Here is a 922,746-nt window from a genome sequence, read left to right as displayed (position 1 = left end):
GCCGCCCAGCAACTCTCGGCTCACGCCAACAGAGGCATTTCCCTGCTCGCTCAGCAACACGGCATGCGCCTGGTTTCGGGCAAGGGGCCGCTGGAAATCGAGTCCCACGGTGATTTGCTCAATTTGATCGCACAGCAGGACATCAGCGTGCAGTCGGTGCAGGGGCAAGTGCACCTGACCGCCAGGAACGGCATCACCCTGGGGTGTGGTGGCGGTTACCTGCGGATCCACCCGAGTGGCGCAATCGACATCCACAGCCCCGGCAAGTTGCTCCTCAAGGGGCAGCATGTGTGGGAGCAGCCTGCGGGCCAGAGCTTTGCGTTGCGTGAGTTGCCGCAGTCGGTGTGTGAGGACTGCCTCAAGAGAGCACGCGCAAAGGCCATCACCCTTTTGATGCGTGAAGGTTGATCAGGAGAGAGTGAAATGTCAGCACCTATCCCATGGCAGGACCAGGTCGAACACGTATGTGCCACCGCCGGTGTGCACTCTGTAGATCTGTTGTTTGATCAGGCTGCCTGGCACACCGACCTTATCGGGGCGCTGGAGCAAATAAGGCCAGCGATCCCCTGGTTTTCACTGTTCACGGGAACCCCCGAGGAACACATGCTGGACCAGGCCCCCCTATTGATGCGCCTGGACTTGACCCATTGGCGGCATAAAGCCTGGCTGGAGGAACTACTGACTCACGGCGCAGCCGACGCACGCGTGTTGGTGGTGATCTCGCCGCTGGCCTTTGAAACCCTGAGTCACGCGCTGCGAGCACTTTCGCAAATCCGCTGGGGCGGTAAAGCCGGACTGTTGCGTTACTACGACCCGCGCAGCTTTCCCTTATTGATGTCTTCGATTTTTACCGACCAACAACGCACTGAGTTTCGGCAACTGGCTTTTTTTTGGGGCTGGTTTGATCGCGATGAGCAAATGCAGTGGCTCAAGGGACATGCATTGGGTGGAAAGAGCGCCGTTCACGTTTCACCTTTTCTGGAATTGAGCGACGAACAGTTCGAGTTGATGGGGTGTATCAGCGATGCGCAGGAATTAATGAACAGCGGAGAGTTTTATCAAGCACTTGGAGGCCGGGAGCAGCGTTTTTCTTTGTTCTACTCATTAGCCTTGAAGGCCAGTCGGGAAAATTATTTTGGTGATTTTCATGAGTATGTAAGGAGCAGGTTATGAGGTTGAAGCGTTGCTTGCTTTGCTTGGGTTTTGTGGGGGGCGGCCTGGCGGCTTTAATGTTGTTGGGGTGTGCGTTTACCGAAAATAAGATGGTAGCCGGGAATATAGCCGCGATTAATCATGTTGAAGGTACTGCGATTAATTGGTTTTCGGTGAATGGCTATAGAGCGCACGGCGGAGGAGGGAGTTCGTGTTGCATTATTTTGCCGGTTAGGTGGCGGCCGGGGTTGAAGGTGGATGTTGAATGGGAAGTCGACTTGGATCCTTATGCTTATTCGAAGTGGCCGCCGTTGGGGAGTGATGGCTATAGAGCTGAACAAGTTAAGCATAAAGCCAAATATCGGCGTTACAGTGCTACGGTGGATCTTCCGGAATGGCCAGAAAGAAAATTATGTAGTCTGAATGTTCATTTTTTGACTTGTGAGCGAGTGGCGGTGACGACCTCGTGCTCGACATATGGCCAGCCTGATTATCCTGTCAAAGAGCCCAGGCATGCAAAGGAGCCAGTTGTATGTGCGAAGTGACGCGTTTCATGATTAATTTTTTTAGGGGGCAGAGTTTGTTTTTCTCGTTGCTGAGGTCGGTAGTGTGTTTTATTGGAAAGATAAGCGCGGTTTTGAAATGCCTGTGTGGGTTATTGGTTCTTACATTGTTGGGGTGTACGTTCGCTGAAAATAAAATGGTGGCCGGGAATATAGCAGCGATTAATCATGTTGAAGGTACTGCGATTAATTGGTTTTCGGTGAATGGCTATAGGGCGCACGGCGGAGGAGGGAGTTCGTGTTGCATCATTATGCCAGTTAAGTGGCGACCGGGGTTGAAGATGGATATTGAGTGGGAGGTTGATCCGAACAGCGATGTTGCTACGCCTCCGATAGGAACGAATGAGTTCAAAGCCTTTATGGTCAAGCATAAATCCAATTACCGACGTTACAGCGCAGTCGTTGATGTTCCGGAGTGGCCAGAAAGAAAATTGTGTAGTCTGAATGTTCATTTTTTGACTTGTAAGCGAGTGGAAGTGACGACCTCGTGCTGGGTGTACGGTCATCCAAGTTATCCCATCCAAGAACCACTTGATATGAAGGAGCCAGCTGTATGCCCCAATTAGAACATAACTCAAAGTATAACGTTTTTGGTCCGACTCATTAGTCTTGGCGGCCAGTCGAGAAAATTATATTGGTAATTTGAGTGAGTGTGTAAGGAGCAGGTTATGAGCCTGAAGAGATGCTTGCTTTGCTTTGGTTTTATGGGGGGCGGCCTGGCGACTTTAGTGTTGTTGGGGTGTGCGTTTACAGAAAATAAAATGGTGGCCGGGAATATAGCAGCGATCAATCATGTTGAAGGTACTGCGATTAATTGGTTTTCGGTGAATGGCTATAGAGCGCACGGCGGAGGAGGGAGTTCGTGTTGCATCATTATGCCAGTTAAGTGGCGGCCGGGGTTGGAAGTGGAGGTTGAGTGGGAGGTTGATCCTAATTCGTCCGCAGAAATGCCATCTGTTACGTCGAATAAGTTTCACGAGGTTTATGCAAGGCACGCTGAGAGCTACAGGGTTTATAGAGCTGTTGTTGCCATTCCGGAGTGGCCTGAAAAAAAATCTTGCAGTCTGAATGTTCATTTTTTGACCTGTAATCGCGTGGAGGTGACGACCTCGTGCTGGGTATATGGTCACCCAAGCTATCCGATCCAAGAACCACTTGATATGCAGGAGCCAGCTGTATGCCCGAATTAAAAAATAACTCAAAAGATAACGCTTTTGGTCCACCTGTTTTTCCTCTCGGTGGTCGATTGCCAACTGACGCGGTAAGGGTAAGCGAGAACTATAATAAGCAGATGGCTGAAGAGAGGTATTTTTGCCGGCAGCGCGATTCCCAAGGAAGAAGCCAACGTTTTGAATGTTGCCACAGCTTGCACGTAAGTTTGTTTTTCGATGGAACCAATAATAACGAAAATAACGACACTCAAAAGGATCACCCTAGCAATATTGCTAAACTTTTTCATGCATCGCTTCAAGGTCCAAAGGCCCAAAAGAGCGGCTATTACTCTTACTACATGCCCGGTGTTGGCACTCCATTTCCGGAAGTAGGCGAGTTGGATTACAGCGAGAAGGGGTTGAAGTACGCCACCGGTGGAGAGGATCGCATCAACTGGGCGTTGGTCTCCATCGCTGATGCGTTGCATTGGGCGTTGACCAGGAATCGATTGTTGCAGGATGACTGTGCAGAAGCGGTCACCAAAATGAGCACGTGGCCTACGCCCTTGATGAGTACCCTTGGCCCAAGCAATCGTCGCTCCGTAATGACCAGCCTGCTTGCCCCTTTGAAAGCCCGCGTGCCGGTAGCGCAGCCCAAGGTTCTGGGAATCAAACTCTTCGTATACGGTTTCTCCCGAGGCGCCGCAGAGGCCCGCACTTTTGTCTCTTGGCTAAGCCAGCTATTCGACACCCCAGAAGGCGCTGAGCGCCCCGAACAAAGCCTGATTGGTCTGCCAATCAGCGTCGAGTTTCTCGGCCTGCTGGATACCGTGGCCTCGGTCGGCATCGCTCACGCCGCGCCGTTTTTTGCAGGGCATATGGATTGGGCCGATAACACTCAGTTATTGCCCGACGCCCAACGTTTCCCTGATCTGGTCAAGTGCTGCCGCCATTTCGTCGCGGGATTCGAACAGCGCTCGTGTTTCCCGCTGGATTCGATACGCAATGAAGATGGCAAGTACCCAGCCAACACCATCGAAGTGGTCTACCCCGGTGTTCATTCCGATGTGGGGGGCGGCTACCCAAAAAATGATCAGGGCAAGGCACGCGGTGGTACCAATGAACTAGTTTCACAGATCGCCTTGCACGACCTGTATGCCGAAGCCTTCGCTGCGGGCGCACCGTTGCAGGTTCCGGAGCAGGCATTGCCTGAAAGCTTGCAGCGCAACGAGTCTTGGCGGAGGTTGGGGCCGGACACAAAAGAGGAGTTCGATATCAGCCCCCTCGTTATCGAACGCTTCAACGCCTGGCGCCAAACCCTCCCAGGCATCCCTTCCGACCCACCCACCGCCACTCCCCCCTGGTCCTACCAACCTATCCAGCTCACCACTACCGTCGAAGACACCCTGGCCGACCAACTGGGCTGGATCACTGGCTGGCGCATCGGCCGTTTTGCCAACGACAGCTACAAACACCAACCCTTTTTCACTCAAGCCCACGAGACCACGGCCTACGATGAGGGCCAGCAACGCGAACACTATGAAGCGTTGATAAGCGGTCTAAAAAAAGACCGTCAACAAGCCCCCGAGGCCGCCAAAAATTATCCCGGCCCGCCCATCTACGAACCGAAGATCGACCAGACCCAACTGAGTCAGGCCGCTGCCGAGTTCAAGGCCGACTACACCGGCAGCAAACGCGAACAAACCAGCTTGAAGGGCTACGTGCTGGACGTGGTGCTGCGCGACGCGATCTACCTGCTCAACGAAGATGACGAAGCCAAGGACCACGCCGCACTCAAGGCGGCGGGCGAGCGACGTTGCAAACAGTTGTTCCGGGATGACCGAGGTACGCCCAGTACGGAAGAAAATATGGCCCTGCTGGTCGCGCTGTTCGACGACCAAATCCACGATTCCCGCGCCTGGTTTATGCACGACGCATTGAAAACCCGTGAGCTGTGGGCCGGTTATTTTTTCTACCGCATGACCTATTTTGGCAATGAAAACAGCCGCGAGCTTTCCCCGGTGGTGGTGGCGGGGCGGATGCTGGGTGTGGCGATGGTGGTTGGGGCCACGGTGTATGGCATCAAGCGAAAAAATGCCCTGGGTGGCCTTGCCGCCGGTATCGGCGGCGCGACCATCGGTTATCAGGTCATCGACAAGGCCACGGGCCTGGTGGTGCCTTTCCTGCCGGGGGCCGAGCAAATCCTCAAGCCAACCGCGCACATCGGTTTGGTGGCCGCCGAGCTGAAAACTCAAATCGCCCAGGAGGATCTGGCCGAGCGCCTGGAACGCACCACTGCCATGTTGCGCGCGGCGGGCAGCTTGTTTGAGATCGACGGGGAGGTGGCCTGATGTTGCCTTTAGTGCGTGTCGGTGATCCTTTGCAGCCCTTTGGCGGCGAGGTGTTGCAAGGTCATTTCCTGGCCTTCGGCAAACCGGTGGCCTGCCTGGGCGACCCCGTCCGCTGTAAAAAGCACGGTTTGAACAAAATCAGTGAAGGCACTGCGGGTTCCACGATGGACGGCAAACCTGTGGCGCTGCACGGGCATCGGTGTGAGTGCGGCTGTCGTTTGGTGAGCACCCTTGCGACCTCATCGATGGGGGTGTCGCCATGACTCGGCCGCCGCTGTATCCGCAGGTTATTGCGCCGAGAGCACCCCATTGGCGAGGCTGGTGGCTGGCATTGCTGGTGCTCTTGAGCGTGCAGGCGGCAGCCCTGTTTGCGCTCTGGCCCGAAGGCCAGCCTCAGGTAGAACTGTGGTTATGGAGTGCAGTGCTGCCATTGAGTTGGGCGTTGGTATTGGCGCTGCGTGTATTGATTTGGCAGATCGCTCAGTTCCAGACGGATGTGTACCGCCGCACCCGTGATGGCGACCTGCAGCGCTGGTGGCGGCGGCGTGGTTTGGGGTTGCCGGTGCAACAGGTGTTGTTGCTCGGGCCGGTGGGCGACGAGCAGGCGCAGTACCGCGGGCTGATGGCCGCCACGCCCGTCCCGAAACCGTCGCTGATACCGGGGGCGACGCAGCCTGCGCTACGGTGTCGATTGTCACTGAGCAATCTCACCGAACGCGGCCCTGCCTTGGCCCGCCACCTTGCCCGGTTGACCCTTGCACTTCCTGAGTTATCTGCGCGCTGGCCAAGGTTGTGCGGCGTTGCCTGGGCGGGTGATACGGGCAGCGAGCGCGCGTTCACTCAACAGTTGGCCAAGGCCGGCGTGAGGCTGCCCGATACCCGCGTGCCATTGGCCGATCTGGCCGACCTCGATGCGCTGATTGAAGGCTTTTACCCGCGCTGCCAGGAGGCGGGGGATTGGTTCTTGTGTGCCGGCGTGGTGTCTTTGGAACGCGCCGAAGACCCTGAGCTGCCAGGCGAAGCGGGCTTTCTGTGGGTAGTGGATCGGCAAGCCAGGCAGCTGTTGCATCGGGGTGAGTATCTATTGAGCGAGGCGCATGAGTCGCCCGCTCAACTGTGCGCGCAGGTGCAATGTTATGCCGGCCTTGATGGGCCGCCACCCAGCTGTTTGGCATTGGATACAACCAGCCAGCTAACGTTTGCGCAGGGAGGCTGGTGCGCAGCCGAGCACCAACTGAGCATGCATTGGGGCCTGCTGGGGAACCTGGCGCCTTTCATCGGTATGTCGCTGGCGCTGTTGCAGGCGAAGGTGGCAGCTCAGCCCTGCGGCTGGTTGAGTCAGGACGCCGAGAAGCGACTGGCGATTGGAGTGGTGGTACCTCATGGCAATCATTAAGGGTGGACGTAAGGCCTCTTTGGTCGGCGTGGGGTTGGGTTATCTGGTGGTCGCGTGGTTGCTGGTCATGCTCGGCTGCTTGCTCTACGCATTGTGCAGCGACTATTTCGCTTGGCCAGCGCTGGCGCTCAAGGATCTGGCACTACGAGGCCTGTTCATCGGGCTCGCGCTTTGCTGGTTTTGCCCGCTGATTGTATTGGCTTGGGACCGTGTTGCGGTTGGCTGGGCAACGGGGTTGGTGGTGACAGTGGCTGAGCCCTGGGGTGCTTTTCCGAGTCCTGTCGAGCCTGAAGAAAAACCGTGGCTGGAGGCGCTACGCAAGTCTCTTCGCACACAGCACGGCTACTTCTGGCGCAGCAAAGTCCGCTTGTTTTTAGTGTTTGGCGAACCGGATCAGATCAGCGCTATCGCCCCTGGCTTGACACCACAGAACTGGCTGGAAGGGCAAGACACGGTGTTGTTATGGGGTGGCAGTGTCCATTCCGGGCTGGACGAGGCAGCCCTTGCACAGTGGCGCGAGTTGAGCCGCTGGCGTGCGCTGGATGCTGTGGTCTGGGCGCTGAGCAGTGAGCAAAGCCTCGATGATGTCGCAATGGGTGAGGGTGTTCGGCATTTTTGCGAACTGTCCCGTGGGCTGCGCTGGCAGATCCCTCTGCACCTGTGGCAAGTCTGCGCCAGCCAATGGCCGCAGGCCCAGCGCAGGGTCGAGCCGGTTGGCAGTGTGTTGCCGACGAAGCTGACCGTCGTCGCCCTGCAAGCGTGCTTGCAAGGCTTGATCGAGCCCCTGCGTCAGGCAGGTCTGGCACAGATGCATGATCAGACTACCCATGATTTCCTGCTCCGGCTGTCTCGCGATTTGCAGGCCGAAGGCATTACCCGTTGGCGCCAGGCGCTCGCGCCGTTGCTGGGCCAGTCCGCCCGTGGAGTACCTCTGCGTGGCGTGTGGTTCAGCCTGCCGGTGCAGCATGAGCAGACGGGCCATTATTGGCCGGCGGACCCCGCCTGGAACGGCGTACTGGCGGACAAGCCCGTACGGCGTCGAGTGGGCTGGAGCGCCGCTCGCGTGGGTTACGCCGTGACGGTGATGCTGATGCTGGTCTGGGCAATGGGCTTGTGGCTGTCCTTCGCCAGTAACCGCGCGCAGGTCGCTCAAGTACACGCGTCGCTCGCTGCGCTGCAGCAATCGGCTCAAGGCGACCAGCAATTTCAGGCCCTCAACGAGCTGACTCGCGTCCTCGCCCGGCTGGACTACCGCGCCGAGCACGGCACGCCGTGGTATCAACGTTTTGGCTTGAACCAGAACCAAGCCTTGCTTGAAGCCCTTTGGCCGCACTACGTCGAAAGCAATAACCGATTGATGCGCGACCCGGCGGTCGAGAATTTGCAACGCCAACTCGACACGTTGATCAACCTTGCACCGGACAGCACGGACCGCGCCCGCTACGCCCGTGTTGCCTACGATCAACTCAAGGCTTACCTGATGATGGCCCGCCCGGAAAAAACCGATTCTGTCTTCCTGGCCAAGACCTTGAGCGAGGCTGAGCCACTGCGCGCCGGTTTGTCACCCGGTATTTGGCAGAGCCTGTCGCCGACGCTTTGGCAGTTCTACAGCGTGCAGTTGGCTGTACATCCCGAGTGGCGCATCGCGGCTGACTGGCAGCGGGTCGCTCAGGTCCGGCAGGTCTTGCTAGGCCAGTTGGGTCGACGCAACGCCGAAGCCAGCCTGTACCAACAGGTGCTCGATGCCGCCGCCAATCATTCGCCGGACTTGAGCCTGCACCAGATGGTCGCCGATACCGATGCATTGGCACTGTTTTCCACCGACGCCAGGGTCGCGGGGGTGTTCACCCGCCAAGCCTGGGAGGGCCATGTGCGCCAGGCCATTGACGATATTGCCAGCGCCCGACGCGAGGAAATCGACTGGGTGCTCAGCGACAAGCCCATCGATGTTGATCCCGATCTGACGCCAGAAAAACTGCGCGAGCGTCTTACCGAGCGCTACTTCCAGGACTATGCCCGCGCGTGGCTGGACTTCCTCAACAGTCTGCGTTGGCAGCAATCCGAACGGATGGCCGATGTCATCGACCAATTGACGTTGATGAGCGATGTGCGCCAGTCGCCATTGATTGCACTGATGAGCACGGTGGCATACCAAGCGCATGCAAGTCACCGTGGCCGCACACTTGGAGACTCTCTGATCCAGTCGGCGCAACAGTTGATCGGCCGGGACGAGACGCCGGTGACCGACGGATTGACGCATGAGCCGAGCAGCCCCCTGGATGCCACTTTCGGTCCGCTGCTTTCACTGATGAGCAACGACGACGGTAATAAGCTCTCCTTGCATGCTTTTCTCACCCAAATCACCCGCGCTCGTCTGAAACTGCAGCAAGTCAGTCACGCCCCGGACCCGCAGGCCATGACCCAGACCCTGGCGCAAACGGTCTTCCAGGGAAAAAGTATCGATCTGACCGACACCCAGTCCTACGGCAGGCTGATTGCTGCCAGCCTGGGTGCGCAGTGGGCCGGGTTCGGCGAGGCGCTGTTCGTGCGTCCAATGGACCAAGCCTGGCAGCGGGTGCTGCAACCTTCAGCGGCGAGTCTTAACCGCCAGTGGCAACGCGCGATCGTGACGCCCTGGCACAGCGCGTTTGCCAGCCGCTACCCGTTTGCCGCCACAGGCAGTGACGCCTCGTTGCCGATGTTGGGACAAATGATTCGTGCTGACTCAGGGCGGATCGAGCAGTTCTTGCAGCATCAACTGAGCGGCGTGTTGCGCAAGGAGGGCAATCGCTGGGTGGTCGATCCGTTGCATAGCCAGGGCTTGCGTTTCAATCCGCAGTTTCTGTCAGCCATCAACCAGCTCAGCAACTTGGCGGACGTGCTCTACACCGACGGTGGCATGGGGCTGAGCTTCGAGCTCCAGGGCAAGGCGGTCAGAGACGTGGTGCAAACCACCTTTGTTCTCAATGGCGAAAAACACCACTACTTCAACCAAAAAGAACGTTGGCAGCGCTTCAACTGGCCAGGCCGTAGCGATTACCCCGGGGTGAGCCTGAGCTGGACCAGTGTGCATGCCGGCGAACGTCTGTTGGGTGATTACCAAGGCATCTGGGGGCTGATCCGTTTACTGGAAAAAGCCCGCGTCACGCCATTGGACGATGGCGACAGCCTCTATCGCATGGAGCTCAAGGCGCCTGACGGTATCTACCTGACTTGGCATCTGCGCACCGAACTGGATGCAGGGCCATTGGCACTGCTCAAGCTGCGCGGTTTCACGCTGCCTTCACAGATATTTCTGGCTGATGAGTCGTAGGCACAAAACGCGAGTGTGGAATGCAAACCCCTGTGGGAGCTGGCTTGCCTGCGATAGCGGTGGTTCAGTCGATACATGAGTTGACTGCCCCCCGCTATCGCGGGCAAGCCCGCTCCCACATTTGGATCGGTGTTCACATTGGATCAGTGGTGTTTGAGGTTCAGGCGCCAGGCAGCGTCAGTTGCGGATTGACGAAATCAAACGCCGCCAACTGAAACCCTTGCTCATCCACCTGCAACGCCCAGCCCTGTTTATCCCAGTCCCCCAGCACAATGCGCTTGGCCGCTTGCTCGCCAATCTGCAACTTGTGAATGGCGGGGCGGTGGGTGTGGCCGTGGACCAGGGTGCGTACGCCGAACTGCTGCATTACCCGTGGCACTTCCTCGGGGGTGACGTCGACAATGTCGTTGGCCTTCATGCGTGTCTGTGCACGGCTTTCACTGCGCAGCTTGCGCGCCAGTTTGTGGCGGGTGCGCAGGGGTAGGTGGCGCAGGATAAACAGCACGACCGGGTTACGCAGGATACGCCGCAGCTTCATATAGCCGACGTCGCGGGTGCAGAGGCTGTCGCCGTGCATCAACAGCACCGGCTCGCCATGGAGTTGCACGACACTCGGGTCCTTGAGCAAGGTGGCACCTGCAGCTTTGCAGAACGCCTTGCCGATCAGGAAGTCGCGGTTGCCATGCATGATGAAAATCGGGGTGCCGCTGTCGCTCAGCTCGCGCAGGGCTGCGCAAATCGAGCGCTGGAAAGGGGTCATCCCATCGTCGCCAATCCAGGCTTCAAAGAAGTCCCCCAGAATGTACAACGCCTGGGCGCCACGGGCGCGGCCGTGGAGTAAATCCAGAAACGCCCGGGTTATATCCGGGCGCTCCTCTTCCAGATGCAAATCTGAAATCAGCAATATCACCCAACGATCTCGGCTTTCTCGACGATCACGTCTTCTACCGGAACGTCCTGGTGACCGGCTTTGCCAGTGGTCTGTACGCCTTTGATCTTGTCAACGACGTCCTGGCCTTCGGTGACTTTACCGAATACCGCGTAACCCCAACCCTGCACGTTCTTGCCGCTGTGGTTCAGGAAGGCGTTGTCGGCCACGTTGATGAAGAACTGCGCGGAGGCCGAATGCGGCTCCATGGTGCGGGCCATGGCGACGGTGTACTTGTCGTTGGAAAGGCCGTTGTCCGCTTCGTTCTGGATGCTTGGGCGCTTGTCTTTCTTTTCTTTCATGCCTGGCTCGAAACCGCCGCCCTGGATCATGAAGTTGCCGATGACACGGTGGAAAACGGTGTTTTCGTAGTGGCCGGCGTTTACGTACTCGATGAAGTTGGCGACGGTGATCGGCGCTTTCTCGGCGTTCAGCTCGATGACGATGTCACCGTGGTTGGTGGTCAGTTTGACTTGAGTCATGGTCGTTTCTCTTTCAAGGAATTCGTAGGTACGGACGCCCGGGCGCCTTACCGGTTTGGCGAAACTTCGGCCAAGGCGCGCAGTTTAGCGTGCCCGGCAGGAATTTCGAGGTGGTTTTTTATCGCGTTCGTCATTAAAGCAGTAATTAAAGCAGCAGTTTTGGGTCGTGGCCTGTCAGTGTCTTGACCGCTTCGGCTATTATGAGCGCTTTGTTTTATCTGGCCTCAACCGGCCACGTACCTGTCTGTTCAAGGATCCTATGAGCAAGCCCACTGTCGACCCTACCTCGAATTCCAAGGCCGGACCTGCCGTCCCGGTCAATTTCCTGCGCCCGATCATCCAAGCGGACCTGGATTCGGGCAAGCACACGCAGATCGTCACCCGTTTCCCGCCTGAGCCAAACGGCTACCTGCACATCGGTCACGCCAAGTCGATCTGTGTGAACTTCGGCCTGGCCCAGGAATTCGGTGGCGTCACGCACCTGCGTTTCGACGACACCAACCCGGCCAAGGAAGACCAGGAATACATCGACGCCATTGAAAGCGACGTGAAGTGGCTGGGCTTCGAATGGTCCGGTGAAGTGCGCTATGCCTCGCAATACTTCGACCAGTTGCACGACTGGGCCGTCGAGCTGATCAAGGTCGGCAAGGCCTACGTCGACGACCTGAGCCCGGAACAGGCCAAGGAATACCGTGGCACCCTGACCGAGCCGGGCAAGAACAGCCCGTTCCGCGACCGTTCGGTGGAAGAGAACCTGGACTGGTTCGCACGCATGCGTGCCGGTGAGTTCCCGGACGGCGCCCGCGTGCTGCGTGCCAAGATCGACATGGCCTCGCCGAACATGAACCTGCGCGACCCGATCATGTACCGCATCCGCCACGCCCATCACCACCAGACCGGTGACAAGTGGTGCATCTACCCGAACTACGACTTCACCCACGGTCAGTCGGACGCCATCGAAGGCATCACCCATTCGATCTGCACCCTGGAGTTCGAAAGCCATCGCCCATTGTACGAGTGGTTCCTGGAGCACCTGCCGGTTCCTGCGCACCCGCGCCAGTACGAGTTCAGCCGCCTGAACCTGAACTACACCATCACCAGCAAGCGCAAGCTCAAGCAACTGGTCGATGAAAAGCACGTACACGGCTGGGACGACCCACGCATGTCGACGCTGTCGGGCTTCCGCCGCCGTGGCTACACGCCGGCTTCGATCCGCAATTTCTGCGACATGGTCGGCACCAACCGTTCCGACGGCGTGGTGGACTTCGGCATGCTCGAATTCAGCATTCGCCAGGACCTCGACGCGAACGCCCCACGCGCCATGTGCGTGCTGCGTCCGCTGAAAGTCGTGATCACCAACTACCCGCAAGACAAGGTCGACCACCTCGAACTGCCGCGCCACCCGCAGAAAGAAGAACTCGGCGTGCGCAAGCTGCCGTTCGCCCGTGAAATCTACATCGACCGCGATGACTTCATGGAAGAGCCGCCAAAAGGCTACAAGCGCCTGGAGCCGAATGGCGAAGTGCGCCTGCGTGGCAGCTACGTGATCCGTGCCGACGAAGCGATCAAGGACGCCGATGGCAACATCGTCGAACTGCGTTGCTCGTACGACCCGGAAACTCTGGGCAAGAACCCGGAAGGCCGCAAGGTCAAGGGCGTGATCCACTGGGTGCCGGCCGCCGCCAGCATCGAGTGCGAAGTGCGCCTGTACGATCGCCTGTTCCGTTCGCCGAACCCTGAAAAGGCGGAAGACAGCGCCAGTTTCCTCGACAACATCAACCCTGACTCCCTGCAAGTACTCACTGGTTGTCGTGCCGAACCCTCGTTGGGCGAAGCACAGCCGGAAGACCGTTTCCAGTTCGAGCGCGAAGGTTACTTCTGCGCGGATATCAAGGACTCGAAACCAGGCGCTCCGGTATTCAACCGTACCGTGACCTTGCGTGATTCGTGGGGCCAGTGATCAGGCAGGCCTGACCGGCTTTGCCTAGAGAGAAGGAATTGTCGTGCTAACGATCTACAACACACTCAGCAAGACCAAAGAAGTCTTCAAGCCGCTGGATGGCAACAAGGTGCGCATGTACGTGTGCGGCATGACCGTATACGACTACTGCCACATCGGCCACGGCCGCAGCATGGTGGCTTTCGACCTGGTCACCCGCTGGTTGCGTTTCAGCGGCTATGACTTGACGTACGTGCGCAACATCACCGACATCGACGACAAGATCATCAACCGTGCCAATGAAAACGGCGAGTCGTTCGACGCGCTGACCGAGCGCATGATTGCCGCGATGCACGAGGACGAGGCGCGCCTCAACATCCTCAAACCGGACATGGAGCCACGCGCCACGGACCACATCCCGGGCATGCACGCGATGATCCAGACCCTGATCGACAAGGGTTACGCCTACGCTCCGGGCAATGGCGACGTGTACTACCGCGTCGCCAAGTTCATGGGCTACGGCAAGCTGTCGCGCAAGAAAATCGAAGACCTGCGCATCGGCGCGCGTATCGAAGTGGATGAAGCCAAGCAAGACCCGCTCGACTTCGTGCTGTGGAAAGGCACCAAGCCGGGCGAGCCGAGCTGGGAGTCGCCATGGGGCGCCGGGCGGCCGGGCTGGCACATCGAATGCTCGGTGATGTCCACCTGCTGCCTGGGCGAGACGTTCGACATTCATGGCGGCGGCAGCGACCTCGAGTTCCCGCACCACGAAAACGAAATCGCCCAGAGCGAAGCCGCCACCGGCAAGACCTACGCCAATGCCTGGATGCATTGCGGCATGATTCGCATCAATGGCGAGAAGATGTCCAAGTCCTTGAACAACTTCTTCACCATCCGCGACGTGCTGGCAAAGTATCACCCGGAAGTGGTGCGTTACCTGCTGGTGTCGAGCCACTACCGCAGTGCGATCAACTACTCGGAAGACAACCTCAAGGACGCCAAGGGCGCGCTGGAGCGGTTCTACCACGCGTTGAAAGGCTTGCCGGTGGTTGCTCCGGCCGGTGGCGAAGCGTTCGTTGAGCGCTTCACCCAGGTGATGAACGACGACTTCGGCACCCCAGAAGCCTGCGCCGTGCTGTTCGAGATGGTGCGCGAGATCAACCGCCTGCGCGAGAGCGATCTCGACGCCGCCGCTGGCCTTGCCGCACGCCTGAAAGAACTGGCCAGCGTGCTGGGCGTGTTGCAGATGGAAGCCGATGACTTCCTCCAGGCCGGCGCCGAAGGGCGTGTGGATGCGGCTGAAGTCGATGCGCTGATCCAGGCGCGCCTGAACGCACGGGCCAACAAGGACTGGGCGGAATCCGACCGTATCCGTGACCAACTCACCGCCATGGGCGTGGTGTTGGAAGACGGCAAGGGTGGGACGACGTGGCGCTTGGCTGATCAGGCTTGATTGCTAAAGGCTGAATAAAAAACGCCCCGACTGGTTCGGGGCGTTTTTTTTTGCACATCGTTTTAACGGCTCACTCGATCCACTGTGGAAGCTGGCTTGTGTGGGAGCGGGCTTGCTCGCGAAAGCGGAGTGTCCGTCAACAAATCTGGCGACTGATACACCGTATTCGCGAGCAAGCCCGCTCCCACACAAGCCCGTTCCCACATTTATACTGTGTTCACTTGAGCGATCAGCGGCGGCTGCTGACTTCGGCAGGCACATCATCACCCGCCATGCGCTTACGGAACAGTGCCGTGCGCGCCAGCAGCAATGTGGTCACCGGCACCGTGATCGACAACAAAATCGGAATCAACCAGCCGTGCAACACCGGCCCGGACTTGAGTGCCGAAAAGTACACAATCGACGCCAATGCCACACACCACGCGCCCAACGTCGAAGCCAGCGCCGGCGGGTGCATGCGTTGAAAAAAGTCCTTCATGCGCAACAAGCCGATTGCGCCGATCAAGGCGAACACGCTGCTCGACACCAGCAGCACGGCCACGATCACTTCCACCCATAACGGCATCATTCAATCACCTCGCCACGCAGCAGGAATTTCGCCAGGGCAAACGAGCCCACGAAGCCAAACAGTGCAATCAACAGCGCCGCTTCAAAGTAGGTGTCACTGGCGTAACGAATGCCCAGCACCAGCATCATCAGCATCGCCAGCATGTACAGGTAGTCCAGCGCCAGGACCCGGTCCTGGGCCGAGGGGCCCTTGAACAGGCGCACCAGGGTCAGCACCATGGCCAGGGAAAACAGGAACAGGCTGAACAGGATCGCATTGGAGAGCAGGGCGCTCATTCGAAGATCTCCATCAGGGGCCGCTCGTAGGTGGATTTGAAGTGCTCGATAAACGCCGCTTCATCCTCCAGGTCGAACACGTGCAACAGCAGGATGCTGCGGTCCAGCGCCAGTTCCGACCAGATGGTGCCGGGCACCACGGTGGTGATCATCGACAGCGCGGCGAGGCCGTTGGCGTCGCGCAGGTCCAGGGGGATCTTGATAAAGCGCGAACGCGGTGGGCGTGTGCCGCAGGTCAGCACGCCCCAGGCCACTTGCAGGTTGGACGCGATCACGTCGCGGCCGACCACGAAGAACAGGCGGATGATCACCCCGGGGCGGCGGATGCGGATCGGCAACGGCCGCAGCGGCGCCATCAGCAACGGCGCGAGAACGCCCAACAACGCGCCGAGCAGCAGGTTGCCGGGGCTCACCGACAGGTTCAGCACCAGCCATAACAACCACAGAGCCAACGACAGCCACGGAGCAGGGAACAGGCGTTTCATGGCTGCACCTCCAGCGCGGCGCTCTTCGCTTCGGGGCTCGGCACCGGACGCGTGGCCATCACCGCCATCACGTAGTGCTCGGGGTTGTTCAGGCTCACGGCCGTGGCCTGGGTGTAGCGCATCAGCGGTTCGGCCTTGAAGGTCAACAGGATACTCAACCCGAGCAGGAAGAAGATCGGCACGCACTCATAGCGGCGCAGCAGCGGCGAGGGGCGCTCTTCCGGCGTCCAGAAGCGCTGGATGCCCAGGCGCGCGAACGCGATCAACGAGGCCAGGCCAGAGAGCACCAGCAGCACCACCAGGCCCCAGGCTGCCGGACGGATCGGCGCGTCGACGCTCACGCCCAGGCCCAGTGGATTGATCAGCGCGCTGAGCAAACTCAGCTTGCCGATAAACCCGGACAACGGCGGCATGCCGATGATCAGCAACGCGCAGGCGATAAAGCTCAAGCCGAGGAACGCCATGGTCCAGGGGATCACCTGGCCGACCACGGCTTGCTGTTCATCATCCAGGTTCACCCCCGGACGCGGATGCAGGGATTCCATGGCCTTGGGCAGCGCATCGATTTCCTCATCCAGCGGCAAGTCGTTGGCCGAACGCGAACGCTCGATCAACTCCGCCAGCAGGAACAGCGCACTCAACGCCAGGGTCGAGCTGACCAGATAAAACAGCGCGCCTGCTGTCAGGCTCGGCTGGGCGAAACCCACGGCCGACAGCAAGATCCCCGCCGACACCAGGATGCTCAAGCTGGCCATGCGCTCCAGCCGTTGTGCCGCGACCATCGCCAGCGCCGCGCCGATAATGGTTGCCATGCCGCCGTACACCAACCAGTCACCGCCAAACAGCGCCGACGCACCGGCCTGGCCGGAGAACAGCAGCGTCCACAAGCGCAGCACGGTGTATACGCCGACCTTGGTCATGATCGCAAACATCGCCGCCACCGGCGCACTCGCCGAGGAATAGGCAGGAGCCAGCCAGAAGTTCAGCGGCCACATGCCGGCCTTGGCCAGGAACGCGGTGGCGAGGATCGCCGCCCCCGCATGCAGCAGGCCACGATCCGCCTCCGGCACCAGCGGAATTTTCAGCGCCAGGTCGGCAAAGTTCAGCGTACCCGTGACACCGTAGATCATCGCCGCGCCAATCAGGAACAGCGACGAGGCCAGCAGGTTGATTGCGATGTAATGCAGCCCTGCCGACACCCGCGCACGGCCCGAGCCGTGCAGCATCAGGCCGTAGGATGCCGCCAGCAGCACCTCGAAGAACACGAACAGGTTGAACAGGTCGGCGGTGAGGAAGGCGCCGTACAGGCCCATCATCTGCACCTGGAACAAGGCGTGGAAACTGGTGCCGGCACGGTCCCAGCGGGCCATGGCGAACAGCAGCGCGCTCACGCCGATGATGCCGGTGAGTACCAGCATCAGCGCCGACAGTTGGTCCACCACCAGCACGATGCCGAATGGCACCTGCCAGTTGCCCGGCAGGTACACGCCAATCGAACCGGGGCCGCCTTTTTGCGTCCAGTACAGCAACAGCACCGCAATCCCCAGGCCCAGCACGCTGGAGAACAGGTTGATCTTGGCTTTCAGCGGCCGGCGTTTTTCGCCGAGCATCAACATCAGTGCAGCGGTGAGCAGCGGCAGCAGGATCGGGGCGATGATCAGTTGGTTGACCCAATTCATTCCTTGGGCTCCCGGCCGTCGACGTGGTCCGTGCCGGTCAGGCCCCGGGAGGCGAGCAGCACCACCAGGAACAACGCGGTCATGGCGAAGCTGATTACGATGGCCGTCAGCACCAGGGCCTGGGGCAGCGGATCGGTGTAGTTGAGCAGGTCTTGCGGCACGCCGTCCTTGATGATCGGCTCCTTGCCGATAAACAGGCTGCCCATGCTGAAGATGAACAGGTTGACCCCATACGACAGCAGGCACAGGCCCATCACCACCTGGAATGTCCGTGGCCGCAGGATCAGCCACACACCGGAGGCCGCGAGGACCCCGATGGCAATTGCGATGACTTCTTCCATCAGGCGGCTCCTTCCGTTGCGGCAACCACTTTGGCCTGGTTGCTTGGTTTGTGTGCGCGCACCGATTGGTGACCGAGGGCGGTGAGCATCAGCAGCGTCGAGCCGACCACCATGGCGTACACGCCGACGTCAAAGAACAGCGCGCTGGCCACATGAATGTCGCCCAGCAGCGGCAGGCTGAAATGCCAGGTGTGGGTGGTCAGGAACGGGTAGCCGACAAACAGCGCACCCAGCCCGGTCAGCGTCGCCGACAGCAGGCCGAAGCCCATCCAGCGCATCGGCCGCAGGCTCATCTGCGCCTCGACCCACTGCGTACCGGCGACCATGTATTGCAGGATGAACGCCACCGACATCACCAGCCCGGCGACAAACCCGCCGCCCGGTTGGTTGTGGCCGCGCATGAACAAGTAGAACGACACCACCAGCGCAATCGGCAGCAGCAGGCGCACCAGCACTGCGGGCACCATCATGAAGCCCAGCGCGGTGTCGCTGGCCTGGCGCGGGTTGACCAGGTCAGTGGCCACGTCCGGGGCCAACTGACGCTGTTGCGCGGGCAGTTGCATGCTCTCCTTGGACGGGCGGAAACGTCGCAGCAGCGCGTACACCGTCAGCGCCACGGCGCCGAGCACGGTGATTTCGCCGAGGGTGTCGAAGCCGCGGAAGTCCACCAGCATCACGTTGACCACATTGCTGCCGCCGCCTTCGGGCAGGGCGCGGCTGAGGTAGAACGAGGAAATATCGTTGGGCGTCTGGCGCGTCAGCATCGCGTAGGACAGCAACGCCATGCCGCCGCCTACCACGGTGGACAGCAGAAAGTCGCGCACCCGGCGAATCCGCGCCTTGCGCAGGCTGCCCGGCAGGGGCGAAACCTCTTCGATCCGTCGTGGCAACCAACGCAAGCCCAGCAGGATCAGCACGGTGGTCACCACTTCCACCACCAGTTGGGTCAAGGCCAGGTCCGGCGCGGAGAACCACACGAACGTGATGCAGGTCATCAGGCCGCACACGCTGACCATGGTCAGGGCTGCCAGCCGGTGATACTTGGCTTGCCACGCGGCGCCGACGGCGCAGGCAATCGCCAGCAGCCACAAGGTAACGAACACGATGGAACCGGGGATCTTCGGCCGGTCGCCCCAGCTGAGGCTGCTGTGCAGCATCGGGATGAGGCCTGCGACCACCGCCGCCAACACCAGCAGGAACAGCTGGGTTTGCAGGCGTTTGGTGCTGATGCGTTTTTCGATCTTGCGTGCACCGCGCATCATCACAACCAGGCAGCGCTCGAAGCCGCGCTTGCCGTTGAAGTAGCTGATGATCGGCGGGTAATCGAAGCGCCCGCGCTTGAGTTGCTTGCGCAGCAACAGGTAGAGCACCACGCCGCAGGACATCGCCACCAGGCTCATGATCATCGGCGCGTTCCAGCCGTGCCAGATCGCCAGGCTGTACTGCGGCAGCACGCCGCCCACCACGGGCAGTGCGGCGGCAGCGAGGATCGAGCCGACCATCTGCGCCGGGAAGATCCCTACCAGCAGGCAGGTGAACACCAGCAGTTCCACCGGCGCGCGCATCCAGCGCGGCGGTTCGTGTGGCGTATGGGGCAGGTTGGTGGCTGTCGGGCCGAAGAACACATCGACCGTGAAGCGCAGCGCGTAGGCCACGCTGAACGTACCGGCGATGGTGGCGATCACCGGCAGGGTGATTTCCACCCACTTGGTCGCCGAGATGAACACGGTTTCGGCGAAGAACATTTCTTTGGACAGAAAACCGTTAAGCAGCGGCACGCCCGCCATGGACGCACTGGCGACCATCGCCAGGGTCGCGGTAAACGGGATCAAACGCACCAGACCACTGAGTTTGCGAATGTCACGGGTGCCGCTTTCGTGGTCGATGATGCCCGCCGCCATGAACAGCGAAGCCTTGAAGGTGGCGTGGTTGAGAATGTGGAACACCGCAGCGACGGCGGCCAGCGGGCTGTTGAGGCCCAGCAGCAGGGTGATCAGCCCGAGGTGGCTGATGGTGGAATAGGCCAGCAGGCCCTTGAGATCGTTTTGAAACATCGCGCAGTACGCGCCGAGTAGCAGGGTGATCGCGCCGGCGCCGCCGACGATGTAGAACCATTCTTCGCTGCCGGACAGCGACGGCCACAGGCGGGCCAGCAAGAACACGCCGGCTTTCACCATCGTCGCCGAATGCAGGTAGGCCGACACCGGCGTGGGGGCCGCCATCGCGTGGGGTAGCCAGAAGTGGAAGGGGAACTGCGCGCTTTTGCTCAGCGCGCCGATCAGCACCAGGGCGAGCATGATCGGGTAGAGCGCGTGGGCGCGGATCTGCTCGCCCGCCGCCAGCACCTGGTCGAGGTCGTAGCTGCCGACGATATGCCCCAGCAGCATCACGCCTGCCAGCAGGCACAAACCGCCGGCGCCGGTGACCATCAACGCCATATAGGCACCGCGTCGCGCGTCGGCGCGGTGGTGCCAGTAGCCGATCAGCAGGAACGAGAACAGGCTGGTCAGTTCCCAGAAAAACACGATCTGGATCAGATTGCCGGAGATCACCAGCCCGAGCATCGCGCCCATGAAGGCCAGGAAAAACGCAAAGAAGCGTGGCACCGGATCGTCCGGCGACATGTAATAGCGCGCATACAGCGACACCAGCGTGCCGATGCCCAGTACCAGCATCGAGAACAGCCAGGCAAACCCGTCCATGCGCAACACGAAGTTCAAGCCCAGGCTGGGCAACCACATGAATTCTTCGCGGATCACGCCACCGTGGGCGATCTGGGGGTAGAGCAGGGCGACTTGAACGGTGCCGACCAGGGCCACCAGGCCGGCCAGTAGGGATTCGGTGTTACGTGCGTTATGCGGCAGCAAGGCTGCCAGACAGCTGCCAAGAAACGGCAGCAGCAGTAGAACTATCAGGGACATAGGCTTCTAATCTGCGGGAGTTTGGGATGCATCATACGTGCCGCTTTCTCGATCACCAAACGGCAACATGTGGCAGGATCCTACAAGGTAGGCCGAAAACTCCCAATACGCACTTATACGCAGCAACCAATGTTGGAATGCAATCCCCGTAGTGAGCGGGCTTGTCCCGCGCTGGGTGGCGAAGCCGCCCTAAACCCAGACAGCTCGGTTTGCTTGAAAGAATGCAGTGACTGGATTGGGGCCGCTTCGCCACCCAGCGCGGGACAAGCCCGCTCACTACAAAGGCGTGTTGATGGGGCTTAGCCCAGACGCTCCTGCTCCAAGTCACTCTCTAACTCGGCTGCCTTCTGCCCTTTGGTCTTCATCTCACTCACAATCACCGCCGCTACAATCAACGCCGCTCCTACCATCGCAATCGGTGGAAAACGCTCCCCGGCAATCCGTCCGACCACACCGGCCCACACCGGCTCCCCGGCATAAATCAGCGTGGCCCGCGTTGGCGAAACACTCTGCTGCGCCCAGTTCATCGCCACCTGGATCACCGCGCTGGTCAAGCCCAGGCCCACCGCGCTGAACAGCAGCAACCACGAGAACCCCGGCAAGGCCTCGCCCATCGGCACCACCATCATGAACGACAGCACCGAGGCCGTTGCCAGTTGCACCACCGTAACCCGGCGCACATCCACCTGCCCGGCATAGGCACCGATCAAAATGATTTCGGCGGCTATGGCTATTGCACCAATCAATGTGGCGATTTCGCCGGGGCTGAAGTTCAACGATGCGCCCGCAGGCCCCGTCAACAGCATCAAGCCGGTGAACGCCAGCATGATGCCAATGCTTGGCATCAACCCTGGGCGCCGGCCCAGCACCAGCCATTGCAGCAAGGGCACAAAGGGCACATACAGCGCGGTGATAAACGCCGACTGGCTACTGAGGATCGTCTGCAAGCCAATGGTCTGCAAACCGTAGCCAAACATGATCGCCACGCCGATAAACACCCCGGCCTTGAACTCGAACAAGGTCAGGTCACGCAAGGTCCGCAAGGAAAAGAAGCCCACCACAATCGCCGCGGCGGCAAAGCGCAGCCCCACGAAAAACATCGGGCCGCTGACGGTCATGGCGTGTTGCACCAGCAAGAAGGTGCCGCCCCAGATCATGGTGATGAACACCAGGATGCATTCGGCTTTGCTGAAACGGTTGAAACGCGAGGGGGATTTGGCGGTGGTCATGGCGGCTCGGTCTTGCAAGGGGAAGGCACGGACCGCACAATGCGCCGCACGCTGGGCAGTATACTGCGCACACCCACCCATTGAGCAATATAGTGCACAAAGAAAATCCGCAACGGGCCTCGGTCCTGCAGCACGTCAGCCAGAACGTTCGTCGCCTGCGCCACGCCGCCGACTTGAGCCAGACCGCGCTCTCGGAAAAGTCCGGAGTCAGCCGGCGCATGCTGGTGGCCATCGAAGCCGGCGAGAAGAATGTCAGCCTGTCCACGTTGGACCGGGTGGCCGAAGCCTTGGACGTGGCGTTCAGCGACCTGATCCAGGCCCCGGATGTGCGCGACCACAGCCGCATCAACGAGCTGGCCTGGGCCGGTGAGATCGACGGCAGCAAGGCGGTGTTGCTGGCCAAGGCCACCGCGCGGCGCGAAGTGGAACTGTGGGAGTGGCGCCTGGAGCCCGGCGACCGTTACTGCCCGGACCCCGACCTCGAAGGCTGGAGTGAGCAACTGTTTGTGTTCGAGGGCAGCCTGACCCTGGTCGTGGCTGGCGTAGAAAACCGCATCGGCGCCGGCGAGTTTTTCATGTTCGCCAGTCATCAGCAGCACACCTATCGCAATGACGGTGACGTCGCGGTGCGCTTTATCCGCAACGTGGTGATCTAACTGTTTGCCACGCAACAGTGGATGCACAGTTTGCTGGTTTGAAACGCGCTCCATCCCAGGACTTCCTCAGCAAGCCGCTGATTTTATTGGCGATTAAATTCAGGCACGACTCCTGCAATCACTCCGTTATCCCATCGGAGCCTGGAGTCGGCCCATGTCTGCCCACCCTTTACACCCTGCCCATATCATCCGCTCGGACGCGCAAGCCATCGAGATCGCCACGCGCCTGGCCGCCCGCTTTGCCGTCGAGGCCAGTGAGCGCGACCGTGAGCGTCGCCTGCCCGTCGCCGAGCTTGAAGAGTTTTCCGCCAGCGGTCTGTGGGGCATCACCATTCCCAAGGCCTACGGCGGTGCCGAGGTGTCTTATGTGACCGTGGCGGAGGTGATCAAGTTGATCTCCGCTGCCGACCCGTCCCTGGGGCAGATCCCGCAAAACCACTTGGGCGTGGTCGACATCCTGCTGCAAACCGCCAGCGAGGAACAAAAGTGTTACTACTTCGGCAAGGTCCTGGCCGGTTATCGCTTTGGCAATGCGTTCTCCGAAGCCAAAAGCAAAAACGCCGGCACCTTTGATACGCAAATCCGCTTCCATGGCGACAGCGCGCAAATCAATGGCGAAAAGTTCTACTGCACCGGCGCGCTGTTCGCCCACATCGTGCCCACCGTCGCCAATAACGAAAAGGGTCAGGCATTTATCGCCTTCGTCGAGCGTGATGCCCAGGGCCTGAACGTGATCGACAGCTGGGACGGCTTCGGTCAGCGCACCACCGCCAGCGGCGGCGTGACCCTCGATGGCGTCAGCGTACCCCTGTCTGCCGTCATCCCTGCGCACCAAGCGTTCGACCAGCCCACCGCCAACGGCCCGATCTCGCAGATCATCCAGGCGGCGGTCGACACCGGCATCGCCCTCGGAGCCCTTGAGCAAGCGAAAATCTTCGCCCGCCAGGCGCGCCCGTGGATCGACAGCCAGCAGGAGCACGGCTGGCAAGACCCGTTCACCATCGCCGCCATCGGTGACTTGGAATGGCGTGTGCACGGCACTGAAGCCATCCTCGCCAAGGCCGGCCGCGCCGTCGACCACGCCCTCGCCGAACCCAGCGAAGACAGCGTCGCCCACGCCTCGCTGGTCGTCGCCCAGGCCAAAGTGCTGTCCGCCGAAACCGCCTTGCTGGCCAGCAGCAAACTGTTCGAACTGGCCGGCACCCGCTCGGTCACTGGCAAGCACAACCTCGACCGCTTCTGGCGCAACGCCCGCACCCACACCCTGCACGACCCGGCCCGCTGGAAATACCACCTGATCGGCAACTTCGTGCTCAACGGCGTGAAACCCGCGCGCCACGCCTGGAACTGAGGAACTCACCCATGACCGCATTGAACCTTGCGCGCCAACTGCTGGACAGCACCCGCCGCCATGTCGAGAAAAGCGAAGACCCTTATGTGATCAGCCGCTTCGGCGACTTGCAGATCCGCGTGGACGTGGCTGCCGCCTTGCTGGAACGCGCCGAAACCCATCCCGGCCCGGTGGCTGCCACCGAAGCGCAGATCGCCGCCGCCGAAGCCTTGATCGCCGCGAGCAACGCCGAATTCGAACTCACCGGCCAACGCACCGCGCTGCCCTCGACCCTGGATGATCCGTTGCGCGCGAAGTACCAGATCGTCGGCAACTACCACCTCAACGGAGTGCTGTGATGTCCCGTGAAATCCGCTTGAATGCCTTCGACATGAACTGCGTCGGCCACCAGTCTCCCGGTTTGTGGGCGCACCCGCGTGACCGTTCGTGGCAGTACAAGGACCTGGAATACTGGACCGACCTGGCCAAGATCCTTGAGCGCGGCAAGTTCGACGGCCTGTTCATCGCCGACGTGCTGGGGATCTACGACGTGTACCAAGGCAACGGTGAAGCGGCGATCCGCCAGGCCACCCAAGTGCCGGTCAACGACCCGCTGTCGCTGATCGCGCCGATGGCCCTGGTCACTGAACACCTGGGGTTTGGCCTGACGGCCTCGCTGTCCTTTGAGCACCCGTATCCGTTTGCGCGGCGTCTCTCCACCCTCGATCACCTGACCAAGGGCCGTATCGGCTGGAACATCGTCACCTCCTACCTGGAAAGCGGCGCCAAGAACCTCGGCCAGAAAGCCCAGACCGAGCACGACGCCCGCTACGACTACGCCGAGGAATACCTGGAGGTTTGCTACAAACTCTGGGAAGGCAGTTGGGAGGAGGGTGCGGTGCTGCGCGACCGTGAACGCCGCATCTTCAGCGACCCGAGCAAAATCCACGAGATCCGCCACCTCGGCAAACACTTCCAGGTGCCCGGCATTCACCTGTGCGAGCCTTCGCCGCAGCGCACTCCGGTGCTCTACCAGGCCGGTGCTTCCAGTCGCGGCAAGCAGTTCGCCGCCGAACAGGCCGAATGCGTATTTGTCGCTGCGCCGTCCAAGGTGCTGCTGAAAAAGACCGTCGCCGACATCCGCCGCCGTGCCGCCGAGGCCGGGCGCGATCCGAAGAAGATCCTGATCTTCAACTTGCAGACGGTGATCGTCGGCGAGACGGACGCGAAGGCCAAGGCCAAGTTTGATGAGTACAAGTCCTACGTCAGCTACGAAGGCGCGATGGCGCTGATTTCCGGCTGGACCGGTATCGACTTCAGCCAGTTCAAGCCGGATGAGCCGCTCAAGCATGTGCACACCAATGCGATCCAGTCGGCGGTGGAAGCGTTTTCCACCGCTGATCCGAACAAGGTGTGGACACCCAATGAACTGGCCGACTGGGTTGGCATTGGTGGCTTTGGCCCGCTGTTTGTCGGCGGCCCGGAAACCGTGGCGGATCTGCTTCAGGAATGGGTGGACGAGACCGACGTGGACGGCTTCAACCTGGCCTACGCATTGACCCACGAGACCTTTATCGACGCCGTGGAGTTGCTGGTGCCGGAGTTGCAGAGGCGCGGTGTGTACAAGACCGAGTACGCCGAGGGCACGTTGCGCGAGAAGCTGTTTGGCGACGGGGCGCGATTGACGGCCGCTCATCCCGGTGCGGCGTATCGCACGTTAGGCCATGTTGAAGGGCGCGCCAGCAGGGCGTAATACATCGACTTGATAGTGAGGCTTGCTGACCGCCTAACGGCAAGCCTCTTGCTAGTGACGGATAACCTATTTTTGAATGTGCAAAACTCCATCACTTACGTTGATAGTGTCCGCGCCGTCGGAAGTAGTTCCTATAAAGTCGAAAGTACCGTCGAGTAATTTGTTGTTTGAGTCGGGTACAGAAGTAAGTTTCAATGTCCCGCTCACAGCCTGATAGGCTATGAATCTCTGATTCATGTCGTAAAAGAAGGATCTGACTTGCTGGCTGGTTGCGCTTATTGCATAAATGCCAGCGGTAAGGTTGTCGGCGATTCGTATGCTGAGGATGTGGGTGGAGGTATTGGGTCTATCTACATATTGACGTGACCAGGCCAGGATTGAAGAAGGCATATCGGAGTCGACTTCGTAGGTGTACTCGACCTCGGTGGATCGATAGTCCCAGTCAATCGCGCCGGTGATTATGGCCGACACCGAACCCTCATCATCGGTTTTTTGCTCTTCGCTATAACCCATTACATTCAGTGCGCCATTGGTTACACCAATGGCATGGGAACCGCTCTGTGCGTCAAAGTTGAAGTCTGCTGTGAACGATTGATTCTGCTCGTTGACGGTAACGGTTATTGAACCACTTTTCGCAAGATAGTTATGCCAGGTTCCAAATATGGACTTGACATAATAGGCGCTGGCATCGCCAGCAGAGTGGCCACCCAATAAATATTTTTTTTGGTTGACGTTGCCTTCCATCGGGATAGAGAACGTAAAGAGTTGGTGGGTGCCGGTGCCGTTTTCTGGTGCCTCTGCAATCACGGTCCATGTATTGAACGTGTCATTGGGGTAAAAGGTGAACCTATTGGCAGAAAAGGATGCGAAATCAGGATCGTTGTTAAGGGAGGCTGTGCAAGTTCCGATTGTGTCATTGGAATGGTTTTTTCTGAAGAGCGTCATACCGAATGTCCACTGTGTGAAAAAGGGAGGAGTAGGTTATCGGGGGCGATGGGGTTTTTATACTGTCAAAGGTGACAGGTTTAATCCGTGATTTGTTTAGAATAAATAGCAATTACGGAGGGCAATCAGTCATTGGCTAAAATGTTGCTCTCGCAACAGCGAACACACACTTTGTTCAATCCGCACCGAGCGCCGGGGCGATGATAGGTGAGAAACAGCAGGGTTTCGGCGGATGTGCCTGTAGGCACGACTCCTGCACTGCATCGATACACACCACTCTCAGCCAGCGGACCACCGCACGCTTAACCCTCTATAGGAATACTCCCTATGAGCGTGCATGAACTAAAACGCCCGCTGGCCGTGGAATGGCCCGCCGAACTGCTTGGCAACCTGCCCAAGGCCCTTGAACAACTGCACCACTGGGCGCAGATCACCCCGCTGCACACCGCCTTGCGTCACAAGCGCCAGGGCCAGTGGTATGCGTGGCGCTGGATCGACGCCTTGCGTGACGTTGAGCGCCTGGCCGATGGTTTGCGCCAGCAAGGCTTCAACGAGCAGTCGCGCTTGGTCTTGTGCGGTGCGTTTGAGCCGAACCTGTTGCTGCTGGCCCTGGCCGCCCAAGCCGTCGACGGGCAGGTGCTGACCTTGGCCGATGACCTGGAGGCGGAAGCGGTGCAGCACCAACTATGGCGTATCCGCCCCAGCCATTCTTATGTGCAAGGCCGTCAGCAACGGCACTGGGCGTGCGCCAACCCGCTGGATTTCGTCCAGTTGCTCGGCCCGGTCGACCCCGCGCAACACCTCGTGCGTTGGTGGCAACCGGCCGGCGAAACCGCCTTGTGGAGCGAAGAGGGCACCCACTGGCAGGGCGGCCTGGCGGTGCTGCTGGAGCAGTGGCTCAACACCGGCCACGGCTTGGCTTTCCCGGAAAGCCTGGCCTCGGCGCAGCGCGACCGCCGCGAAGTCGCGCCCACCGGCTTGCTGTTGTCTGCCGAACGCCTGCAGCACCTGGCTGCGGAAATCGAAAGCCGCCTCGCGCCCCACGGTACCTGGCGCCGACGCCTGTGCGAGTGGGCCATCGCCCACCCGCAAAGCGGCCTGCGCCGGCTGCTGAAAAACCGCGTGCGCAAGCTGCTCGGTTTCCAGCGCCTGGCCTACATCTGGCAACCCCTGAAAGCCACCGCTTCGCCTACGTGGCTGGCTGAATTCAAACGGGACATCGCATGAGCCAAACCATTCTCCAGGTACGCGACATCTCGCTGTCGTTCAAAGGGGTCAAGGCGATCAATGCCTTGTCCTTTGACGTGCAGCGCGGTGAGATCTGCGCGTTGATCGGGCCCAACGGCGCGGGCAAGAGTTCGTTGCTCAATGTGCTCAACGGCGTGTATCGCTTCGATGCCGGCGAGATCGTCTTCGAAGACCGGCACTTTCACCGCATCGACCCATTGGGTGCGGCGCGCCGCGGCATCGGCCGCACCTTTCAGAACAACGCGCTGTTCAAGAAAATGAGCGTGCTCGACAACATCCTCACCGGCCTCTCGCGGCATATGCGCAGCACGTTCATCGAGCAAGCCCTGGGCCTGCCCCGCGCACGCCGCGAGGCCGAAGCGTTCCGCCGGCGCGCCCAGGGCATGCTCGAATTTCTCGAACTGCAAGCCCACCGCGATGTGCTGGTGGGCAACCTGTCCTACGGCCTGCAAAAGCGCGTGGAGTTGGGCCGGGCGCTGATCGCCGGGCCCAGTCTGTTGCTGCTCGACGAACCCATGGCCGGCATGAACGCCGAGGAAAAACAGGAGATGGCACGTTTCGTCGCCGACGTTAACCGTGACCTGGGCACCACCGTGGTGTTGATCGAACACGACATCGGCGTGGTGATGGGCCTGTCCCACCACGTGGTGGTGCTCGACTACGGACGTAAGGTCGGCGACGGCACGCCCGCGCAAGTGCAAGCCAACCCCGAAGTGATCGCGGCCTACCTGGGAGCGGCGCACTGATGACGTTCTTCTTCGAAACCCTGCTCGGCGGCCTGCTCGCCGGCACCATGTACTCGCTGGTCGCCATCGGCTTTGTGCTGATCTACAAGGCCAGCGGCGTGTTCAACTTTGCCCAGGGCGCGATGCTGCTGTTCGCCGCGCTGACCTTCGTCAGCCTGCATGATCAGGGGGTGCCGTTTGCCCTGGCGTTGCTGCTCACGGTGATCGTGATGAGCCTCGGTGCGCTGCTGATCGAGCGCCTGGTGCTGCGGCCCTTGGTGAACCGTTCGCAGATCACCTTGTTCATGGCCACGCTCGGCCTCTCGTTCATCATCGAAGGCCTCGCCCAGGGCCTGATGGGCTCGCAGGTGCGCGCTCTGGATCTGGGCATCGACGATGTGCCGCTGTTCGTCGGCCCGCTGATGCTCAGCCAGTTTGACCTGATCGCGGCGGCGGTGGCGGTGGTGCTGGTGACGGTGTTGGCGCTGTTGTTCAACAAGACCCGCATCGGTGTGTCGTTGCGCGCGGTGGCGGATGACACCACGGCGGCGCTGTCCATCGGTATCAACCTCAACCGTATCTGGCAGATCGTCTGGGCCGTGGCCGGGGTGGTCGGGCTGGTCGCCGGGCTGTTGTGGGGCGCGCGCCAGGGCGTGCAGTTTTCGCTGTCGCTGGTGGTGCTCAAGGCCCTGCCGGTGCTGATCATCGGCGGCTTTACCTCGATTGGCGGGGCGATCGTCGGCGGGCTGATTGTCGGGGCCGCGGAGAACCTCGCCGAGGTGTATATCGGCCCGTTGATCGGCGGCGGCATCACGCCGTGGTTCGCCTACGTATTGGCCCTGGCCTTCCTGTATATCCGTCCCGCCGGCCTGTTCGGCGAGCGCGCCATCGAGCGAGTCTGAAACCATGTCGATTCCTGTTGCGCAACACTGCGCGCCGTTGGTGCTGATCCAGCGGCGCCTCCCTTGGGGCCTGATCGGCCTGTTGGCGCTGGCGTTCATCGTGGTGCCGTTGTGGGGCAATGACTACTGGCTGAACGCGATCCTGATTCCGTTCCTGGTGTTGTCGCTGGCCGGGCTTGGCCTGAACTTGCTGACTGGCTACACCGGGCAAACTTCGGTGGGCGCGGCGGGTTTCATGGCCGTCGGCGCGTTTGCCACCTATGGCTTTCTGCTGCGTCTGCCGGAGCTGGGCTTGCCGGTGGCGCTGCTGGGCGGTGGGATTATCAGCGCGCTGGTCGGGCTGTTGTTCGGCCTGCCCAGCGCGCGGATCAAGGGCTTCTATTTGATGGTCACCACCTTGGCCGCGCAGTTTTTCCTGGAGTGGCTGTTCGTCAAATTCCCCTGGTTCTACAACTACGGGTCCTCCGGGACCATCTCCGCGCCGAAGCTGGCGCTGTTCGGCCATGACCTCAACACGCCGCTGGGCCGCTATCTGCTGACGCTGGTGACGGTGGTGGTGTTGACCTGGACCGCGATCAACCTGGTGCGCAGCCAGGTCGGACGCAACTGGATGGCGATCCGCGACATGGACACCGCCGCCGCCGTGGTGGGCATCCCGGTGGTGCGCTACAAGCGCCTGGCGTTTGCCGTCAGTTCGTTCTACCTCGGCATCGCCGGTGCGCTGTGGGCCTTTGCCTACCTGGGCACGGCGAGCGCCAGCAGTTTCGACATCAATCGCTCATTCCAGATCCTGTTCATCATCATTATCGGCGGTATGGGCAGCATCGCCGGCAACTTTGTCGGTGCGGCCTTTATCAGTTTGCTGCCGATTTTCCTCAGTCATGCTGGGCAGGCGTTGTTCGGCGGCGCGGTGGATGCGGGGCAGTTGCAGAACCTGCAAAAAATCATCTTTGGCGTGTTGATCATCGTGTTCCTGATCAAGGAACCCGAGGGCTTGATTCGCTTGTTGCACAACCTGCGTGACCGTGTGCGGCAGTGGCCGCTGCGTTTCTAACTTCCCAAGAGAATCCTTCATGCGTGCATCCTTGAAACGTTCTTTCGCCGGTGCTGCCTTTGCACTGGCGGCATTGGCCGGTGCTGTGCCCCAGGCCGTGGCGTCGGCCGATCAGCAATTTATTCCCCTGGCGACCTATCGCGTCGGCGCCTATGCGTCCAGCGGCGTGCAGGTGTGGGCCGGAATGATCGACTATCTGCGCTATATCAACGAGGTCGAAGGCGGTATCAACGGCGTCAAGCTGGTGTGGCAAGAGTGCGAGACCGAGTGGACGGCGGAGAAAGGCATCGAGTGCTACGAGCGCTTCAAGAACGGCCTGGATGGCGCGCCGGTGGCGGTGTACCAGCCCAACGGCGCACCGGCGGCGTATGCCCTGAGCGAGCGTGCGGAAGTGGACAAGATCCCGCTGATCACCCTCGGATACGGGCGCACCGAGGCCACCGACGGCACGGTGTTCCCGTACAACTTCCCGGTGATGCTGACCTTCTACAGTGAGGCGTCGACGCTGGTGAACTACATTGCTCAGCGCGAGGGTGGGTTCGACAAACTCAAGGGCAAGAAGATCGCCACCGTCTACCACGACTCGGCCTATGGTCGCGAAACCCTCGGCCCGCTGAAGCTGCTCGCCGAGAAGTACGGCTTTGAAAATATCCAGATCCCGGTGGCCGACCCAGGCAACGAGCAATCGGCACAATGGCGCCAGGTGCGCCAGGCCAACCCGGACTGGGTGTTCCTGCGCACCTGGGGCGTATCCACCCCGGTGGCGGTGAAGACTGCCGCACGCTTCGGCTTTCCGGTCGACCACATCATCGGCGACATCTGGGCCAGTTCCAGCGAAGACGTGTTGCCCGCTGGCAGCTCAGCCAAAGGCTACCTGGCGCTGACGCCTTACCCGGCCGGTGCCGACTTCGAGATCCACAAACGCCTCAAGCACTACATCCTCGACAAGGGCCACAGCGACCTCAAGGACCTGAAAAACTTCGGCAGCGTCTACTACAACTCCGGCCTGGTGAATGCCGCCGTGGCGGTGGAAGCCATACGTACCGCCCAGGCCAAGTTCGGCAAGCGCCCGCTCAACGGCGAAGAAGGCCGCTGGGGCCTGGAGCACTTGAATATCGACGACGCTCGCCTCAAGGACATGGGCTACCTGGGCCTGATGCAAAACCTCAAGCTGTCGTGCCGTGACCACGAAGGCGGCGGTTCGGCGCGGGTACAGCAATGGGACGGCGCCAACTGGACGTTGGTCAGTGAATGGATCCCGGCCGACCGTGCACTGTTGCGGCCGTTGATCGACGAAAAATCCGCCGCCTTCGCCAAGGAAAAAGGCCTGACGCCGCGCACCTGCATCGGGGATGAATAAACCATGCACCAGCCCGCCGCTGCATCCGCCACCCCGTCGTTGCTGACGGTCAACGACATCGAAGTGATCTACGACGGTGCGATCCTGGCGGTGGCCGGGGTTTCGCTGCACGTGCCCAAGGGCGCCATCGTCGCCTTGCTCGGCGCCAATGGCGCAGGCAAGAGCACCACACTCAAGGCGATTTCCGGCCTGGTGCGCGCCGAGCGCGCCGAAGTCAGCCGGGGGGTGATTGAGTACGCCGGCGCCGACCTGGCCGGTGTCGACCCCAGCCAGCGCGTGCGCCAAGGCATGGTTCACGTCCTGGAGGGCCGCCATGTGTTCGGCCAACTGAGCGTGGAAGACAACCTGCGCAGCGGCGGCTTTGTGCGGCGCCTGAGTCGCCAGGACATGGAGCACGACCTGGAGCGTATCTACAGCTGGTTTCCCCGGCTCAAGACCAGGCGCCACACCCGCGCCGGGCTGACCTCCGGCGGCGAGCAGCAGATGGTCGCCATTGGCCGGGCGTTGATGACCCGTCCTACTTTGGTACTGCTCGACGAGCCGTCCATGGGTTTGGCGCCTATGATCGTGCAGGAGATTTTCGCGATCATCGCTCAGCTCAACCGCGAGCAGCAGGTGAGCTTCCTGATCGCCGAGCAGAACATCAACGTCGCGCTCACCTATGCGTCCCACGGTTACGTGCTGGATACTGGCCGCGTGGCCTTGAGTGGCAACGCGGCGCAGCTGCTGGCGCGGGGCGACTTGCACGACATTTATCTGGGTAAACAGTAAAGGCGAACAGGCATGACTGACTCCATCCGCAACGCCGATGTTTTGATCATCGGCGGCGGGCTAAGTGGCACGATGCTCGCGGTGCAACTACTGCGCCGGCCGGGCCAGCGGCGGATTCTGGTGATCGAACCGCGCGCCGAACTCGGCCGTGGCGAGGCCTACAGCGCAGTTGAGCTGGGCCACACGTTGAACGGCAACGCCGCACGCATGAGCGTCGACCCGGACAACGCCGATGACCTGACCCAATGGCTCACCGACTACATCGGTGCCGGTGGCTGGCCGCAGGCGCACCAGCAGCGCGTGCCGATCAGCGAATTGTTCCCACCGCGCGGGATCTTTGGCTTGTATGCGCAGCAGCGGTTGGCGCAGGCCCAGGCGTTGTCGGCGTCGACGGTCGAGCATGTGCGCGGCGAAGTGGTCGATGTGCAAGTGGATGAAGCGGCGACGTTGTTGACCCTGGATAACGGCCAGCAACTGCGCGGCGCCTTTGCGGTGCTGGCCACCGGAATGTTTCCGGCGGCGCGTACGCCGCAGACCGAGTCCAGCGGTTTGAACGCGGCGGCGGTTGACCCATGGGACGTGAGCAGCATGACCCAGATTGACCCGCAGGCCAGCGTGCTGATCATCGGCTCCGGGCTGACCATGGTCGACGCCGTGGTGTCCCTGGAACTGGCCGGGCATCGCGGGCCTATCGAGGTTTTTTCACGGCATGGGTTGTTGCCCCATGTGCGTCGGCAGCCGCCGGCCTGGGTGGACTTTCTCGCCGAAGACCCGAGCCTGCGCAGCCCTCGGCAACTGCTGCGCGAGGTGCGCCGCCAATGCCGGATCGCACAGGCCCAGGGCATCGATTGGCAAGCGCCGCTGGACACCGTGCGTGCGCATATCGGCCGGTTGTGGAGCCAGGCCAGTGAGCGGCAAAAGCGTCAGTTCGTGAGGCATGTGCGGCCGTGGTGGGAGAGTCATCACCACCGCTCACCGCCGTTGAGCGCGCAGTTGGTGGCGCGCTTGCATGAAGCGGGGCGCTTGCGTATTCAGGCGGCGTCGTACAAAGGCCTGGAGCCGTCGGTAGACGGCGTTTGCATTCGCGTGCGCTATCGCGGCGAGCAGGCAATCACTCGGGTTCGGGGGGCGGCGCTGATCAACTCCAGCGGCATCGAATATGACTGGCGCCGCGTAGCCCGGCCGCTGCCACAGCAATTGCTCAAGCGCGGCTTGATCCGGCCCGGGCCGCTGGCATTGGGGATTGCGGCAGATGCGGGTGGGGCGGTGGTGGACTCGCAAGGGCAAGTCAGCAGCCGTTTGTTCGCCATGGGCCCGCCGTTGCGGGGGCTGTGGTGGGAAAGCACGGCCGTCACCGACGTAGCACTCCAAGCCAAAGCCCTCGCCTCAAAACTGACCCCGACCTTGTAGTGAGCGGGCTTGCCCGCGCTGGGGGGCGAAGCCGCCCCAAATCCCGGCACCTCGGTCTTTCTGATACACCGCGGCGGACCGTTTTGGGGCGGCTTCGCCCCCCAGCGCGGGGCAAGCCCGCTCACTACAAGGTTATCTGGGGGTTTTGATAAAGCCGGGTTTTAGGCCGAAGACCTCGACCCCTTGCGCCGTCGCTTGCCCGGTCGTGACCTTGACCCGTTCCACCGGCTTGTCCAGCGCCTCCCGGTACTCCACTTCACCGCCAGCGAGCGCCTGCGCCGGCACCACGATCGCCTGTGCATTGTTGTAAGTGACAATGGTCAACCGCGCACTCATGCCCAATCGCACCCGCTGCAACTGCTGTGGCGTGAGCTTGGGAATCGACAGGCTCACCGCAAACTGCGCGCTGCCCTGGCTGTCACCGGCAATCGCCAAGCCGCTGACCACGCTGACCACGCCGTTGAGCCGTTCGCCATCAAACCCGTCGCCGAGCACCTCCACGGCCTGGCCTTGATGCAACCTGTTGATGTCCAATTCCGAGACCTTGGCGACGATCTTCAACCGCTCGATATTCGCCAGGCCAAACAACACCTGGCCCTGGTTGACCTTGCTGCCGGCCTGCACCGGCGCGTTGTTGCTGCCTGGCGTCGAGGTATTGCCGGGGGCGGGCACCACGATTCCGGAGAACGGCGCCTTGACCTCGCGGCCTGCCAGCAGCGTGCGCAGGGCGTCGTATTTGACCGTGGCATTGGTCAGTTCCATGTCGGCGATCTGGCGGTATTCGCCCTTGCCCTGGTCGATGGCCTGTTGCAGTTCGCTGCGGGCCGCGGCGAGATCGAGTTGTTGCTGGCGGGTCTGTTGCTTGAGGTCGTCCAGTTCGTTGCGCGGGATGATGCCGCGCTGGAACAGGTTTTCGCTTTCACTGAGTTTGCGTTGGGTGTTGCCCGCGTTCATTTCGGCGGTGCGCAGGCTGCGCCGCGCGCGGCTGACGGCAGGGCTGCTGTCCCAGTCCTGCATCTCCTGCACGGTGCGACGTGCCTTGAGTTGGGCAGCGAGGGCTTCGCGCAGTTGCACTTCGAGGGTCGCCGGGTCCATGCGCAGCAACACCTGGCCCGCGTCGACCCGCTGGCCTTGCTCCACCAGGTTCGCCTCGACATTGCCATCGAAGGGCGCGGTGAGGATGAGGGTGGTGTCGGGCTCGATCTTGCCCACCAGGCCGATCTGATGCACCAGCGGCTCGGGGTTCACCGCCAGCCATTGCTCGGTGGCGGTGGCCGGGCTTTCGGCGGTGCTGCGCCAGGTCAGCCCGGCGCCGACCAACAGCACGATCAACCCGGCGCCCAGCAGGCGTTTTTGATTAGTAGTCATTGAGGGCGATTTCCCAACTTTCCAGCGTCATGCCCAGGGTCAAGTCGAGCTGGGTCTGGGCGTTCAGATAAGCGATCAGCGCATTGAGCTGCGCGTTTTCGGCATTGCGCAAATCGGCCTCGAAACTCAGCACCTGGAAGTTGGTGGAGCGCCCGGCGCTGAGTTTTTCCCGTTCGATCTCGATCTTGCGCCGCGACAGCTCCACGGCGCGCTGGGAGATTTCATATTGGCGCCAGCGGGTGCCGAGGTCGCGCACCACATCGTTGACACTGCGCTCCAGGGCCTGGCGGGCGTCGGTGATGCGGATCTGCTGGTCTTCCACGTTCACCCGCGCGCGCACTTCGGCCTGGCGCGTGCTGATGTCGCCGATGGGGATCTGCACCTGCACCCCGGCGTAGCTGTCCCAGGTGCGGTTGTTGCGGCTGCCGGCGTCGTTGTTATAAGCGTCACGGATCTGGTTGGCGCCGGCGACCAGGTCCACTTGCCAGCGTCCGGAATCCTTGGCGATCACCAGGTTGAGGTCGGCCTGTTGGCTGCCGAGCAGGGCGGCTAGGTATTCCGGCTGCTGGTTTTGCGCGAGGTTGAAGGCCTGGCCCTTGTCGATCTGCATGGGGCTGGCCTCGAGGGCTTCTGTGGCGCGAATCGGCGTGGACAGGTCCAGGGCCAGTAGGCGCAGCAACGCCAGGCGGGTGGTGTCGAGCTGGTTCCGGGCTTCTTCGACGCCCAGTTGCTGGGTGGCGATGTCGGCTTCGGTCTGCACGATTTCGAACTCGGCCATGCGCCCGGCACTGATCAATGCTTTGTTCACTTCCAGCAGGGTGTCGGAGCGTTTGAGCGCATCTTGCACGATGCTCAGTTGTTCCTGGGCGCGCAGCAGTTCGCGGTAGGTGGCGATGATCTGGCTGATGGTCTGCGCCACGGTGGCCTTGAGGTTGAGGCGGTTGGCCTGTTCCGCCAGGCGCGACAGGCGCAGTGGGGCGGTGGTGGCGTCCCAGCCGGCCCCCCGCATCAGCGGCTGGATCAGCGCCAGGTCGAGGCCGTCGCTGCGGTAGCGGCCGGCGCGATTGGCGTTGTTCAGTTGCTGGGTCCAGGCCATGCTCAGGCGCGTGCCGTACTCGCCGAGCAGGCTGGTGGCCGGTGCCACGTTGGCGTTGCGTGCGTTGTCGGCCGAACCGCGGGTGCTGCGGTAGTAGCTGTTGAGGGTGAGCTTGGGGCTGAAGACGTCTTCGGCCACGCGCAGGTCGAACTTCTGCGCCACCCGTTGCAGGTACGCGCTGCGGATCGCCGGATTGTTGCGCAGGCCCAGGTACACCGCATCGCCCAGGGTCAGGGCGGTGACCTGGGCATTCAACGAGACGCTGCGCGCGCTGCTGGGCGCCGAAGGGTTGATCAGCACGTCGGCGGCCATGCACGGCAGGCTGATCAGGGCGACGACGGCGAGCCATTTATTCATCGCGCAAGGCCTCCACCGGCTGCAACCGCGAGGCCGAGACCGCCGGGTAGATACCAAAGAACAGACCCACCAACAACGTACTGCCGACCCCAAGGGGCAGGGCGGCGACGGCCAGGGCAAACTCCCAGCCGGACAGCCAGGCGTACAGCCACGCGGCGCCCATGCCCAGCACCGCGCCGCACAGCGCGCCGACGGCGGTGAGGGTCACGGCTTCGAGCAGGAACAGGTTGCGGATGTCACGCTGACGCGCGCCGAGGGCCATGCGGATGCCGATTTCGCGGCGGCGCTGCGACACGTTCATCAGCATCACGTTCATCACGCCGACCCCGCCGCCCACCAGGGAGATCGCCCCCAGCGCCAGTAGCAGGTAGGCGAAGGTGCGGCTTTGCCGGGTCATGCCGTCGATCATTTGCTGGGGCACGGTGATGTCCACGCTGTGTTCGCTGAGCTGGGGTTGCAGCGCGGCGCTGGCGGCTGCGGCCATGTGCTCCATGTCCTGGCCGGGTGCGGCACGGATCACCACGTTGTTGATCTGCGGGGTGGCGTAGATGCGGCGCATGCCTTCGGCCGGGATAAACAGCGATTCGCCGCCCTGCACCGGCATCAACATCGCGCGCGGTTGGCGGTGCAGGATGCCGACGATGAGGAACAGGTAGTCGTTGATGCGTACCCGATCTCCCAGTTGCAGCGGGTCGCCGGGGGCGCTCAGGGCCTGCACGAGTTGGTCGCCGATCACCGCGTAGGTTTCATTGGCATCGAATTCCGACAAAAAACGCCCCTCGGCCAGGCTCAAGCGCATCGCATCTGGCAGGCCCGGCGTGCTGCCGACGTAGTTGGCGTTGGCCGTACGCCCATGGAACACGACGGGCCCGCTGAACAGGCTGAGCGCGCCGATATGCGCGATGCCCGGCACGGCCTGGCGGACGGCGTCGAGGTCGAGGCGCGCACGCATGGTCACCGCGTTGCTGCCCTTGGGCGGGAACCCGGCGATCAGGGTGTCGGTGCCCATGTCCTTGAAGATCATCGCGGCATCCACCGCCGCGTTGTGGCCGATATTGATCAATGCCACCACCGACGAGCTGCCGATCACGATGCCGAGCAACGCCAGCACCGAGCGCTTGCCCAGGGTGCGCAGGCTGAGGAACGCTTCATGCAGCAGTTGGCTCAGGCTCTGCTCGACCCGCAGGCTCATGGGTGCGCGGCCTCTTGCACCACGCCGTTGCGCACCAGGATCTTGCGCTCCAGGCGTGCGGCGATCTGCGGGTCATGGGTGACGATGATCAGGGTGACGTGCTGCTCGCGGTTGAGGGCCAGGAGCAGGTCCATGATGTCCTGGGCGGTGCTGCTGTCGAGGTTGCCGGTGGGTTCGTCGGCGAGGATCACCGAGGGGTTGCCCACCAGCGCCCGGGCGATGGCGACCCGTTGGCGCTGGCCGCCGGAGAGGTCGGCGGGGCGGTGGTGAGCGCGGTCGGCCAGGCCGACCTGTTCAAGCATGCGCAGCGCCTGCGCCACCGATTCATGGCGGGACACGCCGCGATAACTCAGGGGCAGGGCGACGTTATCGAGGGCACTGAGGCGCGGCAGCAGGTTGAAACTCTGGAATACAAAACCGATCTGCTGGTTGCGGATCGCGGCCAGTTCATCGGGCGTGGCGTTGAAGATGTCGTGGCCAGCGAAGTGGTACCTGCCACAGTTGGGCAAGTCGAGCAGGCCGAGGATATTGAGCAGGGTGCTTTTGCCGGAACCGGAGGCGCCGAGAATACCGCAGCTGTCGCCACGGGCGATGGACAGGCACACATCATTGAGAATGGACAATGGCTGCCCGGCCAACTGGTAGCGTTTGCCGATGCCTTGCAGGGAGATCAAGCCTGGGTGCGCGGGGGTATCTGTCATCATGACTACGCCTTCAGTCTCGACGCTACCCCGTACTCCCGGTAAAGCCTTGTAACAAGATCGGGTGCTGCCGGGTAGGCGTCATGGACCGGTTTTATTTCTTGTTTTTAAAATATTCTTTGAATAGTAACCGCGTTCAATGCGCTTCGCCAGCCATGGATGTAGAGCGGTTTTACCCTTTGAAACGAAGTTCCCGCTGGCCGTTTCGAGCCCCCATCAACCCCTTTGACCAGCCTCCATGTCCCCGTTTTCAAAGGCTTTGGATAGCATGGTGGTGTGTCACTACTTGCTTTCGACGGGCGGCCCCGGTATAAAAAATCAAATTATTTTTTAAAACAATATTTCCGCCGTGGAACTCTTATGGTCGCGAAGAAACTCAGCGCTCCAAACGTTACCAAAACTCGATTGCTGGATGCGACTGAGGCCCTCTTTATCAAGTACGGATATGACGCGGTTTTGTTACGCCAGATTACCGAACGTGCCCAAGTCAACCTGGCCGCCGTGAACTATCACTTCGGGGACAAGGATTCCCTGATGAAAACCCTGTTGATGCAACGCCTGGAGCCGCTCAACGAGCAGCGCCTGGAGCTGCTGGCCCGCTGCGAGGCCGAATCCGACGGCCCCCTCGATTGCGACACCCTGCTCGGCGTGCTGTTCGCCCCGGCCATGGGCCTGGAACGCAGCGACCCAGCCAGTGGGGAAGGCCGTTCGTTCATCCGCTTCCTCGGTCGCGTGTACAGCGACACCTCGCCGTTTATCCAGGAATACCTCAAGGTGCATTACCAGCCGGTGTTCCAGCGTTTCTTCGAAGCCTTCGCCCTGGCCTTGCCGGACCTGCCGCGCAATGAACTGGGCGTACGCCTGCAATTTGCGCTCAAGGCGATTTCCGGAGTGATGGCCGGCACGGAACTGCGCCTGCTGATGAACTCCATGAGCCTGGGCCGCCCGGCGACGGATGCCGAGGTGATGGCCAAGTTGATCACGTTGGTGTCGGCGGCCATTCGTGTCCCGCAACAGAGCCCCGAGGCTGAAACCGCGTTGGCGCGGGTATTGGATACCCAGCGTGCGATTCGTGAACAGGCGGCGGCGCCGGTCGCCAAGGCTTCGCGTTAAAGCAGATCCGAGGCAAAAAAAAAGCCCGCTGGGGCGGCGGGCTTGATATGCAACATTTGTAACGGATGAGGCTTCACACTACGGCTGCAGATGTGAATAAATCGTGAAAAATATGTAGGGAAAGATGTGAACCCACTTGCAAAGCACAAATGTCACGCTCGCAAGATGACCACGCAATGCAGTACCACTCGTCGTGACTGTCAGTTCTGACAGGTAGACGCTAAGACTCTCCAGGAGTTTGATTTCCTTGTCTCGTGGCCTGAAAGGCCCGCGTTCAAGGAGTTCAATCATGTCTAAAGAACCAGCGGTGCAGTCGCACCTGCCTGTTTGTTGCCAGCCTTCCACGCACGTCAATGATCTTGAACCGCCGATTTTTTCCAACCCGGTACTAGGTGTAGTGGGGGCAGATATAGGCTTGGGCGCACGCCATCTTCAGCCCTATTTGCTTGTCACGCTCTCCCGATGGACCGGATTAAGCATCGGCGATACTTTTGAGATTTACGCGCAGAATAGTGTCATCCCACTGGCGTCGGACTTTGTCAGGTCCGGCGAGGAAACCAATAGCTTCTTCCGGCTTGTCATAGAAGAAGAACGGTTTCCGCTAGGCCTCACATTTCCGGTGTTTTCACGTGTGGTTCGAAATGGCCCCGGCACCCCTAGCACCTCGGACAATCTGACTGTTTTCGCCAAGGTGGAAAGGCCAGGTCTCGACGAGCAGCCTGGGCTGGGCTACCACGATAAACTGCAGTTGAGTTTGCCTGCTGACCTGGCAGGCCCTGGTGCAGTCTTGACGCCAGAGCGTGCGGCGCTAGGTGTGACGCTGACCATCGATTACCCCGGCAAACGTGTGCGCGATAAGGTGTATCTGTACTGGGACACAATCTTGAATTTGGTGATCTTTGAGCTCGATGATGAGCATGCTGAAGGCCTGAAACCGATTGAGGTGGAGGTCCCCCCTGCGATCATTGGTACCGGCAGCGGGCTGATATCTATCCGCTATCAGGTTTTTGATGAGGTTGAAAATCGCTCGGGGCATGTTGAACACTTTTCTCAAGCTGTGAACCTGCTAGCCGAGCTAGATCCGAGCCTGCTTGAGCGCGCGTACTTCCAAGTCAACTTTATGGACGCGACAACAGTCAACTATGACGAAGAGGCGGGAAGCAATTTCCGGGTCGAGGTTGTTACTCCTCGTCGGCTGCCAGATGGAAGCTTGACGCCTGCGGGCGCTCGTATCGTAGTGACGTTGAGCTGTACCCGCGCCGATAGTTCCACCTTTACAGTGGAATTGCCCGATGCCTTGGTTAATCCGGGCCGGTCCAGTTTTTTCAATGTAGATGAGGACATTATCAAACAGTTGGTCCAGGGCTCGATGAAGATTACCTGGCGGCTGGATTTCCCATTGGGAACATCAATAGCCACCTCCCAGTCGTTGACGGTCCTGATCTCCGGCACGATTGCGAATATGCCGGCGGTCAATGTGGTGCAAGCCCTGGGGGGCGTGGTAGACCCCAGCGAACCTTTCGTCACCGTTGAGTATCCCAACCCGTCCTTCACCCCCTACGACCCCGGTTACCTGGTCACCCTCTGTATGGAGGCTTACTTGCCGGGCGGGGGGATTGTCTCCTATGAAGTCAGCCACATCGCAGGCGATCCACCGCCGCCAACGCGTTTTCGCACGGTCTCTAACGCCATTTTTTCGCGGTTCATTGGGTTGGGCCCAGTGAGGGTTTTCTATAAGGTCGACGATGGCGTGGTCCGCCTGCTGGGGGCGGGCACGCAAACCGTTCGCGAGTCCGAATCGACGTTCGTGGAGTTCGGCCCTCGATTAGCTGAAATGCCACGGCCGGAAATCGATAGGGTCGATGATCAGGACAACTTGGACCCGCGTGACCTGTTTGGTCAGCTCGATATCACACTGCCCTATTTGAGGACCGCCCCCGGCGACCTCTTTCAATGGCGCCTGGTAGGAAGCGCCCCGACCGGCAGTACCAACGGTGAAATCCGTCTCAGCACAGCGACAGCGGGTAGACCTGTTCTATTTTCACTGGACAGGCACTACGCAGACGCCAATCTCGGCGGGACTATCCGCTTGAGTTATTCCCTGATTCCTGCGAATGGCTCGCGGCCGTTGCATTCTGAAGTGCTTGAAGTAACCGTTGGTAGCCCGATAGGCACGTTGCTCCGCCCAGAGGTACTGGAAGCGCAGAAAAACCCCGACAAGTTGCAAGCCGAGGCGGCACTAAACGGCGCGACAGTCCGGGTTACGACTCCGCAGATCCTGCCCTCTGATGAAATTAAAATGTGCTTTACAGGTGATGATGGCGTTGGGACCTATTGCGAAACCAAGCCTGGCAATACATTCAAAACTGTTGACTTTGATGTGCCGGCGGAAACGGTGGGGGCTAACATTCAGGCTGGCGGAAGGTTCATCACCGTGCAGTACTGGTTGATCCGCGGAGGGCGGGAAACACCGTCGCCGGCACTAAGTCTGGAACTGTTGCCACCGACGTTTCAGCAACCCGTCATCCAAGGGCATAGCGGCGATACGCTCAACACGGGTGCACTTGTTGGCACGGAACTGGTGATGGCAGGGCCCTGGCACTTTGCCCAAGAATTCCAACGGGTTTGGCTGGAGTATCACGGCAAAAATGCTGATGACACTGACTACGAGCGCGTGTTGTTGGATGGTGAACTTGTTGGCAGCGGCGGCGTGACGAGTGGCATTAGCACCCCGGCATTGGTGTCTGAATTGCGTACGCTCAAGAATGCTTCGGAACTGGAGTTACGTTGCTGGGTCAGCTTCAACCGCAGCGCAAACAAGACCGATGCATTGATGTTTCCAGTGCGCAAATACACCGTTCAGCATTTAACTTTCATTACGCCTACTCTGACCGTACACGACTCACGGGGCCAGCTGGCCAACAACGCTACTACCTACGACACTAGCGTGACGCTTAAGGGCAAAGCCACAGCCAACCAGCAAGTCCGGCTATATGAAAACAACGTTCAGCTGATCGATCGTCCGGTAAACGCGAGTGGGGACTGGAGCTATACGCGTACTCTTGCTCAGGTTCGCAGTTATGCATACAGGGCAGTGGGGTTATATGACACCCAGCCTTCGTCTGGCACCACGACCATTCAGCGGGGGGCTGCCCTCTCCATAAATACCGGAGCAGTTACACTGAACCAACGTATCTGGTTATGGAGAGATGACCCAAACTATGCACCTCACAGCGGTCCAGGTGTCTTTACGCGATCTGCCACTGGCGGCCGCACTCCTTACACCTACCGCTCAAACAATGAAGCGTGTGCGCGGGTGAATTCGCAGACGGGAGCAGTCAGCGTCCGTGGTAATGGAAGCGCGTACATCACGGTGACTGATGCTGATGGCAATGTACTGGGTTATACCGTTAGCGTAGGCGGTGTGAAGTACTTCATGGACTTTGGCGGTGGTGGTGGTTATCACGAGAGTGGCAGCCAGGCAAGTGGCCGAGGAGGGCGGTTGCCGAGCTTGGGTGAGCTTCGGGAGATCTATGATGTGTATGGTGGCGGGAGCTGGCGGGGGCAAGCTCACCAAGCGTTCTGGTCAACTGACAGTGCCGGCTTCTTGGCTCGTTACGGTAAGAACCTTTATAGCGGTGGTGAGATCAATGCGTCTGAACTGGGGAATTTGTTGACGTTGGTTATTTTCTGACAGGTGGTGAACCGGAGCAGATGCTTTTGTATCTGTTCCGGTTTTCGCTTGTTTAGATGCTCCACCGGATTGACGTTTTTGCTAGCCGCGCACGCATCGCATCGACATTGCTCAACAACTGCAACGTCAACAACTGATACCCATCCAGAGCACTATAGACCGGTGTATCCAGCACAGGCTCCGCTGCTGTGATGTTGCCGTGCCGCTCCAAGCGCTCCACCACCCCCGACTTCAACGCCCGCGCCATCCCCACCAACTGCACGCGAATCTGTCGATGTTCGGCCTTCAACATCACTTGCATCCGCGCCATCGCCTGTTCATCGCGAGGATCGGGACGCGTGTTGCCAAGAATCTCCAGGGTGCTGATGCACAGGCGCAGATGACGCTGGATAGCGTCCAATTCGGTCATGGAAATTTTGACTTCCTTGGACACCGAGGGCATCAGCGAGCGCAATTGCAGCATCGCCGCATTCAGGCGGTTAAGCAGTTTGAAATGCTCATCATCGGTGACCGACCGCCCGCTGATAATCCGGCTATAAATCTCGGCACAATCACGCAACGCACTGGCCAGGTTGTAGCGCCACGAATACACCGCATACAACGGCAGGGCGAACGAGAAGGCCAGGGCCAGCACGATGCCAATGAGGATGTCGACGGTGCGCCACAAGCCATCCGATATAGGGTTGTCGCCATGCCCGGCGACGATAAACACCGTGATCGCCGACAGCAGCGCGATGTACCCGCCCTTGCCGATGGCGTGATAGGAAAAGAACCCGCACACCACGGACATCAGCAAGTAGGTCAGCAGCGGCTGGCCCAGCCACGCCTGTTGCAGCACCAGCAGCAAGCCGACGCTGGCGCCGATCAAGGTGCCGTAGGCGCGCTCCACGGCTTTCTTGCCGATATTGCCGTGGTGCTGCAAGCCGCCGATCACGATGAGCATGGTCACCGACGCCCACTCGCCGTGGGGCAGGTTGATCCCGGTGGTCAGCAGGATCGTCGCCAGCAGGCCGATGGACACGCGCACGGCGTGGATCAGCTTGGCGTGGCGATAGCGGCGGTACGGGTCGAGCAGCGGGCGCAGCAGGCGCCGGGCGAAGAGGGGCAGGTTCATCGGTACTAAAATGGCCTCAATAGTCAGGACGCGTGCAGTCAACTGTGGGAGCTGGCTTACCTGCGATTGCATCACCCTGGTCTGACTGAAAGACCGAGGTGCCTGCATCGCAGGCAAGCCAGCTCCCACAAAAGCCAGCCCCACACAAGACTGGCCAGCGGTGTGTTTAGAAGATGTAGTCGGTCGTCAGGAAGCTGGAGTCACGGTTTTTCAGGATATCGCTGACCAATGCCTTGTTGCTCTCCTGGAACTTGGTCGCCACCAACGTACGGATCGAGAACACGCGCAAGGCGTCATGCACCGACAGCGTGCCCTCGGCCGAGTTCTTGCGCCCGTTGAACGGGAAGGTGTCCGGCCCGCGCTGGCACTGGGCGTTGATATTGATGCGGCCGACCTGGTTGGCGAAGGTGTCCACCAGCTTGCCGACGGCTTCGGGGTTGGTGCCGAAAATACTCAACTGCTGGCCGAAATCCGAGTCCAGCACGTAGTCGATCACGGTCTCCAGGTCGCGGTAAGGCACGATCGGCACCACAGGGCCGAACTGTTCTTCGTGGTATACGCGCATCTGCGGGTTCACCGGGTACAGCACCGCCGGGTAGAAGAACGAACCGCGGCTTTCGCCGCCATGGGCGTTCACCACCTGGGCGCCGTGTTGCGCGGCATCGGCCACCAGGCCGTTGAGGTAGTCGACCTTGCCGGCTTCCGGCAGCGGCGTCAGCGAAACACCGTCTTCCCACGGCATCCCGGGTTTGAGGGTGGTCAGCTTCTGGTTGAATTTCTCAATAAAGCTGGCGACTACGTCTTCATGTACAAAGAGGATTTTCAACGCGGTGCAACGCTGGCCGTTGAACGACAAGGAGCCGGTGACGGCCTCGCTCACTGCGTTGTCCAGGTCCACCTCGGGCAGCACGATGCCAGGGTTTTTCGCATCCAGGCCCAGCGCCGCGCGCAAGCGGTGGGGTTTTGGATGCAGCTTTTTCAGGTCGCTGGCAGCCTTGTTGGTGCCGATAAACGCAAAGATGTCGATCTTGCCGCTGGCCATCAGCGCGCTGACGGTCTCGCGGCCGCTGCCGTAGATCACGTTGATCACCCCGGCCGGGAAGCTGTCGCAGAACGCTTCGAGCAACGGGCGAATCAACAGCACGCCAAGCTTGGCCGGCTTGAACACCACGGTGTTGCCCATGATCAGCGCCGGGATCAGCGTGGTGAACGTCTCGTTGAGCGGATAATTGTAGGGGCCCATGCACAGTGCCACGCCCAGGGGGACGCGGCGGATCTGGCCGAGGGTGTCCTGCTCCAGCTCGAAGCGGCTGGAGCGGCGGTCGAGTTCCTTGAGGGCGTTGATGGTGTCGGTGATGTAGTCGCAGGTGCGGTCGAATTCTTTCTGCGAGTCCTTGAGGTTCTTGCCGATTTCCCACATCAGCAGCTTGACCACCACGTCGCGCTGCTCGCGCATGCGGTGCAAAAACGCTTCGACGTGCCTGATGCGCTCGACCACGCGCATCGTCGGCCATTCACCCTGGCCACGGTCGTAGGCGCGCACGGCGGCGTCGAGGGCGGTGAGGGCGGTGTCGGCGTCCAGCAACGGCGTGCTGCCGATATGCACGCGTTTTTCACCCAGTTGCACCGGGCTCTGCACCTGGGCGAGCGGCCCATTCCAGATCCGCAACTGGCCATCGACCAGATACTCGCGCTGTTCAATAGGCGCCGCCAGGCGGTATTGCTCGGGAATCTCGGCGGCGGAGGCGGGAAACAGCTGGGCGAGCAGGTTGCTGGTGGTCATGTCGCTACCCCTGGAATAGTTGCAAAACATGACTAGAGAGTCACCCATCAACAGGCTCTAAGGCAAGGCTTGTGCGCATTCTTGTACTCACGCTTGCGCGCGGCGGTTAAACTGCGCGCCTTATTTTGAAGGAGTTCACATGAGTCAGTACCAGCCGGGCATTCTTGCCGCACCGGTGCCTTTGCAGGCACGCCATCTGTTTTTTGCCGTGGCTTCCCTGGACGCTGTGCCCGCTGCGCTGGACGCACTGGTGCAGTTGACGGATTCGGCAGTGGTCGGTTTCGGTGAGCCGCTGGTGACTGCGCTCGGTGCGCAGATCGATGGCCTGCGTACGTTCCCGACCGTCAGCGGCCCGGGCGCGCATAACCCGTCCACCCAGCATGCGCTGTGGGTCTGGCTGCATGGCGTGGATCGCGGTGAACTGCTGTTGCGCAGCCGCGCGCTGGAAAAAGCCCTGGCCCCGGCGTTCAGTCTTGTGCAGTCGACCGAAGGCTTCCGCTACAAGACCGGTTTCGACCTCACCGACTACGAAGACGGCACCGAAAACCCCCACGACGACGCTGCCGTCGAGGCCGCCTTGACCGACAGCGGCGCCAGCTTCGCCGCAATCCAGCAATGGCAGCACGACCTCGATGGCTTCGCCGCGTTGCCGGCCCAGGAGCGCGACCACATCATCGGCCGCCGCCATGGCGACAACGAAGAACTCGACGACGCCCCGGAATCTGCCCACACCAAACGCACCGCCCAGGAAAGCTTCACCCCGGAAGCCTTTGTGGTCCGCCGCTCGATGCCTTGGGCCGAGAACGGCCAGGCAGGGTTGATGTTCCTTGCGTTCGGCCATTCGTTCGATGCGTTCGAAGCGCAACTGCGCCGCATGAGCGGCCTGGAAGACGGGATTGTCGATGGCCTGTATCGCATCAGTACGCCGTTGACCGGCGGATATTACTGGTGCCCGCCGATCAACGAAGGGCGTTTGGACCTGAGCGCGCTGGCGCGTTGAGCACGGCTTAACATGAAAATGCTGACAGCCCTGTAATCAGCCACTGAAAAAACTCCGCGCAGCCCTTACTCTAGACACCTTTGTCACCTGCGCGGATCGTTCATGTCTTCTGTTGCCGATGGGTTGCCCCTCAATAAACGCCTGCCTGCCGTGATTGCGATTTCCCTGGGGATCGGCATGGCGACCCTAGACACGGCCATCGTCAATACCGCGTTACCGACCTTGGCGGAAGGCATCGGCACGGATTCCGCGTCGGTGATCTGGGTGGTCAACGCCTACCAACTGGCGATCATCGCCACCGTGCTGCCGTTCGCGTCGCTGAGCGATGTGCTGGGGCACCGCCGGGTGTATCTCGGCGGCTTACTGCTGTTTATCGTCTCGTCACTGTTTTGCGGCCTGGCCGGTTCGCTGCAGACCCTGACCGCCGCGCGGGTGGTGCAGGGCCTGGGCGCCGCGGCGATCATGAGCGTGAATACCGCGTTGCTGCGGCATATCTACCCGTCCAACATGCTTGGCCGCGGCCTGGGCTATAACTCGCTGGTGGTGGGGCTGGCGTTTACCCTCGGGCCGACGGCGGCGTCGGCGATTTTGTCGGTCAGCACCTGGCACTGGCTGTACCTGATCAACGTGCCGCTGGGGGTGTTGGCCTTGGTCCTGGGCCTGCGTTCGTTGCCCACCTTGCCGATGACCGGGCACGCGTTCGACCGCCTCGCGGCGTTGTTGTGTGCTGGATTGTTCGCCCTGTTGGTGCTTGGCCTGGGCACGGCGGTGCATGGTGCCCAGGGGGCGTTGACGTTGGGGTTGATTGCGTTGGCGCTGGTCTGCGGTGTGTTACTGCTGCGGCGTCAGGCCGGGCATCCCGCGCCGATGCTGGCCCTGGATCTGTTCAAGCGGCCGCTGTTTGCCTTGTCGTCCCTGACGGCGATTTGCGCCTTCAGTGCCCAAGGCCTGGCCTTTGTGTCGTTGCCTTTCCTGCTGCAGGCGGTGTTGGGCCATAGCCAGGTGCAAACCGGTTTCCTGATGACGCCTTGGCCGGCAGTGGTCGCGGTGATGGCGCTGGTGGCCGGACGCTTGGCGGACCGGGTGTCACTGGGGCTGTTGTGCGGCATTGGCCTGTTGCTGCTCAGTGCCGGTATGGCCGCATTGGCCAGCCTGGGCGATGGGGCGTCGGCGTTCGATATTGGCTGGCGGATGGCGTTGTGTGGCGCCGGTTTTGGCTTCTTCCAGTCACCCAACCTCAAGGCCTTGATGACCAGTGCGCCGTTGGCCCGCAGCGGCGGCGCCAGTGGCATCGTGGCGATTTCACGCTTGCTTGGGCAGACATTGGGCGCGTCGTTGGTGGCATTGTGTTTTCACCTGTTCGTCGACAGCGGCCCGCAAGTCGCATTGTGGCTGGGCTGTGGCTTTGCCTTGGTGGGGGCGGTGGCCAGCGGCCTGCGTCTGTTGCCCTACGGAAAAAAGGCCGGGTAGGGCGTTGTAAAACACGCGTGTGGAAGGCTACCGTGGCGACCTGGATATTTCGGGATGTTTCAGTTTTATGACCAGCCTGGCCCAACGTACTGCTGACACGACCTCTCGCCGGGCTGCACTGACCCTCGCTTTCTGCCTGCCCAGTGACGTGCTGCTGTACTTGTTGCTGCCAATGGAATCCCAAGCGTTTGGCATTACCCTGGCCCAGGCCGGGGTGTTGCTGGCGGCCAATCGCCTGGTGCGGATTTTCGGTTACCGGCATGTGCTGAATTTCTACGCACGCAACGGCGACCGTCTGACTTGCATGATCGCCGCCGCTGCGGCGACGCTGTGCGCCCTGGGCAATTCAATGTTGTCGGGCTTCGCCGCCTTGTTGGGGCTGCGGCTGATCTGGGGCCTGTGTTTTGCCGCGCTGAACCTGTCGACCCAAGTACTCGCCACCTCAGAGCCAGCCGGTGCCGCACGCCGTGCCGGGCGCTCGCGGGCGGTGATCGCCCTGGGGCCCATGCTGGCGCTGCCACTGGGCGGTTGGCTGACGCTGTGGGCCGGTCCGCGGCCGATCTTCCTTATTCTTGCTGGCGCCTGCCTGGTGGGCCTGTGGATGGCGCGCGGCTTGCCCACTGCGGGCCATGATCTGCACAGCACCGGGCGCCGCTTCAAGTGGCCCGACAGTGTGGCGATGTGGTCGTTTATCGAAGGCGTGGCGTTGGATGGGTTGTTTATTTTCGGTCTGTCGATCCAAGCGCAGAAGATTCTCGGCGGCGACGCGGTACTGATCGCCGGTGGTTTGATGGCGCTGCGTTATCTTTCGGAAATGCTCCTGAGCCCGTTGGGCGGTCGCGCGGCACAGCGATTTGGCGCGACCTCGATGTTGCTGCTGTTTTCGTTCCTGAGTGCCTTGGCCCTGACGGCGTTTTCCAGCTACTGGGTGATTGCGGGCGCGGCCGCGGTGCTGGTGCTGCGTGCGCTGCAACTGCCGTTGGTGACCACCCTGGTGGCCGAGCGCAACCCGGGTTCGATGCGCGTCTCGGCGCTCGCGTCAAATGCCGTGTGGCGTGACATCGGCGCGGGCCTCGGACCGTTGCTGGCGGGTTTACTGCTGCCGGTAGCCTCGGCACCGCTGGTGTTTGGCCTGGCCGGCGCGGCGATTGCGCTGAGTGCGTTGTTTTGCTGGCGGGCGCGCTGACTCAGGCTGCCTTGACGTGGTCCAGCCAGGCCGGATCGAGACGGGTTTGTTCGGTATCCATCCCCAGTGCCTGCATCTTCGCCTTATGCGCCTCGATCTCGCCGATCAACTGCACTTGCGCGCTGGAGTTGGCATCCAGTGCATGCATTTGCGTCAGGCCCAGATGGTAGAAACGCAGCAGCTTGATTGCGCTGGGGTCATTCGCCTGCACGCGTTCCGTGACCTTGTGCATCACGTTGGTCACGCTCATCAGGCTGCGCTTGAGTTGCCAGCCATATACGGCCGGTGCAAGCCAGGTTTGGCTCCAGAAAGGACCGCGCACCAGTGCCAGGGTGATCAGTACGCCAGCAAATACGCCGCCGACGTTGAAGCGAAAGTTGTCGCCGCCGGGTTCGCCGAACAGCATCACCGCGAGGCTGGACAAGAGCATCGCCAGGGCCAGGAACAGCACCGCCACAATCAGTGTGCTGCGGCGGGTTTGGCGGCGGTAGGTGACGGGGTCGCAGGGTTTGAGCTCGAACATCCGGGTGCAGTCTCCAGTGGCGTAGGCGGGCATCTTCGCACACTGGATAGAAAGAGCCCCGCTTCAGCGGGGCTTTTACTTACTTGGGTGCGAGCCAAGTTACCTCGGTGATACCGAACTTTTCCGCCCAAGGGCGCGTGGTCTTCTTCACTTGTTCGTGTCCGACCCGGCCAATGCGGCTTACATGGGCGATGTCGGCATCCACCGCCGCCCAGTGCCAGGCCTCGGCGTTGTTCATCACTTCGGCGCGCACCACAAAGGACTTCGGTTGTCCGTGCAGCTGGTAATTGATCGTGTAGATTTTTGCGGTACTCATGTTGCCTCCCTGTGTTGTTATAAATGGATAGGGCGGCGTTCAAAAAGGTTCATTCAAAATGACAATCCGCACGTCGGCGCGGCATAGTGACGCCTCTGCCACGTGCCCAAGGAGTGCGCCATGTCCCACCTGAGTCATCGACAGTTGTACCTGCGACGCCTGGGCTATGACACTCCACCCGCGCCGACCCTGCAAACCCTGCGTGACCTGCAGTTGCGTCATGTGTGCACGTTTGCCTTTGAAAGCCTGTCGACCTTGCTGCGCCTGCCGGTGCCCATCGATCTGGCGAGTGTCGAGCAGAAGGTGTTGATCGATGGGCGGGGTGGTTATTGCTATGAGTTGAACCAGATGTTCCTGTTGCTGTTGCAGGAACTCGGTTTCGACGCACGCGGCATTACCGGCCGGGTGGTGATGGGCGGGCCGCCGGATGCGCGCACCGCACGCACCCATCGCTTGAGCCTGGTGACCGTGGACGGCGTGCGCTACATCACCGATGTCGGCTTTGGCGGCATGGTGCCCAGCAGCCCATTGCAGTTGGACAGCGAGGCCGTGCAGGCCACGGCGCACGAGCCGTATCGGCTGACGCACAATGCAGATGGCAGCTACACGTTATGGGCCGAAGTCGCGGGGCAATGGCGTGGTTTGTATGTGTTCGACCTGCAGGTGCAGGCGGACATCGACTACGAAATCGGCAACTGGTACGTGTCCACTCATCCGGGGTCGCCGTTCGTGGGCCAGTTGAAGGCAGCGCTGTTGGCCGTGGGCAAACGCTATACGCTGAACAACGGCCACTACGCGGTGCATTACCTGGATAGGTCGAGCGAAAAACAGGTGGTCGCCAGCGCTGATGAGTTGCTGACGTTGCTGCACGAGACCTTTGGCATTCGCTTGCCAGCGCATCCGCAACTTCGCCCGGTACTTGAGGGCCTGGTGTTGGCGGGTTGCTGAAAATATTGAAATAGAGCCTTCGCTGAACCGTTTTATCTCCAGATCCGAGCAAATCAATTCGAACCTTTTTCCTACATTCAGGCTCGAATCGGTTCCGGAATGATTTGTTCAAATGACAAGGAGATGTAAAACGATGTCCAGGCTATTCGGAACAATCCTCAAGAACACCTCGGTATTCGCGCTAGTCGCAGCGCCGGCCGTGGTGTTTGCCGCACCGTCCACAGCACCGATTTCCACTTTCGGCCTGCTGGGCAGCTATAACGATTTCAAGCTTGAAGGCGGCAGCCGCAGTGACAAGGACGACATGCCCGAAGCGGGCCTGTTCTATAACTTCGGCAACAAGCTCACCGCTGAATCCGGCTTCATCTACCAGGCCGGTGTCGAAGCCAAATACGGCAAAAAAAGCGACAACAAGCTCAAGGAAGGCCAGGCCGACCTCGATCTCGGCTGGCGTGCCGCGCTGGATGCGCGCAACTCGGTCGACGTGATTGTCGGTGGCGGCTACAGCTGGACCCGCTATGAGCTGGACTCCAATGACTACGACCTGGAACTGACCAGCAAATCGCCATTTGCCAAGGCCGCCCTGGGCTATAACCACCAGTTCAACGACATGACCTTGCGCGTTGAAGCCGGTGCCCGTCATACCCTCGACGGCCGCGCCAAGATCAAGGTGGATGGCCTTGGCAGCGATACCGTGGACCTCAAGGATCGCACCAACCCCTACGCGGAGGTCAGCCTGCTGATGAACCAGAAGGGCGACCTGCCGGTGGTTGCTGGCCTGTACTACACCCGTACCGAGTACAAGCTGGATGACGATTCGGAACTGGCGGATAACACCAGGCTCAAGCGTGATGAGTATGGAGTGAAGGTCGGTATCGCGTTCTAACGCCACACCGAGTCCCCCCTGTGGGAGCACCGACCTGTGTGGGAGGTTCGATGGTGGAGGGCAATATCTCCACCAACAGTGCCATCGCCTTCGCAGCCTCGCTAAAGCTCGACAGCTCTCACAGGGAATTACCTACTGCGCATCAACACCGACCAACTGTGGGAGCGGGCTTGCCCGCGAAAGCGTCAGATCAGTCGACGTATCTGTGACTGACACTGCGCATTCGCGGGCAAGCCCGCTCCCCTATTTTTGACCGCATTCGTCAGAACAATCCGTTCAAGTGTCGGAGGGCCGTGTGACGATTCGGGCACAGGAATGCCTGTTGGAATGCACTCACTGCTAAAAACGCAAAACGGCGCCCGAAGGCGCCGTTTTGTTTACCGCATCTTGCTAAGCGATCAAACGCCCAACACCGCGTGCTGCACCAGAGTGAGCAACGGTTGTGGGTACACGCCCAGGAAGAACGCGAGCAGGGCGATGGCCAGCAGCATCACGCCGCCTGCCTTCTGTTCCCAATGCAGCTCGGCATCCACGCGACGCAGGTTTGGCTCGATCAGGTACAGGGTGACCATCACGCGCAGGTAGTAGAACACGCCGATGGCGCTGCCCAGTACCAGCGAGGCAACCAACCACCACTGGTGGGCTTCAACGCCGGTGGCGACGATGTAGAACTTGCCGATGAAGCCTGCGGTCAGCGGGATACCGGCCAGGGACAGCATCATCACAGTGAGTACGGCGGTCAGGTACGGACGGCGCCAGAACAGGCCGCGGTATTCGTACAGGGCGTCGGCGTCACGGCCTTTGAACGGCGAGGACATCAGGGTGATCACGCCGAACGCACCAAGGCTGGTGATCACGTAGGTGACCAGATACACGCCCATGGCTTCCACGGCCAGGCCTTTGCTCGCCACCAGGGCGATCAGCAGGTAGCCGAAGTGTGCGATGGACGAGTAACCCAGCAGACGCTTGAGGTTGTTCTGGGTCAGTGCCAGCAGGTTACCGAACAGGATCGACGCGATGGCGATCACGGTCAGTACGTCGCTCAGGACGCCGGTGTTGGCGGCAGGGGAGATCTGGAACAGACGCACCATCACTGCAAACACGGCGACTTTCGACGCGGTAGCCAGGAACGCAGCCACCGGCGCCGGGGCGCCTTCGTACACGTCCGGGGTCCACAAGTGGAACGGCACCAGCGACAGCTTGAACGCCAGGCCGATCAGCATCATGGCCAGGCCCAGTTGGGCAATCGGCGCAGGCATGCTGGTGGTGGCCAGGGCATGACCGATACCGGTGAAGCTCAGGCTGCCGGCTTCGGCGTACAGCAGGGCCATACCAAACAACAGGAACGCGGAACCGGCGGCCGACAGCACCATGTACTTGATGCCGGCTTCCAGGGAACGCTTGTTGAAGAAGGCGTAGGCCACCAGGCCGTAGGTCGGGATCGACAGCAGTTCCAGGCCGATGAACAGGCCCGCCAGGTGCTGTGCGCTGACCAGCACGATGCCACCGGCCGCAGCCAGCAGGATCAGCAGGTACAGCTCTTCGCGGTTGCCTGGGTAGCCGGTGCCGCCTTCGCCGAGGTAGGCGTGGGCGAGGGTGACGCAGGCCAGTGTCGCCACCAGGATCAGTGCGATGTACAGCAGCGCGAAGTCATCGACCATCATCAGTGGCGTTACGGCCAGTGGCGCGACCTTGAGGGCCGGGATGATCGACAGCAGGGCCAGGTTCAGACCGGCACAGGACAGCAGGAACGTTTGCGAGTGATTGCGGCGCCAGGCGATGGCCAGCATCACCACCACGATGGTGAGGCTGGTAATCAGCAGCGGCGCAAGCGCGATAAAGTGTTGGATCGTGAATTCCATAGCGCTCTTACCGGGCCGAAGCGAGTTGAGAGAAGGCGGTGCCGAACCACTGCTGCACGCCATGCATCGTTGCGGCAGAAGTGTCCAGGAACGGTTGCGGGTACACGCCGATGTAGATCAGCAGTACCGCAAGGCCGAGCACCATGATCAGTTCGCGAGCATCCATCCCTTGCAGGACGGTGTCGGACTTGGCCGGGCCGAAGTAGGCGCGGTGGATCATGATCAACGAGTAGACCGAACCGAACACCAGGCCGGACGTTGCGATGGCGCTGATCCATGGCGTCTGCACGAAGGCCCCCATCAGGATCAGGAACTCGCCGATGAAGTTGCCGGTACCCGGCAAGCCCAGGGACGCGGCGGCGAAGAACAGGCTGATCGCCGGCAGGTAGGCGATGCGCGACCACACGCCACCCATTTCACGCATGTCACGGGTGTGCAGGCGCTCGTACAGCTGACCGCTCAGGATAAACAGTGCAGCGGCCGAGACACCGTGGGCCAGCATCTGGATCACCGCGCCTTGCAGCGCCAGTTGGCTGCCGGAGTAGATGCCGATCAGTACGAAACCCATGTGGGAAACGGACGAGAAGGCAATCAGGCGCTTGATGTCGGTTTGGGCGAAGGCCAGGAACGCACCGTAGAAGATCCCGATCAGACCCAGGGTCATGGCGATCGGCGCGAACTCGGCCGAGGCATTCGGGAACAGCGGCAGGGCGAAACGCAGCAGGCCGTAAGCGGCAGTCTTCAACAAGATACCGGCCAGGTCCACGGAACCCGCGGTCGGTGCCTGGGCGTGAGCGTCAGGCAACCAGGAGTGGAACGGCACCACCGGCAGCTTCACCGCGAAGGCGATGAAGAAGCCCAGCATCAGGATGTACTCGGTGGTCAGGGACATCTTGGTTTTCAACAGGTCGGCGTAGTTGAAGGTAATCACGCCGGTGTTGTTGAAGTTGACCAGTACCAGACCCAGGATCGCCACCAACATGATCAGGCCGGAAGCCTGGGTGAAGATGAAGAACTTGGTCGCCGCATAGATCCGGGTTTTCTTGCCGTCCGAAGAACTGTGACCCCAGAGCGCGATGAGGAAGTACATCGGCACCAGCATCATTTCCCAGAAGAAGAAGAACATGAACAGGTCGAGGGCGAGGAACACGCCAACCACACCGCCCAGGATCCACATCAGGTTCAGGTGGAAGAAGCCCACGTGACGCTGGATCTCTTTCCAGGAGCAGAGTACCGAAAGGATACCCAGCAGGCCGGTCAGCAGGATCATCAACAGCGACAGGCCGTCGAGGGCCAGGTGCACGTTGATGCCGAAGCGCTGGATCCACACGTGCTTGAATTCAAGCGCGAAGGTGGGATCGACGCCCGGTGCCGGAGCAAATGAATAGTCGCCATGGGCCCACAGCCAGAGGCCGAGAGCGAGTTCCAGGGACATGGTCAGCAACGCAATCCAGCGGGGGAGGGTGGCGCCGAAGCGTTCACCCATCCAGCAGAGCAGGCCGCCGATAAAGGGGATCAGGATTAGCCAGGGCAGAATCATGACAGGCTCGTTTCCTTTCGCAAGTTCGCAAAGTTGGCAGTGTTCATAATCAGACCGCTACCACGACGATGGCACCAATAACCAGCACAGCACCGGCAGCCATGGAAGCGGCATACCAACGCAGTTGACCGGTTTCGCTGCGGCTCAGGGCGGTGTGACCGGCCTTGGCGGCGCGCGGGATCAAACCGATGGTCTGGTCGAGCGGGTCTTTGCGCAGTACATGGCTGATGGCCAGGTAAGGCTTGACGAACAGTTTGTCGTAGATCCAGTCGAAGCCCCAGGCAGCGAACCACCAGGCGGACAGGAAGCGGCCAATGCCACTGTTGGCCACGGCCGTCACAAAGCGACGCTTGCCGAGGAACAACAGGGCTGCCAGCAGGATACCGGCGATGGCGATGGCGCCCGAGGCGATTTCCAGGCTGTGCTGGGCTTCGCCGCCGGCATGGCCGACGCTTTGCGGCAGTACACCGTGCAGGGGCGGGGTGATCATGGCGCCGACGAAGGTCGACAGCACGATCAGCACCGACAAAGGCAGCCAGTGGGAGATGCCGTGGCCTGCATGCGCTTCGGTCTTGGCTTCACCGTGGAAGGTGATGAAGATCAGGCGGAAGGTGTACAGCGAGGTCATGAACGCACCCACCAGGCCTGCGTACAGCAGGTTCTGGTTACCGCTGGCAAAGGCTTCCCAGAGGATTTCATCCTTGGAGTAGAAACCGGCGGTCACCAACGGCAGGGCGGCCAGGGCGGCACCACCGACGATGAAGCTGGCGTAGGCCAGTGGCAGTTTCTTCCACAGGCCGCCCATCTTGAAGATGTTCTGCTCGTGGTGGCAGGCAACGATCACCGCACCGGAAGCAAGGAACAGCAGGGCCTTGAAGAAAGCGTGGGTCATCAGGTGGAAGATCGCCGCGTCCCAGGCACCAACGCCCAGGGCCAGGAACATGTAGCCGATCTGGCTCATGGTCGAGTAGGCGAGGATCCGCTTGATGTCGGTCTGTACCAGCGCGGCGAAGCCGGCCAGTACCAGGGTCACGCCGCCAACGACGCCCACCAGGTGCAGGATGTCCGGCGCCAGGGTGAACAGGCCGTGGGTACGGGCGATCAGGTAGACACCGGCGGTGACCATGGTTGCGGCGTGGATCAGTGCGGAAACCGGGGTAGGACCGGCCATCGCATCCGCCAGCCAGGTTTGCAATGGCAGTTGCGCGGATTTACCCACGGCGCCGCCCAGCAGCATCAGGGTAGCGAGGGTGATCCAGAAGTCGCCGACCTGGAATTTCTGCGGCGCCAGTACCAGCAGTTCCTGGATGTTCAGCGTGCCCACCTGTTGGAACAGGATGAACAGGCCGATGGCCATGAACACGTCGCCAATACGGGTGACGATAAAGGCCTTGAGTGCCGCGTTGCCGTTGTTGCGGTTGCTGTAGTAGAAACCGATCAACAGGTACGAGCACAGGCCTACGCCTTCCCAGCCGAAGTACAGGAACAACAGGTTATCGCCCAGCACCAGGAACAGCATGCTGGCGATAAACAGGTTGGTGTACGAGAAGAAGCGCGAGTAGCCCGCTTCACCGCGCATGTACCAGGACGCGAACAGGTGGATCAGGAAGCCCACGCCGACGACCACGCCAAGCATGGTGATCGACAGGCCGTCGACGTAGAGGGCGAAGTTGGGCTTGAAGCCCTCCACCGACATCCACTGCCACAGCACCAGGGTGTAGTGACCGCCTTCCGGCGGCGCGACGTTGAATTGCCAGATGACATAGGCGGCGACGATCGCCGACAGGCCAATGGAACCCACGCCCACCAGGGCCGAGAGGTTTTCCGACCAGCGTCCGCGAGAGAACGACAGCAGCAGGAAACCGATCAGGGGAAATACGAAAGTCAGAAAGATCATGTTCATCCGCGCATCTCACTGGCAGCGTCGATATCAAGCGTGTGGAAGCGACGATACAGTTGCAGCAGGATCGCCAGGCCAATACTGGCCTCGGCGGCTGCCAGGCTGATCACCAGGATGAACATGACTTGTCCATCCGGCTGGCCCCAACGTGCGCCGGCAACGATGAAGGCCAGTGCCGCAGCGTTCATCATGATTTCCAGGCTCATCAACACGAACAGAATGTTACGGCGGACCATCAGGCCGACCAGGCCAAGGCAGAACAGGATGCCGGCGACCGCCAGACCATGCTCCAAAGGGATAGCAGGCATCGTCATTGCTCCTTGGCTTCGTTGCGGCCCAAGTGGAAGGCGGTGATGGCTGCAGCGAGCAGCAGCATCGAAGCCAGTTCGACCACCAGCAGGTATGGGCCGAACAGGCTGATGCCCACGGCCTTGGCGTCTACGGTGGTGTGGCCGATGGCCTGGCCGCTCTGGTGAGCGAACAGCACATACAGCAGTTCACCCAGCAGCAAGGCTGCCAGTACGACCGGGCCGAGCCAGATGCCGGGTTTGAGCCAGACGCGCTCCTGGGCGACCGAAGCCGGCCCGAGGTTGAGCATCATCACCACAAACACGAACAGCACCATGATGGCGCCAGCGTAGGCGATCACTTCCAGTACACCGGCGAACGGCGCGCCGAGGCTGAAGAAGGTCATGGCCACGGCGATCAACGAAATGATCAGGTAGAGCAGGGCGTGCACAGGATTGGTGTTGGTGATCACGCGAAGCGTGGACACCACTGCAATACCGGACGCGAAATAGAAAGCGAATTCCATCTTTCTTCCTTAAGGCAGCAAGCTCTTCACGTTGATCGGCTCGGCTTCGTTTTGTGCGGCGCCTTTCGGCTTACCGGCAACGGCCATACCTGCAACACGATAGAAGTTGTAATCAGGGTTTTTACCGGGACCAGAGATCAGAAGATCTTCTTTCTCGTACACCAGGTCCTGACGTTTGAACTCGGCCATCTCGAAATCCGGGGTCAGCTGGATTGCGGTGGTCGGGCAAGCTTCCTCGCAGAGGCCGCAGAAAATGCAGCGCGAGAAGTTGATGCGGAAGAAGTCCGGGTACCAGCGACCGTCTTCGGTTTCAGCTTTCTGCAGGGAGATGCAACCCACCGGGCACGCCACGGCGCACAGGTTGCAGGCTACGCAACGCTCTTCGCCATCGGGGTCGCGGGTCAGTACGATACGGCCGCGATAGCGCGGCGGCAGGTACACCGCTTCTTCCGGGTATTGCAGGGTGTCGCGTTTGCGAAAGCCGTGACCGAACACCATCACCAGGCTTCGCAACTGGGTACCGGTACCCTTAACGATGTCGCCAATATATTTGAACATGGGTCAAATCCTCACTGAACCGCGCCGGCGGGCGTGTTCAACAACACAACGGCAGCCGTCACCAGCAAATTGATCAGGGTCAGCGGCAGGCAGAAGCGCCAGCTGAAATCCATCACCTGGTCGTATCGTGGACGCGGAATGGAAGCGCGCAGCAGGATAAACAACATGATGAAGAACGCGGTCTTCAGGAAGAACCAGAAGAACGCCAACTGCGGCAGGATGCCGAACGGACCGTGCCAGCCGCCGAAGAACAGCGTGACCAGCAGGGCCGAGATCAAGATGATGCCGATGTACTCACCAACGAAGAACATGCCCCATTTCATGCCGGCGTATTCGATGTGGTAGCCGTCGGCCAGTTCCTGTTCCGCTTCCGGCTGGTCGAACGGGTGACGGTGAGTCACGGCGACGCCAGCGATGAAGAAGGTACAGAAGCCGAAGAACTGCGGAATGATGAACCACAGGTTCTGCGCCTGGTACTCGACGATGTCGCGCATGTTGAACGAGCCGACCTGCACCACGATGCCCATCAGCGCGAGGCCCATGAACACTTCGTAGGACACGGTCTGGGCCGAGGCCCGCAAGCTGCCCAGCAGGGCGAACTTGTTGTTGCTCGACCAACCGGCGAACAGCACCGCGTAGACCGACAAACCGGCCATGGCGAAGAAGAACAGCAAGCCGATGTTCAGGTCCGCCACGCCCCAGGTCGGGGTGATCGGGATGATCGCGAAGGCGATCAGCAAGGCGCTCATGGCCACCACCGGTGCCAGGGTGAAGATCACCTTGTCGGCAAAGGGCGGGGTCCAGTCTTCCTTGAAGAACATCTTCAGCATGTCGGCCGCGATCTGGAACATGCCGAACGGGCCAACGCGGTTCGGACCGTAACGGTCCTGCCACCAGCCCAGCAGGCGACGTTCGACGAAGCTGAGCAGGGCGCCCGCAACGACCACGGCCAACAGGATCACGATGGCCTTGACCACCGAGATGATCACGTCGATCACTTCAGGAGTGAACCAAGTCATTGCGCTGCCTCCTGCAGACCGTCAACGGTTTTGCCGAAGATCGCCGCTGGAATGCCGGCGATGCCTTTAGGCAGTGCAACCAGGCCAGCGCCCAGCTCTTCATTGATGCGCAGCGGCAGACGCAGGGTCTGGCCGGCCACGGTCAGGCTGAGCAGGGCACCGTCGTTGACGCCCAGGCGGTCGGCTTCGGACTTGGCCAGCGACACGTAGGCTTCAGGAATGCGACTTTGCACCGGCGCGGCTTTGGAAGAGTTCTCTTCGCTGCCGAACAGGTGGAAGAACGGCACAACCTGCCAGGTGCCCTGGGCCGGGTTGAACGGACGCGGGACGGCGGCGAACCAGTTCAGCGAATCACCGGTGCTTTCGATCAGGCGGGTGCCCGGGTCGCCAGCGCGGATATGACCACCGACTTCGTCCTGGAACTTGTTCCAGGCCTGCGGCGAGTTCCAGCCCGGCGACCAGGCGAATGGCACCTGCTGACGCGGTTCGGCCGACCCCGAGTAACCTTCCATGGAGAAGGCGAACGCGGTATCCGTGTCTTGCGGAGTACGCGGTTCGTGCACGCTGATGTTGGCGCGCATGGCGGTACGACCGGAGTAACGCAGCGGCTCACGGGCCAGTTTCATGCCCTTGATGCGGAACGCGGCGGACGGCGCGGCGTCGACGATGCGGGCCAGTTGCGGCGCGCTCGCGGCGGTGGCAGCGGTCACATGGTCGAGCTGGGTCCAGTCGATCGGCTGGTTCAGCAGGGTGGCGCGCAGGGCATGCAGCCAGCGCCAGCCTTCGTGAACCAGGATGCTGGCGTCCATGTACTTCGGATCGAACACCTGGAAGAAGCGCTGGGCACGGCCTTCCTGGCTGACCAGGGTACCGTCGCCTTCGGCGAAGGTGGCGGCTGGCAGCACCAGGTCGGCACGGTCGCTGGTGGCGGTCTTCTGGTGATCGGCGACGATCAGGACCTTGGCAGCGTCCAGTGCCGCGTCAACCTTGGCGGCATCGGTGCGGGTGTACAGGTCGTTTTCCAGCACCACGATGGCGTCGGCGTTGCCGTCGATCACCGCTTGCAGGCCGGCGTCCAGGGACTCGCCACCGAGCATGGCCAGGCCAAGGCTGTTGGCTTCCGGCACGACCAGGCTGATGGAACCGTTCTTGTCGCGCAGCTTCAAGGCCTTGGCGATGTTGGCGGCGGCTTCGATCAGCGCCTTGGAACCCAACGAGGTGCCGGCAATGATCAATGGACGCTTGGCGGCCAGCAGGGCGTCGGCGATACGCTGGGCCAGTGCGACGGCTTCGCTGTCCAGGCCTTCGACGGCAGGCGCACTGGCGTCGAGGGCGTGGGCCACGGCAAAACCGATGCGGGCCAGGTCGTCTGGTGCGGCGTGCACACATTCTTCGGCGATGTCGTCGAGCTTGGTTTCAGCCAGGCTGGCAATAAACAGCGGGTTCAGCGCGTGCTGGCCGATGTTTTTCACCGCCGCGTCGAGCCATGGCTGGACGCGCATGGCGTCGGCCATTTCTTCGGCCTTGCCCTTGACCGACTGACGCAGCGACAGGGCCACGCGGGCAGCGGTCTGGGTCAGGTCTTCGCCGAGCACGAAAATCGCGTCGTGGTCTTCGATGTCGCGCATGTTCGGGACTGGCAGCGGGCTGTCGTTCAGCACTTGCAGGACCAGGCGGATGCGCTCCAGCTCAGCGGCTTCGATACCGCTGTAGAAGTGCTCGGCACCGACCAGTTCGCGCAACGCGAAGTTGCTTTCGAGGCTGGCGCGGGGCGAACCGATACCGACGATATTGCGGCCGCGCAGCAGGTCGGCGGCTTTATCCAGCGCTTCGTCCAGGCTCAGCTTGCCGCCGTTGGCCAGCAGTGGCTGGCGTGGGCGGTCTTCGCGGTTGACGTAGCCATAGCCGAAACGGCCACGGTCGCACAGGAAGTACTGGTTGACCGAACCGTTGAAGCGGTTTTCGATCCGACGCAGTTCGCCGTAGCGCTCGCCCGGGGAGATGTTGCAACCGCTGGAGCAGCCATGGCAGATGCTCGGGGCGAACTGCATGTCCCACTTACGGTTGTAGCGCTCGGAGTGAGTCTTGTCGGTGAATACACCGGTCGGGCAGACCTCGGTGAGGTTGCCGGAGAACTCGCTTTCGAGCACGCCATCTTCAACGCGACCGAAGTACACGTTGTCGTGGGCGCCGAACACGCCGAGGTCGGTGCCGCCGGCGTAGTCTTTATAGAAGCGCACGCAACGATAGCAGGCGATGCAGCGGTTCATTTCGTGGGAAATGAACGGGCCGAGGTCCTGGTTCTGGTGGGTACGCTTGGTGAAGCGATAACGGCGCTCGTTGTGGCCGGTCATCACTGTCATGTCTTGCAGGTGGCAGTGACCGCCTTCCTCACAGACCGGGCAGTCGTGGGGGTGGTTGGTCATCAGCCATTCGACGACACTGGCGCGGAACGCCTTGGATTCCTCATCATCGATGGAAATCCAGGTGTTGTCGGTGGCTGGGGTCATGCAGGACATGACGATACGACCACGGGTGTCGTTTTCGTCGGTGTATTGCTTGACCGCGCACTGGCGACAGGCACCGACGCTACCAAGTGCGGGGTGCCAGCAGAAATACGGAATATCGAGGCCGAGTGACAGACACGCCTGTAACAGGTTGTCTGCCCCATCGACTTCGAGCGCTTTGCCGTCTACGTGGATAGTGGCCATGGTTCAAAGTTCTTCGTTGGCCCGTTGTCAGCGGGCGTGGCTAATGGAATCTTGTTATTCATGTGCATCTACACAGCCATCAAGGCGTCAGCACATGAGAAAGCGAAGGGCACGGACCCTTCGCTTTTTAAGCGTTACGCGCCGACTACGATCGGCTTCGCCAGAGGCGGGACGGCGGCGCTGGTAGGCGCGATACCGGCTTCGAACTCCGAGCGGAAGTATTTGATTGCGCTGCCCAATGGCTCTACGGCGCCCGGTGCGTGAGCACAGAAGGTCTTGCCCGGGCCGAGGAAACCGACCAGACCCAGCAGGGTCTCGATGTCACCCTCGCGGCCTTCGCCTTTTTCCAGGGCCATCAGCAGCTTGACGCTCCACGGCAGGCCATCGCGGCATGGGGTGCAGAAGCCGCAGGATTCACGGGCAAAGAACTGCTCCATGTTGCGCAGCAGCGAGACCATGTTAACGGTGTTGTCCACCGCCATCGCCAGGCCCGTACCCATCCGGGTGCCGACCTTGCCGATGCCGCCGGCATACATCTGGGCGTCGAGGTGCTCGGGCAGCAGGAAACCGGTGCCGGCGCCGCCTGGTTGCCAGGCTTTCAAGGTGTAGCCGTCGCGCATGCCGCCGGCGTAGTCCTCGAACAGCTCGCGTGCGGTCACGCCGAACGGCAGTTCCCACAGGCCAGGGTTCTTGACCTTGCCGGAGAAGCCCATGAGCTTGGTGCCCATGTCTTCGCTGCCTTCGCGGGCCAACGATTTGTACCAGTCCACGCCGTCGGCGATGATCGCCGGCACGTTGCACAGGGTTTCTACGTTGTTCACACAGGTCGGCTTGCCCCACACGCCTACGGCGGCAGGGAAGGGCGGCTTGGAGCGCGGGTTGGCGCGGCGGCCTTCGAGGGAGTTGATCAGTGCGGTCTCTTCACCGCAGATGTAACGCCCGGCGCCGGTGTGCACGAACAGTTCGAAGTCAAAGCCCGAACCGAGGATATTCTTGCCCAGCAGGCCCGCGGCCTTGGCTTCTTCCACGGCACGGTTGAGGTGCTTGGCGGCGGTGGTGTACTCGCCACGCAGGAAGATATAGCCGCGGTAGGTTTTCAGTGCGCGGGCACTGATCAGCATGCCTTCGATCAGCAGATGGGGCAGTTGCTCCATCAGCATGCGGTCTTTCCAGGTGTTCGGCTCCATTTCATCCGCGTTGCACAGCAGGTAGCGGATGTTGATGGATTCGTCCTTGGGCATCAGGCCCCACTTAACCCCCGTGGGGAAGCCTGCACCGCCGCGACCTTTGAGGCCGGCGTCCTTCACGGTCTGGACAATGTCGTCCTGGGCCATGTCGGCGAAGGCTTTGCGCGCCGCCGCGTAACCGTTCTTGGCCTGGTACTCGTCGAGCCATACCGGCTCGGCATCGTCACGCAGGCGCCAGGTCAGCGGGTGGGTTTCAGGCGAACGCTTGATCAGGTTGGCCGGGCCGAAAGATGTCAGGGTCATGGGTAGCCCTCGAGCAATTGGGTCACGCCAGCTGCCTGTACGTCACCGAATGTGTCGTCGTCGATCATCAACGCCGGCGCCTTGTCGCAGTTGCCCAGGCAGCACACCGGCAGCAGGGTGAAGCGCCCGTCTGCAGTGGTCTGGCCGAGGCCGATGCCGAGTTTGGTCTGGATCGCGTCGACCACCGATTCGTGGCCGCCGATGTAGCAGACCATGCTGTCGCACACGCGAATGATGTGGCGGCCCACTGGCTGGCGGAAGATCTGGCTGTAGAACGTAGCCACGCCTTCAACGTCGCTGGCAGGGATGCCGAGGATCTCGCCGATGGCGTAGAGGGCGCCGTCCGGCACCCAGCCACGTTCCTTCTGGACGATCTTCAAGGCTTCGATCGACGCCGCGCGCGGGTCTTCGTAGTGATGCAGCTCGTGCTCGATGGCCGAGCGCTCGGTTTCACTCAGGGTGAAACGGTCTGTCTGGATAAGCGTGCTGTTCATGCTTAGCGGTCCACGTCGGCCATAACGAAATCGATACTACCCAGGTACGCAATCAAGTCCGCGACCATCTCGCCTTTGATCACCGAAGGGATCTGCTGCAAGTGGGCAAAGCTTGGGGTACGGATCCGGGTGCGGTAGCTCATGGTGCCGCCATCGCTCGTCAGGTAATAACTGTTGATACCCTTGGTCGCTTCGATCATCTGGAAGGATTCATTGGCCGGCATGACCGGACCCCACGAAACCTGCAGGAAGTGCGTGATCAGGGTTTCGATGTGCTGCAGCGTGCGCTCTTTCGGCGGCGGCGTGGTCAGCGGGTGATCCGCCTTGTACGGACCTGCCGGCATGTTGCGCATGCACTGCTCGATGATCTTCAGGCTCTGGCGCATTTCTTCGACGCGCACGATGCAACGGTCGTAGGCGTCGCCATTGGCTGCCAGCGGTACTTCGAACTCGAAGTTCTCGTAGCCGGAGTACGGGCGGGCTTTACGCACGTCGAAATCACAGCCGGTGGAACGCAGGCCAGCACCAGTGACACCCCACTCCAGGGCCTCCTTGGTGTTGTACTGGGCGACGCCGATGGTACGGCCCTTGAGAATACTGTTGTCCAGCGCGGCCTTTTGGTACTCGTCCAGACGCTTTGGCATCCAGTCGATGAACTCTTTAACCAGGCGTTCCCAGCCGTTCGGCAGGTCGTGGGCCACGCCACCGATGCGATACCAGGCCGGGTGCAGGCGGAAACCGGTGATGGCTTCGATGACCTTGTAGGCGCGCTGACGGTCGGTGAAGGTGAAGAACACCGGGGTCATGGCGCCGACGTCCTGGATGTAGGTACCCAGGAACAGCAGGTGGCTGGTGATCCGGAAGAACTCGGCCATCATGATGCGGATGGTGTCGACGCGGTCTGGCACCTTGATGCCGGCCAGTTTCTCGACCGAGAGCACATACGGCAGGTTGTTCATCACGCCGCCGAGGTAGTCGATACGGTCGGTGTACGGGATGAAGCTGTGCCACGACTGACGTTCGGCCATCTTCTCGGCACCACGGTGGTGGTAGCCGATGTCTGGTACGCAGTCGACGATTTCTTCGCCGTCCAGTTGCAGGATGATACGGAAGGCACCGTGGGCCGAAGGGTGGTTCGGGCCCAGGTTGAGGAACATATAGTCCTCGTTGGTGCCGGAGCGTTTCATGCCCCAGTCTTCCGGACGGAAGCGCGCGGCCTCTTCTTCAAGCTGTTGCTTGGCGAGGTTGAGACTGAACGGATCGAATTCGGTGGCGCGGGCAGGGAAGTCCTTGCGCAGCGGGTGACCTTCCCACGTTGGCGGCATCATGATGCGCGTCAGGTGCGGGTGGCCGGGGAAGTCGATACCGAACATGTCCCAGACTTCACGCTCGTACCAGCTGGCATTCGGCCAGATACCGGTTACGGTCGGGACGCTCAGGTCGCTTTCGGACAGCGCGACCTTGATCATCACGTCGCTGTTACGCTCCAGCGACATCAAGTGGTAGAACACGGTGAAATCGGCGCCGCTCGGCAGCCCTTGACGCTTGGTGCGCAGACGTTCGTCCACGCCATGCAGGTCATAGAGCATGACGTACGGCTTGGGCAGGTTACGCAGGAAGGTCAGGACTTCGACGAGCTTGGCGCGCGCCACCCACAGCACCGGCATGCCGGTACGTGTGGCCTGGGCGGTGAAGGCGTCAGGGCCGAAACGGTTATTGAGTTCGACGACCACATCCTGGTCGTCTGCCTTATAAGGCGGGATGTACAGAGCGCTGCCTGTAGTCATGGTTTTTTTATCGCTTTCGGTCAACGTAAAGAATGAAGCCAGGGTATCGTTCTATAAAAGAAGCGGTGCTGGATCAGACTTCGTCAGGGCTGCGCAGGTTGGTGACTGCGATTCGCTGTTCGCGGCGCTGTTCCTTTTGCGAAGGCATCTCGGCGCGATACACGCCTTGATCTCCGACAACCCAGGACAGTGGGCGACGTTCCTTGCCTATCGATTCCTGCAACAGCATCAAGCCTTGCAAGAACGCTTCAGGGCGAGGCGGGCAGCCAGGCACGTAGACATCCACGGGCAGGAACTTGTCCACCCCTTGGACTACGGAGTAGATGTCGTACATGCCACCGGAGTTGGCGCACGAACCCATGGAGATCACCCACTTGGGTTCAAGCATTTGCTCGTAGAGGCGCTGGATGATCGGCGCCATCTTGATGAAGCAGGTGCCGGCGATAACCATGAAATCCGCCTGGCGCGGTGATGCCCGGATAACCTCGGCGCCGAAGCGCGCGATGTCATGGGGAGCCGTGAAGGCGGTGGTCATCTCTACGTAGCAGCACGAAAGACCGAAGTTGTACGGCCACAGGGAGTTCTTACGCCCCCAGTTGACCGCGCCACTCAGCACGTCTTCCAGCTTGCCCATGTAGATGTTTTTGTGGACTTGATCTTCTAACGGATCGGAGACGGTTTCCCGTTCGCCGATGGGGTACTGATCGTTAGGAGCATCCGGGTCGATCCTGGTGAGATTGTATTGCATCGCCAAAGCCTCATTGTTTCAGCTTCGCTTGCCGCTTACGACGAGCTTCCGGAGCCCAATCAAGGGCGCCCACTCGGAATAGGTAGACAAGGCCTGCCAACAGAATTGCTATGAAAACGAGAGCTTCGACGAATCCGGTCCAGCCGCTTTCGCGGACGGACACAGACCAGGCAAAGAGAAAGAGGGCTTCGATATCGAAGATCACGAACAGCATCGCGACCAGATAGAATTTGGCTGAGAGCCGCAAGCGGGCGCCACCTGTAGGCAGCATGCCGGACTCGAACGGTTCATTCTTGCTGCGGCCCCAGGCTTTTGACCCGAGGAGGCTGGAGACGCCGAGCATGAAGGCGCAGAGGCCGACAACACCGAGGAGGAAAATGGCAAAGCCCCAGTTGTGGGCCATGAGTCCTGTCGCTTCGGTCATGCTGGAAATCCTTAACAGAGAGCAAAGGTCTCTGAGCTCGAAAAAGTAACGATGCAGTGACGATATGTCGCACTGCAATCAATCGCGGTGATTTTATGGCTAAACACCGGGCAAGTAAAATTCCTATGGCGAAATTATTCGATGGAATAAGGACATAGTGCACCTCGATGGGGCTGTAGCCCTTGTGTAGCGGGCATTAGCGGGCATTTTATCAAATGTGTTTTGTTTAGCCTGTAACGAAGTTTTTATGCGCCAAATGATAATGAATATTGTTTGCGTGGGGTTTAAGCGAATGTTTCTCGTGCGGCGCGGAAAGTTAGCGTTACTTGCTTGATTGTCGCTTAGTTGTCGGCGGGGATCTTTTAACCGTTTTTTCGCGCGCAAATACCGCTCTGGATCAATGTTTTGCCGAAAATCTCCGGGCTGAATGCATTTCCCTTGTGGGGGCGGGCTTGCCCGCGATGGCAGTGTGTCAGCAAATGAATGCGGTGGCTGGTGTACTGCCCTCGCAGGCAAGCCAGCTCCCACATTTTGATCTGTGTTGTGTCAGTCGGATTTTCAGCTGTGCAAAAAAACGCCCCGAACAGGTCGGGGCGTGATCTTTGTGCGGCACTGCGGTTAGGTCTTCCTTGGGGCTGCAGTGGCCGTGTAGGCGGTGCTTAGTGGAACTGCTCTTCTTCGGTCGAGCCGGTCAGTGCGGTCACGGACGAGGTGCCGCCCTGGATCACGGTGGTCATGTCGTCGAAGTAGCCGGTGCCCACTTCCTGCTGGTGCGCCACGAAAGTGTAACCCTTGGCGGCGTCAGCGAATTCCTGCTCCTGCAGCTTCACGTAGGCAGTCATGTCGTTGCGGGCGTAGTCATGCGCCAGGTTGAACATGCTGTGCCACATGTTGTGGATGCCGGCCAGGGTGATGAACTGGTGCTTGTAGCCCATGGCGGACAGTTCGCGCTGGAACTTGGCGATGGTCGCGTCGTCCAGGTTCTTCTTCCAGTTGAAAGAAGGCGAGCAGTTGTAGGACAGCAGTTGGTCCGGGTATTCCTTCTTGATCGCTTCAGCGAAGCGACGGGCTTCGTCCAGGTCCGGCTTGGCGGTTTCGCACCAGATCAGGTCGGCATACGGGGCGTAGGCCAGGCCACGGGCAATGGCTTGGTCCAGGCCGGCGCGGACTTTGTAGAAGCCTTCCTGGGTACGTTCGCCAGTGACGAACGGCTTGTCGTACGGGTCGCAATCCGAGGTCAGCAAGTCAGCCGCGTTGGCGTCGGTACGCGCCAGGATGATGGTTGGCGTGCCGGCAACGTCAGCCGCCAGACGGGCAGCAGTCAGTTTCTGTACGGCTTCCTGGGTTGGGACCAGTACCTTGCCGCCCATGTGGCCGCATTTCTTCACCGAAGCCAGTTGGTCTTCGAAGTGCACGCCGGCAGCGCCAGCCTCGATCATGCTCTTCATCAGCTCGTAGGCGTTCAGTACGCCGCCGAAGCCGGCTTCTGCGTCAGCCACGATAGGTGCGAAGTAGTCGATGTAGCCTGCGTCGCCCGGGTTCTTGCCGGCTTTCCACTGGATCTGGTCGGCACGACGGAACGAGTTGTTGATGCGCTTGACCACGGTTGGAACCGAGTCCACCGGGTACAGCGATTGGTCGGGGTACATGGATTCAGCGGAGTTGTTGTCCGCTGCCACTTGCCAGCCGGACAGGTAGATCGCCTGGATACCGGCTTTTACCTGTTGGACTGCCTGGCCGCCAGTAAGGGCGCCCATGCAGTTGACGAAATCTTTGTCGGGACGGAAGGAAGGCTTGGCCCCTTGGGTGACCAGGTTCCACAGCTTCTCGGCGCCGAGTTTTGCAAAGGTGTGCTCAGGTTGAACCGAGCCACGCAGGCGGACGACGTCAGCAGCGGAATAAGCGCGGGTCACGCCTTTCCAGCGTGGGTTTTCAGCCCAGTCTTTTTCGAGGGCTGCAATTTGCTGTTCGCGTGTCAGTGCCATGGGAGTAAACCTCGTCGCGTCTTGTTTAGAAGATCCGTTTTCCAGCCGTGCATTCAATGCATGGGCAGGGCTGCTCGCTGACCAGAAGCCTAGGCGGTCATGTCGGGTCTGGCGGGGGAATGCGACGGGATGAACGATAGACTCAAGGAGGAGTTGAGCAGGTAGAGGCGAACTGCGGGCGGTCTTCGGGCGTCGTGGGCCTTTGTACGATCCATCAGTGTATTGCCGGGTTACCTGGTTGGCTTCCGTCCCTCGGGACAACTTCGTTCCAGTCGCAACCTCGTCAAACACACCTTGTGGGCGGTACAGACACGAATCGGCTCGGGTGGGTAGCTTGGAGCGCGATCCGAAGGCCCTTGCCAGGGCCCCTGATTAGCGGGAGCGAGGCCATCATGCCCATGCTTTTTTGGATCGTCAAATGTTTTGTAGTGCTATTTTTCAAGCACTACATCTTTAGTCTAAGACGACTCATCAGTCAGTTTTTGGTGCTTCAGTTCAGGGTGTCGACCTTGACCCGCAAAGTCAGGTCATCGCGGCCCTGAGTAGAGTAGGTGCGGGTTGTGGAGGATTTGTCGGCCTGGGTCTCGCGGTTGATGCCGGCCAGGGTGATCCACTCACCCAGGCGCCCGCTGACAGTTGTGTCGGTACTTTGTACGTTCACTACATCGGGACGTTCCTGGCTCATGCGGTCACGGTTGGTACTGATCGCCAGGTGCACGGTCTCGCCGGTGACGCTGGCGGTCACGTAGAAGCCCTGGGTTACGTTGCGGTATTGGGTCTGGTTTTGCGGGCGGCCGTAGGCATCCGGCTGGGTTGTGGTCAGCGGAACGCTCTGGCCGACCTGGATCAGTGCGGGTACACCTTCGCTGGCTTGGATCTGCTGCACGCCGCCTTCACGGCTGGCGGTGCCGTAGCTGATGATGCGGGTCTGGTTGTCGCCGCTCTGCTGGTTGTTCTCGTTGGTGTCGACAGTGATCAGTAGGCGCTTGGCCGGGGTGTCGAGCTGCGAGAGCAGGGCGCGCAGGTCCTGGATCTTGGCGGGGTCTGCCTTGACGATCAGTTGGTTACCGTAGGCGCTCACGGTGCCGTCCTTGCCAATGAAATTCTGCGCCACTGGCAGCAGGTCGGCGCTGGTACGGTTGCTCGGGTTGACGACTTCGGTGTCGGCCATGGCCGTGACGCTGGCGGTCAGGAGCAGGGCGGTGAGCAGGGTGCGTAGGGACATGTCCGTTATCTCTGCGAGTCATTTAGGCTGGATAGTGCCAGTTTGTCGGCTGGATGGGGTGCTTGTTGAATCGTAGACGGCAAAATGCCCTGGCAGTGCAGGGCATTTGTAGTGCGGCTGATATCGCTTTCGCGAGCAAGCCAGCTCCCACATTTTGACCGCATTCCAAGGGAAGGCCTCGGTCAAATGTGGGGGCTGGCTTGCCTGCGATGCAGGCGGCGCGGTCTGGAGTCAGCCCTCGCGCACCATATCCACATGCGGAATCCCGACTTCAAGAAACTCGTCACTGACGATCTTGAAGCCCAGCCGCTCGTAAAACGGCGCCGCATACACCTGCGCACTGAGGAACTGCTTGGTCTGGCCACGTTTCTCGGCTTCGCCGATCACCGCTTCCATCAGCTTGTCGCCGACTTTCAGCCCGCGCCAGTCCTTGAGTACCGAGACGCGGCCAATCTCGCCGCTGGGCAGCAGGCGAGCGGTGCCAATCGGAAAGTCGCCTTCAAATGCGAGGAAATGCACCGCATCAGCGTCGTCCGCGTCCCATTCCAGCTCAGGTGGAACCGATTGCTCAGCGATAAATACCGCTTCACGAATGCGCCGTATCTCAGCGATGTCCTTTTGCCAGTCCGCGACACTTACGTGAATCTTATTCATCGGCAAACCCCAGGCTCCCTTGCTTGACCAGTTCGCACAGCAGATCGCGGCCGTCTTCGTCGGCCAGCCATGGGCCGAGGTTCTCGGCGTGCAGGGCGTCGGCGGAGCACACCAGTTTCAGCAGCTCGCGCAGTTTGCCCGGCAGGTAACGGCTCTGGCCGCTAGCGAACAGCAGTACATCGTCGTCCACTTCCGACCAAGCCATGCGCGCGCTCGGGTTGCGCACCAGGATCGCACCGTCTTGCAGGGCGCTGATGAAGTCTTCTTCACCCAGTTCCTCACCGGCAACCAGTTCAGGGTAGCGCGGTTCGGTCATGAACTGGCCGAACCAGGTCAGCAGCATGCGCTCATCGCTCATGTGCTCGGCCAGCAGGCTTTTCAGGCGGTCGAGGGCGTCGCTCTGGATCTGGTGCGGATCGCTGACCGGCTGGGCGTCGGCGTCGGTGTAGCGCTCTTCGTCGGTCAGGTATTGGGCGAGGAAGTCGGTGAAGTGGGTCAGCACTTCGGCGGCACTTGGTGCGCGGAAGCCGACCGAGTAGGTCATGCAGTCATCTTCGGCGATGCCGAAGTGCGCCAGGCGCGGTGGCAGGTAGAGCATATCGCCCGGTTCCAGTACCCACTCGGCGCTTTCTTCGAATTCGGCGAGGATGCGCAGGTCGGCGTGCTGCAGCAGCGGGCTTTCGGAGCTGCACATCTGGCCGATCTTCCAGTTGCGCTTGCCCTGGGCTTGCAGCAGGAACACGTCGTAGTTGTCGAAGTGCGGGCCGACGCTGCCACCCGGCGCGGCGAAGCTGATCATCACGTCGTCGATGCGCCAGCTTGGCAGGAAACGGAACTGCTCCAGCAACTCGGCGACTTCCGGTACGAACTGGTCAACCGCTTGCACCAGCAGGGTCCACTCGCGCTCGGGCAGGGCGCTGAAGGCATCTTCGGCGAACGGGCCGCGACGCAGCTCCCACGGACGCTCGCCGTGTTCGATCACCAGGCGCGACTCGACTTCTTCTTCAAGGGCCAGGCCGGCCAGTTCGTCGGCGTCGATCGGGCTTTCGAAATCAGGAATGGCCTGGCGGATCAGCAGCGGTTTTTTCTGCCAGTAGTCGCGCAGGAATTCCCGTGCCGTGATGCCGCCCAGAAGTTGAAGAGGGATGTCAGGATTCATGTGTAACCTATTGAAATAAAGCACTTTTCAGACTGGAATAAAAACGCCCGGCGCGGCCGGGCGTCTCAAAGGGTCTTGCGATGATCAGATGCGCTTGGCTTGCTCTACAGCGTTGCCGATGTAGTTGGCCGGGGTGAGCAGTTTCAGCTCGGCCTTGGCGGCGGCTGGCATGTCCAGGCCGTCGATGAAAGTTTGCAGCGCTTCAGGGCTGATGCCCTTGCCACGCGTCAACTCTTTCAGCTTCTCGTACGGGTTTTCGATGTTGTAACGGCGCATCACGGTCTGGATCGGCTCGGCCAGCACTTCCCAGCAGGCATCCAGGTCAGCGGCGATTTTCTGCTCGTTGAGTTCCAGTTTGCTGATGCCTTTGAGGCTGGCTTCGTACGCGATCACGCTGTGAGCGAAGCCCACACCGAGGTTGCGCAGTACGGTGGAGTCGGTCAGGTCGCGCTGCCAGCGGGAGATCGGCAACTTGCTGGCCAGGTGCTGGAACAGGGCGTTGGCGATGCCGAGGTTGCCTTCGGAGTTTTCGAAGTCGATCGGGTTGACCTTGTGCGGCATGGTCGACGAACCGATTTCACCGGCAATGGTGCGCTGCTTGAAGTAACCCAGGGAAATGTAGCCCCAGATGTCGCGATCGAAGTCGATCAGGATGGTGTTGAAGCGCGCGATCGCGTCGAACAGCTCGGCAATGTAGTCGTGCGGTTCGATCTGCGTGGTGTACGGGTTGAAACCCAGGCCCAGCTCATCTTCGATGAAGGCGCGGGCGTTGGCTTCCCAGTCGATCTCCGGGTAGGCCGAGAGGTGGGCGTTGTAGTTGCCCACGGCGCCGTTGATCTTGCCCAGCAACGGCACGGCTGCGACCTGAGCGATCTGACGCTCCAGGCGGTACACCACGTTGGCCAGTTCTTTACCCAGGGTCGTCGGCGAAGCCGGCTGGCCGTGGGTGCGCGACAGCATCGGCACGTCGGCGAAGCGGATCGCCAGCTCACGGATGGCATTGGCGGTCTGGCGCATCAGCGGCAGCATCACGTCATCACGGCCCTCGCGCAGCATCAGTGCGTGGGACAGGTTGTTGATGTCCTCGCTGGTGCAGGCAAAGTGGATGAACTCGCTGACCTGGGCCAGCTCTGGCAGCTTGGCCGCTTGCTCTTTGAGCAGGTATTCGATGGCTTTTACGTCGTGGTTGGTGGTGCGCTCGATCTCTTTTACACGCTCGGCGTGCTCCAGGGAGAAGTTTTCCGCCAGGGTGTTCAATACAGCGTTGGCTTCGGCGGAGAACGCCGGCACTTCGCTGATGGCAGGGTGAGCGGCCAGGCGCTGGAGCCAGCGCACTTCAACCAGGACACGAGCACGGATCAAGCCGTATTCGCTGAAAATAGGGCGCAGGGCCTGGGTTTTGCCGGCGTAGCGGCCGTCAACAGGGGAAACCGCAGTGAGCGAAGAGAGCTGCATGGGGTGTTCTCGGACAGTCGGGCAACGAAATGGGGCGCGTATCATACATGAAAAAATTCGCCGGTCCGTCGCCAACTGACCGGCGTATTACGCGTAACGGCTTGAAAAACGCTTGTTGCTGCGACTTATTCGTTGCGCATCAACGGGTAAAGCTCTTTGAGCAATTTGCGACGGCTGATGACCAACTGCCAACGATGACCGCCCAACTGGCGCCACAGCCGCGCCGAACGAATACCGGCCAGGAGCAGGGCGCGGATTTTCGAGGCGTTGTTCGGTTGTTGCAGGTTGCGCATGTCGCCGTGCACCTGGATCCGCTGGCGCAAGGTGCTCAAGGTGTCCTGGTACAGCGCACCACAGGCCGCGATCACGTTTTCGTGGGCGGGGCCGAAGTGTTCCACCTGGGACTGTATTTGCGGCAGGCGCTTGCCGATGATCTCCAGCATATCCTCGCGCTTGGCCAGTTGACGCTCCAGCCCGAGCATCGACAGGGCGTAGCGCAACGGTTCGCGCTGCAGGGTGCTGGGGTCGCGTTCCAGGGCGCCGATCAGCGCGCGATAACCTTCGCGCAGTGCCAGGTCGTCGCCACCGTAGACTTCCAGGGTGTCCTTGGGGTCGCGGATCAGCAGGCTGCCGAGCATGCAGGTCAGGCCGGCCTCGGTGACCTGGCCGGTCTTGGCGATCTTGTCCACCAATACAGCGGCGAGGAAAACCCCGCCCAGTGCCGTCAATTGCTCCTGGGTCGGGCTCATGCCTTTTGGCTCCAGGCTTCGGCGATTTCAATCACGCCGCCGCCCAGGCAGATTTCGCCGTCATAGAACACCACGGATTGGCCCGGAGTGACCGCACGCTGTGGGTCATCGAAGGTTGCGCGGTAGCCTGTAGCGGTTTTTTCCAGGGTGCATGCCTGGTCGCTCTGGCGATAGCGCACTTTGGCGGTCAGGCGGCGTGGGGTGCTCAGGTCGATCGGGTTGACCCAGTAGATTTCCGAAGCGAGCAGGGCGCCGGAGAACAGCAATGGATGTTCATTGCCCTGGCCCACGATCAGCTCGTTGTGCTCCAGGTCTTTGATCAGCACGTACCACGGCTCTTCGCCGGCGTCTTTCAGGCCGCCGATGCCCAGGCCCTGGCGCTGGCCGATGGTGTGGTACATCAGGCCGTGGTGGCGGCCGATCACTTCACCGTCGGTGGTTTTGATTTCGCCAGGTTGTGCTGGCAGGTATTGCTTGAGGAAGTCGCTGAAGCGGCGCTCGCCGATAAAGCAGATCCCGGTGGAATCCTTCTTCTTGGCGGTGGCCAGGCCGTGTTGCTCGGCGATCTTGCGCACTTCGGGCTTTTCCAGCTCACCCACCGGGAACAGGGTCTTGGCGATCTGTTCGCCGCCGACGGCGTGCAGGAAGTAGCTCTGGTCCTTGTTTGGGTCCAGGCCCTTGAGCAGTTCGGTGCGGCCGTCGACATCGCGGCGGCGCACGTAGTGGCCAGTGGCAATCAGGTCGGCGCCAAGCATCATGGCGTAGTCGAGGAACGCCTTGAACTTGATTTCGCGGTTGCACAGGATGTCCGGGTTCGGCGTGCGACCGGCCTTGTATTCGGCCAGGAAGTGCTCGAACACGTTGTCCCAGTACTCGGCGGCGAAGTTGGCGGTGTGCAGCTTGATGCCGATCTTGTCGCACACGGCCTGGGCGTCCGCCAGGTCGTCCATGGCGGTGCAATATTCCGTTCCATCGTCTTCTTCCCAGTTCTTCATGAACAGGCCTTCCACCTCATAACCCTGCTCCATGAGCAGAACGGCGGAAACGGAAGAATCCACGCCGCCGGACATGCCGACGATGACGCGCTTCTTTTGTGTGTCAGAAGGGGCTGGATCACGCATAGGGTTTCAACGGGTGTCTTGAAAAAGGACGCGATTCTATCAGGCTCGGGCCTTCAAGGCTAAAGAGAAGGGCGGATCAATTCGAGACTGTGATGCTGGCCGGCCAGATAATCATCAATACAGCGGATGATCAGCTCGCTGCGCCAGTCGTCACGCACGGCCAGCAGTTCCTCACGGCTCAGCCAGCGGGCACGCAGGATGCCTTCGTCGAGTGGGTAGTCGGGGTGGTGTTTGAGTGCCTTGGCGATGAAGCAAACCCGCTGATAGGTCACGCCGTTGCTCGGCGCGGTGTACAGGTAGATGCCGACGATGCCGGTGGCTTCGACGTCCCACCCGGTTTCTTCGAGGGTTTCGCGCACAGCGGCTTCGGTGAGGGTTTCGTGCGGGTCGAGATGGCCGGCGGGTTGGTTGAGCACGGCGCGGCCGTTTTTGAGTTCTTCGACCATAAGAAAGCGGCCGTTGTCTTCGACGATGGTGGCGACGGTGATGTGGGGTTGCCAGGTCATGGAATGCCTCGATTTGAATGTGCGACGCGGTCTACCGGCAGGATCGTAGTCAATGTGGGAGTGGGCAAGTGCGATCGGCGCACCGCCGCTCCCGCATGTGGATCGGGTTTCCTCAGGGGGGGCATAAGCAATCTGCATGACACGCCCGACATTTTATGATTTTACCCCGATGTGCCAGCGGCGCAGTTTACCTCTCCAGAACCTTCACTGGAGAAATCTCATGAATCCGATTGCCCACAAAAGCTACGAAGTGCGCCTTACATCGCCGTTGCCGATTGCCTTCATCCTGTTGTGGAGTTCCGGTTATATCGGTGGTGCGTTCGGTGTGCGCTATGGCGAGCCCTTCACCATGACGTTCTACCGATTTGCCCTGGCTGCCTTGGTTTTCCTGGGCGTGGCGCTCGCGATCAAGGCCGAGTGGCCTAGGCGGCTTACACCCTACCTTCACGCGGCTGCCGTGGGGTTGCTCTTGCAGGCTCTGCAGTTTGGCGGCCTCTACACCGGGATAAGTCAGGGCGTCCCGGCTGGGCAAGCTGCGCTGATTGTTGGGCTGATGCCGGTATTTGTGGTGATAGGCGCCTATTTCTGTTTAGGCGAGCAATTGAGTTGGCGCGACTTGCCAGGCTCGATCCTGGGCGTAGGCGGCGTGGCTATTGTGGTAGGCAGCAGTTTTTTTGGTACCGAGGCGTCAATCGGCGGTTATGGCGCGGTAGGGCTGGCGCTGCTAGGCATCACCCTTGGCACGCTTTATCAGAAGCGTTTTCTCGGCGGCGTCAACCTGTGGGTGGGCTGTTTTGTTCAGATGGTCACCGCGTCGCTGGTCATGTTGCTGCTGGCCTATGCCACCGAGACCATGCAGGTGACGCAGTGGGGGCCCTTCGCTGCCTCTGTGGCGTGGATCACTGTAATGAACTCGGTCGGCGCGCTGACCCTGCTTTACCTGATGATTCGGCGGGGGGAGGCGAGTAAGGCGACTAACTTGTTTCATGTTATTCCGGCTGTCACTCAGATCATGGCGTCGTTGATGTTGGGTGAAGTACCGAGTGTGGTGGTGATTGTAGGTTTCATTGTGTCGGGGGTGGGAGTTTATTTGATGAATCATTCGAGAGCAAAGTAAGCGTCGAATATTGAAGGCTGCTTATCAGGAGAATGCTAATGTTTAAGCACGAAATAGCTGATGAGAAATTATATAGCGATGACATTTGCCGGTCTGGAGGTGGACTGCACGTTGACGATATTGATTATCTGAATTTTGAACCTTATGAAGTGGAAGGGCGCAAAGGGATTTCAATATTTTACCTTTATGATGCGCGGGATAATGCGCAAGGGCCAGTTGCCGCATTGGTCCGTTATGCTGTCGGAGCTTTAACGCCGAGACACAGGCATCAGGGATGGGAATTAGTGTTGGTGGTCGATGGTGAACTAGTCGATGACAGGGGGCGACATACTGCAGGTGCGCTGCAAATTTACCCGCCGGGCTCTACTCACCAACTTTCTTCTGCTACGGGTTGTACGTTTCTAGTCGTTTGGGAGCAACCCGTTCAGCCCGCTCCACCTCAGGATTCCGAGGCCGCAGCATGAAAGTTATCAGCGAACAGCAAGCGGCAGAATTGATTGAAGACGGATGGACAATCGTTCCGGGAGGGTTTGGAAGTTGCGGGCATCCTGATGGACTTACTCGAGCAATCAGTGAGCGTTTCAAGCGGGAGGGACGGCCTCGTGAGCTGGGTTTGCTATTCACTTCTGCCTCTGGAGATCTTGACAAAAGGGGGGTGGACGTTTTGGCCCAGAGTGGGCTGGTGGCCAAGGCAATTGGAGGGTTCTGGGGACTCGTGCCGCGATTGGGAAATATGGCGCGTTTAGGAGAGATAGAGGCGCATAACTGGCCGCAGGGGGTTATCAGCCAGCTATTCCGTGCAATCGCGGCGAAGAAGCCTGGTGTGATCTCAAATGTTGGCCTTAACACTTTCGTTGATCCTGATTATGAGGGGGCGTGCTTGAATAGCAGGGGCGCAGGCACACTGGTTCAGAAAATTATTATTAATGGAGAGTGGACGCTATTTTATCCTGCACTTAAGGTGGATTGCGCGTTACTAAGAGGGACATCTTGTGATCCTTCGGGCAATATTTCGATTGAACGGGAAGTGTCTAATAGTGATGTGCTTGCGCAGGCCATGGCAGTCAAGAACTCCGGTGGAATAGTGATTGTGCAGGTTGAAAGTTTGGTGGGACTACACGATATTGAACCGCAGCATGTAATAGTGCCTGGGTTGTTGGTGGATTATGTGACGGTGTCGCGCCCTCATGAACATCCTCAAACGTATGGCGTGGCAAGTAATTCAGCATTTACGCGTCCGGGAGTTCTCACGCCTAGTGAGAGGCCGATTTCGTGCGCGGAGAGAATTATTGCTAAAAGAGCTTTGCAGGAAATTCGACGTGAAAATGCGAGGATTATCAATCTTGGTATTGGTATACCGGTCGTCGTTGCTCAGGTGGCTGAAGAGTTAGGTTGTGCGGAGTCGATGAACTTTACTGTTGAATCCGGCGTTATAGGTGGTCGGCCAGCAACTGGATTGTCATTTGGGGCTAGCTATCGTCCGGTTAGTATCATTGAGCAGGCAGCTTTGTTTGATTTTTACGAAGGTGGTGGGATTGATGTGGCGTGCTTGGGTTTTGCCGAAATGGATAGTTTTGGCAATGTCAATGTGTCGCAGTTTGGTCGTAAGTTGCAAGGCGCGGGTGGCTTCATAAACATCTCACAGTCGGCGCGATGCATTGTATTTTGTGGGACTTTTACAGCTGCAGGGTTGGTTGTGAGTGTAAGTGAAGGGGAGGTTCATATAGTTCGGGAAGGTCGAGTAAATAAATTTGTTCGCCAGGTCTCGCAATTGACATTTAACGGTGGCTATTCTCAATTGTTGGGCCAACGAGTTATTTTTGTTACGGAGCGTGCAGTTTTTGCACTGAAAAATGGAGTGGTCTATTTGGAGGAGATCGCTCCGGGTATAAGTATCGAGCAGGATATTATCCCATTCATAGAGGGTGGTTTTGTCGTGTCTGGAAACTGCAGGCCTATGTCGGAGCACATATTTGTATTGTAAGTATGTTGTTTGAAGCTTTTAAAAAATAAGCATGTTTCATGCAGAAAAAATAGTGGGAGGTTGTTATGTCTGGCAGCGTAATCACGATAATTGGTGGTGGAGCCTCAAGTGTCTCTTTTATCTACGCGATTTTGAATGGTTTAGGGCGATATGGCTGCCATTCGGATGTGTCGATATTTTTGGTGGACAAACAATCTCAATGTGGTCGAGGGTTTGCCTACTCGGAAGACTGCTCCACAAATATTTTAAATACACGAGCGGAATTTATTTCGCCTTTTCCTGATCAGCCTGGACATTTTTACGGATGGTTGGTGGCTAATCGTGGGGTTTGGGAAGATGACTTCCCTGACATTGAACTGTGCCCACATGCATTTTTGCCTCGGCCCCTGTTCGGGTTATATCTTGCGCACATGATTCAATCTCTAGTCAAAAAAGCTGTAGAGCTCGGTTGTCAATTGATTCCAGTCCATGACGAGGTTGTAAATATAAGCTTCTCCCATGACGGAAGGGTCGTGGTTTCAACAAAAGGGAATCTATCGTTCCCCAGTGATCATGTGGTTTTGAGTTGTGGTAATGCACGCAGTCTCGAATACCAGCACCTGGAGGGTACGCAGGGTTTCTTCTCCAGTCCTTATCCTATAAAGCGCACAAGCCGGCTGATTCAAAAGCAGGCGAGTGTTGCAATTGTCGGTTCAAGATTGAGTGCGATCGATGCAGTTATAGGGCTGACTGCTAATGGCCATGAAGGGCCCATTACATTGCATTCCCGCACGGGAGCTCTGCCTAGTGTCAGGGGGAGTCAGGGGCGCTATCAACCCACGATATTGACGCCGGAAACAGTCAGGTCTTGTATTTCTCGATCTGGCGTAGTCCGACTTGACGACGTTATTCGTTGGATGACGCAAGAATTGGCCTTGGAGGGTAAGCGGATTGGCATGGCTGATTGGACTGCAATGTGTTCCCAGAGACCGGCAGCGGAATTTCTTGAGGCTGAAATAGCGGCTGCCCAACACCCTCGGTTTTGGCAATCCGTTCTCTACTCGACAAATGCTGTACTTGATTTGATTTGGCCTGCAATGCCGGATGAGGATAAGCATATATTTCTGGGTTACTCAAGCTGGTGGATGGCCTACCGTGTTTCTATTCCGATGGAGAATGCATTGAAAATTAGATCATTACTCGAGTCTGGGCAGCTATCAATTATAAAGGGTGGGCTTGAGGCGATTGAATACAATAAGCGGTTTTGCTTAAAGGTAGTTAATCGATCGCTTAAGAGTTGCCACAATTATGACTCCGTTGTACTGGCCACGGGTACTCCTCGGGATGCGAGTAAGTTTGATAACCCTTTGGTGCAGAATATTCTCCAGCGAGGAATTGGGTGCGTCGACCCATTTGGCGGAGTGAAGGTGTCTACTGAAACGGGTGGTTTGATAAATCATCTGGGGCATGTAGATGACAGAATCACTGTTTTGGGGGAGCTGACAAGCGGTGCGTTCTTTTTTACTAGTGCTTTAGAAATCAACGCTCGACATTCGACTATGCGTGCAGAGTCTGTTTTGGCGAGGTTGGCATTAACCTCCGGTATGTACTTTAATGCCTCTAAGGCTCGCCTATCAGCTTAGGATGACAGGAAAATCTCTAATTAAACATTTTGTTGCATGTTTTCATACGTAATTTTGCCCCTTACCTATCCGAATGGTCAGTGGTGGATGAAGTGTTGATTTGCCACAATCAGAATATTAATTTCGATAGGTGGCGTGTTATGAGAGTCAATCTTGATGTTCAGTCGTTGCGGAGCTTTATCAAAGTAGGTGAGACCAAAAGTTTTACGCGAGCGGCTGAAGCTCTAAGTTTGACTCAGCCTGCTATCAGTCAGCAGATTAAAAGGTTAGAGGATTTATTGGGTGTGGTGCTGTTTGCAAGGGAAAATCGACAGGTATTGCTGACATTGGAGGGAGAAAAGCTTTTGGGTTATGCCAAAGATATAGTCATTTGTAACGATAAAGTTGGCAGGCTGTTTGAGAGAGTTGAAAGAAGAGAAACGATCATAGTGGGTATGCCAGAGCATTTTTGTGAGAGGGTGCTCCCAAAGATTATTTCCAGCATGGCTACTCACTTTCCAACCATACAGATGGTGGTGAAGGTCGCTAGGTCTGGTTTGCTATTGGACGCGGTAAGTGAGGGTAGGATCGACCTATGTCTTGTGATAGATGAACTGGAAAAGATGCACGAGCGTCCTTGGCACACATTATCGGTCAGATGGTTTGCTGGCGATAGCGCTGACGTGGTCGATAAGCCACACGATGTCCCGCTCGCTTTGTTCAAGCCACCCTGTGGGTTTCGCAGTCTAGCGATCCGGAGTCTAGAGGAGTGCGGTATAAAATGGCATTGCGTTTACGAGTCGGAAGACTTGATGTCGCTGCGGTCTGCAGTGCAAGCAGGAGTTGGCATTACATTACTGCCTTTTGTCGCGCAGGTTTCGGGTTTAAGGAGTCTTGAAGGCATTTCCAGTTTGCCGGTACTGCCTCAATTTGCTGTGGTGTCTAAAGAGCGGGACGGTTGGAATCCTGTTTACAGGTGTGAGGTGCTTGAGTTGATTCGCTCCGTTTGGACTTCAGAGTACGTCAATGCTTCCCTGTGAATAAACTTGAATTCGCTGAAAACACAAACCCCGGCACCAGGCCGGGGTTTGTGATGTCACCTCACAACCTTACTTCAACTTGGCAATCGCCGCGTTGAGGGTGTTGCTTGGGCGCATGGCCTTGCTGGTCAGTTCCGGGCTCGGCGCGTAGTAGCCGCCGATGTCCACTGGCTTGCCCTGTACGGCGTTGAGCTCGGCAACGATGGTCGCTTCGTTCTCGGTCAGGGTCTTGGCCAGTTCGCCGAACTGCGCTTGCAGTGCGGTGTCTTCGGTCTGGGCTGCCAGGGCTTGAGCCCAGTACAGTGCCAGGTAGAAGTGGCTGCCGCGGTTGTCGATGTTGCCGACTTTGCGCGATGGCGACTTGTTGTTGTCGAGGAACTGGCCGGTAGCCTGGTCCAGGGTCTTGGACAGTACCAGGGCTTTCGGGTTGTTGTACGTCACACCCAAGTGCTCGAGGGAGGCCGCCAGGGCCAGGAACTCACCCAGGGAATCCCAGCGCAGGAAGTTTTCTTCCACCAGCTGTTGCACGTGTTTCGGGGCCGAGCCGCCGGCGCCGGTTTCGAACAGGCCACCACCGTTCATCAGTGGCACGATGGACAGCATCTTGGCGCTGGTGCCCAGTTCCATGATCGGGAACAGGTCGGTCAGGTAGTCGCGCAGCACGTTGCCGGTCACCGAGATGGTGTCCAGGCCCTTGCGGGTGCGTTCCAGGGTGAACTTCATCGCGTCGACCGGAGCCATGATGCGGATGTCCAGGCCTTCGGTGTTGTGGTCTTTCAGGTAAGCCTGGACTTTCTCGACCACGACGCCGTCGTGCGCGCGCTGTGGGTCCAGCCAGAATATCGCTGGGGTGGCGCTGGCGCGGGCGCGGTTGACGGCCAGTTTGACCCAGTCCTGGATCGGCGCGTCTTTGGTCTGGCACATGCGGAAGATGTCGCCGGCTTCGACTTTCTGTTCCATCAGCAGGTTGCCCTTGCTGTCGGTGACGCGGACTACGCCGTCGGCCTTGATCTGGAAGGTCTTGTCGTGGGAGCCGTACTCTTCGGCTTTCTTCGCCATCAGGCCAACGTTTGGCACGCTGCCCATGGTGGTCGGGTCGAAAGCGCCATGGGCCTTGCAGTCTTCGATGACGGCCTGGTAGATGGTGGCGTAGCAGCGATCCGGGATCACGGCCTTGGTGTCGTGCAGCTGGCCGTCGGTGCCCCACATTTTGCCGGAGTCACGGATCATGGCTGGCATCGAGGCGTCGACGATCACGTCGCTCGGCACGTGCAGGTTGGTGATGCCTTTGTCGGAGTTGACCATCGCCAGGGAAGGGCGAGCGGCATAGACCGCCTGGATGTCAGCTTCGATCTGCGCCTGCTGGTCGGCCGGCAGGGCCTTGATGCGAGCGTACAGGTCGCCGATGCCGTTGTTTAGGTTGAAGCCGATCTGTTCCAGCACGGTGGCGTGCTTGGCCAGGGCGTCTTTATAGAACTCGGCAACGATCTGGCCGAACATGATCGGGTCGGAGACCTTCATCATGGTGGCTTTGAGGTGGACCGACAGCAGCACGCCTTGTTTCTTGGCGTCTTCGATTTCAGCGGCGATGAACGAACGCAGTGCATTCTTGCTCAATACGGCGCTGTCGATGATTTCGCCGGCCTGTACCGAAGTCTTTTCCTTCAGGACAGTGGCGGTGCCGTCCTGGGCGATCAGCTCGATTTTGACAGCATCGGCGCCTTCGATCTGTACGGCTTTTTCGCTGCCGTAGAAGTCGCCACTGTTCATGTGGGCAACGTGCGACTTGGAGTCGGCAGCCCAGGCGCCCATTTTGTGCGGGTGCTTGCGTGCGTAGTTCTTGACCGACAGCGGGGCGCGGCGGTCGGAGTTGCCTTCGCGCAGTACCGGGTTCACGGCGCTGCCCTTGACCTTGTCGTAACGTGCGCGGGTTTCTTTTTCCGCGTCGGTGGTTACGGTTTCCGGGTAGTCCGGCAGGGCGTAGCCCTGGGCCTGCAGTTCCTTGATCGCGGCTTGCAGCTGCGGGGTCGAGGCGCTGATGTTAGGCAGCTTGATGATGTTGGCTTCAGGCGTAACGGCCAGGTCGCCCAGTTCGGCGAGGTGGTCCGGGATGGCCTTGGCGCCCAATTGCTCGGGGAAGCTTGCGAGGATGCGCGCGGCGAGGGAGATGTCGCGGGTTTCCACGGCAATATCAGCGGAAGCGGTGAAGGCCTCTACGATAGGCAGCAGTGAATAGGTGGCGAGGGCCGGGGCTTCGTCGGTGAAGGTGTAGATGATCTTCGAGCGGGTGGGCATATTCGGATTAACTCTCTTCTTTGCTGAAAGCGTGCGCAGAAACTCGAGATGCGCCGGGTGGAGCGCGTTCGTTCAAAGCCATCCATGAGCGAAATGTCGAGGTTTCTTCGCGGTGATGTTGGGTTGCATCAGTCGAGCGTCAAGCGGGTGGGCTATTGTAATAGTCCTGCTTTGTAGCGGAAGGCTGTGTTCTAGAGCGGTCCGCCGTCGTGACTCTTGGGTCAGCGGCGGCATTATACATAGGTCGCTATGCTTACGCCGAGCCTTCATACAAAAGGTGTGTCGTCCATTGGTCTAAAGGTCGCAGGTACCCCATTGCGCCCAAAGTCGTATGGCGTGCTCAAGATTGGCGAATTTGCCTTAGATTTCAGGCTTGTAGACGACAAAATGTGCTGTTTTCGACGCAAATGACCGTGGCGTGAGGTTTCAGTCGTCATGTATCTGGAGTAGGCTCGAACGCAGCCAGATGTTCAATCCAAAGATGGAGTTCAGCATGGGATACAAGAAGATTCAGGTTCCAGCCGTCGGCGACAAAATCACCGTCAATGCAGACCATTCTCTCAATGTTCCTAATAACCCGATCATCCCTTTTATCGAGGGTGATGGTATCGGCGTCGACATCAGCCCGGTGATGATCAAGGTGGTCGACGCAGCTGTTGAAAAGGCCTACGGCGGCAAGCGCAAGATCTCGTGGATGGAGGTTTATGCCGGCGAGAAGGCGACTCAAGTCTACGACCAGGACACCTGGCTGCCCCAGGAGACCCTGGATGCGGTCAAGGATTACGTGGTTTCCATTAAGGGGCCGTTGACCACGCCGGTCGGCGGTGGCATCCGTTCGCTGAACGTGGCCTTGCGCCAACAGCTCGACCTGTATGTGTGCCTGCGTCCGGTGCGCTGGTTCGAAGGCGTGCCGAGCCCGGTCAAGAAGCCGGGAGATGTGGACATGACCATCTTCCGCGAGAACTCCGAGGACATTTACGCCGGTATCGAGTGGAAGGCCGGGTCTGCGGAAGCGATCAAGGTCATCAAGTTCCTCAAGGAGGAAATGGGCGTTACCAAGATCCGTTTCGACCAGGATTGCGGGATCGGTGTGAAGCCGGTGTCCAAAGAGGGGACCAAGCGTCTGGCGCGTAAAGCGCTTCAGTATGTCGTGGATAACGACCGCGACTCCCTGACCATCGTGCATAAAGGCAACATCATGAAGTTCACCGAGGGGGCCTTCAAGGAGTGGGCCTATGAAGTGGCAGCTGAGGAGTTTGGTGCCACGCTGCTCGATGGCGGCCCGTGGATGCAGTTCAAGAATCCAAAGACTGGCAAGAATGTCGTGGTTAAAGATGCCATTGCTGACGCCATGCTTCAGCAGATCCTGCTGCGCCCGGCTGAGTACGATGTGATTGCCACGCTTAACCTGAACGGCGATTACTTGTCCGACGCCCTGGCGGCAGAGGTGGGCGGTATCGGTATTGCGCCGGGCGCCAACCTGTCCGATACCGTGGCGATGTTCGAAGCCACCCACGGCACCGCGCCCAAGTACGCGGGCAAGGATCAGGTCAACCCGGGGTCGCTGATCCTGTCGGCGGAAATGATGTTGCGCCACATGGGCTGGACGGAAGCGGCAGACCTGATCATCAAGGGGACCAATGGTGCGATTTCGGCCAAGACTGTGACCTATGATTTCGAGCGCTTGATGGAAGGGGCGAAGTTGGTGTCGTCGTCGGGCTTTGGCGATGCGTTGATTTCGCATATGTAAAAGACGGGCACACAAAAACGGCCATCCCGGTTTGAGTGGGATGGCCGTTTTTTTTACTGCAACCCCCAGGCTCAGTGGCGGTTAAGCCGTTAATTTCTTTTCTTTGTGAGCCGTGGTTGTTGCAGGTTTTGCAGGGGTGTCCGCCGTAACCGCAGAGATGTTTACGGCATGCAGCCCTTTAGGTCCTTGAATTATGTCAAAACTCACAGGTTGGCCGGCTTTCAGCGTTTTATAACCTTCCATGGTGATTGCTGAGTAATGGGCAAAAAGATCGTCACTCTTGCCCTCTTCGTTGACGAAGCCGTATCCCTTGGCATTGTTGAACCACTTGACCTTACCGCTTGCCATCTCCATATCCCTCTGCACCAGACTCCATCACTGGAGTATCATCCAGTTTATCCGTCCTAACCCGAATAAATAAGGTTGACTGCGCGGACCTTTTTTACCCACTGTGGGTTCTATTGGTTGTAACACCGATTTGCCGATAGTCAAGGCGACCAGTCGGTCAGAGTTGAAATTCTGACAGGTCGCCCCCACCACTGTATTTGAACCACTGACGAACCTTTCTTTCCATGCATGCAAACAGCCAGATTCGACTAACATTCAATCAGGATCGCCCGGATCAGGAACATGACGACGACGGTTCTGCAGGCATTGCTGTTCAGGAGGCCAAGCCTGCTCTACAGGCGCCGCCGATGTACAAGGTGGTTTTGTTCAATGATGACTACACACCGATGGATTTCGTCGTCGAAGTGCTCGAGGTGTTTTTTAACCTGAACCGCGAGTTGGCGACCAAGGTAATGCTGGCCGTTCATACAGAAGGACGGGCAGTATGTGGAGTGTTTACCCGCGACATCGCCGAGACAAAGGCCATGCAGGTCAACCAGTACGCCAGGGAAAGCCAGCATCCGCTACTCTGTGAAATCGAGAAGGACGGTTAACGCCGACCACTTGGGTATGAGGTGAAGCTATGTTAAACCGCGAGCTCGAAGTCACCCTCAATCTTGCCTTCAAGGAGGCTCGTTCGAAACGTCATGAATTCATGACCGTTGAACACCTGCTGCTGGCACTTTTGGATAACGAAGCTGCCGCCACCGTCTTGCGTGCGTGCGGCGCCAACCTCGACAAACTCAAGCATGACCTGCAGGAGTTTATCGACTCCACAACGCCACTTATTCCAGTCCACGATGAAGACCGTGAAACCCAGCCGACCCTGGGCTTCCAGCGGGTGCTTCAGCGTGCGGTTTTCCACGTGCAGAGCTCCGGTAAGCGTGAGGTCACGGGCGCCAATGTGCTTGTGGCGATCTTCAGCGAACAGGAAAGCCAGGCAGTGTTCCTGCTCAAGCAGCAGAGCGTTGCCCGTATTGATGTCGTCAACTACATCGCCCACGGTATCTCCAAGGTGCCTGGGCACGGCGATCATTCCGAGGGTGAGCAGGATATGCAGGACGACGAGGGCGGTGAGTCTTCTTCTTCGGGCAATCCACTGGATGCCTATGCCAGCAATCTCAACGAACTGGCGCGCCAGGGGCGGATCGATCCGCTGGTGGGGCGTGAGCTTGAAGTCGAGCGCGTAGCGCAGATCCTCGCGCGTCGTCGCAAGAACAATCCGTTGCTGGTGGGCGAGGCGGGCGTGGGTAAAACCGCGATTGCCGAGGGCCTGGCCAAGCGTATCGTCGATAACCAGGTGCCGGACCTGCTGGCCAATAGCGTCGTTTACTCCCTGGACCTGGGCGCATTGCTCGCCGGGACCAAGTACCGTGGCGATTTCGAGAAGCGTTTCAAGGCATTGCTCGGCGAACTGAAAAAACGCCCGCAAGCGATCCTGTTCATCGATGAGATCCACACCATCATTGGTGCCGGTGCGGCGTCGGGTGGCGTGATGGATGCTTCCAACCTGCTCAAGCCGCTGCTGTCCTCGGGTGATATCCGTTGCATCGGCTCGACCACCTTCCAGGAATTCCGCGGCATCTTCGAAAAAGATCGCGCCCTGGCGCGTCGCTTCCAGAAAGTCGACGTGTCCGAGCCTTCGGTTGAAGACACCATTGGCATCCTGCGCGGGCTCAAGGGGCGTTTCGAGGCGCACCACGGCATCGAATACACCGATGAGGCGCTGCGTGCGGCGGCCGAACTGGCGTCGCGCTACATCAACGATCGGCACATGCCGGACAAGGCTATCGATGTGATCGACGAGGCGGGTGCCTATCAGCGCCTGCAACCGGTCGAGAAGCGTGTGAAGCGCATTGATGTGGCTCAGGTTGAGGACATCGTCGCGAAAATCGCGCGTATTCCGCCTAAGCACGTCAACAGCTCCGACAAGGAGCTGCTGCGTAACCTGGAGCGCGACCTCAAGCTCACTGTGTTTGGCCAGGATGCTGCCATTGACGCGCTGTCCACGGCGATCAAGTTGTCCCGTGCGGGCCTCAAGTCGCCGGACAAGCCGGTTGGCTCGTTCCTGTTCGCCGGCCCTACCGGCGTCGGCAAGACCGAAGCGGCGCGGCAGTTGGCCAAGGCCATGGGGATCGAGCTGGTGCGTTTCGACATGTCCGAATACATGGAGCGTCACACCGTGTCGCGCTTGATCGGTGCACCTCCGGGTTATGTCGGGTTCGATCAGGGCGGCCTGCTGACCGAAGCGATCACTAAACAACCGCATTGCGTATTGCTGCTCGATGAAATCGAAAAGGCCCACCCGGAAGTCTTCAACCTGCTGTTGCAGGTCATGGACCACGGGACCCTGACCGACAACAACGGGCGCAAGGCGGATTTCCGCAACGTGATCGTGATCATGACCACCAACGCCGGTGCTGAAACGGCCGCGCGGGCTTCGATCGGCTTCAGCCATCAGGATCACTCTTCCGATGCGATGGAAGTGATCAAGAAGAGCTTCACGCCGGAGTTCCGCAACCGCCTGGACACCATTATCCAGTTTGGTCGCCTCAGTCACGAGGTCATCAAAAGCGTGGTGGACAAGTTCCTTACCGAGTTGCAGGCGCAGTTGGAAGACAAGCGCGTGCAGTTGGAAGTGACCGATGCGGCACGCAGTTGGCTGGCCGAAGGTGGCTACGACGCGGCAATGGGCGCACGCCCGATGGCGCGCCTGATCCAGGACAAGATCAAACGGCCGTTGGCCGAAGAGATCCTGTTCGGCGAACTGTCCGACCATGGCGGTGTGGTGCACATCGACTTGAAGGATGGCGAGCTGACCTTCGAGTTCGAAACCACGGCTGAAATGGCCTGATCGATAGCTGCAACAAAACGAAAAGGCGCCGAAAGGCGCCTTTTTGCTGTCTTGAAAACCATGAGGAGCAAATGTGGGGGCGGGCTTGCTCGCGAATGCGCAGTGTCAGTCAATAGATTCATTGGCTGATCCACCGCATTCGCGAGCAAGCCCGCTCCCACACAAAAACGCCCGGCATAACCGGGCGTTTTGTATTGACTTGCTTAGCGAGCGCGGTAAGTGATGCGCCCTTTGCTCAAGTCATAGGGCGTCAGCTCGACGCGCACTTTGTCACCGGTAAGAATACGAATGTAGTTCTTGCGCATCTTGCCGGAGATATGCGCGGTTACGACGTGCCCATTTTCCAACTCCACACGAAACATGGTGTTGGGCAGGGTGTCGACGACAGTGCCTTCCATTTCGAAGCTGTCTTCTTTCGACATGCAGTAAAGCCCTCGGTATCCAGTGAATGGCCCGGTGCAACTGCGCCAGGCAAAAGCGGCGTGCATTGTGCCCGAAAAAGGGTGTTTAAGCCAAGGGGTTCTAGTTAAGCGTGACCCATCTTTGATTAATCAGCAGTTCTATGGGGCGATATTGGGTCTTGTAGTTCATCTTTTTGCAGTTTTTGATCCAGTAACCGAGGTACATCGCCTCCAGTTCCAGGCGCAGGGCTTCGCCGATTTGCCACAGGATTGCAAAGCGCCCCAGGCTGCGGCGCTCTTCTGCCGGCTCGTAGAAGGTGTAGACCGCCGAGAGGCCGTTAGGCAGCAGGTCGGTCACGGCGACAGCCAGCAGCCGGCCGTCGAGGCGGAACTCGTAGAAACGCGAAAACGGCAGGTCGCGCACCAGGAACGTGGAAAACTGGTCGCGGCTGGGCGGAAACATGTCGCCGTCGGCATGGCGTTGTTCGATGTAGCGTTGGTAAAGATCAAAATACTCTTCACTGAAGCGCGGCTTGGTAGCTGTGACCGTCAGGTCGGCATTGCGCTTGAGGATGCGCTTCTGATTGCGATCCGGCAAAAACTGCCCCACAGGAATGCGTGCAGGTACGCAGGCATTGCAGTTCTGGCAATGGGGGCGGTACAGATGATCACCGCTGCGGCGAAACCCCATTTCCGAAAGGTCGGCGTACACGTGCACGTCCATCGGCTGGCTGGGGTCGAGGAACAGAGTGGTAGCCTGCTCGTCGGGCAGGTAGCTGCAAGAGTGGGCTTGAGTGGCATAGAACTTCAAGCGTGCCAGCTCGGTCATGATCAACCCTCGGGATAGCCTTTGAAACAAGTGTAAGCCACGTGCGCGAAAGTCGCCTAGGAAACCACCCAGGGTCCGCTGTTGGGTTGATCCAAGTGGTTGCGCAGGAAATCTGCGAACTCACTGCGCGGTATGGCGCGGGCGCCCAGGCTGTGCAGGTGATCGTTGGGCATCTGGCAGTCGATCAGTACAAAGCCCCAAGCCTGCAATTGCCGGGTAAGCGTGGCAAAGCCGAACTTCGATGCATTGTCGGCACGACTGAACATGGACTCGCCAAAGAACAGTTGCCCCATCGCCAGGCCGTACAGGCCGCCCACCAGTTCGCCAGCGTCCCACACCTCGACGGAGTGCGCGTAGCCGCGCCTGTGCAGCTCCAGGTAGGCGCTCTGGATGCCTTGGGTGATCCAGGTGCCATCGGCATAGGCGCGCGGCGCCGCGCAGGCCTGGATCACGGCGGCGAAGTCCTGGTCGAAGGTCACTGTGTAACGTTGTTGGCGCAGCAGTTTGCCCAGGCTGCGGGATACATGCAGCTCTTCAGGGAAAATCACCGTGCGCGGGTCCGGCGACCACCAGAGAATCGGCTGGCCATCCGAAAACCACGGAAAACAACCGTGCCGATAGGCCTGCACCAGCCGTTCGGCCGACAAGTCACCACCGGCGGCCAGCAGGCCATTGGGTTCGCGCATGGCCTTGGCCAATGGCGGGAAAGTCAGGGAATCACGTTGCAACCAGGTCAGCATGGCATCCAGGCTTATGGAAGGGGAGGGGAGTGGCAGGTATGACACCTGCCGCACGTGGCGGTGATTATTGTCGACGCAGCGCCTCAGGGCCAGCCCGAATCGGGTGGCGGTCGGGATTAGCGTGAGCAGGTGTGTCTGCAACTCTCTGCCGGGGATGTGGTCGTAATCGGGTCGGCGCCATGCAGGCCATTTGCCAAGCTTGCGCTGATTGGTAAAAACAACCCATAAGCCTTTGTCAGCAAAGACAATGCATGCTCAAATTGACCCTGATGTGACACTTCAATTGTCTATGCTGCTGGGGGAAGGGCAAGGGCGTGGCATCGGGGACACAAACCCGTACAATGCGGCCATTGTGGCGTTATCGCCGTTTCATCGCTCCATCACCCAGTGTTAAACGTAGAATCAACGACGTTCGTTCATTTTTCAGCTGCTCGGATTGGGCAGTAGTTGCAGTCATTCAATAGATGGACGCGCCAAAGGCGCAGGAAAAGACCCGTTTTGAAGAAATCCGCCGCAACACCCAAAGCAGCAGTCGTGCCGGCCTGGCGCCAGCACCTGCATTACCGCCTCAAGGAAGGCGCGCTGATCGCTATCGGCGCGCTGTGCCTGTTCCTGATGATGGCCTTGCTCACCTATGGCAAGGACGATCCGGGCTGGAGCCACAACAGCAAGATCGACGACGTGCAGAACTTCGGCGGACCTGCCGGCTCCTACAGCGCCGACATCCTGTTCATGGTGCTGGGTTACTTCGCGTATATCTTCCCATTGCTGCTGGCGATCAAGACCTGGCAGATCTTCCGCCAGCGCCACGAGCCGTGGCAGTGGAGCGGCTGGCTGTTCTCCTGGCGCCTGATCGGCCTGGTGTTCCTGGTGCTGTCCGGCGCGGCGCTGGCGCATATCCATTTCCATGCGCCTACCGGCCTGCCGGCGGGTGCGGGCGGGGCGCTGGGCGAAAGCCTCGGTGACCTGGCGCGCAAGACCCTGAATATCCAGGGCAGCACCCTGATGTTTATCGCACTGTTTCTGTTCGGCCTCACGGTGTTCACCGACCTGTCGTGGTTCAAGGTGATGGATGTGACCGGCAAGATCACCCTCGACCTGCTGGAGCTGTTCCAGGGCGCCGCCAATCGCTGGTGGGCTGCCCGGGTCGAGCGCAAGCGCATGGTGGCCCAGTTGCGTGAGGTGGACACACGCGTCAACGAAGTGGTGGCACCAAGCACGCCTGACCGCCGCGAGCAGGCCAAGGTCAAGGAGCGCCTGATCGAGCGCGAACAGGCCCTGAGCAAGCACATGTCGGACCGCGAGAAGCAGGTGCCGCCGGTGATCGCTCCAGTGCCGACCAAGGCCCCCGAGCCGAGCGCCCGTGTGCAGAAAGAGAAACAGGCGCCGCTGTTTGTCGACAGCGCCGTCGAAGGCACCTTGCCGCCGATCTCGATCCTCGACCCGGCCGAAAAGAAACAGCTCAACTATTCCCCGGAGTCGCTGGCTGCTGTCGGCCATCTGCTGGAAATCAAACTGAAGGAATTCGGCGTCGAAGTGACGGTGGATTCGATCCACCCCGGCCCCGTCATTACCCGTTACGAAATTCAGCCGGCCGCAGGCGTCAAGGTCAGCCGCATCTCCAACCTGGCGAAAGACCTGGCCCGTTCCCTGGCCGTGACCAGCGTCCGCGTGGTGGAGGTGATTCCCGGCAAGACCACCGTGGGTATCGAGATTCCCAACGAAGACCGCCAGATCGTGCGCTTCTCCGAAGTGCTGTCGACGCCGGAATACGACAACTTCAAGTCGCCGGTCACCCTGGCCCTGGGCCACGACATCGGCGGCAAGCCGGTGATCACCGACCTGGCGAAGATGCCGCACCTGCTGGTCGCCGGTACTACCGGCTCGGGTAAGTCGGTGGGTGTGAACGCGATGATCCTGTCGATCCTGTTCAAGTCCGGCCCGGATGACGCCAAGCTGATCATGATCGACCCGAAGATGTTGGAGTTGTCGATCTACGAGGGTATCCCGCACCTGCTGTGCCCGGTTGTCACCGACATGAAGGACGCCGCCAATGCCCTGCGCTGGAGCGTCGCCGAGATGGAGCGCCGCTACAAGCTGATGGCGAAGATGGGCGTGCGTAACCTGTCGGGCTTCAACGCCAAGGTCAAGGAAGCCCAGGACGCCGGCACTCCGCTGGCCGACCCGCTGTACAAGCGCGAAAGCATCCACGACGAAGCACCGCTGCTGACCAAGCTGCCGACCATCGTGGTGGTGGTCGACGAATTTGCCGACATGATGATGATCGTCGGCAAGAAAGTTGAAGAGCTCATCGCCCGTATCGCCCAGAAAGCCCGTGCGGCCGGTATTCACTTGATCCTTGCAACCCAGCGTCCGTCGGTGGATGTGATCACCGGTCTGATCAAGGCCAACATCCCGACGCGCATGGCGTTCCAGGTATCGAGCAAGATCGACTCGCGGACCATCATCGACCAGGGTGGCGCCGAACAACTGCTGGGCCACGGTGACATGCTCTACATGCCACCGGGCACCAGTCTGCCTATCCGTGTACACGGCGCCTTTGTCTCCGATGATGAAGTGCACCGTGTGGTGGAAGCCTGGAAACTGCGTGGCGCCCCGGAATACAACGACGACATCCTCAACGGCGTCGAAGAAGCCGGCAGCGGCTTCGAGAGCGGCGGCGGTGGCGGTGACGACGATGCGGAAACCGACGCCCTCTACGACGAAGCCGTGGCCTTTGTACTGGAAAGCCGCCGCGCCTCCATTTCTGCCGTGCAGCGTAAATTGAAAATCGGCTACAACCGCGCCGCCCGCATGATCGAAGCCATGGAAATGGCCGGCGTCGTGACCGCGATGAACACCAACGGCTCGCGTGAAATCATCGCCCCCGGGCAGATGCGCGACTGATCCCGCGCCGTGTGGCAGCACACGGCGCGCCCTGACTACTCAATGAGGACTCCCATGCGTCTTATCCGCATGCTGTTGTTGCCGGCACTGGCCCTGACTGCTGTTTCGGCGCACGCTGATCCGGCCTCGGTCGCCAGCCTGACCAACCTGTTGGACAAATCCAAGACCCTGACCGCGCGTTTCTCCCAACTGACCCTGGACGGCGGCGGCACCCAATTGCAGGAAACCGCTGGCGAAATGGCCGTGCAGCGTCCTGGCCTGTTTTTCTGGAAAACCGACGCGCCGAACGAGCAGACCATTGTCTCCGACGGCCAGAAAGTCACCCTGTGGGACCCGGACCTGGAGCAGGTAACCATCAAGAAGCTCGACCCGCGCCTGAACCAGACCCCGGCGCTGCTGTTGTCGGGCGATGTGTCTAAGATCAGCGACAGCTTCGAGATTACCTCCAAGCAGACCAGCAACGTGATCGAGTTCACCCTCAAGCCAAAATCCAAGGACACGCTGTTCGACAGCCTGCACCTGTCGTTCGGCAACGGCGTGATCAACAACATGCGCCTGATCGACAGCGTCGGCCAGCGCACCGACATCCTGTTCTCCGGGGTCAAGGCCAACGAGCCGGTCGCCGCATCCAAGTTCAAGTTCGACATCCCCAAGGGTGCCGACGTGATCCAGGAATAATCTGCCCAGAGGTTTCAAACGCTGCCCATGGACTTGTTTCGAAGTGACCCGATTGCTCAACCCCTGGCCGCGCGCTTGCGCTCGACCAACCTGGATGAGTACGTCGGCCAGGAACACCTGCTCGCTCGTGGCAAGCCCCTGCGCGAAGCCCTGGAGCAAGGTGCGCTGCATTCGATGATCTTCTGGGGCCCGCCAGGGGTGGGTAAGACCACCCTGGCGCGGTTGCTGGCGAAGGTCTCGGATGCGCATTTCGAAACGGTCTCGGCGGTACTCGCCGGGGTCAAGGAGATCCGCCAGGCCGTCGACGTCGCCAAACAGCAGGCCGGGCAATACGGCAAGCGCACCATCCTGTTCGTCGACGAAGTGCATCGCTTCAACAAGTCGCAGCAGGACGCGTTCCTGCCATATGTGGAAGACGGCACGCTGATCTTTATCGGCGCCACCACCGAGAACCCTTCATTCGAATTGAACAATGCCTTGCTGTCGCGGGCGCGGGTCTATGTGCTCAAGAGCCTGGACGAAGCGGCGATGCAAAAGCTGCTGCACCGTGCCTTGAGCGAAGACAAGGGCCTGGGCAAGCGCCGGCTGAGTCTCAGCGACGAAGGCTTCAAGATCCTGCTCACCGCCGCCGATGGTGATGGGCGCCGTTTCCTCAACCTGCTGGAAAACGCCTCCGACCTGGCCGAAGACGGCAGCGAGATTGGCGTCGACCTGCTGCAAAGCCTGCTCGGCGACACGCGCCGACGCTTCGATAAGGGCGGTGAAGCGTTCTACGACCAGATTTCCGCGCTGCACAAATCCGTACGCGGTTCCAACCCGGACGGTGCGCTGTACTGGTTCGCGCGCATGATCGACGGTGGTTGCGACCCGTTGTACCTCGCGCGTCGCGTAGTGCGCATGGCCAGTGAAGACATCGGCAACGCCGACCCGCGGGCGCTGAGCTTGTGTCTGGCGGCGTGGGAGGTGCAGGAGCGCCTCGGCAGCCCGGAAGGCGAGCTGGCGGTGGCCCAGGCCATCACCTACCTGGCCTGTGCGCCAAAAAGCAACGCGGTGTATATGGGCTTCAAGTCCGCCCTGCGCGCCGCTGCCGAATACGGCTCCCTGGAAGTGCCGCTGCACCTGCGCAACGCGCCGACCAAGCTGATGAAACAATTGGGCTACGGTGATGAATACCGCTACGCCCATGATGAGCCAGACGCCTATGCGGCCGGCGAAGATTACTTCCCCGACGCGCTTGAACCGCTGGCGCTCTATCAGCCGGTGCCCCGTGGCCTGGAGCTGAAGATCGGGGAAAAGCTCAATCACCTCGCCCAACTTGATCGACTCAGCCCCAAACAGCGGAGAAAGTAGTGCTCAAGACGATTCTTGCCGTGTCCGCAGCCGGCATCGCTGGTACATTATTGCGTTTCGCCACCAGCACCTGGGTCAGCGCCAACTGGCCGAAGCATTTTTATGCGGCGACCCTGGCGGTCAATCTGGTCGGCTGCTTGATTATCGGGCTGTTGTACGGCTGGTTCCTGTTGCGCCCGGAAGTACCGATTGAAATTCGCGCCGGCTTGATTGTCGGCTTTGTAGGCGGTCTGACGACCTTTTCATCCTTTTCACTGGATACGCTGCGCTTGCTGGAAAGCGGGCAGGCCCTGGTAGCGTTCGGTTACCTGGGTATCAGCGTGTTCGGCGGGCTGCTCGCCACCTGGGCCGGCCTGTCCTTGACCAAACTTTGATAAACGAGAGACCGACATGCTCGATTCCAAACTGTTACGTAGCAACCTTCAGGACGTAGCGGACCGCCTGGCATCCCGTGGCTTTGCCTTGGATGTTGCGCGCATCGAAGCGCTGGAAGAACAGCGCAAGACCGTCCAGACCCGCACCGAAGCACTGCAGGCTGAGCGTAATGCGCGTTCCAAATCCATCGGTCAGGCCAAACAACGCGGCGAAGACATTGCGCCGTTGATGGCGGACGTCGAGCGTATGGGCACTGAGCTGTCCGAGGGTAAAGTCGAGTTGGACAAGATCCAGACCGAACTGGACTCGATCCTGCTGGGCATCCCCAACATCCCGCATGAATCCGTGCCGGTGGGCGAAGACGAAGACGGCAACGTCGAAGTGCGCCGCTGGGGTACGCCAAAAGCCTTTGATTTCGAGATCAAGGACCACGTCGCCCTGGGCGAACTGACCGGCGGCCTGGACTTTGAAACCGCCGCCAAGATGTCCGGCGCGCGATTCTCGTTGCTGCGCGGCCCGGTGGCCCGTCTGCACCGCGCCCTGGCGCAGTTCATGATCAACCTGCACACCGCCGAGCACGGCTACGAAGAAGCCTACACGCCGTACCTGGTGCAGGCACCAGCGCTGATGGGCACCAGCCAGCTGCCGAAATTCGAAGAAGACCTGTTCAAGATCAGCCGCGAAGGCGAAGCCGACCTGTACCTGATCCCGACGGCGGAAGTGTCGCTGACCAACATCGTGTCCGGCGAGATCCTCGACGCCAAAGCGCTGCCATTGAAGTTCGTCGCCCACTCGCCGTGCTTTCGCAGCGAAGCCGGTGCATCGGGTCGCGACACCCGCGGCATGATCCGCCAGCACCAGTTCGACAAGGTCGAGATGGTGCAGATCGTCGAGCCGTCGACCTCGATGGAAGCCCTCGAAGGCCTGACTGCCAACGCCGAGCGCGTCCTGCAACTGCTGGAGCTGCCGTACCGTGTACTCGCGTTGTGCACCGGCGACATGGGGTTCAGCGCCGTGAAGACCTACGATCTCGAAGTGTGGGTGCCGAGCCAGGACAAGTACCGCGAGATCTCGTCGTGCTCCAACTGCGGCGATTTCCAGGCCCGCCGTATGCAGGCGCGTTTCCGCAACCCGGAAACCGGCAAGCCGGAGCTGGTGCACACCCTCAACGGTTCGGGCCTGGCGGTAGGCCGTACCCTGGTGGCCGTGTTGGAAAACTACCAGCAGGCAGACGGTTCCATCCGTGTACCCGAGGTGCTCAAGCCTTATATGGCGGGCGTTGAGGTCATCGGCTAAATGGAATTTCTGCCGCTGTTTCATAACCTGCGCGGCAGTCGTGTGTTGGTCGTCGGTGGCGGGGAGATTGCCTTGCGCAAATCCCGGCTGCTGGCCGACGCCGGTGCGTTGCTGCGGGTGGTTGCTCCCCAGATCGAAGACCAACTCCGCGAGTTGGTACTGGGCAGTGGCGGGGAACTGATTTTGCGCGGTTATCAGGAGGCCGACCTCGACGGTTGCACCCTGATCATCGCGGCAACGGACGACGAGCCACTGAATGCGCAAGTGTCCAGCGACGCCAAGCGCCGTTGCGTGCCGGTCAATGTGGTGGACGCGCCGGCCTTGTGCAGCGTGATCTTCCCGGCGATTGTCGACCGCTCGCCCTTGGTGATCGCGGTGTCCAGTGGCGGCGATGCGCCGGTACTGGCGCGGCTGATCCGGGCCAAGCTGGAAACCTGGATTCCGTCCACCTACGGCCAATTGGCCGGGTTGGCGGCGCGCTTTCGTGCCCAGGTCAAAGGTTTGTACCCGGATGTACAGCAACGTCGCGCGTTCTGGGAAGAGGTGTTCCAGGGCCCGATTGCCGATCGCCAATTGGCCGGGCAGGGTGCTGAAGCCGAGCGTTTGTTGGTGGAGAAAGTCAACGGCAAGCCGCCCCATGCGCCGGGTGAGGTTTACCTGGTGGGCGCCGGTCCTGGTGACCCGGACCTGTTGACCTTCCGCGCACTGCGCCTGATGCAGCAAGCCGATGTGGTGCTGTACGACCGCCTCGTCGCGCCAGCGATTCTCGAACTATGCCGCCGTGATGCCGAGCGCGTATACGTCGGCAAGCGTCGCGCCGACCACGCCGTGCCCCAGGACCAGATCAACCAGCAATTGGTGGACTTGGCCAAGCAAGGCAAGCGGGTGTTGCGCCTTAAAGGTGGCGATCCGTTCATCTTTGGCCGTGGTGGCGAAGAAATCGAAGAGTTGGCGGCCCACGGCATCCCGTTCCAAGTGGTACCGGGCATCACGGCGGCCAGCGGTTGCGCGGCGTATGCCGGGATTCCGCTGACTCACCGCGACTATGCGCAATCGGTACGCTTCATCACCGGGCATTTGAAGGACGGGACTTCGGACCTGCCCTGGCATGACCTGGTGGGGCCGTCGCAGACCCTGGTGTTCTACATGGGCTTGATCGGCTTGCCGATCATCTGCGAACAGCTGATCAAGCATGGACGCGCAGCCGATACCCCGGCGGCATTGATCCAGCAAGGCACAACGTCCAACCAGCGCGTGTTTACCGGCACCCTGGCCGACTTGCCGCGCATGGTGGCGGAGCATGAAGTGCATGCGCCGACACTGGTGATCGTCGGTGAAGTGGTGGTGTTGCGCGAGAAGCTCAAGTGGTTTGAAGGCGCCCAGTCCCAGGTCTGAAAACTAAAAGCATCGCGGGCAAGCCCGCTCCCACAGGGGATCGCATTCCATGTGGGAGCGGGCTTGCCCGCGATGAGGCCTTCAAGTTCAGCGAGCAGCCCGGATCAGCTCCAAACTGCGTTGCCCTTCAATTTCAAGCGATCATGCGGGGTATCAAATGCTTGCAACGGACCTTTGGGCACAATTCCCGTCGGATTGATCGTGCGGTGACTGGCGTAGTAATGCCCCTTGATATGCGCAAAATCCACCGTCTCGGCCACTCCCGGCCACTGATACAGCTCCCGCAGCCAGTTCGACAAGTTCGGATAATCCGCAATCCGCCGCAGATTGCATTTGAAGTGCCCGTAATACACCGCATCAAAACGGATCAGCGTAGTAAACAGGCGCACATCCGCTTCGGTCAGGAACTCGCCGGCCAGGTAGCGATGGTCGCTCAGGTGCTGCTCCAGATGATCCAATTCGGCAAACACATCATCAAACGCACTTTCGTATGCCTGCTGCGAAGTGGCAAAGCCTGCGCGATACACGCCGTTGTTCACGGCCGGGTAGATGCGTTCGTTCAGTGCGTCGATGCTCGGGCGTAGCGCCTCGGGGTAGAAGTCCAGGGTGTTGCCGGTCAGCCCATTGAACGCGCTGTTGAACATGCGGATGATTTCCGCCGATTCATTACTGACGATACGCTTGAGCTTCTTGTCCCACAGAACGGGCACCGTCACCCGGCCGGTGTAGTCGGCGGTATCGGCGGTGTAGCGCTGATGCATGAAGGCAAAACCGTCGAGGGCGTCGCCGCTGGAGCCGTGGGCCTTGTCGAAGGTCCAGCCGTTTTCCAGCATCAACCAGCTGACCACGGACACATCGATCAGGCTTTCCAGGCCCTTGAGCTTGCGCATGATCAGGGTGCGATGGGCCCAAGGGCAGGCGAGGGACACGTAGAGGTGGTAGCGACCGGCTTCGGCCTTGAATCCACCCTCGCCACTCGGGCCGGGCGAACCGTCGGCAGTCACCCAGTGGCGGCGCTGCGCCTGTTCACGCTGGAAAGCGCCATCTGCGCTACTTTCGTACCACTGGTCTTTCCAGCGTCCTTCGATCAGCAAACCCATGACTGGCTCCTCAACTAATAAGCGTTGGAGCCCAGTCTAAAGGGATGGGTTCGATTTAAAAGCGCAAAGACTGCGGGTGAATTATCGATTAAATCGATTTGTTCCGTGCGTCCCAGTATTGCTGGGCCAACACGAAAGCCTGCTCCCGCGAATGGCCAAGACCGCGCAAGGCCAGCGCCATGGTGGCGATCAGCGCCAGTTGCGGGTAGCTGTCCTCGACTTCACCGCGCCACAACGCTTTCAAATGCTCGGGCTCCAGGGTCGCCGGTTTGACGTGGCGTTGGGCGGAGAGGGCGGGCCACTCCTCGTCCCAGCTCTCGCCGCCGGTGGTGCCGTAGAGGTGGCTGGCGCTGTCGGGGTTGATCTCGATCTCGCCGCCGTCGCCCTTCACCACGATCACATTGTCGCCGAGCAGGCCGCTGGCATCGCGGTGCACGCCCTGGTAGCCGGGGTGGAAAATGCTTTGCAGGCCCAGGCGTGCATTCAGCGGGTTGAGCAGACGTGCCAGGGAGTGGATCGGCGAACGCAGGCCGAGGGTGTTGCGCAGGTCGATCATGCGTTGCAGTTGTGGCGCCCAGTCGCCCAGCGGGATAAATGCCAGGTTCCCGTGTTGGTAAGCGCTTTCGACCTGCTGCCAGTTGCGGCAAAGCGGGATCTGCAAGGTTGCCAGCAGTTGCTCGGTGTACAACCGGCCCTCGGTATGCGCGCCGCCGCCGTGCATGAGGATGCGTACGCCATTTTGCGCGAGGCACTTGGCCGCCAGCAGAAACCACGGCAGGTGGCGCTTCTTGCCGGCGTAGGTCGGCCAGTCCACGTCGACGTTCAGCGCCGGGGCGTTGAGGCGTTCGCGTACGGCTTCGGTGAAACCGGCGAGTTCTTCCGGGCTTTCTTCCTTGTGGCGCAGCAACATCAGGAACGCGCCGAGCTGGGTGTCTTCGACTTTTTCGTCGAGCAGCATGCCCATGGCTTCGCGGGCTTCCTCACGGGTGAGATTGCGCGCGCCGCGCTTGCCTTTGCCCAGGATGCGCACGAATGGCGCAAACGGATGTTCGGCGGGAGTTTCGAGGGTCAGCGGGGCAAAGTCGGTCATAAGCAATTCGTCGGCCTGGGCAGGCCCGCCAGCTTGGCGGCGAGTTTGGCGGGAGTGCCGTTGAACAGTTTGTTGAGGTGCAGGCTGTTGCCCTTTTCCGGGCCCAGCTTCAAGGCGGTGTACTTGATCAGCGGGCGCGTGGCCGGGGACAGTTGGAACTCGGCGTAGAAGCCGCGCAGCAGTTCGAGGACTTCCCAGTGGTCGGGCGTCAGATCGAGCGCTTCGGCGGCAGCCAGGGCGCTGGCGACTTCTGTGGACCAGTCGTTCAAGTCGACGAGGTAGCCGTCCTTGTCCAACTCATAGGTGCGTTCGCCTACGGTCAAGGTGTTCATAGCCAGCTGTTGACCTTGTCATAGACGATAGACAGTTGCACGAAGCCGGGATAGTCCACGCTGTCGGCCCAGTCGGGTAATGGCAGGTTGCGCGCCTGCATGTCTTCGGCCAGCACAAACACCCTCACACCCTTGGTGTGCAGGGCGGGGGCGTGCAGCCCGTAGGCGCCATCGCCGCACAGCAAGATCGCGTCCTCGGCGCCGCAGATGCGCAGGCAGCTGTCGAGGCGACTGTCGGAAAACGGCGAGTGAGACACCACATGTAAAGTCGACATCAGAGGGTAATCACCTGGTCGTAACGGTCAATCAATTGGGAAATAGCGTCGTTGCTCAATGGTTGTGCCTCGGTGGGCGGCGTCAGGCCACGCACAGCCATGCTGTGGCGGCAGACAAATACATCGTCGATACCGAACAGCCCCAAGGCCTGCAGGTTGGCACTGAGGTCCTTTTGTTGCACGGCCTTGGCGTTCTGGTGCGGTGCGAGCTGGAACACGCCGTCATCCATGAACAACAAACCGATGGGCAAATCGAACGCGCCACCGGCCAGCACGATATCCAGCGCTTCCCGTGCACTCGGGCCGGACCAAGGTGCCTGGCGGCTGATCACCAACAGGGATTTGGACATCTCACGGCCCTCCAAAGCAGATCAGGCGGTCGGCGGTTTGTGCGGCGTCGTGCAGTTGCCCCAGGCCAGACAACGCCCACGGTGCATCGAGGTTGACCGCGCTGCGCTGATAACGCGTGGCCTCCTCGGTGTTGAGCACCCCGCGACGCAGGGCGGCGGCGATGCATACCACGCCGTCAAGCTGGTGCTGGCTGACAAACTCACGCCATTGGCGGGCGATGTCCTGCTCATCCTGCGGGGTGACGATGTTATTGGACGCGCTGTACACGCCGTCCTGGTAGAAAAACAGCCGCACAATCTCATGCCCGCCGGCCAACGCCGCCTGGGCGAACAGCAAGGCGCGGCGCGAGGAGGGCGCGTGGGCCGCGGAAAACAGGGCTATCGCAAACTTCATGGCACACTCGGCAAGCAAACGTGGGCCAATGATAAAGCCGCCGCCAGGAAAAAGCCCGCCGTGATCAAAACGGTCACTGTTGCTGATCGTTCTGACGATTGCCCGTAGGACCAAGGCTGCCTAGTCTGTGGGCAATCGAAACGGAATTGGAGTGCCCATGTCAGGTCCCTTGGCGTCCCTCAAAGTGTTGGATTTCTCCACCTTGCTGCCTGGCCCGTTTGCATCCTTGATGCTCGCGGACATGGGCGCCGAAGTGCTGCGCATCGAATCGCCAACGCGCATGGACCTGCTGCGGGTGCTGCCGCCCCATGACCGGGGGACTTCGGCGAGCCACGCCTACCTCAATCGCAATAAGCGCAGCCTGGCCCTGGACCTCAAGCAAGCCGAGGCGCTGGAGATCGTGCGGGCGCTGGTCAAGGACTACGACATTGTTCTCGAACAGTTCCGCCCCGGGGTCATGGAGCGCCTGGGCCTGGGGTATGAAGCGCTGAAGGCGATCAACCCCCGGCTGATTTATGTGTCGATCACCGGCTACGGTCAAACCGGCCCCTACAAGGACCGCGCCGGGCACGACATCAACTACCTGGCGTTGTCCGGTGTGGCCAGCTACACCGGGCGCCAGGACAGTGGGCCGCTGCCGTTGGGCGTGCAGTTGGCGGATGTGGGCGGTGGCTCGTTGCATGCGGTGGTGGGGTTGCTCGCGGCAGTGATTGCGCGGCAGCAAAGCGGGGTGGGGCAATATCTGGACGTGAGCATGACCGATTGCTCCTTCAGCCTTAACGCCATGGCGGCAGCGGGCTACCTGGCGTGCGGGGTGGAGCCGGCGTGGGAAAACCACGTGCTCAACGGTGGCAGTTTCTACGATTACTATCGGACCCGGGATGGACGATGGATGTCGGTGGGCAGTCTGGAGCCGGCTTTCATGCAGTCGCTGTGTGCGGCGCTGGGACGGCCGGAGTTGGCGGCGCAAGGCTTGTCGCCGGAGCCGGAGCGGCAAAAAGTGCTCAAGCAGGCTTTGCAGGTTGAGTTTGAGAAACGCAGTTTTGAGGAGCTGTGCGCGTTATTTGCCGAGGTGGATGCCTGCGTCGAACCTGTGTTGAGTTTGAGTGAGGCGCTTGAGCATCCCCAGTTGAAGGCGCGGGAATTGTTGAGCCAGGTGCCCCGGGGCGATGGTTCGACCCAGCTGCAGTTGGCGTGTCCGTTGAAGTTCTCTGAGGGGTTGCCAGCGCCTCGGCATATTGGCGGGGCGGTGGGCGCGCACAGTGATGAAGTGTTGGCTGAATTGGGCTTCAGTAATCAGCGTATTGAGGCTTTGCGGCAGGCCAGGGTTATTGGTTGACTGATCCGGCGCCTTCGCGGGCAAGCCCGTTCCCACATTTGACCGGGTTGTCATGTCGATCACCGATCCAATGTGGGAGCTGGCTTGCCTGCGAAGAGGCCGTCACTCCACCCGGGTCTCTCCAGTAAACACCAAAGTCTGCCGACACCGCCGACACAAATACCGCCGCCCCTGAGCCACCAACCCATGGCGCTGCGACGAAAAGGGAAAGTCACTGTCCGCACACGGGCAACGGTAGATATACCGCGTCACCTGACGCCGCTTTACCGCATACGTATGGCAACGGTCCGGCGGCAGTTCGTACACCCCGCGCATGATCAATTGCCATTCTTCGCCATGGGGCTGAATGCGTTCGCCAAACAATTGGTGGGCAATCAGGTGCGCCACTTCATGGGCCACCGTCTGTTTCAGGAAATGCTGGCTGTTTTCACGGTACAGCTGGGGGTTGAAGCGCAGCAGGTTCTCGTGCAAATGCGCGACACCGGCCTTCTGGCCCCGCAGCTTGAGGCTGACCTGGGGGCGTTTGAAGCTTCGTTTGAAAAAGGATTCGGCTTGCAGGAAACAATCTTCGACGCGGGTATTGAGTTGCTCGGGCATGCTGTACCTATCTCCAGAGGCGCCCAGTATGCCGCAACGCCGAGTGTTTCCGAATGGTTCAGGCGCCGAATGGTCATGCATAACGCACAAAGCCACCTTGCGGTGGCCTTGCTCACGGTCTGAAACGCTCAATTGGTATAGATAGGCCCAACGCCCAAGCCCCAGACGATCACGGTAAACGCCATGATTGCCACCAGCACCACCAGGCCCACGGCCAGCACCGAGCTGGAAAACAGGAAGCCCTCGTCCGGATCGATGCTCATGAACGTCGGCAGCCCCACATACAGCAGGTACACCGTGTAGCAGATCGCCGCCGTGCCCACGACCATGCCCAGCCACATATGTGGGTACAGCGCCGCCAGCCCGCCGATAAACAGCGGTGTCGCGGTATAGGTGGCAAACGCGACGCAGCGCGACATGCTGGGGTTGGCGTCGTAGGTTCGGGCCATCCAATGGATGAAGGCGCCCATCACCGCCACGCCGGCGAGCATGGCCGCGTACGACATGATGGTCATCCACAGGGCGCTTTCCTGAGTCAACATCACGGGCGAGCGGTTGCCGATGACCCAGCCGACCTGGGTGGTGCCGATAAAGGCTGATACGGCGGGGATCGCCGCGAGAATCAGCGTGTGAGTGAGGTACATGTGGCCGATGCTTTCTTCTTTATCGCCACGGATTTCCCGCCATTCCTGGTCAGGATGGGTAAACAGCCCCACGACGTGATGGATCATGCCAGTCACTCCTGTTGTTATTACCATCGCCCCCCATCGGAGCGCCCACGGGCCAATTGGCCTGAAAGGTCTGGATATATACGTGCGACCTCAAGTCGCAGTATAGGAAGGGATGACCGGAATGACTGTAGGGCCTTTAGAGCAAATCGCGCTGTAAACATTGGCCCTAATCGCGGTGAAGTCTGTCGGGACTGCCATGGTCGGTGTGGGAGCAGGCAAGCCAGCCCCCACATTGGATCGGCGTCGCCCATTGAAGCATTTTTGCGTAAAATGCTGCGCTTTTCGTCACACACCTTTTGCGGATTCAAGCGCCATGGGCACTCTTACAGTCAACCAGAACAAACTGCAGAAACGCCTGCGTCGCCTGGCCGGTGAAGCGGTCGCCGATTTCAACATGATCGAGGACGGCGACAAGGTCATGGTCTGCCTCTCCGGCGGCAAAGACAGCTACACCATGCTCGACGTGCTGCTGCACCTGCAAAAGGTCGCGCCGATCAAGTTCGAGATCGTTGCCGTCAACATGGACCAGAAACAACCGGGCTTCCCCGAGCATGTGCTGCCGGCCTACCTCAAAGAGCTGGGTGTCGAGTATCACATCGTCGAAAAAGACACTTATTCGGTGGTCAAGGAATTGGTTCCGGAAGGCAAGACCACCTGCTCGCTGTGCTCGCGCCTGCGTCGGGGCACGCTCTACACCTTTGCCGATGAAATCGGTGCGACCAAAATGGCCCTGGGCCATCACCGCGACGACATCGTCGAGACCTTCTTCCTCAATATGTTCTTCAACGGTTCGCTCAAGGCCATGCCGCCCAAGCTGCGCGCGGATGACGGGCGCAACGTGGTGATTCGCCCGCTGGCGTATTGCAACGAGAAGGACATCCAGGCCTACTCCGACCTCAAGCAATTCCCGATCATCCCGTGCAACCTCTGCGGCTCCCAGGAAAACCTGCAACGCCAGGTGGTCAAGGAAATGCTGGTGGAGTGGGAGCGCAAGACACCGGGCCGCACCGAGAGCATCTTCCGCAGCCTGCAGAACGTGCAGCCGTCGCAGTTGGCCGACCGCAACCTGTTCGATTTCACCAGTCTCAAGATCGACGAAAGCGCCGCTTCGCGTTTCGTCAATATAGTGAACCTCTAAGCGACTTCAATGCTCTGACACACGGCGCTCGCGGGCGCCGTTTTCAATTCGAATCCCGGGAGAGGGCATGCGCGATTACAAGTGGCTGCACGAATACTGTCTGAACCGCTTCGGTTCGGCGGCCGAGCTGGAAGCCCACCTACCCGTACCGAATACTGCGGCGCAGTTGCGCCAGATCAGCGACGACCGCTACCTGTCGACCCTGGCCCTGCGGGTGTTCCGTGCGGGCTTGAAACACAGCGTGGTGGATGCCAAGTGGCCGGCGTTCGAGAAAGTGTTCTTCGGCTTCGACCCGGAAAAAGTTGTGCTGATGGGCGCCGAGCACCTGGAGCGGCTGATGCAGGACACCAGCATCATCCGCCACCTGGGCAAGCTCAAGAGTGTGCCGCGCAATGCGCAGATGATCCTGGACATCGCCCATGAACACGGCAGCTTCGGCGCGTTTATCGCCGATTGGCCGGTGACCGACATCGTTGGGCTGTGGAAGTACCTGAGCAAGCACGGCCACCAGTTGGGCGGGCTATCGGCACCGCGCTTTTTGCGCATGGTCGGCAAGGATACGTTCGTGCCGAGTTTTGACGTGGTGGCGGCGTTGAACGCACAGAAGATCGTCGACAAGGCACCCACCAGCCTGCGGGACCTGGCGACGGTGCAGGCGGCGTTCAACGAGTGGCATGCCGAGAGTGGGCGGCCGATGTGCCAGTTGTCGATGATGCTGGCTTACACCGTCAATCACTAGCCTGTAGTGAGCGGGCTTGCCCCGCGCCGGGGGGCGAAGCCGCCCCAAACGGTACACCGCGGTGTATCAGCAAGACCGCGGTGTCTGGATTTAGGGCGGCTTCGCCCCCCAGCGCGGGGCAAGCCCGCTCACTACAGGTCAAGGTGCGAGCTGTCGGTTGAGCTGATGCCGCCAGCGCACATATAGCAAGGCCGTACAAAACACCGCCAGGCTTGCCAGCATCTCCAGCACCCCGAACCACTGGCGGTTCGGGTCATACGCCGCCAGCGCGCCCTTGATGAAATACAGGTTCACCGCAAAGCACATCCACGAATGCCCGCGCGCACTGCCCAGCAGCATTCCCGGTGCGAGCAACAGCAGCGGCACCAGTTCGATCAGCAGGATCACCCACGGCCGTGCGCCGTGCAGGTCGGCGACGAACAGGTAATAGCCGCACAGCAACCCCACCAGCCCAAAGAACGCCAGCAGGCTCAACGCCCGTGCAACCTTGACCCGTGGCTCCAACCACGCCTGGGGCGGCAAGACCTTAGGCTTTCTGGCCACGGCCGCTCTCCAGCAATGTGGCGGTGTTCGCCAGGCGCAAGCCCAGGGCGCGGCACAGGGCGATCTCATGTTGATCAAGCAGGCGCTTGCCGTCCGGCCCGGCGTGGTGGCTGGCGCCGTAGGGCGTGCCGCCGCCTTGGGTGTCGAGCAATGCCTGTTCGCTGTAGGGCAAGCCGGTGATCAACATGCCGTGGTGCAGCAATGGCAGCAGCATCGACATCAACGTGGTTTCCTGGCCGCCGTGCAGGCTGGCGGTGGAAGTGAACACCCCGGCCGGTTTGCCGACGAGGGCGCCGGTCAGCCACAGGTTGCTGGTGCCATCGATGAAGTACTTGAGCGGCGCGGCCATGTTGCCGAAGCGGGTCGGGCTGCCCAGGGCCAGGCCCGAGCAGTGTTTCAGGTCGTCGAGGCTGGCATACAGCGCGCCTTCCTCCGGGATGCTCGGCGCCACGGCTTCGCACTCGGTGGAGATCGCCGGAACGGTGCGCAGGCGCGCTTCCATGCCGCCTTGCTCGATACCCCGGGCGATCTGCCGGGCCATTTCGCTGACCGAGCCGTTGCGGCTGTAATACAGCACCAGCACATACGGTGTGGTCACGGCAGGATCTCCAGCACGTTCTCTGGCGGGCGGCCGATGATGGCTTTGTCGGCGGTTTCCAGGATCGGCCGTTCCATCAACTTGGGGTGCGCGGCGATGGCGGCGATCAGTTGTGCTTCGCTGAGGCTGGCGTCGGCCAGGTTGAGGGTCTTGTATTCGTCTTCGCCGGTGCGCAGCAATTGGCGTGCGCTGAGGCCCAGCTTGGCGAGCAAGGCCTTCAGTTGCGCGGCGTCCAGCGGGGTTTCCAGGTAACGCACCACGGTCGGGGTGAGACCACGGGCTTCGAGCAGTTCAAGCGCACCGCGGGATTTCGAGCAGCGCGGGTTGTGATAAAGCGTCAGATCGGTCATGTGCGGGTCGCATCTTGCGTAAGGTGGCAGGTATTCTACCTGCGCAGCGTCCCGTCCTTAAACCGTAAGAGGCGATAGGTCGCAGCCAACGTTCATTTTTACGAAGGATTACCCCATGACAAGTCGACTGATCGGTGCATTGGCGATCATCACAACCCTGCTGCTCAGCGGCTGCGGTAATGACTACGGCGTTGACCAGTACGGCAAGAAAGTCGCGGCTGAACGCCTGGATAAACAATGGGTCGTGGTCAATTACTGGGCCGAATGGTGTGGCCCGTGCCGTACCGAGATCCCTGAACTGAACGCCCTGGCGGATCAGTTGAAAGGGCAGAACGTCGGGGTGTTCGGGGTCAACTTCGACAATGTGCAGGGTGAGGAGTTGAAGGCCGCCAGCGAGAAGCTGGGGATCAAGTTCACGGTGCTGGCGCAGAACCCGGAAGGGATCTTTGATATACCGCGCAGCGAGGCGCTGCCGGTAACCTACATCATTGATGACAAGGGCAAGGTGCGTGAACAGTTGATGGGGGAGCAAACGGCGGAAGGCGTGATTGCAAAGCTGAAGGCACTACGCGGTTAAAGCAACAACACCAAACCAATGTGGGAGCGGGCTTGCTCGCGAAAGCGGCGGATCAGACAACACATCTGTGACTGATCCACCGCTTTCGCGAGCAAGCCCGCTCCCACATTTTGACCTCGTTCAATCCTGAAATGGTTGCTGTCAGCCCTCTTCAAGCCACAGGCGAATCGGCTTGCCTTCTGCCGGCCAGAAACGCGTCTGCTCGATCGGCGAGATGTCCCAGCGCTGCACGCCTTGCAGGGCCTGGAAGAAGCGGTGTTCCTGCTCCATCAAGGCCTCTGCGCAGAGTTTGCGGGTGCTGCCGATCTGGCCGAAGCTGAGCTTGTCGCCCTCGAGGGTGTACGGCGCGAACCAATGGTTGCAGCCGCCGTTGCCATAGGCACGACCGTCCTCGCCGAGGGTGACCGTCAGGTGCGCGTAGTCCATCAGTGGCCGCTCACCGATCCATTCCACCACGTAGCTGTGATCCCGCTTGAGCTTGGCCGTATCAGCGGCGCAACCCGTGAGGGCCGCACCTGCGGCGGCGAGCAGAAGCAGGCCTTTCATTGTGCGGCCTGCTGGCATTTCGGGCAGCGGTGCTTGTCGCCCTGGCTGGCCCAGCCCAGCTCCTTGATGCGCGCGTTGGCGGCCGGTTGCAGCGGCTCTTTGCTCAGCTTGGTTTCCACCGCGAATTCAAACTCCAGCACGGTGTCGCAGCTGTCGCAGTTGACCTTCCAGGTGTGAATTTCCAATTCGCCGAATTTCGGCCCGTGGGCCATGGCGACCCATTGACCCGCCGGGCGGATGGAGTAGCGCGCGTCGCCTTCGACGGTGAGGCGCATCGACAGGGTTTTGCTGCCGCGCAGGGTGACGATCAGCACGTCGCCGTGCTTGATCGAACCACCGTTGCCGGTGATCTGGTAACGGCCCGGCACCAGGGCGCGGCATTCGATCAGGGTGTGTTGCGGGCTCAGCAAGCTGAAGCGGAAATCGTGTTCGGCCATGGATCCTCCAAATAGGCGCGGCATCCTATCACGGGTGCTGGCCCATCATGAGCCTGGTATGTGACCGCTGATCATCCTTCAACGAGGTTCTGCGTGCGGCCCTCGGCCCACGCGGCGATGTTGGCGAGGGTCGTGCATGCAATCGCCGACAGCGCCTCGCGGGTAAGAAACGCCTGGTGTGCGGTGATGATCACATTGGGGAAAGTCAACAGGCGCGCAAGTACGTCGTCTTGCAGGGGCAGGTCGGAGCGGTCCTCGAAGAACAATTGCGCCTCTTCCTCGTACACATCCAGCCCCAGGTAACCGAGCTGGCCATCCTTGAGCGCTTCGATCAGTGCTGGGGTGTCGACCAGGCCGCCGCGCCCGGTGTTGATCAGCATCGCGCCTGGCTGCATGTGCGCCAGGGAGTCGGCGTTGATCAGGTGTTTGCTGTCGGCCGTCAGCGGGCAATGCAGGCTGATGATCTGCGCTTGGGCCAGCAGTTCGGGCAGGCTCACGTAGCGGGCGCCGAGGGCCAGCACCTGCGGGTTGGGGTACGGATCGTAGGCGAGCAACTGGCAGCCGAAACCGGCCATGATCTTGGCGAACGTCGCACCGATCTGCCCGGTGCCGACCACTCCGACGGTCTTGCCGACCAGATCGAAGCCGGTCAGGCCGTGCAGGCTGAAATCGCCGTCACGGGTGCGGTTGTAGGCGCGGTGCAGGCGGCGGTTGAGGGCGAGGATCAGCGCCACCGCATGTTCGGCGACGGCGTGCGGCGAATAGGCGGGCACGCGCACGATAGTCAGGCCCAGGCGCTTGGCGGCGGCCAGGTCGACATGGTTGTAACCGGCCGAGCGCAGCGCGATCAGGCGGGTGCCGCCTTTGGCCAGGTGTTCCAGCACCGGGGCGCTGAGGTCATCGTTGATAAACGGGCAAACCACTTCGTGGTGTTCGGCCAGTGCCACGGTGTCGAGGTTGAGGCGGGCGGGTTGGAATTGCAGCTCCACGCCGGACGGTAGCGCCTCGCCGAGGAAGCTGTCGCGGTCGTAGGTCTGGCTGCTGAAAAGTATGACGCGCATAAAAAATGCTCCCTGCGATTAATCATTTGAAAACACATGACCCTTGTGGGAGCGGGCTCCCACATAAGGCGGTTTCCTGAAGCGTTGCTTCAGGCGCTGACCCGCGCTTCGCTCGCCAACCGCGCAATCGCCATGTCCAGTTCGTCCAAGGCATGCAAGGCCTTTGCATCGTCCTGTTTAAGCAAGGTCTCGGCTCGTTGGCAGGCGGCGCGCAGTTGCGGCACGCCGCAATAACGGGTGGCGCCGTGCAGGCGGTGGACGCGTTCGATCAGCGCGTTGTGGTCCTTGGCTTCGCGGGCCACGGTGATGGCCAGGCGGTCGGCTTCCAGTGAGGCCAGCAACATGGCCAGCATGTCGGCGGCCAGGTCGGTCTTGCCGGCGGCCAGGCGCAGGCCTTCTTCATGATCCAGCACCAGCAGCTTCACGGCTGGGGCGAGGCCGTCGGTGGCACGCTCCGGTACCTGGTTGCGCAGGGCCAGGCCGGTCCACTTGAGCACCACCTGGGCCAACTGCCGCTCGCTGATCGGTTTGGTCAGGTAGTCATCCATGCCGCTTTGCAGCAGGGCACGTTTTTCGTTGGCCATGGCGTGGGCGGTGAGGGCGACCACCGGCAGCGGCGTACCGTGGCGCTCGCTTTCCCACTGGCGAATCGCCTCGGTGCTCTGGCGTCCGTCCATGCCAGGCATCTGCACGTCCATCAGCACCAGGTCGAAGGTTTCCCGTTTGACCGCGTCAATGGCGGCGAACCCGCTTTCTACCGCTTGGACCTTGGCGCCCATGTCTTCCAGCAGGGTCTGCACCAGCAGCAGGTTGGCCGGGTTGTCGTCCACGCACAGCACCCGTGGCGCGCGGCTGGACAGCGGCTCGCCGGGCTCGCTGCGCGAGGGCCGCGGGCTGATCAGGTCGGCCAGGGCGCGGCGCAGTTTGCGGGTGCAGGCAGGCTTGGCCTGCAACTGGCTGTTGGGGTTGGGTACCGACTGGGTGAACAGCATCTGTTCGGTGGTCGGGCACAGCACCAGAACCTTGCAACCCAGGTGCTCAAGGTCCCACAGGTGCTGGTTGAGGCGCTCCGGTGGGATGTCATTGGCGGTGATGCCAAGCACGGCGAGGTCGATGGCCTGCTCGGTCTGATGGGCGCTGGTGATGCCGTTGGTCAGGCTTTCCAGGCTGTTGAACGGCGTGACTTCCAGGCCGCAGTCTTCCAGCTGATGCTGCAGGGCCTGGCGCGCCAGTTCGTGGTTCTCCAGCACCGCCACGCGGCGCCCGAGCAATGGCGCAGACGGCAGGTCTTCGAGGTCGTCGCGGGTTTTGGGCAGGTTCAGGCTGATCCAGAATTCCGAGCCTTCCCCAGGCGTGCTGTCGACACCGATTTCACCGCCCATCTGTTCAATCAAACGCTTGGAAATCACCAGGCCCAGGCCGGTGCCGCCCGGCTGGCGCGACAGCGAGTTATCGGCCTGGCTGAAGGCCTGGAACAACGCGCGCACATCCTGGCTGGACAGGCCGATGCCGGTGTCCTGCACGCTGATGCGCAGTTGCACGCTGTCTTCCTGTTCGTCTTCGATCATTGCCCGGGCGACGATGGTGCCTTCGCGAGTGAACTTGATCGCGTTGCTGATCAGGTTGGTCAGGATCTGTTTGAGGCGCAGCGGGTCGCCCACCAACGCCAGTGGGGTGTCGCGGTAGACCAGGCTGACCAGCTCCAACTGTTTGGCATGGGCCGCAGGGGCGAGGATGGTCAGGGTGTCCTGCAGCAGATCCCGCAGGTTGAAGGGCACGCTGTCGAGCACCAGTTTGCCGGCCTCGATCTTCGAGAAATCGAGGATTTCGTTGATGATGCCCAGCAGGTTGTCGGCGGATTTTTCGATGGTGCCCAGGTAGTCCAGCTGGCGCGGCGACAATTCGCTTTTTTGCAGCAGATGGGTGAAACCAAGGATGCCGTTGAGCGGAGTGCGGATTTCATGGCTCATGTTGGCCAGGAACTCGGACTTGATGCGGCTGGCCTCCAGGGCCTCCTTGCGCGCCAGGTCCAGCTCGATGTTCTGGATCTCGATGGTTTCCAGGTTCTGGCGCACGTCTTCGGTGGCCTGGTCAATGCTGTGCTGCAGTTCTTCCCTGGCGTTTTGCAGGGTTTCGGCCATGCGGTTGATGCCCGAGGCGAGCTGGTCCAACTCCTGGCTGCCCAGCGGCGGCAGGCGGGTTTCCAGGTTGCCGTCCTTGAGCTGGGCTACGGCTTGCTTGATCAGGCCAATCGGCGAGTTGATGGTGCGGCTGATGCGCAGGGCCAGGGCTGCGGTGCAGATCAGCCCGATGGCGATCAACAGCAGGCTGGCGAACAGGCTGCGATAGCCACGCAGCAACATGCCGTTGTGGGACAGTTCGACTTCGACCCAGCCCAGCAGGCGGTCGGCTTCGTCGGGGATCAACTCGCCCGCGAGGTTGCGATGACGGCCAAATACTGGCAGCAGGTAACGCGTTGCATCGTTGCCGGTGCGTTGCAGCAGGTGCGAACTGTTGCCGATGGGCGGCTGGTTGAGCATGGTCGGGCCGGCGTGGGCTTGGGGCGTGCGGTCCGGGCTGAGGAACGACACGGCGCGCACGTCCGGCTGCTCCAGTGACTGGGTGGCGATGCGCTCCAGCAGCTCGGTATTCTTCGCGCTCAGGGCCGGGGCGACCAGCGGCGCCAGTTGCTCGGCGATCATTTCGCCGCGTTGCAGCAATTGGGTCTGCAATTCCGACAGTTGCATCCAGGTGAAATAGCCCCCCAACAACAGGGCCATCAGACTGGTCGGTAATAAGGTCAGCAACAGTACGCGGCCTTTTATCCCCATTCTTCTAAGCACGCCACTCTCCTGCTACCACATTGTTATCGATAAACCACGCCAGCATCCGGGCCGCGCCACCTGCGCAGTGTAGCCATTTGCGCGGCGTCGGATCTTGCAAATTAATGATATGAGGCAATCTTCGGGCCATTGGGGGGGCGGATGGCGATTGCCTGCGGCGGGTTAATCTTGAATAATCGGCCATTGAGAATGACTTGCAGACGCTAATGAATCCCGCAGCAGTTGGCCTACCCAGTATCCTGACCATTGAAGATGACCCTGTGCTCGGCGCCTATGTCCACGAGCATTTGGGGCGCTGTGGTTTCCAGGTGACGTGGTGCCAGAACGGTCAGCAGGGCTTGCAAATGGCCCGTGACCAGGCGTTCGACGTGGTGCTGATGGATATTCTGCTGCCGGGGATGGATGGCTTGTCGATCCTCACGCATTTGCGCCAGAGCCACTCGATCCCGGTCATCCTGATGTCGGCCCTGGGCGCCGAGGCCGATCGTATCAGTGGCTTTCGCCTGGGGGCGGACGACTACCTGCCCAAGCCGTTCAGTATGGTCGAATTGCGCGTGCGCATCGAAGCCATCCTGCGCCGGGTGGCCCTCGACCGCCGCCCGTTGCCGAGCCTTTCACCGCCGCGCGACGATGCGCCCACCCTGCGTTTTGACGACGAGCTGTGCGACGTTCTCTATCAGGAGCAGTGGGCCGGGCTGACGCGCAGCGAATACCGCTTGTTGGAAACCCTGCACCGCAGCAGTGAAGAAGTCCTCAGTAAAGCCTTCCTTTATCAGCATGTGTTGCAGCGCGGCTATGCGCCCCATGATCGCAGCCTCGACATGCACATCAGCCAGATCCGCCGCAAGCTCAAGGCCGTTGGCTACGGCGAGCGCGAAGTACGCACGGTGTGGGGCAAGGGCTATGTGCTGAGCGGTGCCGATGACAGCCTTTGAACGTCCGTTGCAGCGGTTGCCGGGCAAGCACTCGCTATTCTGGAAACTGGCGTGCCTGTTGATCGCCTTCTGTTTGTTGATGATCTGGCTCAGTTGGTCCTGGGGTCGGTACATGGAGCAGAAGAACCAGTACCTGTCCGACGAAGCGAGGATCACCTTGAGTGGTTACGCGGTCGGTGCCGAACAGGCCTGGAACCGCGGTGGGCACGCCGGGGTTGATGCGTGGCTGCAGCAGATGGGCACGCGTGAGCGCACCTGGATCGGGGTGATTGGCAATGACTTGCAGTCCTTGAGCAGCTACCCGTTGAGCGACAAGGAAAGTCAACGCCTGACGTTCCTGCGTGGGCTGGACTGGCCGGTCAGCCGGCATGTGAAAGGCTTGCCGTGGTTGAAAATTCCCTTCCCGGTGAACCCGGAGGCGGGTTCGCTGGTGATCGAGTTGCCGCAACGTTTTATGCCGGGGCGCTACCAGGTGTTCTGGCGAGTGGTGACCAATGGGGTCATCCCCGGTTTATTCACGTTGCTGCTGTGCATCGGGCTCTATCGCCTGCTGATCATGCCCCTCAATCAACTGCGTGAGCAGGCCAATGCCTGGCGCGCCGACCAGTTGAATACACGGTTGTCCCAGGCGGCCATCAGTCGCCAGGATGAGCTGGGCGAATTGGGGCGTGCGTTTGATCACATGTCCGAACGCCTGCAGGGCACGGTGGTCTTGCAGCAACAACTGCTGCGGGACATGTCCCACGAACTGCGCACCCCGCTGAGCCGGCTGCGGGTGGCGTGCGACAGCGAACAGGATCTGACGCAGCTGCGTGAGCGCTTGAGCCGGGAGATCGACGCAATGCAGCGCCTGGTGGAGGACAGTCTGCAACTCGCCTGGCTGGATACCGAGCGTGCGCCGCTGCCCCGGGAAGACATTCAGGTGCAGGCGTTGTGGGACATGTTGCGTGAGAACGCCTGTTTTGAAAGTGATTGGCCGGCATCGCGCCTGCCGTGCCTGCTGGGCGCCGATTGCTGGGTGCGCGGCAACCTCAACGCGTTGGCCCAGGCCCTGGAGAATATCCTGCGCAATGCCATACGCCATTCGCCCGCCGAGGGTGCAGTCAGCCTGGATGGGCGGCGCGAGGGGGATTACTGGCACTTGTGGCTGGAGGATCAGGGCGGTGGTATCGATGAGCGCGATCTGGAGCGTATCTTTGCGCCGTTCACCCGCCTGGATGGCTCGCGGCCCGGCGACGGCGGCTTTGGCCTGGGCCTGAGCATCGCACGCAACGCCGTGCAGCGTCAGGACGGCAGCCTGTGGGCGCAAAACACCGGACAAGGCCTGCGCATTCACCTGCGCCTGCAGGCGCGCCAGGCCTCAAGCGCGACGTAGTCTGCGCTTCTTCCATTGGTGGGCCACCCACCAGCGCCAGTAGCCCATGGTCAGGCAATAGGCCAGCGCGCCCAACACCAACCCCAATACCACTGAACCCAGCAGGAACGGCTGCCACAGGGTGCTCAGCTGGCCGCTGATCCACTCCCAGGTCAGGTCGTCGGGCAGGCTGCGTGGCGGCACATTCATCAGCCAGGCGCCGGTCAAATAGGTGCAAAAGAACACCACCGGCATGGTGATCGGATTGGTCAGCCACACAAGGCTGACGGCGATGGGCATGTTGCCGCGCACCGTGATCGACAGGACCGCCGCCAACAACATCTGCAACGGAATCGGGATAAACGCCGCGAATAAACCCACGGCCATGGCCCGTGCCACCGAGTGCCGGTTGAGGTGCCAGAGGTTGGGGTCATGCAGCAACGTGCCGAGGAATCGTAAGGACTTGTGTTCCCTGATACTGCTGGGGTCGGGCATGTACCGTTTGAATAAGCGCCGAGGCATAAGGCTTCCAGGTCAGATCGAGGGGCAAGTATGCCCACATTCTATAAACAGAAAATTCAGACTTTGTGACAAAACATCAAAGGCAGTACCGGGCGCTCGGCTAAGACTGAATGGATCACTTGAAAGGGATGATCCATGAGAGCAGGGATGTTCGCGTTTGCACTGGGGTTGTTGACCCTGCGCTTTTTACCGGTGTTGCCGCCTGTCGGCCTGCTGCTGGCCATGCCAGTGGTGGCGTTGATGTTGTTGCCATTTCGCACCTATTGCCTGGCGTTCTTTCTATTCGGCTTGAGTTGGGCGTGCCTGAGTGCGCAGTGGGCGCTGGATGATCGCCTTAGGCCAGCACTGGATGGGCAGACACGCTGGCTGGAAGGGCGTGTCGTCGGGTTGCCGCAGCAGACTGGCAGCGGTGTACGGTTCGAGCTGGCCGACAGTCGCTCGCGCAATGCCCGGTTGCCCAAGCGTATCCAAGTGTCCTGGCACGCTGGGCCGGCGGTGCACAGCGGTGAACGCTGGCGCGTGGCGGTCACGCTCAAGCGGCCGGCGGGGTTGCTTAATTTTCATGGCTTTGACCGCGAGGCCTGGTTGCTTGCCCATCGTATTGGCGCCACGGGCTCGGTAAAGGATGGCATGCGCCTGTCGCCTGCGCGTAACGCTTGGCGCGACAGCGTGCGCCAACGCCTGTCGAGCGTGGATGCCCAGGGGCGCGAGGCTGGGTTGGCGGCGTTGGTGCTGGGGGACGGTTCGGCACTGGCGCCGCAGGATTGGCAGGTGTTGCAAGCCACCGGCACGGTGCACCTGCTGGTGATTTCCGGTCAACACATTGGTTTGCTCTCGGGGTTGATTTACGCGCTGGTCGCCGGGTTGGCGCGCTACGGCTATTGGCCGCGGGCCCTGCCTTGGCTGCCGTGGGCGTGTGGCTTGGCGTTTGCCGCTGCGCTGGGCTACGGCTTGCTGGCAGGGTTCGGTGTGCCCGTGCAGCGTGCCTGCGTGATGGTCGGGCTGGTGCTGCTGTGGCGCTTGCGGTTTCGCCATCTGGGTGCCTGGTGGCCGCTGCTGCTCGCGCTCAATGGGGTATTGGTGCTGGAGCCGTTGGCCAGTTTGCAGCCTGGATTCTGGTTGTCGTTCGCGGCCGTTGCCGTGTTGGTGCTGGCGTTCAGCGGGCGTTTGGGCGCTTGGAGTGTGTGGCAGGCGTGGACCCGTGCGCAGTGGCTGATTGCACTCGGTTTGTTTCCGGTATTGCTGGCGCTGGGGCTGCCGATCAGCCTGAGCGCGCCGTTGGCCAACCTGTTCGCGGTGCCTTGGATCAGCCTGGTGGTGTTGCCGTTGGCGCTGCTCGGGACTGCGCTCTTGCCGCTGCCATGGGTGGGCGAGCAACTATTGTGGCTGGCCGGTGCTGCGTTGGACGGACTGTTTCGCGGCCTCGCGTTGCTGGCGGAACAACTGCCGGCCTGGACTCCGGCCGAGGTGCCGCTGGGCTGCTGGCTGATCAGCCTGTCGGGCGCGGTGTTGTTGCTGTTGCCCAAGGGCGTGCCGTTGCGGCTGCTGGGCTGGCCGATGCTGTTGCTGGCGGTGTTTCCACCCAGGGAATCAGTGCCCCATGGGCAGGTCGAGGTGCTGCAGTTGGATGTCGGGCAGGGTCAGGCATTGATCCTGCGCACCCGTCGGCACACCCTGCTTTACGATGCGGGGCCGCGTTCGGGTGCGTCCGATCTGGGCGCCAGCGTGGTGTTGCCAGCGTTGAAAAAGCTCGGGGTAGGGCGGTTGGACATGCTGCTGCTGAGCCATGCCGACGTCGACCACGCCGGTGGTGCGGCCGCGGTTGCCCGTGGGTTGGCCATCCGCCGGGTAGTGGGCGGCGAGACCGAAAGGTTGCCGACATTCCTCGGGACCCAGCCATGCGTGAGCGGCGAGCGTTGGGAGTGGGACGGCGTGGCGTTTGAGTTGTGGCAATGGTCGGACGCGGTTGAAGGCAACGCGAAGTCCTGTGTGTTGCAGGTCCAGGCCAATGGCGAGCGCCTGTTGCTGACCGGCGATATTGACCGCGCCGCCGAGCGGGCCTTGCTTGAGTCACCCCTGGCGGTGGCGACCGACTGGCTGCAGGCACCCCACCATGGCAGTCGCAGTTCTTCGTCCTGGCCCTTTGTACAAAGGCTTTCGCCCCACTCGGTGTTGATCTCCCGCGGCCGTGGCAATGCGTTTGGCCATCCTCATCCGCAAGTGCTGGAGCGCTACCAGGCGCTGGGTAGCCGGATCTACGACAGCGCCGAGCAAGGGGCCGTGCGTCTGCGACTGGGCGCCTTCGCACCGCCGATTGTTGCGCGCAGTCAACGTCGTTTCTGGCGTGATGCATTACCCTTTGAGCCTAAGGTCGGCGAACCCCGCTGACGAACCGATATGGTAAAGTGGCGCACTTTTTCGAGGGGACATTCACTGTGTGGGAATTGGTCAAATCCGGTGGTTGGATGATGTTGCCGATCATCATGAGCTCCATCGCCGCACTCGGCATCGTCGCCGAACGCCTGTGGACCCTGCGCGCCAGTCGCGTCACCCCCGAACATCTGCTGGGGCAGGTGTGGGGCTGGATCAAGAACAAGCAGCTCGACAAGGAAAAACTCAAGGAACTGCGCGCCAACTCACCTCTAGGTGAAATCCTCGCCGCCGGCCTGGCCAATTCCAAGCATGGTCGCGAGATCATGAAGGAGTGCATCGAGGAGGCCGCCGCCCGGGTCATTCATGAGCTGGAGCGCTATATCAATGCCCTCGGCACCATTGCCGCCATGGCCCCGTTGCTCGGTTTGCTGGGCACCGTTCTGGGCATGATCGACATCTTCAGTTCGTTCATGGGCTCGGGCATGACCACCAACGCTGCCGTACTGGCCGGTGGTATTTCCAAGGCACTGATAACCACGGCCGCCGGCCTGATGGTCGGGATTCCTTCGGTGTTCTTCCACCGTTTCCTGCAACGGCGCATCGATGAATTGGTGGTGGGCATGGAGCAGGAGGCGATCAAGCTGGTGGAAGTGGTACAGGGCGACCGTGATGTGGATCTGGTCGAGGGTCGAGCGTGAAATTTCGCCGCAAGCAACGGGAAAACGTCGACATCAACCTCGCGTCGTTGATCGACGTAGTGTTTATCCTGCTGCTGTTTTTTGTCGTCACCACCACCTTCACCCGGCAGACCGAGCTGCGCGTCGATTTGCCCGAAGCGGTCAGCGGCTCGCCGGCAGAAGACCAGCAGGTCAAGCAACTGGACATCGCCATCAGTGCCGAGGGGGTGTTTTCGGTGAATAACCAGGTGCTGGAGAAAAACGACCTGGCCAGCCTGATGGATGCCTTGCAGCGAGAATCCGGCGGCGATACCAAGATGCCGCTGTCGATCAGTGCCGATGGCAAGACCCAGCATCAGGCGGTGATCACGGCGATGGACGCTGCTGGCAAGCTCGGTTTCAGCCATCTGCGCATGAGTACCGTCGAGGCGGCGAGCCAACCCTGATGGCCATGTCCGATCGTTTACTCAAGGCCTGGTATGAAGGGCACCCGGCGCTGTCGCTGTTGCGCCCGCTGGAGTCGCTGTATCGCCGCGTCGTGCAGGGCAAGCGCGCGCGCTTCCTGGCGGGCGAGGGCGAGATCTATCAATCGCCGGTGCCGGTGGTGGTGGTCGGCAATATCACGGTGGGCGGCACCGGCAAGACGCCGTTGATCCTGTGGTTGATCGAGCACTGCCGTCGCAGCGGGTTGCGTGTGGGGGTGGTCAGCCGGGGTTATGGCGCCAAGCCACCGCAGTTGCCGTGGCGGGTCGAGGCCAGTCACAGTGCTGCAGTGGCTGGCGATGAGCCACTGCTGATCGTGCAGCGTTGTGGCGTGCCGCTGATGATCGATCCCGACCGCAGCCGTGCAGTCAAGGCGCTGCTGGCCAGTGAAACCCTGGACTTGATCCTGTCCGATGACGGCCTGCAACACTATCGCCTGGCCCGCGACCTGGAACTGGTGCTGATCGACGCCGCGCGCGGCCTTGGCAACCGCCGCTGCCTGCCTGCCGGGCCGTTGCGCGAGCCGGTGGAGCGTCTTGAGAGCGTGGATGCGCTGCTCTATAACGGTGCCACCGCTGATCGCGAAGATGGCTTTGCCTTCCGTCTACAGCCCACGGCGTTGATCAACTTGAAGACCGGTGAGCGTCAATCGGTCGAGTATTTTTCGTCTGGCCAGCAGGTTCACGCGGTTGCCGGCATCGGCAACCCGCAACGTTTCTTCAACACGCTTGAATCGCTACACTGGCAGCCGATCCCCCATGCTTTTGCCGACCATGCGCCCTACAGCGCAGAAGTCTTGAATTTCACGCCATCATTGCCGCTGGTCATGACCGAGAAGGACGCGGTCAAGTGCCGCGCCTTTGCCCAGCCCGACTGGTGGTATCTTGCGGTGGATGCGGTGCCGTCGCCGGCGTTCGTCGCCTGGTTCGACACGCAACTGATGCGTCTGTTGCCCGCCCGTCTCTTGCCTTAAAACGCTTCTTTCCAGGAAACACTCATGGACACCAAACTGCTCGACATCCTCGCTTGCCCTATCTGCAAAGGCCCGCTCAAGCTCAGCGCCGACAAAACCGAGCTGATCAGCAAAGGCGCCGGCCTGGCTTTCCCGATCCGTGATGGCATTCCGGTCATGCTGGAAAGCGAAGCCCGTACCCTGACCTCCGATGAGCGCCTGGATAAATGACCACCGCCTTTACCGTTGTCATTCCTTCGCGCTTTGCCTCAACCCGCTTGCCGGGCAAACCGCTGCAACTGATCGGCAACAAGCCGATGATCCAGCTGGTGTGGGAGCAGGCCTGCAAGAGCAGCGCCGAGCGGGTCGTAGTGGCCACTGATGACCCACGCATCATCGAAGCCTGCCAAGGCTTCGGCGCCGAAGCAGTGCTGACCCGTGAAGACCACAACTCCGGCACCGACCGTTTGGCCGAAGTGGCCACGCAGCTGGGCCTGGCGCCCGATGCCATCGTGGTCAACGTACAAGGCGACGAGCCGCTGATCCCGCCAAGCGTCATCGACCAGGTGGCTGCCAACCTCGCTGCCCACGGCGAAGCACGCATGGCGACGCTGGCTGAGCCGATTGAAGACATCGCTACGCTGTTCAACCCGAACGTGGTGAAAGTGGTCAGCGACATCAACGGCCTGGCACTGACCTTCAGCCGCTCGACCTTGCCTTGGGCGCGCGACGCCTTCGCCAAGCATCCTGACGCGTTGCCGGAGGGTGTGCCGTATCGCCGCCACATCGGCATCTACGCCTACCGCGCCGGATTCCTGCATGACTTCGTCAGCTGGGGCCCCTGCTGGCTGGAAAACACCGAATCCCTGGAACAACTGCGTGCCTTGTGGCACGGCGTGCGCATCCACGTCGGCGACGCCCTGGAAGCGCCGCCCGCCGGTGTTGACACGCCGGAAGACCTTGAGCGCGTCCGTCGCCTGTTGGGGGCCTGATGGAAGTCCTGTTCGTCTGCCTGGGCAACATCTGCCGCTCGCCAACGGCCGAGGGCGTGTTGCGCCAGAAGTTGCGCGATGCGGGGCTGGCCGGGCAGGTTGAAGTCGCGTCCGCCGGCACTGGTGACTGGCATGTCGGCAACCCGCCGGACCAGCGCAGCCAGCGTGCGGCGCTAGCGCGCGGCTACGACCTGTCGGCACAGCGTGCGCAGCAGGTCGGTCGAGCCGACTTCGCGCGCTACGACCTGATCCTGGCCATGGATCACAGCAACCTGCGCAACCTCAAGGCGCTGCAGCCGGGGCAGGGCAAGGCAGAGCTGGACTTGTTCCTGCGCCGCTATGACGCTGAGGTCGACGAGGTGCCAGACCCATACTACGAAGGCGAACAAGGCTTTGAGCGGGTCCTTGACCTGATCGAGCAAGCCTGTGACCTATTGGTGATCGAAATTAAGGGGCGGTTATGACCTTGCACGTGCTTGCGCAGGTATCGCTCAAGCCCTTCAACAGCTTTGGCATCGATGTGCGCGCGCGACTGTTCGCCGAAGCCCGCAGTGACGCCGATGTTCGTGAGGCCCTGGCCTACGCCGCCGCGCAGGCGCTGCCACTGCTGGTGATTGGCGGCGGCAGCAATTTGCTGCTGACCCAGGACATACCAGCGCTGGTGTTGCGCATGGCCACCCAAGGTATTCGGGTGTTGCAGGACGATGGCCAGCAGGTGATCGTTGAAGCCGAAGCAGGCGAGGCCTGGCACCCCTTTGTGCTCTGGACCCTGGAGCAAGGCTTTTGTGGCCTGGAAAACCTCAGCCTGATCCCCGGCACCGTCGGTGCCGCGCCGATGCAGAATATCGGCGCCTATGGCGTAGAAATCAAAGACGTATTCGCCGGCCTGACCGCCCTGGATCGCCAAACCGGCGAACTGCGGGATTTCAGCCTGGAGGAATGCAACTTCGCCTATCGTGACAGCCTGTTCAAACACGAAGTCGGGCGCTGGCTGATCCTGCGCGTGCGTTTCGCCCTGAGCCGCGTCAGCCACCTGAAACTCGACTACGGCCCGGTGCAGCAGCGCCTGGCCGGGCAAGGGATCACCGAGGCGACACCGAGCGATGTGAGCCGCGCCATTTGCAGCATCCGCCGTGAAAAACTGCCAGACCCGGCAGAGCTGGGCAATGCTGGCAGCTTCTTCAAGAACCCGTTGGTCTCCCAAGCCCTTGCGGCTGAACTGCAAGCCTTATACCCCGATCTTGTGGCCTACCCGCAGGCAGATGGGCAGATGAAACTCGCTGCCGGTTGGCTGATCGACAAGGCTGGCTGGAAGGGCTTTCGGGATGGCGATGCGGGCGTGCACAAGCTGCAGGCGCTGGTGCTGGTCAACTATGGTGCCGCCACCGGGCACGATATTGCCGACCTGGCGCTACGTATCCAGCGCGACATTGCCGAACGCTTCAAGGTGGACCTGGAGATGGAGCCCAACCAGTACTGATCCCTTGAAAACAAGAAAGCCCCGCATCTTTCGATACGGGGCTTTTTTTGTGTCGGCTGAAATCAGTCGTCGCGGCTCATGATGCCGAAGATCTGCAACAGGCTGATAAACAGGTTGTAGATCGACACATACAGGCTGATGGTCGCCATGATGTAGTTACGCTCACCGCCGTGGATGATCGCACTGGTCTGGAACAGGATGCACACCGAGGAGAACAGCACAAAACCCGCGCTGATCGCCAACTGCAGGCCGCTGATCTGGAAGAACATCCCAGCTACCACCGCTGCCAGCAGCACGAAGAAGCCTGCGGTGATGAAACCGCCCAGGAAACTCATGTCCTTACGGGTGACCAGCACGTAGGCCGACAGGCCACCAAACACCAGCGCGGTCATGGCAAACGCCGAACTGACCACTTGCGCACCGCCGGCCATGCCGAGGTAGCGGTTAAGGATCGGGCCGAGGATAAAGCCCATGAAACCGGTCAAGGCAAACGCCGACACCAGGCCCCAGGCCGAATCGCGCAGTTTGTTGGTCAGGAAAAACAGACCATAGAAGCCGATCAGCACGACAAAAATGTTCGGATAACCAACACGCATCTGCTGCGCCACGAACGCCATCACGCCGCTGAATGCGAGGGTAAGGGCGAGCAAGCCGTACGTGTTGCGCAATACGCGGCTGACTTCAAGCTGCTCAGCCTGCGCATTGCCATTCACTGCGTAATTCTGTTCGCGCATGGCGACACTCCTTGAGTTTTGAAACGTTCAGTCGCAAAGATCATAACAGACGCTCTGTAACAAGCGATGGCGAGAGTTTGACAGTGTGTTTCATTCGGGTATTATGGCGCCCGCTGAGACGGGATGGTCTATTCTAATCCTGTGATGCAAAAGGGAAATTGGCAGAGTGGTTGAATGCACCGGTCTTGAAAACCGGCGAACGTTAATAGCGTTCCCAGGGTTCGAATCCCTGGTTTCCCGCCAAGATTCATACGAAAGCCCCGCAATGCGGGGCTTTTGTGTTTCTGGCATTCGGGAAGCGGGAGGCGTCTTTTCATAGGTATTCCATAACTATTGTGGAAGTGTCCCAGAACTTTCCTATTTTGATGGCTTCGCGGTCGCGCCGATCCTCCTGTAAACCCGCTTGGTAATTTCCTGTCCGCTGTGCCCCAGCAGCAGGTTCGCGTCGCCAATAATCAGCGTCATCGCCTCGCTCTGCTCAGTAATGCCAGACCACTCCATCAGATCGACCAAGGGCTAGCGTATTCCAAGTCTGACACGGCATCGATGATGCAAAGTGTCACTGCTTATTCTTCCTTAAAACAGTAGATCGGAGGCTGATCTTGGGGAGTGATTATGAAGGAAGGGAAATCGGTGATTGTTACCGTCTTGTATAGCCTTAGATCGCTTCCAGTAGGGGGGAGAGTACTGCGCATTTTGTTCGCCACAATGGACTCGCTGGCTGGATTTGAAGGGCTGAATGAGACAGTTAGGCTATCTGGGTCAATATCAACTAACTCACCGTCATCTTCCATGGTTGCTCGCGACTGGTAATTCACGGTCATTGTGGTGGTTGATGATCCCTGTGGGACAAACGTTACGCTCACATCAGTACGGGTCAGGTTCCCCGTTCTTTCTTCGATGTGCGCGCGAGTTTTCAGGAGCGTTGGCAATAAATTTTCCCCGTTTCCTTCAAGCCGCGTCTCACAGCTAACAACACTACCGGGCGGGTACGCGGCATTGAGCTTGAGCATTTCTTCCCGCGTTATAGCTTCGACATTCATCGAGCACAACACCGCAATACCGATACCCGTAGGTAGTAGAAAGCGTTTTGTAGATGTGATTCATGTCCCTATCCTTCGATGTTGAAGCTCCGGTGGTGCTTAAATCCAGAAAAAGGTAAGCGTCCCGCCAAGACACCTTGATTTTCGATATGGCACGCGAAGCAATGCCTGCTTCTTGATAGATGCTTAGTTGAAGGAATAAGTAATTATCGTGCCGGCAAAGCCGGTTCGGCGGGTCGTGCCGCATTCCGCACGACTGATCTCTCCCTCTCATTGTTTTCCAGAATGATCCCGAATAGGCCAGACAGCTCCTTTCGTCCCTTGGATGTCAATGCGAGTGCCCGACTATCAAGGTCTTGGATAACCCACTTGCGGCTTATGACCGTCTGTAGAAAAGCCGCTCCGAGTGCTCCGGCAAGATGAGGGCGCCGCATGCTCCAGTCCAAGCAGGAGCACGCGAAACGACGCCGCTGTGCCCTTACCTTTTCTATCTCGATACCGAGCCCGGTCATGGCTTTTTCGCCGCTTATCGTAAGCTGATACAACTCTCCGGAAACTGGCACGGTTAACCAGCCTGACTCCACGAAATGATCGTGCAGTTGTACAGCCAGTGTTCCTGCCATGTGGTCATAACAGGTACGCGCGAACTGCAGTCGGGTTGGGGTCGTGGACACATATCGTGTAGGTGCGTTTTGGCTGATCACCATGAGGGCCTCAATAGCCTGGGCCACTTGCGCGTCAGCCAGACTGTAGTAACGATGCCTGCCTTGCGTGTGCAACTTTACCAACCCGTCCTCTTTTAGTCTTGCCAAATGCGCGCTCGCCGTGGACGCACTGACGTCGGCGATGACGGCCATTTCGGTACTGGTACGGGCGTGGCCGTCCATCAGCGAACACAGCATTTTCGTCCTCGCTGGTTCGGCAATAGCGCCGGCTACCCGAGAAATCGCGGTGTCATTGCTTCGAGCGTCCATATTTCGTTCCTGAGCGAATCGTCACCATGAGGGATGCTCGATAGTAGCCGTTCTTTGTGAACAGGACTTACGCAATGACGCCTTTTGAAGCCGCTACCCATACTGATCCCTACGTTTATTACTCAGGTCTCAGGCGACAAAACGGCCTGCTATTCGATGCAGATCTTCGTTTATGGATTGCAAGTAGTGCCGAAGCTGTCGAAGCCATTCTGGGGCATCCAGACTGTCGGGTGCGTCCGCTAAACGAGCCGATACCTCCTGCCATTGCGCAAGGCGTGGCAGGAATGATTTTCGGTCGTTTGATGCGCATGAACGAAGGCCCACAGCACCTGTGCCCCAGGATGGTTATCGAACCTGCCTTGGCCTCTGTCCAAACAGATAGCATCGCAGACATCGTGTCACGTGTGGTCGAGACCCTCGATAACCCGGTCGACAACCTAGATGAGTTGATGTTCACGTTACCGGTTTCCGTTATTGCCGCTTTGATAGGCTTTCCATCCAGCCGGCTACAGGAAGTAGCGAGGCTGACGCGGGATTTCGTCGCCTGCCTGTCGCCGTTAAGCGACGAAATTCAACTCGGTGAAGCTGATTCCGGGGCCACCCGACTTAGTCAATTAGTCAGCGCGCTGCTGAGCAACGACGATGAAAGTAGCCGCTTCTTGAGCCATATCTGGAGTGGATGCGAAGCCACCGCCTGGAGAGATCATGATGAATTGATCGCTAACCTGATCGGCCTGTTGTCACAGACCTGCGAAGCCACCGCAGGCCTGATCGGCAATACCCTTGTAGCGCTCCATCGTAACCCTGATCTGATTAAAGACATGCTACCTACGCAGATGCTCGCTGCAGACTTGGTGGAAGAGGTAGCGCGCTACGACTCGCCCGTGCAAAACACCCGGCGATTCGTTGCTAAGCGATGCACTATCGTGGGCAGCGTCTTGGAGGCGGGCGATACCGTTCTAGTGTTACTCGCTTCAGCCAATAGGGATCCCTACGCGAACCCAGACCCCGATAGACTCTTGGTCAAACGAACGCAACGACGAACCTTCAGCTTCGGATCAGGACGACATGAATGTCCAGGCCAGCAACTTGCATTGACTATCGCCGCTGAGGCGATTTTGGCATGGCTGCATCGACAACCAGCCTCCTCTGCGCGTCCTTATCGGTGGAGTTATTTGCCCTCCCTTAATGGTCGCATACCTCATTTTTATCGTGATCGGGAAACTCAGCAATGAATCACCCCGTATTCTCTAGACACCTTGCAAGCTCATTGGACTGCCCCCGTTAGAGGCTCAGTTACCTCTGTAGGTAGAGAAACCATAGGGGCTGAGCAGTAATGGAATGTGGTAGTGCGCAACGGCACCGTCTACCTCAAAGATTACCGGTACCTCAGGGAAGAAACTTGGAATCTTATGCGCTTTGAACCACTCGCCTGTCTTGAAGGTTACACGGTAGATACCTTTCTCCAGAGCTTGACCTTCGGGGTATAGCCCGGGAATACGACCTTGTTCATTTGTCGAAGCGCTGTTGAGCATGTCCCAGTTCTTACCGTCTTGTTTTTCCAATGTGACATTGATACCAGGGGAGGGCAGGCCATCTTGTAAGTTGAGGACATGCACGCTCAGCGGGTTTCCTGCCGCTGATGCCAGTGACGATACGACACTCAATACAACGCCAGCGAAGAATGTTTTCAATCCAGTCATGATGATGTCCTTAGTTTTTGACGGTAGGTAAAATTTTGTTGATAGCGGCCAATGCGCAACCTTCATCGTTTGCTGCTCCGCCGGCACCGGCCACTCCGATTGCGCCAATGACTTGCCCTTCAAACAGCAACGGCACGCCGCCGCCTAGCAGCAATAGCTCATGCAGGGTGTTGAGGTTTTCCGCATCGGGGGTACTGCGAGCACGCTCTGCCAACAGTCGTGTGGGCGTCTTGGTCGATAGGGCGGTATAGGCTTTGCGTTGGGCGGCTAATGTATTGTGTGGGCCCACGTTATCGTCACGCTGCAAGGCGACTAGATTTGCGCCACTGTCGACAATTGCAGCAACACCTGTGCGGCCTTCGGCGTGACACGCTGCCAGCGCGGTATTTAGCAAATCATTGGCCATTGCCAATGAAACGTCGTTGCGCTGCACAACTTGACCCGGGGCTGCAACGGCGAGCGCAGAGCTCATTGCAAGTGAGCTGAGCAATAAAGCTGACAGGCGTATACGCATGCTTTTTTCCTTTGTTTTGTCTGGCTGAGTCATCGCCAGGCATGATGCCCCGTGCACACCGTCAGAATGATTGCCTCATGATTACCAAGATGTAATGTGCCAAAACGACCAAGCGCGCTAGCCTATGCTCCAATTCTGGAGGAAAAGATGCGTATCCTGGTCGTTGAAGATGAAGCGAAAACAGCGGATTACCTCCACAAAGCCCTGACTGAATCGGGCTACGTGGTGGAGGTCGCCTTAGATGGCCTGGAGGGCCAGTATCTGGCACAGGAAAGTGAGTTCGACTTGATCATCCTGGATGTCATGCTGCCGGGCCTGGACGGTTGGCAATTGCTTCAGATTATTCGACGCAAGTGGCAAACCCCGGTGCTTTTTCTAACTGCTAGGGACTCTGTGGAGGATCGGGTCAAGGGGCTTGAATCAGGGGCCGATGATTACCTGGTCAAACCCTTTTCCTATGCCGAGTTATTGGCACGCGTACGTACTCTCCTGCGCAGGGGGCCGCCCCGTGAGGTCGAACAGTTCCTGGTTGCAGACCTGAGCGTGGATCTGTTGAGCCGTAAGGTCACGCGCCAGGGTGAACGCCTGACCCTGACCAACAAGGAGTTTGCCCTGTTGCACCTGTTAGTCAGTAGGGAAGGAGAGGTGCTATCGCGTTCCTCGATTGCTTCGCAAATCTGGCAGATGAACTTTGACAGTGATACCAATGTGGTCGATGTTGCCATCCGACGACTGCGCGCCAAGGTTGACGATCCTTACCCATTAAAGTTGATACATACAGTGCGTGGCATCGGTTACATGCTTGAGGTGCAATCCTGAAACTGTTTGCGCGTAACCTGAGCTTGCGCCTGGCGCTCATGTTCGCGTTAGTCAGTGCGCTGCTGCTGGGGTCCATTGGTTTTTATCTTTATCAGTCGTTACAGCGAGAAATCGCTTGGCGCGATGACCAGGCCCTGCTTGGGCGCCTGGAGCGCATGCATGCGTTGATCAACGACAGTATCAGCGTCGAGCAACTCAGAAAGCGGCCCAAGCTATACGAAAATATGCTGGGCAATCGCGACAACTTGCTGTGGATCATCGATGACACAGGTCAGGTGCTGATCGAAATCAACCCCGTCGGCATGAGCTTGCCCGCGTTACCGGCTGTAGCCCAGGCTCAGTTGAGTGACGGTAACTCTTCGGTGGCAGTGCGCTTTGCCTGGCAGCATGTCATGCAAGGTGATCGCGGCTTGACCCTGATTGCTGGCAAGTTGTTGAGCGAGCGCGAGCAGATGCTGGGGGCTTACCGACTCAAGCTCTGGCTCGCGATGTCGGTCGGTGCGCTGCTGGCTTTTGTGCTCGGCGGGTGGGTAAGTCAGCGAGGTTTACGACCTGTGCGCTTACTGGCGAAGCGCGCTGCCGCAATTGATGTACACCATCTGCATCTGCGGCTGGATGAGTTCAACGAACTGAGTGAACTACAAGCACTCAGCCAAGCGCTTAACCAGATGCTTGCACGCCTCGAAGAGGGGTTCGCCCAGCTATCACGATTCTCGGAGGATCTCGCCCATGAGATGCGCACCCCGCTCACCAATCTGATGGGGCACACCCAGCAGGCCCTGAGGCATTGTCGTTCAATCGAAGACTATCAAAACTTGCTGGTTTCGAATCAGGAAGAGTATGAGCGTCTAGCGCGAATGGTCGATAGCATGCTGTTTCTCGCGCGCACCGAGCAATCGCATGCATGTGTCAGTGATGAGCTTATCAACCTGCACGACCTGGTGGAGCAACTGTGTGAGTATTTTGAAGGTGTTGCACAAGAACGTGATGTCGCGCTGATCAATCAGGCCCATGATCAACTGCATGCTGATCCTGCTTTGATCCGCAGAGCACTGGCCAACTTGCTGGCCAACGCACTGCGTTATGGCTCTCCTGCTACGCCGGTAACCATTAGCAGTATGGCTTTAGGGGACAGGATTGAAATTATCGTGCATAACCAAGGCCAGCCGATTTCAGCGCAGCATCTCCCTCGACTGTTTGAGCGCTTCTACCGGTGCGATCCGTCACGTAGTCAGCCGGACGACTCTGGTGGGCTAGGTTTAGCCATCGTTCGCTCAATTATGCAGTTGCATGGTGGTCGGGTCAGCGTAGACAGCAATTCATCCGGAACGAGCTTTCGTTTGGAGTTTCCTCCAATGGGCCCGTTAGCAAGCCAGGTTGAATCCAAGCGGATTATTTAGTGAGTCCTCCTGAACATGATCGACTGGACCTGTGTTTGCACATAACGTTGTGACGCTGTTGTGGATGACGTGAGCAGCGCCAGCAAGGTCAATTCATCCACTTGAAGATCCAGCGAACCGGCCAGGGCCAGTACCGCTTCACCGCTCTTTTGCGGTGCGGCGAGGCTTACCGATTGCCGTGACAGCCCGCCCGAGTTCGCGTTGATGTCAGTAAAACCGGATACCTCGACCCGCCCGGTAGGCGTCGTCAACGTGCCGCTGACACAACCTAAAGCATGCTGGCTTGACGCTCTAACGTGCAGTTTCAGGTTATATCCTTGCGCTGCCATCCAAGTGCCATTTAACCGGTTGTCGTGCTCCGAAGCCAAGGTGGGGGTGATAGGACGTAGTTCTATGGCCTCATCTGCAACCCGTCGATAGCTCAGTTTGTCCAGATACGCTCCTTGTTTAGCCAGATCGGGAAAATCTTCGGTGGCGATGAGCACGTGCGATAGATTGAGCCGATCCTCGCCTGCGATCCGATGGAGCTGTCCGCACAACCCCGACACCCAATGCCAGCTCGGGTCGGCCTGCTGCTCATCCAGCGAGTGCCAGTCTATAGCCAATGCCACAGGTAGCCCTTTTTCCCGTGAAGGACTTGTACTCGCTTGATAACCCGTCACTGCGTATCGGCCCGTTGAGCCCGTGGATGACTGATACGAACCGGTAATGACATTGCCGGTGACCGTCAACGTCATTGTCGAGCCGTAGTCATTTTTCCAGGTGCCAGCGGCGCAAAGCGGCGGCGCTGTATGGGCAGTCGCTAGGGGCGGGCGGAGCACCAGCTTTCCACTGACAAGCGTGCGCGGCTTTGCCTCAAAGCGCCGTGAAGATGAGCGGCTGATAATCTGGGGCCCCTGCGGGCGGTTAAACAGCCATATCCCAACCGGCGCGAGTGAGTAAGTGCCTGCTCGACATTGCACCACACGATACTCATAGACGGTGTAGCAATACTCCATCACCAGCGAACCCACCAGCACCAGGTCGGTCAGTCCCAGCGGCTCGAATTGAGGAAGTGTTTTACCCTTGTCTGGACCGTCCTCGATCAAAACGTTGTACAGGTCGGCACCCAGGGTGATTTCGCCATCGGCGAAGCCCAGGACGACCGTTGGACTGCCGCCCTGGGCAATACGCTCAAGGGTCTGGCGCATCAGCCGGTCATCCCCTTTGAATTGGGATGAGCCAGAGTCCAGCGCGAAGGTTACGTTCCTGGCCAAAACGTCGCCGCCTACGGTGTAGGACGTCAGCGGAGTCGACCAGATGTATTCCATACCACGCACTTTGCTGTAGAGCGACCACGGAAGAAACAGGTGCGGACCACGGGTTTTAGCCGCATCCACTGCCCCCATCTGGCACACGCCCCGACGCGAAGCAGGGTCCCAGTCGAAGGCAACGAAGGGTTGATGGGGATCGATTTTTCCAGCATTCATCAACGCCTGAAACACAAACGAGCTTTTCCCGTCGACATAGGCGCTGCTGCTGGGCAAGCCCATGCCGCCGTCCCAGTCCAATTGGCGAAACTGCGTTCCGGTGTAGTCTGCCGCCAGTAGAAGTTGAATGGGCAATGCGGTGTTATTCAGGGTCAATACATCCGAACCGGATTCTACCTGCATCGTGCCCCAGGGCCCGAAGCTGTAGGGCCGTTGCAGGCAATCCGTAAAGGTGAAGGTGCTGGACGCCTGATGGTCAAACCGGCCTGCGCTGAAGTGCTGGCATCGGTCGGGCGAACACAGGCTGGAGGTTATCCAGGTGATATTGGTTCCGGTGTCCATCGACACCTTCAGGGATTGCCCTGGTGTGCCTACCTGTACACGGGTGTACCAAGGTGTGGCGCCGTTGTTCTGAAAGGGACCGCGTTGCATGGTGAAGGTGAATCCGTCACTCCATTGTTGACTGTCCATAGTGAATTCCGTGTCTGCAATTTGATGGGGCATCCGGTTGGATGACCCGCTCGAGGTCTGGAGTTATTCAAACGCAGGGGGCAGGGCGTGGGCTGTCAGTCACGATGGATCACATATGCCTGAAAGCACGATGGGCATTGTGCTAATCCAACGCCTTGCCCTCGGTTTCAGGAATGAACAGTGCGAGCAACACGGTTACCAGCATGAAGGCATTGATAAAGGTGGTGGTCATATTGAAGGAGGCGCCGTAAGCCACCAGTGCGCCGATCAAAGACGGTGCCAGGATATTGGCCACGCGTTGCGCAAAAATCGCCCACCCGTAACCGATGGTACGCAATGGGGTCGGGTACAGCTCGGCGATCCAGGTGCCCCACACCCCCCATGCCCCCAGGCTGAAGAACGCTAGGGCGAAGTTGCTCAGGTACAGCATTTCAAGGCTTTGAGCGTTGGCAAAGCCGTAGCCAGCGAGCACCGAGGCACTGATGAAACCGATAATGACGTGTTTGCGGCCATAACGATGGGTGAGCCACGACGCCGCCATGTAGCCGGGGATCATGCACAGTGCCGACAGTGCAATAAAACCGTAGCTTTGCGGCAGGCTCAGCCCGCGTTGTTGCAACAGCGTCGGCAGCCAGGTCTGCAAGCCCCAGTAACCCCAGGAGAACGTAAAATTCACCAGGATCTGCAACGCACTGATCCTCAACAGCACCGGTGAAAACAGCTCCCGCTGGCGCCCTGACGTCGTTTGGTCCACTTGCAGCAGGCAATCTTCAGGCACTTGCACGGTACCTCGGCTTAATCGCGTGATGATCGCTCGGGCCTGCGCTTGGCGCTTGGCGTTGGCCAGCCAGTACGGCGACTCCGGCACCCAGAGCGCCACCACCAAAGCCCACAACCCACCCAGTGAACTCACCGCAATGATTGTGCGCCAACCATAGGGCATCAGCCATATGGTCGCCCCCAGTGCCAGTAGCATGCCGATTGGCCATCCCGAGGCCAGGTACACGGTTAGCGCGCCGCGATGGCGCACGGGCAATAGCTCCTGATAGTGAGCAAACGTCACCACCATCATGCCAACTGCGGCCACGCCCGAGAACAGCCGTAACGCGTAGAGCGAGGCGTAGTCGGGGGCAAACGCACTCGCCAACGAGATCACGCCGTAAATGGCCAGGCTCCAGACCACCGCGCCCTTGCGGCCGATACGTTCGGCGAGCTTGCCCCAGACTAACGAGCCCAACAGCATGCCGATGAACATGGCGCCGATCAGGTGGCCGACGGCAAGTGCATCCAGGGAAAAATCCTGGGCGATCAGCGGCGCGGTGTAGACGATGATCATCATCTCCCACGCCTCAATGGCGAACACAAAAAACAGCGCCAAGCAGCACTTGAGGTGCTCGCGGGTCAGGGGTACGTCTCTGAATACATCGCCCACTTGCCGAGTGGAGGTGTAGTTGGCTTGTGCGGGCATTGGCGTGACGTCGCTCATAGGGATTGCTCCAAGTAAGGGCTAGGCTTGCACACGGTTACCGATGGGCACCGGACCCTGAAACAGGCCAAAGGCTTTGATTTCGGCTTCCGGTGGAGGCTCGCAACTGCCGACACGGCTGGGGCTCCAGCCGAAGCGCTGCTTCATCCCCGCCATGGCTTCGGCCATCTTGAACGCGGCGACCACCGGGTCGATCACGGGTACGCCGACCTCACGCTGCACCTGTTCGAAGAAACCGAATTCGATGGTGCAGCCCAAAATGATCGCTTCCGCGCCATCTTCCTCGACCGCCAAAAACGCTTGTTCAATGATTCGGCGTCGGGTGAGGGCCGGGTCTTTTTGGAACTCATCGACGCCCATGCCCAGCGCGCGCATAGAGGCGAGTCGATCCGCCGAGCCGTAGCCGCGAACGCGCTCGCGCATTTGCTCCATCCATTTATCTCGCCCTACGATGATCGAATAACGGTTAGCCAGTTGGTCGGCGATCTGCAGGCTGGCCTGGCAGGGAGCAACCACCAGGCAGTTGCCGGAGATTTCCCGGGCATCCTCCAGGGCCGGATCGTAGAAGCAGCCGATCACCAGGGCATCGATGTTTTGCTGGGCGCAATCGCGGGCAATGCGTACCGTGCGCTCGTAGGTCATTGCCTCGTAGGCCCGGTACTCCAGGTGTGTCGGGCTGGGCTGCATATCGAACGACACCACTTCCAGGTGTGTCGAGGGGTGCTTGATGCCGTGCAGCAACTCGGCGATCGGTGCGTCGAACATCGAGCAACCAATCGGGTTGAGCCAGCGCACTGTCACCGGCACATCGTGTGGTGGGGGAGTGGGGGTTGGGGTTTGCATAAGTTATTTCCTCGGATAGGGGGCCAATTGGCGCTAGAAAAACTTCACCAGCGCCATGGTCAGCTCATTGGAATGGGGCAGGTTGGCGCTGTGGTAGTAGTCGAAATTCAGATTTGCAGACAGGTAGAGTCCCTGTTGGGAAAAGCCTGTGTAGGTCATCGACGGTCCGATTTTTCCAACCCGCGACTCGGCATAGTCCGAGGCTGTTCGATTGTTGATGTGGTAGACGTGATGCGCGCCCAGCCACAGGTCATCGGTGACGAGGTAGCCGGCGGCGACGTTGGCCAGCCATAGGCTGACACCGCCTTGCAAGCGCTTGGGATCGCCGCTGCCGAGATCTGTGGTGTTGCGGTTACGTGCGGCGTAATGGATGCCAACTGGGGTGAAGGTCGCGGCGAATTTTCCGACACGCAGGTAATTGGCGAGGCTGAAACTCAGCGCATAGCGGTTGGCAAAGGCACCGTAACCGGCAACTTCGTTGTTACCGTTGGGGAACTCGACCGTCAGCGTCGGGTTGGTCCAGAACGTGGTGTAGTCCTCTGAACCATAGGCGCTGGCGGGCTCGACCACGTTGTAGTAGTAGGCAAAGCCGAGATTGGGTGAGGCGATGCCCCAGGGGCTGACGTTTTTCGCGTCGTTGGTGCTGGCGTATCCGGGAACGGCGCCGACCCAGAACTGCAATTGGTCGCGGGTGGTGTCGGTAAAACCGGTCTCGGAAAAGTACGCAAGCACCGTATTGCCACCGGCACGTACATTGCCGTCGGTGTTGCGGTTGAAGACCGGGAAGGTTTCCAAAGCCCAGCGTCCCGGCAGCCCTGGTTGACCGAAGCCGATGAATTGTTCGGCTTGGGTTGAAGGGCTGCTGCCCAACACCAACGCCAGCGAGCACGCAGCGCCGAAGCGCGAGAGTGGAAGTTGCAACATGACGGTTCTCTCTTATTGTTGTAGGTCAACGCATGGAAAGCCGCCGCACGGCGGTGTATTGGGATCAGGGCATGACGCCGTACACGGCGCGGGCGGTTTGCGCGTCGAGGTAGCCATTCTTCAAGTCGTCGCGCACGGCCGCCGCGTCACGGGCTGCGGGTGCGCCGTAGCCACCGCCGGCCCCCGTGCGTACCCGCACCAGGTCGCCGGCATTGAGAGGGATGCTGCTGGCCATGGCGTAGCGTTCCGGCGGGTTGTCGCCGCGCAGCACTTCGACGTAATTGGGGGTGCCATCCTGGCCCTGTTGCAGGCCCCAGGGTGGAACGACCGAGCGGGTGTAACCACAGGTCAGAAAGCTGTCATCGGCCCGTACGCGATAGTCGATGCAGATGCCTCGCCCGCCGCGGAACTGGCCGTGCCCACCGGGTTCGTCATTCAGCGCCATGCGCTCGACATACAGGCCGTAACGGGCCTCACAGACTTCCACTGGACAGTTGTAGTTCTCGCCATGCAGGCCGCAATAAACGGCGTTGTTGCCGTCACGTCCGGGCTCGGCGCCCCAACCACCGATTTCCGGCTCCACCAGGGTAAACAGCCGACCGGTATCCGGATGCCGGCCGCCGATAACAGTGGCGCATACCGAAGAGAAATTGCCCGCCGGCAAGCGGTCGGGAAAATGCTGGGCCAGGCAGCGCAAGATCAGGTCGTGTACGCGAATCAGGTTTTCAAAGTAAAACCCCTCTGCGGCGGGCAGTTGCGCATCGAATAGTGAACCGGGGCGTGTCAGTACATTCAACGGCCGGAACGTGCCTCCATTGGTAATGCCTTGCGGGGCAGTCAGGGATTTGAACGCCATTTGGGCGGCAACCACCGCGCCATCCCGGCTGAGGTTAGTGGGCCCGGTGCATTGGTCGGGGTTGTCGCGCAGGTCCACGGTCATTGCACGGTCATGGATCTGCACCGACACCGAATACAGGCTGCCGTCGTCTTGCGGCTCCACCAGGGAAAGGTTGACATTGGGCAGTTCGGCCAGGGCTTTGCGCGATACCTTTTCGCCCAGGTCCATGAAGTCCTGCATCGCCAGCAAAAACAGGTCAGTACCGTATTTGGCGGTCAACTCACGCAGGTGCAAGGCCCCGCCGCGCACCGCCGCTACGCCAGCCCATAGATCGCCTTCCATGAAATCCGGCATGCGCGTGTTGGCCCACAGTATCTGCAGCACTGAGCGGATCGGTTGGCCACGGCTGATCAGCTTGACCGAGCACAGGCGCAGCCCTTCCTGAAAGATGTCGGTAGCCTCAGTGGACATCGACCCGGGGACCATGCCGCCGACATCGTTCCAGTGGGCGATATTCGCGGTCCAGGCCACGCGCCTGCCCTCGGCAAACACGGGCATGGCCAGCACCACATCGTTCAGGTGAGTGACTGCGCCACCGTGGGGGTCATTGCAGATGAACACATCGCCGTCTTCGATTTCCCCTGGGCGGGCATGTTGCAGCAAGATCTGTTTGACGGCCTTGTCCAGCACGCCTACGAAGGCCGGGATACCTGCGCCGGAGCTGGCAATCTCGCCATTGGCGTCGGTGATGCCGGTGCCCATGTCCAGCACTTCATAAATGACGGGGCTCATGGCAGCTTTGCGCATCGCTACGAACATTTCGTCAGCAATGGCTTGAAGCGAATTTTGGATAATGTCTCGGGTGAAGATGTCGAGCGTATGCATGGCGAGACTCCCGTCAGCCGTTGATCGTGATGTGCAGGTTGCCGAAGCGATCCACATGCACCCGGTTTTGTGGATGAACGACGACGGTGGTGCCGGCGTCTTCAATGATGGCGGGGCCGTGGAAACACATTTGGGGTTCCAGCAGGGCGTAGTCGTAGATGGCCGCGTTGTGGATGCCATCGGTTGCGTAGTCGACGACGCGGTGGCCCTTGCGTGCGGCCTCAAGCGTTCGCCCTGTCACTGCAAGCGATTCGGGAATCAGCTTGTCAATTTGCGCGATGGCGACCAGGTGGAAGCCGACGATCTCCACGGGAGCGTCCAGGCAGTAGGTGTAATGCTGTTCGTACAGGGTATGAAAACGATGCTCGATGTGTGCCCAGTCACGTTCGAGGTGTTCATCGGCGTCCAGCGGCACTTCGACCGAGTGTTCCTGGTTCTGGTAGCGCAGCTTGCAATTGACCTTCAATTCGACCCGCTCCGGGGGCACAGCCTCGGCGATGAACTGCTCGCGGGCCGAGGCCATCAGTTCGTTCAGGAACGCCTGGGTGTGCGCCTGTGCCTGTGGCTGGGTGGTGTCGACAAAACGATTGATAAACAGGTCGCGGCGTAAGTCCGACAGGGTCATGCCCCAGGCTGAAAACACCGAGGCGCCGCGCGGGACGATGACTTTTTTGACGCCCAGCTCTTGAGCCAAGGCGACCGCATGCAGCGCGCCACCGCCGCCAAAGGCCATCAGGGTCAGGTCCCGGGGATCGTGACCACGGCTAAGCGACACCAGCTTCAGGGCGTTGACCATGTTGTTATTGGCCAGGCGCACCACACCACGGGCAATTTCATCGGCAGGCAGATCCAAGCGTTCGCTGAGCAGGCTGAAGCCGTCCGCTACTGCTTGTAGGTCGGCTACCACTTCGCCGCCGCAGAAGTACGCCGGGTTGATCCGGCCGAGTGCCAGGTTGGCATCCGTGGTGGTGATGTCGGTGCCACCGTCACCGTACGCCGCCGGGCCGGGCAGAGCGCCCGCTGATTGCGGGCCGACATGCAGCTTGTCAAACCCGTCGACCCAGGCAATGGAGCCGCCGCCGTTGCCGATTTCCACCAAGTCCACCACGGGCACCATGATGGGGTAACCGGCATTGAGGCGGTCTCGTTCGATCCAGTAGTCCGTCTTGATCGCGACCTGGCCATCGCGGATTAGTGCGCATTTGGCCGTGGTGCCGCCGATGTCGAGCCCCAGCAAGTTGGGTTCGCCAATCAAGCGTCCCAACTCGGCGGCCGCCCAGAAACCACTGGCCGGCCCGGACTCGACCATGGTGATCGGGATGTCCCTGGCGTGGGCCACACTGTCAACGCCGCAATTGGACTGCATGATATACAGCGGCGCCTCGTAGCCTGCGCTGCGCAGACCCGCCTCCAGTTCATCGAGGTAGCGCGCCGCTATCGGTTGCACGTAGGCCGACAGCACGGTGGTGCTGGAGCGCTCGTACTCGCGCCATTCACGGGTGATCTGATGTGAAGCGACCACCGATACTTCAGGCCACAGCCGCTTCACTTCGGCCAATACCGCCTGCTCGTGGCTGGGGTTGGCGTAGGCATGCAGCAGGCAAATAGCAATGGCTTGCACGCCATCGGCGCGCAAGGCGTCGATGATGGCGGGCAGCTCATCGAGTATTACAGGCTCGCGCTCACGGCCGTCGGTGTGCAGGCGCTCGGTGATTTCCCAGCGTAGGTAGCGCGGCACAAACGGCGCAGGTTTGACCCATTTCAGGTTGAAATAGTCTGGGCGGTTGGCCCGGGCAATTTCCAGGATGTCGCGAAAGCCTCGGGTGGTGATCAGCGCGGTCTTGACCCCACGCCGTTCGGTAAGCGCGTTGATGACAACAGTGGTGCCGTGGGCGAGGAAGTCGACTTCCGAAAGCGTTACCCGTGCCTTTTTGATGACATTGAGAATGCCTTGGGCAAAGTTCGGTGGCGTGGTGTCCACCTTCGCCGTACGCAGAGTCTGCTGGCCGGTGACGGGATCACTTTCGAAGTACACAAGGTCAGTAAAGGTGCCGCCCACATCGGTGGCTACGCGTACGGTTTTTCGGCTTTTCTGCACGGTTCGTCTCCTGGATCGTGTCTTGGCGCAAGCAGGAGAAGGACGGCATGGCGCCCCTCATTGCTGATGGTCACGATGCTAGGCAGGGCGCTGGGCGGGGGGCCACAGATGGGGCGGGTAGGTCGCAGGCCGATAGGTGGCAAGACCTACCCGCCTGGGTGGGTTGGTGGCTTAGAAAGTGGTGTCGAGGTGCCCTTGGCGTATTGCAGCGCTGATTGCCGCGGTGCGGTTGTCCACGCCCAGCTTGGCGAACAGGTGTTTGAGGTGGAACTTTACCGTGTTCTCGGAGATGTCCAGGGCGAGGGCGATGGCCTTGTTGGATTGACCGCTGACAAGCAGCTCCAGTATCTGCGCTTCCTTGCCACTCAGGGCCATGTGCGCCGGCGTTGGGTGCGAGCGCCAGCCGCGCAGTCGCGTGATGGCTGTGGTCAGTAGTGTTGTGGGTTTGGGGTAGGCCTCCAGTGCCGGCAGCAGGCTGGGGCCGACTTCCAGCAACAGGCCGGGCAGGGCGTACTGCATGATCGGGGCAAGGGCCATGTCGAGTTCTTCTGCTTGGAGCTGCCGGCCGTTTTTCGCCGCGGCCAGGGCCATCAACCTCAAGCGCCAGGCGGGTAGACGCAGACCTTTGTTCTCCATCTCTTCAGCGGTTCGTTGAAGGTCGGTCCATGCGGCGCCCGAGTGACCGCTGAGCAACCGCAAGCGGCCCAATGCCAGGCTGGCAGCTTCCTGACTACGCCAGTCTTCGCGCTGACCTGCAATCTGTTCCAGATTGGCCTGCAGGAGCGCTTGGCGAGCGGCATGCAGTTGCCCACTCTGTACCTGGGCATCGATGCGCCAGGCCTGTACCAGACGCAATAGCCGTGGCCACTGGCGCGCGTGCGCCAGGTGGTCGGCATGGTCCAACTCCTGCAGTGCGGCATGTAACCCATGGCTGCGTAACCGCGAACGCCACGCTACCTCCGCCGTCATCGCAACCACATCGAGCCAGCCATCGGCGTGTTCCAATGCAGCCCAGCCGTCATCCAACCACGGCTGGATTTCGGACCAAGTACCTTGCCAATAGAGCTGGCGTGCCTTGAAGCAGCCGACCAGGGCCCGCAGCGAACTCTCCTGACCAAAATGGCCGTCGGCAAATGCCAGGGCCTCGTCCACCAATGTAGCGGCTTCGTTGATAGACCCTGATAACGCCAGGGCCTGGGCTTCATGGATCCGGCAGTAGTTTTCGCCACGCGGGCTGGCGATCACGCGCATTTTGACGTGAGCGTCCCTGATGGTGCGCAGGCTCGAAACCAACTCGCCGCGCGTCAGGTCCGCCAGTGCGTGCACGCACTCCAGCGTGGCTTGCGCGAGGGTCTGGTCAAGGGGATAGGGGCTGCTATGGAACGTCGTAACATCAGCATCAAGGCACTCAAAGCAGTCCTGGTAAGCATTCGCCAAGGTTTGGATAACATGAAAGTCTCGGGCCAGTCGTGCATCCCCGACCACCGTGCCACGGGCCAGGTGCAACAGCTGTGTGGACAATTTGTGATCGCCCAGCTTGGCGTGCAGGTAGGCTTGGAGCAGCAGGAGGTCCGGCTGGGTATTGCAGGTAACGGCGTCGAACTGACTCAACAAACCCTGGGCGTAACGAATGCCATGGTGCAGCACCAGTTCCCAGCCGCCTGCGCGGACCACCAGGTTCACCGCCAGTGGGATGTCCCCCGCCTTGAGCGCGTGATGAATGGCTTGGCTCCAGTCCTGTTGCTGCGCCAACCAATGTGCGGCGGCGCGGTGAATTGCCTGGGCTTGATGACTGTCGATACGCAAGCGCAGGAAGTCACGTAGCAATGCGTGATAGCGAAACCACTGGCGTTCGGGGTCCAGGGGAATCAGTAGCGTGTCGAGGTGCGATAGTTGCCTGAAGAGGTCTGCGCTGTCATGGCGGCCGCGCACCGCATCTGCCAAATCGGCATTGAACCGTTGCAGCAAAGAGGTCTGCAGCAGCAGTGATTGGCAGTCCGCGGACAGGCTGTTGAATACATGCGCGGTGAGGTAGTTCGCAACGTCCGTCACTCCCCCGGAGAACGCTGTCAAGCCATACACCGAGCCGTCAATGCTGGTACGCCAGAGGCGTGCCAATTGCACTGCCACGGCCCAACCCTCGGTCGCGATGTGTACGCGACATAGGTCGTTCTCATCCAATCCATTGCCTAGAATGCCACGCACCTCGTGCAAGGACAGGATCAACTCCCGGGCGCTGATCTCGTGTACCCAGCCTTTGGCTTTCCAGCGTGACAGCGGCCAGTCCGGACGGGTCCTGCTGGCGACCACCCAACGCAAGCCCGACGCGGCTTGCTCTGTTAATACACCTAGTATCGAACTCACTTCCGGGCTGGCGGCGAGGTGATAGTCATCCAAAAAAAGCGTGATCGCCCGATCTTCCTCGGCAAGCGCGCGCAGTAGCGCCTGGATCGTGCGTTGTGGTTGTACATCCAAGGCTTGCAAGGCTGCCAGGCGCGGCAAGTGCGCCAGCGCAACACCGGCATGGTCCAGCGAAAGGATCAGGTACGCGAGGAAGCGATTGGGGTCTGCGTCAGACTCGTCCAGTGACAACCAGGCCACTATTGCCTTGGGTGTCTGCTGCCGTATGGCTGCGTGCGATTGCATCAGCAGCGTGGTTTTACCGTAACCAGCGGGGGCCGTCAGCAGTGTCAATGGGACAAGGGCGTTCGTTTGCATGGAAGCCAGCAAGGCCTCACGCACAACTGAGGTGAGCATTGGCTGTGGAGGGGTGAGTTTACCGATCCAATACCAAGCATTGGATGAATGAGCGGGGGACTGTTGTTTCATGGTGAGGCGCACCGATGAAGAGCTGTTGGGGCCGTTTTAACAGCAAACTACGCGAGTTGTTGATTGACTGTGTTACCCGCAGTTTCTAAGTAAATCGCCCCGAATTCTCCAGACACTTTGCAGACTCGTGGTCGTGGACGCCCACCATCCCCGATCACTGACGACGGTGATGCTCGCAAATGTGGGAACCAGGCGCGATGCAATCAGGGTATATGCGCAGCTTGGTCCCACCGAAAATGTCCCACTAACTCTGTGGCTTTTCTGGCGAGCTTTTTCTCGTCATGTCTTTGTTTTTTTACTACTATCCTTCATCTGTGTACTCAAGGAAGAGGGGCTGAGCGCCTTGAGGCTGGTAGAAAATTTACACTCGATCATTGAGTGAGTTTTTACTTTTACCCAGAACCTAACGACTCAGCCAGCCGTAATTACTTTTTGGTGGAACCGATGGATAAAATGTGTGGCATCGTTGTAGTGGTAGGACTTGCCCTCTCGGGATGCGCTACGAAAACTCCAGAAAAACCTAAAGAAGTGACGCCGCCTCCTGCCGTAGTACAACAAGCACCACCTGAAGCCGCACCTTCGACACCCTATACTGTGCGATATGAGGCTGCACCCGCAACCAGTGCTGACGCGCAAGCCCACGCTTCTGCTGAGGCCGATCAGTCAGACTCTGAAACAAACTTGAACCAAAATCGCGCTGAGCAATGCCGTAAAGAGTTGGATGTTTTGAAGGTTTACAACAAAGCGTCTTACGCCAAATACGAAGCGGAATACCAAGGTATTGCGGCCAAGACTGCAAAATACATGGAAATCAAAGACTCGCTGGGTCCTGATTTGAACTACATGGTTATGCCGGCTTATCAATTTCAAATCCGTGAATTCTGCTTCCGGGTTAAGACCCGTCTGTCAGAGCTTGTGCTTCGCCAAGCCAAATAACGATTTGATGTTCGGGGGCGTCTTTTACCAGTCACGGAAGCACTAAAAAGGTTTCCATCTCTGATGAAATGTTCGCCTCACGGGAATCGCACGGTTAAGCGCCAATGACGCAGAGTGCCTTCGCTGCTGCCGAATTGGCGGGTAAATATAAGCGCCTGATCGGCTTCTTGGTCCAGAGAGGTCAGGCGGTTTCCCCCAATGCCGCTGGCATCGCCCATATCTGGAATCCGCTTGCGCGTTTTCGGGCGAATGTCGTGGGAACTGCACACCAGCGGGTGCTGGATGCGTATCTCCCCTGTCTCCTTTCTCTGGTTTTCGTAATTGTTTTGTCGCGTGTGTCGTCGAAGCGCAACCGGAGCAATGGTTGGGCAGTCGTTTAACCACAAACTACTTGAATGGAGAACACCGTGGGCTTACGGATAGAGCTGAATGACGCGCCGCAAGAGGTCGACTACCAGGCGATTCTGGCGCCATTGAAAGAATACAACCAAGCCCAAGCGGGCCTTATCGAAACTGAAAAGTTTGCGCTTTTAATCAAGGATGACGTGGGCGCCACTCAAGGTGGGCTATACGCGAGAATTTCTGGACAGTGGTTATTCGTTGAATTGCTGGTGGTGCCCGAAGCGGCGCGAGGGCAGGGTCTGGGCGCAAAATTGATGGCCAGGGCGGAAGCTCAGGCGCGTGAGAAAGGCTGCCAAGGTATCTGGCTGGACACATTCTCTTTCCAGGCTCCGGACTTTTACCGCCACTTGGGCTTCAGCCTATTTGGAGAACTTAAGGATTATCCCGTCGCTGGATACAACCGGTTTTTTATGCAGAAGCGATTTGATTGAATCGGCCCGGTTTTTCCAGGCAGGCTGAGACCTTCCGGGTGACGAGTGCATTGACAAAGGCCCCCCGTCATATCTTGATCTTTTGCAGGCGTTACTTCCGTTGCTTCTCAAAACGAATGTCCCCTTGCCCTAGATTCTTCACGGGCTGCCAGCCAAGGTTTCTATAGAATCCGCTCGCACGGCTTGCTTCAGCGGTTTCTAGCCATATCTTCTGATGGCGTTGAAACAGGAAAGACTCTGCTTTGTGCATCAGATTACGTCCCAACCCGTACCCTTCGAATTCCGGTAGGACGAAGACCGCGAATACGCAGCCATCTTCAATATCGACCATCGAAAAACCTACTGGAACACCACAGACCTGCGCGACCCAAGCGCACGGAGTCTCTGAAATTGCCTGACTTATGGCTTCAGGTGTTATCCCCATATCCGCTAACTGATCTTCAGATAAGTGATTTTCCTGAACGCTGGTTCGAATCTTGAAAATCGCATCGACATCGGCAAGTTTGGCAAGCCGGACTACTGCTTCCATGGCGTCTTCCTTTTTTCATCCGTGTAATGGAAAGTATCCTTACATATATCGGTGCTAGTGCAGCGAAAATGTCTACGCCGCACCCTTGGAGCCTGCTGGATGAACCGTCAACGTCCACCTGATCACTTCGCAACACCTCCCGCCGCACCAAGCACTGAAAGCACCGCCGCCCATCCGCCTGTTTGGCATAGCGGTCCGGACTTCTTGACCATTAGCAACACCGGTTCGGCCATTTTGGGCTTCTGCTGCGCGGTGCTTATGCTGTTGCCGGCCTTCTGCCTGGCGATACTGCTTTTTGTCGGGCTCGGTGCGATGCAGGACGTGCCATCCGGGGATGAGTCGAGTTTCACAACATCGTCGTTCATCCTGTTCCTGCTTGGTTTTGTCGTGCTTATGGGCTTGGTCTTTGCGTGGATATTTTCTGAGCCTAGCGTGGAGGCCTTCACGTTCGACGAAAACCAGCGACTGCTGACCCTCACGGTCACTCGGAGCGGACGTAAACCCACTCAATGGCGCGTGCCATTCAGCGACATTATTTACATCTGCCCCTATGTGGTCGCTGCGTTTGACCGCGATGGCCATTTTAGCGTGGTGTTTCAGGGACAAAAGAACAAGGTATTCGAGTTCCGGTTTGCGCAGGGCACTTCTCTGGAAAACATGGAGTTTCATGCGACGTGGTTGCGGGGAATCATCGGCGAACGGATGCACGAACTACTGAATCTGGACAAATGAGCAAAGCACATCCATCCAGTTACGGATTTTCCATTTCGGCTTTTCAAACGCCTCTAAGGTGATACGAACCTTGATAGGCGTGCGAAAGTGGATGGCGTAGTTAGCCGTGAACAATCCCCCTCGGTGATCTGCTGTAGGCTGGTCGCGCGTTCACGGAGGAAAACATGCGGATCTACATCACTGGCGCCTCGTGCGCAGGTGTCACCACCCTGGGCCAGAACCTTGCCACGCGGCTCGATGTGCAACACGTCGACGTCGATGACTTCTACTGGATGCCCACAAACCCGCCGTTTACGACCAAGCGACCCGCCGATGAACGTGTGTCATTGATTCAGCAAACACTCAGTTGCGAAGCTTGGCTGTTGACCGGTTCCTGCATGGGCTGGGGCGACGCCCTGATGGCTGCTGTCGACCTGATCGTGTTCGTGGTGACACCCACGCCCGTTCGTCTCGAACGCCTGGCGGCCCGTGAAAAACAGCGCTTTGGCGATCGGATCGCGCCCGGTGGCGACATGCACCAGATCCATGTGGCCTTTCGGGAGTGGGCTTCGCAGTATGACGATCCGGGCTTTTCAGGGCGCAACCGCGCGTGGCACGAGAGGTGGCTGTCGGAGCAAACGGCCCAGGTGTTGCGCATTGATGGAACGCGGGATGCGCAAAAGATGGCGGCGGATGTCATCCAGGCGCTGCCACGTTAGCCCGGAACCCACTGTCGAACACGCGGTCCGAACGACTGCGCCCCGCGATGGCATCGACCCTCTACCGTGAAGGATCACACCCGATGAAACGATTGACCGCCAGCCTCCTGCTCGCCGGCACCAGCCTGATTTGCGCTTCCAACACCTGGGCGTGGAGCAGCGACGGAGACAAGATCAAGTTGACCGAGGGCGAAATCGCGTTCTGTCGGACCTGGCAGAACGACGGCACTTTGGTGATGTACGCCAGGCAGAAGGGGGAACCCACGCCGACTTACCCTGATGACGCCTACTCTGAGCCCTCCGATGAGCAAAAAAAGATGCGAGCCTATTTCATTCGAGAGGCAAAAAATGTTCAGGTTGCCAACACCGAAAAAGAGCACGTGGCAGTTTCCGAAGCCTTCGGCGTCCAGATGCTGAATCGCTGCGTAGGCCTGGTCACCTCGCTTCCATCGAGCAAGGAACCGTAGGCCGCCATCCGCCGCTGATGGGCCAGCCGGCTCGCGGCGCTGCCGCACATTGCCTGATAAATCCCAGACAAAGAAAAGCCCGCGATGGGGGCACGGGCTAAAGGGATGTTCATTAGGAGCTGGATTAACCATAAGCCTCCGTCTGTGAAAACGGCGTGAAAGGAAAGCCTGCAATACGAGCTTTTTTGTAGGACTGTGCCTCGCTGGTCAGCTGGCGTACTGTGTCGGTTCATTTTTCCCACAGTGAAGGGTGTTATCCATGTCAGATGAAGTACGGCTTGTCGTGATTATCCAGACCCAACCGGGCCGCGGGCCGGACCAGTTGGCAGCGTTCGCGCAACTGGCGCCGCTGGTCAGGGCCGAGCAAGGCTGTATTCAATATGACCTGCACCCCGTCTCCGGCAACCCGGACAGTTTCGTGCTGATCGAGAAGTGGGCGTCCAAAGCTGCGCTCGAAGCCCACCACGCCACGCCCCATATGATCGCGGCGAGCCGGCACAATCCTACGTTCCGCGCCGGGCCTTCCACGGTCTTGTTGCTTGAGGCCGCTGTTTAAGCAAGCGCCTATCGCACTTTTTTGCATTTCCTCGCTCTATCTCTGACCCCACCACATAAACACTCCCTGTGGTCACAAGAGCGAGACCTGGTGCCGATAGTTCGTCTGTTTACTTCATGCAAGCGTCGCTGGACGCGTCAGCCTCTGCTACTGGCTGCCGCGTTCATGCTCTGTACTGTCGGTTGCAGCCAGCAGCAGGCGCGAGATGTGGCCAAGCAATTGAGCAACGGCAAGCCGGATGAGTTCTTTCAGACCAGCGTTGATCGCATGGCGACCCTGGGCATGCGCGCCAATCTGCAAAGTCTGTATTTGCTGATGAACAAACTTTACCTGCGCAACCCCAGCCAATGGCGGCAATCGGGATACCCGGATGCGGTGAGCGCGGCCCGGGAAATCCGCCTGGCGATCGAAAACCGTCGCCCGTTGCCAGCCCTTGGCGAGCGGCGCGACCTGGCGGCGTTGAGCTACTCCTTGAGCCCGGAGTTTCGCGGCGATCGTGTCGGTGCGTTTATCTATGCCATCGGCAGCATGATCGTTACCGCCCACGGCGGGCGCACCGAGTTTTACCTCACCGATTCAATCAACCCGCAATTCGTCAGCAACGCCGCACGCAACATCGAGAAAGCCACCTGGCTGCTCAGCCAGCGCCAGGATGCCAATGGCGTGTTGCTGCTGTTCTCCAACGAAATCTCGGAGGAGGGCAGCAACCTCAGTTTTGCCGTGGAGTTTGGCAAGGTCGTCGCGCGCCTCGACCTGTTGACCCAACTGCTGGATGAGCGCTACCGGCGGATCGGGGTCAACTATGCGCAGAGCTTGTTGCTGATGAATTTTCTGCCGGTACAGTGAGCCACATGCGTACGCCATAGCAGGGAAAAAGCATGGCGTTATCCTCGTCTTGCTTTACATCCTTGTGGCTAAAAATGTCCAATTGCCCCGTGATAGACGGTTTCAGCCGCCTAGCACCCCATCCGCTTTGCCCAAGAGGCCTCAATGCAGATCAACAGCGAGCGTGCAGCCACTGCATGCGGTTTGGTAGCGATTCTCCTGTGGAGTACCGCCGCCGGGCTTATCCGCAGCGTCAGTGAACTGTTCGGCCCATTGGGCGGTGCGGCGTTGATCTACACACTGGGAGCGGTGCTGCTGGTGATGTTCCTGGGACGGCCGCGGGTGCGCGCCACCTCCTGGTTCTACCTGATTGTGGGCAGTGCGCTGTTTGTGGCGTACGAATTGTGCCTGTCGCTGGCATTGGGTTACGCAAGCAATCACAACCAGGCGATTGAGCTGGGTGTGGTGAATTACCTGTGGCCATGCCTGACCGTACTGCTCGCCATCGTCATGAATGGGCAAAAGGCCCGTTGGCTGATCCTGCCTGGCACCGTGCTGGCGTTGTTCGGCATCGTGTGGGTGGTGAGCGGCGATGGCCTGGCCTTGGCCACCATCGTCGCCAATGTGAACAGCAACCCCCTGAGCTATAGCCTCGCGCTCGGCTGTGCAGTCACTTTTGCGCTTTACTGCAATGTCACCCGACGCTACGCCGGCGGGCAAAATCTGGTGATGCTGTTTTTCATCCTGGCCGCCAGTGTGCTCTGGTTGAAATACGCGCTGAGCAGCGAAGTGCTGCCGGCATTCACTTTCAATGGCAGCCTGCAACTGGGTGCGGCCGGTGTGGCCATGGCCGGCGGTTATGCGCTGTGGAACGTCGGAATACTGCGCGGCAACCTGACGTTGCTCTCCACTGCCTCGTACTCTGCGCCGGTGTTGTCTTCGGCATTTGCCGCTGTGTGGCTGGGTGCGCATCTCACTGCACAGTTCTGGCAAGGCGCAGTCCTGGTAACGCTGGGCTCACTGATGTGCTGGCAGGCAACGCGGGTGCGTTCAACGGCCTGAGCCAGTACGTTATTTCGCTTTCCAGTGTAGGAACGGGCCTAAGTGCACGGACGCTGCTTGAAACGCTCTCGGCTCGGCAATAGCCTCGGACTTTTCTTAAACATGAGTGGCTGCCTTGGGTAAGCAAAAAACGCGTTGGCCGACTGATCGCGAGATTCGCCTGCGATTTATCCTGTTTGCCGTCATCAATGCCGCGAGCGTTCAAGGCGTTTCTGCGGAGTTGTTATTGCCCGCGCACAAACTGCTGCGGGAGTCGCCGACAGAGGAGCAGTTGCATGACACCCTGGCCGAGATTTTGGCGACCGATGAAATGTACGGTTTGCGGTTTCCTCCCGGTTCAGAGGCCGATGAGCTGTTGCAGACGCTGAATCTCAGCCGCGGTTAGATCGATCCTTTCCTTCTGACAGGCCGCCATTGCTGATCGCTTGTACGCCACAGGTAAATACCCGGTTAATCAGGCGTGACTTGAGCGCGATCCTTGTCTTCCCATCTGGGCCCCGCCATTTTCGCCTCCCCGATTTCCAAGGACCCACCCCATGTTGCTGCGTCAACCTCCGCTCCTTTTCGCTGCCCTGACCTTTGGCTCACTGGTGCACGCCGAAGGTCTGCAACTGGCCCCGGTCGAAGTCACCAGCAGCGAAGCCAGCGCTGGCGAAATCGCCGAGGCCCAGCTCAAGAGCGTGCCGGGCGGCACCAACTACATCGACATGGACAGCGTGCAGCAGGGCAGGGTGAGCACCAACGAGGACGTGTTCAAGTACCAGGCCGGGGTTTACGCCAAGGCAGCGAACAACGAAGGGATCAAACTGTCGATCCGTGGCTCGGGCTTGAACCGCAGCCCCGGTGCCCATGGCTCGGGACTGTATGAAATGTTCGACGGCCTGCCGCTGACCGGCCCCGGCGGCACGCCCTATGAATTGAAAGACCCGTTGTGGCAAAGCCGCGTCGAAGTGCTGCGCGGCGCCAATGGTTTCGACCAGGGCGCCTTGGCCCTGGGGGGCGCGGTCAACTACGTGACCCGCACCGGCTACGATGCGCCCAAACTGCAACTGCGCTATGAAGTGGGCAGCAAAGGTTACGCCCAGCGCGAGATCAGCTCGGGCCAGGTGCTGGGGGATGCCGACTACTACATCAGCCTCACCGACTCCGAATCCGACGGCTACCAACGCCAGAGCGCAGCCACCGGCAAAGGCTTCGCCGCCAACTTCGGCTACCGCTTCAGCCCGGAATTGGAAACGCGTTTTTACATCCGTTACCGCGAAACCACCAACGATACCCCCGGCAAGTTGACGCGCGACCAGATCAGCCACGACCCCCGCGCCGCCAACAGCCTCAACGCCGCCCGTGACTCCAAGCGCCTGCAACCGGGCTCGACCTGGATCGCCAACAAGACCACCTTGCAGCTGGATGACAACTCCCGCGTCGAATTCGGCCTGGCCTACCACGATTACCCGATGGACCTGCGCGAAGGCACCATCCGCCTGAAAGTCGCCTACACCGACATCAGCAGCACCCTCAATTACATCCGCCAGGACACGCTGTTTGGGCACGACAGCAAGACCACCATCGGCCTGCGTACTACCCAGGCGATGCCCAATAACGGTGGCGCGGAATACGTGCGTATACCGGCCGGCAACACCGCAACCTATGCCCCCGGCACCAAGACCCGCGACTACAGCTACCTGGGCTCCGACACCGTACTGCACATCGGCAACGACCTGGAGCTGGTGCCGGACCTGTGGCTGACCACCGGCCTCGCGGCAATCTATACCCGCCGCGAAACCGAAGTCACTTACCCAGAGACCCACGCACCGCTGAGCCAGCACGATTGGGACTACGCACCACGGGTCGGCCTGCGTTACGACTTCACGCCGCAATTGCAGGTCTACGGCAACCTGAGCCGCTCGGTGGAGCCGCCGCATGCGTGGTCGATGATCTGGGGTTCCAACAAGTATTTTACGAGTGGACCGGCCAAAGGCATGGCCCGCGAAGGTGTCAGCCTGAAAAACCAGACCGCCACCACCCTGGAAGTCGGTGGGCGTGGTGAACACTGGTTCGGCCAGTGGGATCTGGCGCTGTACCGCTCCGAAGTGCGCCACGAACTGCTCACCGTCGAAACCCAGGCGCAGACTGCCACGACCAACGCCATCGTCGCCGAAAACAACGCCAGCCCGACCATCCACCAAGGCATCGAACTGAGCCTGCTCAGCCCGCTGTGGGACGGCGGCGGCAGTGGCAAGCTCGACCTGCGCCAGGCATATACCTTCAGCGACTTCCACTACCGCGACGATGAGCGCTTCGGCGACAACACCTTGCCGGGTATCCCCAGGCACTACTACCAGGGGCAGTTGCGCTACAGCCATCCGACCGGTTTCTACACCAGCTTCAACACCGAGCATTCGTCAAAAGTGGCAGTGGACTATGCCAATTCCTACACGGCTGCGTCCTACACCCTCTTGGGTGCAACCTTCGGTTACGACGCCCCCAAGCACGACTGGCAAGCCTGGGTTGACCTGCGCAACCTCACCAACCGTCGCTACGCCAATACCGTCACGCCGGGTTACGACGACAAGGGCGCAGACATGGCGCGTTCCACACCGGGCGATGGTCGCGGCATCTACACCGGCGTGTCCTGGAGCTGGCGCTGAGGCTGACAGACCGTCATCGCAGGCAAGCCAGCTCCCACAGGGGATTGGCAGTGCCTGGGCGATCTCCAGCCGAGCACTCACTATCCATCAACACCAATCACCTGTGGGAGCGGGCTTGCCCGCGAAAGCGGTCGTTCAGCCAACACCTCCACCAACAGTCTCACCGCCTTCGCAGCCTCGCTAAAGCTCGACAGCTCCCACAGGGGATTGGCGGTGTGAGGGCGATCTCCAGCCGAACACTCACTATCCATCAACACCAATCACCTGTGGGAGCGGGCTTGCCCGCGAAAGCGGTGGTTCAGCCAAAACCTCTACCGACAGTACCGCCGCCTTCGCAGCCTCGCTAAAGCTCGACAGCTCCCACAGGGGACTAGCAGTGCCTGGGCGATCTCCAGCCGAACACTCACTCCCCATCGACACCAATCACCTGTGGGAGCGGGCTTGCCCGCGAAAGCGGTGGTTCAGCCAACACCTCTACCAACAGTGCCGCCGCCTTCGCCGCCTCGCTAAAGCTCGACAGCTCCCACAGGGGATTGGCAGTGCCTGGGCGATCTCCAGCCGAACACTCACTCCCCATCAACACCAATCACCTGTGGGAGCGGGCTTGCCCGCGAAAGCGGTGGTTCAGCCAACACCTCTACCAACAGTGCCACCGCCTTCGCCGCCTCGCTAAAGCTCGACAGCTCCCACAGGGGATTGGCAGTGCCTGGGCGATCTCCAGCCGAACACTCACTCCCCATCAACACCAATCACCTGTGGGAGCGGGCTTGCCCGCGAAAGCGGTGGTTCAGCCAAAACCTCTATCAACAGTGCCACCGCTTTCGCAGCCTCGCTAGGGCTCGACAGCTCCCACAGGGGATTGGCAGTGTTCGGGCGATCTCCAGCCGAGCACTGACAGCCCGCCAACACCAATCACCTGTGGGAGCGGGCTTGCCCGCGAAAGCGGTGGTTCAGCCAAAACCTCTACCGACAGTACCGCCGCCTTCGCAGCCTCGCTAAAGCTCGACAGCTCCCACAGGGGATTGGCGGTGTGAGGGCGATCTCCAGCCGAACACTCACTATCCATCAACACCAATCACCTGTGGGAGCGGGCTTGCCCGCGAAAGCGGTCGTTCAGCCAACACCTCCACCAACAGTCTCACCGCCTTCGCAGCCTCGCTAAAGCTCGACAGCTCCCACAGGGGATTGGCAGTGCCTGGGCGATCTCCAGCCGAACACTCACTTCCCATCAACATCAATCAACTGTGGGCTTGCCCGCGATGACGGTCCGTCAGTCAACAGTGATAGGTGCTGCTCAGTGGTTCTTGCTCCTACCTCGTTTTACTGGCATTGTTTGCGCAATTGGTAATATTTCCCATTTGAGACTCTTTTGCGCATGCATGACATTCCGGCCACGCTGGACGGTTCAGCCCGTCAGCAGATCCTTGCGGCAATGTACAGCGAGCATCACGGCTGGTTGCACGGCTGGCTGCGCAAAAAGCTGGGTTGCTCGCAACACGCCGCCGACCTGGCTCACGATGCGTTTATCCGCGTCCTCATGCTCGCCGAACCGCAACATATCAAGGAGCCCCGGGCGTTCCTGGCGACCACGGCAGGGCGCTTGCTGATCGATAGTGCCCGTCGTCGCCGTATCGAAAAAGCCTACATGGAGGCCCTCGCCGTCCAGTGCGAAGACGCCGGCATGCCCGACCCAGCGGCGATCCATGTCGCGCTGCAAGCCCTGGAACGCATCGCCGAGATGCTCGCCGGCTTGCCCGCCAAGGCTCGCGAGGCCTTTCTGTTAAGTCGCCTCGACGGGCTCACCTACAGTGAAATCGCCACGCGCCTGGACGTTTCCTCCAGCACCGTCAAAAACTACATCTCCAGCGCCCTGGTGCACTGTTACCACAGCCTGCACGGGGCCGACCCGCTCTAATGAACTGCGAACACATCATCCAGCAAGCGGCGAATTGGCTGACACGCTTGCACGACGAAGACGTCAGCGACGCCGAGCGCCAGGCCTTCCGCGCATGGTGCGACGCCGACCCGCGCCACGCCGTCGCCATCGAGCGCATGCGCGGCCTGTGGGGCAGCCTCGACACCTTGCCGGCAAAGCCTGCGCGTCGCGCCCTCAACCGTGCGTTTGCGCCCCAACACCGGCGTGGCGCCCAGGCGGTCGGTTTGCTCGGCTTGGTGCTCTGCGCCTGGCTGGGCCTGCAACACCTGCCGGTGTGGATGGCTGACCAGCGCACCGGCATCGGCGAACGCCGGCAGATCGCCCTCGACGATGGCAGCCAACTGCAGCTCAACAGCAACTCGGCGGTGGACGTGAAATTTGACGGCCACCAGCGAGTGATCGAGTTGCTGCAAGGCGAACTCTGGGTCGATGTGGCCAAGGATGCGCAGCGACCGTTCGTAGTGCGCACCGACCAGGGCACGGCGACGGCACTGGGCACCCGTTATCTGGTCAAGCGTGCGGCCGACGGAACGACTGTGGTCACGGTGATCGAGTCCACCGTGGCCGTGCAGGGCGACAGCCGCGACAGCGTCAAGGTCATGGCCGGCCAGCGTTCGGTGCTTGACCACGGTCACGCGCAGCCTGCGCAAGCCACCGGCAATGCCGATGCGGACGCCTGGACCCGTGGCCTGCTCAAGGTCAATGACCAACCCCTCGGCGACGTCCTGCAAACCTTGGCCAGCTATCGCCACGGGATGCTGCGTTTCGATCCCGAGGCCCTGCGCAACCTGCGGGTGTCCGGGGTGTTCAAACTGGATGACACGACGGCGGCGCTCGCGGCACTGGCGGATAACCTGCCGATCCAGGTGGAGTACTTCACCGACCTGCTGGTGGTGGTCAAGCCGCGCTAGGGTTCGTTCTGGCGCAGGCGTTTGTACAGGGTGTTGCGGCTGACGCCGAGTTCCCGCGCAAGGTGGGAAATGTTCCCGCCGAGCGCCTTCAAGCGCTGGTTCAGGTCGATGTTGTCATCCAGAAACTCATTGGCGGGCAGCGGCGGCGTCACGTTCAGGTCGACAAAAAAATCATCCGGCAGGTGTTCCGCGCGAATCGGCTGCTCTTCGGCCATCGCCAGCGCGACCTGCAACACGCTGCTCACCTGGCGCAAATTCCCCGGCCACGGATGCTGCTCAAACAGTGCCAGCACCTCGGCGCTCAGCCCGGCCCATTGGGTCGGCTCGCGGTGTTGTTGCCACAGTTGCTGGAACAGCGCCTGCTTATCGGTGCGCTCGCGCAAGGGCGGCAACTCCAGGGTCAAGCCACCAATGCGGTAGTACAAATCCTCACGAAAACGCCCGGCCTGCACCCATTCGCGCAGGGCGCGGTTGGTGGCCGAGATAATGCGCAAATCCACCGGGAACAGCTCGCTACTACCGACTGGTTGCACACAACGTTCCTGCAACACCCTTAGTAAACGCGCCTGGGTCGGCAGCGGCATATCGCCGATCTCGTCAAGAAACAACGTGCCCTTGTCGGCCTTGCGGATCAGGCCAATGCTGCCTTTCTGATTGGCCCCGGTGAACGCGCCTTTTTCGTAGCCGAACAGTTCCGATTCCACCAGCTCAGCCGGAATGGCCGCACAGTTCACCGCGATAAACGCCTGCTGGCTGCGGGAACTGGCCTGGTGCAGGGCTTTGACGAACACCTCTTTGCCCACGCCGGTTTCGCCGTGGATCAGCAGCGGAATGTCCTTCTCCAGCAACCGCTCGGCCTGGCGTACGGCCTTCTCCACGCGCAGGTCGCCGAAGTGCAAGGTTTTCAGGCCAACCGCTGCCGGCTTTGGCGCTGCGGGTTGTGTGAATACTCGCGCCTGCACCGGCATCTGCTTGGGGCGTTTCAACAGGCACTGGAACCGATTGCGTCCCGCCGCCTGCAACGAAAACGGCAAGCCTTCCGGCTGGTTCAACAACTCCAGCAGCGACACCTTGAACAAACGGTCGATCATCACCCGCGACAAGCTGATGCCCAGCAGGTTGTCTGCACGGCGGTTGGCCGAGAGCACCTGGCCGCTGTCATCAAAGATCAGCAGGCCGGCCCATTGGCTGTCGAGGTTGTTCAGGCCCGTGTTGAAGGTCAGTTGGAAGTGTTCACCGCGAAACAGGTTGAGGATCAGCCGGTTTTCTACGGTCTGGCTCATCATCTTGACCATGCCCAAGGTGTGGGAGGGCGGCAGGTAGCTGTCGCTGGACACATCCAGCACCGCAATGATCTCGCGCTGCGCATCGAAAATCGGCGCCGCCGAACCGGTCATAAAGCGGTTGGCCTTGAGGAAGTGTTCGTCGTGCTCGATATGCACCGCCTGGGCACAGGCCAGCGCGGTGCCGATGGCATTGGTGCCGCTGGAACGCTCCTGCCAGCTGGCGCCAGGGTTGAAGCCGCGGGCCAGTTTCGGCTCGATGAACCGCTGGGTGCCCCACGAGGTCAGCACCTGGCCCTGGTTGTCGGCCAGCATGATCAGGCAGTTGGAATTGCTCAGGATGTTCTCGTAGTACGGCAACACTTCCTGGTGGGTGGTCTGCACCAGGGAATGTTGGCTTTCGAGCAGTTGGCTGATGCCTGCGGCGGGCAGTTGATCAAAGCAGGGGGCGCTTTGATGGTCCAGGCCGAATGCGCGGCAACGGCGCCAGGATTCCTGGATAAGGGTGTCGTGAGCCAAGGGTTCGGCCATGGTGTGACCTTCTTTTATTGTTATTTTTATACAGCCTTGCGCAGCCCGATGTGGGAGCGGGCTTGCCCGCGATAGCGGTGGGTCAGTCACTGAACAGGCAAGCTGATACACCGTCATCGCGGGCAAGCCCGCTCCCACATGTTGGCGGTGTCGATGGCCAAGAGAGTGTTGTTCAGAACTGTTCATTGTCAACCCCCGAACTGTTCAGTTGTTCAGTCGGATTGTTCACTCCCGAACATCCCGTTCAAGCCATTTCCTCATACATCAAGCACTTGCAGTTTTGGCACGAAACTCGCTCTGACGAATGGCCAGATTCATTCCAATAATAAAAAAGGTCGTGTCATGTCATTGACCCTGGAACATGTCTCCCGCGTCGTTGAAGGCCAAACCTGGATCGACGACGCCACCCTGCGTTTCGAAGCCGGTTCCTTCAACGTGTTGCTCGGCCGCACCCTGTCCGGCAAGACCAGCCTGATGCGCCTGATGGCCGGCCTGGACAAGCCCGACAGCGGCCGCATTCTGATGAACGGCGTGGATGTCACCCACAAGCCGGTGCGCCTGCGCAACGTATCGATGGTGTATCAGCAGTTCATCAACTACCCGACCATGACCGTGTTCGAAAACATCGCCTCGCCCTTGCGCCAGGCCGGGATGGCCAACGAGTTGATCCAGAGCAAGGTGCTGGAAACCGCCAAGATGCTGCGCATCGAGAAATTCCTGCAGCGCCACCCGCTGGAATTGTCCGGCGGCCAGCAGCAGCGCACGGCCATGGCCCGGGCCTTGGTGAAAGACGCCGAGTTGATCCTGTTCGATGAGCCGCTGGTGAACCTGGACTACAAACTGCGCGAAGAGCTGCGTCAGGAAATGCGCGAGCTGTTCAAGGCGCGCCATACCATCGCCATCTACGCCACCACCGAACCCAACGAAGCCCTGGCGCTGGGTGGCACCACCACCATCCTTCACGAAGGTCGGGTGATTCAGAGCGGCAAGGCCGCCGAGGTCTATCACCAACCCCAGAGCGTGCTGGCTGCCGAGCTGTTTTCCGAACCGCCGATCAACCTGATGCCGGGACGGATCAGCGGCAACGAAGTCAGCTTCGCGAATTTTGTGCACTTTCCGCTCAATGTCGATTTGCGCCCCATCGGTGAAGGCGAATTCCGTTTTGGCGTGCGTCCCAGCCATATCAGCCTGGTGCCGAGCAACGACGATGACCTGGAGCTGGCGGTGACTGTGGAAGTCGCCGAGATCAGCGGCTCGGAAACCTTTCTGCATGTGCGCAGCGAACATTTCCTACTGGTGCTGCACCTGCCGGGGGTGCATGAGTACGACGTCGACGCACCGATCCGCGTGTATATCCCCACCCATAAACTGTTTGTGTTCGATAGCCAGGGCCGCTTGGTCCAAGCTCCCGGGCGACGTGTTGCGAGGGTTGCCTGATGGCCGAGATCCATTTGCAGAACCTGGCGCACAGCTACAGCCCTACGCCGAGTGGTCCTGAGGACTACGCAATTAGGGAAATGAACCACGTCTGGGAGCAGGGCGGTGCCTACGCGTTGCTCGGGCCGTCGGGTTGCGGCAAGTCGACCTTGCTCAACATCATCTCCGGCCTGCTCAGCCCCTCCGAAGGCCAGGTGCTGTTCGACACCAAAGTGGTCAACGACCTCACCCCGGAAAAACGCAATATTGCCCAGGTGTTTCAGTTCCCGGTGGTGTACGACACCATGACCGTGTTCGACAACCTGGCGTTCCCACTGCGCAATCAGGGCATGGCCGAAGCGAAAATTCACAGCAAGGTGCAGGAAATTGCCGAAGTCCTCGACCTACAAAACCTGCTGACGAAAAAGGCGCGCAACCTCACCGCCGACGAAAAGCAGAAAGTCTCCATGGGCCGTGGCCTGGTGCGTGACGACGTGTCGGCGATCCTGTTCGATGAACCGTTGACGGTGATCGACCCGCACCTCAAGTGGAAGCTGCGGCGCAAGCTCAAGCAGATCCACGAGCAGTTCAATATCACCATGGTCTACGTGACCCACGACCAGTTGGAAGCCTCGACCTTTGCCGACAAGATCGCGGTGATGTACGGCGGGCAGATCGTGCAGTTCGGTACGCCGCGTGAACTGTTCGAGCGCCCCAGCCACACCTTTGTCGGCTATTTCATCGGCAGCCCTGGGATGAATCTGATCGAGGTGCAGGCCGAGGCGGGCGGGGTGCGTTTTGCTGGCACCCATCTGCCGTTGTCCGAGGCGCTTCAACAGCGCATCAGCGACACGCCTTACAAGAAACTCCAGGTCGGTATCCGCCCGGAATTTATCCACGTATGGGATGAGTACAACCCTGACGCCCTGCACGCCGATGTCACTCATCTGGAAGACCTCGGCACCTACAAGATCATCACCCTCAACCTCGACGGCGCGCTGTTGAAGGTCCGCCTGGCCGAAGACAAACCGGTGCCTGAAGGCCAAGCCTGCATTAGCTTCCCCGCGCAATGGCTGATGCTCTACGCCGACGATTACCTGCTGGAGGTGCAGCCATGAACAAGGTGCAGAACAACAAGGCCTGGTGGCTGGTGTTGCCGGTGTTCCTGCTGGTGGCGTTCAGTGCGGTGATCCCGATGATGACCGTGGTCAACTACTCGGTGCAGGACATCTTCGACCAATCCAGCCGCTACTTCGTCGGTGCCGATTGGTACAAGCAGGTGCTGCTCGACCCGCGGCTGCACGACTCACTGTTGCGCCAGTTCATCTACTCGGCCTGCGTGCTGTTGATCGAAATCCCTCTGGGTATCGCCATCGCCTTGACCATGCCGACCAAGGGCCGCTGGTCGTCACTGGTGCTGATCATCCTCGCGATTCCGTTGCTGATCCCATGGAATGTGGTGGGCACCATCTGGCAGATTTTCGGCCGCGCCGACATCGGTTTACTGGGTTACAGCCTCAACGCGCTGGGCATCAGCTACAACTACGCGGCCAACACGGCAGACGCCTGGGTCACTGTGCTGGTCATGGACGTATGGCACTGGACCTCGTTGGTGGCGCTGCTCTGCTACTCGGGGCTTCGGGCCATTCCGGATGTGTACTACCAGGCCGCACGGATCGATCGTGCATCCGCCTGGGCGGTGTTCCGACATATCCAGTTGCCGAAGATGAAAAGCGTGCTGTTGATCGCGGTGATGCTGCGCTTTATGGACAGCTTCATGATCTACACCGAGCCGTTCGTACTGACCGGCGGTGGACCGGGGAATGCCACTACCTTCCTCAGCCAGACGCTGACCCAGATGGCCGTAGGTCAATTCGACCTGGGGCCGGCGGCAGCGTTTTCCCTGGTGTACTTCCTGATCATCCTGTTGGTGTCCTGGCTGTTCTACACCGCCATGACCCACTCCGACGCCAACCGCTGAGGCCGCAGACATGAGCAAGCGCAAGGTTATCCCGCTGCTGATCTACATCCTGTTCCTGTTGGTGCCGATCTATTGGCTGCTGAACATGTCCTTCAAGAGCAACACCGAAATCCTCGGCGGGCTCACGCTGTTTCCGCAGGACTTCACCTTGGCCAACTACAAGGTGATCTTCACCGACCCGAGTTGGTACACCGGCTACCTCAATTCGCTGTACTACGTCAGCCTGAACACGGTGATTTCTCTTACGGTGGCACTACCGGCGGCCTACGCTTTTTCGCGCTATCGCTTCCTCGGCGACAAGCACCTGTTCTTTTGGCTGCTGACCAACCGTATGGCGCCGCCGGCGGTGTTTTTACTGCCGTTCTTCCAGCTGTATTCGTCGATCGGTTTGTTTGACACCCACATCGCCGTGGCACTGGCTCACTGTTTGTTCAACGTGCCGCTGGCGGTGTGGATTCTTGAGGGGTTCATGTCCGGCGTACCCAAGGAGATCGACGAAACCGCCTACATCGACGGCTACTCGTTTCCCAAGTTTTTCGTGAAGATCTTTATCCCGCTGATCGGCTCGGGCATCGGCGTGACGGCATTTTTCTGCTTTATGTTTTCCTGGGTCGAGCTACTGCTGGCGCGCACTCTGACCTCGGTCAACGCCAAGCCCATTGCGGCGGTGATGACCCGTACGGTCTCGGCATCGGGCATCGATTGGGGTGTACTGGCAGCGGCGGGGGTGTTGACCATCCTGCCCGGCATGCTGGTGATCTGGTTTGTTCGCAACCACGTGGCTAAGGGCTTTGCCCTGGGCCGGGTCTGAGGAGTCGATGATGGAATGGATGGCCTGGACCACCCCCACTGCACTGTTCTTCGGCGGCATTGCCCTGATTCTGGCGGGCATGACCACCTGGGAACTGCGTTCGCCGAGTATCCCCCGGCGCGGTTTTTTACCGATCAGCACCACCCGTGGTGATCGCCTGTTTATCGGTCTTCTCGGCAGCGCCTACCTGCATTTGCTGGTAATCGGCGTCACCGGCTGGAGCATCTGGGTGGCGACTGCGCTGTCCCTGGTGTGGCTGTTGAGCGTGATGCGTTGGGGCTAGTGCCCTTATGAATAAACAACCAGGAGGTCTCTATGTTCGATAAAAACAATAAGCTGCGACATAGCATTTCATTGGCCGCCGTCTTGGCCCTCAGCGGTTTGAGCGCTTCGGCCTGGGCCGATGCGTACGAAGATGCCGCGAAAAAATGGATCGGCAGCGAGTTCAAACCATCCACCCTCACGGCCGAGCAGCAGCTGGCGGAACTCAAGTGGTTTATCAAGGCGGCCGAACCGTTCCGTGGGATGAAGATCAACGTGGTGTCGGAAACCCTCACCACCCACGAGTACGAGTCCAAGGTCCTGGCCAAGGCCTTCAGTGAAATCACCGGGATCAAGCTGACCCACGACCTGCTGCAGGAAGGCGACGTGGTGGAGAAGCTGCAAACCCAGATGCAGTCCGACAAGAACATCTATGACGGCTGGGTCAACGATTCCGACTTGATCGGTACGCACTTTCGCTATGGCAAGACGGAATCCATCACCGATCTGATGGCCAACGAAGGCAAGGACTTCACTTCGCCGACGCTGGACCTGAAGGACTTTATCGGCCTGTCCTTCACCACCGCGCCGGACGGCAAGCTCTACCAACTGCCTGACCAGCAGTTCGCCAACCTATACTGGTTCCGCGCCGACTGGTTCGAACGTGCGGACCTCAAAGCCAAGTTCAAGGAAAAGTACGGTTATGACCTCGGCGTGCCGGTCAACTGGTCCGCCTACGAAGACATCGCCAAATTCTTCAGCGAAGACGTCAAGGAGATCGACGGCAAGCGCGTGTATGGGCACATGGACTACGGCAAGAAAGACCCGTCCCTGGGCTGGCGCTTCACCGATGCCTGGTTCTCCATGGCCGGTGGCGGCGACAAAGGCTTGCCCAACGGCCTGCCGGTGGACGAGTGGGGCATTCGCGTCGAGGACTGCCATCCGGTGGGCTCCAGTGTCACCCGTGGCGGCGACACCAACGGCCCGGCCGCCGTATTCGCCACGCAGAAATACGTGGATTGGATGAAGGCCTATGCGCCACCGGAAGCAGCGGGTATGACCTTCTCCGAATCCGGCCCGGTGCCGTCCCAGGGCAATATTGCCCAGCAGATCTTCTGGTACACCGCGTTTACCGCCGATATGGTCAAGCCGGGCCTGCCAGTGGTGAATGCCGACGGCACGCCGAAATGGCGCATGGCGCCGTCGCCGGTCGGGCCTTACTGGGAAGAAGGTATGAAGAAGGGCTATCAGGACGTAGGCTCCTGGACCTTCATGAAGTCCACTCCAGAGAAGCAAAAGCTTGCGGCCTGGCTCTACGCGCAGTTCGTGACCTCAAAAACCGTCTCGCTGAAGAAAACCATCGTCGGCCTGACGCCGATCCGAGAGTCCGACATCAACTCCCAGGCCATGACCGACCTGGCGCCGAAGCTGGGTGGCCTGGTGGAGTTCTACCGCAGTCCGGCTCGACTACAGTGGTCGCCAACCGGCACCAACGTGCCCGACTACCCGCGTCTGGCGCAGCTGTGGTGGAGCAACATCGCCGCCGCCGCCAGCGGCGAGAAGACCCCGCAACAGGCGCTGGATAACCTGGCCAAGGAGCAAGACGCAATCATGACGCGCCTGGAGCGTTCCAAGGTGCAAACGACGTGCGGCCCGAAAATGAACCCCGAGCGTGACGCGCAATACTGGTTCGACCAGCCGGGTGCACCGAAGCCGAAACTGGCCAACGAGAAACCCAAAGGCGAGACCGTGGCCTACGGCGACCTGCTCAAACAATGGGAGGCCGCCCGTAAGTAACAACTTGTAGTGAGCGGGCTCGCCCCGCGCTGGGGGGCGAAGCCGCCCCAAATCCAGGCGCCGCGGTGTATCAGAAAGACCGAGGTGTCTGGTTTTAGGGCGGCTTCGCCCCCCAGCGCGGGGCGAGCCCGCTCACTACAGATTTTGGTTGTTGGCGAGGGGCTGCGCCGCTGTCAGCGCATTCGCCAACCCCCTGCGACATTATTCAGGTTGTTCAGTCCTGCAACTGGATGTGCAACTCACCGTCCACTTCCTTGACCAGCTCGCTAGCCAAAAACAGCGGCACCAGACGCTTGTGCAATTGCGGCTCGACAAACTCCTTCACCGTCTCCAGTGCCAGTACGCCACTGAGTGGCAACTCAGCCTTGGTGTACGACAACCACGCCTTCTTCAACACCTGCAACACATCGCTGCCCGAGGTGGTGGCGAAGCGACGGTGGGTGGGTTTGCCGTCAAAGGTAAAGGTGTGCTGGAACGCATAGCCGCTTTCATCGCCCTGGCTGGCGGTGCAGCGGATGCAGGTGCACGGGCCGTCGCCGAACGCTGTGCGCAGGTAGCTGTTGAAGTCCACCACGGGTTTGAGTGACAGGCGCTTATCCACCTCGAACAGGTCCCCGGTCATTTTTTCGTCAGTGTTCAACGTGCATTTCCTCGCAGGTTCGGCGGTTTTTCAGAGCGCGGCACAATAGCAGCTAAATTCAGCTCTGGCTCAATTCAAGATGCGGATCTTCACACGGCTCAGGCGGCAACCAAGCTGCGCTTGATCCAGTCATACAAGTCATTGCCCTCGCTCGACAACTCACTGTTGGCCCGCCGACACAGGTAGTACTGGCGGCCATCATTCACTTCCAGTTCAAACAGCTTCACCAGCTCGCCACTGGCCACCAGCGGTGCCACCAGCGGCTCGCGCAGCAGTGCGCAGCCCAGGCCGGTGAGGGTGGCGGTCAGCGCCAGTTGGCCGTCTTCCAGCAACAACCCATTCAACGCCGTGGCATCCACCTCGGCGGCCTCGAACCATTGGCCCCAGGTGCCGCGCTCTTCGTCGTGCAGCAGCGGCAGTTCACTCAGCGCCGCGGGCGTGTCGATCGGCCCGTGTTGCGCCAGGAAGGCGCGGCTGCAATAGGGCGTGACCGCGCCAGAAATCAGCGGCTCACTGTGATAGCCCGGCCAGTGCCCGGTGCCGAAACGGATCGACAGGTCGGCCGCGTCACTCGGGTAGCTGCGGTGGTTGGCATAGGTCACGTTGATGTCCAGTGCCGGGTGGTCCTTCAGGAAACTCGCCAAACGCGGGATAAACAGGTTGATGCCAAACAGTGGGATCAGGCTGATGGTCACCTGGCGCGTGGCGCTTTTTTCGCGCACATGTTCGGTGGCACTGCGCAGCACCGCAAACGCCGAACGGATGGCGCGGTAGTACTCGCGGCCTTCGTCGGTAAGCACCAGGTTGCGGCCTTGACGCAATGTCAGCGGCTGCTGCAGGAAGTCTTCCAGCAAGTGCAGTTGATGGCTGATGGCCGAGGCGGAAACGTCCAGCGCGCGCGCGGCGGCATTCACCCCGCCATGACGGGCAAAGGCTTCGAACGTGCGCACGGCGCGCAGGGGAGGGTCATTGGCTAACTGTTCTGATTTATTCATGTGTTGAATTAAATACCAACTCAATCCACAAATAAAGAGCCATAAGCGCCGTATTTTCGGCATAAATAGCCTGTTTTAAGCTTGATATAACCATATGACTTTCTGTTATTTGATAAAAACAGAATAGATGCTTAGTGTGCCGCCCCTGTACGCACTGAGGTCGACGGTTTTCATGGATGGGTTTATCCAACAACTGCTCAATGGTTTGATGACGGGCAGTCTCTACGCGCTGGTGGCCCTGGGTTACACCATGGTCTACGGCATCTTGCGCATCATCAACTTTGCCCATGGCGATGTGTTGATGATCGGCGCGCTGGTGGGCCTGTCGGTAATCCGCTTGTTGCAGGCGACCTGGCCCGCTTTGCCGCCAGTGCTGGTGCTGCTCGGCGCCACTGTCGTCGCCATGGCGTTTTGCGCAGTTCTCGCGGTGGTGATCGAACGTGTCGCCTACCGTCGCTTGCGCCATGCCCCACGTCTGGCGCCGTTGATCAGCGGTATCGGTGTGTCGTTGCTGCTGCAAACCATCGCCATGCTGGTGTGGACCCGCAACCCGCAGATGTTCCCGCAACTGTTGCCGCTGGAGCCGATTGAAGTGTTGCCCGGCGCCTGCGCGCATCCGGCGATCACCAACGTCACGGCGCTGACGACGATTGCCATCGCCCTGTCAGTGATGGCCGCGCTGCTGGTGCTGGTGGAGCGCACGCGCTTCGGTCGCGCCATGCGCGCCGTGGCAGAGAACCCGCAAGTCGCCAGCCTGATGGGCATCAGCCCCAATCGCGTGATCGTCATCACCTTTGCCATCGGCGGCGCATTGGCAGCGCTCGCCGGGATCATGATGGCCAGCAACTACGGCAGCGCGCATTTCTACATGGGCTTCTTGCCGGGCATCAAGGCCTTCACCGCTGCGGTGCTGGGTGGCATCGGCAACCTCAAGGGCGCCATGCTGGGCGGCTTGCTGCTGGGGTTGATCGAAGCCCTCGGTACCGGCTATCTGGGCGCGGCCACCAACGGCGTGTTTGGCAGTAATTACCAGGATGTGTTCGCCTTCATCGTGTTGATCGCGGTGCTGGTATTGCGTCCTTCCGGGTTGTTGGGTGAACGTTTGGCGAGCCGCGCATGATCAACTCCCTGACCCCCAACCAGCGCGCGAGCCTCGGCCTGCTGCTGTTCGCCGTGGCCCTGGTGCTGGCGCCGTGGATCGTCGGCCACGCCGGCGGCAACACCTGGGTGCGCACCCTGGATTTTGCCCTGCTGTACATCATGCTCGCCCTCGGGTTGAACATCGTGGTCGGTTACGCCGGGCTGCTGGACATGGGCTTCATCGCGTTCTACGCGGTGGGCGCCTACCTCGCCGCGCTGCTCTCGTCGCCCCATCTGCTGCAACAGTTTCCCGCGCTGGCGGCGTGGTTGCCGGCGGGCATGCACACCTCGATCTGGCTGATCCTGCCGTTGGGCGCGTTGCTCGCCGCCGGGTGCGGCGTGGTATTGGGCGCGCCGACCTTGCGCCTGCGCGGCGACTACCTGGCCATCGTCACCCTGGGTTTCGGCGAAATCATCCGCATCCTGCTGCGCAACCTCGATCGCCCGGTAAACATCACCAATGGGCCCAAGGGCATCGCCCAGGTCGACCCGGTCAACCTGCTCGGCGTCAACCTGGGCCGCACCCAGGAACTGTTCGGCCTGCGCCTGCCTTCGGTGTATCTCTATTACTACCTGTTTGCGGCGCTGGTGCTGCTGATTCTGTTCGCCTGCATCCGCCTGGAGCATTCGCGCATCGGCCGCGCCTGGGTAGCGATCCGTGAAGACGAAGACGCGGCCCAGGCCATGGGCATCAACACCGTGCGCCTCAAACTGCTGGCGTTTGCGATTGGCGCCGCGTTTGGCGGGGTGAGCGGGGCGTTGTTTGCGTCGTTCCAGGGCTTTGTTTCGCCCGAGTCTTTCACCCTCAACGAGTCCATCGCCGTGCTGGCGATGGTGGTGCTGGGCGGCATGGGGCATATCCCGGGCGTGATTCTTGGCTGCGTACTGCTCGCCGCCTTGCCCGAAGCCTTGCGCGCCAGCATGGGGCCGCTGCAACAGGCGCTGTTCGGCCAGGTGCTGGTGGACCCGGAGATCATCCGCCAGCTGTTCTACGGCCTGGCGCTGATTCTCGCGATGCTGTACCGACCCGCCGGATTGTGGCCCAAAGGAGTGGCACGATGAACGCACCGCTGTTGCAGATCGACAAGGTCAACAAACACTTCGGCGGCGTGATGGCGCTGACCGACGTGAGCCTGAGTATCCAGCCCGGCGAGATCTACGGATTGATCGGCCCGAATGGCGCGGGCAAGACCACCTTTTTCAACGTGATGACGGGGCTGTATACCCCGGACTCCGGGCGCTTCCAGCTCGAAGGCCGGGAGTACCAGCCCACCAGTGTGCATCAGGTGGCCGAGGCCGGCATTGCGCGCACCTTTCAGAATATCCGCCTGTTCAATGCGATGAGCGCCCTGGAAAACGTCATGGTCGGTCGCCATGTGCGCACCCGCAATGGCTTGTGGGCGGCCTTGAGTCAGCACCGCAGCGCCCGCGACGAAGAGGCGCAAACACGCGCCCATGCTCATCGTTTGCTGGCCTATGTGGGCCTCGCCGGGTTTGCCAACTACCGCGCCGACAGCCTCAGCTACGGCCATCAACGACGCCTGGAAATCGCCCGCGCCCTGGCCACCGAACCACGCCTGTTGGCCCTGGATGAACCGGCGGCGGGCATGAACGCCAGTGAGAAAGTACAACTGCGAGGCCTGCTGGAAAAAATCCGCGACGACGGCCACACACTGCTGTTGATCGAACACGACGTGAAGCTGGTGATGGGCGTCTGCGACCGCATCAGCGTGCTCGATTATGGCCAGGTCATCGCCGTCGGACCGCCCGCTGAAGTCCGTCAGCACCCGGCGGTCATCCAGGCTTATCTCGGAGCCAGCGCCCATGTCTGAAGCCTTATTGAAAGTCGAGGGTTTGCAGGTGCGCTACGGCGCTATCGAAGCGGTCAAAGCCCTCGACCTGCATATCCACGAAGGCGAGCGCGTCACGCTGATCGGCGCCAATGGGGCGGGCAAAACCTCAAGCCTCAAGGCGTTGACCGGCCTGCTGCCGGCGGCAAAGGGCGAGATCCGCTTTGCCGGGCGATCGATCCTTGGCCAGGCGCCCGAGCAACTGCTGCGCCAAGGCATCGCCATGGTCCCGGAAGGGCGCGGGATTTTCGCGCGCATGAGCGTGCTGGAAAACCTCCAGGCCGGTGCCTTTCTGCGCCGCGATCACGCGCAAGTGCAGCGCGAAATACGCGAGCTGTTTGGGCACTTCCCGCGCCTGGAAGAACGCCTTCACCAATCTGCCGGCCTGCTGTCCGGCGGCGAGCAACAGATGCTCGCCCTGGCCCGTGCGCTGTTGTTGGTCCTCGATGAGCCGTCGATGGGCCTGGCACCGATCATGGTCGAGAAGATCTTCCAGGTGATCGACGACGTATGTCGCCAGGGCATGACCCTGTTGCTGGTCGAACAAAACGCGCGGCTGGCCCTGCAAGTCACCGACCGCGCCTACGTGATGGACACCGGCCGCATCAGCCTCAGCGGCCCGTCCCGGGATTTGCTCGAACACCCCGAGGTGCGCAGTGCGTACCTCGGCGAATAACCACACCTCCATGACGCTACCGGACGCCCGGCGTGTTCCGACCCGCCCGAAAAGAAGCAGGAACCCCAGATGAACACTTTGAACAAAACCGCATTGATCGGCCTGGCCCTGAGCAGCCTCGCCAGCGCCGTGGCCCAGGCCGACCAGACCGTGCTGATCGGCCTGGCAGGCCCACTCACCGGCCCGTCGGCCCGCATCGGCAAGGACCTGGAAAACGGCGCCAGACTGGCCATCGACCAGGCCAACGCCAAGCACCCGACAATCAACGGGGAGGCTGTGACCTTCAAGCTGGTCTCCGAAGATGACCAGTCCGACCCACGCACCGCCGTCACCGTGGCCCAGCGCCTGGTGGATGAAGGCGTGGTCGGCGTGGTCGGTCACTGGAACACCGGCACCAGCATCCCGGCGGCGCGGGTGTACCACGATGCCGGGATCGCCCAGGTGGCGCCGGTCGCGACCGGTCACGCGTACACCCAGCAGGGTTTTGATACCAGCTTTCGGATCATGGGCCATGACGATGACGGCGGTCAGGTCGCTGGCGACTATGCGCTGCACACGCTCAAGGCCAAGCGCATCGCCGTGATCGACGACCGCACTGCGTTCGGCCAGGGCCTGGCGGACCAGTTCGTCAAAGCCATCGAGGCCGGCGGCGGCAAAGTCGTCGGCCGCGAATACGTGGATGACAAGACCATCGACTTCAGCGCCGTGCTCACCAACATCCGCAGCCAGAATCCGGACCTGATCTTCTTCGGTGGCGTCGACTCCCAGGCTGCACCGCTGGCCCGTCGCATCAAGCAACTGGGGATCAAGGCGCCGTTGATGGGGGCCGGTGGCTTTGTCAGCCAGACCTTCCTGGAACTGGCGCAGAACGAAGGCGAGGGCGTGATTGCCTTGGAGCCGGGCCTGGCGATTGCGCAGATGCCCGGTGGCAAGGCGTTCGAGCAGGCCTACAAAGAGCGCTACAAGGCCAACATCGAACTGCATGCGCCGTTTGCCTACGACGGCGTTGGCGTGCTGGTGGCGGCTATCGAGAAAGCCGACTCGGTCGACCCGCAGAAATACCTGCCGGTGCTGCGCGCCATCAGCTACCCAGGCGTGACCGGCACCCTCGCGTTTGATGCCGAAGGCAACTTGAAAAAACCGTCGTTCACCGTGTACCAGGTCAAGGCCAACCAATGGCAGCCGGTCAGCGTGGCGGGCGGCCAGTAACCCACTGGGCGGGCACGAGCTTATTGTAGTGAGCGGGCTTGCCCGCGCTGGGTGGCGAAGCCGCCCCAAACCCAGGCACTGCGGTCTTCCTGATACACCGCGGCGGACCGTTTTGGGGCGGCCTCGCCCCCCAGCGCGGGGCAAGCCCGCTCACTACAGGTTTAGGTTTTTTGGAGGTGGACAATGAGCAAACTGGAAGGTGAACTGGGCATCCTCGCCCGGCGGCGGATCGAGGCCGAAATCATCAAGCCGATCTACGAGATCTTGAAGCGCGAGCAGGGCAAGGACTTTGCCGCCGCCGTGATCGGCGAAGCCGTGGGCAATGCGGCGATCCAGGCGGGCAAGCATTTTGCCGCGCTGGAACAGCAGGCTGACCTCAAGAGCTTCGTCGAGCTGCAAGTGCTCTGGGAAAAGGACGACGCGCTGAAAGTCGAGATCATCGCCAGCGACGCCGAGCGCTATGACTACGACGTCAAGCGCTGCCGCTACGCCGAGATGTACACCGAAATGGGCCTGGGCGAAATCGGCCACCTGTTGTCGTGCAACCGCGACGAGCTGTTTATCGTCGGCTACAACCCGGACATCGAACTGACCCGCACCCAGACCATCATGGGCGGCGATCACCGCTGCGACTTCCGCTACCGGGCCAAGCCCCATGAGTAACCTGGCGCGGGTGAACGGCAAGCGTCTGTGGGACTCGCTGATGGATATGGCGCAAATCGGCGCCACCGAAAAGGGCGGCGTCTCGCGCCTGGCGCTGACCGATGAAGACCGCCGCGGTCGCGACCTGTTCGTGCAGTGGTGCACGGCCGCCGGGTGCAGCATCCGTGTGGACGCCATGGGCAACATCTTCGCCCGCCGCGCCGGGCGCCAGGATCATCTGGCCCCAGTGCTGACCGGCTCCCATGGCGACTCGCAACCCTTCGGCGGCAAGTACGACGGCATCTACGGCGTGCTCGCCGGGCTGGAAGTGCTGCGAACCTTAAATGACCTGGGTATCGAGACCGAGCGGCCGATTGAAGTGGTCAACTGGACCAACGAAGAGGGCTCGCGTTTCGCCCCGGCCATGATTTCGTCCGGCGTTTACGCGGGCGTGTTTGACCTGGAATACGGCCTGTCCCGTGCCGACAAAAACGGCGTGAGCATCGGCCAGGCCTTGCAGCAGATCGGCTACGCCGGGCCCGAACCTGTAGGTGGCCAGGCGGTGCATGCGGCGTTTGAACTGCACATCGAACAAGGCCCGATCCTTGAAGCGCAAGGCATCACCATCGGCGTCGTCACCGGTGCCCAGGGCCAGCGTTGGTATGAAGTTGAGCTGAACGGCCGCAGCGCCCACGCCGGCACTACGCCGATGGACCATCGCCTGGACGCCTTGCTCGGCTTTGCCCGCGTGGTCGAGGCGGTCAACGGCTTGGGCCTGGAGCAGGGCGCTGAAGGGCGTGCCACGGTGGGCATGGCCAACATCTTCCCCAACTCGCGCAACGTGGTGCCGGGGCGGGTGTTTTTCAGCGTGGAATTCCGCCACCCGGATGAAGCGGTACTGGCGCGCCAGGATCAGCAGTTGCGTGATGCGGTGGCACAGATCGCCGATGGGATTGGTTTGCAGCACAGCGTGAAGCAAATTTTCCAATACGCACCGATTGCGTTTGATGCTGATTGCGTCGAAGTGGTGCGGGCATCGGCTGAGCGACTGGGGTACAGCCATCGGCCGATGATCTCCGGGGCCGGGCATGATGCCTGCTACCTGAACCAGGTGGCGCCGACGGCGATGATCTTTGTGCCTTGTGTGGATGGCTTGAGCCATAACGAAGCGGAGGAGATTTCGCCAGAGTGGTCGACGGCGGGAGCGGATGTGCTGCTCCAGGCCATCCTGGCCAAGTCCTCTATCTAGCGGGCCTACCTCAATCAAAATGTGGGAGCGGGCTTGCTCGCGAATGCGGTGGGTCAGTCAACATGTTTGGGTCTGATACACCGTCTTCGCGAGCAAGCCCGCTCCCACACAAGCCCGCTCCCAGACTGGGTCTCCTGTATCTGATGCGTCGAGGGTTTCAGCGGAAAAACTCGCCGGGCGTCGCATCAAACTGCTGGCGAAACGCATTGATAAACGCCGACGTCGACTCATACCCACACCCCAGCGCCACATCCGTGACCCGCTCGCCGCGTTCCAGGGCGGGCAGGGCGGTCAGCAAGCGCAGGCGCTGGCGCCAGGCGCGGAACGTCAGCCCGGTATCGCTCAGGAACAACCGGCTCAGGGTCTTTTCACTCACGGCCAACTTGCGGCTCCAGTCCCCCAGGGTGGTCTGCTGTTCCGGGTGCAGGTTCAGGCTGCGGTAGATCTGGCGCAAACGCGGGTCCAGTGGCAGCGGCAGCATCAAATCCACCTGCGGCGCTGCCGCCAGTTGGTCCAGCACCACCTGGGCCAGGCGCCCGTCCGGGCCGTCCTCGGCATATTCCACCGGCAGTTCGCTGAAGCTGCGGATCAATTCGCGCAGCAGGCTGCTGACCTCCAGCACATGGCAACGCGCATCCGCCCAGGCGGTGACGCGGCAGTCCAGGTAGAGGCTGCGCATTTCCGTGCGCGGCGAACTGAACACGCGGTGCGGCATGCCCGCCGGAATCCATACCGCGCGCTGCGGCGGGGCGACGAAGCGGCCGACGCTGGTCTGGATCTCCAGCACCCCGGCAATCGCATAGGACAACTGCACCCACGGGTGACTGTGGCGGCGGGTCAGCGCACGGTTGGGCAGCGATTCGGTGCGCCCGTACACCGGCCGCGGCAGGCTGGCGAGCCCGGGCACACTGCGGCGAACGGTTTTGTCCTGTCCTTTAGGCGGCATTTGTTGGCTCATTGGCGTTAGTCGGTAACAAGCCGTTACGTTAGAGTCGCCCAGACGCTCTTGGCAACCCCCGGAAGACCTACTTATGACTCGTCCGCGTTTTCTCCCTGACAACTTCACCCTGACCCTGATCGCCACGGTGATCCTCGCCTCATTGCTGCCCGCCAGCGGCCAGACCGCCGTGGCGTTTGGTTGGGTGACCAACCTGGCCATCGCGCTGCTGTTTTTCCTGCACGGCGCCAAGCTGTCGAACCAGGCGATCATTGCCGGGGCCGGGCATTGGCGCCTGCACTTGCTGGTGTTCAGCCTGACCTTTGTGCTGTTCCCGCTGCTGGGCCTGGCGCTCAAACCGCTGCTGTCGCCGCTGATCGGCAACGAGCTGTACATGGGCATGCTTTACCTCTGCGCGCTGCCGGCCACGGTGCAGTCGGCGATTGCCTTTACTTCCCTGGCGCGGGGCAATATCCCGGCTGCGATTTGCAGCGCGGCTGCGTCCAGCCTGTTTGGGATTTTCCTCACGCCGTTGCTGGTGACGCTGCTGCTCAATGTGCACGGCGAAGGCAGCAGCACCCTCGACGCCATTGTGAAAATCAGCGTGCAACTGCTGCTGCCGTTTATCGCCGGGCAGATCGCCCGCCGCTGGATTGGCGCGTGGGTGGGGCGCAACAAGGCCTGGCTGAAATTCGTCGATCAGGGTTCGATCCTGCTGGTGGTCTACGGCGCGTTCAGCGAAGCGGTCAATGAGGGGATCTGGCACCAGATCCCGCTGTGGGAACTCGGCGGCCTGGTGGTGGCGTGCTGCGTGTTGCTGGCCCTGGTGCTGGTGGCCTCGACGGTGCTGGCCAAGGCCTTTGGCTTCAACCAGGAAGACCGCATCACCATCTTGTTCTGCGGCTCGAAGAAAAGCCTGGCGACCGGGGTGCCGATGGCCCAGGTGTTGTTCGCCGGGGCGAGCATGGGCGTGCTGATCCTGCCGTTGATGCTGTTTCACCAGATCCAGCTGATGGTGTGTGCGGCGTTGGCGCAGCGCTATGCGAATCGGCCGGAGTCGATTCCGGAGTTGATGGGGCAGGTGGACCCGTAATTTTTCCTTCAGCTGCTGACGAGTAGCCTCAAGTAAATTCGGGGCCAGACGACATTCTTGTTAACAACCCAAGAAGGAATGTCGTCATGAACAACGTTATGCGTTTGTCAGTGCTCACCGGCTTTCTTGCAATGTGGACGGGGGTGAGCATGGCTGCACCCTCCGGTGTCATCCGGTTTTCCGGCAGTGTAGTCATGCCGGGTTGTGAGTCGGCTGCGGTGGGCGGCCGGACGCTGGAGTTGAGGGGCTGTCCGCAGGCCAGTCGCGGCAGCGGGTTTGATGTGCGTTCGGTCGGCAGCGTCAAGGCGCTGGGCAATGCGCCAGCCAACGTCAAGTTGGTGAGCGACAGCGGCGACGGGCGTTATTACGACCAACGGTATGAGCTGGTCGACGCCGCTGGAAAGCCGATTCAGTCCGGGCTCTACGTGGTCACCATGACCGCGCCATGACGAAATTGATGGATTTTTGATTAGGAACAGCGCCAACAGCCGGGCAAGAAACCTATAGAATGCCCGGCGGCGGCGCTTGTCCTGGGTGGCCGTCTGATCATCGTCCGAGTACCGCGCCCTTCAATGAGCCATTCAGCTGCAACTCCCCAAGCCAACTGGCAACCGGTCTTCGCCCTCGCGTTGGCCGCCTTTGTGTTCAACACCACCGAATTCGTGCCCGTCGGGTTGCTCAGCGCCATCGGCGCCAGCTTTGACATGCCGGTGTCCAGCGTCGGCCTGATGCTGACCATCTACGCATGGATCGTGTCGCTGACGTCGCTGCCGGTGATGCTGCTGACCCGCAACGTCGAACGGCGCAAGCTGCTGATCGTGCTGTTCGGCCTGTTTATCGCCAGTCATGTGCTGTCCAGCGTCGCCACCAGCTTTGGCTTGTTGATGGTCAGTCGCGTTGGCATCGCTTTGTCCCATGCATTGTTCTGGTCGATCACCGCGTCGCTCGCCGTGCGCCTGGCGCCGGAAGGCAAGCAGGTGCAGGCCCTCGGCCTGTTGGCCACCGGCACCTCCTTGGCCATGGTATTGGGGATTCCGCTGGGTCGCCTGCTCGGCGAAGCCATGGGCTGGCGCACCACTTTCCTGGTGATCGGCGCGTTCGCCGCGGCCCTGGTGTTCTGGCTGGCGCGCACCTTGCCGCTGTTGCCAAGCCAGAACTCCGGCTCGCTGCGCAGCCTGCCGCTGTTGTTCAAACGCCCCGCGCTGGTGGCGCTCTACGTGCTCACCGCGCTGACGGTGACCGCGCAATTCACCGCCTACAGCTACATCGAGCCCTTCGTCGAAGGCGTGGCCGGCATGAGCGGCAGTGCAGTGACCCTGATCCTGCTGGTCTTCGGTGGTGCGGGCATCATCGGCTCGCTGTTGTTCAGCCTGGTGCACCGCCTCAACCCGCACCTGTTCGTGGTCGGCGCAGTGTCCATCCTCGCTGTGTGCCTGGCGCTGATGCTGCCGTTGAGCGGTGCTGAATCCTACCTCGTCGGCCTGAGCATCTTCTGGGGCATGGCGATCATGGGCTTTGGCCTGGCGATGCAGTCCAAGGTCCTGGTCCTCGCACCGGACGCCACCGACGTGGCCATGGCGATGTTCTCCGGCATCTACAACATCGGCATCGGCGGCGGCGCCCTGATGGGCAGTTGGGTCGGTAGCCAGTTCGGCTTCGCCTGGATCGGCGCGGCGGGCGGGTTGTTGGCGGCGCTGGCGTTGGTTGGGTATTGCCTGGCGATTCGGCGGTTTGGGCAGGGTGTGCCACACGGCTAAAACCGGACAAGTCTTATAGGGCGCCTCAAGACCCATTGCTACCGTCACCCAGGACCGCCCACGTCCTGTGGTGGCGGCACGTGAACAGCAATGGAGTCGATTGTGCAAAAGCGTTTGACCGCAGAGTTTCTCGGTACTTTCTGGCTGACCTTTGGCGGCTGTGGCAGCGCCATCCTGGCGGCGGCCTTTCCGGAGTTGGGCATTGGATTTGTCGGCGTATCCCTGGCGTTCGGCCTCACGGTGCTGACCATGGCCTATGCGGTGGGCGGCATCTCGGGCGGGCACTTCAACCCGGCGGTGACGGTTGGCTTGTGGGCCGGTCGGCGGGTGGCTGGCGTTGACGTGTTGCCGTACCTCGCCGCGCAGGTCAGCGGTGCAATTTTTGCGGCAGCAGCGTTGTACCTGATTGCAAACGGGCAGCCGGACTTTGCAATAGGTGGTTTCGCCGCCAACGGCTACGGGCCCTTGAGTCCAGGCCAGTTCGATATGAAAGCCGCGCTGCTGGCCGAATTGATCGCCACGTTCTTCTTTGTGTTCATCATCATGCGCGTGACCGCTCCGGGCACTGTGCCTGGGTTTGCACCGATTGCGATTGGCTTGGCACTGACCCTGATTCACTTGGTGCTGATCCCGGTGACCAACACCTCGGTGAACCCGGCACGCAGCACCGGGCCGGCGCTGTTTGCGGGGGGTGAGTACATCGCGCAGTTATGGCTGTTCTGGCTGGCGCCGATGGTGGGCGGGGTGTTGGGTGCGGTGGCGGCGCGTAGGTTTGAGTAGTGAGCGGGCTTGCCCCGGTACAAACCGGGGACATCGTTTACATATCTAACCGGGGACATGGTTTACAGGTTAATACGCATGATCAGGAGGTAACTGATCATGCCCTGGAACCAACAGTCCCACCGCCTTCGCAGCCTCACTAAAGTTCGACAGCTCCCACAGGAGATTGGCAGTGTCAGGGCGACCTCCAGCCGAACACTGATAGCCCAGCACCGCCGATCACCTGTGGGAGCGGGCTTGCCCGCGAAAGCGCTGGTTCAGCCAACACCTCTACCAACAGTCCCACCGCCTTCGCAGCCTCACTAAAGTTCGACAGCTCCCACAGGAGATTAGCAGTGTCTGGGCGACCTCCAGCCGAACACTGATAGCCCAGCACCGCCGATCACCTGTGGGAGCGGGCTTGCCCGCGAAAGCGCTGGTTCAGCCCAACCTCTACCAACAGTCCCACCGCCTTCGCAGCCTCACTAAAGTTCGACAGCTCCCACAGGAGATTGGCAGTGTCTGGGCGACCTCCAGCCGAACACTGATAGCCCAGCACCGCCGATCACCTGTGGGAGCGGGCTTGCCCGCGAAAGCGCTGGTTCAGCCAACACCTCTACCAACAGTCCCACCGCCTTCGCAGCCTCACTAAAGTTCGACAGCTCCCACAGGAGATTGGCAGTGTCTGGGCGACCTCCAGCCGAACACTGATAGCCCAGCACCGCCGATCACCTGTGGGAGCGGGCTTGCCCGCGAAAGCGCTGGTTCAGCCAACACCTCTACCAACAGTCCCACCGCCTTCGCAGCCTCACTAAAGTTCGACAGCTCCCACAAGGACTGGCAGTGCCTGGGCCATCTCCCGCAAGCGCCTAATGCCCTTCACGTCCTAGCACACAAGCCCGCTCCACAGTTGACCCGGCTACGGCTTCCAGGTGTCGACATCCTTGGCATCCACGGATTTGGGCAGCAAGCCCGCCTTGAAGAACGCATCGGCAATCTTCTGCTGTTCACCCAACTGCTCGACCGTCACCGGCTGCACCAGGTAGCTGCGGTGCGCATTCGCCGCTTCCACCGTGGCGACATCCAGGTTGCCCCACAGCGGGCCGAGCACTTTTGCTGCGTCCTGCGGGTTGCTCTTCACCCATTTCCCGGCTTTTTCCAACTGCTCATACACCACCTTCAACACCTCGGGATGGGCCTTGGCGTACGGGGTGCCGGTCAGGTAGTAACGCTTGTAGCTGGCCAGCCCGCTGCCGTCCGTGAGGGTGCGGGTCGGCAGTTGGCGCTGCACGCCGGTGAGGAAGGGTTCCCAGGTGACCCAGGCATCCACCTTATTGTTCTCGAACGCGGCGCGGCCGTCGGCGGGGGACAGGTAGGCGGGCTCGATGTCGGCGAATGCCAACCCGGCCTTGGCCAGTGCAGCGATCAGCAAGTAGTGGGTACCGGCGGCCTTGGTCACCGCGATTTTCTTGCCTTTCAAATCGCTGAGCTGCTGGATCGGCGAGTCCTTGCGCACCACGATGGCCTGGGCCGAAGGCGAGGGCGCTTCCTGGGCGAAGTAGGTGAGTTTGGCCTGGGCCGCCTGGGCGAAGATCGGCACGGTGTCGGCGACGTCGGCGCTGATGTCGACGTTGCCCACATTCAACGCTTCGAGCAGCGGCAGGCCACTGGGGAACTCGTGCCAGGACACGTCAATGTGTTCGGCCTTGAGGGCTGTTTCCAAGGTGCCCTGGGTCTTCAACAGAGTGATCAGGGTGGACGACTTCTGATAACCGATACGCAGGGTCTCCTGGGCTTCGGCACTGATCGCAACGCAGAGGGCCAACAGCCCGAATGCAGCGGCGAGGGGGCGACGGATAGACATGGCAGGCTCGATCTTCAACGGAATGCGGCCAATCTTAAAGTTCTAAAAACTATTCGATAAATACTCTTTCGATCTTAGCTTAGGGCACTTTTTCCGCGATCCGACGAATCGGGCATAACCATAGAATTATAGGGTCCTTTCATAATCATTCGTCATTAATATAATCGAAAGCGATTTGTTTTCGAGCCCTGTGCAATTTTTGGCATATGGCTGCTGGCCTCTTTGAAGGGAAACTCTCCATGGCTGCACTCGACCATTTGACCCGTCGCCACTTGCTCGGCATGGCCGGCATCACCCTGGCCGGCCTGACGCTGCCGCACCTGGCTTTCGGTGCCGACGAACACGCCGGCCACCACCCGCCGCAGGAGCCCTCGGGCACTGGCGATTTCATCCGCCTCGACGCCCCGCGCAAACTCAAGCTGGCCGTCAACCTCAACGCCGTATGCCTGGCTCCGGTGGTGATCGCCCACGGGCAGGGCTTTTTCACCCGGCACAACCTGGACGTGGAATTGGTCAACTTCGGCAACTCCACCGAGGTGCTGCTGGAGGCCATCGCCACCGGCAAGGCCGATGCGGGCGTGGGCATGGCGCTGCGTTGGCTCAAGGCACTGGAGCAGGGCTTCGACGTCAAACTCACCGCCGGTACCCACGGCGGTTGCCTGCGTTTGCTCAGTGCCGCGAATGGCCGTATCAGCAAGCTGGAAGACCTCAAGGGCAAGGCCATTGGCGTCACCGACATGGCCAGCCCGGACCGCAATTTCTTCTCGATCCTGCTGAAAAAACACGGCGTTGACCCGGTGCGTGACGTGGAGTGGCGCCTGTACCCCGCCGACTTGCTCGGCACCGCCCTGGAGCGCGGCGAAGTGCAGGCGGTGAGCGGCAGCGACCCGTTCATGTATCGCCTGATCAAGTCCGGCGTGGCGCGGGAACTGTCCACCAACCTGGTGGAGGAATACGCCAACCTCAGTTGCTGCGTGGTCGGTGTCACCGGCAAGTTGGTGCGCGAAGACAAACGCGTGGTTGCGGCGCTGACCCAGGCGATCCTCGAAGCCCATGACTATAGCGTGCAACACCCGGAAGCGGTCGCCAAAGGCTTCCAGGCCCATGCGCTGAACACTTCGGTGGAAGAAGTGCAGGCGATCCTTCACGACCACACCCACGGCCACCACGCGGTGGGCGCGGCGTTGACCGAGGAAATCCTGACTTACGTCACCGACCTGAAAACCGTCGAAGTGATCAGCAAGAGTACTGACCCGGCGGAGTTTGCCAAGGAGATCACCGCCGATGTCTTCAGCTGACGCGACAACCCTCAACCCGCCGCTGACATTCAAGGCCTGGGGGCAGGGCGCCGCCGTGGTGGCGGCCTGGCTGGCCGTCGCGCTGTTGATCAGCTACTGGCCCAACGCGGTGCGCCATTGGCCGATGACCCAGGGCTTGGCGAATCTCTGCGTGGGTCTGGCGGTCTTGTTCGTTGTGCTGAGCCTGCTCGGTCTGCGTATCGCCAAACTGGGCCAGCGCCTGCGTACTGGCGCGCCGTGGCTGATCGCCTTGCCGGTGCTGCTGGGCATCTGGGAGCTGCTCACCGCCAAACTCGCGCTCCTTCCGGTGCCGTTTTTTGCACCACCCCAGGCCTTGCTCGCGGTGTACGTCGAAGACTACGCACGCCTGGCCGACAGCCTGCTCAACTCCGCGTTGCTGCTCGGTTCCGGCGTGGCGCTGGGGGCGATCAGCGGGTTTATCGCCGGTGTCGCCATCGGTTGGTCAACGCGTATTGGCTATTGGCTGCACCCGCTGCTGCGCATCCTTGGCCCGGTGCCGTCGACGGCGTTGTTGCCGCTGTGCTTTTTCATGTTTCCGAGCAGCTGGAGCGCGAGTGTGTTTCTGATCGCGCTGGCCACCTGGTTTCCGGTCACGGTGCTGACCTGGTCCGGTGTGGCCAGCGTGGACAAGGCCTATTACGACGTGGCACGCACCCTCGGCGCCAAGCAAGGCTTCCTGATTTTCAAAGTGGCGATTCCGGCGGCGCTGCCCCACGTATTCGTCGGTTTGTTCATGGGCTTGGGCGCCTCGTTTTCGACCCTGGTGGTGGCGGAAATGATGGGGGTCAAATCCGGCATCGGCTGGTATCTGCAATGGGCCCAAGGCTGGGCCGCTTACGCGAATATGTACGCCGCACTGTTGATCATGGCATTGGCCTGTTCGGGGTTGATCACCGGGTTGTTTCTGGTGCGTGACCGCTTGCTGGCCTGGCAGAAAGGAGCGATGAAATGGTAGCCCTGGCACACGCGGTATCGGCGTCGACGGGATTGGCGCTGCGCATCGACAACCTCAGCCACGGTTTTGCCCTGGACGGCGAGCATTTGCCGGTGTTGGAACGGGTGTCGCTGGACGTGGCGCCGGGGGAATTCGTCGCACTGCTCGGTCCTTCCGGCTGCGGCAAATCCACCCTGCTGCGCTTGGTCGCCGGGCTGGAACCGGCGGATTCCGGGCGCTTGCTCGCCGACGGCGTACCCATCACCGGGCCGGACCCGAGCCGCGTGGTGGTGTTCCAGGACCCGACCCTCTACCCCTGGCGCCGGGTGTGGGACAACGTTGCGCTGGGCCTGGAAGCCCAGGGTTTGCTCAAGACGCATTCGGCCAAGGTCGATGAGGCCCTGGACAAGGTCGGCCTGCGCCAGTTCGCCCGCGCCTATCCGCGCCAGTTGTCCGGCGGCATGGCGCAGCGCGTGGCGTTGGCCCGTGCGCTGGTCAATCAACCGCGCTTGCTGATCCTCGACGAACCGCTGGGCAAGCTGGACTCCCTGACGCGCATCACCATGCAAAAAGAGTTGATCGAGTTGTGGCAACGCCAGGGCTACACGGCGTTGCTGGTGACCCATGACGTGGAAGAAGCCTTGCTGCTGGCCAACCGCGTGATCGTATTCAGCGATCGCCCGGCAAAAATCCAGGCACAGTTGACCATCGAACGGCCGTACCCCCGGCATCGTGATGATCCGTATCTGGTCGACTTGCGGCGGCAGATCCTGGGCCTGCTCGGGTTGGGAGAAAACTGGTAGAAACCGACCCGAGACAGGCGGGGCCATGTAGTGAGCGGGCTTGCCCGCGCTGGGTGGCGAAGCCGCCCCAAACCCAGGCACCTCGACCTCCCTGAAACACCGCGTCGGTCGTGTTGGGGCGGCTTCGCCACCCAGCGCGGGGCAAGCCCGCTCACTACAGGTCGTGTTTTGAGGGGGGCAAATATCCGGGTTTATTCGGGGCGAAAAAAAACCGGCTGATCAGGCCGGTTTGGAGTACCCCGCGAACAGTGCGGGTTATACGTGGTTGCCCAGCAGACGATCCGCACCGCCTTCAGCCAGACCACGTTCCTGCAGACGATCTGCACCACCTTCAGCCAGACCACGTTCCTGCAGACGATCCGCACCGCCTTCAGCCAGACCACGTTCCTGCAGACGATCCGCACCGCCTTCGGCCAGACCACGTTCCTGCAGACGATCTGCACCGCCTTCAGCCAGGCCACGTTCCTGCAGGCGATCCGCACCACCTTCGGCGACACGATTTCCTTGCAGGCGATCCGCACCACCTTCGGCAACGCGGCTTTCAATCAAGCGGTCTGCACCGCCTTCAGCGACAACAGGATGAGCAAAAGCGTTTGCAGCGAGTACCGAGAAAGCGAGGCTAAGCAGGATTTGGCGTTTCATGATGGTGTGCTCCAGATGTTTAAGGTTGGGTGTTGCCGGGTATGGGTTTGATGTTACGCGTTGCATTTTTTAAGAGAACTTCATTGCGCTGATGGTGACTATCGACGCCAGCGATGGCCCGTTTCGAGGGGCCATCGCCGTGCCGGTCACGGCATGCGTGGCAGTTCCTGAGGGCGCAGGTCGAACACCAGCACCTCGGCGTCGTCGCCGTGGCTGAGGTGGATCTGCTGCTCATTGCGCACTCGCGCACCGTCACCTTCGGCAAAGCGCTGGCCGTTGATTTCAACGCTGCCACGGGCCACGTGGATGTAGGCGTAGCGGTCCGCGGCGAGGTCGAGGGTCGCGCTTTCGTCGCCGTTGAACAGCCCGGCATACACCCGTGCATCCTGGCGCACGTTCAGCGAACCGTCAGCGCCGTCCGGCGAGATGATCAACTGCAAGCGTCCGCGTTTCTGCGCTTCGCTGAAGTGCTCCTGCTGATAGCGCGGCTCGGCACCGACCACGTTCGGCACAATCCAGATTTGCAGGAAGTGCACGCCACGGGTCTGGCTGTGGTTGAACTCGCTGTGGGCCACGCCGCTGCCGGCGCTCATCAGTTGTACGTCGCCAGGACGGATCACCGAGCCGGTGCCGAGGGTGTCCTTGTGTTCCAGGGCGCCTTCGAGCACGTAGGAGAAAATCTCCATGTCGCGGTGCGGGTGCTGGCCGAAGCCTTTGCCGGCGGCGACGCGGTCATCGTTGATCACTAGCAGGTCGGAGAAACCCTGCTCGTTGGGGTTCCAGTAGTTGGCGAACGAGAAGGTGTGGAACGACTTCAACCAACCGTGATTGGCGGCGCCGCGTTCGGAAGCTTTGCGAAGGGTCAGCATGGTCTTGTCCTCAAGTGAGCGTTGGCTGCGAGATGCAGTGCGCTGGCGTTGAGAAGAAGGTTAATGGTTATCCGTATATTCATTAAGAAGCTGAAATTTGAATAACTGTCCCCTTGAGATTGACAATATAAGACGTGCCATAATGCCCGGCCCGTACCTTATTCGATGGATTTGCCGCCCCTATGAAAACCGTGGCCATGGCGCTGTTCCCGGACTTCCTGTTGCTCGACATGGCCGGGCCGCTCGAAGTGTTTTCGATTGCCAACCGCTACCTGCCAGTGGCCGAGCATTACCGCATCCTCACCGTCGGCACCGAGCCCGGCGCGCTACGTGCGTCCAATGGCGTGCTGGTGCAGCCCGATCTGTTGCTGGAACACGCCCACGACGCCTATGACCTGCTGCTGGTGCCCGGCGGCCCTGGTGCCTATAACGAATGCCATCCCGCGTTGCTGCCGTGGCTCAAGGCTAGCGCCCCCAAGGCGCGCCGCTTTGGTTCGATCTGCACCGGCGCGTTTGTGCTGGGGCATGCCGGGTTGCTCGACGGCCACCGCGTGACCACCCATTGGCACTACACCGAGCGGCTGATCCAGGGCTTTCCCAAGGCCATCGTCGAGACCGACCGCATTTACTTGCAGGACGGTCGCTTGATCACCTCGGGCGGCGTCACCGCCGGTATCGACCTGGCGCTGTCGGTGGTCGCCCAGGACCACGGCAAGCAGGTCGCGGTGGATGTGGCCAAGGTGCTGCTGGTGGTGATGAAACGCCAGGGCGGCCAAGCCCAGTTCAGCCCGATGACTGCGGCGGTAGCGCCCCAGGAAACGCCGATCACGCGGGTACAGAACCACGTGTTGGCGCATCTGGATCAGCCGTTCACCATCGATTCGATGGCCGATCTGGCGGGGATGAGTGCGCGCCACTTTGCCCGGGTATTTGCCAAGGACGTGCAAATGACGCCGATGGCATTTTTGCAGGGCGCGCGCATCGACCGGGCCCGCCACTTGCTCGAAACCACTGACCTGCCGCTCAAGACCGTGGCCTTCCATGCCGGCTTCGGCAGTGTGCGCTACATGCGTTCTCTGTTCAGCGAGAAACTCGGCCTCAACCCGACTCAGTACCGCCAGCAATTCAGTTAAGGACGGTATGGCCGTCTCGCGCACTCCAATGTCCGTGTGGCTCCCCGTGCCAGCATTGTCCTGTCACGGCGAGCTGGCAAGATAGCTCCACGCCCATAAAAAAGGATGCGCAAACGCCCAAGGCCGGGTGTTTCAGCGCTTTATCGAGATGAACAACGCGCCCACGGTGAGCTTTGGCCGCTACACCTTTCACCCGCAGCAACGGCTGGTCAGCAAGGCTGGCTTTCCGGTGCCGCTGGGCGGGCGGGCGCTGGACATCCTCGCGGTGCTGCTGGAGGTGCCGGGGCAGTTTGTCAGCAAGGACACCCTGATCGCCCGCGTCTGGCCCAGCAGCGTAGTGGAGGAAAACAACCTGCGCGTGCACATTGCCGCGCTGCGCCGTGCGTTTGATGGCCAGCCGTGCATCATCAACGACCCCCAGCGCGGCTACAGCTTTGTCGCGCCGGTGCAGGGCGCTGCTCAAGTCAGCCAGTCCCGGCACAACCTGGCAGTGCGCCTCAGCCCGCTGATTGGCCGCGATGAGCTGCTGGGCGTGTTGGCGCGGCGCCTGTGCGGGCAACGCCTGATGACCCTGACCGGTTGCGCCGGCGTGGGCAAGAGCAGCCTGGCGCTGGCCCTGGCCGAACGGATGCTGCCGCGTTACCGCGATGGTGTGTGGTGGGTGGACCTGGCGACCGTGCAAGCGCCCACCCAGATGCTGCACCATCTGGCCCAGGCGCTTGGCCTGGAACCCTGTGCCAGCACCCAGGCACTGTGCAAACCCTTGGCAACGCGCCAATTGTTGCTGGTGCTCGATGGTGCCGATTTGCTGCTGAGTGCCTGTCGCCATCTGGTGCGCGCCCTGGCGCAGCACGCGCCCCGGGTCAGCGTCTTGCTCAGCAGCCGCGAAGCTCTGCAATTGCCCGGTGAGTGGGTGCAGCGCGTGCCCCGGCTACCTCTGCCGGCGCCATGTGCGTGGGGCAGTGTCGAACAGGCGATGACGGCGCCGGCGGTGCAGCTGTTTGTCGCGCGGGTGCGGGCCGGCCAGCAGGGTTTTGAGTTGCGGCCCCAGGACCTGGCGCCGCTGCGCGAGATCTGCCGGCGCCTCGATGGCCTGCCATTGGCCCTGGAGTTGGCGGCCGCCCAGGTCGAAGCCCTCGGCATACAGGGCGTGCAAAGCCAATTGCGCAGTGGCTTGCAGGTGTTGACGCGCGGGCGCCGCACGGCGGTGGAGCGCCACCAGTCCTTCACGGCGGCTTTGGATTGGAGTTACGCACGCCTGAGCCTGCCGGAGCGCTGGCTGTTCCTGCAAATGGGCCTGTTCAAGATGGCCGTGAGCTTGCCCGTGTTGATCGAGCTGGTCGCGGGCACCGAACTGGAACATGCCGACCTGGCCTATCTGCTGGCACGGCTGGTCGGCACTTCGTTGCTGGCGCAGGAACCGGGCCCTGGGCCTGCACGTTATCGCCTGCTCAACAGCCTGCGCAGCTACGCCCTGGCGCAACTGCGCGACCCGCAGCAGGTGGCGCGTTTGCAAGCGGGCTACGGGCATTACCTGGGGCCGTTTTCAGGCCGGTCGTTTGTCCTGCAACTCGTCGAGCAGGCAGCGTACTCGGACTAGATCCGCGGTTCCAAAGCCTTCGCTGAACCGCCCGTAAACCGATTCCAGCAGGTCACGCGCCGCCTGCACGCGCCCCTGGCTTTGCCACAACCGCGCCAACGCCGTGGCACTGCGCAGCTCCCAGGCCAGGGCGCCTTGCTGGTGCGCCAGGCCGAGGGCTTCGAGCAGCAGGCTTTCGGCGGCGCGCTTGTCGTCGAGGCTTTCGGCACGTACTCGCAGGATCTCCGCGGTGCACCAGCCGGCCATGCCGTTGCTGGCGCGTTCGAATACTGCATCGCTCACCGCGATGGCGTTGAAGGTCAGCAGGATGTCCTCCACCAGCCCCAGGCCCTGCACGTCTGCCATCGGTAGCGTCCCGGCGTAGCAGCGTGCCCAGGTGTGGAACAGCTGTGCCGAGTGTTTCTGCGCCTGTTGCAGCAGCAAGTCCATCTGCTCGCGGGTGGCGTCGGTGTCACCGTTGTAGCGGGCGATCACCACCCCGGCCAGGGCCAGCGTGTAGCAGATCGAGGTGCCATGGTTGATCTGCAACGCCAATGCCAGCGCCTGATCGGCGGTACGTGCCGCGCGCTCCGGGAAACCGCGCAGCCACTGGATGCGTGCAAGGATCGTCAACGACGCCACGCTCTGGTCGTACTGCACGCCAAAGCCATGGGTAAAACGGTTGAGATGGCCGCTCTGGGCCATACGCTGGATCACCTGCTCGGCGTTGTGCAAGGCCAGCGCCTGGTTGCCGGCGAAGTGTTGCGCCAGCACCCGCAGGCGTTGTGCGCTGAGGTCCAGCAAGGGGTCGGCCTGGGGCCCCAGTTGGTCGAAGTGCAGGCTCTGCACCAAGGCTTCGCGATAGTTGCCGCAGCACAGGCTGACCGCCATCTGGCCCGACACGGCGCGCAACTGGCCGGCCAGGTCCTTGCCAGCTTCAGCCAGGCGCCTGGCGCAGGCGAATGCCTCGATGGTTTGCGGCGTGCCGCCCTGGGTGTGATAGGAAAAACTGCCCAGCGCCAGTTGCAACGCCATGCGCAAACGCTGGCTCGGTGTGGTCGATTGGCCCAGGCGCGCCAGGGCCTTGCCCACGTACAGGCCGTGTTCGCGCAGCAGCGACAGCTCTTGCCACAACGGCATCGCGCTGACGGTGAGACGAATCCCCAGCAAATGGGCGCCCTGGTCGCCGAGGCCCCAGTCGAGGGCGGCGCGGATGTCTTCGCGCAAGGGGGCGTAGCGGTCGAGCCAGGCCTGGGTCGCGATCAGTTCCCAATCGTCCTGCGCCTGCTCCATCAGCGCCAGGCAGCGCTCGGCATGGCGCTCGCGGGTGGTGTCGAGCTCGTTGGCGCCGCTGAGTTTTTCCAGGGCATAGGTGCGGGTGATGTCGTGCAGGCGATAGACCACCTCGTCATCGCCAGCCTCCACATTCAACAGCGACTTGGCGACCAATTGGGTGATGGAACCCAGCACTTCGAGCGGTGCGATACGCTCCCCGGCGATCACTGCCGCCGCGCTGGCCAGGCTGAAGCTACCGCGGAATACCGCGAGGCGGCGCAGGCAAATCTGCTCGCAACCCGTGAGCAGGTCGAAGCTCCAATCCAGGGTGGCGCGCAGGGTTTGTTGACGGGGCAGGGCGTTGCGGCGGCCACGGGTCAGCAGGCGGAAGTTGTCTTCCATCTGTACCCGCAAGCCTTGCAGGCCGAAGCGTTCGATCTGCGCAGCGACCAACTCGATGGCCAAGGGAATGCCATCCAGGCGCTGGCAAATATCAATCGCCAGCGGCAGTTCGGCTTCGCTCAATGCAAAGCTGTCCTGGTGGGACATGGCCCGCTCGATCAGCAGCTGCAAGGCCGGGTAGCCCAGGGCCTGGGCGCGGTTGCCGGTGGCGGGCGGGCAGGCCAGCGGTTCCAGGCGCTGCACCGATTCACCCTCGGCGCGCAACGCTTCACGGCTGGTGGCGATGATGTGCAGCTCGGGCGCGTGGCGCAGCAGGGTTTCGCTGATCAGCGCGATGTCGTCCAGCAGGTGTTCGCAGTTGTCGATCACCAGCAACAGTTGGCGCGATTGCAGGTTTCGAGCGAGGGACAGCAGCGGTTGCGCCTCGGTGAGCGTGAGGTCGAGCAGGGCGGCGAGGTTGGGCAGAATCATCGACGGCGTGCTCAGCGGCGCCAGGTCGAGCAGGCAAATGCCGTCGCGGTAATGCCCGATCAGCAACTCCGCAACCCGCAGCGCCACGGTGGTCTTGCCCATGCCGCCGGCGCCGGTCAGGGTGATGAAGCGTAGCACGGGCATCTGCTGCACCAGTGCGTCGATCAGGGCCTGGCGGCCGATCATCCGCGTGCGCCGCAGTGGCAGGTTATGGCACGGGCGCGGTGATGCACCCTCGGTGGGCAGGCTCATCGGTTCGATGCTCAGTGGTGCGACAAAACTGTAGCCGCGTTGGGCCACCGTCACGATATAGCGCTGCCCGGCCTGGCCATCGCCCAAGGCCTTACGCAGCGCCGCCATATGCACCCGCAGGTTGCCGTCCTCCACCACGCTTTTGGGCCACACGCGGGCCATCAATTCCTGCTTGCTCACCACATTGCCGGCCTGTTCCAGCAGGACCAGCAGGATATCCACCGCGCGCCGCCCCAGGCGCAACGGCCGGCCGCCTTCCAGCACCAGGCGCTGGCGCGGGTGGATGCGGTAAGGGCCGAACTGCACGGCCTGGTCGCTGAGGTCACTCATGGGCGGCCACGTTCCTGGAAAAGGGTCTGGCCAGCATATTCCAGGCGTGTGCAGACCACTAGGCCGCAATCACCTGTGGTTTGTGACGCGATTGGTGGTTTCGCCAGGTCATCGGGTTGACACCGACGCTGCGGGTAAACATATGGCAGAAATGCGCCTGGTCGCAGAACCCGCACTCCAGGCTAATCTGCGTCAGGCTCAAGTCGGAACCGGTGATCAGCTCCTTGGCCCGCTGGATGCGCTGCTGGCGGATCCATTCCTGGGGTGACAACCCGGTGCTGCACTTGAAGGCACGGGAGAAGTGGCTGCGCGACAGGGCGCAGGCCTGGGCCAGTTCGGCAATGGTCAGGCTTTCCCCAAGGTTGGCGAGGATCAGTTGCTTGGCAATCCGTTCGCGGCGCGAGCACAGGCCGCCGGTTGCAGATAAACGGGGAGCAAGTTGCTCGAGTCGGGCCATGACGAATATCCGTAGTCGATGGGAGCGTTCCCGGTGGATGGATGCAGTGTAGACCGACACATTCTTGGCGCCTGACCGCCCGGCTGACGAGTTAATCGTTGTTAATTTCGCCAGGTCCGGGCGTTGAAAAGACAGCACAGGCGTGCAATCCAGGCGGCGTTCTGCGTGCTTATCTGGCGGTTCGCCAATCGTGTGGATACCGCTATGAATCGCAACGACCTGCGTCGCGTCGACATGAACCTGCTGGTGATTTTCGAGGCGCTGATGTTCGAGAAGAACCTGACCCGGGTCGCCGAAAAACTGTTCATGGGCCAACCGGCGGTGAGTGCCGCCCTGGGCCGCCTGCGCGACCTGTTCGACGATCCGTTGCTGCTGCGCAACGGGCGGGGCATGGAGCCCACGCCACGTGCCGTGGCGATACTCAAGGAGTTGCAACCGGCCATGGACATCATCTCGGGCGCCGTCAGTCGCGCCAAGGACTTCGACCCTTCAACCAGCTGTGCGGTGTTTCGTATCGGCCTGTCCGACGACGCCGAGTTTGGCCTGTTCCCACCGTTGCTCAGCCAACTGCGTGAAGAGGCGCCCGGGATTGTCGTGGTGGTGCGCCGCGCGAACTACCTGCTGATGTCGGCGTTGCTGGCCAGTGGCGAGATTTCCGTGGGGGTCAGCTACACCACGGAATTACCGGCGAATGCCAAGCGCAAGAAACTGCGGGATATTCCGTGCAAGGTGCTGCGCGGGGACGACGGTGTCGAGCCGCTGACCCTGGATGAGTACTGTGCGCGGCCCCATGCAATGGTGTCGTTCTCCGGAGACCTGAGCGGCAACATTGATCTGGATTTGGCCCGGATCGGCCGGGCCCGCCGGGTGGTGCTGGCGGTGCCGCAGTTCAGTGGGCTGCGGGCGTTGTTGGCGGGTACGCAGATTATTGCGACAGTGCCGGATTATGCGGCGTGTGCGTTGACCGAAGGCACCCCCTTACGGGCGGAAGATCCGCCGTTTGCGATTGATGCCGCGGAGCTGTCGATGGTGTGGAGTGGGGTGCATGACAATGATCCGGCGGAGCGCTGGTTGCGTGGGCGGATTGCTGAGCATATGGCGCGGGCGCTTCAGGTTTGATCGCCGACCAACCCGCGCCAGAATTAAGCAAAATCCAGGACGTCCGAGTCGTTTTACTGACAGCCTCTTTGAGTAAAGGCTTTCTACTATGGAGGGACTTTTCCAGCGAAGGCAGTTAATCCTATGCGCATTGGCAACTTACCACTGTTTCCACAGATAGCACCTGAAACGTCTGTTCTCACACCAGGTTTATCATCGGCGAGTGTGCTGCATGAGCAGCGCAGTAGTCACAGTGAAGGACACCGCAAAAGCCCGCAGCTGGCAGCACATGCCGGCGCTGCGGAAACTACCGTGACGTCAAAGCTTGACAGGGTCAGTGAGCCAAAACTTCAAATAAAAAAACAGGCGACCGCGCCGAATGGACTATTCGGTGTGAGTTACAGTATTTATGCGCCTAGCCCTGGACTGAGCAATATCACGTTTCCAATAACTATCGATAAAGGCGCTCAACGCAAGAGCAGCAAGGATGGCGGGATCTATTACGCGATGCAGTTCGGCGTCAATAATGAAAAAGGTAATAAGCTGGGGACTGGCTACATTGGGATGCAGCCACGCGGTGACGGTAAGGCACTGGTGGTGTTTTCCGGATTTGGTCCGCATTTCAGCGCTCCCAAAGGTCGTTCCGAGGCGGATGGAGGACCAGGGGGCAGTAATAGCACATTGGTAGATTTCAAGTTTGGTCATAAATATAACCTGACAGTAGAGCGAGATCCCGATAACGCCAAGCGGCTAAAGGCCTATGTTCAGGATGTTACGGACCCCGATAAGCCTGGGCCCAGACAGCATGTGAAAGATATTGATGTCGATCAGAAAGTTGCATTGGCCGGCTCCAATGTTGGATTTGTTGAACACTATGGCGCGGGGATCGACCGAAGTTCACAGATTGCGCCGACAAGTGGCAGTTTTTTTGCTCCCTTTAGTACAGACGACAGAGGCCGTGTTAGAAACGGTTCAGTCAATAGCAGAGGCTTGTATGGCCGATTCTCGAATTCAATAACCGGCACCCAGGAGATTACAAAAAAGTTTGATAGGCGTACCCAAGTGAAATTTTCTCTTCAGGGGGTTGGCTATGAAAAGAAGGCCTGAAGTCTAGAACCTGAGGTGTTGTTATTGAGCCCCGCGAACAATCAAACGCGTGGGCGGATGGGCGAACACATGGCGCCGGTGCTTTAAGGTTTGGCGTGCATATCCGTTTGTTCGGTAACGGGTGTGTACCCAACCCACCCACCCCAAACAGCACATACATCCAATTCCCCATCCCCAATCCCCACCAAACTCCCCCCATCGCTCAACTCTCCAGGGGGGAATCAAACGTCATGGACCCTACACCCAAAACCAGCCCCGACGAAGTCGTCACACTGGTCGTCAAACACCTGGTCAAGCCAGGCCGCGAAACCGACTACGAAGCCTGGCTACGCCGCATCGTGCGCATTGCCGGCGAGCGCCCCGGCCACCTCGGTGTGGACGTCGTACGCAGCAAACAAAACAAGCTCGCGCTGTTCACCTGCGTCCTGCGCTACCGCTCCACCGATGCTCTGGAACAGTGGCTCGATTCCCCCGAACGCAAGACCCTGATCGCCGAAGCCGCCCCCATGCTGGCCGACGGCGACAACACCGAAATCGGTGCCGTCAACGAGTTCTGGTTCAACCCCGAAACCGAAAACGCCGCCAAGCCGCCGCGCTGGAAGCAAGCCGTGGTCACGCTGTGCGTGATCCTGCCGCTGACCCTGCTGGTACCGATCATCTGGGGCCCGGTGCTGCGCCTGCACCCGTTGCTCTCCAACTATGTGGTCGCCACGTTCCTGATCACCCTGACCATCGTGCTGCTGGTGGTCTACCTGCTGATGCCGGCGGCCACCCGCCTGTTCGCTCCCTGGCTTGAAGCCTCTGTAAAGGAAACCCTATGAACGCCGATCTGATTCTGTTCAATGGCCAGTTCCACACGGTGGACCGGGAAAACCCGCGCGCCACCGCCGTCGCCATCCACCAAGGGCGCTTTGTCGCCGTCGGTACCGATGCTCAAGCCATGGCGCTGCGCGGCAGCGGCACCCAGGTCATCGACCTCAAGGGCCGCACCGTGATCCCGGGCCTCAACGACTCGCACCTGCACCTGATCCGTGGTGGCTTGAACTACAACCTGGAGTTGCGTTGGGAAGGCGTGCCATCCCTGGCCGATGCATTGCGCATGCTCAAGGACCAGGCCGACCGCACCCCGACGCCACAGTGGGTGCGCGTGGTCGGTGGCTGGAACGAATTCCAGTTCGCCGAAAAACGCATGCCGACCCTGGACGAACTCAACCAGGCCGCGCCGGACACCCCGGTGTTTGTACTGCACCTCTACGACCGCGCCTTGCTCAACCGCGCCGCCCTGCGCGTGGCCGGCTACACCAAGGACACGCCGAACCCGCCGGGCGGCGAGATCGTGCGTGACAGCAACGGCAACCACACCGGCATGCTGGTGGCGCGCCCCAACGCGATGATCCTGTATTCGACTCTGGCCAAGGGCCCGAAACTGCCGCTGGAGTACCAGGTCAACTCGACCCGCCAGTTCATGCGTGAACTCAATCGCCTGGGCCTGACCAGCGCAATCGACGCCGGCGGTGGTTTCCAGAACTACCCGGACGACTACGCGGTAATCGAGCAGTTGGCCAAGGACGAACAGTTGACGGTGCGCATCGCCTACAACCTGTTCACCCAGAAGCCCAAGGAAGAGCTCGCCGACTTCAAGAACTGGACCGGCAGCGTGACCCTGCACCAGGGCGACGACTACCTGCGCCACAACGGCGCCGGCGAGATGCTGGTGTTCTCCGCCGCCGACTTCGAGGACTTCCTCGAACCACGCCCGGACCTGCCGTTGACCATGGAGCAGGAGCTGGAGCCGGTGGTCCGCCACCTGGTGGAGCAGCGCTGGCCGTTCCGCCTGCACGCTACCTATGACGAATCCATCTCGCGCATGCTCGACGTGTTCGAGAAGGTCAACCGCGACATCCCGTTCAACGGCTTGCCGTGGTTCTTCGACCACGCCGAAACCATCACGCCGAAAAACATCGAGCGCGTGCGCGCCCTTGGCGGTGGTATTGCGATCCAGGACCGCATGGCGTTCCAGGGCGAGTACTTCGTCGAGCGCTACGGCGCCAAGGCCGCCGAAGCCACGCCGCCGATCAAGCGCATGCTCGCCGAAGGCGTGCCGGTCGGCGCGGGCACCGATGCCACGCGCGTGTCGAGCTACAACCCGTGGACCTCGCTGTACTGGATGGTCAGCGGCCGCACCGTGGGCGGCCTGGAGCTGCACGCCGAAGGCCTGCCGCGCCTGACCGCGCTGGAGCTGTTCACCCATGGCAGCGCCTGGTTCTCGTCCGAGCAGGGCAAGAAGGGCCAGATCAAGGTCGGCCAGTTGGCGGACGTCGCCGCACTGTCGGCGGACTTTTTCAGCGTCGATGAAGAAGCCATCAAGTGGATCGAGTCGGTCCTCACCGTGGTCGGCGGCAAAGTGGTCTACGGCGCCGGCGACTTTGAAGATGTCGCACCGCCACGCGTGCCGGTGCTGCCGGACTGGTCGCCGGTGGTCAAGGTGCCGGGGCACTGGCGTCCGAGTTCGCCGTTGCAGGCCCAGGTTCACCAGTGCAGCGGCCCGTGCGGCGTGCATTCCCACAGCCATGAAAAGGCCCGGCTTTCCAGCGTGCCGGTCAGCGACTTCCAGGGTTTCTGGGGCGCGTTTGGCTGTTCCTGCTTTGCTTTCTGATTTCCCATCCCCCGTAAGGAGTTGAACCATGGCTAGCCCTCGTTTGAACAAAGATGACGCCGTTGTACTGTTGGTTGACCACCAGACTGGCCTGATCTCGCTGGTGCAGGATTTCTCGCCGAACGAATTCAAGAACAACGTCCTGGCCCTGGCCGATGTGGCGAAGTTCTTCAACCTGCCGACCATCCTCACCACCAGCTTTGAAAGCGGCCCCAACGGTCCGCTGGTGCCTGAGCTGAAAGAACTGTTCCCGGACGCGCCGTACATCGCCCGCCCTGGCCAGATCAACGCCTGGGACAACGAAGATTTCGTCAAGGCCGTGAAGGCGACCGGTCGCAAGCAGATCATCATTGCCGGTGTGGTGACCGATGTGTGCGTGGCGTTCCCGACCTTGTGCGCGCTGGAGGAAGGCTTTGAAGTGTTCGTGGTCACCGATGCATCGGGGACCTTCAACGAAACCGTGCAGCAGGCTGCCTGGGCACGCATGACCGCCGCCGGTGCACAACTGGTGAACTGGTTTGCGGTGGCGTGCGAGCTGCAACGTGACTGGCGCAACGACATGGAAGGCCTGGCCAACCTGCTGTCGCCGCGCATCCCCAACTACCGCAACCTGATGAACAGCTACTCGGCGTTTACTGCCAAGTAAGCGGTTCTGCATCACACCGTTGAACCCTGTGGGAGCCGGTTTTTTGTGGGAGCGGGCTTGCTCGCGAATGCGGCGTGTCAGTCAAAGATGTTCCAACTGACCCAGCGCTTTCGCGAGCAAGCCCGCTCCCACAGAAGCCAGCTCCCACATTTTGTTTTGTGGTATTGCGACTAACCGGTTATACAACCGCTTAAATGTCCACCGAGAAGCGACAATGAACCCCTTTGAAGACATGCGCCTGTTTTGCCAGGTCATGGAATCCGGCAGCTTCACCGCCGCCGCCGAACAGTTGGGCCTGTCCAAGCAGTTTGTCAGCCGCCGCCTGATCCAGCTCGAAGACCGCCTCGGCGTGCGTCTGCTCAACCGCTCCACCCGCCGCCTGGACGTTACGCCACTCGGCCAGAGTTACTACGAATCCGCCTTGCGCCTGCTCAGTGAAGTCGAGCAAGTGGAGCAGGGCATCGCCGGCCAGAACAGCGAGCCGCGCGGCACCATTCGCCTGAGCGCGCCGTTGTCGTTTGCCATGGCCCATCTGGGTTGCCTGTTGCCGTTGTTCTTGCAGCGCTATCCCGAGGTCGCGGTCGAGGTCGACCTCAGTGACCGTCCCGTGGACCTGATCGGCGAAGGCTACGATCTGGTGCTGCGCATCGGCACCCTGGAAGACTCAACCCTGATTGCCCGCCGCATCGCCGGCATCCCCCGGGTGTACTGCGCCAGCCCCGACTACCTGGCCCGGCGCGGCACCCCGCAAAAACCCGATGACCTCGCCGCGCATGACTGCCTGCCCTACGGCCATGGTCGCCAGGTGCAGTGGCGCTTCAAGGGCAAGCTGCAAGCGGTGAACGTGTGCGGGCGCATGCGCGTGAACAACGGCGACCTGTTGCGCGACACCGCGATTGCCGGGCTGGGCGTCACCTACCTGCCGACTTTTATCGTCGGCGAGGCGTTGAAGGACGGCCGCCTGGTGACGGTCCTCGACGAATTCGCCCCCGAAGACCTGACCCTGTCGGCGGTGTACCCGCAGCACCGGCAAAGTTCGCGCCCGGTGCAGGCGCTGGTGGAATTCCTGCGCGAGCGCCTGGCTAGCGGCTGTTGAACAGCTGGCGGATCAGGCTCGGTGTGCTGCCGGTCCAGCGCTTGAACGCGCGGCGAAAGTTCGCCGCGTCGTTGAAGTTCAAATACGCCGCCACTTCCTCATTGCTGTAGCCCTTGACCTGATACAGGTGCAACGCCACCTGCTTGCGCACGCGGTCGACCTGCTGCTGAAACCCGGTGTCGTGCTTGTGCAACTTGCGCTTGAGGGTCGCCGGGCTCATGGCGAAGGCCTGGGCCGCCTGCTCCAGGCTCGGCGCCTGGCGCACCTGGTCGCGCAGGTAATCGTGGAGGCAATCGAGAAAACTGCCGGCAAAACCCAACTGCTCGATCTGCTCGCGGGCTTGCTGGCGTGCCACTTGCCCAGCCGTGGCCGAGGCGCCCGGCCAGGCACGGGTCAGGTATTCACGGGGGATGCTCAGCATGTCCAGCGGGCGTTCGAAGCGGGTTTCTTCGCCCAGGTGCACCCAATACTGCTCGACGTAACGCGGCTCGGCATGGCTGACACTGCACGCCCACGGCAGGCGTTCGCCGCTGAGCCACTGACTCATGGCAACCAGCGAGGTCATGCTCGCTTCCAGCAGGAAACGCCAGTGTTCGCCGGCGCCGCAGCTGTCCAGCCAGTACAGGTAGGCGTGGTGCTCATCCAGTTCCAGTTGCAGGCTCACCAATGGGCTGAGCAGCACTTGCTGCTGGATCAGGATCTCGAGGGCCTGATGCAGGTTCTGCGCATGCCCCAAGGCGTGGCTGGCCGCGCCGTAATAGCCTGGCAGCAGGCGCTGGCCAAACAGGAAGCTGCTGTCGTCGGCGTCCAATAATTTGCGGCTGTTGCCGATCAGCGCAAAAAACTGCTGCGGACTCAGGCGCGCCGTACCGGCCAGGATGTCGTCGTGAAACAGCCCGGTGCCGCGTAGCAGGCGATGGCTGTCGATGTCCCGCGACAAAGCCAGGTCGATCAGTGTGGCGGGTTGGTAGTGCCCAGGGATGAAGCGGCTGTCGGCTTCATACCAGTCGGTTTTCACGACCATCTCAGGCGCTTTTCGCGAGGGGGTGTTTGGCGCGGGCGAGGGCCAGGTTCAGGCGCTTGAGCAAGTCCTGGGGCGCTTCGTCGAGGGCCATCACCACGGCCGTGGTCGCCGCCAGTTGCAGGCGTTCGCCTTGCTGGCGGGTCTTGTGGGCGAGGGCGCGTACGCTCTGTTGCAGTTCCAGTGCGAGCACCTGGGCCTGGCGTTCGCCGGTGTTTGGCAGCAGCACCACAAAACGATCACCGGCCAGGCGGCACAGCAAATCCTGGCGGCGCAGGTTCAGCAACAGTGCATGGCTGAGGGCCTGCAATACCGCGTCGCCTTCGGCATGGCCGTAGGCCTGGTTGATTGCGGCGAAGTTGTCCAGGTCCAGGGCCAGCAACGACAGCGGCTGTTGTTGCTCGCGGCTGTCTTGCAGGCTCTCGGCCAACTGGCGCTTGAGGTAGTCGGCACCGGCCAGTGGCGTGAGTTTGTCGAACAGCCGGTGCTCGCGGAACAGCCGCTCGCGCTTCTCCATCTGCGCGCTGATCGCCAGTTGCTCGCGGTGCCAGTGGTAGATGCCGATGGTCAGCAGGATCATGCCCACCGGCATCGGCCCGGATTCGAGCCAGTGGTCCCAGGTGATGCTGTCGGGCAGGCGGATGAACTCGTCGAGGCTGTCGATCCACCATGAGAAAAAGATGCACGACAGGCCCAGCGCCAGGTAGTTGGTCACGCGCCCGGCGGGGCGGCTTTTCAGCACCAGGCCAAGCCAGACCAGGGCGAGCAGGGCCGAGCCGCCCTCGCCGAAGATGTCCAGCCAGACCCATTCGCTGACGCTTTTCAACTCGCCGCAGGCCAGGTGCAGGAGCAGGCCGAGGTTGGCGGCGATCAGCAGCAGGGCGAGTTTCCAGCGGTGGGGTTTGAGTACGCAGAACATGGCCGCGAGTCCTTGGGCAACGAAGCGATGGGCGCCAGCACAGCAGATGGATGTGACGGTTGCATGACGGTGGGGGTGGGTCGAATCAGCTCACGGCTAAAACACAATTCACTGGCAAACACAGATCAAATGTGGCGCTGGCTGTGTGGGAGCGGGCTTGCTCGCGAAGGCGGTGGGTCAGTTAGAACAGCTTTGACTGACACACTGCATTCGCGAGCAAGCCCGCTCCCACACAAGCCCCACTTTTTGACCGAGGTCATTTCAGCTCATTTGTTCGCGTAAACCCGCTCAAAACCCCGGTTTACGGGGTTCACAGCCAACTCCTGTCACAGAACCGTCATCCCCCACCCCTAGCTTGCCCTCCCAGTTGCCAGGCCTCTTGCCTGGCGCCACAGGATTCTTGGGGAGGATTGCATGTACAAGCGCACCGGGCTCGTCAGCTTCACGCTTACCGCCTTGGCCCTGGCGATTGCCAGTGAGCGGCTCAATGCGGCCGAGGCGGCCACCACCGAGCACGTTGAAGTGGTCGGCCAGGCGGCGGCGATTGATTCGGCGTTGAAGGAGCAGCGCACTTCCGACAGCATCAAGAGCGTGGTGCACGCCGACGGCGTCGCCCAGTTGCCGGATGAAAACGTCGCCGAAGCCGTGCAGCGCCTGCCCGGTGTCAGCGTCGAGCGCGACCAGGGCGAAGGGCGCTTCGTCAGCGTGCGCGGCCTGGGCCCGGACCTCAACAGCGTGACCATCAACGGCACCCTGGTGCCAGCCCCGGAAAGCGCACGCCGCGCCGTGGCCCTGGATGTGCTGCCTTCGGAGCTGGTGCAATCGCTGTCGGTGATCAAGACCTTGACCCCGGACATGGACGCCAACTCCCTCGGCGGCACCGTCGACGTGCAAAGCCTCTCGGCCTTCGACCACAAGGGCCTGTTCTACACCGGTAGCAGCGAAGCCAGCTACGACAAGAACACCAGCCAGACCAGCCCGAAATTCTCCGGCGCGGCCAGCAATCGTTTCAGCCTTGGCGATGGCATCGAAAACTTCGGCGTGGCCGCCGCGCTGAGCTGGCAGAAGCGTGACTTCGGCTCGGACAACGTCGAGACCGGCGGCGCCTGGGACTTCACCGACGGCGCCAAACTCAACGAATTCGAACAGCGTGACTACGACATCAGCCGCGAGCGTGCCGGTGGTGGGCTGAACTTCGACTACAAGCCCGACGACCTCAGCAGTTATTACCTGCGCACCCTCTACAGCCGCTACAAGGACACCGAGACCCGCAACTCCACCAGCATCGAATTTGCCGACCCGCTGGCTGCCGGCGAACTGGGCGATGCCGAAGCCAAGCGCAAGTTGAAGAACCGCGAAGAGACTCAGGAAATCCAGTCCTACGTGTTTGGCGGCGAGCGCATGCTTGGCCTGTGGACCCTCAGCGGCCAGGCCGGTTACAGCCAGTCCAGCGAAGACAGCCCGGGGCATATCGCCGGTGCGACCTTCGACGGCGGCGACTTCGCCAATAGCGGCTTCTACGACAAGGACAAGCCACGGCCGATCATCGGCGCCGGTTTCTACGACGCCAGCAACTACACCCTCGACAAAGTCGACTGGGAAAAACAGAACACCAAGGACACCGAGAAAAACCTGCGCCTGGACCTGGCCCGCGACTACGACCTGAGCGGCTACGCCTCGCAGTTCAAGTTCGGCGGCAAAGTCAGCCGCCGCCACAAGACCAACGACCTGGAAGCCTGGGCCTACAAGAACTTCGATGACCTCGGTTTCAGCGACGAACAGCTCAACCTCACCCAGTTCCAGAAGGGCAATGTCGACTACCGCCTGGGCAACTACGGCCCCGGCATCAGCGCCAGTGGTATCAAGCAACTGCTCGGCGGCCTGAATGCGGCGGACTTTTATGACGAGACCGAATCGCGGGTCAACGACTTCACCATCCGCGAAGACATCAACGCCGGTTACCTGATGAACACTGTCGACATCGACGACTGGCGCTTCATCGCCGGCCTGCGCTACGAAGGCACCGAGTTCGACGCCAAAGGCACCGGCGCCACCGACGGCGTGTTCAGCGACAACCACACCCAGCGCCGCTACCACCACTGGCTGCCGGGCCTGCATGCGCGCTACCAGATCGACAAGAACACCCAGGTGCGCGCGGCCTGGACCAAATCCGTGGTGCGCCCGACCTTCGGCCAGCTGGCGCCGGGCTTTGTGATAGACGATGACGAAGCCACCTTCGGCAACCCGAATCTCAAGCCCCTGGAATCGAGCAACCTGGACCTGGGCATCGAGCACTTCATGGGGCGCGCCGGCACTGTCTCGGCGTTCGTGTTCTACAAGGACATCAAGAACTTCGTCTACAACACCGACCTGGCCGGTACCGGCGCCTGGACCAATTTTTCCGAGGCCCACACCTACGCCAATGGCGACAGTGCCAAGCTCTACGGCCTGGAACTGGCCTATTCGCAGAAGTTCGACTGGCTGCCGGCGCCGTGGAACGGCTTGCTGGTCGGCGCCAACACCACGTTCAGCCGCTCCAGCGCCGACATCGAGGGCTTCGACAGTGCCAGCGGCAGCAACCGCAAACGCAATATCAGCCTGCCGAACCAGTCGGACAGCGTCGGCAACCTGATGCTCGGTTGGGAAGACGACAAGCTCAGCCTGCGCCTGTCGGCCAACTACAAGTCGGCCTATCTGTACGAGCTGGCCTCGATCAACGACAAGGCCCACGACCTGCACGTGGATGCGCAGACCTTCGTCGATTTCAGCGCGCGCTACTCGCTGACCAAGAACCTGCAAGTGAGCTTCGAGGCGCAGAACCTGACGGATGAGTCGTACTTCGTCTACACCGGCCATCGCAGCTACAACGGCCAATACGAGGAGTACGGCCCGACCTACAAAGTCGGCCTGACCTTCACCCATTTCTAAGCACCAACACTGATCTAAATGTGGGAGCAGGCAAGCCAGCTCCCACAGTAGAACTCCATTGTTTTCAAAGGATTTACCCGTACATGAGAATTTCCAAGCTGTACCTGCTGATGACATTGGCGACCGCCGTGCCTGCAATGGCCGCCGACCTGGCGCTGACGCCCTGGGCGCCAGGCCTGAATGCCGAAGCAATCACGTTCCTGAGCGACACCCAGCGCCTCACCGCCAGCCCCCGTGACGGCTTGCAACTGGTCGACGCCAAAGGTGCCGAACTGGCCCGTTTCAAGGGCAATTTCAGCAGCCTCGATACCCGCACCGCCGGCTCCCAGACCCTGGTCGCCAGCCTCGACAATGATCGCCAGCAAGCCCTGCTGATCAACCTCGATGCGTCCGCGAAAACCTTCGGCAAACCGCTCTACCTGCCCACCCGCGACTACGCGGTGAATGGCCTGTGCCTCTACCGCGACTCCGCCGCCAACCTGTTTGTGTTCCTCGTCGGAGAGGAAGGCAAGGGCGAGCAATGGCTGGTCGGTCACGCTGCGACGCTGTTGAGCGAGCCGCAGCGTGTGCGCGGTTTGCCGCTGCCGCCGTCGGCGCAATTCTGCCAGGTGGACGACGGCGCCAATCGCCTGGTGGTGAACGAAGAAAACCTCGGCTGGTGGGCTTACCCGGCGCACCCGGAAGCGGATGTGAAACGCACGCCGGTGGCGGTGTTCGACAATCCCAAGCGCGAAGCCGGGGCCATGGCGCTGATACCGGGAGGTGTGGTCGCGCTTGATCCCAAGACGGCTCAACTGCATCTGTTCCAGCAAAGCGGTGAGCGCTGGGTGGAGCAATCGAGCCTGAACCTGCCAGGCCTCAAGGAACCGGAGCAACTGGCGGTGAGCGGCCAGCAACTGCTGGTGCGTGATGACGACACTGGCAAGCTCTATCAGGGCAAGCTCAATTGGCAGGCCAAGTCGGTGCCGGTCGAAGCGGTGATTCCAGAGGTCGCGGCCATGCGCCAGACCGATCCTGTCGGCCGTCAGGGCGATGCAGCGGATGATCCGGCGATCTGGATTCACCCCGAGCAGCCGGGCAAAAGCCGCGTGCTCGGCACCAACAAAAAGCAGGGCCTGCTGGCCTATGACCTGGACGGCAAGCTGTTGCAGGAACTGGCGGTCGGGCGCCTGAACAACGTCGACGTGCGCCCCAATTTCAAGTTGGGCACGCAGACCGTCGACCTCGCCGTCGCCAGCAACCGTGATCACAACAGCCTGAGCCTGTTCAGCATCGACCGCAGCAGCGGCGAGCTGCGCGAAGCCGGTGAAGTGCCGACGCCGCTCAAGGCGATCTACGGCATCTGCCTGTTTCAGCCCGCCAGTGGCGAGATCTATGCCATCGCCAACGACAAGGACGGCACCTTCCTGCAATACCGCCTGAGCGCCGCGGACGGCCGCGTGCACGGCGAGTTGGTGCGCCAGTTCAAGGTCGACAGCCAGCCCGAAGGCTGCGTGGCCGATGACCAGCGCCAGCGCCTGTTTATCGGTGAAGAAGACGTCGGCGTGTGGGCGGTGGATGCCCGCGCCGACCAGCCGGCCAAGCTCACCAGCGTGATCAAGGTGGGGCCGCAACTGCATGCGGACGTCGAGGGCCTGGCGTTGTACCAGAGCGATAAACGCGACTACCTGGTGATCTCCAGCCAGGGCAACGACAGCTACCTGGTGGTGGATGCCGAACCGCCGTTCGCCACCCACGGTGCGTTTCGCGTCGGCCTGAATGCCGATGCCGGCATCGACGGTGCTTCGCAGACCGATGGCCTGGAAGTCACTGCGATCAACCTCGGCGGGCCCTGGAGCCAGGGCATGCTGGTGGTGCAGGACGGGCGCAAGCGCATGCCCGAGCAGGCCCAGAACTTCAAGTTTGTGCCGTGGGCCGAGGTGACCCGCACGCTGAAATTGCCGTAACGCGTCATCACCCGGTCATCACTTTTTATTCGAATAGGAGTTCACCATGCACGCGACGATGGAACATATGACGATCTGGGGTTTGATCAGCGACGCCAGCCTGTTGGTCAAGGCGGTGATGATCACGCTGCTGCTGGCTTCCTTGCTCAGTTGGTACTTGATCATCCAGCGCGGCACTGTGCTGCGCCGCCTGGAGCGCCAGTTGCACGCTTTTGTGCAGCGCTTTCGCGCTGCGCCCGACTTGCAGCCGCTGTACCGCGACGCGGTGCAGGCGGGCGAGGGCGGCATTGCGCCGATCTTTATCGCCGGGATCGAGGAATACCAGCACCTGCACAGCCATGATCCGGCGGTGCTCGAAGGGGTGGAGCGGGCGTTGCAGGTGGCGATCACCGAGCAGGAAATCGAACTGGAAAAGGGCCTGCAATTTCTCGCGACCGTGGGCTCGGTCAGCCCTTACATCGGCTTGTTTGGCACCGTGTGGGGCATCATGAATTCGTTCATCGGTTTGTCCCAGGTGCAACAGGCCACGCTGTCCACGGTGGCGCCGGGCATCGCTGAAGCGTTGATCGCCACGGCTATCGGTCTGTTTGCGGCGATTCCGGCGGTGATCGCCTACAACCGCTTTGCGGCCCGTGGCCAGACCTTGCTCACCCGCTACTACGCCTTTGGCAACGAACTGCAAGTGCGCCTGCACCGCACCTTGCGCGGCACGCCGATCAACCTGGCCGTGGCCGCCTGAAAGAGGAGCAAGACGATGCTGACCAGGCCGCAACGCAAGCACGGGCCCAAGGCCGAGATGAACGTGGTGCCGTATATCGACGTGATGCTGGTGCTGCTGGTGATCTTCATGGTCACCGCGCCGATGCTGACCCAGGGCGTGAAGATCGAACTGCCCAAGGTCGCCGCCGAGGCGCTGGCCACCGACACGCGCCAGCAGATCCTGACGTTGTCGGTGAAAGCCGACGGTGGCTACTACTGGAACCTCGGTGGCGAACTGGACACCACGCACCAGACCGACAGCGCCGTGAGCCTGGATGAAATGGGCGCCAAGGTCATGCAGGTGGTGGCGGCGCGCAGTGACACCCAGGTGTACATCCGCGCCGACGATAACGCCGGCTACGGCCGCGTGGTCGCGGCCATGGCGGTGTTGCAGAAAGGCGGTGTGAGCAACCTGGGGCTGGTGACCGAGGCCCCGCAATGACGGCGATGATCATGCACAGTCCAACGCTGGCAAGGCTGCCCCGGGACACGGCGGGGTTTTGGCGCAACAGCTTGGCGGCGAGCATCGCGGTGGCGCTGCACGTCGGTGTGTTGGCCGCGCTGATGCTGGGCTGGTCCACGGAAAAACCGCTGGTGGAGGCACCACGGGTGATGCACACCCAGTTGGTGATGCTGCCACCGGCGCCCGCGCCGGTGCCTGAGCCAGTGGCCGTCGTACCCCCCGCGCCACCGGAGCCGGTTGCCGTGCCGGTACCGCCCAAACCCGTGGTCGATCCACGGATCCAGGCGCAAAAGCTGGAGAAAGCCGCCTTGGCCCGCAAGCGGGTCGAGGACCAGAAAATCGCGCAGCAGCAAGAGCGACTGGCGACCGAGCAGCGCAACCGCGAGTTGGAACAGCAGCGCCTGGACCAACAACGCCTGGCCGCCGAACGCGCCCGTCCTGCGGCCCCGGCGGCAGCCCCGGCGTTTGACAGCCGCCAATACCAGCCCTTGAGCAAGCAAGCTCCGGACTACCCGGAGCGCGCCCTGGACAAGAACATCGAAGGCGATTGCTCCGTGGAGTACACCGTCAACCCCCAGGGCCGCGTGGAAAATCCCCGGGTGCTCGACGGCTGCCATCCATTGTTCATGCGGCCTTCACTGGCGGCGGCGAACACCTTCCGCTACCAGCCGCGCATCGTTGAGGGCAAGGCGGTCGCCGTACCGGCGGTGCGCAACACCTTCCACTACCGCATCAAATAGGCGCCTCAGAGGTCGTAGCGCACTGACAGCAACACGGTGCGCGGGTCGTTGACCGAGTAGTAGCGCGCACCGCTGGACGGCACGTAGCCCACCGATTGCGGATAGGCGCGGTCCAGCAGGTTTTTCACCGCGAGGGTGGTGGTCCAGTGGCCGTCGCCGCTGATGTAGCGGGTGTTGGCGTTCCAGAAGGTTTGCTGCGGCACTTCCTGGATGTCGTCGTTCAGTGCGTTGGCCCAGGACTTGGTCTGGAACTGCGCATCCGTGCCCGCCAGCCACGTGCCCGGCAATCCGGCCGGGATTGTGTAGTTGAGACCGACGCTGGCGTTCCAGCGCGGCGAGAACACCAGGTGCTTGCCGTTGGCATCCACGCCTGCGCCGCTGGCGTTCTGGAAGTCGTCGTACTGGCTTTCCAGGTAGCCGAGGTTGGCGGTCAGTTGCAAGTCGCGGCTCAGGGCGGTGAGGGTCTCCAGCTCGACGCCGTAGGTGTGGGCCTGGCCGACGTTGGTGCGCAGGCTCACGCCCAGCGCCGGGTCGTAGGCGTTGGTCTGCAGGTCCTTGTAGTCGTTGTAGAACAACGCAACGTTGGCGCGCAGGCGCTGGTCGAAGAAGTCACCCTTCAAGCCGGTTTCCCAGGTGGTCACGTCTTCCGGCGAGAACGCCTGCTCGGCGGCGGCGCGGGTCGGTGCACGGTTGTCGTAGCCGCCGGCCTTGAAGCCCTTGGCGACGTAGGCGTACTGGTTCAGGTGCGGGGTCCAGGCGTATTCGAAGCCGAGTTTCGGGCTGGTGGACTGCCAGGACTTGCTCGACTCGGCGGCAAAGTTAGTGCCGGTGATCTGCCGGTCGGTGTTGATCGCGTAGTTGGTGAACTCGAAGTTCTTGTGCTCGCGAGTAAAGCGCAGGCCGGCGATCAGCGACAGTTGCGGGGTGATCTTGTAGGTGCCCTGGCCGTAGAGCGCATAGCTTTCAGTGTTGGTGGTGCTGTACTGGCCCTGTCCGATCACGCGGTTGCGTGGGATGGAATAGGTGAGGTTGTCGCGGTCGGCGTCGAAGCGCTCGCGGTACAGGTACAGGCCGGTGCTGAAGCTGAAGGCGTCGTAGTCGCCGTTGAGTTGGAACTCCTGGGTCGCGTAGTTCTGCTTGTAGAGGATCAGGTTGTTCTGGATCAGCGCGGCCTGGCCGGAGTTGTCGTAGTCCACCGGCTGGTTGAACGAGGACCAGGCGGTGACCGACTTGACGTTCAGGTGATCGTCGATCGCATAGAGGGCGCGTAACACCGAACTGCCCTGGTCGAGGCGGTTTTTCGGGTCGAGGCTGCTGTAGCTCTTGAACTTGTCGAAATGCCCGCTGGCATCGAAGGGCGAATAGCTGGTGGTGTCACCGCGATCAAAGGTGCCGGCCAGCGTCAGTTGCACATCCCACGGTGAATCCTCGGGCTTGTAGCGCAGCTTGCCGCGATAGGACTGGATGTCGACGTTGTTCACGTCCTTGCCCCGCGTCGGGTTTGACACGGTGCCGTCGCGGCTCAGGCGGATCGCCGAGAAGCTGGCGAACAGCGCGTTGTCCACCAGCGGGCCGCTGATCAGGACGCGGCCGTTCTGCGCGTTGTAGTTACCGGCGCCAAGTTCGACGAAACCACGGGTCTGCTGGTTCGGGTCGCGGGTGATCACGCGGATCGCCCCGGCGCTGCTGTTGCGTCCGTACAGTGTGCCCTGGGGGCCGCGCAGCACTTCGACGCGCTCGACATCGTTGAAGTCGAGCATCGAGGAAATGGCGCGGGGGATGTACAGGTCGTCGGCATACACCGCCACGGCGGCTTCCTGGATCGGGTCGGTTTCGCCGATGCCACGGATGCCATAGGTCTGCGCGCTGTAGGAGATCGACTGGCGACTGAGGGTCAGGTTCGGCACCTGGCCGGAGAGGTCGCGCACGCTGCGGATCTGTTTGTCGTCCAGGGTCTGCTCGTCGAATGCGGAAATCGCCAGCGGGGTTTTCTGCAGGTCTTCGCTGCGGTGTTCGGCGGTGACATTCACCACCGGCAGGGCGGTGTCATCGGCGTGGGCGTAGACGCCGAGCAAGGCGAGGGAAGCGGCGAGGGTGAGGCGGCTGGGCACACGGGCATGGCTCATGGTGATGTCCTGAGAAAGTGGGGTTGGCAAGGCCTCCACCTGGTCAGGGGTCGGTGCTGGCTGTAACAATATGGATATGAAAGGCGTTCGTAAAAGTCCGTTTTGTTATATGTTAATTATTAATAATATGCATGGTATTTGTTAGTTAGATGCTATTTTCTGATTATATTTCCGGCTCGCCCAATACCCAATGTGGGAGCGGGCTTGCTCGCGAATGCGGTGAATCAGTCAACCTATTCATTGACTGACACACTGCATTCGCGAGCAAGCCCGCTCCCACACAATCCCGCTCCCCCATTTATTGGGTGGTGTCAGGGTTTGGCGAGGTTGGCCAGCTCAGAACCGGCGACATAGCGCTCCAGATTCGCCAAGAACGTCTCCGCAATCTCATGGCGACTGTTGGTGGAAATCGCCGAGGTATGCGGCGACAACCTCACCCGCGGGTGCGTGTACAGCGGGTGCCCATCTGGCAACGGCTCGGGCTCGGTCACGTCCAGCGAGGCCAAGCCAACCTGGCCATTATCCAGCGCCTGCAGCAACGCCTCCTGATCCAGCAAGCCACCCCGCGCAATGTTGATCAGATGCAGCCCCGGCTTGGCGCTGGCGAGCACATCGCGGTTGATGAGGTTGCGCGTGGCCTCGGTCAATGGTGCGGCCACCACCAGGTGGTCGGCACGGGCGAACAGGTCGTGGATGTCCTTGGCGGCGTCCACGCCTGCGCTGAAGGGCGCCTGGCTCTGGCGCAACGCCACAACGTTGATCCCCAGGGCCTGGGCTTTCTGCGCCAGGCGCTCGCCAATCGCGCCAAAGCCGAGAATGCCCAGGGTGGTGCCCTTGAGCGGGCGCAGCGGGGTGAAGTTCCAGTGTGAGTCCTTCACCCAGATGTCCGGCAGGTGCTTGGACGCGGCAAAGATCGCGGCCAGGGCGAACTCGGCCAGGTTGTCGGCGGCACTGCCGCGCGAGGTGGTCACCGGCGGGCCGTTGAACAGCCAGTGCGGGTAGAAATCGATGCCCGACGACACCAGGTGCACCCACTGCGTGCCGTAGGGCCAGCCCGGTGGCGGGGTGTCCGGGGCGGTGTAGCCGCGTACGTTGATCGGCCGCGCCAGCAGGATATTCGCCTGGGATGGCAGGTCACTGGGGACGCCCACGGGCACACCGATGACTTTGGCCTCGGGGTGGATCGCAGCGAGGCGCTCGCGGATCACCTGGTTGAAATCTTCATCCAGCTGGCTGGCGATAATCACCTGAGTCATGTGCGCTCCTTTTGGCGTTGGGCGAAAGCGGCCTTGCCGGCGCCTTGCAATACGGCGTCGTCCTGCGGTGTGTGCACGCGGCTGCAGAGCACATCGCGGTAGTGGCGTTGCAGCGGGTTGTGACGCGACAGGCCTGGGTTGCCGGAGGCCTCGATGGCCAACTCGACGGCGCGAATCGCGTTGTTGGTCACCAGGTACTTCAACTGCGCGGCATTCGCGGCCGGGGTGTGGCCTTCGGCCGCGGCGTCGAGCAGGCTACGGTTGGCGAACAGCAGGGTGTCGATATGGCCGACGGTTTCCTGGAAGCGCGGCAGGGTCGACAGCGCCGCGCCGAGGTTGGACGGTTGGCGTTCTTCCAGCCAGTTCACCAGCCAGTCACGCGCCGCCTGGGCCACGGCGTCATAGACCGAGGACAGCAACACCGACATCCACAGGAACCCTTCGGCGTCCAGTTCCGGCGACGGCGCGCTCCACGGGCTGACACTGACGGCGTGGTCCAGCGGCACCAGCACGTTGTCGAGCACCACTTCGTGGCTGCACGTGGCGCGCATGCCGAGGTGGTCCCAGGTGTCGATGATGGTCACGCCGGGGCTGTCCTTGGGCACCAACCAGGTACCCACCAGCGGGTCGGCGTCATTGCTGCGGCCCCACACGCCGAACCAGCTCAGGCCGTGGCTGCCGGTGGAGTAGATCTTGCGCCCGCTGATGCGCCAGCCCTCGGCGGTGCGTACGGCGGTGGTCGCCGGCAAGCCGCCACGGGCCGGGGTGCCGAGGTCGGGTTCGACGCGCAGGGCATTGATCAACCCGCCGTTGCGCACGGCGTCTTCGGCGACTTGGGTGCGCAGGTGCGCGGGCCAGGTCTTGCTGTCTTGCAGGCGCGTGTGTTGCAGGTATTGCATCATCAGGATCAGTGCGGTGGAGGGTTCGCCCTTGGCGATCGCACTGATCGCCTTGCGTGCCTGGGGCAGGCTGGCCCCGCCGCCACCGAGGGATTTGGGCACGGTGAGGGCGACCAGGCCGTGTTCGTGCAGGCGTTTGAAATTGGCATGGGGGAAGGCGCCGCTTTCGTCGTAGAGCTGCGCGGTGCTGGCCAGTTCGGCGCTGAGGCGTTCGAGCAGGGCTTCGAAATTGGCGACTTCCACGGAGCGTAGTGACGGTTGGGTCATAGGAATGTACTCGGTCAGAAAATGTGGGAGCGGGCTTGCTCGCGAAAGCGGTGGGTCAGTTAACACATGCGTGACTGATGTACCGCTTTCGCGAGCAAGCCCGCTCCCACAGGAGAGTGTGGGCTCAGATGGCCAGTCGTACGGCTTGATGGCCCAGTAAACGCTCCACCACCTGCAACACCGGCTCGGCTTGCGTGCGTACCAACCAATCCGGACTCACCTGCACAAACGCCACCGTGCCATCCCTGGCAATCACTACGACCGTCGGCTGCGGCAATTCCCAGGTGCCGGTGCCAGTGGTTTCGCCGATGCTGTTGCCCTTGGCCAGCGCCGCGTTACGCGAGGCCTCGTCAAAGCTGTAGAGAATCCCCAGGCGCCGCGCGAGGTTGTTGTCTCGGTCACTGGCCACCAGCAATTGCAGGGCGTGGCGGGTCTTGATCTCCACCAGGCGCTCGGGCACTTGCGGGCTGACTGCCACCAGCGGCACGCCGAGCTCGCGCAGGCGTGGGTAGAGCTGGCGCTCGTAATAGGGCAGGGCGATGTTGCACGCCGGGCAGCCGGCAAAGCGGAAGAAGATCAGCACCGCGGGGCCGTCGGCCAGCAGCGACTCGCGGTTGAGTTCGCCGCCTTCGACATTGAGCAGGGTGAACGGGTCCAGCTCATCGCCGACCTGCACGTAGTCGTCGGGGCGTGCTTCAGCCACCAGGCGTTGGCGCTGGTCGATATTGATCTGCAGCGCTTGCGGCGCCCAGGTCGCGACCCGTTCGGCGTGCAGGTCCGCCAGCTGACGGTTGAGGGATTCGCTCATGCCAGCGCCTCCTGTTTTTCTTTCTCGTTGGCGACGCTGTAACGGTTGGCCGGTACGTCCAGGCCGAGGTTGTCGCGCAGGGTCTGGCCGCTGTATTCGCTACGGAACAGGCCGCGTTGCTGCAGTACCGGCACCACCAGTTCGGTGAAGTATTGCAGGCCGTCCGGCAGCACCGAGTTGACGATGAAGCCATCGCTGGCGCCGCGCTCGAACCAGGTCTGGATCGCATCGGCGACTTGCTCCGGGGTGCCGACAAAATCACGCTTGGGCCGCGAGAAACGCAGGGCCACTTCGCGCAGGCTCAGGCCTTCATCCCTGGCTAACTGCTTGATCCGGTCGGAACCGCCTTTTTGGCTGTTGGAGCCGAGGTCGCCCAGTTCCGGGAAGGGTTCGTCCAGTGGATATTTGCTGAAGTCGTGGTCGTTGAACGGGCGGCCGAGGGCGACGATGGCGTCCTCGACGGTGACCAGGTCCACGGCTTGCTGGTAGCGGCTTTCCACTTCGGCGGCATCGCGGCCGACAATCGGGCGGATGCCGGGCAGGATCGACAGGCTGTCGGGGTCGCGACCAAAACCCTTGGCGCGGCGCTTGAGGTCCTGGGAATACGCCAGGCCTTCCTCGATGCTCTCTACGTGGACAAAGATCGCATCGGCATTTTCAGCGGCAAAGTTGCGCCCGTCTTCAGACGTGCCTGCCTGGAAAATCACCGGCTGGCCCTGGCGCGAACGCGCAATGTTCAGCGGGCCCTTGACCGAGAAGAACTCGCCCTTGTGGTTCAGCGCGTGCAGCTTGCCCGGGGTGAAAAATTCGCCGCTGTGCTTGTTGTAGGCGAAGGCGTCGTCTTCCCACGAGTCCCACAGGCCCTTGACCGCGTTCACGTGTTCCTTGGCGATGCGGTAGCGCACGGCGTGGGGCGGATGCTCGGCCTTGCCGAAGTTGTCGGCGGTGCCGCTCAGCCACGAGGTCACTACGTTCCAGCCGGCACGGCCGCCGCTGATATGGTCCAGGGACGCGAACTGGCGCGCTACCTGGTAGGGCTCGGTGTAGCTGACGGTCACAGTGGCGACCAGGCCGATGTGGGTGGTGATCGCCGCGAGTGCCGAGAGGATGGTCAGCGGCTCGAAGCGGTTGAGGTAGTGCGGGCTGGACTTGGCGTGGATGTGCAGGCTGTCGGCGATGAACACGAAGTCGAACTTCGCGGCTTCGGCCAGTTCAGTCTGCTGCTTGTAGAAGCCGAAGTTGGTGCTGGCGTCCGGTTGGGCCTGCGGATGGCGCCATTCGCCCCAGCCGTGACCGACGCCGTGGACCATGGCTCCGAGTTTGAGTTGACGTGGCTTGCTCATGTTCTGCTCCTGTTGGCGCGATGCTTTTTATCAGCGCGATGCTTGGGAATTGGGGGCACGCTTGGCGTTAAAGCTCTTGTCGAAACCCTGCGACACGTCGATGTGTTTGGTCAGCAGGCCTTCTTTTTGATAGGTGTCGGCGGTCGCTTGCAGGCCGCTGATAACGCTGTCGTCAATCGCCACTGGGGTCAGGCGGGTGTCCTTGGCCACTTCCACATGCACTTGCAGCGGCAGGCCGGTGATCTTGGCTTGGGCGGCGGCGTATTCATTGGGGTGGGTGTTGGCCCAGGCGTAGGCACGGTCGAGGCGGGCGACAAAGTCGTCCAACTGCACACGCTTGTCGGCGATGGCCTGGCTGGTGGCTGCCAGGTACAGGTGGTTGCTCAGCAGCTGGTTGCCGCTGACCAGCACACGGGCCTGGCTTTGCGAGGTGACCACGGTGGTGTAGGGGTCCCAGGTCGACCAGGCATCAGCCGTGCCGTTGTCCAGTACCAGGCGTGATTCGCTGGGCAGCAGGAAAATGAACTGCACGTCCTTGGTGGTCAGGCCGGCCTCGGCCAGGGCCTTGATCGCCAGGTAGTGGCCGATGGAGCCGCGCCCGGTGACGATCTTCTTGCCCTTGAGGTCGGCGACGGTCTTGATCGGCGAGTCCTTGGGCACCAGCAGCGCGGTGGTGTTGCGCCCTTCGGCGTGGATGATGCTGACCACCTTGAGCGAGGCACCGGCACCGAGGGCAAACACGTAGGGCGCGTCACCAAGGGCACCAATATCCACGGCCCCCGCGTTCAAGGCTTCGCCCAGGGGCGAGGCGGACGGGAACTCCGACCACTGGATTTCGTAAGGCACATTCCTGGTTTCGCCGCTGGCTTCCAGCAGCGCCTTGATCGTCGATTTCTGATTGGCCACCCGCAGCGGTTGCAGGTCGGCGGCGCCGGCAGTGCCGAGCAGTCCAAGGGCGAGGGCGGTGCCCAGGAGCAGGCGTTTGAAAGGGGTGGTAAAGACCATGGGATGCAGGCTCCAGGCAGATCAAGAAAGGGTTCGGCTACCTCCGCCTGGAGAAGGGGTCGGTGAGTGGTTTAACGTTATGCCCATAAAAACCTGCTGTGAAGTTCTTTTTGGTTATATGTTAATTATCAAAATAATTCATTATTAATAGTTTGATTATTCTCTTATTGCATTTGGTGGTGTGGTTTTCCAGAGCTTTCCTACGAGCGACTCGGAAAGTCTCACCTGAGCAAGGGGCAAACTGCGTGATTTGATCCGGGGCTTTTCTGACAAGGATCGTTACGCATGACGGATACGCTGTGGGCCGCCCGCGAGGGCGATGAGCTGTTACACAGCCCCCTGCTGGCGGACGTGTTCGGTGGCGTGCTGGAGATCGCGGCGAACATAGCGGTGACCGCGCTGGCCACGGCGGCGGTGGTGGCCGCGACGGGGATTGCCGTGGCCACCGGCGGCTTGGGCTGTGTGGTGCTGGGGGCCGTGGTTGGTGTGGTGGTCGGGTTGGGCATGGGGGCGACCGGTGCAGGCCGTGGCCTTTCGCGAATATGTGAGTCTTTCGCCAGCGCACTCTTCCCACCCGTCATCGATGCATTCATCAGCAGCGGTTCGCCGGATGTGTTTATCAACGGCAAACCGGCAGCGCGGGCGGCCGGGAAAGTCGCCGCCGCCGTGGCAGAAGCGGGCAGTGAACCGACTTATCTGGATATCGCCGAAGGTTTTCTCTCTCAGCTCTGGCGTCCTACGGTCGCTGCGCCGGTGGCGGGCGCTGTGCCTTGTCCTGCCGATACCGTCGACTGCACTAAACACCCGCCCATGCCGGAGCAGTACCTCGCCGAAGGTTCCAGCAAGGTATTCATCAACGGCCAGCCCGCCGTGCGCAGTGGGGACAGAAGCACCTGCGAAGCCACGGTGGGCAAGGTGCAGATTTCGTCCAACGTGGTCATCGGCGGCGCGCCGGTGGTGGTGCGTGAGATTCGCAGCGGCAAGGCGCCGGGTGTAGGGCTGGCGGTAACGGCGTTGTTGGCATCGCGCGGTGGTGGGGCGAAGTTCTTCAGCACATTGCCCTGTATGACGGTGGGTGGGTTGGTGTCGTGGGGCACAGGGCAGGTGAGCAACGCGCTTGCGTCAGCAGTGCGCGGCTCGCCCAACCCGGTGCACTGCGCCACGGGGGCGAAGATTCTCGACGGTGACGACGACCTGGATTTTGCATTGCCTGGCCTGTTGCCGATCGTGTGGCAGCGGTACTACAGCAGCCGGGATGAACGCCGTAACGGGATATTCGGCGCCGGTTGGAGTGTGGCCTATGAGGTGTTCGTCGAGATAGGCCTACATCCCGAGGGGGGCGAACGGCTGATCTACACCGACGAGCAGGCTCGGCAGATCGACATGGGCGTGATCCCGCTAGGTGCTGCGGTGTTCAGCGCCGGCGAAGGCTTGAGCGTACGCCGCCATGCCAGCGGCCACCTGCTGATTGAGCGTGTCGACGGGCTGTATCGGCTGTTCGAACCCACACCGGACAACCCTGCGCATTTGCGCTTGGGCCAGTGGGGAGATCGCAATGACAACCGCGTTTTCCTCGACTATGACGATCAGGGCCGCCTGAGCCAGTTGCGCGATACCTTTGGCGTTGTGCGAATCGAGCTGAGCTACAGCCAGCAATGGCCCCGCCGTGTCGAACAGATCGAGCGCCTGTACCCCGATCACCGTCGTGAAACGCTCTCCAGCTATACCTACGATACGCACGGCGATCTTGCAGCCGTGCGCGATGCCGATGGGCATGTTCAGCGCCGCTTCGCCTATGACAGCGGCCAGCGCATGGTCGAACACCAACTGCCCACCGGCCTGCGCTGCTTTTACCAATGGGCCTGCGTGGACGACCGTGAATGGCGAGTGGTACGGCACTGGACCGATGAGGGCGACGATTATCAGTTTGACTACGACCTGCTAGTCGGGCTTACGCGGATTACCGATGGCTTGCAACGGGTCAGCACCCGCAAGTGGAACCCGCAGTACCAGATCACCGAATACACCGACAACCTGGGGCACACCTGGCAGTTCGATTGGAATGACGAGCGCCAGTTGTTGGGGGCTACCGATCCTCTGGGTGGCCAGTGGCGATTCGGCTACGACGAATCCGGCAACCTGTGCAACACACAAGATCCGCTGGGCCGTATTGAATCGACGGTGTGGCTGGAACACTGGTCGCTGCCATTGGTTGAAACCGATGCAGCCGGCCACAGCTGGCGGTATCGATACGATCAACGCGGCAATTGCGTCAGTGAAACCGACCCGCTGGGGCACGTTGTGCGCTATCGCCATGATGGAGTTGGGCAGGTCATCGAAATCATCGACGCCACGGGCAAGCGCAAAATCCAGCGCTGGAATGAAACCGGGCAGTTGATCGAGCAGGTCGATTGTTCGGGCTATGCCACAAGGTTCGAGTACGACCGTCGAGGTCATTTACAAACCCTTATCGATGCAGTCGGTGAACGCCAGCGTTATCAACACGACAGCCACGGCCGATTGCTGCAAATCGAACGGCCCTACGGTTACATTGAACATTACCTGCGCAACACCAGTGGTCAGTTGAGCGCCTACACCGATGCGGCGGGCCACACTACCCGCTACCAATATGATCGGCGCGGGCAGCTGGTGCGGCGCATTGATGCCCATGGCCGCCAGATCGAATATCGGCACGATGCCTACGGTCGATTGCAAACCCTGACCAACGAAAACGGCGAGCACTATCGCTTCGCCTGGGACCAGGGCGATCGACTCACGCAACAGCAAGACCTCGATGGCAGTGCACGGCGTTATGCCTATGACGCGCTGGATAACGTGGTCTCCGTCGAATACGTCCCGCGGGATGACGCATCTCCTACCGTGCATCGCCTGCAACGCGACGCTGTTGGGCGTATGCGGATCAAGGAGACTGACGAGGGCCGAACCGAATACACCTACGACGCGTTGGACCAACTCACCGACGTCACCACCACCGACCGGCAAGGCAATGCTCAAGCACTGGGTTTTGCCTATGACGCGCTAGGCCAACTGACGTGCGAGCAGAGTGCTACCGGCAAGCTGCAACACCACTATGATGAACTCGGCAACTTGAGCCAGACGCAACTGCCCGATGGCCGCTGGCTCAACCGCCTTTACTACGGCAGCGGCCACCTGCACCAGATCAACCTGGACGGCCAAGTCATCAGCGACTTCGAACGCGACCGCCTGCATCGCGAAGTCCTGCGTACCCAAGGCCGGCTCAGTACTCGCCACGCCTACGACCGCAGCGGTCGCCTGCGAACGCGCACGCGTCAGTCTCAACTGTCGGCCACTGTACAAACGCACTACGAATACGACCCAGCCGACAACCTGATCGGTCGCGTCGAACCCCATCGCAACCATCGCCAACTGCTGCACTACGACGCCACCGGCCGCATCCTCGCCAGTCAGGGCAGCGTGAGAGGCCAACACGAAACCTTCGCCTACGACGCCGCCGCCAACCTGCTCGACGGCACCGGACTTGTGCGGGATAACCGACTGCTAACCTACCAGGACAAGCACTACCGATACGACGGCTTCGGCCGGCTGCTCGAAAAACGCAGCCGGGCGCGGGGCGTGCAACGCTTTGCCTACGATGCCGAACACCGCCTGATCGAAGTGCACAACGACAACGGCAACGTGGTGCGCATGACCTACGACCCACTGGGCCGGCGCGTAGCCAAAACCGAACACGACAGCCGCGGTTATCTACTCGGCGAAACCCGCTTTGAGTGGAACGGCTTGCGCCTGCTCCAAGAGCATCGGCATGGCCAGACCAGCCTCTATCTTTACGAAGAACACAGCCACGCACCGCTGGCCCGGGTGGACGGTACGGGCGAGCAGCAGCGGGTGCGTTACTACCACAACGACCTGAATGGGCTACCTGAAGAGCTGACCGAAACCGACGGGGGAACCGTGTGGAAGGCGCAGTATCGGGTGTGGGGGAACACGCTTGAAGAGGTGCGTGAGGCGCACTTTCTTGAAGAGCAGAACCTGCGGTTCCAGGGGCAATACCTGGACCGGGAGATCGGGCTGCACTACAACACGTTTCGGTTTTATGATCCGGATGTGGGGCGGTTCACGACGCCGGATCCGGTTGGGTTGGTGGGGGGGATAAATCTTTATGTGTATGCTCCTAACCCGTTCGGATGGGTGGATCCAAAAGGCTGGAGCTGCGTCCATGCTGATTCTGCGAGGCGCTTAAAATATAAAAAAATCAACGAGCGGTCACACGGTCAACCCGTGTTTTTGAACAATAGGGCACCGATCAAGCTTAAGTACATAACGCCAGATGTAGATAAACATAATGGAGGGTACTGGAAAGCAGCTGACAGCGTTAGAAACCTGGGCTCCAAGAGAACCAGGTCCGGTACGTTTGACGAAAACCTGAATCGAATAGGCGACTAGAGGCATGAAATATTCTTATCGGATAACAAAGTATGGTCACCTGGGCAGCGAGCGCCCAGATGATGAGTGGACCAGCTTTTATGACATTGGAAAAACCGTCTCGGAGGAGGAGTATCTGGCTGTCGAAACCGACTATGTACAAACGATAATTGCCATCTCTCGCTGCTTGCGCGTTTCCTCGCTGACAGTGAGTGGTCTTGAATTGAATTCGGATTGTGAGCCCTACACTGAAGGGCAAGAAATTGAAGTGGATGGGCTGGCATCTGTTGTTGAAGCTGTTTTGAGAGAAAGAATTTGGTGCAAGCTGAAGTCGTCAATATGTGAATTTCATTTTGGCTATGACTATTACATGTACCTGGTCTCTGAAGTTGATGCAGCCTCTTGCTTCCCACATGAAAAAAGCAAATTGAATTTTGAGGTTTTTCAATCGCCTTATATCGATCAGCAGGTTTGAAATCAGCGTTATTGCTTCAAACCACTACCAACCTCCCGCGCCAACGCAAATATCCCATCCATCCGCCAATGCTCATTGCGATGAGCCGGGTCCTGCGCCCACTCATCCCACCCCGAATCCCGCCGATATTGGCCCAACAACCCCGCCGCGCGCACTGCCTGCGCATCGGGGTGACGCAGTTGTTCGGCGTCCGGGTCGACGTAGAGTGCGTCGCTGCGGCAATACAGCTCGCACATGAAGCAGGTCTGGCACGCCTGTTGGTCGGCGATCCGGGGTTTGCCCTGGGGGCTCAGCGCCAGCACGTTGGTGGGGCACACGGTGACGCATTGGCCGCAGCCGTTGCAGAGGTCGGAGTAGATCAGTTCAATCACCAATAATTACCTCATTCTGTAGTGAGCGGGCTTGCCCGCGCTGGGTGGCGAAGCCGCCCCGAATCCAGACGCCGCGGTGTATCAGCAAGGCCGAGGTGCCTGGGTTTGGGGCGGCTTCGCCACCCAGCGCGGGCAAGCCCGCTCACTACATGGGTTGTGTGGGGGTAGGGGGGATGGGGTCGAAACGTGTGTGCACCTGATCGACGCCGGATATGCGTAAGTGCGCGTCGTATAGGGCGCTTTGCTGCGGTGTGTCGCTACGCTGGTGCATGCCACGGCTTTCCTTGCGCTGCGCCGCTGCGGTGTAGCACCAGCGCGCCGTGGCGGCCATGGCGGCGGTTTCGCGGTCACGCAGGGGGTTGGTTGAGGGGGCGGTGGCGCGCACCTGATCCCAGATGTTGTCGAGTTCGCGCAGTGAACGGTCGAGTTGCGCGCCGCTGCGGAAGAGGTTTTTGTCCAGCGGGTGAACCTCGGCCTGGATGCGTTGAATCAACTGCGCGCTGCCGCCGGCAACGCCATCAAAGCCGCGCACTGCACCGTGATAAGCCGCGCGCTGCCTGGCCAGCCGCGCCGCTCCCCGCCCAGCCCACTGCCCCGTGGACAACGCCCACGCCGAGTTCTGCGCACCGCCCCCGGACGTCGCACCGGCAATCGGTTCACGGCTGGCCGCGTCGCCGGCGGCGAATACGCCGGGCACGCTGGTCTGGCAGTCGTCATTCAGCAAACGCAAACCGCCCACCCCACGGATGGTGCCCTCGGGGTGCAAGGTCACGGCAAACCGCTGTCGATACGGATCAACCCCGTGCCGATCAAACGGCAGCATCAGGTTGGGCTGGATACTCGGCAGTTGTGCACGAATATCCGCAGGCACCCGATTCAAGCGGCAATACACCGGGCCGTTGAGCAGCGCCCGGGCCAAATCCTCGGTAAAGCCGGGGCCGCCGCTGATTGCCAAGGGCCGATCCGCTGCGTCGAAGTAGTCGCCGAAGCTGTACACCATCGAACGGGTCATGCTGCTGCCCGCCGCCGCGATGCAGTAGTAGTTGGAAAACTCCATGCCCGACAGTTCGGCACCGGCTTCGGCGGCCATCAGGTAGCCGTCGCCGGTGTTGGTGTGGTTGCCCAGCAGACGCGAGAGGAACGCGCAGCCGCCGGTGGCCAGTACCACCGCGCCAGCGCGGATCAACCAGTCGCCACCGGCCTGGCGCCGCCAGCCACGGGCACCGACCACGCGGCCGTTGTCGTCGCGCAGCAGTTCCAGGGCCGGGTGGTGGTCGAGGATCGTCACGCCGCTGTCGAGTACCCGGCGACGCAGGCCGCGCAGGTACTCCGGGCCGCGCAGGCCACGGTATTGGGTTTCGCCCTGGTCGTTTTGCGCGAAGGCGTAGTAGTCGCGCAGGCCCGGCAGGCTGGTCCAGGTGGTGTCGATGGCGCGGGCCATCCAGCGTGCATCGGCCAGGCCGTAGGCGGTGGCCAGGCGTTTGTCGATGGCGGCTTCCCGCGCGCCCGGTGGCACCCACCAATGGCCGGGACCGGCCGTGGCGGTGACGCCGCTGGTGCCGCAGTAGCCCTTGTCCACCAGGATGACCTTGACCCCTTCGCGGGCCGCAGCGATGGCGGCCCAGGTGCCCGCCAAACCGCCTCCGACGATCACTACATCGCAGCTCAACTCAGTCATCTCAGCGGCCTCGGAAGTTGCACGCCAGGCGCGTGTAGTCATACGCACCGCCACAGCCGAACGGCGCGAACGGGCCGATTGGGCTCAGCTTGCGCCTGGAGAAGGGGCGGATGTGGGGCCGGCACCCGGTGTGGGTGCAGGTGGGGTTGATCAGATGACGAAAAAACCATGGGTGCCGTCGCGGGCCAGTTGGGCCACCAGGCCGAATTCCCAATCCAGGTAGGCCTGCATGGCTTCCTTGGGGTTGTCGGTGCCTTCGTACGGGCGGCGATAGCGGTCGATGCGCGGCGAGGCGAGGTGGCTTTCACCTTCTTCCAGCGGCAGTTGCGCATTGATCCAGGCAGCGGTGCCGCCTTCGAGCAGGAACACTTGCTTGCCGGTGATGGCTTCGACTTCTGCCACCGCCAGGCGCGCCAACTGGCTGCTGCCGCAGGTCAGCACGTAACGCTCGGCCACGGGCGCCTCTGCCAGGGCAGCGGGCAGTTGCGCGCGCAGGACCCACCAGGCGCCGGGGATGTGGCGTTTGACGTAATTGGCGCTGGCGGTGAAATCCAGCACCACGGTGTCGCCATGTGCCTGCCATTCGGCAAGGGTGTGCGGGCTGATCAACTCGGCTTGCGGCGGCGCCGGGACCGGTGCGACCCACGGCCCTTGCTCGCTGAAGTGCGCTGCTTGCAGGTCGTCCAGCACATGCACGTCCCAGCCCAGTTGCGCGAGCCAGGAGGCGGACATGTTGGCGCGCACACCGTCGTCATCCGCCAGCACGATCCGCGCCCCGCGCACGCTGGCGACGTGGTCGGTTTCCTGCACCAACTGGCCGCCCGGCGTGGAGCGTGCGCCTGGCAGGTGACCGGCTTCGAATTCTTCCGGGGTGCGCACATCGAACAGGTAGGTGGTGCGGTGCGCCTGTTGCTGCCAACTGTGCAGGTCAGCCAGCGTGGCGCGGCCGACCCGCGCCCTGTCGGCGACGCGGCGCGCATCGGCCGCGGCCACTTGGCGATGTTCTTCCGACGTTGGCGCGAAGCGGCGCGATTGGCCGTGGGCGAGTTTCTGCCCGGCCAGGGTCCAGCCGATGGTGCCGTTGCGCAGCGCCGACACCGGGTTGGCCACGCCGGCGTTGATCAGTGACTGCGTGCCGATGATGCTGCGAGTGCGTCCGGCGCAGTTGACGATGATGCGCGTGGCCGGGTCGGGCGCCAGTTCACGGGCGCGCAACACCAGTTCGGCACCGGGCACGCTGATGCCGGTGGGGATACTCATGGTCTGGTATTCGTCGAAGCGGCGGGCGTCGAGCACTACCACGTCGGCGTTGCTGTCGAGCAGCGCCTGCACTTCTTCGGCGGCCAGGGACGGCGTGTGACGCTGGCTTTCCACCAGTTCGCCAAAGGCCTTGCTTGGCACGTTGACGTCGATGAACAGCTCGCCGCCGGCCTCGCGCCAACCGTCCAGGCCGCCGTCGAGCAGGCTGACCCGGGTGTAGCCCAGGGCAACCAGGCGCTCGGCGGCGCGGGCAGCCAGGCCTTCGCCGTTGTCGTACACGGTGACCTGGGTGTCACGCCGCGGAATGCGCGAGTACACCTCCAGTTCCAGCTTGGACAGCGGAATATTCGCGGCAAACAACGGGTGGGATTCGGCGAAGGGCGCCTCTTCACGCACGTCGACCAGGGCGATTTCGTGATGGTCCAGCAGGGCCTGGCGGATCTGGGCGAAGTTCAGGGTCGATACGGTGCTCATAGGGCAGGGCTCTTTTCTTTGGACAAATCCCAGATGTTCGGGAGGAAGGCGTTGGAATAACCGGAGATAAACGGTTTCTCGCTGCCGTCGGGCTGATACACCGCACGGCGCACCGCGCCGATATTGGCGCCGTACACATGGATGCTGATGGACACCTGGTCGCTGTAGGCGTTGCTCACCTGGTGGATGTCACCGACCTTGGGCGACACCGCTTCAACCTGGCCGGGCACCAATTCAATCGGCTTGCCTTCGGCGACCAGGCTGCCGTCGGGCGCACGTGCGAAGCCTTGGGAAAACTCCGCGCCGCGCAACATACCGATCAGGCCCCACACCCGGTGGTCGTGAATCGGCGTGCTTTGGCCCGGCCCCCACACGAAACTGACGATGCTGAAGCGCTGGCGCGAATCGGCGTGCAGCAGAAATTGCTGGTAGCGCTCGGGGTTGGGTTGGGCGAATTCATCCGGCAGCCAGTCATCATGGCTGACCAGTTGCGCCAGTAGCTTGCCGCCACGGTGCAGCAGGTCGCCTTCGCGTGGATTGCCGTCGATCAGTTCCGCCAGGGCGCCTATAAAGGCTCTGAGTCTTTCGGGGTGCTTGGCCTGGGTCATGGCAATTCCATCAGTCGGTGTTGATAGAAGTTATCTAAGCATAATGTTTATAGTTAATATGCTATTTTTTAATGATTAGCTTATAGCTGAAGGTAATTTAGAACTGGGTTGACTAGGCTTAGACGTTATCGATCACAGCGTGGACTATCCAGATAGCGTTCCTGCAACTATGCTTCGCACACATCTTAATGACTGATCTCTATGTGCGGCCCAAATGAAAATTGACGATATAGACGCCTTTGTCGAAGTGATCCGTTGCCAGTCCATCAGCCATGCCGCCGAATCCTTGCAACTGACCCAGCCCGCCATCACCCGTCGCGTACAGAACTTCGAGCAAGCGCTGGGGGTGGAACTGTTCGACCGTAATACCAAGCCGCTCAAGCCAACGCTGATCGGCACCCGCGTGTATGAGCAGTGCCGGCTGATCCTGCGCGAGATGGATGCGCTGCGGGAACTGGTCGCCACCGACGCACCGCCCACCGGCCTGTTGCGCCTGGGTGTGCCGCAGACCATCGGCGACGTGGTGCTGCTGGATGCGCTCAAGCACCTGCGCACCGAATACGCCGACCTGCGCGCCCAGGTTGCCACCGGCTGGGGCAGCCAACTGGTCGGCAAGATCGAACGCGGCGAGCTGGATGCGGCGGCGGCGTTGTTCCCGGCAGGCAAGATCTTCCCCGACAACGTGGTCGGCGAGTCCATCGGCAAGATGGAGCTGGTGGTGGTGTGCGCCAAGGCGCAACTGCCAAAGAAACCCTGCAAGCTGGCGGATGTGTATCAGAACGGTTGGATCTTGAACCCGGATGGCTGCGGTTTTCGCGCCGGGTTGCAGCGCACCTTGTCCGACCAGGGGCTGGCGTTGCGGGTGAACCTGGAAACCTTTGGCACCGAGCTGCAATTGGGCCTGGTGGCGGATGGTCTGGGCCTGGGTTTGGTGCCGCGGCCGCTGCTGGAGCGTAGCGTCCATCGCGAGCAACTGGCGGTGATGCCGCTCAAGGATTTCAAGCCGGTGATGGATTTGTGGCTGATCTATCCGCACTTCCTGGGCAACTTGCAGGGGCCGGTGGATGCGTTTGGCAAGTTGGTCGCCGCTTCCCTGCACAAGATCCGCGACGCCGCATAACCCCAGTGAAAGCGGCTTATTGTGGGAGCGGGCTTGCTCGCTCCCACACAGGCCTGCTCCCACATTCGTTCTGTGTTGTTGCCTGATTTTTTATGAAAAAAAATAATAATTAGCTTAGATTAAAATGTGCTTTTTATTATTTTTATCCATCCCCTAGGCTTGCCTGGAAGTCCTTAAGGCCATCCAGGAAGTTTTGCCATGAGCAGCGTCACCTCGATTTCCAACGTTTCCAGCAATGTCCGCCAGCGTGTCACTCCACAAGAATGGGAAGTGCGCGTCAAACTGGCCGCCGCCTACCGCCTGGCGGCCTTGTACAAGTGGACCGATCACATTTACACCCACTTCTCCGCCCGTGTCCCCGGCCCGGACGAGCATTTCCTGATCAACGCCTTTGGCCTGTTGTTCGATGAAATCAACGCCTCCAACCTGGTCAAGGTCGACCTCGACGGCACTATTGTCGACGACCCGACCGGCCTGGGCATCAACTACGCCGGCTACGTGATCCACAGCGCGATCCATGGCGCACGCCACGACTTGCAAGCGGTGTTGCACACCCATACCCGCGACGGCATTGCCGTGTCGGCGCAGAAGGACGGGTTGCTGCCGATCTCCCAGCACTCCATCGGTTTCTCCGGCCGCGTGGCGTATCACGGGTATGAAGGCATTGCCCTGGACCTGGACGAGCGCGAGCGACTGGTGGCGGACCTGGGCGACAAGAGCGTGATGATCCTGCGCAACCACGGCTTGTTGACCGCCGGCATCAGCGTTGAGCATGCGTTCCAGCAGCTGCAGCAGTTGGAGCGTGCGTGCAATATCCAGGTCGCGGCACAGGCGGCGGGGAATGCGGAGTTGATCTTTCCGCCCAAGGAGGTGGTGGAAAAAGTCGAGCAGCAGGCCAAGGCGCACGCCAGCGGTGAAGGCCCGGGCGTAGCGCGGCATTGGAATGCACTGGTGCGGCAGTTGGAACGTACCGACACCGACTACAAAAACTGATTCTCGGCACGCAGCAGATCTAAAAATGTGGGAGCTGGCTTGCCTGCGATAGCATCAACTCGGTGCATCTGCACAACCGAGGTGTTTGCATCGCAGGCAAGCCAGCTCCCACATTGTTTTGCAGTGTTCTTGCTTATGCTACTTGCTGGGCCTGCTCGCGCTCGGCAATCAACTGGCGGGTGAGGGGGATCAGGCGCTTGCCGTAATCGATGGCATCGTTCAGTGGATCAAACCCGCGAATCAGGAACGTAGTGATGCCCAGGTCGTAGTAGTCCACCAAGGCTTCGGCGACTTGCTCGGCGGTGCCCACCAGCGCAGTGGAGTTGCCTTGGGCGCCAAGCAGCCCGGCAATCCCGGTCCACAAGCGCTTATCCAGCCGCGATCCCTGCGCCGCTGCTGCCAGCAAGCGGCGCGAGCCTTCGTTCGGCGGTTCACGGCGCACAAAACCATTTTTCTCGGCCAGTGCGGTGGCCTGTTGCAGGATGCTGTCAGCCCTCTCCCAGGCAAGCTCTTCGGTCTCGGCGAGGATCGGTCGCAACGACAGGCTGAAGCGAATCGTACGCCCGTGCTTGGCCGCTTCGGCGCGCACCTGGGTGACGATCTCGCGCACTTGTTCGTAGGTTTCACCCCACAGCGCATACACGTCGGCATGTTTGCCGGCGACGGCAATGGCGGCAGCGGACGAGCCGCCGAAGTACAGTGGGATATGCGGCTGTTGCGGCGACTTCACCGTGGAGTGCGCGCCTTCGACCTGGTAGTAGGTGCCTGCGAAATCAAACGGCTGCTCGCTGGTCCATTCCTGGCGCACCACGCTCAGGTATTCGTCGGTGCGTGCGTAACGTTCGTCCTTGCCGATATGGCTGCCATCGGCGCGCAGTTCGCGGTCGTCACCGCCGGTGATGATGTGCACGGCGGTGCGCCCGCCGTTGAACACGTCGAGGGTGGTGAACTGGCGTGCCGCCAACGTCGGTTGGGCGAAGCCGGGGCGGTGGGCGATGAGAAATTGCAGTTTCTCTGTGACGCTGGCGGCGTGGGAGGCAATCAGCGTGCTGTCCGGGCTGTTGGAGTGGAACGCCACCAGGGCGCGGTCGAAGCCGGCCTCTTCGTGGGCGCGGGCCACGGTCTCGACGTAATCCGGTTGCAGGGTCGGGCCGCTGCGCGGGTGGATCTCGGAAGCGTGGTGGCCGCCAATGTAGCCGATGAATTCAATGCTCATGGTCTGTCCTTCTATCGTGCGGGAGGGCACCTCCACCGGGCAGGGGGTCGGTTGTTCGCGTCCAAAGTAGGGGCAGGGGGCGGGGCTGTAAAATGCCGTTTGGTTCTAACCTAATTATTAAAATGTTGAATCATATTTTGTGACATGTATCAGTGTTTTGCATTTTTGGCGGGTCAGGTCATTTCTCCCAAGCTTTGGGCAGGTGGTAGAGATTGTGTGGGGCTTGCGCGCGCATTGCAGTATCCTCCGCGACCCGCTTATCAATGATTCCAAGACAGATGACAGGACAAGACATGCAGGTGATGCTTTCGTCGATTCTCGACGAAGTGCGCCCACTGATCGGCCTCGGTAAAGTCGCCGACTATATCCCCGCGCTGGCCGACGTGCCGGCCAATCAATTGGGGATCGCCGTGTACGGTAACGACGGTACGGCCTACTGTGCAGGTGACGCTGAAACACTGTTTTCGGTGCAGAGTATTTCCAAGGTATTCAGCCTGGTGCAGGCCATCGACCATGGTGGCGAAACCATCTGGGAGCGCCTGGGCCACGAGCCATCGGGGCAGCCGTTCAACTCGCTGGTGCAGCTGGAATTCGAACGTGGTCGGCCGCGCAATCCCTTTATCAACGCTGGTGCGTTGGTGATCTGCGACATCAACCAGTCGCGCTTCGCGGTGCCGATCCTGTCGATGCGCGATTTTGTCCGGCGGCTGTCGGGCAACCCGCAGATCCTGGTCAACAGCACTGTCGCCGAATCGGAAGCCCAGCACGGCGCACGCAATGCGGCCATGGCCTATCTGATGAAATCGTTCGGCAACTTCCACAACGATGTGGACGCAGTGCTGCACAGCTACTTCAACTATTGCGCGCTGCAAATGAGTTGCCTGGATCTGGCCAAGGCGTTCAGCTTCCTGGCCAACGAAGGCGTGAGCGCCCACAGCGGCGAACAGATCCTCACCGCGCGCCAGACCAAGCAGGTCAACTCGATCATGGCCACCAGCGGGCTGTATGACGAGGCGGGCAACTTTGCCTATCGCGTAGGCTTGCCCGGCAAGAGCGGCGTAGGCGGCGGGATCGTTGCGGTGGTGCCTGGGCAGTTTACGGTGTGCGTGTGGTCGCCGGAGTTGAACGCGGCGGGGAATTCGCTGGCGGGGATCAAGGCGTTGGAGTTGTTGAGCGAGCGGATTGGCTGGTCGGTGTTCTGACAGTTCGGGGATTTTCGGTCACTGCCGTAAATCCCCTTGAAGCTTAGGCTTTGCGCGGCTTCATAAACAGATCCAGCATCAAGAACAACGCCCCGACGGTGATCGCGATGTCGGCGAGGTTGAACACGCCGGTATGCGTCGGTCCCACATTCAGCACCATGTAGTCGACCACGTGGCCGTCACGGAAGACGCGGTCGATCAGGTTGGCGATACCGCCCAGGGCAATGGCGTAGAGCGGCAAGACCTTGCGCAACGGTTGGCTCCAGTTGGACAAGGACCAGCCCATCGCCCAGGCCACCACGATTGCCACGCCGACGATAAAGATCAGTTGTTTGACCTGAGGCGGCAGCGCCGCGCCCAGGCTCAGGAACGCGCCTGGATTCAGGCTCAGTTCCAGCGCCAGATTGACCGGGTTGGAGCCGAATTTGAAACTCTGGGTTTGCAGCGACACCAGGGCCAGCAGTTTGACCAGTTGGTCCACGGCAATAAAGGCGATGCCCGCGAGGAGGGCGAAGGTGCGGCCGCGCAGTAGGGATGACGTGCTCAAGCGGTAACTTCCTGTTCCGGGTCTGTGAGAGGGCGCCAGAAGATAGCCCAGGCGCTTTGTGGCGTCTATGTCCTGCCCGCACGGATCTCTCTTGCAAACGCGTTGTGTCGTGAGCGGGCGTTGTTGCAGTGCTCGAGAGCGCTGAGCCATTCAGCTCGTAACCTGGAATAACAGGCCCTGATATTTAAATGGGGGAGCTGGCTTGCCTGCGATGACAGTGTGTCAGCCAGCCTACCTTTAACTGACCCACCGCATTCGCGGGCAAGCCCGCTCCCACAGTGGATCGGTGTTGCTGGATAGTGAGTGTTCGGCTGAAGATCGCCCAGGCACTGCCAGCTCCCACATTTGATCTGATTAGTCATGAGGGCTGTGTTTTCCCCAAACAAAAAATGCGCCCCTGAAGGCGCATTTTTTGTTCGGTCCGCTATCGCCTGTCAGGCAATCGCATCCCATGCACGATCCCCGTGCTCGTCCTTGATCCGGGTCGGCAGGCCCATCACATCCAGCGCTTTCAGGAACGGCTCGGCCGGCAGTTCTTCAACGTTGGCCATGCGTTGCACGTCCCACTCGCCACGGGCTACCAGCAGCGCTGCGGCCACCGGCGGAACGCCTGCGGTGTAGGAGATGCCCTGGCTGTCGGTCTCGGCAAACGCTTCTTCGTGATCGGCTACGTTGTAGATGAACACTTCGCGTGCCTTGCCATCCTTGGTGCCCTTGACCAGGTCGCCGATGCAGGTCTTGCCGGTGTAGCCGGGCGCCAGCGAAGACGGGTCGGGCAGTACGGCCTTGACCAGTTTCAACGGCACGACTTCCAGGCCTTCGGCGGTGGTGACCGGTTTTTCGGAGAGCAGGCCGAGCTTGTTCAGCACGGTAAACACGTTGATGTAGTGTTCGCCGAAGCTCATCCAGAAACGCACGTTGGGCACGTCGAGGTTTTTCGACAGCGAGTGCACTTCATCGTGGCCGGTCAGGTACAGGTTCTGCGAACCGACAACCGGCAGGTCATCGGTGCGTTTGACTTCGAACATGGTGTTGCTGGTCCACTGGCTGTTCTGCCAGCTCCACACCTGTCCGGTGAATTCGCGGAAGTTGATTTCCGGGTCGAAATTGGTGGCGAAGTATTTGCCATGGGAGCCGGCATTGACGTCGAGAATGTCGATCGAATCAATGCGGTCGAAATGCTGTTGCTGCGCCAGCGCGGCATACGCGTTGACGACACCCGGGTCGAAGCCCACGCCAAGGATGGCGGTGATGTTCTTCTGTTTGCACTCTTCCAGGTGGTTCCATTCGTAGTTGCCGTACCACGGCGGGGTCTCGCAGACCTTGCCCGGCTCTTCGTGGATGGCGGTGTCGAGGTAAGCCACGCCCGTGTCGATGCAGGCCCGCAGGACCGACATGTTGAGGAACGAGGAACCGACGTTGATGACGATCTGCGATTCGGTCTCGCGGATCAGGGCCTTGGTCGCTTCCACGTCCAGGGCGTTCAGCGCGAAGGCTTTGATTTCGGCGGGTACTTTGAGGCTACCCTTGGCCTTGACGCTGTCGATGATGGCCTGGCATTTGGAGATGTTGCGCGACGCGATAGCAATACGACCGAGTTCGTCGTTGTGCTGCGCGCACTTGTGGGCCACCACCTTGGCGACACCTCCTGCACCAATGATAAGAACGTTCTTTTTCAATTGCTTTCTTTCTCCTATATCCGCCAGCTTACGAAAGGCTGGACAGGTAGTCGTCGTAACCAAATTCACGAACCACCTCGACTGTACCGTCGAGTTGTTTCACTACGATGGACGGCATTTTCAGGCCGTTGAACCAATTTTTCTTGACCATGGTGTAGCCCGCGGTGTCGATGAACGACAGCCGATCGCCGATGGCCAGCGGACGATCAAATTGATACTCGCCGAAGATGTCCCCGGCCAGGCAGGATTTGCCGCACACCATCACGGTGTGTTCGCCATCGCTCGGCGCCAGCTTGGCGTTGAGGCGATAGATCAGCAGGTCCAGCAGGTGGGCTTCGATGGAGCTGTCTACCACGGCGAGGTTCTTGCCGTTGTAGAGGGTGTCGAGCACGGTGACTTCCAGGGAGGCGCTGTTGGTGATCGCCGCTTCGCCGGGTTCCAGGTAGACCTGCACGCCGTACTTGGCGGAGAACGCTTTCAAGCGGGCGCAGAACGCGTCCACGTCATAGTCGTCGCCGGTGAAATGGATGCCGCCGCCGAGGCTGACCCACTCGACTTTGTGCAGCAGCGCGCCGAAGCGTTCTTCGATGGTGCCGAGCATTTTGTCGAATAGGCTGAAGTCGCCGTTCTCGCAGTTGTTGTGGAACATGAAGCCGGAGATCTGCTCGATCGCGCCTTCGATCTTCACCGGGTCCCATTCGCCCAGGCGGCTGAACGGACGCGCCGGGTCGGCCAGCAGGTAGTCGGAGCTGCTGACCTGGGGGTTCACGCGCAGGCCGCGGGTCTTGCCTGCGGAACGTTCGGCAAAGCGCTGCAACTGGCTGATGGAGTTGAAGATGATCTTGTCGCAGTTATCCAGCATCTCTTCAATTTCATCGTCAGCCCAGGCCACGCTGTAGGCGTGCGCTTCGCCTTCGAACTTCTGGCGGCCGAGCTTGAGCTCGTACAGCGACGACGACGTAGTGCCGTCCATGTATTGCTGCATCAGGTCGAACACCGACCAGGTGGCGAAGCACTTGAGCGCCAACAGGGCCTTGGCGCCGGACTGCTCGCGCACGTAAGCAATCTTCTGCATGTTGACCAGAAGCTTCTGTTTATCGATGAGGTAGTACGGCGTTTTGATCATTTTTGAGAGCCTGCGGCGGTGCCTGCCAAAAAAGGACACGCATTGTGCCCGCACTTGGGGCGAATCGGAAGGTTAGTGGGCGGAATTTGCTGCCCTTGGTTTACGAGCGTAGCGCAGGTGTATGACTGTCCGTGCAGCGACAGCGTTTTTGTAGTGAGCGGGCTTGCCCCGCGCCGGGTGGCGAAGCCGCCCCGAATCCGGGCACCTGGGTCTTCCTGCATCACCCGCCATTTTGAACGGTGTATGCCTGTTCCAGCCTGCAAACCCAATCTCCTGTGTGGAGCTGTCGAGCTTAGGCGAGGCTGCGAAAGCGGCGGCACGGCAGGCAGAGATGTCGCCTGATCCGCCGCCTTCGCAGGCAAGCCAGCTCCCACATTTTTTAACTGTGTACACCTGACACAGCCTGCAAACCCTATTCCCTGTGGGAGCTGTCGAGCTTAGGCGAGGCTGCGAAAGCGGCGGCACGGCAGGCAGAGATGTCGCCTGATCCGCCGCCTTCGCAAGCAAGCCAGCTCCCACATTTTTTAACTGTGTACACCTGACACGGCCTGCAAACCCTATTCCCTGTGGGAGCTGTCGAGCTTTGGCGAGGCTGCGAAAGCGGCGGCACGGCAGGCAGAGATGTCGCCTGATCCGCCGCCTTTGCAGGCAAGCCAGCTCCCACATTTTTTAACTGTGTACACCTGACACAGCCTGCAAACCCTATTCCCTGTGGGAGCTGTCGAGCCTTGGCGAGGCTGCGAAAGCGGCGGCACTGCTGGTAGAGATGTCGCCTGATCCACCTTTGATCTTCATTCAGCCCATGTCGCCTTCGATTCAACGCAGCTGTGCGCCTGTCTCAGCGGGCGCCGCGCCATGGCTTTTCTGGCATTTGCGGCAATGGCAGTGGGTGACGGCATCCATGTTGCTTTCGTTCCTGAAAGTTGCAGGCAAACACTATACCTGTGGCGAGGGAGCTTGCTCCCGTCGAGGGCGCACCACAAACGTTCAAGAATTCCCCGAACACGCCTCAGTAGACTCGCCAGACTTCTTCTACTACAGGTTTTCCATGGACATCTTCCTCTACGCCTTCAGCGTCATGTACAGCCCCGGCCCCGTGAATTTCATGGGCCTCAACGCCGGGCTCACCGGGCAGTTTCGCCGTTCCACCGGGTTTTTCATCGGTGTGGGGTGCGCGATGCTGCTGTTGTTTGTGCTGTTTGGCTACACCGGCGAGGCGATCATTTCCCAGGCCGCGTTGCCGTACATCTCGTTGATTGGCGGGGCGTACACGTTGTATCTCGCCTATCAGGTATTCACTGCGCGCACGGTCGTGGATGAAACGACTGCAACCGCACCCGTCAAAACCCTCACGTTCTGGAATGGCCTGGTGATCCAGTTGCTCAACCCCAAGGGCATCATGGCGGTGTTGCCGATCACCAGTGTGATGCTGCCGGCGGCGCACATCACCGGGGTGTCCATCGCGCTTGTGTCGGCGGTGCTGGCGGTTGGTGCGTTCGGCGCGCCGTGGGTTTATTCACTGCTGGGTGCAGTGCTCGGACGGCGGATCAATGGCTCGTCGGCGTTCACCGTGTTCAATCGCTGCATGGGCGTGGCACTGGCGGTGTGTGCGTATTTCATGTTCCACGCGTTCTATGTACACCTGATCTCAACATGAGTAGATCTTGTGATCATCTAGAATAATATGAGTTTGTCTCACTATCGCTGACTGTCGACAATGGCTGCCATAAATATCGACATTGGAGTTGTTAGTCATGGCAGTCGCTCATTCCCTGGGATTTCCGCGCATTGGACGCGATCGTGAACTGAAAAAAGCGCAGGAAGCGTTCTGGAAGGGTGAGCTCGATGAAGCTGGCTTGCGCGCCGTGGGCCGTGACCTGCGCAAAACCCACTGGGACCTGCAAAAACAGGCCGGTCTCGAATTGCTGCCCGCCGGGGATTTCGCCTGGTATGACCAGGTGCTGACCCACTCGCTGATGTTTGGCGTGATCCCCGAGCGCTTCCGCCCAGCCGATGGCAAAGCCACCTTGCACACCCTGTTCGGCATGGCCCGTGGCGTCAGCGACAGCTGCTGCGGCGGCGCCCACGCCCAGGAGATGACCAAGTGGTTCGACACCAACTACCACTACCTGGTGCCTGAATTCAGCGCTGACCAGCAGTTCCACCTGGGCTGGGATCAACTGTTCGAAGAGGTGCAGGAAGCCCGCGAGCTGGGCCACAACGTCAAGCCAGTCATCATCGGCCCGCTGACTTACCTGTGGCTGGGCAAGGCCAAGGGCGGCGACTTCGACAAGCTCGACCTGCTCGATCGCCTGCTGCCGCTGTATGGCCAGATCTTCCAGCGCCTCGCCGAATTGGGGGTTGAGTGGGTACAGATCGACGAACCGATCCTGGTGCTGGACCTGCCGCAGGACTGGAAAAACGCGTTTGAGCGTGCCTACAACCTGATCCAGCGCGACCCGCTGAAAAAGCTGGTGGCCACCTATTTTGGTGGGCTGGAAGAGAACCTCGGTTTGGCGGCGAACCTGCCGGTGGATGGTTTGCATATCGACCTGGTGCGGGCGCCGGAGCAGTACCCGACCATTCTCGACCGCCTGCCGGCTTACAAAGTGCTGTCCCTGGGCGTGGTCAACGGCCGTAACGTGTGGCGCTGCGACCTGGAAAAAGCCCTGGCGACGCTGCAGCACGCCCATGACAAGTTGGGTGACCGCCTGTGGGTGGCGCCATCCTGCTCGCTGCTGCACAGCCCGGTGGACCTGGGGCGTGAAGACCAGCTGGATGGGGAGCTGAAAAGCTGGCTGGCATTCGCCGTACAGAAATGCGCCGAAGTGGCGGTGCTGGCCCAGGCGGTCAATCAACCCGAGGCAGCGAATGTTGTCGCGGCCTTGGCACAAAGCCGTGCCGTGCAAGCCGCCCGCGCCGCGTCGCCGCGTATCCACAAGCCTGCGGTGCAAGCGCGGGTTGCGGCGATCACTGCCAGGGACAGCCAGCGCCAGTCGCCGTTTGCCCAGCGTATCGAGCAGCAGCGCGCGGGCCTGAACCTGCCACTGTTTCCGACCACCACCATCGGTTCGTTCCCGCAGACCGCGTCGATCCGCCTGGCGCGCCAGTCGTACAAGGCCGGCAAGTTGAGCGAAGCCGAATACGTCGAAGCCATGCACAGCGAGATCAAGCACGCCGTGGAAGTGCAGGAAAACCTCGGCCTGGACGTGCTGGTGCACGGTGAAGCCGAACGTAATGACATGGTTGAGTACTTCGCCGAGCAACTCGACGGCTATGTGTTCACCCGGTTCGGTTGGGTGCAGAGCTACGGTTCACGTTGCGTGAAACCGGCGGTGATTTTTGGTGACCTGAGCCGCCCGAAAGCCATGACCGTGGAGTGGATCCGCTACGCCCAAGGCCTCACCCACAAAGTGATGAAGGGCATGCTGACCGGCCCGGTGACCATGCTGATGTGGTCATTCCCCCGCGAAGACGTGAGCCGCGAAGTGCAGGCACGGCAATTGGCCCTGGCGATTCGTGACGAAGTGGTGGACCTGGAGGCGGCCGGCATCAAGATCGTGCAGATCGACGAAGCGGCGTTCCGTGAAGGTTTGCCGTTGCGCCAGGCGCAGTGGCAGCACTACCTGGACTGGGCCACCGAAGTATTCCGCCTGTGCGCCTCGGGTGTGCGCGACGAAACCCAGATCCACACCCACATGTGCTACAGCGAGTTCAACGATGTGATCGAGAGCATTGCGGCGATGGATGCCGATGTGATTACCATCGAAACGTCGCGCTCGGACATGGAGTTGCTGGAGGCGTTTGAAGCCTTCGCTTACCCGAACGAAATCGGTCCGGGCGTGTACGACATCCACTCGCCACGGGTGCCGGATGCGTCGGAGATGGCCAATTTGTTGCGCAAGGCGGCCAAGCGGATTCCGGCCGAGCGTTTGTGGGTGAACCCGGATTGCGGCTTGAAAACCCGTGGCTGGCCGGAGACCGAAGCGGCGTTGATTCACATGGTCACGGCCGCCCGCCAGCTGCGTGCTGAACTGGCCTGATTGCTGAGCAGTACACGGTTCAAAAAAATGTGGGAGCGGGCTTGCTCGCGAATGCAGTGTGTCAGTCAACGGATTCACTGGCTGATTCAGCGCATTCGCGAGCAAGCCCACTCCCACATTTGGCCTGCGTAGAGTCAGAGGTATTTGAGCCAGGCCAAGTCACGACGCCGTGCTTTGAGCCCCGCAAACCAACGCACGGGCGGATACAGCACCAACGGCAGCAACAGCGCTACCAGCCAAATTGCGCCCATACCGTCGACGCCGAAATAGCTGCCATGATTAAGGCCAAACAGCGCAATACAAGCCACATAGAACACTTTCAGCACATACAAATGCAGCAGATAAAAGAACATCGGCGCCGCGCCAAACGTGGCCAGTAGGCCGATCCAACGTGCGTGCCCGGCCCGTTCAAACGCCAGCAACAGCAGCAGACCGATGCCCAAGGTCAGCGCCAGGAACAGCAGCGAAGGCGGATATTTGGTCACGTTGAAAAAGCTCATCAACGTCTGCACGCCACTGTCATAGCTCTGCCAAGGCTTCTCCCCGTAACCATTGAACGCACGCAACAGCACAAAGCCGACCAACCCAGTCACGCCCGCCAACGCCAAATAGCGCTGACGCAGCAGCGGCGGTGAGCCGTTGGCGAACCACGGGCCGAGGCCGTAGCCCAAGGCAATCACGCCGATCCACGGCAGCACCGGGTAGGTGATGCGCAGGCGCAGGTTGTCGCCGACCTCGATCCAACTGCGCTCATGCAGGATCGCCCAACCGTTCTGCAGCATCGAGCCCGGCCCGAAGTGCAGGCCATCCAGCAGGTTGTGCCCGGCGATAATCCCAATCGCCACGGCGATCAACAGCGGCCGCGGCAACCACACCAAGGCGGCGAGGGCGAGCATGCTCACGCCAATTGCCCAGATGACTTGCAGGTAGATCACTGCTGGCGGCATCTGGAAGGTCCAGGCGAAGTTGACCAGGGTGAATTCCAGCACCACTAGAAACAGCCCGCGCTTGAACAGAAACGCCGACACATCGCGGCGGCCCTGGTATTTCTGGCCGTACAGCCACGCCGACAAGCCGGTGAGCAAGACAAACACCGGCGCACACAGGTGGGCGAGGGTGCGACTGATAAACAGGCTGGGTTCGGTGCTGTCGATGCTCATCGGGTCGCTGACTTGACGGTGCAGCAGGAAGGTTTCGCGCACGTGGTCCAGCAGCATGAACAGGATCACCAGGCCGCGCAGGGCGTCGATGGAAAGCAGGCGTTGGCGCAGGGGGACAGCGTCGGTCATGGGCAAGGGTCGCAGGGTAGAGGGGAAAGCGGGTGTTATTCTATAACATTAATCTGCCCGCTGTCGGTTTCTAACCTGTGGGAGCGAGCTTCGTCGTGCCTTGGATTCTGCTAAGGTCTGCCAAACCGCTTTCGCAGGCCTTCACCATGACCACCCCGAAAACCGTCATCGACTTCTGGCAACACGCCGGCCCCAAACGCTGGTTCGCCAAGGACGAGGCCTTCGACGCCAGCTTCCGCGACACCTTCCACAGCGCCCACCTGCAAGCCGCCCGCCGTGAGCTGGAAAGCTGGCTGGACTCGGCAGAGGGCGCCCTGGCCCTGCTGATCCTGCTCGACCAATACCCGCGCAATGCCTTTCGCGGCACTGCCCATATGTTCGCCACCGACCCGTTGGCGCGCTTGTATGCCGGGCGCATGGTCGAGGCCGGGTTGGACCAGTTGATCGAGCCTGCCTTGCGTGCGTTCTGCTACTTACCGTTTGAGCATTCGGAAGACCCGGTGGACCAGCAGCGTTCCCTGGTGCTCAACCAGGTGCTGGACGCCAACACCTACCACTGGGCCAAGGAACATGCCGAGATTATTCAGCGCTTCGGGCGGTTTCCTCATCGCAACAGGGTGTTGGCCCGCGTCAGCACTGAGCACGAGCAGGCCTTTTTGGACAAGGGCGGGTTCGCCGGATAGGTCCCAGCATTCCCGCCAGGAATGCCCCTATAAAAAGCTGCCATTGTCTTTCTTGCCAGCCATCTCGTAACGTGGGCTTTCACCCAAGGAGCCCTGTCATGAACTCACCCTCGTTGCGCCTGTACGTTGATGCCCAGTTCACCAGCCCCTACGCGATGTCGGTATTTGTCGCGCTGCGCGAGAAGGGCTTGGCGTTTGATACGCAGACCCTGGACTTGGACTCGGCGCAACAGCAGGCTGCGGATTTCACCCAATTGTCCCTGACTCAACGCGTGCCAACCCTGGTGGACGGTGACTTTGCCCTGTCGGAATCCTCGGCAATCACCGAGTATCTGGACGAGGCGTACCCCGCGACGGTGGTGTACCCCGTCGACCCCAAGCAGCGGGCGAGGGCGCGGCAGGTCCAGGCGTGGTTGCGCAGCGATTTGCTGCCCATCCGCCAGGAACGTTCGACGCTGGTGGTGTTCTACGGGCAAAAGATGCCGCCCTTGTCGCCTGCGGCCCAGGCTGCCGCGCAGAAGTTGATCAGTGCGGCACAGGCGCTGTTGGCGGGTAACCCGGACTTTCTGTTTGGCACGTGGTCGATTGCCGATGTGGACCTGGCCGTGATGCTCAATCGCCTGATTCTCAATGGCGACAGCGTGCCCGCCGAGTTGGTCGCCTATGCGCAACGCCAATGGCAGCGGCCGTCGGTACAAGCCTGGGTCAACCTGCAGCGGCCTGCGCTCTAGCGGTTTAAAGCCATTCCTGGGCCACGCGACGGTCCAGGTCTTCCCAGTCGGCCATGCCCAGTACCCGTGTGGTGTTCAAACCACGCAGGTAACCGCGCAATTGCTGGGCGCTGGCGCAACGTTGCTCGGCGTCGGCCGTTTCGTCCTGTAGTACCGTCTCATAGTCGACCAGGTAGTCGGCGATCCGCTCGCGAAACTCCGGCAGTACGGCATCGCGGATACGGTCGAAGGTTTTCTGGTGGGGCTTCATGGCGGGTCCTTATCTATTTTTATCTAGGCACTATTGGTTCAGATAATAGTCACCATCACGGATCGCAAGTTCTGTTTTTTCAGGAAAAGCGCAGAATTGTCCCATCGAAACGCTGTTCAAGGAAACGCGCGATGAGGACGATAATTCAGCTGGGTTTGATGCTGGTGATGCTGGGCTCGGTGGCCATGAACAACGCGGCCATCGCCGATGATTTGAATAGTAGCCATTTGCTACCTATCGACGCTAGCGTAGACTCCCTGCAACATGCGCAGTCGGTAGGGGTGTTGTTAAGCGACAATACCCGCGACAACCTCAGTTACCTTGAACGCTACCATGACATGGCCTTGAACGGCGCCAGGGATGCCCTCGACGAGCGTATCCGCCAGGCGTTCGTCAACAGTTCCGACCCGGAACTGGCTATCGACTGGTTGATAAACTCGCTGCAAGGCACCTTTTTGTCGGTCACCGTCTACGACAACCTGGATGCCCTGGTGCAGGCACACCCCGATGTGGTGGTGATGCTCGATACCCACAATCAACTGCTGACTCCGCGGAACGATCAGGTCGAGGCACGTTTTATCGCACGGTTCTACAACGCGAACCTGCAATACATCGCCAAGGCCGAAGGTGCTGTGCGTCGGCAAGTACCGTCGGTGTGGGTGCATGACAAGGCGGCGCCGGAAATTGCCGCGCAGATCGAACAGCAGCGGGATGTCCAGCAAGCGGCCTTGCAACGGTTTGATGCATCGCTCAAGGCGTTGGTCCAAGCCGGTTGATGTGAACTTTTTTGTTATTTTTTCAGGAATTTATATGCGTTATTTTTTCGCCCCGGCCCTGGCCTTTGCTTCACTGTGGCTGGCCGGTTGTGTGTCTGCCCCGAATGCGCCGACATTGACCCTGCTCACCGCCAAGACCCCTGAAGGCTATGCCCAGTGTGTGCTGCCAAAGCTTGAAAAACACGGCATCACCTCGACCGTCACGCAGAACTCGCGTCACGCCAAGGTGGTGTTGACCAGCAAGATTGCGGCGGATGATGTGCTGGAGGCCTACAAGACCCAGGACGGAACCAAGGTGTTCTTGTATGAGCGCAAGCCGTTGGCATCGACGCTGACGCCGTCGCGGTTGGAGTTGGTGGCGCAGGAGTGCAAGTAGTCTGCACAGCACCAATCCACTGTTGAGCTGGGTTTGTGTGGGAGCGGGCTCCCACATTTTTGATCTGTGTGTGACCTAGGGCTTGGCTTCGTTGCTGAACGCGTTGACCGTCTTGACCAAACCTAGCGCCGCCAACGCCACCAACTCCCCACCTTTCTCCACTGTCGCCAGCGCCGGGTCCGAGCCCATGCGTCCGTCGGGGAAACGTGCGCGGAAGTCCAGCGCTTCGCGGATCGGCCCGGTGTTGGCAATCTGCGGCGAGTACTCGGCGACCTTGATCGACTGCGGGTACGCCCACTGCGTCACTGCAATCTCCGATGGCGTGGCATGGCTGCCATGGCCGACCGGAAACTGCTTCTGGGCCAGGTCGTTGACGCCTTCCAGGTCCCACCAGTTGACCAGCTTCAGCGCAAACCCGGCCGGACGGCGGGCGAAGCTCGCTTCGGCATACAGCTCGGAAAACGCCGCCTCAATCGTGGCGATGTTGCCGCCGTGGCCGTTCAGGAACAGGATCTTGTCGAAACCATGCCCGGCCAGCGAGCGCACCCAATCGCCAATCGCAGCAATAAAGGTGGAAGGGCGCAGCGAGATGGTGCCGGGAAAGCCCAGGTGATGCTGGGCCATGCCGATATTGAAAGTCGGGCCGATCAGGATGTCGGCATTTTTCTGCGCCTCATGGGCGATGATTTCCGGGCACATCCAATCGGTGCCCAGCAGGCCGGTGGGGCCGTGCTGTTCGTTGGAGCCGATGGGGATCACCACCGTGCGGCTGCGTTCCAGGAACTGCCCGACTTCGATCCAGGTGGACGTATGTAGCAGCATGCGATGCTCTCTTTTATCGATGGGGACAGGCTATCCGCCACGGATTGTACGACTACTCGCCACCTGTTGGGGTTTGCAGTTGAGGTAGGTCGACGACTTCAGCCAGTGCTGGTCCGGATACCAGGAAAACATGAACTGCCCATCCTTGAGTTTGTCTACCACCTGGCGTGCCACCTGCGGGCGCACGGCGGGACAGCCCTGGCTGCGGCCGATACGGCCTTCGCGCTTGCTCCACAGGGGGCTGACGTAATCGGCCGCATGGATCACCAGCGCACGGTCGCGGGCCTGATCATTGAAGCCCGGTTCCAGGCCATCCATGCGCAACGAGTAGCCGTGGGTGCCCAGATAACTTTCCTGGGTGCGGAACAGGCCCAGGCTGGATTGATGGCTGCCCTCGCGATTGGAGAACTGCGTGGCGAAGTTTTCCCCGGACTTGGCGCCATGGGCCACCAGGTCGCGCAGCACCAGGGTCTTTTTGCGCAGGTCGAAGATCCATAGCCGACGTGCGGTCGAGGGCTGGGAGTAGTCGATCACGGCCAGGCGCTCGGAGCGTTCCTCGCCATTGTTGACCGCACATTGCATCGCGCTCAGGGCGCTTTTCAGTACAGTGGGATTGAGTTCTGGAGCCGAGCGCGCCAGGCTGCTATACAAGGAAGGAGGGTTGCCATTGGCGGCGAGTGCATAATTGCCCAACGCGGCCAGGCTCATGGTGATCAAACCCAGGCGGCACAAAAAAGTTAGCATCTACAGTACATCCCCCCACTGTGGATTGGAGTTAAGCCAATTGTTCAAAAAACACGCATGTTACTTGAGCATTTGCTTGCTCGTTGCACCACTGGTCGCGACAGCCGATGAGCTGGCGGCCGAACCTGTGCCAATTGTTTCACCCAGCCCGATTCAACAAGCCCTGGCGGCACTGCCCGGTGTTTGCCCCAGCCTCGCGCCGCAGATTGACGCCGCCGCGCTGGTGCGCCTGCAAGCGTTCTACCAGCAGCAAGGCGACGTACCGTTGTGGTCCGCCGAACAACGCCAAGCGCTGCACACCCAACTGTTGCTGCTCGCCGACGACGGCCTGGACCCCACCCACTATAGCCAACCCACGCCGGATGCCACGGCCAATGTGCTGTGCAGCGACATCGATGGCAGCCGCCATTACCTGCAAGCCTTGCAGGATTTGCACTACGGCCGCCTGCAACAATCGCGCTACGAACCGCTATGGCATGCCCAGCCGCCAACCCGCGACCCGAACACCGAAGTGCTGGCCTTTGCCGCCACCGGCCTGCGCGACATGGCCCAAGCCTTCGATCAGGCGCGGCCCAGCGCCGATTTGTACCGCAGCCTGCGCAACGCCTATTCCAGTGTGCGTCAGCAACCATTGCCGCACTGGGACGCGGTCGCCAGCGGTCCTTTATTGCGTCCCGGCATGGACGACCCCCGCGTGCCGGAACTGGCGCGGCGCCTGGTCAGTGGCGGCTACCTGGCCACCGCGCCCGCCGGCAAGCTGTACCGCGACGAACTGGTCAAGGCAGTCAAGGCCTTCCAGCTCAGCCACTCCCTGCAGGCTGACGGTGTGATCGGGGCCGGCACCGTGGCCGAGCTGAACATCAGCCCGGCAATTCGCCGCGAACAGCTGCGCATCAACCTCGAACGCTTCCGCTGGCTGGCCCAGGACCTGGAACCCGAGGGCGTGCTGGTCAACGTCGCCGCCGCGCAACTGAGCGTGTACCAAAGTGGCATCCCGGTGTGGCAAACCCGCCTGCAAGTCGGCCGCGCCGAGCGCCAGACGCCGTTGCTCAAGTCGCGCATCACCCGGCTGACCCTCAACCCCACGTGGACCATCCCGCCGACCATCATGCGCGAGGACAAACTCCCGGCCATCCGCCTCAACCCCGAGTACCTGCGCCAGCAAAACCTGCAAGTGCTCGACCCCGAAGGTCGTCCGCTGGCACCCGAACAGATCGACTGGGCGCGCCCCGGCAACATCCTGCTGCGCCAGGAAGCCGGCCCGCGCAACCCGCTGGGCAAGATCGTGATGCGCTTTCCCAACCCGTATTCGGTGTACCTGCACGACACGCCGAGCCAGCCGCTGTTCAGCAAGGGCCCACGGGCGTTCAGCTCGGGGTGTGTGCGCGTCGAACAGCCGCTGATGCTGCGTGACCTGCTGGTAAGCCCGGCCGAACGTGCGCGCACCGATGAACTGCTGGCCACTGGGGTGACCCACGAATTCCGCCTGGCCACGCCGGTGCCGGTGCTGTTGGGGTACTGGACGGTGGAAGTCGACCGCCAGGGTGGCTTGGTCTACGCGCCGGATATTTATGCGCGGGATCTGGTGCTGATGAAGGCCATGGGCACCACGCTCTGACCCACCCTGCAACTCATCTCCCGGCTCGAATAAGGACCGCCCATGCCCTTGCAGTTCGTAAAAATGCACGCCCACGGCGATGACTTCATCATCGTTGACCGCCGTGGGCGCGACGACCCGATCACCGCGCAAGTCGCACGCCGCCTGGGCAACCGCCATACCGGTATCGGTTTCAACCAGCTCGCCGTGGTGCTCGACTGCGATGATGCAGCGGCGCGGATCAAGTTCTGGAACCCCAACGGCACGCCGCTGCAGGCCTGCGGCAGCGCGACCCGTGGCGTGGCAGATCGCTTGATGCTGGAGGCGGGCAGCGATTCCATCGTGTTGCGCACCGACCGCGGTTTGCTGACGTGTGTGCGGCAGGCGGGGCGGCAAGTCTCGGTGAACATGGGCGAGCCATCGCTGGAGTGGGCCGCCGTGCCCTTGGCCGAGGCCCTGGATACGCTGAGGTTGCCCCTTGAGGGCGAGCCGGCGGCCTGCAGCATGGGCAACCCGCATTGCACGTTTTTTGTGGCGGATCTTGCCGCCGTCGATGTGGCCGCCGTAGGTGCTGCGTTGGAAATTCACCCGCTGTTTCCGGCCAAGACCAATGTGCATTTTGTGCAAGTGCTCGACCGTGGGCACATCCGCCTGCGCATCTGGGAGCGCGGCGGCGGTGTGCCATTGGGCTCCGGTTCGTGCTGTTGCGGGGCGGTGGTCAATGGCATCCGTCGTGGCTTGCTGGATGCCACGGTGCAGGTGCAGTGCGACGGCGGCACGGTGACCGTGCAGTGGGCGGGCGAGGGCGGTGTGGTGTTGACGGGGAGTGTGGAGCCGGTGATGCAGGGGACGGTGTTCAGTATTGGCTGAAGTCAGTCACCGGCAACATTGACGGGTCCACCCCCATCTCCCACAAAGCGCACACTGAACGTGGTGCCGCCGCCCTCAGTAGAGCTCACCGCCACATCCCCACCATGGACCCTGGCCAATTCCCGCACGATGTACAGGCCCAGGCCGACGCTGCGCACATCGCTGCCCTGGTCGGTGCCGCGGGTCATGGGCTCGAACAGCCCGGCCAGCAGGGTTGCGGGGATCACGGCGCCGTGGTTGTGTACCGCCACTTCACACTGCCCAGCCCCCAGCCGCGAGGTGATGCTGATCGGTTGTTGCAGGTCGCCATAGGCCACGCTGTTGGCCACCAGATTGCCGATGATCTGTTGCACGCGGTCGGCGTCGAGGCTGGCATCGCCGCTGCCAATGGTGTGATGCGCGAGGATCGCCTTGGGGAATGCCACGCGCAGTTCATCCACCGCCTGGCGGGTCACTGCGTGCAGGTCCAGCGGTGCGGCCTTGATGCTGATGCCGTGGCCGACCCGGGCCTGGGTGAAGTCCAGCAGGTCGGCGATCATGCGCTGGGCGCGTTCGGAGGACTGGCTGATGTGCCCCAGCAACTGGCGCTCCTTGGCGCTGCGTTCGCCACGGCTGAGGAAATCCGAAGCCATGCGGATCGCCGTGAGCGGGTTTTTCAGGTCATGGCTGACGATCGCCACCATCTGCTCGGCAAACAGCGCGCGCCGCTGGGCGATGGCGTATGCCTCGCCGAGTTCGGCCTGGGCTTGCTTGAGGGCAAGTTCCGTCGTGGTTTTTTCCTGCAACAGTGCTTCGGCCAGCTTGCGTGCGTTGAGCAGTTCGCGCTCGTACTTGTCGCGGTCGGTGGTGCCGAACAACGCCAGGTCGTACACCGCGCCGTCGGCTTGTTCACGCCGGGTGCCATTGAGCAGCACGGTGACCTTGTGCCCGTCGCGGTGCAGCATGTCCAGCTTCACTTCGGTGACACTGCCACGCAGGCGCAGCATTGGCGCCAGGTGGGTCTGGTGGAAGATCCGCCCGCCCATGGTCAGCAGGTCCTGGAAACGCCGCCCGCACAACTCCACGGCGCTGAACCCGAGCCATTCGCTGAACCGTGCGTTGGTGTGCAGGAGCGTGCCGTCCTCCGCCGTTGCGGCCAGGGCACAGGCGGCGTTGTCGAACAGCTTAGTCGGCATGGGCGACGGTCCAGGGTGCGAGGAAACTCTTCATCGCTGCCGCACACGCCTGCGGCGCGCTCATGTGTGGGCAATGGCCGACGTTGTCCACCAGGCAATAGGTGCTGTTGGGCAACACGCCGTGCAGGTATTCGCCGACGGCCACGGGGGCGATCAGGTCGTCGCTCGATTGCAGGATCAACACCGGGGTAGCCAGGCCGGCGATGTCCTTGCGGTTGTCGGACATAAACGTCACCCGCGCAAATTGCTTGGCGATCTCCGGTTCGGTGCGGCAGAAACTGTCGCGCAGGGCCTCGCTCAACGCGGGCTGTTCAGGCGCGCCCATGATCACTGGGGCCATGGCGCTGGACCAGCCGAGGTAGTTGCTGTCGAGGGTGTCGAGCAGGTCATCGATGTCGCTGCGCTTGAAACCACCGACATAGCCATCGGCATCGATGTAGCGCGGCGACGGGCCAATCATCACGTGGGCGGCGATGCGTCCGGGGGCCCGGCGGTCGGCGAGGGTGGCAATCATCGCGCTGACCGAGTGGCTCACCAGAATCACCGGGCCGACGGCAAAGGCGTCGATCAGCTCGTTCAAGTCGCGGGCATAGCCGTCCAGCGTGCTGTATTTGTGCTTGTCGAACGCGCTGAGGTCCGACAGGCCGGCGCCGACCAGGTCATACATCACCACGCGAAAGTGTTCGGTGAATGGCGGCGCCAAGTAGTGCCACATGGCCTGGTTGCAGCCAAAACCGTGGGAGAACACCAGGGTCGAGCGGCCGTTGCCCATCACACTGACGTTGTTGCGGAGGCGAAGGTTCATGGGCTTCCCGGTTATGGCGTTTTGCTATGGGTGGGTGGAGTTTAGATAGTCAACGGCGTGGGGTCACGTGTTATAGCCGCGATAAGGTAAAGTCGCGGCCTTCAGGAAGAAACTTCAGGTAACAAACATGATGCGGTGCGTGCGGCAAGCGGTCTTGGGTCTGTGGGTGCTGGTGTTGGCCAGTGTGTTTGTCACCGCCCAGGCTGACACTTCACCGATTGGGGTTGCCCTCGATCAGCGGGTCATCGACCTCACCAACACCCTGGATGCTGGCACCACCGCCCGTCTGAAGGCTCAACTCGCTGCCCTGGAGCAACGCAAAGGCGCGCAGGTGGCGGTGTTGCTGGTGCCCACCACCGGCGATGCGAGCATCGAGGACTACGCCAACCAACTGTTCCGCGCCTGGAAGCTGGGGCGCAAGGACATCAATGACGGCATCCTGCTGCTGGTGGCCAAGGATGATCGCAAGGTGCGCATCGAAGTGGGCTACGGCCTTGAAGGCGTCGTCACCGACTTGCTGAGCCATCGCATCATCGAAGAACACATCACCCCGGCGTTTCGCCAGGGCGATTTCGCGGGAGGTGTCGCCCAAGGCGTAGACGATCTGGTGCTGTTGGTGGATGGCGGTGACTTGCCGGCGGTGGCGGGGCTCGCGGTAGGGCCAGGGGCGATCGCGGTGTTGCTGGCATTTGTGCTCGGTGGCGGCGGCGGTGTACTGCTGGCAGCCGGCAAGCTGCGCTGGCGCAAGGCATTGGTGGCCGCAGTGACGATCACGCTGCTGCTTGCGGTGCTGGCTGGCGGCCGGGAGTGGGCGGTGTACCTGCTGATACTGCCGCTGACTTTGCTGATTGGCGGCGCCACGTTCGGCGCGTTGTGGCAGGCACGCACGGTGTTTTATTGCGTGCTGGGCCTGTTGGGCTACATCGCGATCCTGCTCGCGGCGAACCAATACACCGATGTGAACTTCCTGCACTGGCTGGCATTCCCGCTGCTGGGTCTGCTGGTGCTGGGCTTGTACCTGATCCTGTTCGTCATCATGAAAGACGCCTGGACGCGCAGCCGGGCAGGCTTCGTCGCACGGTTGCTGGCGGCCGTGGCGGTGTACGTGGCGGCGGGGTTGCTGATGGAGTTGGGGCGCAACGACTGGCTGTTTGCTTTCCCGATTGCCTCGTTTGCGGCGCTGTTTATCTTTGGCAAGACCGGTGGCGGCTCGGGGTCCAGCGGTGGCTCAAGCTCGGGCTCCAGTCGTTCAAGCTCCAGCTCCAGCAGCAGTTCGTCGGGTGGCGGTGGTTCGAGCGGTGGTGGGGGCGCTTCGGGGAGTTGGTGAAGCGCCCAGCTACAACGCCTTGCTCAGAAACACCCGGCTGCTGCCCTGGGGCTCGCACGGGATTTCACCAAAGCGCATCCAGCCGCGCTTCTCATAAAACCCCGGCGCCTGGAAGCTGATGGTGTACAGCACGGCACTGCGACAACCGCGGCGCCGCGCTTCATCTTCAAAAGCCTGCAACAATCGGCTGCCCAGGCCCGAACCGCGCAGGGGCTCGGGCAGGTGGAACAGGTCGAGAAAAGCCATGCCAAACGCGCTGCGACCAGTGATGCCACCGAGGGTTTGCCCGGTGTGTGGGTCTTTGATCAGCACCGTCAGCGGCCGTCGGTCGTGATAGCCAGTGGCGTGTTTGTTGAAGGCGGCAAGGCCATCGCCGATGATCTGTTGTGCCTGGAGATCAATCTGGTCGCCGATTTCGATCAGGGGTTGGGTCATGTCGAGGGGCCTGGTTTTTTGGTTTTGTTGTCTGTGGTCGGCTTGGGAGGGCTTATGGTGTCCGAGTTCTTTGGCATCCGGATGGCGTTGCTGCTTTGGGTCAGCACACAGTAGGCCGATTGTTGCGGCCAATCCTTGAGTGTCGTTTTGACCCGGCTGGTCGGGCACAGCAACAACACATCGCCGAAGGAAAACAACGGGAACGCGGACACTACAGGCTTGCCACGCAATATCTGCACGTCGCCCCAGGTGGCGCTCTCGAAATCTTCCCTGGCGTAGGTTTTCGTCAGCCAGTAGCGCGCTTCTACGGGGGCACGCACGTTCATCACCCCGGCTGCAGCGTAAACGATCGCTGCCGGGCTTCCCGGCGAAATTGCAATAATCATCCCCCCCGCCACAGCGACGGCCAACAGGCCCAGGGCCAGGCGCTTGAACAGGTCGGCCTTGCTGACGTAGAACACCACCACAGGCATCAACGTGACGCATGCGGCGAACATCGAGATATACATCAAGCGGCTCACCGCTTCGGGGGTGTCTTCCCCGGTATAGGCTTTCAGAATCAGGCTGGCGGGGAATACGGCAGAGAGCACGGTGCTGAACAGCAGCAATGACACCATCAGTACAAAGAAGCCGCGCAGCCGCCAGCTCCTGGGGTGGCCGGGGCTCGCCATGGTTGCACAGACATCGACGGCAAATCGGAAGGTGGTGGTTGCCAGCATTGCAATCAGGCTGAGCACAAGCCAAAGCGCAACATAGAGCACTTCCCATAGGGCGTTCCGTTCAGGTCCTTCGAAGCTATACCAGAGCATGGCAACGATGCCTGACAGCACAGGTACGCAGAGAATACCCACCAACTTGTGCTGCAGGGACGGGGAGTCATTGAAAAACGACACCGTGAGCCCGAACAGGACAGTGCTCGCCAACAGTGTCAGCAAGTACGCGCCCAGCATACCCATTACGCTGGCGAGCCAGGGGATCAGGGCTGACTTGGCCTCCAGCGCTGCGGCCAGCAGGTCCGGGCGGCCGATTGCCGATGCGTAGGTCGACAGGGTGTAAAACCCCAGCAGCGTACCCAGTCCCGCGAAGATAACGCTCAGGGGCGCCCAGAAATTCAGTATCCGCTTGAGATTCTTTTTTAACGCGTGTTGAAAGGTCAAGGGTGTTGTGTTGGGCACGAGGTGGTTCCTTCCGTGGATCGAATCGCGTTACCGGCTGCTGTGTCCGGGATTGGCGCTGAATTAGAGCTCCATGACCATCTCATGCCACGCCATCCCGCCATGGTCCGACGCGGACGGCTGCACATAGCGATAGCCCATGCGCGTGTACAACGCTACATGGCGGTCCTTGCACATCAAGTGAATGGTCTTTTTGCCCATGTCGCGCATGCGTTGCACAAACGCGGTCATCAACGTCGTGGAGTACCCTTTGCCCTGGTGTGCCGGGTCAACCACCACCGACATGATCACCACATTTGGCGCCTCGGCCGAATGCCCCACCAGTTCCTTGAACGCCTCGTCAGACATCACCACTTCATCGGCGCAGCCGCTATTGATGAAACCCACTACTTCGCCAGCGGCCTCCAAAATCAGAAAACCTTGTGGGTACAGCGCAATGCGCGTGGCGATTTTTTCCAGGGTCGCGGCTTCATCGCCTTCGTAGGCGCCGATTTCGATTTCAAAGCAGCGGGCGGCGTCGGCGGGCAGGGCATTGCGCAGGGTGAGGGCGGGCATGGGTGTTCCTGGGGACAAAGCGGAAGGCGACATTCTAGATAATTATCGTCCCCAGCTCCATTGCGGCGCCCTTGAAGGGGTTGCTTACTCCATTGGCGCGTAGTTCCTGACGCCGGCCTTACTCGGTTGTTCCTGGAATTCCTGCTGAAAATCGCTGATCCTCATCTGCAACGCTGGGCTGAATAAGAAGATTGAACACCTCGCATAGTAAAAACCCTCGATTTGACGTCCTAATTGGATGTTTCTCGTTGTGATGAACACCAAGTACCGGGTTCCATCCGCAAGAGGGGCGGGTGTGTCCAACTGTTAAGCCATGGAGGCTGAAATGCTGCAAATAAAACCCGCAACCCCGGAAGACGCCCAAGCGGCGTTCGACATTCGCCTGTTGGCCATTCGTAGCCAGTGCATCGGTGCGTATACGCGCGAGCAGATGATGTCCTGGACCCGTGGCAGCGCCGCTGACGGCTACAACGCGCTGATGGACAAAGCGTTTTACCTGGGGTGGGTGCAGGGCGAACCGGTCGTCACCGGGATGCTTGACCTGGAAAACAACGAAGTGGGAGCGCTATTTGTCCTGCCTGAATTCACCGGGCGTGGGTATGCCAAGGCCATGCTCGATCACCTGGAAAACCTGGCTCGGCAACTGGCGATTGACACGCTGGTGCTGGATGCGACGTTGAATGCCGCGAGCTTCTACCGGGCGCGCGGATACGTGGGGGATGAGCAGGCGGTTTACCATTCGCCGTCGGGGTTGGCGTTGGCGTGTATACCGATGACCAAGCGACTGGTGTGTTGAGCGAACGGTTTGTAGGAGCTGTCGAGCTTTAGCGAGGCTGCGAAGGCGGTTCTGTATGCCCCGAAAGCCTAGGATCTGTGTCTATCGACCGAGCCTTGCACTCGTTAGCCTTGCCCACGTTAACTGACGACCGAGCCTCCCCATGAACCTCACCGCCGTACCCTTTGGCACCACCGACTGGTCAACCCTCGACCCCGTCACCTACCCAGGCGAAACCGGCAGCGCCGTATGGCGCACCTGCCACTTCGGCACGACCCGCGTGCGCATGGTGGACTACACCCCCGGCTATCTGGCGGATCATTGGTGCAGGCGTGGCCATGTACTGTTGTGCCTGGAAGGCGAGTTGCACACGGAGTTGGAGGACGGCCGTCGATTCACACTGACGGCCGGGATGAGTTACCAGGTTGGCAACAACATGGAGGCGCACCGCTCTTTCACCGCCAGCGGCGCGAAGCTGTTTATTGTGGACTAGCGCTTAGTGCATCTTGCTGTGGTCCATCCCATCCAGGCCACGCGCCGGGGCGTGCACCTCCAGGGTCTGCTTTTCGCCCTTGGCGTTCTCCACGGTCAGGGTCAGCGGCACGTGGTCGCCTTCCTTGATCTGGCCGGTGAGGCCCATCAGCATCACGTGGTAGCCATTGGGGTCGAGGGTGACAGCCTTGCCGGCGGGCAGCGCCAGCGAGTCCACCGGGCCCATGTGCATCACGTCGTCCTTCATGCTCATCTCATGGATCTGCACGTCTTTGGCCACCGGCGAGGCAACGCTGAGCAGCTTGCTGTCGCTGTCGGCGGTGACGGTCATGAACGCGCCGCTCGACGGCTGGCCCGGCACGGTGGCGCGCACCCAGGCGTCGGTGACTTGCACCTGGGCACTGGCGTGTGCCGCGAGGGTCAGCAGGGTGAGGCCCAATGTCAGGCGCTTGAGGTGTTGAACGGCAGTCATTAGCAGACCTCCATGACGGTGAGCAGGTCTTCTGCGCACTCTTTAGCGGTAAGGGATGCCTGCAGGCCCAGGCGCAGGTTGCCACGGGTGTCGAAGACGAAACTGGTGGCGGTGTGGGACAGGGTGTAGGTGTCGCCGGCGGGGATCTTTTCATAAAAGATCCCGAATTCCTTGGCGGCCACGGCGATTTCTTCCGGGGTGCCGTAGAGCGCTTCGAAGCTGGGGTCGAAGGCCTTGACGTACTTGTCGAGGATCTCTGGGGTGTCGCGTTCGGGGTCGAGGGTGATGAACACCACTTGCATGATCTCACCGTCGCGGCCCATCAGCTTCTTGGCCTGGGCGGCGCGGGCCAGGGTGGTCGGGCACACGGCCGGGCACTGGGTGAAGCCGAAGAACACCACCGGCATCAGGCCACGGAACGAACTCAGGGTGACGGTCTCGCCGTCGGTGTTCTTGAGCTTGAAGGTACGGCCCATGATCTTGTCACTGAGGTCCTTGCCGTACTTGAAGTTCAGCTTGGGGCTGTAGTCACAGCCGCCCAGCAGGCTGCCCAGGCCCAACAGGCCCATGCCGGTCAGCACTTTGCGGCGGGTGAATAACGTACTCATCAACTGCGCATCCTGTGAATCGCCTGCATTGCTCTGGATCTACACATCAGGCTTTGAAAAGGAGTAAGGAGGAGGGCGCCAAGTCTACCAACCCCAGCCAGCCCGCGTAATGTGCGACGTTCTGCCACAGGGGCGCACCGTGCTTCATCTCGGTGCGCCTGTGGTGGTAGAGTCGCCGCCATGAAATTGCGCCCCTCCGACCGTTCGCTGATCGCCTGGACCCTGTACTTCTGCGTGCTGATGAACCTGTTCGTGTGCGGTTTGGGCCATGGGCAGATGATGGGCCTGGAGCTCAATGGCATTGGTGGGCAGTTCTGTTCGGTCGAAGGCAGCCAGCCGATTTCCGACAAAGGGTTGGGAAGCACGGCTTCCAGCAACATCTCGAACTACTTTGCCTGCCCGGTCTGCAACGCGTTGACCGTCGCGCTGGTATTCCTGATCGGTCTGGCCTGGCTGCTCGGCCTTGGGCAAACTCCGCGCCCGGCCCATGAGCGGCGCAACAAGGCGCCGCCACGCGACTCCTGGCCCTCGGCCAACCCCCGCGCATCCCCCGCATTCTGACGTGTGCCCTGGGCTGCCTGTGATCAGGCAGCGTTCTATCGTCACGACTGTGAGTGCGTTTCATGAATCACCTATTGCCTGCCGGCGCCAGCCGCCTGGTCAGCAAGGCGTCCCGGCGCCTGCGCATGGAGCCGGCGCTGCCCGACTACCCGAGCAATTCCCGTTGCTTCGTGCACCTCGATGCACGCCTGCTGCCCCATTGGCACACCTTGTTCGACATCTGCCCGGCGCTGCTCAAACTGGACCCGCCCGAGGGCCTGAACCTGTTTCGCAGCTTCATGACCTGGGCCTACCGCCACCGGCCCCCGCTGGACTGGACCTACCACCTGAACGTGTGCCGCTGGTTGCTGGCCTCGCCGTACCGCACGCAAATCGACGATGAACCCATCGAGGCGTTCATGGCCGCAGCGGCGGCCTGCTGGATCAATACCGATACCAGCGGGGCCCAGGGTGTGGTCGTGACCTGGCAAGGCGCGACGGTGTTCGATTGGAAGGATGCGCCCTCAGCCAGCGCCGAACACCAGGCGTTGCCCGGCACCGAATGGGACTTCGCCTGGTGCCCATTGAACGCCCGCGGCGAGTTCAGTCGCTGGCTGCCAGTGCCTTGAGATTGTTACGCAACTGGTAAAAGTGAATGACGGTTTTCATGGCTTTTTCCCACGCGGCCGAGCCTATACCGTGCGCGCTCCCGTTATATGCAGCACCACCCGCGCCACACAGAACAGGGCTGGGCTGCGACGGGATCGCCTCATTTACTTTACGGAGCCTTCATGAATCACAAGACTTGCCTGGCCCTCGCCGTTTCCCTGGGCGCCGCGCAGCAAGTTGCTGCGTCGGGTTTTATCGACGACAGCAAAGCCAGCCTCGATCTGCGCAACTTCTACTACAACCAGGACACCCGCAACGCCCGGGGCGCCTCGGACAAGGAATGGGGCCAGGCGTTCATGTTCAACTACAGGTCCGGCTTCACCGAGGGTACCGTCGGCTTCGGCCTGGATCTGCAGCAGATGCTCGGCCTGCGCCTGGATGCCTCCGGCCGCGCGGGCAAGGCCGGTGAGGACAACACCCCCGGCAGCGTCTTCCCGCTGGACGATGGCAAGGCCGCCCATGACTTCAGCAAGACCGGCGTCACCGGCAAGCTGCGCATCGCCCAGACCCAACTGAAAGTCGGCAACCTGCAACCCAAGTTGCCGGTACTGACCACCGAAGACGGCCGCCTGCTGCCCCAGACCTTCCGGGGTTACCAACTGGACTCCAAGGATTTCAAGGACGTCAGCCTGATCGCCGGCAAGCTTGAACAAGTGGTCGACCGTAACTCCAGCAACGGCCAGGGCCTGTCGATTGCCGGCGCCAACGACCCGATCAAGGGCAAGAGCAGCAACCAGTTCTACTATGGCGGCGTGGATTACACCGTCAGCAAGCAACTGCAATTGCAGTACTACTACGCCAACCTGGAGAACTTCTACCAGCAACACTTCCTCGGCCTGGTGCACAACTGGCAGTTGCCGGTGGGGCAATTCAAAAGCGACCTGCGCTACTTCTACAGCACCGCCGACGGCAAGAACGCCAGCGCGGCCGGGCGTGACGAGGGCTATGTCAGCGCCGGTTACTACGGGCCCGGCGTCAACACCGGCAAGGTCGACAACCGCCTGTGGAGCGCGCTGTTTACCTATGCCTTGAGCGGGCACTCGCTCAGCCTCGGTTACCAGAAGACCACCGGCGAAAGTGACTTCCCCCACATCAACCAGGGGCAAGGCCGCTCGCTCTACCTGATCACCAATTCGCAGTCGCTGAAATTTGTGAATGCCGGGGAACAAGCCACGGTCGGCAGCTATGCCTATGACTTCGCCAGCCTTGGCTTGCCGGGCCTGCGCTCCAGCGTGACGTATATCCACGGCAGCCATATCCGCACCAAAAGTCGCGACAACAGTGAGTGGGAACGCGACCTGCGCGTTGACTACGTGATCCCCACCGGCACCCTCAAGGGGCTGGGGTTTACCTGGCGCGGCGCGGTGCTGCGCGGCAACGACACGGCGGACAAGGACGAGACGCGCCTGATCGTCAGCTACAGCATCCCGCTGATGTAACGGCTTGACCGGCATCAAGGTGTGCCCGTCTCCAGCACGCGACACTGGAGGCCCGGCGCGACCTGCGAGGCCTCCATGCTCTACCTGTTGTTTCTCCTGGCCCATCTGTTCGCTGCGCTGATCTTTATCGGCACGGTGTTTTTCGAAGTGCTGATCCTGGCCCACCTGCATCGGCACTTGCCGTCGCGGGTGATGGTGCAGGTCGAACAAGGCGTCGGCCAGCGTGCCCGCAGGCTGATGCCGTGGGTGTTGCTGGTGCTGTTCGGCGCCGGTATCGGCATGGTCTGGCTGCGTTATCGGCCGCTGCTGGCCGCGCCACTGGCGACGTCATTCGGCACCTTGCTCAGCCTCAAACTGATACTCGCCACCAGCGTGCTGCTGCACTTTTTGCTGACGATGCTGCGCATGCGCCGTGGGCGTGTCAGTGCGCGGTATCTGCGCTTTATTCACCTGAGCCTGTTCGGGCATATGGTCGCGATTGTGCTGTTGGCCAAGGGCATGTTTTACCTCTCGTGGTAAAGCCCTTGATGCATATCAACGGGTGTCGTGTTGTCGCACCGGACAATGGCTCACCGCCCACGGACCCGGAGCCCCTCATGTGCAGCGTGATTTCCCTCGATGTGGTGCGTGCGCTACGCACCAGCCGCCAGTGGCAGCGCCCGCTGGCGTTGACCTTGCACTGGCCGCCCGGCCCGGCGAATGACGACTGCCGGCGCCGACTGATCCGGGAGATCGAATGGGTCGGCCGTCACCTTGACCATCGGCAACCCGTGGAGCATTTCCAGTGGCGCGGGGCGGCGGCGATTGCCGAGGTACAGGCCCTGATGCACGCCCTGCATGCGCGCTTCAATTTCTTCGAGCAAGACCGTGGCGACTACGCCATCGACCTCGACCCCCGGCACACTGATTGGGCGAGCGTGGGTTTGCTGCGTGAGCTGGGTTTCAACCACGTCTGCATCAGCGTGCCGGATGCCCGTGCCGCGGCCGAGCCCGCCCAGGCGTGCTACCGCAACCCGGCACCGATCCAGTCGTTGATCGATGCGGCACGCACCTTTGATTTCCGCTCGGTGAGTGTCGACCTGGGCTACGGCGCCGCCTGGCAGACCCTGGCCAGTTTCGACGCCAAGCTGGCCAGCCTGATCGCCCTGGAGCCGGACCGCCTGCAAGTGTTCGACTACGCTGATCCCCCTCGGCGCTATCGCGCGCAACCCACCCAGGCCCATAGCGGTGCGATGCGTCAACTGAGCTTCGAACGCCTGGCGGCGGCGGGTTACCACTACATCGGCCAGGGTCAGTTTGCCCGGGGCGACGACGATTTCACCCAGGCCCAGGAGCGCGGCAAACTGCGCCGAACCGGCGAAGGGTTCACCGTGCATGGTGACTGCGACCATATCAGCCTGGGCGACACACTCCTGTGGTGAGAGACCGGGCCTGTATTGAGCGGGCTTGCCCGCGCTGGGTGGCGAAGCCGCCCCAAACCAGGCACCGCGGTCTTTCTGATACACCGCGGTGTCTGGGTTTGGGGCGGCTTCGCCACCCAGCGCGGGGTAGTTCGGTGCTTCAGTGCGACGTACCTTCGGCAAACTCGATCTTGTTACCCACGTTGTACTTGCCCGACGGCTTGTTCATCGGCAGGCGCTTGATCTCCTCAAGCGTCTGGCTGTCGTACACGATCAGCGCGCCGTCGGTGGCCCAGATGCTCAGCAGCACGTAACGCCCGTCGCGGGTGAATTCCACATGGGCGGCGGTCTTGCCCGGCACCGGGCGCAGGGTATGGGCGATCTCCAGGGTCTGTTTGTCGATCAAGTGGATGGCATCGTTGTCCGGCCCGAAAAACACATCGCTCCATACATAGCGCGAGTTGACATGGCTGCGCATGAAGAAGCCCGGGCCGAGGGTGGGGATCTGCTTGATCGGCTTCCAGGTGGCGGGGTCGAGCACGCTGATTTGTCCCTGGCTGATATTCGGTGTGGCGAACACCCACTGGCCATTGCGCCGCCAATAGGTGCCCGAGCCCAGGTGAGGCATGCCGGCCAGTGGAATATCGGTGACCACGTCTCCCGAATCGAGGTCGATCACCTGGCCGCCACCGGCCTTGCGTGACGTGGCGAGCAACTGGCGGTAATCGGGGGTGAACGAGAAGTCATCCAGTACGTCGCGGGCCGCGATGCGCCGGGGTTCGAAGCTGGGTTGTGGGGCGGCATAGGACAGCTCCCAAACCTCGTTCACATCCTTGAGCGCCACCACAAAACTGTCACGCGGCGGTGCGGTGTACACGGCGCTGACCCGCGACCCGGTCGGCAGCAGCTTGACCAGCGACAGGTCACGCGCATCGAGCACCACCAGGTTGCCCGGCAGGTAGTTGCCCACCAGCACCCAGCGCCCGTCCTTGCTCACTGCCAGGTTGCGCGTGTTGAGTCCGGCGCGGATCTCGGCGATCAGCTTGAGGTTGTGCAGGTCATACAGGCTGATCCAGCCGTCCCGCGAGGCGAAGTACACGAAGCGTCCGTCCGGCGAGAACTTGGGCCCGCCGTGTACGGCAAAGTGGCTGGCAAAACGGTCCAGCACAGTGAAGCGATCGCCGTCGAGGATGTTGATGTGATGGTCGCCGGACTCCACCACCACAAACAGGTTGAGCGGGTCGGCGTGGTGTTGCGCGGTGGTTGGCAACTGCGTCAGGTCGGCCAGCAAGCGGTGGCTGTCGCGGATGTCCTGCACGCTCCAGGTTGCCGGTGTGGCGGGCGGTTGTTGCAGGAAGTCCGCCAGCCCGTCGATCTGCGCTGCGCTCAATTGGGCCCCGAAGGCGGCCATCTGGCTGGCGGGACGGCCTTGCGTGATGACCTTGCGCACCTCGTCCGGCTTGATCCGCCCTAGGCTTTCGGGGAGTAACGCCGGGCCGCTGGCGCCGATGCGATTGAGGCCGTGGCAGCTCTCGCAATACTGGTGGTAGTCCTCGGCCGGCGTACCGTGGGCGCCGCCGGCCCATAGCAATGGCAGCAACCACAGGCGCTTCACGACGCCACCGGGACGCGGGGCGCCGACAGGCTCGCGGGGTAGTGCAGGGCGGCGTCGGCAAACAGGTTCACCACCGCACCGATCACCGTCAGGGTCGGCACGCCGGGTTCGCAGTCGGCCGCCAGGGTCGGCAACTGGCGCAAGGTGCCACGGGCCACGTGCTGGTCGGCCCGCGCGCCATTGCTGATCAACGCTGCCGGGGTATCGCCCGGTAAACCGGCGGCCACCAGGTGTTCGGCGATCAGCGCCAGGTTCGACAGGCCCATGTAGAACACCAGGGTCTGGCTCGGCTCGGCGAGGCTGGCCCACGGCAGTTTCAAGGCGCCGTCGCGCTGCAAGTGCCCGGTGACGAAGCGGCAGGAGTTGACCAGGTCGCGGTGGGTCAATGGGATGCCCGCGTAGGCGCTGCACCCGGACGCGGCGGTAATGCCTGGCACCACCTGGCACGGGATGTCGCGCGCGAGCAGGTATTCCAGCTCCTCGGCGCCGCGCCCGAAGATAAACGGGTCGCCGCCCTTGAGGCGGACCACGCGCTGACCCTGTTCGGCCAACTCGGCGAGCAGGGCGTTGAGTTGATCCTGGGGCAGGCTGTGGTAACCGCTGGCCTTGCCCACGTAATGGCGGGCGCAAGTCAGGGGGATCAGGCTCAGCAGCTCGGCGCTGATCAGGCGGTCGAACACCACTGCGTCGGCCTGCATCAACAGGCTCCAGGCGCGCAGGGTCAACAGGCGCGGGTCGCCGGGGCCGGCGCCCACCAGCGCGACTTCGCCGGGGTGGAAGGGGCTGTGCAGGCTCGCGGGTATGGCAGTCGGAAGGTGCATGGGACGTCCTCTGTTCATCATCAGGCAGGCGCCCCCGGTTGTGTCACCGGGTGGCGCACGGGATCAGGCTGGGTGACTGCCGGGCGATCTCGGCATCGCTGAGATAGCACCCGGGGTCCGGGCCCCACAGGTCGCCATCGGCCCAGGCGCGGGTGCGCGTATTGCCGTTGCAGATTGGCAGCCAGCGGCAGTCGGTGCAGCGCCCGCCGATCTGGCGCGGGTGCTCGCGCAGGCGCAACAGCAACGGGTCGGGCTGCTCCAGCCAGAGGTGGCGAAAGGTGCGGTTGCGCACATTGCCCACCGAGTGCTGCCACCAGTAGGTGTCCGGGTGCACTTCGCCGGTGTTGTCGATATTCGCGATGCCGCTGCCCGACGCATTGCCGCCCCAGCCGTGCAGCAGGTGTTCCAGTTGCGGGTAATGCTCGGGCAGGTGGCGGTGCACCCATTGCAGCAACAGGATGGCGTCGGCGTCGTTGTTGCCGCTGACAAAGTCGCTGGCCACGCCGTGTTCGATGTCGTGCCAGGCCTGCTGGAAAATCAGCGTCATGGCGTCGCGGCTCATCTGGCGGTGTGCGTCCAGCTGGCGGCTGCGCTTGCCGCGCCCGCTGTAGTTGAGGTGCGACAGATAGAATTTCTGCACATCGTATTCACGCATCAGCTCCAGCAACTGCGGGAGTTGCGCGTGGTTGGCCTGGGTCAGCGTGGTGCGCAGGCCCACGCGAATCCCGGCCTCGCGGCACAGGCGAATGGCGTGCAGCGAACGCTGGAAACTGCCTTGCAGCTGGCGGAATGCGTCGTGGGTCGCTTCGAGGCCGTCGATGCTGATGCCCACATAGTCGTAGCGGGCATCGGCGATCTGCTGGATGTTCTGCTCGTCGATCAGCGTGCCGTTGGTGGACAGTGCAACGAAAAAACCTTTGTCCCGCGCATAGGCGCTGAGCTGGAACAGATCCTCGCGCAGCAGGGGCTCGCCGCCGGACAGGATCAACACGCGCACCCCGGCGGCGTGCAGGTCGTCGATCACCCGCAGTGCCGTGGCAGTGTCCAGCTCATCGCGAAATACGCTGTCGGCGCTGGTGGCGTAGCAGTGCTTGCAGGTGAGGTTGCAGCGCCGCAACAGGTTCCAGATCACCACCGGCGGGCGGTCGCTGCCTGGGGTAGAAGCGCGGGGCGGCGGGCATTGGCCGGCCAAGGTGCGCAGGTACTGACTGATTCGCAGCATGGGGCATTCCTTGTCAGTGCGAGGGGCTCAGGCGCAGGCCGGTTTTTTTCAGGATGCGGCTGCTTACCAGCATCTCGTCGGCACGGCAGGCATCGCCCAGCAGGTAGCGCAGGTGATCGCGGTAGCTGTCGATTTCTTCGCGGCTGCGCCCATGCACCATGGCGAACAGGTTGTACGGCCAATCCGGGCGGCGCGGGCGACGGTAGCAATGGCTGACGAAGGGCTGCGCGCCGAGCAGTTCGCCCAGGCGTGGCATCTGCGTGTCGACGACGTCCCACACGGTCATGCCGTTGTGCCGATAGCCGAGGCGGTAATGGTTGGGCACGGCGGCGATGCGGCGGATCGCGCCTTCGGCTTGCAGGCGCTTGAGCAGATCCAGGGTCGATTCGACGCTGATGCCCAATTGCTCGGCGAGCCATGCCCAGGGGTCTTCCACCAGCGGCAGGCCGCTTTGGGTCAGGGTGACCAGGCGCAGGGCCAGGGCGTTGTCAGACCGGGAAATACAGACCGACATGGTAGGTGTGCTCCTTCGGCAGGTTGAGCACCGTCAGCCCCGTCAGGGCTTCGATGCGGGACAGGGTCGCGGCCAGCTCCGTCGCGCTGGCGCAGGCCAGCACGAACCACATGTTCCACTGGTGTTCGCGGCGGTAGTTGTGGGCCACTTGCACCAGCGCGTTGAGTTGCGCGGCCACCGTCTCGAATCGCGCCTCGGGTACCGCCAGGGCGGCGAGGGTGAAGGCGCCGCCGAACTGCTCGATGTCGAACATCGGGCCGAAGCGCGTGAGCACGCCGTCCTCGAGCAGATCATGCAGGCGGTCGAGCACCTCGCAGGGCCGGCTCTGCAGCTCCTCGGCGACGTGTTGCCATGGCTGGCGCACCAGCGGCAGGCCCCGTTGCAGGCGGTTGATCAGGCGGCGGTCGAAGTCATCCATGGGCCCACACCTGCGACGGTGGCGGCGCAAAACGCCCGCCGCATTGTTTGTAGGCGCGGGTGCTGAACAGCAGGTGGTGGGGCAGGTCACTCAGTTGTTGCTGCTCCAGCACCGCCTGGATATGCGCCGCGACCTCTTCGCGCTCGCGGCCGTGCACCATGCAGAACAGGTTGTAGCGCCACAGCGGCAGGCGGCGCGGGCGTTGGTAGCACAGGTTGATACGCGGTGCGCGGCCCAGGCGGGCACCGATTTCATCCACCAGCGCGTCCGGGACATCGAGCACCAGCATGGCATTGGCGACAAAGCCCAGGGCACGGTGGTTGAGTACCAGGCCAACACGGCGGAACAGGCCTTGCTCCTGCCATTGCTGCATCTGTTGCAGCACCTGATCGTGATGGGCGCCGATGCGTTCGGCGAGGGCATCGTAGGGCCGTGGCACCACTGGCAAACCCCGTTCCAGGCATTGGCGCAGGTCGAGCATTTGTTCGTGGTTCAGGGGCGTGATCACGGGTGCGCTCCCAGGGAGAACCCGAGGTCGATGCGGTAGGCAGTGAGCATCGGCAAATCCAGGGGGCGCAGGCCGGTGTCTTTCTCCAGCTCGTCGAGGATCTGTTCCAAGTGCTGGCGGTGCGGCCCGGTGAGCACGAACCACAGGTTGTAATGGTGCTCGCGTGCGTAGTTGTGATTGACCTCCGGGTACTGGCTGACCCGATGGGCCACCTGTTCCAGCCGCTCAAGCGGCACCGCCAGGGCGGCCAGCGTGCTGGCGCCGGCGCGGGTGTGTTCGAACACCGGGCCGATGCGCGACAGCGCGCCGGCCAGTTCCAGGCGTTGCAGGCAGGCCATCACCTCGGCTTCGCGACAGCCCAGCACCTGGGCCATTTCCCGGTAGGGTTCGGCGCACAGCGGCATGCCGTGCTGGTAGCGTTCGATCAATTGCTGGCTGAGCAGGTCAAGGTCCATCTCAATACCCCATTTTTTGCGCACGGCTGCTGAAGAAAATTCCGCTGGGGCTCAAGGCCGGCAAGGTCTTGAGCAAGGTTAGGCGATACGGGTCCCAGACCTGCACCTGCTCACCGTCACGCACCGACAACCACAGTTGCTCGCCACGCCCGGTGAACTCCATGTGCAGCACACCGGGACCGGGGCGCAGGTCGGCAACGATCTGGTGGGTTTGGCTGTCAAGTACCTGCACGCGGTCGTTGTCCGGGTAGGCGAAGTTGACCCACAGCTGGCGCCCGTCCGGCCGCGCCGTCACGAAGATCGGCTGGCCGGCCACGGCGATGGCGGCGGTCTGCTGCCAGTTGCGTGCGTCCATCACCAGCACCTGGTGGCGACCCACGGCAGGCACGAAGGCCTGGTTGTCGGCCACGGCCCAGCCTTCGAGGTGGGGCATCTTGTACACCGGCAATTTGGCCTGGCCACGGCCGTAGTCGGCGAGCACGCGCTTGACGCCTTGTTCCGGGTGCCACAGGTCGAGTTGGGCCATGCCGTCCTCGCCGAACAGCCCGGCCATGTAGTAGCGGCCGTCGGCGGTGATCAGCGCGTCGTAGGGTTGCTCACCGATGTCTTTGAAGCGGCGGATGGTGGGCGCGGTGCCATGACTGAAATCCGCGCTCCAGATCTCGCCCGTGTCGAACAGGCTGAATACGAAGCGCTGGCCGGGCGCATCCACCAGGCCCACGACCCGTGAGCGCTTGCCGTCGGGCAACGGGGTGGCGGGGATGTCGGCGACCAGGGCCAGGGTCGCGGCGTCGAACACCTTGACCCCGCCGGGCTGGTAGTTGGACACGGCAATCAGGCGCCCATCCTGGCTGATCGCACCGCCGATGCTGTTGCCGCCCTGGAGGATGCGTTTGTCGATGCGCTGGCCCAGCAAGTCAACCTTGGTCAGCCCGCCGTCGCGGCCAAAGATGTAGGCATAGCGCTGGTCGCGGGAGAACACCACCGAGGCGTGGGACAGGTCGCCCAGGCCGTCGATGCGCGCCAGGGCGGTGATGCCGCTGGTTTCAATGATTTGCACACTGGCGCTGGCGCGTTCGATCACCAGGCCCAGGTCACCGCTGCCGCGCACTGCGGGCTGGGTGCAGGCGCCAAGCAACAGGCACAGGGACAAGCTCAACGGACGGATCATGGCGCGAGGCTTCCTCTCAAGAGACGGTCGACCAGCCAGGCGATTTCACTGGCGTTGAGCAGCGGCGCCCAACCGGGCATGGCGCGGGTAGGGCGGCCGTAGGCCACGGTGGCGATCAGGCTGTCGCGGCTTTTACCGGCCAAGGCCTGGGGCGTCAGCGGCGGGCCGAGGCCGCCAGTGAGGTACAGGCCGTGGCACGCGCCGCAGTCCTGGGTCAGCAGGTGTTCCAGGCGGCGTGCATCCACGGCAGCGCCGACGGGCAGGGGAATGAGTAGCAGCAGCGCCATGGCCGCACCGATCATCGAAACTTGCATGGCGCGCTCCTCGGGTTATTTCAAGGTCAGGATCCAGGTGGCCAACGTCTTCGCTTCGTCATCCGTCACCTGGTTCGGCGGCATCGGGATCGGCCCCCAGTTGCCCTGGGTGCCGTTCTTGATGTGGCTGGCAAGGGTGGTGGCCGCGTCTTTTACCGCCGCGTTCTTGGCGGCCACGTCCTTGAGCGCCGGCCCGACGACTTTGCTGTCGATGCTGTGGCACGCCGCGCACGGTTTGCTCTTGAACAGCGCCGGGCCGTCCTGGGCGAGGGCCGGTTGCAGGCCGGTAAACGCGGTGCTGGCGAGCAGTGCGAGGAGCATATTTTTCATGGCAGATTCCCTTGTTGATCAGGCTCAATAAATGTCGTGTTGGGTGTTGAACACGTTGAACTTGCCGGTGGGTGTGATCAGGCGCTTGTCCTTGATCACGTGTTTGAGCTTCAAGGTCTTGTCGTCGATCACCACCAGCGCCGATTCCTCGGTCTGGCCGTTCCACACCGAGAACCACACCTCGTCACCGGCCTTGTTGTATTCCGGTTGCACCACGCGCAACGCGCCTTGCTTGATCCCCGAGTACTCGGCAATCGGCAGCACGCTGTAGCCTTTGTCGAGGTTGTTGATGTCGAACACGGCGACCGACTGGCTCAGCTTGGCGTCGGGGTTGAGGGTGGTGTCGACATACAGGTGGTGGGAGTTGGGGTGGGTCTTGATAAACAGCGAACCACCACCCTGGCCGCTGAGCGATGCCACTTGTTTCCAGGCGTATTGCGCGTGCTTGACCGGGTCGGTGCCGATCACCGAAATCCCGCCGTCGCCCAAGTGACTGGTGGCCCACACCGGGCCGTATTGCGGGTGCACGAAGTTGGCGCCACGCCCGGGGTGTGGGGTCTTGCCGACGTCGACCAGGGCGGTGAGGGTGCGCTGCTTGGAGTCGATCACCGCGACCTTGTTCGAGTTGTTGGCCGCCGTGAGGAAGTAGCGGTGGGTACTGTCCCAACCGCCGTCATGCAGGAACGGCGCGGCGTCGATGGTGGTGATGGTGAGGTTCTTGATGTCCTGGTAATTGACCAGCATGACCTTGCCGGTTTCCTTGACGTTGACGATGAACTCCGGCCATTCGTGGGACGCAATGATTGCCGCCACCCGCGGTTCGGGGTGGTACTCCTGCTTGTCGACGGTCATGCCACGGGTCGAGACGATCTGCTTGGGCTCCAGGGTTTCGCCGTCCATGATGGTGAACTGCGGCGGCCAGTAGGAGCCGGCGATGGTGTACTTGTCCTCGAAACCCTTGAACTTGGAGGTCTCCACCGAACGCGCTTCGATGCCCACTTTGATCTCGGCGACCTTGGTCGGCTCGGCGGGCCACAGGTCGATCATGTCGATCTTGGCGTCGCGGCCGATCACCAGCAGGTAGCGGCCCGAGGCGGAGATGCGTGAGATGTGCACGGCGTAGCCGGTGTCGATCAGCTTGACGATCTGCTTGGTGTCGCCGTCGATCAGGGCGATCTTGCCGTCGTCGCGCAGGGTTACGGAGAACAGGTTTTCCAGGTTGAGTTTATTCAGCTGGTGCTTGGGCCGGTCTTCAGGTTTGACCAGGACTTTCCAGGTCTTGAGCGTCTCGGCCATGCCCCATTCCGGCGGGGTGGGCGCGGTGTGCTGGATAAAGCTGGCCATGCTGCTGATCTGCGCCTTGGTCAGCGCATTGGAGGTGCCCCAGTTCGGCATGCCGGCGGGGGAGCCGTAGGTGATCAACGCTTCGAGGTAGGCCTGGCCACGGGACTGGGTGATGTCTGGGGTCAGCGGTTTGCCAGTGGCGCCCTTGCGCAGCACACCGTGGCAACCGGCGCAGCGTTCGAAGTAAATCTGCTTGGAGGTGTCGAAGTCGGCCTGGCTCATGTCCGGCGCGCCGGCGGTTTTCACCACGGCAGGCATGACCGCGCCATGGGCGTTCAAGGGCAGGGCGAGGGCCAGTGCGCAGCTCAGGCTGGCGAGGCTCAAGGTGAAGGTGGTTCTGTTGCGAGTCAGCATTCCATTTACTCCTCAGGCGAGACCTTTGCGGTGCCGCGCAACGGGGTGCGGGCGCAGGTTCTTAGTGCCTGGCCAGACTATGGCGAGGTGTTGGAATGCTCGCTTGACGGCGATCAAGTTTGCTTTGGGTAGCGCTTGCCAGGTTGTCGCAGGCGCCCTTAGCGTGGCCGCAAATCAGCTGTGGACCTGTGTCATGAGCGAACCTTTCTACCAACCCGTCGACAATGAATGCCTGCTGTTCGAACATGCCTGGCGCCACCGCATGCCGGTGCTGATCAAAGGCCCGACCGGCTGCGGCAAAACCCGCTTTGTGCAGCACATGGCGCACCGCTTGCAGTTGCCGCTGTACACCGTGGCCTGTCACGACGATCTCAGCGCCGCCGACCTGGTCGGCCGCCACCTGATCGGTGCCCAAGGCACCTGGTGGCAGGACGGCCCGCTGACCCGTGCGGTGCGCGAAGGTGGCATCTGCTACCTCGATGAAGTGGTCGAGGCGCGCCAGGACACCACTGTGGTCCTGCACCCGGTGGCCGACGACCGCCGCGAGCTGTACCTGGAACGCACCGGCGAAGTGGTCAAGGCGCCGCCGTCGTTCATGCTGGTGGTGTCGTACAACCCCGGCTACCAGAACCTGCTCAAGGGTATGAAACCCAGCACCCGCCAGCGTTTCGTGGCGATGCGCTTCGACTATCCGGCGCCAGCCGATGAAGCGCGTATCGTCGCCCAGGAGGCCCAGGTGGACAGTGCGCTGGCCGCCGAAGTGGTGCGCCTGGGCCAGGCGTTGCGGCGTCTCGATCAACACGACTTGGAGGAAGTCGCCTCCACGCGCCTGCTGATCTTCACCGCCCGCCTCATCGCCGCCGGCATGCCACCGCGTGAAGCCTGCCTGGCCTGCCTGGCCCAGGCCTTGAGCGACGACCCGCATACCGTCGCGGCGCTGATGGACGTGGTGGACGTGCACTTTGCTTGAATCACGGCGCCTGCCGGGCGACTTGGCGATGTGGTTTTTCATCCTCGCCGAGTTGACGGTGTTTGCGATTTTGATCCTGACGTTTGCCGTGACGCAGCGCCTTGAACCCGAAGTGTTTGCCCTGGGCCGCAGCCAGCTGGACAGCTCCACCGGGCTGGCGATGACCGTGAGCCTGCTGACCGCCGGATTGTGCGCCGCGCTGGGGTTGCAGCAAGTGCGTGGGCAGCCATCGCGGCGCGGTGCCGGGTGGTTTTGTGCGGCGTTGTTGGCAGCGTTGATTTACGTGGGCATCAAGCTGGAGGAATACGCCCACCTGGCGGGGGTTGGGCTGGGCTTGGAATACAGCCGGTTTTTCACTTTGTACTGGGTATTGACGGGGTTTCATTTCCTGCATGTGCTGCTGGGCATGGTGATCCTCGGGTGGCTGGCGGTGGGATGCTGGCGGGGAAGGGTGGCGATAAGCGGGGTGGAGTCGGGCGTGTTGTATTGGCACATGGTCGACCTGGTGTGGGTGGTGTTGTTTCCGGTGGTGTATGTGATGGGGTGAAGGATCGATGAGCACGTCGCAGGGGTTGCTGGTGTGTTGGGCGGTGTTGGTGTCGCTGAGTGCCGGGACGGTGCTCACGGGCGCTGCAGGCGTGTGGTGGGCGGTGCTGCTGTTGGCGGTCTCGAAGGCGTGGCTGATTGCGGACGGGTTCATGGAATTGCGGCATGCGCCCTGGGGGTGGCGGCTGATGCTGTTGGGATGGGCCGTGGTGCTGGCGCTGCTTGTCGGCGCGATCTGCTGAGCGCGCCTTTGTAGTGAGCGGGCTTGCCCGCGCTGGGTGGCGAAGCCGCCCCAAACAGTCCGCGGTGGTGTTTCAGGAGGACCGAGGTGCCTGGATCTGGGGCGGCTTCGCCACCCAGCGCGGGGCAAGCCCGCTCACTACAGCGACCAGTGGCAGGTTGTGGTAGGCAATTACCTGGTCATTTGTAGTTCATTTCCGAAACATGAGTTACGCCCCAGACGCTGTCTTACTCCTTCTGCGGTGCTTTCTTATAGTCGTGCGCCACAGTCTTGGAGGTGCATGCGATGCAAGGACCCTACGCATTTATCAATGAACGACCGCAATCCTACCCATTGCTCAAACTCAGTTTGGCGCTTGATCCGCATAGCCAGGCAAAATTCGAGACTCTCAACCAACGTCTCCGCAATACCGTGGTGCTGCCTGGGCAACGGGTGATCATCGGAGATAGTCGCACGGCGTCGTGCACCACTGAAGCAGCCAAGCTTATGTCGAGGGTGGAAAGCTGGTGTTTGGGGTGGCTGGGGCGGCTCGTATGGGCTACCTGGGCGCATCGACAGCGGTAATCGCTTGTGCTGTGGTGTTCGGTATACCTACAGCGGGTACTGGAGCTCTGGCTTGTGCAATTGTCGGAGGTACGGCCGGTGGGCTATTAGGAGGTACACAGGGCAATAAGCTTGGAGAGCACGTGGGCACTTATCTCTATGAAAACTCCCGAAGTGAACGATGAGTCTTGAGTTCATAGGCATGGGCGCAGGAGTGGTCATGATACTTAGCCTTCCTCTGCTCTATTACAGTATGTTCACCAAGCTTGAAGCAGCAGAAGGTTACTTGCCTCACAGCGTATTCATAGTTTCCTGCAAGCACTTGTTTCGCAGCTTGCCTCTCGATGGGAAGCCTTTGCGGTTGAATCTGATGGCGTATGTGTTGGTGATGCCTAAAGTGTTCTACTGGCGAAGGCTCGTGGATCTTGATGAAGTTGCAAGCGTGCCGGGGCAATTGAAACGCTGGATCATCATCCCGTGTGCCATCACTCACCTCGCTGCGCTGACCATGACAGCAGCAGGATTGATGTTGACTTAAATGTGGGAGGGCCTGGCACCTCGGTCTCCCTGAAACACTGCAGCTAACCGTTTGGGGCGGCTTCGCCACCCGGCGCGGGGCAAGCTCGCTCACTACAAGCGCGTCAGTAGCAGGTTTATGGGGTGACTGAGTGTGGGAGGGCCAAGCTCCTCCACAATCCGCACTTCTTGATCGCCATCAATCACTTTTCACACCCCGCCTTCCTATCATGGCCCCCGCCAAGCCATGAGGAAGACGACCATGTCAGAGACCTTCACCAAGGGCATGGCCAGGAATATCTACTTCGGAGGAAGCGTGTTCTTCTTCCTGATTTTCCTGGCCCTGACCTACCACACCGAACAGACCTTTCCGACTCGCAGCAACGTCGACCAGCTCACCGAAGCGGTGGTGCGCGGCAAGGGCGTGTGGGAGCGCAACAACTGCGTCGGCTGCCACACCCTGTTGGGCGAGGGCGCGTACTTTGCGCCGGAGTTGGGCAATGTGTTCCAGCGCCGGGGCGGTGAAGAAGGGTTCAAGCCGTTCCTGCACGCCTGGATGAAGATGCAACCCCTGGGCGTGCCCGGGCGCCGGGCCATGCCGCAATTCAATCTCAGTGACCAGGAGGTGGGTGATCTGGCCGAGTTCCTCAAATGGAGCTCGAAGATCGACACCAATAACTGGCCACCGAACAAGGAGGGCTGAGCCATGCGCAGCGTCAATCCCTATCTGAAATTCCAATCCCAGGCCGTGGCCAAACCCTACTTTGTGTTTGCCCTGATGCTGTTTGTCGGCCAGGTGCTGTTCGGCCTGATCATGGGCCTGCAATACGTGGTGGGTGACTTCCTGTTCCCGCTGATTCCGTTCAACGTGGCACGGATGGTTCACACCAACCTGTTGATCGTATGGCTGCTGTTCGGCTTCATGGGCGCCGCCTATTACCTGGTGCCCGAGGAGGCGGACCGCGAGCTGCACAGTCCGAAACTGGCGATCCTGTTGTTCTGGGTGTTTGCCGTGGCCGGGGTGTTGACCATCCTTGGCTACCTGTTGGTGCCCTACGCGGCGCTGGCCAAGCTGACCCACAACGAACTGCTGCCAACCATGGGCCGTGAGTTCCTGGAGCAACCGACCATCACCAAGATGGGCATCGTCGTGGTATGCCTGGGCTTTCTCTACAACATCGGCATGACCCTGCTCAAGGGCCGCAAGACCACGGTCAGCATGGTGATGATGACCGGGCTGATCGGCCTGGCGGTGTTCTTCCTGTTCTCCTTCTACAACCCCGGCAACCTGGCGCGGGACAAGTTCTACTGGTGGTGGGTGGTGCACCTGTGGGTTGAAGGCGTGTGGGAATTGATCATGGGCTCGATGCTCGCGTTCGTGCTGATCAAGGTCACCGGCGTCGACCGTGAGGTGGTGGAAAAATGGCTGTACGTGATCATCGCCATGGCCTTGATCACCGGGATCATCGGCACCGGGCACCACTTCTTCTGGATCGGCGCGCCGCAGGTGTGGTTGTGGGTCGGTTCGATCTTCTCGGCACTGGAACCGCTGCCGTTCCTGGCGATGGTGATGTTCGCCTTCACCATGGTCAAACGCCGTCGGCGCCAGCACCCCAACCGTGCCGCAACGTTATGGGCCAAGGGCACCACGGTGACAGCGTTCTTCGGCGCCGGGGTCTGGGGGTTCCTGCACACCTTGGCCCCGGTCAACTTCTACACCCACGGCACCCAGCTCACCGCGGCCCACGGTCACCTGGCGTTCTTCGGCGCCTACGCCATGATCGTGATGACCCTGATCAGCTACGCCATGCCGCGCCTGCGTGGCCTCGGCGAAGCGCCGGATGCCCGCTCGCAGACCATCGAGGTCTGGGGCTTCTGGCTGATGGTGCTGTCGATGGTGATGATCACCCTGTTCCTCACCGCCGCCGGCGCCGTACAGGTGTGGCTGCAACGCTGGCCAGTGGACGGCGTGGCGCTGCCGTTCATGGCCACCACCGAACATCTGCACGGGTTGTTCTGGGCGCGGTTGGCCAGCGGCGTGGTGTTCCTGCTCGGACTGCTCTGCTACCTGTACAGCTTCCGGCAACGCCGCGCGGTGGCCGGTGAACCGGTGCCGATTGTGCATTGATCGTTAATCCCCAAGAGGGCGGCCCGGCTGATTCAGCGGGCCGTTTTACGTTTGGAGCAATGCCCATGGCTTTTACCCTGGAACTGGAAGAGTGGGTCGGCAGCGCCTGGCACCGCTTTATCACCCGTCGCGCCAGCGTGGATTTCCCTGCGGCGCAGGTCCACTTGAGCGACCGCCAACGCAGCCTGGCGCTGCTGTTTCGCGCCCTCGGCGGCGCCGGAGGCATCGCCCTGGAAGCCGCCGGCGAACGCGACCTGCTGCTGCGCCGTAACCTGTTGATGCGTATTGCCGGCACTTGCAAACAGGCACCGCTGGCGTCCTGCGACGGCAACCGTTTGCGCCTGCCGTCCCGCCTGGCGGTGTTCCCCCACGCCAGCCTCAACCTGGAGCTTTACCGCTGGTTGGCCCTGCTTGCCGCACAGTCCGGCCCGATGACCCACTGGGCGCGGGACAACCAGCGCTGGACCTGGCTGCTGCTGCAACGCTACCCCGCCATGGGCCCCAGCTACCGGCGCCTGGTGGATGCGCACATCGCCTTGCGCCCCGACCCCGCCAGCCTGCGCCCCGACGAAGCGGCTCTGGAAAAAGCCCTGCGCAAGGCCCTGCGCGAGCCCGGCAGTGTGCGCCATCTGCCACGCAGCGAGCGCGCGCCGTGGCCGTTGCCGTTGTGGTTGTACCCGCCGCTGCACCTCGACACGCCGCAAAGCGCCGACCTCGACGACAGCGGCGACGATCTGTCAGCAGCGCCCAGTGAACAACACGGCGCACCCAAGCGCGCCACGCGTCTGGATGACCAGAGCCACGACGGCGGCCTGCTGGTGGTACGCCTGGAGAACCTGTTCAGTTGGACCGAACACGTCGACCTCGACCGCTGGAGCGACGACAGCGACGACCCCGACGCCGCCCGCGTGGCCGAAGACCTCGACCAACTGAGCCTGTCACGCCAGCGTGTGCGCAAAAGTGGCGGGCTGAAACTGCACCTCGACCTGCCGCCCGCCGACGTTGATGACATCCCCCTCGGCGCAGGGATCAAGCTGCCGGAGTGGGACTACCGCCAGCAGCGCCTGCAAGACGCCTTCGTCAACCTGCAACTGATGCAGCTACGCGACGCGCCACCGCAACCTTTGCCAGTGCGCCTGCATGCCGAGGCCCGGCGCTTGCGCCGCCAGTTCCAGCACCTGCGCACCGACCGCCAATGGCAGCGCCAGCAACCCCAGGGCAGCGAAATCGACCTGCACGCCTGGCTGGATTTTCATGTGCAACGCCAGCACGGCGCCTGCGCCGAGCGCGGCTTGTTCATGGAGCAACGTCACAGCCACCGCGACCTTGCCTGCCTGCTGCTGGCCGACCTGTCGATGTCCACCGATGCGCACCTGAACGACAGCCAAAAGGTCATCGACGTGATTCGCGACAGCCTGCTGCTGTTCGGCGAAAGCCTGGCCGGCGCGGGGGACCGCTTTGCGCTGTACGGGTTTTCGTCCCTGCGTCGCCAGCAGGTGCGCATGCAGGTGCTCAAGTCCTTCCAGCAACCCTATGACGACCACACCCGCGGTGCGATCCAGGCGCTCAAGCCGGGTTACTACACGCGCATGGGCGCCGCGATCCGCCAGGCCACCCGGCTGCTGGGGGCCTGCCCACAGCGGCGCAAACTGTTGTTGCTGCTCACCGATGGCAAGCCCAACGACCTGGATCTGTACGAGGGCCGCTATGGCGTGGAAGACACCCGCCAGGCGGTGCTCGAAGCGCGGCGCCAGGGCTTGATCCCGTTCTGCATCACCATCGACAAGCAGGCCGGTGACTACCTGCCGTACATGTTCGGCGCGAACGGCTTCACCCTGATCCGCCAGCCACAGCAGTTGCCGCAGCGGCTACCGCAGCTGTACCGGCAGTTGACCGAGGGTCAGTAAATATCCCGGGGGAGCCAGAAGAACATCGCGATGCAAAACAGCGCCAGGCCCACGCAGAACCACTGAAAGCGGCTCAGCCGCAGGGCCTGTTTGCTGGCCTCGGACGCCGGCAGCGGCATGGCGCAGTGTGCGCAGGTGACGCGTGCTTCGGGGTTGCGCCGCTGGCAGTACAGGCAGGTCTTCACTCGAATTGCTCCAGGCGCGGGCGGTCGAGAATGGCGATATGACGACCGTCCTGGGTGATGATCTTTTCGTCGATCAAGCGCCGGATAATCCGCGAGAACGTCTCCGGCTGGATCGACAGGTGCCCGGCGATCAACTGCTTGGCCATGGGCAGTTCGAAGCGTGTTTCGGTGTTCTGCTGGCGCACCAGTTGTGTGAGCAGGTAGCGCACCACGCGGTGGGTGGCGTTCTTCAGCGACAGTGTCTCGATCTCGTTGACCCGCTGGTGCAGGCGCACGCACAACGTGCCGAGCAGGGCGAAGGTCAGGCGGCTGTTGCTGTGCAACAGGCGCATGTAGGTGGCGTTGGACAGCCGATACACCTGGCTCGGGCACACCGCTTCGGCGCACGCCACGTAGTTGGGCGTGTCCATCAGCATCATCGCTTCGGCGAACGTCTGGCGTTCGCCGATCACCTCGAACACCTTCTCCTGGCCGTCCGGGGTCAGGCGGTAGATTTTCACCGCGCCGGCAATCACAAAGTAAAACGCCTCGGCCGGTTCGCCCTGGCGGAACAGCGGCTCGCCCTTGTCGACATTGAGCAGTTGGCTGTTGCTCATCAGCTCAGTCAGTTGGGCCTCGTCCATGGGCTCGAACAGGTGGTGACTGCGCAGGATCTGGTGATGGACACGATGGAGCACCATCAATACCTCGGGACACAAAGGGGAAGGGGGGCTCAAGGTTAATCCGACTACCCTTGGCACAGCTTGATCTGCGACAAGGGCAAGACGCGCGCGCAGGCGCACCATCGGCACAGAAAATGAGTTGAGGAGCCGCAGCATGCAAGTTCTGGATCGGCGCAAGGCACTGTCGATTACCCCGTTGTTTCGCCTGGCCTTCCGGCCGTTCTTCCTCGGCGCGTGCCTGTTGGCGGCGTTGGCGGTTCCCCTGTGGCTGCTGGCCCTGGGAGGCATGACCGGCAACTGGCAACCGGCCGGCGGCTGGCTTGTCTGGCATCGGCATGAACTGCTGTTTGGCTTTGGCGTGGCGATCATCGCCGGGTTCCTGCTGACGGCGGTGCAGACCTGGACCGGCCGCCCGGGCCTCAGCGGTGCGCCCCTGGCGGCGCTGGCGGGTTTGTGGCTGGCGGCGCGCCTGGGCTGGTTGCTGGATATTCCATGGCCGCTGCTGGCGCTGCTGGAACTGAGCTTTCCGCTGGCGGTGGCCGGGGTGATGGGCTGGACGCTGTGGCAGGTACGCCAGCGGCGCAACTACCCGATTGTGCTGGTGCTGGTGCTGCTGGCCGTGGCGGATGGGTTGTCGCTGTATGACCTCGGCCTGCAACGCCAGGCGGTGCTCACCGGGCTATGGCTGGTGGCCGCGATGATGGGCTTGATCGGCGGCCGCGTGATCCCGTTTTTCACCCAGCGCGGCCTGGGCCGGGTCGAGGCGGTCAAGCCGTGGCCGTGGCTGGATCATCTGCTGCTGGGCGGCTCGATCCTGGCGGCGCTGTTCTATGCCAGCGGGCTGGCCCTGTCGCCGCGCCTTTGGCTGGGCGTGCTGTTTGCCGCACTTGGCGTGGGCCACCTGCTGCGCCTGGTGCGTTGGCACGCGCGCGGCCTGTGGCAGGTGCCACTGTTGTGGTCGCTGCACCTGGCGTACGCCTGGCTGGCGCTGGCCTGCCTGGGCATGGCGCTGTGGCATTTCGGCGCGCCGTTGAACCCCAGCCTGGCGGTGCATGCGCTGACGGTGGGGGCCATGGGGGGCTTGATCCTGGCGATGATCGCGCGGGTCAGCCTCGGCCACACTGGCCGCTCGCTGCAACCGCCAGGTGGGATGAGCCTGGCGTTTGCGCTGCTGAACCTGGCGTGTGTGTGCCGGGTGCTGCTGGTGCTGGTGTGGCCGGTGGCGGCGCTGTGGCTGGCGGGGGCGTGCTGGTGCGTCGGGTTGGGGCTGTACCTGTGGCGTTATGGCCCGATGCTCTGGCAGGCGCGGGTCGACGGGCATCCAGGGTAGGAGGCAGCTATGTATTCACTGTTGCTGATCGTACATCTGCTGGCGGCCATCGCGTTTATCGGCACGCTGTTTTTTGAACTGGTGATCTGGCACAGCGCCCGGGAAGAGTTGGCCTGGTCGGCGCAATTCACCTCGGACCAGGCGATCGCCCGGCGATCGCGGCGGGTGCTGCACGGGGTCGTAGTGGTGCTGTACGGCGCGGGCCTGGGCCTGGCGTGGCACTACTGGAGCGTGCCGTGGACCGCTCGTTTTACGCTGTTGTTCAGCCTGAAAGTCAGCCTGGCGCTGAGCATCATCGGGCACTACCTGCTGCTCGCGTACTGGCTGACCCATAAGCGCCTGAGTGCCAAGCGCGCACTGTGGATACGGCGCAGCATCCTGGGGCACATGGTGCTGATCGTGATCCTCGCCAAATCCCTGTGGTAACCCCTGCATCAACCGCCTTTGTAGTGAGCGGGCTTGCCCCGCGCTGGGTGGCGCAGCCGCCCCAAACCCAGGCACCTTGGTTTGTCTGAAACACCGCGGCGTCCTTGTTGGGGCGGCTTCGCCACCCGGCGCGGGGCAAGCCCGCGCACTACAGAGTGTTCAAGGCCAGGGTGCAGGAATGTGATGTTGTACACAGTTGCCATGCGGCGTCATGCCACGGCCAATTGTTGATCGCGGTCAAGGGATCATTCGGCGTCAGTTCCCACACTGTGGCGAACTTTCCGGAGGACCGCGTCATGCCCCTGTCCCTTGCGCAATTGCGCCGCAACTACACCCTTTATGGCCTGCGTGATGACTGCGAGCAGGACGACCCGCTGGAGCTGTTCGGCCAGTGGCTGGCCCAGGCGCGCAAGACGGAAGTGCCGCCCGCCGAGGCCAACAGCATGGCCCTGGCCACGGTCGACAGCAGCGGCCACGCCCATTGCCGCATCTTGTTGCTCAAGGGCTTCAGCGCCGAAGGGTTTTTCTTTTTCGGTCATTACCAGAGCGCCAAGGGCCAGGAACTGGCGAGCAACCCCCACGCCGCCATGACGTTTTTCTGGCCCGGCCTGGAGCGCCAGGTGCGCATCGAAGGCCCGGTGATGAAGGCCGACACCGAACTGTCCGACGACTATTTCGACGCCCGCCCGGCCGCCAGCCAACTGGGCTCCTGGGCCTCGCCGCAGAGCCAGCCATTGGCCCATCGCAGCGAGCTGGAAGGCCGCCTGCGTGAAGTCACCGAGCGTTTCGCCGGGCGCCAACCGCCACGGCCGGAGCAATGGGGCGGTTATTGCCTGCAACCGCAGCGCATCGAGTTCTGGCAGGGGCGTGCGGATCGTTTGCATGACCGCCTCGACTTCCGCCTGCACGACGGCCACTGGCAACGCACGCGCCTGGCCCCCTAACGGCATACCTCCTCCGAGGAATAGGCCCTGCGCCCATTGCGGCGCAGGCTGCAACCATCTTTTCAACGCCTGGAGCCTGGATCATGGCCCATCTGACCCAACGCAGTTTTGTCTCCCTGAATATCGCGGTGCTGACCATCAGCGACACCCGCACCTACGACACCGACACCTCCGGCGACACCCTGGTGGACCGCCTGCAAACCGCTGGCCACATGCTGATCGACCGCGGCATCGTGATGGATGACATCTACCAGATCCGCGCGCGCGTCTCGCAGTGGATCGCCGACCCCCAGGTGCAAGTGGTGCTGATGACCGGCGGCACCGGCTTCACCGCTCGAGATAACACGCCCCAGGCCGTGCTGCCGTTGCTGGACAAACAGGTCGACGGTTTTGGCGAGCTGTTTCGCCAGGTGTCCCTCGCCGAAATCGGCATGTCGACCCTGCAATCGCGTGCCCTGGCCGGTTTCAGCAACGGTGTGCTGGTGTGCTGCATGCCAGGTTCGCCGGGCGCGTGCCGCACCGCCTGGGACCAGATTCTCGTCGGTCAACTGGACAGCCGCACCGGCCCGTGCAATTTCGCGCCGCACCTCAAGCCACAACTCGACCAGGCGCTCGCGGCCTGTGAGGCACGCTCATGAACGTGTGTGACAGCGGCGACCTGCTGCCGGTAGAGGAGGCCATCGAACAGTTGCTGGCACAGGCGCCGCCGCCGCCTTCCACTGAAGTGATTGCCTTGGCCCAGGCCCTTGGGCGGGTCGTCGCCGACGAAGTGTTTTCACCCCTCGACCTGCCAAGCTGGGACAACAGCGCCATGGACGGCTACGCCCTGCGCGCGTTTGACGTGCCGGAGCAGGGTGGTTACCTCGAAGTGGCCGGGCGCATCGCTGCCGGGCACAGCAGCGACGTGCCGTTGCAGGCCGGGCAGGCGGTGCGCATCTTTACGGGTGCGCCGTTGCCGGCGGGCGCCGACAGCGTGGTGCCGCAGGAACGTTGCCGGGTGTATGGCCAGCGCATCTGGTGCCCACCCGTGCGCCTGGGCGAACACGTGCGCAAGCGCGGCGAAGAGCTGCAACGCGGGCAACGGGTGTTGAGCGCCGGCAAGCGCCTGCGTGCCCAGGAGATCGGCCTGCTGGCGGCGGCGGGCATCCCGCGGGTCAAGGTCTATCGGCCGCTGCGGGTGTGCCTGCTCAGCAGCGGTGATGAATTGCGCGAGCCGGGTGAGTCGCTCGCACCCGGGCAGATCTACAACAGCAACCGCCACCTCCTCGCGGCGTTGCTGCGCGGTTGGGGCGTGGACGTGCACGACTACGGCGTGATGGCCGACGCCCTGGCGGCCAGCCGCGATGCGCTGGTGCTGGCGTCTTCCGAATGCGACCTGCTGCTGACCACCGGCGGTGTGTCGGTGGGCGAGGAGGACCACCTCAAGCAGGCGATCCAGGCGCTCGGCAAGGTCGAGTTCTGGCGCCTGGCGATCCAGCCCGGCAAGCCCTTGGCGTTCGGCCAGGTCGCGGGCAAACCGTGGATCGGCCTGCCGGGCAACCCGACCGCCGCGCTGATCACCGCGTTGGTGGTGGTGCGCCCGTTCCTGCTGCGCGCCCAGGGGGCCGAGCGGGTGTTGCCGGTGCCGATCAACGTGGTGGCCGGGTTTGACTGGGCCAAGCCGAACAAGCGCCGCCAATACCTGCGTGCGCGCTTGAGCCCCGGCATCGATGGGCAATTGCGCGCCATCCTGCACCCGCAGCAAAGCTCGGCGATGCTCGCGCCCGCGTGTTGGGCCGACGGCCTGGTGATTGTCGAACGCGGACAGCAGGTGCCCAAGGGCGCGGCGGTGCCGTTCCTGTCCTTTGCCGATTTTCAATAAGGAGCCACCATGCAACTGGTCTGCCCGGCAGGCAACTTGCCTGCGCTGAAAGCCGCCGTGCGCCAAGGCGCCGATGCGGTGTACGTGGGGTTTCGCGATGACACCAATGCCCGGCATTTCGCCGGGCTGAACATGGACGACAAACAGTTCGACGCCGCCGTCGCCCATATCCGCCAGCACCAGCGCAAGCTCTACGTGGCGGTCAACACCTACCCGCAACCCAAGATCTGGCCGCGCTGGCAACGGGCGGTGGACCGCGCCGCCGATCATGGCATCGACGCGCTGATCGCCGCCGACCCCGGTGTGCTCGGCTACGCCGCCCAGCGTCATCCGCACCTGGCCTTGCACTTGTCGGTGCAGGGCTCGGCCACCCATGCGGCGGCGCTGAAGTTCTACGTTGAACGCTACGGTATCCGCCGTGCGGTGCTGCCGCGTGTGCTGTCCCTGGCCCAGGTCAAGCAGGTGGCGGCCAGCGCCACGGTGCCCATCGAAGTGTTCGGCTTTGGCAGCCTGTGCATCATGGCTGAAGGGCGCTGCCACTTGTCGTCCTACATCACCGGGGAATCGCCCAACCTGTGCGGTGTGTGCTCACCGGCCAAGGCCGTGCGCTGGAGCGATGACGCCGACGGCCTCAGTGCGCGCCTCAGCGAGGTGCTGATCGACCGCTACACGCCGGACGAACCCGCCGGCTATCCGACCCTGTGCAAAGGCCGTTTCCTGGTGGACGGCAAGCGCTTCCATGCGCTGGAAGAACCCACCAGCCTGGACACCCTCGACCTGCTGCCAGAGCTCACGGCCATCGGCGTGGAAGCAGTGAAGATCGAAGGCCGCCAACGCAGCCCGGCGTATGTCGAGCAAGTCACCCGCGTCTGGCGCGCCGCCCTCGACGCCCACCGCGCCAGCCCGGCCCACTTTGTGGTCAAGGACCAATGGCGGCAGGTGTTGGCGGGGCTTTCCGAAGGCAGCCAGACCACCCTGGGTGCTTACCATCGTGCATGGCAGTGAGGAACCACAGATGAAACTCAGCCTCGGACCGGTGCTGTTTTATTGGGACAAGGAGCACCTCGGGCGCTTCTATGCGGACATGGCCGACTTGCCCCTGGACGTGATTTACCTGGGCGAGACCGTGTGCTCCAAACGCCGCGCCCTGAACCTCGATCAATGGCTGGGCCTGGGGCGTGAATTGCAGGCGTGCAGTTCGGCGCAGATCGTGTTGTCGAGCCTTACCTTGATTGAAGCCGCCTCGGAACTGTCCAGCCTGCGTCGCCTGTGCGACAACGGCCAGTTGCTGGTGGAAGCCAACGACATGGGCGCGGTGCAGTTGCTGATGGAGCGCAAGCTGCCCTTCGTCGGCGGCCCGGCGCTCAACCTCTACAACGGCCACGCCCTGGTGCAATTGCTCGATGCCGGCATGCAACGCTGGGTGCCGCCGGTGGAATGCTCCCGCGGCTTGATCGCCGATGTGCTGGAGCAAGTACGTGAACTGGGGCGGCCGTTGCCCCAGGTCGAGATCTTCGCCTACGGTCATCTGCCCCTGGCCTACTCGGCGCGCTGCTTCACTGCCCGTGCGGAAAACCGGCCCAAGGACGACTGCCAGTTCTGCTGCATCAACTACCCGGACGGCATGGCCTTGACCAGCCAGGAAGGGCAGGCGTTGTTTACCTTGAACGGCATTCAGACGATGTCCGCCGACGTCACCAACCTGCTCGCCGACTACCCGGGGCTGGTCGCCTGCGGTGCCGATCTGCTGCGTCTGAGCCCCAGGGCCGAAGGCATGGCCGATGTGGTGCGTGCCTACGACCAGGTGCGCCAGGGCGCCACGCCGCCGTTGTTTGTCGACGGTTGCAACGGCTACTGGCATGGCCAGGCCGGCATGTTGCGGGTCGAGGAGGTGGGGCTATGTTGAATCGCAAACAATGGCTGCTCAAGGGCGCCGACCGTCTGTTGCCACTGCTGCGCCGCGTGCCGTTCCGGGTCCAGCGCCTGGCGTTGCAGCAAGGCCTCAACCGCTGCCTGGCCGAGCCCTTGCGCGACGGTGGCTTCGACCTGCTGCGCGGGCGCTGGATGTGCCTGCGCATCCCCGACCTGGGGTTGTGCTGGTACTTGACCCTGGCGCGGGATGGGTTGCGCATTGCCGACAAGGCCCAGGCCCAGGTGACCATCAGCGGCAACTGGCGTGAGTTTTTGTTATTGGCCAGTCGGCAGGAAGATCCGGATACGCTGTTTTTTCGCCGGCGGTTGGTGATTGAGGGGGATACGGAGTTGGGGTTGGGGTTGAAGAACCTGATCGATAGCCTGGACCCGGATGTATTGCCGCCGTGGCTATGGCGCAATTTGGAACGTGCTGGACGCGGCCTGGCAGCCTGACGTGTCTCAGGTTCCTACATAACGTTGCTTGGAACACCGGACCTGTGGCGAGGGAGCTTGCTCCCTCGGGGATCTCCAGTCGAGCACTGACAGCCCGCCAACACCGATCACCTGTGGGAGCGGGCTTGCCCGCGAAAGCGGTGGTTCAGCCAACACCTCTATCAACAGTGCCACCGCCTTCGCAGCCTCGCTAAAGCTCGACAGCTCCCACAGGGGACTAGCAGTGCCTGGGCGATCTCCAGCCGAACACTCACTCCCCATCAACACCAATCACCTGTGGGAGCGGGCTTGCCCGCGAAAGCGGTGGTTCAGCCAACACCTCCACCAGCAGTGCCACCGCCTTCGCAGCCTCGCTAGGGCTCGACAGCTCCCACAGGGGATTGGCAGTGCCTAGGCGATCTCCAGCCGAACACTCACTCCCCATCAACACCAATCACCTGTGGGAGCGGGCTTGCCCGCGAAAGCGGTGGCTCAGCCAACACCTCTACCAACAGTGCCGCCGCCTTCGCCGCCTCGCTAGGGCTCGACAGCTCCCACAGGGGATTGGCAGTGCCTAGGCGATCTCCAGCCGAACACTCACTCCCCATCAACACCAATCACCTGTGGGAGCGGGCTTGCCCGCGAAAGCGGCGGTTCAGCCAACACCTCTCTCAACAGTGCCACCGCTTTCGCAGCCTCGCTAGGGCTCGACAGCTCCCACAGGGGATTGGCAGTGTTCGGGCGATCTCCAGCCGAGCACTGATAGCCCGCCAACACCAATCACCTGTGGGAGCGGGCTTGCCCGCGAAAGCGGTGGCTCAGCCAACACCTCTACCAACAGTGCCACCGCCTTCGCAGCCTCGCTAAAGCTCGACAGCTCCCACAGGGGACTAGCAGTGCCTGGGCGATCTTCAGCCGAACACTCACTATCCATCAACACCGATCAACTGTGGGAGCGGGCTTGCCCGCGAAAGCGGCGGTTCAGCCAACACCTCTCTCAACAGTGCCACCGCTTTCGCAGCCTCGCTAGGGCTCGACAGCTCCCACAGGGGACTCGCAGTGCCTGGGCGATCTCCAGCCAAACACTCACTCCCCAGCAACACCAATCACCTGTGGGAGCGGGCTTGCCCGCGAAAGCGGTGGTTCAGCCAACACCTCCACCAACAGTGCCGCCGCCTTCGCAGCCTCGCTAGGGCTCGACAGCTCCCACAGGGGATTGGCAGTGTTCGGGCGATCTCCAGCCGAGCACTGATAGCCCGCCAACACCAATCACCTGTGGGAGCGGGCTTGCCCGCGAAAGCGGCGGTTCAGCCAACACCTCTCTCAACAGTGCCACCGCTTTCGCAGCCTCGCTAGGGCTCGACAGCTCCCACAGGGGATTGGCAGTGCCTAGGCGATCTCCAGCCGAACACTTACTCCCCATCAACACCAATCACCTGTGGGAGCGGGCTTGCCCGCGAAAGCGGTGGCTCAGCCAACACCTCTACCAACAGTGCCACCGCTTTCGCAGCCTCGCTAGGGCTCGACAGCTCCCACAGGGGATTGGCAGTGTTCGGGCGATCTCCAGCCGAGCACTGATAGCCCGCCAACACCGATCACCTGTGGGAGCGGGCTTGCCCGCGAAAGCGGTGGTTCAGCCAACACCTCCACCAACAGTGCTACCGCCTTCGCAGCCTCGCTAAAGCTCGACACAGGGGATTTCGGTTTCTTCCATTGGTTTCGGGTTGCGGTGATACGCCACACCTCGGAAAAAACCGGCTTGATTCTGGTCAAGGGCCACTGGCCATCCTCGCCTCTACCATCGGTCCCATCTTCAGCACGCCGCCGTAAGGGACCCCATGATCCGTTCCACGCACCTGACGCTTCACTGGCTGATCATGGCGGTGCTGCTGATGTTTTTGCCCAACGCTCAAGCCGAGCCCGCGCAGCAACGCATCGATCACACCTTCCCCCAACACGACGCAGTCTCGGCCGCCGAAGGCCCGTTCAAGGTGCGTACCATCAGCCAGGGCGGCCAGCCCGTCGGCTATGTGTTCCAGACCCTGGATGTGCTGAATATCCCGGCCTACTCGGGCAAACCGATCAACACCCAGGTGATCCTCGACACCGCCGGGATCATCCGCGATGCCTATGTGTTGGAGCACCACGAACCGATCCTGCTGATCGGCATCCCCGAGGCCAAGCTGCATGAGTTCACCGGCCACTATGCGGGTGTAGACGTGCGCCAACGGGTGGTGGTTGGCCGCTCCAGTGACCCCAAGGCGGTCACCGTGGACGCGATTGCCGGTGCGACGGTGACGGCCATGGTTGTCAATGAGGTGGTGATGCGCGCTGCCCATGAAGTCGCGGTGGCCCTCAAGCTGATCGACGGCAAGGCCGCCGCCAAGCAGAAAGCCGCGCTGATCCGCACTGATGAGTTCACCCCGGCGAGCTGGGCGCAGTTGAGCGGCAACGGTGCGATCCGCCGCCTGCACCTGACCCGTGGCCAGGTCGACGCGGCCTTCAAGGACACCGCTGCCGAAGCCAGCGGTGCCGCCGACGACACCTTCATCGATCTCTACGTGGCCGACATCAACCCGCCGAGCATCGGCCGCAACCTGCTGGGCGAGGCGCACTACACAGACCTGATGCAGCGCCTCAAACCCGGTGAGCAGGCGATTGCCGTGCTCGGGCGCGGGCTGTTTTCGTTCAAGGGCTCGGGCTATGTGCGCGGCGGGATTTTCGACCGGGTGCAGTTGCGCCAATTCGGCAATGTCATCAGCTTTCGCGACCTCGACCACCAGCGCATCGATGACGCCTACGCCGATGGCATGCCGGCGTTTGACGAGATGTCGGTGTTTATCGTGCGCCCGCAAGCGGCCTTCGACCCCGGTTCGCCGTGGACCCTGGAACTCTTGGTACGCCGCCAGACCGGCCCGGTCAGCGGCACCTTCAGCAGTTTCGAATTGCCTTACCAGATGCCCGAACAGTACCTGGAACGCCCGGCGCCCAGCGCCGAGGAGCAGGCGGCGATCGATGAAGCCAACCGCCCGCTGTGGCTGAGCATCTGGTATCAGAAGCAAACCCAGGTGCTGGTACTCGGCGCCGCGCTGGTACTGCTCACGGCGATTCTGTTCCTGCAAGACAGCCTGGCCCGCCGCCCACGCCTGTTGCATTGGCTGCGCCGGGGCTACCTGGTGTTTACCGTGGTTTTTATCGGTTGGTATGCGTTGGGGCAGTTGTCGGTGGTGAATGTGCTGACCTTTGTGCATGCGCTGTTCGAAGGGTTCCGCTGGGAGCTGTTCCTCACCGACCCGCTGATCTTCATGCTCTGGGTGTTCACCGCTGCGAGCATTCTGCTGTGGGGACGTGGCGTGTTCTGCGGCTGGCTGTGCCCGTTCGGCGCGTTGCAGGAATTGCTCAATGAAGCCGCGCGTTTGCTCAAGATCCGCCAGTTCGAATTGCCGTTCGCCGTGCATGAGCGGTTGTGGGCGATCAAGTACCTGATCCTGCTGGTGCTGTTCGGCATTTCCCTGCAGTCCATGGCCACCGCCGAGCGCTTCGCCGAAGTCGAACCGTTCAAGACCGCCATCACCCTGCATTTCGACCGCCAGTGGTGGTTCGTGCTCTACGCCGTGGCGCTGCTGGTGATCAATCTGTTCACCCGCAAAGTCTACTGCCGCTACGTCTGCCCACTGGGAGCGGCGCTGGCGATCCCGAGCAAGTTCCGCCTGTTCGACTGGCTCAAGCGTCGCGCCGAATGCGGCAACCCGTGCCAGCTGTGCGCCAAGGAATGCGAGATCCAGGCGATCCATCCCGACGGCCATATCAACCCCAACGAATGCCACTACTGCCTCGATTGCCAGATGACCTGGCACAACGATCACAAGTGCCCGCCGCTGATCAACAAGCGCAAGAAGCGCAACAAGGCGGCGCAGCAGATTCCCGTGGTGCAGATAAATCCCAACGCTTGAAGGAGCAACCCATGAACGACACAGACGAAAAGCACGACGGCCTGACCCGGCGCGGTTTCCTCGGCAGCGGTGCGGTGACCGGCGCGGTCTTGGCCGGGGCTTCGGCCCTTGGCGGCACGGTGTTTACCCGTGAATCCTTTGCGGCGGCGGCCAAGGACGCCAAGGCGAAAATCCATGTGGAACCGGGCCAGCTCGACGACTATTACGGCTTTTGGAGCGGCGGCCACCAGGGCGAAGTGCGCGTGCTCGGCATCCCGTCGATGCGCGAGCTGATGCGTATCCCGGTGTTCAATATCGACGCCGCCACCGGCTGGGGGCTGACCAACGAAAGCAAGCGCATCCTGGGGGAGGGCGCCAAGTACCCGAACGGCGATTGCCATCACCCGCACCTGTCCACCACCGACGGCAAGTACGACGGCAAATACCTGTTTATCAACGACAAGGCCAACACCCGGGTCGCACGCATCCGCCTGGACATCATGAAGTGCGACAAGATCCTCACCGTGCCCAATGCCCAGGCCATCCACGGCCTGCGCCTGCAAAAGGTACCGTACACCAAGTACGTGTTCTGCAACGCCGAGTTCATCATTCCGCACCCCAATGACGGCAAGAATTTCGACCTGCAGGATCGCAACAGCTTCACCATGTTCAACGCCATCGACGCCGAGAAAATGGAGATGGCCTTCCAGGTCATCGTCGACGGCAACCTCGACAACGCCGACATGGACTACACCGGCAAATACGCAGCCGCTACCTGCTACAACTCGGAAAAGGCCACTGACCTGGCCGGCATGATGCGCAACGAGCGCGACTGGGTGGTGGTGTTCAACATCCCGCGCATCGAGGCGGCGATCAAGGCCGGCAAGTTCATCAGCGTCGACGGCGCCAAGGTGCCGGTGGTGGATGGGCGCAAATCGCTGGACGGCAAGGACAGCGAATTCACCCGCTATATCCCGGTGCCGAAAAACCCCCATGGCTGCAACACCTCGCCGGACGGCAAGTACTTCATCGCCAACGGCAAGCTGTCGCCCACCTGCACCATCATCGCCATCGACAAGCTCGACGACCTGTTCAACGGCAAGATCAGCGACCCGCGCGGCGTGGTGGTGGGTGAGCCGGAACTGGGCCTGGGCCCGTTGCACACCACCTACGACGGGCGCGGCAACGCTTACACCACGTTGTTTATCGACAGCCAGGTGGTCAAGTGGGACATCGCCAAGGCGATCCGCGCCTACGGTGGCGAGAAGGTCGACTACATCAAGCAGAAACTCGACGTGCACTACCAGCCCGGTCACAACCACGCCTCGCTCACCGAAACCCGCGACGCCGATGGCCAGTGGCTGATGGTGCTGAGCAAGTTCTCCAAGGACCGCTTCCTGCCCACCGGCCCACTGCACCCGGAGAACGACCAGTTGATCGACATCTCCGGCGAGGAGATGAAACTGGTCCACGACGGCCCGGCCTTTGCCGAACCCCACGACTGCGTGATGGCGCGGCGTGACCAGATCAACCCGAAAAAGATCTGGGAGCGCAACGACCCGTTTTTCGCCGAGACCGTGGCACTGGCCAAAAAGGACGGCATCAACCTGGAAACCGACAGCAAGGTGATCCGCGACGGCAACAAGGTGCGCGTGTACATGACCTCCATGGCCCCGGCCTATGGGCTCTCGGAGTTCACGGTTAAGCAAGGCAATGAAGTCACGGTGACCATCACCAATATCGACATGATCGAGGACGTGACCCACGGTTTTGTGATGGTCAACCACGGCGTGAGCATGGAGATCAGCCCGCAGCAGACTTCGTCAATCACCTTTATCGCCGACAAGCCGGGGCTGCATTGGTACTACTGCAGCTGGTTCTGCCATGCACTGCATATGGAGATGGTGGGGCGCATGAAAGTCGAGCCTGCCTGAACGCAGAGCACCACCACTGGGCCAATCCAGGCGCGTGGCTTGTGTGGGAGCGGGCTTGCTCCCACACAAGCCTTGCTCCCACACCGGGTCGTCTTTCATTCATGGGGTATCGCCGTGGCTCGATCACTTCTCGTCTTGCTGGCGCTGGGATTGTTTTCGGCCCAGGCGGCCGCCGCTGTGCGGCCACTCACCGACTTGCCGCTGCAACCCGACGGCGAACAGCACTGGCGCCTGCCCGCCGGCGAATACCGTGGCTCGTTCAGCATCGACCAGCCGATGCAACTCACCTGCGCCCCCGACGCCATCTTCCAGGCCGAAGGACAGGGCAACGGCCTGATCATCAGCGCCCCTGACGTCAGCGTGCAGGGCTGCACTTTCCTCGACTGGGGCCGCGACCTCACCGCGATGAACGCCGCGGTCTTCATCCAGCCCCAGGCCCAGCGCACACAACTGCGCGGCAACTACCTGCAAGGTCCAGGCTTTGGCATCTGGGTCGACGGCACCGCCGACGTGAGCCTGATCGACAACCGCATCCAGGGCGACCCGCTGCTGCGTTCCCAGGACCGAGGCAACGGCATCCACTTGTACGCGGTGCACGGTGCTCGGGTCATTGGCAACCAGGTGCGCGAGGCCCGCGACGGTATCTACATCGACACCTCCAACGGCAACCTGCTGCAAGGCAACACCCTCGAAGACCTGCGTTACGGCATCCACTACATGTTCGCCAACGACAACCAGGTACTCGGCAACACCACCCGCCGCACCCGCACCGGCTATGCGCTGATGCAAAGCCGCAAGCTCACGGTGATCGGCAACCGCTCCGAGCAGGACCAGAACTACGGGATCCTGATGAACTACATCACCTATTCCACCTTGCAGGACAACCTCGTCAGCGACGTGCGCGACGGTTCCACCGGCGACAGCATGATCACCGGCGGCGAAGGCAAGGCGCTGTTTATCTATAACTCGCTGTTCAACCGCATCGAACACAACCGCTTCGAGCGCAGCGCCGTGGGCATTCACCTCACGGCCGGCTCGGAAGACAACCGCATCGCCGGCAACGCCTTTATCGGCAACCGCCGCCAGGTCAAGTACGTGGCCACACGCTTGCAGGAATGGTCGGCCGACGGCCGTGGCAATTTCTGGAGCGACTACCTGGGCTGGGACCGCAACGGCGATGGCCTCGGCGATGTGGTCTACGAGCCCAACGACAACGTCGACCGCCTGCTGTGGTTGTACCCCCAGGTGCGCCTGTTGATGAACAGTCCTGGCATCGAGCTGTTGCGTTGGGTGCAACGTGCATTTCCGGTGATGAAGTCGCCCGGGGTGATGGACAGCCACCCCTTGATGCAAGCCCCCAACCACAAGGAACCTGCATGATGAACGTCGTCGAGATCGAAGGCGTCACCCAGCGTTATGGGCGCACGGCGGTGCTGCACGATTTGAACCTGAGCCTGGCTCCCGGCGAAGTGCTGGGCCTGTTCGGGCATAACGGCGCGGGCAAGACCACCGCGATGAAACTGGTGCTGGGCTTATTGCAGCCCGGCGCAGGGCAGGTGCGGGTCTTCGGCCGCGCGCCGAGCGATCCCCGGGTACGGCGCATGCTCGGCTATCTGCCGGAAAACGTGACCTTCTATGCGCAGTTGAGCGGCCTCGAAACCTTGCGTCATTTCGCTCGGCTCAAGGGCGCGCCGCTGCATCAGGTCGACCGCCTGCTGCACGACGTCGGCCTGGGCGCAGCGGCCGAGCGGCGGGTCAAGACCTACTCCAAAGGCATGCGCCAGCGCCTTGGGCTGGCCCAGGCGCTGCTGGGTGAACCCCGCCTGTTGCTGCTCGACGAACCCACCGTCGGCCTTGATCCGGTCGCCACCCAGGACCTGTACGGTTTGCTCGACCGCCTGCGCGAGGGCGGTACCAGCATCATCCTGTGCTCCCACGTGTTGCCGGGCGTGGAGGCGCATATCAACCGCGCCGCGATCCTCACCCAAGGCCGTCTGCTCGCACTGGGCAGTCTCGCGCAATTGCGTGCCGAGGCCGGGTTGCCGACGCTGATCCGCAGCCGTGGCCTGCAACGCCCGGACATGTTGCAACAGCGCTGGAGCGCCGCCGGGCATGTCACCCAGACCTGGGGCCCAGGTGGCCTGCAAGTGGCGGCGCACGCGAACGACAAGATGGACCTGCTGCGCCAGTTGCTGGTGCTGGACAGCCCCAGCGACGTGGAGCTTTTGCCGCCGTCCCTGGAGGACATCTATCGCCACTACCTCAACAGCGGGGAGGTCGCCTTATGAACGCAGTCTGGAACCTGGCCCGCAAAGAGTTTGGCGACGGCCTGCGCAACCGCTGGTTGTTGGCGATCAGCCTGTTGTTCGCAGTATTGGCCATCGGTATCGCCTGGCTTGGCGCGGCCGCCGCCGGGCAATTGGGCTTCACGTCGATCCCGGCGACCATCGCCAGCCTGGCCAGCCTGGCGACTTTCCTGATGCCGCTGATCGCGTTGTTGCTGGCCTACGACGCCATTGTCGGCGAAGACGAAAGCGGCACCTTGTTGCTGCTGCTCACTTACCCGCTGGGACGCGGGCAGATCCTGTTGGGCAAGTTTGTCGGGCATGGGCTGATCCTGGCCCTGGCCACCGTGATCGGCTTTGGTTGCGCGATGTTCGCCATTGCGCTGTTGGTGGATGACGTTGAACTGGGCCTGCTGCTCTGGGCGTTCGGCCGCTTCATGCTGACCTCGACATTGCTGGGCTGGGGTTTTCTCGGCCTGGCCTACGCGCTGAGCAGCCTCTGCGCAGAAAAATCCACCGCCGCCGGCCTGGCGCTGGGCGTGTGGTTCTTCTTTGTACTGGTGTTCGACCTCGGTTTGCTCGCCTTGCTGGTGCTGAGCAAAGGTCAATTCAACCCTCAGGGCTTGCCGTGGTTGCTGCTGTTCAACCCCACCGATGTGTATCGGCTGATCAACCTCGCGGGCTTCGACACGGGGACTGCATCGGTCGGGGTCATGGCCCTGGGCAGCGACCTCGATGTGCCGGCGCCAGTGTTATGGGCATGCCTGCTGGCGTGGGTCGGCGTACCGCTGGCGCTGGCCTATGGCTTGTTCAAACGGCGCGCGACCTGAAGAATTCTTATGACGGCTGGAGTCACGTTTATGGGTGTAAAAACACGGGTAATGGCGGCGCTGTTGGCCGGCCTGGTGCTGGCGGCGTGCGACAAGGCGCCAGAGTCGAGCTTCACCGATGCACCGGTGGCGTTTCATCCCAATGATGAGTGTCATGTGTGCGGCATGGTCATCAGCGAATTCCCCGGGCCCAAGGGCCAGGTGGTGGAGCGCGACGGGGTGAAGAAGTTCTGCTCCACCGCCGAAATGCTCGGCTGGTGGTTGCAGCCGGAAAACCACCACGACACGGCCAAGCTGTATGTGCATGACATGGGGCGCAGCCACTGGGATGCACCGGACGACACGCAGCTGATCGATGCGCGCACGGCGTTTTATGTGATCGGCACCGGGCTCAAGGGCGCGATGGGGGTGGTGCTGGCGTCGTTCGCCGATGAGGCCAAGGCGCAAAAGGTCGCGGCGGATACGGGTGGGCGCGTGCTGCGGTTTGCCGAAATTGACCTGGCGCTGTTGCAGCAACCGGCAGGCATGGCCCACAGCGGGCACTGAGTCAGCCTGCCTGGTAGCCCATCAGCTGTTCTTCGCACAGGATCCGGATGGTGCGCCGCTGCACCTCGATCAAGCCACTTTCGACCAGCCGGTGCAGGATCCTTGAAAAGGTCTCCGGCTGGATCCCCAGCTTCGATGCCACCAGGCGCTTGGGCACTTGCAGCACCACCTCACCGCTGACGGCATTGCGCTCCTGGAACAGGAAATTGATCACTCGGCGACTGGCGTTGGCCAGGGTCAGGGTGTCGATGTCTTGCAAGCGCTGGTGCAGGTGGATGCTCATGCTGCCGAGGATCGCCAGGCAGATCTGCGGCTGGTCCTCCAGGGCACGGCGGTAGTGCTGGCCTTCGATGCTGACCAACACGCTGTCTTTAAGCGCGGTGGCGCTGACCGGGTAGGCCTTGGCTTGGGTGAACAGCAGCGCCTCGGCAAAGGTCTGGCCGGGTTGGATGACTTCCACCAGGTGCTCCTGGCCTTCGCCCGTGACGCGGTGCAGTTTGATCTGGCCGCTGACCAGCAGGAAGAAACGCTCGGCGGGGTCGCCCTGATGCACGAGCGGCGTGTGGCCGGGCAGGCGCTTGAGGTTGGCCAGGGTGCAGACGTCCTGGAAGGTTTTTTCCGGTAGCCGGCTGAACAGGTGGTGTCGGCGCAGGGTCAGTACGATTTGGGGGTGGGTGAGCATGGGTTGGGGCCTCCGCGGGTGATCAGGGTAGGGCGCCTTGGGGGAATGCGGCTATGCCTCTGAAGGAGTACCTCTGGGGCTTGAGTCCATATCCGTTGCTGCGGTCACCCTCTACCAACAGTGCCGCCGCCTTCGCAGCCTCGCTAAAGCTCGACAGCTCCCACAGGGGATTGGCGGTGTGAGAGGGATCTCCAGCCGAGCGCTGACATCCCAGCAACACAGCTCAAATGTGGGAGCGGGCTTGCCCGCGAAAGCGGTGGTTCAGCCAACATCTCCACCAGCAGTGCCGCCGCCTTCGCAGCCTCGCTAAAGCTCGACAGCTCCCACAGGGGATTGGCGGTGTGAGAGGGATCTCCAGCCGAACGCTGACATCCCAGCAACACAGCTCAAATGTGGGAGCGGGCTTGCCCGCGAAAGCGGTGGCTCAGCCAACACCTCTACCAACAGTGCCGCCGCCTTCGCAGCCTGCTAGGGCTCGACAGCTCCCACAGGGGATTGGCGGTGTGAGAGGGATCTCCAGCCGAGCGCTGACATCCCAGCAACACAGCTCAAATGTGGGAGCGGGCTTGCCCGCGAAAGCGGTGGTTCAGCCAACATCTCCACCAGCAGTGCCGCCGCCTTCGCAGCCTCGCTAAAGCTCGACAGCTCCCACAGGGGATTGGCGGTGTGAGAGGGATCTCCAGCCGAGCGCTGACATCCCAGCAATACAGCTCAAATGTGGGAGCGGGCTTGCCCGCGAAAGCGGTGGTTCAGCCAACATCTCCACCAGCAGTGCCGCCGCCTTCGCAGCCTCGCTAGGGCTCGACAGCTCCCACAGGGGATTGGCGGTGTGAGAGGGATCTCCAGCCGAGCGCTGACATCCCAGCAACACAGCTCAAATGTGGGAGCGGGCTTGCCCGCGAAAGCGGTGGTTCAGCCAACATCTCCACCAGCAGTGCCACCGCCTTCGCAGCCTCGCTAGGGCTCGACAGCTCCCACAGGGGATTGGCGGTGTGAGAGGGATCTCCAGCCGAGCGCTGACATCCCAGCAACACAGCTCAAATGTGGGAGCGGGCTTGCCCGCGAAAGCGGTGGTTCAGCCAACATCTCCACCAGCAGTGCCACCGCCTTCGCAGCCTCGCTAGGGCTCGACAGCTCCCACAGGGGATTGGCGGTGTGAGAGGGATCTCCAGCCGAGCGCTGACATCCCAGCAACACAGCTCAAATGTGGGAGCGGGCTTGCCCGCGAAAGCGGTGGCTCAGCCAACATCTCCACCAGCAGTGCCGCCGCCTTCGCAGCCTCGCTAGGGCTCGACAGCTCCCACAGGGGATTGGCGGTGTGAGAGGGATCTCCAGCCGAGCGCTGACATCCCAGCAATACAGCTCAAATGTGGGAGCGGGCTTGCCCGCGAAAGCGGTGGTTCAGCCAACATCTCCACCAGCAGTGCCACCGCCTTCGCAGCCTCGCTAAAGCTCGACAGCTCCCACAGGGGATTGGCAGTGCCTGGGTTCACCCCACCTGCCGCAAATGCTCCATCGCCCAAACCGCCGCCTCCACCCGCGACCTCAACCCCAGCTTGTGCAGCAGATTCTTCACATGCACCTTCACCGTCCCCTCGGTAATCCCCAACTTATGCCCGATTACCTTGTTGCTGTAGCCACTGGCAATCGTCCTCAGTACCTGCCGCTCGCGCTCAGTCAATTCCACCGCCGCGTGCGGCTGCGGCGAGCGCAGTGCCTGGGCCAGTACGCGGGTCAAGCCGGGGCTGATCACCAGGGCGCCATGCAGGGCGTCGCGGATGAATTCGACCACCAGCTCCGGTTCCATGTCCTTGAGCAGATAGCCATTGGCATCCAGGCGCAGGGCATCGCGGATGTCGTCTTCGGCGTCGGACACGGTAAACAGCAGCACCTTGCCCGCGTAGTCCATGGCGCGCAGGCGGCGCAGGGTTTCCAGGCCGTTCATGTGCGGCATGTTGTTGTCCAGCAGCACCAAGTCCGGTTGCAGTGCGTCGATCTGGTCGAGGGCTTCCTGGCCGTTGCCGGCTTCACCGACGACGCGCAGGTCGTCTTCCAGTTCGAGGATCTGGCGCATGCCGTGGCGCATCATCGGGTGGTCGTCGACCAGCAGGATACGGTGGCGAGTGGACGTGTTCATGGGGCGGTGCCTTGTAGAGAGTGGCCGAGAAATTCCGGCTGGAAACGCAGTTGCACCCGTGTGCCCTGGGGCTCGCGGGGCTGGATGTCGAGGTGGCCGTGCAGGCTGCGGGCGCGTTCGTCCATGATGGTCAGGCCGTGGTGTTCGCGGGTGTCGACGGCGCCGCAGAAACCCCGGCCATCGTCTTCGATGCTCAGGCTGACGGTCTCGCCGACCTGGCGCAGTTGCAGCCAGGCGTTCTGCGCATGGGCGTGCCGCAGGCAGTTGGACAGGGCTTCGCGGGTGATCTGCAACATATGGATCTGTTCGCTGGCTGAAAGCTGGAAGGCCAGCGCGTCCACATGCAGGTGCACCTGGAACTCGCCGCGTCGGGAGAACTCCTCGGCGGTGTCTTGCAGCTCTTGTACCAGCCCGGCGTCGTGGATTTGCAGGCGGAACGTGGTGAGCAATTCGCGCAACTGGCGATAGGCGTTGTTGAGCCCGTCACGCAGTTCGGCGGTGACGTTGGCCAGGGTCTCGACCGGTTCGCCACGGCGGATCAGGGTCTGCATGCGGCTGACTTGCAGCTTCATGTAGGACAGCGCCTGGGCCAGGGAGTCGTGCAGTTCGCGGGCGATGATGGTGCGCTCATCCAGTAGCAACAGGCGGTGGTCCTGCTCGCGCTGGCGCTTGAGGGACAACGAGGTGCCGATCAGGTTGGCCAAGGCCTGGATCAGTTGTTTCTCCCAATCCTGGGGCGCATGGCCGTCGAGGAAGTGTGCCTTGAGTTCGCCGAGTTCGGCGCCCTGGTTGCTGATGCTGAACACCTGCGGCGGCGCGACGTGGTGGCGTTCGCAGGTGGCGCAATCGCCGATCGCGCAGATGTTGCGGCTCTGTTCGCCGTGCAGGGCGAGCATCTGCTGCGCCGGGGCGAGGAAGTGGCCTTGCAGGCACAGCGACAGGCGCAGGCCCGGCAGGCGTTTCTGGAAGCGCCGGATCAGTTCGTCCAGGCCCTCGGCGTTGGCCAGCCGCGTGGCCAGGCTGCGGCTGCTCTGGTACAGCAGTTCGAGGGCGGCGTTGGCTTGTTGCAGGTTGAGGGTCTTGCGCTGCACCTGGCTTTCCAGGGTGCGGTGGGAGGCTTCGATGGTTTCGGCCATGGCGTTGAAGCTCAGGGCCAGTTGGCCGAGTTCGTCTTCGGAGCGGTGATTGACCCGGGTCTTGTAGTCGCCATCGCGAAAGCGCCGGGTCGCGTGCACCAGCTCCTGCAAGGGCGTGACTACGCCGTACTGCAATTCGTACAAGCCCAGCAGCAGAATGATCAAGGTGCTGAACAGCGCCAGCCCCTGGATCGCCTGTTGCCAGCCTTGCTTGTGCTCGCTCTGTTGCTGCAACAGCGCGACGAAGTGGTTCAGTTGCTCGACAAACGCCGGCGCACGCGCCTGGAACAGCGCCGCATCGCCGCCCATCACTGCCGGGCGCAGCTCCTCGTTCCAGCGTTGCTGGATCTGCTGGTAACTCTGCTGCAGTGCGCTGTTGGGGCCGTCTTCGAGCACCGCCTTGAGCGATTGGCTGTCGAGGCGCCGCTGCAGGCTCTGGCTGACCTCGGCGATCTCGTCCGGCCGCGCCCCGGCGGCGAGTTTCCAGCTGAGGTGGTAGGTCTCCATGCGCACTGAGCCGGCGGTGTTGACCGCCGCCGCATCGCCCTGGCTGAACCAGGCAATCAGCCCGGCGCTGAGGGAACTGGCAAGCGCCAGGATCGCAATCAGGATCACCGCCAGCCCGGCCCGGGCGGGCAGGGAGCTGCGCAGCCAGTCAAGCATGACGGCGGATCTGGAGGGGGCGGCAACGGGACATGGGCGCACCTGGAACGGGAAAGGGGGTCGAATGTGGCCTTCCCTGGCGCACTACCTCTAAAGAATTGCCGGCGAACCCTCCCACGGATAAAAGCCGGCACAAGAGAGCAATCCATTGATAAATAAAGGCTTTCTCTTGTTTTGCTGGCTACCTCCTTGGAGGTAGACGGGGTCAGCATAGCCCCATACCCACCCGGCCCACGTTGATCTGGGTCAAGTTCTGCGGGGGTGTCGCCCCTAACCTGCGCTCATGGAATCACTTTCTGGAGCGCATACCGTGACTCAACCCCGTATAAGACAAGGCCTGGTGCTGGGCATGAGCACCCTGGCCTTCACCGTCTGCTTTATGGTGTGGATGATGTTCGCCGTGCTCGGCGTGCCCATCAAGGAGCTGCTGCAACTCAACGAAACCCAGTTCGGCCTGCTGGCCGCCACGCCGGTGTTGACCGGTTCCCTGGTGCGCTTGCCGCTGGGACTGCTCACCGACCGCTTCGGCGGGCGCATCGTGTTCTTCCTGCTGATGCTCGCCTGCGTGCTGCCGCTGTACCTGATCACCTACGCCACCGCCTACTGGCAGTTCCTGGTGCTCGGCCTGTTTGTCGGCCTGGCCGGCGGCTCGTTTTCGGTGGGCATTGCGTACGTCGCCAAGTGGTTCGACAAAGACAACCAGGGCTTTGCCATGGGCGTGTTCGGTGCCGGCAACGCGGGAGCGGCGGTGACCAAGTTTCTCGCCCCGGCGCTGATCGCCCTCGGCACCTGGCACCTGGTGCCCAAGGTGTTCAGCGCAATCCTGTTTATCACCGCGCTGTTGTTCTGGTTCCTCACCAGCGAAAACAAGACCCACCGCAGCGCCGGTGGCGCGACCCTGCGCCAGCAGTTGCTGTGTCTGAAAGACCCGGCCGTGTGGCGCTACTGCCAGTACTACTCGATTGTGTTCGGTGGTTACGTCGCGCTGGCGCTGTGGGTGACCAAGTACTACGTGCAGGAATACGGCTTCAGCCTGCAAAGCGCGGCGCTGCTGGCCGCGTGTTTCTCCCTGCCCGGCGGTGTGCTGCGCGCAGTGGGCGGCTGGATGTCTGATCGCTGGGGCGCGCAAAGCGTGACCTGGTGGGTGCTGTGGGTGAGCTGGATCTGCCTGTTCCTGCTCAGCTACCCGCAGACCCAACTGCAAGTGATGACCGTCAATGGCCCCCTGGATTTCCATATCGGCCTCAGCCCCACCTTGTTCACCGTGCTGCTGTTTGTGATGGGCATCGCCTTCGCATTTGGCAAGGCCTCGGTCTTCAAGTACATCGCCAATGACTACCCGCAAAACATGGGCGCGGTGTCCGGCATCGTCGGCCTGGCCGGTGGCCTGGGCGGGTTTGTGCTGCCGATCATGTTTGGCGCCCTGGTGGACCTCACCGGCGTGCGCTCGTCCTGCTTCATGTTGATGTACGGCGTGGTCTGGGTATCCCTGACCTGGATGTACCTCAGCGAAATTCGCCAACAGCCGTTGCTCGGCAAACAAGCGCTCCAAGGAGAATGATCATGTCCATCGCGCAAAAGCCCGAATCGGGCCCGGTGATCCACGACTGGCGCCCCGAAGACCCGGCGTTCTGGGGCGCCAGCGGCAAGAAAACCGCGACCCGCAACCTGTGGATCTCGATCCCCGCGCTGTTGCTGGCGTTTGCGGTGTGGATGGTGTGGAGCACGGTGATCGTGCGCCTCAACGCCATCGGGTTCAGTTTCACCACCGACCAGCTGTTCTGGTTGGCGGCATTGCCGGGCCTGTCCGGTGCCACCTTGCGCGTGTTCTATTCGTTCATGGTGCCGATCTTCGGCGGGCGCCGCTGGACCGCCCTGAGCACCGCGTCCTTGCTGCTGCCGTCGCTGTGGATGGGCTTTGCGGTGCAAGACCCGGGCACGCCCTACAGCGTGTTTGTGCTGATCGCCTTGCTCTGTGGTTTTGGCGGCGGCAACTTCGCCTCCAGCATGTCCAACATCAGCTTTTTCTACCCCAAGGCCCAGCAGGGCACCGCCCTCGGCTTGAACGCTGGCCTGGGTAACCTGGGGGTGTCGGTGATGCAGTTCTGCGTGCCGCTGGTGATCACCTTCGCCGCATTCGGGGCACTCGGTGGCCAGCCGCAGACCCTGGCCGATGGCAGCCAACTATGGTTGCAGAACGCCGGTTTCATCTGGGTGCCGTTCATCCTCACCGTCACCGTGGCGGCGTGGTTCGGCATGAATGACCTGTCCAGCGCCCGTGCCTCGTTCAGCGACCAGGCGGTGATCTTCAAGCGCAAGCACAACTGGCTGATGTGCTGGTTGTACCTGGCGACCTTTGGTTCGTTCATCGGCTTCTCGGCGGCATTCCCGCTGCTGATCAAGACCTCCTTCCCGGACGTGGTCGCCCTCAAGTTCGCCTTTCTCGGCCCACTGGTGGGCGCGCTGGTACGCCCATTGGGCGGCTGGCTGGCAGACAAGTTGGGCGGGGCGCGGGTGACCCTGTGGAACTTCGTGCTGATGATCGTGATGGTGTTCGGCGTGCTGCACTTCCTGCCGCAGAACGGTGAGGCGGGCAGCTTCTACGGCTTTCTCGGCATGTTCATGCTGCTGTTTATCACCACCGGCATCGGCAACGGCTCCACCTTCCGCATGATCCCGGTGATCTTCCGCACCGTTCACGAGAAGGCCAGCGCCGGCAAACCCGCTGCGGTGCGTGAACAGGCCCTGAAGGATGCCGGCAAGGAGTCTGCTGCGGTGCTGGGGTTCAGCTCGGCCATGGGCGCGTTCGGCGCGTTCTTCATCCCCAAATCCTTCGGCTCGTCCATGGCCGCCACCGGCAGCCCGGCGATGGCCTTCTACATGTTTGTCGGTTTCTACCTGAGCTGCATCGTCGTGACCTGGTGGTGGTACGCCCGCAAAGGCTGCGCCACACCCTGCTGATCGACCACGAATTCGCGGGGCAACGCACCCCACGGCACGCCTGATGAGGAAAGCATCATGAGTCACTTACTGGATCAATTGCGGTTCTTCAACCGCAAGCAAGACGAGTTCTCCAACGGCCACGGCGAGACCCGCAAAGAGTCCCGCGACTGGGAAAACGTCTACCGTTCGCGCTGGCAGTACGACAAGATCGTGCGCTCCACCCACGGGGTGAACTGCACCGGTTCCTGCTCGTGGAAGATCTACGTGAAGAACGGCCTGATCACCTGGGAAACCCAGCAGACCGACTACCCGCGTACCCGCAACGACCTGCCCAACCACGAGCCCCGGGGTTGCCCGCGCGGCGCGAGCTACAGCTGGTACATCTACAGCGCCAACCGCCTCAAGTACCCGAAGATCCGCAAGCCGCTGCTCAAGCTGTGGCGTGAAGCGCGCCTGACCCTGGCGCCTGTGGAGGCCTGGGCGAGCATTGTCGAGGACAAGGCCAAGGCCGAATCGTACAAGAGCAAGCGCGGCATGGGCGGGTTTATCCGCTCCAACTGGGAGGAGGTGAACGAGATCATCGCCGCCTCCAACGTCTACACCATCAAGCAATATGGGCCGGACCGCATCGTCGGGTTCTCGCCGATCCCGGCCATGTCCATGGTCAGCTATGCGGCGGGCTCCCGTTACCTGTCGCTGCTGGGCGGCGTGTGCCTGAGTTTCTACGACTGGTACTGCGACCTGCCGCCCGCCTCGCCGATGGTGTGGGGCGAGCAGACCGACGTGCCGGAATCGGCCGACTGGTACAACTCCAACTACATCATCGCCTGGGGTTCCAACGTCCCGCAGACCCGTACCCCCGACGCGCACTTCTTCACCGAGGTGCGTTACAAGGGCACCAAGACCGTGGCCATCACCCCCGACTATTCGGAAGTGGCCAAGCTCACCGACCTGTGGCTCAACCCCAAGCAGGGCACCGACGCCGCGTTGGCCCAGGCCTTCAACCATGTGATCTTCAAGGAATTTCACCTGGACCACCCGAGCGCCTATTTCACCGACTACGCCAAGCGCTACACCGACCTGCCGGTGCTGGTGATGCTCAAGCCGGTGACCGGTTTCGCCCCCGGCGCCGGTTTCCAGCCGGACCGCTTCCTGCGCGCCTCGGACCTGATCGACAACCTCGGCCAGGACAACAACCCGGAATGGAAAACCATCGCCCTCGACGAGAGCGGCGCGCTGGTATCGCCACAAGGCTCTATCGGCTACCGCTGGGGCGAGAAGGGCAAGTGGAACATCCTCGCCAAAGAGGGCGGTGAAGGCCGCGCGATTGACCTGAAACTCAGCCTGATCGGTGGCGACGTCGCTGAAGTGGCCTTCCCGTATTTTGCCGGTGAAGCCCACGAGCACTTCCAGCACGTGGCCGGTGAGGCCGTGCAGTTCCGCCGCGTGCCGGTGCACAGCGTAGTGCTGGCCGATGGCAGCGTGGCCAAGGTTGCCAGTGTGTTCGACCTGTCCGCCGCCAACCTGGCCATCGACCGTGGCCTGGGCGGCAGCAACGTGGCCAGGGACTACGACGACGCCAGCGTGCCCGGCACCCCGGCCTGGCAGGAAGCGATCACCGGCGTCAGCCGCGAGAAGGCGATCCAGATCGCCCGCGAATTCGCCGACAACGCCGACAAGACCCGTGGACGCTCGATGATCATCGTCGGCGCGGCGATGAACCACTGGTACCACATGGACATGAACTACCGTGGCCTGATCAACATGCTCATGCTCTGCGGGTGCGTCGGTCAGAGCGGTGGCGGCTGGGCACACTACGTCGGCCAGGAAAAACTGCGCCCGCAATGCGGCTGGCTGCCCCTTGCCTTTGGCCTGGACTGGAACCGTCCGCCGCGCCAGATGAACGGCACCAGTTTCTTCTACGGCCACAGCTCGCAGTGGCGCCACGAAAAAATGAACATGCACGACGTGCTCTCGCCCCTGGCAGACAAGGCGCAGTTCCCCACCCACGCCCTGGATTACAACATCCGCGCCGAACGCGCCGGCTGGCTGCCCAGCGCGCCGCAACTCAACACCAACCCGCTGCACATCTGCCGTGATGCGGCGGCGGCGGGCATGGCGCCCAAGGACTACGTGGTCAAGGCCTGGCAGGACGGCACCTTGCGCTTCGCCTGCGAACAACCGGACAGCCCGGTGAACTTCCCGCGCAACATGTTCATCTGGCGTTCCAACCTGCTCGGTTCGTCGGGCAAGGGCCACGAGTACATGCTCAAGTACCTGCTGGGCACCAAGAACGGCGTGATGAACGAAGACATCGGTTTTGGCGGCGAGAGCAAGCCCACCGAAGCCGAATGGGTCGACGACGGTGCCATTGGCAAGCTGGATCTGGTGACCACCCTGGACTTCCGCATGTCGTCCACCTGCGTGTATTCCGACATCGTCCTGCCGACCGCCACCTGGTACGAAAAAGACGACATGAACACCTCGGACATGCACCCGTTCATCCACCCCTTGTCGGCGGCGATCGACCCGGCGTGGGAGTCGCGCTCCGACTGGGAAATCTACAAGGGCATCGCCAAGACGTTCTCGGCCATGGCGGTCGGGCACCTGGGTGTCGAGCAGGACCTGGTCACCGTGCCGCTGATGCATGACAGCGTTGGTGAACTGGCCCAGCCATTCGGCGGCACCGACTGGAAAAGCGCCGGTGTGGCGCCCGTGCCCGGCAAGAACGCGCCGAACATGGCGGTGGTGGAGCGTGACTACCCGAACATCTACAAGAAATTCACCTCCCTCGGCCCGTTGCTGGAAAAGCTCGGCAACGGCGGCAAGGGCATCAACTGGAATACCGATGACGAGGTCGAGTTCCTTGGTGAGCTGAATCATCACGAAGGCGAGGCGGGCATCAGCCAGGGGCGGCCGAAGATCGACACGGCCATTGATGCGGCCGAGGTCATTCTGTCCCTGGCCCCGGAAACCAATGGTCACGTGGCAGTCAAGGCGTGGGCGGCGCTGTCGGAATTCACCGGCATCGACCACAGCCACCTGGCATTGCCCAAGGCCCACGAGGCGATTCGCTTCCGCGACATCCAGGCGCAGCCGCGCAAGATCATTTCCAGCCCCACCTGGTCGGGCCTGGAAGACGATCACGTGAGCTACAACGCCGGTTACACCAACGTCCATGAAAACATCCCATGGCGCACCATCACCGGCCGCCAGCAGTTCTACCAGGACCACCCGTGGATGCAGGCCTTCGGCGAACAACTGATGAGCTACCGGCCGCCGGTCAACACCCGCACCATCGAAGGGGTGAAGGGCAAGCGCAGCAATGGCGAGCCGGAGATCGTGCTGAACTGGATCACCCCGCACCAGAAGTGGGGCATCCACAGCACCTACAGCGACAACCTGCTGATGCTCACCCTGAGCCGTGGCGGGCCGATTGTGTGGCTCTCGGAGATCGACGCGAAACGCGCCGGCATCGAGGACAACGACTGGATCGAATGCTTCAACGTCAATGGCGCACTGACCGCCCGCGCGGTGGTCAGCCAGCGCGTCAAGGAGGGCATGGTGATGATGTACCACGCCCAGGAACGCATCGTGAACGTGCCGGGCTCGGAAACCACCAAGACCCGTGGCGGCCACCACAACTCGGTGACCCGCGTGGTGCTCAAGCCGACCCACATGATCGGCGGCTATGCCCAGCAGGCCTACGGTTTCAACTATTACGGCACGGTCGGTTGCAACCGCGACGAGTTTGTCGTGGTGCGCAAGATGGCCAAGGTCGACTGGCTCGATGGCTCCCATGGCGATGACCTGCCACGCCCATTGCCGACTGACATCGAGGAGAACTGAGATGAAAATCCGCTCACAAATCGGCATGGTCCTCAACCTGGACAAATGCATCGGCTGCCACACCTGCTCGATCACCTGCAAAAACGTCTGGACCAGCCGCGAAGGCATGGAATACGCGTGGTTCAACAACGTCGAATCCAAGCCCGGCATCGGCTACCCCAAGGAGTGGGAAAACCAGGACAAGTGGAAGGGCGGCTGGCAGCGCAACGCCAACGGCACGATCAACCCGCGCATCGGCGGCAAGTTCCGCGTGCTCGCGAACATCTTTGCCAACCCTGACCTGCCGGGCCTGGACGACTACTACGAGCCGTTCGATTTTGACTACCAGCACCTGCACACTGCACCGCTGGGCGAACACCAACCCACTGCACGCCCACGTTCGGTGGTGTCGGGCAAGCGCATGCAGAAAATCGAGTGGGGGCCGAACTGGGAGGAAATCCTCGGTACCGAATTCGCCAAGCGTCGCAAGGACAAGAACTTCGACCAGATCCAGGCCGACATCTACGGTGAGTACGAAAACACCTTCATGATGTACCTGCCGCGCCTGTGCGAGCACTGCCTCAACCCGGCGTGCGCGGCGTCGTGCCCCAGCGGCGCGATCTACAAGCGCGAAGAAGACGGCATCGTGCTGATCGACCAGGAAAAATGCCGTGGCTGGCGCATGTGCATCAGCGGCTGCCCGTACAAGAAAATCTACTTCAACTGGAAGAGCGGCAAGTCCGAGAAGTGCATCTTCTGCTACCCGCGCATCGAGGCCGGCATGCCGACGGTGTGCGCCGAAACCTGCGTCGGTCGCATTCGCTACCTCGGCGTGTTGCTGTATGACGCCGACCGCATCAGCGAAGTGGCGAGCACCGCCAGCGAGCAGGACCTGTACGAGAAACAGCTGGAAATTTTCCTCGACCCCAACGACCCGGCGGTGATCCGTCAGGCCCTGGCCGATGGTGTGCCACAGTCGGTGATCGACTCGGCGCAGCGCTCGCCGGTGTACAAAATGGCCGTGGACTGGAAACTCGCGCTGCCGCTGCACCCCGAATACCGCACCTTGCCGATGGTCTGGTACGTGCCGCCACTTTCGCCCATCCAGAACGCAGCGGCCGCTGGCACCGTGGGCATGAACGGGGTGATCCCGGATGTCGACAGCCTGCGCATCCCCCTGCGCTACCTGGCCAATATGCTCACGGCGGGCGATGAAAAACCGGTCAAGCGCGCGCTGAAACGCTTGCTGGCGATGCGTGCGTTCAAACGTTCCCAGCAAGTCGACGGCGTGCAGGATCTGCAAGTGCTCGAAGACGTCGGCCTGACGGTGCCTCAGGTGGAGGAGATGTATCGCTACCTGGCCATCGCCAACTACGAGGACCGGTTTGTGGTGCCGAGTGCGCACCGCGAAGACGCCATGAGCGACGCGTTCGCCGAGCGTTCCGGTTGTGGTTTCAGCTTTGGCAGCGGCTGCAGCGGCAGTTCCGACACCAATATGTTCGGCGCCAAGAAGGCCAACCGCCGCGACGTGTTGAAAACCGTCCAGATCTGGGAGGACTGAGCCATGCGCATTCTTAAAGTGATTTCGCTGCTGCTGGACTATCCCACCGAGCGCCTGGTGAGCGGCCGCGATGAATTGGAGCAGGCGATCATCGAGTCGCGGGAAATCAGCCCCAAGCAACGCGGTGCGCTGTTCGAGCTGCTGGAACTGATCTGCGCCAACGACCTGATGGATGGCCAGGAACACTACGGCGCGCTGTTTGGCCGTGGGCGTTCGTTGTCGCTGCTGTTGTTCGAGCACGTGCATGGCGAGTCCCGCGACCGTGGCCAGGCCATGGTCGACATGATGGCCCAGTACGAGGCCGCCGGGTTTGCCATCGGCGTCAAGGAGCTGCCGGACTACATCCCGCTGTACCTGGAGTTCTTGTCGACCCGCGAAGACATCGAGGCCCGCGAGGGCCTGGCGGATGTGGCGCACCTGTTGGCCTTGCTCGGCGCACGTCTGGAGGAGCGCGAAAGCGCCTATGCCAGTTGCTTCCGTGCGTTGTTGCAGATCGCCGGCGCCGAGCCGCACCAGGCCGTGGCCGAGGTGCGTGCCCAGGTCGCCGCCGAGCCGCGTGACGACTCCCTCGAGGCCCTCGACAAGGTGTGGGAAGAGGAGGCCGTGGACTTCATGCAGGCCGAACAGCAGGACCGTTGCAGTGCGATGCCGAGCGCACCGGGCAAGGCCCGCGAGGAAAGTGCGGTGCCGTTGCACTGGGTGGATTTTCAGCAGCAAGGGCCGGCCGCCGTGCCGGCCGGGGAGGTGGGTAATGTCTAAGTGGAATTTGCTGGTATTCGGGATCTATCCCTATGTCGCCCTGGCGATCTGCCTGTTGGGCAGTTGGGCGCGGTTTGACCTGTCGCAGTACACCTGGAAGGCCGGTTCCAGCCAGATGCTGAGCAACCGTGGCATGCGTGTGGCGAGCAACCTGTTCCATGTCGGCGTGCTGTTTGTGCTGGCCGGGCATTTTGTCGGCCTACTCACCCCGGCGTCGGTGTATCACCACGTGATCAGCACCGAGCACAAGCAACTGCTGGCGATGGTCTCCGGTGGGTTTTTCGGCCTGCTGTGCCTGGTGGGCTTGTTGATGCTGGTCAAGCGGCGCCTAGGTGATCCACGGGTGCGGGCGACGTCGAGTGCGTCGGACATCCTGATCCTGCTGGTGCTGCTCGCGCAGTTGCTGCTGGGCTTGCTGACCATCGTCGCCTCCACTGGCCATATGGACGGCTCGGTGATGGTGATGCTCGCCGACTGGGCGCAGAACGTGGTGCTGCTGCGGCCGGTGGAAGCGGCGGCGTCGATTGCGCCGGTGTCGCTGATCTACAAGGCCCACGTGGCGCTGGGCCTGACCTTGTTCGTGCTGTTCCCGTTTACCCGCTTGGTGCACGTGGTCAGCGCACCGATCTGGTACCTGGGACGGCGTTATCAAATCGTACGGCAGAAGGCGTGAGGAGACGGTCATGACAACAGGATGCGGATGTGGCGGGGGTTGTGGGTCGTCGGCGCCAGCGCCGGAACCTCAAGTGGAGGTGGTGCCAGCGGCACCTGAATTGATCGCCAGCAGTGAACAGGAATGGCCGATCGTCAGCGTCAACGGTGTGCCCATCACGCCCGAGGCGATGGCCCTGGAGTTGCAATACCACCCGGCCGAGAGCCGTGAATCGGCGGTGTACCTGGCCGCCCGGGCGTTGGTGATCCGCGAGCTGTTGCAGCAGCGCATTGCCGAACTCGGCCTGGCCATGGACATCGGCCCCGGCGAGAACGAAGAGGAAGCGGCTACGCGTTTGCTGCTGGAGCGTGAAATCAGCGTGCCGCAGTGTGATGAAGCGACCTGCCTGCATTACTTCGAAAGCAATCGCGGGCGCTTCCACAGCGCGCCGTTGCTGGCGGTGCGGCACATCCTGCTCGAATGCGCGCCGGACGATGCCGAAGCGCGGCAGATGGCCCATGTACAGGCCGAAATCCTGCTGCTGAGCCTGACCCAGGAGCCTGGCAGTTTCGCCGAGTTGGCCCTCAAGTACTCGGCGTGCCCATCCAAGGCCCAGGGCGGTTCGTTGGGCCAGATCAGCAAGGGCCAGACCGTGCCGGAACTGGAGCGGCAACTGTTCACGCTGGCCCCGGGGCTGGCCGACAAACCCCTGGAAAGCCGCTACGGCTGGCACGTGATCAGCATCGACCAGCGCGTCGAAGGCCAGCCGTTGCCCTATGAAGCGGTGGCTGGCGCGATCCGCACCCAGTTGCAGCAGGGCGTGTGGCAGAAGGCGCTGGTGCAGTACCTGCAAACCCTGATTGGCGCGGCGGACATCCGTGGCCTCGCCTTGCAGGGCGCCGACTCGCCGTTGGTGCAGTGATATGAGCCTGGTGGATGGGCTCGGCCGTTCGATTGACTACCTGCGCCTGTCGGTGACCGACCGTTGTGATTTTCGCTGTGTGTACTGCATGGCGAAAACCATGACCTTTCTGCCACGCCAGCAGGTACTGAGCCTGGAAGAACTGCAACGCCTGGCCGCGCTGTTTGTGGGGCAGGGCGTGCGCAAGATCCGCCTCACCGGCGGTGAGCCGCTGATCCGTCCGGGCATTGTCGAGCTGTGTCGCAACATCGCTGCGCTGCCCGGTTTGCGCGAGCTGGTGATGACCAGCAACGGCTCGCAGTTGGTGCGGTTGGCGCGGCCGTTGGCGGCGGCGGGGGTCAAGCGCATGAATATCAGCCTTGACAGCCTTGATCCCGAGCGGTTTCGCGCGATCACGCGCAACGGTGATTTGCACCAGGTGCTGGGCGGCATCGAAGCGGCCAGCGCGGCGGGGTTCGAGCGGGTCAAGCTCAACTGCGTGGTGATGAAAGGGCGCAACTTCGACGAGGTGCCGGCGTTGGCGCGTTATGCGATCGAGCAGGGCATCGACATCAGCTTTATCGAGGAAATGCCCCTGGGCGATGTGGGCCGTTCGCGGGGCGAGACGTTTTGCCCCAGTGACGAGGTGCGCGCCGTGATCGCCCGGGACTATGAGCTGCTCGACAGCGCCGAGAGCAGCGGCGGCCCGGCGCGTTATGTGCGTCTGGCACGGCATCCGGGCACGCGCATCGGGTTTATCTCGCCGAACTCGCACAACTTTTGCGGCAGCTGCAACCGGGTACGCATGACGGTGGAGGGGCGTTTGTTGTTGTGCCTGGGGCAGGAGGATGCGTTGGATCTGCGTGGGTTGCTCAGGCGCTATCCACTGGACGATCAACCGCTGATCGAGGCGTTGCACAAGGCGTTGCGGGGTAAGCCGTTGCGCCATGATTTCACCGGGGCGGGGGAGGTGCAGGTGGTGCGATTTATGAATATGAGTGGGGGGTGATGAAGGGGGTCCGTATCCGTTGCTTCGGTAATGGCGGCCTGAGAGCCGGCCGGTATGTGCGGTTCAAAATTGTGGGAGCGGGTCTCCCTGTATCTGGTGGAACTGCCGCCATTACCGAAGGAATGGTTACGGGCACGATCTGAAAAAACTTGACCCCGATCAATGGCCGCCCAAACCAACCTCCGTAATATCACTGCATGTTGTGTCAAAAGAATCAAAATTATCTATATGTAGTGTCTGGAGCCTCCCAATGCAAACCGCTCTCACCCCGCTGGCCAGCACCCATCTCTACAAGCGCGACGGCACCCTGGCCCCCTTCGACGCCGAAAAAATCCGCCAAGCCCTGATCGCCGCCGGCAACGCCACCGCTGAGTACCAGGCCGCCGAAGTCGACGTGTTGCTGGGCGCGGTGCTGGCTCGGCTGCGGGGGATCGAACGGCTGGACGTGGAACAAATCCAGGACAGCGTCGAACGTGTATTGATGGACGCCGGTTACTTCCTGTCGATGCGCGCCTACATCGTCTACCGCGAGCAGCACGGCCGCTTGCGCCGCGATCGCAAGACCCTGGTGGAAGTCGCCACGTCGATGAACGAATACCTCGACCGTGAAGACTGGCGCGTGCAGGCGAATGCCAACCAGGGCTATTCCCTCGGTGGGCTGGTGCTGAATGTGGCGGGCAAGGTCACCGCCAATTACTGGCTGGATGAGGTCTACAGCGAGGCGATCGGCCGTGCGCATCGCGAGGCCGACCTGCATATCCATGACCTGGACATGCTCGCCGGTTATTGCGCCGGCTGGTCGCTGCGCTCGTTGTTGCATGAAGGCCTCAACGGCGTGCCGGGCCGGGTCGAGGCGGGGCCGCCGAAGCACTTGAGCAGCGCCCTGGGGCAGATGGTCAACTTCCTCGGCACCCTGCAAAACGAGTGGGCCGGGGCCCAGGCGTTCAGCTCGTTCGATACTTACCTGGCGCCCTATGTGCGCAAGGATCAGTTGAGCTACCCCGAAGTACGCCAGGCGTTGCAAGAGTTCATCTACAACCTCAACGTGCCGTCGCGCTGGGGCACCCAGACGCCATTTACCAACCTGACCTTCGACTGGGTGTGCCCTGAAGACCTGCGCGAGCAAGTTCCGGTGATCGGCGGTGAGGAAATGCCGTTCGCCTATGGCGACCTGCACGCCGAAATGGAGTTGATCAACCGTGCCTACATCGAAGTGATGCAGGCCGGGGACGCCAAGGGCCGGGTGTTCACCTTCCCGATTCCGACCTACAACATCACCCACGATTTCCCCTGGGACAGCCCCAACGCCGACCGCCTGTTCGAGATGACGGCGCGCTATGGCTTGCCGTATTTCCAGAACTTCCTCAATTCCGATATGCAACCCAATCAGGTGCGCTCGATGTGCTGCCGCCTGCAACTGGACGTGCGCGAATTGCTCAAGCGCGGCGGTGGCCTGTTCGGTTCGGCGGAGCAGACCGGCAGCCTCGGCGTGGTGACGATCAACTGCGCGCGCCTGGGCTATCTGTTCAAGGGCAATACCTCGGGCTTGTTGCAACGCCTGGACAACCTGATGGAACTGGCGATGGAAAGCCTGGAGGTCAAGCGCAAGGTGATCCAGCACCATATGGACGCCGGGCTCTACCCCTACACCAAGCGTTACCTGGGCACGCTGCGCAATCACTTCTCGACCATCGGCCTCAACGGCATGCACGAGATGCTGCGCAATTTCAGCGACGACGAGCAGGGCATGCACACCGCCCAGGGCCGCGAATTCGCGCTCAAGCTGCTTGACCACGTGCGCGCCACCTTGCTGCGGTTCCAGGAAGAAACCGGCCACCTCTACAACCTCGAAGCGACCCCGGCGGAAGGCACCACCTACCGTTTCGCCAAGGAAGACCGCAAGCGCTATCCGCAGATCCTGCAAGCGGGCAGCGCGGTCGCGCCGTACTACACCAACTCCTCGCAATTGCCGGTGGGCTTCACCCAGGACCCGTTCGAAGCCCTGGAGCTGCAAGACGAACTGCAATGCAAATACACCGGCGGCACCGTGTTGCACCTGTACATGGCCGAGCAGATTTCCTCGACCCAGGCCTGCAAGCAGTTGGTGCGCAAGGCGCTGGGGCGTTTCCGCCTGCCGTACCTGACGGTCACGCCGACGTTTTCGATCTGCCCGGTGCACGGCTACCTGGCGGGCGAACATGAGTTCTGCCCCAAGTGCGACGAGGTCCTGGCCGCGGCCCGATAAGCTTTTTTCAACCCCAAGGAGAGTCACTATGCAAGCAACCCAGCCACAACGTCAGCGCTGCGAAGTCTGGACCCGGGTGATGGGTTATCACCGGCCAGTCTCGGCGTTCAACCCCGGCAAGCAATCCGAGCACCAGGAGCGTGTGCACTTTACCGAAACGGCCGCTGCGGCCGGGCGCCAATGAGTCGAGCGCTACGGGTCGGGGGCCTGGTGCCCCTGACCACCCTCGACTACCCCGGCATGCTCGCCTGCGTGCTGTTCTGCCAGGGCTGTGCCTGGCGTTGTCGTTACTGCCACAACCCGGACCTGATCCCGCCGCGCGCCAGCACGGAGATTGATTGGCGCCGGGTGTTGCTGTTTCTGCAGCGCCGCCAGGACCTGCTCGACGCGGTGGTATTCAGCGGCGGCGAACCGACCTTGCAGGAAGGCTTGCCGGCGGCCATGGATGAAGTGCGCGCGCTGGGTTTTCGCATTGGTTTGCACAGCGCGGGGATCAAGCCGGCAGGCTTTGCCAATGCGTTGCGGCATGCCGATTGGGTCGGGTTTGACGTCAAGGCGCTGGCCGAGGACTGCCAGTCGGTGACCCAGGTCAAGGGCAGCGGCGCCGCCAATTGGCGCAGCCTCGACACCTTGCTCGCCAGTGGCGTGGATTACGAGTGCCGCACCACCGTGCATTGGCACTTGATCGATCCCGCACGCCTGCTGCTGCTGGCCCAGCGTTTGCAAGCCGCAGGTGTGCAGCGCTTTGCCGTGCAGATGGTGCGGACCGCCAGCATGCTCGATACGCAACTGCCGAGTTCGCCGCTGCAGGTGCGGTTACCGGAGTTGTGGGGGCGTATCCGCGAGTTGTTTCCCGCTTTTGTATTGCGAGGGTGACCAGCACCCTCAACCGGCTTTTTACAGATGCTGCCCATGGTGGGCAGGTGTTCATCAAGGAATGTTCAGAATGACGCAGTTAACCACGGCACAACGCATTGTCATCGGCTTCGCGATTGCGCCGCTGGCCCTGGTGGGCTTGGTGTTTTACGCCTTGCACGACCTGGCAACCCTCAAACAGCAGTCCGAGCAGATCGTGCAGCAGGACTGGCCGCGGATCGCACCGATCATGGTGATCGCCACGGGTGTGCGCGATAACGGGCGCAACACCCGCGACTTGCTGATCGACCAGGACAACCCGCAGGCCCAGGAGGCCATCGGCGCCACGCGCCAGCGCATCACCCAGGCGTTTGCCACCCTTGAACCGCTGCTCGACAGCGCCGAAGGCAAGGCCGCCTACGCCACCTTGAAAACCCATCGCGAGACTTACGTGGCCGCCTTCACCCAGGTGCAGGCGCTGATCAAGCAGGGCGCTCGCGAGCAGGGCCTGGCCCAGCTCAAGCAACAGGTGATGCCGGCCGAAGCGCAGGTATTCAAGAGCCTGGACGCGCTGATGGCGATGCAGGGGCGGTTGTTCGCCGAGCGCGAGCAGGCGGCGCAGACCCTGTATGACGAGGCGCGGCGCAACATGCTTGGTCTGTTCCTGCTGTGCCTGGCGCTGGTGGTCGCGGCGGCCGTGATCGTCACCCGCAGCGTTATTCGCCCATTGGGCGGCGAGCCGGATGAGGCGGCGCGGGTGTTGAGCCATATTGCCCAGGGCGACCTGACCATCGTCGTGCCGGTGGGCAATAGTGCCGAGGGCAGTGTGATGCGCAACCTGCACCAGATGCAGCAGAACCTTAACCAGATGGTGCGGCACATTGCAGCGTCGGTGGACGGCGTGGCCAGTTCCTCCGAAGAGTTGAGCGCGGTGAGCAGCCAGACCAGCAGCAGCTTGCAGTCCCAGGGCCAGGAGATCGAACAGGCGGCCACGGCGGTCAACGAGATGACGGCAGCGGTGGACGAAGTGGCGCGCAATGCGGTGAGCACCAGCGAGGCTTCGCGCCTGTCGGAGCAGACTGCCCAGCGTGGGCGGGCGCAGGTCCAGGAGACCGTGGCGTCGATCAACACCCTGGCCACCGGCGTGGTGGAAACCTCCGAGCGCATCCAGCAACTGGCCGGACGTGTGCAAGACATCAGCGGCGTGCTCGAAGTGATCCGCAGCATTGCCGACCAGACCAACCTGCTGGCCCTCAACGCCGCCATCGAAGCCGCCCGCGCCGGCGATGCCGGACGTGGCTTTGCGGTGGTGGCCGATGAGGTGCGCGCGCTGGCCCATCGCACCCAGGCCTCGACCCAGGAGATCGAGCAGATGATCGGCAACATCCGCGAAGACACCGAACATGCGGTGGCGGCGATGCACAGCAGCAGCGAACGGGTACAGGCGACGCTTGGCGTGGCACAACGCTCGGGCGAGGCGCTGGAGGAAATCACCCGGTCGATCTCGCAGATCAACGAGCGCAACCTGATGATCGCCAGTGCCACCGAGGAACAGGCGCTGGTGGCGCGGGAGGTGGATCGCAATCTGGTGGGTATTCGCAGCTTGTCGCAGCAGGTGCTGCAAGGGGCGTTGCACACCGAGACGGCAGGCCATGACCTGGCGGGGATGGCGAGTGCGCTGCACCAGACGGTGGCGCGCTTCAAGGTCTAGAGTGGGTTTGGAAAAGGTGGGAGGGGGCGTGCCTCCTCCCCGCATTGGGTTTGCCTAACTCAACTGGCCCAGCCCCAGAACTGCAGCCACCAGCCATAACCGATCAACCCGGTACTCATCAGCACACACAGCCACGCCCGCCCGCGAGGCAGGCCCTTGAGTTGTTGCCACGCCAACCACAGGCACCAGCCTATCGCCGCCAGCAATATCCCCGCCCGCAATGGTTGCACCCACGCCAGCACCCATCCTTCGTAGCGCAGCAATTTCACCGTGGTCGCCGACAATCCCAAAAACAATCCCGCACCACCCAAGGGCGTGAGGGTCAGGGCCAGGGGCCGAAACAGTGCGCGATCGCCCGCCAAATACGCGGCCAGGCGCAACAGCAGCCAGCCGCCGCCACCGAATAGCAGTGAACTGCCCGCCAGGTACAGCAGGATGCACAGACCATCCAGCCAACTGAAGCTGTCGTTGAGTTGCGGGTAGTGGGTGAGTAGCCACCAGGGTGCGTTGTCTTGCAGCGGCCATAGCCAATCGCGGCTGATCAAGCATTCGGCGAGGTATTGCTTGAGGGCGATGAACCAGGGGCTGACGGTCCATTGGAAGGCGCCCATGGCCAGGCCGATCACGCCGAACAGCAGCAGGCGTGCGTCCCAGGGGTTGGCCGGTTGGCGTGGGGCCTGGAGGATTTCCTGGTTGCTAGAGCGGGCGATCAGTTGCACGGCGCCGCGTTGGCCGCTGCAACGCCCGCAAGCGTGGCAATCGCTGGCGCCTTGCAGGCGACGAATGTCCAGGAGCGGCGCACAGTTGGGCAGTGGCAGGCGCGGTGCGGTGTTGGCTTTCCAACGTTGTTCATCCACCGCGAAGTGCACCGGCGCCAGGCGCGCGAGCAGGGCGAACACGCCGCTGACCGGGCACAGGTAGCGGCACCACACGCGCTTGCCGCGCACGAACAGCAAGCCGACCACCACGGCGGCCAGGGTCGAGCCGCCGAGGATCAACAGCGCGGCCTGGGCGTAGTCATACACGCTGATGAGTTGGCCGTAGACGGTGGTCAGGCAAAACCCCACGGTGGGCCAGCCGCCCCAGCGCAGCCAGCGCGGAATGCCGAGGCCGCGCCCGTGGGTGCTGGCCCATTCGCTCAGCGAACCTTCCGGGCACAGCACGCCGCACCACAGGCGCCCGAACAGCGCCATCGACAGCAACACGAACGGCCACCAGATCCCCCAGAACACGAACTGCGCCAGCAGCGTCAGGTTGCCCAGCACACGCGCCTGGCTGTCCGGCAGTGGCAGCAGCGCCGGCACCACCAGCAGGGCGGCGTACACCAGCACCACGGCCCATTGCACGGCACGGATCAACCGTGCGTGACGGCGCATGCCATCGCCCAACTGTTGCAGGCGGCTCATGCTACGCGCCGCGCCCGGCGCAGGCCGCCGCCCACCAGCAGCCAGTAGCCGAGCAGCACCAGCACAGTGATCAGGCTCGGCGCTGCGCGGTAGCCAGCGAAATCGGCGAGCAAGGCGCCCAGGCCGTGGCTGTCACTGAGCAAGGCGCTGCTGTCCCAACGGCTGTCGCCAAAGGCCGCATAGACCCAGTCGGGCATGTCCATGGCCAGCAGTTGCCCGCTGATACGGTCCACCGCTGCCACCAGCAAGGCTCCGCCGAGCAGCAACAGCAAGGCTTCGCTGAGGGCGAAAAATCCCGACCAGGAAATGAAGCGTCGGCTGCCGCGCAACAGCAGCACCGTGAGCCCGGCCAGCACCAGGCCGAGCACGCCGCCGATGGCGAACAACCCCAGCGCCTCGTCGTGCAGGCGCGCACCGGCACCATACAAAAACACCACGGTCTCACTGCCTTCGCGGCTGACCGCCAACAGCGCCAACAGCAGCACCCCCCAGCCGCCGTGACTGGCCAGGCGCCGGTCGGCTTCACTCACCAGGCGGTGTTTGAGGGTGGGCGCGTGGCGATGCATCCAGAACACCATCTGCACCATCAAGCCGCTGGCGATCAGTGTGAGCGCCGCTTGCAGCCATTCGCCCTCGGCGCCGCTCATGGTCTCGCCAGCCCACAGCATCAGCCCGGCCAAACCGGCGGAGCCGAGCAGCCCCAGCAGCACCCCGGCCCACAGGAAACGCGCCAGGCGCGAATGACCGGCCTGACGGCTGATCCAGGCTTGCAGGATGCCGATCACCAACAGCGCCTCGACGCTTTCGCGCCACACAATGAACATCGCTTGATTCATCAACGGCTCCTAGTCGGCGCGGATGCTGCCTTCGGGCAGATGGGGATTGAACTCGTCGAAGAACGGATACACACCGGGCTGGAGCGGGTGGATCACCACGAAGGTGATCACGCCGGGCGACAACACCTTCTCCACCCGCAATGGCGTGCTTTCAAATTCCGCCGGGCCCTGGCCGATATTCTTGAGCACGATCTTGAAGCGCTCGCCAGCCTTGACGGCCAGTTGTGGCGGGTTGAAGTGACCGTCCTGCAGGCTCAGTTCATACACCGGCAACGGCGCCGCCAACGCCGTGCCATTCAGCAGAACGCCGCCCAGCCACAGGGCACGGCGCATCAATAGCCGCCTTTTTTGCCGATGCCGGCATAGACGAATTCGTAATGCACTTCGCAGCGTTCGAACCACGGGGCGACCCCGGTTTCCTTGTCGGTATGCAGACCCAGGGAGTGGTGGCCGGACGGCGGCAGTACAGTGAAGGTGAGGGTGTATTTACCGGGGCCTTGCAGCTTGACGTTGTCACCGTAGTGCGGCCCGTCGTTGGCGACCATGGCGTGGAAGTCGCCGTTGATGGGCGTTTCGCTGCCGTGTTTTTTCAGGGTGAACGACAGGTTCAGGTAGGGCACGAAACTGCCTTCCTGAAAGCCTTGGGCATTGTCCGCGGTGGCGCGCACATCCGCTTCCAGGTGCACATCGGAATCGGCCGTGGCGCGCATCATGCCGGCGGGTGCCATCTCGATCGGTTGCAGGTACACCGCGCCGATTTCCAGCCCCGGGCAGTGTTGCGGTTCGCCGATGGGGTATTCCTTGGCGAGTGCCGCCGAGGTGCTCAGCAGCAGGACGATGGGCAGCAAAGAAGAGGTACGCATGGAGGCTTCCTGACGGGTGGGAGAGGGAGCCCGAGTCTAGGAAGGTCTGGCGTGAATAATAATGATTCTTGTCAAGTTTCGAGGATATTTCATGATTGCCGGGCTTGATGCCGGTCAAGGCCAGGTGAGTGCGATCCGGGTACGTTGCAGGGACAGCCAGCCGCCAGGGAACCCGATCATGGCCAAGCCTTTCCCGCTGCACCCCAAGCACCCCGAGCGTATCTGCTGGGGCTGTGACCGCTACTGCGCCGCGACCGACCTGGCCTGCGGCAACGGGGCCGATCGTACGATGCACCCGGCGGAGATGCTGGGTGATGACTGGTATGAACATGGCGACTGGGGCGTTGTGCCCGAGCCGCCAGTCACCGATGAGCCGTCAGTTGCCTGAGCAGGTTTGCGTGGTTAAGCCGCCATTGGCTTGCTGGACTGCAATTTCTTGTGTGCCGCTTTCATCGCTTCCATTTCGGCGCCCAACTCTTCAAGGCGCGCCTTGCCCAGCAGCTTTTTCGCCTGCGGGAACATCTCGGTTTCTTCTTCCTCGATGTGGTGCTCCAACAGCTCCTTGACCACTTTGACGCGTCCGGCGAATTCTGTGGTTGAAGGTTCGGTCTGTTTAAGGTCGGGCAATACCAGGGAGTCGACGGTGCGGTGCTCTTCCTTGGCCTCGTGATACATGATGTCCTGTTCCTTGCCACCGGCTTTCCTGAAAGCGGGGTAGAGGATTTCTTCCTCAAGTTTGGTATGCAAACTGATTTCCGCCTCCAGCTTGGCCAACAGTTCAGTGCGTTTTTTTACCCCGCGTTCAGTGGACTCACTCAATTGAGTCAACAGGGCCTTTACGCGTTCGTGGTCGGCTTTGAGCAGATCAATGGCATTCATGGGTGATACCTCACAGGAGAATCAGGGCGTGTCGAAATGCACGCCTCGTCCCCTACTGGAGTGCATCAGTCGTACCAACCTGAGCGTTTTTAAAATAGTTAGTTAATTCAAATGGATACGGGTCATGTGAAAGCCAGGCTGTCGTGCAGGTTGCATGGTTGGCCGCGTGGCACGTTGCATTCCACAACCCCCGGTTTTTTGTGCAAAGTTTTATGAACCCTGGCGGCCGTTGCTTGACCTAACGCACACGACCTAGGAGGTGAAGCATGGAAATTCAATACATCTGGATCGGTTTGGCAGTGATTCTGCTGCTGTTGGAATTGTGGGCAATCAATATCGTTTTGCGCAGCACAGGGGGCTGGGAGTCAAAAGGATTATGGTTGGTGATTCTGATTTTTGTGCCGCTGTTTGGGCTGATCGCCTGGGCGATGTTCGGGCCGAAACGCGAGATGCCACAACAGGGTAAAAATTGAACCAGGACCGTATAGAAAACAGGCGCCATTGCGGCGCCTGTTTTCGTTGTGCTATTCGACTTCCACTCGCAGCACTTGCAACCCCAACTGTTCATACGCCTCCACACTCGGCACATGCCACTCGGTGATCAGTGTGTGAATACGGCTGCACGGCGCCACCACAAAGGGCTCCACCGCGCCGAGCTTGTCGGCCATGGTCACCGCCACCACATGGGAGGCGCTATCGAGCAGGGCCTGTTTGACCGCCACTTCATCGAAATGCAGCGAGCTGATCCCGACCTGCGGGTGCAAGGCGCAGATGCCGGTAAAGAGCACGTCAGCCTTGACGCTCTGAATCAGGCGCACGGCTTCCTGGCCGCTGGTGGACAAGGTCGCCGGGTTGAGCTGGCCACCCGCGAGGATCACGTTGACCTGCGGATGGTCCGCCAGCGCGATGGCGATCATCGGCGACGGGGTCACGACGGTCAGGCGGATCGAGCGTGGCAGTGACTGCGCAATCTGCAATGTGGTGGAACCAGAGTCGAACAGCACGATCTGGCCGTCTTCCACCTGTTCTGCGGCCAGTTGCGCGAGCCGGCGCTTGGCCTGATTGGTCTCGCCGACGCGGGTGAAAAAGTCCTTGCCGGTGTCCTTGGGCCGGGGCAGTGCGCCGCCGTGCACCCGTTGCAGCAAGCCAGCGGCGGCGAGTTCGCCGAGGTCGCGGCGGATGGTGTCCTGGGACACGGCAAAGTGCTCTACCAATTCCGACGCGGTGACCTTGCCGTCGCGCTCCAGCAGTAACAGGATCTTCTGTTTGCGCAGGGAAGGCAGGTCGATGGCTTCATGGGTGTTGTGCATGTTTGTGCGCTTTTTTGCGGGTTTGTGCGAGATTAGTCGCCCGCCGTTGCAAACGCAATGGCTGGTTGCATAGCCGATGGGCGGTTACTCTCTGTGCTCAGTTCAGGGAGAGGTCACTCAGATGTCGTTGATCACCACCATCGAAGATTTACGCAAGCTGGCGCAAAAACGGGTCCCAAGGATGTTCTACGATTACGCCGATTCCGGCTCCTGGACTGAAAGTACTTATCGCGCCAACGAAAGCGATTTTGCCCACATCAAATTCCGCCAACGGGTGGCGCGCAACATCGATGAACGTTCGATCCGCGCGACCATGATTGGCCAGGACATGGCAATGCCCGTCGCCTTGGCGCCGACCGGCCTGGCGGGCATGCAACATGCCGATGGCGAGATCCTCACGGCCCGTGCGGCCGCTGCGTTTGGCCTGCGCTATACGTTGTCGACCATGAGCATCTGCTCCCTGGAAGACATCGCCGAACACGTCGGCCAGCCGTTCTGGTTCCAGTTGTACGTGATGCGTGACCGCAGTTTTATCGAGCAATTGATCGAACGCGCCAAGGCTGCCGGAGTGGACGCCCTGGTGTTGACCCTCGACCTGCAGATCCTCGGGCAGCGCCACAAGGATTTGATCAACGGCCTGTCGGCGCCGCCCAAGCTGACCCTGGCGAATATCCTCAACATGGCCACCAAGCCGCGTTGGGTGATGGGCATGCTCGGCACAAAACGCCGGGGCTTCGGCAATATCGTCGGGCATGTCAAAGGCGTGGCGGACATGAGCTCGTTGTCGTCGTGGACCGCCCAGCAATTCGATCCGCGCCTGAGCTGGGACGATGTGGAGTGGATCAAGAAGTGCTGGGGCGGCAAGCTGATCATCAAGGGCATCCTTGATGTGGAAGACGCGCGGCTGGCGGCCAACGCCGGTGCGGACGCGCTGGTGGTGAGCAATCACGGTGGCCGCCAGCTGGATGGCGCGCCGTCGAGCATCAGCCAATTGCCGGCGATTGTCGACGCGGTGGGTGAGCGCATCGAAGTGTGGCTCGATGGCGGTATCCGTTCCGGCCAGGACGTGCTCAAGGCGATGGCGCTGGGCGCAAAAGGCACCATGATCGGTCGCCCGCATTTGTACGGTTTGGGGGCGTTGGGCGAGGCGGGCGTGACCAAGGCGCTTGAGATCATCGCCCGTGAACTGGACGTATCGATGGCGCTGTGTGGCTATAACGATATACGCGATGTGAATCGCGAGATTTTGCTGCCGGGTACATTTCCCGAAAGCCTTTGCTCAGCAAAAAAATCGTAAAAAAGTAAAAAGAGTTGTCCACGAAAACCGTGGGTATCTCTGTGGATAACTTTGCAAGACCCCGGCGGGTATGGCGATTTAACCAAAGGTTAATATTTGATCAACTGTCGGCGCGGGCCAGTATGGCCAGGGTTGGCGCTTGACACGCAAGCGCGAACCCAGTGCCGAAAAGCCGTTTTATGAGTCGCCGTTGCGGCCTGTGGAGTGTGTCACCACCTGGGGTGGCATCTTCGCTTGCATCAATTTGTCCAACGCCTGGCCGTAACTGCGACCGGCCAGGCTCATGCTGTTGTTATGGCTGGCGCCGGGCACCAGCATCAAGCGCTTGGGTTCCTGGGCGGCCTTGAATAACTGCTCGCTGAAACGCGGCGGCACGTAGCGATCATCGAGGCCATGCACCACCAGCAGCGGCATGCGGATGTCGGCAATCTTGTCGATGGAATCGAATTTCTGCGACAGCAACCAGCGCACCGGCAACGACGTGTTCGCCACCGCCGTGGCCACATCTGCCAACGAAGTGAACGTGGACTCGATCACCAGTCCCCGTACCGGCAACGGCAGCTGCTTGCCCAACTCCGCCGCCAGGTCGATCGCCACCGCGCCACCGAGGGAGTGCCCGTAGATCAGGCGTTTGCTCGGGTCAGGTTGCAGGGTCTGGAAACGTTCCCAGGCGATGCGCGCATCTTCGTACACCGTGGTTTCCGACGGCAGCTCGCCGTGGCTCTGGCCGAAACCGCGATAGTCGATGGCCAGCACCGAATAGCCCAGCGCGTGCAATTGCTCGATGCGAAACAGCTGCCCGGTGAGGTTCCAGCGCACGCCGTGCAGGTAAAGGATGGCGGGTGCGTCCTTTTTGGCTGCCGGGTACCACCAGGCGTGGATGTTCTGTCCCGACTTGAAGCTGGCGGGCTTGAGCTCGAATTCCTGCACCGCCTTGGGCAAGCCGGTGTACCAACCGGCGGTGCCCGGTTCGATGCGAAACACCAGCTCGCGCTCTTTGTGTTGCAGCACGCTGCAACCCACCGGCAGGCCGATGATCAGCAACGCCATGCACAACAGGGAGAAACGACGCAGGCGTGGGCGCGACAGAAAACGTGACGACATGAAGGTTCCAGGGCGAAGGTGAAGCAGGGGTTTTAACAGATGGCCTGGGTAGGCAGGAATTAATTCGACCGCCGCGCACGGGTATTTCTTGCAAAGTGTTACCGCATTGAACAAAACGTGCAGAGATTGTTAGGGTGGGCCGCCGAACAGGAGAGCACACACATGGATTTCACAGGCAAAACCGCCATTGTCACCGGCGGCGCACGCGGGTTGGGACTCAATTACGCGCGGGCGCTAGCCCTGGGCGGTGCACGGGTGGTGATCAGCGACATCGGTGCCGACAGCGCGGGCGAAGGCAGTGATGCGACGGTTGTCCAGGCTGCGGCGCAAGCCTTGCAGGCGCAAGGCCTTGCCGTTATCGGCCATGGCGGTGACCTGTCCACGAACGAGGGTTGCCGGCAGTTGGTTGCGTACACCCTCGAGGCCTTCGGCCAACTCGACATCCTGATTCACAACGCCGGCTGGGTGGGTTACCAGAACATCGCCGACCTCGACGCCGCGTTCCTGCAACGTGCCATGGACATCAACCTCTATGCCCCGCTGTGGTTGTGCAAGCACGCCTGGCCGCATCTGCTGCGTTCCCCCGCGCCACGCATCATCCTCACCACCTCCGACCGCGCGATGTACGCGCAGTATGAGCAAACCGGCCTGGTGGCCTACAGCGCCGGCAAGATGGCACAACTGGGGATCATGAACGCGTTGAGTCATGAGGGCCTGGAGGGGGGCGTCAAAGTCAATGCGATCTCGCCGGTGGCCAAGACGCGCATGTGGGGGGTGACTGAAGAACCGGACGAACTCAAGCCGGAGTGGGTGACACCAGGGGTGTTATTCCTCGCCTCCACGCAGTGTGCAGACACCGGCTACATCCTGCGCGCCAGTAACGGCCAGTTCACCGCCACGCGTTTTACGGAAAACCCCGGAGTGGACTACCCGCGCAACCTGGCCCGGATCAAGGCGGGCAGCGCTGAAGAAGTTGCCGCGGCCTGGCCGCGTATCAAACAGGCTTAGACGCTTGCCACCAACTGAACCCGGTTGCGGCCCTGGGCCTTGGCCCGGTACAGCGCCTGGTCGGCCTGGGACAGCAGGTGCGAGAGCGTATGACCGGCTTTGTCAGTGGTGGCAATACCGATGCTCACGCTGAGGAACCCCGGTGCCAGCAGGTCCAACTGCGCAAAGGCCTGACGGATGCGCTCAGCGACGTCGAACGCGATAGCTTCATCAGTGTCGGCCAGCAGGCAGGCGAACTCTTCACCGCCGATACGCGCGAACACGTCGCTCTTGCGCAACATGGCCTGAGACACCTGGGCGAAGGCGATCAGCGCCCGGTCGCCCATGGGGTGGCCGAAGCTGTCGTTCAAGCGCTTGAAGTGGTCCAGATCACACAGTAACAGCGCCACGCTTTGCTGGCGCCTGTCGCTGTCCTCCAGCAGTTGTTCCCCCTTGAGCATAAACGCGCGGCGATTGCCGATGCCGGTCAATGCGTCACTGAAGGCCGCCGCCTTGAAGCGCAGTTCGGCACGCTCCTTGACCATCGCCAGCGTGACGTAGGCAATGCCAATGGCGTACAGCATGGACTCGAACAACATGAACGAGAAAAACGGTACGCCTTCACCGCCCGAGGTCTGGCCGCTTTTGATCGACAGGCCGGTGTCGGCGAAGGCGCGGATGACATAGAACCCGGTGTGCCACAGGGTCAGCACCAATGCCGGTGCGTAGGCCACTTCCAGGGTGTCGCGCTTGCGCCATAACTCCAGTGCCGACAACACGCCGTAACTGGCGGCCAGCAGCGAATACAGCGTGACCCGCGCCGACAACGAGCCATAGAACTGCGGCACCAGACACATCAGCATCCACAGGCCACAACCGGCGAAGATCCCCGGCACATTGGGCTTGCGCTGCACAAACGCACGCATGGCCGTCCAGTTCATCGCCGCGCTGAGCAGTAACACTACATTGCCGATGATCAACGCGACAAAGTCCATGCCCGCGCCGCGCACCACAACCAACCCGGTGCCCAGTGCCGCCAGCAACAGCATGCTCCCCAGATAACCCAGGGTCGGTTCGCGGCCACGGCTCCAGGCATGCACGGTGAGCAGGCCCATCAGGCAAAACACGAACACGGCCACCATCAATAGCGTCGGAATGTGCAGCATCATTTGCTTGAACCCGGAGAAAATCCCTAAGGAGCGCGATTGTATCTGCATGCAACCGGCTTGACGCTGGCCTCGCCATCGCGACATGCTCGCGTTCCTTTGAGCAAAGGCCTGACCATGGACAACAGCCCCGTTCGCATCACCGCCGAAGAGACCCTTTCGAAAAACTGGTACCTGCTTAAAAAATACACCTTCGACCTGCGCCGCCGCGACGGCAGCTGGCAAACCCAGAACCGCGAGGTCTACGACCGCGGCAATGGCGCGACCATCCTGCTGTACAACCGCGAGCAACGCACGGTGCTGCTGACCCGCCAGTTCCGCATGCCCACCTTCGTCAATGATTACCACGGCTACCTGATCGAAGCCGCCGCCGGATTACTGGACAACGCCAGCCCGGAAGAGCGTATTCGCCTGGAGGCGGAGGAAGAGACGGGCTATCGCGTCGGCCATGTGGAGAAGATCTATGCGGCGTTCATGAGCCCGGGGTCGGTGACGGAGCGGATTCACTTCTTTTTCGGTGAGTATCAACCGGCCGATCAAGTGGGGGCAGGCGGTGGATTGGAGGAGGAGGGCGAGGATATTGAGGTGCTGGAGTTGGGGTTTGAGCAGGCGCTGGGGATGGTGCAGAGTGGGGAGATTGTGGATGGGAAGACGATTATGTTGTTGCAGTGTTTAGAGTTGCGGATGTTGAAGGAGGGGTGGTGAAGCGGTGAGTTTTGGCTCCCACGGATTGTTTTGTTTAAGTAGTTCAATCGGTGGGAGTTAGTTTGTTCTCGAGGAAGGAATTCCTACTTTATTCTTGACGAATATTTTTGTGTTCTAAATATTTGTTGAAGATTTCGATTATGTGCTCAAGCCATAACCTCCCTGACTTCCACTGAGATGCATAGTGGTAGTAGCAGTACTGCTCATGCAGCAGGTTTTTTTGAAGGTCTAATTCATTTGCATGTGAATTTATCAGCTCTAAAATTTCTCCTTTTACGGTAATGATTGTTTCCCTAGGTGAGTCGTGCAGGAATGCGTTAACCGACTTCGTCGGCCGAGGAGTGTTCCTCTGCCCAGTCTTGGTTGAAGTACGCCCCCAGAAATTGCTGGAGTTCTGTCAGTGGCTTATTCATTGAACTATTGGGTATCCGGTCAGTAGTAGAAAACTTAGCAAAGGGCGGAAGTCAGCACCTTCAACTCACTGATGTTGAGCTTTTTTTCTCAATGGATAAGTTTCTAAGGCTGCATCAGTTTCTGTTTCTAAATATCTCATTGAGGAACACCCACTCGGGACCGGCTAACGGGTAATGGTAGTGAGCGAGCTTGCTCGCGCTGGGCTGCGAAGCAGCCCCAACAAGGACAGTCCGGACCGGGTTGAATAAACGCGTTGCCTGGGGGGGGGCGCTGCGCGGCCCGGCGCGAGCAAGCTCGCTCACTACAGGTTTGGCGGTGTTACCAGGTTGATGGGTCTTCTTGGCTGGCTTTTTGGAGGTCGTCTTTCCACAAGATTTGAGCGAGCACATAAATATCCAGCAAGAAATCCCTAGGACTTTCCAGTTCATACCATTCAGCTCTCGGCCATGAAGAAGCATCTTCTTCACTGATCTCAAACAGACTCTGAAAATCGTAACTTTCATCGCTCAGATTGCTTTCCAGTGCTTTTAGCAAAACGTATCTATGCCTGTAAGTAAGGTGGTTCAAGTTTAGCGCGTAGTTTTTTATGAGTACCTCTCTGTCCACTTTTTTATTCGGGTTGTATTTCTCTAACACCTTACCAAGGCTCTGCTCGCGGTCGTAAACATCAAATACTCCAATGAACCATTTCAGGTTGGGGTCAAACGGTTCGTTTAAAAATGGATCTCTCAACATTATTTTTTCTCGGCAGGAAAAGCAGTGAATGGCCTGGTGTTATCGTCTATATCAAACTTCACCTCGAACCAATTTAGGTTTTCATTGAGGTGCGGAGCCTGTGGGGTTTTTCTATTGGGTCTGTAGCCTCGGCCTGCTCCTGGCAACTCCAGTTTGAGTATGGGATTGTTGTTGTGGTCTTTCCCATTAAACGGATCTAACCCAAGTGGCTCGCGAGTTAAGGCTTTGTTCAAGGCGCTCAGTTGCAGTCGCCAACTGTGAAATTGAGAGCTTACATTCCCTCTGTCATGCGGCCTACGTAATCCTGTGCCTGGATCTGTTCCGTCGATTGCCCTCTGTTTCAATGCAGTGTCAGTAATTTCGGGGCTGTGCCTGTCGATAGTGTGCATGTCATATTGATTTTGAATAGATTCGACTCGTTTTTTTGCATTTTCTTCTGCTAGTTCAGTGATTCGAATCTGTCTTTCAGCCCGTGTCGGCTGTGGAAGCGAAGGGCTTCTGTCGTCAGCGCTTGCCTTTCTTTCAGGGTCGTTATGGCCTACGGTAGATTCACAACCTCCCGTGCCCGGACAGTTACTCAACCCTAACGGATCCACCCACCCCGTAGGATTGGGTACATACCGATACCCATTGATCCCACCCGCCAGCTTCACCGGGTCCGGCGTCAGATAACGCCCAATATCCGGATTGTAGTAGCGATGCCGGTTGTAGTGCAGCCCGCTTTCCGGGTCAAAATATTGGCCCTGGAAACGCAGCGGGTTATCGATTGTTCCGACGTCGAGACGGGTGATTTCGCCGTAGGCGCGGTAGTGCGCAGACCAGACGATTTCGCCGTCGGGGTTTGTCAGTTCCTGAGGTGTGCCGAGGTGGTCCAGTTGGTAGTGGTAGGGTTTGGTGTCGTTGGGACCGAAGCCTTCCAGCAGGGCCAGCGGGCGGAAGCTGTCCGGTTCGTAGAGGTAGCTGCGATGCCGTTCCGCGTGGTGTTCGGCGATCAGTTTGTCGCCTTGCCAGAAGAACTCCGTCGTCACGCCTTCAACGGTTTTGCTGATGCGTCGGCCAAACGGGTCGTAGCGGTAGTGGGATGTTTGGCCGTTGGGTTGAGTGGCGGCAACCAGCCGATGCTGACAGTCGTAGCGATACTCGGTGACAAGCTGCTGCCCCTTGCCGCGACGCTCACGGATCAGGTTGCCAAACGCGTCATAGTCGTAGTGCCGGTCCCCCTGGATCATCAACCGATTGCCCGCCACTACGTCCGGGCCGGTGCGGTTTTGCATGAGCAGGTTGCCGGCCGGGTCGTGTACGAAACGTTCCTGGTGGTCCTGGGAATGGTCGGCGCGGGTGAGGCGATTGAGTGGGTCGTAGCTGTAGTGGTGTTCGCCTTTGCGGGTGTCGAGGACGCGGTTCAGGTTGCCGGATTTGTCGTAGTCATACTGCCGCCGGTAGAGGTGGTTCTGCTGTTGGGTGACGGTGTGGGCATGCAGCCGCTGCTGGTCGTCGTAGTGGTAGTGACTTAGCAGTTGGCCTTGCTGGCGTTGACGTTCCTGGCCGGATTTGAACAGGTGTGAGGTGAGCGTTTGCCCATTCAAATCGACGGTTGAAAGGTGTCCCCCTTTGGCACGGTTGAACACCACCCGGTTGTTGTCCGGCAGGCGCAGGTGGTGCAAGTGGCCGCAGGCATCGTAGGCATAGCGCAAGGTGCCCCAGCCTTGGTGTTCGGCAGTGAGTCGGTTTTGTGCGTCGTACTCGTAGGCCAGTGCCCAATGCCCGTCGTCGACGCTAAGCAGGTTGCCTTGGGTGTCGTAGGCGTAATCCACAACACTGCCGTCGGGCAGGGTTTTTCGTACGAGGCGCCCGGCGAAGTCGCGCTCGTAGCGGGTGATTAGCTGGCTGCCGTCATCGCCGTGTTCGGTCTTTTCTTGCAGGTTGCCGTTGAGGTCGTAGGCATACGTCGTGCGCTGGCCGTCAAAGCCGATTTCCTGCTGGATCAGGCCGTTGGGGTAGTACTGCAACCCATAGGTTTCACCGGCTTCGTTTTCGATCTCGGTCAGCAGCAACCGGGTGTTGTCGTAGCGGTACTTGACCTGGCTGCCATCGGCGTTGATCCGCCGGCTGATCAGGTGCAGGCCATCCGCATATTCATAGCGGGTGACGTGCCCCAGTTCATCGCACTCGGCGGTGACTTTTCCGTAGGCGTTGTAGCTGTATTCGCGGGTGGCGCCGTCCGGCAGTACCACGCGAATCATCCGACCCACGCTGTCCCACTGATACCCGGTCAGCGCGCCATGTTCATCCTCGCGGGAGACCAGGCGGCCTACGTCGTCATAGCGATAGCGCTTGATGCCGCCATTCGGCAACTGTTCCTCAACCCGCTGCCCACGCTCGTTCCACACCAGCCGATGGCAACTGTTATCGGGATACCAAACCCCCGTCAGTTGCCCATGTTGGTTGTAGCTGTAGTCCGTGACATGGCCGTCAGGATCAGTCCGGCGGGTGACATCGCCCTGATCGTTACGCTCGTATTTCCATACCGCTTCGCCACGCCGGACTACCCGTACGAAGCCGTTGTCATGCTCGTAGGACGTCGGTTGATCATCCCCGGGAAACACCGCGACCAGGCGTCCGGCGTCGTCATATTGATAGGCCGTCACCGCGCCGAGCGGGTCTTGCTCGACTGTCAGGCGTCCTTTGTCGTCGTAGGATTTGTAGTGAGTTGCGCCCTCCGGATCGACCCGCTGCACCAGCCGTGCACGCCCGTCGTGGACGTAAACCTCCTGGCTGCCATCGGCGTTGAACAGCGTGACGCGGCCGTCGTCGTCCCAGGCATAGCGCGTGTCCATCTGGGAAAAGCTCGCCCAATGCCGGACACAGCGCGCCGCCTTGCCGGAACGTTCCCACGCCCAGAAGAAACTCGCCCCACCGGCCAGGCCACGTTCAACAATCACGTGGTTGTCGTCGTAGCGATACACCTCGCTTTCGCCTACGGCGTTGGTCGCCGAAACCAACCGACCGATGTCGTCATAGGTGTAGGAGACAACGCTGTACTCTGTCGCCCAAACGTAGGGGCCAGCGCCCTCGGCGCGCTGAATCTGGTAGTCCACCGCAACAATGCGGTGCGAGGCGTAGCGCAAAAGCAGCGAACGCCCGACACCGTTGTCCAGCCGCTCGATGCGCCCCAGCACATCCCGGCAAATGCGCAGCCGGTTGTCATACGCATCGCTGGTGGCTGTCAGCAAGCCGTCTTGAAAGTGGTAGAAACGTGAGGCCTGGGCCAGTACCAATTCACCAGGCAAATCACCCAAATAAATGGCCGCTTCGGCCAGGCTATTGGTGATCGCGGGCCGAGAGGCCGTCGGCAAGGGCAACAGCGTCGAGCGGTTTTCATGATCGGTCCACACCACCGAATCACCGGAAACCACCAGCCGGTGGGCCAGCGCATGACTCCAGCCAAACCCCAGCCCGCAGTCCATTTCCACGGCACTGGTGCGATACAGCCGCGTCCATTCGAACGACAACACCCCGTCCAGCACACCGTCGGTGAGGGTCAGCAACTCCTCCCCGGTGACCATCGACACCGGGCAGCCATGGGTCGCGGTTTTATCCGCAGCCGCAGCGGCATCGCCGTTGGGGTTCTTGCCCGCAGCGGGCACATCATCGACAGGTTCCTGTCGCACCAACGTCGTCTGCTGCCTGGACTTGCTCCGCACCGCCGTCACCGGGTTGGAAACCAGCTCGGTCCCGGCCTTCAACTGCGCACTCGGCACCCCCGAAATCGGCGTCGCGGGACTGCCCAGCAACACCGGTTTGGCTGCTTCGACATGCTCCGCCAGCCGAGACTTACCGAATTGCCCAGCCATGTGCTCCAACCACCTGCGCGCCCGCTGGGACTTGATACCGCCCAGCACCTTCGCGCTCATGCGCACCACCACGCCCATCCCGCCAGTCGCAAGGCACAGCACCAGATTGATCAGCACTTCGGCGCTGATCTCTCCCAGCAGCTCGTTCAGATACGGCGGGGGCAGCAGGCGCATCCAACTGACCAGCGCCGACAGATAAACAAACAGCAGCGGCTCGTCGCTCAACACCAGCAAACCCTTGGCGATGGCGTCGGTGCCGGCTTTCAGCAGCTGTTCGAACTGGAGGTCGGTCAGGTAATGCAACAGTTGTTCGGCGTGGGCCAGCGGGTCTGCCAGCCACTGGAACAGTTGCTTGAGGGTGTCCCAGAGTGAATACAGTGCCTCGCCAAACCCGCGTGCATAGGCCTCGTGCAGCGATAGGTAGCGCTGGAGGAAGTTGGCTTCGGAGTAGTCCTTCCACAGCGGTTTGAAGGTGGTCTTCCATTCGCTGCGCAGCCAGTCTTCCAGCGGCGCGATCACCGCCTGATACGAGGCGTACAGCGCCTTGAAATGTGCCGTGGATAGGTTGGGATAGAAGCTGACCTTGTAGCGCTGGTTGCGCTCGCATTCGCTGATTTCGAGGATGCCACTCGGGCCGATGGTTTTATGGAGGGGGTCACCTAGCGGGCGGCCATCTGAATCGATCCGCTGCACCTTCACCGGCGTGTTGCCGATGGGCACGAATCGCGCAGTCTGGAACATGTGCACCAGGGTCAACGTGCCATTGGCCGGGCAGGTTGCGGTGGTGCTGCTGGGGAGATTGGAGCGGCTGGCGGGTTCGACGAGTGCCACCTCGTTGCCGACTTTAAATACCTGTTCAACCTCCAACGCCGAAACACTGAAGGCGCTTTGCGTCCAGGCGTCATAGGTATTAAGGCAGCGGTTGAAGTCGCTGATAACCGCGTCGACGTCCCGCGATTTGGCATCCATGGCCGCCAGCACCAGATAGCCAATCGCCTGGCTGGTAGCGGAAATCACGACACGGCCCCCTTGATCAGGGCATCCAAAACAACATCCATCTGCAATCCCTCGCATGGTGAAAATCAGGCGAAGGACTTTGCAGAGGTTCTCAAAGCAGGGGAGTAGAGCTAATCCGGCGGTTGCGTGGGAGGTTTCGACAGGGCAGGTCTGATGCCACTCGACTGGCGGCTATTGTCAGAAATTTCTCACAGGAGTACAAATGTACTCCATGACGACTCTGACTCCCCGCCGCACCGCCATCCTGACCTTTATCCGCGACCGTATCGCGCAACAAGGCCAGCCCCCCAGCCTCGCCGAGATCGCCGAGGCCTTCGGTTTTGCCTCGCGCAGCGTGGCGCGCAAGCATGTGCTGGCGTTGACCGAGGCCGGTTTTATCGAGGTCAACCCGAACCAGGCGCGTGGTATTCGCTTGCTCAACCAACCGGCGCGCCCGGAGTGGCTGGATGTGCCGGTGCTCGGCCGGGTGGCCGCAGGCTTGCCCATCGGCGCCGATGCCGAAGTGCACAGCCGTCTGCAACTGGACCCAGCCACCTTCAGCAAAACCCCGGATTACCTGTTGCGGGTGCAGGGCGACTCGATGATCGAAGACGGCATCCTTGACGGCGATCTGGTCGGCGTACGCCGCAGTGCCGAGGCCTTGAACGGGCAGATTGTGGTGGCGCGCCTGGACGGCGAAGTGACCATCAAGCGTTTCGAACGCAGCGGCGACAGCGTGCGCCTGTTGCCGCGCAACCCCGCGTATCAACCGATCGTGGTGGGGCCCGACCGCGACCTGGCCATCGAAGGGGTGTTCTGCGGCCTGGTGAGGCAAGGCTGATGGGCGCCGTCGTTGCGCTGGACACGCTGTTCAATGGCGGCCGCGTGTGGAAAGGCCGGCCCGCCGCGCCACCGTCCAGCGTGCATCCCACCGGGCTGGCGGGGTTGGACGCGGTGTTGCCCAGCGGCGGTTGGCCGGAGGCGGCGTTGAGTGAAATCCTCATGGCCAAGGAGGGCGTCGGCGAGTTGCAGTTGGTGCTGCCGACCCTGGCACGCTTGTCAAAGGCCGGCGAGCGCATTGTGTTGGTGGCGCCGCCCTACACGCCGTATCCCCATGCCTGGCAGAACGCCGGGGTGGATCTGCGTTTGCTCTCGGTGATCCAGGCCGAGGAGCGCGACGCGCTGTGGGCAGTGGAGCAGTGTTTGCGTTCCGGCAGTTGCGGCGCGGTGTTGTGCTGGCCGCGCAAGGCCGATGACCGTGCGCTGCGGCGCTTGCAGGTGGCGGCGGAAACCGGGCAGACCCTGGCGTTCGCCTGGCGCTCCTTGAACGAGGCGATCAACTCATCGCCCGCCGCGTTGCGCCTGGCGGTTGAAGCGAAGCCCGCGCAAGTGCGGGTGCTCAAGTGCCGCGGCGGCCTGGCCCACCCGGCGCCGATTGCCCTGGCCGGGCACTGAGGTTGGCATGCGCTGGGTGTGTATTGTCTTTCCGCAATTGGCGCTGGACGGGGTGCAGCGTGCGCACCCCGAGCCGGACCAACCCCTGGCCCTGTTGGCCGGCACGCCGCAGCGGCGCGTGTTGCAAACCGTCAATGATGCGGCCCGAGCGTTGGGGCTGCGTCCTGGACAATCCCTGACCGCCGCCCATGCCCTGGTCCAGACGTTTGCCAGCGCCGAATACGACCCCGCCGAGATCGAACGCTGGCAGCAATTCCTGGCAGCCTGGGCCTATCGGTTCAGCTCCCAGGTCAGCCTGTATTACCCGCGGGCCTTGTTGTTTGAAATCGAGTCGAGCCTGGGCTTGTTCGGCCCGTGGCCGCAGTTCGAAGCGCGCTTGCGCCAGGAACTGACCGAGTTGGGTTTTCGCCACCGCATCGTCGCCGCGCCCAACCCGGCAGCGGCGCGGGTGCTGGCCAATCTCTACGATGGCCTGGCGGTGGCCGATGACCGCGCCTTGATGCAGGCCTTGGCGCCGCTGCCGATTGACCGCGCCGGCCTCGACCCGCAAGCGGCCACGGCCTTGTCGCGCATGGGCCTGCGCACCCTGGCCCAGGTGCAGGCGTTGCCCCGGCACACCTTGGCGCGGCGGTTTGATGCCAGCCTGCTCAAACACCTCGATGCCTTGACCGGGCAGCGCCCGCTGGCCCTGGCGTTCTATCAACCGCCGGATCAGTTCGATGTGCGCATCGAGTTGAATTTCGACGTGCAATCCCACCAGGCGCTGCTGTTCCCGTTGCGGCGCTTGACCGGCGATCTGTCCGCCTTCCTCTGTGGGCGCGACAGTGGCGTGCAGCGTTTCGACCTGCACCTGGAGCATGCCCAGACCCCCGACAGCGTGATCAAGGTCGGCCTGCTCAGTGCCGAACGTGAACCGGCGATGCTGTTCGAACTGGCGCGCGGCCGCCTGGAGCAAGTGCAGGTGACATCCCCGGTGCGCGGCTTTCGCCTGGTGGCCCAGGACCTGCCGGTGTTCGTGCCACAGCGCCAGGACCTGTTCGACGACCGCCCGCAACAGACCCTGCCGTGGGAGCAACTGCGCGAACGCCTGCGCGCCCGGCTAGGGGATGACGCGGTGCAGGGCCTGCGCTTTCACGCCGACCATCGCCCCGAATGCGCCTGGCAAGCGGCGGCCGACAGTCGCCCCAGCCCACCCCTGAACAACGTCCGGCGCCCCGGCTGGTTGCTGAGCGAACCGACCCTGCTGGCCGAGCCGGGCATCCAGATCCTCATGGGCCCGGAGCGCATCGAATCCGGCTGGTGGGACGGCGCCGACATCCGCCGCGACTACTACCTGATCCAGACCCGTGCCGGTCAACAAGGCTGGGCCTACCGCACCGTGGGCCAGCGCGATGGGCTGTGGCTGCAAGGCTGGTTTGCATGAGTTACGCCGAACTGCATTGTCTGTCCAATTTCAGTTTCCAGCGCGGCGCGTCTACGGCGCTGGAGTTGTTCGAACGCGCCAAACACCAAGGCTACAGCGCCCTGGCGATCACCGATGAATGCACCCTGGCGGGCATTGTGCGCGCCTGGCAGGCGGCCAAAGCGGTGCAGTTACCGCTGATTATCGGCAGCGAGATGCGCATCGAGAACGGCCCGAAACTGGTGCTGTTGGTGGAAAACCTCAGCGGTTACCAGCAGCTGTGCCGCTTGATCACGGTGGCCCGCCGGCGTGCCGAGAAGGGCCGCTACCGCCTGCTGCAAGAGGACTTCGACCAGCCGCTGCCCGGCCTGCTGGCACTGTGGATCGCCGAAGATCGCACCACCCAGGCCGAGATCCAATGGCTGCGCCGCACCTTCGCCGAACGCCTGTGGCTGGCGGTGCAGCTGCATTGCGGCCAGGACGATGCGCGCCTGCTGGAACAGCGCCTGCAACTGGCCGCCAGCCTGCAACTGCCTGCCGTGGCCTGTGGCGATGTGCACATGCATGCCCGTGGCCGCCGCGCCCTGCAAGACACCATGACCGCGATCCGCCATCACGTGCCGGTGGCCGAAGCCGGCACGCGCCTGCATCCCAATGGCGAACGGCATCTGCGCAGCCTCGACGCCCTGGCCGCGTTGTACCCGCAAGCCTTGCTCGACGAAACCGCAACCATCGCCCGGCGCTGTACCTTCGACCTCAGCCAGTTGCGCTACCACTACCCGCGCGAATTGGTGCCCGCAGGCCATGACGCCCGCTCCTGGCTGCGCGCCGTGACCGAAGAGGGCATCGCCCGGCGCTGGCCAGAGGGCGTGGATGCGAAGACCTTGCAGCAGATCAACAACGAGCTGGAGCTGATCAGCGAGCTGGGCTACGAAAGTTACTTCCTCACCGTGCACGACATCGTACGTTTTGCCCGCAGCCGTTCGATCCTGTGCCAGGGCCGGGGCTCGGCGGCCAACTCGGCGGTGTGTTTCGCCCTGGGGATCACCGAGATCAACCCGAGCCTGATGAATATGCTGTTCGAACGCTTTCTGTCCAGAGAGCGCAATGAGCCGCCGGACATCGACGTGGACTTCGAACACGAGCGCCGCGAAGAAGTGCTGCAGTACGTGTTCCAGCGCTATGGCCGTACCCGCGCGGCGCTGACGGCGGTGGTCAGCAGCTACCATGCCGCCGGCGCGGTGCGTGACGTGGCCAAGGCCCTGGGTTTGCCGCCGGATCAGATCAACGCCCTGGCTGACTGCTGCGGACGCTGGAGCGACGCTGCGCCGCCACTTGAGCGCCTGCGTGAAGGCGGCTTCGACCCCGACAGCCCGCTGCTGCGTCGGGTACTCACACTGACCCAGCAACTGATCGGCTTCCCCCGGCACCTGTCCCAGCACCCTGGCGGTTTTGTGATTTCCGAATACCCGCTGGACACCCTGGTGCCTGTGGAAAACGCGGCGATGGCCGAGCGCACCATCATTCAATGGGACAAGGACGACCTCGACGCGGTAGGCCTGCTCAAGGTGGATATTCTCGCCCTCGGCATGCTCAGCGCGATCCGCCGCTGCTTCGATCTGCTGCGCCGCCATCGTCACCTCGACCTGGCCTTGGCGACCATTCCCAAGGAAGACCCGGCGACCTACGCGATGATCAGCAAGGCCGACACCATCGGCGTGTTCCAGATCGAGTCGCGGGCGCAGATGTCGATGTTGCCCAGGCTCAAGCCCAAGACTTTTTATGACCTGGTGATCGAGGTGGCGATCGTGCGGCCGGGGCCGATCCAGGGTGGCATGGTGCATCCATACCTGCGGCGGCGGAACAGGGAGGAAGAGACCACCTATCCCTCGCCGCAATTGAAAGCGGTGCTGGAGCGGACCCTGGGCATCCCGCTGTTTCAGGAGCAAGTCATGCAGATCGCCATGGTCGCTGCCGATTACGGCCCCGGCGAGGCGGATCAGTTGCGCCGTTCCATGGCCGCCTGGAAACGCCACGGCGGCCTGGAGCCGCACCAGGAACGGCTGCGCACCGGCATGCTGAAAAACGGCTACAGCGAGGCGTTCGCCGCGCAGATATTCGAGCAGATCAAGGGCTTTGGCAGCTATGGCTTTCCGGAGTCCCACGCGGCCAGTTTCGCCTTGCTGACCTATGCCAGTTGCTGGCTCAAGTGCCATGAGCCGGCGGCCTTTGCCTGTGCGCTGATCAACAGCTGGCCCATGGGGTTCTACAGTCCGGACCAGATCCTGCAGGATGCGCGGCGACATCGGTTGCAGATCCGTCCGGTGGATGTGCAGGCCAGTGACTGGGATTGCAGCCTGGAACCTATCGAGGGCGCGCAGCCGGCGATTCGCATGGGCTTGCGCATGATCGCGGGGTTTCGCGAAGAGGAGGGGCGGCGCATCGAAGCGGCGCGTCAACGTCGCCCGTTCAACGATATTGCCGACCTGGACGAGCGCGCAGGCCTGGACGCCCGTGCCCAGGCGTTGCTGGCGGATGCCGGTGCCTTGCGCGCCTTGGCGGGCAACCGGCACACGGCGCGCTGGGCGGTGGCCGGGGTGCATAAGCAACTCGGGTTGTTTGCCGGCTTGCCCAGCCCGGATGAAGACGTGGTGGAACTGCCCGCGCCCACGGTGGGGGAAGACTTGCAGGCCGACTACGCCACCGTCGGCACTACCCTTGGCCCGCATCCGCTGGCGTTGCTGCGTGATGAATTGCGCAGACGGCGCTGCCGCAGCTCCAGGGAGCTGATGGCGGTGGAGCATGGGCGCAATGTCAGCGTCGCGGGTCTGGTGACCGGCCGTCAACGTCCAGGCACGGCGAGCGGGGTGACCTTCGTCACCCTGGAGGACGAGTTTGGCAACCTCAATGTGGTGGTCTGGCGCGACCTGGCCGAGCGCCAACGCCAGGCACTGGTGGGGTCGCGGCTGCTGAAAGTGGACGGACGCTGGGAAGCGGTGGGCGAGGTGCGGCACTTGATTGCCGGGCGGTTGACCGACCTGACACCGCTGCTGGAAGGGATTCACGTGCGCAGTCGGGATTTTCACTGAGACGAGTGGTAGGTGCGTTGTTTAACGCCTAACGTACATAGGTTGAAACCATCTAAGTTTGCTGCGCTCCAAAACTTGCCGATGTCTTCTTTGCGTACTGAGCCAACCGATGCAGTTTTTATCCAACCCCCATGGCTGTGAAGGCTGGGCCGGTGAAATGGCCCAGCGGATCCGTGCCTTCGATTGGTCGGCCACCGACCTGGGCCCCATCGACCGCTGGTCCACCAGCCTGGCCTGCAACGTACAGATGATGTTGGCGTCCCCCGTGCCGATGGTGATGCTGTGGGGGCGCCTGGGTTACATGATCTACAACGACAGCTATTCGCGGTTCGCCGGCGGTCGCCACCCGTACCTGCTAGGCACGCCGGTGGAGCTGGGCTGGCCGGAAGTCGCCGACTTCAACCGGCACGTGGTGGACACCTGCCTGGCGGGCGGCACCTTGTCGTTCAACAACAAGGACCTGGTGCTGCTGCGCAACGGTTTGCCGGAAACCGTGTGGCTGGATCTCTATTACAGCCCGGTCGCCGGCGACAACCAGCAACCGGCGGGCGTATTGGCGATTGTGGTGGAGACCACCGAACTGGTGCAGTCCGAGCGGGTGCGCCAGGAACTCACCCACAACCTCGAACAGCGCGTGGCCGCCGAAGTACAGGCGCGCTCCGCCGCCGAGGAGCAACTGCGCCAGTCGCAGAAGCTGGAAGCCATTGGCGGCCTTACGGGTGGCGTGGCCCATGACTTCAACAACCTGTTGCAAGTGATCGCCGGCAACCTGCACCTGCTGGCCCGCCATGAGCCGGACAACGCCCAGGTGCAGCGCCGTGTGGCGGCGGCGATTGCGGCGGTGGAACGCGGCGCCAAGCTGTCGGCGCAGCTGCTCGCGTTTGCCCGGCGTCAACCGCTGTCGCCAGCGGTGCACAACCCGCAACGCATTTATGCGGGCCTGGGTGAGTTGCTGCAACGGGCGCTGGGGGAAACCATTCATATCGACGTGCAAATGCCCCAGGACGCCTGGCTTATCAACGTCGATCGCAACCAGTTGGAGAACGCGCTGCTCAACCTGGCGATCAATGCCCGCGATGCGATGAAAGGCGAGGGTGTGATCCGCATCACAGGTGAAAACATCATCCTCAACCCCAGCGATTGTGCGGGCAAAAGCATCAAACCTGGGGAGTATGTGCGCCTGGCGGTCACCGACACCGGGGTGGGCATGTCGGCGCTGACCCTCAAGCGCGCGTTCGAGCCGTTCTTCACCACCAAGCGTGAAGGCCACGGCACCGGCCTGGGCCTGAGCATGGTGTTCGGGTTTGTGCGCCAGAGTGGCGGGCACGTGGAGATGTGGAGCGAGGAGGGCAAGGGCTCGGTGGTGCAGATGTATTTCCCCCACAGCCTGGAGCCGGAAAGCCTGGACGTGCACATCGATCAACTGCCCCACACCGGCGGGCAGGAAACCATCCTGGTGGTGGAGGACAATGAAGGCGTGCGCCTGACCGTGGTCGAATTGCTGCAGCAATCGGGCTACACCGTACTCACTGCCGAAGACGGCGACCGCGCCATGCAGGCCTTGCAAGGCGGTTTGCTGCCAGACCTGATTTTTACCGACGTGGTCATGCCTGGCCGCGTCAAAAGCACCGACCTGGCCGCCTGGGCCCGTGCACAACAACCCAGCGTGGCGGTACTGTTCACCTCCGGCCACACTCGCGACATTCTTTCCAGCAATCACTTGCTGAGCCCCGACATTCACCTGCTGAGCAAGCCCTACAGCCCCGAAGCCCTGACGCAACGGGTGCGCAGCGTGCTTACCGCGAGATAAGGTTGACCATGACTTCACAGCGCAACACCCCTCAATTCCACGGTTTCGTGCGGGTGCGTGGCGCCCGCGAACACAACCTGCGCAACGTCGACGTGGACATCCCGCGGGATGCCCTGGTGGTGTTCACCGGGGTGTCGGGCTCGGGTAAGTCGTCCCTGGCGTTTTCCACGGTGTATGCCGAGGCGCAGCGCCGCTACTTCGAATCGGTGGCGCCGTATGCGCGGCGGCTGATCGACCAGGTCGGCGTGCCGGATGTGGACTCCATCGAAGGCCTGCCGCCCGCCGTAGCCCTGCAACAACAGCGCGGTACGCCAAACGCGCGCTCGTCGGTGGGCAGCGTCACCACCTTGTCGAGCCTGATCCGCATGCTCTACTCCCGCGCCGGCAGTTATCCGCCGGGGCAGGCGATGCTGTATGCCGAGGATTTTTCGCCGAACCTGCCCCAAGGCGCCTGCCCGCAATGCCACGGCCTGGGGCGTGTGTATGAAGTGACCGAGGCGCTGATGGTGCCCGATCCGTCGCTGACCATCCGCCAGCGCGCGGTGGCGTCCTGGCCGTTGGCGTGGCAAGGCCAGAACCAGCGCGACATCCTCGTGACCCTGGGGTATGACGTGGACATCCCGTGGCGTGAGCTGCCGAAAAAGCAGCGCGACTGGATCCTGTTCACCGAAGAAACCCCCACCGTGCCGGTGTATGCAGGGCTCACCCCGGAGCAGACCCGCGAAGCGTTGCAGCGCAAGCTGGAGCCGAGTTACCAGGGCACCTTCAGCGGGGCGCGGCGTTACGTGCTGCACACCTTCACCCACAGCCAAAGCGCGCTGATGAAAAAGCGTGTGTCGCAGTTCATGCAGGGCAGCGCCTGCCCCTTATGCGAGGGCAAGCGGCTGACAAAGGCGGCGCTGTCGGTAAAGTTTGCCGGGGTGGACATTGGCGAGTTGTCGCAACTGTCCTTGACCCAGCTGGCCGAGCTGTTGCGGCCGGCGGCGGCGGGGCAGGACAGCATGCAACTGTCGGTGGAAAAGCGCCTGGCCGCCCAACGCATCGCCCAGGACCTGCTGGAGCGGGTCAGCACCTTGACCGAGCTGGGTTTGGGCTATTTGTCCCTGGAGCGCAGCACGCCGACGTTGTCGTCCGGCGAGTTGCAGCGCTTGCGGCTGGCGACGCAATTGGGCTCGCAGCTGTTTGGCGTGATCTATGTGCTCGACGAGCCGTCGGCGGGGCTGCACCCGGCGGATGGCGAGGCATTGTTCACCGCGCTCGCCCGCTTGAAGGCGGCGGGCAACTCGTTGTTTGTGGTCGAGCATGACCTGGAAACCATGCGCCGCGCCGACTGGCTGATCGATGTGGGCCCGGCGGCGGGCGAGCATGGCGGGCAAGTCCTGTACAGCGGGCCACCGGCCGGCCTGGCGCAGGTTGAAGCGTCACAGACCCGTGAATACCTGTTCGCGGAAAAAAGCGCCTTGCCACGGGTGCGTCGCGAGCCCAGCGGCTGGCTGAAACTGGAAGGCGTGACGCGCAACAATCTCCGCGCGCTGAGCGTGGACTTCCCGCTGGGCTGCTTTACTGCGGTTACCGGGATTTCCGGGTCGGGCAAGTCCAGCCTGGTCAGCCAGGCCCTGCTGGATCTGGTGGGCAGTGGCCTAGGGCGCAGCGTGGAAAGTGATGAAGAACAGAGCCTGGAAGACGCCGCCCCGCAAACCAGCGGTGGGCGCATCAGCGCCGGGCTGGAGCAGATCCGTCGCCTGGTGCAGGTGGACCAGAAACCCATTGGCCGCACCCCGCGTTCCAACCTTGCGACCTACACCGGCTTGTTCGATCAGGTGCGCAAACTGTTTGCCGCGACACCGGCGGCGAAAAAACGTGATTACGACGCCGGGCAATTCTCCTTCAACGTCGCCAAGGGCCGTTGCTCGAACTGCGAGGGTGAAGGGTTTGTCAGCGTGGAATTGCTGTTCATGCCCAGCGTCTACGCACCGTGCCCGACCTGCCATGGCGCGCGCTACAACCCCGAGACACTGGCCATCCAATGGCAAGGCCTGAATATCGCCCAGGTGCTGGGGTTGACGGTGGAACAGGCCGTTGACGTATTTGCCGAGCAACCGGGGGTACTGCGGTCGTTGCAGGTTTTGCGTGACATCGGTCTGGGTTACCTGCGCCTGGGACAGCCGGCGACTGAACTGTCCGGCGGCGAGGCGCAACGCATCAAGTTGGCCACCGAACTACAACGCAATGCCCGGGGCGCGACCCTGTACGTCCTGGACGAGCCCACCACCGGCCTGCATCCGCGGGACGTGGACCGCCTGCTCAGCCAACTCAATCAGCTGGTGGACGCGGGGCACAGCGTCGTGGTGGTGGAACATGAGATGCGTGTGGTGGCGCAAAGTGACTGGGTGATCGACATCGGGCCGGGGGCGGGAGATCTGGGGGGGAATGTGGTGGCGTGTGGCACGCCGCAGCAAGTGGCCAGAAGCAAAACCAGCCGCACCGCGCCGTTCTTGGCCCGGGAGCTGGCCTGAGCGTCAGCCTTCGCTAGCAAGCCCGCTCCCCCAAAAGTCCGCCCCAGAATTTTGAACAGTGTCGTGACCGCAAACATGACACCCCCCTTGCAATGGTCTAGCTTCAAGGGCGTAAGCCATTGATCAACATGCGGAGGTACGTCATGCCAGTGAAACACGACCTGTATCAGGACTTGGGTTGGAGCAAGGAAGCCGTTCATGAACGCAGGGCGGGCGACAAGCGTCTGGATGCGCTGCTCACTCAATACGAGGATGCCGACAAAGAGGTTCTGAAGGCGGAAGCGGCCAGTGCCAGCGATGAGGATGTGGAGAAGCTGAAGAAGAAACGGTTGTTGGTCAAGGATAGGATTGTGGAGCAGTTGGGCTGAATGAAGCCTCACGCCCTACAGAAGGGGCGGACATACTTGTTCAGATTGATCTTACGGACAGCAACCCTGTTGCTGCCTATGATGCCCGTCACCCACCCGGCTCTTGGGGCTCTGGGGGCGAATACGGCGTAAGGATTACGCTGGTGAGCCGGGCGGGTATCTTGTTTCAGGCGAGCAGCGCCTGAGTGCATTCCTCAATCGAGCGCTGCTGCGTCTCGCCATACAACTCCAACTCGTCAATCGTCCGGCGCCCCAACGCCTTCTCGAACTCCGCCTTGTTTGAATTGGCCGCGTAATGACTCTGCGCGGCATCCCCAAGGTTCGACTGAAAAATCCCCGCCGCGCTTACCGGCAGAAAGTCTTCGTACACCAACGGCTCCACTGTCACATGACCTGCCGCGATCAGTGCCTCCAGTGTGCGTGGTTGATCGGCTTGGCCACGGGCCGCCAGGCCGGCATCGGTGGCGAAGTAGCGAAAGTAGGCGAGACCCTGTTCACGCATGTGTGCGTGGTTGTCGGGGAAGGCCTGGAAGTGCTGTTCCATCAGTTGCATGTAGCGTGCGGCATTGCCCTCGTTGGGGAACGCGCCCAGTTCATCGCGTGCGGCATTCAATAACTGGTCATACAGCGCGCGGCCTTTGGGGGTCAGGGCTACGCCGCGTTGTTCGATTTCGCCGAAGCGGGCGCTGTGGCTGCCTCTGGCGTCGGTGAAGGCGATGGCTTCGTCGAGGGCCTTGAAGCTGGTCTGGCGCAGCAGGATCGGGCACTGGCGGCGTGGCGGGCCTTCGATCACAGCCTTGGGCGTGATGCCCTTGCCGGGCATGGCGGCCTGGACTTGGTCGATGTCCAGGGTGCGCGGGGTCAGGTGGTTGATGTGCGGGCCCTTGAACGCCACCACGTCGGCGATCAGGCGGTGCTGGTCGCTGAGTTGCTGGTACTGCGCGCGGGTGACAGTGGCGGTGTGATGCCAGCGGAAGGTTTCCAGGGCCTGGAGGATAAATTCCTCGGCATCCACGGCGTTGAGGCCGCCAGCCTTTTCCGCTTGTTCGATCAGCGCCAGGGCGCCAGGGGTGAAGATTGAGCGCTTGGCCAGGGCGGTTTCGGCGAAGGCGCGCAGCTCGGGGTTGTCGATCAGTTCCAGGCGCAGCAGCGAGGTGAACACGCGGAACGGGCTGGTTTGCAGCGCCTGCTCATGCACGGCGCGGAACGCGGTGGAATGCACCGGCACGCCGGCTGGGGTCAGGTCGTAGTAGCCCACCGGTTGCATGCCCATCACTGCAAACAGACGGCCGATGGTTGCCAGTTCGAAGGCGGTGCCCAGGCGGATGGCGCCGTGACGTTCCATGTCCAGGCGCTGGATTTCGCCGGTGCGTTGCAGTTGTTGCGCCAGGTCCGGCTGGGCCTCGAGCACGCGGGTGTTGGTCTCGGCCACCAGCGCCATCAGTGCGCCATACAGCGGAACTTCATCTCGGTACATGTCGGACATGGCCTTGGAAAAGCCCTTGCGGATCTCGTCGGGGCTGACATGTGCGGTGCTGGGCATAGAAAAATTCCTGATGACGATGGTGGTGGACGTAGCCGATGCCAGGATTTTGTTGGGCAGGGGGTGTGTGCGCAAACGAAGAATCTTCAGGACTTCATTCTGCAAATGAATGAGATGACGTGAATATGACAAAAAACCGCCAACGAAGAATTTCATTTTCCGACGGTTTTCCTAACTAATTCTTCACGGAATCGGCCCCATCCGGCATGAAAGAATCGTCACGTTCGCAGGGATGAAAACGCCGTTTCGCACATCACACACATAAAAAAATGTTCAGGGGCCGTCGTTAATGAAAATTTCTACACTGGCGTTATCCATCACCGCCGCCGTTCTTGCACAACAGGCTTGGGCAGATGATTTCGGGCTCGGTTCGCTGGGCACCGGCAACGGACACAGCGGTTTCCTTGAGGACAGCCATGCGTCCGTGAGTTCGCGGACCATGTACTACAGCGCCGATAACCGTTCGGGGACCAACAACGATCTGCGTGAAGCCGCCACCGCGCTGCGCTTTGACTACAAGTCCGGTTTCACCCAGGGCACCGTTGGTGTCGGTTTCGACGTGATGGCCTTTGGCGCCCTGCGTCTGGACGGTGGCGATGGCCATACGGCGGGCGCAGGCCTGGCGGGCAATGGCAACAGCTTCTTCCCGACCAAGAACAACGGCACCGAACCCGCCGATGCGTTTGGACGCGCGGCAGGCAATGTGAAGTTCCGCATTTCCCAGACCGAGTTGCATGTCGGTGGCGGCCTGGCGCCGGTGTTGCCGATCCTGGTGTCCAACGATAGCCGTGTGGCCCCGCAAACCTTTGACGGCGGCATCCTCACCTCCAGCGATATTCCCAACGTCACCTTCACCGGGGGTGAACTGAACCGCGTCGAAGGCCGCGCCTCCAGCAATTCCACAGGTTTGAGCGTGGCGGGTGGCCAGCGCGACAGCGACAGCTTCAAGTTCGGTGGGGTGGACTACAAGCCGTTTGGTTCCTCCGACAACGTCATCGCGAAAAACCTGACGCTGCAGTACTACTACGCCCAACTCCAAGACTTCTACAAACAGAACTACTTCGGCCTGGTCCACGTATTGCCGCTGGGCAATGACCAATCGTTCAAGACCGACCTGCGCTACTTCGACAGCAGCAGTGACGGCAAGAACGGCCAGAGTGGCTACCAGTTCAACAACAACGGTGGCTACGCCAAGCACGCCAACGAAGTGGACAACAAAACCTACAGTGCGGCCTTCACCTACCAACTGGGCGGCAGCAGCCTGATGCTTGGCCATATTGGCGTGGGCGACGACGGCGGCTTTGTGTGGGTGAACCAGGGCAGCCTGGCCGACCCGCATGCGCAGGGTGCTGGCGGCAGCGATTTCTACCTGTTCACCGACGCCGTGGTCGGCCAGTTCTCCCGTGCGGGCGAGCAGGTCAACTTTGGTCAGTACTCGTATGACTTCAAGGCCTACGTGCCCGGCCTGAAGGCTTCCGTGGCTTACCTGGATGGCCGGGACATCAAGTCCAAGGTGGCTGGTGGCCCTGACCAGAAAGAAAACGAAGCCGACTTCCGTCTGGACTACGTTGTGCAGGCCGGTCCTCTGAAAGGTTTCGGGACGACTTTGCGGACTGGCACCTACCACGGCAAGAACACTGGTACTGCCGATCAGGATCAAACCCGCCTGATCTTCAACTACACCTACGCGATCTTCTAAACCTTCATGTGCACACGGGTGTGGATGGGTCCTACACTGCTCCCTACCTTGTAGGCGCCGGAGGACCGCATGACGGCCACGCCCGTAACCCGAATAACCGACACCACCGAAGGCCAGCGCCTGGCGACTCAGGACGCCGAGCGCTGGCGCGAGTGGGGCCCGTATTTAAGCGAGCGCCAGTGGGGCACGGTACGCGAGGACTACAGCGCCGACGGCGACGCCTGGGCGTATTTCCCACACGAACATGCGCGCAGCCGCGCCTACCGTTGGGGCGAGGATGGCCTGGCCGGTTTCAGCGACAACGCGCAACGCTGGTGCCTGGGCCTGGCGCTGTGGAACGAGCGCGACGCGATCATCAAGGAACGTCTGTTCGGCCTGAACAACGCCGAGGGCAACCACGGCGAGGACGTCAAGGAACTGTACTTTTTCGTCGATGGCGTGCCGAGTCATGCCTACATGCGCATGCTGTATAAATACCCGCACGCGGCCTTTCCCTACGCCGACTTGATCGCCGAGAACGCCCGCCGTGGGCTGGGCGATGCCGAATACGAAATCCTCGACACCGGGGTGTTTGAAGACAACCGTTACTGCGATGTCAGCGTCGAGTACGCCAAGCATCAGCCCGACGATATTTTCATGCGCGTCACCGTGCACAACCGTTCGGATCAGCCGACCCGCTTGCAGGTATTGCCCCAGGTGTGGGCGCGCAACGACTGGAGCTGGACCTTTGATGCGCCAGTGCCGCGCCTGGTACTCGACGGCGAACAGGTGCTAGCGCGTCATCATGAGCTGCCGGATCGTTACCTCAGTGCCTGGGGCCAGGATGGGGTGGAGTGGTTGTTCTGTGAGAACGAGAGTAACCACCCACGTTTGGATGGGCTACCGGCGCCGGGGCCGTTCAAGGACGGGATCAACGATTATGTGGTGGGCGGCGTCCAATCGGCGATCCGGCGGGACAGCGGCACCAAGGTCGCTGCGCGGTTCGTCCTCGAATTGGCAGGCTTGCAAAGCACAACCCTCTACCTGCGTTTTGCGCCGGTGGCCGCGCCTGAGGTCAATGCGCGCAAGCTGTTTGAGCTGCGGCGCCAGGAGGCCGACGATTTCTACGCAGCCTTGCAACAGGGCATCGCGTCTGAGGATGCACGCAACGTACAGCGTCAGGCATTGGCCGGTTTGTTGTGGTCCAAGCAGCTGTATTATTTCGACGTCAACCAATGGCTCGACGGCGACCCAGCCCAGCCCGCGCCGCCGGCCGAGCGGTTGCATATCCGCAACAGCCATTGGCGGCACCTGTCCAACTTCGACATCCTGTCCATGCCCGACACCTGGGAGTACCCCTGGTATGCCTCCTGGGACCAGGGCTTCCAGGCGGTGGCGATTGCGCTGATTGATCCGGCCTACGCCAAGAGACAATTGTTGCTGCTGGTCAAAGACCGCTTCATGCACCCCAATGGCCAGTTGCCGGCGTATGAGTGGCGCTTCGACGACGCCAACCCACCGGTACATGCCTGGGCCAGTTGGCGCGTGTATCAGCAGGATAAGGCGCTGACCAGCGTAGGCGACATGGACTTCCTGGAGCGGATCTTCCACAAGCTGCTGTTGAATTTTTCCTGGTGGGTCAATCGCAAGGATGCCGAGGGGCGCAACCTGTTCCAGGGTGGTTTCCTCGGCTTGGACAACATTGCCTTGTTCGACCGCTCGGCCGCGCTGCCGCCGGGGTATCAGCTGGATCAGGCGGATGGCACGGCGTGGGTCGCGGCATATGCCCTTGACTTGATGCGCATGGCTCTGGAGCTGGCCAGGCGAAATGTGGTGTACGTCGACATCGCGGTGAAGTTTTTCGAGCACTTCCTGTATATCGCTGGCGCCATCAATCGCGTGGATGACAGCGCCGAAGGTCTGTGGGATGAGCAGGACCTGTTCTTCTACGATGTGCTGCGCCGCCCAGACGGCAACAATGAACCGGTGCGCCTGCGTTCGATAGTCGGGCTGATGCCGCTGTTTGCGGTGCTGGTGCTGGAGCAGCGCGAGCATGAAGGTCTGGAAGGGTTGCGCGAGCGTTTGTTGGGCTTTATGAAGCACCGCCCGGACCTGGCCAAATTGGTCTCGCGGTGGAACGAGCCGGGGCAGGGCAATCGCCTGTTGCTGGCACTGCTGCGCGGCGAACGTACCAAGGACCTGCTGCGGCGCATGCTGGATGAACGTGAGTTTTTGTCGGCGTTTGGTGTGCGCTCCCTGTCCAAGGCGTTTGCCGAGCAACCGCTGGCCCTGAAGATGAATGGCAACACCCTGTGTGCCAGCTACCAGCCTGGTGAATCCGATTCGCGGTTGTACGGCGGAAATTCCAACTGGCGCGGGCCGTTGTGGATGCCGGTGAATTACATGCTGATCGAATCGCTGCGGGAATTTCACCGCTACTACGCCGACAACTTCTCCGTGGAGTACCCCACGGGCAGTGGTTATCTGGCGTCGCTTGAGGACGTGGCTGACGGGCTCAGTGAGCGGCTGACGGGGTTGTTTCTACGCGATGAAAATGGCCTGCGGCCATCGATGGCGGGGTATGCGCAGTTGCAGGCGGACCCGGCGAGTTGTGACCTGGTGTTGTTCCATGAGTATTTCCATGGAGAGACAGGGCGCGGCCTGGGGGCGTCGCATCAGACGGGGTGGAGTGCGTTGGTGGCGTTGTTGCTGCAACCGAAAGCCTAAGGTCTGTGGTGGAGCAAAATGTGGGAGCGGGCTTGCTCGCGAAGGCGGTGTATCAGTCACAGATCGATCAACTGATAGTCCGCATTCGCGAGCAAGCCCGCTCCCACACAAGCCCGCCCGCACAGGGATTCAGGGTTGCCCGTGAATCAGGAAGGGAACAGCTCGCTCAACTTCATTGCCAGCATCATGTCGCCTTCGGTGCGCAGCTTGCCACCCATGAAGGCCTGCATGCCGTCGGTGGAACCGTCAACGATGCCTTCCAGGGTTTCGCTGTCCATGACCAGCGTTACTTGTGCGTCTGGGTTTTCGCCTTCCTGCAGTTCGCAGGTCTTGTCTTTGACGATCAGCGAGAAGTTCTTGGTGTCGTCGATGCGGAAACCGAATACCAGGTCCAGGCCGTCAGCGGCGCTTGGGTTGAATTTGGCTTTCATTGCTTCTACAGCTTTGGCTACGTCAGTCATGGTTTCGATCCTTTTATGGTGAGTCCAGTGACCTTGGGGTCACGGTTGGCCGCAGCTCATCGGAAGGTGATGAGTTGCGGCGCCTTCAACAGTTGCAAGTGGGAGTGGCTGTTGAAGGAAGCCAGGGCCACCTCGCGACCGCGGAATTTCAGCTGGTTGAGCGAGGTGTTAACAATTTGCCAGTTCAGTTCGAAGGCCTGGGCAGCGGGCATCCGGGTAATCAGGTGGAGCAGGGCGGTGATGGTGCCGCCGGAGGTGAACACGGCGATTTTCTGCGCGTTGTCCGCCGCTTCAAGAATGCGTTGCAGGCCCGCCTGGACCCGCTCGACAAACCCCAGCCAGCTTTCCAGGCCCGGCGGATCATAGGTGCCGGCCAGCCAGCGCTCGATGATCAGGGCGAAGATGCGCTGGAATTCGCTGCGGTTCTGCGCGGCATTGCGCAGGATCTCCAGGGCTTCGGGTTCGGTGGTGAGCAGGTCGGGGAGCAGGGCGCGGATGATCGCATCGGCGTCGAACTCGTTGAAGGCGCTGTCTACCTCCAAGGCCGGCACCGGCAGGCCGAGGGCGCTGTATTGATCGAACGCGGCGCTGGCGGTGTGCTGCTGGCGACGCAGGTCGCCGGCGATGCAGCGGTCGAACGTCAGGCCCAGTTCGGCCAGGTGGCGCCCGAGCACTTGCGCTTGTTCCACGCCGACGGGCGACAGGACGTCATAGTCGTCTGCACCGAAGGAGGCTTGGCCATGTCGAATCAGATAGATGCTGCCCACGTCCGTTTTCCCGGTACGTTGAAAGTCTGGCGAGGTTATGGGGATGCCTGCGAGCTGTCAATGGAAAAACATACGCTTGTTTTAAAAGCTCGTTGGAACGCTCCGTTGCTGGCGGTTTGATCACTGGCTCGAACGCGGTGCCGCCGGTATGCTTGGGCAATCCGCGCCTGGCGCACTGCACTTGTAAGGAGAAACATGGATTTCCTGGCCGAATACGCGAGCTTTCTGGCGAAGACCGTCACCCTGGTGGTCGCTATTCTGGTGGTACTGATCAGCTTCGCGGCATTGCGCAGCAAAGGTCGTCGCAAGTCCGCCGGCCAATTGCAGGTCAGCAAACTCAATGATTTCTACAAGGGCCTGCGTGAGCGCCTGGAATCAACCCTGCTCGACAAGGACCAGCTCAAGGCCCTGCGCAAGTCCGAAAGCAAAGCCGAAAAGAAGAACAGCAAGAAAAAGCCCGAGGCCAAGCCACGGGTGTTCGTGCTGGATTTCGACGGCGACATCAAGGCCTCGGCCACCGAGAGCCTGCGCCATGAAATCACCGCGTTGCTCAGCCTCGCCACGCCTAAGGACGAAGTGGTCCTGCGCCTGGAAAGCGGCGGCGGCATGGTGCACAGCTACGGCCTGGCCTCGTCGCAACTGGCGCGGATCCGCCAGGCGGGCGTGCCGTTGACCGTGTGCATCGACAAGGTTGCGGCCAGCGGCGGCTACATGATGGCGTGCATCGGCGAGAAAATTATCAGCGCCCCGTTTGCCATTCTCGGTTCGATTGGCGTGGTGGCGCAGTTGCCCAACGTCAACCGCCTGCTGAAAAAACACGACATCGACTTTGAAGTGCTGACCGCCGGCGAGTACAAGCGCACCCTCACGGTGTTTGGCGAAAACACCGAGAAGGGCCGCGAGAAGTTCCAGGAAGACCTGGACATCACCCATCAACTGTTCAAGAACTTCGTGTCGCGCTATCGCCCACAGTTGGCGATTGATGAAGTCGCGACCGGAGAGGTGTGGCTGGGTGTTGCAGCGCTGGACAAGCAACTGGTCGATGAGCTGCAAACCAGCGACGAATACCTGGCGACCAAGGCCAAGACCGCCGAGGTGTTCCACCTGCACTATGCCGAGCGCAAGAGCTTGCAGGAACGTGTCGGCCTGGCGGCCAGCGGTTCCGTGGACCGGGTGCTGCTGACCTGGTGGAACCGTCTGACCCAGCAGCGGTTCTGGTAACCCGCCCCCTCGGATCCAAGTGATCCCTTGTGGGAGCGGGCTTGTGTGGGAGCGGGCTTGCTCGCGAAGGCGGTGTACCAGTCACCGGATTTAGCGACTGACACTCCTCATTCGCGAGCAAGCCCGCTCACACACACGCCCGCTCCCAGATTGATCGGGTGTCGCATCAACATGCCCACCACCAGCGCCCCTAGCAACCCCAATAATCCTGCGACCCACAGCACCCCGCCAAACCCACCGACAAACGCCTGCCGGGCCAACGGTTGCACACTGGCGCGTGCTGGCTCCGGTAACAGCGCCATCGCCGCCGGCATATCGCCCGCCACCACCCGCGACGCTATGCCGGCCACTTGCGCCTGCCACTGCCCACCGATGCTCGTGCTCAACAACTGCTCGCTCTGACTATTGAGCAGCGCGCCATATACCCCAATGGCCAGCATGATCGCGCTGAAACGCATGGTGGTACTCATCCCCGAGGCCATCCCGGCGCGGTCGCGCGGCACGCAGGCCATGATGTTTTTCTGGGTGTCGCCATTGAGCAAACCCGCGCCGGCGCCAGTGATGGCAATCGCCAGGGCGAAGGGCAGGTAGCCCCCCACATTCACCGCCCAGGCGCTGAGCAGGTTGCCGCAGCCCACCAGGGTCAAACCGATGGCCATCATGGTCGCAGGCGCAAAGCGTCCGGCCAGGCGTGCGCCGATGCGTGGGCACACCAGCATAGTCAGGGCAAATGGCAGCATGCCCAGGCCCGAAGTGATTGCGGAGAAACCCAGGCCGTTCTGCAGGTAGAACGGCAGTAATGTCATCATCACCTGGGCACAACCGGCGTAGGCAAACATCCCCAGCAACGCGCCGATAAAGCGCGGATGACGAAACAGTTGCAAGTCCACCATCGGTCGCTGTTGCAAGCGTTCGACCAGCACAAACACGCCCAACAGCACTGCACCACCCAGCAGGCGTGCATAGGTCAGCGGACTGTCCCAACCTATGCGGTTCGCTTCGATCAGTCCCCAGATCAGGCACAACAGGCTGGCACTGAAGGCCAGGCTGCCCCACGGATCGAGCCGGGCCGATTGGGTATCGCGAGATTCCGGGATCGCGCGCAGCACCAGAGCCATCAGCGCCAGGCCCACAGGCAGGTTGAGGTAGAAAATCCAGCGCCAGCCCAGGTACTCGGTGATCAAGCCGCCCAGGGTCGGCGCGGTGGTCATCGCCACTCCCATGCACGCACCCCAGAACGCCCAGGCCTTGGCGCGCTCCACTTCATCGTGGAAGGTATGGCCGATGGACGCCAGGGCCGCGGTCAGCAACAGCGCGGCGCCGACGCCTTTGACAGCACGTGCGACATCCAGCAGCAACGCGGTCGGGGCGGCGCCACAGCCTAGGGAGGCGAGGATAAAAATACCCAGGCCCCAGACCAGCGAGCGTTTGCGCCCGAAACGGTCGGCGAGGCTGCCGGCCGGCAACAGCAGCGCGGCGAAGGCGAGCATGTAGGCGCTGACCACCCATTCGATGTCGGCGAAGTTGGCCACAAGGTCGCGGGCGATACTCGGCAGGCTCACGGCGACGATATTGGTGTCGAGCACAATCAGCGAGCAGACGCCGGAAGCGGTCAACAGGGTCAGGCGCGGGCTGACCGGGTTCATGATCCGATTACCTTGCAGGCAATGAGTGGTTTGAAGTGGATATGCATCGCAAAGGCTCTGTGCTGTTAGGATGGTCCCAGCTTATCGCCAGCACTTGGCGCCTTTGTTAGGCGCCAGGTACAACTTCATTACCTTTGAGCTAACCCTGCGATGGACATCCGCCATTTCCGCTATTTCCTGGCTGTTGCCCGGCACTGCAACTTCACCCGCGCCGCCGAACAACTGGGGATCGCGCCGCCGACCTTGAGTCGGCAGATCCAGGACATGGAAACCGCTCTGGGTACGCGCTTGTTTATCCGTCAACAGCGCGAGGTCAGCCTGACCGAAGCGGGCGCGGCCCTGATGCCGGAAGCCGAAGCTACCGTGCGCCAATTCGAGCTCGCTCAGCGTAAGGCCCAGCGAGCCGGGCGTGGTGAAATCGGCCATATCGAGTTGGGCTATGTGGCGTCCGCGGTGTATAGCGGGCTGTTGCAACGGCAGATGCAGGCGTTCGGCCAGGCATTTGCCGATGTCAGTGTGAATGTGCGCGAGTGCGCCATGGCTACGCTGCCGGGCGCGGTGGCGGATGGGCGCTATGACATCGGCTACGTTCGTTCGCCCATGACCCTGCCCGATGGCGTAGAAGCGGTGCGCCTGGACAGTGAAGGTTTTGTCCTCGCACTGCCCCAGGATTCCTGGCTGCTGGGCCTGAAGGCCATCGGTTGTGAACACCTGCAAAATGAAACCTTCATCTTGCCCGAGCAGATCAGCGGCACGCTGCATGTCGCGACCCAGGGCGGTTTTGCGCCACGCCTGGGCCCGCAGCCAGGTGGTTTGGTCGCGGTGTTGGCGCTGGTTTCGCTGGGGCAAGGGGTGGCGGTGGTGCCGTCATCGGTGGTGGGGCATGTGGCCTTGCCGAACGTGGTCTACCGGCCGATTCAAGGCAGTGAGGCGTCTTCGTGGTTGTCGCTGATCCACCGGCGCTTCGAAAAAGCCCCCGCCGTGGCGCGGTTTATCCAGTTGGCCAAGGCGGCCGGCCGGACATGATTACAGATCTTGTAATAGTTTTGCGCTGTAGGAAATTTGCTTTGCGGTTGTACGATTCAAGTCCTTTTCTTGTCGCAGGACTTGCATGAACACCCTCTCGGAGCCCCCCAGTCGTCTTTCCCCAAGACATCCGCTGCCGCCGTTTCCGCTCAAGCACCCCGTATTTCGACTGCTAGTCTTGTCCCGGTCCACTGACCGCGCATTGCCGTGTCCGGCATTCTGATAATCGAACAAAGAGACTCTATAAATGGAATGGTTAGCGGATCCAACGGCCTGGCTCGGCCTGTTGACTTTGATTGTGCTGGAACTGGTGCTGGGTATCGACAACCTGGTGTTTATCGCCATCCTGGCAGACAAACTGCCGCCGGAGCAGCGTGACCGTGCGCGGTTGATCGGTTTGTCCCTGGCGTTGCTGATGCGCCTGGGCTTGCTGGCAAGTATTTCGTGGTTGGTGACGCTTACCCAGCCGTTGTTCGAAGTGTTCGACAAGAGCTTCTCCGGTCGCGACCTGATCATGCTGTTTGGTGGTGTGTTCCTGTTGTTCAAGGCCACCATGGAATTGCATGAGCGCCTCGAAGGCCATGTGGCCCAGCGTACGGGCAATGTGGCCTACGCGATGTTCTGGCCGATAGTGGCGCAGATCGTGGTGCTCGACGCGGTGTTCTCCCTCGATGCGGTGATCACCGCCGTGGGCATGGTCGATGAGTTGGCAGTGATGATGATCGCGGTGATCATTTCCATCGGCCTGATGATCGTCGCGAGCAAGCCGTTGACCCGCTTCGTCAACGCGCACCCGACGGTGATCATGCTCTGCCTGGGCTTCTTGATGATGATCGGTTTCGCTCTGACCGCCGAAGGCCTGGGCTTCCATATTCCCAAGGGCTACTTGTATGCGGCCATCGGTTTTTCGATCCTGATCGAGGTGTTCAACCAGATTGCCCGTGCCCGCCGCAAGAAGTCGGCGCAAGGCGTGCTGCCGGTGCGTGAGCGCACCGCCCATGCGGTAATGCGTTTGCTGGGCGGTCGCAGCCTGGCGGTGGAAGAGGTCGGTGAAGAGGTGGCCGACTTGCTTGGTGAGCCCGATACCGCCCAGGGCCCGCTGTTTGATCGCCGCGAGCGCGTGATGATCAGCGGTGTGCTGCAATTGGCCGAGCGGCCGATTCGTACGCTGATGACGCCGCGCGCCAAGGTTGATTACATCGATCTGGCGGACGATGCAGAGACGATTCGCCTGAAACTGATGCATTCGTCCTACTCGCGTCTGCCGTTGATCCGCAACGGCGCGGTGGATGAACCGCTGGGTTTTGTGCACAAGAAGGAACTGCTCAAGGAATACCTGGCCGGCAACCAGCCGAACCTGGAACACCTGGCACGCCGGGCGATCAACCTGCTGGAGAGTTTTTCGATCCTCAACGCCCTGGAGCAGATGCGCCAGGAGTCCACCCACATCGCCTTCGTGATCAACGAGTTCGGTGACTTCATGGGCGTGTTGAGCATGACCGACATCCTTGAATCCATCGCCGGTGAATTGCCGGATGCCAGCGAAATCGAGGGGCCGGATATTGTCGAGGAGGGCGCCGGGTTCCGTGCCAATGGCGCAATGAACCTGAACCAACTGCGCCAGCGTACCGGCTTTCAGGCAGTGGCGACCGAGGATTACCAGACCCTCGCCGGCCTGGTGATGAGCCTGCTGGACCGCTTGCCAATGGTCGGCGACAGCCTGGCGTACGAAGGCTGGCGCCTGACCGTGGCCGCGGTCGAAGAGCGACGGGTCACTCAGGTGACGATGGTGCGTGAACCGTAAAGCAGTCCTTGCCTGCGTGTTTTGACACATACAGCGCCCGGTTGGCCTTGAACGGCACCGGGTTGAGGATGTCGCCATCCTTACCCGGGTTCGGTCGAGACTGCCTTGAGCCGCGTAGATGGCCATCAGGGGTGTGCAAGGACTAGCGGGCGTAGCGGGCGAACGTGTCTTCAACGAATTGGTCTTGACCTTCTGGGGCGCCTAAACCCTTGAATGCCTCTTTCAACTCTCCGTTGAGGTAGATCAACCAGGTCGGGGTGCCCTTTACCTCCGGGTGGCGAGGAGTGTTTTCACAGTCAAGCACCATGCTCACGACCTCGGGGTAGTTGGCGGCAACCCTTTCAAACAGCGGCACGGCCTGAGAACAAGCGGGGCAGCGGGCTGAAACAAACAGCAAAAATACTGGGCGTGAGCTGCTCAGTACCTGTCGGTAGTCCTCGGCATTGGCAATCGTCGCAGTGGCAAGTCCCATGACAGCCTTCCTCTTGCGCGGCGGTAGTTGTCGCCAACGCTAAATCGAGGATTGAGCAGCGTCTACTGTCAATCTTCACAGGTCCCGGTCACGCTCCAAGCGCTCGCGGGCCTTGCGCGCCTGGCTCGCGCATTTCTTGTATTCCAGATTGTCCCGCGAGGCCTGGGCCTGGCGATAGCCGTGGTGGTTCTGGCTGGTGTAGTTGGTGCTCAAGGTGTCCTTGAGCTTGCGCAGTTCTTCCTTGCAGTCGCGGCGATCGTTGCTGGCGCAGGCGCTGCCGGCCACCAGCAAGGAAAGCAAAACCAGGGTAAGACGAAACTTCATCAGGGCACGGTCCTTGTAGGCGGGCATGTGCAAAGGCTAGCCGAGCATGGGGATTTTTCCACGGTGCGCGCGCACCGCAACGGTGCGCGGTAACGCTGTTTTGGCGCGCCCGACTGGGGCCTGTCACCGCAGTGTGTGGCCTGGGGTAGCACGGCGGGCGCAGATGCTGGCGTATCGCCGTATTGCCCGCGACGATTTATCTGGCTGATTTATAAAGAATTTATTCCTCGCGTATTTTTCTATTTCGGCGTGTGGCACACTTTCTGCTGTCTATTCCGTTGTTACATACTAAGTTCCGGTATAGCGGAATACACAACTCCTGGAGTGCTTGTCATGCATCACCGACCTTCCGTATTCAAAGCGTGTGTTTTTCTCTTCGCCGCCTCGGCGTCCCTCGCAAGCCAAGTGCAGGCGGCGGACAGCAAGCTCGATGATGTGCTCAAGCGTGGGCACTTGATCGTGGGTACAGGCAGTACCAATGCGCCGTGGCACTTCCAGGGAGCGGATGGCAAGTTGCAGGGGTTTGATATCGACATCGGCCGCATCGTGGCCAAGGGGTTGTTCAACGACCCGAGCAAAGTCGAATTTGTGGTGCAGTCGTCCGACGCACGGATTCCCAACCTGCTGACCAACAAGGTCGACATGAGTTGCCAGTTCATCACCGTCACCGCCAGCCGCGCTCAGCAGGTCGCGTTTACCCTGCCGTACTACCGCGAAGGCGTCGGCCTGCTATTGCCGAACAACAGCAAGTACAAAGAGATTGAAGACCTGCAAGCCGCTGGCGACGGCGTTACCGTGGCGGTGCTGCAAAACGTCTACGCCGAAGAACTGGTGCATCAGGCCCTGCCAAAAGCCAAGGTCGACCAATACGACAGCGTCGACCTGATGTACCAGGCTGTGAACTCCGGCCGCGCCGATGCCGCCGCCACCGACCAGTCCTCGGTCAAATACCTGATGGTGCAGAACCCTGGCCGCTATCGCAGCCCGACCTACGCCTGGAGCCCGCAGACCTACGCGTGCGCGGTCAAGCGTGGCGACCAGGACTGGCTGAACTTCGTCAACACCGCCCTGCATGAAGCCATGACCGGTGTCGAGTTCCCCACCTACCAAGCCTCGTTCAAGCAGTGGTTCGGCGTCGATCTGCCATCGCCGGCGATTGGTTTTCCTGTCGAGTTCAAGTGATTCGTGACAACCGGGGCGCCGCGAACGGCGCCCCTATTAGGTATTGCTGACCATGAACTATCAGTTGAACTTTGCCGCCGTGTGGCGCGATTTCGACACTTTGCTGGCGGGGCTCGGCCTGGGCCTGCAGCTGGCACTGCTGTCGATCGCCATCGGTTGCGTGATCGGCCTGCTGATGGCGTTTGCCATGCTGTCCAAGCACCGCGCGTTGCGAATCTTCGCCTCGGTGTACGTGACAGTGGTGCGCAACACGCCGATCCTGGTGTTGATCCTGTTGATCTACTTTGCGCTGCCGTCGTTGGGCATCCGCCTCGACAAAATCCCGTCCTTCATCATCACGCTGTCGCTGTACGCCGGTGCCTACCTGACCGAAGTATTCCGTGCCGGGCTGTTGAATATTCCCAAGGGGTTGCGTGAAGCCGGCCTGGCCATCGGCCTGGGCGAGTGGCGCATCCGTGCCTACATCACCGTGCCGGTGATGCTGCGCAACGTGCTGCCGGCGCTGTCGAACAACTTTATTTCGCTGTTCAAGGACACCTCGCTGGCCGCTGCCATTGCGGTGCCGGAGCTGACCTATTACGCCCGCAAGATCAACGTCGAAAGCTACCGGGTGATTGAAACCTGGCTGGTCACGACGGCGCTCTACGTGGCTGCCTGTTACCTCATTGCCATGCTGCTCCGTTACTTGGAACAGCGTCTGGCGATCCGTCGTTAAGGAGGGTTCCCATGTACGAGTCCCCCAGCTGGTTGCATGAGTTGTGGATCGCCCGGGATACCCTGTGGGCGGGCTTTCAAGCCAGCGTGTATGTGTCGGCGCTGGCGATTATCTTCGGCACCCTGATCGGCATCGTCGCCGGGTTGATCCTGACCTACGGCAAGTTCTGGATGCGGGCGCCGTTTCGCCTGTATGTGGATCTGATCCGTGGCACGCCGGTGTTTGTGCTGGTGCTCGCGTGTTTCTACATGCTGCCGGCGCTCGGTTGGCAAATCAGCGCGTTCCAGGCCGGTGCGGTCGGGTTGACACTGTTTTGCGGTTCTCACGTCTCGGAGATCGTGCGCGGCGCGCTGCAAGCCATCCCCCGTGGGCAACTGGAGGCGGGCAAGGCGATTGGCCTGACATTCCAACAGTCCCTGGCCTACGTGCTGCTGCCACAGGCACTGCGGCAGATCCTGCCGACGTGGGTCAATTCCTCCACGGAAATCGTCAAGGCCTCGACTTTGCTTTCGGTCATCGGCGTGGCCGAGTTGCTGTTGAGTACCCAGCAAGTCATCGCGCGTACCTTCATGACCCTGGAGTTCTATCTGTTCGCCGGGTTTCTGTTCTTTGTCATCAACTACGCCATCGAGTTATTCGGGCGCTACATTGAAAAGCGGGTGGCCTTGCCATGAACCAACCTCAAACAGAGCAAGCACTGCTCAACATTCGCGGCCTGCGTAAACAGTACGGCGACGTGGAAGTACTCAAGGGCGTCGACCTGAGCATGCAGCGCGGCAACGTGGTCACGTTGATCGGCTCCAGCGGCTCGGGCAAGACCACGCTGCTGCGCTGTGTCAACCTGCTGGAAGAGTTCCAGGGCGGGCAGATCACGCTTGACGGCGAGTCCATCGGCTACAGCGAAATCGCCGGCAAGCGCGTGCGTCACCCTGAACGCGTGATCTCCCAGCACCGCGCAATGACCGGCATGGCGTTCCAGCAGTTCAACCTGTTCCCCCATTTGACCGCGTTGCAAAACGTCACCCTCGGCCTGCTCAAGGTCAAGAAGATGGGCAAGGACGAGGCCGTGGCATTGGCGGAAAAATGGCTCGACCGCGTAGGCTTGTTGGAGCGGCGCAACCATTTCCCCGGCCAGCTTTCCGGCGGCCAGCAACAGCGCGTGGCGATTGCCCGGGCGATTGCGATGAACCCCAGCCTGATGCTGTTCGATGAAGTCACCTCGGCCCTCGACCCGGAACTGGTGGGCGAAGTGCTCAGCGTGATCAAGGGCCTGGCGGAAGAGGGCATGACCATGTTGCTGGTCACCCACGAAATGCGCTTCGCCTATGAAGTGTCCGACAAGATCGTTTTCATGAACCAGGGCCGCATTGAAGAGCAGGGCTCGTCGAAGGACATCTTCGAGCGCCCGCAATCGCCGCGCCTGGCGGAATTTCTCAAGAACATTCGTTTTTAATCAGGAGGCTATTTTTATGAGCATTACTCGTTACGGCACCGGCAGCACTGCCGGCGGCGGCCAGCCACGTCCTTTCGCCCGTGCGGTGGAAGCGGACGGCTGGCTCTACGTCTCGGGCCAAGTGCCAGCGGTGGACGGTGAAATCATCAACGGTGGCATCGTCGAGCAAACCCGGCAGACCATGCGCAATGTGGTAGCGATCCTCGAAGAAGCCGGCTACGAGCTCAAAGACGTGGTCCGCGTTGGCGTATGGCTGGAAGACCCACGGGACTTCTGGAGTTTCAACAAGGTGTTCGGCGAATACTTCACCCCGGAACACGCACCGGCGCGCGCCTGTGTGCAGGCCAATATGATGGTCGATTGCAAGGTGGAGATCGATTGCGTGGCCTACAAGAAAAAAGGCTAAATGCAGCGATCTGAAGCCCCCCGCAGCGCCAATGTGGGAGCTGGCTTGCCTGCGATGACGGAGTGTCAGGCAACCCATGCCTGACTGACCCACCGCTTTCGCGGGCAAGCCCGCTCCCACAGGGGTTCACTGTGCAGCATTACTACTATGACCGGACCGAAAACTGCCATGACCGAAGACACCATCAAACGCCGCGCCAAAGGCCTGGACCGGGCGTTCGATATTCTCGATTTCCTCAAGGAAATCGGCCAGCCCCTGCGCCCGAATGATATTGCCAGCGGCATCGGCAGCCCCAAGTCCACGGTCTACGAACTGGTCGCCTCGCTGCTGGAACGACGCATTCTGGAGACGGTAGGCAAAGACGGTCACGTCTACCTTGGTCGCCAGCTGTATTTTCTCGGCCAGGCGCACCTGCGCCACTTCGACCTGACCCGCGAGGCCGACCACGCCTTGCAGGAAATCGTCAGCCAGACCCACGAAACCGCGCAGATGTGCCTGCTCAACGGGCGCAAATACACGGTGGCGCTGATGCGCGAGGGCGAGCGGCATTTCCGTATTTCTTCGGACATCGGCGAAAACGCGCCGATCCCCTGGACGGCCTCCGGGCGCCTGCTGCTGGGGCATCTGAGCGACCAGCAGATCATCGACCTGATCGACCAGGACGATTTCATCCTGCCGGACGGTGAGCGCTTGCCGCTGGAGACCTTCCTGGCACAGATCCGCCAGGCCACCCTCGATGGCTTCTTCTCCTTCGACAGCGTGGCCGACACCTTTACCCACTGTTTTGCCGCCCCGGTGCGGGACGCGCAAGGCATCAGCATTGCGACCCTGTGCATCGTCGCGCCAAGGGCCGATGCGCTGAAAAACTACAACGACTATCGCCGGGTGTTGATCGACAGCGCCAACAGCCTGGCCCGTCGCATCAACGAATAGGAGCATTTCATGTCTGCCATCAATGCCGTTGAAAAAGGCGCCGCCGCCGTCGGTGCCCATCTGGTCCGTGACGTCAGCCTGCCGGCCCTGGTGCTGCACCGCGACGCCCTGGAACACAACATCCGCTGGATGCAAACGTTCGTCAGCAACAGTGGCGCCGAGCTGGCGCCCCATGGCAAGACCAGCATGATGCCGGCGCTGTTCCAGCGCCAGATCGCCGCCGGTGCCTGGGGCATTACCCTGGCCAACGCTGTGCAGACCCGTGCCGCCTACGCCGGTGGCGTTCGCCGCGTATTGATGGCCAACCAACTGGTGGGTGCGCCGAACATGGCGTTGATCGCCGACCTGTTGGCGGACAAGGATTTCGATTTCCACTGCATGGTCGATCATCCAGACAACGTCGCCGACCTCGGGCTGTTCTTTGCCGCCCGTGGCCTGCGCCTCAATGTGATGATCGAATACGGCGTGGTCGGCGGCCGTTGCGGCTGCCGCAGCGAGCAGCAAGTGCGCGACCTGGCCAAGGCGATCCAGGCCCAGCCGGCCCTGGCGCTGACCGGTATCGAAGGTTATGAAGGGGTGATCCACGGCGAGCACGCTATCAGCGGTATCCGCGACTTTGCCGCGAGCCTGGTGCGCCTGGCGGTGGATTTGCAGAACAACGGTTCTTTCGACCTGGCCAAGCCGATCATCAGCGCATCGGGGTCGGCCTGGTACGACCTGATCGCCGAGTCGTTCGAAACACAAAACGCCGCCGGCCGCTTCCTCAGCGTGCTGCGTCCCGGCAGTTATGTGGCCCACGACCACGGTATCTACAAAGACGCGCAATGCTGCGTACTCGAGCGTCGCAGCGACCTCAACGAAGCCCTGCGCCCGGCGCTGGAAGTCTGGGCCCACGTGCAATCGCTGCCCGAGCCGGGCTTCGCGGTGGTTGCCCTGGGCAAGCGCGACGTGGCCTACGACGCCGGGTTGCCGGTGCCGCTCAAGCGCTACAAGGCCGGGATCGTGCCCGCCGAAGGCGAGGATGTGAGCGGGTGCAAGGTCACGGCGGTGATGGACCAGCATGCGTTCATGAGCGTGGCGCCGGGGGTTGAGTTGTGTATTGGTGACATTATTTCGTTCGGTACTTCGCACCCGTGCCTGACGTTTGACAAGTGGCAGGTGGGTTGCCTGGTGGATGAGCAGTTGCAGGTGGTCGAGAGCTTGCATACCTGTTTCTAGACCGAGTCGAGCCCTTCGCGAGCAAGCCCGCTGCCACAGTTGACGGTATTCACAAATAGAAATCTGTGAACCCAATCCAATGTGGGAGCGGGCTTGCTCGCGAAGAGGCCATCAGCCACACCCGAGACCCCATCATGACTGCTCACCCCCACATCGCCCTCATCGGCGAATGCATGATCGAACTGCAACACCGCGCCGACGGCAGCCTGCACCAGAGCTTCGGCGGCGACACCCTCAACACGGCGGTGTACCTGCGCCGCGAGCTGGGCAGCCTAGGCCGCGTCGATTACGTCACCGCCCTGGGCGATGACAGCTTCAGCGACGCCATGTGCCAGCAATGGCGCGACGAAGGCCTCGGCCTGGACATGGTCCAGCGCCTGCCGGGACGTTTGCCGGGGTTGTACTGCATCCAGACCGACGCCAGCGGCGAGCGCAAATTTCTTTACTGGCGCAACGAAGCCGCCGTGCGCGACTGCTTTACCACGCCTGCCGCCGCGCCGATCCTGGCGGCCTTGCCGGGCTACGACGTGGTGTATTTCAGCGGCATCACCCTGGCGGTGCTCGGCGAAGTCGGCCGCGAGCGCTTGTTGCAAGCCCTGGTCGAAACCCGCCGGCGCGGGGGCAAGGTGGTGTTTGACAACAACTACCGGCCGCGTTTATGGGCCAGCGTCGAAGCGGCGCGTGTGGCCTATCACAAGGTATTGGCCGAGGTGGATATGGCCTTGCTGACCGAAGATGACGAGCGCGGGTTGTTTGGTTATGCCAGCAGTGAGCAGGTGTTTGCGGCGTATCCGGGGATTGACGAAGTGGTGCTCAAGCGTGGCGCGCAGGAATGCCTGATCCGTTTCAAGGGCGAGCACTTTGCCGTGCCGGCGCTGAAGGTTGAGAAGGTGGTGGATACGACGGCGGCAGGGGACTCGTTCAGTGCGGCGTATCTGGCCAGTCGCTTGAAGGGCGGCTCGCCGGAGCAAGCGGCGGTGGCGGGGCATGGGTTGGCGAGTCGGGTGATTCAAGTACCAGGGGCGTTGATCCCTCGGTGAATGGCCGCCTGCGGCGGATCGCGGGCAAGCCCGGCTCCCACATTCGACCGCATTCCTTTAAACAAAACGCGGTCACCTGTGGGAGCTGGCTTGCCTGCGATAGCGGCCTCAAGCCAACCCTCAATCCCGGTAAAACACCTGCACCAGGTGATACCCAAACTTGCTCTTGACCGGCCCATGCACCACCCGCAGCGGCTTCTTGAAGATCACCGCATCAATCGCCCCGACCATCTGCCCCGGCCGGATCTCGCCCAAATCCCCACCGCGCTTGCCCGATGGGCAGGTGGAGTACTTCTTGGCCAGCACGTCAAAGGCTTCGCCCTTGGCAATGCGCTGTTTGAGTTGTTCGGCTTCTTCGCTGGTTTTCACCAGGATATGACGGGCTTGGGCTTTCATTGATCTCTACCAGGTACGTGCAACGGCGCGCGATTATGCCTGAACTCACTCGACGACGCTGATCATGCTGCGGATTTTCGTGGCCAGCAGGTCGATGGAAAACGGCTTGGCCACCATGTCCATGCCGTCCTCCAGGAAGCCTTGGCGCTCGGCGGCTTTTTCCGCGTAACCGGTCATGAACAACACGCGCAGGCCCGGGCGGTGCTGGCGGGCGATCTCGGCCAATTGCCGGCCGTTCATGCCCGGCAGGCCGACGTCGGTGACCAGCAGGTCCACGCGCAGATCCGATTCCAGCAGCGGCAAGGCGGTGCGTGCATCCGCCGCCTGATGCGCGGTGTAGCCCAATTCGCCGAGCACATTGACCACCAGCATGCGCACCGCCGGGTCATCTTCGACCACCACCACGGCTTCACCCGCCAGGGCCACCGGCGCTTCACCGACGCTGGCCGGCAGGCTGCTTTCCAGCGCGGTGCCATGCAGGCGCGGCAGGTACAGACGCACGCAGGTGCCCTGGCCCGGTTCGCTGTGGATGGTCACGTGCCCGCCGGACTGCTGGGCAAAGCCGTAGATCATCGACAGCCCAAGGCCGGTGCCCTGGCCGATGGGTTTGGTGGTGAAGAACGGGTCGAACGCCTTGGCGAGGATTTTCGGCGCCATGCCGGAGCCGTTGTCGCATACGCCGAGCATCACGTAGTCACCGGCTTTGACTGGTTCCAGGGTGGTGATGTCGGTGCCGTCGAGGTAGCTGTTGGCGGTTTCGATCAGCAGTTCACCGCCGTCGGGCATGGCGTCGCGGGCGTTGATCACCAAGTTGAGCAGAGCGTTTTCCAGCTGGCTGGCGTCGGTGTTCACCGGCCAGATGTCGTGGCCCAATTGCACCTTGAGGTTGATATGGGCGCCCTTGGTGCGGCGGAACAACTCTTCGAGGGACGCCACCAGCTGGTTCGGGTCGAGCGGGCGGCGGTCCAGGGATTGGCGCCGTGAGAAGGCCAGCAAACGGTGGGTGAGGGCGGCGGCGCGATGGGCGGAGGACACGGCGGCATCGGTAAAACGGCCGATGTCTTCACTGCGCCCGGCGGCGATGTAACGCTGCATCAGGTCCAGGCTGCCGATGATGCCGGTGAGCATATTGTTGAAATCGTGGGCAATGCCGCCGGTGAGCTGGCCGACCGCTTCCATCTTTTGCGCATGGCGCAGCGCATCTTCGGCGCGTTCGCGTTCGAACATTTCGTTTTGCAGGCGCTGGTTGGCCTCGGCCAATGCCTGGGTGCGCTGGGCCACGCGCTCTTCGAGGTTTTCGTTGAGGTGGCGCAGGGCTTCCTCGGTGAGTTTGCGTTCGGTCTCGTCGATCACAAAGATGTAGAAGCCGTTCACCGAGCCGTCGTTGCTGAAGCGCGGCAGGTACTTCATCAGCGCATGGCGCGGGCGCCCGTCGCGGTGTGGGGTGATGGTCAGGAAACTGCATGCCTTGCCGTTGAGCGCGGCGTTGATCTGGTCCTGGCGCCCGGCATACACCTCGTCGCCGAGCACTTCGCGGATGGTTTTGCCGTACAGCTCCTGGGGCGTCATGCCGTACCAGTCCAGGTACGCGCTGTTGTTCAGGCGAAAGCGTTGCTCGTGGTCGACATAGCCGATCAGCACCGGCATGGCGTTGATGATCAACTGCAGCTCGGTCTGGCTTTGGCGCAGGGCCTGTTCGGTGTGCTTGCGTTCGGTGAGGTCCAGGGCGGCGCCGAGAAAGCGCGCCGGGCGGCCCTGATGGTCCTTGTAGCAACGCCCGCGGGCGAACACCCAGCGCACGGTGCCGTCGGCTTGTTGCAGGCGGTATTCCTCGGCGTACTCGGTGCCGAAGGTGATGCAGTGCTTGATGCTGCGCGTCACCATGCCACGGTCTTCGGGATGCACGCCGTGCAGGTAGTCGCTGATCGGCAGCAGCTCGGCCGTATCCGGGTCGACGCCGTGCAGGTAGGCGAAGTGGGCGTCGGCAATAAAGCGGTCTTCGGCGATGTCCCAATCCCAGGTGCCGACGGCGTCCGTCGCTGCCAGCGCCAGTTGCAGGCGTTGCTCGGTGTTGTGCTGAGCCTTGCGGCGCTCGTTGGTTTCGATGGCGGTGACCAGGATGCCGGCCACGCTGCCACTTTCATCGCGGATCGGGCTGTAGGTCAGGTCCAGCCAGATTTCCATGTCGCGGTTGTTGCGTTGCAGGACGAAGGGCTGCTCGCTGAACGTGCGTACCTGGCCGCTGAGCACCGCGTCGTAGATCGGTGCGGTAAAGCTGTGCAATTCCGGCCAGGTCTGGTGCGCCGGCTGGCCGAGCGCCTGTGGGTGCTTGTTGCCTGCCAGGGCGGCGAAGCCGTCGTTGTACAGTTGGGTCAGTTGGCTGCCCCACAGCAGGAGCATCGGCATCGGCGAGTGGACGACAATATCCACCGCCGTACGCAGGCTTTGCGGCCAGTTTTTGGCTTCACCGAGAGGGCTTTGCGCCCAGTCCAGCCGTGCGATCAATGCGCCGGCTTCGCTGACGGTGGATGTTCCATTCATGAAAAAGCCCTGAGCGTAACGCTTTGAAATATGACAAACGCCGATTATCCCGTGACAAGGGAACGGCTGACTACCCCTCGAAAAATAGCATGCATTGGGGTTTTGTCTTCAAATGAGTGGCTCAGGGCTGAAACCTTTCATCTATCAAGCCAGCTCAGGCCGGTCGCGAAACTGCTCCAAGGCCTCGGGATTGGCCAGCGCATCGGTGTTTTTCACCGGCTCGCCGTGTACCACATTGCGCACTGCCAATTCGACGATCTTGCCGCTGATGGTGCGCGGGATGTCGGTGACGGCGAGGATCTTTGCCGGTACATGGCGTGGCGTGGTGTTGGCGCGGATGACGTGGCGGATCTGCTGCTCCAGCGCCTCATCCAGGGCGATGCCGTCGCCCAGGCGTACAAACAGCACCACCCGTACGTCATCCTGCCAACGTTGGCCGATGGCCAGGCTTTCCATGACTTGCGGGACTTTTTCCACCTGGCGATAGATCTCCGCCGTGCCGATTCGCACGCCGCCGGGGTTGAGCACGGCGTCAGAGCGCCCGTGGATCAGCAGGCTGCCGTTCGGGCGTTGCTCGGCGTAGTCGCCCTGGGCCCAGACGCCAGGGAACTGGCTGAAATACGAGGCGCGCAGCTTCGTCTGGTGCGGATCGTTCCACAAGCCGATGGGCATCGCCGGGAAGTGCCGGGTGCAGACCAACTCGCCTTTTTCACCGATCAACGGCTGGCCGCGGTCGTTCCACACTTCAATGGCCATCGCCAGGCTCTTGCACTGCATCTCGCCACGGCGCACCGGCAGCACCGGGTTGCCGATCACAAAGCAGGACACAATATCGGTGCCGCCAGACATGGACGACAGGCACAGCTCGCCCTTGATCTCGCGGTACACGTAGTCGTAGCTCTGCGGCGAGAGGGGCGAGCCGGTGGAGATCAAGCCTTTGAGGCTGCGCAAATCGTGATTCAAGCGCGGTTGCAGACCGGCCTTTTCCAGGGTGGCGAGAAACTTGGGGCTGGTGCCGAACACGCTGATCTGTTCGGCATCGATCAAGTCGAGCAAGCGCTCGGGCCCAGGGTGGAACGGCGAACCGTCATACAGCACCGCTGTGGCGCCGATGGCCAGTACCGACACCAGCCAGTTCCACATCATCCAGCCGCAGGTGGTGTAGTAGAACAGGCAATCCTCACGGCACAGATCGGCATGCAGGCCGTGTTCCTTGAGGTGCGTGAGCAGCACGCCGCCGGTGCCGTGGATGATGCACTTGGGCACCCCGGTGGTGCCGCTGGAATAAAGGATGTACAGCGGATGATCGAACGGCACCGCGACGAATTGCGGATCGCCGCCGGGTCGGTAGAAGTCGTCCCACAGGGCGACGTTGGCCGCGCTCCGGTAGTCCTCGACCCGCGCCTGGGGCTTGGCGTATGGCACCACGATCAGTTGCTCCAGGGACGGCAGGCGTTCGAGGATTTCATTGAGCTTGGCGCTTTGATCGATATCTTTGCCCGCATAGCGATAACCGGCGCAGCTGATCAGCACCTTGGGTTCGATCTGGCCGAAACGGTCGATTACACCCTGGGTGCCGAAATCCGGCGATGAGCATGACCAGATCGCGCCAAGGCTGGTGGTGGCAAGCATGCCCACCAGGGTTTGCCAGGTATTGGGCATGCACGCGGCCACGCGGTCGCCCTGGGTCACGCCGATGGCCCGCAGGCTTGTTTGCAGGCCCGCGACGTGTGCGGCCAGTTCGGCGTAGGTCAACTGCTCGCGCTGGCCGTCTTCGCTGATGGCGACCATGGCGGGGTGATCGTCGCGGCGGCGCAGCAGGTGCTCGGCAAAATTCAGGGTGGCGCCGGGGAACCATTGGGCGCTGGGCATGGCGCTTTGTTCAATCAGTACGGCGCTGGGCGGGCTGCGAAACTGCACGTCGAAAAAGCTGACGATGGCCTGCCAGAAGTCGGGGCGCTGGTCGATGCTCCACTGGTGCAGGGCGGGGTAGTCGTTGAGTTGCACGTTGTAGTGGGCGTTGATGTAGCGGCGGAACTGGTCCATGCGCGTATTGGCGATGCGTTCCGGGGAGGGTTGCCAGAGGATGTCGGACATTGCGAGATCTCTTGTTCTTGTTTGAGTCTGCCAGGCAACACAGGCCCAATGTGGGAGCGGGCTTGCTCGCGAAGGCGGAGTATCAGTCACAGATGCTTGGGCTGAACCACCGCCTTCGCGAGCAAGCCCGCTCCCACACAAGCCCTTGCCTACATTTGTATCTCCAGTGTTGTCCAGGTTTGCGTTTATTGGGCCAACCAGCCGCCATCGATGTTCCACGCCGCACCACGCACTTGGCTGCCGGCTTCGCTGCACAGGAACAGCACCAACTCACCCAACTGCGGCGGCGTCACAAATTCCAGCGACGGCTGCTTCTCTGCCAGCAAATCATGCTGCGCTTGCTGCGGGTCCACGCCCGTGGCGATGCGATCATCAATCTGCTTCTGTACCAGCGGCGTCAATACCCAGCCCGGGCAGATGGCGTTGCACGTCACATTGCTGGTCGCGGTCTCCAGGCCCACCACCTTGGTCAGGCCGATCACGCCGTGCTTGGCCGCCACATAGGCCGCCTTGCCCACCGAACCGACCTGGCCGTGTACCGAGGCGATGTTGACGATGCGCCCCCAGCCCTTGGCTTTCATGCCCGGCAGGCTCAAGCGCGTGCTGTGGAACACCGACGACAGGTTGATGGCGATGATCGAATCCCAGCGCTCGGTGGGGAAGTCTTCCACCGCCGCCACATGCTGGATGCCGGCGTTGTTGACCAGGATGTCGACGCCGCCGAACTCGCGCTCGGCGTAGGCGAGCATGTCGGCGATCTGCGCCGGGTCGCTGACGTCGGCCGGGTGATGCCCGACCTTACCGCCGAACGCCTGCACCTGGGCGATCACCGCGCTGGCGTCGCCGAAGCCGTTGAGGATCAGGTTGGCGCCGGCTTTGGCCAGGCTCAATGCGATGCCCAGGCCGATACCGCTGGTGGAACCGGTGACCAGGGCGGTCTTGCCGTTCAATGTCGTCATGAAAACCTCACACAATGCCAGTGGCGTAGAAAGTACCGATCACCACGAACACCGCGAGGGTCTTGATAATCGTAATGCCGAAAATGTCCTTGTAGGCTTCGCGGTGGGTCAGGCCGGTGACCGCCAGCAGCGTGATCACCGCGCCGTTGTGGGGCAGGGTGTCCATGCCGCCGCTGGCCATGGCGGCGACGCGGTGCAGCACTTCAAGGGGGATATTGGCCGCATGGGCTGCTGAAATAAAGCTCTCGGACATGGCCGCCAGCGCAATGCTCATGCCACCCGACGCGGACCCGGTGATACCGGCCAGTAGCGTCACGGTGATCGCTTCGTTGACCAGCGGGTTGGGAATGCCCTTGAGCCAGTCTGCCAGTACCAAAAAGCCCGGCAGCGAGGCAATCACCGCGCCGAAGCCGTATTCCGACGCGGTGTTCATCGCCGCCAGCAACGCGCCGCTGACCGCGCTTTTGCTGCCTTCGGCAAGCTTGCTTTTGATCGCGGAGAAGCCGAACACCAGCACCACGATAATCCCCACCAGCAACGCAGCCTGCACCGCCCAGATCGCAGTGAGCTTGGCGATCTCGGTGGTCACCGGCGCGCTCATGCCCGGCAGCGCGAGGCTGTGGGTCTTGCCGTACCACTGCGGGATCCAGTGGGTGAACAGCAGGTTCATCACCCCCACCAGGATCAGCGGCGACAGCGCGATCCACGGGTTGGGCAGCGCCAGGTTTTCAGCGGTTTCCGGCTCATTGCGCAACTCGGTGCCATACCCTTCACCGGCGCGCTGCGCCTTGTTGCGCTGGCGCGCGAGGTAGAGCATGCCGGCGCAGAACACGAAGACCGTGCCAATCAGGCCCAGCCACGGCGCAGCCCAGGCGGTGGTGTTGAAAAAGGTGCTGGGGATGATGTTCTGGATCTGTGGCGTGCCGGGCAGGGCGTCCATGGTGAACGAAAAGGCGCCGAGGGCGATGGTCGCCGGGATCAGGCGCTTGGGGATATTGCTTTGGCGGAACATCTCCGCGGCAAATGGGTACACCGCAAACACCACCACAAACAGCGACACACCGCCGTAGGTGAGCAGGGCGCAGACCAGCACGATCACCAGCATTGCCTGGCGGGTGCCGAGCAAGCGGATCGCGGCGGCCACAATCGAACGGGAAAAGCCCGACAGCTCGATCAGCTTGCCGAACACCGCACCGAGCAGGAACACCGGGAAATACAGTTTGATAAAGCCGACCATCTTCTCCATGAACACCCCGGTAAAGGCAGGCGCGACGGCGGACGGGTCGGTGAGCAGGACGGCGCCGAGGGCGGCGATGGGGGCAAACAGGATAACGCTATAGCCACGGTACGCAGCCAGCATCAGCAGCGCGAGGGCTGCCAGGGCGATGATTACACTCATGGAGTGTCTCCAGATCGAATTGTTATTTTTGTGGGTGTTGCGGTGGGGAGAAGCTATAGCGAGATGCGTGCCAAGATATTAAGTCGTTGAAATATAAGGATAAATTATTTCTTTCTGGTGGCTGCTGCGAGTATTGTCTCGAATTTGAGACGGGCGCGGAACAAATGTGGAAGCGGGCTTGCTCGCGAAGGCGCAGTATCAGTCACAGATGCGTCGGCTGCACCACCGCCTTCGCGGGCAAGCCCGCTTCCTCAGGCGGCTGTCTCGATAGGGAGAGTGCTGTCTCTGTTTTGAGACTAGGCGATGCCGAGGGCCAGCATCTTTTTGTACAGCGTCGAGCGGCCAAGCCCCAGCCGCTTGGCTGCCTCCACCACATTCCCGCCACAGGCCGCCAACGCCGCCGCAATGATCTGCCGGTCAAAGCGCTCCCGCGCCGCGCTGAAGCTTTCGCCCGCTACCGTCGCCACGGCAGTGCGTTGCACCGGGGTGAAGGTGCCGATGGCTGCGCGAATTTCCTCGGCGTTCAACACCAGGTCATCACTGAGCAACGCCGCCCGTTCCAGCACATTGCGCAGTTCGCGAATATTCCCCGGCCACGCATGTTGCGCCAGCAGCGCCAGGGCTTCGCGATCCAGTTCGTGCTGGCTGCGCAACTCCTCCAGAATCGCTTCGCTCAACGCTGGGATGTCCTCCAATCGTTCACGCAACGGCGGCACCTGGATCGGCAATACATTCAGGCGGTAATACAGGTCCGCACGAAACTCGCCACGCTTGATCGCTGCCTCCAGGTCCATGGACGTGGCGGCAATCACCCGTACATCGCTGTGCAGCATCTCGTTGGAGCCTACCGGCTCGAACTCCTTTTCCTGCAACACCCGCAGCAATTTGCTTTGCAGGGGCAGGGGCATATCGCCGATTTCGTCGAGGAACAAGGTGCCGCCCTGGGCAATCTGGAACTTGCCGGGACGGCCCTTGCGGTCGGCGCCGGTAAATGCCCCCGGCGCGGTGCCGAAGAACTCGGCCTCCAGCAGGTCGGCCGGAATCGCCGCGCTGTTGACGCTGACAAACGCCTTGTGTGCCCGCTTCGATGCGCCGTGAATCGCCTGGGCCAGCAGCTCCTTGCCGGTGCCGGTTTCGCCGAGCAGCAACACCGGCGACTCGGCACTGGCACTGCGCCGCGCACGGCGCTTGACTTCGAGGCTGGCGGCGCTGGTGCCGATAAAGTGCGCGAAGTTGTATTTGCTCTGTCGCGAACGCAGCAACGAGCGGGTCGAAGCCAGTTCCTGCTGCATGCTCAGGTAGCGTTCGATCAGCGGCGACAGGTTGCGCAGCTCATCAAACAGCGCAAAGCCAATCGCACCAATGACCGCGCCGGCATCGTTGTGGATCGGCAGGCGCATCACCACCAGCGGGCCTTTGGGCGTGTCCTGTATATCCAGCAGGATCGGCTGGTCATTGCGCACCACCTGGCGTAGCAGACTGTTGGAGATCACCTGTTCGCACGGCTGGCCGATGGCCTCGTCGGCGCTTTTCAAGCCGAAACGCTTGGCGTAGCGCTCGTTCATCCAGACGATATTCGCGTCGCGGTCGACAATCACCGTGCCTTCACTGGACTGCTCGATGATCTCGAACAGCGACTGGATGGCCAGGCCGCGCACCTGTTGGTAATCCTTGAGGCTTTCGTTGGTGTTCATGCTTATGTCGCCAACACAAAATGGGAGTGGGAGTGCGGTCCTGTGGGAGCAGGCAAGCCATCTCCCACAGGGGGATGGGGTTACAGGGGGATGTGCGCGGCGGCCAGCAGTTCCTGAGTGTAGGCGTGCTGGGGCGCTTCGAATACCTGCTGGCTTGCGCCGCGCTCCACGACCTTGCCGTCCTTGATCACGATCATGTCATGGGCCATCGCCCGCACCACCGCCAGGTCATGACTGATAAACAGGTAGGTCAGGCCGTACTTCTCCTGTAACTCACGCAACAGCGCTACCACCTGCTTCTGCACCGTGCGGTCGAGGGCCGAGGTCGGCTCATCCAGCAACATCAATGCGGGCTTGAGCACCAGGGCGCGGGCGATGGCGATCCGTTGACGTTGGCCGCCAGAGAATTCATGGGGGTAACGATGCCGGCTGGCAGGGTCGAGGCCGACGTCCTTGAGCACCTGGATCACCTGCGCGTCACGGTCTGCAACGCTGCACGGCGCATGCACTTCGAGGCCTTCGCTGATGATCTGCTGCACTGTCATGCGTGGGCTGAGGCTGCCGTAAGGGTCCTGGAACACCACCTGCATCTGCTTGCGCCACGGGCGCATCTGCTGATGATTGAGCGGGTCGAGGGCTTCGCCCTGGAAGCGGATGCTGCCGGTGGAGTCGAGCAAGCGCAGGATCGCCTGGCCCAGGGTGGATTTGCCCGAGCCCGATTCGCCGACAATCCCCAGAGTCTTGCCGCGCTGCACGCTGAGGCTGATGCCGTCCACCGCGCGCAGGTAGGTTTTGCGCTGGAACAGGCCGCCGCCGAGGGGGAATTGCACGGTCAGGTCGTCAACCTGTAACACGGTCTCGCGCTCCTCGCTGCACAGCGCTTCACCCGCCGGCTCGGCATCCAGCAGCAGGCGGCTGTAAGGGTGTTGCGGTGCGTTGAACAAGGTCTGGCAATCGGCCTGCTCGACGATCTCGCCGGCATGCATCACGCACACGCGCTGGGCAATGCTGCGCACCAGGTTGAGGTCGTGGCTGATCAGCAGCAACGACATGCCCAGGCGTTGTTGCAGGGACTTGAGCAGCAGCAGGATCTTGCGCTGCACCGTCACGTCCAGCGCGGTGGTGGGTTCGTCGGCGATCAGCAGTTCCGGCTCGCAGGCCAGGGCCATGGCAATGATGACCCGTTGGCGCTGGCCGCCGGAGAGTTGGTGCGGGTAGGTCTTGAGGCGTTCCCGAGGGTTCTGGATGCCCACCAGATCGAGCAATTCGAGGATGCGCGCCTGCGCCGCCTTGCCGCCCAGGCCCTTGTGCAACAGCAGGGTTTCGCCGATCTGTTTTTCAATGCTGTGCAGTGGGTTCAGGGACGTCATTGGCTCCTGGAAGATCATTGCAATGCGGTTGCCGCGCAGCTTTTGCAGAGTCGAGGCCGGCGCGCCCATCAGCTCCTGGCCGCGGTACTGAATGGAGCCTGTGGTTTGCGTGCCGGCTTCGGGTAGCAATTGCAGGATCGAGTGGGCCGTCACCGACTTGCCCGAGCCCGATTCGCCCACCAGTGCCAGGCACTCGCCGGGGCGTACGTCCAGACTCAGCTTGTTCACTACGGTCTGGCCGCTGAAGGCGACGCTGAGGTCGCGGATTTCGATCAGGTTCATCTGCAGTCACTCATGAACGGGGGTCGAAGGCATCACGTAATGCCTCGCCGATAAACACCAGCAGCGACAGGATCAGTGCCAGGGTGAAAAACGCCGTCAGGCCCAGCCACGGCGCTTGCAGGTTCTGCTTGCCCTGGGCGATCAATTCACCCAGCGAGGCGCTGCCGGCGGGCATGCCGAAGCCGAGGAAGTCCAGGGCGCTGAGGGTGGAAATCGCACCGGTCAGAATAAAAGGCAGGTAGCTCAAGGTTGCGGTCATGGCATTCGGCAGGATGTGTCGGCGAATGATCTTGGCGTCGCTCAGGCCCAGTGCGCGAGCGGCCTTGACGTACTCCAGGTTGCGTCCGCGCAGGAACTCGGCGCGTACCACGTCCACCAGGGCCAGCCAGGAAAACAGCGCCATGATCCCCAGCAACCACCAGAAATTCGGCTCGACAAAGCCCGACAGGATGATCAACAGATACAGCACCGGCAGCCCCGACCACACCTCCAGCACCCGCTGGCCGATCAGGTCGACCCAGCCGCCGTAGTAACCCTGCAACGCACCGGCGGCAATGCCGATGGCGGCACTGATCACGGTGAGCGCCAGGGCAAACAGGATCGAGACCCGCGCGCCAAAGATCACCCGCGCCAGCACATCCCGCGACTGGTCATCGGTGCCCAGCCAGTTCACGGCCGAAGGCGGGCTGGGGGCAGGGCGGGTCAGTTCGTAGTTGGGCGTATCGTCGCTGAACGGGACCGGCGGGAACAGCATCCAGCCGCCGTCCTGTTTGATCAGTTTTTGCACGTAGTCACTGCGGTAGTCGGCCTGGAACGGCAACTGGCCGCCGAACTGCTGCTCGGTGTAGCGCTTGAACACCGGGAAATACAGCTCGTTCTTGAAGCTCAGCACCAGGGGCTTGTCATTGGCGATCAACTCGCCGCCGAGGGTCAGGATAAACAGGCCGATAAACAGCCACAGCGACCACCAGCCACGCCGGTTTTTCTTGAACCGTTCGAAGCGTCGACGGGCCACGGGAGACAGGTTGAACATCAGGCGTTCCTCGCGGCGAAGTCGATACGCGGGTCGACCAGGGTGTAGCAGAGGTCACCAATGAGTTTTATCAAGAGGCCGAACAAGGTGAAGATAAACAGCGAGCCGAACACCACCGGATAATCCCGCGACACCGCCGCTTCGTAACTCATGCGCCCGAGGCCGTCGAGGGAGAAAATCACCTCGATCAGCAGCGAACCGGCAAAGAATACGCTGATAAACGCCTGGGGAATCCCCGAGATCACCAGCAACATGGCGTTGCGGAACACATGGCCGTACAGCACCCGCCGTTCGCTCAAGCCCTTGGCGCGCGCGGTGACCACGTATTGGCGCGTGATTTCATTGAGGAACGAGTTTTTGGTGAGGATGGTCAGGGTGGCGAAACCGCCGATCACCAGGGACGTGACCGGCAGCACCAGGTGCCAGAAGTAGTCGGCGATCTTGCCGACGGTGCTCAGTTCCTCGAAGTTTTCCGAGACCAACCCGCGCACCGGGAACCAGTTCAGCGAGGTGCCGCCGGCGAAGACCACGATCAAGAACATCGCAAACAGGAACGCTGGCATGGCGTAGCCGATGACGATGGCGGTGCTGCTCCACACATCAAAGCTGCTGCCATGGCGCACCGCCTTGCGAATCCCCAGGGGGATCGACACCAGGTAGGTGATCAGGGTGGCCCACAGGCCGAGGGAGATGGTGACGGGCATTTTCTCCAGGATCAGGTCGATCACTGTTTTGCCGCGAAAGAAGCTGTTGCCGAAATCCAGCTTGGCGTAGCTCGTCAGCATCAGCCACAGGCGTTCCGGTGCGGGCTTGTCGAAACCGTATTGTTTTTCGATGTCCTTGATCAGCTTCGGGTCCAGGCCGCGACTGGCCCGGGAGCCGCCGCTGATGCCGTCACCACCCGAGCCGCCGACCGCGCCGCCGCCGATGCCTTGCAGGTGGGCAATGGCTTGTTCCACCGGGCCGCCGGGGGCGGCCTGCACGATGACGAAGTTGACCAGCAGGATAATCACCAGCGTGGGGATGATCAGCAGCAGGCGCCGTACGATATAAGCAAGCATCAGTGGCGGCCTCCGCGTTTTTGCATCTGCTCGTTTGTCAGCGGTGTAGGGCTGATTTCCCACCAGCTTTCCAGGGCTTCATCGTTTTTCGCCTCGACGGCAGGGCGGCCGAAGCGGTTCCACCATGCGGCGGACGTGCCGGGCGGGTAGTAGTTGGGAATCCACAGGTAATTCCATTGCAGCACCCGGTCCAGGGCGTGGGCGTAGGTGAGCATCTGCGCCTGGGTGTCGGCCTTGACCAGGCCCTTGATCAAGGTATCGACCGCCGGGTCCTTGAGGACCATGTAGTTGTTGGCGCCGGGATCGAACGCGGCGTCTGAGCCGAAGTAGTTGTACAACTCCATCCCCGGCGAAGTAGTGACCGGGAAGCCGACCACGATCATGTCGTAGTCGCGCGCCATCATCCGGTTGACGTACTGCGAGGAGTCGATACGGCGGATATTCAAGGTGATGCCGATTTGCGCGAGGTTGCGTTTGTACGGCAGCAGCAGGCGCTCAAGGCCGTTCTGGGTGTTGAGGAAGGTGAACTCCAGCGGCTCGCCGTCGGCGTTGACCAGGCGGTCGCCGTCGGGTTTCCAGCCGGCTTCTTCCAGCAGGGCCAGGGCTTGCAGTTGTTTGTCGCGGATCATGCCGCTGCCGTCGGTGACCGGGGCCTTGAACACTTGCGTAAAGACTTCGTCGGGAATTTGCCCGCGCAAGGGTTCGAGGATCGCCAGTTCCTCTGGGGTCGGCGGTTGGCTGGCGGCCAGCGGGCTGTTGGAGAAGAAGCTCTGCTGGCGGATGTACATGTTGCGCATCATCTGCCGGTTGGCCCATTCGAAATCCCACAGCATCGCCAGGGCTTGGCGTACGCGGCGGTCCTTGAACATCGGTTTTTGCACATTGAACACGTAGCCCTGGGCCGGTTGCGGCATCTGCTTGGCCAAATGCGCGCGTTGCAGGCGACCGTCGTCGAGGGCCGGGCCGTTGTAGCCGATGGAATAGCCGGTGGCGGAAAACTCGCGGTTGAAGTCATAGGCGCCGCCGCGCAAGACCTGGCGCGCTACTTCGGTATCGCCGAAATATTCCAGGCTCAGGTGATCGAAGTTGTACAGGCCGCGGCTGACGGGCAGGTCCTTGCCCCACCAGTCGGGGTCACGGGTAAAGGTGATGGTGCTGCCGGAATCGATCTTGCTGACTTTATACGGGCCGCTGCCCAGTGGTGCCTCGTAGCCGCCGCCGTTGGCGAAGTCGCGGGTTTTCCACCAGTGCTCGGGCAGTACCGGCAGGGTCGCGAGGTCGAGGGGCAGGGTGCGGTTTTCATTGCTGGAGAAATCGAAGCGTACCTGGCGCTCACCTTCGACTTCGACGTGCTTGACGTCGGCGAACAGCGTGCGAAAGCCAAGGCGGCCTTGGGTCATCAGCAAGTTATAGGTGTAGCGCACGTCTTCGGCGGTGATGGGCGTGCCGTCGGCGAAACGCGCCTTGGGATTGAGGAAGAAGCGCAGCGACAGGCCGTCTTCGGCGCGCTCCATCTTCTCGGCAACCAGGCCATACACCGTGTAAGGCTCATCCAGGGAGCGCTGGGCCAGGGGCGAATAGAGCCAGCCGTCGACCTGGGACACACCGATGCCTTTGTCGATGTAGGGCAGCACATGGTCAAAGCGCCCGATCTCAATGGCCGAGCGCCGTAGGTTGCCGCCCTTGGGCGCATTGGGGTTGACGTAGTCAAAGTGGTGGAAGCCGGCGGGGTACTTGGCCGGCTCGCCATAGACCGTGAGGTACGGCAGCGGTGCCGCGATCACGGCGCTGCTGGCCAGCAGCAGGGCCAGGGTAGAGCTAAGCAGGGTAGAAAAAGCCAGTCGCATTATCAGCCTTGAACGCCGCGTATAGAAGAATAGGGATTTGTACGCTAACGGCGGCAGCGTCGCCAGTCATCACATGCACAACGGCCCACCAAAAGGCGGGCCGTTGTGTAGGGCATCAGCGCAGACCGGATCAGTCCTGGCGGCTGGTGACTTCCAGCAGGTGGTAGCCGAACTGGGTCTTCACCGGGCCTTGCACGGTGTTGACCGGGGCGCTGAAGACGACGGTGTCGAATTCCTTGACCATCTGGCCTGGGCCGAACGAACCCAGATTGCCGCCGTCGCGGCTGGATGGGCAGCTGGAATTGGCTTTGGCGATTTCTGCGAAATCAGCGCCGCCTTCGATTTGGGCCTTGAGTTCGTTGCACTTGTCTTCAGTGGAAACGAGGATGTGGCGGGCGGTGGCTTTGGCCATGGGGATTAACTCCTTGAATAAAAAGGGTGAGCCTACCGGATTCAGGCGGTTATTTCCCGGCAAAGTTCCGCTGGTGTTCCGACACGCCTGACCAACGCCCCATGCCACCCAACCGCGACCGCGCCATGTAGTGAGCGGGCTTGCCCCGCGCCGGGTGGCGAAGCCGCCCCAAATCCAGATACCTCGGTCTTGCTGACCCACCGCAGCGGACCGTTTGATGTGTCAGGGCAGCACGATGTAGTCGTTGTGCTGCACGATCGGCCGGTGTGGGGCTTGTTCAAGGTGAACATAGCGCCCATCCACCAGATCGATCGGCAGGCAGTCGTCTATATCCATCACGGCATCGGTATGCGCCTGGGCCCAGTGTCGCAGCATCTGCTGCTTGCCCAACGCTTTCGCCTCCCGCGCAGTGCGTGCCACAACCAGCACATACTGATGCGCCTCGCCAAACACGTTGGCTGCATAACCACCGAGGTTGATGAAATACAGGCGCGGGGCATCGGCCTGGGGGGCGAGGTGACTGAGTTGGACCTTCCAGCCATCCACGCCGTCTACCGCCATCCACGAATCGATGTGCACGCCCTTGGCGCTGCCAAACCAGGCGTCGCGCAGTTGCGGGTAGGTGGCTTGCAGCGTGTCCGCCACGGCGAACACCACATCGTGCACTTCAATCCGGGCCCGTGGGTGCTTGCCCCCGAGCATGACGACAAACAGCATTGCAGGTACTTCCTGGCGAGTTGGCAGGCGCCAACCATACTGCGATTGAACCCTTTTGTCCGGCCAATGCCACACTGTTTATCCGCGAACTCATCAGGAGGTTGTCATGCGTACCATTGATCTGGCCGGTGTTCCGGTCCCTGTTATCGGCCAGGGCACCTGGCGCATGGGCGAAGACCCCGGCCAGCGCCGCGCTGAAGTTGCCGCGTTGCAACTGGGGATCGACGAGGGCATGACCCTGATCGATACCGCTGAAATGTATGGCGAAGGCGGTGCCGAAGCAGTCGTCGGCGAAGCCATTCGCGGCAGGCGTGACCGGGTGTTCCTGGTCAGCAAGGTGTATCCGCACAACGCCAGCCACAAAGGTGTGCCGCGCGCCTGCGACGCCAGCCTGCAACGCATGGGCACGGACTACATCGATCTGTACTTGCTGCACTGGCGTGGTCAGTATCCCCTTGAAGAAACTGTAGAAGCCTTCGAGCGCCTGCGCGAAGCCGGCAAGATCGGCCGCTGGGGCGTGTCCAACTTCGATGTGGCAGATCTCCAGGAGCTCGCCGCCCCGGCATGCGCCACCAACCAGGTGCTCTACAACATCGAAGAGCGCGGCATCGAATTCGACCTGTTGCCCTGGTGGCAACAACACCATCTGCCGCTAATGGCTTATTGCCCGATTGCCCAGGGCGGCGCATTGCTGGACAGCAGCACACTCAAGCAGATCGCCCGACGCCATGACGTCACCCCAGCCCAGGTGTGCCTGGCCTGGGTGCTGCGCCAGGACGGTGTGATCGCGATCCCCAAGGCCGTTACTCCCGAGCACGTGCGGCTCAACGCCAGCGCCGCGCAACTGGTGCTGGATGAGCACGACCTGGACGCAATCGATCGGGTGTTTGGCGCACCCCAGCGCAAGCACCCGCTGGCGATGGTCTAGTCACGGCTGCCGTCCCTGGCGGCCGCGACCCGTGACGTCAGCCGGAGACTGGTGTGCGCCAGTCATCCGAGCCAGAGGTGCCGGCTACTTCGTGGGTCCAGACGATCTTGCGATAGGTGAAATACACGTCCTCCAGATGGGTGAAGTGCGCGTTGGCCGGGTCCTGGCAGTTCGGCATGCGCGACTGGATGTCGACGATGGTCGCGCCTTCCAACTCGATGGTGAAGTAGTGCTCCTGGGTGCCGGCCGACGAGGTGCGGAACCACTCCAGGCGACATTTGACCTCTTCGCCGCCAGTGAGCGCACTGAAGAGCAGCGGTGACGACTTGTCGAAAATCTTGCTGATCATCAGTGGTTTGTGCACGCGCTGGCCGGTCGGCTGGCCGGACTGTGGATCACGGGGAATGATCACCTGATGGGCGAACGCCTGGACCAGGATCTGATCTTCATGACCTTCCTGGTAAATGTTACCTACCGAGTCCTGGGTAAACGTGCCTGCCGTAATCAAACCTTGTTTGACACCGGTGATGGAGAGATACGCGGGTGTTGGCATGACGGGTTTCCTTGCCTGATGGTTGAGGTAGTTCCACCCGACAGACGGTGCCGGGTGGGCAGAGCTCTATAACAAGAAACGTGCCTGAAAGTGTGTGAGCCAATGAAATATGGCTGGCGCGGTAAGTTGCGGGTTTTCTTTTAGTCGGTGTGCGAAATTTAAGTCGGATTAGTTGCGCGTAAGTGCGCAATTAATTGCTCATATTGGCGTCTCTTGGATGTACTTGAAGTGCGCATGAATAACGCCTGGCTTACACGTTTGTGCTGCGCAAATTGCTGCGCAGGCCTTGATTTTTGAGGTGTGTAGGATATTCCTTAACTCTTGTTTGGTTGCTTGCTGAACGTTTTAGGCATGGCTAAGGTTTGCTGGCTTCGCGGCGATCGAGCGAAGTTAATGTGGCGCGCTACTTTGTGCGATAAGTGCAATTAGTTTGCCAGCCCTGCTTCTGACGGTCATGTATGGCGGCCCATGAACTATTCCGATAAGTGCCTCGACTATTACCTTGAACTTGCACGTTCACCTTGCTCGCAAACGAGTTTTGCCGGCAGTGACATGCGTTATTCAAGCGAATATGAAGCGCTGGAGTCAGAACTGGCCAAGTTGCAGTCGATGCACGGCACCCGCCAGCCGGACTGGCAGAAAGTCCGCGAGATCAGTGAGTGCCTGTTGCGCGAGCATTCAAAGGATGTGCGCGTCGCGGTGTGGCTGACCTGGGCGCTGCATGAGTGCGAATCCTTCCCGGGGTTGCTCGCCGGCCTTGGGCTGCTGCGCTATCTCTGCGAGCAGCATTGGGTCGAGGTGTTTCCCGCCAAGCCACGTACGCGTGCCGCCGCCTTTGCCTGGTTGGTATTGCGTCTTGAGCCGCTGTGTCTGCAAAACCTGCCACTGGCCCAGCAACGCCCGCTGTTTCAAGCGATCCTCGAACACCTGACGCGACTCGATGAACTCTGGGCCGGGCACTTGGGGGATGACGCACCGATGTTGCTGCCGTTGCGGCGGCAACTGTCGGAGCACCTGGAGCACGCCACACAAGGCACGCCGGCACCCGGTGCGGTGGCGGGGGTGATCGCCCAGCTCAAACAGGCCACCACCCAATTGCTCGCCCCCGAATCCACCATCGACAGTGAAAAAGACGCACACAAGCGCCTGCGCACGTTACAGGATCAGGCCCGACCCCTTTGCGCCTGGTGGTTGCGCCAGGACGCCACTGACTTGCGCGCCCTGCGCCTGAGCCGAGCCATGGCCTGGCTGACCCTGGTCGGCTACCCGGACGCCAATAGTGAGCGCATCACCAGCCTGCGCGGCCCGGCGCCGGACAAGCTCCAGCGCTACCAGGAGCGCTTCGCCCAAGGGCACTACGCCGATTTGTTGCTGGAACTGGAAGCCAGCCTGGCCACCGCGATGTTCTGGTTCGATGGCTTGCACATGGCCTGGCAGTGCCTCGCCGCGTTGCAGGCCGAGCTGGCGATGAGCGAGCTGGAGGCTGACTTTGCCCAGTTGCTCAAGCGCCTGCCGGACCTGCCCCAATTGCATTTTCACGACGGCACAGCCTTTGCCAGCCGCGCCACCCGTGACTGGATCTCGCTGCATATCGAACGTCACTTGCGCCAGCCCGCGCCGCCCAAAGTGCTCGTCGACGCCACGGCGCAACCGTGGGAAGCCGCGTTGCAGCAGGTCATGTCGATCCTGCGCAAGGACGGGCTCAAGGCCGCCGTCAGCCAACTCAACCAAGGTATGCAAGCCGCCACCAGCGAGCGTGAGCGCTTCCAGTGGCGCCTCGCCGTGGCCCGCTTGTGTGTGCTGGCGGGCAAGCACGAGTTGGCGAAGATCCAGCTCGAACAGCTCGATCAGGAACTGCAACACGCCGGGCTGGAACGCTGGGAACCGGCGTTGGCCCTGCAGGTTGCGCAATTGTTGTACCGCTGTTGCGACCTGTTGCCACAAAACCAGGCCGTGCGCGAATGCAAGGAAGACAGCCATCGCAGGCTGTGCCGTTTCGATCTCGAAGCGGTACTTGAATAGGCTTTCAAGCCACAGGAAAAGGAGAAACACCATGGCCAAAGAAGGTTCGGTTGCGCCCAAGGAACGCATCAATATCACGTTCAAGCCGGCGGTTGGCGGCGCCCAGGAAGAGGTTGAACTGCCGTTGAAGTTGCTGGTGCTGGGGGATTTCACCCGGCGCGAGGACCTGCGCAAGCTGGAAGACCGCAAACCCATCGGCATCGACAAGAACACCCTCGACGAGGTGCTCGCCAAGCAGGCCTTGAGCCTCACCCTCAGCGTGCCCAATCGCCTGCAAGACGACGCCGACGTCGATGAACTGGCGATCCAGTTGCGCATCAATGCGATGAAAGACTTCAACCCCGCCAACCTGGTCGAGCAGGTGCCCGAACTGCGCAAACTGATGGTCCTGCGCGAAGCGTTGATGGCGCTCAAGGGCCCGTTGGGCAACACCCCCAGTTTCCGCAAAGCCATTGAGCAGGCTCTGGCTGACGATGATTCCCGCGCTCGGGTATTGGCAGAGCTGGGATTGAACAGCGCCCACCCGTGACTCTTCAGTAAAAGGACACTGATGCATGACCACCCAAACACACCTCCAACCCCAGCCTCTGAGCAGCGACGCCAGCATTCTCGATCACATCATCGCACAGACACTGCTGAGCGCCGATGACGAGGCCTATGGCATTGCCAAGCGCGGTGTCGCGGCGTTTATCGAAGAACTGGTCAAGCCGCACAACAGCGGCGAGCCGGTGAAAAAACGCCTGGTCGACCGGATGATCACCGAGATCGACACCAAGCTCAGCCAGCAAATCGATGAGATCCTGCATCACCCCGAATTCCAGGCACTGGAATCGGCGTGGAAGGGCTTGCAGCTGTTGGTCGAGCGCACCGATTTTCGCGAAAACATCAAGATCGAGCTGTTGAATGTCGCCCGTCAGGATCTGCTCGACGACTTCGAGGACTCGCCGGAAATCACCCAGTCCGGCCTTTACAAACATATCTACAGTGCCGAATACGGCCAGTTTGGCGGCCAGCCCGTGGGCGCGATCATTGCCAATTACTACCTGTCACCCAGCGCTCCGGACGTCAAGCTCATGCAGTACGCCGCCAGCGTCGCCTGCATGGCCCACGCGCCCTTTATCGCTTCGGCGGGGCCGGGTTTCTTTGGCCTGGAAAGCTTTACCGGGCTGCCGGACCTGAAGGACCTCAAGGATCATTTCGAAGGCCCGCAGTTTGCCAAATGGCAGAGCTTTCGCCAGAGCGAGGACGCGCGCTACATAGGCCTCACCGTGCCGCGATTCCTGCTGCGCACGCCATACGATCCGCTGGAAAACCCGGTCAAGACCTTTGCCTATCAAGAAAACGTGGTCAACAGCCATGAGCACTACCTGTGGGGCAATACCGCCTACGCCTTTGCCACGCGCCTGACCGACAGTTTCGCGCGCTTTCGCTGGTGCCCGAACATCATCGGCCCGCAAAGCGGCGGGGCGGTAGAGGACCTGCCGCTGCATCATTTCCACAGCATGGGCGAAATCGAAACCAAGATTCCCACGGAAGTATTGGTGTCCGACCGTCGCGAATACGAGCTGGCCGAGGAGGGGTTCATCGCCCTGACCATGCGCAAGGGCAGTGACAACGCAGCGTTCTTTTCCGCCAGCTCGGTGCAAAAACCCAAGCACTTCGGCATCAGCGCCGAAGGCAAGGAAGCGGAGTTGAACTACCGCCTGGGTACGCAGTTGCCCTACATGATGGTGGTCAACCGCCTGGCCCATTACCTCAAGGTCTTGCAGCGCGAACAGCTGGGCTCCTGGAAGGAGCGCACGGACCTGGAGTTGGAGCTCAACAAGTGGATTCGCCAATACGTCGCCGACCAGGAGAACCCCAGCGCCGAAGTGCGTGGCCGGCGGCCGTTGCGGGCTGCGCGGATTGTGGTCAGTGATGTCGAGGGCGAACCCGGCTGGTATCGCGTCAACCTCAGCGTGCGCCCGCACTTCAAGTACATGGGGGCGGACTTCACTCTGTCCCTGGTCGGCAAGCTCGACAAAGCATGAGTGCCGGCCAAGGGGTGAACGATCACCGCAGCCTGTTCGAGCGTCTCGAGCAGCCGACGCCCAGCGGTGCATCACGGGTGACCTGCGTCGCCGCCCACCTGGGGAAAATGCTCAGTACCCGTACTGGCAGCGTGCAGACGCTGCCGGACTACGGCTTGCCCGATTTCAATGACATGCGTCGCAGTTTGCATGAGTCATTGAGCCAGTCGCGCCTGCAAATCGAGGGTTTTATCCAGGCCTACGAGCCTCGCCTGGCCAATGTCCAGGTCCGGTTGTTGCCCCGTGATCGCAACCCCCTGGCCCTGGCATTCGCGGTTGAAGCCTTGCTGACCGTCGATGGCATCACCCAGCCCGTCGCCTTCTGCGCGCGGCTGAGTGACGGTGGCCATGTCGAGGTGCTGCCCGATGGCATTTAACCGTTACTACCAAAGCGAACTCAGCGCCTTGCGCCAGCTTGGCCGACGTTTCTCCGAGCGCAACCCGGCCCTGGCGCCGTTTCTGGCGGATGCCGGGCAGGACCCGGATGTGGAGCGATTGCTCGAAGGCTTCGCGTTTCTCACCGGGCGCTTGCGCCAGAAGCTGGATGACGAGTTGCCCGAGCTGACTCACTCGTTGATGCATTTGTTGTGGCCCAACTACATGCGTCCGTTACCGGCGTTCAGCATCTTGCAGTTCGACCCGCTCAAGCGTGCCGGGCACGCCGTTCAGGTGGCCCGGGACACTGCCGTGGAGAGTGTGGGGGTGAATGGGCAGCGCTGTCGTTTTCGCACCTGCTACGCCACGCGGATCATGCCGCTGCAACTCGGTGCGCTGGATTACGTTGCCAGAGGCGAACGCGGGCTGATGAGCCTGCGCCTGGACATGTGCGCCCAGGGCAATTTCAGCGAGCTGGTATTCGACGCCCTGCGTCTGCACCTGGCCGGTGATCGCTACATTAGTCAGGGCTTGTATCTCAGCCTGCTGCGGCACCTGGATGGCATCGAGTTGGTGCTGCTGGATCAACATGGGAGCCCGGTCACGGACGCGGCCGTGTTGCGGCTGCGCCCGGACCATGTGCGCCCCGTAGGGTTTGCCGAAGATCAGGCGCTGATCCCTTATCCGCAGAATACCTTCCGTGGCTATCGCCATTTGCAGGAGTACTTCGCATTTCCCGAGAAGTACCTGTTTGTCGACATCGAGGGGCTGGAGGCGCTGCACACGCTGCCCGCCGCAGTGCTGAAACAGACTCGCAGTCTGGTATTGCGCTTTGACCTGCGGGCGCGCGGGGCGGTCCTGCAAGCGCCGACGCTGGACAATGTGAAGCTGTACTGCACGCCCATCGTCAACCTGTTCCAGCACGACGCGGTGCCGGTTCGACTGGACGCAAAGAGGGATGAATACCTGCTGTTGCCGGGTGAGTTCACCCAGGGCACCGCCAGTGTGTTTTCCGTGGACAGCGTCACCGGGTGGCGGCCAGGCGGCTTGGGTTACCAGGCCTACGTGCCGTTCGAATCGTTTGAACATGACGCTGATGACTGCGCAAAACCAGCAAGTTACACCGTGCGCCAACGGTCCTCGGCTCAGCATGGCGGGTTGGATACCTGGCTGGTGGTGAGGAGTGGGCGTGGGCATGAGCAGGAAACCCTGTCGGTTGAGCTGACGTGCACCAACCACAACCTGCCGCGGCAACTGCAAGTCGGCGAGATCAACAGGGCCTGCGAACAAACTCCGGAATTTATCGCGTTCCGCAATATCAGCGTACCGACCCAGAGCTTTGCTCCGCCCCTGGACCAGGACTTCCTGTGGAAGCTGATCAGCCACATGTCGCTCAACTACCTGTCGCTGACTGACATCAACGCACTGAAGGTCATCCTCGAAACCTACGACCTGCCGCGTTACCACGACCGCCAGGCACAGAAGGTCAGCCGTCGACGCCTGGACGCCTTGCGCTCCATCAGTCACTCCGCCGTCGACCGCTTGTATCGAGGCTTGCCCGTTCGCGGTCTGCGCGTCGACCTGGGCATCGACCCTCAGGGCTTTCTCGGCCAAGGCGAAGTGTTTGTATTCGCCTCGGTCCTCAATGAGTTTTTCGCGTTGTACGCCAGCCTCAATTCGTACCACGAACTTCGCGTCATCAGCACACAAGGAGATGTGTATCTATGGCCACCCCGGATGGGCCAGCAGCCCGTGCTTTAACCCCGCTGTCGCGCAGCATCCGCGAGTACTCGCTGTACCAGGCGGTGTTGCAGGTGATTGAGCATTTGCGTGAAGCCCATCCTTTGCTGGATGAGGACACGCTGTACGACCAGTTGGAATTTGTCGCCAACCCGGGCCTGGGATTTGCCGGGCACGACATTGACCGCGTGGAGTTTTTCACCGAGCACGGCCAGTTGCGCGCACGTCTGCGCCTGAATGTGCTCGGGCTGTTTGGCGCGGGCTCGCCACTGCCGGCGTTCTACGGCGATCAGGCCTACGCCGAGCAGGCGGGAGGCAACACCACGCGGGATTTTCTCAACCTGTTTCAACATCGCCTGCACCGGCTGTTGCTGCCGATCTGGCGCAAGTATCGCTACCAGGCTCGGTTTCGCAGTGGCGCCGGTGATGCCTTCTCCGAGCAGATGTTTGCCTTGGTGGGCTTGGGCGGTCCGGCGATCCGCGAAGCCGCGCCACTCGATTGCAAGCGATTGCTGCCGTATCTCGGGCTGTTGAGCCTGCGCGCGCATTCGGCGGCGTTGATCGAGACCGTGCTGCGGTACTACTTCAAGCACCACCGCTTGTTTATCGAGCAGTGGGTGGCGCGCAGCGTGCTGATCGCGCCGTGTCAGCTCACCCGGTTGGGCCAGGCCAATCATGGACTTGGCCTGGACTCGGTATTGGGCGAACGGGTTGCCGACCGTAGCGGCAAGTTCAGGGTGCATATCGTCGGGCTCGATTGGCAGCGCTTCCATGAGTTCCTGCCGTTCGGTGCGGGCTACCAGCCGCTGTGTGCGCTGGTGCGGCTGACCGTGCGCGACCCGTTGGCCTATGACCTGAGGCTGGGGCTGGCCGAGGGCGAAATCCGCGCGTTGCATATCGGCGAACGCAATGTGTGTCGTCTGGGCTGGACCACTTGGCTGGGGCACGAGCGCGCCGACGGCGTGGTCACGCTGGCCGGCAACCTTCATTAAGGATCAAGGGTGATGATGAATATCGACTTGCAACAACTTATCCAGACGTTGACCGCCCGCACGCGTGGCGACCTGGAGCGTGCCGCCGAGCGTTGTGTCAACCGCGGTGGCCGCGAAGTGCTGGTGGAAGACCTGCTGCTGGTGCTGCTGGAACATGCCGACGGGCTAGTCGGCAAGGCCCTGGCGGACGCCGGTGTGGCAGTGAGCGACCTGCATGCGCTGCTGCAACCCAAGAGCGAACAACATGCCACGCGCAATCCGGTCTTTGCCCCACCGTTGGTGCGCTGGTTGCAACAGGCGTCAATGCTTGCGCATGTGGAGCTCGGTCAGCACGAGGTGGATCACGGCGCACTGTTGCTGGCGCTGCTGCGTCATCCGCTGGAGCACGCGGGCAACGGCTATCAGCGGGTGTTGGCAGGTTTGGACGCCGAGCGTGTGCGCGATTTTGTCCTGAGCCACAGCAGCCCAGCCGGGCAGCCGGTGGTGGAGTCGATGTTGCAACGGTTTACCCATGACCTGACGCAGCAGGCCCGTGAAGGGCAAATCGACCCGGTGCTGTGTCGCGATGTTGAAATCCGCCAGTTGATCGACATCCTGATGCGTCGGCGCAAAAACAACCCGATCCTGGTGGGCGAGGCTGGCGTCGGTAAAACCGCCGTGGTGGAAGGGCTGGCCCTGCGCGTGGTCGCGACGCAGGTGCCGGAGCCGCTCAAGGACGTGCGCCTGCTGAGCCTGGACATGGGCTTGCTGCAAGCGGGCGCGAGCATCAAGGGTGAATTCGAGCGCCGTCTCAAGGGCGTGATCGACGAGGTGCACGCCTCGCCACGCCGGGTGATCTTGTTTGTCGACGAGGCGCATACCCTGGTGGGCGCGGGTGGCCAAGTGGGCGGCAATGATGCCGCCAACCTGCTCAAGCCCGCCCTGGCCCGTGGGGAGTTGCGCACCATCGCGGCCACTACCTGGTCGGAGTACAAGCGCTACATCGAAAAAGACCCGGCCCTGGCCCGGCGTTTCCAGCCGGTGCTGGTCGACGAGCCCAGTGTTACCCAGACGGTGTCGATCCTGCGCGGGTTGGTGCCGGCGTACGAGAGTAGCCACGGCGTGTATGTGCGGGATGATGCGGTGGTCGCCGCCGCACAGTTGAGCGCTCGTTACCTGGTGGGGCGCCAGTTGCCGGACAAGGCCGTGGATGTGCTCGACACTGCCTGCGCGCGGCTGCGCACCCAACTGGCGATGCCGCCCGAGGCGCTGCAGCGGCTGCACGCTGAGCGCGCCGAAGCCACGCGCCAGCAACTCGCGCTGACACGGGACGCACAGGCCGGGCTGCCCATCGATACGACGGCGCTGCAGGCGGTGAGCCAGCAACTGGAGAGCATCGATCAAGCCTGTCTCGCGTTGGCGCAAGACGTGCCGCCGCCACGTAAACCGCAGGTATGCCCGCGCCTGATCGCCGACGTCATCAGCGCCTGGACCGGCATTCCCGTCGAACAACTGGCCCTTGAACACAACGACAAGGTTCTGGGGTTTGCCGAGTTCCTGCGCGCCCGCATCCTCGGCCAGGAGCACGCCGTACAGGCGCTTGACCGCAGCCTGCGGGCCGTTGCGGCGGGGCTCAACAATGCCGACTCGCCCGTGGGCGTGTTCCTGCTGGTGGGGCCCAGTGGCGTGGGCAAGACGCAAACCGCATTGGCCTTGGCCGAGGCGTTGTATGGCGGTGAACGTTTTGTCACCACCCTCAATATGTCCGAGTACCAGGAGCGGCACTCGTTGTCCCGCTTGATCGGCGCACCGCCGGGCTACGTCGGCTACGGCGAGGGCGGCGTACTGACCGAGGCGGTGCGCCAGCGGCCTTACTCGGTGGTGCTGCTCGATGAGGTCGAGAAGGCCGATCCGGAGGTGTTGAACCTGTTTTATCAGGTGTTCGACAAGGGCCGCGCCAATGACGGCGAGGGCAGGGCGATTGATTTTCGCAACACCCTGATCCTGATGACCTCCAACCTTGGCAGCGCGCACATCAACGCACTGTGCGCCGACGGCCGGCGACCGGGGATCGAGGTGCTGCAAGCGCAGCTTCAACCGTTGCTGAGCGCCCATTTCAAACCGGCGCTGCTGGCGCGCATGCGCGTTGTGCCGTACTACCCGATAACCGGCGCAGTCTTGCATGACGTGGCCCGCCTCAAGCTCGAGCGTCTTGGCCAGCGTTTGCAGTTGCGCCAGCTGACCTTCACCTACACACCTGAACTGGTGGCGCACATGGCCGAGCGTTGCGTGCATAACGACAGCGGTGCGCGCTACATCGACGCGTGGATCGAGACCCGGTTGCTGCCGCAGATGGCCGATCGGCTGCTCGCGGCGATGTCCAGTGGCGAGTGCCTGGCGCACGTCCATGCGCGACTGGATGAGCACGGCGCGCCGCTCTGTGAGTTCAGCCAATGATGCCGACCTTATTCAGCCAATTGCCCGAACCCCTGGCCTACGCCGAAACCCTGCTGGGCTGGATCACCCGCCTGGGCCTGGAAAACGACGACCAGCGCCTTACGCGCCTGTGCGTGGACGCGGCGGCACAACTGAGCCAATGCGAACTCAGTCAGTTGTATGGTCTTGATGAGGCAAGCGGGCAACTGGCGCTGATTGCCCAGCATTTTGCCGAAGCGGTGGCGACGGGCAACAGCGATTGGCGGCACGAACAGTTGTTGCACGTCGTGCTCGACCAGCGTAGTGCCCTGTGCCTGGATGACTTGGGCGACAGCCCGTATGACGGTGCGTTTTTGCCGGCGACAGCAGCCCCTTGGCGCACGTTGATCGGTGTGCCGCTGTTCAACCGATGCCGGGCCACCGTGGGCGTATTGCTCTGCGCCAGCCAACGTAAAGCGGCGTTGCAGGGGCACGCGCCGGCGCTGGCGCACCTGGGCAGTTTTGCCCTCAATCAACGGGTGTTGTTGCGACGTCTGCACCCTCGCCACGCGGATTGCCTGCCGTTGCTCAACGTGCCACCCCCCAGCACCTATGGCCTGATCGGTGCCAGCGCGGCGATGGAGGAAACCTGCCGCTTGATCGGCAAGGTCCAGCACACCCCCTACACCGTATTGCTGCGTGGCGAGACCGGCACCGGCAAGGAGGTGGTAGCCCGCGCGATCCACGCCAGCGGTCCGCGCAGCGCCAAGGCCTTTGTGGTGCAGAACTGTGCCGCGTTTCCGGAAGGCTTGCTGGAAAGCGAGTTGTTCGGCTATCGCAAGGGCGCTTTCACGGGTGCCGAGCGCAACCATCCTGGGCTGTTTGACACGGCGCACGGCGGCACGCTGCTGTTGGACGAGATCGGTGACATGCCGTTGTCACTGCAAGCCAAGCTGCTGCGGGTACTGCAAGAGGGTGAGATTCGCCCACTCGGTGCCAGCGTCGCGCACAAGGTCGACGTGCGGATCATCGCCGCCACCCATCGCGACCTCGCGGCCATGGTCGCCCAGGGCAGTTTTCGCGAAGACCTGTACTACCGCCTGGCGCAGTTTCCTATCGAGTTGCCCGCGTTGCGCGCCCGTGACGGCGACGTGCTGTTGCTGGCACGGCACTTTGCCGAGCAGGCCTGCGCAGCGCTGGGCAAAGCTGCGGTGGCGTGGTCGAGTGCGGCGATTGATCAACTGTCGGCACACGGTTTTCCCGGCAACGTGCGTGAACTCAAGTGCCTGGTGGAACGCGCCGTGTTGTTGAGCGATGACGGGGTGATTTTGCCGGCGCACCTCGGATTGCCGACAGCTGCGTCGGCGGTGCTGGATGCGACGCTGCGCCAGCGCCTGGAGCGGGTCGAACGGGTCTTCCTGATCGATTGCCTGCACAAGAACCGCGGCAATCGCACCCGCACTGCACGTGAGCTGGGTGTCGCCCGGCGCACGCTGCTGTATCGCCTGGCGCGCCTGAATATCCCGTGCCGCGATGCCCAGGAGGAGCGCTGAGTGGCACGCGTTGATGACTTACTTTTTTTGCGGAGAGACCCCATGCCTGATCGTCCTTGGCGAGCCCTGGTGCTTGTCGTGTTGCTGCTCAGCGGCTGCAACGCCAATTACGTGTTTGATGACGCCGACTACCGCCCGTTGGGTGACTCCCAGCTCAGCCGTCGTGGCCAGTGAACGGCGGAGGTCTGGTATGCAATTAGTCTTGGAAGCCAGTGGCGACGGCCCTGGAGTGGCGCGCAAGGTATTCGACGGCGCAGGCGGCGTGATCGGCCGTGGCAATGGCTGTGACTGGGTGATCCCCGATTGCAGTCGTGTGCTCTCCGGTCAGCATGGGGTTGTCAGTTACCGGGATGGTCGGTATTTCCTCACCGACATCAGCAGCAACGGCATCGGGCTGGCGGGTAGCGTCGAGCGTTTGCGCAAGGGGCAGCCACACCTTATCAACGATGGCAACCTCTTCGAGTTCGGCCCGCTGGCAATCCGGGCTCGATTGGTGGAATCAAGGCCGCGCCAGGCTGAAGGCGGGCCGATTCCCGATGATGCGTTCCTGACGCACGGCCTGCAGCCGTTGATCGAGCCGCAGCTGGTCCCTGACTCTGCCTGGGTAGAGCGGGGCGCGCCGGAGTCGGACTATCTGGTGCCGCCGACGCTGGCCAAACCCGTACATGACGCACTCGTGCCGCAGCCGATTGCACCTGCGGACGATGGGTTGTTCTGGAGCCACTTTGCCCAGGCCCTGGGCATGCCTCTGGACAGCCTCGACACCCCTGGCCGCGAGGCATTGGCGATCAAGGTCGCAAGCTTGCTCAAGCACACCCTCGATGACGTGCAGCAGTGCGTGCGCACCTGCGAGGAACTCAAACGCGAATTGCGCCTGGGGACCGCCCACAGCCCCGGCATCAGCCACAACCCCTTGCACGACTGCCAGGGCGTCGAGGCGGCGTTGCAGGCGTTGCTGGGCGACGGCGCACTGGGTGAACTATCGGCGCAGCAATCCGTGGCCCAGGTGTTCCGTGACCTGCAGGCACATCAGGTGGCAATGCTCGCCGCGTGCCGCGCCGCTCTGCGGGGTGCACATCAGGCGTTCGCGCCGGACTACCTGCAACGCCGTCTCGAACACCAGGCCAAGCGCTCCAGGCTGCTCACTGACGGTGCGCGCTGGCGTGCCTATCAACGTTATTACCAGCAACTGCTCGACGCGCAGGCGCCGGGCGAACGTGAGCTTGGCCGGGATTTTTCCACGGCTTACCAGGAGCAATTGCGCCTGATCGCCACCTTGCATGCTGCCTACCCGGGATGATGTCCATGTATCGAATATGCCTCACAACCCTGTTGCTCACGCTGCTGACTGCGTGCAGCAGCCTGTCGCCGTTTTCGACACTGACCAAGCTGGACTTGAGCCTGGCCGCCGGCGAGCGGCTCAACCCCGACTTGCATGGGCGTCCCTCGCCCGTGGTGGTGCGCTTGCTGGAACTGCGCCAGCCGGTGGCCTTTGAAAACAGCGATTTTTTCAGTCTCTATGAACGTGCCGAGCAGATATTGCCCAAGGATTGGGTGAGCAGCGAGGAGCTCCAATTGCAGCCTGGCGAACACCTGGCCCTCAAGCTCAGCGTTGCACCGCAGAGTCGCTACGTGGGCGTGCTGGCCGCATATCGCGACCTCCCGCAAGTGCAGTGGCGCGTGGTGGTGCCCGTGGCCCCGCAACGGCGAACCCACGCAGCGCTGATCCTGGACGAACTGGGTGTGCGCCAGATCGGCGTGGAGGAACGCTGAGATGCAGGTGCATAACGTCATTTGGCAGGAAGGCATGCTCTTGCGCCCCCAGCACCTTCAACACAACGACCGTTACTACCAACAGCAGCTCAACCGGAGCCGTTTGCTCACGCCCGACGCCTGGGGCTTCTTGAGCCTTGAGCTGGACTTGCAGTACCTCAACCTGGGCAAGCTGGTCGTCAGCCAAGCCCGTGGTGTGTTGCCCGATGGCAGCCTGTTTGAACTTGACGGGGCGATGCCACCGTTGGTCTTGCAGGTCGCGGCCAACAGCGGCCCGCAAGGTGTTTACCTGGCGTTGCCGTTGGCCACCGGCAACCAGGTCGAAACCCGTAGGCCGGAGCAGGTCGACGTGCTGGCGCGCTATGTCAGTTGCGAGGTTCAGGCGCGCGACGCCAATGCGGGCGGCGAATCCGAGTGTCGGCTCGACTGCGCGCGCCCGGACCTGCGCCTGGTGGCGGGTGCACAGTTCGCCGATCCGTCGCTGGTGACACTCAAGGTGGCCGAGATCGTGGGTTGCACAAGCGAAGGCGGGGTGAGCCTGGACACCGATTTCACCCCGACCTTCATCCACCTGCCAGCCCGTGGCTACTGGGCGGCGTGTTTACAGGAGGTGATCAGCCTGTTGGCCAGCCGTGGTGATGCGCTGGCCGAGCGCATTCGTGGCAACGGTGCGGCCGCGGCGACACAGGTTGGCGATTTTTTGCTACTGCAACTGATCAATCGTACGGAGCCCGTGTTGCGCCATTACGCGAGCCAGCCTCAGGTGCGTCCGCACACGCTGTATCGCGAGTTGTTGGCGTTGCTTGGCGAATTGTCGTCCTTTGCCTGTGACAGCAAGCGTTGTGAATGGGACGTGCACTATCAGCACAGCGATCAGGGCGCGAGTTTTCGCGGCCTGATGGACGGCTTGCGCAGCGTGCTGTCGATGGTGCTGGAACAACAGGCCATCGAGTTGGAATTGCAGCAACGCCAGTACGGGGTGCTGGTATGCCCGGTCAGCGATCTGAAGCTGCTTGGCCGCGCGACCTTCATTTTGGCGGCCACCGCCGGATGCGACGGCGAAGCGCTGCGCAATCGCCTGCCAACGCACCTCAAGGTCGGGCCCGTCGAACGCATCCGCGAGCTGGTCAACCTGCATCTGGCGGGCATCCGGCTCCAGCCGCTGCCGGTGGCGCCGCGCCAGTTGCCGTTTCATGCCGGCAAGACGTATTTCATGCTCGAACTCACTGCCCGTGACATTGCGCAGCTGGAGCATTCGGGCGGCTTTGCCTTCCATGTCAGCGGCGAATTTGCCGAGCTGCAACTGAACTTCTGGGCCATCAGGAACTGAACACCATGGACAACACTTACCCGGCCGATGAGAAAACCATCCTGCTTGACCGCGACGGTCGCGGCCCCGCGCAGGCGGCATTGACGGACTACCCCTCACCGCCACGTTTTGAGCAGTTGGAAGACCGCATGATCTACGCCGCCCGTTTGCACGGCGCGCAAACCTTTGACCTGGGGCCCAACCCGCTGGTAGCGGGTGCCTGGGAGTTGCTGGTCGAGGCGGCTCAGCTCAAAGGTCGCGTCGGGCGTGAAAGCCTGGGCGCCCTTAACGAGCGGCTGTCGGCAGCGGTCAGCGGGTTTGAACGGCACGCGCAACATCACGGTGTGGAGAGCGCCCAGGTGGAGGCGGCCTGTTACGTCTTGTGCTGCGTCATCGATGAAAGCGTACTCACCGCGCAATGGGACAGTCGCGGCGAGTGGTCGAAGATGAGCCTGTTGAGCCGCTTTCACCACGAAACCTTTGGGGGCGAGAAGTTTTTCCAGATGCTGGAGCGCCTGTCCCGGGACCCGATCAAGAACGTCGCGCTGCTGGAGTTGATGTACCTGTGCCTGTCGATTGGTTTCGAGGGCAAATACCGCGTCATGGAGCGTGGTGTGTTGCAGCTTGAGGCCGTGCGTGACGGGCTGTACCGGCAGATCCGGCACGTGCGCGGTGATCCGCTGCCCATGCACGCGCCTGAGCCGGTGCACTGGCGCAACAGACGCTTGCGCATGCTTTCCATCCCGTGGCTGGGGGTGGGGCTGGTGGCCAGTCTGTTGGCTGTGTATCTGGGGTTTGCCTGGGTGCTGGGCAATGAACGTGTGGCGGCGCTGCAACCCTTTCATTCTGCGGCACCGCCGCCCCTATAACGCTGGGAGCAATCAATGAACGCATTCTTCAAGAGCGCGGGCAGCGTGCTGCGTCGGGTTTGGGTTTGGAGCCTGTTGCTGGTGCTGTTAAGCGCCGCGTTGGTGTGGTGGTTCGGACCTCTACTGGCGGTGGATGACTACCGCTTCTGGCAGGGCGTGTCGGCGCGCTGGGTGACGATCAGCAGTCTGTTGCTGTTATGGGGCATCGCCATGGTCTTGGTCGGTGGGCGCCGTGAAGCCCAGACCCATCGCCCGGAAAATCCGCACTCGGAACACCAGAACCCGGAGAACCAGGCCCGGCATGTCCGACAGCGAGTAGACGCTGAGCGGCGCCAGGTACGTGGGCGCTTCAAGGAGGTCGTGCAGGCGCTGAAAAGTGCAGGTTGCTATGGCGCCAAGCGTCAGCGCTGGCGCAATGAATTGCCCTGGTACGTGCTGCTTGGCGAGGAGGGCAGCGGCAAGACCCAGCTGTTGATGGCAAACGGGTTGCTGGCGCCGCTGGATCGCCTGGACGCCGCGCGCTCGGGCCGCACCCCATTCTGTGAAGGCTATTTTGCCGACCAGGCGGTGTTGCTCGATACGCCTGGTCGTTACCTGACCCAGCCTGATGCGGCGGTGGATGGCGCGGGGTGGTCGACCTTGCTGCACCTGCTCAGGGCCAGGTGCCGGGCCAGCCCGCTCAACGGCGTAGTGGTGACGTTATCGGTGGACAGCCTGCTCGCCGGCAACACCCATGACCTCGACGTGCTGGCGCGCCAGGTGTATTCCCGTGTGCAGGAGATCCGGCAGACGCTGCATGTGGATGTGCCCGTAACGTTGGTGTTGACCAAGGTCGACCGACTGCCGGGATTTGTCGAGTTCTTCGATGGGCCCACAGGTGACGTCGCAACACCTGTGTTTGGCCAAGCCCTGGCTGGGGGCACGCAAATGCCCGAGGTCCGCCAGGCCTTCGAGCGGTTGCTGCAACGCTTGAGTGGTGAGTTGATCCAGCGTTTGCACCAGGAGCGCAATGTCGAGCGGCGCGGCCTGATGCTGGACTTTCCCCTGCAGCTCGCCAGGCTTGGCGAACGCTTGTGCCACTTCATCGAATCGGCGTTTTGTGCCCATCGCTACCAGCGCATCCAGGGCCTGCGCGGTATGTATTTGACCAGCGCGGATGCCGCCCGGGGGCGCTTTGTCCCGGGGTTGTTCCGCCAAGTGATCGTGGCCGAGGCTGACTTTGCGCAGTTGCATAGCGACGAGCGCCAGCGCATTCGTTGGCGCCAGCTCGGCGCGGCCCTCGCCGCAACGGCGATACTCGCAGGCGCCACGGTGTTATGGACGCACAGTTATTCACTCAACCATCAGCGCCTGGAGCAGTTGGTTGCGCTGGCCCGACCTGCGCCGCCAACCCCACTGGAGACGGACAGCAGCCTGGTCGCCCTTGCCCGGTTGGACCGCCTGTTTGCGGCGACCCAGGTGTTCCCGGTAGAGGTGCGGAGGGTGGAACGTTTGGGCCTGTACCAGGGCAAGATGAGCGCGCCGGTATTGGACGATGCCTACGTACACGCCTTACGGCAGCAATTGCTGCCGCAAGTCATCGAGCTGTTGGGAACGCAGGTACGCGCCAGCCTGGGCGAACGCGAACAACTGCTGGACCACCTGCGTGCGTATCTGATGCTGACGCTGCACGAGCGTCGGGATTCGGTGTGGTTGGCCGAGCGTGTGGGCGCGGCCTGGGCGGTGCGGCATGCCGGTGAGGTCGCGGTGCAGCAGCGGTTGAACCAACATTTCGCGCGGCTGTTGGCGCAACCGTTCGCGGCGTCCCTCGATGACGCGCTGGTCGCTCAGGCCCGCCAGACACTGCGCGGCGAGTCACTGGCTGACGTGGTGTATCGGGTGTTGCGTGAACAGGCGCGCAGCCTGGAGCCGTTGCGCCTGGCTGAAGGACGCGGGCTGGTTGCCAGCGAGCCACCGATCCCGGGTTTTTACACCAAGCGTTTCCTGCAGTATTTCGAGGCGCAGGGCCCACGGTTGGTGAATGCGATTGCGCAGGACAACTGGGTGTTGGGCGAGGGCACCGACCTGAGCGCCGCCGATCTGCGCCGCCTGATGCTGGCGTTGGAGCAGCGCTATTTCAGTGAGTACGGCGATGTCTGGGGCAACGCGCTGGGCCAGGTGCGCCTGTCGGATACCGATGGCCTGCGCGAGGATGCCGAGCGGCTTGCACGCTTGACTTCGGCCCAGTCGCCCTTGGTGCAACTGCTGCAACAGGTGCGGGAAAATACGCGCCTGCTGCCGTCCAATGGCGGGCTGGACACCTTGAACCAGTTCGCCGGGCCGTTGCCGGCGGATTCCGCCCGGCGCACCTTGCAGCGGCGCTTCGAGCCGCTGCACCAATTGCTCGACGAACAACACAACCCCGGCGCCGAGTTGACCCAGGCCTTGCGCCAGCTTGACGAACTGCACCTGCAACTGGTTGCGCTGCACCGTGAAAGTTCGCCGGGGCAGGCGGCGTTTCAACGGGTCAAGCGGCGCATGGAAGGGCAGCCGGATGGGTTGGGCAATCTGCGTGATGTCGCCACGCGCCTGCCGCTGCCGCTTTCGGCGTGGGTTGAAGGCTTGGCGGATGACAGTTGGCGGCACTTGCTGGACGAAGCCTATGTGCACGTCAACCAGCGTTATCAAAGCGAGGTGTACGGTGTGTATGCCAAGGCGATCCGCCAGCGCTACCCTTTCAATGCGCATGCCTCCAGCGACGTCGCTCTCAGTGATTTTCAGGAGTTTTTCAAGCCCCAAGGCATCCTGGCGCGCTTTCATGAGACTTATCTGCGGCCCTTCGTCAGTGCCGATGGCGGGCGCTATCGCCTGCGTGGCCTGGACGGGCGCAGCCTGCCGCTGGCGCGCAGCCTGTTGCCGCAACTGAGCAAGGCGCAACTGATTCGGCGCAGCTTCTTCAACGAGGCCCAGGGCGACTTGCAGGTGCGATTCAGCTTGGCGCCCTACAGCCTGGACCAGGCTGCCAGTCGGGCGGTGTTGCGCATGGGTGATCGGCAGTTGGAATACCGTCACGGGCCTATCGTGGCGATGCACTTTGAGTGGCCTGTCGCGGCGCAAAACGGCCGCAGCAGCCTGGTCCTGGAACGGGGCGCAGAGCGGCCGCTGGGGTTGGAAAAAAATGCCGGTGCCTGGTCGTGGTTCCGCTTGCTCGAGTTGTTCCAGAGCGAGCCTGCGAGTGGTCGCGATGGGCAGTTGCTCAAGTCCGACCTGGCGGGTTTGCGCGCCACTTTCCTGCTTACCAGCCAGCGCACGCCAAGCCCATTCCCGCTGGGTGAATGGCGCACGTTCCGTTTGCCGGAGCAGCTATGACGCACGCGGCTTGGCACAGCGCCGGGCGTACGCAGCGTGGCAAGCAGCGAATGCGCAACGAGGATGCGTTTCTCGATTGCCCGCAGCAAGGCTGCTGGGCGGTGGCCGATGGCATGGGTGGGCATCAGGCCGGCGATATTGCCAGCCAGGCAGTCATCGACACTCTGGCCAGGTTGAACGAATGCGGCACGTTTGAGCAACGGATCGAGTCGATGCGCCGCTGCCTGCAACGGCTCGACCGGCAGTTGGGCGTGCAGCGCGCACACGGCCGGATGGGCAGCACGGTCGTCGCGTTGCTGCTGGAGGGCCGTCGCGCCGCCTGCGTGTGGGCGGGCGACAGCCGTTGTTACCTGTGGCGCGGGCAGTGTTTGTACCAGTTGTCGCGGGATCACTCCTGGCAGGAGCGCTTGATGATCGAGCAGCAGCTCAACCGCCAACAGGCCCAGGCGCATCCGGATGCGAGAGCCTTGACCCGTGCGGTGGGCGGGCGCGAGCCGTTGGCGCTGGAGGTCCTGGAACTTTGCACGCGTCCCGGTGATGTATTCCTACTCTGCAGCGATGGCTTGTACCAGGCGCTCAGTCACTGCGAACTGGGCAGTGCCATCGGCCACGGTTCGCCGCAACAGATGGTGGACCGTTTGTTCAGCCAAGTGTTGCGCGGGCCCGCCCGGGATGACCTGACGGCCGTTGTGGTGCAGGCATGAACGAGGCACGCCTGCTCGCCGGGCGGTATCAGTTGGAGCGGGAGCTGGGCCGCGGTGGCATGGGCGTCGTGTATCGCGCCCGCGATCTGTTGCACGAGCAATTTGGCGAGCCGTGTTCCCGTGTGGCGTTGAAGTTGCTGGGCGACTGTTTGACCCAGTCCAGCGATGCGCATGTGCTGTTGTACAGCGAGTTTGCGTTGACCCGCAGCCTGCGCCATGAGCGGATCGTCCGCGCGTTTTCGTTCGAGGTCGATACCGCCAGCCAGGTCGCGCTTTTTACCCTGGAGTTGCTGCACGGGATGACTTTGGACCGCCTGCTGTTGGAGCGTCCCGGCGGACTGCCCTGGCGGGAGTTGCAGCCCGTGGCGGTGCAATTGCTCGATGCGTTGGTTTACGCCCACGGGCAGGGCGTGCTGCACGGTGATTTGAAGCCGGGCAATGTGATGCTTGGCGAGGAGGGGGTTCGCTTGTTCGATTTCGGTCTGGGCCATGGCCAGAAACAGGGCTTGCCGAGTCTGAGCCGCAACCGTTTCCACGCATGGACCCCGGCGTACGCCGCACCGGAGTTACGCGACGGCGCTGTGCCGACTGCCGCTGCCGACCTGTATGGCGTGGCGTGCCTGTTGTACGAACTGGCGCAGGGCAGTCGCGCTACCGATATTCAAAACCGCCCCCGGCAATGGCCGAGGCAATGCTGGCCGGCGCTGAAGACCGCACTGACCGCCGACCCCGAGCGTCGCGCCATCACGGTCGCCGAATTGCGCAACGTGATCCGCCGCACGCCACATCATGGATGGCTGTAACCCGCGGTCTTGCTGAAACACCGCGGCGGCCCGTTTGGGGCGGCTTCGCCCCCCAGCGCGGGCAAGCCCGATCACTACAGGTCGAGTTGTCGGCGGCGGGAGTGTTTGCGCAGGCGCCGGTCATTCCAGTGCCTGATGGGTTTGAGCGTAAACAACAGCACGTACGCGACCAGGACGGTGGCCAAGTCCATCGAATCGTCGCCGAGTTGACCGGTAAATTGTTCCACCACGTCCTTGATCATCAACATCAATGAAACCCCACACAGCCACAGCAATACGTAGAGCAGTATCGGGCGCACGGTTCCTGATGGTTTTTCTGACATTTTGACCCTCTTTTCCCTGAAGCCGATTTCCTCGCAGATATTACCGATCGACCCGGGCTCAGGGACGCTCCCCAGTCAAAAATCCAATTAATGGTAGTGCTCAGGCTCATTACGGCGAGACCAAAGAAACGCGGTAATACCTGCCCTTGGATTGACTATAGCGGGCTTGAGCAGATTCGCCTGGAGGGCCATGGCAGGAGAGCGGGCGACAGGGGGTAAGGATGAATTGGTCGAATGAGTGGGGCGGGTGCAATAGGGCAATTCAAACGACAACTCAATAATTGGCGTTGCCGTGCTAAAAAACTTTCGCTCCCGGCCTAAGGACGTGTAGCGTTAGGCGGTATTTTCGACCCTGTTTTCCAGGGGCGTGGAGCGATGGACAGAGGGATGGGTCATGGCGCAAACGCTGTTCAAGCTGTTCTTCACCCAGCGTCTGGCCGCCTTGGCCAGCACCGAGTCATTGCGTGCTATCCGCGAGGGATTGTTGTGGATCCTGCCATGCCTGCTGGTATCGGCGGGGTTTCTGATCCTGTCCGAATGCGCCCGGGTACTGGGTTTCGATGCGCAGGTGGTGAGTTTACTGGCCGGGTTGCATAACCAGATCAGCTCGGTGATTCCGCTGCTGGTGGCTGCTTCCATTGGCTACATGCTGGCGATCCAGTACCGCTTGCCCCAGCTTCCCGTTGCGTTTCTGTGCCTGGCCCACGTGGTGATCGCGACTTTCATCCTGCGTGAGTACCCTCGGGCATCGGCCACGTTTGTGTTGTTTATCGCGATTGCTTCGCCCCTGATCAATGTGCCGGCAATTGCCTGGTTGCACCGTTTGCGCTGGACACGCCTGGTCAACGAGGACCTGGTGGGGCACAACCTGCGAGGCACCATCAATATGGTGGTGCCCGGTGCAATCACCGCGCTGGCCTTGGTGCTGGCGTTGTCGTTGCTTTTGCAGATTCCCTATGTCGCCCAGTTGCAGGGCCCGCAAGTGCTTGAAGCCCTGGATTCGCCCTACCGCAGCGGCTTGTTCGTGACGCTGATGAATTCGCTGCTGTGGTTTTTTGGCATCCACGGCGTGTACGCCATGCAACCGCTGTTCGATGTGCTCGACCAGGCCGTGGTGCTCAATGGCACGGCGTTGGCCGCCGGGGAGCCGATCAAGTATCTGCTCAACAGCGGACTGCTCGGCAGCTTCGCCTTTATCGGCGGTTCGGGCGGTGCGCTGTGCCTGTTGCTGGCGATCCTGCTGTTCTCCAAGAGCCAGTCCATGCGGTTGCTGGCGATTGCCAGTCTGCCGCTGTCACTGTTCAACGTCAGTGAGGTGCTGTTGTTTGGCTTGCCGATCATCCTCAACCCGCGCTTGTTCATTCCGTTCCTGGTGGTACCGGCCCTGAATGGGATGGTCGCGTTGACCGCAGTGCAACTGGGCTGGGTGATGCCGGCGGTGGCCAGCGTGCCGTTCACCTCGCCGGTGCTGCTCAACGCCTACCTCAGTACCCACGGTGATATGGCGGCCGTGGTCCTGCAAGTGCTGCTGCTGGGCCTGGGCACGCTGGTCTACGCCCCCTATGTGCGAGCGATCCATCGTCAGCCAGCCGAAGGCGGGACGGTGTACCTGCGTTCGATGGACATGACCTTTCGCGGCCTTGAAGAAAAGGGCCGCCTGCTCGAAGCCGACCCGGTGCTCGCATCCCACAAGGCCCTCGCACGCCAGGCCAGTGAGCTGAGCCGTATCCAGCAGATCAGCGACTACGAGTTCTACCTCGAGTACCAACCCCAAGTGTCGACCCTGACCGGCTTGTGCACCGGCTGCGAAGCCCTGATGCGCGCGCGTGACAGCCACGGCACGGTGCATTCGCCGTGGGAGTTCCTGCAGTGGCTGGCGCAGGCGCGCCTGATGCCGGACGTGGATGTGTGGGTGGCCTCCGAGGCGGTGCGCCAGTACCAGAAATGGCAGGCCCTGGGGTTTGCGTTACCGATGACGATCAATATTTCCAGCGCGACCCTGACCGACCCGGCCTACGGCAACCGCCTGGTGAAGATCCTCGCCCAGGCCCGGGGCCAGGTGTCGGTGGAAATCACCGAGGACGCCCTGGTCAGTGACATCCAGGCCACGCGCCAGACCATCCAGAAGCTGCAGGCCATCGGCGCCAAGGTGTATATCGATGATTTCGGTACCGGGTTTTCCGCTCTGAGCTACCTGCACCAGTTTCCGGTGGATTTCATCAAGATCGACCGCAGCTTCGTCGTTGCCCAACACGACCCCAAGGGTGCTCAAGTGTTGACCGGCATGTTGCGCTTCTGCGAGGCGTTGAACCTGGGGGTGGTCGTCGAAGGCGTTGAGACCGCCGAGCAGTTGGCGTTCTTGAATACCGGCAGCGAGCTGTTTATCCAGGGCTGGTATTTCAGCAAGGCGCTGCCGGGCGATCAGTTGCCGGGGTTTGTACGTGAGCGCGCCGCCCTGGCCGAGCCCTAGGTGGATGTGTAGGTACGCTCGATCTCTTCGATCAGTCCATCGATGCGTTCCAGACGGGCGCGGTTGTCGTGGTCCCAGGGGTGAAACCCTGGCCGGAAGTAATCCAGCCAAGGCCGCAGCATCCGTGGGAATACGCCTTTTGGCCCATACAGAAACTTCAGCATGCGCCAGAAGCCCTTCAGGTGCCCGCCGGCCTTGCGGTCGGCAATCAGCAGGCGCAGGTGAAAATCGAACACCACCAGCCAGAAGAACAGCGTGGTCGTCAGCATGGTCCCGGTGCGCAGCAGGTAGCGCTTGGGGCCGGGCTTGATTACGCGGGACCACACGTCGAAGGCCACGGCCTTGTGTTCGGTTTCTTCGAGGGCGTGCCAGTACCACATCTGTTGGTAACCCTTGAGTGAGTTGCCAAAACGCGACGGGTCACTGAGCAGGATCTCCGCGAGCATCGCGGTGTAGTGCTCAAGGGCGATGGTGATCGCCAGGTTGAATGACGGCGGGAAGTGTTTCTTCTGCCAGTCGAGGATGAACTTGAGGCGTCGGTCCAGGGTGTGCGCGGGCAGGCCGGCGGCTTGCAGCAGGTCGTTGTAGGCCACGTGTTCGCGGCTGTGCATGGCTTCCTGGCCGATAAAACCCTGGATCTGCTGTTTCAGCTCTGGATCGTCGATGCGCGAGCGGTAGTGGCGCACGCTGTCCATGAAAAACAGTTCGCCCTGGGGAAACAGCAGTGACAGCGCATTGAAAAAATGCGTGATGAACGGGCCTTGTTCATGCCAGTCCTTGATGTGTTCGGCGGGCAAGGCAAAGCGGATGTCGCGACGGATCGGCAGCATGGTGTGTGCTCCTGTTCAGAGACGGGGCTCGTCGTTGGTTTCCAGGACCGGCGTGCGCGGTTTGGGGGCCATGCGTTTGCTGGCGAACACCACCAGCGCTTGGTAGGCCGCCGGCAGGCAGCGGGCGAGCAGGTCGAGAAAGTAGGCGTCTCGGCCGATCAACACGCGGCGCTTATTGCGGCGTACGCCTTGCAGGATCACCTTGGCGGCCGTGTCGGCGTCGGTGATAAACAGCTTCTCGAAGTCGGCGCGGGCTTGTTGCTCGCTGTGAATCAGAAAGCCGGTCATGTTCGCGTCGATGCGGCTGCTGCGGCAGATGTCGGTGCGGATGCCGCCGGGGTGCACGCAGGTCGCCGAGACACCGCAGCGTTGCAGGTCGAGTTCCTGGCGCAGGGCTTCGGTAAAGCCGCGCACGGCGAACTTGGTGGCGTTGTAGCCGCTCATGCCCGGCTGGGCGAACAGGCCGAACACGCTCGAGGTGTTGATCACATGCCCATCGCCACTGGCTTTGAGGTACGGCAGGAATGCCTTGGTGCCGTGCACCACGCCCCAGAAATTGATGCCGACGATCCATTCCAGGTCGGTGTAGTCGACCCCTTCCACGGTGCTCGACAGCGCCACGCCGGCGTTGTTGAAGATCAGGTTGACCTGGCCGTGCCGGGCGAACGTGTCGCTGGCCCAGGCTTGCATGGCCTCGCGGTCGGACACATCCAGCACCTGCGTGGTGAGCGTGATCGGCGCCAGCGTCATGGTCTTGATGATTGCCTCGGTCTGCGCCAGGCCCTGGGCATTTTTGTCTGCCAGTGCCAGGTGGCAACCTTCCCGTGCCAACGCCAGGGCCAGCGCACGGCCCATGCCGGAGGCGGCGCCGGTGATTGCGGCCACGCGGCCGTTGAAAGATTTCATGACAGGCTCCCTTCGACGGTGGCGTGGGGCGCAGTGACGGCGGACGCCTGGATCGGCAGCAACTGGGCGACGTAGTCCTTGAGCGCGAAATGCCGGGTGACCTGTTTGAAGCGCCAGGTCGAAGCGGGCCACAGGGTGGTGTTCTTGCCGGTGCGCGGGTCGAGGTACCAGCTCTGGCAGCCGCCGGTGTTCCAGATGGTGCGCTTGAGCCGGTCTTGCAGTTGGCGGTTGTAGACCTCTTCCACGGCGGGCTTGACGTCGACGCTGGCGATGCGATGGCGCTGCATTTGCCGCAGGGCGTCGAGGATGTAAGTCACCTGGGCCTCGATCATCAGAATCATCGAGTTGTGCCCCAGGCCGGTGTTGGGGCCGACGATCAGGAACAGGTTCGGATAGCCTGGCACGGTGGTGCCTTTGTAGGCATGGGCGCCATCGCGCCAGGTGTCCAGCAGGTCGATGCCGCCACGGCCGATGATGCAGTCGCGCGGCAGTGGGTCGGTGGCCTGGAAACCGGTACCGAAGATCAGGCAATCGGCCGGGTGCTTGATGCCGTTGGCGGTGACTACGCCATCGGCTTCGATGCGCTGCACGGTGTCGGTGATCACCTCGACGTTGCTGCGGGACAGCGCCGGGTAGTAGTCATTCGAGATCAGCACGCGCTTGCAGCCGATGGTGTAGTCCGGCGTCAGGGTCTTGCGCAGGGAAGGGCGGGCCACTTGCCGGTGCAGGTGGCGCTGGGCGATTTTTTGCACCATGGTCATTAACCGTGGATGCAGGGCAAAGCCCACCACACGGCCTTCCAGCGCCCAATAGAAGGCGCCGCGGACCAGACGCTGGGTGAACGGCAGGTGCTTGAACAGCCAGCGTTCTAGCGATGAGATCGCCCGGTCCGGCTTGGGCATGATCCATGGCGGCGTGCGCTGGAACAGGTCCAGATGGGCAACCTGCGGCGCAATCTGTGGCACGAACTGGATGGCACTGGCGCCGGTGCCGATCACCGCGACGCGTTTGCCTTTGAGTGAGTAGTCGTGGTCCCACTGCTGGGAGTGGAAGCGTTTGCCCTTGAAACTCTCGAGCCCCGGGATCGCTGGCAGTGCCGGACGCGACAACCCGCCCATGCCCGACACCAGCACGCGCGCGCTGACCTGGCGGCCGTTGCTGAAGCGCAGTTGCCAGCGTTGTTGCGCCTCGTCGAACACGGCGCGCTCAAGGCCCATGCCAAAACGCAGGAACGGCGCCAGTTCATAACGCCGGGCGCATTGCTCCAGGTAGGCGCGGATCTCGGCTTGCGGCGCGAACTGCCGGGTCCAGTCCGGGTTGGGGGCAAAGGAAAACGAATACACGTGGGATTGCACGTCGCAGGCGCAACCGGGGTAGCTGTTGTCACGCCATGTGCCGCCGAGGGTGTCGGCTTGTTCGGCGATAAAGAAGTCGCGCCAGCCGGCTTCCTTGAGCTTGATGGCCATGCACAAGCCGGCAAAGCCGGAACCGATGATGGCGATGTCGATGACCTCGTCGTGGGCATTCATAGGCAGTCCTTCGTGGGCATCTGCGGTGCTCCTGTTTTTGTTTTGTCTTTTAGATAAAACACCATTGCAAAGGAAAATTGAATTATTTATTTTAAAAAAGATTTTAAATAATCTACCTGAAAATATCGCCTACGCTACGACCTTGTTCCTCAGGTGCGATCTGTCCGACGGACGCGCACGTTATGTAGAGAGTCTAGGTCCAGGGTGGACGGTGGCTGAGGCCTTGACCAATCCCGGTCGGGTCGCCAGCAGCAGGGAAGCAGAGGACCGAGCTATGGCTGTCGAGTGGGTTGTCGCTGCGGCTGTGTTGGCAGGGGGGAGTGCGCTGTTATGGCGATTCAGTGCGCGGATGACGCGGCGCATTGAAGCGGCGGTGCCGATTGATGGGCGCTTCGTCGAGGTCGATGGCGAGCGCTTTCATTATGTGGAGGAGGGCAAGGGCCCGCCGCTGGTCATGATTCACGGGCTGATGGGCAGCAGTCGTAACCTGACGTATGCCTTGTCCGCCCCGTTGCGTGAGCAGTTCCGGGTGATCAGCGTTGATCGACCAGGATCGGGGTATTCCACGCGGCATGCGGGTACCCCGGCCGACCTGCCGGGCCAGGCGCGGCAAATCGCCGGGTTCATCAAGGCGCTGGGTCTTGAACGACCATTGGTGCTGGGTCACTCCCTCGGCGGGGCGATTGCCCTGGCGTTGGCCCTCGATCATCCCCAGGCTGTGGGCGGGTTGGTACTGGTGGCGCCGTTGAGCCATCCGCAGCGGATGTTGCCGTTGGTATTCCTGTCGCTGGCCGTTCGTCCGGCGTGGCTGCGACGTTGGCTGTCACACACGTTGACCGTGCCCATCGGCCTGCTGACCCAAGGTTCAGTGGTCAGGGGCGTATTCGCACCGGACCCCGCGCCCGAGGATTTTGCCACCCGTGGCGGCGGCATGCTCGGCATGCGCCCCGCCAACTTCTACGCCGCCTCCACCGAGATCAATCGTGTCAACGATCACCTGCCAGGCATGGTCAAGCGCTACCCGCAACTGCGCCTGCCCATCGGCCTGATCTATGGCGCACGGGATCAGGTGTTGGACTTTCGCAAACATGGCCAGGCCCTGGCCGACAAGGTGCCGGGGCTGAAGCTGCAGTTGGTGGAAGGGCGCGGCCATATGCTGCCGATCACCGCCGCCGCGCGTGTGGTCGAGGTGGTGCAGCAGGTCGCCAAACGCGCCCGAGCGCCGCAAACCGCCACGGTTTTGCACCCGCCATTTGCCATGGCGAACAAATAAACGTGGCCCTCGTTGCGGGGTGGATCGGCGCAAATGCTTGCTCTAGAGACCTGACCAAACAGCTGAAAAACAGACTGTGCGGTCACGTAAAAAAGCCCTCGAAAAAGTAGTTGACGACCTATCGATTCCGCGTTATTTATTTAAAAAAATATTTCAATTTATATTTTGAAATGATTTTTGAAATGCCTAAGAGCGAATAAAAATGAAAAAAACGCCTTTTATCGCATGGTCAATTTCCTGGAGCATTCCACGCTCCACGAACCTGTTTCGGGTCTCCCTGTCGCGGAGGCTGCCATGAACCAGACCCTCGCAGCGCCAAGTGTATGGACCGACGGCAAGCGCCACCTGTGGTGGTTGGGCATCATGCCGCTGGCCACGCCGCTGTTGTCCGGCGCGCTTGCCATCAGTACGGGCATCCAGCAATTGTGGTGGGTCGGTGTGCTGGTGATCTTCGGCCTGATCCCACTGATCGACGGCCTGCTCGGCGAAGACGTCAGCAACCCGCCCGAATCCGCCGTCAGCCAGCTTGAATCCCAACGCTACTACCGCTGGATCGTCTACACCGGCGTGCTGTTCGTGATCTCATCGGTGGTGATCACCGGCTGGCTGGCCGCCGGCGGCATCGACTGGATCATTGGGGGCGGCCTGTTGCACGCCGTCGCCGATCTCGACCCCGCCAGCTGGCCGGCCCGCGCCGCCGCCTACATCACCGCGCGTACGCAGTTGCATGGCGAGCTGAGCTGGTTCACCTACCTGGGCATGGCCATGTCGACCGGCGCCGCCACCGGCATCGCCATCAACACCGCCCACGAACTGGGGCACAAACCCAATGCGTTGGAAGTGTTTCTCGCCAAGGTCACCCTGGCGCCGACCTTCTACGGACACTTCTACACCGAACACAACCGTGGCCATCACGTGCGCGTCGCCACCCCGGAAGACCCGGCCAGTTCACGCCTGGGGGAAAGCTTCTGGGCCTTCCTACCGCGCTCGGTGTGGTTCAGCGCCCGTTCGGCCTGGAACCTCGAGCGCGAACGCCTGCGCAAACTCGGCCTGCCGGCCTGGCACTGGCGCAACGGTGTGCTCAGCGCCTGGATGTACAGCGTGGTGTTGTGGGGCGCGATGATCGCCTGGTTGGGGGCAGCGGTGATTCCGTTCCTGCTGATCCAGGGCATCTACGGGTTCTCGCTGCTTGAAGTGGTCAACTATGTCGAACATTACGGCCTCAAGCGTCAGAAGTTGCCCAATGGTCGTTATGAACGTTGTTCGCCACGCCACTCCTGGAACAGTAATCGGATTGTCACCAATATCTTCCTGTTTCAACTGCAACGGCACTCCGACCACCATGCCAACCCCACTCGTAGTTATCAGTCGTTGCGCCACTTTGATGAATCACCGCAACTTCCTTATGGCTACGCGAGCATGATTGTATGGGCCTATGTTCCCTACTTGTGGCGACGCCGCATGGATCATCGGGTACTCAATCACTATGCCGGGGATATAACCCTGACCAATCTTCAGCCGTCGCAACGCTTGAAGTATCTGGAGAAGTACAGCGGCAGTGCCAAGCCGTTCTGATGTGAACTGATAGATCAACAGTGGACTCGGGATCTGTGTATCACGCAGGTTTTTATCGCCCGAATTACGCTGAACGTTAGTTGCAAGAAGTTTGTTTGACCCGAACAACAATAATTTCAAGGGAAGGACGTACACCATGCACACACCTGCCAGGTTCACCAGCCACCTCGTATTGGCCGCACTTGGGTTGATTGCCTATCAACAGGCCCAGGCCGCGCGCATCGAGCCCGCCGGCAGCGCCTTTACGGCCCAGGGCCCGATCAGCTTTTCCAAGGGCGCGCTGATCAGCGCCGACTGCACCATCAAGGTCGCTGGCAAAGTTGCGGCCGACGGCACTTCGGTGAATGTCGATAAAGTCGAGTTCGACGGCGGCCTCAAGTGCAGCCGCGTCGAAGCCATCAACTTGCCGTGGGTCTTGATCGCCAAAGACACCAAGAGTGGTTCCATGTCGAAGATCAGCGTGGATGTGCACGCCTTTGGCCTGGGCGGCAAGTGCGGGCCATCAACGGCCGATGGCACGTGGGATAACGCCACCGGCAAGTTGGAAGCCAGCAATGTACCGATTGGCGAAGACTGCAAGATCAAAACGGTATCGATCAAGATGCCGCCAAACTTCAAGGTTGTTGAATAAGCATCAGATGTTGTTGTGGTAATCGAATTGAGATTTGGCTGGAAAGGGAAGTTCTGCAGTTTCACCGTGACCTCTCGTTCATGGCCATTACCCCCTGGCGAAATGAATTCGCCATAACATGTGAGGAAAAACAATGAAAAGTTTGAAAACCCTCGTATCGTTGTCTGCTTTGGCTGTTTGCATGGGTGCTGCGTCGATGGCCAATGCCAGCACCATTACCCCTAACCCAACAGCGTTCACCACGCCGGGCGGTACGATTGCCGTGAGTTCGCCAGCGTCTCTTGGCATCCCTGTGAACTGCGGCATTGTTTTCACCGGCTCAGTTGCCGCTGGGGGGGCTTCAGCGTCGATCACCGGCGCCACTGTTACCGGCGGCGGCTTGTGTGGCGTTCCGGTTCTGCTGGGCCTGCCTTGGACACTGACGCCTGGCGCCGGTACGTCGGGCGTGTACACCGGCACGGTGTCTGGCGTTAACTTCAAGATCGTAAATGATTGCGCCACTGCCCCTGCCACGATCGATGTGAAGTTCGATAACGCGACCCATGCCCTGACCATCGGTACTGCGCAAACAGTCGGCAAGTGCAAGATCACCGCGCTCAATGTCACACCGTCTCCGCAATTCACGCTTAACCCTTAATGCAACTGGCTGATTTGACGTGGTGATCACACGTTGAAAAAAAGCAGGTGTCTTGCAAAAGGCACCTGCTGCTTCAGGCCATATCGGCGCAACCGATCATGGTTGAAAACAATAATAAGGAGTGGAGCATGAACAATAAGAAACAGCAGGCGCACGCATTCCTCGGTCTTGCGTTGTTGGGGGGCTTGATTGCGACTGCCGGCTCGGCACAGGCCGGTGGCTTCTCTACTCCGACCTTCGGGGCAGAAGGTTGGGGTCGGGCTTTTGGTGGTGGTTCGATGTTTAAGAATGACCCGTCATCGGCCTTTAACAACCCTGCCGCCATGGCGTTTATTGATCACAACATTGCGCAGTTCAATGTTGACTACGCACGCATCAATATCAAATACAAAGGCACGGCCAAGGACTATGCCGGCAACCCTACGTCATCCACGACCCTTGACCCCGATACCTTTGAGCCCGTTTCAGTGCCGCGCACCGGTGATGGTGGCCAAGGCGGTTTTACGGCCTGGCTGCCGACTGGGTTCATGGTCATGCCTATCGGTGATCGTTTCGCCTTTGGCCTGAGCCAAGTCGTGCCCATGGGCGCGCGTACCACCTGGGACAATGACTGGAAGGGCCGGGATTTCGCGGTTGACACACGGATCGAAACCGTTGGGTTGACCGGATCGCTGTCGTTCAAGGTCAATGATCAATTCTCTATCGGCGCTGGTGCAATTGTTCAGCACACCAAAGGTTTCGTCAGCCAGAACGTTGACTTGTATGCGGCGGCGGCGCTTGCGCCGAATTCGATTCCATTTCCGGCGGGCATTGGCTATTCGCTGATGCGCGTCAAAGTCGACAACACCTCGGTGGGTTGGTTTGCTGGCCTGGCCTGGAAACCAACACTGCAGGACACTGTCGGTTTGAACTACCACGCCAAGATCAAGAACAAGCTTGAGGGCAAATACAATATCTACGCCGATGAAGGGTCGACGGGGCTGATCGAGGGTGGGTTGCCGGGTCTTTTGTATCCTGGCCTGAACCTGCAAATGAACGGTAAAGCCTCGACGCAGTTGGATGTGCCTGCCAACGCTTCCATCGACTGGGTACACAGTTTCACCGGCAGCCTGGACCGCCTGACCCTCGGCGCCAGTGTCACTTGGACCCAATGGTCATCGTTCAAAAACCTGACGTTGAAGTCTGAGGGTTCGACCATCGTCGCCATCCCTTACAACTACAAGGATGCCTGGATGGTCTCCCTCGGTGGCGACTACAAACTCACCGACGACTTCACCTTGCGCGCCGGTGTGGCGACTGACCAGACACCGACCCGCAACTCCACCCGCGACCCGCGTATCCCGGACGGCGACCGGATCTTCACCTCCCTGGGCTTTGGCTACAAAGTCCGCGCCATCCCCGGCCTGGGCATCGACGGTTCCTACTCCCACCAGTTCGTGGAAAAGGCCAAGTTGAAAACCCACAACCAGGACCGTCTTGGCGGTGCATCGCTGGACGGTAAAGCCGACGCCTACGGCGATGTCGTCAGCCTGGGGGTGACCTACGAGTTCTGATCCCGCGTAACGTCCCGCAATACCGGTATGAGTGGGCAGTCAGCGCATCTTTCTGTCGTATTCCATGCCGGTCATGCATCGACGGGTCGCACGCGACCCGTTCCGATTTCCCACTCAATCAACGTATCTGGCTGACCCTGTTCAGTCGGTGATTTTTTCGCCCAAGCATTAAATAAAAATTTCAAAACAAAATTTGAATTTGTCTTTCCAAGTTTGTAGTGTGGCTTTACGCCGCAGGTCTGTAGGACCTGTCGCGTCACAGCCGTACCCTGAATCGAGTAGAGGTATCCCTATGGTTATCTGGTTATTGATGGGTTTCGCAGCCGCGATTGCTTTGGCGTATCGACAAGCTGCCGCCACCCTGTGGCTGGGCGCCGGCCTGCTCTGGCTGGCATTGGGCTACCTGTTCAACGTAGTGGCTGCTGTTGGCGTGACGGTCGCAGCGCTGCTGGTGCTGGCACCGGCTGCGCTGCTGAGTATCAAACCCTTGCGCCGCGTGTTGTTGACCAACAAGGCCCTCGGCCTGTTTCGTACAATCATGCCGGCAATGTCCGACACCGAGCGCGCGGCCATCGAGTCTGGCACGGTGTGGTGGGACGCCGAGCTGTTCAGCGGCAAGCCCGACTGGCAACGTCTGTTGCACGCCGCGCCAGCGCGCCTCAGCGCAGAAGAACAAGCCTTCCTCGACAACGAGGTGGAAACCCTCTGCGACATTGCCAATGACTGGGAAACCACCCAGGTCTGGCAGGACATGTCCCCCGAGGGCTGGCAGTACACCAAGGACGCCGGTTTCCTCGGCATGATCATCCCCAAGCAGTACGGCGGCAAAGGCTTCTCCCATTACGCGCATTCGCAGGTGGTGATGAAGCTGTCGACGCGCTGCTCGGCGGCGGCGATTTCGGTGATGGTGCCCAACTCCCTGGGCCCGGCCGAGCTGCTGCTGCATTACGGCACCGATGCCCAGCGCAACTACTACCTGCCGCGCCTGGCGCGGGGCGAAGACATCCCGTGTTTTGCCCTGACCAGCCCCTACGCGGGCTCCGATGCCGGGGCGATTCCGGATCTCGGCATCGTCTGCAAAGGCAGGCATGAGGGCCAGGAAGTCCTGGGTTTTCGCGTGACCTGGGACAAGCGCTACATCACCCTGGGCCCCATCGCTACCGTGCTCGGCCTGGCGTTCCGCGCCGAAGACCCGGACGGTTTGCTCGGCGCCGCCGGCTCCCTGGGCATCACATGTGCGTTGATTCCGACGTCCCATCCCGGCGTCAACAGCGGTCGGCGCCACTGGCCGCTGAACGCGGTATTCCAGAACGGCCCGACCACCGGCAAAGACGTTTTTATCCCACTGGAATGGGTAATCGGCGGCCGCGAGCAGATCGGCAATGGCTGGCGCATGTTGATGGAATGCCTGGCAGCAGGGCGCGCCATTTCCCTGCCGTCGGCCAACGTCGGCCTGGGCAAGGTGGCGGTGCGCGGCACCACGGCGTACGCGGCGATGCGCAAACAGTTCGGCCTGCCCATCGGTAAGTTCGAAGGCGTGCAGGCACCGTTGGCGCGCATGGCCGGGCACCTGTATGCCTGCGATGCGGTGCGCAAAGTGTCGGTGGCGTCCCTCGATGCGGGGGAGAAGCCCTCGGTGATCTCGGCCATCGCCAAGTACCACGTGACAGAGCGTGCGCGGATTATCGTCAACGACGGCATGGACATCGTCGCCGGCAAGGGTATCTGCATGGGGCCGAACAACTTCCTCGCCCGTGCCTACCAGCAAAGCCCGATTGCCATCACGGTAGAAGGCGCGAACATCATGACCCGCTGCCTGATCATCTATGGCCAGGGCCTGATCCGTTGCCATCCCTATGTGTTCCGCGAGATGGAAGCGGCGCGCAACCCTGACCGGCGCAAAGCCCTGGAAGAGTTCGACAGCGCAATGTTCGGCCATGTGAGCTTTGTGTTGGCCAACACCGTACGCGCGGCGGTGCATTCCCTGACGGGTGGGCGACTACTCTCCGCACCAGCCAAGTCCGACCCGGCGCTGGCGTCCTACTACCGCCAGGCCAATCGGCTGTCGGTGGTACTGGCGTTGGTCTCGGACATTTCCATGGGGGTGCTCGGCGGTGCGCTCAAGCGCAAGGAAAGTATCACCGGACGCCTGGGGGATATTCTGTCGCAGCTGTACATTTTGTCCTGCGTGCTCAAGCGCTTCGAGGACGACGGTCGGCCGCAGGCGGACCTGCCCCTGGTGCACTGGTCGGCCCAGGACGCCTTGCTGCGAGCGCATGAAGCGTTGGCCGAAGTGCTCGCCAACTACCCGTCGCAAGCGGCTGCGGCGGTGCTGCGCGGCTTGAGTTTTCCGTTCGGGATTCCATCGCGCAAACCGTCGGATCACCTGCTGGCCCAAGTGGCCGAGGTGGTGCAGACCCCCGGCGAAACCCGCGACCGTCTGCTGGCCAATTCCTACATCCCACGGCCGGAAATCGACAAGTTGGCGTATGGCGAACTGGGGTTCCGTTTATTGCCACAGGTGGAGTTGATCGACGCACGGCTCAAACCTGCGATCAAACAAGGCCTGATCGAACCCCTGCCGATTTCCGCCACGGCCTTCACCGCCTGGCGCGTCAAGGCGCGGGCGCTGGATTTGATCAGCGACGACGAAGACAGCTTGCTGGCGCGGTATGTGGAATACGCCGACCACGCGATCCAGGTCGACGACTTCCCGCAGGACTTCGGGCTGCTGGAAGCGTTGCAGCAGCGCAAGCAAGCGCTGGAACCGGCGACCAAGCGCCGTAGCAGCCAAGGCGAAAACGCCTCGGTGAATTAGCTGCAACGCGGCCAATGTGGGCGTCGGGCTTGCCGGCGCCCACAGGGGCCGGGTTTACAGGTCAAGACACTGTGAGTGGATCTTTCTATGAGTGACAGCTACTTATCTTTTGTTAACTCCCCCTGGGGCCGTCGCCTGGCCCAGGCCATCGGCTTGCCGCAGCCCTTGGCGCTGCAACGCCACCGCAGCGGCCAACCCGGCCTGGCCAACCCGGTGATCGTCGCCGGGGCAGGGCGCCTGACCGCACAAGTGCAACAGCTGTTCAGCGCCACCGACACGGTCACCGCCACCGCGGCGATCCTCACGGCGCCGTCCACCGGCAAGGTGCAGGGTGCGGTGTTTGATGCCAGCGACATCAGCGGCCTGCAACAACTCGATGAGCTCTATGTGTTTTTTCACGCCAACGCCAAGCGTCTCGGCCAGCACGGCCGTGTGGTGGTGCTCGGCACCGCGCCGGAACACTGTGCGGACTTGCCCCAGGCCATCGCCCAGCGTGCGCTGGAAGGTCTGGTGCGTTCGCTGGCCAAGGAACTGCGCCGCGCGATCACCGTGCAATTGCTCTATGTTGCGCCGGGCGCCGAAGACGCGCTGGACAGCAGCCTGCGCTTCTTCCTGTCGCGCCGTTCGGCCTACGTCTCGGGGCAAGTGGTGCGCCTGGAACCGCCGGTCGATGGCCACGTTGCCGTCAACTGGGACAAACCCTTCACCGGCCGTCGCGCACTGGTCACCGGCGCGTCCCGTGGCATCGGCCTGGCGATTGCCCAGGTGCTGGCCCGCGACGGTGCGCACGTGGTGTGTGTGGATGTGCCCCAGGCCCAGGAATCCCTGCAACAGGCGGCCGACAGCGTAGGCGGTTCAGCGTTGCCGTTGGACATCACCAGCGCCGACGCGGCCACCTTGTTGCACACCCATGTCAGCCAATACGGCGCCTTTGACGTGGTGGTGCACAACGCCGGCATCACTCGCGACAAAACCATCGCCAAAATGACCGAAGCCGCCTGGCGCAGTGTGCTGGCGGTCAACCTGGAAGCGCCGTTGCACCTGAGCAATGCGCTGCTGGACAACCAGGGCGTCAATCCTAGTGGGCGCATCGTGTGTGTATCGTCGATCTCCGGCATCGCTGGCAACCTCGGGCAGAGCAACTACGCCACCTCCAAGGCCGGGGTGATCGGCCTGGTGCAGGGCCTGGCGCCGCAAGCGGCGGCGCGTCAGGTCACGGTGAATGCGGTGGCACCGGGGTTTATCGAAACCCAGATGACCGCGAAGATCCCGCTGATGATCCGCGAGGCGGGACGACGCATGAATTCGTTGTCCCAGGGCGGCCAGCCGATAGATGTGGCCGAGACGATTGCCTGGCTGGCGCATCCGGCGTCCGGCGCGGTCAACGGCCAAGTCGTACGGGTGTGCGGGCAAAGCCTGCTGGGAGCTTGAGCCATGGACTACGTGACACAGATTATCGATCCACCGCCGTCGCGCAGCCAACTGCTGATGGATGGCCTGCGCGGCCTGCGTAAACCCAAACTCGATGGGCCGCCCGCGCTGCCCGTGGAACGTCTGGTGCGCTCGGCGGTGGCGTTGTCGGCTGCCGAGATTGGCGCCTATGGGCGTGCCTGCGGTTTTCGCCATGAGCAGGGCGTGCCGCTGTCGTTTCCCCATGTGTTGGCGTTCCCGCTGCACTTGATGCTGCTGACGCGGCCAAGTTTTCCGTACCCGGCCAGCGGCATGGTGCACTTGGCCAATCGCATCCGTCAGCACCGGCGCCTGCACGAGGGCCAGGCCTTGCGCCTGGAAGTGTTCTGCGCGCGCTGGGTCGCGCATCCCAAGGGCCAGGCGCTGAGCATCGCCACCCGTGCCTACAGTGAAGGCAGCCTGGTGTGGGAAAGCGACAGCCTGTACCTGCGCCGAGAGGTAAAAAATCCGGTCGGTGAGCCGTGGAATGATGGTTTGCCGTTGCAGGAAGAAGGCCTGCTGCGCACCCAGCGCTGGGTGTTGCCCGCCGACCTTGGCCGGCGTTTTGCCAGGGTGTCGGGGGATTTCAATCCGATCCACACCTCGGTGATCGGCGCGAAGCTCTTTGGCTTTCGGCGCGCCATTGCCCACGGCATGTGGACCCTCGGCCGCGCACTTGCAGCCCAGCAACCGCCAGGCGGGCTGGACCAGGCCGAGGCCCATTGCGACTTCAAGCTGCCGATTTTCCTGCCTGGCCAGGTCGCCCTGTGGAACCACCCCGCAAGCGGCCCGCGCCGTGAGTTTGAGGTGCGCAATTTTGCCGGTGATAAACCGCACATGCGCGGGCTCTTTGTCTGGAATGAGAACCGTCGATGACTGACTACAGCTTCAACCCGGCTCCGACTCGCCGTGTGGCGATTATCGGCGGCAACCGTATCCCGTTTGCTCGCTCCAACACCGTGTATGCCCACGACAGCAACCAGGGCCTGCTGGTGGCGGCGCTGCAAGGTCTGGTCGACCGCTATAACCTGCACGGCCAGCGTCTTGGCGAGTTTGCCGCCGGGGCCGTGATCAAGCATTCGCGGGATTTCAACCTGGCGCGGGAGTCGCTGCTGTCCACCACCTTGTCCCCGGACACACCGGCCTACGACGTGCAACAAGCCTGCGGCACTGGCCTGGAAGCGGCACTGCTGGTGGCGAATAAAATCGCCCTCGGCCAGATCGAAGTGGGTATCGCAGGCGGCGCGGACACCACCTCCGATGCGCCCATCGGCATCAACGAAGCCCTGCGCCACACCTTGCTCGCGGCCAATCGCGCCAAAGGCCTGGGCGACAAGGTGAAGAGCTTGCTCAAGGTGCGCCCGTCGATGTTTTTCAAACCATTGCTGCCGCGCAATGGCGAGCCGCGTACCGGGTTGTCCATGGGCGAGCACTGCGAGGAAATGGCCAAGCGCTGGCAGATCAAGCGCCTGGCCCAGGATGAGCTGACGCTGACCAGCCATCAACGCCTCGACGCCGCCTACCGGCGGGGCTTTTTCGATGACCTGATCAGCCCCCATCGTGGCCTGGCGCGGGACAACAACCTGCGTGCCGACACCAGCCTGGAGAAACTCGCCAGCCTGGGCCCGGCCTACGACCGCCAGAACGGTACGCTCACGGCGGGTAACTCCACGCCGTTGACCGATGGCGCCTCGGTGGTGCTGCTGGCCAGCGAGCAATGGGCTGCCGCCAATGGCTGGCCGGTGCTGGCGTATCTACGCACCGGCGAAACAGCGGCGGTGAATTTTGTCGACGGCACCGAGGGCCTGCTGATGGCCCCGGTCTACGCCGTGCCACGCATGCTCCAGCGTGAGGGCCTGAGCTTCAAGGACTTCGATTTCTTTGAAATCCACGAAGCCTTCGCCGCCCAGGTGCTGTGCACGCTCAAGGCCTGGGAAGACGCCGACTACTGCCGCGAACGCCTGGGCCTGGACGCGCCGCTGGGCGCCATCGACCGCGCCAAAATGAACGTCAACGGCGGCTCGCTGGGCTGTGGCCATCCGTTTGCCGCTACCGGCGGCCGGCAACTGGCGACGCTGGCCAAGACCATCCATGCGAACGGCGGCGGGCGCGGCCTGATTTCCATCTGCGCTGCAGGCGGGCTGGGCATTACCGCCATCGTCGAAAAGTAGCTCTATCAAAAACAACAACAAGGAGACTGCCATGAGCACTGTAAGCCTGGAACACACCGAACGGATCTGGCTGAACGCGTACCTGCCTGGCGTGCCGGCGGACATCGATGCCGGGATCGAGGATTACCCGTCGCTGCGCGAAGTGTTCCTGGAGCACCTGGAAAAATTCCGCGAGCGTGTGGCCTATGTGAGCATCGGCACCGAAATGACCTACGCCGACTGGCACATCCAGGGCATCGCGTTCGCCGCCTGGCTGCAAGGGCAGGGCGTGCAGAAAGGCGACCGCGTGGCGCTGATGATGCCCAACTGCTTGCAGTACCCGATCTGCCTGTTGGGTACGATTTTGGCTGGTGCGGTGGTAGTCAACGTCAACCCGCTGTACACCGCCCATGAACTCAAGCATCTGCTCAAGGACAGCGGTGCCGAGACGGTGGTGATCTTCGAGAACTTCGCCCACACCCTGGAAAAGGCCGTGGCTGGCAGCAGCGTCAAGCGCGTGGTGGTGGCAGCCATCGGTGACTTGCTCGGCACCTTCAAGGGGGCAGCGATGAACTTCATCCTGCGTCACGTGCAAAAGCAGGTGCCGCGGTTCAGTCTGCCGGGTGCGTTGCGCTTCAACCGGGTGCTCACGCAAGGGCGCGCGCTCAATCACTTCCCGGTGCCCATGGGCCTCGACGACCTGGCCTTCCTGCAATACACCGGCGGTACCACTGGCGATGCCAAGGGCGTGATGCTCAGCCACCGCAATATCATCGCCAACCTGCTGCAAGCCAAGGCCTGGGTCGGTGACCAACTGGACCAGGACAAACAGGAAACCAACGTCACCTTGTTGCCGCTGTATCACATCTTTTCGCTGACGGTGAATTGCCTGATGTTCATGTGCCTGGGCGGGCGCAACATCCTGATCGCCAACCCGCGTGATGTGAAGCGGGTGCAGATGATCCTGCGCAAGGAGCGCTTCAACGGCATTGCCGGGGTCAACACCTTGTTTAACGGTTTGCTGGAGAACAAGGAGTTCTGCGCGCGGGACTTTTCCGATTTGCGCATGGTGATTGCAGGTGGCATGGCCACTCACACCGCGGTGGCCAAGCGCTGGAAGGAGGTCACCGGGCTGCCGATTATCGAAGGCTACGGCCTGACCGAATGCTCGCCGGTGGTGAGTATCAGCCCGATCAACATTGCGCGCATGCGCGAGATGGACTTTACCGGCAGCATCGGCGTGCCGTTGCCGTCGACCTGGGTGCGCTTTATCCGCGAAGACGGTGAACTGGCCGACATCGGCGAGCAGGGCGAACTGCAAGTGCGTGGCCCGCAGGTGATGCAGGGCTACTGGAAGCGCCCGAAAGAGACGGCCGAGGTGCTGGATGCCGAGGGGTGGTTGTCGACCGGGGATATTGGCGTGATGGACGAACGCGGTTACATCCGCTTGGTGGACCGCAAGAAGGACATGATCCTGGTTTCGGGTTTCAACGTATATCCCAACGAGATCGAAGACGTGGTGGCGCTGCACCCGGGCGTCGCCGAAGTGGCAGCCGTGGGCGTCGAGGATGCGGTGACCGGGGAGAAGGTCAAGATCATCGTGGTGCGCAAGGACCCGAACCTGACGCAGGAACAGATTCTCGCCCATTGCCGGGAATACCTGACGGGGTACAAGGTGCCCAGGTACGTGGAGTTTCGGACTACCGAACTGCCTAAGACCACTGTCGGCAAGGTGCTGCGCAGGGCCTTACGCTGATAAACAGGCGGGGGACTCGATGATTGAGGCCGACACCTCTACCAACAGTGCCGCCGCCTTCGCAGCCTCGCTAAAGCTCGACAGCTCCCACAGGGGATTGGCGGTGCCCGGGGGATCTCCAGCCGAGCGCTGACAGCCCAGCAACACAGCTCAAATGTGGGAGCGGGCTTGCCCGCGAAAGCGGTGGTTCAGCCGAAACCTCTACCAACAGTGCCGCCGCCTTCGCAGCCTCGCTAAAGCTCGACAGCTCCCACAGGGGATTGGCGGTGCCCGGGGGATCTCCAGCCGAGCGCTGACAGCCCAGCAATACAGCTCAAATGTGGGAGCGGGCTTGCCCGCGAAAGCGGTGGTTCAGCCGAAACCTCTACCAACAGTGCCGCCGCCTTCGCAGCCTCGCTAAAGCTCGGCAGCTCCCACAGGGGATTGGCGGTGCCCGGGGGATCTCCAGCCGAGCGCTGACAGCCCAGCAACACAGCTCAAATGTGGGAGCGGGCTTGCCCGCGAAAGCGGTGGTTCAGCCGAAACCTCTACCAACAGTGCCGCCGCCTTCGCAGCCTCGCTAAAGCTCGACAGCTCCCACAGGGGATTGGCGGTGCCCGGGGGATCTCCAGCCGAACACTGACATTCCAGCAACACAGCTCAAATGTGGGAGCGGGCTTGCCCGCGAAAGCGGTGGTTCAGCCGAAACCTCTACCAACAGTACCGCCGCCTTCGCAGCCTCGCTAAAGCTCGGCAGCTCCCACAGGGGATTGGCGGTGTGAGGGGGATCTCCAGCCGAACACTGACAGCCCAGCAACACAGCTCAAATGTGGGAGCGGGCTTGCCCGCGAAAGCGGTGGTTCAGCCGAAACCTCTACCAACAGTACCGCCGCCTTCGCAGCCTCGCTAAAGCTCGACAGCTCCCACAGGGGATTGGCGGTGCCCGGGGGATCTCCAGCCGAACACTGACATTCCAGCAACACAGCTCAAATGTGGGAGCGGGCTTGCCCGCGAAAGCGGTGGTTCAGCCGAAACCTCTACCAACAGTGCCGCCGCCTTCGCAGCCTCGCTAAAGCTCGGCAGCTCCCACAGGGGATTGGCGGTGCCCGGGGGATCTCCAGCCGAACACTGACATTCCAGCAACACAGCTCAAATGTGGGAGCGGGCTTGCCCGCGAAAGCGGTGGTTCAGCCGAAACCTCTACCAACAGTGCCGCCGCCTTCGCAGCCTCGCTAAAGCTCGGCAGCTCCCACAGGGGATTGGCGGTGTGAGGGGGATCTCCAGCCGAACACTGACATTCCAGCAACACAGCTCAAATGTGGGAGCGGGCTTGCCCGCGAAAGCGGTGGTTCAGCCGAAACCTCTACCAACAGTACCGCCGCCTTCGCAGCCTCGCTAAAGCTCGGCAGCTCCCACAGGGGATTGGCGGTGCCCGGGGGATCTCCAGCCGAGCGCTGACAGCCCAGCAACACAGCTCAAATGTGGGAGCGGGCTTGCCCGCGAAAGCGGTGTGTCAGTCAGCTCATTCATTGGCTGACCCACCGCGTTCGCGAGCAAGCCCGTCCCCACATAAATCCACTGCAATGTTGGGGACTAGACGCTGCTCACTTTGACCCAGCGTTCTTCGCTGGCGGCCACGCGAATGGCTGTTGCCAGTTGCTCCACCGCCCATGCCGCCTCGAAGTCAGTGCCATCCGTACCTTGACCGGCCACGGCCATGATCAACTCCTGCACCTCCAGCGTTTTCAATTCGTTGTAACCCAACTGATGCCCCGCCGCCGGGCTGAATGCCGCGTAGCCGGGCAGGGCTGGCCCCGCGAGCAGGCGCTGGAAGCCGTCCTGGCCGACACGGCACAAACGCAGTTCATTAAGGCGCTCCTGGTCGAAGGCCAGCGTGCCTTTCGTCCCGCTGATCTCGAAGCTCAGGTGGTTCTTGTAGCCATGCTTGAGCCAACTGCTGCTCACCGTGCCGCGCGCGCCGTTGGCGAAGCGCAGCAGGGCATGCACCTGGTCGTCGACGGCGATGGTTTTCAGTTCGCTGCTGCCTTTGACCGCCGGTCGCTCGGTGTGCACGGTGTGGGTGTCGGCGCAGACGCTGGCCACGTCGCCCACCAAAAAGCGCGCCATCGACAGCAAATGGCTGCCCAGGTCGGCCAGGGCGCCGCCGGCATGTCCGACTTCGCAGCGCCATGACCAGGGCGAGGTCGGGTCGGCCATGAAGTCTTCGCTGAACTCACCCTGGAAGCTGATGATGTCGCCCAAATCGCCATTGGCAATCATCTGCCTGGCCAGCGTGATCATCGGGTTGTGCTGGTAGTTATAGCCGACCCGCGTCACCACCCCGGCGGTGCTGGCGGCGCGGCGCATGGCGTCGGCTTGCTCCAGGCTGACGGCCAGGGGTTTTTCGCAGTAAACCGCTTTGCCGGCGGCGATGGCGGCCATGGCCATGGGGTAGTGCAGGTGGTTGGGCGTGGTGATGGCCACGATGTCGACGTTGGGGTCATTGATCAACGCCTGCCAGTCACCGTGGGCCTGGGCGAATCCCCAGGCGTTGGCGCAGCGTTGGGCGCGCTCGGTGTCGGCGTCGGCCAGGGCGGCCAGTTTGAGAGTGACCGGCAGTTCGAATACCGCGCGGGCGTTGTTGAACGCCAAGGCATGGGCGCGACCCATGAAGCCTGTGCCGATCAAGCCGATTCCGAGTTCACGCATAGCCGTGGTCCTTTGCATTATTGTTTTCAGAGGCGCTATTAATGGAATAAAAATTCCTTAAACTCAATAGATGGAATAAAAATTCATTGCGTGTCGACAATCACTCCGGCGAATGCAGCTATATTCAGCTCGTGGCCAAATGCCGCCAGTTAACAAAACATAACGTAGCGCCGATTGTCAGACGATTCGAAAGCCCGATAGGATGGCCCCTGCTTCCTCCAGGCGCTCTAGATTGCAGGTTTCAAGGCCCCGGAAGGCAGGCGATAACAATAATAAATGGGAGAAAGGTCTATGAGTGAGCCTGTCATGGGTTGGGTTGTTTGCCGCCCACATGCCGCACGCAGGGTTGCGTTGCTGGCCACAGCGCTCTCGCTGTTTGGGGCCGTCGCGTTGCCGACGGCCGTCCAGGCCGCCAGCGATACCCCCGCCGCAGCGGTGTTTGCGATTGAATCCCCCAAGGCCGCCAAGGGCCTGATGATCGACGTGGTCCACGCCGGCAAGCGCCTGGTGGCGGTCGGTGATCGCGGGCACATCCTCTATTCCGACGACCAGGGCGCCACGTGGGCCCAGGCCAAGGTCCCCACCCGGCAATTGCTCACGGCGGTGTATTTCGTCGATGACAAGCAAGGTTGGGCGGTGGGCCATGATGCACAGATCCTCGCCACCGCCGACGGGGGCGCCACTTGGACCCAGCAATTTCAAGACCTCAAGCGCGAAGCCCCCTTGCTCGACGTGTGGTTCAACGACGCCAACCACGGCCTGGCCGTTGGCGCCTACGGCGCGCTGATCGAAACCACCGACGGCGGCAAGACCTGGAACGACGTCAGCGAGCGTCTCGACAACGAAGACCAGTTCCACCTCAACGCCATCGCCCATATCAAGGATGCCGGCCTGTTTATCGTCGGCGAGCAGGGCAGCATGTTCCGCTCCAGCGACGACGGCCAGACCTGGGAAAAGCTCCAAGGCCCCTACGAGGGCTCGTTGTTTGGCGTGATCGGCACCGCCCAGCCGCAGACCTTGCTGGCCTTTGGCTTGCGCGGCAACCTGTACCGCTCCACGGATTTTGGCAGCACCTGGGAGCAGGTCGAACTGAATGCCGCACGGGGCGCGCTGGAGTTCGGCTTGTCCGGCGCGACCTTGCTGGACGACGGCGCCATCGTGGTGGTCGGCAATGGTGGCAGCGTGGTCGTCAGCCATGACGACGGACTGACCTTCAGCGTCTTCAATCGCCCGGACCGGATTTCCCTCTCCTCGGTGACGGCGGCAGGCAATGGCAATTTGATCCTCGCGGGGCAGGGTGGCGTGCGTGTCGCCACCGTTGCCGGCGCAGAGCTCTCAAAATAATAAGAAGGCGGGGATTCAATGAGCAGTCATCACAACGATAAAGCGACCTTTCTTGAGCGTCTGATCTTCAACAACCGCCCGGCAGTCATCGTGATCTGCCTGCTGGTGAGTGTTTTCCTGTTCTGGCAGGCGACGTTGATTCGCCCGTCCACCAGCTTTGAAAAAATGATCCCCCTCAAGCACCCCTTCATCGAGAAGATGATGGAGCACCGCAACGACCTGGCGAACCTGGGCAACACGGTGCGGATTTCGGTGGAGGCCAAGGACGGCGACATTTTCACCAAGGAGTACATGGAGACCCTGCGGCAGATCAACGACGAGGTGTTCTACATCTCCGGCGTCGACCGTTCGGGCCTCAAGTCGCTGTGGAGCCCCAGCGTGCGCTGGACCGAAGTGACCGAAGAAGGCTTTGCCGGCGGTGAAGTGATCCCGCAAAGCTACAACGGCTCGGCGGAAAGTCTCGATCAACTGCGCAACAACGTGCTCAAGTCCGGCCAGGTCGGGCGGTTGGTGTCCAACGATTTCAAATCGAGCATCGTCGACATCCCGCTGCTGGAGTCCTACCCGGACCCGCAGGACCAGGGCAAGTTGCTGGCCCTGGACTACCGCAAGTTCTCCCATGAACTTGAAGACAAGATCCGTGACAAGTTCGAAGCGCAGAACCCCAACGTCAAGATCCACATCGTCGGCTTCGCCAAGAAGGTCGGCGACCTGATCGACGGCCTGGTGATGGTGGTGATGTTCTTCGGCATCGCGTTTGTCATCACCCTGATCCTGCTGTTGTGGTTCACCAACTGCCTGCGCAGCACCATCGCCGTGTTGAGCACCACGCTGGTGGCGGTGATCTGGCAATTGGGGCTGATGCACTTTTTCGGCTTCGGGCTGGACCCGTATTCGATGTTGGTGCCGTTCCTGATTTTTGCCATCGGTATTTCCCACGGCGTGCAGAAGATCAACGGCATCGCCCTGCAATCCAGCGAGGCCGACAACGCGCTGACGGCGGCGCGGCGCACGTTCCGCCAACTGTTCCTGCCGGGGATGATTGCGATCCTGGCGGATGCGGTGGGTTTCATTACGTTGTTGATCATCGACATCGGCGTGATCCGTGAGCTGGCCATCGGTGCCTCCATCGGCGTGGCGGTGATTGTGTTCACCAACCTGATCCTGCTGCCGGTGGCGATTTCCTACGTCGGCATCAGCAAGCGCGCCATCGCCAAGAGCAAGAAAGACGCGAACCGCGAGCATTCGTTCTGGCGCCTGCTGTCGAATTTTGCCAGCCCGAAAGTCGCGCCGATCTCCATCGCCCTGGCCCTGGTGGCCTTTGGCGGCGGCCTCTGGTACAGCCAGAACCTGAAGATCGGCGACCTCGATCAGGGCGCGCCGGAACTGCGTCCGGACTCGCGTTACAACAAAGACAACAACTTCATCATCAGCAACTACTCCACCAGCTCCGACGTGTTGGTGGTGATGGTCAAGACCAACGCCGAAGGCTGCTCGCGCTACGAAGCCATGGCGCCCATCGACCAGTTGATGTGGAAGATGCAGAACACCGAGGGCGTGCAGTCGGCGATCTCGCTGGTGACCGTGTCCAAGCAGATGATCAAGGGCATGAACGAGGGCAACCTGAAGTGGGAAACCCTGTCGCGTAACCCGGATGTGTTGAACAACTCCATCGCCCGGGCCGACGGCCTGTACAACAACAATTGCTCCCTGGCGCCGGTGCTGGTGTTCCTCAATGACCACAAGGCCGAGACCCTCGACCGGGCGGTGCATGCGGTGCAGGAGTTTGCCAAGGAGAACAACAGGGACGGCCTGGAATTCATCCTCGCCGCCGGTAACGCCGGGATCGAAGCGGCCACCAACGAGGTGATCAAGGAATCCGAGCTGACCATCCTGATCCTGGTGTACCTGTGCGTCGCGACCATGTGCATGATCACCTTCCGCTCCTGGGCGGCGACCCTGTGCATCGTGCTGCCGCTGGTGCTGACTTCGGTGCTGGGTAACGCGCTGATGGCGTTCATGGGCATTGGCGTCAAGGTCGCCACCTTGCCCGTGGTGGCGCTGGGCGTCGGGATCGGCGTGGACTACGGCATCTACATCTACAGTCGCCTGGAAAGCTTCCTGCGTGCGGGCCTGCCGTTGCAAGAGGCGTACTACCAGACGCTCAAGTCCACCGGTAAAGCCGTGCTGTTCACCGGCCTGTGCCTGGCGATCGGCGTGTGCACCTGGATCTTCTCGGCGATCAAGTTCCAGGCCGACATGGGCCTGATGCTGACCTTCATGTTGCTGTGGAACATGTTCGGTGCATTGTGGCTGCTGCCGGCACTGGCGCGGTTCCTGATCAAACCCGAGAAATTGGCGGGGCAGAAGGGCAACTCACTCTTCGCCCATTGATCGATTAGACCAATGCCGCAAGGCACGGCGGGGGAATTGACCTATCATGTGTCTTTTCCCCCGCAGTGACTTCACATCATGACCGACGCAACACCAAACCTGAGCAGCGCCCTGAACGACAGCGACATGCTGATCATCAACGGGCTGCACGCCTTCGAGTTCATCTTTGACCAGCATTTGCTGATCGAGAGCATGGACGGTCGGGACCTCAAGCGTTGGAAGTTCAGCCCCGAACAACTGGCCGCCGCCACCTTCGATGAAAGCCTGCAAAGCTGGTTGCTGATCAATGAAGAGGGTGAGCACCGCCTGGTTTGTTTGAGCGCGTTCACCGGCAACAATAACGACGAGGACGAAGCCGATGCTGATGCGTAAATTCTGGCCCCTGCTGATGGCGGGCAGTGTTGGCGCGATGTCGGTGCAGGCCGCACCGGCCGAGACCTATGAACTGTTGGTCGGCAGCTATACCGCCGGCACCAGCGAAGGCATCTACCGCCTGCAATTCGACAGCCGTACGGGCAAGTTCCAGGGCCAGCCGGTACTGGCGGCCAAGGCTGCCAACCCGTCGTGGCTGACCGTTTCCAAGGACCAGAAACATTTGTTTGTGGTCAATGAGAACGGCCCGGGTCAGAACGATCCGGTCGGTCGTGTGAGCAGTTACCGCATCGACCCACAAAGTCATCAACTGACCCTGATCAATCAGGTGCAGAGCCTGGGCAACGAGCCGACTCATTCCAGCGTGGCTGCTGACGGGCGTTATCTGTTCGTCGCCAACTATTCGGTATTGGAAGATCCGGGCGGTAGCCTGGCGATCCTGCCCGTGGACGCCGCCGGCAAGCTGTCGGCACCCGTGCAGTTGAGCGGGCACCCGGCCAGCCGTGTGAACCCTGAGCGCCAGGCCTCCAACCATGTGCATTCGGTGGTGTCGTCGCCGGATGGCAAGTACGTGTTTGTGCAGGACCTGGGAGCAGACAAGGTGTTTGCCTATCGTTACGACCCCAAGGCCAATCATGAACTGCCGTTGACTCCGGCCGAGCCCGCCTCGGTGCAGTTGCCGCCGGGCAGCGGTCCACGTCATCTGCTGTTCAGCGCCGATGGCAAGCATGCGTGGCTGACCACCGAGATGAGTGCCCAGGTCGCGGTGTTCGACTACCAGGATGGCAAGCTCAGCCAGACTCAGCTGGTGGACTTCGCTGCCGGGCAACCGGCTGCGGACAAGGCCGGTGCGGCACTGCATGCGTCCGCCGATGGCAAGTTCCTGTACGTGAGCAACCGTGGCACCGCCAATCAGTTGCTGGTGTTCGGCATTGACCCGGCGACCGCACACCTCACGGAACTGCAACGCCGTTCCGTCGAAGGCGATCATCCGCGCGAGTTCAGCCTGGACCCGAGCGGCAAGTTTCTGCTGATCGCCAACCAGAAAAGCAATGAAATTGTGGTGGTCGAGCGTGACCCCAAGACCGGCCTGCTGGGTAAAACCGTGCAGAAATTGCCGATAGATGCGCCCAGCGACCTCAAGTTCCTGGTGCGTCAATAAGCCACAGGCCCCGCACTGCGGGGCCTGAGCCTTTCTATTAATTCGAGTGATAACGGCTACTGTTTCAAAGCATTTCTAAGGTTCAACCCTCGGGCGTAAGTTGGGTTCCAAGGCCTTCCCGGCCACTCAAACCAAACGAACACAAGGGTAACCGACATGAACTTGAACCTCTTCTCCATCATCGCCGCTTCCGCCGTTTCCGCAACTGTGGCCCTGCCAGCGGCCGCCAGCGTGGAACTCACCGGCAAGAAATCCAGCACCAGCGCCTACACCCAGAAATACCTGCAACAGAGCGCCAACTTCTATGCCGCACTGGATCACAAGGCTCAGCACTGAATTCAAGATCATCTGAATCTAATGTGGGAGCTGGCTTGCCTGCGCCGCAGACACCTCGGTGAATCGGTTGTACCGAGTTGATGCTATCGCAGGCAAGCCAGCTCCCACAGTCGATCGTGTTGCTCTCAGGGTTTTGCCATCACTGCGACAAAGAGCGGTGAATCCAGAAACCGCTGTAGCCATACCTGCAACCGTTTATACGATGTACCGGCAAACCACACTCGGTCCACATGGGCAAACTGACGCACAAACGGCGCCAGTGCAGCATCCGCCAGGGTCAGGTGGTCTGCCAGCAGGTAATCCCGCTCGGCCAATAACCCCTCCAGCTTGTGCAAAAACACCTCGCCCTCGGCCCGATAGTGCTCCATTGACTGCTCCGGGTAGCGTTCGGCGTACTTGTAGCGGTTCAAGTGTTGTTTGAAGACCTGGTCATTCTCGGCAATCAACGCCAGCACCGCCGGGTCGCCGCCGAGCAGCCAATCCTGCGGATCGTTCTGCGCCAGCGCCCACTGCATGATTTCCAGGCTCTCTTCAATCACGCGGTCATCAACGCTCAACACTGGCACCGTGCCCTTGGGCGACAGCGCCAGCATCTCGGCTGGCTTGGCCTTCAGGCTGACCTCGACGATACGCACCGCCACGCCTGAGTAGCGCAACGCCAACCGCGCACGCATCGCGTACGGGCAGCGTCGGAACGAGTACAGCAGCACCTCGCTCACTTGACCTCCAGGGTGCTCAAGCCATTGCCCTGACGCTTGACCTGGATCTGCACCGGGATGCGCTCGTGCATTTCCTGCACGTGGGAGATCACTGCCACCTTACGCCCCTGGGCTTGCAAGCCGTCCAGCGCATCCATTGCCAATTGCAGGGATTCGGGGTCGAGGCTGCCAAAACCTTCGTCGATAAACAGCGATTCGATCCTCAACGTGCTCGACGCCATCGATGCCAGGCCCAACGCCAGCGCCAACGACACCAGGAACGTCTCGCCACCGGACAGCGAATGCACCGAGCGCAGTTCATCGCCCATTTCGGTGTCCAGTACCAACAGGCCGAGCATGCTGCCACCGCGCTTGAGGCGGTAGCGGCGCACCAGTTGGCGCAGTTGCACGTTGGCGTGGTGCACCAGCAGGTCGAGGTTGTAGGCCTGGGCGATCTTGCGGAATTTGTCGCCGTTGGCCGAGCCGATCAACGCTTCCAGACGGGCCCAGCGCTGCCATTCTTCATAGGCTTTGGCTGTGGTGAGCGCGAGGCTGTGATTGGCATCTTGGCGGCGCTGGTCTTCGGACTGGCGCGCACGCAGTTCGGCGAGGTGTTTTTCGCCGTCGGCCAATTGTTGGTTGAGCGCCACCAGGGTGCTGTCCAGTTGCTCGGCATCAAGGTTGCCGTTGTGCAAGGCCAGGTGCTCGGCCAGGCGCTGCTCGCGCTCTTGCAGCAGCACTTTGGCTTGTTCGACGGCTTTTTCACTGTGCTGCACCTGCTGGCGCAGCGCACTGACCTGCGCCTCATCGAAGGCCAGCAGGCGTGCGAGGCCGCTGTCATCCAGCTCGGGATGCAGGGCGCGCCATTCGCTGATGCGGCTGTCGAGCGTGTGCTGTTCGGTCAGCAGCGCCTGCTGGCGTTCCTGCTGGGCCTTGAGGTCGGCAGCCAACTGGATCAAGGCGTTGTGCAACTCGTGCAGTTGCGTGTTGGCGTCGGCTTCGCTTTGGCGTGACTGGGTCACGGCCTGTTCCAACTGCTGTTGCCAGTGTTCGGCGCTCGGATGCTCGCCCAACAAGGTGCTGAGCGTGTGCTGCGCGGCCTGATGCTGTGCGGTCACGTCGCGCAGTTGTTGCAGCAGTGCGTCGAGCTGTTGCTGGCGATGTTGCTGGTGGGTCTGTTCTTTCTCGATGGCGTGCTGGCGTTCTTGTTGTTCGGCCAGTTCATCTTTTTGCTGGCCCAACTGTTCAAGGCGCTGGCTGACCTGCTGGTCCAACTGCATGAAGGTCGCCGCCGGTTCGCTGCGCAAGCCTTCCAGTGTCTCGGTGGGCAACAGGCTGGCGAACCCATTGAGTTCTTCGTCGAGGCGTTCGCGGTCGCTGGACAGTTCGCGCTGCTGGTCCACCAGCAATTGGCGGGCTTGCTGGCTGGCGTCCTGGGCGGCTTGCAGTTGTTGCTGCAAGCGCCCGGCATTTTGTTGCAGGTTGAGCAGGGCGCCTTGGCGTTGTTCGTCCTGGCTGATGCTTTGTGTCAGTTGGCTGAGCTGCTGGGCCAGCCATGCGCTGCGCTTGGCCGCGTCCTGATTGAACAGCAGGGCTGACAGCGGGTGTGCGTCCAGGCTGGGCGCCAGGGCGCTTTGTTGCGCAGCGAGTTGTTCCTGCTGTTGCAGGAACTCTTTTTGCTGGGCGATCAGGCCGCCCACTTCACCCCGCAGTTCGGTGAGTTTTTCCTTGAGGGTGTCGACGGCTTTTTGCGCCGTGGCCTCTTCATTCTCGTCATGCCGACCGAGACTTTGCAGCAGCGCTTCGGGCTGGTGATACGGGTGTTCGTGGCTGCCGCACACCGGGCACGGTTGATCGTCCTGCAACTGCTCGCGCAGTTCCTCGACGCTGGCACTGCGCGCCAGGCGTTGGCGTTCCAGCAGCTGTTTGGTCACCGTCAGCGTCTGCTCGGCTACCGTCAACTCGGCCTTGGTTTGCAGGCCGGTCTGGTTCAGCTGTTCGCGTTGCTGCTGGGCGTCGGCAAGCTTTTGTGTCAGCGCGCCGGACTGTTGATCCAGTTGCTGCTGGCTGTCCCACAGGCGCGTGAGGTCTTCGAAGGCACGCTGTTGCTTGCGATTGTCTTGCAGCAGGCTGGCGAGCAGCTGGATTTGCTCGGCCACGGCGTGGGGTTCGGCGCCGGCCTCTTGGTACAACAGGTCCAGGGCTTCGCGTTGCTGGGTGAACCGTTCGGCGGCGGCAGTGGCGCGCTGTTCCAACTGCGGCAGTTCGGCCTGGCCCTTGTTCAGGCGATTGCCGATCAGCATCAACTGTTGCAGACGCTCACGGTAAACGGTCCAGGCATCGCCCAGCGGCGCGAGTGCGGCGCTGCGCTCCAGCCCGGCGGCGAGGCGTTGCAGGCGCTCAGTGACGGCGGCCTGCTTTTCCTGCAAGGCTTTGAGCAGGTTCTGGCCTTCGGTGCAGGCGCTTTGCTGTTGCTGTTTGTCGTCGTTGCGTTTGGCCAGGTCTTTGGCCAGGTGAGCGAGGGTGTTCTGTTCGGCGAAGGCCTGTTGCAGCAGCGGCCCTGCGTCGACTTGCTGTTTGACCGCGTCGGCCAATGCGGCCTGGGCGGCGGCTTGTTGCTGCTGGGCCTGGGCCTGCCGGGTAAGCAGCTCGGTCTGTTGGGTGTTGGACGCCTGAATCTGCGCGGCCAAAGGCGTCAGCATGCCGAGCAGCTCGGCTTGGCGTGTGAACTGGTGGCGCTGCGGTGCCAATTGTTCGAGGCGGCTCAGGTCCTGGCGTTGTTGGCCCTGGTTATCCCAGTCCGCTTGCGCGCGCTGGAGCTGTTCGGTGGCGTCGAGTTGGCGTTGTTGCCATTCACGCAGCTCCTTGAGCCAGGTGTGCTGCAACTCCAGCTGCTTTAGCTGGGCCTGCTGGACCTTGAGCTGTTGCTGGGCCTGGATGAACTGCTCGTCCAGCTCGGCGCGGGCTTCAGGGGCCAGGGGCACCACGCCGGTGGCCTGGTCTTGCAAGTGTTTGTGGGCGTCCTTGGCCTCCTTGGCCTTGTCGAACGCACGGCGGCCGAGGCGGGTGTACAGCGCGGTGTCGGTGAGTTTCTCCAGCAGCTCGCTGCGTTCGTTGTCGTTGGCCTTGAGGAACGCACTGAATTCGCTCTGGGCCAGCAATACGGCGCGGGTGAACTGTTCGAAGTTCAGGCCCAGGGCCAGTTCCAACTGGGTCTTGTATTCGGTTTTCTGGCTGGCCAGCAGTTGTTCGCTGTCCAGGTCGATCAGGCTCTGGCGGCTGTTCTGCAATTTGCCGCTGGCCTTGTCGCGGGCGCGGTTGGCTTCCCAGCGCGCACGGTAGCGACGGCCACTGACGCCGACAAAATCCACCTCGGCATAGCCGCCACCCGTGCCACGGCGCAGCAAGGTGCGCGGATCGCCGATGGAGATGTCGCTGTCGGCATCGGGCATCTTGGCCTGGCCGGTGTCGCCCAGCCGGGGCACTGCGCCGAACAGCGCCAGGCACAGTGCGTCGAGCAGGGTGCTTTTACCGGCGCCGGTGGGGCCGGTGATTGCAAACAACCCGGCGCTGGCCAGGGGTTCGGCGGTGAAGTCGATTTCAAACGGGCCGGCCAGGGAGGCCAGGTTTTTCAGGCGGATGGCGAGGATCTTCATGGCTGTTCATCCTCCTGTTGCACGTCCTGGAGCAGCACGGCGAAATCCTTCAAGGTCTGTTCATCCACTTCGCTGCCATAGCTGTCCTGCCAGGCGCGGCTGAACAGTTCCTGGGGGGTGAGCTGGTCGAGTTCTATCAGCCGCGCTTCGCCTTCCTCCTCCCGTGGGCCGGTGCCTGCGTACTCGGCGGCGATACGCACCAGGCGCACGGCCTTGCCTTGCAGAGCGGCTTCGATTTGCTGGCGCAGGTCGGGTTGGGGTTCGTCGAGGCGCACGCGCACTTCCAGCCAGGGGTGGTGCTGGGTTTCGGCGAGCAGGTCGACGTCGGGCAACTCGCTCAAGGCCGTGAGAATGTCGGCCAGGGGCGCGGCTTCCAGGCGTTGCAGGTTGACCGACCGCGGAATCAGCAACGGTTCGACGCTGACCAGTCGCTCGCCTTGGAACAACACGTCGAGAATCTGGTGCTTGTAGCCAATTTCGGAAAACGACAGTGGGATCGGCGAGCCGCTGTAGCGAATACGTTCTTCACCATTGACCTTTTGCGGCTTGTGCAAATGGCCGAGGGCAACATAAGCGACGCTTCTATCAAACAGCTTGGCCGGCAGCGCCTCGGCATTGCCGATGATCAAGCTGCGTTCGGAGTCTTCCGATACCGAGCCCCCAGCCATGTGCGCGTGGCTGATGGCAACCAGCGCCTGGCCTTTTTTACGCTTGGCGTTGGCGGCAGCGATGAGCGCCTCATGCACCTGGCCGATACCGCGCAGGTAATCGTCACCCAGGTGCGCGCCCGTGACTTCCGCGGGGCGCAAAAACGGCAACGCCAGGCACCAGCCGACAATCTTGCCTTTGGCATTCGGCAGGGGGATCAGCAGGCGTTCGGCATCCAGTTGGCCGTCATCCAGCCACAGCACGCGACCCAGGGCGTGGGTGCGCAAGCGGCGCATCAACGGCGCGGGCAGCTCGATACGCGAACCGGAGTCATGGTTGCCGGCGATCATCACGATGGTGAGGTCGGGGTTTTGTTCGTGGGCACTGATGATGAAATCGTACAGCTGCTCCTGGGCTTTGAGCGGCGGGTTGACCGTGTCGAAGATGTCGCCGGCGATCAACAGCACATCCGGGCGCTGGGCCTTTAATTGCTCGAGCAGCCATTTGAGGAAGCAGGCGTGCTCGAAGTCGCGCTCCTGGCCGTGCAGGTTTTGCCCAAGGTGCCAGTCGGAGGTGTGGAACAGACGCAAGGCAAACTCCCTGGAGAAGATGAAAAGGAGGGGAGTTTACCTGTAAAAGCACGCACGGTGCCGGTGGCTAGCCAAGATCCAATGTGGGAGGTGCTGGGGAGCGAGTGTTCGGCTGGAGATCGTCCAGGCACTGCCCATCCCCTGTGGGAGCTGTCGAGCTTTAGCGAGGCTGCGAAGACGGTGGCACTGTTGATAGAGGTGTTGGCTGAACCACCGCTTTCGCGGGCAAGCCCGCTCCCACAGGTGATTGGTGTTGCTGGGGAGCGAGTGTTCGACTGGAGATCGCCCAGGCATTGCCAATCCTCTGTGGGAGCTGTCGAGCTTTAGCGAGGCTGCGAAGGCGGTGGCACTGTTGATAGAGGTGTTGGCTGAACCATCGCTTTCGCGGGCAAGCCCGCTCCCACAGGTGATTGGTGTTGCTGGGCTGTCAGTGCTTGGCTGGAGATCGTTCAGGCACTGCCAATCCCCTGTGGGAGCTGTCGAGCTTTAGCGAGGCTGCGAAGGCGGTGGCACTGTTGATAGAGGTGTTGGCTGAACCACCGCTTTCGCGGGCAAGCCCGCTCCCACAGGTGATTGGGGTTGCTGGGCTGTCAGTGCTTGGCTGGAGATCGTCCAGGCACTGCCCATCCCCTGTGGGAGCTGTCGAGCTTTAGCGAGGCTGCGAAGGCGGTGGCATTGCTGGTAGAGGTGTTGGCTGAACCACCGCTTTCGCGGGCAAGCCCGCTCCCACAGGTGATTGGGGTTGCTGGGCTGTCAGTGCTTGGCTGGAGATCGTCCAGGCACTGCCCATCCCCTGTGGGAGCTGTCGAGCTTTAGCGAGGCTGCGAAGGCGGCGGCACTGCTGGTGGAGATGTTGGCTGAACCACCGCTTTCGCGGGCAAGCCCGCTCCCACAGGTGATTGGGGTTGCTGGGCTGTCAGTGCTTGGCTGGAGATCGTCCAGGCACTGCCCATCCCCTGTGGGAGCTGTCGAGCTTTAGCGAGGCTGCGAAGACGGTGGCACTGTTGATAGAGGTGTTGGCTGAACCACCGCTTTCGCGGGCAAGCCCGCTCCCACAGGTGATTGGGGTTGCTGGGCTGTCAGTGCTTGGCTGGAGATCGTCCAGGCACTGCCCATCCCCTGTGGGAGCTGTCGAGCTTTAGCGAGGCTGCGAAGGCGGTGGCATTGCTGGTAGAGGTGTTGGCTGAACCACCGCTTTCGCGGGCAAGCCCGCTCCCACAGGTGATTGGGGTTGCTGGGCTGTCAGTGCTTGGCTGGAGATCGCCCAGGCACTGCCAATCCCCTGTGGGAGCTGTCGAGCTTTAGCGAGGCTGCGAAGACGGTGGCACTGTTGATAGAGGTGTTGGCTGAACCACCGCTTTCGCGGGCAAGCCCGCTCCCACAGGTGATTGGTGTTGCTGGGCTGTCAGTGCTTGGCTGGAGATCGTTCAGGCACTGCCAATCCACTGTGGGAGCTGTCGAGCTTTAGCGAGGCTGCGAAGGCGGTGGCATTGCTGGTAGAGGTGTTGGCTGAACCACCGCTTTCGCGGGCAAGCCCGCTCCCACAGGTGATTGGGGTTGCTGGGCTGTCAGTGCTTGGCTGGAGATCGTCCAGGCACTGCCAATCCCCTGTGGGAGCTGTCGAGCTTTAGCGAGGCTGCGAAGACGGCGGGACTGTTGGTGGAGGGGTTGCCCTCAGCCATAGAATCTCCCACAGGTTGATTGTGTGGTCTCAGGCCGGCCCTGGTTATTTGGGGTAGAGCGGCGGCAAGCTGGTGGTGTCCGTCGCAGGGTCCAGCTCGCGTTCGGCCACGGGGATGGCCTTGACCGCGCGCCACAGTTCTTCGCCCAGCCAGTATTGGCCGCTTTCGCTGTAGAGCGCGCCGTTGAGGCCGTCGAGGGCGTCGGACAGTGGTACAAACCGGGCGGCCATCTCGGCCAGGGTTTCCGGTTGCTGGCGCGCCCAGGCGTCGAGGGCCTGGCGGGTGGCCTGGGGGTCGTTGGCCTGGGTGGCGCGCTTGAGGTCGTCGAGCAGCGTACGTGGGCTCGGGCCGGTTTGCGCGGCGCGCAGCACGGCGGGCTGGCGACGTGCGCGCCACCACAGGCCAAAGCCGAGCAGGGTGGTGCAGGCCAGGATCAGCGTGCTCAGTTGCCACAGCCACAAGCGACTGTCGTCCGGTGCGGTGATGATGGTCGGCGTGGCGGGGGTGTCCACCACCAGGCTTGGGTTGTTGGCCACTTGCAGGGTGCGCGCCGGCAGGCTGGTATGTTCAAGGTGGTCTTCGTGGGTGTTCCACCACACCACGTCTACCGCCGGCAGTTCCAACGGGCCGACGCGGTTGGGCACCAGGGCCTCGCGGTCTTCGCGGCTGCCGATCAGGCCGCGGTCGCTGGTCTGGTTGCCGAGCACCGGTTGGTCCGGGTAACGGCGCAGGCCGTTGATGTCGGTGCTGGGCAGCGCCGGCAGTTGCGCGCTGGAGAGGCCTTCGGCCCTGACGATGAGACTGCGGGTCAGGGAATCGCCAACCTGCACATGCTCAGGCTCGGGGTTCCAGCTTTCGCTCAGGGTCAGGCTGCGCGCGGGCAGCCAGGGCGCGTCGGCGGGGTAGAGTTCGGGCTTGGGCTTGACCGTCAATGGCAGCGGCGCCGAGCTGACGTGGATCAGCTTGCCGGGCTTGGTGCCTTGCAGGGTGTTTTCCTGGGGCGGGCGCGACTCCACCAGCGTCGCACTGAAGGTCTGCGCCGGAATGTCCAGCGTGCCGCTGTGCTGCGGGTAGATCGCGTAGCGGGTTTCGATCACGCCGTGGCGGATGCTGTTGATGACCTTTTCGTAGGTGCGCGACTCGCCCAGTTGCTCGACGCGGGCGTCGGCGATTTGCAATGGCGTGAGGCTGCTGTCGTCATACAGCGACACCGAGTGGTACACCCGCACCGTCAACAGCGCCTGGGCCTGGACGTACACCGTGGTTTGGTCGAGGTTGGCTTCGACGAACACCGGTGCCAGTTCGGCGCTGGTGTTCTGGCTGGCGGTCTCCACCACTTGCAGGCTGATGGGTTGGGTCGAGTATTCGCCCACTTGCAGCGGCGGGATGATCACCGTGCCGTTTTCCTTGGGCAGCAGGGTGATGATCCAGCGCGTGGTCGCGTGGTTGTCGCCGCCGAGGGTGGTGAGTTGGTTGAGCTGGCGCGTGCCGCTGACTTCGAACTGTGCCTCCAGCGGCGACAGGTCGGGCTTGCCGAACTGGGTGACGTCGCTCGATTCCACCGTCAGCTCGACCGTTTCCCCGGAGTTGAGGCGGCTGCGGTCGACGCTGGCGACCAGGTTCGCCGCCTGGGCGTGGCCTGCCGATAACGTGAGCAGAAGCAGTAGGGTGGTGCGGCGGCTCATCGAGTCTTGTCCTGATGTTGTTGCTGTTCGTACCAGAATTTGCGGCGCAGCAGTTCACCGGGGTTGTCCGGGATCTCCCGCAGCCATTGTTCCAGGGCCTGGCGGTGTTCTCCGTCAAGGCTGGCGTCGTTGGGGCGCAGCGGCGGGGTGGTGGTTTGTTCATCCCCCAGTTCGCTGCCCGGCACTTCGTTGCCGCCGGTGGGGGGGGTGGCCCCGGCCTGGGTCTCGCCGGTGCCGGCCTCGCCCTGGCCCTGGGACGTCTGCTCGTCACCTGTGGCATTTTGCCCGCTGGCACCCGGCTGCGCAGTTTGGCCGGGTTGGCGGGTTTCGTCATCCTGGTTTTCTGCCGGTTTCTCCGGCTCGGGCTCGGCCTGTTCCTGCATCAAGGCTTCCACCAGGGCTTTGTTTTTCAACGCCGGTTGCAGGTCGGGCTGGGCTTCCAGCGCCTGTTCATAGGCATCGATGGCGGCTTCCAGTGCGCCGGACTTGGCCAGGGCATTACCACGATTGTAGTGGGAGTAGGCGTCATTGCCTTCGGCGAAACGCTTGATGGCCTCGGCGTAGTTGCCCGCTTCATACAGCGCCACACCCTGCCATTGCGAGTCCTGGAAGTGCTCGGCGGCTTCGGCCGGACGCTTTTTCTTCAGCAGGTATTGGCCTTGCTGGTCGGGGCGCAGCCACAGGTCCTGTAATTCAAAGGCATAGCTGGGCTGGGGCGCGGTCAACAGCAGCAACGGCAGGCAGAACAGCCAGCCGCGGCGCCCGGCGCAGGCCGCCAGCAGCAACAGCGGCAGGAGCAGCCAGTAACCCTGGTCGGCCCAGGTGTCGAGGTGCAGGCGCTGGCCGTCGTCGCGCAGGGCCTGGGGCGGGTCGAGCACGCCGAGTTGGCGCAGGTCCTTGTCATCCAGGCGCGCGGCACGGTAGCGGCCGCCCATCTCACTGGCAAAGGCCTTGAGTGTGGGGCTGTCGAGACGTGGTACCAGAATCGCGCCTTGTTCGTCCTTGAGAAACTCGCCGCTTTCCTGGGTCACGGGCGTGCCTTCACGGCTGCCGATGCCGAGGATCGACAGGCTCGGGGTCTGGGCACCTTGCAGCAGCAGGCGAATGCCCTGGCGTTCCTGTTTGGACAGCGACGAGCCGATCAACAGCAGGCGTCCCTGGCCCAGCCCGCCTTGTTTGAGCAGGAACAGGGCTTTCTCGACCGCCAGGTCGGCGCGGTGGCCGGGCTCGGGCATGATCGAGGGGCGCAGCGCTTCCAGCAGGTTGCGGCTGGTGGCGAGGTCGTCCGACAGCGGCACCAGGGTGTGGGCGCTGCCGGCGTAGACGACGATGGCGGTCTGTGCGTCGGTGCGTGCCTGCAACAAATCGTAGAGCTTGCGCCGTGCCTGCTCCAGGCGGTTGGGCGGGCTGTCGGTGGCGAGCATTTCCGGAGTGAGTTCCAGCAATACCACCAACGGGTCGGATGGCTTCTGGCTGGACTGTTCAACCCGCTGCCAACTCGGGCCCAGCAACGCCAGCACGGCCAGCAGCCAGGCGATGCCGAGCACCACCCACGGCGCTTTGCTTTCGCGGCCGTTGCCGCCGCTGAGCAACACGGCATGGAAGGCCGGCGGCAAGATCATCTGCCAGCGCCCCGCGCGTTTTTGCCGGTGCCACAGTTGCCACAGCAGCCAGCCGAGCAACGGCAGCAGCAACAGCCACCAGGGGCGGAACCAGTGCGGCCACAGGTCGATCATCGACGCCTCCGTAAACGCAGGCGTTTGAGGCGTTGGCGCCATTCAGGGTGTTGTTGCAGGAAGCGGCCCTTGCTCGACAGTTTGTCGAACAGCCGTTGCAGCGCGTTGTTCGGCCAGCGTTCCTGGATCACCAGCAGCATGCTCAGCACCAGGGCCAGGCCGAGGGGCGCGCTGTACAGCGCCAGAGCCGGGCGGGCCTGGGTCGGTTGCTGTTCGACGGGTTCGAGTTTGTCGAGGGTCTGCTTGATGGCTTGCAGCTCTTCGCCATCGCGCGCGCGGAAATACTGGCCACCCGTGGCCTCGGCAATCGCTTTGAGCGCGGGCTCGTCAAGGTCCAGGCTCGGGTTGACGCCAAGGATACCCAGGGAACCGGTCTGCTCAGGGTCGGCACCGATGCCGATCGGGTAGATTTTCACCCCTTCTTCGGCGGCCAGGCGCGCGGCGGTCAGTGGGTCGATCTGCCCGGCGTTGTTGGCGCCGTCGGTGACCAGGATCAGCACGCGGCTTTGCGCCGGGCGTTGGCGCAGGCGCTTGAGGGCCAGGCCGATGGCGTCGCCAATCGCGGTGTTCTTGCCGGCGATGCCGATGCGTGCTTCATCCAGCCAGGTGCGTACGGTGCGGCGGTCGAAGGTCAGCGGCGCTTGCAGGTAGGCCTGGCTGCCGAACAGGATCAGGCCGACACGGTCGCCTTCGCGCGCCTCGAGGAAATCGCCGAGCAGGTGCTTGACCAGGCTCAGGCGACTGATGTCGTCGTCCTGCCAGTGCATGTCGGGGAAATCCATGGAGCCGGACACGTCTACCGCCACCAGCAAGTCGCGGCCACTGGCGGCAATCGGCAGCGGTTCGCCGAGCCATTCCGGGCGCGCGGCGGCACTGAGCAGCAACAGCCACAGGAAAACGAATGGTGCTTGCTGGCGCCAGCCCGGCAGGTTTGAGCGGGCGCGGCGGCGGGCGAGGCTTTCGAGGTCGTTGAGGTAGCTGACCTTCAAGGCCGGCTCACCGCTGTCGGCGACCGGCAGCACCAGGCGCATCAGCCAGGGTAATGGCAACAGGGCGAAGATCCACGGCCAGGCGAACTCAAACATGTTTGCGAATCCAGGTGTCGACGGCTTGGGTCAGGCCGGCGATGGCCTTGTCGTCGAGTTTGCATTCGGGCTTGTAGGCGCCTTCGACCAGCACCATCCAGCGCGTCAGGCCGGCGGCGGGGCAGCGGTTGTCGAGGAATGCCAGCCATTTGCGGCCGTTGAGGGTGTGGCTCTGGCTGTAGGGGTAGTCGTTGCGGCACAGGCGCTTGAGCAGACCGTTGAGTTGTTGCAGCCAGGCGCCGGCAGGGGCGCCGTCGTAGGGCTTGGGCATCAGCGCGAGTTCCGCCAGGGCGGCGATGCGCAGTGGGTCCAGTGGTTGTTCGGCGCGGGCCACCGGGCGTCGTGTCGGCAGGAAGCGGCGCAGTGACCACAGGCCCCAGCCGAGCAACGGGATGAGCAGCAGCAACAGCCACCAGCCCGGTGCCGGCGGCCAGAAACCGATGGCCGGAGGGGCGATCAGCGGTTGCAGTTGGTCAAGGCTGCTCATTGTTTTTTAACCGGGCGTTGCGGGTTGAGGTATTCGCGCAGTTGCTCGACCATTTCGCTCTGGGTGCTCAACGGCATCAGCAGCACCCGCAGTTTTTGCGCGAGCAGTTCCCAGCGTGCAATGCGCGCTTCGGCCTGGGCCTTGTAGGCCTGGCGCAGGTCGTAGTTGAGCGTGTCGAGTTCCAGCAGCGCGCCGCGTTGGGCGAAACGCAGCAGCCCGGCGGCGGGCAGGGCGTGGTCGAGCGGGTCGGAAATCGGCAGTAGCAGCAGGTCGCAATGGCGCGCCAAAAGGCTCAGCTGTTGCTCGGCGCCTTCGGTCAGGGCGCGCTCATCGCAGATCACGATCACCAGGCTGCCCGGGCGCAGTACTTCGCGGCCACGACGCAGGGCCATGCCGAGGGCGTCGGCTTCCGGGTGGCTTTCGGTGTTCAGGCTCTGGTTGACCCGCACCAGGCGGTTGAGCAGTTGCAGCAGGCTTTGCTTGCTGCGCCGCGGTTTGATTTCGTAGTGCTCGTTGTCACCGAATACCAACCCGCCGACACGGTCGTTGTGGCCCAGCGCCGCCCAGCCGATCAGGCTCGCCGCCTGGGCCGCGAGCACCGACTTGAACATCTGCCCCGAACCGAAAAACAGCCGGCAGCTTTGCTCGACCATGATGAAGATCGGCCGTTCGCGTTCTTCATGGAACAGCTTGGTGTGCGGCTCCTGGGTGCGTGCAGTCACGCGCCAGTCGATGGTGCGTACGTCATCGCCGGCCTGGTACACGCGCACCTGGTCGAAGTCGACACCGCGCCCGCGCAACTTGGAGTGATGCAGGCCGATCAGCGGGCTGCGCTGGCTCGGCGTGGAAAACAGCTGCACTTCGCGCACGCGATGGCGCATCTCGATCAATTCGCTGAGGGTGACGCGGATGCCATCGCCTGCGTTCATGGGGCTCAAGCGACGGCAACGACGTCGAGAATGCGTTGCACCACGCGGTCCTGGTCAATGCCGGCGGCTTCGGCTTCGAACGACAGAATGATGCGATGGCGCAGCACGTCGAACAGCACCGCCTGAATATCCTCCGGGCTGACAAAGTCGCGACCGGCCAGCCACGCATGGGCGCGGGCGCAGCGGTCGAGGGCAATGGAGCCCCGCGGGCTGGCGCCGTAGGCGATCCACTCGGCCATCTCCGGGTCGAACTTGGCCGGGGTGCGCGTGGCCATGACCAGTTGCACCAGGTATTCCTCCACCGCATCGGCCATGTACAGGCCGAGGATTTCCTTGCGGGCGGCGAAGATGGCTTGCTGGCTGACACGACGCTCGGGTTTGGTTTCGCCATTGAGCGCTTCGCCACGGGCCTGTTGCAGGATGCGCCGTTCCACGGTGGCGTCCGGGAAACCGATTTTCACATGCATCAGGAAGCGGTCGAGCTGGGCTTCGGGCAATGGGTAGGTGCCTTCCTGCTCGATGGGGTTTTGCGTGGCCATCACCAGGAACAGTGGCGACAGTTCGTAGGTGCTGCGCCCGACGCTGACCTGGCGCTCGGCCATGGCCTCAAGCAAGGCCGATTGCACCTTGGCCGGGGCCCGGTTGATTTCGTCCGCCAGCACCAGGTTGTGGAAGATCGGGCCTTGCTGGAACACGAAGCTGCCGGTTTCCGGGCGATAGATCTCGGTGCCGGTGATGTCGGCGGGCAACAGGTCGGGGGTGAACTGGATGCGATGGAACTGCGCCTCGATGCCTTCGGCCAACTCTTTGATGGCCTTGGTCTTGGCCAGCCCCGGCGCGCCTTCGACCAGCATGTGGCCGTCGGCGAGCAGGGCGATCAACAGACGATCGATGAGTTTTTCCTGGCCGAGAATCTGCGTAGAAAGAAAGGTTCGCAGCGCGAGCAGCGCTTCACGATGTTCCATCGATGACGGTTCCTGGAGAGGTGCGCCCTGGGCGTCATGACACGAGCGCCGGGCTGGGGCGTCTACTTTAATGCATCGAGGGGTGTGGCGACTAACGGCGTGACGGGTATTTTTGGCAAATCTTGTAGGATTTTTGTGTTGAAACACTGTGAATGTGGGAGCGGGCTTGCTCGCGAATGCGGTGGACCAGACAACACATCTGCAATTGACAGACCGCATTCGCGAGCAAGCCCGCTCCCACACAAGCTTCAACCTCATGTGACTCTGGGTGGACTTAGATTCGGATGAAGGTGCCGGTGCCTTTGAGGATGTTTTGCAGGGTTTCTTCGACTTCGGCCAGGTCCGCTGCGGCGGTGGCGTGGGTGATCTGCAATTGATCCTTGCCGCCCAGCGCGTCGGCATCGCCTGCTGCCAGTTCTACCAGCAGCGTGGTGTCGCCCAGGGTGACTTTAAGCCCGTCGAGCGTCGATGGCTCGTAGTCCCAGGTCAGTTCCACTTCGTCTTCATCCGGGTAGCGGGTGAGCATGAACATCTCGCCGTTCTTGCCGTGGCAGCAGAGCATGGCCATGTTGTCTTCTTCGTCGTCGCACGGGGTGACCATCAGGGCGTCGGTTTTAAGTTGCAGCATGGGGAATCCTGTCAGGGCTAGGGCGCAATGCCGGCGATTGTGCCATTGCGGCGAATTTTGTGCTGCATTCTATGTCTGGCCCAGTGCATGACCTTGCGGGCCGAATCGGTCATTTCTGGCACTCACAGGCGTGATAATAGTCGATTTTTTCGCCGCGAATTCCGGGTTGCCCAAGTTGCAACCCGCAGCCTGCTTACCGATGACCGAATATGTCGCAGCATCGCAAGCAGCTGTCTTCCTACACTCGTTAAGCTGCGCAACGGATGTGCACCTGCCAGGCGCCTGACCTGCCCGTCGTACCGTCACCCGGCAAGGTGTGTATCTTGTGAAAGTTGTATGTGACCCGGTGGTCTTGTCCAGCTTCACCCACCTGTCACGCCGAATTCGCTATGGTTAACCTGCGAACGGCGCTGACGGTCTCCCCGCAAGGGGACAACACGCGACGCTTTCATCAATAACAAGCCCAAGCGGAGTACCACAGATGGCGTTCTTCACCGCAGCCAGCAAGGCCGACTTCCAGCATCAACTGCAAGCGGCACTGGCGCAGCACATCAGTGAACAGGCACTGCCACAAGTGGCGCTGTTCGCTGAACAATTCTTCGGCATCATTTCCCTGGATGAACTGACCCAACGTCGCCTTTCCGACCTGGCCGGCTGCACCCTCTCTGCGTGGCGCCTGCTTGAGCGCTTTGACCACACCCAACCGCAAGTGCGTGTGTACAACCCCGATTACGAACGTCATGGCTGGCAATCGACCCACACTGCGGTCGAAGTGCTGCACCATGACCTGCCGTTTCTGGTGGACTCGGTCCGTACCGAGCTGAACCGCCGCGGCTACAGCATCCACACCCTGCAAACCACCGTGCTCAGCGTGCGCCGTGGCGCCAAGGGCGAGTTGCTGGAAATCCTGCCAAAAGGCACCCAGGGCGAAGGCATCCAGCAAGAATCGCTGATGTACCTGGAAATCGACCGTTGCGCCAATACCGCCGAACTGAGCGTGCTGAGCAAAGAGCTTGAGCAGGTGCTGGGCGAAGTGCGCGTGGCCGTGGCCGATTTCGAGCCGATGAAAGCCAAGGTACAGGACCTGCTGGCCGGTATCGACGCGAGCCAGTTCGCCATCGACGGCGAAGAAAAGGCCGAGATCAAGAACTTCCTGGAATGGCTGGTGGGCAACCACTTCACCTTCCTCGGCTATGAAGAGTTCGTGGTACGTGACGAGGCGGACGGCGGTCATATCGAATATGACGCCGATTCCTTCCTCGGTCTGACCAAGTTGCTGCGTGCCGGCCTCACCGCCGACGACCTGCGCATCGAAGACTACGCGGTGAACTACCTGCGCGAACCGACGGTACTGTCGTTCGCCAAGGCGGCCCACCCAAGCCGTGTGCACCGTCCGGCCTACCCGGACTATGTGTCGATCCGTGAGATCAGCGCCGACGGCAAGGTCATCAAGGAACACCGCTTCATGGGCCTCTACACCTCTTCGGTGTACGGCGAAAGCGTGCGCGTCATCCCGTACATCCGCCGCAAGGTCGCCGAAATCGAGCGCCGCTCGGGCTTCCAGGCCAAGGCGCACCTGGGCAAGGAGCTGGCGCAAGTCGTAGAAGTGCTGCCCCGTGACGACCTGTTTCAGACTCCGGTCGACGAGCTGTTCAGCACCGTGATGTCCATCGTGCAGATCCAGGAACGCAACAAGATCCGCGTGTTCCTGCGCAAAGACCCGTACGGTCGTTTCTGCTACTGCCTGGCCTACGTGCCGCGCGACATCTATTCCACCGAAGTGCGCCAGAAGATCCAACAAGTGCTGATGGATCGCCTGAAAGCATCGGATTGCGAGTTCTGGACCTTCTTCTCCGAATCCGTGCTGGCCCGTGTGCAACTGATTCTGCGTGTCGATCCGAAGAACCGCCTCGACATCGACCCGCTGCAACTGGAAAAAGAAGTGGTGCAGGCTTGCCGCAGCTGGCAGGACGACTACTCGAGCCTGGTGATCGAAAGCTTCGGCGAAGCCCAGGGCACCAACGTGCTGGCCGACTTCCCGAAAGGCTTCCCGGCTGGTTACCGCGAGCGTTTCGCTGCGCATTCGGCCGTGGTCGACATGCAGCATCTCAACAGCCTGACCGAAGCCAATCCGTTGGTGATGAGCTTCTATCAGCCGCTGGGCCAGGTCTCCGGCCAGCGCGAGCTGCATTGCAAGCTCTATCACGCCGACACCCCGCTGGCGCTGTCCGACGTACTGCCGATCCTGGAAAACCTCGGCCTGCGCGTGCTGGGCGAGTTCCCGTATCGCCTGCGTCATGCCAATGGCCGTGAGTTCTGGATCCATGACTTCGCGTTCATCGCCGCCGAAGGCGTGAACCTGGACATCCAGCAACTCAACGACACCCTGCAGGACGCGTTCGTGCACATCGTGCATGGCGACGCGGAGAACGATGCGTTCAACCGCCTGGTACTCACCGCCGGCCTGCCATGGCGCGACGTCGCGCTGCTGCGTGCCTACGCCCGTTACCTCAAGCAGATCCGCCTGGGCTTCGACCTCGGTTACATCGCCAGCACCCTGAACAACCACACCGACATCGCCCGCGAGTTGACCCGGTTGTTCAAGACCCGCTTCTACCTGGCGCGCAAACTCACCGCCGACGACCTGGAAGACAAGCAGCAACGCCTGGAGCAAGCGATTCTCAGCGCGCTGGACGACGTTCAGGTGCTCAACGAAGACCGCATCCTGCGTCGCTACCTGGACCTGATCAAAGCCACGCTGCGTACCAACTTCTACCAGACCGACGCCAACGGCCAGAACAAGTCGTACTTCAGCTTCAAGTTCGACCCGCGCGCGATTCCCGAGCTGCCAAAGCCGGTGCCGAAGTTTGAAATCTTCGTCTACTCGCCGCGTGTCGAAGGCGTGCACCTGCGCTTCGGCAACGTTGCCCGCGGCGGCCTGCGCTGGTCCGACCGTGAAGAAGACTTCCGTACCGAAGTGCTTGGCCTGGTAAAAGCCCAGCAAGTGAAGAACTCGGTCATCGTGCCGGTGGGTGCGAAGGGCGGCTTCCTGCCGCGTCGCCTGCCACTGGGCGGCAGCCGCGACGAGATCGCGGCCGAGGGCATCGCCTGCTACCGCATCTTCATTTCCGGTCTGTTGGACATCACCGACAACCTCAAGGATGGCGCCCTGGTGCCACCGGCCAACGTCGTGCGTCATGACGACGATGACCCGTACCTGGTGGTTGCCGCGGACAAGGGCACCGCGACCTTCTCCGACATCGCCAACGGCATCGCCATCGACTACGGCTTCTGGCTGGGCGATGCGTTCGCCTCCGGTGGTTCCGCCGGTTACGACCACAAGAAAATGGGCATCACCGCCAAGGGCGCGTGGGTCGGTGTGCAGCGTCACTTCCGTGAGCGCGGCATCAACGTGCAGGAAGACAGCATCACCGTGGTGGGCATCGGCGACATGGCCGGTGACGTATTCGGTAACGGCCTGTTGATGTCCGACAAGCTGCAACTGGTCGCAGCGTTCAACCACCTGCACATTTTCATCGATCCAAACCCGAACCCGGCCACCAGCTTTGTCGAGCGCCAGCGCATGTTCGAGCTGCCGCGTTCGGCCTGGACCGACTACGACACCAGCATCATGTCCGAAGGCGGCGGTATCTTCTCGCGCAGCGCGAAGAGCATTGCCATCTCGCCACAGATGAAAGAACGCTTCGACATCTCGGCCGACAAGCTGACTCCGACCGAACTGCTGAATGCCTTGCTCAAGGCGCCGGTGGACCTGTTGTGGAACGGCGGTATCGGCACCTACGTCAAGGCCAGCAGCGAAAGCCATGCCGATGTGGGCGACAAGGCCAACGACGCATTGCGCGTCAACGGCAACGAGCTGCGCTGCAAGGTGGTGGGCGAGGGCGGCAACCTCGGCATGACCCAGCTGGGTCGTGTGGAATTCGGCCTCAATGGCGGCGGTTCCAACACCGATTTCATCGACAACGCCGGTGGTGTGGACTGCTCCGACCACGAAGTGAACATCAAGATCCTGCTCAACGAAGTGGTGCAGGCCGGTGACATGACTGACAAGCAACGCAACCAGTTGCTGGCGAGCATGACCGACGAAGTCGGCAACCTGGTGTTGGGCAACAACTACAAGCAGACCCAGGCCCTGTCCCTGGCCGCGCGCCGTGCCTACGAGCGTGCTGCCGAGTACAAGCGCCTGATGAGCGACCTGGAAGGCCGTGGCAAGCTGGACCGCGCCATCGAGTACCTGCCGACCGAGGAGCAGCTCGTCGAGCGCGCGGCCAACGGCAAGGGCTTGACCCGCCCGGAGCTGTCGGTACTGATCTCGTACAGCAAGATCGACCTCAAGGAAGCGTTGCTCAAGTCCCAGGTGCCGGATGACGAGTACCTGACCCGTGACATGGAGACTGCGTTCCCGCCGAGCCTGGTGGCCAAGTTCGGCGAGGCCATGCGTCGTCACCGCCTCAAGCGCGAGATCGTCAGCACCCAGATCGCCAACGACCTGGTCAACCACATGGGCATCACCTTCGTTCAACGACTCAAAGAGTCGACCGGCATGAGCCCGGCGAACGTGGCCGGCGCTTATGTGATCGTGCGCGACATCTTCCACCTCCCGCACTGGTTCCGCCAGATTGAAGCCCTGGATCATCAGGTTTCCGCTGACGTGCAACTGGAGCTGATGGACGAGCTGATGCGTCTGGGGCGCCGCGCCACGCGCTGGTTCCTGCGCAGCCGTCGCAACGAACAGGACGCTGGTCGTGACACCGCGCACTTCGGTCCGCACCTGGCGGCGCTGGGCCTCAAGCTCGACGAACTGCTGGAAGGCCCGACCCGCGAAGGCTGGCAGACCCGCTACCAGGCTTACACCGAAGCTGGCGTGCCTGAGTTGTTGGCGCGCATGGTTGCAGGCACTACCCACCTGTACACCTTGCTGCCGATCATCGAAGCCGCCGACGTGACCGGGCATGACGCCGCCGAAGTGGCCAAGGCCTACTTCGCCGTTGGCAGCGCCCTGGACTTGCCGTGGTACCTGCAGCAGATCAGCGACTTGCCGGTGGCCAACAACTGGCAGGCCCAGGCCCGCGAAGCGTTCCGCGACGATGTGGACTGGCAGCAACGGGCGATCACCATTTCGGTACTGCAAATGGCCGACGCGCCACAAGACATGGAAGCCCGCGTGGCCCTGTGGCTTGAGCAGCACAAGGACATGGCAGAGCGTTGGGTGGCGATGATGGTGGAGATTCGTGCTGCCGTTGGCACGGACTACGCCATGTATGCAGTGGCCAACCGCGAGTTGCTGGACCTGGCGTTGAGTGGTCAGTCGGTGTTGTAACCGGCTTGATCTGACGCTGAAAACAAAAGCCCCCGTATCGCAAGATACGGGGGCTTTTTTACTTGAATTGGAATGCGATCACTGTGGGAGCTGGCTTGCCTGCGATAGCGGTGTATCAGTTGCAGATGTGTTGGCTGACCCTCCGCTATCGCAGGCAAGCCAGCTCCCACATTTTGATCTCCATTTGTCAGGGGGATCAGTGGTGTTTGAGTAATTTGGATTCCAGGTGATCCAGGTGCTGGGTCATCAGGCTCACGGCGGCGGCGGCGTCCCGTTGCTCCAGCGCATCCACAATCGCCACATGTTCTTGCCATGCACAGTAGGTGCAGGCTTTCGCTTCATATTGGGCAATGACCAACGATGTCAGCGGCACCAGGCTGTTGAGAAACTGCGCCAGCGGGGCATTACGCGCCATCGCCGCCAGTTGCAGATGAAACTCCCCGGACAAACGAATGGCCGGGCCACGTTGATCGCGCTCGATGCATTCGCGCTCGCGGGCGATCAGTTCGCGTAACTGGCGCACTTGTGTGGGTGTCGCATGCACGCAGGCCAGTTGCACCACGGTGATTTCCGTCAGGCGCCGGGCTTCGAGGATCTGCCGGGTTTGCTGCGCATCCGGTGCGGCCACCTGGGCACGCTGGTTGGGGCGCAGGATGATCACTTGTTGATGGGACAGTTTCGCCAGGACCCGACGAATCACGCTGCGGCTCACGCCAAAGGTCTCGCCCAGGCTCTCTTCGGTGAAACGGCTGGCCGGCGCGATGCGCTGTTCGAGGATGGCGTCGAACAGGCGCGGGTAGATGTCGTCCACCGAGGGCTTTTTACCGGCGATCAAGCGCAGGGCTGGGAAGATAGGGTCGCGTTGCAACGCATAAGCGGTCATGGCCGGTCTCCAAAAAATCAGCTGCCCAGATGGTCATCCGGGATGTTCAAGCGAATGCCCATGCGCAGGCCTTCCTGAAGGATGTGCCGACGCATTTCGGCACTGGCCAGGGCGCTGTTCTTGTTGCGGATGGCGCGCACCACGGCTTCGTTTTCGCGCAGGCGTTCGGCCAGGTGTTCCGGCGAGTTGCGCAGTACCTGCGCGCTTAGCTTGAGGGCGTTGCGGGTCTGCTGCACCACGTTCTGGAAGATCGGGTTGGAGGTCAGGGCGAACAGTTCTTCGTGAAAGCCGATATAGGCATTCATGCCGGCCTCGGCGTCTTCGGCGTCGAGGGCTTCGCGCATGTCCATCAGGGTCAGGCGCAGTTGGCCGACTTCCTTGCTGCTGATGGACTGGGCGACCAGGCCCACGACGAAGGGCTCCAGGGTGTAGCGCAGTTGCAGGATGTCTTCGAGGCTGGCGTCGGCCACCGCGTCGTTGGTCTGGGGTTCGCTGACATCGGTTTCGAGCACGACCACGCCCTTTCCGGGCATCGAGCGCACCAGGCCAAGGGTTTCCAGCACGATCACCGCTTCGCGCAGGCTCGGGCGGCTGATGCCCATCTGTTCCGCCAGTTCGCGTTGGCCGGGCAGCATTTCGCCCCGGCGCCACTGACCCCGCGCCAGGGCGGCGCGGAGTTTTTCTACCACTGAATTGACGACGGTTGAGGTGCTTATCACGTCTACCTCTCCTTTATGTTGCAAATACGGTAATGAATCCAGTGAAGATCTAGTGTGGGAGCTGGCTTGCCTGCGATAGCGGTGTGTCAGTCAAATAATTCTTTACTGATACACCGCTATCGCAGGCAAGCCAGCTCCCACATTGGTCTGTGTTGTCCTCAGGAATACCTCAGAACTCCTGATGCGCCGGCAGTACCGGCTTCTTGGCCTGGAAGGTATAACCGTGCTGGCCTTCGAGTACTTTATTGGCGCGCTGGATGTCGATGTCTTTTTCCCAGCGGGCGATGGCTACGGTAGCGACGCAGTTGCCGATCAGGTTGGTCAATGCGCGACCGATGCCCATGAACCAATCCACCGCCAGCACCAGCACCAAGCCCACCACCGGAATCGCCGGGATCGCCGTGAGTGTCGCCGCCAGGATCACCAGGGCCGAGCCCGGGATGCCGTGGGCGCCCTTGGAGGTGATCAGCGACACCAGCAGGATGGTCAGCAAGTCGGTCATCGACAGTGGCGTGCCGGTGGCGTTGGCGATAAACACGATGGCCAGGGTCAGGTAGATCGAGAAACCGTCGAGGTTGAACGAATACCCCGTCGGAATCACCAGGCCGACGGTCGAGCTGCCGATGCCCAGGTGCTCGAGTTTGCGCATGATCTGTGGCAGCACCGCGTCGGACGAAGCGGTACCCATCACGATCAGCAGTTCTTCGCGCAGGTACTTGAGCAGCGGCAACATACGCAGGCCGGACAGACGCATTACCAGGCCGAGGATCAGCCCGACGAAGGCGAAGCAGGTCAGGTAGAACAGGCCGACCAGGCTGCCCAGGTGTTGCAGCGAATCGAGGCCGTAGGTGCTGGTGGTGAAGGCGATCGCGCCAAATACACCGATTGGCGCCAGGCGCACGATCATGCCCATGATGCGGAAGATCACATGGCTCAGTTCGTTGATCAGGCGCGAGATGCCGGAAGCCGCCTCACCCACCAGGTTTAGCGCGCTGCCGAACAGCACCGAGAACAGCAGCACTTGCAGAACGTTGTTGTCGGCGAAGGCGCCGATTACCGAGTTGGGGATCAGGTCCATCAGGAACTGGCTGGTGCCTTTGATGTGCTGGCCTTTGTCGGCCAGTTCATTGAGGCCAGCGGAGGACAACTGCTCAAGGTGGATATTGGCGCCGGTGCCGATCCCGGTGCTGAAGGCCATGACCAGGCCGATCACCAGGGCGACGGTGGTGAGGATTTCAAAGTAGATCACCGACTTGAGGCCGATGCGCCCGACTTTCTTCAAGTCGCCTGCACCGGAAATGCCGCTGACCACCACGCAGAACACGATCAGGCCAATCAGCATTTTGATCAGCTTGATAAAGCCGTCACCCAGGGGTTTGAGTTGTGTGGAGAATTCGGGAAGGGCCAAGCCGCATATGACGCCGAGCATCAGGCCAATCACGACTTGCAGGAAAATCGAACGCGAGCACCATCTGAGCATGGGAGGGATCTCTATTCGGTGCCCTGGTGGTTCCAGGGCTTAATTGTTGTGGTCTTACCGGTAAGTCCAGTGCCGGGCCAGTCTACGCTGGGGTTTTTTGAAATCACAAGTAAAAATTCGCCGGTTGACCGGTCCCGGTCTGACCAGTTGGTCGGTGACGGTGATGCTTGAGCGGTTGGCGGGTGATAAAAATTTTCGCTTATCATCCGGTGCTTGGCACTTGAGGTAATGGATGGACAGACCAGGACTGACGACCGACGCCTGTGGGCAGACCTATTGCGCCTGGCGCACGTCCGCGCCGGAATACCCGCGTTACCACGATCACGAGTGGGGCGTGCCGGTGGCCGACGACACCCAGTTGTACGAGAAGATCTGCCTGGAAGGCTTTCAGGCGGGCATGGCGTGGATCACCATCCTGCGCAAGCGCGAGCAGTTCAGGGTGGCGTTCGAGGGCTTTGATTTTCGCAAGGTCGCCACGTATGGCGAGGCCGATATAGCGCGCTTGATGAACGATGCCGGGATTGTGCGTAATCGGGCGAAGATAGTGTCGACTATCAACAATGCACGGCGTGCCTGTGAGCTGGTGGATGAAACGGGTTCATTGGCAGCCTGGCTGTGGGCGTTCGAGCCCACTGCACAAGAGCGCCCGGCGGTGGTCGATCTGGCTTATTGGGCCGCCAACCCCACGTCCCCGGCCTCGGTGCGGTTGTCGAAGGCCTTGAAGAAGCGTGGCTGGACCTACGTCGGCCCGACCACGATGTATGCGCTGATGCAGGCGATGGGCATGGTCAACGATCACTTGGAAGGCTGCCACTGCCGGGCACAGATCGAAGACCTGCGCCGGCAGTTCAAGCGGCCCTGACGCCTGGGTTCAGGAGAGGAAGCCGCCGTCTACGTTCAGCGATACGCCGGTGGTGTAGCTGGACGCATCGCTCGCCAGGTACAGCACCGCGCCGGCCATTTCGCTTGGGTCGGCCACGCGTTTGAGCGGGATCTGCGCCAGTGCGGTTTTCAGGATCGCATCGTTTTTCACCAGCGCCGAGGCGAACTTGGTGTCGGTCAGCCCTGGCAGCAGGGCGTTGCAACGAATGCCAAACGCTGCGCATTCCTTGGCGAACACCTTGGTCATGTTGATCACGGCGGCCTTGGTCACCGAGTAGATGCCCTGGAACACCCCAGGGGAGATGCCGTTGATCGAGGCCACGTTGATGATGCTGCCGCCACCGTTCTCACGCATCAGCTTGCCGGCTTCCACCGACATGAAGAAGTAGCCGCGGATATTCACGTCGACAGTCTTCTGGAAGGCGCCGAGGTCGGTGTCCAGCACGTTGCAGAATTGCGGGTTGGTTGCGGCGTTGTTGACCAGGATGTCCAGGCGGCCGAACTGTTCGCGAATACCGGCGAACACCTGGGTAATCTGCTCCATTTCGCCGATATGGCAGGCAATCGCCGTGGCTTTGCCGCCGGCGGCGATGATCGCGTCCGCCACATGCTGGCAGCCGTCCAGCTTGCGACTGGAGACGATCACATGGGCGCCTTGCTGGGCCAGTAACTTGGCGATGGCCTCACCGATGCCACGGCTGGCGCCGGAAACGAAGGCGATCTTGCCGTCGAGGTCGAACAGGTTGGTCTTGGACATGGAGGTTCCTTAGAGGGCTGATTTACCGATCACGTTCAGGCTCATCTGCTCCAGCAGCTTGTTCATCTGGATGAACTGCGCGAAGCGTTTGTCCTGGGTCTGGCCATGGAAGAAGCGGTAGTAGATCTGCTGCACGATGCCGGCCAGGCGGAACAGGCCGTAGGTGTAGTAGAAGTCGAAATTGTCGATCTGGATGCCGGCACGTTCGGCGTAGTAGTCCACGAACTGGCGGCGGGTGAGCATGCCGGGGGCGTTGCTCGGCTGGCGGCGCATCAGTTGCACCGGGGCCGGGTCGGCGGCTTCGATCCAGTAGGCGAGGGTGTTGCCAAGGTCCATCAACGGGTCGCCGAGGGTGGTCAGCTCCCAGTCGAGCACACCGATGATCTGCATCGGGTTGTGTGCGTCGAGGATCACGTTGTCGAAGCGGTAGTCGTTGTGCACGATGCTGGACGTCGGGTGGTCGGCCGGCATCTTGTCGTCGAGCCACGCGCGCACTGCTTCCCAGCGCGGGGCGTCGGGGGTCAGGGCTTTTTCGTAGCGATCGCTCCAGCCGCGGATCTGCCGTGCCACGTAGCCTTCGGGCTTGCCCAGATCGGCCAGGCCGCATGCGGTGTAGTCGACTTGATGCAGTTCGACGAACTTGTCGATAAAGCTTTTGCACAAGGCTTCGGTCTTTGCCGCGTCCAGGCCCAGTTCGGCCGGCAGGTCGGAGCGCAGGATGATGCCGTTGACCCGCTCCATCACATAGAACTCGGCGCCGATCACCGACTCATCGGTGCAGTGCACGTAGGCTTTGGGGCAGTACGGAAAGCCGTCCTTGAGGCTGTTGAGAATGCGGTATTCCCGGCCCATGTCGTGGGCGGACTTGGCCTTGTGGCCAAAGGGCGGGCGGCGCAGGACAAATTCCTGGCCGGGGTACTCCAGCAGGTAAGTCAGGTTGGACGCGCCGCCAGGAAACTGGCTGATGGTGGGCGTGCCGCTCAGGCCGGGGATATGGGCCTTGAGGTAGGGATCGATCAGGCTGGCGTCAAGTTCTTCGCCTGCCCGGATCTGGGTCGATTGGTCGTTCAGCGCCATGCTTATCCCTTCTGCTTATTCTAAAGGCCTCGGACTATTTCCTAATCTAATGCGCACAACCGCCCAGCGACAAGGTCGGGGCGGTTTAATAGGTTAGCGTGTTGGAGGGTGATCAGCGTGCCTGATGGGTCACTTTGCAGGCGGGGGCAGCGCGACCGGCGTGAGCACCGGGCGACCGGCGAAAAACTCCACCAGGTTATCGGCTACGCGCTGCACCGTATCATGGGCGGCCTCCGGTGACAGGCCAGCGACATGGGAGGTGAGCACGGTGTTGCTCAGGCGCTTGAGGGCGTCGGGCACTTGGGGCTCGTCGTCGAACACGTCCAGGGCGGCACCGCCAATGCGCCGCTGCTCCAGGGCAGCCACCAGGTCGGCGGTGACCACCACGCTGCCGCGTCCGATGTTGACCAGGTAACCATTGGGGCCGAGGGCGTCGAGGGCGTGGCGATCGATCAAGTGGCGGGTGCCGTCGCCGCCGGGCGTGGCCAGGATCAGGAAGTCCGAGGTGCGCGCCAGTTCCACCGCGCTCGAACAGTAGGTGTAGTCCACATCATCGCGCGGCTGGCGGTTGTGGTAGCTGATTTCCATACCGAAGCCGAGGGCCGCGCGCTTGGCGATCTCCAGGCCCACCGCACCAAGCCCGAGTATGCCCAGCTGCTTGCCGCCCAGGGACGGCCGCATCACTTTGGGCCATTCATTGCGCCGCACGGCGGCGTCGGTCTGCGGAATGCCGCGCACCAGCGACAACAACAAGGCCATGGCGTGGTCGGCCACTGATGGCGCGTTGACCCCGGCGCCGTTGGTGACCACGATCCCGCGATTGCTGGCCGCTTGCAGGTCGACATGTTCATAGCCTGCGCCGATCACGCAAATGATTTCCAGCAGGGGCAGGGCGTCGATTTCCGCGGCGTACAAGCCCAGCGGACCACGGGTCAGCACGGCCTTGATCTGCGCGCCGTGGGTCTTGATGGCCTGGGCGCGTTCGGCGGGTGTGGGCGCCAGGATCACATGAAAGTCATTGCTTTCGATGATGGGCAGGTAGGCGTTGATGGTTTCAACCAGGACCAGAACTGTTGCGGTCATCGGAAGGCTCTTCCTGAAGGGTTTGAGAGGATGAGTATGCGGGATTTGTAGGGCGGGGCGTTTTACTGAGAAAGAAAATTTTCTTCTTGCGTAAGGCTGTTCTAACAGCTGGATATTGCGCAGAACACCCTCGATGGTGAACTGCGCAATAGGCCCCTGAGGGCCTCCGCGGGTTAGTGGGTCGCGTGGTCGCTTGAGCACCAGAGGTCCCTTGCGCTGATACGCTTCACAAACGCCCCGGCCAATGTCCCATTGTGATGCTCGATGATCGCTTCGGCCTTCAGCGCCGGAGTGTCCATGCAGGTGTGGCCATCCTCGGGCAATACCACCGAAAACCCCAGTTCAACCGCTACACGGCAAGTCGTGTCGATGCAAAACTGGGTTTTCATGCCCACAATCACCAGTTCGTCGACCTGGGCTGCGCGCAGTTGTCGGGCCAGGTCCGTGCCCAGAAAACAGCTTGGGCGGGTTTTGTTGAAGAGATGGTCGCGGTGTTCGTCCACCTCCAGGCCGTGCCATACCTGCCAAAGCGGGCTGCCCGCCGCAATCGGCGAACCTTCCGGGCCGGTGTGGCGCGCCACGAAGATCGGCTTGTTGGCGGCGCGGGCGCGCTTGATCAACTGGTTGATGGTGTCGAGCAGGCGTTCACGCTCGAAAGGTCTTTGCGGGCCATCGTATAGGCCGGCTTGCATATCGATGATCAACAGGGCGTCAGCCATGGTGTTGCTCCTTGTGATTGCCTGGTGGGCGGAGCAACAAAAAGGCCCCGTCCATTGCTGGCGGGGCCTTGGGTTGAATCTGTGGGGTATTTAGCTCGACCACCCACAGCCACCGCGCGACCCGCCGAAAGCGGTCGTGGTGGTGGTGCGGGTGAGGTGCAACGGCATAACGTTCATTGCCGGATCATGCTGGCGTGGGCGCTGGATTGTCAACAAATGTGTCTGGGTTGGGTGCGGCGTGTCGATATACCACGCCACCGTTCCTCAGCTAAGTCTTTGCTTATTCACAAGAATCCCGGACAATCGCGCCCCTTCTATGGTCGGGGCGCTGCCTGTCAGGTTTTTCTGACTCGTCCCGGCTGTGTAAATGCGGAGATCCGACCGGATGAATGATCAGGCCAATAGCGTTGACGAACGCTATGCATCGACACCTGCAACCCTCACAAGCTGGAGCCGCCAGGACACCACCTGGATGCTTGGCCTGTTCGGCACGGCCATTGGCGCCGGCACTTTGTTTCTGCCTATCAACGCTGGCCTGGGCGGCTTCTGGCCGTTGCTGATCCTGGCGCTGCTGGCGTTTCCGATGACGTTCTTTGCCCACCGTGGCCTGACCCGCTTCGTACTCTCCGGTCGTGATGGCTCCGACATCACCGACGTGGTGGAAGAACACTTCGGCATCAAGGCCGGTGCAGTGATCACGTTGCTGTACTTCTTTGCGATCTTCCCGATCCTGCTGATCTACAGCGTGGCGTTGACCAACACGGTCAGCAGCTTCATGGAGCACCAGTTGCACATCATGCCGCCGCCTCGGGCAATCCTGGCGTTTGTGCTGATCCTCGGCCTGCTGGCCGTGGTGCGTTGCGGCGAGCAGGTGATCGTCAAGGCCATGAGCCTGATGGTGTATCCGTTCATCGTCGCCTTGCTGTTCCTGGCGGTATACCTGGTCCCGCACTGGAACGGCGGCATCCTCAGCACCGCCAGCGTGGTGCCGGAACCATCGGCCTTGCTCAGTACCCTATGGCTGGCGATTCCGGTGATGGTTTTCTCATTCAACCACTCGCCGATCATCTCGGCCTTTGCGGTTGATCAGAAGCGTCAGTACGGCGCCCATGCCGATGAGCGCAGCTCGCAGATCCTGTCCCGCGCGCACCTGCTGATGGTAGCGATGGTGCTGTTCTTTGTGTTCAGCTGCGTGCTGACCCTGTCGCCGGCGCAGTTGGCCGAGGCGAAAGCGCAGAACCTGTCGATCCTGTCGTACCTGGCCAACCACTTCGACAACCCGACCATCGCGTTCGCCGCGCCATTGATTGCATTCGTGGCGATTGCCAAATCGTTCCTGGGCCACTACATCGGCGCCAGTGAAGGCCTCAAGGGCCTGGTGGTCAAGACGGGACGCCGCCCGGCACCGAAGACCCTGGACCGCATGACCGCCGCCTTCATGCTGGTGGTGTGCTGGATCGTGGCCACGCTCAACCCGAGCATTCTCGGCATGATCGAGACATTGGGTGGGCCGGTGATTGCTTCGATCCTGTTCCTGATGCCGATGTACGCGATCCGCAAAGTACCGGCCATGGCCAAGTACCGCGGGCAGGCGTCCAACGTGTTTGTCACGGCTGTTGGCCTGGTAGCGATTACGGCGCTGATCTACTCGCTGTTGTCCTGATAACCGGCGGCACCTGAAGAGGCCGATTCGCGCACACCGTGAATCGGCCTTTTTTGTGGCTGCGCAAAACCAGCACCCGGATCAACCCGGCGCCGGTTAATGAAGGCTAAGCTTGTCGGCTTATTGGTTTCTGATTTGGAGACCCCCAAGGTTGGCTCGATTGAATACTCAAACCCCTCCCGCTGTTGCGGCGTCTTCCAGGCGCATCCAGGACATCCTCGCCGGGCTCTCCATCGCCGGTTTGTTGCTGCCGGAGGCAGTGGCCTATTCGAGCATTGCCGCGCTCCCGCCCCAGGCGGGTGTGATTGCCTTGTTTGCCGGGCTGTTGTGCTACGGCTTGTTGGGCACCAGCCGCTTTGCGATTGTGTCGGCTACGTCGTCTTCGGCGGCGGTACTGGCCGCAGCGACCGCCAGCCTTGCCGGTGATGACCCGGCGTTGCGGCTTTCCCTGGCGTTTGGGCTGGTGTTGGTCACGGGTGGATTTTTCTTGCTGGCCGGGCTGCTCAAGCTGGGTGGCGTCACTTCGTTTATTGCCAAGCCGGTGTTGCGCGGTTTCGCGTTCGGCCTGGCGCTGACCATTATCCTCAAGCAGCTGGCAGCTGTGGTGGGCGTACACCTGAGCGACAACAACCTGATCCGCTTCCTGCCGCAATTACTCGAGCAGTGGCCAAGCTGGAACTGGCCGGCGGCGCTGGTCGCGGCCGTGGCCTTGTGCGTGTTGTGGCTGTGCGCGCGGATTCCGCGCCTGCCGGGCGGGTTGCTGGTGGTCGTGCTGGGAATTGCCGGCGGGCAACTCCTGGACCTACAGGCCCACGGTGTGGGGTTGATTGGCATGATCGACCTGCGCCTGGAACTGGGGCGCTTGCCGGTGCTGCCGTTCGCCGATTGGTTGCGCCTGGGGGAGTTGGCGTTTGCGTTAGTCATGATCCTTTATGCGGAGTCCTACGGCTCTATCAGCTCGTTCGCCCTTAAACATGGCGACCGCGTGTCATCCAATCGTGATTTGTTGGCGCTGGGAGCGGCCAACCTGGTGTCCGGGTTGTTTCATGGGATGCCCGTCGGCGCCGGGTATTCGGCAACCTCGGCGAATGAAGCCGCCGGTGCGGGTTCACGGCTGGCCGGCATCGTCGCGGCGCTGGTGGTGTTGGTGATTGTGTTGACGGTGCTGCCCTACGTCGCCCTGACACCGGAGCCGGTGCTCGCAGCCATTGTCATCTATGCGCTGGGGCATGGCTTGAGCGTGCAACCGCTGGGGCGCTATTTCATCTGGCGGCGTGACCGCCTGCTGGTGATCTGCGCGGTCGCGGCGGTGCTGGTGCTCGGCGTGCTGGATGGCTTGTTGCTGGCGGTGGCGATCAGCGTCGTGTTGATGCTGCGCCAGATGTCCTCCGCTGACATCCAGGTGCTTGGTCGCCTGGGCGATAGCCACGACTTTGTTGACCGTCAGCATCATGCCGACGCACGGGAGGTGCCGGGTGTGCTGATCGTGCGTCCCAGCGAGGCGCTGTTTTTCGCGAATACCGAACGCATCCTGGGCGCGGCCTTGCGCCTGATGCGCCAATCGCCAGTGCAAGCCGTGGTGCTGAGCCTGGAAGAATCGCCGAACCTGGATGGCACCAGCATTGAAGCGCTGGCCGCGTTTTTTGCGCAGGTGCGCGGGGAGGGTAAGCGCCTGGTGCTCGCGCGTGTACGGCACGACGCCCTTGAGGTGTTGCAGGCATTGCCTGAGGCAATGGCGCCGCAGGTGCTGCTCAGCGATTTGAGTGTGGATGGCGCGGTGCAACTGGCCAAATCCCGGGCATAAAAAAACGCCGCGTATCTTGCGATACGCGGCGTCTTCTACGTCAACACACCTTAGGCTTGAATCACCGGGATGTTGGCGCTTGCTGCGATTTTGCGGAACTCGGCGATCTGGTCGAAGTTCAGGTAGCGGTAAACGTCACTGGCCATGGTGTCCAGTTTCGCTGCGTAACCCATGTACTCTTCGACGGTCGGCAGGCGACCCAGGGTGGAGGCAACTGCCGCCAGCTCAGCCGACGCCAGGTAGACGTTCGCGCCATCACCCAGACGGTTCGGGAAGTTACGGGTCGAAGTCGACACAACAGTCGAGTTCGGCTCTACACGTGCCTGGTTACCCATGCACAGCGAGCAGCCCGGCATTTCCATGCGCGCGCCAGCTTTGCCGTAGATGCCGTAGTAGCCTTCTTCGGTCAGTTGGTGTGCGTCCATCTTGGTCGGCGGCGACAGCCACAGACGGGTTGGCAGCTGGCCCTTGACCTGTTCCAGCAGTTTACCGGCAGCGCGGAAGTGACCGATGTTGGTCATGCACGAACCGATGAACACTTCGTCGATCTTCTCACCGGCAACGCTCGACAGCAGACGGGCATCGTCCGGGTCGTTCGGTGCGCAGAGGATCGGCTCGTTGATTTCCGACAGGTCGATCTCGATGATTTCGGCGTATTCCGCGTCGGCATCGGCTTCCATCAGCTCAGGGTTCTTGACCCAGGCTTCCATCGCTTGGGCGCGACGTTCCAGGGTACGCGCATCGCCGTAACCTTCGCCGATCATCCAGCGCAGCAGGGTGATGTTGGAGTTCAGGTACTCGGTGACGGACTCTTTCGACAGCTTGATGGTGCAACCGGCAGCCGAACGTTCAGCCGAGGCGTCGGACAGCTCGAAAGCCTGTTCCAGCGTCAGGTCGTTCAGGCCTTCGATCTCCAGGATGCGGCCGGAGAAGGCGTTTTTCTTGCCTTTCTTCTCTACAGTCAGCAGACCCGATTGGATAGCGTAGTAAGGAATGGCATGAACCAGGTCACGCAGGGTGATGCCAGGTTTCATTTTGCCTTTGAAGCGCACCAGGATCGATTCCGGCATATCCAGTGGCATTACGCCAGTGGCTGCGGCAAACGCGACCAGGCCAGAACCGGCCGGGAACGAGATGCCCATCGGGAAACGGGTGTGGGAGTCACCACCAGTGCCGACGGTGTCCGGCAGCAGCATGCGGTTCAGCCAGCTGTGGATGATGCCGTCGCCTGGACGCAGCGATACGCCGCCACGGGTCATGATGAAGTCAGGCAGGGTGTGGTGGGTGGTCACGTCGATCGGCTTTGGATAGGCCGCGGTGTGGCAGAAGGACTGCATTACCAGATCGGTCGAGAAGCCCAGGCACGCCAGGTCTTTCAGTTCGTCACGGGTCATCGGACCGGTGGTGTCCTGGGAACCCACGGTGGTCATCTTCGGTTCGCAGTAGGTGCCAGGGCGAACGCCTTTGCCTGCTGGCAGGCCGCACGCCTTGCCGACCATTTTCTGGGCCAGGGTGAAACCCTTGCCGGTGTCGACAGGTGCTTCAGGCAGCTTGAACAGGTCGGTTGGGCCCAGGCCCAGCTCGGCGCGTGCCTTGTCGGTCAGGCCACGGCCGATGATCAGCGGGATACGGCCGCCGGCGCGGACTTCGTCCAACAGCACCGGGGTCTTCATTTCGAAGGTGGTGATGACTTCGTCGGTGCCGTGTTTGCAGACTTTGCCAGCATGTGGGTACAGGTCGATCACGTCGCCCATGTTCATGTTGGAAACGTCGAACTCGATTGGCAGTGCGCCAGCATCTTCCATGGTGTTGTAGAAGATTGGAGCGATCTTGCTGCCGAAGCAGAAGCCGCCGGCGCGCTTGTTCGGCACGTAAGGCACGTCGTCGCCGAAGAACCACAGTACGGAGTTGGTTGCCGACTTACGGGACGAACCCGTACCGACCACGTCACCGACGTAGGCGATCGGGAAGCCTTGGCCGCGCATTTCTTCGATCTGCTTCATCGGGCCGGTCTTGCCTTGCTCGTCCGGCACGATGCCTTCACGGGCCATTTTCAGCATGGCCAGGGCGTGCAGCGGGATGTCCGGGCGGGACCAGGCATCTGGAGCAGGGGACAGGTCGTCGGTGTTGGTTTCGCCGGTAACCTTGAATACGCGCAGGCTGATCTTGTCGGCCAGGGTAGGGCGGTTGCGGAACCATTCGCCGTCAGCCCAGGACTGGATCACGGCTTTGGCGTGTTCGTTGCCGTTACGGGCTTTTTCGGCCACGTCGTGGAACGCATCGAACATCAGCAGGGTGTGCTTGAGTTGGGCGGCTGCGACAGCTGCCAGCTCGGCATCGTCCAGCAGCTCGACCAGGGTCACGATGTTGTAGCCGCCTTGCATGGTGCCAAGCAGTTCAACAGCGCGCTTCTTGTCGATCAGGGGGGAAGTGACTTCGCCCTTGGCCAGGGCAGACAGGAAACCGGCCTTGACGTAGGCAGCTTCGTCAACACCTGGTGGGATGCGGTTGGTGATCAGGTCAACGAGGAATTCTTCTTCGCCAGCCGGAGGATTTTTCAGCAGCTCAACCAGGCCTGCGGTTTGTTCGGCGTTAAGCGGCTGGGGAACAATACCCAGGGCTGCACGCTCTTCGATATGTTTGCGGTAGGCTTCAAGCACAGTTATTACCCTCATCAGTGGTCCCACGGGACGCTCATCCAGAAATGAACGGCACGCATGCGCTCGGGGGCTTTTTGGGCCGCAAAGCCAGCGCTGCCGGCATTCCTCACAGAAGCTGCTTTCAAAGTTTTACGCCTGCAGAACGGAGCTGATGAGGGTTGGCGCTGGTGACTGACCTACCGGGTCAAACACCATCGCCAACACCGTTCTGAAGGAACGACTGTGCTCGTGACGCTTTGAAAACAGCTTCCAGCGGATTGTTGGCGCCTTACAAGGCCGGATGATTCTACGGCAAAAAAAAACTAAAGGTAAGTTGCCTCGCCAAGTTTGCAGGGTGATACAGGTTAGACAAAGGGCTAACATGGCGCATTGTTTCGCTGATTTGTGTGTCGTTGCCCATGTCCAACCAAGCCATCAAAACCCCCTGCGTAGGCCTGTGCTCCACGGTCTACGGCGATCTCGTGTGCCGTGGCTGCAAGCGCTTCCACCACGAAGTGATCCAGTGGAATGGCTATAACGAAGAAGAAAAGCGTGCGGTTTGGCTGCGCCTGGAGCAACTGCTGGTGCAGGTGATGGGCGGCAAGGTCGAGGTTTTCGACCCCAAGACCCTGCGCGTTCAACTGGAACAGCGCAAGATTCGCTTCGTACCGCACCAGTCGGAGTATTGCTGGGCGTACCAGTTGATTGCCCGGGGCGCACGGGTGATCTCCAATCTGGAGGCCTATGGCATGGTGCTGTTGCCGGAATTTCGCGACTGGGCCTTGCCGGATTTGCGCGATGCGATCGACCGGGAGTTTTTTATCCTGTCCGAAGCGCATTACCACCGGTATATCGCACCGGGGTTTCTGCGGGATGTGTTTGCTGACTGACAACACCCGACCCAATGTGAAATGGGCTTGTGTGGGAGCGGGCTCCCACAGTTTGATCCTCGTCGCCCTCAGGACTTAGCCGCCAGCTCTTCCAGGTGATCCATAAGGCTCGCAGGCTTGAGCACCAGCACATCACTTTCCAACTTGTCGAGCACGACCTCCGCCGTATTGCCGATTAACGCGCCGGAAATGCCGGTACGCGCCACCGTGCCGATGATGGTGACGACTGCATGGTACTTGTGCGCCGCAAAGGGAATCAGTACGTCGGCAGGGCCTTCCTCGATGTGCAGCCTTGAGTTGTCGATATCAAACTCGGCTTGGAATGCCCGGCACTGTTCGCGGTAGCGCGCCTCAATCGTTTCTTTGAGCTGGAACGTCGGGTCCGCCGCCGATAGCATCGGCGAAGGGTGGGCGCTGATCACATGCAGTTGGGCCTTGGCCAGGCTGGCGATGTCGAAGCCATGACCGACTATCTCGGCGTGCAGTTCACGGTGTTCGGCGTCGGTATTACCCACATCGATTGCCGCCAGGATCACACCTTCAGCCCACGGCGTAGACGTCTTGACCAACAACACCGCCGTCGGGCAATAACGCAACAGTTTCCAATCCGCCGGGGTCAGCAGAGCCTTTTTCAAGGGGCTGTCGGGAAAGTGCTGCTTGATCACCAGTCCACAGCCTTCGGCCTGCTGCACATCAATAATGGTTGCATGCAGGCTCTCGTTCCACGCCTGCTCGGTGGTCACGCTGTAGCCATCCTCCTGCAAGCCCGCCTTGAGCAGGCTCAGCAGCGCCGAATGCTCATGTTTCCTGTCGCACACCAGCAAATGCAAGTGCGCACCGGTGACCCCGGCGATCAACTTGGCGCGTTTGAGGGCCAGGCTTTCCGAATGTTCGGGCTCGATGAGCACCAGGATGCTGCGGATGGCTTGCATGGTCGGTAACTCCGGGAAGTGGTGGGCATGAGACAACTATAGTTGCTGCCCGGCGCACGTCATGTTGATGCACATCAAGGCCGGTGGCTGGTGGTCTGCGGCGTGGTCGGTATAATCGGCGCCCTTTTGTGATCCTTTGCCCGTGAGCCCGATGAACCTGCCCGAAATCCACGAATTCCTCGGTTGCCGCACTCCCGACGCCTGGGTCCAGGCCGCGCTGGCCGATCAGGAAACCCTGCTGATCGACCACAAGAACTGCGAATTCAAAGCTGCCAGCACCGCCCTGAGCCTGATGGCCAAGTACCACAGCCATGTCGACCTGATCAATATGATGTCGCGCCTGGCCCGCGAAGAGTTGGTGCACCACGAACAGGTCATGCGCCTGATGAAAAAGCGCAAGATCGAGCTGCGCCAGCTGCATGCCGGTCGCTACGCCTCGGCGTTGCGCAAAGTGGTGCGCAGTCATGAGCCGGTCAAACTGGTGGATACGCTGGTGGTCGGCGCCTTTATCGAAGCCCGCAGTTGCGAGCGTTTCGAAGCGCTGGTGCCGCATTTGGATGAAGACCTCGGCAAGTTCTACTTCGGCCTGCTGAAAAGCGAGGCGCGGCACTTCCAGGGCTATCTGAAATTGGCCTACCAATACGGCGACGCCAAGGACATCGCCCAAGTCATCGAGCGGGTGAGGGCGGCCGAGCAGGAACTGATCGAGTCACCCGACGTCGAGTTCCGCTTTCACAGCGGCGTGCCGGCCTGAGGCCACGACCACACCGATCAACACGGTGATCGCGGTCAGCAGCAGGATCACCGTTTGCGTACCCAGCGGCGCCGCCAGCAGTGCAACCGCCAACCCGGCCAGGGGTTGCGGCAGGTTGTTGAGCAAGGTAATCACCCCCACGGTTTTGCCAAAGTCCTGCACCGGAATCACCTTTTGCCGCACGCTGCGCATGTACACGCTGTACATCTTGTCGAAGCCGATCACCAGCAGGAACCCCAGCGAGTAAGCCCACAGATTGGGGCTGATCGCGGTGATCAGCGCGCCGGCGGCAATCAGTGCGTATGACAGGCCACCGAGGATTTTCAGCGACAGGGTGGCGCGCGCCAGGTAGAACAGAATCGCGATGGTCACCCCTGCGCCTGCGGCTTGCAGTACCGCATAGGCGTCCTTGTCGGCGGCGTAAAGCCCGGTGACCATTGCGGCTGACGTGGCCAGCGTGACCCCGATGATCAGGTTGACCCCCACCGTCAGCGCAATCAGGCGTTTGAGCCCGGCAAGCTGGCGGATATGCCCGAATGCAATCCGCAGTGGTTGCAGCCAAATATCACGATGCTGTTCAAAGACCGCCAGGTCGATCGAGCTGGAGCGCTGCCACACCCCCATGGCCACGTCCGCCAGCACAAACAACCCGGCAATCCCCAGTACCACCCAATGCCACGCCCACACTTCGAGCATCAGCGCTGCCACCAGCGGCCCGAGCACCAGTCCGCTCTGGTCGGCAATCTGCGAGTAGGAGAGGGTCTTGGCATAACTGTACTGCGCAAAGATATGCGGCATCAGCACTTCGCGGGCCATGATGCCCTGGGTGGTCAGCACCCCGCACACGGCCGAAAGCAACACCAGCCAATAGATGCCGTCGAACATCCCGTACAGCGCCACCGCAACGACGCACGTCAGCGCGCGATAGACCTGGCTGATATGCAGGATGCGCACCGGCGGGTACTTGTCGCACAACGCCCCGCACAGCGGAAACGCGAGGAAACGCGGCAACGACTCGACAAAAAACGCCAGCCCGGCCCAGGACACGCTCCCTGTGCTCTGAAACACTATCAAGGGCACGATAAACAGCAGAATCTGGTCGGCCAGGCGCGACAGGAACAGCGAAACGAAGAACGCCAGGTAATCCTTGCGCATACAACTCCCTGTAGATGGCGTTAAAAATTGCAGGCTATTTGTTAAAAAGTCTTAAAAGCATGAAGCTTCGTCGGCCGCTGCTGGCCAGTTGCTCAAGTTGCCCAGCTTGCCACCTATAATGCCCGCTCTTCAATCTGCGTCGCACACTGAGAACTTATGGAAAACCTGGGGCTGGGCAAGGTCTTGCTCGTTGAAGACGATGAGAAGCTGGCAGGGCTGATCGCGCATTTTTTGTCGCAGCATGGTTTCGAGGTGCGCGTGGTGCACCGGGGCGACGCGGCCTTGGCGGCCTTTCTCGATTTTCGCCCCAAGATCGTTGTCCTCGACCTGATGCTGCCCGGCCAGAGCGGCCTGCACGTGTGCCGCGAAATCCGCAATGTGTCCGACACGCCTATCGTGATCCTCACGGCCAAGGAGGACGACCTGGACCACATCCTCGGCCTGGAATCCGGCGCTGACGACTACGTGATCAAACCGATCAAACCGCCGGTACTGCTCGCCCGCTTGCGCGCGTTGCAACGTCGGCAGGCGCCGGAGCCCACCGTGCGTGGGGCCCTGTGTTTTGGCCGCTTGGCGATTGACCGTAGCTGCCGGGTGGTGCGCCTGGGAGACGAAAAGATCGAACTGACGACCATGGAGTTCGAACTGCTGTGGCTGTTGGCCAGCCACTCCGGCACCATCCTGTCCCGCGATGACATCCTCAACCGCATGCGCGGCATCGCGTTTGACGGCCTCAATCGCAGCGTCGACGTGTACATCAGCAAGCTGCGCGGCAAACTCAACGATAACCCTCGTGAACCGGTGTGCATCAAGACCATCTGGGGCAAGGGCTACCTGTTCAATCCGTTTGCCTGGGAGGTATGAATGCTGCGGCTTTATCTACGCCTTTACCTGATCCTTGCTCTGGGCCTGGCGGGGGCGATCTGGCTGGTCAACTACACCTTCGACGAGTGGCTGCCGGAGGCCAACGAAACCTACAACCGCGAGGCGTTGCGTGGACCGGCCTACGCCCTGGTCGAGCAGTTGCGGCCGTTGACGGGCGAAGCGCGGGCTGCCCGCCTCGCCGAGCTGCAACCCCATTACGGGTTGCATCTGAAACTGCTGTCGCGTGATTCCCTGAGGCTGAACGAGCGTGAGCAGCAACTGCTGGCGGACGGGCTGCTGGTCGTGCGTGGGCACTTTATGGAGTTCCTCGCCCGTATCGATGACGGCCCGCAATTGCTGGAAATCAAGCTGCCGGAAGAGCCCAAGTGGCTTTACCTGTGGGCTTATGGGCTCCTCGGCCTGTGCCTGGCCGTCGTGCTGTATTTCTGGGTGCGTCCCCATTGGCGTGATCTGGAGCATATCCGCCTGGCCGCACAGCGTTTTGGCGACAATGACCTGGCCTCGCGCATCCTGCTGCCACGCCGCTCCACCGTGCGCGAACTGGCCGGGCACTTCAACCAGATGGCTGAACGCATCGAGAGCCTGATCGCCAACCAGCGTGAACTGACCAACGCGGTTTCCCATGAATTGCGTACGCCGATTGCGCGCTTGTCGTTTGAACTCGATCAACTCAAGCAGCAGGTCGACCCGCGTCTGCGTAGCGAACTGATCGCCGACATGTACGCCGACCTCGGTGAGCTGGAGGAAATGGTCTCCGAGTTGCTGACCTACGCCAGCCTGGAGCGCGGCGCGACCCAGGTCACCCGGGAAAATATCGAGGCTCACAGCTGGCTCGACAGCGTGATCGGCAGCGTGGCCCTGGAGGCCGAGGCGGCAGGGGTCCGACTGACGTTGCGCAGTTGTGAGGTGGACACCATCCAGATCGAACCGCGCTTTATGGCGCGGGCGGTGATCAACCTGCTGCGCAATGCCATTCGTTATGCCGAGCGGCGTGTGGAGGTTTCGTTGGTTAAGTTTGGCAGCGGCTACGAAGTGCGGGTGTGTGACGACGGCCCCGGCGTGCCCGAGGATGGCCGGGCGAAAATCTTCCAGCCGTTTATGCGCCTGGATGCCAGCCGTGACCGCCGCACCGGCGGCTTCGGCCTGGGCCTGGCGCTGGTGCAGCGGGTGTCGCAGTGGCATGGCGGGCAGGTAGAAGTGCTGGATTCTCAGTGGGGCGGGGCGTCGTTTCGGATGACGTGGGCCTATGCCGAATGATCAGGCGCCGCGCTGAGCCCGGCGCTTCACACAGGTGTTGATGGGGGGCTGGATCAGAAGGTGTATTCCAGCGCACCTATGAGCGAGCTTTGCAGGCGCCGCTCGACGATAGGGCTTTTGCCCGCGTCCCCCGACAGGTACTGCATGTCCAGCAGCGTGCTGAATGTGGTGTGCTCGCTGACCGGCAAACTCCACGTCAGGTTCAGGCCACGGCTGAACAACCCGCCTTTGGCGTCATATGCCTGAAAACGGCTGCGGGCGGCTTGGCCGGGCGTCACGCCATACCATGTGCGCAGGTAATTGGCGTCGCCAAAGCGGCTGTTGAGGCTGGCATCGAGGCTGCCGTAGTCGCCGTCGTACAGGTTGGTGCCGATGCTCAACTCCAGCGAGGTGAAGGCTTTGGCGCTGTCTTTGTGGTCGTCGTCCTTGAGCGCATGTTCCAGGGTTGCCCCCACAATCGCTGCGCCGAGGTTATAGCTGGCGCTTACGCCCAATTGCGGGCGTGATTTGATTTCGCCCATGCCTTTGAGGCGGTCCGAGCCCAGGCGGCCGGTTTTGTTTTCATCTTTGCGTGAGGCACTGGCGCCGATATAGGCGCTGAAACTCAAGGCGTTGCCTTCGTAGCCCCAGCCCAGCCCTTTGTCGGTATCAAGGAAAATCCCCCATGGGCTGACGATCGCGCCGCCCAGCAGCGGCGTGGTGGTGCGCTCGTCGCTGCCGCTGTAGCGCGGCAGGTTGGCCACGCCGGCTTTCAATCGATAGTCCCAGTCGTCGGCCAAAACCTGATGGGCACCGGCCAACAGACACAGGGTGGAGATGGACAAACAGAGGTTTTTTGATCGCATCGTGCGAAGCATGTAGAGCACCCGATTGGAGGTTTGGAAGCTCGAATGCTAGGTCTGGAGGAGGGCGGGGGTCTTTGACAGCTTTGTCGGAAAACTGTCAAAGACTGTTAAGCGCGCAACACATCGCGGGCCGTGATGCTTGCTACTGATCCATCGCGCTCAAGATGCCATGGGCCGCCGTCACTCTGTCGGCAATCGGGTAGTTCTTGTTGGCCAGGATCACCACGCCTATATCCTTGCCAGGCACATACGCCACGTACGCTCCAAAGCCGCCGGTAGAGCCGGTTTTGTTGAACATGACGTTGCCCGGTTGTGTCTGCGCCGGTTGCAGCCAATGGGCTTTATTGGGTTGCAGCGCGATGAGCGTGGAGTTGCCGTCAAGCAATGCCTGCAACTTCACCGGGTAGGGGTAGTATTCCCAGCCCAGGCCTTGGGTCATGCCGTTGACGGTGTAGTAGCCGGTGTGTGTCGTGGCAATTGCCTGTTGCAGCGGCGCGCTCAGGGTTTGTGGGTGCATGTTCGCGAGGACAAAACGCGCCATGTCCTGGGTGCTGGACTTGACGCCGTAGGCCTCGCCGTCCAGTGCGCCGGGGCCGACCCGTACCGGGTTTTGCTGCTTGTCATAACCTTGGGCGTATTGTTCGGCCTTGTCGGCGGGCACAGTGATATAGGTGTGCTTGAGCCCCAATTGCGGCAGCAGGGTTTTCTCCATCGCCACATTGAAGGGTTGCCCCAGGCTTTGCGCGCTCAGGTAGCCGAACAGGCCGATGCTTGGGTTTGAGTAGACGCGTTGCACACCGGGGGCGTAGGTAGGTTTCCAGTGCTGGAAATAGCCGAGCATGGTCTTGGCACTGTCGGCAGCTTCCGGAAACTGCAAGGGCAAACCACCCGCCGAGTAGGTCGCCAGTTGCAACAGGCTGATGCGGTCGAAGGCGCTGCCTTGCAGGGCTGGCAGGTGCTGGCTGGCCTTGTCCGTCAGCTTGAGTGCGCCGGAGGCCTGGGCATAACCGCCCAGCGTGGCGGTGAAGGTTTTGCTGACGGAGCCAAGTTCGAACAGGGTGTCTTCGGTGACGGGGCGCTGGGTGGTCTTGGACATTACGCCGTAGTTAAAGTATTGCACCTGGCCATTTTTGATCGTGGCTACCGCCAGGCCGGCGATTCCGTGTTGCTGCATCAACGGCGCAACGTTGCTGTCCACAACCTGGCGCAGGTCGGTGGCGGCCATGCAGGTTCCAGATCCAACAATTGCGGCTGAAATAAGGCAATTTCTTACGTGATGGTTCATGTTGACTTGCTTCCATATCAAAGGTGCACTGCCAACCGAGGCCTGCGCAGGCGGATAAATCTAGGTAGATTTGCGCGCGTCGACAAACGATCATATCTCGCACCAGCCATTAGAATAACTAGGGTCAAGCATGTTGCGCTCCCATCTACCCCTCAATGCCCTGCGTGCATTCGAAGCCTCTGCACGGCATTTGAGCTTTACCCGCGCGGCCATCGAGCTGTGCGTTACCCAGGCGGCGGTAAGCCATCAGGTTAAAAGCCTGGAGGCACAGCTCAATGTCACCTTGTTCAAGCGCCTGCCACGGGGGCTGATGCTCACGAGCGAGGGCGAAACCTTGCTGCCGGTGGTGCGTGAATCGTTTGACCGGATTGCCCAGACCCTCAGTCGGTTCGAAGGCGGACATTACCGCGAAGTGCTGACGGTGGGCGCAGTCGGCACGTTTGCCGTGGGATGGCTACTGCCGCGCTTGCCCGAGTTTCACGCACGTTATCCATTTATCGACTTGCGGCTGTCGACCCACAACAACCGCGTCGACGTCGCCGCCGAAGGCTTGGATTACGCGATCCGCTTTGGCGCGGGTGCCTGGCATGGCACCGACGCAAGCCCCTTGTTTGAAGCGCCGCTGAGCGTGCTTTGCGTGCCGCACATCGCCGAGCAACTGCAAACCCCGGCCGACCTGCTCAAGTTCACCTTGCTGCGCTCTTATCGGGCGGATGAATGGACCCAGTGGTTTCAGGCCGCAGGTTTACCTGCCGACACTCTGGTGCCGCGCAGCATTGTGTTTGACTCATCCCTGGGGATGATGGAGGCGGCATTGCAGGGCGCGGGCGTGGCCCTGGCGCCGGCGATGATGTTTTCGCGGCAATTGGAAAATGATGTGATTCGCCAGCCATTCGACGTGGGCATCACCACCGGCAGTTACTGGCTGACCCGTCTGCAGTCGCGTGCCGAAACCTCGGCGATGCTGGCGTTCAAGGGCTGGTTGATGGCGGTAGCGGGGCGCGGCTGAAGGTTTACTCGCGAAACAAAATGAAACATTTGCGCCGGCCTAGCCTCTACCGTAGCCCCAGCCGAGTGCCTATATGAACAGTCCGCGTCCCTCCGCCCGCATGCCCCGCCTGATCCAACTGCGCAACCTGAAGATGGCGCGTTCCGCCCACGCCTATGTGCGCGGCAGCACCGTGCAGTTCTACGATTGGCTGCACAGCCTGCCTGGCCGCCGGTTGCCCCACGGTCCGGCGATCTGGATCTGCGGCGATTGCCATGCGGGCAACCTGGGGCCGACCGGCGACAGCAAGGGGCGCATCGATATGCACATCCGCGACCTCGACCAGGCCGTGATCGGCAACCCGGCCCACGACCTGGTGCGCCTGGCCCTGTCCCTGGCCACCGCGGCTCGTGGCTCTGATTTACCCGGCGTGACCACCGCACGCATGCTCGAAGAAATGATGGTGGGCTACGAACAGGCCTTCAAGGACAAACCGGATGAAGCGCCGCCGCGCCCGTCCCAGGTCAAGGCCGGCATGCGCAGTGCCGTGGAGCGTACCTGGAAGCACCTGGCACGTGAACGCATCGAGAATGTGCGGCCGAGCATTCCCCTGGGCAAGCACTTTTGGTCGTTGTCGCGGGCGGAAAAAAGCGCCTTGGCCGACGTTTGCGCATCGGACGACCTCCACCAGTTGGTCACGTCCCTCAAGGGGCGGCCCAAGGACGCCAAGGTCGAGTTGCTGGATTCGGCCTATTGGGTCAAGGGCTGCAGCTCCCTCGGCTTGCTGCGTTACGCGGCGTTGCTGGGGGTGGGAGACAAGGACGATCGCGAATACTGCCTGATCGACATCAAGCAGGCGGTGGGCGCTGCGGCACCCCGTGCCGCACGGGCGAAGATGCCACGGGACAATGGCCGCCGGGTCGTCGAGGGCGCTCGCCAGCTGTCCCCTGGCCTGGGTGAGCGCATGCTGGCGACGCGCTTTCTGGATCACGGTTTTTTCATCCGTGAATTGCTGCCGCAGGACATGAAGCTGGAGTTGGACGAACTCAGCGAGACCGACGCGATGCATGCCGCCGGGTATCTCGCCCGGGTTGTCGGTATCGCCCATGCCCGCCAGATGGGCCGGGACACGCGCAAGGCCTGGATGGCCACGCTGCAAGAAAACCGCTCCAGGCAGCTGGATGCGCCGTCCTGGTTATGGACCAGCGTGGTGCAACTGGTAGGCAGCCATGAGCAGGGCTACCTCAGCCATTGCCGTCGGTATGCGCTGGAGCACTGACCTGCAAATACCGAAAATCAAATGTGGGAGATCTATGGTCGAGGGCAACACTTCTACCAACAGTGCCGCCGCCTTCGCAGCCTCGCTAAGGCTCGACAGCTCCCACAGTGGATTGGCAGTGTCCGGGCGATCTCCAGCCGAGCGCTGACAGCCCAGCAGCACCGATCAACTGTGGGAGCGGGCTTGCTCCCGGATCTGGGTGGCCACTAGGCCAGGTATTTGCGGAACCAGCCCAGCGTCCGCTCCCACGCCAGATTCGCCGCCGCCTCGTCATAGCGTGGCGTCGAGTCGTTATGGAAACCATGGTTGGCGCCCTTGTAGATAAACGCCTCATACGTCGTGCCTGCTGCCTTCAACGCCTGTTCATACGCCGGCCAGCCCTCGTTGATCCGCGTATCCAGCTCACCGTAGTGCAGCATGATCGGCGCCTTGATGCGCGGCACGTCCTTGGCCTGCGGCTGGCGCCCGTAAAACGACACCGCCGCGCCCAACTCCGGGTAAGCCACCGCCGCCGCGTTGGTCACGCCGCCGCCGTAGCAGAAGCCGGTGATACCGACCTTGCCGGTGCTGCTGTCGTGGTGCATCAGCCATTCGATGGCGGCGAAAAAGTCGTTCATCAGCTTGGTCGGGTCGACGGTCTGTTGCAGGGCCACGCCTTTTTCATCGTTGCCGGGATAGCCGCCCACCGAGGTCAGGCCGTCGGGCGCCAGGGCGATAAAGCCAGCCTTGGCCAGGCGGCGGGCGACGTCTTCGATGTACGGGTTGAGGCCGCGGTTTTCGTGGACCACCACTACCGCTGGCAACTTTCCTGACGCCTTGGCCGGGCGCACGAGGTAGCCGCGCACGCTGCCGTTGCCGTTGGGCGACGGGTAGGTGATGTAGTCGGCGACGATGTCCGGGTCGGTGAATTTCACCTGTTCGGCCAGCGCGTAGTTGGGGCTCAGCGCGGCCAGCAGCGCCGAGGCGGTGAGCCCGCCGAAGGTGAACAGCGCGGCGCGGTCGAGAAACTCGCGGCGGTTGATCTTGCCGTGGGCGTAGCCGTCGTAGAGTTCCAGCAGTTCGGGGGCAAAGTCCTGCGCGGTGAGACGAGTCATCGGGGCCATCCTCGATTAGCGGTAGCAGTCAATGTAGACCACGTTTAATCGTCGCGGCCATGGGCGGCAGCGGCCAACTGCCCGGTGTCGACGCGCACGAACAATGAATCGCCAATGGCGGTCAGCACGTCACCGGCGTACACCTCGCAGACCACGCGGCTTTTGCGTCCGACGTCGCCCTCGACCCGGGCGCGCAAGGTCAGGGTGACACCCATGGGCGTTGGCTTGATGAACTTGATGCCGAGGTTGCCAGTGACGCACTCGATGCGCGGCAGGCTGCCGGGCTCGCGCTGTTCGGCGCGGTAGTGGTAAGCCATTGCGGTCCAGTTGGAGTGACAGTCCACCAGCATGGCGATCAGGCCACCGTAGACCAGGTCCGGCCAGCCACTGTATTTGGCTTCGGGCACATGCTCGGCGACCAGGTGGATGCCGTCGGCGTCCCAGCGGCTTTTGATGTGCAGGCCGTGGGGGTTGCTGGCGCCGCAGCCATAGCAGATACCTTCGGGGGCGGTGATGTCCTGGAGGGAAGCGGGGTGCATGCCAAGTCCTTTTTGTTATGGGGGCTACTCTGTTTAGCAGGACACGGGCAGGATGGGAACCCGATGGCCTTACTTCCCGCGGAGCGTGCATGAACCGTCGAATATCCCCAGTCGTGTTGCTGGCACTGGTGCTTGGTGTGTTTTCCAATGCCCGGGCCGTGGAATACCGTGATGTCAATCGCGCCGCCAGCCAGATCAGCTTTACCTTCCAGCAGTTCGGGCAGCGGGTGTATGGCACATTCAACGAGTTTGAAGGGACGCTGGCGTTCGATACCCAAGCGCCTGGGGCGGCGCACGCGTTGCTCAAGATCCAGCTCGCCAGCATCGACGCCGGCAGCGCAGATGCCAACGACGAACTGCAGCGTCCGTCATGGTTCGACACGGCGACGTACCCGGTGGCGGTCTACCAATCCAGCGGCGCCACGGCGCTGGGCAACAATCGCTTCAAGATCAGCGGCAACCTGACGCTCAAAGGGATTACACGGCCGGTGACGGTCGATGTGGTGCTCAAGGAGTTGGGCGGGATTGGCGTGTTCGACGGTGAATTCATCCTCAACCGTGCCGATTTCAAGATCGGCGAGGGTGAGTGGGCTGGCAACAGCGTGGTGTCCAACGACATCCACATCAAATTCAAGATGGTTTCACCGCAACGCTAGCGGGCAAACCTCTTTGCCCCGGCCACGCATCCGATCACCGCGACGGTGACCAGCACCATGCCCAGGCTGACCTGCTCATGCAGCAGGCCCGCCGCCAGTGCCAGGCCGAAGAACGGCTGCAGCAGTTGCAATTGGCCAACGGCGGCGATGCCACCCTGGGCCAGGCCGCGATACCAGAACACAAAGCCGATCAACATGCTGAACAACGCCACATAACCCAGGCTCAGCCACGCCGACAGGCTGATGCCGCGTACACTCGGCGGCGCCAGGATCACACTCAACGGCACCACCACCGGCAACGACACCACCAGCGCCCAGCAGATCACCTGCCAGCCTCCGAGGCTGCGCGACAACTTGGCGCCCTCGGCATACCCCAGGCCGCACACCAGCACCGCCAGCAACATCAGCAGGTCACCGGCCGGTGCAGCGCTGAGGCCCTGGGCGAATGCATAGCCCATCACCAGCGCGCTGCCGGCGATCGAGAACAACCAGAACACCGCACGCGGCCGTTCGCCACCGCGCAATACGCCAAACACGGCGGTAGCCAACGGCAGCAGGCCGATAAATACGATGGAGTGGGCGGAGGTCACGTATTGCAGTGCCAGTGCTGTCAGCAGCGGAAAACCGATCACCACGCCCAGCGCGACAATCAGCAACGGCCCCCACTGGTTGCGTGCGGGACGCTGTTCCTTGAACCACCCCAGCAACAGCAGCCCCAGCACCGCAGCGATGGTTGCGCGGAGCATGGTGAGGAACACCGGGTCGAACTCCATCACCGCCAAACGGGTGGCGGGCAACGAACCGCTGAAAATCACCACGCCGATAAAGCCGTTGATCCAGCCCTGGGTGCTGCTGTCCGGGGGGCTGAGGGAGAAAGTACGTTGCATGGGCAGGGGCCTGAAAAGAATGATTGCGTGCCGGTCATCCTAAAGTTGAAGATTAGGACAATCAAAAAATTGTCATGGATACATCCCGATGCCCCGCGCCCGCTACAAATCGCTGGTCGACACCTTTGCCCAAGCCATCCGCAGCGGCGACATGCCGCCCGGCACACGCTTGCCAACCCACCGCCAGTTGGCCGCCGAGCATGGCCTGGCGCTGGTCACCGCGAGCCGGGTGTATACCGAGCTGGAGGCCATGGGCCTGGTCAGCGGCGAAACCGGGCGCGGCACCTTTGTGCGCGAGATTTCGCTGCCGCCAGGGCAGGGCAGTGGGCAGATGAGTGTTGCCGCGGGGATGTTGGACCTGAACTTCAACTACCCGTCCTTGCCGGGCCAGGCAGACTTGTTGCGCACGGCGCTGCGCCAACTGGCGCTGTCCGGCGATCTGGAAGCGCTGCTGCGCTATCAACCCCATGCCGGCCGTGTGCATGAGCGCGCGGCGGCGGCGCGTCATCTGCTGAGTCGTGGGTTGGCGGTTGCCTCCGAGCAGGTGTTGCTGGTCAGTGGCGCCCAGCATGGCCTGGCGGTGACGATGATGGCGCTGCTCAAGCCGGGGGATGTGATCGCCGTCGATGCACTGACCTATTCGGGTTTCAAGGTGCTGGCCGAGACCTTGCACCTGGAGATCGTCGCAATCCCGGTCACGCCCACCGGCCCGGATCTGGAGTACCTGCACAGCCTCTGCCGCAAGCGCCCGGTGCGTGCGGTGTACAGCATGCCGACCCTGCACAACCCGCTCGGCTGGGTCATGGGCTTGGCGCTGCGAGAGCAGTTGGTAGCGATTGCTCGCCAGCACAACCTGATGATCATCGAGGACGCGGCCTACGCCTTTCTGGCCGAAGATGCACCACCACCGCTGGCGACATTGGCGCCGGAGCGCACGGTCTACGTGGCCGGGCTGTCGAAAAGTGTCGCGACGGGGCTGCGGGTGGGGTTTGTCGCGGCACCTGTGCCGTGGGTGAAGGCGGTGGAGCGCACGATCATGGCCACCACCTGGAACGTTCCGGGGGTGATGAGCGCCATTGCCGTGGGTTGGATCGAGGACGGCACCGTTGCCCAACTGGAAGCGCAAAAACGCGAGGATGCCCGGGCGCGTCAGGCCTTGGCGGCGCAAGTGCTGACGGGGCTGGAGTACCTCAGTCACCCGTCCTCGTATTTCTTGTGGTTGCCGCTACCGGAGGAGGCCCGCGCCGATCAGGTCGCCATGGCCTTGCAGCGCGAGAACGTCTCAGTCTCCACCGCGGAGCCGTTTGCGGTCGGTGCTCATGTGCCCCATGCGTTGCGCTTGGCGCTGGGCTCGGTAGCCATGCCGATGCTGCGCGAAGCGTTGGTCAAGGTGCGAGCGGTGGTGGCGTGGTGAGCCGGGGTTAGGCGGCTCGCCGGGGCGTTTCAGTACTTGTAGGCCTGACGTCCGATCAACAGCCATTTGCCATGCTGCTTCTGCCAAACCTGGAAGTTGTCGATGTCGGTGGGCACTTCGACGCCGCTGTTCACGGCCAACGCGTGAAAGTGGTTGCGCACCAGCGCCGTGTCCCCATCGAGGGTGATGGTCTGGTTTTGCATTTCCAGGGTCTTGAAGGCACTGGTATGGGTTTCCAGGTCGGCGATGAATTGCGCCTTGTTCTGCACTTTGCCGCTGGAGTGGCCGTAGGTGAGGGTGTCGGCGGTCAGCGCGTGGAGTTGCTTGAGGTCCAGGTGCAGCATGGCTTGGGTCAGTTGGTCGACCGCCTGGGCCACTTCCTTTTCTGCCGGGGCAGGGGCGGCAGCGACGTAGCCGCTGAACAGGCACAGAAAACCGATCAGTGCTTTGACGTTGGGCATGGGTGTTTCCTTATTGTTTTTGGGTGAATACGACACTTTAGTCGTCGTACAACATTGCAATAATCAGGGCGCCCAAGGAAAGGGAAATTTTGAAATATTCATAAAATATTAGCCATTTAGTGATCGTTGATCTTATGTGACGTCCTAACTCATTAGGAGGACCATGGGGTTTCTTTCTAGTGAAGTGGCACATCGCTATGCTGTTACCTCAACAACAAGACACCTGAGGGACAAAATGGATTTTGACTGGCACAGCGACCCCATCACTCGCGCCACCCCCGTGACTTCCCACTACAAAAACACCCAGAACGTCCGCCGCTTCATGCTGGAGCACTGCGGCCCGGGGTTTAAGTTTGATCGGCCATTCATGGCCTGGATTTGCGACGGTGCGGCCAAAACCCTGGGCGACGTAGTGGATGAGTGGCAACGCCGCCATCCAGACCAGGAGCCCGGGCAGTGATCGCCGAAGGCTTGGCGGTGCTGATCCACTACACCACTTATCTGACTCCCGGCGTGCTGCTGTTCGGTCTGTGGTTTGCGCTCACGCCCAAGGCAATGCCGGCGATGCGCATCCTGATTCTGCTGGCGGCGTTCGTGTTGATGCGCGACGTGATGACACCCTTGGGCCTGTGGACGCTGGGCAGTGGGGTGCAGATCGGGTTCACGGCGAATGCCTTTGTACTGGCGGTGCTGGGCGGGTTGTCGGTGCTGTTGATCCTGCTGCTCGCCTACATCGCCCCGGATCTGTGGCGGCTGGTGCGCTGGACGATCGGCAGCCCGCACGTTGGCTTGGCCGTCGGGCTGCTGGTCGGATGTTTGATCGGTGCACCGCTGCGGCTTTACCAAGGCATTGAGGCGTCTGCGTTTTACGGTTACTGGGTCTGGCTGCCGGCCATGGTGGTGCTGGCCTATGGCGCCAATGCCCTGGAAGAGGTGTTGTTTCGCGGGTTTTTGCAGGGTTATCTGGAACAACAGCTGACGCCATTGCGTGCGGCGTTGACCAGTGGCGTGGCGTTTGCGGCGTGCCATGCCTTCCTGGCGTTGAGCGTGACCCAGTTGGGTTGGCCGGTGTTGGTGTTTACCTTGATCGAAGGTGTGGCGTGTGGGTTGGTGCGCATGCGCTATGGCGTGTTGGCGGCGACGGTCACCCATGGGACGGCGATCTTGCTGGTGGCGGTGCCCTACATAGCCTGATGCGGCATACAGGCTCAAGACAATATGGAAAGGGGCCTGCTCCCACACAGGCCTGCGTTCATAAGGCTTGGCGCGTTCAGTCAGATTGCAGTGCAGGTGTACGCGGTGGAACCTGGCGTTTGTTGCCCATCGACTCGAACGCCGCGGCAAACCGCAGCAACGCGGAGTCATCATACGCACGCCCGGCAAACGTCAGCCCGACCGGCATGCCGATGTCTGCCATCACGCCCATTGGCACGGTGACCGTCGGTACGCCCAGGTGGCGGATCGCCAGGTTGCCGTTGGCCACCCAGACGCCGTTGCTCCAGGCAATATCTGCCGATGCTTCGTTCACGTCTGCGTCTGCCGGGCCTACATCGGCCACGGTGGGAAACAGCACGGCGTTGAGACCGAGGTTGTCCATCCAGTCTTCCAGGTCCAGCCGGCGGGTTTGTTCCAGGCCGCGCAGGCCGTCAGGGACAGTGCTGATCTCGTTCCATGGGGTGATGCCGCGTTCGGCCATGCGCACGTACTCGTCCATGCCGGCGGCGAGGTCGTCTTCGCGGTTCGGCAAGGTGCCAGGGTCATGGGGGAAGATCTTCGCCCCATCCACATCCGCCAGGCGGTTGAGGCTCGGGTCGGCGTTGGCGCGCAGGAAATCGTCGAAAGCCCATGCGGACAATTCCCACAACTCATCGTGGAGAAATTCCTTGGAGACCAGGCCACGGGTAAACACCGTTGGCGCGCCGGGGCGGTCGCCTTCGCAGTTGGACACCAGCGGGAAATCCACTTCGACCACTTCGGCGCCCGCCGCTTCCAGTGCTTGGCGTGCGGCTTGCCACAGCTCGATCACCGTCGCGCGGGTGTTGATCTTTTGCCCGGTCGGGCCGCCGATCCCAGGTTTTTCGCTGGTGCCGGCTTCCGGGTCGGCGTTGATGTACATGCGCGGCACGCCGAAGCGTTTACCGGCCAGGGACGCGCAATCCACCGCCAGTTCAGCGTAGGACGCCGGACGCACCGAGGCGACGCTGGGAATCGCCACCCAGGGTTGCAGGCGCCACAGGTCGCCACGGGTGTCGGGGTCTTCGGCGACGATCACGTCGAGCACTTCCAGCAGGTCGGCCATGGTGCGTGCGTAGGGCACGACCACATCCATGGTCGGTGTCAGTGGCCAGTTGCCACGTACCGAAATCAGTCCACGAGACGGGGTGTAGGCGCACAGGCCATTGTTGGACGCCGGGCCGCGCCCGCTGGACCAGGTTTCTTCCGCCATGCCGAACGCGGCAAAACTCGCCGCCGTTGCGGTGCCGGCGCCGTTGGAGGAGCCGGAGGCAAAGGGGGCGGTCAGGTAGTTGGCGTTGTAGGGGCTTTCCGCGCGGCCATACACACCGCGCTGCATGCCGCCGTTGGCCATTGGCGGCATATTGGTCTTGCCCAGGCAGATCGCCCCGCCGGCGCGCAGGCGCTCGATGGTGAACGCATCGCGCTGGGCGACGAGCTTGGCAAAGGCCGGGCTGCCGGATGCCGCAGTCAGGCCTTTGACCAGGTAGCTGTCTTTGGCGGTGTAAGGAATGCCATCCAGTGGCCCCAGGGTGGCGCCCTTGGCCCGACGTGCATCGGACGCCTCGGCTTCTGCAAGGGCTTGCGGGTTGCGCACGACCACGGCGTTCAGCGCGGTAGCGGTGTGCGGCCCGTCATAGGCCTCGATCCGCGCCAGGTAAGCCTGGACCAATTCAACGGCAGTGGTCTGGCCGGTTTCAAGCGCAGCGCGCAATTGGGCAATGGAGACTTCGGTTACTTGCATCACGTTTTTTCGCCGCCTTCACGTGGGGGTATCGCGGCAGTCTACGTACAGATATTTCACAAAACCAGCGCCGAATATTCTGCATAGGCGGCGCGCATTATCTGCCAGGTGTGGGCGTCGGCCGGAATCAGATGTTCGATACGCAGGGAGGTGAGTGTGATGTCCTGGGGCATGCCGAAGGTGGTGAAGGTTGACAGAAAGTTCAGCTCGCCCTGGGTTGAGCGGATACGGGTGAGTACCAGTGGCGGCAGTTCCTGGGGCGGCTCGGTGGGGCTTGGCGTCGGCAAACCGGCGAGCAATTGCGCCAGCGGCGGATTACCCAATGCCTCTCGGCTTGCGCGCTGCCAGGCCAGGGTGCGGATCTCGTCGGCATTGAGCAGGTGATCACCGAGGCCGCCGGGTTGCAACAGGGTGGTCAGCAGGTTCAAGCCATCGGCGGCGTCCGGCGCGATGCCGACCAGGCCAAACAACACCGCAGTACTGGCATTCGCCGCCAGCACTTGCCACTGGCTGTCGAGCAGAATCGCCGGGGCAGGATTGTTGGCGTGCAGCACATGGCTGACGGCGTCGCGAATTGCCGTCATGCCGGGTGCAGCGAGCGGGGTGGCGTTGTAGCGCGGGGCGAAGCCGGCGGCGAGGAACACGCGGTTGCACTGCTCCAGAGGGGTCTCCAATGCCGTCAACAGGTTATGCAAAGTCGCGGGGCTGGGTTTGGCGCGGCCGGTTTCGAGGCAACTGAGGTGGCGCTGGGAAACACCAGTGATCAAGGCCAGGTCGAGTTGGCTCAGCTTGGCCTGGCGGCGCAGTTGGCGCAGGTGTTCGCCGGCGGTAGAGGGGGTGTCCATGGCAGGTTCATGACCTCCGAGGTCATTGCGAGGGGCAGAACCTTATCACTAACGTGAGCCTTCATCACGTTGAGGAACAGACCATGCCAAGACCCTATTTCGCCCTGGCCGGCTTGCTCGGATTTACCTTGTATACGGGGTTCACGATGCTGACGGCCGAGCAGTCGCTGCTGGCGTTTGCAGCGCAGTTGCTGTCGCGACCGGACACGGCGCAGGTGGTCATCGACCTGTACCTGATGGCCGTGCTGGCGTGTGTGTGGATGTACCGGGATGCGCGCAGGCGAGGGCGGCCGCTGCGTTCGGTGCTGCCGTATTTTTTGCTGACGGCGGTGTTTGTGTCGTTGGGTCCGTTGCTTTACATCGTGGTGAAGGGGTTTAGGGATGAATGATCTTTTACCTGTCTATGCGGTATGCGTGTTGGTGCTGTGCCTGAAGATGTTCGCCATTTCCTGTTATCAGGGATATTTCCGCATACGCGCACGGGCGTTTACCAATCGTGAAGACGCGGCCTTTTTTAATCGCAGAGCGCAGCCTATGGAGTTGCCGCAAGTGGCCCGCGCGGCCAGGGCGTGGGCCAATGACCTGGAAAATATCCCGCTGTTTTTTGCGTTGGGCGGGTTGTGTGTCGCGCAGCAGAGTGGCAGCGCCGCGACCCTATGGTTGCTTGTGGCCTTTACCCTGGCGCGGGTGCTGCACACGGTGATGTATCTGATGGGCTGGCAACCCTGGCGCACGCTGGCCTATGGCGTGGGTGTGGTGTGCCTGTTCGGCCTCGGCGCCGGGATTATTGGTAGCGCCATCGATCAACGGTGGGTAGAGCTTTAGCGAGGCTGCGAAGGTGGCGGCAAGACCAATAGACAGGTTGCCGGTGCTGGCGTCTTCGCAGGCAAGCCAGCTCCCACCGTTGACCGTGTTCACCAATCAAGATGTGGGAGCGTTCGGGGTTATGGGTTGAGGAAGGCTTGGTAGTTGTCCTTGGTGATCTGCTGATAGGGGATGGTCAGTTCAGCGGTGTAGGGTTGCTTCTTGACCATCTTCACCGCCAGGTCAATCGAGCCCACTGCCTGACCCTTGTTGTCCTGGTACACCGTCACCAGCAGTTGCCCTTTTTTCACTGCGTCCAACCCGGCAGGGCCGCCGTCGCTGCCGGCCACCAGGATGTCCTTGCCCGGCTGCATGCCGGCCTGGCTGATGGCCATGGCCGCGCCTATCGCCATCTCGTCCGCGTTTGCCGCCACCGCGTCGATCTTGCGGCCGGATACGATCCAGTTGTTCATCAGGTCAATCGCTTTGTTGCGCTGCCACTCTGCGCTCTGTTCCTCGACGATCTTGATATTCGGGTACTCCTTGAGCACGCTCTTGACCCCCAGCGTACGGTTGTGGGTAGCGTTGTTGGACAGTAGCCCGAGCATGATCGCCAGGTTGCCCTTGCCGCCCATTTTCTCGGCCAGGTAGCGCATCTGGATCTCACCGGCCTTGACCTCATCGGAACCCACGTAACCCACGCCCGGCGGCAGTTGCGGCGCGTCCGGGCGGCGGTTGACGTAGACCAGCGGGGTCTTGGCCTGCTGGGCATTGGTGCTCATCTTGGCGGTGGCGGCGGTGTCCACCGGGTTGACGATGATGGCGTCCATGCCCTGGGCAGTGAAGTTCTGTACCTGATTGAGCTGGCGCACCACATCGCCCTGGGCGTCTTCGAATTGCAGGGTCACACCGGGCAATTCCTTGGCGTGGGCGGCCATGTAGTCGCGCATTTGGGCGAGGAACACATCGTCGACCTGGGCGATGCTCACGCCGATACGGATATCGGCCAGCGCCCAGGGCGTGACAGCCAGGGTAAACAGTGCCGCAAGGACTTGCTTCTTCATGGTTTTGCTCCGTTGTTATTGTTGTTGTTAAAACACGGGGGATTTACGCCTGGCGCTTGGCCCGCATCTGCGCCACGGCCGCTGCGAAGTCCGCTGGCGGCCAGCGTTCGCGCAACGCCTGCTGCATCAGTTGCTGCCCGGTTTGCGGGGCCAGGCCCTTCAGCGGCGGGTCGGTATCGAGGTTGGTGGGAAACGAATAGCCGTCGGCCGTGCAGGCGATCACCGCCTCGGCATCCAGGGCCGGGTTGGCCAGCAGGGCCGGATACACCGCCAGCATCATGCGGTCGCGGTCGAGGGCCTCCATGGGTTTGCCGAACGCCGAGGAGATTTGCAGCAGATTGGCCATGCGCTGGCGATCCGGCGTGCGGTTGGTGCCGGCCGCGTGGAACAGCGCCGGGTTGAAGAACAGCAGGTCGCCCTTGTCCAGCGGCAGTTGCACGGCGTGTTGCTGGAAGTAGTCGATAAAGTCCTCACGGCGCCACGCCAGGTAGCCCAAGGCGTATTGCTGGGAGAACGGCAGCAGTTGGGTCGGGCCGGTTTCCAGCGGCATGTCCGAATGGGCCACTGCACCTTGCAAGGTCAGGTACTGGGACAACACGTGCAAGGGCAGGGGGAAGCGCTCGACCACATCGTCGGTCTGGAACCCCAGGTGATAGTCACGGTGCGGTTGCTGCGCCTGGCCGCCGGGGTGCACCACATTGACTTGCGCCGTCACCTGGAAATTGGGCCCCAGCCACGCTTCGGCAATCAGCCCCAACAGCGGGTTGGCGTAGTACTCGACAAACGACTCGGGCGACTGCAGTGCGGCTTTCTGCAGTGAGTTCCAGATCCGCCCGTTGCTGCCGGCCTTGGCAAAGTGGTCGGCGGCCACGCCTTGGGCGGCTTCGTTGGCGAAGATTTTTTCGAATACCTGGCTGTGACGGTCGACCACTTCCAGGTCTTCGTAGGCGCGGCGCACGACCATCACGCCCGGGCCATCACGGAACAGTCGGTGCAGTTCATTCATGGCCGTCAGTCTGTCGCTGTTGCGCAGTGCACGTGCCTGATAGATCGGCACGTTGTCCAGCACGTGCTGGCACAGCGGGTACTCTTCAGCCGTGGCCCGTTGCGCGCAGATCCGGCTGAAGTCCGCCAGGCGCACGGCATTCGCGCTCACGAACGCTGACATCACACACCTCCCGGCAGGCTCAGGGCCTGGTGCGGTTGCGGGCTGCCGCCGTCGGTGCAGCCCACCACGCCTTGCTCCAGGTCGATCACCGCGCCGGTCATCATTCCCGATTCACTGGACAACAGAAACGCCACGCTGCGCGCCACTTCCTCGGGCTTGAGTAGACGCCCGAACGGCTGCGCGCTTTCGGCCTGCTGCAACCAGCCGTCCCTGGCGCCGTGGTACTGGCGCTGGATCTGATCTTCGTGGGGCGTGTCCATCCAGCCGATGTTCAAGCCGTTGACCCGGATACGGTTGCGCAACGCACTGAACGCGACGTTCTTGGTCAGGATCGCCAGCGCGCCCTTGGACGCCGCATAGGCGCTGAGGAACGACTGCCCACCATGCCCGGTGACGCTCTGGATATTCACCACGGCGCCTGCCACACCTTTGCTGATCATCAGCTTCAGCGCTTCCTGCATCAGGAAAAACGGCGCCCGCACATTCACCGCAAACAGCTTGTCGAACAGCTCCGGCGAGGTGTCGAGGATGGTGCCGCGATCTGACATGCCAGCGCAGTTGACCAAGCCGTGCAAGGTGCCGAAGTGGGTGTGTGCGGCAGCGATGATCGCCCGGCAATCCTCGATATTTTCCAGATCCGCCTCGACAAAAAACGCCTGGCAATCGAGTTGCGCCAGTTGCCGTACCTGTTCTTCGCCCTGGGTGCGACGGCGCCCGCAGATGATCAGCCCGGCGGCGCCACGTTGGGCCAAGGTATGTGCCACCGCCGCGCCGAGGCCCTGGGTGCTGCCGGTGACGACAAAGTATTGGCCGCTGAACGGCATGGCGAGATCGGCGTTGGGCATGGGGTTCTCCTGAGTTTTTGTTGTTGTGAGTCGCCCGGCTCGACGCCAGACGAAACTGAGACTAGCATTGCGAAACCTCAGAAATACCCAAATAAGACCTCAAAAATACCTCAGGCGAACCGCATGCTCGAACGCGCAAAACACTTTTCCATCAAGCAGCTCGCAACCCAGGCGGGGGTGAGCAACGCCACGGTCGACCGTGTGTTGCACCAGCGCGGCAGCGTGCATGCGCAAACCCGGCGGCGCATCGAACAGGCGCTGGAGGAATTGGAGTCCCAGGAGAAAAATGGTTTGGCGATGGGGCGTACGTTCCACGTCGACGTGATCATGCACACGCCCCAGCGCTTCAGCGCGGCGGTGCAGGCGGCGATCGTCGCGCAACTGGCCAGCCTCGCGCCGTTTCGGATTGCCCCGCGGTTTCACCTGTTCGAAGAGATCGCCCCCAAGGCCATGCACGATCAACTGCTGCGCTGCCTCGACACCGGCAGCCAGGGCGTGGTGCTCAAGGCGGCCGACGAGCCGGCGGTGAACCTGGCGGTCAAGCAACTGATCGCGGCGGGCATCCCGGTGGTGACCCTGGTGACCGACCTGCCGCAGAGCGAGCGCATCGGCTACGTCGGCATGGACAACCGCACCGCCGGGCAGACCGCCGCGTACCTGATGTCGCGCTGGCTGCCGGCGGTGCCCCAGGACGTCGCGGTGGTGATCGGCAGTGAGCTGTTCCGTGGCGAAGAAGAACGCGAAATGGGCTTTCGCGCCTGGCTGCGGGGGCGCTCGCCGCACTTGCGGGTGTTGGACGTCAGCGGTGGCTACGGGGTGTACGACCGCACGTTCGAGCGCGTGACCCGGGCGCTCAAACAGCACCCCGAACTCAAGGCGGTGTACAGCGTCGGCGGCGGCAATCGGGCGATTGTCGATGCGTTCGCCGCCCTTGGCCGTCCACTGGAGGTGTTTATCGGTCACGACCTCGACGAAGAAAACCGCCAGCTGCTGCGTGAAGAAAAAGTCGCCGCGATCATTGATCACAACTTGCAGATCGATGCGCGCAGCGTGTTCCTGCACATCCTGCAATTCCATCGGCTATGGAAGGCCGGGCCGATAGCGCCGTCACAGGTGCAGATCGTCACACCGTTCAATCTGCCGGACTGAATCTCCCCCAACAACAAAACCAGGAGTTTTCACCATGCTACGAATTGCCGTCCTCGGTGCCGGGCGCATCGCCAAGATCCACGCCGCCAACGTCGCCGCCCACCCCAATGCCACGCTGGTGCTGGTGGCCGACCCCTGGCGCGAAGGCGTCGACGCGCTGAGCACGCAACTGGGTTGCGAAGCCGCCTACGATTGCGCGGCTGTACTGCGTCGTGAAGACATCGACGCGGTGGTGATCGGTACGCCCACCGACACCCACATCGACCTGCTATTGGCGGCAGTCGCCGCAGGCAAGGCGGTGTTGTGCGAAAAACCCATCGATCTGGACATCGGCAAGGCACGCACGGCGGCCCAAGCGGTGGAACGCCAGGGCGGCAAGGTGATGCTTGGTTTCAACCGGCGCTTCGACCCCGACATGCTGCGCCTGCGTCAGGCCCTCGATGCCGGCCAGATCGGTGCGGTGCGCCAGGTCATCATCACCAGTCGCGACCCCGGCCTGGCCCCGCGTGATTACCTGGTCCATTCCGGCGGCATCCTGCGCGACATGACCATCCACGACTTCGACACCGCCCGCCATCTGCTCGGCGAAGAACCGGTGCAAGTCAGCGCCATCGCCAGCCGCCTGGTGGACCTCAGCCTTGCCGAGATCGACGACTACGACAGCGTGATGGTGTTGCTGCGCACCGCCTCGGGCAAGCAATGCCACATCAACTGCTGCCGCCAAGCGGTATACGGCTATGACCAGCGGGTCGAAGTGTCCGGCGCCAGCGGCGTGCTGCTCACCGACAACCATCGCCCCAGCACCCTGCGGCACTGGAGCGCCGCGCACACCGAAGCGCTGGAGCCGTTGCAGCATTTCTTCCTGGAACGGTATGCCGACGCCTATCGCAATGAGCTGACCCAGTTCATCGATGCGCTGAACGACGACCTGCCGTTGCCCACCAACATGCGCGACGGTTTGTATGCGTTGCACCTGGCGGATTGTGCGCTGGAGTCGGTGCGGACTGGGCGCAGCGTTGCGGTCAGCTACGACCTCTAGCTGCGGGCGCCGGTGCGATCCACCAACCGAATGCTGTCGCGTCCACCGCGCTTGGTTTCATAGAGCGCGGTGTCACCCTGTTCGATCAACTCCGTGAGGCTCGCGGGCGGTTGGTCGAACAGGTTGGCGCCGATGCTCAGGGTCACTGGAGTTGGGGTCGCAAAGGTTTGCGAAGTGAACTGAAAAAAATCCCCGCGCAGGCGGCTGCCGAGGTCGACGATCTGTTCGGTCGAGGCCGGGTGCAGCAGGATCACAAACTCATCACCGCCCAGGCGCGCGGCCAGTGCGCCACGGGGGATCACCGTGCGGATCATCTCGCTGAGGGCGATCAGCAGGCGGTCGCCGGCGATATGGCCATACAGGTCATTGACCGGCTTGAAGTTGTCGATGTCGATCAGCAGCAGTGCGCCAGGACGGGCCGGGGAGATCTGCGTCAACAGGCGCGGCGCGCGCAAATCCAGGGCGCGGCGGTTGTACAGGGCGGTGAGCGGGTCGCGGGCGGCGAGGCGGGCGATCTGTTGTTCGCGGCGGTAGCGTTCGGAGCCGGTCATCGACAGGGCGATCAGCATGATTGCCATCGCGCCCTCCACCAGGGAAATCTGGATGATCTCGCCCTTGAACGAGGCCAGGTCGATCAAGGTGCCCGGGATCAGCACCGACAACGCCTTGGCCACGTAGAACGAGCCGTGGAACAGCAGCACATAACGCAGTTGCACCGCGCCGATGCTCAAGGATTTGCCATGGGGCCGCAGCATGAAGCTCGCCCGCAGGGTCGGCGCTGCCACCAGCAAGGATTGCACTGCCAGCATGGCTTTGGACCACGGCAGGTCGCTCGGCAACATCAGCATCCCCAGCCAGATGAGCGGCATCAGTAGCCAGCGTCGTGACAGCCGCACCTGGGTGAAGCGCGCGACGCCAAGCAGGAACAGAAAATGCGCGATGACCAGCAAGCCATTGGCGAACCAGATGCCGATCATCAGCAAGCCGTTGGTGCGCAGCAGGGCCAGCGTGGAGCCGACGGTGATGGTGGCGAAACCGGCGCTCCAGAACAGCAGCGAAGGTTCGCGCACGCTGCGCCATTCAATCGCCAGGTACAGGGCGGCAGCGGCGGCAAGGGCCACGGTGAGGGCCAGAATTGTAGGAGGGTCGAGCGTCATGTCTTGCCGGGTCTGCCTGGTGTGCGTTTAAACCGGGATTGTAAGCGCACACGCAGGTTTTCAGAACACACTTCGTACTGGCATACGGCCAGGCGACGCGCGCCCGATCAGACGCCTTTGGTCGAGGGCAGCAAGATCGTCAGGATGCCCACCAGCGGCAGGAACGAACACAGCTTGTAGACATACTCGATGCCGTGGTTATCCGCGAGCAGACCGAGCAGCGCTGCGCCAATCCCACTGAAACCGAACATCAGGCCGAAGAAGATCCCGGCGATCATGCCTACGTTGCCCGGCACCAGTTCCTGGGCGAACACCACGATGGCCGAGAAGGCCGACGCGAGGACAAAGCCGATCACCACGCTGAGCACCGCGGTCCAGAACAGGTCGACGTAGGGCAGGGCGAGCGTGAACGGCGCGGCGCCGAGGATCGAGAACCAGATGACTTTTTTGCGGCCGATCTTGTCGCCAATCGGCCCGCCGGCAAACGTACCGACGGCAACGGCCCCCAGAAACAGGAACAGGTACATCTGCGAACTGGCGACCGACAGCTGGAACTTCTCGATCAGGTAGAAGGTGAAGTAGCTGGTAAGGCTGGACATGTAGAAGTACTTGGAAAACACCAGCACAGCCAGCACCACCAGGGCAAAGCTCACACGGCCCTTGGACAAGCCATGGGTGGCTTTACCGCCCTGCTTGAGCTTGAACAGATTGAGGTGGTGGCGATACCAGCGGCTCAGGCCGTACAGCACCAGGATCGCGAACACTGCAAACAGACCGAACCAGGCGATGTGGCCCTGGCCGTAGGGAATGATGATCGCCGCCGCGAGCAATGGGCCAAGGGCGCTGCCGGTGTTGCCGCCGACCTGGAAGGTCGATTGCGCCAGGCCGTAGCGCCCGCCGGAAGCCAGGCGGGCGACGCGCGAGGTCTCCGGATGGAAGGTCGAGGAGCCCACGCCGACCAGGCCGGCGGCGAGCAGGATCGCCGGGAACGTGCCGACAAACGCCAGCATCAGGATGCCGACCAAGGTGCACACCATGCCCGCCGGCAGCAGCCACGGCTTGGGGTGGCGGTCGGTGTGATAGCCGATCCACGGTTGCAGCAGCGAAGCGGTCAGTTGGAAGGTCAGGGTGATCAGGCCGACCTGGGCAAAGCTCAGGCCGTAGTTGGCCTTGAGCATCGGGTAGATCGACGGCAGCACGGCCTGGATCAGGTCATTGATCAAATGCGCCAGGGCGCAGGCGCCAAGGATGCGCATGACCAAGGGGCTGGTTTGGGACGTAGTGGGGGCAGCAGTGGGTGACGCGGTCAGGGTCGACATGCAGGCATTCCATACAGGGGGGGCGAGTACTTGAGCCCGCCACTTATTTCAAAATGATTCGGCGTTCATGCTAGATTTGCAAAAAATGCCTGTCTCGCGAAATTCGGGCAGTAATCATCGCAAAAAGGGCGAAATGATCAAATCACTGGATAAATTTCTGCAGGAGATCGACGAAGGCGACTGGGCGGTGATCAGTTCGGCCACCGATTATCCCGAAAACTGGGTGATCCCTGACCACAGCCACGAGAAGCACCAACTGCTCTATGCCATCGAAGGCGTGATGGTGGTGCACTCGGCGCAAAATCAGTGGACGGTGCCGTCCAATCGCGGCTTCTGGATGCCCTGCGGGCATGTGCATTCACTGCGTTGCGTGGGCCCGTTGAAAATGCGCAGCGTGTTTGTGCGCCCCAACGCGTTCCCGAACCTGCCCACCGAGACCAAGGCGGTGAGTGTATCGCCGTTGTTGAGCGAACTGATCAAGGCCTCGGTGAGCTTGAAGCCGCCGTATGCCGAGGATTCGCGCGACGCGCGGATCATGCACCTGATCCTTGACGAGCTTGCGCTGCTGCCGGCCTTGCCGCTCTCGCTGCCGCAACCGGCCGACCCGCGTATCCAGCAGATCTGCCAGGCATGGCAGGACGATCCGGGCGACGCCTCCACCGTGGCCGACTGGAGCGAGCGCCTGGACCTGGACCAGAAAACCATCCAGCGCCTGTTCCGCAAGGAAACCGCGATGACGTTCGGCCAATGGCGCCAGCAAGCGCGCTTGCTGCTGGCGCTGGAGCGCATTGCGGTGGGGGAGAAGATTATCGACGTGGCCCTGGAACTGGGCTATGAAAGCCCCAGCGCCTTTACCAGCATGTTCAAGAAACAGTTTGGCAAGACGCCGAGTCAGTTTTTCAGGTAGGGCTGGTCAGCGGACCAGCAACTGATTGAAGGTGTCCCGGTCCAGGGGCCGACTGAGGAAGTAACCCTGGCCTTCGTCGCATGCCACGGCCTTGAGCAAGTCCAGGTGTTCAGCGGTTTCTATGCCTTCGGCGGTCACGGTCAGGGACAGGGCACGGCCCAGGCCGACAATGGCCTGGATGATGGCTTTGTCATCGTCGCTGTCTTCGAGCCGGCTCAAGAAGCTGCGGTCGATCTTGAGCCCATCGAATGGAAATGCGCGCAAGTAACTCAGGGAGGAATAGCCTGTGCCAAAGTCATCCATAGCGATGCGTATTCCCAGTGCTTTGAGGGTGTGCATGATCGCCAGGGCGCCTTCGGCGTCTTCAAGCATGACGCCCTCAGTAATTTCCAGTTCCAGCCGCGACGGGTCGATACCGGAAGTGCCCAGCGCTTGACTGACACGCGCCACCATGTTCCCGCGCTTGAACTCAGAGGGAGAAAGGTTGACCGACACGAACAGGGGGGCCGGCCACTGGGCGGCACAGGCGCACGCCGTCTCCATTACCCAGTCGCTGAGCGACAGGATCAGCCCCGACTCTTCGGCAATCGGGATGAAGGTGTCCGGTGCAATCAGGCCGCGCACCGGGTGTTGCCAGCGCACCAGTGCTTCGGCCCCCACCATCTCGCCGTCAGCGATACGGTAGCGGGGCTGGAAGTGCAGGCGTAATTCTCCATGCTTGATCGCGAACCGTAAGTCGCTTTCCAGGCGGCGCCGCTCAATGATCCGTGCATTCATGTCCGAGGAATAGAAGCGCCAGGTATTGCGGCCGGCGGATTTGGCTTCGTACAGCGCGATGTCGGCATAGCGCAGCAGTTCGGCCGCGTCGCTGGCATCGTTGGGTGCCAGGGCGATGCCGATGCTGGCGCTGATGAACACCTCCTGCTCATCGATCCCGATGGCGCCCTCGATGGACGCAATCAGGCGTTGGCAGAGTTTTTCGACGTCATCCTGAGTGCCTGTATCAGTGAGGATCAGCACAAATTCGTCGCCGCCCACTCGAGCTACCAGGTCGCCATGGCGCACGCAGTCGACGAGACGGTTGGACACGACATTGAGCACGCGGTCGCCAGCTGCATGGCCGAGCAGGTCGTTGACTGGCTTGAAGCGATCAAGGTCCAGGGTGAGCATGACCAACGGCTGCGCCAGAGGCGACGCGGCCTGGAGCTTGCTGTTGAGGAAAGCTTGCAGACGTGTACGGTTGGGCAGCCCGGTGAGAGCGTCGTGCTGGGACAGGTACTCGATTCTGCGTCGCGCCTCGACTTCATCGGTGACATCGGTGGCCGTGCCGCGAAACCCGCCACAAGGCATTTCCCGGGCCGAGAGCCGGGTGCTACGCGCCTGACCTTGGGCATCGACGTAGCGGCACTGCACGCTCAGGTCTGGGCGTCTGCCGGGTGTGGCGAGCCATTGCGACAAGTGCCCGACGTCCGTGTCGAGCAGGTCGTTCATCGCTGCGCCCATCCAGGCCTGTCTGGCGAGACCGGTGACGCTTTCGAAACGTTCCGATAAGTAGGTGAAGTGCCAGGTGGCGTCAATTTCCCAAACCCAGTCGGAACTGGCCTCTACCACGTCGCGAAACCGTGCTTCGCTGGTGGCCAGGGCCGCCTGGCTGCTTTGCAATGAAGCGTGGCTGGCGTCAAGGGCCAGGGCGCTGGCAGTGGATCGACGCAGGATCATCCAGGTCATCGCGCACACCAGCAGTGCCGCCAGGCCCAGCAGGGGCAGGCCTACGCCCACCAACTTCAGACCGGGGCGCTCCGGCTCCCAGTACAGGCTGCCGGCGGCGCCGTTGTCGCCGAGGGGTAGCAGTGACTTGCCGATTTCTTCGGAGCTGGCGATGTGGAGGTTGGCGACGCCAAAGTCATCGCCGATAGCATCCAGTTTGGCGCTGTCCAGAATGTCGACGAAGATCAACACGGAGGGCCGCCTGCCGTCCGGCAATACCGTGGGGTCGGTGCCGGGGGTGATCGCGGCAGCCGCCACCAAGGCAGGGCTGCCGCGCACGTTGATAAAGCTCGTCACCGGGGTTTCGGAGGCGGCCCCGGCACGCGCCTGTTCAATAATGGGGTCAATGGATTGGCCAAGCCAACTGCTCAACTCCAGCGGCTGTAGTTTGCCCTCGACCACTGCGTACACCGTGCGATTCACGTCGTTGACGACAAAAAGCCCTTGAAAGCCGAAATCCTGGAACAGTGTCGGGCCGACATTTTCGCGCACGTAGGCCCAGTCGGTGTCCACTTGAACGTGCAGGTGTTTGTACGCGTCGCTCCAGAACGCATAGTCTTTGACGGTCAAACGCAAGGATTTGTCCAGGGACTGCATGGCCTTGCGAGCGTGAAAAGCGCTTTCAGCCTGTTCGGTGCGATCCATGTCGTAGGCGAGGTAGACCAACGAATAGACGACCGCTGCAAAGACACCCGCCAACAGGGCCATCAGCTTGAATAGTGATGTGCGAGTCAGTGATAGGCTGGTGCGATTGGACAGCGTGCGGACAATTGGTGCATGGGAGTTCGGCATTATTTCCCGCAGGACACTTCTGCAAGTCAGTTCGATAACAGGCTATCGGCGCCCTTGGCGAAATAATGAGGGGGAAGGGTAAACACGCTTCAGTCATCAGATGGATAAAAGCAGGCCTCTGCTCGGCCCAGCCTTGCCACGTCGGATAACGTGGCAAGGCTATTGGCGGCGCAGACTTGCTTCAATTTATGCGCGGATGCTGCTGCACCAAGTTTTTGCGTTTGGCTTCCAACTCGGCAATCTCGGCGTCGATGTCTTCGATCTTCTGCTCGATATTGTCGTGATGTTCCTGCAACAACTCCTTGGCCTCTTCCATGTCCGACGCCGCCGGTGCCGCGCCGCGCAGGGGTTTGTTGGCGGTTTCCTTCATGGTCAGGCCGGTGATCAGGCCGACCACCGCGAACACCATCAGGTAGTAGGCGGGCATGTACAGGTCGTTGGTGCTTTCCACCAGCCAGGCCACGGCCGTCGGGGTAAGACCGGCGATCAACACCGAGACATTGAAGGCGCTGGCCAGCGCGCTGTAGCGCAGGTGGGTGGGAAACATCGCGGGCAGCGTCGATGCCATCACACCGATGAAGAAGTTAAGCACCACCGCGAGGATCAGCAAGCCGGCGAAGATCAGGCCGATCTTGCCGCTGGTGATCAGCATGAACGCCGGGATCGACAGCACCAACAAGCCGATGCTGCCGGCAATGATGAAGGGCTTGCGGCCGATCTTGTCGCTGACAAAACCAATGAATGGCTGCACGAACAGCATGCCGACCATGATCGCGATGATGATCAGCACACCGCTGTTTTCTTTGTAGTGCAGGTTGTGGGACAGGTAGCTCGGCATGTATGTGAGCAGCATGTAGTAGGTCACGTTGGTTGCCGCGACAATACCGATGCAGGTCAGCAGGCTGCGCCAGTGCTTGGTCGCGACTTCCTTGAAGGAGACCTTGGGGCCGTGGCTCAAGCCTTCGCGGTCGCCTTGTTCGAGCTTGTCCATGTGCTGCTGGAACGCCGGGGTTTCTTCCAGGGCGTGGCGCAGGTACAGGCCGATGATGCCCAGGGGCAGGGCAAGGAAGAACGGCAGGCGCCAGCCCCATGATTCGAAATCGGCCTCGCCCAATACGCTGGAAATCAACACCACGACGCCCGCACCCAGCACGAAACCGGCGATGGAGCCGAAGTCCAGCCAACTGCCGAGGAAGCCGCGCTTGCGGTCCGGCGCGTACTCGGCGACGAAGATCGAGGCGCCGGTGTACTCACCGCCCACGGAAAAGCCCTGGGCCATTTTGCACAGCAGCAACAGGATCGGTGCCCAGATGCCAATCGAGGCGTATCCGGGGATCAGGCCGATGGCAAAGGTACTCAGGGACATGATCACGATGGTCGCGGCGAGGACTTTTTGCCGCCCGTATTTATCGCCCAGTGCACCAAAGAACAGGCCACCCAGGGGGCGGATCAGGAACGGCACGGAGAAGGTGCCCAGTGCGGCAATCATCTGCACGCTGGGGGACGCGTCGGGGAAGAACACTTTGCCGAGTACATAGGCAACAAACCCGTAGACGCCAAAGTCGAACCACTCCATGGCATTGCCCAGTGCGGCGGCGGTGATCGCCTTGCGCATCTTGGTGTCGTCGACAATGGTGATGTCTTTCAACCCGATGGGGTTGACGCTTTTCTTGCGAGATTTCATGGGCACCACTCTAAATCTGAACAGGGGAGGTGCCATCGTGGCGATGGCACCGCTCTGAAAGGTCAGATACAGGCGGATACGAAATAATTCACCACTAATTGCGTTTTTTTGCTGAGGCCTGCGTTTTTGTCGTGGTCGGGGGAATGTTGTCCTACGACTTGTTTTGGTTTGGCGTAGTGTTTCAGATTGACAGCCCCTAGATCGCCCGCTATAAAAGTCACAGTTGTACGACGACATATGACGTTACGTATGTCCTACCTAACAAAAATAAAAAAGTGATGCCATGAATTTGAACGAGCCCATCAACGCCCAGCGCGTTGGCCAAGCGGTAGGCAGCTATCGCTGGACCATCTGCGCGATGCTGTTCTTCGCCACCACCGTCAACTACCTCGACCGCCAGGTGCTCAGCCTCCTGGCGCCACAGCTGTCTACGCAATTTGGCTGGAGCAACACCGACTACGCGAACATTGCGGCGGTGTTCCAGTTTGTCTATGCCATCTCAATGCTGTTCGCCGGGCGTTTTGTCGACAAGATCGGCACCAAGGCCGCTTATATCGTCGCGATTGGCATCTGGTCTACCGGCGCGATCATGCATGCGTTTGCCGTGCCGATGGGCGAGGGCATCGCTGCGGTCAGTGGCGCGATTGGCCTGGCGGTGATCCCGGTGTCGATTGCCGGTTTCATGTTGTCCCGCGCGGTGCTGGCGGTTGGCGAGGCGGGTAACTTCCCGATTGCGATCAAGGCCACGGCCGAGTACTTCCCGAAGAAAGAGCGCTCATTTGCCACTGGCATTTTCAACTCCGGGGCCAACGTCGGCGCGATCCTGGCGCCAATCTGCGTGCCGCTGATCGCGGGGCTGTGGGGCTGGGAGGCGGCCTTTATCGTGATCGGTGCGTTGGGTTTTGTGTGGGTAGCGGTGTGGATCGCCTTCTACCAGCCGCCCGAGCAGCAAAAGCGCCTGTCGGCCGCAGAACTGGCGTATATCCGCAGCGACCAGACCGTGCAGCCCTTCACCCCGGCGCCAGCGGGTGCAGTAGAGAAAAAAGTCTCGTGGTTCAAACTGCTCACCTACCGTCAGACCTGGGCATTTGCCTTTGGCAAGTTCATGACTGACGGCGTGTGGTGGTTCTTCCTGTTCTGGCTGCCGACTTATCTGTCGGCGCAATACGGCATGAAAGGCGCTGACATCGTGATGCCGCTGGCCGTGCTCTACAGCATGACCATGGTCGGCAGCATCGGCGGCGGCTGGTTCCCAAGCTACTTTATGGCACGCGGCGACGCGCCGTATGACGGGCGCATGAAAGCCATGCTGGTGATCGCGCTGTTCCCGTTGGTGGTGTTGCTGGCACAGCCGTTGGGCTATATCAGCTTCTGGGTGCCGGTATTGCTGATCGGCGTGGGGGCGTCAGCGCACCAGGCGTGGTCCTGCAACATCTTCACCACCGTGTCCGACATGTTCCCGCAGAAAACCGTGGCCTCGGTGGTCGGTATCGGCGGCATGGCCGGTGGCCTGGGCGGCGTGGTGATGACCAAGGTCGGCGGCTGGGTGTTCGACTACTACAAGTCGATCAACGATATTCACACCGGCTACATGATCATGTTCGCGATCTGTGCGCTGGCGTACCTGGTGGCTTGGAGCGTGATGAAGACGCTGGTACCACGCCACAAGGAAATCACCGACCTTTAAGTGACGACTTCCCGCGCTGGCGGCAGCGCGGGAAGGCTTTACAGCTCACGGGTCCAGGTTTCGCTGATCAACGATTTGCCGAAACTCTCGGTGGGTTCTTCCTCGACCAACTCGAAGCCGGCTTTCTGATAGAGCTTGCGGGCATCGGTGAGGATGTTCACGGTCCACAGCAGCATGCTTTTGTAGCCGGCCTGCCGGGCAAAACGCAGGCACTCATCCACCAGGCGCTGGCCAATCCCCATGCCGCGCGCACTGGCATCCACATAGAGCATGCGCAGTTTGGCGGTGTTGTCGTCATGGCGCACCACGAACACCGAACCTACCACTTCGCCGTCTTTTTCCGCGATCCAGCAGCGCTCGCAGCTGCGGTCAAAGTTCCTCAAGTACTTGGCGACAATCTCCGCCACCAGCGCCTCGAACTCCCAATTCCAGCCGTACTCGTGGGCATACAGTGCCGATTGTTGTTGCACCACCAGCCCCATGTCGCCGGGTTGCGGGTCGCGCAGCAGGTAGCTCGGCGCGGTGCCTTGCAGCAGGGCCTGGATGCGTTTCATCGCGCCTGTCAGTTGCTGCTGTTGCCGTTCAGGCAGGGCCTGGAGCAGGGCGATCACTTCGTCCTGGGTCTGTTGTTCCAACGGCGTCAACACGCTGCGACCGAGGTCGCTGAGGTGCAGTTGCACCGCGCGGGCATCGGTGACAGAGCGGACTTTCTGGATCAGGCCTTTCTTTTCCAGCCCACTGATCAGCCGGCTCAGGTAACCCGCATCCAGGCTGAGCATCTGGCACAGGTCGGCGCTGGTCAGGTCGCCTCGGGACGACAACTCATACATCACGCGGATTTCGGTGAGTGAAAACTCGCTTTGCAGCAGATGCTCCTGCAGCACACCAATCTGGTGCGTGTAGAAACGGTTGAAGCCACGGATGATGCCGGCGCGTTCGACCAGAGGGGAAATAGACATGATGTTGTCCAGATGGTTGCCTTTAGCAATTATATTGTTGCCTTGAGCAAATATGTCAAACCCTTTGCTCGCGCAAAATCCACTGAACCTCCTGCGTAGACCAGCGCCTAACCCCGTATCATCCCGCCCTCAATTTCCGCCAGGCATTCCCATGACCCATCCCCGCATCGGCTTCGCATGCCAATACAAGCACCCTGAACGGTTGCTCTCGGCCAGTGCCATGAAGCTGATCGAAGGCCCGTTCAACCCGCGCACCACCACCTTGCGCTGGATGGACGGTGTGACACCGCAGGAGGCCCGCGCCAAGCTGGTCGAAGTGGTCACCCACAACCTTGCCGCGCAATTGCGCCTGCTCACTTACGTCGCCGGGCTGCCGCCGACCTTGCGCATGCTGCGTCTGAGCAGCGACCTGTTGCCGTTCTACAGTCACCCCAAGGTGGCGGCCGTGTACAAGGACCCGGCCATCGAACAGCAACTGGTCGAGGGGTTTGCCGCCATCGGCGAGCTGGCGCGGGCGTCGGACATCCGCCTGTCTTTCCATCCCGGCCAATACTGCGTGCTGGGCTCGGAGAATCCCGGCGTGGTGGAAAACAGCCTGGCCGAATTTGAATACCACGCCGATATGATCCGCATGATGGGCTACGGTCGACAATTCCAGGACCTCAAGTGCAACGTGCACATCGCCGGCCGCCTTGGGGTGGAAGGCACCCGCGCCGTCTGGACGCGCTTGTCGCAAGTGGCGCGCAACTGCATCACCTTCGAGAACGACGAGAAAACCTACGGGCTGGACCACTGCCTGCAAGTCGCCGACCTGGCGCCGGTGGTGCTGGATATTCATCACTGCTGGATCAACGAGAATGAGTACATCGATCCCCACTCGGAACGGGTGGCTCGCGTCATCGACAGCTGGCGCGGTGTGCGCCCGACCATGCACTACTCCCAGCCCCAGGAGAGCCTGCAGGAGCTCGGCTTTGACGCCGAACACAAGCTGGAGATGGATGCGCTGATGCAGGTGGTGTCCAAGCGCGACCTGTACGGCCACAGCGCGCAGATGTGGAACCGCTGGACCAACGACTACGCGCTGCAGTTTCTCGACCGTTTCGACATCATGCTCGAAGCCAAGGACAAGAACGTTGCGTCCCTGGCGTTCTACGAACATTGGCAGCGGCATACCGCCTGAGTTGCGGGGTATCACTGATGCCGGGCATGCTGGGTAAACCGACACAAGGAAACGTCCCCATGCCAACCCTGCATCTGCTCTGCGGCAAGATCGCCTCCGGCAAGTCCACCCTTGCCAACACCCTGGCCACTGCGCATGCCGCACTAGTGCTCAGCGAAGATCACTGGCTGGCGCAGCTGTACCCGGGTGAAATCCTGTCCATCGCGGATTACCTGCGCAGCGCCCAACGTATTCGTGGTGTGCTGGGGCCGCTGGTGGTCAACCTGCTGCAATCGGGCGTCAACGTGGTGCTGGATTTTCCGGCCAACACCCTGGCCAACCGCGAATGGCTGCGCGGCCTGGCGCAGACGGCCCAGGTGCCGCACTGCCTGCATTATCTCGAGCTGGATGACGCCACTTGCCGCGCCCGGCTGCATGCCCGAAATGCGCGGGGCGAGCATGACTTCGCGGCAACCGATGCCGAGTTCGACCTGATCACCCGTCACTTCAGTGTGCCGAGTGAGGAGGAGGGGTTGGTGATTGAGGTGCATCGCGCAAGAGGAGATCAGGAAGCACCCTTCTCTTAAAGTCGAATCTTCCGACATTAATCTGGGATAACAAAACTTTACTCTCTGGACTCTCACGCGTTCAGGAGTAAAGGGATGACTTCCAGCGTACTACCGAGCCCATTTTTCGATCACAGCCGGCACGTGCTGTGGGTTCGCAATGTCGGTGCCATGCTTGATGTGCTGGCCTTCGAAGGCGAAGAGCAGCTCAGCCAGCCGTTCAAGTACCGCATCGAATTCACCAGCCCCGACCTCGACCTCGCCGCCGACTCCATCCTCGGCCATCAAGCCAGTTTCAGCCTGCACGCCCCGCCACAAAAATTGCCGCTGCTGAGTCTGTCGCCCCCCAAAATCAAACCCCTGCGCACCCTGCACGGCGTCGTCACCGCCTTCGCGCGCCGGTCCGGCTCCAATGACCAGGCCACCTATGCAATCACCCTGCAACCGCGTCTGGCCCTGCTTGAACGTGGCCGACAGTTGCGTATCTACCAGCACCAATCCGTGCCCGAGATCGTCGAACACATCCTGCGCAGCCGCCACGCTTTCGAAGGCCAGGACTTCCTGTTCACCCTCAAGCGCGACTACCCCCGGCGCGAACAGGTCATGCAATACGGCGAAAGCGACCTGGCCTTTATCAGCCGGCTGCTCGCCGAAGTGGGCATCTGGTATCGCTTCACCAGCGACGAACGCCTGCGTCTAGAGGTCGTCGAGTTTTTCGATAGCCAGCGCGGTTACCAATTCGACGTCGAACTGCCATACCGCCCGCAATCCGGGCTCGGCAGCAGCGGGCAGGACGGCGTATGGGCGTTGCAATCGAGCCACCAGGTCGTCGAGCAACAGGTCAGCGTACGCGCCTACCACCACCGCGACGCCAGCGCCCACCTGAACGGCGGGATCGAGCAGAGCCGCGGCGGGGCCTACGGCGATGCCTACCACTACGCCGAACCCTACAGCGTCCTCGGCAACCGCCTCGATCAAGACGAAGACCTGCCATGCGAAAGCGGCTACTTCTACGCCCGCCTGCGCCACGAGCAGTACCTGAACCAGCAGACCCGCCTGAGCGGCCTCAGCAGCAGCGCCACCCTGGCGCCGGGCCAGGTCCTCAGGATCAGCGGCGGCGCACCCCAGGCATTCCAAACCGGCGCAGTCATCACCCGCCTGACCACCCAGGCCGCGCGCGACCGCAGCTTCGAAGCCGCCTTCGAGGCGATCCCCTATTCAGAAACCCTGTGCTTTCGCCCGGCCCCGCACGCCAAACCGCAAATCGCCGGCACCGTCCCGGCCCGCGTCACCAGCCCCCAGGCCCACGACCCTTACGGCCACATCGACATGGAAGGCCGCTACCGCGTCAACTTCCTGTTCGACCGCGACACCTGGAAACCCGGCGAAGAAAGCCTGTGGCTGCGCCTGGCCCGGCCCTACGCAGGCGACACCCACGGCCTGCACCTGCCACTGATCCCCGGTACCGAAGTGGCCATCGCCTTCGAACAAGGCGACCCGGACCGCCCCTACATCGCCCACGCCCTGCACGACAGCCAGCACGTCGACCACGTGACCCTGCGCAACTACAAACGCAACGTGCTACGCACACCGGCCAATAACAAACTGCGCATGGACGACACGCGGGGGCAGGAGCACATCAAGCTGAGCACGGAACACAGCGGCAAGAGCCAGTTGAACCTGGGGCATCTGGTGGATGCGCACAGGCAACAGCGCGGTGAAGGGTTCGAGTTGCGCACGGATGGGTGGGGCGCGATCCGGGGTGGGAAGGGGGTGTTTATCAGTGCGGATGAGCAGGCCAGGGCGCAGGGGCAGCAGCTTGAAATGGGCGCGGCGATGGCCCGCTTGGAGCAAGCGAATGAGCAGTTGGACGCGCTCTCCACTGACGCTCTGGCGGCGAATGCCGATCCGGCGGACGTGCAGGCGCAGTTGACTTTACTCAAGCAAGACCTGGAACGACTCAAGTCGTCCGTGCTTCTACTCAGCGCTCCCCAGGGCATTGCCCTGAGCAGCGGGGAGCACCTGCAACTGGCTGCGCAGGGCAACGTGATGATCAACGCCGGGGCTGAGGCGGATGTCAGTGTGGTCAAACGCTTGTTTATCGGTGTGGGGCAGGGCGTCAGTCTGTTTGTGCGCAAGTTGGGGATCAAGTTGATCGCCAACGCCGGCCCTGTGCGTATTCAGGCACAGAACGACACGTTGGAACTGATGGCGCGCAATGGCTTGGAAATCATCAGTGCTGAAGATGAAATCCGCATCGTCGCGAAAAAGAAAATCAGCCTGAATGCAGGTGGTAGTTACATCACCCTTGATCCAAGTTGCATCGAGTCCGGCACCCAAGGTAACCACAACATCAAATCGGCAAACTTTGATTACCTGGGCCCCGGCAGCCTGAAAGCCGCGCACCCGGAGTATCCGCGCAATCTCTACAGGCAACCGCTGCGCTTCACGGTAGCGCAAACCCCCAACACCGTCGGCAAGGGCTGGGCAGGCATGCCATACACCCTCTACGCCGACAACGCTGCGATCGAGCAGGGTGTGTTCGACAAGAGCGGGCATGTGCGCATCGATCATCAAGTCGTGACCCAGCACTACCGAATCGAAATGGCCAATGGCGTGAGCTACGAGATACCGGTGCCCAGTGAATATCGCAACGCCGAGCAAGCGGTGCTGGCCAATGGCGGTTTGCACAACCATCACCTGCTGCCTTGCAGTGAGCTGAGCCAGCCCACCTCGCATACCGAGCACCGCGCCAAATACGCTGCGGTGATCCGCACGTCCAACGACCAGGAAGGGAAAACCCCATGAATGACCTTTGCACCGTCGTGCCCGTGGCCCTGCAACACACCCAACAGGCAACCTGCACTGCGCCCTGGTACCTGCAGTGCACTGAGTATCACCCGGTCGAGGCCACCTACCAGCCGCTGATCAACGGTGAAGAAGCGTTCAAGGCCGTGCATTTGGCAATCGCCAACGCCACGAGAACCATCGATATCATTTGCTGGGGGTTCCAGCCGTCGATGTATTTCATTCGCGACGGCGAGAGCCCAAGTATCGGCGAACTGCTCATGGCAAAAGCAAGAGAAGGCGTTGAGGTCCGGATATTGGGTTGGGAGTCACCGTTTAATAGCGCTGGCGCAGCCGGCGAGGCCAATCTGCCTGGCAAAGGACCGTACCGGATCCAGGACCGGGCGCTGCAACCGGCCACGGATGATCAATATGCCTACGACCGGCAGTGGTTTTCCCGCTGTGCCTTTGCCGATCATCTGGCGCCTGCCATGCGCGTAGCGCGCAATGTGCCGGTGTTTGTCAGCCGTGGTTTCAGCCTGTTTGAACGCGCGGAAATCGCCCATCAAGCCAAATATAAAAGCCTCGACCCACAGCTCAGCGTCGGCACCCTGGGCGCGCTGGCAGTGGCTGTGACCCACCATCAAAAAACCGTACTGGTCGACTATGAACGGGCCGAGCATGCCGTCGGTTTTGTGATGGGGCACAACATGCTCGACGAGTACTGGGACACGGACGAGCATACGGCGCAGAACCGCGCCGAAGGCAGTAAACCTGCACCCAATCGCGGGCCGCGTGGTGATACACCGCGTCAGGATATTTCCAGCCAGGTCAGCGGGCCGATCCTTGAGCACTTGCACCACAACTTCGCGACCGCCTGGCGCAGGGAGACCGCTGAAGACCTGTTTGCCTTGCGCCAGGCAAAGCAGATCGGCCCCACACTGCAATGCACCCCCGGCGCGACGCGCCAACTGGCCCAGCTGGTGCGCACCCAGGCGCAAGACGGCAAGCGCGACATCGAAAAGCTTTACCTGAAAGCGGTCAACAACGCGACCCAGTTCATCTACATCGAGAACCAGTATTTCCGCTGGCCGCCCCTCGCCGAAGCGATCAGCAAGGCCGCCGCCGTCCAGACCCGCGCCGGACGCGATCCGGGGTTGCATGGCAGCCTGCACCTGTTCGTGATCACCAACGCCAGCGAAGATGGCGTAGGCCCTGGGGCCTTGAACACCTACCGCATGCTCGAAAGCCTTGGGCGCGGTGATGCCATCCCGCAGATCACCAAGCTGCAGCGCATCGAACAGGCCAAGGCCCACACGAGTGCACAGGCACCGACCTTGAGTGAACTGCTCGAACGCCGAGCATTGATCGCCTTGACGCGCCTGACCGATGCGCTGAGCGGCGGCGCAATCAGCGAAAAAGCCGAGGACGCGCAGCGCGACGCCAAACTGCGCAATGAGCTACGCGAAGCCGCGCTCGAACAACAGATCCAGGCCATCGAGAACAGCACACTGGCCCCGGAACCACGGCCGGGGCTGAAGGTGCATGTGTGTTCGCTGGTGGCCAAGGACTCGCCAGCGGGTAAGCCGTGGATGCCGGTGTATATCCATTCGAAGCTGATGATCGTTGACGACGTGTTCACCACCCACGGCTCGGCGAATATCAATACACGGAGTATGCAGGTGGATAGTGAACTGAATATTGCGCATGAGTGGGGGAGTGTGACGCAGGGGTTGAGGCGGCGGTTGTGGGGGCTGCATACGGATGGGCGGGGGGATCAGGATGATGCGGCGCAGGCGTTTGATGTATGGACAGGGCTCATCAAAGAAAACAAAGACCGCCAGGATAATAAGTACAACGGTATACCCGCTACGCCGCTCATCGGGTTTTATTACGAAGAAAGAACGCCTAAGGACCTCGACTAATGCGAATTCTCATATGGCTGACATCCCTCCTGCTGGTTGCCTGTGATAGCGGCTTAGCTCCTACTCGCCCTGCTCAGAGTGTTTCTATGAATCCACTGACCGAAATTAAAGCCAAGCTGGCCTTTACTTGCGTGCATGAGCAAATCTCTGCGCCAACTGCCCAGGTCGATGAACTGTTTCAATACGCTCGTTGGTTGCAGAAAAACAATTTACTCAAACAAGATGAGGCCGTAGATGCGGAGATTGAACGGCTGTACCGGATTGCCGCCGAGAATGGTCATTACAAGGCCAATATCAACCTGCAAAACGGCAGCATGCGCGGTCATTTCAAGCTCCGGAGTGATGAGCATTTGCGGCTGAGCCAGACATTGATCGATGGAGGCGTGGCGACGGGCTACTACTTTATTGGCATTTTTCTGAAAAACGGTTCAACCGGGCTGAAGCAGGATTCGGAAATGGCGTTGCGTTATTTCCGCAAAGCGGCTGATCAAGGTAGTGCTGAAGCTCAGTACTCTGTTGCACAAAGACTGGCACCGAGCGACGTTGCACCGGATATAGCCCGACAAATGCGCCGATGCGCGGCCGAACAGGGGCATCGCGAAGCGGCCTCTGACCTAGGTGTCAACCTTAAAGGGAAGGGACTGTTTCAAGAGGCACTTGAAGTTTTCCAACTAGGGGTGGCTGCTGGTGATGAAACCTCTGCCGGCTGGTTGAGACGGACTTTTCGCGGTCCTCCACTCACCGATACATTGTATTACCTCAATCAGGAGAAAGACCTCGAACGCTCCGAGCGCTACGAAAAGATCTGGCGGACTCTCGCCAACTACTCCTACGCCAACCCCAAAGTCCCCGAAATCAACGAAATCCTCCCCTTGCCCCCAGCCAAACTGCCCGCCTGGGACGGCAAACTTCAATGGTTGGAAGCTCACCTGGCCAACATTCCACCCCCCAAGCCCAGCGAAGCACTGATCACCCAACTGGCCAACGCCAAACTCCTCGATCCCGCCACCGGCCAGGGCCTTCCGGGTTCACCGGCATTCAGCCAATCCCATCTGTCCGCGCCCAACGGCTACAGCGGTCAAATTTGCCCATTGAGCGGCTATTGGGAGGTCGGTTTGCTCTCCTGGGGCGATTCGCTGAGAGATGGAAACGGCGCAAGGTATTTCAAGCAAGGCGATGTATTTCCGACGGTATGGATCGAACGCTATCAGTCCCGCCTGTGGCCGTTCTCCGACAAAGTCACGCAGCGTGAACAAGCGGTTGAGTGGTGCCTGCTTTCATGAAAAGAAAGCAGGTACCGCTCTCCCATTTGTGACCCTATGACTTGAACCGTCCCACCAACCCATTCAACTCATCCGACAGGTTCGACAACCGTCCCGAGTCATCCTGCGCGGAGTTCGCCAGGCTTTCCACCAACCGTGCCTCGTCGTAGATCTGCTGGATATGCCGGTTGATCTCTTCCGCCACGCTGTGCTGTTCCTCGGCTGCGGCGGAGATCTGCAGGTTCTGGTCGCGGATCTCGTTCACCGACAACTGGATGCCTTCAAAGCTGTCCCGCGCGCTTTCAATGGACGACACGCTGGCCCGTGACAGGTCGAGGCAACTGCCCATTTTCTGGGTGACTTCCTGGGTCTTGTTTTCCAGGGTACCGAGCAGGTGTTCGATCTCGCCGGTGGAGTCCGAGGTGCGTTTGGCCAAGGCCCGGACTTCGTCGGCCACTACGGCAAAACCACGGCCTTGATCGCCGGCGCGGGCGGCTTCGATGGCGGCGTTGAGCGCCAGCAGGTTGGTCTGCTCGGCAATCGCGCGGATGGTGCCGAGGATCTGGTTGATGCTGCGGCTACCGGCTTCCAGTTCGACCATGGCTTGTGACGATTCCGTGAGGCGGCGGCCGAGGCGGTTGACATTGTCGGTGGTCACTTCGATTTGCTGCTTGCCCTCGGCGACCCGGCGGTGGCCGTTCTCTGCCGACTCTGCCGCACCGCTGCACGAGCGCGCGACTTCGTTGGCGGTGGCGACCATCTCGTTGAAGGCGGTGGAGACCAACTCCACCGCCTCACGCTGGCGCCCGGCGGCTTCGTTCATGTTGTTGGCCACTTCACTGTTGACCCGCGAGGCGTTCTGCAAATTGGCCGAGGCCGCGCCGATGTGTTGGATCAACTGGCGGATCGCCGCGAGAAACTTGTTGAACCAGCCGGCCAGTTCGGCGGTTTCGTCCTTGCCCTGCACGTGCAGTTCGTGGCGCAAGTCGCCTTCGCCCTGGGCGATGGATTGCAAGCCGGTACTAACCTGGCCGATGGGTTTGACGATGACCTTGGAGAACGCCGCCGCGACCAACCCGAAGATCAGCACCAGCACCGCGACGATCGCACTGGTGAGATAGGTCATGCGCGTGGCTTCGGCCATCACTTCGTTGTATTCGATCAGGCCGACATAACGCCAGCCGAGGCCGGGGGAGGTCCAGATATTGGCCATGTAGCGCACGCCATTGATTACCACATCGGTCGAGCCCTGGGCGGTGTTCGCCAGCTGTGCGTAGGGTTCGCCGAGGTCTTTGAGCGGCTTGAAGTTGTGCGTATTGTCACGCGGGTCAACCAGCACCACGCCATCTTCGATCAACATCACATAGCCACTGGCGCCCAGTTTGATGCTCTTGACCAGCTCGGTGAGGTTCTTCAGCGAGACGCTGACCACGAACACGCCTTTGGGTTTGCCGGCGTTGTCCAGCAAGGCGCGCGCAGTGCCCACCAGGGCCACGTCGTCCTTGTCGTAGTAATACGCGGGGGTGCGCACGGTCTTGCCGGGGCTCGCCATCGCGGCCTTGTACCATGGGCGCGCGCGCGGGTCGTATTTGGCCAGTTGCGGGTCATCCGGCCATTTGGCGTAGGTGCCATCTTCGAGGCCGATGGACAGAATCGCAGCGGCGGGGTGGGTTGCACCATAACGCGCAAAGTGCTCGATGACCTCTTGTGCCGGCGCCGGCATCGGCTGGCTGGCGGCATTGGCGGGCTGGTAGTCCTTGAGCGTGTTCACGGAAGTGTATACAGGATCGGCGGACATTTGATCGACGTTCTGCGTCGTGCCATCGAAAAACTGGCGGATGTTGCCATCGATCTGGCGGATTTCACGGGTGCTGCCGTCGATAAACTGTTCGACTGCCTGGGTCCGCGTGTTCATGACGGAGATCACCGCGACCAGGCTGACCGGGATAAAAGCGACGGAAACGAAAGCAAGGACCAGCTTATTTTTTATTTTCATCGAGACAACCATCAGCGGGGAGGGCGGCCAAATCGTCGCTGCTGTGTGTGACGCGGCGATTTGCTATCACCGCTATGTCGGCGGGGGTGTCGAGAATCTTTAGGGATTTTTTGTGTACAACAGAAAATATGGATTGTCTGGTATCTGCTCTTGGTTCGCGGTGTAGGTGTGGGCCGATCCAGTGGCTGCCAGCCTTAACGACCTGGATGCTGAAGCCCGCGCCACCTATCTGCTGGACATGACCCGCCTCGGCAACTCTGAGCCGGAACTGCATTGCCATATCTTTCCGCGCTATGCCTCGGAACCGGATGACAAGCTGCGGATGCCTGCCTGGTGATACGCGAACTGCGCGAGGAGACCGGCGTTGTGCGCGATAGCGTTGGCGCCTGCGTGGCGGATCGGCGCTTTGCCTTGATGCTGCCCAGCGGCGAAACAGTGATGGCCATCGAACAGTATTTTGTCGTTCACGCGCACAGCAAGACGCTTTCCAAAGCCGAGTGGACCCTGGCAGAAACCCAGGTCATGGCCGACCACCATTGGTGGTCTGTCAACGAGCTGAAAACCGCTGCCGATACGGTTTGGCCTGAAGCGCTGATCCAGATGCTGCTAGACGCCGGTGTTTGACGCCCCTCAGCGCGTGTAGCCCGGCAACAACCGAAACGCCTCGGCGACGCGCGTTGGGTTGGGCAGTGCGAGCACACGTCGGTACAACTCCTGGTGGGCAGTGCACACCTGTGCGGGTGCGTGTTTGCTCGGGGACCGATAGCGCTCGTAGGTGCCGGGCTGGACGTGCGTGAACACACGGTTCAAGTCGGCCCGGGCCTGGGCGGTCGGAGCAATGTTCTGGTTGACCTCGGCGGCTGCTTTGACCAGTTCGCGCCGGCTGTCGCGTGCGTTTGTGAACAGCGCCTGCAAGACGTCTGGCATAGCGCCGTAACCCCCGGGGTAAACGCCTGTAAGGTAGAACGCGCAGGCCTGTTCACCGCCTTGCACCGCGGCGTCCACGAGCGACGCCTGGGCTTGCCAGAACCGCAACAGTTGCGGGGCCGGGGCCTTGCGCAGAGCGTCCTGGATCAGCCAAGTGTCGTGCTCGCGCGTGAGCTTATCGAACGCGCTGTAGGCTGTGGCCTCATCCAAGGCTTTTTGTGCCTTGGCCTTGTGCACTTCGTACTGCGCAGGCACCTCTTCGGCCAGCGTTCTGAACTGGAAAAACGTGCGCAAGTAGACATCCAGTTGCCCCGCTTCCCGTAGCCGCGCAAGGCGTGCATCGGTGAAGCCCCGGGCGTCTACGGTGGCCGACACGATGTGCTCACGCTTGAGTTCAGCGATGTCCGGAAACCACATGTCTTCGCGTGCGGTCGCCAGCACTTTATCGACGAATTGTCTGGACGCGCCGTGCTTAAGCAGTGCCTCGCGATACTGTGCGACGACTAGCGTTGATTGATTGTCCGAATCGAACAACGTCGCGGCGTGGAACCCCAGCTTGCCTTCCACGCCTAGCAACCGTTGTTTGCCCGACATGAACACCAGCGCGCAGGCACTCATGCATGCGCTGTTGGTGTAGGTGGTCAACGCCTTTTCTTCGATCAGCCGCGCGATGGCCCGGGCTTCGCCGAACAGGCCGCCCGGGCTGTCCAGCTGGAGCGTGGTGACAGCGGGGTGAGCGGCCAATGCCTGCTCGAAGGCAGAGAAACTGCCGGAGCCGATGCCGCCATTGAATTGGAGCTCAGTATCGCTGAGCGCAGTGATCCGGTAGGGCGGCATCGCGTTGGGGTTCATGGCCAGGCGCAGCGCAGACTTGAACGCCGGCACCACGTCGAGCACCGAGTAAACGGTCTGCACCGCCCCGACCACCACCAGCACGCGAACCACCATGACCCAGCGGTGTTTGCCACCGCGTTGGCGGTGATGCCTGGCCGAGCGCCAAACGCCAACGCCTTGCCAAACTGTGACGGCGAGCGCGATAAGCATGAACGGCACGCCTGCCAGCAGCAGGGTGGCGGGGCTTGGAGGGTCACGCACCAACAGCACGTACAACGGCGTCGTGGCGAGCAGGCACAGCAGGCTGATCAATACTTCATTGATCCAGAATGCGTGCGCCAGCGGGAACTCCCCTCGCCAGTGGCGAATAAAATAGTTGCGACGGGCTTTCGGTGTGGCGGCTTCTTCCATGATGCGTGATGGTCCTTGGCGGTGTGGCCGGTTGCAGCCGCGCAACATACCAGCCATTGCCGTTGGCAAAACAGCGATTTGTTCGAATACACTGCGCGCCCCCATTTGCAGCAAGGAAGCGCTGGATGCGTTCGCTCCTCAACGGTGTGCTCATCTCTCTGGCCCTGGCCACCCCGGTCATGGCCGAACCCCGCTCGTTTTCGGTCGATGAGCCCAGTGGTCACTATCTGGTCGAAGTCTTGTTTGCGCAGGTGCCGCAAGACCTTGAGGAATTGACCCGGGCACTGGTCACGATCCGTGACAAACACACCCTGGAAATCCTCCAGCAACTGCAAACCCCCGCCGCGCAGGTGCCGCTCAACGCAGACGGCAAAACCCTCGATTGGCGCCTGGTGGGCGAGTACGGCGTGTTGTACTTTGCCGATATCGACCGCGACGGCCGTATCGACCTGGCGATCCGCAACGGCAATGGCGCCGATGCAAATTTCCAGTCCAGCTATGACGTCTACCTGCAAGACCCGCAGAAGCCCCAGTGGGTGCTCAATCGCCCATTGACCGACCTGGCCAATGAATCCAGCGGCGGGATGTTTTCGGTCAACCCCAGGGACGGCGTGATCCATTCGCAAACCGATCGTGGCTGTTGCTGGACGCGCTCGTCGCAATGGCAAATGCGCGACGCAGAGCTGGTACGGCTGGGTTCCTACACCCAAGCAGAAGTGCCACCGACCGAGGACGGCGAAAACTCCAGCATGCCCAGCGGCTATATGCTGCGCACCACCGGCGAATGGAAGGACGGCCAATGGCAGGAAACCCCACGTCTGGAAGGGCCGGTTACCGAAGACCCGGAGATGCTCCACGGCACCCTCGACGGCAAGATCCCGGTGCAAATCTGGTATCAGCAGCAGGGCGCGGTGTTGATCGGCGAAGTGCGCTACAGCAAAAGTGGCAGCGGCAAGCCGATCAAGCTGGTGGGTGACCAGAGCGACTACGACGACAAACCCTTCACTTACCTGCATGAATATGCCGACGATGGGCGCCAGACCGGCATCTGGCGCATGACCCGGGAAAGTGTCGAACCCTACAACTTCTCCGGCACCTGGGTCAGCGGCGCCAAGGGTAATACCCCTGAACTGGCGATTCAGCTGGGGCGCTCAGACCGCGAGCCGGACCTGGACAAACTCGGCGACGTCCCGCGCGAGCAGCGCAGCGGCCATTACCAGATGCGAGACGACTTCCTCGGCCGCGATGGCGACCTGGACGTGAACGTGCTACCCGAACGTGACGCCGAGGGCAGGGAGGTCGCGGAATTCACCGTGACACTCAAAGACGCCAAGACCGGCAAGCAGATCCTCAGCGCACACCACCGCTTGCCGATGGAAACCGACAACCTGATCATCGTGCGTGAACCCCTGGCGCCCAAGGGCAACGGGCCATATCACATCCAACTGGTCAGGGACTTTGCGGTGATCAGCCACAACTCGGCGCCGGACAACATGGAGTACTTCACGGGGATGTATCGCAAGCAGCGCTCTGCACAGTGACGTGCAAGCCTGCCTGTTGCGCAAGCTCCAGGGTCGATTCGACGCTGTGCGCGTCGACGATAAACCCCACGTAGTCGTCATCGCCAGAATCCAGATGCAGGTAGCGCTTGCCGAACCCGGCCAGCCATTGGTCGAAGTTCTCCAGCACCTCCTGCATCGGCCGGGTGCCCGTGTGCTCATAGGTATAGGGCGCTTGCACGCCGCTCGCGGCCACCAGGTAGGGCGCGTGGTATTCGAATACGTCGAAGCCGCGCCAATCGACACCGAGCAGCGCCAGGTAAGCCAGTTTCTGGCCTCTTGAGCTGTCCAGTAGCCCATGGGTCAACGCGCTGGCGGGGTCCTGGTCGGCGGCATATTTACGCAGGACGCGGCGCACGAGCCGCGCGCTTTCTTCTTCCGGCGTACGGGCCAGCAGGGTTTGCGTGAACAGCTTGAGGGCCTGCTTCTGCGCGGCGTATTGCGGCGAACGCATCTCGCGCATGATCGCCGCATGGCTGGCGTCGGTTTCGTCGGGCGGTGGCATCGTGAAGCGCCCCCCGAACAAGCGAGCAAAAAATCCCATCACATTCCCTCGTTTTGATGCGAAGGTGGACGTTAGCGCAAGCGGAGGCGCCCTGTAAAAGGGCGCGTGAGAAGGGTGGGTCAGCGGTTGAAGCGTTCAACCAACGCGTATTGGGTAGCGGCGGTGTTGGTCAGTTCTTTGCTCAGGTCGGTGGACTGATGGGCCTGGATCGAGGTTTGGTCCGCCAGCCCGGCGATGGTGGTGATGTTGCGGCTGATTTCTTCGGCGACCGCGCTTTGTTCCTCGGTTGCGGCGGCGATCTGGGTGGTCATCTCGGTGATATGGGACACCGCTTCGCTGATGCCGACCAAGGCCTGGTCGGCTTCCAGTACCCATGCCACGCCTTCCTGGGCCTGGCGCTGGCCGTTTTCCATGCTGTGCACGGCGTTGTTGGACGACGCTTGCAACTGGGTGATCAGCGCGTGGATCTGGGTGGTCGACTGCGAGGTCCGCTGGGCCAGTTGCCGCACTTCGTCGGCGACCACCGCGAACCCTCGGCCTTGCTCGCCAGCGCGGGCGGCTTCGATGGCGGCGTTGAGGGCCAGCAGGTTGGTTTGATCGGCGATGCCTTTGATCACATCCACCACGCTGCCGATTTCGTCGCTGTCGCGGGCCAATTGCGCCACGGTCACGCCGGTTTCGCCGACCACCGCCGACAGGCGCTCGATGGCTTCGCGGGTATCGCGCGCCACCTCACGGCCGCGCCCGGTAAGGGCATTGGCTTGCTGGGTGGCATCGGCCGTACGCTGTACGTGGCTGGCGACTTCCTGAGTGGTGGCGGCCATCTGGTTGACGGCGGCGGAGACTTGTTCGGTTTCCACACGCTGGCGGTCCAGGCCCTGGGCGCTGGCGCTGGCCAACTGGTCGGATTGGCTGGCGAGGGCGCTGAGCTGTTCGGCGCTGTCCTGCAGGCGCGTGAGGCAGGTCTTGAGGCGCGCATCCTGGCTGAGGAACGCCGTTTCCAGGCGCCCTTGGGGGCCGCGTGCGTCGCTGTACATCTGCGCGATCAAGGCATCCGATGTCGACGGGTCAACCCCCTGCAACAGACCCAACGTGCTGCCCTGGCGCATGCGCGCGCAGAGCACGCCCACCGGCAAGGCGACGGCGACGGCCACGGCGATGGCGAGCGGTGCACTGAAGAACAGCCCCGCCACGCCGCCGATCACCGCGGTGGCCATATACGGCACGCTGCTCACTACGGCCGGCAGCCACGCATCCTGACGCGGCACGCCGGGCTTGCCTGCGCTGATGCGCCGGTACAGCGCCTGGGCGCGGCGGATTTCATCGGCACTGGGCTTGACCCGTACCGACTCGAAGCCGACGACCTTACTGCCGTCGAAGATCGGCGTGACGTAAGCGTTGACCCAATAGTGATCGCCGTTCTTTGAGCGGTTCTTGACGATGCCCATCCACGGCAGGCCCTGCTTGAGGGCGCTCCACATATGGGCAAAGACCGCAGGTGGGACATCGGGGTGACGCACGATATTTTGCGGTGCGCCGATCAGATCGGCCCGCTCGAAACCGCTGATGTCGACAAAGGCGTCGTTGCAGTAGGTGATCACACCTTGAACGTCGGTGGCGGAAATAAGTTTTTGCTGCGGTGCGAGTGAAATCTCACGCTGTGTAACAGGCTGGTTATTGCGCATTCCGACTACTCCATGGTTGCACTTAGCCAATCGGCCACAGCAGCAAAAAGATTAATGCACATTTGATATTTCGCCATCCGCTGGTCAAAAGCCTGAAACTTCTCGGTGAAAGACTTCATAATGGCGGCCATTTTTGTTTAGCCCGTTATTCTGGTGTGCCCGCATGGAAATCAAGGTCAACTTTCTCGACAACCTTCGACTTGAAGCCAAATTCGACGACTTCACGGTCATTGCCGACCAGCCCATCCGCTATAAAGGCGATGGCTCGGCGCCGGGGCCGTTCGATTACTTCCTGGCTTCGTCGGCGTTGTGTGCGGCGTACTTCGTGAAGTTGTATTGCGCAACCCGCAATATCCCCACGGACAATATCCGTTTGTCACAGAACAACATCGTTGACCCGGAGAACCGCTACAACCAGATCTTCAAGATCCAGGTCGAGTTGCCGGCGGATATTTCCGATAAAGACCGCCAAGGCATCTTGCGTTCCATCGACCGTTGCACGGTCAAAAAAGTGGTACAGGCCGGCCCTGAGTTCGTCATCGAAGAAGTCGAAAATCTCGATGCCGACGCCCAGGCCTTGCTGATGCCCCACTCGACGTCAGCGGCGGGCACCTACATCGCCGGCAAAGACCTGCCGCTGGAGCAGACCATCGCCAATATGTCCGGGATTCTGGCCGGGCTGGGCATGAAGATCGAGATCGCGTCGTGGCGCAATATCGTGCCCAACGTGTGGTCGCTGCATATCCGCGATGCCCACTCGCCGATGTGCTTTACCAACGGCAAGGGTGCCACCAAGGAAGGCGCACTGGCGTCGGCGTTGGGCGAGTTCATCGAACGGCTCAACTGCAACTTCTTCTATAACGACCAATTCTGGGGTGAAGAACTGGCCAACGCGCCGTTCGTGCATTACCCGGATGAGCGCTGGTTCCAGCCCGGGCCCAACGATGAGCTGCCGCCTGAGATCCTCGACGCCCACTGCCTCAAGGTCTACAACCGCGACGGCGAGTTGCGTGGCTCGCACCTGTTCGACACCAACTCGGGCAATGAAGCGCGCGGTATTGTTTCGCTGCCGTTTGTGCGCCAGTCCGACGGTGAGGTGGTGTACTTCCCATCCAACCTGATCGAAAACCTTTACCTGAGCAACGGCATGAGCGCGGGCAACACCTTGGCTGAAGCCCAGGTGCAGTGCCTGTCGGAGATTTTCGAGCGGGCGGTGAAGCGGGAAATCATCGAAGGCGAATTCGCCCTGCCGGATGTGCCGGCCGAGGTGTTGGCCAAGTACCCGGGGATTCTTGCCGGTATCCAGGGCCTGGAAGCCCAGGGCTTTCCGGTGCTGGTCAAGGACGCGTCCCTGGGCGGTGAATTCCCGGTGATGTGCGTGACCCTGATGAACCCGCGCACCGGCGGCGTGTTCGCTTCCTTCGGCGCCCACCCGAGCCTGGAAGTGGCGCTGGAACGCAGCCTCACCGAGCTGCTGCAAGGCCGCAGTTTTGAAGGCTTGAACGACCTGCCGGCGCCGACCTTCGAAGGCCAGGCGGTGACAGAGCCGAACAACTTCGTCGAGCACTTCATCGACTCCAGCGGTGTGGTGTCGTGGCGCTTCTTCAGCGCACAGTCGGACTACGAATTTGTCGAGTGGGACTTCACAGGTGAAGGCGCAGATTCCAACGCCGAGGAAGCCGCGACGCTGTTCGGCATTCTTGAAGGCATGGGCAAAGAGTCCTACATGGCGGTGTACGAACACCTCGGCGCAACCGCCTGCCGCATCCTGGTGCCGGACTACTCGGAAATCTACCCGGTGGACGACCTGATCTGGGACAACACCAACAAGGCGCTGTTTTTCCGCGCCGACATCCTCAACCTGCACAGCCTGGATGATGCCGAGCTCAACGCCCTGGTCGAGCGTCTTATCGAAAGCGAGCTGGACGACTACACCGATATCACCACCTTGATCGGCATCGAGTTCGACGACAACACGGCCTGGGGCCAGTTGACCATTCTGGAGTTGAAACTGCTGATCTTCCTCGCCTTGCAGCAGCACGAGGAAGCCAAGGAGTGCGTGGAGATGTTCCTGCAGTACAACGACAACACCGCCGATCGTGGCTTGTTCTACCAGGCGATGAATGCGGTGCTGGAGATGCAACTGGACGACGACCTGGAGTTGGCGGACTACGAAGCCAACTTCCGCCGCATGTTTGGCGATGAGCGGATGGATGCGGTGATTGGTTCGGTCAATGGCAGTGTGCGTTTCTACGGTTTGACGCCGACCAGCATGAAGCTCGAAGGCCTGGATCGCCATCAGCGTCTGATCGAAAGCTACAAGAAGTTGCACGCGGCGCGGGCCAACATCACCTCAAGCTGATCCCGACACGTGTAGGAGCTGGCTTTTCTGCGGGAGCTGGCTTGCCTGCGATAGCATCACTTCGGTTGACCTGATACACCGAGGTGCCTGCATCGCAGGCAAGCCAGCTCCCGCAACAAGCAGCTCCCACACAAGCCAGCTCCCAGGCAGGCCTTAGATGTGGGCCAAGGCTCGCGCCAGGTCCGCACGCAAATCCTCCACGTCCTCGACGCCCACCGACAGCCGCACCAACCCATCACCAATGCCCAATTGGGCCCGTGTGGCGGCGGGGATGCTGGCGTGGGTCATGATCGCCGGGTGTTCGATCAGGCTTTCCACGCCCCCCAGGCTTTCGGCCAGGGCGAAGATCTTCACGTTTTCCAGAAAGCGTGTGGCGCCAGCCAGGTCACTGTTCAAGTCCACTGAAATCATCCCGCCAAAGCCGCGCATCTGCCGACGTGCCAGTTCGTGCTGTGGGTGGGACGCGAGGCCTGGGTAGTAAACCCGAGAGACTTGCGGTTGCTGTTCCAGCCAGGTGGCCAACTCCAGTGCGTTGCTGCAATGACGCTCCATGCGCAGCGCCAGGGTTTTCACGCCGCGCAGGGTGAGAAAGGCGTCGAACGGGCCGGCGATGGCGCCCACCGAGTTCTGCAGGAAACCCAGGCGCTGCGCCAGTTCAGGGTTATCCCCGACAATCGCGATGCCGCCGATCACATCCGAATGGCCATTGAGGTACTTGGTGGTGGAATGCACCACCACATCAAAACCCAGTTCCAGCGGTCGCTGGACCCAGGGGCTGGCAAAGGTGTTGTCGGCCACGCAGAGAATCCCGCGCGCCCGGCAGATGCGCGCGATGGCGCCAAGGTCGGTGAGGCTCAGCAGCGGGTTACTCGGCGTTTCGACCCAGACCATGCGCGTGTCGTCCTGCAAGCTTGCTTCAAACGCCCGCACATCACTCAGGTCGACAAAGCTGAAACGGTGCCCGGCGCTGCGTTGGCGCACCTTGTCGAACAGCCGGAAGGTGCCGCCATACAGGTCATTGCCGGAGACCACGTGCGCGCCCGCATCCAGCAGTTCCAGCACCGTCGAGATCGCCGCCAGCCCCGAGGCGAACGCGAACGCCTGGGTGCCGCCCTCCAGGTCTGCCACGCAGCGTTCCAGAGCAAAGCGGGTCGGGTTGTGCGAGCGCCCGTAGTCGAAGCCTTTGTGCACACCGGGGCTGTCTTGCAGGTAGGTGGAGTTGGCGTAGATCGGCGGCATCAGCGCGCCGGTGGTCGGGTCGGGGGCTTGCCCGGCGTGGATGACACGGGTGGCGAACGCGCTTTTATCGGGCTGGCTCATGCAAGAGATCTCCGCAAATGGTTGAGCAGATCGACGCGGGTGATCAGGCCATGGAAGCCCGAGGCGTCGGCGATGATCGCGACCAGGCCGCGGTCCAGTTCTTCCTGGAGTTCGGCGAGGCTGGCGCTGGGAGGCAGGGTTTCGAGGGCTTCGGTCATGGCGCTGGCGACGACCATGTTGAAATCAGCCGCATCGTGGTGCAGGCCCAGCAGAATGTCGGACTCATCGATCACACCAACCAGTTGCTTGCCATCCACCAGCACCGGCAGTTGCGACACATCCGCCAGGCGCATGCGCTGGAAGGCCGTCAGCAGGGTGTCGTCGGGGCCTACGCTGATCACGCGGCCGTCTTCAAAGCGCCGGGCAATCACGTCGCGCAGGTCGCCGTAATGGGTGTAGTGCAGCAGCCCCGCATCCTTCATCCACTGGTCGTTGTAGACCTTCGACAGGTAGCGCGTGCCGGTGTCGCAGACAAAGCTGACCACACGCTTGGGCGAGGTCTGTTCGCGACAGTAACGCAGCGCGGCAGCGAATAGTGTGCCAGTGGATGAGCCGCCAAGGATGCCCTCGGCCTTGAGCAACTGGCGGGCGTGGTCGAAGCTCTCTTCATCGCTGATGGAGTAGGCGTGGCGCACGCTGGAGAGGTCGGCAATCGACGGGATGAAGTCTTCACCGATGCCTTCCACCGCCCACGACCCCGGCGGCTGCAGCGTGCCACTGCGGCTATATTCAGCCATCACCGAACCCACCGGATCGGCCAGCACCATCTCAAGCGCAGGTTGCACGCGCTGGAAAAAACGGCTCAGGCCGGTGAGGGTGCCGGCCGAGCCGACGCCCACCACAATTGCGTCGACGTCGTGCTGGGTTTGCGCCCAGATCTCCGGCGCGGTGCCTGTCTCGTGGGCCAGCGGGTTGGCCGGGTTGTTGAACTGGTCGGCGAAAAACGAATCCGGGATGTCCTGTGCCAGGCGCGCAGCGACATCCTGGTAATACTCGGGGTGGCCCTTGCCCACGTCGGAGCGGGTGATATGCACCTCGGCGCCCATGGCCTTGAGGTGCAGCACTTTTTCCGTGGACATCTTGTCGGGCACCACCAGCACCACGCGGTAGCCCTTGGCCCGGCCGACCAGCGCCAGGCCCAGGCCGGTATTGCCGGCGGTGGCTTCGATGATGGTGCCGCCGGGGCGCAGACGGCCGTCGCGCTCGGCGGCGTCGATCATGGCCAGGCCGATGCGGTCCTTGATCGAACCGCCGGGGTTTTGCGACTCCAGTTTGAGAAACAGTGTGCAGGGGCCGGTATCGAAACGGCTGACCCGAACCAGCGGCGTGTTGCCGATCAGTTCTAGCACGGCGGGGCGTGGGAGGCTGGGCATGGTGTCACCTGTTACGGGTTGACGTAGGTGGGACAACAAAGTGCAAAGCGTGCCTTGGACCATAGGCCGGGATCGCACCGGTCGCAACCGGGCGGCCCGCCGCATGTCTGTTTTTGGCGCATCAGCCGGGTAGCTTGCACACCTGCTGCAAGCGCCTGACCACCGCGTCGCTGGCCGCTTGCATCGGCGCGCGCAGCTCGCGGCTGATCAAGCCTTCCAGGGCCAGCGCAGCCTTGACCGGCGCCGGGTTCGGCTCGATAAACATCGTGTTGATCAGCGGCAGCAGTTGGAAGAAGGTCGCACGGGCTTCGGCCAACTGGTTATCCCGCACCTGTTGCCACAGCGCGACGAATTGCTCGGTGTGCACATGGGCCGACGCCGCAATCGCGCCGCTGGCGCCCAGGCACAGCGCGTTGAAGATGTGCAGGTCTTCGCCGCACAACACATCCACCTGACCGCTCGCCAGCAATGCCAGGGTATTGGCCAGGTTGCCGCCACAATCCTTGATCGCGACGATGCGCTCGTGCGCGACGATATTCAGCAACGTGGCTTGTTCGAAGGTCGCGCCGGTACGGTAGGGAATGTCGTACAAGATGATCGGCACACTGGACGCATCCGCCACCGTGCGGAAAAACGCCTCCAACCCTGCCTGGGATGGGCGGATATAACTGGGCGCCGGCACCAGCAAACCTGCGACCGGACGCTGGAGGATGGCCTGCTGGAACTGCAGCAATTCAATCTGATTGTTGCCCGACAACCCCATCACCACACGCTGCGCGGGCACCAACTGCAACACCGCATCCAGCACCGCCAATTGTTCCTGGCGGCTTAGCGCGGCGGCTTCGCCGGTGGTGGTGCACACCATGATCCCGGCCACATGCTTTGTCAGCAGATGGCTGACCAGGCGGCGCAGGCCGATAAAGTCGATGGCACCGTCCTGGAACGGCGTGACCACGGGAACCCAGATACCTTGAAACGCTGACATGCACTTTCTCCTGATGATTGACCGATCAAGTCACCGTCAGAAGGGCAGAGGCAATTGTGCAGAGGGGGGGAGACCGTCGCGCTCAATGTCCTGTCAGCTCATCTGACGGGACAGCGCGCCCCGGTCACATGAGCGACTGTTTCTTCGATTTGAGGGCGTGCGCCACGCAACCTTGCGCCTTGGCCACGGAGCCAATGACGGAAAGGTTAACCAGCGACTTAGCAGACATGAATTGTCACACCCTGAATGAGGCGCTCATCTTCAGGGGATGTGAACGAATGTGTCAAGCCCCGGCGACGGCGGCTTCAATCGCGGCAATGTCGATCTTGGTCATGCCCATCATCGCGTCAAAAGCGCGCTTGGTGGTGGCCGGGTTGGGGTGGGTGACCGCTGCGGTCAGTGCCCGTGGCGTGATCTGCCACGACAGCCCCCACTTGTCCTTGCACCAGCCACAAGCGCTGGCCTGGCCGCCGTTATCGATGATGGCGTGCCAGTAGCGATCTGTTTCGGCCTGGTCATCGGTGGCCACCTGAAACGAGAACGCTTCGCTGTGGGGGAAGGCCGGTCAGCCGTTGAGGCCCAGGCAGGGGATGCCCATGACGGTGAACTCGACGGTCAGCACATCGCCTTGCCTACCTGCCGGGTAGTCGCCGGGGGCGAGGTGTACCGCTTGCACGGCGCTGTCGGGGAAGGTCTTGGCGTAGAAGGTTGCGGCTTCCAGGGCGGTGCCGTTGTACCAGAGGCAGAGGAGTGGAGTCACAATTGTTGCCCGAGCAGCCCAAATGCCGTTAACCAGCCACACACTTATGGGGTTCTGGTATCAGTCCTATGCGATTCACCCGGTTTATCCATCAATGCGTGAGCAGGTAGTTTGCTCTCAAAGCAATCACGCACTGATTTTTCGGGAGACTCCGCACGATGAGATCCACACTGAAAACCCGTCTCATGGCCGCGATGATGGGCATGTCCGGCGCTGAACTCCAGGCGGCAGACTACAAGATGGCCTGTAGATAGCCGCCAACGTCTACACCCCGGCGAACTATGACGCGGCTAAGAAATGGCCTGGTACGGCGCAACGGCTACCAGGACTCCCAAGTCGCGACCATCCAGGAGCGCCTGCAACAAGCCTCGGCCGCCCGCGCCCAGGACGCCGGCGGTGGCGCAGTGGTGTACACCGGCGACGTCAAATTGACCGATGAACAAGTCCCCAAACTGCCGTATGACCTGTATCGCCAAGGCTTTGAGTAGTACGGCAAGACCCACGCGCACCCGAATTCAACCTTCAAGTACACCTTGAGCAGCCTGCTGGACCTGATGAGCTTCGACGCCACCGACCAGATCGGGTTGATCGACAAACCGCTGCTAATGATCGCAGGCAGCAAGGCCGACAGCCTTTACATGTCTGAGCAAGCCTTCGCCAAGGCCACCGGTACCCAGGACAAGCAGTTGTTCAAGATCGAGGGTGCCACACACATCGAGACCTATTGGGCGCCCGCTCGGCGTGGCATACGCATCGGGCGGGGCAGCGTTTGGTGGTGATGTCGGGCGTGGGGTTGACCCAGGAGTGGGGCAAACCTGCGCAGCGCATCCAGCACATTCAGAGGCGTGTGATATGGCTGCCCCTTGGCGAGAGGCAGCGCGCATTACTGCAAAGGCACATAAATATCGGTCTGCCATTGATCCTGCGGTGTCTCGGGGAAAATGCTCAGATACTCGAAGAACAGCGGATGGTCCCGCAGCTCCTCGCCGCTGGTAGGCAGCCAGTCGCGATAGATCGGATAGATCGATTCGCCGATATGATCCGGCGAGCCCACGTGACGCACCACCACGCAACGCCCGCCAGGGATAACCCGCTCGGTTACGCCGAACTCATTCGCGGCGACGGCCTCGTGAATCTCGCCGCAGATTGCAAACCGGAACTCTTCGGCCGGGGTCGTATCGGGGTTGCCGAACGGAATACCAAAGCTGCGACTGGAGGCCACCGGCGACTGCCTGCTCTGCATGCGCCATTCGATAAATTTACGCACGCTCTCTCCCACGAGCGCGGGCGCTCCGCGATGCTCCAAGGCTGCAACCCGGACTGCGCAAAACTCGACGATTCGTATCTGCATGATGATGTTCCTGGAAAAGTGAGGGATGGTGAACACCGCACTCCAGACCTGCCAATTCGGTTGTTTCCTGAAGGCACTCGGCGTCGTACCGAACGCGCGCCTGAACGCCCTGGAAAACGCTTCGGGGCTTTCGAAACCCGCACCGAACGCGGCGTCCAGCACCGAGTAGTCCGCGCCGGAAGACAAGCAATGCGCTGCGCGTCGTAGTCGCATCAGTTGCACATAACGCGAAACAGGCACGCCAACGAACGCGGTGAATTGTCGGTGGAAGTGAAACGCCGAAAAATTCGCGACCTGGCTTAACGTGTTCACCGACAAGTCACCTTCAAGATTGGCGTCGATGTAGGCGAGCACCAGGTCGAAGCGTTTTGTGTAGGCGGCGTTGCTCGGCAAGTCAGGCACTGGATGGAGGCTCCGGAAGATACGGTAGGCAGTAGAGTCGACGAGATCGGCGTGCCCGTGCCTAGCCGTGTTTGCTCAGCTTGCAATTGAATTGACGGATCGCTTACTCCGGAATTCCGCTCACCGTATGCACTACGCGCATTGCACAAGGAGGTCGCGCCCCTTGCGGTTCGACCTGCTCGCATTGCTTCAGCAACGGATAGGCATCGGCAAACTTCATGGCCGCCACCTGTTCGGGGTGCTGCTGCGAAACAAAACAGTGCTCGAACCGGAAGGCGGCATACACCTCGGGCAGCAAGGCCGGGTAGTCGTAAACCTCGTCGACGATACTCTTCAACATCTGGGACATCGGCCCGTTGACCGCAGGGGAAATCCTGGAGAGCAGCTCATCCTTGGCGACGCCCGCTTGCCTGGCCTCAATAGCTTGTTTCGACGCACCGATGGAGGCCTGCATTCCCTGCGGAAACGGACAATCAGACGCCGCCCATGCAGAGGCCGACGCCATGCAACTCAGAACAGTGAAAACAGCGGCCATCCTTGCCATGAATTTTCCTCGGTTGTCGCAAGCGTTGTCGAAATAGGCTGCGGATTTTAACGGATGTTGGTTGATGATGGGGTTCCGTTGAACGGGTTCGTTTTGGGCTGCGTTCTGGCTCTCATGGCGGGCGAGAATCGGCCAAAAGCGGACACCAACAGCGTCTACGAACGCCGGGGCGATTCACTCTCGGTTGAAAGCAGCCTGTCAATAACGGGGAAACTCCCTAAAACCGCATCCATCCGTCACATCCCACCTTCAGCCCCGGCCCAACCCGCCGATAACCCTACTATTCGCATGCCTATCCCTGCCCACCCTTGATCGAGTCGACCACATGAACCCACTTACCCTTCTAAAAAAAGCCCGGGCCGATCGTCAAGGCACCGCCACGCTCACCAGTACTGCCAACGACCTGGACGCCGCACTCACCGCCTTACGCATCACCCCCACCCTGATCACCGGCTTTATCTCGCCGCATCTGGACATCGACGTAATCGCCGCCAAGCTCAAACGCCGCTTCCCCCAATCCACCATCAGCCTCTGCACCACCTCCGGCGAACTCTGCAATGCGCCCAATTCGTTGTATTGCGCCACCGGCGATCGCTGGGATCGGATCGTGTTGCAGTTGTTCGACGACAGTCTGATCGCCTCGGCCGAGGTGGCGATGGTGCCGTTGGAGTGTGAGGACATTCGCGGTGGCGGTAAGCGGTTGGGAATGCAGGAGCGAATTGCCAAGTTGGTGTCCAATATCAAGCGAGTGCAGGTACGCACGTCGATTGATCATCGCGATACGTTGGCGTATGTGGTGTTCGACGGGTTGTCGGCGTCGGAGTCGTTTTTTATGGAGGCGCTTTATGAGTCGGGGCGGTTTCCGTGTTTGTTTGTAGGGGGATCGGCCGGGGGTAAGTCGGATTTCCAGAAGACGCTGATTCATGACGGTCAGCGCAGCTATCAGAACCATGCACAGATTGTGTTCCTGAAGACGGCGGCGCATGTGCGATTTGGGGTGTTCAAGAGCCAGAACTTTAAACCGGCGGATTTGACCTTCAGTGTGCTGACCGCGTCGGTTGAGGACCGCACGATTGACCAGGTGATCGACAGCAACGGCAATATCAAGAGCATGGTGCAAGCACTGTGTGATGCTTTCGGTTGCGCGCCCCAGGCGCTGGAGTCGAAGCTGGCGGACTATTCGTTTGCGATTCGGGTGGGCAGTGAGTTGTTTGTACGATCCATCGCGCGTATCGATTATGAGCAGCAGATCGTGCAGTTGTTTTGCGACGTGGCGCCGGGCGAGGAATTGGTGATGGTGCGGCGTACGCCTTTGCGTGAGGCCACGCGCCTGGACTATGAGCAGTTCCTGCGCGGCAAGGGTGGCCAGCCGGTGGCGGGGATTTTGAATGACTGCATTTTGCGCCGGCTGAACAACGGCGCCGAGCTGGGCAGCATGGCCGGCATTTTTGGTGATGTACCGTTGGCGGGTTTTTCGACCTTTGGGGAGATTTTGGGCTTGAACCTGAACCAGACGTTGACGGCGATTTTCTTCTTTCGGGTGGCCAAGGGTGCGAGTTTCAGTGATGAGTACGTGGACAATTTCATCGCCCATTACGGCGAGTTCAAGGCATTTTTCCTACGGCGCCAGGTGAAGAAGTTGGCGGGGTTGAACCATGTGGTGGTCAAGCAGATTACCGCGTTCAAGAACAATGACTTCAGCAATACCCTCAATACCCGTGGGCTGGACCGCAATATCCTGCCGGTGTTCGAAGGCTTGGCAGACTTAGGCATGGTGTTGGCCCATGCCGAGCGTCAGCAGGAGGACATCGCCGCGCAGCTCAAGCATTACTCGGGTGAGTTGCACGCGTCGATGGATGAACTGGTGGGTACGATCGACCAGCAGAACGCCGTGTCTGCCCAGGCCGGGACAACGGTGGAAGGGCTTTCCAGCCAGGCGGATGTGGCGGTAGAAGGTGCGCGCACGCTGGCCGGGTCGAGTTTGCGTATCCAGTCGATTGTGCAGGTGATCCAGCAGATCGCCGGGCAGACCAACCTGCTGGCGCTTAACGCCGCCATTGAAGCGGCGCGCGCGGGCGACCTGGGCCGGGGTTTTGCGGTGGTGGCGGATGAAGTGCGCAAACTGGCGGAAATCACCCGTAAGAATGCGGCGGAAATCGGCGTGGATATTGACCTGCTGTCCAGTGAGATCCAGCGCGTTGCCCAACAGATCGAAGACCAATCCACCGGCGTCGGCGCGTTGCGCGAAATGCTCGATGCACTGGAGGCGTCGAGCCGCGCGACCGAGGGTACGGCGCAACGCACTAAAACCATTGCGGATACGTTGACCGGGCTCACCCATGCCTAGGCGCAAGCCGAGTCGCCAGGGCTACAACGCTCATTGGCAAGTGACGCCCGATTAGCGCCCCATGAGTGGGTAGTGCTCGATGCGACACGGATGCGGGTGGCCGTCGCCCTTGCAAATCCCATCCAGATACCGGTAGTCAATCTGCACCGACTGGCCTTTTCGAGGCCATTGCCGACGTGGGAGGGTGTTCTGGTAATCGGTGGTTTCCGGGGTGAAGGTGACCGTCGAGCCTTGCTGGGGACATTGCGTGGTGGGGGAGGTCGGGGCGACCTTGAGGATCCGCCCCTGCAGCTGTGGGTAGGGTTGTTTCAAGACGTTGACGATCTGTACGTCCAGCCGGCAAATCTGCCAGCTCGCCGCGTGGACGGGGCTGCACAGGGTGGTGAGCGCAAGGGCCAGCGCTGCGTATGTTTTCATGGGCTAAATGTCCAGATCCTTGGAACAAGCAACCTGGCAAGGCCCTGAACTTCCGTCAGCTTCTGGCTGACTTAGTCTTTGGCGCCGGGTCAGTTGGGGAGTGGTAGCACTATGCCAATTACCCAGCGGCCAATACAAGTCTTATGAATTTGAGAGGGGGCCTATAGGGATATAGGTGTAAGCAATAAGCCAGAATGACTTTAGATATGCAGTCGCATGCTGTGAGCCTTGACTATCGGGCTGAACTAGAACCGCGCCGGCGGTCCGCTTCTGGCCGATGCTGTTGAAAAAGTCGGTTCTTCCAGACTGCCCGCATACTGATCGCTGAAAACGCCTTTTTTGCACGCAGCTACGCGAAATCTGAGCCCGGAGTACTCTGCTCAATGCAAAGATTTCAATCTCAAGTGCGTACTTTTCTACCGTGGAAACCACGGCCGACTTTTTCAACAGAATCGGCCGAAAGCCGCCCCTCAACACCGCGGCGTTTTCGTCCGGAAAAAAACGCCATTCATAAATGTCTGAAAGAGGGCGCGCAGGCACCCACCTCAAGGACGATACAACCCTGTCGCATCCCGCCAGTACAAGGTTTGCTCGAACTGAAAGCTAATGAGAAAGAGCGCCGAACACGACTGGAATATGGATTGAGCGAGTTTATCCAAATCTTCCATTGCCGATTCCCCCTCTGGTTCGGGCCCTTTGATTCTAATGGTGCAACGCACAGCGACAGGGAAGTCGATCCCCATTTTATGCTCGGCATAAATCGTTGGGTCATCGCGTACGCCATGGGTGCTCAATTTGAGTCCCGAGGTAAATTCAGCGTACAGCCCATTTTCTGAGACCTCGATTTCCAGAGCACCAGCCTGCGCAAGTGCTTTGCTCAGCGTCGAAATGGTGAGCGTACTGTCAGCTTCCAGGCACAGATCAAGACTCATGAATCGTTCCTCTTCCTTGGCAACACAAAGCGGTGGCCGGTCAACATGCAAATGTCCTTGTGCGCTCGCACCCAACTAGCCCGCTGGCGTATGCAGACGAACGTAGTAATTGTCGAACTCGCCGCTTTCGACGAACTGGAAACCGTGGCGGGTGTAAAAACGATTCGAGGCACTCTGTTTCAGCGCGCCGACTTTAATCGGTAGTGCAACGGCATCCGCTTCGTTGAATAGCTGGGCAAGTACCGCAGAGCCGATGCCCGACCCTTGTGCGTTGGGTCGCACATACAAGTGGTCGAGCAACCATTCGCTTGGACGCTGTCGGACCACTACAAAGCCGACCTTTTCTCCCGACACTTCGATATAGCGTGTGTCGCGGGCTTCAAAACTGCCAACAAACCGCTCGCGGGCACGCACCGGATCGAAGCGTCCGACCTGCTCCAGGCTGTCGCGCATGGCTTCAATTCGAATGGCAACGAGATCGTCCAGGTCGCTGTGTTGTGCAGGGACTAACAGGGCAGGGGGATTGGGGGTGATAGGCATAGTTGCACGCGAGGTTCCATCCTGGGGTGGCCAGTATAGGGGCTATTCAGAAACGCGTGCGTTGGGACTGCAATGGCTCCAACGCATGCGTTTCCGGGCGGGTAGCCGTAGGTCGGAGCGCGGTCAGAAGGTGTATTTGGCGGTGACGCCGAAGCTGCGCGGGTTGCCGTAGGTGTCGGTGGAACCCCAGGTCGGGCTGGTGGCAATGGCCGAATAGTAGGTGCGGTCGAAGATGTTGTTCACGTTCAGTTGCAGGTCCAGGTGCTTGTTGAGCTGGTAAGCGGCCATCACGTCGGCCACGGCGTAGCTGCCTTGTTCCAGGCGATAGGTGCTGCCGTTTGCGAGGGCGACATCGTTGTACATGCGGCTCTGCCAGTAGAGGTTGCCGCCGACCCGCAGTTTTTCCAGGGGGCCCTGGAAGCGGTAGGAGGTGGTCAGCTTGAACAGGCGTTCCGGGGTATCGGTGTCGAAGCGCTGGTTTTTGTTGCTGGCGCTGTCTTTGACGTAGTGCGCACGGGTGTAGGTAAAGCCGCCGCCGACTTGCCAGTTTTCGGTGAGGGCGCCTTGCAGTTCCAGGTCGATACCTTGGCTGCGTACCAGGCCGGAGGCTTCGGAGCAGCTCTGTTGCGGGCAGCCTGCCTGGGTCGCAGGATCGGTCGCACGGTTTTTCTGGTCGATCTGGAACACCGCCAGGCTGGCGTTCAGCGCACCGTTGAAGTACTCGCCCTTGATGCCCATCTCGTAGTTTTCACCAACGATGGGTTCCAGCACCTTACCGGAAAAATCCTTGTTGCTTTGCGGGGTGAAGATGTCGGTGTAGCTGGCGTAGACCGAGTGGTGGTCGTCGAGGTCGTAGATCACACCGGCATACCGCGTGAGGTTGCGGGTGACCTTGTAGTCGCCGTCGCCCTGGCGGTCGTCGTAGTCATACCAGTCGACGCGCGCGCCGAGGATCACCTTGAGTGGGTCGGCAAGGTTGAGGCGGGTGGTCAGGTAGACGCCGTCCTGGGTGGTGATGGCGTGGGTCTTGCCGTCGCGTACGAAGTCGGGCTTGGCGCCATTGAGCGGGTAGTTGGTGTCATACGGGCTGTATTCCTTGGAAGTGGCGTCGTAGATGCGCTTGCTGGTGCCGACCACCACTTCGTGAGTGCGGCCGAACGCTTCGACCGGGCCGCTGGCGAAGGTGTCGAAAGCGTATTGCTGGTCGTCCTGGTGCGATTGGTAGACGGTGCGTGCCAGGGTGGTCTGGTAGCGCGACTGATAGCTGCCGCTGAACACACCGTCGAGTTGCGAGGCGGAGCCGGCGACCTTGAGTTTCCAGCCGTTTTCGAAGCGCTGTTCGACGTCGCCGAATACGGTGTCGATGGTCAGTTTCTTGTTTTCCCAATCGGTGCCGGGGTTGGTGGAGCGGGGCAGGTTCAGGTGATGGCCGTCGGTACCGATGGGCAGGCCGCCCCAGAAGAGGTTGGTCTGGTCTTCCTGGCGCGACAGGCCGAGGGTCAGGGTGGTGTTTTCGCTCAGGTCGGCTTCGGTGATGCCGTAGAACAGACCGTGGTTGCTCTCTTCACCGTCGCGGAAGCTGTTGGCGTCGCGGTACGAACCGACCATACGCCCGCGCAAGGTGCCGCTGTCGTTCAGCGGGCCGGAGGCATCGAGTTCACCGCGATAATCATCCCAGCTGCCGGCGGCCCCGGTGATCGACACTTGCGGCGTGGCGGTGGGGCGCTTGCGCACGAAGTTGATCGCCGCCGACGGGTTGCCAGCGCCGGTGACCAGGCCGGTGGCGCCGCGAATCACTTCCACGCGGTCAAACATTGCCAGGTTGGGCTGCACACTGTTGCTGTAGCCGGAGTAGGCGCTGGGCAGGCCGTCGAACATCATGTTGTCGATGTCGAAGCCGCGCGAGCTGTAGGTCTGGCGGCCCGGGCCGCTGGCCTGGCTGAGGAACAGGCCGGGGGTGTTCTTGACCACGTCGTTGACGCTGGTCATGGCTTGGTCGTCCATGCGTTGGCGGGTAATGACGGTGCTGGCTTGCGGGGTTTCACGCGGGGTGAGCTTCAGCTTGGTGGCTGTGGCCATTTCGCCGGTGGTGTAGGACTGGGTGCCTTCGGTAGTTTCACCCAGTTGTTGCCCGGAGATTTCGGTGGCGCCGAGTTCCAGCGGTGCTGCGTGGGTGTCAGCGGCGGCCGCGAACGCGGCTTGAGGGCTGGCGATACAAATGGCCAGGGTCAGCAGGCAGGGTGAAAAACGGCCGCTGACGGAGGGTTGTATGGACATGCAGGTTGCTCTCCCCAAAATGCCGTCCCTGGCAAATAATAAAACGGTTGATAATTATTCGCATTAGGTTGGCAGCTTACGTCCTGTAATAAAAGCCTTAGCAGAGAGATAGTTAATAAAATTTTCACATTTGGCGGGGCACTGCGAACGTGCATTTCAAGCGGGGGGTATCGCAGCGGCGCACGTATCCGCTGCGATACAACACAGCACCTCAGAACGCCATTCTCAGTCCCAGCGTACCTTGCCGACCGTTGAAGGCATTGCTGTCCAGGTTGCGGTTGAAGCCCACTTCGCTGTACAGGCTGATGCCCGGCGCCACCGTGAGGTCGGCGCCGAGGCTGACGCCCATCGTAGTGGATTTCTGTTCGGTATCGATGTCGGTGACATCGGCAAAGGTCACCGTGTTTTTACCTCCACGGGTGTGCCAGATGTTGGCACGGGCATAGGGTTGCAATGGCATGCCACTGACCTGGTAATCACCGCGCAGACGTGCGCCGAGGCGGCTGGTGACGGTGGTGTCGGCTTTATACGCAACGTCGGAGATACCGTCGTTTTGGCTGTCCAGTTTGGTCTTGCCGATGATTAGTTGGGCCTGGGGTTCGACGACCCAGTTGGCTACCACCGGGAAAGACCAACCCACTTCCGCCGAAGCAGACACGTTATGCCCACGGGTTTTCATCTTCACGCCACGGTCCGACTCGTTGTGGCCGTCGAGGCGCGAGCCCATCAACACCAGGTCCAGATAAGCCCGGTTGGCGCCGATCAGTGTCCAATACACACCGAGGCTGTCGCTGCGCAGGGTGGTGCTGCCGGCGTCCTTGTCCTGCCAGCCGTCGTTGAAACCCTTGATGTCGCCCTTCAAACGGCTATGGCCGACGAAGAACCCGGCGTGGTGCACCTTGCCGTCGTCGGTGGCGAGGGTAAAGAGGTCGGTGCCCACATTAAACCCGGTTGTGGAGCTGTCCAACGTGGGGTTTACCGTGCCGGCGAAGCTTTGCCGGCTGCTGCTGCCGTAGACCCGGCCCCATCCCGTGTGAGGTAGGTCGGTCTGTTGCTGGTTCTGGTCACCCATGCGTTCGTGGTAAGTGCCAAGCATGCCCTGGACAATTTGCTGGGCGGCCGGAAACAGTGCGGCGTAGATCGATACTTCGGAGCGGTAGATTGGAATCGGGGTGATGACCGGGTTGGGCGGCAGCGGCGGTGTACCTGGCACCGGTTCCGGGAGCGGCGTGACGATCACCGGGTCCGGTGGTGGGATAACCGGTACCGTGGAGCGCAGGTAGTAGTTTTCTGCGGTGCCGTCGGTGACGCCACCCTTGAACAGATAGTAGTTAAATGCCCCTGCGGAAACGGAATGGGCCAGGCTAAAGGCACCGGCGCTACTGGTCGCACCGTTGGTGGCTTGCACTACCTGTATCCCGTCTTGCAACGAGCCTGCGCCCGCGCCGCCGAGGTTGGTGATGTCGATCTTGCTGGAGCCCTGGATCGTGCCTTTGCTGACCACCAGCTTGTCGCTGGCTGAGTTATCCGGCCCCAATACGGTCTGCAGGGCGAGCGTGCCGCCGGTCCCGATGTAATTGCCGTTGACGGTCAGGACGTCCGTGGCAGTGGTACTGCCGGTGGTCATGTCGATCATTCCGCGGTTAGTCAGGGTTGCCAACTGGTTGCTGTCAAATGCGCTGATGGCACCGGTGTTGACCAGCAGTCTGCTGCTGCCGTTGAGCGTCATGGCGCCGGTTCCCGTACCGGCATCGCCCAGTACAAAGGTGCCTCTAAGGGTGAAGGTGGCGTTGTTGTCCAGCGTCACCTGTTCCCAGTTGGTATAGCGTCCGGGAGTGGTGGCCTGGGTGTTGTCGAATGTCAGCGTGTCGGTGCCCGTACCGCCGTCAATCAGTGAGGTAGAAGACACAAGGGGTTCATTCAAGTTCTGTAGCAGCGCCGTATCGTTGTCGGGGCCGAGCAGAATGAAGCCGTTGATTTTGCCGCCACCGATCCAACTGAAACGATCGTTGCCGGTACTGGCGAGGATTTGCCCGTTGATGGTGCCGCCAGTGACGGTGATCGTGTCCACGCCACCGCTGGTGCTGACATTGCCGCCGATGTAGGCGGTGCCCGAGATCAAAATGGTGTCGTCATCAAAGCCGGTCACCAGGTTGTTGATGATGGTCCCGCCACTCATGTCGAACAGGTTCTTGTCGAGCTTCATGTCCACCCGACCGATCGTGCCGCCGGTCATCTTGGCATCATCACCGTCCTCGAACGCACGGGTAATCGTGCCGCCACTCATGGAAAACTTGTCGTGCCCGTCGCCCTGGGCCAATGAGTCAATCGTGCCGCCACTCATGGAGAAATCGTCAACGCCGGCCCCCTGGTTGATCGCGCCTGCCTGGCCACCGCTGACCTGCGCAACATCGGTCCCCGAGCCCTGGTTCACAGCCCCGGTGATCGTGCCCTTGTTCAAGCGAAAGATATTCGCGCCATCCCCCATGTTCACCGCGCCGTTGATCTGCGTGTCCGGTGCGTCCAGTTGCACCAGATCGTTGCCTGGGCCCAGGGTCACATTGCCATTGATCACGCTGTTGCCACTGGGGAACAACACTTGGTTGTCGCCGGTCGCTGCGTTGATGCCGGGGTCGGTGCCACTGGTACAGGTAAACACCTGGCCGGTGGCAGGGCTGCCGCTGACGACACAGGCGCCTTGGGACAGCAGCGGCCACGCCGCGAGGATCGCCGACGTGGCGAGGCCGAAGTACAGCGGGGGGCAAGTGCGTATACGCATAATCCGTCCTCATGAATGAGCAATGCGGCTCAAACCATGACAACGTGATGCGCGATATGGATCAGGGAATACGGGGTACCTGCTCAAAAACACCGGCCAATGCAAGGGGTTGGCATGGTTTTCTCGACTGCACCTCAACCTGTGCAGCGCTGTTGCCACCTTAGTAGCAGATTCCAGCGCCCGCCACTGTGAGAATTGACAGGTATAGACGAGTGCGTGCCTAGACAAACACGATCTCATACGGGTCGCGCATGCGTTCCAGCAACACTTGCGCAAGCATGGGCGCCAAGCCAATCTCGGGGTCGCCCACCAACTGGCTGGCGTAGGCGTGGGCAGCGTGCAGCTTGCGCGCCACGCTCCAGGTATCCAGGCGTACCTTGCGCGCCCGTTGCCAGGGGATCACAGACGCCTCCCGCGTTGGCCAGTGCCACGCCCAGATCGGTAGCTCGTACAGGCGCGCCCCCACCAGGTTGCATGCATGGGCGGTGGCGCGACCGACTGCATCATGGTCGTCGTTGCCGTCGTTGCGCCAAGTGGTGAAGACCACATCCCCCGGCTGCAGGTAGCGGGCAATGAACTGGCCCAACGGTTGCTCGCGGGCGGCCAGGGCGTTGTCGCAAAAGCCGCCGCGAATCCACTTCAGGCTATGCAATGGCATGCCCAGGCGGCGCAGCGCCTCGACGCTTTCCTGGGGCCGCACCACGCTCAGGCGGCTTGCCGGCCACACGCTGGAGCCGGGGTGGCTGGCGCTGCCGTCGGTCACAGAGATCAGTTGCAGCGGATGATCCAGGGTGCTCAGCAGTTGCAGCAGACCGCCGCAAGCCAGCACTTCATCGCCCGGATGCGGGGCGACCACCACCACGCGGGTGTCCCGTGGTACCAGCGAAGTCGGATTGATTACGGGGATTTGCGCCAGTTGCGGGGCGCTGTTCCAGATTTGCGCCGGGCCGCGGCGGCCGTCGCTTAAGGAGGCAGGCTTCATGGGTGTCACATCCTTGTCGATTGATGCGGGTCGTACCCCGTTGACGGGACGACACTCTTTTATTCACTCCAGGCTCCGCTGGCGTGACTGCACGGCACTCCAACCCTGGAGTGCCGGCAAGGCGACTTGAGCATAGTCAACGATTGGTCGCTTTTACATCTTGGGATGTCGTTTTTTTACCGACTTGGTGGCTGGGTCACACCTCCTCTTCGTATTGCAGCTCAAACAACAGCAGCGAACGCCCAGTGGCCGCGTACTCGTGATCGAACTCGAAGCGTTCCTGGCCGCGCACGGCGGTCTGGTTGGTGTCGACCATGCACGTCCAGAAGCCGCCTTCAGGCACCGGCGGCAGGCGGAAGTTGACCATGTCGTGGTGCGCATTCACCACCAGCAGCAAGGTGGCATCGGCACCTGGCCGACGAATGCCGGTTTCCTGGGCACGGCCGTCCATCAGCATGCCCAGGCAGCGGCCATGGCTGTCCTGCCACTGCTCGGTGGACATCTCATTGCCATCCGGCGCGAGCCAGGTGACGTCCTTGACGCCGATGTCTTCGTTGTAGTCGCCCACCAGGAAACGCCCACGGCGCAGGATCGGGTACGCCAGGCGCAGCTTGATCAGGCGTTTGACGAACTTGAGCAGGGCCTTGCCGTCTTCGTCCAGGTCCCAGTTGACCCAGCCGATTTCGCTGTCCTGGCAATAAGCGTTGTTGTTGCCATGTTGCGTACGCGCGAACTCGTCACCCGCGACGATCATCGGCGTGCCCTGGGCCAGCAGCAGCGTGGCGAAGAAGTTGCGCATCTGGCGCAGGCGCAGCTCGTTGATTTCCGGGTCGTCGGTGGGGCCTTCGACGCCGTGGTTCCAGGACAGGTTGTTGTTACTGCCGTCCTGATTGTTCTCGTCGTTGGCCTCGTTGTGTTTGTCGTTGTACGACACCAGGTCGTGCAGGGTGAAACCGTCGTGGGCGGTGATGAAGTTCACCGAGGCATAGGGCCGGCGGCCACGATGGTTGAACATCTCGCCGGAGGCGGTCATGCGTGCGGCGAAGTCGGCGAGTTGGCCGTCATCGCCTTTCCAGAAGGCGCGCACGGTGTCGCGGAAACGGTCGTTCCATTCCACCCAGCCCGGCGGGAAGTTGCCGACTTGATAACCGCCGGGGCCGCAATCCCAGGGTTCGGCGATAAGTTTGAGCTGGCGCAACACCGGGTCCTGGCGGCAGGCGACGAGGAAACTGTGGCGCTCGTCGAACCCCTCGCGGTAGCGCCCAAGGATCGTCGCCAGGTCGAAGCGGAAGCCGTCGACGTGCATCTCGTTGGCCCAGTAGCGCAGCGAGTCGGTGACCATTTGCAGCACGCACGGGTGGCTCAGGTCGAGGGTGTTGCCGGTGCCGGAGTCGTTGATATAGAAGCGCTTGTCATCCGGCATCAGGCGGTAGTACGAGGCGTTGTCGATACCGCGCATGGACAGGGTCGGGCCGCGCTCGTTGCCCTCGGCGGTGTGGTTGTAGACCACGTCGAGGATCACTTCGAGCTTCTGCTCGTGCAGGTGCGCGACCATTTCCTTGAACTCGGCGATCTTGCCGCTGGCCAGGTAACGCGGGTCGGGGGCAAAAAACGCGATGCTGTTGTAGCCCCAATAGTTGGTCATGCCTTTTTGCAGCAGGTGCTGGTCGTTGACGAACGCGTGCACTGGCAGCAGTTCGACGGAGGACACGCCGAGCTGGCGGATGTGCTTGAGCACATCATCTTCCATCAACCCCGCGCAGGTGCCACGCACGGATTCGCCGACGCTGGGGTGGCGCATGCTGATGCCGCGCAGGTGGGTTTCGTAGATGATCGTGCGGTCCCACGGCACCCGCACCGGCTGGTCGTTGCCCCAGGTGTGCGCCGGGTCGATGACCTTGCACTTGGGCACGAAGGGCGCGCTGTCGCGTTCGTCGAAACTGAGGTCGTCGTCCGGGTGGCCGATGGTGTAGCCGAACAGCGCCTCGGACCATTTGAGCGCCCCGACCAATTGCTTGGCATAAGGGTCGATCAGCAATTTGTGATGGTTGAAACGGTGACCGTTGGCCGGGTCATACGGGCCGTACACGCGGTAGCCGTAGATAAGCCCCGGGTGGGCGTCAGGCAGGTAGCCGTGGAAGGTTTCATCGGTGTATTCGGGCAGCTCGATGCGCTCCAGCTCCACCTCGCCGCTGTCGTCGAACAGGCACAGCTCGACCTTGGTCGCGTTGGCCGAGAACAGCGCAAAGTTGACGCCCAGACCGTCCCAGGTAGCGCCGAGGGGGAAGGGCAAACCTTCACGAATCCGCGACGGCTCGTTTTTAGGCGTCGATGGGGTGTTGTCGGGTTTGCTCATTGAGTTGCTCCTGCAGAATTTTTTCGGGACGAACGCGGCCGTGCTGACGGTGGTCAGGTGAGCATTGAATTCAGAGTGAAATGCGCCCCCTGTGGGAGCGGGCTTGCCCGCGAATGCCGAGTGTCAGTCAGTGCATCGATTGCTGACCCAGCGCCTTCGCGGGCAAGCCCGCTCCCACAGGGAAGTGCGCTTAACTGGCCGGTTTGCGCGGGGCCTTGGGTTTTTTCTCGGCGGGCGGCTTGGCGGCTGGCTTGGGCTTGGCCGCCGCTTTCGGTTTGGCTGCCGGCTTAGGCTTGCTCGGCGTCAAAGCTTCGGCTTCCGCCAGCTTGCGTGCCATCTCCCAATGGCGCGTGTCCTGGCCGTGGGGTTTGCCCTCCGACTCCCAGATCTGGTGTGCCAGTTCCCGTATGCGTTTGTCTTCAGTACTCATCGCAATGCTCCTCACAGAAAATGTTCAGCTCTCTTGATCATCAGGATTAATAAAGACGTTGACCGGGAAATCCCCCAGGGCAGTGCTCAGCGGCAGCTCCTTGTTTGGTGTGACTGCGCCTGTGTGGAAAAGTCCCTTCCATTTTTGTGTCGTGGCGGCGAACGGTAGTGTGACCCGTGTATCGCCCCAAACCTGCGCATTGATCTGGGGAAACACACCGTTTTCAAGCAGGCAATGGGACCAGCGTGGCACCACCACCACGAGGTATTTGCCCTGGTGTTCGCGGGCGAACGCGACAACGTGCGCGGCGTGTTTGCCCAGCACTTGCAGCGGCGTGTAGCGGCCACTGTGGAACAGTTCGGGGTAGGCCTTGCGCAGGGCCAAGGCCTGGGCGATCACCGCCTGTTTGATACGCCCGTCGCGCCAGTGGAACAACAGTTCGCCGATGTCCGGTGGGGAGCGCAACGCCTGTTGCCGGGCGTTGAAATCCACCGGGCGACGGTTGTCCGGGTCCACCAGGCTGAAGTCCCAGAACTCGGCGCCCTGGTACAGGTCCGGCACCCCCGGCACGGTGATGCGAAGCAAGGATTGCGCCAGCCCATTGATCGCGCCAGCCGGGGCGATGACCTGGGCGGCGTTGCCGATGGCGCTGCGCAAGGCGTGGCCTTCAGCGCTCAGCAGCAAGCGCGACAGGAAGGTTTCGACGCCGCGCTCGTAGGCCTCGTTGGGCGCGCTCCAACTGCTGTGCAACTTGGCTTCGCGCAAGGCTTTTTGTTGCCACTGCCAGAGGCGTTGTTGGTAACCCTCGAGGTCTGCACCGAGGTCCAGTGGCCAACTGCCCAGCAGCACTTGATAGAGGATCAGTTCATCGCCTGCGGCGGGGCTGGTGTCACTGCGCAACGGCGCGGCAAGGCTGCGCCAGTGTTCCACTTGCTCGGCAAACCACGGTGCGCATTCACTCAGCACCGCCAGGCGTGCGCGGCTGTCTTCGCCGCGCTTGTGGTCGTGGGTGGCGGTGGCCAGCAGGTTATCGGGGAAGCTCTGCAAGCGCTGCCGGTTGACGGCATGAAACTCGGCCAGCGGCGCACTGAAGTGCTCGGTGCTGAAGCCCACATCGTTGCGCGACAACAGCACCGCCGAACGATAGAACGCTGTGTCTTCCACCGCCTTGGCCGCCGCCGGCGAGGTCAGTTGCTGGAACCGTACGCAGGCATGCTTGAGGATCTTGCGCTCACGCCCCAGCGGGCGATCGCGCCAGGGTTGGCCGCCTAGCCAGTTGGCCAGGTGGTCAAGCACCGGCCAGTCGCCTTCGCCCAAGGTGCTGCGGGCGCCGTCCATGGCCTGCTGGAACACACGCTCATCGGCGGCACTGCGGCCGCGGGCGCTGATGTAGGTGCGGTACACCGGGAAATGCACGATCAATTCCTGCAAGGCACGGCGGATTGCGCCAAGGGTCAGGTCGCGGGTCATCACGTCGTCGCGGGCCACTTGCAGCAGGGCCTGGGCCACGCTTTCAAAGTCGCCGCCGAGGGAGCCGTTGAGGATTTGCTGGCGGGCCAGGCGCGCTTCCTCGATGAACGCCGACGGGCGCTCGCTGTGGCGCGTCCACAGCTCGGCCAGTGGGGCGAAGCCGTCCGGGTGATGTTGCAGCAACGACAGCTGGTTCATGAATTCGTAGCCGGTGGTGCCGTCCACCTGCCAGTCTTCACGCAGAGTTTCACCGTCGCCGAGGATCTTCTCGACAAAGATCGGCAAGTGCCGTCCGGGCGCCAACGAGTCCACGCGTCGGCGCAGCTTGCGGCAGTAGCCGCGTGGGTCGGCCAGGCCGTCGATATGGTCGATGCGCAGGCCGTCCACCAGGCCTTCGCTGATCAGTTCGAAGATCTTGCCGTGGGTGGCTTCGAACACCGCACTGCGTTCGACACGCAGGCCGCCGAGCTCGTTGACGTCGAAGAAGCGCCGCCAGTTGATGTCGTCCGCCGCCGTACGCCAGCTGGCCAGGCGGTAGGCTTGTTGTTCCAGCAGATGATGCAGGCGGTCGAAGTCGAACCTGGCCAACTGTTGCTCGATGGCGCGCAGGACCTGGTCCTCGCTGGCGCGTTCGGCCAGTAACTGTTTGAGCCGTGCGGCCTCGTGGTAGGCGTCGTCTTGATAGGCGAGGGCGCTGAAGCGCTCGGCCAGCGGCTGGAGCAACGGGTCGGTGCCGAGGATCGCGGGGTAATCCCGTGGGCAGATCGGGAAGTGGTGTTCGTAATGCGCGACGTAAAACGCGCCGTGGGCCGCATCAAATTGCAGGCTCACAGTGCCGCTCTGCAAAGCTTCGCCGTAATCGCTGCCGAGGAACGGCATGAGCAATTGGCCCTTGAGCAACGGGTCTGGCGAGTGCCACTGGATGTCGAAAAACTCGCTGTAGGGGCTCAAGCGCCCCCACTCCAGCAGGTCCAGCCACCAGGGGTTATCGGCGCCGCCGACGGCCATGTGGTTGGAGACAATATCGAGGATCAGCCCCATGTCGTGTTCGCGCAAAGCGGCCACCAGGCGCCGCAATGCCGCTTCACCGCCCAGCTCGGGATTGACACGCGTGGGGTCGACCACATCGTAGCCATGCATGGAGCCGGCGCGGGCGCTGAGCAGCGGCGAAGCATACAGATGACTGATTCCCAGCGCGGCGAAGTACGGCACCAGGGGCACCGCATCATCCAGGGTAAAGCCGCGATGAAATTGCAGGCGTTGGGTCGCGCGTAGCGGCAGTGTTTTCATCGGTCACGCTCGTAGGCCTGGTTGCGCGCCACGGCCAGCAGTTCCAGGCGGCGTGCGGCACCGGCGTTGTCGAGCAGGCTGGAGGCTTCGCCCGGCAAGCGTCGGCGCCAATTGGGGTGGGTGTCGATGGTGCCCGGCAGGTTGGCTTGCTCGTCCACGGCCAGGGCATCTTCCAGCGGCAGCAGCACCAGCGGCGCACGAGTGTGGCCCAGGTAACGCACGCTGGCGTCGATCATGTGGTCGGTTTCGTTGCGAATCTCATCGACGAAATTCTGCGGGTCCTGGCTCAAGGCCTGACGCAGCGCCTGGCGCTCGCGCAGGCGGTGTTCGCTCCATTGCTCGACAGTGGGCGCGTCGATCAGGCCGAGCTGGATATTCCACTCGATGTCGCGGCTGTGCCACCAGCCGTTGAGGGTTGGCAGGTCGTGGGTGCTGGTGGTGGCCAGGGCGTTGTCGGGCCAGTCGAGGATCGGCTTGAACTGGCCGTCGTGACCCTGTTCGAACAGCAGCACGCGCATGCCCAGGATCGAGCGGCCGATGAGTTTTTCGCGCAGGCCATCGGGCACGGTGCCGAGGTCTTCGCCGAGGACAATGGCTTGGTGGCGGTGGGATTCGAGGGCGAGCAAGCGCAGCAGGTCGTCCACCGGGTAATACAGGTAAGCGCCGTCCCGTGGCGAGGCATCCATGGGGATCACCCACAGGCGTTGCAGGCCCATCACATGGTCGATGCGCAAGCCGCCGGCGTGGGCGAAGTTGGCGCGCAGCATCTCGATGAAGGCGCGAAAGCCGTTGCGTTGCAGACCCTCCGGAGAAAACGCGGAAATCCCCCAGCCCTGGCCTGCACGATTGAGGATGTCCGGTGGTGCGCCGACGGTGAGGTCGGCGAGCAGTTCATCCTGACGGCTCCAGGCCTGGCTGCCACCGCCGTCGGCGCCCACGGCGAGGTCAGCGATCAGGCCGACGCCCATGCCACTGCCCCGCGCGGCTTGTTGTGCGCGTTCCAGGCAACGGGCGATCAGCCATTGGCTGAAGGCGAAATAACCGATCTCGCTGGCGTGCTCTGCGGCAAATTGTGCCAGTGCCGGGCTTTGTGGGTCGCGCCAATCCTGGGGCCAGTGGCGCCAGTCGAGATCCTCACCGGCTGCGGCGCGCGCGGCTTGTACGGCTTCGAAGCGGCAGTGGTTTTCGAGGGCTTCGCCGCCAGCCTGGCGGAAGCTGAGGAAGTCGGCGTGTTGCGGGTGATGGCCGTGGCGGAAGTCTTCATACAGCGCGCGCAGCAGGCGTTGCTTGGCTTTGGCTGCGCTGGGCCAGTCGATCAGGCTGTGTTGTTCCAGGTCGTGCAGTTCTTCCGTCAGGCCCAGGGCCTCGATGGCACTGCGCACTTCGCGTTCGCCGAGGATGCAGGCGGGCGAGGCGTACAGGCTGTTGAGGAACAAGCGGCTGGACGGCGAATACGGGCTGTAGCGCCCGGTGTCGGCGCTGAACATCGCGTGCATCGGGCTGATCGCCAAGGCATCGGCCCCGCGTTCGGCGGCCGCGCGCGCCAGGTGTTCCAGGGCCAGGGTGTCACCAAAGCCGCCGTCGCCCAAGCGACGCAGGGCATAGAGTTGGGCGCTGATGCCCCAGGCACGCGCGGGTTGGCTATGCACCGCTTCGGCCACGCTGTAGCAGTGGGTAGGCGCGACGGCGAGGGTGAAGGTCTGGCCAGCGATGTGCACGTGGTGATAGCCGAGGGCGATGACGCCGGGCAGTAGCGCATTGCCGTCGAGGCGCAGCTCCAGGGTGTCGCCGCCTTCAAGGCTGACCCGGCACAGGGTGTCGGGTTCGAAGTAATGCGCCAGGTTGAGGCTGTCGCCGCTGTCGACTGTCATCAAGGGCGGCAATTGCCTGTCCTGTTGGGCGTGCTCCAGTTGCAGCAGGCTGGCGTCGACCTCGGCGTCGCTGTCGGCGGGGTGGCCCAGGCCCTTGAGCACGGCGCGCAGGGCCTCGGGTTTGACGCGTTGTGGGCGGCCGTTGGCGTCGATCCAATCGACGGCCAGGCCCGCGCGGCTGGCGAGGATTTCCAGGTTCGCTTCGCTCAAGAGTGCTCTCCAACAGGGGATAGGGTGACGCGTGCGCTGTACGGCGGCAGTTGTGCGCCTTGGTCGGCAGGCGTTTCGAATAGCAGGTGTTCGGCGCGGTGATACGCGAGTGCGGTGGCGCTCAGATTGAGGTCGATCTGCAGCAGGCTGCCGTTGCCCAGGCGCCAACGTGCACTGACGGCGCCCTCGGCCAGCACCTGTGCGCCCAATGCGACGCTGCCGGGCAGGTGCGGCACCAGGTGGCGGTGGCGCAGGCTGAGCAACTGGCGATAGAGCCGGGCCTGGGGGTGGTCGGTGAAGGTCGGTGTCGAGTGTTCAAAGGTGCGCAGGGCGTTCGGGTCGGGAATGCGTTTGCGCAGCGCCGGTTCGTTGAATGCGGCGAAGTCGGCAAATTCATTGCGTCGGCCTTCGCGCACCGCTTCGGCCAGTTCGCCGTGGTGGTCGGTGAAAAACAGAAACGGTTCGCTGGCGTTGACTTCATCGCCCATAAACAGCAGCGGGATCATCGGTGACAGCAGCAGCAAAGTGGTTGCCGCCTGAAGTGCCTGGGGTGAGCAGAGTTGATGCAAGCGTTCACCGAGGGCGCGGTTGCCGATCTGGTCATGGTTCTGCAAGAACAGCACAAACGCGGTCGGCGGCAGATGGCCGCTGGGTTCGCCGCGTGTGTGGCCGTGGCGGGTGGTATCGCCCTGGTAGATGAAGCCTTCGCCCAGGCAGCGGGCGAGCTTGGCCGTGGTGTCGGTGGCGAAGTCACTGTAATAGGCGTCGGTCTCGCCGGTGAGCAACACGTGCAGGGCGTTGTGGCCGTCGTCATTCCACTGCGCGTCGAAATCGTGCTCGAGCAGGTTGGCCTGGTTGAATTCGTTCTCCAGCACCAACCACACGTGGCGGCCGGTATCGACTTGCTGGCGCACCCGTTGCGCCAGCTCCTTGAGGAACCCCGGGTTGTCGATGGCGTGCACGGCGTCCAGGCGCAGGCCGTCGAAGCGGTATTCAAGTAGCCACATCAGCGCGTTGTCGAGGAAGAAGTTGCGCACTTCACGGCGTTCGAAGTCGATGCCGGCGCCCCAAGGCGTGTGCACCTCTTCGCGAAAGAAACCCTGGGCGTATTGGCCCAAGTAATTGCCGTCGGGGCCGAAGTGGTTGTAGACCACGTCGAGGATCACCGCCAGGCCGTGTTCATGGGCGCTGTCGATCAGGTGCTTGAGCTGCTCGGGCGTGCCGTAGCTGGCGTGGGGCGCATAGGGCAAAACCCCGTCGTAGCCCCAGTTGCGTTCGCCGGGGAACTGCGCCAGTGGCATCAGCTCGATCGCAGTCACGCCCAGCTCGGCCAGGCGCGGCAGGTGTTGCTCTACGGCGGCGTAACCGCCCAACGCGCCGACATGCAGTTCATAGATCACCGCTTCGTGCCACGGACGGCCGTGCCACTGGCTGTGTCGCCATTGATAGGCGAGGGGGTCGACGACCCGGCTCCAGCCATGCACGTCCGTGGCCTGGGCCCGGGACGCCGGGTCGGGGACATCCTTTTCCCCATCGATATTGAAGCGGTAGCGCGTGCCTGCCGGGCAGGCTATTTCAGTTTCAAACCAGCCATCTGCCTGGGGCAGCATGGCGACGGACTTACCGTGTTCCAATTCAACGCTGACGTAATACGCGTCTGGCGCCCACAAGGCAAAACGCGTGTGTTGCGCGTCCAGCATGATTGCGCCGTGGGGCCAGGTTTCCAGAGTCCGTGACGGCATCTACAGAGACCTCCCATGTCTATTTATTGGCGGATTTCCCCAGGGCCTTGGCCACAAGCTGTTCGTACAGTTCGGCGTAGGGTTCCACCGCCTGGCACCAGTTGAAGGGTTGGGTCATGGCGCGCGAACGCATGGCATTGAGCAGGCCCGGGAAGGCGAAGACCCTGAACGCTCGGCTCAGGGCTTCGCGGTAACTTTCTACGCTGGATTCATTGAACAGGAAGCCGGTGACGCCATCTTCAATGGTGTCTGCGAGCCCGCCGGTGTTGCGCGCCACCGGCAGCGAGCCGAAACGTTGCGCGTACATCTGGCTCAGGCCGCACGGCTCATAGCGCGAGGGCATCAACAGGAAATCGCTGCCGGCAAACATGCGCCGGGCGTCGGTTTCGTTGAAGCCGATGCGCACGCCGACCTGGCCGGGAAAGCGCAGCGCCAGTTCGCGCATGGCCTGTTCTTCTTCCGGCTCGCCACGGCCGATGATCGCGATCTGGCCGCCGTTTTCGACGATAAAGCCGGCTACGGCTTCGGTGAGGTCCAGGCCTTTCTGGTAGACCAGGCGCGAGACCACTGCGAACAGCGGGCCTTTGGAGTCGTGCAGGCCGAACAGGCGGCGCACGTGGCCGGCGTTGATGGCCTTGCCGTCCCAGTCGCCAATATTGAAATTATGTTGCAGGTGCGTATCGGTGGAGGTTTCCCAACTTTCATCGATGCCGTTCGGGATGCCGCTGAGCAGGCCCTGCTGGGTCTTGCTGGCCAGGAAACCATCGAGGCCGCAGCCGAATTCGGGGGTGGTGATCTCCTGGGCGTACGTTGCGCTCACCGTGGTGATATGGCTGGAATACGCCATGCCAGCCTTGAGGAACGACATCTTGCCGTAGAACTCCATGCCTTCCTGTTGCAGGGCGTGGGGCGGAATGCCCAACTCCGGCGTGGAGGCCAGGCTGACCACGCCTTGATAGGCCAGGTTGTGGATGGTGAACAGCGTCGGCGTGCGTGACCCACGCCAGTGCATATAGGCCGGCGCCAGGCCAGCGGGCCAGTCGTGGGCGTGCACCAGGTCAGGGCACCAGTGGATCTGCGCAAGGTTGGCGGCCATGTCGGCGGCGGCCAGGCCGAGGCGGGCGAAGCGGATATGGTTGTCCGGCCAGTCGCGACCGTTGTTGGCGCCGTAGGGCGTGCCTTCACGTTCGTACAGTTCGGGGCAGATCAGCACATAGATGACCAGGCCGTCCTTGAGGTCCATGCGCCCGATCTTGCACGGCGGCAGCGCAGCGTGGCCGCCCAGCTCGCCGACGATATGAATCGGGTTATCGCTTTCCATCACCTGTGGGTACCCGGGGATCAACACGCGTACATCGTGCAGATGGGCCATGGCGCGGGGCAGGGCGGCGGACACGTCGCCGAGGCCGCCGGTCTTGACCAGGTCGGCGAATTCAGAGGTGACAAACAAGACTTTCTTGCGGTTGGGATTTTCGTTCACGACCTGCCGCACAGTGGTGGGCAGGTCGACCAATGATGGCCCCCCTACCGGCTGACTGACACGCTCTCCCTGAACAACTACAGCGGCATTGATCATAATTCACTCCCACATGTTGGTTGGCTAATGGCCCGCTGCCATCAGCTCCGATGACCGCTTCCTGCGGTCAGGCGCACAAGCACTGTACAAACTGGCAAGGCGTATGCCAGATGCACATTTGGCTCGAAAAGATTGGATGGACGGGCATTGGGGATGAACTCCACGTGCTCGCCTCACCTTAAAACTGGACCTACGGCAGAGTTGGAAAGTTTCGATTTTTTGCGGGGTTTTTGTTTTGAAACGGACCCATCGGTCATCAGTCTAGGACAGATCCCAGAGCCCGTAGGGTTTGTGAGGAATTTTTGTAGGACAAAAAACTTGTAACCCTATACCGCTTTGAAAGCATGCCCAGAAAGTACGCGGATAGGTGTTTGTAGTGAGCGGGCTTGCCCCGCGCTGGGGGGCGAAGCCGCCCCAAAATGGCCCGCCGCGGTGTATCAGGAAGACCGCAGTGTGCGGATTTGGGGCGGCTTCGCCCCCCAGCGCGGGGCAAGCCCGCTCACTACAAGTGCGTCAGGCGAGCCCGCGAATGGGCGTGCCGTTGGCCCACGCGAGGATGTTTTCGATCATCTGCTGATAGAACTGGCGGTAATTCTGCTCGCTCACATAACCCACGTGCGGAGTAGCCAATACATTGGGCAGGCGCCGGAACGCGTGGTCGTGCGGCAAGGGTTCCTCGGCGAACACATCCAGTGCCGCCCCGGCCAGACGCCCGCTTTCCAGCGCTTGCACCAGCGCGGTCTCATCCACGATCGGCCCGCGGGCAGTGTTCACCAGGCGCGCAGACGGTTTCATCCAGCCCAGCGCCTCGGCATCCACCAGGCCTCGGCTGCGCTCGCTGAGCACCAAGTGCACGCTGAGAATGTCGGACTGTTCGAACAGCGCCTGCTTGCTGACCCACGTCACCCCCGACTCGGCCGCGCGCTCCGGCGTGAGGTTTTCACTCCAGGCGATCACGCGCATGCCGAACACCTGGGCGAACTGGGCGACCTTTTGACCGATGCTGCCGAGCCCGAGAATCCCCAGGGTCTTGCCATGCAGGTCACCCCCCAGGCCAACCTGCCAGCCTCCGGCGCGCAGCGAGTTGGCTTCGGCCAGCAGGTTGCGGGTAGACGCCATGATCAATGCCCAGGTCAATTCCGGTGCTGCCTGTTTATAGCTGTCAGTACCACACACCTGAATCCCCAGTGCCTTGGCGGCGGGAATGTCGATGGCCGCGTTGCGCATGCCGCCGGTCACCAGCAGCTTGAGCCTGGGCAAGCCCTGGAGCAGGGCCTTGTCGAAGGTCGAGCGTTCGCGCATCACGCAAATGACCTCGAAGCCCTGCAAGCGCTGGATCATGGTGGCGGTGTCCGCCGGGTAATCGTGCAGGAAGTGCACCTGGCCGACGCTTGCAAGCGGCGACCAGTCCACCACGCCACTGGCCACGTTCTGCCAATCATCAATCACTGCGATCTGTACCGACATCAACGAGCGCCCCGAAAAAGGTTGGATTAAACGGCGTTTAATGTTGGCGAGAAATTAAACAGGGATTCACACCCAGTGCAAGGTCAGCGCGGCGAGCACGGCGTAGCGCAGGCTTTTGGCCACGGTCACCCACAGCAAGAAACGCCACAGGGGTTCGCGCATCACGCCGGCGACCAGGGTCAGCGGGTCCCCGATGACCGGCAGCCAACTGAGCAGCAGCGTCCAATGCCCCCAGCGCTGGTAATGCCGCCGGGCCTTGTCCAGTTGCCGGTCATTGACCGGAAACCAGCGTCGCCCCTTGAAGTGCTCCACCCAGCGCCCCAGCCACCAGTTCACCACTGAACCGAGCACGTTGCCGAGGGTGGCGACGCCCAGCAGCAGCCACAGGCTGTAATGCCCACTGAGCAGCAGGCCGACCAGCACCGCTTCCGATTGCAGGGGTAATAAGGTCGCGGCGCCAAACGCCGCGACGAACAGTCCCAGGTAACCCGCGATCATTGCGCCGGGTATTCAGCCACCACGACGTCCTTGCCATCACGGGTCAGACCGATCACTTCAAAGGCTTCGCTGCGACCCTCGACTTCCATGCCAGGCGAGCCCATGGGCATACCCGGTGCGGCGACGCCGAGCAGGTCGTCGCGTGTGCGCAAAGCCAGTACCTGCTCGGCGGGCACGTGGCCTTCGACGAACTTGCCGTCGATCACGGCGGTGTGGCACGAACCCAGGCGTGGGGCGACGCCGAGGCGTTGCTTGACCGCGCTCATGTCGGTTTCCACATGGTCATTGACCTTGAAACCGTTGCTTTCCAGGTGGCTGATCCACTTCTTGCAGCAGCCGCAATTGGCGTCGCGGTGCACGTCGATAGGGATCAGGTCGGCCGCCTGGGCCAGGGTGGTGGTGAACAGGGCCGAAAGCAGGGCCACGCGCAATGGGGTCTTCATGGGTTGTCATCCGGTTCCGAGCAGTAAGCCCGGCATTTTCCCTGCTTTTTGCAAGGGTACGCGGCGATAATGTTTCTAAATTATACAGAGGGTGGGTTTTCCAGTCGTTGCTTGAGCTGGTCCAGGGCAACGGACGACAGCTCGGTCATGCGTTCATGCAGGCTGGCCAGCTGCAACTCGGTCTCGTAGATCAGCACACGCTTGAACAGCGTGCCATCGTGGTGGGCCTGCAAGAAATAGTGAATCGAGCCGTCGACGGCCAGGGAGGTAAACACGGTCTTGAATTCGTCGGGGCGTCGGGCGATCTGCACGCGATAGCTCATAGGGACGCGGATGCCCAACAGGTCGATGAATTCGGTGAAGCGGGCGCCGACGGGGAGGGAACCGCAGGTGCCGGTCTCGGCGCCGAGGGAAGTGGGGTGCCATTCGTGCCAGCGGTCCGGTTGGGTCACGTAGTCGTAGACGGCCTCGGTCGGGGCCTGGATAAAGCGTTCCTGACTGATCCGCTCCAACCGGACCGACTGCTCGACAGCGCGCATGACACACCTCCTGTGTGGCGTGGCTAAACACCTTGAGCTGTCAGAATAGTCCGACTCCCGCGCTTTGCACGGGAGACCTTGGCGAGGTGATCAACGGACTTTGAAGCGACTCATCAGTGCAATAACCCGGCCATTGGCGTCGAGCAGGCTTTGGGTATTGGCTTCGGTGGCGTGACCACTTTGCACCAACTCTTCGACCATATGACGAATGTGCACCATGCTGCGGTTGATCTCCTCGGTCACTGCGCTTTGCTGCTCGGCGGCCGTGGCGATCTGGGTGCTGAGGTTGTTGATGTGGCTGACCGAGCCCGCCATTTCGTCCAGGCCGGTGTTCACCCGCGCCGTGGCGTCGGCGGCCGACTGGCAACTGGCCTGGGTGTTTTCCATGGCCGCGACGGACGTGCTGACCCCCGTGGTCAGGCGCACCAGCATCTCGTTGATCTGCGACGTGCTGGCCTGGGTCCGTGCCGCCAGTGCGCGCACTTCGTCGGCGACCACCGCGAACCCACGGCCTTGCTCGCCAGCCCGCGCCGCCTCGATGGCGGCGTTGAGCGCCAACAGGTTGGTCTGGCCGGCAATCGCGCCGATCACACCCAGGGTCTCGGTGATACGCGCGGCGTCCTGGCGCATGTTTTCCACGCTCTGGGTGGCACTGGAAACTTCGCCGATCAACGCGCTGACACTGTTGGACGCCTCACCCACCACCACACGGGAACGGTCGGCGTGTTCGTTGGCACGCTGGGTAAAGGCCGCGGTTTCGGCGGCGTTTTGCGCGACGGTGTCGGCGGTGGAACTCATTTCGGTGATGGCGGTGACGGTCTGGTCGGTCTCCGAGGCATGTCGCAGCAGGATCTGGTTGGTCTGCACCGAGGTCTGTTGCAATTGCTCCAGGCCCGAGGACATGGCGCCCGTGGCCTGGGTGACTTCGCCGATCATGTTTTGCAGGTAGACGATAAACCGGTTGACCGAGTGGCCGATGGCGCCCAGTTCGTCTTCGGCGCGGATGGTGATGCGTCGGGTCAGGTCGGCGTCGCCGGCAGACAATGCATCGATATTGCTTTTCAGCGTGGTCATGCGCTGCACCAATTGGCGGATCGCGTACACCGCGAGCAGCACCAGCAGCAACACCATAGGGATTTGCAGCAGGGCCAGGGTGCCCAGTACATCATCGCGCTGGGCAGTGATCAGCGAGGTGGGCAGGGCGGTGGCGAGGAACCACGGGGTGCCTTCAATCGGGCGCATGTAAAAGGTGCTGGCGACGCCGCCGTTGTCGAACTCACTGCGCTGCAAGGCTTGGTTGCGCTGAGCCAGGGCTTTGCTGACCTGGGCGGCGAAGGCCGACGTGCCAGTCAGCTCGCTGATGTTTTTCAACACCACCGGGCCGCTGATGCGCGAGCTGTTGCTGATGATCTTGCCGTCGCCTTCAACGATCAGCATTTGCCCACCGATGTCTTTTTCCTTGCTGGCCACCAACTCATTGAAGAAGCCCAGGGTCACATCGATGGTCGCCACGCCATAGGCGGCACCGTCGCGCTGGATCGCCATGGCACAGTTGGTGCGTGGCTCCTGGCTGGCGTCATCCTTGTAGGCCGCCGCCCAGGCGCACTGGCCGCGAGGTGAAGCGAGCCCGCCTTTGTACCAGCTCTGGTCGTAGTAATTGGGCGCCGGGTCGCTGTTCCAGAAGGTATTGACCGTCAGCTTGCCCGAAGCATCACGGTGCCAGAACGTACTGTGTTTGTTGCGCCCGGGGGTGCGCTGGTTGGGAAGTGGCCAAATGCCACCACCGAAGACTTTCAGCTCGCCGTACTGGTCGACCAGGCCAGGCAGGACCTTGTCGATGGCATCGCTGTCGAGCAGGGGAATGGTTTGGGTGATGCTGCGTTGTTGGGCCTGAACCTTGTTCAGCTCGCCCTGGATCTGTTCGGCGACTTCGCTGATGCGGTTGAGCACCACTTGTTCTTCGGTATGGCGAAGCGTGGGTGCGACCAGTTGGCCGATGCCGACGATGGTCAACACAAACAGCACCAGGACGAACAGCACCAGAAACACGGTATAGCGGGCTTGGATGGAGCGCAGTGGGGGCATGGGATCGTCCTTACGAAGCGTTTGTTATTCACGCGGCTTTATTAGAGCTTCGTCGGGCTATCGGCTTGGCGATCCAGAGCTTTAGGTACGTTCGTACAAGAAAGTTGGAGCGCCGCTTCTGGGCGCTCCGGGGTGTTCAGATGTTCAGCATCGCCATCACCGTTTCGGGATAACGCAGGCCGACTGTGGCATCGGCCGCAAACACCGCCTCTAGCGCCGCCAATTCACTCGGGCTGAGGCGCACCGACAGCGCCGCGACGTTCTCTTCAAGGTACTTGCGTCGCTTGGTCCCCGGGATGGGGATGATGTAGTCGCCCTGCGCCAACACCCAGGCCAGCGCCAGCTGCCCGGCGCTGACCCCCTTGTCCCGCGCCAGGGCCTGCACCTGTGTCACCAGTTGCAGGTTCTTCGCGAAATTCTCGCCTTGGAAGCGCGGGCTTTGGCGGCGATAGTCGTCGGCGTCGAAATCGTCCGGGCTTTGCAGTGCGCCGGTGAGAAAGCCGCGGCCCAACGGGCTGTAGGGCACAAACGCAACGCCCAGGCGCTGGCAGGCGGCGAGGCAGCCGTTGTCTTCCTGGTCGCGGCTCCACAGCGAATATTCGCTTTGCAGGGCGCTGATGGGGTGGACCTTGTGCGCCCGCTCCAGGGTGGCCGCCGACGCTTCGCTCAGGCCCAGGTAACGCACCTTGCCTTGCTTGACCAGTTCAGCCATGGCCCCGACGGTTTCTTCGATGGCCACTTCGGGGTCGATGCGGTGTTGGTAGTAGAGGTCGAGGGTCTCCACGCCGAGGCGGCGCAAGGTGCCATCGATGGCGTTGCGGATGTACTCGGGGCGCCCGTCGACACCGCGCAGCGTCGGGTTGGCCGGGTCGCGCACGATGCCGAACTTGCTGGCCAGGAACACCTGGTCGCGCTTGCCGACGATGGCTTTGCCGATCAGCGCTTCGTTGGTGTGCGGGCCGTACATGTCGGCGGTGTCGAGGAAGTTCACCCCCAGCTCCAGGGCGCGATGCAGGGTCGCGGTGGCCTCTGTGGTGTCGGTGCCGGGGGTGTAGAAATCGGTCATGCCCATGCAGCCGAGGCCGATGGCAGAGACGTGGGGGCCGTTTTTACCGAGTTGACGTGTGTGCATGTGTTAAACGCCTGGGGTGGGAAGGGCTCCATTGTTATCCTCGACAGAATTGGGATAAACCGGCTAAAACAGTTATCACTATTCGGATTATCTAAATAATCCTCAGCGAGGGGCCCAGGTTTGGACCGTTTTAATGCAATGCGCGTGTTTACCCGGATTGTCGAACTGGGCGGCTTCGCCAAGGCCGCAGACAGCCTGCAAATGCCGCGCGCTTCGGTGACGGTGCTGATCAAGCAATTGGAGGCGTATCTGGGGGTGCAACTGTTGCAACGCACCACGCGCCAGGTCAGCCCCACGCTGGACGGCGCTGCGTATTACCAGCGTTGCGTGCGTTTGCTGGCCGACCTGGAGGAGACCGAGGCGGTATTTTCCACCCGTCGGCAAGACCCACGCGGCACCTTGAACGTGGACATGCCGTCGGGCATTGGGCGCTGCATCGTGATTCCCGCGTTGCCGACGTTCACGGCGCGCTACCCGCGTATCGAACTGGAAATCGGCCTGAATGATCGCCCGGTGGATCTGATCCGTGAAGGTGTGGACTGTGTGCTGCGCGGTGGCCCGGCGCTGGATGAGTCGCTGGTGGCGCGGCCCTTGGTGATGCTCGAGCAGGTAACCCTGGCCAGCCCCGCTTATCTGGCGCGCATGGGCGTGCCCGAGTGCGTTGAAGATCTGATGCATCACCAGATGGTCGAGTACGTATCGAGCACCACTGGCAAGCGCTATGGCCTGGAATTTGAAGTGGGGACCGAGTTGCGCCCGATCAATCTGGCCAAGAGCGTCTCGGTCAACAGCGCCGACGGTTACTTTGCGGCATGTGAGGCCGGGTATGGCTTGATCCAGGCCCCGCATTACCATGCCCTGCGCCAGTTGGCCGAGGGGCGGCTGGTCGAGGTGTTACCCCGGTTGACGGTACCCGCAATGGCACTGACGGCGCTGTATCCGCCGCACCGCCAGCTGTCGCTGCGGGTACGCGTGTTTGTGGATTGGCTGGTGGAGCTATGCGCCACTCCAGGCCTTGGACTGAGGCGATGACTCCGGCGCCGCTGGCGGCTACACGAATATGCGCAAGTCGCCTGGATAGTCCTTGTGGCCCAACGGCTTGCTCGGGTCAGGGGCTGGAACCTTCGCGGCGTAGCCCATGCTTGGCATGGGTTTGACGTTATTGAACACGCCGATCGCCGTACTGCCCGTCATTTCGGCCAGCCCCGGCACCGCTTCGGATGTCTTCATGTGCGACATGCCTACCAGGGCCACCCATTTTTCGCCGTTGGACGTGGCTTCGATGGTTTTGGTCGCGTAATAGTTGAACTCTCGAAGCCGTTGTTCAGAGCCGAAGCCGGTCTGGGTGGGGCCGTAAAGTGCCTTAACATCCTTGTGCCGGGTGAGGTAATAGTGGTCGAGTGGCACGATCTCGATGCCGTTGGCCTCCAACTTGGCCTTGAGTTCCTTGAAGCTTGGCGATGTACGCGGCTTGCCTGTGCGTCCGAGCATACTGATACCGTCATCCTGAAGGCCGTCGGGAAAATTCGGCCGAGACAGCAGCCCTTCCATATACACGCGCTTGACGCCCTCTTTTTTCAACGTTTGCGCATTATCGAACAGCGTCTTGAAGCTGGCCATTTCGTGATGCAGTTCGCCCAGTACCACGCCGTTCGAGGTCTTGAGTGCTTGCGAGAGCAGCTCAGCCGGCGGTATCGGCTTGGTGACCATTGGAATAGGCGGGCGCGGGGGCATGTTGGTGCCGATCTTGGCGTAATGGTCAAACAGCTCCTCGACGAACTTTTTCATCGTTTCGAACTTGGTATCGGGCTTGAAGTGATCAGGTTCCAGCTTGCCTTTCATGGCGGTGGCATATTCCCCGACGGGTAACGGCTTCCTGGCACGCGGCGGGCGTTGGCTGAAGCTGTACGGCGTGACGCGGTGTTTGCGCGATGGGGGAGAGGCGACGGGCGACGGCGCCAGTGTGTACGAGGGCTGGAAGTCCTGGATCGGCCCGCCGTAGGGTTGGTTTTTTACTGGGTCATAGGCGTACCAGTTGTCGTTGCGGTGAATCGCGACGGTTTCAATGGTTCGGTCGGCCGACTTGAACGTGCCGATTGAGGCCGCGCCATGGGCCTGGCTGGCCTTGATCAAATCGTAACTGCCGTTTGCGCCTTTGAGTGTGCTCATGGTTTTTTCGGCCAATGCTCCGGTGGCATTGCCCAGCGCTTGCGCGCCCTTGAACAACTGCTTGCCGCTTTTACCGGTGATTCGTGCGGCACCTATCAGCAGGTCGCCCATGCCATCCAGCGGGTTGAGGGCGCCGATGGCCGCGGCCCCGATCACCTTCGCGCCCTTGATATATTTCGTACCGGCAGACACGGCGGCGGACCCCAACTTGCCTAACTTGCCCACAGTGCCCGCACCGGCGGTCAAGAAACTGAAGAGGTCCAGGCCCAGATCCAATGCGCCGTCGGCGATATTGCCCTGGGAAAAGTTGACGATCGCGGACCTGAACGGGATCAGGTTCAGAAAGAACTCGCGCGCGTTGTCTTGTGCCTGTAGTTGCCGCTCGTGGGGGGTTGTGCCCATCGCTTCCTGTTTGATTGCGGGGTTGTCGTAGTCAAGGTGCTCGACAAATGCATTGGCGATGAGGTGGCTGCGGGCGCTGGAAAAACTGTCAGGCAGTGCAGGTCCTGTCGAGGGGCGTTCAGCTTGCGCGACGTCACCGCCGGCTTTGGGTTTGAACTCGGTTTGCCGGATTCGCCGGTTGCCGTCTTGCCACGTCACCTCTTTCAAGTCGATGTAGTTGTCTTTGCGCGTGATCTTGAGGTTCTGGATGTCCAACTGGTAAATCGAGCGTTGGCCCTCTTGCTCGACCTTGAAACTCAGCACCAGGTTTTTGGCTGTCACCTTGTTGCCGTCGTAGGTGGACTCGTGGAAAAACCTGATGTTTCCCGTCTCCAGTCGCTTGCGGTCTTCCAGCGGCAGTTGTGAAATCAGGTGGCGTACCGTGGTGGCAATCGCACTTTTGCGCGTGTCGATGGCCTTGGTGAACTCGCTGTCGAACGCCTGGAACGAACTGCGTGCCGGGCTATTGTTGAACTTGTCGAGCGGGATGCGCTTATCGGAGGTCTTCCATTTGCCCAGGGGGCTTTGCCCCATAGCCACATCGAGCATTGAAAAATACAGGCCTACGGGCCGCCGGTTGGGGTCATAAAGTGGCTGTGGGCCATGCTTGTATGCTTCGTCCAGTTGCAGGAGCGGTTTTTCAAACAGTGCCGGGTCCATTTCGGGAAACGCTTGCTTCAGCTTTGCCAGCGCGACCCCTTTGCGCGTGGGGAGGTCGGTATTGATTGACTCACTGGCGGCCAGGCGCTGGTTTTGCTGGTCATCGAAGGCGGCCCTGACCCTCTCCAGTTGCTGCGGGGTGTAAACGCCATCGACTGATTTTTGCAACACGCCGCTGACTATTCCCCACTCGATCAAGTTCGCTTGCAGCGCATGCTCGGGGGCGGGCCCGGGAATTTGATCGGCGCGCTGCATGACCTGCGCGTAGGTCATCTTTGCCGACGCGCCAAGCGCTTCTTGCTCCACCTTTGCCACCGCCATGCAGAACGTGGCGTGGGCTTGGCTGCCGTATACGATCTGATCGGGGATGTCCTTGACCAGAAATGCCGGCGCAACGCGGCTGAGCAACAGGTGTGCGGCCAACGGTGCCGTGGCAGGGGTGGCTTTGCCGGTGGCAACGAGGTGGTTTTTCAGGCCTTCAAGCACGCTCGAGACCGGCTTGCCCCAGTGTTGCTCTTGTGCCCAGTCGAAACCGGCCACGCGGGTCCTGTCGGGCTGGCGGACAGACTCGCGATCGAGCCCCAGTTGGATAGCGCTCAGCACGTATTCGGACAGGCTGTCAGGGGTCGCAATACCCCCCAACTTTGTCTGGATCGCGAGGCCCAGCGCCTCGGCCCTTGGTGACTTGAGCAGTTTTTCGATCGCGTTGTGCGGGTCCTGCAGCTCCTGGCTGGAGAGCGGCGTCTGCTCCAGCAAGTAATCCAGCGCCCCTTTGCGTCGGTCGGCAAGGGGCAGGCCCGCAAGCCCGGCGCTGTTGCGGTCTATCGTGTCGCTGATCGCCTGTTGTTGGGCGGCATCCAGCGGCACGGGCCAGGACAGGCCGCCGCCGGCATTGCCTACCAAGGGGGCCAGCGCTTTTTGATCCAAACTGTCTCGCAGGGCAATGGCCTGCGCCAGACTGGTCGGGAGTTGGAAGCCCAGGCGGGTGATGACTTGCGCCACGCTGGGGTTGGAAAGCGGTTTGTCGGGATAGGACGAGTCGGGGGCAATCGGCATCGTCCAATTGTGCAACGCACTGGATATGGTTTGCGCGGAGGTTGAATCGGTCCACAGCAGCGCCACGCCACGGATGTGGTTGGCCAGTTGGCGCAGGTTCTCCTGGTCGGCGGCTGCGATTTTAAAGCCTTCTGCGGGCGGAATGTGGGTCGGTGTATCGGCGTGGCGGACGGGAGACTGTGCACGGTTCGGTTGGTGGGCTGACGCTGCGGCGTTCGTCATAACACCCGGACTGTACGGAGAGAGGGGAAAGAGGATCATGTGGATGACTCAATGGCGTAGTGCCCAAACATCCGTGGGATTGGAGTGTGTAGCTTCTTTCCGTGATGGGCTCTAGCTAGGTGAGTGCAGGAGGGAGGACGGTTCCGCGCAAACGGTCAGAAGGCGTTTCGAATGTTTGATGCGGGCGCGCAGGCTGAAGGGCTCTCAGGTGCATCAATCAGGCAGCCGATATGCCAAAGCCTGTCATCGCCTGTAACATGGTGTCCTGCTAACTGCGGCCTATGCCCGCGAGTGGGCATGTGTGGTGATACACCGCGGATACATTCTCAAGATTCAGGAACTGTCATGACTCAAAAGCAACGCTTGAAATATTCGATTCTGATTTCCCTGGTGGTGCTGGGGACGATGTTTGGCCTGTCCTACTTGCAGAACACTGGGGTGATCAGCGAGAAGACGTTCCAGTACATCGCGATCGGCGTGGCCGTCACCGTGGTGGTGATCAACGGCATCATGCGCCGCAAGGTCAAGCCCAACTTCTGAGTCAGGCGCGGCCTTCGAGTACTTTGGCAGCCTCTTCATGGAGGCTGTAGCTTTTGTCCGCATTGAGGGTGATCACGCCCTCGCTGCATAGGCGCTTGAGCACTTCACGCACGCTGAGAAAAGACAGCGGAATGCCCAACTCCAGCAAATGGCTGTGCACGCCGCGTACCCCGAGGGTGCGCTGGTTGTCGGCAGCGGTGAGCAGGGCGTCGATGACCTTCAGCCGGATCAGGCTGGTACGCAGGCCAAAATATTTGAGCAAGTGGCGGATACGCTGGTTGCCGTGCTGTTCGGGCGCCTTGCCGAACGCTTGGCCGCCGCGGCCGAACGAGGCATCGGCGGCGGGTGAATGTCCATCCGTGGGCAGTTGCGAGTTGTACATGCAATAAAACTCCTTATCAGAGCCTGATCAGGAAAATGAGCGCTCTTGGTTAATAAGACGAACGAGCGACAGAAATCATGAAGTTCCAGATGTAGAAATTTTGTCGGTATCGCTTTTGTCACACTACGGCCTTCTTCGATAAACCTCGTTGTCGCCTAAATTGTCCCGGGTTTTTTGCGTCCTTACGGTGGGGTAACTACCCCTTGCGAGGGTGTTCAATTTGACTGTGGAGTCGGCGTGATTATGTCCAACGGGTTGTCCAAGGTATGTGTGGCAGGGGTGTTGCTGGGGTTGAGCCTGGCGGCATCGGCACGGGAGGCGGTGACGCCGGCGTCGGCAGAGATCCGGCGTACCGGGTACGGCGTGCCCCATATCCGTGCCAATGATGAACGTGGCCTGGGCTACGGCATCGGTTATGCGTATGCCCAGGACAACCTGTGCCTGCTGGCCAACGAAGTGGTCACGGTGAACGGCGAGCGGTCACGCTTCTTCGGCCCGGACCAGGCGACGCTGGAGGAACGCAACAACCTGGCCAGCGATGTGTTTTTCACCTGGCTGAACACGCCAGAGGCCGTCGCGGCCTTCTGGAACGCACAAACCCCGCAGATCCGGCAGCGGGTCGAGGGGTACGTGGCGGGCTACAACCGTTATCTGAAAGAGCACGGTGCGCCGGCCCAGTGCCAGGCGGCGTGGGTGCGGGCGATCACCGCGCAAGACGTGGTGAAGCTCACCCGGCGTTTGCTGGTCGAAGGTGGGGTGGGGCAGTTTGCCGAAGCGTTGGCGGGTGCCACGCCGCCTGCCGTGACCGCCGGGATTCAGACCCGTGCCCTGGGCTTTGAGCGGGTCGCCGCCAATCAACAACGCTTTGCCCTGGACCGTGGCAGCAACGCGGTAGCGGTCGGCCGTGACCGTTCGTTCAATGGCCGCGGCATGTTGTTGGCCAACCCGCACTTTCCGTGGGTGGGTGGCATGCGTTTTTATGAGATGCACCTGACCATCCCCGGACAACTGGACGTGATGGGCGCAGCATTGCCCGGCCTGCCGTTGATCAATATCGGTTTCAACCAGCATCTGGCCTGGACCCATACGGTCGACACGTCCAAGCACTTCACCCTATATCGCCTGACCCTGGACCCCAAGGATTCGACGCGCTATTTGCTGGATGGCAAATCGGTCGCGCTGGATAAAACGACGGTAACCGTGCAGGCCAGGCAGGCCGATGGCAGCCTTAAAGCCGTGTCCCAGACGCTTTACAGTTCCCAGTTCGGCCCGGTGGTGCAATGGCCCGGCAAGCTTGATTGGGACCAGCACCACGCCTTTAGCCTGCGTGATGCCAACCTCGGCAATGATCGCGTGCTGCAACAGTGGTACGCGATGAACCGCGCCGCCAATCTCAAGGAACTGCAAACCTCGGTGCATACCCTGCAGGGTATCCCGTGGGTCAACACGGTGGCGGCGGACGACCAGGGTCAGAGCCTGTACATGAACCTGTCGGTAGTACCCAACGTCAGCCAGGCCAAGCTCGCCCAATGCAGCGATCCGCGTGCCGGCCTGCAACTGATCGTGCTCGACGGTGCCCACAGCGCCTGCGCCTGGGACATCGACCCGCGTGCAGCCCAGGCCGGGATCTTCGCCGCCGATCAACTGCCGCAACTGGAACGCAGCGACTATGTGCAGCACTCCAATGACTCGGCCTGGCTGGCCAACCCCAAGGCGCCGTTGAGCGGCTTTTCGCCAGTGATCAGCCAGGACCACATCGGCCTCGGCCCGCGTGCGCGTTTCGCCGTGCAACGCCTGCAATCGCTGGAGAGCAAGCCCATCGGCGTCGCTGACCTGCAACATATGGTGATGGACAATGAGGTGTACCTGGCCGGCCAGGTGATGCCCGACCTGATGGCATTTTGCGCCAAACACCTGGGCGCCGATGCCGTGGCCTTGCAGCCGCTGTGCACCAGCCTGAAAAACTGGGACCAGCACGCCAACCTCGACAGCGGCGTGGGCCTGGTGCACTTCATCAACCTGATGGAACACCTGCAGCAGATCCCCGACGCCTGGCGCGTCGCCTTTGACCCGACGCAGCCGTTGACCACGCCCCGCGGCGTGGCCATCGAGCGTGCACCCGTCGCCACGGCGCTGCGCGAAGCGATGCTGGCGTCCACCGCCGACGTGGCCAAGCTCGGTTTGACGGCCAACAGCCGCTGGGGCGATGTGCAAGTCAGCGGGCAGACCCCGATCCACGGCGGCCCCCAGGCGCTGGGCATCTACAACGCCATGCAAACCGTGCCGCGCGCCGATGGCAAACGGGAAGTGGTCAGTGGCAGCAGCTACCTGCAAATCGTCACCTTCGACGACACCGGCCCCCATGCCCAGGGCTTGCTCGCGTTCTCCCTGTCCAGCGACCCTGCATCCACGTACGCCAAGGACCAGACCCAGGCTTTCTCGCAGAAAAAACTCAGCCTACTGCCGTTCACCGACGCTCAGATCAAGGCCGACCCGCAGTACCGGCAACAACTGATCCAGGAGTAGGGCAGGCGCGCAACCCCTTGATAGCGCTACGAAATATTTTTGAAATCAAGGGGTTGCACGCTTTGGTAAATACGTACATAATGGCGCCCATCGAACGCAACGAAGCATTAAAAACTTCAATGTATTCAATGAGTTAGAGTAGAGGCAGGCTTCATTAGCCCACTCAAGTTTGCATGCGGTGAGTGCCAGTGTTCAGGGCATTGATCGTTTGAGGCCGAGTAGCAAAATGGTTATGCAGTGGATTGCAAATCCACCTACGCCGGTTCGATTCCGACCTCGGCCTCCACTCTTGAAAACCCCGTAGATTAGCGTCTACGGGGTTTTTTATTGCCTTGGATAAAGTTTTATCGCCGCAACATAGCCACCCCCGAACAGGGAGCCCTGAACCACCTGTATTCATTCAAATACAAACCCTACCAACGCGTTACACGATAGCCGTGACGCCCTCGACTTGCGGTTGTCATAACACTCGCGAAACAAATATTGCCAAGTGAGAGTGTTGTCATGAAGTTGAATTACCTGACCAAGGCCGCCGTCGTGGTCGCCTTGTTGTCCACGTTATCGGGTTGCTGGATGTTCATGCCACCACCAGGTGGTGGTGGTGGTGGTGGTGGTGGTGGGCACGGTCAAGGTGGTGGGCATGGTGGCCCAGGCTTTGGGGGTGGCGGTGGTCCGCGTTAAGTAGCCAGTCAAGGGAGCACGCTGTCATGGCTTGCTCCCTTTTTCAGGTGACCAAAGTGTATTCCCCGATCCACCCCCAGCTGTACGGGGCGGTCGGCGCTGCAAACCTCTACTGTCACAGGCCTGTCACCCCGCGCCTGGATGCTCTGTCATGTTCATGTCTACCAGCCTGCTGTCAGCCTTTGTGCTGTTCGCCTTTGTGTCTTCGATTACACCCGGTCCCAACAACACCATGTTGTTGGCGTCGGGGGTGAACTTCGGCTTTCGTCGCTCGATGCCCCATGCGCTGGGGATCAGTATTGGCTTCATGTTGCTGGTGATTGCGGTCGGCCTGGGGCTGGGGGAAGTGTTCAAGGTGTTGCCGTGGGCGTACACGTTGCTGCGCTATGTGGGCGCGGCGTACCTGTTGTACCTGGCGTGGAAGATTGCGACGTCCGGCGGCATGTCCGAGAGCAATGACGAGCACGGCAAACCTATGACTTTTCTCGGCGCCGCGGCGTTTCAGTGGGTCAATCCCAAGGCGTGGATCATGGCGCTGGGCGCGATCACCACCTACACGCCAGCGGAGGGCTATGTCACCAACGTGCTGGTGATTGCCCTGGTGTTTGCCGTGGTCAACCTGCCCAGTGTGTGCGTCTGGGTCGTCTGCGGCAGCGGGCTGCGCAATGTGTTGCGCGAGCCGCGCCTGTTGCGGGTGTTCAACGGGTCAATGGCCGGGCTGCTGGTGCTGTCGTTGTACCCGATGCTGTTTGCCAGCTGAGCGCATTAGACCGGCGATATAGTCGCCAACAGGCCGATGCCGATGGTCAGCACTAAAAAGCCGAACAGGAAAATTGCCATCTTGGTCATAAGGCCTCCGAAGGGAAGGGGGCGTCAGGAAGAGTCCTGCCGCGCTCGACAAGGGTGTCGGGAGTGGCGCCATTGTCTCTTCGCAGGCGCTTTCGATACAGAGGCAGATAGCAAAGAAAAAACCGTATCAGATGCACTTGCGAGCGCTCGGCCTCGGGTTTTGCGGGCAGGCGGTTTTCTCAAGATCAGGCATAAACCGGCTGTTTAAATCGTTGTATGTACCGCGCCGATTGCTGATCGGCCGCGCGCAGCCTATCCTGGCGTCCGCGCAGATCCTGGATCACTGGATGCCACGATTTCGCCGTTTTGGTGCGCCAATCCTCTAAGATGGCGCCCACTGCATCAACAATAAAAGTGGGCTAACCCTCGATGGAAAGACGCCAGTTCAGCGGTGGCATGAAAGGCAAGAACCTGCGCTACCTGAATGACCCCTCCCAACAGCCGTCGCCGGTCACCCGCGTCGGTTTTTTGCTGCTCGAACATTTTTCCCTGCCGGCCTTCACCCAGACCCTCGACACCCTGGTCACCGCCAACCTGCTGCGCCCCGACTTGTTTGCCTCACGCACCTTTGGCTGGGGCGACGGCGAAGTGATCAGCGACCTGGGCCTGGTGATCCGCCCGGATGCGCGCCTGGATGTGGCGGCGTTGCACGACCTGGAATTGTTGGTGATCTGCGGTGGTTTTCGCACCGAACTCAAGGCTGGCGAGGACTTCATCCACGTGTTGCGCACGGCTGCCGAACACGGGGTGGGTCTGGCGGGACTGTGGAATGGCTCGTGGTTCCTTGGCCGCGCGGGATTGCTGCAGGGCTATCACTGCGCCATCCACCCCGAGCACCGTCCCGCGTTGGCGGAAGTGTCGAAAGCGGCGCAGGTCACCAGCGAACCCTTTGTGATCGACCGCGACCGGCTCACCGCGTCCAGCCCTTCGGGGGCCTTCCACATGGCCCTGGACTGGATCAAAAGCCTGCACGGCAAAGCGCTGGTCGAAGGTATCGAGGACATCCTGGCGTTTGAAGAGTCACGCTACCGGCGCATCAAGCCGACTGAAAACATCAGCGTCAGCGCACCGTTGCGCGAGGTGGTCAAGCTGATGGACGCCAACCTCGAAGAGCCCCTGGAACTCGACCAGTTGGCGGTCTACGCCGGTCGTTCGCGACGCCAGCTGGAGCGCCTGTTCAAGGAACAACTGGGCACCACGCCGCAGCGCTACTACATGGAACTGCGCGTCACCGAGGCGCGGCGGTTGCTGCAGCACACGGAGTTGTCCCAGGTGGAAGTGTTGGTGGCGTGCGGGTTTGTATCGCCGAGCCACTTCAGCAAGTGCTACAGCTCCTACTTTGGCTACCGCCCGTCCAAGGAGAAGCGGCTGGTCAAGTAGAGCAGATGTTGCAGATTCCATGGTTGAAGGGAAATGTCTTTACCAACAGTACCGCCGCCTTCGCAGCCTCGCTAAAGCTCGACACCACAGAGGACCAGCAGTGTCTGGGCGATCTCCAGCCGAGCGCTGACAGCCCAGCAACACCAATCAACTGTGGGAGCGGGCTTGCCCACGAAAGCGATGCATCAGGTAATACATCCCCCTCAGAACCGCCCCAACCGGTAAGCCCCACACTGCGCTGAGTCACCTTTCCACAGCTTCACCATCCACTCCGCCGTCACCGCCGCCTGCGTCAGCCCCAAATGCTGATGCCCAAACGCAAGCAGCACTTTGCCCTCACACACCCGATCAATAATCGGTAGAGAATCCGGCAGCGAAGGCCGAAAACCCATCCACGGCGTGGCATCCGTCACGCTCAGAGGCTGGCGGAACAACCCGTCACTCAACCGATGCAACTGCCAGGCGCGCTGCATGTTCGCGGGGCGATCAAGCCCGGCGAATTCCACCGTGCCGGCCAGGCGCAAGCCGCCCGCCATCGGCGTCATGATGAATTTGCGTTCCAGCGAGGTGACCGCAAACGGCAGGCGCTGCGCTTCCTGGGGCAGCATCAGGTGATAGCCACGCTCGGTGTCCAGCGGGACGTGTTTTCCGGTCAAGGCCGCGGTCAGTTTGGCCGAATGCGCACCGCAGGCGATCAACACCTGGCGCGCCGTCAGCTTGCCCTGGTCGGTCAGCAGCGCGACGCCTGCGCCTTCAAGGCGGGCATCCATTACACGCTGCTGGAGAAACGTCACACCGCTGGCCTTGGCCGCCTCCACCAACTCGCACACCACCCGATAAGGGTCTACAAAGTGCCCGGTCGTCGGGAAAAACAAGCCGCCGCGTATACCCTCGCTCAACTGCGGCGCAGCCTCGCGTATGGCACTGCCGGTCCACGCCTGCACAGGTACGCCTTGCTGTTGCATACGCTGTTGCAGCGCGTCGAGGGCGGCTTGGGATTCGGCGCGTTCAAATACCAGCAACGAGCCATTTTCATGCAACAACCCTGGGCGTTCGATGCTCTGCAACAAACGCTGCCAGGCGCCCAGGCTGCCTTCGTTCAGCGCGCGGATGCCCGCCACGGTGCGCCGGTAGCTGGCCGGACGCAGGTTGAGCAGCAGGCGGATAAACCACGGCAGCGCGCGGGGCAGGTATTTCCAGTCCAGGCGCAGCGGGCCCATGGGGTCCAGCAGCATCGCGGGCAGGCGCTTGAGGATCGACACGTCGGCAATCGGGAAGACTTGCTCGGTCGCCAAGTGGCCGGCGTTGCCCCACGAGGCGCCCATGCCCGGGGCCTGCTGGTCGACCACCACCACACGCTGGCCCTGACGCGCCAGTTGCAGGGCACAGGCGACGCCGACGATACCGGCGCCGACCACTATGATGTCGGGTTCGGGCATGGCCTAGACCTCCCTCGAACCGTCGAGCAGGCGGCGCAACAGCAGCGGGTTGCCTGCCTGGAGCGCGCAGGGCAGCAACTCGTCGGGAAAATCCTGGTAGCACACCGGGCGCAGGAACCGCTGGATCGCCGCGGTGCCCACCGACGTGCTGCGCGAATCCGACGTGGCCGGGAAGGGCCCGCCGTGGACCATGGCGTCGCACACCTCCACGCCGGTCGGCCAGCCATTGACCAGCAGGCGCCCGGCCTTGCGTTCAAGTACCGGCAGCAGGGCCTTGGCACGTGCCAGGTCGGCCTCATCCAGGTGCAAGGTCGCGGTGAGCTGGCCTTCCAGGTGTTCGCTGACCTGGCGCACCTGCTCATCGTCGGCACACACCACCACCAGCGACGCCGCACCGAAGACTTCTGCCTGCAACTGCGCATTGCTCAAAAACTCGCTCGCCTGGGTCACAAACAGGTGCGCCTGGCCTTGGTTCGGCCCAGTCGCCCCCAGACCTCTGGCAACCACCTCGGCGTGTTCAGCCAGGGCGCCGACACCTGCCTCGTAAGCCTGGAAAATACCGGGCGTGAGCATGGTCTGCGCCGGGCATTGCGGGAGCAAGGCCCGCGCGGTGCTGACGAAGCGCTCCAGCGCCGGGCCCTGGACGGCCATCACCAGGCCGGGATTGGTACAAAACTGCCCGGCGCCCTGGGTCAGCGACGCCACAAACCCTTTGGCCAAGTTCTCTGCCCGTGCCTCAAGGGCCGCAGCAAACAGGTACACCGGGTTGATCGAACTCATCTCGGCATACACCGGAATCGGCTCGGGCCGCGCCTGGGCCGCCTGGGTCAGCGCCACGCCGCCGCTGCGCGAGCCGGTAAAACCCACCGCCTTGATACGTGGGTCGGTGACCAGCGCAATTCCCACTTCGCGCCCGGCCCCGTACAGCAACGAAAACACGCCCTCAGGCAAACCGCAGTCCTTGACCGCCTGGGCCACGGCACGCCCCACCAGCTCACTGGTGCCGGGGTGGGCGCCGTGGGCCTTGACGATCACCGGGCAACCGGCGGCCAATGCCGAGGCGGTATCGCCGCCCGCCACCGAAAAGGCCAAGGGGAAATTGCTCGCGCCAAACACCGCCACCGGGCCCAGCGCGATATGCCGCTGGCGCAGGTCCGGGCGCGGCAGGGGTTGGCGTTGCGGCTGGGCGCTATCGACCCGCACATCCAGCCATTCCCCGGCACGCACGGTGCGGGCGAAGGTACGCAGCTGCGCGCAAGTGCGCCCGCGTTCGCCGCTGATACGCGCTTGCGGCAGGCCGGTTTCGGCCATGGCGCGCTCGATCAAGGCATCGCCCAGCGCTTCGATTTGCGCGGCGATGGCTTCCAGAAAACGGGCGCGCGCCTCCAGTGAAGTTTCGCGATAACCATCAAAGGCGGCCCACGCCAACGCGCAGGCCTGGGCCACCTGTTCAGCATTGCCACCGGCATAGGCCGGTTCCAAGGGGGTGTCGGTGGCGGGGTTGATCGCCCGGATCGCATCGCGATTGCCGCAAAGGGAGTGCTGACCGATCAGCATCGTGCCCGTCAGAGTCATGGGGTCGTCCTGAAAAAAAGAGGGTTGGCCGCTGCGCAAAGCACAGCGGCGCACAAGGCTTCAGTTGAAGTTCTGCTCAGCCGACCAGTTGGCGTACCACTGGCGGAACAGTGCGTACTGGTTCTCGGCATAACGGCGCTGGGCGTCGCTCAACACGTCCGTCTCGTTGAAGTGCAGCGCGTAGCCCTGGTCACCGTTGAGCACCATCAGGTGCTTGTAGTACAGCACCAGGTCGCAACCTTCATCGAAGGATGACAACACCGCCAGTGCGGCCTCCAGCTCGCGGGCCAGGCGCCGGGCCTTGGCATCGCCCTTGGCCGCCTGTTTGCTCAGGGCCACCAGTTGCAGGACTTCGCGGGGCAGGGCGTTGCCAATGCCGGTGATGGCGCCGGTGGCGTTGCAGTTGACGAAACCATGCACCACCTGGGTGTCGACGCCGACCATCAAGGTCACGCTGTCATCCTGGGAGGTGATGTGTTCCGCCGCGTAGCGCAGGTCCGCGCCACCGCCGAACTCCTTGAAGCCGATCAGGTTCGGGTGTTCACGACGCAGTTCGAAGAACAGCTCGGCGCGGGTCGCAAAACCGTAGTACGGGCTGTTGTAGATCACTGCCGGCAGGTTGGGCGCGGCCTTGAGGATCGCCGAGAAGTGCGCTTTCTGCGCCGTGGCGGACGCGCCGCGGGACAACACACGCGGGATCACCATCAAGCCGTGGGCGCCGACCTTGGCCGCGTGGGCTGCATGGGCCACTGCCTCACGGCTGTTCACCGCACCTGTGCCGACGATGGTCGGCACGCCCGCGGCCACCAGGCGCGCCACGCCTTCCTGGCGCTCGGCCTCGGTCAGCAGCGGCCAATCGCCCATCGAGCCGCAATACACCACCGCGCTCATGCCAGCGTCGATCAGCTCACGGCCCTTGGCGACCAGCGCGTCGAAGTCCGGCTTGCGCGCAGCGGTGCACGGGGTCATCAGCGCGGGAATGCAGCCGGTGAAGATGTTGTCGCTCATTGTTCTAACTCCTTGGAACGTTCAAGTGGATGGGGCCTCAGATGCCCCAGGCGAAAGGGTCCTGCGCGTCGATCAGCAAGGTGCTGTCGGCGGTCATGTAGGCGCGGCCGGTGATGAATGGGCGCACGCGTTCGCCGTCCCATTCGTAGCGGCCTTCGAATTGGCTGCCGGTGATGCTCGCTTGCACCCAGGTTTCACCGGGTGCGAGTTTTCCATCGGCGGCCAGGCATGCCAGCTTGGCGCTGGTGCCGGTGCCGCAGGGCGAGCGGTCGTAAGCCTTGCCGGGGCACATCACGAAATTGCGGCTGTCGGCCGTGGCGTCATCGGCGAACAGTTCGATATGGTCGATCAGCGCCCCGTCGGCGCCGTGGATGCCCTGGTCTTCGAGGGCCTTGAGCATCGCCCAGGTGTAGTCGGTGAGGGCGTCGACGTTGTCCATCTGCAAGCGTTGGCCGTGTTCCGAGACCAGGAAGAACCAGTTGCCGCCCCAGGCGACGTCGCCCAGGACCCGGCCATGGCCCGGCACATCGACCGCCACCTGCTGACGATGCCGATACGCCGGTACGTTGCGCAGGGTGACGGCGCCGTCCGCGTGCAACGTGGCGGCGACCGGGCCGACCGGCGTGTCGATGGTGTGCACGCCGGGGGCGATGCGCCCCAGGTGATGCAACGACGCCACCAGCCCGATGGTGCCGTGGCCGCACATGCCCAGATAACCGGCGTTGTTGAAGAAGATCACACCACAGGTCGCGCCGGGTGTGACCGGCGCGCAATACAGCGCGCCGACCAGCACATCATTGCCGCGCGGTTCCAGCAGGCAGGCGCGACGCCATTGATCGTGCTCGCTGCGCAGGTTGTCCAACTGCGCGGCGATGGTGCTGCCGCTCAGGGCCGGGAAGCCGTCCATGATCAGGCGCGTGGGTTCGCCGCCGGTGTGGGAATCGATGACGTGCAAGCGCTTCATAAAAGCCTCCATTCAGTGAGTGGCCGGGGCCAGCGGGGTGGCGTAGTGAGCGTCGCCGACGGTTTCGCTTTCAGCGTCGTCGGACTCCAGGTGCACCAGATGCGCCGGTACGCCGGTCGCCGCGCCCCAGCAGTAAATGCCCAGGGCGCAGACGGCGACCACAACGGTGTCGAGGGGGTGACCGATGGCGCCGATGCCGCCAAAACTGCCGAGTTTGGAGAGCAGGATCATGGCCGCGTAAAAGCCGATCAGCCACGCGGAAGAACGCACTTGCTGCTTGAGATTGAGGTGCGCGGTCGGCACCCAGCGGGCGCACAGCAGGTACACCACGAACATCAGGATTTGCAGGCCCAGCAGCCAGGACACCGTGCTCCAGCCGGACCAGTACACAATCAACGCAGCGATGATGAACGACAGCGGGCCCAGCACTGCCATGCCCTTGACCCGGAACGGACGCGCCATATCGGGGGCATTGCGGCGCAGCGCGGCGACGGTCACCGGGGCGACGGCGTAGCTGAGGATCAGCGCGGCGGAGACCACATTGATCAACGCTTCCCAGGAGGGGAACGGCAGGGTCCAGAACACCGACAAGCCGAACGTCAGCCACAGCGCCGGGCGCGGGATGCCGGACTTTTCATCGATACGCGTGAAGATCTTGAAAAACGTGCCGGTCTGCGCCCAGCCGTAGACCACCCGCGGCGTGGCGTTCATGTAGATATTGCCGCAGCCGCTGGGGGAGATCACCGCGTCGGCCACCACCAGGTACGCCAGCCAACCGACACCCAGGGCCAGGGCGATGTCGCGGTACGGCAGGGCCAATTGCTTGCTGATCCCGGCCCAGCCATCGGCGAGCATCTCGGTAGGCACGCCGCCGAGGAACGCGGTTTGCAGCAGCACGTAGATCGCCGTCGACAGCAGCACCGAGAGAATCAACGCGATGGGAATCGTGCGTTGCGGGTTCTTCACTTCGCTGGCCACCGAGATGATCGGCGTCAGCCCCAGGTAAGCGAAAATCACCCCACCGGCCGACACGGCCATCTCGATACCCGACAGGCCAAACGGCGCGAAGCCATGCGTCTGGAAATTCGCCGGCTTGAAGAAGGTGAACAGCACGCCAATCACCAACAGCGGCACGATGAACTTGAATACGCTGACCAGGTTGTTGGCGATGGCGAAGGTCTTCACGCTGCGGTAATTGAGGATGAAAAACACGCACAGCAGGGCCAATTGCACCAACCAGCCGAGGGTGGTCGGGTCGCTGGAACCGGCTTTGGTCAGCTCGGGAAACCACGCCGCCGCATATTGACGCGAGGCGACCACTTCAATCGCCACCAGGCTGGAAAACGCGATCAGCGTGATAAAGCCCATCAGGTAGCCCAGCAACGGGCCGTGGGAATACACCGGGTAACGCACCACGCCACCGGCGCGGGGCAGGGCGGCGCCGAGTTCGCAGTACACAATGCCCAACAGCAGCACCGCGAAACCGCCGATCAGCCAGGAGATGATTCCGGCAGGACCGGCGATGGCCGACACGTGGCTGGCCGCAAACAACCAGCCGGAGCCGAAGATGGCCCCCAAGCCGATAAAGGTGAGATCCATCAGTGAAAGTTGCTTCTTGAACTTGCCTTGACCTGACATAGCGTCGCCTTCTTGTGAGTTATTGGATAGGCATGCAGTGGCCATAGCGTGAACTCACGAGGGGCGGCGCGATTGATGTTTTTTGCGTGCATGAATGACGAAATCGGCACAGTTGGCGTCGCTCGACAGCGCTCCAGGCATGGTGCAATCTGCTACGCGTCGAGGGGTTCACGAGGGGATAAACACAGATGATGCCGACCGCGTTTGCGACCCTTTGCCAAGGCAGTGAGGTGAATCGTCCCCACACCATCGAGCAGTTATTGGCCGGCATGGTGCAACTGTTGCCGATGCTGGATGTGATCCCCAATGCGGCGATTTTCATCAAGGACACCAGGGCCCGCTACGTGCTCGCCAACCGTACATTGGTGCAACGTTGCGGCCTCAAGCAGTTGCAACCGCTGCTCGGCAAGACCAGCGCCGAAGTGTTTCCCGCACAACTGGGGCCGGGCTACACCGAACAGGACCGGCGCGTGCTGGAGCAGGGATTTGTCCTCGAAGACCAGTTGGAACTGCACCTGTACGGCACTCGCGAACCGGGTTGGTGCCTGACCCACAAATGGCCGCTGTACAACCACGAGGGCGCGATCATCGGCCTTGGCGGTATCTCGGTGGACCTGCAATCGGCGAGTGAAACCCACCCGGCGTATCAGCGCCTGGCTGCGGTGGACGAATACATCCGCACGCACTTCAACCGCCGCGTAACCCTGGGTGAGCTGACTCAGATCGCCGGGATTTCCGTGGCGCAACTGGAGCGCTACTGCAAGCGCGTGTTCCACCTCACGCCCCGCCAGATGATCCAGAAAGTGCGCCTGGAACACGCCCACCGCTTGTTGCACACCGACCTGCCGATTACCGAGGTGGCCTTGCAGTGCGGCTACACCGACCACAGCGCGTTCACCCGCCAGTTCAAGGCATCCACCGGATTCACCCCACGGCAGTACCGCGACGGCTTGTAGTGAGCGGGCTTGCCCCGCGCTGGGTGGCGAAGCCGCCCCAAACCCAGGCACCTCGGTCTTTCTGATGCACCGAGTTGCCTGGATTTGGGGCGGCTTCGCCACCCAGCGCGGGGCAAGCCCGCTCACTACAGTGTGTTGACCGTGGGTATTGGTGTTGTTGACCGTGTGTATTGGCTACAGGCTGATCGCCGCGCGTGATTGCGCATCGCAACAACACCCGCCCGATTTCGAACTGCGCATCGCAATGCAACGATTGGCGCGCAGCCCCCTCATATGTCTACAAGCAACATTTCACCACGACAGGGACTGAGCTTATGACGGCGCCGGACAACGATCATGTGAACTGGCTGGTTGAACAGTCGATGCTGCACGCGGCACGCCAGCGTGCGCGGCTCTATTCCGGGCACGGGCGCCTGTGGCAACAGCCCTACGCACAAACCCGGCCACGGGATGCATCAGCGTTGTCGTCGGTGTGGTTCACCGCGTACCCGGCGTCGATCGTGACGCGCGAGGGCGGCACGGTGCTCGAGGCGCTGGGCGATGAAAGCCTGTGGCAGGCGCTGTCGAAGATCGGCATCCAGGGCATCCATAACGGCCCGCTGAAGATGTCCGGCGGCTTGAGCGGCACACGGCACACGCCGACCATCGACGGCAATTTCGATCGCATCAGTTTCCAGATCGACCCGCAACTGGGCAGCGAGGCGCAGTTGCAGGCGCTGACGCGCATGGCGGCTGCGCACAATGCGGTGATCATCGACGACGTGATCCCGTCCCACACCGGCAAAGGCGCCGACTTCCGCCTGGCCGAGATGGCCTACGAGGACTATCCCGGGCTGTACCACATGGTGGAGATCCGCGAAGAAGACTGGCCACTGCTGCCCGAGGTCGTCGACGGCCAGGATGCGCACAACCTCAGCCCGCTGCAGGTGGATGCACTCCGCGACAAGCACTACATCGTCGGCCAGTTGCAGCGGGTGATTTTCTTCGAGCCTGGGGTCAAGGAAACCGACTGGAGCGCCACGCCCGTGGTCATCGGCGTGGACGGCAAACCGCGCCGCTGGGTGTACCTGCATTACTTCAAGGCAGGCCAGCCGTCGTTGAACTGGCTGGACCCCAGTTTCGCCGCGCAGCAGATGATCATCGGCGACGCCTTGCATGCCATCGACGTAATGGGCGCGAAGATCCTGCGCCTCGACGCCAATGGTTTCCTTGGCGTGGAGCGCAAGGCCGACGGCACGGCCTGGTCGGAAAGCCATCCGCTGTCGATCACCGGCAACCAATTGCTCGGCGGCGCGATCCGCAAGGCCGGTGGTTTCAGTTTCCAGGAGCTGAACCTGACCGTGGACGACATTGCAGCGATGTCCCATGGCGGTGCGGACCTGTCCTACGATTTCATTACCCGGCCTGCCTACCAGCATGCCTTGCTGATGGGGGACACCGAGTTCCTGCGCCTGATGCTGCGCCAGATGCACAGCCTGGGCATCGACCCCGGTTCGTTGATCCATGCGCTGCAAAACCACGATGAACTGACCTTGGAACTGGTGCACTTCTGGACGTTGCATGCCCACGACAGTTTCGTTTACCAGGGCCAGACCTTTCCCGGCAACAGCTTGCGCGAACACATCCGCGAGCAGATGTATGAACGCCTGACGGGTGAACAGGCGCCGTACAACCTCAAGTTCGTCACCAATGGCGTGGCCTGCACCACGGCCAGCATCATCACGGCGGCGCTGGGGATTCGCGACTTGGCGGCGATCACGCCGCAGGATGTGGAGCAAATCCGTCAGATCCATCTGCTGCTGGTGATGTACAACGCCATGCAGCCGGGGGTGTTTGCCTTGTCCGGCTGGGATCTGGTGGGGGCGTTGCCGTTGCCGGCGGATGAGGTGGCGCATTTGATGGGCGATGGCGATACGCGCTGGATTCACCGTGGCGCCTACGACCTGGTGGACTTGAACCCCGCCGCCGAACAGTCGGCCGGGCACATGCCCCGTGCGCACAGCTTGTACGGCAGCCTGAACAGCCAATTGCAGGACCCTGAATCGTTTGCCTCGCAGTTGCAAAAAATCCTCGCGGTGCGCCGCGCGTACGACATTGCCGCGAGCCGCCAGATCCTGGTGCCGGATGTGCAGCACCCGGGGTTGCTGATCATGGTCCACGAACTGCCGGCGGGCAAAGGCACCCAGATCACCGCGCTCAACTTCAGCGCCACACCGCTAACCGAAACCCTGCGCCTGCCCGGCATTGCGCCAGGGCCGGTGGTGGACATTATCAATGAACGGGTCGAGGGGGATCTGACGCAGGAGGGTGAATTCACCATTACCCTGGATGCATACGAAGGCTTGGCCTTACGAATCGTCAGCACTACCCCCATGTAGTGAGCGGGCTTGCCCGCGCTGGGGGGCGCAGCCGCCCCAAACGGTACGCCGCGGTGCATCAGAAAGACCGAGGTGCCTGGATTTGGGGCGGCTGCGCCCCCCAGCGCGGGGCAAGTCCGCTCACTACAACAGGTCGCCCACACTCACACCTCTTCGCCCCCCGGCGCGGGCAAGCCCGCTCACTACGAGGTTTAGGGCCAGGGGGTTGGGGCGGGTTTGGGTTGTTTCCTGAAGTAGGCAGTGCGCAAGTAGCGCGCCAATCGCCAGATGCCGTAGGCAACCACCGCAGTCAACAGGCTACCGGCCACATAGCCAATCGTCAGGCCGATCTCGTACGAGCTCAGGTAGCCCCGGCGCCATAGCTGGATGGCATCCAGGATAGACCTGGGGGTTTGGACCCACACCAAGATGGATAAGCCATAAACCGGAATGGAGGCCAATAGACGTAGCCAGTAAACGGTCGTGCTCATCAGTGATTTCTTCCTTGGGGTGTGTAGCCGAACGCCGCATGTTAAGGCTTTTTTATGCCAAGTTCACCCCAGCGGCGCTGGCGTATTGTTCCCTGAGCGGCGTAGGGGCGGCTTACGCGTTGATCGGAATCGACAGTGTCGCCCGCAGGCCGCCTTCTGCTCGGTTAGCCAGCTCGATTCGCCCACCCAATCGGGTTGCGATGGTGTTGACGATGGTCAGCCCCAACCCCGCGCCCTTAGGGTTGCCCCGGTTGTAGAAGCGTTCGAACAACCGCGCCCGGTCCGCCTCATGGATACCTGGACCTTGATCGTCGACGCTCAAGTGGTAAAACCCGTCAGCCTGGGTCAGTTGCACAGTGATCACGCCATGTTCCGGGGAGAAGTTGGCAGCGTTGCTAATCAGGTTGTTCAGGGCGATATCGATGGCGATGGGATCGGAGAGGGTGTTGAAGGGGTGGTCGCTGACGTCAAAAGCCAGTTCCAGGTGCCTGCTCAGCAACCATGGCGTGAGCTGCACCAGGCTGTTGCGGACGGTTTCGCCGAGGTCGATGGGTTTGTAGGCGGGCGCGGTGGCCTGGGGTTCGAGTCGGGCCATGGTCAGCAATTGACTGACCAGGCGGCTGGTACGATCGACGCCGGCGATCAGAAATTCGAGTGACTCGTGGCGCTCCTGTTCGGTGCCGGCCTCCAGCAGGTTTTGCGCGTGAACCCGCAGTACCGCCAGGGGCGTGCGCATTTCGTGGGCGGCATCGGCAATGAAGCGCCGTTCACGCCCCAACACCTCCTGGATCTGCGCGAGCATGCGGTTGAGTGCGGTCTGCATCGGCTCCAGCTCGCTGGGCAGCGGCGTCAGTTGCAGCGGTTCAAGGGCGCCACTGTGCCGCGCGCGCAGGGTCGCGGCCATGTTGGCCAGGGGTTTGAGGCCCCAGCCGATGGCGAACCAGATCATTGTGGCAAGCACCAGGCTGCCGATCAGGTTCAGCCACAACGTATGGCGGACGATGCGACTGACCAGTTCCGCACGCACGTCATAGCGTTCGCCCGCCCAGATGCGCAAACCGTTCTGTTTATCCTCCAGGAGGAAGGACCGCCAGTGGTGCTTGTTCAGGTCTAGCGCATCACTGAAGCCGGGCTGGGCGGGTGGCGTGGAGAAGGAAGGTGCGCTGGCGGTGCGCACCAGGACTTCGCCTTGGGGGCTCCACACCTCAAAGGCGATCTTTCTTTCGTAGCGATGGCCATCACCCCGAGGCACGGCTTCAGCCAGCGCCGAGTTGAAGGCTTGATACAGGTTGGCGCGTTCCTGCCCGGCCAACGGCATGCGCATGACGCCTTGCAGCAGGCGCGCGTTCTGCGCCAATTGCGCGTCGTAGACCTCGGCGATTTCGTGGTTGCTGTCGTGCAGGCTGAAAAGGCTGAGCACTGCCAGGCCGGCAAGCATCAGGCCGATGACCAGGGTCAGGCTACGGCGGCGGATCGAGCTCATGGGCGCTCCTCCACCAGGTAGCCTACGCCGCGAATGGTACGGATCAGGTCGGCGCAAAATTTCTTGCGCAGGTGGTAGATGTGCACCTCCAGGGTGTTGCTTTCGGCTTCCTCGTTCCAGCCGTAGAGCAGCTGTGTCAGTTGATCGCGGGTCATGACCCGGCCCGGTGGCGACAGCAGCTCGTGCAGCAGTTGATACTCCTTGGGCGTGAGCACCACCGGCTGGCCGAGGTAGCTGACCTGCTGGGTGCCGGGGTTGAGGCTGATACCGGCGTGTTCGATCAGCATCTGCGCGCGCCCTGCACTGCGTCGCAGCAAGGCGCGCAGGCGGGCCTTGAGTTCGGCGAGGTCGAAGGGCTTGATCAGGTAGTCGTCGGCGCCGGCGTCCAGCCCTGCGATGCGGTCTTCGGTGGCATCACGGGCGGTGAGAATCAGCACCGGCAGGTTTGAACCGCTGTCACGCAGGCGGCGTAATACGTCGAGACCGTCCATGCGCGGCAGGCCGAGATCGAGTACCGCCAGGTCAAAGGTTTCACTGAGCAAGGCGTGCAGCGCGCTGGCGCCATCCTTGAGCCAGTCGACGGTATAGCCTTCGCGCCCCAGCGCCTGCTGAACGCCCTCGCCGAGGGCCACATCATCCTCGATCAGTAATAGACGCACACGGACTCCTTTGAGTCGGGATTGTTGTTCACGCCCACCGGCCATGGGCGTAACGCCGCTCCCAAGGGAGGCGGCGCGTGGAGTATCCGGGCCATTTCTTAACCAAGGCTGAAGGTAAAAAAAACCGACGTAACCGTCGATCTTCAGATTGTCTTAAGACTATCAGAGCAGGGTGGCAACCGACTCGAGACTGCCGAACGAATCGGCCGTCGCTTACGATCATCACGAGGCTATTATGACCCGCGACACCGCTGTCACCCGTTATGGAAAACTGTCGATCACTTTGCACTGGCTGATGCTGGTGTTGTTTGTCGGTGTCTATGCCTGCGTTGAAATCAAGGGCTTGCTGCCCCGAGGCAGCGAGGTGCGAAGCCTGTTCATGGGATTGCACGGGGTGTTTGGCGCGAGCATCTTCGTCTTGGTATGGGGTCGCCTGCTCGCACGCCTGTCGCCGCGCCCGCCGATCACGCCGACACCGCCGGCGTGGCAGACCGCACTCGCGCACCTGATGCACCTGGCCCTGTATATGTTGATGATCGTCACCCCGGTGCTGGCCTGGCTGATGCTCGCCGCCGGCGACAAAGCCTTTCCGTACTTCGGCTTTCATCTGCCGGCGCTGGTGGCGGTCGACCCCGACCTGGCCAAGCAGCTCAAGGGGTGGCACGAATGGCTTGGCAGTGCGGGTTATTGGCTGATCGGCCTGCACGCGGCGGCAGGGTTGCTGCATCACTATTGGGTGCGGGACAACACCCTGGACCGCATGCTGGGTGGGCGTGAGCGCTCTTAGTAGGGGCCTGGATGTTCAGTCCGACAGGGGTTGCGGTGAAACTACCCATACGCTGCACGGCATTTTGTACAACACCCGTTCCACCGTGCTGCCGATCAACTGGCTGATACCCCGGTGGCCAACCCGACCCATGACCACCATGTCGATGTCGTAGCTGGCGGCGTAGTTGCAGAGCACCTTGGCCGGGTTGCCCATGACCAGGTGCCGGCGTTCTTCTGGAATCCCGTTGCGTTCGGCCAGCGTGCGTAAAGCATCGGCCTGGGCATCCAACAGTGACTTGGCGGCACCTGAGGAGAAAAACGCCATGGCCTTATCGATGCCGAGTTCATTGGCGCTGCTCGATGACAGGTCATGGGCGTAGAGCACATCCAGCTCAGCATCGCAGGCGCTGGCCAGTTTCACCGCTTCGTGCAGGATTCTGTCGTTGAGGTCGGCGTATTGGCCGTCGCGGTGAAACGGGTCCACAGCGGCGAGGATCTTGCGCGGCAGGGCATGCTTGGCGTGGCTGACAAAATGCAGCGGCACCGGGCATTCGCGTAACAAGTGGATGTCCAGCGGCGTGAACATCAGGCGCGACATGAACGGCTCCGGGACCAAGGCCTTGATCAGCACCGCCATGGGCTGCTCCCTCAGATGAGTGAGAATTTCCTGCAGCGCTCGTTCCACCCAGACCACCTCGGTGGTGACGGGGATACCGATGTTGCGCAGTGGCCGTGCCTGGTCTTCCAACCATTGGCGATGACGTTCGACGTAGCCGATGCGCATCTGTTCCAGTGCCTGCTCGTTGACCATACCGGCTGTCGCCAGCCCGTCAAGGTAGTCGAAAGCCACAATATGCAGGGCCGCATCCGACGCCTTGGCGAGTGCCGCGGCCCGATCCAAGGCGGGGCTGTGTTCCATCAGCGGTGAGATGATCAGCATGAAACGCGGTTGTCCGGACATGGCGAAGCTCCCTTGGCAAGGTGTGTCGAGTCGATGCCAACAGGCTGCGCCTGGCGCGATCCGGGTGCTTGATCTTTGTCAAACAACGCATACCCGCATCCGGTGGCCTGACAGGTGGTCCACCCGGCGGTACGTCACGCTTTATTGATCATTATCAAACCCGGGCCACGCAGTCCGGTGCAGCCTGGGCCAAGCGTCGAACCCACCAGGAGAAGGTAATGGCCACTATGAAAGCGGCGATATTCGTCGAAAACAATCGCATCGTGCTCGAAGACAAGCCGATTCCGGAAGTCGGCCCGCTGGACGCATTGATTCGAATAACCACCACCACCATCTGCGGTACGGATGTGCATATCCTGCGAGGCGAATACCCGGTGGCCAAGGGCCTGACGGTGGGTCACGAGCCGGTGGGCATCATCGAGCGGCTGGGGTCCCAGGTGCGTGGGTTTGTGGAAGGGCAGCGCGTGATTGCCGGCGCCATCACCCCCAGCGGCCAGAGTTACGCCTGCCTGTGTGGCTGTGGTTCCCAGGATGGCCCGGATACTCGCCATGGTTTTCGGGCTATCGGCGGCTGGAAGTTCGGCAACACCATCGACGGCTGCCAGGCTGAATATGTGCTGGTGCCTGATGCGTTGGCCAACCTGTGCCCGATTCCCGACGGCCTGAGTGATGAACAGGTGCTTATGTGCCCGGACATCATGTCCACCGGCTTTTCCGGCGCCGAGCGCGGTGAAGTGAAGATCGGCGATACCGTAGCCGTATTTGCCCTGGGGCCGATTGGCTTGTGTGCAATTGCCGGTGCCCGGCTCAAAGGCGCCAGCACCATCATAGGTGTGGATGCCGTGGCCGAGCGCATGACGGTGGCGCGTGGATTGGGGGCTACCCATGTGGTCAACTTCAAGGACGGCGATGTGGTCGAACAGATCATGGCCCTGACCGACGGGCGCGGGGTGGATGTGTCGATCGAAGCGCTCGGTACCCAGGGCACCTTTGAATCGGCGTTGCGCGTGTTGCGTCCCGGTGGTCGCCTGTCGAGCCTGGGCGTGTATTCCAAAGACCTGCACATACCGCTCGATGCCTTTGCGGCAGGGCTGGGCGATTACAGCATCGTTACGACGCTGTGCCCTGGCGGCAAGGAACGTATGCGCCGCTTGATGGCCGTCGTGCGTAGCGGGTTGGTGGATCTGTCGCCGCTGGTCACTCACCGATTCCGTCTCGACGACATTGAAGCGGCCTACGACCTGTTTGCACACCAGCGGGACGGGGTCATGAAAGTTGCAATCACGCCGTGAACCGGGGGCGTGGCATCGACGTGCGGTTCACTCGATTGCGTCGTTGAGTGAGCCGCATCGGCTGTCAGCGCAGATGATGGCAGCCTGTGATCAGTTGTCTGAGCCCCTCCATATTCTGGATATTGACCTCGCGCCCGCTTATTTCCACCAGTCCCAGTTCACGCAGGTGAGCGATGCTCCGGCAGATGGTTTCGAGGCGCAGGCCCAGGTAGGAGCCGATGTCCTCCCGATACATTTTCAGCACAAAATGGCTGGACGAGTACCCGCGCATACTCAAGCGTTGCGACAGGTTCAGCAGAAAAGCGCCGAGGCGTTCATCTGAACTCATGTTGCCCAGCATCATCAGCACCTCGTGATCGCGAACGATTTCGCGGCTGAAGATCTTGTTCAGGTTTTGTTGCAGCGAAGGCAGGTCCCGCGCGAGTCGCTCCAGATGCCGGTAATGAATAGGGCAGACCTCACTGTCCTCCAAGGCAAAGGCATTTCCGGCGTGTGCACCACTGCTGATGGCATCCAGGCCGAGCATCTCGCCGCAAATCTGGAAGCCCGTGACCTGCTCGCGACCATCAACCGTGAGTACGGTGGTTTTGAAGGAGCCGATGCGCACTGCGTACAGCGCACTGAATGGATCGCTGGTGCGATACAGTGCATTGCCTTTTTTGACCTTGATGCGCTGCAAGATCATTTGGTCCAGGCGTTCGACCTCTTGCCCTGTAAGCCCGAGCGGCAGGCACAACTCCAGCACGCCGCAATTGGCGCAGGCCGCCTTGACGGAGCGGCGCTGATAGTTGACTTCAGACATGGCTGACCTTGCGCCCTCCCTGTAAAAGTCAGTTAAGAGTAGCGGCGCAAAAGTTTATACGTTCGTTTGGTTCAATTTAATTCAATAAAAAGCGACGAACGGTCCTCCGGTGATGACGTGAACCCTGTCATCAAAGAAAACCCCTGTCGTTATTCCGGCAGGGGCAAGTGGGCCAAGCCTCAGTCGGCCTTGATGGGTACGACCTTGTCCGCCTTCATGGCTTCGGGCTTCTTGGGCAACGAGATGTTCAGTACGCCATTGCTGAAGCTGGCTTCGATCTTCTCGGCATCCACGCCTTTGGGCAGGCTGAATACCCGTTCAAAGGCGCCGTAGTGACGCTCGCTGAGGTGGTAGCCTTTGTTTTTTTCAACCTTCTGCGCTTTCTTTTCCCCCTTAATGATCAGGTTGCCGTTGGACAGCTTGAGCTCGATGCTCTTCTGATCCATGCCGGGCAGTTCGGCGCTGATTTCAAAGCTTTTGTCCTTCTCGGTGATGTCCACGGCGGGCCGGCGCTGGCCGATCCGTTCGTGCCGCCACAGCGGTTCGAGATCAAACAAACCGCGACTGAAGGGCGACAGCCCTGAACCGCGATTGAAATCGTCAAACAGGTGATCGACCTGCTGCCGGAGTTTTTCAAAGGGCTGCCACAGGTCTGACGACAAGGGATGCTGATTCGACTTGGCCTCGGTCGGGATCGGCATTTTTTTCTCGGAATTGCTCATCTTGACGACTCCTCTTGGGTGAAGGGCAGGCGGCACATTCCCGGTACGCCAGGCCGCCCTGAAAAAAACACGGTGTGAGCGCGCTCCTCACAAGGTCAGTGCCCCCGTCCACAACATGCGGCCGGCAAAGGCCGCGGCGGCCCAGATGATGATCAACAGGCCCGTTTCGGCGCCGTTGAGGGGTTGGCCCTGACGGGCTTTCATGCTGGCCAGATAAATCAATGAGCCTGGCGCGTACAGCAAGGCACTGAGCAGCATGTATTTGGGGCCGGCGGCATACAGCAGCCACACGCAATACACCGTGGCTACCAAGGCAATGCCCGCGTCACGGGCTCGCAGACCAGGATGGCCCTCGTACGTCAGGCCTTGCCAGGCCAGTTTCAAGGCATAGAGGCCGCTGAACAGGTACGGCAGCAGAATCATTGAGGTCGCCAGGGAAATCAGCGCGAGATAGCTGGCGCTTGAGTAAAGCGTGAGCAACAGAAACAGCTGAATGCAGCCGTTGGTGATCCACAGCGCATGGCTGGGCACACCGTGCACGTTTTCCGTTGCCAGCATCCCAGGCATGACGTTCTCTTTGGCCGGCGTGAAGACCGACTCGGCGGCCAACAGCGTCCAGGCGAGCAGTGCACCTCCCACCGAGATGATCAAGCCGATGCTGATCAACACCGCGCCCCAAGGGCCGGTCGCAGCCTCAAGCACACCGGCCATGGATGGGTTCTTCAAGGTCGCCAGTTCGGGTTGCTTGAGGATGCCCAGTGACAACAGGGACACCGCAATCAACAGCAACAAGGTGATGACGAACCCGATCACGGTGGCACGCCCGACATTTTTGCGTTCGGCCGCACGCGCCGAGAAAACGTTGGCCCCTTCGATCCCGATGAACACCCAAACGGTCACCAGCATGGTGCTTTTGACTTGATCGAGGGTGCTGCCCAAATCAGGCGAGCCCCAGAAGCCGACGGCGAAGGTTTCACGCCGGAAGGCCACGATCACCAGGCCGATGAACAGCAACAAGGGCACGATTTTGGCCAGCGTCGTCAGTGCATTGGCGCGGGCCGCGGTGCGCATGCCTCGTAAAATCATCCAATGCAGCGACCACAGCAGTATCGAGGCGCCGGCAACGGCGGCGGCGTTATTGCCTTCGCCGAACATCGGGAAGAAGTAACTCAAGGCTGCAAACAGAATCACCAGGTAGCTGACGTTGCCGATCCAGGCACTGATCCAGTAGCCCCAGGCGGAATTGAACCCGAGGAACTCGCCCCCCAAGACCCGGGCGTAGGCGAATACGCCGTTGTCCAGCGCCGGCTGGCGGTTGGACAAGGTTTGATAAACCAACGCCAACGAAAGCATGCCGATGCCGGTGATCACCCAACCTATCAGGATCGCTCCGGCACCCGCATGGGCGGCCATGTTCTGCGGCAGGCTGAAAATGCCGCTGCCAATCATCGAACCGATCACGAGGGCCACCAGCAGGCTCAGGGAGAGCCGCCGGGAGTCGGCTCTTTGCAAACTGCCTGCGATGGGTTGCCCTGCGGGAGGAAGGGTTGAGTGGGTGTCTTGCAGGTGCGTAGTCATAGAAGCCTCCACGAAACGAGGGTTTCTACACTCACCGCGTAGGGTGGTGTGAATGCTGGCTCCAATGTCCCCGTGAACCCTCAGCCATCGTTTGATTTAAGTCAGAAAGTGTAAACACGCCGTGTTTTCGGGCCGCCGCGACGCACGTCGTCATCCAGGGCGTGAGGGTGTCCCACCCGGATTGTTGATCATGATCAACTCCCGGCAACGTCGCCCGGCGCAGTCTGGATCAGCGGGAGAGCCTTGCAGCAAACGTCTTGGGCGCCCTGAATATGGGCCAGACACGAGCATCAGCCGGAGGTGAATGTTGATAACCAGGACGCCGCGCAGACGGTTTTCGGCCAATGCCACGCCCGGCCCGACGCAACCGCCGGGGTTGCGCCGCCATGCATGAAACACCGGGGCTGGCGGGCGCCGCCGCGGCGCTGGGGATCGGGCTGTTGATCGGTCTTGAGCGTGAACGGCATAAAGGTCGGGGCGACAGCCGTGCCTGTGCCGGGTTGCGCACGTTTGCGATCACAGCTTTGCTGGGTTACGTGGCGATGCAGGTTGGCGGAGCGCTATTGCTGGGGATCATGGGCGGCTGCCTGGCATTGCTGGTCAGTGTGGCCTATTGGCGCAGCCTGGGCAGCGATCCGGGCGTGACCAGCGAAGTGGCCTTGCTCACTGTGTTGTTACTTGGCGCACTGTGCGGTACAGCACCGGAACAGGCGATTGCCATTGGCGTGGTGATGGCTGGGTTGCTGGCTTACCGAGAGAAACTCCATCACTTTGCCCGTAGCCAGTTGACCGAAGCCGAGATGCGCGACGGCCTGGTGTTGCTGATCGCTGCGCTGGTGGTGTTGCCGCTGACCCCTGATCGCTTCATCGGTCCCTACTCGGCGCTCAACTTGCGCACCCTGTGCACATTGACCGTGATGCTGATGGCGGTGGGGGCCATTGGCCATATCGCCGTGCGCACGTTGGGTGTTCGCTACGGCTATGTCGTCAGCGCCATCGCCTCCGGCTTTGCTTCCAGCACCATGACCATCGCGGCGATGGGGCACATTGCGCGCAAAGAGCCGGATAACCTCAAGGTATTGAGTGCGGCGGCCATTCTGTCGAATCTGGCCACGGTGGCCCAGGTTGCGCTGATCCTCGGCGCGGTCGATACCGCCTTGTTGCCGTACGTGTGGGGGCCGCTGCTGGCCGGGCTTGGCGTCACGCTGCTGTTCAGCGCTTGCCTGCTCTTCCCGAAAACCGCGGGTATCGCCAGCCGGCCGATCAAGGTCGGCGGTGCGTTCAACCTCAAACTTGCGCTGGCGGTCACGTTGACCATGGCCGGAATGACGTTTTTATCGTCACTGATGCTTGATCGTTTTGGTCAGGCGGGCGTGATGCTCACGGCCATCTTCAGCGGCTTCGCCGACGCCCATTCGTCCACGGCCTCGATTGCCTCGCTGGCCAAAGGCGGGCACCTGGCCTATAGCGCCGTTGCCCCGCCCGTGCTGTTGGCGGTCAGCAGCAATGCGCTGAGCAAATGCCTGTTGGCCTGGATCAGCGGTGGGCGACGCTTTGCCACGTATGTCATCCCCGGGCAGATTCTGCTGACCTCGGCCATGTGGGTCGCGCTGCTGGTGCATTGAACGATGATTTGCCCGATGACTGACAAAGATCAAGTGGGTCGTCGGGCGAGGGGATCAGCCTTGGAGTATTCCCAGCCATCGCTCAAGTGCCGAGGTGCACCATGTCACAGATACCGCGTTTACTCTTGATCGCCCCGTCAGCCATGACCCATACGCCGGCCTTCGAACGTGCAGCGGCGTTGGCGCAAGCCTTGCGACAACCCCTGCATATCGTGGCGTTTGATTATTTACAGGCGCTGGCGGTGGCCGACCTGTTCGCGCCCGAACAGATCGCCGCGGTCCGCGATGCGTATCTGGAAAAGCACCGCCACTGGCTTGAAGAACAGGCGAGCCGGATGCGCGAATACGGTGTCACGGTCACCAGCGAGGTGGTGTGGGTGCGCGATCCGTATGCGGAGATCCTGCACTTCATCAAGGAAATGCCGCTGACGATGATCATCAAGGATGCCCGCGAGGAGTCGGTGCTGAAACGGGTGTTCTACACCCCACTGGACTGGCAACTGTTGCGGGATTGCCCGGTCCCGGTGCACCTGGTGACCAACGCCCAGAACCCGCACCCCCGTCGTATCCTGGCGATCATTGATGTGTTGCGCAGCGAAGACCAGGACCTGGTATTCAACGATCAGATTCTCGCCGCCGCGTCGAAACTGGCCGAGGTCTGCAATGCTCAGGTTGAAGTGCTGCATGCGTACGACTGGACGGCTGCGTACACGATGGACATGGGCTTCGGCGCCTTACCCCTGGCCACCGGCATTTACGAAGCCGAGGGCGTGGCACAGCGTGAAGCGTTCGCGGCGATAGCCGAGCGCCATGGCGTTGCGGCCGACTGCCGTCACTTCATCGAGGGTGTGCCGGTGCCGGTCATTTGCCAATTCGTCGAACAACACCAAGTCGATGTAATTGTGGCGGGTACGGTGCAACACAAAGGGCTGAGCAAACTGTTGGGCACCACTGCCGAACAGCTCCTGCACCGTGCGCCTTGTAGCCTGTTGGCGATCAAGCCGGGCCGGGGGCTATAGCGGCCGCAGCCGGCGAGCGCCCCGACGCTCGTCGGGGCCAGACGTTACAAGCGTAGGCTGTGAATCACCTGGTGGGGGTCTGCAGGATCAGCGTGCCGCGCAAAGCCCAGCGCCTGGGCCAGGTCGCGCATGGGCGCATTGCTGGCGGCATCGACTGAATACATCCGGCGCATACCATTGTTGTGCGCCGCCTTGATCAGGTGCTTCATCAGCAACGTCCCCAACCCCAGATGCGTCCATTCATCCGCGACGGTCACGGCACACTCACATTCATGCTCGCCGGTGGCGGCATAGCGGCTTACACCGATCTCGATCAGTTGACCATTGTCATGCACCAACGCCACGTAGGCCATGCGCAGCCGGTTATCGGTGTCCATCAATTGATTAAGCAAGGTCCCGGACGGCTCGCTGATCTGCCCCAGAAAACGCATGTGCCGCGATTCGGGCGACAAGTGTTTGATGAAAGCGTATTCACGCTCCCGATCCTTTTCGCTCAAGGGCCTGATCAGCACGTGGCGGCCGTCCGTGAGCGCTTCAATCCAGTGTTGGCCGGTGCTCGTGGCATAGATCGTGGCGGCCCGTTCGTTGTGCTCTTTGACGCTAAGCATGAGTAAACCCTCTGTTCGGTTAAAACACGGGCGCGCACAGCACACCCTGCAGACGCTTCTTTTGTACGCCACCGGCGGGGCAAGAATCTGATCTGAATCAGAGATACGGCCTTCTTACGCCAAGTTCAGCCCAACAGGGCTGGCGTGATGATGGCAGTGCGGCGTATAAAGTTGCCCTGCAGGGCCCAGAAACAAATTGAAATATCCGCAGCAGCTCTTCCAGTCGCAACCGAGTACTCAGCATGATCGTCAATGTCGCCACTGTTCCAAGCGCAGTCCCTACCACGCCAGCGGCCACCAGTCCCGCGAGCGCAGACACGACTGCCGAGTCGTCGAGCAGCACCACCGCGACTACCGCCACCAGTGCCAGCAAACGCGCAACTGCTGCAGGTGGCGGGGCTTCCGGCAGTTCATCGACGCAAACGTCCGACACCGTCAAACAACTGAAAAAACAGATTGAACAGTTGCAAAAGCAACTTCAGGCCCAGCAGCAGGCGCTGCAAAAAGCCCAGTCCGCCAAGCTAAGTGAAGAGGCCAAGGCAGCTGCGGTTGCCGCGGCCCAGGTGCAGATTGCTGCGACGACGGCGGCATTGCAGACCGCTACCGCAGCGTTGTTGCAGGCAGTGACCGCTGAGGGTAGCGACACGTCGGGTACGTTGGTCAGTACCACCGCCTGAGGCTGGATTTCATCAGAGTGCTCGGCCCAGCGGTCTTAACGCACGCCGTAAAAGTGGTTCAGCACTAACAACTCAACCACCGCCACCATCGTGCAAACCACCAGGAAGCCCGGGGTGAACACCCGCTTGCGATTGGACGTGTAGCCGTCCGGCCAGATCGCCCCCGTGAAGCAGGTAAACAGGAGCACGCAGGCCAGGAGTGCATAGGTCCACGCCTTGCTCGATGTGCCTTGTTTTCGCCATTGTGTCATCCGGGGGCTCCGTCGCTCGGGGGGCGTAGCTTAACGCTTTCGGGGTAACAACAGCGGGTTATCGTCACCGGCTGCCTCGCAACCTAGACTTCGTGCACGTTCCCCACTCCTCAAATGAGCGCGCGTGCGTACGCGGGTCTGGAGCAAGGTCAAAAGTGGGACGTAAGGTTGATCACCTGGGAACAGACGCAACGGCAGAAGCGCGATGACCGGAGTTCTTGGCGGGAAGAGCAGTGTTGCGCAGGTAGCGTGCTGGAGAGGTGCCCAGGGTTTTACGAAACATGGAGATAAACGAGCTGACTGACTCGTAGCCGAGGGCTTCGGCCGTCCTCTGTACCGACAACCCCTCGGCCAGGCTTTGCAGCGCGACAATGATCTGCCACTGCTTGCGCCACTGGCCGAAGGTCAGGCCCGTTTCGCCTTTTACCAGGCGCGACAGCGAGCGTTCACTCATGGCCACATGGTGCGCCCAGCTCGCCATGGTGGCGCGGTTGGCTGGGTCTTGCGCCAGCGCCCGAGCGATTGTGCGAAGCGCGGTTGATGCCGGCAACGGCAGGTACAGCTGTTCGGTGGGGGCCAGCTCAAGCTCTTCCAGCAACACGTTGGCCAGCCGCGCAGTGCGCGAGTGTGGAGGGTAATTCTGGGCCTGGTCGCTGAGGTGGAGGATCAGCTCGAGGATCAGGGGCGACAGCGCCAGCGTACAGCAGTGGTCTGGCAGTAACGCAACGCCGGGCTCTACGAACAGAAAGCACACCTGCCCGTTGGCCGTCACACGGTTGCTGTGGGCCACGCCCCCTGGTATCCACACGCCAAAACCCGACGGGACCATCCACACGCCGTCCTCGCCCGTACACACAATGCCACCGCCATACGCCACGACCAGTTGCCCCTTGCGGTGCTTGTGTACCGCGGACTCACTGTCGTTGCGTTGTGTTTCCAGCCTCAGTGCGACGGCAGGTTGAACAAGCGTGTCGTACTCGAACTGATCGACGTGTAAAGGATGGATTTCGGCCATGGCATGCAATCGTGAGGTTGTCTGGATTTGATTATATTCTGGCAGTCTACTCAATATCGGCAGTGGTGGTAATTGCTTAGCATCATCAACAAGCCCCCTGTAGGAAGGGGAGATGCTACAGCCCCTTGAACCCGGTATTTGCCATGTTTAGCGAAGTCTCCATCGCCAACCTGTATTTCCCACCTTTGTTGATCTACCTGGGCGTGTCGGTCCTGGCCTACACGCTTATCGAGAACCTGACCCGCTGCTGGCTGGATTGGGCCTGGCACCCGGCACTGGCGCGTTTTTTTGTCTCGCTCATCGTCCTGTCGACGATGGTCGTCAATTGTTGAGTGGGGCAGGTCATGTCTATCGTCAAAATCCTCAAACCGGCGCTTACCCTGTTGCTTGGTTTGCTGGCCCTGGTGTTCTGCCTGCAACTATGGCGGGCGTACGTCCTGGCCCCGTGGACGCGTGACGGGAGGGTCAGTGCGCAGGTTATCCGTATCGCTCCCGAGGTGTCCGGCCAAGTCGATCGGTTGCCAGCCAGGGACAATCAATGGGTGGCAAAGGGCGATTTGCTCTATTGCATCGATGCGCGCGCTTATCAATTGGCCCTACAGCAGCGCACCGCGCAGTTTGCCGAGGCGCGCAGCGTGTTCGAGCAACGCAGCGCCCAACTCAAGCGGCGAGCCCAGTTGGCCGGGGCCATTGCCCAGGAAGAGATTGATAACGCCGCCCGCGACCTGGCCGTTGCCCGAGCGCGCCTGGACGCAGCTGCCCACCAGGTCGCCCAAGCGCAGCTCGACGTGGAGCGCACGACCATTCGTTCGCCGGTAGACGGCTACGTCACTCAACTGCGCCTGCAACCCGGTGACTACGCACAGGCTGGCATTACCAACCTGTTCGTCGTCGATGGCCATAGTTTCTGGGTCACGGCCTATTTTGAGGAGACCAAGCTGCCGGCCGTGCGGGTCGGCTCCCCGGTCTCCATCAAGCTGATGGGGTTTGCCCCACTATTGGAAGGGCACGTGGCAAGCATGGGCAGGGGGATCGCCGATGTTAATGAAGTGCGTAATGCCAACGGCTTGCCCGAGGTGAGCCCGACCTTCAGCTGGATTCGGTTGGCCCAGCGCGTACCCGTGCGCATTGAGTTGGATCAGGTGCCGGAGGGCGTGGAATTGGTGGCGGGCATGACCGCCAGTGTCGAAGTCAAGGAGTCGAACGCTGCGCCACGCTGGCGGCTCACCCAATGGCTGCAGGCGTTCCTGTGATGACGAACCGGCTGACACACCTTTTCGCGAGCATTGCGCGGCCCTCGGCGTCCGTCACGTTCTTCTACGTGTTGCGCAGTATCTTGGCTGCAGGTCTGGCGCTGTGGCTTGGCTTTGAACTGCATCTGGACGCCCCGTTCGCGGGCGCATCCACCGTGTTGTTGTTGCTACAGCCCATCCAGGGGGCGGTTCGTGGCAAGGGTGTCTACCGGATGCTGGGTACCCTGGTCGGCCTGGTCGCGGCGGTAGTGCTGACAGGCCTGTTCGCACAACAGATGCTGTTGTTCCTGCTCGGTATCGCTCTGTGGCTGGGCCTGTGCGTCAGTGCAATGACCGTTTTGCGCCATTATCAGGCCACGGCGGCGGTGGTGGCGGGCTATACCGTCTGCCTGGCGCTGGGCCCTGCAATCGTTGCGCCGCAACTGGGGTTTGAGCACATCATCACCCGTGGTACGGCGGTCGCATTGGGGGTGCTGAGCTTGAGCCTGGTGGTCACGCTGTTCAGTGCCAAGACCATGGAGGACAAGGTGCGCAGCGCGCTGGTCGGCATCTGTGCCCGCAGTGCCCGACTGCTCGCCTCTCGACTCACCGGCGAGCCTATCGCGGCGTTGACGGCACAACGTCACCAGCTCGCGATGGACATCGGCAAGGTGGACGATCAACTGGGACTCGCCCGTGGGGAGTCGGCGCTGATTCGCTCCCGGCAACTGGCGATTCAAGCAGGCCTGGCGCATTTGCAATCGGCGGTGCTGGACGTGCACCTGGACGATGCCGCCCGTGGCGTCGATCCCGTGCTGCTGGCGGACAATGCCAGCGCGCTACTGCAACTGAGTGAGCGCCTGGCGGGCAGCCGCTGCACCTTCCAGGTGGCGGCCGATACGGTAGGGCAACTGCGTCGCTTGGCGGATGAGCATGCAGACTCAACTCAAGGCTCGCGGTTGTTCAGCGAACGCTTGCACGAGCAATTGACAGATTTGACTGAGGCCTTGCTGAACTTCTCCAGCCTCGATCAGCGACGCCCGGCGCAGGTCCGCGCCGTGGGCTACCACCGCCATTACGCGGACGCGGCACGAAACGGCATCCGGGCCGTGCTCGCAACCCTGGCCACGGGGGCGGTCTGGTACTTCAGCGGCTGGAATCAAGGGCCGACGCTGCTGGCAGTCTTGGGCCCAGGTTGCACGCTGCTGGCCACGGCCGCGGCGCCGGCGCAGGGTATGGCCAGTTTTATACGTGGCACGCTCTACGCCATTGTGGCTGCCGCGCTGTGCAAGTTCCTGTTGATGCCACAGATCAACGGTTTCCCGCTGTTATTTATGCTGTTGGCGGCGTTCTGGTCGTTCGGGATCCATGCGACGAGCCAACCGCGTCACGCCTTGCAAGGCATCGCCTACCTGATCGGGTTCAACACCCTGGTGAGCACGGGTGCCATCGCCTCCTATGATTTCGCCGACTTTGCGAACCAGGCGCTGGCGTGGATTGTTGCAATGCTGATCTGCTTATTGGCGTTCCAGATCTTGCCCAGAGATCCGGTCAAACATATTCGGGCGTTGAAACGTTCACTGCATAAGCACACACGCCAGCTACTTCGTCTTGCAAGCACGATCGACCACGCTAAATGGCAGGCCAGGCAGCAATCTCGAATCGTCGCGTTGATCAATTTGCTCGGCGCCGATAACAGGCACGATTACCGGGCGGGCTACTTGTCCCTGCAATTGAGTAAGCAATTGCGCCGGTTACAGGCTAAGGCGAAGCGTGTTGAGCCGGGCTCGCCCGTCGCCCGTTGCGCACAAAGCGGCGCCCGGCGGATAGCTCGTTGGGCGGGTGACCCGGCGATCTGCGCGGCGCAGGCTCGCCGCACATCAAGGTCGATGAGAAGGCTTGGCGCGCACGCTTTAGCGACCTGTTACCACGACTTGGCCTGGCTGCTGGAGCAATACGCGCAGCTCGCGCGTTCCACGCCCTGAGTCATACACCCAGGCATGACCGCATGGCACCACACGGGCGCCGTAGGCTTCTGCGCGCCGACTATTTGGATTTCAACCAACCCAGGTGATACGTAATGAAAAAACTGACACTCGTAATGGCAACCGCGTGGATAGCCTGCGCGCCACTCTCGGCCTTGGCTTCTGACGGCGCGGAAGCACTGATGCGGTGGCATGAGGCATTCCATAAAGAACAACACCGGCAACAGACAGCTCCCCGGCAAGACGCTGCTTCCAAGCGCAACGACTCACCCACCCAGCCCATCGAGAAGCCTGGGCGTCGTTGAGCTGCTAGTTTCCGGTGCACCCCTGTCACGGCAGGGCGGCGACGGTTAGAGTGAATTCAGCGCCTTATGAGCTAGCGTTCATGCAAGCGTCTTTCTGATACTTCGCCGGATACCGCCCCTATGAGAGATTTGCCGCCCACCGCGACATTGCGTGCGTTCGAAGTTGCTACGCGCCACCCGACATTCACCGCAGCCGCGCAGGAACTGCATGTGACCCAGAGCGCCGTCAGCCACCAGCTCAAGCATCTTGAGGCGCTTTGGGGGCTGCAGTTGTTCGAACGTGGCAAGGCGTTACGCCTGACGGCCGCGGGGGCAACGCTGGCGCCCATCGTGCGCGAATTCTTCATCAGCCTGGAGGCGACTTTGGGCCACCTGCGCGAGCAAAAAGGCCGGGTTCGACTGCGCGTCAGCACCACCTATTCCTTCGCGCTCAAATGGCTGCTGCCACGCTTGCCGCTGCTCTCTCGCCAGCACCCCGAGCTGTTGGTCTCGCTGGATACCACGGACAAAATCATCCATTTCTCTCACGGCCAGGCGGATGTTGCGATCAGGCTCGGCAAGGGTGCTTACCCAGGTCTGTATTCGGAATTTTTGTTTGGAGAGCAGGTATTTCCTGTGGCCAGCCCTGAACTGCTGCGACGCGTCGGGACACCGCAGAGCCCTGCACAGTTGCTGGATTTTCCACTGCTGACGCGTGATGGTGCCGAGCTGGTACCTAAATGGGAGACGTGGTTTCAAGCCGTCGGGCTGGCCTATTTGCCGCTCAAGGAAAGCGTCAGATTTGGCGACACCAACATGACGGTCGAGGCGGCCTTGCTCGGCCAAGGCGTGGCGTTGGTGCGCAGCGGGCATGTCGAGAACGAAATCGCCGATGGCCGTTTGGTTCGGCTGTTCGACGTGCCGCTTCCATCGCCGCTTGCGTACTACTTCGTCTGCCCCAAGGGCATCGAATCGCAACCGCATGTCGCCAGCTTTCGCCAATGGCTAGTCAGCGAAGCGCTGAAAGTACAACGAGTGCAAGCGTAATGCATGAGTATCCGTTCATGCTGCAATGAGGATACTTCGCTTTTGTCTCGGAAACGGATTGCCTAGAGTGGCGCATGCCTATTCATATCGTCTTGCTGGTTCTTTTCGCCGCGCTCCTGCATGCAAGCTGGAATGCGCTGCTGCGCAGTGGTAACGATCGCCTGTGGTCCATGACGGTGATGTGCATTGCCATTGCAATAGTCTGTGCCGTCGCCGCCGCCTTCATGGTCCCACCGGCCATGGAAAGCTGGAGCTACGCGCTGCTTTCGGGGTTACTGCATGTGGGCTACAACTTGTTCCTCGTGCGCAGTTACCGAGTTGGCGACCTGGGGCAGATCTATCCGATTTCACGCGGATCGTCGCCGGTGCTGATTACCTTGGGGGCCGCGGTTTTTGCCGGAGAAAGCATCAGCCCTGGCGAGTTGCTCGGTGTGGCGCTGGTGTCAGGCGGGATTGTTTCGCTGGCCTTCAAAGGGCGCAGTCTGTCGGTTCCCAGCTTGCCCTATGCGCTGGGAACAGGCTGCTTCATTGCGGCCTACAGCGTTGTCGACGGCATAGGCGCCAGGCTATCCGGTGCACCGTTGTCCTACGCCGTGTGGATGTGCGCCCTGTGGGGCGTGCTGATGCCGGTGGTTTACATCGGTCTGCGTGGTCCGCGCAGCTTGTTCTCGGTTCGGCCAGGAATGCTTACCGCCATGGGCGGCGGACTGGTCTCTTTGCTTGCGTATGCAATGGTCATCTACGCCATGAACGAAGCGCCCCTGGGCGCGGTCTCCGCGTTGCGCGAAACCAGCGTGTTGTTTGCGTTGTTGATCGGTTATGTGTTCCTCGGCGAGACGCTTACAGCGCGCCGGATACTGGCGTGCGTCGTGATCGCCAGCGGTACCCTCATTATCGGCTGATACGGCCGACTGGCCAGGAGGTAGGTTCAATGATCAACGTCTCAAAGGCACCGCTGATTCTGATCACCGGAGGAAGTCGTGGCGTGGGGGCGGCCACCGCCCGGTTGGCTGCCGCACGCGGTTATGACGTCGCCATCAGCTACGTCGCCCACGAGGCCGCCGCGCTGGCAGTGGTTGCGGATGTCGAAGCACTGGGGCGCAGGGCGTTGGCGGTGCGCGCCGACAGTGCGGACCCGCAACAGGTGGCCGATTTGTTCGCAGCCATCGACCGCTCGTTCGGACGTATTGACGTACTGGTCAATAACGCCGGGATGCTGGCGCCTCAGTCACGCCTGGAAGGCCTTGGCTTCGAGCGGATGCAACGCATTTTTGCGGTCAATTCCATTGGGCCGATACTCTGTGCCCAGCAGGCGGTGAAGCGCATGTCTTACCGTCACAACGGCCCGGGCGGCGTGGTGATCAATGTCTCTTCGGCCTCGGCGCGTCTCGGCAGCCCTAATGAATACATCGACTATGCGGCCTCAAAGGGCGCCCTGGAGACGTTTACCATTGGGTTTGCAAAGGAGGTGGCTCGGGAAGGCATACGCGTCAACGGTATTCGCCCCGGGCATATTTACACCGACATGCATGCCAGTGGTGGCGAGCCGGGCCGGGTCGATCGGGTCAAGGACTCGATCCCCATGGGGCGGGGTGGCCAGCCGGAGGAAGTGGCACAGGCGATTCTATGGCTTGCCAGCGAGCAGGCATCATTCGTCACCGGCACATTTCTCGACGTGACGGGTGGTAAATAAGCCAGCGCCACGGATCAGCGACTGCGTGCGCTCGGCTTCAACGGGCAGTCGCCTACCTGACCTTGCGACTCAAGCCAGGTGTGTTGCCCGTAATGCGTTTGAAGGCGCGACTGAACGCGGCCTGGGAGGTGTAGCCCAAACGCTGCGCTACCTCTTCAATCGGCAGCCGTTCGAGGGTCAGCCACTGGCTTGCAAGGCGCATTCGCAGTTCGGTGACATAGCGCAGCGGGCTCATGCCGATCGTTACCTGGAAGCGGTCCGCGAAGACCGAGCGTGAGGTATTGCATTGCTCTGCCAACTGCGCAACGGTCCAGTCACGGCCCGGTTGCTGGTGCAGTGCAAGCAGGGCGCCGGCCAAGCGTGGATCGCGCAAGGCGGCGACCAAGCCAGAGGCATTCCCGCAGGCGCACTCCACCCAGCCGCGCACGACCATGGCCGCCACCACGTCGGCCAAGCGCGCGAGGATACCGGCGAAGCCGATACGTGCAGCGCTGACCTCGCGTTCCATGGTGGCCAGGATAGGCACCAGTCCGGGGTAACGCTGGCCGCCGGCATCGATCAACATCAGGCCCGGCATCAGCCGGCCAAGGCCGTGGAGACTGCCCAGTTCAAACTCCATGCAGCCACTGAACACAATAGTGCTCGGCGTGGGGCTGCCACCGGTTCCGGTATCCACCGCGCTGACGGCTTCGCCGAGGGGGGCGCCGTCTAGAAGGTCGATGTCTTGAACAGGCACGTGAGGATCGGAAAACAGTTGATGGGCCGCGCCATGGGAAATGAACACGGCGTTGCCCGCACCCAGCGCGTAGGTGGTTCCGTCCTCCATCCGCAGCACCGCATTGCCGACGGCCATGAAGTGGAACCAGGCATGCCCAGGTTTTTCAGCAAAGCCCAAACCGAAGGTGGGTCCCGCTTGAATACGCCGGTATTCGACGCCGCGCAGGCGCATGCCGCGTAACAGTTCGGTGATGAGGTCCGAGGAGAGCGCAAACTGATCTGTAGGCATTGTTCAGGTGTTTTGGTCAAAAAGTAGAGACTTTAGATCATAGATCATCCGGATTCCCGCGCCTAGACTGCGGATCGCCATGAAGATTGGGAGATCCGTGCAATGACTGACTGTGTGTGTAATTCCGTATCCGACCGCCATCCCGGCGTCGTCCCGGACGTGGAGCCTGCCACCCCCGCGTGGATGGCCGTGTTTTCGCTGGCAATGGGCGTGTTCGGATTACTGACCGCCGAGTACCTTCCGGCCAGCTTGTTGACGCTGATGGCGAACGACCTGGGAGTGTCCGAAGCGCTGGCGGGCCAAGCGGTCACAGTGACTGCGGTAGTGGCGCTGTTCGCGGGCTTATTGGTCCCGGGCCTGACCCGCGGCATCGACCGCCGTTGGGTGTTGCTGGGGTTTTCCACCTTGATGGTCGCCTCCAATCTGTTGGTCGCCGTTTCCTCCAGCTTCGCGGTGCTGTTGTTGATGCGTATCTTGCTGGGCATTGCCCTTGGCGGGTTCTGGAGCATGGCGGCGGCGGTCGCGATGCGCTTGGTACCGAGTGCGTTGTTGCCACGGGCGCTTTCGATCATTTTCAGCGGCATTGCCATCGGCACCGTCGTAGCAGTGCCGCTGGGCAGCTACCTGGGCGGGCTGTATGGCTGGCGCAGTGCATTCTTTGCGGCGGCAGCGGTCGGCATGGCCACTCTGGCGTTCCAGTCGTTCACTCTGCCGCGCCTGGCGCCGCGCCGGCCGGCACGTCTGCGCACCATCCTCGACGTGCTGCAGCGCCCGGGCATCGCCATGGGGATGTTCGGGTGTGTGCTGGTGCACAGCGGGCACTTCGCGATGTTCACCTATGTTCGGCCATTTCTTGAGGGGACGACCGGCATCGGTACGCAGGGGCTGTCGCTGATGCTGTTGGGGTTCGGTGTGGCGAATTTCGTTGGCACGCTGTTGGCCGGAAAGCTGCTGGAGCGCTACCCGCTGGCCACTCTGGTGTTGATGCCCGCGCTGGTCGGCGTTGCAGCACTGGCGTTGGTGCTGTTGCCGGCCTCGATTGCGGGGCAGGCAGTACTGCTGAGCATCTGGGGCTTGGCCTTTGGTGGTGTGCCGGTGGCGTGGTCGAACTGGGTTGCCAGTGCAGTCCCTGATCAGGCCGAAAGCGCCGGGGGCATGGTGGTGGCATCTGTGCAGTCGGCTATCGCAACCGGCGCCGCCGCTGGCGGTGCCGTGTTCAACCTCGGTGGCAGCGCAGGCGTATTCATCGCGGCGGCCGTGCTCATGCTGCTGGCCGCATTGCTGATTGCGCTGCGTGTCCGCGTCCCGGTTGCCCAGGGTTTAGGCCAGCCCAAGCCCGCGTTGCACCTTTGATCCGGTTTGCCAAACCGCGATCCCTTCCGTAACCAGGAGATACTCCATGAACAATACGACGTCTCACCAAGGACGCCTCAAATCGTTGCGCGCGGCAAGTATCGGCAATGCGCTGGAATGGTTTGACTGGACCCTGTACGCAACCTTTTCGGTGTACCTGGCAAGCAATCTGTTCGACAAGACCGATGCGCGCTCGGCGATGCTCGCGACCCTTGCTGTGTTTGCGGTTGGCTTTGTTGCCCGCCCGGTCGGCGGCTGGTTGTTTGGCCGGCTGAGCGACCGACTGGGGCGTCGGACTATCATGGTGATCACCATGCTGCTGCTTGCGATCAGCAGTCTGGGCATCGCGCTGATTCCCAGCTACCAGAGCATTGGCCTGTACGCCTCGGTCGCGCTGCTGTTTTTCCGCCTGATGCAGGGGCTCGCCCATGGTGGCGAGACCGGGGTGTCCTACACCTATGTCGCCGAAATCGCCCCGAGCAAGCACCGTGGCTTGTGGTCGAGTTCCGTCTATGTGGGCGTGACGCTAGGGGTCATGGCAGCGACGGCGGTGGCGGCGGCGCTGACCTGGCTGCTGGGCGCGCAGGCCATGGGTGAGTATGGCTGGCGGATCGGTTTTGCCATGGGGGGAGTGCTTGGTTTTTACGCACTGTTCTTGCGCCGCGGTGCGCAGGAATCTCATGTATTTGTAGCGCAGCAGGGGCAGGCGCGGCCGCCGCGCAAGCTGTCCACGGCGGAGATGCTGCGCGTTGCGCGTAACATCGTCATGCTGGCCGCGGCCGCCAATGTCACTTACTACGCCTGGGTCACGTTCGGCGCTTCGACCGCGATCGCCCAGGGTATGGACGCCACGGGTGCCTACATGGCCAGTCTTCTCGCGCAGGTCCTCTGTGTGTGCTGGTTGCCGGTCTGCGGAATGTTGTCTGATCGGGTAGGGCGCCGGCCTATGGTCATTGCCTGGGGCCTGGGCGTGATCCTGCTGACCTATCCCATCTCGATAATGGTGACCACTGAGCCCTACACGCTGTTTTTGGCCCAGGTTCTGGGGCTTGGCGCCTGGTCGCTGATCGCGGCGATTTTCCCTGCGGTGCTGTCCGAACAAGTGCCGACCCAGGCACGGGCGCAGGGCGTCGGCCTGGTGTCTTCGATCTCGGTGGCGATCTTTGGCGGCACTGCCCCCTATCTACATAACTATCTCAGCGGCGCCGACCTTGGCTACCTGTATGTCAGCTATGTCATTGGCTTGGGCGTTGTCACCGTAATGGCTGGGTTTCTTATCGAAGAAACGGCGGGCATTGACCTTGCGCATATCGGGGCGCCTGGCGCGCGAGTCCGCGTAAATGCATTGGCTGCTCGATCCGCAGAATCCGCCGAACCAAGGAGTATGACTCAATGAATTCAGCCGCCCCGCAAAACGCCGCTGCACGAGGTGAACGCCCGGGCGCCAACGTGACCGTCAGCCAGGCTTCGGGCCCACGTCAGGCCGCACGCGAGACCTGGGTGGAAGTGCCTTGCGAGTCGGGCCCGGCTGCCGCTTGGTGCTACTCGGACCGCCGTGCCTACAGCCCGGGTGATACGGTTTGCCTGTATCTGTCGTCGAACTGCGCGCAAGTGAGACTGCGGATTTATCGTGATGGAGCCGACACCTGTACGGTGCATACCACCGACAGCCTGGATGCTTGCTTCCACCCCATACCCGAACGTGCCTATGAGCATGGCTGCCAGTGGCCAGTCTTCATGCGATGGACAATCCCGGTGGAGGCCGAGCCGGGTGGCTATATGGTCGAAGTACGGGATGGCGCTGACAGCGTGCTGGGGCATCATCTGTTTATCGTCAAGGCGGTGCTCAAGCGCGCCGATGCCTTGGTGCTCGTTGCAGCCACATCGACCTGGGCCGCTTATAACGACTGGGGCGGTGCCAATCATTACTTTGGCCTCCACCCCGGCACGCCGCGTGGCCGCTCACCGTTACTCTCGGCACAACGGCCCTGGGCGCGCGGGCAGGTCTGGCTGCCGGAGGGTGCGCCCCGTTGCATCAACACGACCCGGCCCCGCAAGCCAGGCCCGGCGCGTTATGAGTTCATCGAATGGGCCGCTCTTAACGGCTATGCCAAGTACTACGCCTTGGCGGGTTGGGCTTCGTTCGAGAGGCCTTTTGTGGTCTGGGCCGAACAGCAGGGGTATAGGGTCCATATCCTGACCCAGGACGATTTGCATCACGACCCGCACGCGCTGGAGGGCTACGCCTGCGCCGTCTTTGCCGGGCACGACGAGTACTGGACGCGAGAAATGCGCGACCACGTCGACGCCTTTGTCGAGGAGGGCGGCAAGGTCGCGCGCTTCGCCGGCAATTTCATGTGGCAGATTCGCCTGGAGGAGGAGGGCCGGCGGCAGGTGGCCTACAAGTACGATGCCGGTGCACTCGATCCTGTGGCGGCTACCGAGCCTCATCGGCTAACGGGGGCCTGGGAAGATCCGAGGGTCAATCACCCCGGAGCATCGACGTTCGGGGTGAATGCTCTGCGTGGGATATACGCTAGCTTTGGCGCAATGGCACCGCGCAACCCGCGCGGATACACGGTCTTCAGGCCTCAGCACTGGGCGTTTATGGGAACAGGCCTCGGCTACGCGGACATGTTCGGAGACGAAGCCAACATCTTTGGCTATGAAGTCGATGGCCTCGAGTACACGTTCGTCGATGGCCTCCCAGAACCGCTCGGCACAGACGGTGCGCCTTGCCGATTGCAAATCCTCGCAATGGGCTGGGCGACCAATGCCGAGCATGGCCGCAGCGAAGATGCCTATTCATTCATGCTCGGCGATGGCGATGCCCGGTTTCGGGCTTCCATCCTGGCGCCTGACCTTAGTGACGCCAGCATCGCTTTACACAGCCGTGGGGCCGGTATGGTGGTGCACTTCCACAAAGGCCGAGGTGAGGTCTTTACCGCCGCCACGTGCGAATGGGTACATGGGCTCATACAAGCTGACACTTACACCGTGATGATCACTAAAAATGTGCTCGATCGTTTCTTGCTCACTCACCAGGAGGTGCGCTGAACGGGCCGGTGAATAACCGGTTGTTACCACACGAGGACCCCAAAGACTTCGTGAGTCAGTTCACCACCTTGTAGATAGACACTCAGGCGAACCAGAGGGGGGGCTATCATGGTTTCACCCACTGGCCGAGCCCGTCCATCACCGCCTGGCTCGGTGCGGTGGAAGTGGTACGCCAGGGTGTTGTAGTCGCTGCCGGCCGCTACGTTTATCAGCGCCACGTTTTCTAATGTGCCAAATCGTGTTGAAAGAGGGCTAACGTCAGTGGTTTTTCCCCTCTCTATTTTTGAACAGTGCCTTGAGATTGGAAGGGTCTAGGCAGTCAGGTGCTATCGTCTGCGACTGCTTGAAATAGGCCTGAACTTTCGGGTTCGCGAAATCGCCCTTGAGCGCTAACAGGTAATACCCGTCGGCGCGAAACTGTTCCAGGCTCAGAGAAACCGGCTTGAGGAAGTCCCTCATAGTGGTCAACGGTAGTTCGCGATTGGCTTCGGCTTTCAGTGAATCTTTGAAGCAGTACGAGCGTACTGCCGGCAGTGGATAATGGCCAGCGTACAGATCCGGCTGCTCTAGAGCACTGGCTAGCTGGGTATACTTGCGAAGAGACTCGGGGTCATCGAACTTGAATCGCAGGAATGCCTCGTCACAGTCGCGCAACACCATTATCGCTCCGGCAACCAAGCCTTGATCCGCGGCGTTCTGGTAAAGCGCGCAAGCCTCTACATGCATAGCCTTATAGCCACTTAAAAAGGTTGCCGCTTTAACCTCTTGCATATTCGCCAACATGAAAGTCGCTACACCGTGCCCTCCGGCGCTAGCTTTACGCAGCTCGTCCTCATAAGTCTCAAGCCCTTTGGTTGCCTCCTGTATTGACTGGCTCAGTGTGCCCTTGTCAATTTTTCCCTGCTGTTCTCTTTCAACCAGCTGATCGGCTCGTTGTTGTATGGCATCACCTAACAGCATTGCGTGTTCAAAGACAGCTTCGGTTTCGGGGCTTGGCACAGCCTGCACCTCAGCACACAGAGCGATGCTGAAAAGGAGGACTGAAAGACGAAGTTTCAAAGGCGGTTCTTCCGTGATTGCAGTTGTCTGAGTTTCCATTGCTGTAATGGATTCAATCAGAGTGGGGTAGTTCACGTGCTCGACCATTCAAGCAACCCGACTGGGAGACAATCGAACGAACCTACCTGGCCGGGATTTGCTCTGCAGAGCGCCTCGCGAGCGCCACTGCAGCGGTGATGGCCGCTCTGGCTTGAGGGCTGTTCTTCCAGCAGGTCGAGCCTAATGCCGCTGATGCTTGAGCCAGGATGTCACCAACATCTGATTTTCGGAGTTCTGCGAGCGATTCGATACCCATTTGCTCAAGCCGTGTAATGACGGTTGGTCCTACGCCTTTGAGCGCGAGCAAAGCGGTCCTTTCATCTGATGAAAACGGCATCGTAAATTCCTTTTTTGGCGATGAGTCCACGCAAGTGTGCCCGACGCTAGACGGTGCCTCAATAGCCCGGCGTGCGCGTTTTGAGAATCTTCAAGGAGGGCGTGTGAACAGACCAGTGCCGCCAGCATCCAGCCGATCAGGCAGCGATTCGCGCCGGCGGTTGGCAGAAAGCTCGGGACGCCGGGGAAGGGGAATTGCGGAGCAGCTTAAGAAATTGCGCAACAGAAACACTAAGGGCCTGCATGAAGTATCTCATGCAAGCCCTTGATATATATGGTGCCCGAACCCGGAATCGAACCGGGACGCCCTTACGAGCGGGGGATTTTAAGTCCGGCCATAAAGTGCTTTAAATCAATAGCTTATGGCTATTTCCGGTCCGCAATAGTTCTGCAATGGCTCGCTTGTAGCCCTTTGTTTTCAAGGGAGCCATTTTTATTGCGGAACGGATTTTCACTTGGTTGGGAGCACTTTCAGGCCCTTGCGACGCCGAATGTACTGCTCTGTCATCCCGACGGTCGTGTGGCCCAATTGGTCCCGAGCGTCACGAATGCTACCTGTCGATTCCTCTTTGTCCGTGGCAGCTTTAGCGCGAAGGTCGCGCATCTGAAACGCAGACTTTTCAATCCCGGCCTTCATCCTGGCCGCGTCAAATCTCCCCCTCAGCATGCTTGCTGTCATCGGCTGGCCGTTGTCCATTACAACGAGCCTGGTTGATCGAATCTTGTGCCCCTTCTTCCTTTCCAGTATGCGGTCGATCACGACCTTCAGCTCCCCAACAACCTCGATTCGTCGTTTCATGCTGGTCTTCCCCTGCGTGATCAGCAGTTGATCATCCAGCAAGTGGCGCTCATCCATCTTCAGGGTGTCGCCAATGCGTTGGGCGGTGAGGTAGAACAGATCCAATGCGTCTTTGAGCGGTTGATCGGCGTGCAGGTATACAGCCGCTAGCATTTCGTCCTCGACGTAGGTGTCCCGGCCGGTCTCCTTGTTCCCCTTGATGCCCGCGCATGGGTTGGCGAGCGACGTGTAGCCGCTCTGGCGGGCGAAGTTCCAGATCGCACTGAGCAGAGCCTTTTCCCGATTGGCGCGTACCTTCGCGGTTTTTGAGCGATAGCGCAGGTACTGAACCACGTGCTTTGGTTCGATTGCCTCCAATGGACCTGGCGGGTCGTTGAAAAAGATCAGGAGCTGCTTCAACTCTCGCGCGTTGTCCTTCTGTGTGGCCGGCGACTTCGTAGGCACCACCTCTTCCACGTACTTGTTTGCGACGTACTCGAAGGTCAGCGCCGCGGCGACCAGCGCATTCGCTGCCCGGCTCTTTTCGAGGCGCGCATACTCAACTATCGCGGCACCATAGTCGGAGCCAAGGGCGATTTCCTTCCTGGGCTTATCGCCTGCATCGTAGTAGTAATAAACCCTTCCCCCGGATCGCAGGCGCTTGCGCAGCCGGGGGATGCTGCCGGGGTTGGTGGGCCGTCGCGCCATTTACTGAATTCCCATCCGTGGTTGCCATTCGGTCTTTTCGGGTTGCCGATCTTTCTTTCCGGCCAGCAACGATGCCGAGATAACGCAGGGCCAGCCATTTCGCTTGATAGTGTGGCGGATGCCATTGCGGGACAGGACCAGAATCTGTCCTGCCTTTGTCTTGGCACCTGTGAGTTCGCAAACGTCTTCGTGCGACAGGAAGTGAATTCCGTCCATACCTACCTCCCGCCGCCCGTGGTGGGCCGCGCTGTCTTGATGATGTGGATGATGAAACCGAAGCTGATCAGCAGCCAGGTTATGAAGCCACCGAAGGCCGTGATGATGTCTTGCGTTTCGCCTGAACTCAGTAGTGCGGGAATGCCTACTACAAAGCCAACGACCGTGCCGAACAGATACAGGATGAAGCCCGCGAGGATCAGGGTGAGCTTTATTGCGAACATGGGATGTCCTTGCCCGCCGTTCACCGGCTGGCACGTAGGGGAATGGGTTAGGGGTAGTTTTTGCTGATGCGTGTTGCGATAGCGTCAAGCTTTTCGGCCATGCTCCACATGTGGTTGTTGTCACTGCGCGACAAGACAAGGGAGCGTTGAACATTCCGGCCCATGAGGATTGCGATAGCCAGTCGGATCATGGCTGCCTCGAATTTTCGCCGAATGAATCCGTCTCGCGGGATCATGGCCTTGGCCCCTTGTAGATGAACACGTAGGCGAACCAGAGGGTGGCGATCATGGCGTCACCCGCTTGAACTCGACCACCCATACCCACGGGTTGGCTTGCCAGTCGCCGCCGACGGATGACCAGAGCAGTTCGAACGATTTGCGCGGATCAGCGCTGTATGTCTCGATCCCCTCGACGTGCCACCAATCACCCAGTTCCGCGTGATCGGTGTAGAGCCTTACGCCCTCGGCCTTGGCTTGCTCTTCGCTGATGTCCTGCAACCGCTCGACGCGCACGTCGGTGATCTCCAGCAGGATGCGGCTGTCACGGCGGCGCATGTGGATGCTGGGCTTCCATGGGCCGCCGTAGTCGGTGCGGTTGTCGCACTCGCGGTAGACAACCCAGCTTTCGCCAGGAGCCTGGGCCACGCTGATCTCCGCCCAGGCTTCGCGCACCCACAGCCGGTCGCCGGGCTTGCCATACGGACAAGGTGCGTATTCTTCAAGCTCCTTGGCGCACTCAGCTTCGGTCGATCCAAATACGCAGAAGCCATAGCGCGGGTCTCGCTGGCCAATTGCGCTCCAGCGCTGACGATCGCCAACCGGAATGGCGGTGTCCTCGGTTGGGATTTGGAAGCCTTTCACTGCGCGCCGCGTGACCGTCTTCCGGCCTTCCAGGATGGCGCGCACCATCGGCGCCGAGAACAGGATGGGACGTTCTTTCGGTTGCGGTGAGATGGTCATCAATAGCCCTCCCAGTTCATGCTCTGGATGTATTCGTTCGGGATGGTCACGGCTGCGTCGGGTATTGCGCTTTCGACTTGGGTGTCACCGAAATATCCGATAGCTGCCTGAGCGCGCTCCATCGACAGCTGGGCGTGTCGCAACTGCCAGGACTTGCGGGCCTTGTAGGAGCGAAGTGCCAGCGCCTTGTCGGTATAGGCGAAGCGCTTACCCCAGCTGCCGCCGTCTTTCAGTACGCGCTTGCGGCGCTTTTTCACTGCATCAACGGTCCAGCTGTATTGCGGGCCCTTGATCAGGTCGCAGGTGTAGGTGTCGCCGATGTAGTAGCACTGCGCGGTTTCGCCGATCACGTGGTAGGTGATGCAGTGAACCTCAAGACCATCCGGGCCGATGGTGTCGATGTAGCGGAAGTGATCCGGCCCGGCTTTTTGAGTTTCTTCAGGCATGACTTCGTCCTTGCCGCTATAGCGGCTGGCTTTGAAGGGGGAGGGTTACTGTCAGGTAGCGCTTCGGACGCGCTATGATTCGGTTTTTAACGAAGCGAGGAACACGGATGTCTAGCTCGTTTCAGGCCTTCGGGTTTATCTTTCTTGCGTGTGGTGCGAGTCTTCTTCATCTATGGCTTATCTGCTGGGTGATGGTCAGCAGCATCGGCGGGTTGAAGAGAGCCATGTTACTGGCAGCACTTTTACTTGCTCCAATATCTGCTCTTACGGCCGGGCACGGCTGGTATGTAAAGCTTATCTTTCCAGAAGATATTGAGATCAGTTCGGACTAAGGGCTGCCCGCGTGCATGCAGATGTTCATTGCGTGTAAGGCGGAAAAGTTTAGGCCGGGCAGGCCGGTCATGGGGTCACTGAGGTATATGCGCTTCATGCTGCCTCCTTTTGCTCATCCGGCTTGCGGATCAAGCCCAGGCGCACGCCTTCATCGCGGACGATCAAGATGTCGTCGCCATAGCCCCATGGATTCTCGAAGCCGTTATCCATCAGCGGTTGGAAATACCCGTAGCGCATCATCTTCCCGTTGAGTACGAACGAACCGATAGATCCGACCAGGCTCTTCAGCGTGCCGCCGTGCGAGAAGCCCTCCCACGGACCTTCCCGCATAACGTTGATGCGCGCCCCTGTGTAGTCATCGAACAGCCAGACGATATTGCGCCGTCCGTTGAGAGCGAGGTATGCATCGTGCCGGGCCCCCTTGTTACGAAAGAAGCACCGGCCGCAGTTAGCGATCACCCTGAGGAATTCGTTCGCAGCGATGATCCGGTCCAGGCGCTGCTGGCCGATGGTTTTGTTTTCTGTAGGCATGGGGAGTCCTCGAAGCCTGTTCGTTGTAAGCTCAGACGTTATTTGATCGGAAAGGGGTGGTTATGGGGCGGGTGCTGGCAGCAATCGGGATTGTTCTAACGTTGGGTTACGCGCTTTTCGCTTGGTGGTTGGTCGGGGATAGAATCCAGACGCTTCGATGCATGGATTTAAACGAGGTCGGGGACTTTCTCGCCGGGGCCTTTGGACCCGTAGCCATTCTCTGGCTAGTCTTGGGTTTCTTTCAGCAGGGTATAGAGCTTCGACAAGGCACCGATGCGCTTAGGCTTCAAGCCAAAGAGCTTAGTAACTCTGTCGAGCAGCAGACTGAGCTTGTAGCAACGCAGAAGGCTAGCTTGGCTAACTACGAGCGTTCACTAGAGCCTTTGCTACAAATGAATGTTGTAGATGCAGGTATGGACGACGGTGGGTTCTATGTCAGTCTGAATATTGGTAATACTGGTGACTACTGTGATTGTGTTGAAATACAGCTGACCGCTTCTAACGGTGACAAGAGAGTCCGTGATATTGACCCTTTATTTAGCATGGGCTCTTGTATTGCCCGCTTTGGAGAGCTCCATGAGTGGGAGGGGTTTGAGGTGGTTGTTAAATACAAAACAAGAAGTGGTAGAGCTAATTTCCAGACTTTTACAGCTCAGCATTATCAGGATCAGAAGGGTGACAGTTACATTGTACGGAAGCAATCTCTTCCAACTTGAGATCCCTGCCGAACATGCCTATTTCTCAAGCTGCTAGCCGCTGGTAAAGCTTAATGATGTCGGCGGCGTTGGCTCGTACCAACGCCTCTGCTTCGTCGGGACAGACGCTGTTGCCGATGAGCCTGACCTGATTCGTCTTGTTGATCGGTAGCCACTGCTCGGCACCGGTTACTGGGTCAACAAACAGCCCACGGTCAATGATGTAGCCCTTATCGAAGCCCTGAGCGGCCTTCAGCTCCGGGGGTTGCAGCATGCGCAAAGTGATATCCACCAGCACGTAGCCATTGATCATTACCATGTCGGCAGGGTCTTTGAAGTGCTCAGGCAAATGCTCGTGCATGAACGCAGCGCAGCGCCGGGCGCCTTCCATTTGTTCGGGGGTGAGCGTGTCCGGCACCTGGACCACTTCCACCAGAGCTACGCGGTCTTTTGTCGGCAGGGTGTGCATTGGCTCGGTGAGCGAAACGCCACCCTTGTCGCACCCGTAGTACTTCACCAGGTAAGCGTTCACCAGCCGCTGGTTAGAGCCGGACTGGCAGATGGTGGAAATCGGTGAGTCAGCCGGGCGCCCATCACCCTTGTAGAATCCGCCGTTGGCTTGCTCGAAGAACGCCGCGACTACTCCGGGGTGGGTCAGGTGGCAGGCCGCCATCGCGAAGTGCCCGCCCTTGACCTGGGCGACCTGGGTGCGCAGCGGCTCCTGTGCATCGAAGTTGCGCTGTGACGATCCATTGGCGCACTCGGTGAGGAATGGTGCCGCTACAGGCTGCACCAGCGCGTGGTGGGTGCCGCCGGAGCTGATGGTCGATACCGCCTCATCGACGCTGTGGGTGCTGGTGTGGGCTGAGGAGGTGCCCCGCATTGGAACAATGAAAGGCTTGTCGTTGGTGATGACGTGCCGCCACATGCCCTTGGCCACCCGGCGGCGGGTGTTCAGTGCCATGTCCTTTGCGCGAAAGATGGTTTTGCCCAAGTTGCTCCAGTCGATGCACTCGGCGGCGGTGCGCCAAGGCTTCTGTTTTGCCGACGGCTTTTTGCGGTGGGTTGGCTCCGGCCAAACAATCGGAAGGCCATCGCTGCGAGCCGCCAGGTACAGGCGCTTGCGGATGGTCGGCGCGCCGGCGTTCGCCGCGATTCGCTCCCGCCACTCGACGTTGTAGCCCAGGCCGCGCACCAGCGCTTCCAGCGGCACGAACTCACCGATGGATTCCAGAACCTCCGGCATGTCCGGGTGATCCGCCGGTAGGCCGGTACTGAGCGCCGCGATGAACGACTTGAAGGTGCGCCCGCGCTCCGCCTTGATTGGCTGGCCATCCTCGTCGATTGGCCCCCAGTCGCAGAACTCTTCAACGTTCTCCAGGAACATCAGGCGGGGGCGTGTGGCGTGTGCCCAGCGAACGACAACCCACGCCAGGCCGCGTACGCCACGGTCACGCGGTGCGCCTCCCTTGGCCTTGCTGTGATGGCGGCAGTCGGGCGATGCCCAGAGGATGCCAACGGGCTGCCCGCCAGTGGCCAGCACCGGGTCGACCTCGAACACGTCCGCGACATAGTGCGCGGTCTTGGGGTGATTGGCGCGATGTACGGCCAGGGCGATGGGGTTGTGGTTCACCGCCACATCAGGCTCTCGATACGCGCGGGCAATGCCAGTGCTTGCACCACCGCCGCCGGCGAACAGGTCCACCACCAGCTCTTTCTGAAACGGCAGACCCATGCTTGCCTGGCCGTGGATGAATTGAGTGGCGCTATGTTTTGAGGGCATGAGTAGTCCTTGCTGGTCGGCTTGATTTAAAGATGAGCGGGCGGGGCGCGGCTACGCTGGATTAGGCTGCGTAATTCGCCTCGGGAATCCAGTCGGCAAATCCGACCTTTTCTACGCCGGTTTTGGGGTTGATGATCGGCTCGCCCTTGGCGTTGACCAGCACAGCCTTGGTCCTGATCTTCATGTCGCGACAGGTGATGCTGCGGCGTGCCATATCAATGAATTGCTGGGCGTACTGGGGGGCATCGAAGAACGGCGACAGGCGCACGCACTTTTTGCCCGCCATGATCTTTGCCACCTGAGCCTCCACCGCTGCCTCCCATTCAGGGATCGTCAGCTCGAAGCGCTTGCCGTCGACAACCTTGATTGTCCCGGTGGTCTCGCGAGCATCTTCGCGAGCCCAGTTTTCACTCATGCCAAACACTGCAAAAGTTGTCATGGCCTTACTCCAGGCTGTCGAGGGCTTTCTGAAGCAACTTGCTCACCGGCAGCTCTTCGTCCTCGTCGTGATTCATTGCGCGCTTGATGTAGGCGCATGCCTCTTCAGCGTTGTCGCGCAGCCGATCCAGCTCTTCATCGTTGTCATCTGCCTGGCTTTCAAGCAGGCGGATATCTTCGCGAAGGCTCTCGGTCTCGGCGCCAGGGTCAATGCATTGCTCGGTTAGGCGCCTGGTAAGTTCAGCCGCTGCGGCTGGCTCAAGCGCTGCATAGTGCAGGCACTCTTCGTCGCTCAAAGCACTTGCAGGGATGCTCATGGATTATCTCCAGTAAGGCGCCGCCACCATCGGGAGCGCGGCGCAGTGGTGGGCTTCAGGCGGTAGCGCGCTTGAGCTGTTCGGTCAGTTGCGTGGGCAGGCCGCGAAGCGTCAGAGTGCCGTCCCCCTCGTCAAACTTGATCTTGTCGCCCAGCAGGTGAGCCTCGAAGCTGATCGACATCCCTTCGGCTCGCCCGGTGAAGCGTCGGAATTTGTTGAGGGTCTTTTTGTCCGGCGGCAGGCTTTCGGAAATCCCGTAGTCCTTCGCCTTGATGAAGTCGTAGAAGCTCGTCGGCCGGTCTTCATCGATCAGGCTCGACAGTTCGTTGAGGGTGATCGGCTCGCCCAGCTTTGCCTGTGCCATGGAGTAGCTGACCAGCGTGTGAGTCTTTTCGCGGGCGGCATCTTCGACCATGTCCTCGCTTTCAACGAAGTCGCTGAACGCCTTCAGCAGCGAGCGCGTTTCGCTCGGCGCGTCGATCCCTTCCTGGCAGCCGATGAAGTCGCGGAAGTAGTCGTTGAGCTTCCGGCCCTGCTTGCCCTTCAGGTACGAGATGTACTGTTTCGACTGGCGGTCGGTCTGCCATTCGCTGATGTTGATGCGCGCGGCCAGGCGGACATGGTCCAGGTCCAGGCGTTTCACCGTCAGCAGGGCCAGTTCTTCGGTCATGGTCACCGCTTCGGTTTCCTGCACCAACGCGATCACCAGATAATCGGTCAGGCCTTGCTGGTAGTGGCAGAAGAGGGCGTGCCCACCGGTGGTGAGGTTCGATTCTTCCATCAGCTTGGTCAGGTGTTCGACGGCGATGGTGCTGAACGCCAGGAAGTCGGTGACGCCAGCCAGGTATTTGCCGAGCCAGCCACTGAATGGATGGGCGCCTGACTCGCTATGAAAGAACCCCCAGCCCTTGCCGGCGGTGGCGTTGTAGCTTTCGTTCAGCTGGCTCATCAGGTCGTCGCGGGCCGGACTGTCGACTTGCTCGGATGCGCCAAGGAACAGAACAGCCGGGCTGCCGTCGGGCTTCTTGTCGATCTTGTGGATGACGCTATGGCGTACAGGCATTTCGTTTACCTCAGGTAAGCGCCGCCCTCCGTATCCGGTGGTGGCAATTTGGTTTGGGTTGGGGTATTACGGGTGACCGGCATGGGCCGGAAGGTCGAAGACTTTTTGAGGTGACGCTTGGAAGCATGGATAGCAGGATTGATTGGTACGCTTGTTGGCGCAACGGGATCCGTGGCGGGCGTCTGGATTCAGAGTTACTTTCAAACTCGGCGCGAACGCCTGAAGCTTGTCATGGACATCGCCGTACAGGACCGTAACGATACAATTCGTTTGGCAAAAGAACTGGGCCAAGCCCAGGGCGCCATCGCACCGCTTGCGCTTTTTGCTCACTATCATGCCGAGCTTTTTCGACTGATTGAGAGTGGAGACCTAACCGAGAAAACCATGACAGATCTATATCGTTCTAACACCATCCTGGGAGGGATCATTAAAGATGTAGATCACAAGAGAAAGACCACGGGGCTATGAGCCCTGCAAGATTTCGTCGTCAGGCTCTGGCGGGTCGTCTGCGAGCGCCTTCAGCCCCGCCGCCCGAATGATCTGCGACACCTTTTCGGTAACCACTAAAGGGGTCCTAACTCAAGTGCCTGCCTGGCGGCGTTGAGCCTCAAGGTCCTATTCGCGAGTTACATCGACAGTTCTCTCAGCTTTCTTTCCGCTGCATGATCAAACTGGAGGAGAAGTGCTTCAGATTGCTCCTCATTGATGACGCCAGCGCAAGTCAGGCCGATTACAAAGCCATGAGCTTTCGCGCCGTATTTCACCGCCAGTATCATTGATCCAGCAGTTTCTATATCTCTGAGAATTTTTTCTGCAGGGCGCCGTGCTGCGACTGGCAAGTCGAAACATTCACTGGTCATCTTCTACTCCACACACGCGAACTTCTCAGGCTCTGGGCCTCACGGGGCTTTTTGCCCTCTATAAATCACGACTGCTGCAGTAAAGCGGGGTTCAAAATAACTAAATGATCCGCTTATGAGTTCCGGCTGGCGAAAAATATTCGTCGCCAGGGTCGTTGCGTAATTCTCGCAGACTTTCGCTATGAAAAGCTCGCGCCACGTTTTCGCTAATCATGATTTCGTGGCGCGGATAGCTCAAGAAGTCCGCAAGCTCTTCGTCGACCATCAAGTCCATCTTCATGATGGCGATCTGCAGGACCTCGCTAATGATCGGCGTCTTGCCTCTGGCGCAGATCCGTTCCATGGCTTGCTCGATGCCCGGCCTGACCTTGTGCCGCAATTCCTTCTCGGCGACTGCCAAGCGCTTCTGCGCAGCCTTGGCCGAACGCTCCTGTACTGATTTGGCCATGGCCTACCTCTTCTATTCCGCTGGCCGGCAGTGCGAGCCAGGTTTGACGTTTGCGTTGCTGAATGCGGGCTATGCGGCGCATGAATCGGTCTTCACCTGGCGCCAGGCGCCGACAGCCTCAAAGATCCGCGCGGCGTGTTCCTCGTCCAGCGACATCACTTCGGGAATGGCGATCCAGCCTGAAGCCACCATCTGGCTTTGATTCGCCTCGTCACGCAGCTTCTTGTAGCAATGCTCGATCACGTCTTCGAGGTGGTCGGAGAGGTAGACGCCATCGGGCGCAACCTCCACGGATTTGCTATAGCGGTCGCCTCGGGCGTCGATGCAAAGGGCGCTGAGGTAGATCGTCCATCGGTGAGGGATGCTGCAGACAGCCTGACCAATCTTCCCCGGTGCGATGTTCTTCATCGACTTGTAATTGATCATGCCCTGGCGGCCGCTGGGGTCGATGTTCACCACAGCGACGTGATTGGAGGCCAGTAGCGACCGGCAGGACCGGTCAATGCGGGCTTTGAGGTTGTGAGGTTTGCGCTTGCTCATAGTGCCTCCGCGAGTTTGCGCTGCGCGTTACGCTCAGCCCTTGTCAGAATTGGCTTGCGACGCTTGAGGATTGTTTCGGGATCGATCTTGGTCGAGCGCTTCGGCGGTGGCGGGTTGATCGCTGGGCTTTCGCCTTGGTAGATCGTTCCGCCAGCGGCCAGGAATAGCGCCGTACGTTCCGATATTGAATCGGCGTGTCGGCGCTGCTGCTCGACCAGGTTGAGATGGTTGCTGATCATGATCAGGCTCCTAAACGATGGGCTTGCGCCCGAGCTTTGTCTGCCACCTCGTCAACCATGCGATTCAGCTCCAAGTTGAACTGGACCAGCTCTTTGTGAAGGTTGGCGATGTAGTCTTCGTTGCGGTAAATCGTCTCGATGTAGAGCTGGCACTCTTCATCCTGGCGAGAATCGAAGGACAGGAAGTCCCACCACTTACGGCCCGTCACGAACATGCAGCCCTGGACTTGCGGCATGTGTTCCTCGGGCATGCCTTCAAGCCAGGTCCTGACGTGAATCGCCTCGCTGAAGGGGTTCTTCGATTCGATTCCGCCATCAATGTCTATCAGTCCGTCAGGGGAGCACCCAAGCCAGTCGTACTTTGGGTGAACGATGAAACCTGACTTGGTCACCACATTGCCGGTCAGCATCTCGTACGCGTCGTGGGATGGCTTTTCCTGCTCATGCCCCCACGCAAGCGACTTGCTGCTGACGCTGTGCTTGGCGCGCTTTGCCAAGCGCTCAAAACACAGCTCATGCATATAGGTGGTGCGGGCGCCTTGCGGAACCCGTTTACCGTTTTTGTCCGGCTTCCCCCAGGCCATCACATCCTTGAAGCGGCTGGCTGTCACGCGGCCAGATCGATCCGCATGCCACTTCTCTGTGCCCTGAAGCTCATTTCTCACTACGCGGCCTCCTCTGTGCGGGGCTGGTCGCTGTTGGAACCGGTCATGTCGGTGAAATCAGCATCGACGGTTGCAGCCATGCTCTTGAGTGCTTCGTGGCACGCCAGGCCGATCGCTGCACGCTGCTTCGGCTTGAGGCCTGCCCAGGCTGCCGCGTAGGCTTCGATGTCCTGGCGCTTCGCAACGGCCAGCAGATCCGCGAATACTCCGTCGATTTCAGGCGAGGGGGATTTCGGGCCGAATGACACGCCAGCAGTTGCGGCGGTGTTCGCGGCCTGTTTGGCGGGGGTGATGTCGATCTCGCCACCGTACGATTCTTCGAATTCGTCGGGGGTGTACACGCCAAGAATCACGTCGGGGCAGAAGAGGCGGGCCCATTTTTTGGTAACCAGGTACGCGATCTGCTGCTTGGGGTCTTCCGCCCAGAGCGTAGAGTTGCGGGTGCGGACCTGGGTCAGCAGAAGTTCCAGGGTGCGCGGCTCGTCTTCGCCCCGGAAGGTTGCCCAAACCTTGATGCCGAGTCCTTTTTCATCGTCAAAGCTCCAGGCCGGAACGCGGTACTTTTTGAACTCGCCAGTGTCCTCGTCCTTCTTGGATTTGCTGGTGACCTCACGCATCTTCCCGATGACGTTTTCCCAGGCTCCAAACCACTCGAAGTTCAAGCGACCCTTGACTGGTGCCTTGGCGGTGATCACCGCGTTGACGAGCTGCGCCTCATAGCTCAATGCGCCGCCGTTGACGATGAACGTCTTCTGCGCCACGGCAAAGGGGTTCATTTGCCACTGCATTGCTTGAAGCACCACCGCCATGCAATCGGCTTGGTTGCCTTTGAGATGCTTCGGGACGGTGGTCACTCCCTGCGACATCATCAGTGCGAGGTCGCTCATCGACCGCATGGTGCCTGGGTCGAGGATTAGCGCGGCCGCGTTGTGCGATGGATCGTGGTAGGTCGCGAGGCCGGTTTGTGCTTGGGGGGGTGTATCGGTCATAACGCTCTCCGTAGCCAGCATGGGGTATGCTGGCCGTCAGATGGAAAGGGTGGTTAGAAGTTGATGGCGCGAAGCCAGGCGCGAGCGGTATCGAGGTCCACGTCGAAGCCCAGGGCGACAACTTCGATGATGTCGTCAGCCTGCGGTGTGGCCGGGTCCGCATTGATGGCTTCAATCACGGGGGTATGTACGACAGCAGGTGCGACTTCCGCTTTCTCTTCGTTCACAGTGCCTGCGGCTGGCGCAGGGACTGCAGCTTGAGCGCGCAGGCGGGCCAGCTCCTCCTGGTCGCGTTGGTATTGTGCGTCGCGTTCACGCTGCTGGGCTCTTTGCTCTTCCAACTGCTCACGCTGCTGGCGTTGCTGCGCTTCCATATCGCGGCGTTGCTGGTCCAATTCGTCCTGCTGCTGCTTCAAGCGTTTACGGTCTTCTTCTGCGCGCTGATTGCGCAGCTCTTCGGCCTCGACGTCGGCCTTACGCTGCTTTTCGCGCAGTTCGTCCAGTTCTTTCTGCTGTTCCAGCAGCTTGGCAGCAGCTTCTTCCCGGTCAACAGCAGCCTTGTGCAGCGCTTCCAATTGCTCAATGGCGTTATCGCGAGCGATGGTGCCTTCGGCTTCAAATTCGCCATATTCCTCGGGCAGGATCACCGACTCTTTGACGCTCTGCAGAACGCTTGCGACATCGGCGGCGCTGCGGCTTGCATAGGCGGCAGCGACAGAGCTGAACCGGTTGATTTTCGCCCGGATGGCTTCGATGCGTTCTTGCTCCAGCCGCTCCCTTTCGGCTTTGGCATCGGCAACGCGCTTTTCTTCGGCTTTGATGGCTTCGTCGATTGGTTCTTCAAGTACCAGAACGCGTGCCTTCAGCGCCTCGCCGAACTCTTTCACCTGGTTGACACGCGCCTGGGCGTCTTTGACTTTTTGTTGATACGGGACGAGCGCTGTCTTGGTTGTATTCGCAAGGGCGTAGCGGACGTCGCGGATATCGACGCGAACCTCTTTGGCGTTTGCCAAGCCTTCGCTGGTCGAGCAATCAACGACCAGCTTTGCGTAGGTGGTCTCCAGGCGAACGATCTGTTCTTCGTGCGGCTGATATTCGGCGATGTCGGTGACGGCAACAGCAGGGACAACGGAATTGTTGGAATCTTCGGTTCTGCTCGTTTCGAGCGGTTCTTGTGCAACTGCTTGTTTGGTGTTTTTGGACATGACGATCCCTCGCTGCGCCAGGCGCAGCATTGAAGTAGTGGGGTTGAGTGCTGCCGTCAGGCGGCGGAAATGAGTGATGCGTTGTAGTCGTCGTAAATCTTGTCGATGCGCGCCCGGAAGTACCGATGCTCGTTGTCATCGATCACGCGAAGCATGAAGGCCAGGGTGACGCACGATGTTGCCGCCGAACTGGCGTTTGGTTTTCCGAGGTCGCGGATCATGTTTTCGATCTCGCCCTCGATCCAGCTGACGGCGTTTTGGTGGTCTCGTTGTGAGATGTTCATCCAACAGCTCCAGTAGGCGGGCAGATGACTTCCATCTGTGTCATGGCTAGGCCAATCCGCACCTTGAGGTTGGAGCGCTCTTTGATGCGTCGCGCTTCGCGCTCTGTCAAATCGACTGCCGTGTACTCGTGGAACAGATCGGCGTGCTGTTTCCTTCCGAAGTTCGGCAAGTCAAAGCGCCTTTCGGATTCCCTGGCCTGAGCGCTATCCGCGTAAATGCTGGACATGGCGGGACTCTAGGCGCCGGGCGAGGGCGCAGGCTTCGTTGTGGTTGCGGCGAAACCCTTTCACCTTGCCGGTGTTGGAGTCGACGACGTGGAAGAACTCATTCCCTGCCGGGATGACCCGATAGAGCGGTGAGGTTTTTGGAGCGCTGGAGCCGACCAGCCCAAGGCAAAGGGCTAGAGCCATGTTGCGGCGCTGGTTCATTGCGAGCGCTACATCGCAGTAAGCGTGCTGACTTTGGATCATGTTCGCCTCCAGGGGCGTGCTGTTCACCTGTATTCGTCAACACTCATTCCTCCCGCTTGTTGCCGATGGGCGCGGGGTGAGTGCTGACGGGTAGAGGCGGGGAAGGGTGTTTTCTGCATCGGGGTGTGATCTGCCCAGGAATCGAACCTGGAAGACTTACGCGTTCGGCTACCGGGCGCCCGTCGCCTTGCGCTGCATATCTGTGGCGATACCGGCCTTCATACCGTCGAACCGATCCACAAATCACACTCCGATGCAGCCTGGTGCTGGGGAGTACCAGGGCCTCGGGCAGTTAACGACAGGCTGTCGTTGGCGCTGGTTGTCAGGCTGCGGCCGGGATCACCACCAATGCGGTGTTGACCATCGTTCCGGCCTGCTTGAATGAGGCTTCTGGCAGGGTTTCGATACTGCCGCCGCGCTGCTCTACGATCCCGCGAAAGTCCCGGGTCAGAGCGTCATCGCGAAAGGTCACACCGGAAGGCATGATCGCCACCAGTCGGCCGCCGGGTTTGAGGAACTTCAGGGCGTGAACGACGTGGTGAATGTCGCTGCGCTTCTTGTCGAAAGGCGGGTTCATCAGCACGCGGTCATAGATGGGCTTCGGCTCGACCTGCAGGAAGTCGCAGGGTTCGGAAACTCCCGATAGTGGCAACTTCAGTTCGATCAGCGCTTTGTGGTTGTCCGGCAGTAGTTCGTGCATGTCGACCATGACGCCTACTGCTGCGGAGTTGGCGGCCACAGCAAGAGCGCCACGGCCCGCGCTTGGCTCCAGCACCATCATCCCGTCACCGATCATGGCGAGATCCGCAGCCTGTTTCGCAACGTGCGGCGGAGTAGGGAAGAAGCCAAAGTCCTGCGGAACGGTAACCTCACCGGTCATCAGGATGTTTTCGATTGCGTCGGCCGCGTCACCGGCAAACAGGTGCGCCTTTGCCTTGGTGTTCCACTTTCCACCGGCAGCCTTCAGCGTTTTGTCGAGACGCTGGTACAGGCTTTTGTCGAGTTGGCCGCCGGTGATGAACAGTTTGTTGTCTTCAGTGCGCGAGGTGCTGAGTAGCGCCATCACTTCGTTATCGACCTTCATGTGTGACTCCCGTTTGATTTCCCGTCAGGCCCTCTTGCGAAGGCCTGCCAGTGAAAGCTTCACTCCGGCACCCTGATCGGCTGCTGGTCGATGATCGTGATTGAGCCCCGATCAGTTATCGCGACCCTGGCCGTCAAGCCGGGATGCAGCTCTGCAAGCGTCGGGTGAGCCTTGAAGTCAGTGACTCGACCTGTGCGATCGCCAAGGCCGAGGTAGATCACGTCGCCTATTTCAATTTCACTGCCGCGCTTCGTTGGCATTTCCGTACCTCCGGTTGTCATCCCAAGCAGCCCTCGCGAGAAGGCTGCTCAGTGATGCTTTCCGCCGTGACCCGCTACTGGCGTCGGTCACCGGCTTGAATCAAATGTTCTTCCAGCCGCGGGCCTTTCGGCTTGTTCTCCCGCTGGATAACTGTTCTTGGCGCTTTACGCTGCACGCCCGGGTCAGTTGCCAACCCTCTGAACCGTTTAGGCCGGTTCATCGCTGCCTTTGAATCTGGGCCGGTGGTGATCCGGCAAGGGGGGTCGCTAAAGAACTTCGAGCCCTCGGCTCTGGCGATTCGCTTTGGCGTCTCGATGAATACAAATATAGGCATTCCCATATTTATCGTCAATGGGTATTCCCATATATTTTATGGGTGGCGATAAAAAGCCCGCTCACTGGCGGGCTCATTTAGTAATCGCAGTACTCGCGCCAGCCGATCCTTACGGCGCCATCATCCAAATGCTCGATCCTTATGCCGGCGGTGTCGCCGATGTCTTGGATGACCTGGTGCCAGGCTTCAGGGCTTTCGTCGTCGCGCCTTGATACCTCCACCAACTGAATCCTCTGGACCCGAGGGGAAGCGATCAAGCCTTGCAGGCGTCGGCCAACAAGCTCGTAGGAATTTCTTGGTTTTGATGCGGAGTAGGGTGTCTGGTTCATGCTTCGCTCCTTGCGATTACTGTGTGTAAGTACAGTATTTGCGTTGGCGTACATTGACAATAGCCCAGCGGTAAATTTATGCATAAGTGCATATATTGGCTGAGGGTTTTTTCCTACGGTCACAAAAAAGCCCGCTTAGCGGCGGGCTCGCAAACTCAATTCGTCAATCCGGCTCCCGGGCCTTCAACCTGGCCAGGCCCTGCTTGATATGCCCGGCGTTCTCTCCGATCGCCTCTAGGGCGCCGCGCACATTCTCGCCGATATTGGCATGGCCTTGGCTTTCGACGAGCAGCGTCAACTCCATCAGCGCAGCTTCTAGGGCGAGCTGGTTCTCATACATGCGTTCCAAGGTGTCTGTAAGGGAGTATTCGGGCGAAGGCATCGCTTGGTCTCCAGTAGATGGCATGGAAAGCATAGCCGCGGGCAAAAAAATGGCCCGCTTATGTGCGGGCCTAAAGGGAATTCTTCAAAGGAGTAGGGCGACTTTGCACTCCGTCCTGTAAATGCCAGGTGAAAAGGATGTCGCCGAAACGAAAGGTCTCGCATCGCGGCCTGCTTGAAGGCCGCTTTCAGAATGATGTAGCTATCGACTGGGCCAACTGCATGTCTGACATGAGCGGAGAAGGATCGGTCGAATGGTAGTATCTGGATGCCTGCTCAAACTCTGCGCCACGAATCTCGCCCTCTGAGCCAATGAATGCGAGGGCATCGTCTTTCGCCTTTATCATCATTGAGGGGCCGTAGACTGTGAATGCCGTTGTTCCGCCGAGGATCATCGTTGGGACCATGGTGGTGACGGTCAGTGTTCTTTCGACGGGATTCTCGACTTCAAACGCTATAGCGTCAGCACTGCTCATCACCATGACGGCGATCGCCAGGGTCTTCCATGAGTCCATTCTTCGATGCTTCCATTGCGATCAGAGGGCGCCACCATAGCAGAGCAGGGCGCTTGCCAGAAATAAGAAGCCCGGCGCTGGGCCGGACTTGGATTCATGCCGCCACAGTGGCTCTAGGGATCTTCGCATCAGGTACGGAGATACCTTCTTTGAAGAACATGACCTCGTCGCCTACATATCGCGCTTGAGCGGTGTAGTGCAGTCCATACGTCAGCGCCTCGTTCTGGCTATACATCTCGCAGATTTCTGGCGCGTTATCGTAGGAGACTACCCACGGCCTCTCAAAGTCAGGCGACTGCAGCAATTTAGCAATTTGAAGGTGATCTTCGTGCTTGTAGAAGTTTCGGTATAGGCCGCGCCCTTTAACGTAGTACGGCGGGTCAAGGTAGATCAGCGATTGTTCTGGCAGAAATTCTGCTGCGCGGCTCAGCAAAAGAAAGGCGTCCTCGCAATATACCGAAATCCGATCTGCATTCAGCGCGATTCGTTCAAGTCTGGCAGCAATCATCTCTTTGCTGAATCGAGCATCGAGTTTGTAGGCGCCAGTCTGAGCCTTCCCTCCGATGACTCCGCCCTTGAGGATGCCTGAGCGGTTGGTGCGGTTAACAAAAAGCGTTGCAAAACCCCTTTCCGCAAGGGATAGGTCAGGGTCTTGACCAAGCATCACGCAACGCCAGTGATGCCATTGCTCCATAGTGATTGGAGTGTCTCTGAGCAGTTTTAGGATCCCGTCCGGATCGGTAGTGGCGGCTGACCAAAAGGCGAATACAGCCGGATCGAGATCATTGATATGGATATGAGTTGCATGCCCGTCGAAAAGCAACTCAAGGGCAACACCGGCTCCGCCGGCAAACGGTTCGAGATAGTGTCCGTCCGCCAGGCCGTTAGCCCGCATTACCTCAGCAATGAAAGGCGCAAAGCGAGCCTTCCCTCCGGGGTAGCGTAAGGGGCTGTATAGCTTGTTGGAGTACATTTTCTATCTCATCCTTTGAGGCGTCTGAGCCTCAGTTTAACGGCGCGCAGTATACTTGGCCAGCCTCTATTTCGTCAGCATTGCGGTCCTGGTAGCGGCTAAAATCAGGTCGGTTTCGAATTTTTTGACCAGATCAGGATGCTCCACAAACCAAAGCTCAACTATTTTCCAGTCCTTGATTTTTTGTAACTTGGCTTTCATCCAGCTTTTTGACGAAATCCGATTTGTAATGTTTACATCGCCTTTAAGAAGGTGAGTGCCAATTTGATCGCGACTGATATTCATTTTTTCCAGCGCTGATCGAGCAGTAGGGTATTTTTCGTTGTCCTCCATTAGCTCTTGTAAAAACTCATAAATGGTCCTTTCCGGAGAAAAGCCATTTCCTGCCTTATCTGAGCCCCCTGGAAGCTTTACCACATTCTTTAAGCTTGCGTTTACTGCTGAGTCTGCGTCAACAACTATTAGCACGGTTTTAAAATATTTGTCGAAGTTCTGGAGGCCTTGCAGGTTGTTACAGCCAACACTTATCGGTATTGCCTTGAGCGTTCTTCCAGTCGCGGTATTAACTTGCCTCTTTAGTTTTTGAGTAAGAAGTAGGCCAAGCATAAAGTTTGCTTCTGCATCTTCCAGATAGACTTTAAGAGTTTTGTCGATTTTTGCAGCCTTTTCTGGGGGCTTGGGCGGGGTTAGCGACATATCATCTTTTATTTGTATGAAAGACATGTCTCGTGCAAAGCGAGGTGCTATGGAGTCGGTCAAATAAACCACGGAGTCAACTCTCGTTCCTCGTTCAGGGATTGGGTTGGTATCTGGATGGATTGCCTCTATCATGCATAAAGAGTGAGTTGTGCCTATTACTTGCAGTCGTAGTTTCTTTGCAATATTTTTAAGCCCATCTATAAGCGCTTTCTGTGCGTGAGGATGGAAGCCGGCATCTATCTCATCGATCACTAACAAACCGCCAGGATAATCTGGCCATTCTCTCTCCAAACGTCTGAAGGACGCCAAGGCGGTAGCTATGGCGCTCAAGCTATCTTGGCCCAGCGAAACACTTTTCGGGCTGTGAGGGTATTCGGGATGCTTTGCAATTTTGTTAGTGCCACGGATCGACTGGGTTGTGATCACGCCACTATTTTTTTGTTTTCGTCCTGTAACATTAATGATGTCTTGGATGAAATCCTCAATGAATTTTCCGTCATCCTCGGTGATAGTATTGTCGCGTGTGCTTTCAACTAATTCTGGATTGCTTTCTCCAATAGGGATCATTCGCGTCATACCTAGATAAATTGTAGGTAGTGGCATCTTTGATGCGACGCCGATCGAGACTTTTCCGGTTGGGTCTATATATTTTTTTGAAATTCTAGCCACGACTCGTGGTTCGATTCGGCTCGTGATGTTGTCACTATTTTTCACTTCGCGATGCGTGAAGCCGCATCTCATGGATATTTCATCGCCATTCACACGATAGTCTAGGTGTGGGCTGGCCAATTTATTTTCCTGTTTGTTTACAAGATATTCGCTCTCGTAGTCAATATGTACTATTTCATTGAGTACGCCGTTGAATAGCTTTCCCGTATAAGTCGGAGCAATGCCTAGTGTTCTCGCAGTTTTTACCGTTATACCGGAGCCGTTTGCAACTAACCCAAGTATTGTTGATTTTCCTATTCCGTTGTGTCCGGCTATTAGGGTTATTCTTTCAGCGAAATCTATAGAGATATTTTTTAGCTTGCGAAAGGCTGGCGTTTCTATTCTAAGACTAAGAAGGGACAAGCTTTGTTTGCTGTTGTTTGCCACTGCAGCTGCGGAGCTTTTTTTGCTCGTGCGACGATCCGTCATAGTCATCCCGTGATTATTCGGTACGTTTTAGATATTTGGATAAATTTCTGTGGTCAGGCGTAGAACAAGCGACGACCGACTCTCCCACCTCATCCATTCAAGCCATAGTAATGGCTCAGCGCTATCAGCTCAATCACCGCCACGATGGTGCAGAGCACAACGAAGCCAGGGCTGAAGACTCGCTTGCGATGAGATGAACTGCCGTCCGGCCAAATGCCGGCTTCGGTTGTGAAAACCAGCATGAGCGCCAGCAGAGCATAGGTCCACACCTTGCTCCAGAAGCTCTGCTCTCGCCATGAGCTCGACGGTTTTCCAAGTGCGGATGGCATCAGTAAAACTTCTGCAGCGCCTGCACAACCACGCCCACGATCCGGCAGCTCTCGTCCACCGCCTCAATTGGGTAGCTCGGGTTCAGCGGTTTTAAGAACAGCCGACCGCCATCGCTGACCAGCTTCTTAAAAGTGGCTTCGTTGCTGTCTGGGAGCTTGGCCACGACCAGCTTACCTGGGGCAACCTCGGCCTCGGTATCTACCAGGATCAGCGTGCCCTCAGTAATGCTCTGGCCGGCAGGCGCCGTCATCGAATCACCTTTAACTGTCAGCCAAAACGCCGGGCCTTTGGAGTCGTACTCCGAAAACTCGTAGGTGTCTGAAATTCCGGCCGGGTAGGGCTCTACGGCTTCTGCCCAGGCACCGGCGGCAACCCAGCTCACTACCGGGTAGCGGAATGATTTGGTGGGTTGCGCGGCGGGGGAGACGTTCGATTCGCCAGAGCCGGACGTCGACCCAGGCGCCAACATTGGCCCAATCTCGTCTGAGAGCCATTTGGCGCTCACCCCACATGCGTCGGCGATCTTCACGACGTGTGCGGTGGCTTTCGATTTTCCACGCTCAAGGTCAGAAATTGACGTCTGCGTGATACCAGCTTTCGCGGCCAATTCGCCCTGATTGAGCTTGGCGTGCCGGCGCGCTGCCTTTAAACGATCTTTGAATTCCATTCCGCGAGTATTACGGGTGCTCCCATATCCTTGCAAATCGGTATTCCCATAAACTACTATATGGGTATTCCCGTATGGAGGGGCAGCATGAAAACTATTTATAAGGACCTCGTTGCCTTCTTCGGCACTCAGGAGGTCACGGCTGAAAAGCTCAAGGTTGATCAAAGCACCGTTTCCGGTTGGGTTCGCGAGAAGCACGGCATGTCTCCAGTGGTTGCCAAGCGAGCGGAGGCGTTGACCGGGGGTGCCTTCAAAAAAGAATCCCTTTGTCCGTCGTTTCCATGGGCCGAGATGGCCGCCTAAGCGACATCCCTTTCCGCCGTTCCATTGAAGCCAGATTAGAAGAGAGCAGCCCCCATGCAAACGTCCAGTTCCAGACACACCTTACAAACCCGTGATCAGGTGCTGGTCGCCCATGCTCAAAACCAGATCGCGCGCACCAGCTTGAGCCAGGACGACTTCGCTCAGGCTTTGAGCCGCGAACTGCACCTGTCGATTCCTGATCGCGCCAAGGAGAAGGTCGTCCCTGATTTCAATTCGCCCGACCTGACCGGCGACGTGAGTGAGTTCGTGAAGGCGACCGGACGCTGGCTTAAGCGTGTTCAGCGCTGGCTATCTGGCGATCAGGAAATGCCGTCCTGGCTGGAAGAGTCTTGGGTCAATGCGCTTGAGCCTGAATACCGAGATCACTGCCTGAACGAGCTGGCGAGCCGCCACGGCCTGACCGGCGCCCGCCAGATGACCAGCGATCAATGCGCGAACAAGAGCTTCGGTGCACTGATCCGCGCCCTCGGCGACGTGATCGACACCGGCAGCGAAGTGTTTGACGACCAAGTGATGTGCGAGCAAGACCTGCCGCACTTGCCGGCCTTCGCCAAGCAGTGCCGCCAGGTTGAAGCAAAGGCGGGGGAGTTGGGGCGCAAGGCTGAACAGTTGATGAAGGACGCCCGGCCGAATTTGAAATCCATCGCCTGAATTCCAGGCACAAAAAAGCCGACGTACGAGGTCGGCTTTTTCTACAGCGGTAAACAACTGGAGCGAATCATGCACCAACACACCGAATCGATCAATACCCCCAACATTTCCGCGCCACGTTTTTCGCAATTTCAAAACGTGGCGCGGACTATGTCGTCACGCGAGATCGCTAGCGTAACCGGCAAGCGACACGATAACGTGCTGCGTGACATCGCAGCCATGCTCAAGGACTTGAAAGTCGATCTCCTCAGATTTGAGGACATCTACCTAGACGGTCGTAATCGTGAGCAAGTGCAGTATCTTCTTGATCGCGAGCATACCGACTGCCTACTGACAGGCTACAGCGCTCCGATGCGCATGAAGGTCATTCGACGCTGGCACGAACTGGAAGGGCAGGCCGCAGCTCGTCAAGCGGTGATCGCCAACGGCACGAAGGTCGTCGGCGAGCTCGCAATCCTGGAATGCTTCACACGCCTGCTGAAGCCTGCGCCATCCAGCCAAGTGATGATGCTCGCCCAGATCGCCACCAACAACGGCTTGGATGCCAAATTCCTCCCAGGCTATGCGGTGGACGCCGCCCCTGACGCAGCTGGCGGCTCATCGATGCCGACCAAGGCAATCACCGCCCTGATCAAAGATCACTCCATTGCCAGCACGCCACGCGCCTTCAATCTTGCACTTGAAGCCCACGGCTTCCTCAAGGTCCTGCAGCGCAAAAACTCCAAGCAGGAAATGGTCGACTTCTGGTCTGTGACCGAGAAGGGCATGGCCTACGGCAAGAACCTCACCAGCCCTCAATGCCCCCGCGAGACGCAGCCTCACTGGTACGTGGATCGCTTCCTTGAATTGGCCGCTAAGGTCGGGAAGGCCTGACATGCAATACACCGTCACGATTAATCAGGTTAAGGCGCTGGAGTGGGGGCTGAATTCTCAGCAGGCCCTGCTGTTCGCCTTCGTCTATGGCTGCCCGAGCTGGACCAAGCCAATCAAGACCGATGACGGGATCTTCTTCGCGTTGAGCAAGGCCAAGATCATCGAGGAGCTACCGCTACTCACCGATAAGCCCGACACCGCTTACCGCATGTTGAAGGCCCTGGAAGAGGCCGGCTTGATTGAGCTTTCCAGCACGTCGAACATCACGCTTTTCCGCCTGACCGAGAAAGCCGTCGAGTGGAACCAGAAGTTGGACGGGTCGGAAAAATATCCGACCCCACCAAACAACAAGGGTCGGAAAAAAATCCGATCTACCTCGGATAAATCTCCGATCAAGATCGGAAAAAAATCCGGGCAAGGGTCGGATAAATCTCCGACAAATCAGGATACCAATCATCAGGATACAAATCAGGACACCAGTCAGGACTTGCAGGACGCCACCGGCAAGCCGGCTCAGTCCCGCGCCTTGGCCCTGGTGGTGGATCGCACCGACACTCCACGGGTTGAGATCCCCGCCGACATGCCTGGCCCCAAAGACCAGACCTGCAAAACCTTCAAGGTCTGGGCGAACTACGCCATGGCCTACCGCAAGCGCTACAGCGCCTGGCCGGTGTGGAACGCCAAGGTCGGCGGCCAGCTGGGCCAACTGGTCGACCGCCTGGGCGCCGATGTCGCCCACCACGTCGCCGCCCACTTCCTGAAAACCAGCGACGCCGCTGTGCTGCGCAAGTGCCACAGCCTCAACGAGCTGCTGGCCAACGCCGAGAGCTATCACACCCAGTGGGTGACCGGTCAGCGCATCAACGGCACGACCGCCCGCCAGATGGAGCGGACGGAAGCGAACCACTCCGCAGCGGAGCAGGCCGCCCAGATGGTTCTGGCCAAACGCCAAGCAGGTGACCGCAATGAATACCTCTGAGATGAATGACCACCAGGTCGCCGGGCTGGCCGCCGCCATCTGCGCGACGGCCGAGGCCATGGGCCAAGAGATGAACCCAGGCACTGCCGCGATGATGGCTGAAGATCTCTGCGCGTATCCGGTGCCTGTCGTCAAAGCTGCGTTGAAGGCCTGCCGCTTCGAGGTGAAGGGCAAGCTGGCAATGGCTGACATCCTGCAACGCGTCCAGTCCTCCGACGGCCGTCCCGGCAAGGACGAGGCCTGGGCCATCGCCATGACTACCAACGACGAATTCGAAACCGTGGTGCTGACCGACGAGATTCAGTTAGCCCTGGCCGCCGCGAAACCTGTCCTCGATGTTGGCGACAAAATCGGCGCGCGCATGGCGTTCATCGACGCCTACCAGCGGTTTGTGGGCCAGGCCCGCGAAGATGCGAAACCGGTCAACTGGCATGTTTCCGTGGGCTTTGACGCCAGCCGCCGTATCCAGGCCGTCACCAAGGCCATGGATCTGAAGCGAATCCCCCGCGACCACGGCCAAAAGTACTTGGCTGACCTGAGTGTTGAACCGATTTCCGAAGACGGTCGCGCCATCGCTGGTTTGCTCACTGGTGCTGTTACCCGGCCAGAGCCGGCGCTGCGCCAGAAGCTTGAGCTGGTGAAGAACTCCATGCTGGAAATGCGCAAGGCAAGCGCCGAGCGGAAAACTGAGTTACGAATTGAAGCGGCCAACGAGTTGGCGGATCGCCGGGAGCTGCTGATCCAGCAGGCCCTGGAGCTTGAAGCGAAGAGGGCGGCGAAATGACAAAGCCAGCAAAACCCCGCCCAATGCCCGTGTACTTGGTGCTGCGCCGACTGGTCGATCCAGCCACCGGCAAGGAGGTCGCCGCATTCGTGCCGTCCTCCGATGCTGACCGATCGATTCTCCGCGAGCGTGAATTCAAGATGAACGCGAAGATCCGCGCCGACCTCAAGCAGCCGCGCAACCCAAGGTTCAATGGTTTGGTCCACGGCCTGGGCCGCGTGCTGAGCCAGAACATTGATCGGTTCTCAGGCAAGCAGTCCCATGACGCAATCAAGGCACTGCAACTGGAGTCGGGCGTGTACTGCGACCAGGAATTGTTCGACATTCCGGGTCTGGGCCAGCTCACCCGCAAGACACCCCGCAGCCTCTCCTACGACTCGATGGGAGAGGAGACATTCCAAGACTTCTGGCGCCAGTGCTGCGCGTACCTGGTGCTGCATGACTGGCCGATCCTTACCGAAGAGCGGCTGACCGAGATGGCTGAGTTCGAAGCGTTTAAGGAGGTTGCATGAGCCATAACTTCAAGCCGGGTGACCTGGCGCTGATCGTTGATCGTCGCGCACGAGAAGCGAACGTAGGAAGAACAGTTTCCTTGGTCAAATGCCTCGGGTCACCAGCCGTGTATTTTTGGGAAGGGGTTGAGTACCGCAATACGACTGGGAGCCAGATTTGGGTGATCGAGGTGGAAGGTGAGCCTCTGGAAGCGCGCCGCAAGGCCCACGTCATGCGCGGGCCAATTTGCGAATACAAGCTGATGCCTCTTCGCGGCGACTCCACCCCAGAGCAGCAGAAATTCAAGGAGGCTGTATGACTATCGAGCGGAAACAGCCCAAGCCAAAGAAGTGCCGCGTTGCTACTTGTAGGGCCTCATTCGTCCCGGCGCGGATCGGGCAGGCGGTGTGCAGTCCGGCGTGCGCCCTCGTTGACGGGCCGCGCCACGCGCCGAAATCCCGCAAGGCTCTTGCCGACATCGAGCGAGCCGAGATCAAGGTCCGCAGGGAGAAGCTGAAGAGCAGGGCGGAACACCTGCGCGAAGCCCAGACCGCCGTGAACGAGTACGTGCGCCTGCGTGACGCGCACCTGCCGTGCATCAGCTGCGACTCAATGCCGAACGACAACGACCTGATGACGGGTAGCCGCTGGGATGCTGGGCATTACCGATCCGTCGGCGCCTGCCCGGAACTGCGCTTCGAGCCGCTGAACATCCACCGCCAGTGTGTGAAGTGCAACCGCAACCTTTCCGGCAACGCAGTGGAGTACCGCATTCGCCTGGTCCAGCGCATCGGCGCCGACAAAGTGGCCTGGCTGGAGGGGCTGCACCCGGCCTGCAAGTACACCGTGGAAGAGATCAAGGCCATCAAGGCCAAATACCGGGCAATGACCAGAGAGCTGAAGAGGGCTGCAGCATGATCTATCGAGACGTTATTTCCGCAGTGATCCGTGCGTTGGCGTCCGAGACGATCAACAGCGCTGGAGGTTGCGATTACACGCCAAAGGTCCAAGCCAACAAGCTGAAGGGCGAGATCGTGGGTAAGGAGGCGGCCTTCCTCACTGATTGCTGGGTGTTTGGTCGGCTTCACTCTTGCCTTGCGCCGAAACATTGGATGGCCTTAAACGCATGCTACTCGACGCACATGGCCTCGAAGGTTGGAGCTATTGGGCTGATCGTTTCGCACGTGTCCTCGTCGGCGCCGCGCCTGTTTCTGACCAAGGCAGTCACAGCCTGGGCCTACCCACAACTTGGCGGCGCTGAGCGTGCGCCCGCCGGGAAGGTGTCGCTAGAGATTGATGATGATGCTCCCGCCTGGAGGAAGGCGGCGGTGGCGAAGGCTCAGAAGGCCATCAACGCCAAGCTGAAGCAGCGCCAGGAGGCTCCGTGCGAAGGGGTGATCATCCTGCCGGCCCACAACTACGACATGAACACCTGGGATATGGACGGCACACCGGAGCGCACCCGGCGGGACTGGCGCCGGAAGATCTTCAAGGGACTGGATAAGCTGGTCAATGAGGCACTTCTCGAAGCTGGCGAGATCCTGACCAAGGAGGGCGTCTTCTTCGATGACCAGGATGCCGCATGAGGGCCTTGACAGGGCCTGCCGGTTCGCCGATTATGTGCCCATCCTGTCATTCCTGCGCGTGTAGGACTGACTAAAAAGAACCCGGCCACCGAGCCGGGTTTTTTATTGCCCTAAGAAACCCACCGAAAGGAATGCCGAATGATGAAGCGAATGTCCGCTTACCTGGGCTTGGCGCTTGCTGCCTGCCTGTCCTGTTTCTCACTGTCGGCATTCGCCGAGCCAATCTCCAGCGCCTATCGCACTGCGTACTTGTCCGCGTACGGCCTGAGCGAGCCGCAAGGCGTTGCCATGCAGCGACTGGAACTGACCCTGGCAATGTGGCGATCGGGTAGCCAGTCGACCGATGAAGGTCTCGCTTCCAACCTGCGCGCATCCAGCAACCACTTCGTGATGGCTTCGGCCAAGCCTGCCCCTGATGGCGTCGGTCTGACCCCCTGCTGAATACGCCTGGAAGCAACAGAAAAAGCCCGGACATACGCGCCGGGCTTTTTTGTACCTCCGAGGAAAGCAGCTACCCAAGTGGATTCTTTCCCAGATGTAGCCAGTTTCACTGCAGCCAGGGCAGCCTCACGGAAGGCCTGGACGCTGATAAGCCGGTAGTGCAGCGCTACGGAAAAACACCGGCAGCCCACGCGCTCTGTTCACACCTGACTTCCAGAGTGGCGCGATACCAGATCAGCGAGATCGATGCATTTGGGCGTCGACGCTGGGAAGGTCTTTGGCTGGCAGCGTGGGAAGACACGCGCACCTATTCAGGGCCTCAGCATTCGCTGGGGCTTTTCTCGTTATGAGGCTCAGAAAATGTCCGGCACGATCCAATCCAGCAACTACGTGCCGGGCGTTTCCGGCTGGAAGCTCGACCACGTCAGCGGCGACTTCGAAATCAACAGCGCCCAGATCCAAGTCGGCACCCTGCCAAGCGATCCTCAGTTGATCACCGTAACGGCGGGCTCTTGGTCGCAATACGATCTGCCAGCCAACGCGCTGGAGCGCCTGTCGTTTATCGGAGCTGAGTTGGAGAAGGTCCCAGCAGAGTGCCGAGCAAGCGCTGAGTTCACGACCGAGGACATCTCATTTGATCGTGATGGTTCGGATGTGCGGACCTCGCTGACCTACGAGCGCCACGAAACTGCCGAAGAGGTAGCTGCGCGGCAGGCGAGGGCAAGAGTCGCTGGAACACGCATCACGCAAACGGGCGGGTTGACTACCATCTTTATCGATGGCGTCACTCGCTTTCGCTGTGGCGGCCTCACGAAGGCCGAGCAACCTCAGCCATTCGTAGTAGCGGATGGCCAGGTTTTTGTAGATCAGGCCTTCATCGATGACGGTTCGATCAAGAAGACCAAGATCGCTAATGATCAGCTCACCAATATGTGGTCGGTCCGGCTTGAGATTTCCCAGGCCGGTAAGTCTTACGCTGCGGGGTTCGGCATTGGCGTTGGTACAGCGTCTGACGTCAATCCAGACATCATCGTGAAGGCTTCCTACATGGAAATCCTGCCTGACGGCCTGGTGAAGATCACCCAGGCGCCCAAGTATTCGCGATAACCATTCCCTTCAAACATGCCCCACGGAGTCGAGCGCATGGAGTATTTACAGCGCCTGCTCGACAAGATCGACAGGTTCGAATTGTTGATTGCGGGCCTCGTTGGGGCGGTGATCGCCAGTTGGTGGCACAAGGACGACCTGAACGACTGGCGCGCCTGGATGATCTTTCTCATCACCGGCATGGCCTGCTCGATCTACCTGACGAGTATGGTCAGCACCTACCTGGGCGTGACCGAGCCAAAGATCGTCGCCGGCATCGGCTTCCTGCTGGGGGCCTTCGGCGGCTCGCTCTTGGCGGCCATCAATCGAGCCATTAAGTCCGCTGACCTCTGGGCGCTCATTCGCCAGCGGTTCGGGGGAGGCAATCCACCATGAATCTTGAACTGATCAACTCCATCGCCTGCGGACTTATCGCGCTGTGGGCTGCCTGGTGCGTACTAAGTGGGAAGGTGAGGGACGGCATCCTCGGGAAGCTGATCTACTCGACGATCGCCATCAGCGGTTTTGTCGTCATGGCGCGCAGCCAGAACATCTTCTTCGGCCCGAGCAGTGCTGGCCTGACGCTTCATGTGTCCCTGGCTCTGGCTGGCGCCCGGCACATCTTCATGGTCACGTACTGGCAGCGGGTGAAGGCCTGGCTGTGTCGGACACTGAGCTGCGAGCACTGCCTGCACTGTGACAAGGCTCCGGGTGGAGTAGAGCGCCGGGGCAAGTAATCCGCGCCACGTTTTCGAATGCGCCAAATCGTGGCGCGAGGTTTTGCAGATGAGCAACGTTACCCGCCTGCACCACGCGCTCCCTTTGAGTCCGGACATCATCAAGGCGCTGGGTGACCTGGATGTGTCTATCGCCAAGGCAATTGACGTCGCCAAAGCTGCCGGCCTTCCTCAGGGTATTGTCGTCGCCTCGCTCCACGGACATGCCCATGCGCAAACTCACCTCATGGTGACTTGACGCTGCGCAGTGGCATACTGCCTGCTCTCTAATGACAGGAGGTTAGTATGCAGTTCAAACCAGTAGCTCCGGGCACGATTGCTGCCCTTGGACGTGTTGTTGAAACCGCGAGTGAGATAAAGGGATATGCTGAGGCTCTCGTAGCAGGCCTTCGAGAATGCTTTGATGCACAGTCTCCGAAGTCGCGCTGGGGTGTGGATTTCAAAGTTGGGGCGGACAATGTTTCCGCAACTATTGAGTCGGTTTTTGGAAAGGCCCGGTCTAGCTTAATTGTTGAGATAGGCGACAAAGAGCTGTACGGGCGTTACGTCATTGAAAAAGAGACTCGGAATTCTGACGGTGTGATCGCATGGAAGCCTGTTTGGGCGATACGAGTCTCGAAAGATGGCGGTATTCATGATGGAGAAACTGGAGCGGAACTGTTTAGCGCATGGCGATCATTCGATCATGAACGTACAGGTGCAGTTCATCATCTCGCCGGTTCGATGTTCTATATGATTGGGAAGGCTGATAACTTTCCTGAATAACTGCATAGTTTTGACAAGACCTCGCCAAGTGCGAGGTTTTTTATTGGGTGACGTTTTTCATGACAACCAAGCAACCCGACTGGAAGGCAATCGAGCGCGCCTAACGGGCCGGGTTATGAGTCTGATGGCTTGAGAGGCCTATTTCTACTTCACGTATTTGACGGTTGCGCTAACCAGTAACTGATCGTTGACTGTGACTTTGCAAAAGCGTTTCGCAACGGTTTTGTTATCACTCGCGAGTGTGGGGGCGCATTGCAAGAACACTCTTTTACCCTTCCAGTCCTGAGCTACACCCGCAGTGGCTGCGCTAGCGTACTCTTTCATGAATTTCCGATTCCATGGCCCGAAATAGACTTCAGGTTCGCCGCCTCCGAAGAAACCGGATTCCTGCGTGGCGCAGAGCGTACCCTCCATCCTTTCTCCGTCGATGATATTTGCGTCGGTGTAGCAATTCATCAGGCCGTTCCAAACGTCTAGATCTACTGGCCCCCTGTTAACCCAGGTAGGGGCAGTAACGCATCCTGAGAGAGTTGCGACTGCGAGAGCGCTAAGGCAAATACATTTAATGCGAGACATTGAATTGAGCTTCCTTACTTTTTGAAGCCGCCACCAATACCGGTAACACTCCACAATTTCAAGTTCAAGGTAACCCATGGAAAGGCCATACCCTCCATCGTCACTTCTTGAGCTGTCCGAGCTTTCCGACTTAGGTATGCGCTTAACACCTGCACCTGAGGTGTGGGAATGGCTCCAGACCGAGGTCCTTGCCGACACCGGCACCATTCACAACGAAGACCATGCCCACCTACTGGATGCAGACATCCGGATCATGTGGGCGTCATCGAGCTTCGCCAAACAGGGCCGTACAGTACTGGGCCAGGCCGAACAGGTAGCGTTCCGCGCCGGTGGCTGGCAGAAAGCCCGGATGGAGCAACAGATGCGGGATTGGTTCGGCGATGTGCCGGCTTTCATCATCACCCTGGCAGCCGACTACTGCGCCCAGTGCAGTGACCTTGAGTTCTGCGCCCTGATCGAACACGAGCTGTATCACCTGGCTCATGCGACCGACAAGTACGGTCAACCAGCATTCACCCAAGACGGCGCACCGAAGATCAAGCTGCAGGGCCACGACGTCGAGGAGTTCGTCGGTGTCGTCCGCCGCTACGGTGCAAGCCCTGACGTTCAAGCGTTGGTGGATGCTGCAAACAGTCCTGCTGAGGTGGGGAAATTGAACATTGCGAGGGCCTGCGGAACCTGTCTGCTCAAGTTGGCCTGATGTAAGACAGGCGTGAGACGGAATCTAACTTATGGCAGCCCTGAAAAATGAGGTGAAGAGCTTCATCGTTCAGGCTTTAGCGTGCTTCGACACCCCAAGCCAGGTCTCACAAGCGGTGAAGCAAGAATTTGATGTAGATGTAACCCGCCAGCAGGTTGAGCAGCATGACCCGACAAAGCGCGCCGGCTCCCATCTGGCGCTCAAGTGGCAGACCCTCTTTCACGACACCCGTAAGCGGTTCCGCGAAGAGACAGCTGACATCCCGATCGCCAATCGTGCCTTCCGCCTTCGTGCCATGAACCGCTTCGTGGAGAGGGCCGAGTCGATGAAGAACATTGGTCTGGCTATGCAGATCCTGGAGCAGGCCGCGAAAGAAACCGGCGACATCTACGTCAATCGAGCGCGGAAGGAGGAGGCGGGCGACGAACCGGTAATTCCGACTCGGATTCAGGTCGACGTGGTTGATGCGAGGAAACCAAATGCCGAGCCTTAACGTTCCCCAGGCTCAATTCCTCACGCTGTCCCACAAGTTTCGCGCATTCGTCGCCGGGTTCGGCTCAGGCAAGACCTGGGTGGGATGCTCTGCACTGAGCAAGCACTTCATGGAGTGGCCTGGTGTCAACGCTGGCTACTTCGCGCCGACTTACCCGCAGATCCGGGACATCTTCTATCCGACCATGGATGAGGTGGCCTATGACTGGGGGCTGAAGACCAAGATCAACCAGGCGAACCATGAGGTTCACATCTACAGCGGCCGGCAGTATCGCGGCACAGTGATTTGCCGCTCGATGGAGAAGCCACAGACCATTGTGGGTTTCAAAATCGGGCAGGCCTTGGTCGACGAGCTGGACGTGATGAGCCTGCTGAAGGCTCAGCAGGCCTGGCGCAAGATCATCGCCCGGATGCGTTACAACCTGCCCGGGCTGAAGAACGGGGTGGACGTCACCACGACACCGGAAGGCTTCAAGTTCGTCTACCAGCAGTTCGTGAAACAACTGCGCGACAAGCCTGCGCTCAATGACATGTACGGCCTGGTGCAGGCCAGCACCTTCGACAATGAGCTGAACCTACCGGACGACTACATCTCATCCCTGATGGAGTCGTACCCGCCGCAATTGATTCAAGCCTATCTCCGTGGGCAGTTCGTCAACCTGACGTCTGGCACGATCTACACGGCCTACGACCGCAAGCTGAACGGGTGCTTCGACACCGTGCAGCCGGGCGAACCGCTGTTCATCGGCATGGACTTCAACGTCGGCAAGATGGCGGCGATCACCCATGTGAAGCGAGATCAGGGGTTGCCCAGGGCCGTGGACGAGTTGATCGACGGTTACGATACGCCCGACATGATCCGGCGCATCAAAGAACGCTACTGGCAGCACGACGGCAACGACTTCAAGAAGACCTGCGAAATCAGGATCTACCCGGACGCCTCGGGCGATTCGCGCAAGTCCGTGAACGCCAGCATCACCGACTTGGCCATGCTTAAGCAGGCCGGGTTCGCGGTTATCGCCCCAGCGGCGAACCCGCCGGTGAAGGACCGAATCAACGCAATGAACGCCGCCTTCTGCAATGCGCAGGGCGAGCGCCGCTACCGGATCAACCCGTTCACCTGCCCAACCTATGCCGATGGCCTGGAACAGCAGGTGTGGGGCACGAACGGGGAGCCAGACAAAACCGCCGGTATCGATCACGCGAACGACGCAGGCGGCTACTTTATCCATCGCGAGTACCCGATCGTTAAGCGGACTGCTTTCACCAACTCCTTGAGAATGTGACCCCCATGAGCAATGACCCAAGCAAAACGCTACCGGCAGTAGACGCCATGCGCGAAGACTGGGCTCTTGTTGACGCACTGATGGGCGGAACGAAGGCGATGCAGCTGGCGGGCAAGCTCTACTTGCCGAAGTGGCCAAAGGAAGATGACGACGCCTACAAGGAGCGCCTGTCGCTGTCCACGTTGCTCCCGGCGTTCAGCGAGACGGTCCAGAACATGAAGGGCAGGGTGTTCGCCGAGAACATTGTGCTTGGCGAGGATGTGCCTGACTCGATCAAGGCCTACGTGCAGAACTTCGACCGCCAGGGCAACAACCTGCAGGTCTGGGCTCAGCAGTTGTTCACGGTCGGGCTTTCCCATGGCCTTTGCCATGTGCTGGCTGATTACCCGAAAACGAAAGACGAGCAAGGCAACTCTGTTGTACGCACTGCTGCGGACGAAAAGGCCGCCGGCGTTCGCCCCTATGCGGTGATGATTAACCCTCAGCAGGTGATTGGCTGGCTCACCGAAGAAAAGGGCGGCGAATGCTCGTTGTCCCAATTCTGGTACGCCGAGGTGGTTGAGGAGCGTTCTGGCGAGTTCGGCGTGACCATCATTCCGCAGATCAGAGTGTTGATCCCTGGCGGCTGGCGGGTGTACCGCAAGACCGAAGACGACAAAGGGAAGAAGGAGTGGGCCAAGTTTGATGAGGGTACGAACACGCTCTCGGTCATTCCATTGGCTACGTACTACACCAAACGCACGGGCTTCATGACTGCGACGCCGCCGCTGCTGGAGTTGGCGCACCTCAACAAGAAGCACTGGCAGTCCCAAAGCGATCAGGACAACATCCTGCACGTCGCTCGGGTGCCGATGCTGATGATCTCCGGTATCGACGACGACGCTTTTGAACTCAAGGTCGGGACCAGTTCCGCTACCAAGCTGCCCACCGGCGGCGACATGAAGTGGGTGGAGCACACCGGCACCGCCATTGAGGCTGGCCGCAAGTCGCTGGAGGACCTTGAGGATCAGATGCGCATCGCGGGTGCCAAGCTGCTTCAGAAGGACAAGCAGTCCACGAAGACGGCGACCCAGGCTGAGGAAGAGGCGGCCCAGGAAATGAGCCCGCTGCAAACCATGGCCGGCCAGCTTGAGGACACGCTTGACCAGGTGCTTCAGTATTTCGCGCTCTGGAAGAGCGAGAAGGAAGGTGGCCACGTGAAGGTGAATGGCAACTTCGACGTGGACTTTGCGCCGGAAACGACTCTTCCACTGCTGCTCAACATGGCAACCCAAGGCCGGCTCTCCGACGAAACCCTGTTCAATGAGTACAAGCGCCGCGGCGTGGTCTCGGATGACATTGAGTGGGAGGTCGAGAAGCAGAAGATCGCCGACCAGGGGCCAGCGCTCGGAGCTCTCTAAATGGCAACGGTCAACGAGATCCTTCAGGACGAGCATATCGCTCACGCGGTATCGCTGGAGAAGTACAAGCTTGGCGTGGTGCGGCGCATCATTGCTCAGCTGAATCGGTCGGACGCCAGCCTGTCGGCTGCGTTGACTGAGGCACTGGAGAGCATGCCCGCCGAGTCCTTCACCGTGGAGCGTCTGGAACTGCTACTGGACGAGGTGAGGGCAGTAAACGCCCAAGCCTACGACCAGGTGTTCACTGCGCTCGAAGCTGACCTGCAGGAGCTTGCGGGCTACGAGGCCAACTGGCAGCAGACACTGTTTCAGCAGGCGCTGCCGGAGCCGGTGCTGGTGCGCTTTCCGCTGGTGAGCATCAGCTCTGAACAGGCCTATGCAGCGGCTATGTCCCGGCCGTTCCAGGGGCGCCTGTTGCGCGACTGGGGCAAGCAGGTGGGCGCCGAGCGCATGGTCAAGGTTCGCAACGCGATCCGATCCGGCTATCTGGAAGGCAGAACCACCGACCAGATCATTCGCAGCATTCGCGGCACCAGGGCGGCCGGCTATGCCGACGGCTTCCTTGAGCGGCCACGGAAGGACCTGGCAGCGGTCGTGCAGACTGCCGTTAGCCACACAGCGGCCACGGCACGCGAACAGTTCAACGTGGCAAACAGCGAGATCCTGAAGGCCGAAGACTGGCTCAGCACCTTGGACACGAAGACCTCCACCGATTGCATCATCCGGGACAAGCTTTCGTATGAGGTCGGCACGCACAAGCCGATAGGGCACAAGGTGCCGTGGCTGCAAGGCCCGGGGCGGATTCACTTCTGCTGTCGCAGCACTTCAACGCCGCGAACCAAATCATGGCGAGAGCTTGGCATTCCCATTGACGAGATGGCGCCAAGCCAACGGGCAAGCATGGATGGCCAGGTGCCAGGGGATACCACTTACGGGACTTGGCTTGAGCGACAGTCGGACGCCCGCAAGGCCCAAGTGCTTGGGCCGATGCGGTTCCAGCTCTACAAGGACGGCAAACGCCTTGAGGATTTCTACTCGCCAACCGGTGAGTGGCTGACCCTAGATGAGATCAAGGAGCATGACGCGCAGGCATTCGCTAAGATGGCTGCATGACCGACAAACCCAAGCTTCACCTCATTCAAGGCACGCCTGCCCCGGACACTCCCGCGGAGCAGGTGCGCAAGCGCGTTCGTGCGATGCCCAAGCCAGCAACGATGGTTCAATGCCATCGCTGTGGCGGGCGTGAGGTGATCGAAACGAAGATCGGTGTGCTGATGAAGAATGGCAAACCGACTGGCGGGACCAGGACGCTTCTTTGTGTAGGGTGCCTACTTCGCGGTGAGAGAGTTGTTATCTGCTGAGGTCATGTATACGACTCATCAGCTGCTCTACTGTTTGAACTTGCTTTGCTTGACTCAAACAGCCTTATACCCTCAAATGTTCGAGCCCAATCGATAGGCCATGCTCTAGGTGGATAACTCGATGGTGCAAGACCAGAAAACTAAAGTTCGTTTAGAGGGCATGAAAGTGTTAGAGAGCACTGGTAAATTCAAAGTTAAGTCCATTATTTTTGATAACGGCGAGTTTGCGATCGCTCGCGGTCATTGGGATGGTGGGATTCGTCTATCTACAGCTTGTAGATGGCATGAGAAAGACGGCATTGGCTATCCCCAAACGTTTGGAAAGCCTCAGTGGATGCTGCTTCCCGACCCAGGTGTTGAGATTGACGCTGAACAGGGCAATGACTCACCACTGGTTAAGCTTGCATTCGGTAAAATCGGCGAGCCATTTTACAGCCTGGAATTCATAGATTTGGCTTCCGGTGAAGGCGTTCATACTCTGACATCAAGAGCACCATTCGGGCCTGTTGCGGTAGGCGACTTTGTGAGTCTGCCTGGAGCGAAATTCCCTGATGAATTGACGTCAAAAAAAGGAAGGCTAGTAACTCGAATTCAGCACATCATCAATGAAGTAAATGGGATGGCATGGCACTCGACCAGAATAACTGTTGAGCCTCCAAACATTTAACTAAGCGCAATAAACGAGACCTCGGCAATGCCGGGGTTTTTTATTGGGCGCAATTCCGGATGGATAGCGCCGCACCGGGCCGGATGGCCCACCAAATGGGCGGATGCCCGGAGATGAACCGATGAAACTCAAACTCGACGAACAAGGCCATGTGGTTGTGCAGGATGGCAAGCCGGTCTACACGCATGACGATGGGAAGGACGTGGCGTTCGACGCGCCGTCGGCCGTATCCAAAATCACCGCGCTGAACGCCGAAGCCAAAGGGCACCGCGAAGCCAAAGAAACCGCCGAGGCTCGTGCCAAAGCATTCGAGGGCATCGAAGACCCTGAAAAAGCCCGCGCCGCACTGGCAACCGTCGCGAACCTCGACGCTGGACAGTTGGTCCAGGCCGGCAAGGTGGATGAGATCAAGCAAGCTGCCATCGCGGCCACTGAGGAGAAGTTCAAGGCCCAGGTGTCCACGCTCACAGAGCAGATCAAGACCGTTACCACGGAACGCGACACCACCACTGGCATTCTCTACCAGGAGAAGATCGGCGGCGCCTTCGGCCGCTCCAAGTTTGTCACCGACAAGATCGCCGTTCCGCCGGACATGCTGCAAAACACTTTCGGCAAGGCCTTCAAGGTCGAGGAAGGCAAGGTCGTGGCCTATGGCGACGATGGTAACAAGATCTACAGCCGCGCCCGCCCTGGTGAGCTGGCTGACTTCGATGAGGCGCTGGAAGCCCTGGTCGAACGCTACCCGTACCGCGACAACATCCTCAAGGGTTCCGGTGCCAGCGGCGGCGGGGCTACGAACAACGGCGGCAAGGGTGGCGACAAGAAGACCCTTCCGCGAGCCGCATTTGATGCGCTTGATCCTGCCGCCAAGGCTGATCACGCACGCAATGGCGGCTTGGTAACTGACTGACCAAAGCCGCCGGGGTTTGCCCGGCAAGTAATCAATGCCCGCCACTTAGCGGGCTTTTTTGTGGAGAAAGCCAAAATGGCGAACACCCTTAACGGCCTGGTGCCGGCTCTGTACGAAGCGCTCGATGTGATCTCCCGCGAGATGACTGGCTTCATCCCGGCGGTATCCCGTGACTCGTCCGTTGCCCGGGCGGCAATCGGCCAGGACGTGCTGGTGCCCATCACCAGCGAAGCGGCTGCGGCCGACAACACCCCAGGCGTGACCGCGCCGGACTCGGGCGACACCATCGTCGATAACGTCGCGGTGGCCATCACCAAGAGCAAGCACGTTCCGGTGCGCTGGAATGGTGAGCAGACCAAAGGCCTGCAGAACGCCGGCACGTTCTCGTCCATTCAGGCGGATCGCTTCTACCAGGCGATGCGCACCCTGGTGAACGAGGTGGAGAAGGATCTGTGGCTGGAGGCTTACCGCAACGCCTCCCGCGCCTACGGTACTGTTGGCACCACGCCATTTGGCACCGCGGCTGACCTGTCCGACTTCGCTGGCGTGCTGGGCATTCTGGAGCAGAACGGCGCCCCCACCAACGACCTGCAGTTGGTCCTGGGCCACTCGGCCATCGGCAACATGCGCGGCAAGCAATCCGGCCTGTTTAAGGTCAACGAGGCCGGCTCCAGCGACATGCTGCGCAACGGCATGACCGACCGCATCATGAACATGGCGATCCGCCATTCCCACCAGGTGGGCCGACACGTCAAAGGTACCGGCGCCGCGTACGTCACCAACGGCTCCACCGCTATCGGCGCGACCAACATTGCGCTGGCAACCGGTGCGGGTACGGTGCTGGCTGGCGACATCGCGACCTTCGCGGCTGATGGCGACAACAAGTACGTCGTCGGCACTGGCGTTGCGGCCCCGGGCACCATCACCCTGAATAAGCCCGGCTCGCAGATCGTCATCCCAACCGGCAACGCTCTGACGCTGGGCAACTCGTACACCGCGAACGTGGCATTTGCTCGCTCTGCCATCGTACTGGCCACCCGCGCCCCGGCAATGCCAGAGGGCGGCGACTCGGCGGACGACGTGATCACCATCACCGACCCGCTGACCGGTCTGTCCTTCGAGATCGCGGTCTACCGCCAGTTCCTGCAAACGGCCTACCACGTCCGTCTGGCCTGGGGCTGCCGCGCGATCAAGGATGAGCACATCAGCCTGCTGGTCGGCTAACTCAACCACAACGACAACCAGGGGCTTCGGCCCCCGCGTTGTTTCTGGAGAATGACAATGGCTGGACTGACGAAAGAGCAGAAGGCAGCAAAGGCGCTGCTGGCCAAGGCTATCGAACTCAGTGGTTTGAGCGCTGAAGCCTTCGAGGCCCTGAGCGAGCAGGAACGTGCCGACTGGAGCAAAAGCGCGCAGGACGCGATTGATCTGGCGGTGGCAGACGCCCAACGCCTCGCGGATGAAGCTGCAGCGGCGAAGCCGAAAGGTAAGCCAGCCGTGGAAGACGATGAACCGGATTACACCGGCCTGGTAAAGGTTGAGCAGGGCGGCGAAGAACTGCACGTTCACCCCTCCTGCCTGGAAGACCACAAGCGACTCGGCTGGAAAGAGGTCTGATATGGCTCTGGTGATCGAGAACGGCAAGGTGGTGCCAGGCGCCGATAGCTTCGCAACGGCCGCCGAACTGGTCATCTATGCCACGAACTTCGGCAAAACAATCCCCGTTGATGAGGTGGCGCAGGAGTCCCTGCTACGCCGCGCCGCCCTGCAAATGGATGCGATGCCATGGAAGGGCAAGGCTGTGAACCGTGATCAGGCGTTGGCCTGGCCCCGGGCCGAGGTCAAGCGTCAAGGCTGGGTGTTGCGTTTCGACGAGATCCCGCCGCAGATCAAGGCAGGCCAAATGGCCCTGGCCGCCGAGATCCATGCCGACGACCTGATCGCCCCCGAAACCAAAACGGGAGCGGTTATTTCCGAAACGGTTGGACCGATCAGCACCACGTTTGCTGTCGCCAGCAAGTCGTTGAGCAAGCCGGCGGCAACACGGCAGTCGTATGCTCAGTTCGCTGGGCTGCTGGAATCCTCAAGTCAGGTCAACCTGGTACGTAGCTGATGGCAGACATCTATGATCGGGCAAAAGCAAGTGCGGCAAGGATGCTCGCTCCGCGATCCAGAGGCGGCAAGGGGCTTGGGCTTTCGCTGATTCGGGTCATTACCGGCGAGTACGACCCAGAGGTCGGCGGGAGCCCAGTGCTCACGGAGCAATTCGACGGCTCAGGGCTTCGCCAGAACTATCGCCAACAAGACATCGACGGTTCGCTGATCAAGCAGGGCGACGTCAATATCCTGATTTCCCCGGTGTTGCTGGATGGCGCAGACACGCCCCCGCCGGTGACGCTGGACAAGATCGCGTTCGACGGCGACACCTACACGGTGCAGCACGTTGATCCATGGGATTACGCCGGCATCGCCGTCGGCTTCAGTGTGCAGGCCAGAAAATGAGCTTCAGTCTGGACATCAGGGAGTTCGCCGAAAAGACCAAGGGGAATATCGAGGAGATCGTTAAGAAGGTCTCGATTGACCTGCTGAGTTCTGTCGTCGATCGCTCCCCGGTGGGCAACCCTGAATTGTGGGCAGCGAACATAGAACACCGCGCAGCCAATACCCGTGCAGCAGATGACTATGACTTCAAGGTGGCAGCGCGCAATACCGTCATCAACCTCACCGACAGCAACTTCACCAAGTCCGGCAAGCTCAAGCGCAACGTGAAGTACGCCAAGCCCCTGACAAAGGCCGAGCGCGACCAGAACTTCAATGTGAATGGCTTGGTCGCCGGCAAGGGTTATGTCGGTGGGCGGTTCCGGGGTAACTGGCAGGTTTCGTTTGAGGTTGGCGCCACTGGCATGCTGGACCTTGTTGATCCAACGGGGTCCGCCGCCAAAGCCATTGGCAAAGGTGTTCTTGAGCATTACCAAATCGGCATCGGCAAAATCTGGATCATGAACAATCTCCCATACGGCCCGCGGCTTGAGTACGAAGGCTGGTCCAACCAGGCCCCGGCCGGAATGGTGCAGATCACCGTGACGGAGTTTCAGATGTACATCAACAAAGCTGTCTCGGAGCTTTCAAAATGAGCGACCGGATTATCCGAAGTCTGTTCGAAGCGCGCTTGAAGGCCTGGGCTGATGCGCGTGTACCCAAGCTGGTGATCGCATATGAGGGCTCGACCTTCACGCCGCCGACTGGCGGGGCTACCTACCTGAGGGCGTACCTGATGCCCGGCAATAGTGATAGCGAGGACCTGGCCGGCAAACACGTCTCCTATCGGGGCGTATTTCAGGTCAGCGTGGTCACAGCGGCCGGTTCGGGCACTGGCACCGCCGGCGCGATTGCCGAAGAGGTCGCTCAGTTGTACCCGAACAACCTGCCGCTGACGAAAGCTGACTTCACGGTTTACGTCCGCTCTCCCATGGCCACGGCCGCACCCATCCAAGGCGAGACTACGAGTACCTTGCCTCTGTCGTTTCAGTATCGAGCTGACACGTTCTAATCCGCCCGTTGGGCAACCCCCGAAACCCGCCTCTGTGCGGGTTTTGTCATTTCTGGAAAGAGGAAACACCCATGGCCGGCATCCAAATGCCCAACGGCGCCACCCTTGAGATTGCATCGACCTACGGCGTTGAAATCCCGTTCACTGCGCTGACCAATGCCAATCCGGCAATCGCAACTGCTGCAGCCCATGGCCTGGCCGAGGGCGATGTAATCGCCGTCAATTCCGGTTGGACTCGCCTCGACGGTCGCGGTGTCCGTGTGGGGGTAATTGCCAGCGGCACGTTCGCCCTGGCAGGCGTGAACACCACCAACACTCAGCAGTATCCAGCGGGCTCCGGTATCGGCTTTGTCCGCGAGGTGACTGCCTTCACCGAGATCTCGCAGGTCACCGAAATGAACTCGGCCGGTGGTGATCAGCAGTTCCTGACCTTTGGCTTCGTGGCCGACGACAACGACCGCCAGATGCCGACCACCAAGAACCCAATCACGCTGACTTACACCGTCGCTGACGATCCGTCCAAGCCCTATGTGGCTGTCTGCGAGGCAGCGGACGACGACAAGCAGCCTCGCTTGCTCCGCCTGAACCTCCCGGGTGGTAGCAGCATTATCTACAACGGTTACGTGTCGATCACCGCGACGCCGACCATGTCGCGTAACAACCTGATGACCCGTGTTATCAGCGTTGCCCTGACTGGCCTACCAACTCGCTACGCGGCCACGGTGTAACCCATGGCCAAGTTCAAGCTGATCCAAAAGCCCACCTTCAAGGCGACGGTGTTGATCCAGCGCGCCGGCTACAACGCGGAAAAGGTGGAGTTCGAGTTCAAGTACTTGGACCGAACCGCACTTGCTGAGCTCTACACCGGTTGGAACGAGCGCCACGACGAGCTGAGCAAGCAGGTCGGTGACATGGACCTCAAGGCGTTCACGGCCGCTCAGATCGCCTTGCAAGCCGACCAGTTGTTGGACGTGGTCGTCGGTTGGGACATCGAGGAAAAGTTCACGCCTGAAAACGTGCGCATCCTCGTCAACTCGATCAACTCGGCGCCCAAGGCGGTGCTGAACGCGTACGCCGAAGCCTTCAGCGAAGCCCGGCTGGGAAACTCCTAAGCGCCTCCCGCGCGCTGTATGAGCCCGGGCCGTCAGATGCAGACCTGATGGCCTTCGGTTTGTCGCGGCAGGACATACCCGACAAGGAAGTCGGCATCTGGCCCGACAACTGGGACGCCTTCAAGGTCTTCGAGGCCATGAGCACCCAGTGGCGCACAGGCGCGTGCGGCGCAACAGGCATGGACTACAGCGTTCTTTCCGGCGTGATTCGGATGTGCGGCGTGCCGATCAGCCAGCGACAAACCCTTTTCAGCGACTTCCGGCGGATGGAGGCTGAAGCCCTGCAGGTGATGGCGGAACAGAGAGAAACCAAATGAGCACGAACTTCGCCACCCTGGGCATTGCGGTTGAGTCGTCGCAGGCCGAAAAGGCTGCTGACGATCTGGATAAGCTGGTCGATTCGGCGGAAGGTGCCCAGAAGGCCATCGATGACCTCGGCAAAACCGGCGAAGGCTTGGCCAACACCGGCAAGAAGGTTTCCCAGGCCGAAGCGGATGTCGCTCAAAGCATCGACAAATCCACCGTCGCCAGGGATCGGCAGGCCGGGGCGAGCCGCAAGGCGGCCGACAGCGCAGTAGCGGAAATCAGCGTTATCAGCCAGCTCGACAAGGCGATGACGGGCAACATCGACAGCATTGAATCGCTGGTGCAGGCCGAGGGTTTGCTGGAGCGCGCTCGCAAAGGCGGCCTGGTCACGATCGAGGAACAAGCGAAGTACCAGGACCAACTGGGCAAGGCCTACGACAAGATCGAGAAGGCCGAAGCGAAGGAGCTGGCCCAGAAACAGAAACTGATCGAGGCGGAAAATCGTCAGATTGAGGCGCTGAAACGCACGGTCAATGGGATTGATCCGGTCACCGCCAAGCTGGCGAAGCTGGAAGCTCAGGAGAAAGCGCTCAACGACCTGCATAAGACCGGCCAGATTGACGCCGAGCGTTACAACGAGGCGCTGGCGAAGATCGGAAAGGATCGCGCTGGGCTGACTGAAGCCGCAGGCGCGTTCGACAAGCTCAAACTGGGCACCCGCCAGGCGCAAGAAAACGTGATGCAGCTCGTCAACGCCATCCAGGCGGGCGATCTGGGCAGCGGGGCGCGGGCCATTGCACAACTGGGGGCCGGCGCCGGCGAGTCGGCGAAGAGCCTTGCCGGGATGCTGATTCCGGCCGGCCTGCTGGTCGCTGTGATTGGCTCGCTCGGCTACGCCTACTTCGACGCGATGAAGCAGGCGCGCGAGTTCAACGCTGCAATCAATGGCGGCACGAACGGCGCCGGGCAGACCATTGCCAGCCTGAAGGACATGGCTGACGGTGCCGGTCGCGTTACCGGGAACTTGACCGGTGCGCGGGAGGCGGTTGTGTCGCTTGCGTCTGGCGCAGCCACCAGCGGAACGCAGATGCGCAATCTGGCTGAAGCTGCTGCGGCGGTCAGCGAGGTCACGGGGCAGGGCGCGGGCGAGTTGGCCAAGTCCTTTGCCAACGCAGGCGATACTGCGACGGAGGCCGCCGGAAAGATCAGCAGCCAGTATGGATTGCTCACTCTTGAGCAGTACCAGGTGATCAAGGGGCTGGATGATCAGGGCGAAAGCCAACGCGCTTTGGATGTTCTCAGCGAGGATCTGAACCAGGCTGCGCTGACGCGCTTGAAGTCCTACCGCGAATCGCTATCTGACGTCGAACGCGACTGGGACAACATCAAGACAGCCATCAAGGGCGCATATGCCGAGGTTCGGTCGGAGATATTTCCCGACCTGGCCAAGCAGATCGAGATCACTCAGCGCGTGCTGGATACGCGGAAGGGTGGTGGTGTAGCCGGCGCAATCTCCAATGGGCTCAGCTCACTCAACACCGCACTTGGCCTGGGCACCGGCGAACACGACGACTCGACTGAAGCGTTGGAAAAGAAGCTGGCGGGGCTTAAGTTACGTCTCGCCGCAAGCACCGCCCAGACGGCTGCAACTGGCGAGGCTACTGACGCCAATCAGAAGGCCATTGAGGCGCAGAAGGCGCTCGACGCGCAGCTCGACAACATCAACCCACTGAACAAGCGCAAGGCCGCGCAGGACAAGCTCAACCTTCAGTTCAAAACGTTGTACGAAAACGCTGAGAAAACGGGGCAGAAATCACCATTGCTTGATGGTGTCAGCTTCGATGGTGCCAAGTTCTCCGGCGGCGCTTACGACACCCTGTCGAAGGGCCTCCAAGACAAGAACAAAGACCCGAAGGCCGCCGGCAGTCAGGTCGATCTGACCGGCTTTAACGACGCCAAGAACAACCTGGCGGCCATCGCTGCCTACTACAAAAACTACCAGAAGGAACTGGAAGCGGCGCAGAAGGCGGGATTGATCTCCGAGGCCGACTACCTGGTGCGGCGCCAGGCCCTAATCGGCAACGAACGTGACCAGGTAACGGCCGCGTACGAGTCCGAGATTGCCGCGTTGGAGGCCGCCAAGGGCAAGAAGACCACCTCGGCCACGCAAAGCATCCAGTTGGACCAGAAGATCGCCGACGCACGTGCAGGGATGGTCAAGGCGCAGAAGGATGCCGACAGCCAGCTTGAAGTGTTGGCGACCAACGAGACCGGGCGACTCGCCAAGCAGGAGCGGGCGATCAGTTCGTACGTGCAGGCGCTGGGGCAGCAACAGCGGGCTCTGGAGTTGGCCGGGCAACGTGCCGTCCTGGGCGTTGGCCAGGGCGATCGCCAGAACGCGCTCAACGGGCAGTTGAACAGCCAGCAGGACCGGTTTGCTCAGCAGTCGCTGGAGTTGGCCAACCAGAAGTCGGATCCATCGCGCAACATGTCGGAGGAGGAGTTCAAGCGTAAGTCGCAGGCCCTCGCAGACGCGAACAAGGCCGCCACCGACCAGATCCGGCAGAACTATGCGGATGTGGAGAATGCCCAGGGCGATTGGACCAACGGTGCGACGGCAGCCTGGGCGAACTACCTGGATTCGGCGCAGGACGTGGCCGGCCAGACCAAGTCGTTGTTCGGCAACGCCTTCAGTTCCATGGAGGACGCGGTCGTCAACTTCGCCATGACCGGGAAGCTGTCGTTTGCTGACTTCACTAAGTCGATCCTGGCGGACATGGCACGCATTGCCACGCGCCAGGCCAGTTCGGCATTGCTGGGCAGCCTGGTCGGCGCAGCGGCGAGCTATTTGGGCGGCAGCGCTGCCGGCGGCGGCAATGGCATGGCGGCCGGGTCTGCCGGTGCTACGTCGTCGAACCTCGGAGCATCTCAAGCCGGTTACACCGGGATGTACGCTCAAGCTATGGGCGGTGCCTGGTCGGGCGGCGTGCAGATGTTCGCCGACGGCGGTGCCTTCACCAACTCTGTCGTGAGCAAGCCCACGGCGTTCGGTATGGCCAACGGCAAGACCGGCATCATGGGTGAGGCGGGCGAAGAGGCAATCATGCCGCTCACGCGAACCTCCAGCGGCAAGCTTGGCGTTATGGCCATGGGCGGTGGCGGGGCCGGTGGCACACAGATCAATGTCGAGGTGCACATCGATGGCGACGGTAACGCGTCGTCCTCTTCTGACGACCCTGGCTACGACCTGTTCGGCAAAGAGCTGGCGACGTTCGTCGAGCAGAAGTACCAGGAGCTGCGGACCAAGGACATGCGCCAGGGCGGCGTCATCAACAAAGCAATCAAGGGGCGCTGATGGCCATCGAACGATTCATCTGGGAGACGGAGAAGGGCGCGGAAGGGGATGTTGCCCAGCGCGTCCGCACCAAACAGTTCGGCGACGGGTACGAGCAGTCGGTCGAGGATGGCCTCAACAGCCAGTCACAGTCCTGGCCGCTCGTCTTCACTGGCGCCAAGCCTCGGGTGATGTTGATCAAGGCGTTCCTTGATCGGCACAAGGGGGCAAAGGCGTTCCTCTGGACGCCGCCCCTCGGGGAACTTGGCCTCTATAAGTGCAACGGATACAAACCCGTGCACCGCGGCGGCCAGGTCTACGCCATCAACGCCACTTTTCAGCAAACCTTTCACCCCTGAGATAACCGCCCATGGCACTGATCACGGACATCCAGAAACTGGAGCCCGGCGGCGAGATTCGCCTGTTTGAAATCGACGGGACCGAATACGGCGCCGACTATCTGCGCTTCCACGGGCACGCGATTCCGCACACGCCGGAAGAGCTGCTGGCCTACGAACACTCGGAAGAGGATCTGCCCGCCAAGTCCATCTGGTGGCAGGGCGAGGAATACGCGGCTTGGCCGGTGCAGATCGAGGGCATTTCCTCCAGCAGCGACGGCACCGCCTCACGCCCGACGTTCGCCGCTGGCAACGTCAACGGACGAGTCACGGCGCTGTGCCTGGCGTTCGAGGACATGCTCAAGTTTAAGCTGACGGTTCGCGAGACCCTGGTCCAGTACCTTGATGCGGCGAACTTTCCGGAGGGGAACCCAACGGCTGATCCGACCCAGGAGGCACTGGAAATTTGGTTCATCGACCAGAAGACCAGTGAGGACGGTGAGGCAGTGGTTTGGGAGCTGTCTTCCCCGGGCGAGATCGACAACCACGGGCTGCCAGGGCGGCAGATGACGACGTTTTGCCACTGGGCCATGACCAATGGCTACCGGGGACCGGATTGCGGTTACACCGGTGCGGCGATGTTCGATGACGAGGACAACGCCACGGATGATCCTTCGAAGGACCAGTGCAAGGGCTGCCTATCTTCCTGCAAGTTGCGGTTTGGCGAGAACAACGAACTGTCCTTCGGTGGGTTCCCCGCCGTTTCACTCATTGCCCGGAGCTGACCATGCGCAAGCACATTGTCGAGGCCATCCAGACGCACGCGGCGGCGGATTATCCGCGCGAGTGCTGCGGCCTGTTGTTGGCCGTCGGCCGAGCGCAGAAGTACTTCCCGTGCCGAAACATCGCCACGGAACCGAATGAAGAGTTTCGGCTTGATCCAGAGGACTACGCTGTGGCGGAAGACCTGGGCGAGGTGATCGGGATTGTTCATTCGCACCCGGACGCGACCAGCAGGCCGTCGCCGCACGACCTGGCTATGTGCGAGGCCACGGCTTTGCCCTGGCATATCCTGTCGTGGCCCGAAGGCGACCTGCGCACGATCACACCAACTGGCAGCACGCCGCTGCTCAAGCGCCCGTTTGTGCATGGCGCCTGGGACTGCTGGCAGGTTTGCGCTGACTGGTATCAGCGGGAGTGGGGGCTGGAGTTTGAAGCCTTCCAGCGCACTGATGGCTGGTGGGAGAGGGCGGAGAACGCCAGCTTGTACGAACAGCATTACGAGGCCGCCGGCTTTGTGCGGGTTGACCAGCCGCAGCGCGGCGACCTTGTCGTCATGCACGTCGGCCGGACGGTTCACCCGAATCATGCTGGGATTTATCTGGGCACTGATCCGGCGCTACCTGGCGAAGAGTCGGGCACGTTCGGCCCAGGGCCTTTTCTACTGCACCACCTTTACGGCAGGCCGTCCGAGATCATCGTCTACGGTGGGCCCTGGCACGACCGAACTCGCCTGATCCTCAGGCACAAAGATGCTCAAGCCAGTTTGCCCATGGAGTAAATGGAGAAGCCGCTCTCTGTAAGGTGAGTTACATGCACTGAGCCGCCGATGTAGACGCGATTTTTGGTCTTTCCGTCTTCCTGCAGCGATTGCGCACGCATTATCTCGGGTGCACACGCTGGGAACGAGCTCCAGTCTATCCCCGCTTTATCCATAAGCTCTGGCTTTAGTCCAAGGCCATAATCTAAAGCCTCGGATTTAAAGTCCGACCCGGAACGGTAAGCGAATCCATGGATTTTTCCAGAGTCGTCGGAAATCCCGAAGTGATAGATCGATGCAGATTGGTCCTTGAGGGCGGGGGCATATCGATTCAATTCGCTCCAGAGGGCCTGAAGCTCTTGGGGCGCATGAGTATCGACCGCGTCTACATCGAGGGCAAAACCTTGGTTATTCACAAGGCCGACCCAGCGGCTGAAAAGCAGGGCGGAGCCTGTCGCTGCAATGACCATGCGCATGTGGGGGATGGCGATAGCTTTACTCGCGTAGCCTGGGGGCGTATCGACGGAATAATGTAAAAGCGTATCCGTGGCCACAATCGCTTCGTTTTCATCCGTGTAGAACAGTAGGGACGACATGGGGCCTCCTGGCCAGCATTTGAGCGGGCAGAGGCTACTACCGCCCCCCAATCACGCGTTACTGGTATTCCATCCATGCTGGATGCCCGGACAGGTTCGCGTTACAGTCGCCACTTTCAGGATGAGAAATGATCATGCGGATTTACGGCACGTCGAACAATATCTGCCAGTCTTCATCTGGATCAAAAGAACCAGGCTTACAGTCGTCGTCGCACCACGAACCAAAGAAATCCTCTACGTGACCTTCAGACATCATATGGAGAATATTTGTTGGTCTTGGGTGTTTTCTAGCTAAATACCCGAGCCGATAGCAGTCCTCTTTATCGTGGAAATGTATGCTTTCCATTTCTACATCAGTGACTTTTGAAACTATTTCTTCTTGCAATTTGAAAGATTCTGTTACGTTTTTCTCTATCGATGCTTCAAGTAGTTCTGACTGCAGTTGGGCGATTTCGAGAAAAAAACGAGAATATTCGTATATGTCGAAGTCTGGTTTCGGAAAATTATCACCGCTGGATGGAGCTCTGTATGAGATCAACTCTCTAAATGCCTTGAGATGAAGAACTGCCCCCTTTACACTTACCGATAACTCTCGATTGAAATTCGCGATTTCGTCGCACGCAACATTAATTGTTTTTGAGTGAGTCATAAACAGGATCTCACCATCATTCCACATCACGTTTGGGCTACTGAATGCGATTGCACGAAGAGAGTGCATGACGGTATAGTAACTAAGATAAGACGTTACTGCGCGTAGGTTTTTTTCTTCAGCATATCTTAAGCTTTGAGCCATCACTGAAGCAGCCAACACCATTTTGGCCGAATAGTAAGCTCGTACCGTCCATTCAGAGTTTAGGTCGGCATTCCAGTTTTTAGTAAGCGAAGCAAATTGCTGCATTAATTTGTTTGCACGACTAGAAGTTTTTTTTTCTTCGCAAAACTTTGGTAGAGTTTGAAACTGGTACCACCAATCTCGGTCTGCGTATCGCATGCGAGTGCCTAGCTGTTTTCTGACCTGAATGTGAGTCATCCGCTGAACCTCAAAGATATATAAGGAGTCGTTACGCTACTAATTATCTGACACTATTTCCAGTGGCTGCATTTTGGCCAGATGCTGTCCTTGGAATAGCTCAGCCCCGCGCTGGGCTTTTTGCATCTGGCGGGTACGATTGGAGTGGCTGCTAGATTGCAAGCATTGGAGCGCATATCAAAACATGATCTAAAGTGGCGCTATCGTATTCGTCAGGTCCGGTGGACATAAAGATCTCCACTGACTCTCCTAGCCCTGCGAGAGTTTTTCTACTTTCTACAGAAATTTTCTCTCCCTGTGGGAGGAGCTTGACCAAGGCCTTATGGATAGCATCGATTGGCCATAAAGCTAAAACGCTGACTACGGCAACTCGCACGCGTATATACGCATCTGGGTGATCTGCTGGGCACTCCAGCGCGCTGTTCAGTTTCTTAGTCAGGTCATTCTGGCTAGGCGCCATATCAGGTCCTTATGATGTGGTGATGGATATTTCGAATATAGATGATGCGCGAAAAAAGCCCGGCTGGTTGGGCTAGTCTTCGACTGCTGCAAGCAGCTGCTGATCGAACATCTCGCTCAGCATTTTCTCATGCTTGGCCTGCGTGACGGAGTAGAACATTTTCCGGCCCAGGAGGATCCTCTTCATGCTCCGGGCGGACAAGAGGTGCTTGGCCTCGACTGAGATCTCTTCGGTCTCACCATCCCTGGTGTCAGACACCTCTAGGTGGTACTGCTCAATCGAGCCATCGTCTCGCTTGGTGTGACCTAGGCATTTGAAGGTGAGGGGTTGTGCCGGAGCGGCGGACTCCACCTGGCGGCGAGTTGTCATGCTTCCTCCGCGTCAGCCAAAAGCTGCGTTAAAAAGGAGAATTCAACGCAACAGACCTGGTCGATCTGCTCGCGCACATGCTGATGCGTGTCACTGTCATGCGTGGCGATCGTGAGGTAGTAGTTCTGACCTTCATGCTTGGCGAACACGATCCATTCACCGCTCAGGGCTTGTCGCTCCGCAAGCCTTTGCCAGTTACCACTAACGATATCCGCAGCCAGGGCCGGTACGTGATGCGGCTCAACAAAACGCTCTTCTTCTGCATTCTCGGCGTCTTGGATCATTTGCTTAAATAGCGGTATATCGAACCAGTTGAGCCCCTTCTGAATATTTTGTGCCATCGAGGCAAGCCCATCCTGCATGTAGTGCTTGTGCCACAAGCCTTTAAGGGGCGGGTGTTTATTTTGAATGGGCTTTTTAAACCGGCCGGGCTCACCCCGTTCGAGGAGTTCGATTTCGTGAATGATCTTGGCGGGGTTTTGGGTACCGGACAGAGCACCTCCTAGGAGGTTTGCGACGAGCAGAGCGCTGTAGCGCCCAGGCGCCGCTAGCTTGAGTCCGATGAGTTCAATAAATTTATGTATCTCTGCTTCGGAGATGTGCTGCTGTTCGATTGAGGGCATTTCGCATCCTTGCGCATGTATGACACCCGCTTACCGGGCCTAAGGTTTACCCGTAAGCAGACTCTAGGGTACTAAGCTCACCCATTGCCCAAACCCTATGGGCTTCGGACGAGTGCCCGTTGGTTTCGTCGAAGCCAAGCGCGGCAGCAGAGTGCCAGCGGACACCGATTGCTTTCTCTTTAGCGTAACTGTTGAGGCGCTCGTCATTGTCGAGGTCCTCGACCAAGCCGCGAATGGCAGAAAATAGCGATGCACGCTCAAAGATTGTTTTTGCGTTCTTGAGTTCGTCCACAAGCGCTCGGAGAGCTTCGATGCGGGCTTTGATATGGCTCATCGATCGCTCCAGTAAATGATAGTCACTTGGACGCGCGCGTCTTTAGTTTTATCGCCATCAAGTATTTTGATGGGGTGACTCGGGGGAGTGACGTTCACGGAGACGAGGTTTTCCTCTGTCACACCAAACTCTCCCGCGCGCTCATTGAACTCGCTGAGAATCTCTTGAACGCTAAGTCCGACGGTTTCTATAGACCTTAATTTCCGCATACAAATTTCCTTATCGATGGTGGATTCAGGCGGGAGGGAATGCTAGCGCTTTCGCTGGACACACTTGTCGAGAAGTGGGCCCGCGCCGCCATGCTTGGCTATGAAGTAGCCATGGGAATGCCCTTGGCGCCCCATGCCGGTTGTCATGGCCTCGACGGCCTCAAGTTTTTTGTTGTAGGTGCCCGGCCCTTCGTAGATCCGCCGAACATCCATGAGGAAATTCAAGTAGTCGTTGAAAGCCAGGTCAAGCTGCCCGATGTCAGACCCGGTATGGATGCTGTCGATGTTTCCATTCTGATCAAGAACGACAAACGTCCCGGCTGGGAAGTACAGGTCGCACTTCAGCTTTTCGATTCGTCGAAACTCTTTGTCGCCGTATTTGCAGAGGGTGCCTACCAGGCCGAGGTTCGCTAGGGTGTTGGCGGCAAAAGCTCTGGGGACGAAACATACTGTGACCGAAGAAAACGCGCTGTTGTTGTCGGGTTCTGGTATCGGCTCTTTGGGTGACATTGACGTTCCTTGTCGGACCAATCACTTCTTCGGGTAGCGCTTGCGGGGCTCTGGCCCCGTATTAGGTTTGGGTTTTGCGTTATCGGGCGGCAACGTTTTGAGCTCTGCGGGGCGATACTCATTAATCAGTTCTAGCAAACTCGCCATAAAGGAGTTTTCCTTTTCGGCTGCCGGACCGCCTGCAAATTTCACTGCGTCAGCCCCAGGCTCATATTTCCCAAGATTAAAGGCGTCTCCATCGATCTTAAATCGAGGGGAATCCTCAGCATCTTGCTGCTGAACCTCAAGACTTTGCTCCAGGCGCGCGATCAGCTCCGCGTTCACTGAGCGGCGATTCTTGTCAGCGGAAGCCTTCAACTGCTCATAAAGAGAGTAGGGGAGGCGGAATTGAGATCTATAAATTTCTTCCATGTCACTATCTTGTCACTGTGAAATATCGGCTGTATAGTGACTGCGTGTCACTAAGGAGGGGTTATGAGCGATCTAGCAAGAACGCAGGTTAGATTCCCTGGTGAGCTGATGGAGTGGTTGAAACAGCAGGCGCGCGAGCAGAACCGCTCGATGAACGCGCAACTGGTTGAGATTATTCAGCAAGCCAAGGGAAAAGCGAAAAATGAACAGACATGAAAAAGCCCCAAGCGCGCCAACGCTTGAGGCCTGTGAAGCAGAACGTCAATCTACTAGGAAAAACGTCATGAGCGATATTAGCACAGCCACATCCAATGTCATCCCCTTCAAGTTCGGCAAGCAACAGGTGCGGACCCTGCTGATTGATGATCAGCCGTGGTTCGTGGCGGCAGATGTGTCGTCCGCCCTGGAGTACCGTATTGCTGGTGACATGACTCGAAACTTGGACGAAGACGAAAAGGGTACGCAGATTGTGCGTACCCCTGGCGGCGACCAAGAAATGCTGGTCATAAACGAATCCGGCCTTTACTCGGCCATCCTGCGCAGCCGCAAGGCTGAAGCCAAGCGCTTCAAGAAGTGGGTGACTGCTGAAGTCCTTCCGGCGATTCGCAAGCAGGGCAGCTACCAAGACTCCAGCAATAGAATGAAGACGCTGATGGATGACCTGGTCGACATGACCGAGACGAATGCCCTGAAAGGCTTGGCGCGCCACAAAGTGGCACATCTTCCAGCATCCATTCAGCGCAGTGCTTCCGCGCGTATTTATTCAGCAGTGCACACGCGTTTCAACGTGCCGCGCCTTGAGCTGATCCCTGCAAGCCAGTTCGAGTCGGCGTGCAACTTCATCGCGGCCTACGCCGTCCTGGAAGGTGAGTTCATTCCGAAGGGGCAGGGCAAGTCCTTCGATATCCCCGACAAACTTGGAGAGTGTGAGCGATATCTCGTCAGCGCCGACCATCACGGCAATCGGCAGGTCACGCCCGTGCCAATGGGCGCGTTCGTTCTGACTCGACAGCAGTTCATTCAGTCAATGCTTGTGGACAGGGATATGTACGTCTCCACGGCGGAAATGTTCGAGTTTGTAGCGCTGGCGACCGAAAATCTGCGCTGCCGGTTCCTTTCACAGGCTGCCCGGAGGAGCGCGGCATGAACTTCACTCTGAAAGCTGGCGGTCGCGCCTTGATCCTGATGCCGGAGCGGCCAAATCTGGTCGGTCGCTCCGGCCAACTGATCCGCAATATCGAAGAAAACTGGCTGATGCTGGTCGAGGGTAAGCGCTATTCGGTCAGCGAGAAGAACCTGATGCCGCTGGACGGCTTCAATCCGAATGTGGTCGCTTCGATTGAATTGAGGAAAACAGCATGAGCATGGAGCTTGTCACTCTGAGAATTACCGGAACCTCGCCGCTGATGATGCACAGCGACAAGCTGGCCAACCCTTTGAATCCCGCAACAAAGGCTCACAAGGAATTGACTGGGAAGCGCAAGAAGACGGACGACGATCATCTTGCCATTGCTCGCTCTGAGTTTATCGCTGGTGCTTACCACGATGAAAAACTCGGATTCTTTGTGCCCGGTGCTAACTTCGATGCGACGTTCCTGGCTGGAGCGAAGCTTCAGAAGCTTGGCACGCAATGGAAGCGCGGCGCGGTCGTAATGACTGATAAGGCAAAACTGGAGTTCTCTGGGCCGGCAACTCCCGATTCTCTTTGGGAGGATCAGCGATTCGTTGATTGTCGCGGGGTTAAGGTTGGACAGGCGAAGATCATGCGTTACCGGCCAATCTTTCTTGAATGGGGCGTCGAGCTAGAAGTCGCAATAAACGCTGACGTGCTTAATATCGAGGAGGCCAAAAAAGCCATCACCGACTCAGGCCTGCTGATTGGTGTTTGCGAGTATCGGCCGCGCTTCGGTCGTTTCGAGGTGGAATATGTCTGAACTGAAAAAGCACCCAAGCTACAAGCATGCCGTGGACGACTTCCTCAAGGAATTCAAATACGGCGATCTGGTCGGGCATGAATGGCTGGAAGCTCGTTTCGGAATGCCTTCCATGACCGATTCGAAGTCGCTGACCATTGAGAAGTTTCGTGAGCGTCAGTTCGAATGGCTGGCGAACGTGGAGGCATTTAAGTCGGACTTGCTCAAGCATCATCAGGTCTGTCTTCAGTCAGTGCGCGGCCGTGGTTACCGCTGGGTGCCGCCTAATGAGCAGACAGAAGTTGCGGTAACTGAGTTGGGCCGGAATGTCAGGAAGGCGTTTCGCGGGAGCGGAGAAAAGCTGAGGAATCTGAGGATAACGGAGCTTACCGATGATCAGCGACGGGCAAACCTTGACGCTGTTGCAAAGTTTTCCGCGCTCCAGGGCATGACCCGAAAGGCTCTTGGTCAATAGCAGCGTAATGTCCTTTCCATGAGAGGGCATTGCGGTGCCAAGGCATCATGCGGCTCGGCATGGTTAGGTGCGTCGAGGCGAGGTCAGGTATGGCTAGGCTGGGTATGGGCTGACAACAGCGTAATACTCCTTCTTTGAGGGAGTATTGCGGTGTTAATACCATTGATTGAATTCAACCCGCATCTGCGGGCTTTCGTGTTGCTGTCTTGGTGGTGATAAAGTCTCGCCATATCTCAGCGAGGGAACGACATGAAAGTTTTTGTAGGGTGCTTTTTGCTTTTTGCTTTGGTCGGCTGCTCTAGCTCGACAATATCTGCCGACAAAGCCGATCCCGTGCCTTCCTCACGGCTTTATGCGTTCACCGCAAAGTCCGATGCTCAGCTCATTGTCACCCGAGATAGTGGAATGTTTGGATCTGGGTGCAATTACCGCTTCTATATCAATGGAGAGCTTGCAGCCGAATTCGCCTCGGGAGAGGTTGCTAGATTTGGCGTAAAGTCGGGCCGAGTAGTTCTGGGCGCTAAGCCGAGCGCAGCTTGCGGCGGAGGGATGATGGTTGAGCGCGATGTCGAAGTAAAAAGCGGAGAGGTTTTGAGAAGAAGGATATCTATGTCGCCAGGCGGCCCAGATATTTCAGCTACCGCCTATTGATCCCATAAAGCCCGCCAAAGCGGGTTTTTTTTCGCCTGGAGAAAAACATGTCAGCACTCGCAATCAATTATCAGCCCATGACTACCATTTTGCTTTATGGGCAACTTAGGCAATTCGGAAGATCTTTCAGGCTGGCGGTTAAGTCGCCAGCCGAGGCTATCAAGGCGTTATGCGTGCAGATCCCAGGCTTCGAGCGCTTCTTGTCGAGCGCTAAGTCTCGCGGTATTGAGTTTGCCGTGTTTCGAGGGTCAAAAAATCTGAAAGAAAAAGAGCTAGGTTTTGGCGGCTCTGGAGAGATCCGAATAGCGCCGGTAATTACGGGCCGTAAGCGCGCAGGGCTCATGCAGACCATATTGGGCGCAATATTGATTGTGGTTGGTTTCTTTGCTTTCGGTTCGACAACAACTACAGGCGCAGCGCTCGTAGCTGGCGGTATCGGAAGTGCTGCTGGAGGCGTAATTCAAATGCTCAGTCCGCAGGCGGCAGGCCTCAAGATGAGCGCCGCACCAGAAAATCAGCCTGGATATGCATTTGGCTCAGCGCGCAACACGACTGCATCGGGCAATCCCGTGCCGTTGTGTTACGGCAACCGGCGATGGGGTGGCGCAATCATCAGCGCCGCCATCTATTCCGAAGATAAAGCCTAGAAATAGAACGTTACACCCCACCGCCCTTGAGGCGGTTTTTTATTGCCTGGAGAAAAGCATGGGCGCAGCACGCAAGATTGATATCCACGGCGCCAAAGGTGGCGAGGATAAGCCAAAAACGCCAACGGAAGCCCCGGACAGTCTGCGCTCTGTTGCGCTGGCCAAAATGCTTATCGCGGTAGGTGAGGGGGAGTTTGACGGTACGCCTACAGCGCGGGATATCTTCTTGGACGACACTCCAATTCAAGACCCTCAAGGCAATATGAACTTCCCAAATGTGAAATGGGAGTGGCGCACCGGAGGTGTGGACCAAGCATCGATCGCCGGGATTCCATCAGTAGAAAACGAAACCACGATCAGCACCGAACTCCGCAGCGGCACACCATGGGTTCGGGCGATCACCAATACCCAGCTTTCGGCCGTGCGCGTGCGTTTTGCCTGGCCGGCGCTCCAGTCTGTTGATGCCAGCGGCAACATCAACGGTTACCGGATCGTGTACAAAGTTGAGCTGGCCACCGACGGCGGCGCCTACCAGCAGGTGCTTAGCGAAGCGGTCGACGGCAAGACCACCAGCCTTTACGAGCGCACCCGCCGTATCGATTTGCCCAGGGCCACCACCGGCTGGCTGATGCGTATTACCCGGGTGACCATCAACCAGAACAACAACAAAATTTCCGACACGATGCAGATCGCCGGCTTTACAGAGGTAATCGACGCCAAGATCCGATACCCGAACACCGCACTGCTCTACATCGAGTTTTCAGCTGAGCAGTTCAGAAACATTCCTGCCGTCACGGTTCGCTGCAACGGTCGCAAGATACAGGTGCCGAGCAACTACGACCCTGTGTCGCGCTCGTATACCGGTATTTGGGACGGCACCTTCAAACAGGCTTGGACCGACAACGCTGTTTGGATGACCTACGACATCACCACGGCCGACCGCTTCGGCCTGGGCCGGCGCATCAAACCGTGGATGGTCGACAAGTGGGAGCTCTATCGCATCTCCCAGTACTGCGACCAGATGGTGCCGAACGGGAAGGGCGGCCAGGAGCCGCGCTTCATCTGCAATCTCAACCTGCAGAGCAAGGCCGACGCCTGGTCACTGCTGCAAGACATCTCGACCATCTACCGTGGCATGACCTACTGGGCCCAGGGCCAGGTCTTCACACTGGCGGACATGCCGCGCGCCACCGACTTCGACTTCGCCTACACCCGTGCGAACGTGATCGACGGCAAGTTCACCTACTCCAGCGCCTCGGAGCGCACGCGCTACACCCGGGCGCTGATCAGCTACGACAACCCGGCCAACAACTACGATACCGACGTCACGGCGGTCACGGATCCAAAGTTGCAGCGACGCTACGGCGACAACCCGTTGGAGATCAGCGCCATCGGCTGCACCCGCGAGTCGGAGGCACAGCGCCGTGGTAAGTGGGCGCTGCTCACCAACTCCAAAGACCGCGCCGTCACCTTCAAGGTCGGTCTCGATGGGCGTATCCCGCTGCCCGGATACGTGATCCCGATTGCCGACGAACTGCTGGCGGGTCGGCCGGTGGGTGGGCGCATCTCGGCGGTGAACGGCAAGGTTATCACCCTGGACCGCGACACCCAGGCCAAGCCCGGCGACCGGCTGATCCTCAACCTGCCAGACGGCAAGTGCGAGGGCCGCACCGTGCAACTGGTCAGCGGCCGACAGGTCACCGTAACCCTGGCCTACTCCGTGCCGCCTGAGCGCGAACTGGTATGGGCGCTGGATGCTGACGACCTGGCGATTCCGCTTTATCGTGTGGTCAGCGTGGCCCGCCCAGAGGCCGGTGTGTTCGAGATCTCGGCCGTGCAGTACGACCCGAGCAAGTTCGACCACATCGACACCGGCGCCCGGCTGGAGGATCGGCCAATCAGCGTTGTGCCGATCACCGTGGTTCCCGCGCCGTCGAGCGTGGGCATCACCTCGAATTACTCCGTGGACCAAGGCCTGGCAATCAGCACCATGAACATCTCGTGGCCTGCCGTCCCTGGCGCGGTCGCGTACGACGTGGAGTGGCGTAAGGACAGCGGCAACTGGATCAAGCTGCAGCGCACCGGCTCGACGAGTGTCGACGTCACTGGCATCTACTCGGGCGCCTATCTGGCCCGAGTCCGCTCGGTGAGTGCCTTTGAAATCTCGTCGATCTGGAAAAGCTCCAACCTGACCAACCTGGAAGGCAAGGTCGGCCTTCCGCCGGCGGTGGCGCTTCTGTCCACCACCAGCGAACTGTTCGGCATCGGCATCCGCTGGGCTTTCCCGCCCGGCGCCGAGGACACTCAGCGCACCGAGCTGTGGTATGGCCCAGCCAATGACCTGTCGGCGGCTACCAAGCTTGCCGACTTGGCGTATCCCCAGGCGAATTACAGCATGCAGGCCCTGGCCGCCGGCGCGCAGTTCTTCTTCTGGGCGCGCCTGGTGGACCGCACCGGCAACGTCGGTCCGTTCTATCCGGTGGTCAATGGCGTGTTGGGGCAGGCCAGCTCAAGCGCCAGTCCAATCCTGGAGCTGATCGCCGGCCAGGTGGGCGAGTCAGAACTGGCCAAAGAGCTCCTTGACGAGATCGATCTGATTTCCGGGTCCGGCCCCGGTTCGGTCAATGATCGTTTGGAGCAGGCCAAGCAGGAGCTGGAGGCTCTGATCGACCAGGTAACGGACGCCCTTGTCTACGACCCGGCCAAGACCTACAGCGCTGGGCAGATTGTTCGCACCGGGCAGAACCTGTGGCAGGCGCTCAAGACGGTGCCGGTGGATACCCCGCCGCCCGCTGTCGAGTTCTGGTTCAACATGGGCACCATTGCCCAAACAACCCAGGCCATGGCGCTCCAGATCCAGCAGAACAAGACCTCTATCGAGGCTGTGGACGGCAAGGTCACGGCGAACGCTTCGGCGCTGCAATCGCTCCAGGCAAGCTGGCGCGAGGATGACGGGGAGGGTGATCTTGCCGGCGCCCTGCAAAACTGGGATGCCGCCGCGAAGTTTGCACAGCAGGTGAAGTTGCAGGCTTCCGATAACCTGGCAATGGTTGAACGCACTACGTCGCTGGATGCGGCGGTGGGGGCGAACAAAGCGGCATTGACCACGCTTGAGCAGGTGGTGGCCACCGACAAGCTGGCAACCACTGAGCGTATCGACCAGCTGAAAAGCAGCGTAGATACCAATACTGCTGCCGTGCAGACCGTCACGCAGTCACTTGCGGACACCAGCAACTCGGTTGCATCCCAGTCCACCACGCTCGAAGCCATCGCTGGCGGTGCTCGCGACGGCACTGATGAGGGAGATCTGGCCAGCGCAGTCAACGAGTGGAAAAACAAGGCGTCAATCCAAGTCACCGCCAGGGCTCAAGCCGACACCGACGGCAAGTTGTCCACGATGTGGGCGGTGAAGATGCAGATCAACGCCAACGGCCAGTACGTGGCGGCGGGGATCGGCCTGGGCATCGAGCAGAACGCCGACGGCTTGTTGCAAAGCCAGTTCCTGGTCAGCGCTGATCGATTTGCAGTGGTGAACACGCTTGCTGGTGGAGCAATCACCACGCCATTCGTGGTGCAGGGCGGTCAGGTCTTCATGAACTCGGCGTTCATCCAGGACGGCACGATCACCAACGCCAAAATCGGCAGCTACATTCAGTCGAACAACTATGTGGCGGGACAGAGTGGCTGGAAGCTGTTCTTCGACGGAACCTTCGAAATCAACAGTGCTTTCGGTGGGCAGGCGCGGCAGGTCATTAACAATGCCGGCGGCAAAGTGTTCGATGAAAACGGAGTGAAGCGGTATCAGTGGGGGGATCTTTCCGCATGACCTATGGAGTGAGAACTTGGGGGCCGACCGGCCTCCTTGAGCTGGATGAAAGCTCCTTTACTGTCAGGGTTATTCATTCCTCGATAGTTACAAGAGGGCCGCCGATTTCATCCGGCCCAAGGAATGTATATATAGCTATTCCTGGTGTCGAGCCAAGCACCCATTCAGCAATATGCATACCTTCCGGCGCTTACCCGAAGGACCCAAATGCACAGAATCCATATGCTGCTCAATTTGAGCCCCAAGTTGTTTCGGGTGGGGTTTATGTTTGGTTTGGTAATAGGTATTTCACCGACTCAGATATGGCTCTCGGCTCCCAAAGGCTGCTGGTTATGAGGTATAGGTAAATGTCCTATGGCATTGAGTTTAGGAACAGCAATGATGTGGTGACTCTTGATTCTGAATTTTCAAGATTGGTTGTTTTGCAGAGAGGAAGATACTCTGGCGGTGCTACTTTTTCACCACCAATCACCACCGATGAACCTCCGCTGGTTTTTGTAAGGCCCGATGCATCATCCACTTTTCAGTATGCAACTATCAGCGGGACGCCTGGGAACTGGACGGGATTCACCTTTATAGGGAATGTGCCGGGCAATTTTTTTGTCGCGGCATTTCAGTCGCGTGAAGTTTCCGGTTATGGTTTTCGGATCTGGGATGGACAGTCGAAACTTCTTTTTGATAGTGGCACGCCCTGCGCCCAATTCACTAGAACGATAACGCAATGGACGTATCTTGGCTCAAGCAACACCTCGCAAGGACAGACGAAAAGTAGTTGGACGGCTTATTCGCCCGTTGATACTGGTGACTATATGCTGATAAATAATATTGGTATGGATGTTTGTGGGTCTTCCTCGGGGTATGCAAAGCTATACTGTACTTGGGAGTATGAGAACAATCGAATTGTTCCCTTTATAGTTGGCGTATCAAACTCTGTGCATTTTTATATTCCAATATCTTTCGCCAAGCCAATGTCCTAAGTAAGGCAGCTTGTTGATGTTCAATATCCGCCAAGTGCGGTTTTTTATTGTCTGGAGAAAAACATGCCATGGTATAGAACCGGCACCGTTGCTGTAACTTTGAATTCCAATACTGTTACAGGCACCGGCACATCCTTTGTCGCCAACTGCCGAGTAGGTGATGCGTTTCTCGGCCCTGATGGCGGCTGGTACGAGGTCACCAACGTTGTCAGCAATACGGTGCTTTCGATCTCACCGAATTATCGTGGAGCAACGAACGCGGCGGGGGGCTACTCCCTCACGCCTGTGCAGGGTTACACCAAGGACCTGGCAGATCAGGCCCGGGCGATGATTCAGCAGTGGGGCAGTACTCTGGCTGGTCTGGGCTCGGTGTCCACCGAGAATGTTGTGCCCGTCACAAAGGGGGGTACTGGATCAACGACAGCTGCAGGCGCCGGCGCCGCGCTCGGCCTGAAAACTGGTGCATATGCTGATCTGGTCGGCATCGTGACGTCTGGCGCGATATTTGAAACAGGTACAAACGCAAACGGTACCTACATCCGATTCGCAGATGGCACGCAGATCTGCTTTGGATTGGTTACGCGCACCTGTGCTGTAACGAACGTAACCGGGTCGCTTTTCTACGGTTACGCGGCGACGATTACCTTCCCGTCTGCCTTTATCGCTGCACCGACATTTATGTGCCAGTCCTACAGTTCAGGGGTTCTAACATGGGACGGTAATGGTGGCAGTACGACAAGCCTTGGCGTGCCTATGATGCTTTCGTCTGCCTCCGTGGCCTCTCGCAATTTCAGCTGCAATTACTTGGCGATAGGTAAATGGAAATGATCATTAACCTGGTATCAACCCGTTCCGATGCGAGTCTGGAAATCTTCAAGCGCGGCGATTCGCTGACCATCAATGGTGTTGCTCTTGATTTCGGTCCCCTGCCGGACGGGGCAACGCTTCCTGCCGAAGCCGTGGATTGTGAATGGATCAACGACGCCGTCGAGCGTGTGAATGGGAACCTGATCGTAACGATCACCATGCCCGTCGGCCCGTGCGGAGGCCAGGCCTCATGGTACCCGGCCAGTATTACGAACCCGCCGGACGGGCGCGTTTCGCTCCCAACAGACTTTGATCAGAAACCAGCACTCCAGGAGATCGCGCAATGATCGACTTCAGCCAGGCAGTGACCGCCGAACAGAAGCGCGCTGTCGAATATCAGTCCTCCCTTGCAACCGCCCACTCTCAGCGCCGCGCAGCCTATCAGCAAGAGTCCGATCCACTGAGGCTTGAGATCGCCTACGACGCGCTTGTTCAAGGTGCTGTGCCGGACTTTTCCGCCTGGGTTGAGTTGGTGACGACAATCAAGGCGCGCTACCCGCTCCCGGCCCCGATTGAAGCTTGACGCTCAAACCGCATCCACACCCGCCATGAGCGGGTATTTTTTTGTCTGGAGAAAAGCATGCCGACCACCGAAACCCGTGGGGTACGCAACCGCAACCCCGGCAACATCGATTACAACCCCGTTAACCAATGGCAGGGCCAACTCAAGCCAGACCCCACCATCGAGAAGCGCTTCGCCCGGTTCGACACTGCCGAGAACGGTATCCGCGCCCTGGGCAAGTTGCTGCTGACATACCAGCGCAAGCACGGACTGAAGACGGTGAAGGCCATCATCAGCCGCTGGGCACCGGCGGTGGAGAACGATACCGCTGCCTACGTGCGCGCAGTGGAGGCGAACACCGGCACCCGGCCTGGGGCGGATGTCGACCTGACCCAGGCGCCGGTGATGGCTGGCTTCGTCAAGGCAATCATCCATCACGAGAACGCCGAGTATGCCTATCCCGACGCGGTGCTGGCTGAAGGCGTGCGGCGGGCGTTGGCATGACGCCCGGGCAGATCTTGGTCGCGATCCTGCTGGCGATGGTGATCAGCGCCGGCGGCACCTGGCAGGTGCAGGACTGGCGCTACGGCGAACAGTTGGCAGAGATCGAGCGGGACCATGCCGTCGCACTCAAAGGCGCCGGCGACGAGGCCAGGAAAGAAGAACAACGCCGCCAGGCGTCAGTGAACAAGGAGGCAAGCAATGCGCGAGAACAGAACAAGGCTGCAGCTGTGGATGCTGGCACCGCTGATGCTGCTGGTGACCGGCTGCATGTCGAAGCCACCCAGTTTGCCGCCACTGCCTGCGGCGATTCCGGAGCTGCCCAGCGAGGCGCGTCAGCCACCCGCGCCGCAATGGTGCTCTCCGACCTGCTCCAACGGGCTGACAAAAGAGCGGGAGAGTTGGCGGTCGCGTATGACCGCGCCAGAATAGCTGGACTTGCTTGTGAGCGAAGCTTTGATTCGATGCGTCAATAAGGGATTGTGTTCTCTCGGCAGGACGCCGTTGGAGGGGGGGGGGGCCGTGATTGCGTTAAGGGCTCGTCACGGCTGAGCCCAAGGCATTTCCCAATATGTATCAGGAAATTGTCCAGATCGTAGTTAGGGAAATAAACGAGAATACAAACCCGACAACCAGAGTAACTTGGGCCACTGTCACAGACGAAGAAACTAAATTTTCTCTGTAGAATCGCTTGATCTTAGAGTCGCTCACTCCGAGCTTTTTGAAGTACTCTGCCTCAGCTCTTAGCCCCGATAACACTAAAAAAAGCGATATTAACAGAGCGATTTTGAAAGAAATTATAAGCCCAACTGCATACATGCGACGTCCCTATTCTCTATCTATCATCCCCTTACACCATGAGGATTGTGTGGGTATGGTATCGCTATCTTTTGCTAAGTACAACGGCGTCTTTGTTGGTCGCTCCGTTGATTCTCTGACCCTTTGGCGCCTTCTCTATGGCGCTTGGTTATTTCCGCCGGCCTGCCTTGCCTGCGACAGCGGGGCGATTCTACAAGCGAACGCAGGATGTGTCAGGTTTGTGGGTTGGTGTTCGTCGGCAGGACGCCGATGGCAGGAATTGCGGAACAGCTTCAGAAATTGCGGAACAAAAACACTAAGGGCCTGCATGAAGTATCTCATGCAAGCCCTTGATATATATGGTGCCCGAACCCGGAATCGAACCGGGACGCCCTTACGAGCGGGGGATTTTAAGTCCCATGCGTCTACCAGTTTCGCCATTCGGGCGGTAGCGCGTTGCAGCAGGGTTGGGAATATATAGCCCCGGACGCTTCGGTGCAAGTTCGAATAGCAGGTTTGTTACACCCGAGAGGCCAGAAAAAACCTCGGTAGATCAGTGATCTACAAAGGATTTTTGGCGTGACTCCAAGGTCGCTCGATACGCGCGGGTAGGCCTGTTCAACCCTTGGGCATGGGGTTAATCTGCCACGCCCCCAATCATAAAAAGGAAGCAATGATGAGCGTCGAAACCCTGCCGCAAGAGGGCGGCTGTCGCTGTGGCCGCGTGCGTTTCAGCCTGGGCCTGGAACCGGTGATTACCATGGCGTGCCACTGCACCGGTTGCCAGAAAATGTCCTCCAGCGCGTTCTCCCTGAGTGCCTTGGTTCCCGCCAGCGGCTTCACCGTGACCCAGGGTTGCCCGGTCATTGGTGGGTTGCACGGGGTCGATCGCCACTACTTTTGCCCTCATTGCATGAGCTGGCTGTTTACGCGCCCCCATGGCATCGACGAGTTCGTCAACGTGCGCGCGACCTTGTTGGATAACACCCGTGGCTACGCGCCCTTCATGGAGACCTGGACCTGCGAAAAACTGGCCTGGGCAACGATCCCGGCCGTCGAAAGTTTTGCGCAATTGCCCGAGCCCCAGGACTTCCCGCGATTGTTGCAAGCCTACGCGGTGTTCAAGGCGCGCTGACGCTAGTCAATCAACGCCAACAGGTCGGTGTCGCCCACATCCACGCCGGCCTGGGACAGCAAGGTGGTGGCCTGGCCGCGATGGTGGGTCTGGTGATTGAAAAAGTGCAGCAGCAGGCTGAAGAAATCCTTGTCCGCTGCCACGCCGCGCATGTTGTGGTAATGCAGGCGGTGATCGAGATCGGGCTCACGCACGGTGTGCGCCCAATCGATGATCATCTGATCCAGCCAGCGACGTCGAGCAGTGAGTTCGCGCAGATCGGCAAAGGCCAGTTGTTTCAGGTCGCCTGGTGTGGCTACCCCGTCCAGCGCAGCCAAGGTTGTGTAGCGTGCGGGGTGCCGGGCAAAGCGCTTGAGCCACACCGTGTCGCCCAGGGCCAAGTGGTTGAGGGTGCCGAGGATTGAGCCGAAAAACGCCTGGCGATCCACGGCCAGCTGCGCAGCACTCAGTGTGCCAGCGGCATCGTAGAGCTTGCGGTTCATCCACTGGTTGTAGCGGGCCATCAGCGCGATGTGCTCGATCCGGTTCACGTGGGTTTTCTCCTGAAGGCGCGGTGGCGCCATCATAAGCTGTGCCCGCCCGGCGGTCATGGTGTTCCGGCAGGCGCGGGCTATGGTTGTTAGACGCCAACACTGCGCCCTCGGAGGGTGACACCATGAACACCAGCGATCTACTCGAACAACTGTTGCGCGCCGGGCAAGCGGGCGGAGCCTCCTCGGGCGGAGGCCTGGGCGGACTGCTCGGCGGCTTACTGAAAGGCACCCGCACCGGCAATGCCTCGGCCGGCGGCGGTCTGGGGGATTTGCTGGGTGGCCTGGGCGGCATGCTGGGCGGCGCTACGGCGCGTCCGGCACAGGGACGTGCCGGCGGGATGAATTACGCGGCGCTGGCATCCCTGGGCATGATGGCCTTCCAGGCGTATCAGGCGTGGCAAAGCCAGCAAGCGAGTAAACCGCAGGCAGCCTTCCAGACGGCCGACCAACTCGCCGGCCCTGAAGCTGAAGCCCACAGCCATGCGGTGTTGCGCGCGTTGATTGCGGCGGCCAAGGCCGATGGGCGCATCGATGAAAAGGAGCAGCAGATGATTTCCAATGAGCTGCGCCAGCATACGGACGACACGCAGCTGCAACAGTGGCTCGACACCGAAGTCGCCAAGCCCCTGGATGCGGCGGACTTTGCTGAATTTGCCGGCGACCCGGGAGTGGCCGCCGAGGTGTACCTGGCCAGTGTGATGCTGGTGGACGATCAGCAGGACGCCGAACGCAATTATCTGGATGACCTCGCGGCGCAGCTGCAACTCGACCCACAACTGCAACTGCACCTTGAGCGCCAGGCCAAAGCCTAGAAGCGCAACGTGGCGCCGGTGGTCAACCATTGGTCGCGCTCACCGATCAGACTGCGCCCGACCACCAGGTCCACATCGAGCAACTCGCCGAGGTGCACGCGCGGCCCGGCCTGCCAGGCCTGATCGCCGCCTTGCTGACCGTAGCGTTCGGCGATCAGCGTCAGCCACTGCGCCGTCTGGTACTCCACCCCCGTGCCCCAGGTCAGGCGGTGGTTTTGCTCACCGTCGTCGTAGGCATGTGTCCAGCCCGCGTTGAGGTTCAGGCGCAGCGCCTGCACGGGTTGCCAGGTCAGTGGCACGTTCAGGTCCGCGCCATCAAACGCGTGCCGACGGTCAAGGGCGAGGTGCGCCCCGGCCGATACGGCGATCTCCACGCTACTGCGCGACAGCACCTGCGCCTTGAGCTGCGGGTTGGCCTGAGTTTCACCGCCGGCCCGTGACAGCGCCGCGCCCCACTGCACTGACGGCAAGCCGCTGAAGGTGCAGGCGGGCGATAGGCTTTCACTGTGCGTGCTGCCGTCGTGGCGGTTGGCAGTGAACCAGGCGTCGACGTTGCATTCCCCCGGCGCATTGATCGCGCCATCGTCGACGACATAAGCCCCGCCGGCGGCATGGGCCTTGGACAGCAGCGCAATGATCAGCAGCAAGGCCAGGGTCAAACCGATGAAAATCAGGTTGCGTTGAAGCGCGCGGCGCTTTGCGGGCGGCAACAGCAACAAGCTGTGACGCACGTCACGAGCATGACGCGCGCGGTATTTGGCGAAGCCGTCCCGGCGCTTCGGGGTGTGTTTGTTGTGCATGATGCACCTCCCTTGAATTCAGCTTTCTACGGTCAGCACCGAAATGCCGCTGGCTTTGGCCTGGCACACCAGCTCCGAGGTGTCGTCACCACCCGGCAGGGCGATGACCACGTCGGGGCGGCTGTCGGTCAGCATGAAATGGTTGCGCTGGCGTTCCGCCTGCTTGCCGTGGCGCTGCCAGTTGGGCGGGTAGCGCACCACGTCGATGCCGAGTTCCCGCGCCCATTCCTCGACGTCACTGCCAAGAAATTGGTTGCCGCCGTGGATCAATACCTGCACCGGGTACAGGCGGTGGTAAGCGTCCAGCACTTGGCGGGACTTTCGGGTGTCGGCGTAATGACGACCTGCACAGATCAACACGCGCATATTCGAATCCTTGTGATGCACGGTGACGGCCGGGCGACCGCCACCGTTTGAACGGCGGGGATCAGTACCACTGCTTGAAGCGGCGGATGTAGATCGTTTTCATCAGTTGGGCCACGCAGCAGTAGCTGAGCAGGGTGCCCACCAGCCATGGGAAGTACGCCAGCGGCAGCGGTTGCAGGCCGACCAGGGTGCCCAGGGGCGAGAACGGTACGTAGATCCCCAGCGCGATCACCACGCAGGTCATCATCAACACCGGCCAGGCGGCGGTGCTTTGGAAGAACGGGATCTTGCGGGTGCGCAACATGTGCACCACCAGGGTTTGCGAGAGCAGGCCCTCGATAAACCAGCCGGACTGGAACAGGGTCTGCATTTCCACGCTGTTGGCGCTGAACACGTACCACATCAGGGCAAAGGTGGTGATGTCGAAGATCGACGAGGTCGGCCCGATCCAGATCATGAAGCGGCCGATGTTTTTCGCATCCCACTTGCGTGGCTTGGCCAGGTATTCCTTGTCCATCTTGTCCCACGGCAGGGCCAACTGGGAGATGTCGTACATCAGGTTTTGCAGGAGCAAATGGATCGCCAGCATTGGCATGAACGGGATAAATGCACTGGCCACCAGTACCGAGAACACGTTGCCGAAGTTGGAGCTGGCGGTCATGTTCAGGTACTTCATGATGTTGCCGAAGGTTTCGCGGCCCTTGAGCACGCCTTCTTCGAGCACCATCAGGCTCTTTTCCAACAGGATGATGTCGGCTGATTCCTTGGCGATGTCGGTACCGCTGTCCACCGAGATACCCACGTCGGCGTCGCGCAGTGCCGGTGCATCGTTGATGCCGTCACCGAGGAAACCCACGGTATGGCCGTTGGCTTGCAGGGCCTTGAGCACACGGGATTTCTGCAGCGGGGTCAGCTTGGCAAACACCGTGCGTTCTTCGACGCGGCGCAACAGGGTGGCGTCGTCCATCGCTTCGATTTCCGCGCCGAGCAGCGGCTGGCCAGGTTCAAGGCCGACCTGACGACAGATCTTGCTGGTGACCACGGCGTTGTCGCCGGTCAGCACTTTTACCGCTACGCCGATTTGTTGCAGCGCGGCAATCGCCGGGCCGGCGGTTTCCTTTGGTGGGTCAAGGAAGGTCAGGAAGCCCTGGATCACCAGGTTGCGCTCATCGGCGGTGGTGTATTGCTGGCGGGCCAACGCCTTGGGAATGTTGCGCGTGGCCACCACCAATACGCGGAAGCCGTCTTCGTTGTAGTCGTTTGCCAGCGCCAGCAATTCGGTGCGGCGGCGCTCATCCAGCGGTATGGCGTCACCGCCCTCCATGACGTGGGTGGAAATGCTCAACATCTCCTCAACCGCGCCCTTGCACACCAGCAACTGATCATCGGCGGCATCCTTGACCACAATGGACAGGCGACGGCGCACAAAATCGAACGGCAATTCATCGACCTTGCTGTAGGCAAACGGCACCTGAAACTTCGGGTTCTGCTCCGAGAACTGCACGACGGCCTGATCCATCAGGTTTTTCATGCCGCTTTGGTGATGGCTGTTGAGCCACGCCAGGGACAGCACCGCATCATCACGTTGACCGAAGGCGTTGACGTGGTGTTCGAGGATGATTTTGTCCTGGGTCAGGGTGCCGGTCTTGTCAGTGCACAGCACGTCCATCGACCCGAAGTTCTGGATCGCGTTGAGGCGCTTGACCACCACCTTGCGCTTGGCCATCGCCGTGGCGCCTTTGGCCAGGTTGGCGCTGACGATCATCGGCAGCATTTCCGGAGTGAGGCCCACGGCAACCGCCAGGGCGAACAGGAACGCATCGCCCCAGTCACCCTTGGAGAAGCCGTTGAGCAGGAACACGATCGGCACCATCACCAGCATGAAGCGGATCAGCAGCCAGCTGACGCTGTTGACCCCACGGTCGAACGCGGTCTGCACCCGTGAGCCGACAATCGCCTTGGCCAGGGAGCCAAAGTACGTGCGCGAGCCGGTGGCGACCACCACGGCGGTGGCGCGACCGCTGACCACGTTGGTGCCCATGAAGCAGATGTTCGGCAGGTCCAGCAGGTTGCCTTGGTCGGCGGCCAGGGGCGCGGCGGACTTTTGTGTGACGTCGCCGAGGGTGTCGTATTTTTCCACCGGCAAGGCTTCGCCGGTGAGGACCGCCTGGCTGATAAACAAGTCGCGGGACTCGATCAGGCGGATGTCGGCCGGAATCATGTCGCCGGCCGACAGCTGCACGATGTCGCCAGCCACCAGATCGCGCATCGGCACTTCGCGCAGGGTCGGTTGGGCGCCGACCTGTTCGCGGCGCAGTACGGTGGCGGTGGTGCGCACCATGGCTTTCAAGGCTTCGGCGGATTTCGCCGAGCGGTGCTCCTGCCAGAAACGCAGCAGGCTGCTGAGCATGACCATGGTCATGATAATGATGACTTTGGTCAGGTCGACCTCTTCACCGGCTTGCAACGGCAGCCAATAGTCGGTGACAAAGCTGATGCCGCCCAGGGTCAGTAGCACGTAGATGAACGGGTTGTTCAGTGCTTGCAGGAACTGGACGATGGCGTGTGGCGGCTTGTCATGGGCCACTTCGTTGTAGCCCTCGCGTTGCAGGCGCGCTTGGGCATCCAGTTCGGTCAGGCCGTCCCGGGTGGCGCGTACGTTGGCGAGTGTGGCCGACAGACCGTTGTGGGCTTCGCGGGCGGCGCGCATCGACAGTCTGGTGTCGGCGTCGCTGGTTTTTTTGTTGTGCAGTGGCGTGTTTTTTACGGCGCTCATTTGCTGTACTCCTGTCGCCAATTCTCGACAAAACATACCCGGTACTTACCTGCTGACAGGCGAGCGAAAGCATGCCGAGCCGCGGACTTCGCGATCGGTTTAAATAAAGTGTCTGGACAACGGTTGTTGCGGCGTTAATTAATTAGCACGCAGCGAGTTACAACTGGAATAGTTCATAAAGAACTCCAGGGTCATAATCAGTTAGTTGCTGTTTCCAGCGGGGTTAAGCGGCGCGTGCGTTCACGTAAAGACCCAGGCTGGAAACCTTCGGTCTCTGTGGATCTTGAGGGTCGGCGTGATCCCAGTGCTGCACCAGTTGGCCGCTGTGTGGGCAGATACGCCAATGCGCCAGCGGATGCGCCGGACGCACTTTGGGGGAGGGTGTGGCAAAGGCCGAGCGGCCCGCGGAAAAACCGCCAGGCGTGCGGCACAGCTTGGCGCGCAGGGCTGCGGCCAAGGTGCGAACATCATGTAAAACAAAGGCTTGGAAGGTCATAACACACCTCGGGACCGGACGGGCGACCGGCGAGGCAGTTACGGTGGAGCATCTAGCTCTAGCGCAGCTTACCGGACCGGGGAGGCGAGTCCTGTCATATTCTGGGTTTGGCGCCCGATGCCCGCAAACGCGGTGCTCGGACAGCGACTAGATACTGTGTCCATTGGCTTCTTTTGTGAGGTTTAAAAAAGGCCCCAGTTGCGGGCAGGGGCAATCTACTCAGGCAGTTACAAAATGTCAACGCATGATTAATTAAAATGCCCGGCGTTCAGAGTTCATTCAGACAAGAGGCACTTGGAAGTTAGTCGATATATAACTTCAAATGCCTTGTGCCGCGAGAATGGCCAAGTAGATCAACACCACGCCACAGGCGCCATAACTGACGCGCTGCCAAGTGGGCGATGCATTCTGGCGCAGCAGGTTCACCAGCGCGGCAATCAGGAAGCACGACAGCACTGAAGCCAGCATGAAGCCGGCAAAGAACATCAACGTCTGCCCGTGGCTCGGCGTCGCGCCGACAATGCCCGACAGCGCACTGCCCAAGGCGCCCCAATAGACGATGTTTTTCGGGTTGGCCAAGGAAATCGTCGCGCCGACGGCCAGTGCATTCTTCGCCGAACTGGCTGGCGCGCTGTCGGCGTCCGGCAAATTCCAGGCGTCGAGCAGGCTGCGCACGCCGAGCCAGGCCAGGTACAGCGCGCAGGCCACGGTCAGCGGCACGCGCACGGCGTCATGCTGGATCAGCAGTGCAATCCCCGTAAGGCCAATCACCGCCCATACCGCGTCGCCCACCAGCGATCCGATTTGTACCAGCAGCGCCGGGGTAAAACCTTGGAGCAAGCCACGACGCAGGGTCTCCGCCAGCACGGCACCGGGAGATAGGCAAAATACAAAACCAAAAACCAGCGCGTAAAAGAAGATCGTCAGCATGCCCGCGTCCTTTCAGGAAAGTGCGAGAGCATACGCTGCAGATTTCCGTTACAGCAATCCAATGCGCTCAAGTTCCGCCTTCAATTCGGCCTCGCCGAGGCGCGCAAAGGGCAGGGCGAAAAACGCCCGGCAGCGGCACTCGATGGTTTCCAGCGTGGCCTGGAAAGCGGCATTGAGCATGGCTTCGTCGCCTTGCACATCCGAAGGGTCTTCAAGCCCCCAATGGGCCTTGAGTGCTGGCCCGAAATACACCGGGCAGGCTTCACCGGCGGCCTTGTCGCAGACGGTGATCACCAGATCCGGCGGGCAGCCTTCAAACGCGTCATTGCCTTTGCTGTACAACCCCGCGGTGCGGATGCCGGCTGCTTCCAGCGTGCTCAAACTGCGCGGGAGCACCTGGCCCTTGGGGAAGCTGCCTGAACTGATGGCTTCGAAACCCTGCGGCGCCAAGTGGTTGAACACGGCTTCGGACAAGATGCTGCGGCAGCTGTTGGCGGTACACATGAACAGGACTTTCATTTCAGATACTCAAACGCAAGGCCAGGGCGGCAAGGGTGATCAACAGCACCGGCAAGGTCAGTACGATGCCGACCTTGAAGTAGTAGCCCCAGGTAATGGTGATGCCTTTACGCGCGAGGATATGCAGCCACAGCAACGTGGCCAGGCTGCCAATCGGGGTGATTTTCGGACCAAGGTCGCTGCCGATCACGTTGGCGTAGATCATCGCGTCCTTGACCACGCCCACGGCATGGCTGGACTCGATCGACAGTGCGCCGATCAATACCGTCGGCAGGTTGTTCATCGCCGAAGACAGCAACGCCGTCAGAACCCCGGTGCCCATCGCGGCGCCCCATACGCCGTAGGTGGCGAAGGTGTCGAGCCAGGTCGCGAGGTACGTGGTGAGGCCGGCGTTGCGCAAGCCGTAGACCACCAGATACATGCCCAGGGAAAAAACCACGATCTGCCACGGGGCTTCCTTGAGCACTTTGCGTGTGGAGATTTTATGACCCTTGGCAGCAATGACCAGCAGGAGCAGGGCGCAAGCGGCAGAAATCGCGCTGATGGGAATGCCCAGCGGCTCAAGGGCAAAACAGCCGACCAGCAGGATGCCCAGCACCCACCAGCCAGCGCGGAACGTGGCGCGGTCATGAATGGCATGGGCCGGTTCTTCGAGGTCGGCCGGGTCGTAGGCCTGCGGAATATCGCGGCGGAAAAACCACAACAATACGGCCAGGGTGGCAGCCACGCTGACGAAGTTCACCGGCACCATTACCGCTGCGTATTCGTTGAAGCCGATCTTGAAGTAATCCGCCGAGACGATATTCACCAGGTTCGACACCACCAACGGCAGGCTCGCAGTATCGGCGATAAACCCCGCGCCCATGACAAAGGCCAGGGTCGCCGCCGGCGAGAAACGCAGCGCCAGCAGCATCGACATGACAATAGGCGTGAGGATCAGCGCCGCACCGTCATTGGCAAACAGTGCCGAGACCAGCGCGCCGAGCAGCACCATATAGGCGAACAATCGTCGCCCGCGCCCACGTCCCCAGCGCGCCACATGTAACGCGGTCCAGGCGAAGAAGCCGGCCTCATCGAGCAGCAGGCTGATGATGATCAAGGCGACAAACGTGCCGGTGGCGTTCCAGATGATGTGCCACACCACCGGAATATCCCCCAGGCTGATCACGCCGCAGACAAGGGCCAGGATCGCGCCCATCGTCGCGCTCCAGCCGACCCCGAGGCCCTTGGGCTGCCAGATGACCAATACGATGGTGAAAATAAAGATGCCAATGGCGACAAGCATGAATAAAAACTCCGATGGCTCAGCAGCAACTGCTGGCCCGTTGTGGTCGTTCGCCCATTGCATCCAGACGCTGGGCGTCGGTCTGCAACCACGGCAGGTTGGCTTGCAAGGTGATCTCCAGCACTTGGGTGACCCAGTCGGGCAGTGCGGGATTGATGCGGTAGTAGATCCATTGACCCTGGCGACGATCCAGCATCAACCCGCAACTGCGCAATTGCGCCAGGTGACGAGAGATTTTCGGCTGGCTGTCATCCAAGGCATGGATCAGTTCGCACACGCAAAGTTCGCCTTCACGCAGGATCAATAACGTCATGCGTGCGCGGGTGGCATCGGCCAGGCATTTGAACAGCGTGGGAGGGGAGATGAGCTCGGACATGGCCTTGGCCCTATACATATGGAAATTCGAATATACGTATTTCCATATGTATCGGTCAAATCCGGTTACGATTGATATGGATCAACGCTCCTCAAATCAGCCACAAGTGTTTGAAATTAAAATGAAACACGAATGTCCTAAAGTGCCTGCCCATTGCTGATGAAGGAATCCCCCGCGTGACCCGTGCCACTCGCAACCTGCGCAAGACCCTCGATTCCGTCGCGGAAAATAACGAAACCGCGGCGTTCGACCTTATGCGCGCCGTCGAAAAACTCGGCGATGAGGTGCTGCGCCAGCGCTTGCTCAATACTATTCATCGCCTGAATCAAGACGCCCACGAGTTGCGCGAAGCGCGGGACTCGGTGGAACAGGTGTCTGTGCGGCTCGCCTGAGCAAGATCGTTCAAGACAAGCCCCTTGTTGCGCTGGCATGCTTGTCGACTGTCTGTCGATGAGCTGTTTCCATGCCTACCGCCTTGCCTCATTACGCCTTCGCACGCGGCGCAATCGCCGTCATTCCGTTGTCCCTGGCCTGTGCGCCGTGGGGGCTGCTGGCCGGCTCCATGGCCATCGATGCGCAATTCACCCCGCTGGAAGCTCAAGGGTTGTCGGCCATCGTGTTCGCCGGTGCCGCGCAGTTGGTGGCCATTGGCATGGTCAAGAGCGGCGCGAGCCTGATTTCCATCCTGCTGACCACTGTTCTGCTGACCTCCCAGCATCTGCTCTATGGCATGCACATGCGTCCCACGCTGTCGGCGCTCAACACGCGCTGGCGCATGAGCCTGGGCTTTTTGCTCACCGACGAATTCTTTGCCCTGGTCAGCCACTATGATCGCGAAACCTTCAACCGCTGGTACGCACTGGGGGTCGGCCTGACGTTCTACATCGTCTGGAATCTGTTCACCCTGGCCGGCATCGTGCTTGGCAAGAGCATTCCCGGCCTGGATCAACTGGGCCTGGAGTTTTCCATCGCCGCCACCTTTATCGCGCTGATCACCCCGGTGGTGCGCGATGTGCCGAGCGTGGTCTGCGTGGCCGTGGCGTTGCTGTTTTCGGTCTGGCTGAGCTTCCTGCACTGGGAGTCGGCGGTGGTGGTCTCCGGTGTACTGGGGATGAGCGCAGGCTATGCGTGCAAGCGATTGGGGGTAGGGCAGCAATGATCTTCATCATGATTGTGGCGATGGGCCTGGCAGTGTTTCTCAACCGCTATCTGTTTATCGAGCCGCGCCTGCCTGTGCGCCTTAACCGTGGCGCGCGGGAGTTTCTTGGGTTTGCGGTGCCGGGCATGCTCACGGCGATCTGCGGGCCGATCATTTTTCTCGCCGACCACCAACTCAACCTGAGCCCGGCCAACCCGTACTTGCTCGCGGGCATCAGCGCGGTGGCGTTGATGTACTGGACGCGCAACGTGTTGCTCACCGTGCTGCTGAGCATGGCGTTGTTCTATCTGTTGCGCTGGCTGCTCTGACGTCCAGGCGAAAAAAAGCCCGCGGGAGGGCGGGCAGAAGGGAGGCTTTAAAAAAATGAGCCCGGCCACTATAGATGGCGCGTTCTCCCTTCACAGTGAAACTAAATTCATCCCGCCGACAGCAAGGCAGCCCCGTGTGGGGCTGCCTTGTCATATCAGTTTTTGGCGTTGAGCTTGCGCAGTTCTTCATACGTGGCCGACTGGACGAACCAGAAGCCGGAGATGATGCACCACGTCAACGTACCGCCGACCAGGACCGCCAGGCCCGATAGAAAGCTCGCACTGAACATCGACACCAGGCCAATCAGCCAAACAAAGGCCAAGGCGATGTAGAGAACGGTGTTGTTGACGCTGATGACGAAATCTTTCATGACGCTTCCTTGTAGAGAATATCCCGTTGACCTCCTCAGTGAGATCAACCGCGGCATCATAATGCCATGTGCCAGACCGCGCCAGCTTTGGCCCCGCCGTCGCGCGCAAATGGTAGAGTCGCGTTTTTTCCTGGGGAGCAATGGCATGCACAAAGTGGTAATGGGCGCATTGGTACTGGCAGCGCTGGCCGGTTGCGCAGGTTCGAAGATGAAAGAGGCGCGCTCCGGTACGCCCTACAAAACCCTGGCTTCGGACAAAGCCACGTTGGTGGTTGCGCAGTGCATCCAGTTCGGCTGGCAGGATGAGAGCGTATTTGGCGTGGACGCCGGCGGCTTCAAGGAGCCGAACGGGGCGGGCGGTTTTACCGTGTACACCACCGGTGGCGACTACTTTGTCGACGTGCAAAGCGCGGGCGCGGGTGCCAGCGTCAAGTATTACGCCATTGAAGACAACATGCCTGCCAAGCGTCGCCTGGCAGCACTCGCGACTTGCCTGTAATCCATTGCCTTAGCGGATTTAGGAATTGCCCGGCGGGACAGCCGCCGGACATTGGCTTATCATTCCCCCCGCTCGTTCGGCGTGATGGCTCTTTACCAGTACACGGACGTCGAGGCCGAAGCGTCGGACGAGCATCTTTTTCCTCTAGCGGGGCATATAACCCAAATGCCAGCGCCGGGGAATCTTCAGCGACAATACCCCCAACGCCGCCGCCAATCCGCCGCTGACCAGCAGCGCCTTGAGGCCCATCTGCTGCTCCAGCACCGCCCCGATCACCGCGCCGACAAACATTCCAGTCCACGGAATCAGTTGCACACGCCAGCCATTGCGGCGTTCTCCCAGCAACCAGCGCCCCAGGCCGCGGCCAAAGCGCGACAGCGCACCCGTTACGTACGTCAGCCCCACCGGCAAACCATTGACCTCTTCGACCGCTGCATTGAGCATGCCCATCGCCAGGATTGCCGCCAGCAAGGCGGGTAGTGCATCGACCATCGGCAACCAGGCGCCAACGCACAACAAGGCAGCAATACACAGCAGCAGCGGCAGGGCATGCCGACGGCTGAAGCGGCTGACCACCACGCCCAACGCGTTGCCGATGACAAAGGTAGCGACGAGCAACAGCAAGCGTCCCGTCAAGCCCAGATCTCCCGCACTGATTGCCACCGCCAGACGCGTGGTGTTGCCGCTCATGAACGAAACAAAATCACCACTGGCCATAAAGCCAATCGCATCGGTCATGCCCGCCAACACCGAAAGGCTGGCCACCAGCATCATCCCGACCCGACCGCGCCAGCGCTGGCGGTGGGCAAGTGCAGCATTCACGTATGGCTTGGGGGACGAAGGCAGCATGGGGCCGGGCTCCTGGGTGAAATTATTCGGCCACTACGGTAGGACGCTTTGACACCCCGCGCAATGACCTCAGACACACTCCAGGCGCCAGCCCTCGTTTTCCCAGGTCAAGCAGTGCGTCGGCCGGATTGCACGCATGAACGCTTGATCGTGGGACGCCACCAACATTGCGCCGGTAAAACCGTGTAATGCCCGTTCAAACGCGAGTATCGACTCCAGATCCAAATGGTTGGTCGGCTCGTCCAACAGCAGCAACTGTGCCGGCGTTGCGCGCCATAAGGCAACCGCCATCGCCGCCTTTATGCGTTCGCCGCCACTGAGCTGCCCAAGCGGTTGAGTCACCCGCAAGGCGTCCAGTTGCAACAGCGCCAAACGGCTACGCAGTTCGGCTTCGGCCATCGGCGTGCCGAGTAGTTGGAGCTGCTCGATGACGGAGCGTTGATCGTCGAGTAACGCGAGGTGTTGATCAATATAGGCGCAGGGCACATGTACGCGGCAGACCCCACTGACCGCCCGCCATTGGCCCGCCAGCAGCGCGAGCAACGTGGACTTGCCGCAGCCGTTCGGCCCGCGCACGGCGACGCGAACGGCGCCCGCAAGATGAAGGTTGAGGCGGGTGTGCGGCAGCCACGGCAGTTGAACATCCACCAGGTCCAGCACCTGTCGCCGCTTGGGCACGGTCGAGGCGGGCAGCGCCAGCAAGGTCGGCGTTTCATCTTGCACCCGCTCGTAGGCCTGACGCACCTGGGCGTCGAGTTCGTGCTTGTGGACCGAGTGCGCGCTGCGCACAGTGCTGACGATTTCGCTGGCGGTACTTTTCCAGCGTGCCTTGGTGAAGCGGTCCACGTTAGCCGTTTCGGCTTGTTTGCGCGCGCGCGCGGCATGGCGTTGCAGGCTGTCATGCTCGGTTTGCAGGCGCCGTCTTTCGCGGCTGCGGGCCAGGCGGGCATGTTCCAGGGCTGCGGCCGCAGCCTGCTGTTCGGCGTCGCGTTGCAGGCGGTAGGCATCGTAGTTGCCGCCATAGACCTGGGCGCCAAGGGGTGAGAGTTCGATGATGCGCCCCAGGCTGTTGAGCAGTTGCCGGTCGTGGCTGACCACCACCAGGCCGCCGCGCCAACCCGCCAACTGTTGCAGCAGCCAGTCGCGGCCGCTGCTGTCGAGGTGGTTGGTGGGCTCATCGAGCACTAATAGTTGTGGGGCCGCCAGCAACGCGCCGATCAGCGCGACCCGTGCCAATTGGCCACCGCTGAGCTGAGCGGCCGGGCTTTGTGGCGCGAGGTGCGCCAACCCTGCGCTATCCAGCGCGCTGCGCAGGCGTTCGTGCAGGTCCCAGCGATCATCGATCAGCTCTAGATCATGCAGCTGCGCAGTGCCCTCGGCCATGCGTTCAAGTGCAGCCAAGGTCAGTGCTGTGTCTGTCAGATGGGCAATGGTGTCGCCTTGGGCGACATCCAGGCTTTGCGGCACGTAGGCCACGCTGGCCGTACGATTCAGTGTGCCAGTGGAGGGCTGCAGCCGCCCGGCAATCAATTTGGCGAGGATACTTTTGCCCCGTCCGTTGCGCCCGACGATGCCGGTCGGCGTGTGGTCGATGGACAGGGTCAGGTCTTGCAGCAATGTTTCGCCATTGGCGAACTGAAAGCACAGGTGTTGCAGGGAAACCAATGCGGGCAGGCGTTTGACGTCAGTCATCAGCACCTCCAGAAAAATGTCGAACAGGCCAACAAGCGCGCCGGGCGGCTTGTTGCAGATACATTTTGGAAGGCTTAGTTGTTCACGTCGGCGGTCGCCCTGGGAGTCAGAAGGGATGCAAAGCCTAACCCGGCTGGGCTTTTTTCGGCAAGTCTGCGGCTAGCTGCTCCAGAAACATCGCAAGCGCCACCTCTTCCGCCTTGAGCCCTTTGCGTACCCGCGGCTTGGGCAGCCTGGACAGTTCACCCAGGCTGAAATGCTCCAGCACAGCCGGGTGGATATAACATTTGCGGCACACCGCCGGGGTGTTGCCCAGTTGCTTGGCGACGTCCTTGACCGTCGCCACCACGTGGCGCTTGGCGTCGGATTCCGGCTGCCACTCCAACTCACGCAATACCGCGAGTGCCAGTGCGGTGCCGGCCCAGGTGCGGTAGTCCTTGGCGGTGAAGTCGGCGCCGGTGAGGCTGTGCAGGTACGCGTTCACATCCTGGGAGCTGACGGTATGGCGCTCGCCGTCTTCGTCCAGGTACTGGAACAGGTTCTGTCCCGGCAACTCCAGGCAGCGCTTGACCACCGTGGCCAGGCGCCGGTCCTTGACGCTGACCTGATGTTCGACGCCGCTTTTGCCACGGAACTGGAAGCGGATCTCGCTGCCCTTGATACCCACATGGCGGTTGCGCAAGGTCGTCAGTCCGTAGGATTTGTTGTCCCGTGCGTATTGGGTGTTGCCGACGCGAATCAGTGTGGCGTCGAGCAGCATCACCACCGTGGCCAGGACCTTTTCGCGGGTGAATCCCGGCGCGGCGATTTGCGCTTGCAGTTGCTTGCGCAGCTTGGGCAGGGCCTTGCCGAATGCCTGCAGGCGCGAATACTTGTCACTGTCGCGCACTTCGCGCCAGCGTGCGTGGTAGCGATACTGCTTGCGCCCGCGGGCATCCCGACCGGTGGCCTGGAGATGTCCACGCGGGTCGGCGCAGATCCATACGTCGGTATAGGCGGGCGGCACGGCCAGGGCGTTCAGGCGCTGGATCTCATCGGCGTCGCGGATGCGTACCCCGCGGGGATCGAAGTACTGGAACTTGCCCCGCAGCGTCTTGCGGCGGATGCCGGGCTGGGTGTCGTCGACGTAATGCAGGTCATGGGGGAGGTCGGTGTCAGGCATAGTGCGGTTCCTTGGCAACAATCAGGCCGGTATGCCTGATTGACCGCAGCCGTGTGCAGTCGTGCCAAAAGCTTGCTCAGGCGAGGACCGCCACCGCCTTGATCTGCGCCCACAGCGTCTGGCCGGGATGCAGTTGCAACTGGTCACGGGAAAAACGCGTGATGCGCGCCAGCAGCGGTGTGCCTGCGGCATCCAGGCGTACCAGCACGTGGGCGTTATTGTCGGCGCCGATTTCCTGGGTGACCGTCACTGGCAGGCGATTGAGGATGCTGCTGTGTTCTTCCGCCTGCAGGCTGAGGCTCACGTCACGCGCCTGCACCTTGATCCGCAGCGCCTTGCCCACCGCCAGCGGCGCATGGGCCACGCGCATGTGCAAGGCACTGGCGGGCAGTTGCAGGGTCAGCAGTTGGTAATGTGTGTCATAGGCGCTGACCGTGCCATTGATCACCACGCCGGCGTCGTCGCCCGAGGCCATGGGCAGATCGAGCCGTGCCAGGGTTTCACCGATGGGGCCACTGGCCAGGGCCTTGCCGTCACTGAGCAAGACAAGGTGATCGGCCAGGCGGGCGACTTCATCCTGGGCATGGCTGACGTACAGCACCGGGATGTCCAGCTCATCGTGCAGGCGTTCGAGATACGGCAGGATTTCGCCTTTGCGCTTGCTGTCGAGGGCCGCCAGGGGCTCATCCATCAACAACAACCGGGGGCTGGTGAGCAGGGCTCGGGCGATGCCGACGCGTTGGCGCTCGCCGCCGGACAAGTGCTGGGGGTGGCGCTCGAGCAAGTGGCCGATGCCCAGCAGTGCGGTGGCGTGGCCCATGTCTACGCGACGTTGCTGGCGTGCAATGCGCTTGAGGCCGAATTCCAGGTTGGCGCGCACCGACAAATGCGGGAACAGACTCGCCTCTTGAAACACATAACCCAGCGCGCGTTTGTGCGGCGGTACGAACAGGCCCTTGGCGCTGTCTTGCCAGACTTCATCGTTGATCTTCACAAAGCCGTGTTCGGCCCGTTCCAGCCCGGCGATGGCACGCAGGCAGGTGGTCTTGCCGGAGCCGGAATGCCCGAACAACGCCGTCACGCCACGACCGGGCAGTTGCAGGTTCACGTCGAGGGCAAAGCCCGAGTAGTTCAATTGCAGGCGTGCATCAATCATCGTGGTCAGCTCCAACCCATCTTGGTTTTACGGCTTGAGTAGAGCGCCAGCAACACGAGGAACGCGAACACCACCATGGAGCCCGCCAGCCAATGGGCCTGGGCATATTCCATGGCTTCGACATGGTCGTAGATCTGCACCGAGACCACGCGGGTCTTGTCCGGGATATTGCCACCGATCATCAGTACCACGCCGAACTCACCCACGGTGTGGGCAAAGCCGAGGATCGCAGCGGTGATAAAGCCGGGGCGAGCCAGGGGCAGGATTACGCTGAAGAAGGTGTCCCAAGGATTGGCGCGCAATGTCGCGGCGACTTCCAAGGGACGTGTGCCGATAGCGCAGAACGCGTTTTGCAGCGGTTGCACCACGAATGGCATGGAATAGATCACCGAGCCGATCACCAGCCCGGAGAAACTGAAAGTCAGGGTACCCAGGCCCAGCCATTGGGTGAACTGGCCGAAGTAACCGTTGGGGCCCATGGTCAACAGCAGGTAGAAACCGATGACCGTCGGTGGCAACACCAATGGCAAGGCGACGATTGCACCGATGGGGCCGCGCCACCAGGAACGGGTGCGCGACAGCCACAGGGCAATCGGAGTGCCGATGACCAGTAGGATCACTGTGGTCAGTGACGCCAGCTTGATGGTCAACCAGATGGCGGAAAAATCGGCACTCGTTAGCGGCATTTAGAGCTCGTAACCGTAGGACTTGATAACGGCCGCGGCCTTCGGCCCTTTCAGGTATTCAACCAAGGCCTTGGCAGCCACGCTGTCCTTGCCCTTGTTGAGGATAACCGCGTCCTGTTTGATCGGGTCATGCAGGGACGAAGGGACAATCCACGCCGAACCGCTGGTGACTTTGCCGTCTTTATAGATCTGCGACAAGGCCACGAAGCCCACTTCGGCATTCCCGGTGGAGACGAACTGATAGGCCTGGGTGATGTTCTGGCCTTCGACGAGCTTGTCCTTGACCTTGTCGGTCAGGCCTTCTTTGGCCAGCACTTGGGTCGCGGCCAGGCCGTATGGCGCAGCTTTCGGGTTGGCGATGGACAGGTGCTTGAATTCGTTCTTCTTCAAGACTTCACCCCTGGCGTCTACATAACCGTCTTTGGCCGACCACAGCGCCAGGGTGCCGATGGCGTAGGTGAAGCGCGAGCCTTTGACGGTGTCGCCTTCGGTTTCCAGTTTTTGCGGGGTGGTGTCATCGGCGGCAAGGAACACTTCGAATGGCGCGCCGTTCTTGATCTGGGTGTAGAACTGGCCGGTGGCGCCGTAGGCCGCGACCAGTTTGTGGCCGGTGTCTTTTTCGAAATCGGCGGCAATTGCCTGGATCGGTGCGGTGAAGTTGGCGGCGACGGCGACTTGCACTTCGTCGGCGTGGGCCGCACCAACGGTGAGGGCGGCGACCAACGCGGCCAGGCGTGAGACCCGAATCTTCATAGAGCAGCTCCTTAAAGGGTGTACGGCTTGTTATAGGGAGAAGGCTTTACCGCTATCTACGGGAATATATAGCGGTTGGCCATTGCCGGTACAGTGCCAAGTTGCCCCAGGTGTCAGTTCTTCTTGAGTTTGGCCAGGGTCTGTTCGGCCAATTGGCGCGTCAGGTCATAGGTGGACAGCTCTTTGCCCAGGCGCAACGCCTGGCCTGACCACAGGTTGCTGAAACCCGCTTCATCCTTGGCCTTGAGCGGCATCAGCGCGCCCCCGGACCTTGGAAAAGCCGGCGCCAGGATATTGATCGGGCCCAACTCGCGCATGACCCGGTTGAGGATGCCGCGTGCCGGCCGGCCGGTGAACAGGTTGGTCAGCGCGGTTTCACTTGCCTGGGCATGGCGCAGTGCATGGCGGTGGGCTGCGCTGACGCTGGCTTGGGGCGTAAATAGATACGCCGTTCCTACCTGCACGGCCGAAGCGCCCAAGGCGAACGCCGCCACAATCCCACGCGCGTCGGCAATACCTCCGGCGGCAATCACCGGTACATTCACGGCGTCGACGATCTGCGGCAGCAGCGCGAACAAACCGATTTGAGTGTTGAGGTCGTCGCTCAGGAACATCCCACGATGCCCGCCAGCTTCAATGCCCATGGCAATGATCGCGTCGCAGCCGTGTTGTTCCAGCCAGATTGCTTCTTCGACAGTCGTGGCCGATGACAGTACCTTCGCCCCGGTAGCTTTCACACGCTCCAGCAAGGCTTTTTCCGGCAGGCCGAAGTGGAAACTGACGACTTCGGGGCGGAACTCTTCAACCACTTGGCAGGCGGCGTCGTTGAACGGCGCACGATTGGATACCGGCGTAGGCGCCTCGAAGTCAGCGCCCAGTTCGCGGTAGTAGGGTTCCAGCAATGCTTTCCAGCGCTGATCGCCGGCTTCATCCGGTTCGGGCGGCTGGTGGCAGAAGAAGTTGACGTTGATCGGGCGCGTGCTGCCTTGGCGGATAGTGGTCAAGGCTTCACGCAGTTGCTCGATGCTCAGGGTTGCCGCCGGCAGCGAGCCGAGCGCGCCGGCCGCATTGGCGTCGATGACCATGGCAGCGGTCGTCGCCCCGGCCATCGGCGCTTGAATGATCGGCACTTCAATGCCCAGCAGGTCAAGAAGGCGGGTGTCTGGCCAGGTGCTCATGGGGTGCGTCTCCAGCTTTAGTAGGATTTTTCGCTGTTTTAGCAGGGCCCTTGGCGGTCGGCCAGTCTGTTTTATTCACTGGACGCAGGTACATTTTCGTGATGCTCAAGGCTGGCCTTCGCGCTCCAGCAAGCGCCGCTTGCGTTCCACCCCCCAGCGGTAACCCGATAGCTCGCCGTTGCTGCGCACAACGCGGTGACAGGGAATGGCCACCGCCAGGTTGTTTGCCCCACACGCCTGGGCCACCGCGCGGTACGACTTGGGCGCGCCGATACACTCGGCGATCTGCGCATAGCTGGCGGTGCTACCCAGCGGAATGTCCCGCAAGGCTTGCCATACCCGTTGCTGAAAGGCCGTGCCACGCAGGTCCAGCGGCAAGTCCAGGCCCAGGGCGGGGGTTTCGATAAAACCCACGACTTGCGCGATCAACTGTTCAAAGCCGCGGTCAGCGCCCACCAGTTCGGCCTTGGGGAACTGATCCTGTAGATCACGCACCAGCGCGTCCGGGTCATCGCCCAGCAGGATCGCGCAGACGCCACGGCGACTTTGTGCGACCAGAATCGCCCCCAACGAGCATTGGCCGACGGCAAACAACATTGCGCTGTTGGTACCGCCGGCCTTGTAGTCGCTGGGCGTCATGCCGAGCAGTTGGTCGGCAGATTCATAAAAGCGGCTGTTGGAGTTGAAGCCAGCGTCATACAGCGCATCTGTGACCGAATGCTGGCCCTTGAGCGCCTCGCGCACTTTGCGTGAGCGCCGGGCGTTGGCGTACGCCTTGGGCGTCAGGCCGGTGACGGCTTTGAACACGCGATGAAAATGGTAGGGGCTGAGCCCGGCGTGCGCGGCCAGCGTGCTGAGGCTGGGCGGGGCGTCGGCCTGCTCAATCTGGCGGCATGCCTCGGCCACCAGGTGCGCGTGGTGTTCCGCCAATTGGGTCTGATCGCCGGCCGCGCGTTTACTCGCGCGATAGCCTGCGGCCTCGGCTTGCGCCGGAGTGTCGAAGAACTGGATATTTTCCGGGCGTGGCAACCGCGAGGCGCTGCTGGGGCGGCAATACACACCGGTGGTTTTGACCGCATAGACGAACAGCGTATCGGCCTTGGGGTCGCGGGCGACGACGGCGGCCCAGCGCGGGTCTTGTTCGGTTTTCATGGCCTCTGCACTCTGAATGGGGATGCGCAGATTAAACGCAGCGCACCGGCCTGACACTCTGAAGCTTGCGCTCGAATTATCCTGCCGTGCGAAACGTCAGGTTGATGCGTTGCGGGCCCATGATCGGGTGCAGGCCTTCCTTGATTGGCATCACGCCGTGAAAACGCAGGCGGTCAACGCCGCCCCACACCACCACGTCACCATGAAACAGCGAAATTTTTTGCGTCTTGTCACTGCGTTCATGGCCACCAAACAGGAAAATCGCCGGCAAACCGAGGGACACCGATACCACGGGCGCGTCGAAGCGCCGCTCATTCTTGTCCTGGTGCAGGGACATTTTCGCACCCGCAACGTAGCGGTTGATCAGGCAGGCGTCGGGGCTGAAGTCGATGAAACCGGCATCTGCCGCGGCCAGCACGGCCAGTTCACGCAACTCATCGGGCATCGCTGGCCAAGGCTGCTGGCTGCGCGGGTCCAACGAGGTGTAGCGGTAGCCGTGGTGCGCGCTGGTCCAGCCTAGCGCACCACAACTGCTCAGTGCTGCCGACATGGTAAAGCCGCCAGGGGTCACCATTTGCCGAAACGGGGATTGCGCCAGAATGCCGCGTAGCGCGGGCAGAAGGCGATCGATCCAGGGCAGGGCATAGCCCCTTAGCACGTAGGACTCATCGCCGATTTGTTCACGCCCTGCGGGTTGTTGCAGGGCGTCATCGGCAAACAGGTCAGCAGTGGGGCCGGACATCGGCTTACAGCGCCTTGCTCACAGTGATGTCGGTAATTTCATCACTGGCATCGTGAATCTTGGCCAGGGCTTGCTTGGCTTCTTCCACGCTGTTGCTGTGCAGTTGGGCGAACTCGAAACGGCGCTCGCCGTTGAGTTTGTACTTGATGACGTATTTGGTGGTGGTCACTGCTTGTTTCCTGTGAAGGGCCCGGATCAGCTCAGTTTGGTGCTGGTACGACGGACGATACGGATCTTGTGGGACAGCGCTGGTTTGCGGGTCACGCTGATGGCGCGGCGGGTGACCACATCCAGCGTGATGTTCCAGAAACCGGTGCTCGGTGCGGTGATCTTGGCTGGGAACTTGTCGAACGCGCCGCCGTGGTAGGTGTGGCGGCCGCCATTCTTGAAGCTGCGGAAATTTGCGTCGCTCATCAGACGGATATTACAAGTCTGTGAGCATTCGATGACGACAATGTCTCCCTCATTGAGGTGCTCGCGCTGGTGGATGAATTTCATGGGGGGCGTCTCCAGAAGGACTTTTTCTGAAAAATCAGAACGATACGTAGGTTAAGATAGAGTTTATCAGCCCCAGCGCTTTTATTATCGGGCCGTTGTCGATGACATCGACAATTTAAAACAGTTATTTCTCGAGTTATCAGGGATAAATCCTACGTGGGCGGGAGAAAATTACCATCCCCGCTGTCGTAGGATCTTTATCGGAGGTTTTGTATGAAGTGGAGTGTGTTGGTTTTGGCCCTGGCGATAGGTGGCTGTGCTTCGGTTGCCGATATCAAGCAGACCCCGCCCACCCTTGCGGTCATTTCCGGCAAGAAGCCGCAGGAATATGCCGCTTGTGTGGTGCGCAAACTATCGACCACCCGTCGTCCGCCGCAGATCGAGCCGCACAAGGATGGTGTACGGGTGATCGTACCGCAGAAGTTTTCCGCCGACCCTTCCGCGATTTTTGAAATTGAAGAACGCTCCAGCGGCAGTAGCATCAAGCTCTACGAGAGCATGTCCAATGTGCCGATCCGTCCGGGTGATGTGAAAAAGGCTGGGGAAGATTGCATTTCTGGCTGATGCCGTTACGGAATATCCGATATGAAACGTGAACACGTCACCGCCCGTCACGCCGAGGGTCAGATCTCGGCCACCCATGTCATCCAGAATCCCGCTGACCTTGGCGAGTGGATCGTCTTCTTCAAGAAAAGCGGCGGGCGCAGTTTTTTTCTGGTGGACGAACACGATGAAGTCGAGTCCTTTGCCAGCCTCGATGACCTGACCGAAACCCTGCGCGGGCTAGGTATCAAGTTCGCCGAGATTCACCTGTAGCCTATTTGCACACCACCACGACGCTGCGGCTTTTATAGTTGCCGACGTCTTTGCCCAGGGTTTTGTCGTCTTCACTCAAGGCCGGCGTGCCCTCGGTGCCGACGATGCGGTAGCCGGTGCCGGCACACGAGGCGTCGGCCTTTTCGTAGCAACTGGCCCACGAGTTGGCCTCGCCCGAGCAATCGACGGTCAGGCCTTGCTCGCCGTTTTTCAGATAGACGTCAGAAGTGGTGGTGCACCCGGCGAGCGCCAGGACTGCAATCAGTGCCAGAAACTTGTTCATAGAGGCTCATCATTGAGGGTGTTGGAGGGGACGCTGACACAGTCGTGGGGCGTTGAGGCGAGATTATAGCGGACTGCCACCTGGCACGCAGTCACAGAATACACGCTGCGACTGCACGCCCTCGGCAAGCACCAGAATGATCGTGGCTCAACGTTTTGTGCGGCTCATGGCACGCCCATCACGAGTACGCCGCTACCGGAAATGGCCCCAGCGGCAGGCAGTGAACCCGCTCGGCGAACCAGCGTGAACGTCACATCGTCCCCTCCGACACTGTTGGTGATCTGCGTCAGGAATCTACCGTTGACTTGCACCGCTGATCCCGCCCGGATCAACGCTGTGCCGACGTCCGTATTGGTCATCCTCAGCAGCCGCGAATCAAACGAAGAGGGCGTACCTTTATAGGTAATGGTGATGGGGGAGGTAATCCCGCCGGCCGGGCATGAGTAGGTCAGTCTGCGATTGCTGCGGATCGGCGTGGTCAATGGGTCGGTGCCGATTTCCCTCTGGTTGACGGTGCCAAAGTTGATTTCGATCGGATTATTGTTGTTGATCGTGCAGGTTGATGGGGAAACGGTAAAGTTGTTGGCTGCGGTGTATGTGACAACCAGCAGTGTACTCGTAGTGTTGTAGTTGTTCGTCTGGCGCAAGCGTAATACCCCAAGGGTGTCCCCTATTCGAATGTCGATAGGGTTCGTCGGGTTGTTGCGGATCAAGATATAGGGCGTTACGTCGATTGGCACACCTATGCCGTTATTGAGCATTGATGCCAAGTACAATTCATAGGGGACTGGGGTGTTATAGTGCGTGCCATTTATTCGCAAGCCCGTACCTTGGCTGACAAATTTGGGGCCGGGTGTCCAAGGCGCGCCGGCCAGTGCCGAGGTTCTCCATAGGTCTAAAAATGTCGGAAATGGCTGGCCGGGCGTGAATCGGCACTCCAGCCTAGCCCCCTCAAGGAGCAGACGGGCACTGTCAGCGCTCACCCGGACGGTGACGGGGACCTGCAGGTTTAAAGTTCCGCCTGCGCCTACATGCTGCCAAGCGCCACTATTTACGCGGCAGTCTGCGGCGCTCACCGTCGTCGTAATGCCCGTCAAGATGAGGAGCGCAATGGCTCCGTATAGTCGTTTCATGTGTACTTCTCTTTTGCCCCTCTACCCGGGGTTCGCTCGGCGAGCACGCCGTCCGTTCTTTAAGGCCGACCGGGGAGAGATGAGGTTTATCTGAGGTCGTTACGGATAGTCCAGCGTGAACGTGGAGGTCACTGTGTACCTGCCGTGCCCGATGGTTTGGTCCTTGATTGCGTCCGGTTCGCCCTGCACGTAGGCTTTGAGCTCAATGACGTTACTGCCATTGTTCAACACCTGTTTGTCGCTGACGGTGTTCACGGGTAACGGCTTGTTATTCGGTGTCTCTATGCCGAGCCCGATGCCCGTGGCGCCGCTGCTACCATCCAGTGCGAACAGTCCGGGCAGGTTCCTGTTTTCTGTGCCGCCCAGCATGATGCTGACCGTGTCTCCAATCGAGGTATCACAGTTCTCCAGATGCACCTTGAACCCCTTACCTTGAGTGCGCGTATTGATGTAGAGGTGCTTGCTGGTCACATCCCAAAGTTCCAGCGTGATTGCTTCATCACCCGGACGAATCGTGCAAGCCTCTTCAACCAGGTTTCCCTTGAAACGCAGGTTGTCCGCGGCATTCCCCTTGGGTGTCAGCGCGAAGGCCAGCAGTAGGATCAGCCAGGCACATGTCCATCCTTTGTTTTCCCTTGCATGTCCCATGGACGGCTCCTATTGGTATTCAGCCAACAGCGTGGCCACCGCCGCAAAGCTTGCGGGGGCCAGCGTTGCGCCGGGTTGTTTGACGGGCACGACTTCCAATGTCGGCGGGGCCGACAGGACGATGTCCATGGGTGTGTTGAGTGGAAACGGCGCGTCATTCTGAAAGATCCGAATACCCAGCGCCGGCACGCTGGTTTGCACCGCCGCACCATCGAATGCCGTGGGGGTCCCGTTGACACTCAACTTCAGCATCCAGGGGAGGGTAGCCGCGCTGCAGTTGATGGTGTACGCGACTCCCTTGCGGTACTCCACTCCGTCTACGCGCTTTACGCCTACATCGCCAAAGTCGACTTCAATCGTGTTGCCTGCATCAATGGTGCAAGGCGGAGGCTCGTTCAAGGTTCCGCTGAACGTCAGGTTGGCCAACGCACTGCTGCACAGGCCGATGGAACACAAGGCGAGCAACGCTCGCTGCTGCCAGCATCTCATTGATCATTCCTCTTCATTGATAATCGACCACCAGGGTGGCGGTCGCATCAAATGCCCCTCCGGTCAGTTTGCTGCCCACACGCTTGACAGGCACCGCTTGCACCATTGGAAAGTTCGGATACGTGAAATTCACGGCAGTATTCAGCGGCCAGTCGCCGCCATTGACGAACAGTTTTACCCCCAGGTCTGCTTTGCGAGTGCTCAGCACGCGATTGTCAAACCCGGCCGCCGTGCCCTTGAGCTCCAGTTTCAGCGCGTTGCTGAACGGGGAGTCACAGGTGACGGTATAAGGCACATTTCGCCGGTAATTGACCCCATCCACCCGCGACGTCAGCAAGTCGTTGCCAAAAGGCACATCCAACGTAATACCGCCGTTAATCACACAGGGCGGAGGCGCGATGATGACTGCGCGGATAGCCAGGCTGGTTTCAGCCTGCACACCTGGGCTGGCGGCCCACTGCAGGCCACCTCCTATCAGAACGGCCCAAAGACCGGTTGTCTTCACTATCATTGTGGGCTTACTCATAATTGAGCCGGAAATCCACTACTGCCCGAAACGCCCCGCTGGATAAGGATGCTGAGGTGCGAGTGGCTTGAACATTCCAGGTCTGGGTATTGCTGCCCAGGGGCAAAAACAAGGGTTCGCCCCTGGAGCCCAGCTGTACATCGCGCCCCAAGGCGTCGGTCAGGTGCAAGCCCATTCCCGTGATGCCTTGTACCTTGACCAAGCGGGGGTCATCAGCATCGGCGGGTGCGTAAAACGCCACTGACACCACGGGTTGAAAGGCACTCCACACCAGGTTGCCCGTGCGTTCACTGCGGATGCCACCGGCTTTGCGTTGGCAATCGGCAAAGCGCAGTTGAAAGGCGACCGGGCTTGCCTGGTCACCAGGGCGTCGTAATTGGCTAGTCGAGATGGCCCCGAGATCGATCGTTTGATGCATCGATGTCATTTCCAGAATGCAGGGGGTTTCATGCATGGACCCGTTGATGTTCAGCAGGCCGCTCATGCCTTCAACATCATCATCCTGAGCGTGTGCCCTCCCAATAGAGGCCAGCAGCAGTGCACCCAGGATCTTCACGTTGTGCGACTTCATGACTTCCTCCGGCAACATGCGTTATTCATTGGGCGTTGCTGCTTGCGCGTCGACTTTGCACGTGTTGCCAGCACAGGTGAAAGCCATCAGTGGGCGACCGCCGTAATCGTTCACGTAGGCCAAATGCGGAGTTGTACCGAGCGACTTGGCCGTTGGCCCCAAGGTCATCGAACCTTTTGGGGGGATCATCAGCGGTTCAAAACCCGGTACGGTTTTGCCGTCCTTGGTGGTGCGCGCATCCACCAGGGTCACGTAATAAGGCGTTGGGTTGTTGACTTGGTAGCGTTCACCCTCACGGATCAGCGTGAGCTTTTCCTGCCAGGGGTTGGAGAGATCTTGCTGGCTGGGCGCAATAGCTTTCGGCCGGTAGAACAATTTGATCCGCGTCTGCAGCGCAATCTGCAGGGTGTTGGGTTTATCGCTGCGCGGCGGAATCTCTCTCAAGTTGAAGTAGTAGACCGTCTCTCGATCCTGCGGTAACGACTTGGCCGCCGGTAATGCCTGTACTTTCAACTGGCTCTGTTTTCCAGGTTCCAGGCGTTGAACCGGCGGTAGCACGATCAAGGGCGAAGTGATTTTTTTGCCTTCTTCATCCTCAATCCAGCCTTGAGCCAAATACGGTAGCTGGGTGTTGTTGTTGGTGATATTGACGCTGGTTGCTTCTTTGCCACCATCGAAAATCACTCGGGTACGGTCTAGGCCAACGGCGGCGTTGGCGTTATGACTCAAGGTCAGGGCCAACAGCGTGGTGAGGGGCGTATTCAGCCTCATGAGGATGTTTTCTCCGTATCGGCGCGCTGGCCGGTCAAGGTGGCGGGCTCAGGCGAGGAGGGGTCGGTGGCTACCATCCGGCAGCCCAGTTGCAGGGCATCGGTCAAACCATCAGCAGGCAGGACGTTGGGCAAGGTCAGGATGCAGCGTTCGGTGCCACCCCAACTGACGATCATGTGTTGACCGGCCTGGATGCCGCTCAGGTACACATTGCCGCCGTCATTCACAATGCCGGTATCCTGCTGTTTCGCGTTTTTCACCGTCGCGCCGAAGGGCGGTGAGCTGCCATCGGGCAGGCGCAGAACGGCCATGGCTTTTTCGCCGGCAATCACGGACAGGGACCGATAACCGATAGCACCTTCGGTGAGTGTCAGCTGCGTGACGGATTGGGTGGCTTCGATATTGCTCGGCAAGCTTTCCAGGTCGACACTGGCAGCTGTGCGCAGATAGCTGCCGACATCGGCAATCACCGCTTTACCGAACACATTGCTACGGGTCGGTGCGCCGTAACCGCGCACGGGCACATCGGCGACCCCACCCGTGTCAACCATCAGGCGGGTTCCGCCGGTGCTGTTGGTGCGATGCAGTGCTGCGCCATAGCGCGTGAGCGTGCCACCACCGCGAGCCGACACGCTGAGCGTGGAGTAACCGCCTTCCTGCCTGCTGGCGGCAAGGTCGATGTCAGCCTGGTCGCCGGTATGATTCAAATAACCACTGGCGCCTTTGTCGCTGGCACTGAGCTGGTAACTGTTGCGCTCATCAAGGCGATCGCTGTAGCGCGTGCCCAAGCCGTTCTTCCCTGCGGCTCTATTGGCGTCCATCGACAGTGTACCGGTGTGCCCAAACGGCAGGCTGACCGTCAGCGATACGCCGTTATCCCGATAGTTGTAATCCAGGGTTCGATACACGTTCAGGGAGGCGTTCATGTTTTTGACGGTTCCGATATTGAAATAGCGCGACGCCGACAAGTTCCAACGCTGCGTGGCGGGACGGCCCCAATAAGTTTGTTTGTTGTAGCTGGCGTACACGCTGGCCCCTAAATCACGAAACTGTTTATTGATGGTCGCGGTATACAGCGCCTTGCTATCACCGATAGGTCGCCAGCTCCTTAAGAGATCACCGTTGGCGTCACGCTCGGCAAGTTCGCCATTCAGGCCGTAATGACGAGCGTCCAGGTATTCACTCATACTCAGGTAGTTCTTCTCGGAAAAGCGGTAACCGGCAAACGTGATTTGGCTGTCGTATTCTTCGAAGTGTTTGGAGTATTGAAGTCGGTATGATTTACCCGAGAGCGTTTCACCCCACACCTCAGCGCGCGCTTGAGTGACGTCCAGCGAGAGCGCGCCGAAGGCCAGCAGGTCACGGCCTACCCCGACAGATAATGCGCGATAGTTGTTATCCGCGATGCCGCCGCCATACAGCGACCAGCCGTTGTTGATCCCCCAGGAAAACTCCCCCGTTCCAAAAAAGTCGCCATCGGCGCCATATTGGAGATTGGACGGTCGCCCCGTCGCCACTTTGTAACGAACGTGCCCAGGCCGCGTCAGGTAGGGCACGCCAGCCGTATCGAACTGGTAGCTATGTACCGAACCATCCTGCTCTTCCACCCTTACATCCAGCCTGCCAGTGACCGCGTCGTTGAGGTCTTGAATGCGAAATGGCCCCGCTGCGACCAGCGTTTCATAAAGCACGCGCCCTTGCTGGCTGATGGTGACCTTGGCGTTGGTCTTGGCCACCCCGACCACTTCCGGGGCATAGCCACGCAGGTTGGGCGGCAATTGGCTTTCGTCAGAATTGATCGCGGCCCCGGTGAAACGGAAGCTGTCAAACACGTCCGAATAAAGATAGTTTTCGCCCACTACCAACCGTGCTTGCAGTTGCGGTATTGCGCGGTAAGCGTAGTAACGGCTCCACTCCAACTGCTGCCCGCGCCCGGACGAGTCTTCGCGATCCTGGTCGACACGGCCTTGCCAGTCAGCCCTCAAGCGCCACGCCCCGGCATTGGCCCCGATCGTGCCGTTACCACTGATGTTGCTGCGCGCCCGGTCATTTCTCTGCTGGCCGGTTTGCGCCGTCATGTTGTAGTCAATCAGCAGCCCGGACACCCCTTCGTCCCAGCGTGAGGGCGGGTCCCAATTGGTCGCGTTATATTCAAGGTAGGCTTGAGGCAGGTTGATGCTCAGCGTGGAAGTGGCCAAGTCACCACTGACTGCCATCCCAGGCAGGCTCTGTATGTCCAGGCATTGTCCATCTTTCCACCACGTCAGTTTGGCGGTGCTGGACGCCTTCAAGCCCAACTGCGATACAAGACCTTGCGATAAACAAGCCAGGCTTCCTTTAGGGTCGTTATCGGGAGGGTAAAATGCCACCGAGTATTCAGATGTAGGCTGGTTATTTATTTGTATAACCATTGAATAAGTGCCCGGCAGAATAAAGCCACTGCGGGCAAAACGGGACAAGTCAATGTTGGAACGATCACTGAGATCAAGAACATCAGTGTTGAACTCGATATCTCCGGCACCCAACGCAGTTCCCGCCACAGAGAGTAAACCGCCGAAGAGTAAACTTGGGCGTAGTGCATTTATGACCTTCGACGCATTCAGCATGAAAGCAATCCATCAATGTTCAAAAGTATTCCAACTTGAACCGCACCGCAGCCGTGTGGGCGCCAGGCAAAACCTGCAGTCCGTTGCCGACCAGGCGAAGCGTGTAGTTCAGCGTCATGTCGCCTTCTTTCAACGGATGTGGAGGCATCCGCTCGCCTGGCACGCTCTCTTGACCCAAGGAATCCCAAATATGCAAGGCCACGCCTTGGGATAAGCCTGACGTGGCGAAGGAACGGCCGTCTCTGTCGCGGTCTCCGTCAAACGTCACGCGCATATGCTCCCAGTCAGGCAACGTTGCACCGGGGCGATTGGGATCAGGGCGAGTCAGTGAACAGTTGACCAAGCGCAGCTGGAAGGGGTGTGGCGCGCCCAGCGAATTTCTCAAGAGTCGGCCGATGGGTTCCGCAGGCATGTCAATCGTTTGATCGATACTGGACAATTCCAACCCGCAGGCAGAATCAACAACGTTTCCACCTAATGTGACGATCCCATCGCCTTGACCTTGTGCAAAGACAACAGGGCAGATGAACATCAGCAGTGAAGTGGCAATAGCGCGGTGTATGAATGTGTTCACCGTAATCTCCCGCCAAATACCCCCGCCACATACATATAAGTAGCGGGGGAAACACTTACTGGTAAGCCAGGGTGAAATTGGTGACTGCGGTGAAATCACCAGGGACGATGGCGCCCGTAGCTGCACCTTGTACATAGGCACCGAATTGCAACGTGTTATCACCAGCGACAATGGCCTGCGGGGTAGTTGGCTTGCCCAGTTCAATAACGTCGCCACCATGTGTCATCATGATGCCAATGTTGCCCGCTCCCCCGACTGTACCGATCGCTCCCGGCACTGCGGTTGATGGCGCAGCCGTGAACGTCGTGGTCACGGTGTTGTCGGTAAGGCCGGTCAAATCGCAGCCTTCAAGTTCGATCAACACAGGACGGGCATTGGATCTTCCACCATCTTGCAATTGGTGCTTGGCAATGGCACCCAAGTTCACGGATTGATCTACGGACTCAGGCTTGATAGAGCAGGCGCCGGAGTGAACAGAGCCGTAAAATGTAACGGTTCCATCCGCCGCTTGAGCAGTGGCGATCGAACCTGCGAGCAGACTGATTGCCAACAACGTAGTTCTCATTTCAATTTTCATTTGCAAAGACCCATCTATTAGTAAGTGTCATGAATAAATCCTTTCGCAGTTGCGGGCAGGACCTTCCAGGCTTGAAACAATGGTCAGCGCCATTGTCAAACGGGTGTTACTGCTTCGGGCCATCCCTCGGCATCAGTATGAAAAATTGCTTTTTTCAACTAATTGCATTGCCAGTTCTGGGTTTGTTCAAAGCACGGCAATTATTGGAGCTGCACTTGAAAAAGTAAGTCGCCCGATTCGCCTAATGGCGTGGCCTGAATATGTCGGAATGTGTAAGAGGGATGTGGCTATTTGCCAAAACTTAAAATCCATCTGTAGGATTTTTACTACATTGCAATTGGTGAGGGCGTTTTGTTTTTTTTCGTTGGCTGTAAGACTGGGATTACGGACTTGTGAAAACAATAATGGCTCATGCAGTTTTATCAAACTGACGCTAGGCCGTGAGTGATAAAATTCTTGGATTGTGAAAAATGAATGCGCACAAAAAAGCCCCGCTCAGCGGGGCTTTTTTGTGCAGGGCCTTGCAGCTTACTTGCCCTTCGGTCGCTTGCTGGACGCATGGCCCGCTTCATCCACAAACACTTCCGCTACCGCGATCGCTTGGCTTTCGGTGGCAAATGCGCCCGCGACGCTGTCGCCATGAAAGTTGATCAAGTGCCAGCCGTCCGCACGTTGGGTGATCAGGTAGCCGTTTACGCCTTTTGGTTCTGACATCTATCAATCTCGGGGGTATGGTTCAAGGGCCTAATGATAGCGCCAAATGTCGCGGGGCCGCGCATGTTATTGCCGGTCAGTGTCCAAGGGGCAAAAACGTGCTAAATAGGATGCAGGCCCAAGAAATACTGGGGCGCCAGCCGCTTTTTCACTGCTGGTGAGGGGGCTCTTTGTAAGATAAGTGGAACTTACGTCGGGATTTTTTCTCTATGATGACATCGCAACGCCAGCAGGACCCATTGTAAGGTGGCTGCGGCCTGATTAGACTGCGCCGAATTCCGTACGCACAGCCCTTTGTAAGGACTTATATGATCAAGAAATGCTTGTTCCCAGCAGCCGGTTACGGCACTCGCTTCCTGCCAGCGACCAAAGCCATGCCTAAAGAGATGCTGCCGGTGGTGAACAAGCCACTGATTCAGTACGGCGTCGAAGAGGCACTGGATGCCGGCCTGAACGAAATCTCCATCGTGACCGGTCGCGGCAAACGCGCACTGGAAGACCACTTCGACATCAGCTACGAGCTGGAAAACCAGATCAAAGGCACCGACAAGGAAAAATACCTGGTTGGTATCCGTAAGCTGCTGGATGAGTGCTCGTTCTCCTACACCCGTCAGACCCAGATGAAAGGCCTCGGCCACGCCATCCTGACCGGCCGCCCGCTGATCGGTGACGAACCGTTCGCCGTGGTCCTGGCGGATGACCTGTGCGTCAACCTGGAAGGTGATGGCGTGCTGACCCAGATGGTCAAGCTCTACCAGAAATACCGTTGCACTATCGTTGCCGTTCAAGAAGTTGATCCTCAAGAAACCAACAAGTACGGTGTAATTGCCGGCGACGACATTGGTGATGGCCTGATCCGCGTACGCGACATGGTTGAAAAACCAGCGCCGGAAGATGCCCCGTCGAACCTGGCGATCATCGGCCGTTACATCCTGACCCCGGATATCTTCAAGCTGATCGAAGAGACCGAGCCAGGTAAGGGCGGCGAAATCCAGATCACTGACGCCTTGCTCAAGCAAGCCAAAGACGGTTGCGTGATTGCCTACAAGTTCAAAGGTCGTCGTTTCGACTGCGGTGGTGCTGAAGGCTACATCGAAGCAACCAACTTCTGCTACGAGCACTTCTACAAGACTGGCAAGGCTTACTGATCCACGGTTGCCAAACCTGTTTCAAGAGAAAGCCACCTTAGGGTGGCTTTTTCGTTTTTCAGTCCCATGTAAGTCGGTATGCTGATTGCCTGCCGAGGAGAGTGAAATGGCCTACGATTTTGATCTGTATGTAATTGGTGCCGGTTCCGGCGGTGTTCGCGCTGCGCGTTTTGCTGCGGGGTTTGGCGCCAAAGTGGCCGTTGCGGAAAGCCGCTACCTGGGTGGCACCTGCGTAAACGTGGGCTGCGTGCCGAAAAAACTGTTGGTGTACGGCGCGCATTTTTCCGAGGACTTCGAGCAGGCCAGTGGTTTTGGCTGGTCGTTGGGCGAAGCAAATTTTGATTGGGCGACACTGATCGCGAATAAAGATCGCGAGATCAATCGCCTCAATGGCATCTACCGCAACCTGCTGGTCAACAGTGGCGTGACCTTGCATGAAGGGCATGCGCGACTGATTGATCCGCATCAGGTGGAAATAAATGGCGAGCGCTTCACCGCCAAGCACATCCTGATCGCCACGGGCGGCTGGCCGCAGATCCCGGAAATCCCGGGGCGCGAGCATGCCATTGGCTCCAATGAAGCGTTCTTCCTCAAAGAGCTGCCCAAGCGCGTGTTGGTCGTTGGCGGTGGTTATATCGCCGTTGAATTCGCGGGCATTTTCCACGGTCTGGGTGCGAAAACTTCGCTGCTGTATCGCGGCGACCTGTTCTTGCGCGGCTTTGACGGCGCAGTGCGTACGCACTTGAAGGAAGAACTGACCAAGCGCGGCCTGGATCTGCAGTTCAATGCCGACATCGAGCGCATCGACAAGCAAGCCGATGGCAGCCTAAAGGCCACCCTGAAAGACGGGCGCGTACTCGAAGCCGATTGCGTGTTCTATGCCACTGGTCGTCGCCCGATGCTGGACAACCTGGGCCTGGAAAACACCGGCGTCAAACTCGACAAGCGTGGCTTCGTCGAAGTGGATGACCTGTACCAGACCGCCGACCCTTCAATCCTGGCTATTGGCGATGTGATCGGCCGTGTGCAACTGACGCCGGTTGCCCTGGCTGAAGGCATGGCAGTCGCACGGCGCTTGTTCAAGCCGGAGCAGTACCGCGCGGTGGATTACGCAATGATTCCGACGGCAGTGTTCAGCCTGCCGAACATTGGCACCGTAGGGTTGACGGAAGAAGAGGCGAAGCAAAACGGCCACAAGGTGCAAGTCTTCGAAAGCCGCTTCCGGCCGATGAAATTGACCCTGACCGAGTGCCAGGAGAAAACCTTGATGAAACTGGTGGTCGACGCCGACACCGACAAGGTGCTGGGCTGCCATATGGTCGGCCCGGATGCCGGCGAGATCGTGCAAGGCTTGGCGATCGCGCTCAAGGCCGGCGCGACCAAGCGGCATTTCGATGAGACCATCGGCGTGCATCCTACGGCGGCGGAAGAATTCGTCACCATGCGCACGCCTGTGGCGGACTGATCAGGCGTTTGGCGTTGCTTCTGGGGTCGTTGCAACGGCTGCCGCCAGGCGCAATGCCTCGATACTCGCCTGGGCCTTGATAAGGTCCAGTTCCAGGGCCTTATTGGCGTGCTGGTATCCGGTCAGGGCCTCCTGGCGGGACTGGCTATCCAGCACGGCAACGCGCAGGCGCTCCTGAAGCAAGGTGCGCTCACTCTCTATCACGCTCACCTGATCGCTCAGTTTTAGTTGCTCGACCTGGTCTTTGCGCGCTTGCTCCTGCAGTGCCGTCAGTTCCTTTGTTATGACGCGCTGCTCAATCAACAGGCGCTCATTGTCCCGATGCAGTTGAGTGATTTCATCCTGGCGCACCATGGCGCTCTGCTGGGCCTGGCGCAATTCAGCCTGGACCTGTTGCAGTTGACCTTCATGGCGCCGCTGTTCCTGTTCGCGCTGATCCTTGACCGCATTGCGGTAATGCTCCAACGCATCGCGCGCGTGCAGGTGTTTGTCTTCCAGTGAGCGGATCTGCTCGTCCTTGTCGTTAATGCGCAACTCGTAATCGCTACACGCCTGGCTCAGGCCGGCATTGCGGGTCTGCTCGGTCTGCAGGCTGCTACTGGCGGTTTGCAGCGCGGCGCTTTCTTCGGCCAGGGCGGCGGCTTGGATGTCGAATTGTTGCTTGAGCTGGCTGTGGGCCTCTTCCAGTGCTTCCAGCTGGGCGAGCAGGGCGGTTTTCTGCTGCTCGAACTGGGCCTGGGCCAGGTCGATGGGCTCCTGGGCTTTTTCTTTCAGGCGCTGGGCCAGGCGTGCCACCAGTTCGCCCAGCTCATCGTCGATAGGGGCCTGGGTGATGGTCTGGCGGCTTTCGCTTTCGTCCAGCTCCTTCAGATAACGATGAATCGTGGTTTTCGAACCGGTATTGCCCATCTCGATGCGCACAGCGTCGATGCTGGGGTTCTCGCCGCGAGCCAGAATCGCCAAGCGTGCCGTTTGAACTACTGCCTTATTAATGCCGCCGCGCGCCATGGGGTCTCCGTCGATTTAGTACTGTGGTACGTAGTATGTAGATACATACCTTATCACGAATAAAAACCCGTTGAAATTCATCAATTAACAGATGGGATATTGGCGTATTATCCCGTGTCATCGACGTTTTAGCCGCGCGTACATACGCAAGCGGTACGAATAGGCTTCCCATGAGCGATCTGGACCGTTATCTAAATGCCGCCACCCGCGACAACACGCGGCGCAGCTATCGCGCAGCCATCGAGCATTTCGAAGTGAGCTGGGGCGGATTCCTGCCAGCCACCAGTGACAGCGTGGCGCGCTACCTGGTCGCGCATGCCGGTGTGCTGGCGATCAACACCTTGAAGCTGCGCCTCTCGGCATTGGCGCAGTGGCATACGAGCCAGGGCTTTCCTGACCCGACAAAAGCGCCGGTGGTTCGCAAGGTGCTCAAGGGGATTCGTGCCGTGCATCCGGCACAAGAGAAACAGGCCGAGCCACTGCAGCTAAAGCACCTGGAACAGGTGGTGGCGTCTCTGGCGACTCAAGCGCAAGCCGCCGCTCAAGACCACGATCAACCACGGCTGTTACGCGCCAAACGCGACACTGCGCTGATTCTGTTGGGCTTCTGGCGTGGCTTTCGCAGTGATGAACTCTGCCGCCTGGCGATCGAACACGTGCAGGCCACCCCCGGCGCCGGCATCAGCCTGTATCTGCCGCGCAGCAAAAGTGATCGGGACAACCTTGGCAAGACCTATCAGACCCCAGCGTTGCTGCGCCTATGCCCGGTGCAGGCCTACAGCGAGTGGCTCAGCGCTTCGGCGCTGGTGCGTGGCCCGGTTTTTCGCGGGATTGATCGCTGGGGCAACCTGAGCGAGGAGGGGTTGCACCCCAACAGCGTAATTCCATTGTTGCGCCAGGCGTTGGAGCGTGCGGGTATTGCAGCCGACGCGTACACCAGCCACTCATTGCGCCGTGGCTTTGCGACCTGGGCCCATCGCAGCGGCTGGGATTTGAAGTCGTTGATGAGTTACGTCGGCTGGAGCGACATGAAATCCGCCATGCGCTATGTTGAAGCGACACCCTTTCTCGGGATGACCCTGGCAACGCAGCCGCTGCTTTAAGATTTCTTCTATTAATACGGTTAGCTGATAGACAAAGCCAATCGCGAGCATCAGGTTTGCCAATGAGCCATCGGCCCAGAGACTGGGTAGGATTCACTTCATCAACTTCTTAACCCCTGACGGAGAGTCAACGATGCCTATCATCAACAGCCAAGTAAAACCGTTCAAAGCTACCGCATACAAAAACGGCAACTTCGTAGATGTGTCTGACGCTGACCTGAAAGGCAAATGGTCCGTCGTGTTCTTCTACCCAGCCGACTTCACCTTCGTTTGCCCAACCGAGCTGGAAGACCTGGCTGACAACTACGCCGAATTCCAGAAACTGGGCGTCGAAATCTACAGCGTTTCCACCGACACCCACTTTGCCCACGCTGCCTGGCACAACACCTCGCCAGCCATCGGCAAGATCCAGTACACCATGATCGGCGACCCGACCCTGACCATCTCCCGCAACTTCGACGTCCTGATCGAAGAGGCAGGCCTGGCTGACCGCGGTACTTTCGTGATCAACCCAGAAGGTCAGATCAAGATCGTTGAGCTGAACGACGGCGGTGTTGGCCGTGACGCTTCCGAGCTGTTGCGCAAAATCAAGGCTGCCCAGTATGTCGCTGCCCACCCGGGCGAAGTGTGCCCAGCCAAGTGGAAAGAAGGCGAGGCCACCCTGGCTCCGTCCCTGGACCTGGTCGGCAAGATCTAAGTCAATGAAGTATCCAGGGCGGGTATCCGCACCTTAAGTCAGCTGCAACCGCCCTCAAAAACGCCCGGGCGAGATTCGCTCGGGCGTTTTTTTTACCCAGAATTAAAGGAAATCGCCCGTATGTTGGACGCCAATCTTAAAGCTCAGTTGAAGTCATACCTGGAACGGGTCACCCAGCCGATTGAGATCGTCGCCTCCCTCGATGACGGCGCGAAATCCCAGGAAATGCTGGCCCTGTTGCAGGACGTTACCAGCCTCACCACGCTGATTACCCTGAAAACCGATGGCAATGATGCGCGCAAACCATCGTTTTCGATCAATCGTCCGGGTGCCGAAATCAGCCTGCGTTTTGCCGGCATCCCGATGGGCCATGAGTTCACTTCGCTGGTGCTGGCCCTGCTGCAAGTCGGTGGCCACCCGTCGAAGGCCAGTGTCGAGGTGATTGAACAGATCCGCGCCCTGAAAGGCGAGTTCAACTTCGAGACGTACTTCTCGCTGTCCTGCCAGAACTGCCCGGATGTGGTCCAGGCGCTGAACCTGATGGCCGTGCTCAACCCGAATATCCGCCACGTCGCCATCGACGGCGCGCTGTTCCAGGCAGAAGTGGATGAGCGCCAGATCATGGCGGTGCCAAGCGTTTACCTCAACGGTGTGAACTTCGGTCAGGGCCGCATGGGCCTGGAAGAAATCCTCGCCAAGCTCGATACCAGCGGCCTCGAAAAAGCCGCCGAGAAGATCAGCGCCAAAGACGCGTTTGATGTGCTCGTCGTGGGTGGCGGTCCGGCTGGTTCGTCCGCTGCGATCTACGCTGCGCGTAAAGGCATCCGCACGGGTGTCGCCGCCGAGCGGTTTGGTGGCCAAGTGCTGGACACCATGTCCATCGAGAACTTTATCTCGGTACAGGAAACCGAAGGGCCGAAACTGGCCAGTGCCCTTGAGGCGCATGTGCGCCAGTACGACGTGGACATCATGAACTTGCAGCGCGCCAGTGCCCTGATCCCGGCGAAGAACCCCGGTGAACTGCACGAAATCCGCTTCGAAAGCGGTGCGACCCTCAAGTCCAAGACCGTAATCCTGGCCACCGGCGCCCGTTGGCGTGAAATGGGTGTGCCGGGCGAGCAGGAATACAAAGCCAAGGGCGTGTGCTTCTGCCCGCACTGTGATGGTCCGCTGTTCAAGGGCAAACGCGTAGCGGTGATTGGCGGCGGTAACTCTGGCGTGGAAGCGGCCATCGACCTGGCCGGTATCGTCAGCCACGTAACCTTGCTGGAATTCGACAGCAAGCTGCGCGCCGACGCGGTGTTGCAACGCAAGCTGCACAGCCTGCCCAACGTGGATGTGATTACCAGCGCGCTGACCAGCGAGGTCAAAGGCGATGGCCAGAAAGTGACCGGCCTGGCCTACAAGGATCGCGACAGCGGCGAGTTCAAGACGGTCGATCTGGAAGGCATTTTCGTACAGATCGGTTTGCTGCCCAACACCGACTGGCTCAAAGGCACTGTCGAACTGTCGCCCCGTGGCGAGATCATCGTCGATGCCCGTGGCGAGACGTCACTGCCAGGGGTGTTCGCCGCCGGTGATGTAACGACTGTGCCGTACAAGCAGATCGTGATTGCCGTAGGCGAGGGCGCCAAGGCTTCCCTGAGTGCTTTTGATCACTTGATCCGCACGTCGTAAGTTGCCTGGCTGAAATGAAAAACCCCATGAGTGATCATGGGGTTTTTTGTTTACAGCGGTGCTGGCTGAATAATTTCGACCCAGTACGCATCCGGGTCCTTGATGAACGCCAGGCTCTTCATGCGGCCATCGCTCAGGCGTTTCTGGAAATCACAGCCCAGGGCCTCGAAACGTTCGCAGGCGGCAACAATATCCGGCACCGAGATGCAGATGTGGCCAAAGCCGCGCGGGTCGGTATTGCCGTTGTGGTAGGCGAAGTCAGCGTCGTTTTCGGTGCCGTGGTTGTGGGTCAGTTCCAGGATGCCCGGGATCGACTTCATCCACTGCGTGCGCTCAGCCGCGTCGGCTGGAATCTGGGACTTGTCCACCAGGGCCAGGAAGTACAGGCTGAATTCGGCTTCCGGGAAGTCACGCTTCTCAACCAGCGAGAAACCCAGGACGCGCGTATAGAAATCCAGCGACTTGGTGATGTCTTTGACCCGCAACATGGTGTGATTGAACACGAAGTTCGCGGTCGCGGTATCAGGTTGGGCGGTGACGCCCGGGAAGGTGTTCAGTTCGTGCAGGCTCATGGGCCCTCCAGAAAAAAATGGGGCAAACGCAACTCCTATAAGGAGCGGTTCCTTGGCTTGCGGCCGGCATCCGTGCAGCCGTGCCATGATACGCAAGCCCCGACCCCGGCGCCAAATTAAAAAGCCCACGCAGGCCTTGCGACCAGCAGGGGCGGGGCTCAAACTTTAACGCTTGGCCCTCTGGTGTTTTTTGCAATGATCGAATTACGTAAAGCGTTGTTGAGCGCTGTGTGTTTGCTGCTGGCCAGCCCCTTTGCATTGGCGACCGAGCCGCAAATCCATTGGCCCAGTGGTTGGCAAGTCGAGGAAGTCACACCCGACGGCGAAGCGCCCGTTCCTCCTCAGGCAGTGTCGCGCCAGCGCGCGATCAAGAATGATGAAAATGGCTTGACGCTGATGGTCATGGAATTGACCGGCACACCGATTGAAGAGGGGCACAGAGTTAATCTTGAGGGCGTATTGATGGAAATGCGTAAATCCATCCAGAAAGATTTCGCCCGCAGCGGCTATCAAAGCGTGTGCAGTAAGATGCACACGACGACCTTGAGCCGTCTCGACGCCCTGGAAACTACTTGTGTGATTACCGAGAATGGCCGGCGCGTGATTTCGCAAACATTGGTGGGCGCGATTGATGCGGATAAGGCGTATGTTTTTTCATACGCAGGCCAAGCCCAAGCGTACGACGCCAGTAAGGACGAAGTCAGTTCGGTACGTGACAGCTTGAAACTTTGAGCGCGATACACCGAACGCGTTTGAACAATATGAAATGTTAGTTAAGTTCGTTTTCGAACCCTGAAGCAAAAAAAGCCCCGCAAGTGCGGGGCTCTTTGTTAGTGCGTGTTGATCAGCCGCGAAGCCAGGAATCTACAGTGGCGGCGCCGTACTGTTCTTTCCAGGCTTTCAGGCCGCGGTGGTTACCGCCTTTGGTCTCGATCAGTTCGCCGGTGTGCGGGTTCTGGTAGACCTTGACCACACGTGCACGGCGCTGTTTCGGGGCGCTGGCGGTTGCAGCGCTGGCCTTGCCCGGGTTCGGGTCAAGGATGGAGATGATGTCGCGCAGGCCTTTGCCGTAGCTTTTCATCAGCGCTTGAAGCTTTTCTTCGAATTCGATTTCTTTCTTCAGGCCAGCGTCGTTCTTCAGCGACTCCAGCTGGGCCAGCTGCTCTTGAAGGGCTTTTTCTGCTGCGCGAAATTCGGCGAGTCTGGACAAAATCTGTACTCCAATAGTGTAGTTGGCGGATACAACTGCAGACAAAGCTATGAGCCAACGGCTTTAAGGTGACTTAAAGAAAGTGGCGCTTTTTGCGAGTTCTGCACAGGCATGAAAAATTGTAGTAGTTAATCCGCCACGAGTAAATCACGTCTTTTGTGTAAACAACATTATTTCAGCTTGTTAGTGGCCGGCTATTCAATGGCTGCCCAGCGATTTAATGAATTCATCACAGGGTAACGGCCGCCCGAACAGGTAACCTTGCAGGAAGTCCACACCTTGTGCCGCCAGGTATTCGCATTGCTCGACTGTTTCCACGCCTTCGGCAACGATGCCCAGGTCGAGCTTGCCGGACAGTTCTATGATGCTGTCGAGAATATGCCGCGAGAGCGCATCCGCACCGATCATGGCGACAAAGCTTTGATCAATCTTCAAGTAGTCGACATTGAAGTTGCGCAAGTAGCCCAAGCTGGAATGCCCAGTACCGAAGTCATCAATGGCGATCATCACCCCTAATCCATGCAGGGCGTCGAACAAGCGTCGGGTTGTATCGGTCGGCTTGATCAGCTCGCGTTCGGTCAATTCGAGCACCAGCGTGACCTGGCCAGGCGCGAAGGCGCCGAGGAATTCGCGACAGTCCTCAACCAGCGCCAGGTCTTCGCAATGGCGTGCGGTGATGTTCACGCCGATATGGAAGCCCGGGCTGAAGCGCTCGGCGTGCGGTGCCAACTGCGCGGCGGTCTGGCGCAGCAGGGCGCGGGTCATCGGCACGATCAGGCCTGAGTGCTCGGCCAGGGGAATGAACAAGTCCGGGCGCACCAGGCCTTCCTTCGGATGCTGCCAACGCATCAGCACTTCACAACCGGCCCACGCACGGGTATCGCCGCGCACCACGGGTTGGAAATACGGTATGAACTCGTTGGCGCCCAACGCCCGTTGCAGCTCATGGGTCGGCGCGCAGGAGCGCTTTTGCAGCCAATGCGCGAGGACGCCGGCCAGTATCCCGAAGAACACCAGCAGGCTGAACAACGCCGGGTAGCGGGCTTCCATGTAGCGCCACACTTCACCGGACGGCATGCCGGCCTCGACGCTGTAGTGATAGCGCGTGGAGGCCAAATGATGATGCGCCACGGCAAATTCCGGCAAGGCGCTGTCATGCACCTTGCCGCTGGCGTCCAGCCAGTTGGGCCCCACTTGCAGGACCAGCAGCGCGTAGCGGCTGATCAGGCGCAGGGCGTTGGTCAGGTGGTAGCCGTCAATCGAGGCAAACGCGGCTTTGTCGCCATCGACCAGGCGAAACACCAGGAGCGCCGTATCGGGGGTCACCGGGTTGCCGTTCATCAACCACAGATTGCCCTCAACGTAGTCATCCGGGTTCACCGGCGACGCGTACTCACCGCCAAACAGTGAGCTGCAATAGATGTTTCTCTGCCAGGACAGCGTCGTGGCACGCACAAACGGGCGGCGCGTGACTTGTTCACGCAACGCCAATTGCGCGGCGTTATCACAGGGCTGCCCGGCCAATGGAATCAGGGCCTGGGCGGCGAGGGCGGTGTTGTCGAGCATCAGGTCGAATTGACGCACCGCTTCAAGGGCGGTCTGAGCAGTACTCTGCTGTAGGGTGCGTTCGGCTTGCCAGTACAGAATGACCACGCCTAAAACCATCGGTAATAGCCCGCTGAGCACGGTGATCATAGAGCGGGTGGCGCGTTTTCGCGGGCCGTTGAGGGTCAGGGGCATGGAAGAAACGGCCTGTAGCAAGGTGGGAAAAGCGCCGAATGGCAATTCAGATTAAATCGATGATAGATGGCGCGGCGCAATTAAGCTCGCTGTACCTGGCCGTTCGGCCAGTAGGCGCCTACCCATAAATCCGTTGTGCTATTTGAATGAACGCCAGGGTCGCCGGGCTCGCCTGGCGTTGATCCAGCACCCCCAGGCCGATTTCGCGTACGACCGGTGGGGATAGGGCGCGCACGACATAACGCGGGTCCGGCGTTGGCGGCAATGAAGCCTCGGCCACCACGCTCAGGCCATCACCGCGACTGACCGCCTCCAGCGTACTGAGCAATTGCGCGCAGCGGTAGCGTACTTTGGGTGTCAGTCGCGCAGTGCTGAATAGCCGTGAAACCAACTCCAAGGAACCGGCCTCAGTCAGTATGAACGGGTCGTTGCACAGCGCCTTCAACGCCACGCTAGGCTGCGCAGTCAGCGGATGTGCCGCCGGCAGCAAGGCGACCATCTGGTCTTTGAACAACGCAAAGGTATCGAGGCGCTCCTGTTCGAGCACCACGAAACCCACATCGACACGCCGCTCGTCCAGCCATTGCAGCACCTGGCGGTCCGGCCCTTCATCCACGTGCACTTCAATCCCCGGATGTTCGTGGCGAAACTGCGTGAGGATGGGCGGCAGCAAGCGGTTGGACGCAGTGGGGCCGAAAGAGCCGATGCGCAACGTGCCACGTTTCATGCCGCGGGCATCGGAAGCTTCCTGTTGTAGGGTATTGGCCACGCCCAGCAGAGTGCGGGCGCGCATGACCAGTTGCTGGCCGATATCGCTGAGTTCGATCTGGGCCTGATGCCGCCGAAACAATTCGACGCCCAGTTCCTGCTCAAGGGCCTTGATGGCATGGGATACCGCCGATTGGCTGATACCCAGCCGATGCGCTGCGCTGGTGAAGCTGTGCAGCTCCGCCACCCGCGAAAAAATTTCCAGTTGCGTGAGTGTCATGAGTATTTACTCATTTTACGATGATCGGTCATTACCCGGAGGATACGCCAATATCCACCGTAAAGAGCCCCGTTGATGACTGACCGCCTGACCTACCTGAAGCTTTGCGCCGTGACCATGATCTGGGGCGCCACTTTCGTTGCCGGACGTTACCTGGCTACCGGCGTCGACCCGCTGCTGGCGGCGACCCTGCGGTTTATGTTGGCCAGCGCCGCGCTGCTGGGCTTCATGGGCGCTACCCGCGTGCGCCTGGTGCGGCCACGCGGTGGGCAACTGTTGCAGTTGGCCGTGCTGGGGTTCTTCGGGATTTTTTTCTACAACTTGTGTTTTTTCTACGGCCTGCACTACATCAATGCGTCGCGGGCATCCCTGATCGTTGCACTGAACCCGGCGGTTATCGGTCTGGCCGCGTGGCTGCTGTTCAAAGAACGCTTGGGCGCCGGCAAATGCCTGGGGATTGCCTTGTGCCTGGGCGGGGCGGGTGTGGTCATCATCAGCCGTAATCCACAGCTACTCATCAGCACCGACCAGGCCTGGCTGGGCGACGTGCTGGTGTTCGGCTGCGTGGTGGGGTGGGGCGTGTACTCCCTGTATTCACGAACCCTCAACCAAAGCCTGGGGCCGTTGCAAACAGTAACGTGGTCCATCCTGCTGGGTACCGCCATGCTCGCGACCGTCACGGCCGTCAGCGGCAAACTCACGCTGGCCGCGGTGGCCGCGATCCATCTGCCGCAATGGCTAAGCCTGCTGTACCTCGGCGTATTGGGCTCGGCACTGGCCTACATCGCCTGGTACGACGGTATCCGCCGCATCGGTGCAACCCGCGCCGGGGTCTTTATTGCACTCAACCCACTGACCGCGGTGATCTGCGGCGCACTACTGCTCGACGAGCAACTGACGTCGCCCATGCTGCTGGGCGGTGCAGTGATCCTGCTGGGCATCTACCTGTGCAACAAACCCCTTGCGCAGCCCAGGGCAATGGGGATTTGATAAGAGTACGGACAAATACTGTTACGCTGTGTAGAATCGATTTACGCATACAAGAATATGGACTTGCGCTCACGCAAGCCTCGGCCGTCAGAGACTGATGTAACCATGAAGCTACTCGGCTCCCCCCTCATCTTTGGTGACTTCCTCGCCCGCAGTGTGCGAGGCCTTTCCTGCGCGCCACCGTCAGACCTCATCCTTGCTCGCACCTAACTCGATGGTTAATGACAAGAAATGATGAGGCGCCAAATCATGGCAGATCTATACGAAAACCCAATGGGCCTGATGGGCTTTGAATTCATCGAATTCGCATCACCAACGCCGGGCGTCCTGGAGCCGATCTTCGAGATCATGGGCTTCAGCAAAGTGGCGACCCACCGTTCGAAGAACGTGCACCTGTATCGCCAGGGCGAAATCAACCTGATCCTCAACAACGAACCCCACAGCATCGCGTCCTACTTCGCGGCCGAACACGGCCCGTCGGTATGCGGCATGGCGTTTCGCGTCAAGGACTCGCAACAAGCCTATAACCGCGCCCTTGAGCTGGGCGCGCAGCCGATCCATATCGAGACCGGCCCGATGGAACTGAACCTGCCGGCCATCAAAGGCATCGGCGGTGCGCCGCTGTACCTGATCGATCGTTTCGGCGAAGGCAGCTCGATCTACGACATCGACTTCGTTTTCCTCGATGGCGTGGACCGCAACCCCCAAGGCGCCGGCCTCAAGGTCATCGACCACCTGACCCACAACGTCTACCGTGGGCGCATGGCCTATTGGGCGAACTTCTACGAAAAACTGTTCAATTTCCGCGAAGCGCGCTACTTCGACATCAAGGGCGAGTACACCGGCCTGACGTCCAAGGCCATGAGCGCCCCGGACGGCATGATCCGCATCCCGCTGAACGAGGAGTCCTCCAAGGGCGCCGGGCAGATCGAAGAGTTCCTGATGCAGTTCAACGGCGAGGGTATCCAGCACGTGGCATTCCTCACCGACGACCTGGTCAAGACCTGGGACAAGCTGAAGAATATCGGCATGCGCTTCATGACCGCACCGCCGGACACCTACTACGAAATGCTCGAAGGCCGCCTGCCGAACCACGGCGAGCCGGTAGACCAACTGCAAGCCCGTGGCATTCTGCTGGACGGTTCGTCCATCGAAGGCGACAAGCGCCTGCTGCTGCAGATCTTCTCGGAAACCCTGATGGGCCCGGTGTTCTTCGAGTTCATCCAGCGCAAGGGCGACGATGGATTCGGCGAAGGCAACTTCAAGGCATTGTTCGAGTCGATTGAGCGGGATCAGGTGCGTCGTGGCGTGTTGGCCACCGACTGACGTCCTCGAAAAATAAAAAACCCGGTATTCACCGGGTTTTTTCAGGCCTGTCATTCATGCCTTGCGCTGGCGTACCAGATGCTTGAAGCCCTCGTACACCAGCACCATCACCGCCAGCCAGATGGGGATATAGGTCAGCCATTCGCCGCCCTTGATCCCTTCACCCAGGATCAGCGCCACGCCCAGCAGTAGCACCGGTTCCACATAACTGAGCAGCCCGAACAAACTGAATGCCAGCAAGCGGCTGGCAATGATGTAACTCACCAGCGCTGATGCACTGATGACCCCGAGCATGGGAATCAACCCATACAACTTGGGGTGGCTGTCCATCACCGCAAAACCTTGCTCGCCGTGCTGCACGAACCACCATGCCACGGGCAGCATCAACGCCATATCCAGCCACAGCCCGCCCAAGTGGTCGGTGGTCAGGTACTTGCGCACGATGAAATAGACGGGGTAACCGATGATCACCACCAAGGTCGCCCAGGAAAAACCACCGGCCTGATACAGCTCGTTCAATACCCCGAGCCCGGCAAAAAGCACTGCGATCTGCTGCAGGCGCGACAAGCGCTCGCCGTACACCAGGCGTCCGGTCAGCACCATGGTCAGCGGCAACAGGAAATACCCCACCGATACATCCAGGCTGCGCCCATTGAGCGGCGCCCACATGAACAGCCACAACTGCACGCCCAGCAACGCCGAAGACAGCAGCACACCACCGATCAGCCGCGGCTTGTGTGCAAGCATCTGCAGCAATTCCCACACCCGTCGCCATTCGCCGCTGATGATCATGAACACCGTCATGCACGGCACGGTCAGCAGCATGCGCCAGCCGAAAATCTCCAGGCCGCTCAATGGCGTGAGCAGTGATGTGAAGTAATACATCACGGCAAACAACACCGAGGCCAACACCGATAACACCACACCTTTAGACACGCAGTCCTCGCGAAAACCGATTGAGACAAGAGAGGAGGGGATTATGGTGCTTTTGGCGTGAAAGAGGTGCGCTGTTTTGGGGCGTTTTCCAGGAAAATCTCCCGCCCGTCCAATCTGTCCCAAGGGCGCTCGCCACAGCAAGCGCCCTGGTCACCACAGTGCGGTTACGTCCGTGCGACTCGGCCCGACACAAAATGCCCGACATCATTGAACCCCGGCGTAGACGAATGCCCCGGCGTCACCAGCGAATCAATAAACGCCTCATCCGCTGCCGTGACCTTCACCTCCAGCGCCCCAATGTAGGCATCCCACTGTGCTTCGGTACGCGGTCCGACAATCGCCGAGCTCACCGCGGCGTTGTTCAACACCCACGCAATCGCAAATTCGACGATCCCCACGCCACGCCCCTGGGTGTATTGCTGGATCTGCTGGGCGATGCGCAGCGACTCCACGCGCCATTCGGTTTCGAGGATGCGCTTGTCCTGGCGCGCGGCGCGGCTGCCGGCTTCGGGCGTGACATCCGGCGCGTACTTGCCGCTGAGCACCCCCCGCGCCAGTGGGCTGTAAGGCACCACGCCCAAGCCATAGGCCGCCGCTGCCGTGAGTTGCTCGACCTCGGCCTGACGGTTGACGATGTTGTACAGCGGCTGGCTGATCACCGGCTTGTCGACACCCAGGCGCTCGGCCACCCGGATCACTTCGGCAATGCGCCAGCCACGGTAGTTGGACAGCCCCCAGTAACGGATCTTGCCCTGGCGGATCAGGTCGCCGATCGCCGAGATGGTCACTTCCAGCGGCGTGTCATGGTCTTCGCGGTGCAGGTAATAGATGTCCAGGTAGTCGGTATCGAGGCGGGTCAGGCTGGCTTCCAGGGCATTGAAGATGCGCTTGCGGCTCAGGCCGCTGCGGTTGGGCAGGCCATCGGTGGGGCCGATCGCGACTTTGGAGGCGACGATCCAATCGTCACGATGACGGGCGATGGCCTCGCCGACGATTTCCTCGGAGCGCCCACCGGTATAGACGTCAGCGGTGTCGATAAAATTGATGCCCTGGTCCCAGGCCTTGTCGATGATGCGCAGCGAGTCCTCGGTGTTGGTCTGCTCGCCAAACATCATGGTGCCCAGGGTCAAGGCACTGACCTTCAAGCCGGACTGGCCCAATGTGCGGTAGATCATGGATAGCTCCTTTCTGGCGGTGAAACGTGGGTTATGCAATACCAGACTCGCAGGCTCTGGAACAAGCCCCGCACGCGTTTCTTCATGTGCTCAGCAAGGCCTGGCAACGCTCCTGGAGAAATCGATGCAGCACCTTCACCCGCTCCGACACTTGCAGCCGATGTGGGCACATCAGGTTCAAGGGGGCGGGCTCTCCCTGCCAATCCTCGAACAGCGCCAGCAGCCGGCCAGCGCGAATATCGCCGATGACATCCAGCCTGGCCTTGTAGGCAATACCGTGCCCGGCCAATGCCCAGCGGCGTACGATTTCGCCGTCATCACTGAGGAAATCTCCGCTCACGTCGACGTCTTGCAGCTCGTTGGCGCGGCGAAAACGCCAGGTCTTGCTGATCTGGCCTTGGCGCATGTACCGCAGCGCGCTGTGCTGCGACAGCTCCAGGGGCGCCTGGGGCGTACCGTGGCGTGCAAGGTACGCGGGGCTGGCGACGGCGACGCGGCAATGCGCGGGGGCGATCGGCAGCGCCACCAGGCTGGAGTCCTGGGGCACGCCAAAGCGCAGGGCGATGTCGATGGTTTCGCGGAACAGGTCGGCATTGCTGTCGTTGAGCATCAGTTGCAGGCGGATATTGGGGTGTTGGGCCTTGAACTCATCCAGCCAACCGAGCACCACATTACGCCCGAAGTCCGATGGCGCGGCCACTTGCAGCAGGCCGCTCAGGCCTTGGTTTTGCTGCTTCAGCGCCTGCTCGCCCTCCGACAAGGCGGCCAGCGCCACGCGCACGCTGTCGAGGTAGCGCCGGCCTTCTTCGGTCAGGCGCATGCTGCGTGTAGAACGGGCCAGCAGACGAAAACCCAGGCGCGTCTCCAGGCGCTTGAGGGCGATGCTCGCGGCCGCAGGCGTCAGGTTCAGGCCTCGCGCAGCCGCCGAAAGGCTGCCGGTGTCGGCGGTGCGCACGAAGACTTCCAGATCAAGGATCGAGCTCATTTATAAAAATCCTTTAAAGATCTTGTCGTTTTACCGGGATTTTTCGCCGATTACCAAGCTGAGAAGATGAACGCTCACTTTCTCAACCAGGACAGTTCTTCATGACTTCTCCCCTGAACGGCAAAACCGTGATCGTCATTGGTGGCAGCAGCGGTATAGGCGCGGCCGTGGCCAAGGCCGCCGCCGCCCGAGGCGCCCACGTGGTATTGGCTGGCCGCCGCCTGACGTCGAGCGCCGAACACGGCCTGCGCAGCGAGCCGGTGGATGTCACCGACGCAGCCTCGCTACAGCGCCTGTTCGAAAGCGTCGGGCATTTTGATCACCTGGTCTACACCTCGGGACCGAACGTACGCGCCAAGGCCCTGACAGACACCGATCTGCACGAGGCCCAGGACAATTTCAACGTCAAACTCTGGGGCTCGTTGCGTGCGATCCAACTGGCGCTGCCATTCCTTGACGCGCACGGCAGCATCAGCCTGACTTCCGGGCAGTTGGGCCGCAAAGTGGTGCCGGGGCAGTTCATCAAGATCGGCATCAATGCCGCGACCGAGGCACTGGGCAAACAATTGGCCAAGGAGCTGGCGCCGCGTCGGGTCAATGTGATCAGCCCGGGGGTGATTGATACGCCCGCGTATGCAGGCTTGGCCGAAGAGCAGCGACTGGCGATGTTCGCCAAGGCGGGCAGCGCGTTGCCGGTTGGTCGGGTAGGGCAGGCGGAAGAAGTGGCGGCAGGTTACGTGCTGGCCATGGAAAACGGCTACATCACCGGCAGTGTCATCGACATCGACGGCGGCGGCCTGTTGTAACTGCGCAATAGGCCTTTGGGAGATGGCTTGTGTGGGAGCGGGCTTGCTCGCGAAAGCGGTGTATCAGTCAAAGGTGTATTCACTGACCCACCGCTTTCGTGATCAAGCCCACTCCCACACACGCCATCTCCTACATGGGCCGCGTTAAACCTTGAGGCTGCGGGTCATGCGCAGGGCCAGCACGCTACCGGCCACAATCACCGCCGCCAGCAGGTACAACGCCATGTCCGTCGACCCGGTGGCATCCTTCACAAAGCCGACGATATAGGGGCTGAGGAACCCGGCCATCTGTCCCATGGAGTTGATCAACGCCAAGCCACCTGCCGCCGCGCCTGCGCTGAGCATGGCGGTCGGTACTGGCCAGAACATCGGCAGGCCAGTGAGGGCGCCCATCGTTGCGATGGTCAGGCCAAGAATCGCAATGGCTGGCGTCGTGGCAAAGTTCACCGCAATCACCAGACCTATCGCCCCCATCAACATCGGCACCACCAGGTGCCAACGACGCTCCTTGCGCAAGTCGGCGGAGCGCCCCACCAGCAGCATGAAGACCGCCGCCAACAGATACGGGATTGCACTGAGCCAGCCGATTACCAGGTTATCGCTGAAGCCCAGGTTCTTGATGATCGACGGCAGCCAGAAGTTGATCGCGTAGACACCGCTCTGAATGCAGAAATAAATCAGGCCAAACGCCCAGATCGCCGGGTTCTTGAACACTTCGGCGAGGGAGTCGGAGGTGGTCTTGGGCTTATTGGCCAGGTCAGTCGCCTGATCGGCCTCCAGTACCGCACGCTCGTGGGGCTTGAGCCACTTGGCGTTGGCGAAACTGTCACTGAGCAGGAAGTAAGCCAGGCCACCAAGGATCACGGTCGGGATGCCTTGCAGCAGGAACATCCATTGCCAGCCGGCGAGGCCACCCTGGCCGGCGGCGAAGTGATTGAGGATCCAGCCGGAGAACGGGCTGCCCAGCAAGCCCGAGACCGGAATCGCCGACATGAACAGCGCCATGATCCGCCCACGTCGGAACGTCGGGAACCACTGCGAGAGATACAGCACCACCCCCGGAAAGAACCCGGCCTCGGCAGCCCCGGTAAACAGACGCAGGGTATAGAAGTGCGTCGGCGTGGTGACGAACAGCAGGCACGTAGACAAGGTGCCCCACACGATCATCATCAGCGCAATCCAGCGCCGCGGCCCGAACCTGGTCAGTGCCAGGTTGCTCGGCACGCCGCACAGCACGTAACCGATAAAGAAGATCCCGGCACCCAGGCCGTACACGGTTTCGCTGAACTTCAAGGCATCGAGCATCTGCAACTTGGCAAAGCCAACGTTTACCCGGTCGAGGTAATTGAACAGATAGCAGATGAAAATGAAGGGGATCAGGCGCAGGGTGATGCGCTTGTAGATGGCGTTTTTATCGTCATCGGTAGCCAGTGCGGCAGTGGCGCTCTGTGACATGGCAGTCTCTCTTTATTATGATTTTTCGCGATGCGAGGGTAACGTTGATCGCCTAAACAGTCTCGGTGACGTGACGGGGTACTGTCTTTGTGCTCGCGCACAGTGAACCTCCCTTTGCGCTGTGCCGGTGAACAACCCGCTTTTTCAGGAAAATAGCCCCATGTTCGAGCTGGATCATGACTTGGCGCAGGATATTGTCGATCGCACCATGGCCATCCTGCCCTACAACGTCAACGTCATGGACAGTCAGGGGCTGATTCTCGGCAGCGGCGAGCCGGAGCGCATCAATACTCGTCATGAAGGCGCGCAACTGGTGCTGGCCAATGGGCGTGTGGTGGAAATCGATGGGCAGACCGCCAAGCACCTCAAGGGCGTGCAGCCGGGGATCAACCTGCCGCTGCTGCATGACCAGCGCCTGATCGGCGTACTCGGCATCACCGGCGAACCGGAAGGCTTGCGCACTTACGCCGAGCTGGTGCGCATGACCGCTGAAATGCTGGTCAGCCATCGCCATCAGCAGGCCGAGCAACAATGGCGGCGCCAGCGTTGCGACGATCTGCTGGCGTTGCTGCTGGCCGAAACCGGCGACTCCCCTCGTCTGGTGGACGAAGCCCAGCAACTGGGGCTCAAACCGCAACTGGCACGCACGCCGTACCTGTTTGAACTGGGCCCGGGTCAATCGGCAGAAGCCTTGAATGCCTGGCTGACCTCGCGCTACCCCGACAGCTGGTGTGTCAGCTCGGCGCAGTTTTCCCTGCTCTGGTGCCGCCCGGCAGCCCTGCCGGTGGATAACCCACGGTTGCTGGAAAAGCTCGAAGGCCAGGGCTGGAACATCCTGCGCGTCGCCGTCGGCGGGCAAGCCGACGGTTTGCCCGGGCTGCGCCGTTGCTACCGCCGTGTCGGCGATTTGCTCGCCTATGGCCGCGATGTCCTGCCGCACACACGGCTGCTGACCCTCAACCGCTTTCGCCTGCCGGTCATGCTCTGGCGCCACCGCAACGATGATGCCCTCGACGAGTTGCTCAACCCCCTGCGCAAGGTGCTGGCCAAGGACGCCAACGGCCAATTGCAGGCAACCCTGCGCAGTTGGTGCGAGCACGACGGCCAGAGCCAGGCCTGCGCCGATGCCCTGGGCATCCATCGCAACAGTTTGCGTTACCGCATGGAGCGCATCGCCGAACTCAGTGGCGTCGACCCACTGACCCTGGACGGCATGCTCGCGCTCTACCTCGGTGTTCAGCTGTTGCCCCAGGCTTTGTCGGAATGAACAACAAAGCCCAGCCGTACTTGTGCATCGGACCGGCGTCATCGGCGCTGCCAACTGGCAGCATGGGCGTTATAAAAACCGGAGAAAGCCCATGAAGATCATCATCGCCCCCGACTCGTTCAAGGACAGCCTGAGTGCCGAAGGCGTCGCCCAGGCTATTGCCCAAGGCTTGGCCGACGTCTGGCCGGATGCGCAGTTGCTCCAGTGCCCAATGGCGGATGGGGGTGAAGGCACGGTGGAATCGGTACTCGCCGCCTGTAACGGCGAACTGCGCAGCCAAACAGTGCAAGGACCACTGCGCGGTACGGTTGACGCGCGTTGGGGCTGGCTGGCCGACAGCCACACGGCGATCATCGAAATGGCCGAAGCCAGCGGCCTGCAACGGGTACCACCGGGGCAGCGCGACGCCTGTTGCAGCACCACATTCGGCACCGGCGAACTGATTCGCGCCGCACTCGACCTGGGTGCACAGCGCATCATCCTGGCGATTGGCGGCAGCGCCACCAATGACGGTGGCGCCGGCGCGATGCAGGCGCTTGGCATGCAGTTGTTCGACGCCCAGGACCAGCCGTTGCCACCGGGTGGCCTGGCCTTGTCGCGCCTGGCGCGGATCAATCTCGAGCGGCTTGACCCACGCCTGGCCGAGGTGCGCTTTGAAATCGCTGCCGACGTCAATAACCCACTGTGTGGCCCTCATGGCGCCTCGACCATCTTTGGCCCGCAAAAAGGTGCCGATCCCACGCAAGTGCAACAACTGGATGCCGCACTCAGTCACTACGCCGACCACTGCGCCCAAGTCCTGCGCAAAGACGTACGCGACGAACCCGGCAGTGGTGCGGCCGGTGGCCTCGGTTTCGCCGCCAAAGCTTTCCTCGGCGCACAGTTTCGCGCCGGTGTGGAAGTCGTCGCCGACCTGGTCGGCCTCGACGCCGCCGTACGCGGTGCCGACCTGGTGATCACCGGCGAAGGCCGCTTCGACGCCCAGACCCTGCGCGGCAAAACTCCGTTTGGCGTGGCGCGTATCGCCCAGCGGCACAATGTGCCGGTGATCGTCATCGCGGGCACCCTTGGCGACGGTTATGCGCAAATGTATGCCCACGGTGTCGATGCCGCGTTCGCCTTGCCGTCCGGTCCGATGAGCCTGGAACAGGCGTGCAGCGAGGCACCACGGTTGTTGCGCGAACGGGCCGCGGATATTGCGCGGGTGTGGCGCACTGCCGCTCGACGCTGACGCAACGCCCCAGACATGGGACAATCCGCGCCTTTTCGACACGGAGAGTCCCCATGCTGCGCCGCTTACTTCCGGCCCTGTTGCTGGCCGCTATCACCCCTCAAGCCTTGGCTCAACCGCCTGTGGAAACCGTGCCATTGCTGCGGGAAATCAAGCAGTGGGTCATCGGTTGCGACAACCTGCGCAATTGCCACGCCCTCAGCGCGCCCAGCGGCGTCGACGAAGAGGACTACAGCTCGCTGACCTTGCATCTCTGGCATCAGGCCGGGCCTGAAGGCTATCTGCGTTTGCGCTTTGACCATCGCGGCCAGGCCGTGGACCTTTCCACCCTGCGGCTGGACGGTCAGCCGCTGGGGCCGGACCTGACCCGCGACTTGCACGTCGAGCTGGACGATCAGGGCGGCGATCCCGACATGCAGTCCTACGGCGTGATCGAAGAGCCCGCGGCGCGGCGTCTGTTGCAGCGTTTGCGCAATGGCCAGCGCTTGCAGTTGCCGGGTGAAGACGAGGCCCACGTATCGCTGAGCGGGCTGAGTGCAGCGTTGCTGTTGATGGATGCGGTACAAGGGCGGGTGGATAACGTCACCGCACTCGCACGGCCGGGCAAGGGGGCCGCGAGTGAAGTGCCGCCGCGCTTGCCGCCCCCCGTGCTGCGTAGGTTCCAAACCGCGCCACCGCTGAGCGCGACAGAACAAGCCGGGCTGGTCGCCGCCGCATTGCAGGCGGTCACGCCGGAGGAGGGTGAAGCCGAAGCCAACGTGGGCGCGCTGTCAGAGAAGGAAGCGATGACTGTCACGCGTTATGACTGCGCAGCCTACAACTGCGAGTTCGATGTCAGCCGCCGTGAACGACAAGCGCCCTACAAACAAACTCAGCTGAAACTGCAGCCATTGCCGCTGGACGCGGCGGAACTGCAAGGCTCGGTCGGCTACGACGAAAGCACCGGCACCCTCAGTTACTTCTACAAGCAGCGTGGGATCGGAGACTGCGGTGGCGGTGGCGTCTGGGTGTTTGACGGCAAGGCGTTCCAGCTCAGCGAGTTTCATGTGATGCCGCGCTGCACCGGCGTGGCTTATGGCGATTGGCCGTCGTTGTGGACGACTCAGCCGGCACCCTAGCCAGCGGGCGGGCGTGGCCTCTACACTGGGCGGCCACTTGTCTTTCAAAGGATGAAACACAATGCACACGCCTGAACCCCATATCGTCATCCAGCGTTTTACCGAGGCCCACCTGGAGGGCGTCGCCGCGCTCTATAACGAACCGGCCGTGTGCCGTCAGGTGCTGCAAATGCCTTTCCAATCGATTGAGGCGTGGCGCAACAAGCTGGAAATGGACAACGAGCGGCGCCTACAGCTGGTGGCGGTGCATGGCGGGGAAGTGATCGGCCAACTCGGCCTGGAACAACAACTGCGTGTGCGCCGCAGCCATGTCGGATCGTTCGGCATGGGTGTGGCCCCGGCCTGGCAGGGCAAGGGCGTGGGCTCGCGCCTGCTGGCGGCCGCGCTGGACGTGGCCGACAACTGGATGAACCTGCGCCGGGTAGAGCTGACGGTGTACGCCGACAACGAAGCCGCGCAGCAGTTGTACCGCAAGTTCGGTTTCGAGGTGGAAGGGCGCATGCGCGATTACGCCGTGCGTGACGGCGCGTTCGTCGACACCGTGAGCATGGCGCGCCTGCGCCAATCCGCCTAGTCCTGCAACGCGAACGCTACCGCAGCCTGCGCATGCAGCTCGGTGGTGTCCAACAGCGGCAACTTGCTGTGCTGCGGCTTGATCAGCAGGCCGATTTCCGTACATCCGAGAATGATCGCCTGGGCGCCGCGCGCGGCCAGGGACTCGATCACCCGTTGGTAGACCTGGCGCGAGGCTTCGCTGATCACGCCGACACACAACTCCTCGTAAATGATCCGGTGCACCGCTTGGCGCTCGTCCGCGTCGGGCACCAGCACGCTCAAACCGTGGTCGGCCAGGCGTGACTTGAGAAAGTCCTGTTCCATGGTGAACGCCGTGCCCAGCAAACCCACGGTCAAGGTGCCTGCTGCAACAGCGGCCAACCCCGCCGCATCGGCGATGTGCAGAAACGGAATCGACACTGCCGCCTCGATACGCGGCGCCACCAGATGCATGGTGTTGGTACACAGCACGACGCAGTCGGCCCCGCCGGCTTGCAGGCGCCGCGCAGCCTCTTCGAGGATCAGCGCGGCGTCGTCCCAACGCCCGGCGTGTTGTGCCTGCGCCACCGGGCCGAAATCCACGCTGTACATCAACAGTTGCGCCGAGCGCAGCGGGCCCAGTTGCTCACGCACCTGCTGGTTGATGAGGCGGTAGTATTCGGCGCTGGACTCCCAGCTCATGCCGCCGATAAGGCCGATGGTGCGCATGCGATGCTCCTGACAGGGGTAGTCGGCCCACCTTACCCATCGACCACGGATTAGTCATACGCAGTTGTCCACCAAATCGCCGGTGCAGTTTCACATGTCGAGGTTGATCCAGCCCGGTTTGGCATGTTCCGGTGCAACCGCGTTGACCTGTTTGCCGGTGGCCTGCTCCACCCGTTGTGCCACCTCGGGATCGTCGGCGAAGGGGAGCAGGCTGGCGTCATCCAGACTCTGCTCGGATTGCCCGCGCAAGCAGTACTCCACGGCGCCATACAGGCACATCAACAGCAACCAGCCCCACATCAGGCGATTCGCGCATCTAGCTGGGCCATGCGCACGTCGGCGCTGCGCACCGTCCGCCAGGTGTTGTAGGCCATCAGCAGCATGCCCGCCAGGAAAAACACGCCACCGGCGAAACGTACGACAAACCCCGGATGGCTGGCCTGCAAGGCTTCGACAAACGAGTAGGTGAGGGTGCCATCATCGTTCACCGCTCGCCACATCAGGCCCTGGGTAATACCGTTGACCCACATCGAGGCGATGTACAGCACCGTGCCGATGGTCGCCAGCCAGAAGTGCAGGTTGATCAGCGGCACACTGTGCATCTGTTCGCGGCCGAACACCTTGGGGACCATGTGGTACAGCGAGCCGAACGTGATCATTGCCACCCAACCGAGCGCGCCGGCGTGCACGTGGCCGATGGTCCAGTCGGTGTAGTGGGACAGAGCGTTGACGGTCTTGATCGCCATCATCGGGCCCTCGAACGTGGACATGCCGTAGAACGCCAGCGACAACACCAAAAAGCGCAGGATCGGGTCGGTGCGCAACTGATGCCAACCGCCGGACAAGGTCATCATGCCGTTGATCATCCCGCCCCAACTCGGCGCCAGCAGGATCAGCGACATTGCCATGCCCAGTGACTGCGCCCAGTCCGGCAGCGCGGTGTAGTGCAAATGGTGGGGCCCTGCCCAGATATACAGGGTGATCAATGCCCAGAAGTGCACGATGGACAGGCGATAGGAATACACCGGCCGCCCGACTTGTTTCGGCACGAAGTAGTACATCATCCCGAGGAAGCCCGTCGTCAGGAAAAACCCTACGGCGTTATGTCCGTACCACCACTGCACCATCGCATCGGTCGCCCCGGAATACACCGGGTAGGACTTGAACCAATCCACCGGGATCGCCAGGTGATTGACCACGTGCAACATGGCGATCACCAGGATAAACGCGCCGAAAAACCAGTTGCCCACGTAGATATGCCGGGTTTTGCGCCGTACCACGGTGGTGAAAAACACCACCGCGTAGGCTACCCACACCACCGCCATCCACACCGCACCGGAGAACTCGATTTCGGCGTACTCCTTGGTGGTGGTGTAGCCCAGCGGCAGGCTGACCAGCATGATCACGATGACCGACTGCCAACCCCAAAAGGTAAACGCGGCCAAGCGGTCGGAAAACAGCCGCACCTGGCAAGTGCGCTGCACCGCGTAATAGCTGGCGGCAAACTGTGCGCTGCCGGCGAAGCCAAAAATCACCAGGCTGGTGTGCAAGGGCCGCAGGCGGCCAAAGGTGGTCCAGGGCAGATCAAGGTTCATTTGCGGCCAGACCAGCTGCGAAGCGATCCACACGCCCATGGCCATGCCGACAACACCCCAGACGATGGTGGCAATGACGAATTGACGGACGACTTTATAGTTATAGGCCTGTCCGATTGTTGCTGTGCTCATGCTCAGTCCTCCCACGGTTCCAAGTGGCGGGCACTGTAGGAAGAGTGACAAAAACAAAACAGCCTCAGTAAAAGCTCATTAATGCGGATCAGTTTGTTTGCTATGAAAACAAGGCCACTGGCGGCGCTGATCCGCTATTTATCGCGGGACCTGCGCTTTTATCCCACTGCACCGCAATGGCCCCGGGCTTTAATCGTACGGTGTGTGACGGCATCTGCCATGATCAGCCCTCGCGACCTGGCTCACCCAAGGAGTTCCGCAATGGACGATGTACAGCAACTGGGCGAGATGCTTCGTCATTACGCCAACACCGAAGCGCACAAAAAACAGCAATTTGATGTGCAGTCGGCCCGTTGGGCGCAAAAGCTTGGCGAGTTGTTCGGGCAGATTGAGCAGTGGCTGGAGCCGGTCAAGACAGTCGGGTTGCTTGAAGTCCACCGAGAAGCTTATGTGGCGAGCGGCCCGAGCGTCCCGGTGGAGACCTCGACCTTCAAGACCGAGAAGTTGAACGTGCAGATCACCGGCAAGACCGTGGAGTTTGTACCGGATGTCATGGGTGCGGGCGGCTTGATCTCGGTGGCGGTAATGGGCCTGACGGCCGCGCGTCACGGCAGTGTCTCGCTGGTGTTGCCGGCGGATAAAAACGACTGGTTATGGAAGAAAACCAACGGCCTCAAAGACCCGGACACCTTTGGCTTTGATGCGAATTTCCTGGCCTCGCAGTTACAGGGCCTGATTCCACGTGAACGCAGCTGAGCCGGCTATTTCTCCAGAGTTGGCTATACCTACAGCTCGATGTTTCAGTGATGATCGCCAAGGAGTGCCGTGATGAAACCAAGACTAATGCTCAGCGCGCTGTGCGTTGCCTCCATCGCAATGGCAGGCTGCGCCAGCAAAATCACGCAACCGGATGAATATTCCGGGTTTCTTTCCGACTACAGCCAGCTCAAGGAGGCCAAGTCGCCGTCGGGCGCCGAAGTGATGCGCTGGGTCGATCCCAAGCTCGACCTGAGCCGCTACCACGCGGTGTTTATCGAGCCGACCCAGTTCTACCCCAAGCCCCAAGCCAGCGCAAAAATTCCCGACAGCACCCTCAATGGCATCAACGCCTACTACAACCAGGCGCTCAAGCGTGAACTGGAGAAATCCCTGCCGCTGGCCAAGGCCCCAGGCCCCGGGGTGGTCGTGGTACGCGCAGCGATAACCGCCGTCAGCAGCAAGACCGAAGCGCTCAAGCCTTACGAGTACATTCCGGTGGCGCTGGCCGTGGCGGCGGTGAGTACCGGCGCGGGTATCCGTGACCAGGAAACCACGTTGGGCACTGAGGCACAGTTTCTCGACGGGGCCAGCGGCAAGGTGCTTGCCCAAGTGGTGCGCAAAGGCACCGGCAAGCCGCTGGCCAACGACGCGCAGGTAATGAAGGCCGATGACGTCAAGAGTGTGATCGATGGCTGGGCATCAGACCTGCATCAGTCTTATCTAAAGCTGAAAAGACCCTAGAACGTGTTGCGCGCCTGGCGATTGTAGTAGCTGAGCAGGCTGTCATAGCGGCGGGCGACGACATAATAGTCGTCGCTCAGTTGCTGCGGCGACGCGTGATCAAGCCAATCGTTGAGCAACGCATGCATCGCCTCAAGGTAGGCGTCGACGCTCGGTTTGACGCTGTACCAGAGGTAGGCCGCGTCCTCGTCGCGGGCGGTGCGCGGGACACCTTTGGCGAAGCGTTCAGTGTTCTCGCCAGCCACCTGCACGGCGGCCGCCAGCGTCGCCAGCGCTTGGGGCGTGAGGCTGGCGTTGCGCATGCCCTGGTCGACCTGGTTGATTGCCTGGCGCGCTGTGATCATGTAATTGAGCACGTGCCAGTGCAGGTCTTCGCCGAAACGAGCTTTTAGCAGGGTCAGTTGCGCGGGTCGCAAGCGCTGTTCCTCGCGTTCCAGCGCGCGGCGCAGCTCGGCGGAGATCGACGTGTAGGCCGCGCCTTCTTTGAGCATGTTCTTCCTGAGCAGCGCCAACATGTTGTCGTTGAACAAGCGTTCGTAGGCCGCCGACTGTGGCTGGGACGACTTGGACGCGTAGATCAACCCGGTGATGGCATTCAGGCTCGGCACGAACCGCTCGGCTAGGCCGATCAAGCGGCTACCGGGTTGCTGGCTCTTGAGTTTGAGCGCGATGTTTTCACCGCAGACATCTTTCTGGATCACCCGCGCCTCGGGCTCGGTGGTATCGCCGAATTCGCTGCGGTTGTGCGGATAGCCGGCGGGGTACAGTGTTGACTGCCCATCGCTGAGGTTCGGGTTGGCGCGGCGGTAGTACACCAGTCGCGTATCGCGGTCGACGCGGTTGACGCAATCGATGAGCGGTGCCAGCGCGCTGGCCATTGCCGTGTCGGCGCCATCGCGCTGGTCCCACCACAACCCCACCAGTTGCACTTGCCTGGCGGCACCGGCGAGGCCAAACAGGCCCATGACCAGCGCAATGCCGAGGGCAATAAACCAATTGGAATTCATTGTGCAGCCTCCTGGCCATACCACTGCTCCTGCGTCGCAGGGGCCTGGCAGTGATCGGCGGTGCGCGGCATGCGGCTGCACAAACGCTCGGTCCACTGTTGCAGGCCTTGATTGCGAGTGACCAGGTAGTGGTTGTCGAGCACCTTCAAGCCGCCGTACAGCGCGATGCCGCCGACGACGCACAGCGCAATAGCGAGGTTGGTCTTGCGCGGGTTGCGCACGGACCACGGCGTGTGTTGGTTCATGAACGGCCGCTTGACTGCACCGATCAACGCCAGTGCCAGCACCAGGGTCAGGCTGGCGAGGGGGCCGAACCAGTAACCGAGGACGGCGACGAGCACCCCACCGGGCAGCAGATCACGAAGCGGCAGCAAGGGCAGGTGAGTGGGGCTGAGCCAGCGCGGCAGGCGCTGGCTCAGGCGCTCGTCCTGCAAGCGATATTGATGCGCCAGCGGCCGCCAGACCTGCCATGCCACACCCGCGCCTATTGCAAAGGCCAGCGACCACAACAGCCCTAGGCCGACAGTCGGGACGACGTTGCCGTGCAAGGTGTCGGCCTGCCCGAAGGTGCCGACCACACACGCCAACAGCAGCGCCACCAACCATGGCCAGGTGTCCAGGCTCTTGTCCCAACCTTGCCAGAAATACACGGTGCCACCGGGCATCGCTTCGGCCACGGCGACGTGTTCGGCGTAGATGTCCGCGCTGAGTGCCTGGCAAGCCTGCCAGTCGTCTTCATCCAAGCGCTGGGCAAATGCGCGACGCTGACCGAGTGTCATCGGTGCCAACAGCAAGCGGGCGGCGCGTTGCTGGGGGCTGTAGGGCGGCTGTTCGGCCAGTGCACGCTGCTGGGCCAGGAACAGCGGTGCCTGCTGGCGGCGCAGCAGCAACGCCCACTCATCGGCAGGGCAGCTGTGGTCCGCGCCACCGTGCCAGCCCTGGCCGACGCAGACCGCGTCAAACACCGCGCTCGACCAATAACGGTTGTTTGCCAGCAGCCTGGCCAGCCATTCGTTGAACCAGTCGGCGTGGGGGTATTTGCTCACCCACGTACGCTCGTTCCGTGCGGCATAGGCGGCGAGGAATGCCCCGTCGTGTTGTTGCTCAAGGGCCTCGTACAGAGGTTTTTGCAATGCGGTGCGTTGTTGGTATTCCAGGGTTTGCATCAATGCAACGGGCAGTTCCAGGCGCTGCCAGGCCGTCATCCAATTGAACGTTTCGAACGCCCACCGGGTGTCGGCGGCGTCGAGTTCGCCGTCGACACTGCGTTGCAACAGGTGAATTTCGAAGAGCAGCAGCGTGCCGTCGGCCATCGCGGCTTGATAGCGCTGGTCGAGGCTGATGCCCGTTTCCTCGACCAGCACCTCGGGGGCCTCGTCGTACGCTTGCGCACTCCACGCCAACGCCGCTTCGTAGGCTTCGCGCAAGCGCTGGAAGCCCTCGGGGTCGTCATCCGGACGGGTCTTTTTCAGTAACGCCGCGTATTGACGCTTGATTGCGCGGCTATCGGCGTCCGGGGTGAGGCCGAGGACATTCCAGCAAGTCATATGCAGTACAACTCCATAAACAGCAGGGTGTTACTTGAGCGGTGTCAGCGGCGGCAGTTTCCACTGACCGCTCCCTACCTCGGGCTTGGGCAGATAGATGCGCAGCACTGCGTAGAACGGCCCGGTCGGGGCGGGCAGCCAGTTGCTTTGCTCGGCTTTCGGCGGCTCGTGGTGCTGCAACGCCAGCGTCACGCCGCCATCGGCGTCAGGCTTGAGGTCTGCCAACATGCGTGAATTGATCACGTAGCGTTTCTTGTGGTTGGGCACCAGCTGCTTGGTCTTGGCGTCGTACATGGTCAGCGACCAGAACGCATCGGTCGGCGGCAGTTGGTCCTTGGCGAAGTGTACGGTGTAGCTGTGGCGCGCGCCGTTGGCCGGTTTGCCGTCACTGTCGAGGACGTACTTCAGGTGCGCGATTTCATCGCTGGAACTGCCGAAAAGCCCTTGGTCGGCGCCGGCGTAGCGGTAGAGGTAATTGTTCTTGAGGCGGTCGCGGCTACCGTAGAGATCGGCCCTGGTCACCTGGTTGGTGTCGAGCTTGTCCTTCTTGAAGGCGGCGAACTCGGCCCGGGCATCGCTGATTCCGTCCTCAAGGGCTTTACGCTGTTCTGCGCTCAACTGGTTGACCTTGAATGGCGCACCTGCGGCGATGCCGATCTTGGCGAAGCGGGCCAACAGGTCTTTTTCGCTGTCCTGGGGCGCAGCAAACGCCAGCATGAAGTTCAGGTAGCGGAACAGCTGCGGGCCTTCGGTCATGGTGGCCATGGGCTTGGGCCATTCGATCCTGGGCGCGGCGGCCGGGGCCGGCTGTTTCACGTAGCTGCTCAGGGGCTGTACTTTGTAGCCGCCCTGGATCTGCTTGACCTTGCCCAGGTCTTTTTCATCGAACAGCTGCGTGCGGTACAGGGCGTAGGCAATGTTGCTTTCGCTGTAGAGCACGCGGTCGATGTCCACCGGCTGCTGACCTTTCCAGCCTGGGCCTGCGACCATGTAGTGGCCGCCATTGTTGCCTGTGCTGCGGGTACCCAGGTAGGCGAAGTTCTGCGTATACAGGTCGATCAACTGCACCGAGTAGTAACGGTTGTCGTCGATCTTGGGCAGGGTCAGTACCTGGGGTTCCTTGCGCAGGTCCATCCAGACGAAGGAGTAGGGCGTGTCCACGTTGGGGGAGGCGACGGCGGAGTCCTTGGGGGTGAGCACCTGGGCGGAATTGGCGATGCGATTGAACGGCGCCTTGAAGTTGGCACCGCCTTTATCAACGGCCTGGGTGTAGAGCGTCTTGTACATCGCCACCACCGGGTAGCCGTACAGATAGGCTTCCTTGGCAATGGCGCGGGCTTCGGCGGGGCTGGCGGTGAAGTCGGCCAGGGCGCCGGTACTCATGAGTATCGAGAGGCTCGCCAACAGCAGGCGCGTCGGTTTTCCAATCATGTTGTTGCGTCCTTCCAGAGAGCTTATTTAGAGGGCGGGGAATCAGAGCGCCGAGTTTCCAATTTTATTGGCCCAACGTCACGTTAATCCCTGACCGGCCCATGCAAAAATGCCGCCCGGGCAGGCGGCACTCGTACGGCGTTGGCGTCAGGCGGTGCGCAGGATCGACTGGACCTTGTCACGTAACTGGTCGATGGAGAACGGCTTGCCGATCACCTGCATGCCAGGCGGTACATCAATGTTTTCCGCATAGCCGCTGGCAAACAGGATCGGCAGCGCGGGGCGTAGCTCACGTACCTTGGCCGCCAGTTGCTTGCCGTCCATGTCTGGCAGGCCGACGTCGGTCATCATCAGGTCGATCGGTTGATCCAGATTGTTGACCAACGCCAGCGCTTCTTCGGCATCCGCGGCCTCAAGCACACTGAACTCCAGTTCTTCGAGCACGTCGACGATCAGCATGCGCACGATGGCGTCATCTTCGACTACAAGGATGGTGGAGGCGAGCGGGGGCATAGTGAAAATTCCTGAAAAGTGAAGGTGCCGGTCTTGGTCAGTTGACAGACGATTCTCTAGTGAGTCGTATCAAGCCCGGCAAGTTCCCGAAACAGGCACGGCATTGTGCCGGTATCCCCAACGAATGTCCCGCCCGTCATATCGCCGTGCTAAACAAGCCATGCAGGCTGGTGATACTGCCCGTACTCTGCATCAACTCCAACTCGTTGAACTCGGCATATTTGTACTCAGGGCGGGCTCTGTCTGCGCCATAAGGCTGCATCAGCACATTCGAGCGGCCGCTGCTCAGCGCGCTGTCCAGGCCCTTCCTCATTGCCTCTTCAGTCGGGAACTTGACCAGGCCGAAGTTGGGGTCGTAGTAAAACCATTGCTTTGTGTTGTTCTGCATACTCATACCGGCCAGTACTACATGGCCACGATCGCGAATCAGCAGCTGTGTGGGTGCCGCTGCATTGGCCAAATCGTCAATGATCGTCTGATGGCCCGCCTGCGTTGGTGTTTGCAGACCATGAACGCGGTTTTCCAGGATGCCTTGGAAACGGGTCAGGTCCTGGCGAAATTTGATCGATTTGGGATTGTTCAGATCGGCAATCGAGGTAAAGAAATTCCCGATCAATATCTCTGACTTGTTATTTTCAATCGCCAGCGCCATTGCATTGGCGAGCACGGCGCATTCGCCCTCGGAGAGGACGTCTGCCTGGCTCAAATAAAAGCCTTGGGGCATGGGGATCAACGTTCCACCCGCCGCGCGTATTTCGTCACTGAATATCTTCGAGTTACTCAGGCTGATTTCGATGCGTTTCTTTTCTAAGGCCCTGAACAAAGTTCCCACCTGCTCAGGCGTTCGATGACTGTCGACAGCCAACTCTTTGAGTTGCTCCAGGTTCATGGATGGAAAATACCCTGGGATGTCGTCCGGCCTGCCTGAAGTGTATCCACGCAAATAAGACACCTCATCGATCGCCTTCGCCTGGCTGACGACCCTCTGAAATACCAATGGAAGATCCTGGGTGGGTGGGTTCGGGGCAACCACCGTGGCCAACCAATTGAGCAGATGACTATCAAGCGCCTTGACTGCACCGTCCTGCGCAACGGCAGTAGGCACAAAGCCCTGCAAGGCCCCCCCATAAGGCTGCATGTTGTCGACATCAAAGGCATGCCACTTGCCATCCTTGAGCACGGCGCCGGTTGCTACGCTTTGGCCGTCGACAGGGAGGGTGCCATATGCCGCCAAGGTGTGGTGTTTGCTGGCGGCTTTGAGCACGTCATAGCTGCCGGTTGCCCCCCGCAGCTCATTGATGCCTTGCAGCATTCTGGCGCCAATTCGCTTGAGACCGTTGCTGGCGAGCCGGGCGGTGCCCAGCGCCAAGTCACCCGCGCCACTGAGGGGGTTCAACGTGCTGATTGCGGCCGCACCGATGACTTTGCTGACCTTGTAGGCTTTGGTCGCCGTAGAGAGTGTCGAATTGCCAATCTTGACGGCCTTGCCGACTGTGCCTGCACCAGCGGTGAGAAAACCGAAAATATCCAAGGCCAGATCAAACGCACCATCGCCGAAATTGCCCTTTTGAAAGTTGACAATAGCCGAGCGAAAGGGGATCACGTCCAGCATGACATCGACGATGCTGGCAATCTTCCTATTGCGCAGGTCTTCGGTGGTAGAGCCTTTGGCGTGGTCTTTGATGTCTTGACTGTCTAGATCAAAATGTTTGACAAACGTGTCGGCAATCGCCTGGGTACGCGGCGAAGCAAAGCTGTCCGGGATAGCCTCCAACGACCTTGGCGCTGCGCGGGCCAAGAGGGTATCGCCGAACGTTTCGGTTTTGCTGACTCTACTGCCATCTCGCGTCTCGCGGACCTCTGCCTGCCAAGGCAAGGCATGGGTGATGCTGCCTTTGTCAAAGTCGATTGAGTACGCGGTGGTCTTGCCATTGCGCTTGACGCTGACCATCAGCGCCTTGTCGGTTGGAAGTGGGGTTTGATCAAAAAAATCGGTGCCTAACTGGTAGGCCTTGTTTTGAAAGAACCGGACTTCGCCATATTCGAAGTTCTGTCGGTCTTCCAGAGGGAGTTGAGCTATCAGGTGCTGGATGCTGGTGCCGACGGCTTTTTTCTTGTCTTCGATCCCCTTGGCAAATTCGGCTTCAAACGCGTCGAGGACCCTGAACCGTTTATTGGCGTTCAGCTCGGCCATCGGAAGCCGGCTGTCCTTCGAGCGAAAAACCAGGTTTTTGTTCTTCAGGCTCATCATGGCGACATCAAGCATCGAGTGCTCGCCGGCTAAAATAACGGTTTCTCTCGCAGGTGATCCGTTATCGGGAAAGTAACGTTGCAGCACCTTGATGGCTTTGACTTCGAATAACGCTTCTTTGCCGGGGAAGCGCCTGCTCAGCTCCGCCAGTGCCATCTCCCTGCGCGATGGCAACGCTTTATCCAAGGTTTCTGTGGCGCCACGCATCTGCGCAATACGGGCATTGAACGTATCGAACAATGTCTTCATATCTTCAGGGGTGTAGAGGTGATCGGCTTTCCTGGCCACCACGCCGTGGGCGTTGCCCCAGTTCAACAGGGCGGCTTTTTGTGCACTTTCGGTAACGGCTGGATTGGACTGCGCGGCCAATTCGGCTGCTTGCATAACTTGGAGAAAGGTCATGTTAGGGACCTTTCCGGGCGTCTGGGCGTCAACGGTTGTCGCTGCAACGTCCAGGTTGAGCCAGGCCGGGCTGCCGTAGGTGATGTTGCTGGGAATGTCTTTGATCAAGAATGCAGGCGCTCGGCTCGCCAGTAGCAGATGGGCATCGGCCGCCGCCGTGGCGAGGCTGGACCGGCCTTGAGCGACCAGATGCTGTTGCAAGCGCTCAACCACCACCGACGCAGGCTGACCGATATGCGCTTGGGCCGCCAGGTCGAAACCGGCCACTGTGTTCCGGTCAAGCGCTGTGGCTAGGTCCGGGTCTAGCTGAAGGTTGATGGCGGCGAGCAGGTAATCGGTATCGCTGCGTTCTGTTGCAATGCCTTGCATATGTTCCCGCAGCGCCTTTCCCATCAATTTGGCTGCTGGGCTGTTGAGCAGAGCGTCCAGCAGCTTGGCCGGACTGTTCAAGGTCTGCGGCGAGAGCGGTAGCTGATAGCGCAGGAACTCCAATATCCCCCCCGGTGTGCTCGCAACCGATGGTTGGGTTCCAAGGTGATGGGTATGACGTTGAGCGAACGCTGTCAGGCGCGCCTGCTCGTCGTTACTCAACGGTATTGGCCAGGACAGAGCGCCACTCAAGTCGCCCAGTTGATGGGGGTTAACCGTGTTCCTCGCCGAATTGGCGAGCGCTACCAAGGGGGGAGAAGTGACAGGTTGTGAATGCTGAGCGTTGGGCAACGCATCGGCGTCCGGGGGATCTTGCCCTTCGGTCACGGTGACGGGCGCGGAATAGAAACTGTCGTAAGCGCTGGAAATTCCGTACGGGAGCAAGCCTATTATCATTTGGGCGTACCTGCGAAGGGAGGAGAGGTGCCGGCGAGGCACACTTTTATCGGTTCGGCATGCCATGGGTTGCCCGAAATGAGGTGAGCGTTCCTGCAAGAGGACCGAAATTTCGTTTAAGACTGTGTGGCTACCCGTAAGCGCGTGGTAAGGCATTCGAGTAAAAACGACGGGCAAACATGGCCTCTCGCCCACCTTTGGGGCAAACTCCCGGTTTTTCCCCACTCGGCCAAGGCATGCCTATGACTCCCGCGACGTCTGTCGATGAAAAGAGCTTCCGTACTCTCCTGAGCCGAAATGTGGCACTGCCATTGGGTGTGGGCGTGCTCAGTGCGGTGTTTTTCGTGTGCTTGATTACCTATCTCTTGTCGGTAATCCAGTGGGTTGAACACACCGATCGGGTGATCAACAACCTCAATGAATCGTCAAAACTCACGGTTGACCTGGAAACCGGCATGCGCGGTTTCTTGATCACGGGTGACGAGCATTTCCTCGACCCCTATGAGGTCGCCAAGCCGCGCATCATTGCCGACTTGCGCAACTTGCAGGAACTGGTGGCGGACAACCCGCAGCAACTCGACCGCCTCAAGCGCCTCGAAGCCCTGCAAAGCGAGTGGAACAATTACGCTCAATCGATGATTGATATGCAGCGCCACTCCGGTGACTACCGCAGCGCGGTCAAGGCCGGTCGGGGCAAGCGCCTGACCGATGAGATCCGCAAGGAATACGACGACGCGGTGGCAATGGAGCAGCAGTTCCGGCTCTCGCGCAACGAACAAGTCACCCGCGCCACGGTGATCAGCGTCACGCTGTACCTGGCGTTCGTACTCGGCTTGAGCGGGTTTCTAGCCTACGTTGGCAGGAAGAATTTACTTTCCTTGTCAACCAGTTACGCCGCAAACCTCGCGTCTCAACAGAAGATCGCACGGCGTCTGGAGCAGCAAGCCTGGCTGCGTAACGGCCAGACCGAGCTGGCAGAGCAAGTGCTCGGCCAACTGACGCTGAACATGCTGGGCCGCAATATCCTGCAATTTTTTGCCCAATACATGGGCTCGGTTGTCGCCGCGCTGTATGTCCGCGAAGAACACGGCGGCCTCAAGCGTGTGGCCACCTATGGTTTTTCCCGCGAGCAGGAGCAACTGGAACAGGCGATCTACAGCGACGAAGGCATCGTTGGGCAAGCCGCCCAGCTTGATCGCCTGATTCGCTTGGATGATGTGCCGGTGGATTACTTCAAGGTCAGCTCCGGCCTGGGCGAAGGCCCGACCCGTAGCGTTCTGGTCATGCCCACCAGCGACGACGACCGTGTCAATGGCGTGGTCGAGCTGGGTTTCCTGCGCCCGCTGGAAGAACGTGACGTCGAGCTGCTGGAACTGATCGCCGGCAACATCGGTACGTCCATCGAAGCCGCACGTTATCGCCAACGTTTGCAGGAAGTGCTGGCCGAGACCCAGCAGCTCAACGAAGAGCTGCAAGTGCAGCAGGAAGAGCTCAAGACCGCCAACGAAGAGCTCGAAGAACAGTCGCGCATCCTCAAGGAGTCCCAGACCCACCTGGAAATCCAGCAGGCCGAGCTGGAACAGACCAACGAGCAACTGGCCGAGCAGACCCAGGTGCTTGCAGACCAGCGCGATGCGTTGGATCGCAAGAACGCCGAGTTGAGCCAGGCTCAACTCGAACTGGAAGACCGCGCCGACGAGTTGACGCGCTCGAGCAAGTACAAGTCCGAATTCCTCGCCAATATGTCCCACGAGCTGCGCACACCGCTGAACAGCTCGTTGATCCTGGCCAAACTGCTCGCGGAAAACCCGCAGGAAAACCTCAGCGCCGAGCAGGTCAAGTTCGCCGAATCGATCTATTCCGCCGGCAATGACCTGCTCAACCTGATCAACGACATCCTTGATATTTCCAAGGTCGAGGCCGGCAAACTGGAAGTGCGTCCGGAGACTTCCAGCGTCGCCCGCCTGGTCGACGGCCTGCGCGGCATGTTCGAGCCCCTGGCGGCGGACCGCAAGCTGGGCTTCCAGGTCGATATACAGGACGATGCCCCCGCGATGCTGTTCACCGACCGCCAGCGTCTGGAACAGATCCTCAAGAACCTGCTATCCAACGCGGTCAAGTTCACCGAACAGGGCGAGGTGAGCCTGTCGGTGTCCGGCGTGCCAGGAGAGGGCATCGCCTTTACCGTGCGCGATTCGGGGATCGGGATTGCGCCGGACCAACAGGAAAGCATCTTCGAAGCCTTCCGCCAGGCCGACGGCACCACCAACCGCCGTTACGGCGGCACCGGGCTGGGCCTGTCGATTTCCCGCGACCTGGCGACCCTACTCGGCGGCTACATCAGCGTCACCAGCGTGCCGGGCGAGGGCAGCGTGTTCACCCTGGTGCTGCCGGAGCAATATGTGGAGCGCGGGGAAGACGCCGCCCCCATCGAAGCTCCGCGCCAAGTCGTGGTAGTGCCGGCACCGGCACCGGCGCCGGTGAAGGTCTCGCCGCTGCCGGTGGCCGATGCCACATTGATCCCACGCTTCGCCGACGACCGTGACAAAGCGCCGTTCGCCACACGCTGCATCCTGGTGGTGGAAGACGAGCCGAACTTTGCGCGCATCCTGTTCGATCTGGCCCACGAGCTTGGTTATCAGTGCCTGGTGGCCCATGGTGCGGACGAGGGCTACAACCTCGCCGAAGAGTATCTGCCCGACGCAATCCTGCTGGACATGCGCCTGCCGGACCATTCCGGGCTCACCGTGCTGCAACGCCTCAAGGAACACGCCAACACACGCCACATCCCGGTGCACGTGATTTCCGTGGAAGACCGCGTCGAAGCCGCCATGCACATGGGGGCCATCGGCTACGCGGTCAAACCCACCACCCGCGAAGAGCTCAAGGACGTGTTTGCGCGCCTGGAAGCCAAGTTGACCCAGAAGGTCAAGCGCGTGCTGCTGGTGGAGGACGATGACCTGCAACGTGACAGCATTGCCCGCCTGATCGGCGACGATGACATCGAGATCACCGACGTCGGCTACGCCCAGGCCGCCCTCGACCTGCTGCGCACCAACGTCTACGACTGCATGATCATCGACCTCAAGCTGCCGGACATGCTTGGCAACGAACTGCTCAAGCGCATGGCCACCGAGGACATCTGCTCGTTCCCGCCGGTCATTGTCTATACCGGGCGCAACCTGACCCGCGATGAAGAGGCCGAACTGCGCAAGTATTCGCGCTCGATCATCATCAAGGGCGCCCGCTCGCCGGAGCGCCTGCTCGACGAAGTCACACTCTTTCTGCACAAAGTCGAATCCCAGTTGTCCCATGACCGTCAGAAGATGCTCAAGACCGCCCGCAGTCGCGACAAGGTCTTCGAGGGGCGCAAAATCCTGCTGGTGGATGACGATGTGCGCAACATCTTCGCCCTGACCAGCGCCCTGGAGCACAAAGGCGCGGTGGTGGTGATCGGGCGTAACGGCTACGAAGCCATCGACAAACTCAATGAAGTCGAGGACATCGACCTGGTGCTGATGGACGTGATGATGCCGGAGATGGACGGTTACGAGGCCACGGCCCTGATCCGCCAGGACCCGCGCTGGAAAAAGCTGCCGATCATTGCAGTAACGGCCAAGGCCATGAAGGACGATCAGGAGCGTTGCCTCGCGGCGGGTTCCAATGACTACCTGGCCAAGCCGATTGATCTGGACCGCCTGTTCTCATTGATCCGCGTCTGGCTACCGAAGATGGAACGCATTTAAGTGGAGCGAAGTTTTTTGGAAAAAAGCAGCGATATTGAGCTGCGCCTGCTGATCGAGGCGATTTACCTCAAGTACAGCTACGACTTTCGCGACTACTCCGGTGCGTCGGTAAAACGCCGTGTGGCCCACGCCCTGCGCCAGTTCGACTGCGCGACGATCTCCGCCTTGCAGGAGCGAGTGCTGCACGACCCGGCCGCGTTCATGCAGTTGCTGCAATTCCTGACGATCCCGGTGAGCGAGATGTTTCGCGACCCCTCGCACTTTCTGGCGATCCGCCAGGAAGTCGTGCCGCTGCTCAAGACCTACCCGTCGATCAAGATCTGGATCGCGGGCTGCAGCACGGGGGAGGAGGTGTACTCCATGGCCATTCTGCTGCGCGAGGAGGGTTTGCTCGAACGCACGATCATCTACGCCACGGACATCAACCCGGCGTCCCTGGACAAAGCCAAGCAGGGGATCTTCTCCCTGGAAAACGTGCGGGCCTACACCGCCAATTATCAGCAGGCCGGTGGGCAACGTTCATTTGCCGACTACTACACCGCGGCTTACGATTACGCGATCTTCGACAAGACATTGCGCGAGAACGTGACCTTCGCCGACCACAGCTTGGCAACCGATAGCGTATTCTCGGAAACTCAATTAATTTCGTGTCGTAACGTATTGATTTATTTCAATAAAAAATTGCAGGATCGTGCGTTTGGATTATTCCATGAGTCGCTGTGCCATCGCGGCTTCCTGGTGCTGGGCAGCAAAGAAACCCTGGATTTCTCCGCCTACAGCAAGCAATTCGAACCGCTGGTCAAGCAAGAACGGATCTACCGAAAATCATGAATGACGCAGCAGCCAACCCGATTCACGGGATTGAAGCCATCGTTGTCGGCGCTTCCGCCGGCGGCGTCGAGGCGTTGCTGGGTATTTTTGCTGAGCTGCCCACAGGCTTTGGCTTGCCGATCATTGCCGTACTGCACCTGCCGGACGAGCGCCGCAGCCAGTTGGCCGAAGTCTTTGCCCGACGCCTGCGCATCCCGGTGCGCGAAGCACGGGACAAGGAATTGATCGAGGCCGGTACGTTGTTTTTTGCCGGGCCTGGTTATCACCTGTCGGTAGAAAACGACCGCAGCCTGTCCCTGAGCCAGGAAGACCGCGTGCATCATTCCCGCCCGGCCATCGACTACCTGTTCGCCTCGGCCGCCGATGCCTATGGCGCCGGCCTGCTGGCGATCCTGCTGACCGGCGCCAACCAGGATGGCGCGCGCGGCCTGGCCCACGTCAAGCAATCGGGTGGTACCACCATCGTGCAGGACCCCAAGGAGGCACGCATTGCCGTGATGCCCCTGGCGGCCCTGGCGCTGCACGCACCTGACCACATTCTTACTTTGAGCCGCATCGGTTCATTGCTGGCTTCCCTGGAATATTCCCCATGTTAAGTACTGTCCAGGCCAAATTGCTGATCGTCGACGATCTGCCGGAAAACCTGCTGGCCCTTGAAGCGCTGATCAAGCGCGAGGATCGCCAGGTCTACAAGGCATTGAGCGCCGACGAGGCCTTGTCGCTGTTACTGGAACACGAGTTCGCCATGGCGATCCTCGATGTCCAGATGCCCGGCATGAACGGCTTCGAGCTCGCCGAGTTGATGCGCGGCACCGAAAAGACCAAAAACATCCCTATCGTGTTTGTCAGCGCTGCCGGGCGCGAGCTGAACTACGCGTTCAAGGGCTATGAAAGCGGGGCCGTCGACTTCCTGCACAAGCCGCTGGATATTCACGCGGTCAAGAGCAAGGTCAATGTGTTCGTCGACCTGTATCGCCAGAGCAAGGCGATGAAGCAGCAGGTCGAAGCCCTGGAACGCAGCCGCCGTGAGCAGGAGCTGCTGCTCACGCGCTTGCAGGCCACCCAGGCCGAGCTGGAGCAGGCCGTGCGCATGCGTGACGACTTCATGTCGATTGTCGCCCACGAAGTGCGCACGCCCCTCAACGGGCTGATCCTCGAAACCCAGCTGCGCAAGATGCACCTGGCCCGGGACAACGCCGCGGCGTTCACCCTGGACAAGATGCACGCCATGGTCGACCGCGATGAGCGCCAGATCCAGAGCTTGATCCGCCTGATCGAAGACATGCTCGACGTGTCGCGTATCCGCACCGGCAAGCTGTCGATCCGCCCGGCACGGTTTGACCTGACGCAACTGGTGCGCAATCTGGTCGAGAACTTCGCCCCACAAGTGGCGGCGGCCAACTCCTCGATGCACCTGGTCGCCGAGGCGCCGGTCGAGGGCCTGTGGGATGAGTTCCGCATCGAGCAGGTGGTCAGCAACCTGCTGACCAACGCGTTGCGCTACGGGGCCAAAAGCCCGGTGGATGTGCGCGTGTACAGCGAGCACGGCGAAGCGCGGGTGGAAGTACGTGACCGAGGCATCGGCATCAGTGCCGACAACCAGAAGCGGATTTTCCAGCAATTCGAGCGCGTCTCGGCCAGCCATGTCGCGGCGGGCCTGGGCCTGGGCTTGTTTATTTCCGAGCAGATCGTTGCGGCCCATGGCGGCACCATCGAGGTCGAGAGCCAGATAGGCGAGGGCGCCCTGTTCCGGGTGTGCCTGCCCCTCGAGGCGTCGGCATGAAATCAATCGTCACCTCGACGCAACCTTCTGCGTGACCCCATGGTCGTAACAGCAGCAATTGACCGGACAAAGGCTTCCCATGAGTGAAGATGCACAAGATGTTGTACTGATCGTCGAAGACGACGAATCGATTATGTTCGTGCTGGGCGAATATCTGGCCGGCCTCGGCTATCGAGTGTTGAAGGCGATCGATGGGGAGCAGGCGTTCGAGATCCTTGCGAGCAAACCACACCTGGACCTGATGGTGACTGACTATCGTCTGCCCGGCGGGATTTCCGGGGTGCAGATCGCCGAGCCGGCGATCAGGTTGCGCCCGGAATTGAAGGTCATCTTTATCAGCGGTTACCCGCAGGAAATTCTCGACTGCAACAGCCCGATTACGCGCAACGCACCGATCCTGGCCAAGCCGTTTGACCTGGATACCCTACACGAACACATCCAGCGCTTACTGGCGTGATGTATTTCTTCTGATACACCCGGTCATGCTTTCTCGCGACAGGTAGCGGAATCACGGCCTTAGTTCCCTTCACTCAGTTCAGACATTTGTGCCTTCAGCTTCTGAAGGCTCGATGCGCTTAACTGACGAAGGAAACTTGAATGGTTATCGCCAATTACCCCCCTGCTGCACGTTTCACGGTCCCGCCACGCCAGCCAGAGACCGCGCCTGCGCCCGTCGCCCAGCCGCAAGCGATGCCTGCATCGGAAAACGCCATCGCTTCGCGTGCCAAGCGCACCGTTGAGACTCCGGTTGGCACATCCTTGCAGGCCCAAGCTGAACGCGTAAGCTCCACAGCGGTTATCGCCCCAGACAGTAAAAACAAAGAGCATTTTACGCAGGCGGTGTATGCGGGCCTCAGAGAACAACTTGCGTTATACAAGGAACAGGTACGCCTGAACCCTCCGGGAATGGCGAAGGAGCAGTTGGCTCAACAGTCCAACGAGCGTATCGCCAATCTCCTCCAGATCTCCCTCATGAAGGTCGAGCCGGGCTCTGCTTACGCGCAGTTGAACACTCTTGAAGCTGGGGAAATGGTGAGTCTCAAGCGGTTTATTCAAGACCATGGCTGGAACCTGCCAACCAGCCTCGGCGAACTGCGTAACCTGGTGAGTTACGCACAGCGCCCCGCACTCCCCACGCAACCGTTTGGTAATTACGGCGGAGCGTTGTCCTGGTCGCAACCGTTGTCTCATGAACAGTTGCTTGGGGCCTACTACCACCCCGTGCAAACACTGGAGCTGCCCGATGAGGGTGGGCTGTTTGGCTTGCTGACATCGAAGTTGCAATTGAGCAGCGCCGAGGCCGGCGATCCAGCGCGCGTCATTAACGCCTTGCTCAACTCGCCGGCCGCCCAAGAGTTCGGGCGTGGGCTGCGTTCCAAGGCGGGCGCAGTTTCCACGCCCGGCAGCGATAACGATTGGCTCCTGGCGGGGCTGCAAGCCTCGCTCGACCGAGAGAGCGTCCTGGGGGCCGTGCAACCGCCACCGCGCAACCGGGTGGCCGGATTCGAACTGAACGATAGCCGCTCCTGGGGCAAATCGCCGTCAACGGTCGTTGCTGGATTGACTGAGCATCTCAAGACCCTCAATCGTGCCAGCGAAGCCATGGCGCCCACTGCGGCTCATCTGTTACTGGCCCGCAAGGCTCCACAGTTTCTGGTCCGGGATATGCCGCCAGGGATGGTGATCGGCTCCCATAGCTGGGTCAGCCTGTGTACGGCAGTCGCGCGTATCGAAGCTCAGGCGCCTGGCAGCGTAGCGACAATGACCTACGCCCAGGTCATGGCCTTTGACAATATTGAGCCGGTCACGCGAGTGGATCAAAGGGTTGCCCAGCATGCCCAGGACCTCGCAATCATTGACTGGGCCGTCTGCAGGGGGATTATTTCTGCCAGCCCCTCTGACAATTACTCCAGCCAGGAACTCTCGCGCATACGTGCGGCCTTCGATGAGCACGTAAGCGAGCTGACCACTGCTTCGGCTATCCAGCGTGCCGACATCCCGAGTCGTAAACAGATCGCACTGGATTGGCTAAAGGAACACTTTGGTGAAGGTACCGACTACGAAAAAAAATGCATTTATCAAGTGCCGCGCAACAACGATCTGCCTGGCCCCTATTCGATTGTGGACCTGGTTATTGAGGGCAGGCTGCTCGATACAACTCTAGTAATCCCTCCCAGAAACTCATTCCGAGCCGCCACCGCCCCTCGATACGTGGCTACCCGGTGGCAGTCGAATGATTCAGGCGTGCCGATAGCCAACATCGTCAATCAAGCGAAAACCATGACGCTGCCCAACTTCAACCAACAGTTCGAAGAGAAGGTCCAGGCGCATTTGGTCCAACTGCAAATAAGCCAGTTTTTCGCCCTTGTGCATCTGCTGACCAACCTGCCCTTGGAGGACCGTAAGTTCCTCGAATATGGCAAGGTCGAGGTCTATCGTGAGGAACTGATCCATCATCAATCAACATCCCCACCGTATTGGCGGCGCGGCCAGCCGGACGAGCTGAAACCTCTGCTGGTCCGTGCCGAGTACGAAGGCCAAGTGCACATTTACGAAGTCAATCCCAATCAACACAAGATCACTCGCCGGCCCGATCTTGAAAGTGATTTCGTGGTTGGTCATCGCGCCTTCCAATATCGGTACGAATTGCACCCCAGGCCGCTCGATGATGACAAGATCAAGGTAAAGGCTTACGCCGACATTCCGGCAGATCGACGTTATATAGAAAAAGTGTCGACCGAAGCCGAAGACGAGCAACGCTTTGCCCAGCGAGCGCCCACGGATGCAGTACCCCAGACATACAACAGCAGCCGGACCTTTCGTATCGCGCAACTGGTTCGGGACAATATGTACGATCAGGTGTCCGAGAAGATTGTCAGGGAAAGCAGAGGCTTGACGACGTTTGAAAGTGAAGTGCCGCCGATTAGAAAGATTCGTGAATTTCTGCTGAACCTGATCCCGCTTCGCTCGGCCATTGTCAACTTCAGCCGTGGCAATGTAGACGGAGGTATTCAGGACCTGTTCTTCGACACGCTTGGCTTTGCTCTCGCGGGCGCGTCCGCCGCTGGGCAGGCAGGGCGCGTGCTGAATGCCGCAGGCTCCACGACAGCCAAGGCCTGGAGTGTGGGGCGAATTGTCGGGCGCGGCGCAATTGGGGCGTTAAGCCCGATACCGGGTGTCGAAGATGCAGTGGCGGCCGCGGGCCGCTCAGGTTTAACCCGTGTCAAGGCGGCGTTGAATCAGGCCCGCGGCGCTGCGGGGCACTATGACGTGTTCAAGGCCAGTCGCAATTTCGACGCTGCGGCGACGGGCACTTACAAGATTAATGGGGCAGTTGCCGAGAGTACCGCCGTTTTGCACAACGGCAAGTGGTACGGCTACGACCCCATCTCGGGGCAACCCTTTGGGGCGGCACTGGATGACTTTACGCCTTCGCTACGGAGCAGTGACGAGCTCCTGGAAAACTGGCAAGGCGCCGCAGTACCGCTGTCCGAGCAATCCAAACGGATCCGGAAAGAATTCCAGGCGCTCAAAGAGAGGTTCAAGAGCGGGACTTCGAGTGCTGAATACAACAGCGGCTACACCCGTGGCGACCCTTTTTCCGTTAAGGGCTTTTCTTCCAAGTTGAACGCTGAGCAGGTCATGAAATTGGCAAGCACCGATGGACTGAGTGCGGCGCAGATTGGCGCCCTGGTCCGACAGCAGGAGCGCCTCGCCGTGCAGCATGCGTTCAGTGGCGTCAAGCAGGCTCAGTCGATCATCGAGGCGACGGGAGGGAACTTCATCCCTAATCCGCAGCGGTTTTACCTCAGTCAGGTCAGTTCGCTGTCGCAAGGCCAATGTGCTGCACTGGCAAAAATCATGGCCTCTGCGCTTGAGCAGGGTAAAGCTCAGACGCTGATTGAAAATATGTTCCTCGCGGCCGCGAAGCCTACTCATCCAGCGTCCATAACGTTTGCCAAAACGCTGCAAGACGTACAAAAACAGGTCACTACGCCGACAACGTTCCATGCTGGCAACAACGTGCGGCAGATATCACATCATGAATTGATCGGCGAGCTGAGCCGCGCCGAAACGTCCACCACCCTGATGATCGACTCCCCCGGCCACTCGATGATGGCGGGCGTAAAATTTGACGGCGAAGGCAAACAGTTCTTTTTTTATGATCCAAACCTGGGTCTCGTCACATTTCCTACCGAAAAATCCATGAGTGATGGCCTGCAAGCACTGTTTACCCAGAAAAAACCGGCGACCCCTTATCGGACCTACAGTACCAGCGGTGACAAGCTCGAATTCAGGGTCAGTACCCATGACGAAGGCTGGGCCAGCAAGGCGAGCGTGGATGAACAATCGACCAAGCAGTTGTACGAAACCCGTCTTGATACGTCCACGCCGAACATCGGCCAGCTGCCGGGCAGTACCACGCCAGCGGTGTCGGAGCGGATATACGTGCCGGTCACCGAATCAGCACACACCCTGGATGCCACCTCGACGTTGTACACACGAGGGATCAGTGATTGCACCGCCTTGGCAGTGATGAGCGATTTGAAGGACGGGATCTATCACAAACGTACGTTGATACATCTGCAAGGTGGCGTAGCCGACCCGTCAATGCTGCCGCTGTTGAAGCAATTGGATGCATCGTTGGCCAATGGCGGCAAAGTGATCTTCGTCGGCGGTGACAACGCGCGTAGCGCGCAGGGGCTGGCAAGCTCTCTGAAGCAAACCATCGCAGATCAACAGCCGCTGCTGGACATTATCAACAGGCAACCCCAGTCAACGGTAATCGTCACTGCTTCAGGTATTGATATAAAGCCGGACGGTACATTCGAACTGATCGAAGGCGGGCATCCGCCCCAAGTGTTGGACGCCGCCATGAAAAGAGAGGTCTTTGATCGAATCGATTAAGCGCATTGGAAGGCGCGGGGCCTGATCTGGCAGGCCCCGTTTTACCCTCTGATCATTTCCCGGACCTTCGCTGTCAACAAATCAAAGGTAAACGGCTTGGTGATCAGCTGCATGCCCGGATCAAGAAAACCTCCTCTCACCGCCGCATGCTCGGCATAACCGGTAATGAACAGCACTTTGAGCTCCGGTCGCAGCTGCCGACCGATCTCTGCCAACTGGCGCCCGTTCATCCCTGGCAAACCGACGTCGCTGATCAGCAGGTCAATACGCTGATCGGACTCAATGATCGGTACCGCTGTGGTAGCGTCGCCCGCTTCGACAAAGCCATAACCCAACTCCTTGAGCACGGCGCTGACCAGTACTCTCACAGCCGGGTCGTCCTCGACAATCAACACCGTCTCGCCCGCAACGGCCAGGGGCAGCAATGTCGGATCAGCCGTCTGGTTCGCGATGATTTCACCGACAAAACGCGGCAGGAACAAGCTGACGGTGGTGCCCTTGCCGACCACGCTATGGATCGTCACATGACCATGGGATTGGCGGGCAAACCCGTAGATCATCGACAGGCCCAGGCCTGTGCCTTGACCGATTGGCTTGGTGGTAAAGAACGGATCGAAGACCCGTCCTATCACGCTCTCGGGAATGCCACAGCCCGTGTCGCTGACGCTCAGTTCCACGTAGTCACCGGGCTTCAAGGTGCCGTAAGCGGCAGTGAACACGCTGTCGAGGTGGCGGTTGCTGGTTTCGACAGTGAGGTTGCCGCCATTGGGCATAGCGTCCCGTGCGTTGATCACCAGGTTGAGCAGGGCGCTCTCCAGTTGGTTGGGGTCGGCTTCGGCGGTCCATAGTGTATCGGTGAGGCTCATATCCAGGGCGATGCTTTCGTTGATGCTGCGTTGCAGCAACTCGCCCATGGCCGTGACCAAACGGTTGATTTCCACGGGCTTGGAATCCAGGGATTGGCGCCGCGAAAACGCTAATAGACGATGGGTCAGGCCAGCCGCGCGGTTGGCAGAAGTGACGCCCAAATCGATCAGGCTGTCCAGGTCGTCCAGCTTGCCCCGCGACACCCGCCGGCGCAGCAGCTCCAGGCTGCCGATGATGCCGGTGAGCATGTTGTTGAAGTCGTGGGCGATGCCGCCCGTCAGTTGGCCGACCGCTTCCATTTTCTGCGACTGGCGTAACGCATCTTCGTTGTGGCGCAGCTGCGCGGTGCGTTCTTCCACCTGCTGTTCGAGGGTTTCCAGGGTGCGTTGCAGGCGTGACTCGCTTTCGCTCAGGTCGACCAGGCGATCGCGGGCTTCATATTGCCGGCGGCGGCCGCGCAAGGCAGTACTCACCAGGCTGATCAGGGTCACCGGGTGAAACGGTCGCTCCAGGAACGTCACGTTGCCGAGCAAGCCGCTCAGTTGCCTGGTGCCGATTTGCTCTTTGCCGCCGTGGTGCGTCAGCAACACGATGGGCAAGTCCGACCAGGCCGGTTGCTGTTGCAGGTACTCCAACAATGGCTCCAACGCCACACCGCGCAGCGCTTCGGCGGCGATGATCAGCAGGCCGGCGCCTTGCTCCAGCGCCGCGCTCAGCGCGCCCAGGTCGCTGGCCACCATGCCGCCGTAGCCGGCTTCGTTGAGCATCATCAACGCCAACGAGCCGTCGCGGCCCATTGGCGCAAGGATGATTGCGCGCTCGGAGAGGGGTGACAGGCCCGGCACTACCCCAGGTCCTTTAGCAGTGGCGAACCGGCGCCCATGTACGTCGGAATGCCCCGCAGCACGCCCTGGAAGTTGTTCAGCGGTTCGCCCACGGTCATGCCGCGACTGCCGATGCGGTATTCGCGGATCGTGGATTCATGGGCGCCGGTGCGTTTTTTGATGATCGAGATGGCGCGGCGCACTTCACCGATGGCTTCGAAGTAGCGCAACAAAATCACGGTGTCGGCCAGGTAAGTGATGTCCACCGGCGCCTGCATGTCGCCCACCAGCCCGTGTTGCGCAACGGTCATGAAGGTCGCTGCGCCACGGCGGTTGAGGTACAGCAGCAGCTCGTGCATGTGCAGGATCAGCGCGTTCTCTTCCGGCATCGCGGCCTGGTAGCCGTTGATGCTGTCGATCACCACGGTCTTGATTCCGCTGTCGTCGACGGCGCGGCGCACCCGGTGGGAGAACTCGCCTGGGGACAGTTCGGCGGCGTCGACCTGTTCAATCAGCAGGTTGCCAGTGGCTTGCAGCGCTTGGAGGTCGATGCCCATGTTTTTCATGCGCTCGAACAACAACCCCAGTTCTTCATCGAAGATAAACAGTGCGGCTTTCTCGCCACGGGCCACCGCAGCGGCCGCGAAGATCATCGAGATCAGTGACTTGCCCGTACCCGCCGGGCCGAGGATCAGGCTGCTGGAGCCGGTCTCGATACCGCCGCCGAGCAACGAATCCAGCTCCTTGATGCCGCTGGTCAGGGTCTGGCGGTTGTAGCCGCCACGGTGTTCGGCCGCGACCAGGCGCGGGAACACATGCACGCCGTCCTGCAGGATGGTGAAGTCGTGGAAGCCGCCGCGGTATTTCTGCCCCCGGTACTTCACCACCCGTACCCGGCGCCGTTCCGCGCCGTAGTTGGGCGTCAGTTCTTCCAGGCGGATCACTCCGTGGGCGACGCTGTGCACGGTCTTGTCGAGGGATTCGGTGGTCAGGTCGTCCAGCAGTAGCACCGTGGCGTCATAGCGCACGAAGTAATGCTTGATCGCCAGGATCTGCCGGCGATAGCGCAGCGAGCTTTGCGCGAGCAGGCGGATCTCCGACAGGCTGTCGATGACCACGCGGGACGGCTTGACCCGTTCGACCACCTCGAAGATCTGCCGGGTGGCCTCGCCCAGCTCCAGGTCGGAGGAGTACAGCAGGCTTTGCTGGTGGTCGGCGTTGAGCAGGCTTTCGGGTGGAGTCAATTCGAAGATATTGATGTTGTCATCCAGGTCCCAACCGTGGGACTTGGCGCCCTGGCGCAACTCGCGCTCGGTTTCGGACAAGGTGATGTACAGAGACGTTTCGCCGTTTTTCGCACCGGCCTGCAAAAAATGCAGGGCGACGGTGGTTTTACCAGTGCCGGGTTCACCTTCCAGCAGGAACAGATGGCTACGCGAGAGCCCACCGCAAAGAATGTCGTCAAGACCTTCGATGCCGATGGCCGCCTTTTCACTGAACAGCTCGTTGGATGTAGACAAGAATTGCCCTCGGATCACATACAAATAGAGGAGCGCACCGCCTTGGGCGCGCCATATTTACTTGACCGTAGTGGCCTGTGACCGTTCAACGGATTCTGATATTTGTACAAGTTGCGTAGGTTTTTACAAGTTTTTGCAGTGCGGCTACAAGCCTTGCTGCAAGGCCGGATCGTCCGGGTTTTGTTGTTCGAGCTGGGCGAGCAACACCTGTACGTTCTGCAGTTGGCCGCTTTCCTTCCAATAGTTGACCAGCAGCACACGGGCCTTGCGATTGGCAGGGTGACGCTGGACGATTTCTTCCAACTGACGTTGCGCGGCTTCCAGTTCGTTCTGGGCGTGCAGGGTGGTGGCCAGGTCGTAGCGGTAATCCTGATTGTCCGGCTCCAGCTCTACCGCCTTGGACAGGCCGAGCAGGGCATAGGCACGCTCACCATGGTGCAGCAGCCACAGGCCGAGGGCGTGTTGCAGGTAGGCAGATTCCGGGTGCGCCGCCAGTTGCCGTGCCAGCAATTGGCGCGACTCTTCACTTTTGCCCTGTTTATCCAGCAATTCGATCTGTGCGACCACGGCTTGCAGGTTGTCGGGCTGCAAGCGCATGGCTTGCTCCAGGGCATTTTGCGCGTCCGGCAGCAGGGCGCTGTGGATGTACAGGCGCGCCAGTTGAATCCAGCCCTCGGCAGATTCGGGCTGAGCCTTGAGGTATTTGACGAATTCGTCCAGCACTTGCTGCAACGGGCCGAAGTACAGGCCCAGGGTGTCGGGCGACAGGCCGAGCAGGGCGTTGGCGGCGGCAAAGCGCACGCTTTGCTGCGGGTCGTCCAGCGCCGGGCCAAGCAGCAGTGTGCGCTGGCCGCTGGGCACCAGGCCGACGATGCTGTGGATCGCGGCCTCGCGTACCAGCGGGGAATCGCTGGCCAGGTCCTTGTCAGCCAGTTTCAAGGCTTGCGGACTGGGGTAATTGGGCAGTTCAGCGTGCAGCGCGGCACGCCGTTCAGGCGACAGATCCGGCCGCGCCAATTGCTGGTAAAGCACGCGGGCCGCGCCAGGCTCGCCGTTATGCGCCTGTTTAAGGGCTTTTGAATAACCATGGGCAATCGCCGGCGGCACGGCCACCTGGGTGGAGCGGGAGAAATACCAGGCGAGCAATACAAAAAACAGCAGGGCGCACAGGCCGACGATGGCGTAACGGCGTGACTTAGACATGCAGGCGTCCGAAAAGTATTACAAAGCCGTCAGCTTCGGTCAGACCAACGCGAGTGTCAAACCGGCATCAGGTCAGCACGTACTCCACAGGTTCCAGGGCGGGCGGCAAGTCGCTTTCGCCGAGGGCGGCGCGCAGTTCGCGCTCCAGGTTGCGCACGATGGCATTGCACGGCAGGTCGTTTTCGTCGAAGCCGAACGGGTCTTCGAGGTCATCGCCAATTTCGTCGAGGCCAAAGAAGGTGTAGCTGACGATGGCGGTGAACACTGGCGTCAACCAGCCCAGCGGCTCGGCCATGGCGAACGGCAGCAAAATGCAGAACAGGTAGATGGTGCGGTGCAGCAACAACGTGTAGGGGAAGGGCAGCGGCGTACTCTTGATCCGTTCGCACGACGCCTGCACCTGGCTCAGGCTGACCAGTCGGGTTTCCAGTTGGGTGTAGCGCCACTCGCTGATCACGCCTTGCTCGCACAGTCGGGAAAAGCGCGCGCCGAGTTGCTGCAGCACGTTGTCGGGCAGGTTCGGGTGCGCTGCGTCTACGCCGATCCAGGGCGTGATTGCCCGGGCTTCGTCTTCGTGGCGCAAACGCGCGATCAAACCATGGGCAAAACCGCACAAACCGCGCAACAGCCCGGTGCGCTCTGGCGAATCGCCGAGTACTTGGGTTTCACGGATCAGTGAGCGCACATCAATGATCATCTGCCCCAATTGCTTGCGACCTTCCCACCAGCGGTCGTAGCAGGCGTTGTTGCGAAAACTCATGAAGATCGACAACGACAACCCCAGCAAAGTGAAGGGTGTGGCGTTGACCTTGGAGAAATACGCCGGGTGCCACGTCTCGACCAGCACGATCACCGACGCGAGCAGCGTCACCAGCAGGCTGCGCAAGGCAATGCGCTTGGCAATCGAACCCTTGAGGGAGAACAGGATACCCAGCAAGTTGGGCTTGGGACGGACGATCATCGGCAGGGGGACTTCTCTGGTGGCGCAGGCCCTCAGGTTAGAAGCTTGCGCCAGGGCCGTCCAATCGCTTGGGCTGACCGGTCGATCAGCGCGATCGATGATTGGCCAAAGCAGTCAGCCAACTTGAAAGCTTTGACCATTGCTGCTGCAGCGCTCTGGAGCGACTATTTCCACGGTTTACGTCCTTAAAATAACAATGCAGAAGGATTTGAAGCGATGCGTGACTATTTGGCTGCCACCACCGGGTTTGACTACCAGCACACCGTTGACGCCGCACTCGCCGGCAACCTGCAAGGCCTCAATGCCTGCGTCGAATGTTGCGACCGCCACGCACTGCCGGGGCGCATCGCGTTGTTCTGGGAAGGCAAGGACGGGCGCAGCGCTACGTCGACCTTTACCGACTTGCAGGACCAGGCCGCACGCTTCGCCAACTTTTTGCTGGCCCAGGGCGTCAAGCGTGGCGACAAGGTGGCGGGGCTGTTGCCGCGCACAGCGGAACTGCTGGTGGTGGTGTTCGCGACGTGGCGCATCGGTGCGGTCTATCAACCTCTGTTCACTGCCTTTGGGCCCAAGGCCATCGAGCACCGCCTGAACAGCTCCGGCGCCGCCTTGGTGGTCACCGATGCGGTAAACCGGCCCAAGCTGACGGAAGTCGACGGCTGCCCGACCATCGTCACGGTCAGCGGCGCCAAGGGCGAAGGCCTGGTGCGCGGCGACTTCAGTTTCTGGGCCGAATTGCCCAACTACTCCAACGTGTGCGAACCGGTGTTACTGGGCGCGGACGATCCCTTCCTGCTGATGTTCACCTCCGGCACGACCGGCCCATCCAAAGCGTTGTCTGTGCCACTCAAGGCCATCGTGGCATTCAAGAGCTACACCCGCGACGCCGTGGACCTGCGCCCCGAAGACGCGTTCTGGAACGTCGCCGACCCGGGCTGGGCCTACGGCATCTATTTCGGCGTGACCGGGCCGCTGTCCATGGGCCACCCGATTACCTTCTACGATGGCCCCTTCACCCTGGAAAGCACCTGCCGGGTGATCAACAAATACGGGATCACCAACCTGACCGGCTCGCCCACCGCCTACCGCCTGTTGATCGCCGGCGGTGAGCAGTTCGCGCGCGCAATCAAGGGCAAGCTGCGCATCGTCAGCAGCGCCGGCGAGCCGCTCAACCCGGAAGTGATCCGCTGGTTTGCCGACCAGCTCGGCGTGACCATCCACGACCACTATGGCCAGACCGAACTGGGCATGGTGCTGTGCAATCACCATGGCCTGGAACACCCGGTGCATGTCGGCTCGGCCGGATTTGCCTCGCCGGGCCACCGTATCGTGGTGCTGGACGATGATTATCAGGAGTTGCCCGCCGGCCAGCCCGGCATCCTCGCCATCGACCGCGAACAGTCGCCGATGTGCTGGTTCGGCGGCTATGACGGCGTGAAGACCAAGGCGTTTGTCGGTAAGTACTACCTGAGCGGCGACACCGTGGAATTGAACCCCAATGGCAGCATCAGCTTTGTCGGGCGCAGTGACGACGTGATCACCACCTCCGGTTACCGCGTTGGCCCGTTTGATGTGGAAAGCGCGTTGGTCGAGCACCCGGCTGTGATCGAAGCCGCGGTGGTCGGCAAGCCGGACCCGGAGCGCACCGAACTGGTCAAGGCCTTCGTGGTGATCAACAGCCAATACCGCGCCACCCCGGAGCTCGCCGAAGAGCTGCGCCAGCATGTGCGCAAGCGCCTGGCCGCACATGCCTATCCACGGGAAATCGAATTTGTCAGCGACCTGCCCAAGACCCCGAGCGGCAAGTTGCAGCGTTTTATCTTGCGTAACCAGGAGATCGCCAAAGCGGCGGTTGCCTGATCCACTTTTAAGGACACGATGATGCAGATTGAAAACAAGGTATTCCTGATCAGCGGCGGTGCTTCGGGCCTTGGCGCGGCCACGGCCGAGATGCTGGTTGCCGCTGGCGCCAAAGTCATGCTGGTGGACCTCAATGCCGAGGCCGTCGCGGCCAAGGCCAAGCAACTGGGGGACAACGCCCGCGCCGCCGTGGCGGACATCAGCCAGGAAGCGGCCGCCGAGGCCGCGGTGCAGGCTGCCGTGACCGCGTTTGGTGGCTTGCACGGCCTGGTCAACTGCGCCGGTGTGGTGCGTGGCGAGAAAATTCTCGGCAAGAACGGCCCCCATGCCCTGGCCAGCTTTGCCCAGGTGATCAATGTCAACCTGATCGGCAGCTTCAACCTGTTGCGCCTGGCAGCAGCGGCCATCGCCGAGACCGAAGCGAATGCCGACGGCGAGCGCGGCGTGATCATCAACACCGCATCGGTGGCCGCGTTCGACGGGCAGATCGGCCAGGCGGCGTATTCTGCCTCCAAAGGCGCCATCGCCAGCCTGACGCTGCCCGCCGCCCGCGAACTGGCGCGCTTTGGCATCCGTGTGATGACCATCGCACCGGGCATCTTCGAAACGCCGATGATGGCCGGCATGACCCCGGAAGTACGCGACTCCCTGGCCGCTGGCGTGCCATTCCCGCCACGCCTGGGCAAACCGGCCGAATACGCCGCGTTGGTGCGGCACATCATTGAAAACAGCATGCTCAATGGCGAGGTGATCCGTCTCGACGGTGCCTTGCGCATGGCGGCCAAGTAAGGAGCGAATGACCATGACTGATCCCATCGTAATTGTCAGCGCCGTGCGCACGCCCATGGGCGGCTTCCAGGGCGAACTCAAGAACCTGACCGCGCCGCAATTGGGCGCGGCGGCAATTCGTGCGGCAGTTGAGCGCGCAGGCATTGCCAGTGACGCCGTAGATGAAGTGCTGTTCGGCTGCGTGCTCCCGGCGGGCCTCGGCCAGGCACCGGCACGCCAGGCGGCGTTGGGCGCAGGCCTGGACAAGTCGACGCGCTGCACCACCCTCAACAAGATGTGCGGCTCGGGCATGGAAGCGGCGATTCTCGCCCATGACTCGCTGCTGGCCGGCAGCATTGCGGTGGCGATCGCCGGGGGCATGGAAAGCATGTCCAACGCGCCGTACCTGCTCGATCGTGCGCGCAGCGGCTACCGCATGGGCCACGGCCGCGTGCTCGACCATATGTTCCTCGACGGCTTGGAAGACGCCTACGACAAGGGCCGCCTGATGGGCACGTTCGCCGAGGACTGTGCGATGCACAACGGTTTCAGCCGTGAAGCCCAGGACGCGTTCGCGATTGCCTCCCTGACCCGTGCGCAGGAAGCCATCGCCCATGGCAAATTTGCCGCCGAGATCGTCCCGGTGCAGGTTACCGTCGGCAAGGAACAAGTGACGGTGTTGCATGACGAACAACCACCGAAAGCCAAGCCTGACAAGATCGCCAGCCTGAAACCGGCGTTCCGTGAGGGGGGCACTGTGACGGCCGCCAACTCCAGCTCGATTTCCGATGGGGCGGCGGCGTTGCTGCTGATGCGCCAGTCCGAGGCCCAAAAACGCGGCTTGAAGCCGCTGGCGGTGATCCACGGCCACGCGGCGTTTGCCGATGAGCCAGGGCTGTTTCCGGTGGCACCAGTGGGAGCGATCCGTACGTTGATGAGCAAGACCGGCTGGAACCTGGCTGACGTCGATCTGTTCGAGATCAACGAAGCCTTCGCCGTGGTCAGCCTGGTGACCATGAGCAAGCTGGAAATCCCCCACGCCAAGGTCAATATCCATGGCGGCGCCTGCGCCCTGGGCCATCCGATTGGCGCGTCCGGTGCGCGCATCCTGGTGACGCTGCTGTCGGCGCTACGCCAGAACAACCTCAAGCGTGGCGTTGCCGCGATCTGCATCGGCGGTGGTGAAGCCACGGCCATGGCCGTCGAATGCCTGTATTAAGGACTCACCATGTTGCCAGATGACGAACAACTGCAAATCAGCGAAGCTGCCCGGCAATTTGCCCAGGAGCGCCTGAAACCCTTCGCCGCCGAATGGGACCGCGACCACCGTTTCCCCAAGGAAGCCATCGGTGAAATGGCCGAGCTGGGTTTTTTCGGCATGTTGGTGCCGGAGCAGTGGGGCGGTTGCGACACCGGCTACCTGGCCTACGCCATGGCCCTGGAAGAGATCGCCGCCGGCGACGGTGCCTGCTCGACCATCATGAGCGTGCACAACTCGGTCGGTTGCGTGCCGATCCTCAAGTTCGGCAACGATCAGCAGAAAGCGCAATTCCTCAAGCCCCTGGCCAGCGGTGCCATGCTCGGCGCGTTCGCGTTGACCGAACCCCAGGCCGGCTCCGATGCCAGCAGCCTGAAAACCCGTGCGCGCCTGGAAGGCGACCACTATGTACTGAACGGCTGCAAACAGTTCATCACCTCCGGGCAAAACGCCGGGATCGTGATTGTGTTTGCAGTCACCGACCCTGCGGCGGGCAAACGTGGCATCAGTGCGTTTATCGTGCCGACGGATTCGCCCGGCTACACCGTGGCGCGGGTCGAGGACAAGCTCGGCCAGCACGCGTCGGACACCTGCCAGATCCTGTTTGAAGACGTGAAGGTACCGGTCGCGAACCGTCTGGGCGAGGAGGGCGAGGGCTACAAGATCGCCCTGGCCAACCTGGAAGGCGGGCGCGTCGGCATCGCTTCGCAATCGGTGGGCATGGCCCGCGCGGCCTTTGAAGCGGCACGTGACTATGCGCGTGAGCGCGAAAGCTTCGGCAAGGCGCTGATCGAGCACCAGGCCGTGGCGTTTCGCCTGGCGGATATGGCCACGCAAATTGCGGTGGCCCGGCAAATGGTGCATTACGCCGCCGCCCTGCGTGACAGCGGCAAGCCCGCGCTGGTAGAAGCCTCGATGGCCAAGTTGTTCGCTTCGGAAATGGCCGAGAAAGTCTGCTCCGCCGCCTTGCAAACCCTCGGCGGTTACGGTTACCTGAGCGACTTTCCCCTGGAGCGGATCTACCGCGATGTGCGGGTCTGCCAGATCTACGAAGGCACCAGCGATATTCAACGCATGGTCATCTCACGCAATCTCTAAGGAGCCGCCACATGAGTTACGAAACCATTTTGCTTGACGTCCAGGGCCGCGTCGGGCTGATCACCCTCAATCGCCCCCAAGCCCTGAACGCGCTGAATGCACAACTGGTCAGCGAATTGAACCAGGCGCTCGATGGCCTGGAAGCCAACCCTGACATCGGCTGCATCGTGCTGACCGGCTCGAAAAAAGCCTTCGCCGCCGGCGCCGACATCAAGGAAATGGCCGAGCTGACCTACCCGCAGATCTATCTCGACGATTTGTTCAGCGACAGCGATCGCGTGGCCAACCGCCGCAAGCCGATCATCGCAGCGGTCAACGGCTTTGCCCTGGGCGGCGGCTGCGAGCTGGCGCTGATGTGCGACTTTATCCTGGCCGGCGATGGCGCCAAGTTCGGCCAGCCGGAAATCAACCTCGGTGTGCTGCCGGGCATGGGCGGTACCCAGCGCCTGACCCGCGCGGTGGGCAAGGCCAAGGCCATGGAAATGTGCCTGACCGGGCGTTTTATCGATGCGGTGGAAGCCGAGCGCTGCGGGATCGTGGCGCGGATCGTACCGGCTGATGAATTGCTGGAAGAGGCGCTGAAAGTCGCCACGCTGATTGCCGGCAAGTCGGTGCCGATCAGCATGATGGTCAAGGAAAGTGTGAACCGCGCGTTTGAAGTGAGCCTGTCCGAAGGCGTGCGCTTTGAGCGCCGGGTGTTCCATGCCGCGTTTGCGACCCAGGATCAGAAAGAAGGCATGGCCGCGTTCGTGGCCAAGCGTGCCCCGCAGTTCAAAGACAGGTAATTCGATCTCCCAACGGGTGGGAGCGGCTTATGTGGGAGCGGGCTTGCTCGCGAAAGCGGTGGATCAGTTGAAATACCTGTGACTGACACACCGCATTCGCGAGCAAGCCCGCTCCCACACTGTTTTGCAGTGTGTCAGTCAGAGTTGGTAGTGCCTGAGTTCACGGGCAATCACCATCCGCTGGATCTCGCTGGTCCCCTCGTAAATCTGCGTGATCCGCGCATCCCGGTAGTAACGCTCCACCGGGTAATCCTCCAGATACCCATACCCACCATGGATCTGCATCGCTGACGAGCAGACTTTCTCCGCCATTTCCGAAGCAAACAGCTTGGCCTGGGACGCTTCGGACAGGCATGGCTTGCCGGCACTGCGCAACCGTGCGGCGTGCAGGATCAGCAGGCGCGCGGCATTCAGGCGGGTTTGCATATCCGCCAGCAGGTTGGCCACGCTCTGGTGCTCGATGATCGCCTTGTCGAACTGCACACGATCCCGGGCATAAGCCAGCGCCGCTTCAAACGCCGCGCGGGCGATGCCCAGGGCCTGGGCGGCGATGCCGATGCGGCCACCTTCGAGGTTGGACAGGGCGATGGCCAGGCCTTTGCCGCGCTCGCCCAACAGGTTGGCCGCAGGTACCGTGCATTGGTTCAGGGTGACGGCGCAGGTGTCCGAGGCACGAATGCCCATCTTGTGTTCAGTGCGGTCGACCACAAAACCGGGGGTGTCGGTGGGTACCAGGAACGCCGAGATGCCCTTTTTGCCGAGGTCGGGATCGGTCACGGCAAACACGATGGCCAGCTTGGCGCGTTTGCCGTTGCTGACGAATTGCTTGGCACCACTGATCACCCACTGATCGTCACGCAGTTCGGCACGGGTGCGCAGGTTATGTGCTTCGGAACCGGCCTGGGGCTCGGTCAGGCAGAAGCAACCAATCGCCTGGCCGCTGGCGAGGTCGGCCAGCCAGGTTTGTTTCTGTTCAGCTGTGCCGTAGTTGAGGATCGGCCCGCAACCCACTGAATTATGGATACTCATCAGTGCACCAGTGGCGCCGTCACCGGCGGAAATCTCTTCGACAGCCAGGGCGTAAGCCACGTAATCCACATAGGTGCCCCCCCATTCCTCGGGGACCACCATGCCCAACAGGCCCAGCTCACCCATCTTGGCGACCAGTGCATCGTCGATCCAGCCGGCTTTTTCCCAGGCCTGGGCATGGGGGGCGATTTCACCCCGGGCGAAATCGCGAGCCATGTCGCGAATCATCACTTGTTCTTCTGTGTATTCAATGTCTTGCATGACTTATCTCGCAACTTGCTTGAAGTGTTGGAAGAAGCTATCGACGTGGCTGGCGTCCAATGCCTGAAGCGTCGGCGGGTTCCAGCGTGGGGCCTTGTCTTTATCGATGATCAACGCACGCACGCCTTCAATCAGGTCGCCGCGCTCAAACCATTGCCGGTCCAGGTGCAGCTCCAGGGCGAAGCACTGCTCCAGCGGCAGGCGCCGGCCACGGCGCAACATCTCGAGGGTCACGGCCATGGCCAGTGGCGAACGGGTTTGCATCAGGCCGACGGTGGCCAGCGCCCACTCATGGCTATCGGCTACGGTGACTTGCTGCAGTTGTTCGACGATGCTCGGGACGTCCGGCAAAGCGAAGAAGTGGTCGATGGCCGGGCGCAAGCGTGCCAGCGGGGCGTCGGGCAATTGCTGTACGCCGAGCTTGGCCAGTACGCCTTGCAGATCCTTGAGGGCTGACTCGTGCCACTGCAGGTGATCGAGCTTGTGATCCAGCTCGGTCAGCCTGGCACTGTCCAGGTACCAGTCCGCCAAACCACAGTACAACGCATCGGCGGCTCGAATCTGCACGCCGGTGACCCCCAGGTAAATCCCCAGCTCGCCGGGAATGCGTGGCAGGAAGTAGCTGCCGCCAACGTCCGGGAAGTAACCGATGGCCACTTCCGGCATCGCCAGGCGGCTGCGCTCGGTGACCACGCGCAGGTCGGCGCCTTGCACCAGGCCCATGCCGCCGCCCAGGACAAAGCCGTCCATCAGCGCGAGGACCGGTTTACGGTAGTGGTGAATAGCGAGGTCGAGGGCGTATTCCTCGACGAAGAAGTCTTCGTGCAAGGTATCGCCTTGCTTGAAGCTGTCATACAGGGAACGGATGTCACCGCCGGCGCAGAAGGCTTTGTCACCCGCTCCGCGCAGGACCACGGCGTAGACTGCGGGGTCATCCGCCCAGGCGTGCAACTGGTGGGTGAGGCTGCGGACCATGTCCAGGGTGATGGCATTCAACCCGGCGGGGCGGTTGAGGGTGAGGTGGCCGATATGGTTGCGGACTTCGACCAATACGTCTTGCGGATGAATTGCTGCGTGGCTTGCTTGCGATGAAACCTGAGCAGTCATCTCTAACTCCCTGCTTTTATTGTCTTTATCAAGATGTTCGCGGGCGAACCTTCTCACGATCCTACCAGTGCAAATTTGCCCAGTACAACGTGGAATCATGCAGGTCGTTGTTGCATTTATGCAGGTTCACGCACGGCCTGCGGGCTGCGCCTGAAAATATCCGGCCAGGGCCTCAACGCACAGCTGTATGGCTTTGCGCGCCGCGGCGTGCTGGGCCGGGTAATTGATAAACCCATGCTGCATGTCAGGGTAGTTAACGTGGCGCACCGCCGCACCGGCTTTTTTCAGGTGGTCTTCGTTACTGGTACAGCGGTGCCCAGACAGCGTGGTGAACAGCAGACAACTTCAAGTGCTGTAATGACTCCAGCCGCTGCCAGGTCAGGTGCAATACGCCGCTCGTCGCGCGAACGACGCCGCTCAGGCCACGCGACTGGCGAGCACATCGCCAATGCTACGGCGCCGCGCATGGCCTTCCGCCGCGTGGATCAGTTGTTCCAGCTCGGTCGGCTGCACATCGTAGAACTGCTCCATTTCCGCCAGGGCCAGCTTGAGGTCGGCAGCGGTGATTGCCGGGTCGGTCACCACGGGTGTGTTGCCCAGCACTGCGGCGGGTGGTGCCACTTGCCCCTTGGGGTAACGCATGCGGGTGGCATTGTTGTAGGCCAGTGCGCAGGCGAGCAGCGCTGCGGCGCCGAGCATGACCGGGGCCAGTTCCTGCCAGCCAAGGGCGATGGATGCTGGGTCCGCCAGTACCAGGGTCATCGCCAGCCCGCCGGCCGGTGGATGCAGGCAGCGCAGCCAGCAGATCAGGATGACGGTCATGCCCGCCGCCAGGCAGGCACTGCCCAACGTCCGGCCCAGTACCCGCGCGACCAACAAGGCGACCACCCCAGCGCACAGGTAACTGCCGATGATTGACCACGGTTGCGCCAGCGCGCCGGACGACACTGCAAACAGCAAGACCGCCGACGCGCCCAGGGGGCCGAGCAAATGCAGGGCGACATCCATACCGAATACTTGGCCACACACCCACACACTGAGCAGCGTGCCCAAGGCCATGCCGATGGCGGCACGACTCCATTCGGCGGGACGGGTATTGATGGCAGTGGGTAACCAGCGAGCGAGCATTAAAAAGGTCCTGAAACAGCGGGCAAAAAAAAAGGCCTGCCGGGCATTCCGGTTAAGCCTTTGGAAAGTTCCAACATTGGGGGAAGGAACGTACATAGTGTGCCGACCTGGATTGCGCCACGCCAATGCAGATTAATGCAGGTTAAATGCAAAAAAAATGAATTCAAGCGCTAGGGTGAACCGACGGTTGCGGGCTCGCGCTGCCGAGTATGCGTTTGGAATGCTCTTCGCTTAACAGCCGGCGTTGCAGGCTCTCGCGCACCCTGGGGTCGTTGGACAGCGGACCTTTCAGCGCGACGAGGGCATCACGCAGGCCCATCAGCCGGTCTAGGCTGGGCATCGGCACATAGCTGACATGGACCTGCTCACGCGCAGGCGTTGAGGGGGTATCGGGGAATGATTCAGTGGGCACGGCAGAGTCCTTTCATGGATGTAACGGCGATGTAGGTCGCGGGTTACAACGTCCTTGTCCTGTCCCCTTCAACCAAGGGGTAGTAAATAGTTACCGTAACTGGCAAGCGAGTTTACATTTTGAATTCAGGAGCGGGAAAGGGAAACGGCACCAGCCTTTACGCATAGCTGCGTAGGAGCTTTCGCGGGAATACCGGCCGAAGCCGGCAGGATCACGGTTGTAGGGGGTTGCTCAGGTGTAGCAGCACGTAGGGGTTCTTGTCGAATTCGCCGCTGACGGTCGGCGTGAGTGCGCGCAAGCGTGGCTCTTGCAAGCCTTCAAAATCCGCCGCACTCATCACCAGCCACGCCGGAGCCTGTAAAGGTGTGAGGTCGCTGCTCGACTGGGTGAACAGCGGCACCCGGTCGCAATCGAGGTTGACCATCAGCTTGATTGCCTTGGCGTCTTTCCCCAGCCCGTGCAGCACCACAGGTGCCGGGTCCTGGGAAATCCGCGCCTTGACCGCCAGGCTGAACGTACGCGTGTCGTACAGGCTGCGTTCCAGCGGTTCGACCACCACGATGTAGGTTGTCCATAACGCCAATACCGCGGCCAGTGCCGGACCGCCTGTGCGCAGGTGCGGTTTCAACCACGCCAGCAGCGCCAGGACCTGAAGCGCACCGAGCACGCCAAACATCACGCCCAGGTTGCCGACAGCATCCGGGTAACGGCGGCGTACCACTACCAAACCGACCACCAGCAGCGCCGGCAACACAGTCCAGAGGCCCAGTATCAGGCTGCGCAACAGCGCAAACAAACGCCCCTGGGTGACCTGGAACGGGTACGCCGCAATGATCGCCGCCATCGGCAACATCGGCAGCACATAACGGGCTTTTTTCGCCTGGGGAATCGACAGACCGAGCATCACCAGCAAACCCGCCGCCGCGCAATACAGCACCAGTCGTAACGCCGGGTCCGGTGTGCGTTTGCCGCCGACGGCCAGCGCCAGCAGTACCAGCAGCGCCACCGGGTAGGCCAGGGCGTAATTGCCCATGGAACTGGTGAAGTAATACAGCACGCCGCTGGAGCCTTCGCTGCCGTCCATGCGCCCCAGGAACTGCATGCGGATCACGTCCTGCATGAATACTTCGCCGCCACTGAGCTTGGCCAACAGCAACAGCAGGCCGACGCACGCCACCAGCAATGCCAGGGCCAATGGGCCAAAGCTGAACAACTGGCGCCATTGGCGGTTGAGCAGGTAGTAACTGCACAGCACGCCCGTGGGGATCACCAGGCCAATCGGCCCGCGGATCGAAAAACCGACAATCAGCAACAGATACACAAGGTGCAGGCGTTTGCCCGCGCCGAAGTGATCGTGGGCGTAGCCCAGGTAGAACACCGCCAGGGCCACGGCGGCGAGCATCTGGTCCAGGGACACGGCGCGGGTTTCGCTGATGAAGGTGCTGCTGAGCGCCAACATCGCCACGCTCAACAGGCCCCAGCGTGTGGAGTAGGGCGCCGTAAGGCGGTACACCAGGATCACAATCAGCGCCGAGGCGATGGCCGTCGGCAACCACGCGGTAAAGCTGGTGACCTGGCCCAAGGGCAGGGACAACAGCCAGGTCAACAACGTCGACGTGGCCAGGTAATCGGCGTACGGCTGGCCATAGGTCGTCGGGAAAAAGCTCGGCCCATGGCGCAGCATTTCCTGGGCAAATAGCACAAAGCGCGAGTCAAACCCGATGATCGCCTGGTGCCAGTTGCCGGCGATAAACAACAGCAGCGCCAACAGCCCAAGCACCAGGGACTGTCGGCGGATCAGGGCACTCATCAAGGGCGGTTGGGCTTTGTTCACGTATCAGGCTTCCACAACCTGCGGCACCCACTGTTGCTGGGGAATCGGCAATTGGCAGGAGTCGCCACGGCCGATCGGGAAGTATTGGAAGCCTTTGCGCGCAAGGCGCTCGCTGTCGTAGAGGTTACGGCCGTCGAAGATCACCGGGGTTTTCAGGCGCTGGAGGATCAAATCAAAGTCCGGCGCCTTGAATTGCTGCCATTCGGTGCAGACGATCAACGCGTCGGCGCCGCTGAGGGTGGACTCCGGTGTGCCCATTAGCATCAAGCGCGGGTCGTCGCCGTAGATGCGCTGGGTTTCCTGCATGGCTTCCGGGTCGAATGCACGCACGTTGGCACCGGCGGCCCACAGGGCTTCCATCAGCACACGGCTGGGCGCGTCCCGCATGTCGTCGGTGTTGGGTTTGAACGCCAGGCCCCAGATGGCAAAGGTCTTGCCCTTGAGGTTGCCTTTGAAGAATGCATTGACGCGTTCGAACAGCTTGCTCTTCTGGCGCTGGTTGATCGCTTCCACGGCTTCCAACAGGTCGCTGGAGCAATTGGCTTCCTTGGCGCTGTGGATCAGGGCACGCATGTCTTTGGGGAAGCACGAGCCGCCGTAGCCGCAGCCCGGGTAGATGAAGTGGTAGCCGATGCGCGAGTCGGCGCCGATGCCCAGGCGCACGGCTTCGATGTCGGCCCCCAGGTGTTCGGCCAGTTCGGCGATCTGGTTGATAAAGCTGATCTTGGTGGCCAGCATGCAGTTGGCGGCGTACTTGGTCAGCTCGGCGCTGCGCAGGTCCATGAAGATGATGCGGTCATGGTTGCGGTTGAACGGCGCGTACAGGTCGCGCATGACCTCGCGCACTTCTTCGCGCTCGCAGCCGATGACGATGCGGTCCGGGCGGCGGCAGTCGGCCACTGCCGAGCCTTCCTTGAGGAATTCCGGGTTGGAGACAATATCGAATTCCAGGTGCCGGCCAGCGAGGTGCAGGGCTTTCTCAATGTGCGCACGCAGGGTGTCGCCGGTGCCGACGGGCACAGTGGATTTTTCCACCAGGATCACTGGGTCGACACGGTGACGGGCCACGGCATCGCCCACCGACAGCACGTATTTCAAGTCCGCCGAGCCGTCTTCGTCCGAGGGCGTGCCCACGGCGATAAACAACACTTCGCCGTGTTCGACCGCGAGTTTTTCGTCATGGGTAAAGTGCAGCCGCCCGCTTTCCAGGTTTTCCTTGACCATCGCCGCCAGCCCCGGCTCAAAGATGGTCACATGGCCCTTTTGCAGCGACTCGACCTTGTTCTTGTCGACGTCCATGCAGATGACATCGTGACCGACTTCGGCCAATACGGTGGCCTGCACCAGACCGACGTAACCACTACCAAATACACTGATTTTCATGGGGCATTCCTGGAGCTTGCGGGGCTAGCACGGTGGGAGTTGATAACCAGAACTCCGAGGATGACCAGCGCCACCCCCAGGGTTTTTGAAAGCGAAAACTGTTCGTTGAACACCGGCAGGCTGGCCGCCAGCAGGTACACCAGGGCGTAGCTGATGCTCAGCAATGAATAGGCACGGCCCAAAGGCAGGTGCTTGAGCGCGCCGAGCCAGCAGAGCATCGACAGCGCATAGGCGAAGATCGCCAGGATCACCACGCCCAGGGCACCGAGATCGATCGGCGTGCTCAGCCACTCGTGGGGCAGCGGCAGGCGCGTCATGCTCCAGCGCATGCCCAACTGGGCCGCGCTGACCAGGCCGACGCTGGCCAAGGCCAGGGCAAAACCACGCACGCGGCTCATACCTGACGCCCCAGCAGCACAACACCGGCAATCACCAGCGCCACGCCGAACCAATGGCGGCCATCGATGGGTTCATGAAAGACAAAACGTGCCACCAGCGTGACCAGCACAAAGTTCAGGCTGAGCATCGGGTAGGCGATACCGACTTCCAGGCGCTGCAACACCAGCAACCACACCAGCAGGCCCAGGCCCAGGCACACCAATGCGGCCCACAGCCACGGCGAGCGAAGTTTCAGCGCCCAACCGTCCGGCAGGTCGCGCCAGCTTTCCACGGCGAATTTTTGCGAGACCTGGCCCATGCACGTGAGCAGGCAGGCGGTCAGTAACAGGAGCAGGGTGATCATGGAGCAACCTGCGGGAAGATCAGAATCACGATGTTGCCTTGTTCAAAGCGCTGGCCGTCGTCTGGCAGCAGTGCAACTTCGGCGATTTCGTCGTCACCTTTAACGCGCATCACCACGCCGACCGGACCTTGTTTGCGCGCATCGCTCATCCATGCCTGGACCTGCGTGGTGTCGACCTTGTGATGAGTCGCATCCGGGTAGGTGAGGCCGTATTTGACTTCGCCGACGGTGTTGTAGAGCGTCACGTCCGGCCGCGCCAGGCGCCAGGACAGGGCCGATGCTGCACCGAGGTCATTGCTCAGCAGTGCCGTGGCCGGCCGCAGGGCTTGCAGGTGATCGATGATGAATTGGTCCGGGGTCTTGTTGTAGACCACCGAATGGGGCAGTGCGGCGGGCACCAGTGCCACCAGCAACCAACTGCCGAGCACCGGTGCGGCCCACAGTTTCAGCGGGCGCGCTGCCTGCAACAGGTTGGCAATGATCCAGCCGAACAGGAACACGAACACCAGCACCAGGCTGAGGGTTTCCTGGCCCGGCTCGTACACCGGCTTTTTCAATTGGAACCACGTGAGTGCCAGCAACGCGACGATGCCCACCACCAGGTTCAACCAACCGTTGATGCGCAGTGCGCGGCTGCGGCCCTCGGCGAGTTTGTCGGCCAGGGTCGAGCCCATCAACAAGGCCAGCGGCAACAGGCACGGCATTATGTAGGAAGGCAGCTTGCCCTTGGCCAGGCTGAAGAACGCCAGAGGCATCAGTAGCCACAACAGCAGGAACGCGGTTTTCGGCAGGCGTTTTTGCAACCACGCCTGTTTCAGGGTGGATGGCAGCAGCGCAACCCACGGCAGCGAGAACGCCACCAGCAGCGGCAGGTAGTACCAGAACGGCTCGGCATGCTGGGCATCGTCACCGGCAAAGCGTTGGATATGCTCGTGCCAGAAGAAGAAGTTCCAGTAGTCAGGCTCTTGCAGGTGCACCGCCAACGCCCACGGCAGGCTGACCACAACCGCCACCGCCACGGCCACCAGGCCGTAGCCCAGCAGTTCACGCAAACGTTTCTGCCAGATGGCATAGGGCAGGGCGATCAGCACCGGTAGCAGCCAGGCCAGGAAGCCCTTGGTCATAAAGCCCATGCCACAGGCCAAACCCAACAGCGCCCAGGAGGCCAAGCGGCCATTGCGCGTGGTGCTGTCGAAGCAGAACCACAAGGCCACGCCGGTCAGGTTGACCCAGAAGGTGAACTGCGGATCGAGGTTGGCATAACCGCCGAGGGCCGCGACGCTGACAAAACTCATGTACAGCACGCTGCTGACCAGGCTTTTCTGCGGATCATTCCACAGCCGGCGCGACACCAGGTACACCAGCAGGATGCTCAGGCCGGTGCTCAACGCCGAGGCGAAACGCACGCCGAACAGGTTCTGCCCGAAGATCGCCTGGCCCAGCGCGATCATCCAGTAGCCCGCCGCCGGTTTTTCAAAGTAGCGGATGCCCATGAAGTGCGGCGATGCCCACTTGCCGGTCAGCAGCATTTCCTGGCTGATCTGGGCGTAGCGGGTTTCGTCCGGGATCCACAGGCCATGGGTAGCCAGCGGCAACAGGTAGAACACACCAAAGGCCAACAGCAATAGGGGCAATGCCAGACGCCGGATCATGCCTGCTGCACTCCGAGCCAACCCTCACGGCCGGGCAAGGCGCCACGCACCAGCTGTTGCTGGGGCAGGGTGGTCAGGTCCGCAGGCAACAAATCGCCCAGGGGTTTGAAGTCGATGCCGCGCTGCCCTGCCTGGGCGAGCAATTGGCGAAAATCGTTGGCCATCAGAATCCCTTCTACTTCTGCGTGGATCGTGTAGACGTTCAGCTTCGACTCGGCAAACCGGTCAAGGATGAACCCATTGAAATCCTTGGCAGCCACCACCGGCCCGACGACTTCGTCGAAGGTCGGCAGGTCTACCGGAATTTGTGGAGTGCCCGCGCTGCCATCGGCCAATGTCGGCCTGAACAGGCTGGTGCCCCGGCAATCGCTGTTGTAGCGAAAGTTGAAACCTTGCTTGGCTTGCACCACACGTTCATCGGCGCGCCAACCGGCGGCGGCGGAACAGTCGATGCGCTCACCGAGGATGTCGCTGAGGGTGTCGACGCCCCGGCGGATCTGCTCCACCAACTGCGCCTCGCTCCAGCGCCCGGTATTGGCCTGCCAGCCGTGGTGATCCCAGGCGTGCAGGCCGACTTCATGCCCGGCGGCCTTGGCCTGGCGCATCAAATGCCCCAGGTCGCGGCCAATCGGCTTGCCCGGCCAGGCGGTGCCGGCCAGCAAGATGTCCAGGCCATACAGGCCGACCGCATTGGAACGCAGCATTTTCCACAGGAACTGCGGGCGGATCAGGCGCCACAAGTGGCGCCCCATGTTGTCCGGCCCAACGCTGAAGAAGAACGTCGCCTTCACCCCCGCTTCATCCAGGGATTCGAGCAACCGCGGCACACCTTCACGGGTGCCACGGTAGGTGTCGACGTCAATGCGAAGACCTGCCTGCATCAGCGCTTGTCCGCGATTTCGAGCATCGCTTCCTTGAGGAAGAAGTCCAGGGTGTTGCCGATGGTTTCGCTCATCTCAACGGTTGGCTCCCAGTTCAGCAGGCGCTTGGCGTTTTCGATGCTTGGCTTGCGGTGCGCCACGTCCTGGTAGCCAGTGCCGTAGAACGCCTTGCTTTCCACGTCGCGGAAACCGGCGAACGGCGGGAAGTTGCCGCGCAGTGGGTGGGCTTCGAACTGGCGCAGCAGCTCTTCGCCCAGTTGACGGATGCTGGCTTCGTTTTCCGGGTTGCCGATGTTGATCACCTGGCCGTCGCACACGCCGTTGTCGTTGTCGATGATGCGTGCCAGTGCTTCGATGCCGTCGGCGATGTCAGTGAAGCAGCGTTTCTGCTCGCCACCGTCGAACAGACGGATTGGCGTGCCTTCCACCAGGTTGAGGATCAACTGGGTGATGGCGCGGGAGCTGCCGATACGGGCCGAGTCCAGGCGGTCGAGGCGTGGGCCCATCCAGTTGAATGGACGGAATAGGGTGAATTTCAGGCCCTTGTCGCCGTAGGCCCAGATCACGCGGTCCAGCAGTTGCTTGGAGACCGAGTAGATCCAGCGTTGCTTGTTGACCGGGCCGACCACCAGGTTGGAGGTGTCTTCGTCGAAGTACTGGTCCTGGCACATGCCGTAGACCTCGGAGGTCGACGGGAAGATCACGCGCTTGTTGTACTTGACGCAGTAGCGCACCAGCTTGAGGTTTTCCTCGAAGTCCAGTTCAAACACGCGCAGCGGGTTGCGGGTGTATTCGATTGGGGTGGCGATGGCCACCAGCGGCAGGACCACGTCGCATTTCTTGATGTGGTACTCGATCCACTCGGTGTGGATGCTGATGTCGCCTTCCACATAGTGGAAGTTCGGGTGGCTGCGCAGGCGCTCGATGGCGTCGGAGCCGATGTCCAGGCCGTAGATCTCGTAGCGATCGTCACGCAGCAGGCGCTCGGACAGGTGGTTACCGATGAAACCGTTCACACCCAGGATCAGTACCCGGGTACGACGTGGCTTGCGGCCGGATTCGGCGCCGCGCAGTACTGAGCCATCGACCAGGCCCAGTTCGTCGGCCAGGGATGGGCCGGCCAGGTACAGGCCGTTCTCGTTGCGCTGGCCGAACTTGACCACCAGGGAGTCTTCACCGCAGGCGATGCGCAGCGGGTTGACGCTGATCACGCGACCTGGGGCGAGGCCTTCATTGCCCTTGACCACCTCGGCCTGCCACACGATCAGCTTGTGCTCGCCCACGGCGCAGAAGGCGCCTGGGTAAGGTTGGGTCACGGCACGGACCAGGTTGAACAGTTGTTCAGCGGGTTTTTTCCAGTCCAGCTTGCCATCGGCGGCGGTGCGGCGGCCGAAGTAGGTAGCCTGGCTTTCGTCCTGGGCGGTTTCGCTCAGTTTGCCGGCGGCCAGTTGCGGCAAGGCGTCGCGCAGTAGGTTGGTGGCGGCATCACGCAGTTTGGCGTGCAGGCTCAGGCCGGTGTCGGTGCGCTCGATCAGCACTTTTTGCTGGGCCAGGATTGCGCCGGCATCGGCACGCTTGACCATGCGGTGCAGGGTCACGCCGGTTTCGGTTTCGCCGTTGACCAGGACCCAGTTGGCCGGTGCGCGGCCACGGTATTTCGGCAGCAGCGAGCCGTGCAGGTTGAACGCGCCTTTGCTGGCAGTGGCCAACAGCGGCTCGCTCAGCAGGTTGCGGTAATAGAAGGAGAAGATGTACTCCGGGTTCAGCTTGGCGATGCGCTCGATCCACAACGGGTGGTTAGCGTCTTCCGGTGCGTGTACCGGGATGCCGTTGCGGGCGCAGAGTTGGGCGACGGAACCGTAGAAATTGTTTTCCTTGGGATCATCGGCGTGGGTGAACACCGCCGTAATGTCGTAGCCGGCAGTCAGCAGGGCTTCAATACCTGCACAGCCAATATCGTGGTATGCGAAGACAACGGCTTTTGAATTCATGACGAAACCTGATCGGAAGGAGAAGTAGAAGTGGTATGGGAGGACACCAGGCCGTCAACGACGACGACGGGGGCCGGTGCTGCCGGGGTGTTGCGCAGCACTTTTTCGATAAAGAAGCGTGGGCGAGCGCGCACATCGCTGTACATGCGGCCCAGGTATTCACCCAAGAGCCCCATGCCGATGAACTGGCCACCGGTGAACATGAACAGCACCGCGAACAATACGAACATGCCATCGCCGGCCCATTGGGCGCCGAAGGCCAGGCGCAGCACGATCAACGCGAGGGCGAACAGCAGGCCGAGGCCGGCCAGGCTGAAACCGACGATCGACAGCAGGCGCAGCGGGGTGGTGGTCATGCAGGTCAGCAGGTCGAACATCAGGCTGATCAGGCGCATGGCGCTGTATTTGGATTCGCCGTGTTCACGCTCGGCGTGGTGCACCAGGATTTCCGTGGTGTGCCGGGCAAAGCCGTTGGCCAGGATCGGGATAAAGGTGCTGCGTTCACGGCAGGCGAGCATGGCGTCGACAATGGTGCGGCGGTAGGCGCGCAGCATGCAGCCGTAGTCGGTCATGGCCACGCCGGTAGAGCGCTGTACCGCGAGGTTGATCAGGCGCGACGGCCAGCGGCGGAAGGCCGAGTCCTGGCGATTGTTGCGCACGGTGGCAACCACGTCGTAACCCAGGGCGGCTTGCTCCACCAGGCGCGGGATCTCTTCAGGCGGGTTTTGCAGGTCGGCGTCGAGGGTGATCACCACCTCGCCCCGGCACTGCTCGAAACCGGCCATGATCGCCGCGTGCTGGCCGTAGTTGCGATTGAGGATTACCGCAACCACGTTGCTGCCATCTTCGGCAGCTGCGTCTTCGAGCATTTGGGCGGATTTGTCGCGACTACCGTCATCCACCAGGATGATTTCGTATTCGTAAGCCAGTTGCTTGCACGCAGCGGTCGTGCGACGCAGCAACTCAGGCAGGCTCTCTTGTTCGTTGTAGACCGGGATAACGATCGACACACAATGAATAGGGTAGGGTTTCAAAGATTCATGACCTCGGGGCTAGAGCAACTTGGAACGTGAAAACAGCAGTCATCAGTGGCGGGCAGCGCCGTGCCTGACTTGACACAAGGTGGAGTGGCGTATTCATTCGACTTTCCTGAGACGGTGTTGGATCTTCCATGGTGGCGATTTAAGTAAAGCTCACAAAACGCAAAGATAAAGGGTAATCAACAGGTTAGTCGGGGAAGTCGCGGTTCGCTCTCAAGTCCTGAAGCCAAGATTAAGCGCAAAAATGTGGTACGAATATGAAAGGCATATGAAAAACTCGTTTATTTGACAGGTAGACAGCCCGTGTTCAGCTAGAAGATCCACACATCGCGCCGAGCGCTCGCGTGCAGGGGCCCGGAACCGATTTTATTCAACAATCTTCTCTGCAATACCCCCCAAGTGCCGGTAAAGTAAGCGCTCTCTTGCCAGGGTAATCGGATGAATAGCGTGCAGCTTTTACGGCCAGTGTTGATGGGGTTGTTGATGACCGTGGCGTGTGTCACGACGGTGCGGGCTGATGCTGGGGTAGCGCTGACCAGCATTGAGCAACTGCCGGATGGGGTCGAAGTGCGCGGCAAGCAGATCGCCGCGTACATATGGGACGATCGCCAGGGCAAAAACCTGTTGGTACTCGCCGAGCAACTCAGCGAGCGCGACGACGATGGCACCCAATCGGCATTTGTCTATGCCGCGCAATATTTGCTCGATGGCAACCGGCCCAAGCGCGTGTGGATGCTCTACGACGATGTGCAGCATTGCGAATTCGACGCGGCGCTGCGCTTCGACCGGGATGCCACCAAGGTCACCGACCTGTCCGGTGATGGCATCACCCAGGCCACCGTGGGTTATTCGCGTACCTGCACCAGTGACGTGAGCCCCAATGAATTCAAGCTGATCATGCACGTGGGCAAATCCCAGAAATACCGCCTGCGCGGCGTCGACCGCTATGGCGCCAGTTGGTGGGACGAGGAGGCCGGCGCACTGCGCGGCATGCCGCTGCCCAAGGATTGCAGTGTGGCCGCCCAGCAGGCGCTGGTCAGCCAGTACAAGGAGCAGGGCACCGAATTGCCGCTGCCGGGTTGCTATAGCGAAGAAAAAGACTTCGCCAAGGCCCCCGAGGCGTACCTGACCTTCATGCGCCAACACTGGTTTGCCCTGATGCAGAAACAGGACACCGAATGGAACCAGACCCAAACCCAGACCCAGCCGCAAGATTCTGTCGAGGGTGACGACGTCGCGCCGTGACTTTGTGCGAGGGCCGTTGCTGGGTTAGACTCGGCCCCCGCCAATTCACTAAATACCTCGATTAAACAATGGCTTGTTCGAGGTATTTAATCCAAAGGCTGATCTATTTTGACTGAGTCCATTCGCAATCCTCTGACCCTCTACCTCACCCGCCTGGCCCCCTCCAGCCAACTGACCATGCGCTACGTGCTGCAGGACGCCGCCGACCGCCTGGGTTTCGAGGACATCAACCTCGAAGACATCGACTGGCACCTGCTGCAACCTGAACATGTGATCGCCCTGGTCGCCGCCTTGCGCGAGGACGGCTATGCGCCGAACACCTCTTCGCTGTACGTGAACGCAGTGCGCGGCGTGATGAATGAAGCCTGGCGCCTCAGCCTGATCAGCCAGGAACACCTGTTGCGCATGCGCACGGTCAAGGCCACGCCGGGTACGCGCCTGAGCCAGGGCCGCAACCTGCGGCGCACGCTGATCCGCGAGATGATGGACGTCTGCGCCGCCGACCCACGCCCCCAAGGGCTGCGCGATGCGGCGCTGATCGGGATTTTGTACGGTTCGGGCATGCGCAAGTCGGAGTCGGTCAACCTCGACCTGGCGCAGATCAACTTCGAAGAGCGCAGCTTGCGGGTGATCGGCAAGGGCAACAAGGAACTGATCAAGTACGCGCCGGCCTGGGCTTTTGCCAAATTGCAGGCGTGGCTGGATTTTCGGCGTGAACAGCTTAAAGAAGGCGAGAGCGACGACACGTTCCTGTTCAACCGCATCCGCCGGGGCAGCCACATCACCCGCGAACGCATCACCAAGCACGCGATCTACTACATTGCCCGCCAGCGCGGTGAGCAAGTCGGCGTGAAGATCATGCCCCATGATTTCCGCCGCTCATTTATCACGCGGGTGATCGAGGAGCATGACCTGTCGATTGCGCAGAAACTGGCGCACCACACCAATATCCAGACCACTGCCAGCTATGACGTGCGCGAGGACAACGAGCGGCGCCGGGCGGTGGATCGGTTTGATTTGTGATGGGCCTTGCCCGGGATCAGGAGGAGGGTGGGGCACTGCTCAAGTGAGCGGGCAAGCGGCGTAACGTCCACAGGGTCACCAGCAGCGCCGCGACGGCACACAGTGCAATGCCGATCAACATTGGCGCCGGCGCATGGTCAGCAAACACGCCGACCACGGTCATGGACACCGCTGCAGTGATCATCTGAATCGCCCCCAGCAGTGCAGAGGCAGAACCCGCCACCGCGCCGTGGTCCTCCAGGGACAAAACGCCCGCTGCCGGCAGCAACAGGCCGAGAAAACCGAAACCGATGAACAGTAGCGTCATCATCAACGGCAGGCTGTCGACCCACAGTGTGGTCACGGCCAGCGTGCCCAATACGCTTGCCACTGCCACCACTGACCAACGAATCACCGATGCGAGGCCAAAGCGCGCACTGAGGCGTGCGGTCAGTTGGCTCATGGCAAAGAACGACGCCGCATTCAGCGCAAAGCACAGGCTGAATTGGGTGGGGGTCAGGCCGAAGTATTCGATATACACGAACGGCGCGCTGCCGATGAATACAAAGAACGTGGCCAGGCCGAACCCGCTGACGACCGAAAGCCCGGTAAAGAGCGGATCACGCAGCAGCGCCCCGTAACTGCCAAACGCGTTGCCCAGGTTTTTGCCCAGGCGCCGTTCGGCGGGATGGGTTTCGGGCAACTGCACGACCGTCATCACCAGGCACGCCACGGCTACCGCGGCGAGCAGTGCAAACACTTCGCGCCAACTCCAGATCGAAATCACTACGCTGCCGGCCAGCGGTGCAAGAATCGGCGAAACACTCATCACCAGCATCAGCAAGGCCATCAGGCGTGCGGCTTCGTGGCCGGTGTACAGATCGCGCACAATCGCCCGGGGAATCACCATCCCTGCACAGGCGCCAAACGCCTGCAGCGCACGAAAGCCGATCAGCACTTCAATGCTCGGGGCCAGCGCACAACCGACACTGCCCACCGCAAAAATCACCAGCCCGGCGTAAATCGGCGGTTTGCGCCCGAATACATCACTGATCGGCCCATAGAACAGCTGGCACACGCCGATGATCATGAAGAACACGGTCAGGCTCATCTGCACCGCAGCCGGCGAGGCTTGCAGGCTGGCGCCGAGGGTGGGGAGCGCGGGCAGGTAGCTGTCGATGGCGAACGGGCCGACGGCGGTGATCAAGCCCAGGAGCAGGGCGAGGCGAGCAATACTTCGAGACATGGGCTATTCCAGCCAAGCAAGGGCCGGCCAGCTTAAGGTATCCGCGCAAATCCGCAAACTTAGGCTTCAATAACAAGCAATTGATGCCGATAACAGTTCAGGCGAAGCCCAATTGGCGGCCAGGCACGGGGATACCAGCATGACGATTAAACTACGCTTGATGCTGTTGATTGCGACAGGCTTGATTACCGCCTTGATCATGAGCCTGGCCAGCTACGTGGGTAACAGCCGGATGAGCAGCGCCGTGCAGGACAATGAGCAGAGCATGACGGTGCTGCGCAATCATATGGAAGCCGACATGATGCACGACGCGCTGCGGGCGGACGTGTTGTCGGCGATGTTGGTGGGGTTGGGCAAAAGCACCAGTACCGAGGCCGAGGTCAACAGCTCGCTGAAGGAACACGCCGAGCACTTTCGCCAGGTCCTGGCGGACAACCTCAAGCTGCCGCTGGATGATTCGCTCAGGGCCAGCCTGGAAAAAATCAAACCCAGCCTCGACACCTATATCAGTGCCGGCGAGCGCATCGTCACCTTGGCCCTAGCCAATCCGGAAGCGGCACGCGAGCAACTGGGCACCTTTAATAGCGCCTTCACTCAGCTTGAAGAGCAAATGGCAGGCCTGAGCGAACTGATCGAATCCAACACCCAACAAACCAGCGTCGGCACGCGGCAGACGATCAGCAACGCCAACTTGACCTTGGGCGCCGTGCTGATTGCCAGCCTGTTGTTGCTGTTGGCGCAAGGCCGCTGGGTCATGTTGAGCATTATGGAGCCGCTGCAGGCCGCCAGCCGCATTGCCGCCAGCATCGCCCGAGGCAACTTGAGCGAGCCGATTGTCGAACCGGCGCGCAAGGATGAAGCCAGCACATTGATCCGCAGCCTCGCCACCATGCAGCGCGACTTGCGCGGCATGATCGAAGTGGTGCGCAGCAACGCCCATGGCGTCAACGGCATGAGTGAAAAACTCAGCCACGGCTGCCATGAAGTGGCCGGCAGCAGCCAGCAACAAAGCGCGGCGGCCAGCACCATGGCGGCAGCGGCGAGTGAAATGACCGCCAGCATCGAGGAAATCACCCGGCACGCCGGTCGTGCGTTGAATATGGCGCATCAGGCCGAGTCCTTGGCCAAGGACGGCGGCCGGGTGATTCATCAAGTCGTCAGTGACATGGACGGCATCGCCCGCTCGGCGCAGCAATCGGCCCAGGTTATCCGTACGCTGGATAAGGAGTCCGAGGCGATTTTCAGCATTATCCAAGTGATCAAGGGCATCGCCGACCAAACCAATCTGCTGGCGTTGAATGCCGCGATCGAAGCAGCCCGCGCCGGCGAACAGGGACGGGGTTTCGCGGTGGTCGCCGATGAAGTGCGCAGCCTGGCAGGCCGCACCAGCACGTCCACCCAGGAAATTGCCAGCATGGTCGCACGCATCCAGCAAAACACCCGGGAAGCAGTGACCAGCATGGAGGAGGGCGTCGCACAGGTGGATAAAGGCATGGCGGTGACGGCGGAAGTCGAACGGGCCATCCGCGAGATTTTGCAGGCCACGTTGAGCACCACCGAGTTGGTCAACGACATCTCCCGCACCATCGGCGAACAAAGCCTGGCCAGCAATGAAATCGCCCATCAAGTGGAGATGATTGCGGGCATGTCGGAGAGTAATAGCCGAGTGATTGCCACGACTGCGTCGACGACGGATGAATTGTCATCGTTGGCGGGGGAGCTTTCGCAGTCGGTGGATCGTTTCAGATTGTAGGTTGATTATAACTAAACTAAATGACTATTTAGTTTAGTTATAACTTGTTTGAATAGCGTCAGGCGGGTTAGGGCGCCTTTTTGTCAGTATTGCCAAGGCTGAAAGGCGTTTATTCACGAAATAACCCACCACGCGTCAACGGCATAATTACCGGCCGGAGCCCCTGACATTTGAGGGGTAACCGATGCTTGCGGATTTACGCACTACAAAAGCGCCGAGCCCCAAACATTGCTATGTCGTTGAAAGGCCACGAAATTACAAATAAAGATTATTGCGTAGGGAAATTTTTCCGAACGCCCTTGAATTTTTGTCTTCTGTTCCTACCTAGGGTTTTACGTGATGCCGAATGAGGGTCACGTCTCAAATCACTTGGAGAAAACTCAGGAGATTTAGCAATGGCTACTACTCTTTCGTTGGCCCCACTTTTCCGCCATTCGGTCGGCTTTGACCGTTTCAATGACCTTTTCGAATCGGCGCTTCGCAGTGAGGCCGGAACTTCCTATCCTCCCCACAACGTCGAAAAGCACGGCGATGACCATTATCGAATTGTCATCGCGGTAGCAGGCCTTGCTGAGGCGGATTTAGACATCCAGGTTGAAAAAGGCGTTTTGACGGTCGCTGGTGATAAGCGAGAAAGCAACGAAGATGTCACCTACCTGCATCAAGGTATCGCTCAGCGGGCGTTCCGGCTGTCGTTCCGCTTGATGGATCACATTGAGGTGCAGGGTGCGAAGCTCGCCAACGGCTTGCTGAATATTGACTTGCTCAGAGTTGTACCGGAGGAGGCGAAGCCTAAGCGCATCATGATCGGAGCGGCTGAGTCTACTGACTCTAAGCCGGTCAGTGAGCAGTAAGGTGAACAATGAGGCGCTCTTCGGAGCGCCTTTTTTTTGAGTATCACTACATCAGTTATCACCTGATGCATCGATACAACTGGATTCGAGCGCACCAGTTCAACGACGGGCTGGGCCCGGCTCAGGCCGAGAAAAAACTTAACGTCGTGTCCGGGATTAGTTGACCACTGCACACAGTCCTTGAAGCGAGAAGAGTTGAGGGTTGAGAGGATTGCCATTGGCCAGAGAGTAACCCTTGGTTTGAGATTTGCAATCTGGCCTGTAACGCCCCTGTTGGGTGTGTATTATATTACGCATAATGTATATTATGTTAAACGACAGGTCATGTCATAGATGTTCATGAGCTGCCTAAGCCACTGATTCGACGAATTCGTTGTTGACGCCTAAAAGGTTCTCAGCACGCCTATGTCAGCATAAATGATCGCGAGCATGATTCCGCCGACCCGCGCGTCGAAGAGCCTGCGCTCAAAACACATGGGCGAACTGTAGGCATCTCCGCACAGTTGTATGAGGTCTACGAGCGCTATATCCAGAGCGAACGGCGCCCTTTGCGTAACGGAAAACCGATGAAATTGCTGTACCGCTATTTGTTCATCTCGAATCGTGGCCGCCCGCTGTCGATCCGCGCGTTGTCAAACGTCCTTGATCGGCTGTTTCTGACCATTGAGCTGGCTCAGCCGGGGTTGTTGCCTACACTTTCTGCACATGACTTTCGCCACACATTTGCAGACCGGTTTTTGGCTTACCTGGTCGAAAAGCGTGGGCATGACCTCGAGCGGGCCACGCCGGCAGTCATCAACCAATCTCCAGGGCGTTTATCTTTCCATCATGAACACTGAAGGTGTATGTCACTACCGCAGGACTGCCGGGAAAATTACCGGAGAGCCGCACGCTGATCACCGACTTTGCCTCATCCTCCTGACTGTCCACGGGTTCGGCCGTGTATTGGTACTTCGCTTTCGCTGCCGCTCTCCATGCGGTGATGGCATCAATACCCACGATGGTTTTTCCTTCATCCAGGACTGTCGCATCCTGCGTAAATACTGTGTTTAAGGTGCCGACGTCGGTGCCGGTCTCACTTGTAAAATAGGCTTCAATGGCTGGATGCCGACTAATACTCATCGAGTTATTCTCCTGATAGACAAGTGCTACTCATGATCAGCGCCTCAGCCAAACTCGACAAGAACGCACGAAAAAGTAAGTGACTACCAATGAGCCATAACAAGGTCTACACGCCTGATTCAGCTGCCGAAGATGTCAATGCCGTATTTGCACTACTGCGCGGCAGATGGAAACTGGTCATTTTGTTTCATCTCTTCGATGGCAAGGTTCAGCGCTTTTCAGATCTCGAACGTGTGGTCAGTGGCATATCTCAAAAAATGCTGGCTCAACAACTGCGGGGGCTGGAGCAAGATGGGCTGGTGATACGTACCGTCTACGACGAAAAACCACCTCGAGTGGACTACCGCCTGACGGCTTGGGGACAAAAGCTTTGTCCGGTGCTTGATGGCATGTTGAAGTGGGCCGAGGCCGACCACGAACAGGCATCACCCTCCTCCTCTCTTCCGGCCTAGGTGTTCGAGGGCCGGGCTCTGGTTACGACGGCGGTATAGCAAGGCGCCCGGTTGCGTGGCTGAACGCTAGGCGGTAGATCGCTCGGGCTTGAGCGCGCCTGGTGATTACGATCTACGCTAAGACACTGGCGCCTTTAGTCGCCAAGAATACCTTCGTGGAGCAAGCTGTCCCTGCTGGTGTCGTTGGTGTGGCTCATGCGAGATTTGGACGCAGTGAGTACATCCGAGTAACAGTCGCCTGCTGGTCATAAATCAGACAGATGGCACTTAGGTTGTCTAAAGTTGTGACGCACGGCGCAGATAACTCGTATGTCATCTCCACGCGCAACACAGTTCAAGGATCGAACTCATGACCCAGCGTCAATCCAGCCGCACTCCCCCTCTCGCTCATCCGCGTTTTCGCTGGTTCGCTTTGATCCCGGTGGTACCTGCCGTGATTTGGACACTGGTGCAATCAACCTCTGCGGCCAACCTGGCGGCTTGCGCGGTACTGGTGCTGATCGGCCTCGGTGCCTGCGCCTGGAGTGCGAGTTCGCAGCGTAACGCCGTGCAGCTAGGCATCGCGCAGGTGCAGGCGGCTCAGGCCGACGCGGGCGCGGCGCGCAACGGTATGGCCTCGCGGGCACAGCTAGATGAGGTGTTGCTGGGCGCCATGCCGATCTGGGCCAAGCAGGTGGAAAGCTCGCGCCATCAGACCGAAGAAGCGATTGTGAGCCTGGCTAACCGGTTTACCGGGATCGCCACGCGCTTGCAGGAAACGGTACACGCCTCGCAGCACGCTGCCGGAGAACTGGATGGGCACGCCGCAGATGGGCCGCTTGAGGCGTTGGCACGCAGCGACAGTGAACTGAGCCAGGTGATCAATTCGCTCAAGGCCACGCAAAGCAGCCGTGATCAAACCCTGGCCCAGGTCCGCAGCCTGACCGCCTACACCGGCGAACTGCGCACCATGGCCGCTGATGTGGCCGCGATTGCTGCACAAACCAACCTACTGGCCCTCAACGCAGCCATCGAGGCGGCGCGGGCCGGTGAGGCCGGTCGTGGCTTCGCGGTGGTGGCCGATGCGGTGCGCAGCCTGTCGAGCAAATCCAGTGAAACCGGTCAGCAGATGTCGGCCAAGGTCGACATCATCAATAACGCCATTACGCAATTGGTGCTCGCTGCGTCCAGCAACGCCGACCAGGACAGCCATTCGGTGGCCGAATCCGAAAACAGTATTCAAGTGGTGCTCGAGCGCTTCCAGAACATCACCGGGCGTCTGGCCGACTCCGCCGACCTGCTCAAGCAGGAGAGCTACGGCATCCGCGATGAGATGACCGAAGTGCTGGTCAACCTGCAATTCCAGGATCGGGTCAGCCAGATCCTCAGTCACGTGCGCGACAACATGCACGCTTTGCATGAGCACCTCCTGCAAGCCAGCCTGGCCCCCGACCAGGCGGTCGCCGTCGACGCCCGGCAGTGGCTGGCGCGCATGGAAGCCACCTATGCCACCGACGAGCAACGGCGCATCCACCATGGCGATGCGGCCGCGCAGCACAATTCTCAAGACATTACTTTCTTTTAGGAGTACCTCATGGCTAAGAATGTATTAGTGGTCGACGACTCCAGCAGTGTGCGGCAGGTGGTTGGTATTGCCTTGAAAAGTGCCGGTTACGACGTGATCGAAGCCTGCGACGGCCGGGATGCCCTGGGCAAGCTCACCGGGCAGAAGGTGCACCTGATCATCAGCGATGTGAACATGCCCCACATGGACGGCATCACCTTCATCAAGGAGGTCAAGAAGCTGGCCAATTACAAGTTCACGCCTATCATCATGCTGACCACTGAGTCCCAGGAGTCGAAGAAGGCCGAGGGCCAGGCCGCTGGCGCCAAGGCCTGGGTGGTCAAGCCGTTCCAGCCGGCGCAGATGCTGGCGGCGGTGTCCAAACTGATACTGCCCTGAACCCCGGCGCCAGGGAGGCTCCCATGCCGATCACCATCGACACCTTCGACGACACTGCCCGCGTGCGCATTGACGGTGAGCTGACGATTTACACCGTCGCGGAACTGGCAGGTGCGCTGCTGCCGCAGATCGGCGCGTCGCCACGCCTTGAGCTGGACCTGTCCCAGGTCACGGAAATGGATGGCGCTGGCTTGCAGTTGCTCGCGGTCATCCGGCGTGAGGCCGGCGTCAGCGGTACAGGCTTGAGCGTGACCGGCCAGAGCCAGGTGGTCATCCAGGCGCTCCAACTGTGTCGCAGTGAGGCCTCATAGTCAGCGCTTCCCACGTTTTTTGATCGACAAGGAAAGGTCCGGTGAGCATCAATCTCGATCAGGCACAGCAGACATTTATCGTTGAGGCACGCGAGCTGTTGCAGGACATGGAGCAATCCCTGCTGCAATTGGAAAGCGAGCCCGCCGACCAGGATGCCATTGGCGCGATTTTCCGCGCCGCCCACACCATCAAGGGTTCGGCGGGCCTATTCGGTCTGGCGTCGATCGTGGGGTTCACGCATATCGTCGAAAACGTGCTCGACCACCTGCGCGAAGGCAGTGTGGCGGTGGACGCCGCTTTGATCGCACTGCTGCTCAAGTGCGGTGACCACATGCTCGAATTGATCGAAGTGGTCGCCGACCGCGGTGAGACGCCGACGCCCGCCGCGCTGGAGCGCGGTGAGGCATTGCGCGAGGCACTGAGTGCCTATTCGCCGCTGCCAACCACCGCTGTCAGCGTCGACACCGCTGAGGTGGGCGACGACGCGGCGGTGGAAGTGCTTTGGCATATTGACCTGCGCTTCGGCGTGGATGTCTTCCGCAACGGCATGGACCCGTTGTCGTTCCTGCGTTACCTCGACACCCTGGGCACGCTGTTGCAGGTCACCACCTTGACTCAGCACATTCCGCCCGCCGCCAGCTGGGACCCGGAAAGCTGCTATCTGGGCTTCGAGATTGACCTGCGCTCGACGGCCAGCCACGCCACCCTCAAGGAGGTATTCGACTTTGTGCGTGATGACTGTGAAGTGCAGATCAGCGCCGTAGACGAAGCGCCTGAGGGCACGGCGGCCATCGCTCGCGACCTGGTCACCCAGGCCGAGCCCGCCTTGATGCCAGCAGCATCGCCGCGTCCGGCGCCCAGTGAGGTGAAGACCCGCGACGGCAATTACGTGCGCGTCAACGCCGACAAGCTCGACGAGTTGATCAATCTGGTCGGCGAGTTGGTGATCGCCAGCGCCGGCGCTAACCTGCTGGCCCGCTCCTCTAACAATGACCCGTTGCAAGAGGCGGCTTCGACGGTCTCGGGGCTGGTGGAAGAGATCCTCGATGGCGCCCTGCACTTGCGCATGATCCCCATCGGCGACACGTTCAACCGCTTCCGCCGCGTGGTGCGCGATATCAGCCAGGAACTGGGCAAGGACATCGAACTGATCATCAGCGGTGCGGAAACCGAACTGGACAAGACCGTGGTCGAGAAGATCGGCGACCCGCTGATGCATCTATTGCGCAATGCCATGGACCACGGTATCGAAAGCGCCGATGCGCGGCGTGCGGCCGGCAAGTCGGCGAAGGGCTATCTGAGCCTCAATGCCTACCATGACTCGGGGAGCATCGTCATTGAGATCGCCGACGACGGTGCCGGGCTCAACCGCGACCGCATCTTGCAGAAGGCCCAGGAACGCGGGCTGGTGGCCAGTGGTGCGCTGCTCACCGACCAGGAGATCTATAACCTGATCTTCGAAGCGGGTTTCTCCACCGCCGAGGCCGTGACCAACCTGTCCGGGCGCGGCGTCGGCATGGACGTGGTCAAGCGCAATATCACTTTGTTGCGCGGCACCGTCGACCTCGACAGCCGCCCCGGCAAGGGCACCGTGGTGCGCATTCGCTTGCCGCTGACCCTGGCGATCATCAATGGGTTCATGGTCGGCATCGACCAATCCACCTATGTGATTCCGCTGGACATGGTCCAGGAGTGTATCGAGCTGGATGAAGACCTGCGCCAGTCCAGCCGTGACACGGGATATCTGGACCTGCGTGGCGAAGTGTTGCCACTGGTGCACCTGCGCGATCACTTCAATCACGAAGGCCCGGTCGCCCGACGTCAGAATGTAGTGGTAGTGCGCAATGCCGAGCATAAGGCCGGGCTGGTGGTCGATGACCTGCTCGGCGAGTTCCAGACCGTGATCAAACCCCTGGGCAAGTTGTTCGGCGCACTGCGCGGCATCAGCGGCTCGACCATATTGGGCAGCGGCGCGGTGGCCTTGATTCTGGATGTACCGGTACTGCTCAACCAAATCGTACAACTGGAAGCCCGCACAACCCCGGCGCCTCAGTCGCCAACGGTCGTTGCCCGCTGACGCATTTGCAATTCCATGGAGGTTCCCCAATGAAATGGTTCTACGATCTTAAGATTTCCACCAAGTTGATCAGCTCGTTCCTGCTGGTCCTGGTGCTCACCGGGGCGATGGGCGGCTTCGCCATCCACCAGCTCGGTGAGGTCAACCATGCGGCCCAGGACATCAAGGGCAACTGGATGCCCTCCATGCGCGCAGCCGCCGGCATGCGTTTTTTTGCCGCCAACTACCGTTTGAAAGAAAACCGCCACATCGCTACCGAAATTCCCGAGGAAAAGGTCCAGGCCGAACACGAAGCCACCGAAGCGCGCCAGCAGTTCGAAACCCGCATGGGCACCTACGAGCAATTGCTGTCCAACGATGAAGACCGTCAACTCCTGACCAGCGTCAAAAGCGCTTGGGACGCCTACCTTGCAAGCAGCAAGCAGGTGCTTGAGTTTTCTCGCCAGAACCAGAACGCCCAGGCGAGCGGTTTGCTCAGGGGAGAATCCAGGGGGTATTTCGATGAGGTGACCGCTCGGCTGCAGAAAATGGTCGAGTTCAACGACGCCGGGGCGAGCGCCGCCGGCGACAAAGGCTCGGCGCTGTATGAAAGCGCACGTGTGTCAATCATCGCGGTACTGGTCGCGGCCCTGCTGATCGGCCTGGGCCTGGCGGTATTCATCGCACGGATCATTTCCCGCCCGTTGCGCCAGGCCGCGAGCGCTGCCGAGCAATTGGCTGAAGGCAACCTCAACGCACACATCGAGCCCGGTGGCAAAGATGAAACCGGCATGGTGCTCAACGCCATGCGCAACATGGTAGGCAAGCTGGCACATATCATCGGTGAAGTGCGCAATGCCGCCGATAACCTGGCCAGCGCCTCCGAGGAGGTCAGCGCCACCGCGCAATCGATGAGCCAGGCCACCAGTGAACAGGCCGCCAGCGTCGAGGAAACCAGTGCGTCGGTGGAGCAGATGAGCGCCAGCATCAACCAGAACACCGAAAACGCCAAGGTCACCGATGGCATGGCCAGCAAGGCCGCCAAGGAAGCCACCGAGGGCGGCGAATCGGTACAGCAGACGGTGGTGGCGATGAAGAAAATCGCCCAGCGCATCAGCATCATTGATGACATCGCCTACCAGACCAATCTCCTTGCACTCAATGCCGCCATCGAGGCCGCCCGGGCCGGCGAGCATGGCAAGGGTTTCGCAGTGGTCGCCGCCGAAGTGCGCAAGCTGGCTGAACGCAGCCAGGTAGCCGCCCAGGAAATCGGTGAGCTGTCCTCCAGCAGCGTGGACATGGCCGAGAAAGCCGGCAAGTTGCTCGACGAAATGGTGCCTTCCATCAACAAGACGTCCGACCTTGTGCAGGAAATCAGCGCCGCGTCCGAGGAACAGGCGGCCGGAGTCGCGCAGATCAACACAGCGATGACCCAGCTCAACCAGGTGACCCAGCAAAATGCCTCGAGCAGCGAGGAACTGGCGGCCACGGCCGAAGAAATGAGCAGCCAGGCCGAGCAACTGCAACAGGCCATGAGCTTCTTCGTGCTGGATTCGGCGCCCAAGGCCGCGGTTCAAAGCAGCAGCGTGGACAGCCCCGGCAGCAAGCCTAACCGCCAGCAGCCACAGCCCAAACCACAGGCACCGCGCAAGGCATTCGCCTACACCATGGCCAGTGCCCCGGACGAAGCGGATTTCACCCGCTTCTGATCGCACGATCAAGGTGGGCCTACTAGGGAGAGTGATATGGGCGCAGTAATGACGACTCGGCAGACCGCTGTGGCGGTAGATGAGGATGCGCAGTACCTGACCTTCATGCTTGGCGGCGAAATGTTTGCCATCGGCATTCTGGGGATCAAGGAAATTATCGAATACGGCAGCCTGACGGTGGTGCCGATGATGCCGGCTTTCGTGCGCGGGGTGATCAACCTGCGCGGCGCGGTGGTACCGGTGGTGGATTTATCCGCTCGGTTTGGGCGGGCCAACTCGGCGATCACCCGACGCTCCTGCGTGATCATCATCGAAGCGAGTACCGACGATGGCCAGCCCCAGGATATCGGGCTGCTGGTCGATACGGTGTCTGCGGTGCGGGAGATCCCGGTCACGCAGATCGAGCCGCCACCGAACTTCGGCGCGCGAATTCGTGCCGATTTCATCAGTGGCATGGCCAAAGTCGACGGCAAGTTCGTGATCGTGCTGGAGGTGAACAAGGTGTTGTCCATCGATGAGATGTCTAGCCTCGCCGAGGCCGGCCAGGCGCCGCCCCTCGACCTCGACCCGCGTTGAGGCCCCGACCATGCCAGACAACGCTTGCATCGATGATCGTGAATTCGGTCAGTTCCAGAGCTGGCTGTACCGCGCGGCCGGGATCAACCTTTCGCCAACCAAGAAAGCGTTGGTGGCCGGGCGCCTGTTCAAGCGCCTCAAGCACTATGAACTGCAGAGCTATAGTGAGTATTTCAAGCTGATCATGAATGACCAGCGCAAGGGCGAACTGCAGGTTGCGCTGGATTTATTGACCACCAACGAAACGTATTTTTTCCGCGAGCCCAAGCACTTCGAATTCCTGCGTCAGCAGGTACTGCCCCACGCCGCGCCGAGCAAAGTGTTTCGCGTGTGGAGCGCGGCCAGTTCCTCGGGCGAAGAGCCCTACAGCCTGGCGATGACCCTGGCCGAAAGCCTCGGCACCACGCCTTGGGAAGTGACCGGCTCGGACATCAGCACCCAAGTGCTGGCCAAGGCGCGCACGGGCCATTACTCCATGGAGCGCACCGAGACATTGCCCCAGCCGCTGCTGGCCAAGTATTGCCTCAAGGGCATTGGCCGCCAGGCGGGCACCTTCCTGATCGACAAGGCTTTGCGTAGCCGCGTCAATTTTGTCCAGGTCAACCTTAACGAGGCGTTGCCTGCCCTGGGGGAGTTCGAGGTGATCTTCCTACGCAACGTGATGATTTATTTCGATCAGCAGACCAAGCGCCAAGTGGTCGCACGCCTGCTGCCGCTGCTCAAACCCGGCGGTTATTTGATCATCAGTCACTCGGAAAGCCTCCACGGTGTCAATGACACCTTGAAGCTGGTGGCACCGTCGATTTACCGCAAGCCATGAAAAAGCCTATCGGTGCAGCCGAAGTAGTATTGGCACCTGGCCAGGTGTGTTTTTCGACGCGACCGACGCGCCTGCGGACCTTGCTCGGTTCCTGCGTGGCGATCACCTTTTGGCACCCGCAACGACTGATTGGCGGCATGTGCCACTTCATGCTGCCGGGGCGCTTGCGCAATCATCAGTGCCTGGACGGCAGATATGCCGACGAAGCTCTGGAACTGCTGCTGCGCCACGCCCAGGCGAATGGCACCCAGGCACTCGATTACCAAGTCAAGTTGTTCGGCGGCGGCGAGATGTTTCCCAACCTGCGGCGCCAACTGCCGGCGCAGAACGTGGCCAGCCAGAATATCCGCGCAGCGCTGGCCCTGGCCGAGCGCCATCACCTGCACCTGACGGCCCAGGACATGGGCAGTACCGGTTACCGCACGATCATGTTCGACCTATGGAACGGCAACGTCTGGGTTCGGCACCAACCAATGGGAACACTTCAAGAAGATGCCTACCAAAAAAATCAGTGTACTGCTGGTCGATGACTCGGCCGTGGTGCGCCAGGTACTGCAGGCGATTCTTAGCGATACGCCAGATATTCACGTGATGGGCGCTGCCTCCGACCCGATTTTTGCCATGGATAAACTCTCGCGGGAATGGCCGGACGTGATCGTGCTGGACGTAGAAATGCCGCGCATGGACGGCATCACGTTTCTCAAGAAAATCATGAGTGAGCGGCCTACGCCGGTGGTGATCTGTTCCTCGCTGACGCAGAAAGGCGCGGAAACCTCGCTGCAGGCGCTGTCGGCGGGCGCTGTGGAAATCATCACCAAGCCGAGTACGGGGTTGAAGAACTTCCTGATCGAATCGGCAGCCGAGTTGGTGGCCGCCATCCGTGCTGCCGCGAATTCCAACGTCAGGAACCTGGGCAGGCGCAGCGCCAGGCCGGCGCCATCAACGCCTCCGGCCAGCAAGCTCAGTGCGGATGCGATCCTGCCCGCCGGCAATGGCCATGCGATGGCTCAGACCACCGAGCGTATCGTCGCCATCGGCACCTCCACCGGCGGCACCCAAGCGCTGGAAGCGGTGCTGACCGCACTGCCGCGGGTGTGCCCAGGTATAGTGATCGTGCAGCACATGCCTGAGAAGTTCACCGCTTCGTTCGCCGAGCGTCTCAACAGCGTCTGCGAGCTCGAAGTGCGCGAGGCGCGCAACAACGACCGCATCCTGCCGGGCCTGGCCCTCATCGCGCCTGGCGGCAAGCACCTGATGGTCACCCGCAGTGGTGCCTATTATCACGCCCAGGTTATCGACGGACCGCTGGTTAACAGGCATCGCCCTTCGGTGGATGTGCTGTTTCGCTCGGTGGCCCGGTTTGCGGGCAGGAACGCCACCGGCATCATCATGACGGGCATGGGCGACGACGGCGCGCGCGGACTCAAAGAAATGCTCGACGCCGGCGCCGCGACAGTCGCCCAGGACGAAGCCAGTTGCGTGGTGTTCGGCATGCCCAAGGAAGCCATCAAACTCAACGCCGCTCAACGCATCATGGCACTGGAGGATATTCATCAAGCGATTTTGTATAAGTGAACGCGAGCCGCCCATGACATTGCCTGATTGGCCTCAGGTTACCGTTTGAAAGCTGCCATTCGTAGAATGTCTGAAGAGCCTCCTGTGGCCATCGATCGGCATCCCAACCATCATTTGACGTGGAGCGGCAACGTTTGGAATTAAGACAACTGCGCTATTTCGTAAAAATCCTCGAACACGGCAGCTTGGGACGCGCAGCCCTTGAACTGGACGTCGGCGTATCAGCCCTTAGCCAACAGATCGCGAAACTTGAAAGTGAGCTGTCAACCCGTCTCCTTAATCGCATCACTACGGGTGTCACGCCGACCAGCTCTGGTATGGCGTTCCTGCACCATGCCCAGCTGTGTTTGCGGCAAGCCGAAAATGCGATCCTGGCCGCTCACCGTGGGCGAATGAGTGGCTATGTCACCGTCGGAATGGCGCCCACGACTGCCACTGTGCTTGCCCTGCCATTGATCAACGCAATGCGAGAGCGCTACCCGGATATTCAATTGCACCTGGTCGAGATGCTGTCCGGGCATTTGGCCACGCAACTCAATGCTCGCCAGATCGACCTGGCCATTGTGTTTCAACTCGAAGGGGGCAAGCGCTGGAGCGTGACACCGCTGCTCGACGAAAAACTATTTGTCATCAGTTCACCGCACCTGCCCCATGCACCACAAGGAACGCGCATGCAACTGGCGGATCTGGGGCAACTTCCACTGGTGATGCCGAGCGCGCAACACGGTTTGCGTTCTACGCTGATGGTTGCGTTTGAACGTTCGGGGTTGGCGCCCAACATCATCATGGAAGTGGATGGTCTTGCCGTATTGATGAACGCCGTACGCGCAGGTCATGCTGCGACCATCCAGCCCGGTGCGGCAGCGGCGCTCAAAGGTGAGTCGGGACTTTCAGTGGTGGAAATATCCGATGCTCACGTAGGTCGACGAAACCTGTTGGCGACACTGCCGGATGATGAGCTTGCTCCCGCTGCGCTGGCGGCGCGGGTAGTTATTACGGATGTCGCTCGACAGTTGGTCGTTGATCAACAATGGCCGGGGGCGTCGTGGATCGAGGGCGTCGCCCCATGATCCCGGCGCCCTCCTCCTCTCGGCTGCCAATAATGGTGTGATCCGCAGCAAAGCCTTTATAAAAACTAAACACCTCGACTGATTTTGCGCCTTTCGGCAACACGCTGACCGCCCTACCTTCTCCCCCCTCGCGAGGAGCACTTCGTTCATGCCTCCTTGCGATTGAGGAGTGATGATGATCGACGTATTAGTAATTGGCGGCGGCAATGCCGCATTGTGTGCGGCGTTGATGGCGCGAGAGGCCGGCGCTAGCGTGCTGCTGCTGGAGGGCGCACCGAAAATCTGGCGCGGCGGCAACTCGCAACACACCCGAAACCTGCGATGCATGCACGAAGCACCGCAAGATGTATTGGTCGATGCCTATCCCGAAGAAGAATACTGGCAGGATCTGCTGAAGGTCACCGGCGGGATTACCAACGAAAAGCTTGCTCGTATTGTGATCCGCGCCTCGTCGAACTGCCGTGACTGGATGCGCTCCCACGGTGTGCATTTTCAGCCGTCGTTGTCCGGTGCTCTGCATGTTGCGCGTACCAATGCGTTTTTCATGGGCGGCGGCAAAGCCTTGGTCAACGCGTACTTCCGCAGCGCCGAGCGGCTGGGCGTGAAGATCCGCTACAACGCTCAAGTCACCGACATCGAGTTGAAGGACGGAGCATTCGTCGCAGCCCATCTCGGTGAGCGCGAGGTCGAGGGACAGCGTTTGCCTGCCGAGCGAATCCAGGCCAGGACCTGCGTTCTGGCGGCTGGCGGTTTCGAGTCGAACCGCGAGTGGCTGCGCGAGGCCTGGGGTCAGAACGAGCGCGGAGAATGGCCTTCTGACAACTTTCTGATTCGTGGGACGCGCTTCAATACCGGCGTGCTGCTTCAACGCATGCAGAACCTGGGCGCCGACTTTATCGGCGACCCAACCCAAGCACACATGGTGGCCATCGACGCGCGTGCGCCCCTGTATGACGGTGGTATCTGTACCCGTATCGATTGCGTATCGCTGGGCGTAGTGGTCAATCGCGACGGCGAACGCTTCTATGACGAAGGCGAGGATTTCTGGCCCAAGCGCTATGCCATCTGGGGCCGCTTGGTGGCGGGTCAACCCGGTCAACAGGCCTACTCAATCATCGATCAACAAGCCCTCGGCCGTTTCATGCCTCCGGTGTTTCCGGGCACTAAAGCCAACTCCCTGCAAGACCTGGCGCGCCAGTTGAAGCTTCCCGTGACGCAATTTGTCAAAACCATCGAGGCATACAACGCCGCCTGCCGCGTCGGCACGTTCGACCACACCGCGCTGGACAACTGCCACACCGAAGGTTTGACACCCGCCAAAACCCATTGGGCCCGCCCATTGGTAAAGCCCCCCTTCTGCGCCTACCCACTTAAGCCAGGCGTGACCTTCACCTATCTGGGGCTGGCTACCGACGATACCGCCGCCGTTCATTTCAACGGCAAGCCCAGCCCCAACCTGTTTGTCGCAGGAGAAATGATGGCGGGCAACGTATTGGGCAAGGGCTATACCGCCGGCATCGGCATGGCCATTGGTACCGCATTCGGTCGCATCGCCGGTGTGCAAGCCGCGGCTGCGGCCGGCTTCCTGACCCCTTCCTCCACGGAGCCCCAACATGCAGCTGTTTGACCCCAAGGCACCGGGCAATTTGATTCCCGTACTCAACCTTGACGAAAGCGAAGTTCAGCGACAAATGACCGTTTGCAACGCCTGCCGTTACTGCGAGGGCTTCTGCGCTGTATTCCCAGCCATGACAAGGCGTCTGGAGTTTTCTCAGGCGGATATCCACTACCTGGCGAACCTTTGCCATAACTGCGGTGCGTGCCTGCATGCCTGTCAGTACGCTGCCCCTCACGAATTCGAAATCAATGTGCCCAAGGCCATGGCCAAAGTCCGTCTCGACACTTATGCCGAGTACGCCTGGCCACAGGTGATGGGCAAGTTGTACCGGCGCAACGGGTTGGCTCTGGCGCTGGCATCCGGTGCAGGGCTGGCACTGTTCCTGTGCCTCACGTTGTTGGCGATGGGCAATCTGTTTACCGCAATGCCCGGGGGGAACTTCTACGGGATCTTCCCGCATAACACGCTGGCGCTGATGTTCGGTGCGGTCTTCGGTTTCGCGGTACTTGCCTTGACGATTGGCGTGCGGCGCTTCTGGCGCAACGTTTCACCGGCGGATGCGTCCCCGCAGGAAAAGACGGCCGCTGCACTGGAGGCCACAGCCAACGTCGCGCGCCTCAAATACCTGGACGGAGGTCATGGCGAGGGCTGCAATAACGCCGATGATCAGTTCACCCTGTGGCGGCGGCGTTTCCACCACTTCACCTTCTACGGCTTCATGCTGTGCTTCGCCGCCACCGGTGTCGCCACGCTTTACCATTTCCTGCTGGACTGGTCGGCCCCCTACCCCGTTCTGAGTTTGCCGGTGATGCTGGGCATCGCAGGTGGAGTTGGCCTGCTGATAGGCCCCGCAGGCCTGTTGTGGTTGAACCTGCGTCGCAATCCTGAGCACGGCGACGAAAACCAGAAGCCCATGGATCGTGGCTTTATCGCGCTGCTGTTTCTAGTCAGCGCCAGCGGCCTGGCACTCCTGGCGTTTCGCGAAAGCGCTGCCCTGGGCTTGATGCTGGCGATCCATCTCGGCCTGGTCATGGCGTTTTTCCTGACCATGCCCTACAGCAAATTCGCCCATGGCATTTTCCGCAGCGCCGCGCTGCTCAAGTACTCCATCGAAAAACGCCAACCCAACCCGATTAACGCCGCAAGCGATTGATCGCAGCACCACTCATTCCAAAAACAATATTGATCACCACGGTAGCCATGATGAAAACAACAACTCAAGACACTCGATCCAAAGGGTCGAAATTGGGCGCCATCCTGCGGGTCACGAGCGGCAATTTTCTCGAACAGTTCGACTTCTTCCTGTTCGGGTTCTATGCAACTTACATCTCGCAGACATTCTTTCCGACTACCAGCGAGTTCGCCTCGTTAATGATGACCTTCGCCGTATTCGGTTCGGGATTTCTGATGCGGCCGCTGGGCGCTATCGTGCTGGGCGCTTACATCGACAAGGTGGGCCGGCGCAAGGGGCTGATCGTGACGCTGTCGATCATGGCCGCGGGCACTGTCTTGATCGCCTTGGTTCCAGGCTACGCCAGCATAGGCATCGCAGCGCCGATATTGGTGTTGCTCGGGCGCCTGTTGCAGGGATTCTCCGCGGGTGCGGAAATGGGTGGTGTTTCCGTGTACCTGGCTGAAATTGCCACGCCCGGACGCCGGGGCTTCTTTACCAGTTGGCAGTCGGCCAGCCAACAAGTGGCCATCATTCTTGCGGCTGCGTTGGGCTATTCAATTAACGCCTCCATGGAGGCTGCCGACGTTGCCGCCTGGGGCTGGCGTATCCCATTCTTCATTGGTTGCCTGATTATCCCGTTCATCTTCATTATTCGCCGCTCGCTACAGGAAACCGATGCATTCAAAGCGCGCAGCCATCACCCAAGCGCCAGTGAAGTCTTTCGCTCGATGCGGGACAACTGGCGCACGGTACTGGCTGGTGGTCTGTTAGCGTCGATGACCACCACCACGTTCTATCTCATTACCGTCTATACCCCGACTTTCGGCCGGTCGGTACTCAACCTGAGTACCAGTGACAGTCTGGTGGTCACGCTCTTCGTCGGCCTGAGCAACTTCATCTGGCTGCCCATCGGCGGTACGATTTCTGATCGCATTGGCCGTCGCCCCTTGTTGCTGGCGGTCTCCTTGCTGTGCATCTTCACCGCCTATCCCGCCATGCATTGGCTGGCCGCGGCGGCAAGTTTCGAACGACTGCTCGCTGTGCTGCTGTACTTCTCTTTCTTCTTTGGCATTTACAACGGCGCGATGGTTGCGGCATTGACCGAGGTGATGCCTCAGAACGTACGAGTCGTAGGGTTTTCCCTGGCATTCAGTTTGGCGACGGCTGTGTTCGGCGGCTTTACCCCCGCCGTATCAACAATCCTGGTGCAGGTAACAGGTGACAAGGCGTCGCCCGCCTACTGGCTGATGTTTGCAGCGTTGTGCGGATTCACAGCGACAACGATCCTGTATCGCAGGCCAAAAGCACTGCCCGTCAACGCTTGATGAAAGCGAGGGCTGGGCGGAAATCAGGACGTTGCGCTGAATAAATATCTGGCCTTGGCCTGCATTGACTCGTCTACGTATCAATGCAGGCCAAGGCGCACCTATCCCGTCCAACGCCCTGCCCAACCATCGACCTGACTGGCGCCGTACAGCACGGCATCAGATTTTGAATTGTCCCAGCAAGCTTTGCAGACGATTACCGATCATATACAACTCATCGACTGTCTTGACCCCGAGCTGAGTCTGGCCGGCCACGCTGTCAATGGCGCGTGCGATCTGATGCACCCCGCGGTTGATCTCTTCAGCCACCGAGGTCTGCTCCTCTGCAGCGCTCGCGATTTGTGCGTTCATCGCATTGATAGTGGCGATCAGTTCAACCGTGTTACCCAGAAACTCCCCCGCCTGATCGGCCTGAGCATTAGCGCCTTGAGCGGCTTGCGTGGATTGGTGCATGGCACTGACTACGCCACCCGTGGTGCCCTTGAGACGCTCAACCATTGCCTGGATTTCCTCGGTACTGCGCTGAGTACGACTGGCCAGGGCTCGCACTTCATCAGCCACCACCGCAAACCCGCGCCCGGCAGCACCGGCACGGGCGGCTTCAATGGCCGCATTGAGTGCCAGAAGATTGGTCTGTTCAGCAATCGAGCGAATGACATCCAGCACGGTGACGATTGCGGTCACATCGTCTTGAAGACTCTTCATGGCGACACCGCTCTCATCAAGCTCCACGGCCAGTGCCTGAATTCGAGTCATGCTGCCATTGACTATTTGCCTGGCGTGGCGGGACTGTCTGTCGGTCTCGACGGCTGCATCTGCAGCACTTTGTGCACTGACCGACACTTCTTGTGCCGCCGATGACATCTCGTTTATCGCCGCAGCCACCTGGTCGGTTTCCTGGCGCTGCTGATCCATAGCGCGGTCGATTTGCCTGCTCTGCTCGGCCACATGGCTCACCGATCCATTCAAGTGCTCGCTCATGGCAACGATCTGGCTGACCAGGCTGTGAATCTTTTCGATAAACGCGTTGAACGAACCGGCAAGTTGTCCCAGCTCATCTCGACTGACACGCGGCAGACGCCGCGTCAGATCACCCTCACCCGCCGCGATTTCGTCAAGATGGGTTCGGATCAGGGTCAGGGGCCGCAAACTGCGCCTGACGAGCAGTAGCGTCAGAGCCCCAATAATGCCAATCAGTGCGGTAGCGGTGATGGCAATGCTGTACATCAAATTGCGTACCCGTAGATCAACGTCGGCCCGCACCTTGGCGACCTGAACCTCAATGCTGTCCAGGTTGATCGCGGTGACCACGATCATGTCCCACTTGGGCAAATAAAAGCTGTATGCGAGCTTCGGCACGACTTTATCGGTGTTGACCACTCCACCTGAATAGTTGACGAAGTGAGTGTCATTTTTTGCCGCTGCAACCATTTCACGGTTCAAGAAAATCCCGTTGATGTCCTTGCGGTCACTCATGTTAATGCCGACGCCTTCGCTGCTGTCACCGCGAAACAGGCGCACAACCTGGCTGTCATACCCGATGAAATAGCCGTCATCACCATACTTCACTTTCGACAAGCGGCTGATTGCCAAGGCCCGGCTGGAGGAATCCCCGGGAGCAGCTCGATCATAAAGCTCGGCTATAGAAGTGCGCGCAATGCTCGCGTAATCCTTGAGCCGTATGCGGCTCTCCTCAAGCAGTCGCTCGCGGGTCTGAGTGACTTCCTGCTCGGCCTGGGACTGCAAAGTGCCGCGGGCGCTCAAACCTAAAACCAGAGCAAACAACATCACGGGTAATAAGGTCAGCAACAGTATTTTGGTTTTGAACGACATCGTTTAAATCCTTTACCCAATCCTATGAAGCCGCCGCAGAAGAGGCGGCCTGCGACAATCGCAAGGCCGCGTTCAGGAGATCACCAGAGGGCGATGTCGTAGGTAAAGTAGATCCGGTTGCTGTCACGGCCACGGGAATAATCAGAGCGATAAACGTAGTTACGCAACCGCACACCCAGACCTTTGAAGGTGCCTTGTTGCACGACGTACGCCAGTTCGGCATCACGCTCCCACTCTTTTACCGCGGTGTTGGACTTACCGTCGTTACCACTCAGATACCGGGTGGAGAACGTCAGGCCCGGCACGCCGACGGCAGCAAAGTTATAGCCGTAGTTGAGCATCCAGGTTTTTTCATCCTCCTCGACGAACTTACCTATGCCGGCGTTGCTGAAGGAATAAATCGTTGCACCGCTGATAAAAGGCAATCCGGCATCACCCCTGAGGGTCTGGTAGCCGCCACCGAAGGTATGGCCGGAAATGGCGTAGGACAGTTGCCCGCTGAGCATGTCGTTGTCGATCTTGCCCCCGTAGGCAGAGCCCGTATCGATACTGTTGAAGTAGCGCAAATCACTGGTCAGCACGCCGCCGCCCAAGGGTAGATCGTGCTGGATACCTGCAAAATTCTGACGATAAAAGTTTTCCAGTTCGCCGTAGAAGTAACTCAAACGAACGCTTTTCCCCAACTTGTATTCAGCCCCGGCATAGCTGAAGTCCCCTGATTTATCTCCGCGATAACCGTCGGGCACGATCGGCATGCTGTCGGTGGAGTCACGCAGCTTGAATCGATCCAGGTAACCCCCGGTGAGAGTGAGGTTCTCGATGTCGACGCTACTGATCTGTGTGCCTTGATACGTTTGCGGCAATAGTCGCGCATCGTTGTAGATCAGCACTGGAGTCTTGGGTAACAAGGTGCCGTACTTGACCGTGGTTTTGGCCAGTCGGACCTTGGCAGTCATACCCAGGCTTGCGAATTCGTCAGCCGCGCGACCGTCATCATGGACGGGCAACAAGCCAGTGCCGCTGCGGCCACGGCCGGAATCGAGCTTGACCCCGAGCAGGCCAAGGGCATCCACCCCAAACCCGATGGTGCCGGGGGTAAACCCTGACTGGTAATCCAACAGAAATCCTTGGGCCCACTCGGTTCGCTCGCTCTTGGCCGTCCTTGCCGATTTCGCACTCAAGCCATGCTCGTCGCGGAAATTTTCATTGAAATAGACGTTGCGCAATTGCAGCTTGAGCTTGCTGTCATCGATAAATCCTTCTGCATTGACACTGGTCAGCGGCAACAAACCAAGAAGTGAAAACAGCGCCCGTCGGGTGTGCAAAGTGGTCATGGCAAACTACTCATTGTTGTTTTTAGAGTGCAGGACAGTGCGCGCCTCGCTCGCGAGGCGCGTCAGGAAAAAACAGGTGGTGTTGGCGGATTCAGGTGAAGAGACTGATCGCCCCGGTCAGCAGGGCTAGCGCGGTAATCACCAGGGAGGTGAGTACCGCCCATTTGACGGTGGCTCTCTGGAAGTCGCCGATGTCGCGATCAACCATCCCCACCAGCAACAGGGTTGAAGCTACCAACGGACTCATCAGGTGTACCGGCTGGCCGAGAATCGATGCGCGGGCGATCTCCACCGGGTCAATGCCATACGCCGCAGCGGCATTCGCCAGGATGGGCACCACGCCGAAGTAGTAAGCATCGTTGGACAGCACGAAGGTCAGCGGCATGCTGGTAATTGCCACTACCAGTGGGAACAGATGCCCCCAAGACGGCGGAATCCAGTCAACCAGGGTTTGCGCCAGAGAGTCGACCATCTTGGTGCCCGAAAAAATCCCGGCAAAGATACCGGCGGCAAATACCAGAAGTACGACGGTCATCGCGTTGCCCGAATGGGCAAGGATGCGCTCCTTCTGAATATCCAGTTGCGGATAGTTGATCATCAGCGCCAGTACGAACCCGATCAGGAACAGGATCGCGGAATGCATGATCCCCATCACCAGTGCGATCATCACCGCGATCACCAACAGCAGGTTGACGTAGGCCAGCTTCGGGCGCTTGTGCGGAGTGTCTTCAAGAATCGCCTTGATGTAGCAATCGCCGCCGCCGCTTTCCAATTGGATATTACCGATACGCTTGCGCTCGGCACGACCCAGCAGGAAGGCGGTGAAGACCACCCACATCGCACCGCCGATCATGGTCGGCAGCAAGGGCACGAAGTAGGCACCGGCATCCAGGCCCAGCGCCGCGATCGCCCGGGTCGCTGGCCCTCCCCAAGGGGTCATGCCACTCATGATGCTCAGAGAAAGCATGGCAATGGTCGCCAGAATCATTGGATTCATCCCGATACGTTTGTATAGGGGAAGCATTGCCGCACAGGTAATCATGTAGGTGGTGGTGCCATCACCGTCCAGGGCCACCACCAGCGACAGCAACGCTGTGCCAACAGCGATTTTCATCGGGTCGCCGTTGACGCGTTTGAGGATCTTGCGAATCAGCGGGTCAAACAGGCCGGCGTCGATCATCAAGCCAAAAAACAAGATCGCGAACAGCAGAAGCGCAGCCGAAGGCGCGACCATTTTCAAGCCATCGAGCATCATCTTGCCGGTAGTGCCACCGAAACCGCCAATGACGGCAAACACAATCGGCACCACTGTCAGGGCGACAATCGGCGACAACCGTTTGGTCATTATCAGGACGGTGAAGACCACCACCATGGCCAAGCCAAGTAATGCGAGCATAGGTAAGTTCTCTTGTTCTTATGAGTAGCGTGGCCGACGCACAGGCGTACGACCCCGTGCCCGCCAGATGGCCCGATCAACGGTACCTGGCGGGGGGTTGTTCTTGAGGTAATTAAAGGGTCTAGAGTCGGCCGCGGCCGGTTAGACGTGTTCCGTGACCCTCAGGCCATCCCAGTCCGCGTTCTGAACCTGGGTTGGGTTCACGGCGGGCGAAGGTTTACCGTCCAGCGTCCGCAGCAGTGTTTCGCGATCGCAGGCGTTCTCCGAGATGGACATCACGACGGTAGCCACGGCGTTGCTGGCCAGGCTGGTCAGCGCCCGGGCTTCCGACATGAAGCGGTCGATCCCGATCAGCAGGGCAAGGCCAGCCAGGGGAATGTCATGGATCACCGTCAGCGTCGACGCCAGTGCGACGAAACCGGCGCCGGTGACACCTGCTGCACCCTTCGAGGACAACAGCATGATGGCCAGCATGGTTACGGTCTGCATCAGGCTCAGTTCAATGTTGCAGGCCTGAGCAATGAATACCGCTGCCAGCGAGAGGTAGATCGCCGTGCCGTCGAGGTTGAACGAGTAACCCGTTGGCAGCACCAGCCCCACCACACCTTTTTTGCAACCCAGGGCCTGCAGCTTTTCCAACATTCGCGGCATCACCGGCTCGGTGGAGGAAGTCCCTAGCACCACCAGGAACTCTTCGCGCAAGTAGCGCAGCAACTTCCAGAGACTGAAGCCATTCGCCCGGCAAATGCTGCCCAGCACCACAAAGACGAAGAAGGCACAGGCGATGTACAACGTCATGATCAGCTTGGCCAGCGAACCCAACGAGGTAATACCGTACTGGCCCACAGTGAACGCCAAAGCGCCAAAGGCACCGATCGGAGCAACGCGCATCAGGTAGGAGAAGATCTTGAACACCATGTGCGAGGCGGATTCCAGTACATCCAGTACCGGCTTGCCACGCTCGCCTATGGCTGAAAGAGCAAAACCACACAGCACCGCAATGAACAACACCGGCAGCACTTCACCTTTATTGAAAGCACCGATGAAAGTATCGGGGATGATGTGCATGAAAAACTCGACCACTCCCAACTTCGCGGCGGAATCGGTGTACTGCGTCAGGCCCTTGGTGCTCAACTGGGTGGGATCAATGTTCATGCCCACACCGGGTTTGAACAGGTAGACCGCCACCAGGCCGATAATCAAACTGATCACGGTCAACGCCAGGAACAGCAACATGGTCTTGCTCAACAGACGACCGAGCGCACGTTTGTCGCTCATGCCGGCGATACCGGTGACGATGGTGCAGAACACCACCGGAGCGATCATCATCTTGATCAGCTTGATGAAGGCATCACCCAGCGGTTTCAAGGCAATGGCCTGTTGCGACCAGAAGTGCCCGACCAGCACGCCCAATAACACGGCGAAGAGAATCTGGAAGTAGAGCGATTTTACAACTTTCATGGCATCACCCATTTTTAGAATTGTGCTGATGCAAAGACGGCAATGACTAGGGGAAATTATCCGGCGAGTCGTTGGGAAGCCGTGGCGTAGACAAAACCGGAGAACAGCCTGCGCGATGTACGCACCACCGAGGCACGAATTGTCTCACCCTGAGCACCGGTGTAGGACAATACGACATCTATACCGCCGCTTGGATGTTCAATGCGTACTTGCTTCAAGCGCGGCTCGCTAGCCCCGCCGAGCAATTGTGCGACAACACTGCCTGGCGTGACACAAGCGGTGGCCAGGCCGATGGAGCCAGTGATCGCCAAGGCGCGGTGGCAGTTGTGTGGCATGAAGTAGCGCACCTGGATGGTGCCGCCAGCCTTGGCCGGAGACACCAGTACAGGCTTGGGAATCACTTTGTCACTGACATCACCCAGGCCCATCGCCAACCCGGCTTGCAGTCGCAAGGCTTCCAGACGGCGCAAGAACTCTTTGTCGGCATCCAACTCAGCAGGACTTTCATCACCGCGCTTACCCAGTTGGCCGGCTTCGATGATCATCATCGGCATTGCCATATCGATGCAGGTCATTGGAATGCCATCGATCAAATCCTGCGTTTGCCCAGTCGGGAAGAGTTTGCCGGTCTTGCTGCCCGCAGCATCCAGGAAGGTCAGTTGCACAGGAGCGGCAGTACCCGGCACACCATCGATGGCGGTGTCGCCTTCATAGCTGACCTGCCCATCGGGGGTCTGTACCTCGGCGTTCACAAAAGTCCCCGTGTTGAGGTTGCGAATACGCACGCGAGTCAGATCTTTGGAGGCTTTTACCAGCCCATGCTCAATGGCGAACGGGCCAACGGCGCACAGCATGTTGCCGCAATTGGGTGCGGTGTCGACTCGACGCTGGGAGACCATGACTTGCACAAACAAATAATCGACATCCGCCTCAGGATGCAGCGATGGGCTGACGATCGCCACCTTGCTGGTTTGTGGGCTACCACCACCGATGCCGTCAATTTCCAGCTCATGGCCAGAACCCATCAGGTTGAGCAGCAGCTCATCACGCTCGTCGATCGCAACAGGTAGATCCCAGGCGAGAAACACCGGGCCTTTGGAAGTACCACCGCGCATTAGCACACAGGGAATTCGTTGCATGAATACTGACTCTTGTTGATCAATCGGGGTAATTGTTGCCTTGTGAGCAAGAGTCGCAGGCTTTAAAATTTGTTTCCAATGCAAATATCAGCCTGATTATTGCGTTTGACGAATGATGATTTTAGGATGAACGGACTGAACAACACTCGTCTGCTGAGATAAAAAACGTGAATTATGAGCTGAACGACATCCGATCTTTCGTGAAAATCGCAGAACTTGGCAGCTTCCACGAAGCTGCCGATGCACTGCATCTCTCCCAGCCAGCCCTAAGTCGGAGAATGAAAAAGCTTGAAGAGGGTTTAGGAACAGCCCTCCTCGATCGCACGACAAGGAGGGTAAGTCTTACTAGCGTTGGGCGAGACTTCCTACCCAAGGCACGACGCTTACTGGATGACTTCGACGACTCGATCCTTAACATCCGGGAGCTGGCGGAGCGGCAGAGCGGCCGTGTAACCCTGGCCTGTATCCCAACCGCCGCTTTCTACTTCCTCCCGACGGTGATCCGCCTCTACAACGAGCGCTATCCACAAATCCGCATTCGCTTGCTCGATCTCAGTGCAAACGAAGGGCTGGAGGCTGTTCTGCGTGGCGAAGCCGACTTTGGCATCAACATGATGAGCGGCCAGCACCCCGACATAGAGTTCGTGCCATTGGTCAACGAGCCTTTTGTTTTAGCGTGTCGACGCGACCATGAGCTGGCTGAGCGCAGTGCAGTCACCTGGTCGGAACTCAGCAATTACCGCCTTATCGGGGTCGGTCGCCTGAGCGGCAACCGCATGCTGCTTGACCACGCTTTGTCGGGCTTGAGCTGGCGTCCACAGTGGTTCTATGAGGTGCAACACCTGTCTACATCGCTGGGTCTGGTAGAAGCTGGATTAGGCGTCTCGGCGATGCCGAGCCTGGCAATGCCTGCTGAGGATCATCCAACATTGGTGAGCGTCCCGTTGATAGAGCCCATCGTCAACCGATCGTTGGGACTGGTGTACCGAAGAGGCGCCTCACTCTCTCCGGCAGCGGAAAAATTCGTCTCGATACTGCTGGAACAGTGGGAGCAGTGACCTCTTTCTTCCCCTTAGCCTGGGTTGAGATAACCGCCGAGCGGCGTTGAGCTCTGCCGACTATGTGGACGACTGCAACCGAGTGAATGGGTTGGCCGCGAACCTCGGGTGGCGAATTTAGCCACAAAATCGGCAAGTCACTCACGACAGGAATAATAGGATGTTCGTACCGAAAGCGTTGGGCGGGATTGAAATCTATAGGGCGAGCAAACGTCATGAAGACCTTATCTTCCAACGAATCAAAAGAGGCGTATTCGAACAATTCGAACCAGGGATCTACACAGACAGGGCCGAAATAAAAAACATCGTAAATCACATGTTCGAACTGTATCGGAAAATCCTTGCCGAACACCTACCCATAATAAATTCCAGGGAGTTCGCTTCATTCTTAGTGCAGCAATATGAACGCTATGGACAAATTTCCAACAAATACAAACTCGGCCTGCTTCGTAAAGAGGAAGAAATATTTTGGCAGGACTACGCAGTGTCAGCCCGTAGAGGGATAAAATATCTACTTGAACTGATCTGCCTGGCAGACATGAAAGACAACGCTTCGAACCATAGTCTCCCTGAACAAAAAGACGCGATAGCTATGGTGTTTGTCGCCGCCGAAGAACTGGTCAGTCTTTATATGCGTAGCGACAACTATGTATATTTGATGGAGAGCGTCACACTCATCCTCGACCCTCTGGGAAAAACCTATTTTAATGTGCCTCAAGACGCCGATACAATTTTTGACCCGCGTGAGGCTTATCGTGATGAAGAACTCTATATTCCCAGTCCAGACTTTCTGTGCGATCACGCCGCGCACAGTGAGCTTACTGAAGAAAGTTTCATTCGCCACCTAGGGATTACGTATACAACAGCTTTAGGTATTTTTCAGTGGATCATCACTACCTATAGCGACGCCGAACATCCAGAGCGTATTTGTTTTTTCTATCGCGACGAAGTACTTGCGACAATTATTCAGACTTACGCGGTATCAGCAGAGCAGGCTCGATTATTTTTAGATGGGCTATCTCTCTCGCCTGAAAAAATGCGCGAGGAACGCAGAGAGCTATTTAGTCCGAAACAAGAGTATAGAGCCTATAAGCGTCCGTTTTTTTACTATTACCATAACGGCGACGAACTGATGTTCTTCTCTCAGCTTATGGCAGAAGAATGTTTAACATGTCTGGTCCGAGAATTCGCTTTCAAAAAAATCCCGACTGAATGGTACGCCAAACAGGTGGATGCAGAGTTGGCAGATGTTTCCTTAAAGTCGGGTCGCTGGTTTGAAAGCGTGGTGACAAGCAACTTCGAGCGCGTTGGACTGCGCGGCCTGTCATCCGTAAAAAACCTGCGCTTCAAACAGGGTCAAAAAATTGAAGTTCCAGCCGATGTCGGCGAAATCGATCATCTCGTTTTTTGCCCTGATCAACAATTACTCATCATTATTGAAGACAAACAAGTTATTCAGTCTACCGAGCCCAGAACGCACCGGGATGATCTCACAAAATTTATCACCAGCAAAAATAGTTACAGCGAGAAATTCTCCAAAAAGTACACATGGGCCACTGACAACCTCAACGATCTGGAAGCCTATTTTCAAGAGGTATTTGATCCCAGCATCCAGTTTGGTGCTATTTGCCGCGTAATGATAACGCGGTACCCAACATTCGTCGCAAATCAGATCAAAGACTTTACGTGTATCTCCCTCGTTGAGTTCATGAATATCTATTCTTCTTCGGGCAAACACTGGATATTCAATAAAAACGAAGTGGTAAAGCTGGCACCGCACAGTCTTGATCGCGATGAATCGCACTAATACGGTGCAATATGCCTACCCCGCATACCCCATTCTCAAACGTCATAATCCTCCCTTTTCCTACATGGTAATCTGCCACCTCTCTCATCGGCTTTGATCCCATGCAGTCAAAGGCCCCAACCAGGAAAGATCATGCCGAAAAAGTCTCACACCGCCCTGCGCCGTAATTTCCGTGAATTGCTTGCAACGCCTACCTGCGTAGAAACCGCTTCCGTCTTTGACCCGATGTCCGCGCGTATCGCCGCCGACCTGGGTTTTGAAGTGGGCATTCTGGGCGGCTCCGTCGCCTCGTTGCAGGTGCTCGCCGCCCCCGATTTTGCCTTGATCACCCTGAGTGAGTTTGTCGAACAGGCCACCCGCATCGGCCGCGTCGCCCAATTGCCGTTTATTGCCGATGCCGACCACGGCTACGGCAATGCCCTGAACGTGATGCGCACCGTCGAAGAACTTGAGCGTGCCGGTGTGGCCGCGTTGACCATTGAAGACACGCTGCTGCCCGCACAATTCGGGCGTAAATCCACGGATCTGATTTCCATCGACGAAGGTATCGGCAAGGTCCGCGCCGCGCTGGAAGCACGGGTCGATCCGGAACTGTCGATCATTGCGCGCACCAACGCCGGTGTATTGCCCACCGAAGCGGTGATAGAGCGCACCCTGGCCTATCAAAAAGCCGGTGCGGATGGGATTTGCATGGTCGGTGTCAGTGACTTCGAGCACCTGGAGAAGATCGCAGGAAACCTCACGGTACCGTTGATGCTGGTGACCTACGGCAACCCGAAACTCCATGACGCCCAACGTCTGGCCAGCCTCGGCGTTCGTGTGGTGGTTGCCGGTCACGGTGCATATTTCGCCGCGATCAAGGCCACCTACGACAGCCTGCGCGCCCAGCGCCAGTTGACTCACAGCACCTCGAACCTCAGCGCTACCGAACTGACGCACACCTACACGTTGCCCGAGAGTTACGTGGCGTGGGCGCAAGAGTTCATGGATGTAAAAGAGTAGTCCTTACCTGCCAGGTAAGCGGTGAATGCCCTCCTCCTGCCATGGGCTCACCGCCACCGTTGGCGGCGTCACGCCAGCGCCCCCCCTTCGCACCCCCGCCCTGAGCGCCCTGCTCACCAATGCTACTAACCGCAACTAAGCAGCCAACTAATAACTCGCGCGCACGAAAAAAATCCGCCGCAGAGTCTGCGGCGGCAACCAAAGGATTTTGTCGAAGCAGAGCGGCTAAGACAGTTCCACGCTACACCCGGTAGCCAATAAATACCGTGAAGTTTAATTAATCGAGTTTCATCCTTCCCCTGGCTGCAGGCCACGCAGACTCTGCTTAGAATCAGCTTCGGCAGCCACGTCGAAGACAATAAAAACGGTAATGCCTCACCTGAAAACATCTGCCAAAACAATGTTATGCGCTATCCAACAAGTGCGGTGTTTGCGCGCGCGTTCAATATTCTTGGGGATTAAGTAAATGTTTAAACACAGCAGTCTGCTGGCACTGGCGGTGTGCGCCAGTATCAGTCAAATGGCATTGGCCGAGTCGGTCAGCGACCAGGCCGAATCGAAAGGCTTTATCGACGGCAGCAGCATCACCGGGCTGTTGCGCAACTACTACATGGACCGCGACCGCGCGAGCGGCAAGGCCGACAATCGTGACTGGACCCAGGGTGCGATGCTCAACTATGCCTCGGGCTTCACCCAGGGCACCATCGGCTTCGGCGTCGATGCCTATGCCTACGGCGGGCTGAAACTCGACGCCACCCACAGCGACGCCGGCACTGGCAACTTGCCGACCGACCGCAACGGCGATCCAGAAAATGCCTACGGCTCAGTGGGCGCGGCGGTGAAGGTAAAAATCTCCAAGACCCAGCTCAAGTTCGGCGACATGCAGCCCACCGCCCCGGTCTTCGCTACCGGCGGCACCCGCCTGTTGCCGCAGACGGCTACCGGTTTCGACCTGACCAGCAGCGAAATCGCCGGCCTCGACCTGGAAGCCGGGCACTTCACCAGCACCAACAGCGGCATGACCAGCAACCACGAGCACGACATCTACGCGACCTACGCCAACATCGCCGCCAACAGTGCGAGCTTTGTCGGCGGCAAATACACCTTCAGCCCGTCACTGAGCGCGACGCTGTATGCCGGCGAACTGGAGGACATCTGGCGCCAGTACTACACCAACCTCAACTACGTGATTCCCTTGGGCCAGGACCAGTCATTGGCCCTGGACGGCAACCTGTACCGCACCCTCGACACCGGCAGCGCCAAGGCCGGGGCGATCAACAACACCACTTATTCGGTGGCGGCGGCCTATTCGTTCTGGCAGGCACACACGCTGACGTTGTCGTTCCAGAAAGTGCATGGCGATACGCCGTTTGACTACATCGGCACCGGCAACAACGGTGCGGGCGAAGGCGGCGATTCAGTGTTCCTCGCCAACTCAGTGCAGTGGGGCGATTTCAACGGGCCCGGCGAGCAGTCCTGGGGCATCCGTTATGACCTGAACATGGCCAGCTATGGCGTGCCTGGGCTGAGTTTCATGGGCCGTTACATCAACGGCTCGGACATCGACGGCAGCCACACACCGGCTCACAGCGCCTACGCCAACGACTATGGCTCGGACGGCGCGCATCACGAGACCGATGTGGAAGCCAAATACGTGATCCAGAGCGGCCCGGCGAAGAACCTGTCGCTACGGGTGCGTGATGCCATCGTGTCGTCGAACGCCGACCAGGGCGATGGCAAGTTGAACGAGCTGCGGCTGATTGTCGACTATCCGTTTACCTTGCTGTAGGCGACCACACTGAGCCGGCCGACAGGGCGCCGGCCGGCTCATGACCGTGCTACCCCACCCAGCCTACTGCGGTCTTGGGAATGACTTCCGACTCATCCAGCTTCGACGCAAACATGCTCACCGCTTGCACCGCATCGCTGGTGCTGGTGCGGATCTGCAGGATCACCGAACCGGCCTGATCGGCCAGGTTCACACCCCGTTGCGCGCCTTCCTGGGTGGCGTTCATGCTGGTCACCGCGTCACGCGTTTCCGAGAGGATCATGCCGATCATCTCGGCAATTTCCGCCGTCGAGCGGCTGGTGCGCCCGGCCAGTTGCCGGACCTCATCGGCCACCACCGCAAACCCGCGCCCCTGGTCGCCCGCGCGCGCCGCCTCGATCGCTGCGTTGAGCGCCAACAGGTTGGTCTGGTCGGCAATACCGCGAATGGTGTTGACGATGGCCGTGATCTGCTCGGAACGGTCGCCCAACTGCCCCACCAGTCGTGCCGATGCACCGATGTTGTCGGCGATGCGGCGCATCTCGCTGGCAGTTTCCTGGATTACCTGGGTGCCATGCTCGGCAAAGCGCTCGGTCTCGGAGGAGATGTGATAGGCCCGCGACGCGCCACGGGAATCTTCCTCGAATTTCTCTACCCGCTCGGTGATGTCGCTGGCGAACTTGACGATCTTGAGCAGTTTGCCATCGCCGTCATACACCGGGTTGTAGCTGGCCTCCAACCACGCGACGCGACCATGCTTGCCGATGCGCTTGAATTGCCCGGTGAAAAACTCACCGTTGTTCAGGCGTCGCCAGAAGTCACTGTACTCACTGCTGTTGACCAATGCGGGTTCGCAAAACATGCGGTGATGTTTGCCTTTGAGTTCGGCCAGGGAATAGCCCATGACGTGCAGGAAGTTTTCGTTGGCGTCGAGCACCTGACCATTCAAGTCGAACTCGATCACGGCCATGGCCCGGTCCAGCGCCGCGAGTTTGCTGCGGGTCGCCGCTTCCTGTTCGACTTTCTGCGTCACATCCAGCGCGTATTTGACCACTTTCAACACATGGCCTTGGGTATCCAGCACCGGGTTGTAGCTGGCCTCCAACCACACAGTTTTTCCGTTGGAAGCCACTCGTTTGAAGGTGCCCGACACGAACTTGCCAGCACGAAGGTCGTTCCAGAATTCCGTGTAAGCCGGGCTGCCGGTCAGTTCCGGCAAGCAGAAGTCGCGGTGGGACTTGCCCATCAATTGCGCGGCGCTGTAACCCAGGGTGTTCTGGAAAACTTCGTTGGCGCGCAAGACCTTGCCGGTCAGGTCGAATTCGACCACCGCCATGGAGCGCTCGAGCGCGGCGATCAGCCCCTTATATTCAGTGACGTCGGCCGTCCTGGCCGCCAGTTCTGTTTTTAAGACTTTATTGAACATGACGTACCCCTCGCTCAAGCGTGATTCTGTAGTGCCTGAGTCTAGTATCGGCGTAAAAAAAACGGACTTGACACGGAAAAAATATTTATTAATTGACGTCAATATTTACACGCTACGCATCGCCACCGTGACCCACCCTGCCCCTGTGTTTAAACTGGCGACCCTTTGACCTGAGCGGAGCCCCCATGGCCAACCACGACCTGCACTACACCCCCGACCCCGATGCAGATTCGATTTCCTCCGACGTGATCGGCTTCAACGGCATCCTGGTCTCCACCCAGATCCCCACCCGTGCCGACGGCAGCCTGGAGCTGGGCGACATCACCTTGCAGAGCGAATGCACCCTGCAAGCGCTGAAAGTCGCCCTGGAAAAGGCCGGCAGTTCCATGGACCGGGTCATGCACCTGACGATCTACTTGACGGATATGGCCGATCGCGCCGCGTTCAATGACGTCTACAAGCGCTTCTTCGCCAAGCCGTGGCCGGTGCGGGCAGCCGTTGGCGTGGCCGCGTTGGCCGTCGATGGCATGCGCGTCGAAGTCACCGCAATGGCCGCAAAAGCCTAAGCCAGGCGCAGCCAAAAAATGTGGGAGCGGGCTTGCTCGCGAATACGGTGTGTCAGTCAATAGATCTTTGACTGATCCAGCGCATTCGCGAGCAAGCCCGCTCCCACATTTGATTGGGTTTGCAATCCCAAGGCTCAGGAAACACCCGTCAGCCTTGTGGTAGGTGCCCCACCAGCGTTTCACAGCTACAATGCGCGCCTCAACCGTGACAAGCCTGACTAAAAAAACTATGTCCTTGCCCAAGCACCACCTTGAATTGCTCAGCCCTGCCCGCGATGTCGCCATCGCACGCGAGGCCATCCTGCACGGCGCCGACGCCATCTACATCGGCGGCCCAAGCTTTGGCGCCCGTCACAACGCGTGCAACGAGGTGAGCGATATCGCCTCACTGGTGGAATTCGCCCGCCGTTACCACGCCCGCGTCTTCACCACGATCAACACCATCTTGCATGACAACGAACTGGAACCCGCGCGCAAGCTGATCCATCAGCTCTACGACGCCGGCGTCGACGCGTTGATCGTGCAAGACCTGGGCGTGATGGAGCTGGATATTCCGCCCATCGAGCTGCACGCCAGCACCCAGACCGACATCCGCACCCTGGGCCGCGCCAAGTTTCTCGACCAGGCCGGTTTCTCGCAGTTGGTCCTCGCCCGCGAGCTGAACCTGCAGGAAATCCGCGCCATCGCCGATGAAACCGATGCCGCCATCGAGTTCTTCATCCACGGCGCCCTGTGCGTGGCGTTCTCCGGGCAGTGCAACATCTCCCACGCGCAGAACGGCCGCAGCGCCAACCGTGGTGACTGCTCCCAGGCCTGCCGCCTGCCGTACACCTTGAAAGACGACCAGGGCCGCGTCGTGGCCTTTGAAAAGCACCTGCTGTCGATGAAAGACAACAACCAGAGCGCCAACATCCGCGCGCTGGTCGAAGCGGGTGTGCGTTCGTTCAAGATCGAAGGCCGCTACAAGGACATGGGCTATGTGAAAAACATCACTGCCTATTACCGCCAGCGCCTCGATGAAGTGCTCGAAGACCGCCCGGACCTGGCCCGTGCGTCCAGCGGCCGTACTGCGCATTTCTTCCTGCCCGACCCGGAAAAAACCTTCCACCGGGGCAGCACCGACTATTTCGTCACCGACCGCAAGATCGACATCGGCGCCTTCGATACCCCGACCTTCACCGGCCTGCCGGTGGGTGTGGTGGAAAAAACCGGCAAGCGCGACTTGCAGGTGGTGACCCATGAGCCGCTGTCCAACGGCGACGGTCTCAATGTGCTGATCAAGCGTGAGGTCGTGGGTTTCCGCGCCAACATTGCCGAGCCCAAGGGCGAGTTCGAGGAAGACGGCGAGAAGCGTTACCGCTACCGCGTCGAGCCGAATGAAATGCCGGCCGGCCTGTATCAATTGCGCCCCAACCACCCGCTGAACCGCAACCTGGACCACAACTGGCAACAGGCACTGCTCAAGACTTCGTCCGAGCGCCGTATCGGCCTGACCTGGGCTGCACGCCTGCGTGAAGCGCAGTTGGAAGTCACCGCGACCAGCGAAGAAGGCATCAGCGCCAGCGTCACCCTGCCCGGCCCGTTCGGCGTGGCCAACAAGCCGGAACAGGCCCTGGACACCCTGCGCGACCTGCTCGGCCAACTGGGCACCACCGAATACCACGCCACCGACATCCAGCTGGATGCGCCGCAAGCGTTCTTCATCCCCAATTCGCAGCTCAAGGCCTTGCGCCGCGAAGTGATTGAAGCGCTGACCGCCGCCCGCGTTGCCGCGCACCCGCGTGGTGGGCGCAAAGCCGAAACCACCCCGCCGCCGGTGTACCCGGACGCGCACCTGTCGTTCCTGGCCAACGTCTACAACCAGAAAGCCCGCGACTTCTATCACCGTCACGGGGTGAAGTTGATCGATGCCGCCTTCGAAGCCCACGAAGAAACCGGCGAAGTGCCGGTGATGATCACCAAGCACTGCCTGCGTTTCTCGTTCAACCTGTGCCCGAAACAGGCCAAGGGCGTGACGGGCGTGAAGACCAAGGTCGCGCCCATGCAATTGATCCACGGCGACGAAGTGCTGACCCTCAAGTTCGACTGCAAACCCTGCGAGATGCACGTGGTGGGCAAGATCAAGGGGCATATCCTCGGTCTGCCGCAACCGGGCAGCGCAGTGGAGCATTTCAACCCGGACAACATTATTTTCCAGGGTACGCACTAACCCTCTGGGAGCGGGGCCACCACCAGCCCCGCTGCAACCCCGCCGCTGCCAGCAGAATCGCCGCCACTCCCAGCCATTGCAGCCAACCCAGGCGATGCCCGAAGGCGATCCAGTCGACCAAGATCGCCGCAATCGGGTAGATGAACGACAGTGCGCCGGTCAACGCGGTCGGCAGTTTCTGGATCGCACCGTACAGCAATACATACATCACACACGTGTGCACCACGCCCAGCGTCGCCAACGCCGCCCAGGCGGTGGGCGCTACCGGCAGGTTGCTCCACGTCACCAGTGGCGCCAGCAACAATGCGCCGGTGGTGACCTGGATCAACGCCATCAAATGCGCTGGCACTTGCTTCAAGCGCTTGATGATCAAGGCGGCAATCGCATACAAAAACGCCGCGCCAGAGGCCAACGCAATCCCCGCCAGATAGTCCCCGCCACCGGCTTGCTGCTCGCCATGGGCAGTGACAATCGCCAACATCCCAAGGAACGCTACGCTCAGCCACGCGAGCTTCTGCGCAGTGATCTTCTCCCCAAGCAACAGCGCCGCCAACAGCACCAACATGAACGGCTGCACGTTGTACACCGCCGTACTGATGGCAATAGACGCGCGGGAATAGGATTCGAACAACAGCAACCAATTGCCGACGATCGCCACGCCGCTGAGCATCGCCAGCCCGAGCCTGGCCCACGTCAGCAGCGACAGGCGCAGGTAGCCGAGCACGGCACAGACCAGCAAGAGTGTCAGCGCACCGATGACACAGCGCCAGAACACCACTTCGATCACCGACACGCCCGACACCAGTACAAACCAACCAATGGTGCCCGAGATGAGCATGGCGGCGACCATTTCCCACGAACCGCGACGGATGGATGTGTCCATGTTTGCTGCTCCTCAAATGAGGCTCAATTATGGCAATCTGCTGGGTAACGGCTCCAGCGCCTAAAAAAGGCCAAAGCCCTGGATCACCTTTACTAATTAGGCAGAAACCATGATCGATACCATCGACCAGCAACTGATCGCCGCCTTGATGGACGACTCACGCCTGTCCCTCAAGGCGCTGGCAGGCATCACCGGGCTGTCGTCGCCCAGCGTCGGCGAGCGCTTGCGGCGCTTGGAAGAACGCGGTGTTCTGACCCACTACACGGTGGACATCGACGCCAAACACTTCGGCTACCTGCTGCAAGCCATCGTGCGCATCCGTCCCCTGCCCGGCAAATTGCAGGAAGTCGAACGCCAGATCCAGGCGATTCCCGAGTTCACCGAGTGCGACAAGGTCACGGGCGACGACTGCTTCATCGCACGCCTGCATGTGCGCACCATGGAACAACTGGACAGCCTGCTCGACCGGCTCAACGTGTATGCCGAGACCAACACCGCCATCGTCAAGAAAACCCCGGTCAAACGCCGCTTGCCGCCGCTTGATAGGTAACGCTGCTTTCCCCGCGCTCGAAATGTACTGCGCAGGCCTGTAGTGAGCGGGCTTGCCCGCGCCGGGTGGCGAAGCCGCCCCAAACCCAGACACCTCGGTCTTCCTGACCCACCGCAGCGTACCGTTTGGGGCGGCTTCGCCCCCCCCAGCGCGGGCAAGCCCGCTCACTACAAGCCGTGCAGTGTCTTGGCCGCCTCCAATAAACCTTTGAACTTGCGATAGCGCGCCTCCAGCAGCGGCTGTTGCCCGACATCCGGCTGGTAACGCGCCTTGACCGGCATCCCCGCCTGCAGCAACCCGGCGCCCTGCCCGATCGCCATGAGCCCCAGCTTCGCCGCCCCCACGCACGCGCTCAACTCACTGCCATGCAACGTGAAGATCTCCCGCTGCAGGATGTTGGCCAACAGCTGCGCCCAGTACTCACTGCGCGCCCCGCCGCCGACCAAGGCACACGCGCCGACGCGGGCCCCCGCCGATTGCACCGCGTGCAACGCATCGAGCAAACCAAAGCCCACCCCCTCCATCACCGCATACCCGAGCAGCGCCGGAGTGCAGTCGTGGCCCAGGTTCATGAATCCACCGCGCAGCAACGGGTCGTTATGCGGCGTGCGTTCTCCAGCCAGGTAAGGCAGAAACAGCGGTGCCGACAGTGGCACCCCCTGTGCGATCGGCAGTTGCGCCTGCACCTGCTCCAGCAACGCCTGCTCATCCCGCGTGCCGGTCAGCCGCGTGACCCAGCGCAGGCAACTGGCACCCGCCAGCATCGCGCCCATGGTGTACCAGCGTCCGGGCAGCGCATGACAGAAACTGTGCACGGCGCTGGCCGGATTGCCGGCGGCGTGATCGGTGATTGCCACAATCGCAGCGCTGGTGCCCAGGGTGATGAACCCGTCACCCGCATTGATCGCGCCGATGCCTACGGCGGCCACCGGGTTGTCGCCCCCGCCACCGGCGATCACCACCCCGGCAGGCAAGCCCAGGCCGGTCGCGGTCAGCACGGCGCTGGCCGCGCCGCCTTCCACCAGCCTCGGCAACTGCTGCAGCACCAGGCCGCTGGCGCCAACCATCGGGCCGAACCATTCACGGTTCGCCACATCCAGCCACAGCGTACCGGCGGCATCCGACATCTCGCTGACGCGCTCGCCACTCAAGCGCAAACGCAGGTAATCCTTGGGCGACAACACACAGTCAATTGCCTGGAACACCTCAGGCTCGTGGCGTTGCAGCCACAGCAGCTTAGGCGCGGTCAACCCGGCCATCGGCAGGCTACCGGTGACGTCTGCAAAGCCCGCGCCCAGCTCTTGAGCCTCAGCGATGGCACGGGAGTCGTCCCACAGGATCGCCGGATACAACACCCGGTCGTCCCGCCCCAACAGCACCGCACCATGCATCTGCCCGGACAAGCCGATACACGCCACCCGGGCAAAGGCCGGGTGCGCCCGCAGTTGCGCCAACGCCTGCACACACGCCTGCCACCAGTCCTGCGGCGCCTGCTCGGACCAGCCACTGTGGCGCCGCGACACACTCAATCGCACGCCGGCGTGGGCCAATACCGTGCCGTCAAGGTCCATCAGGATCGCCTTGAGTTCTGAAGTGCCGAGGTCTATGCCGAGGGAAACAGGACGGCTCATACGCGTGTCATTCCAATCAGATACAGCCACATGAATTGCGCAGTTGCAGGCTCGGCGCCAGGCGCACGCTGTGCGGCGTTGCCTCGGGTGTCGCCATGCGCTGCAGCAGCAGGTGCACCGCACGCGCGCCCAGGTCGTTGACCGGCTGGGCAATCAACGTCAGGCGCGGCACGAAGAAATCGGCCCAGTCAAAATCATCAAACCCCACCAAGGCCATCTGTCCTGGCACCTCTAGCTGCGCGTCACGCAGGGCGTGCATCGCGCCAAGGGTCATCAGGTTGTTCCCGGCCATGATTGCCGTGGGCGGTGCATCCAGCCCGAGCAACTGCACCGTGGCCTGGCGTGCCGGCTCGGTGTTGGAGCCGCCGTTGACCAGCAACTGCGGATCAAACGCCAACCCCGCCGCCTGCAAAGCGGCCTTATAGCCGGCAACCCGCTCGTCCGTGGTGCTGAACCCCGTACGCCCGGCGATAAAACCGATGCGGCGGTGCCCGTGGCCAATCAAATGGGTGATCAGGGCCTGGGTGGCCTGGGTATTCTCCACCCCGACCTGATCGAATTGCGCGCTCATCATGCGGTCCACCAGCACTGCCGGGATCTGGTTGGTGCGCAGGTACTCCAGCGCCTTCGAGTCGTTCGACGGCGCAAGGATCACCCCGTCGACACGCCGGTGATGCAGCGCCGTGACCACTCGTAGCTCCTGCTCCGGGTCGTCGTGGGTGTCGACAAACAGCATCATGTAGCCGTGCTTGGCGCACTCGCTTTCAATGGCGTGCACGGTTTCGCTGAAGTAGTGGTTGGACAGCGCCGAGATCGCCACGCCAATCGTGCTGGTGCTCGACCGCGCCAGCGAGCGCGCCAGGGTGTTGGGAATGTACCCCAACGCCTGGATCGCCTGCTGCACCGCCTGCACCGAGGCCGGGCTGACCTTGCGGGTGCCGTTCAACACGTGGGACACGGTTGACGTCGACACCCCTGCCCGGCTGGCCACGTCATCCATGGTCACCACGTTGCTGTTCCCCTTAATCGATCAATGTTTGCTCGACCAACCGCTGTACGTACCGACGTTGTCGCGGGTGATCAGTTTTGGCGTGAGCAGGGTAACCGCTTCGCCAGGGGCTTTGTCATTCAGAATGTCGTTGCCCACATCCACCGCCGTCTGCGCCATGGCCCAGGGGTCCTGGCTGGCCGAGGCCTGGATCTGCGTGTCGGTCTTCAGCGCGTTCTCAATGTCCGGCGCACCGTCCACCGAGGTGATGACGATGCCACTGCGCTTGAGTTGCTTGGCGGCCAGGTCGCTGCCGATGGCTTGCGGGTCGTTGATCGCGAACAAACCGTCGATTTTCGGGAAACGCGTGAGGTAGCCCTGCATCACATTCAGGCCGCCTTCGCGCGAGCCTTTGCCGTCCTGGTCGTCGGACAGCACCTTGATCTGCGGCGCACCGGCCAGCGCCGCCTTGCAGCCTTTGACGCGGTCGGTCACGGCCGTGACCTGCGGGCCGTTCTGGATGATCACATTGCCCTTGCCGCCCAGCTTGTCCACCAGGTACTGGCAGGCCAGCTTGCCGGCTTCGACATTGTCGGTCTGCACCGTGGCGTTGACCCCTTTGGCATCCACATCCACGGCGACCACGACAATCCCGGCGTCACGGGCTTTCTTGATCGCCGAGGCCATGGCCGACGGGTCGACGGCGTTGATCAGGATCAGGTCGACCTTGGACGAAATGAAGTTATCGATCTGCGAAAACTGCTTGCTCAAGTCATAGTCGGCTGACACCGAGGTGACCTTGACGTTGGGGTTCAGCGCCTTGGCCCGCGCCGTGGCGCCATCGGCCAGGGTCACGAAGTACGGGTTGCCGAGCGAGCCCATGCTGATGCCAAGGGCTTTCAACTCACGCGCCTCGACGGCTTGGGACATCAGGGCCGCCAGGGCAATAACGGGAAATACGCGTTTGAAGTTCATACGGGTCTCTCTTGTGATTGTTGTTGTACGAGTGAAATCAGGTGCGTGCACCGGATTGGCGATAACGATCCAGCGCCACCGCGCCAATGATCACGATGCCCTTGATGATGTATTGCCAGATGTCCGACACCCCCAGCAGCACCAGGCCGTTGGTGAGCACCGCAATGATCAGGGCCCCGATCAGCGTGCCGCCGATAGTGCCGACGCCGCCGGTAAAACTGGTGCCGCCGAGGATCACTGCGGCAATCGCATCCAGCTCATAGGATTGGCCCAGTTGCAGGCCGTTGGCCGCGAACAGCCGCGAAGCACTCATCACCGCCCCGAGCCCGGCCAATGCGCCGGACATGGCGTAGACGAACAGCAACACCTTCCACACCTTGATCCCCGACAGCCGCGCCGCTTCCGGATTGCCGCCCACCGAATAGATCTGCACGCCCATCACGGTGCGGCGCAGGATGAACCACGACAACCCCACCACCGCCACGGCAATCACCACCAGCCACGGCACGCCGAGGATCGAGTCGTTGCCGATAAAGGCAAACGGCAGGTCCGGGTTGAACACGGTCTTGTCGTCCGCCAGCAAGCGCGCCAAACCGCGCATGGCAGTCAGCGCACCGAGGGTGACGATGAACGGCGGCAGGCGCATGAACGCGATCAAGCCGCCGTTGACCAAGCCCAGCAACAGGCCAAAACCGATGCCCGCCGCGATCCCGAACATGCCGAACTGCGGCGACATCGATGCCTGCAACGCCACTACCGCCGAAGCCGCCAGGATCGCGCCCACCGACAGGTCGATGCCCGCCGTGAGGATCACAAAGGTCATGCCCGCCGCCAGCACCACATTGACCGAGGCCTGCTGGGTGATGATCGACAGGTTCTGCATAGTCAGGAAGTTTTCGCTGGCCAGGGCAAAGCCCACCAGCAACAGCACCAGCACCGGCAACATGCCCACCGTGCGCATCAACTCTCTTGCACGTTCTGCCTTGCCCATTGTTGTCGTCATCTGCAATTCAGCCATTGGCCACCACCTGATCGCCACCCGTGGCGAGGTCAATAATGCGTTCCTGGGAAATAACCTGACCGGATGCGCCGCCGACCTCGGCGACCAACTGGCCTTCGCGCATGATCAGCACACGGTCGCAAGTGCCGATGATCTCCGGCAGTTCGCTGGAGATCACCACGATGCCCACGCCGGCCTGCGCCAGTTGATTGATGATGCGGTAGATCTCGGATTTGGAGCCGATGTCTACGCCCCGCGTCGGCTCGTCGAGGATCAGCACATGCGGCTTGACCTCCAGCAACCGCGCCAGCAGCACTTTTTGCTGGTTGCCGCCGGACAACGCGCCGACATTGACCTTGCCCGACGCCACCCGGATCGACAGTGCCTTGATCGCTTCACTGGCACGCTGCGCGCCGTGGCCGCGGTCCAGCACGCCACCGGCGTGGGCGTCCGGCACGCAGGCGCAGACGTTGATGTTGTCGGCCACGCTCATGTCGAGGAACAGGCCCTGGGCCTTGCGGTCCTCGGTGAGGTACACCACGCCGGCGCGGATCGCGTCCGCCGGGGTGCGCAGTTGAGTGACGTTCTTGCCGACCACTTCAAGGCTGCCGTGGGTGCGTGGGTCGGCACCAAAGATCAGCCGCGCCAGCTCGGTGCGCCCTGCCCCCACCAACCCGGCGATGCCCAGTACTTCACCGGCATGCAGGTCGAAGCTGCAATTGCGCACGCGCTTGCCGTCGGCCATGTCGCGCACGCGCATCACCACGTCTCCGGGGTTATAGGCGGCGTGCTCCTTCTTGTAGAAGCCGGACAGGTCGCGGCCCACCATCATTTTCACCAGCACCTCGGCCGACAGCGCGTCGCGGGTCAGTTCGCCGATGTATTGGCCATCGCGCAGCACCGAGACCCGGTCCGACAACTCATAGATCTCGGCCATGCGGTGGCTGATATAGATGATCGCCAGGCCCTGGCTGCGCAGTTGCTTGATCAACGCAAACAAGCGGTCGGTCTCGCGGGAGGACAGCGGCGTGGTCGGTTCGTCCATCACCAGGATCTTGGCGTGGGCATGCAGGGCGCGGGCGATTTCCACCAGTTGGCGCTCGGCGATCGACAGGCTGCTGACCCGCGTCGCCGCCGTGAACTCGGCGCCCAGGCGTTGCAGCACCTCGCGGCAACCGTCCTGCATGCCCTTGCGGTCGATGGTCCAGCCGCGCCGCAGTTCACGCCCCAGGTAGATGTTCTCGGCCACGCTGAGGTTGGGGCACAGGCTCAGTTCCTGATAGATCACGGCAATGCCGAGGGTTTTGGCGGTAGCAGGGTCGAAGCTGGCGACGGGTTGGCCGGCGATGCGGATTTCACCGCCGGGATCGGCCTGGTAGGCGCCGGAGAGGATTTTCATCAAGGTGGATTTGCCGGCGCCGTTCTCCCCCATCAAGGCGTGGATTTCGCCGGGGTAGACCTTCAGGCCGACATTCTTGAGCACACGCAAACCGTTGAAGGTTTTGCTGATGCCCTGCATCTCAAGCAAGGGTTCAAGGCTCATGGCTGAGCTCCTGGTTTTATTATTTTTGTGGTCGAGCGGGGCCGACTCTAAAACAGAAGCTTTTGCTTGCGCAAGCGCTTGCTTAGCTGTTTTTGTGCTTGAAGAAACGTTTCACCAACGACTTTTGTGCGAAAGTCAGATTAGTGCGCACGCACAGTCCATCGCGCGCAGTGGTAGCCACAGCGCCGCCATTGGCCTTGGGACAGGAGGTTGGGTGCGATCAGCTTGCAGGGTGCGGGGCAGTCATGGCTGTTGGAGCGGTGCGCTAAGGCTCCTGCTCTTCGATGAGCGGCACCTGCGCATCATCCATCAGCGAGCCCGGGTCTTCGTTGCCGGGGTCGTTGAGTTCCTCTTCCGGTTCCTGCTCACGTTCATCCGACATGATCCACACCTCTATGAACCCGGGTTGTCCACCTGGATATAAAACGCATAGGCGCCCAGCAACAGCCAGAACACCATAAACAGCCACGGCGCACGCATTGAGAATAGCAGCGACTTGCGGTAGCCCTTGTGGGACGACTCGGTTTCGCAGAACAGCGGTGAATCGTCGTACGCAAGGCCCATCACCGGTTCACTGCGCAACAGCTCGCTTTGCTTGTAGTGCCAGTGGTCGATGATTTCATACGCCGCGCGAATCCCCGGCCAGGCGTTCAGCGAACTGAGAATGCCGAGCAAGACCAGGAACGCCGGCACCACCAGGGTGAACAACTTGCCCCACTCGGGGTTGAGGTTGCCCATGCCGGAGACGAAGGCGATGACCAGGAAGGATTGCGCGGTGAGGTAGGCGTCTGTGCGGTTGGCCAGGATCGTGGTTTCGTACTGGATCTCACGGCGGTAGAAGTCCAGGCGATCCTTGGGCGAGCCGAAGATCTTGGCGTTGTGTTCGCTGTGGTCGGTCAGGGCCGTTTCCGGGGAATGCGGCGAGATGATTCTGGGCACGGCGGTGCTCCGTGGGGAGGTCGAGTCCTGTTAGAAGAAGGGGCACCGGATGAAGTTCAAGTTTGTTCGCGCACCAAATCAGCGCAAAGCGCACCCTCCCCCTGTGCGAGCTGTTGCCCTTGTAGTGAGCGGGCTTGCCCCGCGCTGGGGGGCGAAGCCGCCCCAACAAGACCGCCGCGGTATTTCAGGAAGACCGCGGTGCCTGGGTTTGGGGCGGCTGCGCCCCCCAGCGCGGGGCAAGCCCGCTCACTACAGGTTGCGCGGGTTCGCAGTTTAGGGATTTAGAGGTTCCGGCACAGGCATTGCTTTAGTCATTGAACACTGCCCGCACACAGGAGCTTTCGTTACAACCCGACCCAGAGCCGACCCCATAAGAAAGTAAGGACCAGGCCCATTGGCACCTTCAGCCATGGGTTCATAAAAACATGCGTTTTTTTAAACGGCAGTGCCCCCCAAGCCCCACTCGGCACTGACAAGGTACTGGAATGGCTCGATCTTTCTTCGATGAAATGAATGACGCAAACGGCGCCTGCCGCGCGCACTATCAGGAATTCTCCCGCTGGTTGGCCAATACGCCACCGGAACTGCTGGCCCAGCGTCGCCGTGAAGCCGACTTGCTGTTCCACCGCGCCGGCATCACCTTCACCTTGTATGGCGACGAGCAAGATACCGAGCGCCTGATCCCCTTCGACATCATCCCGCGCAGCATCCCCGCCAGTGAGTGGCGCGTGATCGAACGTGGCTGCATCCAGCGCGTCACGGCGCTGAACATGTTCCTCGCCGACATCTACCACGACCGGCGCATCATCAAGGCCGGGATCATTCCCGCGGACCAGGTGCTGGGCAACGAGGGTTACCAGCAGGCCATGGTCGGCCTCGACCTGCACCGCGACATCTACTCGCACATCTCCGGCGTGGACCTGGTGCGCGATGGCGACGGCACCTATTACGTGCTCGAAGACAACCTGCGTACCCCCAGCGGCGTGAGCTACATGCTCGAAGACCGCAAGATGATGATGCGCCTGTTCCCCGAGGTGTTCGCCAAACAACGCATCGCGCCGGTGGACCACTACCCCAACCTGCTGCTCAAGACCCTCAAAAGCTCAAGCCGCCTGGACAACCCCAACGTCGTGGTACTCACCCCCGGGCGCTTCAACAGCGCGTTTTTCGAGCACGCCTTCCTTGCCCGGGAAATGGGCGTGGAGCTGGTGGAGGGCGCCGACCTGTTCGTGCACGACCTCAAGGTGTTCATGCGCACCACCGACGGCCCCAAAGCCGTGGATGTGATCTACCGCCGCATCGACGACGCGTTCCTCGACCCGCAGGCCTTCAACCCCGAGTCGATGCTCGGCGTGCCCGGCCTGGTCGCCGCCTACTGCGCCGGCAACGTGGTGTTGGCCAACGCCATCGGCACCGGCGTGGCCGATGACAAGTCGATCTACCCCTACGTGCCGGAGATGATCCGCTTCTACCTCGACGAAGAGCCGGTGCTGCAAAACGTGCCGACCTTCCAGTGCCGCAAACCCGACGAGTTGTCCCATGTACTGGCGCACCTGCCGGAACTGGTGGTCAAGGAAACCCAGGGCTCCGGCGGCTACGGCATGCTGGTCGGCCCGGCCTCCAGCGCGGCCGAGATCGAGGACTTCCGTCAACGCATCAAGGCGCGCCCCCACGCCTACATCGCCCAACCCACACTGAGCCTGTCCACCTGCCCGACCTTTGTCGAAAACGGCATCGCGCCCAGGCACATCGATCTGCGCCCGTTCGTGCTGTCGGGCAAGGAAACCCGCCTGGTGCCCGGCGGCCTCACACGTGTGGCACTGCGTGAAGGTTCGTTGATCGTCAACTCGTCGCAAGGCGGCGGAACCAAGGACACCTGGGTGGTGGAGGGCTGAGTATGTTGAGTAGAACCGCCGCAGATCTGTATTGGATGTCCCGTTACCTGGAGCGTGCCGAGAACCTGGCGCGCATGCTGGAAGTCAGTTACTCGTTGTCGTTGATGCCCCAGGCCGGACGCAGCGACGGTCTGGACGAACTGGCCATGTCGTTGCTCAGCAGCGGCACCCTGGACAGCTACCTTGAGCGCCACAAGCAACTGGATGCCGAGCGCATGCTGCACTTCTTCGCCCTCGACGAAGAAAACCCCGCCAGCATCTACAACTGCCTGCGCGCCGCCCGGGGCAACGCCCATGCGGTGCGCGGGCGCATCACCGCCGACATGTGGGAAAACCTCAACGCGACCTGGCTGGAAATGCGCAGCATCGCCGCCGGCGGCCTGGCGCGCCACGGCATCAGCCACTTCTGTGATTGGGTCAAGCAGCGTTCACACCTGTTCCGTGGCGCTACGTCGGGGACGATCATGCGCAACGATGCCTACCGGTTTATCCGCCTGGGCACCTTTGTCGAACGTGCCGACAACACCTTGCGCCTGCTGGATGCGCGCTACGAGATGTTTGGCGAAGAGTCGGAGGAAGTCAGCGACCTGTCCGCACGCGGCTACTACCAGTGGAGCGCCCTGCTCCGGGCGTTGTCGTCGTTCGAGGCGTACACCGAGCTGTACCCGAATGCGCTGAATGCGCGCTCGGTGTCGGAGTTGCTGCTGTTGCGCAGTGACGTGCCGAGGTCGCTGCATGCGTGTATCGAGGAGTTGAGTCATATCCTTGCGGACTTGCCTGGCAGTTATGGGCGTACGGCCCAGCGTCTGGCGGCGGAGTTCGAGGCGCGGCTGCGCTATACCGGGATTGATGAAATTCTTGAGGACGGCCTGCACAGCCGCCTGACGGACTTTATCGACACCGTGCGCGAACTGGCCCGGGCCATACACGCGTCTTACCTGGAAGTGGTCTAAACCACACTGAGGAACAACGATGTGGGAGTGGGCTATTGGGTTTTTACCAGCACCGGCTCAGCGCGGTACTGCTCGGGAAACAGCTTTTTCAACTGCGCCACCTTCGGCAGATCATTGATCACGATGTACGGGTAAGACGGGTTCTCGCTGAGAAAGTCCTGGTGATAGGCCTCCGCCGGGTAGAACGTCTTGCCCCTCTCGATTGTGGTCACGATGGGCTTATCAAACGCCTTCGCCGCATCCAGCTGCGTGATATACGCCTGGGCGACGTTCTGCTGCTCGGCATCCTGCGCAAAGATCGCCGAGCGGTACTGCGTGCCTGTATCCGGGCCCTGGCGGTTGAGTTCGGTGGGGTTGTGGGCCACCGAAAAGTAGATCTGCAGCAGCTTGCCGTAGCTGATCTTGCTCGGGTCAAACGTGACGGAGACCGCCTCGGCATGGCCAGTGTTGCCTGCGCTGACAGACTCGTACTGCGCCGTGCCTGCCGCGCCGCCGTCATACCCGGAGACCGCGTTTTTTACACCCTGCACATGCTGGAAAACCCCTTGCACACCCCAGAAGCAACCACCGGCGAAGACCGCCGTTTGCAGATCAACCGATGCCGGCAGGTCCAGGGCGGGCGGTGGGATGACGACAGCATCGTCAGAAGAACCAAAGGAGAACGCCTGGGCCTGGCTGATAAAGGCAGCCAAGGCCAATGCAGGTAGCCATCTGAGAACGTTCATAAAACTCACTCCAGAACACGGTCAACGGTGGGAGGCGGCTTGCTCGCTCCCACATTGATTGGGTTATCAGTTCATCAATCAGTTAGCCGAAGGTGAAGGCGTAGGCCGCTACGTTCGGGTCCAGAAACTCAATGCTGAAGGTGCGGTCCTGCACCGCTCCCGGCTGGCGCACCAGTTGGTACAGGCGCTGCTCGGTCACCACGCCACTGCCATCCGGGGCGACATCCGTGCCGTGGGCGTCACCGGGGGCCTTGCCGTCGATCGTGACCTTGAAGCGCACGGGCTTGCCATCTGCGCCGGGGGCCAGCACCAAATGCAAGTCACGGGCGTGGAAGCGGTAGACGATGCGCCCACCCGCCTGGTCCAGAGTGACTTGCTGGCCGCCTACGTTCCATTGGCCGTCCAGGGTCCAATTGTTCAACGCCAGGGGGCCGGACTTGACGAAGTGTTCGGCACGCTGCGCGCCCAGGTAGGTTTCCGGCGACTGCACGGTGTTCAGGTCCGGCGCCTGTTGCACGCCCTTGGCATCCACGTCGATCAAGCCGCCCGCGACGTTTTTCGCCCCGGCTTCGCGCAACAACTGCTGGATCACCCGCTCCGACTCGGCGTAGTCGCCCTCGCCAAAGTGGTGGTAACGGATCTGGCCGTTGGCGTCGGCAAAGTAATGTGCCGGCCAGTACTGGTTGTTGAACGCACGCCAGATCTTGTAGTTGTTGTCGATCGCCACCGGGTAGTTGATCCCCAGGTCCTTCATCGCCTGGGTGACGTTGTTCACGTCGCGCTCAAAGGCGAACTCCGGAGCATGTACACCGATCACCACCAGGCCCTGCTCGCGGTACTTGTCGGCCCAGGCTTTGACGTAGGGCAAGGTGCGCAGGCAGTTGATGCAGGAGTAGGTCCAGAAATCCACCAGCACCACTTTGCCCTTGAGCGCCTCGGCGCTCAGTGGCGGGCTGTTGAGCCATTGCACAGCGCCGTCCAGGGAGGGTAGCGCGCCTTCTATCGGCAGCGTGTCGCTGTGGTTGGCCGCCATCATCATCGCCCCGCCCTGGGGTTTCGCGCTCAGGCGATCCACCAGGTGTTGCTCCAGGCCGCCGGTGGAGGCCGTCGACAACCGCGCCAACACGCCGGTATCCAGGCCCAGGGCAATGGCTGCCACCCCGACGAGCATCAACGCGCCAAGGCCGCGGCGCAGCCATTCACCGGCACCGAGGGATTTTTTCATCAAGCCAAACACCTTACCGCCGACCAGCAACGCCAACGCCAGGGACGTGGCGGCACCGGCAGCGTAAGCCAGCAACAGCAAGGTAGTACCGATACTGGCGCCTTGCAGGGCGGCGCCGGTCAGCACCAGCCCGAGGATCGGCCCGGCGCACGGCGCCCAAAGCAGCCCGGTGGCCACGCCGATCAGGAACGACGCCCCCGGCCGTGGCCTGGCATCGGCCCCGGCTGCCTCGGATAAACGGCTGCCGGCGGCGACCAGCGGACGCGTCAGGCGCTCCGACAGCCGTGGCAGCAACAGCGTGAGCCCAAACAGCGCCACGCAGAGCAACGCGAGCCAGCGCCCGTATTGATTGACTTGCACCACCCAACCGCCGCCCACCGCCGCCAGCGAGGCCACCAGGGCGAACGTCACCGCCATCCCCGCCAACAGCGGCAAGCCACTGCGCAAAAACGGCTGCCCGGTGCGAGCGAAGACAAAAGGCAGAACCGGCAGGATGCACGGGCTGACGATTGTCAGCACGCCGCCCAGATATGCGAGAACCAGAAGCCACATTGATTGACCCTTAACAGAATGAACAAGTAGCCCCATCCTGCGCCCCGGTCGGTCGCGCAATCCTCACGCAGAGTTAAACAATTCGTGATAACTACACTGTGGCAAAAGCCGCACAATGCGCCGACTACAAGCCAAGGTTTCGCTTACATGGATCAGCCCAAACGTGTCCTGGTGGTTGAGGACGATGCCCATATCGCCGACTTGATCCTCCTGCACCTGCGCGATGAACAGTTCGAAGTGGTGCACAGTGCCGATGGCAACGAAGGCCTGCGCCTGCTGGAACAAGGCGGCTGGGATGCGTTGATCCTTGACCTGATGCTGCCCGGCGTCGACGGCCTGGAGATCTGCCGCCGTGCCCGCGCCATGACGCGCTACACCCCGATCATCATCACCAGTGCGCGCTCCAGCGAGCTGCACCGCATCCTCGGCGTGGAGCTGGGTGCCGACGATTACCTGGCTAAGCCGTTCTCGCTGCCCGAGCTGGTTGCCCGGGTCAAGGCGCTGCTGCGCCGGGTCGACGCCATGGCGCGCAACCTGAAAATGGATGCCGGCAGCCTCGACCTTGGGTCACTGTTCATCAACCCGCTGAGTCGCGAGGCCACTTTGCACGGCCAGCCCCTGGAGCTCACGCCGCGGGAATTTGACCTGCTGTATTTCTTTGCCCGCCAGCCGGGCAAGGTGTTCTCGCGCATGGACCTGCTCAACGCCGTGTGGGGCTACAACCATGAAGGCTACGAGCACACCGTGAACACCCATATCAACCGCCTGCGCGCCAAGGTCGAGGCCGACCCGGCCAACCCGGCGCGCATCCTCACGGTGTGGGGCCGTGGCTACAAGTTCGCCGAGAACGGCCCATGAAACTGACCCTGACCCAGCGCCTGTCGGTAGTGTTTGCCGTGTTGCTGCTGATCTGCAGCAGCACCTCGGCGTGGTTGCAGGTGCGCTCCAACCGCATGCACGAGCTGGAAGTGGTGCAAGGCGTGTCCCGCGACCTGGCGGCGCATATTGCCCGTGACACGCAGTTGATGGATGCCGACGGCCTCAAGCCCGATGCGGTGCGCAACCTGTTCGGCCAACTGATGCTGGTGAACCCGAGTGTCGAGGTGTATTTGCTCGACATCGAGGGTCGCGTGGTCGGCAATGCGGCGCCGAGCGGCCACCTGCTGCGCGACCGGGTCGACCTCGCGCCAATCCGCCGTTTCCTTAGCGGCGCCATGTTGCCGATCCTCGGCGACGACCCGCGCAGCGTCGACGGGCGCAAGGTGTTCAGCGCGGCGCCGCTCAAGGCCAACGGCACGCAAACCGGCTTTCTGTATGTGGTGCTGCTCGGCGAGGCCCACGATGTGTTCGATGCCAAGGACGCCACCGGCATGGCGCTGAAGATTGCGCTGTGGTGCATCGGCCTGGTCGCGCTGCTGTGTCTGTTGGCGGGCCTGCTGGCGTTTGCCTGGATCACCCGGCCATTGCGCCAGCTCACCGACAAGGTTGGCCGATTCGACATCAATGGCGCCCCCAAACCAGCGGAAAACATCGCGCCCACCTCTGACAGCGGCGATGAAATCGCCGTGCTCGACCACGCCTTCATGCAGATGGAAAACCGCCTCGGCGAACAGTGGCGTGCCCTCACCCGCCAGGAACAGGAACGCCGGGAGATGGTTGCGAACATCTCCCACGACCTGCGCACGCCCCTGGCTTCGTTGCACGGCTATCTGGAAACCCTGTCCCTCAAGGACGCGACCTTGAGCGCCGAGGAACGCCGGCGCTACCTCGGGATTGCCCTGGACCAGAGCCGCAAAGTCGGCGGCCTGGCCCAATCGCTGCTGGAACTGGTGCGCCTGGAACATGGTTTTGTCCAGCCGGTGCTCGAAGGCTTCTCGCTGCCGGACCTGGTGCAGGACATCTTCCAGAAGTTCGAATTGAGCGCCGAAGCGCGCGGTATCAGCCTCATCGCCAGCCTGCCGGCGCAGGTGCCAGCAGTAATGGCCGACCTCGGGTTGATCGAGCGCGTACTGACCAACCTGCTGGACAACGCCTTGCGGCACACCCCGGTCAATGGCGACGTCGAAGTGCTGTTGGCTGTCGAGGCCGACAGCGTCAGCGTGACCGTCAGCGACAGCGGCCCGGGCATCGATGCCGAGCTGCATGAAGGCTTGTTCCTGCGTGCCTTCACCATTGGCGGCGCACGGCGCGATGGCGGCCTGGGCTTGCGCATCGTGCACCGCATCCTGCAATTGCACGGGCGCAGCATTCGCCTGGTGGAGCGGCCCGGCCGCGGGGCGACGTTTACTTTTTCCCTAGAAAGGCGAGCATCAGTTCGTTGACCTGCTGGCCCTGCTCGTTCTGAATCCAGTGGCCGCAGTTGGGCAGCACGTGCTGCTCAAGGTCCGGCACACAATCGGGCATGCGCTTGAGGGTGTGCGCTTCAAACACGCCGACCGGGTCGCGGTCGCCGATCAGGAACAGTGTGGGCTGGAGCACCTGGCGGCCGGCGAGGCATTCGGTGCGCTGCCAGTTGCGCGTGAAGTTGCGATACCAGTTCAGCGGGCCGCGAAAGCCGTGTTCGGTGAAGGTTTGCACGTACACGTCAAGATCCTCGCGGGAACACCATGACGGCAAGGCGCCAGGCATACCGACGCCTTCAAGCAAGCGCGCAGTGGCCGGTTTGTGTTGCAGGAACACGTCCTGGTCCTGCATGAACAGGCGCAGCGTGCGTTCGATGTCGGCGTTCAGTTCCTGCTCGGCTACGCCGGGTTCCTGGAAGTACAGGATGTAATTGAAACGCTCGGCATACAGCTCAGCCATGATGTCAATTACCGGCCGGCGCGCTCGCCCGGCGAACGGCACCGACAGCGTGATCAGCCGCGTGACGCGTTCGGGCTCCAGCAACGCCAGGTGCCAGGCCACCACCGCGCCCCAGTCGTGGCCGACCATCACCACCTCGGTGTGGCCGAAATGATCCATGGCCTGCTGGATGTCGGCGCACAGGGTCAGCAGGTCGTAGTCGGCCACCTCGGCGGGCGCGCCGGATTGGCCGTAGCCGCGCATCTCAGGCGCAAACACCCGATAACCCGCCGCCGCCAGCGCCGGGATCTGCGCGCGCCAGGAATGCCAGCATTCCGGGAAACCGTGCAGCAGCCAGATCGGCTGGCCGTGTTCGGGACCGCTGATGTGCACGCTTAACTCAATAGCGTTGACGCAGAGGATTTGCTGGCGCATGGGCAAGGCCTGGCTGAAGGTTTGGCCTAGCCTGGGGGATTGGCGGCGACAGTGCCAGCATCATTGACGACGGGAATAACTCACTCCACCGCCCACCAGCGCGGCAACAACTGGCGCACCCGCTCCTCGCCGAAGCGGTCGTCGATCAACATCACCACGCCCTCGTCCTGCTGGCCACGGATCACCCGCCCGGCGGCCTGCACCACCTTTTGTAGCCCAGGGTACAAATACGTGTAGTCGTAACCGGCGCCAAAGATCGTGGCCATGCGCTGCTTGATCTGTTCGTTGACCGGGTTCAGTTGCGGCAGGCCCAGGGTAGCGATAAACGCACCGATCAGGCGCGCACCGGGCAAGTCGATACCCTCACCAAACGCACCGCCAAGCACGGCAAAGCCGATGCCCTGGCTGTGTTCGGTGAACTGCTCGAGAAATGCCTGGCGCTCGGCCTCGGCCATACCGCGCGATTGCAGCCACAGCGGGATCTGCGGGTGGCGTTCGGCGAGTAATTGCGCGACCTGTTGCAGGTAGTCAAAGCTGGAAAAGAACGCCAGGTAGTTGCCCGGCCGCTGCGCGAACTGCGTGGCGATCAGCGCGACGATGGGTTCCAGCGAGGCGTGGCGGTGCACGAAGCGCGTGGAGATCTGATCGACGATGCGCACCTTGAGCTGCGCGGCCTTGAACGGCGACTCCACGTCGATCCACGCGGTGTCCGCCGGCAGTCCCAGCAGGTCGGCGTAGTAGTGGCGCGGACTCAGGGTCGCGGAAAACAGCACACTGCTGCGCGCCGCGGTGAGCCGTGGGCGAATGAACTCGGCGGGTACCACGTTGCGCAGGCACAGGGTCGAGCTGCTGCGCTTGCCGCTGTGTTGGCGTTTGCTGATGTCAAAAATGAACTGTTCATTGAACAGCTCGGCGACCTTGGCAAATTGCAATGCGTCGAAGTAGAAGGTTTGCAACTCGCCGCTGAGGGCTTGCGGGTGGTCGTTGAAATAGTCACCCATGGCGCTGGTACACAGGCCCAGGGCGTGCAGAAATTTGTCTGGACGGCTCGCGTAGGCCTGGTAGGGCGCGAGCTGGTCCTTGTGCAGCGCATTCCATTCGCGGTTCAGGCGTTGCAGGGGTTTGTTCAGCGGCTCGGGCGCACTGTCGCGCAGGGTCTTGAGGTGGTATTGGTCAAGGCTGGCGCTGTACATCGAGCGGGCGCGCTCCACCAGGTTGTGCGCTTCGTCCACCAGCACCGCCGCCCGCCACTGGTTGAGCTGGGCCAGGCCGAACAGCATGGCGCCAAAGTCGAAATAGTAGTTGTAGTCGGCGACGATCAGGTCAGCCCAGCGCGCCATTTCCTGGCTCAGGTAATACGGGCACACGTCGTGGGCCAGGGCCACCTCGCGCAGGTTGCGCTGATCCAGCTGGCGCACCTGCGAAGCGGCACTGCGGGCAGCGGGCAGGCGGTCGTAGAAGCCTTTGGCCAATGGGCATGAATCGCCGTGGCAGGCTTTGTCCGGGTGTTCGCAGGCCTTGTCGCGGGCGACCAGTTCCAGCACGCGCAAGGGCAAGTCCGGGTGGCTGCGGTGCAGCACATCGGCGGCGTCGAGGGCGAGCTTGCGCCCCGGAGTCTTGGCGGTGAGGAAGAACAGCTTGTCCAGTTGCTGCGGCGCCAAGGCCTTGAGCAGCGGGAAGATCGTGCCGATGGTCTTGCCGATGCCCGTGGGGGCCTGGGCCATCAGGCAGCGGCCGGTGGTGACGGCCTTAAAGACCGTCTCGGCAAGTGAGCGTTGGCCTGTGCGAAACCCGGCGTGCGGAAACCCCAGGGTTTGCGCGGCGCTGTTGCGGGCGGCGCGGTGCTGCATTTCCTGCTGGGCCCAGCCGAGGAACAGCGCGCACTGGGCGTTGAAGAAGGTCTCCAGTTCGGTGGCGGTATAACGTTGGTGCAGTAACGTTTCGCCCTCGCCGACAATGTCGAAGTACACCAGCGCCAGGTCGATGTCCGTCAACCCAAGCTTCTGGCACATCAGCCAGCCATACACCTTGACCTGGGCCCAGTGCAGTTGCCGGTGGTTGGCAGGCTGGGCATCGAGGTCGCCGCGATAGGTCTTCACTTCCTCCAGGCGGTTGGCGTCCGGGTCGTAGCCGTCCGCCCTGCCCCGCACCGTGAGCTGCTGGTACTCGCCCTCCAGGGCGACTTCATGCTGGTAATGCGCGTTGCGCCGCGAGGCGACGGTGCGATGGCCGACGATACCTTCCTGGGCGCTGGGCGACGGCGTGAAGCGTAGGTCGAGGTCGCCGACCTTGGCCGTGAACTCACACAGCGCCCGCACTGCCACGTTGTAGCTCAAACCGACGGCTCCGCCCAGCGCACGTAGCAGACGGTGACCGGCATCTGGTGTTCGGCGCAGAACTCCAGCCAGCGCAACTGGTTGTCCTGCAGGCGGTCGCCGGGGCCTTTGACTTCGATCATGCGATAGGTGTTTTGCGCGGGCCAGAACTGGATCAGATCCGGCATCCCGGCGCGGTTGGCACGGATGTCCAGCAGCAGGCGCTCGAACCAGTGGCGCAAATGCGCGGCGGGAAAGCACGCCAAGGCCTGTTCCAGCAGTTCTTCGTTGAGCAGGTTCCAGAACACGAACGGCGACTGGATGCCCCACTTTTCCTGGTAGCGCTGGCGGATCGTGGCCTTGTAGCGCTGGTCCTGCAGTTGCGCGAAACAGGCTGCGAACAAGTCGGCACGGCGCTGATGGAAGTCTTCGCTGTGCAGGTCCGCCGGCCCGCGTTGGAACGGGTGGAAAAACGAGCCCGGCAGCGGCGCGAAGATCGCGTCCCAGCACAGCAGGCCAAACAGCGAGTTGATCAGGCCGTTCTCGACGTAATGCACCGGCGCGTCGGGCTCGTTCAGGTGTGCCTGTACGCTGGCTTCCACCGACTCCAGAGCCTGCGGCAGTGCCAGGTCCAGGCGCGTGACCTCGCGTGGCTTGAGCCTGGGCAGCGCCGGTTCGCCCAACTTGCGCCGCAGACGTGGCAGCACGCGCAACAGGTGCTGTTGCTCGGCGGCACTTTCCGGGGTTTGTTGCGCGGCACTCGCCAGGGCCATGGCCTGGGCGTAGTCCTCCTGGCGTTCCAGCACGCGGATCAGTCGCGCACGCGCGCCAGGGTAGGCGCAGGTGCGGTAGATCTGTGCCGCCAGCGCCAGCTCAGCCAGGCGTTCACAATGCTGCCCGAGCAGAAACAACAGCTTGGCCCGACGCCGTTCCAACCAGGGGTTGTCGGTATTGAGGGCGGTGATGCGCGTGCGTATGTCCTCGATCGGCTCACCGGCCTCGAAGGCTTGCTGGCAGCCATGCAGGAACAGGAAGCCCTGCACGTCATCACGGCTGCGCAAACCGCGGGATTCGGCGCAGATCTCGACTTTTTCATAGGTGTAGATGCCCAGGTCCGCCAGCACGAATTCGGACCAGTCCTGATACAGGTTGCCGAAGAACATCAGGCGCAGGCGGTCACACAGGTCCATCACCGTGAGGCTGTACAGCGTGTCGGGCAGCGCGGGGCACCACTGGGCAAAGCTGCGGCTCTCGGGGAACTGCGCCACCAGGCCTGCCAGCCACTCGACTTTGTTGGCCTTGGGCTGGTCGATCCACGGTTTGAAGGCATTGAGGATCTCGCCTTTTTGCAGCAAGGCGAACAGCTCTTCAAACGCCAGCGGTTGCTGGTCGTTTACCCACCCCAACTGCAACAGCGGCTGCGCGGCGGCGTGGGTGCAACCGATTTCCAGATAATTGAGCTTGCCCGCACGAAAATGCACGCCCTTGCGCATGACCATGCGCACCAACAAGGCCTGGGACGCCTGGGGCAAGCTGTCAAATTGCTGAATGAACTGCGTTTCGTCAGGGTCGAGCAGGTCGGCATAGCGTTGCCCCAGCCATTGCAGGACCTGACGGAAGTTTTGCAGGTAATAGAGCGGGTCTTCGAGGGGGTTGGCCATGGCACATAGAGGTCAAATACTGGTTATGCATACAGAGTGCCGTCGCAAACGGCTTGTTGCAATCGGTAATAGATAAATGGCTCACGCAACTTTTTGTATAAAAGTGATCTGATGGGGAAGTCGATGGCGTAAAATTTGTCGCCCGCAGCCTCTGGCGTGGGACTTTTCAAGGTTAAAGGTAAGGGTTATGAACATGAAGAATTTGGGTCTTCCCCTGGTTGCACTCACTTTTCTGGTATTGGCCGGTTGCGCGACGCAAACCGTAGTGACGCTGCAAAACGGCACGCAGTATTTGACCCAGGACCTGCCAAAAACCAACACCGCCGACGGTTTCTATGAGTTCACTGACATCGCCGGCAAGCGCGTGCGGGTGAAGGCTGCGGATGTGGCCACAGTCATCAAGGAAAAGTAATTCTCCGGCGCCAACCGCGAATATTTGCGGAGCGGGCTTGTGTGGGAGCGGGCTTGCTCGCGAAGGCAGTCGGTCAGTTGGTATATATGGCGACTGACACGCCGCCTTCGCGAGCAAGCCCGCTCCCACAGTTTCAAGGCATTCCAGCTTTAGCTGATCACCATCCCCTCTCCCGTCCAGCCGCTCACGCCGACCAGCGTGACCGAATCCGCACCCACACTGATCAGCGTGTCCCCACCCTGCTCCCGGTATTGCACACTGCCCTGCACCTCCTTGAACAGCAGCGTGTCCGTCGCCTGATAGCCGATCACCCGGTCATGGCCAAACTGCCCGCTGAACAGAAAGGTATTGTGCCCACTGCTGTCGCGAATCGTGTCATTGCCCTTGCCCCCCTCGATAAAGTCCGCGCCCTTGCCGCCCTGGATCAGGTCGTTGCCGTCGCTGCCAATGATGAAGGTATTGCCCTTGTGCGGTTCGGCGTTGCGGTTGAGGTCCTGCACCCAGGTGGTGGCGCGTGCCGGGTCGGATAGGTTGGCGACGATGACCGTGGAATCACGGGTCATCTGCTCGTAGAAGCCCGATTCAACGACCCGTGTCAGCCCGTCGCCATACCCGGTGGGCAGATGGGAGATCCAGGTCGGCAGGTTGGTGATGGAAAACGGCAACACATTCCACAGGGTCGAGGCGTAGTGGTCGTTGAAGCTGACGATATTGTCGGTGCTCGACTCATGGGGCTTGTCATGCACGCCGAGGGACGACAGGTTGAACGATGAGCCGTCCAGCGCGCGGAACACCGGGTCATTTTCGTAGCCGATATTGAGCACCTTGTCGCCGCTGCTTTGGGTCGGCGAGGCGTAGGCTACGTAATTGGCGTCCTTGTAGAACCCTGACCACTGACTGCCGCTCAAGTCGGCCATGCTGTTGACCGCCAGGCCGCCCAGGCTATGACCGCTGACCAGCACATCGGCGCCGTGCAGGCCATGGGCACTGGCGTAGTCGGCAACATTTTTGAGCAGCCCGCCAAATGCCTCACCGGCGTAGTTCTTCGCATAATCCTTGGGCCCCAACGCGGCCAGCAGGTCACTGACCAAATCGCCGATGGAGTCGCTGATCAGGCTTTCCCGTGGCCCGGACGTACCGCGAAAGCCGATGCCGATTTCGAGCAATTTGCCCGCGTCATCGTACTTGCCCAGCACCTCGACTTGCGCCGTGGTGTAGCCGGCCTTTTCCCCAAAGAATGTGCCACGCGCATCAACCTTGCCGGCGTAGCCCAGGGCGCTGGCGCTGATGGGCGTCCAGCCGGCCTTTTGCACGGCATCCAGGGCGGCCTTTTCCGAATCCGGGTTCCACGGGATGCCTGGAATCACCCCCTGGGAATCGCTGCCACCGAGCAGCGCGCCGACCAAAGTGGCGGGCAAACCCCAGCCCAGGCCGTTGTGCTGGTAACCCACGGCAAAGCCGTTATCCAGGTTGTGATAGCTGTACAAGGTGATTGCCATGGCGTCGGCGAACAACGCCTTGGAACCCTCGGGTCCGAGGTTTTTGTAATCGAAGATACCCATGCTGATGCCTCTTTTTGTTGTTGGAATGCGCGAGATCGGCGGTCACCGTGGCGCCGGCCCAAACGCCTCATCCACCTTGGCCAGGTCGGTGTCACGCAGGTTGCCGGCGTAGTAATGCAATTTGGTCCAGGCCATCAGGTAGTCGTAGCGCGCCTGGGCCAGGTCGCGGCGGGTGCTGTAGAGCTGCTGCTCGGCGTTGAGTGCGTCGAGGTTGACCCGCTCGCCACCGAGGATGCTTTGCTTCGTCGACACCACCAGCGCTTCGGCCGAGACCAGGGCCTTCTGGTACGCACGTAATTTGCTCACCCCCGACAGGCACGCACTGAACTGGCGCCGCAGCTCGATCAGGGTTTCGCGGGTCTTGCCCTCCAGTTCGTACTCGGCCTGCTCCATGGCGCGGCTGGCCTGGCGGGTGGAGGCGGCAATACCGCCACCGGCATACAGCGGCAGGCTGACTTCAATGCCAATGGTGTTGGTGTCGTAGCGCTGGTTGTAGGTATTGCCGCTGTCGGACTCCTGCTGGCGCGAACTGGCATACGCCGTGACTTTGGGCAAATGCCCGGCGCGGTTGCGTTCCACTTCATAACGCGCCACTTCCAGGGCCTGGCGCTGGGAGGCCAGCGTCGGGTTGTTGCTGACAGCCAGCGCATGCCAGGTGTCGTAGTTGGCCGGGCTCAGGGTGAACGCGGCGAAGCCTTGGTTCAGCGGCGCCAGGTCGTTGATGTTGACGCTTGGCACACCGATCAACGCGCCCAGTTCGCGCAAGGACGCGTCCTGCTCATCCAACGCCTGGATCTCTTCGGCGCTGGCCAACTCGTAACGGGACTCGGCTTCGAGAATGTCCGTGCGCGTGCCCTCACCCCGCTCGAACAAGTGGCGGTTTTGCTGGAACTGCTGCTCGAAGGCCTTCTTCTTGGCCCGGGCAATGTCGATCTGGTCCTGTGCGAACAACGCCTGGGTGTAGTAGGACAACACCCGCACCAGCAACGCCTGGCTCTTGTCGCGAAAACTCTCGTCGGCAAACAGTGCCTGGGCCACGCCCTTGCGGTAGTTGGCATAGGCTTCGTAGTCGAACAGCGGCTGTTGCAGGCTGAACGTGGAGCCGTAGCTGTTGTAGTTGCGGTCATCGTGATAGTTGCCGCCACGGCCATCGGGCAAGGTGGCCTGGGAGTTGTTGCGCCCCTTGTTGTAGTTGTACGACAGCTTGGGCAGCAGGCCGGCACGGCCGATGGTGCGATTCTCCAGGCCGGCGTCGCGCTCCTTGATGGCGCCGAGGAACACCGGGTCGTTGCGCAGGGCCTGCTCGTACACGTCGAACGGGCCCATGGCGGCGTGGGCAGTGGTACAACTGAGCAGCAAGGCGATAAACACCGCTTTCATGTTTATTCCTCGGTCAATGCGGAGCCGGCGCGATCCAGCAGCGGCTTGAACAGGTAATTGAGCAGCGAACGCTCGCCGGTACGCACGAACATTTCGGCGGGCATGCCAGGCTTGATCACCAGGCCGTGGAGTTTCTCCAGCGCCAGCTCGCTGACCGTGGTGCGCAGCACGTAATAAGGCGCGCCGGTCTTTTCATCGAGCATCTGGTCGGCCGAAATCAGGCTGACCTGCCCGGGCACCCGTGGCGTGCGGCTCTGGTTGAAGGCGGTGAACAGAATGTCGACCGGCAGTTGCGTGCCAACCTTGTCCACCAGATGCACCGGCAAGCGCCCTTCGACTTCCAGGCGTGTGCCCTGGGGCACGATCTCCAGTAGGGTTTCACCGGCGCGCACCACTGCGCCGACGGTGTGCACGCTGAGGTTGACTGCAATCCCATCGGCCGGCGCGTTGATCTGGCTGTGTTGCAGGTCGAACCCGGCGGACGTCAACTGCTGCTCCAGGGTCAGGCTGCGCAGTTGCGCGTCGGCCAGTTGGCTACGTACCTCTTTCTGGTATTCCTCGCCGTGCTGCTGCAATTTCAGACGCGATTCTAGGATGCCCTGCTCGACCCGGCCGCTTTCGCCGCTGTTTTGCGCCAGGTCCTGTTGCACCTGGGACAGTTGGCGCTGGTACTCCAACAAGCGGTTGCGCGGGATGTAGCCGTTGTCGGCCAGGGGTTGCAGGTTGGCCAGCTGATCGCGCAGGGATTGGGCCTGGGCCGTCAGGTCACTGCGCGCACGGCGCATGCCGCCCAGCTGCGCGGTGGCACCCTCGATGTTGGCGCGAATCCCGGCCTGCTCGCGGGCAAAGGCTTCGCGGCGGCTGCTGAACAGTTGGCGCTGGCCTTCCAAGACCAAGGCCAGGGCCGGGTCGGGATTGCTGCTCAGTTCGGCCGGAAAAACGATGCCGGGGCGGTTATCGCGCTCGCTCTGCCAGCGCGCCACGCTGGCCCAGGCCATGCGGTATTGGGCTTGCAGCGATTGCACGTCAGCCTGGTGTTGGGTCTGGTCGAGACGAAACAGCGGCTGGCCTTGTTTGACCGCCTCGCCCTCACGCACCAGAATCGCGCCGACCACGCCGGGGCTGAGGGTTTGCACGGCCTTGCGCTTGCCCGACACCACCACCGTGCCCTGCACCGGAATGCCCTGGTCCAGCGGCGCCAGGCTGGCCCAAAGGAAAAAACCGCCGGCGCCGAGCACTGTCAGCAACCAGCCCATGCGCACAAAAAAGCCGGCGTCGTGTTGTTCGTGGATCATGCTGGCATCCTCTCTTGAGGCGGTTGTTCACGCTGCCCGGACAACGCCCGCAGCACTTCCTGGCTGGGTCCGAACACTTGCAGCTGGCCGTCGTTGAGCACCAGCAGCTTGTCGGCCTGGGCCAATGCCGCCGAGCGATGGGTGACCAGTACCACGCTGCTGCCCTGGGCCTTCATCTGCACGATGGCGCTGGCCAGAGCCGCTTCGCCCTGGGTGTCGAGGTTGGAGTTGGGCTCATCCAGCACAATCAGCCGCGGCCCGCCGTACAACGCGCGGGCCAGGGCCACCCGTTGCTTCTGGCCGCCGGACAGCCCGCCGCCGTTGTCGCCCAGTACGGTGTCGTAGCCTTGGGGCAGGCGCAGGATCAGTTCATGTACCCCGGCTTGTTGCGCGGCTTTGACCACGAGCTGAGGGTCGGCCTGGCGAAAACGCGCGATGTTGTCGGCAATGCTGCCGCTGAACAGCTCGATGTCCTGGGGCAGGTAGCCGATGTGCGGGCCGAGGTCATCGCGGTCCCAGCGGTGGATGTCGGCGCCATCCAGGCGCACCGTGCCCGCCAGGGTCGGCCACACGCCCACCAGCACCCGGGCCAGGGTGGATTTGCCGGAGCCCGAGGCGCCCAGCACACCCAGCACCTCCCCAGCGCCAAGGTTGAAACTGACGTGGTGCAGCGTCGCCACACGCCGCCCCGGCGGGCCAGCGCTGACCTGTTCGAAACTGACCTGGCCGTTGGGCGCCGGCAACTTCATCGGCTCGACGGCCTCCGGGCTCTCGCGCAGCAACGCATCCAGGCGCTGGTAGGCCAACTTGGCCGAACTCCACTGTTTCCACACCGCAATCAACTGGTCGATGGGACTGAGCACCCGTCCCATCAGGATGGAACCGGCGATCATCATCCCGGCGGTCATGTCGCCCTTGATCACCAGCCAAGCGCCAAGCCCCAGCACCAACGATTGCAGGCACAGGCGCAGGGATTTGCTCAGGGAAGTGATTACCGCACCGGTGTCACTGGCCCGATTCTGCAGGCCGAGAAATTGCGTATGCACGGCAAACCAGCGCTGACGCAACGCGCCGAGCATGCCCATGGCCTGGATAGTCCCGGCATTGTGCAAATGGCTGGTGGCCAGTTGCGTGGATTGCTGCGAGTAACCGCTGGCCTCGCCCAACGGCTTTTTGGTCAGGTATTCGTTGAGGCACGCCAAGCCGATCAGCAACAGCGCACCGGCCGTGGCCAACACGCCAAGCCAGACGTTGAACAGGAAAATCACCAGCAGATAGATGGGAAACCACGGCGCATCAAAAAACGCGAACAACGCGGGGCCGGTGATGAATTGGCGGATCTGGGTCAAGTCGCCAAGGGATTGCCCGGCGTGCCCCTGGCCGCGGTGCAGGTTGCGTTCAAACGCGGCCTTGTAGACGCGCAAGTTGAAACGCCGCTCCAATTGGCTGCCGATGCGGATCACGATAAAACTGCGGATCGCCTCCAGTGTGCCAATAAACACAAAGAAGCCCACGACCATCAGTGTCAACATCACCAGGGTGGTTTCATTCTGGGAGGACAGCACGCGGTCATACACTTGCAACATGTAAATCGACGGCACCAGCATCAACAGGTTAATCAATGCCGTGAAACAGCCAACGCTGATCAAGAGGTTCTTGTATTCACCCAGCGCTTTGAATAAAGGCGGTGTGGCCATGTCTTCCGATCTCACTTGAACCAAACAATAAGCAATAGTTGCCCGCACCCCGAATAACGGAGCGGCCAACTAATAAAATCAAGTTATAGGCTTATAACCAACAACTAAGGGATGCGCTGCAACAGCACTTCGGTGCCTTGGGCGGTGCGACCTTTATATTCACCCTCTTTCTGTCGGTTCAAATGGGTAATCCCGGTGCCGTCGGCATTCATCAGCCAGATACCGTCCGGGGTCGGCAGCCAGGTCTTCGGATGGTCGCCCAGCCACTGCGCGGCGCATTCAACGTCGCCAGCCACGGCATTGGCGGCGACCACCAGGTCCAACGCACACACCTGGTCCTGCTGGTGCAACTGCCAGTGTCCGGCCAATTGGGCGCTGCTGGGTAAAACAAGACTGCTCGCCATCACGTGGGCTCCTGCCGATACGAACGTCGCCAGCAATACGCGGGCGATAAAGGGGGTAAAACGCTGCATCTTGCTTATGCTCCATGGGCAAAGCGCGGCGCCGAAACGCCGCGCTCCTGCATCACGCCACGATGTCGCTGACGGCCGCCTGGCCAACGGTGGTGACGAGGAAATCCGCCACGCCGTGCCCGGAGAAGTCTACCGCCAAGGTGCCCAGGTTGCTGCCAGAAGCGTAGGACAGCACCGCGTCGCCGGCATGCCCGGTAAACGCGTTGACGAAGGTCAGGCCTGCGCCTTTGGTGATACCGGACAGGTCGATCTTGTCCGAACCCGAGGTGAAGTCAAAGATCTTGTCCGCCGCCCCCGGCCTGGAGTCGGAGCTGGCACCGAACACAAAGGTGTCGTTGCCCGCACCGCCCCACAGTTGGTCGGCACCGCCGCCGCCGTAGATGATGTCGTTGCCGGCACCGCCCTTGATCACGTTGGCCGCGTTGTTGCCGATGATCAGATCGTTGCCGGCGCCACCGAAGGCATTCTCCACGGTCACGCCCTTGGCGATGGAGACGTTGCCCACCAGGCCGCCAACGTCGGAGAACGAGGCTTCATTGAGGTTGATCTTCTGGTTCTGGGTGAAACCGGAGAAGTCCAGGGTGTCGTTGCCGCCACCGTCCCATACCGAGAACACCAGCTTGTCGGCGTTGGAAGTGGCGCTGAGGAAGTCACGCCCGGTGTTGGAGTTGAAACCGTAGGTGGTGTCGCCGGCGCGCGTGTTGTAGTTGGCGCCGTAGAGCTTCTGGATCGCGGCGATGTCGTCGATCAGCGGGCCGGAAGCGTAGGCTTCGACGCCGCCTTTGCTGAAGTTCTGGTTGGTATTGCTCTCGCTCCAGTAACTCATGACGCTGTAGCCGCGCGTGTCCTGTCCGTAGGACGCGTCGTTGTAGGTCGGTGCGCCTTCGCCGGCGTTGTAGTCGCCGGGATGCGCCAGGCCCAGGGTGTGGCCGATTTCGTGGGTCAGGGTCTGCCGGCCATAGTTATTCAGGTCCGGGGTCTTGTTTGGCGTGTAGCTGCTGTTGGTCAAGTACCACGAGGTGCCGTCGTAGCCTGCGCCGGTGCCGGGCAGGTAGGCGAACGCCGCCGCGCCGTCCTGGCCGCCGCTGTAGTTGCCGAAGGTCATGTGGGCATCGCCGCCGCTGGCCTTCTCGGTGAACGTGACGTTGGCCACATCCGCCCAGGACTGCATGGCCAGGGCGGCCTGTGCTTTCTGCTGGGCGCTGAACTGGCTGAAGCCGGAGATGCCATGTTTGTTCATGGTGCTCGACGACGCCGAGGTCAGGAAGGTGTAGGTCAGGTCGATCTTGCCGTTGCCGTCAACGTCCCGGTACGCCGCACCGTCGCGCAGCAGCTGGGTGGCGGCCTGGTCGACGGAGTAGGACGGTTTGCCATTGACCGTGAGGTTGCCACCACGGTCATACAGATGGCTGAAGCTATCGATTTGCGAGTAAGCGGTGCTGGCTTGCGCCGCCGACACGATAGCCTTGTCTTTTACTTTTGACATAAACGTACTTCCTTGTTTGCAAGTGCATCAGTCTTTGATCGATAGGAACCCCGCGGGCGAGATCGTCCTATCACTCGCCTCTTTTGAAGGCGTAAGAAAACTGACACAACTTGAAATCTTTCGTCTACATCTATTTCCGGGGCAAAAAAGTACCCGGTAATTAGCGCCAGTAAGTTGCACTCCGTATTTGTTGGTCGGCGCTGATTTTGTCCGACAAAAAACACACCGCACTTATTTAATTATTAAATAGGGCTAAAGCCGCCAACGTTTGGCGGCCGCTTAGTTAATGGATCCAATATATTGGCATGGTGTCATTAACGACATTAAACAGCCACTACTTGAACTAAAAGTTGCAGTTGTCCCGGATTACCGGGGCATACTCCAGCCGGTTTTATCCAATGCCGCCAATAGGGTTTCAGCGTGCAGGCCCGGCACCAGCACGCCGTCGTCGGTGTGCATGTCTTCGCCGGCCAGGATCGCGTTGATGATCGCCTCTTCCACGGCCTCTGCCGCCGCGCTGAACAGCGGCGAAATGTGATCGTTGTTGAGCATCTGCAACGACGTGCTCAGCGGCAGATCCTGGCGGCCGTAGTCAGCGGGCGGCAGGTCAGCGTTGCCAGTGGCAAACGCCAGGAACAGGTCGCCGCTGGAATCCTCGGTGCCGCCGCCGGTGCGCGCAATGCCGATGGACGCACGTTGCGCCAGGCGCTGGCATTGGTGCGGCAGCAACGGCGCATCGGTGGCGATGATCACCACGATCGAGCCCATGCCTGGCGTGCCGCGCTCGGCGAAGGGCGACGGGATTTGCAGCAACTGGCGGCCCACTGGGTAGCCATCGACCCGCAGTTCCTGGCGCTTGCCGTGGTTGGCCTGGACCAGCACGCCGACGGTCCAACCGCCCTGCTCTGCCGACAAGCGCCGCGACGCGGTACCGATGCCGCCCTTGAACTCATGGCAGATCATCCCGGTGCCGCCGCCCACCGCCCCCTCTTGCACCGGGCCGGTTTCAGCGCACTCCAGGGCCTGGCGCACATGCTCGGGCCCGACGTGCTGGCCCCAGATGTCGTTGAGCAAGCCGTCGTAGGTCTCCATCACCACCGGCATGCACCAATACACTGCCGGGTCCGCCAGGCGCTCGCGCTCCAGGGCGATCAGGCTGTCGCGCACTACGCCAATACTGTGGGTGTTGGTGATCGCCAGCGGCGTAGTCAGCAGCCCCGCTTCACGAATCCATTCCAGGCCCGTGGCATCGCCATTGCCGTTGAGCACGTGATACCCGGCAAAACACGGCTGCTGGCGGGCCTCGCCGGCGCGTGGCTGCACCACCGTCACGCCGGTGCGCACCTGTTTGCCGTCGACGCGGGTCTTGAGCGTACTGTGGCCAACCCGCACCCCCGGTACATCGGTGATGGCATTCAATGCGCCGGGTGTGCCCAGCCCCAACGTAATGCCCAATTGACGTGCACGCATAACCACTCCTTACAATTTCTGGAACGCCGGACTCAACCGGCCACTGATGCAATACAGAATCACCGACACAGCCAGCAAGCCGGCGATGATCATCACGTCGCGCACCGATGCCGCCGCGACCAGGGTCGCCAGCAGATACCCGGCGCCCAGCACGGCGAGCAATGCCGGCAAAGGCCAGAGCGGCATGCGGTAAGGGTGTTCACGATCACGCAGCAACACCCGGCTCATCAACGCGCTCAACGCGACCACCAGGTACACCAGCATGATCAGCAGCACGCTGAACGAAGTGAGGTCGGCGAGGTTCGAGCTGAAACTCAGCAGTGCCGACGGAATCGCCAGGAACAGCGTAGCCAGCCACGGCGAATCCCAGCGCGGGTGAATGCGCGTAAACAGTGTGTTGATCCGCGGCGTCCACAGCGCATCGCGCCCGCTGCTGAAGACCACGCGGCCGATCTGGATCACGATGGCGACAATGGCGTTGAACACCGACAGGAAAATCCCCGCACTGACCAGCCGCGACAAGGTTTCATTGCCATGACTGGTCAGCAGGTAGCCGATGGGGTCCGGGCTGCTGATCATCGCACTCAGGGACGGCGCGCCGATCAGCAACGCGGTGATCGGCACCAGCTCGATCACGACCACCAGGCCCAGTGACCACAACACCGCCTTGTGCACGCCCTTGCCGCCGCATTTCATGTCTTCGGCCAGCAGCACCGCCGGGCCGTAGCCGTTGAATGAGAACAGGCCGATGCCCACCGCGCCGATCACCAAGGCCCAGGGCGCCAGGTGCAGCACGCCGTTTTCGACGATCTGCGGCTGGAACAGCACGCTGGCCGGCTGCATCGGGTTGCCGAAGCCGATAAACACGATCACCAGCAACGCGGCGACTTCCAGCAACAGGCAGGTGCCGGTGATCCAGGCGTTGAGCTTGATATTGAGGATGCCCAGGGCGTAACTGCACACCACGATGACCAGGGCGACGGTTTGTGAGTCGAATTTGGTACCCAGGGCGTTGTTCAAGTACGTCGCCGCGCCGGTGGCCAGCACCGGCGGGATAAACAGCAGCATTACCAATACCGTCAGGAACGTCGCGTAGCCCGCCATGCCGCCGAACACCCGCTTGGCATACACGTATTCGCCACCGGCGCTGTTGTGGGCACGGCCCAGTTCGGCGTAGCAGAAGGCAAACATCAGGGCGAGCAAAGCGGCCATCACGAATGCGAGGAACACGCCGCTACCCGCTTGCTGGATGGCAAACGGGGCGATCACAAACACGGAGCTGGCGGGCGTGACCGCCGAGACGGTAATGGCGACTACATCGAACACACTCAGCGTGGGCTTGAGCACGCCGTCTGGCGCGGGGGAAGCACTCATATCGTTATCCTCTGTGGTTGTTTTTGGTGTGAGGCAGAAACGAAAAATGGTGATTTATTGGGATATGTTTCCCGTTCAATGATGCCGACGTTATCGCTTGGGCCGTTGTCGGCCAATTCCCCTATTGGCGTACTCCCCTTGACGACACCCGGCAAAAGCCGAACCCTTGGCCGATCTTCTGCCCGTGGGAACCTGTGATATGAGCCTGTTCAGGGAAGTCGGCATGCACGCCGCACTGGGCCGCACGGTCGCGCACATCGGCACCGAGCGTTTCTGGAAACAGCTGGTGCTGTTGCTGCACCAATGCCTGCCATTCGATAACGCCCTGGCGATTTTCTACCCCAACGATGGCGCGCCCCAGGCCCTGGAGGAATACGACGCGCAGCCGAGCAGCAAGCCGGCGTCGATGCTGGTGTACCTCAATGGCTTGTATTTGCTCGACCCGTTTTTCCAGGCCTGTCGCGAGGGATTCAGCAGCGGCGTGTACCGCCTGGAAGAAGTCGCGCCGGATCATTTCCGCCAGAGTGAGTACTTCCTCAACTACTTTCACGACAACGTGCTGGAGGATGAGGTGCAGTTCATCCTGCAAGTGCCGGGCGCAGGAACGTTGTCCCTGTCATTGGGCATGCAGCGCCGATTCAGCGTTGAAGAAACCGGGCTGATGACCCTGCTGGCGGCGTGGGTGTTGCCGTTGATGCAGCAACATTGGCAGCAGAGCACACAGCGCGCGGCGCCGGCCATGGATAGCCAGATCCGCGATGCGTTGAGTCATTTTGGCAGCGGCGTGCTGTCGGAGCGCGAACTGGAAATCGCGCGCCTGGTACTGCGTGGGTTTTCGTCCAAGGCCATGGCCGAGCGCCTGAATATCTCGCCGGATACGGTAAAGGTGCACCGGCGACACTTGTACGCGAAGCTGGATATTTCGTCACAGCCGGAGCTGTTTTCGTTGTTTATCCAGTCGTTGGGGCATGATCTGGAAAACCCCTGAATCCGCGACTGCACAGAATCCAAGTGTGGGGTTTGCGTGGGGGATTCCATGGTTGAGGCGCAACCTCTCTACCAGCAGTGCCGCCGCCTTCGCAGCCTCGCTAAAGCTCGACAGCTCCCACAGGGGACTAGCAGTGCCTGGGCGATCTCCAGCCGAACACTCACTCCCCATCAACACCAATCACCTGTGGGAGCGGGCTTGCCCGCGAAAGCTGTGGTTCAGGCAACACCTCCACCAGCAGTGCCGCCGCCTTCGCAGCCTCGCTAGGGCTCGGCAGCTCCCACAGGAGACTGGCAGTACCTGGGCGATCTCCAGCCGAACACTCACTCCCCATCAACACCAATCACCTGTGGGAGCGGGCTTGCCCGCGAAAGCGGTGGTTCAGGCAACATCTCCACCAGCAGTGCCGCCGCCTTCGCAGCCTCGCTAAAGCTCGACAGCTCCCACAGGGAACTAGCAGTGCCTGGGCGATCTCCAGCCGAACACTCACTATCCAGCAACACCAATCACCTGTGGGAGCGGGCTTGCCCGCGAAAGCGGTGGATCAGCCAACACCTCCACCAGCAGTGCCGCCGCCTTCGCAGCCTCGCTAAAGCTCGGCAGCTCCCACAGGGAGCTAGCAGTGTCTGGGCGATCTCCAGCCGAACATTCACTATCCATCAACACCCATCACCTGTGGGAGCGGGCTTGCCCGCGAAAGCGGTGGTTCAGGCAACCTCTCTGCCAGCAGTGCCGCCGCCTTCGCAGCCTCGCTAAAGCTCGGCAGCTCCCACAGGGAACTGGCAGTGCCTGGGCGATCTCCAGCCGAGCGCCTACTGCCCAGCAACTCCGATCAACTGTGGAGCGAGCAATCCCGCTCCCACAGAAGCCCGCACATAGAGGGGCGGCCGGTGTTTAACGACCCGTGCGGATGGTGTTCCACACCCGCGTGCGAATCCGGTCGATATTCAGCGGCATCGCCTCCAGCGCAAACAACTTGCCCATCATTTCTCCGCTCGGATAGATCTTGGTGTCGGCCTTGATCTCGGGCGCCACCAGGCCGTCCGCCGCGCTGTTGCCGTTGGCGTAGTGCACCGAGTTGGTGATGTCGGCCATCACCTTGGGCTCCAGCAGGTAGTTCATGAACGCATACCCGGCCTTTTCATCCGGCGCGTCGGCGGGCATGGCCACCATGTCGAACCAGATCGCGGCGCCTTCCTTGGGAATCTGATAGCCGATCTTCACGCCATTCTTGGCTTCCGTGGCGCGGCTTTCCGCTTGCAACACGTCGCCGGAGAAGCCGACGGCCACGCAGATGTCGCCATTGGCCAGGTCGCCGGTGTATTTCGAGGAGTGGAAGTACGCCACATACGGCCGCACTTTCATCAGCAGCGCTTCGGCTTTTTTGTAGTCCTCGGGATTTTTGCTGTGGGGTGGCAGCTTCAGGTAGTTGAGGGCAATCGGCAGCAATTCCGGGCCGTTATCCAGGATTGCCACCCCGCATTTGCTGAGTTTTTCCATGTACTCGGGCTTGAAGATCAAGTCCCAGGAATCCACCGGGGCGTTGTCACCCAGCACTGCCTTGACCTTGTCGATGTTGTAGCCGATGCCCGTACTGCCCCACAGGTACGGGAAACCATGGGCGTTGCCCGGGTCGTTGTTTTCCAGGGCCTTGAGCAGCACCGGGTTGAGGTTTTTCCAGTTGGGCAACTGGCTCTTGTCGAGCTTTTTCAAGGCGCCGCCCTGGATCTGCCGTGCCATGAAGTGGTTGGACGGAAACACCACGTCATACCCCGAGTTGCCGGTCATCAGCTTGCCATCGAGGGTTTCGTTGCTGTCGTACACGTCGTAGCTGAAACCGATACCGGTCTGCTTCTGGAAGTTCTTGGTGGTGTCCGGCGCAATGTAGCTGGACCAGTTGTAGATCTTCACCGTCTCGGCGGCCTGGCTGGCGGAGGCCAGCAACATCAAGGGCAACAGGGCAATGGCTTTCATGGTTCGATTTCCTGGCGGTTTTAGGGCTGTTTTTATGGCAGGCGATCAAGGATCAAAGCGTTACAGAATCAATACGTAGGTCTTGCGCACGGTTTCCTGGATGTCCCAGATGCCGGTGCTGTTGGCCGGCAACATCAGTGCATCACCGGCTTGTATGTGGACGGTTTCACCGGAGTCGGGGGCGAAGGTGCAGCGGCCCTGGATGAAATGGCAAAACTCCTGGGATCTGATCTGCCGGCGCCAGCGACCCGGGGTGCATTCCCAGATACCGGTCTCGACGCCGTCGCTGCGCTCCACGCTCAGGGTCGATGCCACGGCGATCGGTTCGCCGAGGGGCACGGCCACGGGTGACGAGTCCGGCAGGTGGGCGTTCAGCGTGTCTTTGAATTGAGTGATGCTCATGGGTTCTCCCGTGTGAGTGAAACGACTTAGTGCATGAAACCTTCCATGAACTCGGCCACGCCGGTCGCCAACTTTCGGCGCCAAGGGGCGCTGTTGGGGTCTGCCAACACTTGGTCCTCATGGACAAAACTGCGAATGATCGCGTTGTAGCCCAACCAGCGGCACGGTTCGGGCTCCCAGGCCTTGAGCGCGTCCAGGCCACGTTCGCGGATTACCCAGGGTTGCCTGGTCAGCGGCGTGGCCTGGCCGAGGATCAGGTCGGCCAGGGTGCGCCCGCCCAGGTTGCTGGCGCCGACGCCCTCCCCGCCATAACCGCCGGACAGCGCGATGCCGGTCTGGTGGTCGCACAGCATGTGCGGGCGGAAGTTGCGCGCCATGCCCAGGTTGCCACCCCACGAATGGGTAATCCGTACGTGCTTGAGCTGTGGGAAAAGCTCACCGAACAGGTAGCGACGCAGCTCGACTTCACTGTCGGTCAAATCGAAGTCATGCCGCAGTTTGCCGGCGAACTGATAACCGCCACGGGCGCCAAACACCAGGCGATTGTCGGCCGTGCGTTGGCCGTAGGTGACCTGGCGGCTGCTTTCTCCGAACGCCTGGCCGTGGCTCAGGCCGATCTCATCCCAGGTGCTGGCAGGCAGCGGCTCAGTGGCGACGATCAGGCTTTGCACCGGCAATTGGTACCGGCCCAGGGGCGCCAAGGTGTTGGCATAGCCTTCCACAGCCGGCACCACCCAGGCGGCGCGGATGCTCGCCTTGGGCGTGCGCACGTGGCCGGATTGCCAGTGGGTGGCCGGGGTGTTTTCGTAGATCTTCACGCCCATGCTTTCGACCACCCGCGCGAGGCCGCGCACCAGCTTGGCCGGGTTGATCGTCGCGACGTGGGGCGCATAGATACCGCCATAGGGCTTGGCGATGCGGATCTGTTGGGCCAGTTGTTGCGGGGCCAGCCAGCGGTAATCCGCTTCGGTCAGGCCCTGGGCGTAGAGTTTGTCCAGGTAGCGGCGCAGGCTGCCTTCCTGCTCGGGATAACGCGCGGCGCAGTACAGCGCGCCGCCCTTGCGGTAGTCGCAGTCGATGCCTTCACGGCCCAGGACCTGCGCAACTTCATCGGGGATGCCGTGCAACAGGTCGAACGAGGCGCGGCGCTGTTCGGGCGGCACGTCGGCCAGCAGGCGATCTTCGCCGAGCAGGTTGCCCATCAGCCAGCCACCATTACGGCCCGACGCGCCGAAACCGGCGGTTTGTGCCTCGATGATGGCGATGTTCAGCTCGGGGGCCTGGCGCTTCAGGTAATAGGCGGTCCACAACCCGGTGTAACCGGCGCCGATAATGGCCACGTTGACGTCGAGGTCATGCTCCAGGGACGGCCGCGCCACCAACGGGTCGTCCAACTGGCCCATCCATAAACTGATATTGCGCCATGCTGGCATGCCCACTTCCCCTACCTCGTTTCGATAGGGTCGATCCTAGAGCGCGGTGTTACTGAATGTCTTGCGCGCGTGCACGCAGGGAAATTTGTTTGACGTAAGCCTTGGGCGACTGCCCGGTGTGCTGACGGAACGCACTGTAGAACGCCGACAACGAATTGAAACCGGCGGCGAACGCCAGGTCATCGACCTTGATCGGCGGCGTGGCGTGCTCCAGCGCGGCGAGCAAATGTTGCAGCCTGGCCTGGTTCACGTAGCGGTAGAAGCTCTGGCCGAGCACTTGATTAAGCAGGTAGGAAATCTGATTACGGCTGTAGCCGCATTCCTTGGAAACCCGTTGCAGGTCCAATTCGGGGTCCAGATAAGGCTGCTTGCGTTCGAAGTACTGCTGCAAGTCATTGGCCATATGCCCCAATTGCTGCGGTGACAGGCCCAGGCGGCTGACCGTGGGACGCAGGGTCTGGGTCGGCTGTTCGTGCACCAGGGAGGCGTATTCGTTGACCCGCCAGATCAGCCCGTCGCGCACGGTGATCGCTTCGCTGGTGCGAAACGACACCAGGCCCTGGCCGCCGCGCAAGGTGATGCGATATTGGATGAACGCAGTGTTGCCATCAGCGCGGATGCGGTCGGTGTGCTCAATCGCCTCGTCCGCCTCACGGGGCATGCTGGCTTGCAGGTACTCACGCAGCTCGGCGTAACCGACCACACGGTTCTGGAAAAAATCGTGGTACTGGATCTGCGGGTGGTAGTAGGACATCACCCCATCAAGGTCGCGACGCCGCCAACACAGGCTGTGGCGCAGCACGACGTCGCAGGTGGCTTGGGTGTGCTGGCTATCATCGTCTGGGGCGATGTTTGGCATGGAAGGCTCTGCGGCGGGTAAAGCGTGGAGATTGCCGAATTTTGCAGCGTGCGACAATGGCCAGATGGAATACCGGAATAATGGCCTTTTGCCTGCCTTGTTGTAAGACGTGACCCACATCAAAAGGTAGGAAAACAACCGCCAAACGGGGCGAAAAAAGTCACGTTGTGTTTACGAACGGATGCTATTTTTAACTTCTCCGATGCCACGACCACTGACGGTCATGGCCCCTGCCGCGAGCAAAAGGAAGCGCTCAATGAACAAGGTGGGCAATATGAACAAAGTGACATTCCCCAACGCCTGCCAGCTGATGCGCTGGCATTTCCATCCGATGGGCTTCGAGGGCAGCATGGACGCGCCCGGCAGCATGGTCGCCCGCCTGTTTGACCGAGCGAGTGGCGAGACGTTGATTGCCATCGCGGGCATCCCTTGCGCCACGGTGATGAATGCGGCCGACGTGGAGCGGATTATCGAAGCGGTGGAGGATGAGTTGGCGTCGTTTGTGCCGCCGCTGTCTTTACGGGCTTGAATACGCGCTGACAGACAACACCGTTCGAAGGTGGAACAGGCTTGTGTGGAAGCAAGCCCGCTCCCACAGGGGGGGATGTTGCATTCGCCGGCTAACCGCGTTGGTCGTCGAAGAAGGCTTTCTTGCCATCTACCCGCTCTGACGCCTTGGGCACATTCACCGCCTGGCCTTCGGGCTTTTCCACATACCAGTAGCAATGGCTGACGGCGCGGGTAATGCCGACATAGGCCAGGCGCAGCACCTCGTCCTTTTGCGCAGTGTCATACGGCTCGCTGTCACCGTCCTTGCCCAGCCCCGCCATGCGGTACACCTGATTCTTGTAGGGCGAGCTGGTGACATGTTGGCAATCGCCCAGCAGAAATACCGCGTCTGCCTGTAGGCCCTTGGCACTGTGATAGGTCAGCTGCTTAAGCCTGCGCGCCTGGGGAGGCAAGCTAGAATCTAGATTAACTACAGACTGAATATGCTCTTGAATCAGTAACTTATCGCTACTTTTTCGATAAAGCATTAACACTGTTTCGCCGTTTTGATAGTGCATCAACAGCTGCTGCCCCAGTGCGGCTTCGTCGCGCTCCAGCACCTTGACCGGCACCAACGGCTTGGGCGCTCCGCTGGCCTTGGCCTTTTTGCCGGGAATCGCCGGCGCAGCGCGCACGATATGCTCTGCCGCGTCGATGATGTGCTGGTGACTGCGGTAGTTCTCCGCCAGCATCACGCGAGTGGTGGCCGGGGATGGGAATTCCTGGTTGAACTGCATGAAATACTTGGGCGAACTGCCGCGCCAACCATAGATCGACTGCCAGTCATCCCCCACGCACAGCAGCGATGAACGCTGGGCGCCGCGCCCGACGTGCATGGCCGGACCGCGACTGCGGATCTCGCGCAGGCTGGCGCGGATCCACGAGACGATCTGCGGCGAGACGTCCTGAAATTCGTCGATCATCAGGTGGGACAGCGGCCGCAGCAACGGATCGCTGAGCAGCTTGAGGTTTTCCGGGGTGTTTTCGCCAAACAGCGAGAACATGCGGTTGTAGGTCATGATCGGCGGCGACTGGTCGAGCAAGTGGTCTTCCAGGGCCTTCCAGAAAATACTCAGCGCCTCGAAGAAAAAGCGGTCCGGGTCGTCCTTGGCAAAGCTCATCTGGCCCACGGCCGTGGGCACATCCAACCCGAGGTTCTCGATAAAACCGGCCGCCATGACGAAACAGTCCAACAGCGGCGCCGAAGCCAGCTCGCCCTTGACCTTGTAATCAAAGCCCGGCCCCGCGCTGGCATCACCGGCCAGGCTGCTTAACAGTCGTTTTGATGAATCGTAATTATCAAGCCATATCAGTGACTTACGGCAGAAAGCTTGAAACAGGGTGCGCTTTACCGCCCACTCGGCGCGCACCGAAAGTTTCGAATTGGGCCGACTGACCTGGGCGTTTTCCCGCGAATCGAAGCCCAGCACCACCCACGCATCCAGCTCCGCGATGTAGCCATGGCAATGGAATTTCGCGCCATTGATCTCCACGGTCTGCCGGCTCGGCTCAATGCCCTTGATCGGCCAGGCCCCTGCGCGGAACCACAGGTCTTCGATCACATCGCAGAGTTCTTCGTCGCGTTTGGCCGCCAACTCGGTCACTGCCACGCGCTTTTGCACGTCGGGATGCTCGCGCTCCAGCTCCTTGAGCTGCAGCCCATGCCGGGCCAACGGCGCGATCAGCTCGCGGAACCGCGCATGCTGGCCGTGTAAACGGTGATAGCAGGCGTTCATTTGCTGACGCTGGGCGTCGTTGATACGCAGGTCGAACGGGTTGCTGTCAGCCTCTTCAGCACCCGAACTCAGGTTCTCGAAGGCCTGCAGGCGCTCGAAACCCGGCAAGCTGCGCACCATCGGCAGGATGCGCGAATGGAAGGTGCGTACCACCGCCTGGGCCTCTTTGAAGCCAAGGGGTTGGCCCCACAGGTTGAGAATTTCCATGAGCTTGTGGATGAAGTCTCTGCGCGATTCGCGGGTGAAGGTCACCACGGTCATCGAACTGAGTTCAAAGCCCAGGTAATGGGTCAACAGCAGGATACGCAGCACCAGCGAGGTGGATTTACCCGCACCGGCACCCGCGATCACCGACGTCGAAGGTGTGTCGCTGAAGATCATCTTCCACTGCGCGGCACTGGGCTGGGCATGCGCCGGCAGCAGGCGCGCCACGTCAGCCTTGATGCGTTTTTTCAGGTCGGCGGTCAGCGGCAGGCGCCAATCATCGAACAGGTTGTCGTCGACACCCGGTGCACGGTGTTCATCGGGGCGAAAGTCACGGATCAGCAGGACTTGCCGGCCCTCCTCGATGCCGTCGGCCTTGCCCTCGCGGTAGCCATACTCCACGCCTGCCTCGTGCCCACTGCGAAAGCCATCGGCCTGCCCATGCAGCCAGGAAAACCGGTGCTGGGCGCGCAGGCGCGTGAGTCCGTGGCCAAACAGGCGCGCCGCCAGGCGCTTGAACAACGGCATGTCTGCCAGTGGGCGTAGCTCTGGGGGCAAATCAGGGGTGTGTTGCGGCACGCGGACTCCAGCGATGAGGTTGGTTTTGGCGAATGCGCCATGGTCGCCGGAATCGGCGTTCAGTTCCAGCCAATTGCTTTGCTGTCATGCAGTTAGGCGATGAAGTGAAAGTCAAAACCCTGTTTATCAATCTAGTAAGTCGATAGGAATCAGGCACTTTTTACGCTTTTTATCGATCATGTACTGCCGGATCATAGGCGCTATCCACAGGAGACGATCATGCTTGAACTTCGACCTTTCAACACGCTGGGCGGCGCCCACCATGGCTGGCTTGACGCCCATCACCACTTTTCCTTTGCCGAATACCACGACCCTGCGCGTATGCACTGGGGCAACCTGCGGGTGTGGAACGACGACATCATCGCCCCCGGCACCGGCTTCCCGCAGCACCCCCATCGCGACATGGAAATCATCACTTATGTGCGCGAAGGCGCCATCAGCCATGCCGATAACCTGGGCAACAAAGGCCGTACCGAGGCTGGCGATGTGCAAGTGATGAGCGCCGGCACCGGGATCGCCCACAGTGAATACAACCTGGAAGCCACTCCGACCAAGATCTTTCAGATCTGGATTATCCCGAATGAAAGCGGCTTGCCGCCGTCGTGGGGGGCCAAGCCGTTTCCCAAAGGTGACCGCGAAGGCTTTGTGACCCTGGCCAGCGGTAAAACGGGCGACAGCGAAAGCCTGCGTATTCGTGCGGACGCACGGCTGGTCGCGGCGAACTTGAAGGCTGGGGAAAGCGCCGAGTATCGGCTCGACAACGGGCGCCGGGCGTACCTGGTGCCGGCCACCGGAGCCGTAGACGTCAACGGCTTGCGCGCACACGCTCGGGATGGTGTTGCGGTTGAGGATGAGTCGGTGTTGCGGGTGACTGCCATCGAGGATAGCGAGATCGTTCTCGTCGACCTGGCTTGACCGCCTTCGACGTCTGGAGGGGGCTAAATGTGGGAGAGGCCTGCCCCCTCCCACACCGGTTTTGCGGTGTTACTGGGAAATGGCGCCGTCTACGAGGACCTGGGCTTCTTCCACCAACAACTTGAGGTGATCTTCGCCGATAAAGCTCTCGGCGTAGATCTTGTAGATGTCCTCGGTGCCCGATGGCCGTGCGGCAAACCAGCCGTTTTCGGTCATCACTTTCAGGCCACCGATCGCCTGGTTGTTGCCCGGCGCGTGGCTGAGGATTTGCTGGATGCTTTCCCCGGCCAGTTGGGTGGACGTCACCTGCTCCGGCGACAACTTGCCCAGCAATGCCTTCTGCGCCGGGGTGGCCTTGGCGTCGACGCGGATCGCGAACGGCTCACCCAGGGCTTCGGTCAGGCCACGGTAGATCTGGCTTGGGTCCTGGCCTTTGCGCGAGGTCATCTCTGCCGCCAACAGCGCCGGGATCAAGCCGTCCTTGTCGGTGCTCCAGACGCTGCCGTCCTTGCGCAGGAACGACGCCCCGGCGCTTTCTTCACCGCCAAAGCCCAGCGAACCGTCGAACAAACCATCAGCGAACCACTTGAAGCCCACCGGCACCTCGTACAGGCGCCGGCCAATACGTGCGGCGACGCGGTCGATCAAGCCGCTGCTGACCACGGTCTTGCCCACGGCCGCATCGGCGCGCCAGTCGGGACGGTTCTGGAACAGGTAGTCGATGGACACCGCCAGGTAGTTGTTCGGTGCCAGCAGGCCACCGGACGGGGTGACAATGCCGTGGCGATCGTGGTCCGGATCGCAGGCGAACGCCACGTCGAAACGCTCCTTGAGGCCGATCAGGCCTTGCATCGCGTAGCTGGAGGACGGGTCCATGCGGATCTGGCCATCCCAGTCGACGCTCATGAAGCGGAACGTCGAATCGACTTCGGTGTTCACCACATCCAGGTTCAGGCGGTAGTGCTCGGCAATCGCCGACCAGTAGCGCACCCCTGCTCCGCCCAGTGGGTCTACGCCCAGGCGCAGGCCGGCGCTGCGGATAGCGTCCATGTCGATGACGTTGATCAGGTCGGCCACGTAGCTGTTGAGGTAGTCATGGCGATGGGTGGTGTCGGCCTTGAGCGCCTGGGCGTGGCTGATGCGCTTGACCCCGGCGAGCTTGTTGGCCAGCAACTCGTTGGCCTTGGCTTCAATCCACTTGGTGACGTGGGTATCGGCCGGGCCACCGTTCGGCGGGTTGTACTTGTAGCCGCCACTTTGCGGCGGGTTGTGGGACGGCGTGATGACGATGCCGTCCGCCAGACCACTGGTGCGGCCGCGGTTGTAGCAGATGATCGCGTGGGAAATCGCCGGGGTTGGCGTGTATTCATCACCCTCGGCCAGCATCACGTGTACGCCGTTGGCGGCAAGCACTTCCAGCGCACTGGCGCCGGCAGGCGTGGACAGCGCATGGGTGTCCAGGCCAACAAACAGCGGGCCGTTGATACCTTGGGCTTCACGGTACAGGCAAATGGCCTGGCTGATGGCGAGTACGTGCCATTCGTTGAAGCTCAGTTCGAACGAGCTGCCCCGGTGCCCGGAGGTGCCGAAGGCGACGCGTTGGGTGGAGATCGCTGCATCAGGCTGGCCCGTGTAATAGGCCGTGACCAGTCGCGGGATATCCACCAGCAACTGGGCTGGCGCCGGCTTGCCCGCAAAAGGACTGATTGTCATGCATAAACCTCGGAAAGAAGGATTCGGAAAAAATGACAGTTTACTGAGAGTTGGACTACGACGCGATGGTATCGATCCCACAGCAGAAGGAGAATTTTCTAACACTCCCTAACTCAGCCAATCTGCGCCTGCTGGAATGCCAGTGCCAATGCATCCAAGGCCACGTCCAGGTTCGGATGCCCATTGAATACATGGCTCAGGCGCACATGCTGGTGGTGCAGGCCAGCCAGGCTGAACAGCTCGCCCGGGGCAATCACTACTTGCTGGGCAACCATGCGCTGGAACACCTGGCGCATGTCTACCGTGGCCACCGACTGCAGCCATAGACTGGCGCCCGCGCGTGGCGGCTGGTAGGTCACCCGCCCCTCCAGGCGCGCGTCCACACGTTGGCTCATGGCCTCGGCTTGCTCCTGCAGGCGCTGGCGCAGGGTCTGCAAGTGCTGGTCAAACCGCCCGCTCTGGTACAGGCGGGCGATGGCACGCTGTCGGATCGACGACAAACGAAAGGCGCGCAGCAGGAACTGACGCTGCAATTCGCTGCTCAAGTGCCGCGACAGCAGATAGCCGAACGGCGCTTCCGCCCCCAGGGTTTTGTCGAACGACGAAAAGACGATCAGCCGCTCCGGGTTGACCAGATTACGCAGCGCCGGCTGGCCAGCGGCAAACGCCAAGTCGCCGTAGCTGTCGTTTTCCAGTAGCCAGCAGCCGTGCTGCTCGAGCAGATGCGCCACGTGCAGCCGCTCTTGCACCGACATGGCCACGCCCGACGGCAGGCTGACCACGGATGACAGCAGTACCAGCTGCACCGGCTCATGGCGCAACAAGTGCTCGAAGCTCATCAGGTCGAGGCTGCCATCGGCCTTCCAGGGCAACTCGATCACCCGCACACCGGCGGCCTGCAGCAAACGCAGAATCAACCAGTCGCAGGGCGATTCGACAATCAACGTAGTCCCTTTGAGGCCCAGCACATCGATCAGGATTTCCAGCACGCCACGCAGGTCGGCGCCGATGTACACCTCGTCGGCTTGCCAGCAGCGCGTGGGCGATGAGGTGTAGCGCGCCGCCAGTACCGCCCGCAACTCCCACACGCCGCAGGGTTGCGACCAGGGTTGCAGGTGGCGCGGATAACGGCGTATCAACTGGCGCTCGAGCGTCAGCAAGGTGCCATCCAGTGCGCCCAGCAACGCAGGCTCGTCGCCACTGAGTACGGCCATGCGCGGGCGTCGTGCCGCGGCATAGAGCCTTTCCAGCAGGTCGCCACCGGGAGCCATCAACGGGTTGCTGGTCACTGGCCAGGCGAAGTAACCGGACTTGGCCACCGAGTAGACCCGCCCTTCCTTTTCCAGCAGCGAATAGGCGTACTGAATCGTCGAGATCGACACGTTCAAGCGCGTCGACAACTGCCGCAGTGACGGTAGTTTGACCGGGGTCTCCAGGCCGACTTCATTGATCAGGCTGATCATGTAGCGGTACACCGCCTGATAGGCAAATTCCGCTTGCCGCTCACCCCGCAGGTTCATGACCATCCACCAGGGCAACTGCACCCACCCATGCCGCTAGCGCCCGGACATTTGAAAGGCGCAGCCTGGTGTGGCGACAGCCGAGCCCGAGGCCTCGCGGCCGCGCGCAAGCACGCTACGTTCCACCTCTCCGGGCCGCCGGCGGTACAACGCCTGGAGTAACGGCAGCGGCAGCCCGCTGGTGTCGACAGCCCACTGTTGCAGCACGTCGGAGGACACCTTGCCTTGCAGCACCTTATGCAGTTCCGGGAGCGCAACCAGCATCCCGGGGTGGCATTGGCGCAGGTAACCCTCAAGGCGCTGGCCGTGGTGGATGAAGGGCGAGTAGAGCAAGCAGGTCAACTGGCTCTCATCCAGGCCAAAAACCGCCTGCGCATGAACGGTCGACAACGCACGGCCATCCGGGCTGCTGGCCTCTGCGATCAGGTATTCGGGAATCTGCCGGCGACTCATGTAGCCGTACGCCTGGCGAATAAAGCTTTCGACGCCATCCTCGTAGGACAGCTCGCGCAGACACTGGGCCTGCAAGCCGTACAGATGGGCCATCAGCAGCGGGTTCGGATACACCGGATGGCTGAAGTGGAAGCCGAACGGGTCTGGCTTATAGGCCAGGAACTCCGTGAGCAACGGCGCGGAGCCGGGGTCTACGTCGGTCAGTAGGTCGGCAATCCCAATGTAGGCCAAGTGACGATGCCCGCCACGACCAGGGCTTTCGCCCGGCACGTATTGATCGCCGTAGAGGTCGCGGTAACAGCCGACGCTCCACTCCTCCATGCGTGCAAACAGCCCACTGAGCGACATCGGTTTACCTCGCGAAATCCCCACTCCGGCTATCAGTGCGTGCTTTTTCAGCCAGGCCAGGTACTGGCTCTGCTTGCGCGCCGAATCGCCACTGACCACGGCATGCACGCCACCGTTCCAGGTTGTGACCCGCTGAAAGAAATCGCCCAGGGACAGGAAGGTGTCATTGCACAACGTGGCGCGCAGATCACCGGACGTCAGGTGCCCCACCATCAGCGTCGTGCGCTGGCTGGTTTCGCGACCACTGCTCGACGCAGGGCGCTGGTGGTTGAAGGGGTACACCTCCTGGTTTTCCACCATCAATAATTCGACGCGGGGGTCGTCATGGAAAAACAGCGCGCTATACCCTTGGTGCAGCGTGTCGAGGGTGGCCTGGGTCATCCCTGCGTGTCGCAAGGTCGCCACGCGCAACTGGAAAGTCTTGGGTGCGCGCCCGGCGATGGACAGTTGCGCCGCCCTTAGCAACGCCAGCGTGTAGCTGCTGACTTCGCCGCCGCCATGGGCTATCAGCACTTTGTAATCACCCACCTGCTCCATGCCACCGGCCGCGACGACTATGCGTTGAATCAGTAATTGAAGTGCGGTGCGTTCGGCGCGTGTGAAGTGCCCGATCAAACGTTGTAGAACTTGTTGATAAACATAGTTCATGGCCTGCTCGTGAATTGCGCTCATAATTCTACTACCCGAGTTGAAATATCAGTTTCAGGCAACTATCAAGATTAGTTGCCCGACCCATTACACCTATAGGCTGGATGTGTATCGCTCTGTACTACGCTGGATCAACGTTAGCACCTCGCAACAAAAGCACTGTGTGCACTTATTCGCCTGCCGGGTGCCCAACCCCTTCACAGGCGGCAGAACCACAGGGGCTAGAGCGGTGCCGCCGTACAACCTAGGAATATTCCGACAACTTCCTACGCTGCTTTATCCAGAAAGTCAGAGAAGCGTCCGACAAGTAACAATCAAGCAAAACCGTGAATTCAGCGGCTATTGATCAGTACTTTCTGACGCTTGCGCTTTTCGTTTGCGCGAACATATAAACAACCTCTTAGTGCTAGAGGCATGGGACGGTAATGTCAGACATTCAATCATTGCTCAATCCTTGAGATGACAGTGAAGGCACAATTATCGGCAGTCGAATACTGATTAACAGATACAGAAAAGTGCCGAAAACCAGTTCAGATGAACAACCGGCGAAACTTTGTTTGCGCCCACACGACAACGCCGCACTGAAATTCAGCGCGGCGTCAGGGGCAAAGGTATTAAATGCTGGGTCGGCGTGCTTGAGCGGACTTAACCGTGCCGCGGGTTAAGCCCTGTCAAATGGCGCATTCGCCCCATCCGTTCGGATGCATTGGACACGCATTTGCGAATACTCCTACAGATCAAACAGCTTCAACCTGCAATGCGACGCGCTCGCGGCACGGACATTCGTCCATATAGCGGTGTGCTTCGACAAACTGGCTGAACGCAAACACCGTGGTTTTCAGCGGTACCAGCACGCGATCGGCGGTCAGTTGGTTGATGTCGCGTAATGCACGCTGCAATGCCACTTGGTCCTGGATGATGCCCAGTTCCGGCTTGCCGGTGAAATTGCCGATGCAGTGCACAAAAAACTGAATGTTTTTCTGGAACGCTGCACATGCGGGGAATGGCGTCTGGTTGCCACCCTGCAAACCATACAGCACCAGGCTGCCACGCGGCGCCAACACATCGCCGAGCAACGACATCTGCGGGCCACCCAAGCCATCAAACACCACATCGACGCCGCGGTTGTCGGTGAACTTGTTGATCTGCATGAGCAAGTCCTGCTCTTCAGTGACGATGACCTTTTCCGCCCCCAGGGACAGCAAGTATTCACGCTCGGCGCTGTCCTTGGTGGCCGCAATCACCCGTACCCCCAAGGCCTTGCCCAGTTGCACGAACGATGGGCCGGCGCAGTGACTCGCGTCGGTCACCAAGGCAAACTGGCCGGGCTTGACCCGCGCCAGGTCCACATATGCAAAGTAGGCAATCAACAGCGGCGTGTAATGCACGCTGGCTTGAATGGGGCTCAACACATCCGGATAGCGGGTCAGGGCAGAACGGGGCAGGACGATCACTTCGCCATACACCGGATAATCATTGGGGCTCTCGGCCGGAAAACTGGCGACTTTATCGCCCACAGCCAAATCATCCACGCCTTCACCCAGGGCCACGACCACCCCGGCCATCTCATGACCAAGGCCGGACGGCAGGCGCGCATGGGAAGACGCCAGGTTCTGGCGCCACAGAATGTCGTACCAACTGATGCCGATCGCTTCGACACGCACCTGCACTTCGCCCGGTGCGGGCTGCGCGGCTACATGCTCTTCGCACTTGAGCACCTCGGCCGGACCAAACTTGTGAAAACGGATCGTGCGGGACATCGCAAACCTCGTCAAAGTAACCTCTAATGCCATGAACTCTATCTGGGCTTTCCCGGTAAGACCACAGGTCACCATTAATAGTCGACATGCCTGTCATTGATTCCGCTCCCGAGGAAAAGACCCCGGCTAACGTAGGAAAACTCAATTAGCCGGTGCAGAGTACCAGCCTTTCCCCGTAAGATTCATGCCGGTCATGCTTCTTAATCGAATCCAGGGGGTTCTTTTATGGCCGCTCTCGTCAAGCTCGCTGACTCTTCCAGGACACAAGATGAACCGTAACGACCTGCGTCGTGTCGACCTTAACCTCTTGATCGTATTCGAAACCTTGATGCACGAGCGCAGTGTGACCCGCGCGGCCGAGAAACTGTTCCTCGGCCAGCCCGCCATCAGCGCGGCCTTGTCACGCCTGCGCGGTTTGTTCGATGACCCACTGTTCGTGCGTACCGGCCGCAGCATGGAACCGTCCGCACGCGCCGTGGAAATCTTCGCCCTGCTCTCCCCGGCCCTGGACTCGATCTCCACCGCCGTCAGCCGTGCCGCCGAGTTCGACCCGGCGACCAGCACCGCGGTATTTCGCATTGGCCTGTCCGATGACGTCGAATTCGCCCTGCTCCCGCAACTGCTCAAACGCCTGCGCGCCGAAGCCCCCGGCATCGTGCTGGTGGTGCGCCGCGTCAACTACATCCTGATGCCCAGCTTGCTGGCCTCCGGCGAAATCTCCATCGGCGTCAGCTACACCGCCGACCTGCCGGCCAACGCCAAACGCAAAGTCCTGCGCCGCAGCCTGCCCAAACTGCTACGCGCCGACAGCGTCCCCGGCGCCCTGAGCCTCGACGACTTCTGCGCCCGCCCCCACGCCCTGGTGTCATTTGCGGGAGACTTGAGCGGATTTATCGACGAAGAACTGGAAAAACTCGACCGCAAACGCCACGTAGTGCTGGCCGTTCCGCAGTTCAACGGCCTGGGCACCTTGCTGGCGGGCACCGATATTGTCGCCATCGTGCCGGACTATGCCGCCGAAGCACTGACCGCCGCCGGCGGCCTTCGCGCCGAGGAGCCGCCGTTGCCGGTGCGCTCGTTTGAACTGCATATGGCGTGGCGTGGGTCGCAGGATAATGATCCCGGGGAGCGGTGGTTGCGGTCGCGGATTCAGATGTTTTTTGGCGACCCTGAGAGTCTTTAGGGGCTCTGCGCATGCTTTTTAGCTGATCATTTCTGCCGTTTTCTAGCCTCGAAGAGCCATTAACTTCCAGCTAATTGCTACATTTGGGGCATATTTGAGGGCATACTTGGGATGGTTTGAAAAGGATGCCCCCAACCGAAGATGCTGAGCGCTTTCGGTAATCTGCCGACCACGCTATTCCTCTTGGGTGCCAAAACTGTCTTCGCGGTGCTTTTTTTTCGCTTTCCAGAGTGCTCCCGAGAGTAATACCGCCGCTTAGGCTCACCACCTTCGAAAACCAAGCTGCTCCAACAGACGTGGCGCGGAGGATTATCGGCGCTGACCAACGGCCAGAGGTTACCGAGCCATGAAACGCAAGCCGAAGCCCAGCCTCCCGCGGCTATTCGACAAACCCAAGTACCGGGAGCGGGATGTCATCGAGAGTCTATTTGGCTGGCTGAAAGAGCACCGTCGGCTGGCCACGCGTTACTGCAAGCTCGCAACAAGTAATCTCGCCATGGTCACATTGGCCTGCTGCCGGCGATGTTTAGGCGATGTTTACGACATCTCTCTTCGTACAGTGCCTAGAACAAAGCTACAACAGTATCGATGCCGCTCGTTCGCTTGGACTGATTGAGTCAACTTTGCGCTGGGTGGTCACCCAGCTCAAGGGCGTCACGTTCCGGTACCAGCGCCGCCCTACCCCGTCAGCGTGGAAGCGACAGCTGATTAGACAAAGAAGCCCCCTCCCTTCAAGACCTCATCGAACGCTTCCTGCGTGCTGTTCCGCTGAAGTATCTGAACTTGCCAGAGATAGAATGACCGAACCACTTGGCCTTCAGAGGTAGGCACTTCGCGGTAGGCCGTTCCGCGCGTCACTAAGGCTGCACCACAGGCCCCACTCAGCTGCGTCGGCCGCACCGGCCCCCAGCCCGAGTTCCAATGGGAATAATCCGCCACCACTTGTTCACCCTCTATGACCTCATAGCATACCGCCTTCTTGGCGCACCTCGATTTGAGCAGTCTGCACGAGAGTAGGCACAAATAATCTAGATGGATAGAGGTTCAGCTGCAGGTATCCGTTACCCATAACATCATCGCGGATCAGCTCATCTCGCGAAGCACCATAAAGCAGGTCTCTAATATTCAATGCGTCCAGTGTCCCTTCTGCATGGTCACCGCACACTCGATCGGCGATCAGCCCCATAGTAGCCTGGAGCACCTGGGGCGCTGCTGGTGCCAAGTCCCCTGATGCCGCAGCAGTTGGCCGATCTCACTCGCCGGCTACGTCGGCAGCCACTGCAGCATATCCTTCAGGCAGTCATATGGATCATGGCCCTTTTCTACGCACGCTAGATCAGACTCATGATTGCTGTTGCCCGTTTGCCCTGCGTAGTGTGCCAGCGAACAGCCAGTTCGTGCAGCGTCCACGACCGTTTCTGGTTCTCGACCTTCCCTTCAGATTGGGTCCCGGATTATGCTTGATGGCAGCCCTTAGCCATCAGAATGGTTCATGACCTAAGGATCAGTTGCAGACATGGAAGAGGATAGTGAAGTGCTATCTAAGGAACGCGCGTGGGCGCTGATTCATGGGACAGTCACAATCATGAATCTTGATCAAAATCCTGTCAGCGCAAGCACCCGAGGTGCATTGCTCACGAAAAAGGGAATTCTACGTGCCACTTGATCAATGGATATCGGACTTTCTGTCCGGGCGTGGGCTGAAAGAGCCAGATGGACGCCCCCTTTTCGCTTACAAAACTTCTTTTGAAGAGTTTGAGGTACTCCGCCAACTCCTGCAGAAGCTTCCCGCAGGGCAAAACATCAATCCTTGCTACCCTCAAGCATGGCTGCTGTTCGCCGCCGAGTGGTGGAAGCGGGAGTATCCCGGTGGCGCATGGCGCTGGGGGCCGCTGTGCGAGGCCGCCGGCCAGCGGGGAATGACCCACGATAAGACTCGCAAGCTGGTCATTGATGGGCGCTGCTTATGGCGTCTGCAGACCGACATAAAGGATGAAGGCAAGCGTTTCATTGGCCTGGTCGCGGTGAATGGCGGTTTGCCCATGCGCCTGGTCGAATCGGCGCAGGGCGCACTTTCCGGCCTGCTGCGCATGGTCACCGAGCAGGCGCTGGGATACGGCCTGCACGATGAACAACTGCGTCAGGCGATCGAGGCCCAGGCAGCGCTTTTACCCGCCTGCTACCAGCAGGCGCCGGTTTATGAGTTGCTGGACAATCTGGTCAAGGCGGTTCTGCATATCCGCAGGACCTATGCCCTGCAAGGTGCCGAAGATCCGATTGCAAAGCTGCAGGAGAAATGCCCTCAGTGGGAAGAGCTCTTTCCCATCGCGCTCGACAGTCAGGCCGCAGCCAGCCTCATCAAGGGTCTGGTCCGGGGCATCGTCAGCATCACGCCCAATTCCAGACGTCCCCCTTTCCAGATTCAGCGTGGCCTGCGCTTCAGCTCCGACGACTCCAAACCCGTCTACGAGCTGACCTTTGCAATGCAGGCACAAGCCAAACGAGATCAGGTTGCCGCATCACTGGGGTTGGCTACTGATCGACTGCCACCACACTTCCAGATGCTGCTCCGCATCGGCGAGCGGGAATACCTGGTCGGCGAAGCCCTGCTCAGAGATGAGGAGTATCAGCTGATAGCCAGGCAGCTGCCGGCCATTCACAACCTACATGAGGCCGCGCAATTGATCGTCAGCCGCTGGGGCGCGACCCTGCACATCGCCGACCTGCCTGGAGGCGAAGCGCTGAGCCCAGACGAGCCGTTGATATTCGAGAATGCCTATCCCTTTGCTCGATTGCTCGCTCAAGGCGATGCGCTGGTCAAGGGAGAATCGGCGCTGGCGGTCATGCCGGCAAAAACCATAGTGTTTACAGAGGATGGCGAGGTTCGCGAGCTTCACGATTGCCTTTCCGATGGGCAAATGCTGATGGAGCTTCCGGCCGGCACAACCCGGCTCACTTACCGCAAACAACCTTTCATTGTCACCATAAGCGCCAGCGCTCCCCACCACCCCGAAGCCTACTGGCAAGGCAACAGATTGGAGGCACTCTCCATACCGGGCCTGCTGTACCACGGCACACCGCGCCTTCGAGTAGAACAAGGTGCAGGCTTATCCAATTTCGCACCTGCCCATGAGCTGTTTGTTCGCACGCAAGGCAAGGAGTTACCGCTCGCCCAGGCCCAGTCACCTGGGCTATGTCGGCTGATTTGGCGCAGGAATGGCCAGCGCCTGCTAAACACCCGTGCCGTGCTCCTCCCAGAGGGCGCGTCCATCACCTATGTACCAGGTGCCTGCGCCCTTCAAGGAAGTATTCGTCTCACCAAGTGGCCTGACGTGCCCGTACGCTGCGAGAACGTAGAGATTGAGCTGAAAAGCCGCCATGATGGGAAAGACCTGGTTCTCATACTAAAGAGTTCGAGCGCCCGGCCCAAAACCTCGGTGCCGCTTTGCCTGCAATGGCCCGATGGCGAGCAAAGGATCACGCTGCCATTCCCTGGCAATGGGATCACTCTGCTGCGCAACAGTACCCCTCTCAAGCCGAATCAGGCCTTGACCATTGAGGAGTTGATTGGTTGTCGCGCTGTACTGATGTCGGCACAGGGCGCTGAACATTGGCAGGTTCGCCTAACGTCCAGTGGAATCGACGCCCGCTCCACTCTGTCCCAGGAAATTCGCTACACCGGGATTCGCGAAATTCGCCTGTTCGAGCTGATCCCGGCGATCCAGCAGATGCTTTCCTGTCACCCAGGACTCGATCATGCTGTCCAGTTGGAGCTTATGCATGCTCACCAGACACGTGCTCGCCTGCAAGTAGGACGCTATTCGACACGCATCCGCCTACACAGCCAAAGAGAGATGGCGTCCCTGAGCGATGGTGGTCGCGATCTTCTGCTTGAACAGACCCAGGCCGAAGGCCTGATGCTGGGTTTGCCACTGGCGAAGCCAGACCATGAGCCGGTCAGACTGCCACTACATTTCTCCGAGCAAGTGTTCACCGGCAGCTGGCTAGTTAGACTGCCGACAGATGTAGTAGGCCCCTGGCTGCTGTACACCCCCGACGACTCACTGTTGCACAGTCGCCCGACCGTTGTCCCTCCGACCACAAGCGACCTTTCGAAGGCATTTACCCCGCTGACCCAGGCGCTCTGCGAGGCGGATGGTAAAGAGCGCATACTCCTTCTCAGATCGGCCCTACACTCGATGACCGCTGATCCGCAGGCCGCGGATTGGCAAAGGTTGGAGCTACTGTTGGACCGACTGCACCACCTGCCGCTGGCCAGCTTGGATATTTGCCAGGCACTGATACGTGAGCCGCAGGCTCTTGCCATGGCAACACTGCTGCTGGACGGCTTCTCCACCCGCATGGCTGAACGCCTACCCTCCGAGTTGCCCTTCGAGTGGTTGCTTATCGCACCAAACCACTGGTTCGACACCTTCGCGAAAATTCGCAAGCAGTTTGCCGCCAGCGATGCCCGCCTGTTGTCGGTCATTCGCAACGACATCCAGAGCAAGAGCCAGTACCTGTCCCGCTGGCAACCCGCACTGCGCTTCATTTTCGAGCAGGGCTTTCACCGCTACTTCGATCTCGAAAGTCTGGATGTTGGGTTCTTCCTGAGAAATCCCTCAATGCTCGCGGGAATTTGGTTAGATCGACTTTTTGACGATGGAGAGAAATCTGCCATGCAGCAGATGTTCCACCGTAACCCTGCTGAAACCCATCAATATCCTGGCGCAGGGAATACAGATATCGGGGCATTCTTGAAGACTACTCACGGCCAAATACTACTCCGCCGCAGCAAGCTTCCTGCCAACGACTTCAAGTTAGCCGTAGTGATGCTGCCTTTCATGGCTGCCTTCGATACCCATGCCGGTCATGGCCAACAATGGCAAGCCGACCCGACGCGCCTGTTCAGCCTCAGAAACGCTCGCCAGTTCGATACGGTCTGGTTTGATTTGGCCTATCAGCTAGGCCTAGTCATGGCACAAGTCGACTCGATCCAGAAGTGATGAATCCCATGCTCTATCAAAAGAATTATTTTTCCGCCCTGACCACCAACCTCAGCACCCGCAGTGAACGTGCGGCTCAGGGCCTGCTCAGCCTTGGCAATCCCCATCTGCGTCAGTTCCTACATGATCAGCTGACCGCATCTCCCGGAACTCCGGGTGCCTGGCTTGCGGATCCGGTTTTCGAGCCGACCTTTGGCTGGGATGAAAGCGATGAAACCATGAGTTCTCTGGCAGGGGGCAGCTTGCTTCACCGACGACTAGCCGAGGCCATGGCTTCCCCGCCCAAGGATCTTGCCCAGGAGTACTCATTCCCCGGCGACCGCCATCTATTCACCCATCAATTGGCGGCCTGGAAAATCCTCAACAGTCCGGAGCGGAAATCTCTGGTTGTGACCAGCGGCACCGGTTCTGGCAAGACCGAATGCTTTCTGGTGCCCGTCCTTAACCATTTGGCAAAAGAGATCGAGGCTGGTGAAGACCCCGAAGGTGTTCGCGCCCTGTTTATCTACCCGCTGAACGCGCTGATCAACTCGCAGCAAAACCGCTTGGATGCCTGGACCGATGGTTTTGGCGGCCAGATTCGACACTGTCTGTACACCGGCGCCCTGGAAAATGAACGTAAGGCTTCGGACCAGCAGTACAAAGGTCAGGTAATCGACCGCAAGAGCCTGCGCGAACGTCCGCCACAGATGCTCGTAACCAATGCCACCATGCTGGAATATATGCTCATACGCAAAGACGATGAGCCAATCCTGAAGAAATCTGCGGGCAAACTGCGGTGGATCATTCTTGACGAGGCGCACACCCATATCGGCTCCCAGGCTGCCGAGATGGCATTATTGCTACGGCGTGTGATGCTTGCCTTCAAGGTTGAAGCGAAGGATGTGCGTTTTGTTGCGACTTCGGCCACCTTTGGCTCGGATGAAAAGACCATCGAAAGCCTGCGCAAATTCCTCGCTGACATAGGCGGAGTTGCTCCGGAACAGGTAGAGGTAGTGCAGGGCCATAGGGATATCCCCGGCCTGTTGGATGTGACGCCCGATGCCAAGCATGACCAGCCTGCCGCCATTGCAGCCATCGATGCCGAGCAGGAACAATCCGCTCCGCGCTACCAGCGCCTCGAGTCCAGCCCGACAGCCAGGCGTCTACGTTCCTTGTTTATTCCTGCGGGACAAGTGAAACCACAAAGCCTAAAAGGGATGACCCGGGAATCCGATCTAAGTCCTGTCCAACTACTGGCCTGGCTGGATTTGATGTCAGGCACCAAGAATGCCGCTGGCATTTCCTTCCTGCCATTACGTGCCCATCTCTTCCATAACGTGATCCCAGCGATCCGAGCCTGCGTGGACCGAAACTGTACACACAAGGCCAGCACCGCACTCAACCATGCCGACTGGCCATTTGGCATGGTGTATACGGAGGAGCGAACCCATTGCAACTGCGGCGCGCCGCTCATGCCGCTAGTTTCCTGTGAAGAGTGCAACGAGAGTTTCTTGCAGGCTGTTGCTACCAGCCATGGGAAACTGATCGACCCATCACAACAGCAGGTCGATGAATTCTCCTTGGACGAGGAAACTGCCGATACAAATGATCCGACTGAAGACCGCATCTCACTAACCCAAACCCTGATAACCAACCGACCAGTCAAATACAGCTACCCAGAGTTTCTGGATCCTACCAGCCAGAAGCTGATGTTCGACGGCCCCAAGGACGGATACATCGGGCTGCAGCTGTTCAGCAGCAACAAAAATGAATGCCCATGCTGTGGTGCAACCATTCAAGGGCGCAGCCTATTGCGCCCCGCACGTATTGGCACCCCCTTCACCCTGAGCACAGTGATTGGAACCCTGCTGGAGTTCTGCACGCCAGACTCGATGCCGACAGGCAAACCGTTCCAGGGCCGCAAGCTGATCTCCTTCACTGACAGCCGCCAAGGTACTGCTCGTATTGCGGTCAAGCTGCAGCAGGACTCCGAGCGCAACAGAGTTCGAGGACTGGTTTATCACCGCCTTTTGCAAGCGCAGCCCGCCTGCACTCTATCAGGGGAGGAACAGCACGAACTGCATGAGCTGCTGGAACTTGAGGCAGCGGAGAAATTGGGGCGCTTCGAGCAAAAGTACTTACAACAGTTGCTGGAAAAGCAGGCTGAGTACGCCAAAGGTGCAGAAATCAGCTGGGCCGATATGGTCAATCATCTGGCCGGCACGCCGGAGCTGCAGATGGCCATGCTGGACTATTATCACAGCCTCGCCCCGAAGACTTTTGGCAAGCAAGACAGCATCGCCCTAGCCAGTATGCTTCTCGCACGCGAGTTCTATCGCCGACCAAAACGTGCCAATAGCCTGGAAACCCTGGGACTGGTGCAGGTTTGCTATCCCAAGCTGGCAAGCATCAGCAGCAAGCCCATGGCCTGGCCTACACACCAGACGGTCGAGTCCTGGCGCTCTTATCTGAAGGTGCTGTTGGACTTCTTCGTTCGTGAAAACACCGTTCTGAATATCGACAAGCGGTGGCAATCACTGATCGGCGCCAAAATCAGTCCCAAGTGGGTGGTAGAGCCTATTTTCGATGGCAAGGCGGACAAGCTTTCCCGCCGTTACACACGCTGGCCGGCAGTCAATACCGTCAATGGCATTCAATCACGCGCAATCCTGCTGCTCTGCAAGGCTTTTAACTACTCCACGTCTACACACAGGGATCAAATTGACGCGATCCTGCGGGAAGCCTGGCATGCACTTACCCAGCAGACGAAGCTGCTGATTTCGTCCGGCGACGGCTATCAGCTTGATCTCAAGGACGTGAGTTTTCGTCTGCCCAACGAGGTCTATCTCTGCCCTGTATCTCGGCGCTTTATCGACACGCCGTTTGAGCAGCTCAGCCCTTACACCCCCCGTACCGACCGTAACATGGTCGTAAATGTGTTGCCCTACACCTTGCCCCGCCCACCGGAAGCTCTTCTGCATATTTCCGGCGATGATGGACTGCTGGCGATCCGCGAATGGCTAAATCAGCACCCTGATATTCAGCAGCTTCGTAAAGCTGCTCTCTGGTCGGACGTCATGGATCTGGTCATCGAGGGCGGCAACTATTTCCGTGCAGCCGAGCACTCGGCCCAACAATCAAAAAACAAACTGGATGCCTACGAAGTCCTGTTCAAGACTGGCAAGCTGAACCTGCTTAGCTGTTCGACCACAATGGAGATGGGGGTAGACATTGGCGGCATTAGCGTGGTGGCCATGAATAACGTCCCACCGCACCCAGCCAACTACCTGCAGCGGGCTGGCCGTGCAGGCCGCCGCCGCGAAGGGCGCTCTCTGGCCCTGGCTGTCTGCAAGAATACCCCGCATGACCAGAGCGTGTTCAATAGCCCACTCTGGCCCTTCAACACCCCCATGCGCATGCCCAAGGTGTCTCTGCAAAGCCCCGATCTGATCCAGCGTCACGTCAATGCCTGGTTGCTCTCGCACTGGCTCAAGCACGTTGTCTCAGCCCAGGAAATCAAGTCGATGACTGCTGGCACGTTCTTCCTCGAAGGCGAAATGCCCATGTCGCTGGCGACTCGTTTCTGTCTGTGGTGCAACAATCAGGCAAGCAAAGTGGAGCCACTGGTGGCTCAGGCCCTCAAAGACATCACTTGTCGCAGCATTCTTGATTCAACTCCGCAGCCTGCACTGCTTAAGCGCACCGGCAGCAACCTGAGCGGAATCACGCAGGCATGGCAACAGGAGCACTCGGCCAGCTACGCGCAACTGCAGCAGATTGACGACAAAAAAGCCGCAGCCTCCCGCGCCATGGAAGCCCAGCTCAGTCGCATCGAGAAGGAATACTTACTCAGCGAGCTGGCTAACCGGCGCTTCCTGCCAGGGTATGGCTTCCCGACGGATATCGTCAGCTTCGACAATCGCTGTATGCAGACCCTGAAGCAGGAAGAAACTGACAAACGCGAGGACAACCGCGCCCGCTATCGCTCGCTGGCATCTCGAGACCGTATCACCGGGCTACGCGAATATGCACCAGGAGCCGAGCTGGTCATGGACGGTCTGGTCTACAAATCATCCGGCATCACGCTGAACTGGCACGCCCCGGCATCTGCCGAAAACGTTAAGGAGCTGCAGCTCTTCAAAAAAGCCTGGTTCTGCCGTCATTGTGGGGCCAGCGACACCGCTATCAATCCAGGGCTGGAAATCAACTGCCAGGAATGCGGTGCCCCTATCGGACGGGAGGATATCCGGGAGTATCTGGTGCCTGCAGGCTTTGCCGTGGACTTCTTCGACGAACCGCACAATGACATCAGCCAGCTGCAATATGTGCCTGTCCAGGCACCGTGGCTGAATGTACCTGCCAGCTGGATCTGCCTGGCCAACCCGGCACTCGGTCAGTTCCGCTTCAGTCAGCAGGCCCACCTGTTCCACTACACCTCAGGAGCCAGCCAGAAAGGCTTCGCCATCTGTCTTGAGTGCGGGAAAGCAGAGCCCATGCTAAGCCATCCCGATATGGCTGCTCCAGCCAACGAACAGCATCTGCCAGCCATCTTCCGCCAGAAGGCGGAACACAAACGCCTGCGCGGCGGCAAGAGTGACGATGGGGAGAATATCTGCCCCGGCAGCCACAACAACTGGAAAATCAAGCAAGGTATCCACCTTGGCCATGACAGTCTCACCGATGCACTTGAGTTGGTACTACGCAACCCCTCCAGCGGTGAGCTCTTGTACGATGATGTCTCTGGCTATTCGATTGCGGTAGCACTTCGGGAAGCGATCGCAGCGGAACTGGGCGTGCAAACTGAGGAGTTGGGTTGTGACTGCCGCCCGATCAGGGTTGATGGCTATCCTGCCAGTGCCATCCGGGTCTTCGACCTGCGTAGCGGTGGGTACACCACACAGGCAGCAGAGCGGCTGAATGAGTCCAACCTGTGGCAGCGGGTCATCACCCGTCTCGACAGCTGCAACTGCACGCATGCCTGCCAGCGTTGCTTACTCAGCTTCGACACTCGCTTTGAGGCTGATCGCCTCGATCGCCACGCCGCACTGGCATGGATCAATCAGGCCTGGCTTGCCGGGCTGGCACTGCCAACCGAGCTCGCGGTCTTCGGCCCGCAAAGCCGGGCGGACATTTCCACCCTACAGGAAGCCGTCGAGCAGGCTCTCACCCAGGACGACACTGCGAAGACCCTTGCTGTTTATCTCTCGGCACCGGCCGAAGACTGGGATCTGGCCGTCGCACGCCGTCTGCGACATCAACTGCAGAGCTGGGAAGCTGCCGGGCATCAGGTCCAATTGCACATACTGGATAGCACCTATGCAGCCCTGCCAGCTGACCAGAAGGAATGGCTTGTAAGACTCACCTTCAGCGGCATCCAGATCTGCCTCCATGAGGCAATGCCGGATCTTGGTGCTCTAGCGCTGAACATCACCCTGCAGGGGCCGCGATGCAACACCGCCTGGGCCAGCGACAATGTGCACCTGACTATCCCGGGCCATACTTGGGATTTAGCTGCGGCCGGTGCGCGGATTGTTAGAGGAGCACCACCCGCACTGCTATCAGATCAGATACTGAATGCATCCGACTTGATGCCGGCCACAACCCCCGGCCTGATCAAGGTTGAGATCGGAGGTCAGTTGGATGGTTCGCTCAGCGGCTTTGCCAAACGCTTCTGGGAACATCTCAGAAATGAGGCAGGTAGCATCCTAGATGAGGCACTATCAGGCGATGACCCTATTACAGAGCTGGTCTACAGTGATCGATATGTATGCAGCCCGCTGGTCGTGAATCAGTTGGTCAACGTGATTCATGAGCTTGGACGAGTCAGTGCTACCAACTTCGCCATCCGCATCCAGGGTCGCCAGTACCAAAAGGATGACAACCGGGCGCCATGGCAATGCCGGCATGACTGGCACTCATCTCGCGAGCGCGACGATGCCATCTGCCAAGCATTGGAATACTGCGGCCTTAGCGGCGAGGTGCTCAGCCTTTCGTCCTTGCCGCACTTCCGCCAGTTGCACCTGCAACTCCGCTCCGGCAAAAAACTGACGGTCCAGCTTGATCAGGGGCTTTCGTATTGGGAGGCCGACCGTAGCGAGAAGTCCTATATGCTCAAGTTCGACTTCGCAACGAGTCAACTTGGAGAGGAAATTCTGGAACATATCCGGTGCAGAGTTGTAGCTGCCAGCGATGAGAACACCCAGGTTTTCCTTTCCGTTACCTGATAGCCCCGTAATGTAGGGCCGGCTTACGCCGGCCATTTACAATAAACTGAGACAGGCTCGGGTCAAATCAACTCCACTGACCATGGCGTCACTCCTTCAATGGACCATGCCACCATGTTCAACCGTAAGGGGCCGGCGAACACACCTTACGAAGGAGCACCGCCGCCTGGCGACTCGCTACTGTAAACTCGCAACAAGTTATGCAGCAATGGTCACATTGGCCTGCTGCCGGCGGTGCTTACGACACCTCTTTTCGTACAGTGCCTAGGACTCGTTATCTACCACGTGCTTGTGCCCCGCAGAAAAGTGGCGCTTTGCTATCTATATGGGTAGTATGGCCTAATCTCTCGCAACCTGATGTCGATAGACGACGGTTAAGAACAAGGAAGTCTTATGCGCCAGATGGTCACACGCTGCCCGGGCTGTTTCTCCTCCTTTAGCCCCCTTACTCCTTTCTCTAAGCCTTCCCGGCATCACTGGCTGCCATCAGCCCCTATGCGTCCTTTCCACTCTTCGTTAGCACTTTCCGTTTTTCAATGAACTCGTGCGACCAGCGCGGCCTGCACACCGGCCTATTCATCATCATTTCCAAGGAGTATCGCGCATGAACACTCCCTTTGACCCATCGAAATTTACGGCTCCAAAAGCCAAGCCACTGCCCGTTATCCTTTTGCTTGATGTCAGCGGCAGCATGGGCGGAGAAAAGATCGACAACATGAATGAAGCGGTGCGCGACATGCTCGACGTGTTCCGTGGCAACGAGACCAGCGAGACCGAAATCTGGGTCTCGATCATCACGTTCGGCTCAGAGGTCACGCTGCATCAACCCCTGGCCAGTGCCAACAACATTCAGTGGCAGACACTTGCAGCCAGCGGCATGACCCCGCTGGGTGTCGCGCTTGAAATGGCCAAGGCAATGATTGAAGACAAGGACGTTGTGCCATCGCGCGCTTATCGCCCGACCGTGGTGCTGGTCTCGGACGGACAACCGAACGATGGCTGGAAAGGCGCGTTGCGTGACTTCGTAAACGAAGGACGCTCCGCGAAATGCGATCGTATGGCCATGGCCATCGGTGCCGATGCCGACGAGGGGGTTCTTGGAGCATTCATCGAGGGCACGCAAAACCCGCTTTTCTACGCAGAAAATGCGCGGCAAATGAAAGACTTCTTCAAGTTTGTGACCATGTCGGTGACCCTCCGCACCAAATCGCAGGCACCTAACGCCATACCGCCAGCGAGCTCGATCGATGTCCAGCCAACGACCATTGGCGCCCGACAGGAGTCAGCGGTGCCGACGGCACCCGATGCAGATGATGGAGGCTACTGGTAATGGCACAGGCAATTGGCGATCCGGAAGAACTAGAGCACTTTGCGTATGCACTGCAAAGATTCACCGACGCGCTGAACGACAGTGTTGGCGCCCTGGATGGCGCATTCCTGTCGCTCGGTGACACCTGGCAGGACGAGAAGCGCTCGCAGTTCGAAGACGAGTTCAACATGCTCGTCCAGCAACTCCATCAGTTCAACGCGAATGCGACTGAGCAGGTGCCCTACTTGATCGCCCTGGCGTCACGCCTGCGCGATTACCTTCAGAGCTGAGGACGTCGCAAGGGCAATGGCACTCGTATCCATAGGGCAAGTGGAAAATCTCGAAGATCTCGTGCGCGATCTGCAGGCCATCCATGAGGCCCTGGAGTTATCCTGCCGAGCACAGGTTGCCCTGGCAGAGCACAAGTACGAAGACGCTCGAAACGCCTCACAGCACAGCGAGGGCTTGCTGGACAACGCCATGCAACTGGAGCTGGACGCCAGCCAGGCCTCCGAGGATGCCCGACAGGCCGTGGACACTGCATACGCCAGTCTCGACGCTGCCGAGAGCTCGCTGTCCAGTTGCATCATCCAACCGCTCGCCGAAGACGGGTCGAATCCTGATTGCTCCTGGGAGCACGACTGCGCTGAGCAGAGCAGAGCCGAAGTGGACCAGGCCTGCAACGCACTGGAGCAGGCACGGGTCGATCACGAGCGGGCCATGGAGAACCGCATGGCCATGGAACGTCGCCTGGAAATGACCAGGCAAGCGGCCTCGATGGCCGCGCAGGCACTGGCGCAAGCGCAGCAGGAGTGCAATGCACGGCTTCTCGGCGTCGGCCAGGCCATTGATCTCGGTATTACACGCCTTTCTGCGGCCCAGCAAGCGCTGGAGGCCTACCTGGCGACCCATCCCGTCGCTGCGGACTTCCATTCCTGGCTGAAGTGGGACCCGGTAAAACAGGGTGGCGTCGTCACACCAGATGTACTGCGGGATCGAATGAACCTGTCGGCGGAGCATCGGCAGATGCTCCAGGAGTACCTGTACGAACGAAATCCCAAGTATCGGGCGAAGGTCGACAGGTTCCGCGAGCAATGGGTTGCCGCGAAAGGCGATGTCGAGCGCAACGGGGTCGTGCGCAAGGTCCGCATCGAGCTGTGCGGCGAATTCGGTGAGCAACTGGTTCGCCACGCCCTGGCGCCACTGGGTGGTCGCATCGAGACACAAGGGCGGACGTTCGTTGGCGACAACGGCCGCTACACCAAGACCGACCTGCTGATAACCGACCTGCGTGTCCCAGTCGTACTGGGGCGTGGGCCGGGCATGGGGGCACCGGTGGGCGGCTCGCTGGCGTTGGAGGTGAAATGCGGCAAGGCCCAGTACCTCTTCGCGCAGAAGGACCACATGGTGTTCCAGGCCGAAGGACACAAGCAAGCGGATGCGCAATGCACGCTCTGCTCGCGGGACATCAAGGACCTTTCGCCCGAGAAAGAGAAAGAGCTGCGCGATGCCTTGCGCGAGACGGGCTCGCCTCTGATAGGCATGCTGCCGAGCAAGAATGAGATAGACCGGTCCTGTCTTGATTTCATCCGCCAGAGCGAGGAGAAACAGCCATGAAAGTGCGATTCGCCGTACTGGAGCCTGCCATCCTTGAACAGGTCTGGGCAGGAGTGGAGCAGTTGCAGCGCGCGGTCGATACCGGCGACATGGATGACGTAGACGAGGCCACGGCGCACTTGCTGGAGTTGACCGCAGGCTGCCGCTCGATCGACCTGTCCGAAGAGCGGTGGCAGAGGTTCCTGAGCGAAATCAGGTGCGAGGATCCGGACTTTGAATCCCGTTACCTGCTACCGGGCAAGCTGTGTGCTTCGTTGCTTCCAGGCATCGCCACCGATGCGCATGTCCTGGAAGTCCCCATGGACGATGTTTCGGGAGATGTCGATGTTTGACGATGTCATGGGACTGATGGCGGCCTGTGCAAACAGGTTCAACGCTGGGGTGCGGGATGGATTCGGCACCTCCATCGCCAACGAAGTGCTCTCCCCGATCCAGGATAACATCGCCTGCCTGTGCAGTTTCAGCGAAGACTACCAGCGCCAGGTCACGGCCATCGACGGCCTCCTCGAGGAAGCGCAAGACGTAGGAACTTCACGAGGGGAGCGTGATGTATGAAGGGATCGCCCGAGCATCCGGACCAAATCGTCTCCAAGATCATGCAAGCCATCGCCGACTATCAGGAAGGCCTGACCCGCATCGACCGTGAGTTCAATGCCGCCGCGAGCAGAAGAGAGCAAACCCTTCGGGGGCTGCGCAAAGACTTGCAAACACTCCAGGCTGCCTCGACGGAAGAGGCCTTGCGGCGGCTGGCAGATGAAGAAAGACAGACGGGCGCCAGCCGCGCGCAGCGGACAACGGCCTGGCGATCAACGTTCGTGCAGCAATGGGAAGGTATTGCCACAGACGCGATGCGCTCGGCTGAGCGGCTTCGCCGCGAACAGCCAGCGTTGACGGACCTGGTCCCTACGGCGTCATGGGCGGTCACGGAAATGCCTGAGCGCTTGTATCTCGGCTCTCGGCAACTGGGCTTCGAGGATCTCTGCTGTTCGACGCCAAACGCCATCCCCTTCCCGTTCTCCAGCGCCCTGGCGTTTTCTCAAGGCCACACGGGCCACACGCAGTGGATATCCGGCCTGCTGCTGCGCTTGCTCTCTGCCCTGCCCCCGGCGCAGCTGGAGTTGACGTTCATCGATCCGATGCGACTGGGACAATCGGTCGAGCCGTTCCTGCCCCTGCTCAAGGTCGAGCAACTGGTACCGGCACAACGGGTGCTGACGCGCGCGGACGAGATCGAGTCGGCGCTCGGCCAACTGACGAATGACATCGAAGAACTGCTCCAGCATCGCTTCAGTAACGAGTCCGCGAACTGGTCGGCGTACAACGCGAAGAACCCCGAATGCCGTCTTACGTACAAAGTGCTGGTGCTTTTCGATGCGCCGGAGCAACTGTCCGAAAAAAGTCTGTGGTTCCTCCAGCGATTATGCGAGAACGGCCCGCGCTGCGGCGTCCTGCCAATAATCGCGATCGACGAGCAGCGCTTGAAGGACCAACGCTACGAAAAACTCCGCTCGACCGCAGCGCAGGCGGTCGCGGCGTTCGATGCCCTTTTCGCAACATCGTCCGTCGCGCGCAACGGCCTTTCACTGACCTGTAAGTCCGAACAATGGCCCCCCCAGGAACAGCTGGGTCCCTACCTTTCGGCGCTCGCCGAAGAATGCGCCCGACAGGCACAGTTCAGCCGGTCGATGAAGGATCTCTGGTCCGGCTTCTCCAGGGGCGCCACGACCTGCGCAGGCTTCGACATCCCAATCGGATGGACAGCCGCCGGCGCGCCCGCCTCCTTCGTCCTCGGTGCCACAACGTCCGAACACCATGCACTGCTCGCTGGCAAGACCGGGTCAGGCAAGTCGAACCTGCTGCACGTCCTGATCCACTCCCTGTGTCAGCGCTATTCACCGGCGGAAGTCGACCTTTATCTGTTGGATTATAAGGAATCGACGGAATTCAGTGTCTATGCCGACCCGCCCCTTCCCCATGCCCGGCTGGTCGCCACGGAAAGCGATCCCGAATACGGCACCACAGTCCTTCGCCACCTGGTGGGTGAATTGCAGAGGCGCGGACACATGTTCAAGGAGAACAAGGTCTCTGACTTCGCCAGTTTCCGCGCCAGCACAGGCGAGCAGCTACCCAGAGTCCTCCTGGTCATCGACGAGTTCCAGGTACTCTTCGCCGGCACACGCTCAGTGGCAGAGGCAGCAGAACAATTCCTGTCGCAACTGTTGAAGCAGGGGCGCTCATTCGGCATTCATGTCCTGCTCGCGACGCAGACTCTCAAGGGTATCAATGCCATGTCCTTGGGGAGCATCATCACCCAGTTGGGCTGCCGCATCGCCTTGGCCTGCGGCCAGGAAGATTCAGCGATGATCCTGGGCGCGAACAACTGGGCAGCGGCGGAGCTGCAGAGCCCGCCCGAGGGCATCATCAACAACGCCAACGGGGCCAGGTCCGGCAACGTCAAGTTCCTGATACCCCTAGCAGACAGCGACACTTGCCGCGAACACATCAGCACGCTGGCGCAACATGCTTCGCGTCAAGGCATGGCGGACAAGACCCGGATCTTCGATGGCGCCCACCTGCCTGAGCCGCCTTGCGCTACTACCTACCAGAACGTCTGTTCAGGAGACGGTTCCCTGCTGCTCGGGCAACAGCTGACGTTCGACGCCGACATGCTCACGGTTCCACTCATCCAGCGCCCGGCCTTCAATGTCCTGTTCAGCGGCTACAACGATGCCATCCACGACGGCTTGCTCAACGCAACGCTGTCCAGTCTGGTGGCATCCAGCCGTTTCGACGAGATCATCTACTTCAACGCACGCGGCGTCACTGCGAAAGGCCAATTCACCTCCGGGTCACACGCGCCTAGCGGTCCCGTGCAAGTGTTCGACGACATCGCGGCTCTTCCGTTGCAAGCCATAGCCGACTCAATCGGTAGTCGCCGCGTCGCCTTGATCATCGACGGTCTCGACTCGGAAAAACTATTGCACCCACCGACCGCCTTCAAGGCCCCCAAGCCAGGTGAGCCGCCCTCTCCCGGCGATCTGCTCAAGCGGATCGCCGAGGATGGTCCGCGCCAGGGGGTGTTCGTGTTCGTCTTCGTCGAGCGCTGGCAGCGCTGCGCAACGGCATGCAAGGAGCTCTTTTCGTGCTTTGAACAGCGCCTGGCGTATTGCATGACCGAAGACGACGCCGGCTCGCTCATCTCCACCGGAATCGGCAAGTTCAAAGGTCTCGAAAAGCCCAACCGGGCCGTTCTGGTGAACCGCATGACCGGTGAGACAACCTGGTTCCGCCCCTACGTTGCCAAGAGTTCCCTATGAAGAAGTTTCTACTCACCTGGTATGGCATCACGGATTTTCGCGCATCGCTGGGATTCGAAAGCACGGAAGGTCCAATCGCCGCAGCGCTGGCGGCAGAGGACTACAGCGAAATCGTCATTCTTGGCTACACACGAAACGACCTCCAGGATGACGCGTCGCCCCCCTCCTGTGCGGACCTGGCGACACGGCTAGCGGCGATCCATGCTGCCAACCAGCAACAGGATCGCGGCGTGACCAACGATTTCGTCTCCACGTTCGCCAATACGCCCGCCGCCCACGTGCACTTCGCTCGCTGGCTGGAGGCGCAACTGCCGAGGTTCGGCAGGCAGGCGCGCATTTCGCTGAAGAGCGAAACGCTCCGCGAACTGAACGACTCCGAAGGCATCTACGCCTGTGCCATGCGCGCCCTGGACTTCGTCGCCAAGGCCGCCGGCGAGAAGCTCGTGACGCTTTACCTGAGCCCCGGCACCCCGGTCATGGCGTTCATGTGGGCATTGGCAGCCCTGGCCCATCCTCACCTGAAAAAGCGCCTTATAGTCTCTCCCGTTATCGGCAAGCCGCCGGAAGCCATTGCTCTGCCTGCCGAATGGCTGCAACGCCACGGCGCCACCCAGGCGGCGATCGGCAATGCTCACGAAGGGTTCGCCGTGACCTATCACCTGTTCGGCGAGCAACGTATGCCATCGCTGCTGGGCATCCGCCAGTTTGCCTCCAACCGGCATGTGTTCGTAAACTCCCAAGACTTCCCGGCGACCTGCATGCGCGCGTTCACCCAGGAAGCGAACTTCGACGAGCTCCCGGTCGACCCGTGGGACGCCAAGGACGTGCAGGAAAGGATCATTGCCCACGCCAGGACCTTGCCGCCTGGCGCACGTATCGGTGTGAACCTCACCGGCGGTACCAAGCTGATGTTCGCGGGCGCACTGTCCGCAGCCCGGGCACTGGGGGCCGTGCCCTTCTACTTCGACAGCCGCAACCAGCGCGTGACCTATGTCGATAGCCTGCGTCGGGAGGCCATCCGCCCCATCGACTCAATCGAAACCTTCCTGCTGCTCAATGGCGATGGGCTGAAAGTGTCTACCGTCGAGCCCGAGGACGAGCTATCGGCGGACCGCCGCCGCCTGACCAAAACACTGTGGAAATACCGCAGCAAGGTCGCTGATGCCTACACCGCCTTGTGCAGATACAACAACGAGCACGAAAGAAGCCTGCAAAGAGGGGAGCCACTGACACCGTTCCGCATCGAATGCCACGGGTTCGTCTTCGCCTTCACTCGGGAAGCCGAAGCATCGGTTGTCGGCAACGGCCTGAACCTGCACTTCAATCACTGGGCGGGTTTCGCCAAATACCTGTCCGGTGGCTGGTTCGAAGAGTTCGTCTACCTGCAATGCAAGCCCTACGAGGAGCGCGGCGTCATTCGGGACCTGCGAATCAACCTAACCCTGCAACTCAACCAGGACGGCTCATTCCATCGCGACGTGCAACACAACGAGCTCGACGTCACCTTCACCGACGGGCATTCGCTCTACATCGTCGAATGCAAGGCGGGCAAGGTCACACAGGAGCAAGTGATGAAATTGCAGAACCTTGTCCGCTTCTATGGTGGTGTCGAAGGTCGCGGCATCGTCGCCTGCTGCTTCCCCCCAAGGTCGGACTCGGTGCGCAAGAAAATCAGCGACGCGAAGCTGGCACTTTGTTGCGGAGGCTCCTTCCTGGAACAGCTCGATGGTTTGATGAGCGGGATCGCCGCGCGCGCCAGACTGGCCGGGGAGCCTGCATGACGCTCTTCCTGGTGTGCGACACTTCCGGCAGCATGAGTGAAGGGGGCAAGCCATTCATCACAAGGACGGCGGTCATGACCATCGCCCAGTGGATGCATCTGGCGGGCGGGCAGGAACAGATCAGATTGTGTGCCTGGGGGAGCGAAGCGGTCTTCAGCGACTGGAGCATGACCGACGACTACCCGGAGCATATGCTGGTGTGCCGCGGCACATCCAGCGCAAGCGCGCTAACCCGTCTGCTGGGTGATTCACCGGACGGAAAGATACTGCTGCTGACCGACGGTTTCTGGTCCAGTACCGAGGCCCGGCACCTGAAACAGTGGCGTGCGAGGCTTCGCGACGACTCGGTACGCGTTATAAAGACTGGTGCGGACGCCAATCCGCAGCTCAAGGGCTCGGACGTTTTCCTTGCCGAGGACCTGTTCGCAGCGCTGGACGGATGGCTGGAAGTGCCCTCGGCATGACGTTGTGGAAGAGCTTCGGCGCCAGCGTTCCAGGCCCCGCGCACCTGGCTGCCGGCCTCCCCAATCAGGACGCATGGGCAGCCTTCCACCGCGACTGGGGAGACGGCATCGTGGTTTCGGACGGCCTCGGCTCGAAGCCGTTTTCCAGTTTCGGCAGTAAGGCGGCCTGTAAGGCTGTAACACAGGCTTGCCGCTCCCGCGCCGAAGCCAACCCGGCGTCCCTGCTGCAGCGCATCACGTCGAACTGGCTGTCCCTCGTCGCACCACTCGAACCCAGTGATTGCGCCGCCACATGCCTGTTCGCCTTCCGCACGAAAAACGGCGTGATCCACCTGGGCATGCTGGGCGATGGCCTGGTCGCGGCAATCAGGTCGGATGGTTCGGTGATGTCCCTGGCGGACGACAAGTCGCAAGGCTTTTCCAACATCACGGCAGCACTGTCTCAGCGCGTATCCGAGCGGGACTGGCAATTCTCCTCGCTGCCGGAGCGGGATTGCCTGGCCATCCTGCTCTGCTCCGACGGCGTGGCGGACGATGTGGAGGACATTCCCGGCTTCGTGACCGGCGTGATCGACGCGCACCGTTCGATGGCCGCAGTCACCGCCAACCAGTGTCTTCAAGCGATGCTCGAAAAATGGCCTACCCCAAAGCACAGCGACGACAAGACCATTACTTTTCTCTGTCGCGAGGAGATTACACATGGACAAGACTGAAGGGATAAAGCCCCTGTGCGACGAATACGGTAATCACCACACGCTTGCCGATGAGCTCGCCAGAGGCGGCCAAGGCGTCGTGTTCCGCACCAAGGACGCTGACCTGGCCATCAAGCAACCGCTCAACCCCAAGGGTGAGCCGGACACCAGCAGCGACCTTCGTCACCGCTTCCAGAACATCCGCCTGCTGCCGCTGCCGCCACGCATTCCACTGTCGTTACCGCTGGCCATCCTGCGGGATCAGCCAGGTTACGTGATGCGCCTGCTCAACGACATGACGCCCTTCAGCGTCTTCGATCTCGACGGCAAGACGAAAAAGAACCTCGAAGAGCTGCAGCTCATCCTTCCTGGGTGGCTGGCGGACGTCCCTGACAAGGACCTGGCGTTGCGTCTGGTCCATTACGCTCGTACAGGCTCGACCCGCCGTCGCCTGTTCGCACTGTCTGAGTGCGCTGCTATCCTCGCCCGCCTGCACTGCTCGGGGATGGTCTACGGCGATATCTCCAGCAACAACGTTTTCCTCGGTGCGCAATCGAACGATGTCTGGCTCATCGATGCCGACAACCTGCGATTTGAAATGCCCTGTGGAGGCATCTCGGTCTATACGCCGGCCTATGGCGCACCGGAAGTGGTGCGGGGCACCGATACTTCGCGCCCGCGGTCGGACTGCTGGGCATTTGCGGTGATGGCCTTCAAGACCCTTGCCCTCTGCCATCCATTCATCGGCAAGGCCGTGCTCGAACCCGAGGAAGATGAAAGCGGCTGGGACTCCGAGCCAGAGACCGACGGCCAGACTGCTGACCTAGACGAACAGGCGTACGCGGGTTACCTGCCCTTTATCGATGATACGAAGGACGACTCCAACGCCGGGGTTGGAGGGCTGCCGCGTGAGCTGGTCGCCACGGCCGGGCTTCGCCGGCTCTTCCAGGAAACCTTCGGGGCCGGAAGACTACAGCCGCATCGCCGTCCAAGCATGGCCTTCTGGGCACTGGAACTGAAAAAGGCGCTCGACCACTCGCTGCACTGCGATACCTGCGCGATGAGCTACCTGTTCGACGAACACACCCAATGCCCTTATTGCCGAGCACCTCGTCCACCCTTTGCCTGCGCCCGGACATCGCGGGGCGAGATCGTGATTCCCGCCACCACCCGGCACGTCGCCCTGCCGCACCGTCTTTTCCATCCTTTTTCATTCGAGCATAACGAGACGCAGGCGTACGAAGTCGACCTCGACTTCACCGCCAGGACGGCACGTCCTGTCCGAGGCACCCCTGCTTTCCCCGATAGCTTGACCTTCACCTTCGAGGCGGGCGTGCAATGAAGTTCCAGGACATACCAGCCGATATCCTTACCATCCGCGTCCGACCGGTTGGTCAAGGCTCGGCAGAGTGGCGCGACCAGGCCGTCTATTCGATCGAGAACGATCTCTCGCGCCCCGATGAGTTTGACCTGCGTCTCAAGGTCGCAATGATCGCCGTGCAGACCGTCACACCGATCGATAACCGGCGACTGAGCGCCGAACTCGCCATTGGCCGCGCACTGCTCGCGCAACTGGCCAATCGTGCTGCCGACGGCAGCATGGAGCTACAGATCGCCTTTTTTTCCGGTCCGTGCCTGGAGATGGGTGAACTGGAAATCGGCGTGGACGACTATGCCGAACGAGCATTTGCAGAGCTCGAGCACCGCAGGAACGGCCCCAAGGGTGAACAACTCTACAAGCTGCTGGAGCGCCATTTCTGCTTTCGACAAGGCGACAGCGACTTCTTTTTTCTGACCGCAGGTCCGGCCATCGACGAGATGCTCAAGCCCGCCCCCGTCCCGGAAGAGGAAGTAGCAGAACCTGAGGAGTTGATTCCGGATCCGGAATCGCAAGCTGGCCAGGAGCCAGCGCCCAGCGACGTGCAGCTCGCTCGAATCCAGCAACCAACCCGCAGCAACTCGTTCTGCATCAGCGGGGACGGATTGCGCTTCGTGGCGACAGAGACGCCCTTGCCCCAAGGCAAATCGACTTTCCTTACCACCCGCATGACCAAGGCCCGCAAGCATCCGGACCGTGCACTACGCCTGGTCAAAGGCAAGCTTCACTTCGCAGACTGGAGCCGGGCCGGACATATCCGTCTCCTTGCCAAAGCCCAGATGACAGCCTTGACCCAGGACCACGTCAGCTACTTGAGGAAATGGGATGAGTTCGGCGATCTCGAAGGTGAACTGCTGCTGGACAAGGCGCGCGTGGTGGGAGTATTGCACGTCGCCGGCGGCGTCGAGAACAGGGACGGAACCGTGGCCGTACGCGTGACCCAAGCCTCCGAGGCCGCACTCAAGGCCCTGGACAAAGGCCAGGTCGGCGAGCTCCGGTGGGTAGAGGAGCTCCCGGACTATCTGCTAGATCCCGCCCTGCGCTTCAAGGATTTCGCCAGCGGCATCGAGCACAGGGAGGAACGGGAACCCGCGCCCGCCCAGGAAGAAACACAGGTCAGAAATAGGCATTACGGGGTGGGCGAGTTCGACAAGGCATCGAACACGCTCAAGCTGAAGACTGAAAGACTGCCGGAAAAGTCCGGCAAGCTCATCCTCTCCCTAGCAGGCGAGGTTGCCCAGATCAAGCGCCGCCTGGTGGCGCGCCGAATGATTCTCGAAGGCCGGGCCGCCAATCCCCAGCTCGGCCTGCTGATCGAGGAAAAAGGCGTCATTACCCAGACCCGCAGGCCGTCACCTGTCAAGCCGCTGACGGCGTTCGTCCTGAACAAGGTCTTCAAAAACACGCCAACGCCAAAACAGCTGGATGCCATCAGCTGTGCCTTGGAAACCCCGGACATCGCCCTTATCCAGGGACCTCCCGGAACCGGCAAGACTACGGTCATCGCGGCCATTCTCGAGCGTTTGAACGAAATGGCGGACAAGCGTGGCATCGCCATCAAGGGCCAGGTGCTGCTGACAGGGTTTCAGCACGACGCAGTCGAGAACATGATCGAGCGCCTGTCGCTCAACAGCCTTCCCGTTCCGAAATTCGGCAAGCGCTCCAATGCAGCCACGGATGACGCTAGCCTCTTCGAAGAACGGCTCGATCGCTGGTGTGGAAAGCTCGCCACCGAGCTGCGTGACCGAAACCCGCAGATCGCCGAAATCGAGCAGGAAACCGAGATCAGGCACCTGTACCTGCAGTACCTCCAGACACCGACACGAGTACTCGCCGCCAGCCTTGCCTCCCGGATCGCAGCGCTCGGCATTGCTATCCTGGGCGAGAAGCAGGTACGTCAGGCTGAAAACCTGAAGAAGAAAATGGGCCTGGAAGAAAAGCTCAATGAAGCCAGCCACCAGTGGCGCGACGTTGTGCGTCGCCTTCGTTGCCGGCCGGAAAGCTTTGCCGACGATGGTCCCGAACGCGCCGCCGATGCGCTGGCCGATCTCGGTGAGGTGCTGGACAGCGAGGACCTTGCGTTGCTCGACGATGCCAGCCTGTGGCGAAACGAAAATGGCCTTCCGCCGTTCCTGCAGCGGTTGGCGACACTGAAGAGGACGCTGCTCGCCCGCTTCAGCGCTCCCCCGATTTTCCGCATAGAAAAAGCCAACGACGAGATCGTCGCCCTGGCAGACGTGGCGATCAAGCAGATCAAGCGCAAGGGTCACTCGGGCCGGGACAAGAAATCCGCCGCGCTGGCGGAGTTTCTCGCCCAGCTCGGCAACAATCCGCGCGCCATGCTGGAGGCTGTATCCGACTACAGCTTCGCCTTCGCCGCGACGTGCCAGCAAAGTGTCAACCGCAGGATGCAATTCCAGAAAAACATCAAGGGGGGTGACACCAACCTGAACCAGCAGCGCCTGGAATACGAATACGTGATCGTCGACGAAGCCGCTCGCGTCTCTCCACGTGACCTGATGGTGCCGATGGCACAGGGCAGGCGCATCATCCTTGTCGGCGACCACCGCCAGCTGCCGCATATTATCGATGACGAGGTCGCACGCCGGATGGAAGACGGCGAAAACGGCCCGTCGGAAACCGACTGGCTGAAGAAATCGATGTTCCACTACCTGTTCTCGGAACGCCTGAAAACCCTGGAGGAAGGCGACAAGATCACTCGCCGGGTCACGCTGGACAGGCAGTACCGCATGCATGAGCTGCTGGGCGACTTCATCAGCCGCAACTTCTACGAGCGCTTCGACCCCTCCGAGAAGTTCGGCTCAGGAAGGCCAGCAGTCAATTTTGCCCACGCCCTCCCCGATACAGGCGGAAAACCCGCCGCGTGGTTAGAGGTACCCGTGGAAAAAGGCAAGCACCGACGCAGCGGGACCAGTTGGATTCGCCCGATCGAGGCCACGGTGATCGTGCACCAACTGCTCGCATGGATGAATTGCGCGGCAGGTAAGGACCTGACTTTCGGGGTGATTTCCTTCTACAAGGCGCAGGCCGACTACATCAGGCAGCAGCTCGGCACGCTCGGCGACAATGACAAGCGACTGCGTATAGGCACCGTTGACTCGTTCCAGGGCATGGAGTTCGACGTGGTGTTCCTATCGACGGTGAGGACCGTGCCGCAGTCGTGGAAACCCGCTACCGATGACCGCGAAAAACAGGCGCAATTACTGTTCGGTCACCTTTGCCTCTACAACCGCCTGAATGTCTCGATGAGCCGCCAGAAGAAACTACTGGTGGTGGTCGGCGACCCGAGACTGTTGGAAGGCGATCTTGCAGCCGAGTTCATTCCCGGGCTCGTTGATTTCCATAAGCTCTGCCGCGAACAAGGAGTCGTACTGGAATGTTGAAACTTCTGGATTACGGCACCCCTGATCCGTTCGGAGCAATTGTCGGCCGACGCCGCAATCTGTCCTGGCCCGTCGATGCCTACCGGATCACCCTGCCCAGACCTGAAGAAGACGGCCTGAGGCTCAACCCGTTCGAGCAGGTCATCCTCAGTCTGCTCGCCCTTGGGAAGATGAACTCGCAGGCACTTGCCGAGGACACGTGCATTCCGCGCGACCTGGTCGAAAGCATTCTGTTGCGCCTTCGGGACAAGGGGTTGATCGACGAATTCAACAGCGTCCTCGAAGCATCCGACAGCAACACGGCAAGCGGCGCCGACAGCCCCGCATTCGTTACCGCGCTGCTGTTTCGCGAACGGGTCAGCGGGCAGGTCCTGCCCTTCATGCAAGTTCTGGAGCACCAGCCATTGCGCAAGCAGGAACAGAAGCCGGCCGTCTACAAGATCCCATCCGTCGGTGCCGAATCCACGCCGCTCACCCAGCGTGATGTGATCAAGGTGGCGCGAACGATGCAGCGAAGATCCGCGATTTTCGGGAAGGAGCAGCCATTACCTGCACTGCATCAGATCGTGATCATGGACAAGCCAGAACGGTACTATCTGGACTGCCCTATCGCCATTCAGAGACGCGACGGCGAGTTCCGCATCGCTGACCCCTTCGGCAACGGCTTTTCTCTGGTACTTGAACGGGCATTCGAACAGTTGCTCGAACAGGACGAACCCACGGCTGACTGGCTGGGCAGGTGGAAGGCAGCACTGCGTCAGCCACGCTCGCCCTCTCCCGATCAGCGTGCAAAAGAACCCTTCGATACGCCTTACAACCAGCTGCACTACCCCAAGCTTCTCAGCAACTTGCGGCTGCTGCCGAACGCCGCGTTCCGCTCCATCGCCCAGCTCTATGCCGCCGTGGAGTGGTCGTTGTTCCATGCCTGTGCCAGGCGTCCCTTCGAAGGCGATATCCAGCGCTTGAAGTTCACCCCACAGGCGGAGCACGCGCAACTGCTTGGCCTCGCGGCCAGCGAGGTCGGGCTGCTACCACCTGGAGCCGGTTTCAGGCCTGTTCGGGAGGGTAAGCTACAGGACTTCATGAAGGGAAAGGCGGAGCTGGAAACACTACTCGCCCTGAGCATCCTTCGCGCGCAGGGCGATGATTCTCATCCCTTGCGACGCCTGGCCGCGCTCGATCCTGCACTGATCAGCCATCTGCTCGAAATCAAAAGGGCACGTGACGAAAAGGGACATGGGAAAGGCAGTGCCGATGCCCCGGAATCGGAGTTGCTGGCAGAACCGCTGGTGCGCGAGATCATCGAAGCCATGCTGCCGGAGGTGACCTTCTCCCGCGAGCCGACCGCCAGCAGCAACCCAGATACCTATGCGGACGTGTTGCTGGATGCCCGCGCCGGCATCCAGGACGCGTTTGGCTTCGGCGCGTTCAATCGCCTCGGGACGAACGTGAAAGAGCGGCTCGTCCATGCGGAACGGGTCTTTCTCTCCTGGCATGAAGGAGACGATGCCCTGGCGTTCGTCCGTGACCTATATGCGGCAATGCAGTCCGTCCTCGAGCTATCGCTGAACCGTTGGCTGCCACCGGATATGGCAGATGCGCTGCTGATCGAGGCTGCACAAGACAGGGCCATCGAGGCCGGCCTGTGCCATCGACTGCCGTCAAGCCTGCACACTGTGAGGTCTTCGATTGTGCGCCAGACGCTGCAAGGCAACGGCCAGTCGCTCGGGGCCTGCATGATCGCGTTCCTGCTGATGGCCGACGATCAGACCCTGAAGTCCATGTCGGCGACCCAACCGTCTTTCGTCGACGATGTAGCCGCGCTAATCGCCAGACGCGGACACGGAAATGAGCCACTGCCACTGGCAAGCACGGATGTCGCGAAGCTGCGCAAGGCATCGTACAAAATCATCAAAGCACTGATTGAGGTATAGGAAATGGAGCACTCCGACAACAGGGATGACGTCTTGAAGCAGGATGTCGCCGCTCAGTTGCTGCGCGACACCGAGATCGCGCTCCGCGAAGCCGCTGTTGCCAAGAGCCAACATGCCCTGGAGGAAGAAAAACAGCGGATAGCTACGGAGCGCAAGAACCTCGCCAACCAGGCTGCAGATCTCCGCCAGCAAGTGGATCAGTTCAAGGCCGCCGAACAGCAACGCGCAGCGATCCATGACGAAGAGCGCGTCGCCTTGAGCGCGGAACTACGCCAGAAACGCGCCGAGGGCGAGCGCCGGATTTCGGAAATCCGGGAGCAGCAGCTATCGGCTCTGGAAGAAGAGCTTGCCAATCTACGGGCCAGGCGCCTGTCGGAGGTGTCCGCGGCCGGTGACGCCGAGCGCGAACGCATCCGAGACGAACTCAGCAGGCAGCGTGAGGCCTGGACCAGACAACAGGACGAGGCCCGCGCGCGACTGGATGCAGAAGTGTCCGAGCTGGCAAGGCAGAAGGGGGCGTTGACCGCGCTGCAGGGCGAAGTGCACGGGCGAGCGATGGAGCTGGAATCCGCCGAGCGCAACCTGGAACGCAAGGAGCAACGGCTCGAAGAGCAAGCCAGGCGGCGTAGTGACAAATTCGCGGACGAACTCGAGAGCAACCTGGAGGAAGCGCGCCGTTCACTGGAAATGCAGAAGCAGTCCTGCATCGAGGACAACCGGCGTCTGCGTGATACCGTCTCCACACAGGCCGACTTGCTGGGCGTGTTCGAGCTGCTGAAACGCCAGCTCGGGGACACGGACCCATCCGAGATCCTGCGAGACCTAAACAGCCAGACAGATGAGCTGACGCGCCTGCGCGAAGAGCTCGCCAACCGGCCCACCGAGGAGATGCGCGACAGAACCCGCGCGCTTGAAAGCGAAACCAAGGCCCACAAGGCCCGGGCGGATGAGCTTGAGCGACAGATCGCGATCAGGGAAGCGGAGTATGAGCAGGTCGCTCAGCTACGCCGGAAGAACTCCGAGCTCACTGCGGAAAACCAGTCATTGATGCAAAAGGCTTCGATCTTCGAAGGCGCGGCAAACGAAGCGCAAGTCGAGCTCGACCGGCTGCGGGGCGCTTATGAACGCCCTGCCGAGGTCGAGGCGCGGCACAAGGAAATCGAACGACCACATTTTGCCGTGGACCGAGCCAGGCCGCCGGTGAAGGCGCAGATCGACGAGCTGACCTGGCTCAAAGGTATCGGCAATGCGTGCAGTCACTACGGCCTGAGTTTCAACCCACGGATCCTCAACGCCTTCCACACGGCCCTGAAGACCGCAGAGTGGTCGCCCCTGACCGTGCTCTCGGGCGTCTCCGGTACCGGCAAGTCCGAACTGCCGCGCCTGTACGCCCACTTCGGCGGCATTTTCTTCGAACCGCTGTCGGTGCAGCCAAACTGGGACTCGCAGGAGTCCATGCTCGGCTTCTTCAACTCAATCGACAACAAATTCGACGCCCAACCGGTGCTGAACTTCCTCGCACAGAGCCAGAAGCCCTGGAGCGAGGACTACCCCGGCCTGTCCGAGGCCATGTGCCTGGTCCTGCTCGACGAGATGAACCTTGCCCATCCGGAGCTGTACTTTGCCGAATTCCTGAGCAAGCTCGAACTGCGCCGTGGCAGGAAGGGCAGCGACGTGCCCTGGCTGCCGGTGAAGGTCGGCGCAGGCATGCCAGCCTACAGACTACCGCTGGGCCGGAATGTGTTGTGGACTGGAACGATGAACCAGGATGAAACCACCAAGTCTCTTTCCGACAAGGTGCTGGACCGCTCCATCATCGTCAATTTCCCGCGGCCGACCGAATTGAAACGCCGCCTGAAATTGCTGCCGCTCGATGAGCGCAATCGCGGCCCGGCGCTGCACAAATCCGTCTGGCAAAGCTGGCTGGCAAAGGGCAGCAGCTTCTCGGAAGACGAAGTCAAGCCGTACATGGCCTTCATAGAGGCGTTGAATGGAGCACTCTGCGTGGCTGGCCGGGCACTTGGCCATCGAGTATGGCAATCCATTGAGTACTACATGGCCAACTACCCGGAGGTCCGGGCGGCGAAGAATGACAACTCCCCATCCCGACTTGCCGAGGCGATGCATACTGCGTTCGAAGACCAGCTGGTACAGAAGGTCATGCCCAAGCTCCGCGGCATCGACACCCGCGGCAAGAGCAAGACCGACTGCCTCGACAAGATCCGCCACCAGTTGGACAGGGGCATCGCTGGCCGTCCTTTCCACCTCACCGAGGACTTCGATATTGCCTGCGAACTGGGCTACGGCCAGTTCATCTGGCAATCGGCGAACTACCTCAACGCGCCTGGTTCGTCAACAGCGCCGACACAGGTCGACCACCCTGCCCCCACAGCCTCGAACACCCAGGAAGAACCGCCGTCACTGTTCAACATCGGCCTGACAGATCCTGACGAGCGCCGTAGGGCTTGGAACCTGAGGTCCCCGGAGAAACGAGACGAACTGCGCAAGACGTTGGAGCAGAACACCAGGAAAGGGGGAATCACCGGCCATGACCAGTGAGCACCTGTCGAGCCTTGACTCCGTGCCCCGCAACAAGGCGCACGACAGCACCGCCATCAGCGAGGTGCTCAAGCAGTCGGACTGGTTCTGCCATGCCGTCGACTTCGACCCCAGGAGCGGGCAGGCATTGCCGCAATCGCTGTCGGTGTTTCTGGCCAGGATCGAAGGGTACTCACCGCCCGAGGCCGGGTCCCCGTACCGCGACCGCCTGTGGCGCATCACCGAACATTGCAGCGCGGCGGTGGATCGGCTTGTCCACTGCCTCAACGAGGCTCCTCGCCGGGAACACGCTTTACTGCCCGCCCATGCGGTACGCGAACTCGATGCCAACAGCTTCATCAAGCTGAGCAATCGCCCGGGACGCACACTGAAGGAAAAGCTAGCAGGCAACCCCTATCTGCAAGGCGTTCGGCGCTCCCAATCCGTCGACCTGCCGGAGAACCGCCTGTTCAAAGCATGCATGGTGCGTCTGGCGCAATACCTGGAGCTGTGCGTCGAGCGCCATGAACACCAGAACGACCTGTTGTTGACGATTCTGTCCTGGCTGCGCTCCGGCGAAGCGCGGGACATTGGCCGCTGGGAGAACCTGCCGCCCAACAACACGCTTTTGTCACATCGCGATTACCGACAGGTATGGGACGCCTGGCGTTGGCTGCAGTCCCTGGAGGATGACACTGCTCGCGACCTGTCCGAGGTCCACGCACGTCGCCAGACCCGGCATCGCTGGATCACCTACAGCCGTATATGGAGCGAGGGCCGCCACTGCCTGGCGGACATGCCGGTTTTCTTCAACTTCGATACCTGCGAGATCCGCCCTTGGTTCAACAGCGTCGCGATGCAGTCGGTACAGGAAAAGATCAAGCGCGGCGCCAGGATCGAAATCCATACACCGGTGTGCGTCGATCTGGCGACCTCACTCCCACGCTATGCTGCGGGCAAAATGGCCAGGCACCTACCTGGTTCTTTTGCATGGCAACTATGGCAAGGCGAGGATGCCGAGGTAGCACTCGACCTGTTTACCTCCGACGCGATCTATCGGCACCCGCAGGTGACGACCCTATTCCCGACGGACCTGTTCTTCTCCCAAGCCGCGCACGAGCACTTGGAGCGCGCCGCACACGCCTTCACCGGCAGGCTGCAGGAGATGTTCAGGCACGACACGCTGATCTGGCTCGTGCCCGATGTCCTCAATGATTTCGAACTCGACGTCACCCGACGCAATCTCAATGCTCGCTTCCAGGGCGCAGTGCCCCTGCCGCGCAGTATTGCCGCTGCGATTCAACACGTGGACTACTCGAAAGTGAGCGCTGGCTATCCGATAGTCGTGATCGACAATGTCGGCGGCAAAACCTGCGTCACGAAACTGGTCGCCAGGCTCGACCCGGCCCTTAAGGACAAACTCCCGGAAACCAGAGGTTTCTACTGGGAGCGGCATCCTTCGGTGATCATTTCGGACACCCTAGCGGATGAGTCGGAACCCGGCTGCGCCATTACGTCCATCGATGGCCAGAGCCAATGGCAATCGCCAGCTATCGCCGCCAGGCCTCCCGCCCTCGACAACTCGGTGCTGAAACAGGACCCGCGCATCGGCGGCTTCGCCTTCGCCATCACCTTGACGCAAAGCCCGGTATCCGGAGGCCTTCATTTTCATACGCTGCAACAACGTGCGGGAGATATCCCCCTGTGGCGCGACGAGATACCTGAACTGACGATCAAGGTGTTCAAGGACGGACGTCCTCAGCTCTTCCAGCTGGTGTCCCGTGGCACGACGGTCACGCCGATCCGTGGCAGGCCAGTCAGCATAGAGGTAAAGGAAGATTTCACCCTCCCGGCGGACAGGCCGTTCTACCAGTTCCCCCTCTTCCTGGGCGACAGCCGCGAAAACTTGGGCTACTCGGCCCGCCTAGACTCCTGCGCGTTTCCACTTAAGGAAAGTGTCGACTGTGCGCTCCACCTGACGTTCGAATACGGTGCGGACGCCCCCTATCAGCTGACCTTCATGCCGCGCAATGGCGCGTTTGCACAGGTGCAGGCTACCTGGCGACGTACCAGGGACCTGGTCGTCACCGATGCCCCCGCTCCGGAGTACCCCGCTCCGATGGCCTGGGCCGATCTACGTCATTTGCCAAAACCCGGCAGCAGTGAAACCACTGACTTGCTCAACTGGATAACCCGCGCGATCGCACGACTGGACCAGGATATCTACATACGTTCCAAGGTCAGGGCCAAGGCCGTGATCAACAAGGAGTGGTGCCCTGACAAGAACGGAGGCTATTTCACGTTCGCTACCACCAGAGCCACTCAGGAACGAGTGTTCGTCCATCAGAAAAATATCTTGGACGGACATGTGTACACGGACTTTGGCGTTGGCGACACCATTTCATACGAACGCCATGAGCAGGGCGGCAAATGCTCTGGCCGTCGGGTTGCCAGCGAGTATCACGAGGAGGTGGAACGACTCAAGCGGTTCGACGAAACAACCAGCAAGAATCTCGTTATCCAGATCCGCAAATCTGTCTATTACCCCATCATCCAGATATGGCGCGATGGTCGCTCCATCGACGATATCGACTGCCCCGGTGTTTTTGCCAAAGCAGCCCGCAGCAATATCGATTACCTCATTTCTCTGCTGCAGGAAAACGATTTTCCAACGTCGGTGAAAAGCGTAATTCTCGTGCTGATGTGTTGCATGCACAAGGACGTCCCACGTGGCTTCATCCAGCATCTGTCCGGGCAGCTCGAGAACGGCAGCATTCGCAACCCACAAGCCATTGGCTTCGCCCTGGGACGCCTGGATCAACCCTGGCAGCGGGCGCTTTTCTCGGGCCTCATGCGCAACATCACGGAAAGCGTTCTGCGCACCTTTGCTTGTGCGATCTGGCGAGACCGGCACTTCGTTGAACAATTCGAAGCGACCCAAATGACAATGGTGCTGAAGTCTCTCAACCTGGCGTTGGGGCAGATCAATCCATGCCCGGGGATAAAAGGTGCCGATGACAACAGAGCTGCTGTCAACTGGATGCGCACAACCACCGAGTTACTTGAACTCCTGCTGGGTGTGCTTCGAACGCGAGATGCAGCGGATATGCAACTGAGGATGTTGCTCCAGCCTCATCAGCAGATTACCAAGGCCTTGGCCCGCAGCGTCGAGCGGGTGAGCGAACTCGTTGCACAATCGACTGTCGCTTTGTCTTGCCGGGTACAGATCAATATCGAAAAACCCGAAGGTGATCATACCCCGGACTTGCTTTTTGCCCTGCGCCTTTATCTGACCGGCGACGATGGCGCGAACGCGATCCACATAACCAGAATTTCCGACAGTCAGGACGCATGATCAGCGCAAACCCAGGCGAAGGTGCCTGGGTTTGGTGAGGTTGTGGTCGACGATGGGCGTTGGAAGGCTTCGTACGCGGGAATAACGGGAAGGCCGCGCTTGCTGGGCATGCTGTGTCCGTATGCCCAGCTCAGCAACTACCTTCCCAACCTCACTCAATCGGATTATAGGCCTCCAATGGAACCGACCCCGTGCCAAAACACGCAGGGAACGGGTCCGCCGAATCCATCCCCTTCACTGGCGTTCGCAGGTATCGCTTCCAGTCATCGGCAACATGGCGCAAGTCGATTTCATCATCGAACGACGTATGTCGGCAGGCATCCATGCGCGCCTCGACCGCGTATTTGAGAATCACGAATGAAGCCAGTTGTTCCTGGTCGAACGACTGCGCGAGATAGGGATAGTGGATCGCCAGCTCAGCCTCGCCCTTCTCCTGCAATTGCCGGTTCACCCGGCCGAACAACCTGTCCACACGCCCGACACGCTGCTCGTTGTCACCGGGTGTCCAGGCAATTCCGTAGTGGTGCACCTTGCTGCATTGAAGATGCAGGTTCACACCCTCCTGAAAGACCGAAGTCGCTACCAGCACGTTGGGGTAGAACGGGCTGTTAAAACCGAGAATCAAGCGCCGGCGATCGCCAGAATGACTACTGGCATACCAGGCAGGGCTTTGCAGGCTGGTAAGGATACGCCAGTCTTTTTTCCAGTCGGCCAGCCCGTGGGCCGTGATCTTTCCACAGATCTGCTCGAAGCAATCCAAGGCCGCAATGAAGTACTGCCGAATCGACGAGTCGTGAAGGCGCGGGCTCAGCCAATCGATGAAATCCAGATAACGGCGTTGAGCATCGCCCCCCGCATGCTGGCGACGAAACAGCGTGAACCAACTGTAGAGCTCAATGATGACCGGGCTGGCAAACAGAAAACCCGCTTTTACATAATTGGCGAAATTTTCTGCAATCGCTCGGCCGTGTGGCCCAAGCGCCAACCACGCCTCCAGCCGCCGGCGTGTGGCATCAGGCAACCCTTCATACATCAGGCCCCACAAGGTCGGCATCATTTCTTCGTATTGTTCACCCGCTGGCGACGCGTGTTCCCCGTGCAGCACAAGACGCGCTCGCAGCGCCGCACCGCCATAGTCGTCCCGATTACGCTCGCCCACACGCTTGCGGTCATACCCGGTGTATCCGCCCTTGCGGTAGTCACTTGCCGGCTCCAGCAACAACGAAAACAGACTGTCCGGCTTGCGCAAGCGCAAGCTGAAGTTCGAGCAATCCGTACTGCGGTCCTTTCCCTGTTTCTTGACTACGAACAGGTCAGCAATGTGCGAGGCCAGTTTTTCATCACCCTCCAGGCCATCAATGGCTTGCGCCTGGTCGTCATCGTGAAGAAGATCCTGGTCGTCCGATTCTTCGGCCGTCTGCTGGCAGACATACCGGCTGAAAAACGCCCGCGACCAGTTCTTCTTCTGCCACCCCTTCAACAGCCTTTCCGAGTCTTCCGGACGCCAGGCCTGGACGATACGCAGCGCCAGCTTCAGGTCACTGTCCGCGTTCATGCGCTGGGTAATTTCCCGCACCGAAGCGATCCGCCGCACAAATACCAGGTGCTTGTGCTCGTGCAATGGTATTCGCGTGTCGAAGACATCCTCGGGCTGGCATTCAAGCATCAACGTGTCGTACTTGGGATGATCAGGGTGGCTTTGGAAGTACTCACGGTGCAGCTGGGTAAGCTGAGTCAGGATCCCCGTATCCGGGGCACCGGAAAATGCCTGAGCGGAATGTTCCTGTTCCAGCGGTGCGGTCGCGCTGGCCGCGCTACCTGGCTGGGTACCAACGGACTCGAAGCCTTCGAGATAGCCGTACAGGAACCTGCGGCCGCCACTTTTATGGCCTTGTTGCTGCACCAGCTTCTTCTGGTACAGCGCGAAAAACATCTCGGCCTCGGGGTTGTTATGGAAACTGGCTGGCAGCGTTTTTTCATGACGGTAGTTATATTTGTTACGGTAACCCTCAGCCCCCTGCATCAGGCGCAAACGACGCAATGCATACTGGGTCAGCAGCTTATCCGGAGCGGGTTGCGACCCGTCAGCCGGTGGGTCGATGAAGTAGCCGAGAATGGAGGCTATGTCCCGAAGCGAGGAATGGCTGGGCGTCGCGGTAAGCAACAAAACTTTCTGCCCGAGCCGCCCCCCCACTTCCCCGAAGAACTTGCGTGCGGCCTTGGCACGTTGAGAACCGCCATCGGCATTACGGAAATAATGAGCCTCATCCACCACGACTAGGTCGAAACCCTTGTTTCCCAGCGATGACTTGAGCTCACGGTGAATCCTGGCAGCCTCAACCTGGGCTTTGCCGGCCACATCACCCGATTGCTTGTCATGCCACTCAACCAGGTTGCTGAGGGAATGGATAGTGGTGAAGTAAAACTGCCCGCTGCCCTCCTTAACCGCATCACTCAGTTCACGAAGCCGCTTGTAAATCTGCGCCTCGTGCAACGGCTTTTTCTCAGGCCCATTGCAGGTCAGGTGCGAACCGCCTTTATAGTGATCGCGTAGGAACGCGGCATACTCACGCGCCCACTGGTGGCAGATGTCTTCCCTGGGAGCCATGACCAGCACCTTGGCATTGGGCTTCAGCTTCCACAGCAACGCGATGATGCCCAGTGCCTGGAACGTCTTGCCCATGCCGACCTCATCGGCCAGCAATGCCACATTGTGCATGGACAACTTGTTCCACAAACCGGCAACACCTTCGATTTGCCGGGCGGGCATGGAGATGTCCTGGCCCGAGTACTGCCACGCGTCATTGCCTGCGTCGAAGTTGATCCAGTTCGCGACCTGTTCCGGCTTCAAACCACCCCAGTCGATTTCACGCATAGCCACACTCCTTCTGCACGCGGCGAACATAGGCCAGCTTTCTTTGCAGCTCCTTTGGCAAGCGCGGAGTCTGCACCCTCAGTGTCGACCACAGTTCATCCCCAGGCTTACGGTGCCCGGCCTTGCGGTACAGCCCAGCGGCCAGTTGGTGAAGCGAATTGACCTCCTGGGCCAGGAACCAGTTGAACACGCTGGGCTGGCTGCCGCGAATCTGCTGGCGTGCCTTGGCCGCCAGTTCCTGAAGGCAGCCCGGATGAACGAATGCCCATTGTTCGATATCGGAAGCTGCGCGCAAACGCTCGCGATACTGCTCGATTGCCTGGAACAACCGGAAGTAAGACAACGCGTCCTGTTCGATGACAGGTGAAGGCGTCGTTGGGTCCTCATCCGGCCCGGCACCATTGTGCAGGCAGGCACGCAACACGGTGTTGGTATCGCTGTTCGGATCGACCCCGGCCACCAGGCTGTCGAGCAGGTCCTTCAGCGATTCGAAACCTTGTACACGCCGGAACGACTGGCCGCTCTCGACAATGATGCCCCTAAACACCGCTGGGCCCTTCTTGCGCAGAAGAATGGCGTAGCTATGGTCGGCGAGCATGGCCTCGTTATCCGGCGTCACCTGCTTGATCGGTATCAGCAACCACTTGCCCTGCTGGCGCCGTGTGCGCCACTGCAGGGGTATCGGTTCGCTTACACCCGGCAACTTCAGCCAATAAACATTGCCGGGTTTGTCTACCCACCAGTTGCCTGATACCGAAAAACAAGCACGCTTCCAGTCGTAGTGCACCTGCAGGTCAAAGGGCAGCTCTTGCGGCACATCCAGGCGATCCTCCGCCAACAACTGGTCGCTGGCAAAATCGGTCTCGGTGACGTCAATGCGCGCTCCCAGCGTGTCTGCGTTACGTTTGACGTTCAGCACGATACCGGCTTCGATATTGCGCTGATCAAAACTGCTGGTCCCGGCATGGGTGAAGTTCCACGAGCCGATCGCCAGGCGCCCCCCATGAGGGGCGTGAAAGAGCCAGGCCTTGGCATGGGTGATTTCGGTGAGCGGATCAGGCGCAGACGGGTTTTTGTGGAAGGCGAGCGCGTCCGTCTCGATGCAGGCCGCCAACGCTTCGCTCCAGGGCGTCCGGAAGTACCGGCCCTCCAAGCGGTCTGCGACCAGAGCCACCTTCAAATCAGGATTACCTGATTGCGCCCGGAGTCGCTCCAGCAAGTCGGGCATGTCGGCCGCCAGGTAGGGGGACCAGACCTGCAGCGAGGTGATGCGGTCCTGCACCATGAGATGCTCAAGGAAGGTGCGTTTGTCGAAACTGTGCACGAATTGCCAATCAGGCCCCTCGGCCAGACGAGGCTGGGTGCGCCAGCGGAGCTCAAGTTCCAGAGGCCCGGCCAAGGCATCGAAGAACCTCTGAATCTGCTTGTATTGCTCGTTATTGCAGACGCGCTGGAAGGTGAACACCTCCTGATTGCGCCCCCAGCCGCCGACGCTCAGGTTCGCGCTGCCCGCACCCAACACCATGTCCCCTTTCTTACTCTCCAGAAAGATGAGCTTGGGATGAAACAACGTGTGCTCGGTAAAACCAGGGTGAGTGTTCAGGGCGCGAACAGATACACAGTGAACGTTGATGGCCGTGCGCTTGTACTGGTCGGCCCCCATCATTCGCTTGTCGCAGAACACCCGGAAGTCTATGTCTTTCTCAACCAGGTGTGCCTGGAAGCCTTCGAAGTCCAGGCGGTTGCGCGGCGGGTCCATATTCAGCACTGCCGGCAGCAGATGGGATTCGACAAACCCCAGATTGAGGTTGAAGGTGGTCAGCCAGACGCGTTTGAGCTCGCCCATTTCCTTCAGTTGCTGTTTGAAGGCCTCGATCAGTTTCATGCGGCCACCCCGTGCAAGCCCGCAAGCAAGTGCCGGAACTGGGGAATGTAGTACTGGTGCACCCAGCCACCCAACGGTCGCTCGGCAGGGGTCGGCTCACTGCGGGGCCGCACATAAATCTTTAGCTGGTTACCATCTTCCCGGGTCACCCATGGCGACAGGCCACGACTTTCCATAATGAGCGCGTGATAGCTCAACAATGCGTCCATCTGTGCGTCGGCGCCGCCCTGCCCTGCCACGTTCAACAAACTTTGCAGACGTGCTTGCCCGGTAGTGGAAAGCACCGTCGTCATGGACGTGTCTGCATTGATGGCAGCCGCACAGGTGGCCAGGGTTGAGGTATTACGCCCCAAGGCTTTCCAGCGCTGCCAGACCCTTCTGACGGGCTGGGTCTTCTCGGCCAGCATCAGGTGGAACAACAGGTCCACCTCGCTGAGCAGCGGTTCCAGCAAGCGTACATGCGCGAGCTTTCGCTGTGCGTCTTTTGCCAGCGGCTGTTTCATCGCCTCCTCGAAGACCTTCGCAGCAGACCCGTCGCCGTGCTTGGGCGAACTCAACACGTTATACAAGGCTCCCGGGGCACCCCGATCCAGGCCTGTGATGGACAACCAGAAATCGCATGTTCTGGCACCTACCGCCGCCGATGACGCAAAGGCCTCGACCATAGCCTTGGGAAGCGTTGCTGGTATGTCCTGGAAGTCAGTCTTAGGCTGGCTGCGACTGCTTGCCAGTAGGTCTTTCAAGTGAGGACGCAGGAGGTTGTATAGACGAAAAAGCGTTGGAGTGTTGCTGATCAACGCATCTACGTCTTTCCACAGCAGCGTGGCCGTGGGCAGGTTGTAGCGATAGTGACGGTCGAAGAAGCCCATTTCCACCAACGGCGTCTTGTAGCGGCCGCTCACGCCCAGCAGGGTTTGCCGAACCAGCACCTGCGCTTCGGGGACATGGCTGAAGGTGAGCGAAGGGTTCCCTGTACTGTCGAACCAGCCTCTTCGCCCCTTGCTGATCCCCAGCACGCCAGTGGTTTCGAGGCCCGCGGTATTTTCATGGGCGATGACGCTGTAGACGTTGAGGTTTTCCAAGTACACCAAACAGGCATGCTTGAACTTGAGGTCGTGTTTGCCGTTGTAGATTTTCCTCAACCCGATGCCTAGCGCAATCGAGTCGTCCTCGACCAGGCTCTTGATCAAGAAGTGATTGAACAGGTTCAGGGTGAAATTGCGGATATCGTTGGAAATGGAACTGATCCGGTTCTTGAAAATCTGCTGGCCAAACCCAGACCAGATCACCTGCAACCCCAAGGGGTCGATATTCAGTTCATTACCGAGGCTTTCGTCGTACTCGGTCAGAAAAGCATCTAGCAACACACCCGGATACCTCTAAAACGGACAATCCCTTTGTATCCGCCCTTGAAGCTGGCTAGATCCAACCCGGCCCGAAAAATTGCATTTTGCCACTATAACTGTCAAGGCCGGTGCCGTCGTCGAGTAGGGTATTTTTCAAGCCAAGATGCCCTGTGCTCGATGGCTTGCTCTGGGTGCTATGCACCGGCGCTGCTTGGCGAGATATGCCAGACCGCTTCGGCCCATGGTCAACAGTGTATCAACGGTTCTGGGGCTGGCGAACCCACAGAACGTTCGATCGGATACTCAAACGCTTACGCCTTAGCTGGATGAGCAAGGTTTGATTATTTGCAGACTTGGATGAATCGACTCTACAGCAGCACGCGGGCACTCGTATTCGACCGCCCGCGTACTGCGCCTAGCTACCCGACACATGTCCCAACCGCACCGGCCACTTTGCGTTAGCGGAGCCGAACAAGAACTGGGCTACGCATAACCTGCTTTGGTTCCAGGTCACCGAGGGAGAATGTCTGGGCGTTCCAGTTCCTGCCCTACCCCAGTTGGGCGTACACCGAAAGCCACCCGGAGCCATACTGGAATTTGTCAGGAATCGCCATTAGCGGTCGGTCGCATATCCAGTGCGGTTGGGGGCAATAATGGGGGCAAATTTCAATTTTCTCTGCCTGAAACTGCCGTCCTAGAGCCCAGTCAAAATGTTTTTTGGGGACCCAGATAGCCTGTAATGGAGTTCCAGAAAATCCCATAAAATTGTTTTATAACAAGCGCTTATTGGAAATTTAGGTTCATTGCCGCCTGTCTAAATCCAATGGATTCCACGACTCATGGGGGCATCATTGGGGGGCAAATTTCGGTTCCTTAGAAAGGATGGCCCCACCGATGCCCTCAGATAACATGGCTGTTTTCAAACGAAAACTCAGCGATGCCTTGGTTCGCTCGCTGACCGAACCCGGCAAACACGCTGATGGCGAAGTCCCTGGTCTCTACTTGGAGGTGAGGGCGTCGAGCAAGGTCGGCAAAGCTCCCTCCAAGTTCTGGCGCTTGAAGTATCGACTGCATGGTAAGGAAAACCGCTTCTCCATCGGGGCTTACCCCGACATTGGTCTCAAGGAGGCGCGCGACATTACCCGCGGCGCACGCCGCGATGTGGCTAACCAAACCGCACCGCTCAGGGCCAAGACCGCCAAGATCGAAGCACACCTGCTCAACGAGGTGCGCACCTTCGAATACGTAGCCAAGCAATGGCTGGCATTCAAGTCTGCCGAACTGGTAACCAAATCCATCACGGGGTTTAACGGAGCGCTGAACAAGCACATCTTGCCCGCAATCGGTAAAAAGCCGGTCAGCGAGATCAGGCTGGAGCACATCACTACAATCACTACGGAGCTGCGCCGCCAGAGCACGATGGCCATGGCCCGGCGACGGTAAGCACCCAATTCATAGTGCCGCGCCGTCAACCAGGGTGACGCCCCCAAGTATTCGTTTAACGCGCAGGCATCAACGCCGTAATCGATACGTACACGTCGCAACCCTCCTCTACCTCCAACCATGGTGCCAACCCTGCGCGCCGAACAACTGGCCGCGCCGGTCAAGCAACTGCTTGGCGATATTGAACACCTGTTGCGGCCGCAAGCCTTTGATCCAGCCATAGCGGATATGACGATTTCGATTGCTTCGACCGACTACGCCTTGCGCGCTGTGGTCGTGCCGTTCCTCGCCGCCCTGCGCGCCCAGGCGCCAAATATCCGCATGGCCGTGCAACCGGTGGACGCGCAGCAACTCCCCGGTCAACTGGAACGCGGTGATATCGATATGGCCCTCGTCACCCCGGACAGCACAGCGCCCGGCCTGCACGCAGCGGCGTTGTTTGAGGAGCGCTATGTGTGCGTGATGCGCGCCGATCACCCTGACGCATCAGGCAAGACCCTGACACTGGAGCGCTTCTGCGCCCTCGACCATGTGCTGGGTTATCGCAGATGGAGCGTCCGACGATTGAGCGTTACACGGTACGCCAGCCCTAACAACACAAACCACCCCGGCGCCAGGTACAACGCCTGGCGCGTGTCGTCCTTGAGCGTGAGCAACACCAGCACACCGGCAAAAAAAGCCAGGGTGACCCAGCACATCAACCTTCCACCCGGCATCTTATAGCCCGATGCCTGGTGCAAGGCTGGGCGCGACTTTCGATAAGCCAGGTAAGACAACAGGATGATCGACCAGACAAACATGAACAGCAGCGCCGACAGCGTGGTGATCAAGGTGAACGCCTGCATCAGGTTAGGAATCAGGTAGATCAGCATGGCGCCCAGCAGCAGGCAGGCGCAAGAAAACAGCAAGCCATTGGACGGCACCGCACGCTTGGACAACCGCTGAAAGGCACGCGGCGCGTCCCCCTCCAGCGCCAGCCCGAAAAGCATACGGCTGGTGGAAAACACTCCACTGTTGGCCGATGAAGCCGCCGAGGACAGCACCACAAAATTGATCCAGGCCGCCGCAGCCGGCAGGCCAGCAATCAGAAACAATTCAACAAACGGGCTCTTGTCCGCCACCACTTCGCGCCAGGGTGTCACCACCATGATGGTGGCTAGTGCGAACACGTAGAAAATGATGATGCGCACCGGTATCGAGTTGATTGCGCGCGGCAACGTCACCCGAGGGTTGCGGGTTTCGGCTGCCGCAGTGCCGACCAGTTCGATGCCGACAAAGGCAAAAATCGAGATTTGGAAACCGGCGAAAAAGCCCATCCAGCCATGGGGAAACATCCCGCCGTCGTTCCATAGATTATCCAGACGTGCCCCATGGCTCGCGCTCAACGTGCCGGAGCTCACCAGCAAGTGCGCACCCACGGCCACCAGTCCAGCAATCGCCACGAGTTTGATCATGGCAAACCAGAACTCGATTTCGCCAAACAGTTTGACGGTGATCAGATTGAGCGACAGCAACAGCCCGACACACAATAACGCAGGCAACCACTGCGGCGCGTCCGGAAACCAGAACTGCGCGTAGGCTGATACCGCAATCACATCGGCAATGCCGGTGACCACCCAGCACAACCAATAGGTCCAACCTGTGAAAAAGCCGGCCCAGGGTCCCAGCAAGTCCGTCGCGAAGTCGATGAACGACTTGTACTCTAGGTTGGACAGCAGCAACTCCCCCATCGCCCGCATGACGAAAAACAGCATGGCGCCAATGATCATGTACACAAACAGAATCGAAGGCCCCGCCAAGCTGATGCTTTTGCCAGAGCCCATGAACAAACCGGTGCCGATGGCGCCGCCCAGGGCGATCAGTTGGATATGGCGGTTCGACAGGCTGCGTTTGAGGTCGCCATGGCCTTGCTCTGCTGCATCATTCATGCGGGTATCCTGGGCTTCGGTAAGTCGGGTATTGCGTACTGACTAGTGGTAGCCGTCTTCGGCGCGCACCTTACCGCGGAATACGTAGTAGCTCCAGAACGTGTAGCCGAGAATAAACGGCAGGATGAACAGCGCCCCGACTAACATAAAGCCCTGGCTCTGCGGCGGCGATGACGCCTCAATGATCGAGATCGACGGTGGGATGATGTTGGGCCACAAGCTGATGCCCAGCCCGCTGTAGCCAAGGAACACCAAGGCCAGCGTCAGCAGGAACGGTGCGTAATGCGCGCCGTTCGCCACGGTGCGCAGCAGGTAAAACAGCACCACTGCGACCAATACAGGCACGGGCAAAAACCACAGCATATTCGGCAGGCTGAACCAGCGCGCCGCGATGTCGCTGTGGGCCAGTGGCGTCCAGATACTCACCACCACCAGCACCGCCAACAACACCAGCGCCAAGGGCCGGGCCAAACGGTGCATCTGGTCTTGCAACCGGCCCTCGGTCTTCATGATCAGCCAGGTGCAACCCAGCAATGCGTAGGCCACCACCAGGCCCGCGCCGCAGAACAGACTGAACGGAGTCAACCAATCGAAAGCTCCACCTGCATAAGCACGGTCAACCACGCTGAAGCCGTCGATAAATGCGCCCAGGGCCACGCCCTGGAAGAAGGTCGCCACCAGCGAGCCACCGATAAATGCCTTGTCCCACAGGTGCTGTTTAGCCTTGCTCGCCTTGAAGCGAAACTCGAACGCCACACCTCGAAAGATCAAGCCGACCAGCATCAGCACCAGCGGCAGATACAGCGCCGAGAGCACCACCGCATAGGCCAACGGAAACGCCCCAAACAATGCGGCACCACCCAGCACCAACCAGGTTTCATTGCCATCCCATACAGGCGCAACGGTGTTCATCATCACGTCACGGTCGCGCTCGGCGGGTACAAACGGGAAAAGAATCCCGATGCCCAGGTCGAAGCCGTCCATGACCACATACATCATCACCCCAAAAATAATGATGATTGCCCAAATCAGCGGCAGGTCGATACCCATGAGTCAATTCTCCTCGTCAGCAGCCGAAAGCGGTCGCGCCGGTGTACGGGTCTGGCCTGGGCCACCCGCTAGCGAATGTGCTGCGTGCGGCTGCGGCCCCTTGCGTACCAGGCGCATCATGTAGCCGATGCCCGTGCCAAACAGGGCGAAGTACACCACCACGAATATCACCAGGGTGAAGGTCAGTTGTTCGACCGAATGGCGTGAGGCCGCGTCGACCGTACGCATCACGCCATACACCACCCAGGGCTGTCGGCCAACTTCGGTGGTGATCCAGCCCGCGAGCATCGCGATCAGCCCCGATGGCCCCATAAACAGTGCGAGGTACAGGAATGGCCGGCACTGGTACAGCGTGCCGCGCTTGCGCAGCCACAGGCTCCACAAACCCAGTGCGATCATCAGCATGCCCAGCCCCGCCATGATGCGGAACGACCAGAACACGATGGTCGAATTGGGCCGGTCTTCGGGCGCAAACGACTTGAGTGCAGGTATCTGATGGTCCAGGCTGTGGGTCAGGATCAAACTCCCCAGGTAGGGAACCTCAATACTGAAGCGGGTTTTCTCCTGCACCATGTCCGGCCAGCCAAACAAGATCAATGGCGTCGGTTCGTCATTGGTGTTTTCCCAATGGCCTTCGATGGCGGCCAGTTTCGCCGGCTGGTGCTCCAGCGTATTCAGCCCGTGCATATCGCCAATCAGCGCCTGCAAAGGCGCGACGACCAGCGCCATCCACATGGCCATAGAAAGCATGCGGCGCACCGCGGGGTTATCGCGCTTCTTCAGCAAATGCCAGGCGCCCGACGCCCCGACAAAGAATGCGGTGGCAACAAACGCTGCCGTCGCCATATGTGCCAAGCGGTAAGGGAACGAAGGGTTGAAAATCACCGCCAGCCAGTCGGTGGGCACCACTTGACCATTGACGATCTCGTAGCCTTGGGGTGTCTGCATCCAACTGTTGGACGCCAAAATCCAGAACGTGGAGATGATCGTGCCCAACGCCACCATACAGGTCGAGAAAAAGTGCAGACCCCGTCCGACGCGGTTCCAGCCAAACAGCATGACTCCCAGAAAGCCGGCCTCAAGGAAGAACGCCGTCAACACTTCATAAGTCAGCAGCGGCCCGGTAATGGAGCCTGCAAACTGTGAAAAGCCACTCCAGTTGGTGCCGAACTCATAGGCCATGACCAGGCCGGAGACGACGCCCATACCAAAGTTCACCGCAAAGATTTTGGACCAAAAGTGGTAAAGATCACGGTACGTATCATCGCGGCTCTTGAGCCACAGCCCTTCCAGCACCGCCAGGAAACTGGCCAGCCCAATGGTGATGGCTGGGAAGATGATGTGAAATGATACAGTGAATGCAAATTGCAGTCGGGCGAGGTCAATCGCCGATAGCGTGGACATGGGCAACCTCGAATAGAAAGTGACTCAGCGCCGGCGAAACAACGGCCGCGGCTCGATAACGGAACGTCCATACAACACGCTCATGCCACTCAGTCCCTTGAGAGCGTCTTCAGCGGATTTGTCTTCGCGAATGGCGAAGCTGGTGAAGCCGCATTGGCGCATATGGCTGAGCTGATCACGCAATACGTCGCCAATTGCGCGCAACTCGCCCTCCCAGCCCATGCGTGTGCGCAACAGGTAGGCTTGGCTGTAGGCGCGGCCGTCGCGAAAGCTCGGAAAATCCAAAGCGATCATCGGCACTAGGTAGAGCCAGGGGGCAAGGTCGTCCAACTCGTCGTCCGGGCCCAACCACACGCCGTGCAGGCTCATCCGGTGCAGCGGTTGTGTGGCCTGATACGCCAGCCAGCGTGCCAGAGACAGAATCAAAGGGCCCGACGGCAGCTCACCGTCCTGGTCGCGAATCAGCGTCCAGGCATCATCGAGGGCCAGGTACGCAGCATCTTCCCCCAGTTTGAGCAGGTTATTCATGCCGCCGGCTCCTGACGTGCCGAATACACGCGCTCTTTGAACGGCTCGATACCTATGCGGGTGAAGGTATCGATGAAGTTTTCGTCGATCTCGCGATAGTCCGCGAAGGTGTGCACCACTGTTTCGATCACACCAGGGATCTGCTCGGCACTGAATGACGGCCCGATCACTTTGCCCAGCGCGGCCGCCTTGCCTTGAGCACCACCCAAGGTGATCTGGTACCACTCCTGCCCGTTTTTATCGACGCCGAGGATGCCGATGTTGCCAATATGGTGGTGACCGCAGGCGTTCATACAACCTGAAATGTTCAAGCTGAAATCGCCGAGGTCGTGCAGATAATCCAGGTCAGCGAAACGCGCTTGGATCGCCGCCGTGATCGGCAACGAACGGGCGTTGGCCAACGCACAAAAATCACCGCCTGGGCAAGCGATGATGTCGGTCAGCAAACCGGCATTCGCTACGCCAAGCCCCTGTGCACTGGCGAGTGTCCAGAGAGCGTGCAGATCGGTTTTGCGCACATCGGGCAGGATCAGGTTTTGCTCATGGGCAATGCGGATCTCGCCAAAGCCAAACCTATCGGCCCAGTCCGCGACGGCTTCCATCTGCGCGGCGCTGAGGTCGCCAGGCGGTGTTTCGGCACCGGGTTTGGTCGACAGCACGACGCTGACATAACCCGGCACTTTATGCCCCTGTGTATTGCGCGCTACCCAGCGGGCAAAGTCGGCCGAGGCCATTAACTGCGTACCGAAACTCAGGGAGTCATCGGGCAATACTGCATAGTCCGGGCGGACAAACGCATCAGCGACACGCTGGTACTCGGCGTCGGTCAGTTGCGCCGGACCATCCCTGAGATGCTGCCATTCCTGCTCGACTTCCGCTGCAAAGGCTTCGATGCCCAAGGCCTTGACCAGGATCTTGATGCGCGCCTTGTACTTGTTGTCCCGCCGACCGTGACGGTTATAGACCCGCAACACCGCCTCGACGTAGGACAACAAATGCTCCCACGGCAAGTCTTCGCGGATCTGCTGCGACAGAATCGGTGTGCGCCCGAGCCCACCACCGACCATTACACGCAAGCGTTTTTCGCCCGCGGCATTGGCGTACAGGTACAGGCCGATGTCATGCATCATGATCGCCGCGCGGTCTTTTTCGGCAGAGCAAATGGCGATCTTGAATTTGCGCGGCAGGTACAAGAACTCAGGATTGATGGTCGACCACTGTCGCAGGATTTCAGCCAAGGGGCGCGGGTCGATCAGCTCGTCATCGGCGACACCGGCAAAGGCTTCGGTGGTGATGTTGCGTACGCAGTTGCCCGAGGTTTGAATCGCGTGCATATCCACGTCGGCGAGGCGCTGGAGAATGTCCGGCACCTGGTGCAACTCGATCCAGTTGTACTGCAAGTTCTGGCGCGTGGTGAAGTGGCCGTAGCCGCGATCAAAGTCACGGGCGATATGAGCCAGGGTGCGCAATTGATGGGACGCGAGGGTGCCGTAGGGAATCGCGACCCGCAGCATGTACGCATGCTTTTGCATGTACAGGCCGTTTTGCAGGCGCAACGGCAGAAATTCTTCCTCGGCCAGTTCGCCTGCTAGAAAGCGTTCCACTTGATCACGAAACTGCGCGACCCGCTCATGCACGACGGCACGGTCGTATTCGTCGTATTGGTACATCGTCATAGGCCTCATCAGCGCCTGCCCTCTTTACGGGGCAGATTCGATGCCGAGCACTATCCTCCGATGCCATGCACTGAAACAGATTCACATTATTGATAAAAAAGCAGATCAGATTAGCCTAAGAGCTATCAATGCGGTCAGTAATCTGATCTGTATGTAATAAGCAAATATCACTCTGTTATTAAAAATCGGGAATTCATCGATCTAGCGCCCCTTGACCCGATAGCTCAATTGCGCCCGGGTCATCCCCAGCATTTGCGCGGCCACCGTGTAGTTGCCCTGGCTGCGCTGCATGGCAGTGTCCACCAGCGAGCGTTGGAGTTCTTCAAGCGAGGAGCCAAGCACCACTGGCTCACCTCTCAGGAAATCAGCCAGGCGCCTTAACGGCGGCTCACCCTCAGACTTCGCAGGTCTCACCGTAGCCACGGCAGGCGCCGGCGTCATCGCCAAATGCCCGTGGGCATTGAGGCCAATCGCCTCGTTGAGGGGGTTGCTGGCGCCCAGCGCCAAGTGATGGATATCCATCAGCTCATGGTCTTGGGCACTGATGACACCGCGCTCGATCAGGTTTTGCAGCTCACGGATATTCCCCGCGAACGGATGTGCCAAAAAGGCGTTCACCAGTCGGCTGGTAAAGCCGCTGACCGTACGGCCATGACGCTGGCAAAACCTGCGCAGAAAGTGATTCATCAGCAACGGAATGTCATCGCGCCGTTCGCGCAGCGGTGGCAAATGAATCGGGTAGACGTTCAGTCGGTAGTACAAGTCCTCACGAAAACGCCCGGCCTTGACCTCTTCCAGCAGGTCAAGATTGGTCGCTGCCACAACCCGAACATCGACCGGAATCAGCTTACTGCCGCCGACCCGTTCAATCTCCCCTTCCTGAAGCACGCGCAGCAATTTGCCTTGGGAAGCCAAGCTGAGGGTGGTGATTTCATCAAGAAACAGCGTGCCGCCATCGGCCCGTTCAAAGCGCCCACTGCGCGAGCGGTCTGCCCCGGTGAATGCGCCGCGCTCGACGCCGAACAACTCCGACTCCACCAGGTTTTCGGGCAAGGTGGCGCAGTTGAGCGCAATGAACGGCTTCTTGCTGCGCGGACCTAGCGTATAGAGGCGGTGAGCGAACAGTTCTTTGCCGACACCCGACTCACCGGTGAACAATACCGTGGCCTGGGTCGAAGCCACCCGCCGCAGCATGTGGCACGCGGCGGTGAAGGCCGATGAAACACCGACCATGTGCCTGGCATCCTCACTGTCGCCTGGCTCGTCACTCCCCGTATAGGCACTGCGATTGAGGAAGTCTTCGGCATTGAAGTGATCCAGATCGCCTTGTACGTCCGGCCATTGCTGCGCTGGTTTGCCGATGATCCGACATTGGCTGTGCCCAGTGGAGCGGCATTCGACTTCACGATAGACAATCAAGCGCCCCAGCAATGTCGAGGCGTAACCACTGGCATAACCAATCTGCATCCAGCACGCCGACTCGCTACCGATGCCATGGGCGGCAATATGGCTGTCGTCTTCGATAGAGTTGTGCCAGAGAAACTCGGCATAAAAGTGCTGGTTGGCATTGTCGAATTCAAAACGCACCACCTCGTTTTTCACCAGCCCTTGCAGTGAATGCAGGCGTGGACCGGCCGAAAACAGCGCCGCGTGGTCGCCTTCCGGCCAGCGTTCGCTGACCAACTGCGCATCGCGCGCGCCCGCCATCCAGCCTAATCGGGTGAATAACCCACGGGTTTTGTCCAGGCCGATGGTCTCGGTCAATTCGCGGCGCAACGCTCCCAGCGCAAGACTGTGCATCAGCATGACGCGCTGGCCGCACAGCCAGATGCTGCCGTCTTGCGGGGCGAAGGCAACGGTTTCAGCGAGTTGTTCAAGAGTGGGCACATGCCCGAGGGTGAGATGATCCTGAGGATCGCTCAGCAGGTCAGGCACGCAGGCGCCTGGATTACTTATGTTCGGCGAGATCATCACGGCGTTCCTGACGCTTGCCGCCCCCGTACCGGGTGCGACAAACAGTGGAGATGGATGGGCGCAATAGTCCCATCCGCCGCAGCAACTGCCTAGGCGACAGCGTCTTGAGTGTTCGGTAATCGAACAGTCAAGACGCTGCTTATTCCGTTACAAGCCGTGGCCAGAAGCGAGGATGTGCGAGTGCATACCGCCGTCTACGGCCAGGTTGGTGCCGCGCATCCAGCGCGAACCGTCGCTAAGCAAAAACGCCACCACTGGCGCGATATCCGTGGCCCGGCCTGGGCGATCCATGGTTTTCATGTCTTCCTCGGCACGGGCACCGAGGGTCTCGATGAAGTCCTTGAGAATCGGTGTGTCCACCGGGCCAGGGCTGACTGCATTCATGCGAATCCCGCGCTCGCGCCAGGTCCAGCGGTTTTGCAGGGTCCAGGCGATCAAGGCTTCCTTGGAGAAGAAATAGCTGCGCGGGCCGATAATCTCGTGCTGCTCACAGAAAGCTGCTGTATCGGCAAAGCTCAGGCTTTCAGCGGCCTTGATGCTCGCCACGGCGTCTGGCCAGCCCGCGCCGGCCAGAGAGGCCAGGTTGACGATAGAGGCGTTATCCGCAAGTTTGGGCAGTAGCCTCAGGGTCAGATACTTGAGACCGACCAGGTTGACCTTGATCACCCGCTCGGCGTTTTGGGTTGGCGGCAGACCGGCGATATTTGCCAGGCCGTCGATACCCCGAGGCAGTTGCGCGAGCAAGGCATCGATCGACTCCTGAGAGGAAAGGTCCGCCTGGATAAACTGATCGACCTCCACCTTGGGTGGGTTGATGTCCACCCCAATCACCCGTGCACCTTGCTCGCGGGCGATACGTGCGGTTTCTTCACCAATACCGGAAGACACCCCGGTGATGACCAGCGTTTTATTGTTCAACATGAAAACTCTCCGGCGCAGGGCTTAAAAAGGGTACTGACGTGGGCTGTGCTGAACGCTGATCCAGTGATCGGTGGTGAATTCCTCGATGGCCCAGTCGCCATTGAAGCGCCCCAGCCCGGAGTTTTTCTCGCCGCCGAATGGCGCGTGGGCTTCGTCGTTGACCGGGATATCGTTGACGTGGGTCATGCCCGCCGTGATCTGGCGGGCGAAGCGCGCACCGCGCTCCAGGTCGCCGCTGAACACCGCGCTGGACAGGCCGAATTCGCTGTCATTGGCCAACGCCAGGGCATGATCTTCATCCCGAGCGCGCTGGATACCAACCAAGGGCCCGAAGATCTCTTCGCGAGCAATTTCCATATCGTGGGTGACATCGGCAAACACATGGGGCGGCAGCAATTGGCCTAGCACCTCTCCTTCCACCACTACGCGCGCGCCCTCCTCCTTGGCGCGCCCGATTTTTGCCACCAGCCCCTGCAATTGTTTGGCGTTGATGATTGGCCCGATCACGGTGTCGGCTTCGTCAGGGTTGCCGACCTTAAGCGTGCGCACGCGCTCGGCGTAACGCGCCACGAACGCGTCATAGAGACCGTCTTCCACGATGATGCGGTTGATCGCCATGCAGATCTGCCCCTGATGCAGGAACTTGCCCATCACTGCGGCATTTACCGCCTGTTCCAGGTCAGCATCTGCCAGCACCACGAACGGGCTGTTACCGCCCAATTCTAACGCGACATGCTTGAGATGCTCGCCACCGCTGGCCAACCGACCAATGTTCAAGCCCACCGGGGTGGAGCCGGTGAAGGAAATGAATGTCGGCACCTCGTGGGCCACGAACGCATCGCCAATTTTGGCGCCTGAACCCACCACCACACTGAGTAAACCGGCCGGCAGCCCGGCTTCTTCGTAGATCCGCGCCAGCAGCAGGCCACCAGTGACCGGTGTGTCGCTCGCGGGTTTGATCACCACCGCATTGCCCAAAGCAAGTGCCGGAGCCACCGAACGCTGGCTCAGGTGCAACGGGAAGTTCCACGGGCTGATCACCCCGACCACACCCAGCGGTTCGCGGTAGACGCGATTCTCTTTGCCGGGCACGTTGGACGGCAAAATCCGCCCATGCACGCGGGCCGGGAAGGATGCCGATTCCAAGGTAATGCCGCGTGCCGCACCCCATTCGATTTGTGCTTTAAGTCGGGTGCTGCCGGACTCGCGGATGATCCAGTCGATGATTTCTTCGCGGCGCTGATCAAAGATCTGCACCACCTTGTGCATCACTGCGGCCCGAGCGGCGGGGCCGGTGGCGGCCCATTGCTTTTGCGCCTCGGCGGCTTTGCGGTAGGCCTCATCCAGGTCGTCGCGGTCAGCCTGGACAATCTCGGTCAGCAGGCTGCCATCGAACGGATTGTGTACCAGCAACACACTGCCATCGCGGCCGTCACGCCAGTGGCCGCCAATGAATTGTTGGTTGAAGACAGGGAATTTTTCGGCAAGGTGAGTCATGAAAAACCTCTTATTGGTCTAGCCCCGAAATGAGGGGTACACACTTGAACGGTCCAACTGCCCTGTTCTCCTATCAATTCACATGCCAAGACGTAGGACGGGTATTTGAGCCTTTGAAACCGGGAGAGTACGAAAAATAGCATGCGCCATACAGACGTGCGCCTGCCCATCCACTTAAGCATTTCATTCACGAAATTCTCAAATGGATGGTCAGGCGCGCTGTTCGCCGAACCAGGTTAAAAGTCGAAAAAAACCGTCTCCAGCTCGCCTTGTACGCGGATGTCAAAACGATAAGCCAACTTGCCCTCCACCGTACAACGCTTGGCGATCAGCGTTTCGCGGCGCTGCGGTTGCTCGATCAGGTTCAACACCGGGTCAACCGCGTTAGCCTGCGCTTCATCCTCGAAATACAGGCGCGTGTGCAAGTGAATATTGATGCCGCGCGCAAACAGAGAGACGTTGACGTGCGGCGCCATCGGCACGCCTGCTGCGTTGTTCACAGTGCCAGGTTTGATGGTGTTGACCGTCCACTCGCCGCTGTCGGTGGTGGCCGTTCGGCCAAAACCGTTGAACGGTTTTTCCAGGTTAAATTCGGCGTCGTAAACGCCAGCGTGGTCGGCCTGCCAGAGTTCCAGGAACGAGTCGCGGATCAAGTGACCATTGCCATCGTAAACACTGCCGATCAGCACAATGTGCTCCCCCGGCGCGCCAGGTTTTGCCATCTCGTTCCAGATTTCCTGCTCGCGGGGCGCATTGCCCGCCGCTTCCAGCGCAAGGCCGATGTGCACGTACGGACCGGCTGTTTGTGAAGGCGTTTCCTGCAACAGTTCAATAGCCATGGGGCACGCCTCCTCAGCGGTTTTCGAAGTGGGTCTGGCGCTGGCCGCGCAACACGATATCAAAGCGATAGGCCAGGCAATCCATGGGGTTGGCCATGCTCATGTCGAGTTTGGCGATCAGGCTTTGCACCGCGTCCGGGTTGGCAATCGACTTGACAATCGGGCACATCGGGATCAACGGGTCGCCTTCAAAATACAGCTGGGTGATCAGCCGCGTGGCAATCGATGGTCCGCTGATGGAGAAGTGAATATGCGCCGGGCGCCAGTCGTTGGGGCCGTTGCGCCAAGGGTATGGGCCGGGCTTGACCGTGCGGAAACTGTAGTTGCCATCGCGATCGGTGATGGCGCGACCCACACCGCCAAAATTGGGGTCAATAGGTGCCAGGTAGCTGTCTTTCTTGTGACGGTAGCGGCCGCCGGCATTGGCTTGCCACATCTCCACCAAGGTGTTGGCCACCGGCTTGCCGTATTGGTCGCAGACCCGGCCGGCGACGATGATGCGCTCGCCGATGGGCAAGCCACCTTGATTGAAGTTCAGCAGCAGATCGTTGTCGTACTGGCCCATCTTGAGGTGGGAAAAGTCCGGCCCGCTGGTTTCCGAAACCGACTGGGGAATACTCACCAGTGCCTGGCGCGGCGAACGCAGAATTGAGGTTTTGTAGTCAGGTGCCAGGGCTTTGGGGTGCCAATTACGGTCACGAATGACGAAGCGGCTAGTGTGCGCATCAGACATATCGATTTCCTTATTATTGTGGGAAGAAACTGCCTGTGCAGTCGGCAGCGCCCCCATTCTCCCTAGCTACGCCCTCATTCAATATTGAAATAAACCCCACCATCCATAACCGGATGGTTATGGATAGACGTCCTCACGCTAAGCCTGGCCCACTTCGCGCAGCACCGCCACACACCACTGCGCGGCCAACGGCATGGGTAGCGCAGGATTGCTGCATAGCCCCACCGAACCGCCGGGTTCTCGCACGCCCAATTCCAGCTCTACCAGCTCACCTCGACTCAGGTCTTGCCTGACAGCGTCAAAGGGCGCGACCCAGATCGCATCGCTGCACTCGACATAACGCCGGCTCAGGGTCAGGGATAACGTCTCCAAGCGCTGGCGTGGTGGGCTGATGCCGTGCTGCACAAACAGGCTGTCGGCGAATTTGCGGATGGTGGTACCCGCCAATGGCAGCACCAGCGGGTAGTCCTCAAGGCGCTCCGGCACCAGCGGCTCAGCCAATAATGGATGCCCGCCTCTCACCACTAACGTCATTGACTCACTGTACAAGTGCTCAAAAGACAGGCCCAGGATCTGCGGACTGTCGGTCATGCGGCCAACCACCAGATCCAGCTCGCCGACGCGCAGCTGGGACAGCAGGTAGGCGCTTGGCCCCGTCGCCACGCTCACCACCAGCGCGGGATGTCGGGCGTGCAGGCGGCGCACCACCTCCGGCACCAACAGGCTTTCCACGGTGGACAGCACGCCAAGGCGCGCGGTGACCGGCTCATGCTCGCCGGAGCGCAAACAGTTTACCCCTTCACGCAGCGCCATGACGCTGGGCCCGGCGTACCGCAGAAACGCTACGCCAGCGTCCGTCAGCGCGGCGCCTTTCTTGCTGCGCACGAACAGGCTGGTCGCCAGCAGAGTTTCCAGCTCCTTGAGGGTCTTGGACAGCGCCGGCTGGCTGATTGCTAGCTTGTCCGCAGCACGCGCCAGACTGCCCTGGCGCGACACTTCAAGGAAACACACCAGGTGGCGAAACTTGATACGGGTGTCAATGTTCACAGGCGTTCACTGCCCTTTGAGGTCTGGTATCCGTTAGCGCTGGATACGAAATTGGGTGGGCGACTGCCCGGTGCTGCGCTTGAAAAAACGCGAGAAATACGCAGGTTCCGAAAAGCCCAGGCTGTCGGACACCTGGTTGACGGTCATGGTGGTGTAGACCAAATCGCGCTTGGCCTCCAGCAGCAGACGCTGATTGACCATTTGCAAGGCCGATTGCCCGCTGAGGCGTCGGCACAGGGCATTGAGGTGCGCCGTGCTGATCCCTAGCATCGCCGCGTACTGCTCGATGGGCAGATGCTCGCGAAAGCGCAGCTCTAACGCGCGCGTGAACGCCTGCAAGTGCTCACGGCCACGGTCCAATTGCACGGCGTCCGAAGGCAGGCGCTCCAGGTTGCGACGGCTAAGCCAAATCGACAGCGCCGTGATCAAGGCGTGCAGCATCGAATCTCGATGGGAATGTTGCTGGCTGTATTCCTGGGTGATGGCCGAGAACAATGTGTCCAGGTACGGGTGCGTGGAACCGATGGTGTAGCAGGCAGCCGTGGTTAGCACCGGGCTATTGAGCTCGGCGCCGAGCTGTTCCACCAGCGGCTGCGCCAGGCTGAGGACATGCCCCTGGATGTCCTCGGAAAACTTGAAGGTGTGCACGCTCAGCGCTGGCACCACTTGCAAGGACGGCGAGTCGATGTGGTTAACCACCTCTTCGACCTTCAACGTCGCCCGCCCTGCCTGCACATACAGCAACTGCACCAGATCGCTGTGGCGGTGGGGTTTGATTTCCCAACTGTGCAGCTTGCTGCGCTCGGGGATTGATTCGCAATGAATCAAATCGGGCGTCGGCCAGGCACTGGTTTCACCGTAGAGCTTGAACACCGGAACTGGCATAGCGGCTGTTTTCGACATTTACCCTCCCTTGCACCCATCCACGAAAAGTCCATGAAATCTGGCAAATAGTGCCTTCATATCCAAGGCTTATCCACCAAAAATACAGGACACAAAAATAACAGTGCCTGTAGGGCGTCACGCTCGCAGTCACATAAGAGGACTCTTGCATGAAAACCCAAGTCGCCATTATTGGCTCCGGCCCCTCTGGCCTGCTGCTCGGCCAACTGCTGCATCGCGCCGGCATCGCCAACATCATCATCGAACGCAAAGACCCCGACTACATCCTCTCGCGCATTCGTGCCGGCGTGCTCGAACAAGGCATGGTCGATCTGCTGCGCGAAGCCGGCGTGAGTGAGCGCATGGACGCCAACGGTCTGGTCCACGATGGCTTTGAACTGGCCTTCGACGGGCGCAGCGAACGCATTGACCTCAAGGCCCTGACCGGTGGCAAAACCGTGATGGTCTACGGCCAGACCGAAGTTACCCGTGACCTGATGGAGGCTCGCGAGGCGGTAGGCGCACTGACGGTGTACAACGCCGAGAATGTACAGCCCCACGACATGAAGAGTGACAGCCCCTACGTCACCTTCGACTACAACGGCGAGACGGTGCGTGTGGACTGCGACTACATTGCCGGCTGCGACGGTTTCCACGGTGTTTCGCGCCAGTCGATCCCGGCAGAGAGCCTGAGTATTTTCGAGCGGGTCTACCCCTTCGGCTGGCTGGGGATATTGGCTGATACTCCTCCGGTCAACCATGAGCTGATTTACGCCAATCACGAACGCGGCTTTGCCCTGTGCAGCATGCGCTCGCCAACCCGCACGCGGTATTACGTGCAGGTGGGCGCCGAGGAAAAGGTCGAGGACTGGTCGGACGAGCGCTTCTGGGAAGAACTCAAGCTGCGCCTGCCACCCCATGTCGCTGCGCAGTTGATCACCGGCCCCTCCATTGAAAAGAGCATCGCGCCACTGCGCAGTTTTGTAGTAGAACCCATGCAGTACGGCCGAATGTTCCTGCTCGGCGATGCCGCCCATATCGTCCCGCCTACCGGCGCCAAAGGCTTGAACCTGGCGGCCAGCGATGTGAGCACCTTGTACCGCATCCTGCTCAAAGTGTACGGCGAGGGCCGCACCGACTTGCTGGAGAAGTACTCGCAAATCTGCCTGCGTCGCGTGTGGAAGGCTGAGCGCTTCTCGTGGTGGATGACCTCCATCCTGCATCGCTTTCCCGATACGGATGGGTTCAGCCAGCGCATCCAGCAAACCGAACTGGACTACTTTGTAAGCACCGAAGCCGCACGCAGGACCATTGCCGAGAATTACGTCGGCCTGCCCTACGAGGCTATCGAGTAAGGTGGGCAACGGCGGGGCTTGCAACGGCCCCGCCATTGGCAGTCACTGCGCCGGTTGCAGACAATCTACCGACAAGTCCCGCACCGCAGCACAGCCCATATTGGCCAGGGTGCGATCCATTTCGTCCCTGATGATAGCCAGCACTTGACTGGCGCCCTCTTCGCCCGCAGCGGCCAAACCGTACAACAGCGGACGGCCGATCAAGACGGCATCGGCGCCCAGCGCCAGGGCCTTGACCACATCCGAACCACGTCGGAAGCCGCTATCAATCAGCACCTTGCCAGGCTGCGCGGTGGCGATTTCTTGCAGGGTGGTCATGGGCGAACAACTCCCATCCAATTGTCGACCGCCATGATTGGACAAAATCACGCCATCCGCACCCAATGCGATGCAATGTGCGGCGTCGGCCGGGTGGAGGATGCCTTTGACAATCAAGCGATGGGGCCAACGTTCGCGCAAACGCTTAAGCGACTCCCAATCGAAACTGGCGTCCATTTTTCGTGACAACAACGCCGCTTGCAGTGCCACGTTATTCGCGTCCTGATTGGCGAAGTTGGCCATCTGCGGCATGCCGCCGGCCAACAGGCTCAGCGACCAGCGTGGATGCAGCATCCCATCCAGCACAACCTTGGGTGTGTATTTGAACGGCAGGCCAAAGCCGCTGCGCAGGTCACGCTCGCGCTTGCCGTTGACCGCCACATCGGTGGTCAACACCAGCGTGCGGTACCCGGCCGCCAGGGCACGGGCGACCAGTTGATCGGCCAGATCGGGATGCACCACATACAGCTGAAACCAGAGGTCGCCGCCGGCTTCGTCGGCAACCTCCTCGATCGAGGCATTGGCCGCCGTCGACAACATGAATGGGATGCTCGCTTTCTGCGCGGCTCTTGCCAGCGCGATGTCACCCTTGGGCCAGAACGCACCACTCAAGCCCATGGGCGCCGCCATCAGGGGCAACGCTTGAGTGACGCCGAGTACCTCGGAGGTGAAGTCGCGGCGGGCCACGTCCACCAAACGCTTAGGGGTAAACTCCCAACGGTCGAAGGCATCACGGTTACGTTTCAGGCCTTTTTCGTCGTCTGCGCCGCCTTCCAGATAATCGAACACCATAGTGGGCAGGCGGCGCCGGGCCAATGCCCGAAAGCCCTCGACGCTGAATACTGTACTCATGCAAGCCTCAAGGCAGGTTAAGCATAAAAAGAAAACCCCACTCTAGGGAGTGGGGCTGCATGGATCAAATCGATACTTTCGGCGATCCCAATAGAGACGGCTTATTCAAATGTGGCGGTATGGGTGCTGACAGGTTGAGTAAGCCTTGCCACTTCAGGCGCTGTTTCAATCAGGAACAGCCCCACCACCGCCGCTGCCAGCGACACTGCGCCAACCACCAACATCGGCATCGCCAGACCATAGAAATCTGCCAGCCCGCCAGCGATCACCGGCATCAATACGCCGCCGATCAACTCACTGACCCCGGTGGGTACACCGACCGCTGCGCCCGTCATGTTTGAAGGCACCGATTCGCTGGGAATCACCGCGAGAAACAGGGGCGCGATGCCGAAGCCAAAGATCCCGGCAGCAAACAGAATGCCGAACATCACCCAAGGCCCGGCGTGGCTCATGGCGAACAGCAACATCAACGCGCCGTACAAGGTGGCACATCCAATCAGCACGGGCTTACGCCCCAAGCGGTCGGACAACGCAGGCACTGCGATCATCCCGATAAAACCACCAAACCCCCACCCTGACACGATCAAACCAGTGGTGCTGAGCGACAGGCCAACCACCTGGGTCAGGTACAGCGCAACGAAGGTCGAGAACACAAACAAGCCGGTCTGGAACAACGAACCGATCAGCGTAGTAACCCAAATATTGCGGTACTTGAGCACACTGCTGACCGACGCAGGTTTCACCGCGCTGCGCTCAACTGCCGTTTTCTTCGGCTCACGCATCAGCTTGGCCAGCATGTACGTCAGGATGATGCCCGGGATGCCCAGCAGGAAAAACACCCATTCCCACGGCATATACAGGCTCAGTTGTGTCGCGATAATCGGCCCCAGGCCAATACCCAGCAACGGGAAAAACGCCTGGTGAATCCCCATATTCAAGCCCCTTCGCTTGGGCGTGGAGATCTCGGCCAGCGTCGCAACGCTGGCGCTGAACACACCACCCTCACCGACCCCGAGCAGCCCCCGCACTACCAGCATGCCAGTAAAGCTTTTCACTGCGCCGGTCATCCAGGTCATCACCGAAAAGAAGATGCCTGAATAGATCAGCACTTTTTTACGCCCGTGCCGATCGCTAACCCCGCCCAACACCCAGGTCGACACCGCCCAAGTCAATGCCAGGACTGAAGCAATGGCGCCCGCCTGGGTATTACTCAGGCCCAGCTCGGGAATGAGAATTGGAAAGAGGTAAACAATCACCAGACGGTCGAGGCCAACGATGCCGAATAGCACCGCCAACAGCCACACCATCTTGCGTTCGTACGCTGTATCACCACTGGATTTCTGCTGCATGGCACGCACTCATGAGTAAAGGGGGATCAGCGGGATTGGAGTTCTTCGACCAGCGCTAGCGCGTCGGCGTCATCCAGTGCGGCATCGGCCACCGGGCGGCGTGCTTCACTGTTGAACAGCAGCCGGGTCACGTCGCTGCGTGAGTAATGCCCGACCGGGTCCGCCGCGACCTTGGCCAGGGTGACGGCATCAAGGTCGATATCGGCGTACAAAATCCCCTCTTCATCAGTGGCCAGCGGCGTAGCCAACTGCGAGCCATCCGGCCCGTAAATGCGCGCGTAGCCGCCGCCGGCCTTGAGCAGTGAGCGCGACTCGTCGGTCTGGCACAGCAAGTCGATGACATCGTCTGAAACCATGCCGCAGGGCGCCAACACAAAGCACTGGCCTTCGACCGCGTAGGTGCGGGTGACGGCGTTATTCACATCGCCGCTGATGGCTTGTGTCACCTGGTTGTAGAGCGAAAAGCCCGGCCAGGCGGCCACATGCAACTGTTCGTGCTGGCTGTACATGGCAAATTTGGTCAGCGGCTGGATATGTTCCCAACAGCACAGCGCGCCAACACGGCCGAGGTCGCTGTCATGCACCTGCAAATCACTGCCATCCCCCTCACCGAACACCATGCGTTCAGCCACGGTGGGTTTGAGCTTGCGGCGGGTAGCGAGTGTCTGCCCTTGATCGTCGATCAGGGTCTGCGCCATGTAGAGGCTGCCGTTGGACTTTTCCGTGAAGCCTGCCGAAACGAAGATTTTGAATTCAGCGGCGGCCTGCTCCAGGCGTCGGTAATCGGCGCTGTCTATCACCAAGGCTTGCTCGTGGTACTTGACCATGTACTGCATGGCCCAGGCGGGCGAGCCCAGCCAGAAAAACCACGGGTAACCCGGAATGAAGTTTTCCGGAAACGCGATCAAGCGCGCGCCCTTGGCGGACGCCTCGGCCATCATCTGGATGCACTTATCAATCGTCGCGCTGCGATCCATGAACACAGGCGCTGCCTGCACGACCGCAACGCGATACGAAGGAGGAGAAGACATAGAAAACCTCGGGAAAATTAGGCGCACGCCGGTAGTCGCATCTTTTAGCAAACCGCCGATTGGGCCTGTGCTGAACGTCCCGCCGGTTTTGCTTGCGCTTCCCCTGTTACTACCCTGCGCGGGTAAACGCTGGGACCGTGGTTGTTTCCATGGGTGACGCCGCCACTGAATACGTCACTCAATAGGTGCGCTGCGTTAAAGAACGCCCTGCAAAGCAGCGCACCTGGCAAGGTAAATAAGTCCGTTCGAGGCGCAAATGTACTCAGTTTCCCGAGTTGCCTGCCTCTGCCTCTCAGATCGAATAAAAACCGGGGAAAGGCACCGTATTTGCTTGTTATTCGCCCAGTAGCCGACGCGGGATCACCTTCATGCACAGCACACTGACAACAAGAACAATGCCCCAAGGCGAACGTGTCGAATTCTGGCGCGAAACCATTGGGGAGATGTTTGTGCCTCTTGAGTTCGAGGCCGATGACACCGGCGCGTTCTGCGCTGATCTACAGCACGCCCCCATGGGCGTCCTGGACTTGATGACGCTGAGCGCAAGCGCCCATACGGTCATCCGCAGTGAGCGGCTGGCACGGCAGTCGGACGCCGACTATTTCATGGTCAGCTATCAGATTTCCGGCCAGGGCTTGCTCCGCCAGGGCGATCGCGAAGCGCGGCAAAACGCCGGGGATTTTGTGCTGTATGACAGCACCCGCCCGTTTCAGATGGGCTACGCCGCCGATTTCAGTAAACACATTCTGCGTATCCCAAGAAGCCTGCTAAACGCTCACTTCAGCAGCCCCGAGCGCTTATGTGGACTCACGATTCACGCCCAATCAGGCCCTGGCATCTTGCTCGGCGGGATGCTCAACTCATTGGCCAACAGCGGTGGCGGGATGGCGCCCCAGGTAGTGGAGCCTATCGCCAATGCCTTGATCGAATTGGTCATCGGCGGCTTGCAGTCGCTGCCACAAGCGGACCAATGCGAGCCGTCCAAACTTCAAGCGTTCCATTTGGCACGGGTGAAAAGCTACATCCTGCAAAATTTGGGCGACGCCTGCCTGAACGTGGAGAAAGTCGCCCAGGCACTCAGGATGTCGGTCAGTTCGTTGTATCGCGTGTTCGAGAACGAGCCCCAACCGCTGGCGCAGTGGATCTGGAGCCAGCGCCTGCAACTGTGCCAGCGGGACCTGAAAAATCCGGCGCTCAAGGGTAGGAATATTGGTGACATCGGCTTTGATTGGGGCTTTAGCAACTGCACTCATTTCAGCCGGGCATTCAAGCGAGAGACAGGCCTTACGCCCAAGGAATTCAGACAGCAGCACCTTAGCCTTCGCTAACAACAAAGAGCGCCGTCACCCGGCGCTCTCGGCTCTATCAAGGCTTAACCAGCCGTTGCAACACCCTCCTTCATGCCCACCAGGGTATAGAGGCTTTCGGTCACGGGCGTGGGCACCTGATGCTCGCGCCCCAGCTTGACAATGGCCCCGGCGATAAACGCATTCTCGGTCTGGCGACCCGCCTCGATGTCCTGAAGCATCGACGGCTTATGGGCGCTGTGGTTCAAGAAGGCGTGTTCAATCGCCGCCATGATCCTGGCGTTACTGATCAATACACCTGTGGCCGCAGCGACGGCCACAGCCTCTGCGGCCATCGCAGAGGCCAGCGCTGGCCCGCCTTCCGAACGCCCTACCTGCCCCACCGTCAGCCCGCACACCGAACAAATCGAGTTCAACACGGAATTGAAGGCCAGTTTTTCCCAGATCGCGACTTGTACGTTGGCATCTGCCGCGCAATTGAGCCCGGCTTCGTCGAAGGACTGAGCAATGGTCGCGATTTCATCGCTGGGCGCGCCGGTATAACTCCAGATCTTTACGTGCCCGTGGCCTTGGCTGTAGATCGTGCCAGGCGAGCGCCGCTGGGCGGGAAAATCCGTCATACCGACGATGATGCGCTCGGCGCTCACCACTTGGGCGATAAGCTCGGCATTGCCCAACCCGTTTTGCACCGACAGCACCCAGGTCGACGGGGCGATCAGGTGCCGCACGTTGTCCATCGCGACCTGGGTGTGAAAACCCTTGGTGAACACCAGCATCAGTTCGAAAGGTTCCTCGAAGTGGGCAGCAACGCCAATTTGTGGCCAGACACTCACTGTCGTTTCGTCACCGAGAATGTGCAGTCCATTTTCGCGGATGGCATCGATGGTCTGCGACGATACCTCGACAAAGGAAACCGCGTGCCCCGCAGCGGCCAGACGCCCGCCAAACAAGCCGCCCATGGCACCCGCGCCGATAATCCCAATACGCATGGTTAACTCCTAAAACTCATAGACATAGGTGGTGATCAGGCGGTTTTCAGCGTAATCGGCCCCCGACAATGCGCCGCTGCCGTAGCGCGTCTTCACGTCAATGTGGCGCCACTCAAACCCAAGGTTTTTAAACAGCCCGCTCTGCACCACATAGCTGAACACCAGGTTGCTTTCGCTCTCGACGTTCTGCTGCAACGCATTGCTACCCCGGTCGATGCCGGAGCCGCGCATGTAGCGTGTCATCACCTTCATTCCCGGCACGCCCATGGCGGCGAAGTCATAGTCATAACGCAGTTGCCAGGAGCTTTCGTTGGGCTTGAAGAAACCCAGGGTGGACCAGTTGACCAAAAAAGGCTGCGGCGCATAGCCATTGAACAGCGGGAAGGCCGACTCACCGAGCATGCGTTGATAACCCACGCCAAACCCATGACCGCCGGTCTTCAAGGTGGTCATCGCGCCGTAGGACTGGTTGTCGATCTTGCCGTACAACGCCTCGCCATCTTCGCTGTTGTGGTAATACCGCAAGTCGGTTTTAAGCGTATAGCCGTTGCCCAAGGGCAGCACGTCGGTGAGCCCAAGGTAATGCTGTTTGTAGATGTCTTCGAGTTGCCCATAAAAGTAAGTGCCGGACAGCCCAGGGGTGAACTGATAGGTGGCACCGGCCAGGTTCAAGCCATCACTGCGGCGCTTAACATCGGCGCCATTCATCAGGTAGATTTTTTCGTGGCTGGACGATTCCCGCGCGGCAATTTCGGTGATGCGTCCGGCGGTCAGCGTCAGGCCATCCCATTCCCTGGATTCCAACAACGCGCCCTGGTAGGTGGTAATCAGCTGGCGCGAGTCATCGACATACGCCACCGGCAACATGGGGCGCAGCTCGCCGACCTTAAGTTCGGTTTTCGATACGCGAATCTTGGCCGTCGCGCTGGAGCGCCCATAGGCCTTGACCTGCTCACCCCGGCTCGCGTCATACGGAATAACACTGTCCGGGCCGCGCCCGCCGCCGCCATCCAGGCGGTAAGCCCATTGCGCGCTGCTGTCCAGGCCGAATTGAATCGGGCCTTCGGTGTAGCCGGAGATAAAGCGCAGGTCGAAGCCTTGGGTCCAACTACCCACCCGCGACTTGGGCGCGTCGCTTTGCTTGAAATCCCGATCAATGTAGGCGTTGCGCAGCCCCAGTGTGGTTTTGCTGTCTGCCAGAAAATCCGCACTGACCAACAACGGTTGCATCAAGGTCACGCACCCAATGGCTGCCACACCGCACTTTGACTTCATCATGTTTGACATAAACCCAACTTATTATTTTTGTTGTAGGCGACAGAACGCGGTCCTTTTCGGCTGAAAAGGACGGCGGTTAGCTAGAGAAGTAACGTCGAATCAGAAGGGGTAGGTGCGCGGCGTCATCTGCACGCTGACCCAATGGTCGGTAGTGAACTCTTGAATCGCCCACTCACCGTTGAACCGCCCGAGCCCAGAGTTTTTCTCCCCGCCAAAGGGCGCGTGAGCTTCATCGTTCACCGGGATGTCATTGACGTGGGTCATGCCCGCCTTGATCTGGCGAGCAAAGCGCGCGCCGCGCTCCAGGTCTTGAGTGAATACGGCGCTGGACAGGCCGTATTCACTGTCATTGGCCAACTCCAGCGCGTGCGCTTCGTCGCGGGCGCGCTGGATACCGACGAGAGGGCCGAAGATCTCTTCCCTGGCGATTTCCATATCGGCGGTGACATCTGCAAACACGTGGGGCGGCAACAGATTGCCCTGGGCCTGGCCCTCAACCACGGTGCGGGCGCCCTCCTCCTTGGCGCGCGCGACCTTGCCCAGCAGGCCGTCCAGTTGCTTGCGATTGATGATCGGGCCAATCACCGTGTCAGCCTCGTCGGGGTTGCCCACCTTCAAGGCCTTCACTTTGGCCGCATACGACTCAACGAAACGGTCGTACAGCCCATCCTCGACAATGATGCGGTTGATCGCCATGCAGATCTGGCCCTGGTGCAGGAACTTGCCCATCACTGCGGCGGCCACGGCTTGATCCAGATCGGCGTCTGCCAGCACCACAAAGGGACTGTTGCCGCCCAGCTCCAACGCCACGTGCTTCAGATATTTGCCGCCACTGGCGATGCGCCCAATGTTCAAACCCACCGGCGTGGAACCGGTGAACGAAATAAATTTGGGCACCGCATGCTCAACAAACGCATCACCGATTTGCGCACCCGCGCCGACCAGCACACTGATTACGCCCTTGGGCACGCCCGCCTCTTCAAAAATCCGCGCGGCCAGCAACCCGCCAGTCACAGGGGTGTCGCTCGCAGGCTTGATCACCACCGCATTGCCCAGCGCCAGCGCCGGTGCAACAGAGCGTTGGGTGAGATGGAACGGGAAGTTCCACGGGCTGATAACCCCCACTACGCCCAGCGGCTCGCGGTAGACGCGGTTTTCCTTGCCGGGCACGTTGGACGGCAGGATTCGCCCGTGCACGCGGGACGGAAACGACGCGGACTCCTGGGTTATGCCGCGCGCGGCGCCCCATTCGATCTGGGCCTTGATGCGGGTACTGCCGGACTCGCGAATGATCCAGCCGATGATCTCTTCGCGGCGCTCGTCGAATATCTGCACGGCCTTGAGCAAGATCGCGGCACGCTGGTTGGGGCCCAGCGCCGCCCATGCCGCCTGGGCGTTTTCAGCCGCCACATAGGCCTGATCCAGATCATTGCGATCGGCCTGGACAATGTCCAAAAGGGTTTCGCCCGTGTAAGGGTCGGTAACATTCAAAACACTGCCGGCGCTGCCCTGGCGCCACTCACCGCCAATCGGCAGCAGATGCATATTCGGATAAGGGCTACGGTTGCTCTGACTCACGTGATATTTCCTTAAACAGTGTTGCTTGAATTCAGGAATGGGCAGGCTGGGTTGCCGTTTGGTTCAAACGGCGAGCACGAGACCTGACCATGGCAATCGCGATAATCGCAATCAGCCCCGGGATGGCGCAGCAGATGAAATTCAGTTGCAGGGGCAGGTTCATGCTGAGCATGAGGCCGCCCAGCGCAGGGCCAGCGACGCCACCAAAGCGCCCAATCGCAGAGCACCAACTGACCGCAGTCGAGCGGATTTCACTGGGGTATTGCTGCGCGGCAAACGCATGGATCACCGCCAGTGTGCCAATGGTGGTCGCGCCGGCAATCAACAACATGACATTGAGCAACACTGGCCCCGGCTTGATGCCAAGGGTGCACAGCGACACCACGGCCAATGCGAAAAACAGGATCAGCGTGGGCTTGCAGCCCCAACGGTCCGCCAACCAACCACCGCCCAACGCCCCGGCGGTTGCGCCAATATTGAGCGTCACCAGGAACATCAGGCTGGAGCCCAGCGGGTAGCCGCCGGCGACCATGATTTTTGGCAGCCAGGTGTTGAGGCCATACACCATCAGCAAACACATGCCAAAGCCCAGCCATAGAAACACGGTACCTACAGCGCGGCCCTCGGTGAACAGGCGTGACAGAGGGGGGGACGACGAGGTGGTTACCGGCGTTTCAAAACTTACGGCGGCGCTGTCGACACTCGGCACAATGCGCTTGAGCAGCACACTGGCGGCAGCCTTGTCCTTAGCCAGCAAGTAAGGCATCGACTCAGGCAGGTAGCGATACATCCACGGCAGGCACAGCAGCGGCAAGCCGCCAATCAGGAAGGTGGCCTCCCAGCCAAATTTGGGGATGATCAGCATGGCAACCAACGCCGAAATCATCGCGCCGATGGAATAGAAGCTGAGCATGATGGTGGTGAGGGTACTGCGGCGCGTGGTGGGCGACAGGTCGCTCATCAGGGCGACGATATTGGGAATCGCGCCGCCCAGCCCGACCCCGGTCAAAAACCGCAGCACGGTGAAACTCGGTACATCCCAGGCGAAAGCGTTCACCAGCGCACTGGTACTCGCAAAGACAATGGCGCCAAGAATGATTTTGCGACGCCCGACACGGTCGGCCAACGGACCGATCACCACGGCACCAAACATCATGCCAAACAACGCGGCGCTGCCCATCCAACCGGCCTGCACCGGAGGAATCGACCACTGCTCCATCAAACGCGGCACCACGGAGCCGTAGATCACCAGGTCGTAGCCATCAAACAGCATGATCAACGAGCACCAGAATAAAAGACCGTAGTGAAACTTGCCCAAAGGCGCTGAACCGACAATCTCTAACGCATTTTTTCGAATCATGATCACGTCTCTTGTTTTTGTTATAGGGGCGTTGCAACGGGGCGCTAAACAGCCCCGAAATCGTGTCAATGCGGTTGGATGGTCACGGTGGGCACTTCAATAACGGTGGGCTCGGTGGAGTCCAGCGCGGCTCTAAGGGCAGCCTCGAAGCTGGCGCGGGTGTCGGTGTGGACCGCCTTGACGCCGTAGCCTTTGGCAATCGCGCAAAAATCCAGGCCAGGCACGTCCAGCCCAGGGGCGTCCTCGACCTTCAGTACGCCGGCAAACCAGCGCAGCGCGCCGTAGGTACCGTTTTTGAGAATGATGAACACCACCGGGACGTGGTACTGCGCAGCCGTCCAGAGTGCGGTGATGCCGTAGTTGGCGGAACCGTCACCAATCAGCGCGACTACACGCCGATCGGGCTGCGCCATCTGCACGCCGACTGCGGCCGGCAATCCAAAGCCCAACCCGCCAGCTGCCGGAAAGTAATAGCTGCCTGGGTGACGCATATTCATCCGCTGCCAGAATGCACTGGTGGTGGAGGTGGATTCCTTGACGTAGATGGTGTCGGCCGGCGCGACGGCGTCGAGCACATCGAACAGGGTTTCGGGGCGCAAATGGTGTGGCTCATCTTGCATCGTCGGCAAAGCCGGGAGCGCCGCCGGATACGCCTTGGTCTGGTCTGCAACACCGTCTGCCAGCAAGCGCAGGGTCTCGGCGATATCGCCGATCAGTGCATCACCCATGGGTGCGCGCGCGGCTTCCTGGGGGTCGGAGGTGAGGTGCAGCAGGCGAGCGCCGGCAGGCAGGTACTCACCCGGCGCAAACTGGTGGTAACGGAACACGGGAGCCCCGACAACGACGATCAGGTCGTGGCCGTCGAGTGTCTTGCTGATGCCCGCAATGGCTGCGGGCAACACACCGCGAAAGCTGGGGTGACGCGTCGGGAATGGGCAACGCGACGCAGACGGCGCGACCCACACCGGTAGCTTCAGTTTGTCTGCCAGAGCCACAGCATGCACGTTAGCGCGAGTCGCATCGACGTCTGGGCCAAGGACCAACACGGGATTTTTCGCCGTGTTCAATTGCTTGATCAGCGCGGCCAGCTGGCGCGCATCCGGCGTACCGGCGGTCTGCACCTCGCGCTCAAGCAGATGCTCCACCCCCAATGGCGCAGGCTCTGCCCAGTCGTCGTAGGGGATCGACAGATACACCGGCGCTTTGGGCGAAGTGTTTGCGGTATGGATCGCCTGGCTCAGCGCGCGCGGCACGTCTTGTGCGGTGGCCGGTTCATAGCTCCATTTGACCAGGGGCTTGGGCAGTTGGGGCGCATCCACGTTGGCCAGCATCGCCTCGACGCCGATCATCGAACGCACCTGTTGACCGGCGGTGATCACCAGCGGACTGTGGGAATACCAAGAGTTGGTCAGCGCGCCCATACCATTGCCCGTGCCTGCCGCAGCGTGAAGGTTGACGAACGCAGGCTTGCCACTCGCCAGCGCGTAACCATCCGCCATGCCCACCACGGCACCTTCGTGCAGGCCGAGGACGTACTGGAAGTCCTCCGGGAAATCCTTCAGAAAAGGCAGTTCGTTGGAACCAGGGTTGCCGAAAATGGTGGTCATGCCGTGCCGACGCAGCAGCCCATAGGCGGCAGAGTGGATTGTTTTCATGGGGTGATATTCCAAGTGTGTCCGAATACCCCTACTGTAAAAATTCGATTAAAATCGATCAAATCAATTCTTTTGGTGCTCAACATAGACACCATTTATTGTAATGCAGGTGCGCCCATGGCCCAATTCGACCTAAACCTCATCACCACCTTTGTCACCCTGTACGAGACCCAAAGCCTGACGGTGACGGCTGAGCGACTGTTCGTCACGCAGCCGTCCATCAGCTACGGCTTGGGCAAACTACGTGAGCAATTCGACGATCCGTTGTTCGTGCGCAATAGTCAGGGCATGCAGCCCACAAGGCTTGCAGCGCAGTTGTACGTCGGGTTCAAGCAAGCTGCGCAATGCATTGAGGCGTCGGTGGCCGAAGCCCGAAAGTTCGAGCCGAGCCATTCGACGCGGCAATTTCGGCTGGCACTGTCTGACCTGGGTGAGATGGCGTTACTGCCTCGATTGATGGAGCGCCTCAATGCGCTGGCACCGAATATCGAACTGGAAATCGTCCCCCTGGAAATCGACCAGGTGGGCACCTGGCTGAACGACGGGCATATCGATGCTGCCATCTGTAGCCGCACCATCACTGGCAATGGCCTGGCATTCAAAAAACGGCTGAGTGAACGCTATGTCTGCCTGCTGGATGAAGCCCACCCGCGCATTCATGCCGAACTGAGCATGGAGCAGTTTCTCGCCGAACCCCATGTGCTGGTCACCCGCACATCCGGGCATGGCATGGCTGAGGATGTGCTGCAACAGCTCGGGGTAAAGCGCCGCATCAAGCTGAGGCTGCCGCACTTTTCAGTGCTGCCCAAGGTGATACCGGGGACTGAATTGCTAGTGATATTGCCCTCGCAGATAGCCGAGAGTTTTTGCGAGATGCCGCTGGGCAAGCCGCTGAAAATCCTTGAGCTGCCGTTTGACGTTCCCCCGTTTGAGGTCACGTTGTACTGGCACTCAAGGAGTGTTCAATCAACAGGGTTGCGTTGGTTCTTCGAGCAAATCCAGGCCACGCTGGGAGAACCCCACATGGCCTGAAAGGCATCAGAGGCCTAGCCGTGAACCCAGGTCATAGAACACCTGCAACCCCACCACGGCACCGTTACTGCTGATCTCAGCCTGCGGGTTATAGAAGTTGCTCGGGTTGAAGATGTACTGCACGCTGGGTTGGAACCCCAGATACGACGTAGCCTGCCAGACCATGTTGAGCTCGACCCGCGACTCCCCTCTCGACATGCCTTGATCCGTGCCCGTGGCCAGCAAGCGTTGGTCGTGCTGGTATTGCACCTGCTTGGCGCCCAAACGCAGGTAGCTCGCCTTGAGGCTTACCGAATCCTGCGGTCGCCCGAATGGCCCGACCCGCGTAACACCGGCTTCCACGAAGTGCTCGAACGGCTGCAAGTCGTCGGCACTCCAGGTCCAAGCACCGAATACTTGCCAAGCGTTATCCGGCGCGCCTGTCGGCGAGTTGCCTTCACGGCTGAGCGTCTGCATAAAACGCATGATCACACCGCTGCTGCCGCGTCGCGTCGAGCCGTCCAACACGTCGACCTGTTCGGCGCTGTTGTAAAACCCATTGAGTTCGTAGTGATAGGCCAGTGGCGCCTGGGCAAAGCTTTTTTGTGCGCCGACGCCCGCCAGCCAGGTGATGCCGCTTGCGTCGCCGGGGTCCCAGTCCCAGCCTTTGGTGCGCTTGATGTAATGGGTCGGGTTGGACTCGAAAGCCCCCGCATGCACGTACCGGCCGTTGTCGAAGCTGTAACGCGTGTAGCCGCCCCAGCTGCCATAGGGATAGGGCAAGATGCCGGTGGTGTTTTCGATGATGGGGTCGTTACAGGTCACCCAGTTGGCGCAGTTCATCATGTAGAAATGCTGCTTGGCGTTGCTGCGACCCACATCGACTTCGAGGTGATTGTCCAACAACATCTGGCGGTACTGAAACCGCGACAGGTAGCCCTTGTCGATGTCGTTGTGCATCGGCGCACCGCCAAGTCCACTGCCAACCGCCCCTTGCCAGGCGCCAGCGGTGGGCTGACCTTCATTGCGCAACCAGGGGAAGAAGGTGTACTCGAACTGGAACGTGCCGCCGGTCCAGCCCACGAGCTTGGACATGTCCACATCCACCCCGGTAAAAATGGCCCCGGCATTGGCGAACGAGTGCGGACGCGGGCCGGTGTTGAGGTTTTCCAACATGATGTCGGTGACCAGTACGTGGGCTTTAAAAGGATTTTCATCAGTAGGCGCAGGTTCCGCCCATGCAAGACCGGTCAGGCTGCTCAAGGTCAATCCGGCGGTGACACAAAATCGGCGCGCAGCCGTACCTGCGACGAAGGGGATCGCGTTCATTGTTTTAATCCGATCAGGGTGTTGAGAGGCGCGCCGCCAAGGTCACGGCGCGTGGTGAAGGTGCTTAACGGGCGATGGCGGGTATCGGGCCTGGCCCCCAGATCGCTTCGAGCGTGCGACCGATGGCCAGCAGTTGTGCGTCTGTGCCGGGCAAGCCGTCAATCTCCATGCCGACTGGCAGGCCAGAGGCCTTGCCCAGGCCGACCGGAATACTGAGACCAGGCATTTTCACATTGCTGCCAGGGTCAGTATTGCGAATGATCCTTCCGAAGTTTTGCGCGGTGCTGGCGTCAGGACCGGTCTTGATAGCGACCTGCGGGACAGTCGGAAACAACAGCGCATCGAGTCGGTGATCCTTGAAGGTCTTCTGATAGAGCGCTGCCAGTGCCGGCACGCCATGGTTGATTGCATCTGCGTAGGCCTTCGCGCCAGGCACCAGCGTTGCGTCTGGTCCTGGCACCCTGCCCGGGACTACCATGGCGGAGAAAATTCCCTGCACATCAGGGCTGGAAATCTTGCTGACCAACGCGTCGAATGAGACGCCGGTGTCTTGCACCTTGAGATAGTCGGTCAGCGCGCTGCGTGCTTCCATAATCGCAATCGGGGTCGCCACCGTTGAAGTCAGTGTCTCCAGATCAGGCATATTGACCGATACAATCTGAACCCCCGCATCGCGCAGCTGTTTAACGGCCGCTTGGGCTTGCGCGGCGACATCGGCGTCGAGGCCTGCCCAAAAAAAGTCCGGCAGCCCCAAGCGGATCGTTTGCGGCGCAACAGCCTGTCGGGCAGACGCACCGCTCAAAATCGAATCGAGCAACACAATGTCGCCAACGCTATTGGCCATGGGTCCGGCGGTATCGCGGCTCGTCGATATCGGCGTAATGCCGACCCCACTGTAACGGCCGACCGTTGGCCGAAAGCCCACGCAACCGTTCAGCGCACAAGGCTCACGGGTTGAACCTCCGGTGTCGGTGCCCATGGCGATCGGAATCAAACGCGCACCAAGCGCCGCCGCGCTGCCCGAGGATGAGCCGCCGGCAATGTGTGAAAGGTCGAACGCATTGCGCACGCCGATCACATTCGGTAGATGAAATGCGGTGTTGTAGCCCGTGGCACCGAATGCCAGTTCATGCATGTTGGTCTTACCGACTACGATTGCACCCGCGGCCTGCAATTTGTCGATGATCGGCGCGTTGGTTTGTGGGTGAAAGTCGGCTAATGCCGGTGTACCTGCGGTGTTCGCAAAACCGATGACCTGAATATTGTCTTTGATCGCAATCGGCACGCCGCCGAGTGGCAAGCACGGCTCACCCTCAGCCAGGCGCGCGTCCGCATTACGTGCCTCATTGAGCGCTTGCGTGGCGTCGACGGAAATGAAAGCGTTAAGTTCAGGGTGCGCTTGAATACGTGCCAGCCAATAACTGACGACGGCTTCGCTTGAGACTTTCTTCCCGCAGATTAACTGGGCTGTCTCTACAGCACTCAGCAGGTGCAGGTCTTTGGGGACGTCGGACGCCGAGGCGCCGACGCTGGCGGCCAGCAGGCCAACCGCTACGCAGGAGAGTCTGGTCTTCACGGATATTCCTTGAGAATCAGTCGATACCCACTGCAGGTTTCGATGGATTCATTTACGCACAAGAAAATATTCGCCAGACATCCTCATTAATGAGGAGGCCTCAGCTCAACGAAGCCCCGCCCGCATGGCCAGTTCGGTGCGATTGCTTGAACCGGTCTTGAGCATCGCGTTCTTCAGGTGAGTGCGCACCGTGGTGAAACTGATGGACATAAGGCGGGCAATTTCCTTGTCGCTCCGACCTTCGGCAACGTGCTCGACAACGGCACGTTCCCGCGGGCTCAGCGCACCACCAAGAGGCGATTCGACCGCAAGAGCTTTTTGAAAATAAGGTGTCAGGGTATTCAGCAGTGAAAGTTCGCGCCCACCGAACTGAGGCTGCCGGGCGCTGCGCCAGATGCGCAGATCGCCCACGTCCTTGCCTTGGTTGAAGAAGAACACATTCACCCCGTGGTGCATGCCACAGGGTTTGAGAAAATCGCCGTAGTGCTCGCTGCGCTCCAGGGTTCGACGATCAATGACGTCATCGACACAGGTGGCGTGTTGCCGGGCTCTGAGCATTGGGGTGACGCTGTCCTTAACGTGAATATGTTCGTCGTACGCCCTGAGCATCCGCGTATCTATATTGACGGCAGCACAGCGCGTAGATCGAACCCGCGAACTGTCCCACAGGTAAGAAGCACCAAAATCTGCACGGAGTAATTGGGTCACATCACCGAGGACTTGCTGACGAACTTCATCCCCGGCACCTCCAGTGCGCAGTCGCCAAATGATTTGTGCAAAAAGATCGAGTTCGGCACTCGTCATGTCCATTGGGTTGGCTTGCATGGGCATGCTCCGGTTGTTGAACTCGAAAGCTAGAGCAATTTTTGGGCCTGAAACGCTTGATTTAAGCGGTAGAGTACTTTAGCCATAGGGTTTTTTCAGACTGAAAAGGCTCCGAGCCTGTTGCTTGGAGAGTTGCTCAAACGCCGCCGTAAATACAAAGCGGTACAGCTACCCGGTCGTGGCAATGCTCATAGAGCGGTGCACGGCAGAATGGAAAGGTCGTCGAGTTCAAATGGGTCGGAAAGACCCACTGGTGAGCATACTCGGTAACGTCTTTCGGTGTACCACATCAGTCACGCAGGCTGCCCCAGTAACCGCTCAATCGCCCCCACCAACGCCACTTCCAGCGACCTGGCGGTGGCGCCGTGTTCCAGACGTTGCGCGCTAAACCACGCATGCACACTGCCCAGCAATGACGCGATGATGCCGCCGAAACTAGCCGCTCGGCCGTGCGGCCGGGGACGCTCAAGCAATTCCAGCAGTTGTGCCTCATATTGGCCACGCAGCGCAGAATTACCTGGGCAACTTCTGATGCAGTTGCACATGAGCACAGACAACCGCGCTAATGTTGTAAGCGCCACGGCGAAATACCAACGACAGCGCAGCCAGCAGTTCCTCGTAAAACTCATCCAAAATATCCAGCAAGAGATGCCGTTTACTTGGGTAGTGGTGATACAACAAGCCTGGCGACAAGCCCATACACGTAGTCAACTCGCACATACGCTCCCGCGCAAAGCCTTTGCGCGCGAAGAGTTCGACGGCCTGTTCACGGTGGCTGGCCAAGCGCACACCGCGATCAACCGTAGTCATAAACGCCCCGCCCGGTTTTGCGCCCCTGATCCCCCGCCGCGACCAACTCTCGAAGCAGGCTCGCAGGGCGATACTTGCTATCGCCGAAGCCGTCGTAAAGCGACTGGAGAATCGCCATTCACGATCGCCAGCACAGCCGTTGCAATTGGGGGCAAAAATGGGGGCATAGCTTCAATTTTAAGCTCTGAAACCAGCGTTCTAGAGCCAAGTCAAAATGTTTTTTGGCGACCCTGAGAGTCTATAAGGCTGGTAGGACAGATTGTAGGGTACCGACGCCACCCTGCAAGCCAGGGTGGAGACCGGCAAGGAAGAACGCGAGCAGCAAGAAGAGCGGCATTTAGGGCGCTTCGACTTGCCCATCTCTGTGAGCCCCCATCTTCACGTCTACTTTACAAACCCGGCAGTTTCAATTACGGCGTAAAAGCGTATTCGGCGCCACACCAAACGCCTTGCGAAACGCATGGCTGAAATGGGAGAAGTCAGAAAACCCGAAGTCCAGCGCTGCCTCGGACACACTGCGTACCTGGCCGCGTTCAATCGCTTCGCGACTGGCATTCAGGCGCTCTTTCCAAATCTCTGCCACGGGGGTTTTCTGGTACCGCGCAAAGGCGCGCGTAACGGTGCGGGTGGACACATTGTGAGCCTGGGCGATGACCTCAATGGACAGGTCCGGCTCGGTCAGGTGCCGTTGGATGTACTGCATGATGCGGCCGTAGAGGTCCAGCTCTTGGTGAGTGGTCTTGAGGTCCTGAAGTTCCAGGCTGATGACCAGAAGATCGAGCAACGCCTCTGAATAGCGCGTTGAGATGCGTTCATCCTGCAACGACGCAGGCGTACTCGCCGCCTGGCGTAACATTTCCCGCAACGGGATCACGCCAGGCCGTCGATCGTCGAGGACCATCGCGGTGTACTCGGCAATACGTGGCAGGCGTTCGGTCAGCAATGCTCGCGGAATACGGATCAGGTGGTTTTCGGTACCACCCAAGCTGAATCGAAACGCTTGAGTTGCGTCATAAAGAAACAAATTGCCAACGGCCAAGCTGGCTTTTCTTCCGCCCTGTTCAATTTGGCCGTGGCCGTTTCGGGCAAAACCCAACCATAGATCTTCAGCCGGACCGCTACGCAGATGCCGCTCGGAGCGCTCCCAATAATGCAGTGGCGATGACAGTGAACAGATGTCCAGACTGCCTAAAGTATTGATCGCGAGCGCGCCATCGAAACTGCTCTGGGACAACGGTTTGCTATCGGCCGCCAGGCAATGGCGGCAGACCACTTCTTTCCAGTAATCAAAGCGACGGGGTGCGGCAACGGTAAGGGTCGAATACTGGGTGCTTGGGTTCATGACACTGACCTCGGTACAGCGATGCAGTAAGAGCTGGAAAAGGTGTAACCGGCTTGTCGGCGCTAGCAATTAACAGGCCAAGCACTTTCTGTCGCCCTCGCCTACTCATCTCGCCCCCACCCTGCGTCCAAGTGTGGATGTCAGTACTCTCATCGTCCCCAATAAGAGGCACAGAAGGCTGAGCTTTAGACATTGGCGCACCAACGCCGATCACCGGTGATGGTCCCTTCTGGTGTTGTCTTTTCCAACCAAGCGGTTGTCTTGACGAACCAAGCGGCTCCTCGCCGTCACGCCTAATTTCGACCTCACAGCAGCTCATACCCCGCTGATGAGGCACGCCATGCATCGACACTGTTCACAACGATTGGCTGATTCCTCCTGGCTTCTGCACAGGCGCGATCTTGCACCAGAAGAGTCGGCTTGCTGGTTGATTGAGTGGGGAGCCATGAAGCTGCTGCACCGACGGCAGATCGCCAAACGCAGTGCGTCGGCAAAGCGCTAAAGCCCAACCGTAGGCCTGAACCAAAATAACGAGGAGCTAAATATGGAATCTGCAATCGACACACATCTCAAATGCTCACGCAGCCTGTCCCGCCGTGTGCCGGACGAGTATCAACCTCCGTTCCCGATGTGGGTTGCGCGCGCCGACGAGCAGTTGGAACAAGTGGTGATGGCCTACGTCGGCGTGCAGTATCAAGGCGAGGCGCAGCGCGAAGCGGCACTCCTGGCCATGCGTCACATCGTAGGCAGTTTCGACCTGGCCGATGGCCCTCAGACCCACGATTTGACCCACCACACCGACAGCAGCGGCTTTGATAACTTGATTGTCGTCGGCTACTGGAAAGACCCGGCTGCCCACTGCCGCTGGTTGCGCAGCGCACCGGTGAACGACTGGTGGACTTCACCGGATAGGCTCAACGACGGCCTTGGCTATTTCCGTGAAATCAGCGCACCGCGCGCCGAGCAGTTCGAGACGCTGTATGCCTTCCAAGACAACCTGCCCGGCGTCGGCGCGGTCATGGATGCAACCAGTGGCGAAATCGAAGAGCACGGTTACTGGGGCTCGATGCGCGACCGTTTTCCGATCTCCCAGACCGACTGGATGAAGCCTACAAGTGAGCTGCAAGTGATCGCCGGTAATCCAGCCAAAGGCGGAAGGGTTGTGGTACTGGGGCATGACAACCTCACATTGATTCGTTCCGGCCAGGACTGGGCAGACGCCGAGGCGGACGAACGCTCGCTGTACCTCGACGAGATCCTGCCTACCTTGCAAGACGGCATGGACTTCCTGCGTGACAACGGCCAACCGCTGGGCTGCTACAGCAACCGGTTCGTGCGCAATATCGACCTGGACGGCAACTTTCTCGACGTCAGCTACAACATCGGTCACTGGCGCTCGGTGGAGAAACTCGAACGTTGGGCCGAATCCCACCCGACCCACCTGCGTATTTTCGTGACGTTCTTTCGCGTGGCTGCGGGCTTGAAGAAGTTGCGGCTCTACCACGAAGTGTCCGTGTCGGACGCCAAGAGCCAGATTTTCGAGTACATCAACTGCCATCCGCACACCGGGATGTTGCGCGATGCGGCTGCCGCGCAAGGAGAACGGCCATGAAATTCAGTCGAGTCCTACTTGCGCTGGGAATGTTGCCGTTTGCCAAAAGCCAGGCCCTTGAAGTATCGCCGGGGGATTTCGAACCGCTGCCCGCAGGCGCCGATGCCGTACTGTTTTACTACCAGCATGCCGACAGGTCCGATCTCTATCAGAACGGCCATCGGACCTCCGACAACGCCAAGCTCAGCTCCGACTTGGGCATCCTGCGTTACATCCATGCGATAGGTCTTTCCGAGAACCTTTCATGGGAGCCGCAGATTTTGCTGCCGTTCGGCTACATGAACGCCTCCGGCGATGTCGGTGCTTTGGGCGACAGCCATGGCGTGGGTGATCCGATTATCACCGCCCCACTCAAGTGGACATTACCCACGGCAAACAAAGATGTGTTTGCCCTCGCCCCTTACCTGTACATCCCCGTCGGCAGCTACAACAAAAACGATGCGTTGAACCTGGGCGAGAACCGCTGGCGGGCGACGTTGCAAGCGGCCTACATCCACCACTTCTCACCGCAGTGGGCGCTGGACACCGTCGCCGACGTGTCCTGGGTCTCGACCAATAACGACTACGGCCCCACCCGCGCAAAACTCGAAGAAAACACGCGCTACGAGTACCAGGCAGCCGTGCGCTACAACTGGACGCCAAGCACCACGTTTGCACTCGGCGCAGGCTATGTCAGCGGGGCTGCGACCACTGTGGATGGCGTTGACCAGCACGACGGTGTCTCGACGTCCTACGCCCGTTTCACGGTCACTCACTTCATCGACCCCACCCTGCAGATCCAGGCTCAGCTCGGCAAGGACATCGAGGTGGAGCAAGGCTTCAAGGAAGGTGCGCGCCTGAATCTGCGCGTGTTGAAAGTGTTCTGAGTCCCGGTGTCCTTTTCAGCCAAATGAGTGTCCTGCTCAACCATGCGAATACGGTGATAGACGCCTAATTTGGCCTCTATTGCTTCCCGGACTGAATTGATAAAAGA

824 protein-coding genes, 3 tRNA genes and 14 pseudogenes (1 of these 841 only partly in view) are annotated in these 922,746 nt (G+C 60.9%); 425 read left to right on the top strand and 416 right to left on the bottom strand.

All coding sequences use genetic code 11. The features are described 5' to 3' along the window. From PSH81_RS16735 to PSH81_RS16695, 9 genes are all read left to right on the top strand, one after another. Positions 1-408, top strand: the 3' portion of a protein-coding gene (locus PSH81_RS16735; protein ID WP_305391111.1) for a type VI secretion system Vgr family protein. Its footprint begins 1,986 nt before the window's first position; only the last 408 of its 2,394 coding nucleotides appear in the window; its start codon lies off the left edge, out of view; it ends in the stop codon at positions 406-408. Positions 409-423: 15 nt separating this feature from the next. Next, on the top strand, positions 424-1,173 hold the full coding sequence (locus PSH81_RS16730) for a DUF4123 domain-containing protein (RefSeq protein WP_305391110.1): 750 nt from the start codon (positions 424-426) through the stop codon (positions 1,171-1,173). A 56-nt stretch (positions 1,174-1,229) separates the two neighbouring features. Beyond that, positions 1,230-1,697 carry a DUF3304 domain-containing protein gene (locus PSH81_RS16725; RefSeq protein WP_305392785.1) on the top strand — a complete coding sequence of 156 codons (468 nt, stop codon included), beginning with the start codon at positions 1,230-1,232 and terminating at the stop codon, positions 1,695-1,697. Continuing rightward, the gene (locus tag PSH81_RS16720; protein ID WP_305391109.1) at positions 1,685-2,281 is read left to right on the top strand and encodes a DUF3304 domain-containing protein; all 597 of its coding nucleotides are present in this window, start codon (positions 1,685-1,687) and stop codon (positions 2,279-2,281) included. The genes PSH81_RS16725 and PSH81_RS16720 overlap by 13 nt, the downstream gene beginning before the upstream one ends. A 102-nt stretch (positions 2,282-2,383) precedes the next feature. After that, on the top strand, positions 2,384-2,905 hold the full coding sequence (locus PSH81_RS16715) for a DUF3304 domain-containing protein (RefSeq protein ID WP_305391108.1): 522 nt from the start codon (positions 2,384-2,386) through the stop codon (positions 2,903-2,905). Next, positions 2,893-5,217, top strand: coding sequence for a DUF2235 domain-containing protein (locus PSH81_RS16710; RefSeq protein WP_305391107.1), 2,325 nt, complete (start codon positions 2,893-2,895; stop codon positions 5,215-5,217). Before PSH81_RS16715 ends, PSH81_RS16710 begins: the two co-directional genes overlap by 13 nt. Beyond that, a complete protein-coding gene (locus tag PSH81_RS16705) occupies positions 5,217-5,480 on the top strand; it encodes a PAAR domain-containing protein (RefSeq protein WP_305391106.1) in 264 nt (87 codons plus the stop codon). Before PSH81_RS16710 ends, PSH81_RS16705 begins: the two co-directional genes overlap by 1 nt. Before the next feature lie 140 nt (positions 5,481-5,620). Continuing rightward, positions 5,621-6,613 carry a hypothetical protein gene (locus PSH81_RS16700; protein WP_305392784.1) on the top strand — a complete coding sequence of 331 codons (993 nt, stop codon included), beginning with the start codon at positions 5,621-5,623 and terminating at the stop codon, positions 6,611-6,613. Further along, entirely contained in the window at positions 6,600-9,926 is a 3,327-nt protein-coding gene (locus PSH81_RS16695; RefSeq protein WP_305391105.1) for an ImcF-related family protein, read from the top strand. Before PSH81_RS16700 ends, PSH81_RS16695 begins: the two co-directional genes overlap by 14 nt. A gap of 160 nt (positions 9,927-10,086) precedes the next feature. Here PSH81_RS16695 and lpxH read toward each other — a convergent pair whose 3' ends face one another. Further along, positions 10,087-10,836, bottom strand: coding sequence for a UDP-2,3-diacylglucosamine diphosphatase (gene lpxH / locus PSH81_RS16690; protein ID WP_226456408.1), 750 nt, complete (start codon positions 10,834-10,836; stop codon positions 10,087-10,089). After that, on the bottom strand, positions 10,833-11,336 hold the full coding sequence (locus tag PSH81_RS16685; protein WP_010209496.1) for a peptidylprolyl isomerase: 504 nt from the start codon (positions 11,334-11,336) through the stop codon (positions 10,833-10,835). Before PSH81_RS16685 ends, lpxH begins: the two co-directional genes overlap by 4 nt. A 259-nt stretch (positions 11,337-11,595) precedes the next feature. Here PSH81_RS16685 and PSH81_RS16680 point away from each other — a divergent pair, with 259 nt between their 5' ends. Both PSH81_RS16680 and cysS read left to right on the top strand, forming a co-directional pair. Continuing rightward, positions 11,596-13,296, top strand: a complete 1,701-nt coding sequence (locus tag PSH81_RS16680) for a glutamine--tRNA ligase/YqeY domain fusion protein (protein ID WP_305391104.1) — start codon at positions 11,596-11,598, stop codon at positions 13,294-13,296. Between the two features lie 43 nt (positions 13,297-13,339). Then, entirely contained in the window at positions 13,340-14,728 is a 1,389-nt protein-coding gene (gene cysS / locus PSH81_RS16675) for a cysteine--tRNA ligase (RefSeq protein ID WP_305391103.1), read from the top strand. A gap of 229 nt (positions 14,729-14,957) precedes the next feature. Here the strand turns inward: cysS and PSH81_RS16670 are convergent, their stop codons facing one another. The 7 genes from PSH81_RS16670 to PSH81_RS16640 form a co-directional block, all read right to left on the bottom strand. Continuing rightward, positions 14,958-15,296, bottom strand: a complete 339-nt coding sequence (locus PSH81_RS16670) for a Na+/H+ antiporter subunit G (RefSeq protein ID WP_192296598.1) — start codon at positions 15,294-15,296, stop codon at positions 14,958-14,960. Then, a complete protein-coding gene (locus PSH81_RS16665) occupies positions 15,293-15,571 on the bottom strand; it encodes a K+/H+ antiporter subunit F (RefSeq protein ID WP_105522735.1) in 279 nt (92 codons plus the stop codon). The genes PSH81_RS16670 and PSH81_RS16665 overlap by 4 nt, the downstream gene beginning before the upstream one ends. Beyond that, a complete protein-coding gene (locus tag PSH81_RS16660) occupies positions 15,568-16,056 on the bottom strand; it encodes a Na+/H+ antiporter subunit E (protein ID WP_192296597.1) in 489 nt (162 codons plus the stop codon). The genes PSH81_RS16665 and PSH81_RS16660 overlap by 4 nt, the downstream gene beginning before the upstream one ends. Then, the gene (locus PSH81_RS16655; protein WP_192296596.1) at positions 16,053-17,735 is read right to left on the bottom strand and encodes a monovalent cation/H+ antiporter subunit D; all 1,683 of its coding nucleotides are present in this window, start codon (positions 17,733-17,735) and stop codon (positions 16,053-16,055) included. Before PSH81_RS16655 ends, PSH81_RS16660 begins: the two co-directional genes overlap by 4 nt. Continuing rightward, positions 17,732-18,076, bottom strand: coding sequence for a Na+/H+ antiporter subunit C (locus tag PSH81_RS16650; RefSeq protein WP_003192163.1), 345 nt, complete (start codon positions 18,074-18,076; stop codon positions 17,732-17,734). Before PSH81_RS16650 ends, PSH81_RS16655 begins: the two co-directional genes overlap by 4 nt. Further along, positions 18,076-20,997: a monovalent cation/H+ antiporter subunit A gene (locus tag PSH81_RS16645; protein WP_192296595.1), complete on the bottom strand. Its 2,922-nt coding sequence runs from the start codon at positions 20,995-20,997 to the stop codon at positions 18,076-18,078. The genes PSH81_RS16650 and PSH81_RS16645 overlap by 1 nt, the downstream gene beginning before the upstream one ends. 299 nt (positions 20,998-21,296) lie before the next feature. Beyond that, positions 21,297-22,226 (bottom strand): DMT family transporter, encoded by a 930-nt coding sequence (locus PSH81_RS16640; RefSeq protein ID WP_226456406.1) that lies wholly within the window; start codon positions 22,224-22,226, stop codon positions 21,297-21,299. A gap of 92 nt (positions 22,227-22,318) precedes the next feature. Here PSH81_RS16640 and PSH81_RS16635 point away from each other — a divergent pair, with 92 nt between their 5' ends. From PSH81_RS16635 to PSH81_RS16620, 4 genes are all read left to right on the top strand, one after another. Continuing rightward, positions 22,319-22,882 (top strand): helix-turn-helix domain-containing protein, encoded by a 564-nt coding sequence (locus tag PSH81_RS16635; protein WP_226456405.1) that lies wholly within the window; start codon positions 22,319-22,321, stop codon positions 22,880-22,882. Between the two features lie 154 nt (positions 22,883-23,036). Continuing rightward, positions 23,037-24,233, top strand: a complete 1,197-nt coding sequence (locus PSH81_RS16630; RefSeq protein WP_305391102.1) for an SfnB family sulfur acquisition oxidoreductase — start codon at positions 23,037-23,039, stop codon at positions 24,231-24,233. An 11-nt stretch (positions 24,234-24,244) separates the two neighbouring features. Then, positions 24,245-24,571: an acyl-CoA dehydrogenase gene (locus tag PSH81_RS16625; protein WP_192296590.1), complete on the top strand. Its 327-nt coding sequence runs from the start codon at positions 24,245-24,247 to the stop codon at positions 24,569-24,571. Next, positions 24,571-25,965: an LLM class flavin-dependent oxidoreductase gene (locus PSH81_RS16620; RefSeq protein ID WP_305391101.1), complete on the top strand. Its 1,395-nt coding sequence runs from the start codon at positions 24,571-24,573 to the stop codon at positions 25,963-25,965. Before PSH81_RS16625 ends, PSH81_RS16620 begins: the two co-directional genes overlap by 1 nt. Positions 25,966-26,031: 66 nt before the next feature. Here PSH81_RS16620 and PSH81_RS16615 read toward each other — a convergent pair whose 3' ends face one another. Then, a complete protein-coding gene (locus tag PSH81_RS16615) occupies positions 26,032-26,910 on the bottom strand; it encodes a DUF6252 family protein (protein ID WP_305391100.1) in 879 nt (292 codons plus the stop codon). Between the two features lie 327 nt (positions 26,911-27,237). Between PSH81_RS16615 and PSH81_RS16610 the strand changes: the two genes are divergently transcribed. Genes PSH81_RS16610 through PSH81_RS16580 form a run of 7 tightly spaced genes read left to right on the top strand, consistent with a single transcriptional unit; the run spans position 27,238 to position 34,380 of the window. Continuing rightward, the gene (locus tag PSH81_RS16610) at positions 27,238-28,137 is read left to right on the top strand and encodes an AMP-binding protein (protein ID WP_305391099.1); all 900 of its coding nucleotides are present in this window, start codon (positions 27,238-27,240) and stop codon (positions 28,135-28,137) included. Beyond that, complete coding sequence (locus tag PSH81_RS16605) at positions 28,134-28,904, top strand: ABC transporter ATP-binding protein (RefSeq protein WP_226456401.1); 771 nt, start codon at positions 28,134-28,136, stop codon at positions 28,902-28,904. Before PSH81_RS16610 ends, PSH81_RS16605 begins: the two co-directional genes overlap by 4 nt. Continuing rightward, on the top strand, positions 28,904-29,785 hold the full coding sequence (locus PSH81_RS16600) for a branched-chain amino acid ABC transporter permease (protein ID WP_192296586.1): 882 nt from the start codon (positions 28,904-28,906) through the stop codon (positions 29,783-29,785). The genes PSH81_RS16605 and PSH81_RS16600 overlap by 1 nt, the downstream gene beginning before the upstream one ends. 4 nt (positions 29,786-29,789) lie before the next feature. Beyond that, positions 29,790-30,839: a branched-chain amino acid ABC transporter permease gene (locus PSH81_RS16595; protein WP_226456400.1), complete on the top strand. Its 1,050-nt coding sequence runs from the start codon at positions 29,790-29,792 to the stop codon at positions 30,837-30,839. 19 nt (positions 30,840-30,858) lie between these two features. Continuing rightward, a complete protein-coding gene (locus PSH81_RS16590; protein ID WP_226456399.1) occupies positions 30,859-32,199 on the top strand; it encodes an ABC transporter substrate-binding protein in 1,341 nt (446 codons plus the stop codon). Positions 32,200-32,202: 3 nt separating this feature from the next. Beyond that, on the top strand, positions 32,203-32,970 hold the full coding sequence (locus tag PSH81_RS16585; RefSeq protein ID WP_305391098.1) for an ABC transporter ATP-binding protein: 768 nt from the start codon (positions 32,203-32,205) through the stop codon (positions 32,968-32,970). A 12-nt stretch (positions 32,971-32,982) separates the two neighbouring features. After that, the gene (locus PSH81_RS16580) at positions 32,983-34,380 is read left to right on the top strand and encodes an FAD/NAD(P)-binding protein (RefSeq protein ID WP_305391097.1); all 1,398 of its coding nucleotides are present in this window, start codon (positions 32,983-32,985) and stop codon (positions 34,378-34,380) included. A gap of 132 nt (positions 34,381-34,512) precedes the next feature. Here PSH81_RS16580 and PSH81_RS16575 read toward each other — a convergent pair whose 3' ends face one another. Genes PSH81_RS16575 through PSH81_RS16560 form a run of 4 tightly spaced genes read right to left on the bottom strand, consistent with a single transcriptional unit; the run spans position 34,513 to position 39,097 of the window. Beyond that, a complete protein-coding gene (locus PSH81_RS16575; protein ID WP_305391096.1) occupies positions 34,513-35,748 on the bottom strand; it encodes an efflux RND transporter periplasmic adaptor subunit in 1,236 nt (411 codons plus the stop codon). Beyond that, a complete protein-coding gene (locus PSH81_RS16570) occupies positions 35,738-37,201 on the bottom strand; it encodes a TolC family protein (RefSeq protein WP_226456396.1) in 1,464 nt (487 codons plus the stop codon). The genes PSH81_RS16575 and PSH81_RS16570 overlap by 11 nt, the downstream gene beginning before the upstream one ends. Further along, positions 37,194-38,393 carry an ABC transporter permease gene (locus tag PSH81_RS16565; RefSeq protein ID WP_226456395.1) on the bottom strand — a complete coding sequence of 400 codons (1,200 nt, stop codon included), beginning with the start codon at positions 38,391-38,393 and terminating at the stop codon, positions 37,194-37,196. The genes PSH81_RS16570 and PSH81_RS16565 overlap by 8 nt, the downstream gene beginning before the upstream one ends. Further along, positions 38,390-39,097, bottom strand: coding sequence for an ABC transporter ATP-binding protein (locus tag PSH81_RS16560; RefSeq protein WP_192296578.1), 708 nt, complete (start codon positions 39,095-39,097; stop codon positions 38,390-38,392). Before PSH81_RS16560 ends, PSH81_RS16565 begins: the two co-directional genes overlap by 4 nt. A 357-nt stretch (positions 39,098-39,454) precedes the next feature. On the opposite strand from PSH81_RS16560, the gene PSH81_RS16555 reads away from it, so the two are divergent. Next, complete coding sequence (locus PSH81_RS16555) at positions 39,455-40,207, top strand: TetR/AcrR family transcriptional regulator (RefSeq protein WP_192296577.1); 753 nt, start codon at positions 39,455-39,457, stop codon at positions 40,205-40,207. Between the two features lie 289 nt (positions 40,208-40,496). Further along, a complete protein-coding gene (locus PSH81_RS16550) occupies positions 40,497-43,901 on the top strand; it encodes a hypothetical protein (protein ID WP_305391095.1) in 3,405 nt (1,134 codons plus the stop codon). 52 nt (positions 43,902-43,953) lie between these two features. On the opposite strand, the gene PSH81_RS16545 is transcribed toward PSH81_RS16550, so the two are convergent. Both PSH81_RS16545 and PSH81_RS16540 read right to left on the bottom strand, forming a co-directional pair. Next, positions 43,954-45,015, bottom strand: coding sequence for an FUSC family protein (locus PSH81_RS16545; RefSeq protein ID WP_226456393.1), 1,062 nt, complete (start codon positions 45,013-45,015; stop codon positions 43,954-43,956). A 166-nt stretch (positions 45,016-45,181) separates the two neighbouring features. Beyond that, positions 45,182-46,798 carry an NADP-dependent glyceraldehyde-3-phosphate dehydrogenase gene (locus PSH81_RS16540; RefSeq protein ID WP_305391094.1) on the bottom strand — a complete coding sequence of 539 codons (1,617 nt, stop codon included), beginning with the start codon at positions 46,796-46,798 and terminating at the stop codon, positions 45,182-45,184. A 139-nt stretch (positions 46,799-46,937) separates the two neighbouring features. Between PSH81_RS16540 and PSH81_RS16535 the strand changes: the two genes are divergently transcribed. The 3 genes from PSH81_RS16535 to PSH81_RS16525 all read left to right on the top strand — a co-directional run bounded on the left by PSH81_RS16535 (position 46,938) and on the right by PSH81_RS16525 (position 50,454). Further along, positions 46,938-47,798, top strand: a complete 861-nt coding sequence (locus tag PSH81_RS16535) for a Dyp-type peroxidase (protein WP_305391093.1) — start codon at positions 46,938-46,940, stop codon at positions 47,796-47,798. A 102-nt stretch (positions 47,799-47,900) separates the two neighbouring features. Then, complete coding sequence (locus tag PSH81_RS16530; RefSeq protein ID WP_305391092.1) at positions 47,901-49,268, top strand: MFS transporter; 1,368 nt, start codon at positions 47,901-47,903, stop codon at positions 49,266-49,268. A gap of 67 nt (positions 49,269-49,335) precedes the next feature. Next, positions 49,336-50,454, top strand: a complete 1,119-nt coding sequence (locus PSH81_RS16525; RefSeq protein ID WP_192296571.1) for an MFS transporter — start codon at positions 49,336-49,338, stop codon at positions 50,452-50,454. Position 50,455: 1 nt separating this feature from the next. On the opposite strand, the gene PSH81_RS16520 is transcribed toward PSH81_RS16525, so the two are convergent. Both PSH81_RS16520 and PSH81_RS16515 read right to left on the bottom strand, forming a co-directional pair. Then, positions 50,456-50,977, bottom strand: a complete 522-nt coding sequence (locus PSH81_RS16520) for a DUF3087 family protein (protein ID WP_192296570.1) — start codon at positions 50,975-50,977, stop codon at positions 50,456-50,458. A 79-nt stretch (positions 50,978-51,056) separates the two neighbouring features. Then, entirely contained in the window at positions 51,057-51,293 is a 237-nt protein-coding gene (locus PSH81_RS16515) for a DUF6555 family protein (protein ID WP_226456389.1), read from the bottom strand. 120 nt (positions 51,294-51,413) lie between these two features. On the opposite strand from PSH81_RS16515, the gene PSH81_RS16510 reads away from it, so the two are divergent. Continuing rightward, on the top strand, positions 51,414-52,241 hold the full coding sequence (locus PSH81_RS16510; protein ID WP_305391091.1) for an arylamine N-acetyltransferase: 828 nt from the start codon (positions 51,414-51,416) through the stop codon (positions 52,239-52,241). 133 nt (positions 52,242-52,374) lie between these two features. Next, complete coding sequence (locus PSH81_RS16505; protein ID WP_226456387.1) at positions 52,375-53,127, top strand: outer membrane beta-barrel protein; 753 nt, start codon at positions 52,375-52,377, stop codon at positions 53,125-53,127. A 398-nt stretch (positions 53,128-53,525) separates the two neighbouring features. Here PSH81_RS16505 and nuoN read toward each other — a convergent pair whose 3' ends face one another. From nuoN to PSH81_RS16400, 21 genes are all read right to left on the bottom strand, one after another. Beyond that, positions 53,526-54,989, bottom strand: coding sequence for an NADH-quinone oxidoreductase subunit NuoN (gene nuoN, locus PSH81_RS16500; RefSeq protein ID WP_192296567.1), 1,464 nt, complete (start codon positions 54,987-54,989; stop codon positions 53,526-53,528). A 7-nt stretch (positions 54,990-54,996) separates the two neighbouring features. Next, entirely contained in the window at positions 54,997-56,529 is a 1,533-nt protein-coding gene (gene nuoM, locus PSH81_RS16495) for an NADH-quinone oxidoreductase subunit M (RefSeq protein ID WP_010209575.1), read from the bottom strand. 49 nt (positions 56,530-56,578) lie between these two features. Further along, positions 56,579-58,432, bottom strand: a complete 1,854-nt coding sequence (gene nuoL / locus PSH81_RS16490) for an NADH-quinone oxidoreductase subunit L (RefSeq protein WP_226456385.1) — start codon at positions 58,430-58,432, stop codon at positions 56,579-56,581. Next, entirely contained in the window at positions 58,429-58,737 is a 309-nt protein-coding gene (gene nuoK, locus PSH81_RS16485) for an NADH-quinone oxidoreductase subunit NuoK (RefSeq protein WP_003174727.1), read from the bottom strand. The genes nuoL and nuoK overlap by 4 nt, the downstream gene beginning before the upstream one ends. Before the next feature lie 2 nt (positions 58,738-58,739). Further along, positions 58,740-59,243: an NADH-quinone oxidoreductase subunit J gene (gene nuoJ / locus PSH81_RS16480; RefSeq protein ID WP_003174726.1), complete on the bottom strand. Its 504-nt coding sequence runs from the start codon at positions 59,241-59,243 to the stop codon at positions 58,740-58,742. Between the two features lie 9 nt (positions 59,244-59,252). Then, on the bottom strand, positions 59,253-59,801 hold the full coding sequence (gene nuoI, locus PSH81_RS16475) for an NADH-quinone oxidoreductase subunit NuoI (RefSeq protein WP_003174725.1): 549 nt from the start codon (positions 59,799-59,801) through the stop codon (positions 59,253-59,255). A gap of 11 nt (positions 59,802-59,812) precedes the next feature. Further along, the gene (gene nuoH, locus PSH81_RS16470) at positions 59,813-60,820 is read right to left on the bottom strand and encodes an NADH-quinone oxidoreductase subunit NuoH (RefSeq protein ID WP_017137518.1); all 1,008 of its coding nucleotides are present in this window, start codon (positions 60,818-60,820) and stop codon (positions 59,813-59,815) included. Continuing rightward, on the bottom strand, positions 60,817-63,531 hold the full coding sequence (nuoG, locus tag PSH81_RS16465; protein WP_305391090.1) for an NADH-quinone oxidoreductase subunit NuoG: 2,715 nt from the start codon (positions 63,529-63,531) through the stop codon (positions 60,817-60,819). The genes nuoH and nuoG overlap by 4 nt, the downstream gene beginning before the upstream one ends. A 134-nt stretch (positions 63,532-63,665) precedes the next feature. Beyond that, entirely contained in the window at positions 63,666-65,021 is a 1,356-nt protein-coding gene (gene nuoF, locus PSH81_RS16460; protein ID WP_135307454.1) for an NADH-quinone oxidoreductase subunit NuoF, read from the bottom strand. Continuing rightward, positions 65,018-65,515 (bottom strand): NADH-quinone oxidoreductase subunit NuoE, encoded by a 498-nt coding sequence (gene nuoE / locus PSH81_RS16455; RefSeq protein WP_192296565.1) that lies wholly within the window; start codon positions 65,513-65,515, stop codon positions 65,018-65,020. The genes nuoF and nuoE overlap by 4 nt, the downstream gene beginning before the upstream one ends. A 2-nt stretch (positions 65,516-65,517) precedes the next feature. Next, the gene (gene nuoC, locus PSH81_RS16450; RefSeq protein WP_192296564.1) at positions 65,518-67,302 is read right to left on the bottom strand and encodes an NADH-quinone oxidoreductase subunit C/D; all 1,785 of its coding nucleotides are present in this window, start codon (positions 67,300-67,302) and stop codon (positions 65,518-65,520) included. A 73-nt stretch (positions 67,303-67,375) separates the two neighbouring features. Continuing rightward, positions 67,376-68,050, bottom strand: a complete 675-nt coding sequence (locus PSH81_RS16445) for an NADH-quinone oxidoreductase subunit B family protein (protein WP_012724951.1) — start codon at positions 68,048-68,050, stop codon at positions 67,376-67,378. 10 nt (positions 68,051-68,060) lie between these two features. Next, complete coding sequence (locus PSH81_RS16440) at positions 68,061-68,474, bottom strand: NADH-quinone oxidoreductase subunit A (protein ID WP_003219575.1); 414 nt, start codon at positions 68,472-68,474, stop codon at positions 68,061-68,063. A 659-nt stretch (positions 68,475-69,133) separates the two neighbouring features. Further along, positions 69,134-70,459: an isocitrate lyase gene (gene aceA / locus PSH81_RS16435; RefSeq protein WP_192296563.1), complete on the bottom strand. Its 1,326-nt coding sequence runs from the start codon at positions 70,457-70,459 to the stop codon at positions 69,134-69,136. 490 nt (positions 70,460-70,949) lie between these two features. Next, positions 70,950-71,684, bottom strand: coding sequence for a secretin N-terminal domain-containing protein (locus PSH81_RS16430; protein WP_305391089.1), 735 nt, complete (start codon positions 71,682-71,684; stop codon positions 70,950-70,952). A gap of 231 nt (positions 71,685-71,915) precedes the next feature. Continuing rightward, positions 71,916-72,338, bottom strand: coding sequence for a GNAT family N-acetyltransferase (locus tag PSH81_RS16425; RefSeq protein ID WP_192296561.1), 423 nt, complete (start codon positions 72,336-72,338; stop codon positions 71,916-71,918). Next, on the bottom strand, positions 72,331-73,497 hold the full coding sequence (locus tag PSH81_RS16420) for a cupin domain-containing protein (protein WP_226456382.1): 1,167 nt from the start codon (positions 73,495-73,497) through the stop codon (positions 72,331-72,333). The genes PSH81_RS16425 and PSH81_RS16420 overlap by 8 nt, the downstream gene beginning before the upstream one ends. Positions 73,498-73,581: 84 nt before the next feature. Continuing rightward, a complete protein-coding gene (purB, locus tag PSH81_RS16415; RefSeq protein ID WP_010209589.1) occupies positions 73,582-74,952 on the bottom strand; it encodes an adenylosuccinate lyase in 1,371 nt (456 codons plus the stop codon). A gap of 125 nt (positions 74,953-75,077) precedes the next feature. Continuing rightward, a complete protein-coding gene (gene hflD / locus PSH81_RS16410) occupies positions 75,078-75,701 on the bottom strand; it encodes a high frequency lysogenization protein HflD (RefSeq protein WP_176999529.1) in 624 nt (207 codons plus the stop codon). After that, the gene (mnmA, locus tag PSH81_RS16405; protein WP_226456381.1) at positions 75,698-76,822 is read right to left on the bottom strand and encodes a tRNA 2-thiouridine(34) synthase MnmA; all 1,125 of its coding nucleotides are present in this window, start codon (positions 76,820-76,822) and stop codon (positions 75,698-75,700) included. Before mnmA ends, hflD begins: the two co-directional genes overlap by 4 nt. Positions 76,823-76,881: 59 nt before the next feature. Then, a complete protein-coding gene (locus PSH81_RS16400) occupies positions 76,882-77,328 on the bottom strand; it encodes an NUDIX hydrolase (RefSeq protein ID WP_226456380.1) in 447 nt (148 codons plus the stop codon). Between the two features lie 220 nt (positions 77,329-77,548). On the opposite strand from PSH81_RS16400, the gene PSH81_RS16395 reads away from it, so the two are divergent. The 5 genes from PSH81_RS16395 (at position 77,549) to PSH81_RS16375 (ending at position 83,070) form a co-directional block, all read left to right on the top strand. After that, positions 77,549-78,445: a DMT family transporter gene (locus PSH81_RS16395; protein WP_226456379.1), complete on the top strand. Its 897-nt coding sequence runs from the start codon at positions 77,549-77,551 to the stop codon at positions 78,443-78,445. Between the two features lie 38 nt (positions 78,446-78,483). After that, complete coding sequence (locus PSH81_RS16390) at positions 78,484-78,909, top strand: cupin domain-containing protein (RefSeq protein ID WP_226456378.1); 426 nt, start codon at positions 78,484-78,486, stop codon at positions 78,907-78,909. Beyond that, positions 78,906-80,429 carry an acyl CoA:acetate/3-ketoacid CoA transferase gene (locus tag PSH81_RS16385; RefSeq protein WP_305391088.1) on the top strand — a complete coding sequence of 508 codons (1,524 nt, stop codon included), beginning with the start codon at positions 78,906-78,908 and terminating at the stop codon, positions 80,427-80,429. The genes PSH81_RS16390 and PSH81_RS16385 overlap by 4 nt, the downstream gene beginning before the upstream one ends. Positions 80,430-80,494: 65 nt before the next feature. Continuing rightward, positions 80,495-82,051: an FAD/NAD(P)-binding protein gene (locus PSH81_RS16380; protein WP_226456376.1), complete on the top strand. Its 1,557-nt coding sequence runs from the start codon at positions 80,495-80,497 to the stop codon at positions 82,049-82,051. Positions 82,052-82,191: 140 nt separating this feature from the next. Continuing rightward, positions 82,192-83,070: a LysR family transcriptional regulator gene (locus PSH81_RS16375; RefSeq protein WP_268945320.1), complete on the top strand. Its 879-nt coding sequence runs from the start codon at positions 82,192-82,194 to the stop codon at positions 83,068-83,070. A 69-nt stretch (positions 83,071-83,139) separates the two neighbouring features. Here PSH81_RS16375 and PSH81_RS16370 read toward each other — a convergent pair whose 3' ends face one another. Further along, positions 83,140-85,365, bottom strand: coding sequence for an NADP-dependent isocitrate dehydrogenase (locus tag PSH81_RS16370; RefSeq protein ID WP_226456375.1), 2,226 nt, complete (start codon positions 85,363-85,365; stop codon positions 83,140-83,142). Between the two features lie 493 nt (positions 85,366-85,858). On the opposite strand from PSH81_RS16370, the gene icd reads away from it, so the two are divergent. Further along, complete coding sequence (gene icd / locus PSH81_RS16365; RefSeq protein ID WP_226456374.1) at positions 85,859-87,115, top strand: NADP-dependent isocitrate dehydrogenase; 1,257 nt, start codon at positions 85,859-85,861, stop codon at positions 87,113-87,115. A gap of 81 nt (positions 87,116-87,196) precedes the next feature. Here the strand turns inward: icd and cspD are convergent, their stop codons facing one another. Beyond that, a complete protein-coding gene (gene cspD, locus PSH81_RS16360; RefSeq protein WP_305391087.1) occupies positions 87,197-87,469 on the bottom strand; it encodes a cold shock domain-containing protein CspD in 273 nt (90 codons plus the stop codon). A gap of 218 nt (positions 87,470-87,687) precedes the next feature. Between cspD and clpS the strand changes: the two genes are divergently transcribed. After that, a complete protein-coding gene (gene clpS, locus PSH81_RS16355) occupies positions 87,688-88,056 on the top strand; it encodes an ATP-dependent Clp protease adapter ClpS (protein ID WP_005789091.1) in 369 nt (122 codons plus the stop codon). Positions 88,057-88,085: 29 nt separating this feature from the next. Next, positions 88,086-90,356 (top strand): ATP-dependent Clp protease ATP-binding subunit ClpA, encoded by a 2,271-nt coding sequence (gene clpA / locus PSH81_RS16350; protein WP_192296554.1) that lies wholly within the window; start codon positions 88,086-88,088, stop codon positions 90,354-90,356. Between the two features lie 203 nt (positions 90,357-90,559). Here the strand turns inward: clpA and infA are convergent, their stop codons facing one another. The 3 genes from infA to aat form a co-directional block, all read right to left on the bottom strand. After that, a complete protein-coding gene (infA, locus tag PSH81_RS16345) occupies positions 90,560-90,778 on the bottom strand; it encodes a translation initiation factor IF-1 (RefSeq protein WP_002553999.1) in 219 nt (72 codons plus the stop codon). Positions 90,779-90,878: 100 nt separating this feature from the next. Then, positions 90,879-91,586 (bottom strand): arginyltransferase, encoded by a 708-nt coding sequence (locus PSH81_RS16340; RefSeq protein ID WP_305391086.1) that lies wholly within the window; start codon positions 91,584-91,586, stop codon positions 90,879-90,881. A gap of 56 nt (positions 91,587-91,642) precedes the next feature. Beyond that, the gene (gene aat, locus PSH81_RS16335) at positions 91,643-92,326 is read right to left on the bottom strand and encodes a leucyl/phenylalanyl-tRNA--protein transferase (RefSeq protein ID WP_192296552.1); all 684 of its coding nucleotides are present in this window, start codon (positions 92,324-92,326) and stop codon (positions 91,643-91,645) included. Between the two features lie 498 nt (positions 92,327-92,824). Between aat and PSH81_RS16330 the strand changes: the two genes are divergently transcribed. Genes PSH81_RS16330 through cysG form a run of 6 tightly spaced genes read left to right on the top strand, consistent with a single transcriptional unit; the run spans position 92,825 to position 100,327 of the window. Beyond that, positions 92,825-95,233 (top strand): DNA translocase FtsK, encoded by a 2,409-nt coding sequence (locus PSH81_RS16330; RefSeq protein ID WP_192296551.1) that lies wholly within the window; start codon positions 92,825-92,827, stop codon positions 95,231-95,233. A 54-nt stretch (positions 95,234-95,287) separates the two neighbouring features. Further along, complete coding sequence (gene lolA / locus PSH81_RS16325; RefSeq protein WP_192296550.1) at positions 95,288-95,911, top strand: outer membrane lipoprotein chaperone LolA; 624 nt, start codon at positions 95,288-95,290, stop codon at positions 95,909-95,911. Positions 95,912-95,938: 27 nt separating this feature from the next. Next, the gene (locus PSH81_RS16320; protein ID WP_305391085.1) at positions 95,939-97,261 is read left to right on the top strand and encodes a replication-associated recombination protein A; all 1,323 of its coding nucleotides are present in this window, start codon (positions 95,939-95,941) and stop codon (positions 97,259-97,261) included. Beyond that, entirely contained in the window at positions 97,261-97,635 is a 375-nt protein-coding gene (gene crcB, locus PSH81_RS16315; protein WP_065872076.1) for a fluoride efflux transporter CrcB, read from the top strand. Before PSH81_RS16320 ends, crcB begins: the two co-directional genes overlap by 1 nt. Before the next feature lie 16 nt (positions 97,636-97,651). After that, positions 97,652-98,932: a serine--tRNA ligase gene (serS, locus tag PSH81_RS16310; RefSeq protein ID WP_192296548.1), complete on the top strand. Its 1,281-nt coding sequence runs from the start codon at positions 97,652-97,654 to the stop codon at positions 98,930-98,932. Next, positions 98,933-100,327, top strand: a complete 1,395-nt coding sequence (gene cysG / locus PSH81_RS16305; RefSeq protein WP_192296547.1) for a siroheme synthase CysG — start codon at positions 98,933-98,935, stop codon at positions 100,325-100,327. It begins immediately after the preceding gene. 104 nt (positions 100,328-100,431) lie between these two features. Here the strand turns inward: cysG and PSH81_RS16300 are convergent, their stop codons facing one another. The 6 genes from PSH81_RS16300 to tusD form a co-directional block, all read right to left on the bottom strand. Beyond that, a complete protein-coding gene (locus PSH81_RS16300) occupies positions 100,432-101,427 on the bottom strand; it encodes a glutathione S-transferase family protein (protein WP_226456370.1) in 996 nt (331 codons plus the stop codon). Between the two features lie 88 nt (positions 101,428-101,515). Further along, positions 101,516-102,517, bottom strand: coding sequence for a glycosyl transferase family protein (locus PSH81_RS16295; RefSeq protein WP_305391084.1), 1,002 nt, complete (start codon positions 102,515-102,517; stop codon positions 101,516-101,518). Next, positions 102,514-102,849, bottom strand: a complete 336-nt coding sequence (locus PSH81_RS16290) for a TusE/DsrC/DsvC family sulfur relay protein (RefSeq protein ID WP_305391083.1) — start codon at positions 102,847-102,849, stop codon at positions 102,514-102,516. Before PSH81_RS16290 ends, PSH81_RS16295 begins: the two co-directional genes overlap by 4 nt. Further along, positions 102,846-103,124 (bottom strand): sulfurtransferase complex subunit TusB, encoded by a 279-nt coding sequence (tusB, locus tag PSH81_RS16285; RefSeq protein WP_305391082.1) that lies wholly within the window; start codon positions 103,122-103,124, stop codon positions 102,846-102,848. The genes PSH81_RS16290 and tusB overlap by 4 nt, the downstream gene beginning before the upstream one ends. Then, entirely contained in the window at positions 103,124-103,474 is a 351-nt protein-coding gene (gene tusC / locus PSH81_RS16280; protein ID WP_105522787.1) for a sulfurtransferase complex subunit TusC, read from the bottom strand. The genes tusB and tusC overlap by 1 nt, the downstream gene beginning before the upstream one ends. A 1-nt stretch (position 103,475) precedes the next feature. Next, positions 103,476-103,868, bottom strand: coding sequence for a sulfurtransferase complex subunit TusD (gene tusD / locus PSH81_RS16275; protein ID WP_192296542.1), 393 nt, complete (start codon positions 103,866-103,868; stop codon positions 103,476-103,478). A gap of 157 nt (positions 103,869-104,025) precedes the next feature. Between tusD and PSH81_RS16270 the strand changes: the two genes are divergently transcribed. After that, a complete protein-coding gene (locus tag PSH81_RS16270; RefSeq protein ID WP_305391081.1) occupies positions 104,026-105,207 on the top strand; it encodes a CaiB/BaiF CoA-transferase family protein in 1,182 nt (393 codons plus the stop codon). Between the two features lie 102 nt (positions 105,208-105,309). Here PSH81_RS16270 and PSH81_RS16265 read toward each other — a convergent pair whose 3' ends face one another. Together PSH81_RS16265 and PSH81_RS16260 are read right to left on the bottom strand one after the other, a co-directional pair. After that, positions 105,310-105,804: a SprT family zinc-dependent metalloprotease gene (locus PSH81_RS16265; protein ID WP_192296540.1), complete on the bottom strand. Its 495-nt coding sequence runs from the start codon at positions 105,802-105,804 to the stop codon at positions 105,310-105,312. A gap of 128 nt (positions 105,805-105,932) precedes the next feature. Continuing rightward, the gene (locus tag PSH81_RS16260) at positions 105,933-106,535 is read right to left on the bottom strand and encodes a Yip1 family protein (protein ID WP_226456366.1); all 603 of its coding nucleotides are present in this window, start codon (positions 106,533-106,535) and stop codon (positions 105,933-105,935) included. Positions 106,536-106,848: 313 nt separating this feature from the next. Between PSH81_RS16260 and ttcA the strand changes: the two genes are divergently transcribed. After that, positions 106,849-107,673, top strand: coding sequence for a tRNA 2-thiocytidine(32) synthetase TtcA (gene ttcA / locus PSH81_RS16255; protein WP_192296538.1), 825 nt, complete (start codon positions 106,849-106,851; stop codon positions 107,671-107,673). Positions 107,674-107,740: 67 nt separating this feature from the next. Then, entirely contained in the window at positions 107,741-108,412 is a 672-nt protein-coding gene (locus tag PSH81_RS16250; RefSeq protein WP_192296537.1) for a DNA-3-methyladenine glycosylase I, read from the top strand. A gap of 138 nt (positions 108,413-108,550) precedes the next feature. On the opposite strand, the gene PSH81_RS16245 is transcribed toward PSH81_RS16250, so the two are convergent. Genes PSH81_RS16245 through arsC form a run of 3 tightly spaced genes read right to left on the bottom strand, consistent with a single transcriptional unit; the run spans position 108,551 to position 109,903 of the window. Further along, positions 108,551-108,955 carry a DUF2069 domain-containing protein gene (locus PSH81_RS16245; RefSeq protein ID WP_192296536.1) on the bottom strand — a complete coding sequence of 135 codons (405 nt, stop codon included), beginning with the start codon at positions 108,953-108,955 and terminating at the stop codon, positions 108,551-108,553. After that, positions 108,939-109,553 (bottom strand): NAD(P)H:quinone oxidoreductase, encoded by a 615-nt coding sequence (wrbA, locus tag PSH81_RS16240; protein ID WP_192296535.1) that lies wholly within the window; start codon positions 109,551-109,553, stop codon positions 108,939-108,941. The genes PSH81_RS16245 and wrbA overlap by 17 nt, the downstream gene beginning before the upstream one ends. Then, the gene (gene arsC, locus PSH81_RS16235; protein ID WP_192296534.1) at positions 109,550-109,903 is read right to left on the bottom strand and encodes an arsenate reductase (glutaredoxin); all 354 of its coding nucleotides are present in this window, start codon (positions 109,901-109,903) and stop codon (positions 109,550-109,552) included. The genes wrbA and arsC overlap by 4 nt, the downstream gene beginning before the upstream one ends. Positions 109,904-110,018: 115 nt before the next feature. On the opposite strand from arsC, the gene PSH81_RS16230 reads away from it, so the two are divergent. Continuing rightward, positions 110,019-110,480: a TlpA disulfide reductase family protein gene (locus tag PSH81_RS16230; RefSeq protein WP_192296533.1), complete on the top strand. Its 462-nt coding sequence runs from the start codon at positions 110,019-110,021 to the stop codon at positions 110,478-110,480. A 141-nt stretch (positions 110,481-110,621) separates the two neighbouring features. Here PSH81_RS16230 and PSH81_RS16225 read toward each other — a convergent pair whose 3' ends face one another. The 4 genes from PSH81_RS16225 to PSH81_RS16210 form a co-directional block, all read right to left on the bottom strand. Beyond that, positions 110,622-111,026: an META domain-containing protein gene (locus PSH81_RS16225; protein ID WP_226456364.1), complete on the bottom strand. Its 405-nt coding sequence runs from the start codon at positions 111,024-111,026 to the stop codon at positions 110,622-110,624. Beyond that, on the bottom strand, positions 111,023-111,463 hold the full coding sequence (locus PSH81_RS16220; RefSeq protein ID WP_192296531.1) for a hypothetical protein: 441 nt from the start codon (positions 111,461-111,463) through the stop codon (positions 111,023-111,025). Before PSH81_RS16220 ends, PSH81_RS16225 begins: the two co-directional genes overlap by 4 nt. Positions 111,464-111,534: 71 nt before the next feature. Further along, positions 111,535-112,524 (bottom strand): 2-hydroxyacid dehydrogenase, encoded by a 990-nt coding sequence (locus PSH81_RS16215; protein WP_226456363.1) that lies wholly within the window; start codon positions 112,522-112,524, stop codon positions 111,535-111,537. A gap of 89 nt (positions 112,525-112,613) precedes the next feature. Continuing rightward, positions 112,614-115,367, bottom strand: a complete 2,754-nt coding sequence (locus tag PSH81_RS16210) for a response regulator (RefSeq protein ID WP_192296529.1) — start codon at positions 115,365-115,367, stop codon at positions 112,614-112,616. Positions 115,368-115,573: 206 nt separating this feature from the next. On the opposite strand from PSH81_RS16210, the gene PSH81_RS16205 reads away from it, so the two are divergent. Continuing rightward, positions 115,574-116,302, top strand: a complete 729-nt coding sequence (locus PSH81_RS16205) for a response regulator transcription factor (protein WP_305391080.1) — start codon at positions 115,574-115,576, stop codon at positions 116,300-116,302. Then, the gene (locus PSH81_RS16200; protein ID WP_305391079.1) at positions 116,289-117,677 is read left to right on the top strand and encodes a sensor histidine kinase; all 1,389 of its coding nucleotides are present in this window, start codon (positions 116,289-116,291) and stop codon (positions 117,675-117,677) included. The genes PSH81_RS16205 and PSH81_RS16200 overlap by 14 nt, the downstream gene beginning before the upstream one ends. Here PSH81_RS16200 and PSH81_RS16195 read toward each other — a convergent pair. Next, positions 117,663-118,178, bottom strand: coding sequence for a DUF2062 domain-containing protein (locus PSH81_RS16195; protein ID WP_192296526.1), 516 nt, complete (start codon positions 118,176-118,178; stop codon positions 117,663-117,665). The two genes, PSH81_RS16200 and PSH81_RS16195, sit on opposite strands and share 15 nt — an antisense overlap. Positions 118,179-118,313: 135 nt before the next feature. On the opposite strand from PSH81_RS16195, the gene PSH81_RS16190 reads away from it, so the two are divergent. The 8 genes from PSH81_RS16190 to murB are packed head-to-tail and all read left to right on the top strand — an operon-like array spanning position 118,314 to position 125,135. Further along, positions 118,314-120,566, top strand: coding sequence for a DNA internalization-related competence protein ComEC/Rec2 (locus PSH81_RS16190; protein ID WP_305391078.1), 2,253 nt, complete (start codon positions 118,314-118,316; stop codon positions 120,564-120,566). A 47-nt stretch (positions 120,567-120,613) separates the two neighbouring features. Continuing rightward, positions 120,614-121,249, top strand: coding sequence for a MotA/TolQ/ExbB proton channel family protein (locus PSH81_RS16185; RefSeq protein WP_185706715.1), 636 nt, complete (start codon positions 120,614-120,616; stop codon positions 121,247-121,249). Continuing rightward, entirely contained in the window at positions 121,246-121,674 is a 429-nt protein-coding gene (locus PSH81_RS16180) for a biopolymer transporter ExbD (RefSeq protein WP_192296524.1), read from the top strand. The genes PSH81_RS16185 and PSH81_RS16180 overlap by 4 nt, the downstream gene beginning before the upstream one ends. Then, on the top strand, positions 121,674-122,684 hold the full coding sequence (gene lpxK, locus PSH81_RS16175; RefSeq protein WP_226456359.1) for a tetraacyldisaccharide 4'-kinase: 1,011 nt from the start codon (positions 121,674-121,676) through the stop codon (positions 122,682-122,684). The genes PSH81_RS16180 and lpxK overlap by 1 nt, the downstream gene beginning before the upstream one ends. A gap of 24 nt (positions 122,685-122,708) precedes the next feature. Further along, positions 122,709-122,894 carry a Trm112 family protein gene (locus PSH81_RS16170; RefSeq protein ID WP_192296522.1) on the top strand — a complete coding sequence of 62 codons (186 nt, stop codon included), beginning with the start codon at positions 122,709-122,711 and terminating at the stop codon, positions 122,892-122,894. Next, a complete protein-coding gene (gene kdsB, locus PSH81_RS16165) occupies positions 122,891-123,655 on the top strand; it encodes a 3-deoxy-manno-octulosonate cytidylyltransferase (protein ID WP_192296521.1) in 765 nt (254 codons plus the stop codon). The genes PSH81_RS16170 and kdsB overlap by 4 nt, the downstream gene beginning before the upstream one ends. After that, complete coding sequence (locus PSH81_RS16160; protein WP_226456358.1) at positions 123,655-124,119, top strand: low molecular weight protein-tyrosine-phosphatase; 465 nt, start codon at positions 123,655-123,657, stop codon at positions 124,117-124,119. Before kdsB ends, PSH81_RS16160 begins: the two co-directional genes overlap by 1 nt. Then, entirely contained in the window at positions 124,116-125,135 is a 1,020-nt protein-coding gene (gene murB / locus PSH81_RS16155; RefSeq protein ID WP_305391077.1) for a UDP-N-acetylmuramate dehydrogenase, read from the top strand. The genes PSH81_RS16160 and murB overlap by 4 nt, the downstream gene beginning before the upstream one ends. Before the next feature lie 62 nt (positions 125,136-125,197). Here murB and PSH81_RS16150 read toward each other — a convergent pair whose 3' ends face one another. After that, complete coding sequence (locus tag PSH81_RS16150; protein ID WP_192296518.1) at positions 125,198-125,869, bottom strand: Bax inhibitor-1/YccA family protein; 672 nt, start codon at positions 125,867-125,869, stop codon at positions 125,198-125,200. A 152-nt stretch (positions 125,870-126,021) separates the two neighbouring features. On the opposite strand from PSH81_RS16150, the gene PSH81_RS16145 reads away from it, so the two are divergent. Beyond that, a tRNA-Ser gene (locus PSH81_RS16145) sits at positions 126,022-126,112 on the top strand. 114 nt (positions 126,113-126,226) lie between these two features. On the opposite strand, the gene PSH81_RS16140 is transcribed toward PSH81_RS16145, so the two are convergent. The 3 genes from PSH81_RS16140 to PSH81_RS16130 all read right to left on the bottom strand — a co-directional run bounded on the left by PSH81_RS16140 (position 126,227) and on the right by PSH81_RS16130 (position 127,886). Continuing rightward, positions 126,227-126,382, bottom strand: coding sequence for a hypothetical protein (locus PSH81_RS16140; RefSeq protein ID WP_305392812.1), 156 nt, complete (start codon positions 126,380-126,382; stop codon positions 126,227-126,229). 53 nt (positions 126,383-126,435) lie between these two features. Beyond that, entirely contained in the window at positions 126,436-126,912 is a 477-nt protein-coding gene (locus tag PSH81_RS16135; RefSeq protein WP_305391076.1) for a hypothetical protein, read from the bottom strand. Positions 126,913-127,118: 206 nt separating this feature from the next. Continuing rightward, positions 127,119-127,886 carry a helix-turn-helix transcriptional regulator gene (locus PSH81_RS16130; protein ID WP_226456354.1) on the bottom strand — a complete coding sequence of 256 codons (768 nt, stop codon included), beginning with the start codon at positions 127,884-127,886 and terminating at the stop codon, positions 127,119-127,121. Between the two features lie 74 nt (positions 127,887-127,960). On the opposite strand from PSH81_RS16130, the gene PSH81_RS16125 reads away from it, so the two are divergent. Next, positions 127,961-129,121, top strand: a complete 1,161-nt coding sequence (locus PSH81_RS16125) for a cytochrome P450 (protein WP_305391075.1) — start codon at positions 127,961-127,963, stop codon at positions 129,119-129,121. Positions 129,122-129,178: 57 nt separating this feature from the next. On the opposite strand, the gene uraH is transcribed toward PSH81_RS16125, so the two are convergent. Both uraH and PSH81_RS16115 read right to left on the bottom strand, forming a co-directional pair. After that, on the bottom strand, positions 129,179-129,589 hold the full coding sequence (gene uraH / locus PSH81_RS16120) for a hydroxyisourate hydrolase (RefSeq protein ID WP_226456352.1): 411 nt from the start codon (positions 129,587-129,589) through the stop codon (positions 129,179-129,181). 10 nt (positions 129,590-129,599) lie between these two features. Then, positions 129,600-130,103, bottom strand: coding sequence for a heme-binding protein (locus PSH81_RS16115; RefSeq protein ID WP_226456351.1), 504 nt, complete (start codon positions 130,101-130,103; stop codon positions 129,600-129,602). A gap of 147 nt (positions 130,104-130,250) precedes the next feature. Between PSH81_RS16115 and PSH81_RS16110 the strand changes: the two genes are divergently transcribed. Then, positions 130,251-130,922 carry a heavy metal response regulator transcription factor gene (locus tag PSH81_RS16110; RefSeq protein WP_192296466.1) on the top strand — a complete coding sequence of 224 codons (672 nt, stop codon included), beginning with the start codon at positions 130,251-130,253 and terminating at the stop codon, positions 130,920-130,922. Further along, positions 130,919-132,322: a heavy metal sensor histidine kinase gene (locus PSH81_RS16105; protein WP_305392783.1), complete on the top strand. Its 1,404-nt coding sequence runs from the start codon at positions 130,919-130,921 to the stop codon at positions 132,320-132,322. The genes PSH81_RS16110 and PSH81_RS16105 overlap by 4 nt, the downstream gene beginning before the upstream one ends. On the opposite strand, the gene PSH81_RS16100 is transcribed toward PSH81_RS16105, so the two are convergent. From PSH81_RS16100 to PSH81_RS16070, 7 genes are all read right to left on the bottom strand, one after another. Continuing rightward, complete coding sequence (locus PSH81_RS16100; RefSeq protein WP_305391074.1) at positions 132,319-134,262, bottom strand: avidin/streptavidin family protein; 1,944 nt, start codon at positions 134,260-134,262, stop codon at positions 132,319-132,321. The two genes, PSH81_RS16105 and PSH81_RS16100, sit on opposite strands and share 4 nt — an antisense overlap. A gap of 142 nt (positions 134,263-134,404) precedes the next feature. Beyond that, positions 134,405-135,748, bottom strand: a complete 1,344-nt coding sequence (locus PSH81_RS16095) for an MFS transporter (RefSeq protein ID WP_305391073.1) — start codon at positions 135,746-135,748, stop codon at positions 134,405-134,407. 21 nt (positions 135,749-135,769) lie between these two features. Then, entirely contained in the window at positions 135,770-136,591 is an 822-nt protein-coding gene (locus tag PSH81_RS16090) for an aspartate/glutamate racemase family protein (protein WP_226456349.1), read from the bottom strand. A 33-nt stretch (positions 136,592-136,624) separates the two neighbouring features. After that, entirely contained in the window at positions 136,625-137,515 is an 891-nt protein-coding gene (locus tag PSH81_RS16085; RefSeq protein WP_226456348.1) for a hypothetical protein, read from the bottom strand. A gap of 64 nt (positions 137,516-137,579) precedes the next feature. Further along, a complete protein-coding gene (locus tag PSH81_RS16080) occupies positions 137,580-139,238 on the bottom strand; it encodes a hydantoinase B/oxoprolinase family protein (RefSeq protein WP_305391072.1) in 1,659 nt (552 codons plus the stop codon). Between the two features lie 13 nt (positions 139,239-139,251). Beyond that, on the bottom strand, positions 139,252-141,336 hold the full coding sequence (locus PSH81_RS16075) for a hydantoinase/oxoprolinase family protein (RefSeq protein ID WP_305391071.1): 2,085 nt from the start codon (positions 141,334-141,336) through the stop codon (positions 139,252-139,254). Positions 141,337-141,507: 171 nt separating this feature from the next. Beyond that, entirely contained in the window at positions 141,508-143,937 is a 2,430-nt protein-coding gene (locus tag PSH81_RS16070; protein WP_305391070.1) for a LuxR C-terminal-related transcriptional regulator, read from the bottom strand. Between the two features lie 672 nt (positions 143,938-144,609). On the opposite strand from PSH81_RS16070, the gene PSH81_RS16065 reads away from it, so the two are divergent. From PSH81_RS16065 to PSH81_RS16055, 3 genes are all read left to right on the top strand, one after another. Beyond that, positions 144,610-145,101, top strand: a complete 492-nt coding sequence (locus PSH81_RS16065; RefSeq protein ID WP_305391069.1) for a hypothetical protein — start codon at positions 144,610-144,612, stop codon at positions 145,099-145,101. 104 nt (positions 145,102-145,205) lie between these two features. Beyond that, complete coding sequence (locus PSH81_RS16060; protein ID WP_305391068.1) at positions 145,206-145,481, top strand: hypothetical protein; 276 nt, start codon at positions 145,206-145,208, stop codon at positions 145,479-145,481. Positions 145,482-145,508: 27 nt separating this feature from the next. Then, the gene (locus PSH81_RS16055) at positions 145,509-145,934 is read left to right on the top strand and encodes an N-acetyltransferase (RefSeq protein WP_305391067.1); all 426 of its coding nucleotides are present in this window, start codon (positions 145,509-145,511) and stop codon (positions 145,932-145,934) included. Between the two features lie 91 nt (positions 145,935-146,025). On the opposite strand, the gene PSH81_RS16050 is transcribed toward PSH81_RS16055, so the two are convergent. Beyond that, positions 146,026-146,463: a GNAT family N-acetyltransferase gene (locus PSH81_RS16050; protein WP_305391066.1), complete on the bottom strand. Its 438-nt coding sequence runs from the start codon at positions 146,461-146,463 to the stop codon at positions 146,026-146,028. Positions 146,464-146,562: 99 nt separating this feature from the next. Here PSH81_RS16050 and PSH81_RS16045 point away from each other — a divergent pair, with 99 nt between their 5' ends. The 10 genes from PSH81_RS16045 (at position 146,563) to PSH81_RS16000 (ending at position 156,298) form a co-directional block, all read left to right on the top strand. Continuing rightward, entirely contained in the window at positions 146,563-147,195 is a 633-nt protein-coding gene (locus PSH81_RS16045) for a hypothetical protein (protein ID WP_305391065.1), read from the top strand. A 164-nt stretch (positions 147,196-147,359) separates the two neighbouring features. Then, positions 147,360-147,893 carry an adenylate kinase gene (locus PSH81_RS16040; protein WP_305391064.1) on the top strand — a complete coding sequence of 178 codons (534 nt, stop codon included), beginning with the start codon at positions 147,360-147,362 and terminating at the stop codon, positions 147,891-147,893. 83 nt (positions 147,894-147,976) lie between these two features. Beyond that, positions 147,977-148,360, top strand: coding sequence for a hypothetical protein (locus PSH81_RS16035; RefSeq protein WP_226456338.1), 384 nt, complete (start codon positions 147,977-147,979; stop codon positions 148,358-148,360). A gap of 259 nt (positions 148,361-148,619) precedes the next feature. After that, on the top strand, positions 148,620-148,916 hold the full coding sequence (locus PSH81_RS16030; RefSeq protein WP_226456337.1) for a putative quinol monooxygenase: 297 nt from the start codon (positions 148,620-148,622) through the stop codon (positions 148,914-148,916). A gap of 165 nt (positions 148,917-149,081) precedes the next feature. After that, complete coding sequence (locus PSH81_RS16025) at positions 149,082-149,762, top strand: hypothetical protein (protein ID WP_192296451.1); 681 nt, start codon at positions 149,082-149,084, stop codon at positions 149,760-149,762. A 144-nt stretch (positions 149,763-149,906) separates the two neighbouring features. Beyond that, the gene (gene yddG / locus PSH81_RS16020) at positions 149,907-150,803 is read left to right on the top strand and encodes an aromatic amino acid DMT transporter YddG (protein WP_305391063.1); all 897 of its coding nucleotides are present in this window, start codon (positions 149,907-149,909) and stop codon (positions 150,801-150,803) included. A 115-nt stretch (positions 150,804-150,918) separates the two neighbouring features. Next, positions 150,919-151,188 (top strand): hypothetical protein, encoded by a 270-nt coding sequence (locus tag PSH81_RS16015; RefSeq protein WP_305391062.1) that lies wholly within the window; start codon positions 150,919-150,921, stop codon positions 151,186-151,188. A 151-nt stretch (positions 151,189-151,339) separates the two neighbouring features. Next, on the top strand, positions 151,340-153,451 hold the full coding sequence (locus PSH81_RS16010) for a TonB-dependent receptor domain-containing protein (RefSeq protein ID WP_305391061.1): 2,112 nt from the start codon (positions 151,340-151,342) through the stop codon (positions 153,449-153,451). Between the two features lie 1,375 nt (positions 153,452-154,826). Then, entirely contained in the window at positions 154,827-155,366 is a 540-nt protein-coding gene (locus PSH81_RS16005) for a sigma-70 family RNA polymerase sigma factor (protein WP_305391060.1), read from the top strand. Further along, positions 155,366-156,298, top strand: coding sequence for a FecR family protein (locus PSH81_RS16000; RefSeq protein WP_305391059.1), 933 nt, complete (start codon positions 155,366-155,368; stop codon positions 156,296-156,298). Before PSH81_RS16005 ends, PSH81_RS16000 begins: the two co-directional genes overlap by 1 nt. Here PSH81_RS16000 and PSH81_RS15995 read toward each other — a convergent pair. After that, a complete protein-coding gene (locus PSH81_RS15995) occupies positions 156,295-158,112 on the bottom strand; it encodes a sigma-54-dependent Fis family transcriptional regulator (RefSeq protein WP_305391058.1) in 1,818 nt (605 codons plus the stop codon). The two genes, PSH81_RS16000 and PSH81_RS15995, sit on opposite strands and share 4 nt — an antisense overlap. 342 nt (positions 158,113-158,454) lie before the next feature. Between PSH81_RS15995 and PSH81_RS15990 the strand changes: the two genes are divergently transcribed. The 6 genes from PSH81_RS15990 to PSH81_RS15965 are packed head-to-tail and all read left to right on the top strand — an operon-like array spanning position 158,455 to position 164,378. Then, a complete protein-coding gene (locus tag PSH81_RS15990) occupies positions 158,455-159,549 on the top strand; it encodes an ABC transporter ATP-binding protein (protein ID WP_226456330.1) in 1,095 nt (364 codons plus the stop codon). Continuing rightward, positions 159,549-160,646 carry an ABC transporter ATP-binding protein gene (locus tag PSH81_RS15985; protein ID WP_305391057.1) on the top strand — a complete coding sequence of 366 codons (1,098 nt, stop codon included), beginning with the start codon at positions 159,549-159,551 and terminating at the stop codon, positions 160,644-160,646. The genes PSH81_RS15990 and PSH81_RS15985 overlap by 1 nt, the downstream gene beginning before the upstream one ends. Next, positions 160,643-161,509, top strand: coding sequence for a carbohydrate ABC transporter permease (locus PSH81_RS15980; protein ID WP_017735078.1), 867 nt, complete (start codon positions 160,643-160,645; stop codon positions 161,507-161,509). Before PSH81_RS15985 ends, PSH81_RS15980 begins: the two co-directional genes overlap by 4 nt. Before the next feature lie 10 nt (positions 161,510-161,519). Beyond that, positions 161,520-162,320, top strand: coding sequence for a carbohydrate ABC transporter permease (locus tag PSH81_RS15975; protein WP_017735079.1), 801 nt, complete (start codon positions 161,520-161,522; stop codon positions 162,318-162,320). A gap of 10 nt (positions 162,321-162,330) precedes the next feature. Beyond that, entirely contained in the window at positions 162,331-162,603 is a 273-nt protein-coding gene (locus PSH81_RS15970; protein ID WP_192296443.1) for a DUF2160 domain-containing protein, read from the top strand. Between the two features lie 32 nt (positions 162,604-162,635). Beyond that, positions 162,636-164,378, top strand: coding sequence for an ABC transporter substrate-binding protein (locus tag PSH81_RS15965; RefSeq protein ID WP_192296442.1), 1,743 nt, complete (start codon positions 162,636-162,638; stop codon positions 164,376-164,378). Between the two features lie 214 nt (positions 164,379-164,592). Here the strand turns inward: PSH81_RS15965 and PSH81_RS15960 are convergent, their stop codons facing one another. Both PSH81_RS15960 and PSH81_RS15955 read right to left on the bottom strand, forming a co-directional pair. After that, positions 164,593-165,018 (bottom strand): hypothetical protein, encoded by a 426-nt coding sequence (locus PSH81_RS15960; protein WP_192296441.1) that lies wholly within the window; start codon positions 165,016-165,018, stop codon positions 164,593-164,595. Positions 165,019-165,116: 98 nt separating this feature from the next. Beyond that, on the bottom strand, positions 165,117-166,013 hold the full coding sequence (locus tag PSH81_RS15955; protein WP_305391056.1) for a LysR substrate-binding domain-containing protein: 897 nt from the start codon (positions 166,011-166,013) through the stop codon (positions 165,117-165,119). Between the two features lie 172 nt (positions 166,014-166,185). Here PSH81_RS15955 and PSH81_RS15950 point away from each other — a divergent pair, with 172 nt between their 5' ends. From PSH81_RS15950 to PSH81_RS15920, 7 genes are all read left to right on the top strand, one after another. Next, positions 166,186-167,133 carry a branched-chain amino acid ABC transporter permease gene (locus PSH81_RS15950; protein ID WP_226456327.1) on the top strand — a complete coding sequence of 316 codons (948 nt, stop codon included), beginning with the start codon at positions 166,186-166,188 and terminating at the stop codon, positions 167,131-167,133. After that, positions 167,130-168,215, top strand: coding sequence for a branched-chain amino acid ABC transporter permease (locus PSH81_RS15945; protein WP_226456326.1), 1,086 nt, complete (start codon positions 167,130-167,132; stop codon positions 168,213-168,215). The genes PSH81_RS15950 and PSH81_RS15945 overlap by 4 nt, the downstream gene beginning before the upstream one ends. Beyond that, the gene (locus tag PSH81_RS15940) at positions 168,212-168,985 is read left to right on the top strand and encodes an ABC transporter ATP-binding protein (protein ID WP_192296437.1); all 774 of its coding nucleotides are present in this window, start codon (positions 168,212-168,214) and stop codon (positions 168,983-168,985) included. The genes PSH81_RS15945 and PSH81_RS15940 overlap by 4 nt, the downstream gene beginning before the upstream one ends. After that, positions 168,978-169,679, top strand: coding sequence for an ABC transporter ATP-binding protein (locus PSH81_RS15935; protein WP_305391055.1), 702 nt, complete (start codon positions 168,978-168,980; stop codon positions 169,677-169,679). Before PSH81_RS15940 ends, PSH81_RS15935 begins: the two co-directional genes overlap by 8 nt. 69 nt (positions 169,680-169,748) lie before the next feature. Continuing rightward, on the top strand, positions 169,749-170,888 hold the full coding sequence (locus PSH81_RS15930) for a branched-chain amino acid ABC transporter substrate-binding protein (protein WP_305391054.1): 1,140 nt from the start codon (positions 169,749-169,751) through the stop codon (positions 170,886-170,888). A gap of 183 nt (positions 170,889-171,071) precedes the next feature. After that, the gene (locus tag PSH81_RS15925) at positions 171,072-171,551 is read left to right on the top strand and encodes an L-2-amino-thiazoline-4-carboxylic acid hydrolase (protein ID WP_192296434.1); all 480 of its coding nucleotides are present in this window, start codon (positions 171,072-171,074) and stop codon (positions 171,549-171,551) included. Beyond that, positions 171,544-172,779: a M20 family metallo-hydrolase gene (locus PSH81_RS15920; RefSeq protein ID WP_305391053.1), complete on the top strand. Its 1,236-nt coding sequence runs from the start codon at positions 171,544-171,546 to the stop codon at positions 172,777-172,779. The genes PSH81_RS15925 and PSH81_RS15920 overlap by 8 nt, the downstream gene beginning before the upstream one ends. Before the next feature lie 157 nt (positions 172,780-172,936). Here PSH81_RS15920 and PSH81_RS15915 read toward each other — a convergent pair whose 3' ends face one another. Next, complete coding sequence (locus tag PSH81_RS15915) at positions 172,937-173,725, bottom strand: helix-turn-helix domain-containing protein (RefSeq protein ID WP_192296432.1); 789 nt, start codon at positions 173,723-173,725, stop codon at positions 172,937-172,939. Between the two features lie 85 nt (positions 173,726-173,810). Between PSH81_RS15915 and PSH81_RS15910 the strand changes: the two genes are divergently transcribed. The 4 genes from PSH81_RS15910 to aqpZ all read left to right on the top strand — a co-directional run bounded on the left by PSH81_RS15910 (position 173,811) and on the right by aqpZ (position 177,346). Beyond that, entirely contained in the window at positions 173,811-174,809 is a 999-nt protein-coding gene (locus PSH81_RS15910) for a bile acid:sodium symporter family protein (protein ID WP_192296431.1), read from the top strand. Positions 174,810-174,895: 86 nt separating this feature from the next. Further along, positions 174,896-175,258, top strand: a complete 363-nt coding sequence (locus tag PSH81_RS15905; protein WP_226456321.1) for a type 1 fimbrial protein — start codon at positions 174,896-174,898, stop codon at positions 175,256-175,258. Positions 175,259-175,381: 123 nt separating this feature from the next. After that, positions 175,382-176,566 (top strand): sugar transporter, encoded by a 1,185-nt coding sequence (locus tag PSH81_RS15900; RefSeq protein WP_305391052.1) that lies wholly within the window; start codon positions 175,382-175,384, stop codon positions 176,564-176,566. A gap of 90 nt (positions 176,567-176,656) precedes the next feature. Then, positions 176,657-177,346: an aquaporin Z gene (gene aqpZ, locus PSH81_RS15895; RefSeq protein ID WP_305391051.1), complete on the top strand. Its 690-nt coding sequence runs from the start codon at positions 176,657-176,659 to the stop codon at positions 177,344-177,346. Positions 177,347-178,244: 898 nt separating this feature from the next. On the opposite strand, the gene PSH81_RS15890 is transcribed toward aqpZ, so the two are convergent. Further along, a complete protein-coding gene (locus PSH81_RS15890; RefSeq protein ID WP_192296427.1) occupies positions 178,245-179,189 on the bottom strand; it encodes an aliphatic sulfonate ABC transporter substrate-binding protein in 945 nt (314 codons plus the stop codon). A 239-nt stretch (positions 179,190-179,428) separates the two neighbouring features. Between PSH81_RS15890 and PSH81_RS15885 the strand changes: the two genes are divergently transcribed. The 4 genes from PSH81_RS15885 to PSH81_RS15870 all read left to right on the top strand — a co-directional run bounded on the left by PSH81_RS15885 (position 179,429) and on the right by PSH81_RS15870 (position 182,938). Continuing rightward, a complete protein-coding gene (locus tag PSH81_RS15885; protein WP_305391050.1) occupies positions 179,429-180,487 on the top strand; it encodes an ABC transporter substrate-binding protein in 1,059 nt (352 codons plus the stop codon). Beyond that, a complete protein-coding gene (locus PSH81_RS15880) occupies positions 180,474-181,463 on the top strand; it encodes an ABC transporter permease (protein ID WP_305391049.1) in 990 nt (329 codons plus the stop codon). The genes PSH81_RS15885 and PSH81_RS15880 overlap by 14 nt, the downstream gene beginning before the upstream one ends. After that, positions 181,457-182,245: an ABC transporter ATP-binding protein gene (locus PSH81_RS15875; RefSeq protein ID WP_305391048.1), complete on the top strand. Its 789-nt coding sequence runs from the start codon at positions 181,457-181,459 to the stop codon at positions 182,243-182,245. Before PSH81_RS15880 ends, PSH81_RS15875 begins: the two co-directional genes overlap by 7 nt. A 261-nt stretch (positions 182,246-182,506) precedes the next feature. After that, on the top strand, positions 182,507-182,938 hold the full coding sequence (locus PSH81_RS15870) for a hypothetical protein (RefSeq protein WP_305391047.1): 432 nt from the start codon (positions 182,507-182,509) through the stop codon (positions 182,936-182,938). A gap of 95 nt (positions 182,939-183,033) precedes the next feature. Here the strand turns inward: PSH81_RS15870 and PSH81_RS15865 are convergent, their stop codons facing one another. Continuing rightward, positions 183,034-183,756: a pirin family protein gene (locus tag PSH81_RS15865; protein ID WP_305391046.1), complete on the bottom strand. Its 723-nt coding sequence runs from the start codon at positions 183,754-183,756 to the stop codon at positions 183,034-183,036. Between the two features lie 182 nt (positions 183,757-183,938). Here PSH81_RS15865 and PSH81_RS15860 point away from each other — a divergent pair, with 182 nt between their 5' ends. Next, a complete protein-coding gene (locus PSH81_RS15860; RefSeq protein WP_192296421.1) occupies positions 183,939-184,889 on the top strand; it encodes a GlxA family transcriptional regulator in 951 nt (316 codons plus the stop codon). 148 nt (positions 184,890-185,037) lie between these two features. After that, the gene (locus PSH81_RS15855; RefSeq protein ID WP_305391045.1) at positions 185,038-186,489 is read left to right on the top strand and encodes a winged helix-turn-helix domain-containing protein; all 1,452 of its coding nucleotides are present in this window, start codon (positions 185,038-185,040) and stop codon (positions 186,487-186,489) included. Here PSH81_RS15855 and PSH81_RS15850 read toward each other — a convergent pair. Continuing rightward, positions 186,436-189,198 (bottom strand): winged helix-turn-helix domain-containing protein, encoded by a 2,763-nt coding sequence (locus tag PSH81_RS15850; protein ID WP_226457471.1) that lies wholly within the window; start codon positions 189,196-189,198, stop codon positions 186,436-186,438. The two genes, PSH81_RS15855 and PSH81_RS15850, sit on opposite strands and share 54 nt — an antisense overlap. Before the next feature lie 58 nt (positions 189,199-189,256). Next, on the bottom strand, positions 189,257-189,655 hold the full coding sequence (locus PSH81_RS15845) for a helix-turn-helix domain-containing protein (protein ID WP_192296418.1): 399 nt from the start codon (positions 189,653-189,655) through the stop codon (positions 189,257-189,259). Between the two features lie 204 nt (positions 189,656-189,859). Here PSH81_RS15845 and PSH81_RS15840 point away from each other — a divergent pair, with 204 nt between their 5' ends. The 6 genes from PSH81_RS15840 (at position 189,860) to PSH81_RS15815 (ending at position 196,258) form a co-directional block, all read left to right on the top strand. Then, positions 189,860-190,774: a LysR family transcriptional regulator gene (locus tag PSH81_RS15840; RefSeq protein WP_305391044.1), complete on the top strand. Its 915-nt coding sequence runs from the start codon at positions 189,860-189,862 to the stop codon at positions 190,772-190,774. Positions 190,775-190,897: 123 nt separating this feature from the next. After that, on the top strand, positions 190,898-191,860 hold the full coding sequence (locus tag PSH81_RS15835) for a hypothetical protein (protein WP_305391043.1): 963 nt from the start codon (positions 190,898-190,900) through the stop codon (positions 191,858-191,860). Between the two features lie 230 nt (positions 191,861-192,090). Next, the gene (locus tag PSH81_RS15830; protein ID WP_305391042.1) at positions 192,091-192,681 is read left to right on the top strand and encodes an antibiotic biosynthesis monooxygenase; all 591 of its coding nucleotides are present in this window, start codon (positions 192,091-192,093) and stop codon (positions 192,679-192,681) included. After that, complete coding sequence (locus PSH81_RS15825) at positions 192,678-194,516, top strand: amidohydrolase (RefSeq protein ID WP_305391041.1); 1,839 nt, start codon at positions 192,678-192,680, stop codon at positions 194,514-194,516. The genes PSH81_RS15830 and PSH81_RS15825 overlap by 4 nt, the downstream gene beginning before the upstream one ends. Positions 194,517-194,544: 28 nt before the next feature. Next, positions 194,545-195,162 carry an isochorismate family cysteine hydrolase YcaC gene (ycaC, locus tag PSH81_RS15820; protein WP_192296414.1) on the top strand — a complete coding sequence of 206 codons (618 nt, stop codon included), beginning with the start codon at positions 194,545-194,547 and terminating at the stop codon, positions 195,160-195,162. 214 nt (positions 195,163-195,376) lie between these two features. Next, on the top strand, positions 195,377-196,258 hold the full coding sequence (locus PSH81_RS15815) for a LysR family transcriptional regulator (RefSeq protein WP_226457477.1): 882 nt from the start codon (positions 195,377-195,379) through the stop codon (positions 196,256-196,258). Here the strand turns inward: PSH81_RS15815 and PSH81_RS15810 are convergent. Beyond that, positions 196,245-197,282 (bottom strand): AraC family transcriptional regulator, encoded by a 1,038-nt coding sequence (locus PSH81_RS15810; protein ID WP_305391040.1) that lies wholly within the window; start codon positions 197,280-197,282, stop codon positions 196,245-196,247. The two genes, PSH81_RS15815 and PSH81_RS15810, sit on opposite strands and share 14 nt — an antisense overlap. 1 nt (position 197,283) lies before the next feature. Then, on the bottom strand, positions 197,284-198,198 hold the full coding sequence (locus PSH81_RS15805; RefSeq protein ID WP_226457479.1) for a GGDEF domain-containing protein: 915 nt from the start codon (positions 198,196-198,198) through the stop codon (positions 197,284-197,286). A gap of 414 nt (positions 198,199-198,612) precedes the next feature. Here PSH81_RS15805 and PSH81_RS15800 point away from each other — a divergent pair, with 414 nt between their 5' ends. The 5 genes from PSH81_RS15800 to PSH81_RS15780 all read left to right on the top strand — a co-directional run bounded on the left by PSH81_RS15800 (position 198,613) and on the right by PSH81_RS15780 (position 205,034). Next, positions 198,613-201,126 carry a TonB-dependent receptor gene (locus PSH81_RS15800; RefSeq protein WP_305391039.1) on the top strand — a complete coding sequence of 838 codons (2,514 nt, stop codon included), beginning with the start codon at positions 198,613-198,615 and terminating at the stop codon, positions 201,124-201,126. 83 nt (positions 201,127-201,209) lie between these two features. Beyond that, positions 201,210-203,072 carry a phytase gene (locus PSH81_RS15795; protein ID WP_305391038.1) on the top strand — a complete coding sequence of 621 codons (1,863 nt, stop codon included), beginning with the start codon at positions 201,210-201,212 and terminating at the stop codon, positions 203,070-203,072. 46 nt (positions 203,073-203,118) lie between these two features. Beyond that, positions 203,119-203,811 carry a protein TolQ gene (gene tolQ, locus PSH81_RS15790; protein ID WP_192296408.1) on the top strand — a complete coding sequence of 231 codons (693 nt, stop codon included), beginning with the start codon at positions 203,119-203,121 and terminating at the stop codon, positions 203,809-203,811. A 15-nt stretch (positions 203,812-203,826) separates the two neighbouring features. Further along, complete coding sequence (gene tolR / locus PSH81_RS15785; protein ID WP_226457483.1) at positions 203,827-204,273, top strand: protein TolR; 447 nt, start codon at positions 203,827-203,829, stop codon at positions 204,271-204,273. Further along, positions 204,270-205,034, top strand: a complete 765-nt coding sequence (locus PSH81_RS15780; protein WP_226457484.1) for an energy transducer TonB — start codon at positions 204,270-204,272, stop codon at positions 205,032-205,034. Before tolR ends, PSH81_RS15780 begins: the two co-directional genes overlap by 4 nt. 5 nt (positions 205,035-205,039) lie before the next feature. On the opposite strand, the gene PSH81_RS15775 is transcribed toward PSH81_RS15780, so the two are convergent. The 6 genes from PSH81_RS15775 to PSH81_RS15750 all read right to left on the bottom strand — a co-directional run bounded on the left by PSH81_RS15775 (position 205,040) and on the right by PSH81_RS15750 (position 212,738). Continuing rightward, a complete protein-coding gene (locus tag PSH81_RS15775; protein WP_305391037.1) occupies positions 205,040-207,160 on the bottom strand; it encodes a TonB-dependent receptor in 2,121 nt (706 codons plus the stop codon). 311 nt (positions 207,161-207,471) lie between these two features. Further along, complete coding sequence (locus tag PSH81_RS15770; protein ID WP_305391036.1) at positions 207,472-208,416, bottom strand: D-isomer specific 2-hydroxyacid dehydrogenase family protein; 945 nt, start codon at positions 208,414-208,416, stop codon at positions 207,472-207,474. Further along, on the bottom strand, positions 208,413-209,582 hold the full coding sequence (locus PSH81_RS15765; protein ID WP_305391035.1) for an acyl-CoA dehydrogenase family protein: 1,170 nt from the start codon (positions 209,580-209,582) through the stop codon (positions 208,413-208,415). Before PSH81_RS15765 ends, PSH81_RS15770 begins: the two co-directional genes overlap by 4 nt. A 124-nt stretch (positions 209,583-209,706) precedes the next feature. Beyond that, positions 209,707-210,390, bottom strand: coding sequence for a peroxiredoxin-like family protein (locus PSH81_RS15760; RefSeq protein WP_305391034.1), 684 nt, complete (start codon positions 210,388-210,390; stop codon positions 209,707-209,709). Continuing rightward, entirely contained in the window at positions 210,387-211,733 is a 1,347-nt protein-coding gene (locus tag PSH81_RS15755) for an LLM class flavin-dependent oxidoreductase (protein ID WP_305391033.1), read from the bottom strand. The genes PSH81_RS15760 and PSH81_RS15755 overlap by 4 nt, the downstream gene beginning before the upstream one ends. 30 nt (positions 211,734-211,763) lie before the next feature. After that, entirely contained in the window at positions 211,764-212,738 is a 975-nt protein-coding gene (locus PSH81_RS15750; protein ID WP_226457489.1) for an ABC transporter substrate-binding protein, read from the bottom strand. A gap of 285 nt (positions 212,739-213,023) precedes the next feature. Between PSH81_RS15750 and PSH81_RS15745 the strand changes: the two genes are divergently transcribed. Together PSH81_RS15745 and PSH81_RS15740 are read left to right on the top strand one after the other, a co-directional pair. After that, entirely contained in the window at positions 213,024-217,184 is a 4,161-nt protein-coding gene (locus PSH81_RS15745) for an RHS repeat-associated core domain-containing protein (protein WP_305391032.1), read from the top strand. Positions 217,185-217,188: 4 nt separating this feature from the next. Next, a complete protein-coding gene (locus PSH81_RS15740; protein WP_305391031.1) occupies positions 217,189-217,638 on the top strand; it encodes a hypothetical protein in 450 nt (149 codons plus the stop codon). A gap of 8 nt (positions 217,639-217,646) precedes the next feature. On the opposite strand, the gene PSH81_RS15735 is transcribed toward PSH81_RS15740, so the two are convergent. From PSH81_RS15735 to PSH81_RS15720, 4 genes are all read right to left on the bottom strand, one after another. Next, positions 217,647-218,009, bottom strand: coding sequence for a ferredoxin family protein (locus PSH81_RS15735; protein WP_226457490.1), 363 nt, complete (start codon positions 218,007-218,009; stop codon positions 217,647-217,649). 145 nt (positions 218,010-218,154) lie between these two features. Next, positions 218,155-219,729, bottom strand: coding sequence for an FAD-binding protein (locus PSH81_RS15730; RefSeq protein WP_305391030.1), 1,575 nt, complete (start codon positions 219,727-219,729; stop codon positions 218,155-218,157). Between the two features lie 108 nt (positions 219,730-219,837). Further along, positions 219,838-221,421 (bottom strand): rhodanese-related sulfurtransferase, encoded by a 1,584-nt coding sequence (locus PSH81_RS15725; protein ID WP_305391029.1) that lies wholly within the window; start codon positions 221,419-221,421, stop codon positions 219,838-219,840. Beyond that, entirely contained in the window at positions 221,418-222,029 is a 612-nt protein-coding gene (locus PSH81_RS15720) for a cysteine dioxygenase (RefSeq protein WP_226457493.1), read from the bottom strand. Before PSH81_RS15720 ends, PSH81_RS15725 begins: the two co-directional genes overlap by 4 nt. Positions 222,030-222,243: 214 nt before the next feature. Here PSH81_RS15720 and PSH81_RS15715 point away from each other — a divergent pair, with 214 nt between their 5' ends. Further along, positions 222,244-223,149 carry a LysR family transcriptional regulator gene (locus PSH81_RS15715; protein WP_192296396.1) on the top strand — a complete coding sequence of 302 codons (906 nt, stop codon included), beginning with the start codon at positions 222,244-222,246 and terminating at the stop codon, positions 223,147-223,149. Between the two features lie 198 nt (positions 223,150-223,347). After that, positions 223,348-224,142, top strand: coding sequence for a class II aldolase/adducin family protein (locus PSH81_RS15710; RefSeq protein WP_305391028.1), 795 nt, complete (start codon positions 223,348-223,350; stop codon positions 224,140-224,142). Between the two features lie 133 nt (positions 224,143-224,275). Here PSH81_RS15710 and PSH81_RS15705 read toward each other — a convergent pair whose 3' ends face one another. Further along, positions 224,276-225,358 carry an LLM class flavin-dependent oxidoreductase gene (locus PSH81_RS15705; RefSeq protein ID WP_226457495.1) on the bottom strand — a complete coding sequence of 361 codons (1,083 nt, stop codon included), beginning with the start codon at positions 225,356-225,358 and terminating at the stop codon, positions 224,276-224,278. A gap of 293 nt (positions 225,359-225,651) precedes the next feature. On the opposite strand from PSH81_RS15705, the gene glsB reads away from it, so the two are divergent. Further along, a complete protein-coding gene (gene glsB, locus PSH81_RS15700; RefSeq protein ID WP_192296393.1) occupies positions 225,652-226,560 on the top strand; it encodes a glutaminase B in 909 nt (302 codons plus the stop codon). A 43-nt stretch (positions 226,561-226,603) separates the two neighbouring features. Here glsB and lspA read toward each other — a convergent pair whose 3' ends face one another. The 3 genes from lspA to PSH81_RS15685 all read right to left on the bottom strand — a co-directional run bounded on the left by lspA (position 226,604) and on the right by PSH81_RS15685 (position 229,912). After that, positions 226,604-227,107, bottom strand: coding sequence for a signal peptidase II (gene lspA, locus PSH81_RS15695; RefSeq protein ID WP_305391027.1), 504 nt, complete (start codon positions 227,105-227,107; stop codon positions 226,604-226,606). A 434-nt stretch (positions 227,108-227,541) separates the two neighbouring features. Further along, positions 227,542-228,786, bottom strand: a complete 1,245-nt coding sequence (locus PSH81_RS15690; RefSeq protein ID WP_226457497.1) for a saccharopine dehydrogenase family protein — start codon at positions 228,784-228,786, stop codon at positions 227,542-227,544. Positions 228,787-228,814: 28 nt separating this feature from the next. After that, positions 228,815-229,912 (bottom strand): carboxynorspermidine decarboxylase, encoded by a 1,098-nt coding sequence (locus PSH81_RS15685; protein ID WP_305391026.1) that lies wholly within the window; start codon positions 229,910-229,912, stop codon positions 228,815-228,817. 1,048 nt (positions 229,913-230,960) lie between these two features. Here PSH81_RS15685 and PSH81_RS15680 point away from each other — a divergent pair. Together PSH81_RS15680 and metE are read left to right on the top strand one after the other, a co-directional pair. Next, positions 230,961-231,569 carry a LysE family translocator gene (locus PSH81_RS15680; protein ID WP_192300798.1) on the top strand — a complete coding sequence of 203 codons (609 nt, stop codon included), beginning with the start codon at positions 230,961-230,963 and terminating at the stop codon, positions 231,567-231,569. Between the two features lie 97 nt (positions 231,570-231,666). Next, complete coding sequence (metE, locus tag PSH81_RS15675; RefSeq protein ID WP_305391025.1) at positions 231,667-233,955, top strand: 5-methyltetrahydropteroyltriglutamate--homocysteine S-methyltransferase; 2,289 nt, start codon at positions 231,667-231,669, stop codon at positions 233,953-233,955. 134 nt (positions 233,956-234,089) lie between these two features. Here metE and PSH81_RS15670 read toward each other — a convergent pair whose 3' ends face one another. Beyond that, positions 234,090-235,244: a DUF1624 domain-containing protein gene (locus tag PSH81_RS15670; RefSeq protein WP_226457500.1), complete on the bottom strand. Its 1,155-nt coding sequence runs from the start codon at positions 235,242-235,244 to the stop codon at positions 234,090-234,092. A gap of 146 nt (positions 235,245-235,390) precedes the next feature. On the opposite strand from PSH81_RS15670, the gene PSH81_RS15665 reads away from it, so the two are divergent. After that, positions 235,391-235,927, top strand: coding sequence for a DUF924 family protein (locus PSH81_RS15665; protein ID WP_305391024.1), 537 nt, complete (start codon positions 235,391-235,393; stop codon positions 235,925-235,927). A 98-nt stretch (positions 235,928-236,025) separates the two neighbouring features. Then, positions 236,026-236,658, top strand: coding sequence for a glutathione transferase (yfcF, locus tag PSH81_RS15660; RefSeq protein ID WP_305391023.1), 633 nt, complete (start codon positions 236,026-236,028; stop codon positions 236,656-236,658). Between the two features lie 4 nt (positions 236,659-236,662). On the opposite strand, the gene PSH81_RS15655 is transcribed toward yfcF, so the two are convergent. Beyond that, complete coding sequence (locus PSH81_RS15655; protein WP_192300793.1) at positions 236,663-236,908, bottom strand: hypothetical protein; 246 nt, start codon at positions 236,906-236,908, stop codon at positions 236,663-236,665. Between the two features lie 131 nt (positions 236,909-237,039). Here PSH81_RS15655 and PSH81_RS15650 point away from each other — a divergent pair, with 131 nt between their 5' ends. Continuing rightward, positions 237,040-237,684, top strand: coding sequence for an ATPase (locus tag PSH81_RS15650; protein WP_305391022.1), 645 nt, complete (start codon positions 237,040-237,042; stop codon positions 237,682-237,684). Between the two features lie 34 nt (positions 237,685-237,718). Then, positions 237,719-238,060, top strand: a complete 342-nt coding sequence (locus tag PSH81_RS15645; RefSeq protein ID WP_192300791.1) for a hypothetical protein — start codon at positions 237,719-237,721, stop codon at positions 238,058-238,060. Positions 238,061-238,135: 75 nt separating this feature from the next. Here PSH81_RS15645 and PSH81_RS15640 read toward each other — a convergent pair whose 3' ends face one another. Beyond that, the gene (locus tag PSH81_RS15640) at positions 238,136-238,882 is read right to left on the bottom strand and encodes a creatininase family protein (protein ID WP_226457504.1); all 747 of its coding nucleotides are present in this window, start codon (positions 238,880-238,882) and stop codon (positions 238,136-238,138) included. A 30-nt stretch (positions 238,883-238,912) separates the two neighbouring features. Beyond that, the gene (locus PSH81_RS15635) at positions 238,913-239,626 is read right to left on the bottom strand and encodes a murein L,D-transpeptidase catalytic domain family protein (RefSeq protein ID WP_192300789.1); all 714 of its coding nucleotides are present in this window, start codon (positions 239,624-239,626) and stop codon (positions 238,913-238,915) included. A 40-nt stretch (positions 239,627-239,666) separates the two neighbouring features. Here PSH81_RS15635 and PSH81_RS15630 point away from each other — a divergent pair, with 40 nt between their 5' ends. Beyond that, a complete protein-coding gene (locus PSH81_RS15630; protein ID WP_305391021.1) occupies positions 239,667-241,244 on the top strand; it encodes a murein L,D-transpeptidase in 1,578 nt (525 codons plus the stop codon). Between the two features lie 42 nt (positions 241,245-241,286). After that, positions 241,287-242,093, top strand: a complete 807-nt coding sequence (dapF, locus tag PSH81_RS15625; RefSeq protein WP_305391020.1) for a diaminopimelate epimerase — start codon at positions 241,287-241,289, stop codon at positions 242,091-242,093. A 2-nt stretch (positions 242,094-242,095) separates the two neighbouring features. Here dapF and PSH81_RS15620 read toward each other — a convergent pair whose 3' ends face one another. Continuing rightward, the gene (locus PSH81_RS15620) at positions 242,096-243,268 is read right to left on the bottom strand and encodes a PAS domain-containing sensor histidine kinase (RefSeq protein WP_305391019.1); all 1,173 of its coding nucleotides are present in this window, start codon (positions 243,266-243,268) and stop codon (positions 242,096-242,098) included. Further along, a complete protein-coding gene (locus PSH81_RS15615; protein WP_305391018.1) occupies positions 243,258-244,073 on the bottom strand; it encodes an alpha/beta fold hydrolase in 816 nt (271 codons plus the stop codon). Before PSH81_RS15615 ends, PSH81_RS15620 begins: the two co-directional genes overlap by 11 nt. Positions 244,074-244,200: 127 nt before the next feature. Here PSH81_RS15615 and PSH81_RS15610 point away from each other — a divergent pair, with 127 nt between their 5' ends. Next, positions 244,201-245,400, top strand: coding sequence for a YgcG family protein (locus PSH81_RS15610; RefSeq protein ID WP_226457509.1), 1,200 nt, complete (start codon positions 244,201-244,203; stop codon positions 245,398-245,400). Between the two features lie 9 nt (positions 245,401-245,409). Here the strand turns inward: PSH81_RS15610 and PSH81_RS15605 are convergent, their stop codons facing one another. From PSH81_RS15605 to PSH81_RS15595, 3 genes are all read right to left on the bottom strand, one after another. Then, complete coding sequence (locus PSH81_RS15605; protein ID WP_226457510.1) at positions 245,410-245,835, bottom strand: GNAT family N-acetyltransferase; 426 nt, start codon at positions 245,833-245,835, stop codon at positions 245,410-245,412. Continuing rightward, the gene (locus tag PSH81_RS15600; protein ID WP_305391017.1) at positions 245,832-247,010 is read right to left on the bottom strand and encodes a hypothetical protein; all 1,179 of its coding nucleotides are present in this window, start codon (positions 247,008-247,010) and stop codon (positions 245,832-245,834) included. Before PSH81_RS15600 ends, PSH81_RS15605 begins: the two co-directional genes overlap by 4 nt. Positions 247,011-247,073: 63 nt before the next feature. Beyond that, positions 247,074-247,565, bottom strand: coding sequence for a GNAT family N-acetyltransferase (locus tag PSH81_RS15595; protein WP_305391016.1), 492 nt, complete (start codon positions 247,563-247,565; stop codon positions 247,074-247,076). 325 nt (positions 247,566-247,890) lie between these two features. On the opposite strand from PSH81_RS15595, the gene PSH81_RS15590 reads away from it, so the two are divergent. After that, complete coding sequence (locus tag PSH81_RS15590; RefSeq protein WP_226457513.1) at positions 247,891-248,361, top strand: GNAT family N-acetyltransferase; 471 nt, start codon at positions 247,891-247,893, stop codon at positions 248,359-248,361. A 142-nt stretch (positions 248,362-248,503) separates the two neighbouring features. Further along, the gene (locus PSH81_RS15585) at positions 248,504-248,833 is read left to right on the top strand and encodes a DHCW motif cupin fold protein (protein ID WP_226457514.1); all 330 of its coding nucleotides are present in this window, start codon (positions 248,504-248,506) and stop codon (positions 248,831-248,833) included. 3 nt (positions 248,834-248,836) lie between these two features. On the opposite strand, the gene PSH81_RS15580 is transcribed toward PSH81_RS15585, so the two are convergent. Both PSH81_RS15580 and PSH81_RS15575 read right to left on the bottom strand, forming a co-directional pair. Beyond that, complete coding sequence (locus PSH81_RS15580; RefSeq protein ID WP_192300777.1) at positions 248,837-249,304, bottom strand: copper chaperone PCu(A)C; 468 nt, start codon at positions 249,302-249,304, stop codon at positions 248,837-248,839. After that, complete coding sequence (locus tag PSH81_RS15575; RefSeq protein WP_016976099.1) at positions 249,304-249,912, bottom strand: SCO family protein; 609 nt, start codon at positions 249,910-249,912, stop codon at positions 249,304-249,306. The genes PSH81_RS15580 and PSH81_RS15575 overlap by 1 nt, the downstream gene beginning before the upstream one ends. Positions 249,913-250,092: 180 nt before the next feature. Here PSH81_RS15575 and PSH81_RS15570 point away from each other — a divergent pair, with 180 nt between their 5' ends. The 5 genes from PSH81_RS15570 (at position 250,093) to PSH81_RS15550 (ending at position 253,981) form a co-directional block, all read left to right on the top strand. Beyond that, a complete protein-coding gene (locus PSH81_RS15570) occupies positions 250,093-250,473 on the top strand; it encodes a DUF2946 domain-containing protein (protein ID WP_192300776.1) in 381 nt (126 codons plus the stop codon). Between the two features lie 62 nt (positions 250,474-250,535). Continuing rightward, a complete protein-coding gene (locus PSH81_RS15565; RefSeq protein WP_192300775.1) occupies positions 250,536-251,081 on the top strand; it encodes a putative natural product biosynthesis protein in 546 nt (181 codons plus the stop codon). Between the two features lie 162 nt (positions 251,082-251,243). Continuing rightward, positions 251,244-252,560, top strand: a complete 1,317-nt coding sequence (locus tag PSH81_RS15560; RefSeq protein ID WP_192300774.1) for an OprD family porin — start codon at positions 251,244-251,246, stop codon at positions 252,558-252,560. Positions 252,561-252,635: 75 nt separating this feature from the next. Then, positions 252,636-253,079: a CopD family copper resistance protein gene (locus PSH81_RS15555; RefSeq protein WP_305391015.1), complete on the top strand. Its 444-nt coding sequence runs from the start codon at positions 252,636-252,638 to the stop codon at positions 253,077-253,079. 77 nt (positions 253,080-253,156) lie between these two features. Further along, a complete protein-coding gene (locus tag PSH81_RS15550; protein WP_305391014.1) occupies positions 253,157-253,981 on the top strand; it encodes a hypothetical protein in 825 nt (274 codons plus the stop codon). Between the two features lie 139 nt (positions 253,982-254,120). Here PSH81_RS15550 and PSH81_RS15545 read toward each other — a convergent pair whose 3' ends face one another. From PSH81_RS15545 to nirS, 11 genes are read right to left on the bottom strand one after another with little or no spacing between them, the layout of a single operon-like run. Further along, positions 254,121-255,575 carry a nitrite reductase gene (locus PSH81_RS15545; RefSeq protein ID WP_305391013.1) on the bottom strand — a complete coding sequence of 485 codons (1,455 nt, stop codon included), beginning with the start codon at positions 255,573-255,575 and terminating at the stop codon, positions 254,121-254,123. Next, entirely contained in the window at positions 255,572-256,396 is an 825-nt protein-coding gene (cobA, locus tag PSH81_RS15540) for a uroporphyrinogen-III C-methyltransferase (protein WP_192300771.1), read from the bottom strand. Before cobA ends, PSH81_RS15545 begins: the two co-directional genes overlap by 4 nt. Before the next feature lie 43 nt (positions 256,397-256,439). Beyond that, the gene (gene nirJ, locus PSH81_RS15535; RefSeq protein WP_305391012.1) at positions 256,440-257,618 is read right to left on the bottom strand and encodes a heme d1 biosynthesis radical SAM protein NirJ; all 1,179 of its coding nucleotides are present in this window, start codon (positions 257,616-257,618) and stop codon (positions 256,440-256,442) included. A gap of 13 nt (positions 257,619-257,631) precedes the next feature. Next, on the bottom strand, positions 257,632-258,132 hold the full coding sequence (locus PSH81_RS15530) for a nitrite reductase (protein ID WP_226457518.1): 501 nt from the start codon (positions 258,130-258,132) through the stop codon (positions 257,632-257,634). Further along, positions 258,107-258,550, bottom strand: coding sequence for an Lrp/AsnC family transcriptional regulator (locus PSH81_RS15525; RefSeq protein ID WP_305391011.1), 444 nt, complete (start codon positions 258,548-258,550; stop codon positions 258,107-258,109). Before PSH81_RS15525 ends, PSH81_RS15530 begins: the two co-directional genes overlap by 26 nt. Then, entirely contained in the window at positions 258,543-259,031 is a 489-nt protein-coding gene (locus tag PSH81_RS15520) for an AsnC family protein (protein WP_225595712.1), read from the bottom strand. Before PSH81_RS15520 ends, PSH81_RS15525 begins: the two co-directional genes overlap by 8 nt. Positions 259,032-259,054: 23 nt before the next feature. Continuing rightward, positions 259,055-259,513 carry an Lrp/AsnC family transcriptional regulator gene (locus tag PSH81_RS15515; RefSeq protein ID WP_192300766.1) on the bottom strand — a complete coding sequence of 153 codons (459 nt, stop codon included), beginning with the start codon at positions 259,511-259,513 and terminating at the stop codon, positions 259,055-259,057. A gap of 1 nt (position 259,514) precedes the next feature. Next, entirely contained in the window at positions 259,515-260,684 is a 1,170-nt protein-coding gene (locus PSH81_RS15510; protein ID WP_192300765.1) for a cytochrome D1 domain-containing protein, read from the bottom strand. Further along, entirely contained in the window at positions 260,681-260,998 is a 318-nt protein-coding gene (locus tag PSH81_RS15505) for a cytochrome c (protein ID WP_192300764.1), read from the bottom strand. The genes PSH81_RS15510 and PSH81_RS15505 overlap by 4 nt, the downstream gene beginning before the upstream one ends. 15 nt (positions 260,999-261,013) lie before the next feature. Further along, entirely contained in the window at positions 261,014-261,328 is a 315-nt protein-coding gene (locus tag PSH81_RS15500; protein WP_226457522.1) for a c-type cytochrome, read from the bottom strand. A 24-nt stretch (positions 261,329-261,352) separates the two neighbouring features. Continuing rightward, complete coding sequence (nirS, locus tag PSH81_RS15495; protein ID WP_226457533.1) at positions 261,353-262,930, bottom strand: nitrite reductase; 1,578 nt, start codon at positions 262,928-262,930, stop codon at positions 261,353-261,355. 289 nt (positions 262,931-263,219) lie between these two features. On the opposite strand from nirS, the gene PSH81_RS15490 reads away from it, so the two are divergent. From PSH81_RS15490 to PSH81_RS15460, 7 genes are all read left to right on the top strand, one after another. Beyond that, positions 263,220-263,996, top strand: a complete 777-nt coding sequence (locus tag PSH81_RS15490; protein ID WP_192300761.1) for a CbbQ/NirQ/NorQ/GpvN family protein — start codon at positions 263,220-263,222, stop codon at positions 263,994-263,996. A gap of 28 nt (positions 263,997-264,024) precedes the next feature. Further along, positions 264,025-264,543: a cytochrome c oxidase subunit 3 gene (locus PSH81_RS15485; RefSeq protein WP_192300804.1), complete on the top strand. Its 519-nt coding sequence runs from the start codon at positions 264,025-264,027 to the stop codon at positions 264,541-264,543. A 7-nt stretch (positions 264,544-264,550) separates the two neighbouring features. Further along, positions 264,551-264,784, top strand: coding sequence for a cytochrome C oxidase subunit IV family protein (locus tag PSH81_RS15480; RefSeq protein ID WP_305391010.1), 234 nt, complete (start codon positions 264,551-264,553; stop codon positions 264,782-264,784). A gap of 723 nt (positions 264,785-265,507) precedes the next feature. Next, a complete protein-coding gene (locus PSH81_RS15475; RefSeq protein ID WP_305391009.1) occupies positions 265,508-265,864 on the top strand; it encodes a hypothetical protein in 357 nt (118 codons plus the stop codon). A gap of 240 nt (positions 265,865-266,104) precedes the next feature. Further along, positions 266,105-266,545 carry a cytochrome c gene (locus PSH81_RS15470; RefSeq protein ID WP_192300757.1) on the top strand — a complete coding sequence of 147 codons (441 nt, stop codon included), beginning with the start codon at positions 266,105-266,107 and terminating at the stop codon, positions 266,543-266,545. 3 nt (positions 266,546-266,548) lie between these two features. Then, positions 266,549-267,970, top strand: coding sequence for a cbb3-type cytochrome c oxidase subunit I (locus PSH81_RS15465; protein ID WP_226457525.1), 1,422 nt, complete (start codon positions 266,549-266,551; stop codon positions 267,968-267,970). 65 nt (positions 267,971-268,035) lie between these two features. Next, positions 268,036-269,877: a nitric oxide reductase activation protein NorD gene (locus PSH81_RS15460; RefSeq protein ID WP_305391008.1), complete on the top strand. Its 1,842-nt coding sequence runs from the start codon at positions 268,036-268,038 to the stop codon at positions 269,875-269,877. On the opposite strand, the gene PSH81_RS15455 is transcribed toward PSH81_RS15460, so the two are convergent. Next, positions 269,871-270,062, bottom strand: a complete 192-nt coding sequence (locus PSH81_RS15455; RefSeq protein ID WP_192300754.1) for a protein DnrP — start codon at positions 270,060-270,062, stop codon at positions 269,871-269,873. The genes PSH81_RS15460 and PSH81_RS15455 overlap by 7 nt on opposite strands. Beyond that, positions 270,059-270,742, bottom strand: coding sequence for a Crp/Fnr family transcriptional regulator (locus tag PSH81_RS15450; RefSeq protein ID WP_226457527.1), 684 nt, complete (start codon positions 270,740-270,742; stop codon positions 270,059-270,061). The genes PSH81_RS15455 and PSH81_RS15450 overlap by 4 nt, the downstream gene beginning before the upstream one ends. Positions 270,743-270,878: 136 nt before the next feature. On the opposite strand from PSH81_RS15450, the gene PSH81_RS15445 reads away from it, so the two are divergent. From PSH81_RS15445 to PSH81_RS15380, 14 genes are all read left to right on the top strand, one after another. After that, entirely contained in the window at positions 270,879-272,054 is a 1,176-nt protein-coding gene (locus PSH81_RS15445) for an NnrS family protein (RefSeq protein ID WP_305391007.1), read from the top strand. A 9-nt stretch (positions 272,055-272,063) separates the two neighbouring features. Continuing rightward, a complete protein-coding gene (locus PSH81_RS15440) occupies positions 272,064-272,480 on the top strand; it encodes a hypothetical protein (RefSeq protein ID WP_305391006.1) in 417 nt (138 codons plus the stop codon). A 296-nt stretch (positions 272,481-272,776) separates the two neighbouring features. Further along, entirely contained in the window at positions 272,777-273,424 is a 648-nt protein-coding gene (gene pdxH / locus PSH81_RS15435; protein ID WP_305391005.1) for a pyridoxamine 5'-phosphate oxidase, read from the top strand. A gap of 83 nt (positions 273,425-273,507) precedes the next feature. Continuing rightward, entirely contained in the window at positions 273,508-274,062 is a 555-nt protein-coding gene (gene moaB / locus PSH81_RS15430; RefSeq protein ID WP_226457529.1) for a molybdenum cofactor biosynthesis protein B, read from the top strand. After that, positions 274,059-275,285 carry a gephyrin-like molybdotransferase Glp gene (glp, locus tag PSH81_RS15425; RefSeq protein ID WP_226457530.1) on the top strand — a complete coding sequence of 409 codons (1,227 nt, stop codon included), beginning with the start codon at positions 274,059-274,061 and terminating at the stop codon, positions 275,283-275,285. Before moaB ends, glp begins: the two co-directional genes overlap by 4 nt. 9 nt (positions 275,286-275,294) lie before the next feature. Further along, positions 275,295-276,290 carry a peptidase U32 family protein gene (locus PSH81_RS15420; protein WP_192300747.1) on the top strand — a complete coding sequence of 332 codons (996 nt, stop codon included), beginning with the start codon at positions 275,295-275,297 and terminating at the stop codon, positions 276,288-276,290. A gap of 10 nt (positions 276,291-276,300) precedes the next feature. Then, entirely contained in the window at positions 276,301-277,191 is an 891-nt protein-coding gene (locus tag PSH81_RS15415) for a U32 family peptidase (protein ID WP_192300746.1), read from the top strand. Beyond that, positions 277,185-277,652, top strand: a complete 468-nt coding sequence (locus PSH81_RS15410) for an SCP2 domain-containing protein (RefSeq protein WP_192300745.1) — start codon at positions 277,185-277,187, stop codon at positions 277,650-277,652. The genes PSH81_RS15415 and PSH81_RS15410 overlap by 7 nt, the downstream gene beginning before the upstream one ends. Before the next feature lie 1,856 nt (positions 277,653-279,508). Further along, entirely contained in the window at positions 279,509-281,584 is a 2,076-nt protein-coding gene (gene nosR / locus PSH81_RS15405) for a transcriptional regulator NosR (RefSeq protein WP_305392782.1), read from the top strand. A gap of 11 nt (positions 281,585-281,595) precedes the next feature. Next, the gene (gene nosZ, locus PSH81_RS15400) at positions 281,596-283,497 is read left to right on the top strand and encodes a TAT-dependent nitrous-oxide reductase (protein WP_192300743.1); all 1,902 of its coding nucleotides are present in this window, start codon (positions 281,596-281,598) and stop codon (positions 283,495-283,497) included. Between the two features lie 114 nt (positions 283,498-283,611). Continuing rightward, positions 283,612-284,877 (top strand): nitrous oxide reductase family maturation protein NosD, encoded by a 1,266-nt coding sequence (locus PSH81_RS15395; protein ID WP_226457829.1) that lies wholly within the window; start codon positions 283,612-283,614, stop codon positions 284,875-284,877. Continuing rightward, complete coding sequence (locus tag PSH81_RS15390) at positions 284,877-285,785, top strand: ABC transporter ATP-binding protein (protein ID WP_226457831.1); 909 nt, start codon at positions 284,877-284,879, stop codon at positions 285,783-285,785. The genes PSH81_RS15395 and PSH81_RS15390 overlap by 1 nt, the downstream gene beginning before the upstream one ends. Then, positions 285,782-286,612 carry an ABC transporter permease gene (locus PSH81_RS15385; protein WP_305391004.1) on the top strand — a complete coding sequence of 277 codons (831 nt, stop codon included), beginning with the start codon at positions 285,782-285,784 and terminating at the stop codon, positions 286,610-286,612. Before PSH81_RS15390 ends, PSH81_RS15385 begins: the two co-directional genes overlap by 4 nt. A 30-nt stretch (positions 286,613-286,642) precedes the next feature. Further along, complete coding sequence (locus PSH81_RS15380; protein WP_305391003.1) at positions 286,643-287,158, top strand: nitrous oxide reductase accessory protein NosL; 516 nt, start codon at positions 286,643-286,645, stop codon at positions 287,156-287,158. A 1-nt stretch (position 287,159) separates the two neighbouring features. Here PSH81_RS15380 and PSH81_RS15375 read toward each other — a convergent pair whose 3' ends face one another. The 3 genes from PSH81_RS15375 to PSH81_RS15365 form a co-directional block, all read right to left on the bottom strand. Beyond that, on the bottom strand, positions 287,160-287,840 hold the full coding sequence (locus PSH81_RS15375) for a Crp/Fnr family transcriptional regulator (RefSeq protein WP_226457826.1): 681 nt from the start codon (positions 287,838-287,840) through the stop codon (positions 287,160-287,162). A 1,489-nt stretch (positions 287,841-289,329) separates the two neighbouring features. Beyond that, on the bottom strand, positions 289,330-289,977 hold the full coding sequence (gene narL / locus PSH81_RS15370) for a two-component system response regulator NarL (RefSeq protein ID WP_226457783.1): 648 nt from the start codon (positions 289,975-289,977) through the stop codon (positions 289,330-289,332). Next, a complete protein-coding gene (locus tag PSH81_RS15365) occupies positions 289,974-291,776 on the bottom strand; it encodes a HAMP domain-containing protein (protein ID WP_305391002.1) in 1,803 nt (600 codons plus the stop codon). The genes narL and PSH81_RS15365 overlap by 4 nt, the downstream gene beginning before the upstream one ends. A gap of 310 nt (positions 291,777-292,086) precedes the next feature. Between PSH81_RS15365 and PSH81_RS15360 the strand changes: the two genes are divergently transcribed. The 12 genes from PSH81_RS15360 (at position 292,087) to PSH81_RS15305 (ending at position 308,240) form a co-directional block, all read left to right on the top strand. Next, on the top strand, positions 292,087-293,337 hold the full coding sequence (locus PSH81_RS15360; RefSeq protein ID WP_305391001.1) for a nitrate/nitrite transporter: 1,251 nt from the start codon (positions 292,087-292,089) through the stop codon (positions 293,335-293,337). 2 nt (positions 293,338-293,339) lie between these two features. After that, positions 293,340-294,737 carry a NarK family nitrate/nitrite MFS transporter gene (locus tag PSH81_RS15355; protein ID WP_192300736.1) on the top strand — a complete coding sequence of 466 codons (1,398 nt, stop codon included), beginning with the start codon at positions 293,340-293,342 and terminating at the stop codon, positions 294,735-294,737. 57 nt (positions 294,738-294,794) lie between these two features. After that, positions 294,795-298,568 (top strand): nitrate reductase subunit alpha, encoded by a 3,774-nt coding sequence (locus PSH81_RS15350; RefSeq protein ID WP_305391000.1) that lies wholly within the window; start codon positions 294,795-294,797, stop codon positions 298,566-298,568. Position 298,569: 1 nt separating this feature from the next. Beyond that, positions 298,570-300,108 (top strand): nitrate reductase subunit beta, encoded by a 1,539-nt coding sequence (gene narH / locus PSH81_RS15345; RefSeq protein ID WP_192300734.1) that lies wholly within the window; start codon positions 298,570-298,572, stop codon positions 300,106-300,108. A gap of 3 nt (positions 300,109-300,111) precedes the next feature. Further along, a complete protein-coding gene (narJ, locus tag PSH81_RS15340; RefSeq protein ID WP_192300733.1) occupies positions 300,112-300,867 on the top strand; it encodes a nitrate reductase molybdenum cofactor assembly chaperone in 756 nt (251 codons plus the stop codon). Further along, the gene (gene narI, locus PSH81_RS15335; protein WP_192300732.1) at positions 300,860-301,540 is read left to right on the top strand and encodes a respiratory nitrate reductase subunit gamma; all 681 of its coding nucleotides are present in this window, start codon (positions 300,860-300,862) and stop codon (positions 301,538-301,540) included. Before narJ ends, narI begins: the two co-directional genes overlap by 8 nt. A gap of 10 nt (positions 301,541-301,550) precedes the next feature. Next, complete coding sequence (locus tag PSH81_RS15330) at positions 301,551-302,441, top strand: peptidylprolyl isomerase (protein WP_226457779.1); 891 nt, start codon at positions 301,551-301,553, stop codon at positions 302,439-302,441. Between the two features lies 1 nt (position 302,442). Next, the gene (gene moaA / locus PSH81_RS15325; protein WP_305390999.1) at positions 302,443-303,429 is read left to right on the top strand and encodes a GTP 3',8-cyclase MoaA; all 987 of its coding nucleotides are present in this window, start codon (positions 302,443-302,445) and stop codon (positions 303,427-303,429) included. A gap of 250 nt (positions 303,430-303,679) precedes the next feature. After that, positions 303,680-305,674 (top strand): ribonucleoside triphosphate reductase, encoded by a 1,995-nt coding sequence (locus PSH81_RS15320; protein ID WP_370694867.1) that lies wholly within the window; start codon positions 303,680-303,682, stop codon positions 305,672-305,674. A 28-nt stretch (positions 305,675-305,702) separates the two neighbouring features. After that, positions 305,703-305,858 (top strand): anaerobic ribonucleoside-triphosphate reductase, encoded by a 156-nt coding sequence (gene nrdD / locus PSH81_RS15315; protein ID WP_192300728.1) that lies wholly within the window; start codon positions 305,703-305,705, stop codon positions 305,856-305,858. Then, entirely contained in the window at positions 305,855-306,550 is a 696-nt protein-coding gene (locus PSH81_RS15310; RefSeq protein WP_192300727.1) for an anaerobic ribonucleoside-triphosphate reductase activating protein, read from the top strand. The genes nrdD and PSH81_RS15310 overlap by 4 nt, the downstream gene beginning before the upstream one ends. Positions 306,551-306,620: 70 nt before the next feature. Further along, positions 306,621-308,240, top strand: a complete 1,620-nt coding sequence (locus PSH81_RS15305; protein ID WP_226457777.1) for a methyl-accepting chemotaxis protein — start codon at positions 306,621-306,623, stop codon at positions 308,238-308,240. A gap of 59 nt (positions 308,241-308,299) precedes the next feature. On the opposite strand, the gene PSH81_RS15300 is transcribed toward PSH81_RS15305, so the two are convergent. From PSH81_RS15300 to PSH81_RS15285, 4 genes are read right to left on the bottom strand one after another with little or no spacing between them, the layout of a single operon-like run. Next, complete coding sequence (locus PSH81_RS15300) at positions 308,300-309,646, bottom strand: 4Fe-4S binding protein (RefSeq protein ID WP_305390998.1); 1,347 nt, start codon at positions 309,644-309,646, stop codon at positions 308,300-308,302. Further along, positions 309,643-310,482: an FTR1 family protein gene (locus PSH81_RS15295; protein ID WP_305390997.1), complete on the bottom strand. Its 840-nt coding sequence runs from the start codon at positions 310,480-310,482 to the stop codon at positions 309,643-309,645. The genes PSH81_RS15300 and PSH81_RS15295 overlap by 4 nt, the downstream gene beginning before the upstream one ends. A gap of 9 nt (positions 310,483-310,491) precedes the next feature. Continuing rightward, entirely contained in the window at positions 310,492-310,815 is a 324-nt protein-coding gene (locus tag PSH81_RS15290) for a cupredoxin domain-containing protein (protein WP_226457774.1), read from the bottom strand. Further along, positions 310,815-311,345 carry an iron transporter gene (locus PSH81_RS15285; protein ID WP_226457773.1) on the bottom strand — a complete coding sequence of 177 codons (531 nt, stop codon included), beginning with the start codon at positions 311,343-311,345 and terminating at the stop codon, positions 310,815-310,817. The genes PSH81_RS15290 and PSH81_RS15285 overlap by 1 nt, the downstream gene beginning before the upstream one ends. 178 nt (positions 311,346-311,523) lie before the next feature. Between PSH81_RS15285 and PSH81_RS15280 the strand changes: the two genes are divergently transcribed. After that, on the top strand, positions 311,524-311,733 hold the full coding sequence (locus PSH81_RS15280; RefSeq protein ID WP_305392781.1) for a DUF3079 domain-containing protein: 210 nt from the start codon (positions 311,524-311,526) through the stop codon (positions 311,731-311,733). 14 nt (positions 311,734-311,747) lie between these two features. Here PSH81_RS15280 and PSH81_RS15275 read toward each other — a convergent pair whose 3' ends face one another. After that, positions 311,748-312,224 (bottom strand): hemerythrin domain-containing protein, encoded by a 477-nt coding sequence (locus PSH81_RS15275; protein ID WP_305390996.1) that lies wholly within the window; start codon positions 312,222-312,224, stop codon positions 311,748-311,750. 266 nt (positions 312,225-312,490) lie between these two features. Between PSH81_RS15275 and PSH81_RS15270 the strand changes: the two genes are divergently transcribed. Continuing rightward, on the top strand, positions 312,491-312,697 hold the full coding sequence (locus PSH81_RS15270; protein WP_192300721.1) for a PLDc N-terminal domain-containing protein: 207 nt from the start codon (positions 312,491-312,493) through the stop codon (positions 312,695-312,697). A gap of 51 nt (positions 312,698-312,748) precedes the next feature. On the opposite strand, the gene PSH81_RS15265 is transcribed toward PSH81_RS15270, so the two are convergent. Continuing rightward, on the bottom strand, positions 312,749-313,534 hold the full coding sequence (locus PSH81_RS15265; RefSeq protein ID WP_226457771.1) for a DeoR/GlpR family DNA-binding transcription regulator: 786 nt from the start codon (positions 313,532-313,534) through the stop codon (positions 312,749-312,751). 121 nt (positions 313,535-313,655) lie between these two features. Between PSH81_RS15265 and PSH81_RS15260 the strand changes: the two genes are divergently transcribed. Continuing rightward, complete coding sequence (locus tag PSH81_RS15260; protein WP_192300719.1) at positions 313,656-314,831, top strand: alpha-hydroxy acid oxidase; 1,176 nt, start codon at positions 313,656-313,658, stop codon at positions 314,829-314,831. A gap of 177 nt (positions 314,832-315,008) precedes the next feature. On the opposite strand, the gene PSH81_RS15255 is transcribed toward PSH81_RS15260, so the two are convergent. Continuing rightward, positions 315,009-315,935, bottom strand: a complete 927-nt coding sequence (locus tag PSH81_RS15255) for an alpha/beta hydrolase (RefSeq protein ID WP_305390995.1) — start codon at positions 315,933-315,935, stop codon at positions 315,009-315,011. Positions 315,936-316,097: 162 nt separating this feature from the next. Here PSH81_RS15255 and PSH81_RS15250 point away from each other — a divergent pair, with 162 nt between their 5' ends. Continuing rightward, complete coding sequence (locus tag PSH81_RS15250; protein ID WP_226457769.1) at positions 316,098-316,943, top strand: SDR family NAD(P)-dependent oxidoreductase; 846 nt, start codon at positions 316,098-316,100, stop codon at positions 316,941-316,943. Here the strand turns inward: PSH81_RS15250 and PSH81_RS15245 are convergent. Next, entirely contained in the window at positions 316,940-318,091 is a 1,152-nt protein-coding gene (locus PSH81_RS15245) for a diguanylate cyclase (RefSeq protein ID WP_305392780.1), read from the bottom strand. The genes PSH81_RS15250 and PSH81_RS15245 overlap by 4 nt on opposite strands. Positions 318,092-318,205: 114 nt before the next feature. Between PSH81_RS15245 and PSH81_RS15240 the strand changes: the two genes are divergently transcribed. Then, positions 318,206-318,793, top strand: coding sequence for an NUDIX domain-containing protein (locus PSH81_RS15240; RefSeq protein ID WP_305390994.1), 588 nt, complete (start codon positions 318,206-318,208; stop codon positions 318,791-318,793). Between the two features lie 317 nt (positions 318,794-319,110). Here PSH81_RS15240 and PSH81_RS15235 read toward each other — a convergent pair whose 3' ends face one another. The 3 genes from PSH81_RS15235 to PSH81_RS15225 form a co-directional block, all read right to left on the bottom strand. Further along, positions 319,111-319,206, bottom strand: coding sequence for a contact-dependent growth inhibition system immunity protein (locus PSH81_RS15235; RefSeq protein WP_305390993.1), 96 nt, complete (start codon positions 319,204-319,206; stop codon positions 319,111-319,113). Positions 319,207-319,525: 319 nt separating this feature from the next. After that, the gene (locus tag PSH81_RS15230; RefSeq protein ID WP_226457846.1) at positions 319,526-319,942 is read right to left on the bottom strand and encodes a hypothetical protein; all 417 of its coding nucleotides are present in this window, start codon (positions 319,940-319,942) and stop codon (positions 319,526-319,528) included. After that, positions 319,942-324,765: an RHS repeat-associated core domain-containing protein gene (locus PSH81_RS15225; protein WP_305392779.1), complete on the bottom strand. Its 4,824-nt coding sequence runs from the start codon at positions 324,763-324,765 to the stop codon at positions 319,942-319,944. Before PSH81_RS15225 ends, PSH81_RS15230 begins: the two co-directional genes overlap by 1 nt. 250 nt (positions 324,766-325,015) lie before the next feature. Between PSH81_RS15225 and lexA the strand changes: the two genes are divergently transcribed. The 7 genes from lexA (at position 325,016) to PSH81_RS15190 (ending at position 335,432) form a co-directional block, all read left to right on the top strand. Then, positions 325,016-325,633: a transcriptional repressor LexA gene (gene lexA / locus PSH81_RS15220; protein ID WP_192300805.1), complete on the top strand. Its 618-nt coding sequence runs from the start codon at positions 325,016-325,018 to the stop codon at positions 325,631-325,633. Further along, positions 325,633-326,247 (top strand): translesion DNA synthesis-associated protein ImuA, encoded by a 615-nt coding sequence (gene imuA / locus PSH81_RS15215; RefSeq protein ID WP_192300806.1) that lies wholly within the window; start codon positions 325,633-325,635, stop codon positions 326,245-326,247. Before lexA ends, imuA begins: the two co-directional genes overlap by 1 nt. 7 nt (positions 326,248-326,254) lie before the next feature. Further along, entirely contained in the window at positions 326,255-327,670 is a 1,416-nt protein-coding gene (locus PSH81_RS15210) for a DNA polymerase Y family protein (protein WP_226457302.1), read from the top strand. After that, complete coding sequence (locus PSH81_RS15205) at positions 327,667-330,738, top strand: error-prone DNA polymerase (protein WP_226457303.1); 3,072 nt, start codon at positions 327,667-327,669, stop codon at positions 330,736-330,738. The genes PSH81_RS15210 and PSH81_RS15205 overlap by 4 nt, the downstream gene beginning before the upstream one ends. A gap of 109 nt (positions 330,739-330,847) precedes the next feature. After that, on the top strand, positions 330,848-332,548 hold the full coding sequence (locus tag PSH81_RS15200; protein WP_305390992.1) for an ATP-binding protein: 1,701 nt from the start codon (positions 330,848-330,850) through the stop codon (positions 332,546-332,548). Between the two features lie 8 nt (positions 332,549-332,556). Further along, on the top strand, positions 332,557-335,064 hold the full coding sequence (uvrA, locus tag PSH81_RS15195) for an excinuclease ABC subunit UvrA (protein ID WP_305390991.1): 2,508 nt from the start codon (positions 332,557-332,559) through the stop codon (positions 335,062-335,064). 143 nt (positions 335,065-335,207) lie between these two features. Continuing rightward, complete coding sequence (locus PSH81_RS15190; RefSeq protein ID WP_226457306.1) at positions 335,208-335,432, top strand: DUF465 domain-containing protein; 225 nt, start codon at positions 335,208-335,210, stop codon at positions 335,430-335,432. A 166-nt stretch (positions 335,433-335,598) separates the two neighbouring features. On the opposite strand, the gene PSH81_RS15185 is transcribed toward PSH81_RS15190, so the two are convergent. After that, the gene (locus PSH81_RS15185) at positions 335,599-336,975 is read right to left on the bottom strand and encodes a VOC family protein (RefSeq protein ID WP_305390990.1); all 1,377 of its coding nucleotides are present in this window, start codon (positions 336,973-336,975) and stop codon (positions 335,599-335,601) included. 289 nt (positions 336,976-337,264) lie between these two features. On the opposite strand from PSH81_RS15185, the gene PSH81_RS15180 reads away from it, so the two are divergent. Further along, the gene (locus PSH81_RS15180; protein WP_226457308.1) at positions 337,265-338,674 is read left to right on the top strand and encodes an OprD family outer membrane porin; all 1,410 of its coding nucleotides are present in this window, start codon (positions 337,265-337,267) and stop codon (positions 338,672-338,674) included. A gap of 69 nt (positions 338,675-338,743) precedes the next feature. Further along, entirely contained in the window at positions 338,744-341,380 is a 2,637-nt protein-coding gene (locus PSH81_RS15175) for a glucosidase (RefSeq protein WP_305390989.1), read from the top strand. A gap of 146 nt (positions 341,381-341,526) precedes the next feature. On the opposite strand, the gene PSH81_RS15170 is transcribed toward PSH81_RS15175, so the two are convergent. Together PSH81_RS15170 and PSH81_RS15165 are read right to left on the bottom strand one after the other, a co-directional pair. Next, a complete protein-coding gene (locus PSH81_RS15170) occupies positions 341,527-341,841 on the bottom strand; it encodes an SCP2 sterol-binding domain-containing protein (RefSeq protein ID WP_192300815.1) in 315 nt (104 codons plus the stop codon). 56 nt (positions 341,842-341,897) lie between these two features. Next, on the bottom strand, positions 341,898-342,608 hold the full coding sequence (locus PSH81_RS15165; RefSeq protein ID WP_192300816.1) for a histidine phosphatase family protein: 711 nt from the start codon (positions 342,606-342,608) through the stop codon (positions 341,898-341,900). Positions 342,609-342,803: 195 nt separating this feature from the next. Here PSH81_RS15165 and sohB point away from each other — a divergent pair, with 195 nt between their 5' ends. Beyond that, positions 342,804-343,829 (top strand): protease SohB, encoded by a 1,026-nt coding sequence (gene sohB / locus PSH81_RS15160; protein WP_226457311.1) that lies wholly within the window; start codon positions 342,804-342,806, stop codon positions 343,827-343,829. 107 nt (positions 343,830-343,936) lie between these two features. Here sohB and PSH81_RS15155 read toward each other — a convergent pair whose 3' ends face one another. Then, entirely contained in the window at positions 343,937-345,475 is a 1,539-nt protein-coding gene (locus PSH81_RS15155) for an MFS transporter (RefSeq protein ID WP_305390988.1), read from the bottom strand. Positions 345,476-345,625: 150 nt separating this feature from the next. Here PSH81_RS15155 and PSH81_RS15150 point away from each other — a divergent pair, with 150 nt between their 5' ends. Together PSH81_RS15150 and PSH81_RS15145 are read left to right on the top strand one after the other, a co-directional pair. Continuing rightward, on the top strand, positions 345,626-346,501 hold the full coding sequence (locus PSH81_RS15150; RefSeq protein ID WP_226457313.1) for a LysR family transcriptional regulator: 876 nt from the start codon (positions 345,626-345,628) through the stop codon (positions 346,499-346,501). A gap of 247 nt (positions 346,502-346,748) precedes the next feature. Further along, on the top strand, positions 346,749-348,305 hold the full coding sequence (locus tag PSH81_RS15145; RefSeq protein WP_192300820.1) for a TerC family protein: 1,557 nt from the start codon (positions 346,749-346,751) through the stop codon (positions 348,303-348,305). Positions 348,306-348,447: 142 nt separating this feature from the next. Here the strand turns inward: PSH81_RS15145 and PSH81_RS15140 are convergent, their stop codons facing one another. Both PSH81_RS15140 and PSH81_RS15135 read right to left on the bottom strand, forming a co-directional pair. Then, positions 348,448-348,777 (bottom strand): thioredoxin family protein, encoded by a 330-nt coding sequence (locus PSH81_RS15140; protein WP_305390987.1) that lies wholly within the window; start codon positions 348,775-348,777, stop codon positions 348,448-348,450. A gap of 75 nt (positions 348,778-348,852) precedes the next feature. Continuing rightward, the gene (locus PSH81_RS15135; RefSeq protein ID WP_305390986.1) at positions 348,853-349,101 is read right to left on the bottom strand and encodes a hypothetical protein; all 249 of its coding nucleotides are present in this window, start codon (positions 349,099-349,101) and stop codon (positions 348,853-348,855) included. Positions 349,102-349,434: 333 nt separating this feature from the next. Between PSH81_RS15135 and PSH81_RS15130 the strand changes: the two genes are divergently transcribed. From PSH81_RS15130 to PSH81_RS15095, 8 genes are all read left to right on the top strand, one after another. Next, complete coding sequence (locus PSH81_RS15130) at positions 349,435-350,283, top strand: transporter substrate-binding domain-containing protein (protein ID WP_192300823.1); 849 nt, start codon at positions 349,435-349,437, stop codon at positions 350,281-350,283. A 52-nt stretch (positions 350,284-350,335) separates the two neighbouring features. Continuing rightward, on the top strand, positions 350,336-350,998 hold the full coding sequence (locus PSH81_RS15125) for an amino acid ABC transporter permease (protein ID WP_124526745.1): 663 nt from the start codon (positions 350,336-350,338) through the stop codon (positions 350,996-350,998). Positions 350,999-351,009: 11 nt separating this feature from the next. After that, complete coding sequence (locus PSH81_RS15120; protein WP_017737241.1) at positions 351,010-351,672, top strand: amino acid ABC transporter permease; 663 nt, start codon at positions 351,010-351,012, stop codon at positions 351,670-351,672. After that, a complete protein-coding gene (locus tag PSH81_RS15115) occupies positions 351,669-352,451 on the top strand; it encodes an amino acid ABC transporter ATP-binding protein (RefSeq protein ID WP_226457317.1) in 783 nt (260 codons plus the stop codon). The genes PSH81_RS15120 and PSH81_RS15115 overlap by 4 nt, the downstream gene beginning before the upstream one ends. A gap of 16 nt (positions 352,452-352,467) precedes the next feature. Further along, on the top strand, positions 352,468-352,857 hold the full coding sequence (locus PSH81_RS15110; protein WP_078742925.1) for a RidA family protein: 390 nt from the start codon (positions 352,468-352,470) through the stop codon (positions 352,855-352,857). 168 nt (positions 352,858-353,025) lie between these two features. Next, on the top strand, positions 353,026-353,790 hold the full coding sequence (locus PSH81_RS15105) for an IclR family transcriptional regulator (protein WP_226457318.1): 765 nt from the start codon (positions 353,026-353,028) through the stop codon (positions 353,788-353,790). A 9-nt stretch (positions 353,791-353,799) separates the two neighbouring features. After that, positions 353,800-355,008 (top strand): amino acid deaminase, encoded by a 1,209-nt coding sequence (locus PSH81_RS15100; protein WP_305390985.1) that lies wholly within the window; start codon positions 353,800-353,802, stop codon positions 355,006-355,008. A 134-nt stretch (positions 355,009-355,142) separates the two neighbouring features. After that, positions 355,143-356,048 (top strand): sugar kinase, encoded by a 906-nt coding sequence (locus PSH81_RS15095; protein ID WP_226457319.1) that lies wholly within the window; start codon positions 355,143-355,145, stop codon positions 356,046-356,048. Between the two features lie 120 nt (positions 356,049-356,168). Here PSH81_RS15095 and PSH81_RS15090 read toward each other — a convergent pair whose 3' ends face one another. The 12 genes from PSH81_RS15090 to PSH81_RS15035 all read right to left on the bottom strand — a co-directional run bounded on the left by PSH81_RS15090 (position 356,169) and on the right by PSH81_RS15035 (position 371,856). Further along, the gene (locus PSH81_RS15090; RefSeq protein WP_046383114.1) at positions 356,169-356,444 is read right to left on the bottom strand and encodes a peptidylprolyl isomerase; all 276 of its coding nucleotides are present in this window, start codon (positions 356,442-356,444) and stop codon (positions 356,169-356,171) included. Positions 356,445-356,489: 45 nt separating this feature from the next. Further along, the gene (locus PSH81_RS15085) at positions 356,490-358,985 is read right to left on the bottom strand and encodes a PAS domain-containing sensor histidine kinase (protein ID WP_226457320.1); all 2,496 of its coding nucleotides are present in this window, start codon (positions 358,983-358,985) and stop codon (positions 356,490-356,492) included. Positions 358,986-359,129: 144 nt separating this feature from the next. After that, positions 359,130-361,082, bottom strand: coding sequence for an acetoacetate--CoA ligase (locus PSH81_RS15080; RefSeq protein ID WP_305390984.1), 1,953 nt, complete (start codon positions 361,080-361,082; stop codon positions 359,130-359,132). Positions 361,083-361,267: 185 nt separating this feature from the next. After that, complete coding sequence (locus PSH81_RS15075; RefSeq protein ID WP_192300831.1) at positions 361,268-362,041, bottom strand: 3-hydroxybutyrate dehydrogenase; 774 nt, start codon at positions 362,039-362,041, stop codon at positions 361,268-361,270. Positions 362,042-362,048: 7 nt separating this feature from the next. Continuing rightward, complete coding sequence (locus PSH81_RS15070) at positions 362,049-363,440, bottom strand: GntP family permease (protein WP_192300832.1); 1,392 nt, start codon at positions 363,438-363,440, stop codon at positions 362,049-362,051. Positions 363,441-363,736: 296 nt separating this feature from the next. After that, entirely contained in the window at positions 363,737-365,134 is a 1,398-nt protein-coding gene (locus PSH81_RS15065) for a sigma-54-dependent Fis family transcriptional regulator (protein ID WP_226457322.1), read from the bottom strand. 80 nt (positions 365,135-365,214) lie between these two features. Further along, complete coding sequence (locus PSH81_RS15060; RefSeq protein WP_305390983.1) at positions 365,215-366,786, bottom strand: ABC transporter ATP-binding protein; 1,572 nt, start codon at positions 366,784-366,786, stop codon at positions 365,215-365,217. A 10-nt stretch (positions 366,787-366,796) separates the two neighbouring features. Next, positions 366,797-367,819: an ABC transporter permease gene (locus tag PSH81_RS15055; protein WP_305390982.1), complete on the bottom strand. Its 1,023-nt coding sequence runs from the start codon at positions 367,817-367,819 to the stop codon at positions 366,797-366,799. Further along, positions 367,819-368,880, bottom strand: coding sequence for a microcin C ABC transporter permease YejB (locus PSH81_RS15050; protein WP_192300836.1), 1,062 nt, complete (start codon positions 368,878-368,880; stop codon positions 367,819-367,821). The genes PSH81_RS15055 and PSH81_RS15050 overlap by 1 nt, the downstream gene beginning before the upstream one ends. Continuing rightward, positions 368,880-370,727, bottom strand: coding sequence for an extracellular solute-binding protein (locus tag PSH81_RS15045; RefSeq protein WP_226457325.1), 1,848 nt, complete (start codon positions 370,725-370,727; stop codon positions 368,880-368,882). The genes PSH81_RS15050 and PSH81_RS15045 overlap by 1 nt, the downstream gene beginning before the upstream one ends. A gap of 130 nt (positions 370,728-370,857) precedes the next feature. Continuing rightward, complete coding sequence (locus tag PSH81_RS15040; RefSeq protein ID WP_010210937.1) at positions 370,858-371,139, bottom strand: peptidylprolyl isomerase; 282 nt, start codon at positions 371,137-371,139, stop codon at positions 370,858-370,860. A gap of 222 nt (positions 371,140-371,361) precedes the next feature. Further along, positions 371,362-371,856, bottom strand: a complete 495-nt coding sequence (locus PSH81_RS15035; RefSeq protein WP_226457326.1) for a DUF1543 domain-containing protein — start codon at positions 371,854-371,856, stop codon at positions 371,362-371,364. Between the two features lie 106 nt (positions 371,857-371,962). Here PSH81_RS15035 and PSH81_RS15030 point away from each other — a divergent pair, with 106 nt between their 5' ends. Further along, positions 371,963-372,784, top strand: a complete 822-nt coding sequence (locus PSH81_RS15030; protein ID WP_226457327.1) for an aldo/keto reductase — start codon at positions 371,963-371,965, stop codon at positions 372,782-372,784. Between the two features lie 37 nt (positions 372,785-372,821). On the opposite strand, the gene PSH81_RS15025 is transcribed toward PSH81_RS15030, so the two are convergent. Beyond that, the gene (locus tag PSH81_RS15025; protein WP_192300840.1) at positions 372,822-373,337 is read right to left on the bottom strand and encodes an Hcp family type VI secretion system effector; all 516 of its coding nucleotides are present in this window, start codon (positions 373,335-373,337) and stop codon (positions 372,822-372,824) included. A gap of 468 nt (positions 373,338-373,805) precedes the next feature. Between PSH81_RS15025 and tssA the strand changes: the two genes are divergently transcribed. The 16 genes from tssA to PSH81_RS14945 are packed head-to-tail and all read left to right on the top strand — an operon-like array spanning position 373,806 to position 393,288. After that, positions 373,806-375,359 (top strand): type VI secretion system protein TssA, encoded by a 1,554-nt coding sequence (gene tssA / locus PSH81_RS15020; protein ID WP_305390981.1) that lies wholly within the window; start codon positions 373,806-373,808, stop codon positions 375,357-375,359. A 31-nt stretch (positions 375,360-375,390) separates the two neighbouring features. After that, positions 375,391-375,888, top strand: a complete 498-nt coding sequence (gene tssB, locus PSH81_RS15015) for a type VI secretion system contractile sheath small subunit (protein WP_192300842.1) — start codon at positions 375,391-375,393, stop codon at positions 375,886-375,888. Between the two features lie 25 nt (positions 375,889-375,913). Continuing rightward, positions 375,914-377,389, top strand: coding sequence for a type VI secretion system contractile sheath large subunit (gene tssC / locus PSH81_RS15010; protein WP_226457329.1), 1,476 nt, complete (start codon positions 375,914-375,916; stop codon positions 377,387-377,389). Next, positions 377,386-377,805 (top strand): type VI secretion system baseplate subunit TssE, encoded by a 420-nt coding sequence (gene tssE / locus PSH81_RS15005; protein WP_370694866.1) that lies wholly within the window; start codon positions 377,386-377,388, stop codon positions 377,803-377,805. Before tssC ends, tssE begins: the two co-directional genes overlap by 4 nt. Beyond that, positions 377,795-379,564 carry a type VI secretion system baseplate subunit TssF gene (gene tssF, locus PSH81_RS15000; protein WP_305390980.1) on the top strand — a complete coding sequence of 590 codons (1,770 nt, stop codon included), beginning with the start codon at positions 377,795-377,797 and terminating at the stop codon, positions 379,562-379,564. Before tssE ends, tssF begins: the two co-directional genes overlap by 11 nt. Beyond that, positions 379,528-380,535 (top strand): type VI secretion system baseplate subunit TssG, encoded by a 1,008-nt coding sequence (gene tssG / locus PSH81_RS14995; RefSeq protein WP_305390979.1) that lies wholly within the window; start codon positions 379,528-379,530, stop codon positions 380,533-380,535. Before tssF ends, tssG begins: the two co-directional genes overlap by 37 nt. Positions 380,536-380,547: 12 nt before the next feature. Further along, the gene (locus PSH81_RS14990) at positions 380,548-382,971 is read left to right on the top strand and encodes an AAA family ATPase (protein WP_305390978.1); all 2,424 of its coding nucleotides are present in this window, start codon (positions 380,548-380,550) and stop codon (positions 382,969-382,971) included. Next, on the top strand, positions 382,968-384,482 hold the full coding sequence (locus PSH81_RS14985) for a sigma-54-dependent Fis family transcriptional regulator (RefSeq protein ID WP_305390977.1): 1,515 nt from the start codon (positions 382,968-382,970) through the stop codon (positions 384,480-384,482). Before PSH81_RS14990 ends, PSH81_RS14985 begins: the two co-directional genes overlap by 4 nt. 42 nt (positions 384,483-384,524) lie before the next feature. Next, complete coding sequence (locus tag PSH81_RS14980; protein ID WP_305390976.1) at positions 384,525-384,656, top strand: type VI secretion protein; 132 nt, start codon at positions 384,525-384,527, stop codon at positions 384,654-384,656. 16 nt (positions 384,657-384,672) lie between these two features. Then, entirely contained in the window at positions 384,673-385,782 is a 1,110-nt protein-coding gene (gene tagH / locus PSH81_RS14975; protein WP_305390975.1) for a type VI secretion system-associated FHA domain protein TagH, read from the top strand. 5 nt (positions 385,783-385,787) lie between these two features. Next, entirely contained in the window at positions 385,788-386,255 is a 468-nt protein-coding gene (tssJ, locus tag PSH81_RS14970; RefSeq protein WP_226457336.1) for a type VI secretion system lipoprotein TssJ, read from the top strand. A gap of 1 nt (position 386,256) precedes the next feature. Next, positions 386,257-387,585, top strand: coding sequence for a type VI secretion system baseplate subunit TssK (gene tssK, locus PSH81_RS14965; protein ID WP_305390974.1), 1,329 nt, complete (start codon positions 386,257-386,259; stop codon positions 387,583-387,585). A 5-nt stretch (positions 387,586-387,590) separates the two neighbouring features. Beyond that, positions 387,591-388,433 carry a type IVB secretion system protein IcmH/DotU gene (gene icmH / locus PSH81_RS14960; RefSeq protein WP_226457337.1) on the top strand — a complete coding sequence of 281 codons (843 nt, stop codon included), beginning with the start codon at positions 387,591-387,593 and terminating at the stop codon, positions 388,431-388,433. 15 nt (positions 388,434-388,448) lie between these two features. Further along, positions 388,449-391,781, top strand: coding sequence for a type VI secretion system membrane subunit TssM (gene tssM / locus PSH81_RS14955; protein WP_305390973.1), 3,333 nt, complete (start codon positions 388,449-388,451; stop codon positions 391,779-391,781). Further along, a complete protein-coding gene (locus tag PSH81_RS14950) occupies positions 391,778-392,485 on the top strand; it encodes a PP2C family serine/threonine-protein phosphatase (RefSeq protein ID WP_305390972.1) in 708 nt (235 codons plus the stop codon). Before tssM ends, PSH81_RS14950 begins: the two co-directional genes overlap by 4 nt. Next, positions 392,482-393,288 carry a serine/threonine-protein kinase gene (locus tag PSH81_RS14945; RefSeq protein ID WP_305390971.1) on the top strand — a complete coding sequence of 269 codons (807 nt, stop codon included), beginning with the start codon at positions 392,482-392,484 and terminating at the stop codon, positions 393,286-393,288. The genes PSH81_RS14950 and PSH81_RS14945 overlap by 4 nt, the downstream gene beginning before the upstream one ends. Before the next feature lie 74 nt (positions 393,289-393,362). Here PSH81_RS14945 and PSH81_RS14940 read toward each other — a convergent pair whose 3' ends face one another. Next, the gene (locus PSH81_RS14940) at positions 393,363-393,611 is read right to left on the bottom strand and encodes a hypothetical protein (protein ID WP_305390970.1); all 249 of its coding nucleotides are present in this window, start codon (positions 393,609-393,611) and stop codon (positions 393,363-393,365) included. A gap of 394 nt (positions 393,612-394,005) precedes the next feature. Here PSH81_RS14940 and PSH81_RS14935 point away from each other — a divergent pair, with 394 nt between their 5' ends. Continuing rightward, positions 394,006-396,081, top strand: a complete 2,076-nt coding sequence (locus tag PSH81_RS14935) for an EAL domain-containing protein (protein ID WP_305390969.1) — start codon at positions 394,006-394,008, stop codon at positions 396,079-396,081. Here PSH81_RS14935 and PSH81_RS14930 read toward each other — a convergent pair. Genes PSH81_RS14930 through PSH81_RS14920 form a run of 3 tightly spaced genes read right to left on the bottom strand, consistent with a single transcriptional unit; the run spans position 396,078 to position 399,346 of the window. Then, on the bottom strand, positions 396,078-396,911 hold the full coding sequence (locus PSH81_RS14930) for a metal-dependent hydrolase (RefSeq protein WP_226457343.1): 834 nt from the start codon (positions 396,909-396,911) through the stop codon (positions 396,078-396,080). The two genes, PSH81_RS14935 and PSH81_RS14930, sit on opposite strands and share 4 nt — an antisense overlap. Positions 396,912-396,926: 15 nt before the next feature. Continuing rightward, a complete protein-coding gene (locus PSH81_RS14925; RefSeq protein ID WP_226457344.1) occupies positions 396,927-397,817 on the bottom strand; it encodes an SDR family oxidoreductase in 891 nt (296 codons plus the stop codon). Next, entirely contained in the window at positions 397,814-399,346 is a 1,533-nt protein-coding gene (locus PSH81_RS14920) for an NAD(P)/FAD-dependent oxidoreductase (protein ID WP_305390968.1), read from the bottom strand. The genes PSH81_RS14925 and PSH81_RS14920 overlap by 4 nt, the downstream gene beginning before the upstream one ends. Before the next feature lie 274 nt (positions 399,347-399,620). On the opposite strand from PSH81_RS14920, the gene PSH81_RS14915 reads away from it, so the two are divergent. The 10 genes from PSH81_RS14915 to PSH81_RS14870 all read left to right on the top strand — a co-directional run bounded on the left by PSH81_RS14915 (position 399,621) and on the right by PSH81_RS14870 (position 413,188). Then, complete coding sequence (locus PSH81_RS14915; RefSeq protein WP_305390967.1) at positions 399,621-400,619, top strand: alpha/beta fold hydrolase; 999 nt, start codon at positions 399,621-399,623, stop codon at positions 400,617-400,619. A gap of 294 nt (positions 400,620-400,913) precedes the next feature. Continuing rightward, a complete protein-coding gene (locus tag PSH81_RS14910) occupies positions 400,914-402,194 on the top strand; it encodes an alkane 1-monooxygenase (protein ID WP_226457347.1) in 1,281 nt (426 codons plus the stop codon). 136 nt (positions 402,195-402,330) lie between these two features. Further along, positions 402,331-402,825: an alkane oxidation protein activator PraA gene (gene praA / locus PSH81_RS14905; protein WP_192300863.1), complete on the top strand. Its 495-nt coding sequence runs from the start codon at positions 402,331-402,333 to the stop codon at positions 402,823-402,825. Between the two features lie 133 nt (positions 402,826-402,958). Next, the gene (gene praB, locus PSH81_RS14900) at positions 402,959-403,462 is read left to right on the top strand and encodes an alkane oxidation protein activator PraB (protein ID WP_192300864.1); all 504 of its coding nucleotides are present in this window, start codon (positions 402,959-402,961) and stop codon (positions 403,460-403,462) included. Positions 403,463-403,590: 128 nt separating this feature from the next. Next, positions 403,591-405,015: an outer membrane protein transport protein gene (locus PSH81_RS14895; protein WP_305390966.1), complete on the top strand. Its 1,425-nt coding sequence runs from the start codon at positions 403,591-403,593 to the stop codon at positions 405,013-405,015. Between the two features lie 292 nt (positions 405,016-405,307). Then, complete coding sequence (locus PSH81_RS14890; protein ID WP_305390965.1) at positions 405,308-407,833, top strand: acyl-CoA dehydrogenase; 2,526 nt, start codon at positions 405,308-405,310, stop codon at positions 407,831-407,833. An 87-nt stretch (positions 407,834-407,920) separates the two neighbouring features. Further along, positions 407,921-409,264: a 3-oxoacyl-ACP reductase gene (locus tag PSH81_RS14885; RefSeq protein ID WP_305390964.1), complete on the top strand. Its 1,344-nt coding sequence runs from the start codon at positions 407,921-407,923 to the stop codon at positions 409,262-409,264. Positions 409,265-409,267: 3 nt separating this feature from the next. Next, positions 409,268-410,158 carry a MaoC/PaaZ C-terminal domain-containing protein gene (locus PSH81_RS14880; protein WP_192300868.1) on the top strand — a complete coding sequence of 297 codons (891 nt, stop codon included), beginning with the start codon at positions 409,268-409,270 and terminating at the stop codon, positions 410,156-410,158. Beyond that, a complete protein-coding gene (locus PSH81_RS14875) occupies positions 410,155-411,453 on the top strand; it encodes an acetyl-CoA C-acetyltransferase (protein ID WP_305390963.1) in 1,299 nt (432 codons plus the stop codon). Before PSH81_RS14880 ends, PSH81_RS14875 begins: the two co-directional genes overlap by 4 nt. A gap of 31 nt (positions 411,454-411,484) precedes the next feature. After that, the gene (locus PSH81_RS14870; RefSeq protein WP_305390962.1) at positions 411,485-413,188 is read left to right on the top strand and encodes an AMP-binding protein; all 1,704 of its coding nucleotides are present in this window, start codon (positions 411,485-411,487) and stop codon (positions 413,186-413,188) included. Between the two features lie 1,572 nt (positions 413,189-414,760). Here the strand turns inward: PSH81_RS14870 and PSH81_RS14865 are convergent. Beyond that, on the bottom strand, positions 414,761-415,876 hold the full coding sequence (locus PSH81_RS14865) for a Gfo/Idh/MocA family protein (RefSeq protein ID WP_226457354.1): 1,116 nt from the start codon (positions 415,874-415,876) through the stop codon (positions 414,761-414,763). Positions 415,877-416,182: 306 nt separating this feature from the next. On the opposite strand from PSH81_RS14865, the gene PSH81_RS14860 reads away from it, so the two are divergent. The 5 genes from PSH81_RS14860 to PSH81_RS14840 all read left to right on the top strand — a co-directional run bounded on the left by PSH81_RS14860 (position 416,183) and on the right by PSH81_RS14840 (position 421,484). After that, the gene (locus PSH81_RS14860) at positions 416,183-417,220 is read left to right on the top strand and encodes a YCF48-related protein (protein ID WP_192300545.1); all 1,038 of its coding nucleotides are present in this window, start codon (positions 416,183-416,185) and stop codon (positions 417,218-417,220) included. A gap of 18 nt (positions 417,221-417,238) precedes the next feature. Then, complete coding sequence (locus tag PSH81_RS14855) at positions 417,239-419,614, top strand: RND family transporter (protein ID WP_226457355.1); 2,376 nt, start codon at positions 417,239-417,241, stop codon at positions 419,612-419,614. A gap of 78 nt (positions 419,615-419,692) precedes the next feature. Continuing rightward, complete coding sequence (locus PSH81_RS14850; RefSeq protein WP_192300537.1) at positions 419,693-419,986, top strand: DUF5629 family protein; 294 nt, start codon at positions 419,693-419,695, stop codon at positions 419,984-419,986. Continuing rightward, a complete protein-coding gene (locus PSH81_RS14845) occupies positions 419,973-421,148 on the top strand; it encodes a lactonase family protein (protein WP_226457356.1) in 1,176 nt (391 codons plus the stop codon). The genes PSH81_RS14850 and PSH81_RS14845 overlap by 14 nt, the downstream gene beginning before the upstream one ends. Before the next feature lie 156 nt (positions 421,149-421,304). Continuing rightward, entirely contained in the window at positions 421,305-421,484 is a 180-nt protein-coding gene (locus PSH81_RS14840; RefSeq protein WP_226457357.1) for a hypothetical protein, read from the top strand. 125 nt (positions 421,485-421,609) lie between these two features. Here PSH81_RS14840 and PSH81_RS14835 read toward each other — a convergent pair whose 3' ends face one another. The 10 genes from PSH81_RS14835 to PSH81_RS14790 form a co-directional block, all read right to left on the bottom strand. Continuing rightward, the gene (locus tag PSH81_RS14835; protein ID WP_305390961.1) at positions 421,610-422,203 is read right to left on the bottom strand and encodes a glutathione S-transferase; all 594 of its coding nucleotides are present in this window, start codon (positions 422,201-422,203) and stop codon (positions 421,610-421,612) included. Beyond that, on the bottom strand, positions 422,200-425,838 hold the full coding sequence (locus PSH81_RS14830) for an SbcC/MukB-like Walker B domain-containing protein (protein WP_305390960.1): 3,639 nt from the start codon (positions 425,836-425,838) through the stop codon (positions 422,200-422,202). The genes PSH81_RS14835 and PSH81_RS14830 overlap by 4 nt, the downstream gene beginning before the upstream one ends. Further along, positions 425,835-427,076 carry an exonuclease SbcCD subunit D C-terminal domain-containing protein gene (locus PSH81_RS14825; RefSeq protein WP_192300532.1) on the bottom strand — a complete coding sequence of 414 codons (1,242 nt, stop codon included), beginning with the start codon at positions 427,074-427,076 and terminating at the stop codon, positions 425,835-425,837. Before PSH81_RS14825 ends, PSH81_RS14830 begins: the two co-directional genes overlap by 4 nt. Before the next feature lie 1,726 nt (positions 427,077-428,802). Then, the gene (locus PSH81_RS14820) at positions 428,803-430,443 is read right to left on the bottom strand and encodes a BatD family protein (protein ID WP_305390959.1); all 1,641 of its coding nucleotides are present in this window, start codon (positions 430,441-430,443) and stop codon (positions 428,803-428,805) included. Continuing rightward, positions 430,440-432,179, bottom strand: a complete 1,740-nt coding sequence (locus PSH81_RS14815) for a tetratricopeptide repeat protein (RefSeq protein ID WP_192300530.1) — start codon at positions 432,177-432,179, stop codon at positions 430,440-430,442. The genes PSH81_RS14820 and PSH81_RS14815 overlap by 4 nt, the downstream gene beginning before the upstream one ends. Further along, positions 432,176-433,264, bottom strand: coding sequence for a VWA domain-containing protein (locus tag PSH81_RS14810; protein WP_192300529.1), 1,089 nt, complete (start codon positions 433,262-433,264; stop codon positions 432,176-432,178). The genes PSH81_RS14815 and PSH81_RS14810 overlap by 4 nt, the downstream gene beginning before the upstream one ends. Then, complete coding sequence (locus PSH81_RS14805; RefSeq protein ID WP_192300528.1) at positions 433,257-433,751, bottom strand: DUF4381 domain-containing protein; 495 nt, start codon at positions 433,749-433,751, stop codon at positions 433,257-433,259. Before PSH81_RS14805 ends, PSH81_RS14810 begins: the two co-directional genes overlap by 8 nt. After that, entirely contained in the window at positions 433,748-434,680 is a 933-nt protein-coding gene (locus PSH81_RS14800) for a DUF58 domain-containing protein (RefSeq protein ID WP_226457836.1), read from the bottom strand. The genes PSH81_RS14805 and PSH81_RS14800 overlap by 4 nt, the downstream gene beginning before the upstream one ends. Positions 434,681-434,685: 5 nt before the next feature. Beyond that, entirely contained in the window at positions 434,686-435,645 is a 960-nt protein-coding gene (locus tag PSH81_RS14795) for a MoxR family ATPase (RefSeq protein WP_034119884.1), read from the bottom strand. 274 nt (positions 435,646-435,919) lie between these two features. Further along, positions 435,920-436,273 carry a hypothetical protein gene (locus PSH81_RS14790; protein WP_226457676.1) on the bottom strand — a complete coding sequence of 118 codons (354 nt, stop codon included), beginning with the start codon at positions 436,271-436,273 and terminating at the stop codon, positions 435,920-435,922. A gap of 481 nt (positions 436,274-436,754) precedes the next feature. Between PSH81_RS14790 and PSH81_RS14785 the strand changes: the two genes are divergently transcribed. Continuing rightward, complete coding sequence (locus PSH81_RS14785) at positions 436,755-441,614, top strand: NAD-glutamate dehydrogenase (RefSeq protein ID WP_226457675.1); 4,860 nt, start codon at positions 436,755-436,757, stop codon at positions 441,612-441,614. Positions 441,615-441,810: 196 nt separating this feature from the next. On the opposite strand, the gene PSH81_RS14780 is transcribed toward PSH81_RS14785, so the two are convergent. From PSH81_RS14780 to PSH81_RS14770, 3 genes are all read right to left on the bottom strand, one after another. Next, positions 441,811-442,497: a GntR family transcriptional regulator gene (locus PSH81_RS14780; RefSeq protein ID WP_305390958.1), complete on the bottom strand. Its 687-nt coding sequence runs from the start codon at positions 442,495-442,497 to the stop codon at positions 441,811-441,813. A gap of 17 nt (positions 442,498-442,514) precedes the next feature. Further along, positions 442,515-443,216: a FadR/GntR family transcriptional regulator gene (locus PSH81_RS14775; protein WP_192300523.1), complete on the bottom strand. Its 702-nt coding sequence runs from the start codon at positions 443,214-443,216 to the stop codon at positions 442,515-442,517. A 169-nt stretch (positions 443,217-443,385) separates the two neighbouring features. Further along, entirely contained in the window at positions 443,386-444,711 is a 1,326-nt protein-coding gene (locus PSH81_RS14770) for a C4-dicarboxylate transporter DctA (RefSeq protein ID WP_226457678.1), read from the bottom strand. A 217-nt stretch (positions 444,712-444,928) separates the two neighbouring features. Between PSH81_RS14770 and PSH81_RS14765 the strand changes: the two genes are divergently transcribed. Beyond that, a complete protein-coding gene (locus PSH81_RS14765) occupies positions 444,929-445,558 on the top strand; it encodes a DNA-3-methyladenine glycosylase I (RefSeq protein WP_226457674.1) in 630 nt (209 codons plus the stop codon). A 9-nt stretch (positions 445,559-445,567) separates the two neighbouring features. On the opposite strand, the gene PSH81_RS14760 is transcribed toward PSH81_RS14765, so the two are convergent. The 4 genes from PSH81_RS14760 to PSH81_RS14745 all read right to left on the bottom strand — a co-directional run bounded on the left by PSH81_RS14760 (position 445,568) and on the right by PSH81_RS14745 (position 449,214). After that, positions 445,568-446,335: an SDR family oxidoreductase gene (locus PSH81_RS14760; RefSeq protein WP_192300521.1), complete on the bottom strand. Its 768-nt coding sequence runs from the start codon at positions 446,333-446,335 to the stop codon at positions 445,568-445,570. 9 nt (positions 446,336-446,344) lie between these two features. Further along, the gene (locus tag PSH81_RS14755; protein ID WP_192300520.1) at positions 446,345-447,412 is read right to left on the bottom strand and encodes a phosphotransferase family protein; all 1,068 of its coding nucleotides are present in this window, start codon (positions 447,410-447,412) and stop codon (positions 446,345-446,347) included. A 129-nt stretch (positions 447,413-447,541) separates the two neighbouring features. Next, positions 447,542-448,495 carry a 2-hydroxyacid dehydrogenase gene (locus tag PSH81_RS14750; protein WP_226457673.1) on the bottom strand — a complete coding sequence of 318 codons (954 nt, stop codon included), beginning with the start codon at positions 448,493-448,495 and terminating at the stop codon, positions 447,542-447,544. Positions 448,496-448,668: 173 nt separating this feature from the next. Continuing rightward, positions 448,669-449,214 (bottom strand): cysteine hydrolase family protein, encoded by a 546-nt coding sequence (locus tag PSH81_RS14745; protein ID WP_305390957.1) that lies wholly within the window; start codon positions 449,212-449,214, stop codon positions 448,669-448,671. 385 nt (positions 449,215-449,599) lie between these two features. Here PSH81_RS14745 and PSH81_RS14740 point away from each other — a divergent pair, with 385 nt between their 5' ends. Together PSH81_RS14740 and PSH81_RS14735 are read left to right on the top strand one after the other, a co-directional pair. Then, positions 449,600-450,877, top strand: coding sequence for a serine/threonine transporter (locus PSH81_RS14740; protein ID WP_305390956.1), 1,278 nt, complete (start codon positions 449,600-449,602; stop codon positions 450,875-450,877). 160 nt (positions 450,878-451,037) lie between these two features. Next, positions 451,038-452,681 carry a SulP family inorganic anion transporter gene (locus PSH81_RS14735; RefSeq protein ID WP_226457670.1) on the top strand — a complete coding sequence of 548 codons (1,644 nt, stop codon included), beginning with the start codon at positions 451,038-451,040 and terminating at the stop codon, positions 452,679-452,681. Positions 452,682-452,731: 50 nt separating this feature from the next. On the opposite strand, the gene acnB is transcribed toward PSH81_RS14735, so the two are convergent. Continuing rightward, the gene (acnB, locus tag PSH81_RS14730) at positions 452,732-455,341 is read right to left on the bottom strand and encodes a bifunctional aconitate hydratase 2/2-methylisocitrate dehydratase (protein ID WP_226457677.1); all 2,610 of its coding nucleotides are present in this window, start codon (positions 455,339-455,341) and stop codon (positions 452,732-452,734) included. Between the two features lie 398 nt (positions 455,342-455,739). On the opposite strand from acnB, the gene PSH81_RS14725 reads away from it, so the two are divergent. Continuing rightward, positions 455,740-456,210 (top strand): DUF1289 domain-containing protein, encoded by a 471-nt coding sequence (locus PSH81_RS14725; protein ID WP_192300515.1) that lies wholly within the window; start codon positions 455,740-455,742, stop codon positions 456,208-456,210. Between the two features lie 68 nt (positions 456,211-456,278). On the opposite strand, the gene PSH81_RS14720 is transcribed toward PSH81_RS14725, so the two are convergent. Beyond that, positions 456,279-457,142: a universal stress protein gene (locus tag PSH81_RS14720; RefSeq protein ID WP_226457669.1), complete on the bottom strand. Its 864-nt coding sequence runs from the start codon at positions 457,140-457,142 to the stop codon at positions 456,279-456,281. Positions 457,143-457,293: 151 nt separating this feature from the next. Between PSH81_RS14720 and PSH81_RS14715 the strand changes: the two genes are divergently transcribed. Further along, positions 457,294-457,896 (top strand): tRNA-(ms[2]io[6]A)-hydroxylase, encoded by a 603-nt coding sequence (locus PSH81_RS14715; RefSeq protein WP_226457668.1) that lies wholly within the window; start codon positions 457,294-457,296, stop codon positions 457,894-457,896. Here PSH81_RS14715 and PSH81_RS14710 read toward each other — a convergent pair. Further along, the gene (locus PSH81_RS14710; RefSeq protein ID WP_305390955.1) at positions 457,852-459,051 is read right to left on the bottom strand and encodes an MFS transporter; all 1,200 of its coding nucleotides are present in this window, start codon (positions 459,049-459,051) and stop codon (positions 457,852-457,854) included. The two genes, PSH81_RS14715 and PSH81_RS14710, sit on opposite strands and share 45 nt — an antisense overlap. A 156-nt stretch (positions 459,052-459,207) precedes the next feature. Between PSH81_RS14710 and PSH81_RS14705 the strand changes: the two genes are divergently transcribed. Both PSH81_RS14705 and PSH81_RS14700 read left to right on the top strand, forming a co-directional pair. Continuing rightward, positions 459,208-459,915, top strand: coding sequence for a winged helix-turn-helix domain-containing protein (locus tag PSH81_RS14705; RefSeq protein WP_305390954.1), 708 nt, complete (start codon positions 459,208-459,210; stop codon positions 459,913-459,915). Next, positions 459,916-461,193: an ATP-binding protein gene (locus PSH81_RS14700; RefSeq protein ID WP_305390953.1), complete on the top strand. Its 1,278-nt coding sequence runs from the start codon at positions 459,916-459,918 to the stop codon at positions 461,191-461,193. Positions 461,194-461,246: 53 nt separating this feature from the next. On the opposite strand, the gene PSH81_RS14695 is transcribed toward PSH81_RS14700, so the two are convergent. Continuing rightward, on the bottom strand, positions 461,247-462,050 hold the full coding sequence (locus tag PSH81_RS14695) for a MipA/OmpV family protein (protein ID WP_226457664.1): 804 nt from the start codon (positions 462,048-462,050) through the stop codon (positions 461,247-461,249). Positions 462,051-462,180: 130 nt separating this feature from the next. After that, positions 462,181-463,323, bottom strand: a complete 1,143-nt coding sequence (gene ampC, locus PSH81_RS14690; RefSeq protein WP_305390952.1) for a class C beta-lactamase — start codon at positions 463,321-463,323, stop codon at positions 462,181-462,183. A 130-nt stretch (positions 463,324-463,453) separates the two neighbouring features. Here ampC and PSH81_RS14685 point away from each other — a divergent pair, with 130 nt between their 5' ends. Further along, entirely contained in the window at positions 463,454-464,332 is an 879-nt protein-coding gene (locus PSH81_RS14685; RefSeq protein ID WP_192300508.1) for a LysR family transcriptional regulator, read from the top strand. 73 nt (positions 464,333-464,405) lie between these two features. Then, positions 464,406-465,590, top strand: coding sequence for a DUF2252 family protein (locus PSH81_RS14680; protein WP_305390951.1), 1,185 nt, complete (start codon positions 464,406-464,408; stop codon positions 465,588-465,590). A gap of 206 nt (positions 465,591-465,796) precedes the next feature. Here the strand turns inward: PSH81_RS14680 and yghX are convergent, their stop codons facing one another. Both yghX and PSH81_RS14670 read right to left on the bottom strand, forming a co-directional pair. Further along, the gene (gene yghX / locus PSH81_RS14675; RefSeq protein ID WP_305390950.1) at positions 465,797-466,684 is read right to left on the bottom strand and encodes a YghX family hydrolase; all 888 of its coding nucleotides are present in this window, start codon (positions 466,682-466,684) and stop codon (positions 465,797-465,799) included. Between the two features lie 44 nt (positions 466,685-466,728). Next, positions 466,729-467,223, bottom strand: coding sequence for a PaaI family thioesterase (locus PSH81_RS14670; RefSeq protein ID WP_192300505.1), 495 nt, complete (start codon positions 467,221-467,223; stop codon positions 466,729-466,731). 89 nt (positions 467,224-467,312) lie between these two features. On the opposite strand from PSH81_RS14670, the gene PSH81_RS14665 reads away from it, so the two are divergent. Next, a complete protein-coding gene (locus PSH81_RS14665; RefSeq protein WP_226457659.1) occupies positions 467,313-467,879 on the top strand; it encodes a YceI family protein in 567 nt (188 codons plus the stop codon). Here PSH81_RS14665 and PSH81_RS14660 read toward each other — a convergent pair. Further along, on the bottom strand, positions 467,876-468,766 hold the full coding sequence (locus PSH81_RS14660; protein WP_305390949.1) for a DMT family transporter: 891 nt from the start codon (positions 468,764-468,766) through the stop codon (positions 467,876-467,878). The two genes, PSH81_RS14665 and PSH81_RS14660, sit on opposite strands and share 4 nt — an antisense overlap. An 88-nt stretch (positions 468,767-468,854) precedes the next feature. Between PSH81_RS14660 and PSH81_RS14655 the strand changes: the two genes are divergently transcribed. Further along, positions 468,855-470,180, top strand: coding sequence for a PLP-dependent aminotransferase family protein (locus PSH81_RS14655; protein ID WP_305390948.1), 1,326 nt, complete (start codon positions 468,855-468,857; stop codon positions 470,178-470,180). Between the two features lie 29 nt (positions 470,181-470,209). On the opposite strand, the gene PSH81_RS14650 is transcribed toward PSH81_RS14655, so the two are convergent. Further along, positions 470,210-470,641, bottom strand: a complete 432-nt coding sequence (locus tag PSH81_RS14650; protein WP_305390947.1) for a nuclear transport factor 2 family protein — start codon at positions 470,639-470,641, stop codon at positions 470,210-470,212. A gap of 235 nt (positions 470,642-470,876) precedes the next feature. Here PSH81_RS14650 and PSH81_RS14645 point away from each other — a divergent pair, with 235 nt between their 5' ends. Beyond that, complete coding sequence (locus PSH81_RS14645) at positions 470,877-471,101, top strand: DUF6434 domain-containing protein (protein WP_305390946.1); 225 nt, start codon at positions 470,877-470,879, stop codon at positions 471,099-471,101. Further along, positions 471,098-471,835, top strand: coding sequence for a CPBP family intramembrane glutamic endopeptidase (locus PSH81_RS14640; RefSeq protein ID WP_305390945.1), 738 nt, complete (start codon positions 471,098-471,100; stop codon positions 471,833-471,835). Before PSH81_RS14645 ends, PSH81_RS14640 begins: the two co-directional genes overlap by 4 nt. A 76-nt stretch (positions 471,836-471,911) precedes the next feature. On the opposite strand, the gene PSH81_RS14635 is transcribed toward PSH81_RS14640, so the two are convergent. Next, positions 471,912-473,621 (bottom strand): amidase, encoded by a 1,710-nt coding sequence (locus PSH81_RS14635; protein WP_226457653.1) that lies wholly within the window; start codon positions 473,619-473,621, stop codon positions 471,912-471,914. A gap of 53 nt (positions 473,622-473,674) precedes the next feature. Then, a complete protein-coding gene (locus tag PSH81_RS14630) occupies positions 473,675-474,463 on the bottom strand; it encodes a helix-turn-helix domain-containing protein (protein WP_305390944.1) in 789 nt (262 codons plus the stop codon). 83 nt (positions 474,464-474,546) lie between these two features. On the opposite strand from PSH81_RS14630, the gene PSH81_RS14625 reads away from it, so the two are divergent. Together PSH81_RS14625 and PSH81_RS14620 are read left to right on the top strand one after the other, a co-directional pair. Next, the gene (locus PSH81_RS14625) at positions 474,547-474,852 is read left to right on the top strand and encodes a DUF2834 domain-containing protein (RefSeq protein WP_226457651.1); all 306 of its coding nucleotides are present in this window, start codon (positions 474,547-474,549) and stop codon (positions 474,850-474,852) included. Next, complete coding sequence (locus PSH81_RS14620) at positions 474,845-475,288, top strand: MAPEG family protein (RefSeq protein WP_305390943.1); 444 nt, start codon at positions 474,845-474,847, stop codon at positions 475,286-475,288. Before PSH81_RS14625 ends, PSH81_RS14620 begins: the two co-directional genes overlap by 8 nt. Before the next feature lie 119 nt (positions 475,289-475,407). Here the strand turns inward: PSH81_RS14620 and PSH81_RS14615 are convergent, their stop codons facing one another. From PSH81_RS14615 to PSH81_RS14605, 3 genes are read right to left on the bottom strand one after another with little or no spacing between them, the layout of a single operon-like run. After that, entirely contained in the window at positions 475,408-476,331 is a 924-nt protein-coding gene (locus PSH81_RS14615; RefSeq protein WP_226457649.1) for a sugar ABC transporter substrate-binding protein, read from the bottom strand. 43 nt (positions 476,332-476,374) lie between these two features. Further along, complete coding sequence (locus tag PSH81_RS14610) at positions 476,375-477,499, bottom strand: phytanoyl-CoA dioxygenase family protein (protein ID WP_305390941.1); 1,125 nt, start codon at positions 477,497-477,499, stop codon at positions 476,375-476,377. After that, positions 477,499-478,344 carry an SDR family oxidoreductase gene (locus PSH81_RS14605; RefSeq protein WP_192300492.1) on the bottom strand — a complete coding sequence of 282 codons (846 nt, stop codon included), beginning with the start codon at positions 478,342-478,344 and terminating at the stop codon, positions 477,499-477,501. Before PSH81_RS14605 ends, PSH81_RS14610 begins: the two co-directional genes overlap by 1 nt. A 123-nt stretch (positions 478,345-478,467) precedes the next feature. Here PSH81_RS14605 and PSH81_RS14600 point away from each other — a divergent pair, with 123 nt between their 5' ends. Together PSH81_RS14600 and iolG are read left to right on the top strand one after the other, a co-directional pair. Next, entirely contained in the window at positions 478,468-479,493 is a 1,026-nt protein-coding gene (locus PSH81_RS14600; protein ID WP_226457646.1) for a LacI family DNA-binding transcriptional regulator, read from the top strand. Between the two features lie 34 nt (positions 479,494-479,527). After that, positions 479,528-480,532: an inositol 2-dehydrogenase gene (gene iolG, locus PSH81_RS14595; protein ID WP_226457645.1), complete on the top strand. Its 1,005-nt coding sequence runs from the start codon at positions 479,528-479,530 to the stop codon at positions 480,530-480,532. On the opposite strand, the gene PSH81_RS14590 is transcribed toward iolG, so the two are convergent. Next, positions 480,529-481,689 carry a GGDEF domain-containing protein gene (locus PSH81_RS14590; RefSeq protein ID WP_305390938.1) on the bottom strand — a complete coding sequence of 387 codons (1,161 nt, stop codon included), beginning with the start codon at positions 481,687-481,689 and terminating at the stop codon, positions 480,529-480,531. The two genes, iolG and PSH81_RS14590, sit on opposite strands and share 4 nt — an antisense overlap. A 107-nt stretch (positions 481,690-481,796) precedes the next feature. Next, positions 481,797-483,008, bottom strand: coding sequence for an MFS transporter (locus PSH81_RS14585; protein ID WP_305390937.1), 1,212 nt, complete (start codon positions 483,006-483,008; stop codon positions 481,797-481,799). A gap of 85 nt (positions 483,009-483,093) precedes the next feature. Here PSH81_RS14585 and PSH81_RS14580 point away from each other — a divergent pair, with 85 nt between their 5' ends. Continuing rightward, the gene (locus PSH81_RS14580; protein ID WP_226457642.1) at positions 483,094-483,915 is read left to right on the top strand and encodes a helix-turn-helix domain-containing protein; all 822 of its coding nucleotides are present in this window, start codon (positions 483,094-483,096) and stop codon (positions 483,913-483,915) included. A gap of 6 nt (positions 483,916-483,921) precedes the next feature. Here PSH81_RS14580 and PSH81_RS14575 read toward each other — a convergent pair whose 3' ends face one another. Together PSH81_RS14575 and proP are read right to left on the bottom strand one after the other, a co-directional pair. Beyond that, the gene (locus PSH81_RS14575; RefSeq protein WP_305390936.1) at positions 483,922-486,474 is read right to left on the bottom strand and encodes an EAL domain-containing protein; all 2,553 of its coding nucleotides are present in this window, start codon (positions 486,472-486,474) and stop codon (positions 483,922-483,924) included. 181 nt (positions 486,475-486,655) lie between these two features. Further along, complete coding sequence (gene proP / locus PSH81_RS14570) at positions 486,656-488,158, bottom strand: glycine betaine/L-proline transporter ProP (protein ID WP_226457640.1); 1,503 nt, start codon at positions 488,156-488,158, stop codon at positions 486,656-486,658. Between the two features lie 283 nt (positions 488,159-488,441). Between proP and PSH81_RS14565 the strand changes: the two genes are divergently transcribed. Continuing rightward, on the top strand, positions 488,442-489,845 hold the full coding sequence (locus PSH81_RS14565; RefSeq protein WP_226457639.1) for an MFS transporter: 1,404 nt from the start codon (positions 488,442-488,444) through the stop codon (positions 489,843-489,845). Positions 489,846-489,883: 38 nt separating this feature from the next. Here the strand turns inward: PSH81_RS14565 and PSH81_RS14560 are convergent, their stop codons facing one another. After that, a complete protein-coding gene (locus PSH81_RS14560; protein WP_226457638.1) occupies positions 489,884-490,804 on the bottom strand; it encodes a helix-turn-helix domain-containing GNAT family N-acetyltransferase in 921 nt (306 codons plus the stop codon). A gap of 151 nt (positions 490,805-490,955) precedes the next feature. Between PSH81_RS14560 and PSH81_RS14555 the strand changes: the two genes are divergently transcribed. The 5 genes from PSH81_RS14555 (at position 490,956) to PSH81_RS14535 (ending at position 498,524) form a co-directional block, all read left to right on the top strand. Continuing rightward, positions 490,956-491,984, top strand: coding sequence for a UV damage endonuclease UvsE (locus tag PSH81_RS14555; RefSeq protein ID WP_226457637.1), 1,029 nt, complete (start codon positions 490,956-490,958; stop codon positions 491,982-491,984). A 59-nt stretch (positions 491,985-492,043) separates the two neighbouring features. Beyond that, positions 492,044-492,550, top strand: a complete 507-nt coding sequence (locus PSH81_RS14550) for an ATP-binding protein (protein ID WP_192300482.1) — start codon at positions 492,044-492,046, stop codon at positions 492,548-492,550. A 75-nt stretch (positions 492,551-492,625) separates the two neighbouring features. Beyond that, complete coding sequence (locus tag PSH81_RS14545) at positions 492,626-495,337, top strand: type VI secretion system Vgr family protein (protein ID WP_305390934.1); 2,712 nt, start codon at positions 492,626-492,628, stop codon at positions 495,335-495,337. Next, positions 495,334-497,241, top strand: coding sequence for a phosphatidylserine/phosphatidylglycerophosphate/cardiolipin synthase family protein (locus PSH81_RS14540; RefSeq protein ID WP_305390933.1), 1,908 nt, complete (start codon positions 495,334-495,336; stop codon positions 497,239-497,241). Before PSH81_RS14545 ends, PSH81_RS14540 begins: the two co-directional genes overlap by 4 nt. Continuing rightward, complete coding sequence (locus tag PSH81_RS14535) at positions 497,241-498,524, top strand: sel1 repeat family protein (protein ID WP_305390932.1); 1,284 nt, start codon at positions 497,241-497,243, stop codon at positions 498,522-498,524. Before PSH81_RS14540 ends, PSH81_RS14535 begins: the two co-directional genes overlap by 1 nt. Before the next feature lie 34 nt (positions 498,525-498,558). Here PSH81_RS14535 and PSH81_RS27580 read toward each other — a convergent pair whose 3' ends face one another. Together PSH81_RS27580 and PSH81_RS27575 are read right to left on the bottom strand one after the other, a co-directional pair. Beyond that, the gene (locus tag PSH81_RS27580) at positions 498,559-499,263 is read right to left on the bottom strand and encodes a methyl-accepting chemotaxis protein (RefSeq protein ID WP_370694919.1); all 705 of its coding nucleotides are present in this window, start codon (positions 499,261-499,263) and stop codon (positions 498,559-498,561) included. Positions 499,264-499,461: 198 nt separating this feature from the next. Next, a pseudogene (locus tag PSH81_RS27575) lies at positions 499,462-500,301 on the bottom strand (cache domain-containing protein); the annotation flags it as partial. A 379-nt stretch (positions 500,302-500,680) separates the two neighbouring features. On the opposite strand from PSH81_RS27575, the gene PSH81_RS14525 reads away from it, so the two are divergent. Together PSH81_RS14525 and PSH81_RS14520 are read left to right on the top strand one after the other, a co-directional pair. Continuing rightward, the gene (locus PSH81_RS14525) at positions 500,681-500,836 is read left to right on the top strand and encodes a hypothetical protein (protein WP_305392811.1); all 156 of its coding nucleotides are present in this window, start codon (positions 500,681-500,683) and stop codon (positions 500,834-500,836) included. 29 nt (positions 500,837-500,865) lie between these two features. Further along, positions 500,866-501,123, top strand: a complete 258-nt coding sequence (locus tag PSH81_RS14520) for a hypothetical protein (protein ID WP_305390931.1) — start codon at positions 500,866-500,868, stop codon at positions 501,121-501,123. Positions 501,124-501,129: 6 nt separating this feature from the next. Here PSH81_RS14520 and PSH81_RS14515 read toward each other — a convergent pair whose 3' ends face one another. After that, positions 501,130-502,671 carry a hypothetical protein gene (locus tag PSH81_RS14515; RefSeq protein ID WP_305390930.1) on the bottom strand — a complete coding sequence of 514 codons (1,542 nt, stop codon included), beginning with the start codon at positions 502,669-502,671 and terminating at the stop codon, positions 501,130-501,132. Between the two features lie 125 nt (positions 502,672-502,796). Between PSH81_RS14515 and PSH81_RS14510 the strand changes: the two genes are divergently transcribed. Next, on the top strand, positions 502,797-504,212 hold the full coding sequence (locus tag PSH81_RS14510; RefSeq protein ID WP_305390929.1) for a hypothetical protein: 1,416 nt from the start codon (positions 502,797-502,799) through the stop codon (positions 504,210-504,212). Here PSH81_RS14510 and PSH81_RS14505 read toward each other — a convergent pair. After that, positions 504,175-504,774 (bottom strand): hypothetical protein, encoded by a 600-nt coding sequence (locus PSH81_RS14505; RefSeq protein ID WP_305390928.1) that lies wholly within the window; start codon positions 504,772-504,774, stop codon positions 504,175-504,177. The two genes, PSH81_RS14510 and PSH81_RS14505, sit on opposite strands and share 38 nt — an antisense overlap. An 80-nt stretch (positions 504,775-504,854) precedes the next feature. Further along, positions 504,855-506,336, bottom strand: a complete 1,482-nt coding sequence (locus tag PSH81_RS14500) for a PAS domain-containing methyl-accepting chemotaxis protein (protein WP_370694918.1) — start codon at positions 506,334-506,336, stop codon at positions 504,855-504,857. Between the two features lie 247 nt (positions 506,337-506,583). Between PSH81_RS14500 and PSH81_RS14495 the strand changes: the two genes are divergently transcribed. Then, complete coding sequence (locus PSH81_RS14495) at positions 506,584-508,782, top strand: OsmC domain/YcaO domain-containing protein (protein ID WP_305390924.1); 2,199 nt, start codon at positions 506,584-506,586, stop codon at positions 508,780-508,782. A 153-nt stretch (positions 508,783-508,935) separates the two neighbouring features. Here PSH81_RS14495 and PSH81_RS14490 read toward each other — a convergent pair whose 3' ends face one another. From PSH81_RS14490 to PSH81_RS14475, 4 genes and pseudogenes are all read right to left on the bottom strand, one after another. Beyond that, on the bottom strand, positions 508,936-510,102 hold the full coding sequence (locus PSH81_RS14490) for a cystathionine gamma-synthase (RefSeq protein ID WP_305390923.1): 1,167 nt from the start codon (positions 510,100-510,102) through the stop codon (positions 508,936-508,938). Beyond that, positions 510,099-511,475, bottom strand: a complete 1,377-nt coding sequence (locus PSH81_RS14485) for a cystathionine beta-synthase (RefSeq protein ID WP_305390922.1) — start codon at positions 511,473-511,475, stop codon at positions 510,099-510,101. The genes PSH81_RS14490 and PSH81_RS14485 overlap by 4 nt, the downstream gene beginning before the upstream one ends. 121 nt (positions 511,476-511,596) lie before the next feature. Further along, the gene (dapA, locus tag PSH81_RS14480; protein WP_226456943.1) at positions 511,597-512,460 is read right to left on the bottom strand and encodes a 4-hydroxy-tetrahydrodipicolinate synthase; all 864 of its coding nucleotides are present in this window, start codon (positions 512,458-512,460) and stop codon (positions 511,597-511,599) included. Positions 512,461-512,743: 283 nt separating this feature from the next. Beyond that, a pseudogene (locus PSH81_RS14475) lies at positions 512,744-513,223 on the bottom strand (VOC family protein). A 296-nt stretch (positions 513,224-513,519) separates the two neighbouring features. On the opposite strand from PSH81_RS14475, the pseudogene PSH81_RS14470 reads away from it, so the two are divergent. Both PSH81_RS14470 and PSH81_RS27570 read left to right on the top strand, forming a co-directional pair. Beyond that, a pseudogene (locus tag PSH81_RS14470) lies at positions 513,520-513,981 on the top strand (alpha/beta hydrolase); the annotation flags it as partial. Continuing rightward, positions 513,948-514,049, top strand: a pseudogene (locus tag PSH81_RS27570) (cupin domain-containing protein); the annotation flags it as partial. The pseudogenes PSH81_RS14470 and PSH81_RS27570, both read left to right, overlap by 34 nt. Positions 514,050-514,103: 54 nt before the next feature. Here the strand turns inward: PSH81_RS27570 and PSH81_RS14465 are convergent. Both PSH81_RS14465 and PSH81_RS14460 read right to left on the bottom strand, forming a co-directional pair. Then, complete coding sequence (locus tag PSH81_RS14465; protein WP_305390919.1) at positions 514,104-514,973, bottom strand: GyrI-like domain-containing protein; 870 nt, start codon at positions 514,971-514,973, stop codon at positions 514,104-514,106. 103 nt (positions 514,974-515,076) lie between these two features. Further along, positions 515,077-515,517, bottom strand: a complete 441-nt coding sequence (locus tag PSH81_RS14460) for a hypothetical protein (RefSeq protein ID WP_305390918.1) — start codon at positions 515,515-515,517, stop codon at positions 515,077-515,079. Between the two features lie 325 nt (positions 515,518-515,842). On the opposite strand from PSH81_RS14460, the gene PSH81_RS14455 reads away from it, so the two are divergent. Further along, positions 515,843-517,864, top strand: a complete 2,022-nt coding sequence (locus PSH81_RS14455) for a methyl-accepting chemotaxis protein (RefSeq protein ID WP_305390916.1) — start codon at positions 515,843-515,845, stop codon at positions 517,862-517,864. Positions 517,865-517,915: 51 nt separating this feature from the next. Here the strand turns inward: PSH81_RS14455 and PSH81_RS14450 are convergent, their stop codons facing one another. The 19 genes and pseudogenes from PSH81_RS14450 to PSH81_RS14365 all read right to left on the bottom strand — a co-directional run bounded on the left by PSH81_RS14450 (position 517,916) and on the right by PSH81_RS14365 (position 542,900). Continuing rightward, complete coding sequence (locus PSH81_RS14450; RefSeq protein WP_115486834.1) at positions 517,916-518,281, bottom strand: hypothetical protein; 366 nt, start codon at positions 518,279-518,281, stop codon at positions 517,916-517,918. Between the two features lie 545 nt (positions 518,282-518,826). Then, positions 518,827-519,213: a hypothetical protein gene (locus PSH81_RS14445; RefSeq protein ID WP_305390914.1), complete on the bottom strand. Its 387-nt coding sequence runs from the start codon at positions 519,211-519,213 to the stop codon at positions 518,827-518,829. Between the two features lie 75 nt (positions 519,214-519,288). Continuing rightward, positions 519,289-519,753, bottom strand: coding sequence for a GNAT family N-acetyltransferase (locus PSH81_RS14440; protein ID WP_305390913.1), 465 nt, complete (start codon positions 519,751-519,753; stop codon positions 519,289-519,291). A gap of 123 nt (positions 519,754-519,876) precedes the next feature. Beyond that, the gene (locus PSH81_RS14435) at positions 519,877-522,030 is read right to left on the bottom strand and encodes a TonB-dependent siderophore receptor (protein ID WP_305390912.1); all 2,154 of its coding nucleotides are present in this window, start codon (positions 522,028-522,030) and stop codon (positions 519,877-519,879) included. A 211-nt stretch (positions 522,031-522,241) separates the two neighbouring features. Beyond that, positions 522,242-524,809 (bottom strand): autotransporter outer membrane beta-barrel domain-containing protein, encoded by a 2,568-nt coding sequence (locus tag PSH81_RS14430; protein ID WP_305390911.1) that lies wholly within the window; start codon positions 524,807-524,809, stop codon positions 522,242-522,244. A gap of 220 nt (positions 524,810-525,029) precedes the next feature. Continuing rightward, a complete protein-coding gene (locus PSH81_RS14425; protein ID WP_226456926.1) occupies positions 525,030-525,791 on the bottom strand; it encodes a PIG-L deacetylase family protein in 762 nt (253 codons plus the stop codon). 196 nt (positions 525,792-525,987) lie between these two features. After that, a complete protein-coding gene (gene glgX / locus PSH81_RS14420) occupies positions 525,988-528,147 on the bottom strand; it encodes a glycogen debranching protein GlgX (RefSeq protein ID WP_305390910.1) in 2,160 nt (719 codons plus the stop codon). Positions 528,148-528,337: 190 nt separating this feature from the next. Beyond that, the gene (locus PSH81_RS14415; RefSeq protein ID WP_192300453.1) at positions 528,338-528,577 is read right to left on the bottom strand and encodes a DUF2934 domain-containing protein; all 240 of its coding nucleotides are present in this window, start codon (positions 528,575-528,577) and stop codon (positions 528,338-528,340) included. Positions 528,578-528,601: 24 nt separating this feature from the next. Next, positions 528,602-531,337, bottom strand: coding sequence for a malto-oligosyltrehalose synthase (locus PSH81_RS14410; protein ID WP_305390909.1), 2,736 nt, complete (start codon positions 531,335-531,337; stop codon positions 528,602-528,604). Beyond that, complete coding sequence (gene malQ, locus PSH81_RS14405) at positions 531,334-533,418, bottom strand: 4-alpha-glucanotransferase (RefSeq protein ID WP_305390908.1); 2,085 nt, start codon at positions 533,416-533,418, stop codon at positions 531,334-531,336. The genes PSH81_RS14410 and malQ overlap by 4 nt, the downstream gene beginning before the upstream one ends. Continuing rightward, entirely contained in the window at positions 533,415-535,160 is a 1,746-nt protein-coding gene (treZ, locus tag PSH81_RS14400; RefSeq protein WP_305390907.1) for a malto-oligosyltrehalose trehalohydrolase, read from the bottom strand. The genes malQ and treZ overlap by 4 nt, the downstream gene beginning before the upstream one ends. A 19-nt stretch (positions 535,161-535,179) precedes the next feature. After that, a complete protein-coding gene (gene glgA, locus PSH81_RS14395; RefSeq protein ID WP_192300449.1) occupies positions 535,180-536,736 on the bottom strand; it encodes a glycogen synthase GlgA in 1,557 nt (518 codons plus the stop codon). Between the two features lie 513 nt (positions 536,737-537,249). Further along, complete coding sequence (locus PSH81_RS14390) at positions 537,250-538,203, bottom strand: D-2-hydroxyacid dehydrogenase family protein (RefSeq protein WP_226456919.1); 954 nt, start codon at positions 538,201-538,203, stop codon at positions 537,250-537,252. Positions 538,204-538,269: 66 nt separating this feature from the next. Next, positions 538,270-538,701 (bottom strand): YqaA family protein, encoded by a 432-nt coding sequence (locus PSH81_RS14385; protein WP_192300447.1) that lies wholly within the window; start codon positions 538,699-538,701, stop codon positions 538,270-538,272. Continuing rightward, entirely contained in the window at positions 538,698-539,144 is a 447-nt protein-coding gene (locus tag PSH81_RS14380) for a DUF411 domain-containing protein (protein WP_226456917.1), read from the bottom strand. Before PSH81_RS14380 ends, PSH81_RS14385 begins: the two co-directional genes overlap by 4 nt. 80 nt (positions 539,145-539,224) lie before the next feature. After that, on the bottom strand, positions 539,225-539,683 hold the full coding sequence (locus PSH81_RS14375; protein ID WP_305390904.1) for an SRPBCC family protein: 459 nt from the start codon (positions 539,681-539,683) through the stop codon (positions 539,225-539,227). 90 nt (positions 539,684-539,773) lie between these two features. Beyond that, entirely contained in the window at positions 539,774-540,481 is a 708-nt protein-coding gene (locus PSH81_RS27565; protein WP_370694917.1) for a methyl-accepting chemotaxis protein, read from the bottom strand. Positions 540,482-540,682: 201 nt separating this feature from the next. Further along, positions 540,683-541,768 (bottom strand): annotated as a pseudogene (locus PSH81_RS27560) (cache domain-containing protein); the annotation flags it as partial. Between the two features lie 136 nt (positions 541,769-541,904). Beyond that, positions 541,905-542,900 carry an aldo/keto reductase gene (locus PSH81_RS14365; protein WP_226456913.1) on the bottom strand — a complete coding sequence of 332 codons (996 nt, stop codon included), beginning with the start codon at positions 542,898-542,900 and terminating at the stop codon, positions 541,905-541,907. 120 nt (positions 542,901-543,020) lie between these two features. On the opposite strand from PSH81_RS14365, the gene PSH81_RS14360 reads away from it, so the two are divergent. Next, a complete protein-coding gene (locus PSH81_RS14360) occupies positions 543,021-543,932 on the top strand; it encodes a LysR family transcriptional regulator (RefSeq protein WP_305390901.1) in 912 nt (303 codons plus the stop codon). Positions 543,933-543,950: 18 nt separating this feature from the next. On the opposite strand, the gene PSH81_RS14355 is transcribed toward PSH81_RS14360, so the two are convergent. After that, a complete protein-coding gene (locus PSH81_RS14355) occupies positions 543,951-547,487 on the bottom strand; it encodes a membrane-targeted effector domain-containing toxin (protein ID WP_305390900.1) in 3,537 nt (1,178 codons plus the stop codon). A gap of 306 nt (positions 547,488-547,793) precedes the next feature. On the opposite strand from PSH81_RS14355, the gene PSH81_RS14350 reads away from it, so the two are divergent. Then, positions 547,794-547,988 carry a hypothetical protein gene (locus PSH81_RS14350; protein WP_192300440.1) on the top strand — a complete coding sequence of 65 codons (195 nt, stop codon included), beginning with the start codon at positions 547,794-547,796 and terminating at the stop codon, positions 547,986-547,988. 1 nt (position 547,989) lies between these two features. On the opposite strand, the gene PSH81_RS14345 is transcribed toward PSH81_RS14350, so the two are convergent. After that, positions 547,990-548,370, bottom strand: coding sequence for a fe2+ zn2+ uptake regulation protein (locus PSH81_RS14345; protein ID WP_192300439.1), 381 nt, complete (start codon positions 548,368-548,370; stop codon positions 547,990-547,992). Positions 548,371-548,607: 237 nt separating this feature from the next. On the opposite strand from PSH81_RS14345, the gene PSH81_RS14340 reads away from it, so the two are divergent. The 6 genes and pseudogenes from PSH81_RS14340 (at position 548,608) to PSH81_RS14315 (ending at position 553,806) form a co-directional block, all read left to right on the top strand. Continuing rightward, positions 548,608-550,896, top strand: a complete 2,289-nt coding sequence (locus PSH81_RS14340; protein ID WP_305390899.1) for an acylase — start codon at positions 548,608-548,610, stop codon at positions 550,894-550,896. A gap of 212 nt (positions 550,897-551,108) precedes the next feature. Then, a tRNA-Cys gene (locus PSH81_RS14335) sits at positions 551,109-551,182 on the top strand. Positions 551,183-551,400: 218 nt separating this feature from the next. Then, positions 551,401-551,577: a hypothetical protein gene (locus PSH81_RS14330; protein WP_305390898.1), complete on the top strand. Its 177-nt coding sequence runs from the start codon at positions 551,401-551,403 to the stop codon at positions 551,575-551,577. A gap of 151 nt (positions 551,578-551,728) precedes the next feature. After that, on the top strand, positions 551,729-552,337 hold the full coding sequence (locus PSH81_RS14325) for a LysE family translocator (RefSeq protein WP_192300436.1): 609 nt from the start codon (positions 551,729-551,731) through the stop codon (positions 552,335-552,337). Positions 552,338-552,641: 304 nt separating this feature from the next. After that, positions 552,642-552,752: pseudogene (locus tag PSH81_RS14320) on the top strand (signal peptidase I); the annotation flags it as partial. A 70-nt stretch (positions 552,753-552,822) separates the two neighbouring features. Then, positions 552,823-553,806: a GlxA family transcriptional regulator gene (locus PSH81_RS14315; RefSeq protein WP_192300540.1), complete on the top strand. Its 984-nt coding sequence runs from the start codon at positions 552,823-552,825 to the stop codon at positions 553,804-553,806. A gap of 203 nt (positions 553,807-554,009) precedes the next feature. Here the strand turns inward: PSH81_RS14315 and PSH81_RS14310 are convergent, their stop codons facing one another. Genes PSH81_RS14310 through PSH81_RS14290 form a run of 5 tightly spaced genes read right to left on the bottom strand, consistent with a single transcriptional unit; the run spans position 554,010 to position 560,430 of the window. After that, the gene (locus PSH81_RS14310; RefSeq protein WP_305390896.1) at positions 554,010-555,245 is read right to left on the bottom strand and encodes an FAD-binding oxidoreductase; all 1,236 of its coding nucleotides are present in this window, start codon (positions 555,243-555,245) and stop codon (positions 554,010-554,012) included. A gap of 3 nt (positions 555,246-555,248) precedes the next feature. Beyond that, entirely contained in the window at positions 555,249-556,820 is a 1,572-nt protein-coding gene (locus PSH81_RS14305) for an aldehyde dehydrogenase (NADP(+)) (RefSeq protein WP_305390894.1), read from the bottom strand. 60 nt (positions 556,821-556,880) lie between these two features. Beyond that, the gene (locus tag PSH81_RS14300) at positions 556,881-557,828 is read right to left on the bottom strand and encodes a dihydrodipicolinate synthase family protein (RefSeq protein WP_305390893.1); all 948 of its coding nucleotides are present in this window, start codon (positions 557,826-557,828) and stop codon (positions 556,881-556,883) included. Between the two features lie 37 nt (positions 557,829-557,865). After that, positions 557,866-558,792 carry a 4-hydroxyproline epimerase gene (locus tag PSH81_RS14295; protein WP_305390891.1) on the bottom strand — a complete coding sequence of 309 codons (927 nt, stop codon included), beginning with the start codon at positions 558,790-558,792 and terminating at the stop codon, positions 557,866-557,868. A 12-nt stretch (positions 558,793-558,804) separates the two neighbouring features. After that, positions 558,805-560,430, bottom strand: coding sequence for an APC family permease (locus PSH81_RS14290; protein WP_305390890.1), 1,626 nt, complete (start codon positions 560,428-560,430; stop codon positions 558,805-558,807). A 188-nt stretch (positions 560,431-560,618) separates the two neighbouring features. Between PSH81_RS14290 and PSH81_RS14285 the strand changes: the two genes are divergently transcribed. Both PSH81_RS14285 and treS read left to right on the top strand, forming a co-directional pair. Next, positions 560,619-561,386 (top strand): AraC family transcriptional regulator, encoded by a 768-nt coding sequence (locus PSH81_RS14285; protein WP_192300430.1) that lies wholly within the window; start codon positions 560,619-560,621, stop codon positions 561,384-561,386. Between the two features lie 314 nt (positions 561,387-561,700). After that, entirely contained in the window at positions 561,701-563,764 is a 2,064-nt protein-coding gene (treS, locus tag PSH81_RS14280) for a maltose alpha-D-glucosyltransferase (RefSeq protein WP_305390887.1), read from the top strand. Between the two features lie 191 nt (positions 563,765-563,955). Here the strand turns inward: treS and PSH81_RS14275 are convergent, their stop codons facing one another. The 3 genes from PSH81_RS14275 to PSH81_RS14265 all read right to left on the bottom strand — a co-directional run bounded on the left by PSH81_RS14275 (position 563,956) and on the right by PSH81_RS14265 (position 566,376). After that, positions 563,956-564,234: a hypothetical protein gene (locus PSH81_RS14275; RefSeq protein WP_305390886.1), complete on the bottom strand. Its 279-nt coding sequence runs from the start codon at positions 564,232-564,234 to the stop codon at positions 563,956-563,958. 112 nt (positions 564,235-564,346) lie between these two features. Further along, on the bottom strand, positions 564,347-565,717 hold the full coding sequence (locus PSH81_RS14270) for an ATP-binding protein (RefSeq protein WP_226456900.1): 1,371 nt from the start codon (positions 565,715-565,717) through the stop codon (positions 564,347-564,349). Beyond that, positions 565,714-566,376: a response regulator gene (locus PSH81_RS14265; RefSeq protein ID WP_192299963.1), complete on the bottom strand. Its 663-nt coding sequence runs from the start codon at positions 566,374-566,376 to the stop codon at positions 565,714-565,716. The genes PSH81_RS14270 and PSH81_RS14265 overlap by 4 nt, the downstream gene beginning before the upstream one ends. Before the next feature lie 235 nt (positions 566,377-566,611). Here PSH81_RS14265 and PSH81_RS14260 point away from each other — a divergent pair, with 235 nt between their 5' ends. Next, positions 566,612-567,163, top strand: a complete 552-nt coding sequence (locus tag PSH81_RS14260; RefSeq protein ID WP_305390885.1) for a cytochrome b — start codon at positions 566,612-566,614, stop codon at positions 567,161-567,163. 15 nt (positions 567,164-567,178) lie between these two features. On the opposite strand, the gene PSH81_RS14255 is transcribed toward PSH81_RS14260, so the two are convergent. Further along, positions 567,179-568,105, bottom strand: coding sequence for a universal stress protein (locus tag PSH81_RS14255; protein ID WP_305390884.1), 927 nt, complete (start codon positions 568,103-568,105; stop codon positions 567,179-567,181). Between the two features lie 218 nt (positions 568,106-568,323). On the opposite strand from PSH81_RS14255, the gene PSH81_RS14250 reads away from it, so the two are divergent. Next, a complete protein-coding gene (locus tag PSH81_RS14250; RefSeq protein WP_226456897.1) occupies positions 568,324-569,397 on the top strand; it encodes an NAD(P)-dependent alcohol dehydrogenase in 1,074 nt (357 codons plus the stop codon). Between the two features lie 64 nt (positions 569,398-569,461). Here PSH81_RS14250 and PSH81_RS14245 read toward each other — a convergent pair whose 3' ends face one another. From PSH81_RS14245 to arcD, 3 genes are all read right to left on the bottom strand, one after another. Further along, positions 569,462-570,199: a helix-turn-helix domain-containing protein gene (locus tag PSH81_RS14245; protein WP_305390883.1), complete on the bottom strand. Its 738-nt coding sequence runs from the start codon at positions 570,197-570,199 to the stop codon at positions 569,462-569,464. A gap of 179 nt (positions 570,200-570,378) precedes the next feature. Further along, positions 570,379-570,921: an Hsp20/alpha crystallin family protein gene (locus PSH81_RS14240; protein ID WP_226456895.1), complete on the bottom strand. Its 543-nt coding sequence runs from the start codon at positions 570,919-570,921 to the stop codon at positions 570,379-570,381. Positions 570,922-571,008: 87 nt separating this feature from the next. Then, complete coding sequence (gene arcD / locus PSH81_RS14235; RefSeq protein ID WP_226456894.1) at positions 571,009-572,499, bottom strand: arginine-ornithine antiporter; 1,491 nt, start codon at positions 572,497-572,499, stop codon at positions 571,009-571,011. A 386-nt stretch (positions 572,500-572,885) separates the two neighbouring features. On the opposite strand from arcD, the gene PSH81_RS14230 reads away from it, so the two are divergent. Both PSH81_RS14230 and PSH81_RS14225 read left to right on the top strand, forming a co-directional pair. Then, complete coding sequence (locus PSH81_RS14230; RefSeq protein ID WP_305392777.1) at positions 572,886-574,124, top strand: DUF4010 domain-containing protein; 1,239 nt, start codon at positions 572,886-572,888, stop codon at positions 574,122-574,124. Positions 574,125-574,225: 101 nt separating this feature from the next. Next, complete coding sequence (locus tag PSH81_RS14225; protein ID WP_226456893.1) at positions 574,226-575,143, top strand: universal stress protein; 918 nt, start codon at positions 574,226-574,228, stop codon at positions 575,141-575,143. 44 nt (positions 575,144-575,187) lie between these two features. Here PSH81_RS14225 and PSH81_RS14220 read toward each other — a convergent pair whose 3' ends face one another. Beyond that, positions 575,188-575,751 (bottom strand): GNAT family N-acetyltransferase, encoded by a 564-nt coding sequence (locus PSH81_RS14220; RefSeq protein ID WP_226456892.1) that lies wholly within the window; start codon positions 575,749-575,751, stop codon positions 575,188-575,190. A gap of 242 nt (positions 575,752-575,993) precedes the next feature. On the opposite strand from PSH81_RS14220, the gene PSH81_RS14215 reads away from it, so the two are divergent. Beyond that, complete coding sequence (locus PSH81_RS14215) at positions 575,994-576,428, top strand: hypothetical protein (protein ID WP_226456891.1); 435 nt, start codon at positions 575,994-575,996, stop codon at positions 576,426-576,428. A 35-nt stretch (positions 576,429-576,463) separates the two neighbouring features. Here the strand turns inward: PSH81_RS14215 and PSH81_RS14210 are convergent, their stop codons facing one another. Beyond that, a complete protein-coding gene (locus tag PSH81_RS14210; protein WP_226456890.1) occupies positions 576,464-576,679 on the bottom strand; it encodes a hypothetical protein in 216 nt (71 codons plus the stop codon). Between the two features lie 172 nt (positions 576,680-576,851). Continuing rightward, positions 576,852-577,694, bottom strand: a complete 843-nt coding sequence (locus PSH81_RS14205) for a helix-turn-helix domain-containing protein (RefSeq protein ID WP_305390882.1) — start codon at positions 577,692-577,694, stop codon at positions 576,852-576,854. Positions 577,695-577,837: 143 nt separating this feature from the next. Here PSH81_RS14205 and PSH81_RS14200 point away from each other — a divergent pair, with 143 nt between their 5' ends. The 6 genes from PSH81_RS14200 (at position 577,838) to PSH81_RS14175 (ending at position 583,935) form a co-directional block, all read left to right on the top strand. Beyond that, complete coding sequence (locus PSH81_RS14200) at positions 577,838-578,026, top strand: DUF1656 domain-containing protein (protein WP_305390880.1); 189 nt, start codon at positions 577,838-577,840, stop codon at positions 578,024-578,026. Positions 578,027-578,038: 12 nt separating this feature from the next. Next, complete coding sequence (locus PSH81_RS14195; protein ID WP_226456889.1) at positions 578,039-578,947, top strand: HlyD family secretion protein; 909 nt, start codon at positions 578,039-578,041, stop codon at positions 578,945-578,947. Beyond that, complete coding sequence (locus tag PSH81_RS14190; protein WP_305390878.1) at positions 578,947-580,911, top strand: FUSC family protein; 1,965 nt, start codon at positions 578,947-578,949, stop codon at positions 580,909-580,911. Before PSH81_RS14195 ends, PSH81_RS14190 begins: the two co-directional genes overlap by 1 nt. A gap of 425 nt (positions 580,912-581,336) precedes the next feature. Further along, positions 581,337-582,242, top strand: a complete 906-nt coding sequence (gene gcvA, locus PSH81_RS14185; RefSeq protein WP_305390877.1) for a transcriptional regulator GcvA — start codon at positions 581,337-581,339, stop codon at positions 582,240-582,242. Between the two features lie 74 nt (positions 582,243-582,316). Then, positions 582,317-583,144, top strand: coding sequence for a DMT family transporter (locus PSH81_RS14180; RefSeq protein ID WP_192299979.1), 828 nt, complete (start codon positions 582,317-582,319; stop codon positions 583,142-583,144). A 29-nt stretch (positions 583,145-583,173) separates the two neighbouring features. After that, positions 583,174-583,935 carry an SDR family oxidoreductase gene (locus tag PSH81_RS14175; protein ID WP_192299980.1) on the top strand — a complete coding sequence of 254 codons (762 nt, stop codon included), beginning with the start codon at positions 583,174-583,176 and terminating at the stop codon, positions 583,933-583,935. A gap of 52 nt (positions 583,936-583,987) precedes the next feature. Here PSH81_RS14175 and PSH81_RS14170 read toward each other — a convergent pair whose 3' ends face one another. After that, a complete protein-coding gene (locus PSH81_RS14170) occupies positions 583,988-584,941 on the bottom strand; it encodes an AraC family transcriptional regulator (RefSeq protein ID WP_226456882.1) in 954 nt (317 codons plus the stop codon). A 102-nt stretch (positions 584,942-585,043) separates the two neighbouring features. Here PSH81_RS14170 and PSH81_RS14165 point away from each other — a divergent pair, with 102 nt between their 5' ends. The 3 genes from PSH81_RS14165 to PSH81_RS14155 are packed head-to-tail and all read left to right on the top strand — an operon-like array spanning position 585,044 to position 589,351. Beyond that, on the top strand, positions 585,044-586,294 hold the full coding sequence (locus tag PSH81_RS14165; protein WP_305390875.1) for an MFS transporter: 1,251 nt from the start codon (positions 585,044-585,046) through the stop codon (positions 586,292-586,294). Between the two features lie 46 nt (positions 586,295-586,340). Continuing rightward, positions 586,341-587,690, top strand: a complete 1,350-nt coding sequence (locus tag PSH81_RS14160; protein ID WP_305390874.1) for an MFS transporter — start codon at positions 586,341-586,343, stop codon at positions 587,688-587,690. After that, complete coding sequence (locus PSH81_RS14155; protein ID WP_305390873.1) at positions 587,687-589,351, top strand: N,N-dimethylformamidase beta subunit family domain-containing protein; 1,665 nt, start codon at positions 587,687-587,689, stop codon at positions 589,349-589,351. Before PSH81_RS14160 ends, PSH81_RS14155 begins: the two co-directional genes overlap by 4 nt. A 258-nt stretch (positions 589,352-589,609) precedes the next feature. Here the strand turns inward: PSH81_RS14155 and PSH81_RS14150 are convergent, their stop codons facing one another. The 8 genes from PSH81_RS14150 to PSH81_RS14110 form a co-directional block, all read right to left on the bottom strand. After that, positions 589,610-590,485, bottom strand: coding sequence for a hypothetical protein (locus PSH81_RS14150; protein WP_305390872.1), 876 nt, complete (start codon positions 590,483-590,485; stop codon positions 589,610-589,612). Positions 590,486-590,531: 46 nt separating this feature from the next. Then, the gene (locus tag PSH81_RS14145) at positions 590,532-590,786 is read right to left on the bottom strand and encodes a helix-hairpin-helix domain-containing protein (RefSeq protein ID WP_225595626.1); all 255 of its coding nucleotides are present in this window, start codon (positions 590,784-590,786) and stop codon (positions 590,532-590,534) included. Positions 590,787-591,236: 450 nt separating this feature from the next. After that, the gene (xerC, locus tag PSH81_RS14140) at positions 591,237-592,271 is read right to left on the bottom strand and encodes a tyrosine recombinase XerC (RefSeq protein WP_305390868.1); all 1,035 of its coding nucleotides are present in this window, start codon (positions 592,269-592,271) and stop codon (positions 591,237-591,239) included. After that, positions 592,272-592,487, bottom strand: a complete 216-nt coding sequence (locus PSH81_RS14135) for a DUF4224 domain-containing protein (protein ID WP_305390866.1) — start codon at positions 592,485-592,487, stop codon at positions 592,272-592,274. A gap of 2 nt (positions 592,488-592,489) precedes the next feature. Then, positions 592,490-592,711 (bottom strand): hypothetical protein, encoded by a 222-nt coding sequence (locus PSH81_RS14130; protein ID WP_305390865.1) that lies wholly within the window; start codon positions 592,709-592,711, stop codon positions 592,490-592,492. A 285-nt stretch (positions 592,712-592,996) separates the two neighbouring features. Next, positions 592,997-593,671, bottom strand: a complete 675-nt coding sequence (locus PSH81_RS14120) for a hypothetical protein (protein ID WP_305390862.1) — start codon at positions 593,669-593,671, stop codon at positions 592,997-592,999. Beyond that, positions 593,671-594,117: a hypothetical protein gene (locus PSH81_RS14115; RefSeq protein WP_305390861.1), complete on the bottom strand. Its 447-nt coding sequence runs from the start codon at positions 594,115-594,117 to the stop codon at positions 593,671-593,673. The genes PSH81_RS14120 and PSH81_RS14115 overlap by 1 nt, the downstream gene beginning before the upstream one ends. 426 nt (positions 594,118-594,543) lie before the next feature. Continuing rightward, positions 594,544-594,981: a hypothetical protein gene (locus PSH81_RS14110; RefSeq protein ID WP_305390860.1), complete on the bottom strand. Its 438-nt coding sequence runs from the start codon at positions 594,979-594,981 to the stop codon at positions 594,544-594,546. A 62-nt stretch (positions 594,982-595,043) separates the two neighbouring features. Between PSH81_RS14110 and PSH81_RS14105 the strand changes: the two genes are divergently transcribed. After that, entirely contained in the window at positions 595,044-595,697 is a 654-nt protein-coding gene (locus PSH81_RS14105; RefSeq protein WP_305390858.1) for a hypothetical protein, read from the top strand. Between the two features lie 25 nt (positions 595,698-595,722). Here PSH81_RS14105 and PSH81_RS14100 read toward each other — a convergent pair whose 3' ends face one another. The 4 genes from PSH81_RS14100 to yejK form a co-directional block, all read right to left on the bottom strand. Continuing rightward, positions 595,723-597,459 (bottom strand): DNA cytosine methyltransferase, encoded by a 1,737-nt coding sequence (locus PSH81_RS14100; RefSeq protein WP_305390856.1) that lies wholly within the window; start codon positions 597,457-597,459, stop codon positions 595,723-595,725. 61 nt (positions 597,460-597,520) lie between these two features. After that, positions 597,521-597,898 (bottom strand): hypothetical protein, encoded by a 378-nt coding sequence (locus tag PSH81_RS14095; protein WP_305390855.1) that lies wholly within the window; start codon positions 597,896-597,898, stop codon positions 597,521-597,523. A 4-nt stretch (positions 597,899-597,902) separates the two neighbouring features. Continuing rightward, positions 597,903-598,214 carry a hypothetical protein gene (locus PSH81_RS14090; RefSeq protein ID WP_305390854.1) on the bottom strand — a complete coding sequence of 104 codons (312 nt, stop codon included), beginning with the start codon at positions 598,212-598,214 and terminating at the stop codon, positions 597,903-597,905. 55 nt (positions 598,215-598,269) lie between these two features. Then, positions 598,270-599,277 (bottom strand): nucleoid-associated protein YejK, encoded by a 1,008-nt coding sequence (yejK, locus tag PSH81_RS14085; protein ID WP_305390853.1) that lies wholly within the window; start codon positions 599,275-599,277, stop codon positions 598,270-598,272. A 117-nt stretch (positions 599,278-599,394) separates the two neighbouring features. Between yejK and PSH81_RS14080 the strand changes: the two genes are divergently transcribed. After that, positions 599,395-599,745 (top strand): hypothetical protein, encoded by a 351-nt coding sequence (locus PSH81_RS14080; protein ID WP_163001868.1) that lies wholly within the window; start codon positions 599,395-599,397, stop codon positions 599,743-599,745. 158 nt (positions 599,746-599,903) lie between these two features. Here PSH81_RS14080 and PSH81_RS14075 read toward each other — a convergent pair whose 3' ends face one another. From PSH81_RS14075 to PSH81_RS13985, 19 genes are all read right to left on the bottom strand, one after another. Continuing rightward, positions 599,904-600,137, bottom strand: a complete 234-nt coding sequence (locus PSH81_RS14075; protein ID WP_305390852.1) for a hypothetical protein — start codon at positions 600,135-600,137, stop codon at positions 599,904-599,906. 100 nt (positions 600,138-600,237) lie between these two features. After that, positions 600,238-600,585, bottom strand: a complete 348-nt coding sequence (locus PSH81_RS14070; RefSeq protein WP_305390851.1) for a hypothetical protein — start codon at positions 600,583-600,585, stop codon at positions 600,238-600,240. Between the two features lie 69 nt (positions 600,586-600,654). Beyond that, positions 600,655-601,125, bottom strand: coding sequence for a hypothetical protein (locus tag PSH81_RS14065; protein ID WP_305390849.1), 471 nt, complete (start codon positions 601,123-601,125; stop codon positions 600,655-600,657). Continuing rightward, on the bottom strand, positions 601,122-601,364 hold the full coding sequence (locus PSH81_RS14060) for a hypothetical protein (protein WP_305390848.1): 243 nt from the start codon (positions 601,362-601,364) through the stop codon (positions 601,122-601,124). The genes PSH81_RS14065 and PSH81_RS14060 overlap by 4 nt, the downstream gene beginning before the upstream one ends. Before the next feature lie 2 nt (positions 601,365-601,366). After that, positions 601,367-602,029 (bottom strand): lambda exonuclease family protein, encoded by a 663-nt coding sequence (locus PSH81_RS14055; RefSeq protein WP_305390847.1) that lies wholly within the window; start codon positions 602,027-602,029, stop codon positions 601,367-601,369. Beyond that, positions 602,029-603,018, bottom strand: coding sequence for a RecT family recombinase (locus tag PSH81_RS14050; protein WP_305390846.1), 990 nt, complete (start codon positions 603,016-603,018; stop codon positions 602,029-602,031). The genes PSH81_RS14055 and PSH81_RS14050 overlap by 1 nt, the downstream gene beginning before the upstream one ends. Before the next feature lie 53 nt (positions 603,019-603,071). Then, positions 603,072-604,223 carry a hypothetical protein gene (locus PSH81_RS14045; protein WP_305390844.1) on the bottom strand — a complete coding sequence of 384 codons (1,152 nt, stop codon included), beginning with the start codon at positions 604,221-604,223 and terminating at the stop codon, positions 603,072-603,074. 56 nt (positions 604,224-604,279) lie between these two features. Continuing rightward, a complete protein-coding gene (locus PSH81_RS14040; protein WP_305390843.1) occupies positions 604,280-604,507 on the bottom strand; it encodes a hypothetical protein in 228 nt (75 codons plus the stop codon). Beyond that, complete coding sequence (locus PSH81_RS14035; RefSeq protein WP_305390841.1) at positions 604,504-604,734, bottom strand: hypothetical protein; 231 nt, start codon at positions 604,732-604,734, stop codon at positions 604,504-604,506. Before PSH81_RS14035 ends, PSH81_RS14040 begins: the two co-directional genes overlap by 4 nt. Next, positions 604,712-604,978 (bottom strand): hypothetical protein, encoded by a 267-nt coding sequence (locus PSH81_RS14030; protein ID WP_305390840.1) that lies wholly within the window; start codon positions 604,976-604,978, stop codon positions 604,712-604,714. Before PSH81_RS14030 ends, PSH81_RS14035 begins: the two co-directional genes overlap by 23 nt. 322 nt (positions 604,979-605,300) lie before the next feature. Further along, entirely contained in the window at positions 605,301-606,062 is a 762-nt protein-coding gene (locus PSH81_RS14025) for an SAM-dependent methyltransferase (RefSeq protein ID WP_305390838.1), read from the bottom strand. A gap of 59 nt (positions 606,063-606,121) precedes the next feature. Next, positions 606,122-606,322, bottom strand: coding sequence for a hypothetical protein (locus tag PSH81_RS14020; protein WP_305390836.1), 201 nt, complete (start codon positions 606,320-606,322; stop codon positions 606,122-606,124). Between the two features lie 412 nt (positions 606,323-606,734). Beyond that, positions 606,735-606,986 (bottom strand): DUF1654 domain-containing protein, encoded by a 252-nt coding sequence (locus PSH81_RS14015; RefSeq protein ID WP_305390834.1) that lies wholly within the window; start codon positions 606,984-606,986, stop codon positions 606,735-606,737. Positions 606,987-607,149: 163 nt separating this feature from the next. After that, positions 607,150-607,368 (bottom strand): hypothetical protein, encoded by a 219-nt coding sequence (locus PSH81_RS14010; protein ID WP_305390832.1) that lies wholly within the window; start codon positions 607,366-607,368, stop codon positions 607,150-607,152. Between the two features lie 187 nt (positions 607,369-607,555). Next, positions 607,556-607,882: a DUF2388 domain-containing protein gene (locus tag PSH81_RS14005; RefSeq protein WP_305390831.1), complete on the bottom strand. Its 327-nt coding sequence runs from the start codon at positions 607,880-607,882 to the stop codon at positions 607,556-607,558. A gap of 94 nt (positions 607,883-607,976) precedes the next feature. Then, positions 607,977-608,855, bottom strand: a complete 879-nt coding sequence (locus tag PSH81_RS14000; protein WP_305390830.1) for a DNA adenine methylase — start codon at positions 608,853-608,855, stop codon at positions 607,977-607,979. Between the two features lie 66 nt (positions 608,856-608,921). Continuing rightward, the gene (locus PSH81_RS13995; protein WP_305390829.1) at positions 608,922-610,691 is read right to left on the bottom strand and encodes an ATP-binding protein; all 1,770 of its coding nucleotides are present in this window, start codon (positions 610,689-610,691) and stop codon (positions 608,922-608,924) included. A gap of 89 nt (positions 610,692-610,780) precedes the next feature. Next, entirely contained in the window at positions 610,781-611,020 is a 240-nt protein-coding gene (locus PSH81_RS13990; RefSeq protein ID WP_305390828.1) for a hypothetical protein, read from the bottom strand. Then, positions 611,020-611,688 (bottom strand): LexA family transcriptional regulator, encoded by a 669-nt coding sequence (locus PSH81_RS13985; protein ID WP_305390827.1) that lies wholly within the window; start codon positions 611,686-611,688, stop codon positions 611,020-611,022. Before PSH81_RS13985 ends, PSH81_RS13990 begins: the two co-directional genes overlap by 1 nt. 87 nt (positions 611,689-611,775) lie before the next feature. On the opposite strand from PSH81_RS13985, the gene PSH81_RS13980 reads away from it, so the two are divergent. The 15 genes from PSH81_RS13980 (at position 611,776) to PSH81_RS13910 (ending at position 620,406) form a co-directional block, all read left to right on the top strand. After that, positions 611,776-611,991, top strand: a complete 216-nt coding sequence (locus tag PSH81_RS13980; RefSeq protein ID WP_305390825.1) for a YdaS family helix-turn-helix protein — start codon at positions 611,776-611,778, stop codon at positions 611,989-611,991. A 54-nt stretch (positions 611,992-612,045) separates the two neighbouring features. Continuing rightward, positions 612,046-612,663: a hypothetical protein gene (locus PSH81_RS13975; protein ID WP_305390824.1), complete on the top strand. Its 618-nt coding sequence runs from the start codon at positions 612,046-612,048 to the stop codon at positions 612,661-612,663. Positions 612,664-612,813: 150 nt separating this feature from the next. Next, positions 612,814-613,536 (top strand): Rha family transcriptional regulator, encoded by a 723-nt coding sequence (locus PSH81_RS13970; RefSeq protein WP_370694916.1) that lies wholly within the window; start codon positions 612,814-612,816, stop codon positions 613,534-613,536. A gap of 1 nt (position 613,537) precedes the next feature. Continuing rightward, positions 613,538-614,515: a phage replication protein gene (locus tag PSH81_RS13965; protein WP_305390821.1), complete on the top strand. Its 978-nt coding sequence runs from the start codon at positions 613,538-613,540 to the stop codon at positions 614,513-614,515. Beyond that, on the top strand, positions 614,502-615,299 hold the full coding sequence (locus PSH81_RS13960; protein ID WP_305390820.1) for a hypothetical protein: 798 nt from the start codon (positions 614,502-614,504) through the stop codon (positions 615,297-615,299). The genes PSH81_RS13965 and PSH81_RS13960 overlap by 14 nt, the downstream gene beginning before the upstream one ends. Beyond that, positions 615,296-615,811, top strand: a complete 516-nt coding sequence (locus PSH81_RS13955) for a hypothetical protein (RefSeq protein WP_305390819.1) — start codon at positions 615,296-615,298, stop codon at positions 615,809-615,811. The genes PSH81_RS13960 and PSH81_RS13955 overlap by 4 nt, the downstream gene beginning before the upstream one ends. Next, positions 615,808-616,110, top strand: a complete 303-nt coding sequence (locus PSH81_RS13950; RefSeq protein ID WP_305390818.1) for a hypothetical protein — start codon at positions 615,808-615,810, stop codon at positions 616,108-616,110. Before PSH81_RS13955 ends, PSH81_RS13950 begins: the two co-directional genes overlap by 4 nt. Then, complete coding sequence (locus tag PSH81_RS13945; RefSeq protein ID WP_305390817.1) at positions 616,107-616,709, top strand: recombination protein NinG; 603 nt, start codon at positions 616,107-616,109, stop codon at positions 616,707-616,709. The genes PSH81_RS13950 and PSH81_RS13945 overlap by 4 nt, the downstream gene beginning before the upstream one ends. Then, positions 616,706-617,377 carry a hypothetical protein gene (locus PSH81_RS13940; RefSeq protein ID WP_305390815.1) on the top strand — a complete coding sequence of 224 codons (672 nt, stop codon included), beginning with the start codon at positions 616,706-616,708 and terminating at the stop codon, positions 617,375-617,377. The genes PSH81_RS13945 and PSH81_RS13940 overlap by 4 nt, the downstream gene beginning before the upstream one ends. Positions 617,378-617,515: 138 nt before the next feature. Further along, on the top strand, positions 617,516-617,818 hold the full coding sequence (locus tag PSH81_RS13935; RefSeq protein ID WP_305390813.1) for a hypothetical protein: 303 nt from the start codon (positions 617,516-617,518) through the stop codon (positions 617,816-617,818). Positions 617,819-618,178: 360 nt separating this feature from the next. Then, complete coding sequence (locus PSH81_RS13930) at positions 618,179-618,925, top strand: DUF1983 domain-containing protein (RefSeq protein ID WP_305390812.1); 747 nt, start codon at positions 618,179-618,181, stop codon at positions 618,923-618,925. 36 nt (positions 618,926-618,961) lie between these two features. Beyond that, positions 618,962-619,300: a hypothetical protein gene (locus PSH81_RS13925; protein WP_003218335.1), complete on the top strand. Its 339-nt coding sequence runs from the start codon at positions 618,962-618,964 to the stop codon at positions 619,298-619,300. Further along, positions 619,297-619,641, top strand: a complete 345-nt coding sequence (locus PSH81_RS13920; protein WP_305390811.1) for a hypothetical protein — start codon at positions 619,297-619,299, stop codon at positions 619,639-619,641. Before PSH81_RS13925 ends, PSH81_RS13920 begins: the two co-directional genes overlap by 4 nt. 49 nt (positions 619,642-619,690) lie before the next feature. After that, positions 619,691-619,879, top strand: a complete 189-nt coding sequence (locus tag PSH81_RS13915) for a hypothetical protein (protein WP_305390810.1) — start codon at positions 619,691-619,693, stop codon at positions 619,877-619,879. Between the two features lie 47 nt (positions 619,880-619,926). After that, positions 619,927-620,406 carry a hypothetical protein gene (locus PSH81_RS13910; protein WP_305390808.1) on the top strand — a complete coding sequence of 160 codons (480 nt, stop codon included), beginning with the start codon at positions 619,927-619,929 and terminating at the stop codon, positions 620,404-620,406. 144 nt (positions 620,407-620,550) lie between these two features. Here PSH81_RS13910 and PSH81_RS13905 read toward each other — a convergent pair whose 3' ends face one another. Next, positions 620,551-620,862: a hypothetical protein gene (locus PSH81_RS13905; protein ID WP_305390806.1), complete on the bottom strand. Its 312-nt coding sequence runs from the start codon at positions 620,860-620,862 to the stop codon at positions 620,551-620,553. A 196-nt stretch (positions 620,863-621,058) separates the two neighbouring features. Here PSH81_RS13905 and PSH81_RS13900 point away from each other — a divergent pair, with 196 nt between their 5' ends. The 21 genes from PSH81_RS13900 (at position 621,059) to PSH81_RS13800 (ending at position 637,999) form a co-directional block, all read left to right on the top strand. After that, the gene (locus PSH81_RS13900; RefSeq protein WP_305390805.1) at positions 621,059-621,682 is read left to right on the top strand and encodes a putative metallopeptidase; all 624 of its coding nucleotides are present in this window, start codon (positions 621,059-621,061) and stop codon (positions 621,680-621,682) included. 31 nt (positions 621,683-621,713) lie between these two features. Beyond that, positions 621,714-622,175: a DUF2280 domain-containing protein gene (locus PSH81_RS13895; RefSeq protein WP_122681617.1), complete on the top strand. Its 462-nt coding sequence runs from the start codon at positions 621,714-621,716 to the stop codon at positions 622,173-622,175. Beyond that, complete coding sequence (locus PSH81_RS13890) at positions 622,162-623,460, top strand: terminase large subunit domain-containing protein (protein ID WP_305390803.1); 1,299 nt, start codon at positions 622,162-622,164, stop codon at positions 623,458-623,460. Before PSH81_RS13895 ends, PSH81_RS13890 begins: the two co-directional genes overlap by 14 nt. 5 nt (positions 623,461-623,465) lie before the next feature. Further along, positions 623,466-624,860 carry a DUF4055 domain-containing protein gene (locus PSH81_RS13885; protein WP_305390802.1) on the top strand — a complete coding sequence of 465 codons (1,395 nt, stop codon included), beginning with the start codon at positions 623,466-623,468 and terminating at the stop codon, positions 624,858-624,860. Beyond that, the gene (locus PSH81_RS13880; protein WP_305390800.1) at positions 624,861-625,973 is read left to right on the top strand and encodes a hypothetical protein; all 1,113 of its coding nucleotides are present in this window, start codon (positions 624,861-624,863) and stop codon (positions 625,971-625,973) included. Then, complete coding sequence (locus PSH81_RS13875; protein WP_305390798.1) at positions 625,970-626,221, top strand: hypothetical protein; 252 nt, start codon at positions 625,970-625,972, stop codon at positions 626,219-626,221. Before PSH81_RS13880 ends, PSH81_RS13875 begins: the two co-directional genes overlap by 4 nt. Before the next feature lie 121 nt (positions 626,222-626,342). Next, positions 626,343-626,888 carry a hypothetical protein gene (locus PSH81_RS13870; protein WP_305390797.1) on the top strand — a complete coding sequence of 182 codons (546 nt, stop codon included), beginning with the start codon at positions 626,343-626,345 and terminating at the stop codon, positions 626,886-626,888. Positions 626,889-627,009: 121 nt separating this feature from the next. Next, complete coding sequence (locus tag PSH81_RS13865) at positions 627,010-627,798, top strand: DUF6651 domain-containing protein (RefSeq protein ID WP_250925577.1); 789 nt, start codon at positions 627,010-627,012, stop codon at positions 627,796-627,798. A gap of 75 nt (positions 627,799-627,873) precedes the next feature. Then, positions 627,874-629,022 (top strand): P22 phage major capsid protein family protein, encoded by a 1,149-nt coding sequence (locus PSH81_RS13860; protein WP_305390794.1) that lies wholly within the window; start codon positions 627,874-627,876, stop codon positions 629,020-629,022. Positions 629,023-629,079: 57 nt separating this feature from the next. Then, positions 629,080-629,415: a hypothetical protein gene (locus PSH81_RS13855; protein ID WP_305390793.1), complete on the top strand. Its 336-nt coding sequence runs from the start codon at positions 629,080-629,082 to the stop codon at positions 629,413-629,415. A 1-nt stretch (position 629,416) separates the two neighbouring features. Beyond that, entirely contained in the window at positions 629,417-629,911 is a 495-nt protein-coding gene (locus PSH81_RS13850; protein WP_305390791.1) for a DnaT-like ssDNA-binding protein, read from the top strand. Further along, positions 629,911-630,300 (top strand): hypothetical protein, encoded by a 390-nt coding sequence (locus PSH81_RS13845; RefSeq protein ID WP_305390790.1) that lies wholly within the window; start codon positions 629,911-629,913, stop codon positions 630,298-630,300. Before PSH81_RS13850 ends, PSH81_RS13845 begins: the two co-directional genes overlap by 1 nt. Then, complete coding sequence (locus tag PSH81_RS13840) at positions 630,297-630,932, top strand: hypothetical protein (protein ID WP_305390789.1); 636 nt, start codon at positions 630,297-630,299, stop codon at positions 630,930-630,932. The genes PSH81_RS13845 and PSH81_RS13840 overlap by 4 nt, the downstream gene beginning before the upstream one ends. Continuing rightward, positions 630,929-631,348, top strand: coding sequence for a phage tail terminator-like protein (locus PSH81_RS13835; protein ID WP_305390788.1), 420 nt, complete (start codon positions 630,929-630,931; stop codon positions 631,346-631,348). The genes PSH81_RS13840 and PSH81_RS13835 overlap by 4 nt, the downstream gene beginning before the upstream one ends. A 71-nt stretch (positions 631,349-631,419) precedes the next feature. Further along, on the top strand, positions 631,420-632,076 hold the full coding sequence (locus PSH81_RS13830) for a phage tail protein (RefSeq protein WP_305390786.1): 657 nt from the start codon (positions 631,420-631,422) through the stop codon (positions 632,074-632,076). Between the two features lie 3 nt (positions 632,077-632,079). Then, positions 632,080-632,460 (top strand): phage tail assembly chaperone, encoded by a 381-nt coding sequence (locus tag PSH81_RS13825; RefSeq protein WP_305390785.1) that lies wholly within the window; start codon positions 632,080-632,082, stop codon positions 632,458-632,460. A 47-nt stretch (positions 632,461-632,507) separates the two neighbouring features. Continuing rightward, positions 632,508-632,777: a DUF1799 domain-containing protein gene (locus PSH81_RS13820; protein WP_124524550.1), complete on the top strand. Its 270-nt coding sequence runs from the start codon at positions 632,508-632,510 to the stop codon at positions 632,775-632,777. Then, positions 632,774-636,121 carry a phage tail tape measure protein gene (locus tag PSH81_RS13815; protein ID WP_305390782.1) on the top strand — a complete coding sequence of 1,116 codons (3,348 nt, stop codon included), beginning with the start codon at positions 632,774-632,776 and terminating at the stop codon, positions 636,119-636,121. Before PSH81_RS13820 ends, PSH81_RS13815 begins: the two co-directional genes overlap by 4 nt. Beyond that, entirely contained in the window at positions 636,121-636,459 is a 339-nt protein-coding gene (locus PSH81_RS13810) for a phage tail protein (RefSeq protein ID WP_305390781.1), read from the top strand. Before PSH81_RS13815 ends, PSH81_RS13810 begins: the two co-directional genes overlap by 1 nt. 11 nt (positions 636,460-636,470) lie before the next feature. Beyond that, entirely contained in the window at positions 636,471-637,223 is a 753-nt protein-coding gene (locus PSH81_RS13805; protein WP_305390780.1) for a phage minor tail protein L, read from the top strand. A 2-nt stretch (positions 637,224-637,225) separates the two neighbouring features. Further along, on the top strand, positions 637,226-637,999 hold the full coding sequence (locus PSH81_RS13800) for a C40 family peptidase (RefSeq protein ID WP_305390779.1): 774 nt from the start codon (positions 637,226-637,228) through the stop codon (positions 637,997-637,999). Here PSH81_RS13800 and PSH81_RS13795 read toward each other — a convergent pair. The 5 genes from PSH81_RS13795 to PSH81_RS13775 form a co-directional block, all read right to left on the bottom strand. Continuing rightward, positions 637,975-638,574 carry a hypothetical protein gene (locus PSH81_RS13795; protein WP_305390778.1) on the bottom strand — a complete coding sequence of 200 codons (600 nt, stop codon included), beginning with the start codon at positions 638,572-638,574 and terminating at the stop codon, positions 637,975-637,977. The two genes, PSH81_RS13800 and PSH81_RS13795, sit on opposite strands and share 25 nt — an antisense overlap. Positions 638,575-638,716: 142 nt before the next feature. After that, on the bottom strand, positions 638,717-639,604 hold the full coding sequence (locus tag PSH81_RS13790) for a hypothetical protein (RefSeq protein WP_305390777.1): 888 nt from the start codon (positions 639,602-639,604) through the stop codon (positions 638,717-638,719). A gap of 532 nt (positions 639,605-640,136) precedes the next feature. Continuing rightward, positions 640,137-640,433: a hypothetical protein gene (locus tag PSH81_RS13785; protein WP_305390775.1), complete on the bottom strand. Its 297-nt coding sequence runs from the start codon at positions 640,431-640,433 to the stop codon at positions 640,137-640,139. Beyond that, positions 640,430-641,056 (bottom strand): hypothetical protein, encoded by a 627-nt coding sequence (locus tag PSH81_RS13780; protein ID WP_305390774.1) that lies wholly within the window; start codon positions 641,054-641,056, stop codon positions 640,430-640,432. Before PSH81_RS13780 ends, PSH81_RS13785 begins: the two co-directional genes overlap by 4 nt. Before the next feature lie 46 nt (positions 641,057-641,102). Continuing rightward, entirely contained in the window at positions 641,103-641,390 is a 288-nt protein-coding gene (locus PSH81_RS13775; RefSeq protein ID WP_305390772.1) for a hypothetical protein, read from the bottom strand. 248 nt (positions 641,391-641,638) lie between these two features. Here PSH81_RS13775 and PSH81_RS13770 point away from each other — a divergent pair, with 248 nt between their 5' ends. Beyond that, complete coding sequence (locus tag PSH81_RS13770) at positions 641,639-642,013, top strand: hypothetical protein (protein WP_305390771.1); 375 nt, start codon at positions 641,639-641,641, stop codon at positions 642,011-642,013. 117 nt (positions 642,014-642,130) lie between these two features. Here PSH81_RS13770 and PSH81_RS13765 read toward each other — a convergent pair whose 3' ends face one another. Next, positions 642,131-642,520, bottom strand: coding sequence for an Arc family DNA-binding protein (locus PSH81_RS13765; protein WP_305390770.1), 390 nt, complete (start codon positions 642,518-642,520; stop codon positions 642,131-642,133). A 63-nt stretch (positions 642,521-642,583) separates the two neighbouring features. On the opposite strand from PSH81_RS13765, the gene PSH81_RS13760 reads away from it, so the two are divergent. The 14 genes from PSH81_RS13760 (at position 642,584) to PSH81_RS13695 (ending at position 653,355) form a co-directional block, all read left to right on the top strand. Further along, the gene (locus PSH81_RS13760; protein WP_305390769.1) at positions 642,584-642,736 is read left to right on the top strand and encodes an Arc family DNA-binding protein; all 153 of its coding nucleotides are present in this window, start codon (positions 642,584-642,586) and stop codon (positions 642,734-642,736) included. Between the two features lie 67 nt (positions 642,737-642,803). Beyond that, on the top strand, positions 642,804-643,667 hold the full coding sequence (locus PSH81_RS13755) for a BRO family protein (RefSeq protein WP_305390767.1): 864 nt from the start codon (positions 642,804-642,806) through the stop codon (positions 643,665-643,667). Continuing rightward, a complete protein-coding gene (locus PSH81_RS13750) occupies positions 643,664-643,882 on the top strand; it encodes a hypothetical protein (protein WP_305390765.1) in 219 nt (72 codons plus the stop codon). Before PSH81_RS13755 ends, PSH81_RS13750 begins: the two co-directional genes overlap by 4 nt. Next, positions 643,879-644,454, top strand: coding sequence for a hypothetical protein (locus PSH81_RS13745; protein ID WP_305390764.1), 576 nt, complete (start codon positions 643,879-643,881; stop codon positions 644,452-644,454). Before PSH81_RS13750 ends, PSH81_RS13745 begins: the two co-directional genes overlap by 4 nt. Continuing rightward, complete coding sequence (locus PSH81_RS13740) at positions 644,447-644,908, top strand: hypothetical protein (protein ID WP_305390763.1); 462 nt, start codon at positions 644,447-644,449, stop codon at positions 644,906-644,908. Before PSH81_RS13745 ends, PSH81_RS13740 begins: the two co-directional genes overlap by 8 nt. 249 nt (positions 644,909-645,157) lie before the next feature. After that, positions 645,158-645,559, top strand: coding sequence for a hypothetical protein (locus PSH81_RS13735; RefSeq protein ID WP_305390762.1), 402 nt, complete (start codon positions 645,158-645,160; stop codon positions 645,557-645,559). 47 nt (positions 645,560-645,606) lie between these two features. Then, positions 645,607-646,206 carry a tail assembly protein gene (locus PSH81_RS13730; RefSeq protein WP_305390761.1) on the top strand — a complete coding sequence of 200 codons (600 nt, stop codon included), beginning with the start codon at positions 645,607-645,609 and terminating at the stop codon, positions 646,204-646,206. A gap of 58 nt (positions 646,207-646,264) precedes the next feature. Next, positions 646,265-650,032 carry a phage tail protein gene (locus PSH81_RS13725; protein ID WP_305390759.1) on the top strand — a complete coding sequence of 1,256 codons (3,768 nt, stop codon included), beginning with the start codon at positions 646,265-646,267 and terminating at the stop codon, positions 650,030-650,032. 347 nt (positions 650,033-650,379) lie between these two features. Next, positions 650,380-651,009 (top strand): hypothetical protein, encoded by a 630-nt coding sequence (locus PSH81_RS13720; protein ID WP_305390758.1) that lies wholly within the window; start codon positions 650,380-650,382, stop codon positions 651,007-651,009. Positions 651,010-651,072: 63 nt separating this feature from the next. After that, positions 651,073-651,837, top strand: a complete 765-nt coding sequence (locus PSH81_RS13715; RefSeq protein WP_305390756.1) for a phage tail protein — start codon at positions 651,073-651,075, stop codon at positions 651,835-651,837. Beyond that, a complete protein-coding gene (locus PSH81_RS13710) occupies positions 651,834-652,163 on the top strand; it encodes a hypothetical protein (RefSeq protein WP_305390755.1) in 330 nt (109 codons plus the stop codon). Before PSH81_RS13715 ends, PSH81_RS13710 begins: the two co-directional genes overlap by 4 nt. After that, positions 652,160-652,399, top strand: a complete 240-nt coding sequence (locus PSH81_RS13705) for a hypothetical protein (protein ID WP_226456091.1) — start codon at positions 652,160-652,162, stop codon at positions 652,397-652,399. Before PSH81_RS13710 ends, PSH81_RS13705 begins: the two co-directional genes overlap by 4 nt. Positions 652,400-652,456: 57 nt before the next feature. Next, positions 652,457-652,882 carry a structural protein gene (locus PSH81_RS13700; RefSeq protein WP_305390754.1) on the top strand — a complete coding sequence of 142 codons (426 nt, stop codon included), beginning with the start codon at positions 652,457-652,459 and terminating at the stop codon, positions 652,880-652,882. Continuing rightward, positions 652,879-653,355 carry a DUF2514 family protein gene (locus PSH81_RS13695; RefSeq protein WP_305390753.1) on the top strand — a complete coding sequence of 159 codons (477 nt, stop codon included), beginning with the start codon at positions 652,879-652,881 and terminating at the stop codon, positions 653,353-653,355. The genes PSH81_RS13700 and PSH81_RS13695 overlap by 4 nt, the downstream gene beginning before the upstream one ends. A gap of 682 nt (positions 653,356-654,037) precedes the next feature. Here the strand turns inward: PSH81_RS13695 and PSH81_RS13690 are convergent. Then, a tRNA-Leu gene (locus PSH81_RS13690) sits at positions 654,038-654,124 on the bottom strand. A gap of 229 nt (positions 654,125-654,353) precedes the next feature. Between PSH81_RS13690 and PSH81_RS13685 the strand changes: the two genes are divergently transcribed. Next, complete coding sequence (locus PSH81_RS13685) at positions 654,354-654,812, top strand: GFA family protein (RefSeq protein WP_305390752.1); 459 nt, start codon at positions 654,354-654,356, stop codon at positions 654,810-654,812. 2 nt (positions 654,813-654,814) lie between these two features. On the opposite strand, the gene PSH81_RS13680 is transcribed toward PSH81_RS13685, so the two are convergent. Beyond that, positions 654,815-655,342: a DinB family protein gene (locus tag PSH81_RS13680; RefSeq protein ID WP_192299989.1), complete on the bottom strand. Its 528-nt coding sequence runs from the start codon at positions 655,340-655,342 to the stop codon at positions 654,815-654,817. A gap of 125 nt (positions 655,343-655,467) precedes the next feature. Between PSH81_RS13680 and PSH81_RS13675 the strand changes: the two genes are divergently transcribed. Then, positions 655,468-656,157: a tellurite resistance TerB family protein gene (locus PSH81_RS13675; RefSeq protein ID WP_305390750.1), complete on the top strand. Its 690-nt coding sequence runs from the start codon at positions 655,468-655,470 to the stop codon at positions 656,155-656,157. On the opposite strand, the gene PSH81_RS13670 is transcribed toward PSH81_RS13675, so the two are convergent. From PSH81_RS13670 to PSH81_RS13635, 8 genes are all read right to left on the bottom strand, one after another. Continuing rightward, positions 656,154-656,957 (bottom strand): hypothetical protein, encoded by an 804-nt coding sequence (locus PSH81_RS13670; protein WP_305390748.1) that lies wholly within the window; start codon positions 656,955-656,957, stop codon positions 656,154-656,156. The two genes, PSH81_RS13675 and PSH81_RS13670, sit on opposite strands and share 4 nt — an antisense overlap. 18 nt (positions 656,958-656,975) lie before the next feature. Then, positions 656,976-657,323, bottom strand: coding sequence for a DUF2493 domain-containing protein (locus tag PSH81_RS13665; protein ID WP_226456866.1), 348 nt, complete (start codon positions 657,321-657,323; stop codon positions 656,976-656,978). 61 nt (positions 657,324-657,384) lie between these two features. Then, positions 657,385-660,099 carry a magnesium-translocating P-type ATPase gene (gene mgtA, locus PSH81_RS13660; protein ID WP_305390746.1) on the bottom strand — a complete coding sequence of 905 codons (2,715 nt, stop codon included), beginning with the start codon at positions 660,097-660,099 and terminating at the stop codon, positions 657,385-657,387. 223 nt (positions 660,100-660,322) lie between these two features. After that, entirely contained in the window at positions 660,323-660,595 is a 273-nt protein-coding gene (locus PSH81_RS13655; RefSeq protein ID WP_305390744.1) for a hypothetical protein, read from the bottom strand. A 318-nt stretch (positions 660,596-660,913) separates the two neighbouring features. Next, positions 660,914-661,525: a LysE family transporter gene (locus tag PSH81_RS13650; RefSeq protein WP_192299995.1), complete on the bottom strand. Its 612-nt coding sequence runs from the start codon at positions 661,523-661,525 to the stop codon at positions 660,914-660,916. Between the two features lie 48 nt (positions 661,526-661,573). Beyond that, positions 661,574-662,044 (bottom strand): arsenate reductase ArsC, encoded by a 471-nt coding sequence (locus tag PSH81_RS13645; protein ID WP_305390743.1) that lies wholly within the window; start codon positions 662,042-662,044, stop codon positions 661,574-661,576. A gap of 1 nt (position 662,045) precedes the next feature. Next, a complete protein-coding gene (locus PSH81_RS13640; RefSeq protein ID WP_305390742.1) occupies positions 662,046-663,329 on the bottom strand; it encodes an arsenic transporter in 1,284 nt (427 codons plus the stop codon). A 19-nt stretch (positions 663,330-663,348) separates the two neighbouring features. Next, positions 663,349-663,705 carry a metalloregulator ArsR/SmtB family transcription factor gene (locus tag PSH81_RS13635; protein WP_305390741.1) on the bottom strand — a complete coding sequence of 119 codons (357 nt, stop codon included), beginning with the start codon at positions 663,703-663,705 and terminating at the stop codon, positions 663,349-663,351. 176 nt (positions 663,706-663,881) lie between these two features. On the opposite strand from PSH81_RS13635, the gene PSH81_RS13630 reads away from it, so the two are divergent. From PSH81_RS13630 to PSH81_RS13620, 3 genes are all read left to right on the top strand, one after another. Then, on the top strand, positions 663,882-664,097 hold the full coding sequence (locus PSH81_RS13630) for a hypothetical protein (RefSeq protein ID WP_025856028.1): 216 nt from the start codon (positions 663,882-663,884) through the stop codon (positions 664,095-664,097). 71 nt (positions 664,098-664,168) lie between these two features. After that, positions 664,169-664,864 (top strand): AzlC family ABC transporter permease, encoded by a 696-nt coding sequence (locus PSH81_RS13625; protein WP_305390739.1) that lies wholly within the window; start codon positions 664,169-664,171, stop codon positions 664,862-664,864. Then, positions 664,861-665,172 carry an AzlD domain-containing protein gene (locus PSH81_RS13620; protein WP_192300000.1) on the top strand — a complete coding sequence of 104 codons (312 nt, stop codon included), beginning with the start codon at positions 664,861-664,863 and terminating at the stop codon, positions 665,170-665,172. Before PSH81_RS13625 ends, PSH81_RS13620 begins: the two co-directional genes overlap by 4 nt. Before the next feature lie 155 nt (positions 665,173-665,327). Here PSH81_RS13620 and PSH81_RS13615 read toward each other — a convergent pair whose 3' ends face one another. Further along, positions 665,328-665,543 (bottom strand): hypothetical protein, encoded by a 216-nt coding sequence (locus PSH81_RS13615; protein WP_034098026.1) that lies wholly within the window; start codon positions 665,541-665,543, stop codon positions 665,328-665,330. 145 nt (positions 665,544-665,688) lie between these two features. Here PSH81_RS13615 and PSH81_RS13610 point away from each other — a divergent pair, with 145 nt between their 5' ends. Further along, positions 665,689-666,042 carry a hypothetical protein gene (locus tag PSH81_RS13610; protein WP_192300002.1) on the top strand — a complete coding sequence of 118 codons (354 nt, stop codon included), beginning with the start codon at positions 665,689-665,691 and terminating at the stop codon, positions 666,040-666,042. A 144-nt stretch (positions 666,043-666,186) separates the two neighbouring features. Here PSH81_RS13610 and PSH81_RS13605 read toward each other — a convergent pair whose 3' ends face one another. From PSH81_RS13605 to PSH81_RS13555, 11 genes are all read right to left on the bottom strand, one after another. Beyond that, a complete protein-coding gene (locus PSH81_RS13605) occupies positions 666,187-666,891 on the bottom strand; it encodes a YoaK family protein (RefSeq protein ID WP_192300003.1) in 705 nt (234 codons plus the stop codon). A 69-nt stretch (positions 666,892-666,960) separates the two neighbouring features. Continuing rightward, positions 666,961-668,583 (bottom strand): ABC-F family ATP-binding cassette domain-containing protein, encoded by a 1,623-nt coding sequence (locus PSH81_RS13600; RefSeq protein WP_305390735.1) that lies wholly within the window; start codon positions 668,581-668,583, stop codon positions 666,961-666,963. A gap of 124 nt (positions 668,584-668,707) precedes the next feature. Next, positions 668,708-669,745 carry a DNA topoisomerase IB gene (locus PSH81_RS13595; RefSeq protein WP_305390733.1) on the bottom strand — a complete coding sequence of 346 codons (1,038 nt, stop codon included), beginning with the start codon at positions 669,743-669,745 and terminating at the stop codon, positions 668,708-668,710. A gap of 76 nt (positions 669,746-669,821) precedes the next feature. Beyond that, positions 669,822-670,901 carry a molybdenum ABC transporter ATP-binding protein gene (modC, locus tag PSH81_RS13590; RefSeq protein ID WP_226456855.1) on the bottom strand — a complete coding sequence of 360 codons (1,080 nt, stop codon included), beginning with the start codon at positions 670,899-670,901 and terminating at the stop codon, positions 669,822-669,824. A 5-nt stretch (positions 670,902-670,906) separates the two neighbouring features. Further along, positions 670,907-671,587 carry a molybdate ABC transporter permease subunit gene (gene modB, locus PSH81_RS13585; protein ID WP_192300007.1) on the bottom strand — a complete coding sequence of 227 codons (681 nt, stop codon included), beginning with the start codon at positions 671,585-671,587 and terminating at the stop codon, positions 670,907-670,909. Then, positions 671,588-672,340 (bottom strand): molybdate ABC transporter substrate-binding protein, encoded by a 753-nt coding sequence (modA, locus tag PSH81_RS13580; protein WP_305390730.1) that lies wholly within the window; start codon positions 672,338-672,340, stop codon positions 671,588-671,590. It lies immediately after the preceding gene. 113 nt (positions 672,341-672,453) lie between these two features. Then, on the bottom strand, positions 672,454-673,518 hold the full coding sequence (locus tag PSH81_RS13575) for a nitronate monooxygenase family protein (RefSeq protein WP_305390729.1): 1,065 nt from the start codon (positions 673,516-673,518) through the stop codon (positions 672,454-672,456). A gap of 105 nt (positions 673,519-673,623) precedes the next feature. Further along, a complete protein-coding gene (ada, locus tag PSH81_RS13570) occupies positions 673,624-674,670 on the bottom strand; it encodes a bifunctional DNA-binding transcriptional regulator/O6-methylguanine-DNA methyltransferase Ada (protein WP_305390728.1) in 1,047 nt (348 codons plus the stop codon). A gap of 76 nt (positions 674,671-674,746) precedes the next feature. Beyond that, positions 674,747-675,412, bottom strand: a complete 666-nt coding sequence (gene alkB / locus PSH81_RS13565) for a DNA oxidative demethylase AlkB (RefSeq protein ID WP_226456850.1) — start codon at positions 675,410-675,412, stop codon at positions 674,747-674,749. A gap of 4 nt (positions 675,413-675,416) precedes the next feature. Continuing rightward, positions 675,417-675,581, bottom strand: coding sequence for a hypothetical protein (locus PSH81_RS13560; RefSeq protein WP_017734220.1), 165 nt, complete (start codon positions 675,579-675,581; stop codon positions 675,417-675,419). A gap of 26 nt (positions 675,582-675,607) precedes the next feature. Further along, entirely contained in the window at positions 675,608-675,910 is a 303-nt protein-coding gene (locus PSH81_RS13555; RefSeq protein WP_003173824.1) for a DUF1883 domain-containing protein, read from the bottom strand. A gap of 213 nt (positions 675,911-676,123) precedes the next feature. Here PSH81_RS13555 and PSH81_RS13550 point away from each other — a divergent pair, with 213 nt between their 5' ends. Next, positions 676,124-676,474: a hypothetical protein gene (locus PSH81_RS13550; protein WP_192300012.1), complete on the top strand. Its 351-nt coding sequence runs from the start codon at positions 676,124-676,126 to the stop codon at positions 676,472-676,474. A gap of 21 nt (positions 676,475-676,495) precedes the next feature. Beyond that, positions 676,496-676,726 (top strand): hypothetical protein, encoded by a 231-nt coding sequence (locus tag PSH81_RS13545; protein WP_192300013.1) that lies wholly within the window; start codon positions 676,496-676,498, stop codon positions 676,724-676,726. A gap of 1 nt (position 676,727) precedes the next feature. On the opposite strand, the gene PSH81_RS13540 is transcribed toward PSH81_RS13545, so the two are convergent. From PSH81_RS13540 to PSH81_RS13490, 11 genes are all read right to left on the bottom strand, one after another. Further along, positions 676,728-677,009 (bottom strand): hypothetical protein, encoded by a 282-nt coding sequence (locus tag PSH81_RS13540; RefSeq protein ID WP_226456849.1) that lies wholly within the window; start codon positions 677,007-677,009, stop codon positions 676,728-676,730. 164 nt (positions 677,010-677,173) lie between these two features. Next, entirely contained in the window at positions 677,174-678,142 is a 969-nt protein-coding gene (locus PSH81_RS13535) for a fimbrial protein (protein WP_305390724.1), read from the bottom strand. A gap of 99 nt (positions 678,143-678,241) precedes the next feature. Then, a complete protein-coding gene (locus tag PSH81_RS13530; protein ID WP_226456847.1) occupies positions 678,242-678,790 on the bottom strand; it encodes a fimbrial protein in 549 nt (182 codons plus the stop codon). Positions 678,791-678,799: 9 nt separating this feature from the next. Further along, positions 678,800-679,279 carry a fimbrial protein gene (locus PSH81_RS13525; protein ID WP_305390722.1) on the bottom strand — a complete coding sequence of 160 codons (480 nt, stop codon included), beginning with the start codon at positions 679,277-679,279 and terminating at the stop codon, positions 678,800-678,802. A 13-nt stretch (positions 679,280-679,292) separates the two neighbouring features. Next, complete coding sequence (locus PSH81_RS13520) at positions 679,293-679,805, bottom strand: fimbrial protein (protein WP_226456845.1); 513 nt, start codon at positions 679,803-679,805, stop codon at positions 679,293-679,295. Then, positions 679,798-680,376, bottom strand: a complete 579-nt coding sequence (locus PSH81_RS13515) for a fimbrial protein (protein ID WP_226456843.1) — start codon at positions 680,374-680,376, stop codon at positions 679,798-679,800. The genes PSH81_RS13520 and PSH81_RS13515 overlap by 8 nt, the downstream gene beginning before the upstream one ends. A gap of 21 nt (positions 680,377-680,397) precedes the next feature. Next, the gene (locus PSH81_RS13510) at positions 680,398-681,147 is read right to left on the bottom strand and encodes a fimbria/pilus periplasmic chaperone (protein ID WP_226456842.1); all 750 of its coding nucleotides are present in this window, start codon (positions 681,145-681,147) and stop codon (positions 680,398-680,400) included. Then, positions 681,144-683,753, bottom strand: coding sequence for an outer membrane usher protein (locus PSH81_RS13505; RefSeq protein ID WP_226456841.1), 2,610 nt, complete (start codon positions 683,751-683,753; stop codon positions 681,144-681,146). Before PSH81_RS13505 ends, PSH81_RS13510 begins: the two co-directional genes overlap by 4 nt. 19 nt (positions 683,754-683,772) lie before the next feature. After that, positions 683,773-684,327, bottom strand: coding sequence for a fimbrial protein (locus PSH81_RS13500; RefSeq protein ID WP_226456840.1), 555 nt, complete (start codon positions 684,325-684,327; stop codon positions 683,773-683,775). 55 nt (positions 684,328-684,382) lie between these two features. Then, positions 684,383-684,892, bottom strand: coding sequence for a fimbrial protein (locus PSH81_RS13495; RefSeq protein ID WP_370694915.1), 510 nt, complete (start codon positions 684,890-684,892; stop codon positions 684,383-684,385). 540 nt (positions 684,893-685,432) lie between these two features. Continuing rightward, complete coding sequence (locus PSH81_RS13490; protein ID WP_049713265.1) at positions 685,433-685,618, bottom strand: hypothetical protein; 186 nt, start codon at positions 685,616-685,618, stop codon at positions 685,433-685,435. A 308-nt stretch (positions 685,619-685,926) separates the two neighbouring features. Between PSH81_RS13490 and galU the strand changes: the two genes are divergently transcribed. Beyond that, positions 685,927-686,766, top strand: coding sequence for a UTP--glucose-1-phosphate uridylyltransferase GalU (gene galU / locus PSH81_RS13485; RefSeq protein ID WP_003212579.1), 840 nt, complete (start codon positions 685,927-685,929; stop codon positions 686,764-686,766). A 106-nt stretch (positions 686,767-686,872) separates the two neighbouring features. Continuing rightward, entirely contained in the window at positions 686,873-688,231 is a 1,359-nt protein-coding gene (gene gorA / locus PSH81_RS13480; protein ID WP_305390718.1) for a glutathione-disulfide reductase, read from the top strand. Here gorA and PSH81_RS13475 read toward each other — a convergent pair whose 3' ends face one another. Next, positions 688,232-689,239: a DNA-binding protein gene (locus PSH81_RS13475; protein ID WP_305390717.1), complete on the bottom strand. Its 1,008-nt coding sequence runs from the start codon at positions 689,237-689,239 to the stop codon at positions 688,232-688,234. A gap of 170 nt (positions 689,240-689,409) precedes the next feature. Here PSH81_RS13475 and PSH81_RS13470 point away from each other — a divergent pair, with 170 nt between their 5' ends. The 3 genes from PSH81_RS13470 (at position 689,410) to ahpF (ending at position 692,716) form a co-directional block, all read left to right on the top strand. Then, positions 689,410-690,342, top strand: a complete 933-nt coding sequence (locus PSH81_RS13470; RefSeq protein ID WP_305390715.1) for a site-specific integrase — start codon at positions 689,410-689,412, stop codon at positions 690,340-690,342. A 133-nt stretch (positions 690,343-690,475) separates the two neighbouring features. Continuing rightward, the gene (ahpC, locus tag PSH81_RS13465; RefSeq protein ID WP_010210361.1) at positions 690,476-691,039 is read left to right on the top strand and encodes an alkyl hydroperoxide reductase subunit C; all 564 of its coding nucleotides are present in this window, start codon (positions 690,476-690,478) and stop codon (positions 691,037-691,039) included. Positions 691,040-691,159: 120 nt separating this feature from the next. Further along, the gene (gene ahpF, locus PSH81_RS13460) at positions 691,160-692,716 is read left to right on the top strand and encodes an alkyl hydroperoxide reductase subunit F (protein WP_192300018.1); all 1,557 of its coding nucleotides are present in this window, start codon (positions 691,160-691,162) and stop codon (positions 692,714-692,716) included. Between the two features lie 50 nt (positions 692,717-692,766). Here the strand turns inward: ahpF and gloA are convergent, their stop codons facing one another. After that, the gene (gene gloA / locus PSH81_RS13455; protein ID WP_012724171.1) at positions 692,767-693,288 is read right to left on the bottom strand and encodes a lactoylglutathione lyase; all 522 of its coding nucleotides are present in this window, start codon (positions 693,286-693,288) and stop codon (positions 692,767-692,769) included. A 195-nt stretch (positions 693,289-693,483) separates the two neighbouring features. Between gloA and PSH81_RS13450 the strand changes: the two genes are divergently transcribed. After that, positions 693,484-694,020 carry a DUF4946 domain-containing protein gene (locus PSH81_RS13450; protein WP_305390713.1) on the top strand — a complete coding sequence of 179 codons (537 nt, stop codon included), beginning with the start codon at positions 693,484-693,486 and terminating at the stop codon, positions 694,018-694,020. 112 nt (positions 694,021-694,132) lie between these two features. On the opposite strand, the gene PSH81_RS13445 is transcribed toward PSH81_RS13450, so the two are convergent. The 3 genes from PSH81_RS13445 to PSH81_RS13435 all read right to left on the bottom strand — a co-directional run bounded on the left by PSH81_RS13445 (position 694,133) and on the right by PSH81_RS13435 (position 697,226). Further along, positions 694,133-694,498: a histone-like nucleoid-structuring protein, MvaT/MvaU family gene (locus PSH81_RS13445; RefSeq protein ID WP_192300020.1), complete on the bottom strand. Its 366-nt coding sequence runs from the start codon at positions 694,496-694,498 to the stop codon at positions 694,133-694,135. A 198-nt stretch (positions 694,499-694,696) separates the two neighbouring features. Continuing rightward, the gene (locus PSH81_RS13440) at positions 694,697-696,238 is read right to left on the bottom strand and encodes an EAL domain-containing protein (protein ID WP_305390711.1); all 1,542 of its coding nucleotides are present in this window, start codon (positions 696,236-696,238) and stop codon (positions 694,697-694,699) included. A 118-nt stretch (positions 696,239-696,356) separates the two neighbouring features. Next, positions 696,357-697,226, bottom strand: a complete 870-nt coding sequence (locus tag PSH81_RS13435; RefSeq protein WP_305390710.1) for a LysR family transcriptional regulator — start codon at positions 697,224-697,226, stop codon at positions 696,357-696,359. 75 nt (positions 697,227-697,301) lie between these two features. Between PSH81_RS13435 and PSH81_RS13430 the strand changes: the two genes are divergently transcribed. After that, entirely contained in the window at positions 697,302-698,216 is a 915-nt protein-coding gene (locus tag PSH81_RS13430) for a DMT family transporter (protein WP_305390708.1), read from the top strand. A 249-nt stretch (positions 698,217-698,465) separates the two neighbouring features. Beyond that, positions 698,466-699,542, top strand: coding sequence for a 4-hydroxyphenylpyruvate dioxygenase (hppD, locus tag PSH81_RS13425; protein WP_192300024.1), 1,077 nt, complete (start codon positions 698,466-698,468; stop codon positions 699,540-699,542). 54 nt (positions 699,543-699,596) lie between these two features. Here the strand turns inward: hppD and rarD are convergent, their stop codons facing one another. The 3 genes from rarD to PSH81_RS13410 all read right to left on the bottom strand — a co-directional run bounded on the left by rarD (position 699,597) and on the right by PSH81_RS13410 (position 702,638). Then, positions 699,597-700,478, bottom strand: coding sequence for an EamA family transporter RarD (gene rarD, locus PSH81_RS13420; protein WP_305390706.1), 882 nt, complete (start codon positions 700,476-700,478; stop codon positions 699,597-699,599). A gap of 164 nt (positions 700,479-700,642) precedes the next feature. Then, positions 700,643-701,653 (bottom strand): aldo/keto reductase, encoded by a 1,011-nt coding sequence (locus PSH81_RS13415; RefSeq protein WP_226456825.1) that lies wholly within the window; start codon positions 701,651-701,653, stop codon positions 700,643-700,645. Positions 701,654-701,735: 82 nt separating this feature from the next. Continuing rightward, positions 701,736-702,638: a LysR family transcriptional regulator gene (locus PSH81_RS13410; protein WP_305390704.1), complete on the bottom strand. Its 903-nt coding sequence runs from the start codon at positions 702,636-702,638 to the stop codon at positions 701,736-701,738. Positions 702,639-702,739: 101 nt separating this feature from the next. Between PSH81_RS13410 and PSH81_RS13405 the strand changes: the two genes are divergently transcribed. Next, entirely contained in the window at positions 702,740-703,444 is a 705-nt protein-coding gene (locus PSH81_RS13405) for an SDR family oxidoreductase (protein WP_305390702.1), read from the top strand. 144 nt (positions 703,445-703,588) lie between these two features. Here the strand turns inward: PSH81_RS13405 and PSH81_RS13400 are convergent, their stop codons facing one another. Next, the gene (locus PSH81_RS13400) at positions 703,589-704,899 is read right to left on the bottom strand and encodes an MFS transporter (protein WP_305390701.1); all 1,311 of its coding nucleotides are present in this window, start codon (positions 704,897-704,899) and stop codon (positions 703,589-703,591) included. 160 nt (positions 704,900-705,059) lie between these two features. Here PSH81_RS13400 and PSH81_RS13395 point away from each other — a divergent pair, with 160 nt between their 5' ends. From PSH81_RS13395 to PSH81_RS13380, 4 genes are all read left to right on the top strand, one after another. After that, a complete protein-coding gene (locus PSH81_RS13395) occupies positions 705,060-706,166 on the top strand; it encodes a sugar diacid recognition domain-containing protein (RefSeq protein ID WP_192300030.1) in 1,107 nt (368 codons plus the stop codon). Positions 706,167-706,257: 91 nt separating this feature from the next. Continuing rightward, a complete protein-coding gene (locus PSH81_RS13390; RefSeq protein WP_305390699.1) occupies positions 706,258-707,397 on the top strand; it encodes a glycerate kinase in 1,140 nt (379 codons plus the stop codon). A 53-nt stretch (positions 707,398-707,450) separates the two neighbouring features. Further along, on the top strand, positions 707,451-708,515 hold the full coding sequence (locus PSH81_RS13385) for a DUF1176 domain-containing protein (RefSeq protein WP_305390698.1): 1,065 nt from the start codon (positions 707,451-707,453) through the stop codon (positions 708,513-708,515). A 61-nt stretch (positions 708,516-708,576) separates the two neighbouring features. Next, positions 708,577-709,089 carry a GNAT family N-acetyltransferase gene (locus PSH81_RS13380; RefSeq protein ID WP_226456817.1) on the top strand — a complete coding sequence of 171 codons (513 nt, stop codon included), beginning with the start codon at positions 708,577-708,579 and terminating at the stop codon, positions 709,087-709,089. On the opposite strand, the gene PSH81_RS13375 is transcribed toward PSH81_RS13380, so the two are convergent. The 3 genes from PSH81_RS13375 to ccoN all read right to left on the bottom strand — a co-directional run bounded on the left by PSH81_RS13375 (position 709,086) and on the right by ccoN (position 711,505). Further along, entirely contained in the window at positions 709,086-709,778 is a 693-nt protein-coding gene (locus PSH81_RS13375; RefSeq protein ID WP_305390697.1) for an aspartate/glutamate racemase family protein, read from the bottom strand. The two genes, PSH81_RS13380 and PSH81_RS13375, sit on opposite strands and share 4 nt — an antisense overlap. A 90-nt stretch (positions 709,779-709,868) precedes the next feature. Beyond that, positions 709,869-710,078 (bottom strand): cbb3-type cytochrome c oxidase subunit 3, encoded by a 210-nt coding sequence (locus PSH81_RS13370; protein WP_192300035.1) that lies wholly within the window; start codon positions 710,076-710,078, stop codon positions 709,869-709,871. Next, on the bottom strand, positions 710,078-711,505 hold the full coding sequence (ccoN, locus tag PSH81_RS13365) for a cytochrome-c oxidase, cbb3-type subunit I (protein WP_305390696.1): 1,428 nt from the start codon (positions 711,503-711,505) through the stop codon (positions 710,078-710,080). Before ccoN ends, PSH81_RS13370 begins: the two co-directional genes overlap by 1 nt. Before the next feature lie 261 nt (positions 711,506-711,766). Between ccoN and PSH81_RS13360 the strand changes: the two genes are divergently transcribed. Further along, the gene (locus PSH81_RS13360) at positions 711,767-712,261 is read left to right on the top strand and encodes a hypothetical protein (protein ID WP_226456813.1); all 495 of its coding nucleotides are present in this window, start codon (positions 711,767-711,769) and stop codon (positions 712,259-712,261) included. A 72-nt stretch (positions 712,262-712,333) separates the two neighbouring features. Next, positions 712,334-713,005 carry a DUF3313 domain-containing protein gene (locus tag PSH81_RS13355; protein WP_226456812.1) on the top strand — a complete coding sequence of 224 codons (672 nt, stop codon included), beginning with the start codon at positions 712,334-712,336 and terminating at the stop codon, positions 713,003-713,005. Here PSH81_RS13355 and PSH81_RS13350 read toward each other — a convergent pair. The 5 genes from PSH81_RS13350 to PSH81_RS13330 all read right to left on the bottom strand — a co-directional run bounded on the left by PSH81_RS13350 (position 713,002) and on the right by PSH81_RS13330 (position 720,981). Then, positions 713,002-714,012 (bottom strand): DUF3829 domain-containing protein, encoded by a 1,011-nt coding sequence (locus PSH81_RS13350; protein WP_305390694.1) that lies wholly within the window; start codon positions 714,010-714,012, stop codon positions 713,002-713,004. The two genes, PSH81_RS13355 and PSH81_RS13350, sit on opposite strands and share 4 nt — an antisense overlap. Next, complete coding sequence (locus tag PSH81_RS13345) at positions 714,009-715,559, bottom strand: J domain-containing protein (RefSeq protein WP_305390692.1); 1,551 nt, start codon at positions 715,557-715,559, stop codon at positions 714,009-714,011. The genes PSH81_RS13350 and PSH81_RS13345 overlap by 4 nt, the downstream gene beginning before the upstream one ends. A gap of 30 nt (positions 715,560-715,589) precedes the next feature. Then, positions 715,590-716,990 carry a DUF1254 domain-containing protein gene (locus PSH81_RS13340; protein WP_226456809.1) on the bottom strand — a complete coding sequence of 467 codons (1,401 nt, stop codon included), beginning with the start codon at positions 716,988-716,990 and terminating at the stop codon, positions 715,590-715,592. Between the two features lie 147 nt (positions 716,991-717,137). Next, the gene (locus tag PSH81_RS13335; protein WP_192300042.1) at positions 717,138-717,503 is read right to left on the bottom strand and encodes a response regulator; all 366 of its coding nucleotides are present in this window, start codon (positions 717,501-717,503) and stop codon (positions 717,138-717,140) included. 136 nt (positions 717,504-717,639) lie between these two features. Then, a complete protein-coding gene (locus PSH81_RS13330) occupies positions 717,640-720,981 on the bottom strand; it encodes a hypothetical protein (protein WP_305392741.1) in 3,342 nt (1,113 codons plus the stop codon). Between the two features lie 242 nt (positions 720,982-721,223). On the opposite strand from PSH81_RS13330, the gene PSH81_RS13325 reads away from it, so the two are divergent. The 6 genes from PSH81_RS13325 to PSH81_RS13300 all read left to right on the top strand — a co-directional run bounded on the left by PSH81_RS13325 (position 721,224) and on the right by PSH81_RS13300 (position 732,249). Beyond that, positions 721,224-724,727 (top strand): response regulator, encoded by a 3,504-nt coding sequence (locus PSH81_RS13325; RefSeq protein ID WP_226456806.1) that lies wholly within the window; start codon positions 721,224-721,226, stop codon positions 724,725-724,727. Next, the gene (locus PSH81_RS13320; protein ID WP_370694898.1) at positions 724,728-725,558 is read left to right on the top strand and encodes a protein-glutamate O-methyltransferase CheR; all 831 of its coding nucleotides are present in this window, start codon (positions 724,728-724,730) and stop codon (positions 725,556-725,558) included. It abuts the gene before it with no gap. Continuing rightward, positions 725,555-726,154, top strand: coding sequence for a chemotaxis protein CheB (locus PSH81_RS13315; RefSeq protein ID WP_305392740.1), 600 nt, complete (start codon positions 725,555-725,557; stop codon positions 726,152-726,154). Before PSH81_RS13320 ends, PSH81_RS13315 begins: the two co-directional genes overlap by 4 nt. Continuing rightward, entirely contained in the window at positions 726,148-727,341 is a 1,194-nt protein-coding gene (locus PSH81_RS13310) for a hybrid sensor histidine kinase/response regulator (protein WP_226456804.1), read from the top strand. Before PSH81_RS13315 ends, PSH81_RS13310 begins: the two co-directional genes overlap by 7 nt. Positions 727,342-727,420: 79 nt before the next feature. Next, positions 727,421-727,798 (top strand): response regulator, encoded by a 378-nt coding sequence (locus tag PSH81_RS13305; protein WP_192300047.1) that lies wholly within the window; start codon positions 727,421-727,423, stop codon positions 727,796-727,798. 140 nt (positions 727,799-727,938) lie between these two features. Further along, entirely contained in the window at positions 727,939-732,249 is a 4,311-nt protein-coding gene (locus tag PSH81_RS13300) for a hypothetical protein (protein ID WP_305392739.1), read from the top strand. A gap of 41 nt (positions 732,250-732,290) precedes the next feature. On the opposite strand, the gene PSH81_RS13295 is transcribed toward PSH81_RS13300, so the two are convergent. The 4 genes from PSH81_RS13295 to PSH81_RS13280 form a co-directional block, all read right to left on the bottom strand. After that, the gene (locus PSH81_RS13295; protein ID WP_226456801.1) at positions 732,291-733,961 is read right to left on the bottom strand and encodes an ATP-binding protein; all 1,671 of its coding nucleotides are present in this window, start codon (positions 733,959-733,961) and stop codon (positions 732,291-732,293) included. Beyond that, the gene (locus PSH81_RS13290) at positions 733,961-735,460 is read right to left on the bottom strand and encodes an ATPase domain-containing protein (RefSeq protein ID WP_226456800.1); all 1,500 of its coding nucleotides are present in this window, start codon (positions 735,458-735,460) and stop codon (positions 733,961-733,963) included. The genes PSH81_RS13295 and PSH81_RS13290 overlap by 1 nt, the downstream gene beginning before the upstream one ends. Before the next feature lie 144 nt (positions 735,461-735,604). Next, positions 735,605-736,663 carry a tetratricopeptide repeat protein gene (locus tag PSH81_RS13285; RefSeq protein WP_226456799.1) on the bottom strand — a complete coding sequence of 353 codons (1,059 nt, stop codon included), beginning with the start codon at positions 736,661-736,663 and terminating at the stop codon, positions 735,605-735,607. A 67-nt stretch (positions 736,664-736,730) separates the two neighbouring features. Beyond that, a complete protein-coding gene (locus tag PSH81_RS13280; protein WP_226456798.1) occupies positions 736,731-737,624 on the bottom strand; it encodes a bestrophin family protein in 894 nt (297 codons plus the stop codon). Between the two features lie 216 nt (positions 737,625-737,840). On the opposite strand from PSH81_RS13280, the gene PSH81_RS13275 reads away from it, so the two are divergent. From PSH81_RS13275 to PSH81_RS13255, 5 genes are read left to right on the top strand one after another with little or no spacing between them, the layout of a single operon-like run. After that, on the top strand, positions 737,841-739,484 hold the full coding sequence (locus tag PSH81_RS13275) for an AMP-binding protein (RefSeq protein WP_305392738.1): 1,644 nt from the start codon (positions 737,841-737,843) through the stop codon (positions 739,482-739,484). Positions 739,485-739,505: 21 nt separating this feature from the next. Then, positions 739,506-740,273: an SDR family NAD(P)-dependent oxidoreductase gene (locus tag PSH81_RS13270; RefSeq protein ID WP_192300054.1), complete on the top strand. Its 768-nt coding sequence runs from the start codon at positions 739,506-739,508 to the stop codon at positions 740,271-740,273. A gap of 13 nt (positions 740,274-740,286) precedes the next feature. Next, a complete protein-coding gene (locus PSH81_RS13265) occupies positions 740,287-741,471 on the top strand; it encodes an acetyl-CoA C-acyltransferase (RefSeq protein ID WP_370694897.1) in 1,185 nt (394 codons plus the stop codon). Positions 741,472-741,480: 9 nt separating this feature from the next. Then, positions 741,481-742,608: an acyl-CoA dehydrogenase gene (locus tag PSH81_RS13260; RefSeq protein WP_305392737.1), complete on the top strand. Its 1,128-nt coding sequence runs from the start codon at positions 741,481-741,483 to the stop codon at positions 742,606-742,608. An 11-nt stretch (positions 742,609-742,619) separates the two neighbouring features. Further along, positions 742,620-743,393: an enoyl-CoA hydratase gene (locus PSH81_RS13255; RefSeq protein WP_226456792.1), complete on the top strand. Its 774-nt coding sequence runs from the start codon at positions 742,620-742,622 to the stop codon at positions 743,391-743,393. A gap of 138 nt (positions 743,394-743,531) precedes the next feature. On the opposite strand, the gene PSH81_RS13250 is transcribed toward PSH81_RS13255, so the two are convergent. The 12 genes from PSH81_RS13250 to arnC all read right to left on the bottom strand — a co-directional run bounded on the left by PSH81_RS13250 (position 743,532) and on the right by arnC (position 756,847). Continuing rightward, entirely contained in the window at positions 743,532-744,683 is a 1,152-nt protein-coding gene (locus PSH81_RS13250; protein ID WP_226456791.1) for an acyl-CoA dehydrogenase family protein, read from the bottom strand. Positions 744,684-744,686: 3 nt separating this feature from the next. After that, positions 744,687-745,790, bottom strand: coding sequence for an enoyl-CoA hydratase/isomerase family protein (locus tag PSH81_RS13245; RefSeq protein ID WP_305392736.1), 1,104 nt, complete (start codon positions 745,788-745,790; stop codon positions 744,687-744,689). 417 nt (positions 745,791-746,207) lie between these two features. Continuing rightward, the gene (locus tag PSH81_RS13240; protein ID WP_192300061.1) at positions 746,208-746,918 is read right to left on the bottom strand and encodes an HPP family protein; all 711 of its coding nucleotides are present in this window, start codon (positions 746,916-746,918) and stop codon (positions 746,208-746,210) included. Between the two features lie 163 nt (positions 746,919-747,081). Next, on the bottom strand, positions 747,082-747,330 hold the full coding sequence (locus PSH81_RS27555) for a type VI secretion system contractile sheath small subunit (protein ID WP_370694896.1): 249 nt from the start codon (positions 747,328-747,330) through the stop codon (positions 747,082-747,084). A 211-nt stretch (positions 747,331-747,541) separates the two neighbouring features. Continuing rightward, on the bottom strand, positions 747,542-749,164 hold the full coding sequence (locus tag PSH81_RS13230) for a glycosyltransferase family 39 protein (protein WP_305392735.1): 1,623 nt from the start codon (positions 749,162-749,164) through the stop codon (positions 747,542-747,544). A gap of 3 nt (positions 749,165-749,167) precedes the next feature. Beyond that, entirely contained in the window at positions 749,168-750,547 is a 1,380-nt protein-coding gene (locus PSH81_RS13225; protein WP_226456785.1) for a UDP-glucose/GDP-mannose dehydrogenase family protein, read from the bottom strand. Continuing rightward, positions 750,544-750,945: a 4-amino-4-deoxy-L-arabinose-phosphoundecaprenol flippase subunit ArnF gene (gene arnF / locus PSH81_RS13220; protein WP_226456784.1), complete on the bottom strand. Its 402-nt coding sequence runs from the start codon at positions 750,943-750,945 to the stop codon at positions 750,544-750,546. The genes PSH81_RS13225 and arnF overlap by 4 nt, the downstream gene beginning before the upstream one ends. Then, positions 750,942-751,289 (bottom strand): 4-amino-4-deoxy-L-arabinose-phosphoundecaprenol flippase subunit ArnE, encoded by a 348-nt coding sequence (gene arnE / locus PSH81_RS13215; protein WP_192300065.1) that lies wholly within the window; start codon positions 751,287-751,289, stop codon positions 750,942-750,944. Before arnE ends, arnF begins: the two co-directional genes overlap by 4 nt. After that, positions 751,286-752,941 (bottom strand): lipid IV(A) 4-amino-4-deoxy-L-arabinosyltransferase, encoded by a 1,656-nt coding sequence (arnT, locus tag PSH81_RS13210; RefSeq protein WP_305392734.1) that lies wholly within the window; start codon positions 752,939-752,941, stop codon positions 751,286-751,288. The genes arnE and arnT overlap by 4 nt, the downstream gene beginning before the upstream one ends. Further along, positions 752,938-753,822, bottom strand: a complete 885-nt coding sequence (gene arnD, locus PSH81_RS13205; protein ID WP_192300067.1) for a 4-deoxy-4-formamido-L-arabinose-phosphoundecaprenol deformylase — start codon at positions 753,820-753,822, stop codon at positions 752,938-752,940. The genes arnT and arnD overlap by 4 nt, the downstream gene beginning before the upstream one ends. Next, the gene (arnA, locus tag PSH81_RS13200; RefSeq protein WP_305392733.1) at positions 753,822-755,813 is read right to left on the bottom strand and encodes a bifunctional UDP-4-amino-4-deoxy-L-arabinose formyltransferase/UDP-glucuronic acid oxidase ArnA; all 1,992 of its coding nucleotides are present in this window, start codon (positions 755,811-755,813) and stop codon (positions 753,822-753,824) included. Before arnA ends, arnD begins: the two co-directional genes overlap by 1 nt. Continuing rightward, positions 755,810-756,847: an undecaprenyl-phosphate 4-deoxy-4-formamido-L-arabinose transferase gene (gene arnC / locus PSH81_RS13195; RefSeq protein WP_226456781.1), complete on the bottom strand. Its 1,038-nt coding sequence runs from the start codon at positions 756,845-756,847 to the stop codon at positions 755,810-755,812. Before arnC ends, arnA begins: the two co-directional genes overlap by 4 nt. Before the next feature lie 444 nt (positions 756,848-757,291). Here arnC and PSH81_RS13190 point away from each other — a divergent pair, with 444 nt between their 5' ends. After that, positions 757,292-758,098, top strand: coding sequence for a M949_RS01915 family surface polysaccharide biosynthesis protein (locus PSH81_RS13190; protein ID WP_305392732.1), 807 nt, complete (start codon positions 757,292-757,294; stop codon positions 758,096-758,098). Positions 758,099-758,206: 108 nt separating this feature from the next. Beyond that, positions 758,207-759,121 (top strand): tyrosine recombinase XerC, encoded by a 915-nt coding sequence (gene xerC, locus PSH81_RS13185; RefSeq protein ID WP_192300071.1) that lies wholly within the window; start codon positions 758,207-758,209, stop codon positions 759,119-759,121. Positions 759,122-759,137: 16 nt separating this feature from the next. Here xerC (PSH81_RS13185) and PSH81_RS13180 read toward each other — a convergent pair whose 3' ends face one another. Further along, positions 759,138-760,346 carry a multidrug effflux MFS transporter gene (locus tag PSH81_RS13180; protein WP_305392731.1) on the bottom strand — a complete coding sequence of 403 codons (1,209 nt, stop codon included), beginning with the start codon at positions 760,344-760,346 and terminating at the stop codon, positions 759,138-759,140. 139 nt (positions 760,347-760,485) lie between these two features. On the opposite strand from PSH81_RS13180, the pseudogene PSH81_RS27550 reads away from it, so the two are divergent. The 4 genes and pseudogenes from PSH81_RS27550 to PSH81_RS13165 all read left to right on the top strand — a co-directional run. After that, a pseudogene (locus PSH81_RS27550) lies at positions 760,486-761,193 on the top strand (MCP four helix bundle domain-containing protein); the annotation flags it as partial. A gap of 42 nt (positions 761,194-761,235) precedes the next feature. Beyond that, positions 761,236-762,099 (top strand): methyl-accepting chemotaxis protein, encoded by an 864-nt coding sequence (locus PSH81_RS27545; protein ID WP_370694914.1) that lies wholly within the window; start codon positions 761,236-761,238, stop codon positions 762,097-762,099. 395 nt (positions 762,100-762,494) lie between these two features. Then, positions 762,495-762,953 (top strand): Hsp20 family protein, encoded by a 459-nt coding sequence (locus PSH81_RS13170; protein ID WP_305392729.1) that lies wholly within the window; start codon positions 762,495-762,497, stop codon positions 762,951-762,953. Positions 762,954-763,339: 386 nt separating this feature from the next. After that, positions 763,340-763,792 (top strand): annotated as a pseudogene (locus PSH81_RS13165) (tyrosine-type recombinase/integrase); the annotation flags it as partial. Here the strand turns inward: PSH81_RS13165 and PSH81_RS13160 are convergent. Then, positions 763,749-764,075, bottom strand: coding sequence for a nuclear transport factor 2 family protein (locus PSH81_RS13160; protein WP_305392728.1), 327 nt, complete (start codon positions 764,073-764,075; stop codon positions 763,749-763,751). The pseudogene PSH81_RS13165 and the gene PSH81_RS13160 overlap by 44 nt on opposite strands. A gap of 89 nt (positions 764,076-764,164) precedes the next feature. Here PSH81_RS13160 and PSH81_RS13155 point away from each other — a divergent pair, with 89 nt between their 5' ends. The 14 genes from PSH81_RS13155 to PSH81_RS13090 all read left to right on the top strand — a co-directional run bounded on the left by PSH81_RS13155 (position 764,165) and on the right by PSH81_RS13090 (position 778,704). After that, the gene (locus PSH81_RS13155) at positions 764,165-764,527 is read left to right on the top strand and encodes a helix-turn-helix domain-containing protein (protein ID WP_305392727.1); all 363 of its coding nucleotides are present in this window, start codon (positions 764,165-764,167) and stop codon (positions 764,525-764,527) included. A 349-nt stretch (positions 764,528-764,876) separates the two neighbouring features. Further along, positions 764,877-766,091, top strand: a complete 1,215-nt coding sequence (locus PSH81_RS13150) for a methyl-accepting chemotaxis protein (RefSeq protein WP_226457571.1) — start codon at positions 764,877-764,879, stop codon at positions 766,089-766,091. A 9-nt stretch (positions 766,092-766,100) separates the two neighbouring features. Beyond that, positions 766,101-766,469: a response regulator gene (locus tag PSH81_RS13145; RefSeq protein WP_192300086.1), complete on the top strand. Its 369-nt coding sequence runs from the start codon at positions 766,101-766,103 to the stop codon at positions 766,467-766,469. Positions 766,470-766,492: 23 nt separating this feature from the next. Next, entirely contained in the window at positions 766,493-766,780 is a 288-nt protein-coding gene (locus tag PSH81_RS13140) for a lipid asymmetry maintenance protein MlaB (protein WP_226457573.1), read from the top strand. A 41-nt stretch (positions 766,781-766,821) separates the two neighbouring features. Beyond that, positions 766,822-768,858: a chemotaxis protein CheA gene (locus tag PSH81_RS13135; RefSeq protein WP_305392726.1), complete on the top strand. Its 2,037-nt coding sequence runs from the start codon at positions 766,822-766,824 to the stop codon at positions 768,856-768,858. Positions 768,859-768,887: 29 nt separating this feature from the next. Next, positions 768,888-770,546 carry a methyl-accepting chemotaxis protein gene (locus tag PSH81_RS13130; RefSeq protein WP_305392725.1) on the top strand — a complete coding sequence of 553 codons (1,659 nt, stop codon included), beginning with the start codon at positions 768,888-768,890 and terminating at the stop codon, positions 770,544-770,546. A gap of 36 nt (positions 770,547-770,582) precedes the next feature. Next, positions 770,583-771,122, top strand: a complete 540-nt coding sequence (locus tag PSH81_RS13125) for a chemotaxis protein CheW (protein ID WP_305392724.1) — start codon at positions 770,583-770,585, stop codon at positions 771,120-771,122. A gap of 10 nt (positions 771,123-771,132) precedes the next feature. After that, complete coding sequence (locus PSH81_RS13120; RefSeq protein WP_192300091.1) at positions 771,133-771,942, top strand: protein-glutamate O-methyltransferase CheR; 810 nt, start codon at positions 771,133-771,135, stop codon at positions 771,940-771,942. Further along, entirely contained in the window at positions 771,939-772,472 is a 534-nt protein-coding gene (gene cheD / locus PSH81_RS13115; RefSeq protein WP_226457578.1) for a chemoreceptor glutamine deamidase CheD, read from the top strand. The genes PSH81_RS13120 and cheD overlap by 4 nt, the downstream gene beginning before the upstream one ends. Continuing rightward, positions 772,435-773,517: a chemotaxis response regulator protein-glutamate methylesterase gene (locus PSH81_RS13110; protein WP_305392723.1), complete on the top strand. Its 1,083-nt coding sequence runs from the start codon at positions 772,435-772,437 to the stop codon at positions 773,515-773,517. Before cheD ends, PSH81_RS13110 begins: the two co-directional genes overlap by 38 nt. A gap of 134 nt (positions 773,518-773,651) precedes the next feature. Continuing rightward, complete coding sequence (locus PSH81_RS13105; protein ID WP_305392722.1) at positions 773,652-774,587, top strand: LysR substrate-binding domain-containing protein; 936 nt, start codon at positions 773,652-773,654, stop codon at positions 774,585-774,587. Positions 774,588-774,762: 175 nt separating this feature from the next. Continuing rightward, positions 774,763-776,214 (top strand): FAD-dependent tricarballylate dehydrogenase TcuA, encoded by a 1,452-nt coding sequence (gene tcuA, locus PSH81_RS13100; RefSeq protein WP_305392721.1) that lies wholly within the window; start codon positions 774,763-774,765, stop codon positions 776,212-776,214. Continuing rightward, positions 776,201-777,358 (top strand): tricarballylate utilization 4Fe-4S protein TcuB, encoded by a 1,158-nt coding sequence (tcuB, locus tag PSH81_RS13095; protein WP_226457582.1) that lies wholly within the window; start codon positions 776,201-776,203, stop codon positions 777,356-777,358. Before tcuA ends, tcuB begins: the two co-directional genes overlap by 14 nt. A 47-nt stretch (positions 777,359-777,405) precedes the next feature. After that, complete coding sequence (locus tag PSH81_RS13090; RefSeq protein ID WP_226457605.1) at positions 777,406-778,704, top strand: MFS transporter; 1,299 nt, start codon at positions 777,406-777,408, stop codon at positions 778,702-778,704. A 159-nt stretch (positions 778,705-778,863) separates the two neighbouring features. On the opposite strand, the gene PSH81_RS13085 is transcribed toward PSH81_RS13090, so the two are convergent. From PSH81_RS13085 to PSH81_RS13065, 5 genes are all read right to left on the bottom strand, one after another. After that, on the bottom strand, positions 778,864-780,537 hold the full coding sequence (locus PSH81_RS13085) for a methyl-accepting chemotaxis protein (protein ID WP_305392720.1): 1,674 nt from the start codon (positions 780,535-780,537) through the stop codon (positions 778,864-778,866). An 80-nt stretch (positions 780,538-780,617) separates the two neighbouring features. After that, positions 780,618-781,871 carry an OprD family porin gene (locus PSH81_RS13080; RefSeq protein ID WP_305392719.1) on the bottom strand — a complete coding sequence of 418 codons (1,254 nt, stop codon included), beginning with the start codon at positions 781,869-781,871 and terminating at the stop codon, positions 780,618-780,620. 91 nt (positions 781,872-781,962) lie between these two features. Further along, positions 781,963-783,267: a CitMHS family transporter gene (locus PSH81_RS13075; RefSeq protein ID WP_192300098.1), complete on the bottom strand. Its 1,305-nt coding sequence runs from the start codon at positions 783,265-783,267 to the stop codon at positions 781,963-781,965. Positions 783,268-783,408: 141 nt separating this feature from the next. Continuing rightward, positions 783,409-784,740 (bottom strand): dicarboxylate/amino acid:cation symporter, encoded by a 1,332-nt coding sequence (locus tag PSH81_RS13070; protein WP_226457585.1) that lies wholly within the window; start codon positions 784,738-784,740, stop codon positions 783,409-783,411. Positions 784,741-784,784: 44 nt separating this feature from the next. Beyond that, positions 784,785-785,867 (bottom strand): 4-oxalomesaconate tautomerase, encoded by a 1,083-nt coding sequence (locus PSH81_RS13065; RefSeq protein WP_226457586.1) that lies wholly within the window; start codon positions 785,865-785,867, stop codon positions 784,785-784,787. Positions 785,868-786,034: 167 nt separating this feature from the next. On the opposite strand from PSH81_RS13065, the gene PSH81_RS13060 reads away from it, so the two are divergent. The 4 genes from PSH81_RS13060 to PSH81_RS13045 all read left to right on the top strand — a co-directional run bounded on the left by PSH81_RS13060 (position 786,035) and on the right by PSH81_RS13045 (position 791,523). Next, a complete protein-coding gene (locus tag PSH81_RS13060) occupies positions 786,035-786,925 on the top strand; it encodes a LysR family transcriptional regulator (RefSeq protein WP_192300101.1) in 891 nt (296 codons plus the stop codon). 160 nt (positions 786,926-787,085) lie between these two features. Further along, entirely contained in the window at positions 787,086-788,732 is a 1,647-nt protein-coding gene (locus PSH81_RS13055) for a hypothetical protein (RefSeq protein WP_305392718.1), read from the top strand. A gap of 132 nt (positions 788,733-788,864) precedes the next feature. Then, positions 788,865-789,734 (top strand): oxaloacetate decarboxylase, encoded by an 870-nt coding sequence (locus PSH81_RS13050; protein WP_305392717.1) that lies wholly within the window; start codon positions 788,865-788,867, stop codon positions 789,732-789,734. 466 nt (positions 789,735-790,200) lie between these two features. Next, a complete protein-coding gene (locus PSH81_RS13045; protein WP_305392716.1) occupies positions 790,201-791,523 on the top strand; it encodes an OprD family porin in 1,323 nt (440 codons plus the stop codon). Positions 791,524-791,572: 49 nt separating this feature from the next. Here PSH81_RS13045 and PSH81_RS13040 read toward each other — a convergent pair whose 3' ends face one another. Next, positions 791,573-792,928, bottom strand: coding sequence for a PAS domain-containing methyl-accepting chemotaxis protein (locus PSH81_RS13040; RefSeq protein WP_305392715.1), 1,356 nt, complete (start codon positions 792,926-792,928; stop codon positions 791,573-791,575). Between the two features lie 185 nt (positions 792,929-793,113). Here PSH81_RS13040 and PSH81_RS13035 point away from each other — a divergent pair, with 185 nt between their 5' ends. Together PSH81_RS13035 and PSH81_RS13030 are read left to right on the top strand one after the other, a co-directional pair. Next, a complete protein-coding gene (locus PSH81_RS13035) occupies positions 793,114-793,494 on the top strand; it encodes a RidA family protein (protein ID WP_192300106.1) in 381 nt (126 codons plus the stop codon). Positions 793,495-793,723: 229 nt separating this feature from the next. Then, on the top strand, positions 793,724-795,703 hold the full coding sequence (locus PSH81_RS13030; protein WP_305392714.1) for a U32 family peptidase: 1,980 nt from the start codon (positions 793,724-793,726) through the stop codon (positions 795,701-795,703). Here the strand turns inward: PSH81_RS13030 and PSH81_RS13025 are convergent. Next, a complete protein-coding gene (locus PSH81_RS13025) occupies positions 795,681-796,586 on the bottom strand; it encodes a DMT family transporter (RefSeq protein ID WP_305392713.1) in 906 nt (301 codons plus the stop codon). The genes PSH81_RS13030 and PSH81_RS13025 overlap by 23 nt on opposite strands. Before the next feature lie 109 nt (positions 796,587-796,695). Between PSH81_RS13025 and PSH81_RS13020 the strand changes: the two genes are divergently transcribed. After that, a complete protein-coding gene (locus tag PSH81_RS13020; protein ID WP_192300109.1) occupies positions 796,696-797,136 on the top strand; it encodes an Lrp/AsnC family transcriptional regulator in 441 nt (146 codons plus the stop codon). A gap of 167 nt (positions 797,137-797,303) precedes the next feature. Here the strand turns inward: PSH81_RS13020 and xylB are convergent, their stop codons facing one another. The 6 genes from xylB to PSH81_RS12990 form a co-directional block, all read right to left on the bottom strand. Further along, positions 797,304-798,767 carry a xylulokinase gene (gene xylB / locus PSH81_RS13015; RefSeq protein WP_305392712.1) on the bottom strand — a complete coding sequence of 488 codons (1,464 nt, stop codon included), beginning with the start codon at positions 798,765-798,767 and terminating at the stop codon, positions 797,304-797,306. A gap of 16 nt (positions 798,768-798,783) precedes the next feature. Further along, entirely contained in the window at positions 798,784-799,776 is a 993-nt protein-coding gene (locus PSH81_RS13010) for a LacI family DNA-binding transcriptional regulator (RefSeq protein WP_305392711.1), read from the bottom strand. Positions 799,777-799,797: 21 nt separating this feature from the next. Continuing rightward, a complete protein-coding gene (locus PSH81_RS13005; protein WP_305392710.1) occupies positions 799,798-800,730 on the bottom strand; it encodes an ABC transporter substrate-binding protein in 933 nt (310 codons plus the stop codon). Between the two features lie 37 nt (positions 800,731-800,767). Further along, entirely contained in the window at positions 800,768-801,748 is a 981-nt protein-coding gene (locus PSH81_RS13000; protein WP_192300113.1) for a ribose ABC transporter permease, read from the bottom strand. Next, positions 801,741-803,273, bottom strand: a complete 1,533-nt coding sequence (locus tag PSH81_RS12995) for a sugar ABC transporter ATP-binding protein (protein ID WP_226457596.1) — start codon at positions 803,271-803,273, stop codon at positions 801,741-801,743. Before PSH81_RS12995 ends, PSH81_RS13000 begins: the two co-directional genes overlap by 8 nt. A 393-nt stretch (positions 803,274-803,666) precedes the next feature. After that, positions 803,667-804,212, bottom strand: a complete 546-nt coding sequence (locus PSH81_RS12990) for a hypothetical protein (RefSeq protein WP_192300115.1) — start codon at positions 804,210-804,212, stop codon at positions 803,667-803,669. Positions 804,213-804,697: 485 nt separating this feature from the next. Here PSH81_RS12990 and PSH81_RS12985 point away from each other — a divergent pair, with 485 nt between their 5' ends. Continuing rightward, the gene (locus PSH81_RS12985) at positions 804,698-806,107 is read left to right on the top strand and encodes a circularly permuted type 2 ATP-grasp protein (RefSeq protein WP_192300116.1); all 1,410 of its coding nucleotides are present in this window, start codon (positions 804,698-804,700) and stop codon (positions 806,105-806,107) included. A gap of 2 nt (positions 806,108-806,109) precedes the next feature. Beyond that, the gene (locus tag PSH81_RS12980; RefSeq protein ID WP_226457597.1) at positions 806,110-807,060 is read left to right on the top strand and encodes an alpha-E domain-containing protein; all 951 of its coding nucleotides are present in this window, start codon (positions 806,110-806,112) and stop codon (positions 807,058-807,060) included. A 32-nt stretch (positions 807,061-807,092) separates the two neighbouring features. Here PSH81_RS12980 and msrA read toward each other — a convergent pair whose 3' ends face one another. Both msrA and PSH81_RS12970 read right to left on the bottom strand, forming a co-directional pair. Then, positions 807,093-807,785: a peptide-methionine (S)-S-oxide reductase MsrA gene (gene msrA, locus PSH81_RS12975; RefSeq protein WP_226457598.1), complete on the bottom strand. Its 693-nt coding sequence runs from the start codon at positions 807,783-807,785 to the stop codon at positions 807,093-807,095. Between the two features lie 82 nt (positions 807,786-807,867). After that, positions 807,868-809,562 carry a cytochrome c biogenesis protein DipZ gene (locus tag PSH81_RS12970; protein WP_305392709.1) on the bottom strand — a complete coding sequence of 565 codons (1,695 nt, stop codon included), beginning with the start codon at positions 809,560-809,562 and terminating at the stop codon, positions 807,868-807,870. 147 nt (positions 809,563-809,709) lie between these two features. Here PSH81_RS12970 and PSH81_RS12965 point away from each other — a divergent pair, with 147 nt between their 5' ends. Both PSH81_RS12965 and PSH81_RS12960 read left to right on the top strand, forming a co-directional pair. Continuing rightward, positions 809,710-810,420: a response regulator transcription factor gene (locus tag PSH81_RS12965; protein WP_305392708.1), complete on the top strand. Its 711-nt coding sequence runs from the start codon at positions 809,710-809,712 to the stop codon at positions 810,418-810,420. Further along, a complete protein-coding gene (locus PSH81_RS12960) occupies positions 810,417-811,883 on the top strand; it encodes a HAMP domain-containing sensor histidine kinase (RefSeq protein ID WP_226457601.1) in 1,467 nt (488 codons plus the stop codon). The genes PSH81_RS12965 and PSH81_RS12960 overlap by 4 nt, the downstream gene beginning before the upstream one ends. On the opposite strand, the gene PSH81_RS12955 is transcribed toward PSH81_RS12960, so the two are convergent. From PSH81_RS12955 to PSH81_RS12945, 3 genes are all read right to left on the bottom strand, one after another. Further along, positions 811,846-812,778 carry an alpha/beta fold hydrolase gene (locus tag PSH81_RS12955; RefSeq protein WP_305392707.1) on the bottom strand — a complete coding sequence of 311 codons (933 nt, stop codon included), beginning with the start codon at positions 812,776-812,778 and terminating at the stop codon, positions 811,846-811,848. The genes PSH81_RS12960 and PSH81_RS12955 overlap by 38 nt on opposite strands. Positions 812,779-812,858: 80 nt before the next feature. After that, complete coding sequence (locus PSH81_RS12950) at positions 812,859-815,114, bottom strand: ATP-dependent DNA helicase (protein ID WP_305392706.1); 2,256 nt, start codon at positions 815,112-815,114, stop codon at positions 812,859-812,861. Further along, positions 815,111-816,754 carry a VRR-NUC domain-containing protein gene (locus tag PSH81_RS12945; RefSeq protein WP_305392705.1) on the bottom strand — a complete coding sequence of 548 codons (1,644 nt, stop codon included), beginning with the start codon at positions 816,752-816,754 and terminating at the stop codon, positions 815,111-815,113. Before PSH81_RS12945 ends, PSH81_RS12950 begins: the two co-directional genes overlap by 4 nt. A gap of 187 nt (positions 816,755-816,941) precedes the next feature. On the opposite strand from PSH81_RS12945, the gene PSH81_RS12940 reads away from it, so the two are divergent. Beyond that, on the top strand, positions 816,942-817,166 hold the full coding sequence (locus tag PSH81_RS12940) for a YgdI/YgdR family lipoprotein (RefSeq protein ID WP_192300125.1): 225 nt from the start codon (positions 816,942-816,944) through the stop codon (positions 817,164-817,166). A 149-nt stretch (positions 817,167-817,315) separates the two neighbouring features. Here PSH81_RS12940 and PSH81_RS12935 read toward each other — a convergent pair whose 3' ends face one another. From PSH81_RS12935 to PSH81_RS12900, 8 genes are all read right to left on the bottom strand, one after another. After that, the gene (locus PSH81_RS12935; protein ID WP_305392704.1) at positions 817,316-818,728 is read right to left on the bottom strand and encodes a lipase; all 1,413 of its coding nucleotides are present in this window, start codon (positions 818,726-818,728) and stop codon (positions 817,316-817,318) included. Between the two features lie 42 nt (positions 818,729-818,770). Beyond that, positions 818,771-820,108: a TolC family outer membrane protein gene (locus tag PSH81_RS12930; RefSeq protein ID WP_305392703.1), complete on the bottom strand. Its 1,338-nt coding sequence runs from the start codon at positions 820,106-820,108 to the stop codon at positions 818,771-818,773. Between the two features lie 2 nt (positions 820,109-820,110). After that, the gene (locus PSH81_RS12925; protein WP_305392702.1) at positions 820,111-821,403 is read right to left on the bottom strand and encodes an HlyD family type I secretion periplasmic adaptor subunit; all 1,293 of its coding nucleotides are present in this window, start codon (positions 821,401-821,403) and stop codon (positions 820,111-820,113) included. Beyond that, positions 821,400-823,100, bottom strand: coding sequence for a type I secretion system permease/ATPase (locus PSH81_RS12920; RefSeq protein ID WP_305392701.1), 1,701 nt, complete (start codon positions 823,098-823,100; stop codon positions 821,400-821,402). Before PSH81_RS12920 ends, PSH81_RS12925 begins: the two co-directional genes overlap by 4 nt. A gap of 104 nt (positions 823,101-823,204) precedes the next feature. Beyond that, positions 823,205-823,573: an AprI/Inh family metalloprotease inhibitor gene (locus PSH81_RS12915; protein ID WP_226457608.1), complete on the bottom strand. Its 369-nt coding sequence runs from the start codon at positions 823,571-823,573 to the stop codon at positions 823,205-823,207. 52 nt (positions 823,574-823,625) lie between these two features. Continuing rightward, positions 823,626-825,059: a serralysin family metalloprotease gene (locus PSH81_RS12910; protein ID WP_192300131.1), complete on the bottom strand. Its 1,434-nt coding sequence runs from the start codon at positions 825,057-825,059 to the stop codon at positions 823,626-823,628. A gap of 366 nt (positions 825,060-825,425) precedes the next feature. After that, positions 825,426-826,529, bottom strand: a complete 1,104-nt coding sequence (locus PSH81_RS12905) for a P1 family peptidase (protein ID WP_192300132.1) — start codon at positions 826,527-826,529, stop codon at positions 825,426-825,428. A 9-nt stretch (positions 826,530-826,538) separates the two neighbouring features. Continuing rightward, positions 826,539-827,903, bottom strand: coding sequence for an APC family permease (locus PSH81_RS12900; protein WP_192300133.1), 1,365 nt, complete (start codon positions 827,901-827,903; stop codon positions 826,539-826,541). Between the two features lie 199 nt (positions 827,904-828,102). Here PSH81_RS12900 and PSH81_RS12895 point away from each other — a divergent pair, with 199 nt between their 5' ends. Then, on the top strand, positions 828,103-828,891 hold the full coding sequence (locus PSH81_RS12895) for a helix-turn-helix transcriptional regulator (RefSeq protein ID WP_192300134.1): 789 nt from the start codon (positions 828,103-828,105) through the stop codon (positions 828,889-828,891). An 894-nt stretch (positions 828,892-829,785) separates the two neighbouring features. On the opposite strand, the gene PSH81_RS12890 is transcribed toward PSH81_RS12895, so the two are convergent. Genes PSH81_RS12890 through PSH81_RS12875 form a run of 4 tightly spaced genes read right to left on the bottom strand, consistent with a single transcriptional unit; the run spans position 829,786 to position 833,559 of the window. Continuing rightward, positions 829,786-830,865, bottom strand: a complete 1,080-nt coding sequence (locus tag PSH81_RS12890; protein WP_305392700.1) for a polyamine ABC transporter substrate-binding protein — start codon at positions 830,863-830,865, stop codon at positions 829,786-829,788. Positions 830,866-830,925: 60 nt separating this feature from the next. After that, positions 830,926-831,267: a cupin domain-containing protein gene (locus tag PSH81_RS12885; RefSeq protein ID WP_305392699.1), complete on the bottom strand. Its 342-nt coding sequence runs from the start codon at positions 831,265-831,267 to the stop codon at positions 830,926-830,928. Between the two features lie 26 nt (positions 831,268-831,293). Beyond that, the gene (locus PSH81_RS12880) at positions 831,294-832,700 is read right to left on the bottom strand and encodes an FAD-binding oxidoreductase (protein WP_305392698.1); all 1,407 of its coding nucleotides are present in this window, start codon (positions 832,698-832,700) and stop codon (positions 831,294-831,296) included. A 49-nt stretch (positions 832,701-832,749) separates the two neighbouring features. Further along, complete coding sequence (locus PSH81_RS12875) at positions 832,750-833,559, bottom strand: AraC family transcriptional regulator (RefSeq protein WP_192300950.1); 810 nt, start codon at positions 833,557-833,559, stop codon at positions 832,750-832,752. 256 nt (positions 833,560-833,815) lie between these two features. Between PSH81_RS12875 and PSH81_RS12870 the strand changes: the two genes are divergently transcribed. Next, positions 833,816-834,088, top strand: a complete 273-nt coding sequence (locus PSH81_RS12870; RefSeq protein WP_003174017.1) for a DUF1652 domain-containing protein — start codon at positions 833,816-833,818, stop codon at positions 834,086-834,088. Positions 834,089-834,179: 91 nt separating this feature from the next. Here the strand turns inward: PSH81_RS12870 and PSH81_RS12865 are convergent, their stop codons facing one another. Continuing rightward, the gene (locus PSH81_RS12865) at positions 834,180-836,627 is read right to left on the bottom strand and encodes a UvrD-helicase domain-containing protein (protein ID WP_305392697.1); all 2,448 of its coding nucleotides are present in this window, start codon (positions 836,625-836,627) and stop codon (positions 834,180-834,182) included. Between the two features lie 219 nt (positions 836,628-836,846). Here PSH81_RS12865 and PSH81_RS12860 point away from each other — a divergent pair, with 219 nt between their 5' ends. Beyond that, positions 836,847-837,542 (top strand): pirin family protein, encoded by a 696-nt coding sequence (locus PSH81_RS12860; RefSeq protein ID WP_226457080.1) that lies wholly within the window; start codon positions 836,847-836,849, stop codon positions 837,540-837,542. Between the two features lie 69 nt (positions 837,543-837,611). On the opposite strand, the gene pgm is transcribed toward PSH81_RS12860, so the two are convergent. The 4 genes from pgm to PSH81_RS12840 form a co-directional block, all read right to left on the bottom strand. Continuing rightward, on the bottom strand, positions 837,612-839,255 hold the full coding sequence (pgm, locus tag PSH81_RS12855; RefSeq protein WP_305392696.1) for a phosphoglucomutase (alpha-D-glucose-1,6-bisphosphate-dependent): 1,644 nt from the start codon (positions 839,253-839,255) through the stop codon (positions 837,612-837,614). 113 nt (positions 839,256-839,368) lie between these two features. Continuing rightward, positions 839,369-840,775, bottom strand: coding sequence for a PLP-dependent aminotransferase family protein (locus PSH81_RS12850; protein ID WP_305392695.1), 1,407 nt, complete (start codon positions 840,773-840,775; stop codon positions 839,369-839,371). 36 nt (positions 840,776-840,811) lie between these two features. Further along, a complete protein-coding gene (locus PSH81_RS12845; protein WP_305392694.1) occupies positions 840,812-842,248 on the bottom strand; it encodes a hypothetical protein in 1,437 nt (478 codons plus the stop codon). A 713-nt stretch (positions 842,249-842,961) separates the two neighbouring features. After that, a complete protein-coding gene (locus PSH81_RS12840) occupies positions 842,962-843,984 on the bottom strand; it encodes a zinc-dependent alcohol dehydrogenase family protein (protein ID WP_192300956.1) in 1,023 nt (340 codons plus the stop codon). 268 nt (positions 843,985-844,252) lie between these two features. On the opposite strand from PSH81_RS12840, the gene PSH81_RS12835 reads away from it, so the two are divergent. Both PSH81_RS12835 and PSH81_RS12830 read left to right on the top strand, forming a co-directional pair. Continuing rightward, entirely contained in the window at positions 844,253-845,167 is a 915-nt protein-coding gene (locus tag PSH81_RS12835) for a LysR substrate-binding domain-containing protein (protein ID WP_225595727.1), read from the top strand. 340 nt (positions 845,168-845,507) lie between these two features. Next, positions 845,508-845,696: pseudogene (locus PSH81_RS12830) on the top strand (transposase); the annotation flags it as partial. Positions 845,697-846,128: 432 nt separating this feature from the next. On the opposite strand, the gene PSH81_RS12825 reads toward PSH81_RS12830, so the two are convergent. Next, complete coding sequence (locus PSH81_RS12825) at positions 846,129-846,353, bottom strand: hypothetical protein (protein ID WP_305392693.1); 225 nt, start codon at positions 846,351-846,353, stop codon at positions 846,129-846,131. A 469-nt stretch (positions 846,354-846,822) separates the two neighbouring features. Between PSH81_RS12825 and PSH81_RS12820 the strand changes: the two genes are divergently transcribed. The 17 genes and pseudogenes from PSH81_RS12820 (at position 846,823) to PSH81_RS12740 (ending at position 878,168) form a co-directional block, all read left to right on the top strand. Continuing rightward, a complete protein-coding gene (locus tag PSH81_RS12820; protein ID WP_305392692.1) occupies positions 846,823-850,173 on the top strand; it encodes an STY4851/ECs_5259 family protein in 3,351 nt (1,116 codons plus the stop codon). Between the two features lie 8 nt (positions 850,174-850,181). After that, positions 850,182-856,379 (top strand): DEAD/DEAH box helicase, encoded by a 6,198-nt coding sequence (locus tag PSH81_RS12815; RefSeq protein WP_305392691.1) that lies wholly within the window; start codon positions 850,182-850,184, stop codon positions 856,377-856,379. Between the two features lie 151 nt (positions 856,380-856,530). Further along, positions 856,531-856,647, top strand: a pseudogene (locus tag PSH81_RS12810) (IS5/IS1182 family transposase); the annotation flags it as partial. Between the two features lie 336 nt (positions 856,648-856,983). After that, positions 856,984-857,709, top strand: a complete 726-nt coding sequence (locus tag PSH81_RS12805) for a VWA domain-containing protein (protein ID WP_305392690.1) — start codon at positions 856,984-856,986, stop codon at positions 857,707-857,709. Then, positions 857,709-857,978 carry a WXG100 family type VII secretion target gene (locus PSH81_RS12800; RefSeq protein WP_305392689.1) on the top strand — a complete coding sequence of 90 codons (270 nt, stop codon included), beginning with the start codon at positions 857,709-857,711 and terminating at the stop codon, positions 857,976-857,978. Before PSH81_RS12805 ends, PSH81_RS12800 begins: the two co-directional genes overlap by 1 nt. A 16-nt stretch (positions 857,979-857,994) precedes the next feature. Continuing rightward, positions 857,995-859,305 (top strand): hypothetical protein, encoded by a 1,311-nt coding sequence (locus PSH81_RS12795; RefSeq protein WP_305392688.1) that lies wholly within the window; start codon positions 857,995-857,997, stop codon positions 859,303-859,305. Beyond that, on the top strand, positions 859,302-859,637 hold the full coding sequence (locus PSH81_RS12790; RefSeq protein WP_305392687.1) for a hypothetical protein: 336 nt from the start codon (positions 859,302-859,304) through the stop codon (positions 859,635-859,637). The genes PSH81_RS12795 and PSH81_RS12790 overlap by 4 nt, the downstream gene beginning before the upstream one ends. Continuing rightward, positions 859,630-859,860: a hypothetical protein gene (locus tag PSH81_RS12785; RefSeq protein ID WP_305392686.1), complete on the top strand. Its 231-nt coding sequence runs from the start codon at positions 859,630-859,632 to the stop codon at positions 859,858-859,860. The genes PSH81_RS12790 and PSH81_RS12785 overlap by 8 nt, the downstream gene beginning before the upstream one ends. Further along, a complete protein-coding gene (locus PSH81_RS12780) occupies positions 859,857-862,622 on the top strand; it encodes an FtsK/SpoIIIE domain-containing protein (RefSeq protein ID WP_305392685.1) in 2,766 nt (921 codons plus the stop codon). The genes PSH81_RS12785 and PSH81_RS12780 overlap by 4 nt, the downstream gene beginning before the upstream one ends. After that, entirely contained in the window at positions 862,619-864,403 is a 1,785-nt protein-coding gene (locus PSH81_RS12775; protein ID WP_305392684.1) for a Card1-like endonuclease domain-containing protein, read from the top strand. The genes PSH81_RS12780 and PSH81_RS12775 overlap by 4 nt, the downstream gene beginning before the upstream one ends. Beyond that, a complete protein-coding gene (locus PSH81_RS12770) occupies positions 864,400-864,867 on the top strand; it encodes a VWA domain-containing protein (RefSeq protein WP_305392683.1) in 468 nt (155 codons plus the stop codon). The genes PSH81_RS12775 and PSH81_RS12770 overlap by 4 nt, the downstream gene beginning before the upstream one ends. Beyond that, positions 864,864-865,580, top strand: coding sequence for a PP2C family serine/threonine-protein phosphatase (locus PSH81_RS12765; RefSeq protein ID WP_305392682.1), 717 nt, complete (start codon positions 864,864-864,866; stop codon positions 865,578-865,580). The genes PSH81_RS12770 and PSH81_RS12765 overlap by 4 nt, the downstream gene beginning before the upstream one ends. Continuing rightward, positions 865,567-866,901, top strand: a complete 1,335-nt coding sequence (locus PSH81_RS12760) for a serine/threonine protein kinase (protein WP_305392681.1) — start codon at positions 865,567-865,569, stop codon at positions 866,899-866,901. The genes PSH81_RS12765 and PSH81_RS12760 overlap by 14 nt, the downstream gene beginning before the upstream one ends. Continuing rightward, a complete protein-coding gene (locus PSH81_RS12755; RefSeq protein ID WP_305392680.1) occupies positions 866,898-870,341 on the top strand; it encodes a DEAD/DEAH box helicase in 3,444 nt (1,147 codons plus the stop codon). The genes PSH81_RS12760 and PSH81_RS12755 overlap by 4 nt, the downstream gene beginning before the upstream one ends. Beyond that, the gene (locus tag PSH81_RS12750; RefSeq protein ID WP_305392679.1) at positions 870,335-872,275 is read left to right on the top strand and encodes a hypothetical protein; all 1,941 of its coding nucleotides are present in this window, start codon (positions 870,335-870,337) and stop codon (positions 872,273-872,275) included. Before PSH81_RS12755 ends, PSH81_RS12750 begins: the two co-directional genes overlap by 7 nt. Positions 872,276-872,278: 3 nt before the next feature. After that, complete coding sequence (locus tag PSH81_RS12745) at positions 872,279-874,834, top strand: chromosome partitioning protein ParA (RefSeq protein WP_305392678.1); 2,556 nt, start codon at positions 872,279-872,281, stop codon at positions 874,832-874,834. Continuing rightward, the gene (locus tag PSH81_RS12740) at positions 874,824-878,168 is read left to right on the top strand and encodes a DUF2357 domain-containing protein (protein WP_305392677.1); all 3,345 of its coding nucleotides are present in this window, start codon (positions 874,824-874,826) and stop codon (positions 878,166-878,168) included. The genes PSH81_RS12745 and PSH81_RS12740 overlap by 11 nt, the downstream gene beginning before the upstream one ends. A gap of 151 nt (positions 878,169-878,319) precedes the next feature. Here PSH81_RS12740 and PSH81_RS12735 read toward each other — a convergent pair whose 3' ends face one another. The 3 genes from PSH81_RS12735 to PSH81_RS12725 are packed head-to-tail and all read right to left on the bottom strand — an operon-like array spanning position 878,320 to position 884,295. Next, a complete protein-coding gene (locus PSH81_RS12735) occupies positions 878,320-881,043 on the bottom strand; it encodes a DEAD/DEAH box helicase (protein ID WP_305392676.1) in 2,724 nt (907 codons plus the stop codon). Further along, entirely contained in the window at positions 881,036-882,928 is a 1,893-nt protein-coding gene (locus tag PSH81_RS12730) for a hypothetical protein (protein WP_305392675.1), read from the bottom strand. Before PSH81_RS12730 ends, PSH81_RS12735 begins: the two co-directional genes overlap by 8 nt. Continuing rightward, positions 882,925-884,295, bottom strand: a complete 1,371-nt coding sequence (locus PSH81_RS12725) for a hypothetical protein (protein ID WP_305392674.1) — start codon at positions 884,293-884,295, stop codon at positions 882,925-882,927. Before PSH81_RS12725 ends, PSH81_RS12730 begins: the two co-directional genes overlap by 4 nt. Before the next feature lie 149 nt (positions 884,296-884,444). On the opposite strand from PSH81_RS12725, the pseudogene PSH81_RS12720 reads away from it, so the two are divergent. The 3 pseudogenes from PSH81_RS12720 to PSH81_RS12710 form a co-directional block, all read left to right on the top strand. Continuing rightward, positions 884,445-884,656, top strand: a pseudogene (locus tag PSH81_RS12720) (transposase); the annotation flags it as partial. 512 nt (positions 884,657-885,168) lie between these two features. Further along, positions 885,169-885,711: pseudogene (locus PSH81_RS12715) on the top strand (tyrosine-type recombinase/integrase); the annotation flags it as partial. Between the two features lie 126 nt (positions 885,712-885,837). Continuing rightward, positions 885,838-886,221 (top strand): annotated as a pseudogene (locus tag PSH81_RS12710) (LysR substrate-binding domain-containing protein); the annotation flags it as partial. A gap of 35 nt (positions 886,222-886,256) precedes the next feature. Here the strand turns inward: PSH81_RS12710 and cycA are convergent. The 12 genes from cycA to PSH81_RS12650 form a co-directional block, all read right to left on the bottom strand. Continuing rightward, the gene (cycA, locus tag PSH81_RS12705; protein WP_305392673.1) at positions 886,257-887,645 is read right to left on the bottom strand and encodes a D-serine/D-alanine/glycine transporter; all 1,389 of its coding nucleotides are present in this window, start codon (positions 887,643-887,645) and stop codon (positions 886,257-886,259) included. Positions 887,646-887,687: 42 nt separating this feature from the next. After that, positions 887,688-888,695 (bottom strand): cytochrome d ubiquinol oxidase subunit II, encoded by a 1,008-nt coding sequence (gene cydB, locus PSH81_RS12700; protein ID WP_305392672.1) that lies wholly within the window; start codon positions 888,693-888,695, stop codon positions 887,688-887,690. A 3-nt stretch (positions 888,696-888,698) separates the two neighbouring features. After that, complete coding sequence (locus PSH81_RS12695) at positions 888,699-890,099, bottom strand: cytochrome ubiquinol oxidase subunit I (protein WP_305392671.1); 1,401 nt, start codon at positions 890,097-890,099, stop codon at positions 888,699-888,701. A 24-nt stretch (positions 890,100-890,123) separates the two neighbouring features. Beyond that, positions 890,124-890,627, bottom strand: a complete 504-nt coding sequence (locus PSH81_RS12690) for a DUF934 domain-containing protein (protein ID WP_305392670.1) — start codon at positions 890,625-890,627, stop codon at positions 890,124-890,126. Continuing rightward, positions 890,624-892,297, bottom strand: a complete 1,674-nt coding sequence (locus PSH81_RS12685) for a nitrite/sulfite reductase (RefSeq protein WP_305392775.1) — start codon at positions 892,295-892,297, stop codon at positions 890,624-890,626. Before PSH81_RS12685 ends, PSH81_RS12690 begins: the two co-directional genes overlap by 4 nt. Before the next feature lie 207 nt (positions 892,298-892,504). Further along, on the bottom strand, positions 892,505-894,259 hold the full coding sequence (locus PSH81_RS12680) for a sigma 54-interacting transcriptional regulator (RefSeq protein ID WP_370694913.1): 1,755 nt from the start codon (positions 894,257-894,259) through the stop codon (positions 892,505-892,507). A 165-nt stretch (positions 894,260-894,424) separates the two neighbouring features. Then, a complete protein-coding gene (locus PSH81_RS12675) occupies positions 894,425-895,198 on the bottom strand; it encodes a coniferyl-alcohol dehydrogenase (protein ID WP_305392668.1) in 774 nt (257 codons plus the stop codon). 21 nt (positions 895,199-895,219) lie between these two features. After that, complete coding sequence (locus PSH81_RS12670; RefSeq protein WP_305392667.1) at positions 895,220-896,695, bottom strand: aldehyde dehydrogenase family protein; 1,476 nt, start codon at positions 896,693-896,695, stop codon at positions 895,220-895,222. Positions 896,696-896,931: 236 nt separating this feature from the next. After that, positions 896,932-897,534: a protocatechuate 3,4-dioxygenase subunit alpha gene (gene pcaG, locus PSH81_RS12665; protein WP_305392666.1), complete on the bottom strand. Its 603-nt coding sequence runs from the start codon at positions 897,532-897,534 to the stop codon at positions 896,932-896,934. Between the two features lie 13 nt (positions 897,535-897,547). Continuing rightward, positions 897,548-898,267: a protocatechuate 3,4-dioxygenase subunit beta gene (gene pcaH, locus PSH81_RS12660; protein WP_305392665.1), complete on the bottom strand. Its 720-nt coding sequence runs from the start codon at positions 898,265-898,267 to the stop codon at positions 897,548-897,550. Positions 898,268-898,405: 138 nt separating this feature from the next. After that, entirely contained in the window at positions 898,406-899,314 is a 909-nt protein-coding gene (pcaQ, locus tag PSH81_RS12655) for a pca operon transcription factor PcaQ (RefSeq protein ID WP_305392664.1), read from the bottom strand. Positions 899,315-899,347: 33 nt separating this feature from the next. Continuing rightward, a complete protein-coding gene (locus PSH81_RS12650) occupies positions 899,348-900,217 on the bottom strand; it encodes a helix-turn-helix domain-containing protein (RefSeq protein ID WP_305392663.1) in 870 nt (289 codons plus the stop codon). A 149-nt stretch (positions 900,218-900,366) separates the two neighbouring features. Here PSH81_RS12650 and pobA point away from each other — a divergent pair, with 149 nt between their 5' ends. Then, positions 900,367-901,551 (top strand): 4-hydroxybenzoate 3-monooxygenase, encoded by a 1,185-nt coding sequence (gene pobA, locus PSH81_RS12645; RefSeq protein ID WP_305392662.1) that lies wholly within the window; start codon positions 900,367-900,369, stop codon positions 901,549-901,551. Positions 901,552-901,593: 42 nt separating this feature from the next. On the opposite strand, the gene PSH81_RS12640 is transcribed toward pobA, so the two are convergent. The 3 genes from PSH81_RS12640 to PSH81_RS12630 form a co-directional block, all read right to left on the bottom strand. Beyond that, positions 901,594-902,721 carry an alpha-hydroxy-acid oxidizing protein gene (locus PSH81_RS12640; protein WP_305392661.1) on the bottom strand — a complete coding sequence of 376 codons (1,128 nt, stop codon included), beginning with the start codon at positions 902,719-902,721 and terminating at the stop codon, positions 901,594-901,596. Between the two features lie 101 nt (positions 902,722-902,822). Then, positions 902,823-904,070, bottom strand: coding sequence for an MFS transporter (locus PSH81_RS12635; protein ID WP_305392660.1), 1,248 nt, complete (start codon positions 904,068-904,070; stop codon positions 902,823-902,825). Between the two features lie 26 nt (positions 904,071-904,096). Continuing rightward, positions 904,097-905,101, bottom strand: coding sequence for a carbon-nitrogen hydrolase family protein (locus PSH81_RS12630; protein ID WP_305392659.1), 1,005 nt, complete (start codon positions 905,099-905,101; stop codon positions 904,097-904,099). Positions 905,102-905,469: 368 nt separating this feature from the next. Between PSH81_RS12630 and PSH81_RS12625 the strand changes: the two genes are divergently transcribed. Continuing rightward, positions 905,470-906,429, top strand: coding sequence for a helix-turn-helix domain-containing protein (locus tag PSH81_RS12625; RefSeq protein WP_305392658.1), 960 nt, complete (start codon positions 905,470-905,472; stop codon positions 906,427-906,429). A gap of 44 nt (positions 906,430-906,473) precedes the next feature. On the opposite strand, the gene PSH81_RS12620 is transcribed toward PSH81_RS12625, so the two are convergent. From PSH81_RS12620 to mdlC, 5 genes are all read right to left on the bottom strand, one after another. Then, positions 906,474-907,397 (bottom strand): ketopantoate reductase family protein, encoded by a 924-nt coding sequence (locus tag PSH81_RS12620; RefSeq protein ID WP_305392657.1) that lies wholly within the window; start codon positions 907,395-907,397, stop codon positions 906,474-906,476. A 9-nt stretch (positions 907,398-907,406) separates the two neighbouring features. Further along, the gene (locus tag PSH81_RS12615; protein ID WP_370694895.1) at positions 907,407-908,675 is read right to left on the bottom strand and encodes an OprD family porin; all 1,269 of its coding nucleotides are present in this window, start codon (positions 908,673-908,675) and stop codon (positions 907,407-907,409) included. Positions 908,676-908,774: 99 nt separating this feature from the next. Then, on the bottom strand, positions 908,775-910,220 hold the full coding sequence (locus tag PSH81_RS12610) for an aldehyde dehydrogenase family protein (RefSeq protein ID WP_305392774.1): 1,446 nt from the start codon (positions 910,218-910,220) through the stop codon (positions 908,775-908,777). A gap of 64 nt (positions 910,221-910,284) precedes the next feature. After that, positions 910,285-911,613 carry an aromatic acid/H+ symport family MFS transporter gene (locus PSH81_RS12605; RefSeq protein ID WP_305392655.1) on the bottom strand — a complete coding sequence of 443 codons (1,329 nt, stop codon included), beginning with the start codon at positions 911,611-911,613 and terminating at the stop codon, positions 910,285-910,287. A gap of 65 nt (positions 911,614-911,678) precedes the next feature. Then, on the bottom strand, positions 911,679-913,268 hold the full coding sequence (gene mdlC, locus PSH81_RS12600; RefSeq protein ID WP_305392654.1) for a benzoylformate decarboxylase: 1,590 nt from the start codon (positions 913,266-913,268) through the stop codon (positions 911,679-911,681). A 117-nt stretch (positions 913,269-913,385) separates the two neighbouring features. Here mdlC and PSH81_RS12595 point away from each other — a divergent pair, with 117 nt between their 5' ends. Continuing rightward, positions 913,386-914,300: a LysR family transcriptional regulator gene (locus tag PSH81_RS12595; RefSeq protein ID WP_305392653.1), complete on the top strand. Its 915-nt coding sequence runs from the start codon at positions 913,386-913,388 to the stop codon at positions 914,298-914,300. Positions 914,301-914,306: 6 nt separating this feature from the next. Here the strand turns inward: PSH81_RS12595 and PSH81_RS12590 are convergent, their stop codons facing one another. The 7 genes and pseudogenes from PSH81_RS12590 to PSH81_RS12560 all read right to left on the bottom strand — a co-directional run bounded on the left by PSH81_RS12590 (position 914,307) and on the right by PSH81_RS12560 (position 920,161). Further along, positions 914,307-915,608: a carbohydrate porin gene (locus PSH81_RS12590; RefSeq protein WP_305392652.1), complete on the bottom strand. Its 1,302-nt coding sequence runs from the start codon at positions 915,606-915,608 to the stop codon at positions 914,307-914,309. Between the two features lie 64 nt (positions 915,609-915,672). Beyond that, positions 915,673-917,184: an indoleacetamide hydrolase gene (gene iaaH / locus PSH81_RS12585; RefSeq protein WP_305392651.1), complete on the bottom strand. Its 1,512-nt coding sequence runs from the start codon at positions 917,182-917,184 to the stop codon at positions 915,673-915,675. Positions 917,185-917,289: 105 nt separating this feature from the next. After that, a complete protein-coding gene (locus PSH81_RS12580) occupies positions 917,290-918,009 on the bottom strand; it encodes a LuxR C-terminal-related transcriptional regulator (RefSeq protein WP_305392650.1) in 720 nt (239 codons plus the stop codon). A 293-nt stretch (positions 918,010-918,302) separates the two neighbouring features. Then, positions 918,303-918,554, bottom strand: coding sequence for a hypothetical protein (locus tag PSH81_RS12575; RefSeq protein WP_305392815.1), 252 nt, complete (start codon positions 918,552-918,554; stop codon positions 918,303-918,305). Further along, a complete protein-coding gene (locus tag PSH81_RS12570; RefSeq protein WP_305392773.1) occupies positions 918,523-918,729 on the bottom strand; it encodes a TetR/AcrR family transcriptional regulator in 207 nt (68 codons plus the stop codon). Before PSH81_RS12570 ends, PSH81_RS12575 begins: the two co-directional genes overlap by 32 nt. A gap of 76 nt (positions 918,730-918,805) precedes the next feature. Next, positions 918,806-918,937, bottom strand: a pseudogene (locus tag PSH81_RS12565) (3-hydroxyacyl-CoA dehydrogenase family protein); the annotation flags it as partial. A gap of 288 nt (positions 918,938-919,225) precedes the next feature. After that, positions 919,226-920,161, bottom strand: a complete 936-nt coding sequence (locus PSH81_RS12560) for a helix-turn-helix domain-containing protein (RefSeq protein ID WP_226457077.1) — start codon at positions 920,159-920,161, stop codon at positions 919,226-919,228. 544 nt (positions 920,162-920,705) lie between these two features. Between PSH81_RS12560 and PSH81_RS12555 the strand changes: the two genes are divergently transcribed. Together PSH81_RS12555 and PSH81_RS12550 are read left to right on the top strand one after the other, a co-directional pair. Continuing rightward, positions 920,706-921,773: a phenylacetaldoxime dehydratase family protein gene (locus PSH81_RS12555; RefSeq protein ID WP_226457076.1), complete on the top strand. Its 1,068-nt coding sequence runs from the start codon at positions 920,706-920,708 to the stop codon at positions 921,771-921,773. Continuing rightward, positions 921,770-922,639, top strand: a complete 870-nt coding sequence (locus PSH81_RS12550; protein WP_305392649.1) for a transporter — start codon at positions 921,770-921,772, stop codon at positions 922,637-922,639. The genes PSH81_RS12555 and PSH81_RS12550 overlap by 4 nt, the downstream gene beginning before the upstream one ends. Positions 922,640-922,746: the final 107 nt, after the last annotated feature.

It is taken from the genome of Pseudomonas sp. FP2335 (assembly GCF_030687535.1).
Classification (GTDB): domain Bacteria; phylum Pseudomonadota; class Gammaproteobacteria; order Pseudomonadales; family Pseudomonadaceae; genus Aquipseudomonas.
This window is presented reverse-complemented; position numbering and strand designations above follow the sequence as displayed.

Coding starts and splice junctions, on each gene's coding strand:
- sohB (WP_226457311.1), top strand. CDS start 342,804: ATGGATTTCCTGGCCGAATACGCGAGCTTTCTGGCGAAGACCGTCACC.
- PSH81_RS14210 (WP_226456890.1), bottom strand. CDS start 576,679: ATGACACAATGGCGAAAACAAGGCACATCGAGCAAGGCGTGGACCTAT.
- PSH81_RS14450 (WP_115486834.1), bottom strand. CDS start 518,281: ATGAAAACATACGCAGCGCTGGCCCTTGCGCTCACCACCCTGTGCAGC.
- PSH81_RS14100 (WP_305390856.1), bottom strand. CDS start 597,459: ATGCCCTCAAAACATAGCGCCACTCAATTCATCCACGGCCAGGCAAGC.
- PSH81_RS16505 (WP_226456387.1), top strand. CDS start 52,375: ATGTCCAGGCTATTCGGAACAATCCTCAAGAACACCTCGGTATTCGCG.
- PSH81_RS14665 (WP_226457659.1), top strand. CDS start 467,313: ATGAACCGTCGAATATCCCCAGTCGTGTTGCTGGCACTGGTGCTTGGT.
- PSH81_RS15120 (WP_017737241.1), top strand. CDS start 351,010: ATGTACGAGTCCCCCAGCTGGTTGCATGAGTTGTGGATCGCCCGGGAT.
- PSH81_RS13780 (WP_305390774.1), bottom strand. CDS start 641,056: ATGCCCTCAATCGAACAGCAGCACATCTCCGAAGCAGAGATACATAAA.
- PSH81_RS16540 (WP_305391094.1), bottom strand. CDS start 46,798: ATGACCACCAGCAACCTGCTCGCCCAGCTGTTTCCCGCCTCCGCCGCC.
- pgm (WP_305392696.1), bottom strand. CDS start 839,255: ATGACAATCAGTCCTTTTGCGGGCAAGCCGGCGCCAGCCCAGTTGCTG.
- PSH81_RS13915 (WP_305390810.1), top strand. CDS start 619,691: ATGAGCAACGTTACCCGCCTGCACCACGCGCTCCCTTTGAGTCCGGAC.
- PSH81_RS14740 (WP_305390956.1), top strand. CDS start 449,600: ATGAATGATCAGGCCAATAGCGTTGACGAACGCTATGCATCGACACCT.
- PSH81_RS13310 (WP_226456804.1), top strand. CDS start 726,148: ATGTTAAGTACTGTCCAGGCCAAATTGCTGATCGTCGACGATCTGCCG.
- PSH81_RS13745 (WP_305390764.1), top strand. CDS start 643,879: ATGAGCATGGAGCTTGTCACTCTGAGAATTACCGGAACCTCGCCGCTG.
- msrA (WP_226457598.1), bottom strand. CDS start 807,785: ATGAACGTTCTCAGATGGCTACCTGCATTGGCCTTGGCTGCCTTTATC.
- PSH81_RS14160 (WP_305390874.1), top strand. CDS start 586,341: ATGAACAATACGACGTCTCACCAAGGACGCCTCAAATCGTTGCGCGCG.
- PSH81_RS13345 (WP_305390692.1), bottom strand. CDS start 715,559: ATGACTTGCTGGAATGTCCTCGGCCTCACCCCGGACGCCGATAGCCGC.
- PSH81_RS15760 (WP_305391034.1), bottom strand. CDS start 210,390: ATGAGCGAATCCCTCAACCGTCAGCTGGCGGACCTGCACGCCGAACGG.
- PSH81_RS15320 (WP_370694867.1), top strand. CDS start 303,680: ATGCAAACCGCTCTCACCCCGCTGGCCAGCACCCATCTCTACAAGCGC.
- PSH81_RS14270 (WP_226456900.1), bottom strand. CDS start 565,717: ATGAGCTCGATCCGCCGCCGTAGCCTGACCCTGGTCATCGGCCTGATG.
- PSH81_RS14030 (WP_305390840.1), bottom strand. CDS start 604,978: ATGATCCAAAGTCAGCACGCTTACTGCGATGTAGCGCTCGCAATGAAC.
- PSH81_RS15880 (WP_305391049.1), top strand. CDS start 180,474: ATGTCTTCAGCTGACGCGACAACCCTCAACCCGCCGCTGACATTCAAG.
- PSH81_RS15040 (WP_010210937.1), bottom strand. CDS start 371,139: ATGGCCAAAGCCACCGCCCGCCACATCCTCGTTTCCACTGAAGACAAG.
- PSH81_RS13540 (WP_226456849.1), bottom strand. CDS start 677,009: ATGAACAAGTTTCTGGCACTGATTGCAGTCCTGGCGCTCGCCGGGTGC.
- PSH81_RS14695 (WP_226457664.1), bottom strand. CDS start 462,050: ATGCTTCGCACGATGCGATCAAAAAACCTCTGTTTGTCCATCTCCACC.
- PSH81_RS16580 (WP_305391097.1), top strand. CDS start 32,983: ATGACTGACTCCATCCGCAACGCCGATGTTTTGATCATCGGCGGCGGG.
- PSH81_RS15890 (WP_192296427.1), bottom strand. CDS start 179,189: ATGTCTATCCGTCGCCCCCTCGCCGCTGCATTCGGGCTGTTGGCCCTC.
- PSH81_RS13035 (WP_192300106.1), top strand. CDS start 793,114: ATGGCCAACCACGACCTGCACTACACCCCCGACCCCGATGCAGATTCG.
- PSH81_RS12560 (WP_226457077.1), bottom strand. CDS start 920,161: ATGAACCCAAGCACCCAGTATTCGACCCTTACCGTTGCCGCACCCCGT.
- PSH81_RS13390 (WP_305390699.1), top strand. CDS start 706,258: ATGAAGATCATCATCGCCCCCGACTCGTTCAAGGACAGCCTGAGTGCC.
- glsB (WP_192296393.1), top strand. CDS start 225,652: ATGCAGGTGATGCTTTCGTCGATTCTCGACGAAGTGCGCCCACTGATC.
- PSH81_RS13955 (WP_305390819.1), top strand. CDS start 615,296: ATGACAAAGCCAGCAAAACCCCGCCCAATGCCCGTGTACTTGGTGCTG.
- PSH81_RS14380 (WP_226456917.1), bottom strand. CDS start 539,144: ATGAAGACCCCATTGCGCGTGGCCCTGCTTTCGGCCCTGTTCACCACC.
- PSH81_RS15940 (WP_192296437.1), top strand. CDS start 168,212: ATGAACGCACCGCTGTTGCAGATCGACAAGGTCAACAAACACTTCGGC.
- PSH81_RS14390 (WP_226456919.1), bottom strand. CDS start 538,203: ATGTCGGTACAGATCGCAGTGATTGATGATTGGCAGAACGTGGCCAGT.
- PSH81_RS15255 (WP_305390995.1), bottom strand. CDS start 315,935: ATGTCGTCACGTTTTCTGTCGCGCCCACGCCTGCGTCGTTTCTCCCTG.
- PSH81_RS16630 (WP_305391102.1), top strand. CDS start 23,037: ATGTCTGCCCACCCTTTACACCCTGCCCATATCATCCGCTCGGACGCG.
- PSH81_RS16135 (WP_305391076.1), bottom strand. CDS start 126,912: ATGAATGTCGAAGCTATAACGCGGGAAGAAATGCTCAAGCTCAATGCC.
- PSH81_RS16425 (WP_192296561.1), bottom strand. CDS start 72,338: ATGAATAAGATTCACGTAAGTGTCGCGGACTGGCAAAAGGACATCGCT.
- PSH81_RS15110 (WP_078742925.1), top strand. CDS start 352,468: ATGAGCATTACTCGTTACGGCACCGGCAGCACTGCCGGCGGCGGCCAG.
- PSH81_RS15175 (WP_305390989.1), top strand. CDS start 338,744: ATGACGGCCACGCCCGTAACCCGAATAACCGACACCACCGAAGGCCAG.
- PSH81_RS15685 (WP_305391026.1), bottom strand. CDS start 229,912: ATGATCAAAACGCCGTACTACCTCATCGATAAACAGAAGCTTCTGGTC.
- PSH81_RS15465 (WP_226457525.1), top strand. CDS start 266,549: ATGCGCAGCGTCAATCCCTATCTGAAATTCCAATCCCAGGCCGTGGCC.
- PSH81_RS13040 (WP_305392715.1), bottom strand. CDS start 792,928: ATGTTCAATAAAGTCTTAAAAACAGAACTGGCGGCCAGGACGGCCGAC.
- PSH81_RS13855 (WP_305390793.1), top strand. CDS start 629,080: ATGGCTGGACTGACGAAAGAGCAGAAGGCAGCAAAGGCGCTGCTGGCC.
- PSH81_RS16720 (WP_305391109.1), top strand. CDS start 1,685: ATGTGCGAAGTGACGCGTTTCATGATTAATTTTTTTAGGGGGCAGAGT.
- PSH81_RS13555 (WP_003173824.1), bottom strand. CDS start 675,910: ATGAAATTCATCCACCAGCGCGAGCACCTCAATGAGGGAGACATTGTC.
- PSH81_RS14215 (WP_226456891.1), top strand. CDS start 575,994: ATGATCGTCAATGTCGCCACTGTTCCAAGCGCAGTCCCTACCACGCCA.
- pcaH (WP_305392665.1), bottom strand. CDS start 898,267: ATGTCTGATGCGCACACTAGCCGCTTCGTCATTCGTGACCGTAATTGG.
- ahpC (WP_010210361.1), top strand. CDS start 690,476: ATGCCTATCATCAACAGCCAAGTAAAACCGTTCAAAGCTACCGCATAC.
- tusC (WP_105522787.1), bottom strand. CDS start 103,474: ATGTCCAAATCCCTGTTGGTGATCAGCCGCCAGGCACCTTGGTCCGGC.
- PSH81_RS14290 (WP_305390890.1), bottom strand. CDS start 560,430: ATGTCAGGTCAAGGCAAGTTCAAGAAGCAACTTTCACTGATGGATCTC.
- PSH81_RS15645 (WP_192300791.1), top strand. CDS start 237,719: ATGCGTTATTTTTTCGCCCCGGCCCTGGCCTTTGCTTCACTGTGGCTG.
- PSH81_RS15055 (WP_305390982.1), bottom strand. CDS start 367,819: ATGTTCAACCTGTCTCCCGTGGCCCGTCGACGCTTCGAACGGTTCAAG.
- PSH81_RS14005 (WP_305390831.1), bottom strand. CDS start 607,882: ATGGACTCATGGAAGACCCTGGCGATCGCCGTCATGGTGATGAGCAGT.
- icd (WP_226456374.1), top strand. CDS start 85,859: ATGGGATACAAGAAGATTCAGGTTCCAGCCGTCGGCGACAAAATCACC.
- PSH81_RS15205 (WP_226457303.1), top strand. CDS start 327,667: ATGAGTTACGCCGAACTGCATTGTCTGTCCAATTTCAGTTTCCAGCGC.
- PSH81_RS12745 (WP_305392678.1), top strand. CDS start 872,279: ATGGAGCACTCCGACAACAGGGATGACGTCTTGAAGCAGGATGTCGCC.
- PSH81_RS12610 (WP_305392774.1), bottom strand. CDS start 910,220: ATGCATCTGCTGCCGATTGGCGGTGAGTGGCGCCAGGGCAGCGCCGGC.
- PSH81_RS12670 (WP_305392667.1), bottom strand. CDS start 896,695: ATGACTCACCTTGCCGAAAAATTCCCTGTCTTCAACCAACAATTCATT.
- PSH81_RS13150 (WP_226457571.1), top strand. CDS start 764,877: ATGACCCAGCGTCAATCCAGCCGCACTCCCCCTCTCGCTCATCCGCGT.
- PSH81_RS16665 (WP_105522735.1), bottom strand. CDS start 15,571: ATGAGCGCCCTGCTCTCCAATGCGATCCTGTTCAGCCTGTTCCTGTTT.
- PSH81_RS15560 (WP_192300774.1), top strand. CDS start 251,244: ATGAATCACAAGACTTGCCTGGCCCTCGCCGTTTCCCTGGGCGCCGCG.
- PSH81_RS16725 (WP_305392785.1), top strand. CDS start 1,230: ATGTTGTTGGGGTGTGCGTTTACCGAAAATAAGATGGTAGCCGGGAAT.
- aat (WP_192296552.1), bottom strand. CDS start 92,326: ATGCTGACCTGGTTGCAACGTGATTCCCTGACTTTCCCGCCATTGGCC.
- PSH81_RS15275 (WP_305390996.1), bottom strand. CDS start 312,224: ATGAATGCCATTGATCTGCTCAAAGCCGACCACGAACGCGTAAAGGCC.
- PSH81_RS13490 (WP_049713265.1), bottom strand. CDS start 685,618: ATGTCAGAACCAAAAGGCGTAAACGGCTACCTGATCACCCAACGTGCG.
- PSH81_RS16230 (WP_192296533.1), top strand. CDS start 110,019: ATGACAAGTCGACTGATCGGTGCATTGGCGATCATCACAACCCTGCTG.
- PSH81_RS16265 (WP_192296540.1), bottom strand. CDS start 105,804: ATGCCCGAGCAACTCAATACCCGCGTCGAAGATTGTTTCCTGCAAGCC.
- lpxK (WP_226456359.1), top strand. CDS start 121,674: ATGGCCATGTCCGATCGTTTACTCAAGGCCTGGTATGAAGGGCACCCG.
- PSH81_RS15440 (WP_305391006.1), top strand. CDS start 272,064: ATGTATTCACTGTTGCTGATCGTACATCTGCTGGCGGCCATCGCGTTT.
- PSH81_RS13965 (WP_305390821.1), top strand. CDS start 613,538: ATGCAATACACCGTCACGATTAATCAGGTTAAGGCGCTGGAGTGGGGG.
- PSH81_RS14815 (WP_192300530.1), bottom strand. CDS start 432,179: ATGATCGACCTGTGGCCGCACTGGTTCCGCCCCTGGTGGCTGTTGCTG.
- PSH81_RS15290 (WP_226457774.1), bottom strand. CDS start 310,815: ATGCGCCGTGCCCTGTGGCTGGGCGGCGTTCTGCTGAATGGCACGGCG.
- PSH81_RS15035 (WP_226457326.1), bottom strand. CDS start 371,856: ATGCTGTTTGTCGTCATGCTCGGGGGCAAGCACCCACGGGCCCGGATT.
- PSH81_RS15390 (WP_226457831.1), top strand. CDS start 284,877: ATGAACGTCGTCGAGATCGAAGGCGTCACCCAGCGTTATGGGCGCACG.
- PSH81_RS15515 (WP_192300766.1), bottom strand. CDS start 259,513: ATGGACCTTGACCTGCTCAGCCAGCAATTGATCGAACGCTACCAGCAC.
- PSH81_RS13835 (WP_305390788.1), top strand. CDS start 630,929: ATGAGCGACCGGATTATCCGAAGTCTGTTCGAAGCGCGCTTGAAGGCC.
- PSH81_RS15780 (WP_226457484.1), top strand. CDS start 204,270: ATGACGGCGATGATCATGCACAGTCCAACGCTGGCAAGGCTGCCCCGG.
- PSH81_RS16710 (WP_305391107.1), top strand. CDS start 2,893: ATGCCCGAATTAAAAAATAACTCAAAAGATAACGCTTTTGGTCCACCT.
- PSH81_RS14135 (WP_305390866.1), bottom strand. CDS start 592,487: ATGGACGGAATTCACTTCCTGTCGCACGAAGACGTTTGCGAACTCACA.
- nuoJ (WP_003174726.1), bottom strand. CDS start 59,243: ATGGAATTCGCTTTCTATTTCGCGTCCGGTATTGCAGTGGTGTCCACG.
- PSH81_RS14720 (WP_226457669.1), bottom strand. CDS start 457,142: ATGCAAGCCATCCGCAGCATCCTGGTGCTCATCGAGCCCGAACATTCG.
- PSH81_RS16225 (WP_226456364.1), bottom strand. CDS start 111,026: ATGAAAGGCCTGCTTCTGCTCGCCGCCGCAGGTGCGGCCCTCACGGGT.
- PSH81_RS12870 (WP_003174017.1), top strand. CDS start 833,816: ATGAACAAGGTGGGCAATATGAACAAAGTGACATTCCCCAACGCCTGC.
- PSH81_RS13600 (WP_305390735.1), bottom strand. CDS start 668,583: ATGACTGACGTCAAACGCCTGCCCGCATTGGTTTCCCTGCAACACCTG.
- PSH81_RS16375 (WP_268945320.1), top strand. CDS start 82,192: ATGAGAGTCAATCTTGATGTTCAGTCGTTGCGGAGCTTTATCAAAGTA.
- purB (WP_010209589.1), bottom strand. CDS start 74,952: ATGCAGCTCTCTTCGCTCACTGCGGTTTCCCCTGTTGACGGCCGCTAC.
- PSH81_RS15240 (WP_305390994.1), top strand. CDS start 318,206: ATGGACAACAGCCCCGTTCGCATCACCGCCGAAGAGACCCTTTCGAAA.
- PSH81_RS14345 (WP_192300439.1), bottom strand. CDS start 548,370: ATGTACAACTCGCAACTGCCCACGGATGGACATTCACCCGCCGCCGAT.
- PSH81_RS13395 (WP_192300030.1), top strand. CDS start 705,060: ATGTTCGAGCTGGATCATGACTTGGCGCAGGATATTGTCGATCGCACC.
- PSH81_RS14925 (WP_226457344.1), bottom strand. CDS start 397,817: ATGAAATCTTTCAACGGCCGCGTGGCCGCAATCACCGGCGCCGCCTCC.
- PSH81_RS15775 (WP_305391037.1), bottom strand. CDS start 207,160: ATGAGCCATGCCCGTGTGCCCAGCCGCCTCACCCTCGCCGCTTCCCTC.
- kdsB (WP_192296521.1), top strand. CDS start 122,891: ATGACCACCGCCTTTACCGTTGTCATTCCTTCGCGCTTTGCCTCAACC.
- PSH81_RS15830 (WP_305391042.1), top strand. CDS start 192,091: ATGGACCCTACACCCAAAACCAGCCCCGACGAAGTCGTCACACTGGTC.
- PSH81_RS13760 (WP_305390769.1), top strand. CDS start 642,584: ATGAGCGATCTAGCAAGAACGCAGGTTAGATTCCCTGGTGAGCTGATG.
- treZ (WP_305390907.1), bottom strand. CDS start 535,160: ATGCCGTCACGGACTCTGGAAACCTGGCCCCACGGCGCAATCATGCTG.
- PSH81_RS15945 (WP_226456326.1), top strand. CDS start 167,130: ATGATCAACTCCCTGACCCCCAACCAGCGCGCGAGCCTCGGCCTGCTG.
- narJ (WP_192300733.1), top strand. CDS start 300,112: ATGCGCATTCTTAAAGTGATTTCGCTGCTGCTGGACTATCCCACCGAG.
- PSH81_RS13405 (WP_305390702.1), top strand. CDS start 702,740: ATGACTTCTCCCCTGAACGGCAAAACCGTGATCGTCATTGGTGGCAGC.
- PSH81_RS12605 (WP_305392655.1), bottom strand. CDS start 911,613: ATGATTCGAAAAAATGCGTTAGAGATTGTCGGTTCAGCGCCTTTGGGC.
- PSH81_RS13380 (WP_226456817.1), top strand. CDS start 708,577: ATGCACACGCCTGAACCCCATATCGTCATCCAGCGTTTTACCGAGGCC.
- PSH81_RS13370 (WP_192300035.1), bottom strand. CDS start 710,078: ATGTGGGGCTGGTTGCTGTTGATGTGCCTGTATGGCGCCGTGGAGTAC.
- tusD (WP_192296542.1), bottom strand. CDS start 103,868: ATGAAGTTTGCGATAGCCCTGTTTTCCGCGGCCCACGCGCCCTCCTCG.
- PSH81_RS12595 (WP_305392653.1), top strand. CDS start 913,386: ATGGCCCAATTCGACCTAAACCTCATCACCACCTTTGTCACCCTGTAC.
- nuoN (WP_192296567.1), bottom strand. CDS start 54,989: ATGGAATTCACGATCCAACACTTTATCGCGCTTGCGCCGCTGCTGATT.
- PSH81_RS13160 (WP_305392728.1), bottom strand. CDS start 764,075: ATGAGTATTAGTCGGCATCCAGCCATTGAAGCCTATTTTACAAGTGAG.
- PSH81_RS13910 (WP_305390808.1), top strand. CDS start 619,927: ATGCAGTTCAAACCAGTAGCTCCGGGCACGATTGCTGCCCTTGGACGT.
- PSH81_RS16390 (WP_226456378.1), top strand. CDS start 78,484: ATGTTTAAGCACGAAATAGCTGATGAGAAATTATATAGCGATGACATT.
- PSH81_RS14915 (WP_305390967.1), top strand. CDS start 399,621: ATGGCTGTCGAGTGGGTTGTCGCTGCGGCTGTGTTGGCAGGGGGGAGT.
- uraH (WP_226456352.1), bottom strand. CDS start 129,589: ATGACTGGATTGAAAACATTCTTCGCTGGCGTTGTATTGAGTGTCGTA.
- PSH81_RS16150 (WP_192296518.1), bottom strand. CDS start 125,869: ATGCGCGAACAGAATTACGCAGTGAATGGCAATGCGCAGGCTGAGCAG.
- nirJ (WP_305391012.1), bottom strand. CDS start 257,618: ATGCTGCGAATCAGTCAGTACCTGCGCACCTTGGCCGGCCAATGCCCG.
- PSH81_RS27580 (WP_370694919.1), bottom strand. CDS start 499,263: ATGGTCGCCACCGCCAACGAAGTCGCGCGCTCGTGCAGCGGTGCGGCA.
- PSH81_RS15125 (WP_124526745.1), top strand. CDS start 350,336: ATGAACTATCAGTTGAACTTTGCCGCCGTGTGGCGCGATTTCGACACT.
- PSH81_RS15045 (WP_226457325.1), bottom strand. CDS start 370,727: ATGCGACTGGCTTTTTCTACCCTGCTTAGCTCTACCCTGGCCCTGCTG.
- PSH81_RS12940 (WP_192300125.1), top strand. CDS start 816,942: ATGAACATGAAGAATTTGGGTCTTCCCCTGGTTGCACTCACTTTTCTG.
- PSH81_RS15835 (WP_305391043.1), top strand. CDS start 190,898: ATGCGCATTGGCAACTTACCACTGTTTCCACAGATAGCACCTGAAACG.
- PSH81_RS13860 (WP_305390794.1), top strand. CDS start 627,874: ATGGCGAACACCCTTAACGGCCTGGTGCCGGCTCTGTACGAAGCGCTC.
- PSH81_RS15605 (WP_226457510.1), bottom strand. CDS start 245,835: ATGACCCAACCCCTGATCGAAATCGGCGACCAGATTGATCTCCAGGCA.
- praA (WP_192300863.1), top strand. CDS start 402,331: ATGCACACACCTGCCAGGTTCACCAGCCACCTCGTATTGGCCGCACTT.
- PSH81_RS14600 (WP_226457646.1), top strand. CDS start 478,468: ATGCTCGAACGCGCAAAACACTTTTCCATCAAGCAGCTCGCAACCCAG.
- PSH81_RS16600 (WP_192296586.1), top strand. CDS start 28,904: ATGACGTTCTTCTTCGAAACCCTGCTCGGCGGCCTGCTCGCCGGCACC.
- PSH81_RS13795 (WP_305390778.1), bottom strand. CDS start 638,574: ATGTCGTCCCTACTGTTCTACACGGATGAAAACGAAGCGATTGTGGCC.
- PSH81_RS15975 (WP_017735079.1), top strand. CDS start 161,520: ATGAGCAAGCGCAAGGTTATCCCGCTGCTGATCTACATCCTGTTCCTG.
- PSH81_RS15280 (WP_305392781.1), top strand. CDS start 311,524: ATGGCCAAGCCTTTCCCGCTGCACCCCAAGCACCCCGAGCGTATCTGC.
- aqpZ (WP_305391051.1), top strand. CDS start 176,657: ATGGAGTCGATTGTGCAAAAGCGTTTGACCGCAGAGTTTCTCGGTACT.
- PSH81_RS27565 (WP_370694917.1), bottom strand. CDS start 540,481: ATGAGTTCCACCGCCGACACCGTCGCGCAAAACGCCGCCGAAACCGCG.
- PSH81_RS15200 (WP_305390992.1), top strand. CDS start 330,848: ATGCAGTTTTTATCCAACCCCCATGGCTGTGAAGGCTGGGCCGGTGAA.
- iolG (WP_226457645.1), top strand. CDS start 479,528: ATGCTACGAATTGCCGTCCTCGGTGCCGGGCGCATCGCCAAGATCCAC.
- icmH (WP_226457337.1), top strand. CDS start 387,591: ATGGACAACACTTACCCGGCCGATGAGAAAACCATCCTGCTTGACCGC.
- PSH81_RS15705 (WP_226457495.1), bottom strand. CDS start 225,358: ATGAGCATTGAATTCATCGGCTACATTGGCGGCCACCACGCTTCCGAG.
- PSH81_RS13885 (WP_305390802.1), top strand. CDS start 623,466: ATGAGCAATGACCCAAGCAAAACGCTACCGGCAGTAGACGCCATGCGC.
- PSH81_RS13375 (WP_305390697.1), bottom strand. CDS start 709,778: ATGCGCACCATCGGCCTTATCGGCGGCATGAGCTGGGAGTCCAGCGCC.
- PSH81_RS12770 (WP_305392683.1), top strand. CDS start 864,400: ATGACGCTCTTCCTGGTGTGCGACACTTCCGGCAGCATGAGTGAAGGG.
- PSH81_RS15590 (WP_226457513.1), top strand. CDS start 247,891: ATGCTGCAAATAAAACCCGCAACCCCGGAAGACGCCCAAGCGGCGTTC.
- PSH81_RS14515 (WP_305390930.1), bottom strand. CDS start 502,671: ATGGAAGAAGCCGCCACACCGAAAGCCCGTCGCAACTATTTTATTCGC.
- PSH81_RS16320 (WP_305391085.1), top strand. CDS start 95,939: ATGGACTTGTTTCGAAGTGACCCGATTGCTCAACCCCTGGCCGCGCGC.
- PSH81_RS13510 (WP_226456842.1), bottom strand. CDS start 681,147: ATGAGGCTGAATACGCCCCTCACCACGCTGTTGGCCCTGACCTTGAGT.
- PSH81_RS14620 (WP_305390943.1), top strand. CDS start 474,845: ATGAATGATCTTTTACCTGTCTATGCGGTATGCGTGTTGGTGCTGTGC.
- PSH81_RS15575 (WP_016976099.1), bottom strand. CDS start 249,912: ATGAGTACGTTATTCACCCGCCGCAAAGTGCTGACCGGCATGGGCCTG.
- PSH81_RS14535 (WP_305390932.1), top strand. CDS start 497,241: ATGCGAATTCTCATATGGCTGACATCCCTCCTGCTGGTTGCCTGTGAT.
- PSH81_RS16095 (WP_305391073.1), bottom strand. CDS start 135,748: ATGAGCGACGTCACGCCAATGCCCGCACAAGCCAACTACACCTCCACT.
- PSH81_RS14165 (WP_305390875.1), top strand. CDS start 585,044: ATGACTGACTGTGTGTGTAATTCCGTATCCGACCGCCATCCCGGCGTC.
- PSH81_RS14940 (WP_305390970.1), bottom strand. CDS start 393,611: ATGTCAGAAAAACCATCAGGAACCGTGCGCCCGATACTGCTCTACGTA.
- cysG (WP_192296547.1), top strand. CDS start 98,933: ATGGAATTTCTGCCGCTGTTTCATAACCTGCGCGGCAGTCGTGTGTTG.
- mgtA (WP_305390746.1), bottom strand. CDS start 660,099: ATGAGCGCCGTAAAAAACACGCCACTGCACAACAAAAAAACCAGCGAC.
- PSH81_RS13140 (WP_226457573.1), top strand. CDS start 766,493: ATGCCGATCACCATCGACACCTTCGACGACACTGCCCGCGTGCGCATT.
- PSH81_RS14305 (WP_305390894.1), bottom strand. CDS start 556,820: ATGACTCTGACGGGCACGATGCTGATCGGTCAGCACTCCCTTTGCGGC.
- PSH81_RS13450 (WP_305390713.1), top strand. CDS start 693,484: ATGATCGAATTACGTAAAGCGTTGTTGAGCGCTGTGTGTTTGCTGCTG.
- PSH81_RS14225 (WP_226456893.1), top strand. CDS start 574,226: ATGTCACAGATACCGCGTTTACTCTTGATCGCCCCGTCAGCCATGACC.
- PSH81_RS13550 (WP_192300012.1), top strand. CDS start 676,124: ATGAAGTGGAGTGTGTTGGTTTTGGCCCTGGCGATAGGTGGCTGTGCT.
- nuoL (WP_226456385.1), bottom strand. CDS start 58,432: ATGAACATGATCTTTCTGACTTTCGTATTTCCCCTGATCGGTTTCCTG.
- PSH81_RS16705 (WP_305391106.1), top strand. CDS start 5,217: ATGTTGCCTTTAGTGCGTGTCGGTGATCCTTTGCAGCCCTTTGGCGGC.
- PSH81_RS14910 (WP_226457347.1), top strand. CDS start 400,914: ATGAACCAGACCCTCGCAGCGCCAAGTGTATGGACCGACGGCAAGCGC.
- PSH81_RS14300 (WP_305390893.1), bottom strand. CDS start 557,828: ATGAGCGACAACATCTTCACCGGCTGCATTCCCGCGCTGATGACCCCG.
- PSH81_RS13090 (WP_226457605.1), top strand. CDS start 777,406: ATGATGAAAACAACAACTCAAGACACTCGATCCAAAGGGTCGAAATTG.
- PSH81_RS13070 (WP_226457585.1), bottom strand. CDS start 784,740: ATGGGTGATGCCATGAAAGTTGTAAAATCGCTCTACTTCCAGATTCTC.
- cheD (WP_226457578.1), top strand. CDS start 771,939: ATGAAAAAGCCTATCGGTGCAGCCGAAGTAGTATTGGCACCTGGCCAG.
- PSH81_RS14820 (WP_305390959.1), bottom strand. CDS start 430,443: ATGAGCCGCCGCACCACCCTACTGCTTCTGCTCACGTTATCGGCAGGC.
- PSH81_RS15380 (WP_305391003.1), top strand. CDS start 286,643: ATGGGTGTAAAAACACGGGTAATGGCGGCGCTGTTGGCCGGCCTGGTG.
- nuoI (WP_003174725.1), bottom strand. CDS start 59,801: ATGTTCAAATATATTGGCGACATCGTTAAGGGTACCGGTACCCAGTTG.
- PSH81_RS14545 (WP_305390934.1), top strand. CDS start 492,626: ATGACTTCCAGCGTACTACCGAGCCCATTTTTCGATCACAGCCGGCAC.
- tolR (WP_226457483.1), top strand. CDS start 203,827: ATGCTGACCAGGCCGCAACGCAAGCACGGGCCCAAGGCCGAGATGAAC.
- PSH81_RS16400 (WP_226456380.1), bottom strand. CDS start 77,328: ATGACCTGGCAACCCCACATCACCGTCGCCACCATCGTCGAAGACAAC.
- PSH81_RS16110 (WP_192296466.1), top strand. CDS start 130,251: ATGCGTATCCTGGTCGTTGAAGATGAAGCGAAAACAGCGGATTACCTC.
- PSH81_RS13080 (WP_305392719.1), bottom strand. CDS start 781,871: ATGACCACTTTGCACACCCGACGGGCGCTGTTTTCACTTCTTGGTTTG.
- PSH81_RS13650 (WP_192299995.1), bottom strand. CDS start 661,525: ATGCTGACGATCTTCTTTTACGCGCTGGTTTTTGGTTTTGTATTTTGC.
- PSH81_RS13810 (WP_305390781.1), top strand. CDS start 636,121: ATGGCCATCGAACGATTCATCTGGGAGACGGAGAAGGGCGCGGAAGGG.
- PSH81_RS13300 (WP_305392739.1), top strand. CDS start 727,939: ATGGTTATCGCCAATTACCCCCCTGCTGCACGTTTCACGGTCCCGCCA.
- PSH81_RS15295 (WP_305390997.1), bottom strand. CDS start 310,482: ATGAATCAAGCGATGTTCATTGTGTGGCGCGAAAGCGTCGAGGCGCTG.
- PSH81_RS15270 (WP_192300721.1), top strand. CDS start 312,491: ATGGAAATTCAATACATCTGGATCGGTTTGGCAGTGATTCTGCTGCTG.
- PSH81_RS13505 (WP_226456841.1), bottom strand. CDS start 683,753: ATGCTGAATGCGTCGAAGGTCATAAATGCACTACGCCCAAGTTTACTC.
- PSH81_RS16100 (WP_305391074.1), bottom strand. CDS start 134,262: ATGGACAGTCAACAATGGAGTGACGGATTCACCTTCACCATGCAACGC.
- PSH81_RS16565 (WP_226456395.1), bottom strand. CDS start 38,393: ATGAGCCTGCGGGTCGAGCAGAGCCTGAGCCAACTGCTGCATGAAGCG.
- PSH81_RS16370 (WP_226456375.1), bottom strand. CDS start 85,365: ATGCCCACCCGCTCGAAGATCATCTACACCTTCACCGACGAAGCCCCG.
- PSH81_RS12900 (WP_192300133.1), bottom strand. CDS start 827,903: ATGAGTGCTTCCCCCGCGCCAGACGGCGTGCTCAAGCCCACGCTGAGT.
- PSH81_RS15610 (WP_226457509.1), top strand. CDS start 244,201: ATGATGCGGTGCGTGCGGCAAGCGGTCTTGGGTCTGTGGGTGCTGGTG.
- PSH81_RS14550 (WP_192300482.1), top strand. CDS start 492,044: ATGCCAACCCTGCATCTGCTCTGCGGCAAGATCGCCTCCGGCAAGTCC.
- PSH81_RS15250 (WP_226457769.1), top strand. CDS start 316,098: ATGGATTTCACAGGCAAAACCGCCATTGTCACCGGCGGCGCACGCGGG.
- PSH81_RS15095 (WP_226457319.1), top strand. CDS start 355,143: ATGACTGCTCACCCCCACATCGCCCTCATCGGCGAATGCATGATCGAA.
- PSH81_RS15745 (WP_305391032.1), top strand. CDS start 213,024: ATGACGGATACGCTGTGGGCCGCCCGCGAGGGCGATGAGCTGTTACAC.
- PSH81_RS12785 (WP_305392686.1), top strand. CDS start 859,630: ATGTTTGACGATGTCATGGGACTGATGGCGGCCTGTGCAAACAGGTTC.
- PSH81_RS13335 (WP_192300042.1), bottom strand. CDS start 717,503: ATGCCCCCGCTCGCCTCCACCATCCTTGTAGTCGAAGATGACGCCATC.
- PSH81_RS13725 (WP_305390759.1), top strand. CDS start 646,265: ATGGGCGCAGCACGCAAGATTGATATCCACGGCGCCAAAGGTGGCGAG.
- PSH81_RS15450 (WP_226457527.1), bottom strand. CDS start 270,742: ATGGTGCTCCATCGTGTCCATCACCAGATCCTGCGCAGTCACCACCTG.
- galU (WP_003212579.1), top strand. CDS start 685,927: ATGATCAAGAAATGCTTGTTCCCAGCAGCCGGTTACGGCACTCGCTTC.
- PSH81_RS15965 (WP_192296442.1), top strand. CDS start 162,636: ATGTTCGATAAAAACAATAAGCTGCGACATAGCATTTCATTGGCCGCC.
- PSH81_RS14485 (WP_305390922.1), bottom strand. CDS start 511,475: ATGCCCAGCCTCCCACGCCCCGCCGTGCTAGAACTGATCGGCAACACG.
- PSH81_RS12970 (WP_305392709.1), bottom strand. CDS start 809,562: ATGTGGCTTCTGGTTCTCGCATATCTGGGCGGCGTGCTGACAATCGTC.
- PSH81_RS13330 (WP_305392741.1), bottom strand. CDS start 720,981: ATGATAATAGGCTTGCTCCCGTACGGAATTTCCAGCGCTTACGACAGT.
- PSH81_RS12835 (WP_225595727.1), top strand. CDS start 844,253: ATGAACCGTAACGACCTGCGTCGTGTCGACCTTAACCTCTTGATCGTA.
- xylB (WP_305392712.1), bottom strand. CDS start 798,767: ATGAGCCGTCCTGTTTCCCTCGGCATAGACCTCGGCACTTCAGAACTC.
- gloA (WP_012724171.1), bottom strand. CDS start 693,288: ATGAGCCTGCACGAACTGAACACCTTCCCGGGCGTCACCGCCCAACCT.
- PSH81_RS14190 (WP_305390878.1), top strand. CDS start 578,947: ATGACGAACCGGCTGACACACCTTTTCGCGAGCATTGCGCGGCCCTCG.
- PSH81_RS15285 (WP_226457773.1), bottom strand. CDS start 311,345: ATGCGTACCTCTTCTTTGCTGCCCATCGTCCTGCTGCTGAGCACCTCG.
- PSH81_RS16685 (WP_010209496.1), bottom strand. CDS start 11,336: ATGACTCAAGTCAAACTGACCACCAACCACGGTGACATCGTCATCGAG.
- nuoG (WP_305391090.1), bottom strand. CDS start 63,531: ATGGCCACTATCCACGTAGACGGCAAAGCGCTCGAAGTCGATGGGGCA.
- PSH81_RS13180 (WP_305392731.1), bottom strand. CDS start 760,346: ATGTCTCGAAGTATTGCTCGCCTCGCCCTGCTCCTGGGCTTGATCACC.
- PSH81_RS15840 (WP_305391044.1), top strand. CDS start 189,860: ATGAATCGCAACGACCTGCGTCGCGTCGACATGAACCTGCTGGTGATT.
- PSH81_RS14205 (WP_305390882.1), bottom strand. CDS start 577,694: ATGGCCGAAATCCATCCTTTACACGTCGATCAGTTCGAGTACGACACG.
- PSH81_RS12805 (WP_305392690.1), top strand. CDS start 856,984: ATGAACACTCCCTTTGACCCATCGAAATTTACGGCTCCAAAAGCCAAG.
- PSH81_RS14990 (WP_305390978.1), top strand. CDS start 380,548: ATGATGAATATCGACTTGCAACAACTTATCCAGACGTTGACCGCCCGC.
- yghX (WP_305390950.1), bottom strand. CDS start 466,684: ATGACTCGTCTCACCGCGCAGGACTTTGCCCCCGAACTGCTGGAACTC.
- clpA (WP_192296554.1), top strand. CDS start 88,086: ATGTTAAACCGCGAGCTCGAAGTCACCCTCAATCTTGCCTTCAAGGAG.
- PSH81_RS16620 (WP_305391101.1), top strand. CDS start 24,571: ATGTCCCGTGAAATCCGCTTGAATGCCTTCGACATGAACTGCGTCGGC.
- PSH81_RS16050 (WP_305391066.1), bottom strand. CDS start 146,463: ATGGAAGCAGTAGTCCGGCTTGCCAAACTTGCCGATGTCGATGCGATT.
- PSH81_RS16195 (WP_192296526.1), bottom strand. CDS start 118,178: ATGCCTCGGCGCTTATTCAAACGGTACATGCCCGACCCCAGCAGTATC.
- PSH81_RS15135 (WP_305390986.1), bottom strand. CDS start 349,101: ATGAAGTTTCGTCTTACCCTGGTTTTGCTTTCCTTGCTGGTGGCCGGC.
- PSH81_RS14110 (WP_305390860.1), bottom strand. CDS start 594,981: ATGCCTACAGAAAACAAAACCATCGGCCAGCAGCGCCTGGACCGGATC.
- PSH81_RS15805 (WP_226457479.1), bottom strand. CDS start 198,198: ATGTTCTGCGTACTCAAACCCCACCGCTGGAAACTCGCCCTGCTGCTG.
- PSH81_RS13270 (WP_192300054.1), top strand. CDS start 739,506: ATGCAGATTGAAAACAAGGTATTCCTGATCAGCGGCGGTGCTTCGGGC.
- PSH81_RS15505 (WP_192300764.1), bottom strand. CDS start 260,998: ATGCAAGTTTCGATGATCGGTGCGGCCATGGCGCTGCTGCTACTCATT.
- PSH81_RS15670 (WP_226457500.1), bottom strand. CDS start 235,244: ATGACCGACGCTGTCCCCCTGCGCCAACGCCTGCTTTCCATCGACGCC.
- PSH81_RS15980 (WP_017735078.1), top strand. CDS start 160,643: ATGAACAAGGTGCAGAACAACAAGGCCTGGTGGCTGGTGTTGCCGGTG.
- PSH81_RS13515 (WP_226456843.1), bottom strand. CDS start 680,376: ATGAAGTCGCACAACGTGAAGATCCTGGGTGCACTGCTGCTGGCCTCT.
- PSH81_RS16605 (WP_226456401.1), top strand. CDS start 28,134: ATGAGCCAAACCATTCTCCAGGTACGCGACATCTCGCTGTCGTTCAAA.
- PSH81_RS15520 (WP_225595712.1), bottom strand. CDS start 259,031: ATGCTCGACCTGCGCCAATGCCTGGAACGGGGTTTGCCAGTGGTGCCA.
- PSH81_RS15230 (WP_226457846.1), bottom strand. CDS start 319,942: ATGTTGAGAGATCCATTTTTAAACGAACCGTTTGACCCCAACCTGAAA.
- PSH81_RS13720 (WP_305390758.1), top strand. CDS start 650,380: ATGTCCTATGGCATTGAGTTTAGGAACAGCAATGATGTGGTGACTCTT.
- PSH81_RS15350 (WP_305391000.1), top strand. CDS start 294,795: ATGAGTCACTTACTGGATCAATTGCGGTTCTTCAACCGCAAGCAAGAC.
- PSH81_RS13950 (WP_305390818.1), top strand. CDS start 615,808: ATGAGCCATAACTTCAAGCCGGGTGACCTGGCGCTGATCGTTGATCGT.
- PSH81_RS15885 (WP_305391050.1), top strand. CDS start 179,429: ATGGCTGCACTCGACCATTTGACCCGTCGCCACTTGCTCGGCATGGCC.
- PSH81_RS15050 (WP_192300836.1), bottom strand. CDS start 368,880: ATGCTTGCTTATATCGTACGGCGCCTGCTGCTGATCATCCCCACGCTG.
- PSH81_RS14490 (WP_305390923.1), bottom strand. CDS start 510,102: ATGAGCCAGCCCGATAAAAGCGCGTTCGCCACCCGTGTCATCCACGCC.
- PSH81_RS13825 (WP_305390785.1), top strand. CDS start 632,080: ATGGCCAAGTTCAAGCTGATCCAAAAGCCCACCTTCAAGGCGACGGTG.
- PSH81_RS13470 (WP_305390715.1), top strand. CDS start 689,410: ATGAGCGATCTGGACCGTTATCTAAATGCCGCCACCCGCGACAACACG.
- nosZ (WP_192300743.1), top strand. CDS start 281,596: ATGAACGACACAGACGAAAAGCACGACGGCCTGACCCGGCGCGGTTTC.
- PSH81_RS12965 (WP_305392708.1), top strand. CDS start 809,710: ATGGATCAGCCCAAACGTGTCCTGGTGGTTGAGGACGATGCCCATATC.
- PSH81_RS13750 (WP_305390765.1), top strand. CDS start 643,664: ATGAACTTCACTCTGAAAGCTGGCGGTCGCGCCTTGATCCTGATGCCG.
- PSH81_RS15305 (WP_226457777.1), top strand. CDS start 306,621: ATGACGCAGTTAACCACGGCACAACGCATTGTCATCGGCTTCGCGATT.
- PSH81_RS14440 (WP_305390913.1), bottom strand. CDS start 519,753: ATGCCTATCACCCCCAATCCCCCTGCCCTGTTAGTCCCTGCACAACAC.
- PSH81_RS16680 (WP_305391104.1), top strand. CDS start 11,596: ATGAGCAAGCCCACTGTCGACCCTACCTCGAATTCCAAGGCCGGACCT.
- PSH81_RS12695 (WP_305392671.1), bottom strand. CDS start 890,099: ATGTCCACGCTATCGGCGATTGACCTCGCCCGACTGCAATTTGCATTC.
- PSH81_RS14275 (WP_305390886.1), bottom strand. CDS start 564,234: ATGAGCACGACCGTTTACTGGCTACGTCTATTGGCCTCCATTCCGGTT.
- PSH81_RS13305 (WP_192300047.1), top strand. CDS start 727,421: ATGAGTGAAGATGCACAAGATGTTGTACTGATCGTCGAAGACGACGAA.
- PSH81_RS13065 (WP_226457586.1), bottom strand. CDS start 785,867: ATGCAACGAATTCCCTGTGTGCTAATGCGCGGTGGTACTTCCAAAGGC.
- PSH81_RS15365 (WP_305391002.1), bottom strand. CDS start 291,776: ATGCTTGACTGGCTGCGCAGCTCCCTGCCCGCCCGGGCCGGGCTGGCG.
- PSH81_RS14240 (WP_226456895.1), bottom strand. CDS start 570,921: ATGAGCAATTCCGAGAAAAAAATGCCGATCCCGACCGAGGCCAAGTCG.
- PSH81_RS16030 (WP_226456337.1), top strand. CDS start 148,620: ATGTCAGATGAAGTACGGCTTGTCGTGATTATCCAGACCCAACCGGGC.
- alkB (WP_226456850.1), bottom strand. CDS start 675,412: ATGTCCGGCCCCACTGCTGACCTGTTTGCCGATGACGCCCTGCAACAA.
- cobA (WP_192300771.1), bottom strand. CDS start 256,396: ATGCACCTTCCGACTGCCATACCCGCGAGCCTGCACAGCCCCTTCCAC.
- PSH81_RS14120 (WP_305390862.1), bottom strand. CDS start 593,671: ATGACCATCTCACCGCAACCGAAAGAACGTCCCATCCTGTTCTCGGCG.
- PSH81_RS12945 (WP_305392705.1), bottom strand. CDS start 816,754: ATGGCCAACCCCCTCGAAGACCCGCTCTATTACCTGCAAAACTTCCGT.
- PSH81_RS15145 (WP_192300820.1), top strand. CDS start 346,749: ATGGAATGGTTAGCGGATCCAACGGCCTGGCTCGGCCTGTTGACTTTG.
- PSH81_RS14795 (WP_034119884.1), bottom strand. CDS start 435,645: ATGGAACATCGTGAAGCGCTGCTCGCGCTGCGAACCTTTCTTTCTACG.
- PSH81_RS14175 (WP_192299980.1), top strand. CDS start 583,174: ATGATCAACGTCTCAAAGGCACCGCTGATTCTGATCACCGGAGGAAGT.
- PSH81_RS14590 (WP_305390938.1), bottom strand. CDS start 481,689: ATGACGCTCGACCCTCCTACAATTCTGGCCCTCACCGTGGCCCTTGCC.
- PSH81_RS12895 (WP_192300134.1), top strand. CDS start 828,103: ATGAGCCTGTTCAGGGAAGTCGGCATGCACGCCGCACTGGGCCGCACG.
- PSH81_RS15910 (WP_192296431.1), top strand. CDS start 173,811: ATGACTCGTCCGCGTTTTCTCCCTGACAACTTCACCCTGACCCTGATC.
- PSH81_RS15025 (WP_192300840.1), bottom strand. CDS start 373,337: ATGCCAACACCCGCGTATCTCTCCATCACCGGTGTCAAACAAGGTTTG.
- PSH81_RS15715 (WP_192296396.1), top strand. CDS start 222,244: ATGAAAATTGACGATATAGACGCCTTTGTCGAAGTGATCCGTTGCCAG.
- PSH81_RS15385 (WP_305391004.1), top strand. CDS start 285,782: ATGAACGCAGTCTGGAACCTGGCCCGCAAAGAGTTTGGCGACGGCCTG.
- PSH81_RS16715 (WP_305391108.1), top strand. CDS start 2,384: ATGAGCCTGAAGAGATGCTTGCTTTGCTTTGGTTTTATGGGGGGCGGC.
- PSH81_RS14810 (WP_192300529.1), bottom strand. CDS start 433,264: ATGTTTGAGTTCGCCTGGCCGTGGATCTTCGCCCTGTTGCCATTACCC.
- PSH81_RS13655 (WP_305390744.1), bottom strand. CDS start 660,595: ATGACCTTCCAAGCCTTTGTTTTACATGATGTTCGCACCTTGGCCGCA.
- PSH81_RS12640 (WP_305392661.1), bottom strand. CDS start 902,721: ATGAGTACAGTATTCAGCGTCGAGGGCTTTCGGGCATTGGCCCGGCGC.
- PSH81_RS12790 (WP_305392687.1), top strand. CDS start 859,302: ATGAAAGTGCGATTCGCCGTACTGGAGCCTGCCATCCTTGAACAGGTC.
- PSH81_RS16525 (WP_192296571.1), top strand. CDS start 49,336: ATGACCAGCCTGGCCCAACGTACTGCTGACACGACCTCTCGCCGGGCT.
- praB (WP_192300864.1), top strand. CDS start 402,959: ATGAAAAGTTTGAAAACCCTCGTATCGTTGTCTGCTTTGGCTGTTTGC.
- PSH81_RS16060 (WP_305391068.1), top strand. CDS start 145,206: ATGACGCAGAGTGCCTTCGCTGCTGCCGAATTGGCGGGTAAATATAAG.
- PSH81_RS14750 (WP_226457673.1), bottom strand. CDS start 448,495: ATGACCGCAACAGTTCTGGTCCTGGTTGAAACCATCAACGCCTACCTG.
- narI (WP_192300732.1), top strand. CDS start 300,860: ATGTCTAAGTGGAATTTGCTGGTATTCGGGATCTATCCCTATGTCGCC.
- PSH81_RS14075 (WP_305390852.1), bottom strand. CDS start 600,137: ATGACCAGTGAATGTTTCGACTTGCCAGTCGCAGCACGGCGCCCTGCA.
- PSH81_RS13190 (WP_305392732.1), top strand. CDS start 757,292: ATGAATAGCGTGCAGCTTTTACGGCCAGTGTTGATGGGGTTGTTGATG.
- arnD (WP_192300067.1), bottom strand. CDS start 753,822: ATGCAGGCAGGTCTTCGCATTGACGTCGACACCTACCGTGGCACCCGT.
- PSH81_RS16190 (WP_305391078.1), top strand. CDS start 118,314: ATGAGAGCAGGGATGTTCGCGTTTGCACTGGGGTTGTTGACCCTGCGC.
- PSH81_RS13055 (WP_305392718.1), top strand. CDS start 787,086: ATGTTCGTACCGAAAGCGTTGGGCGGGATTGAAATCTATAGGGCGAGC.
- PSH81_RS12905 (WP_192300132.1), bottom strand. CDS start 826,529: ATGCGTGCACGTCAATTGGGCATTACGTTGGGGCTGGGCACACCCGGC.
- glgA (WP_192300449.1), bottom strand. CDS start 536,736: ATGATCAATGCCGCTGTAGTTGTTCAGGGAGAGCGTGTCAGTCAGCCG.
- murB (WP_305391077.1), top strand. CDS start 124,116: ATGACCTTGCACGTGCTTGCGCAGGTATCGCTCAAGCCCTTCAACAGC.
- PSH81_RS15650 (WP_305391022.1), top strand. CDS start 237,040: ATGAGGACGATAATTCAGCTGGGTTTGATGCTGGTGATGCTGGGCTCG.
- PSH81_RS12580 (WP_305392650.1), bottom strand. CDS start 918,009: ATGCAAGCCAACCCAATGGACATGACGAGTGCCGAACTCGATCTTTTT.
- PSH81_RS13675 (WP_305390750.1), top strand. CDS start 655,468: ATGAACACCAGCGATCTACTCGAACAACTGTTGCGCGCCGGGCAAGCG.
- PSH81_RS13945 (WP_305390817.1), top strand. CDS start 616,107: ATGACTATCGAGCGGAAACAGCCCAAGCCAAAGAAGTGCCGCGTTGCT.
- PSH81_RS13280 (WP_226456798.1), bottom strand. CDS start 737,624: ATGATCGTCCGTCCCAAGCCCAACTTGCTGGGTATCCTGTTCTCCCTC.
- PSH81_RS13030 (WP_305392714.1), top strand. CDS start 793,724: ATGTCCTTGCCCAAGCACCACCTTGAATTGCTCAGCCCTGCCCGCGAT.
- gcvA (WP_305390877.1), top strand. CDS start 581,337: ATGAGAGATTTGCCGCCCACCGCGACATTGCGTGCGTTCGAAGTTGCT.
- tusB (WP_305391082.1), bottom strand. CDS start 103,124: ATGTCGACTTTACATGTGGTGTCTCACTCGCCGTTTTCCGACAGTCGC.
- PSH81_RS13845 (WP_305390790.1), top strand. CDS start 629,911: ATGGCAGACATCTATGATCGGGCAAAAGCAAGTGCGGCAAGGATGCTC.
- PSH81_RS13895 (WP_122681617.1), top strand. CDS start 621,714: ATGGCAGCCCTGAAAAATGAGGTGAAGAGCTTCATCGTTCAGGCTTTA.
- PSH81_RS15770 (WP_305391036.1), bottom strand. CDS start 208,416: ATGACTCAGGTGATTATCGCCAGCCAGCTGGATGAAGATTTCAACCAG.
- PSH81_RS16615 (WP_305391100.1), bottom strand. CDS start 26,910: ATGACGCTCTTCAGAAAAAACCATTCCAATGACACAATCGGAACTTGC.
- PSH81_RS15185 (WP_305390990.1), bottom strand. CDS start 336,975: ATGCCCAGCACCGCACATGTCAGCCCCGACGAGATCCGCAAGGGCTTT.
- PSH81_RS15500 (WP_226457522.1), bottom strand. CDS start 261,328: ATGAAAAATATGCTCCTCGCACTGCTCGCCAGCACCGCGTTTACCGGC.
- PSH81_RS14050 (WP_305390846.1), bottom strand. CDS start 603,018: ATGACCGATACACCCCCCCAAGCACAAACCGGCCTCGCGACCTACCAC.
- PSH81_RS12845 (WP_305392694.1), bottom strand. CDS start 842,248: ATGAGCGCAATTCACGAGCAGGCCATGAACTATGTTTATCAACAAGTT.
- PSH81_RS13735 (WP_305390762.1), top strand. CDS start 645,158: ATGAAAGTTTTTGTAGGGTGCTTTTTGCTTTTTGCTTTGGTCGGCTGC.
- cydB (WP_305392672.1), bottom strand. CDS start 888,695: ATGGGTATCGACCTGCCGCTGATTTGGGCAATCATCATTATTTTTGGG.
- PSH81_RS12815 (WP_305392691.1), top strand. CDS start 850,182: ATGCTCTATCAAAAGAATTATTTTTCCGCCCTGACCACCAACCTCAGC.
- PSH81_RS16530 (WP_305391092.1), top strand. CDS start 47,901: ATGTCTTCTGTTGCCGATGGGTTGCCCCTCAATAAACGCCTGCCTGCC.
- PSH81_RS13525 (WP_305390722.1), bottom strand. CDS start 679,279: ATGAGATGCTGGCAGCAGCGAGCGTTGCTCGCCTTGTGTTCCATCGGC.
- PSH81_RS13145 (WP_192300086.1), top strand. CDS start 766,101: ATGGCTAAGAATGTATTAGTGGTCGACGACTCCAGCAGTGTGCGGCAG.
- PSH81_RS14285 (WP_192300430.1), top strand. CDS start 560,619: ATGATGCCGACCGCGTTTGCGACCCTTTGCCAAGGCAGTGAGGTGAAT.
- PSH81_RS14310 (WP_305390896.1), bottom strand. CDS start 555,245: ATGCCCGAACCCGACATCATAGTGGTCGGCGCCGGTATCGTCGGCGTC.
- PSH81_RS15970 (WP_192296443.1), top strand. CDS start 162,331: ATGGAATGGATGGCCTGGACCACCCCCACTGCACTGTTCTTCGGCGGC.
- PSH81_RS15210 (WP_226457302.1), top strand. CDS start 326,255: ATGCGCTGGGTGTGTATTGTCTTTCCGCAATTGGCGCTGGACGGGGTG.
- PSH81_RS13850 (WP_305390791.1), top strand. CDS start 629,417: ATGGCTCTGGTGATCGAGAACGGCAAGGTGGTGCCAGGCGCCGATAGC.
- PSH81_RS14610 (WP_305390941.1), bottom strand. CDS start 477,499: ATGTCAGCGTTCGTGAGCGCGAATGCCGTGCGCCTGGCGGACTTCAGC.
- xerC (WP_305390868.1), bottom strand. CDS start 592,271: ATGGCGCGACGGCCCACCAACCCCGGCAGCATCCCCCGGCTGCGCAAG.
- PSH81_RS14060 (WP_305390848.1), bottom strand. CDS start 601,364: ATGATCAGCAACCATCTCAACCTGGTCGAGCAGCAGCGCCGACACGCC.
- PSH81_RS14700 (WP_305390953.1), top strand. CDS start 459,916: ATGCTGCGGCTTTATCTACGCCTTTACCTGATCCTTGCTCTGGGCCTG.
- PSH81_RS12750 (WP_305392679.1), top strand. CDS start 870,335: ATGTTGAAACTTCTGGATTACGGCACCCCTGATCCGTTCGGAGCAATT.
- PSH81_RS14025 (WP_305390838.1), bottom strand. CDS start 606,062: ATGAAGGTCGATAACGAAGTGATGGCGCTACTCAGCACCTCGCGCACT.
- PSH81_RS16550 (WP_305391095.1), top strand. CDS start 40,497: ATGTCTAAAGAACCAGCGGTGCAGTCGCACCTGCCTGTTTGTTGCCAG.
- PSH81_RS14070 (WP_305390851.1), bottom strand. CDS start 600,585: ATGGCCAAATCAGTACAGGAGCGTTCGGCCAAGGCTGCGCAGAAGCGC.
- PSH81_RS13770 (WP_305390771.1), top strand. CDS start 641,639: ATGCTAGCGCTTTCGCTGGACACACTTGTCGAGAAGTGGGCCCGCGCC.
- glp (WP_226457530.1), top strand. CDS start 274,059: ATGAACGTGTGTGACAGCGGCGACCTGCTGCCGGTAGAGGAGGCCATC.
- PSH81_RS16590 (WP_226456399.1), top strand. CDS start 30,859: ATGCGTGCATCCTTGAAACGTTCTTTCGCCGGTGCTGCCTTTGCACTG.
- PSH81_RS13435 (WP_305390710.1), bottom strand. CDS start 697,226: ATGACACTCACGCAACTGGAAATTTTTTCGCGGGTGGCGGAGCTGCAC.
- tcuA (WP_305392721.1), top strand. CDS start 774,763: ATGATCGACGTATTAGTAATTGGCGGCGGCAATGCCGCATTGTGTGCG.
- PSH81_RS13730 (WP_305390761.1), top strand. CDS start 645,607: ATGTCAGCACTCGCAATCAATTATCAGCCCATGACTACCATTTTGCTT.
- PSH81_RS14615 (WP_226457649.1), bottom strand. CDS start 476,331: ATGAAGAAGCAAGTCCTTGCGGCACTGTTTACCCTGGCTGTCACGCCC.
- uvrA (WP_305390991.1), top strand. CDS start 332,557: ATGACTTCACAGCGCAACACCCCTCAATTCCACGGTTTCGTGCGGGTG.
- nuoH (WP_017137518.1), bottom strand. CDS start 60,820: ATGACTTGGTTCACTCCTGAAGTGATCGACGTGATCATCTCGGTGGTC.
- PSH81_RS15995 (WP_305391058.1), bottom strand. CDS start 158,112: ATGGCCGAACCCTTGGCTCACGACACCCTTATCCAGGAATCCTGGCGC.
- dapA (WP_226456943.1), bottom strand. CDS start 512,460: ATGTCAGCGTTTCAAGGTATCTGGGTTCCCGTGGTCACGCCGTTCCAG.
- PSH81_RS15235 (WP_305390993.1), bottom strand. CDS start 319,206: ATGAATAAGCCACTGACAGAACTCCAGCAATTTCTGGGGGCGTACTTC.
- PSH81_RS13410 (WP_305390704.1), bottom strand. CDS start 702,638: ATGAGCTCGATCCTTGATCTGGAAGTCTTCGTGCGCACCGCCGACACC.
- PSH81_RS13880 (WP_305390800.1), top strand. CDS start 624,861: ATGGCAACGGTCAACGAGATCCTTCAGGACGAGCATATCGCTCACGCG.
- nuoE (WP_192296565.1), bottom strand. CDS start 65,515: ATGAACAGCACGCTTATCCAGACAGACCGTTTCACCCTGAGTGAAACC.
- PSH81_RS13685 (WP_305390752.1), top strand. CDS start 654,354: ATGAGCGTCGAAACCCTGCCGCAAGAGGGCGGCTGTCGCTGTGGCCGC.
- PSH81_RS13870 (WP_305390797.1), top strand. CDS start 626,343: ATGGTGCAAGACCAGAAAACTAAAGTTCGTTTAGAGGGCATGAAAGTG.
- PSH81_RS12825 (WP_305392693.1), bottom strand. CDS start 846,353: ATGGGGCTGATCGCCGATCGAGTGTGCGGTGACCATGCAGAAGGGACA.
- PSH81_RS15865 (WP_305391046.1), bottom strand. CDS start 183,756: ATGCTGACCCTTCGCAAAGCTTCCGAACGCGGCGCCGCCAATCACGGT.
- PSH81_RS16625 (WP_192296590.1), top strand. CDS start 24,245: ATGACCGCATTGAACCTTGCGCGCCAACTGCTGGACAGCACCCGCCGC.
- tssF (WP_305390980.1), top strand. CDS start 377,795: ATGGCATTTAACCGTTACTACCAAAGCGAACTCAGCGCCTTGCGCCAG.
- PSH81_RS15410 (WP_192300745.1), top strand. CDS start 277,185: ATGTTGAATCGCAAACAATGGCTGCTCAAGGGCGCCGACCGTCTGTTG.
- PSH81_RS16545 (WP_226456393.1), bottom strand. CDS start 45,015: ATGAACCTGCCCCTCTTCGCCCGGCGCCTGCTGCGCCCGCTGCTCGAC.
- PSH81_RS15190 (WP_226457306.1), top strand. CDS start 335,208: ATGCCAGTGAAACACGACCTGTATCAGGACTTGGGTTGGAGCAAGGAA.
- PSH81_RS14625 (WP_226457651.1), top strand. CDS start 474,547: ATGCCAAGACCCTATTTCGCCCTGGCCGGCTTGCTCGGATTTACCTTG.
- hppD (WP_192300024.1), top strand. CDS start 698,466: ATGGCAGATCTATACGAAAACCCAATGGGCCTGATGGGCTTTGAATTC.
- PSH81_RS13340 (WP_226456809.1), bottom strand. CDS start 716,990: ATGATTGGAAAACCGACGCGCCTGCTGTTGGCGAGCCTCTCGATACTC.
- PSH81_RS15030 (WP_226457327.1), top strand. CDS start 371,963: ATGCGTACCATTGATCTGGCCGGTGTTCCGGTCCCTGTTATCGGCCAG.
- proP (WP_226457640.1), bottom strand. CDS start 488,158: ATGAAATCTCGCAAGAAAAGCGTCAACCCCATCGGGTTGAAAGACATC.
- PSH81_RS16130 (WP_226456354.1), bottom strand. CDS start 127,886: ATGGACGCTCGAAGCAATGACACCGCGATTTCTCGGGTAGCCGGCGCT.
- PSH81_RS14410 (WP_305390909.1), bottom strand. CDS start 531,337: ATGAAAACACTGCCGCTACGCGCGACCCAACGCCTGCAATTTCATCGC.
- PSH81_RS16270 (WP_305391081.1), top strand. CDS start 104,026: ATGTCAGGTCCCTTGGCGTCCCTCAAAGTGTTGGATTTCTCCACCTTG.
- PSH81_RS12625 (WP_305392658.1), top strand. CDS start 905,470: ATGCACAGCACACTGACAACAAGAACAATGCCCCAAGGCGAACGTGTC.
- PSH81_RS15920 (WP_305391053.1), top strand. CDS start 171,544: ATGAGTAACCTGGCGCGGGTGAACGGCAAGCGTCTGTGGGACTCGCTG.
- PSH81_RS12570 (WP_305392773.1), bottom strand. CDS start 918,729: ATGTGCGAGTTGACTACGTGTATGGGCTTGTCGCCAGGCTTGTTGTAT.
- PSH81_RS12860 (WP_226457080.1), top strand. CDS start 836,847: ATGCTTGAACTTCGACCTTTCAACACGCTGGGCGGCGCCCACCATGGC.
- PSH81_RS13990 (WP_305390828.1), bottom strand. CDS start 611,020: ATGCCATCCGCACTTGGAAAACCGTCGAGCTCATGGCGAGAGCAGAGC.
- PSH81_RS15620 (WP_305391019.1), bottom strand. CDS start 243,268: ATGCCGACTAAGCTGTTCGACAACGCCGCCTGTGCCCTGGCCGCAACG.
- PSH81_RS12780 (WP_305392685.1), top strand. CDS start 859,857: ATGAAGGGATCGCCCGAGCATCCGGACCAAATCGTCTCCAAGATCATG.
- PSH81_RS13075 (WP_192300098.1), bottom strand. CDS start 783,267: ATGCTCGCATTACTTGGCTTGGCCATGGTGGTGGTCTTCACCGTCCTG.
- PSH81_RS12765 (WP_305392682.1), top strand. CDS start 864,864: ATGACGTTGTGGAAGAGCTTCGGCGCCAGCGTTCCAGGCCCCGCGCAC.
- ccoN (WP_305390696.1), bottom strand. CDS start 711,505: ATGAGCACAGCAACAATCGGACAGGCCTATAACTATAAAGTCGTCCGT.
- PSH81_RS14115 (WP_305390861.1), bottom strand. CDS start 594,117: ATGCCTGAAGAAACTCAAAAAGCCGGGCCGGATCACTTCCGCTACATC.
- PSH81_RS14630 (WP_305390944.1), bottom strand. CDS start 474,463: ATGGACACCCCCTCTACCGCCGGCGAACACCTGCGCCAACTGCGCCGC.
- PSH81_RS12615 (WP_370694895.1), bottom strand. CDS start 908,675: ATGATGAAGTCAAAGTGCGGTGTGGCAGCCATTGGGTGCGTGACCTTG.
- PSH81_RS15860 (WP_192296421.1), top strand. CDS start 183,939: ATGAAAACCGTGGCCATGGCGCTGTTCCCGGACTTCCTGTTGCTCGAC.
- PSH81_RS12885 (WP_305392699.1), bottom strand. CDS start 831,267: ATGAGCATCACTCAATTCAAAGACACGCTGAACGCCCACCTGCCGGAC.
- PSH81_RS15300 (WP_305390998.1), bottom strand. CDS start 309,646: ATGAGCCGCCTGCAACAGTTGGGCGATGGCATGCGCCGTCACGCACGG.
- PSH81_RS15355 (WP_192300736.1), top strand. CDS start 293,340: ATGTCCATCGCGCAAAAGCCCGAATCGGGCCCGGTGATCCACGACTGG.
- PSH81_RS12635 (WP_305392660.1), bottom strand. CDS start 904,070: ATGCAGCAGAAATCCAGTGGTGATACAGCGTACGAACGCAAGATGGTG.
- ycaC (WP_192296414.1), top strand. CDS start 194,545: ATGGCTAGCCCTCGTTTGAACAAAGATGACGCCGTTGTACTGTTGGTT.
- pobA (WP_305392662.1), top strand. CDS start 900,367: ATGAAAACCCAAGTCGCCATTATTGGCTCCGGCCCCTCTGGCCTGCTG.
- PSH81_RS16395 (WP_226456379.1), top strand. CDS start 77,549: ATGAATCCGATTGCCCACAAAAGCTACGAAGTGCGCCTTACATCGCCG.
- PSH81_RS16595 (WP_226456400.1), top strand. CDS start 29,790: ATGTCGATTCCTGTTGCGCAACACTGCGCGCCGTTGGTGCTGATCCAG.
- PSH81_RS13785 (WP_305390775.1), bottom strand. CDS start 640,433: ATGACAACTCGCCGCCAGGTGGAGTCCGCCGCTCCGGCACAACCCCTC.
- PSH81_RS14555 (WP_226457637.1), top strand. CDS start 490,956: ATGACCCATCCCCGCATCGGCTTCGCATGCCAATACAAGCACCCTGAA.
- PSH81_RS13575 (WP_305390729.1), bottom strand. CDS start 673,518: ATGAGCACCTGGCCAGACACCCGCCTTCTTGACCTGCTGGGCATTGAA.
- nuoF (WP_135307454.1), bottom strand. CDS start 65,021: ATGACCCTGACATCTTTCGGCCCGGCCAACCTGATCAAGCGTTCGCCT.
- PSH81_RS13260 (WP_305392737.1), top strand. CDS start 741,481: ATGTTGCCAGATGACGAACAACTGCAAATCAGCGAAGCTGCCCGGCAA.
- PSH81_RS15150 (WP_226457313.1), top strand. CDS start 345,626: ATGGACATCCGCCATTTCCGCTATTTCCTGGCTGTTGCCCGGCACTGC.
- PSH81_RS15955 (WP_305391056.1), bottom strand. CDS start 166,013: ATGAATAAATCAGAACAGTTAGCCAATGACCCTCCCCTGCGCGCCGTG.
- PSH81_RS12915 (WP_226457608.1), bottom strand. CDS start 823,573: ATGCAGCGTTTTACCCCCTTTATCGCCCGCGTATTGCTGGCGACGTTC.
- PSH81_RS15935 (WP_305391055.1), top strand. CDS start 168,978: ATGTCTGAAGCCTTATTGAAAGTCGAGGGTTTGCAGGTGCGCTACGGC.
- PSH81_RS15905 (WP_226456321.1), top strand. CDS start 174,896: ATGAACAACGTTATGCGTTTGTCAGTGCTCACCGGCTTTCTTGCAATG.
- PSH81_RS15845 (WP_192296418.1), bottom strand. CDS start 189,655: ATGGCCCGACTCGAGCAACTTGCTCCCCGTTTATCTGCAACCGGCGGC.
- PSH81_RS15065 (WP_226457322.1), bottom strand. CDS start 365,134: ATGAACACCAACGAAAGCCTCAAGGATTACCAACAGGTGCGCGGCCTG.
- PSH81_RS14850 (WP_192300537.1), top strand. CDS start 419,693: ATGACCGACGCAACACCAAACCTGAGCAGCGCCCTGAACGACAGCGAC.
- pcaG (WP_305392666.1), bottom strand. CDS start 897,534: ATGGCTATTGAACTGTTGCAGGAAACGCCTTCACAAACAGCCGGTCCG.
- PSH81_RS13815 (WP_305390782.1), top strand. CDS start 632,774: ATGAGCACGAACTTCGCCACCCTGGGCATTGCGGTTGAGTCGTCGCAG.
- PSH81_RS16045 (WP_305391065.1), top strand. CDS start 146,563: ATGAACCGTCAACGTCCACCTGATCACTTCGCAACACCTCCCGCCGCA.
- PSH81_RS16260 (WP_226456366.1), bottom strand. CDS start 106,535: ATGATCCATCACGTCGTGGGGCTGTTTACCCATCCTGACCAGGAATGG.
- PSH81_RS16170 (WP_192296522.1), top strand. CDS start 122,709: ATGGACACCAAACTGCTCGACATCCTCGCTTGCCCTATCTGCAAAGGC.
- PSH81_RS15555 (WP_305391015.1), top strand. CDS start 252,636: ATGCTCTACCTGTTGTTTCTCCTGGCCCATCTGTTCGCTGCGCTGATC.
- PSH81_RS16035 (WP_226456338.1), top strand. CDS start 147,977: ATGAAACGATTGACCGCCAGCCTCCTGCTCGCCGGCACCAGCCTGATT.
- PSH81_RS13085 (WP_305392720.1), bottom strand. CDS start 780,537: ATGTCGTTCAAAACCAAAATACTGTTGCTGACCTTATTACCCGTGATG.
- PSH81_RS15170 (WP_192300815.1), bottom strand. CDS start 341,841: ATGACTGACGTAGCCAAAGCTGTAGAAGCAATGAAAGCCAAATTCAAC.
- PSH81_RS15655 (WP_192300793.1), bottom strand. CDS start 236,908: ATGAAGCCCCACCAGAAAACCTTCGACCGTATCCGCGATGCCGTACTG.
- PSH81_RS15415 (WP_192300746.1), top strand. CDS start 276,301: ATGAAACTCAGCCTCGGACCGGTGCTGTTTTATTGGGACAAGGAGCAC.
- PSH81_RS13615 (WP_034098026.1), bottom strand. CDS start 665,543: ATGAAAGATTTCGTCATCAGCGTCAACAACACCGTTCTCTACATCGCC.
- PSH81_RS13755 (WP_305390767.1), top strand. CDS start 642,804: ATGAGCGATATTAGCACAGCCACATCCAATGTCATCCCCTTCAAGTTC.
- PSH81_RS14250 (WP_226456897.1), top strand. CDS start 568,324: ATGGCCACTATGAAAGCGGCGATATTCGTCGAAAACAATCGCATCGTG.
- PSH81_RS12730 (WP_305392675.1), bottom strand. CDS start 882,928: ATGAAACTGATCGAGGCCTTCAAACAGCAACTGAAGGAAATGGGCGAG.
- PSH81_RS12590 (WP_305392652.1), bottom strand. CDS start 915,608: ATGAACGCGATCCCCTTCGTCGCAGGTACGGCTGCGCGCCGATTTTGT.
- PSH81_RS16515 (WP_226456389.1), bottom strand. CDS start 51,293: ATGAGTACCGCAAAAATCTACACGATCAATTACCAGCTGCACGGACAA.
- PSH81_RS14375 (WP_305390904.1), bottom strand. CDS start 539,683: ATGCGCGCTGTCGAGCAGTCGGTCCGGTTGGAGCGGATCAGTCAGGAA.
- PSH81_RS15595 (WP_305391016.1), bottom strand. CDS start 247,565: ATGCCCGCCCTCACCCTGCGCAATGCCCTGCCCGCCGACGCCGCCCGC.
- PSH81_RS12955 (WP_305392707.1), bottom strand. CDS start 812,778: ATGCGCCAGCAAATCCTCTGCGTCAACGCTATTGAGTTAAGCGTGCAC.
- PSH81_RS12800 (WP_305392689.1), top strand. CDS start 857,709: ATGGCACAGGCAATTGGCGATCCGGAAGAACTAGAGCACTTTGCGTAT.
- PSH81_RS14710 (WP_305390955.1), bottom strand. CDS start 459,051: ATGCGCAAGGATTACCTGGCGTTCTTCGTTTCGCTGTTCCTGTCGCGC.
- PSH81_RS14650 (WP_305390947.1), bottom strand. CDS start 470,641: ATGCCCAACGTCAAAGCACTGATCGGTTTTCTGTGCCTGTTCAGCGGC.
- PSH81_RS14010 (WP_305390832.1), bottom strand. CDS start 607,368: ATGCCTTCGCCCGAATACTCCCTTACAGACACCTTGGAACGCATGTAT.
- PSH81_RS15750 (WP_226457489.1), bottom strand. CDS start 212,738: ATGGTCTTTACCACCCCTTTCAAACGCCTGCTCCTGGGCACCGCCCTC.
- PSH81_RS15525 (WP_305391011.1), bottom strand. CDS start 258,550: ATGGATGACTTCGACCGCCGCCTGATCAACCGCCTGCAACGGGGCCTG.
- PSH81_RS13960 (WP_305390820.1), top strand. CDS start 614,502: ATGAATACCTCTGAGATGAATGACCACCAGGTCGCCGGGCTGGCCGCC.
- PSH81_RS12685 (WP_305392775.1), bottom strand. CDS start 892,297: ATGTACCAATACGACGAATACGACCGTGCCGTCGTGCATGAGCGGGTC.
- PSH81_RS13120 (WP_192300091.1), top strand. CDS start 771,133: ATGCCAGACAACGCTTGCATCGATGATCGTGAATTCGGTCAGTTCCAG.
- PSH81_RS12690 (WP_305392670.1), bottom strand. CDS start 890,627: ATGAATAACCTGCTCAAACTGGGGGAAGATGCTGCGTACCTGGCCCTC.
- PSH81_RS14895 (WP_305390966.1), top strand. CDS start 403,591: ATGAACAATAAGAAACAGCAGGCGCACGCATTCCTCGGTCTTGCGTTG.
- PSH81_RS14495 (WP_305390924.1), top strand. CDS start 506,584: ATGGAAATCAAGGTCAACTTTCTCGACAACCTTCGACTTGAAGCCAAA.
- ampC (WP_305390952.1), bottom strand. CDS start 463,323: ATGAACCATCACGTAAGAAATTGCCTTATTTCAGCCGCAATTGTTGGA.
- PSH81_RS13900 (WP_305390805.1), top strand. CDS start 621,059: ATGGAAAGGCCATACCCTCCATCGTCACTTCTTGAGCTGTCCGAGCTT.
- nosR (WP_305392782.1), top strand. CDS start 279,509: ATGGCGGTGCTGCTGATGTTTTTGCCCAACGCTCAAGCCGAGCCCGCG.
- PSH81_RS13125 (WP_305392724.1), top strand. CDS start 770,583: ATGGGCGCAGTAATGACGACTCGGCAGACCGCTGTGGCGGTAGATGAG.
- cspD (WP_305391087.1), bottom strand. CDS start 87,469: ATGGAGATGGCAAGCGGTAAGGTCAAGTGGTTCAACAATGCCAAGGGA.
- PSH81_RS14195 (WP_226456889.1), top strand. CDS start 578,039: ATGTCTATCGTCAAAATCCTCAAACCGGCGCTTACCCTGTTGCTTGGT.
- PSH81_RS15680 (WP_192300798.1), top strand. CDS start 230,961: ATGGACATCTTCCTCTACGCCTTCAGCGTCATGTACAGCCCCGGCCCC.
- PSH81_RS15140 (WP_305390987.1), bottom strand. CDS start 348,777: ATGGGACTTGCCACTGCGACGATTGCCAATGCCGAGGACTACCGACAG.
- tssM (WP_305390973.1), top strand. CDS start 388,449: ATGAACGCATTCTTCAAGAGCGCGGGCAGCGTGCTGCGTCGGGTTTGG.
- nirS (WP_226457533.1), bottom strand. CDS start 262,930: ATGCCTGCCGTGGTGAAAACCGCCGGCGCGCCGGACATGAGCCAGGCC.
- modA (WP_305390730.1), bottom strand. CDS start 672,340: ATGAAGATTCGGGTCTCACGCCTGGCCGCGTTGGTCGCCGCCCTCACC.
- PSH81_RS16125 (WP_305391075.1), top strand. CDS start 127,961: ATGACGCCTTTTGAAGCCGCTACCCATACTGATCCCTACGTTTATTAC.
- PSH81_RS16250 (WP_192296537.1), top strand. CDS start 107,741: ATGCGCGATTACAAGTGGCTGCACGAATACTGTCTGAACCGCTTCGGT.
- PSH81_RS13495 (WP_370694915.1), bottom strand. CDS start 684,892: ATGAGAACTACGTTGTTGGCAATCAGTCTGCTCGCAGGTTCGATCGCC.
- tssK (WP_305390974.1), top strand. CDS start 386,257: ATGCAGGTGCATAACGTCATTTGGCAGGAAGGCATGCTCTTGCGCCCC.
- PSH81_RS13665 (WP_226456866.1), bottom strand. CDS start 657,323: ATGCGCGTGTTGATCTGTGCAGGTCGTCATTACGCCGACACCCGAAAG.
- PSH81_RS14930 (WP_226457343.1), bottom strand. CDS start 396,911: ATGCTGCCGATCCGTCGCGACATCCGCTTTGCCTTGCCCGCCGAACAC.
- PSH81_RS16385 (WP_305391088.1), top strand. CDS start 78,906: ATGAAAGTTATCAGCGAACAGCAAGCGGCAGAATTGATTGAAGACGGA.
- PSH81_RS15480 (WP_305391010.1), top strand. CDS start 264,551: ATGAGCACGTCGCAGGGGTTGCTGGTGTGTTGGGCGGTGTTGGTGTCG.
- PSH81_RS15225 (WP_305392779.1), bottom strand. CDS start 324,765: ATGGATGCCAAATCGCGGGACGTCGACGCGGTTATCAGCGACTTCAAC.
- PSH81_RS16290 (WP_305391083.1), bottom strand. CDS start 102,849: ATGAACACCTTGACCGTAGGCGAACGCACCTATGAGTTGGACAAGGAC.
- arnE (WP_192300065.1), bottom strand. CDS start 751,289: ATGATCACCCTGCTCCTGTTACTGACCGCCTGCCTGCTCACGTGCATG.
- clpS (WP_005789091.1), top strand. CDS start 87,688: ATGCATGCAAACAGCCAGATTCGACTAACATTCAATCAGGATCGCCCG.
- narL (WP_226457783.1), bottom strand. CDS start 289,977: ATGAACACGTCCACTCGCCACCGTATCCTGCTGGTCGACGACCACCCG.
- tcuB (WP_226457582.1), top strand. CDS start 776,201: ATGCAGCTGTTTGACCCCAAGGCACCGGGCAATTTGATTCCCGTACTC.
- PSH81_RS14880 (WP_192300868.1), top strand. CDS start 409,268: ATGGACTACGTGACACAGATTATCGATCCACCGCCGTCGCGCAGCCAA.
- PSH81_RS15550 (WP_305391014.1), top strand. CDS start 253,157: ATGTGCAGCGTGATTTCCCTCGATGTGGTGCGTGCGCTACGCACCAGC.
- PSH81_RS13800 (WP_305390779.1), top strand. CDS start 637,226: ATGCGCAAGCACATTGTCGAGGCCATCCAGACGCACGCGGCGGCGGAT.
- PSH81_RS15265 (WP_226457771.1), bottom strand. CDS start 313,534: ATGCACAACACCCATGAAGCCATCGACCTGCCTTCCCTGCGCAAACAG.
- PSH81_RS13245 (WP_305392736.1), bottom strand. CDS start 745,790: ATGACTGCTCAGGTTTCATCGCAAGCAAGCCACGCAGCAATTCATCCG.
- tssE (WP_370694866.1), top strand. CDS start 377,386: ATGAGTGCCGGCCAAGGGGTGAACGATCACCGCAGCCTGTTCGAGCGT.
- PSH81_RS14725 (WP_192300515.1), top strand. CDS start 455,740: ATGTCCAACCAAGCCATCAAAACCCCCTGCGTAGGCCTGTGCTCCACG.
- PSH81_RS13920 (WP_305390811.1), top strand. CDS start 619,297: ATGAATCTTGAACTGATCAACTCCATCGCCTGCGGACTTATCGCGCTG.
- PSH81_RS15100 (WP_305390985.1), top strand. CDS start 353,800: ATGTCTGCCATCAATGCCGTTGAAAAAGGCGCCGCCGCCGTCGGTGCC.
- PSH81_RS14685 (WP_192300508.1), top strand. CDS start 463,454: ATGTTGCGCTCCCATCTACCCCTCAATGCCCTGCGTGCATTCGAAGCC.
- PSH81_RS14660 (WP_305390949.1), bottom strand. CDS start 468,766: ATGCAACGTACTTTCTCCCTCAGCCCCCCGGACAGCAGCACCCAGGGC.
- PSH81_RS15245 (WP_305392780.1), bottom strand. CDS start 318,091: ATGATGCTGCACATTCCGACGCTATTGATGGTGGCCGTGTTCGTGTTT.
- tagH (WP_305390975.1), top strand. CDS start 384,673: ATGCAATTAGTCTTGGAAGCCAGTGGCGACGGCCCTGGAGTGGCGCGC.
- PSH81_RS14565 (WP_226457639.1), top strand. CDS start 488,442: ATGAATTTGAACGAGCCCATCAACGCCCAGCGCGTTGGCCAAGCGGTA.
- PSH81_RS12875 (WP_192300950.1), bottom strand. CDS start 833,559: ATGCCAAACATCGCCCCAGACGATGATAGCCAGCACACCCAAGCCACC.
- PSH81_RS15725 (WP_305391029.1), bottom strand. CDS start 221,421: ATGAGCACCGTATCGACCCTGAACTTCGCCCAGATCCGCCAGGCCCTG.
- PSH81_RS14560 (WP_226457638.1), bottom strand. CDS start 490,804: ATGTCTATTTCCCCTCTGGTCGAACGCGCCGGCATCATCCGTGGCTTC.
- PSH81_RS13935 (WP_305390813.1), top strand. CDS start 617,516: ATGATGAAGCGAATGTCCGCTTACCTGGGCTTGGCGCTTGCTGCCTGC.
- PSH81_RS16205 (WP_305391080.1), top strand. CDS start 115,574: ATGAATCCCGCAGCAGTTGGCCTACCCAGTATCCTGACCATTGAAGAT.
- modC (WP_226456855.1), bottom strand. CDS start 670,901: ATGATTGATGCACGCCTGCAATTGAACTACTCGGGCTTTGCCCTCGAC.
- PSH81_RS13620 (WP_192300000.1), top strand. CDS start 664,861: ATGATCTTCATCATGATTGTGGCGATGGGCCTGGCAGTGTTTCTCAAC.
- PSH81_RS13625 (WP_305390739.1), top strand. CDS start 664,169: ATGCCTACCGCCTTGCCTCATTACGCCTTCGCACGCGGCGCAATCGCC.
- aceA (WP_192296563.1), bottom strand. CDS start 70,459: ATGGCACTGACACGCGAACAGCAAATTGCAGCCCTCGAAAAAGACTGG.
- PSH81_RS12760 (WP_305392681.1), top strand. CDS start 865,567: ATGGACAAGACTGAAGGGATAAAGCCCCTGTGCGACGAATACGGTAAT.
- PSH81_RS13000 (WP_192300113.1), bottom strand. CDS start 801,748: ATGGCTGAATTGCAGATGACGACAACAATGGGCAAGGCAGAACGTGCA.
- glgX (WP_305390910.1), bottom strand. CDS start 528,147: ATGAGCAAACCCGACAACACCCCATCGACGCCTAAAAACGAGCCGTCG.
- PSH81_RS14040 (WP_305390843.1), bottom strand. CDS start 604,507: ATGAACATCTCACAACGAGACCACCAAAACGCCGTCAGCTGGATCGAG.
- PSH81_RS12575 (WP_305392815.1), bottom strand. CDS start 918,554: ATGTGCAACTGCATCAGAAGTTGCCCAGGTAATTCTGCGCTGCGTGGC.
- PSH81_RS14830 (WP_305390960.1), bottom strand. CDS start 425,838: ATGAAGATCCTCGCCATCCGCCTGAAAAACCTGGCCTCCCTGGCCGGC.
- PSH81_RS14105 (WP_305390858.1), top strand. CDS start 595,044: ATGGGGCGGGTGCTGGCAGCAATCGGGATTGTTCTAACGTTGGGTTAC.
- PSH81_RS15060 (WP_305390983.1), bottom strand. CDS start 366,786: ATGAACCTGATCGAAATCCGCGACCTCAGCGTCGCCTTCAGCGGCCAG.
- PSH81_RS13130 (WP_305392725.1), top strand. CDS start 768,888: ATGAAATGGTTCTACGATCTTAAGATTTCCACCAAGTTGATCAGCTCG.
- PSH81_RS13610 (WP_192300002.1), top strand. CDS start 665,689: ATGCACAAAGTGGTAATGGGCGCATTGGTACTGGCAGCGCTGGCCGGT.
- tssC (WP_226457329.1), top strand. CDS start 375,914: ATGACCACCCAAACACACCTCCAACCCCAGCCTCTGAGCAGCGACGCC.
- PSH81_RS15445 (WP_305391007.1), top strand. CDS start 270,879: ATGCAAGTTCTGGATCGGCGCAAGGCACTGTCGATTACCCCGTTGTTT.
- PSH81_RS15420 (WP_192300747.1), top strand. CDS start 275,295: ATGCAACTGGTCTGCCCGGCAGGCAACTTGCCTGCGCTGAAAGCCGCC.
- tolQ (WP_192296408.1), top strand. CDS start 203,119: ATGCACGCGACGATGGAACATATGACGATCTGGGGTTTGATCAGCGAC.
- PSH81_RS16655 (WP_192296596.1), bottom strand. CDS start 17,735: ATGAATTGGGTCAACCAACTGATCATCGCCCCGATCCTGCTGCCGCTG.
- PSH81_RS13695 (WP_305390753.1), top strand. CDS start 652,879: ATGACGCCCGGGCAGATCTTGGTCGCGATCCTGCTGGCGATGGTGATC.
- PSH81_RS12980 (WP_226457597.1), top strand. CDS start 806,110: ATGTTGAGTAGAACCGCCGCAGATCTGTATTGGATGTCCCGTTACCTG.
- PSH81_RS14645 (WP_305390946.1), top strand. CDS start 470,877: ATGGATTTTGACTGGCACAGCGACCCCATCACTCGCGCCACCCCCGTG.
- PSH81_RS14580 (WP_226457642.1), top strand. CDS start 483,094: ATGCCTGTCTCGCGAAATTCGGGCAGTAATCATCGCAAAAAGGGCGAA.
- PSH81_RS12880 (WP_305392698.1), bottom strand. CDS start 832,700: ATGCCAGCATGGCGCAATATCAGTTTATGGATGGGCCAGTTGGACGAC.
- ttcA (WP_192296538.1), top strand. CDS start 106,849: ATGGGCACTCTTACAGTCAACCAGAACAAACTGCAGAAACGCCTGCGT.
- PSH81_RS14230 (WP_305392777.1), top strand. CDS start 572,886: ATGCATGAAACACCGGGGCTGGCGGGCGCCGCCGCGGCGCTGGGGATC.
- PSH81_RS16295 (WP_305391084.1), bottom strand. CDS start 102,517: ATGACCGACTTTGCCCCGCTGACCCTCGAAACTCCCGCCGAACATCCG.
- PSH81_RS16010 (WP_305391061.1), top strand. CDS start 151,340: ATGTTGCTGCGTCAACCTCCGCTCCTTTTCGCTGCCCTGACCTTTGGC.
- PSH81_RS15800 (WP_305391039.1), top strand. CDS start 198,613: ATGTACAAGCGCACCGGGCTCGTCAGCTTCACGCTTACCGCCTTGGCC.
- PSH81_RS14575 (WP_305390936.1), bottom strand. CDS start 486,474: ATGCCGAACTCCCATGCACCAATTGTCCGCACGCTGTCCAATCGCACC.
- PSH81_RS13520 (WP_226456845.1), bottom strand. CDS start 679,805: ATGAGTAAGCCCACAATGATAGTGAAGACAACCGGTCTTTGGGCCGTT.
- PSH81_RS16380 (WP_226456376.1), top strand. CDS start 80,495: ATGTCTGGCAGCGTAATCACGATAATTGGTGGTGGAGCCTCAAGTGTC.
- PSH81_RS14755 (WP_192300520.1), bottom strand. CDS start 447,412: ATGGCGCTGAACGACCAATCGACCCAGATCCGGGCAGGCGAAGAACTT.
- PSH81_RS13265 (WP_370694897.1), top strand. CDS start 740,287: ATGACTGATCCCATCGTAATTGTCAGCGCCGTGCGCACGCCCATGGGC.
- PSH81_RS14800 (WP_226457836.1), bottom strand. CDS start 434,680: ATGAACGCAGGCGATGGCATCCGCGTCACCCTCAGCGAATTGATCGAG.
- PSH81_RS13440 (WP_305390711.1), bottom strand. CDS start 696,238: ATGCCCCTGACCCTCAACGGCCCGCGAAAACGCGCCACCCGCTCTATG.
- yddG (WP_305391063.1), top strand. CDS start 149,907: ATGCAGATCAACAGCGAGCGTGCAGCCACTGCATGCGGTTTGGTAGCG.
- PSH81_RS16420 (WP_226456382.1), bottom strand. CDS start 73,497: ATGAATCCTGACATCCCTCTTCAACTTCTGGGCGGCATCACGGCACGG.
- PSH81_RS16090 (WP_226456349.1), bottom strand. CDS start 136,591: ATGCAAACCCCAACCCCCACTCCCCCACCACACGATGTGCCGGTGACA.
- PSH81_RS15990 (WP_226456330.1), top strand. CDS start 158,455: ATGTCATTGACCCTGGAACATGTCTCCCGCGTCGTTGAAGGCCAAACC.
- arsC (WP_192296534.1), bottom strand. CDS start 109,903: ATGACCGATCTGACGCTTTATCACAACCCGCGCTGCTCGAAATCCCGC.
- PSH81_RS15530 (WP_226457518.1), bottom strand. CDS start 258,132: ATGTCGGTCTGTATTTCCCGGTCTGACAACGCCCTGGCCCTGCGCCTG.
- PSH81_RS14860 (WP_192300545.1), top strand. CDS start 416,183: ATGGGTTGGGTTGTTTGCCGCCCACATGCCGCACGCAGGGTTGCGTTG.
- PSH81_RS15815 (WP_226457477.1), top strand. CDS start 195,377: ATGAACCCCTTTGAAGACATGCGCCTGTTTTGCCAGGTCATGGAATCC.
- PSH81_RS15510 (WP_192300765.1), bottom strand. CDS start 260,684: ATGATCCGTCCGTTGAGCTTGTCCCTGTGCCTGTTGCTTGGCGCCTGC.
- PSH81_RS14245 (WP_305390883.1), bottom strand. CDS start 570,199: ATGTCTGAAGTCAACTATCAGCGCCGCTCCGTCAAGGCGGCCTGCGCC.
- PSH81_RS14325 (WP_192300436.1), top strand. CDS start 551,729: ATGTTCATGTCTACCAGCCTGCTGTCAGCCTTTGTGCTGTTCGCCTTT.
- serS (WP_192296548.1), top strand. CDS start 97,652: ATGCTCGATTCCAAACTGTTACGTAGCAACCTTCAGGACGTAGCGGAC.
- PSH81_RS16200 (WP_305391079.1), top strand. CDS start 116,289: ATGACAGCCTTTGAACGTCCGTTGCAGCGGTTGCCGGGCAAGCACTCG.
- PSH81_RS15075 (WP_192300831.1), bottom strand. CDS start 362,041: ATGACGACATTGAACGGCAAGACCGCCCTGGTCACCGGTTCCACCAGC.
- PSH81_RS13645 (WP_305390743.1), bottom strand. CDS start 662,044: ATGAAAGTCCTGTTCATGTGTACCGCCAACAGCTGCCGCAGCATCTTG.
- PSH81_RS15930 (WP_305391054.1), top strand. CDS start 169,749: ATGAACACTTTGAACAAAACCGCATTGATCGGCCTGGCCCTGAGCAGC.
- PSH81_RS14220 (WP_226456892.1), bottom strand. CDS start 575,751: ATGCTTAGCGTCAAAGAGCACAACGAACGGGCCGCCACGATCTATGCC.
- mnmA (WP_226456381.1), bottom strand. CDS start 76,822: ATGCGTGATCCAGCCCCTTCTGACACACAAAAGAAGCGCGTCATCGTC.
- PSH81_RS15085 (WP_226457320.1), bottom strand. CDS start 358,985: ATGAATGGAACATCCACCGTCAGCGAAGCCGGCGCATTGATCGCACGG.
- PSH81_RS13840 (WP_305390789.1), top strand. CDS start 630,297: ATGAGCTTCAGTCTGGACATCAGGGAGTTCGCCGAAAAGACCAAGGGG.
- PSH81_RS16160 (WP_226456358.1), top strand. CDS start 123,655: ATGGAAGTCCTGTTCGTCTGCCTGGGCAACATCTGCCGCTCGCCAACG.
- PSH81_RS13530 (WP_226456847.1), bottom strand. CDS start 678,790: ATGGGACATGCAAGGGAAAACAAAGGATGGACATGTGCCTGGCTGATC.
- PSH81_RS13170 (WP_305392729.1), top strand. CDS start 762,495: ATGGCTACTACTCTTTCGTTGGCCCCACTTTTCCGCCATTCGGTCGGC.
- dapF (WP_305391020.1), top strand. CDS start 241,287: ATGCCCTTGCAGTTCGTAAAAATGCACGCCCACGGCGATGACTTCATC.
- PSH81_RS12910 (WP_192300131.1), bottom strand. CDS start 825,059: ATGTCAAAAGTAAAAGACAAGGCTATCGTGTCGGCGGCGCAAGCCAGC.
- arnA (WP_305392733.1), bottom strand. CDS start 755,813: ATGAATTCAAAAGCCGTTGTCTTCGCATACCACGATATTGGCTGTGCA.
- PSH81_RS16085 (WP_226456348.1), bottom strand. CDS start 137,515: ATGTTGCAACTTCCACTCTCGCGCTTCGGCGCTGCGTGCTCGCTGGCG.
- PSH81_RS12675 (WP_305392668.1), bottom strand. CDS start 895,198: ATGTTGAACAATAAAACGCTGGTCATCACCGGGGTGTCTTCCGGTATT.
- PSH81_RS16575 (WP_305391096.1), bottom strand. CDS start 35,748: ATGACTACTAATCAAAAACGCCTGCTGGGCGCCGGGTTGATCGTGCTG.
- PSH81_RS15810 (WP_305391040.1), bottom strand. CDS start 197,282: ATGGTCGTGAAAACCGACTGGTATGAAGCCGACAGCCGCTTCATCCCT.
- PSH81_RS13250 (WP_226456791.1), bottom strand. CDS start 744,683: ATGCAAGACATTGAATACACAGAAGAACAAGTGATGATTCGCGACATG.
- PSH81_RS14065 (WP_305390849.1), bottom strand. CDS start 601,125: ATGAGCAAGCGCAAACCTCACAACCTCAAAGCCCGCATTGACCGGTCC.
- infA (WP_002553999.1), bottom strand. CDS start 90,778: ATGTCGAAAGAAGACAGCTTCGAAATGGAAGGCACTGTCGTCGACACC.
- PSH81_RS14145 (WP_225595626.1), bottom strand. CDS start 590,786: ATGCCGTTTTCATCAGATGAAAGGACCGCTTTGCTCGCGCTCAAAGGC.
- narH (WP_192300734.1), top strand. CDS start 298,570: ATGAAAATCCGCTCACAAATCGGCATGGTCCTCAACCTGGACAAATGC.
- PSH81_RS14170 (WP_226456882.1), bottom strand. CDS start 584,941: ATGCCTACAGATCAGTTTGCGCTCTCCTCGGACCTCATCACCGAACTG.
- PSH81_RS14460 (WP_305390918.1), bottom strand. CDS start 515,517: ATGGCAAGGATGGCCGCTGTTTTCACTGTTCTGAGTTGCATGGCGTCG.
- PSH81_RS15070 (WP_192300832.1), bottom strand. CDS start 363,440: ATGAGTGTAATCATCGCCCTGGCAGCCCTCGCGCTGCTGATGCTGGCT.
- PSH81_RS12650 (WP_305392663.1), bottom strand. CDS start 900,217: ATGTCGAAAACAGCCGCTATGCCAGTTCCGGTGTTCAAGCTCTACGGT.
- PSH81_RS16115 (WP_226456351.1), bottom strand. CDS start 130,103: ATGCGTATACGCCTGTCAGCTTTATTGCTCAGCTCACTTGCAATGAGC.
- PSH81_RS13240 (WP_192300061.1), bottom strand. CDS start 746,918: ATGCTCGCTCGCTGGTTACCCACTGCCATCAATACCCGTCCCGCCGAA.
- PSH81_RS16215 (WP_226456363.1), bottom strand. CDS start 112,524: ATGCGCGTCATACTTTTCAGCAGCCAGACCTACGACCGCGACAGCTTC.
- PSH81_RS16340 (WP_305391086.1), bottom strand. CDS start 91,586: ATGACCGAGCTGGCACGCTTGAAGTTCTATGCCACTCAAGCCCACTCT.
- PSH81_RS12740 (WP_305392677.1), top strand. CDS start 874,824: ATGACCAGTGAGCACCTGTCGAGCCTTGACTCCGTGCCCCGCAACAAG.
- pdxH (WP_305391005.1), top strand. CDS start 272,777: ATGCCCCTGTCCCTTGCGCAATTGCGCCGCAACTACACCCTTTATGGC.
- PSH81_RS14130 (WP_305390865.1), bottom strand. CDS start 592,711: ATGTTCGCAATAAAGCTCACCCTGATCCTCGCGGGCTTCATCCTGTAT.
- PSH81_RS14505 (WP_305390928.1), bottom strand. CDS start 504,774: ATGGGATTTTTTGCTCGCTTGTTCGGGGGGCGCTTCACGATGCCACCG.
- PSH81_RS12755 (WP_305392680.1), top strand. CDS start 866,898: ATGAAGTTCCAGGACATACCAGCCGATATCCTTACCATCCGCGTCCGA.
- PSH81_RS13940 (WP_305390815.1), top strand. CDS start 616,706: ATGATCTATCGAGACGTTATTTCCGCAGTGATCCGTGCGTTGGCGTCC.
- PSH81_RS15635 (WP_192300789.1), bottom strand. CDS start 239,626: ATGCTAACTTTTTTGTGCCGCCTGGGTTTGATCACCATGAGCCTGGCC.
- PSH81_RS14385 (WP_192300447.1), bottom strand. CDS start 538,701: ATGATCGCGGGTTACCTGGGACTGTTCGTCGCGGCGTTTGGCGCCGCG.
- PSH81_RS14255 (WP_305390884.1), bottom strand. CDS start 568,105: ATGTCCGGACAACCGCGTTTCATGCTGATCATCTCACCGCTGATGGAA.
- PSH81_RS14985 (WP_305390977.1), top strand. CDS start 382,968: ATGATGCCGACCTTATTCAGCCAATTGCCCGAACCCCTGGCCTACGCC.
- mdlC (WP_305392654.1), bottom strand. CDS start 913,268: ATGAAAACAATCCACTCTGCCGCCTATGGGCTGCTGCGTCGGCACGGC.
- PSH81_RS15155 (WP_305390988.1), bottom strand. CDS start 345,475: ATGAACCCGGTCAGCCCGCGCCTGACCCTGTTGACCGCTTCCGGCGTC.
- PSH81_RS13155 (WP_305392727.1), top strand. CDS start 764,165: ATGAGCCATAACAAGGTCTACACGCCTGATTCAGCTGCCGAAGATGTC.
- nrdD (WP_192300728.1), top strand. CDS start 305,703: ATGCAAGCAACCCAGCCACAACGTCAGCGCTGCGAAGTCTGGACCCGG.
- PSH81_RS13385 (WP_305390698.1), top strand. CDS start 707,451: ATGCTGCGCCGCTTACTTCCGGCCCTGTTGCTGGCCGCTATCACCCCT.
- PSH81_RS13025 (WP_305392713.1), bottom strand. CDS start 796,586: ATGGACACATCCATCCGTCGCGGTTCGTGGGAAATGGTCGCCGCCATG.
- PSH81_RS13535 (WP_305390724.1), bottom strand. CDS start 678,142: ATGAAACGACTATACGGAGCCATTGCGCTCCTCATCTTGACGGGCATT.
- PSH81_RS13890 (WP_305390803.1), top strand. CDS start 622,162: ATGCCGAGCCTTAACGTTCCCCAGGCTCAATTCCTCACGCTGTCCCAC.
- PSH81_RS16645 (WP_192296595.1), bottom strand. CDS start 20,997: ATGTCCCTGATAGTTCTACTGCTGCTGCCGTTTCTTGGCAGCTGTCTG.
- PSH81_RS15720 (WP_226457493.1), bottom strand. CDS start 222,029: ATGACCCAGGCCAAGCACCCCGAAAGACTCAGAGCCTTTATAGGCGCC.
- PSH81_RS16065 (WP_305391069.1), top strand. CDS start 144,610: ATGGATAAAATGTGTGGCATCGTTGTAGTGGTAGGACTTGCCCTCTCG.
- nuoM (WP_010209575.1), bottom strand. CDS start 56,529: ATGATTCTGCCCTGGCTAATCCTGATCCCCTTTATCGGCGGCCTGCTC.
- PSH81_RS15665 (WP_305391024.1), top strand. CDS start 235,391: ATGACCACCCCGAAAACCGTCATCGACTTCTGGCAACACGCCGGCCCC.
- gorA (WP_305390718.1), top strand. CDS start 686,873: ATGGCCTACGATTTTGATCTGTATGTAATTGGTGCCGGTTCCGGCGGT.
- PSH81_RS16535 (WP_305391093.1), top strand. CDS start 46,938: ATGAGTCAGTACCAGCCGGGCATTCTTGCCGCACCGGTGCCTTTGCAG.
- PSH81_RS16570 (WP_226456396.1), bottom strand. CDS start 37,201: ATGAATAAATGGCTCGCCGTCGTCGCCCTGATCAGCCTGCCGTGCATG.
- PSH81_RS16695 (WP_305391105.1), top strand. CDS start 6,600: ATGGCAATCATTAAGGGTGGACGTAAGGCCTCTTTGGTCGGCGTGGGG.
- PSH81_RS16080 (WP_305391072.1), bottom strand. CDS start 139,238: ATGCATACGCTCGACATCTTCACCCGAGACATTATCCAAAATTCGCTT.
- PSH81_RS16585 (WP_305391098.1), top strand. CDS start 32,203: ATGCACCAGCCCGCCGCTGCATCCGCCACCCCGTCGTTGCTGACGGTC.
- PSH81_RS13875 (WP_305390798.1), top strand. CDS start 625,970: ATGACCGACAAACCCAAGCTTCACCTCATTCAAGGCACGCCTGCCCCG.
- PSH81_RS14000 (WP_305390830.1), bottom strand. CDS start 608,855: ATGTACTCCAACAAGCTATACAGCCCCTTACGCTACCCCGGAGGGAAG.
- PSH81_RS13110 (WP_305392723.1), top strand. CDS start 772,435: ATGCCTACCAAAAAAATCAGTGTACTGCTGGTCGATGACTCGGCCGTG.
- PSH81_RS14330 (WP_305390898.1), top strand. CDS start 551,401: ATGAAGTTGAATTACCTGACCAAGGCCGCCGTCGTGGTCGCCTTGTTG.
- PSH81_RS14155 (WP_305390873.1), top strand. CDS start 587,687: ATGAATTCAGCCGCCCCGCAAAACGCCGCTGCACGAGGTGAACGCCCG.
- PSH81_RS14840 (WP_226457357.1), top strand. CDS start 421,305: ATGAACTTGAACCTCTTCTCCATCATCGCCGCTTCCGCCGTTTCCGCA.
- PSH81_RS13765 (WP_305390770.1), bottom strand. CDS start 642,520: ATGGAAGAAATTTATAGATCTCAATTCCGCCTCCCCTACTCTCTTTAT.
- PSH81_RS14020 (WP_305390836.1), bottom strand. CDS start 606,322: ATGCCAACGAAGCGCGGCAGTGAAATTGAAATAGGCGACGTGATCTAC.
- PSH81_RS12850 (WP_305392695.1), bottom strand. CDS start 840,775: ATGAACCTGCGGGGTGAGCGGCAAGCGGAATTTGCCTATCAGGCGGTG.
- PSH81_RS14260 (WP_305390885.1), top strand. CDS start 566,612: ATGACCCGCGACACCGCTGTCACCCGTTATGGAAAACTGTCGATCACT.
- PSH81_RS14765 (WP_226457674.1), top strand. CDS start 444,929: ATGGACAGACCAGGACTGACGACCGACGCCTGTGGGCAGACCTATTGC.
- metE (WP_305391025.1), top strand. CDS start 231,667: ATGGCAGTCGCTCATTCCCTGGGATTTCCGCGCATTGGACGCGATCGT.
- PSH81_RS14585 (WP_305390937.1), bottom strand. CDS start 483,008: ATGTCGACCCTGACCGCGTCACCCACTGCTGCCCCCACTACGTCCCAA.
- yfcF (WP_305391023.1), top strand. CDS start 236,026: ATGAACTCACCCTCGTTGCGCCTGTACGTTGATGCCCAGTTCACCAGC.
- PSH81_RS15475 (WP_305391009.1), top strand. CDS start 265,508: ATGAGTCTTGAGTTCATAGGCATGGGCGCAGGAGTGGTCATGATACTT.
- PSH81_RS12925 (WP_305392702.1), bottom strand. CDS start 821,403: ATGATCCACGAACAACACGACGCCGGCTTTTTTGTGCGCATGGGCTGG.
- PSH81_RS12795 (WP_305392688.1), top strand. CDS start 857,995: ATGGCACTCGTATCCATAGGGCAAGTGGAAAATCTCGAAGATCTCGTG.
- PSH81_RS13595 (WP_305390733.1), bottom strand. CDS start 669,745: ATGCCTGACACCGACCTCCCCCATGACCTGCATTACGTCGACGACACC.
- PSH81_RS15640 (WP_226457504.1), bottom strand. CDS start 238,882: ATGCTGCTACATACGTCCACCTGGATCGAAGTCGGGCAGTTCCTGGAA.
- PSH81_RS13865 (WP_250925577.1), top strand. CDS start 627,010: ATGAAACTCAAACTCGACGAACAAGGCCATGTGGTTGTGCAGGATGGC.
- PSH81_RS13640 (WP_305390742.1), bottom strand. CDS start 663,329: ATGCTTGTCGCCATTGGCATCTTTATTTTCACCATCGTATTGGTCATC.
- PSH81_RS14745 (WP_305390957.1), bottom strand. CDS start 449,214: ATGGCTGACGCCCTGTTGATCATCGATATGCAAGCCGGCCTATACGAT.
- PSH81_RS13905 (WP_305390806.1), bottom strand. CDS start 620,862: ATGAATTGCTACACCGACGCAAATATCATCGACGGAGAAAGGATGGAG.
- PSH81_RS15795 (WP_305391038.1), top strand. CDS start 201,210: ATGAGAATTTCCAAGCTGTACCTGCTGATGACATTGGCGACCGCCGTG.
- PSH81_RS15260 (WP_192300719.1), top strand. CDS start 313,656: ATGTCGTTGATCACCACCATCGAAGATTTACGCAAGCTGGCGCAAAAA.
- PSH81_RS16730 (WP_305391110.1), top strand. CDS start 424: ATGTCAGCACCTATCCCATGGCAGGACCAGGTCGAACACGTATGTGCC.
- PSH81_RS14605 (WP_192300492.1), bottom strand. CDS start 478,344: ATGCCCAACGCCGATCTCGCCATGCCGTTCAGCGGCCAATACTTTGTC.
- PSH81_RS13805 (WP_305390780.1), top strand. CDS start 636,471: ATGGCACTGATCACGGACATCCAGAAACTGGAGCCCGGCGGCGAGATT.
- PSH81_RS13350 (WP_305390694.1), bottom strand. CDS start 714,012: ATGAATTCCAATTGGTTTATTGCCCTCGGCATTGCGCTGGTCATGGGC.
- PSH81_RS16555 (WP_192296577.1), top strand. CDS start 39,455: ATGGTCGCGAAGAAACTCAGCGCTCCAAACGTTACCAAAACTCGATTG.
- PSH81_RS14425 (WP_226456926.1), bottom strand. CDS start 525,791: ATGAAGCCTGCCTCCTTAAGCGACGGCCGCCGCGGCCCGGCGCAAATC.
- PSH81_RS13325 (WP_226456806.1), top strand. CDS start 721,224: ATGACTCCCGCGACGTCTGTCGATGAAAAGAGCTTCCGTACTCTCCTG.
- PSH81_RS16520 (WP_192296570.1), bottom strand. CDS start 50,977: ATGTTCGAGCTCAAACCCTGCGACCCCGTCACCTACCGCCGCCAAACC.
- PSH81_RS14980 (WP_305390976.1), top strand. CDS start 384,525: ATGCCTGATCGTCCTTGGCGAGCCCTGGTGCTTGTCGTGTTGCTGCTC.
- PSH81_RS13360 (WP_226456813.1), top strand. CDS start 711,767: ATGGACGATGTACAGCAACTGGGCGAGATGCTTCGTCATTACGCCAAC.
- PSH81_RS15080 (WP_305390984.1), bottom strand. CDS start 361,082: ATGTCCGACATCCTCTGGCAACCCTCCCCGGAACGCATCGCCAATACG.
- nuoK (WP_003174727.1), bottom strand. CDS start 58,737: ATGCCTGCTATCCCTTTGGAGCATGGTCTGGCGGTCGCCGGCATCCTG.
- PSH81_RS13980 (WP_305390825.1), top strand. CDS start 611,776: ATGAAAACTATTTATAAGGACCTCGTTGCCTTCTTCGGCACTCAGGAG.
- PSH81_RS13820 (WP_124524550.1), top strand. CDS start 632,508: ATGGCCTTCGGTTTGTCGCGGCAGGACATACCCGACAAGGAAGTCGGC.
- PSH81_RS12920 (WP_305392701.1), bottom strand. CDS start 823,100: ATGGCCACACCGCCTTTATTCAAAGCGCTGGGTGAATACAAGAACCTC.
- cycA (WP_305392673.1), bottom strand. CDS start 887,645: ATGAATGATGCAGCAGAGCAAGGCCATGGCGACCTCAAACGCAGCCTG.
- PSH81_RS14875 (WP_305390963.1), top strand. CDS start 410,155: ATGACTGACTACAGCTTCAACCCGGCTCCGACTCGCCGTGTGGCGATT.
- PSH81_RS14885 (WP_305390964.1), top strand. CDS start 407,921: ATGAGTGACAGCTACTTATCTTTTGTTAACTCCCCCTGGGGCCGTCGC.
- PSH81_RS13475 (WP_305390717.1), bottom strand. CDS start 689,239: ATGGCGCGCGGCGGCATTAATAAGGCAGTAGTTCAAACGGCACGCTTG.
- PSH81_RS15090 (WP_046383114.1), bottom strand. CDS start 356,444: ATGAAAGCCCAAGCCCGTCATATCCTGGTGAAAACCAGCGAAGAAGCC.
- PSH81_RS13740 (WP_305390763.1), top strand. CDS start 644,447: ATGTCTGAACTGAAAAAGCACCCAAGCTACAAGCATGCCGTGGACGAC.
- PSH81_RS13605 (WP_192300003.1), bottom strand. CDS start 666,891: ATGCTGCCTTCGTCCCCCAAGCCATACGTGAATGCTGCACTTGCCCAC.
- lolA (WP_192296550.1), top strand. CDS start 95,288: ATGCGTCTTATCCGCATGCTGTTGTTGCCGGCACTGGCCCTGACTGCT.
- PSH81_RS14780 (WP_305390958.1), bottom strand. CDS start 442,497: ATGACCGCTTATGCGTTGCAACGCGACCCTATCTTCCCAGCCCTGCGC.
- PSH81_RS15490 (WP_192300761.1), top strand. CDS start 263,220: ATGAGCGAACCTTTCTACCAACCCGTCGACAATGAATGCCTGCTGTTC.
- PSH81_RS16000 (WP_305391059.1), top strand. CDS start 155,366: ATGAACTGCGAACACATCATCCAGCAAGCGGCGAATTGGCTGACACGC.
- tssJ (WP_226457336.1), top strand. CDS start 385,788: ATGTATCGAATATGCCTCACAACCCTGTTGCTCACGCTGCTGACTGCG.
- PSH81_RS15580 (WP_192300777.1), bottom strand. CDS start 249,304: ATGACTGCCGTTCAACACCTCAAGCGCCTGACATTGGGCCTCACCCTG.
- PSH81_RS14355 (WP_305390900.1), bottom strand. CDS start 547,487: ATGATCCTCTTTCCCCTCTCTCCGTACAGTCCGGGTGTTATGACGAAC.
- PSH81_RS16670 (WP_192296598.1), bottom strand. CDS start 15,296: ATGATGCCGTTATGGGTGGAAGTGATCGTGGCCGTGCTGCTGGTGTCG.
- nuoC (WP_192296564.1), bottom strand. CDS start 67,302: ATGACTACAGGCAGCGCTCTGTACATCCCGCCTTATAAGGCAGACGAC.
- PSH81_RS12890 (WP_305392700.1), bottom strand. CDS start 830,865: ATGAAAGCCATTGCCCTGTTGCCCTTGATGTTGCTGGCCTCCGCCAGC.
- PSH81_RS13020 (WP_192300109.1), top strand. CDS start 796,696: ATGATCGATACCATCGACCAGCAACTGATCGCCGCCTTGATGGACGAC.
- PSH81_RS15985 (WP_305391057.1), top strand. CDS start 159,549: ATGGCCGAGATCCATTTGCAGAACCTGGCGCACAGCTACAGCCCTACG.
- PSH81_RS16440 (WP_003219575.1), bottom strand. CDS start 68,474: ATGACCGAAGCGACAGGACTCATGGCCCACAACTGGGGCTTTGCCATT.
- PSH81_RS14430 (WP_305390911.1), bottom strand. CDS start 524,809: ATGCGTATACGCACTTGCCCCCCGCTGTACTTCGGCCTCGCCACGTCG.
- tssB (WP_192300842.1), top strand. CDS start 375,391: ATGGCCAAAGAAGGTTCGGTTGCGCCCAAGGAACGCATCAATATCACG.
- PSH81_RS14415 (WP_192300453.1), bottom strand. CDS start 528,577: ATGAGTACTGAAGACAAACGCATACGGGAACTGGCACACCAGATCTGG.
- PSH81_RS13930 (WP_305390812.1), top strand. CDS start 618,179: ATGTCCGGCACGATCCAATCCAGCAACTACGTGCCGGGCGTTTCCGGC.
- moaA (WP_305390999.1), top strand. CDS start 302,443: ATGAGCCTGGTGGATGGGCTCGGCCGTTCGATTGACTACCTGCGCCTG.
- PSH81_RS15460 (WP_305391008.1), top strand. CDS start 268,036: ATGGCTTTTACCCTGGAACTGGAAGAGTGGGTCGGCAGCGCCTGGCAC.
- PSH81_RS15115 (WP_226457317.1), top strand. CDS start 351,669: ATGAACCAACCTCAAACAGAGCAAGCACTGCTCAACATTCGCGGCCTG.
- yejK (WP_305390853.1), bottom strand. CDS start 599,277: ATGCCTGTACGCCATAGCGTCATCCACAAGATCGACAAGAAGCCCGAC.
- PSH81_RS16040 (WP_305391064.1), top strand. CDS start 147,360: ATGCGGATCTACATCACTGGCGCCTCGTGCGCAGGTGTCACCACCCTG.
- PSH81_RS13285 (WP_226456799.1), bottom strand. CDS start 736,663: ATGTCTAAGTCACGCCGTTACGCCATCGTCGGCCTGTGCGCCCTGCTG.
- PSH81_RS16300 (WP_226456370.1), bottom strand. CDS start 101,427: ATGGGTTTGCTGATCGAAGGACGCTGGAAAGACCAGTGGTACGAAAGT.
- PSH81_RS13700 (WP_305390754.1), top strand. CDS start 652,457: ATGCCGACCACCGAAACCCGTGGGGTACGCAACCGCAACCCCGGCAAC.
- PSH81_RS14295 (WP_305390891.1), bottom strand. CDS start 558,792: ATGAAGCGCTTGCACGTCATCGATTCCCACACCGGCGGCGAACCCACG.
- hflD (WP_176999529.1), bottom strand. CDS start 75,701: ATGAGCCCGACCCAGGAGCAATTGACGGCACTGGGCGGGGTTTTCCTC.
- PSH81_RS14870 (WP_305390962.1), top strand. CDS start 411,485: ATGAGCACTGTAAGCCTGGAACACACCGAACGGATCTGGCTGAACGCG.
- PSH81_RS27545 (WP_370694914.1), top strand. CDS start 761,236: ATGCAGCGCGACTTGCGCGGCATGATCGAAGTGGTGCGCAGCAACGCC.
- PSH81_RS15855 (WP_305391045.1), top strand. CDS start 185,038: ATGAACAACGCGCCCACGGTGAGCTTTGGCCGCTACACCTTTCACCCG.
- PSH81_RS14365 (WP_226456913.1), bottom strand. CDS start 542,900: ATGCACACACGTCAACTCGGTAAAAACGGCCCCCACGTCTCTGCCATC.
- PSH81_RS14920 (WP_305390968.1), bottom strand. CDS start 399,346: ATGAATGCCCACGACGAGGTCATCGACATCGCCATCATCGGTTCCGGC.
- moaB (WP_226457529.1), top strand. CDS start 273,508: ATGGCCCATCTGACCCAACGCAGTTTTGTCTCCCTGAATATCGCGGTG.
- PSH81_RS13225 (WP_226456785.1), bottom strand. CDS start 750,547: ATGAAAATCAGTGTATTTGGTAGTGGTTACGTCGGTCTGGTGCAGGCC.
- PSH81_RS13925 (WP_003218335.1), top strand. CDS start 618,962: ATGGAGTATTTACAGCGCCTGCTCGACAAGATCGACAGGTTCGAATTG.
- PSH81_RS12985 (WP_192300116.1), top strand. CDS start 804,698: ATGGCTCGATCTTTCTTCGATGAAATGAATGACGCAAACGGCGCCTGC.
- PSH81_RS13005 (WP_305392710.1), bottom strand. CDS start 800,730: ATGAACTTCAAACGCGTATTTCCCGTTATTGCCCTGGCGGCCCTGATG.
- PSH81_RS14445 (WP_305390914.1), bottom strand. CDS start 519,213: ATGAGTCTTGATCTGTGCCTGGAAGCTGACAGTACGCTCACCATTTCG.
- PSH81_RS14680 (WP_305390951.1), top strand. CDS start 464,406: ATGAACAGTCCGCGTCCCTCCGCCCGCATGCCCCGCCTGATCCAACTG.
- PSH81_RS14785 (WP_226457675.1), top strand. CDS start 436,755: ATGGCGTTCTTCACCGCAGCCAGCAAGGCCGACTTCCAGCATCAACTG.
- PSH81_RS16640 (WP_226456406.1), bottom strand. CDS start 22,226: ATGACCACCGCCAAATCCCCCTCGCGTTTCAACCGTTTCAGCAAAGCC.
- PSH81_RS14845 (WP_226457356.1), top strand. CDS start 419,973: ATGCTGATGCGTAAATTCTGGCCCCTGCTGATGGCGGGCAGTGTTGGC.
- ada (WP_305390728.1), bottom strand. CDS start 674,670: ATGAAAACCGAACAAGACCCGCGCTGGGCCGCCGTCGTCGCCCGCGAC.
- PSH81_RS13775 (WP_305390772.1), bottom strand. CDS start 641,390: ATGAGCCATATCAAAGCCCGCATCGAAGCTCTCCGAGCGCTTGTGGAC.
- PSH81_RS13275 (WP_305392738.1), top strand. CDS start 737,841: ATGCGTGACTATTTGGCTGCCACCACCGGGTTTGACTACCAGCACACC.
- PSH81_RS14715 (WP_226457668.1), top strand. CDS start 457,294: ATGAACCTGCCCGAAATCCACGAATTCCTCGGTTGCCGCACTCCCGAC.
- PSH81_RS14315 (WP_192300540.1), top strand. CDS start 552,823: ATGAAAGGCAAGAACCTGCGCTACCTGAATGACCCCTCCCAACAGCCG.
- PSH81_RS14790 (WP_226457676.1), bottom strand. CDS start 436,273: ATGCTGCAACTTAAAACCGACGCCCTGATGGTCACCCCGTGCGACGAC.
- PSH81_RS14935 (WP_305390969.1), top strand. CDS start 394,006: ATGGCGCAAACGCTGTTCAAGCTGTTCTTCACCCAGCGTCTGGCCGCC.
- PSH81_RS14950 (WP_305390972.1), top strand. CDS start 391,778: ATGACGCACGCGGCTTGGCACAGCGCCGGGCGTACGCAGCGTGGCAAG.
- arnT (WP_305392734.1), bottom strand. CDS start 752,941: ATGATCCGGCGTCTGGCATTGCCCCTATTGCTGTTGGCCTTTGGTGTG.
- PSH81_RS15585 (WP_226457514.1), top strand. CDS start 248,504: ATGAACCTCACCGCCGTACCCTTTGGCACCACCGACTGGTCAACCCTC.
- arnF (WP_226456784.1), bottom strand. CDS start 750,945: ATGAGCCGCGTGCGTGGTTTTGCCCTGGCCTTGGCCAGCGTCGGCCTG.
- PSH81_RS15730 (WP_305391030.1), bottom strand. CDS start 219,729: ATGACTACACGCGCCTGGCGTGCAACTTCCGAGGCCGCTGAGATGACT.
- ahpF (WP_192300018.1), top strand. CDS start 691,160: ATGTTGGACGCCAATCTTAAAGCTCAGTTGAAGTCATACCTGGAACGG.
- PSH81_RS14855 (WP_226457355.1), top strand. CDS start 417,239: ATGAGCAGTCATCACAACGATAAAGCGACCTTTCTTGAGCGTCTGATC.
- modB (WP_192300007.1), bottom strand. CDS start 671,587: ATGCCGCTAACGAGTGCCGATTTTTCCGCCATCTGGTTGACCATCAAG.
- PSH81_RS16560 (WP_192296578.1), bottom strand. CDS start 39,097: ATGATGACAGATACCCCCGCGCACCCAGGCTTGATCTCCCTGCAAGGC.
- PSH81_RS15565 (WP_192300775.1), top strand. CDS start 250,536: ATGAATCACCTATTGCCTGCCGGCGCCAGCCGCCTGGTCAGCAAGGCG.
- treS (WP_305390887.1), top strand. CDS start 561,701: ATGACGGCGCCGGACAACGATCATGTGAACTGGCTGGTTGAACAGTCG.
- PSH81_RS14890 (WP_305390965.1), top strand. CDS start 405,308: ATGGTTATCTGGTTATTGATGGGTTTCGCAGCCGCGATTGCTTTGGCG.
- PSH81_RS16610 (WP_305391099.1), top strand. CDS start 27,238: ATGAGCGTGCATGAACTAAAACGCCCGCTGGCCGTGGAATGGCCCGCC.
- PSH81_RS15915 (WP_192296432.1), bottom strand. CDS start 173,725: ATGCCGCCTAAAGGACAGGACAAAACCGTTCGCCGCAGTGTGCCCGGG.
- PSH81_RS15825 (WP_305391041.1), top strand. CDS start 192,678: ATGAACGCCGATCTGATTCTGTTCAATGGCCAGTTCCACACGGTGGAC.
- PSH81_RS16430 (WP_305391089.1), bottom strand. CDS start 71,684: ATGTCCCTACGCACCCTGCTCACCGCCCTGCTCCTGACCGCCAGCGTC.
- arcD (WP_226456894.1), bottom strand. CDS start 572,499: ATGACTACGCACCTGCAAGACACCCACTCAACCCTTCCTCCCGCAGGG.
- PSH81_RS13400 (WP_305390701.1), bottom strand. CDS start 704,899: ATGTCACAGAGCGCCACTGCCGCACTGGCTACCGATGACGATAAAAAC.
- PSH81_RS14760 (WP_192300521.1), bottom strand. CDS start 446,335: ATGTCCAAGACCAACCTGTTCGACCTCGACGGCAAGATCGCCTTCGTT.
- PSH81_RS15850 (WP_226457471.1), bottom strand. CDS start 189,198: ATGAGTGACCTCAGCGACCAGGCCGTGCAGTTCGGCCCTTACCGCATC.
- PSH81_RS16650 (WP_003192163.1), bottom strand. CDS start 18,076: ATGGAAGAAGTCATCGCAATTGCCATCGGGGTCCTCGCGGCCTCCGGT.
- PSH81_RS16220 (WP_192296531.1), bottom strand. CDS start 111,463: ATGGCCGAACACGATTTCCGCTTCAGCTTGCTGAGCCCGCAACACACC.
- PSH81_RS12930 (WP_305392703.1), bottom strand. CDS start 820,108: ATGAAAGCGGTGTTTATCGCCTTGCTGCTCAGTTGTACCACTGCCCAC.
- PSH81_RS14805 (WP_192300528.1), bottom strand. CDS start 433,751: ATGAGCAGCCTTGACCAACTGCAACCGCTGATCGCCCCTCCGGCCATC.
- PSH81_RS16445 (WP_012724951.1), bottom strand. CDS start 68,050: ATGCAATACAATCTCACCAGGATCGACCCGGATGCTCCTAACGATCAG.
- PSH81_RS14670 (WP_192300505.1), bottom strand. CDS start 467,223: ATGCACCCCGCTTCCCTCCAGGACATCACCGCCCCCGAAGGTATCTGC.
- PSH81_RS12960 (WP_226457601.1), top strand. CDS start 810,417: ATGAAACTGACCCTGACCCAGCGCCTGTCGGTAGTGTTTGCCGTGTTG.
- PSH81_RS13710 (WP_305390755.1), top strand. CDS start 651,834: ATGATCATTAACCTGGTATCAACCCGTTCCGATGCGAGTCTGGAAATC.
- PSH81_RS15330 (WP_226457779.1), top strand. CDS start 301,551: ATGACAACAGGATGCGGATGTGGCGGGGGTTGTGGGTCGTCGGCGCCA.
- PSH81_RS12735 (WP_305392676.1), bottom strand. CDS start 881,043: ATGCGTGAAATCGACTGGGGTGGTTTGAAGCCGGAACAGGTCGCGAAC.
- PSH81_RS14015 (WP_305390834.1), bottom strand. CDS start 606,986: ATGAACCAGACACCCTACTCCGCATCAAAACCAAGAAATTCCTACGAG.
- PSH81_RS14655 (WP_305390948.1), top strand. CDS start 468,855: ATGCCCCGCGCCCGCTACAAATCGCTGGTCGACACCTTTGCCCAAGCC.
- PSH81_RS15740 (WP_305391031.1), top strand. CDS start 217,189: ATGAAATATTCTTATCGGATAACAAAGTATGGTCACCTGGGCAGCGAG.
- PSH81_RS16660 (WP_192296597.1), bottom strand. CDS start 16,056: ATGAAACGCCTGTTCCCTGCTCCGTGGCTGTCGTTGGCTCTGTGGTTG.
- PSH81_RS15485 (WP_192300804.1), top strand. CDS start 264,025: ATGTGGTTTTTCATCCTCGCCGAGTTGACGGTGTTTGCGATTTTGATC.
- PSH81_RS15570 (WP_192300776.1), top strand. CDS start 250,093: ATGAAATTGCGCCCCTCCGACCGTTCGCTGATCGCCTGGACCCTGTAC.
- PSH81_RS13670 (WP_305390748.1), bottom strand. CDS start 656,957: ATGCACAACAAACACACCCCGAAGCGCCGGGACGGCTTCGCCAAATAC.
- PSH81_RS14090 (WP_305390854.1), bottom strand. CDS start 598,214: ATGAGCATCCCTGCAAGTGCTTTGAGCGACGAAGAGTGCCTGCACTAT.
- PSH81_RS14705 (WP_305390954.1), top strand. CDS start 459,208: ATGGAAAACCTGGGGCTGGGCAAGGTCTTGCTCGTTGAAGACGATGAG.
- PSH81_RS13705 (WP_226456091.1), top strand. CDS start 652,160: ATGATCGACTTCAGCCAGGCAGTGACCGCCGAACAGAAGCGCGCTGTC.
- PSH81_RS12550 (WP_305392649.1), top strand. CDS start 921,770: ATGAAATTCAGTCGAGTCCTACTTGCGCTGGGAATGTTGCCGTTTGCC.
- PSH81_RS15765 (WP_305391035.1), bottom strand. CDS start 209,582: ATGACCCAACCGTCACTACGCTCCGTGGAAGTCGCCAATTTCGAAGCC.
- PSH81_RS13355 (WP_226456812.1), top strand. CDS start 712,334: ATGAAACCAAGACTAATGCTCAGCGCGCTGTGCGTTGCCTCCATCGCA.
- PSH81_RS12555 (WP_226457076.1), top strand. CDS start 920,706: ATGGAATCTGCAATCGACACACATCTCAAATGCTCACGCAGCCTGTCC.
- PSH81_RS12620 (WP_305392657.1), bottom strand. CDS start 907,397: ATGCGTATTGGGATTATCGGCGCGGGTGCCATGGGCGGCTTGTTTGGC.
- PSH81_RS13415 (WP_226456825.1), bottom strand. CDS start 701,653: ATGATCTACCGCACATTGGGCCAGTCCGGCTTGAAGGTCAGTGCCTTG.
- PSH81_RS13975 (WP_305390824.1), top strand. CDS start 612,046: ATGCAAACGTCCAGTTCCAGACACACCTTACAAACCCGTGATCAGGTG.
- PSH81_RS16025 (WP_192296451.1), top strand. CDS start 149,082: ATGCTCTGTACTGTCGGTTGCAGCCAGCAGCAGGCGCGAGATGTGGCC.
- PSH81_RS14540 (WP_305390933.1), top strand. CDS start 495,334: ATGAATGACCTTTGCACCGTCGTGCCCGTGGCCCTGCAACACACCCAA.
- imuA (WP_192300806.1), top strand. CDS start 325,633: ATGGGCGCCGTCGTTGCGCTGGACACGCTGTTCAATGGCGGCCGCGTG.
- PSH81_RS12775 (WP_305392684.1), top strand. CDS start 862,619: ATGAAGAAGTTTCTACTCACCTGGTATGGCATCACGGATTTTCGCGCA.
- PSH81_RS15310 (WP_192300727.1), top strand. CDS start 305,855: ATGAGTCGAGCGCTACGGGTCGGGGGCCTGGTGCCCCTGACCACCCTC.
- PSH81_RS13050 (WP_305392717.1), top strand. CDS start 788,865: ATGCCGAAAAAGTCTCACACCGCCCTGCGCCGTAATTTCCGTGAATTG.
- PSH81_RS13790 (WP_305390777.1), bottom strand. CDS start 639,604: ATGACTCACATTCAGGTCAGAAAACAGCTAGGCACTCGCATGCGATAC.
- PSH81_RS15130 (WP_192300823.1), top strand. CDS start 349,435: ATGCATCACCGACCTTCCGTATTCAAAGCGTGTGTTTTTCTCTTCGCC.
- PSH81_RS13045 (WP_305392716.1), top strand. CDS start 790,201: ATGTTTAAACACAGCAGTCTGCTGGCACTGGCGGTGTGCGCCAGTATC.
- PSH81_RS14945 (WP_305390971.1), top strand. CDS start 392,482: ATGAACGAGGCACGCCTGCTCGCCGGGCGGTATCAGTTGGAGCGGGAG.
- PSH81_RS13970 (WP_370694916.1), top strand. CDS start 612,814: ATGTCGTCACGCGAGATCGCTAGCGTAACCGGCAAGCGACACGATAAC.
- PSH81_RS12630 (WP_305392659.1), bottom strand. CDS start 905,101: ATGTCTTCTCCTCCTTCGTATCGCGTTGCGGTCGTGCAGGCAGCGCCT.
- PSH81_RS14510 (WP_305390929.1), top strand. CDS start 502,797: ATGCGTTCGCTCCTCAACGGTGTGCTCATCTCTCTGGCCCTGGCCACC.
- PSH81_RS15875 (WP_305391048.1), top strand. CDS start 181,457: ATGGTAGCCCTGGCACACGCGGTATCGGCGTCGACGGGATTGGCGCTG.
- PSH81_RS15925 (WP_192296434.1), top strand. CDS start 171,072: ATGAGCAAACTGGAAGGTGAACTGGGCATCCTCGCCCGGCGGCGGATC.
- PSH81_RS14180 (WP_192299979.1), top strand. CDS start 582,317: ATGCCTATTCATATCGTCTTGCTGGTTCTTTTCGCCGCGCTCCTGCAT.
- PSH81_RS14200 (WP_305390880.1), top strand. CDS start 577,838: ATGTTTAGCGAAGTCTCCATCGCCAACCTGTATTTCCCACCTTTGTTG.
- tssA (WP_305390981.1), top strand. CDS start 373,806: ATGAACTATTCCGATAAGTGCCTCGACTATTACCTTGAACTTGCACGT.
- PSH81_RS14095 (WP_305390855.1), bottom strand. CDS start 597,898: ATGACAACTTTTGCAGTGTTTGGCATGAGTGAAAACTGGGCTCGCGAA.
- PSH81_RS15180 (WP_226457308.1), top strand. CDS start 337,265: ATGAAAATTTCTACACTGGCGTTATCCATCACCGCCGCCGTTCTTGCA.
- PSH81_RS15755 (WP_305391033.1), bottom strand. CDS start 211,733: ATGAGCAAGCCACGTCAACTCAAACTCGGAGCCATGGTCCACGGCGTC.
- PSH81_RS13545 (WP_192300013.1), top strand. CDS start 676,496: ATGAAACGTGAACACGTCACCGCCCGTCACGCCGAGGGTCAGATCTCG.
- PSH81_RS15710 (WP_305391028.1), top strand. CDS start 223,348: ATGAGCAGCGTCACCTCGATTTCCAACGTTTCCAGCAATGTCCGCCAG.
- PSH81_RS15900 (WP_305391052.1), top strand. CDS start 175,382: ATGAGCCATTCAGCTGCAACTCCCCAAGCCAACTGGCAACCGGTCTTC.
- PSH81_RS14035 (WP_305390841.1), bottom strand. CDS start 604,734: ATGTCCAGCATTTACGCGGATAGCGCTCAGGCCAGGGAATCCGAAAGG.
- PSH81_RS16510 (WP_305391091.1), top strand. CDS start 51,414: ATGTCCCACCTGAGTCATCGACAGTTGTACCTGCGACGCCTGGGCTAT.
- PSH81_RS13985 (WP_305390827.1), bottom strand. CDS start 611,688: ATGGAATTCAAAGATCGTTTAAAGGCAGCGCGCCGGCACGCCAAGCTC.
- PSH81_RS13830 (WP_305390786.1), top strand. CDS start 631,420: ATGGCCGGCATCCAAATGCCCAACGGCGCCACCCTTGAGATTGCATCG.
- PSH81_RS13995 (WP_305390829.1), bottom strand. CDS start 610,691: ATGACGGATCGTCGCACGAGCAAAAAAAGCTCCGCAGCTGCAGTGGCA.
- PSH81_RS13430 (WP_305390708.1), top strand. CDS start 697,302: ATGACTGACCGCCTGACCTACCTGAAGCTTTGCGCCGTGACCATGATC.
- PSH81_RS13315 (WP_305392740.1), top strand. CDS start 725,555: ATGAATGACGCAGCAGCCAACCCGATTCACGGGATTGAAGCCATCGTT.
- PSH81_RS13255 (WP_226456792.1), top strand. CDS start 742,620: ATGAGTTACGAAACCATTTTGCTTGACGTCCAGGGCCGCGTCGGGCTG.
- PSH81_RS14045 (WP_305390844.1), bottom strand. CDS start 604,223: ATGTCCAAAAACACCAAACAAGCAGTTGCACAAGAACCGCTCGAAACG.
- lexA (WP_192300805.1), top strand. CDS start 325,016: ATGTACTCCATGACGACTCTGACTCCCCGCCGCACCGCCATCCTGACC.
- PSH81_RS12840 (WP_192300956.1), bottom strand. CDS start 843,984: ATGTCCCGCACGATCCGTTTTCACAAGTTTGGTCCGGCCGAGGTGCTC.
- PSH81_RS14435 (WP_305390912.1), bottom strand. CDS start 522,030: ATGTCCATACAACCCTCCGTCAGCGGCCGTTTTTCACCCTGCCTGCTG.
- PSH81_RS15950 (WP_226456327.1), top strand. CDS start 166,186: ATGGATGGGTTTATCCAACAACTGCTCAATGGTTTGATGACGGGCAGT.
- PSH81_RS15470 (WP_192300757.1), top strand. CDS start 266,105: ATGTCAGAGACCTTCACCAAGGGCATGGCCAGGAATATCTACTTCGGA.
- PSH81_RS14455 (WP_305390916.1), top strand. CDS start 515,843: ATGAACCCACTTACCCTTCTAAAAAAAGCCCGGGCCGATCGTCAAGGC.
- PSH81_RS15615 (WP_305391018.1), bottom strand. CDS start 244,073: ATGAACCTTCGCCTCCGCAACAACGTCAGTGTGATGGGCAACGGCCGC.
- PSH81_RS13635 (WP_305390741.1), bottom strand. CDS start 663,705: ATGTCCGAGCTCATCTCCCCTCCCACGCTGTTCAAATGCCTGGCCGAT.
- PSH81_RS12995 (WP_226457596.1), bottom strand. CDS start 803,273: ATGAGCCTTGAACCCTTGCTTGAGATGCAGGGCATCAGCAAAACCTTC.
- PSH81_RS14350 (WP_192300440.1), top strand. CDS start 547,794: ATGACTCAAAAGCAACGCTTGAAATATTCGATTCTGATTTCCCTGGTG.
- PSH81_RS15105 (WP_226457318.1), top strand. CDS start 353,026: ATGACCGAAGACACCATCAAACGCCGCGCCAAAGGCCTGGACCGGGCG.
- PSH81_RS14865 (WP_226457354.1), bottom strand. CDS start 415,876: ATGCGTGAACTCGGAATCGGCTTGATCGGCACAGGCTTCATGGGTCGC.
- tssG (WP_305390979.1), top strand. CDS start 379,528: ATGGCCACCCCGGATGGGCCAGCAGCCCGTGCTTTAACCCCGCTGTCG.
- PSH81_RS16005 (WP_305391060.1), top strand. CDS start 154,827: ATGCATGACATTCCGGCCACGCTGGACGGTTCAGCCCGTCAGCAGATC.
- PSH81_RS13715 (WP_305390756.1), top strand. CDS start 651,073: ATGCCATGGTATAGAACCGGCACCGTTGCTGTAACTTTGAATTCCAAT.
- PSH81_RS15375 (WP_226457826.1), bottom strand. CDS start 287,840: ATGCTCACCCACCCCCAAATCGTACTGACCCTGCGCCGACACCACCTG.
- PSH81_RS12935 (WP_305392704.1), bottom strand. CDS start 818,728: ATGGGTATCTTCGATTACAAAAACCTCGGACCCGAGGGTTCCAAGGCG.